The following is a 922,746-nucleotide window of genomic DNA, read 5'->3' on the forward strand; positions in this document are numbered from 1 at the left end:
TGCAACACTTAGTCCCGGTCTTCGGGTTCCTCAGGATTTCAGCAAGCCTGTACCCTATACGGTGACGGCAGAAGACGGCACACAGGCAGTCTACACGGTAATTGTACAAAAACAATCTGCGAATCCGCAGCTCAGCAATTCAAATTTCAATGACTGGTATACGCCTAGCGGGAAAAATTATAAACAGCCTGGCTTGGATGCCAATACAGAATGGGCTACAGGAAATGATGGGGTGGTCAGTCTTTCTACTGCCAATACGACTCCGATTGAAATTGCTTCAGGGGATCTTGCGGCTCAAATGATCACTAAAGATCTGGGTATTTTAGCACAGCTAACTGGTCAGCGGATGGGTGCCGGAACCTTGTTTACCGGTACATTTAAGTTAGACCTCAGCAATCCTTTAAATTCTGCGAAATTTGGAATCGCTTACACTTCAAGACCGAAGAGTTTTTCAGTAAGTTATAAATATCTGCCCGGTACGCCATATAGGAACGGTGCCGGACAGACTTTGAATAAAGTAGACAGCTGTGATATTTACCTGTTACTGGAAAACAGAAACGGGCAAGTGGTAAAAAGATCGGCTACCGCCTGGTTCAGGTCTGCAGAAACAGTAAATGAGCTGACTAAAATTACAGTTCCATTGGTTTACGGCACATTACCTGCGGGTAGCCCAAGCTATCAGCTTCCTCCAAGCGGCTTATTTGCTACTGAAAGCGAGGCAATCACCCACATCAGTATTGTATTCTCTTCCAGTGCTTCCGGTGCAAAATATGAAGGTGGATTGAATAGTACGCTTATTGTCAACGATCTGGTATTGAATTATTAAAAGATAACGCTACCAACCAATTCCATAGTCTTCGCCATGATTGCTGGATCCTCCCCATAGGCTACCATGTTTCCAGTCGAAGTAAATGGCGTTAATCGGGCCACTCGTCCTATCACTGAAACTCAAGATATAACCCATCTTTTGAAGTGCTTCGCGCGTGGCTGAAGGCGTATTGCTGTTTAGTAAAATCTGTCCCGGCTTAGGCATCCTATCCTCCGTTTTTGTTCCTCCCAAAGATAGCCAGAGCTGATTCGTATTGATATTTGCCGCTTCGGAAGCCTGTTGAACGTTCATTCCAAACTCAGTTACATTTAAGAAAAACTGCAACAGGTTCTGATCCTGAGTATCTCCGCCTTGTACGGCAGAAGCTAAAAATGGTTTCCCATCTTTTAGCGCCAAAGAAGGTGATAAAGTAACCCTTGGTCTTTTTCCGGGAGCGACCACATTAAAAGGATTTAAGGTGCTGTCCAATACAAAGCTTTGCATCCGCTGACTCATCCCAATCCCTGTTTCCCCTGCAATACAGGCAGGAAGCCATCCGCCACTTGGCGTAACCGACACTACCCAACCTTCTTTATCTGCGGATTCTATAGAGGTAGTCCCTAGCAGCAGTCTTTCCTGATACAGCTCATCTGAAGAAGTGTTGAGTTTTCCAAGATCATGTTTTGGTGCGAAATTCCGACTGGTGGTATCCAGTTCATATCCTCTTTTTTGCAGGAGGTTGAGGTAAGGATTGGTTTTTCCTTCAAATGGATAGGGATTTCCTGGTCCAATGTTCGGGTTATTTTTATCATATTGAATGAGTTTTGCACGTTCTTTTGCATACTCCTTACTGAGTAAGCCTTTGATAGGACCTTGTGGTTTTGTAGCAGGATCTCCGTAATAGAAATCACGGTCGGCAAAGGAAAGATTCATGGCCTGATATAGGGTATGGATATATTTCGGACTATTGAAGCCCATCCCTTTCAGGTCAAAGTTCTCCAGAATATTCAAAGCCTGTAGCATCACAGGTCCTTGTGTCCACTGTTGCAATTTGTAGACCTCAATCCCTTTATAGTTGACTTGTAGTGGTTCTTCTGCCAGCGGTTTCCATTTGGCCAGATCTTCCATGGTAATCAGTCCACCTTGCTCCTGCGCGCCACGTACAAATTCCTTTGCAATGTCTCCCTTATAAAAACGATCATATGCTGCCATTAAGGCTTCTTTCCTGCTTTTCCCTTGTTTGAGTGCCTTAGTTTCCGCTTCTACCATTTTCGTTAGAGTGGCAAGAAGGTCTTTTTGTACAAAGATCTCCCCTGCTTCTGGCGCTTCTCTTTTTTCACCTGGATGAGTCAGAAAGACCTTTTTACTATATGGCCATCCCTTGATGAGCGCTTTCCCTCTTTCAATGCTATTTGCTGCCTGAGCTTCGATCGGATAACCAGCAGCCATTTCCATAGCTGGTGCCAGTACTTCTTTAAGGCTCAGCTTACCGAAATTGACCAGCATATAAATCAAACCTCCTGGTGTTCCGGGCGTAGTTGCTGCCAAAGCCCCATATTCCGGAGGGAAGTTATAGCCCTTGCTTTTGAAAAAATCTACTGTTGCTCCTGTTGGCGCCACACCCATCGCATTAATGGCGATGACTTTTTTCGTCTTTGGATTATAGATTAAGGCTTGTGTTTCCCCACCCCAACTGAGCGTATCCCACATGGTACAGGTAGCAGCCAACATCGCGCAAGCGGCATCAACAGCATTCCCTCCTTTTTGAAAGGTCATCGCACCAGCAGTAGCGGCCAAAGGTTTTCCTGTAATCGCCATCCAGTTCCGTCCGTACAATACCGGTTTTTGGGTTTGTTGGGCAGCCAATGGCAAGATCGAGGTAGCAGAAAGACAAAGGACAGAAAATAAGTGTTTCATAGAAATGGGATCAAGTTTTAAAATTACTTATTTTAGAAAGCTACTCAAAGGACAATATAAATGTAGCTGTCACAATCTAGCTACCGGATTTCATAAACTGTGCGTTTTCGATCATTTATGTTCATTATTGAACGGAAAACAAAGTTACTGCTTGCTGAAAGCGCTGTGATCAGGGCTTTCAGCGGGGCGATTAAAACTGGCATACTGTTGGTGAACAGCAGTACAAATCATTATTATGTTTAAACTGAACTTCAAAATTGCATTCAGAAATCTGTGGAAGAATAAAGGATATACCTTGATCAATATCATGGGGCTTGCTATTGGCATGACCAGCTGTATCCTCATCTTTATTTTCATTAGGTATCAATTGAGTTTTGATGAAGGTTATAAAAATGAGCATCGCATTTACCGATTTGTAACGACCTGGAACTATACCAGCTTCGATGATTATTCGCAAGGTGTACCCAGACCACTTCCTGCGGCAGCAAGAAATGAGTTTGCAGGGATTGAAAAGGTGGCCACAATTTCCAGCAGCGGCGGAGTCATACATGTCAAAGATGATCAGGGCAAAGAGAAACTAAAAATATTAGCAAGCGTCTTTTATGCGGAACCTGAATTCTTTGAAATCTTTGACCTTCATTTGAACACGGGGTCCCCACAAACTGCATTATCGGCCCCAAATACAGTGGTGCTTTCAGAAAATACGGCTATAAAATTCTTTGGAAGCCCGGAAAAGGCATTGGGTAAAAGCATTCAATATGGGACAAAAACCTTACTCAAAGTAACAGGAGTATTCAAGGATCTTCCGGAGAATAGCAGTTTTCCTTTGAAAATTGTGATCAGTAATACCACTGATCCGGGTAGAAATCAAAACATATGGGATTCTGTCAGTTCACAAACAGAATGTTACGTTTTGCTAAAAGAAGGCGTATCCATTACCGATATGGATCAGCCCCTGGCGGCGTTCAATAAAAAGCACTATGCACATAGCAACATTTCCGGCAATCAAAAGAACGCTTTCCAGGGATTAAGGGAGCTTCATTTTAATGTTGAGCGCTATGGGATTTTCGGGGAAAGTTCCATCAGCAGAAAGGAACTCTATGGGCTTGCGATTATTGGGTTATTTCTGATGGTCACCGCTTGTATCAATTTTATCAATCTGGCCACTGCCCAGGCCATTAACCGATCAAAAGAAGTAGGCGTAAGAAAAGTGATGGGCAGTAAACGGGGACAGTTAATCCTGCAGTTTTTAACGGAAACATTTACCATTACGCTCCTTGCCTTATTGATTGCGGGTGTGTTGACAGAAATTGCCCTGCCTACACTAGAGCATTTATTTAAGGCTAAAATGTCCTTGAGTTTATTTCAAGAACCTATCATTTTCTTGTTTCTTGGCGGACTGGTGTTGTTGGTGAGCTTCCTTGCCGGCTTTTACCCCGCACTGATCATGTCAGGATTTAGTCCTGCATTGGCCATAAAGAATAAGGTGAGCATAAACTCTGGAAGCTTAAACCTGCGAAAAGTATTGGTGGTATTGCAGTTTTCTATTACCATCATTCTCATTATTGCCACTTTGATGATCTTAAGGCAGATGAAGTATGTAACTGAAAAACCATTAGGCTTCGACAAACAAGCAGTAACGATGGTAGTTGTCCCTACCGATAGCTTAAGTCGGCTAAAACAACATAACTTTAAAGAAAGAGTCCTTCAGATTCCAGGCATTCAAATGATTAGTTTTTGTCAGAAAGCACCATTATCAGGTGACATGTGGACTACGAACTTCTCTTTTAATGGTGCAGAGAATAAAGATTTTGAAATCAGACTAGCCAATACAGATCCCGGCTATTTTGAACTTTTCAAACTAGCCCTTGTTGCAGGAAAAACATATTCAAAACCTGATTTCGCAACAGGCTACGTGGTGAATGAAACCTTTTTAAAGAAAACAAACATTTTAAATCCGGAAGAGGCACTGGGTAAGATAATAGATCAGAATGGTGTAAAAGCACCGATTATTGGGGTGCTTAAGGATTATAATGATCAATCTTTGAAAACCAGCATCTCTCCGGTCGCCTATTTTGCAGATCCTAATGCCTATTACCAGGCTGCCATTAAAATTGACCCGAAACAGGTCGTACCTGCGATGGAAAAAATAAACGCTTTATGGAATGAGACTTTTCCCAATCATGTTTTCCAGTCTAAATTTGTTGATGAAGATGTGAACCGATATTATGAAAGCGAGCGCATTACCGGGATCCTGTTCCGTGTTTTCGCCGGGGTCATCATTTTCATCTCTTTTATCGGTTTGTTTGGCTTGGTTTCATTTGTCGCTTCGCAAAGAACCAGAGAAGTGGCGATTAGAAAAGTATTGGGTGCTTCTAATTACGAATTGATCAGGATGTTAAACAGTTCTTTTCTAATGATGGTCTTCCTTGCCAACCTGATTGCCTGGCCTCTAGCCTATTTATTTGTCTCGAAATGGCTTTCAGGCTTTGCTTACCGAACAGAGATCAGCATATGGCCTTTTGTACTGGCGATGGTCGTTTCTATGACCCTTACCTTTATTACAGTCACCATTAGGTCCTATAAGGCCGCAAAAGCCAATACCATTGATGCGCTTAAGTATGAATAGCTGCCAATTCCTTTGCTTTTCTTTCTTTCGCTTTTCTTAGGAAACGCAATAGCAATATACCAATCAGGATGGTGATGAAACCTTGTATCATGACCGTATCCGGGGTACCGATCAATTGAGATAAATAGCCCACCAATAATCCGCCCAAGGGTTGCATTCCAAAGAAGGCCATGGCATAGAAACTAATGACCCTTCCACGCATGGCCGGATCTACTGTGGTCTGGATAAGTGTATTGCTGATGGTAATCTGCGACATCATCCCGAAACCGGAGATCGTGGCAAAAACCAGGGCGACAGGATAATAAGTGGTGTGTGAGAATAACACCAGTCCTACGCCAAAGATCAGGGTACTGATGGCCAGGATTTTTCTTAGATTTCTACCTGGTTTTAAGGACGCAAGGAAAATCGCTCCGCAGAAAGCCCCCAATCCGATGACACTATCGATTACCCCGAAAGTGGATGCTGTACCTTTAAATATATCTTTTGCATAAACGGGAATCAGTGTACTAAATGGCAGGACAAGCAAGCTGATCAATGCCAGCATGATCAGTACAAAAGAAATGGAAGGTGTTCTTTTGATATACTGGAAGCCCTCTTTTAGTTCTCCAAATATATTCTTGGTACGGGGAACTACTTTGAATTTTGGCAAGCGCATCATCAACAATGAGCCAATCACCGCAATAAAGCTAAAGGCATTCAGACCAAAACAGATGTCTTCTCCAAATTTTTCCAATGCTAAGCCGGCAATCCCTGGCCCAATTAATCTGGAAAGGTTCACCATAGAGGAATTCAAGGCAAGGGCATTGGGTAAATCATTTTTGTCCTCTACCATTTCATAGACCAATGATTGTCTGGCGGGGACATCAAAAGCATTGATTAAGCCTAATAATGCGCTTAAAGCAATGATTTCCCAGACAGAATAATCTTTAAAGAAGATCAGTAAAGTGAGGAGGATCGCCTGGATCATGGAGGCCACCTGCGTTAAAAGCAGTAATTTGTATCGATTGTATCTGTCGGCAGCCACGCCACCAATAAAAGAAAAGACAAAAGAGGGAAACAGACTGGCAAATAACGTTAGCCCCAGCATAAAATTAGAATGGGTTTTCTCATAAATCACCCAACTCACTGCCGTCTTTTGCATCCAGGTTCCGATTAGAGAAACAGACTGTCCTGTAAAATACAATCTATAATTACGGTTTTTAAATGCATTAAAGGTGCTAATATTCATAATTCGGTGGAGAAGGCGGATCAGAGGATTTCTAATCAACACATAAAAAAAACAGGACAGAAATTGAGCCAAAAAAAAGCAACCCTTTTGTTAATGACAAAAGGGTTGCTGCTTTTCTGTATTATGAATCAAATGAGAACTGATCTCTATTTTATTTTTCAATCTCAATAGGCTCGTTATCCAATCCAATCACTTTATAAGTGATTTTGTTACCATCTATCAATTTCTCATAATAAACACCATCTGGACTTACATAATAAGTATCTCCTTTGATCAGTATCTCTCTGGAATCTTCAGGCAGCTGATCTACGATATCGCCAATCTGAGCTACGGGATTCACATAGACTGTTTTTCCATCGGTATTCAAAACACCATCTTTACCTGCAACAACGTATACTTGCTTTCCTTCGGCATTCTGAGTGCTGGAGTAATAAACACCTTTACTTTCGTAATAGGTTTGTCCATTAATCACCACCTCTTTTGAATCTGTAGGAAGCGTAGGAACCTCTGCACCTACCGGTGGTACTACTACTTTATATTCTTTATCGTATTGTTTGTAGAACAATCCGTCAGAGAAATAAAAACGGTCAGAACCATAATAGAATGGATAATATCCAAAAGGCAGCACATTGAAACTTAAACCAATAAAAGGCCTGTAATAGTTATAATAACCATAATGAGGTCTGTAGTATGGTCTGTAATGCGGTCTATACCCAGGTCTGTAATCTGGTCTATAGTTAGGCCTGTAATTAGGTCTGTAGCTGTTACCAGGACGATAATTGCTGCCAGGTCTGCTTGGCCTGTAATCTGGCCTATAGCTATTACTAGGCCTGTTTCCTACCGATGGTCTATTACTTCCTGATGGTCTGTTTCCAACTGAAGGCCTATCACCACCCGGAGGTCTGTTACTTCCTGAAGGTCTGTCTATACTTGGCGGCCTGCTTCCTGTTGAAGGAGTACCTATAGATGGTCTGTTACTTCCTCCTGACGAAGGTCTATTTATAGAAGGTCTGCTACCACCTGTTGAAGGCCTGCTTACAGATGGTCTGGCTCCACCGCCTCCACCACCCGATGGCCTCTCGCCTCTTTGGGCAAGAACATCAGTTGTAGTGATTCCGCTTGTTAATAAAACGGCACCTGCAACGACGAACGATTTAAACCATGAACTTTTCATATCTTTTCAATTTTTCACTGTTTGACCGAATAAATGCAAAAAGGATTATTCCGTAGCCAAAGATATTAAAAAGCTGACCTACAGATGATAAAAATCCATTATTATTAGTACCTTTTAGCTATGCCGATCCTATGGAAATATTTTAAAGTACAAAAGTGGTGGGTGCTATTAGCGCTTCTTCTTGCCGCTATTGCACAGCTACTCAGTCTTACTGACCCGATAATTTTTGGAAAGATCATCGATGAATACGCCAGTAATCCGGGCAACAAAAGTCAGGATGAATTGGTTAATGGGGTATTGTACTGGCTGGGTATTGCGATCGCGATTGCCATTGCGGCGAGAGTTGCCAAAGCATTCCAGGAATATTACACCCGATTGGCTGTCCAGCAGTTTGGCATGCAAATTTTCAATGACGGTATCCGGCAAACCTTACGCCTCTCCTTTCAGGAATTCGAGGAAAGTCATAGTGGCGAAACCTTATCTATCCTACAGAAAGTAAAGACTGATACGGAACGTTTTGTTAATGCTTTCATCAACATTCTCTTTTCTTCCATTGTGGGTATGGGCTTTCTCATTTGGTATTCCATTACCAAAAACTGGATGCTGGTACCGGTATTTGTGGTTGGTATTTTGGTCTTAGGTTCCTTAACCGGACTATTGAGTAAGAAAATTAAAATGGTACAGCGTTCTATCAATAGAGAAACCAATAAAATGGCGGGAGTAATTACGGAGTCGCTCAGAAATATCGAATTGGTAAAAAGTCTGGGGCTTACCTTTCCAGAGATCCGCCGTTTAAAACTACAGACTCAAAAGATTTACGATCTGGAGATGACGAAGACCAAAAGGGTTCGGACGCTTTCTTTTCTCCAGGGAACCACACTCAATGTCCTCAAACAATCCATTCTATTCATTTTGCTCTGGCTGATCTTCCGCAATAAGTTGAGTACGGGTGAACTGATCACCATGCAATTCATCTCCACCTCTATCTTTGGTCCTTTACAGGACCTTGGAAACATCATCCTCAGCTATCGGGAAGTGGAAGCTTCGGTTCATAGTTTTGATCAATTGATGCATAAACCAGTAGAACGCAAGCCGGATTCCCCGAGACAAACGGGTCCTTTGCAAAACCTTTCTTTTGATCAGGTGGTTTTTCGTCATAAAACAGCACAAAGCAATGCCATTGACGGGATATCTTTTCATGTCAACACCGGAGAAACGATTGCCTTTGTTGGTCCATCCGGCTCTGGGAAATCGACACTGGTAAAGCTTCTGGTGGGTTTATACCGGCCGGTTTCCGGCTCCATTTTGTTCAACAATATTCCCTCCGGAGAGATCCGTTACAATGAACTCAGGCGACAAATTGGTTTTGTAACACAGGATACGCAGCTTTTTGCAGGCACCATCAAAGAGAATCTTTTGTTTGTCAAAGGAGATGCTACGGATGAAGAATTGCTATTGGCATTAGATAAAGCTTCTTGCACAAACCTTTTGGCGAAATCTGAAAAAGGAATGGATACTTTATTGGGAGAAGGCGGATTGAAGCTCTCTGGAGGTGAAAAACAAAGAATCTCCATTGCCAGGGCATTACTGAGGAATCCGAGACTACTCATATTCGACGAGGCAACTTCCGCCCTGGATTCTTTAACGGAGGAAGAGATCACCTCCACCATTCGCGATCTTTCGATGAGCAGAGAGCGGATTACAGTAGTGATTGCCCACCGATTGTCGACCATTATGCATGCCGATGTGATCTATGTTTTAGAGAAAGGAAAGCTTTCTGAAGCCGGTTCACATGCCGAACTGCTGGAGCAGAAAGGATTATATTATGCCATGTGGAGACAACAAGTTGGCGAAAGAAAGTGATATTTTTATATTTTTGTCCATGATACACGCCAATTTACTGCTGATCCTCGCCTTGTTTTTTGCAATGGCACTCCTTTATTTATTGAGTCAACGCTGGAAAATTTCCTATCCTATATTTCTTGTAATCGGTGGACTAGGCATCAGTTTTATCCCAGGTGTACCCGCCATCAGCATCAATCCTGACATTGTATTTCTGATCTTTTTACCACCATTGTTATTTGAAGCCGCCTGGTATACCTCCTGGAACGAGTTCTGGAAATGGAAAAGGTCTATATTATTGTTAGGTTTTGGATTGGTACTGATCACTTCTGTAGCCATCGCTTACTTTTCAGTAAGTATCATTCCAGGCTTTACATTGGCTTTGGGCTTTTTATTAGGAGGCATCATTTCTCCTCCGGATGCGGTAGCAGCTACTTCTGTATTAAAGGGAGTAGATATGCCAAAAAGAGGCTTAACGATGCTGGAAGGCGAAAGTTTAGTCAATGATGCTGCCTCACTAACGGTTTTCAGGTTTGCATTGGCTTCTATCCTGACTGGTCAATTTGTTTTCCAAAAAGCAGCTACAGACTTTTTAGTATTGGCAGTGATGGGCGTATTTGTTGGTCTGGCGATTGCACATATCCTGTATCTTGTACTGAGGTATTGGGCAAAATCATCGAGTATCACTACTCCAATTACCTTAATCGCACCTTATCTGATGTATATTGTAGCGGAGGAATTCCACTGGTCGGGCGTTTTGGCTGTAGTTAGTGGTGGTTTATTTCTCTCTTTTCGCTCCAACGATTTCCTAAATTACCATACCAGAATTCAAACGAAGGAAGTATGGGCAACGGTAGGTTTTCTTTTGAACGGTTTTGTTTTCATCCTGATCGGATTGGAATTGCCGGTGATTGTTGCCGCTTTAGATGGATATTCTATAAAAGAAGCCATCCATTATGGATTAATCATTAGTGCAATTGTGATCATTGCCAGGATCATTTTGGTATATGTGGTGACCTTCCTACCTAGATTCCTGAGTCCGAAAATTCGTAAATCAGAGAAAAGTCCGGGCTTAAAACTGCCATTCATCATTGGATGGGCAGGTATGCGTGGGGTTGTTTCCCTGGCTTCTGCTTTGGCCATCCCATTAACCTTAGATAATGGTGAGGCCTTTCCTCACCGAAACCTGATCCTGTTTATTACTTTCATCGTGATTTTAGTGACGCTGGTATTCCAGGGTCTTACCCTGCCTATTTTCTTAAGGTTACTGAAAGTTGAAGAAATTGACGATCACCTTCCATTTGATCAGCAAAAAGAAGCCATCAGGCTACAACTGGCTAAAGAATCTGTGACCTTCCTGAACAATAAATACAATCAGGAAATGAAAGATTTTGAAACGATTGCCAGGATAAAAGAGCAATTGGAACGCAGCATCCAGGCGACAGAACAAACCTTAAGCGAGCAAAAGGAACAAGTCGCTTCGGTAAGAAAATTATACGGTAAGATTATGTTGGATTTAATTACCATGAGAAGAATTGAGCTGAACAAATTGCGCGCAACAAAGCAATATGATGATGAGGTGATCCGTGATCTGGAAAGTAGTCTGGATTTGGAAGAAGCACGTTTATACAAGCAATAATAATTAAACCTGTTGCTATCCATATTTCTATTCCTGAGTAACAAATGGCTTACTGCAGTCCTCTATTGGGGGACGATTCCAGTCCTATTGTGGAAATAAGGATATAATAAATCTGTCCAGCGGACCGTTATTGTGATGATGAATTGAAATTCGGGCTTGATTTGAAAATAAATAGACCTAAATACAGGTCTATTTATGGATAGGAAACATCTTTTCCTGCCAATTGTTTAAAAAAAAGAAAGATTTTAAAAGGGCTAAATTCTGATTTGACAATCAATGATTTATAATCAATAATGTGCTTTAAACATAGATTTAACCGCAACATTTTAGTTACTTTCTATTCAATTTCGTCGAATAAATTAAGAGTTTGGCATCATTTTTACAGGATACCAAGTGTAAACAATATTCAAAATTATGAAAAAGATACTTTCAGTAGCGGCATTAGCGATTTTATTATCTGCATGTTCAAATAATGCCAAAGAGGCGGCGATGATTAAACAACAAGCGATTGTTGCTGTAAAAGATAGTCTGAGATTGGATAGTTTCAAAAGAGCAGACGCTCTTGAAAAAGAGAGAATAGCGCAAGTAAAAGACGAAGAGATTAGAACTGCAAGAATCAGAGAAGAAAAAAGAACACTTCTTTTAGCTGAGCGTAATGAAGCTGCAGAAAGAAGATCAAATTCTTCTTCTTCAAACACCGTAGCTACTCCGGCTAAGAAAAAAGGATGGAGCCAAGCTGCTAAAGGTACAGCAATTGGTGCTGGTGCCGGTGCGATCGGTGGTATCCTGGTAGACAAAAACAATGCTAGAGGTGCAATTATCGGTGGTGTTGTTGGTGCAGGAACAGGATATGTGATTGGTAGGGCTCAGGATAGAAAATCAGGTAGAGTACAGCCTAAAAACTAGTATTTACAATTATACAGGTGATCAATATTAGGGATCTGAAAAGATTTGTAAAATATCATCTGATTATTTAAAAAAGGAAGGGCGCTGTAAAGTTCCCTTCCTTTTTCGGTTAAAAAAAACTTGTGGAGCCTTCCAACACCATTTTGGCTAAAGTAGATTCCCCTGGAGCCCTTTCCATCAATAAGGCACTTTCGCTATGTTGCAAAACCTTAACCGCGCCATTACCTGCCCAATGTACCATCAGCTTAGAGCCTCGGCGTTCTTCTTCGGCCATAGGAATTTTAAGCATCGCAGGAATATCTTGATAAAGTACCGCTTGCAAAACACTGGAATCTGTTGCAAAAGCAACACCATCAGTCATTTGTTGGCACTCCTTAAGTTGCATTTTTGCGAATGCTATCTCCTTATTCATTATTTAGCCAGTGATTTGATGACTGCCATTACATCTTCTTCTCCAAGACCTTCTTGTTGTGCTTTTTGAAAGCTATTGAATAAAGGATCAATTAATGGTGCCTGTAAGCCCGCTTCTTTAGCCAGTCGGAGGTCTTTAACCAGGTGTTTCAATGCAAAAGCAGCAGGATATTCTTCGTTTAGAATCGATGGCGTTTTCAGTTTTGTGATGCCATTACCACAGGCACCTTCATTAATGATGGTTAGCATATCCGTTTTACTAACCCCGTTCTGCTCTGCAAAAAGCACTGTTTCTGCAAGGCCTTGCAGGTTTAAGCCCAAAAGGTAATTGATCGCCAGCTTAGCAGAACTTCCTACACCAGCCCCACCAACATGGATGGACAACTTACCTAAAGCTTCAAAAGCAGGTTTTGCTTTCTCGTAAGCGGTAGCCGATCCTCCAACGAGAATAATTAAAGTTCCATCTTGTGCAGGTTTAACACTTCCGGATACTGGTGCTTCCAGAAAATCAACACCACTCTTTTGACAAGCTTCGGATAGATACCTTGAAGTGTCTGGTGAAACGGTACTCATATCAATGATCATTTTACCTTCAGTTGCCTGAGACAATAGTCCTTGCTCGCCTTCAAAAACCGCTTTCACAGCTTGATCATCTGCTAACATAGTAAATACGATATCGCAGGTTTCTAATAATTCCTGCGGATTTTCAGCACTTGTAGCGCCATTGGCGATCAGTTCTTCTTCTTTTTGCTTTGTACGGTTAAAAACTACCACTTCAAAACCTGCCTTTAGTAAATTCTTTACCATCGGCGTTCCCATATTTCCAAGACCTATCCAGCCTAATTTTAATCTACTCATATTCTTTTCCTATTATTCAATGGCCTAAATTAAGCAATTCATCTAGCCTGACAATACGGGCTTATTAAAACAAAAAAGAGCGTCTTCATAAAAGACACTCTTTTTTTACTCCATAAATAGAGACAATTTCTAATGATTATTTCTGATGATAGTCAAAGTTTACCATCCATTGAATGCCAAATTGATCTGTCAGCATTCCAAAGTAAGCGCCCCAGAATGCTTTTTCTAATGGCATCACTATATTCGCCCCTGGCGAAAGCGCAGCAAAAAGACGGTCTGCCTCTTCTTCGCTGTCTGCACTGATACAAATAGAGAAATTATCACCAATATTGAGTTTCTGGCCCATAGCGGGAAGTGCATCAGTCCCCATTAACACATTCCCATTCCCTATCGGAAGGGCAATATGCATGATCTTTTCTTTGTCTTCCGCAGACATATTGTCTCCATGAGGCGAGTCTTTAAAGCGCTGTACCATCGCAAACTCGCCGCCAAATACAGATTTATAAAAATTGAATGCTTCTTCGGTATTTCCAAGGAAGTTTAAATAAGGATTAATAGTTGCCATGGTTGCGTTTTAAGGTTTGTGGTTCTGTTTTGCAGTATCTAAATATATTCAGTTAATTCTACAATTCAAATCTAAGTGTTTTACCAGTCAGCAATACTGGTTGCATCAGACAATAAAAGGGGGGATTTGCGACAAAACAACTAGCCCCCTATTTATCTGTTCAATGTAATATCCTGAGAAATTTCAGTAATAATTATTGCATTCATCTTAAAGTTGTATTTTTGATGCAACTTTAATAAATCACTATGCTTAGTACAACAGAAATCGGCTTAATCAAGGCCACAGTCCCAATTTTAAGAGAACACGGTCTATTGTTAACGCAACATTTTTATAAGAGAATGTTCCAACACAACCCAGAATTAAGGAATACCTTCAATATGGGAAATCAACAAAACGGAACACAACAAACTGCATTGGCGCTTGCCGTTCTTGCTTATGCGGAGAACATTGAAAATCCAGGTGTACTCCTACCGGTACTTCAACGAATTGGTGATAAACATACCAGTTTACAAATCACCGCAGAACAATATGATATTGTAGGCAATCATTTGCTGGCTTCAATTGGAGAAGTGCTTGGCGATGCAGCCACAGCAGATTTAATTACGGCATGGGCCAAAGCTTATGCACAGCTAGCCGACTTAATGATCAATCTTGAAAAGTCTATATATTTACGAAAGGCAGCGGCTCCAGGTGCCTGGACAGGCTGGAGAAAATTCATTATTGATAAAAAAGTACAGGAATCTGATGAAATCACTTCTTTTTACCTACGCCCGGAAGATGGGCTTGATGTTTCAGAACACCAACCTGGCCAATATTTAAGCATCAAGGTATTTATAACTGCTTTAGGAATTTATCAGCCTCGTCAATATAGCATCTCTTCTGCACCGAATTCTGCGTATTACCGCATTTCAGTAAAAAGAGAACCAGGAAATGAGGAAAAAGAAAGTGGAACAGTATCTAACTTCCTACATGATCAGCTGGCTGAAGGCGCGATCATCGAAGCAACGACTCCGGCAGGAGATTTTGTTTTAAATATGACTCAAACCACGCCTTTAGTGCTTTTAAGTGGTGGTGTTGGTCAAACGCCATTCGTTTCAATTCTTGATTTTATGACTCAATCCCTTGGTCAGCAACGTCAGGTGAAATGGGCTCATGCTTGTCGCTCGGAAAGTGTTCATGCCTTCCGTGAGCAAATCAATGCCTGGCAGGCAGAACACGATTGGTTTGAACATATCGTCTTCTATGAAAATATGGAAACACCATCAAAAGAAAACCAATTGTCAAAAGATACTCGCTCAGGGCGCATGGATGTTGCTGAAATCAGCGAAATGCTCCTGATACCAGAAGCAGAATACTATCTTTGTGGCCCCAAACCCTTTATTGAAAAAGCAATAAACGACCTGTCTGCTTTAGGCATTGATCGTAAAAAGTTATTCTTTGAGGAATTTGGCCCACAAACGATTCAAATGAATTAATACGAGATGAAACTGAACCAATTTACCGATTATGGATTGAGAATCCTGATGTATATGAGTTGCAAGCCAGCCCAGCTGCCGGCAACGACCATTACTGAGCTGGCCGACCGGTTCGGGATCTCCAGAAATCACCTCGTTAAAGTGGTTCAGTTTCTTTCTAATCAAAACGTTATAGATGCCCAAAGAGGCAGAGGTGGCGGTTTACGTCTGTTTGATGCTCCGGAAACCTATCGGATTGGCAAACTGGTTCGCCTCTTAGAACAAGATGAAGAGCTGATCAATTGTGAAAATCCGATGTGTATCCTTGCTGGAAACTGCGGATTAAAAGGGATACTGAATGGGGCGCAAAATGCCTTATATGAATACCTGGATCACTATACGCTGGATGACATCAGTAAACCTTCTGTCAGCCAGACACTGCAAACCTTATTCAATTATCCCCCAGATCAAAAGATGGAATCAGGACTAACCTAATTTCCATTCAGGACGTTCATAGTGACAAGTATATCCATAAGGAACCTTTTGCAGATAATCCTGATGATCTAATTCTGCAATCCAGAAATCAGTTTCAGGAACAATTTCCGTTACAAATTTACCAGGCCATTTACCGGAAGCTTCCAATTCCGCGATTAAAGTTTTGGCAGTCTCTTCCTGTGCTTCGTCTGTAAAAAAGATGGCCGAACGGTAAGAAGTACCGATATCGTTTCCTTGTCTGTTTTTGGTTGTAGGATCATGAATCTGAAAGAAATACTCCAAAAGACCGCGATACGTTAATATTGAAGGGTCAAAGACGATTTCAATACCTTCCGCATGTGTACCATGGTTTCTATAGGTTGCATTGGGAACATCGCCGCCTGTATATCCTACTACTGTTGAGATCACCCCCGGTTGATGACGGAATAGTTCTTCTACTCCCCAAAAACAACCGCCTGCTAAAATGGCTTTTTCAGTATTCATATGATTTTCTTTTTATGGGATAAAGGTATCAAATTATTGCTGACCTGATCAAGAATGCAAGCTTTTCATTGTTTACCTACTATCATTTTTGAACGATTAGTTGTTAAGATAATTCTTTCTAAATACATTTATGAACTTACTACCCATTAAGACCTATGCTTAACATCTATACCGCGACCTCAAATGATTTCCCGGTGATCCAAAAGATCGCCAATAAAACATGGCCTGCAACATTTGGCGCCATCTTATCCCCTCAACAAATCAGCTATATGCTGGAAATGATGTACAGCACTGCTGCTTTAACGGAGCAGGTAGCTAAAAAAGGTCATCATTTTTTGTTGGTAAAAGATGAAACAATGGACTTAGGATATGCTTCTTATGAGCTGAATTACAAAGGACTATCAAAAACAAAAATCCATAAAATCTATTTACTTCCTGAAGCTCAAGGTAAAGGTGTAGGAAAATTACTGATGAAAACCATCTCAGAAATTGCCAAAGACAACAACAATACCACCTTATCATTGAATGTAAACCGTGACAATTCTGCCTTTCAATTTTATAAAAACCTAGGTTTTGAACAGGTTGGCGAAGAGAACATCGACATTGGCGACGGTTTCTTAATGGAAGATTATATCATGGAAAAACATTTAGCATAACCCCTATACCTGTTGGAATATTTCAAAAAACTCCTTGAGTTATTAAAAATTGAACGCGAAGAAGACCTACGGTCTTACCTAAAATTAACAGAATCATCTTCTGTAACTACCCGTAGAGCAAATGGATTATCCTGGTACCCAATAGCCATCAGAGGTTCAGAAATGAGCCGAGGTGATTATTTAACTGTAGAGATCGAACGCACTACACACCAGGAACTTGCACACCAGCTTCGTTTTGGTGCTTCGGCAGTATTGTTCTCTAATCATGACCCTAAAGATCGTTTAGAAGGCACAATCACCCATCAAAGTGGCAACCGATTAAAGATTACTTTAAAGACAGATGAGCTACCTGACTGGACCCGTGACGGCAAATTAGGTATCGATGTGTTGTTCGATAACAACAGTTATGATGAAATGCAGAACGCGCTAAAACAAGCGGCAGCGGCATTGGAAAAATCAGAAGAGAACCGATTGATTAAAATCTTAACCGGTCAGGCAAGCCCTACTTTTTCTAATCAAACACCTCATTATACCATTCCTAAGTTAAACCCTGTACAGCAACAAGCGGTAGACAAGATCCTTGCTGCTCAGGAATTGGCCATTGTTCATGGTCCTCCGGGAACCGGCAAAACTACCACCCTGGTGCAGGCAATTAAAGCTTTGATTAAGCAGGATCACCAACAAATCCTTGTGGTAGCGCCTAGTAACACTGCTGTAGACTTGCTGACGGAAAAGCTGGATGAGGAAGGCTTGAACGTATTGCGCGTGGGAAATCCGGCCAGGGTATCAGAAAGATTATTGTCTTTAACCCTCGATGGGAAGCTGGCGGAACACGACAGCATGAAACAAATCCGAGCATTAAAGAAACAGGCCAATGAGTATAAAAACATGGCCCATAAGTATAAACGGAATTTCGGACGTGCGGAAAAAGAACAGCGTAAAGCGCTCTTTGATGAAGCCTATAAAATCATGAAAGAGGTGGGAAATACGGAGCAATATATGATTGACGATTTGCTCAGTAAAGCTCAGGTGGTGACCGCTACATTGGTTGGTGCCAATCATTACACCATTCGCGGACTAAAATTCCACACCGTAGTGATTGATGAAGCCGGACAGGCCTTAGAACCTGCCTGCTGGATTCCAATCCTTAAAGCACAAAAAGTGATCTTTGCCGGTGACCATTGTCAGCTTTCTCCAACCATTAAATCTAATGAGGCAGCGAAAAGTGGCCTCAGCACTACCCTATTAGAGAAAAACACCGCTTTACACCCTGAAGCAGTGACGCTTTTACAAGAGCAATACCGCATGAATGAAGCCATCATGACTTACTCTTCAAAGGTATTTTATGAGGATAAATTGAAAGCTCATGATTCTGTGGCACAACATGTCTTGTTTTCGGAAGAAGCACCATTGGCCTTCGTTGATACCGCAGGCTGTGGCTTTGAAGAGAAATCTGAGGGAACCAGTACTACTAACCCGGAAGAAGCGGCATTCCTATTCAAACACCTGACTCAGCTCGTTACAAGGCTTGAAAATCATTATACCCTAGAGGATTTCCCAACGATTGCCGTGATTTCGCCTTATAAGCAACAGATCTTGTTGATGAAGGAATTGATGTTAAGTTCTCCAGAACTCCTGGTTTATGCCGATAAAATCGCTGTAAATACCATTGATAGTTTTCAGGGACAAGAGCGAGATTTGGTGTATATCAGCATGACCAGAAGCAATAATGAAGGCAGTATCGGTTTCCTTTCGGACATCCGAAGGATGAATGTGGCCATGACCAGAGCCAGGAAAAAGCTGGTGGTGATTGGCGACAGTGCAACCCTATCCCGCCTTCCATTTTACTCAGATTTCATCAGCTATGCTGAAGAAGTTAACGCTTACCAAAGTGCATGGGAGTTTGCAGATCTTTAATCTGCAAACTTCTTCATTGTACCATTTTCGCGCAGACGGCCATACCAGGAAAATGCCTCTTCTAAAAGATGTGGTGTTTGTCCACCGCGAACACAAGCTCTTTCATGATAATCCAGCAGCTCGGCTTTATAATCCGGATGCACACAGTTTTCTATCACTACTTTAGCGCGTTGTCTGGGTGCCAAACCTCTTAAATCCGCCAATCCCTGCTCTGTAACAATGACATCCACGTCATGCTCCGTATGGTCAACATGGGAAACCATCGGAACAATCCGTGAAATGGTATTAGATTTTGCAGCAGATTGCGTCACAAAAATGCTCAGATAAGCGTTACGGGCGAAATCGCCAGAGCCGCCAATTCCGTTCATCATATTCGTTCCGGCCACATGTGTAGAGTTCACATTACCATAGATATCGCATTCCAAAGCCGTGTTGATCGCAATGATTCCGAGGCGACGAATCACCTCTCCTGCATTGCTGATCTCTTGTGGACGCAGGACGATCTTGTCCTTATATTGCTCGAAATTATTGAATATCTTTTGATAGTATTCTTCTGAAACCGTAATTGATGATCCGGAGGCAAAAGTCATTTTCCCCGAGTCCAGCAAATCAAAAGTACTGTCTTGCAAGACTTCTGAATACATGGTCAGGTTTTCAAAGTCACCGTCCATAAATCCATGAAGTACCGCATTGGCTACCTTACCAATACCTGCTTGCAATGGAAGTAAAGATTTAGTCAGATTTCCCTTTTCCACTTCTGCTGAAAAGAAGTTCACCAGGTGTTTTGCGATTGCTGTAGTCGACTCATCCGGTGCTGCAATTTCTGCCGGACTATCGGTTTTATTGGTGATCACCACTCCAATAATTTTTTTAGGATCAATGTAAATGGAAGCTCGACCTATGCGATCTGCTACCGCTACTATCGGGATCTCAGAACGGTTGGGATAATCTCCTGCAGAAAAGATATCATGAAGACCGCAAACAGAAAAAGGAACGGCAGTATTGACTTCAATAATTACCTGATCTGCCAATGCAGCAAAAGAAGCGGAATTACCTACAGATGTGGTAGGTATGATACTTCCATCGGCTTCAATCCGCATGGCTTCCAACACAGCAATATCTATTTTAGGGAAGTGATTTGATTTTAAAAGTGTGACCGTTTCGCCCAAATGCTGATCTATAAACAAGACCTCACCTTTATTGATTGCCTTTCGTAAAACGGGATCTACCTGGAAAGGCAGGCGTAAAGAAAGCGCATCCGCTTCGGCTAAAGTACCATCGGTACCATGCCCCAGAGAAGCACCCGTCATCAGTGTGATTTTAAGTGGCTCTGTCTTTGCGCGTTCTGCAACTGCAGCTAATACGGCTTTACTGTCGCCGGCCTTGGTGAATCCACTGGAAGCCACCACCATCTTATCTTTAAAGAGCTGTGCGGCCTGTTCTGAGGTCATTATTCTGGAAATTAATTCCTCCCTCAGTATTCTATCTGCGTGCATACATTTGGTTTAAAACACAAATCTATCCGCATTAATCAGCCAAAAGGTATCCTTTCCGGCCAATTACATATCTTATTATGCCAGCATAGTATCTAAACCTAAAATCCCTTTCATTTTCACATATTCCGATGGCCTCAGTCCTAATGTCTTATAGAAAGTGGTGCTGAAAGTAGGGATACTATTGTAACCAACCATTGAGGCCACCTCTTTCACCGACATTTTATCCTCCAATAACAGCTGTACCGCGAGCATCATTCTTTGGATGGTGAGGTACTGAATAAACGACATCCCTACATCGCTCTGAAAAATTCGGGAAAGGCTTCTTTCACTTAAGCCAAATTGTGTAGCTAAAGCAGGGAAAACAAGCGCTTCCGATAAGTTATCGCCCATATATTTGATTACCGAAGCAAGACGTTTATCCTTTGCATATGGAAGTGACAATGGCAATTTATAAAGGCTCACCTCTGGCAAAATTGCTTTTAAGGCCAATGCAAAGCGATAAGAACTCAGCTCGCTTTGGTCGATATCCCCACTCCAACGGTTGCTGAAAATGATCATTTGAAGTAGTAAATCATTGACCGGGTAAATTCCTTTCTGCGTATAAAAAGGGTTTTCATTGCTTTCTACCGGAAAATAAAGGTTCCTCATGGTCACATCTGCAGAACTTGGATGGATGCTATGCACTACGCCAGGTGGAATCCACATATAATGTCTGGCAGGCAGGAAATACGTCTTTTGTTCCGTACTGACATGAACAACCCCTCCTTCTGTATATAGAAATTGGCCTTTAAGGTGCTGATGAGCGGAAATATCCTGCTCCCCCATCAAATCATGCATACAGTAAATGGTATTCGGGTCCTTATCAACCTCTGTTAGATAGTAATCTTTATGAATTATAGCCATGGCGGAAATGAATAAACATTTGACGTACAAAGATAATCAAGCCAACTTGAATCATTGCAACTTTGTAATGAAAATTCTACACAATGAAAAAGCTCCCCCTTATTGCAAGGGAATCATTAAGTGCCTTGAGAAATCAACAGAGAAGCATTCTCGGCACGCTACTATTAACCGGGACGATGATGATCCCTGTTAAAGCACAACAGCAACAAGTTTTAACGCTACCGCTAGCATTACAATTGGCCGCAGAACACAACAAAACGGTTTACAAATCAAGGCTACAACATAAAATTGCTGAAGTGGAAACAAGAGAAAAAGAAGAAATGAGATTGCCAGATGTCGATTTTCATGCTGCTTACGCCAGAATCACTGACCTTACGGAATACAAACACGGCTTGTCGGATAAAATGGTGACGGCTACGATCCCGGAACAGGCAGATCTGACTTCCTCGGTGAGCTTGCCCATTTACAAAGGCGGACAAATTAAATACAGCATAAGAAAGGCCAGGCAAGAACAAGAAATCAGTGCCTTAAGGGTACAGAAGACGGTAAAGGACATACAAATTGAGGTGGTCGCCAATTTTCTGGGTGTATTCAAATTAATGGAATTCCAGAAGCTGATTTTGGAGAACATTAAAGAAGAAGAAGATCGTTTGAAAGAAGTCCGCGCCTTTAAAGCAAACGGAACAGTAACAGGCAATGAGGTGTTAAGGGCAGAATTGCAACTTTCGGATATGCAACTGCGCTTATTATCCAACAAAAGAAACATCGCCATTGGTCTGCACGACTTGCAAACCTTGTTGGAATTACCTGAAGAAAAAGTCTTGACATTGGATACTAATCTACTAATAAACAACACATTAAAATTACTACCCTATCCCGAGTATCTGCAGTCTGGATTTCAAAAAGAAGAAATGGGAATCGCTAAACAACAGGAAGCGATCCGGTTGACAGCGCATCGCCTTGCGAAAAGTAATTACTCCCCAACACTCTCTTTATTTGGCGCCTACGGTTATAATTATCCAAATTACATGTTCTTTCCACCCAGAAACAACGGCTATACCTTAGGCAAAATCGGCATAGAAGCCAATTTCAGTTTGTCGAATCTGTACAAGAATAGAAGTAAAATGAAACTGGCAGATCAAAGAATTGAGGAGGAAAAGACAAATACCGAGATTCTGAAAAATGAGATCAGTGATGAAGTATTTAAGCAATACACGAGGTATCAGGAAATCATGGATCAGTTGCCGGTTACGGAGAAAGCAAAAAGACAAGCTACGGAGAACTACAGGATCATCAAACTCAAATACCTGAATCAGCTGGCTCTGGTAACCGATATGCTGGATGCCGACAATGCCTTACTTCAGGCCAAATACAACGTCGTATCTACAAGGATCGACGCTTTAATGAAACACTACGAATTGCGTTACGCAGCAGGTCAATTATAAATCAGCATTATACCTTTACATGAAAACAACTAAAGCGCCTGCAGCCCATGGCCCATTCCATACACTATTTACCATTATTGCCAGCTTAATTGCCGCTGGGGGCCTGATGATGGGTATCTGGTTTTTCATCTTTTATAACAACAATGAAGAAACCAATGATGCGCAGATTGATCAATATGTAACCCCTGTAGTGACGCGCATTACCGGTTACGTAGAGGAAGTAAAGTACGTAGAAAACCAGTTTGTACGCAAAGGTGATACCTTAATCGTCATCGATAACAGAGAATATCAATCGCATTTGGACATGGCTTTGTCAGAGATTGAAAACGCAAAAGAAAGCGTTGGTGTATTACAAAGAAATGTAGCGACCACAAGAAGTAATACTGCGGTACAGCAATCTCAGCTGGATGCAGCAAGATCCCAGGTTTGGAAAGCGGAAGAAGAGTATAAGCGTTATGTTGCCCTTTTGAAAGAAGATGCGGCCACGAAACAGCAAGTAGAGACGATGAAGTCGAATTACGACTCTGCCAAAGCGCATTATGAAGAGATTATGCATGCTTTAAAATCTACCGCGCTCAGTACTTCGGAAGCTTCTTCCAGAGTGCCTGTCGCTAAAACAGTGATTGGCGGAAAGAAAGCAGCAGTAGATAACGCGGCACTATACCTCTCCTATACGATTTTAACCGCACCTTATGATGGCTGGGTGGGTAAGAAAACCATTCAACCTGGACAACTAGTCAAAGAAGGTCAAACCTTGGTTTCTGTGGTGAGTCAGGAGAAATGGATTACCGCAAACTATAAAGAAACACAGGTGGGACAGATTGTTATCGGTCAGTCGGTTACTTTTAAAGCGGATGCCAGTGGCGATCAGGTTTTCAATGGGGTTGTTGAATCATTCTCTCCAGCCAGTGGAGCCAGATTTTCTATGCTACCCCCAGACAATGCCACCGGGAATTTTGTTAAAATTGAACAGCGTATCCCAGTGCGAATTAAACTGACAGATGCTGCCAAAGAAACTGAATTTCTACGCGCAGGGATGAATGTTGTTGTGGTTGCTAACCACCAGAAATAACGATGGCTACACAAACTGTATTTAAGCCCTGGATGCCTGATTGGGCTATAAAAGCGGTGCTGATCTTTTGTATGCTACACTCCATGGTATTATTGGGATTGTACACTTCTAACATGACCTATTCTGCAAGTTTTCTGGATGTAGAAGTTGAGGATTTACAATATGCGATGAGCATTACTTATGGCACTTTCCTGGCTACAATCTTGATTGAAAGCCGCATTTTTAAGTTTTTCCCGACCAGGAATTACTTCATGGCCATCTATTTCCTGGCAGCGCTTACTTTTATCATTTCGGCTTATACCCACGATTATGTGCTGTTTATCATTTTAAGAATGGCTGAAGGGGTTTTAATGGCCTTACCCTGGATTCCGTTAAGGCTTTTGCTGCTGACTAGGTTTAAGTCTAAAAACGCCATTATTGTGGTCTTTTCCCTGACTTATGGCACATTGTTGATCGCCTCTCCTTTTATCATGAACATTGTGGTTTGGCTTCTGGAAAATTACGACTGGAAATATATGGCTTATGGCTCTGCATTTTTCCAATTTCTGTGTGTGGCATTGGTACTGATCACTTTTAATGGACATCGTTTTCAAAAGAAAACACCATTATATCAGGTAGATTGGGCCAGTTTTGTATTGGTGCATACGGCAATTCTTTGTGGCGCTTTTGTTTTGGTCTATGGCGAGAAGAAATATTGGTTCCAATCCTCCGCCATTGTTCTGGCTACAGCAGTTACCGCTATCAGTTCTGGTTTATTCCTGGTCAGGCAGATGTTAGTGAAACGCCCTTGCTTCGACTTAAAGGTGTTCAGGTATGCTAATTTACGCACAGGTTTAGTTTTATTTGTTCTCTTTTATATTTCCAGAGCGAGCTTGAACATTTGTCACAGTACGATGAGTAAGGTTTGGAACTGGGAGCCGGTAAGGGTAGCGAATATCCAATACTTAAATGCATTGGGTGATCTTATTGGTATTTTTATCGGAGCGATTCTACTCTCCCGTGCAGTGGCAACCAGGTATATTTTTATTCTCGGGTTTAGTCTGATGGCAGTTTATCATTTATGGTTTACTTTCCTTTTTGTTCCGGATGTGGCTTTGCAAGATATCATCTTCCCTTATATCCTTCAGGGTGTCGCTGTGGGCATTTTATTCGTTCCTCTAGTCCTATTTACGGTTTCTTCTGTTCCGGCTCCCCTCGCTCCCTTTTCCGGCACTGTAGGCGTTACCGGAAGATTCTGGGGAAGCACCATTGGCTTCTGTCTGATGCAAAATGCAACTGTATTCCTGGAACAAAAACATTATAGCAAGTTCAGGGAAACGATTATTCCAGAACGTCCGGAGATTCAGGAACAACTGAGCAGGTATATTCAGAAGTTTCAAGGTAAAGGTTTTAGTTTTGATGAGTCAAGTACTTTGGCCATGCAACAACTAACCGGAAACCTTAGGAAGCAAGGGATTTTATTATCCAATATGGAGATTTTTACTGCAATCGGCTTTGGATTGGTTGTTTTAGTCGTGCTACTGGTGTTCAATCGCCACCTTAAACAGAGTTTCGACATCTTCAAAAACAGGATTTGGGGTAGTTAAATGTGATTTATTTGGGAATTTAATAGCCATTCCATTTGAATAGAGCTCTATTTCTAAGTTTTGATCTTAGGATTTGAAAAATAATATTAAAGTAGCCAGCAGGCTAAAAAGCACAGAAATAATTGATTATTAAACCAATACAAACAATTAAATTTAAGGATGCAGAAATAGGTTAAAAATTAACAGAAGTTTTTTTCAAATAAATTAGCAACTTAATATTATTTTTCTACCTTTGCAATCCCGAAACAAGGGGACATAATTGATTCCGTAGCTCAGCTGGTAGAGCATTACACTTTTAATGTAGTGGTCCTGGGTTCGAATCCCAGCGGGATCACAGAAAAGGCTTTTAATCGCATGATTAAAGGCCTTTTTCTTTTAATGGGGATACCAAAACTCCCATCAAAACGTTCGATTAGAAGACAAGCATTTTATTTATACACCTGTATTACTTAACTGTGGGTACATATATTTCAGCTTTGAAATATACCGGTGAAAGTGGTTTGATTTTAGAAATCTATGAAAGAATTTTATTGTTGTTAAAACCATCAGTCGGTTTTGTTGTTTAATTGGTATAAATATTTTAACTAAGAGACTATGACTATTCAACTGAACACAGACAAAAACTTAACAATACACCAGGAATACGAAGGAAAAATTAAAAATGAAATCAATGCAGGCCTGGGGATATTCGATGATTTAATCACCCGCCTGGAGGTACATTTATCAGATGAAAATGGAAGTAAAGAAGGCTTAGATGATAAACGTTGCTTATTGGAGGCAAGAATTTCAGGTAGAGAACCTATTGCTGTTTCCAGCTTAGGAAACACTTATGATTTAGCTCTTCATGGCGCCATTAGCAAGTTAAAAAGCAAACTGGAAACAATAGCTGGCAAACTTAAAACACATTAGAAGTGTAAATTGAACTATATCAACATCACTTCTTCCTTGTTGGAGGCCCTTTAACCTCCAACAAGAAAGAAGTCACTAAAGGATTTTAATCATAGGGGCCAGTCCTTCCCTACTCTTCGTTTTCTTGCCGGCATGTAAACCTGCAATAGCTTCCTTTTTGAAGCACTCAAAATCAAAATCTTCTTGTATTGCTTTAATACTCCTTAATAATAATAATATTAATGGTTATACATTAATTGTGACCATTTTAATCCGTCTATGAAATATTGGGGAATCCCCCATAAACTTAAAATCTTCCTATCGACAGCGAAATCCTAAGCATTTTTTGCTGTTTTGCAGTTTGCATAAAAAAAAACAAGTATTTAAGCGAAAGTGTATCGAGTTTTTTACTTAAAAAAATTGATGAAAAATATAAATATTATTGTAAAATGGCATTAAAATTGACACAGTCAGGGCACACACAAATTTAAACCAAATGAAAAAAACAATTTTAATCATGGCAGTTTTTGCTATGCTTGCCTCCTGCAAGAAAGAATCTGAAGAAAGCCCAAGTCCTGAGCAGAAAGAGCAACTATCCCCAGATATTGAGCTGGCAGTTAAGGGGGCAACCCAAGAAAGCCCGCCTTTATATGAACCGTCCCAAATCTATAATTTTCTAGGATTTGGATATGATGTAACTGATAAGTTCAACGATGAAGGCTCTATAAGGGCAAGTGTAATCGACATCCCAACTTATGCTGCTAGTGGAAATGATAGAATTAACTTCATTAGAGGTACAGAAGGTTCATGGACAACCATTCAGGCTGAAAACGCAGTAGATCTATCAAAGAAATTTTCCAATTCATATGCAGAAACTAAAGGTTTGAACGTTTTTGGCAACACCATAGAGAATATGTTCGCTGGAACAGTTGCCACTGATAAAAAGTATGTTTACGGATACTATTCCAATTACTTCATATGGAAAAGATACACGTTTTATTATGACGAAGAAGTAAATAACTTTCTAACAGAAAGTTTTAAGAGCGATATTACTTTATTAAACGCTCAAGAATTAGTTCATAAATATGGAACGCATGTGCTGACTGGAATAAAATTAGGTTCAAAATTTGATGTCGTTTATCAGGCGGAGGCTCCTGAAAAAAACAGGTCATTGATCGTTATGGAGGGATTAAGGTATTCGCTAAAACGAACATTTGGATTGATGAGTGGCTATTTAGATGAGGTAAACTTACCGAACTTAAATGCAAATTCCTCAGCCAAGATCTACTATAGCGCTATTGGCGGTGATATTAGCAAATTGAAAACGGAAACCATAAACAATAGGGTCATATTGAATCTTAATAATTGGGTTTCTTCTACTTCAGAGGACAAAGCACGATTTATTGGGGTTCATAGGGATCGTTTAATTCCTCTTGACAGCTTCATTAACGATAGTGCAAAAAAAATGGAGGTAAAATCTTATCTCGAACAATATTTTGCCAATAAAGCGGTTAAGTTGACTAATTAATTTTAATTATAAATTTAAGTCCATGTTTAAAAGCTGATTTTTCTACCAAGTTCGAATCTCAGTGGCAGCACGAAAGCCTCAACGCAAATTGAGGCTTTCGTCATTAATTGATAGCGCTTTCTTAATTTTCTATTATTACAAGAATAACAAAGTCCCTCAAAATATTTCTCTCTGTCACATTCAAGGCAAGGTATCGGTGTGTTTTTTCCCATTTTCTCTATGGTGTATTTTTTGATCATAAAAAACCCTTTTAATCGCATGAAAAAAAGGGCTTTTGATTTTTGGGCTTTACAGTAATAAAGCTTTGATTAAAGATTATTAGATTCCTTTGGAGCATTAGGCTCGGAACCGATACTATCTCTGGTATTCTTCTGAACGGCAATAGAAGCAAAGATGGTCAAAATGAATGCCATCGCATAGAACCCTTTTTCACTTAAAGCAAGGGTAGCGTTCCATAAGCCCACAGTTAGGAGCACCAGTGAAAGAACAGTACAGAACCAAGCTATTCCATAATAGATATTGGTTACAGGAATTCCTTCTAAGCGATCACGCACACATTTTTGTACCGAGATTGCGGCGAATACACCGAAAATAAGAATTGTAAAATAGTATCCTTTTTCGTTCAATTGCATCGTTGCATTGAATAGACCTATGTTGTAAGCAGCAAATCCTGCCATTAGAGCTACCCAGGAAGCTCCGATAAATGCACTTGATGGTTTTTGATTCATTAATTTTTAAGATAGATAGTGTTGATAAGATTCAGTTAATTACAACAATTATAATTAAATATTATTAATAACTGATAAGATTCAATAAACCTTCTGGATAATTGAATCTTATCAGTTATTATATTCTGTGAATTTATTTCAAAACCGTAGCATTAATCTCATTCAACAGCGTTTGTCTCATTTTTGAGTTTCTTTGGTCTAAAAGTATTACAATCCCCCAGTTTTTTGCTCTGTTATAACATATAATCGACGATTGTCCCATAGAATCTCCTGATTTCATATAAAGTGTATTTTTATCATCAGTTACCGTGTTCAGCCCTAATCCCATTGTTCTTTTTCCGTCTTCATAAAAGGTTTTCTCTGTCATCATAGCAGCTTTACCGATCGCATTTTCATTGTTTAAGACTGCTTTCAGGTAGCTGACCATATCAGATGCAGAAGATTTTATTAATCCTGCAGAGGCTGTAATATTCCATTTGAAGAATTCCTGAATACCACCTTCAGGATTGTGAGCTACTGTTCTGTTTTTTACATTAAAATCTTTAGTGAGTGTATTTTTGAGTTGTAAAGGCCTTATCATTTTCTCTCTAATGATTTTATCGTAGCTCTTTCCGTACACTGTCTCTAATATCTGTCCGAGTAAAGTATAGCCGATCGTAGAATAGCGGTATTTACCATAATCTGTTAGTTCAGTACAGTTATTGATGATGGTAGTCAATGTTTTTTCAGTTACACTATTTACCGGCTGTTGCGGATCTAATTCTATTAACTTCGCAAAATCTATATCAGGCAATCCAGATTGATGAGATGCCAGGTCTGAAATTTTTATTTTGTTTTTGAGGTTTTTATGTAAGACGTATGCTTTAGGAAGGAAGTTGTCTATATAATCATCAATTTTTATTTTATGCTCAAGAACAGCCTGTGCAATTAGATTTGAAGTTAAAATTTTGGTAATAGATGCGATTTCGAATACAGAGTTTTTATTAATTTCAACTTGACTTTCAGCATTCAATTTACCATAAGCGGTATAGTACTCCTCGTTATTTTTGATAAAACCAACGCTAATACCTACGGCAGGATTTTTCTGATAACTATCCTTTATTATGGAATCAATCTTTTTGGTGATGTCTTGTCCAAAAGCAAGGTTACTTACTAATAATAGTGCTGCTAAAAATTTTACTGAAGTTTTCATTGTATCGTTTTTATGTTAAAAATTATTTCGATACAAACATGAGGAAGAAACCATAGCTATGCGACCGACTAAACGTAGTCGAACTCATTTGTTTCAAAAAATAGGTGCGAGTAATTAAGCGCAGTAGTACGAGTAATTACAATCGATTAAACTACAGTAACTTACGATAAGCAGTAGGCGTCTGACCAGTGTGTTTTTTAAAGGCCGTATTAAAGGAAGATTTTGAATTAAATCCTACTTCGTATAGAATTTCCAAGACAGTTACCTTACTTTTCGTCACATCTTTTAAAATATCCATGGCACATGTTATGCGATAGGTATTCACAAAATCATAAAAATGCTGGTCCAACTTATGATTTATCAAAACAGATAAATCTCGGACAGGGATTTTAATCTCCCTCGATACATCTTGAATTGTCAAGGAAGGATTAAGGAATGGCTTGTCCTCCTCCATATACTTCTTTAATTTCGATAGCTCTTCCTTGTACTCCTTTTCATTAACAGCTAATGGCCCAGTATTTTTGTCCTCGGAAATAATGTTCTTTACCAGTTTTAATTTCGAATCAATGTTTCTAAATAGACTCGGATTGTTTAATGCTTTGTACAAATACCAAAAAATGATGATCAGTTCAAATATGAAAAGTCCAGCTTTTAGCCATTCAGATATATAAGGGTAATCAGTAAACTTAAAAATGTTTTTTAATAGCGCTATAAAATAAAACGCTGATAATGCCGAGGTAAACTGAAATAACCAATGAAGTGATTCAATATTTGCTCCTGCATAATTTTCCAGGTATATCTTTTTTGCCCTTCTTAGTATCATAAAAGCGGCAATGATATATACTACAATCTGAATATGTATCAAAATATGGTTGAACTGTATTTCCAGCCTGGTACTGCTTTTTTCAAGAAAGCTAATTTTGGATGCCAGGTCGACTGTATAAAACCGAGGTATTAAAATCAGGTTTGCGATTAAAAAAGGAACACCATGAATTAAATGCTTTGGTTTTAGTTTAAAATCAGCATAGCAAACAGATAAAACATATAAATAGAAAGTCGGAAGCTGTAGGAAAAATATTGAGCTTATAAAAATTCTTGCATTCAAACCTGGTTCAAACAAATTGTCAAGATTTCCGCCAATATCTATTGCAGTTAATATTAGAAAAAAAGCAAAAAGACGGTTACTTAACTTATGTTGTGTTTTGACGGTAAGCAAAAACAATGATAGAAATAATGAAATAAGCATTGTTATTTCAGCAATAGTAACTAGTAAATTAGTCTTGTCCATTAAATGATTGTCAATTTTATAAACCTGTTTTTACGGGGGTATTGAGCTTAGACTCCACAATATCCAATACCACATTGTCTTTAATCATGTACAAATAAAGCCTGTACTGCTCTGGATTTTCTGGAATGATCAGCTTAACACTTTCTCCTGCTCCAATATCTTCAATTGAAATTGGTTTATTAAATCTGTCAACTTTAGCCAGTTTCCATTCAAAAGAAACGTTTGATGCTAAATTCGTAGCAATGACCCATTTACTCTGCGCTTTAATAATTGCATGATAAGTCAGCTGCTGTCCAGGGAAAGTTCCTAATGCTGGTTTCAAGATATTAACAGCTGGTTTCTGTGCCGGTAACGGCCCTTTATTCCATACATGAAAAAGCTGACTAAATGCAAGCTTCTTTCTTCCCTTGGTATCTTTTATTCCATTGAACGTTACCCGATCTGTTTTCTGCTCGTCTTGCCAATTTGCGATAAATGCGCCCACCTTATGGTTATTAATTGCACTATAAGATGGAAAACCTATCTCACTATAAAAATATGGCACCTTCAAATTCTCTATGAAGGCCAGATCTGTTAGCTTAGAACCTAGTACAAGACCGTAGCAATCAATTTCAGGAATCAGCTTTCTATATCTTTCAATTGTTGAATTCATATTTTCTGAAACTTCAATGTCTACTGTTACTGGCCTTTTAGGATCTACCTTTTTAATACTGACAATCAATGATTTCAGCCAAAACAGGTAAGCATCTTGCTGGTACATTAATTCTGGTTTATAATAATAGAGATCCATTTTCTGGAATACTGCATTTCCAATATTCCAGGATTTGATACTTTCTTCATCTTTCATTTCAGTCACTGAAGCAAGAATCCTATCAGCCAATAAATCCCTGCTCTTAGTGTCTGACACAAAATCAAGTTCATCCGAAATCCAATAGCCATAATGGATATTTATTCCTGTTTTCTTAGCCAATCGAAGGATATTATCATCATATATATCTGGCCCATACCGCTTGATGGTGTTGATTCCAATATGTTTCATCTCCTCAAAATCAACCACCATATCCCTCATTGTAACTGTTTGATAGTTCTTTTTCCAATCCTGTCCACGGTTATAGTTTACGCCTTTTATAGACGCAAATAGATTCAGGTTCTTTATTACTGAGGGATTAGCGACCTCCTTACTGATGCTACTCGTTAACAATAGAGGTGTTTTAGTAATCACAGTGTGATCAGAGGTCTTATCATTTTCTTTCAATAGCTTGCTCATTTGCTCAGCTTGCTGGATCCTCCAATCCAATATCCCCTCGGCATTCCCTTGGGGTACATTTTTGTCGAAGCCGGAATCAAAGAATAGAAAACCTTTAATTTCCGGGAACTTGCGTCTTGATTGGAAAGCAGCCTGGAACCATTCTTCCTGTCGACCAGCAGAAACCAATGAACCCATTTCGGCAAGCATTACCGGTAATCCTGAACGAAAAATTGGCTGCTGGTGGAAATACCGATATAAATCCTCCATAGACTGCCAGGAAGGGGAATTTGGCTGACCATAATTTAGATTCGTTACCCCTATCCAATCTACATACTGCATCCCAGGAAAATACGCCTCAACCGTTTCTGGCTTCCATGGGTTCCAAACCCAAATCACATTGTAAACCTCATTTTTTGAAAAATACTGGTATACATACTTCCAGGCGGCTCTATATTCCTCTGGGGTATTGTTTCCAGCTGGAGACCAGGGATAGAATGGATTGTCCATTTCATGGGCAAAACGGATATAAACTGGTCTTTTTAGTGCTTTAACCTGATTTGAGAATTTTTTAAGATAAGCATCGTAAATGCCCTTCGTTACCTTACTAAAAACCTTTAAGTCTTTTTTATCATTTCCATTGATGTCATTTTTAGCGAATAAATTCTGCCATGGTTCCCAGGTTACCATAGGAATAGAACCGTTATTGTAAATGGAGTCCATGGTTTGCGCCGGCAGATAACATTGTGCCTGATCTCCCCATGGGATATAAATGGACACCAGGTCAAAATGAGTATTAAATGCACGTTGAACCTGATCCACCTTTTTTAAGGAAGAGATGCCATCAGCGTTACCAGGAGCAAATATTCCGGTTAAAAAATAATTCACTTTATGATTTAAAACCGGCAAGTAATCCTTGTTTTTAGCATCAGATATCGCGAAGTAAAACACGGAGAAACAAAGAAAAACAGTGATCATCAAGGCAGTACTTCTCACTCCTGCATAAATTCGCCTTCTCAAGAGCCAGAATTTAATTTTTAACTGCTTAACCTTGGTCATCACCGTATCCACATTAGCATGCCCGGCTGAATACGATCTGAATTGTTGTTCTCTGCTGGCGACAATGTTAAAACACATGATCAAACTATTCAAACCTGCAAAAGCAGCCATAATAATATTGTATGGGTTCCAATCATAATACAATCCATAAACAATTGCTACCAGAGAAAGGGCGAGTATGATCAGGTTTGGAATATTTAGGGGCCAATTATTCGCTTCATTGCCATCTTTTGGAGTCGGCACATAAGGCACCTTTTTTCCAATTATGGTGTACACCAAACCTAAAATATAAATCCACCAGGTGCCAATAATCAGTAGTCCGCCAACCACATGGAAACCCCGCTCCTCATCTTCCATTACCCATAATTGCACAAAATGGCGGATCAGGAGGGTCATGGTGATTAAAGGCAATACGGTAAATCCAAAAGCAGTAATGCTCATCCGGATCGGACTCAAATCTGAAAACAGGGAAATGATAGGGATCAGGAAATTGATTAAATAAATCAATCCAGAGCAATAATGCAAAGGAATCACTGCATAATGCAATTTCTGTTGCCAGGTAAAGCCCTTGAAAAGCTTCGGGTAAGCAGTTATGAGTAAATCAAAAACTCCCCTTGACCACTTGAGTTGTTGCTTATAATAAGCGGATAAAGTTGAAGGTACCAGACCTCTTGCTAAAACCTGTGGCACATACACGGATTTCCAACCTTTGGAATGAAGCTGCATGGCAGTGTGCATATCTTCTGCCAGACCTGCGGCATGACCGCCAATGGATTCCAGGGCCTTCCGTCTGAACGTACAATTGGCTCCTATGGCTAACACAGTTCCATATTTGTTCATCGTCATCATCATCGGTCCATAAAACTGATAAGTCTGCTGCGCGGCACCTTTAGCAATCAGATTTTCATCGTTATTACTGTATGCCTGTACAACCTGGACGAAGCCAATCTCTGGATTATTGAAATGTGGAACGATAGGATCCAGAAAATTCGGGAAAGGAACATGGTCAGGATCTAAAACCACACACAACTCCCCTGTCGAGTAATTCAAAGCATTATTGATATTCCCCGCTTTAGCATTAATTTTCTTTGTCCGCGTAACATGATGAACTCCTAATTCTTCACAGAAACGCTTTAGATAAGGATCGTTAGCCTCATCGCATAAATAAGTTTCATGGGGATAACTAATGGCTTTAATCGCAATCAGCGTTTCTTCGATCATTTGATAAGGTTCTCCGGCACAAAATGTAGTGAAGATATCAACGGTATAAACCTTAGTAGATTCCGGCGTCTTGGGAATCGTAATGCAAAAATAATGAATCCATTCATGAATCGTTTTAAGACTCATAAATACAAAGGTACTGAGCAACATCCAATACAATGGAGGATAGCCGATAATATCGGGGTTCAGCATGTTATTCAGAAAATAGCCAATGCTAATTAATCCGATGGTAATCATCAGTCTGAGCGTAAACCGCTCTTTCTTTGTTGGAGGTGATGGAGCTTGAATTACTTTCATTTATCCGTTACAACATAAAAAGGTATATTACTGGTAGAGAAGTTACCATTATCATCATAAACTGTGGCAAAGATCCGATAGGGCCCCTCTGTAATAGGCGCTACAAAATTGTTTTCCAAAAATTGAGCTGTCTTAATTTGTTTCAGTAATGGCTGAAGCTTTTTATCACTATGAAGGTTGTTTTTTTTATACCAGTCTTCCGGGTATAACTCCCATTTTACCAACTTTATTTTATCCTTATTTAATAGGAATACCTCGGCAGAAAAATGCTGTCCAGCAGATAAAAGAATGTTATCTTTTGCTTCCTGATCATTTAAAAGCATATTTTTTATCTGAGGAAAAGTATAGTCCAGATGTTTACCAGTCCAGATGTACTTCATCGCATCAACCGCTTGAGATTTCCCATTTTGCTCATCGAAAATACTGAACCAGGTCTGGGTTCCTTCCTGCTTATTGCCCCAGAAAAAAACAAAGGAACCTAAAAACCCAGGATTTTCTGTAGGCATAGATTTTTTATAACGCTCCTGATAAAGTTCCGCTTTCTGATTACTGGCTTGTTCAAGATAAGCAGCCCAGGCGGTTTGTGCTGTCCCTTCCCATGGGCCATCAATACCCCATTCTGTCACCATAAATGGTCCATCCCAAAACCAGGAGAAGCTTTTAAGTTCATCTCTTAGGTAGGTTATTCTTCCAAAAGTATTAAATGATATCAGGTCAATATCACAGCGCACACTAAGGTTGAAAATGTATTTTTTATTGAAATTCAGAACCGTAGTGGTAATGGGGTGATCAGGATCATCCTCATGAATCATCTCCGTAAGGTCATTAAAAGCTTTATAAAAGCTATTATAGCTGGGTTTAAAAGGAAAATCAAGTTCATTACCCAGGCACCACATCAGCAATGAAGGGTGCTGCTTGTACTTATTTACCACGGCCTTAAAGGCCTGATGCTGAAGCGCTACTTTAGCGGGATCATTATAGAAGGATTTATAATCACTATTAAAAATTGGTAATCCAACAACTACGCTCAGCTGGTTAGCCTTTGCACTATCTAAAATGACAGCCAATCGGGTTGTGTCCCAAACTCTGATGGTATTCCCTCCCATTTCCTTTAGTGTTTTGAAATGAGAAAGCCCAGCTGCCCCTTTTATATGATATGGCTTTCCATCCTTATACAATTGATAATGCCCTTCGATCTTTTTGACTTGCACTTTCCTGGAGCCGGGATCTTTTGGAGCAGTACAGCCAATAAAAAATAGAGCGATCAATAAGTAAAGAAAATTAGGCTTAATAAGCGGATACAGTTTATCCAATATTGACATCTTTATAATTCATTCTTGAGTGAAGATAAACAAATATGAGCAGTAAATCCGCTATCGGAAAGAATGAACAAATGCTCATTCTACCCAGGATTAATCATCAGTAAACGCTTCAGATCAAAAGTTACTGTTAGCCAAATAAATAAGTCAAACCGACAGAAGAAAAAAAAATCTGAGTTTAGATATGGTCAGTTCATCAATTCCTCAAAAAACAGTTGTAGAATGACCATTTGCATAAAGAAAGCCTCAAAGAAATTCGTGTATTACGAAACAGCTATTTAGGAAGTTCTGGACGCTTTGAATTTGCAGATCTCCTGCGATACTCAAACAGTTCCTTGAAAGTTAAAAGTGCTAAAATAATGAGGATTTTAAACCATTCTATATGAAGGACAAAGCGAGTTATACATACCCATGAAACACTGAACAATAAAAACCAGAGTAATTTCTGCTGGTTAAAGCTTAGCGAATTGATGAATTTTTTTAGCGGTTCAAACATTGCTAAATGTAATCACTAATATTATCTTTAACCGTCTTCTACCTAAAAAATTGCGGTATCGCTACAAGCTTTCTCTGTAATTGGAATAATGGGCTTAATATTATAAATTTGCCGCCTAAATAAACAAAGGCTCAAAAGGCCTAGAATACTTTAAACAATTACGACACACATCAATGGAAGATAACGATTTTGTATCCATCTGGCTGGAAGAAAACGGAAACCCCGCAATAGAAGAATTAACAAAGCTGAACCAGGAACTTGCCAGTAAAACCGCAAAAATATTAGCTGATAAAGGCCTTACAGAAAAGGACCTGGCTGTTTCTCTGGACATCAATCCAGACGAAATCAGAAGGTGGTTGATAGGTCTGCATGCTTTCAGTATAAAGAGCCTAAAAGAAATCTCCGGGACAATAACCGACTATTCTGCAAAGCCAGAACTAGTCTAGTATCTCAATCATGATCAGCGTCTTGTCAGTTCTGCTGCTGCATTAAAAACCGGCAAAGCTGGAAGCGCTGACCCTGATCTCCTATCCTGCCCCTATTTTATTTCTTTACCTGTTTTATCTATTTTGTACTCTCTGCCAGCCAATTTAACGGTAACCACTCCATCAGTCAGATAAGATACATCATCATATTTCACAGGAATAACCTCCTTGCCTTTTTTATTAATAAGCCCCCATTTATCATTAATTTCCACTCTTGAATGTCCATCCATAAATTGGGAAGCATTGTCATATTTAAATGACGTTATTTCCTTCCCTGATTTATCTACGAACCCATATTTATCCCCTATTCTCACCACAGCAATGTCATCGTGAAAACTGATGATATTGTCGTATTTGATAGGGAGAATCTCTTTACCTTTTTTATCTATGCTCCCCCACTTCCCATTTAATTCAACGGAAGCAATACCATCCTTAAAACCAATTACGCCATCATAAATTGGGGGAACCGCTTCATTTCCTTTTTTGTCAATAAATCCCCATTTTTTATTGTATTTAACCCCATAAAATCCGTCTCCACTATAGCCAACACCGTCATACTTAAATAAGGTAATTCGATTATCATCTTCATCAACGAATCCAATTTTACCATTTTTATCTTTTCTAGGCTCTAAGTATTGCGCATATATTGAAATAGTCAGGAGACTAAAAATCAACGTTACGGTTAACTTTTTCATAATAAGTTTGATTATAAGAGGTTTATAAAAATTAATTTTTCCAAGCAATTTTAATCCATTTGCTTAACCAAAATTAAGGGGAGAATTTTTTCGGCACAATACTCCTTTAGTAGTATTTTTTCATTTTGAAACAAACAACGCAGACGACATCTATACCAAACTATAAGGAAAAGCACCATAAAGAAAAGACCACAATAAGCTAATAGAGAAAAATCAAAAGAAATAAAGAAATTATTGCAAACATTAAAAACAAAACATACATTGAAAATGTTAATACATGAATTCTATACCATCAAAGAAAAATGCCGATGATGTATCAGCAAATGCGAATTTCATAATCAACATGACATTAAGCGCTCTCAAAATCCGCGTAGTAGCATGTTTTTCAGAAGAACAAATCAAGTAACATATAAATCTGAATTAACTAAAAATCCCTATTACAATGGAAAATCAACATTCCCACCATCACACCTGCACGCATTGTGCCTGTAGCAATCCGATCTTGAAAATCCTGAAGGAAGATATCTTTCGCCAGGAGAATTTCAATGCGCTCCCTACAACAAAGAAAGAAGCCCATGGACAACCGCTCAATTTGATGGTCAGCGGCGGAACTATACGGCCGATGATCAATGGATCTGTAGCAACAGTACCTGCCATAGGCATGGCAAATGGACAGGTCGTTATTACCGGCACCGAAGATGTCGTAAAAACCTTCATGGACAACAACTATCCAGGTTATACAGGCAGAATCCTTGATCCCGGACAAACCTTACTCCCTGGCCTTATTGAACCACACGTCCATATTGTCCCTACCGCCTTATTGATGGGCTGGATGGATCTCAGTCCTTTTACAGCGCAGGTTTTAAATCCAAAATATAGTATTGATTCTGTAACCGAGATTGTTCAGAACAAAAAAGTAATAAAAGGAAACTGGCTTTTAGGCTACGGATTAGATCCCGCATTAATGCCTTTTGCAAGTAAAAGTGAATTGGTAACCATAAACTTAGAGGTATTAAATAAAATTTCAGCTCTAGTTCCTTTAATGGTTCTAAGTGCATCTATGCATACCCTATACCTGAATACTCCTGCATTAACACTAGTCTACAATAAAAACAAAGCCAAATTAAATGAACTAGGTTATGGTAGCCTGGAAGATTATCTGTCAAAAACAGATGGCCAGCTACAGGAAGAGGCCGGCATGGGGCCCGCCTTAAACACACTTCCAAAGGTTCAGATTTATGCCATGGTATTGGAATCCTTTCAACATTTCGAACAGCTCTTCAAGGAAGCCAATCAAAGGGGAGTAACTTTCCTATATGATGCCGGGATGAGTAAAAATCTTAAACTTTTACTAGATGCTTATCTACTGCTCCATCCAAGGGTAGTCCGCATTGGCGCAGCCCAAATGTGCGGTTCTACGCAAGAAGCACTTGATTTAACTACATATACTGCTCCAGAAGTGTACAAAGACATCTACTATGGGAATATAAAAGTAGTTTCCGATGGCTCAAACCAGGGATTAACAGGATATCAATCAGAACCTTACTTATGCAATCCTGTTGACAATGTTGGAATCTTTAATTTTCAAGACCCTCCTATACCCCCTCGTCAGGAAATACCGGGACCACCTCAGGTATATCAAGATTTGCTACATACAATTATTGCTACAAAAGGCTGGCCCTTAATGGTTCATGCCAATGGAAATCTGGCTGTTCAGTTTGCTATTGAAGTCTTCCAATCCTTACCAAAGGATAAGGTAATAGGAAAGCGACACAGAATTGAACACTGCTCCTTAACTACTGATGATCAACTGAATACCATGAAAGACCTGGAGATTTCCCCAAGCTTCTTAATTGGTCATGTGGGTTATTGGGGACATGCTTTCCAGCAAGTAATCTTCGGAAAAGAAAAGACTGACCTGCTTGACCGTTGTAATTCTGCCCTTAAACAGGGGATGAGAATAACCTTGCATAGCGATAATCAGGTGAGTCCTTTGGGGCCATTAAGAATGATGGAGCAATCTATTACCAGGAAGATGGAAGCCGATCGTCCGGAGCATAAAGTATTGAATGCTGATGAACGCATTACAGCAGAACAAGCACTAGTCGCAGCCACCTATGACGCAGCATGGCAATGCTACGCAGATAAATGGGTTGGTTCATTGGAAACAGGCAAATTTGCGGACTTTGTGATTCTGGATCAGGATCCAATTACGCTAAAAGATCCCTATATGAAAATGAGAAATATAAATGTATTGGAGACCTGGGTTGATGGACATAAAGTCTACTCTTAGTTTCAATTCAAAAGATGAGTCCGGTATATTATCGGGCTCATCCCCTTTAAGATCCGAATACCTGGACTCCATCTCACAACAATTGAACAGTTGCACAGCCCTGTATATTAAAATTTAATTACAGCGTTTGAATTACCAGAAGAATATTTTAACTTGGTACAACTTAAACAGAAATCTGTAATAAATTAACCTACTCTCAACTCAATCATGCAAGTCAACGCCTCTCAAGCTCATTATTTTGTTTTATTTGTAGCACCTCATCCAGGCCTCCTATTGGCTTGACCTTTTCCGCAGCTTTTCTTGAATTAATGCAGTTTCATAGGTAGCGCTATCAGTTTGATAGAGATCAGGATACGGGTATATCTAAAAACAATCTAAACCAAAATATAATGACAGAACAATTAAACAAATTCGGAATGGGCGCAAGGTTCATTTCGCCCGCTGAGGTCGCAGAAATAGACCTCGGACCATTAAGACCATTAATAGGCGAATGGGAAACCGTAGTATTAGCTCCCGGTACTCAAAACCCTAATAGCCCAACACCTAGCGGCTGGAATGTGATGTCCGTTCCTTCAAAAAGCGGTTTTGAATTCGAAGTAATTCCCTATAAAGAAAACCTCAAATTCTCTGCCGTGGCTGTCGAAGCAGGTAACCGGGGCCTTGTAGTTAATGGGGAACCTGTTGACCAAATGATTACAGGATTGTTCTATGAACAACAGATCATCAGTGTTTGCGAAACCGAAGCCTGTATCTCACGTGGTTTTGGAAATGGCAACGTGATCCATGCGGAGACCGGATTATTTCTCTATATCAAAAATGAAAACGGAGGCTTTGACATTGCAAGGCTAGGAACCGTTCCCCATGGCAATGCACTATTAGCTTTGGGTATTGGAAGCGAAAGCACTGATCGGGGAACCAATTTCTTTCCTGAAATTAGTTCCGTTTCGGTTAAAGTCGAAGGCCAATTGCCCCTTGGTTATAATGATGTTATTTTGAACTATAATGTTTTCGAAAATTTCAGCGCAGTTAACCCTAATATTGCACTGAAAGATGCACTGGAAGAAATTGTAGGGTCAGGTACAGTCGACAAGATGACCACAATCAATATGTCGACCGACCAGCCTAATTCAACCGGTGGCATCCTCAATATCCCATTCTTACAATCCAACGTTTCAGCCAGCACCATGGACGCTATTTTCTGGTATGAGCAGATTTCTGGTGGAACTGAGACTGAACTATTACAATACTCACAAACGGTTAACCTGGTATTTCCTGTCCCTCACATTGATGGACCGATTATATGGCCACATATCAGCGTCAGTACGATGAAAAGAATGTCTACATTACTACAACAAAAATCTGAGGGAGCAACATTCAATTCAGCTGATACTTCATCAAGTAACACCCCTGGAGTACCTCAACTATAATAGTTTATAGCTGCTGATACATTAGATCCATAAAAGATCTCAAGGCAATAAGAGCGAGTTCATCTGATGATGACTCGCTCTTATCTTTTCAGGCTTTCGATGATTCAGTCTGGGGTTTTACCTGAAAGAAAATGAAATTTTAAATACCTTCGCCCTTCGGGCGATATTTAAATTCCCATAAAGAATGCAGGCTAAAAGAACAAAGGAAGTCATCTATACACATGCGGATTTATCTTCGGACACCAGTACCGTAATGATCACAGACATCGAAGGACTAGCCATTGAGATCAATGTTGATCCCCCTACCCATGAGCTGATTCAGGATCATTTTCGTTCCGACTTTCTAGGGGTATTCCTCTTAATTGAAGGAGAAATGATGGTAGAAGTAAACTTCATCAAATATCGACTCCAGGTAAATAGTCTGGCGCTTACCTCCCCTAACTCCTTAAAAAGAATTATCCACTCGAATTCTGATGCCAAAATTACTGGTATGTCTTTTACAACTGGCTTCTTAAACTGGCTCGGTGTTTCCGCCAATGTATTTGAACTCCTCGAGTACTTCACCACTAAATTTAGTGCCGAATGGAAGCTCAGTAATGAAGATGCAGCCTTGTTTTTAGAGCTGATTGCTCAACTACAAGAAAAAGTCGGTAATGATAGGGAGCGGACTTTCAGAAAAGAACTATTGTACCATACCTTCTACATTTTCCTCTATGAGATGTCTGAACTTGGCAAGAAATACGCGAATCAGGTCAATCAGATCCTATCGAGAAAAGAAAACCTGATGATGAACTTTGTCATACTGGTACAGGAGCAGTTCAGGACAGAAAGAAAAGTATTGAATTATGCCAACCAACTCCATGTGACTGCCAAATACCTAACTGAAACCATAAAAGAAATTTCCGGATCTACGGCCGGCGACTTTATCGACCATATTGTTTTACTGGAAGCCAAATCATTACTCCTCAATCCAAAACTAAGTATTGCAGAAATTGCACTCCAAATCAACTTCAGTGACCAATCCTTTTTCGGCAAATTCTTTAAACGATTAACAGGTCAATCACCAAAGGCATACCGAAATTCGGCAGAAGCCTTAAACGGATAACCGACTTTTAGACCAATTTTGCCGAATTGGCGACCTTTTCCAGCCGACTTTTCTGATCCAACTTTGTATAACAATTATAGATCAGAAATATGAAGTTTATTTTCAAGCCCTTTTATCTCGTTGCATTTACGCCAATGCTATTGGTTAGTTGCCAAAATCAGGAAACGCAAAAAGCAGCACCGGCACCTGTTAAAGTAACCATTCTCGAGGTAAGTAGCTCAGATAGTCCAGTGGAACTGAGTTATTCAGGAACCATAGAAGCCGAAAACACCGCCCAGATCGGTTTTGCAGTTCCCGGAACCATCAACCATGTGGCCGTTCAAGAAGGACAGTTTGTGAAAAAAGGACAATTATTAGCCAGTATTGATGCTACAGAATACAGCAATGCACTGGCCATCGCCAATGCGGGACTGCAGCAAGCTGAAGATCTATACAACAGATTGACTGAGCTTTACAAAAAAGGCAGTCTCCCTGCAAAAGACTACATAGACATCCAGACAAAAGTAGCACAGGCAAAAGCCAGTAAACGCATCAGTGCAAAACACATAGCTGATAGTAAACTGTACGCCCCAATCTCTGGGATTATCAGTGCAAAACTGGTGGAAATGGGCAGTACTGCAGCTCCCGGAGTTCCGGCTTTTACCATCGTTAAAACTGATTTCGTCTATGCAAAAATTGCAGTACCTGAAACCGAAGTAGGAAATATGAAAATGGGTAAAACTGCGAAAGTATTCGTCCCTACCCTAAATGAAACTATCAATGGGCAAATTAGTATCATTAATCCACAGGCAGAAGCCAGTACCAGAGCCTATGCTGTAAAAGTTAAACTCAATAACAACTCACAACAACTCTTGCCAGGTATGATTGCAAATGTGCAGATTGCACAGCAAAAAGGCCTCCAAAAAAGCATCAGCGTTCCAGCAAGCGCTATCGTTAGAGATGCAGATGGGCTTACCTATGTATTCCTTAGCAATCCACAACAAAAGGCCATTCGTAAACGCATCAGCCCTGGAAACATTACAGGTAATGATGCCATCATCATCAAAGAAGGACTGGTAGATGGCGATAAAGTGGTCATCGCCGGACAAACCCGGTTAAAAGACGGTTCATCACTAAGTTTCTAATCATTTCCTGGCCCAGCAAAAGAATAACATCATGAAAAAAAGAAAGATAAATTTCATCGAGGCAGCGATGAAGAACAAGCAAGTTACGTTCCTTACCCTGGGTTTGCTCCTACTCATCGGGTTAAACGCCTTGTTAAATATGCCACGATCGGAGAATCCTAAGATAGATATGCCAGTGGCCATGGTCTATGCTTTTTACCCTGGTGCAGATGAACTGCAAATGGAAAAGCAGGTCACCAAAAAGATCGAGCAGTATCTTTTTTCTTTCGAGGAAATTGATAAAAAGAAAACAACTTCTCAAACCAGAGATGGACAGGTTTTTATCACCGTGCAGATGCATACCAAGGTAAAAGACCGTAAGAAGTTCTGGAACACCTTACAGCACGGATTAAATGCCAACATGAGACAAGTACTACCCCAGGGCGTAATTGGACCCGTGGTGAACAGCAATTTTGGTGATGTGACTGCCCAAATCATTACCGTATCTTCTGATCAGCGCAGTTATGCAGAAATTGAAAACTACCTGGATCAAATCGAAGACGGTCTAAAAGTCATCCCCGAGATCTCGAAAATCAATCGTTCCGGCGCACAACGTCAGCAAATCTATGTAACCGTAGATGACAAAAAAATGCAGCAATATGGTTTTGATGTCTCCAGAATCATTCAAACACTACAAGCACAAAATGTAACTGCTTACTCAGGAGAAATGACCCCTGCCGAGCAAACCATTCCTGTTTTCACCAATAGTCAGTATAAAACCGAAGCAGACATTGCAAACCAGATCATCCATACCAATCCAAAAGGCGATGTGCTAAGGTTGAAAGATGTAGCCAGTATCAACCGCCGCTATGAAGAACCCAGTTCTTTTATCCGTTACGGTACAGGAAAAACAATGATTCTTTCTATTGAAATGCAACCGGGGAATAACATTGTTCATTTCGGGGAAAAAGTTCAGGAACGCCTAAAAACCATTCAACAAACCTTCCCTACTGACATCAAGATCAATACCCTCGTGAACCAGCCACAAGTAGTAGACGAAAGTATCGTCCATTTCATGAAGGAATTTGGACTTTCCATCCTGGCCGTAATTATAGTCGTTATGATCCTACTTCCCTTTCGTGTGGCAGCAGTAGCCTCTATCGCAGCACCAATATCGATTCTAGTCACTTTTGGTATCATTAACCTCATCGGCATAGAATTACATCAGGTGACACTTGCCGCTTTAATCATCGTACTGGGTATGGTGGTAGATAACGCCATAGTAGTGGTCGATAATTACATTGAAAAAATAGATGAAGGGATTACGCCATGGACAGCCGCCTGGCAGGCCGCCAAACAATTGTCAATTCCTATATTTACCGCCACATTGGCCATTATTTTTGCCTTTGCCCCATTGGCTTTTTTTCTTAGTGGTATTTCCGGTGATTTTATTGCTGCATTACCGGTAACCGTTGCTGTAGCACTGATTGTGTCTATGCTCGTTGCCCTATTGGTAACTCCATATACCTGCTATGTATTCATCAAAAAAGGACTAAAACACAAAATCAGTGACCGCCCACTTAAAAAAAGCTTCCTGGACCATTTACAAACCTCATTCAACAAAGGAATAGAATGGGCATTCAGGTGGCCGAAAACAACCCTTACTGCTGCCATTGTGGCTGTTGCATTTGCGATTTTATTGGGCGGACAAGTGAGTCAGGAGTTCTTTCCACTAAGCGAGAGCAAGCAGTTTAACGCTGAAATCTGGATGCCTAACGGAACTTCCCTGGCGGAGACGGAAAAAGTAGTCAAACGCGTAGAAGAAGAACTTAAGAAGGATGAACGTGTGGTGACCATAGCCAGTTTTATCGGCACCAGTTCCCCAAGATTTAACATCACTTATGCCCCGGAACCACCACGCCGCAACTATGCACAAGTATTCATTACCACCGAAAGTGCAGCAGCGACCAATGAGCTGGTCAAGAAATACCTGCCCATCATGGAAAACTTTATCCCAGACGGAAAAGTACGTCTGCGCCAGCTCAGTATGCAGGAAGGATCCCCTATCGGAATCAGAATTATCGGCGAAGACATCGCGGATCAGAAACGCGTAGCAGAACAGGTAAAAACCGTTCTGGAACAAACAAATGGCACCAACTGGGTACGTTCGGATTATGAAGACGATTACTTCGGTGTCAGCCTTAAAATCAAGGAAGATATCGCCTTGCGTAATGGCGTACCGAACCAGGCCATCACCCAGACATTGGGTGCCGGATTAAAGGGCTTCGCCGTATCTCAGATCTGGGAAGGTGACAAACCGGTGGATATATTCCTGCGCCTGGATGCAGCAAACAGAGCCAATCTAAATGATCTGGGGAACCTCCACATCAGCAATATTTATGGGGCTAAAATCCCGCTTAAGGAAGTAGCAGAATTAACTCCATCCTGGCATACCGGTGTAATCGCACATAGGAATGGTTTGAGAATGCTCACCGTTTTATCAGAAGCACAAATGGGGATCCGCGCCTCTGATATTTTGAAAACTGCGAAGCCACTCATTGAAAAAATCCAATTGCCCGAAGGGATTAGAATTGAATATGGTGGTGATGAAGAATCTTCGCAGGAAAATGCACCAGGCATGGCAACCGCCTTAGGTACCAGTCTGGTATTAATCGCCATGACTTTACTGTTCCAATTCAAGTCCTTTAAAAAGACGCTGATCATTCTGGCAACTTTCCCTCTGAGTTTACTTGGTGCGATGATGGGATTAATTCTTACTGGAAACCCAATGGGATTTACGGCATTCATGGGCATCATCAGTTTGATCGGTATCGTGGTGCGTAACGGAATTATCCTGGTAGACTATGCCGATGAACTCGTAAACGATCATGGCTATACCGTACAGGCCGCAGCCCTGGCAACGGCAAAAAGAAGGATGCGCCCTATATTTTTAACCTCTGCAGCCGCAGCAGTTGGCGTAGTACCTATGATTATTGGAAAATCTCCATTATGGGCTCCATTGGGTAGCGTACTGGCTTCCGGCCTAATCGTTTCCATGATTCTTACCCTATTCGTGATCCCGGTATTGTACTACATTTTCGTGAAAGCCGAAGCTCCGGAACAGCAGGTTCCAGATTCCGATGTAGAAATACAGTACAAACCGGAACACCATTAATTCTCCAGATTTTGAAATAGCAAAAGAACAATTATGTCTTTCCTAAAAATAAAACACACTGAACAACAGTCAGAAAACCAGCATTCATTTAAAGTAAAGCCACAGTTACTTTTAGGGATGGTATTTTTGCTGGTCTTGCTTGCCTTTGCACAGCTGGCTACTGCCCAGTCTCCCCAACGTTCATTAGAAGATTTCATCAGAATCGCAATTGAGCAGAATAAAAAAATGAAGATAGCACAGACCGATATTGAGGCCGCAGCCGCTGCAAATGAAGCAGCAAAGCGAAATGGATTACCTGCACTGGATGCCTCCTTGATGGGTGTTCATGTGGGTAAACCTTTAAATGCGCTGATGCCCGCTATTTCAGGCTCTGCCAGCCTGAACATTACCCAGCCCATCTACACCGGGGGTAAAATAAAACTGGCTAAAAATGCCAGCGCCAAGATGGTAGATTTATACCTCAGTAAAAAGGAGATCACAGAAGCTGAGCTAGTTTACGGCGTAACTACAGCATACTTGCAAGTGGTGATGGTCAAGGAAAAGATTGTCCTCGCCCATAAATACAAAGAAATGTTGCAAAGCCTGCAAAAAGACCTGAAAAACGCTTATACTGCCGGACTTACCTATAAAAACGACTTGTTACGGGTAGAAGTTAGCCTCAATGAGGCCGCATTGAACCTGATGAAGGCGAATGATGGACTCATCATGGCAAAACTTAACCTCGCGCAGTTAGTTGGGCAACCAAATGACACCTCATTTGATGTGGCTACGATCATAGTACCAAAATTACTTCAGCTCCCTGAAGCGACTTTTCATGATACGAGCAATGGCAATAACAGAGCGGAGATCCTAACCCTCCAAAAAGCCATAGAATTAGAGAAAATCCAGGAGAAATTTATCCAAAGCGAGTTAAAACCTACAATTGGCCTGGCTGCGACTGGTCTTGGTGCTGCCGGGAAAAAGATCAACTTTAGTAATGGCAAAGACCATATGACCACCTATTATGGCATACTGAGTATTGCTATCCCTATTTTTGACTGGGGAAAGAATGCTAAGAAAGTAAAAGAACAACAGTTCAAAATTCAGGGTAGAGAATTGGAATTGGAGGAAAGTAAGGAGCAAATTAACCTGCAGATCCAGGCTGCCTTCCTACAACTCAACCAATCGGCCAGTAAAATCCAGCTTTCCGACCTTTCAATCAAACAGGCAGACGAGAACCTAAGGTTAGCAAATGATCGTTACAAAGCCGGGACGATTGTTGGGAAAGAAGTGCTGGAGGCTCAACTGATCTGGCAACAGGCCTATACGAATACCATTGATGCTAAAGTGGAATACAAAATCAATGAAGCTTATTACAAAAGGGCTGCGGGGATCCGTGAATTTTAATCAAAACTTCCGTTCATAATTAAAACACAAAATCCCCATCAAATTTTGATGGGGATTTAAATGAATCATATATATATATTAGGTTTATCAATCCTTAAATCGGGTATGATTTAATAGCTCAATGTTTATATAAGCTAATTAAAAAACCCATGAGGATAAAGGGCTTGTTTAAATTTAATCACTGCCTCTTCCATCATTTTCCGACTAAATCCCGTGAAGCCTATAATCAACGCTGAAGGATGTTTAAAAGAGATAGACAATTCATCTACTGCATAAATATAAATGCCATTTGCCCTAGCCTTATGGGCAACAGTAATGGCATCCTGACCGTTTAGCAACCAGGCTACTAGGTGCATTCCGGCATCGGCAGTAGTTACACGCAGGTAATCCCCAAGCTCCGATCGTAACAAAGCCACCAGTTCTTCCTGAGCTTTACGGTAAATCAACCTCATTCTGCGAAGGTGCCTGGTATAATGTCCTTCAAGGATAAATGAAGTTAAAATGGCCTGGTCAATTACCGGACTTTGTCGGTCTATTACCGCTTTGGCAACCGTAAATTGCTGCGCAATGGCTGCTGATGGCAAAACCATATAGCCAATCCGCAATGCCGGAAATAGGGTCTTATTAAAGGTTCCCACATAAATGACCTTTCCAAAAGTATCCAATCCTTTCAAGGCAGGAATTGGCCGGTTTGCATAGCGAAACTCACTTTCATAATCATCTTCTATCACCCACATATCCTGTTGTGCAGCCCATTTCAGGAGCTTTATTCTGTTCATGAGTGGCATCGTTTCTCCCAGTGGATACTGATGTGATGGCGTTACATAAGCCAGTCGGGCAGCAGGGAAATGTTCCATGGCATAGTCCAGATCCATTCCGGAATCAGTAATTGGAACCGGACAAATTTTAGCGCCAAAGCGGGCAAAGGCTGATTTTGCCCTTAGAAAACCTGGGTCTTCCATCCAACATTGCTCATCTTTTTTCAATAGCAGTTCCGCAATAAGGTGCATCGCCTGACTGGAGCCATTAACCAGCACAATCTGATCGGCAGTACAGCTTATCGAACGGTTCATCCGCAGATAATCGGTTAGCGCCTCCCTTAAGGGAAGATAACCCTGCGCAGAATCGTAACCCAAATGAAGTTGACGAATGTTCCGATAAACCGTAGCCGCAATTTTTGCCCAGATCTGGAATGGAAAATCTGCCAGCGCAGGTATGGAAGGCTGAAAAGGCAGCATGGCCTCTTGCCCGATATAGTTGGCCACAAATTGCGCATGCAAGGGAAGATCCGCCATTTCCGAAGCCATCAAATTCTTTTCCCCTGTAGCTACCGCTTTCTTTATTTTCCTGATCCCAGTCTTCAGTTCGTTGATTTGTTCGCAAACATAAGTACCATTACCTGTCTTACCTGTTAAAAAGCCCTCCAATGTCAACTGCTCAAAAGCCAATAACACGCAATTTCTGGAAACGCTGAATTCTGCAGCCAGACTTCTGGTAGAAGGCATACGGTCGCCATGTTTAAGCATCCCATCAAATACCCCTTGTTTCATCGCCTCATACAGCTGTATATAGAGTGGCATTTTAAGTGTCCGATCCAGATTGATGAAAGTCAACAGAATCTCAGGTGATATCTTACTCATAAATTGGCTCTATTAAATACTTATATAATGGCTCTTTTAAAAGAACCAATGTAGGCTTAGTTTTGCAAATATCAAATCTGTTTTACGATCATGCTCAAGCCGAATCCTCATCCCTTACTCATCACACTCACCTTAGGTATTTTAACTGCAATAGGTTCTATTTCTATTGACATGTATTTGCCTGCTTTCAGTGTGATGTCTGCCCATTTCAACGTACCCATGGTCAGGATTGAGAGTACCGTTACCTTATTCCTTTTCGGAATGGCGCTTGGTCAGTTGTTTATAGGCCCACTTTCTGATGTCTGGGGAAGGAAAATGCCTTTAAAAATTGGATTAATGATTTACATTATCTGCAGCATTTGCTTAATGTTAACTGACTCCTTTACCTGGTTATTGGCCTTGCGGTTTATCCAGGGATTGGCGGGAAGTGCTTGTCAGGTGATATCCAGAGCATTGGTCAACGATTTGTACAAAGGCAAAAATGCAGCACATGTTTTCACCTTATTGCAGATATTGATGGGCGTTTCCCCTATTCTTGCACCCATGATCGGCGGAATGCTTTCAGAAGAATCTACCTGGAGGTTTTTATTTCTAATCATGGCATTGATTTCAGGCATAGGTTTACTGGGCTGCTTAACTGTGCTACCAGATGGCAAAGCTGCAACGGAAAGTAAAACATTAAATTTCCAAGGCATCCGGGAGGGCTATAGCCTATGTATTAAACATCCGTCATTTGTCAACTATGCATTAGTCAGGGGGATCAGCAATAGTGCGGCTTTTGCCATGATTACCGGCTCTCCATTTGTATTCACCGAAATCTATTCCATCACAAAGCAGCAATTTGGTTTTATCTTCTCCATTCTGGCGGTCGGTATCATCTCTGCCGGACTGATCAATTCTAGGTTATTGAAGTATTTTGAAGTCACAGTGATCACTAAATATGCATTGATTTTTCAATTGATCACAGGAGCTGGAATGATCTTAGTCATTTACCTTCATGGGCCTTTCTCCATCCTGCTCTTAATCACGTTTTTATTTCTCGCTATGCTAGGTCTGATTTTACCCAATACCACAGCTTTATATCTGGCTTCACTACCTTCCGTTACCGGATCGGCTTCCGCATTGATTGGTTCCCTGAGTTATTTATCGGCTTTCCTGATCACTACTTTGTTAAGCATACTCCATAACAACACCGCCTACCCTATGATTTTGGTCATGTGGAGCTGTACCATACTTGCATTAGGCTGTTTGCTCTATCGGAAAGACAGTATTTCTAAATGAATATAAGCGCTTTTATTTTAACCAATTTCCAATAAATCCAGGTCATGTAATTGGATTGCCATCGCTTTGGCCTGCTCAAAAGGCATATGTTTAGTCCATAAATAGATCAGCTCTCCTACGGTTTCGGCTTCATTACTTTCCTTAAGCAAGGAAGGGACTGCAATATTGTCAATATAGGCAACTTCTCTACTTAGCGATGGATGCTGAACTGCCTCTCTTATCTGTAGCCTATCATCTTCCACGCAAACTGCCCTCGTATAACTGATTTGAGGCGAAAGACGGACCTCTTTATACCATACCTGATCAATGTTTGCTCCAAATGCTAATTTAGTGGGTAAATCACGAACCTCATTGCCTGGCTTCGCCATTAAGTTCGAGGCCAGTTTATGATAAAAAGCGGTGTCATTTTGCGGAAGACTAATGTTCATTTGAGACCTTTCCTTCCAAAAGCCAAAACCCTTTCCCGGCCAGGCCGTACTATAATAATTGCTGGTCCAGTTCAGATGAAGAGACAAAGATTCTACCAGCTTATCCTCATAATAAGATTGTGCCATTTGTGCATCACCAGATTTAAGAATGGTGTTCAGCGCAATCACCGTTTGTAAAGAAAAACGCATTGCTTTTTCCATACCCGTGGAGGATAATGGATCAAGTGTAAATGCTGCTTCTCCGATTCGGATATAATTGTTCTCCCAGGGTTGTTGATGGCTATAGCTTGAAACCGAACAGCTTTGAATCCCTTCGTTTCCCAGGTCATTCAGTCCCCCTTTAAACAAGATGGAGGAAGAGATTTTCTCTCTAAAAACTTGCCCCAAATCCCTTTTCCTCAGCCCCTCAGGTGATAAAAAGACCATCATCCTAAATTTCTGATCAGGACCCGGTAAAGGAGAACCCCATAACCAGCCAGATTCCTGAGCCTCTACAAGGGTACATTCTGGCATTGCAGACCTGTTGGTATGCGCATAAAGGGCAACCATTGGGGCTGCTGTAATGATCTTGTCCATCGTTCTTAGGCCGCTGCGTCCTCTGGCATCCAGGATGAAAACACCTTTCAATGTGCTTTTACCCAGTTCCTGCCGGATAACTACTTCCCAATGCGAAGCTAATTTAACACAGCTTTCCAGTTTCGCTGGCTGAAACAATTCCAATCCTCTGGAAACCGCAAGGCTGATCAAATCTTCATCCAGTTTCCCTCTATTTACCATGATCCCCCCGCTCTTCTGCAAAGTATGGACCTCTCCTTCTTTTTCCCAGATCACCTTTGCCGACAATCCTTCGATATACCCATGACGGTTTAAGAGCTGCTCTGCTCCGAGGTAATTGAAAATATTGCGAACACCCACAGAAAGGGATTCCCCGATCTGTGGGCGTGGAAATGCCTGCTGTTCTATTAAAGCAACCCGGTGCCCCAGAGCCAATAACCTAAGCGCAGCGCATGCCCCAGCAGGGCCTCCGCCAATAATTACAACATCAAACATTTCCGGTTTCTCCATGATAAAACAAGTTTTAGTGAAACCAGCCTGGTGCCATCCTGGACATCCGCTCATGTGCCTGAATCGTATAATGGAGCCACCCCCTAATGTAATCACAGGCATTACGGCCTTTATCTAACACTTCATGGTGGCAGCCCCCTCCACAAAGGTATCGTGCCCAACACTGGTTACAAGGCGATTGTTGGTGTACATGTCTGGATTCAAGCCAGGCGTTTTGCAAGTCGGGATCTACCCCATTTACGAGGTCGCCCATCCGCCCGTTTGGCTCATTTACAAACCTGTGGCAAGCGGCAAGCTCACCATCAGCCGATACCCCCATATATCCTGCTCCTGCACCACAAGGATAAGGACGATGTGTCCCCTTTTCAATTTCCTTCAGTGCATTGATCATGTTCAGATAAGGATATCTTTTGCCCTCCAAAACCTGCTGTTCAAAATGAAGTCCACAGGCAATCATTGCGCCCAACATCTGCTCCAGATCCTTTTCATCCATCTCCCCTGTGCCGCTACTCGATTTTAGCAGTGGCGAAAAACCGACACTATGAAAGCCCATTTCAATAAAGCTATCCAGGATTTCCAGCAGGTTCAGATTCGCCGGTGTCACGGTTACTCTAGCTGAAACCTGCATTTTCTGTTGGATACGCAGCAAAGGGGCGATGTTTTCCATGATGCGATCATAGGTGCCAAGGCCGTTTTTCAATGGCCTTTGTCGGTCGTGTTCCTCTTTTAAACCATCCAGACTGATGGTCACAGAGAATGCGTATTGTTCAAAAAACAACGCATCCTCCGGAATCAGTAACGTGCCATTGGTAGTAATGGAAAAACCCACTGTTATATTTTTCTCTGCCGCTTTTTCAAAGGCATACTCCGTTGCTGCCCGGATCGCTTTCCGGTTCAGCAGTGGTTCTCCACCTAGAAAGGTCAGCTGGACTTTCCCATTTTCCGGGCAATCCTTTAACAGCAAATCAATAGAACGTGTAGCAGTTTCCAGCGTCATGCTTTTCATAGCAGCACCAAATCCTCCCTGATCCGCATAACAATAGGAACAGCCCATGTTACACTTTTGAGCGATGGCCAGAGAAAGCGCATATACACCAGGACTTTTCAGGGGTTCATCATTTATTTTCAAAGAAGCATCCAGGCCTAGGTCCATCAATTTTTGCCGGAGTCCGGCTTCGTCTTTTGAATCTAAAAGCAGCCTTAAATCCGCCTCCGTTTCCGAAGATATCCGATACAACATCGTTCCATTGCTCACTAATAACTGGGTCTCAGCTGCAGTCTGAACCAAATGAATCTGCGGTGATACAGGTTTGGCAGCGACCGCAATCTTTTGTGCCAGGGTATTTGCAATATTTACTATCGCGACTCGCGTATTTGTACTCATAAGAAAAGATGCTAAGATTGATTTTGATCTGATTCATTCGTCTCCGTAGCATCGTTACCCTTGATAATGAAGCTTAATTCTCCCTCCCAATTTTTAAACAGATCATCATAACTCAATAAACGTGAATCTGTTCTGTTGTCGGGAATATAGTCTCCAGTTCGTTTTTTAGCCATCCAGTTATCACCAGCACTCAATCCTTTCTCATCCGGCACCACGTTTACAAAATCCGGTCTGCTTGCTGCCCAATAATAACAGGCGCATTCGCGGTAATCATTTTGCCATGGCGCACATAGTCCCTGGGTCATTTCTCCTGGTTTTATAATCTCATCGGAGAACACACTCGTATCTGCTTCAAAAAAGTGATTCACACGTAACGTTTCTTTACGGTAACATTTTTCGTTGTTAAGGTCTTTCAGATTAACCACAACTTCGGTTTCTGAGGGCTCCATTGTAAAATGACAAACCACTTCTTTCCCTTGCTGCTGCAATACTTCGGCCATTGAGTTTGACCATTCCATAAAGGATACGCCATTCGGGTTTGTTGCCGTAATCAATGGCACACTATCCCCTGCAGGAAATACTGGTCCGGAAGTAGAAACCATAGTCGGTTTACCTGCTATGGCCAGTAAACGACAACCGATCAGGTGCTTAAACTGCTCATCAGCCTCAATTACATAATTGTTATTCTCAATGAGTACGATTCCATCCAAAGCACGACGCCAAAGGTTCCTAAAGTCAAATTCCAGTCCAGGGAAACAATTGGAAATCGCGGCCCTTGGTAAAATAGGAAAAGGATTCCCCTCACCCAGGTAATGGAGTTGGGCAGTCAGGTTCGATGCACTAATGGTTTTATTTTCAGTTGAAGGTACTGGTGTTTCCGTTTGCTGGTCCTTAAACATGGCACTTGCCGCTGCTTTAATCACCATATTGATCTGACGATGGGTCAAGGTCAGCGACCTGCCATCCGCGCCACGCATCAAGGCTGGCATTTTACGCAAGGCTTCACTGGAAAGGTCTCCAATTTCGTTGGGACGACGCAAGGCATCGGCAAACCAGGCCGCTGCACCGGTACTCATGCCACCGAAAACCCTTTCATGTAAGGCTCTTAATGCCAGGTTATCAACGATGGATGTCGCCATAATTGGTTCATACAAGCGGCCAAAGTCGTTGGTGTTTTGCCTCACCATGGTACTAGCCGCGTTCTGTATCCCCTCATAGGAATTCCCGTTCATCACACTGGTATTCATCAACCTAATGGTCTCCAATGCCCTTCTTACGATTTCTTCGGCTTCCTCAATGGCTACTTCTCCTTCCACTTCCGGCCCTAACAGGATCTGCTCCAACTCATCAGACACCACCCTTACCGGAAGTGTATCTGGTGCAAATGCCGGTGGTCCGGCGCTGATATGCGCTCTTGCCCTAAGTGTTTTTTCAGTCGTTTTCAAATGGACAGACACAAAGCCATCACATTCATCATCCAGGTAACCCCAGCTTACCCGGTCATCACCGTCATTATAACCCGCAAATATCTGGGCAGGGTTGGTATATTTAGGATGCGGCTTCCCACTTTCTACATAACCTTTCCAACCTTTTGTCTCATCATAGATCACCAGATCTTCAGAAGTAATGATTGGATCAGGTCGGTTTAATTTCGTCGGACTTTCATTACGGACCAGGCTGGAACCATAAACTTTCCCTACTCCCGGGGTAAAACGAAACCTGATGCCAGGAAAATCAGCTGAAGGTGCAATGAATTGCACGCTACCTAAAGGCAATGTTTTTCCAGGCAGGAAATTCTTGGATTCCCCGGATAAGGCTCTGGACTCATGGCTATTGATTCCGAATACCCTGGCATGAATCTCATCGTCCTTTTTGCCGGTTCTCCTGAATATTTTAATATTGCCAACCTCCACATCCCAACTAATGTCAGTTAATTTTAATCCGGCATCGGCCAGCATTTTTTCTGTTAAAGGCTGCAATTGATCTTTGTGTTCGTCAGTAATGGCAAATACTTCGAGAAATGGAGCTACAGGATGAATTTTACCTTCTTTAGAATCTATAGAACTGATATCTTTAAAACGTATATTTTTAGGCAAGGTTGAACTCAGTTTTCCTGAAACCGGGTCTACGGAGAAAGTAGGCTTGGGTATGATGCTTCTGAAGTCAAGCGGCTTTTGCTCAGATAGACTGAGGTCGTATGCTGATAAAGGAATTGCGGCAGAGCCTAAGCGACCAATAGCAATTGGTGGGAGAATGCGAAGCGCTAAGATTTTCATATGAATTAGGTTTAGATGATTAATGATTGGTAGAAATGAGTTCTTTAATGATGGCTGATAATCCCTGATCAGCTTCCCTTAATACGTACAGGTATTTAAGGTTTGTTGGGGACACATAAGGAACGAGGCTTTCGATCACAATTTCACTGGCCTCAATCAAATCCTGATGCTCACGCCATCGGTTGGCTTCCCCCATTGGCAAATCAAGCGTATAAGGCATACTGAATGGTGGCCCAGCCATTTTATCATCTGTTCCCGGTGGATTTAATGGTGTTTGAACCAACACATTAGAAATACTCCTCAGGTTGTACATTTCTCCAAATGTGGCGTTGATGATGGTGGCCCTTGGAGAAACAGCACCGCTATTATTAAAACCATTGTCCAGCAGAAAACTATGTGCCAGATAATTTAAAAGCATCCGGTAACGGATATTGAAAAGATGTGCCCAGGCTCTTGCTTCAGGATTGGTAATTGCATCCCTCTGGTAATCTGTGCCAACGTTAATGGAAGCCTGTAAGCTATCATCTGAATTTCTCTCTGCTACAAAAGGATTGGTCGCCACGTTTCTGGAAGCTTGCCATGCAATTTTCTGCTCCAACTCCAGCTCACGCATCTCTTTGTAAACCAACAAAAAGCGTTCAAAGTGAGAGGGTTTATCATTGTTTTCTTCGATATCGGGTGCTTCCCCCTGCTCTGCAATTTCTTCCAGAGCAGCATATGCATCGTCTCTACAAGTTAAAGGCGCAACCAGCACATCCGGACTTCCTTTCGGACCAGAACTGGCACTGCCTCTTTGTCCACCGGTATAACCACGTCCCCATTCGTCAAACTTTGCCTGAAAGGGATAGGTATTTGCCTGAAAAAGATCGTCAGGGATCTGTTCCGTATCTTTTATCAGTTTTAAAATCACTTGAAATAAGGCGCCAACACGATGCGGATCTATCGTTTCTTTATATACTTTTTCTTTGATTTCTTTCGCAATCGGATCATCGCTGTTGATCCATTCTTCAGGAGATTCTGCATACACATATTTGGCTAAGGAATCCAGTGTAAGGCGTTCCAGCTTAAATGGGAATGGGTAAAATGGCGTATCCCATGGGTAATCCATTCTGCCAAAACTCAGTGGTGCGCCAATCAACTTCAGAACATTCTGAACGGAAATAAAGTGTCCCATTTCTTCTTTGGCGATCCCCAGAATGATATCCTGCCAGCCTTTCACTTTTTGCTGGTACTGCTCCGGTATCTGGGCACCACCAATACTGTATCCTGCATAAAGGTATTGTAGCATCAACCCATGTTCAATTTCCGAATTGATATACAACAAAAAGGACAGGTAATCTTTGGCATTGAACTCATATGGTATTTCAACAGGCTTTTCCAGGGTGGCCTGGAAACTTTTGAGCCCCTTGGCCATCAACACGGTCTTTTCTTTGTTGCTTTCGGCTACTTCAAAAACGGGTTTTAGAAATCTTTCAAAATTGATTTGCATGGTAAAGTTTTTAGAGGTTAATATTTATGATTTTTTTAAGGATAATTCGAAGGAATAAGCCACAGTTGATGCGCTTAGAAAAAGAAAACGATTTCTTGGATACCGGAAGTTGATTGGAGATCCTTTAGGAGGACCAGCTGATACCGCATTACAATAAATGCAGTTGTAGAGAGAGAAGCGTGTGGTAACATGAGCGTTTTCTTTAGATTTTATAGGGATTGGCAAATAATAATCTTAATGAAAATGGCAAAAGCTCTTTTTAAACGTATCTGCAAATTATTAGAGAGCAATAACCTAAGCAAGCGTCTTCATGAAATCTAGCACTCAAATCCTGAGCTTGAATGATATACGCTCAGCCGGAAAATGAGAAATAGATACCCATCAAATATGGAAAAATCTGATGGTTACCTAAAGTTAGATTTCAAAAGTTAAACCTGCAAGTATTTACAATTTATTCTTAACAATTTTCAAAAGCCAAAAAGTCGCCATAAAGAATTATTTTTTGTGTTTAAAAGCTGCTGACATACTGTTGTCAGTAGCCGGTTTTAAGTTTGTCCTATAAACCTTTAAACAAAGAAAATCATGAATACAGCAACAGCACAATTGATCAACGCAACAGACTTATTGAAACACTGGCAAGGCCACCGTGCCTTAACCAGAAGAGTGATAGAAGCTTTTCCTGAAAAAGAACTTTTTGAATACTCAGTTAGTGGCATGCGCAGTTTTTCTGGAATGGTGATGGAATTACTGGGTATAGGCGCTCCAGGGATAAAAGAAATTGCGACCGGTAATATAGGAACGCTAAATGAGCATTTTGAAGGGATCAATAAAAAGGAACAATTACTTCAACTATGGGATGAGTCCACAGAAACCATCAATACTTATTGGGCACAAATTCCTGAAGAAAAGTTTGCTGAAGAAATCACTGTTTTTGGCCTGTACAAAGGAACAACCTGGTCTTCTATCTTCTATTTTATAGACAATGAAATCCACCATCGCGCACAAGCTTATGTATACCTGCGTAGCCTGGGCATTACCCCTCCTTTCTTTTGGGATAGAGCTTAGTTTAGGTAATGTGATTGATAAAGCAGGTTTGTTTTGGTCTTCAAATGGCCTGGCAAACCTGTTTTTTGTTATACTGTTTCTTGAATTCCTAGGTTAGCTACCACTTTCATGGCAATTTGATATACCTTTTCTTTCATGGCTTCCGGCTCCAGGATCTCTGCATAGTCGCCAAACATCAGGTACCAACGGGGGAAACCGTCTTCATTACCTGTGGTCATAAAGGTCATCTCCACCTGAGCACCTCTATTTTCCTGTTTAACAAAGCCATAATATTTCCTACTGCTTTGCATGTACCTCGCGATTTTCTTATCTACCAGAATCCGGACCCGCATTTTTGGCTCCTCTATGGTTTCTTTTTTTCTCAATTCTTCCAGGGAAGCATGTGCAGTTAGAAAAGGTTGATCACTGCGTTTGATCTTTGCAATGCGATCCGTACGAAACTGTCGGTAATCCTGCCGTAAAAGACAATACCCTAAAACGTACCAAAAGTTGTGTTCATGAAAAAGACCTACAGGCTCAATGGTTCGTTGGCCAGGTTCATCGGCTTCAAATGCCTGATACCACAATACCACCTGTTGCTGTGAGGCAATACTGTCCATGATGATCTCCAAAGCATCGGGGACATCGTTATTGAAAAGCTGCTGTCCCGGGCGGACTAGAATTTGTGATTCCAAAGTGCTAATCCATTCTTTATCCCGATTACGAAGTACGGATTTTACTTTGAACATGGCCGAACAAAAATGGGCTCCCAGTGTTTTATCCGTCATTTGCTGCATCAGTTTTTCTGCAGCCACAAAACTACCTGCCTCCTCCCGGGTAAACATCACCGGTGGCAAACGATATCCCTCCATAATTGAATATCCCGCGCCTGTCTCCGACAAGATCGGTACACCAGAACTCTCCAGACTACGGATGTCGCGGTAAATGGTGCGAAGGCTCACTTGAAAACGATCAGCCAGTTCCTGTGCTTTTACAATCCTACTGGATTGTAGCTGGATAAGGATGGCTACGATCCTATCGAAACGTTTTGGATTTTCATCGATCATATTCTCATCATAGATTGACAACTAAGGTAGGAATTCTCGTAAAATAAAAACATCGTTAAATATTAACACCATAAATATCTGGCAAAGCGACAATTGACTAAGATTTTAGTAGGGCAATTAAAACATTTGACTTATTTTAGTATAAAGAAAATAAGTCACCTATGAAATATATAACGTTCCTACTCTCTATTTTCACATTTTCAAATTTCATTTATGCTCAACAAAAACACCCATATGAGATCATTGGAAATGTAAAAAACATCCCATCTGGTAAAGTTTATATGGTGACCATGAAAAGGACTGCCTCAAACGACTTAAATTGGCCTATTATCGATTCGGCTAAGGTCCTTGATGGGAATTTCAGACTTCATAAGGATACTATCCTATTAGAACCATCCTGGGCAACCCATATTTATTACATTGATCCTGCTACGAAAAAACAGGTAACACTACTGTTTCAAAATAAATATCATCATGCTCCAAGTAATAATTTATTATTAGAAAACACGAAGATGAACATTGAAGGTGATGTGAAGGATCCCAAAGGATTGTTGCTAACTGGCGCTACAGAAACTGAGATTAGTGACCGTTATGGTTTACTTAGCCCAGGCACCCATAAAATCGAAGAGAAGATTGCTGCATTAAAAAAATCCGGGAATCAAGCAGAGCTTACCAAAGCCGTAAAGCTTAAGAATGACACTGTCATCACATTTAAGAAAACCATACTAATGCTGGCCAATCAATATCCTTCCAGCTGGATGATGATGACTAATGTCTATCAAAATACGGAACATTTTACACCAACAGAGCTGGCTGAGATTACACAAGTTTTCACAAAAGAAGTCCTACAAACCCCAAAAGGCCAAAAACTACTGAAGTTTGCGCAATCCAGCAAGGACTTAGTTAAGGGCGCTCGTTTTCCTGCATTTTCTTATAAAGATGCCAATCAAAAGCGTATTTCTTTGAATGATGTAAAAGGAAAAAATGGAACAATTGTAGTTTTCTGGGCAAGTTGGTGTGGCCCATGTCGGGAGGAGATCCCTGAATTAAAAACACTTTATGCTGAATATAAAAGCAAGGGAATAAATCTTGTGAGTATTTCTATTGACCATAATATCAAAGCCTGGAAAAAGGCCTTAAGTATAGAAAAGATGCCATGGCCAAATCTCTCAAACCTTCCCGGCGATAAAGAAGAGATCATTCGAAAATACAACACAACGGCAATTCCGGCCATATTTTTATTAGATGCAGCAGGTTTAATCGTAATGCCTAATGATTATCGCATGGTTGAACTAAGAGCGCATCTGGAAAAGACATTATCAAAGTAGTCCGTTTCGTACGCCAATTTAAACTGAAATTGGCGTACGAAACGAAGAATCATTTTTAATCCTGCACTACGTTTTGTTTAGCAGTCGTATTAAACGCTGGCGCTAACTCCTGCTCCAAACCTTGACGTTGAAGTTCCAGAAACTCATTTTTTGTAATGGTTGCCGTCTTATGGTCACCGGTATGGCTCCATCCTGGCGGCATAAAAATGTACAGGAATTTGTTTTTCAGGCCTGGTGCCGCATATACATCTTTTAGCAGACAAGCGAATTCGCCAAAATAGCTATCCAGAAAGCTATTGGGTTTCATCTCTCTGGTAATGCCGTATTCAATAGGTAAATTGTCTACTGCGGGCTGATAAGTACCAAAAACACGATCCCATATATTCAATAGGTTACAAAAGTTAGTGTCCATATATAATGGATTCTTGGCATGATGTACCCTGTGGTGCATTGGTGTCAGGATATATTTAGACAAAAACCCGAATTTACCTTCTTTCATCAAGTGTTCCCCGATATGGATAAAACCACCATAGAACCCATCAATAAACATGATCACAAACAGCATCGGTGGATTCACCCCTAGTAAGATACATACGGTGGTTCTAATCACATCAGCATATGGGCCTTCCAGAAAAAAGTGGGCATAGGATACAGAAAGATTCATTGCTTGTGGAGCATGATGCGTAGAATGCAGACACCAGAACAACCGAACCTTATGTCCGAGGTAATGGTAAATGAAATGCGCAAACTCCCATACGATGTACCCATAAATAAACCAGTACCAGGTAAAAGAGGTTTTAAAGATCGCATATGGCTCAAAAAGGCCGATACAAAATACAATGGCCGCGATGGAGATGTACCGCCCGATAAAAGCGTTTAGCACATAGGAGAAAAAGGAGACCTTATAGTCGATGGCGTTGAACTTTCTCATCACCAATGCCACCAATACCTCTATGACTAAAACAATGGGAAATAGTGGCCCAAGAATCGAGGTAAAACCATCATAGGTTAAAAAAGTGCTGTAATCACCGGAATTAATGATTTTAATGAAGTTTCCAACCCCAAAGAAACCAATCATCCAGTCGTAAATTGCTTGAAAAAAATCTATCATAATGTGTGTGTTTTACTGAGCTACCCCCCAATGTTACTGCACTTTGACTACAACAGTTCCGGCGCATAAATAACTTTGTACACACATATATACTAATGTTTTTTCAAATACCAATCATCACAAGGAAAAATTCTTAAATATTACCTAATAATCCTCTTTATTATTCCCTACAAAGCTGGTATTTGATATAAGTCTATTGAAGCAGTCTAACCTTAAAAGCGAATCAAGATTAGACTACTTCAAAAACTACTTTTTCAAGGCCTTAATTGCAGCTGCTAACTCTGTATCAATCCCCTTTCTCGTATCCGCAACGGTTGGCGCCACCAATTGATCTGGCTGAACTCCTTTGCCAACAAAATCTTCTCCATTGGCCAACATATCCCTTTTAGTGCAAAAACGTGCATTTCCATTTCCTGGCATGCTAATCGTAAGCGGTTGTCCGGAACTCCCGCCCGTTGCCTTTCCAATGATCAGTCCCCGGTTTAAAGATTTGAATGCCGCTGCAAAGTCCTCCGCTGCCGAATAACTCCTGGCTCCAGTCAATACGATCACAGGTTTAGTGTATAAGTTTTTTCCATTAGGTTTTAAAGAACTTCTACCGCTAAAAACCGCTTGATGAGCTTCCCATGCTCTATAACTCGGCCTATAGTATCTGGTGTACCAGGAATGAATCGCTGCAGGCTTATCCACCAAATAACCAAGAATCTCCCAGCCTACGGAAGAGTCGCCACCTCCATTGGCTCTAACATCAAAGATAATGGCATCAGCTTTAGAAATTTCCGGATAGTTGATCGCAAAAGCTTTTGCAGCGGAGTCAGTTCCAAAACTATTCAAAGACACCAGAGCGATATTGCCCTTTAGTAATTTATACTCAAAAGGAGGCGTACTCATCGTCTTTGGCCGATCCATCGGCTTTACCCGTAAAACAATATGGTTGCTGGTCTTACCCTTTTCATCACGCAATTGCAGGGCTATTGGCTCATTTACAGATCCAGCAAGTAAAGCATAATCATAGGCACGGATTTCGATATCCTGAGGGGTTGAGGCACTTTCATATGGGGTCACATATTTTGCAGCATACTCCTTAACAGGCAAGCCATTCACCATCACCACCTCCTGCCCTACTTTAATCCCTTTCTTTTCCAGATCAGCATCAAAAACACCCAATATCAACACCTTATCCTCCACTAATCTGGTACGGATTAAGGGTTTTCCATAGAAGTCATTCACTAATTCTTTCGGCACCATTACATTCGTATGTCCATCCTTTAGATGGGCACAAAACTCCATCATCAGCTTATAGTACTCGGCAGTAGACTTACTCTGCTTGACCTTTGGCAGGTAAGCATAATAAAGTGCATCAAAATCCAATTCAGGAATTAAATCAAAGTTGACGAAATTGTATTTAGCTTCCGACCAAAACTTAGACAGTCCAGCTATCTTTTCATCCTCCGAGATGTTCTGCTGATAAGGCGTTTTCAATGCTTTACTCTCCCAAAAATTGGCATCATTAACAAAAGAAGCATTTTTCTTCGCTCCATTCTGTGCAACTACCTTAATCAGCTCCTTCCAGCGTGGATCCCCATGTAAGGAACTAAAATCAGTATCCTTTTCTATACCTTTCAGATTCGAAAACTTATCGTCGTAAACCGCTTTTTTAAGATAGGCAAAGGCTAAATTAGGATCAGCTGCCAGCGCAAAATAACAGGCAGTATTGTAGTTGGAAATCTCAGCTTGTCCAGTTTCAATTTTGTTACGCAATGCCCGGGCCACAGCGGAATCTTTTCCTGATTCCTGAGCATAAGCCGCAGTAAAACTGGAAGCAAGAACTAAAAGTGGAAAAGAAATTTGTTTATAATTCATAGCTAGTTTGGTTTGTAAAGACTGTTGGTTTAATTATAGGATGATTTTTCATGAAATCATTTTTTTCTTTCCTAAAAATAACTAAATTAAGTTTAGAAAAAATAGACCAGATTATATTTAGTCATTCCATTCCAAATTAACGCCCTGTATGAAAAGAAAAACTCTCCTGATAATACTGACCGCAGTATTACTTCTCCACGTTAAATCCGACACAAAGGCTCAGTCCAAAAATGAGTTTATACTCAAAGGAGTGATTGATACCGTTCCTCATGCTACCTACTTCCTGAATTATCGTAATAATGGTACCACAATTAACGACACCATCAGCTTAGATGGAGATCGTAAATTTGAATATCGCGGTAAAATTACGGAACCAACTGAATTTAAGATGGAAATTAAAAATACGATTAGTCCCCAGTTGATTGGTAACAGCAGCATTTATAGCTTTTGGATAGAACCCGGAAAAACAATGTTCCTTGAAGGGAAAACCGGATGGCAGGTGATGGGGACAAAAGGGATTGTCGCCAACCCTAAGAAATTCCTGCTTCAAAATTCCAACATGGAAATCTCTGAAAGGGACTATATTAATAATTATAAAAACGCAATTGGCAGATGGGAGAAAAATGCAGGTACATCAGCAAATGGGACCATCCGTGCTAAAATCATAGATAGCTTAAAGCAGGCATTTATCAGGAGCAATCCAGATAATTATTACTCCTTATATCTGATTAGTTTGAATTTGTCACAAGAGAAACCGGATTATGCCGCCGCCGAGGAATTAATGAATAAACTCTCTCAAGCCATCAAAAACACTTATTTGGGGAAAGCAAGCGCGAAGCGGATCTTCGTCACCCAAACTGCAGTCATCGGAGGAATAATGCCTGATTTTGAACAAGCAGATATTCATTCTAAACCTGTAAAACTATCCAGCTTCAAGGGTAAATATGTATTCATAGATTTATGGGCAAGCTGGTGCGGTCCTTGCAGAGAAGAAAATCCATATTTAATAGCCGCTTATAAGAAATTTGCAACAAAAGGTTTTGAGATTCTGGGTGTATCGATGGACAGATCCAAAGCAGAGTGGCTGAAAGCCATCCAAGAGGATCAATTACACTGGACCAATGTTTCTGATCTGGAAGGCATGAATAATGCATTCGCGAAAAGCCTGTCTATCCGTGGAATTCCAGATAATTTCCTACTGGATCCGAACGGTGTAATCATTGCAAGAGGCTTAAGAGGTACTCAGCTTATGGAAAAATTGAATACGATATTTAAAGATTAAATCATGACCTCATCCTAAAATTAGAAAAACTCATAAGACCATGGGTATTTGACCGGGATCATTTTGACTGATCTATATAGATTGAGCAAAGTCATGCTGACCATAAATACATAGATGATCGCCATTAACGGAAAGCCTATCGGAAAGTACCAAACCATCACGGCAATGGCAGGGAATAGCAACATACTCATACTGAGTTGGAAATTCAAGACTTGTTTTCCCTGCTTCTCATATTCCTGATGCTGGTTCCTTAATGCCAACCACAACAAAAAAGGAAGTATGATATTTAAAATTGGAAGTGCCAAACCGATTAAGGCGGCCAAATGAAACAATGGGGCAATCGAAGGTATATTCCCTTTCGCTTCATCCATTAACAACTCTGGATCAATTTCCAGGCAGCCCGCCAGTACTTTCAAGGTTTCAAGTTGCGGAACCACGGTTCCTTTCTCTATGCGTTGAATGGTACGGGTACTCAGACCCGATAGTTCTGCAAGTTTTTCCTGAGTCAATCCTTTTTTCCGACGATAAACAGCAAGCTTCGAGGGGCGCATAGTTTTTTTATACTAAAATCGGAAAAAATACCGACAATAATCAAAAAAGCCTGCCTTTAGATTTAAGCTGTATATACAGAGAAAATTTAAAAGCAGGCTATAAATACTATGAAAATACTTATTTCTCCATCAGCTCTACTTGAATAGCCTTCTTGTGTGTGAGTTCGTTACAGGCTTGTACAAATCCAATAACGTCTTCAATTAAATTGGCACATCTAAAACGGAATTCCTGATTAGGAAGCTCTTCAAGATCATACTTTAAGATCAACTCCTCTAAACCAACTCTACCATTAGCCCAATGTAACACCCAGGAATGGTTCGCCTGTGATAAGGAAAGTCCATTCTTTAGCCGTAATCTGGCGTAGTCGGAATGCTGGGCGTAGGAATCCCCATATTTAATCACTTTATTAACTTCGGGTAAATCCCGCAAAACAAGCACAAAAGGATTACAATGATAACCTGTAAGCCCACTAACATCAAAAAGCTCTACTGGAGGCACTTCCCAATCCTTTTTTTCCTGCCAGGTATTGATGGTATAGAGTGCTTTAGTCAGCATTTTTGGATATTCCAGCAAATACCAGTTTAACCTGCTCTGATCCATTTCCAAATGGGCATTTTTCCAGGTATTTGTTACAAAATCAGCTATCGAAACTGATCTGTCCCGTTGCAGCATCAGCTCAAAAAGCTGAACCAATATTGGTTTAATCTCTCCATCCGGTGAAGCCATTACACGGTGCCATTTTCCCTTGCCACCCCATAACATCATATCTCCAATATTTGTATTATGTGCGATCACGGCACCCTTATAGCCTAATGTAATGAATAAGCGAATGATTTCTGTATGATCCTCCAAATCCAGAATTGCCAGAAAATCCTCCACAATCAAATACAATTCATCTGCCTCGTAGCGATCCAGCTCCAGGTTAAAAAGCAAACCACGGAATACATGATTATCTTCCAATTTCTGAATTAGCGGTTTCATTCTGGAATCAATTGCAAAACATGCTACTTTTCTAAGCTCGTACTGAATACCTTTCTTATCAGCTACTGCTGAGTCAGTTAAAGCCCCATATACATCCGATGCGTTAAATACCGCATTGAATACCCCTAGAATATCATAAAAGTTTTCCAACCTGACATCAGTAGTCAGGTTATACGTTTTGCGTGTCTTTTGATTAATGCTATTGATGTAATTTCGACAAATGCGCAGGTAATCCCTCATATTCCGGGACACTTCAGTCTGGCCAGTATTGTTGACATAAATCAGCCAGGCGAAAAACAACAATTTGTCCGAAGCATCAATATTTTCCTTCTTTAATACCTCTGCAATCACATTCGACTTTCCTCTATGTCTTAGACGGTCTTCTTGAATTTGTTCTGAATAGATTTGTCCGAAGTAACCATCATAGCTCCGTAAATCTAAAGAACATATATGCTTCAAGGCATCTACTAAAAACTGAATATTATCCCGATCATTATACACCTTAAGTAACGTCTCTTCGTTCTTAAAAACAAACTGCTCTCCTTTTGAATTGTCTTTATAGAACAACATTTCGGTGACAGACTCTATCAATCTCCAAAGATAATCGCCTGCAGCCTTACTTCTTTCCTCGGTTTTCCCAATATGATTCCCGAACTGCCATACCTTATCCAACCAACCCTTATCAATGCACTGTGCAAATTCCTCATGAAGTCCCAGATCTACTGAATAAATCTTCCCTTCAAGAAGCGCTTTCAAATTCTCAAAATCTGTGAGCCCTTTTCCCCGCGCATTCATTTTAATGTAGAGGCTATCTCCTAAACCATTATCCGCAATATTCATCAGATAAAAGGCCAATGGGCGTTTTTCATGCAGTGTATTCGTATTGATGTCATTAAAAATAACACCAATCTCATCCAACATTACCATAACCGACTGAATGGTAGGGTCGTTTAACCAGGCAATATGAAACCAACTCTGATCTTTGATCAGCTTCGTCAATTCATATGACGCTCCCCCCTTTTTAGCCACTTCTTCATAAAGCTTTTGAACGTTTTCCTTTAGGCTAAGTTTTTCAAAAAACTCGCGTGAGGAAACTCTGGATTTATAAGAGAGTTTATTAAAGACCCCCAGTTGATCCAAAAGCGCGTTATCCTTGAAGTAAATAAACCAGTGAATCAGATAAAGTGTGGTTAGACGTTGTTGTCCATCAAGGGGAAGAAACCGACCGGCAGAACAATAGCCATATACAAAATCCAACTCCAAAGGCTCGGCTATTACATCGCCATTTTGAAAGGCCAATAAATGAGCATGGATATCACGCAGAAATTTTTTACGAATTTGCCTGGGCTTTATCTCCTCTCGTCCTTGGGCATAATCACGTTGAATCATCGGAATCTCGACGCCTAAAGGTATTTTTTCTTCAAATATATCTACCGCGTTGGTCAATAAATCCCAAAGGGTATAAGTTTTGCTTATTGCCATGTGTACTAGTTTTTGATAAATGGGTTGATCAGTTCTACAATTCTACTTAGATAAGTCTGGCGATCCTTAATAGTCCAATAAATCAGATGGTCTGGATAATTGCTATAGTACTTAAGAAATACATTTTTGGTTGCCTGAGGGATAAACGTCCCCTCCCTTTCTTTACTTAGGATACGTTCCCGCTTCACAGCAAAGGCACGATTCCCCAAAGAAGAATTACTCTTTCCATCAAGCAAAGCCATATTGCTGATATGATCTTTATCCGTAAATCGCTTATAATCTTCATTACTCAAATCTCCCTGTTGATCCGGCTTTGATAAAAACTTAATGATTTTCTCACTTAACTGTTCAAATTGACTACTCAGATCCGAACCATTGTCCTTACTTTTCGCTAGAGCATCAAATCCCGCGATCCTAAGTATTAAGTCTTTAGTATCATCATCTTCTTTTAATTTCTCCAGTACAGATTTATGGTCATTCATCCATTCCACATAGTCCTTCTGTTTAATATCCACTGAATTTTGCGCATGAATGTGTTCCAAACTCCAATGATTGTCCTTAAGTTTTAGCAATTCAAATGGGAAACGAAGTGATTTATCCTGGCTTTGATCCGCAATCATAGCGTTAAACAATACCATCACTTTAGTAACTGCTTGTGGCTCTTGGTAAGAAAGCTTCTTTATATCAATATTTCCCAATGTCTTTTTGATCTGACGATTAAGCATTTCAATGAATTCACTCTTAGTGGATGTTCTGGAAAGCCTGTAGATGGTCAAAATATCAACACCTGCCCAAATTAAGTAACCAATGCGGTGGTAGTGTTCTGTTTTTTTATGCCATTCTTTCAGGGTCATAAAACAGCTCTTCAACTCCTCCCAGTCCTTCTGCAGCAACATTCCATTGACATTTCCTTGAGCTTTAGCCTGCTCAAAGCGCTTGTAAAAAAATCTAAAAACGTCATTCTCCCCCTCTAATTTGGCTTCATGATCCCGGGCCACCAATTCAAAGATGAAATCAATTCTTGTAGATGCTTCATTTGCGCCTTTATTGATAAAATTCCAGAATGCCTCATCCTGAAAGGCATACTCCATCTGTGTCCAGTCCGAAGCCAGCTCAATCTGCCTGGACTCTCTGTCTTTCGGATATTGAATACTTTCTTTATCAGTAGATACGTTGAGGTTATCGCTGCTCAGAAATAAGGCTTTGATCAGCTCTGCACTGGTCAAAGGTATTTTTCCAACATTGAGTCTGGTGAAGATCTTCACCGAGTCTTTATGGTCATCATACTCCTTTTTCGGCAATTCATACCAGATCACCTCTAGTAACTCTGCCAATGCAATGGTGAATTTATTGGTCAAATGTGCTCCTCCAAGATGCTTTGAAATCACCCATTTATCAATTTCATCATAAGCAGTACTAATATGTGCAAAATCCGGGTTATCGTAGTTGTAGTTCTTTTCTTTCAATTGAGTAAAGAAATCAAGGCAGTTTTCCCGTGTTTCATACTCTAGTTTGAATAAGCTGGCCGCATCTGGCATCAGATTCAAGAACAACAGATAAATAGTGGTCAATCGTTGCTGTCCATCGATCACTTCGAATCTTTTGTCCTTTTCCAGGGTTTTCAGGACTACAGGTTGAAGACAGTATTCCTTTTTCCCAGCAAGCATCGCTTCCTCGATGTCATCCAGAAGCTCCTGAACCTGCTGTTTATCCCATCGATAACCACGCTGATAGGATGGAATGAAAAATGTATAATCCGGCTGAAGGAATTTTTCGACCTTCTTCAGGATGAAGTTATTAGTTTCGCTCATAGTTTATTGGTTTAATTGATTCCATTAATCTAAAATTCGCAGGCACGAATTTCCCTACATGAAATGGAGCTAATGGGCCAGAAAATTTCATTTTTGCTGAATGTAAAACAATATTGTTTCATTATTTAAGAAATCAAATATTTTAATTGCTCTAATCTACTTACAGTAAAGATTTCTTTCTTACGGTTTTCCGTAAAGTATTCAGCCCTTAGAAGAAAATTCGCCTGGTTTGGTCGTTTTTCTGATTGAATTGGATATTTCTAACGAAAAAAGGTGGTAAGAAAGGAATAGCAAAAGCTAAATACCCCATCTTACCACCTTCTTGTATTAGCTTGCTGATAAAAACTGGCCGTGAATATATACCAGGACGACAATTCGCCGGCATCATCCAGCCCGCAAAGCGCTAATCCATTATCGCCTATTCCATAAAAATTGTTCAGAATGTTGTCAATTATCTTTTGAGATTTCTCTGGTTTCCTATAAAGATTATTCTTGTTATGACTTTTCCTTCAAAACAATCCGATCTACCTCTTTATAAGCAAAGCCCTTTTCAATCGCTTTCTTTAATCCTAACTGCATCACCACCTCTACATTCGTCCCAACTCTGGCATAACCGAACAACCTTGCCCCTTCCCTAATCAATTCTGATTCAGGAAGGCTGATTTGGTTTCTTAAAATGTCCTGAATTCCGTTGGCAACTTCAATAACTGGAAGATCTTCCGCATCGCGCTTCTGAAGGTCAGTACCAGCAGTTCTATAGGCAGTATAACCTTCCGGATGGTGTTCCTTTTTCCAAAAAACTTCTTTCAATAAATCTGATGAAGAAACCAATTCTAGTTCATCAAATAGTGTCTGAAGATGATGGGTCAATCTCGTAGTCATTCTGCCGATTCCCCATGAACTTGTGACCCGTTTCCCAAGCAAATTCTTGCTAATAGGAGATTCGACTTCAAGTACTGTTAAAATCTGTGCCTTGATTTTTTCTCTATTCCCGTCTGATAAGAATTCATCGGGAGCATTACCGTTTACCTTCAGCTCAGCAACCTGATAAACAGTAGCAACGGAAGAGCTCTGAATTGGCCTAGCCATCACCCGATCAGTATCCGCCGACTGCAGGGTATCCTCAAAAACACTTGTAATAGACTCCTTTATTATTGAACTGGTCTGTACAGGCTCGACGGCCTTGTTTTTCCTTTTCTCATGAGCCAGTCTAATCGCCTCCAATATCCCATTGATAACCTTTTCTGGCTTCTCCCACCATTCGGCCGACCAAATCTTATGGATATTCCAACCCAAAGAAGCTAAAACCTCCACCTGAATAATTTCTCTATCCTTAGAAGTATTTGCTTGATGATAATTCCTACCATCAGTTAAGATGGCCAAAATATATTCTTCTGGATGATCTGGGTCCACCACTGCAAGGTCGATCTTATATTCAGAGCATCCAACCTCGGCATGCACTGTAAAACCATGTTTAGCAATTTCAGCGGCAATTACACCTTCAAAAGAAAATGCTTGTTCATGACTTACCCTACTTCTGATTGGTAAGGCTATCTTACCCTTTTCGGCATAAGCAAGGAAGGCCTTTAAACCCGCAACACCTTCAGAAGAAGTACGGTTAAGATCTATCCGATCCGAAGTAAGCGTCGAAAACACTTTCATTTCATATCTGGCTCTTGATACCGCCACATTAAGTCGGCGCCAGCCACCTTCTCTATTGATCGGGCCAAAATTCAAGCTCACATTATTGTTTTCATCCGGACCATAGCCAACGGAAAAGAGAATCACATCACGCTCATCCCCCTGAACATTCTCCAGGTTCTTGATAAAAATCGGCTCCTCACATTCCAGTGCAATCCTTTCCAAATCAGGTCTGAGTCTGTAAACATCTGTTAAAAGATCTTCAATCAATGATTGCTGAACAGAGCTGAAAGTGACAATTCCAATGCTTTTAGAACTCAATTGATCATCAGAAAGCCTTGCAATCACCTCATCTACAATCGCCTTGGCTTCGGCAGCATTCTGTCTGCTTTTCCCTTTGTCATAGAAGCCCTTTATTGGCACAAACTGTACCTTACTGATGATATCATCCGTAGATGGGAAAGTGAGTAGCTTATTCTCATAATATTTTGCATTACTAAAAGCAATCAGACTTTCATGCTTACTGCGGTAATGCCATAATAAATGCTGTGATGGCATTGACAATGCCAAACAATCATCTAAAATGCTTTCCAGGTCTTCTTTTTCGATATTATCTTCATCTACATTGTTGGTAGAAAAGAAATTTGTTGGCGGCATCTGTTTCGGATCACCTACCACAATTACATTCGTTGCACGCGCAATTGCGCCCACCGCCTCACAAGTTGGCATCTGAGAAGCTTCATCAAAAATCACCAGATCAAACTTCACGCTATCCGCATCAAAATATTGAGCTACCGAAATCGGGCTCATCAACATACATGGGCTAATTCTAGGCAGTAAGTTCGGAATAGAGTCAAAGATTTTCCGAATTGATTGCGCCCTTCCATTGTTACGAATTGCACGCTGTAACAAGCCAATCTCAGAACTCTGTACTGCTTCTTGTGTAAAGGAAGGGATCTTGGCTGCTAGTCTGGCGTAAAGCTCTTTCCTTGTCAACTCCTCAAAATCCTTACTCAACAATCGGAAGCGTTTGATCTTTTCTTCAAATAGTCCCCCGTTAAATGTAGCCAAAGCAGGATTTTGCTCAATGATATACTCAGCTGCAGATTTGTAAAACCCGTTATAAAATTGGGTACTCAAATCGCTGGTTGGAATCGATCCATTTTCATAAGGAGCGATCAAGGCTTGCAAACCTTCAACAATGGCTTGTTGGCGTACCAGACACCAACTGTACCAATCCTTCAAATCATCAATATTCTCTAACCAGCTATTTGCTTTTAGCGTGATGTATTTATTCCATACAGGAACTGATTCTTTGAGCATTACCAGATCCACCCCTAGTCTCTCTTTAACTAAATCTTCCGTACTTCTAAGTTGTCTTAATTGAAGCACATAGTCGTTTAACACCTTTTTATGAATCGAGAAAAACACCTGACTACCTTCAGTAAGCGCATTGGCCAACTGATCCCGCCAAAGCTTAAGATCTGCTGAACCTGTCAGCTGAGCAGCTAGTCTATTCGCCTGGATTAGCCCTTTAGAAATCTCCTCCAAACGGCTCCAGTCTGGATTACCATTCCGCCATAGTGGCCCTAAAAGTTTTTCCAGATAAGTAGCAGCATCGATAACTGCCTGCTCCTGCTGGTATTCATTCACTTTGATGAATAAGTTCGGCACTTCTGCCTTATCTAACTTGCCGGTTAGCGAATTTACTTTCAAAAGCTTCAGCATTTTGTTTTGCGCTAGCCACTTTGGTAAAAACCATTTCTCTGCAGCAATATTCCAATCTATCAATAGTCTGGAAGCTGGAATAGTCAGTATATCTTTAGAAAAATCACGCAGCAGTTCTGCGCTCACATGATCTCTTTTCAGGCCATGTTCAATTAAACCCAGCACCTGAGCCCATGTTTGCTCAAAGGCATCTGCTTCTAAAAGCGAAGCTGGAAAATCAGGAAGCTCCAAAAGAATATTTATAAGACCTGCAAATACCTCTTCCTGCGCCGCCGTCTTTACCTGAGGAAAAAGCATTAGTACATGAGCAGCATTATCTTTTTTAACAGACAGTATTTTAATCTCTTCCAGGTAATAACTCAATAAATCCTTAAGCTCTTGTTTCATTCCAGGAGAGTAAGACAAAATTTCAATCAGCTCCAGCGCATGACCTTTCGGATGTCTAATCAGATGACCTACGCCCTGAATTTCTTCTACCAGATCTTTCCATTTACTTAAACGTTGCGGCGTAATCCCTTCAATATCCGCTGTAGAGAAGAACACCCGCTGCTCCTTCTTCTCCAATTGAGAATAGGCGCTGAAAAGTTCATATAAAGAGAAACCAAAAGAATATTTTCTATGCAGAGATTCTACGTAAACATTGATTTCATTACGTAATTCAAAGAGGCGATCAGCTTCCATGGCAAAATTCTCCGGAGCATTTGTCCGAACAATCTCAGTTGCTGATTTTAACTGTTCAATTACAGCCGTTTTCTTGGATTTATTGGAATGTAATTCCAAACAGAAAGCCCCTATTCCGATCGCTTCCAATCGCTTTTCCACCACTTCCAAAGCCGCTTTTTTAGCAGCCACAAACAGCACTTTTTTACCAGCATAAAGCGCATTTGCAATAATATTGGTAATTGTCTGAGACTTACCTGTCCCAGGAGGGCCATGTAACACAAAACTTTTACCTTGTGCGGAAGATATAATCGCCTGAAGTTGGGAAGAATCCGTACTGATCGGAAGCGCCACCGTAGCTGGATGTAATAAGCCATCTGAGATTTCTGCGAGTGTCGCATTCTCTTCAGGTTGCCATTCCAGTTTACCGGAAACCAAACTTGCTACTACTTTATTTCGACAAAGCTGATCTGCATTATTGTGAATATCATTCCAAAGGATAAACTTGCTGAAAGAAAAAGTTCCCAGCAAGGCCTGCTCCTCAACATCCCATCTCGATTTGGACATAATCGCTTGTCGGATAACATTGAAAATAGCCTTTACATCTACTCCATTCTCATCTTTGGGCAAAGTCTCCAATCCACCGATAGTGATCCCAAAATCCTGTCTGATCATCTCCAACAACGTGATATTTACAATAGTTTCTTCCTCTCTGCTTCGGATCACATATCCTTTCTGTGCAGATTTCCTGATGATCTCTACAGGTAGCAAAAGCAACGGTGCATATCTTGCCCTTTCACTCGCATCGGTCTCATACCATTTCAACATTCCAAGTCCAATAAACAGGGTATTGGCGCCATTTTCCTCCATAGCAGTTCTGGACGAGCGATATAAATGGGTCATGCTTGCACCAAGATCCAAATCGGACAGGTAAGTTCTTAGTCGTTTGTGAGAAAGCTCATGCCCTACAAGATCTGCTATAGGGTCTGAATGATGTATCGATTGATAAACACCTGAATCCCTCACAGAATTGTTCCAGTCGGTAGGTTTCCCCAGAATCTGAAATTCTTCTCCGTTAGCCAGGGCATCCTCTAATTTTCCAGTATCTATGGTAATAAACTGAATGACACTCTTAGTCATCCTCACATTTAACAAGCTATTGCGCAAGGTGAGATCCAATAACTTCCGCTCCCACATCCGCTGTTTAGAAACATCAATCCGATCTACAGCCACCAATTTCTGTCCAATAGCTACTGCTTCCGGACTAAGGTTAACGCGTTCTTTTGGAGCATCTTCTTCAATTATCCAACCGGATGAAGTTGCAATTCGTAAAGGCAAAGGCCTTACACCACCAAACCTGGCACGTTTTACATCTATAAAGAAAAGAAATTCGTCTGTATTTAACATCTTTTGATCTGCTGAAGCTACCGCCTGATCGAAAGAGGTAGCAGCACCTGCGTTCATACAAGTTGCCTCCAGCAATGCAATTTCAGTAATCCCCGCTACCGTTCTTTTGGTCAGCAAGGAAGGGTCATCATTTACTGCATCGGCAAAAGATTCATCAATCAGCCAACCACCGGTAAAAGCATGCCCTTTAATCACCACGATGAAGGGATGGATTCCAACAGATTCCAGACAAGCCGCATAAAGCAGACTTAAATCCAGGCAATTGGCCAGTTTATTTGAAAATATAGTGTCTAATAATCTTACTCGTTGTCCATGCTGTTCAAAACTTGCCGGCACCGCGCAGTACACAATTTGGAGCTCAGAAATGGCCTCATAAATCGCTGCCATCTGGTTTCTAACGCGGTTCGGATTTTTACTCTGGTATTCATCAAAGGAAGGGCTACCTGTCCATTGTTCCAACAATTGAGCCGCACGTCTAATGATTTTAGGGATATCCGGATGATTGGGCATAATGAAAGCCGCCAACATTTCGGGCAACATTCCTGCGCCAGGCCATTGATCAAAGGCCAAAAGTTCTATAGGATAAGATGCTTCAAACACCTTATTTTCCTTATCATAGAGTCTAAGGATCAACTTCCCAGTCATCTTTTCTGTCAGATCAGCCAGAAACTTTGGGGAAATATCAAGTTGTCTGGAGTTGATTTGAAAAACCTCCCCGGCTTCCAGTCTGCCTATTTGTTCAGACCACAGGCTCGCAAATTCCGGCTCAGCGCTGATCTCTACTTTTAGATCTTCCCAGGGCTGATCAGAAGTATTGCTAATTGTCAGTTCCCTGATACTCGTCACGTGATTCTGCTGCAACGCAAAATTTATTGAGGGAGTGTATAAAAAATCTACAGTTTTAATTAAAGCGGGAACATCCATATCGTCATCAAAAAATAAAATCACAAGTTATGAAAAAAACCACTGGTTTATATAATCAGCGGTTTAGCCTTCAGAGATTGGATAGTAAAAGATATCATACGAACGCATGATTAATATGGATAGTATCTCTTTTAACGCTTGATAGAACGGTATCTATTCTTATTTTGCCTTTTGCAATAACGCTGCTTTGCTTCTATTTTTCAACAATTCAAAAAGCCCCAACCATAATGGAAATGAAAAAATAACCAGCCATATCATTGTATTTCTTGGCAAAATATCATATTTATAATTAGCATAAAAGCAGGTACAAGCATATAAAACACAGAGCAGGGAACTGATCATGCTTACTTGTTCTTCTGAAAATCTATTGATATGATCATTAATATTGTCCCTTAAATCACTTCTATAATTACCATTCTTGCTGGGCAGAAAAGCCATTAGCAGCAGAAAATTCCGCATAATATACATCGATGAAACCCCTAAAAGAAAATACTGTATGCCAATCAAAAGATTGTCTGAGATGTATTTTGAACTTTCCAGGTCACCATTTTTAAAAACCTGGTAACCATTATCTATGGAGATACTAAAGATAACTACCGTACTCCAGATACTTAACCATAACCTCTTGACTCTGGTCAGTTCTAAATCCGTTAAAGCCAGAATCAATGAGAAGGCGCAAAAACCAACAGAAATAAGGATTAGCGCATAAGAAAATAGGTTTTCATGACTAAAAACATTCAGATCAAAGAGCCAGTATAAAAATGAAATGGACAAGAGTAGCGTTATTCCTTCGGTTAATTTTGCCGTTACTTTATCTTTATTAAAAAATACAGAGAAGAATAAAAAGATTCCTAGGAAAGAATAGGGCCACATCTCTATATGATTATCAAGGTTATAATTCAACTCTCCTCTATACGGGTAAAATGAAATAAAACTCAAACAGTAAACGCCAATAAATTTATAAACCACATTTTTCCATTTATCGGTGATCCTAAAACTTTCAAATAACAAGCCGGCAAAAAGGGCAACCAGACTTAAAGAAAAGAGTTTTCTTTCGCTAAGCGAACTTATATAGGCAATATAAAAAGTTAATACTACAGCTATAATGCCCAGGAAGACAAAAACACCTTTTAAATTAATTCCTGCTGTTCGGTTCTTATTTGTATTTTCTCTTGACATCTCTTGATCTATTTTTCCTGTAAATTATATCGTAAGTTGATTCTAAACCCAATTAAATCGAGATCAAAACATTTGACAATAGCTTCTTTTCAACTACTTCTGATAGTCCATTTTCGTTTCAATTCTGTGTACTGCCCCTATATGAATAAAGGAATTATGTGGAGAGATTAGAGCGTATAATGTAGTTATCGAACCAAATATATAAGTAAAAAACCGCTTTTTAGAGGCACAAAACGTAATCCCATATTAATCAATTGTTTAAAAAAACAAACGAACAATTAACTTATTGCAAAAAAAGCTAGATCAATTTTGAGGTAATTGGTGGATGCGGAATTTCCAACAAAACACTACAATTAAACATAGGTAAATCAATTTTATTTTATAAACAACAAAAACACAAATAATTACACATACTTTTAAAATATCATACTCAATTTATCAACTATGAATCGAATATTAATGCTCTTAACCATCATTATGACTTTTAATGTTTCCAAAGGGCAAAGCACACTTCAGCCTGTATTCGAGTTTACGAATACAGGAATTTACAACATCAAAAGGATTCAGTTAAATGACAGCTCCACCCTTGTAGATCTTCACATCACATTCATGCCCGGATGGTGGACCGAATTTGGTAGGGATATTTTCCTGGAAGATGCCAGTACCGGACAAAAATACATGGTTAAAGGCATTAAAGGAGCAGATTTCGGTAAGAAACTAACCACACCTAAATCAGGAGACACTTTGATTACTTTACAGTTTCCTCCTTTAAACAAACACCTAAAAAAGCTTAACTACGGCGAGGGGGATAAACGCCTGATTTTTGGATTATCAACTTCAGCGAGTACAACTTCCAAAGAAAGCTCCGCTATTCCAAAGACCGTTCAAAATTGGCTAGACAATCAGATCAAGCTATCAAAGGTTAAAATCCCTAAGAAGGATTACAATAATGAATTCTTCACAAAAGGTCCAATAAAAATTGTAGGCTATATCAAAGATTATGATAGTCGCGCGAACTTATCTAGTGGTATCATTTATCATGAGAATTTTTTAACCAGGGAAAACTACCCTACCACCATAAAGATTCATGAAGACGGACGCTTCGAAGCAGAAATTTCAGCAATTCATCCTATTTATTCAATTTTAACGATCAACAAACAGAATATCCTTTTTTATGCAGAGCCAGGAAATACTGTAGGAATCATTCTGGATTGGAGAGATTATCTCATAATGGATCGATATCGTGACCATAGCAAGTCATTTCAATATACCCAATACTTAGGGACTAATCATGAAATCAATAAGCAACTAGCTAGTTTTAAAATCAACGGTCCCGACTACGATTCGCTAGAGAAATTACAGAAAACACTTAGCCCAAAACAATTCAAAGAAACCCAGTTAATCAAGTGGTTTGCTGAACGAGAAAGAGCGGACAAACTTTTTTCCTCCCAAAATCTATTGCCTAAAACGCAAACCATCCTTAAAAATAAGATTGATCTATTGTTTGCCAGCTATTTGTTCGATTATGATGACCGTGAATCCTATGCGAAACAAGATACCAGTAATTCTGTATTAAAAATCCCAATAACTAATGATTATTACAGCTTTATCCAGTACATCAACCTCAACAATCATTCTTTATTAATCAATAAAGAATTCTCCACATTCATCAATCGCTTTGAATATTCGCCATTAATCCCCCGGTCTAAAAATGACGGAAGGGATTATTACGCTATGCTGGATTCATTTAGTTATGTGAATTTCAAAACTAAGGAAATTCCATTAATGGTAAATATTGTTAAACTTCGCTCTTTAAATTCCAAAATAGGAAACGCTGAAAATACTACTGAGGCAGGTGGCTTCCTCCAATCCGCGAAGAAAAACATGAAACCCATTTTTTTAAGAGATGAAGCAGATAAATTATTCAAACTAAATGAAAGCCATAAGAATGGTTATGAACTCCCCAATACGGCCAGTGCAAAAGTTTTCAAAAAAATAATTGACAAGCATAAAGGAAAAATATTGATCATAGATTTTTGGGCACAATGGTGTGGTCCCTGCAGAGAGGGAATTGAACATAGCTTGGCAATCAGAAAAAAACATACGGACAATTCAGTTTTTGATTTTGTCTTTATAACGGATGTAAGCGGAACTCCAGATACAGCATTCTTTAACGAATACAATAAGAAAAACTTAATGAGAAATTCTTACCGGATTACTGAGAATGAATACTTAGCGCTGAGAACATTGTTTAAATTTAATGGAATACCACGGTATGTTTTGATTGATGAAAACGGTAGAATCCGGAATGACAATTTCAACAACTACAATTTCAGTTATGAAATGGTTAAACACTTCCCTAACAAGTTTACTCATAGCTTTTTCCAGTAAAAAAATAACCATACTAATTATTTCTTATGGCCTTTAAGAAAAGGTAATATGGAAAAGGTAAATATACCTGCTGAGATTATATTATCTTGCATACGTTTTTATTTACCCTGGTGAATTCCTAGAAAAATTCACCTTAACTAAGCGCTGTATAAGATGTCCAAAAAATGGGATTACACAAGTTCTGCACGAAAATTCACAGCTAAGTTCCCAGTCCTGAGTTATCTGGGAATACAAATCAACTTCTGGATTATTGCTAATGTTTTTCTGTGTGTACTCATGCACTTACAATCACTATCATTCAGCGAAACATATCAAGTTAATCCACCCGGCGAATTTGGCAGAACCTTAGGATTGGCGGTATTCTTTGGATTCCTCTATGGTGTTATCCTTGGCTTAACCGACCAGTATCTGGATAAGAATCTTCAGGAAAAACAGTCCATGGGCAGGATAATACTAATCAAATCCATCATCTCCCTCGCATTAATTGTGTTGCTGCTCGTTTCGATCAGGTATGCTTTCTTTAATTTATTAGTAACCACTACAATGCCCAATTTGAGTGTAAATGATAAATCATGGAGCTACATTTTTTATATTATGGTGATCTTCTATTTGATGATGACACTCATCATTAGCTTTATCAACCAGGTGAACAGAAAATATGGACCAGGTGTATTGGTACCCATGTTGCTTGGCAAGTATAAAAGCCCAAAAGAAGAGGAACGGATTTTCATGTTCATGGACTTGAAATCCTCCACCGCTATCGCAGAAAAGCTGGGGCATATCAAATATAGTTCTTTTATCAGGGATAGTTTCTTAGATATCAACAAGATTCTCTTTTCCTTTAATGCAGATGTTTACCAATATGTAGGGGATGAAATTGTGGTTACCTGGAGGATAGCTGATGGCCTGAGAAACCTGTCCTGTATTCGATTCTTCTTTGGCTGTGAAAAGAAATTTCAAGACAACGCCAACTATTACCTCTCTAACTATGGGGTTCTACCTCATTTCAAAGCAGGCCTACACATGGGGAAAGTTACGGCTGTAGAGATTGGCGATATCAAAAGAGATATCGCTTATCATGGCGACACTTTGAATACCGCGGCAAGAATTCAAAGCGTTTGTAATGACTACCATAAAAAATTCCTTATTTCAGAATATGCACTGAACTCTTTAGACCTACATCATCAACTTAAAACGGAAGCTATAGGCATGATTTTGCTAAGAGGTAAATCAGTAAAAGTGGGAATTCTTAGTGTAGAAGGAATTGAATCTGATGCGTTCAACAAAATCAGTTAATTTGACAAGTCATCGTTTTTGATTCCGCGTTTATTCTTCTTGATCTCCTCCTTCAACTTACCAAATCGGTAGTTTAGACTAATGGTAAATCGCCTATGATACAGCTGATAATTGTTCTCCTGTAGGAAATTCGGGCCTTTAGTTTCCTCACGAACTAGTCGAAATTTTGTAAAAGGATTACTTATCACCCCTGAAAGAGCTAATTTATTTTGAATTAGATCCCTGTTCACACTAAACGTAGATGCCGTAAACCCATTTGTTTTCCCCAAGGGCAACATTATCCCCCCTGCTTTTAGTGTCATATCTGCATTTACACGCCATCCCTTTTCAAAACGATATCCTGTGGAAACATACACATAAGCTTCAAAACTTGAGTTCTTAACTTCAACCTTATCTACCATCCCATAAAAGGCAACATACCTGAAATCACTGTTAAAAATAGCATTCCAACGGTCGCTGATAGGATAACTCAGATAGATGTTCGTTTTCAACACACTCCCTTTTCCATAATTCTCATAACGGGTAAAAGTGACATTGGTAGCAGGATTATAAGAGGAAAAGGCATTTATGACACTATTAAAATAAAGGTAGCCCAAATTTATACTGATGATACCCTTAGTAGATTTCAAATAGTTGATTTGAAAAGCATTTGAAGTGATCGGTTTCAGATCAGGATTTCCACTCGCTTCAAAGTTCGGATTGGAACGATCTACAAAAGGGTTTAGCTGTGCAATTGCTGGACGCTGGATCCTTTTAGAAAAGGTAATACTCACACTGCTGCGGTCTTTAAATCGTCTATTGGCAACAATTGCTGGCACCACATTCAAATATTTCTGTTGTATATCTGCAGTTCCCCCTGTATAATCTCCATTAATAAGTGTTTCTTCCGCTCTTAGTCCTGCTTTGAATTGCCAATCCGCTGTCTGGTAGGAATAACTGTTATAGGCTGCAAGCACATCCTGACTATTATTGAAGATATTAGACCGCAGTTCATCCACCTCATATTCTGCATTAAGCGGATTTAAATTTCTGTATTGAAAATCACTCTTATTTGTTCTGAAAATCCCTTTTAAGCCTACTTCCATCATTACCTTTCCAAGCGGTTGTACATAATCTGCCTGTAGCGTATGCTCATCCATGCTGGCTAAATTCGACTGCCGATAATCCGGCTGATCGTAGTTGAGCAGATCAAAGAGGCGGATCCGGTTAAACAATGAATTCGTATTTTTCATGTAACGGTAGGAAATCGTCAAAAGTTGATCCTTATTCGCTTTAAAACCCAATTGATAATTAATTGCAGCATCCAAACCATCTCCTTTACTTCCTTTATCATTAGAAAGACGATATTGCTGGACATTTGCTCCTGTCAATACTGAATACTGCGTAGCCAAGCCACTGGTATTGGTCTTACTCCAATTGAGCTGTACAGAAAGGAGGTTTAGCGAATCCAGTTCATAACTGGTTTCCAGACCGGCGTAACTTGTATGGCTATTGGTAAGATCCGTATTTTGTTGTTCTAGCAAGGTTGGACTACTTCCAGAAGTAGTCCTGATCGTTTCAGCATTGGTTTCCGGAACATTATTCCTACTGATCCCTGCAAAAGTCGACAAGCCAAATTTCCCTTCCTTAAAGGTAAAACCAACACCAGTTCCTGGCCCACCTACAGGTCCCTTTTCGGTGACATTAATCGTTCCGTGATAACCATTCGCTATTTCCTTATTGGTAATGATATTGATGATTCCAGCAAGTCCTTCCGCATCATATTTAGAGGGTGGCGTGGTGATCACCTCAATACTTTTGATCGTAGAAGCTGGTATGCTCCGCAACACATCTTTAGGATTTCTTTCTATCATAGCTGATGGCTTTCCGTTAATGAAAATACGGTATCCCGAACTGCCTTTCAGCAAGACATTCTCCTGACCATCCACTGAAAGGTAGGGTACTTTTCGCATCATGTCCAGCAGACTGCTAAACTTACTTTGCGGATCACTTTCCAGGTTATAAATGATACGATCTGCTTCCTGACTGATCAATGGCCTGCTGCTGATAATACTGACATTATTTAACTGTCTGGCAGAGGCTTGAAGAACAGCATCTGGCAACTGCATCACTGCCACATCCATTACCGTGACTTTTTGCGTTAAACTATCCGTTTCAATAGAAGAAATTTTGAGCAGATAATCCCCTTTTTCATAAACGATTAGACTGAACCTCCCATCCATATCAGCCAAGGCGGTAGAAATGATCTTTTGATCGCTTGGTTTAATGATCCGAAGCGTAGCGAATGCCACAGGCTTAAGGTCTTGTCCCATCACCCTACCCTTTATGGTATGTGTGCTTTGCATTTGACGCTTTTCTAACAAAATATTATTATCCATCTGGCGAAAAGAAAAATCAGTATTTTTCAACAATTCCGTCAATGTTTTTTCTATCGTTCTTGTACGCTGCACTAAATTCAAACCGATGATACTCTTAACATCAGCTTTCCGATAATAAAACCGAAAAGTGCTTTGCGCCTCTATCTTTTTTATACCTGATAATAAACTCTCATCTTCGAGCTTTAAGGTTACTTTAACATTATCCATCCCCTGTCCGCTTACCGACACAGACATCAGCATTTGAAAAGTGAAGAACAATAATAAAGATATGATGAAACTTATACGCATCAGCCAGATGATAAATTGTTTGTTTAATATTGTTGCTTTGTTAATATTTATTCGCAATTATTTTGTTAAGGACAACCTCGACCGTCAATAATGATGCTCCCATCAGCTTTGGTTTGCCATGTTGCGTTATTAAAGGCACAAATCACCTTTAAGACCTTTTCCAGTTGGTCTCCATCTAAAGCAGCACCAGTAAATCTGCAATTTTTCAATTGATCATTGCTAAAGGTAATTCTGACTTTATAACGCTGTTGAAGTTGTGTTACAGCCTCTGCAAAGGTGATGTCATCAAATAACAAATCAGTATCCTGCCAGGCAATGACTGCTTTTGCATCCACCATTTTTTCAGTAGCACTTCTGTCTGATAAATTGACGCTCAACTGCTGATTCCGGCTAAGTACACTTAAAAGCTTACCCCCATCCTCTACCTTCACCTTACCCCGGGTTACCGTCACCTCAAGTGTCTGGTTGTTTTCCTTGATATTAAAAGCAGTCCCAAGTACTGTGGTCAGTACCTTGCCAGTATGGATCAAAAAAGGTTTATTTTCATCATGATGAACATCAAAATAAGCTTCACCACTAAGATATACCGATCTTTCTTTGCCATTAAAATTTTTGGAATACCTAAGTTCTGAGCCTTCATTTAACCAAACCTGAGTACCGTCTGGTAAGGTAATTTGTTTCTTTTGATGGGTCTTAGTTGCTATTGTACTGTGTTCTGAGGACAAAATTCCATGTTGTAATTGCGGCCAGTTAAGGTAAACACTCAAGGAAATTAACATTATGGCTGCTGCACCTGCTATTTTATACCATAAGTAATTCTGGGCCTTCATCTTTATCGGTTCATTCGTATGAATGGAATTCTGAATACTGACAAACACATTGGTAAGCCATTGATCTTTACTTAAAGGGTCCAAGCTTCCCCATTCAGAATCTATGTTATTTTGCGCTTCCAGCCATTGTTCAACAAAGTGGTTTTCTGCGACAGAAGTTTCTTTTTTCAGGTAACGATCCAATAAATCTTCAATATGAGCTTTGTTCATTTTAACGGAATTTGACAATAGCCGTTTGAACCCTCCTTTGGTACTATAAGAAAATGAAATATATTTTCAGGAACCTTGTATGCGGATTACTGGCACCAAATGAACAATGCATAAACAGACAGATAAGTTAGCGATTGACGTAAATGTTTAAGCGCAAATGTCAACTGGTTCTTAACGGTTTGCTCTGAAAGCTGCAACCTGGCTGCGATTTCGGAAATAGTCAGATTTTCTTCCCTACTTAAATGATAAATTTCTCTTACCCGCGGAGAGAGCTTTTGCAGCGCATATTCCACGCTTTGTTTGATCTCTTTTACAGCGATTTGCTTTTCCACTTCTGATTCCTGGCTAACCTTTAAGCTCATGACCATTCCCGCATAATCTTCGCGGGTGATATTCTTCCTGATCTTGTCAACAATGCGATACCGGATTAATGTAAATAGATAGCCTTCCAGGTTTCGATCTATGTTCAGGCTTTGTCTTTCTTCCCATAATTTCACAAAAACATCATGAATGACATCCCGAGAGTCTTCCAAACTGTAGAGTTTGGAACTGGCAAATCCGGTTAGTTTTTCTGCATAACGCCGATAAATTTCTGTAAAAGCAGCCTGATCATCTTCTTTGAGAAGATTTACCAATTGGAGGTCGCTTAGAGATGGATATAGGATCATTTCTTTTTAGAGTAGAAGCTAAGGCCTAAGTTACAAGATGTTTTTCGTTAAAATCAAGCCCCTCCAGCATTGGTCCCACCAATGTGAGTCAGAAACCTTTTGATCTGCCTTCTAGATGCTTTCTATATGACGCTTATTTCTATTAAACTCTTCTTCATCACCTATTAATGGTTGATTGATCCTTAATAGGTCTAAATGACCTTTTAAGCACTATTTAGGGATGACCAGACTATGGATTTAATATCTAGATATTTTGAGCTCATATCGAACTCATCTATAGCGAATGTCGAAGCAATTAACTACCTTACCATTCACAACACACTGCTTACCAATTAATAACAACACTATGGGAAGTTTACAAAACGGATTATTTGGTGGATTTAATGGCCGGGTAGGCAATCTAGTAGGCTATATACTGAACGGCAAAAACGTGATCAGAACGATCGGACACTCTGGGAAGCCCCTTAGCCCTGCCCGAAAGATCAATTGCGATCGCATGAAGATTGTGAACGATTTTTTACACCCAGTTACCCCTTTCATCAAACTGGGTTTTAAGCTCAAAGTACTTGGAACAGACCGAAACTACTATAATGAAGCAGTTTCTTACAATAAAAAACACGCGATAACCGGCGTGTATCCTAATGCTGAAATGGATTATTCCAAAGCCATGCTGAGCATGGGGACGCTGTTAAAAGCTGAAAACCCGCAAATCCAGCTCATAGGGACAGCAATTGAATTTACCTGGGACGTTCCAGATGACCTTCCATGGGAAAACAGAAAAGATCGGGCCATGTTGCAAATTTGTTTCCCGGGTAATACTCAACAAACCCATTGCCTCAGTGCATCCCACAGAGAAGATGGGAAACATACCCTCCAAATTGACCCAAGCCTTGTCAATGCAAGAATAGAAGCCTATATTTCCTTCATCAAGGCAGATGGTTCAGCGATATCAGACAGTGTACATGCGGGAAGTATTGCTAAAAAGGAGAAGGTAGCTGAACCTGAAATAGAAAAACAGGATTTAATCGAAAAAGAAACGACCAGCGCTCATAAAACGCTAAAAGCGCTGAAAAAACCAGCGGTAAATATTCAATTAACCCTTGCCACAAATACCAGAATTGCTGCGCAACATTCTCATTTTTTATGGCAGAATTCCTCCAATCTTAAGCTGAATTACACCCTATTTCCAACCTAGATTTGATCATATTTTCATTATCTTCATAAAATATGAAAAGATCATTATTCTTCATGGGATTGGTAATTGTAAACCTGAATTGCTTTGCTCAAAAACAAATAAACATAGAATTAAAGCAAAAACTGGATACCATTTTACGAACGGACCAAGGCATCAGAGAATTTGTCAGTTCAACAACAACAGTGGGAAGAAAAGATACACTAGCAAAATTCTTAAACTATCCAAGGCAATTACTAGATACGAATGCCTGGGTGGTGATGCGGACTATTGACTCCCTTAACCTTATAAAGGTAGAAGAGATCATTTCAAAATACGGCTATCCGGGGAAAACCCTGGTGGGAGAACCTGCAAATATGACCGTCTTTTTTGTCGTGCAGCACTCTGGTAAAATCCCGGTGTACTACCCTATTATCGCTCAGGCAGCTAAGGATAAGGAACTACCATTTAGGTATGCCGGTATGATGCTAGATAGAAAGCTTGCCGATGAAAAGAAAGAACAGGTTTATGGCACACAAGTCTATAGGAGTAGCATAAAGAATCCAAAAACTGGTAAAAAAGAGCTTTTCGCCTATGTTGTACCCATAAAGGATCCAAAAAACGTAAATACCAGACGTAAAGAAGCTGGTTTTGACTCCACTGTTGAAGAGAATGCATTGAGGTTAGGTGTAGTCTATAAAGCATACACACTAAAAGAAATAGAGGAAATTCTTAATAGATAAACTGAAATTATGATTTCTATTTTTCGGAACTACACCCTTTGAAATTCCAAAAATCAAGACGAAACAGACAGGTATGGAGCTTATCACAAATTGTGATAAGCTAGCTTCAGTAGGCAATAGCCCCACATTTCTCTGTTTATTTTGGTCTATCTAGTCTATATTTCATTACCAGTCCACAAAAACACCCTTCAACAACTGGCTTCTTATTCCATTTTGCTGATTCAGAGGTATTGAACAGCTCCTTAACGTAGCTTTCTTAGCGTTAAATTCAATTAAGCATCAATGAAATTTTGAAGAATGGAGCTTATCACAAATTGTGATAAGCTAGCCTGAGAGGGCAAAAAACCGCCTTTTCAAACCTTATTTAATAAGAATTAATCAAAAAAACAGAACAATTCCGTAAACAAAAGCTATGAATTTATTATGGTTAATAATGGCCGCAATTCGAGTGGATCTTTGGCCTGGCTTTCTTTTGAATAGTTTTAAAACACTAAAGATTCCAGAAAACTTCCTAAAAAAAGAAAAAGGAGCTTATCACAAATTGTGATAAGCTAGTCTCAGAGGGCAAAAAAGCAGTATTTTATTGATTTTAAACACCAATAATGGTGTTGATAGTCTTTAATCAGCTCAATTTCTAAAATAGAAACGGCATCCGAATGAAACAAAAAAAGAAATATTAATCATAAAAAGTCACATTTAATTAAATTAATTTGATACTTTTTTTATTTATTAAATAAATACTTTATATATTGACAGAACTAAAATCATACCATGAGCAAATCAATAAACAACATTCTTGTTCCTGATCAGACTGTTCTGGAAAAAATATACCATATCAGGAATCAAAAGGTGATGCTAGACAGCGATCTGGCAATTCTTTACCAGGTGGAAACACGTGTACTCAAACAGTCTGTCAAGCGTAACATTGATCGATTCCCTGAAGATTTTATGTTCCAATTAACAAAACAGGAATGGCAAGAACTCATAACCATCTGTGATAACCTATCTGATAAGGCCAAATTTAGCCCTTCCATGCCTTTTGCATTTACGGAGCAAGGCGTGGCTATGCTCTCCAGCGTACTTAATAGTGAAAGAGCAATTCATGTTAATATTGCGATTATCCGAATTTTTGCAAAATTAAGACTGATGATTTCCGATAACACGCAAATGCGGCTCGAGATACAAAAAATCAAGAATACATTAAATACACAAGATAAAAATATGAAAACTATATTTCATTGTCTGGATCAATTACTGGAAGAACAAGAACAACCTCAGCCGGAAAGGCAACAGATAGGATTTAATCTCCCCTAAAATCCCATGCAACAATGTTCCACTGTTCTATTCCGTCATGATAGGTCCCTATTACCTGGAAGCCCATTTTTTGATGCGCCTTCAATGACCTTAAATTGCGCAGGGAAATTTCAGTAACACAAGCTTCATAGTCAGTTGGCACCTGATTTTTTGTTTCACGATATAATCTGCTTAATAAACCATGGCCTCTAAAGTCTTTATCCACACATACCTGCCCTCCTACCAGGTACCGAACATTTTTCAATGGTTTATTGTTGAAAGTACAGGTTTCAAAAGCTGTAAACATAGGCGAGATGGAAGGCAATACTTCTTTCATCGTAGCGGTCATGGCTAAATTATAGCCAACTACTCTACCATGATGCATGGCCACGATTTGTGGTAATTCTATCGCCATGGTTTGCAAAATTTCTATGGTATGCTCCGCAAATACAAATCCTTGCTTTTCCTGATCTTCCTTACTGATCAAAGTGTATAAATTTTGGCGTTGAAGTTCCAGGATCTGTTCAAAATCCTGGGCTGTTGAAGCAATCTTAAATGTAAATTCCATAATTATTAAATAGGTATTCAAATTTATTAGCTTTGAGAATACCAGAACAGATACAGTTTTAACAACATGAAGCATAACAGTTAATAGAAATCAGGGCTTAAATGGAAAAAAGTACATTTTTATATGAGAAAATTGCGGAGGATTTAAGGAGTCAAATTTTAAACGGCCTGCTTTTAGCCAATGAAAAATTGCCTTCAATCAGAAATATATGCAGCAAGTATAAAGTCAGTATGAGTACTGCCTTGAAAGCCTATTATGATTTGGAAAGTGAAGGTTTGATTCATACTAAACCTCAGTCAGGTTATTATGTAAACCCAATCAGAAAATTACCGGCACTGCCGAATGTGAGCGTTCCATCAATCGATATGGGAAATGAAGATCCATCTATTTTGGTGAGTAAAGTATACAACGAAGTCAATTCGAATCATGTGATGCTTTCTTTGGGGGTGCCTGCAAAAGATTTTCTCCCCCTTCATAAGTTAAATAAAATAGTATGCAGCAAGGTTTGGCAATTGGATGATCATGGTTCTGGTTATGAAAACCTAACAGGGAGCGCCAATCTACGTCGGCAAATAGCGAGAATGTCTTATGATTGGGGAGGTCAGCTTACAGAAGATCAGATCTTACCTACCTCAGGCTGTACGGCTGCGATGGCCCATTGTTTAATGGCTTTAACAGAAAAAGGGGATACAATAGCCCTGGAAAGCCCGGTCTATTTTGGTGTGCTACAATTGGCCAGATCATTGGGATTAAATATCCTCGAGTTACCCACCCATCCTCAAACAGGAATAGAATTGGAGGCTTTGAAAAAGTCCTTACTGAAAAACAAGGTAAAATTATGCCTGTTAATCAGCAATTTCAGCAATCCCATGGGAGGCACCATGCCTCTTGAACATAAAAAAGAAGTGGTTCGTTTAATGGAACATTACCACATTCCTTTGATAGAAAATGACATGTATGGTGATTTGTATTTTGGCAATAGCAGACCTGTCAACTGCAAAGCTTTTGATGAAAGTGGTTTAGTATTGCTATGTAGTTCGGTATCTAAAACGCTGGCACCGGGTTATCGCGTGGGTTGGCTCAGTCCGGGGAAGTTTGCAGATAAGATCAACCGGGTCAAGTTTGCTCATGCGATCTCCTCAACATCCCTTACACAGGAGGCTGTTGCCACCTTTTTAGAAAAGGGACGTTATGAAAACCATTTAAAGACCTTAAGAAAAACCTTGCAGCATAATAGTCTTCGCTATATGGAGGCTATCGACCAATATTTTCCGGATCACGTTAAGGTGAGCAGACCTGAAGGTGGTTTTATGCTTTGGATTGAGCTTGCAAAAAATGTAAACACCGCAGATTTATACGATAAGGCGATAAAACTTAAAGTAAGTATTGCACCTGGACGGATGTTTACATTTCAAAATCAGTTTAACAATTGCATGAGGTTAAGCTATGGATTACCATGGAATGAAAGTACGCATCAAGCGATAAAGACCATAGGCGCCTTATTATAAATCTTATTCTATTTTAGCGCTTCTAAGTCTTAATGAGTTTAAAATCACTGAAACAGAACTGAAACTCATGGCTAATGCGGCAATCATCGGAGAAAGTAAGATTCCAAATGTGGGATACAAAAGACCTGCTGCCACCGGAATCCCTAATACATTATATCCCAACGCAAAAAATAGGTTTCCTTTGATATTCCCCATTACTTTATGGCTCAGTAATCGCGCTTTTGCAATCCCATTCAGATCACCTTTTACCAGAGTAATTGCGGCACTTTCAATGGCCACATCTGTTCCGGTACCCATGGCAATGCCAATATCTGCTTGTGACAATGCCGGAGCATCATTAATCCCATCACCAGCCATCGCCACCATTTTACCCGCAGCTTGTAGTTTCTTTATTTCATTCAATTTATCTTCCGGAAGCATTTGAGCTTTGAAACCATCAAGATTTAAGCTTTCACTTACCGCCTTTGCAGTATCATAATTATCACCAGTAAACATGATGACTTGCAAGCCCTCTTTCTGAAGCTTAGAAATCGCCCCTGCACTGGATGCTTTAATTTTATCAGAGATGACTACATATCCAACCGCAAGCTTACCGACAGACAAATAGGAAACCGTTTTCCCCAGTTTTTGTGCAGCTTTCACTTGCTCGGCCAGTTCAGGCTTAATTTCTGCTTTTACATGCTCCATTAATTTTTGATTGCCCAGAGCCAGTTCTTCTTCCGCGAGTTTACCAATCACTCCTTTACCCGTTACCGCTTCAAAATCCGAAATTGGTTGTTTGTGTACATTTTTTTCTTCTCCGTAACGTAGTGTGGCTTGTGCTAAGGGATGCTCACTGCTACTGTTCAGGGCCACTATTCGTTCCAGTATTGCAGTTTCAGTAAAAGCAGGATCTACACTTACTACTGCTTCAACAGAAGGTTTTCCTTCCGTTACTGTCCCCGTTTTGTCGATGATCACCACCTCAATTTTATTCATTTTCTCGAGAGATTCTGCGTTCTTAATGAGGATGCCAGACTGGGCACCTTTTCCTACACCCACCATCACCGACATAGGCGTAGCCAGGCCAAGCGCACATGGACAGGCGATAATAAGTACAGCAATCGCATTGACAAAGGCATATACGTAGGATGGTTCAGGGCCATATATTGCCCATACTACAAATGTTGCAATGGCAATTAAAACCACTACAGGCACGAAATATCCTGAGATCTTATCTGCCATTTTTTGAATAGGTGCTTTAGAACGACTGGCAGAATTCACCATTTCAATGATCTGTGCCAATAGCGTTTCTGAACCCACCTTTTCAGCAATCATCACAAAGGTTTTATTGCCATTGATCGTACCAGAGCTTACTTTATCACCTGGTTTCTTCTCAACAGGTACAGGCTCGCCGGTAATCATGGATTCGTCAATGGTAACTTCCCCAGTTTTTATACTACCATCTACGGGTATCTTCTCCCCTGGCTTTACCCTAAGTAAATCTCCTTTTTGGATGTCATCTATGGAAACAGTCAGCTCTTTCTCTCCATCAATCTTTGTGGCCGTATTGGGTGCTAATTTCAGGAGTTCTTTGATGGCACTATTGGTTTTTCCATGTGCTCGGGCTTCTAATAATTGGCCGAGTAGCACTAGTGTTAGAATCACTGTTGCCGCTTCAAAGTATACGTAAACTGTTCCGTGATGCGTTTTGAACTGATCAGGAAAGAGATCTGGAAATAGCATCGCAATTATACTAAAGCCCCAGGCTACCCCTGCTCCGATACCAATCAATGTAAACATATTCAGATTCCAGGTAATGATAGACCTCCATGCACGCTCAAAGAACATCCAGGTTGCATAAAACACCACTGGTAAAGAAAAAGCAAACTGAACCCAATTCCAATATTTCAGGTCCATCAATTTGAACAAAGGATTGTTCGGGACCATTTCGGTCATGGCAATGATAAAGATTGGAATCGTGAAAACTGCAGCGATTTTAAACTTACGCAACAGGTCTTCATAAGTATGATCTTCTGCTTCATCATCGATTCCTATTGGTACAAGATCCATCCCACAGATTGGACAGGCACCTGGCTTATCCTTGATGATTTCCGGGTGCATCGGACAGCTGAATTGCGTTGTTTTTTTTAGGACAGGTTGTTTTAAAAGATCCATCCCACATACCGGACAGTTCCCCGGTTGGTCATAGGTTTTATCTCCTTCGCAATGCATCGGACAATAATAGACTCCTCCTTTTTCATGATGATGCTGAACCATTGATTCCTCATGAGCATGAGCATGTTGTTGCGGTTTATGCTGCGCTCCATTGTGTTCCTCATGCACTTTCATTGCGATTGTATAATTTCCCACAGCCGACAATATTTCCTGCATTTTTTCAGTCGAGAGGTGTTTATCCATCGTAATCACAGCTTCAGCAGGGTCTAAAGTGACTGTCGCAGAAATCCCATCGATTCCATTTAGGGCATTTTCCACTTTTGTACGACAACCCTGACAGGTCATTCCGGTTATTCTGTAAGTATGTTTCATCATATTGCTCGGGATTATATCCTTTCAATCTTATGGCCAAATCAACCCAACTGAAAGTATTCATATCAGTAACATCAAGAATTCCTTTATAGTTTAAGGATAAACAAACCTAGGGGAAAGCTGCCTATTAAATTTATATAATTCGGGGCTTTTTTTACATATAACTAGCATTATCCTGATTAACACCAAAGCCTCAGCTGTTGACTGAGGCTTTGGTGTTAAGAAAAACATAGCTTATCGATTACTGTGGGAATATCATATCAGTGATCTGATATCCGGCTTTTTTAACTTCCTTTTTAAGTTTTCCGGTTTTATCATAGATGTAAAGGTTGCTGAATGGTTCGCCTCCAGAAAATATCTCTGGACTATCAGCAATGTAAAGCTCCCCATTTTTAGGATTAACTTTCCAGCAGGTCGCAAATATGATCCCTGCATCCGCATGGTTTACAAATTCTTCGGCTTTTTTGGTCATGGTATTGAATCTGCAAATCACGCCTCTAGAAGTTTCCTGCCAATATAAATATTCATCTTTTCCACCTGAGGTGAGTACTCCATTGGCTGGTACTTTAAAATTTACCGCCAACTCCACAGAGTCGATTCCTTTGTTGCTTTTATCCAGCTTCACAAATTTAGCCTTATTGGTCGCACTGCCTTGAACGCCTAACCAATAGCTATTGTCTGAAGCTTTAACTACTCCTGATACATTTTCTTTATAGGTATTTAAGACAACCACTTTACCGGCTTCTATTTTGATCAGCTGTTTTCCTGCTCCGGTCACAATTGCCTGATTAACGGTATTGATCGGAATCAGTGTTACCTCTTTACTCCCTTCCAGGATTGTTGAACTGATGGTTTTATTTGTTAAATCTACTGGATAGAGGCCGGATTTCCTGCGGTTGGTCACATTTACATAACCGGTTTTCCCATCTGTAGTTGCAAAATAAGTGACGTTACTGGCGCCGGACTGATTGACTACATAGTTTAACTTCAGTGTTTGTGCATCAACCACGGTCAGGAAATTTGGTCCGGTCGAAGAGCTGATGTAATATTGGTTATTAAACTGATAAAGGTTATTTGCTTCCGGTGATAATGATGCTCCAGGGTTAACTCTTGAAAAGATGTTCATTTGGATGGTTCCATCCTCATCCATGTGGGATAAGCCAGCGTTACCTAGTCCGGTTTCATCGGTGTAACTCAACAATAAAACACCATCTCCATAGGGTCCGAGTACCCTCAGTCGGTAATTCAAGGAGGTTTTACCTTTACTGTTTTCTACATTAAACTCGATGTTATAAAGTCCGGGTTCTGTTTTTTTAAAGGTGTACGTTGCGGTATTCGCTACTTCCTTTCCATTTTCCAACCATTGAAATCGATTGGTTTCCCCGCTGATCTTTGGGGCCAAGGTTAGCTCCTTATCTATCTTCAGGGTAATCAGACTGTCGCTGGCAGTCTGGTAGCTTAATTTGGCGATTTCTGTTTGGTCTTTTTTGCAGGATACGGCAAGTATTCCTAAGCAAAACATGGCTACTATAGTTTGTTTTATTTTCATCTTCTGCAGTTTAAACCACAGCAAACGGAATTATTAAAAATGGTTATACACGAAAGGTATCCTCATTCTAGCTTCAATCCCCGAAAGCTATGAATCATAAATGCTAAAGGCAGGTCTTCTGACTTACTCCCCTAAGTACGGTCTTCCCATTTATTTTTAAACAGTGACCTTTTGAATGTACCTCGGTTAAGGAGCTTACAGCTGCGGGACAGTTCTGGATTTACACCAGATTCCCTTTTAATTCCGGGTGTGAGTCCGGAAACCAAAAGCGCCGCAAAGATATAAATCTATGTGAATATCCAGTGACTTGGTTATCATATTGACTAAAACAACCCTGAAACCTACCTAAAAGCATGTGCATATACTCACTATTTTTAATTAAGATAAAAATTTAACTATCTTTGACAAAAGATTAACATATGAATATCGCTCCAATCCTCTTTTTTTTAATTACTATCAGTTATTTGATCTATGGTATTGTTAAAACTATTAAAAACAAAAACCTTAGCCTCTTACATAAGATAGCTTGGATCGCGGTTATCATATACCTCCCAGTAATTGGAGCATCAGCCTATTTAAGAACAACATTTATCCCCAGACCTTAAATTGTCGGATATCATTAAAAGATATCGAGTAAGTTATTGGTTAATGTTACCAGAAGCCAGGAGTTAGTCACCGATCTGCTGGATAAGATTAAAGATGGACTAAGTAAGTATGATGATTAATAGCAATTTAAACAAGCTACTTCCAGTATTTAGCTTCTAAAACTTTAGAGAAGGCAATTGCCTGATCAGAGAAAACAGGTGGATGCTGTTTGTCTTTTTTTGCAGCCTTGTTATAGAGTGTAATAAAGCAAAATGGATTCTGCACATTTTCGATCAATTCTTTACGGTAGCCATTACGTACAATAATATCAGCCATATAATAACCTGGATTGTGACCGCTACTATAATTAAACAAGTTGCGGTAGTCTTTTACGGTTTTAAATTTCAGTCCTTTTGACTCCGCTAATGTTTGCATAGAGGAATCTAATTGCATCACAATACTATCTGGTTTATTGAGTAATAAATCGTCAAAATGAAATTCATAAACAATATCCTTCGACTTATCAAATGAGTACTTTTTATCGATCATATCTGCACTTCCTTCATTTAACACCACCTGCAAAGCATATATAATTCCTTCTTCAGATGGGCTTGTGGCAACAATACTCCTAGGTTTACGCAATACGTGGTGAAGTTCATGAGCACCTAAGATTCCATTCTTCAATTTATCCTGATTGTAAACATTCCATAGGGTAAATACAATCGTTCCACGATGAACCAAGGCATCATTATCAATACCAATAATGAATATTTTTGTATCCGGACTTTTCTGATGTAAACGCTTCGGCAGCCACTGCCAACAGTATAAATACATATTGTCCAGATAAGTTGGTTCTTGTAATTTGGCAGCATAGGCTTTCAATTCCTTTTCATGGATTTTGTATTGGTTGATCTTATAGGCGAGCCAGTTGTTCAACTTATCATCCATCATCTTTTGTACACGAGCCTCATTTTTAGGATTATACACCATTTGTAAGGTCTTGCGGTAATTGTCCAGAAATACCTCAGAAAAACCCTGATTATCTATATACAACCGGTTTCCCTCCAATTCCAGGAAGCTTTTCCATGCTGCTCTGGATAAGGTATCCCCTTGCTTCAATCTGTCTGTAATTTTCCAGAAAGCGTTTAAGGAACTAAGGTCGACTTGCTGTGCTACAGCTGGCTTTTCTAAACAGAAAAACAACAGGAAAATTAGGGAGATGGTCTTTAGCGTATAATTCATATGCTTATAGACCGTTGGAGATCAGTTTTATTACAGTTCATCTCCAGCTTATTTATAACAGAAAGCGCCCAAATCATGATGACCTGGGCGCTTATCCATTATTTGATCTTAAAAACGGTTTATTTATTTCGAAACCGCTCCTTTATTTGCATAAATCTTATTGATTTCTTCATCAGAAAGGATTTTATTGAACACTTTCAAATCGTCGACAGCACCAATATATCCATTTTTCGAACTCCCAAGAGTCTGTAGTGGGAACACCAATGTTTCTACTTTTAACATATTCGCTTTAGTATCCGGGAATAAGATCTCCTTGCCCATCATCTTTTCCTGAAGTTTTCCATTGATGTACAATGAAGTTCCTTTATGATTTCCTGTGATCACTACCTGTGTCCACTCGTTGATTGGCAACTTGTAATTAAACTCATAATCCATTCCTTCTCTGGAGAAGCCTAGCTTTTGAGATTTTGTAGAAGATTTAACGACGCCATTTTCTGAGCTAAATAAGATCTTTTCTCCTACAGATTTAGGATCTGGTTTTAGCCAAACAGCAATCGTATATCCATAGCCAATCTCTTTAAGTGGAAGCTGAACAAAGCTATTTTCCGCAGATAGTACTAAGGAATTTCCAGTTTGTCCTTTGGCAAAACCAACATTGTGTTTAACTGCGGCAGCTCTTTTATAGCTGGATTGATCTTTGATATTTGAGCTATCAAAAGTATAGTTCATCACCAATGAATCCTTGCCCAGCACATAACCAGCTACATTTACACCTGGACCTTCTTTAACATCCTTTCCTTTAACCAGGAAATCTTTAAAAGGAATACTGTCTGTTGCTGCCCACATCTTTTGAGACAACACCTGTAAAGCAGGGAACACACGGTCGTGAACATCCTTCTCAGTGATCCCGTTTCCACCCGGCGACTTATCATTCCACACGGCAAACATCCCTCCTATAATTGAAGGATCTCCGGCCTGGAAAGTCACATTACCAATGTTTTTCGGCTCCCATTTCCTATAAATATTCTTTAAATTCAGGTAGTCATAGTAATAACCTGCTGCTGGAACGATATACAACCAACCATCAGGAGTACTAATTTGATTGTACCCTAATCTTTTCATTTCTTTTGGCTCGCCATAGCCATTATACCAGGAGTTCATGGTTACTCCTTTAGACACCACAGGCGTTGTACCTTTTGCATGGGTTAAAGCACCCCAAACACGGGCTTCTTTACCAAATCCCTGTACATATTTGATAAAGTAATCTGTGAAATACCTGAATTTCTCAGCTTCTGCTTTCGAGTATTCGTCAGTACCAATGTGGACTACCTTACCTTTAAACACCGGGTTTGGCCCTCCCAGGTATTCTTTGAAGATATTACTTACAATCTCATAGGTTTTTGGGTGATAAAGATCCAGGTGATCAGGACCATATTTCTTACTGCCGATTTCCGGAAGAATTCTGGTGATCGCTAATGAGTGTGCAGGCACATCAATTTCCGGAATAATATCTACGCCATAAATAGCCGCCATATCCTGCAACTCCATAAACTCTTTCTTCGTATAATGACCGTCTTTAGCCGTCAGCGTAGGGTAAGTGGTACTTTCTAAACGGAAAGCAGCAGGCACATCATCCCAGTTATTCTTGAAATAGATAGGAAAACCATTGTCATTTAAATGGATATGAAATTCAGACATTTTATAGTAGGACATCATTTTCACATATTCTCTCAGGAAATCTATGGTAAAGAATTTTCTACCAACGTCCAGTACCAATCCTCTTACGGCGTACTTTGGATAATCGCGACTTTCTCCTTTTACGATGCTGTGATTTATAGGATCCTGTTCCAGCAATTGCAACAGTGTTCTTGTTCCCCAGATCGCTCCTTTCTTGTGTAAGGCCTTAATTTGAAGGTAATCTCCGATAATCAATTCGTATCCTTCTTCTGCCAATCCTTTATCTGCAGATTTCAGTGAAAGCAAGATATCACCCGCTACAGGTTTCCCTGAACTGCTGATTTCTAAAGAAATATTCATGGCCTTAAGATCCTTTTGCAATAAATTGGCGATCCCTTGTAAAGCAGCATCTTTCTCTGCCAGCACAATCCTGCTTTTCTTTTTCAATTGAAAATTACCAGTTGCACCATGCCACTCTCTTAAAGCAGGAATCACAAATGGTTTAGCGTTTACAGACTTACTCTGGTCATTAAATTGCCCTGGTACTTGTATTTTAAGCGTCTGCATGTCCATCATCAGCTTGTCACTTTCACGTTGTAGCTGATAAAACAAAGAAACTTCTACATTTTGCAGGGGACTAAAGACCTTGCCATCCGCATTGATTACAGTTAATCTATCAGTACCTTTTAAAAGGGCAGAAAAGCCTTTTGGCACTTTCAGACCAGGAATAGCAGGATCTCCGTTTTTTAACAGACCAGAAAAGGCGACTTGTTTTCCAATTTCTCCAAACAGCAGACTATCGCTCTGTTGGGCAAATACCTGTCCCCCGCATAAAAGGGCGCAGGAAACGATTGCGTATAATTTTTTCATATTCTTATTTTAGGTGTTCATTGATTGGCGTTTTTACACTCCGCTACAGCACTCGTACTTTAATTAGTTTAACACTTCTTAATGGTTCAGTACCCGATTGCTTACGCAATGCTAATGAAATTTCGGGCAGGAGAAAAGTAAATGACCCTGCTCAAATCACACAAACGTTTGCGCAAATTCAAAATACTATCATTTCTGAATTCGTCGGAAGACATCGCTGCAAGAAATGTCGCATTTACCCCCTAAATATGTCATATCATCACAGCTAACACTTTTTACGAGAAAGATATATTTGTATTAGCCTATGGTCTTAACTCAATTTTTGAAATACCTGCCTGACCCGCCATTGTTGGGAATTGATGCGTATTCTATCGAAAAGAAGGAATGGCTGATGCTGATCGTGTTTATAATCTGGGTCCTCAGTTATACTTACTTATTGATGAGCCTCCGTTTCCGGATCAGGCATTTCAGGAAAAAGATTAGCATAGCCATATTATTGATCAGCTCTCTTGGATTAATAATTGCTAGCATTTTGAATATCGATCCAATGTCTCCTCCTAAAATCAACAGCAGACAAATCAACCACAAATTATTAAAACCAACACCCTATGAAAGACACAGCAGATGCCCTTAAGCCTAAAACCATAACCGAGTACATTTCCAATTTCCCGGAAGAGGTACAGGTCATTTTGGAAGAACTAAGGGCTAGTATTAAGAAGGCTGCTCCGGAAGCTGAAGAGACCATTAATTATGCCATTCCAACATTTACCCTTAACGGCAACCTGGTTCATTTTGCGGCCTACAAAAACCATATTGGCTTTTACCCTGCCCCTTCCGGCATTGAGGCTTTTCAAAAGGAGTTATCGGGTTATGAGATGGCAAAAGGATCAGTCAGATTTCCAATAGACCAGCCAATCCCCCTGGCCCTGATCAACAAGATTGTGGCTTTTAGAAGAAAGGAAAATTTGGAGAAAAAGAAACGGAAATAGCAAAATGCTAAATGGAATTTCTGTTTTTATAGACCCGATTGGTCAATCTATATTGTTCGGGCGACATGCCCATTAGCTTTTTAAATAGTCGGGAGAAATAATATGGATCATCATAGCCAAGGTTCGAAGAGATCTCTTTAATTTTAAGACTAGAGCCATAGAGCATGGTGCAAGATTTTTGCACTTTCATCTGGATGAAATAGTCCATTGGAGAAGAACCTGTCGAATGCCTGAATAAACTAGAAAAATGAGAGGCAGACAATTGGTAGCGTCCGGCGAAATCCTCCACAATAAATCGTTCTTCCAGGTGTCCTTTCATAAAGACGATGGTTTCCCTGATCATATCTTTTTCCTCAGTTCCCGCAGCTTGTTGTGATGGATAAAGAAAGGTAGATAGAAAATGATAAAGGCACATATTTGCGTTATTCAGGTTATCCCTGCTATAGCCCATTTCAAGTGCATTGTACATTTCCTTCCATATTTGCAGCCCTTTTTCGTTGTAAGGAATGTCTTTCGGGCCATCATTTATAGAAATATTGAGTGTAGCATTGAAAGCATCCATATTGGCCCCGGAATAATGAACCCAGAATATCGTCCATGGTAACGCTTCATCTGCTCCATATTTCATGGCTTTTGTGGTGGCAGGAATCTGGAAAAACTGACCGGGTTCTACCTCATAACGTTTATCTTCGACCTCATACCAGCCTTTCCCCTGGAGACAATAAATCAGGATATTATCTTCACAACCTTTCCTACGTTCTCTAAAATGGTGAGAGGCCTTAGGGAAGTAACCGATATGCGTAATAAAAATCTGGCTTAACACATTTGAGGTTCCAACATTCTTGTAAATCATGCCTGGTAAGCTGATTAGTTTCTGCCCTTCAAATCCATCTCTTACCTTTATTTTTTTCATATCAGTAGCTTTGTTGAAACCTCTTTTCATTTTGAATCCGGGAAATTAAGTAATCCTATTAAATAATAACAGCCTATTCCATTGTTTTCAACGAAATAGGCTGCTATAGATGTCAATAAAAAAATGAAACGTTAGGAATGATTAAAAACTGGCATTCAGTTTTTGCCCTTTATTCAGGTTCAGTTCGTAAACATCACCGGTTTTGGTGATCCCTTTAACATTCCATTTCGGTGTTCTTCCACCAAAATTATCTTTAATGCGGAGCTTTCCAGATTTAGCTGCGGTAATGCTGAAACTTAGCGTCTGTTGATTTTTCCTTAGTGCAGATACGATAAACCCACCTTCAGCCCTTAGATTCGTAAAAGAAGCATCGGCCCATTTTTTAGGCATTGCTGGGAAAATACGGATCAGGCCAGTGTTTAAGGCGCCAGGCTGGGCACTCCAGCTTTGCATCAACATTTCATGGACTGCCTGTGAAGCCAGGAAATTTCCTTCTAAAGTAAATGGTCTATAAGTGAAGCCGGAGTAACCGCTTTTAGTCTGATCTCCGTTTACATGAAAACCATTACGTAATATGAAAGCCTTTACAAAAATATCCAGGTTTTTAACGGCCCCTTCTCCATCTCCTACTCTTGCTTTTAAGCAGCTCATCCAGGAGAAAGTATAGCCTACCCAGCTACGCGTACCTAATTTATCCCAATTGTTTAAACTGGCTTCAATCATTTGATCATCGGCTTTGCCGGATTCTTTGTTGATCAGGTTAAAGGGATAGATCCCGATGATGTTGGATAAGTGTCGGTGACTGCTCGTTAAATCATACTTCGCATCCAGCATCAGTGTTCCGTCTGCTTTGGTATGGAAGTCGCCAAGAGCCAATGCCGCATCTGCCCATTTCTTTGCCTCTGCAGTTTTACCCATTTCCGTTGCCATTTCATTTAAAGATAGAAACAGCATTTTCAGGCTCATCAAATCGTAATTACTATTTGGTTCCAACCAGGCTTTAGGACTATTATCGAAAATCTCAGGAGAAGAAGAAAGCGGCAATTTCAATAGGCCTTTGCTGTCCTTTTTCAATAGGCCTAACATACATTCTCCAACTTCCGAACTCCATGGATATGCTTTTTCTTTTAGGAAAGTATCATCGGCGGTATATAACCAATGTAAATAGAAAAGATGTGCGCTCCAGGCACTCATAGATGGCGACATACTATATTGGCCCCATCCGCCTAAAGGTTGTCCGGAGTAAGACATCACACCCGGGCAAGCCAGTCCAGGGGTACCATAAAAGTCCCTGGCAAAATCTCTAAAGAAATCACGACGTTCCCAAAGGAAATTCAGGTAGGAAGCCCCTTCATCATATCTGCCGGATTGCTGATACGCCATATAGGTCATCTGCGTATTCAAATCGTTGTGGTAATCACCTTTCCAAGGAGGTAAGGCACCATTATCTGCAGTCCAAACCCCTTGCAATGGCATAGGTGGCGCATTTAAGCGGGATGCTGCACCATAAAAATATTGCACCAGGTTGTATTGTTTCTGCACCGCTGTATCAGGGATACTCACACTTGATTTCTCCCAGAATTGCTTCCACCATTTTACATGGGGTGTAAGCATAGCCTGATAGCCTTTATTTAATGCTGCAGCACATCTTTGACGCGCCAAAGCCAACGGATCTTTTCCATCTACAGTAGAGGTAATCGTTAGGGCAATCAGTGTTTCTTTACCATTCTTTCTGGTATCGATATACACGCAATATTTAAGTCCATCGGCGGCTTCCTGAATGTACCATTCGGCAGTTGCCGACTTTCCTTTGATCGCATCAGGATAACCGAGTTTATTTACAGATCCTCCACTACTTGGTCCGGCATCTCCTTTGGTGTTTTTACGATATACATCCATCGGACTCATCAATTGTACCGCTTCCGCTGTTACTCCTTTGATAGAGAGCAATGCAACCGGATCATGGGCACTATAGAAAGTCTTCATCGTTGCTCCTGAGTTAAACCTGCTGATCCCTTCGGCAGTAGCTTCCAGCAATTCAAATTCCTTAACCTGCTCTCCTTCCGGGAATTTAAGCTCAATCCTACCTCCTGGCAGTTTAGTTGGGCTTACACCATTATAGGCCTCATCCCACCATGTGTTAACAGTATTAAACTCCTTTTTAGCAATCATATCTGCTCCCTTTTGGTAGGTGTATTTTTTCCACCATTCCTTTTCGCCATGGGTACGCTCATCCCATAAATCTCCTCTATCTAAAGACAGTCTGATGGTGTTTTTTTCTCCCCATAACAAACCGCCCATTAAGCCATTCCCTAAGGGCAATGCTTCATCCCAGGTACTAACAGGTGCTTTAAGCAACAAATTATAAGCTGGTTCGGGGAGTTTAGGTTGCTGAGCGCTGGCGGTTAAGCCTACGCAGATATTCAGGATAAGAAAACTGGTTTTAAAAAGTTTAGTTGTACACATGGTGGTTTGATCTCCGGTTCTAGGTTGGTTTTTGTGGCTAGCAATTGTGGTTAAGGGCCAAAGCTAGGCGCATCCAGCTAATCCATAAATAGATTAAGTTACTATTTTAATGGATTATCCTATGGATGATACCTTGAAATTAGGGTAATCTGTATATTCGTGTTATGAGTTTCATTGCACAGTTTCCCGTACTAGCGAATTGCAGTTACCTGAACACCGCCAGTTCAGGCATATTATCGACCTCCATTGTAGAATGGAGAAAATCACATGACGAAGATTTTATCCAGCGAGGCAGTAACTTCCGTTTACAACAGCGTGAATTTTTGCAGGATGTAAGGGAACATGTGGCCAGATTTTTCCATAGCAAGGTAGAAAACACCTTTCTTGTACAGAATTTATCCATTGCTTTTAACACCTTTCTTGATGGATTATCGCCTGATCATAAATTCTTATTGGTGGCCAGTGATTATCCTTCGATCAATTATCCGGTAGAGAGCAGAGGATTTAATTGCGACTATGCCCTGGCCGATGAGAACTTTGAACAGAACATACTCGCAAAAATTGAAAGCTTTAAGCCATCAGTATTGGCCCTTAGTTTGGTTCAATATGCCAGTGGGATCAAGATAGATCTTAATTTTCTCAAAAGATTAAAGGAAAACTATCCCGATCTGCTGATCGTTGGCGATGGCACTCAATTTTGTGGAACAACCGCTTTCAATTTTGAAGAATCAGGCTTAGATGTTCTCATGAGTAGCGGCTATAAATGGATGCTTTCTGGCTATGGCAATGGCTTTGCGCTCCTGAAAGATCAAGTTAGCCAACACTTGTACCAGGATCGGATCAATTGTCCACTACCTACAGAACCTTTCTTAAAGGATCGCTCTTTGTTATCGCTTTGTTTTGAACCCGGACATCTGGATACCTTAAACTTTGGCACCTTAAAGCAGTCCATTTTATTGATTGAATCCCTGGGTACTGATTTTATTGCCAACAGATTGGCTTCTATTGGAGAAATGGCAAAAAAAGCATTAACCGCACGTGGCCTACTTTCCAATGCTGTTGCAGCAAGGGATCAGCATTCCACAATTTTCAATATTCCTACAAATACCGAACTCAACCAACGATTACAGGAAGCCAACATCATCGTTTCTCCCCGTGGAGATGGTTTGAGGCTCTCCTTCTATTTTTACAATACGGTCGAAGATTTAGAAAAGCTATTGCGAATTCTTGATCAGAAATAATAGCATTTGTACTATCCTACCCGTAATTGGGTGGTTTTCTATTCATAAAAATGCCCCCAAATCGTGTCTGACTTTTTGGGGGCATTTCATATTTTACTGAAGGAATCCTGCTCTTTTGCGAAAAGCACTGTGTTTTATGGCTAGAAACAGCCTTCGTAAACCTAAGGTTTTAAGTATTTAAAGACCAACATTCCGATTCCAACTGCAGCCCATATCAGTCCCCAATATTGCAAACGCAGAAAATAAAGATCATGGATGCTTTTCTTGTTTAACCAGATCCCTAGAAAAAACGTAATAGGTGCTGCGGCTAAAACGCTATAAATGAATATTTCATAGCTGGCATTCCCTTTTACTCCGAAAAAATAAATTCCAGTCAGAATCGTGATCGTTGGAATCAACAGGGCAAGAAAGCCCCATCCTCTATATATTAACATTTGAATAAATTAAATGAGTATTATTTGTTTCTTGGGTCGTAAGCATTGATTTTAGCCAATAATTCTGCGGCATTGCAATCAATGTGGGAAGCCGTTAGGTAAACCATAAAATGTCCGTTTTCATCTGTACTGTCGCTCACTGCCATTTTAGATAATTTCTTACTGATCACTGCTTTGTAATGGTCTACATTGCTCAGGTGAAGGGTAACCAGCACATCCGCTCCCATTTCAGAAAGGCTCAGTTCCTGAATATCTTTCCAACTGATTAGTCCGGCGGCTTTACTTACTGGTGTAACTCTCGAAACAATCCCATCTGGTTGAAGTGCAATCATCGGCGATTTATCCTTCGCAGCGATTAAGGATTTAATTAAGCAGAAGGTCAGTACTAAAACACCAATCCCCGATATTACTGCTGCTTTAGGAAGGTAGGCATCTGCAATGATTCCAGTACTATATAAAAGGATACCTAGTAACATCACAATCAGACCTACATATATAAGTACCAGTTGATTCGATTTTTTTTGATTTCTATAAAATTCCATATTAAGTTTTAGTTAACCTGCCCCGTTTTTATAAAGCAGCAGATTGTGGGTTTGCATTGATTATAGGTTGATAATTTTTGACCATTCTTTCAAAAACTAAGCCATTGTACCCAATTATGCAGTTTTTAGAGGTATCCTTCTGGAAGTCTGAAACATTTATTTTAAGCTGATTTTGCTATGGCTATAAATTTGCCTTAAATTTTAGTCAGGGAGATCTTCTGCTCTTCATTTCATAAATCATCAAATAATTAACTAATTGATCAGTTTTATGACACTTCTGCTATAAGTCATCGTATTTCAGAAAGTAAAATAAAATTCAATTAAAAACTCTTATTGAATAGCCATATGTTTTAATTACATACAACTGAATACCAGCAAACTAAACAAAACTCCCAGCCAAATAACATAAACCAATAAAGGCCCGAAATTAGCATCAGACGCAAAGAATTACCCTTTAAAAACACAACAGGACTTATAAGAACAAATCTTAATAAAAAATAGCGTTCAAAAAAAACGTTCTAATAAGGGTCAAATCAATAATTTTAATTAATATTACAGAGTTAGAAGTCTAGCGAAAGATTTCAATTAATATTTTATAACTTTAATCTTAATGCCATTCTAATTTTAAAAGAAAATATGAGATTAGGCTCCTATCCGGGGATTGAAAAAGTAAGCTTCATTCATCTACAGCACCTGTTTGATGAAGAAAACCAAACGAACTTTAGTGTCATCGTATCATTGGCAGAAATGCTATGCGAAGTACCAATTGCTTTTGTTGGCATTGAAGCTGAAAACGGCACTTTGATAAAAACCAGTAGCGCAATTTCTGAGCATCAGAATTCCTGGACGCTACCCTTCCATTCCAGCCTGCCTATAGTTGTTCCAGATATCAAATTAGACCCGCGTTTTAGCAATCATCCATTGCTGGAATCAGGTATCTGTTTTTATGCGAGTGTACCCATTCTCAACCCTATTCATAATACTCCTGTAGCATATATATGTGTTATGGATAAAATGCCGCGTGAGTTGAATAGTAAACAGCTCAATGGGCTGGAACTTTTAGCGCAGCAGGCTTTTGATATCATTAGGATTAATCTGGAGAACATCGACCTAAAAAAACTGGCTGATGATACGGTTACTCCTTCTCAGGAAATCGACACTATTTTTCACAATGCTATTGATGCAGTGATTGTGCTGGATGATATCGGCATCATTTCTCAATGGAATCCTAAGGCTGAAAGCATCTTTGGATGGCAAAAAAAGGAAGTTATTGGACAACATTTCCATGAAATAGCTTTTCCTGCTGCTTACCATGAACAGTATCTGCAACTTCTGGAAAACCTCAATTATGACGCTCCGGAGAACCACCCTAATACCACTGTAGAGATTTCTGCCTTAAAAAAGGACCATAGTACTTTTGATATTGCCTTGAGTATTTCTTCTGCAACCATACAGGGAAAACATTTTTACATCTGTTTTGTAAGTGACATCACCAATAGGAATCAGATTTCTCAGGAGCTGGTTAAACAGCAAAAGTTTTATGAAAACATATTAAATAAACTGCCTACAGACATTGCTGTTTTTGATGCCAACCATAAATACCTGTTTGTAAATCCCGGTGCGATCAGTGTTAAAGAATACCGGGACTTTATCGTTGGTAAAGACGATTACCAGTATGCAGCTTTCCGAAACAGAGACACTACTACTGCTGATTTAAGAAGAGAACAGTTTCTACAGGTAAAGGAAAGTCGCAAGGAGATCCGTTGGGAAGACAGCTTGAAGGATCCTGAAGGCAATAACATCACCCATTTACGTAGGATGTATCCCGTTCATGATGAAAACGGCGACCTTTCTATGGTAATCGGTTTCGGGATAGACATTACAGACCGTAAAGTAATGGAAGAAAAGCAGGCGGCCCTGGTACAGCAATTGTCATCACAAAACACGCAGCTAATCGATTTTTGTAACATTGTATCTCATAACCTTAGGGCACCATTGGTGAACATGTCTATGTTGGTAGAATTTATTGAAGACACGAATAACCCTGAGGAACAGAAAACCCTTATTTCTAAATTAAAACCAGTAATTGAGAATCTCCACACCACGTTTAATGAACTGGTAGAATCCATACAGATTAAACAAGACCTGGAGATCAAATCGGAAGACATCCTCTTAACAGACTGCATTCGCAGGACTTTTGAAGGATTACAGTCGGAGATTAATAAATCCGAAGCCATTATAGAAACTGATTTCGAAGATGCGCCATCGGTTTATTTTCCAGCGAAGTACTTATATAGCATTTTTCATAACCTATTTAGTAATTGTCTGAAATACCAAAGTCCAAAAAGAAAGCTTGTTATCCAGCTCCAGAGTAAGAAAACAGATGGGAAAGTGTTGTTATCATTTACTGATAACGGGCTTGGCATAGATATGGATAAACATAAAGACAACTGTTTTAAGATTGGAAAGGTATTTCACCATCACCCGAATTCGAAAGGTTTTGGACTATATATGACAAAGACCCAGGTAGAAGCCATGAAAGGTAAAATATGGGTAGAAAGTAAAATTGATGTTGGCTCTACCTTTTTTATTGAATTTATAAATCAGAAAGCATGAATTCGTTAAAAAAAATAGCACTCATAGATGACGATAGCACCTTTGTTTTTCTCACAAAAAGAATGATTAAGGCGGCTAATATCAGCACTCACATTGATGAGTTTAATGATGGACTGCAAGCCCTCAACTTCCTTAAAGCCAACCAAAACAATTCAGAGATCCTGCCTGATGTCATATTTCTGGATCTGAGTATGCCGATCATGGATGGTTGGGAATTTTTGGAAGAGTACACCGTTGTGGAGCCAAGAATACGGAAGACCATCATTTTATACATCGTTTCTTCTTCAATTTCTCCTCATGATATTGAAAGGTCCAGAAACTTCAGTGTAGTATCTGATTTTATCATTAAGCCATTGAATAAGGAACGATTTATCCAGATTATGGGAGATCTGTCTTAACTCCTACTATGGCCATCATCACCCCTAAGCGACCAACTTAATCACTATAAAAAAACATGTTCTCCTCTTCATCAGTCAACCTTGACGTATTAAAAAAAAGGGCTTACAATTTAAGGTGGGCAACCGTTCCGAACGGTGTCATTCCCTTAACCGCAGCCGATCCGGATTTTCCATGTGCCCCGGAAATTTCCGAAGCAATTATTAAATTTACGAAAGACAGGTACCTTTGCTATGGTCCGCCGGAAGGCTTGCCACAGTTCAAAGAAAGCATGGCCGAATTCTTTCAGGAAAAACGAAATATCCCTGCAGACCCTTCGCTTCTTTTCCCGGTAGACAGTGCTGCTTTTGGCATTTGGCTAACCTGTAAAACCTTTCTAAGGGCACAGGATGAAGCCTTGATTTTTGATCCTGTAGATTTCCTTTTCCGCTACTCTATAGAAGCTGTAGGTGCTACTGCAGTTCCTTTTTCTATTCCTCCGGGCGATGTGCCAGTAGATTTTGAAGGACTGGAAAAGCTGATCAACAAGAACACCAAAATGATCTGCATCTGTAATCCTTTAAATCCAACAGGAAAAGTTTTTACCAAAGCAGAATTACTACGTTTTGGAGAGATTGCCTGCAAACATGACCTGATCATTTTATCGGATGAGATCTGGAGTGACATTATCTATGCGCCCCATGTTTTCACCAGTATTGCATCACTGAATGAAGAAATCCGTGACAGGACCATTACGATTACCGGATTCAGCAAATCCTACGGCCTGGCAGGCTTAAGGATCGGTACGGTGATGGCCTCCAATCCGGAACACTATAGCCAGTTATTTGAAGCTTCCTTACATAGTTCTACGATCAATGGCGCCAATGTATTGTCGCAGATTGCAGCAACAGCAGCCCTAACAGAATCTGCTTATTACCTGGATGCTTTCAAAACCCACCTGCATCAAATGCGGGAATTAATTGTAAAAGAACTAAACACAGTAGATGGTTTTCAATGCATTGCACCGGAAGGATGCTATGTTGCCTTTGTGAACATCACTGGAACACATAAAACCAGCATGGAAGTTCGCGATTTACTCTTCAATGAGGCCAAAGTTGCGGTAGTTCCTGGTTTAAAACAATGGTTTGGCGAAGGTGCAGAAGGTTATATCCGTTTGAGCTTCGCTACTTCAGAAGAAATACTCACAGATGCGCTCTCTCGTATCAAGCACACCATAAAATCCCTATGAAAGTTGTCATAATTGGAGGAGGCATCGCCGGACTCACCCTTGGTATATTTTTGCGAAAACAAAATATAGAAACCATAATTAACGAAAGGCTGGTAAATGTGCCGGAAAGAGGTCATGCCTTTTTAATGCACAGTGATGGGCTTACTAAATTAAAAGAACTGAGTCCGGACGACCATACAGTTGTACCTGGAAAAATGGTTCATGACTTTATTCTAAAAAGACCTTCCGGGAAAGAAATCAAGCATTTACACCTGGATTCCTGGAAGTGCATCAAGCGTGGCGATCTGATCCAATTCTTAAAGCGCTCCTTTCCGACAGAACTAGTGAAAGAAGGCCGTGAGTTCTCCCATTTTATATATGAGAATGACAAAGCTGTAGCTGCTGCCTTTACGAATGGAGAGCTGGAATACGGTGATATTTTTGTTGGCGCAGATGGTGGAAATTCAAAAGTAAGACAACAGATCATGGGCGAAGTCACCTTTACTCCGGTCGTTGTAAAAGAAGTTGTAGGGGTTTCTTACAATGAAAAGCTGGCGAAAACGCATGGCGAGAACTTCAACAAATTTCAGGACAACACCAAAGGATTGGCTTTTGGGATGATTCCTACGGATAAGAATGAGTTTGTCTGGTTTGTACAATACGATTCCCGTTTAAATGATGTTAAAACCCAAAGTCCTGAGGGGATTAAGGAATTTTGTACTGAACTGCTAAAGGATTTCCCTGTAGAAGTTCAGGAACTATTGTCTACCAACGACTTTAACAGCAGTTACATCTGGAACACCCGGGATTTCGATCTACTACCCTCTTTTCACCATCAAAATGTAGTCTTGATTGGCGATGCAGCACACCTTTCCCTTCCATTTACCAGTGCCGGTACCACCAATGCAATTGTAGATGCAAGAACACTTGTTGATGAGCTGATCAGCAATGAAAACCATGAAATTGCTTTTGAAAAGTACTATGCGACCAGAGCGCCACAGATAGAAAAACACATTCAGTTGGGCAGGGATTTGAAGCACATTTTCCTAAACCCTACAGATCAGAATGATGATGATATTCCGGTACCATTGATCGCCAACAAAGAAGAACATGATGAAGTAAATGCAAACATGCAAATTGAAGTGCTGTACTTTACCGACCCAATCTGTTCTACCTGCTGGACCATACAGCCATTACTTAGGAAACTTAAACTGGAATACGGCAGTTACCTGAACATTAAATACTGTATGGGTGGAATGCTTCCTTCCTGGGGAGAATACCCTAAGGGCAAAGTAAACAACCCAACAGAAGTGGCAAAACACTGGGATGAAGTTTGCGCCATCCACGAGATGCCTATCGATGGTGATCTATGGATTGAGGATCCTATGAATTCCTCTTACCCACCTTCCATCGCGTTTAAAGCAGCACAGATGCAGGACAATGACCTTGCTCCCCTTTTCTTAAGGCGCATCAATGAGATGGTTTTTGTAGAAAAGAAAAACATCATCAAATGGGAATTCCTGGAAAAAGCAGCTTTAGAAGTAGGGCTGGATTCTGCCAGACTATTGAGGGACTTTGAGGGCCGTGCAAAAGAGCTGTTTAAAGAAGACCTGAACACCGGCAAAACCCATGGTGTAACCAGTTTTCCTACGCTGATCTTTTCTGATGCGACCAATGAACATGTAACCGTTAAAGGGCACCAAACTTATGATCACTTTGTGGACATCATTTTGACGCGCCTACCACATGCTAAGAAGACAGATATAGATACTGACCCGAAAAACCTGTTCAGCCATTTCCCAACAATGGCGGATAAGGAGTTTGCCTATTTGAGCAACATTTCCATGGAGGCCGCAGCCGTTAAATTGGAAGAGCTTTTTGATCAGGGTTTCCTGAAAAAGATGGAAAGCAAAAATGGTATCCTTTGGAAAAGCAATTACGTAGAATTGGTTTAAACACCTATTCAAGGCTATCATTCTATAAATATTCAACGGCTCTCTTTATAAGAGGGCCGTTTTTTTTTGGAAAGTCCGGTAATTTGGGCATCTTAGGTTATGAAAAAATTAGCGCTACTCAGTCTATTTCTCAACGCCTCATTCATAGCAACCGCCTTTTCGCAATCAGCATTGCCATCCAGCAAACACCTAGTTTCCGGTAAGGTGACCGATGAAAACCATAGTCCATTGGCAATGGTAGTGGTGAGTTTGAAACAAGACGCTAAGGTGATCGCTAATACCATCACCAATCCTGAAGGACATTATCAGTTTAAAAACGTGTTAAAAGGAAATTATCAGTTCCAATTTAAGTACCTAGCCTATAGAGACACGGCTTTGTTGGCCATCATCAATAAAGACACACTTGTAAATATTCAATACCAGGGTTCGCAGACTTTAAATGAAGTAAGGGTAACTGCTAAAAAGCCCATCTTCCAGCGACAAATAGATCGCCTGCGTTTTAATGTAGGAGAAACAGACCTGGTTTTTGGAAATAACATCTGGGATGTACTTGAAAAGACACCATTGGTAAACGTTTCCGGAGATGCTGCCATACAAATCAGCGGAACTACTGGTGCTGTCGTTTACCTCAACAATAAAAGGAAAATCCTCACTGGCACTGCACTAAAAAACTACCTGAGCAGTATCCCATCTGAGAACCTGGAGGCAATTGAAGTGATGACTACCCCTTCCAGTAAGTACGATGCGGAAGGCGGTGCCGGCATCATCAACATCATCACTAAAAAGAACAAAGAAGAAGGTTTTATAGGAAATGCTGGATTAAGTGCCCGACAAACCGCAGTAAATTCTCAGGCAGGAAGCCTTTATGGAAACAATCGCTCAGGCAAATGGAATGTTTTCTCTAATTTATACATGAGCAACAGAAGTAGGAAGCCGGAGTTTAAGAAAGACATTTATTATCCTGCAGGCACTGGGGATAATTTGCTGCAGCGAAGTATACACTCCTTTAATGACTACCAGATTTTATCGCCTGGTGGCAGTTTAGGAATCGACCATCAAATCAATAGCAACCATGTAGTTGGGCTACTATTTGACTATTCCGGAATGACACAAAAAGAAAGCAGGGATGCCCAAAGTCGCGATCTTTACCAAACACGGGATTCCCTTGCCGCAACGAAGAATCGAGATGATTTAAGCTCCAACACCTATGCACTGAACCTCAATTACCAGGGTAAACTAGATGGAAAAGGTAAAACCTTGAGTATTGACCTGGATGCACTGGAATACAATTCGAAAAACAAATCTATCAGTAAAACAGAGGCGCTGAATCCAGGCAGTCAACAAGCCCTATATATAAAAGACTGGTTTAGAAGTTCTGCTCCACAAAAAATCAGCAATCAATCCCTTAAAGCTGATTTTGAATGGCCAGTACATAAGGACTTGTCTATCGATTTCGGACTAAAAACGATGCTTTCCAAAATCAGCAACCACCTGCTTTTCGAAAATCGGCTTGGGGATGATCAATGGATAAAGGACCTGAACAGGAGCAACTTTTTCCAGTACGATGAATATATCAACTCCGTTTATGGCATTTTAAACGCTCGTATCAACCCAAAATGGTCTTATCAGCTTGGTTTACGTGTAGAAAACACGATTGCCAAAGGTTGGCTGGAAGGCAACAAAGTAGTCAATAGAAACTACAGCAATGTATTCCCAACGGCATTCCTGAAATACAGCAACAGCAAGGAGAAATCCTATGTGTTAGCGCTTTCCAGCAGGATAAATAGACCTGGTTTTTGGGATGTAAATCCATTCCGTACCTATACCACCGACCAGACTTATTTTGAGGGAAACCCATTTTTGATGCCTTCTAAGTATTATAGAGAAGAATTGAGCCATACGCTGATCAGTAAATCGGGTACATTTACCTTCCAATTGGCTGCGAGCCAGTCGCTGGACGAGATTTATGCCCTACCCAGCAATCCAGTCGGAAATGTAATTGCCAATAAGAAAGTCAATTATGGCAACAAATACAGCTTCTCAAATGCCATCACTTATTTCCAGCAAATTATGCCATGGTGGAGGTTGTCCGGTACCGCATTAACCGGTTATGTCCTTTCAAAAGGGCTTTATGCAGATCAGATCCTGATCGATAATAAAACCTTCCTGCTGAGTCTTTCTACCAATCAAACCTTTAACATTTCAAAGAAAAGCGGGCTTTCCTGCACGGTAATCGCCAATAACACCTTCCCTGTTACCATTGTAAACACGGAAATTGGAAACAGGCTGGAAACGGAATTGCGGTTAAGGAAGTCTATTGGTGCATGGAACGTTACCTTATCTGGTCAGGACTTCTTTAAGAGTAATAAAGATCGGTACAAAGTACTGGTAAACGAACTGAGGATCGTAGATGAAAACTATTACGACACGCAGAGCGTTGCACTTTCGCTCAGCTTTAACTTTGGCAAAATGACCGTGAAGGACAAGAGAGATAGAGATGCGGGATCTGAAGAAGTAAAAAGAAGAATATAAATTCGAATACTTATACTAGTCTGACAGAGGTTTAGGAACTGCTGGGCAACACAAATCTGGCCATCAAAAACCATCAACACGTACTTGAACTCAACCTACATAACCCCAATGCTAATCAGTACTTAAGAAAACTAAAAGAATAAATTATTCTGTAAAAACATAAAGAATGAAGCCCCCATTTTCGCGCAATTGTGCTTGGATGGGGTTTATCATAAAAGTGTAAAGACAATTTTCTCTAAAGAATCAGGGTATGGAAAATTCTATATTTGACCCCGTATGTTTATCAAGTTGTTTCATTTTTTATCGTTGTTCGCCTACCTGAACATTATTGCTTATGAAGCGGGAGACGCTTCTATAAAGCAGTATTCGTTTGCTGGCGACTCTTTACTTGAAATTGTACTCGACGACCTATTGGACATTCCAATGCACAACTACGAAGATGGCATTGAGATTCCAAATGAAAACTACCGCCTTTTCCAGACGGGGATTTACATCCTACCGGCTATGCTGATTCTCTTTTCCTTCTTTATCTTTAAACAGATCGGGAAAGTAATCACGACCATCCACCCCTTCTACAAAACGAAAAGCACTTGCTTGCCAAGTTATTACACCCACTTATTTAGGTTAAAGCCATTCTAGGCAACCCATTCTTTTAGTATTTCCATTATTGAATACCATGTAATTGAGGTAGCTGTCCCGAATATTATCCGGGCTATGCACTCTTTTTGTCTGATTTCATAGGATTAAAAATACTAATGGCCCAAGCTGGCCAATGCTTTTGAGCGCTTAAACCGCTCGAAAAGCTCCTTTCCACGCATTTTTCTTTTTAAACATCCATATCTGGGAACGCATTGACGCGTCCCTAAAAATCATTATGACCATGAAAGTTAAGTATTTAGCTTATTTCCCAATTTTAGCTGCCGTTACCATCGCCGGCTGTACCTCACAAAGCAAAGAGCCTAGTGTTACAGACCAGGCCAAAACCGTGCCTATCGCTACTGTCAGCGTATTAGACACCCTAATTTTCAAAGAATACATTGCCGATATCCAGGCGGTAAAAAACGTAGAAGTAAGGTCCAGATTATCCGGATTCCTGGAGAAAATCTATGTAGAAGAAGGTTCGGCGGTTAAAGCCGGACAAGTTCTCTTCAAGATCAATGACGAAGAATACAAAGCAGATCTGAGTAAGGCCGAAGCCGTATTGAACAATGCCATTGCAGATGCGAAAACTGTAGATTTAGAGCAGGAAAGAACAAAGGTATTGGTGCAAAGCAATATCGTTTCCAAAACAGAACTTGATCTGGGAGCAGCTAAACTGAAAGCTGCAGAATCACGCGTAGCGGAAGCCAGATCCGTGTTGCGTTATGCAAAATCAAGATTATCTCATACCCTGATCAAATCGCCTTTTACAGGACGCATTGATAGAATGCCTTTAAAAGCGGGTAGCTTATTGGAAGAAGGCTCCCTCCTAACCACGGTTTCCGATTTAAGCGCAGTCAACGTTTACTTCTCGATCACCGAAAAAGAATACCTGAACATTGCCAGCGACTCTGCCTATTCGAAAAACAACTTCAAAAAACGCGTTAAACTCACACTAGCCAACGGTGTAGTATATCCTTTTGAAGGTACTGCCCGATTTGCGGAAAGTGAATTCGCAAGTCAGACTGGCTCACTATCTCTAAAAGCCCTATTCCCTAATGCAGAAGGACTCTTAAAACATGGCGCATCCGGTAAAATCAGCGTTCCAGTAGAAACAGGAGAAATTCTAGCAGTTCACCAAAAGTCTGTATTCGAGATTCAGGACAGGACTTATGTATACGTGTTAAACGAAAACAACACCATCAAGATGACGCCATTTGAAGCCGGACAACGTATTGGACACTACTACATGGTGAACTCTGGTCTGAAGAAATCAGATAAGATCGTTTTTGAAGGCACCCAAAGTCTGCGCGACGGCCTGACGGTTAAACCTATGGACATCAAAGCTAACCCTATCGCCAAAAACTAAATCCTGCGCATAAATCATAAATTATTATGTTTGAACAATTCATAAAACGACCGGTATTATCACTGGTTATTTCCTTATTTATCACCCTCCTGGGGCTACTGGCGCTATTTACCTTGCCGGTTACCCAATTCCCGGACATCGTTCCGCCTTCGGTAGTGGTGACCGCCAATTATACCGGTGCAAATGCCGAGGTAAGTACCAATGCAGTGGCCATTCCTTTGGAAAGAGCCATTAACGGTGTTGCCGGAATGACTTACATGAGTTCCGTATCTACCAATAACGGGACGACTCTGATTCAGGTTTTCTTTAAAGTGGGTACTGACCCTGATATTGCCGCTGTAAACGTGCAGAACAGGGTTACTACCGTACTCGACGAATTGCCTGAAGAGGTAATCAAGGCCGGAGTAACGACCGAGAAAGAGGTGAATAGTATGTTGATGTATCTGAACATCTACAGTGATGATAAAACTGCAGATGAGCGCTTTATCTACAACTTCACTGACATCAATATCTTAAAAGAATTGAAACGTATTGAAGGAGTCGGCTTTGCCCAAATCATGGGCTTAAGAGATTATGCAATGCGTGTTTGGCTAAAACCAGACCGACTGGCCGCTTACAACATCTCTTCTGATGATGTAATTGCAGCTTTAAGAAAGCAAAATGTGGAAGCTGCACCCGGACAAACGGGGATTGGTTCTGATAAATCGATCAACATGCAGCAATATGTTTTGCGGTATCCTGGGAAGTTCTCAGAATCTGAGGAATATAAAAACATTCCGATCAGGGCAAATGCAGATGGTTCTATCATCCGGATTAAAGACATCGCAGATGTTGAGTTTGGTTCACTAGACTATGAGATGGTTTCTAAGACGGATGGCAGGCCCTCTGCATCTATCATGCTAAAACAGCTGCCTGGCTCAAATGCTCAGGAAGTAATTAAAAATGTAAAGGAGCGTATGGCTGCTTTACAGGAGAACGCTTTCCCTCCGGGTATGAAATACACCATGGGTTACGACGTATCCAGATTCCTTGATGCCTCAATATCAAGTGTATTAATCACCTTACTTGAAGCATTTATTCTGGTATTTATTGTGGTATTTATCTTCTTACAGGACTTCAGATCTACCTTAATTCCGGCGCTAGCGGTTCCAGTTTGTTTAATTGGCGCCTTGTTTTTCATGCAGATGCTGGGCTTCTCCATCAACTTATTGACACTCTTTGCCCTCGTGCTCGCCATAGGTATTGTGGTCGATAACGCGATTGTGGTAGTCGAGGCCGTCTATTCAAAAATGGAAGAAGAACACCTGCAACCCATGGAAGCTACCATCGCTGCGATGAAAGAAGTAGGTAAACCGGTTGTGGCGATTACCCTGGTAATGTCGGCCGTGTTTATTCCCGTAGCCTTCCTTTCTGGTCCGGTGGGTATTTTCTACCGTCAGTTCTCTTTAACACTCGCATCGGCGATTATCATTTCCGGTATCAATGCATTAACGTTAACACCAGCATTGTGTGCGATTATTTTACGCTCTCCACATGATAAACCGGTATCTAAAGGCTGGATGGCCAGATTCTTTGCTGGATTTAACAGAGCTTACAATAGAATGGCTGGCGGTTACAAAGGCTTACTAACCAGAATCGCTGGAAGAAGAATCTTAACTTTCGGACTGTTGATCGCTTTCTTTGTGACTACCTGGGGCATGAGCAGCATTTTACCTTCCGGATTTATCCCGACAGAAGATCAGGGCATGATTTACGTCAATGTGACCACTCCTCCCGGAGCAACGGTAGACAGAACGGAAACTGTACTGAATGAAATTGATGCCATCAGCAGAAAAATGAAAGCAGTAGAAACGGTATCTACCCTTGCCGGATATAGTCTGGTGAACGAAGTTTCCGGTGCCTCTTATGGAATGGGAATGATCAACCTTGTGGCCTGGAAAGACCGTGAGGAGTCTGTTACAGACATGATTGAAAACCTTAAAAAGGCCACCTCACACATTATGGATGCGGATATTGAATTCTTCCCTCCGCCTACCGTTCCTGGTTTTGGTAACTCCTCGGGCTTTGAATTGCGCCTTTTAGATAAAACAGGTGCCGACGATCTAAACCGAACTGCTGAAGTGATGAAGAAGTTCATTGAAGACTTGAAAGCGACCCCAGAAATCGGGAATGTATTTACCACTTTCGATGTGAGTTTCCCGCAATACCTGATCAAGGTGGATCATGATCTGGCAGCAAAAAAAGGAATCAGCGTAGAAAATGCAATGAATACCCTGCAAACTTTAATGGGAAGTTATTATGCTACCAACTTCATCCGTTACGGACAAATGTATAAGGTAATGGTGCAAGCCGGTCCTAATTACCGTGAAAAACCTGAGGATGTATTGAACCTATTCATCAAGAATGAGCAGGGAGAAATGATGCCTTTCTCTACGTTTATCACTATGGAGCGCGTTTATGGCCCTGAGCAGATTACCCGTTACAATATGTTCTCTTCGGCCATGCTCAATGGAGATGCCACTGCAGGCTTTAGTAGCGGACAAGCAATTGATGCCGTAGAAGCGGTAGCTAAAAAGCTTCCTGCCGGGTATGAGATCGAATGGTCAGGGATGACACGTGAGCAGATCCTTTCCGGAAATCAGGCGCTATACATCTTTGCCTTGTGTTTATTGTTTGTTTACCTGATTCTTGCCGCACAATATGAAAGTTTCCTACTGCCATTGCCAGTATTACTTTCTTTACCTGCAGGTATTTTTGGAGCCTTCCTGTTCTTATGGATGTTTGGACTGGAAAATAACATTTATGCACAGGTGGCATTGGTAATGCTGATCGGCTTACTCGGAAAGAATGCCATTCTTATCGTCGAGTATGCCATTATTAAACAAGAACAAGGTATGAGTTTCTTAGATGCTGCAATTGAGGGCTCTGTTGCCCGTTTGCGTCCTATTTTGATGACCTCTTTTGCTTTTGCAGCAGGATTGGTTCCTTTAATGATTGCTACCGGTGCAGGTGCCTTAGGAAACCGTTCTATCGGTACCGCGGCTGTAGGCGGGATGATCATCGGTACGGTAGTCGGTGTAATCGTGATTCCTGGTCTATATGTACTCTTCTCCTCTTTGATGAAGAAGAAAGTAACTGCCAGCGCTAAGGTCGTTGTGGCGATTGCCTCAGTGATGTTGATCAGCAGTTGCTCGATGAAGAAAGATGTGCCTACTTACGAGCATCGTACATTACCTGAAAACTTCCAGAAAAGCACTGATACAAACACTGTAGCCAATACCACCTGGAAAGAATTCTTTAAAGATGAGGAGCTGATTTCATTAATTGAAAGGGCATTGGCCAACAACCCGGATATGAAGCAAACCCTGCACCATATCGAGATAGCAAAAGCAAACTTAAGAATGCGCAAAGGTGCATCTTTACCTAACATAGATCTTGCAATTGAAGGTGGATTAAGGAGATACGGATTTCACACTGCAGATGGAATCGGAAATTACGACACCAATTTCTCTCCGAATCTGAAACCGGGTGAACAGGTTCCAAATCCCCTTCCCGACTATTTTGTAGGGATTAGAACTTCCTGGGAATTGGATTTATGGGGCAAGTTGAAAAACAAAAAGCAAGCAGCCTTGAATAAATTCCTGGCTTCTTACGAAGGACAAAAACTGGTACAGACTGAACTGATCAGCAATGTATCCGCTGCCTATTTCGAATTGCTTACCCTGGATGAAGAGCTAAAGATTTTAAGCAGAAACATCCAGCTACAACAGAACGGATTGAAGCTGATTCAGGTGCAAAAAGAAGCAGGTGTAGCTACAGAATTAGGCGTTCAGCAGTTCAAAGCAGTGCTTGCCAATTCCAAAGCTAAAGAGCAGGAAGTATTGCAACAGCTGAGTTTAATGCAAAACCACCTGAACTTCCTAACCGGAACATTTGAATCTGATATTAAACTAAAAACCAATGGATTAGAAGAATCTATATCCAACAGTTCTTTAGCATCAGGCACACCATTGCAAATGATTGCTTTGAGACCAGACATCAGACAAGCCGGTCTGGAATTGATCGCTTCGCAGAAGGAAACGAAGGCTGCAAGTGCCGCGTTCTTACCTTCTATTGTATTGGCTCCACACATCGGGTTGCAATCCTTTGACCTCGGTAAATTGTTCCAACCGCAAACGGCATTGGCTTATGGATTGATGGGAGGCTTAACTGCTCCTATCTTCAACCAGCACCGAATACGCGCAGAATACGAGAGTTATAAAGCAACTTACGGAATAGCATTCCAGAACTATGAGAAGATCGTTCTAAAGGCTTATAATGAAGTTCAGGATGCGGTAAAATCTCAGACTTTCATCAAAGCTAAAAGGGAATTCATCTCCGAAGAGGTGAAAGCGCTGAATGCTTCTGTTAAAGCAGCTAATGCGTTGTTTCTAGCTGGAAGGGTGACTTACCTGGATATCATTACCACACAAAGAAATGTTTTAGATGCCGAGCTTAATGAAGTTCAGGCGAAGAAACAACAGGTGCTGAACCAGATTTCTATTTACAAAGCCTTAGGTGGCGGTTGGAAATAAAACGAACAAAGCCCTGATTGTAAAAGATCAGGGCTTGTTTATTTTCTCATTGCTTCACGCAACTCCTTTTCCTTATCGCCATTCCAATAGCCACAATCCAATTGTAAAAAGACAGAAGTATAAGGTATGACTTCATTGGTCTTAATAACCAGCACTTTAAAAAGCTTAGACTCCGTATCCAGTTTCTTGAAAACCTCATCGTGCAATAAGCTTTCTACTTTTTGAGTACCTAAAACCTCTTTGGCTCCGGAAATAAAGTTCTTTACTCCTTTCGCCTGGTTTTCTGTGATAAAGTTCAATTCCTGATCCTGATAAACGATGGGTTTCACATGGGCAGAGGCATTCACTTGGGTCAATACCTCTTTTAACACGGGCAACAAATCTTCATTCGCATAGATATACTCCATTCCTAGCGAATTCTGTTCCGGAAAAGCCTGATCAACAATGAGGATCCAGTTCCGATGCCCCAGCATAGGAAGCTTAGTCTGAACTTGCTTTTTCCAGTCGGGCTTTGTAGCTATCGCCACATCATTGGCACTGCTCAGAGGCGCCTCACAACCAGAAAAGCTTAAAGAAAGGGCTAAAACTAACAGACCAATCAACTTTTTTAAAGTATTCATAGAATTTCTCATGTTCATGCGATTTAGGAAAAGGTGACATTTAAGCTTTCATTCATTTTCAGATTGATGCTCTTGTCGCTGCTAATGCTTAGGTCTGATCCATTTTGCTTGAATTGCACCGGAATCTTTTGACTACCCAACATCACGGAAACCGAATTCAGCTTACCTGAACCTATTTTACTGAAAACCAGTTCTGATAAAGCCAACTCTCCATACTTCAGATTGATAGTATGTAGTTGTTTTGTTCCTGTTTTCTTTTGAGTATAGCTTCCCCAGCCTTTAGCTGATGTAAATGGCGTTTTAAAATTCGCTGCATTCCATGCCGGTGAGAATTTCATGTATCCCTTAGGACCATGATACTCAAAGCCACTGGCATTAATGAAAGTACCATAACTGGCCATTGCGCGGGCATAATGGTCACTACATTCGATCTCATTGAAAGGGTTTCGCTTTGAGGCATGATACCTGTCGTGGATAGAACGGGTAAGGATCAAACTCTCTTCTACCATTCCTTCTCCCATCAAATGTGCTGCTACCTGATGCTCAAAACCGCTCATACATTCATGGAAATAACCCAGTTGCCAACCCACATTTTCGCCAAATGGTTTAGGCTCATTGTAAGGATTGGTATTCATCACCATCCCGCCTTCACCTGCAAGGGCATATGGCCTACCTCCAATATGGGTTTTAATGTATGGGCCAACATCAGTAGCAAAATTATATTTCCAAAGGGCTTTTAATGCGGCAACCGCTTTATCTTTACTCAATACCCTAGGTAAACCCACCTGGAATGCCCAGCTCTGCCCATATACCTGATCAATATGACAAGTATTGTAAGAACCCAGATTTTTACGTCCTGCTATTTTATCCGGTCGGTGGATAAAGTATTCGCCATTAAACAATTCCTTTTCCATGTTTTTGCGTCCATTGGCGACATAAGTTTCACAGGTTTTTGCAAATGCCGTATCGCCCATTTCTTCGGCCATGGCCTGCCCTGCTCTTGCTCCGGCAATGCATAGTCCTACAATCCAGGCGATTTCTCCTTCCCAGACTGCATCCAATGTGTTTTCCATTGGCGTATCCGTCATGCCATCACCATTCTTGTCCTGATCCAACATAAACTGAGTGGCCTTTTTAATCCCAGACCAGTTTGTTTTCAGGAAAGTATCATCGGCAGACATCTGATGCTCCCTGTAAAACCTCAATACTGTCCCCGCCTGACCGTCAATTGCGGGTCTGCTTTCATTTTCAGCACGGAATATAATCGCGCCGGTATCTTCCTTAAAACCAATACCCAAATCTACACGCTGTCTTAAATCCCGCTCCAATTCCGGGAAGATCCTCGCTACAGATTGTGCGTATTGCCAAACATGCGTACAAGTTCCTGCACAAGCGCCAACCCCTTCCCAGCCCCAGAATCTGCCATCCGCAAAGCGATAAGTGTTCGCTGTTGCCAGGGTGTCGATATTAATAAATGTCCGCTCAAGGAACCAATAAGGCAAAGTGGAGTCGTTCCAGGTATCCTTCCACAATTCTGTGGTTTTGGTTAGTTTATCAAAATTATCCTGTAAGTAAACGCTTACTGCAGCCGCATCCTTAAATCTGGTTGCGTAATGAAATCCCTGCTGTGCATTCTTTACAATCTTTTTCAGGTTCAGGTTTGCGTTATTAAAATGCCAGCTGACAGAATAATTTGCCTTCATTGATTTCCCAGGGCCTAGCGATGACGTGATTCCGAGTCCCCCTACTAGTTTTTCCGGAGCATCTACCACTGCCGAACTACTGCCAGCCGCGTTGAAATGTTTATCAACAACCGGCCAGGGACTAATTGCCGGATCAGCCTTCCCTTTAGACTGATGTAATGTAAAGCACATCGTACCGCCATCTTGTGCATTTTTCAAATCCTCATTATTGGATTCAAATGAAGAAAAGATTCTGCTAGAATTCCCTGTACTGCTGACTACATTCTTCCTCTTTCCGGTTTTAGCTTTCCCAGTCAGCTTGTTAGCTCCGTTTTCCATCCAGCCCAATACAGAAACCTCTGCAGCAACAGCGCCTGGATTCTTTATTTCCAGCCTTAAAACAGTGGCCGGCAATGCCGAATTGAGTGCATCCAGCGGGATAAATGGCGAGTACACTTTTAGCTGTACTTCAACCGGAAAATCTTTACTGATGTATTGTATCGTTGCCATCGGATAAGCAGGTTTAAAAATCACCTCATCCCAATGTTCTTCACTTAGTTCTTTAATAAAAGTCTTGCCCTTAACCACTGCCTTTACCGCAAAACCCTGCTCCAAAACCCTTTTATTATTGGCAATAGCGGGCTCCACATAGGCAGCACCATCTCTCACCCTAATTTTTCTAGATTCTGTACCATCGTTCCAGTTCACCGTTTTGGGATCTATCCCTTCCTGAGCACCTTCAAATGTTTCATTGTAAATCTGCCAAAGCCATAGTCGGCCGTCTCCAGCCACATACACCGTTCCGGCATGCAGGCCACCAACTGGCATCCCAATAAATTTAAGCTCATTTTTACTTTTATAATAAGCAGTTTCCTTGCCTCGATCGTAAAGGGAACTTACCCATTGGGGATCTAAGTTCTTATCGACAGGGATATTATGAGCTGGATAATCCAATGCAAAAACACTCTTGCCCCACACGGGAAACTGGATGGCAACAAGACTCCCTGTTAGCAGTCCTGCGTTCTTTATAAAATCTCTTCTGTTTGAAATCATCTTCAAAATTCTTTGGTTAATATCAAGCTGTAATTTGAGGCAACAAATCCCTGGTTGCAAAGCTTATTGCAATTGGAATACGGTTTCTGCGGAGTTATCCTGAGGTCAATTATTTAATTGCACTTATTAAATATATAGACTTAAGGAGACAGAAAAAGGCAAATGCCAAATACGCTTAATATTATGACGGAATTGTAAAATGTCTGAGGATACTTCCTGATTTACATCCAATAAGAGGCTAGAAACACCACACTTAGGTAAGTCCAGAATAAGGAAAATACGACATGAATCACTGTTTCAAATGCTTTGCCTTTCCATAGTTGCGGAGAATATCCAAAAAACTGGATGAACAATCGAATCAACCAAAAGATACCGATGCCAAAGGCGACTTTCTTGCCAAAACTATTAGAAACCAACTCATTTGAGGACGTAAGACACAACAAGCCGATTAGAAACACCACCAATGCAATGAAAAAAGTATGAATATACATGATTTGACGATTTGCCAAACTTAGCGTACTCAATTCTTCTGTCCAGTTAAAGTACTTTGGAAAAATCAAGTGTACAAAGGACAAAGCAATTAAAAGTATCCCAATAATTTTATAATGTATCTCCATTCTTTTCTAATATAAATGTTGAAATAAAGGGTGTTAGTTTCAACTCCTGTTGAATCAGCAGCTTTGCCTCATCGAAGGTTTTAAACCAGGTTGCTTTCGAATGAAAATGAAAGAAACCGATGTTATAAGCCAGGAAGTTTGGTAGATCTCTCAAATGTTCGACGATAAAGATCTGTCCATTACTGCTCAGCACTCGATTCAATTCTTTAAAAAAAACAATCCTTTCCTTTTCCTCTCTGATCTCATGTGCCGACAGGATTAAGAAGATTTTATCAATACTATGGTCTTCCAGCTCTATTTTTTTGGTGCTTACCTGCTGCGTTCCTGGAAAAGCAGGATATGCCTTTCTCGCTCTTTTAATCGAAACCTCCGTATGTTTTAGTGGATCGTAAAAGTCAAGGACAAGGATTTCTCCTTTTGGAAACTTCCTACCGAGGATCGCAGTGGTTTCATCAAAACCAGCATTTATAGTTACAATACGGTCCTCAGTTGAGCTGGGATTTAACCAGTTAAACGAGTATAAACCCGATAAATCATATACATACCAGGATACAGAAAGCGAAATGACAATAATTGCAAGCATGCCAAAAGCAGCAATATAAAGAAGTCCTTGAAAAGCAGGCTGGATAAGCGCCAGCAGCATTAACAGGAAAATCAAGCCCATAGAAAGCAAGTAAAAATGCCAGTTGAAGCGGATAATATTCCAAATTCCCTGAAAGGGTTTCCTTACTTGCTCCATTGTTCTATTTTACCTTTTTTCCAGTAATAAGGGATATTCTTAATGATAAAAGCATTGGCCAGTACGCTTTCTTTCAGGTTTAAGGATTGAATAAAGGAAACATTGCATTCCAACACCTTGATCGGTTGTGGTGTCCAATTTTCCCGCACACCTTCGATCACCAACACCTCTTTCTTCTCTTCATTATAGGTGAAAGTGAAAGGCAATGGACCGGCAAACCTTCTGGCTGCTTTCCAATCCACAAATGGAGAATGTTCTGGTAAAGCAAGCTCCCCTTCCTGTTCTTCCAATTTGATCTTGAAATCTGATTTCATGGATTTAATTTCCGTGTAAGCAGCTGTTTTCTGAATAGAAATATCTGTTGTGGTATAGTTGTAATGGGTAAATAGATTCCCCATCATTTCCATCTTTACTTTATCTGTTTCCGACTTCAGGATATACAAACCTCTTAGTCTTTTTCCTGCGGCATTGGTGTATCTTACAAACAAACGATAGCCAATTAAAAAGAAATCATTACCAAGAAAAGCAGGGAACCCTTTTGGTCTCAATCCAGTTGTCTGCACCATTGCAACAGCTAAAAAAGCCCATTTATCATCCAGCGTATCTAATTCCAGGCAGTCGGGAAGGAATGCCTCAAGCTCCTCTTTAGGTACTGCAAAAGTCAATACGATAGAACTTTCAAAGAAAGCCTGAACAGCGAAAGGGTGATTTTTAAGAAGGGAGAACATGCTAGGCCTTAAGAGGATTTACTTTTTAAATTAAATTCCTTAAAGTAAATCAAAAGAATAAACAAAAACGCATATAATGAATTAAATCTGCCCCAGAACAACAGATCAGGCACCAATATAAACTCCATAATGTTCATGGTTGCGATGATGGCGATTTGCAGGATTGCATTTAAACGCGATTTATATCCGGATAAAATCCAAAGCGCCATTGCGATTTCGGAAAGTCCTATGGAAATTGTTAATGGCTTTGAATACGTGTTTCCAAGAATTCTGCCTACAATTTCTTCATGCCTTGGCACAAAGTTCAGCACTTTACAGAATAGGCCATTGATAAGCCATACCGCGGCAATGAAATAGGTAATTAATTTGTCCAGCATTTTCCCAAGGAGCTTAATTCTCCAGAAAGGTATAACAAAAAACCTTTGTCTTAAAAAACAAAGGTTAATTCGCAAAGCATATAAATTGGTAGCTAATCTTGTTAAAATTCAACTTTAATCGCATCAGACGACCTGATCAGTCCTAGGAATTCCAATGGCTCGTGTAACTGGTGACTAAAGAGAACCCCTTTCTTTTGATCTGTTTCCAGCTGTTGATCCTTATTCAGCATCGCTTCAATATGCAATACGGTGCTAAAAGCAGTCAGGTGTGCCTGTCCTAAGGTATCCTGCACAGCGATTTTCCGTACTGCTGTCCCATTGTCTACGATTACATCAAAAAGTGTCTGATCTCCTTTTCCATTGGCACTAAAAATCAATCTCCTCATGGATAAAGAAAGAACATCAAACAACTTTACACTTTGAAAGGCGCCCAATAACCAGGTGATGAACTTAGAGTTATAGGTCATTTTCACTTTTACACTGGGCAGGCCCTCCCCTTTATGGAGGATAAACAGATCTGGGGTATCGAAATTATACGCCTGTCTTTTTCCTATGCCAAATGAATAATCGTGCTTTTCTGAATTCAGGAAATGCTTAAGCCATACCAGTTTATTTTCCAGGTAGCCTTTAAAAGGTGTAGCTACGTGTTCTGCCATGAAATGCGCGGAGCTTACTCCCGCCAGGTCATTTACAGAATAGTAAACGAATAAACCTACGCTCCTGATCTTTTCTTTTTGAGGCTCTGCGAGGAAGACCAGGCTACTAACCAGTCCACCCATCCATCCCGAACTGAATACAATCTGGCTGTTGATGGTTTTGTTTTCGGCAAATAACAATGCCTTTTCAAGGTCTGGAGTTGGCTTGGTGATGTCGATATAATCCAATCCATTATCTATACAATACTTTAAAATATGGTTTGACTTATCGTTGGCACACAATACCACCAAAGCAATGTGTTTGGCTGCAATTGCACTAAAGGTCTCGGGTTGCTCTACGTCGATCTGAATGGCATTGGGCATAGCCGAACTCAGATTACGACTCCCTACGAAGATCTCCAGACCTGGATTTCTTCCCTTTAACAGTTCAACGATCTTATTGCCTACCAGTCCTTTTCCGCCTACTACGAGGATATTATTTTTCAATCTCTGCATCTTAAATGATAAATTTAGATTGCAAAGTTGTTTCAAAAGACCAGGTTTACAGCGGACAAATGTCCATAAAAACAATCTCGCGCATAAAAAAAGCTGCAAATGAAAATGCCTGGAAAAGCACCTTTATTTGCAGCCTCTGATGGAATTGCTTTGCTGAGCAAATCAGCACATCATATTTTTGTTAGTCCCACTTTACATTCAAATCATGCTTTTGCGCATAAGCTTTACCTTTATCGAGCAATAAAGAAAACTTCTCTTCAAAAGCAGGAACATATTTCTTTTCTACGTCCTGAATGATTTGTTGTTTTTGTTCCTCAGAACCTTTGGCATCACAAAGTTTTGCGTAGGCCATATATTCGTTTTTATAAACCGGGATTATATATTCATATATACTTAAAGAAAGGTCTTTGATTTCTTTAGTATCATCGTTCTCCGGCAGATCTTTGACATCTTTCAATACCTTTTCCAGTATCAGTACTTTATTATTCACAAAAGTAACCGCCTCATCCCCTTTTTTCTTGGTCTCAGGTCTATCGGCAAATTCTTTTGTGGTCAGCTGGATATATTTCGCCAATCTATCAGTTCCAAAATCGGTAATGTTATTTGTATTTAACACGGCAACACCAAAAAACTTATCTGGCGAAGTATTCAAGTTACAGGAAAAGAAAACAGTGGCAGCTGCGATAACAGCTAGTTTAGGAATGGATTTAAGAGAGAAATTATTCATTAAATTTATTTCATTGTTAGATTAGATATCAATATTGCAAATACCAGGCCATTATACCTAAAAAACCTCCATTAAAACCTATCCAGCTCATTATCTGATTATTTAATAACAACATCAAATCCTATCAGGTGATACCATTCTGAAATTCTAGCCATCGGATACACCTATCTTTAACTGATTTGACAACATTATCTGTAATTTTGGCGTTAGCAATAAAAAAACAAAATGAAGAAAAACATCTACCTCTCCTGCCTTCTACTGCTTTCCCTTTCCTTCCATAGCATGGCCCAGTCTCAGAAAAATAAGTTAAGAGATCAGATCCAACAAGTTCTTGCGCATAAAAAAGCGGATGTAGGCGTTTCTATCTATAGTATAGAAAGTAAAGAAGCCATTAGTGTGAATGGCGACAAGCACTATCCGATGCAAAGTGTTTTCAAGTTCCACATTGCCATGGCCGTTTTAAATCAGGTAGATAAAGGTAAATTCAGCCTTTCGCAGAAAATTCATATTAAGAAAAGCGATTTATTACCCAATACCTGGAGTCCTATCCGCGATGCGCATCCTAATGGAGAAGTAGAGCTGGCACTTTCAGAAATCATCAAATATACTGTTGCACTAAGTGATAATAACGGCTGCGACATCCTAATGAGACTACTTGGTGGCCCAAAACCTATCAATGATTACATCCATAGTTTGGGGGTAAAAGACGTTTCCATTAAAGCGAATGAGGAAGAAATGCATAAAGAATGGAATGTGCAGTTTTCTAACTGGAGTACACCAAAAGCCATCACGGATCTTTTAGTAAAGTTTTACACTAAAAACGTATTGTCAAAAGACAGTTTCAATTTCTTATGGAACACCATGGTAGAAACTACTACAGGCGTAAATAGAATCAAAGGACAATTGCCAAAAGGAACCATTGTTGGACATAAAACAGGGACTTCCGACACGAATAAAGCGGGTGTTACTGCTGCGATAAATGATGCAGGAATTGTTCGTTTGCCTAATGGTAAGCATTATGCGATTGCCGTATTTGTTTGTGATACCAAGGAAAATGAAGCTACAAACGACAAGATCATTTCGGATATCTCCAAACTGGCCTGGGACTATTTCAGTCAGAAAGGAAAATAACAATACACTGCAAAAAAATAGGGTTAAACGAACAGTTTGAATGTTTGTTTAACCCTATTTCATTTCAAATGAAATGCTTTTAACTGATAAAGCGACGCGTTGGCTTAAATGCCTTCATCAACAACACCAATAAAGCACTTATTCCGAAGGTAAAGCAGGCAATACCCAGAATTTTAACCAGCACAGGTAGTGGCGAAGCAATGGCTTCAATCACATCATAACCAACCTCTACAAACACAAAGTGACAAAGGTAAATTCCAAACGTTAAGGAAGCCAGTTTCGACAATGCCGGAGTAGAAGCGATATTCATTTTCTGAACGATCACAAACACAGGGAAGGTCATCATAAACACATTGATGCCAGCAAAATACCATACAATTTCCAGGTTGGCATAATTACCAGGGAAGTGTTTTTGAGTCTCAATAAAGCCAAAGGAAGTCACCAGATAGCCTACCAGGAACATAGGGATAGTGATGCTCAGCATTTTATTCCAAGTCCAATCCAATGGGTATTTCACTAAATAATAAGCCATCACCAAATAACCGGTAAATCCGGAAATGTAGTAGAAAGTACCATAGTCATTCCAATCACAGACGCCAAAAAGGCCCATATTACCATAGTTTCCTTTATAACCCAAAACCGGGGCTAACATTTTGATGTAAGGCAATACCAATGCAATTCCCCATACACATAGAAAAATCTCGATATCCTTTTTTGTCGCCTGCTTTAACCAGCCACTAAACACCGGCATGATCAGGTAAAGTCCAACCAGCATATACATATACCATAATGGAATGGTTGCAAAGCTGAAATTGAAGATAAACAGGTATAAATTACCAAGCGTAGCATCATAAGTATGATTGGCCAGGTTTAATGCCGGGTTTTGAGTACCAGGATTGATATAATTCAGATAAACGAAGAATAATATCGGTAAGGCGAGCGACCAGAAAACCAGTGGAATCAAGATCCTGACAATTCTTTTCTTATAAAAATCAGCCATACTCATATTGATGGGCAGCAATAAAACACCCGACATCATTACAAATAAGGGAACGCAAGAGCGAACAAAGCTTCCGGTAAACACCCCGGTAAGAAAGGCTCCTTTATTAGCTTCGAATTGTGCCACAAAAGGATCACAACTGTGTGACATGACCACTAAAAAACAAGCAATAATGCGCAATAGATTCACCCATCCCATCTCACCCTGCACTTTTTTTTCCATATGATTTATTTATTAAATTTCTAAAAATAGGTCCATCACAAAAAAGACGCTATTTCCCCTTTACGAAATCGTATAAAATGGTAAATGTGGTGTCGGCTCGTTTGAATGTTACCGCAAAGTAGGAAAAAGATCTGCAAGAATGAACAATAACGAAATTATTTAACCAAATAATTCAAGAAAGGATGAATAGCGTACCTTTAGCAAGAATTAAGAACGTATTGAATACAAAACGTATGGATTTCAAGCCTTATTTGCAAGAGATTGGATTCAAAGATGGGAGTATTCCTTCCTTTGATCATTATCCATTTAACATTCCCGCAATAAAAAACATGCCTGTAATTAAATTCCATGCAGATGTTACTTTTATCGTAGGGGAAAATGGTTCAGGGAAATCTACGTTTATTGAATCTTTGGCGCAATACCTTGGCATCTCCAGAGCAGGCGGCTCCAGACATAGTTATATAGAAGAACGCGACGACGCTTCCCTTTCCTCACATTTCAGAAGTTCAAAAAGCTATCGTAAACCCAGCGATTACTTTTTCCTAAGAGCAGAAAGCCTCTATAACTTTGCAACCTACCTGGATGAAATCGGAGAAACCGCTAAAAATTACGGCATTGATTCCCTGCATGAATGTTCACATGGAGAATCTTTTTTGGCGGTCATGGCCAATCGCTTGGGAGGAAATGGCTTGTATCTCTTTGATGAGCCTGAGGCAGCACTTTCACCAACCCGGCAATTGACGGCTTTGAGTCTTATTGACAACCTGGTGAAGAAGAATTCCCAATTTATTATCGCTACCCACTCTCCAATCCTATTGGCCTACCCAAATGCTAAAATCTATCAGTTTGATGAAAATGGAATAAGAGCCGTTAAATATGAAGATACAGACCCTTATATCATTACAAAATCCTTCCTAAACAACCACGAATCAATGATCCACAACCTATTGAAAAGCGAAGAAGGATAGCATTAGGATCTCCAACAGATTCGTTTACAGCATTTAACAGCCAGCTAAATAACGCTGAGATTTCTTTATTAGAAAAATAACTTACTATATTTGATATATGAATCCACAAATAAAAAACAACCTTGATATGCTAAAGGAAGTGGCAAGCAAAGGGACACTTCCTTTAGCAAAATCTCGTAAATTCAAGGCTAAATCAACTACTATAAAGAATGATGGATTGCTTAATCTACTGAGAAACAAAAAAGAGGCAAGAGTATTCATGGAACGATTAAACGCAATTATAAATAACAGCAGAAAAAGCTGATTACTTTACACTAGAATTTAAAAAAATGGCGGCGCAACCAATAAAAAGCAAGCGCTGTTAAAACAAATAACGCAAGGATATACTTCCAGGAAGGACTATTCTGGATCAACTTTTCCCTTTTTTGTGTGTTTAATCTTTCTGTGGCCTTCTCTTCTACCGATCGCAGTTCTTTAGTAAGGGTTTTACCCTCCAGCTTTAAGGCTCCACTAATCAACTTATCCTGTTTTCCGCTTATTAAAACCTTAGTTGCTTCACCGGAAAAGCCAGACTCATTATCAAAAGAAAAACTACCCTTTGGCCAGATCTCGACCGCATAACTATGACCAGAAGAATCCCGGAATTGCGCCATCAGGCGCTTTCCTTCAACACTTTCTTTTGTCGCATCCAGTTTTAAGGTAGTTTTCTTATTGGTTACAATCTGCTCCTCCGCAAAAGCCTTTTTTGTATTCCTGACTAAACTACAGCCTGTCAAGAGAAAGACTATAAGGAACAACACACAGCTCCTCATAACAATTGCCTTTTCTCCGTAATCCAATCTGAAATCTGATGGATGGATTTCAGGTGCCGGCGCTTTCGGTATACTCCATCTCCTTCCCTGCTCCCCTTCAAATTGGTATTCCCTTCAATCGCAACAATCCAGCTACCTCTTGCTTTTTCGATCATCCCTACATGCGCAATCCGTTTTTTATCCGGGAAATAAATTCCGATCAAATTACCGGGCAACATGGCTTTGGTCAATTTGGATTTAGGAAACAAATCAGGCGACCATCCTGATTTGGGTTTAGTACGCCCCATTTTATGAAACAACCAGCTGATAAAAGCAGCGCACCAGGGTTCGCCTTTTTTCAAACCTACAACTGCCAGGAACAATTCTACCTGCTGTCCATCGTTCTTCCCGGTACGCTCCCTTACACCTAATTGCTTTCTGGCTTCCTCACAAAGCTTCATTCGAAACTCTGCCTGCGAACGACCAGAGCTATTTTCATTTAACACAGGGCGAAAAGCGTAGCCAGGGAAGCTAATATAAGTAAGGCAAACGAAGCCCATAATAAACAAATTTGTTGCCATATTGATAAGGTATAAAACTGTGAAACCATAATAGGTAAAGAAGGAAGACCCTGTAAAAGCCAAAAGCGTTGTAGCATCCACCAGCACAATCCAGAGAGCAGCATAAAGCAAATCAGACTCAGCAAAACCAATAACCAAATGCTCTGATCTATACTTCCTGCAGTATCATCTACAAGACGAATCATTGAGGGAGCAAATATCCAGAGTAAGATTAGGCTGAATAAAACCAACAGCGGCTGTGTCCATTTTAAAGGCTCCTTTAACAACACAGGATGCCCAACCAATTCCTTAGAATCGGTGATTTTTGATATTTTCATTTTCATGACCGTAAAATTTTAAGGATTTAGATTAGAAACCCGGCAGGTCTTTCTTCAGTCTGCCGGGTACTATAAATTAGGCGAGGATAGTCAACTCACCCAGGTAATCAGTATCAGATACCCTGGTCTTATCAGCACTGGCAAAAAACAACCAGCAATGCATTTTCTCCCCAATAAACGAATAAGGAATATATACATCTATCGAAAGCGCAGAGCGAAGAACACCTTCGGCCACTGGAATACTCTTATTTTGTGCCGGACTATATAACACGGCATATAATAGATCTGTTCCAAATGTCGAAGTTGAGTTTGGCTCTAATTCCCAGCTTAACTTAACGGTTTGTTCAATTGCAGCCAAAGCCTTTGGTTTATGCGTTCTTCCCATCCTTTTTTCCAAACTAAGTTTTACCTCAGGATAAGTTAGTTCGTAATCAGGTGCGATACCCGTTACCACATTCTTTATATGGTATTTCATTGCCCGATTCATGGTAGTCGGCCCGGTATCACGATAACCGTACCCAATCCTAATCATATCCAGGAGTGGTCTTAAAAACTCTCCAGTAAAACTAAAGACTCCTTGTACCTGTGCTTGTTTCGCACTTGAAGGTTTACCGGACTTGCGTCCTAAATTTCTGACCACATTCTGGCCTCTATGTCTTGCAGCGACAACACTTCCTACTTTTCCTGAAAATGTTCCAAAAACTCCAGCATGATATAATCCCATGATGTTAAAATTTAAAGTTAAAAAATCTGTTAATTCATTTGTTCAGCTTACCGGTAATTTCGAACTCGTTGAACGAATGTATAGACAGATTTCATAACTATCTAATTTTCAGAAGCGTACTTCCGGAGACTTCCGAACACTTCCGCAATCTTCCGAATAAATTCCTTAAACCTTATGATTTTGAGCCTTCCTTCAACAGCCTTTCTACATCCTTTTGGTTAAAGTAAACGGTACTGCCAATCACGGTATAGGGAATCCTTCCCTGCACTCTCCATGTATAAATTGTTCTTGCCGTTTTCTTAAAAATACCCATCAGGTCTTCTGTTAATAGCCACTTGTCGGGAGGCTCAGGCTGTGGCAGTGTTATTCTTTCTATTTCTTCTGCGATTGATTTTGGTGCCAGATTGATCTCTTTTATCGCTTCCAAAAGCATCGCAGCATTTTTTGCTTGCTCAAATTTAATTTCTTCCAAACTTTCATTAATCTGCCTATACTCCATGTTGATAAGGATTATAGGTGTAACTGGTGACTAAGATTAGCATTGGGAACTGAATAAGCGCTACCTGACCGCCGGGAGCTTCCTGGTTTTTAAAGACGTACATGTTTAATTAATTTAAGGTTAGAATTGCGTGATTTTTCTACAGCTTCAAAAAGGCATGAAATCAAACACCAGGAGCATAGCGCGTTAAACAGGGAACAATCAAAGAGTAATACAAGGCATCAGAAGACAAAGGGAATTAATTTAAAGTATCAGATACAAAAAGACATCATACACAGTAAATTAATTCTCCCCCAGGCAAACAAAAACTAATCACGATTAATAATTGAATTATATTTTGCAATAATTTTAAATGAATATAAAAAACTCATTTTTAATATCCAAATTATTCAGTAATATATTTAATAATAATTTTCCTAATCATAAATTTTAAAATCATTACAGGAATTTATAGCTAGATTGTTTATCAGAAACACCTAGCTAATACCAGAGCTTTTGAAGGGTTAAATAAATGTAAAAGGGCCTCAAAAGCTCCATATCTCCATAAAACCAGTATTACAATTACCGGAACAATTCAAAAAATTAATCCTATCGACAGGCTTACCTCGATAAATTGATTTCAATTTATCATCACAATGTCATGTGTAGATTTATTATTAACTATAAATTACCATTTAGTTGGTATTGTATTTCTGTATATGTAAATTTGAATTACCAAAAATTAAACAATTGCTTTTAGCGAATAGTTCAGTAATTATTGAAGCATTCGCACTTTGAGTCTCGGCACAGAAACCTAAGAATTTTCAAGGCCACGAGGAATAAGTGTTTTTGCCCACGTCATAGGCGTGAGCCTGCTTTTCCGGGTGTCGGCATCTTAGGGCCTCTGTGACGGAAAGTAGGTTTCACGCCTTTATTTAGTGTAACCATTTTCATGACTCATTTAAATGTTAAACAATTTAAAATGAGAACTAATATGAAAATTGAAATCACCCCACCTAAGGAATTTGACAACTACAGGTTCCTTTCCACAGAAGCATTAAGGCTTGCCTTAGCTGCTTTAAGACGCAAACATGTCATCATTAATTACAACCAGATCATTCACCCGGTAGAAATGCCGATTGATGACAGAGCGGACGCTTACGTCCTATCCAAACCAACCTTTCCTTCAGAATTCAACAACGTACCTGTGTTTCCTAAAAACCAGCACACCCGCGCTCTGGTAACGCCTGGACAAACATTCGCATATTAAACAAATCAATCATATCAATTAATCTAAATCATCATGAAACAAACCCTAAAACAATTGGACTTCCAACCAAACAACCTTACGCAAGAAGAAATGTTGAACCCAGAAATTGTACTGGCTAATTTCTTCGACAACTTCCCTATCCATGAATGCAGAAGTAAAACCTGGGAACTTTACAAAGGATGGACTTCCTATGCAGTAGAAAATGCAGATGCAACGCAAGCCGTAGATATGCTATTATTTTACGATCAGCTAATTGAATTTATGAACGCTTCATTCGTATACATTGCACAAGAGAAAATTGAAGAAAACTTGCCAAACTAGTCCAGTAAAAGAAGGTGGTTTTTACAAGACTAGCTCATTTTGAAGCAGCCTTTTAGAAACCACCTTCATCATTGATAACATTTGTTATATGACCCCACAAATAAAAAACAACCTTGATACGCTCAAGGAACTGGCAACTAAAGGAACACTCCTTAAAGCAGAGACTCGCAAATTCAAGTCTAAATCCACTACTTTAAAGAATGATGGATTACTTAATCTACTGAGAAACAAAAAAGAAGCAACCGTATTTATGACACGATTAAACACACTCATTAAAAACAGCTGAAACAACAACCTCTAACCTAGCGGACTGTAAAACTAACCAGGATATACATTTTTGTATATATACAAAAATGTATATGTATTTACCACTGACTAACTTAAACGCTAAATGAAGAACAAAATAGCACTAATTGGGTTATTAATTGCATACGAATTTGTAGAATATCTCCTTACTTCTTCTGCCTTTGGATCAATAATGTATCAAAGTACAATCTCCCATTCCCTAAATGATCCGCCAAAGTATATTCGTAATTATAGCTGGCTGCACTATTGCGAACCACCCTTCCTACCGGGCTTTGTAAGTATTTCAATATCCCATCCTCATACTGAATACCACGAATATATTCATTTGAAATTACATCCGAACTCACCAAATATACAGGCCTCAGGAGACGTTGGTATCTGCGGTCTTATCTTCTAAGGATCAGGTGCCTCAGTTTGCGAATAAGCACCATTGGTAAAGCAAACTAAAAGAACAATTGATAAGATCAATTTGACCTTTTTCATTAAATAATTCATTAAGGGGAACATTAATTTTTCAAGCATTAAATTTAAAAAAAGGAAAACCTACATAGTTGTCAGGGACTGCTAATTCGAGTCGCTCTATAGTTATAGAATCAAACATTTCAAATCATTTAAGATTTTTACACTTATTAGCTTCGTACCACTTTACCCAAATGACTTTATCTGCCTCGAATGCCACAATACTGGGATAACCTATTTCATAATTTAATATTTCATCCATTGATACCTTTACATATTTTGAAATAAATGTTAGTGATTTTAAGAACACTTTATTGTTAACCGTTCGCAGTAGGCCATTTTTACGTTCGAGAGTATGTCTTTCCACAATAGATATATTATAGAAAAAATTCCTTTTAAACGCCCGGCTTTCATTGCAGTTAGCAGATGAGCTATTGGCCAAAATGCACGAAGTAAAAAAAAGACAGACAAATAACAACTTTAGATTTATTTTCATGGAATTATGGTTTTAGTTACGCTATTCCCCCTGAACTTGTAGGGGTGACGGTTTGGGTGGTTTTTACACCAGTTTTATCTGTAAAAACATCTGTTTTATCATTTCGACTGTTTCCATTGACACTGTTTTCTGCTTTAACAGCTTTAGCATGACCGTTTAAAAATTCTGGAGGCAGGACAGTAGGACCTACAGTTTTAGACCACTCTCCAGGATTAAGTCCAGCCTTTGCTTTTTCCAATTGCTCCGTTGTTTCATGTATTAAAGCCCCTGCACTAGAGGCAGCACCTACTCCAGCTTTATCAAATTCTATAACATCTGAAATATCAAGCTTATTTGTTAAAAAATTGCCAACAATGGTTTTCGCATCATTTTGAACTACTTCCTGCCTAACTACTGAACTACTATTAACGGCATCACTATACAGATCATAAAATGCCTTTTGTTCAGTAGTTAATTTCGTCAAGTCTCCTCCACCGGTCATGGCAACAATCGATATCTTGTTATCATATCCTTTACCATCCGTTTTTATAACAGTAGATTTAATTTCAAACTGTCCGCCAAGAGCTTTGTTTACTTCTTTCGCATAATCAACTTTTGCAATTTCATTAGCATATTTTAGATGAATGTCGTTTGGAACCATCCCATCGGGATCCGCAAACCTTACAGGATTATTGAAGGAATAGCTATATGGAGAATACCTCCTCATCAGTTCTGCAGCAGGATCCACCGCGTTCCATCTTCCAATCACAGGATCATAAAACCTTGCCCCGTAATCGTACATCTTTTCTTCTTCCTGCTTCTCCTTCCCATTGTACTGGTACTTGTTTTCATCTCCGAACAAACCTTTTTGAATAGCCAGTCCAAATGGATAATAATCCATCTCTTGTACTTTTCGAGCAGTATCTGAATTAATATCAAAGTACAATCTCCCATTTCCTAAATGGTCAGCCAAAGTATATTCGTAATTATAACTGCCTGCACTATTACGAACCACCCTTCCTGCCGGAGTCTGCAGGTATTTCAATACCCCATTCTCATATTGAATACCACTAATATATTCATTTGAAAGCACAGCAGCAACCGATTGACTCAGTTTCTGCCCTGCAGCATCATAGCGATACTGAATCAGCTTCCCTCCGGCAGTCAGACTGGACGGCAGATTCAGGTAATTATAAGTAACTGGGCAGTTGGACCTGAAACCGGTTCATTATATTTTAAATGCTGACTAAACAAAGGAGAAATCTGGCTTTTTAACCAGCCCCTGGAGTTGTAAGCATAACTAATTTTTTGCCTGAAAACCGGCACTTCCAATTGGGTACTGTGCAACTCCTTACTAGTTATCATAAGAGATGCTAAAACAAGCAAAGCCTATCATTTTTAACGAACAGAGCCCGGTCATCAGGCTCTGCTACGAAGTCATTCTTAGATTCTTCAACAAAAAAAGGCTACTATTACCTGGAAATTCCGTTAATTCAGACCTTATAATTCCGTGCCACTTTACCCTACTATGTTGGTGCAGAATTAAAGGATAATCGAAATTTTATATCTCTAGCTACATTAGAAATTTACAAATTTTTAATGTCAATAATAACGACCCAATTATTTAATAATATATCCAATATTTATTATAAGAAAGGAAGCCTTCAATGGTTGAAAATCTAAGCAAAATCCCAATAAGCAATAGCGATAGTGGCGAAAGAAATCCGATTAAAGTATTAAATGTCATAAAATTAATTTGCAAGTGATTGAACAACAAACACTAACCCGCCAATAATACTAATAATTGACCATATCCAAAATTGGATATATTGCGGTAATAATTGACCTTTCCAGTTTGTTTCCTCAGAAGCTGCCTTTCGCTTTCTAACGTCATAATACATCAGCAAACCAACTACCAAAAAAGTCACCCCTAAAAGAAAAAGTTTATAATTCATATTTTTTTGCCCTAATTTTTTATTTTATCTACACCTTTATCTGTTTCGGTTTTAACACCAGATTGAACAATATTTTTCACCTCTTTTGCCACAAGCTTTGTTACAGCAGAAGCACCGGGTAGTGCTTTATCTATGGCCATTGAACCCAGCTTATCTAAATGGAGTTTCTACCTTTAAATAGACATACCCCCTTATAGTCATCCGTTATGCTATCTAAAAACAGTTCTGAAGGTATATTTTCTATTGGTTCCCATTTACTTAAATTATCACTTTTCATATCTCCATTTTATTATGCTACCATCAGGGTTTGTAATATGTATTGTTGGGTCGTCCCTAAGGGGTACTACTTCCATTTCTAACATTGATTTTTCGACCACCTGCTATACACCCATTCTACCTTTTTTCTATAAAACTTATTCTTTTTCTAATTTTTATTTTTATCGGTTCTGATTCAGCTTCTAAATCCTCCACTGTTTTTTCATAATTAACGTTGTGTTTATAGATTTCCTTTCCATTGTACTGGTACTTGTTCTCATCCCCGAACAAACCTTTTTGAATAGCCAGCCCAAATGGATAATCAGGGTTTCCATTCTGTTTTGGTATTTGACACCACTTCAATATTTATTTTTTGAATAATTTTTCTAATAATTGTTTTATAATAAAAACAATAACAAAAACAACAGTTATTAGTCCCAAATAAATCGCTAAAAAAAGACGTTGAGCATTATTCAAAAATAGATATGCAACCGTAATCAATGCTAAATAAACAATACATGTGACTAGATTAATTAAAGAATATTCTTTTGTTTTTAAAATATAAAACAATTTAACTGTTAATACCATAGGTAATAACAAGGCTATTAATATTGCGATAAACTGTATAGTACCATTATACTTTTCCATTGAATTTTTATTTTATCACTGCGTTGATTTATTATCAAATTTCGATACGATAGTTATCCCTTTTGATGCAACAGCCGAACCAGCAGCAGCAGCCAATAAAATTTTATTCCTATTCACGTTCGTAATATTACCAGCAACCTGAGCTACGTATTCATTTCCTATACCGATAGCGGCCCCAATAACAAAATTCCAAATTTTTCCATCCGGATCAATTCTCGAAATAGGATTATTGGCAACATAACCATATAGAGAATCTGTTTCTTGATCCTCTTCGTCAGCGCTTGGATCTAACGTAGTAGATCTTCCAATCACCGGATCATAGAACCTAGCCCCATAATCGTACATCTTCTCTTCTTCCTGCTTCTCCTTTCCATTGTACTGATACTTGTTTTCGTCCCCGAACAAACCTTTCTGAATGGCCAGGCCAAATGGGTATTAATCCATTTCCTGTATTTTCCGCGCAGTATCGGAGTTGATATCAGATTACAATCTCCCATTCCCTAAATGGTCGGCTAAAGTGTATTCGTAATTATAACTAGTTGAACTGTTACGAACCACTCTTCCTTCAGGGCTTTGCAAGTATTTCAATATGCCATTCTCATATTGAATACCACGAATATATTCATTCGAAAGCACAGCAGCAACCGATTTACTCAATTTCTGTCCAGCAACGTCATACCGATACTGAATCAATTTCCCTCCGGCAGTCAGACTGGATGGCAGATTTAGGTAATTATAAGTAATCTCTGAAATGTCGTTGCCATAACATATGCTTCCTACCAGTACATTGATCCGGCTTACTGTAGGAAGCCCTTTAATCATCTGGATATAGCTAGCCGACAGATTATAGGGACTCAGGGAGGTAATCCAGGCACCGCATAATCACCATAGTACTAAACCGTTAATGTATCAACGATATCACTTTGAGGACCATCCCCGAACCAATTGTTATAAACAGTTGCAGAGAAAGTTTTAGAGATAAAAAAAACCGCTGCGTATGCCGTAGCGGTGGTCAAAATATTTTGCTGTTACTCTTCTATATGACTTCGATTTATTGCCTTGATTTGACTTATTCAGATGTTGTCAAATCAATAACAAAACCAATTAGTAATTCAATAATAAAAATTATTTTAAAAAAATAAAATAGAAGATACAAAATATGAAAGTCAGTATGTAACTCCATACTAAAGGCAACTACAATACTTAAAAAGATTATAGGAGAAGACTTTAATAAATTCAGGAACTTTATAGTTTTTAAAGAGCTTAATTTCAAAACATTAAATTTATCTTCCTTAAGAATTAAATGTAATAACGAAATAACAACCACTATAAACAGGCTCAAAAATAGAATTGGATAGTTATGATTGAATAATCCAAAATACGTCATTACCACTACTACTACTAACAAAACAATTGAGATTATATTTTTTATCATCATTTTACTTTTATTCTTTTAGACATTTTTTCGGGATCGCTAGATACATTTACAACACCATAACCAAGCATATTCAAACCTAATGCTTCAAGCCCTGGAGGACTACGGTGCTGTTCAAAAGGAAATGTCTCCTTTAATGCGGTTGATCATTTACAAAAAAATCCACACAGGCCCTTTTGTGATGCACTCTTTGTACCAAAACAACACCTAATTTTGGCCCTGAGTATTCTCATTATCTTTCAATTGATCTTTAGGTGATCCTTTCGAAGTAAGATTAGTTATATCATTAGAGGAAAAAATTCGAAATATCAAAGACGAACAACCTATTGATCTTCTAATCTTTTCTGATATAAATATCCCAAGACCGCTACCTACAAGCAAACACAAGCCCAACAGTATTGCTCCTAATTGACCATTATAATTCTTATAAAGAACATACCCAAAGATCCCAAAAATCGCACTTATGGCAACAAAAATATTTAACCATGCAACTATTTCCAGAAAAGTTCTAAAAAATTTTATCATATATTGAATTCTTAGTTTTTCTTTATGTCTCTTTTATAATATCTCATAGCGCTATCATTTTCGTTTTTCTCTTTTTTTAGGTTCCCTATTCTTCGTTTTGCATCCTCTATTATAAGAAATCTTGCTATAATCTTCCCCTAACTAGCTACGTTCAAAACTAAAAAATTCCAGTTCAAATTGCTATTGTTATCTTGCTGTAATGTAGGAAAATCATAACTTATCACTCAAAATTACTGAACTAATTCCTATAGCCGTATTAGTTAAAACAGTTAGCATAAACTATTTTACCCTGGAAATTTCATGAAAATGAAGTTTTGTAAAACACCGTTAGCAATTTAATATTCATTATGTGTCAAATACTCCTTTTAATAAAAGTCCTAACCCTGCCAATCCAATTAGGCCCGAAGCTATAAACTCACCAAGAACCCCTTCTTTAGGAAATAAAACGATATCGCTTCCATCCAGATAACGCATTTCTACCTCTTGTCCAACAGCATATTCCTCACAAAATGCCCCGGAGACCTGCTTAGGAAAAATTTTATCTTGAAACTTTAATTTAACCATCCATTTAATTTTTGTCCCTAGACATAAAGCAGGCTTATCTATAATTTCCATTTTCACGATTTTTCCCTTTTTTAGTACTTCAAGACTATTAAATTCCGCTTTAATAAAAAATACGGATCCAATCATTAAGATCATACCAATTAACAAACTCGTTATTTTCATTTATTTTAATTTATTTTACACAAGTCATTACGATAGAAACTATCATTATTTTTCTCAACATTGTTACCATTCGCACCGGCATCTGAGATCTTTTGAATAGTATTCCCAACAAGACCTCCAGCAGTATTATTAACACCTTGTTTTACGGCTAAATTAAAAGAAGCACTTTTTACTGCTTGAGCCCTACCTGAACTCGATGGATCCCTAGCACCTAAAAGCAGCCAAACCAGTTCTTCCAGTTGCATAGTTTCCGGCGACCTGAAATGCAGAATCTACTGCAGCCCCAACGATTGCCCCTCCTATTTGTCCCCAAATCCTTCCATCTTCATCAATCCGTGAAATTGGATTATTAGCCACGTAACCATATGGAGAATCTCTTTCTTGATCCTCTTCGTCAGCGCTTGGATCTAGCGTAGTAAACCTTCCTATCACTGGATCATAGAACCTGGCGCCATAATCATACTGCTAAGTTAAAAGGGTTTAATTACGTATACTGTATCTACCTGATTTTTAACTTCATTCAACTGAATTGAGAACCTTCGAATTAAAGATGCTTTCAATATACCTTGCACTTTTTTTATACTTCGGTATTTTTCCAATGAATCAACATTAAAAATGTAAAAATACGCTATTTCACTTGCAGGTAAATTTTTCAAATTGCCATAAGGTAACCATATGCTGCTTACTTCCCCACTATTAACATGAGTTTGATCTAGATAGTCTATAAAAACTAAACTATCTGTAAGATTTGGGATAAGTAATTTTGCAACAAGAATCGATGAAGTAGTATTATTGTTAATAACAACTACTTCACTCTTTCTATCCATTACATTAGACTATTTATCATTATAGTCAACAGATTCATTCATACTAGGATTGGATTTTAGATACCTGACCAGAATCGTATCGCCAATTTTAAATTTCGATTCCATTGAATTGCCCTCATATACTTTATCCTTAATTTTAAATGAATATGAATAAGAGAATTCACCAGAGCTAGGACTATTTACAAAAAAATTCTTCTCATCTATTATAACTGCTTTTACCTGCGGGGATTTTTCTGTAAGTAATATACCTTTAGCTATAACAATAGCTACTTTACATACAAAAAATCCAAGGAATGCAAAAAAAACTCCCCATCTAATATAATCTATCGCCTGTTTCATATTCCTTAATCTAACTTAGTTTTAATATCCTCTCTTTTTTCACTTGTAACAGCTTTCTGTACTCCTGTTGCTACACAATCATCTTAATATAGATTGTGATATCCTTCTCCTTCTTACCCTTAGAGATGAGACTTTCTACAAATTTGTTAGTAAAATCTTTCAGTTCCGTGTTAGTGATAAGGACTAAAGGCACTTTATCTTTCTTTGGAAGAAGATTACAACTGAAACAAAGAAGCCCAATAAAAAATATCCAAATTCTCATCAAAAGGTTGATATAATCAGGTTCAAGAGACTGTCGTATATTCAGTAAATGTATTGTTTAATTTAAGGCTATCTCTTATTTCAGCCGATTGGTCACTGCTGACCTTGCGCTGGCAACTTGTAATAGTTAAAGCAACGCAATAGTAGAGGATGAGATTGACCAAAAGGGTTCTTTTCATTTTTTAGAGCTTTAGATTACATCCAAAGACAAAAAGCGCAATAAATAAAAGACTGTTTCGCATTAAAATACTTTTTTTTATTATACTTGTTTTTATAGGATATTTCATATTCTAATTTGTTCCTATTCTAAACCCCATCTTGCAGAGTCACCATTTTTCATGGAGCACCGTAAAATGGCATGGAAACAGGTAGCAATGCCCGTTCTATAACCTAGAGAAGACCAAGCTATTAAAGGCTTATTTTTGTTTATCAATTATAAGTTGGACCGAGCCCTCTTCTAATGAATTATACTCATCAAAATGCATATGATGACCCACTGGAACAGTATCCTGTGCCAATACCAACATATGCTTTGCTAAAGATATTAATCCCGCTTTGTTGGCAGAAATTATGATCACTCCATCATTAATTTCAGCCTTAATTTCAAAGCCGCTTTCCCATTCATACTTTAGCCCTTGATCCGAATATTCCGGTATTGTTAGTTTTATTTCCATCATTATTATTTAATAAATATACGACACCGGTTTACACATCTAGAATCACCAGGAACCGTCGTAAACTTTTTCAAGGTTGCAGAATCAGCTATCCAAACATCGAGTTCAAAAATGATAAAGTCTTTTTTTATCCAACCATTTAAAACCTTCCTCATCTATTGATGAAACTATTTGTTGGAGATCCGTGATGTTTAATATCCTCAAACCCATTTGCACCTCTGAAGATCTTTTCTGTTGTTCCAATCATACACATACATGAATCTATTAAATCCTCATCTATAATATCTTTGATCACCTTATTTATTGACATAAGTGTAAGGTCTCCAACAATAATCATATCTTCCGCCCAAAAATACTGAGCACTTCCCATTTCAAGTAGTTTTTTAACATTTGAAATAGTGAACAATGTTGCTGAATAAACGAGATTAGAAGGTAGAACTATCTTAACATCTATATTATCATCAAATACATCTACTTCTTCATACATAGACATAAAAACTATTTTGTATTCCGTTTTAATAATTTTTAAATCAGCCATCAATCTCTAACCATTTGTATTACATAAACAAAGCTAATCCCATAGCTTAAATATTTCCACCAATCCATTTATTAGCTTTTTATTATAAAAATAGCCATTTTCATTATGAAAGAAGCCATTGTAGTGGCATTTCACGCTATAATACCGTAAAAAGCTGCAACATCGAGCCACACTTTGGCCAATTGTTTATCTTTTATTATGCCACTACCATAATAATAAAGCCTACCAACCTCATAAATAGACTGTTTATAGCCTGATAGAGCTGACTTCATATAGTTATAAAACGCTTCTTTTAAATCAGCATTCTCCTTAAGAGCCATCTTCAAAGCTAATTTATATAATTTATCTCCCTTCATTATTATAATATCTGATGAACATTCCCATATAACGATTCTGATTGAGGTCAAGATTACACATTAACAGAACAACTTTATGTTTCAACTTCGCTCTATAAACTCCTTAAACAGATTCATCAATACCGGAAGTTTATTAGCATCACCAAATCCAGTGAACAACTCTCCATCTGAATGTATCTCATACCAATCATCATCATTAACTGACACTTTCATAGATACCTTCCTCCCTTCATAAATTGTATCCAACAAGTCTACTTTAAATGACCATCCTGGATTATCCAGTGTATCTATTTTAATACCATAAGTATGTTCCCAATTGCCATCGCAATTCGATTTATACCAGTTAGCAAGCCATTCAGTAATTCCCATTAATTTTAAAATTATTATTTTGGTATTTCATCTTCCTCTGGCTGGTTTTACCTCTTTACCTTCCTGTTGTATAAAGACTCATATATTCTATATCGTAGCATCAAGTTTTCTTTGGGAAGTCAAGGCTCCTTTAAATTCTACCTTTCTCTTTCATAAATAGATAAGTATAAAAACAACTTAGGATTAATGTAATGAAATTCGTACCTATCATTATGCCATTAGCAGGTGCCCATGTAAATACCAATTCAAAATGATAACCAATAAAAAAGGCTCCATAGTCAAACTTCCAAGTACTGGTGTTAAGGTGAACAAATCCGACCCATTCAAGTCCCTGTGTATATTTACAACTAAATACGCTTGAAAAAAAAGAAAAAGACTGAATTAGACATAATATTAGATTTATGAGGATACTTCTATTTTTTATTTGACCCTTTTGTTTTAAAATATCGAAATTAGTAACTAAAGTCAATAGTACGATACCTAGTGAAACTATTAATGTAATCGCTCCAGTTAGATCAGTAAACACGTTATTATAAAGTGAATTCAATAGGATAAATAAGGTCCAGAACGCTGTAACAAAAAAATAAAAAGAACTAAAAAGCACAATTATTTTAACAATTTTTAATCTCATCTTTTGTAATTTCATTAATAAAATTTAAGGTACCATTAACCAAATAATCTTGATCTCCATTAAACTGCCACCTACCGGCAAAGATGATCCCAGTATCGCAGCATTTAGGACCTCAGAACTGGAATTTTTTAGTTTTAAACGTAGCTAGTTAGGCGAAGATTACACCCAGACCAACCAATATAATGCTCATCTCGCTCTTTAATACTCCAATTAGCAGCGATAATTGGAATACCCAACTCTTTTCTTTTCGCATTAAAGGAGAACCCATACTTATTTTGACATCGTTCAATAATGAATGAATCAACACTAAGACCTATAGAAGCCAAAAAACCGGTCAACATGACCCCTGCAGCTATATTTGATGCTAATTTACACATACCTTTTTTTTAAGAAAATAATGAAAATAAACTAGCTTACATTAAAATGCTTTCTACAATTTTCGCCAAGTATAAATAAAAAAACACTGTAACTTCAATTATTGTTCTCTTATTTATCTTCTTTTAACAGCTAAGCATATCCGACACCATAACGAATGGATAAAAGTCCGCTTTCATAGGTCTTACTTTCAAGTAGTTTGAGCTTAGTCCTGTGCTCTTGTTCAGCAAACAGTAGCTTACCAGCGCCAAGTAATATCGGGTGTACTGACAACCACAATTCATCCACTAGTCCCTCCTTCATCAAGGAATGAAAAAGCGTAGCGCCACCAAATAACCAGATATCCTTTCCCGGTTGATTTTTTATCTTTCGTACTTCAACAATACTATCTCCCGATATCAAAACAGCACCTTCTTTAACGGAAGTCAGCGTTTTCGAAAATACGTATTCTGGCAACACAGGCATCCCTGGGATGGTCTCCCCATTCTGGCCTTCAGTCTGCTGTTGCATCATTTCATAACTCTTGCGGCCAATAAAAATCGCGTCAATCTGCTTAAAAAAGCTATTTAATCCATAGTCCTGATCTGTAAAGCACCAGTCATACTCCCCATTAGGTCCTTCAATATAACCATCCAATGTGATGGCCAATCCCAATATTAGTTTTCTCATCCTGTTAAAATTTATACCGCAAATATGCCTAGCTCAATTTTCTCTGAATTGTACAAAACGGACATTAGTATAAAATATACCTGTCTTTCAGGACCTGACCCGGCGTGTAACCCGTATAATCCTTGTAATCACGGATAAAATGAGCCTGGTCATAATACCCACTTTTGTAGGCAAGCTCAGTAAGAGAAAACATAGGATAGCTTTTCAAATGATTAAGAGAAAGTATAAACTTCGAAACACGTAGGTATTCTTTAGGCGACAAGCCTACATACTCCTGAAACTTTCTTGAAAGATGGCGCTGGCTGAGTCCGGTATCAGAGACCAGCCTTCCCACAGGAATCAATCCCCCCGATAATTGAACCTGCCTTAGACAATGTGCAATATGCAAATCATCTTTACTATTGGCCAGCTCCTTAAACAAATACTTTTGTGCCAGATTAACGCGGACTTCATTACTACTAGATCCTGCCATTTCTTCTTCCAGGTCCGCAACCGCAGCGCCCCAAATATCAGTCAGAGAAAGAGTGGTATCTGATAAAGTATGCAATGGGATTTTCACAAACTTATACGCCATGCCAGGATAGAAACAAATTGCAACAACCCCATTCCCTTTCCGCATCTGAACATCCTTAGGACGGCTCATCCTGGAAATAACAATACTGCCTTTATGTAGTTCATTACTAATGATTGCTACAGGTGTACTTGTATAATTTAAAAACAGTTCTACACAAGCATCTGGCAACACGCGAATATAACTGGTGTCAGTATCAGCGTCACACTCCATGGTGCAAATCTGTTTTACATAAGACTGCAAAGCAGGGATGATATCATATGATTGAATACGCATACCTCGCAAAGATAAATAATTACCAAATGGCAAAACCCATTCAACATCTACTGAATTCCAAAAACTTAAGTCATCAATATTATAGTGAATTTCATTAAGATTACAAGTTAATCCAAAACCAAGTGCCTACATAATCGTATCCTTCAATACATGAAATTTGTCATTCAATTTATAATCCAAAAGAACCAATCTATTATTTATACGCTTCCCACTTTTGATATCATTTACAGTAAGTATATATTGACCCATTTTATCTCCGTTCACCATCTTCAAATGGTTTATACTACCATTATTATTGTAATCAACGATGTTATGTATATTGCCAAAACGACTTGAGAACTGATAATAATTTGTAGCTCTTCCTAATTTATCTAATTCCAGAACGGTAAAGAAAGAGAGCTGTACCCCTGAACCCGATGCTGACTGCCCCTTACCAATAAGGCATAAATATCGTTTATTGCTCAAGCTTAGTCTGTAGACCACTAAAGAAAGGGGATCCATTTTTGCATCAAGCGTAAAGAATTGGTTATTAATTCTGAAATTGTCTTTTCTGATACCTGGGTACGCTGTATGAACAAGGGAGTACTGTCTTTCTTTTCCAATAAACTTCGCAATATAACCAGCCCCGCCTTCATTATTTTCTGGATAGATGAACTCCCCTTCTATTTTCTGATGGCTAATATTGCGGCCTTTAGCCAATTTGAGATAAATCGAATCTATGCTTATTCCTTTTTCTTGAATAAAACCACTTGTACCAAACACCTCATAATCCCCATGAAAACCAGGCTTTAACATCCTTTCCCTTTCCTTCATATCAATGAGTAATACTGAAAGATAGTCCAGTTTATCCTGGCTATTTAAAGTAGATTCATTCATTTTGAAAAAGCCCAATACAGCTCGAAATGTACTTTCTATAGAGATTTCCTTTATGATCTGAACACCATCACCTTTAGTATAAACAAAATGATAAGTAATAGCCGGTATTTTGTTTAGTCGAAAACGATAAACTCCTTCAACAAATTGATATTGGCTAGTTTTATCTTTACCTAAAACATGGTTGATCATTATTCCTGAGCTATCTTTTGATGTTATCCAAAGGAATTCAGCTAGCTTATGACGTACACTATCGCTCACCTTTACTTGCTGAAATGGGTTTTGGTCAATGCGAGCAGCCTTCTTTTTTATTTGAGACTTTGCACTCATGACAAAAACACTAACTACGGCCACTAATAGATATATTGTTTTCATTACTATGATAAATCTGTGCTTAATTGCCGCATAAAGGAAATACAATTTTATAAAAAGATTTTTTATCGTTCTGTATAGGGTAAGCAAAATAACTGTAAGAATTGTTCTTCAAATGATAAAAATTAGCATTAATTAGACCCAAAATAAAAGATATAGAGTTTCCTTCTAATTCATAGACCTCAATCCCCGGTACTAGTAAAGATGTTTTTTTAAAATCACATCTTCCGTAATTTTTGTAGGAATATTTTCCAAATTCATTTAGAGGTAAATACCTATATAAATCGTCCCCTAAAAGGAATACATCTGGACGAGTAAAGAATCCAATCTTATTATTATATTGATTTAATATCGCTTTAGAAACTATAAACTGTCCTCCAAATTTTGGGGAGTGAATTCGAACTGGATCAATTATCTTTATAGTATCCACTATATAAAAATTGCTGTAATTAGATTCACCTTTATAATTCCTATCCCAACTATTTCTTGAACAAGAACACAAGATCAATAAAGCTACAAGGTAATTAAATTTATTTTTCATATCTATTTCATTTCACCGTTGATCATTTGTTGAATACTGTATTTTCTCCACCTCCTTTAATTTGAAACCAATACCTCTTTTTTTTCATCTTATAAGTTATAATTTCAACAATTGTTCCTGTTACTATAGCAGAACACATACCCACTAATAATAGGTGCTGAACCTGAATTTTGCAACAACTATTAACCAAAAAGATTACGCGTCGATTTTATTTAAATACAGTAAAGCCTCTTCTTTAGCATAAATACTTTTCATGCCCTTATCCTGATTGGATAAGTAATTTGATAAAAAGTCCTTCGCCTTAGCATCTTCACAAATTATATAATAAGCTTTACCAATTAAGAAATTCGCGTCATTTTTAAGAGATTGCATCCATTTAATATCAGGGTCCATAAAGCCTTGATTGGTTAGGTCATCTGACATATTTTGTATGCGTTTTAGTAATTCTATAGCTTTATTCTCTTTTTTAAGCATAATTAATACTCCGGCATAATCCCACAATACTAATGGAGATTCAGGGTTTAATTTATAGGCTTTTTTTGCATAAAAAAGTGCCTTTTCATAATCCCTCAGCTCGTAATAACATGAGCTTAACCGAGAGTAAATCCAAAAATCATCACCATCTTCTTTTAAAAGAATGTCATTCAATAATTGAATGGCCTCTTTATACTTTCCATTATGATATTCTATATAAAATTTAGTAAGCAATTCCTTAATAGTTTCTTTCTCCATTTTTATACATTTCTCAAAAAACACCAGCAATTGAAACAGTATCACTGGATATTACACGCTTAATATTCATTCTGAATAGATTAAAGAAATCAACCCGTATCAGAGAATTTTTTGTGACCTTAAATATTAAAATAATTCTTCTTGATCATCCTCATTGAGCTTATTGATATCAATTAACTTTAGTGCTTTAAATAGCTCATTTTCCATACCTTAACCCAGATTTCGCTTTTTCTAAATTAGAAACTACCTAATATCCACCTGTATGTTATCGGCCTTAAGTAGGCTATCTGCCGTCCTTTCAGAAACTTTACTAACCTGACTATCAATTTGATATGTATAAATCATAGTAGCTCCTTTACTTTCTTGTGGATAAAAATACTCCATCTCTAGCCATCTTTTGTTGCCATTTTGTTTGGAAAGATTAAACACATCTAATTCATGTTTAATACTACATCTGGAAAGAACAACTGCCTTTCTCTTATGACCAATGCGTGTTTCATCCCCAGACCAACCAATATAATGCTCATCTCGCTCTTTAATACTCCAATTAGCAGCGATAATTGGAATACCCAACTCTTTTCTTTTCGCATTATAGGATAACCCATACTTATTTTGACATCGCTCAATAATAAACGAATCAACAGTAAAACCTATATAAGCCAATAAGCCAGTCAATATGACCGCTGCATATATATATGAAGCTAATTTACTCATAATTATTTTTTAAGAAACATAATGGAAACAAACTAGCTTACATTAAAATGCTTTCTACAATTTTCGCCAAGTATAAATAAAAAATTACTGTAACTTCAATTATTGTTCTCTTATTTGTCTTATTTTAACAGCTAAGCATATTCGACACCATAACGAATGGATAAAAGTCCGCTTTCATAGGTCTTACTTTCAAGTAGTTTGAGCTTAGTCCTGTGCTCTTGTTCAGCAAACAGTAGCTTACCAGCGCCAAGTAATATCGGGTGTACAGACAACCATAATTCATCCACTAGTCCCTCCTTCATCAAGGAGTGAAAAAGTGAAGCACCACCAAATAACCAGATATCCATTCCCGCTTGATTTTTTAACTTTCGTGCTTCAGCAATACTATCTCCAGATATCAAAACAGCACCTTCTTTAACGGAAGTCAGCGTTTTCGAAAATACGTATTCTGGCAACACAGGCATCCCTGGGATGGTCTCCCCATTCTGGCCTTCAGTCTGCTGTTGCATCATTTCATAACTCTTACGGCCAATGAAGATCGCATCAATCTGCTTAAAAAAGCTATCTAATCCATAATCCTGATCTGTAAAGCACCAGTCATACTCCCCATTAGGTCCTTCAATATAACCATCCAATGTGATGGCCAATCCCAATATTAGTTTTCTCATCCTGTTAAAATTTATACCGCAAATATGCCTAGCTCAATTTTCTCTGAATTGTACAAAACGGACATTAGTATAAAATATACCTGTCTTTCAGGACCTGACCCGGCGTGTAACCCGTATAATCCTTGTAATCACGGATAAAATGAGCCTGGTCATAATACCCACTTTTGTAGGCAAGCTCAGTAAGAGAAAACATAGGATAGCTTTTCAAATGATTAAGAGAAAGTATAAACTTCGAAACACGTAGGTATTCTTTAGGCGACAAGCCTACATACTCCTGAAACTTTCTTGAAAGATGACGCTGGCTGAGTCCGGTATCAGAGACCAGCCTTCCCACAGGAATCAATCCCCCCGATAATTGAACCTGCCTTAGACAATGTGCAATATGCAAATCATCTTTACTATTGGCCAGCTCCTTAAACAAATACTTTTGTACCAGATTAACGCGGACTTCATTACTACTAGATCCTGCCATTTCTTCTTCCAGGTCTGCAACCGCAGCGCCCCAAATATCAGTCAGAGAAAGAGTGGTATCTGATAAAGTATGCAATGGGATTTTCACAAACTTATACGCCATGCCAGGATAGAAACAAATTGCAACAACCCCATTCCCTTTCCGCATCTGAACATCCTTAGGACGGCTCATCCTGGAAATAACAATACTGCCTTTATGCAGTTCATTACTAATTATTGCTACAGGTGTACTTGTATAATTTAAAAACAGTTCTACACAAGCATCTGGCAACACGCGAATATAGCTGTTGTCAGTATCAGCGTCACACTCCATGGTGCAAATCTGTTTTACATAAGACTGCAAAGCAGGGATGATATCATATGATTGAATACGCATACCTCCCAAAGATAAATAATATTATTTCCAGGTTAATTCATCATCCTCGTCATCATCATCGAATTCTTCTTCCCCAAATTCCTCATCATTACCTGAATTTCTCCCGGTATCTTCGTCATCTTCAGAAAAATCATCGTCCTCATCTTCATCATCTTCCGGTATACGCCCTTTGTTAGGGTCAATAATATTGTTTTCATCGATTAGCTCTTGTTCCCAATTCTGATCGTTTAGATTTTTAGTTTTCATGGTCGTGGTTGTTTAATGGATTAACATAACGAGAAGCAAAAAAGACGTATCAACCAGATAACATTCAGACAAACAGTTTGTTTCCTCTAAATTCCAATTTTACAATCTAATAGTTTTAGGAATATAAAGCACCGCAAAAACAGAATTTAAACTCAAACTCTCATCACCTGTTAATACAGTTCTTATCCCGCCCTAATCTCTTTCTTTTTTCTTTGTAATAAATAAAACCAAGAGAACATAACAGAATGAATTACAGGGGAACTACGATTTTGGCGGTTGTTTTAAGCATTTCAATTTCAGCGAATGCACAAGTAAAGCAACCAGACACAGCAAAAAACTTAAGATTAGAGGAAGTATCCATCTTTTCAAAATATTTTAAAAGATACAAGTCTTCTCAATTGTCTGAGATGTTGCGATTACCAACACCACTGCTCAACGTACCTCAGAACATTCAGATTCTAAGTTCAGAGATCCTGAGAGATCAGGCCGTTTACAACCTTAATGAGAGCGTAACCAGAAATGTGAGTGGAACATTACGTGAAGAGCTACATAATGGAATATCACCAGATATCTATTCCCGTGGAGGATACATCAGTGCCCAGCGCAACGGTGTAGACATGCGCCCATTAGGTAAAGGACCCCTTGCCGACGATATCTCTATCATTGAAACTGTAGAATTTTTAAAAGGCCCTAGTAATTTCATGCATGCCATGAGCGACCCATCAGGTTCCTATAATATCGTGACCAAGAAACCATCCGGACAAACCAGAAGAACGGCAGACATCCTATTGGGTAGTTTTAATATGCTTCGTGCTGCAATTGATCTGGATGGGCAGCTCGATAAAAGTAACAAACTTCAGTATCGCCTCAATGTGATGGGCATGGGATCAAAGGGCTTTCTAAAGCACGATCGCAACAGTAAAATCCTCCTTGCCCCTTCCCTAAAGTACAAATTCAACGAAAACACCTCTTTAACAGCAGAGTATATTTATCAGCACCTCAATTACCTGATGCTGAGTGAGGCACAAAGCTCTCCATATGGCTACGGCACGCTTCCGAGGGATTTCACAATGACAGATCCCAGCATCAGACCATTCATCGGAAAAGACCATAACGCATTCCTGACCTTCCAGAACAAATTCAATAAAAACTGGCAAATGACGGCCAAAGTATCCTATGTAAATAGTGCCTATGACGGATCCTTATTCTGGGTGTATGGCGCAAACCCTACAGATAAAGATATATTAGATCGAAACCTTGTTTACGATTCCAACAAATACACTGTTTTTTCTACTCAGGCCTATATCAATGGTGCCTTCAAAACAGGAAATATAAAACACCAGTTTATCGCAGGAATTGACATGAACAGGAAATCATCCAGAAGCTGGGATACCTGGGCAACTGCAACAACGATCTATCCATTAAGCATCACCAATCCGGTATATTCCGAAACGATTTTAAACAATGGCATTGGCGGTAACTTTGACTCGGAGAACAATATATCTGCTGATATCAATAAAATCCATAGAAGGCTTAATTACACTTCTATATATGCGATGGATGAAATCGCCTTACTAGACGAAAAACTAAGGATTTCGCTAGGTCTACGCTTAACGGCATCTGATGGTAAAACCAATGATTATGGTCAGCAGAGTGCCTCCAAAGATTGGGCATTAACACCTCGTCTGGGCATCAATTACGCGCTCAATAACAGCTCCGCAGTGTATTTTCTATATGATCAGACCTTCCTGCCACAAACCGGTATATCTGTGGATGGAAAAACACTTAAGCCGCTAGAAGGAACCAGCTATGAAGTTGGACTAAAGAAAGACTGGGCTAATGGCAGCTGGAATACCACTTTATCGCTGTACAACATCTACCGCAATAGATTGATCACCCCAGATCCAACCTCAAACTTATTGTATCAAACCGGAGAAAGCCAGTCGAAAGGCATCGAGTTTGACCTGAAAGGCCGAATCGCAAAAGGAACAAATGTAATATTCAATTATGCCTATACAGATTCGAAGATCACCAAAGATGATTTACACCCTGCAAATGTCGGTATGGCCACCCCTAATCGAGTTAAACACATCCAAAACACCTGGATAAATTACTTATTACCATTAGAAAAACTAGAAGGATTTACGGTATCACTGGGCTACCAGCTATTAATTGGAAGAACTGAACGTATGACCACCACTACTCCCGACCATCTGAAAGACATTTTCAGACTGGACAGTGGCATCGGCTGGAGCAATGAAAAGTACAACATCAATTTTCTGGTAAACAATGTCCTGAATTCAAAAATTTACTCTACGGCCTGGAGAAACAACACTGGCGACATGTACTATTGGGTACAACAAGCACCCATTAATGCCAGACTCTCTTTCCGTATTAATCTTTAATTACAAAAATCATGAACAAAATAATAGCAATCTTATTTATCAGCGCAACTACACTCCTCTTCTCTTGTACAAATGGCAGCAAAGAGACCAGTCAGGAAAAGAAAGCGATATCGGTGATGGATGCCTTGGGCAACAGTATCGAACTAGACAAACCTGTAGAAAGAATTGTAGTCTTATACGAACCTGCAATGGATGCACTTTATATGCTCAATGCAGAAGATAGAATCGTAGGGATCTTTAACGATGTATACAACAGTCAGGAATTGTTTCCTTTTTACTCCAAATTAGACGACAGGATACAGCAAAAGAAACTGGCGGTTCCCGGAAGTAACGGTGATGGCAACATAGAGAGCATTATGATGCTGAATCCTGACCTGGTGATCCTACAATCCGCACAGGCAGAACTTGCACAAGCTTTACGAGCGGTTGGGGTAAAAGTATATACCACCAAAGTGGAACAATATCAGGAAGTATTTCAAACCATGCATGATCTGGCAGCATTAACCGGAACGCAGGAAAGAGCAAAAGACTTAGTTGCTTATGTAAAAGCGGAATATGCCACAATGAAAAGCAAAGCTGATACCATCCAGGTTAAGAAAAAAGCTTATTTCTCCTGGGCTTATGGCCGCATATTTGCCACCGCAGGTAGGAACAGCATGATGAACTTTTGTCTGGAAGCAGCTGGGGTAGAAAATGTCTGCACTTTTGCTGTTGACCAACCCAACATCAGTCCTGAAACTTTAGTAAGTTGGAATCCGGATATGATCATCATGTGGAATGATAGTCCGAATGAATTCTACAAGAGAAAAGAATTAAGAGGCATATCCGCCATAGAAAACAAGGAAATCTATAACTTATTGCCGATGTTCTTTTACAACCCACATACCTTAAAAGCACTCAGCACTGCAGTTAGCATCCATAATTGGGCTTACCCAAATAAGGAGGTAAATGTTAACCAGAAAGTTGAAGAGGTGATCTTAAAATTGTACGGAGAAAAAGGCAAAGCACTAATGGAATTAATCTAATCCATTTAAATTAGAAAACGAACTATGAATAATAGTTCGTTTTCTTAATAATTGCCGGAACTCCAGCAGTCATTACATGATGTGGGGTGTTATGAGTAACCACTGCTCCTGCTGCTATCGTTACGTAACTACCAATTACCACCCCAGGCAAGACTACCGCTCCAGATCCTATATGGGTATAACTTCCTATTTTACATTTCCCCAATACAATCGCGCCTGGTGATATTTCAACAAAGCGCCCAATTACCACATCATGGTTGATCAGGCAATTGTAGTAGATCATGGTTCCCATTCCTATTTCAACACTATTGGATATTTTTACCCCCGACAAAATATTGCAGCCATCGCCTATACTCACTTCGTAATGACCAATGTCTGTCCGCGGACTGATGGTAGAATGAATTTCGCCTCCTATAGCTACGAACCTATGGTACATTTTACTCCTCAAACCAGGATTACCAATACCAATAGAAAACCGGTTGTCTACATTTGAAAAGTACAACGCAGCCTCTTCCATGGTCCTTATGATGGGAAATTTCCCGAATAACTCCTCTTCATCTGTGTTTATATCGTCATAAAAGACAAGGTCATCCAGCTCATTATTCTGTCGTAGAATTTCTAAGATATCCTTAGCAAATCCTTTAGCTCCTATTATTAACATAATTGATATTTAAAAACAACATTAAAAAATAGAGCGCTAACATTTCAGCATTTCAATCGCCTCTCGCAATGAAGCGTTTAAAAAGCAAAAACTTGGAAGGTTAATAGGGATGTGTACTGATTACACTATAAACAATCAACAGTTGGATTGGTTCGGAAGAATAAACAAAAGATAAAAATGGATTGTAGGAACAGCTGGAGGCCTTTACCTTCAAAAAAGTCTATTAACTGCTAGCTCAATAAGGAAATCCAGAAACATTTTAAGGCTGTCAATTGTTTGTTTTACTATCTAAGTACGCCCCAGACTGTTTATTTAAATCCTAAACAAAATGAAAACGATTAAAATGGTTTCAATGTCCCTGTTCTTAGGTTTATTATTAATGTTCAGTGCAAAAGTGCGCGCACAGGACCCAGTAAAAGTAGCGCCAAATATTTATAAGAGAGTTGTCCTTGAAAATGACAAGGTACGGGTGATGGAGGTCGAAATAGCTCCCAATGATACTGTCCCATGGCATAGTCACCCAGACCATTTCATCTATGCTTTAACAGATGGAAAACTGGAAATTACCGCTAAAGGAGCAGCACCTGCTGTTTCTGAAGTTAAAGCCGGAGACGCGATGTTTATAGAAGCCACAACACATATGGCTAGAAACATCGGAGGTACCACCGTTAAACTGCTGGTTACAGAACTCAAAAACAGCAAGAAAATGATGCCTCATAAGGCTAAAAAAACTATGTAAAGCCTAAAAGAAAGTCTTATTCAATTAAGGCTAAGACTTTCTTTCCCCGCATTATCTTGTATTATTCCTTTTTAAAAAATCATCTGGTTAGCCCAATATTATTCTGTTTTCTATTCTTAAAATGTAGCCGGTCTCGTCTAGAAATTTCTCCATTCTGACCAAGTAACTCTCCTTGGATTTTGGATGTTCATTATTCGCAGCATATGCTTTTTTACTCGAGAACTCTTGTGATAGCGCTGTAGTTTCAAAATGAGCAATCGTTGCCTTCAGCTGTTTCTCCGCATCAATAATCCATTTGGAACCAAACTGTCCCCTTTCCTTCAATTCTACAAATATTACAGTATCATTGAAGGTTAGCATACCATCGCAGCGTTTTGAGAGATGACCATCAGGACGAGTTGGAACGTCAATACAATGATCCACGGCGGTAAATAAAACATCGTAATTATACTCATTCACGACAACGGCAATCCAACTCCCACCATTACGCTCATCAATAAAAGCAGGGGTATGACTTGGTGCAGGCACATCGCGCAGTCCAAAAAGCTTATGATTTGAGGAAGTCTGACATTTAAGTACTGAAAAATCTAGACTCATATCCCCTGTTGGATTTCTAATAAACGGGCGTAAAGCTCATTACTTTCTCCCATCTCTTCATTCAATCTATTTTCATCAGACGGGAGTCCTTTATAAGTATCTAATTTACTGATCGTTCCATTCTTTTCATCTAATTGATAGACAATTAAATCATTAGCATTAATTGTGGACTTGACTGGAACAATCTCATTTAACTTTTCAATTCCGTTCTCAGTCAGCTTACCTTTTAAGGTCCCAGCCTTTACAGCTAAAGTAAGATAATTGATGATGTAAAGGCTATGTGTGGTAATTATCAACTGATTATTAATATCGATATTATTAAAGCCCAGTAAGCTATTCAATATATGTTGTTGAGATGAAGGGTATAAATTCTGTTCTGGTTCTTCTACGATATTTATAAAAGACGAGTAACTAAATTTTGATGACAAATATTCCAAAGAAGCCTGTCTAACCTCTTCAGATAAATTTGCATTGGAAAGGATCAACTCAATTTCATTTTTTATCCGATTTTCTTCCTCAATACTCAGCTCACGAACTGAATGATTCGTTTTACTCTTAAGCGTCTCCGCCAAATATTTACTTACAATATAAAGGGGCACCAGAGACTGAAACCCGCTCGAAGCATTAGACAATCTAATCTTATAATCATCCCCAACAATTGAAGAAAGTTGATTTAGCTTTTGATACTCAAATTTCACATTATTTATTGGCAAATCAAGTGGACTACGAAGGTCTTCTACTGCTTTAATGAATTCATCAGAAAAAGTATAAAGTGTATTTGCTAAACCTTTAAGATTCTTAACATTACGAACTGCACTAATGAAATTCCTTTCAGCAGGCACATACATAATTTTTGGAAATGAGTATCCGTTTTTCTCATTCTTACTAATTGCTACGTCTCCATTCCTGTAATAAATATGAAACGCCTTCCCAATGTATTCAATTAATGTTTCTGGTTTAAAATAATCACCAATATTCTGGAAAGAGCAATGATATAAAAACTGTCCTTTTTTCAGAATATCCTTTTCTCTGATATCTCCCCTAACCAATGCCTTTTCAATCCAACTTAAAGTAGAATATAGTTTAGCGACAGTACTTTTACCTGAGCCTTGGTTCCCGATAAATACAGTTACCTTATTTATATCAAACCATCCTTCATCTTCTTGATAACCGTCTCGTATAGGACCAAAATTTCTGATTTTAAGTTTGCTCATTTGTATAATTACTTTTTCTTTCAAATTTACTAAAAAATATGCCATTATGGTCTTTCTCAATTCCTATTGTCAGCTGGTTGACTATGGGAAAGATCAGTATCATAATTATAATACCAAACCATTAATTAGGTTATTTTAATAATAGACTATAACCTGGTAACTTTGTATCATTAATTCAAAAGCGATTAGAATTCATTAACGTATTAATGATATGATCGCTATAAAAAACATCAAAATGAAATACAAAGAATCAGGGGCAAGAGTAAGAAAGACTATAAGTTTCTTAGCGATAACCGGGTTGACGGGATTACTACTGTCAAGCGGGGATCCATTATATGCCCAAAGCCAAAATAAAGACTGGTATCCCTCTGCTTACGGTGCAAATGACGAGATTGGTGCAGCAAATCTATTAACGCCTGAAACGGTGCTGCAAGCGGTTAAACTGGTAAAAAAGGGTAAAACTTATCCATTAGCAGTACCTATTGATAAACACCTGCCTGCCTTTCGTCACCGTACTTTCAACCTGTACAACATTCAGCCTGGAGAACAAGCTGGAAAAACCATGGGACCAAATAAGTTCAGTTTCAACGACGAACTGGTTAACGGATGGACTGGAGTAGGTACTCAACTTAATGGCATCGGACATATTGGCATCGACAATGTTTATTATAATGGCAATAAGGCTGCCGACTTTGTAACTGTCGAAGGTGTGACAAGATTGGGCATTGAAAAGGTACCTCCTATTGTAAGTCGTGGTCTGGTACTAGATATGACCGCACATTATGGAAAAGCGATTGTTCCTGGTGGCACTGAGTTTAGCGTTGCTGATATTCAGGCAGTACTTAAAAAACAGCGTATAACAATACGTAAAGGCGATGTGGTGCTGTTTAACACTGGATGGCTGGAACTTATCGGAAAAGACAATAAGCAATTCCTTGAAACAGAACCGGGTATTGGCATGGCAGCAGCACAATGGCTGGCCAATCAGGGAATCGTTGCCTTTGGTGGCGACACCTGGGCGTCTGAGGTATACCCAAATCCGAAAAGTGACGAGGAGTTTCCTATCAATCAGTATATGCTGGCTAAACGCGGAATATATAACCTGGAACTGATAGACAGTAGGGCTTTGGTGCAAGACAAGGTTTGGGAGTTTCTGTTTGTATTAGGACAACCGCTTTATAAGGGTTCAACACAGGTCAACATCAATCCTGTGGCTATAAATTAGTTAAATATCTGATAGCCATATATTGATATTACTTTAGGATATCAATTAATAAAAGAGCTTCTTTGTGATACTTTTAAATTTCCAAGAAGCTCTTTTATCAAAGATGGCAATATCAATCTATTTTATTAGCGGTTTAGGTGCTGACAGACGAGCTTTCAGAAAACTTGTTTTTCCTGAAAGCTTCAATATTGTTCATTTAGATTGGATCAGTCCGGAAAACAATGAATCTTTAAAAAGTTATGCCTCCAGACTGGCTTCACATATTGATTCCTCTAGCCCTTTTTACCTTGTAGGACTGTCATTTGGAGGAATGCTGGCTACTGAAATAGCTAAGCAACTAAATCCGATACACACGTTTTTAATTTCGAGTACCCCAACCTTTAAAGAACTACCCTGGTATTACAGAATGGCTGGGAATCTTAGTTTACAAAAATTATTACCAACCGGGTTATTGAAAACAAATAACAATTTGGGCTTGAGATTTTTAGGAGCTAAATCTGATGAAGAGCGTAAGCTATTAAGACAACTTGTGCTTGATAGTGACCCCTATTTTATAAAATGGGCGCTAACCTGTATTCTTACCTGGAGAAATACAGAACGGCCTTTAAATATGACACATATTCACGGAACTACAGATAATATATTACCCATTCGGTTTACTGTAAGACCTGACCATATCGTTAAAGGAGGCGGTCATTTTATGGTTTATGGGAACGCTAAAGAAATAATGGAGATTATTAATTTCCAAATAACCAATTAGAACCTAGATCCGTAATGATATCAAATTCGCATATCAAAAGTTAGTCAACTTTTATACTATCTAGAGTGATCCAACCGAACCTATATTTGAACTTCAATTTCTTGTCCATATATACCAATGTATCTAATTGTATACTTTCATACATGCCCGTATCTTCTGGGAATGTTGATTTTTCAATATGAAAATATATTTTTGCGCGCGGTAAGAGGTAAACTTGACGATTAATTCCAGCTTTCAATATAAGCTTTTGACTCTTTTCTAAATATAATCGATCCTTGATTATACTGTTCGCCGTACTAAACTTTATTCCATTTTCGTAGTCATTGGAGTCTAAATTTTTAAGATTCAAATTAACATTCTTTTTAGAAAATGGTAAAAAAACAGCATAAACCACAGATCCGGTCTCAGGTTTTTCGTAATATAGTAAACCATCGACTTCATTAAAAGTACTAGATGTTACCCCAGTTTTATTGGTGCAAGAATCTAAAAGAACCAGAAGTCCCAACAAAATAAAAAAAACTCTCATAAGCATAATATTCGTAAAATCTTAGCCAAATACTAAAAAAAAGAATGGCAGTCCCCAATAAAAGCATCTCTATTTCATCATAACTCATTACATATATTTTTTAGCCTCATTATTATACTCCTCACCTATCAAGCCAATTCCCATTAACGCCTTCTTCTTTCCTTATGGCTGAAATATTCCATTTTGTGACTAGGCTAATCTGATAGTCTGTAAATATAGAATGCTTTTGGATGGTTAGAGCCCCAGATCATCATATAGTTATTTCAAATCTTATTGGTATTTGCACCTCTGTATTAACTCGTTTACCATTTAACTTCCCTGGTAACCATCTCGGCATTTTCTTTAACACCCGCATTGCCTCAAGATCACAAAAAGTACATAAAGTCCTTTTTACCCTGCTATTCATTATACGCCCCTTCTTTGTAATGACTACTGATACGATTACATTTCCGCTATTGCCATACTCATTTGGCCATTTGAGTTTCTTTTGAATAAAAGCTTTCATTGCTGAATTACCTCCAGGAAAGGACGGCTTTAAATCTACCTCAGTTTCAGTATATATGCGTTCTTCATCAATATTTTGATTGCCAGCCCAGGAAATACCCTGGATAAAGAAAACTAATATCAGGCATAAAAAAAAGCGTTTCATCTTATTTAAAAATTCAATTTATAATACATCCTTAACAACTTATCTCCCCTACATAACTCGTTTCCGAAACCAACTTCCCGTTCTCAGAGGCAAAAAACATCCAGCAATGTACCACATCCCCTTCAAAAGAAGCCGGAACAAACAGATCAGCCTGCAAGGCTTCCCTTTTTACCATACCACAAGACACTACTGCAGCGGCTTTTGAGGGATTATAAAGTAAAATATAAGCCAAATCCTGCGGACTGGTATATCTATTTGCCCATTCGTCCATTACCCAGCTCAGCTGAACCTCCTGCTCGGCTGCTAAAACAACTTTAGGCCGCATCACCCTATCCATTTTAGACCAGGTACTCAGTTGTATCTGCGCAATATCCAATTTGTAATCTGGATGATCCCCCTTCACTGCATGAGCGAAAAGATATTTAAAAGCGATATTTTCAGCATTTACTTTGCCGGAAACATTCTTATGGCCTATAACCAGCAATTCTAAAACCTGATGCACAAACATCATGACGAAAGCAAATTTGTCCCGATGTTGCAACTGTCCAACACCCGGTTCCTTTGTGCTTTTACGGGGTAAATTCCTCACTACATTTACACCCTTCCATTTAGTTGCAACAACGTATCCTATTTTCCCACTGAAAGGCCCAAAGGCTCCTGCTTGATATGTTCCCATGATTGTTCTTTTGTTTACCAGATCAGCTGCCCGGTATAAATACTATTTGATATCCTTTTTCTGTCGTTTGATATAAAAGCAAGATAAGTTTCAGCTACCAATTCATTATTTTCATAGCGTATAGGAAGTAAATCTGTTCCATTGATTCTATTTGCGCCTGCGGTGCAGTAAAATGCTTTTTTCAAGGCTGGAAAATAGGCTAGCATCATCACCTGATCAGACCAATGTGCGCCATCGGGTGTAGTATCAGCGTTCCAGTTGTACCTCAATCCTTTCTCCTCCACTACCACCTCAAAATCATTCACCAATGGCAATTGCCCTTCTGAAAGTCGAAAATTCTCAAAATCGATTTGAATATCCGGATAGGTTCCCTTTACGCCGAATCCCCAATTGTAACCAAATGCCAAAGCATAGGCCCTTTTCTTTGCCTTCTTCGCATTGAGTTCGAAACCCACACTGGTAAATTCGCTTACTTGTTTTAGGAAATCGTTGACCAGGGCTGTCCGCTGTCTTACACTTAACTGCTTCAGAGTTGGTGGATTTGTATTTACTCCGATGGCCCGGGTCACCAACACACCGTTTAAAGGATAAGTTACCATTCCCCCTACCTTTCCAGTAAGGAAACCATTTCTATTAACCGCCATAATACCTGTGTTTTAAATTCTATAAAAAACTACGATTCAGCAATAAAAATTAGTCCTTAAGTATCAGGATTGAAAGAAAACGAGAGCGGCTGTAGCAAAACTAAATTCTTACGACAAAAAATCAATTCATTAAATATATAAACATTCTAAGAATATTTCGCTGAATGATTAGATATTTTTCAAAAGAATTAGCAAGGGTATACTAAGGGTATAACAGGGGGTTGGGATGTTGTTGCGATGTAGTTGCTATGTAGTTGGTATATTCAGGAACATACCAACCTCATCCCAACAACATCCCAATAGTATGGCAACAACATCCCAAGGCCTTACTATTCCTTTACTAAAGGATCGTTATAACCTGGTTAAATGAGGGGAAATCCTTGAGCAGCAAAAAACCTTGAAGCTTTTATGCGGGCTGGTAAGTGTTTTTTATGATCTTTCTCCCTTTTTTACGGGATTTACGCTGTTTGCCCCACCAGATGTAAAAACCGGTAATTGGCAAGGAAGCGCAGATCAGGCTGACGATGAAAAAGAGTATTTTAGTGGGTAAATCGCCAATGGCCCCTACATGAACACCATAGTTTACCCTGCGGATCAATGCGGCAAAGTTTTCATCCAGCAGCTTTTTATTAGAGGCTGGCAATACCTCCAAAGTATGTTGATCCAGATAAACATCGCGCCAGGTTCCACTAAACATGTCCGTGCAAACATAAATCGCTTCAGAAGCTTTTTCAGGAAAGCTCACAATGATATCTTTTGGGTTATGCTCTGCGAGTTGATTTATGCCCTTATGCCAGGCTTTATCTACCTGGACAAGCATTTTAGTCTGGGGCATAGACAAAGTGTCTGAAATCGCCTCTATTCTAGGCTGATCGATTCCTCCGGACATCCAGAACACTCCCTTATTGAACCATTGGAAGCTCATCATCAAACCCGTGAATGCCAGTAGCAGGGCAATGATGATGGAATAAAAGCCCAATACATTGTGCAAATCATAGTTAATGCGTTTAAACCTGGCCTTCCATTTGATTTTAAAAGCCTGATCACGACTTTTCTTATTCCATCTTTTTGGCCACCATAAAATGAGACCACTAATCAGCAAAAAGAAAAATATGAAGGTTCCCCATCCAACGATTTGTTCTCCGATTTCCTTGGGCAACCAGAGGTAAAAATGACCTTCTTCTACGATATGAAAGAAGTCTTCATGGTCTACCATGGCTACAACTTTAGCCGTATAAGGATCTACATAAACTGTAGAGTCCGAATTAACAGTAACATGAACCGTATGGTTTTCGCCATGATACCAAACTGAATGTACTTCTTTGTGAGGAAGTGATCTAAGTACAGCTTCCTGAATTTTAGATGGAGGTAATAACGCTTTTCCATTTGACTCCGCATGGAACCATGGTGAGGAAATACTTCTGATTTCCTGTTCAAAAACAAGGATGCAACCGGTGATGCCCAGGATCACCACCACGATTCCGGAAGCGATTCCGAACCAGAGGTGAACCCAGGCATTTATTTTCTTAAAAGTCATTTAGTAGGAATAGGATCTTCAATTATTTCAATTTCTCTATGCGCAGGATATAGTCGATACCGCCTACAAACTCCACACCTTTTGTCAATAGATCTGCGTTAGGGTCATACTGCCAGATATAATCTCTGTCGGCAGCATTTACCGCGATAAAAGCTTTTCCATCTTCTACGATCACTGCATTCACCATACGCTCTCCTTTATCTGCAGGAAGCTCCAGTTTCTTGATCATCGCGCCAGATTTTACATCAATCAACCTGTAATAATGATCCGCGTCTATAGATTCACCATCTATTCTAGAACGAACAATTGCTTTTCCGTTGCCGATATACCACATGGCTGGTGCTTTTTCATTATTCGCCGATGCGGAAAAATTAAAGAAATAAGCCGGATCAATCTCCGTACTTCCGCTTTTGATTCGGAACATCACAGATGGAGATTTGTAATCGTAACCAGACACGGGGTCACTAATGAAATACAAATCATTGTTTTCATCCACAAAAGAAGATGGTGCATATACATTGGAACTACCCAGACCAGTTGTGCGGCTCTCTTCCAGACTTTTTTCAACTGCCATCGTATGGTAGTCAATTACAGCCACATAAGATTTAGGGTAAACCGGCATATTTGGGAACTGTGACCAGTCTGAAGAGCCAAATCCATATCCTAAAAACAATTTACTGTCTCTATATTGCGCAAATCCGAAGCTATACTGCTGAAATCCATTAGGAATCGCATTGAGGTTAAGTTTCCCGCTTTTATAGGTCATGTTATCCACTTTAAGCACCGTATAACGGGCTTCTCCCTTGCCTTCTCCAAAAATAACCAGGGTATTGTTGTCGGCCCAGGCATAAGAACTCCAGTTCAGGTAAGCGAAAGGAATCTCTTTGTCGATGATCAGCGTTCCATTCTCCACATGGTATTTACCCAAACGTCCGCTGGCAGAATTCAAATGATAATAGAAACCATCTCTTTGGATCACATCCTGGGCATACACCTTACCGGTCATCTCTGCTCCATTGCCCTTCAGACTAATTGTACCACTGGTTAAGGAAGGAATACTTGAAATGTAATAAGCGATATTTGGCCAGCTACCAACGCATAGAATCGCGGAGTATTTAGTGCCTGCTTCGACATTTCCTACGTTTCTTTTTTCACATCCGCTGATGCCGATCAGGAGCATTACGAACATTAATAACTGGGCGGGGTATTTAAATAATGTATTCATATATATGATGGTAATATTTTGATTATCTATTAATTACTGAATGAAGTATCTGAATTTCACTGAGAATGATCTTCCCGGTTTTTGCAGTTTAAAATTGTCATATGCCAGGTGATCCGTTAGGTTTCTGCACTCTGCAGAGATGTTGTATTTTCCTTTTTGCAGGGAGTAACTTAGGGAGGCATTATGGATAAATTGTGTTGGGATATCGGATTTTCCATTCGGATTTCCTTTGCTTTCCCAGGTCAGGTAGAACCAGTTTACATATTGAGTGAACCAGTTGAACTGTAATCTGGTGTCCTTTCCTAACAGGTTGTCCTGTCCGATGGTAAAGTCTGCATTCCCAAATAACCAGGGTTGATTAGGCATTTTATCCCCATTGGTTCCTTCAATATAGTAGGATTCCGTCTGACCGGTCTTTGTGGTATTTATCGCATTTTGATAAGTCATATTGACACTGAATGACAACAAATCAGCATAACTGTATCTGGCTTCTGATTCAAATCCTGTGATACGTACACTACTTTGGTTTTCATTTTTCAACAATTTGGAACGAACATCAGGTACAGGGAAAATAAAATCCTTTGCATTGCGATAAAACCCTGAGGCTTCGAAGAAGAAAGCACTTTTGTTAATCTGGAAGCCGTAATAGGCACCAAGATTTATATTGTGACTACTTTCTGGCTTTAAGTCGGGGTTTCCCTGAAGGTTTAAGCCATCACCAAACATCTCTTCGGCTTCCTGCAATCTGTAGCTATGCTCATAAGAAGCTTTAACCCCGATTCCTTCCGTGATTTTATACCTGGAAGCCAGACCATAACCGAAGTTAGAGAAAGTGGTATCCTGCATGGTGTAACGATTGTTGATGTATTTGGCCCTTTCCAGTCCGAGGTGGTAATACTTACCAAAAAAGGTATTGGATAATCTATTGTCGAGCAGATTTTGTTGGTAAGCAAAACCAATGATTTGCTTGTTAATAGTTCCCGGCAGACTGTCTTTCCCGACTAACAACTGGTTAAAGTTCTCATTTTTCAAATGATCAAGTGTGTAGTTCAAGTTTAACGAATGCTGAGGGTTGATCACATAACTCAGGTTAGCCATCGCATAGGTACGTGGTCTGATAATCTTGTTAATGGTTTTGATGCTACTACCCATTTCCGTTTGGCCTTTTTCCTGGTAGCTACCATCCCAATTGTAACTGCGGAAAGTGGTATCTACAGTTCTGTAGCTATCTTGCGAACGTGCTGCAAATGCGCTTAGGTTTAAGCCTTCTGTGAAGAGGTTGTTCTTTTTATAGCGTATGGTGGCACTTTTGGCGTAATTGCTACGTCTTACCTGACCATAAACCGTATTTTGATCGAAGCCGGTTTGTAAGTCCTGGCGACCTTCATTATAGCCTCCACCAATGAAAAGTACATCTGCCCAGCTTTTATTGGTTACACCCGCTTCTACCTGTCCGAGGACAGAAAGATAGTTATCATGAAAACGTCTTGCATCTCCTTTGATGTATTCTGCGCCATTCCCATCAGAAATAAAGTTCCCCTCTCTTACACCACCCACTACTAGATCCACGTCTTTCATTTTGTAATTGTTTTCCGAAGAATTGAAAAATCCGCTTCCTTTAATGATCAATCCAGTTTCAGGATGAACATACTGTCCGGTTAATGATGATCTGTTGGTTTGAAAAGAACCGTAGCTATGGCTCAAATCCAGATAATTGCTTGCTTTCTGGTTGGTAATCACATTGACTGCACCACCCATTGCATCAGCACCAAGTTGTACCGGCACTACACCTTTGTAAACCTCCAGTCGCTCAGCCATGTTGACTGGGATATTGTTTAAAGACATCGTGCTTCCCATCACATCCATCGGGATCCCATCCACAAAAAACTTGACTTGTTTTCCGGATAAGCCGTTGATAGAGAATTTGAAATCGGAACCTAATCCGCCTTGCTCGCGAATCCTTACGCCGGTACTTCTGTTCAGGATCTGGTTCAGATCCGCAGTTGTATTGGCAAATTTCTTCGTTTCAATGGCGTTTACGGCAAAGCCCGACTCTTTTACCTGCTGGGTTTTCGTTTTTCCGTTGATGTTGACATTGTGTAATTGCTGCTGGTCCTTTTTTAAGGAGAAGTTAAGGCTAAGTTGCTGATTGGCTTTTAGCAGGACTTGTTTCGAGTCTTTTTCGTAACCAAGAAAGGAAATGCTGATGGTGTAGGTGCCTGCTGCGAGATTTTTCAGTTCATAATGTCCCTGACCATCTGAAACAACGCCTTGCTTTGTCCCTTTCAGGAAGATCGAGGCTCCTGTAATCAGTTCGTTGCCGTCTTTTACATATCCTGAGATACTCGATGTGTTTTGTGAATAAGCACTAATTGAAAATGTGCTGAAGAGAATGAGTAGTAGAATTTTTCCGTGGGTCATTATTTTAATATTGTGCATTTATACCTGTTAGTAGCATAAGCACAATATTCCCGAAGCTGAGATTGAAAAAAAGATAAAGAATTATCTCAGCTGATCAATTCTAAGGATGAAATCTGTATTTCCGCCAAGCTCAGCACCTTTGGTCAGGGTTCCGGATTTAAGGTCATACTTCCAGATAAAATTACCTTCTAATGAGGAATTTACAGAGAGGTATACGATGTGATCCTTTAACAATACACATTCCCTTCTTGTTCCTTTATCCAGAGGAACTGCGAGTTTCTCCAGCACTTTATTATTTTTCAGATCTACGATATAAAATTCAAAATGAGGGGTACTGTAATGATCACCAAGACCTTTGAACAAGTCTTTTCGCTCTGCCCTTACCATCGCTCTATCTCCTCCCAGCGACCACATTCCGTAGGCATGGTTTCCGATTGCGGAAGACAAATTGAAAAAGTAATGAGGGTCTGCGATGCTGGTATTTTTCCGGATGCTCATTATCGCTGTTGGGAGTTCCGGACGGTTGCCTAAAGCTATTCCAGGGCAAGCCATAAAATAGAAATCGCCCTTCGCATCTTTAAAAGCGGAAGATTGAACCGTATTTACACCTCCTGGATAAGTAGAACGTGTGTCTTTGCTAGTTTTTACCGCCTTCATTTCCGGGTAATTCAGCTCAGTTATATAGGTAGTATCACTGGTGGTATAGTCTGAAACGCCCATTTGCTGATGGTAGGTATAACCGACCAATAGCTTTGCCGCTTGTCGCGATACAAAACCTACCGACGTATTATCGAACCTTCCGGCAGGTACTGGAATTTCCATATTGCCTTCATTGATGGGCTTCATCGTAGCCACATCAAGGAGAAAGTATTTCACCTGCTTAAAATCCGGGCGAGCTAATCCGGTGAGCAATAGCGTATCTCCTCCCAGCCATTGGTAGTTTTCAATTGAAAACTTTGCTAAAGGTATCGACTGAATTTCCTGCAATTGATTTTCCTTAACCGCGTATTTGACCAAGGCTGCCTTTTTCCTGTTGAGATGGTAATAAAAGCCCTTTCTAACGATCACACTGCGGTCCATTTCTTTGGTATTCAATGGTACACCATCGCGCTCAGGCAATAACAAGCCTGAATCCAGCTGATTGGTTTCTATCAGGTATTCCTTTCCGTCTTTCCCTAAAATGTAAATGCTGTACTTGTTGAGTTCTCCATTTTTAGGGCTTAAAGCACTTTCTGTGCATCCCATCAGGCCGGAGAACAGTATCAATAGAAAAAAGAGAAGGCGTTTAGATATTGAATTCATTGATAATTTGCTTTTGAAGTATCGGAGGAAGATCCATCAGGTTCTTTTCGCTAACGATGATCTTATCCTTTCCTTCTTTGCCTTTGAGTATGATATAAGTTTGATCTTTTTTGAAAGTGATCTTCTCAGGACTACCTTCAAAGCTAAGGGTTACATCTTTTTTAGGGGAAATGAGTATGCTTCCTGCAAGATTAACCACCCCAGTGAGGTTGTCTATTTTAGCAGAAGTACTCCTACCTACAGAAAGGGCATAATCGTCTACCTCGAGGTGATGAACATTTATAGTAGAGGTATTGTTGACCGATACCAAGGCCTCATTTCTTTGCTGGTTATTTCTTTGGAGTTGTACCACACCTAATCCGGCCAATCCGATCACCAGGCTAGCCGCAACTGCGCCCATCCAAAAGTTTGGGCTTGATTTACCTGCTGCAGGTAAGGCCATTTGCTTTTCAGGAGTAGCAAGAGAAGACATTACAATAGGGTTTTCTTTTGGAAGGATCTCCTCAATTCCAGCCCAGATGTCTGCTTTATGTGCGGCTTTAGATTCGCCCAATGGCAATTGCAATCCCTCATCCGTATGACTGGAAAATAGCCATGCCTCCACCGCATCACGTTCTTCTGTGTTGCATTCATTTCTATGGTACTTTTCGATGAGGTCTTTGCTGATGTTCATTTCGGTTTTTAAAGCCTGCTTTACTCGGGTTACAAACTTATATAAAATATAAGTAGCATAATAACGCGTTTTCCGTAATGGTAAAGTTATTTTTATTCAGAATAATTGGAGAGGCTGAGTCTGAGCGCTGCTAAACTTTTGGTAATGTGGTATTCTACGGCTCTTTCAGTGATGAATAAGGCAACCGCAATTTCTTTGTTACTCATCCCCTGTTCCCGGCTCATCCGGTATACCTTTTTACACTGACAAGGAAGCGTATCTACTAACAGATTGACACTTTCTTTGAGGTTATTGTAGTTTACATGTTCTTCTGTACAATTTGAGGAATGGCTACAGCCCTGGTATTTAATGCCGATGTGTTTCTCGCGACTAACTTTGTTCCTGATGTATTCGAATGTTTTGAACTTTGCCGCGCGGATCAGGTAATTGCTTACATTTTCCAGTTCCAGCTCAGCCCTTCGCTCCCAAAGTGATTTAAAGATGTCCTGAACCATTTCTTTTGCCGGCTCCATATCCCTGATATTGTTGTAACAGACCGCGTAAACCTTGTCCCAATACATATTGTATATGGTTTCAAAAGTTTGTCTATTGATACGGGTTGGCGTATCGTTTACTGGTATGTTGGTGTTTGCTGGCAAAATTAGATTTAAGTGCTTGCCGCAAATATATACTATTTAGACTAATTATAAACAAAATATTTTATTCTGCTAGGATTGGCTATTGTTTTTAAGGTTTTGGGCTTTATCCTTGCGATTTACAACGTTTAGCTCTAGGAAACTGCGCTAAAAATAAAGCGGCCAATCCTGTTTCCTGGATCGGCCGCTGCGATATGATTGAATTTAACTATTTCTATCTAGTTGTAATAGCTGCTATTTAGATTTGCATTTGCTTTTTCTGCAGCTTCAATTGGACGGTAGTCGGAAAGGATAATCGGCGCGCCTTTCTTTACACATACATTGTGTTCGAAATGAACTGCCGGTAAACCGTCTTCCGTGGAGATTGTCCAGCCATCTTCTTCAGTAAAGATATGGCGGCTACCCAAAGTAATCATAGGCTCAATTGCCAACACCATGTTTTCAGTTAGTTTCTTACCACTTCCTTTTCTACCGTAATTTGGAATCTGAGGATCTTCATGCATCTCTTTACCTACACCATGACCAACCATTTCACGAACTACGCCGTAACCATGTTGTCCATTGGTATATTGCTCAATTGCATAACCAATATCGCCGGTACGGTTGCCCACTACTGCTTGCTCTATTCCAACGTAAAGTGATTCTTTGGTGATTCGAACCAGGTCCAATACTTTCTGATCCACCTCTCCCATGATAAAGGTATAGGCGTGATCGCCATGAAAACCATTCTTTGCAACTACAGTATCAATTGAAACTACATCGCCTTCTTTGATGATATATTCACTTGGAAATCCATGAACAACCTGCTCATTTATTGAAATACACAGGGTATATGGAAAACCATGGTAACCTTTACAAGATGGAATCGCTCCATTGTCCCTGATAAATTGCTCTGCCATTACATCAAGTGATAACGTGGTGATCCCTGGTTTAAGAATCTTTGCCACTTCTGTAATTGTAGCACTTACTAATAAACAACTTTCGCGTTGAATCTCAACTTCCTCATCCGTCTTATACATACTCATTTTTAATATTTAACACTGAACAACCCTATGGCTGATTCAGAAGATTTGTTTTTTTGTTTAGAATTACAAAGATATGGGAAGTATGAGATTTCTATGTAATTATTATACATATCCGTGTAATTTCAGGAAAAATGAGATAAAGCGCTTATCATCAAATGATTTGGTATAAAAGCGGGTTTTAAGGCTCTAAACAATGATTTCCCGGGAAATTAGAAAACCTTGACTCAATGAAAAATAATTGGAAAATTATTTAACTAGTCTACAGCACATTACCAGTAAAATCAATGTTTTTGATAGCGATAAGGCCGTTTTTACATTATTATTTCTATCTTTGCAATACCAAACAACGAAATAATAATTGATTCCGTAGCTCAGCTGGTAGAGCATTACACTTTTAATGTAGTGGTCCTGGGTTCGAATCCCAGCGGGATCACAAAAAGGCCTTTAATCGTATGATTAAAGGCCTTTTCCATTTTAAGGAGCACCAAAAATTGCAGCTATTCTCGTATAAAATTGAGCTATTCGGTGAGTCATTTGGAAAATCCACCCAATTCACCGAATAGCCCATATTCAACTACTGAGCAGGTAATTACAAACTGAACATCTTGTAATCATTACTTTCCTAAGCCCAAAAACACTCCGGTTGAATTGAAACGTAACTCGATATTGTTTAACAATTCCACATCAAATCCGTATGGTTTTTTGTCAATGCTTTCAATAGCGGAAGTTGCGTAATTCACTTTAACATAATCTACGATAGTTGGAAGGATAAATCCCGTTTGAATAGCTTGGTTGTTACCGTCCACTTCTGTCCATTTTCCCCATTGGTCAAAATCAACGCTCATTCCTCCAACAAAATTAACTTCGTAATATTCGTCTGTACTTTTAGTGTCTTTTTCTATTCTTAGTATTTCATTTCCAGAAAAATAAGTATCAATAAATATTCTGGATTCTGAAGGCAACTCGCTTTTTTGAATTATACTTTCTGAATGCTTGTCTTCTTTTGAACAAGATATTGTGGTAACAGCCATCGCAACTACTGTTGCTGCAAAAATTAATTTTTTCATATTTTCTTTAACATATTATTTAGTCTTCTTCCTGTTTCTTGTCTGAATTTCCCTTTTTCAACCTGGAAGATTTGTGCATAGGGAAATTTTCCATTAATGATACACTACTCCGAATAAACAAAAAACTATAGTTCTGGTTTTGTTTTTGCTCTATTTTTTTCGATCACTGTATTTTAATCTCAACAAAGCTCTTAAAATCTGTACGTTTTCCTTCCTTACTGATGGCAATAGGATAAAAGTAAGTCCCACCATTGCCATTCAGCTTTAGTGATGTTGATGACAAAAACTGAAGATGTATAATGCCAGACCTGTCTGTTAAATATACTATTGAAGAGTATCTCAGTAAAAAAGATTTGGAAATGGTCTGGGTGATGAAAGCTATCTCAAAGTATTTTTAAAAATCTGTCCATTTTTCATAATTAACAAAAAGTTTTTCTCTGGATTAGTGATTAAGGATAGATTTTTTAGTGGATTGCCATCAACCAATAATAGGTCGGCATAGGCATGTTCTTCTATTACGCCAATTTTCCCCGGGTATGGGCTTCGAAGTCCGGAAAGTTGTAACAACTCACCGTTATCCTGTGTAATCATTTTTAGAATTTCTGCATTGCTAAACCATTTTTGAAGTCGAAGGATATAACTGTTTTGATCCTTGTTAAGTTCTGGTTCAAAAAGAAAATCTGTTCCCCAGGCCAATTTTACGCCTAGTTTTTTAGCTAATGGCCAAACTTTGTCTTGTCCATCTAATACAGGTTTACGTTTTTCTTTGCGTTGCTCATCCATATTATCATTATTGTCCATTAAGTTTTGAAGGCTTAACCAAACATTTTTCCTGGCAAGTAATTTTAGAGTTTCCTCGTCAAGCATTTGACCATGTTCTATAGACTTTACACCTGCTTCAACGGCACGTTGTACTGCTCTTGGTGTGTAGGCATGCACCATTACATAAGTTCCCCAGTCTTCCGCTGCTTCTACCGCGGCTTTCATTTCGTCTAATGTATATTGAGTAACATCAATCGGATCATAGGCTGAAGAAGTTCCTCCACCCGCCATTAGCTTAATCTGACTAGCTCCGAAGCGCAAATTTTCTCTAACAGCGGTAAGTACATCGTCCCGGCCATCGGCAATAAAGGTGGCTCCCATTTGTTCTGCACGGGAAGGCTTCCCGAAGAACCGGCGTGAACGTTCGTCTGGTGTTCTAAAATCGCCATGTCCTGCTGTTTGACTAATGGTTGCTCCGGAAGGCCAAATTCTTGGACCCACAACTTTACCTTTATCGATGGCCGATTTCAATGGAAAGATTGGACCTCCGGCATCACGGACGCTTGTAAATCCCCTCATCAGCATTTGTTGCGAAGATGCGCCAACACTATTTATTAAAACCTCTTCGGTCATATCTGGTGACATCATTTGAGCCTTAGTTAGCGCACCAAATACCATATGTACATGAGCATCAATAAAACCAGGTATTAAGGTTTTACCATTGCCATTAATTTTCACTACATCTATGTCCTTCACTACTATAGGAGATGAACTTATCTTTTGAATGATTTGACCGGAAACTAAGACATTCATCGGTTCAGTAAGTGACTCTGTTTTAAGGTCTAACAGTCTGACATTTTCAATAAGGGTTTGTTTTGTCTGTGCAATAGTTATGGATGTGCTGATGAAAAAAAGCACTGCAATAGATTTGAGTTTCATAAATTACAGGATTAGGTCATATCGAAAGATACTACAAAAAAAGAATACATCTGCCTAAGCAGTAAAATATACAGAGTCGTTTTCCCTTGTTAAACACAAGCCAAAACCATCCTTATAGATGTTTTCTGTGAGCTGTTTTTAGGGAAGATTACATTTTGTGTTCGAGTATGGTGAGGTCTTAACGTAAAATTTTTCTATAGCTACTTTTCTTAGTAATCTGTATCTTTATCATCTACAATTAGATGAATGGAGACTCAAGAAGGCGCTACTGTTTTAAAAGAAAACACTGATGTCTGGATATTAAAATACTGTCCTCTACTTGATAAAGTACCTGTTTATTTATTATGGTACACAGATACTGATAAGGAAAGTACAGATAAATTATTCACATTCACAACAGGTCAGATATTTGCCACTCATTCCTTAAATGATTTGAAAAATATTATTGTTCAAAATTATGCTTTGATTAATGAGTTTGAGAACCTTAATATTTGGCTAAATGATTTCGACAATCAAGTTTCCAGTGAGGTTACAATTTATGATATTAATAAAATTTATAGTGCTGTTAAAGTTCAAAACTTTGAGATTGAAATTCTTGAAGGATTAACGAATTTCATTAATTTGTTTGGAGACTATGTTCATCAGAATGATAACAACGAACATTTAAAACCGTTAGCAGATAACAAGTACATAAGAAAAGCTTGGGATTACTATTATGATTCAGTTTTTTGGCCAAGATTTAATGATAAACATCGATTTGAAGCTTGGGAAAGGCCTCCTTTTAAAATCAATGTTGTGAAACTGACACAGGGACTTGAAGAATTAATAAGATGCTTTGAGGGTAAAATTACCATTATAAATTAATCTATACACCGAGGCGTTGACCTATTTAGCCATTTCGGCATATTGCAATCGAAATTTATATCTTTGACTTGGATATCAAATTGTAATTATCTTCAAAATCAGTCTTATTAAAACCAATGGACAACATATTTGATACAAACCACTTATATCCTGAGTATGAGTCAACATTAAAACAACACTTTGGCGACTATTTTGACAGTGTATTCATTGCTTTTTCTCCTTTCTTTCAGCTGAACAACAATGAGCAAGGAGAGCTTGAAGTCAGCCCTACAAGAATCATAAGCCTTACAGAACTTCAGGAGAAGAATGACACTTTCAAAAATTTAGAACCTTTTGATGGGCGGGTGATTTATACTCAAAATCCTAATTATCCAACTAATGAGGAGATAATTAAGGATGGGGTAATCGTACCCTGGCAATATATATTAGAACATGGGGGCTTTAGCGAGTTATCTGAGATTAACCTTGCATTAAGAACATCAATTGGCGCTCTAAGAAAGGATTTAAAAAAAGAAGATCTTAACAAGATACTTGACGACTTCAGTAATAAAAATTGCATTTTTCTTCCCACTGAAGGACGTATTGAAATTTTAAGTTTAATTAAGATCTATAATTGCTTAACTGCGCTAGGAAAATTAGAGCTTGTCGTGACTGATGAATTTTTTGAGGACAGAAAAACACTGAATATATCTGAGTTTACCTTTTCAGAATTTGTATTGCAGGTAAGAGGATATGTGTACTTCTTCCCTATTGATCGGTCATTACTTTTTACCATAGAGTGGGATAGTTTCTTCTTTTTAATTTGTGGAGATCACGAATTACTCCATTATATTATACCTGAATTTGAGTTTGAAGGCTTTTATTGTAATAACGACACCATGCATAATTGGGATTTTTAAAGACCCATAATGTTGAATTAGATTTTTAACACTTCATAGAATAGGTAACCCTTCCAAAAAAACGGCCAGTGTAAAAGACAAAATTCATAGCCTTTACCATTCAGCATATTTGAAACGACCATTTTCATAAGAAAAAGATAATACAACGAGGTAAGCAAGCAAAAAATACCAAAGGATCATTACAATAGCAGCACTATTTTTGCCAATTTTAGAAGTTAACCAGTTATACATAAGTTAATTTTTTAGGAAGAATAATATTTTATACGTTTCTAAAGCCTCTGTCAGCGTATCCTCTTTTATAATGACAAAGCTTAGCATTACAAAATTGAGTGTGATAAAAATGCCAAGTCCTTTTTGGAAAATTGGAAATTCACTTAATTTCTGTTGCATCAGGCTCCCATCATATCGGTACCAAATATTAATTGCTACTGCATGTATACCCCCCCACAGCACATAGCGAATAGAAATTTCATGCCAAATCCCCAAAACCAGCATAGAAAGGATTATGGCTATCCTAGCATTACGAGTAATACTCAAAAATGGGTAGAAAACATAATCTCTGCACCATTCTGATAATGAAATATGCCATCTTTTCCAAAAATCGGAGATATTTTCGGCCAAAAAAGGATACCTGAAATTCTCAATAATATTAAAACCGAACAACAAGGACAAGCCAATAGCGATATCTGAATATCCAGCAAATTGGAAATAAGCATTTGCAGCAAATTTGAACATTTGTAGGTAAGTACTAAGCCATGTATAACTTTCGGTAATGCTAAGCGCAAAATTATTTAGCTTTGTACTCATCAGGAAATTCCCAATAAAACATACTTTTACCAGTCCATATAGAATTCTTTCTAATCCACTGGAAAATAAAGAACTATCCCATCTTCTTCTTTGTAAATCTTTCATAAAGGGCTGAAAACGATTTATTGGTCCCACAAAAATAGTAGGCAAGAAAAACAGATAGCTCAAATAATCAATAAATGTATGCCTGGGAAGCTTTCCCTTGTAGGCTTCAACAGCATAGTGTATTTGGCGAAAGGAATAATAAGACAGTCCTAAAGGCAAAATGCGATTTTCTGAAAAATTGAAATATATGCCATATTTTAGTTTAAAAAACAAAAATATAGCTGCCATCAAAATCACTATTGATAATACAGACCAGGTAGAGGCTGAAAAATGCTTTAATATATAATAACTGAAAGTTGTTGTGACGGATAGTAAGATTAGGGAGATTGGAGAAACAAAGCCTAAAAAGACAGCCGTAGCTAGTGCAATAGACAATAACTGCCATTTTTCCGGCAAGCGCCAGGCTAAAATAAGAAGAGGAATGCTTATTGAAATAATTGTGAGTACCAATTCCATTAAAGAACTTTTTCTTGTTTAATTTTTTCCAGAAGCCATTCCGTATAAATGTGTCTTCCGCTTTTATTTAGGTGGCCTCCATCGATAAAATGTCTATAATACATGGGCTGTCCTGTGTATTTCCAATATTCAATACCAAACTGCTGCTGGTACATGTCTAAAACCTGTTGAAGTTGCCCCATAAAAGGAGTATTAAAAAATTTCTCCTCAACTTTCACAGGCTTTGGTAAATCTACTATTACTGTTTTTATCCCTGCACGCTGAAGCTTTTTTAAATCATTAAAAGCAAATTTAATATCATTATGTTTTTTTACTGATCTATTAATTGGCTTATAATTAGTAGTGTCCATTTTTATATCCTCTCTATCTGGCACACATTGCTGGCCATTCCGGGGAACATTTTTGTTAGCGTCAGGATTCTGGCGGAGATAATTAATTGCCATCTTATTATACAATGACGTAATAATAAGGCTTTGATTTAAACCTGTTAAATTCGGATCAACTATATCAAAATTAACAGCTACAAGTTCAGTTTGAAAGCAAATTAAGTCAGGACGGATTTCTATTAGTTTGTCCAACAATTTATCATTTTCAATCATTCTAAAATAAGGGTCACCGCTCCCCCAAACTTTGGTTAAATGTACTAAAGGGGCTTTTTGAGAGCTGATAGCAGAATTCATTTCCTCTCGGCATTCGACTCCACATCCGACAAGAGAGGAGCCTATAATAACAACCTTTATCGATTTTTCATCGGATGATTTTAAATCCTTTAATGCGCTTTCCATTGTTTTATCATCACTATAGCTAACCTTTTTAATTTTTGGTTTCACATAGCAATAGACTATAATTTGAAAAGCGAAAAAAGCAAAGAAAAAGTAAAACCATACTTTTAGTGGTGGTCCGTTTGTCTTCATCGAAACGTTACTGCTCTAATTAACACCTAGTTTATTCATCAAAATTCTCCTGGCACCAACAAGGCTGTTCATGGTTAGCATCTCTGGTGTTGAAAAGGAAACATCAAAACGTTTTTCCAAAGAAGTGATAAAAACCAGATGCCCCATTGAATCCCAGCCTTCCAAAGTATGTGAATTATCTAAACTGGATATATCCTCAATACTTGCACCAAAGGCCTCTGAAGCCACTTCTTTGATGATCATTTCATAAGTATCACTATCTACAGAAGAAGCATTTGAGCTTTGTTTTAGGATTAATTCGCGGATTTCATTAATCTGTACCTTTCCAGAAAGTCCCTTAGGCAAGTCGCTAAATAAATAAAACTCTTTTGGTATTTGATTCTGCTCTAAGAGAGGACGCAGGAAATGAATAAGATTTAGCTTTTCTAATGTTTGATTCGGCCTGACAACATAGGCACAAACTAATTTTTCACCAAAGGTCTCCTCAGCTATACCGAGGCATACACTTTCCAGAATAGTCGGATGCGTATTTACCATTTCAGTGATTTGTTCCGGATAAATATTTATGCCTCCTGAATTAATCGTGTTTTTACTTCTACCTGTAATGTGATAAAAACCATCATCATCTCTGAAAGCAAGATCACCGGTATTCAACCAATTATTTTTCAGCACTTTTTCTGTTGCTTCAAGATCCTGGAAATATCCAAAAAACAGATGTTCACCTTTCAAATATAACTCCCCGGTTTCATTAACACCAGCATCAGTTCCATCCGTTTTTATAATTTTTGCTTCACAATCTACCGGAATACCTTCTGTTCCTATTTTCCGAGTTTGCGCATTAAGTCCACAAAACAAAGACCCTGCAACAGTTTCTGTTAACCCATAAACATTTAGCAATTTGGTCTGAAATTTTTCCTCAAAATCCAGCCAAAGCTTACTTTCCAATTTAGAAGCACATGATATGATAAATTTAAAATCAGCCGTTTGAAAACTATCCTCAAAGCCCTCGGAAAACTTATCCATAAAGGATAGAATTGTTGGTACAGCTATAAAATGAGTAATTCTATACTTATAAATAGCATGGAAAAGTTCGTCAATTTTGGACAATTCAAAACTAAAAGGACGCAGCCAGGTAGATTGGTTGTAAATTGCCAGCAGAGGGCCTTGAATGCAACCATCAGCATGATAAAGCATTAATATATTTAACAACCGTACATTTTCATCTAAGCCATAAACATTTGTCAATGTATTTAGATGCGCAAAAACATTGCGTTGTGTAATGATTACACCTTTAGGTTTAGACGTTGTTCCCGAGGTAAATAGAATATAGGCAAAATCTTCCGCCTCTATTTTTTTCAAGGGAAGGACACTTGTGCTCAGCTGCTCAAGAATGGCAGGAAAGTCGGTAGCCTCGATCGCCGTAGCTGCTTTTTTATTTCCTAATAATTTTTTGAAAAGAAAGCCTTTCTTTTGCTCCTTTTTCTTAATCTTTAATTGGAAAATGGCTAAGCTTTCATTTATATCTCTTTCTAAAAACAGTCCTTCATCCATGACTAGCCCTTGAGGTGCTGCTTTTTTAATAATTGCGATCGCTCGTTTTGCCGGAACATCAGGGTCAAGGAAAACTGTAACTATTCCATAGCGGAGAAACGCCAGAAAAAAGAGTGAGGTATGATACTCATCCTTAGTAGAAAGAACAATACGATCGCCTTTTTGCAATCCTTTTTGCTCAAAAAAAGTAAAGAGTTTCCTGATATCTTCTACTAATTCCCGATAGGTAATCTTTCTTCCATTGATTTCAGCGAACAACCGTTTAGAAGTCGCATCATTTGAAAGTACTTCAAAGAGATCGTTAATATTATTGTAATTCATTGATGAGTTGATTTTTTAATAATTTACCATTATCCGAATAAGGAAGTTTTGGTAAAAAATGTATTTGATGAGGAAGCTTTTGTGCTCCCAGTTTTTCAAGTATCAGGCTTCGGATTTGCTGCTTCAATAGCGATGGGCTTAAAACAAGCGCATCATTAAGAACAATAAATGCGGCTGTTTTTTCAATATCTTCCTGCATGTAAGCACATATTGCGACATCTGAAACCAGTCCTGTTGCTGTTATAAATTGTTGTATTTCCGTTAAATAGATGATTTCTTCTGAGGATGTTTTTACGATATCCTGTTTTCTGCCTATAAGTTGAACCTTCTTGTTTATGGTGTATCTGGCTAGGTCCTGCGTATAAAACCAATGATCTTTAATCGCTTTAGAGGTCAGCTCAGGTTGCTTGAAATACCCTTCCATCAAGTTCTCACTAAAAATTCTTAATTCACCCACTTCACCCGGAGGGACTACCCTTCCATCCTCATCAACTATCTGCGCAATACAATCTACTGATTTTCCAATAGTTATTCCCTCAACTACTTGATCAAAAGAGCTTTCCGAAATACAAATACCAGTTGTTTCCGTTAGTCCATAATAATTTAATATTGGCAAATTATAGGCAGCCTTAAAATCTGCCCTTAGCGTGTCCGTTAAATTATTTCCCGTACACATCAGGGTTTTAACACTCCCCAACTGCCCTTCAATTTTCCCTGCATGCTTTACTAATTGTCGCAATAATGAGGGATTACTTCCCATCACAGAAGCCTGGCTTTCATTAATTTCTTCTGCAATACTAAATAAATTACCAATTGCGTTTTGCCTGGGAATAACAACACTCGCACCAACATGAAGTGCTGCAACAGCAGCATTCCGCAAACCACTCATCGTATCCAGGCCACCCATGGCGAAAAACCGGTCTTCCTCCCTCCAATTAAAAGTGTCTGCAATTGACTGGCCGCTTCTATGCAAATTACCGTGTGATAACTGCACACCTTTAGGAACTCCGGTTGAACCTGACGTAAATAGGATCACAGCTTCATCATCATCATTAACCGTTACCTCCGTAATATCATCTAAAGCTATATTTACATCTCCTAACCAGTCTGAAAAATAGAGACCATTTGAACTTTGCTCCTCTTCATCAAAAATGATAATAGGAATACTATCGGTTAATGTTGTATTTTCATCATAGCATAATTGATGAGTAAAAAACAGCTTAGCCTGACTGAGTTGTAAAATATAAGAAACAGCCTCTTTAACTAAGTGGGTTCCTATAGGTACAACCACAAGTCCAGTTTGCATACATGCCCAATATAACAGAATAGCCTCCGTATTTATATTGCTGCATATCAAAACCTTATCTCCTTTTTTCAAACCACTGTTAAAAAGAGCAGTTACTATATTTTTTATGATTTCATCACAGTCCTCATAAGTAAATTCACTTTGATCCTGCAAAGAAATCAACGCTATTCTTTTACTGAAATTTTCAACAGAATGTCGCCACAGTGCTTTTAAGTTTTGCTTTGATTTCGGTGTTATATATTCCTGAGACATGAGGTAATATTGCAATCGAATACCATCATATGAAATTGGTAAGACTTGTAATAATCCCAGCTTTTCTAGTACTTCTAATTCGATAACCAGATCGCTTTGCTTCAGCCCAAGTTTGGTGCAGACTTCATCTACAGTGTACCCTAATTTAGCTAAATAGATTACCTTTACAACTAGGTCAGATAATCGGTAATTATCCAGGTTTCTGATGCGTTCTATATAAATTGGATGCCTTTCCAGTAAATGACCAACCGAACCACCCAAATGAGTATGATCCACATAGACAATTTGTTGATTCAGGTCAATATTCAACAATAAATTCACTAAAATCCTCGCCTCCCCAATAGACTGCATATCCTTCATAGAAAAGGAAGTTAAAGGTTCATCTGCCCATGATTTAGGTAGTATGGCCAATAATGCATTATAATCAATCGTATGAGGGGTAGATATTACTGGAATGTTTGAAGAATTAAGCATATCATTTTCAATAAACAGCTGTGGCTCTGAAAAAACATATCCTTTCCAATCTGTCACTTGAGACAAACAGTTAAAAACGCTTTCATAGTCTTTACCATGTATTTGCTTGCATCCCCTATCAAAATAAGGCTCAGGCTCCGAATTTGTCAAATGTACATGAGGGAAAATAATGGCGCCATCATCTTTAACCACCCGGGTAAGCTCTTCTAATAATAAAGATTGATTGAACCGATGAAAAGTGTCAATACCAACCGAAAAAGCAACACTTTTGTCCTTAAGCGGCAAAGGCTCATTTAAATCGCAGAATAAGATATTTACATTTTTAGATTCTTTCATCCAAAAATGAAAACCTTTATAGCCCAGTACATCTTTATTTCCCTCCCAGGTGGTGACGATAAGCTGGGAGGGAAATAACCCAGCCAAAAGACTTGTCAACCAGCCAGTTCTGTCCCATAAATTTAAAATAACATCATCTTTCTTTACTTGTTGCTGCAGCTTTTTTAAGAAAGGATAAAGCGCTTTGGTTGCTTCATTGAATGGATGAAAACATGCATAAATATCATATACCGGACGACGTCTTTTTTGTTGTAAAAATAGTTCATACTGGTTTTCAGTTTCAAGCATTGTGCTTATCTTTTTGCTTCTTTCTTCTAACTCTTCAGGCAAGAAGATATCAGGCTCATTATAAAAAGAAAGATTCCCCAATTGAGGTACAAATCGAATCCTATTTTCTTTCAGACAGGAATTAGCTTCATTGATCATTACTTCTTTATAGATTAGTATAAAAAAATCTATAAATACTGCAAAATTTGCATTCGTTTTTCATAGAAATTCAAAGTTAAAAAAATTAACCGCCTATTGTAACTTTCTAGATAAAAGTCATGCCCCTGAGTAATAAAACAATCCTTTCTTAATAACAATCCTATCAGGGTTATGTAGTATCGAATATATCTTGGATCCATTAATATCTTTGTTGATCAAGTGTTCAATTATCATGTTCTAATACAACTAATTTAGCTTTAGCTCAACTAAGACGGCCGTTACTTTATAAAGCCAGGGGCATAAAAACTACTGAGGCCACAAACAATAGTGCATTAAAAAGCCGGCTATTTTATAAAATAGCCGGCTCTTAGCCAGTTCTTTATATGATTAGTTGCTTATTTTCCTCTTTCTATGTCTTTAGTAACCTCAGGAATGAAAACCAAATAGTCGTAACCTTTTATAATTCTTTCCAGCTTTACATCCGCTACCTTAAGCTTGTTTTTAGAGATTGCTTGTTTCAAGGGTCTTAAATCATAGGCATACCAATTGTCATCATTTACAACGGTTAAGAAAGATTTATATTGATCTAAATCAGCCAAGGTTTTACCTTGTTGCTTTCCGATGAGCATAATGTGTAATGACTTCCGGTAATTTGCCTCTTCAATATTGGAAACCAGGTTGCCAATATCGAATACTTCCATTAAACTCTCTCCTTTAGGCATGTGATTCGCACCAAATTTGAAAAGATTCTTCTTGTCTTTCCATTCAGGAAGTTTATCAAAAACAAGGTGTTTCATGTATTGCACTCTTAAACGATGAATTCGACTTACATATAGTTCTTTGCTTAATTTTAGTGCTTCAAGCTGCTCTTTCTCTTTGGCTGATAAATTCAAAGCGCTCAATGCGTTCATTTTTGCCAGACAATCGTCAGAGAACAAATAGAATGTGGTGTTGTCCTTTGTGTCAAAAGCAGCAGAATTAGCGATCATTTGCTTATAAATTTCTTTTGCTTTAGCATTTTTGGATTGTTTACTCAATTCCGAAAGTAGTAACCGGTCTGAAAATATATTAATTTGATCAGCTCCATATAGTTTGATATTCTGCTGAACTATATTTTTGAATAAATCAAACTCAGATTCACCTTGTAAAAAAGATAAGGCTGAACCTGATTAATTACGAAATTTGTCTAGTTCTGCTGGAGATAAGGAATTAATTTTTGCTGATATGGTGTTGATTGTATATTGATCAATTTCCAGAATATAGTTGTCGAACTTAATATTTTTGATAACCGCGTTTGTGAAGTAAGGGACTTCATTGGTAAAATGTTGCTCGCCCAATAAAACAGAATTGCTTTTGCTCATTTCATCCTGTAAGGTTGTCCAGCCTTTACCTTCGAAAGCGTTGTTATTGTTTTTTTTAAAGGTGGAGTAGTTTTTTTGAATTAAACTATCCATTAATGTGGATTGTGCGTAACTGAAATTGGCAATAAACAGGGTTAGAATTAGTAGTTTGGTTTTCTTCATTTCTTTTTGCTAGAAAGATATAATTTATTAATCATTATTGTCTGGTAAAACTTAAAATCAAAACCTATCTAGCAATCAGGAAGGTTGAAATCTATGAAATGAGGGAGATCATGGGTTAGTACTCACTAAATTTAGCTTCTTTATGTAGTGCTGAAGGGGATAACAGGAATAACTTAATAAAAATACTTTTAATTACATGATCTAACTCTCTCCTATTCACTGTATTGGGATCTCGTCGTGATTTAATGTAATTATAGGATACCATATTATCTGTTAATTCTCCAACAGTTTTAATATCAATCTCTTTCCCCATCTTATGAGCAATTCTTAATCCGAGAAGTGAAAAAGCGATTCCAGATACAGCAATTGTCCCATCAAAAAAGAAAGCCAGAAGAGACAAAAAAAATACAAGTATTAGTACACAAGTCAACCAGACAGGTGGAGATAATAGAAATAGCTGCATGTCAAGTATATCTTCTAACATTTTCACTTTCCTAATTCTATTTTTACGCGGTATGATGTTCTCAATAAGGGTTTCAGGACTTAAATCTAATTTGCTTAGATTGAAAGTATGAGATAATGCTTGATTAAGTTTATAATAAGCTTGTTGACTTGTGCAGTCATCATGGTCTTCAAGTTTAATTTTCTCCTGGATAAGGTTACACAAATCTTGAAAGATTTTAACATTTGCAAGTTCGTCTCCCTGAAACGAAATCTGAAATGATTCTTGAATCGTAATTATAGCATCGGATATATCTTGTAATTCCACATGCTCAAGCAAATCCTCTGATTCAATGTTTGTCTCTACTAGATTAGTATCCATTAATATCTTTGTTTATCAAGTGTTCAATTATCATGATCTAATACAACAAATTTAGCTTTAGCTGAACTAAAACGGCCCTTACTGCTATTTTATAAAATAACCGACTCCTAACCAACTCTTTATATGATTAGTTGACTTATTTCCCTCGTTCAGTAAATCGAGTAACCTCAGGAATGAAAACCAAATAGTCGTAACCCTTTATAATTCTTTCCAGCTCCAAATCCGCTACCTTAAGCTTGTTTTTAGAGATTGCTTGTTTCAAGGGTCTTAAATCATAGGCATACCAATTGTCATCATTTACGACGGTTAAGAAAGATTTATATTGATCTAAATCAGCCAATGTTTCACCTTGTTGCTTTCCGATGAGCATAATGTGCAATGACTTCCGGTAATTTGCCTCTTCAATATTGGAAACCAGGTTACCAACATCGAATACTTCCATTAAACTCTCTCCTTTAGGCATATGATTAGCACCAAATTTGAAAAGATTCTTCTTGTCTTTCCATTCAGGGAGTTTTTCAAAAACCAGGTGTTTCATGAACTGAACTCTTAAAGGATGAATTCGATTTAAATATAGTTCCTTGCTTAATTTTAGTGCTTCAAGCTGCTCTTTCTCGTTGGCTGATAAATTCAGAGCGCTCAATGCGTTCATTTTTGCCTGAAAATCGTTAGAGAACATATAGAATGTGGTGTTGTTTTTTGTGTCATAAGCCGCGGAATTAGCGATCATCTGCTTATAAATTTCTTTTGCTTTAGCATTTTTGGATTGTTTACTCAATTCCGAAAGCAGTAACCGATCTGAAAATATACTAATTTGCTCAGCTCCAAATAGTTTTATATTCTGCTGAACTATGTTTTTGAATAAATCAAACTCAGATTCACCTCGTAAAAAAGAGAAAGCTGAACTTGATTCATTACGGAATTTGTCCAGTTCAGCTGGAGATAAAGATTTAATTTTGGTTGATATTGTGTTGGTTGTATATGGATCTATTTCCAGAATATAATTGTCGAACTTAATATTATTGATAACCGCGTTGGTGAAGTAAGGGACTTCATTGCTGAAATGTACCTCGCCCAATAAAACAGAATTGCTTTTGCTCATTTCACCCTGTAAGGTTGTCCAGCCTTTACCTTCGAAAGACTTGTTATTGTTTTTTTTAAAGGTGGAGTAGTTTTTTTGAATTAAACTATCCATTAATGTGGTTTGTGCGTAACTGAAATTGGCAATAAATATGGTAAGAATTATGAGTTTGGTCTTCTTCATTTCTTTTTTCTAGAAAGATATAATTAATTAATCATTATTGTCTGACAAAACTTAAAATCAACCTGTAAAAATAAAAACATATCTAACAATCAGATGTTAGTATACTCCTATTAAAATAGGTGGACAATTCCACAAATAATATCCCCATGGGTACAAGTCATGATATTAGATTATATTACAATTGAGTTACAGGTAAAATAACTGGAAAGACTGCAAATATTTAATATAGAAATCAATGTGGAATGCATGATTACATTATAACTCAAGTAAGAAAAAGTATAAAAAACTAATCCCAATGAGAAGAATAATTTTAACAGCTTTCTTTCTAAGCTTATTGAACGCTTTTAGTTATGGGCAGCAAACAGAAGAATTAACTAAAGGAGGGCTGCAGAAGACAGCGATAGGGTTTTTAACCTGGTATAAAGAGAGAAAAAATCATCTTATGACTTCTCCCCTTGTAGTTGGATTTAATCAGGATTCGATAAAAAAGGATAGCATAGTTAGAATAGATATGCCAGCGATTGAAGAGTATCTTTCAAACTTAAAAAGTTCGAATTATGTATCGGATGTATTCATAGATAATTTGAAAAGGACCTATATAAGTGTTTCCGACACGTTGATTAAATATCCATTAGTTGATTATTTTGGTCCTATACCTGGCCTGGAATCTGATTTAATTTTTGGTTTTGAACCCGAAGCAATTTTAGACCATATTAAGGCGGGGCGTTTTACTAAGATTTATACCATTTATAATAAAGCACTAGTTAAGTTCGATATTTCAGAACTCAATCAGTACATCTTTATAATGACGAAAGTAAACAACAAATGGTTGATTGATTATTTTGGCGTAGATCTAACCAACCTGGAAGTTATGAGCCATAACGATGGAATGCAAAAACCGAGAATTCATCGGCACAAAGAAAGTTACTAAAACAAATTAGTTTTAGTAATGCCATATCAGAAGTAAATGTTCCCTGGTCATTTAATTGATGTTGAGGCGGCATTGAAAAAGGAAAATTAAAGTAATAGGTTCCCTACTTATTTGCTTATTTGCAGTTACAAATATTGCATCTACAAATATGGCGGCTACGAACAATGAATTAGAGAACTGTTTTAAGGATATTATTAAGAAATACAATCCGGATCCTGCTATTTCGACAAAACTGTGGAACGAAATTATTAGCAATTATCTTGGCAAAAATAGGCACTACCATACCATGGAACATCTGCAAAATTTTTACACCCAGCTAAAAAAATGCAAAAACCTTACTACAGATAATGAGCTGTTAATTGTAGCCATGGTTTATCACGATGTGATTTACAATTCAATAGACCATAAGGACGAGGAAAGAAGCGCTGATTTGGCCGTAGAAAGATTAAAGAGCATTGGTTATCCTGAAGCAAAGATTGCCAAGTGTAAAACTTTAATCTTGGCGACTAAAGCACATGCCTTGAGCTCGGATGCGGATACCAATTATTTTAACGATGCAGATATGACCATCCTTGGCTTAGACAAGGATACCTATGAAGCTTATGTTAAGAATGTAAGATTGGAATATGGGAACACGCCACAATTTGACCAGGGAAGAAAGCAGGTTCTTCTGTACTTTTTAGGTATGGACCGCATTTTCAAAACAGATTTCTTTCATAAGATCTACGAACAACCTGCAAGGGTTAACATTGCAGCAGAAATCAGCTCTTTACCATAAAAAAAAACATATTTTGTATTTAAATTAAAAAAACTACATTTGAAACAACTTAACAACTCAAGTACTTTTCAATGATTAGTGAAAATTTAAATTCAGCTTTGGCTATTATAAAAACTCAAGCCATTCTTTCAAAAAAATTTGATAAACTGAATATCCATGGTCTGGGCATGAGTGATTTCATTATACTTTATCTTTTGAAAAATAGCCCCAACAAACAATGTCGAAGAATCGATTTGGCAGTTAAAATGGGTATTACTGCATCTGGAATTACTAGATTACTTGCTCCGATGGAGAAAATAGGTTTGGTCGATCGCCAATCCAATACCAGGGATGCACGAGTAAGCTATGCTGTATTGACGAATGCTGGTGAACGGATTTATGAAGAGGCTAAAATAACTGCCGAAGAAGTTGCCGAAGAAATTTTTTCATCATTGAAAAAGAAAAATCACAGCATACTGATGGAGGTTTTAAATGAGCTGATTGCAAAGTTTAATTAAAATAATACAATGGATAAACAGGTAAAAAAGAAATACAGAGAAGAATTTGAAAACTTGTTGAAAAGAAACACAGAACATTATTAAATTCATTAAAAATGCCAATTGCCAAGCTAAATAAAATTAACCTCTTCTATGATATTATGGGGACTGAAAATTCTGAAACAGTAGTATTGATTTCAGGATTAGGAAGTCAAATGACGAGTTGGAGCAGTTCATTTTGTCAAGAGTTGGTAGATAAAGGGTTTAGGGTTATTCGTTTTGACAATAGAGATTCAGGTTTATCTACTTTTATAGCATCTGGTTCAAATAGTGTGGAAGAACTAATCGGTCTACTGCAACAGGGAAAATATCCAAAAAATTCCTATAAATTGGTGGATATGGCCAATGATGCTATTTCCCTATTGGATGAATTGAAAATCGAAAAAGTACATGTATTGGGTCGTTCTTTAGGTGGTGTGGTTGCTCAAATCATCGCATCAGATTTTCCAGAGCGCATAAAGAGCTTAACCATTATTATGTCAACTTCTTTAAATCCAACTTTACCCCAGACGAAAGCCGAAGTAATGGAGTTAATGCTTCGTCCAATGCCCTGTTTTAGAGAGAAATTGAATTTATATCTAGATCATAAACTGGAATTTGTCAAGGCCATAGCGGGAAGTCGTTTTCCAATTAAGCTGGAGGAAGAAAAGGAAAACATTTTAAAAGACCTGGAAAGGGCGCCATTAGCCAATATTTTAGGCCAAATTTGCGCAATGACATTAACACCCTACGATTTAAATCGATTACAAAAAATCAAAACACCTACGTTAGTCGTTCATGGATCAGAAGACTCCATATTTCCCTTGGCCTGTGGCAAAGACATCGCCAATTCAATCTCGAATGCATGTTTTATGGAAATCGAAGGAATGGGACATTCCCTACCTAATGAATTGAATACTATGGTGATTGATGCTTTCATGAAGAATAATGTAACTCATTGCCCCCCTTCTATCTGAAAAAAAGCACTCGGGTAAAAGACAAATAACATGAACATAACAGATGACAATAACATAGAATACACCATTCAATTTAAACAATATAAAGAGCAGCTTTATATTGTTATAGGCTATCAAATGACGGCATGCTTGCAAAACCTTGCATTAGTTTAGATTTTTTATCCAAAAAATCCAGCAAATCTATAATCATATCCTCCCTTTCATCATCCCTATGATTATTCAGAAAAAGAGATAATTCTCTGCTATAACTAGTTCTACAAAAAATAGAAGAAAAGCAGAACAATCAAAAGATTCACAACAAAGCACCAGATATCCCCTATGATTTTTGGATAAAGGATTTTTTATTCAGGTATTCCTCCGCATCAGGAACAAAGGATTGTGAATTCGAGAATTTTTTGTTTTCATTGGTTTATTTTTTCCTAATAAGACATGCAAATTAAGAATTAATTATAGTAAAATATCTTTATTGTGTGTTGTTTATTGGTAACATACAAACCAGGCTCAGGCTTATCCCCCATTCATAAAATAAAACTTTCTAACCTTGCAAATCATTTTTTTTATTAAATTAGATATAACTTAATGCTACTCAAATGATTATGAATAAAGACGCTCAATCAAAAAATGTGACTTTAAAGTTCACAATCCAACTCATTTAAACTGTACAGGCATAAGGTTCGGTGTCAATTCACATCAAATTAAAGAGATGACTTAACAATAAACGCAATCAACAATGCAAAACCCAAAAGATTTAACCGGTGACTGGCTTTACAGGAGCTTTGTCAGCAATTCAAACCCCGATGATGACCCGAAATTATTTGGGCAGGGTATCCTTAACATTCAGCCATCTGATTTCGGCCATATCCTTGCTGTTTTCGATTTTGGAGCAGGAATGCAACTGAACGTAAAAGGTACAATACACTTTGGAGAGCCTTTTCACCTCAGATTCCAGGGCAAAGGACTGGAAGGAACCTCTACTGCCGACTGGGTATATGATTACAACGGATACCTGGTGCCCGACTGGATGGAAGGCCTAAACCAAATGCCATCTATAGTAGGAAGTGTTATCCGTACGGAGCCGCATGGCCAGGCAAAAGCCGGCGTTGTAGCATCATTTATTATGCTGAAAATGAACTAAAACAATTCAACATGAAATTTATTCTTAAAATAAACGGGTCAGAGTCTGAAAACGCGGCTTATATCGGTTGGACTCCAGTTAAATGTACATTAACCATTGACGGCTATACTGGAGATTCTCCAATGCCCGTGACCATCACTCCAGAACACAGAAATAAAACTGGTAGGATTGATTTATATCTAAATAATTCTGCTAATGAAACACCTATTCAAAAAATCGAACACGATTTTAAAACTAAGAATGAACTAATATTCTATGTCGCTGGCAAATTTGAACATTCTAGTGTACTGGAAAAAGATGTTTTCATTTCTGTGAAATCCGATAACACAGATCTCAAACTGGAGAAAGATATCATGGTTCAGGTCCGAAAGAATGCGAATAAACTTACTGATGATGAAATCAACTTGTTTTTGGAAGCTTTTGTAAGGCTGAATACTGAAAAGACAAAAAAGGAATATCTTGGGAATTACAGCAGAACACCAAGTAAGCTGCTTCATGAGATAGTGCTGATGCATACCTACGATGCCGTCAATGAAATTCATCAGCGGACTTCTTTTCATCCCTGGCATAGAATCTTTAACATGCACTTGGAAAGAGAACTACAGGCAATATTTCCACAGGTGACCATTCCTTATTGGAAATTTGATAAAAAAGCAGAACGGGTATTTACTTCAAAGTTTATAGGAGAAACAGAAAAGTATGACCCAGAAGCACCCCAGGAAATGCAGCCCAAATTTGACAAGATGAACCCATTAGTAAACTATGTTGAAAACACTGTTTGGGGAACTTTAAATAGAGCTTATCAAGATAGAAATCCTGCCAATCAAGATACTTTCGGGCGAGTTAATGGCAAAAGAGACGTATTGACTGAAAAGGAAATTGTTAATGAAGGACCTGATAATTTTGAAGGTTGGTCAGAGCATGAAGAACGTAAATCACACAATTCAGCACATAACGTATTTGCAGGAGATGTTGCCGATGTTGGAAAAGATCCAATTGATCCGTTATTTTTTATGATGCATAGTAACGTTGACCGACTATGGGCAAAATGGCAACACATGTACAATCGTTTTGATGGTCATCAAATGGAGACCTATCCACATCCGGATAAATATGAGGGTAAAAGAGGAGAAGAATGGATTGAAGAATGGAAACAAAATGCAACCCAGGAAGAATTAGACTTTTTCGATGAAAATGGTTTTTACATGCAAACCAACAAGGATATTGGAAATTTTTTGGAAGATACGCTTTGGCCATGGGATTTGGATACCGATGACAGTAGACCTATGAGAAAATACAAACCAGGCGTGGACCCTGAATTTGGAGAAGGGAATATGCCTGAGATTGAAATTGAATTCCCCAAATCGCCTACATCTAATTATCCAAATGGCCCAATAACTGTTAAAAGTACAATTGACTTTCAAGGTCGGCTCAACAATAATACTCCACTGGGTTTTGATTATGATGACATTCCATATTTTGATCAGGATAGAAAACCTTCAACTGAATTTGCAATGGATAATCTAAAAGATGGCGACCTATTACCAAAGGACAATGAAAAGCAATTATGGACATTATCACAATTGAAAAATAATGAAAGTGATTTGAGCGAACGATTAAAAGCAATTGGATCAATTGATGAAACAAGTGAAGTTTTTCTGGACACGATACTTGACATAATAGCTGACTCGGATGCGCCAGTAGATTTAAGAGTTGATCTTATAAATAGAATGGTGGCTGCCAAAAGGGAAAACATATTCTATCCTTCCAGGAAACCTCGTTTTTTTAATATTTTAAGAGGATTAATTGACAACCAAAATAAGAAGCTAAGATTTCAGGCCATCGGTATTTTAACAGCGAACCAAGATTCCGTTGTTCAGAAATTTTTAATCGATGAAATCAATAAAACGGAGAGTGATTTAATTTCAAAATCTGATGCTATTTTCTTTTTAAGGCAAAATCCAAAACCTCAGCATGCAAGCTTGTTCCTTGAGTTGTACAATCAAAGCAAAGACCCAGAGGTAAAAAGGGCTGCCATCGCAGGGCTTGGAAATGATCCAGAGTCGAAGCAACTCCTTATAAAAATTGTGTTAGATGGGGAAGAAGATTTTAAAATAAGAGAAGCTGCTGCTTTATCGCTTCAGCACCTGGATCATGAAAAAATGAATGACCTGGCTGCCGAAATTCTTCTTAAACCTAAAAAGGGTAATGGCATTAAACTATTTAAAAGTGTTAGTCCTACCACGGACGAAGTCGATTTTAAAGCAGGGTTATTAAACATGTTGACATTTACTGGAGATATAAATAGCCTTAAGCAGAACGAGGGCCTAAAGAATTCATTGAATGAATTAGTAGCCACCAAAACCAGTAATAAGGCAAAGTTCCTCAGTTCTGTTGAGTCTGTTAGCGCTGTTCCTTTGGCAGGGCCAACTATCATAGAACAAATGGCGGCTAAACTGTTAAAAAGGCTGGAAGGAAACCACAATGAGTAATGTGCAGTTAACCAGTGACAGTTCCGAAGAAGAAATAGCCAAGGTAATTGACAACATTCGCAGTGGCGGGCTGTCTAGAAACCTCTTGGTTGAACTTCTGTCTGAGCGACATCCTGTGTACAATAGACGACCGGCTTATGAGGCAAATCTCATAAAAGGATATGCACTCGCTTCGTTTGCAGAAGTGGGAATGCCAGATTCAGCCATCAACTTTATTTTGGACGAGTTACAAAACGGCAGAGATGCCTATATAGTAGCCGCTGCCGCAAGGGGCCTTCGGGGTTGCAAAAGGCCCAAGGCTGAATATGTGAATTTTTTAATTCAGGCCCTGCAGAACCTACGCTACAACGACGACAGTCTAGATCTTACAGAGTTTAGGCCTACCTGGCCATTACGCCATCCATCCAGCGGTAAGCTCGAAATTTTCCGTACGTTGAAATGGCTTAAAGGATATGCAAGAGCTGCCTTACCGGAGCTAAAGAGTTTCCTAAAGAATACCATTGATTTTACGCCCGAAATGCGGCAAGAAATTCAATTAACAATCCAGGCTATTGAGGAGGATGAACGGGAGCTGGACTTAAGCTGCTGCGATGTGCAGGGAAAAGTCGACACCCGGACCAAATGGTGGCGTAAAGGCAGGCGTAGCATTAACTCTATTGGTCAGCTGGAAGTCGAAAATGAACTGGGTACAACAATGGCACTGGCGGATGTAATCGGCCAAAAGCCCACAGTCGTAGCATTCTTCTATACCCGCTGTATGAACCCCAATAAATGCACGCTCACCATAAATAAAATGGGATGGCTGCAAAAGGAACTGGTAAAAATGGGCCTGGAAGATGTGGTACGCCTCATTGCCTTCACTTACGATCCCAATTACGACAGCCCTGCTAAAATGCGTGCTTTTGCTGAAAACAGGGGTATAACATTTGGCCCTAATGCGCATGTATTAAGGACACGTCCTGAAGATTTTGCCAGTCTTTCTGATTTCTTCAGCCTGGGTGTAAACCATGTATCATCGACGGTAAATCAACACAGACTTGAATTGTATATTCTGGATCAGGACGGGCGTATCAAAACTACCTATACACGACTGCAATGGGAAGTTGACAAAGTAATTTGTGATCTTAATGAAATCATCAGTAAATCATCAAAGGGCAGATGGCCACTAAAAATCGCTAATACTTTTCAGCAGGTAGTTTTCCCTGTGCTGGTGGCTTTTTTTCCAAAATGTCCCTTTTGCTGGGCTGCATATCTCAGCGCCTTGGGCGTTTCAGGTTTCCAGACTATTCCATATAGCCCATGGATAGCGCCGCTGATAGTGCTGATTATGATTTTTAACCTAGCAATACTTTATAGGAATTCAAAAATCAGGAATGGATTGATACCCTTCTGGATAAGCCTTGCAGGTGTCATATTGGTAAGCTCAGGATATTTATTTACAATAAAAGCCATCGCCATTCCGGGCATTATATTGATTTTTACTGGGGCAATATTAAATAGCCTTTCATCTAAGCACTGGTCGAAAGTTTGTTTTCTGGCCACATCAATCTCTCATAAACTGACAGGCGCAATACTATTCAATAAAATAGAAATGAAAAAGTAAAATTAAATGAATGAATCGGATAAAAAAATACCATAAGAAAACCTCCATGGGAAACAGCATAAACAGGGAGTAAAGACTGCTTTCCCAAAAAAGGTTTAAAAATTTTTAATTAAACAGACATAACAAATGTTTCTGCGTCAATGGTAAATGACCTTGATTTATACTCATTGGCTACATTTGTCAGCAGGTTATCAACAAAGTAATAATCGATCTGTATGCTTTTCTTATTAATTGTAGCGATGAAATAGCCATGGCTTTTAATATCTCCATAGACTAAATGAGGGTTAATCTCCTTGTTATGCAGCATATTTTCAAATGCAATGATTTCCGATTCAGAACGTCTGTCAGCATTCTTGGAAGTGATAGAAGGTGTGAGCAGTTCCCATGCCAGCGGCCGCTGCTGATGGCTTTTGGTATACTCCATAAACTTCTCCTCTTTATGTACCGCCAACACAAAAGACTCATGATGATCACCCGTAAGAAAAATGGTATTGCCTACTTTTTCCCTTTCCAGCATGTCCAATATTTTGGTTCTTTCATAGGGATAACCTAACCACCAATCGTTATATTTTGGCAACTTGAAACCTTTAGCGACTGCATAACCCGAAAACATGACCTGGTTTCCGATCAATTTCCAGGTTGCCTTGCTATTTTTCAACTCATTAGCCAACCAGCCGTATTGACTCTCTCCAATGATGCTCCGCTCTCCCCCATTAAAACCAGGCTGGGTGTTTTCCATTTGTTGCGTACGGTCGCTGCTTCTTTCATCCATCAGATAAAGGGAGATGTCATCGCCAATTTCAAATTTCCGGCGAACTTCAGTGGCATTTTTTGCTCTGATTGGCATCCACTCCAGATAGGCTTGTATGGCTGCTTTTTTCCTTAGTTCCCAACTTCCCTCGTTTGACTGATGATTTTTGGCGCCATTTTGATAGGCATCATTTGCCAATTCATGGTCATCCCAAATCAGATAAAAAGGTTTTTTAGCATGTAAATGCTGCAGATCCGCGTCTGTCCTGTAACAGGCATACCTGGTTCTGTAATCCTGTAGCGTGAAGACTTCATTTCTTGGCTCATTGATTCGGCCAGATGCCGGGTTTCCATATTCGCCAGCGGCATATTCATAAATATAATCCCCTAGATGGAGTACCAAATCTACTTCAGGTTTTTGAGCTAGAAAGCGGAATGAATTAAAATACCCATCCTCCCAGTTGTTACAGCTAACTACGGCCATTCTAAAATCTGCACCATTCAATGCCGCTGGCAAAGTTTTCGTCTCTCCGACCGCAGAAATGGCAGCTTGATATAAGAACCGATAATAGTATTTACATCCTGCTTTTAACCCTTTTACATCCACTTTTGCGGTATAATCGGTATGCGCTGAGATTTCAACCCTACCCTTTTTCAGGATGTTTAAAAACCGGGGATCCTCAGACAGTTCCCAACGCAAGGTAGTGCCAGGATAATTTCCAGCGCTTACCCTTGTCCAAATTATTACCCGATCCTGCAAGGGATCGCCTGAGGCAACCCCATGCAGAAAATAATTCGCTCTAAACTCAACATGCGCTGCCATCAGCCTTGACATAGGAACAAGCAGGGCTGCTGATAACACGAATTTTCTTCTGGATATTTTCATTTGTAATGGTTAAAACTGGTATTCAAATATGTCTTTATAAGCATTGTATACCGGATGATCTGTGGTGTATTCTTTTACCACAAGTGTCGTATTTGCCTTTGAGGCATTTTCATCTAATTTAAGGTTCGTAGAACCTGTCAGCGTATAATAAGTACTGATTCCGCTAAAAGCAAAAGTTAGGTTTTTTGCATGCGTTGGCTTGATATACCTCATGATACCTATGTTATTAAATACTTCCAATGGCCTTACAGATTGATAAGAATTTTCCTTTGCCAGCATTCTAAAATGCTTTAGACCAGTAACTGGCGAAAGGTATATCTGTGCTAATTCATTATAGAACCGCTTACCATAATTGTCCATTTTGAGGTGGTACATGTTTACCTTCAAATAACGATCCCCTGGTACGGAGGCCATCTGTGAAACATATTTCGCTACCGGATTAAATGAAGTATCCCAGGCATCGCCCTGAACAGCGGAGCTATCAGGTTGACCAGCCACATAATTACCTGCGGGAGAAACTGGAATAGGCGTAAAATAACTGCTGAAATGCAGGTCATCATAATTTAAGGAATTGGTGCTGTGCATCGCCCTTACAGCGCTATGAAAATCTGCCTGATTTGTATTATTGGCATAGATCAGGTCGAAATATTTGTTGAATGAAGTCATGAGTTCTGCATGTCCATTTATCAGCATCCCAGACTGTACCCAATCCTTAGCTGTCGGAATCCCATTGGTTCCATGATCATCCACATTCCCAGTTGTACCGAACACAGTGTTTAATACATCGCCGCTATCTCCGGTATAATGGCTTACCGTCATGTATTTTGCATGCATCTGCTGATAAGCTTCAGTACCCCAGCTTACTTTCCGCATCCTCAGGTAGTCCTTTACCTTTTTTGTTGGGTCGGTTGTACAAGGATCTTCCATGTAACCATTGATGTAATTATACACGCTTTCAGAAACATCAAACTGATAAACGAAATCTACCTGAACCTGGTTCAAAGCAGCCTTTACGATAGAATAAATCAATTTTTCGGAGCTTTCAGCACCATGGTCATTACCTTTAACAAAGCCATATGAGGCATCTGCCGGATTAAAACCTACGTAAGAATTAAAGCCAATTTTATACATCGCAAACTTGACCTTTACATCAGTCTCCGGATGTGCATTTTTATAGGAAATGGCCCGGTTTAACAAGTCCCCATATTTAAAGATGGGACTGTTTTTCGTGTCTCCCACATTGCGGGAATAAGCCTTGACCCTAACCGATCGACCATCGTAATCGAAAGTACTTTCAGTGGATATAGCAGCAAGCTGAGCGCCTGAGGACAGTGCAGAAAGGTATTGACTTGCCTTGATTGTTAAATTGGCAGCCTCTTTTTCTTGAGTAGGCGACTGGTTTTTAGTCAACTCAGTATGATCCTTACAGCCAACTGCAAAAGCAATGGCCACAACTGCAGTGTAGATAAAAAGTCTTTTCATAAAATTTAATTTATAGTGCTATATTTTTGTTAGAAAGTCCAGTTTACCCCCACACGCCCCCTTGCAGAATAATATTCCACCTGTTCCGGTCTGCTTTTTACACCATGATAATAGCGAAGTGCTGCATTGGTCAGGTTATTTGCATCGAGGAACAAAGTGATGTTCTTTGGGAAATTATAAGAGGTATTAAGGTCAAGGTGGAAATCTTTATCCTGGTAACGGTCTGCAGCACTATTGTCGCGCACTTCTACGAGAAAAGCCTGACGGTAATTGGCGGCAATACGCAAAGAAAAACGATCCTTTTCATAAAACAGGGCTGCATTGATGATGTTCGGCGACTGGTTTAACAAACCAATCTTTTCATCCGGACGGTCACTAATCGTAGTTTCAGATTTGGTATAGGTATAGTTCAAATTAATACCCAATCCACTCAGTATGCCTGGAAGGAAAGTGAATTTCTGGTTATAACCAAGCTCAATTCCATACAGTTTAGCATTATCAGAGTTTAAAGGCTGTGATACCTTGTAGCTTGCAGTGGTACCATCTACCGTCTGACTCTGGTTAAAAGATTGGGTGTACACTGCATCTTTGATTTGCTTATAGAACAAACCTCCGGTTAAATAACTCGTATTGCTTAAATAGTAACTGCCAATCAAGTCATAGTTCCAGGAGAAAGTTGGACGTAAATTCGGGTTCCCGAGGGTCACCGTTAGCGTATTTGGATTTACCCTTGTCGTTGGACTGATTTCATTAAAAGAAGGTCTTGCAAAAGTACGGGTAACTGCTGCACGTAGATCCGTCTTATCATTTGGCTTATAGATAAAATGTAACATCGGAAGAACAGCAGGCACGCTTTTACTACCCGACACAGGGCTTACCTTTTTGGTAATGTCATTATAAATATAACTGTTAGACACATCTGAAGTATGCTCAAAGCGCATTCCTCCAACGATTTTCCAATTTGCGTTCAGGTCCCATTCGCCCATGGCATATCCTGCACTTACTTTTTCCGTTGCATCATAATTACCTGTAGCATAAGAGGAATTAGTTGCGTCGTTTAAGGTATAAGTTAAGTTTGCTCCAACAGATGAAATGCTGTAAGGATTGATAAAAGATTGTGCAGTAGGATAATCAAATTTCAGGTTATCATAAGTATTATTCAGCTCAGGAAACCAGTTCTTTGCAGGAAAGGCCTCTTTTTCCCATAATCCCAGGTATGCTTTTGGAGCAGTGCTTTTATAGACCCATGTGGCATAACGATAATCATAGGTACTGGTTTTATGTCTGAATTTCCCTCCAAATTTCAAGAGCAGGTTGTTTAATAGCTGATACTTAAAATCTACGGCAGCCACCTTATCATTTTCAGTCACATTACGGATAGAGGTCACAAATCTATCCAGGTAATAATTGTCGGCACTGTAAGGTGTAGCGGCCGAGAAATGTGTTTGTACATTGTTAGGATCATCACCTTCATAACCTGCAGGCCCATCCCCTTTCAGGAACTTATAATCTTTTCCATCTACATTTACCATATTATCATATTTCAGCGTCTGCACCCAGTTGCCATAATAATAGCCGCGTAAATCCTTTGTAGCAGAAGAAGGCCCTTTATAACCCGCCCATGATTTATACCAGGCAGCACGTGCATTCATGCTCAACTTTGTACCTAGAGCCGACTCGATGCCTGCTTCCCCGCCATAATTCTTAAAATAGTAGTCTACCACATTCCATCTTAATACCGCATTGTTTGTTGCGCGATCAAAATAGTGCATGGTTTTTCTGTTTCGCTCATTGTCCAGCAGTTCTGTATAATACCCTCTGGCATATACTTTAGTACCAGGTGCAAGGCGATAATCTACTGCACCATTCAAACCTTTATTGGTTCTGGTTCCCTGATAATTTCTCACATCAAGGCTGTTCACATTGTGAAGCAAATTCCCATAGCCTACCTCATAATCATCGGTACCATAGGTACGCTGATTGATCGTCCCCAGCACCAGAAATCCGAATTTATCGTTTAGCAAACGGTCTCCATACAACAGACTTCCGTTATAACCGAGTTTGTCCTTTGGCCTTTCAGCATAAGGCAAAGCACCCATGATGCGAAATGTTCTTTTCTCTGGAGAAGTTCGTGGAATGAAGTTAATTGTACCACCGATTGCATCTCCTTCATATTCCGGAGTGATTGCTTTGATGACCTGTATGTATTGAATAAACTCCGATGGCAATAAATCCATTGGAACGGTGCGGTTACCCAACAGATCGCCTGATGTTTTTGCTGCAGGCATACGATCTCCGTTAATGGTGGTAGAACTCCATTGAGATGGTGTACCCCTTACAGTTACATAACGTCCTTCTCCCTGATCCCGGTCTATACTCACACCAGGGATCCGCTGTACAGCCTCTGCAGCATTGATGTCTGGAAGTTTACCAACTGCATCCGCACTGGCAACATCCATAATGGCGCTAGAATTTCTTCGCATGGCGATGGCTTTACGTTCTCCGGAACTGTACATTCCCTGAATTTCTACCTGCTGTAAATCTCCATTTGGGCTAAGATTTATACTGTTTAAATTAATCGTCTTACCATTGATCATGTTAATCAAAGTATCCACTTTGCGGTAACCTACCATTGAAATGGAGATTTTATGTGGTCCTTCGGGCAATGACATGGAAAATGTTCCGTCGAGCCCTGATAGTTTCTGTATTTTTAGCTCAGCAACGCTGATGGTAGCGAAGGCAATCGGATTGCTGCCCTCAACAATAGTCCCCCTCAATGTACCCTGAGCATAAGAAATGCTTAAACACAGGAAAAACATAGCAATTGTTAGATAATAGTGTCTCATAGTCCTTAGTGATTAGAAAGAAATTGATTTTTGATCTGATCATTAAAGAACTTGCCCATTGCTGGCAGTAGAAAGCCCAAGCCTTGTTGGTTTTGTTTAGCGTAGAAGTTGTCCATACGTTTGAGTTTATGATTAAACATTGTTTAGCAAAACTAAACTTTGTTTACAACCAGAAAACTACCTCCGTATTAAGTTTATATTAAATTAAGCCCATGAGGAGCTCATCTATCCCATCAGTTGTCGATATGTACCATGCTGCCTTAATTGTTGGAATATTGAGTATCTTGAATATAAGATTTCATGAAATAACCATTTCCTAACATCAAATCATAATCTATGATAAAGAAATTAACTCTTGTAGTTCTTACCGCATTTATCTCCGTATGTGCCTTGGCTCAAAAGGACAATAAAGTGACCATTGGAACAATTGATAGCATCCAATCAAAAATTCTGAATGAGCAAAGAAAAATCTGGATACATGTGCCAAGTAGTTGGAACGCTAATTCTAAACAGCGATACCCTGTATTGTATTTATTGGATGGTGATGCCCATTTTAATTCAGTAGTAGGTGTGCTTCAGTACCTGAGTCAGGTAAACGGCAATACCATTTGCCCTGAAATGATTGTGGTTGGTATTCCAAACACCGACAGAATAAGAGACCTGACACCAACAAACGTAAAACCTCTCCCACCCTTTACCGACAGTCTCGTTTTAAAATCATCAGGTGGTGGCGAACGTTTTGTTGCCTTTCTGGAAAAGGAGTTGATGCCACGTATTGATTCCTTATACCCAACGCAACCTTACAAAATATTAACAGGACATTCATTAGGAGGCTTAACAGTAATGAACGTTGCACTAAACCATACAAAATTGTTCAACTCCTATATTAGTATAGACCCAAGCATGTGGTGGGATGAAATGAATTTGTTAAATAAAACGAAGAAAGCGCTAAAAGAAAAGAATTTTTCAGGTACTTCTTTGTATTTAGGGATTGCAAATACTTTGAGAGAGGGTATGGATATTACTAAAGTTCAAAGCGACACCACTAAAGGTACCAGGCATATCCGTTCAATCCTTAGTTTGGATCAAAATATTAAAGCGCAAAAACTAAACGGGTTAAGGTATGAAAGTAAATATTATAGCAATGATGACCACGGGTCGGTACCCTTAATCACAGAGTATGATGCGCTTCGTTTCATTTTTAGCAAGTATCGTTTTAAACTTTCCCCTAAAGACCTTACAAATCCCACGGTAGACATCGTAAATAAATTCGAAAAACATTATCAGGAAGTTTCAAAACTCTTGGGTTATAAGATTTCCCCGCCTGAAATTATGGTAAACGGCATTGGCTATAACCTTTTGCAGCAAAAACAATATGCCAAAGCTGGAGGACTATTTAAAATAAATGTTGACAATTATCCTGAAAGTGATAATGTCTATGATTCTTATGGCGACTATTTCCTGGCAATTGGCGATAAATCAAAAGCGATTGAATATTTCAAAAAGTGTTTGTCCATCAAAGAGAACCCAGAGTCCCGGAAAAAATTAGATGCGCTATTGTCAGGGGAATAAAAAGAAGAAGTCTAAATTATACCAATCACGGATAATCATATCATTTTTTTCCAATGGGTATTTTTAGAATAATTTTTTATCGGAAAATTTGAAATCCTGTATTTTCGGTAAAGGTCTGAATAAAACTGTTTTTTTTCTTTTATTTAATATTTTTTTTGATCCTAATAGGTCATCAGTTTCGGTCCTGAGCCCCGAAACTAAGTTAGTTTTAGTTACTGTAAATATTGTATTTTCTGTAATAGCCCCATCAGTTGCATTGGTAGTTAGCTTTTCTACATGAATTAATTCAAAATTACCATTGCGATATTTAAAATCGTAGGTAATATTTCCTCTTTCAATTTCACTCCACATAGATAAAATCCCATTTTCAATAAAAAAACTTGGAATTTGGTATCCGTTAGGTTCCCCTTTTTTTTCAACAGGATATTGCGGTTCAATTATTTTAGTCGTAGATACAGCTAAGGTTAATTTTTTTCCCTTTGGTTGAGATAGGAAAATTTGTAATCTAAATGGCCTTGTGTCATCTGTGGTATCCATTTTTACCGTTATTCTGTCCGGCTTACCATCATTATTTAAGTCGCCCTCCTCTTCTCTTACCTGATAATTATAATTGCCTTTATTTTTAATGTTCTGAGCATATAAATTCATTTGGACTGAAATCAAAATGAATGCAAGGGATAGATAAATGTTTTTCATAATTTTATTTGAATTCTTGTAAACTTCAGAGATTTATTATTTAAAGCTGTTGCAAGGCTTGTTTTACCCTGTCCTTGTTGGGCTTAGAAATCGGTATTTTCTCTCCGGACATTAAGAGTAAAACACCACCGTCTTCTTTTAACCAGCTTTTTACATATTTTGGATTTACCAGATGACTTTGGTGAGTTCTTAAAAACCCATTGGGGCGCAGTAAATCTGCATATTCTTTAAGAGATTTAGAAACCAGTATTCTTTCCTCAGTAGATAGGAAGAAATGGGTATAGGTATTGTCTGCTTCGCAGCGTATAATCTCAGACAAGGTAACATACCTTATTTCGCTTTGCATCTGTAGGGCAATTTTACTAACGTTCGTTTCTGGTTTTTTTAGTTGTTGAAGTAAAAAATCGAGCTGCGAAGTTTGTAGTTGTTTTGCCAATTTATCTTCGGCTTTATTTACCGCATTCACCAATTCTTCAATATCAATGGGCTTTAAAAGATAATCTAAGGCGGCAAATTTCACAGCTTGTATCCCGTATTGGTCGTAAGCGGTAACAAAGATAACTTCGAAATTACGCGTTGGAAGCTGTCTTAGCACATCAAAACCTGTTTGCTGGCCCATTTGAATATCCAGAAACACTAAATCGGGTAAATATTTTTCAATCGCATCAACCGCATCACTTACATTTTGCGCTGTTGCGATTATATTTACCTGCGGACAGTGCTTTTCAAGCAATGTCCGCAGGTTTTCTAAGTTGGAAATTTCGTCATCTATTAAAACGGCTCTCATCATATTATAGCCAATCGGTTAATGTTAAGCGTATTTTAGTACCCATAGTAGTCGATTGTATAGCCAAGGTAAAGCGATTTTCTTTATAAACACTATTTAATAGTGCGATCCTGCTGTTGCTTAATTGCAGCCCCAAACCAGTACTCTTTTTTGTGGTATCAAATCCATTTCCATTATCAGTAACCGTTAACACCAAATCATTCACTTGCTTAGTTAATGTGATGGTAATTTTTCCATCGGAAGCTTTCTGCGATATCCCGTGCTTCACCGCATTTTCTACAAAAGGTTGTAGCAGCATACTTGGGATTTCTATGTTATCAAGATCTAAGTTTTCGGTGTAGGTAATTTCGTACTTAAAGCCGAACCGCAACTGTTCCATTTGTAGGTAATCGTCTAGTAAAGCTTTTTCTTGTGATAAACTAATCAGTTCTTTATCATCAAGTACGTTACGGGTTAACCGGGCAAATTTAGTAAGGTATTTGTTGGCATTGTCTATTTCATTTTTGTTCATTAAATTTTGAATCCCAGAGAGTGCATTGAACAGAAAATGAGGGTTTAATTGGGAACGAATAGAGTTAAGTTGAAGCTTTGCAATATTCTTTTGCTGCTCCTCTTCTTTCAGCTTCTTTTTGTTTCTTTTTTTAATGAAATAAAGGATCACAAGAAAAGCTAATCCAATAGAAAATGCGACGATAAGCGTATATATTAGAAGTTCTTTTCTGGTATAGTTCTCTTCATCCAACGTAATAGAAAGCGTATGTCTGGTAATATATTTTTCTATATCTTTTGGGGAGATATCACAATCCATGCATCCAGTCCATTTAATTGAAGGCTGAATAATAATTTCATAAGTCCCGGATTTTTTGAAAACACTCTTATCGATCTTTACATAAGGTAAAAACTCATGATCTTCAATTAAGCCGCCATATTCCCAGACTGTTGATTCGAAAACTATTTTATTGGTTTGCTTCTCTTTTATGGAAATGTAGTAGAGATAATCAATATCTGATTTGTCTTTTACAATGGTTAGCTCCTCATCTTTTTTAGTGAAAGTAAGATTTGTTCTTTCTTTTGGATCGGTGATCCAAAAGTAATCAACCCCATTGTCAGTTTTGAAGCGCTTTGAAAACCCTTTGATTTTTGCTCTTGGAATTGGCTTTCCATAATAAACAGCTTTCTCAATATCAAGCGGTTTTTCGATGCTATAAACTAATGTTGTAATCGTTTTACCTTTAATTGGAAAAGTGCCAAGTGTTGTAGAGCGGAATACTTCTTCGTCCCCCCTGTTGACATCCTTCAGTTGCGCGATGTTGATCGGCTTATTTACCACTATTGGTTCATTATCCGCTAGAACTGTGTACCGATAATCCTCTATATTTATGTTCTTTCTAAAATTAATTTGGATACTTACATTGTTGACTTCAGGTAAATAACTAAATGATGTACGGGGCTGATTGGGGAACATGTTTGCATAAAAGACGTTTTTGGCTGAACTATCTACAAACATGAGGAGTTTTCCTCCTGCCGGGTAGCTGCGAGAAAAATTGATGCCTTTTTGCGCATTTACTGTAGATAGCGCAATAATGAAACTGAGCAATGTGAAGATTATCTTTTTCATGTGATTAAGTTTAATTTTTATCAAACTTGCCGCAATATTAACGAAACTAAAACCATAAAACAGGAAAAGCAGCGTTTCAAATAGTAGATGTGGTGATTTCTGAAGTATCTGAATATTGTCAAAAGAGATGAATAGGAAAAGCCTCACAGAATGTGAGGCCTTTTAATAAAGTTCGTTCCTTATTTCAATAAGGATGTTTTCTAGTTTTTGATGATCAAGGGTTTCGGGAAGTGTAGTCTGTTCATAGGCTACATCAATTTTTTGTATCAGCGCTTCAGCCTGTGCGAGCAAGGCAGTATATTCAAATTTCCCTGATCGGATAGCTAATAAATCTTCCCGGTTTGGTCGGTTTACACGTAATTCTCCGGTTTTAAAAAGCTCTTCGGTAACCTGAAGGAGCCTGATCGTATGCATCATGTTTTTCGCATCATAATCCTTGCCATGCTGTTTGTTGTCCATGTACCGATCTTCATTTCGCTTATCAACCCAATCCCAATATTCCCTAAATTCTTTGCAGTACATCGAATAGCTTTCTGCATTGAAAGATAGATAACCCATTTCCTGCTCTTCTTTTGGCACTGATGACAGCGAGACCTCATTTGCGGTTTCGTTTACTGCTATCCCTTTATAATTAAATTTACCTTCAGCATCATAAAATAGGGCAAATAACCCTTTTACATGGGGAATATTAACCAGGCCGCATCGCTCCTGACTATAGTTCCTTTGCGCTAACCATGACTTTAAACTTACCGAAGTATAGCCCTCCAACATATAACAGAAATCCAAAACAGCAGCTCTTTTTTGAGGCATAGGATTTACGATTTTCTTTTTTAAGCCTTTTGCTTTCCTTACTTGTGTTATGGCATAGCCACTGAAGGTCTCTTTACAGCTCTTTGACAGGAACATCTTTATGTTTAGCCTTTCCATTAAGGGGTGCTTGTACAATATGCAGTCTGCCGGACTAGCTAGCATTTCAAGGATATTAGGATTGCTCTTGATCAACAGGTCTACAAACCTGCCTAGCTCATAATACACCTCATCATTGCTTTCATTACTGACTTGAGGAATATAGTTGAGTCCATAATATTCTGAGCGGGGCAAATAAAATACACCTTTTAAATCGGTATCTGATTTTAAAGTAGCAAGGCCATAGGCACGACTTCCACTGATACACTCAAAAAGCAGTAATCCTCTATCTTTTATTTCTTTAATTGTCATAAGCTTTGATCATTTTTAAAAAGAATGCATCCAGGAGACTGAAATCAAATTTCGTTTTCTCTATTTCTTTAACTGCTTGACTACAAAATTCAAATTCTCTCTCTATCCAGTTTTTCAGGTCCTTGTCGATTTCTACCGGCAAAGCTTCAACTGCAGTTCTCTTAAATATAACCAGACCCTGAACCATCTCTTGCAAGTTTTGCGGCATTAATTCCGCCAATGGCGCTATAGTCATTGCTGCGATCCTATTTTTCTCCAGACACCATTTTGCCGAAAGCAATGGACGAAGGACGTAAAATAGTTTTTTTATGCTGATCTCGTTGTTGTCATTCATTGTGCTCATTGCAGTTTTTCCAATGCCAAGGTAATGATGAGTATTTTTTCTCTGAGAAAAGAAATACTGGCATAATGCCCATAGTTCAGATCTAAAACCTGCGACCTCCCGATATACAATTGGAGATTGTAGCCATTCAAAAGGCGTGGTGTTTGATTTTCCCATCAATTGCAAGACCTTTTTCAGGTCCCAGCCATAGATGTCAAGCTCATCATTTATTGGAAATCCCAGGTGATCTTGTGTTTCTGCGACTGATAAATAGAAGTCTGCTGGCCTTATATAGATAAACCGCACATCGAAATCACTATCTGGAGATGGGAATTGCCAACCTCTGCTTCCAGATTCACAGGCATAAAGTATCCTGAGTTGATGTTTTTCTTCTATTTCCTGCAGTTGATTAAGTATCCTTGTTTTCATTATCGTTCTTTTAAAGGTAAGGCTCTGGCCCTACCTATTTTACAAATATTTGTTTCAACTGATCAACGATTTGCCCACTTCCGGACAAGCTGATGGTGTTGATCTTTTCGGCGATCTTTTCTACATATTCCATTTCTTTCAATTTGTAGAGCATCGCATTATCCTCCATTAATTTTGCCGTGTTTAACAAACTTCTGGTGGAGGCTGTTTCCTCTCTACGTGTGATTAAATTGGCTTGTGCCCTTTTTTCGGCAATTAAAACCTGGTTCATGATTTCCTTGATATCCCCTGGTAACACAATGTCTTTTACCCCGCAGTCTACCAATTTCACTCCTAACCCTTCAGTCTTGCCGGCACAAATGCTCAATATGCTTTCAGAGATCTTGTGTTTATTCTCCATGAGTTCATCAAAAGTCATTTTCCCAACGGTTTCCCTTAAACCCAATTGAATAATGACGTACAATTGCTTATCAAACTCTTTATTTTCCAATAAGGCTTTCATCAGATCAATAACCTTGTATTGCGCGCTGAAATTGATGCGTAATTGTGCTTTATCTTTAGTCAATATCTCCTGTCCGATGATTTCCATATTCAATTGACGCATATCAGTCTTTAGAACCTGAATTACAGTTCTGTTCTTCCAGAATATGTAATTACCTGGTTCCATTACTTTTTCAAAATTGCCATCAACCATAAGCAATCCTTTTTCATAATTTTCTACTTTGAAAACTCTTATGTAAGCCGACAACTGTGGCTTTTCTATCGTGTTTTTATCGATATCCGCTGCAATTTCATAGTTATCCAGATTGGCGGTAACGAATGAATAGTTGTTTAAGCCTTTCCAGAAGGCATATTTTCCTGCAGTCAATACCTGTTTGAAATTCTTATTTTGATAAACCAATACCAATTCATGATCTGCCACTTCTATGGTAGTTACCAATTCTTCAAAATCTTTGTTCAATAACAAAACATCTAGTTCTGTGTTGGCAATAAATGTCTTTGCCATATCGTAAGTGATTACTGATTCAGCAAAACCCAACCAGTGGTTTCCTGCAGTCAATACACGTTTGAATTCATTTTTTTTGTAAACCAACCCTACAGAGTTGGTATTGATCAATACTCTTTTCATATTTTTATTATTAGTTGGTTGCTATATTTAATTCCTGACTCAAGGAAGGAGTGCTATCTGCTTTATTGAGCGACCCCTTCCTGTATCATTTTTATTCTTTTTTTTTGTAAAAACACCTTCAAAAGACATTCGCCTGTTTCATACGGAGGCAAATTATACTCAGTTTCCTTTTAAAGCATTTATCCTGTTCTTTAGAGATCTCGTTGAACGCCTTAAACGTATTTTGAACGTTTTGATCTTTTAAGAACCGATAGCTGCAGCAAAATCTACCTTTCTACATTGTACCTGCAAAGCATAAATCAAACTGCTTTATGGGTATGGAGCGTCATTTCCATAAAACGGAATGTCTTTTCCCGGTGCTTTTTGGAATGGAACATTTGAAAAGTGTTCCTACTTTCTGAGGACCTAAATCCGATGCATTACCATTTTGCTACTCCATACTCTGGAGGCAGGATTCGAACCTGCAATTGTTTTGTTACTCTACCCCTGAGTTATCCTGTTTGATGAGGAGCAGGATTCGAACCTGCGACACACAAATTAGACAATCCATCATTTGAAACATCAGAATATTAACGCTAACAGCGCAATACTATGGAGCCCTTAGAGACTCGCAACTGTGGATGTTTATCCTTTCGATTGCCATTCCCTTTCGGGAATATCTTAATGTACTTTCGTACGTTATATTTTTTCAAAGAACCTGTCGTATTGTTGACATTACAAAGATGCGACAGGTGCTACGCAGCAGAATTGCGTAATAAAAAATATATTTCAATTTTTCCATATATCACTGTAATTCACATTAGTAAATTTACGTGACGCCCATGTGTAGTGTTTCTCCGATTCAATTACGCAACTCTATTGCGTAGTCGATTTCATTTCCTATCTTTATCTGACATCTATTTTGATTTTTTAACCCCTTAAATATCTTATGTCAGTAAATAAACTTGCATTGATTCGATATAAAACCATTGATGAGTGCCTGAAAAACAGGTTTAGAAAATGGACACTGGATGATATCATCGAGAAAGTAGCTTCCAGACTATACGAATATGAAGGCATTACATCGGGTGTAAGCAAACGTACTATTCAAGCCGACATTCAATTGATGCGTAGTGATAAGTTGGGATACAATGCGCCAATTGTGGTTTCTGACAGGAAATTCTATAGTTATAGCGATTTGGCCTACAGCATTACCAAGGTTCCGATCAATCCCGGTGATGTGGAGAAGATGAAAGAAATTGTTGGTGTGCTGAAGCAGTTCAATGGTTTTAATTATTTTGATGAGATGAGCGATATGATTGCCAAACTGGAAAACAACCTTTATAAATCCACCAATCCCAGTAAAAATTACATTCAATTTGAGAGTAATAAACAATTGCGGGGCTTGGAATTTATCAACCCACTTTATCAGGCTATTCTTCAGAAAAAATCATTGCTGATTGGTTACCGGTCTTTTAAAGCATTGCAAGCCAGTCAGGCTATTTATTTCCCTTATCTTCTAAAAGAATACAGGAATAGATGGTTTGTTATTGTCAAGGCCAGAAAGGGGACGCAATTGCTAACGCTCGCTCTTGATCGGATCATCGAATTTCAGGAGCTTCCAAACGAACCCTATGTTGAATATAAAGGTGTAGATTTTGACCGTTATTTTGATGACCTTCTTGGAGTAACCAAATCTGAAAAGGATCGGCCACATAAAGTCATCTTAAAAATAAATAAACAAAATGCGCCCTACATATTAACCAAGCCATTGCATCATAGTCAGCAAGTATTGAAAGAAGAAGCTGATGGCCTGATCTTTAGAATTGATGTGGTATTAAACTTTGAGCTGGAAAGGGAAATCCTTGGTTTTGGCGAATGTATGAAAGTATTGGCCCCTCGAAACCTGGCTTCCAGAATTCAAAAAAGACTGATTCAATCTGCCGGCCAATACGAAACAGATGGATCCGAACAATGATATCGCGCTAAACATTCTATCCCTATTTTTGTTAAATGGTAACCTTATCAGTTAGTTTATGAAGTCTTTAATCGCGCTCCTTTTCTGTATGATCATCCTCAATAATGCCTCAGCACAACATCAAACCAAAGATCCTCGGTATAAAAAATATGCAGGTCGTTATGGGAATAATTCAGGTCTCTGCCTTTTCGAGGATGGAACCTTCCTAATGTACGGTTATGCCACTGGTGTGTTTGGCAGTTATCATTTTGAAAAAGATTACCTGCTTTTCTTTCCGGATAAGCAAGAGTTATTCGAAGTCTTTGCCCATCAAAATCCAACGTTAAAGGACAGCACAAGGATAAACTTCATTGGCTTTGAAAGAAACAATAAGACCTTCGCACAGTTTGATCAGGATAGCATACGACAGGTATTTAATGATGATGCCAATTGTTTTGATGCACCTTTTGTTTACCAGAAAGCTGGTCGATTTAAAGACCTCATCTTATCCAATTTACCAGAAGAATCTTCAAGACCAGATGTGGAGCACAAAAGCTCCTGGCATTATCGCAATGAATCTGGTTACAATGATTTTATTTTAATCCATAATGCGCCCAAACGCGAATATGAAAACTTTTCCGCCAGGCTCAGTCCTGGTACCACCGCTGAGGTAATCAAACTTTCCAATTACGGAGGAGATAAAGGTTATCATAAACAGAGTTCTGAGGAGAAGAAACAATGGCAGGAGCTCCTGGAATGGAAAAACCAATATGACCAATCAAAAGGGGTAAATAAAAACTCCGTTTATGCCAATAAACATTACCACACCTATCCAGAATTAGATGCTGCTAAGTATCGTTATGATTCGAAATCCAATCAATACAAGGATGCCTCCGATCTGGATAATGATGCTTATTACAAGCAAAATCAATATAATGACCCCAGATACCTACGTAAATATATAAAACTTCAACCCGCAGCTAAAGACAAATTCATCAATAGTAATGTAGCTAAGAAAACCATTTTCTTTACCGTATGCGGTGAAGGTGCAGAGCATTCCTATCATTACAAAGGCTTTGAAAAACGCCTGGAAGAGGATACAAAAACGCTCCAGATCATTGAACCGATTGAGATTAAACCCTCGAATGAATAATAAATTTTTAGCTCCGTATACAAAACAATTTATGCATACGGAGCTGATTCCATTATCTGTATCCGCCGTTTAATAAATTACCGAAGAATATGGCATTTAAAAACAGGCGCCCCGTACCTAGCCAGTAGCCCCTATAAGTAGGATCATCGGCAAAGAGGATTACTTCTCCGCTACCAATCCCAGTGGCAATAATTGCCGCGGAACCCGCTACTTTTGCAATATTGGCTTTAGAAGAATACCCATTAATAAAAGGCTTTGCCGCGTATTCCGCTACTGTTGCGTATTTGTTCTCACTTGGCAGCAATAAAGTAGGACCGTTTTTATTGATAAACAACTTGCGCGAAGTGACTCCAAATGCAATCGGGTGACTAATATCAAGGTCGGCCAGAAAAATTGCCCCATTGATCCTTTTTGAACCCTCTACATCTTCCTGTCTGGCATAGTCCAGTCTTTCTTTAACTGTCTTAACCGGCCTGGCTGGCAGCTCTGCTCCTTTGGGATTGTCTTTTTTAATCGCTTCCTCTGTTTTTGATACCGCCACTGCAGGGGCTGATAAAGCATCTCCCCTTCTAGAGAAGTTATCGGTTTCCGAAAGTTTTTCCTTTACAATCCCCTGGTTTACTGCCCATGCCGTTGCCGTCTGAAAGGTGATTAGCGTCCCGCCATCAGACACCCAGTTTTTAATCTTGTCGACGGTAGCCTTGTCCCATTCGCTATAGTTCCCAGCAGGTAATACCAACACATTATATCGGTTCAATGATGCCCTGGCAAAACTTTGCAGATCCAGCTTGGTTACCGGCAGATTCAGTTGCTGGTTCAACAGAAACCACACCTGCCCCGCTTCCGAGGAGGTCACTCCCTGACCAAAAGCCAGTGCCACCTCAGGCTTGCGTAGCGACTTGATATTACTGCTGCCCAAATCTATTCCTTCGGTACTAAAGCCGGTAGAAACGGAGTTGATATCTATATTAGCAGAATGCGCCACCGTTTTCAACACCGCATATAATGAATCTGGAGAAAGATTCTGCCCGACTACAGGAATAACGAGAGAACCAGGGAGGTAGGATTTTTTCTGGGAACCAACAGTTGTTGAGAAGGACTTAAATGACGTTTTAACCAACACGTTTTTCAATTGCAGCTGATAAAGTGCCTTCGTAAAGTTATAATCTCCTGAATTGATCAGGTAAGCATAAGAAGAACGTTCGCCATTTAACCTGCCTGTTTCGGCAACTACGTTTTTCACTGCTGCAGCTTTTGAAAAAGCAGCATTTAGTTTTGCATATTTCAGCCCATATGCCTGAATAATGCTCCATCCAGTATTGTCATAAAAGATACTATCCTTTAGTGCATTCTCCTCAAAGATGGAGTGAACAATTAAGAAGTTCGGCTGGGCAGATGGAACAATATAGCTTTTTCCTTTATCAAAGGTTTTACCATCTTGTGTGATCTTCTCGCCAAGTTCATACACCTCCACATGATGCTGCAACAATAGTCCGAGGAATTTCTGCGTCAGGTTGACATCGTTGTTATCCCCAAATACAAATGCTTTGGCAGGATTCTTTTGCCCCTGCTCCAGTGCATATTTGAAAAAATCTTTCTGCACTTTAAAAAGACCAGATTTCTCCGCCACAGCACCCTTAATCGTAGAGAAACTCGTGGCCAGATGGTTTCGAATCGTGAAGGCAAAGCTGAGCGGTCCGTTAGCTGATTCCTGCAATATCCCTCTTGAACTCGCCTGCTCAAAAGTTGCGGCCACCGAACCAAAAAACTTCGGATAGGTTGAGCCATAAATCGGCGACAGGTTATCATAATTTTCTTTGGTAAAATAAAGCGAACCAATGTCGTCCAAAGCTTTTGCATGGTATTTCGCCAGGGTTACCTGGAAATTATACAAGAACTGCGGGATGATCGGACTCTCATGGCTTTTCGGTGAAGGCTCAAAATAATACGTTGCATTGGTTCCCTGCTCATGAAAATCTATCTGCACATTTGGATACCATTTATGGAAGAATGCAAGGCGGTTGCGACTTTCTATCTGTACGAGATTGAGCCAGTCGCGGTTCAGATCGGTAAAATAATGGTTGCTTCTGCCATTTGGCCATGCTTCCTGGTGTGCTTTGTCTAGCGGATCGCCTACCGCTGGAAAAGAATGGTAGGAATTATGCCAGTTCGCTGCCCGGTCTCTGCCATCCGGATTGAGGGCAGGATCAATAAACACCACAGATTCTGTCAGCCATTTCTGGGTCTCCGCATCATTGCTTGCTGCCAGATAGTAAGCCGTAAGCAGACTAGTTTCTGTACTGGAGGTCTCATTGCCATGTACCCCGTATCCCAGATGGATAATCACCGGCGCAGTATTGCCCAGCACAGGTTTCGAAGGATCTACCTGAGCCAGGTGTTCTTGTCTGATCTGCTCTAATTTCGCATAGTTAGCCGGCGCAGTGATGGTCACGATCACCTGCTCACGTTGTTCGTAGGTTTTACCGATACTTTCTACATGTACACGGTCTGATACCTTTTCCAACCGACGTAAATAGGCCAGCACCTGGTCATAGCGTGTGTAATAAGTACCGATGGGATATCCTAAAAACTGTTCAGGTGTAGGAATCCTGGCATCCAACGCGGTAGCGGTTGGAAAGAAGTAATTGTTCTGCGCCAATAAGGGCTGAATACTGATCAAACTGAGTATGGTCAGTACTTTTATGGTAGTTAAAAAAAGTTTCATGTCTTTATGTTATGGATTAATAGCCTGGGTTCTGTACCACATCCGGATCCGACTGTATATCCGAATAAGGGATTGGGAACAACCAGAAATTCTTGTTGGTAATGCCTAATACGGTTCCTGCACGCTCCGTTCTGACCAGGTCAAACCAACGGTGTGCCTCAAAAGCAAACTCTATCCCATTCTCGTCTTCAATCGCCTTTATCAGCTCTGCCTGCGTAACTGCTGTGCTTGCTGGTACCTCAGCCCTTGCCCTTACGGCATTCAGATCTTCCGCAGCATCAGTTAGCTTGTTCAGCTGTGCCCTTGCCTCGGCACGGATCAGGTAAAGCTCTGCAATGCGGATCAAGTACGATGGATCCGTGCTAAGCCCAACGGTATTATAGAGGACACCATAAACGGTAGCTCCGGTTCCGGCAATCAGTGTTTTTCTCGTACCACCGATGTCAGGATTGTTCAATTTGGCAATCAGCGCATCAGAAGGTTTTAGGGTGAACTGTCCACCAGAGGAACTTGGATACCAAAGGTTCCAATAAGAATTCCTGTCATTTGACGAATAGGCAAGTTCCAAAACAGACTCAGCAGTTTGAAAAGGCGCAGTGAAAAAGGATTTATAGGGTTTCACCAGGGTATATTTCGAGTTGTTGATCACCTGTGTAGCATAAGTTTCTGCGTCTGCCCACTGTTTTCTATACAGGTGCAATCTAGCGCGTAATGCCCTTGCTGCGCTTTTCTGAGCGCGATTCCTGACTGTGGCATCCTCAGGTAACAGTTGTTCTGCCTGTATCAGATCTGCCAGGACTTGATCATAAGTTTGGTCTAGTGTACTGCGTTTGATACCTTTCAATACACTGAGGTCGGTGGTTGGTTTGAGCTGAAGTTGTACTCCTCCCCATCCTCTGCCCAAATCAAAGTAAGACAATGCGCGAATAAAATGGGCTTCTCCTAAGATTTTGTTTTTCTCGGCAAGGCTCAGCAAAGGATCATTAACCAATGGCACGTATGCGATGACACTGTTGGCAGAGTTGATCGTTCTGTAGAGATTCTGATAGGCTGAAACCGTGATGACATTGTCGGTAGGTATGGCATTCTGGTCCAGCTGCAGGTATTCGCTCAGTGTTCCGTTAAAGATAACGTTGTCTGCAGTAATTGTTCCGAGTGTTGGGTAAGAAGACGAATAGTAGTTCTGGACCCTATCGTAAGCACCAATAATTGCCGCTCTGGCGGTACTTGCATCTGTGATTGCACTTGAAGTGGGCAAGGCATAGTCCGGCACTTCCTGCAGGTATTTTTTGCAGGAAATGGAGAGCAGCACAATAGTTAAAAGCAAGGCGTTTCTAAGATATGATGTGTTCATTTTTTTCTGTTTAAAGGTCATTAAAAGGTTACGTTAGCGCCAATCTGAATGGTCCTTGGCTGAGGCACCGTTGCCCAGTCGTAGCCCACGGTATTTTGGTTATTGGACTGTGAGCTGACTTCCGGATCAAGACCTCCGTATTTCGTGAAGGTGAGCAGGTTGGTTCCCTGTATATAAACCCGCAGTTTACTGATGCCAACTCTGGTCAATACATCTTTAGGGAGGGTATAGCCTAAGGTTACAGTTTTCAGTCTGATGAAAGATCCATCTTCCAGGTAACGGGAAGAAAGGCTGGCTACATTTCCGCCATAATTGTTTGCTGCGCCACCGTTTACGGTAGGGTTTCCGCTATAGGTAGTTAGTCGGGGAATATCTGTAATGTCACCTGGTTTCTGCCACCTGTCTAGCTGGCGCGGCAGGAAACCAATATTTGCCTGGGTTCCGCCATGCACCATAAAGAAATCATTCATGTTCATGATCTTATTTCCCTGCTGGAAGTAAAAGAAAAAACTGAAATCGAATCCTTTATAGCTGAGGTTATTCGTTAATCCACCGGTGTACTTTGGCAAGGCATTACCCACAATCTGACGATCTGCGGAGGTAATCTGTCCATCGTTGTTCAGGTCTTGATAAACGGCATTTCCTGTTTGCGGATCTACATACAGCTGTTTATACAATTGGAAAGAGTTAACGGCATAACCTTGTCGTAGGATGGAAATATTTCTTCCTGAAGCGCCCAGACTGATATCCGAAGCTAATTTCTCAATCTTGTTGTTGTTAAAAGAGATGTTGAAGTTTGTGGTCCATTGGAAAGCATCGGTCTGGATATTAGTGGAGTTAATTCCTAGTTCAAATCCTTTGTTCCTTACGGCACCATAATTCTGCAAATAGGAAGCGAATCCTGAGCGGTAAGGTACAGGAACGTTCAACAGTAGGTCGTAGGTATATTTATTGTAATAGTCGGCCACAATTTCCAGGCGTCTTTTCAGGATGGTAAACTCGGTCCCGATGTTAAACTGTCTGGTGGTTTCCCAGGTCAGGTCCGGGTTGATCAACTGAGTAGGCGCAATACCTGGCTGTTCCAGATAACTGGATCCTGATGACCAAAGGCCCTGTGCTGCATAAGCCCCTATCCCGTTCTGGTTCCCTGAAAGACCTAAACTAGCCCTCAGTTTCAACTCATCAAATATGTTGAGCTTTTTGATGAAATCTTCCTGACTTAGTCGCCATGCAACCCCTCCGGAAGGGAAATAACCCCACCTTTTATTCGTTCCGAATTTTGAGGATCCATCTGCGCGGATGCTACCATCAATGGTATATTTCCCATCATAGGTATAACTGGCCTTGCTAAAGAAAGAAAGCAGCTTGGTTTCTGCGCTGGATGCCGAACCGGAGCGTGTTGCAGCTACTGATATAGATCTGAGGCTGTTTGCTGCGAAGCCTGATCCTGAGGCAGAGGTGGACTGGTTTAATACCGTATTTATGGTGTTTCCGATCAGCGCATTGATGTTGTGTTTCTTACCCTCTCCCAGGTTTCTGACAAAGCTCAATACCTGCTCATTGGTTAGCACCAGTGTTTTGTTCTCAGAAGATGAGGCTGAGCCATTGCTGGCGATCCCTGCACTGATGAGTGTATTGGAATAACTATTATCATATTCACTGGTATTGTCAATGCTCCAGCTACTGCGCAGTTTTAGTCCGGGAAGGAAAACATACTCTCCAAATATATTACCGATTGTTCTCCATCCGGCAGCCTTACTGTCGAGGTTGTTGATCAAGGCCAGGTGGTTGTCAAAACTTCCATATCTTGCGTAGGTACCATCAGCGTTATAAATTGGCAGATAAGATCTTGGAAACAATGCGGAATTGATCACTCCTGTTGGATTGTTATCACTGCCGCTCAGCTTTCTGTCTGAACGAGTTAAATTGATACTCGTACCAATTTTCAGTTTATCCGTCAGGTAATTATCGTAATTAAACCTGCCGGAGTAACGCGTATAATCTGAAGGCTTCACAATAGATTCCTGATTCAGGTATCCTAGTCCAATGTAATAAGTACTCTTATCGGTTCCTCCTAGTGTGGAGAGTTCGTAACTGGAAGTTCTGGCGGTACGGAACAGAGCACTGATTCTGTCATATGTAGGCAAACTTAAAGGATCAGGGAAAGGTAATACTACTGTTGAAGGGTTCAGACCATTATCAATGGCGGTATTGGCCCTTGATTCGTTGGTCAGCAATGCGACCTCCGGTCCTGAGGCTACTTTAAATTTATCTACAGCAGTAGACCAGCCCTGGAAAGTGTTCAGACTGATGGCTGCTTTTGTATTTCGTTTTCCCCGCTTGGTGGTTACGATGATGACTCCGTTTGCTCCGAGAGATCCATAAATCGCAGTTGCATTTGCATCTTTCAAAATCTGGATATCCTCGATATCTGAAGGGTTCAAATCAGCCATAGGGTTTGAAGCGGCTTGGTTTCCCAGTCCTGCATTAATAGGGTCATTGTTGTTTACAAATACACCATCGATGATATACAAGGGATCTACTGAGGCGTTGATGGAGTTGTTTCCACGTACGCGGAAAGTGATCCCTCCTCCAGGTACGCCTGAGTTTGTGGTGACCTGTACGCCGGTCGTTTTCCCTTGTAGCAACTGGTTAAAACCGCCTGAGGGCTGGTTCTGTACTACTGAACCGCTTACGCTGCTAATCGCTCCGGCAATGTACTTTCTCTCCTGGGTACTATAACCGGTAACGACTACATCGTTTAGTTGGTTCAGGGTTTCCTGCAGTTTAATCGTGACGGGGCTGCCGTTAACAGTCACTGTTTTTTGGTCGTATCCAATAAAGCTAACCACTAGTGTATAGGGGAAACTTTGGCCGGTCACGAAGCTAAATTTACCATCGGAATCTGTGGATACGATATGTGTGGTTCCTTTGATTTTAACGACTGCGCCTGGCAAAGGCTGATTGGTGGACAGATCGAGTACGATCCCATTTAGATGAGATTTAATGGTCGGGTTTACCTGTTGTGCGCTGGCCATGGCAGTCCAGAAAACGCACAGAAACAGGTAATAGCCCTTTCTGTAAAGATTTTTCATTGTTGTTGTTTAGGAAATTTTAGACAAAGCATTTCCATCCGCCCCTATTTGGCAGTCAAGAAATGGTGAATTAATTATTGGATTTAAATCCGGGAGGGATTTTGGGAGGTGTTAACAGCCGATGCTATTACAGAAAAGACAACAACATGTCGGAGGAAGCGATGCGCCGTAAAGGTGTCTGAAATGATCAGAATAAATGTCTGTTTTTTTTGCAAAGACGCTCAATCGTAAAAGGTGTTTCATGCTGGTATCTTATAAAGTCTACTAATTTAATAGGATAAACCTAAAGTAATATTTTTGCTTCTCCAAATAAACTACTAAATTACTAGACTTTATTTTAAAATAGCTTCAGATTTGGGCCCTAGCCTATCCTTGCTCCTGAGATTTAGCCATCAAAGCAGGGAGATTCACCACGAATGAAAATAATAGCAAAAAGCAAATGGAAGCGGCTAGTACAAGGTAGGTTGCTGCCTGCTGTACTCCCTCTTGTGCCAAGGTATTTTTTCTGATGACGGCATTCATATTCAACTCTTCAATAATTCTTATCTGCAACCGTGCCTTGTTCAATGCGTCCTGTTTAGCTGTAATATTTGTGCTGGAGTCTATTATAGTTTTGTAGGCTTGTGAAAGTGCTGATACAGCCTCTCTTTCTCCTTTTTCAGTAATGTTGTTGCTTTCTTTCTTCAATTCAAGACTAAATTGATCGGCCGATACCTTTGAAAGTGGCAATGCATTTTCATCAAGCACCTTTCTCATCTTACCCAGATAGCTCAAACTTTCATAATTATCCTTTAAAATGTTTTTTGAACTTGAGGCTATCTTATTCATGTAGTAAAGAGATATTCCTCCGAAAGAGAGAACTACTGCGAATAACACTCCAAATGCAAGACGCAATTTTGTTTTTATTTTCATGTCATTATCAATTAAATTGATCTATCTCAAAGATATTACCCACAAAAACCATGCTGCATACTCAAGACTTAAAGCACTGAATCATAAATAGTTTTCCATACGGATTTGACATTGTTTTCTGCAAAAAATTACAAATTCCAATAAAAAGTTTTTTTTGTATAAAAAGAAAAACACATTTAAATTCACATAAACCACCAGCAAATGAGATTTCGGTGATATCGGTGTACCGTCAGGTATTATTTATATCATGAGAAAAAAATGATGCTAAGCGAGCTATATACTATTGGCTTGCTAAGTATCTCCAGTAGATTTGGTAATGTCCAGAAATAGATAGAAATTACATCAAGGATTCTACATTAGAAGATCCATTTTTAACTTTAAAACACATTAGACATGAAGAAAGTGACAGGTCTTGGCGGCGTATTTTTCAAATGCGATAATCCGCAAAGTATGAACGAATGGTATGCCAAAAACCTTGGACTGCCGACCAGTGAATACGGAGCAACGTTTGAGTGGAGACAGGCCGATAACCCAACGAAAAAAGGATCCACAGCATGGTGTACCTTTCCAAAGGACACCCAATATTTCAATCCTTCGGCTAAGCCATTTATGATCAATTACCGGGTGGAAAACATTGTTGCGCTGGTAGATGAGTTAAGAAAAGAAAACGTAACTATTGTGGACGAGATCGTAGCTTATGAATATGGAAAATTCGTCCATATACTGGACCCGGAGGGCAACATCATTGAACTATGGGAACCCATGGATAATTTGGATGAGGACAATCAGGCAGTGTAAATAAAATAAAGCATGTTTTCAAAATATGGCCCATAAAGCAATAGCGTTATGGGCCTTATTTATTTAATGCTATTATGGCATCGTTCTGGAAATAGTTGTTCGGATTTTTGGCATCGGGTCTCATAATAATTTTCATAAAGCGATTATAATTTATGATCTAATATTTATATTTAAATCATGGACTTAATCAACGCCTCTTCTCCAGAATTCTTAGCACAATTTGATCAATTATTCAAAAGATTCGATTATCATGAATATTCTGAAGAAAGCATGTCAAAACCGGAATGGAAAAACTTAGTTAAGGCCGGAGTATTATTGCCCATTATTCCTAAAAAACATGGAGGAAGGGAAAACAATGAAGAAATATATTTATTATTAGAAAAGGCAGCCTATTATAATCTAGGTCTCGCTATGTACCTCAATACTGCGATCCTGCTTTTCACAAGAAGTATTATTGGCCATGGGACTGAAAAGTTAAAAGAAGAGGTTATCGCCGACTTATTAACTCATGGTTCTTGTGGTGGATTTGCGGTGATAGAGCCCGAAACAGGTACAGGTATTAGTTTGATTCAGACCTATTTTGAAGAAGTAACTGCTGGATACAAAATAACTGGAAAAAAGCATTGGCAATGTTTCAGTGAAAGTGCAGACTGGTGGCTCATCGTAGCAAAGGATAAGCGAATGGGTTCGGCGGGTGATAAATTTGATCTATTTGTCCATAAAAGCGCATCAGGAGGGTTTAAAACACAGCAACGCTATGCTACTGTTGGCCTCAAATTGATTGATTTTGGTTTGAATGAAATAGAGGTCACAGTGCCTGAATATGCCAGACTTCAAATGAATAGCGCTACCGTTTCCGATCTACTGAATTTAGTGATCAGTGGTGCCTGGGGACAATGGGCTTCTTTAAGCGCTGGTTTCCTAAAAAGAATACAGGAAGAGTCCCTAAGTTTTACCGCTCAAAGGCGCACAGCCACAGGTACGCTCAAAGATCTTGGCTATGTCAAATACCGACTTGGAATGATTGCTTCTGCTCATCATATTTGTCGCGCGATTTTCAACTACCTTATGCAGCACATCAATCTGGGAGATACAGGAACTAATGATATGTTTGTGGTACAATCGGCTAAGCTGTTGGCGGCCGACTATATGTTTGACGCCGCCGTTCATTACCAGGCATTATGTGGCGGAGATGGCTATAGATATCAACCAGAAGGTAATATCTCTGCCTATGCCATGCAAGATGCCAGAGCCTTTGCAATTCTTGGGGTAGCCAATGATATTTTGTATGAACTATTGGCAAAGGACTTTTTGAATCAACAAGTATCACAAAAGGAAAAGTCTTTTTATACAATGATCCAAGGTTTTGGACATACTTCCAAGGCTTCCGTTTATCTGGAAAGCAACCGTCATTTATTGGAGAAGATTCCCATCAACAATACTGAATTGGTATTTGCAGGAAAAATACTGGCAAGACTATTTGGCATTACTGCAATTGAACACAGTGCTGCAACCTTATCAGCAGCAGAAAGATCCGCTGCTATTGCGTTCTCTTTATCAGAAATAACAAATATCCTGACCGCATTGTCCTTTGCAGCTGACATTGCTATCGAGTAGCCATCAGGCTTAATGAAGTGGTATAAAATTCATACTATCACGAATTTCTTCTTTTATAAGATGGGTCAGGAATTCATGATCATCTTCAATAAAACGATGTCCACCAGGGCGTGAGATGAGTTTAAAATCTGCAAGGGTATGTCTCTCCCATTCTTTCATTTGAGACTGTTGAACCCGCTCATCTTCGGCTCCGTGAATGGCAATAATTGGAATATTAAAGGGCTCTTCGCTAATAAATTCATAATTATAAAGCAGCATAAGATCCGCACGTAAAAAATCCATAAACAGCTCCCGAACATTTATGTCATTTATCGTGTTTAAATGAGGATACAATTGCCCCAACTCTTCATTCAACAGGTTGTTATAATCAACTTCTTTATTCTCATAAAGCCCAGGCTCAGGCACGGATGAGAAAATCAGTTTTTTAGGGTAGGCCATTTTCCTTCGTCCTAATTCTCTGGTAATTTCATAGGCCAATATCCCACCCATGCTATGCCCTAAAAATAAACAGGGCCTATCCAGTAATTGGATGATGAATGGCATGACATCAAGGATTAGCTTTTTAAAACTCCCCTGACTTGCGTTTTCAATTTTACGAATATGCTCCGGCATCTCTAATAACACCAGCTCTACAGAAGGCTGGTCCAGTGTTTTTTCCCATCCCTGGAACAGCATAGAACTTCCTCCTGCATCATGAAAACAAAATACACGGAAATGAGCCTTTGGATTAGGCTTAGGAATTACGAACCAATTATTAAAATGATCTTTTAACTCCAACAGCTCTTCATTAGCCCCGCTGTGCTCCATTACCAATAGATTTCTCACATGGCCTGCATACTCCTGAATACTTGGATGAGACCAAAACAAGCCTACAGGAAGTTTGATTTCCAGCTGTTTTTCTAACAAATTCCGCAGCTGAACCGCCATCAAGGAGTCTACTCCCATCTCTTTAAAAATCATTGTTTTTTTAATCGCGCTGATTGAGGCTTTAATCACATGTGATACTTTGAGGATGATCATCTGTTCCAATGCTTGTTGGCGATCATAATCTGTTGTCAACAGCAGATATTCGTCCAGAAATGAAAGGGGAATTTCTCTCATATGATGAAGATTCAAAGAGTTCACTTTGCTTTTAGCAGTACCTTTTAATCCTATTATATTGAGTATACAGTTATGCTCCAGATCAAGAACCCTGAGGTCTACATTAAAGCTCCAGACGTCATCATGATTTTGCTGATGCTCTAAAGCATGAAGATAAACGCTGAATTCCCCGCGAGAATCTACAACCTGATGAAGCTTGAATTGTTCAATTGAAATCAGCTTTAATTCCAATCCTGGATTAAGTCCCAGGGCATTCATCAAGGTATTGCAAAGCGGTTCCAGGAGAAGCTGGTCCATTAAGGCCGGGGCAATGATATATTTACAATACTGCAAATAGGCATCAGGGTTTCCCTTTACCAAAAAGGAGGTATATGGTCCTTTCAATTCGTCGATTTCAGGGCTTTCCTGAGCAAAAGATAGAAGGCCATGGGCAAGTTGAATCCAGCCCTGATCTTCCTTTTTAAAGAGGTAAGCTTCTGCTTTATCAGCTCCGTTCCTCTGTAACTTTATCTGAACATTGAAAAAATCACCTTCAGACATCCTAAGTTGATTCGTAAAATTCAACTGTGTTATCGCTACATAAGCCGGGCCTAAGATCTCTGCGCTAGCTTCCAATATCATTTCTATATAGCAGGAAACTGGAAGGATTATACTACATTGAATCAGTTGATCCTGTAAATAAGAGAATTTATCCATATCCAAAACTGAATTCCAGTAATGGACATGATCCTGATCTGCGAGTTGTATTTTAGCACCTAATAAAGGGAATTTTTTATGCGCTATCGGCCCATTTTGAAGTTGTGCTGATAAGTCCTCAATTTCATAAGATTCGCGTTGAAATGGATATCCAGGAAGTTCAATCTCCGGGGATCCTACATTTCCATAAAAACACTTCCAGTTTATCGGATATCCATTGGCATACAGAATTCCTAAATTTTTAACGATGACTGCTAATTCAGGTTGATCCCTTTGAAGTGTCCCTACAGTAATCACTTCTTTACCCTGATGTTCAGCACATTCCTTTACAGCATTCTGCAATATTGGATGGGGATTAATCTCGATAAAGATGGTATAATCCTCATTCATTAACTGTTCAACTGTAGCTGCAAACTGAACCGGTTTTCTAAGGTTATCCACCCAATAATCAGCCCCGAGGTTAGCCCCTGTCATCACTTTATTGTACACTGTTGACATAAAAGGGATTTGAGTAGATTCTGGTCTTATCTCCGCTAAGCTACGGTATAAAGGTGCTTTTAAGCTATCCATTTGGGGGCTATGTGAAGCTACATCTACTCTAATCCTACGACAAAATACACCCAACTTATCCAGTTCTTTAATTACTTCATCTATTGCTACCTGATCGCCTGCTAAAACTGTAGACTTATAGCTATTTATAACGGCAATGCTAAGTGCTGGATATCTCAATGTAATTTGATAGGCTTCCTTAGAATTCAACTCTGTAAGTAGCATTCCGCAGTCCTGACCACTTAGTGTTTTCATCAGCTGACTACGTCCGCAGATGATTTTTGCCACATCTTCCAGATTTAAAGCGCCGGCAATATAGGCCGCAGCTACCTCCCCCATACTATGACCAATTACCATTTGCGGTTGTATCCCCCATGACATCATCAATTTGGCCAATGCAATTTGTATGGCACAAATAACTGGCTGAATAACATCAATCTCCTGGATACGGCTATCCTGAGCTGTCGACATGATCTCCTCTACCAAAGACCAAGCACTAAATGGGAAGAATGCGGTATCACAGGCATTTATTGCATTTTTAAATACCGACTCTTGTTCATAGAGGTCTTTTCCCATTCCTAACCATTGTCCGCCTTGACCAGGAAATATAAAAGCCACTTTAGGATTGGTCTTTAAAGTACTGTATGGAAGGGATTCATCTGCATCCGCAATGAGCTGATGAAGACCGATAAGCAATTGTTCAGCACTATTACCAGATATCAGGGTACGATAATTGAAATCGGGTTTCCGAAGGGCCGTAGCGATACATAAGTCTTTAAAGTATCCGTCCTTTCCATTTGAAATCTCTTTAGCGTAAGCAGCAGCATAATCTTTAAGTCCTTGTGCTGATTTAGCGGAAAGTGGCAAGCCATACAATTCCCTAATTTCCAAAGTCGCAGCGATTATCTCTTGTTTTGGCTTAACATATTCTTCCAATACAACGTGGGCATTGGTTCCTCCCCAGCCAAAAGAGTTCAGCCCTGCTTTAAAAGTTTCCTTGTCTTTTACCGGCCATGGTAAGCAAGCCGTTTGAACTTCAATATTAAGGTCATCAAATCGGATGTCTTTATTGGGATGATTAAAATTCAGACTTGCGGGCAGCATTTTATGCTTCATTGCCAACACTACTTTAAGCAATCCGGCAATACCTGCAGCCGCCTCTGTATGTCCGATGTTAGTTTTTACCGATCCGATACGAAGTTTAGCTCCCTTTCTACCTTCGCCAAAAAACGCGCCTATCGCATTTGCTTCATTAGGATCCCCCTTTCTGGTTCCAGTGCCATGTGCTTCAACGTAATGTACATCAGCGGGATTTATCCCTGCAGCGCGATATGCCATTTCGAAAAGTGACTTCTGCCCTGCTATACTGGTTGCCGGAAGTGTATCGTTATATCCGTTATTATTTACTGCTGAACCTCGTATTAGGGCATGTATGTGATTTCCATCGCGTTCAGCATCAGCTAGTTTTTTCAATAATAACACACAGCCACCTTCTCCTCTTACAAAACCATCTGCTGCTTCATCAAAACTGCTACATTGTCCTTTTGACGAAAGTCCGCCAAAACGACTGAGGTCAATATATCTATCCGGATCCAGAATATGGTTTACTCCTCCAACCATTGCCATAGTCGATTCATTGTTTAACAGACTCTGACAAGCCATATGCAAAGCAACTAAGGAAGCTGAACATCCAGTATCAATGACCATACTCGGACCAGTAAAGCCTAAGGTAAATGACACTCGATTGGCCACGATATTAGCCGCCATCCCCAACGCAGAATGCAAAGTAACTTTCGCATTTTTTGATTTTCTATAGTGTTCAAAATCCGTCCATATATTCCCTATAAACACACCGGTATCGCTGCCTTTTACATTTGTGAAGGATAGGTTTGTATTTTCAATAGCTTCCCAGGCAAGTTCAAGGATTAACTTCTGAGATGGGTTCATTTCCCGCGCTTCTGCTGGCGATATATTGAAGAATAATGGGTCGAAATCATGAATCTTTGTTAAAAGAGAAGCATGCTGTTGGTTGGTTTTCCGTTCTTCCTTAGGGTCTGAATCGTAATATTTATCAATATCCCAACGGTCGTCAGGTATTCTGGTAATGGTGTGTTCTCCATTTTTAAGAAGTTCCCAAAATTCCTGGAGATTATTTGACTTGGGAAATCTGCAGGACATCCCTATAATCGCAATTGATTCTTGTTTTGAGGCAGCGTTAAGAAGGTTCATCATTAGTTTTCAATATAGCTATATAGTGATTTACCAATTTTGATAATTACTATACGATTTCATATTAAGGTTCTACATGTTTTATAATTGGTGATTAGGCTTAATCTAGCATGACCCATTCAGATCATGCTAGAATCGATCAATTCACACGGCTTTCGCTGTAGTTGAATTAAATCCTCCTTAAACCACAACACCTTAATAATAACAATGTTTTCAATCCTATTAAAAACAATTACTATTTATAAATTTAAAAACTAATTTTGAGTATTCCGTTTGTTTATTTCTTTTTTCTCTATCTAAATCTGTTTATTTTACCAGCTCTGGGTTGTAAAGTTTCCGGTGAATCTCATTTAGTTTCTCTACCGGTATTTTCATCACTTTCCTATCGTAGCTGATAAAACCATTCACTTCTCCCTCTACATCGGTAGTTTGGGTATATACTGCTGCGGATAATCCCAACTTGATCAAGTCCACTAATCTATCAGGAAACTTTTTGTAACGATTAAACAGGTCGTCGGCATTTTTAAAATTCTGATAACCCCAATTATTTTTAGTTTGCCAGGTATGCCCTTCTATGGGTAGTCCCAAACCACCGAACTCACCCAATACCAATATTTGTTGTTTACCAAAGAGATCAGGGCGAGGCATTGCCGGATCTGGATAATTATGGAGGTCAACCATATGCCCAGTAGTATAGAAATTGCCACCACTCGCGCTATTCACCAATCTGGTAGGATCTTTTTTCATAGTCCATTCTGTGACTTCTACTGTTTTAAATTGCCCCCAGGCCTCATTAAATGGCGTCCATACTACAATGGATGGATAATTATATAAAGCATCCATAATGGCATTCCATTCTTTGTGATAATAGGCTTCAGACTCAGGTGTACGCGCTTTATCAGTTCCCTTATCAATTACTCCTGGCCGACTTTCCCAACCATTACCAAGATCGCCGCTAGGCATATCCTGCCAGATCAACATGCCATTTCTATCGCAATAATTGTAGTAACGCGCTGGCTCCACTTTAATGTGTTTTCGGATCATATTAAAGCCCATCTTTTTAAGCTCATCAATATCATAAATCATTGCTGCTTCTGTTGGCGCAGTGTATAAGCCATCTGGCCACCAACCTTGATCCAGCGGCCCATATTGAAATACAAACTTGTGATTCAACATCATCCGTTGAATGCCATTTGCATCAGGAGCCATTCCTATTTTACGCATAGCGAAATAACTCTGTATCTGATCAACCGCTTTATTTTTACGCATTAAAGTAATGTTCAAATCATAGAGAAATGGCTGAGTTGTAGACCATAGTTTCATGTTTTTTAAAGCAATCACAGCTGATTTGTCTGCAGCTAGCGCTTGTTGCGCAACAATAGTCTTACCATCCAACACTTCAATCTTAAGCTGGTCGCCTGCTTGTATATTTTCCACATTCGCAGTTATAGTTATCGTCTGCGCATCAATATCCGGGCTATGCTTTGTCGACGCAATATAGGATGCAGCAACAGCCTCAACCCAAACGGTTTGCCATATCCCGGTTACCGGGCTATACCAGATTCCCTCCGGGCTTTTCACTTGTTTACCTCTGGGCTGTGGTCCTTCATCAGTAGGATCCCAAACCCGTACCATGATTTCCTGGTTAACACCAGGTTTCAGCGCATCGGTAATGTTAAAAGTAAAGGGATCAAAACCTCCTTCATGACTACCCACACTTTTTCCGTTTACAAAAACTTCTGTCTGCCAGTCTACCGCCCCAAAATGCAGGAGGATTTGTTTTCCCTTCATCGATTTTGGCAGAGTCATGCTCTTTTTATACCACAAAAAACTGTCCTTGCCTACTGTTTTTCCAACTCCGGAAAGCGCAGATTCGACTGCAAAAGGCACCAGGATTTTCCCGTCATATTTTGTCGGCTGGCCTTTTGTCTTATCTGTAATCGCATAATTCCATAGCCCATTTAAATTTATCCAATTGTCATTTCTTATCAATTGAGGTCTAGGGTATTCTGGAAGGGGCGCTTTCGGATCTACCTTTTCCGCCCAGGGCGATACAATTCTGTCTTTAATCAGTTTCCAGTCCGATTGCTGTGCATCAACAGCCGTATAACTAAAAGCAGAAATAAGTGCTGTAAATAGAAGTCTCTTCATTTTTCGAGTTTGTTTTTGGAAATTTGGTTTAGGTACTTAATCTAATGTAAATTAAGGGCTTTCGAACGCCGATCATTCAGCAATAACTATCAATAATTCAACAAAAAGTATCATAATTATCAAAGTAAAACAATTAAGTTTGTGACTCAGTTTATAGCAAAAAAACGAAACTAATCGGAGAAGAATGAGCAATCCTGTAGTCTATTTTGAAATCCCGGTGACGGATGTTGACAGAGCCATAAAATTCTATAATTCAGTGTTTGGTTTTGAATTCGAGAATGATGTGGTACACGATAACGAAATGGCATTCTTCCCTTTACAAGACAATGATTCTGGGATCTCCGGAGCATTGGCGAAAGGTGAAATTTACCAGCCTACAAAAGATGGCGTTTTATTATATTTTGGGACAGAGAACATTCAGCAAACCATAGCATTGGCTGTTCAAAATGGTGCGAATATTTTATTCCCCATTACTTCTAATGGGGAATGGGGTTTTGTAGCTGAATTTGAAGATTCTGAAGGAAATAGAATTGCATTAAGGCAATCCCTAAAATAAAGGAGCTTTCATTTTCAGGAATCAGTTCTTATTAGATCATCACCACTGTACGCATCCCTTTTTTCTCTGGGCTTTGCCAAACTGTCTCGATGTCGGCAAGTTCTATAATTTCCAGGGGCATCACAATTTTACCTGCGGCCGCCCATTCATAAATTTGGGGTAGTTCTACTGAAAAATATTCCTTTATCTCCTTATAGGAAATACTTCCAATTCCTGAACCAAGAAGTTCTATTTTTCGGCTGCGTAAAAGAGCAGATGGAAGATTTATGTTGGTCCCCGCCATATCTCCTACTGTAACATATTTAACCTGACTACCAGTAAGCTCATTCAGCACCTTAAGGATCAATTCTGCAGGCCGTCCCCATAAATAGTCTATCACCAATGCTGGCTGATGCGACCGTAGTACGGTGAAAAGTTCTTCGATCAAAGCTGTCTCATCCTGCCCTGTGTCAATTAAAATATCTGCTCCAAGCAGAGAAAGATCAGAAAGTCCGGAAGCTTTCCGGCCTAATGCAATCACACATTGGGCCCCACGGTTTTTAGCCATCTGAATCGCGATTCTTCCCGTAGCACCCGTAGCACCATTGATCATTACCGTATCTCCTTTTTTGAAGCCAGCGCGGTAAAGCATCGCAGCATCTGAACCGATCAGGGCATTTGGGAGCGCCGCTGCCAAAGCAATGGATAAGTTCTGAGGAACTGGGATCCAATTATTCTCAGCGCACAGTACCTTTTCTGCCATCGTTCCAGTAATACCTAAAATATAAGCGTGGCTGCCGTCCTCTAAACGAGCTATCCCATCCAGGCCAACTATGACAGGTAAAACCGGATATTTGGTATAGTGATTACCCGCTGCTTTTAACTTATCAATCTGTTTTATAGAGGATGCTACCATTTGCACTACCTGCTCCCCTATTTTTGGGATAGGCGCTATGGCATCAGTGTATTTAGGACTTTCTCCGTAATTATATAAAATTGCTGCTTTCATGTTTTAAGATTTTAAACAAAAGTAAAGGCAGCTAAACAGGGATAAAATAACAATTGTTAAGAAAACAGTTATTTACGGGTTCTAATCCGACTAAGGGATACGGGGGTAATTCCGAGGTAAGATGCAATAAACTGTTGCGGGATGCGCTGGAGAATTTCTGGATGTTTTTGCAGCAGATTCAAATAACGCTGATGAGGTTTTGTCCTCAGATAACCTAATAAATGCTTGGAATAATAGTAAAATCGTTCCAAAAGCATCTCGTCAAACCAGGACTTAAAAGCTTGATCTGTATTTTTAAGGGATAAAAATTCTTGTTTAGACATCACCAGCAAAGTACAAGCCTCGATAGTTTCGAGGGTATAATCGCTGGCCTCATCTTTAAGCAGGCTTTCCAGACTGGCAATGGCAGCACCTTCAAAAAAGAACTGCGTAGTGATATCCATTCCATTGTTATTTACCCACATACGAAGGCAGCCCTTCTTCAGAAAATAAATATATCGGGCTTTACTTCCCTCCTTTAGAATTATCGTTTTGGCAGGATAGTTAACTTCCTTCAGATTATAAGAAGTAATAAATTCAAGAATACTCATCATTCTAATGGTTAATGCTGAGGAAATATTTTACTTGCCATTTTTGAGTTTCCATGGCTTGCTTATTCGTCGCCTTGTCCCAAGGTGGATAAACTCTAATTCCTCGTTTCCCTCCTTTTCCGTTTTTGCTGATAATTCCTTTAGCTTCCAATACTGATTTCGGAAAAACAAACTGTCCGGACTGTTTCTCAGTACCCGAGGTAATGATTAAAAAATCAAGGTCGTCAGAACAATCATAAGGCGCAGTTATTCCCTCTTTGTTTCTTTTCCAAATCGCTACGAACTGTCCGGTTTTTTTAGGGGTAATTTTAGAAATCCGATGTTGAATCCTCTTTCCATTAAGTTCAAAGAAACCTGCACCATAATCTTTACTTTCAGCAATTAGTTTTGAATGATTACGGTCAAATCCACATTTACCATAAAGCAGTTCCTTCGCAATTTCCGGGTCTTCATGAAATTCGTTTAGTATTGCCCAATTGTGATTATTGATCATATTTTATTATTGATTTTAAAAGGGAATTCATACTAATTCCAGCTAGTAATTTTCACCATATGCTATGATTTCAGTCTCTAAAAGTAAGAGTTGGTTTTTCCCGTTTTTTAGGGTGGCAGTTGCCTTTTTTGTTTTGTGGTTGATATTGAATTCTATTTCAGCACTGCTGTTCTTTTGGCGGTTAAAAAACTCATCAAACTTTTTAAAGGTTTTCTCTTCATCAAATTCAAAATCTGCTGCGCATCTATTGTCTTTTTCATCGTACCATTTAATGTATACATCTTCTGGAACACCACGTTTTTCCATGTTATTCTTTAGCAGACTTTCATCAAAAAACACAAAACGTTCCGCATTATAAAAGCTAAAATCAGCATCATGAACCTTTATTTCCGGGGAAACCACAAATGTAGGTCGCCAGTTATAAGTTGTTCGAAGTTTGTCCCAATATCCGTAAGGAATAGGCTTGTTTTTTGTAAGTCGCTGTATTTTTAATGGTATCACAGAGGAATCAGTCAACACCTTGTTTCTCCATTCCGGATTAAAAACATCATCATAACCTACACGTTCATTCTTAGAATCAGGTTTAGCTATACTTACTTTTTCGGCTTGATAACGTCCAATTTCTACTTGACGACGCCCAGTACTGCCCGCCCAAACCACCACTACTCCACCTGGTGCAAAACCCATAATGACCCCTTCGTACTTTTCCTCAAAATTCCGACTAGCTCTCTTTTCCATATAAGGCTTACTAAAAAGTATCCGCAGCTTTTCTTGATCAATAGGAGTATTTAACCGATAAAAAGTATCTTCAGCAAAAGAATACCAGGTAATATCCAAACCGCTGGGCATTACGGACTTTTGCTTCCCGGTTTCCCCTCCATCCTGGCCCCAATTCGCATCGTAATTAACCGTATTACCCTCGCTAAAAGTAAAATCATACTGCTCTCCTTTTGGAAATGAGAAAAGCCCTTTGTACAATTGAACAGGATATGCAGCAGGATTACTCATGGCGCCATGCCATTCATAGATTCCTTCTTTAAGGTTATAGGCAATGTCTTCTGCCGCTTGTTTTGCTTTTTTAGTATCCCGCCCAATCGTAGCACTACTTTCTATCACAGGCAGCAATATAATATAGCCGATAAGAACCGGCACTAATCTTTTGTATGATGTAATGGCCCATGCAATGATAATACTGCTAAAAACCGTCAGAAAAATACTCAAGATTAAGAACAGGGGAAGCATTTCAACTATAACATTACCTAAATCGGCATACAACCGATGTTCATATTCATCGCCGATTGTACCTACAAAGAGTATGACCGGAAAGAACAGTAGGAATGCAAGGTAAAACACAAAACCATAGGCAAGCTCAAAGAATATATTGGGTTCATTGAGAAAGTTTAGCTTTCTACGAATGGTATTAAAATGGAAATAGAGTAGCGCAATTAAAATCACATATGGTGAACAACAGAATGCTCCATATGCCAGGTTTAAATCTGCATTTTGTGTGCATAGCATACCGATTAAGCCAAATATGGCCACTAGAATAGCGGAGAGGATAGATTTGAAAGTCATTACAGCTGTATTTATTGATGATTACTGAAATGCTTCAGGCAGTATTTTTTCGATAATGACCTGTTGCAGTTTTTCTGGTTCACTATTGAATACCGTATGTCCTGATTTTTCAAACCAAAACAGGGCTTTCTTTGGTGCCTTTAAAAACTTGTAATAATCTGCTACAATGTAATGAGATTCCTGTTTATCTCCGTTTCCTTCGATAAAATAAACAGGGCAGTTTAATACTGGTAGGGATTTAAATAGATTATTTCTTACCGATTGCTTCCACATTGGAAACCAAACTCCCAGCCATTCCTGATATTTAGTCTTAAAACCGGGCTCTTTAGCAAAATCAACACCATTATGGATAAATAGCCATTTTTGAGAATAGAATAAATCCTCCTCTTTCTCAAATGGCAACTTCACCAATGCCAATTCTTTGATCGCAGTATCATTATTGGTTGCTCTTGCCCATTTGTTTAACAATTCCATCGTTAAACGCTCACTTTTTCTCTGGTCTACAATTCCGCTGATTGGAATATAGGCATAAAGTAATTCCGGATGTTTATCCGCAATATTAAACCCTAACATGGATCCAAAAGAATGTGATACTAAGAACAGTTTTTTGCGGTTAAACTTTTGCAGCAGGTATTGTATTAATTCCTCAGTATCACGCTGAAATAAACCCAGTGATAGTTCTTCAGGAGAATGATTCAATTTCAAGGTCTCGCCGGTTTCCCTTTGGTCCCATTGCACCACCACAAAATGTTGTTTAAGTTGAGCTGTAAATGTATCCGCCACAGGAATCAATGAACTTCCTGGCCCGCCATGAAGAAATAACAACAAAGGCTTTGTCTGATCTGCTCCCTGAACCTTAATAAATTGCTTAATCCCACCAATCTTTAGTACTTCCGTGGTGTCTATCTTAGCCGGATTTTCTTTTTGAAGAGGCCTGGCTTTTACTATTGCAATTGAAGAAATAAATATAAAAATCGTTATTAATTTTCTCATGTTTAATCAGTTATAGCTAAGCTTCCTATTCTAATGAAACTTTAAGAGTGATAGCCTGCGATAATGTAACGATTTTTTATTTGAAAGAAATCATAGTTTCTATTCTATTACTGCCGGTAAAATATATTCCTCCATCATCCGATCTACCTGGGGATGTGCATAAGCTGTCCCAAAGGCAGTAGCAGTAATTACTATAACCAAAGGCTGGTCTTTAAAAACGAAGATCTTATTTCCACCATTACCAGTGCAATAAAATGTTTCATATTCTTTTCCTTGAACCTTATACTTTTTATTCCAGAATAAATAACCATAATACTCGTCTGATCTACCTGTGACCGGGGTTTGCTTTGTAAATGTTTTGTCTATCCATTCCTTAGATAGCACTTGCTGTCCTTCCCAAAGCCCATTATTTTTATACAATTGTCCGTATTTAGCAAAATCAACTGCATTCATGCGAATCCCTCCAGCAGTACTTACCACTTTTTGAGGCGTATATTGCCACTCGTAACGACTGATATGTAAAGGCTTGAAAAGCTTTTTCTCTGCATAGTTTTCAAAACTTATTGGCACCAATTTATCCAGTATACTGCCAAGTAACATAGAACCAGCTGTAAAATAATGCCATTGTCCTTTATATTTCATCGTATCTACGGGTAGATCCAATGTAAATTTCACCCAGTTGGGTGTTGGATACATATTTTCCTCATTACCTGGCGAATCTTCATCACTATCATTTCCATCAAAATCAGATGTCATAGTAAGCAATTCTTTGAGCGTAGTATTTGCTTTTCTGTTGGAATAATGATCATAAGCTTTAAGGTCATAAAACTCAGTCAAGGTCTGGTTTTCAGATTTGAGGAATCCATCATTTATGGCAATCCCGGTTATTGTTGATGCAAAGGATTTACCAACCGAACGAACATCATGAAGGCTATCGCGGTTGGCGGTATTAAAATACTCTTCAATCAGCAGTTTTCCATCCTTAATCACGACTATACTTGTGATGTGCTTGAATACCCCAGCTTCCACATTCCCTTTTAACGCTTTAATCTTATTCTTATCAAAAGATGCATTTGATACCGGAAAGCCATCGTAAGGTTTTACAGCCATTAATTCTATTTTACTTAAATCCACTTTCGGCTTCCGATTGACAGATAATTTAAGTGTGCCGGCAGCGATCACCTTACCTACAATTAGGGTATTCGATTGAAGATAAGGTCGGAGTTCAATTTTGAGAGCATGATTACCTTCAGTTAAAGCTTGATCTCCCCCATTAAACATAAATCGGTTCCAGGCAGACTGGCTCCAATATGCTCCCTCATGCTGGTTATCGATCAAGGGCTTAGACCAAACAGTTAAAGTATGCTGCTCATTAGCCCGGGGTGCGCCAGGCATTAAATTTGTCTGATAAACCAGCTTTTCATCTATATAAAAGGAAAATTGATAATTGCCCGCCTTAATCAAAGTGTTGGTATCTAATTCCGGTGCAAGCTGATGTAAGTAACTTGTCATCGTATTCCCTAAAAACACGGTAATGAACAGGTTACTTTTATTGGTCAGCTGGTACTGATCCAGAAATTGAGACTGGTCCAGTGTAGCAATCGGGTTAGGTTTATCCGCCGTAAAAGCTATTCTTCCAATATTCGCTTTAATGATCGGATTACTGATCATTGGATCGGTTTTAACCTTTGCTTGCTGTGCGATTGCGCTGCAATAAAATAGCATCATTGCGCATACTGTTAAAAATACTGGTCGTACTAAATAGGTATTTATCATCTTTTCTTTCAAAAATAGGGATTGGTCAAAACCAAAAATAGAATAGAATTAACATCTGCATATTACACCAAAAGCTTCCTATAGGCCATTGGAGTAATGTGATGTAAAGCTTTAAAGGAGCGTATAAAATGGCTTTGATCAGCGAAACCGCAATCTAAGGCAATATCAGTTAGGGAAAAGTTCTCCCTGGCCATCATAGAAAGAGATTGCTGAACTCTAATTGTCCGAATATACTTTCCGATGCCACAGCCAAAATACCTGGGGAAATCCCTGGAAAGATGCACCGGATGAAGATCAAGCTGCCTGGACAAATCCTGGAGCGACCAATCATGTGATAGGCTATCATGCAGCAGATCCCTAACCTTTGGTACCCATAATGGGACTTTCCCGGATAGGCGATGCTCGTTTTTGTTGGCCATAGTAAACAATTCAATCAGCAATGTGTCTATCGCTAAAGCTCCTTCATCCTGTTTACTCTCTTTGAATACATTATACATCAAAGCCTTTAATTGCGGATTGTATAGATGAATGCTTCCTTGTAAATTGCCGATATCCAGCTCAAAATCAAGAAACCATTCTGGCTTTAATTCCACATGAAATCCACGGGTGAAGCCCTTAGGTTTGAAATTATAATGGGGTTCCTGCCAATGGTGAAAAAGTAAAGTTCCTGCAGTACAATGGTAAGTTTCTTTTTTATTCCCTTCCAATACTCTTCCATCTAGTAAAAAAGTAAAATAAGCATTCTCATGATAGTGCCAGTCTACATTTGTTTGCGTGTATTCAGTATCTGTCAGGGTAAGACTGCCCAAAGTCCTGGTTTCATTTGTATTCCCATAAAATTGACCGGTCCGAAGGATTTCCATTGCTTAAATGTATCCAAAATAATCTAATAATAAGCCCTTTAACTACCTGCTAAGATTTAACAATATCGCAAGATTGAGACAGATCAGCTAAAACTTGATTCAAAAACGAGGCCTTATTAAGGCTCAATCGCATAATTTTACTTTAGGGATCACCAGTCCGGATAACCAGTATTAATCCTACAAACCAACTATACACACAAAAATGAATACAGCTAAAAAATTAACTTTCCTAGGCTTGCTGACTGGCTTTTTCGCAATCAGCCAAACTCAGGCACAAGACCGTAAGGCTCCGTCCTATCCGCTCATCACGCACAATCCTAATTTTAGTATCTGGTCTAGTAGCGACCAGCTCAATACATCCACCACTACACATTGGACAGGTGCAGATCAATCCCTTTTGGGCTTAATCAATGTAGACGGCAACATCTACCGTTTTCTGGGCAAGGAAGAAGCCAATTACAGAACGGTACTTGGTGCTTCCGACGAAAAGCCATTCACTGTAAAATACACAGAATCGGCTCCTGAAGGTGATTGGATGGCAGCTGATTATAACGCCAATAACTGGAAATCGGGTTCCGCTCCTATTGGAGACGATGCCAAACAAGTAAAGACCCTATGGAAATCTAATGACATCTGGCTAAGAAGGGGTTTCAATATTGACAAGCCAGCCAGCATAAATGAGCTGTTGTTAAAGATGAACCATGATGACAACATTGAGGTGTACTTAAATGGAAAAAAGGTCTATTCCAAATTAGGCTGGACCAGTACGTTCCAGTATTTTCCTCTAGAAAAAACTGACCTGAAGGCCGGTCAGAATGTAATTGCGATCCATTTGGCCAATTCGGCCGGTGGCCGATACCTGGACTTTGGCTTAGCAGACAAGCTGAAGGACAATGCCGCTAAAATCCAACTTGCCAAACAGAAAAATGTAGAGGTAACTGCTACACAAACTGTCTATGATTTTAGCTGTGGTAATGTAGATCTTAAACTGACCTTTACTTCTCCCCTGCTAATGAATGATTTGGGCTTATTGGCTCGCCCGGTTTCTTACATCACCTACCAGTTGAAAGCCAACGACAAGAAGAACCATGCCGTAAAAGTTTTATTAAGCGCTTCATCTAACATTGCAGTCTACCAACCTTCCCAGCAAGTAGTGGCGAAAAAATATGCTACAGATAAATTGTCGATCTTAAAAGTGGGTACTGTAGAGCAACCCGTGTTACAAAAAGGGGCCGATGATATGCGCATCGATTGGGGATATTTCTACCTTGCTGCCCCCAAATCCAGTAAAGCGGTACAGTTTATCAGCCACAGCAATACTGTAGCCGATGATTTCAGAAATGGATCATGGAACTCAACTGCCTCCACTGGAAAATCCCTTGCTTTAAATACTGTTATCCCTTTTGGAAACGTTGGCCAGACACCTGTGGAACGCTTTGTTGAACTAGGCTACGATGAGGTTTATGCCATCCAATATTTCAAAAGAAACCTTAGGCCCTGGTGGAATACTTCCGATAAAGAAACAATGGTAGGTCAGCTGACTGATGCAGCGAATCAATACAAGGAGGTAATGCAAAAATGTAACGCTTTTGACGAAGCTGTCTATGCGGATGCATTAAAGGCCGGCGGCAAAGAATATGCACATATGTGCCTGCTTGGATACCGTCAGAGTGTTGCCGCACATACCTTGGTGAAAAGTCCAGAAAATGAACTCTTATGGTTATCAAAAGAAAACAATAGTGGTGGTTTTATCAATACAGTAGATGTAACTTATCCTTCTTCTCCTCTTTACCTTATTTACAATCCCGTTTTATTGCAAGGAATGCTAAACGGTATTTTTTATTTCAGCGAAAGTGGTAAATACCCACATCCTTGGGCAGCGCACGACCTGGGTACTTATCCATTAGCGAATGGCCAGACTTATGGAGAGCCAATGCCTGTAGAAGAATCAGGTAATATGATCATCCTTACCGCAGCAATTGCTAAAGTGCAAGGAAATGCAAACTATGCGAAAAAACATTGGAAAACACTGACGATTTGGGCAGACTATCTGGCTAAAGAAGGATTGGATCCTAAGACACAACTGTGTACGGATGATTTTGCAGGCCACCTGGCAAGAAATGCCAACTTATCGGTGAAGGCAATTGTAGGAATTGCTTCTTACGCTCAAATGGCAGAAACACTGGGATACACGGAAACTGCCAGAAAATATAGGGCAATAGCAGACAGTATGGTTCCTAAATGGTTGGAAATGGCTGATGCTGGCGACCATTATGCACTTACTTTTGATGACAAAAACACCTGGAGCCAGAAGTACAACCTGGTTTGGGATAAAGTATTGGATTTAAATTTATTTCCACAAAAGGTTTATGATACAGAGATCAAGTACTACTTGAAAAGACAAAACAAATACGGCTTGCCACTGGATAGCAGAAAGGCTTATACTAAAAATGACTGGATATTGTGGACGGCAACTTTTGCAACTTCACAACAGGATTTTGAAGCCTTTGTAAAACCAGTTTACAGGCATGCTATCGAAACCGAATCCCGCGTTCCATTGAATGATTTCTATGATTCCAATACTGGTATCCGCGATAATTTCAAAGCGAGAAGCGTGGTCGGTGGATTTTACATGAAACTTTTAGCTGATCAATTGAAGGGAAAATAAGCTAGTTTTAATTCAAAAAAAGAGAGAACATTTAATAGATGTCCTCTCTTTTTTGTATAAAAGCATATGGGTCGCAAATGCCCCCTAATAAAGTCCTAATCACACTGTATCCTTTGTAGAATTCTGAATAACTTTGAGTAATCAAAACTAATTAACTCATAAAATCAACGCATATGTCATTCCAAGCGTATCTAAAAACAATCAAAGAGAAAACTGGTAAGAATCCGGCAGACTTTAGAGCAATAGCAGAAGAGAAACAGTTCATTCAAAATGGCGAATTAACCGTAAAAGCAGGGGAAATTACTTCATGGCTCAAAAACGATTTTGACCTTGGTCATGGACATGGCATGGCTATTTATGCCCTATTAAAAGGCATAAAAAATGAAAACAGTATATAAGGAATTAGGAATTGGTCTTGCCGAGGACTCCAGCCGCCTGCAATGTTTTCCTTAACTTTGCAGCCTCCTTTTGGGAAAGCACTTTTGGAGTAAATTTAATTGGAACCAAGGGCAAATCATTTTTATCTGTTGCAGTTGAATTGATGGCTTCTGCCACTTCCATTCCTTCTACAATTTCGCCGAATATGGTATAATCCCAATCCAGACGAGGGATTCCTCCAATGGTTTTATAAGTCGCTCTTTGCCCCGAAGAAAACTTTTTACCTTTTTGCAGCTCTAATGCGTCCAGTTGGTCATCCGTTTGCTTTTTACCTTCTACCAGATAAATCTGACTGAGGTAGGAACTATGTTCGGGATTGTCATTTCTTCCAGCCCCTAATGCGCCCTTTTTATGAAAAAGCGTAGGCACAATCTCCGCAGGAATACGTGCTAAAGGTTTTTCAGGACTTAGCTTTTCTCTGTCAAGAATGGTTTCATCTAATTCTCCCCCCTGACTAACAAAACCTTTAATCACCCGGTTAAAGGCGGCATCATTGTATATACCGTTCTTTATACTTTTCAAAAATGCATCCCTGTGTTTGGGTGTTTCATCATAAAGCATCAAGGTGATATTTCCTTTATTGGTTACCAAACGGACAAATCGGGATTGTGCGAAACAAATAACCGTAAGAAGAGATAATGCTAAAGTGCTAAAAAGAAATTTCATGTGTTATATTTTTGGAAGGCTGTAACCATTGTGATATGGAGCCATCAGGTATTCAGTGTTAATTTTTGGATTGGTAAATTGTTTTTTCTGAGCATCCCAGGTTAATTTCTCGCCACTTTTATAAGCGATATTACCCATTTGCGCAATGCTTGCTACATGGGCACCCGCCTGTATAGAACAGTTCAGTTCTTCTTTTTTCCTAGACCTTACAGTCGCAAAGAAGTTGAGCATATGGTTATTGAGGCCATTATCTGAGGCTTTCACTAAAGGTTTACTCACTTTATTTCCACTTTGTCTTTCTTCAATCACCTCCCAGCCTCCTCTATTCAAAATAAGTGTGCCATTATTACCGATATAAGCAATCCCATGATCCCGGTTATAGGAACCATTATCAATGCCCATTGCCGAATCCCATACCAGGTTAAATTTATCAAACTCATAAAGTGTGGTCAGGGTATCCGGTGTTTCTTCATATAAATCCGGATAGGCGAAGCGACCACCTAAAGCGGAAATACTTTTTGGAATCGGAGATCCCATGCCCAGTAAACCATAATCCAGGAGATGTACTCCCCAGTCCGTCATCAGTCCACCTGCATAATCCCAGAACCAACGGAAGTTAAAATGGTATCTGCTGGAATTAAACTCCCGTTTTTTTGCAGGGCCTAGCCATAAATTATAATCTACTCCTGCCGGAACCGGAGAATTTGGAACAACAGGCCCTGGCTTCATCCAACCCTGATAGCACCAGACTTTAACCGTTCTGATGTTGCCAAGCTGTCCACTTTGTACAAAATCTACCGCATCTTTGAAATGCTGCTGACTCCTTTGCCACTGCCCTGCCTGGACTACCTTATTGTATTTTTGTTGTGCATTTACCATGGTACGACATTCCAAAATCGAATTTCCTACCGGCTTTTCTACGTAAACATCTTTGCCTGCTTCACAGGCATGAATCATCATTAAGGCATGCCAATGGTCAGGTGTTCCAATAATAACAGCATCAATGTCTTTATTATCCAGCAGGGAACGATAATCCTTATAGGCTTTCACTTTAGAGGCATCTATATTTAAGGCCTTCAACTCTCCCATTCGTTTATCCAATACATTTTGATCGGAATCGCATAAAGCCACCAGGTTTACTCCAGGAACATTTAATGCTGCCCTCAAATCCGACCAGCCCATTCCATTTATGCCAATTACTCCGATATTAATCTGGTCGTTGGCACCAATAGTCCGCTCATATAAAGCATAAGCAGGATTGTCGAGTGCAGAAAGCAATACAGTACTACCTATTGCGCCGGCACTATTACGGATAAAGTTTCTTCGGTTGAGCATCATTTATTTCTTTAAAGGTTCCTTTGGGAGGTAAAATACTTAAAATCCTTCATCCGACCAAACCATAGTTTAATTACGTTTAAAAGCCTATTGAGAAAAAAAGATAGTATTCTTATTAATATTGATAGTATTACTATTACATTTGCAACAAACATAATCAAAATGGATCAGCTACTCGCAAACATCAAAATCCAGGTCAACGACAAGATCTATGTAAAAGATCCTGAAACCACCACTTTAGGAAGAAAGATCATCAAGCACAGTTTAATCATGATGGATGAAATTGGTTTTGATAACTTTACTTTTAAAAAACTTGGTGAGTTAATCGGTTCAAATGAAAGTTCCATTTACCGTTATTTTGAGAACAAACATAAACTACTGGTTTACCTATCCTCCTGGTATTGGAGCTGGATTGAATACAAAATGGTATTTGCCACAGCCAATATTGTTGCTCCATTAGATCAGTTGATCAAAGCACTTGAACTCGTTACGGAAAAAATTGAGGACGACTTGAATACCCCTTACATCAATGAAGCCTTATTGAACAAAATCATCATTGCCGAATTCACGAAAACTTTTCTCACAAAAGAAGTAGATGAAGAAAACAAAGAGGGCTTCTTTTTGATTTACAAAAGAGTGATCAATAGAATGGTGGAAATGGTGATACAGATTGATCCGGAATACCCTTACCCTAAAAGTTTAATTTCCAGTATTGTGGAGGGTGCATTACATCAGCACTTCCTAAAAGATCATTTCAAAACCATTACAGACTGCAATGAAAGTACCAGTCCTACCAACTATTACACCCACCTTATTCAACGCGTTTTAAGTCCTAAAATATGAGTCCAGCCAAAAGATTCTTCAGTTTATTAAAACTTGACAAAAAAGATGTTTACCAGATATTTTTCTACGCCATTATTGCCGGGCTGATCAGTCTATCTCTTCCTCTAGGGATACAGGCGATTGTGAATTTCTTACAAAGTGGCAGAGTCAGCGTTTCCTGGATCATTCTAGTAATCGGGGTAGTTACTGGTGTTGCTTTCGTAGGTATTTTATCGCTCATGCAATTGAGAATTACGGAGAACCTGCAACAAAAGATCTTTGTAAGGTCCTCCTTTGAATTTGCTTACCGACTACCGAAAATCAAATTCGACGAGTTGTACCAGGATCTCTATCCTCCTGAAATTGCCAATCGTTTTTTTGATACTTTAACCATTCAAAAAGGAGTATCGAAGTTGCTGCTGGATTACTCTTCCGCATTGCTTCAAATTGGCTTTGGGATCATCCTGCTGTCTTTGTACCACCCTTCTTTTATCCTTTTTGGAATATTGCTGGTTGCCTTACTCTATCTGATCTTTAAATTCTCATATACCACTGGAATTGAGACCAGTCTAAGTGAATCAAAATATAAGTACCGGGCTGCAGAATGGTTACAGGAGATCGCACGTAACAAATATAGTTTCAGGAAATCACTGAACTTCGATTATGCCCTTCAAAAAAACAACAGCTTAACCAGTAATTACCTGGATTACCGAGAGAAGCACTTTAACATCATCAAGCGTCAATATGCGCAACTCATTATCTTTAAAGTGATCATTACTGCCGGTCTGCTCCTGATTGGTGGTTATCTCGTATTGAGTCAACAGATGAACATAGGGCAATTCGTGGCCTCGGAGATTATCATTCTTTTAGTCATTAATTCGGTAGAGAAAATTGTACTTGGCCTGGAAACTTTCTATGATGTATTAACCGCAGTAGAAAAGATTGGAAAAGTAACCGATATGGAGACGGAAGAAGTGCCGGAAACTGAACGTACACAGCTCTATGACCGCATCACACTGGAAGCTGACCAGCTATCTTTACGCTTTCCGAATGCTCAGAAAGACATGCTAAGAGACATCTCTTTGAAAATCGAACAAGGCGAAAAAATCATTCTTAACGGTGGCAATGGTGCTGGAAAAACTACCTTAATCAGAATCCTTTCCGGGATCTTGAAACCCACCAGTGGCACCCTGTTTATCAATGATAACACCTTCGGGAAAATTGATACCAACCAGTATCTCGCACAGATTGGCACCATCATTCATGGAGAAAGTCCATTTGAAGGGACTATTCTGGAAAACATTACCTTCAATGATCCTGCTGTTACTGCCCAGGACATCCGATGGGCATTAGATGCCGTGCAATTAAGCAGCTATATCAAAACCCTTCCTCAAGGTCTGGATACTAAAATATTTCCGGAAGGCAGACAATTATCCTCTTCCAATGCCCAGAAAATACTCCTGGCCAGAAGCATCATCCGTAAACCGGCGATACTGTTATATGAGGATCCAACAGACCGACTAGATCCCGACACTGCCGATGCGATTATCGATTTCATCTGCTCAGAAAAACAAGAATGGACAGTGATCGTATCTTCGACTAATCCCACCTGGAAATTGAAATCCAGCCGATCTATTGTCATGGAAAACGGAAAAATTATCAGCGACCTAAAAAAATAAAGACATGCTCCATCTATCTGACCAAAATCATACGCAACAGCATATATTAGATCGCTATAGCGCAGTAAAAAATTTAAGAAACCGACCTCATTATAAAATATTGAACAGGGTGATTTTAGCCCTCTGCATCACTGGTATCATCGTGCTGTTTTTACCATGGACACAAAACATATCCGGTTCCGGGGCCGTAACAGCCTTAAAGCCAAACCAACGTCCGCAAACCATAAACACCGTGATTGCCGGTAAAATTGAGAAATGGTACGTGCAAGAAGGAGATTATGTAAAAAAAGGAGATACGATCATTTTCCTTTCAGAAGTAAAGGAGGAGTATTTCGATCCGAACCTATTACAAAACACCAAGAACCAGGTAGATGCTAAAAAAATGGCGCTTGAATCCTATGCCGGAAAAGTAAATGCCTTAAGCACTCAAATTAAAGCGCTTGAAGGAGAGAAAAATTTAAAACACCAACAGGCAAAAAATAAAATCAAACAGTCTCTTTTGAAAATTAAAAGCGATAGTATGGATTATGAGGCTGTCAAAACGCAACTTAAAATTGCCAGTACCCAGGCTGAACGCTCCATACAACTGCAAAAAGAAGGACTAAAGCCCTTAACGGATGTTGAAGAAAAGAGGTTAAAACTACAGGATGCCCAGGCAAAAGTACTGACTCAGGAGAATAAACTATTGACTTCCAGAAATGAATTCATCAATGCAAAACTCGAAGTAGATCGCTTGTCGGCTGAGTATGCAGAGAAAATCTCTAAAGCCAGCGGCGACAAATACACCACGATGAGCAGTCAGTTTGATGCCACAGCACAGCTAAGTAAACTGGAGAATCAATATGCCAATTACAGCATCCGTAATGGCATGTATTACATCAAAGCTCCACAAGACGGCTATGTAAACCGTGCCTTGCAATCGGGAATAGGTGAAACTGTAAAAGAAGGCATCCCTATCGTTAGCATCATGCCTGCAATTTACGAACTGGCAGTAGAGACTTATGTAAGCCCTATTGACCTGACGCTGTTAAAAAAGGGTGAAAAGATCCGCGTATGGTTTGATGGCTGGCCAACAATTGTATTCTCAGGCTGGCCGGATATGTCATATGGAACTTTTGGGGGAAGAATCGTAGCTATCGAAAATTTCATCAGCCCAAATGGCAAATACAGAGTACTCATCGCCCCGGATACAGAAGAAGATCCATGGCCAAAACAATTGAGTATGGGCTCCGGTGCAGAAACCATTGCGCTTCTGGAGACGGTTCCGATATGGTTTGAAATCTGGCGAACCCTTAATGGCTTCCCTCCTAATTATTATCAATCAGAAAAACCTGCTACTTCTAAAAAATAAAGGCATGAAAATCAAATTATTTGTCTTCCTCTTGCTCCTTACCTGCCGTATACCAGCTATTGCACAACTAGCTAAGCCAGAAGTACTCAGCTTTAATGAATTTCTAGGCTATGTAAAGAAATATCATCCCGCAGTTCGTCAGGCAGATTTACTACTCAGCAAAGCCGAGACTGCGCTCATGATGGCTCGTGGTGGTTTTGACCCGAAATTAGAAGTAGATTTCAACAATAAGCAGTTTAAAGGAACCGAGTATTACGCTTTGTTTAACAGTAGTTTTAAACTCCCTACCTGGTATGGAATAGAAGTTAAAGCCGGTTTTGACAACAATGAGGGCACCTACCTGAATCCACAAAACAAGACACCGGATCATGGGTTGACTTCATTGGGGATTACAGTTCCTTTGGCACAAGGTTTACTGATTAATCAACGGATGGCAGATCTCCGCATTGCGAAAATTCAGCTCCAGTTGAGTAAATCTGAGCGCCAGTTGCAGGCCGTAAATGTACTTTACAGTGCTTCCATTGCCTATGTCAACTGGAAAAGAGCAAATGATGAGGCAAAGCTTTACGAGGAATATATGACTTTCGCAGAAAAACGCGCAGAGGCGATAAATAAGCTCATCAAAGCCGGAGATAAGGCCGCTGTAGATAGTATAGAAGCCAGAATTGTCATTAAAAACAGACAGCTAAATGTCGCTGAGGCCAAATTAAAATTAGCAAAATCTAAACTGGAACTCTCCAATTATCTCTGGATCGAAAATATCCCCATGGAACTAAGAGAAACTATTATTCCCGAAGATGACCTGGAAGAGGTGATTAAATTAGCCCTAAATTTTGAGGGAGCCCTACAAGAAAACACGGATTTAGCTCATCATCCTAAGCTAATGGCAATGCAACAAAAAATAGAAATCTTGAGTATAGAGCAGAAATTAAAACGCAATATGCTGTTGCCAAAACTAGATGTGGGCTATCACTATTTATCAGAACCCTCCTATTTTAACGATTTCCAACTCGGCAATTATAAATTTGAACTAAAGTTTAGCGTTCCACTGTTCCTTAGAAAGGAAAGAGGGGCTTTAAAACTGGCTAAACTGAAGATTTCTGATGGTCAGCTGGACCTGAGCCTGGAGCGCTTACAATTGAAGAATAAAATAACGGCCCAGCAAACTGAGATCAAATCCATACAGCAACAAATTGACATCACCGCATCTCTGGTTAGCGATTATGACAAGATGTTGCTAGCCGAAGAAAGATTGTTCTTAATGGGAGAAAGCTCGGTATTTCTGCTAAACTCCAGAGAAAACAGCTTAGTTAGCACCAAACTGTCCAGGATCTCTCTTGAAAACAGATTCCTGATTTCCAATGTAGACCTCTTCAAAATAAAAGCCAATATGGAATAAAGGATTAATAGATCATCCTGATCACCATATTGCTGCTTTGCTCTTGTTTAAATTTCGTATCCTCAAACTTTGGCGCCGCTAATTTGGGGGCGAAATTTCTGGAAAAAGCATAGCCTTCCTTTGGAATACCTAAGAAATTGGTATTACATTTCCCATCGCTATTTTCATCGTGGTAAAGCGCTACTGCATATTCTCCTTGAGGTAAATCATTAAAGGTAAAAGTCTCTGTAGCTGATTTTACCGCTCTAGTCATGGTTTTATATTCCTTTCCTTTTTTAATGAAAGAAGCTTTGCTATTGTATAAGCTGACTTGGATGTTACCTTCTAAATGATTGATATTGGTGACCGTTATTTTTAACGGTCCCTTCTGCGCATAACTGAATTGCAGGGTAAAGACTAATAATATGATTAAGATGCTTTTCATAACGATTGATTAAATTTTATAGGTTATAGTTCATTGAAAAACCTTGCGGCCATTTTCTTATCTTTCTTCAGCAAGGCATGAAGAGGTTCTGATTTCTTCAATAAATGGCTCTTAATAGAGCCCCTAAACACCGAAGCCAGTGTTCTTTTTACCGGCGAGACCGAAGCTTTTAGCTTTTCAAAATAATGTGCTAACGTATCCCTTCTGAAATGCAGCAAATCCTGAAGCTCATCTCCATCTGCATAATATCCACAATGGAAATTTTTCTCCGCAAAGGCTTGTGTCGGGAAATCCATTTTCCCTAAGCCAAAAGCCTTAAATGATTGAGATAGAAAATCTTCATAGCTGGTACGGCACAATGCGCCACCTCCAAGATTAAAAGTCTTTCCCGCTAATACTTCCCGCCTTTCTATTGCATTCACGAATGCTCTGGCGGTATCCTCAGGCGTTAAAATTTCCATAGAAGTAGCCAAAGGCATATGGAACATGATACCAGAAGGTTTGTGGTTGCTTAATCCCATAATTGCTGCCAGACGGAAAATACAAAAGTCTAGTCCACTACTACGAATCAGTTCCTCAGACTCAATCTTGGTTACCGCATAATGATCTTCCGGACTCGGAGCCAATGCATCAGTAGTATTGATCCAGGGGGTATTTAATCGATCTCCATATACTGAAATCGAAGAGCTATACAGGAAAAACACCTGAGGCGAGTGTTTCTTTAAGCCGAGAATCAGGTTTTTAGTGCCATTCACATTTACGGCATAAGCCAGGTCCTTATTTTCATCTGCTAAAGGCGGTATGATAGCTGCCAAATGAATCACAAAATCCTTTTCCTTACCTATCTCCTCTACTTCGTTTGGATTGGTAATATCTCCATAAACTACCTTCAGCTGCTTTTCAAAAGGAGACAATAGTTTAATCGAGTTTTTTGTCTTTTGATCAAAGACCGTAATCTCATATTTATCAGCTTGTAAAGCCAGCTGTTTCAAAACTTCAAAACCCACAGTTCCTGAAGCTCCTGTCAATAAAATTCTCTTTTTCAATCTCATATCCGCTAATTAATTTTGTAGACAAGAATTTAGTTATGATTCTTACTCATTTATTAATAAGCATTTATTATTCCAAAAAATATAATGAGGGATTTAAACTTGAAGTAAAACAACTCCAGCAAAGGCAGAGCAAACTCAGCATCAAGTAGATAAAAAAGCAACAAAGCAAAACCTATCAGTAATGAAGCAATCCAAAAATTAAACTGATGCCAATAATATACAGGACATTTACCTTGTATTTTTTCATCAGCAGGAAAGTGATCAACACCCAACCCAAAGCAGCAACATCCAGATTTCCGAATCCAATTCCCCCAGGGAAAACAACATCTTTCCCAAGGAATAAAGTCAGGTTAAGAATAACCCCTACCACCGCAGCGGTAACAAAGCCCAAAACATTGGTAATTGCAGTATTTCCATGCGCTTTTTCTATGATTGGACCACCAACAAATATGAACAAAAATGAAGGTAAAAAAGTATGAAAAGTAGTGATAAGCAAGCCCAAAATCGCCATAGGAATTGAAGTATCAAAATGATTGTATGCCGCTATAAATCCCACAAAAGCAACTACAATAATTAATGGCCCCGGGGTTGTTTCTGCCAATGCAAAACCATCTATCATTTGCATTTTACTTAGCCAATTGAGTTTGGTAACGGTATACTGTGCAACATAAGGTAACACTGTATATGACCCTCCAATGGTAAGAAAGGCCGTTTTAGAGAAAAAGAAGGTCAGCTCCCTCCAAAAAGCAAAGTCACTGGTAAAGTAATATAATGCTACTGTTGGCATTGCCCATAACAACATAAAAATCAAGATTTGAAGCCATAAATCTTTCTTATGACTGTTTGCGCCGACCGCTACAGAATCCCTATTAAAATAATATTCCTTTTCCTGAACTGGGACAAGCTTCTTCTTGCTTTCCTGATGAATTAAAGAAGGCCATAGGTAATTGAATATTAAACCGAATCCTATCGTTCCAAGAATGATAAACACCATAGAAATATTAAAAAAGAAGATGCAGGAAAAGGCAAGTACAGCGAGTAAAATATGGTACGGTGTATGGAGTGCTTTCTTTCCGATTCCTAAAAGCGCCACTATAATGATCGCAATCACAGCAGGTTTGAAGCCATTAAACATGGCAAACATCCAGGGTTGATTGCCAAAGTAAACATAACACACACTTAATATCAACAGAATAAACATGGAGGGCAATACAAACAACATTCCTGCTGCTAAGCCCCCCTTTTTACCATGCAGCTGCCAACCCATATAGATGGCTAACTGTTGTGCTTCCGGCCCCGGCAATAACATACAAAGGTTTAAAGCATGAAAGAAGCGACTGTCACTGACCCATTTCTTTTGATCTACTAAGTACGAGTGCATAATATTAATGTGCCCCACAGTACCACCGAAGCTGATCCATCCCAATTTAAACCAAAATTTTAATGCGTCCTTGAATAAGGGTTTTTCTATCATTTCTACTTTTTTCTTTCCATAGCAATAGCCTTTCTCCTATCGGAAATTTAAACCAATTGCCATAATTGTACTGGTTAAAAGAATCAAACTGAAACGCTGTTGTCCGGAATAAGCCTTAGTTTTAATTCATTATTTTCTTGTTTCTGGCCTGAAATTAGGCAAAAACAATGGGTTAATAAAAGTATTCTTAAGCTATTTTTCAAGGTTGTTTTAAGGCTAGAATCAGGCTCACGATGCCACTAAAAAGACATCACCTACCCCGAGTGTTACTGCAACCAACGCAAGACCTAGATCTCCTTAAAACAAGCCGTCGCCTTTGGAATTTAAGAGAGGTATGGACAGCAACTGCTGATCAATAATCCAACAAAAATGTTCATCCTCTTAATTTAGCGTTCTACCACACTTTCAAAATTGATACTATAAAAAAATGCCCCCATAAAGCGTCTAACTTTTTGGGGGCATTAAATTTATTATAGCTCTGAGACTTTACTCCTTTGCCATCTTGTTAAGGAAAGGACAACCTGCCATGGCTTTCTCTTCATCTTCTATAGCTACAGGGGTTGAAACTGGTCTTCTACGATGCTGATCTTGTACCAAGGGGAATACCGAGGTGAAGAAATTAGACCAACCACCAGTCCTCACCCTTAACAAGTTGTATTGTTCAGGAGAGTCCACCGCTTTCTCAAACGTATCCGGATTAGCCACAGTAATTGTTAGAATATTAGAAGATTCGCCTTGCGCAAATTGCTGCATTACGCGGACAATCATATCCGCTGGAAAATCCTCATCAATATTGAAATCAGTTGGCGCACCATCAGTCATCATTTCTGCTCCTTTACCTTTAAATCCTGCAAGCGACTTTTCAAAACCAGCATGCTGGGCTTCAATTGGTAAATCTGCAGGACTTGGCATCGCACTTAAATCACCGGCAACAGTTGTTCCTAGTCTGCGGCCATCAGCACTGGCTCCATTCCAGGCTCCCATCTCCACATGGTTTTCGAAAGTACCTACACCCGGTTGGATTTGAAGTCCGAATGGATAATCTTCGGAACCATACATTTGGGCCATATTTTTCAAACGCTCCAACATTTGTGGTAAAGGATCTGTGAAAGTTTTAACGGAAATTCCGGCAACACCTTCTACTATCGCATTTCCAAAAGCATCAATATCTTTATGCCCCCTACCATAACGTGGCAATGAAAGCGCGATATCTCTCAGGCGTTTAAAGCGATCTGAGCGACCGGCAATCCTTGATTCACCAGCAAGATTACTGATAAAAGGTTCTGTCATTTTATAACCCCAATCGCAACATAAACATTCCAATAACTCCGGTAATGTGGTGACTGCATTTTTATCATCAAAAACCATCGTCTTAATGGCATACAATGAATTGATAGTCGAACTTAAGGCAATATAACAAGGTCCATAAATACTATATTTTGTACCACCGCTATAAAAATCCTGTCCTTTTGCCAAACAATCGTCCATCAGTACATTTAATATTGGTGAAGGGCAGAATCTTGTATTAGCGCCATAACCCATCAGCTGTCCATTAAATGCTTTACGATTCAACAACTCAAAATGTTGAAAATAAATATCCAGCAGTTCTTTAAATGTTTTAATCTGATCCGCAGGTTTAGAATTTAGAGAAACTGTTTGGCCAAACAGGTAGGATTGTCCGGCCGAAGAATAGGTTCTACCTTGATTTAATGCACATTCTAAAGGTTGCAAAGTAGAGAAGCCACCTAAAGAAAACCAGTTTTCACCAGGAAATTGCGGCTCATAACAACCATCACAAGCATAGTTTTGTGCAGATTCCATCGTCACCGCAGGATTCCAGTTCTTAGTCTCCTTGCTCAGATTACCACCTACCCCATCACCACTTTGGTAAAGGCCTTCGATGATTTTCTCATCATTCAATAGAATTGGATGCGCTCCACCAGCCAATATTGCATGAGCTGCAGCATCCAGTAATTCCTGAGGAATATCTTTCCTGGTACGCAGAGAAAGACAAGGCGCATTTAAAGGCAACCTTCCTGAGGCATGAATAAACAACATGGTAAGCTTATTATATGCAGGTTTTGTATCCTTAAAATCAATAGTTCCATCTGCAATAGTCCCCCCAACAGTAATCTGCTGAATCCATTGTCCTAAGGATGCACCTTGTGGATAAGGACCAGAACTACCACCCATTGCCAGGTTTCCAAATGGCTGATGATCCTCCATAAAGATGCGGTTCTGCTGTACTTTTTCATCTAGTTTAATGTAAAAAGCATCAATAATTTCCTGTGCTTCTTCCAGAGAAATGTGGTCATTTTCAAAGAAAGGCAACAACAGCTGGTCCATCCTTCCGATAGCTGTAGGTTCTCCGTTTAAATGTAAACAACTGTGCAGGGTAAAAATAAATTGTACGGCCTCCACAAAAGAACCAGGCTTTTCTTCTGCCAGCTTATCCATACGTTTGGAAATATCTTCCAGATTTGCCTTTTCCCATGCTTGGCCTGGAGTCATCTTTGCAGCGATTTCTCTGGCAAGACTTGCATAATTCCGGAAGTATTCAGAAATACCTTGCAGTGCCAGATAAGCAGAATGGTACAGCTCCTTTTTCTCAGGTGCTGCTCCTTTTTCATATGCCAGGACCTCCGCTTTCATTAGCCCTAAACCTTTGTGCAATGCTTTTTCGTAATGCGGAATCACGTGTCCTACACCAGATGCTTCAGAAAGATTGTTCAAAAATCCATCCATACGCTCCGTTTCCGACAGGTACTTCATCACATAACGTCCTTCTCCCAAAGATAAGTTTGGCATAGCACCCACAATAATCTCCTCTGGGGAGATCCTAAAAGTATCAGAGCCATAGATCGTTTCGCCATCATCCTGACGGAAGGAAGAATATGGGATCAAAGTACCGTCTTTCAGTCTTATTTTACGACCTCTAAACCCATAAGACGGATCACTGAATAAGTGTAAACTCAACCTGATCGCCCAACCTTTTCTGATCATGATCGATTCTTTCATGATATCGGCAGGCTTATCTGCCCCCTGATATTTACCGATATAATAAGAAAGGTCTTCTTTAATTTCTTCCTGTTTACGGTTGAAATACCAATTGTCCTGCCATAGGGAAAAGATATTTTCCAATAGACTCAGGATTCTGTTTGATGGTACTTTAAAGAATTTATTTTTACGGTCAATCCCGGTAGACATGGTGAAAAGATAGTTCTGATGACTATAATACATCAGGCCGTTTTTAGAAGCATCCTGATAATGACGATCTAACCTTCTCCAATCCACTCCTGGAAACTTCAACCAGTTTCCTATGTCTACCTGACTAAAATCATTGGCATAATCTTCCATCAATTGCAATTTCAAATCTTCTACACTTGGAATGTAAAATAAGCCTCCCAAATCTGATTTCAAATGATTGAATAATCGATCATTCATAAAACCTTTGTCGGCACCGATTTGATTGCTCATGATGTTTTCAAGGATACCGGCCTCTTTAGAGAATCCGGCAAAATAAATCCCTTCTTCGTCAGAAACAGTAACAGATTTAGGCGCTCTAAATCCATTTTTTGATTGTTTAGCCCTTCCAAAAGGCAAACCCAACCTTAATACAGGTGTGGTATTTCCATTTTCATCCTGTAACCTGGCCGATTTAATGTGACCTCCGGAATCCCGATCTGGAATAATGGTATCATCTGTTTTACGCCCAATCAGGTCTTCGATCTGATCTTCAGTTAACATATTAATTTGGTTCCAGTTGATTACAAAACGTTGCGCCAACACAAATGAACCACCAAAATGTGCCATATCTTCTCCACCAATCAGGGTATGTTTAGCAATCGTGATGGGGTCTGAAGGATTATTTAAGTTCTCAGAAAAACGGCAACCCAGGACCTTTCCCTTATGTCCGTCTTTTTCATTTGATTTAGAAGCAGCTGGTTGGGCAAAAGAACGACTGGTATCCTCTTTCAATGCGCTTTCTATTAGCTCCAGCACCAGTTCACAAGGCCTTTCAAAATCACTTTTTATGTGAAACCAAATGTCACCATGTGCATTGTTAAATACCCCTTTAGAGGCATCGAATACTTTAGAGGTAAAAGGATCTTTTTCTTCCGGAAAGTTCAGTTGCATTCCTTTTGGAAGTGAGGTACCGTCTTTTGCACAAATGTCTGCCCAGTTTTTGAAGGAAACCCCCAATACAACGGTGGTGTTCTTACCTGCCAGTGCATCATTGTTGGTAATCTCGTCTCGGAGCGTTGCCATTAAAACTGCAAGTTGTTTTTTGTCGACTGTTTTTTTCAACCAGAAGGTGGCGAAAATGGCGTAAGGAGATGGGTAAACCAATCCACGCTGACAATGTTTCCAGACTTCATCTAGTCTTTCGTCAAAGCTTAATGCATTCATAATTGAGAGTTTTAGGGATGATAAATTATGATCCAACCAGCAATAGGTTGTTTCATAATTTAAAATAATTAAAATTTTCCCTACAATACACACAAAATGAGATTTTTTGCCAAAAAACAGGTAGTTCTACCTATCCTTATTCCATTTTTAGAGCGGGCAATTTCTTTTTTTCTTCCGGGAGCTGTTTTAGTTTTTTATAAGTCCTGGCCTTATTTTATGAAATTCATTTTTTTTGTGAGCCTCAGTCGTTATCCAAAAGACTATTTTACTTAAAGTTATCAAAAGCCTCAATTACAGCTCTTTTTTTTAACCTAATTTAACATTTCAATATCGAAACCAGTCTGGCGCTTTTATACTTTTAAAACCTATCTTGATTTTAAAAACAAGGAATTATATAATCTTCTACAAAACTGGTATATTCGTGGCAATTATGGGTTACGCAAAAGAAAGAGGAAAGCTGGAGAAGCTATCAGGAAAAATTGTTGGTCTGGATATTTATAATGAGAAAAACTTCGCTATTCTCGTTGACAGCCATGAAAACTACTCGCATACAATCAGAATTCTAAAAAACAAAGAACCTGAATTGTTTATGGAGTTATATACTAATGAACTACAGGAAATAAAAATCGCTAGAAAAGCAGTTAAGGAAAGTGAAACAGATGAAGCTCGTCAGGCCAACTTCATTTTATATAGAGATACTATTGTGCGTGTAATGGCTAAAACCATTGAGATCACAAACCAGACCAATTAATTGGTCTAAAATAACAAATAAGCCTCAGAGAAATCTGGGGCTTATTTGTTTTAATGAATTATAGCTATTCAATTTCCTTATTGGTAGCCGGTATTCTGACCAAACTCTCCTTTATTACTTACCGCATCGATTTGCGTTCTTGGAATTGGCTTCACAAGATTAAAGTCTTTAATATTGGCTGCATTGGGGTTATACGCTTTTACACGTTCCAATAGTTTGCCGGTTCTTTTCAGGTCAAACCACCGGATTTGTTCCCCTGCAAATTCCCTTGCACGTTCATCCAAAACAAAATCCAATGTCATCTGTGCTGCAGAAACCTGCATTGCAGCCACCTTGCCTGTTTTTGCGGCTCTGGTTCGAAGTACGTTAATATATTTAGCAGCGTCATCCGGATTTTGTAATTGCAAGGATGCCTCTGCAGCAATCAGGTACAACTCTGCAAAGCGGATCACAAAAACATCTCTGGCACTTTGCGCCTCATTGATACTGCTTCTGGTAGGGTCATCAAATTTACTCAAGGTCACATAGTGAAGCTGATCTTTTACAGTCCCATCCGCATTATAAACAGCATTTCGGTCAAATATTTTATACAATTTACCTGCTGGAGCAAAGACTTTCTTTGTCGCAAAAACAGCGGTATCTCCTACTTTCATTCCAGCTGGCCTGGTGGTTCCATTGGCATACCAAACCGTTTTAAATGAACCATCATAACGGGCATCATCGTCACCATATAAATCCAATAAAAAACGGGTAGGCATATAACGGTCGAAAGGTCTTCCATTGATAATATCACGTAGCATTCCGGGTTGATCATCATACTTCATGGCAAACAACATATGACTGCTATTACTCCCCCTACTATGTCCTAAAGGATTTAGAATAGGATCAACAAGGTCATTTAAGGAAAGGTTTGTAGAATAGTTTACCGCATAAATTACTTCTTTATTTTTCAGGTTTTGCATTTTCCATAAATCAGCATAAGCAGGTAACAAAGAGAAACCATAGCCACCATCAATCACACTTAAAGCCATGTCCTTCGCTTCTTTATATTTCTTTTGTGTCAGGTACATACGTGCTAAAAACGCCTGTGCCGCAGGTTTTGTAGCTCTGCCATAATCCTTAGTGGTTGCAGGTAAATTGCTGACGGCAAATAATAAATCATCAATAATCTGTTTATTAAAGACCTCCACAGGCGTTTTATTGGCGGTAGTAATCACCCCTTTTGTTTCCTCAAGAGTAAAATGCACCCCACCCCAGGACTCTGCAATATGCCAGTAATAAAAAGCACGTAGAAATTTAAGCTCGGCTTCTCTGATCGCTTTTGTAGCTGGATCAAGGCCAGCACCAGCAATCTTGTTGACCCCTGCATTACATAGGTTTATTGCAGTATATAGCTGTTGCCACTCAGTAGTAACTGCCGTATTTGTTCCCTGCAGATTGATGTACTGCGTTAAATCAGTGGTCACATCACCCGCTCCACTCATCCAGATGTCGGTCCCCATTTCTGCCATTGCATAACCTTCCTCTTTTCCGTACCACCAACGTTGGTAAGAATAAGCCGCATTCACTAGGGTTTCAAAACCAGCTGGTGTAGTGTATACACTTTCCGCAGTAATTCCGGAAAGATTCTTTTCTTCTAACATCTTTTTACAGGAAGACAAAGCCGCCAATCCACTAAAAAGTAGGAGTGTTTTAATTATATGATTTTTCATGATCTATCTTATTTATTGATGATAATTCCGTTTAAAAGCTAGCATTCAGACCGAAGGTATAGAGCTTAGTCATAGGCGCTCCTTCTGAGCCACCCCTCTCCGGATCATACTCGTTTAATAGCTTTGATTTGGTATAGGTCAATGGATTTCTTGCGGTGAAATACAACCTGAGACTTTTCACAAAACTTCTTTCTAAAGTAGTTTTAGGGATGGTATAGCCGAGGGTAATGTTCCTGATTCTTAAGAAAGAACCATCTTCATAGCCCAAACTTGTAGAATACAAAGTGGAAGCAAGAGAAGTATTTTTATTTGGCCTAGGGTAAGCGTTGGTTGCATTCTCAGGAGTCCAGTAATCGATAATGCTGGAACTGTTATTTACCCCTTGAGGATCATAACGACGTAGGAAATCTGCATACAACATTTGTCCCATTCTTGCATATATATACACATTTAAATCCCATGCTTTATAAGTGAAAGTGTTTTCTAATCCACCACTCCAGTTTGGACGGTTGCTTCCTAAGATTTTACGGTCATTGCTGGTGTCAATTTTACCATCCCCGTTCAGGTCTCTCACCTTAATATCTCCAGGTTTTTGTCCGTACTTTGTAGCCTCTGCAGCTTCTTCTGTTTGCCATATCCCAATCTTTTCATAATCATAAAACGACTGTATAGGAGAGCCGACAAACCAATTGTTCAGCACATCTGCCTGGGCGCCACCAGCCAATTCAATAATGCGTTCTTTGTTTCTGCTAAAACTCAGCGCAGTAGTCCATTGAAAATTCTCATTGATGATGTTTTTAGAGGCAATGTAGATTTCTAATCCTCTGTTGCCAGTTTTGGCCACATTCTGGATCACACTACTCAATCCTGTAGAGGTTGGCAGACTTCTATTCAGGAGTAAATCGTAAGTTTTAGAATCATAATAATCGACGGTGGCAGAGATCCTGTTTTTCAAGAAGGAGATCTCTAATCCAAAATCGCTGGTCTTGGTCTTTTCCCAGCTCAATTGCGTATTCCCTGTTCTTGGCGAATAAGTATAAGCTGGTGCCGCAGCATCATCATAAGCAAAGGCTATTTTCGACAAGCTGCTTTCCGTAGAATAAGGATTGATGTTGTCACTTCCTGCAATACCATAACTGTATTTTAATTTCAGGTCGCTGATCACTTCATTGTCTTTCAGAAACTTTTCGTCGCTTATTCTCCAGGCAACTGCTCCAGAAGGGAAGAATGCCCATTTGTTTCCCGCTGCCAGCTTCGAAGAACCATCTGTACGTCCAGTCAGAGTGAGCAGGTATTTTCCTTTATAAGCGTAATTTAATCGCCCTGCGAAGGAAACCAGGTTATTCATAGTATAAGCAGTGGTAACTGCCTGATTAATCGTATTGCCCAAGCCATAGAACAACTGAGATTTGAGCAATTGATTCTCACCAGAGGCGTTCACATTATCCCCTCTGTTGAACAGTAAACTATTGATCCCAGTCAAAGTAAAAGCATGTTCTTTAATCTCCTTGTTATAAGTCACAAAGTTTTCAATATTGATCAAATGTCCATTAGAAGCAGCATAGGTTGCCTTAGGATTGGAACCATTACGATCCAGGGAATATCGGTCTGCATAAGTACCCAAGCGATCCGTATTTAAATTTGCGCCCAGATTGGAACGAAAAACAAGACCTTCCATTGGTTTCAACTCCATATATGCAGATAAAATCGTACGGTTGATCACCGACTCGCTAGTGTAAATATCAGGTTGTTCATCCGCCAATGGATTTACAAATGTTCCAAAAAGCGGGTAGAACATAAAGTTTCCAGCCTCATCATAAATGGTTCCAAGCGGAGCTACTTTATTTGCTTGATTTAAGGGATCTCTACGATTTTCCTGTTCATAATGCGTGAATTGCGCCTGTAAACCTGTAGTAAACATTTTCCCAATAGATTGGTCTACATTTAGACGGGCAGAATAACGATCAGACTTGTCCTTTTTCAACACCCCTTTTTCATTCATGTAATCTAAAGAGAAGTACACCTTAGTCTTTTCTGTACCTGCCCTTACCCCGATTTGATGGTCTTGCTGATGGCCATCATGAAACAAGAGATTCTGGTAATCCAAAAACTGATTGTTCTGGATGGCATTAAATTCTGCAGTACTAAAAATAGAAGCGTCATCTGCCGGACTTTTCCAGCTGCCTGTATTGCGATTGGCTTCTCTTTTCAAGTTAATATACCCCGCTGCATCCATTACGGAAGGGTATCTTGACACTTTTGAAATCCCATAATAAGAGTTCAAAGAAATGGTTGCTTCTCCGGTAATTCCCTTTTTAGTGGTGATCAGGATGACCCCGTTTGCTCCCCTTGAGCCATAAATCGCTGTAGAAGAAGCATCCTTCAGAATCTCCATAGAAGCAATATCATTGGGATTTAAATCCTGAATACTCGAATATTGAACCCCATCTACAATGATCAGGGGCCCATTTCCAGCGGTAATAGAGCGCGTACCACGGATGTTGATATTAACCCCGGAAGAGGCAGAACCACTACTTCTGGTAATGTCTACGCCAGGAACTTTCCCCTGAATAGACTCCAATGGATTGGCAGAGGGCACTTTAGCAATCTCATCTCCTTTTATGGAAACTACAGAACCGGTCAGATCACGCTTTTTCACTGTACCGTAGCCCACAACCACGACCTCATTCAAGTCATTTTGTTCAGGCGTTAATTTAATATTTAAGTTGACCTGTGTACCTACGCTGACTTCCTGCTTTTCAAAACCCACATAGTTTAGCACGAGTATAGGATTACTTGTATTTGCAGGAATGCTTAAGCTAAATTTTCCGTTGGCATCGGTACTTGTACCACGGGTACTTCCTTTGACCATGACGCTTACGCCGATCAATGTTTCCCCAGTTTTGGCATCAGACACCTGGCCCGATATTTTACGGTCCTGGGCGTATAGCGCAGTGCATAAAAGACACAGCATGGCCAGTGTTAAATAGAATTTGCTCATTATATTTGGTTAGGTTAATTTCTTTTGCCTTTAAACAAGTCTACAAAGAATCAAACACCAAAAATTAAAATGAGGCAAAAAAAACTGTGCAATCGTTCCCGAACCACATGAAACATAAGCCATTAACCTCCAAGGTCTACTAACAGTAAGTAAACACAGTAGAGCGAAGTTCTTTTAAACAAAAAAAGCCATCTATATAGATGGCCCCTTTTGCTTATGCAAAATTATACTACTTCGATTTCTCTTTTAAAAGATTCAATTCTTTTGTCAAAAGATCAATCTGCGCCTGTTGTTCTTTGATGGCAGCTACCAATACCGGGATCAGACTTTCGGTCTGAACTTCATTGTATTTCACCACTTTTGAATCATTCTTACCGGCATTATATTGCTTAGATACTTCTGATACCATTTCCGGAAATTCAGGAAGTACATTACTCACCAGAAAGCCGTATTGTGCCCCTGATGGAAGTGCCAGATAATTGAACTTTTTAGTATCATACTGAAAGGTAACCGGCTCCAGATTCTTTAACTGTTGTGTAGAGTTAGAGATTTTGTCGATGTTAACTTTCAATTCTTTTTCATTGATTTTTTGTGCATTTGCAGTGACTGCAGTAACTGTGAAAACTAGCGCACAAACAGCGGTTTTCACTAACATTTGGTGTTTCATGATATTAAATTTTGGTAAAACAAAATTGTAAATCTTCCATTCATACGCCTTCCATTTTATGATTTAGCATTCGCCATTACCCTATTCTTCCGACCAATTCCTGGATCTTTCTACAGCTTTTTTCCAGTAGTGAAGGTAGTTTTTAGCCTTGTCTTTTTCCATTAATGGCTCAAATTTCTTTTCAATGTTCCATTGTTTTTTAATCTCCTCTACACTATCCCAATAGCCAACCGCAAGTCCGGCAAGATAAGCCGCACCTAATGCTGTGGTTTCTAAAATCTTAGGCCTCACCACATCGCTACCAAAAATATCTGCCTGAAACTGCATTAATGCATTGTTTTCTACTGCTCCTCCATCTACTCTTAATTCTGTAGATTTCTTTCCGGCATCGGATTCCATACTTTTCAAAAGATCATTCACCTGGAAAGCAATTCCTTCTAATGCGGCTCTGGCAATGTGTGCTGAAGTTGTTCCTCTGGTGATACCGAATATGGCACCACGAGCATATTGATCCCAATAAGGGGCACCTAAGCCCGTAAGCGCTGGCACAAAATAAACACCACCATTGTCTTCTACCGAAGCAGACAAGGTTTCACTTTCGGCGGAAGTTTTAATAATCCCCAGGCCATCACGCAACCATTGAATCGCTGCTCCACCTACAAACACACTACCCTCTAAAGCATAGGTGACTTTGTTATTGATTTTCCAGCCTACAGTAGTTAGCAAGTTGTTTTTAGAAAACACAGGCTTATCACCAGTATTCATCAGCATAAAACAACCCGTGCCATAAGTATTCTTAGTCATCCCCTCGTCTACGCACATCTGACCAAAAAGGGCAGCCTGCTGATCTCCTGCAATCCCTGCAATAGGAATTTTAGAAGCGAAAAGTGTAGTCACTGTATTTCCGTATACTTCAGAACTTTGCCTTACTTCTGGCAACATGCTTTCCGGAATAGTCAATAGTTCCAACAATTCCTTATCCCATTCCATCGTATTGATGTTAAACATCAATGTTCTGCTGGCATTGGAAACATCGGTAATGTGCATGGCGCCACGGGTAAACTTCCATACCAACCAGCTATCTACTGTTCCAAAACAAAGCTCACCACGTTCTGCTCTTTCTCTTACTCCTTTTACATTGTCTAGAATCCATTTCACTTTAGTTCCAGAGAAATAAGCATCAATCACTAAGCCTGTTTTTTCTTTTATTTTGTCTTTCCAGCCTTGTTCTTTAAGCTCATCACAATATTTGGCGGTACGTCTGTCCTGCCAAACAATGGCATGATATACCGGAATTCCTGTCTCTCTGTCCCATACAATCGTAGTTTCCCTTTGATTGGTGATTCCGATTGCGGCGATATTCAATCCGTTTAAATCAGATTTAGCAATTACTTCTGCCGCAACAGAAGACTGCGAATACCAGATTTCATTAGCATCATGTTCTACCCAGCCTGGTTGCGGAAAGAATTGTTCAAATGGTTTCTGCGCTACGGCAACGATCTCTCCATCATGGTTGAAGATAATGGCACGGGAGCTGGTTGTTCCCTGATCGAGGGCTAGAATGAATTTTTGGTCTGGCTCCATTTTATATGATTGATTAGAATTAAAAATAGTTTAATTATTTTGAGCAGTAATTTAAAATATAGTATAAGTTTTTGCAAGAGTTTTGAACTCTTCCACTTCTTTTTCTACCCACGCCTGATCGCGGTTTAGCTCTTCTGCGATAATTCTTGCCACTTCCGGTGCAGCTTCAATTGCAGCTTTTACATCCAGGAATAGCAATCTAAAACGACGCCCTACCACATCTTCTACCCTACGGGCATATTCATTTCTCACCGCCCATACCACCATTGCTTTCGTATATGGATATGCTGGGACCAGTCTTTCCTGAAGAGGTGGATTTTCCTGAATCAGTTTTTGAATACCGGCAAGATCAGTTCCATAGAAATGAAGCGGATCTGCTTTATCAGGCGAAGCCACATAACCATGGATGTGAAGTTGCTCCGTTTTACATGGTTTTGCTGGCAGATACCCTTTCTCAATTGCTTTATCGACAGTATCCTGAGCCATCCTTCTAAAGGTCGTCCATTTACCACCAGTAATCGTAATCATTGCTGAATCTGAAACGATGATCTTATGACTTCTGGAAATCTCTTTAGTTTTTGATCCCTCCTGTTTTGGAGCTGCCAATGGGCGTAAGCCCGCAAAAACAGCCAATACATCTGCACGGGTTGGTTTCTTTCTAAAGTATTTTGCTGCAGTAGAAAGTATGAATTCGATTTCCTGATCCAATGCCTGAGGCTCTAGTTCCGGATGATCTCTTAAAGTATCAGTAGTTCCTACGATCAGCTTATCATGCCATGGTACGGCAAACAACACCCTTCCATCGTCAGTTTCAGGAATCATTAAAGCATTATCCCCTTCCATAAATGAACGATCCAGGGTAATGTGTACCCCCTGACTTGGGCGTACCATATGCGGTGCTTCAGGCCTATCCATTTGCAAAATGTTATCTACATATACACCGGTAGCATTAATAACCACCTTTCCTAAAACGTCATAGGTTTTACCGGTTTCGGTATCTTTCACTTTTACACCGTTTACTTTCTTGTTGCTATCTTTCAGTAAACCTTCTACTTTCATGTAGTTCAAGACCGTAGCGCCATTCTCAATGGCCGTCTGGGCAATATTCAATGCCAGACGAGTATCATCAAACTGTCCATCATGGTACACCACACCACCTTTTAATCCTTCTCTTTTGATGGATGGCAATGCAGCTATTGTTTTTTCTTTATTGATATATTTTGAAGCACCAAGGCTTAACTTTCCAGCTAAAAGATCATAGAATTTCAATCCTATGGTATATTTCACATTGTCAAACCAGGAATAGTTTGGAATCACAAATGTTTCGTTTTTTGTCAAGTGAGGTGCATTTTTCAATAACAATCCTCTTTCATGACAAGCTTCACGCACCAGACCAAGATCACCTTGTGCCATATAACGGACACCGCCATGCACCAACTTGGTAGCCTTACTTGATGTTCCTTTGGCAAAATCTGCCTGTTCCACCAATAAGGTTTTATAACCTCGTGTAGCTGTGTCCATTGCAATACCCAAACCTGTAGCTCCCCCGCCAATGATGACTACGTCCCATTTTTCGCCGGTTTCTAAATTTTGTATCAATTTAAGTCTGTTCATAGTAGAAGCTTTTAACAAAATGAAACTTTCAATTAGTTTCGTTTTCTTTCACAAATTTGTCTTTTTATAGTTTCATTTCCAAATTATTGCATTGTTATTTTACACAGGATTTGTTTATTTGAACAAAATGCATAAAAAATTACCTGGGCTTTACATTATAATTTAAGCTCGGCGGGGACAAATTCAATATTGGTTAAGAGGATAATGAAGAAGAGTGGCAATTTGTTTGGTGTAGATGGCTTTTTATGGAAAATTATTTTCTAAGGCTTGCTTTTTATGCCATCCATTCTTTATAAAGGCGCAATGAAAGGTCAGCCCTCCTATTTACAGAAACAATTAGTCTTTTATTGTAAAAATATTTCAACTGTATTCCAGCGTGTTACGAAATTTCTTTAATTATTGTTTACTTTTTTTAGGACGGAGTATGGTTTTTAACAAAATTTTTCTACTTTTGCACTCTCGAAACAAGGGAACATAATTGATTCCGTAGCTCAGCTGGTAGAGCATTACACTTTTAATGTAGTGGTCCTGGGTTCGAATCCCAGCGGGATCACCAAAAATAGTAACAAAACACACAAAAGCCTGCAAGTCAAATGATTGCAGGCTTTTGTTTTTTTACCTAAAACCTAAAATATTCTAAAAATCACATATAAAATTGAGTGATTAGGTGAGTAATTTAAAGGTTTATAGGACTCACCAAATAAGATTTATAGATAATTTGCAATCCCAAAAAGTTCAAAAGATACTTTTTAGCTATTTATTTAAAATATTAAGTATCCAATTTAAACAGTCCATTGGTTCAACTATAGACCATGAATGAGGGTGTCTAGTTCCATCTAGTCGATATCCTTTCCCAATGGCCGATATAAATTCTGCTTCTTTATTTCCATTCAGATTTAAAAAATTAATCATTGCTGATAGATTTGCAGCATTCATATCATAATAATCACGGTTTCTTTCTTTAAGCGCCCATAAAACGTCAGGATCACAATACAGCCTTACAGGCAGATGCTTTAAATACTTTGCATTGCCTCCGTCTTTCTGTGATCTCGAATACATCGAACATTGAATATATCTTTCAGGATGTTGATCGGGTGCCCCTCCGTAAGTCTTATTGTACTCTTCAACAATCCATTTTGCTTCTCTTAGCCCGTTCATCTTACCTTGACTTAAGCCAACTTTATCACCATTCATCGTAATATCTCGTTTCGATGTGTTATAAAGGTCTGCTAAATCAACAGGCGGATCAACGCCAAAAACTGCTACAGGAACTATTGAAGTTTTGTTACCATTATCTTTTGACATTTCTGTATATCTTAAAGCAAGCATCCCACCCCCTGAGAACCCACCAATGACGAATTTATTCTTTGGAATAAGATATTGTTCAGCAACCTGATTAAAAGTAGCATTAAGAAAATCAAGGGCTAACTGATCATAATCTAATCCTCTGTCATTATTAATTGATAATACTATTGTTAAAACACCCTTTTCCGAAGCATACTGTATTAACTTTTTGTTACAGCTAATTACACTTTCTGCATTTTCACCAGAAGACGGAAGCAAAACCAAAGCACCTTTTACATTCACGGTTGGTACAATAGTATAGTAAAAAAGCGATTTGGAATTTCCGTCATTTACATAGATATCCGTGCTGTCTAAAAATGTAGTAGTATGCTTTTTAAGTAGTTTTAAAACTGCATCATCGACATTTAAAAACTCGTCATCAATATAATTCCCTTCTAATTTAAGCCCCGTTGCAAAAGTTCTACTCCCTCCGCCTTGTAGTACGCCTTCAATAAAATTTCCTTCTATTTCTCCATTACCTAAATAAGTATATACGCCTTTGCCATGTGGTTTCCCTTTTAGCATTATTCCTGTATAGCGTGCAGATTCTTTACTCTTTTTATACCAGATTAGGGTTCCTGAGCCGTTCGCAAAGTTACCTTTACAAGTGCCTTCCCACTTAACACTGTCTTGCAATGAATAATTTTCATCCCATACCTTACATCCTGTTTTTAAGTCTTTAATATAAGCTCCGGTTGCTTTTTGTCCAAATGTAATCAAGGAATTTAAGCAGATTATTAGTATGATTATGCATTTCATAGGAATTTAAAATGGATTTGAGTATGTGTTAGCAGCACAAATGTAATATTTTCCAGGAGCAAAATGATTATATTGTAGTTTAGCCCTAATAAGATTTGTTAATCCATTTTAATGAAAGAGAGATTATGAAAAACGCTGTTCTCATAGGTGGATTAAGTGGTGTTGGGAAAGGAATTGCCAAGGTTCTAACGGAATCAGTAAGCCTCCTAATTCCGTCGTCAGTAGAAGGAAGTCTTGCTGAAAATTCAGCACAAATGCTTCGAGATAATTTTCAGGAAGATATATTAGTTTCTTTTACTGCCCCGTCCTAAAACAGGTTGACATCAAACTCAACTTATTATGAAAAATGAGGAAAAGAATACCCTAAAGTATTATGGGATCCAAGGACGGAGTACCGTTTTGAAATGGTTAAGAAAACTTGGCAACTTAGATTGGAGTTTACCAAAACAGTACCCGATGGATAACCACCGAGAGTCCAGTCCAGAGCAACGTATCAAGGCCTTAGAAAAAGCACTGAAAGATGAGCAGAATCATAACCTGATCTATAAAACAAGCATCCTACCAAATACACTTCTGAACTATTGATTACTGAATTTTTCATAATGTATTTTTATATACAATACCATTTTTCATAATAACCAGGAAGTTTTTCTCTGGATCTTCAATCAGTTTGATATTTTGGATTGGGTTACCATCAACGATCAACAAATCAGCGTAGGCACCTTCAGCAATTACACCTAAAGCGTGTGGATATGGATTTCTTGGCCCGCTTATCGCCAATAATTCTGCATTGGCTGATGTAGCCATCTTTAAAACCTCATAGGGTGTATACCAGCGTGTTAACTTAGCAAGTTGCGCGCCCTGTCTTGTGGCCAGTTTTGCATCAAATAGGCAGTCAGTACCTTTCTATAATATTTTAAAGTCTATTTTTGGGACATTTGACCCTATTAGAAGAGATTATATTGCCGAACTTAGTACTAGATATCGGATGATATTTAACGTTTGATAAATTTTGAATTAAGACTCACAGGTACACAATGCTAACCAAACATCAAAAGGATCGTTGAGCGCAATCAAAATCTTCATTCACATTTTATGGAGGAATCTCAATAGCATGAAAGATTTGATCTAACATCTATATGGTTCTTAAAATATCAGATACTAAAAGTTTTGCAAAACAACTTAGTAAAGGGGGAGATCGAAAACCTTAAACAGAGTAGATAAACGGAGTTCGCTGAAAATCCGATCAAGAGTAGGCATAAAGTTTTTATTGCTTTTTGATTTATAAAAGCATTGTAATTATGCCTTGGTATAAATATAACTATCCTGGAGATAGAACCTTAGCTTCGAGCTATAGCTTAGAAACTGGAACCCCGGAATGTACAGATGGAACATTCTTATGTGCGATTAATGTGAATTCTAATCCTGGAATGCCAGCAGAACCTGATATGGATACCCCAGGTTTGCAAAATGCAATTAATAGCGCTCTAAGTTCAGGCCAGGAAACAGGCATCGTCAAATTAAGAACGACTGCTTCTTAAAAACATGAGGGTATCTGAAAAGATACCCTCTTTTTTTGTACAGCAAACTTGAATTTCTTTCCCTTTTCAAGGAATTTATGGAAAAACAAGTATGAGGGTGTCCAAAAAGACACCCTCATACTTGTTTTAATCATCTTTCAATATAAACACATCTAAATTTCGTGTAGTTTCCTTTAAATCTAAATCATATGCTTGTAACGCTTTTCGTAAGGCATATATGTCTGTCCAGGAACTTATATTTAGATCAATGTCTATGTTTCCCTTATAATTGGTTTCATTAAAAACCGGAGGATTTCCATGATAATTATTCAGCCAAAGGACTAGATTCCCAATAGCAGAATTCCTAATTTTTTTTATAGATTCATCAAGCCTAAATTCAAACTCATTACCGGTAGCAACTGACTTAAGTTTGTCGAGGCTAGATGTTCTTACAAGTGCTAAGCATTTAATTTGACGCTTTTCCCATCTTCCGTACAGACCGAACCTTCGATCTAAGTCATCAATCATTTTCTTACTAATTTCCTTTGCAGTGAGGCCTGTATCAGAGGTAACAAATTCATAAGAAATCTCATTCATTCGTTTCCAATTTTCACGGTAGTCTTTTGACTTATCGTATATATATCTTGAACGATCTTTAACTTCTAATATAAGTTGGGTCGGTGTGAAAATATTAGTTCCTGAAGGAGGGATTGGAATTACTGCCGTAGTTTTTACATCTTCCCACAATCTCTTATATGCCGCCAGAATAGAATGATTAATCAGATAATATCTTTTAGTTCCTCGAATAGTATCAATAACACTTCCGCTTTTAGTATAAGCACCTTCCTGATACCCTAGAATTCCCGAGTATTGAAGTATACGTTTTTCATTTTTAAAATTAACATCACTAACATTGAATAAGGGCTTATCATAATGGAATACCAAAAAGTCATCTTTTACCGGCCAGTTAATATGTTGTCCATCCAAAACCTTTTGAATATTATGGGCATCAACGTATTCAGGTGCGGTTATAGCAATTACCCTTCCTTTATAAATCCACACTTCGTGAGATATTACACGATGTTTAAACCATTTTGAAAGTACTTTATCTTCTACAACGGAAGTTATATTTAGACCGCTTACCTTTTTGTTCTTTTTAAGAAAATTGGCCGTAATCTGTTCATCTTCATAGGTAACAGGTAATATCTTAATTTTGTGTCCAAAAACTTTTTGTAATGAATCAAGTTCGGGTAAAGCAGAGACACAGCTTGTACAGTTTGTAGCCCAAAAATCAATAATTAATAATCTATCTTTGAAATCAGAAATTTTAGCACTTTTAATGTTATCATTTATGATTTTTGCAATTTGAATATTAGGAACTGAATCTCCAACCCTTAGGTTCTTAAAAAGAACATTATTTTTAATTTTATGCGATTTCTTAGCTTCCGGCTGATTTCTATTTTGACCATTTACAACTGAGATCGGTAACAGAAAGAGTAGAATACTATATATAATTTTCATAAGATTATGCTGCTTTAAATGATTAAATTCTATATGAAATTAAATACTAGTTACGGGGATTCTGTTGGACTTTCGTTAAAGTCATCACATCTTGTGGGATTAATAACACATATCGAAGATCATTGGCGGGTAAAGTAGCTATTGTTGCTCCATTACCATTTTGTTTTCTAACTAAATCTATTTTAAACCGGTTATCCCTATTTAACCGGCGAAGATCTGTCCATCTCAAACAGCGGTAAAGAAGTTCTTTCCTTCTTTCTGTTAATATTATTTTTAACGCATCCTCTGCATTTGAAGCAGTGATGTCTACATAAGGATTTGACGGCACTGTAGCATTAGGATTCCAACGCATTTTAAGGAGGGCATTTAAATCAGCAAGGGCGCTTTCCTTATTTCCTGCACGTGCATAGCATTCAGCTCGTATTAAATACGTCTCATCTGTAGCCAGACCGCAAAATAAAATGGAAGTAGCCAGGCCATTATAATTTCCTTTAAAACCAAAACCACCTCCCTGTGCAACTGTATTAGTCCTAAAAAAAACGGTTTTTCTTAGATCGTTTACTAAGTAGGAATCATACAGTATCTGGTCAATCTTAGCATTATTGATATGAAGGAGATCACTAAAAATAGTTACTGCGTGAAAAATAACCTCTGGATTAAATCTAGCTATAGGAACAGTTGCTCTCGCATCAAGACTATTATAATCCATTAGGACATTATATAACTTTAAACTTTCATCAGCCATTTTGCCAGCATTTATATAATCCTCCATTGAAAGGTAAACTCTTGCAAGCAAGGCATAAGCAGCCACTTTGTTTGGGCGAGTTTGGATTGAACTATTGACTGGTAACAATGGTATGGCTTCATTTAAATCCTGTACTATTTTGTCGTAAGTTTCTTTAACGGTACTTCTTTCTGATTCCACCTCAAGTGCTGTAGTAGTCCTGAATGGAATTCCCATATCCTGACCAGCAGTTGCTATATTATAGGGTTTGGCATATAATTGGGCTATACTATACGCTGTAAAAGCTCTGAAGAACAAAGCTGATCCTCGAAGCGTATTATTAAGCGTAACATCTGATGAGTTGATTTTTTGCAAATTTTCCAATACGAGATTAGAATAATACATCGCCTTGTAGGGTGCAGCCCATTGAAGACTAGCAGACAAATGTTGGGCACCAGCTGCCCAAACGTAAAAATCCCGGTCTTCCTGATTGGCTAAAGCTGTCCAGGTTGCATCTAGTAAATAATAATTATCACATGAAGCTTCATTATCATTGGGATAGCTAGCGTTCATCGTATTGAAATCATCTAATAATGCCTGGCAGTCAGCAAGAGTACTTACCTGAGCCTGTTTACTATTTGGAGATTTATCAAGAAATTTTTCGCATGAAGAAAGTCCCAATATAATTATAAAAAAAAGAATATTAATATATGATCTCATATCCAAAATATTAAAAGTTAGCATTAAAACCGATGGCCATTGTTAGCGGACTCCTATATCCTGTAGCAATATCAGGGTCAATTCCTTTATTGTTCGCCCTCCATAGAATACCAACATTGCTTATATTACTGTATAGTCTGATATTCTGTAATCCTTTGATTTTCTTAATAGTATAATCCACAGTGATGTCCTGTAAGCGTATATGGTCCCCTTTTTCTACCATAACTGCCGAAGTGTTATAAAAAAGATCTCTGCCACTCACTACTGGATAAACCATAGAAGGGACATTGGTATTAATTTCATCCCCTGGCTGTTTCCATCGCCTAGAAAATTCTTCGGTACCAGCTCCAGCAACAAATAGATTACTATAATTTAATCCATTATTTCTAAGAAAGTAATAATCGAACTTATAAAGTATATTTGCAGAAATAGTGACTTTCTTATAAGTAAAAGAGTTCCGAAGGCTGCCAAAATAGATAGGAACAGCAGACCCGAAATACTGAAATTGCTCTGCGGGTAATTGATTCAGTAAGTTATAATTTTTACTTACTTCTCCATTTAGATAACCCTGAGGATCACCAGTATCATGATTTAAACCGGCCCATCTATTTGCTACAACAGCATACGCATCTTTGCCCTCAATCGGATTTATCCTGCCTGCAGCATTAATAAGAGTGCGTGGTACTTCTGTTTTATACAGATACTTGGTAACTATATTTCTATTGTAGCTAAACACAGAAGTTGTAAGCCATTGAAATTCGGCATTCCGGATATTAACAGAATTTACGGTCAAGTCAATTCCCTTACCATGTATATTGGCCGTGTTAAAAGTCTGAAATGTTGAGCCTTTTGTAGGGTCAATGGGAGCATTTGCTATAACGTCACTGGAACGCTTATCATAATATTCAATACTACCTGAAATGCGATTACTTTTAAATGCATAATCAAAGCCAAAATTAAGCATCCTTACTTTTTCCCATCTCAGATCAGGATTCGCTAATCCAGATATAGTAGCATAAGGTAGGTTGGTGGTGCTAAGTGGATTTTGATAGGTTATAACAGGAAAGGCAAATACGCTGTTATTTACATTACCACTATATCCATAAGTTGTACGGAATTTTAAATAAGGTAAAATATCAAGTTTATAAAAGCGCTCATTTGAGATATTCCAGGCTACGCCGGCTGACCATAACGGTGCCCCCCGTTTGTTGGTAACGTTACCTAATACATTTGCTGCGTCTTTTCTGGCACTAGCAGATAAAGTATATAAATTATTGTAGGTATATGCTGCATTGGCAAACATTGAAGTAAAGCGACTAGCCGTTTTATCTATAGATGCAGAGTATGGAATTGCCCTATTTCCACCATAATAGTAAGGTTTATTATTGTTTACAACGTCAAGAATTGAAAATATACCAGAATCCTCTTTATATCCGTAGTACCAATCAGCACGTTGTAAATTATCAATTCTTCTCGCTTCTGCGCCGGCAATGGCATTAAAATTATGTTTGTTGCTCCAATTCTTATTTACATTTATTTGCCCTCTTACAGTTTGGGCGCTTGAACTAATAATTGTTGGCCTATAAATTGCACCTAGCGGAATAGAACGTATAAAGGTTCCTGGGGCTGTGTATAGGTTTATCAGATCTCTTGTATAAAAGGAATTCTGACGATTTAAAGTATTGTTTTCAGAATTTGTATTCACATATTGATATTTCAAATCCAGAGAAAACACCTTACTAAAGGTGTAAGTACTGCCCAGATTAAAGATTACATCTCTTACTTTTATTTTGTTTTCCGTTTGGTCCAGCTCTTCAAGTGGCTTATATCTCCAGTCCAATAACTTGGGATTTGTGCTTAAATTATCCAAATAACTGGTGCGGTAGTTTTTACCGATGGCCAATGCATTCCCCTGATCATCTGCCATTCGCGCATAAGGATATACGTTAGCTAAAAATCCAGTTCCATAATTTTCAAAACCACCTTGCCTTGAAGAATTTAAAGTGTATAATAACCCAGTTTGAATCTCCATATTTTTCACAGGTTTCAATCTAACGTCGGATCTCAGCGTTAACCGATCAGCATCTGAACGCACAAGGTTATTAAGATTTTTATCATACCCCGCTGAAAGCATATAGTTAACCTCCTTGCCACCTCCGTTAATATTTAAGGAGTATTGCTGATTCACCCCTTTGCGATAAATGTATCTATTGTAATCATTGCGGATATCAAATTTACGCAACTCATTGATCTGGTTATCGATCTGTTGTCTTCCTGCCAGGTCATTTGCCGGAAGGCTACTTTGTTTTGCGAGCAGCTCGACAACAGGTGTAAAAAACAATGGGTAAGGATTTGTTACACCGAGGTTAAATGTATAATAGCCTTTCTCAAACAGAAACTTCTCTACATCAATAAAATCCGAACTCCCGATTTTACCCAAATAAAATAAATCGGGTCTTTCCACAACGGAAACATTACTGTTTATGGAAACTTGTAATGGCTTATCATATACACCCTTCTTAGTGGTCATTACAATTACGCCGTTTCCTGCACGTGCGCCCCATATTGAAGCGGCAGCAGCGTCTTTCAAAATAGTAACATCCTCTATATCATTCGGATTGATGTTATTCGGATCCCCCTCGTAAGGTACATTATCAAGAATAAGTAGAGGTTTTACGACAGATAATGAACTGATACCTCGAATTGAGGCACCATCCAACAGGCTAAATCCACGTGGGGTTACAGCTGATCTCGTATTAAAATAAAGACCAGCAACGGTTCCATTTAACCTTGAAAATATATCAGTACTTGTCGTTCTGTTAAATAATCCATTAGAGATTTTTTCAAAAGATCCTGTGGCTCTTTCCTTGGGAAGGGTTTGGTAACCTGTACTCACTACATTTACAAGCTGAAGTTGAGATACATCAACTTCTAAAGAGATTTCAAGTAGACCCGATCCATCTTGTGGAATTTTGACCTCCTTTGTTATATAACCAATAAAAGAAATTATTAACACTGCATTTCGGTCTGGTACAGATATGGAAAATCTTCCTACCCTATTCGCAGTAGTCATTACGTTCGATTCCTTTATTTTTATCGTGGCACCTGGAAGTATCTCTCCCTTTTCATCACGAATTATACCACTAATTATTTGTTGCGCCAACGCATCTCTACTGCCATCAATTATAGATGTGCTTATTTTCGTTAGAAAAATGCTGTTTTTTACAATTTGATAAGTTAAGGGTAGATTTTCAAGACTTGCTTTCAGCGCTTCTTCAATTGTTGCCTGGCTGATTTCAACTGAGATATTAATTTTTGGAATATCGTCTCGATTATAAAAGAAGACGTAGCCGGATTGTTGTTTTATTAATCTCAGAACCTTCTCAATATTCGTATTTTTTTCTCGAAGAGTTATTTTTTGTCCATAACCAGCGGCACTGGCCTGCATGAGCATAATAAACAATATAATTGTAGTTAACTTCATGACACGTAGAAGTTTTAAAGGCAGCCAATTTTTAGTTGTACTCGCCCAGTATAAAGTATTAAAATTCATACATTTGATAAGTTTGGGTTAATCGATTGATATCATAAAGTGTTTCAAACCCAGTTTAACCTGGGTTTTGGGTTAACTCAGAGCCTCTGACGTGGAGGTATCTCACCACCTTCACGTCTTATTTTCTTGTCACCCATGTTCTGATGTTATTGGAGTATTGTTTTTCTCATATTACATTTTTAAAGGTTCATGGTTAGGTTAATTGTTATGATTGCATTATTTATCATCAGTGACCACAATACGTCGACCTACTATTTTGAAATTTAAGCCCGTGAATCTAAGGCCATCTAAGGCTTCCGAGAGATTAAGATTCCGGTAGATTTCTCCTGTGAAATTAAATGGCTTGACTTTTCCCTGGTATACAATATCTATATCATACCATCTGGCAAAATTTCTCAGTACCGTTTTGACATCTGCATTCTCAAATTGAAATAAACCATTCTTCCAGGCTAGAACCTGCTCAGTATCCCCATTAATTATCTTTAAGTTTTCGCCATCAAATACCGCTTGTTCATTAGGTTTGATAATTAAAGAGGTCTTTCTTTTACCCTTCTTATCCAGCAATGAAATACTGACAGATCCTTCTAGCAAAGTTGTTTTGGCTAATTGTTCGTCCCTATAACTATTTATATTAAAATGAGTTCCCAATACCATGATTTCCTGCTGATCGGTATTTACAATAAAAGGATGTTTTTTATCCTTAGCTACTTCAAAGTAGGCCTCACCGCTCAACAATTCCACTTTTCGATTAACTGCCCCGGCAAATGATGAAGGGAATCTGAGGGTTGATGCAGCGTTAAGCCATACTTTAGTTCCATCTGGCAAACGCACATGATAGGTTCCGCCCCTTGGAGTTTCTATTGTATTGTAAACGTTTACTGGATTTTTTTCATTAGGAAGGCTAGAAACCGTATAGATCAGTTGCCCCTCAGCAGTTTTTGAAATTTTTACACCTGATTGCTCAGCAAGCTCACCATTTTTGGCATCAGTTAAAGTTATCCGTTTGCCATCAGACAAGGTGAGGAAAGCTTTATTACCACCAGGGGCAATATCATTTTGTGTGGTAATTTCAGTAGATATCCCTTGGTTATTTTGATAGAAATAAAATGCGATGCCGACGCAAATAACAATAGAGGCTGCAATGGTAAAAGGTTGCCAAATTCTTTTAAATCCATTACGTTTTGGTTGAGTATGAAATACAATGTTTGAAAATATCCGCTGATCAACTATTTTTTCCTCATCTTCCGAAATCGATGGCCAGATAATGTCTCTATTATTCTCCCTATCATACCAATCAGACAGTTCCTGCTGTTCCTCAGCTGTTGCTGTTTGATGTATATAATGCTCGATTAACTTATTGAAATGTTCATTATCCATATCCAAGACCGGGGGCTTTTACAATGATATACCCGGATATCTTGATTTACCCTTAGTCCAGTATGGAAATTATTTTCGAAGTAATTCAGAAAGTAAGATAATTAGCGTTCCAGATTGGCTAAGGTGATCTTTAATCGTTTTTAAAGCTTTGGTAAGATGGGCTTCTACTGTTTTTTCCGCTATGTTCATCTCTTTTGCGATCTCCGGGATATTGAGTCCCTGCCCTCGGCTAAATTGAAATACCATTCTACATTTTTCTGGTAATCTACTCACAATTCCATTAATCTGTTCCTGAAGAAAGGCAGCAGCAATTTGATCTTCTATATCATAACTATCCTGATAGGGCATGCTGTTAATCATATTCGCTATCCGCTTATTTTTGCGATAATAATCGTTAAACACCCTAAATTTTGTAGCTGTCGCTAAATACCGTTCGATTATATAATTGTCAATTTCATTCCTTTTGTTCCATAAACCAATAAATACTTCCTGCACAATCTCTTCTGCGTCGGATTTGTCTTTAGTATGGTTATAAGAAATTGCAAGCAGCCGCTTCCAAAACCGTTTATAAATTTCGGTATAGGCATTGTGATCACTATCCTTAATCAGGATGGTCAACTCAGCATTAGAAAGTTTATTGTACAATCTCATCTACGATTTTTTACCATATCAATCTGAGGCGCAATCAAATGTTTCAATAGAGATGTAATAATAATACAATGTTAAAAATATATTTCGTAAATGTTAGCATTCAGGGGCATTTAAAGTCAGATAAACTTCCTTTTAAAAATAAATCACTTATTTTAGAAAACAGCATTGGTAGCTAAACCGTATAAATAAGAATATGCAGCATTTCCTTTTTTACATTGTCTTGTAGTGGTAAACATTATGATTATTATGAAAAATACCAATTTAAAGAAGTTATTATTTCTTTTCCTGTTTTCACTAAGCACTTCCCTGGCTTTCGGACAGAATAAAACCGACATATTACCACTGTCATCATTTTTCCCAAAGCAGGTAAAAGTATTATTCGTTGGATCCTTTCATTTTCACTATCCGGGATTAGATGCCCATGTCATTGCCGATAGCAACAAAGTTGATGTGGTTTCCGAATCCAGAAAAAAAGAGGTTACCGAACTCGTCAACTATATCAAGAGATTCAAACCCACAAAAATCGCCATTGAGGCTTTTCCGAAATGGAAGTCGACAGAGAAATTAAGGGCTTACAAAAAGGGTGCATACAGAATGGAACGTGATGAAAGATATCAGCTCGGTCTGCGGATTGCAGATGAACTCAAATTAGATACGATCTATGCAATTGACGATAATCCATTGGTATTAGACCCAGGAAAGTTAGACCCGGTCTACGTTAAAAACCTATTCAAAGATTACGACTATAAAAGCGACGACCCTTATAGTAAGGTATACAAAAAATGGTACGACTACGGCGACAAATTGCGTTTAAGACTAAATTTGCTTGATTATTTTAAACATACCAATTCGAGAACTTACCACCAGGCTGGGCACGGAGCCTATCTAATAGGAGATTTCAAGTTAGACCATAAAAGAGGTGCCGATGCGCTTACAATGAACTGGTACAGTAGAAATTTGCGGATATTCAGAAACCTCCAAGAAATAACCGAAAGTCCTAAAGATAGGATTTTGGTCATATTTGGAAATGGACATGGTTCCATTCTCAGGCAACTACTGGAAAGCTCAGCAGAATATGAATGGGTCGAGTTTGACAAACTAAAATAACAAAGGGCACTTACAATTACTTTATATAGCTTTTATTTATGCTGATCAAATAACCATTTAGGCACTGCTTCGCTCAGTAGCAAGGGAATGGTTATATTGTCATGGTTCAGTTCTGAATAACTGGTAAAAGTGATTTTTTTACTACCCTCAAGATTTCCATAAAGCACTTTGCTTCCACTATAGGGGTTCTCCGTATCTTTTTCCCCGTGAATAAGCCAGATGTTTTTGTTTTTTAAGGCCTTTAAATTTGAGAAATCTGGAACTGCGGCAATCGAAACCAGACCTGCAAACCGTTTTGGTGCGATACTCAACATATTCTGCGCTGTTGATGCTCCCATCGAATAGCCAACCAGGTAAGTTCTTCCGATATCTATGCTGCTGTATTCTTTCTGCAGGTTCTTTACCAGATCCAATAGCGTATAAACTTCTTCTGATGGTTTAGACACCAGTACGCCATTTTCATTTTCTACATAATTTGAAGACCGTTCGCTGAACTGCGGGACCAGAACAAAACAATTATATCTTTCATAAATCTCCTCTCTGATCCAAATTCGTGACAAGGGTTCCAATTGCTTTTCATTATCTTTTCCAATTCGTGTAGAATTATGCAGAGTGATGACCAATGGATATTTTTCATTGCTGTTATAGTCCTTTGGTAGTAAAAGGCGATAAGGTAATTCTTTATTGTTCTGCTTATAAATCAGCTTTTGAAACCTGTCTGTGGAAAGATTATTCAAGACTGCCCGTGTTTGAACAAATGTTAAACTATCAACTTTAGTGTGATTAAGGTTTTGAGTTTGGGCAGATGAGGAGTTTGCGGCAAAAAAACATAATATAAATAGGATAGGTCTGAATTTATTCTGCATGATGATTTTGTAAGCGCCTTTGTTGGCTTATTTCGTTTATTAAAACATGGTTATAACACTGCAAAATAGCTTTAAATTGTCTATTAACCGAATAGAAAAATCATTAGATTATTGGATGCAGAAACATTTTGCCATCCACAGTAATCCAACTGAAATAATTGTATGGCCACTCCTTTGTTTTATTATTAACCATTTTAGACAGTTTCTGGTCGTCTATTAGTTCGATATAGACTTTACCGCTGGGATAATGGCATTGGTATAGCTGCTCATTTGTTGTAAAGGCTATAGTTTGCTGATCAGGCGACAATGCAGCAAATTCCCCACGGATCCTGTCTTTTCCTGGTCGGGTTATTTCATAAGCTTTACCGGTTCTCTGGTTAAAAACATAATCATTATCTACCATTAACAAATCAGGCCCAATCTTCAGCATATCACGGTGTTCCCATTCCCTATCGCCCTCAATAACTGTAGGTCTGTCTATACTATAGACCTTTAAACCCGATTTTTGAGCGGTGAATAAATAAAATCTATTCCCTATATTATATGGACCGGATATGCGCGCAATAAAACTAGTTTTGGCTGGATTAATATAGGTCAGGTCGTCAAAGTTGTATTGTGAACGCTCCCGAGAAGGGTATGCTGATAATTCGGTATCGCTGACTGAGGCCACCTGAGGATCTATCCTGATCACCGTACTATCGTAAAGCACTTCATTCCACTCCGGGAATTGCTTGGATCCGAATATCCCCCCTACCCATTTTTGTTCCCTGCTTTTTAGATGTCGCTCTGAAAATATAGGCTTTTTACCATTTGGCACCTCATTTAAATTAACTTTTACATCAAAAAGTGCAGCTTGATATACTTTTTCATGCCTACAGGATGAAAATATAATCAAGGATAAACAAAGTATAAGCCTATTTTGAAAATGGATATTGGTCATAATTTTATTGTTTCATCCGCGTAACTCATTCTTTTTAATAGTCGTAAATGAGAAGCTATCCCAGCCCAATAGCTCGTCTGATTCGGTTTTATGTTGTGTTGTAATAAAATGCGGTACAGTATTTTGTTAAGTTTTGGGTAATGAATATGATGGTAGTGCGGGAATAAATGATGGGCAATATGGTTATTAAAACCACCAAGTATGAAATTCGCGGTCTCACTGAATGGATGCATATCATTTGAACTTTTAATTTGGTTCATCAGCCAGGATGTATTTATAAAACCATTGCTGTCTGTTGTAGGATATTCTGTCTGCTCAACATGGTGAGTCATAAAGAAAGTGAATAGCAAAAACAATGATTGTGAGAAATGCATAGCCAAAAAACCAGTCAGCACAATATACCAGGGCTGCATGGAGAATAGCAGAGGCAATAGCAGTATAAAAGTCAAGTAAACCGCTTTTTGAGTCCAGAATGAAAGATGAAATTTAAGGTTCTTTTTCTCTGTGTATTCGTCATTTGAAAACAGAATTACAAAGTCCTTAATAAAGACCCAAAATAGAGAATAGCTGGTATAGGCAAATGGTGCGTAGATATGCTGGTAGCGATGAAACCAAAAATGTTCACTGTTTGGGATTACACGAATAAGCTTTGAGATTTTCAAATCAGAATCGTAATCTTCGACATTTGGGGCGTAATGATGTGAGTGTATGTGTCTTTGTTTCCAAGCCTCTGCATGTGCACCAACAATGGTGTAAATGAAAATAAAGCAGAGATTGTTTAATTTTTTGCTTTTAAATACCGTGTTATGGGAAAAGTCATGAGAAAAATTAAAAGCAAAAAGCAAGGAGATAAAACCATACAAAACGAAGCATAAAACAAAAGCGATTGGACGGTCTGTTGTAAATAATGCGGAGTAGCAAACAGCGGTAAATGTAAAATAGAAGATAAACTTGGCCCATATTTTCAGCCTAAAGTTGAGCTTATTCACAATGAGTTGCTCCTCTACTTGCCTGTAAATGGTTTTTAGCAATTCGCTGTCCTGGGCAATATGAATGTGCTTATCTCTCAAACGGAATAGGTTTAAATTGTTGATGCCGCCCCATTCCTTTTAAGAATCTGAAATGTGAGGCCAGAGATTTTCTGTAAGGCATTTCCATATAGATCAAGCCATGTTTTTGAGAAAGCTCTTTAAACATGGGAAGGATTTCTAAATAATGAACATGGCAAATGTTTGGCAATAAATGATGTAAAGCGTGGGCATTGAAACCGCCCAAAGTCCAATTGAAAAATGTGCTATCCGCATTATAGTCGACAGAGGTAGACATTTGCAGTTTTGGCCAACTCATATTCAGTTTATTGTTTGTATCCGGAACAGGATGCGCTACATAGTCGGATAAATGTGAAACACCCAAAACGCCAACAAATATTAGCGAAATAAGAAAGTGATTAATTAGAAATGCCAATAAAACTGTCGTCCAATCAAAAGGCAAAAGGTAGATCGGAAGAATAATCATATAGCCTATGTAAAGAAATTTGTAGACAACGAGTTTTATCACTTCATTTCTCGGAATTTCTATTTTGATGGTTCGACTCGAGTAATTGATCAGCATCAGCGTTTCCCGCAGGAAAAACCAATTTATGGAATATAGTAAATAAAGAAATGGAGCGTATATAAATTGATACTTATGAAACCATTTTAGAGGTTGGTTTTCAGTCATTCGGAAAAGTGGATTGTTCAAAACATCAATGTCGCTACCCTCCACATTCGTGTACAAATGATGTGATTCGTTGTGATTCTTCCCCCAAACATAAGCGTTGTTTCCCTGCAGATTAAAACTCAGAGAGAATAATAGTTTGTTCCAAAATTTACTTTTCACTGCAACTCCGTGTGCCGCATCGTGCGAGATATTGAAGGCGGTCAGCAAAACGAAAAGTCCCGTCAGCAAATAAAATGAGTAAAAGCCAATCGTTGTTGTACTTGTAATCATCAGTACATAAAACAAAATGTCAAGGCTGAAATAGAGTATGATTTTAAAAATCATGCGTTTATTGCCCGACTTATGAATCCCTTTCTCCGAAAAATGCTGGTCGATCCGCTCATTTAATTCTTTGTAGAATTCAGAACCTTCATCCTTTGTAAATTTCAATTTATTCATTTTGTCAATGTTTAATGGTATAACTTCAATCTTGATAAAATGGCATCTACAGAAAAAATCGTGATCAGGACCTAATGGAATTACTTTTTAAATAATTTACTGCAATCAATTGCTTTCCTGTTACAATTATCAATAACTTGTATGATAATTACAATCAAACAACCTTTAAATATTTAAATTTATGAAAAAAACTGTAATTCTATGTACTGCTCTATTTTTTCTAATTGGTTCATTAAGCGTTAGTGCAAATAATGATCCTAACTTAAAACGAGAAACAACATTATTAAAGAAGAACAAGTCATTTGTTAAAATAAGCGGTCCAGCTTCTGTCAGCCTAACTGGCGGTCCATACACCTACGAAGCAAGCGATGTTCCTACTTCTGCAACAAACCTCAGATGGGTAGTCATGGGAAACCCAAGATTGGAATTCCCCGCTTCAGATCCTGAAAACGGCAAGACTGCGATTACGCTTAATGGATCTGATTTTGGTGCAACCGGTCAACAATTCGTCTACCTGATTGGAGAAATCGATTCTAACCCTGGTATCATTATCAGCGCCAGTGTTTATGTAACAAACTAAAATTCAACAGGATTATTTAATAAAGGAACGCATACGAACCTTCTTGGGAGAAGGATAATGGCAAGTGGTCATTATCCCTCTCCTATTTTAATGGTCAAGCTGATTTTAAGCCCCTGGAAATTTAGCTAAACTTTTATTACACTGAAACGTTTCTTTAATACCTGATGGATTTCCCTCAGATGTAAAGAAATAGCTCATGTGTTTTTCTGCTACAGTGAGTTTTACGGCAGGTGCTGGTCTGGCATTGGTAGGCAGTATCGCCTTGATGAAGGCTAAAACTACCTCGCAATATGTACTGGCTGGTATTCCGATCCTTTTTGCACTACAACAGCTTACAGAAGGACTGTTATGGCTGGCACTTTCCCATGCCGCCTATGCCCGCTGGGCCGACCTGGCAATGTACCTGTTTCTGGCATTTGCACAGACCGTCTGGCCCATACTGGTCCCCTTATCTATGTTGTTGTTTGAGAAAGATCCCCTTCGGAAGAAGATATTGTTTGCGCTATTAGGTACAGGCATACTGGCAGCCCTATACCTGGGCTATTCGCTATTGAATTTTAATGCCACAGCTAGAATAGAAGAACACCACATCAAATATTCGCTGCAATTCCCTTTCCAGAGTAGATTGCTCAGAGGTATCCCCTATATGCTGGCAACGGCAATTTCACCATTTGTTTCCAGCCACAAGCTACTCAGACTGTTGGGCTGGGTTCTTGTGATTTCTTATGTGCTCACAGCAATCATTTATACAAATTATCTCACTTCTGTATGGTGCTTCTTCGGGTCGATATTAAGCATGCTGATCCTTTTCATTATCATAAAACTAAACTCCCAGCAGGCTTTCAGAACTACAGCTCATTAGTGTCCCTGGAAATCATAAACCCCAAATATCCTGACCTCCCAGGTGGAAAAAACATTGAAAAATGCTGTAACAATTAAGCCCTTTTGAGACTAAGTTAATATTTGATAGATTGCGTAATAAAACTATATTTATCAAAAAAAAATCACAAGTCATCATACAATGGGATTATTTAGCACATTATTAGACGAATTTATAGATGTTATTGAGTGGGTCGACCATAGTCAGGATACACTAGTTTGGAAATTTCCGCGTAATAACAACGCGATAAAAATGGGAGCCAAACTTACAGTGCGCGAATCGCAGGTGGCCATTTTTATGAACGAAGGTCGGATAGCTGATGTATTCACACCAGGAATGTACGAGCTAAGCACGCAGAATATCCCGATCCTGACTACCCTGATGAGTTGGAAGTATGGCTTCAACAGTCCTTTTAAAGCTGATGTTTATTTTGTCAGCACGCGTCTTTTTTTTAATCAGAAATGGGGCACTAAAAACCCGGTGATGGTACGAGACGCAGAATTCGGCCCTGTCCGCCTCCGTGCTTTTGGTACATTCAGCTTTAAAGTACAGGATGCCAAAGTATTGCTAAATGAAATCTCTGCAACCAATCCTGATTTTAGTATAGAAGACATTAATGAGCAACTGCGCGATACGGTAGTCACCCGTACGATGGATGCAATAGCCGAATCCAAAATACCGATACTTGATCTTGCTGCCAATTACAATGAAATGGGCATCCTGATTACCAAAACCATACAACCCGATTTTACCGAACTCGGACTTAACCTCACAAAAATACTTGTTGAAAATGTATCCCTACCTCCGGAAGTGGAAGAAGCACTCGACAAACGCAGTCAAATGGGTATTATCGGAAACCTGGGTGCTTATGCTCAGTTTCAGGCCGCAAATGCGATAGAAAAGTCTGCAGAAAATACCATTGGAGGAAACCTTGGTGCTGCAGGCATGGGACTTGGAGTCGGTGCAGCTATGATGGGTCAGGTAGGCAATATCTTTCAGCAAAATCAGTTTGAGCCCAATCCAAAAGCCGCAGATACACCCCCAGCACTAAATGCGGTCGAATATCATTTTGCAAAGGATGGAAAGCCTGATGGTCCTCACAGCCTTGGTTCAATTAAAACCTTGATCGCCTCTAATGTGATCAATAAAGAAACCCAGGTTTGGAAAAAAGGAATGGCGACCTGGGCTCCGGCAGCATCGCTGACAGAGTTGTTTGACCATGAACCACCACCACTAGCTTAATTTCATGAACAACACGATACAACCCAGCATCCTAAATCCTTCTCTAAAATGTAATGGCTGTGGGGCATTGCTATATTTTATACCCGGAAGCGGGAATCTCAAATGTGATCATTGCGGAGTCAGCAATCCTATCGCAACTGATCAAACGAGCACCATCATCAAATCTTTTGATTATGAACTTTTTATAAGCAAAACCAATCAACACAAAACAACGGACGACCAGAAAGTAGTCAAATGCAGTAGTTGTGGCTCAGAAACTGTACTCAGCTCGTTTACCACATCAGATAAATGCTCTTTTTGCACGGCTCCATTGGTATTGAGCCCGGAAAACGGACAACAATATGTGCCTCCACATTATATTTTACCTTTCGAAATTAATAAGGAACTAGCTATTCATAACTTTCAAAACTGGCTCAATAAGCTTTGGTGGACACCAAGTGATTTGATCAAACAAGTTAAGGACAGCACTTCATCGCTTCAGGGAGTTTACCTACCCTACTGGACTTTTGACACGAACACGAGTAGTGCATTTAATGGGAGTCGCGGCGACTATTATTACACCACAGAAAACTATACGGTTACGGAAAATGGCAAAACGGAAAACAGGACAAGACAAGTGCAGCATACCCGATGGACAACCGTAACAGGCCAGGTCAGTAACATCTTTCATGACCTGATTGTACCAGCCAGTAAGTCGCTTCCCCCTAAAACATTAGAAGACCTGGCACCCTGGAATTTTAAATTGCTGGTTAAGTTCGACGAACGCTATATGAGTGGTTTCCGTTCTGAAACCTACCAGATTGATCCTCAACAGGCCTTTGTATTCGCCTCCGAACAAACCAAGGAAAGAATCAGAGCTACCATCGAATCAAAGATTGGCGGAGACGAGCAGCGGATTAGCGGATTCTATACCGATTTCAACAAAAGGGCCATAAAATATATCATGCTTCCGGTATGGGTCAGTGCTTATGCCTACGATAAGAAAATCTATCAGTTTACGGTTAATGCCAGTACCGGCGAAGTAATTGGAGAGCGCCCTTTAAGCTGGACCAAGATTATTCTTTTTGTATTCATGATATTAATCTTAATTACAATCGTAGTTTCATTTATGGGTTAGCCAGACTAGCTTCTCAAATATATGAATTCCATAAACACTAAAAATACATGTTTATGGAATTCATTTACCCTTAACCAGATCCTTATAAATCGCAATACGGTGTGTACGTAGCTTATAAGGTATCTTTTCTTTACTGTTGCTCTTCTGGAAAGCAATCGCATGAGATTCTTTTATCGGCATATGACAGTCGACACAGTTCTTAGCCAGGATTGCTTTGTCTTTCAGTTTCAATGTCTCATGTTTTGGATCCTGATGACAACTGATGCATTTAGCGGAATAAATTGCCAGGCTAGGCTTATTATTATCATGCACATCGTGACAGGTAACACATTCTGCCTTACCAATTTTATAACATACACTAGCCTCAAGCAGCTGCTTTTGCTTACCGTGGATATCCGGGTCTTCTCCCCTATAGGCACTATATTCGGGCAGTGTTTTTAGGGTATCCCCAGGCTTAAAATTAAACGTAGAACTCAACGCTTTGATACCGGTTCCTGAATGACATACCCCACATACATCTACCCTTTGTGTTAAGGCCAGCTTCTTATAACTCGCCATAAAATTAGCCGTTTTCACCTTTGGATTTTCCTGATGAAAGTTTACATGTTCGGCCGCAGGACCATGACAACGCTCACAATCTATACCGGCAATAAGGGAGTTTTTGACATATTCTTCCTGGACCGAAAAATCAGCACTCTGCACCGGCTTTTTCTCAGCGAAAGAGCCATGGCACTCTAAGCAACGCATATCGATTGCCCTGCCAAAATAAATCTGTTCTTCAGGAAAACCAGGACTGTTTACCCATTGCTTCTCTTTCGTCAGGTAGTTCAACGGCATTTGCATCAGTTGATTGCCATACCAAAATGCGAAGGTATAGGCCCTGTTTCCCGCACCAAAAACCAGGTCTGTATGCTCAGTTTTTTTATCAACCCCATTGATCAGCGCAGATTGATACAAGCCATCAGCACGGTTTTTCACCAGCATTTTTGTATGCTCATTAAAAACAAACTCCCCATCAGGTATCCCCAGACTGTCCGCAGAGTTAGGTTTACTGAGTATTTTTGATGCGTTAAAATGGGAATTGTGGAGCGCAGATGCGGAAAGGTCTTTATGACAGCTTACACAGCTCGCACTCCCTGCATAGGCTGGCCCACGGCTGTCCTTACTTTTACTTTCTACCTGTGTACATTGCACAGCCGCAAACACAAAAATCGCCAGAATACAAAAAATCAGGAAGAAACGTCTCCGGCCCATACATTAGCTTGGTTAGAATATCAGCAATTGTTAACTAAAATAATAAAAAATTTCAATCAACAAACAAAAAATACAAAAAGCTATATTATTAGCACTGAACTTTTTTCAATCCCGCAAACAACAAAGCCTTGTGATTCGTACATTAGCTTTACACATTCTCAAAACTCAAGCAATGAGCAACTATTCATTAACTGCAGTCATCTCCATCCCTCAGGAAGCAGGGTATTTCTTTCCCAATAGGCACTTCGAACGCATCTCAGGCAAAATACTTTATACCTTGATGATTGATAAGCTGGAAGCAATCCCAGAAATCGGTAAGATCATTATCAACACCGATTCCGACAGAATTAAAAGCGATTATTCCCGATCGGAAAAAGTAAAAGTAATTAACGTCTACCAGGCAGAACCTCAGGAGATCGAATTGGAATTGACCTCAGACAGGGCGACTGCCGCAATATTAGCACACACAGAAGGCGAGCATTTCCTGCAACTCGGCCCGATTTTCCCCTTTCTAAAACAAGAAACTATCGAGGGTGTAATCGAAAGCTATGACAAGTATGTGGTTAACCCAGAAGACAGGCGCCATGACTCGATATTTACCATTAAAACCCTTAACCGCAGGCATTATGACAGCGACAAGGATATCATACGTGAGGATCGCCCAAACACCTTTATAGAGGACGGCATATTGCATGTATTTAACCGCAGCACATTCCTCGCTGGAGGTAATCGCAAAGTGGGTAAAACTCCTTTTGCCTGGGGTGTTGATGAGATCGAAAATCTGGCAATCGATTCGGAGGAGAATTACAAGGTCGCCGTTCTTATTGATGAGAATCGCCGTCGCTTTCCCCGGGTCTTCAACAGGTAAATTATTAGATTTCCTCCATCAGCATCCGCTATCTACCCTTCCCTTTCTTGCAAAAATTAAAGCCCTGAAATCATTAGATCAACAGGGCTTTAAATAAATAAATTAAAACAGCAGCTTCCAAAGAGGCTTTCTTGTAAAAAGACGCCTATTTTCCTGCAGGTATTCATCCATGATACGTGGTCTCCTTAATATTAAGTTTGTAATCGTATCCTGCTCCGGCTCAGGAATGCTAATGGCCAAATCATCAAGCTCAACAAGATGTGTAGCTAACCATTTTGGCAATTTCGCTTTGTTGATCAATTGACTATACAGTTCTTCAGGGCTGATGTCTACATACTCAATTTCGCGACCTGTTACACGAGATAACTTCGCTGCCATTTCAACATTACTAATGGCCTGAGGTCCGGCTAAAACAACCGACCGCTCTTTTAATTCAGCATGAGCTAATAAACAATTCACTGCTACCGTCGCTACATCCCGACAATCAATATAATTCCTCTGAGCATTCCCTAAAGCCCCATAAATCTTACCGAAATAACGGATGGTAAATGTATTTCGTTCCCAGTTTTGCATAAAGGAATGAGGCCTCAAGCAACAATACTCAGCTATATTTTGGGAAAGGTAGTCGTCAATTTTACCATGCCATTGACTCACCTCCACCTTTGCTGGCAACTGAACTATCGGAGAAGATAATTTGACGATTCGCTTTATACCGCTTTGTTTGGCAGCATCAATAATATTGATTTCATGCTCAACCTGTTCTGGAGAGGTTGCAGTTAAAAGGAACAATGCATCTCCTCCGAAACAAGCTTTTTTAAGTTCCTCTACTGAATTTAAGTCCGCACTTAAATAGGTGATATTCGACTGCCCTTTACGGATCTCTACTGGATACGGACGCCCAGGGTTTCTAAGCACCCCTCTTGCCAGACAATCAGCAGTACTTAATTGGAGCATTACCTCGGTACCAACAGCACCAGTGCATCCAAAAACAACTATAGTTGGTTTATTCTTACTCATTTTTATGATTTTTTTAATGCTTGACGGATGGTCAATATTGCCGCACCCAGAAAGGCAGAAAATGTGATATTAAAGCGTTCTGATTGAAGGTTGAATATTGTGCTGCACAACATCCCCAGGCTCATCATTAACATGACGATGAAGACAGACCTGAACAACTTGTTTTGAACTAAAATCTGCCTGGAGTCGAATTGCCAGAGCAAAATAAAACTAAACACTGTCGACAATAAGGAAGACAAACCTATACTCGTATAACTCGCCGACATGAGCTCATTTTTTTGAAGAATAAACCCGGATGCAAATGACATTAAGGCTGGAAATACATAAGCTGGCACAGCTGCAACAATCAAAGAACGCAGGTTAAACGTTAAAGGGAAATAATTTGTATTTTTCATAAGAATTGATCTATTTTCTCCTGCCCAAACGATAAGTCAGCGCTGCTTTTCCATAAGCCATATTCGAAATAGAGAAATCATTCACCGTTTTTTGGTTCCCATCAAACAATTCATACCGATTCAACAATCCCATTCCAGCCTGTGCCTGAAGCCAGATGCCACCTATCAAGCGTTGATGTACCTGTAGACCTCCATGAATGCTGGAAAACTGAGCATAATCAACCTCTTTACCATTATAACCCTTATAATTTTTCAGATTAAAACGCGTCCAGTCTATGGAACCAGCCAATCCAACCTGTGTATTTGGGCTCACATTATAGAGTACATTCAACCTCGGCCAATAAAACTGGGCTAACCATTTGTTATTGGTACTTCGATAATCAATTGAAATCCCCGGGGTAATCAAAGTCTCTCCGAAAGAATACAGCGCATGAACCCCAAATCCAATCTCAAGATTCGATTCCGCACCGAATTTTCTAGATACGCCGAGTATTCCGTCCAGAATCAGATCATCAAAGGAAGCTGACTTTTTAAAGTCCGCAGCAAGCGTTGGCATCGCTATTCCCAAAATACCCCATTTACTCGAAATTGGATGACGGATAATAATTACTGATTTTATTTCATGAATTCTCTCAATTCGGTTTGGATCTTCTATGCTGTTGTTGTCATAATTGAAATCCATCAAACGATAGTTCAGATTACTAAAAACGCTCGTCTTACCAATTTTAAAAGGAGGAATAGGTAGCCAAGCATCATAAGTGTTCAGTTGAAACTTATTACCTGAGAGCCCACTTTCTGAAGGAAGGTCTTTAAAGCTAGCTTTATCATGAACAGTAGCGGCAACACCACCTACATCCTGAATAATCTGACTGTAACTTTTACTTGAATAAAGGAGAGCTAAAATGGTGATACAAACACATGACCATTTGGTCAGCACCCTGTACATACCATACCCTTTGATTTGGAGATTTCTCCTGATACCGGAATTTCTAACAGTAATTAACGTTTTCATTTTTCTTTGGATTTAATAATACAAAGGTGGACTGAAAACAAGAATTGCTTTAAAACTAAACCAACCTTTACTCGGACAAATCCTGCATAAAGGCAATTCGGTATTCCGAGGGAGTTACTCCTGTTATCTTCTTAAACAGGCGTCCAAAATAACTGGGATCCCCATAATTGAGTTCAAAGGCTATTTCTGAGATGCTCTTGGTCATATCCTGTAAAAGCAACTGACTTTGCAGGATGCTCACTTTATTGATCCATTCCTTTGGACTCTCTCCTATAGTCTCCTTGATACATCGATGGAGATAGTTTTCAGAAACAGCCAGCGCTGAGGCATAAAATGCGATCGACTGATGTTGTAGATAGTTTTTGTAAACCAGTTCCTTAAAGCTGAATGTAATTTCGGCACTACGGCTTATACTTTTACTCAGTTCTGTACTTGAGCTAAAGATTTTCTGTAATCCTGCCTGCAAAAGCGAATAACAGATTCCAAGGTTTGGATTTGGGTAATAAATCTCCGTATTCAAGAGTTCAAATAAAGAAGCCAGCCATGCACTACTCTCCCCCGGCAAATGAATAACAGTATTAGCAGAAAAGAGCTTAATGAGTTCCTGTTTTGATAAGAGTTGATTCAGCGTCTGATCTTCGAACAAAATGATATACCCAGCTGCATCCGGACTCACCTCTTTTAATGAGGTTACAGTCCCTTGCCTGACGAATAAGATTTCATGCTCTTTTATTGAAACTAAATTTGCATCTACCTGCTGTTTTGCGCTCCCCTTGGTGATATGAACGATGAAATTGTATTCCGGCCTATGCAAAGGCGTGGGTACTTTAATAAAGCTAGATGTTTTTGCGATATCATGGATCTGAACAGCCGTCTTCAAAACTGCAAAATCAGTTGACATCTCTGACATAAACTGTCCCCTGAAATCTGTTGGAGTTATTCTCTTTATTTTAGTCACAGTCTGAAATTAACAGCACAAATAATAGGCACCTGGATTTATCATCATTTGCTTCCGAAGATAGTACTCTATTTCTATAAAATAGCACTTGCAGCCCCAAATCCATCCTCAACGACTACCGAAAACGAACATTCCCAATTCTAGATACTTCAAAATTTGTTTATTTTAGCTAAATTGATGCTAGAAAAACATGCTCAAACATTGTGTTCACTCTTCCTAAGGATCAAAACATGGCCAAACACCTTATCATTTACCTCCTTTTGGTTTTTCCACTCCTTAGTGTTTCGCAGACAAAAGAAACGCTACAGGCCTACCTGGAGAAGACTTTGAGCTACCAAACCCTGACATACAAGTCATCAGGAAAAGATGTGAGAATAACTATTTTCAAGGTTGAGTTTCAGGATTGTACTTTAAATTATAACATTAAAAAAAAGACTGGTAATTCAATAGAGCAATATACAGTTAGAGTATTCTTACCTCGTGTCTCTAAAATTAATATGGCTAAAACCAAACATGGATATGATGTGTTAACTTTTAGTACCAATGGAAAAAGTATTATAAAAGAAACTCCTGATGGAGACCTGATTCATCAAAAAACAGAAACCATACCATTAACAAAACCTAATACAAAAGCATTAGAATATTTGGAAAAGCTTCGTATTAACTGTCAAAACAAATTTAACGCTAAAGCGAACCTACCTTAAAATATCCAATAGGAATGGCAGCCATATGCTGTTTTCCCAATGTTAAACCTTAAATACCCTAAATAATCGTTGTAATTTTTCTAACTAGAAATCAACAGATTAACACCTAAACCCACATTAAATCGAAATAAATCACACATTGATGCATAAAATCTACATTATTTTTCTACTTTTGCACTCCCGAAACAAGGGAACATAATTGATTCCGTAGCTCAGCTGGTAGAGCATTACACTTTTAATGTAGTGGTCCTGGGTTCGAATCCCAGCGGGATCACCAGAAATAGTAACAAAACGTCTAAAAGCCTGCAAATCAATTGATTGCAGGCTTTTAGTTTTTATCCAAAACTACAGTTTATTCAATAAATCACATATAAAAAGTGAGTGATTCGGTGAGTAAATTGAAGTTCCCCCGACTCACCGAATAAACGCGTAACTTTCTGACATACAGAAAGTTCATTCATTAAACGACTTGACGTCCATTAACTGCAAGGCTACATTTGTTTAACCTTAAATCAGTTGATTATGAAAACGAATTTCAGTATGCTCTTCTACATGAAAAAGCAAAAAAACTATGCTTCCGGTGATTCCCCTATCTATTTAAGGATTACCGTGAATGGAAATCGTGTGGAAATCACTACAGGACAAGAATGCAAACCGGAAAACTGGAATCCCAAAACCGGACGATTAACCGGAACTAAAGAAGATACAAAAAGGTTTAATGCCTATCTGGACAACTTACAGGCAATGGTTTATCGGGCACACAAAGATCTGGCTCAAGCTGACTTACCTATTACAGCAGAAAGTATCAGAAACAAATTTCAGGGCAAAGACACCGCAACACATACCCTTTTAGAGGCTGTGAAGAATCACAACAAAAAAATGAAAGCTTTGGTAGGTAAACAATATACGATTGGAACTCTAAAAAGATTTGAGATACTAGAACGCCACCTTCAAGCCTTTATGCTCGAAAAACACAAGGTATCTGATGTAGAGATCAAAGAAATAAACCATGCGTTTATCAGCGACTTTGAATTTTATCTTAGAACAGAAAACAGCTGCGCGAATAATACAGCTATACGATATCTTAAAAACTTCGGCAAGATCATCCGCATTTGTCTAAATCTGAAATGGATCGATAATGACCCGATGTTTGGGTATAAACTTAAATCTAAGCCTGTAGAACGGCCTTTTCTATCTGAGGAGGAAATCCAACGCATTGCCCAAAAACAATTTAGTACCGCAAGGCTTTTACAAGTCAGGGATGTGTTTCTCTTTTGCTGTTTTACAGGGCTTGCATACGCTGACGTACAAAAACTAAAGCTATCCAACATCACTAAAGGAGTTGATGGAAACCACTGGATCTTTACCAACAGAAAGAAAACCAATATCCGTGCGGCTATTCCATTGCTACCTTCTGCAATGACGATTTTAGACCGATACGCTGAGAATGAATATTGTGTTGTTAAAGACAGAGCGATGCCAGTGGCGAGCAACCAAAAGATGAATGAGTATTTAAAGGAGATTGCTACCCTATGTGAAATTGATAAACCACTCAGTTCGCATATTGCCCGCCATACCTTTGCAACTACGGTTACACTCTTAAATGGCGTTCCCATTGAAAGTGTATCAAAAATGCTGGGACATACCAATATCAGAACAACCCAGATTTACGCAAAAGTACTGGATATTAAAGTGGGTGCAGATATGGCCTTATTAAGAGATAAATACCAATAATATGTATAAAGAATAACAATTGAGGCCAAAAACACGGTGTGTTTTTGGCCTTTCTATAAATCTAAATGAATGTCGGTTAATTATTACCCGAATTGCGATTCTACCAGAGCTTCTTCTTATTTGCTTCGATGTAAAGACGGTTATATTTTCTATTCACTTGACGATAAGCTTTCTTATAATCTTGTTCATCCCAAATAGCACCAAGACAATTCACCTCCTTGTCAATAAGGATTATATTGCAATCTTTACTCAAAGCCGTTATGACTCTACTTTCAGGGCCAAGTCCAATACTTGAAAATTTAAGTGTATCACCAACGCTAGCTTCAATATGATAATCACCATTTATGTCGGTATAAAGCCTTAAATTCTTTAGTTTACTTTCAACACGGGCTGCTACTACCGGCTTAAGTTCCGAATCTAACACCCTTCCCTTGATGGTTATTTGTCCAGAACAAATTGAACAGATTAGAGAGAATATAAAAAACGAAAATATATAACGGACAGCCATTACACATCCAACACCTGAAAAAAACTGTTTCAGATTCATATCAACTAACAATTGACAATTAGAATTATCTATAAATTTTTAACCGACGATAATAAATCACCTGGTTCAACCCCTAAAAAAACAGCAACATCAAACAATTTCTTAATCGAAGGTTGTGCGGAGTTAGTACACCAGCTCGAAACGGTTTCAGGGGCAATTTTCAAAGCATCAGCCAAATCTTTATTTGTCTTCTGTTTTTCAGCCAGTACAGCCTTAATGCGGTTATAAGTTATTTTACTCATATCATGTGATGTAAAACAAATATAATATTCAGAAATTAATCATATTTATCATTATAGTAATGTATTTCGTCAATAGATTAATGTTATTTATTATTTTATTTGTGTTTTACATTATTATTTCTGACATTAGAGAAAAGTTGTTATAAATTAAATATTATACTTTTGTAATTCTAGTCATGAACAATTAGGATTGCATACGAGCCTCGCAGCTAAATCTGGTAAATTTAATCTCAGCGAGCGTAAGTGTAGCATCCACCACCCTATATATAAATAGGGCTGGTGCTCGCTTATGTATATTGCTGAGATCCATTCCGAAAGGTTTGGGGGTTTACCAGAACCTAGCTGCAATAGAGTAAGTGAGTTACCAGCCCTGTTTTGTTTTCCGGCATCCCACTTATTTGAGGCTTATTTAATGAGAAATTAAATAAGATCATATATGGAAATGCAACACTTATTGCCTCAGGGCATCGACTTTTTCCACCTTCCGCTGGAAAAGGGGACTGTAATACTCAGTCAGGAAACTTTAGACAAGCATTCTGCAATCAGGAGAACCAAAAGGCCATTCCTGAACATCAAACAAAGAAAGCTTTCCTTTCATCAGGAGATCCTGACTATCGGGATTACCCTTGGTGAGGAAAAGGAAGAAATGGTGTATTTACTGGTTAAACCTACTGAACTACTGGTTGGTTGCAGTGTGGACACCAGCGAAAACTACCTCAGTCGTTATGCTTATTACGTCTTACAGGATTTAATGAACCATAGCGGTGAATGTGATTTTAAGGAATTTTACTGGCCGGATTTCTTCCATCCCCGAACTGGTAAAAGCAAATACCTTAACATCATCAACGACAGATGGGGAATGAACGTTAGTTTAAAAGAGCAATATTCTTATTTCTATAAACCGGAGTCCATACTTTACTATCCGTTTAAAGAGGCTATATGCCCCAACCGCTTAAAGCGATTCCCCAATACTCAAAGCAACATTTCTGCCAGCAATGGCATCATCGGGTATTGTTTCGCTCATACCACTTTTGCTCCCTACCGCCCTAACCACTACCCATTTTCGATTCCTTACCTTGGGAAACTTGGCAAAAATAAAGAGGTCATAAAAAGCTATGCTTATTTCATTACCGATGCCGAGGCTTCGGCAGAACCACACTACAGCCCTGTCCAAACCCAGCTCCATCCACTACTGGTAAAGATGAAAACGCTTGCTGAGATACAAAACACGCAATTCAGCCATAGTAAGGCAGAAAAGCAGGAAATCCGTAATCACAATATGGAAAGAAGAGATCAGCTGTTCTATTTGTGGCAAGAGGCATATCCTATGCTGGAATCACAATCCTACACCCATTATTTCATGACCTATGGCATGAAAAATCTGGCGCCAAAACCATTTAAGAAGTACTTAATCCCCTGCGTGTTTGCCAGAGAAATCCCTGAAATTTACTTTAAATGGCTGGATAAAGGCGATTATTATGAATTAAAAATGTGTTTCCGCATTGGGAATGCCACCTTAGTGCCGGAGGCAGAAAACCCTGTCTTTTTCCTGCGTAGCGCAAAAGAGCCAATGAAATTTTACCTGTTGGGTACTCTGGCAGATTACCAGCTCAGTGCTTTTTTTGAGACGCGTCATTTCAGCATTTGCGTACTTAAAACACATTACACACCCCAGTTTCAGGGCTTCATCAGCCAGCTGAAAAGTTTGTATGAATTTAAAAAGTGACTACCAAAGAACTGTCCAATTAAAACCCATAAAAACAATCACCATGCAAGAAATCCTAAAACAGCTGGATTACCAGCCTGCACGTTTGTCCGATGATGAGCTGCAAAATCCTGAAAACTTAATCACCGAGTTCTTTGACAATACCCCTATTCATGAGTGCAGGGATCTGGTCTGGGAACTATTCAAAGGATGGACTTACCATACCGCAGAATACGACAGCAATCAGACCACCAATATGCTATTGTTTTACACCCAACTGATTGGTTTCTTAAATGCCTCTTTTGTACACATAGAAAAAGAACGTCTTGAAAGTACCAATTAAATCGAAGTGTAGATCATTTTTAGCATTTGACCTGTTAAAAATGATCTTTTCAGTTATTAATCCATATAAAAATCAAAGATTATGAATAAGCCCATCACCAAATACAGAATCAATGAGTATTTACACGCGTTAAACATCATACAATACCGTAAAGCCATGCTACTACTTCCAGAATTGCTGGGGATTTCCATGAACACCTTTCACAATTACCGGAGGATCCTGCTGGAGGACAGCAAGGATATTCCATACGAAAAGGTGGTACTTATGGAACAGCTCTTTGAATTTGAGCAGGGTACACTGGCCTACCAGAATCCAACTTCTGAAAGTTTGAAAGCATTGCACCTTGGTCAGTAGGCTACTTACCTGTTTTCTGCCTACTGTCTTTTCCGTAAATCCCCCGCAAAACTGTGCAAAGGCCAGAGCGGGCAAGGTGTTTTGCAGGCCACCCTCTATCGCGGGGAAACACACCTGCAAAACACCTTTATATTTATCAACCTCTTAAACGGGGTTTAAGAATTACGGATACAAAGCACTTACCTACTTTGCCCCATACCTTGCCCTTTACTTTTACTCCTTCTTTTCCTTCGTAGCATTCCATCGTCTACAGGATCTGCTTGGTTTGGCACATACACATCTGACATTAGTAAACTGAGCAGTCCTGCACCCGCCTTTGTACCTGCTACCAGCATATCCCCGAAAGTCTGAAATAGTCCACCTGCAACGTCCTTACTTAAATCTGAAATCACCCTACCTGTTTCAGCCCCCTGCGGAGGCAGATCTCCTAGAGTCTGCATTTGCACCTTTTGGATAGCAGTTCCGTTTTTCATGGTATTGGCATAGTAGCGGTAGTTTTCAAGCTTACCAAACCACAATAAATCTTTGTGGCTGTCAATCCCAGCTCTCTTAAAGTTTCTGGCATATTCATCCATCACTTTAGCACCAAACGCTTTCAGTTTGATCTTTGCACCCTGCCCGCCATATCTGGCAAGCAGGTGCGCCAATTCCTTCTGGCTAGGATTGATGTTGATTAAGAAAAACTTGCTTTCATCACGGCAAAGTTTCGCAATATTCCGGTCTATCTTCATTCTGACTTCCTGCCTCCCGATTTCCTGACCTCCACCATTAAACCAGTTTTCCTGTACTAAAGCCACTCCTTTTTCAGGTTGCAGGTGGTTTTCCTTTTCCAGATAGTTGACCAACGCCCCGCTACTTCCTTTGTTATCCCCTGATTCTGATGCAGTGATATTGATATACATAGGCTATATGTTTTTAAGTGACTCCCGTGCCAGACCTTGCAATTCTTCTTTTTTAGCGGATGAATCCGTCCAGCCTAATGATTCCCGACTACTGATGTATCTTTCCAGTATTTTACTGAACTTCGTTTTTAATACCGCCTTCTCGTCCAGGTTCGTCTGCGTTTTTACAATTGCTTTTTCAAGTAACATCATACCAGCTATAATTCTTCTGGTCTGTGATTCATCGCTTACTGCGTATTGGCTCAGGCCTTCTAAATACTTGCTGTGTGCATTGGAGAGGCCAAGCAACTTACCCGAATTTGAAAAAGTAGGTAAAAGGAAATCGCTTTCCTGCTTGCGGACAAAGGAAATAATACGACTATTCCCATTCGATAGCTCCTTTTTAAGCACCTCATCGCTGAGGTCTTTAGGGTCTTTCTTACTTTTATAAAAATAGTCCACCATCTGCTCAAAAAACAGCTTTTTGGTGCGCCCGAATTTCAAACTAAGGGTTTCCAGCTTTACGTCTACGGCTATGGGATAGCGGATAGATCTTATATTGATATCCTCCATAAGCTTAATCCTTGTCATTTATTTCAATCATCAGCCTGATTTGTGTTCCATTTACAGGATGCCAGGAAGGTTTATATTCGATATAGCCATAATCCGTCAGATCCTTGATATTCTTATGGTAGGTGGCAATTGACCTGATACGCGAGAAACGCATTAACTTCGGCCGGCTCACCTGAAAGGCTGATTCGGGATGTTCGCCATTACTGAAATAGAATAAAGCCATACACAAGCTAATATGGCTTGCAAACAAACGCTCATCCGAAGCAATGCGTTCAAAGTATTTACTTAATGCGTGTTTATGTATATTCAGATAGTCCATGTTATAGTTTTCCATATTTTAGCCCTCCAATATTTTTACGATTGCAGATTTATCATAGTACATACTGCCTCCGATTTTACGGAAAGGAAGCGTCCCGCTGATCCGTAGATTCTGTAAAGTGCCACCTGATATTTTAAGCATCTTCCTGACTTCTGCACTTCTCAACCACTCCTTGTTGCTCTGACCTTCTTTGTTCCCAGCCAGAAGGTCTTTGATATCCTGCATAAAATCAGTTTTAAACTGTTGCAGATCTTCCATTGTAATGATGTCCATTTTCATAATGCTTCTCCTGTTCCTGAATATTTCCTACTGAATCTGTTTGTTTTTCATCTGGTATACTGCCGAGTATACCATTATAGTACCCTACAGGGTCTTAACCTACCCAAAGTATACCCGGAGTATACTTTAGACCCCTCTAGCGATAGCTTAGGGACTAGAAAGTAGGGCTCTGCCCAACTTCCGCTTGCTCCAATTTTTTTTAATAAAATTGGACTTTTGCATTTCGCCGTAATCTTCTTATTGCCATAATTATGTGCTTTGGAGTTATATTTTACCTGAGCAATTACCAAGTATTATTTTTGCGTTTATCTCTAGTAGTGATAAATTTATATTACCAAAGGCTAACCTGGGCATTCGGTTAATTGCTATAGCCATAGTTCTTAATAGGCTGTATATCCCGATATACGCTTATATAGCTATACGTTTAGCCAGTTATACAGCCTACTAGCTATATAGATATATGGTTAGTAGACTATGTAGCTAATCAGCCTATTGCGGTGGCGGGTTTTCTTCTGTTAACTTATGTTTGATGGAGCTTTGAATTTCCTCTATGATTTTCCTTCTCCCAGATTTTATCCAAGTCGATAACTCATCCCTGGAGAAGTAAAGCCTTTTGCCTTGCTTGTTTACAGGTATTTCCCTTCGGCTTACTTTGGTGTATAGCGTCGGTACAGAAAGGTTAAGAAATTCAGATGCTTGTCCGATCGTCAGTAAGTCGGAATAAGACGAATGTCGCTCCTGTTGAGTATTTAGCAGGAGTTCTTTAATACTATCCACTTTGTCGTGGAGCGTAGTAATAGCCAGTGGTAGTTGCTCAAATGTGTACTTCATAACAGTATATTTTGTTTTTATACTGCAATGGTACTGGCTTACTTTGTAGGGTTACAACAGGTTAAACGGCATCCTTACTGTTACCCTACTAATACTTACTGTTTTTTTTGTTTCGGACGGTCGGGATAATTGAAGGAACTTTTTCTTTCATTCTAATCTCTAATATTGGCGATTTACAAACCTTAGTATCCGAAGAAATGATAGCGCTTAACCAACCTTCTGTATATTCTTTTATGTTCTCTCCTGTAGCATACACAAAGTATTTGCTAATCCATTTTTCGAGATCAGATTTCAAACACCCGACAATTAGGTTAGCTTCATAAAGCCGTTTAAAAGCGTCTGCCAGCTGATTTCCATTCCCTTTAAAGGTCAGTTGATTTTCAGGTGCTGTATTGGTATTGATTAATGCGGAAAGCTGTACATGATGCTCTTTTGAAAAATAGTTTTCCATCAGTTTCAGTAAATCACCTGTAAACTGCACATTGAATTTTGGCAAGCCTGCTTCTGCATTATAAGGTATTTTAACTGGCAAATCAAAACGACTATTTTTATCCGCTCCAGATTGCTCCAAATTTACTTTCCATTCCTCGAAAGTTTCACGAGGATACAAGATTTCCTCTACCTCATTAATCAGCTCAGTTAAATACTGCTCTCTGATCTTGACTGAATCGCTCAGACTCTCCACAAACTCGTCCCCAATAAAAAGATCACTGTAATCTGGTTGCAGATTTTTCACGATAAACAAAGAATAGAGTTGAATAGAAAATATATAATTCCTGGGATACTCTGTATTAAATTCATTGTACTGTGAATGGAAGTTCATCCAAAACAGCTTAAAACGCTCCTTTAACTTTTTGAGTTGCACCTGTTCCCTTTTTATTCTGATGTCATCTAGTGATAGCAGGTCAATCAGCGCCATATCTTTTAATACCCTGATTTCACTCCGATAACTAAATGAATTGTAAAAATGCGTTTCATGAGCAAGGCTATAAGCAGGTTTCTTTTCGTCTTCTTTAATCGATTTTGTAATTCCCCTTTTATGATAATATGTAGTTCAAACGTCTGTAACTTGATTAAAAATAGGGTTAGGTTCTGCATATTCTCCTCATATTTGGGTTCTTAGCTAAAATAACCAATTTATTAGATATTTAATTTTAAACACATAATAAAGAATTAATGTTATGACCAACTTAAACCATTTTTAGAAACCCACTTAAAAATCAAGTTCTAATTTATATTTCAGCAGAATTCGTTCTTCGAATTTTAAGGAAAATTGGCTACACATTACGAATTATTACACGACAAAAAACACCTAGAAAACTAATAAAAAGAAGACATACTTTTTTACCCCTCTGGTTTTATCAAAGTTGCACATTTGATTTTCCAAATTAAGTTAGCTTTTAGTACCATTTAACTGTGAACTAAGTAAAACGGAAGTCTTTTGAAATTAAACAGTGTCTTAATTTTGAAGTAACTACTTATATGTTGTAGTTCATTCTGACATTATGTTATATTTGATAAAAGACTTAACGCTCATGCTAACCAAACTATTGCAATTCTTCAGGCTAAATTACAGCCAACCGTTTCTATTTTACTGGACATCGAACCGTACATCTTAGTGGTTAAATATTTTACATGAATTACCGATAATGAAAGATAGTTTAAAAAAGCTTATTGAAAATACCATACTGTTCGAGTATAAACTGCCACATATAGGTTTCAACATTGATAGAACTTGCGTGACACATATTGATCTGGGTGATGACTGCTACAAGGTCGCAGACACTGAAAGCCTAAACAGAATCATTTACGAAAGTATTCTCTATTATTCTTACGACGATTTTCAGCTAACTGGTGGTGATCACCAGAAAATGTTTATCAAAGCATTTAATTCCAAATTTAAATATAATCATTCCGCCTCCGATCTTGCAAAACGAAAGCTAGGTGTATATGGGGAAGCTCTATTGTATGCCATACTTAAATGCCTATATAGCAATGATATACTAGTATCCCGTGGCTATTTTTATGATCTTCAAAAAAAAACTGAAGTAACTGGATACGATTGTTTTCATTTGATCCAAAAGGACGATGAAATTGAACTTTGGTTTGGTGAAACCAAATTTTACGAGGATTGCAAAGCAGCAATAGACAGCGTTTTCAAGAATATTGAGAAGGCGATTTCTGATGATTACTTAGTAAACACCAATTTCACCACAATTCTCCAAGGGAAAGGAAATATTGCAGACAGGGACTCCAAACTATATAAAATCTTGGATAAATGGGAAAAATGCATCATCGATTCTTTACAAGAAGAGTTTAATGAAAACGGAATCAAGCTAGTATACCCTGTACTGATAACATTCAACCTGTTACATGATAATTATGATGATACAATTAAGACGGCAATAAAGCATATCAATGATAATTATAGTCACCTGAAATTTGATAACATCACTATTGACTATTCAATATTTTTCATTTTGATTCCGGTCGACAACGTTAAATCCACTAAAGAAACCATAATAAAATGGATAGACAACAAAGAACCCTTGACGTTGTAAATGCCTTAAACTCCTACAACAACGGAGATATAGCTAACTACGTACTCTTAAATAAAGTTTGTAACTATTTTGATTTTATAAAAGATGAAGATCTAGACGAAGCAGACAAACGTTTTCTAATATACCTATCAAACAAAGCTGGAGTTCCTCACTACTATGACATTCTTCACAAGTTTAATAAAAATAACAACCTAGCAATTGAAGATGAATACATTGGGATAAACACAATCTCCGCTCTATTATATGAATGCACTCTTTTTACAGATGACACATCAAAGCTGCATCAATATCAAATGGATATCCTTAAGCTTTTCGACCTTAGGAAACAAAACAGGTATTTTCTTTCTGCATCTACCTCTTTCGGAAAAACCCATCTAGTCTACGAAGTAATAAAAAAAATGGGTTACAAGAATATTGCTTTGATCTTTCCCAGTATTGCACTGCTCACTGAAAATTTGTCAAAAATCAAGGAAGGGAGAATTACATTCCCATTGGATTATAAAATTCATACGCTGAGTGATATTGATAATGTGTATGGTGAGAACAATATCTTTATTTTCACACCAGAACGGTTCTTATCATTCCTTGATAAAACCGTGACGTCTGTTCATTTAGATTTTATATTTGTTGATGAAGTTTACAAAATCGACAACGGATATATTATCGATGATGAAGTAAAAGAAAACGAAAGAGACCTTGCATACCGAATGGCTATATTTTATGGACTAGGGAAATTTCCAAATGTTGATTTGTTATTTGCAGGCCCGTATATAGAAATATTTAATAAAGATAATCCAAATTACAATCCTTCATTCGATCTTTTTCTAAATGATTTTAAAATTTCCAAGTTATTACGGAACGAATATGACATTGTCCAGGTCACTAAAAATGAGGTAGAAAAAACCAAGGGTAAAATAAACATTGATGAAATAGAATTTGACTTTACTAAAAAGAATACCAAGCGATTAAAAATTCAGGAAATTTTAGATCGATTAATAGCTCAGGATGAAAATGCAATAGTTTATTGTAATACACAATCGAATGCAGAAAAAGTAGCACTGCAATATGAAACAGCAAAGATAGATACCTCACTATTTAACAACTTTCTTGATCATCTTAAGATGAAGTATGACAATTCTTGGGTCGTAATTGAATCCTTGGAAAAAGGAATAGCGGTTCATCACGGTGTCGTTCCAAAATACATCCAGAAAGAAATTGTAAATTTATTTAACTCGGTAGGCTCCCCAATAAATGTATTAGTTTCTACTACAACAATCACTGAAGGAGTCAATACGACTGCCAAAAATATGGTTGTTTACAAAAGCGAAAAAGGAGCCGGTAAAAATGGTAAACCTTTGCTAACTTTTGATGCAAAAAATATTGCTGGTAGAGCAGGGAGATTCATGGAGCATTATAAGGGACGGGTTATTTCATTGGATAAAGCATTCATAGATAAAATCGATGAGATAGGTAATCAAATTGAACATAAAAACTATCAATCTTCTGCTGACAGAAAAGAGATTGACGATGACATGACTCCTTCAGAATTTTTAGATGATAGAAGTAAAACCAGAATTGAGGAAATAAAACTCCTACAGCTTGAGCGGGACATCCCTGATTATATTATATCTCAGTTCAAGGTGATTAGTAAACGAGATAAGATATCAATGTATGACGACATCAATCAGTTATCTCAACAATCACAAGCGCTCATAAAAAAACTGATAAATGATTTAAATGCTAATCAAAAGAACATATTTCTCAATAAGTTGGGCTTTCAAGTTATCTTGGATTGCATTATTAAATATATTGAAAATGAACATCTAAGATTTCTGATCTCTAGAACATATATAGCCAACGACGGTATTGAAGCCTCAATTCTATATGCTTCTTTAACCAGCTATATATACAACGGATTTACCGGTGTATATGATTATAATTACGCTTATGAGGAAAAACTGATTTTGAAATCTTTGCCCCAGCTTCGGGCTTTGAATGCAGAAGAAAAAAGAAAGGCAGTTAATAATGCCATGAGGAAATCTTCCTCTTTAATTTACAATACTTACAAATATCAATTGGTGAAATACCTAGGATTATTCAATTTGATGTACAAATTTTGGGATTCGAAACAAAAAGGCTTGAATTTCGAAGAGGTTTCAGGTATTGACAAATTGTTAATAAAGCTTGAATATAATGCCTTTTCTGATGAAGCGCGTGTTGCAAGCGACTACGGCGTACCTCAAAAAATAATTGACTATTATGATTCAACTAATTCAAATGACAAAAAAGCAGTTTTAGATACTTTTGATAAGTATGAAAAAGAGATTTACCAAAAAGTTAAAAAAATAATTGAAGAATAGCATTGAATCAATATGAAAGATTTCAAACCGTTGCCACAGGGCGTTCAATTCGCTTTTAATAGCCTTGCAAGGCCAGATACTATTGAAATACAGGTAGATCTCCATGTGTTTTTAGGAGATGAGGATAATCAATAATGTGAACCTGTGCTTTACAGGGTTGTAGTATCATTCAACTATAATGAAGATACAACACTACACACTTTTAAATCTTTAGAGCTTTTTGATTGTCATGACATCGAACCCTATGACCATAAAGTTCTAAGTGAATTGCTTCACACAAGATTAAGTGATATACTTGAATTCTGTTCACTGAATACCAATGCCCCTTTTAAAACCCAATTAGAAGCATTTCTAAGCGAATATGGAGATTCCAATGCACGATTTTTTTTATGACAATGTTGATATTTTTACATCTTGTCCTGAAATAGCTTACTACAATACAGTCAAACTTTCTCCCATAATCACCTTTATAGACAGTAATACATATTTTATTAATTTAAACATAACCACCTTTTTAAATTATGGTGATTATGTTACTACCAAATTATGATTAAAGGTAGATTTTCAATTAAAACAATCCTTAACTTACTCTTTCGTAAGGATATACATTTTTAAAACTCCGATGAATGTAAGAACCCACCGAACTTGCAGTTAGTAGATTTTGAAATTCAAATTCCGGCACTCCTTTATAAACATAAATAGATTGATTTAGAAATTTCACAAATACATTCTGATTTTCATTATCATACCCCACACTTTCAACATTTGAGGAGCTTACATTTAACATTTCTGGTATATTCATATTTTATAATTTTGGTTTCTCCACGATTTAACTAACTTTTTATACTCTTCATCTTTATTAGAAATCTCCTTAGTCCAAAGATCTGAAGCCTTAGGGTCAGAACCCTTGACATTTTGATTTGCCTTATAGAACTTTACTCTGGATGGAATTTTAACAGCCTCCCCTGAAATTAAAGCCTCGCCAGTCCTCAAACTAGGCAAAAGATCAATCATGGTTTGTAACTCATCTTGTATAGCAGACCTAATATGCGAACGATCTTTAGAATTATTCATTCTTAAAGCTATTAAAGTTCCACATTGACTTAAAACAGTTTCATCAATTTCTGAGGGGCGCTGAGTGGCCAAAAGCAATCCGACTCCGTATTTCCTCCCTTCCTTTGCAATTGTCTGTACAGTTCTTGACGAAATGGAGTCTTCACCTGCTTTTAAATAATTATGGGCTTCTTCCAAAACTATAAGTAGAGGCTGTTGTTTGCCACCAACCTTTGTGTTTATACCCCAAAAAAGCCCATCATATATAATTTTTAAAAGAGTTCCTGATATAGAAGACATAATTTCACTTGGAACACCAGAAAGATCTAAAATTGTTATTGGCTTATCACCTCCCAACCAAAGTTGAAACAGGTGATCTAAATCTTGCTCAATTTTACCTTCAGTATCTGGCGTTAAATCCCCAGGATAAAATAAAAAACTATAGCTAGCATTACCTAACTTATTTCTCATGCTATCTAAAAATGACAGTATTCCTTTAGCCCTCATGTTAACAAAAGGTGCTGCATTCCCAATTCCAGCTGGCGGATATATATTTGACTTTAGTGTTTCTACATCACCTACTTCAATTTTGGCAGTTGGTGTGTTTCTATCACTTTGCAAGGTTAACCTTTCAAAATCATCTAATTCATACCAAAGTCTTTTAATACTAAATGGTATTGGGGAATCGGCGGTTATAGATTCTATAGGAACTTCAATCTTGTTTTTTTCAACACTTTGCACCTTCGCATCAACAACCTTTTCTCGTATGTACTCTCTGTTTTGATCAGATAGGTTACCTGAAAATATTTTAATTAATTCATTAAAAGGTAAGGCCCAAAATGGAATAACAAGCTTATTTTCAGCCTCACTACTTATTTCTATTAATGAAGAAAAGTCGGATAAACTCTCGTTGTACTCCCCATGGGGATCAATTACAACAATCCTTGAGCTTTTAAATTTTCTTTTAGCAATCGCTTGCAATAGTATTGAAACAGCATTTGACTTTCCGCTTCCTGTAGAACCGACTATAGCAGTATGTCTAGAAATCATCTTATCTAGATCTATTTTAGCATCTAAACTTTCTGAAACACTTATATTCCCTATTGTAATAGAATTATAGTCATCATAGCCTCCGTAAAGAATATTTAAATCTTTAATTGTAACTAAATGCACTTTATCTCCTGTGCTTGGGAATTGAATTACCCCTCTTTCAAATTTATTTCCTATTTGCTCACCGACTAATACTATATTTATCCAACGTGTATTTTGAATTTTCTCATAGTCAAACAAATAGACTTCTTTTAAATTGTCTGGTATTGCAGACGAGCCAATTTGGGTGACAATTCCATAAAGTGTAGCATAACCCAAAGGAACTTTAACAAAAGAGCTAATTTGACCTATCCTATATACAATTCCGTCAATTATCGGCATGTTAGATTTTATATTATCGAAAAGCCTTACTGATATTGTGTTTCCGCTAATACTATCAATTTCACCTATTTCAGTAATTTTATTTTTTGCCATTTTTTGAAAGTATTAGAATATCATCTTCACATAACATTAACTGTAAGAAATTAACCAGATTGCCGAAATCAGATAATTTAAAGTCCCCTAATCCACTCCATAGTTCATCCCCTTGTGATTCTTTATTAATCTCTTCTGTACCGAAAACTGGAGCATCTTCATCAAAAAATTGATTAACATTAATTGTGTCATCAATGCTTGGTTCTGTTTTCAATTTCCATGTACCATATTTACAACCTATAATAGCATCATTAGTAGCATAAACTGAAATTTTTGAATTACTTAATCCAATTTTACTGATAATAGATTCATTAGTTATTTTTTCATATCTATCGAAATACAAAGCAATAACATGAGAAGTTGTGTTGGTCTTTAATGCAGAAATAATTCTTGAATTAATATGCTCATCTCCCCAAGAATAGCCACAAGTAATTAATACAGAGTCGTCTTGTTTTATGAAATTTGACAATCTGTCTAACAAACTTTCATAAGGTTGTTTTTTAGAGTCTTTATATTTTAAGGTTGATGGATATATTAGGAAATCATCCTCATTTGGTATACTCCTCAATATTTTTTGATTTTCTTGATCAAATTTCCAACCAAGAGATCCATGAATTTTCCATAATTTAGTTTGGTTAGGAAGAAAACTTAAATCTTCAACAGTGTGTGGATTAAAAAATGGTCTAAAACTTCCACAAAAACCATCATAGTAACTGACATCGTGATGTTCCAAGCCTAATTCAAACAAAAAATCGTAGTTTGTTGTAAAAATTTCGACAGGATGTTTCCTATCAGCTTGATCTATCCATCTTGCAAAATCAGACTGTACACTTTGATCTATTATTTCTCTTGAAACCGTTATATCGTTTGCCTTATGAACACTAACCTTCTTGTAAACAGCCTTTTTAATTGTTTGAATTAAGATACATAGTTCTTCCTTGTTCAATCCATTTAAAATATTCCTATTAATAAATGAATACTTTAATTCTAGATTAGACAGTATCGTTTCAACATTAAAATGACCATCAAGCTCTTCTTTTAGCTGAGTGAATAAAACTCCATATTTCGCGTCAATTTCAGATACCTCTTGTACAATCTCGGTGGTCATTTTACCAATGGCAGGAACGATCAAAGATCTTTCATTTTTTTTTGCTAGAGAGCTACCGGCTCCGAATAGAAATCCAATTCTCTTTTTATCTGAGATAAGTATCTGTTGTACTCCTCTTATGTACTCAGATGGATCAAAGTATTTCGTACTACTCATTATATTTAAATAACATTAATTTAAAACCTAAATAATATAAATTCATTGGCATAAGTTACCAATAAAAACAACTTTATTGTAAAGAATAAAAAATTCTTAAAACAACACACTGTTCTATTCCCATCAAGTCCATAAATAAGATTAAGCATCCTTTTCAGATAAGAACCTATGTAATTCGGCAAATACTTTTTTTTAAACCCAACTCACGTAGAGAATGATACTACAAATTATCTTTTAACCATTTGGACGCATTATCACTAAATCCTGTCCAAGCACCCTCTCCACTTAATTTAACTACTAATAATTCATCGTTATCATCAATGTGGGACATTAAGTTATCACGGATAGCACTTGCTGTACTATCTGATTTTATAACCCAAGTAGAATCAAGATTATGCCACCATGTTGGAGATAATAATTTTATCGCATCAATTAGATCAGCATAATCCTGTCCTTTTTTATTTAAATCATAACCAATTAAGTACGTTTTCATAAAATTACTATTTTAGTGTATTTTTTTTACAAACCAGCTCATTTTCTTTAGTCAAAGAGCGACTTTGTTTGTTTTAAAAATTAATAAAACTAAAGTAAGAACAACAACCAAACTATTTATACGGGAAACCGTATTTCGCTATTGATATGGAAATTGATCGCTTGAAAAATTTAAGGGATGACCTTTCGAAGATATTGGTTTACCGAATTTGATATTTATGAGATCTGATAAATTCATCAATGCTATCAAACATATAATTGCAAATTTTCCGTCACTTGAACTAAATTGACCATCCTATAAAAGGAGTGTTGAAGAAATATTTACAAAAACCTGTTAATCATTGCAATAGAGCAACTCTTGACTACACATTGTACGATAGCATTAAATATTCTTCGCCAAATACTGATTAATAATTGTTTTCACAATGAATAAAGTTTAGTATATTTATTTGTAACAATTGCAGTTAAAACGTATAAAAAAAGTGGTGAGTGATTCGGTGAGTCGAATTTAAAAACCATACTAGATACTATTTAAACGTTGATTTTGGAACTAGGTTCCGATGCCAGCGGGATCACAAGATTCAAAATCAAAACGTACAAGAGGCTGTTAATCGCATGATTAACGGCCTCTTTGCTTTTACGAGGGGTACTGCAATCTTCCCCTAACTAGCTTCGTTTGGAGTTGCTACATTTGAGTGGATGTTAACATACTTCAATCATATTGATTTAATTATTTACATTTAATATTCGAGTTACCATTCTTTTTTCTGCGTCAAAGTTCCATTGTACCTGCCACGCTCTACCGTCCATTTGGTCAAACAAGATGAAGTTATATGTGTTTGTTGTTGGATAAAGAAAAAACCTACCATTCTTCTCTTCATCTTTAGTTACCCGTGAAATATCAGATAGTGTAGTCTCAAATTGATTGTCTTTTAGGCTCCATTGGACTTGCCACATTTGTCCATTTCTCGTATTTAATTTGATAAAATTAAACATATTATTTGTAGCAAAGAGCCGATAGACAACAGTGCTATCCATAGAAATATTTTGAATAGGAGGTTGGGATGTGCTTTGAGCAAAAGTTAACATTGTCGTTAATGCAAAAATCGATGTCAAAAAAAATGTTCTCATACAATCGTTGTTATTAGTGTTGGTTTTAGGAGTAGTGTCGGTTTATGCTGACACATAACTACCAAATGTACGTAAGTATCTTAATTTTTGTAATTATAGAATACTGTATATGAATTATATCAAATAATTTTTTGAGTTTTGTTGGGATGCGTTTTCTGGGTACACTTTTAGATAGAGTATACCTGTAATCTTCCCGAATTTCGAACCGGTCTGCTGACGAGAATTCAAATTTCAGTGCGTGATACGGACTACCAAAACTTGCAGCAATTCCCCTAAGCATTGGACCGCATAAAAATCGAAAATTATAGTACATTTGATGATAGACTTATATAGTCTATCATCATTTTATGCCCCCTACCTTTCTAATATATCTAGCATTCCTAATATACCTTGTACTATTGGGGCTTTCACTAATAATTTTTGCTCCTATGCTTTTTAGTTCTAAAAAACATATTGCAAAAAAAGCTCTTGCAACAGTTTTAATCTCATTCCCTTGTTTAATTATAGCATTGATATTTTTTGGTTTAATCTTTCTAATACCTGGAATTATATTTTTAAGGTTATTTCAAACTGACCGTATTTTGAGTACACCAATAAGTATCTTATTGATTATAGGCCTATTGATATTTTTAATTTTGGTTGCTACTTCTGCTTTGTACTTATGGTATTTTACCAGTAAAATTATTCATAGAAAGATAGACGGCAAGCCGCTTCAAGAGTTTGTAAATAATGATAAGGTATTTAATTTCATTCGGTTATTTTTAATCAAATACAAAGTTATTACCAATTGAATTATTCTAAAACAGAGTGATTAGGAGAGTCAATAAGAATTTGAACTACTCAGCGAATTTAAACCTTCTACAGCTCTGAAAGTCTTTTTACTTCTTCCAAGCCCTCAGTAAAGCCCTTGTTCATGATCTCTTCCCATTCTTCTACTACTTGCACAGAAGCTGTAAGTTTAGTCATCCCCTCTTCTTCAGAAAGATGGTATTCTTCAAGGGAACCTGCCCAGCTTTTCACTTTTTCACTAGTGGTATCTTCTTTGCCATCAGTTATTTCTCCAAGATGCTCAAATACGATGTCATAAGGTTCATTTTTACTCTTAATGGTGCTAATCATACCATTGCCATTTCGATCAACAAAAAGCGTTCTGCCTCCCACCTTCCAATCACTCTGTACGGTCGAGCCGCTACCTGGACTGAAAGCGTTTGTCCATTGGGAATAACTAGTTTCATTCCAAAGCGTGTCCCAAACTTTTTGAACCGGTGCTTTGATATCTTTTGTGAACTGTAATGTTTTCATAGAAATATTTCTTAAGGTTTTCGACCTGTCTAATAAACTAAAATAATAAGACAACAACACTAATAATGAGCTATTTAAACAATCTAAACAGCATCATAGTTTTATAAAAATACTTTTAGATGAAACTTTATTGGCAAGAGGCGTATTATAGATAAATTGGTAGGACTTAAATGTCAAATGTTATGAAATTCGAACAATCAACCAAGGTTATTTATTTGACGGAAGAAGGTGACCAGGTGTTCACCTTTATCAAAGATGTCAATGAGAAAGAAGGCTTGTATATTCTTGATTATGAAGATGTAGAAACTCCTGAAAACAAGCTAAAATTAAACACCCATTCGAATTTTAGTGTTCCACATGCCATAAGTAAAGATCACATCAAAGCGTATCACTATGACCAGTTGATTCATCTTATAGTAGCATTTCTTAAAGACCATCATGCTGAAGAGTACCTTAAAATTTATCGTGATATGGATACCATTTATTTTGAAACCGTATTTCATAAGCCTAAAACACTTGAAGAAAAAGAACTTTTTCAGGAAGTGGTTGATAAATTTAATAGAACCATAGGCCAGGTTAACACTGCGATTAAAAGTCGTTTTAACCAGAAGATTGACGTCATTTTGAAATTCCCTTACAATACCCATCACTTGCATTCCATTCGGGTATAGTAAAGCTCGTTGAATTATCAATTCTATATTGCGCCATCCCGTTTTTCAATATCATGAACTGTTCGGTTATACTTGTCATATATCATCTCAAAAGGCTCATAATTACTTGCAGGCTTCCACTGCTCTACTGTAGTTTGCCTGTTTCCTGCTGTAAAGGTTTTCGAGTCCATTAAAGTCCCTTTCCTGCTGTCTTTAAATTCAAAACCAATATCTGATCGTAAATACTTTTCTACCAGATCAGGAAGCGCTTTAAAATTCACAGCATCACTTTTTATTCTTATTTTATTGTTCTTTTGCTTGTAGGGGAACAACCTATTTAGCCACCATGGATTTTCATTTTGAGTACATACCGGTAACTCATTGACAAAAATGATATACTCAGCATAATCCTCATCCCTGGAATCCGAATAAATAATGGTATCAATGCTATTCCATTTGATAAAACAAGAGCAGTCAAATAGAGTCCTTTTATAATCAATTCCATCTGGGCTGAAAACCAACTGGTTGCTATTCGGGGCTATAGCTGTGCCAGGGCTGAAACCAAATATCAACCCATATGTCAATAGCGCTGGGATGATGATGAAAGCTCCAATAACGATCCAGCCATAAAATGGAATAACTTCAACTTTTTGGACTGCGAAATAAAGCAACACACATCCTATTAAGAAGAAAATGACCAGCGGAATAGTAAAGATTAAAACAGGATTTTTTTCTATTATTCTCTTCATAAAATTTCAATGGACGGTATTACTCAGCAATTGTTTTTTGTTTCTGTATCAACCTGTTTGATGAGGTCAGGTAAACGAAACTTCCCAAACATATTTTCTATTAATAATGATGCTTCCGGCAGCTCAATTCCTATTGCAGATACATATAATGCTTTTTTGCTCTCGCCTCTAAATATTTCCTCTACATACTGCTCATTATTGTGAAATTTCGATTTGGCAGCACCAATTAGTGGTATTTTTTCAGCTAAACGCTCATATAAATATGCCCCTAAGCCTTTTTTTTCATCGTTATCTAAATAAATAAAGCCGTCGATGATGATGAGTTCTATTTCATCTAGATTGACATCAGAGAGGTAATTTAAAATACACGGCAGCTCTCTTTTGTAAAATTCTCCGGGTACATAATCCGCTACATTTTCAACGATTTTTGATGACAGCCTTATCAAAGAATCATCAAACCAATTTTCAAAAAAACCTCCAACTACCTTCGCTTGATTACCTTGATATCCTACATCTATAATTAATTTCATTGACTTTATTTAAAATTCCTGTTAAAGTTACGTTGATTAAAGTGGATATTTTTAATCGATACAATTTATCTTTTGGTTCACTTTATTAGATAATTATAAATATTTTAAAAGCATGCCCTTGACCAGGCGCAACCCCTAAGCTTAAAAATACTCCTTTTGGTGTATTTTTAGAACACCCGCTTTCATCTAACTTTATGAACGGAAAACAACAAATTTCCCTTAGTTATTTATCTTAACCTCATACACCTACATTATGAAAACGAAAGCATTGATATTCCTATTGGTTGCATGCTCATTCAACCTATTTGCGCAAAACAGATCAATGATCATAAAAGAAATAAATGATCAGCTTCAAAAGGTAAAAAACGTTCGCTTAAAGACTGGTGAAAGCAATCCTTCTCATCTCAGTCATACCTACATGAATTTTTCGGAACACGCCACTAAAAAAGGATGGGTTTCATTTACCAGCACCACCTCATGGGGAAGCGGTTATGCAGACCTTACCATGACCTATTCCTTTGATCCGAAAAAGATTGAAAAAGTAAGCTTGAACGATGAAGTAGATAAGGAACGAGGCAACAAAGCATTTTTGTTTGCACTCACCATGGACGGTAATAACGTAGAAACCACTAAGGTACAGAATGGCAATACCAGTAGAGACAGATCAAATATGGTGATCATCTACATCATGATGAAAGGCCAGGATGGTTATGAAATCTATGAAGATTTGGAAGATTTGTTTTGGGCACTTTCGGAAGACGCGTAGTGATTTCATTGCGCCCTATAACAACCAGCTTAAATTTTCAAGCTAATGCTATATTATTTTGCTCTTGATAGTCGATAAAGTCCTTATAAAATGTTTTTCTCGCACAATAAACGGCCCAATGTCCAGCAATATTCTCCCATTCCATTAGCCTTGTTCTCCATGTTTCTTTGTACTCTGATTTAGCCAAATAATCTTTAAAATCTGCTAATACAAGATTGAAATCAGCCGGTTCCGTAAGTACCATCCAAGGCAACTCATGGACAAGGTATTCTATATCCTGTGCTTGCCGTTTCAAAAGTAAGCTTAGCGTATCCTGGTTAGGGTCTATAGCAAACGATTTTTCAAGAAAATGGAGCGTTGAAAAATATCCCTCAACATTTATTTGCCTCAGAAAATTTTCTGTTGTGACCTTGTCTGAATAAAAAAACTGCTCCAATTGCCCTATCCATTTTATGTGCATTGGGCTATCTTCTAAATATTGTTCTACAAGAATTGGCAAAACAATTTCTTTAAAAATGGGATGTTGTATCCTGTCAATATCATTTGAGACTTTTACCCCATTATTGGGAAGTATGCCGTCTATATCCAATGCTTTTTTACATAAATCATTAGCAAAATCTTCGATATGCCCTTTGTCTTTTTCTTTTAGCAAGGCAATGAAATTCAATAACATTTTGGTTGCCGTTTTTTTGTCTCCAGCAAGCCTTGTCTTATTGTATTGGTCCCATAAGTCCATCATCATACTAAATATTGGGTATCGCTGGCTTTATTGCAGGCAATACTCTAATATACGCAACTCAATAGGATCCAGAAAACAACATCAGCAAGTATTTAAAGACCGTCCTAATTAGATCCATCGGTACTAACCAATTTCAAAACATTTATGATAAAAATCGAAACTGATTTCATTTATTTCCCCCTATTTTTATCGTTTCAAAAGATCAATCATCTTCTCATTAAAAAATCAAATGAAACAAAAATCAGTCTACCTACCAAAGTATATGGCCATTGCCGTATTATTTTTGGCAACTGCCTGCAGTAAAGTTGTAAATCGCCCGGACAGTCAAAACCTCAATGTTCCAAAAACAGCGGTCGTACCAGCAAGCACATTGAACAATGGTGATACCATTTTAAACGTAACCTACGAAAATGGAGCGCTCCTGTCTGGCATTACAGGCCTGACAGCCACCCATGCCACAGCAGCCGATGCAGCTTATCTGATTAACCCTGCAAACAATGGTAGCAACTATGCCATTGCCCATAAAATTGTCTATGGCGATTCGACATATTTGTCCGACGGCAGCATTAGAAGCGAGAGCGATGCTATTGCGGTACCCAATGCAAAGTTTTTCCCTGGAGATGAACGCCGGTACGAATTTAGCGTACTGCTAAAAGACTGGACACCATGGACTGCCGGTCCTACCTACGAAACAAACATTTTTCAATTAAAAGTATCTGGCAATTCTTCCACCGGTTCAGGTGTTCCACTCCAATTCCGCACGGCTAGAAATGCCATGCGATTAAGGTATGAGGCCTCCTCTTCTATAAAAGACATTATCACTGATTTGAGACCATATGTCAACAAATGGATTGATTTTCGGGTAGATGTTTTATGGGCTGATGGCCCTAGCGGCTATATGAGAACTTACATGAAACTGCCAGGACAAAGTAATTACGTATTGGTAGATGAAAAAACAAACTACCGTACTTTCGCCGGAAATGTAAGCATCGGAAACATCGGATATATTAAATGGGGTGTTTATGGAACCCAGGAAAGCCTTACCCGCATTGCCTATCACGATAACATTAGGATCATCAAGCTTCCATTACAATAAATTACCACCCATAAAAGCATAGCCAGGAAGACCATTGGCTATGCTTTAACCGGAGATTGGGTTACCATCACTCATCCATATCTACATCACTATCCGATTCACTACCAATTGATTCAGCGTCTGAAAGCGCCTCATCATCCATCAGCATCCCGAACTGTCTAAACCGACCAGCTTGTAATTTTGCTTCATAAGGCTTCATCCTCGTCTTATCAAACGTTCGTAAACCTTTTGGTAATTTTGCACCTTTCTTTAAATTCCTGGCCTTTTCTAAATCGTCAACAGCAGCTCCTCTATTCTCCCCTTTCGTTGCCATTTCAGTGTCTGTTGCAAAACCCTCAGCCCATTTGTAGGTCTGTAGCGCTTGCAATTCTATTAATTGTTCCGCTGCTTTATCGTCACCCTTCTTCGCCTTTTCATAGAGCATGCTATACCTTCTCAAATATTCTATCTTCTTCTTTCTAAGCGCTGGGGTCATAGCTTGAGCCCCTTTCTGCGCAAATCCACGTCTTAATATCGCATTGTTTATTCTTGGTCTTAAGATGATTTTTGTGCCAACCAGGCTACTCAGTTTTCTTTTATGTTGTGCAGCTACATCTACCACCACACTAGTAGTCACATGCGCCAGCCTATGCGGCCCTTGCCTATTTTTCCCGGAACTATTAAATTTACCATAGGTAGTCAAAGACCGGGTGTGTTTAAATACACGTTTAGGATCCCGGCTGTTCTCCAGAAAAGCGTTCCGTCCTTTGACCATTTGCAGCGTATGATGACCAATATTCACCATCTCCTGTCGCCTTCTCTGTGCCTGCACTGCAGGTCGGTTGTCTACAAATTGAAATGTCGATTTATCGCGGCGCTGCCCCTGAAGGGAAGTACTTGCAGCCGATAAGCCTTTATTCAGCTCCTCTTTGTCAGCGTGTCTATTCATATTTTATATAACTTTCTTTTGCCATCATCTTGAACTGATCAAGGTTCGGTTCTCCTTTTTAAATTCCCTTTTTATCCCTGTCAGCAGCTCTTCCTGAAGAACTACAGTATCATTTCTACGGACAACCGCTAAAGCGCAAAACCGCAAAACATTGATAATAGCACCACCAGCCAAGGGATATTCTTCAGCAACGGCATGTAAGTTTATCTTGTCATCCAAACTACAAATACCCGAGAAAGCTTTCTGCCAAAGCGCATAGCGCTCCTCTGCAGATGGCATCGTAAAATGAATGATCGATTGAAACCTTCTTGCAAAAGCTTCATCCATATTCGCCTTCAGATTAGTCGCCAGAATCACCACACCAGGAAAATCTTCAATCCTTTGCAATAGGTAAGCCGTTTGCTGGTTAGCATGCCTGTCATTCGCAGAATCTGCTGTGCTTCGCTTTCCAAATAAAGCATCTGCTTCATCGAAAAACAAGATCCAGTTTTTATCCCTGGCTACATCAAAAATCCGGGACAGGTTCTTTTCCGTTTCCCCAATATATTTGGAGACAATCAGAGAGAGGTCTATTTTATAAACCTTACGTCCAGTTGTTTTACCTATCAATGTTGCCGTTAAGGTTTTACCAGTACCGGGTGGCCCATAAAACAAAGCCCGGTACCCTGGCTTAAGTTGCTTATTTAAACCCCAGTCTTCCATGAGGATATGTCCATGTTCCAGCCAGGAGGTGATTTCGTTCAGCTGCGCTAATACCAAACGATCCAGTACGATATCCTCCCATTCCATTGCAGTATGAATCTGCTGCGCAGGAAAAGAAGCAGTATTCTCCTCCATATGCCTTTCGCCACTTAGGAAGTAATCAAACCAGCCCCGATTTAAACTCAACTGCCCACTAAGCCTGGGTAAATTTGGTTCTGTTTCCCCAAGATTAAGTACCTCTTCCTTGATCAGGATATGTTGATTTCCCAACAAATCCATCACCTGATAGCGCAGTTCCGGACGATTGATCGTCATCAAAAAACAAAGGGTCTGACCGGTAGGTAAAAAGCCATTGTGGTCTTTAGCAACCAGCCCACCAAACTCAGTAAAACTACGGTCCTGCGATTGGTTTTTGGTAAAAAAGAGGTCCAGTACCTCCGGACAAAGATGAGGCGCCATACTCAGCGCAATCGCCAGCCTCGAATACACATCCAAATTCCATTTCCTCACCGTATCCGCATATGGACAATCCACCAATGACAGATCCGGCAAAGGAATAGCAGTCCATTCCTTTTCATTCCCTTCCTGTAAAAAATAACTAGCCATACATTGGTCAATCACCGCTGATAACCAGTCCATCTCTTGCCTCAATACCGATAGTGCTATATTATTCTCCATCTGCTGAAAATAGTTTTTCTACATCGTCCAGACTCGCATCCGCCCATTTAAAATAAAGCAATGCCGTGTTCGGGTTGAGCTCATTTGGTGGAAGCAGATCCATGGTATTCAGCTCCGAAATAGCGCCCATATCTGCCCGATAATGCTGATCGTAATGAAAATCATAAGCATAGAATCTCCTCGCCCATTCATTATGCTCCCGCCATTCCAACATCAGATCACTGACTAAATTTTCTAACTTTTCTTCCCTCATCACCAATTTCTTCGCTTTGAAAAAAGAAGATTTTCTCAGTTCCTCCCTTTGATAAAATTCAATATCTCTGGACTGTATCGTTCTTGAGGACTGCTCACCAAACAAGTCCACCAATCCAAAATTCTCTGCATCTGTAGCAATTTCCAGCTCAGCCTGACTTGCCCCGGCAATAGCCAATGTCCAATCTGCGGCAGTTGCCGTTTCAGTAACTACATAAACTTCCCTGAACGAATAAAAAGTTTGCGTCAGCCTGATGATCAGCGCCTGCTGTATATCATTCCAATTCAGAATCCTGACCGATTCCGGCCCGCTGGCCTTGAAGATAAAACTCCCCCTTTCAGCAAAGGCCAGGATCTGCTTGCTAAATTCAAATTCTCCTGCAATAGGCCCACGACCGCTTCCACGACCAGAATAAGGCTTACTTAGCCCATCACTAAAGTTCCATCCTGCCGGGTTTAGTTGATGGTGATAGCCGATTTCAACGTCATGAGCTTCAATCACCTGTTTCCTAAAAATATTCCCAAGAACAATCACCTGCCCATTCCTGATCTGGAAAAAGTCTCCCGGATAAACAGTCTGCCCAAGCGGCGCCACAGGGATAAAACCATTTGTCCGCCTGTAGAAGTTCAGGTAAAAATTCCTATACACATTTTCCATATGCAAAAATTAAGAGCTTAAATCCACCGTTCCCATACCATAGAAACGGTGGACACTAATTTATTCAATTAAGAAGCTAAAGCTGCCGCATTGGCTGCCGCTAAACCAGATTGCAACGATTTAAGTTTCACCTGTGCGGTATTGAGCTGTGCCTTAGCTGCACCCAATTGTTTGCTAGTCCTGAAATTGGCTGCTTCTACTAAAGTGTAGTTTACACTTGCATCCTTATAGGCCTGATAAAAAATACTTTGTAATGAGTTTTGATTACCTTCCTGAAAGGATCCTGTAAGCAGTTTAGTTAAGGCGATGGATTGCGTATACTCCAATCCTAGTGCCGTTTCAGCCTCCATCTCTGTAGCTTGTGCCAGGAAGGAGCTTTGTAGCGCGATTAGCGTTACCGCTACTGCATTGTTCGCATCTGTGCCAGCCGTGCTAATCATGCTCACCAGCTCATCAGAAATCAGCGGATTCATCGCTTTTTTCCTCAGCACCAAAGTCGCCAGTTTATTGATGACATCTGCAGAATAAATCAATTTACTCATCACCGAATTGACATTTACGGTTAAAGTTTTCGTCGTCAAATTTGCCTTAGACATTTCATTAAAGGCGATATCAGAATTCCTTTGAAGGTCTGCAGCACTTAGTACCAGCTGATCAACCAGCATTTTATTCGTATAAGCCTGAGTTTTATTATTAGTAGCAGTAGCGAAAAAGCCCTGGAGCTCAGTAGACTTTGTGGTTAATGAATTCACAATAGATTGGTATTGCGCCACCTTTTCCTGTGCATTTGTTACCTGGATCGTTAAAGCATCCAGTTCATTTTTTTTGAATTCAGTAATACCATGTCGCTTATAGCGCTCCGGGATAATTGATGTATTTCTCATGGTTTGAGGGGATTTCATAATGTAAATTTTTGAATAATGAAAGTTTAAACTGGAAAGTAATCGGTATCTGCCATCACTGATAAGACATTCACAAAAGCAGCTTCATTTTCCGCTGCTGCCCTGGAATAAGAAAGAACTACCGGTAAGTATTTTTCGTTATCATTTAACCGGTTGCCGAAATTATCAGTCGTGTCTGGTCCAAAAAAGGCAATCCATTGCGTCGGATCAGTATCTTTCCCTCCAGGAACCTTCTTTGCCACAGTATAGCTATCTGCATAGACCTGCTCGGCGATCGCCACATTAAACAGGAAGCCTGGTTTGGCAGAGGCTACCGTTGGTAACAACTCCGTGTTTTCAGTTTCTTTTTCTTTTAAGAATTTCAGCAGGTTAATCTTGCTATCCTGATCTTTCTTCAATCCTTTTAATTGGGACTGCTTAGCCTTTTGCTCTGCTTTTAAAGCGTCAATCCTGGCTGTAGTTTCCTCGCTAAGCGCTCCAGAACCTGCTAGATTATCCAGTTCCTTAGCCAGCGCATCAAATTCTTTATTCAACAATTCCAACTTCAGGTCTTCGGTATAAATCTCCTCCTCCAACCTGGTAATCTCAGGGTCAAACTGAGCTTCAGCAATTTCCATTCTTGCAATTTCATTCTGGATTAAAAAGTCAAGTGACTCAACAGTCAGCAATTTATCAGAAACATCCAGACTAAAAGGCAACAACATACACCGGTATTCCAACGCTATATCTGAATTTTCTTTGCTTTCAAACTTCATTACATAGTTGTAATTAATCAGCGTATCTCCATCCGTAGCCTCAACACTGTTATTTAGCTGGTCGGCTCTAAACTGTTCTTCCAGCTTGCTTTCATCACCTGTCAAATCGCCTTTAACGTAAGGCTTCACCGTTATCGCCTGACCTGGAATAGACTCCAACCTGGTCGCTAAAGTAAATGGCTGAGATGGCGCAGATAAATAATCGTCGTAACTACCGGTCTTTCTTTTATAATCATCGCTAAAAACGGCCAGGATAAAAACCACATAGCTTTTCCCTAATTCAATAGGATCATTGTCCGAATCTACCGAGACTACAACTTCCTTACTGTCTGCAAGGCTGCTGTATACATTCACCACCTGTCTGATATGGTGTTTATCTGTAGGCGCTAAACCAATCACCTCTCCACCTTTCGTTAACAATAAGTTCTCTGCATTAGAGATAGAGAAGGTTTGCTTTTTCCGATCTTTAACCACGATGATCGAATACTGCGCTACCGGGAACATCGGACTATGATGTGGTTTCTCTATTGGAAATGGGTTCTTAATGGTATTAAAATCAACCGTAAATTCAAGTGCATCATTTTTGGAGGTGCTCACTTTCAAATCAAGATTCAATTCCCTATTGGTCATAGCATACGCTGAGGTAGTCGCATGACAAGCAATACTGACCATTTCCAGTGCGCCTTCATCCAATTTTTCCGTAGACCTGACTGTAGAAACTGCAGCATTGTCTGTCACAATAGCTTGCGAGGCTGCATCAAAATCAGCAGTGCTGATCTTCAACACCGAACTCATCAATGAGCTGGTCGTTTTAGCCATATCAAGTACGGTTGAACTGGAAACCTCCGCAGTAAACATCGACGCTTCCATCGCCTTTTGTGAAGCCAGTTCCGCATCGTAGGCGGTTTCATTCATTAACTCTGCGGCATCACGTGCCAGCAAATAAATATCGCTGTCAAAATCTGCAGCATTCACAATGCTATAAATGCTACTCATATCACTCGCCAAACGAACAATAGCATTCGCAGAAATCTGAACATTAGCTGCACAAACTGCGACGTTTGTGGTCGACTGCTTAACATATTGGTTAGTCTGCGTAGCACAATTGAGTAAGTTGATGGTCGCATTGCTGTCTTTTACCGCCTCAGTCTGTGTAATCGACTTAAATCTAAAGGTGTCTTTTGCCGCAGCCAGGTTCTGCTCTGCCGTGATGACTGCACCTTCTGAATGATAGAGCGTAAACATCGCTGCATTTACCTGCGACTCCAGGCTTTGTTCCTCAGTATCCAGGCTCTGTAAAGAGCTTACGATAGCGGAATGTAGGTTTTCATTGTAAGAGTTCATAATTTAGGTCTTAGTTCATTAAATTGATTTATACTGATTTCTTCTTTTTCATTCTAATAAGGCCAGATCACATGAAGCGGTTTATCCATCCAGGGATACTTGATCACGGAAAATGAAAATGGCGATTTCTGAATCAACAGGTCATATGCCCGTTTCTCCACGGTCAGCTCCCAATGCTCTTCTTTCTCCATAAGCAGGCCATCCCTAACCAGCCAGTTTCCTCTAAATCCATTAACCGAACTATTTCCAATGGATGGCCAATGGCTTAAAGCTGCCATAATTAGTCCTTCTATTAACTCTTGATGAGCTTTAGAAATATCGATGCTTTCCGGTACCGGTTGTGAGATGGCTACACCGCAGAGTAGCTTATTGAGTGGCAAGAAGGATTCCTCCGTATTACTTTGCCCGGTCACCACATATTGTAGATAATGTACTGCGGCCAATTGGCTTTCGGTATTACAAAAACTCCTGTCCTGAACCAGCTCCAGACGTGTTAAAAGCATAGAGATGTAACTATTGAGCAATACCAATCCTGCATTTCTAACAGGTATAGGCTCATTTATAAGGTCATTTTTCCCAATAACAGGCCCTACTTTTGGAAGTGTTTTTTTTGATCCGGAACTTTGATCAGCTGGAGCAGCTGAACGATCCTGAGCCTGGAGGGATTCGAAGGCCAGTTGTAACACAGGAGGCATCATCGTTTTTTGAACATTCATACCACTAAGAAAGTCCGTTTTAGATACCCCTCTTTTACTACATACTTCCCATATCATTTCATTCCAAATATTTTCCGCAGCAATCAGTTTCCAATTACCCGAAGTCCAGGCCCTGATCACTTTTTTAAACAACAGCAACTGCATTTCCCCAGAAGATAGCTTGGGTAATGAAACCAAACCCAATACCTGATAGAAATGCCCTAAAACCGACAACATGGGTTGAGGAGCTTGATGCTGACTGCCGATCATTTTCAATAGTTCTTCAAAGCTGAGCTGCTGATAAAGCCAAAGCAATTGAGGCTCAGTAATCAGCTCCTTTTTTACAAAATCAAGAAACTGCTCAGGTTGAAGCAGCAGCTCAGCCAACCATTCTTTTGTTTCCTGTACTTCCTTTGTCACCGTTTTTTCCTGGTTTGTCCTCCAGTTAATACCAGTACCAAGGTTGGTAACTGTATGTTTTTTGCCTGTAATTGCCTCCGGAAGGAGCAATTCAAGACTTTGTTGATAAGGTGTCGTTTTTAGTGCTTCCATAAAGGCTTTTGGTTGGAACATGAAGTAATTTTCTAATATATTTTTCAAGGTTTCAAATCGCTTTCGATCCTTGCCACCTCCTTTTACCTGCAAATGAAACAGCTCCATCAACTGATGCAGGTGTTTTTTAAACTGCAGACCAGGCATCCTCGAAATCTCCATCCTAAACACACTAACCAGCGTACGGTAAAGTGTGGTATGCCGCAATGTTTTTAAAGAGCTGGGGATTTCTGCAACCAATAACTGGTCTAATAAAACCATAGTAGAGCGCTGTTTCTTTTGAGCCAAAACAGCAACCAGCGCATGAAGAAAGGCAGTCTCATTAAAAGATTCGTTTTTATGCGCCAGCAGAAACATTAAGCCTGTATACCAAAGCTCGTTACGCTCCGAAGCCTGCTTAACGGAGCCCAGTAAACGGTTCAAAAAGAGAATACTCTCTGTTAAAATAACGGACCTGCTATCGTTAAGGGAAGTAAACACCATTTTGAGGCAATGGTCCGACAAATCGTTGATCAGCGGCAACCAAAATTCAGCACGGTTTTCAAATGCTACAAGCAGGCTCCTGAAACGTACCTGATCCTGATTCGAAAGCACAGTGACCAGGTCATTAAACCGCGCCACATTTCCGGCATTCCTTCTGAGGTTTTGATTCAGGAATAACGCTTCCAATGTCAACCAATGATCTTCCACTTTTTCCGCCGGACTGGTTTTCTTTTTTTTGTAAGCCCTATTTTCTTTAGAAAGGAGTTGCAGGGTAATGATAAAATCGGGCTGCAGACTCAAACTGCTGCTGAGTTTTGCAACAGAAAGTTCAATGAGCTCAAACAGCTGATCGTATTTCATATTGTAATGAGCAGCCATTTGAATAATACTGCTTTTCATAAACTGGATCCTGTTAAATACAGTTCCACGTTCTGTTAACAGGTAGTTCAATACCCAAAACCATACGTTTTTTTTAAAATCAGTAGTACTGCTGGCCTGTACCACCCTTTCCTTTTGCTGGATTCTAGTCAGCTCATTTGAAAACAGAATGATCTGCCCAGCCACATTGGGTTCAATGGCAGTGATAATCCTGATCATATTCGGCTCGCTGAACTGCCAGGCCATGCGCCGTCTTACCTCCAGGGCATTTAACCCGGATTCCTTTAACATAGCCAGCAGCTCTTCCTGGTTATTCTGCAATTGTACAGTCAGGATCTGATTCACAGAACCATCATTGGCCTGATAATTCCAGGGCAATAAGCCATGAAATAAGAAATACCTGATCAGCTGCACATGGGATCTTTTTTCATCCAGAATCTCTATATCGCTACCATATTGATGTGAGTAGAGCATCAGGGAAATGAGCTTTTCGTTCAATTGCTGACGGATTCTAATGGCCAGTTCCGTTTCCAGATGATCAAAGTCTATTGTCCCCAGATCCAATTCTAAAGTCTGGATCCTCCAGGTTTGTTCCGCTGGACAAAATTTATCAAAAACAGCGCTCAGCTCCTGTTGCATCTGGAAGCCAGTCCAATCGCTTAGCCGCTCTTGAAGTGCCACACCCTGGGCCTTACTATCAAATAAAGTATCCCACCTTAACCTGGAAATGAGATGGTGACTATTTTGAGGCATAACTTTCTTGATGAATTTGATGAATAACTCGAAGAAGATCAGCAGCATTAGGCAAGGTGTTTTCCCTAACTCCACTGCGCTTGGAATGGATCAGGCTGTTGTGCCATTCCGCATAAGCAATGATCAGTATTTCCAACATAGCAGGGTTCAAAAAATAGCAGCAATAAGAAACCTGTACCGCCATTGTCTCCTCCATAAACAAGGCTAGTCTTTCCATAAATGCCTCCGTTTGCAGTTGCGGAATAAATGCTGGAAAAATCAGCATCACTTGTGCAATACCCGATGGAATTTCATGCTCAGGCAATAACAGCCCCGTTTCAATGATCAGCAGACCTCTACGCTCCATGATCATCCACATCGCTAACTTTAAATCTCTGGCCCTGCTTAGTTCTTCAAAATAGTTTGCAATAAAATCACGGTATAAGGTTTTCAATCCAAAAAGCAGGCTCAGCTTCAACTCCAAAGCACAGTAATTGACAAAGTCTTCTGCCCTCAGTTCCTCCATCCGATCCACTTTCTCTGAATTAAATATAAAATCACGAGTATTGCTGCCCATAATCTGGCGCTCAAAGTCATGCGGAACATGACTAAAATAGTCGGCTATTTTTTTTGCATCGACATAGTTGTAGGCCTTTGGTCTGAAATAAGACAACAAGCCTAAATTCTGCAGATAAAGACTTTTAAAAATCAGCTGATCCTTTATGCTTTCTCCAACATAATAGGAACCCTGAAGAATGGTATTGATCAATAGCGGTGATTCCCCATGGCGTGCCAGCAAATGATCCAACATGTCATTTCTCCTGATCAGGTTGCTCTGATCCTCGACCATGATGTCCATTAATCCCTTTATATAGGCATTATATGGATCCTGTTTATAGGCCATCCAACTCTGGTATTCCTGTTCTTTTTCGCTTTCAGCACTGCTGCTGAAATTGTAAATATCATTGTCTTTGAGTAAAGGTCTGATGTGTGGAACTGAATATAGCGACTGATAAAAATAGGTAGCTGTAAATGCAAGATAGGGAACCGGATATTCGGATGGTGTTTGTTCCAGCCGACTGATATCATCATAAAAAAGCGCCTGGTCGGAAGGTGTTCCTGTAATGGCGTTTTTAAAAGAAAACAAGGTCCCCAGATTCGCCAACTGCGCAAATTGATTCGCCAGAACCTGATCAAATAAGGTCAAATAGCCCTTCAGCTGCCTCGATTGTGCGATTTGAAAATCGGTAGCGCAATCTACCCTCGTGTCTTCTCCTACAGCAAAGATCTCCGGGAAGGTATTTTGAATAGAATAATAGGAATTGATATCCCTGAATTTCCCTTTCGGCAGACTTGTACGGACATTTGCTGCTGCTCCAAAGATCAGTCCTGGGTCCATAGTCTTTTGTCGGCTGACAGAAAGCGAGCGTAAATGACTCGCTGTGTTCAGCTTTTTCTCTTTGCAATAAATGTCCAGGCCAGCCCCTAATGAGGCTAGCCAATCGATCCGCAGCAATTGAGTACTGCTCGTTTGAATCTCTTGTAACAAGGGATGTTGATCAAACAATAAATTGCGTACTTCAATTACCCCAGGAACGCTCAGGATCAGTTGTTGCAATCTGATCAGTTGCAACTGGTCTTTCTTTTCCCCTAATGCGGCAGTAGGAATCCAGCCATGCTGTAATAATGGCCCATTAAAAATCTCATCTGCTGGCATGCCCTCAAGCGTCAGCGTATCATAACCCAAAGGCTCAACCATTGGAAATATAGCCTGTTGAACCTGCTGTTGCAATGCGATCAATATCCTGTTGAGCTGTGTTTCATCATTGATTTCTATTCTACCTGCAATAGTATACAAATCATCCTCCAGACAAAGCGGGAGCATAAAGCGCTCTCCCAGATTCCTCCATTTGTTCAGGTAAACATAGGCAGCCTTGCAAAGCAATAGCCGCTCTTCTGCAGTCAGCGAAGGATAAGGCTGTAGATAAACCTGATAGGTACCGTTTCCACTACCAAGCGGACATGCCAGGGCAAGAATCACTGCATTAGCTACCCCAGACAAGCCATCAATAAGACATTTCCGATAATCATCTATGGTGACAGGTGTAGTCGTTAAGATTTCTTCCGGTAAATAGAACTGATCTTTCAGTATTAAATCTCCTTTTGGCCCCGTCAAAATATCGGCGACAGGAAAATCAGTACAATAACCGAGTTCTGTCAGCGCATAACAAACCTGCTCCAGAATCGTTACCCCCGGATCAACGTTATTCAGATTGCTCCATTCCTGTCCGCTATGCATCTGGATATAAGCAAGTCCCATCTCCTTCAATGCCCGGTAATCCTGGTTGACTGGCAAGGGATGATCAATAATCACATGATTTATACTCATATCGCAGCAGGATTAAGGCTGATCTGATGGATCATATTAGAAATAAACAAGGCTGATTTTATCAAGGGCTTAACTACAGATATAGCTTCCAGGTTTTCCGGAATTTCAGTACAATCCGAACGGTAGATCCAGCTTTTAAAACACAGCCTTTCTACCGCCTCCACTCCTTCTATCGTTTTGATAAAAGCAGCGACTTGCACATCGCTAATGTCCTGATAGATGGCAACCTGTAGCCCAGGATCTTTAATCCATGGAGAGAGATAAATATTCAATGCCTGCATCAGCCGCTGCTGAACAGCGGAAAATTCATAACCTGGCAGAATCCTGATGGTCGCATAAACAACTACTTTCTGAAATTCAGGATTCATTACCCGAAGCAATGAAAAAGCGGAAGTTCTTTTTTGTAAATACAACTTCATTTGTGCTTCCTCATCAACACTAACCATTGGAATAAAGGCATGTGCTACCGTCCAGTGATCTACAGTCTTTACGACATATACATTGGTCGTCTTTTGAAGCGGATCGACAATGACTACCGCATCAAAAACGACCTCAAATCCCTGTTTAATCAACACCACATAATCTGTTGCACTGACCGCACGGTCCTTTGTTTTCAAGCGCTGACTAACCCTCCTGTTCATCGTCCTCACATCTTCTGCTGCCCTTTTTCCAAAAGAAGGAAAAGGTTGTAGAATGCTGCTGATTTTCGAAAAAGGCATTTTTGTCCGGGTAATTGTCCCCGCAGGAATATTGGGCTGAGCAGCCAGATCAGGATCGGTAGTAGTACGTTGTACGCTGATCCCGTTGGTACTTAATAAAACCGTGGCGGCCACATGGGAAATGTCGTTGGCAACAATGGCGATCCAATAGCAGCCTTTAGGCATCAACGAACTTTCTAAACTGATGTCTGCAGGAATGTTTAAACTGACAATACCTGATGAGCTCAGGTTATTCGTGCCATCAGACAATACAACCAGCGCTGCCCAACCTTCAGTTCCTAAATAATAGTACTCCACCTGAGGCAGTTTAACATCTCCGCTGACATAGGTTCTGGCCAGCTCAAAATAAATATTAAAGCTGGTCGCAGGGATCAAATTATCTATGGCCAAATATAAAAAGCCATCATAATTAAAGGAGGCATACAAAGGGATACCTGATGCATCACTGATTGTACTTCCAGAATCGCCAATGGTATCCTTTTGTACAGGAAGCTCATTCAAATTATCATAGACCAAATAATTTGTAAAAGGGGTATATAAAAACGCCTGTACAGGGTACGAGTCGATGGTAGCCACAAGCCCTGATTCCGCGTTAAACACATACTGAACTGAAGCGACATAGCTTGCAGTAAAGCTTTTTAATTTCGGCGTGAAAGGCAATTGTGCCTGCTCAAAAAAGGGCTGGTCTTCATTATTGTAGAGGATCTGCGAATTACATAAAGTAACTGCCGATACCACATTGGGATAAATTGTAGTTCCAAAACCATAGTCAGGCCCAGTCAGCTCCATCTTTAGGAAGCCCCCGGTACTGGTCTCCGTAAATTTCATGGACTGGTTTTGCAAGGAAGGATCGCATGCACTAAGCGGAATGGCAGTGGAGCTATAAGGACTCAGGCTACTCAGTCCATCGCCATCCGGACTAAAAAGCAAATTTGAATCAAATACAACTGGCTCCCAGTTCTTTTCATCCAACACCTGAAAGTCGACCACAAAACAAGTATTATTATAAGGTTCATCCACTGTTTCTGTCGCCGGCAGCTCTGTATTCTTTTTACTAAAAATATTCTTCAACCAACAGGAATCCGGTGTTTTTGTAACGGTAAGCCCTTTGTTCAGGTATAAATTATAAGCCTGGTAATAGATGGAGAAATCTGGGGGCTGTGGCAGCGTAGCCCAACTCAACTCGATATTTAAAGATTCCACAGGTTTACTAAAGATCTCATTACTGCCCAGAATGAAATTACTCCCTTTCTCAGGCGTTGGCCCGAATGGTGGATAGCTTACTTTACTGCTCAATGCACCGTAATCATTATACAATTGAAAGGTTTCCATATCGGTAACATCGACCTCAATTTTCATGGCCTGTAATACCGGAACGGCCACCTTTGCCTCAGTAACCTGATTAAAAACCAGTTTAAACATCGGCCAGGAACTGTCAATACCATCCGGATGCTCCAGAAACCGTTCAATTGCCGGATCTGTACTTTTTAACGCAATCGTGATGTTGATACTAAGCGGATCCGTTGTATTTTCAAATGTAAGCGCAGCAGTTACCTCCAACCAATCAGTTGTTGTACTCAGGTAACACTGTGCGCCCTGTAACATGTTCAAATCTACGCTGCCGGTATAATTCAGGAAGATTTTAATATTCCTGGTTCCCTCTCTCAGTAACAGCATTGGCGAAGCAAATGCAATACCTAGTGCCTGTTGAGCGGCAGGATCAGGTTCATGGCTACCCAAGGTATTCCAACTCAACACCTTCCCTTCTTCATCTTTTTGTAGCACACCAGGATTACTGATGCTTAACAATTGAAGAATGGAAAGCTCATTTGAGGCCGGAACTCTCGACAAAGTATAGGCCATAGGGATGGCTGCCGGATTCAGTACCACCTCTTCAGTACTTTCAAATAGAATAGGATGCCGTTCTGAATCTAGTCCAGCATCAAAAAGCGTAGCCAGAGGCAAACTAACAAACGCATCTTTGGCGGTCAAAGTAGCCACCAAATAAGCGCGATCTGCTACTGCCTTACGTTCTGTCTGCATTAAAACATCCCTGTAATAAAAACGAAGATGATGGTCTGCAATCCCATTTAACTGAGCTTGCTGAACCTTTAGCAGATGAATAAAGCTGCGCAATAAAGTGGTATCAGGAAAGCTGCTTTTCAACTTAAGCAACCTGCTGTACTCTATTTTGGCCTGTGTAATAATTACTTTTAAAAAATTAAACAATGCCTCAGCCACATGGCTTAATGCCTTAAAAATATCATTAATGGTATTGTCTTTAAGAGCGCTTAAACCCAGGAGTTCCCAATAGTGACCGTTATATGCGCCTTCCCTCCAGATCCTTGCCTCGTAACCGGAGAATTTTTCAAGCAAAACAGGGTCAACAGGAGCCAGACCAACGATCAGCCCAGACCTGAACAGCTCCTGCCGCAAAGAAAAGATGGCTTGTAGCTCATTGCCAAAAGTAGTCCGGATTTGCGTCGCTACATAGGTTTTAAGTGGGTAGTTGACTTTCGAATTCGCCATATAATGGTACCACTGTTTGATCTTAAGAAAGCTGTTGATCAGCTGATCAAAAAGTTGGTTAAAAGAGTGTGCCAAATCCTCATTGCCCCTACCTAGTCCTAAAAGCTGTTCCAGTTTATGGCAGGTATTCAAATACAGTGCATACATTTTTGCATAGTTGGCTCCGGAAATCGCCGCCATCAAAAAAACAGGATCCTTTAATAAAAAGGGCTCCCAGGTACCATTCAGCGAATTATCCTGGTCGTAGAAATTAATCAACGTGGCAAACTCCGTCAAAAACCGAAGCCAGTCTTCCTCCGTTCTCCCATCAATCAGCGCAGGGCCTGGTGTGAGCGATTCATAAACGGAATTTAATAGCCTATGCTGATTGACGAACTTCATATGCTCAAATTAAATTAGTTCCCTCATTGATATAAAAAGGGAAAACATAGTTGTGCCTGGTATTGGTTAGGTTGTAGAAATAACTCAGTAAGATTTCTACAACCCCACCTCTTACATCTCTAAACTGTACATCTACAGCTGTTACGGTAATTCGGGGTTCATTATACATCAAGGCATAAGTCACCGCTTCGGCGATCTCCCCCTTTAAGGTTTCATCCATTTTTTTGAAAAGAAACTGCTGTAAGCCTCCTCCAAAACCTCCCTCCATACAGCGTTCTCCATTCCTGGTCTGCAGAATAATATCGATCGATTCATTGATATTTTCTTCGTAAGCACTGAGGTTCAATTGATGGTTTCCGACAGAAAAGGTGACCGGAAAGGCCCATCCTGATCCAAGAAAATGATGATCTGCTTTACTTATTTCTTTTTCCATATTTCTTTTGATGATTAACCACCTATCTGGACATTTAATGCGCCAACCATAATGACCCCTCCATGGGCAGTTGAATCCCCCATTCTTGCTGCCGGCATTCCGCCAATCAGCACCGTTGCAGAGCCCTTTACAATACTATCCGGAGGGCCTACACACATGAGCATGTCACCTACTGTTGCGGCAGGAAGACCGACAATTAATACGGTCGGTTGGCCAGGCCCTATAACTGGTCCTCCAACATGTGGTATAGGCACTGGCCCTGGATTTACCATAGGGCAAACATGAAAATCAGTTAATCTTGCTGCTGGAGGCATATCGCTGTTCTTTTAAATTAGTTAATCATAATCATTGCACTTTTCAGGCTCAGCTCCATCCCGCTCTTAATCTGAACAGTCATCGATCCCTCCGCAGAAAATTGACTTTCCGCTTCCTGTTTAATATTGATTCCAGTCAGCGCCACATCTCCGGCAGAAGCCTGAATCACTACGCCTTGTGTACCACTAAGCGTAATTTTCTGATCTGCATGGATATTGATATTCTGGGGACTCTTCATGCTAATCCCCGAAGAAGACATTTCAATACTGTTCGAATGCTCGTCTTTAATCGTAATTTTTTTATCCTTATCACTAAAGATCATGGTGTTTTTATCTGGCGTTGCGATGGTCAGCACCTTGTTCTCATCATCAAATTCAATACTGAGCTTTGACCTGGAGACAATCGCTTTGATCGAATTTTTTTCATTCGGGCTCAGCCCTTGATCAGGTTGTATCTTTGTATTGCTGTACATACTGCCCAGGATGACTGGACTGCGTGGGTCTTCATTTAAAAACCCGAGTACCACTTCATCCCCCACCTCCGGCAGGAAAAATGCACCTGCACCACTGGTAGAATAAAAATTGGCAAGTCTTGCCCAAATCCCCTCACCAGCCTGGTCAAACATGGGTACATCCACCAAAATTCTGAACTGCGAATCCGGATCACCATACATCTTTTTAACCGTTCCATTGAATAAACCGCGTACCCCGGGCAACATCCCTGAAGCAGGAGGAGCCATCAGATCAGGTTCTTCAATGAACCAAATTGGCGAAAGCCCTACAGACACCTCAGTAATCCAGTTTCCATCAGACAAGTCCTGACTCACACCAGAAATCAGGTAATTGCCATTAAACCGGCCTCCCAATCCACTAAGGGTAATATATTTACCAGGATCAACCAAATTATTGCCCTGGAATTTAGCTTCTCCCTGTATCTTTGCATATTCAGTTTTGAGCATTTGTGCCTTTGCCCAATTGGAAAGCTCATCTGTTTCAACAGGCGCTGTGGTCTGTAAATCGTATTCCTTCAAACCGACCACCTCCGACAATGTCTTCGAAGAAATATTTCCCGGACCGGCATAATCATTTGGAGCTGTAGCACTCGCTACCGCCTGGTTTTTATAATCCCAGGAGCTGGCTTTCACACTTTCCAATTGAGTTACCGCATTCATATCGGCCCTAAACTCCATCAGTCCGCTGCCATATCCTATGCTCATTACCGGATCAGCATTCGCCCCAGGCTCGAACACAGCAACCTTCCCGTTGAGGGTAGTCACAATCAGTCCGTTCATTTCTGAAAGCGAAAGGATAAAATCCCAATCGGTGACATAAAACTGCACTTGTTCCGGCCATACCGTAGTGGTCCCCGTTACTTCTGAAGACAATCCGCTATAACTATTGATGATGGAAGTGATGACATCACTATCCTTTTTTTGCGCAAAAGTCAGACTCTTTCTTCCCACAATCATTTTAATCGCCTCATCCCTGCACTCTACTTCTAAAGCAGAGCCGATAATATTGTCGATGTGAATGGATTGTCTGGTAATGATCCCTTTAAAAATCACCGTTTCGTCCGAATCATAACCTGCTTCAATACTGATCAGGTTACCCGGCACAAAAATATCCGAAGAACTGGCCTCAAATGTGCCTGTATTCGGCTCCCCATCCAGGATTATGATCTTTGCCGAGGAGATGCGGTTTACTCTTTTCTCTATATGAACAGAAAGTATACTTACTTCATCGGGAACGGTATTCCCGTCTACTTTTATGGTATAAGTGGCCAGACCGCCACTAGGGATATTTGTGGATGATGATGCCATTATGCTGTGGGGATAATAGGTGGAAAAATCAGTTTCTCCACCCCTTTCAGGTTCCTGAACTTATTGAGGTCATTGTAACGTGCAACCTGGATATAATATGCTTCGTTATTCCAGACCTTCTCGCACAATTCCGGTAGACTAACCCCTTCTACTACTGTCACGAGGTGACTGATATCCGGGGATTCATCCTGGTCCTGTATATTTACGGTTTGAGGAGCAATATACTGCCCGAATCCCAGCGAGATCTTTGCCCTTAAAGGACTTCCATCGGGCCTGAACAAAGTATAGGAGATGTCAAAAGAAGTCAGCACACCATTAAAAACCAAATCCTTACCCCATTGCACCTTTACAAAATTAGGCCGATGGATGGTTCCGTTATAGGTGAAGATGATGTTCTCTAAAGTGCTGATTTCTGTGGCCATATTGATCCGCTTAGGATCTACAATTCCGGTACAATCAATCACGATATCAAAGTTCAACTTATCACTTGGCGTACTTTTATAACGCTGTGAAGGAGAACTGGAATCCGGTGCCTGTTGCTGGTTGTAGTCGATGCTCCGCTGCCATTTAATCGACTCTGGATTGAGCATCATCAGGTACGGAGCTCCGGGAAAACGTTTGGTAAACTGTTCATTTGTATAACCGGTAATCTTCATTGGTTCCAGGCTGCCCATATCTTCCTATTTATCGTTTATAACTCGTTTTTTTAGTCCGTTCGGCAATAAATCTTTTGCATTCTTCCATTACCTGTTTCTTCAGTTGCTGGAGTTCTTCTTCTTTAATTCCAGATCCATAATTCCGGTCGCCAACGGATATTTCCGTTTTGATAATGAGTTCTCTGATTTCAACAGCCATAAGGATTAGTCATATAAATTAGAAATATTAGTACTTTCTGAGATCTCGAAATAAGTATAAGCCAACTCCATAGACTCAATGACGATGGTGTTCTCCTGTGATTTTAAATCCGATACCGAATATTTGATGGGATAAGCCTTATGAAAAGTCCACATCACCAAAACATCACCACTGGCATCCAAAAGACTCACCGAAATATCATTCGTCTGAATGGCCGGCCCAAGTCCACCATCCATACAGGTGATACACCAATCCACAAGTGCGGAGCCTCCTGGCACCAGCGCTCTTTTGAGTACCAGATTCTGACTGGTGGAGGTGTTGGGGAGCTTGTATTTAAACCGGTTCTCCCCACCACATACCACTTCTTCAATACCCAATTCTTTAGAAATTCCAGATACCTCCTGAAAGGCGGCATCCTCCCCTTTTAAAGACAGCATAAAATAAAATCCTAGTGGATAATTATTACTGGCCATTCGTAATGGTTAATTGTTCATGCGCAATTTCGAGGGTGTCAATGGCGACCTCATTTCCTTCAGATTTCAAATCAGTACTGCTGATTTTTGTAGGCCAGGCATTGTCCAATTGCCATTGCATGGTGACATTACCACTTTCATCCAGCAATTTGATTAGTACCGTTCTTCTTTTGATCAGGTTCATTTTAATCTCTGCATGCCAGTCCCAAAAGACATTGTCGTTCACGAAAATGCCTCGTTTCATGGTCACATTACCATATTTCACCAAGCCTGGCATTTTCTCCGGAGAGAAAAGCGGACTATTGCTTTTACGGTATTCAATCACCTGATTTTCGACATCCATTCCAGATACTTCCTGAAATCCTACGCCTTTTAATTCTGTTCCAAGGTCCACTTCAAATCGAAATTTGGGCATGGGCCATGTTGCGCCTTGTGCGCTTCCATCATCTGCCATAATATTGTGTTTTAAAAATTATAATGAATAAATCTGTTAACTTGAAACTGGCATTTCCTGTTGGAAAGTAAGCACGATAAACTCCGCCGGACGAACCACTGCAACTTTTACGGTAACATTCATAAAGCCATTCAGGATATCATCAGAGGTCATGGTTGTCCCCAAACCACATTGTACAGAAAAGGCGTCTGCAGCAGAAGCACCCTGAAGCCCTCCTTCTTTCCATATGGTATTCAGAAAACTGCTGATCATTGCCTTCACTGCTTCCCAGGTGTTCTTTACATTGGGTTGAAAAACATAAGACTGTGCCGCTAGTTTACAAGATTGCTCAAGCATAATCATCGTTCTCCTCACCGAAATATACCTCCAGTCCTGGCTGTTACCATCCAATGTTCTTGCGCCCCATACCAGGATACCAATGCCATTAAAAAACCGGATCGCATTAATAGATTTACCAGAAACAGGATCTACGTTGAGGTTTCCCTGCTGACTTTCGGATAAATTGATCGGTAAGGACACCGCGCCAACAATAGAAGTGTTCGCAGGAGCCTGCCATACGCCTTCCTGATTGTCAACGGTGGTCATCACACCCGCCATACCAGCACTTGCCGGAAGAATATTGGCTTCTGCCAACACATTTTTCAGGATACTTGCATAAACGGCACTCGCATTGATCAATGAATTATTGTATTGTGTGACCGTTAAAGGCACACCTCCCGGAGGATTTTCAATATTATGGAGGATGGTAGCCGCTGTTGGATTCGGATTAGAAGGTGGATTAAGCAATGGATCTAAAAAGTCTACGTCACCACCAAAAAGATTGGTATAATTGATATCCGTACTTTCCATAATTGTGGTTCCTATAAAAGGATAATAAGCCGTTCCATAATCCAGTCCCTGCTGACCAGTAGATTCCCTGAAAGCATCAATGTCATCAGAATAAGTTAAAGGATTCGGATTCCGGCCACCAATCAGATCAAACACACAGATCGCCGTTTGCATAGTCTGACTTTGCAACAACATGGTGGTCATCAATGTCGAATTCTCCGCAGGAGAAAGTAAGGTCGCTTCCGGGCAGATGTACATGGTAGGTTCCTGTTCATTCAACAACAAGGCAAGACCATCTGTCAGCTGTTTCAACACCACATTGGGATTAATGATCTGCTCTCCAACGCCCATTGCCTGCGCAGATGCCGGCCCATAGGTCCCTACCGAAACAATGTAAGCCTCTCCTCCTCCATTTTGATAAAACAGTTCAATACTGTTGTACATGTAATATATGGTATTGGGATCCGGCAAAATGGAATAGTAAGCACCATTGATGATCATGTAACTGTTGTCCGCAGGCTTGGCTTTCTGCTGCACCAGGTAATATTCCGGGCTGTATTGAATGGCCGGACTCGCTGGTGGCGCAGGATTTGGATAACAATAAATTGACTGGAATTCGGCAAAAGAAGTGATTCTATGTGCCACATTCGTATACGATTTCCCATTGTATTCCGCCTGGGGAGTATACCCTATAAATGCCGGAACAGCGGTAGCTACAGAGACTACGCTATTGGGAAAGGCATTTTGTTCGTTGATGTAAACACCGGGTGACTTAATGTTTGATTCAATCATGACTTATTTTTTAGCTTTTATTGGTTTATAAATAAACATACATTGGTGAAGAAAGGTGTTCGTTCGTTTTATCCATTACCTGTCCTATCCATTCAGGGATCGGTGTTGGAAGCCCTTTGATAATGATCTGTGGCGCTAAGGCCGTACCATCGGCAGAAAGCGGAAGGTTCATTAAATCAAATCTATATAGAGCGGCCTCGCTTAATGGAATGAAATTATTTCCTGAGGAGAATAACAATGCGGCCTCTCCGGCAGCAGTCTGTACCTGCTCAGGCCCATCAAAATCAATGTTTTGTTTTCCTGAAATACTCAGTCCATCGAAGGAAACTGAACTTCTGTTGATCACAAAATATTGCCATTGCGTAGCCCTTGCCTGATATTTTATCTCAAAATTGGCAAATCCAGTTTGCTCGCTGAACTTCAATATATCGGCAAAACGAAGCGTTACTTTCCCCATGCACAATGTCCCTGCATTTCCAGACAATTCCTGATTCAGATTTACCTGTTGATCGTGTACCGTGCTATTGTTACTGTCGTATAAGAGCTGACCAACCCAGTTGGGCGGTAGTTCAGTAAAAAAGTTAAAGTCAGGGTTATTGCTTCTAATCTGAAAACAAAAAGAATCCTGTCCCGTAGCGTTTTCTATATAGCTCAACAGCGCTTCTGTGGATTGCCCCCCCTTCACATAGAAGCCAATCCCATTAATCTGCTTTCTGATGAGGAAACGAAATCTTTTCATCAGCTGCTCGGTTGCAGGTTCCGCATTAAACTCCAAACAGCGACAAATGTCCTTTTGGAAATAAGAGTGGAACACGTCCAACTGAAAGAGGCGCTGATACTTTTCTATCATTGTGTGACCTGATTATCCATTGTTGAAATGGCGCCGACATATCCTTCAGACTCAAAGCCCTGAATGGTTAATAGCCTCATTTTGTAAATCACAGATGGCTGATATTTAGCCCCCATTGCCGACCAAAGATTATTCATCTGCTGGTAACTGAGTTTTTCAATATCAAAGTCTAATTTCTCAAGTCCCGCTGGGAAAGAGGAGGAAGAATTCGGGGATAAGGAGTTGTTGAGCTGGAAAAAGAGGATCACTGCATTCAGGAATTTCAGCGTTTCACTGTAATCATCGAAATTAGCACTGAGCAAAATATCCAGATTGAACCTTTCCGCAGGGTTGACATTCACAAAACTCCCATTGCTTAGCGCATGGTTTCTAATATGGTAAGCTTTAGTTGTCTCCTTTTCTATATTAATAAGGGAAATGATCACTTTATTCTGGTTGGCCATTGGGACCTGTCCACTACTGTCGATCAGCTTGTTCATGATCACTTTAGTTTCATCCAAAGCAAAGCGATTTCTTAGAAACTGATCCAGTGTATCACTCGTAAATTGCAATGCCTTGTTTATCATATCTAAAACTTTTGCCTGAATATTTCAGCTCAGTTGAGGCGTTAATCTCCCTTTCGAGCATTATTCTAAAATTAGGCAGAAGCATTTTAAAAGAAGCAGTTGCAACATATACTATTCATGTACATCAAGCATGGACTGGAAGCAATGGCGTAGACAAATCGTAGACTTATACCAGCGCTAATTTATGCTGATCTACCGTTCTAAGATAAGTGAGAAGATCCTGCTCCCTACTCAAAGACATTTTCTTTTTAAGCCTATACTTATGTGTTCTCACACTTTCCTGGTTAATTCCCAATAGGTTTCTGATGTCGTCATTGCTCATGTTCATTTTAAGGTAACAGCAATACTTAAGGTCTGTGGAAGTTAATGAAGGATAATTACTGGTCAGTTGTAGTAAAAAGCCCGGATTGATCTGTTCAAAATATAGTTTAAAATCATCCCAGAGCTTATGATCATTTGCTGATATTTTAATGGAGTTGACAATAGATATGAGTTCTGTCCTTGTCCGGTCATCTACATTCGGATAAAGCTCTCCGATTCGTTCTTTTACTTTTAATAATACCTCGACCTTCTGATCTAGTTCCATCACATACCTGCTCAAATTTCTGGTATCGTCTGTCCCCGCAGCGGCGATGGCAGCATCTGCCAATCCCATCACTTTCTGTGGAGCTGGCTGTTCTTTGCTCATCAGCAAAATTGAACTTACTCTTGAACTGAGGTATGAGGCCTGATGAAGGTTTTCCAACTGGCAGGTAAAGACGCTGTTGTTTTGATGCCAGGCCAGGCGTTCATTTTCAAATCTATTGCTAAGACATAAGATCGGAATTAGCGGAAGTACCGTTAAAGGTCTTAACTCATCGAGTACATGTTGATTATTACGAAAACACAGAATGATCAGATCCGGTTCCAGAGATTGGAGTATCCCCTTTAAGCCAGTAGCCATGGTCGCTGAAATGATATGATAAGAAAAGGCTGCTGTTTCCTTCAATTTATCCAGCAACACCAAAAAACTTTTGGCATCATCATATGCTACAACTATCACCTTCTGTGTTAACATGTATGTATAAATTAGGTATCGATTATGATTAAAAGCGGCAGTTATTAAGCATTAAAACTTTAATTCTTTCCACCTTCATAATTTCAATCTCTAAGAGCTAAAGAGCTAATTCAACTACATTACAACTATTGGTTATAATCAAATATCTATAAAGAAACAGTAGAGGAAGTGCGTATTATTACCTATATTTTTAAACAGGTATTTCTACCTGACCTATCATGATTGCCATTAATTTTAAGGCATAAGTATCCATGCCGGCAGGTTTCTTCATTTTCTACTGCCAGGTCAATCTTTAAAAAAGATCGAATTTTAAATAGATTAATTGTTCAATTCTGCTTAGCTAAGCAGATGAAAAATACCTTTAGCCTTTAATTTCAATACGATTCAATAATGGCGATCCCGCCTGGAAAGCATTGATATTATCAAAAGTTACTTTGGCAATTTCAGTCATCGCTTCTTGAGTCAGAAATCCCTGATGCCCTGTGATCAATACATTTGGAAAAGAAATCAGTTGACTAAGTTGTTCATCCTGTATGATCAGTTCGGAACAATCATGAAAAAAGAAGTCAGATTCCTGTTCATATACATCCAGTCCCAATGAGCCGATAACACCCGATTTTAAAGCGGCAATAACCGCCTTGGTATCAATTAATCCACCCCTGCTGGTATTGATGAGCATCGCACCAGGTTTGATCACTTTAAGGCAATGTTCGTTGATCAAATATTGTGTATCGACGGTAAGCGGACAATGTAATGAAATGACATCAGCATCTTTCAGCGTGTCGTCAAGAGATCCATATTCCACCCCTAATTCCTTCATTTCCACAGATGGGAAAGGATCATGAGCTTTAATATGGCAACCAAAACCCTTCAATATCCTACAAAAGGCTTGTCCAATATTACCAGTACCAATCACGGCTACCTTTCGCTGATACAGATTTATCCCCATTAACTTTTCCAAAGAAAAATTACCTTCTCTAACGCGGTTATATGCTTTATGTGTTTTACGATTGAGGGTTAAAATCAAAGCCATGGCATGCTCAGCAACAGCCTCTGGAGAATAGGCCGGAACACGTAAAACCGGAATCTGTAATTGTGTTGCATATTGGACATCAACATTGTTAAATCCAGCACAACGCAGCACCACTAACTTAAGTCCGGATTGCTGTAATTTATCCAGCACCTGTTTGTTCAGGATATCATTAACGAATATGCAAATCGCCTCACATCCAGCAGCTAAAACCGCAGAATCTTCGGAAAGGGAAACTTTAAAAAAAATGATTTGATGGCCGGTATTGTGCTGGCTTAAAAAATCTTCATCGTATTGGCTAGTGCTAAAAACTGCAATTTTCATAAATCTGAATTGGTTATAATGATCTCAAGGCATTTTTAATGCCATGTTGGATAAGATAGCCAATATTTCAAGATTTCGGAACATTGATCCTTACCTGAAAGATTTAACACGCACATTGAATTCTCTCACCAGATGAGCCAGCTTTAGTTCCTTCCGTTGCATAACCATCAAACTTCCACCATTCTATTCCGCCAATCAGTTCTTTGACCTTAAACCCAAGTTTTGACATATTTAAAGCCCCTTTTGTAGAGGCATTACATCCGATTCCGTCGCAGTAAGTGACATATACAAAAGCTTTATCCAGGTGTTTTGTACTTTCCTCGGTCATTTCACGATGAGGAATATTGATTGCGGTAGGGATATGTTCAGCTTCAAAGCCAAAAGCTTTCCTGGCATCCAGAGCAATCACGCTTTCCCCATTATTTAAGGCATCAAATAAATCTGAAGGATCCATTTCGTAGGCCAATTTATTTTCATAAAACTTAATCTGTTCATCCATATTTAGATTATTTAATCAGGTTGATACTCAATTGCTCTGTCCCACTATTCTTTCCCTGAGCGCTTCTATTCCTTTATAAACTTCGAATTCTTCCAGGCCTCAAGAAGTAACTCAGTTTTTTTCTTATCAATACCTATTATGCTAACAGTAAATTCCTTTTTATCAAAAAGTCGATTAAACATGATAAAATCCATAACCATGTTGTTTGGAAAATTAATCACCATCTTAAACTTATTGAATTTTAAACCATCAATTGTTTGCTCTGAACTTAAAGAATCTAATTTAGCACCTGGCATTTGATTTTTAAAAGTATCGAATAAGATTTGATTTATCTTTTTACATGATTCCAGATAATCTCCGTCCTTTGAAACATCGTAAGGCTGCCAGTTAGACTCAAAATAGTTGAATTTATCTGCTCTAAAGGCAAATATGACTTTGGTTTTATTTTCCACTTCTCCACCATAAGTCTTTTCAATTGCCTCTTTACCTTTATTTTGCATTTTGGCCCATTCTACCGCATTAACATTTTCAAAGCCCTCCGGAATTGTAATTTTCCAATTGAACTCCTTATTGAAGATTTCTTTTTTAGGCGCTATCTGTCCATTACAACTCTGGCTGATTAATGCCGAGCATATTAGTATATAATTGATTATTCTCATGCTTTTCTTTTAAAAGGAAAGTATTATTTCTTAATGCAACAAAAAGCCATAAAACTAGTTAAAATATCAAAATATTCTGGCATAAATCCCTATTTCCTTGCTAAAAAGCAAGGTTATCAACCTATTTCTCTTCGAAATTTAGGAGGGTTTACCTGGCAGATGTTTCAGTTTCTCTTTTAACGCATGATATTCTGTGGACAGCTGCCTGAAAGACTTCGATTGGAGAATCCCAGAATCATAGCTATTTCTTTTTTTCTCATAATCTGCGGCAACCTGATCAAAACGGGCTTTAACTGCCTTGTACTTCTCTTTTTCGAACTTTTCGCCATCAGTTTCTGCTTGCCCATTCAGGTTTCCCACATAAAAACTATCAGATATTAGTTTTTCATTAGCAGACTTGAAGCAAACATAAACTTCCATTTGCTCATCTATCATCCTTTCTTCGTGAATCGGGATAAAACAGCTGCCATCACTCCTTCTGGCTGCATTCAAAAAAGTACTTGCCCTTGTACTTGTTGGATGACGAACGGCCAGCATCAGGATGTCATCATTATCGCCATTTCGAAGCACATTGGTATCCCAGCTCAAATTTATACCATCTTCCCCTTTACTTACCTTCATATCAGCCGCCATTTCCAGGCTTCCGTAGCTAAGGACTACTTTGCTATAATCAACTTTAATATTTGGGTATTCGCCGGTTAAAGCCTGTTTTTTATTATAAGAGGTCGCAAGATTATATGCATTTCTGACGGTTCCTTCTGCTTCCAGCTTAAAACTAACATTGATAAAGTCTGCCAATGCAGTCACCAAATCCATCGTTACTGACATCCCCTGGCGGTTAGCCAATTGTTTTAAACTAGGCTTTCCAGCTCTGCCAATAAGTCGGCATACCGGTTGTCCATTTAACATATAAAAAACTACATTACCTATTTTCCCCGAAGGGTGCCCATAAGGTCCTATGGTACATTTTGCCATAACTGAGAGGTTAATTCGTCTGAATTGACTTATACCAAGATACTATTAAACAAGTACATAGTCAATATCTTATTTATATCTTATCTGTATTTTATGGTAACAATTTAGTTGATTTACAGACGGTTACCACAATGTTGATAAGGCAATTTAACGAAGAAGGGCCCTAGCAACCTACTGCCAGAATACTATTAAAATACACATAATAATAGTGGACATAGGGCAAGTATCAGGACGCTAAAGGAATTAGGTCTGAATCAAAAAGCCCTGTTATTCATCAACAATGAACAACAGGGCTTCTAAAACACAAAAAAACAAAAGGTTTTAATAGGCTTCTGATTTACAGAAAACAAAGCATTGGCTTCATAATTAGTTAAGCATTCAAACCACCATCAATTGTAAGCGCAGCTCCGGTAATAAACTTTCCTTCTTCGCTGGCTAGAAATGCAACCAGGCCGGCAATATCATCGCCAGTTCCGTAATCGGCCAGTGCCATCCTCCCTCTCAGAAAATCAGCCAAATCTGTATCTGAAGGATTCATATCAGTATTGATCGGTCCAGGTTGTACCAGATTCACCGTAATCCCTTTAGCCCCCAGATCTCTGGCCAATCCCCGGGTAAAACCTGTCAAAGCCGATTTACTCATGGTGTATAAAGTGGTTTGAGGACTCAGCGCATTTTCCGCCATATTACTGCCTATGGTAATGATCCTTCCATTTCTGGGCATATGAGCTGCTACTGCAAGAGCAGCTACAAATACCGCACGAACATTTACTCCCATAATTTCATCGTAATCTTCCAGCGTATGCGATTCAAATTCTTTACCGATATAAATCCCCGCATTATTGACCAGGATATCAATAGGGCCAAGTTGCTCTATGGTTTTCTGTATCGCAGCAGTTAAGGCTTTCGGATCAATACTGTCTGCCTCAACAGCTTCGGCATAACCTCCATTTGCATTAATTTCTGTAGCTACAGCTTCCGCTTTTTCCCTGGATTTAGAATAGGTTAAAATAACTTTTGCGCCTTCTGCGGCAAGTCTTCTGCTAATTGCTGCACCCATTCCACGGCCACCGCCAGTGATAAATACGATCTTGTTTTCAAAACGTTTCATAATTTTTCTGATTAATTTCTATTCAAAAGTACCTGCTAATCCCTATTTTTGAGGGTAAACACTAAATTGTCAGGTACTAACAAAAAGGTAAGAAATGAGAAAGGAATCCTCTACGAACGCTATTAATGAAAAACAGATCAACGACAGTTGCGGTATGGCCTACTCTTTATCCATATTGGGAGGCCGATGGAAGCCTGCAATACTTTGCAGACTCATGCACCAAACGATGCGTTACAGTGATTTGAAAAATGGAATAGAGCAAATTTCTGAAAGGATGTTGGTTTCTCAATTGCGCGAGCTGGAAGCAGATCAGGTAGTGAAGCGAACCGTATATCCTGTGGTTCCTCCAAGGGTCGAATATGAACTAACCGAGCTTGGGCTAAGTATGAAGCCGATGCTAAAGGCAATGTCGGACTGGGGCAATATGCACCGCAGCAAAGTGAATCCGGATGCCGATGCGGTGGTCTGCGAATTGTAAGGAGATCATTCTTTGCAATTATTTTACTGGTATTAGAAAAATCGTTATAGATTTGTAGGTAACACCAATCTATTAATTTCTATAACGCTTTATGAAAAACACCTTTCCCTTCCGAAAAACCTCAGGTTCAATATTAGTATTGTTTGCGATTTTTCTTTTCAGTTCCTGCAAGAAAAATAACCCTGCGAATTTAGAGGTAATTCCTACAGCGCCTGCTACTTATTCACTTTTAAGAATTGACTATTACCTGGAACCGGGGGATAAGGTATACACAACAACCCATAAGTTAAAATCTTACGAACTAAGAAACACTTTAAACATCCAGACTCAACACAGCTATTTCGAAGATTTTCAGGAGCTAAATAGAAAATCTCTTTTTAGTTTAAAGGATGTTAATGGAGATTTAGCTAAAGTAATGGGTTTATCCAAGCTTACACTTGAAACCCCCACAATAGTAAATATTAGCACTCTTTATACCATTTATACCCAGAATGAAGGATGGACAATGAGTACAAATCTTCAGGAAAAACCTTTTAATTACCTAGAACCTAAAAATCAGGTGCTGAGAGTTCCAGCAAAATCCTCCATCACGGTTGATCGTTCCATTCAGGAGTATTCGGCCATCGTTACTTTTAGAGCCACTATTAAAAATGATAAAACAGGTGAAACACATGCGGTTAAAGGCAAATGGAATGGTACATTGAGCTTTTCAAATTACGACGTTACTTTGAGTCAGAAATCATTAAAATAGAAACATAAATAACTTTACTAATTGACATTCTAACCTCGCTCTAATCTTCTACTTATCCCTTTCACATCAAATCATTATATAATTGTAATATGAAAAAATCATATAACAGTTTCTTATAATGATGCGTCGTATCCTTACCAACTTTGTCATATATGGCTTGCCAATTCCAGTCCTGCTCCTTTCATTAATGATTGGGTCTTCAGACCATATTGGCTTTAGCGCTTTTTGGGATTGGATCAGGAGCCTGGTAGACAGCAACCATTCCAGTCCGATGGTGGTTGAAAACGTGATTTACAACATCCGTTTACCAAGGGCATTGATGACTTTCCTTGTCGGAGCCGCATTGGCTACCGCAGGTGGCGTATTACAAGCCATTTTCAGAAATCCATTGGTAGACCCATATATTCTGGGGATCTCTTCAGGAGCAGCATTTGGTGCTTCCCTAGCCATCCTCATCCCAATGCTTTCGATTCATTTATCCGCATTTGCCTTCGGGGCGGCAGCTGTTTCCCTGACTTATATATTTGGCTATACCAAAAACTCCTCATCCATCACGATTATCCTGGCGGGGATGATTGTATCGGGTTTATTTACCGCCAGTCTTGCCCTGGTGCAATACTTAAGCGATCCTTTTAAACTCCAGGCCATCATACAATGGACCATGGGAAGTTTACACCTGAGTTCCTGGCATAAGGTGCAGCAAAGTGTCCTGCCGATCTCTGCAGGACTGCTGGGCTTATACTTAATCCGATGGAAACTCAACCTCTTATCCCTTGGAGACGATGAAGCGAAAGCTGTTGGCGTAAACCCGATGTACATTAAAATTATTGCGGTGATATTGGCAACGGTGGTGACGGCAGTTGCGGTGGCGAGTGCAGGAATCATCAGTTTATACGGACTTTTTGTACCCCATATTACGCGCATGCTGGTAGGTGCCAGCAATACGAAAACCACACCGGCAAACATCTTTTTCGGTGGTACCTTCCTGTTGATCATCGACAACTTTTGTAGAACCATATTCCCTTATGAAATTCCGATTGGAATCTTTACCATGATCATCGGTGCGCCCTTTTTTATATTCCTGATTAAGAAACGAAAAATCAACTGGTCATGATGAATACCCCAGCAATAAACATACAAGGGATATCTTATTCCGTACCAGGACGCCTGATATTGGATCAGGTTTCCCTTAGCCTTCCAGCCAACCAATTTAGCGTCATTCTGGGTAGAAACGGATGTGGAAAATCGACTTTATTCAACCTGATTACAGGTAAATATCCCTACTCTTCCGGCGCCATACAGCTCTTAGGAGAAGAGCGTGGGACGATCACGCAAAAGCATTTGGCTAAAACCATTGGCTTTCTGCCACAGTTTCACCAGAGTATCTTTCCATTTTCAGTGTACGATGTCGTGCTTACCGGAAGAGCTGCTTTTTACAGGTTTGGCCCTTCAGCTGAAGACCATAAAATCGTAAAGCAAACGCTGCAGAACATGGGGATCTATCACCTAAAAGACAAAGCTTATACCGATCTGTCCGGAGGCGAACGTCAGTTGGTACTGATTAGCCGTGTGATGGCACAGGGACCGGAAATCCTGGTTCTTGATGAGCCTACCAATCATTTAGACCTTCATTTCCAAGCACTGGTATTGGAAAAACTACAAGCTTATTCCCGCAGCGGCCATACGGTAGTCTGCATCATGCATGATCCGAATATGGCCAATATCTATGCAGATCATATCTATTTCATCAAAGATCAGAAGGCTTACGACAGCAAAGTATTGAAAGCAGCAGACCTTTCCTCCAATATCTATGAGGCACTTTATGATACGCCATTAATGCAGGTTCAGGTGAAAGATAAAACGATCATCATCCCACAATTTTAAGATGACCTGGCATTAAACCAGGGTTTTACTTAATCGCAAGCAAACCAAACAAATCAAACCACCATAACCAACATTCAGTTAATTGACATGTATTTTTGAGAATACAATGATTTATTGAAATAAAATAGCAATCTTTGAAGCAATATATTTTTTTCTTATGATCACAGTCGAAGATATATATTAACGACAACGCTCAACTCATGAAAAAATATTCCCTTCCAGTACCCTTCTTAATTAGCGCTAATTCTTAAAATTTCATACATGTTCAAAAATCCATTCTCATATAAAGGCCGGATTCGCAGAAGCGAATTTGGAATTACCTTTATCATCTTTTTTATTATTGATACTATCATTAAATCATTTACCCAGGACGGCAGTTTAGAATTACAATTTTTAGGTTTTATAGCGCTCCTACCTTTTGTATGGTTTGCATGCATTCAGGGAGCGAAAAGATGCCATGATTTAGAAAAAAGTGGATGGTGGCAAATCATTCCCTTTTACTTTTTATGGATGCTTTTTAAAGACGGCAGACCCGGTGCAAATGAATACGGAGAAAATCCTAAAGGATTGAACTATGATTTTGACGCTTTTAATCCACAACCTGCATCAAATGAGGGAAATGATGGGTTTAAAAACCCTCAATAAACTGATAAATACACATAAAAAAAGGCAAATTCATCATTTGCCTTTTTTTTTACCCTATTGCTGGTCTTATTTCTTCGTTTTAATGTTTTGCTCATAGATATTGCCATAGCAGTTAATGATCTGCGATGGGTCTAGTCTATAATTGGCCAGCGTTACCGCCCCACCATACTTTTGTTGTAAAGCAGGAAACAACCTACCGTCATAAGCAATGGCAATCTTATGGTCATCGATCATATAAATCGGCAAATGCCTGTTTCCTACATCAAAGCAAAACAGGCCTACTACCTCCATATTGCTGGATTGCAGCACCATACAAGTACAAGGTTTGATGAAAATCCGGATCACACAATTTGCGTCCTGATAAATCACTAAACCCTGCTTAAGCACAGCTGATGAAGGTTTATCCAGATGAATCTTCCTGCCTGCCAGACTCTCTCTTTTGATAATGGTACGATTTACTTCATACCATTCCAATACCAGACTATCTTCTTCCTGATTATTAAAAGGCTGTACGACAGGCAATTTGTCTATCCGGATGACTTCATTATTTTGCATTCTTTGCTTTTTTTGCTTCAACTTTGGCTTTCAACCAGTTACACCACTCCTCCATACCTGTATCATGCAGACTGCTGATCGAGATTACATCCAGATTAGGATTTACTTCTCTTGCATCTTTAGTTGCAGCTTCTACCGAGAAAGGAACGTAAGGCAATAAATCTGCTTTAGACACCAACATTAACTCAGAGGTTAAGAACATACGAGGGTATTTTTTCGGTTTATCATCACCTTCCGTAGAAGCCAATACCGTTACTCTGTAGTCTTCTCCAAGGTCGAAAGCTGCCGGACAAACCAGGTTACCTACGTTTTCAATGAACAACAGGTCACAATCTGTCAGGTCGATATGGTCTAAAGCCTGCAAGATCATTTGTGCTTCAATATGGCACATACCACCTGTTACAATTTGTAAGGCATTGATCCCTACTTCACGCATACGGATAGCATCTCTCTCTGTTTCAGGATCTCCTACCAGTACTGCTATTTTAAGGTCTTTTCCTAAACGTTTACCAGTTTCCTGCATCAAAGTTGTCTTTCCAGAACCTGGAGAAGAACAGATATTGATCACACAGATTCCAGGAATTTTATCGCGAACCGCTTTAGCTACATAGTCGTTAGCTTTCAACAAATTCAGGGTTGTATTGTCACATTGTACCGACCCTACCGGCATTTGATTACTTTTCGGTGTTGCTGTCATGTTTATATTGTTATTTTAATCTTTAAAAATTACTTGACTGATACGAAGTTCTTCTCCTTGCACAATCTGGTCGGAAGACTGCCCGCATACGCATACAAATTTGTGAAAGCGCACCTCAAACTGGGAGGTACATTGCTTACAGTAAGCGATAATCGGCAACAATTCAATCTCCAGTTCCGTTTCCCTGAACCTCGTTTCTTCTAATACAAATGCCTCGAAGGCATTCTGAATCAGAATAGGCTGTACATTACATAATAACCCCGCCTCAATGGTTATTTTGGCAATATTTTCATACGTTTCCGGATATGCTTGCTCCAACGTTTTAAAAATGTCCTTTACTATTGCTATTTCGTGCATAATAATTGATGATTAGGTAAGCTCGGCTACAGGTGTCTGATGTTCGATATAATCTGTACACATACTCGCCACCGTTTTCAGGAAATTATAAAGCAGGTCGCCATTGTTCCCCAGGGCACGTACAAGGACCATATCATTGGCACACATGGTGAAACCAAAAGTGATGTCTTCATATTCCCCCCTAAAGATTTCATCCATTTCCTTCTTAAATGCTGCGGCAAAATCAGAAGCGATAATCAAGGTCGCCTGATGTGTATAGCCTTCATGAAACAGCATCTTATCGATGGGTTGCTCCTTAGGTTTCAGCACCTGATTGTCTATGTAAACGATTTTACCTTCTTTATAGATTTTGGTGGTACTGTGTAGCTTTTCAAATTGAAAAATCTCTTCACGATGTACCCTACCCGCACAAATGATATCTCCCCAAAGCAAAGTCGCCCCCTTTTCCATTCGCACCTCATTCATGGTATTGAATATGGAGTCCTTGAAAGGCGTAATCGGGTATGGGATATATTGAAAAAGCGCATCTTCTCCCACATCAACCTTCGTTTGCTGTGAAGCACCGGTTTTCATTGGGTGCAGCTTATTATAGGATTGAGAGTACAGATGAAGATTGGCCTTTGCTCCTACCTGAATATCAATTGTCAAATGATCCTCGTCCATAATCCCCGGAGAAGAACTCATAATGATCAACTCCAAATGCTGATTTTCACGCTGAGAACCATAAGGCACTATTTTGTATGGCATATTGTAAAAGCTGTCTTTCATGACACTCTTTTCCTCTTCTACACATACGCTAATCTTTATTGCACTATCCATGATGTTTCTTTTTTATCCTTCTAATAAGGCATATTTTTTAATCCAGTCCTGCACCTCATCTAAACCCTGAAGGGTCATCATATTGGTCAGGATAAAAGGACGGTCTCCGCGCATGCGTTTTGCATCGCTTTGCATGATCGAAAGATCTGCACCTACATAAGGCGCAAGGTCAATTTTGTTGATCAACAGCAAGTCTGATCTGGTAATCCCAGGACCGCCTTTTCTTGGTATTTTTTCCCCTTCAGCTACATCAATCACGAAGATGGTCACATCGGCCAAATCCGGACTGAAGGTAGCCGTTAGGTTATCCCCGCCACTCTCTACAAAAATCAACTCCACATCGGGAAATTTCTCTGCCAGCTCCTCTACAGCTTCAATATTCATGGAACAATCTTCCCGAATAGCTGTATGCGGACAACCGCCAGTTTCTACACCAGCGATACGTTCTGCTGGTAATGAAGAATTTTTTTGAAGGAATTCAGCATCCTCACGTGTATAAATATCATTGGTCACCACACAAATACTGTATGAATCACACATTGTTCTGGTCAGTCTTTCGATTAATGCCGTCTTTCCTGATCCTACGGGTCCTGCGACCCCAATCTTTACATATTTTCTCTTTGCCATTTCTTATGAAATATAAATCCGTGTATATAATTTTTCATGCTGCATACATCTGATATCCTGAGCGATACAGCAGCTTCCCAACATCTCTTCAGCCATTTCCTCTTGTTTTTCCACCAGTTGATCAATCAAACCATGAAGGTTATAGAGGATCTTTTGAGCATCCATCTGACTGATTGGAACCAGTTTCGCACAATTGGTCACGATTCCGTTGAGTGTATTGTAATAAAAAGCATGTAATGCATCCTTCATCGGGATTTTTGAGGCATGCGCATACATGGCAAAAGCCATCGCGTAATGTCCGTGTACCTCCCCTTGTTTGATCGCCTGAAGGTATTTTGTACAACGCGGTACAGGTTTAAGATTCTCTGTCACCTTTAAAAAGCGGATGCCCAGTTTCTTACTGGCATCTCTAATCTCAAAAGGCGCCTTATAGGCTGTGATCAGTTCATCGAGTTCCTGGACTTTCGCCTTGGTCGCATTGCTTTCGCACATCTTCCAGGCCAGCATAAAAAATGCGGCATCATTGTAATAGAAGTTGTGTTGCAGCATCGTCTCCGCATATACTTTTACGGCTTTGCTATCCTTCACAATCCCCTTGCTCACATATGTTTCCAATCCATAGGACTGGGTAAAACTGCCTATAGGAAATGCAGAATCATTAATCTGTAATAGTGTCAGTAATGCATTCATCTTACTTGCTTGCTAATGAAATGACCTGTCCTGAATTACTCCATTTATGGATCATCAGGGTAGAGGTTCTTTCAATGATTCGAGTCTCTTTTCGCGGTTCGAACCCACCCCTTTTTAAGAACCGATAAAGGGGGGATTCAAATGCGATAATGACTTCTTTGTCTTTATTAATAAAGACCGGGATATGTTTATTTCCAATTTCAAAACATACGATGGCCATATCTCTCAAAGTGGCCGGCGTAAACACGATACAGGCACTTGGGATGATCTGCACCACAATGATATCCTTACCCTCATGGTAAATGATATCACCATGATACAGCTGCTCCTGTTCCAGATTACGGATCGCGATTTCGCGTCCGGTATCTGTTAGCATGCGCAGGATTCTCTTTGTGGTATCGTACCACTCCAATTGTAGAATATCAATTTTACAATTGGAGTAACGCTTCGCGTCGTCATATAGATTAGCAATAACCCGATCTACTTTTATCATACTAGAAAAGGAAATAACGTTGTGCCATAGGAAGTACTGCCAAAGGCTCGCAGGTAGCAATTACGCCATCTACACGTACATCATAAGTTTCCGGATCTACTGAAATGTTTGGCATGGCATCATTGTGAACCATGTCTTTTTTCATCACCGTTCTACATCCTTTTACCGGTAAGCTGGTACGTGCCAATCCGTATTTCGCGATGCTTCCATTCTCTAATGAGATTTTAGAAACAAAGTTGAAACAGATACTAGACAATGCTTTACCGTGGTTACCGAACATCATTCTATATACAATAGGCTGAGGTGTTGGAATCGAAGCATTCGCATCTCCCATTTTAGCACCAAGGATCATTCCTCCTTTGATCACCAATTCTGGTTTCACACCAAACATCTCTGCTTTCCATAAGATCAAATCGGCAATTTTACCTGGCTCAATAGATCCTACGTAGCTGTCAATTCCGTGTGCTTTAGCAGGGTTGATGGTATATTTAGAGATGTAACGTTTCACCCTGAAGTTATCATTACCTTTTCCTTCGTCTTCTTTTAGAGGACCTCTTTGGATTCTCATTTTATGAGCAGTCTGGAAAGTACGGGAAATCACTTCACCTACTCTACCCATCGCCTGACTATCAGAACTCATGATACTGAACACACCCATATCCTGAAGAATATCTTCTGCAGCGATCGTTTGTGGACGGATTCTTGAATCTGCGAAAGCCACATCTTCTTTTACGTTTTTGTCTAAGTGATGGCATACCATCAACATATCCAAATGCTCTTCTGCCGTGTTCACGGTGTAAGGTTTAGTTGGATTTGTAGATGCAGGCAGGATATTAGGATACATTGCGATCTTCATAATATCCGGAGCGTGACCACCACCAGCACCTTCCGTGTGGAAAGTATGGATTACACGACCATCAATTGCACGAACTGTATCTTCCAGGAAGCCAGCCTCATTAAGTGTATCTGAGTGAATCGCTACTTGAACATCATATTTATCTGCAACCCTTAGTGCCATATCGATCGTCACAGGATTAGCTCCCCAATCTTCGTGGATCTTAACACCAAGAGCCCCAGCTTCTACCATTTCTTCAATAGGTGCCATTGTTGACACGTTTCCTTTACCGAATAAACCTACGTTGATTGGCAAAGTATCAAATGCCTGAAGCATTTTCTCGATGTACCATTTACCAGAGGTTACCGTAGTTGCGTGTGTACCATCTGCTGGTCCTGTACCACCACCGATGAAAGTGGTTACCCCACTGTAAAGTGCGGTTTCGATTTGCGTCGGACTGATAAAGTGAATGTGGGTATCAATACCACCGGCAGTAAGGATCATCCCTACACCACTGTGTACTTCAGTAGCAGCACCGATCACCATGCCTGGCGTTACGCCGTCCTGAACATCAGGGTTACCAGCTTTACCTACGCCAACAATCTTACCATCTTTAATCCCAACATCACCTTTCACAATACCCCAATGGTCGATTACCATTACGTTAGTGATACAGAAATCCAATACGCCTTCGTTTTCTAATGCACGTGCCGACTGGCCCATACCATCACGAATGGTTTTACCACCACCGAATTTGTTCTCTTCTCCGTATACCGCGAAATCTTTCTCAATCTCAATGAATAACTCCGTATCCGCTAAACGCACTTTATCACCCGTTGTAGGGCCAAAAAGCGCTACATATTTTGCTCTTGGAATGTAAAGGTCGCCATCTATATATTTAACGGATCCTGCCTCAAGGCCAAGTTTGTCTAATCCTAAAGATCTTAAACCAACTACGCTACCCATGGCAGTCATCCCAACTACCTTAATCCATTCTCTTCTATTCCATTCTGCCATAATATTCTATCTTAATTTTACGGTTTTATACTTTTCTGCATTCATTTTTTCGATCGCTGCTGCTTTCACTTTTTCATCTGTGTACTTACCACTGGTTAAGCCATTGAATCCGTGAATCTCTTTGTTGCCACCAATCTCTACAAGAATGATGTCCTTGCTTTCTCCTGGTTCAAAACGGATTGCTGTGCTTGCCGGAATGTTTAATCTCTTTCCAAAAGCGGCTTCTCTGTCGAACTGCAAATGACGATTCACTTCAAAAAAATGATAATGAGAACCTACCTGTATCGGTCTATCTCCTGTATTGGTAACAGACAAATGAGAGGTTTCATAACCTACATTGGCCTGGATGTCTTCTTTTCTAATAATGTATTCTCCTGGTATCATTTTTTATGATTTTAAAGATTAGCGAATAGGGTTGTGAATGGTCACTAGTTTGGTTCCATCCGGGAAGGTTACTTCAATCTGCACATCGTGGATCATTTCAGGAACGCCTTCCATCACCTGTTTTCTACTCAGCAACTTGGTTCCGTAATCCATTAATGCGGCTACCGTTCTTCCATCTCTTGCTTTCTCCATGATTTCAGCGCTGATATAAGCGATGCATTCTGGATAGTTCAGCTTCACGCCTCTTTTGAGACGTTTGCTCGCAAGCTCACCTGCAAGATGCAGCATCAATTTCTCGGTTTCTCTGGGTGTTAAACGCATAACATTTTATTGTATTAAATTTATTATCTGTAGAATTTTATTGTTTTTCTTTAAATCGCTGTCAGGTTAAAAAAGGTACCCAGGATAAAGCGATTGTTCTTTTGTGTTGGGATATTCATCCCGTTTTTATAACTGATCTTATTGTCGATATATCCGCCAAAAAGTTTCCAGTCTTTATTTGCAATTGGCTTGTATTCTAAAGCGGCAAATCCAGTCCAGTTTTTTCTGAAATCCTGACCTAGGGTTTTGTCTTTACGGGCACTTGCGGTTTCATAAGCACCTTTTAAAGCGATTCCCCATTTCTCATTTAATTGCTGATCCAATCTCAATACCGCAGTTTTATACACCACATCTCTGCGCATGGTTCTATCTAAACCTGCATTTCCGTAAAAGGAATGAATAGCGCTGGAAGCCAACATGGTATGATCTACACCATAATCAGAATATTGAAGATCTAAATACACTTTTGTGTTTTTTGACTTGTACATATTGGCAAGGGAAATGGCATGGTTATCTGCATCCGCTACCAGCTGCGAATAGTTATACGACCATTTGGTATGGAATGATTTCAAGAAATTTCCTTCCCAGGTTAAATAAGCTCCCATCGGACGGTTGGATTGTTTGAAATCCCCTGCGCCATAACCAGCAGTTTTAATCAGCTGATCGAAGGTCTCTGTAGAAGTATTATAGACTTGTAATTGGAAATTATGGTTGGGGTTTACTTTGTAGGAAAAGGTGGCACCTACCACGAAAAGGTTCAGGATACGATCTACATAATCGGTAAAAGCATATTCATAAACAGGATTGTTGACAAACTCGTAGCTACCTACTGCAGCCGCTTGTTTACCTAAAATTACTTCCCATTCTTTTTGTTTACCGAATCGGTAATTGACCTGAGCATAATCAAGGGCTCTGGAACCATTATCTTGCGTAGTAGTACCGAAGCTTTTGTTTAATCGGAAACGAACTTTGTAGGATAGATCCGGGTTGATATGACCACTCAACAACAGCCTGGTTTCATCTAAACGAAAGCTGGCATTTAAGTCTCTGTCGGCATTTTGTCCGATGTTGAATGAGGTACGCCCCAGTACATTGAGATTGAAGATCGAAGGAACTTCTTTTTTTACACTATCAACTGGCGTTTGTGCCGAGGCTATTGCCGGACACACTGCACATAAAACTACTCCTATACTGGTTCTGATTTTCATATCTCTAAACTTATTGATACAAGTATAGGATACAGACCTAATAACGCGTTAAACCGAAGATTAACGTGTTATTAGGAAGAAATAAGAGCGAGATTAGAAATCGGCTATAGGACAGGTTATAGTCACGATTGTGCCTTTTCCCTCTGTAGAATCGATAGTCAGGGTAGCGTCATGAAGTTCGAAGATGTTTTTGGCAAGTACCAGACCCAGTCCATTTCCGTAGATATTGCCCACATTTGATGCTCTGAAAAAAGATTCAAAAATGTGTGGTTTATCTCGGTCTGGAATTCCAATTCCCTGATCCATGACACGGATCACGATTTTAGAATGGTCTACTTCAATACTTACTTTCACTTCCTTCTCATTACCGTACTTACAGGCATTGGAAATGATATTGGAAAGTCCGATAAAAAACAGATCCTCGTTTACGTAAACGCTCAACAGGTTGCTGTCCTCCGGAATATTGGAGAAATCCAGGAAGATGCGGTGATTGTCGTTCAGGTATCCCTCCGACTCTTTCACTTTATACAGCAATTCGTCAATCCTGACATGGCTCATGTTCTGCACTTTGCCATCATAGCCCGTTCTGGAGAGCAAGAGCAGGTTACTAACGATCAGGTTCATCCGATCCACTTCTCTGGACACCATCTCCAATGAGTAGTGTGCAGGGTGTTTAGCATCGACGCTATTCAATGCCAGCTCTGCTTCACCACTGATGATCGTCATCGGTGTTCTTAAGGAATGGGAAGCATTGCTGATAAAGCTGCGCTGAGATTTTACGGCAATTTCCAAACGGCTCAACATGTCGTTGATGTTGGAAATCAGCACTTCAATCTCGTCCTTTTCTTTTGTTTTCTTTGTCGGCAGCCTCATGTTCAGGTTACTGATATTGATCTGACCGATGCGTTTATTAATAGATGCAATTGGATTCAACAGCTTTTCCGCAAAGTAAAAGGAGATCAACACAATTAAAAACAGGAAGATCACGACACCGGATATCAGCGCGCGATTCAGATCTGCATGTTCTGCTTCTCCGAATTCATCTACTGCCGCAGAAACGACCACCAGGTTCTTATCATGGTCTTTGTCTTCAAAGAAGAGCGCCACATAAGCGGTATCATTGATCATGAGTTCGGCCTTTCCATTTTCAATGGCTTCTTCGAAAAAGAAATTGCCCATTGGCAACAGTGGCTCATAACGAGGTTGTTTCTTATTTTTCTCTACCCTCACCAGGTAATTCCTGCCAAAAGAGAACTGATTGATGAACTGATTGCTCAATTCATAATATCCTTTGTCTTTATAACTTTTAGAGTTAAAGACATGGGTACCTAACATTCTGGCATTTTCTTCTAAGCGGATGTAGAATTTACTTTCCAGCGTCTTTGCCGTAAAATAAGATACATAAACTGCAAATGACAACAGGATTAAACTCCCTATTGCCGAAGAAAGCAGGATGATTTTGGTTCTAATTTTCATAATTATCCTGCACTCTTAATACGTATCCCATACCAATTACGGTATGAATTAACTTAGGACTAAAGTTCTTATCTATTTTTTTACGGAGGTAATTCAGGTATACATCCACCACATTGGTACTCAGGTTGAAGTCCATGCCCCATACCTCTTCCAGGATGTCTACACGAGTGATGATCCGGTTCATATTTTGCATCAGATACTCCAGTAACCTGTATTCTGTTGCGGTTAGCACGATCACTTTCCCCGCACGGGTAACGGTTTTACTGTCTTTATCCAGCACAAGATCGGCGATAGATAAAATGTTTGCCGGAGTGGCGCGTACAGTTCCGGATTTGCGTGATTTACGATATACCCTAGCCTTTAATTCGTCAATTTTAAAGGGTTTGGTCATGTATTCATCCGCATCCTGGTTAAAAGCAGCTACGATATCTTCGGTTTGATTTAAGGCAGAAAGGATAATAATAGGAACGTCAGGATCTGTTAATCGGATGTTTCGGCAAACTTCCAGACCGTCCATACCAGGCAGCATGACATCCAGAATAATCAGGTCGAACTGATGCATTCCGGCCATTTTCAAGCCTGTAAGGCCATCCATAGCTACACTGATGTCCATTTCATTATTATCGTCCATCAATCCTCTTTTTATCAAAGAGACTACTGCTATTTCATCTTCTATTAAAAGTACCTTCATCTTATTCTCCTTATCTTACTATTATGAAACCTGAATATTACAAAAATAGCGAAAAATGGTGGTTTGAGATTTAGGTCGGAAAAAAAAGGACATTCAGTACATAAGAAAAAAGGAAATTTAGTGATTAAAATCATCCCCATCAATATTCATTAGAAAGCTCAGCAAAATACTTCGTTTTGCCGGAGGCAAAATTGGCTCCCTCCTGCTCCCATCAAAAGCATATCGATATCCATAGGTATTCTTTAAGCCTAATACATTATTGATGTTCAGGTTAAAAGCGGAGAAGCGCTTCATCCATAGTGGGAGGTAATTGATCCCAAGACTTAAGTTATGGTTGTAATGGGTTCTATCTGCCATAAAAACAGGGTTTAAAGGATTAAAATAACTTCTGCCACTGCTAAAGGTATACGTTCCTGAGAATTGCCAATGTACATTGGCTGTACTGCGCATGGCCACCAGATTGAAGGTATGTTTAGGTGCAAAAGATGGTCTGGCCGCGTTTTGAAAATCAATGTAATCCCTTTTAGTATCGAGGTAAGAATAAGAGACATAATATTCCATCAGATGCACACTTTGTTGGTCTTTCCAGAAAACATCAAAACCTTTGGCATAACCCTTTCCACGGTTATTGAAATTTTCAATTTGTAATGGTGGCCCATAAGCCTGGAACCCGGAAAACACAGGTGTTTTAATTTTTACCAGCTGTTGATAGTCTTTGAAATATGCGGAGAGTTTCAGGATGCTGAAAGGTAGTTTCATCTCATATTCCAGTGCATATTGAATGGACTTTTCGTAATCCAGCGTTGAAGTTTGTGCGAGGAAACTATCGTCGGGTTTTTGATAGTAATGCCCATAAGATGCTACTATTTTATGTATTGGATCTGCCTGGAAATATAGGGCTGTCCGTGGTGCCAGATTTATTTTATCAAGATAAGAGGAAGACTCCAGCCTAAGGCCAGTTTTTAAGTTGAGCTGATCGGTAAAATAGAGTTCAGATTCTGCAAAACCCGCTGCCAGCACATCACTGTATTTCCTGGACATTCCTGCATACCCTTCTGCCATTGTATTTTCAAATAATTCAGCGCCAAACAGGACTTGAGAGCTTCCTCTGAACCTTTTGCTCAGCGACATTTTCTGATGCCATACTTCATCATCCTGGTAATAAGCAGCTGCATTTACCTTTCCCGACTCCTGTGTTTTGTTATAGGCCAGCCCCGCAAACAGTTTCCAGTTGGCTATTAAAACCTCCTGATAGTTGGCATTCACATAGCTGTTTTTATTCCTGTTGTAGAGCAGGTCTTTGATTTCGTAATTTGGATTATTGATCTTAAATGAAAGTTGGGTATCACTGTAATCCGTAAAAAATTTAAACATCCCTGTTTCAGAGGTTTTATATTTATAGTGCAGCGAGAGTTGTTGCTGTTCCGGATCCTTTTCCCATTGGGTATTTTGAGGTACGATTTTATGATAAGGAGAAAAGTTGTAATAATTTCCACCGATCATTAAAGAACTGTTTTTAAAGCGATGGGTATGTGCAGCTCCTAAACCAAGATCAATAAGGGAAAATTCTGTGGAGGATTTTTGGGCAACACCCCTGGTATCCATGGTCAGGACGGAGGACAAGGCTTGCCCGTTCAAGGCACTATAACCATTGGTGCTAAAGGCCGTTTTGTCGAACAAAAAGGCGGAAAATCTACTCCTATTCGCAAGATCAGGCAGGCGACTACCAAAAGCATTTTTCACCAGCATGCCATCAAACAATACGGTGGTTTCTGCAGCTGTACCCCCACGTACAAAAAAACCGGTTTCATTTCCTGTCGGGGCAGCACCCGGATAGGTTTGCAATGCCGCAGTGACATCTGCAGCGGCACCTGCAGTGAGCACCATTGCAATTGGACTCAGGGTATAATTCCTGTTTATTTCGGTCAGATTTCTAGTGTTCAAAATCTGAATTCCTTCTAAATCATGGTGATTCTCCAGCAGTCTGAAACTGACCTGGATATGATCTCCTTTGATCAGCACTTTTAAGCTGTCGCTGAGGTAACCTATTGCAGAAGCCTGCAGCAAATAACTGCCGAAAACATTGACTTTAAAACGAAATTCACCGCGTTCATCAGTAGCAATGCCCAGGCCCAGGCTTTTCAGTTTTACACTCACCCCTGGCATAGGTAAACCATTGATATCCTGAACTTTTCCAGACAACACAGTTTGTGCAGTACTAAAAAAAACAGACAACATAAATCCTGCAATCAGGCCTAATTTCTTGATCAGCATCTTAAAAAAAATAGAAATGTATGGAAAAACAGCCTCCAGGGTATCATGATACCAGGAGGCTGTGGGTAGAGAATTAGAGAACGTAAGAATTAACCTTTCGCATTTATAGCTTTAGAGATTCTGCTCTCCAGGTCCATAAGGTGGGATTTATTAAGACCTTCAGTAGTTTTAGGAATGGCTTGTTTAATGTTTTGCTGAAGTCGTTTAAGCTCCAGCTTAACAATAGAATAAACATCGGTTTCATTAGCTCCGCCAACCTTTGAAATCATGATCTCCAGCAAGGAACCGACATAACTTTTCTGTAAATTTCTACGGTAGCTGTCCATTTTTACTGATGGTGATTTTAGCTCTTTCCAAATGCTGTTGTGCACTCCATTAATGTGTTCTGTTACCGTGTAGGTTCCTTTTCCAAAACGGACATTACTGGCAAGAATCTGATGTAAAACACTCGCATCCAACAAGGTATTCAGGGTTTTAACCTGCATGTCCTCCACAAAATTTGCGCCTGTTGGATTTAGTTTTGGATCAAATGTAGGATCCATATCACTATCCTGAATATTTGCATTTAATATCCATTTTGGAGTCGTAAACAACTCTCTATCGAAAAACTGGATGGCTTCTATCTGTAGTTTTCTCGGGGTAGCTGTATAAACCGGTAATTGCTCATCTTCAGTCCTAAAGGTTCTATAAATCCCGCCAACATTACTCAATACATGGTTCAGATATCTGTAATATTGATCTATTAAAGCAATATGCGTTCTACCAGTATTACCATACAATCCCCCTTTTTCGTAAGTCCATGTTTTTAGATTAGGCAGGATACGTTTCAGGTTTTTGATGCCATAAGTACTTGCTTTCATGGAATTATCGCCAAGGTCTTCAGTCTGAACGCGTGGATCCCCACGTTTGGTTTCTCCATCTCCAAACCATAATCTTGGGTTTTTCCCTACACGATCCACAATCCATTGCTTTACAATTTTCTCATCTTCTTCGGCTGTTGCTGCGTGACTGCTTTTGTAGCCCCACTCGATCGCCCACTGGTCATAATCCCCAATTTTTGGAAACAAATATTTTTGAGGGATGTGATCTTCAGGTTGAGCTACATAATTAAAACGTGCATAATCCATGATACTCGCGGTATGACCGTTCTTTTTCAGGTAACTAATGCTTCTTAAACTATCTACTGGCGTTTTACTGCTGGAGCCAAAATTATGGCGTAGACCCAAAGTATGTCCTACCTCATGACTGGATACAAAACGAATCAATTGGCCCATCAGTTTATCGTCAAACTTACCCTTTCTGGCTTCAGGGTCATTTGCTCCGGCCTGAACAAGATACCATCTGTTTAAGAGGTCCATTACGTTATGGTACCAACCAATACTGGTTTGGATGATCTCACCACTTCTTGGATCAGCGATATGCGGACCATAAGCATTGGCTACTTCAGATGGGAAATAATTGATCATAGAATACCTGGCATCCTCTATATGCATGGTCGTATCATTTTCCGGCCATGCTTTTCCAATGATGGCATTTTTAAAACCTGCTTTTTCAAAAGCGACCTGCCAGTCAGAAATACCGTCTATCAGGGGTTGCACCCACTGTTTTGGAGTAGCCGGATCAATATAAATAACGATTGGTTTTTTAGGTTCTACCAATTCACCCTTTTTCCATTTTTCTATATCCGCATCTTTAGGTTCCAATCTCCATCTGGAGATGAATGTTTTAGTTTCTGCGCGGTGCTGGGCATCATTAAAGGTGTTATAGTCATAGCCAAAATAACCAACTCTTTTATCAAAAAACCTTCTTTGCATCGGTGTCTCCGGTAATAAAACGAATGAAGTATTGGTTTCGAAACTTACCGGTGGGGTTGCAGTGTTGAAAAGTGTTGGCTTGGCAGTCACCGTCTTACTAATGGCGATTTCTACATTTATGGGATAGACACGTATCGATTCCACTGTGGGATTCTTCATGACAGATGTCGTCAGACTTTTATCTAAGCTCACACTTGGATCAATGCTATTGATAAAGTTGGCATCCAATAAGAATTTCGAAACATCAATGATACAGCTGCTCGAATCTTTAGCATAGGCAACGATTGGAAAAGAAGCCACCAATGGGTTTAAATTTGACCTTAAAACTGCTTTATTGATCGCACTATTCGGATCTCCCTCATTCAATAAGAGACTATAGCGTATCCGCAGGGAGGAATCCGCTCCTTTTTCAAATCTGATGGTCTTTTCATCCAATTGCTCCCCTGCATACATCCCATATCCACCTGGTGCTTTCGAAAGGCGATTGATCACCATGATGTCTCTTTTCAAAAGACTGTCGGAAATTTCGAAATAAGTCGTGTCTTTATAACGGTGAACGGCAAACAATCCCTTTTGACTTTTAAAGTTCTTGTTAATGATGGATTCGTAAGGTTTTATTTTTTTGTTCGGATTGATTTTAGGTTTCACATCCGCCTTTTTAGTCGTATCTGCAACCGCGGACTTTTTAGAACGTTTGCTCTTTTTATCCTGTGCAAGCCCCATTAGAGAACTGCCTGCAAAAATTCCAAGCAATAGATATTTACTGTATTTATTAAGTTTCATTTTAAAAAATTGGTTAGTCATTTGAAAATTGATGTGTTGCTTTTACTGCGTTAATTCCCGGTAAATTGGCCATAAGCTGTTCAAAGGCTTTTACTCTGATGGCTGATTTCGCATCCCAGAGCAATACTACAGGAATGGAGAAGGTGTTCTCGTTTTGAAGCTCATAATCTACTCTTTTACCTTGCTGCTGACGGTCGCTGCGAAGGTCAAGCATGACTCCTTTATTTGCCATTTTTGACCACTGAGACAGATAAATAGTAGCGAAAGGTCTGAACATATTGATCAATGCAAATGCTGAGGCATCTGCTTCCGCATCTGCCAGGGGAATACACAAATACTGACTGCTGTTGCTGTTAGTCCCCATGTTCACAATATCAGTTTCAAAAGTCATCCCACAGGAGGTATAGGATTTTCGGGAAATAAATTCGCCTTCCTGATGGAATCCTGAACCGCTGAAACGAGGCATTTTCTTTCGTTCAACAGGCGCCTCTGCTCCTTCACAGGCGGAAAGCAGGGAAATGCTCAATGCGATCAGGGCATAGCCCTTCCAGCCCTTGTTTAATAAATAAGGTTTCATTGTTTTATATGTTAGTTAATTTTGTTTAGTAACCTGTGTTTTGCTTTAGATTAGCATTTGCCAGAATTTCTTTGGAATGGATGGGAAATAGCAGACGGCTGGCAGTAAGACCTTGCTTTTCCGGTATGGCAGACAATACAGAGACCGCTCTTCCAGTTCTTTTCAGATCAAAGAAACGGTGCCCCCATTCCGCAAACAGCTCTATCCTACGCTCCTGAGCCACTGCGGTCAACAGGCTTTGCTGGTCGGTAGCCGTTATTTTCCCAAGTCCGGCCCGATTTCGTATCAGGTCAAGGTCTGCTGCTGCCAGGTCATTTTTATTTTGCATGGTTCTGGCTTCTGCTCTGATCAGGTATAATTCTGCTAATCTCAACAATACGTAATTGGTCCTTTCGATATCATTACGTGGATATTTGTTTGCATAATAAGTCCGTTTTCCGAAAAATGGTTCAACATTTGGGCTTCCATTATAATCCAGCCAGACTTTGCCTCTTTGATCTCCGGTTTCAAAAGCGTTGACCAACTCATCGCGAACTGGAAATTTAGGGAGCAGAAAGTCTAAAAATTCTAAATAATTACCTGGATCCAGGAAAATTTCCTGATCCGATGGCGACAATGCCGATAAAGGAACAAAAGGCGACAGACTGGCCGTTTCCATGCTTATTCCAATATTAGAACTTGGATGTATTGTAAATTGTAAAATGGTCTCTCTGCTAGCAGGATCAAATGTCTTCTGAACTGTTTCGAGCTGAAAAGCGGTATTTGAGATCAGATCAGTTGCATAAGTTTCTGCATTTCCCCAATCCTTAACGTACAGATAAGCCCTGGCCAGCAGTGCTTGTGCTGCCGCTTTATTGACCTTGGTTTTAGTGCTGATCACTGCTGCATCAGGATCAGAAAAAAGCGCTACACATTCTCTTAAATCTTTAATGATCTGGGCATATACCTCTGATTGAGTTGCTCTTGGTAATCTCATGGTGACCATATAGTTACTACTTAGCGCCAAAGGAACATCCCCAAAGAAATTGCTGAGGTAGAAATAGCAGTAAGCTCTGAAAAATTTTGCCGAAGCTTTCAATTCAATACGCTTCCTTTTGGTCAGGTTTGGCGATGATGAGGCTGCTTCCCCATCCAAAATTGCATTGGCCGTATAAATGGTTTTATAATTCGCCAACCATAGCACACCATAAGACATCGAATTGTCAACCAGCATCTTATTACTGCTGAATTCCTGATCTTCAGGAAAAGATACACTATTGGCTACCTTGAATTCATCGGAGGCCAGTCCGCCATAAATGGTAGCCCCCCCATTTGTAGACAATAGATTCTGGTCCCCAGAAATCATTTGACTATACAAACCGGCCAGCGTTTGATCGGCCTGATCGTCGGAAGAGAAAATTTTAGTACTGGTTACCGTATCAATAGGTTCATCTATTTCTACTAATTTTTTACACCCTGTAAGCAACAAAGCAATACTAAACACTGCACAGGTCAAATAGTTATAATTCAATTTCATAATTATTTAGCGTTATCTTTAAAAAGAACAGTTTAAGCCCATTGTGATGGTTCTGGTTAATGGCATTCCACCAAATTGCTGGACTTCAGGATCCATACCTCTATATTTTGTAAGGACAAAAATGTTATCACCAGTAATATTCAAAGCAAAGCTATTGAGACCAAAGGCCCTCAGCTTCTCGACTGGCAATCGATAAGAGAATTGAATACTTTTTAACCGGATAAAGGAAGCATCTACATACATGGCATCGGAGGTGGAATAAAACCCATTGGTCTGTTTGTTGATGCTACTAAACTTACTGTAAATGGCCTGATCCCCTGGTTTACGCCAGGTATTTTCATATTGATAGACACTCATGTTTTTATTGTCATATGGAGAAATCAATTCCCTCCCGGTCTGCCTGGCATAACTAAAGAATCCTGATAAGGAGAAGTTTTTATAACTGAAAGTATGCCCCATACCTCCGCTAAAATCCGGACTGGTATTGATCGCCACATAACGGTCATCACCTGCTGTTCCGGTAGGCACATTGTACACTTCCTGTACCTTACCATCGCCATTAATATCCGCGAAAGTATATTCTCCGGTTTGAGGATCTACACCTGTACTGTGAAATACATAGGTATTGTTCAGTGATTGTCCGATTTTATAGTATGCATAATATGGTGATTCTTCAAATTTCGGGTAGCCAACCAGTTTGTTTACATTTTTTCCAATATTAAAATTACCATTCCAGGAGAAGTTTTTAGTGCTGATAATTGATGCATTTAATGTGAATTCCAGTCCTTTGTTCAGGACTTCTGCCGGTGAGTTTAATACTACGGTATTGAAACCTGTATAACCCGCTATTGGGAAAGACAGCAATTGATTGTTACAATATTCCCGGTACAAGGCCAGCTCTGCATTGATTTTATCTTTGAAAAAGGATACTGCCATTGCCAGCTCAGACTTTATATTCTTCTGCCAATGGAAATCATCATTTGGTTGTATCTGGGGAACCACAGGATTAACCCCTTCATAAGGCCACATTTTTACTCCATCTGCTTGTCCTCCCCATTGAGTTAAATACTGATAGTCTCCAATCGGGTCACTTCCCAGAACACCATAGCTTCCTCTGAACTTAACCAGACTGATGAATTTAGGAAGGCTTTTTTTCAGCCATTCCTCTTCCGAAGCAATCCATGCCAGGCCAACAGAACCAAAATTCCCGAAACGATTGGCTGGTCCAAAACGGCTGCTTCCATCACGTCTCGCATTTAAATTCAGAATATATTTATTCTCAAAATTATAGTTTAACCTTGCAAATACACCAAGATATTTATGGTACAGGACTTTCTCTGAATTTACAAAACTGGTAGCCGCGTTTATACTTTTGAGTTGCTCATCAGAAGCAAAACCTCTTGCTAGTAAACTGTTCGTTGTTGTAGAGGTATGCTGAAGGGTTGCACCAATTAAGGCATTTACCTTTCCTTTCCCTAAAAATGTATTGTATTCGGCCTGAGGTTCAATAATCAGGTTTTTAGCCGTCGTATTAGAGTTGGAAATATAGGACTGTGATGAAGGATTTGATGCCAGATTAATAGTGGCAAGAGGCGTTATATGGCGTTGTTCTGAAATGTTGGAACTATATCCCATCAATACATTTAATGACAAATCCTTAAACAGGATATAACCCATATTCAAACTGGAAGCCAAAGAATTGAACGTTCCTTTATTGTCACGTTCCAGCATAGCAAATTCCGACATATCCGTTTGCCAGTCGTTAAAATTCAAGGTTCCCTTTTCATTATAAACATCAGGCCCATTAGGAGGTAATAAAGAAACAAAACCTATGCTTCTCGTATTGCTTTCAGAACTACCATAAGACCCGGAGAAATCAATACTAAAACGTTGATCAGGACTTTTGTGTAAAATGGATGAGGATACACTTAGCTTTTGATTTATTCCACTGATGACTGCAATATCTTTGACCCGGTTAATTCCAGTGGATATCCTGAAATTTGTATTGACATCACCACCGCTGATTGAAGCCTGAACATCAGTCCATGTTCCTGGATTTCCATAAATGTAATCCTGCCAATCTGTGTATTTCGTTTGATCATATTTAAGTAATTCCGGTGCATTGGTAGGGGTAGGTATCACATTATCATTTGCAAAAGACTCACGCCTCATATCCAGGTACTGTGCAGTATTTAAAGTTTCCCACCTTTTGATGGTACGTTTGATCCCCTGATTTCCATTTATACTCAGTTTTGTTTTTCCAGCTGCTCCTTTTTTTGTCGTGATTAAAATAACGCCGTTTCCACCACGACTTCCATAAATGGCAGTTGCATCCGCATCTTTTAAAATTTCAATAGATTCGATATCCGCGGGATTGATGTTATACAAGGGGTTAATGCCACTGGATGCAGACAAGTTACCCTGGTCCATTCCGGGAGAAACATAGCTTTGGTTGTTCGCTCCGGAATTCGTAAACCGGTTGCCCAAAACCATTAAAGGAACACCATCTATAATGTATAAAGGAGCAGAACTGAAATTAGAATTAATGGAACTTCTGCCTCGGATTTCTACTTTAGCCACACTCCTTTCATTGCCATCAGACCTCCTGATCTCCAGTCCTGGGACCGCTCCCTGAAGTGCGATTAAAGGATCTGAAACCAGCTGCTTGCTGATATCTGCTGCAGTGACTCTCACAATATTCCCTGTAGTCAGGCGCTGCGTCGTTTTTCCATAGGCCTGCACTACAATCGCATCTAAGGCATTGGTCGTTTCTTCCAGTTTAATGAGGAATTCCTTTTCTTTTCCTACTGCAATATTCAGACTTACATATCCGATATAACTGAAAACCAAAGTATCAGTTGGCAACACATCTTTAATGGTAAAAATACCATAAGCATTTGTGTACACTGCTTTTTTCGTTCTCTTCACCATGACGGTAGCCCCGGCCAGGACTTCATTGTTTTTATTCGCCCAGACCGTACCTCTAATCACATCGGTATTGAACTCATGATTGATGAGCTCAATCAGCTCTTTCACATAGGACTTTTCCTTGATTAGAATCGTGTTTTCTTCTATCTGGTAAGTAAAACCGGTGCCTGTTAAGCACTGTTTTAAGGCATCCGCAACAGTACCGTTTTTCACATTGAGCATCACACCCGTCGGTTTCTTAATGACATTCGAGTCATATAATACATCGTAGCCGCTTTGCTGGCGAATTAATTTTAAAGCTTTTTCTAAGCTGATATTGGTTTGGTTGATATTGATTTTTTGTGCGAAACTACTGGCACTCACCTGTAGCATGGCCGTAAAAACAATAATAAAAATGAGTTGAATACGCATAATGATCTTTCGCCTTAAGGCTGGACTGAGTTGGTTAGGCTTCAGGTCCGGGCATATACTCAACTTCTGCACGCAAGATTTTATCCTGCATGAGAAATTACTACTAAATTTCATACATTTGAAAGGTTGGGTTATTGGTTTAGTTGTTTGTTCGCATAAATAAGTATTCAAGGATAATCCAATACCTTTCAGGAGTGTTAGCGCACTCCTGAATTCTTAAGATCATTCTTGATGAATAGTAGAGTTATTTCATCACTGTGACCCTCCTTCCCTCGATTTTAATTTGTATGCCTGCTATCGGTTCAATAATTTTGATGACTGCTGAGATATTTTTAGAACGGGATACCCATCCACCAAGCTTAATGGTCTTCGGATCAACATCCTGAAAAACCACATCTACATCATACCAGCGTTCCACTTTTTTCATCACACTGGCCAGGTCCTCATCTTTGAAGATAAAATCTCCGTTTTTCCAGGCCATCACCGTTTCTGTATCGGCTTCCTCCATTTTCAGCTCTGCTCTTTTTTGGTTGAGTACAGACTGCTGCCCGGGTTTCAGGATCAGTGCCTTTGATTTACTGCTGGTCTTCACCATCCCTTGCAACAAGGTAGTCACCTGTGTTTCTTCATCCGGATAAGCATTGATATTGAAATGAGTACCCAGTACTTCTACGACCTGATTTTGGGTATGAACCAAAAAAGGTTGATTTGCACGATGTGCGACTTCAAAATAAGCCTCTCCGCTTAGCGTTACTTCTCGCTTCTTATCTTTAAATGCGCCGGAGTATTTTAAGGAGGAAGCTGCATTTAGCCATACTGCGGTTCCATCAGGAAGCTGTACCTGATACTGACCCCCTCTTGGGGTTTCAATGGTATTGATCAAACTTGCATTTCGGCCCTGCTGATCATTTATCTTATAAATCAACTGACCATCTTTCGTTTTGGTAATCTGTATGCCTGCCTCTAAAGTCTGACTTCCATTCTTTAGTGTGTCCAACAAGATCACCTGACCATTACTCAATACCAAACGCGCTTTGTGAGTACCGGGGCCAATTAAACTTGCGGCCAGTTCCTGACCTTTTTTATAACTATAGGTCTGGTAAGCGTAAAAAGAGATTCCCATGCAAAGGACAATAGAAGCCGCAATGGAAAGCCTGGTCCATAATTTTTTAGCACCAGCTATTTTCATCTGTTTAGCCGGGGTTTTAACATTCAGCACTGTGTGTAAGATCCGGTCTTCCTGAATTGAGGAGAAAGGACTTTGAACGGGTTTGAAATTTTTATAATGCCAGTCTATCTGTTCCTGTAACTTTTGATCGAATCCACCTGAATGGATCAAATTCATCAGTTCTTCGACTTCAGCAGCACTGGCTTTTTTATGATAATATTGCTCAAATAAATAGGGAAATCTTTCTTCTTGCATAATTTTAAAAGAATTTGGCCAACAATGTATCAGCCTCATTTCTACTAAAGAGTTAAAATTTTAAAAAAAGGGGTAATGGAATTAAAATATTTTTTTTAGTGTAGGATTACAGCGGTAGTGAGTACCAGAATGATACTCAAATCGACGCGTCCATTCAGGTCTTTCCGAATAAACTGAACTGCAAGCTGGATGTGTTTTTTGACAGTTTCTGGAGATAGCTGCAATGCTTTCGCAATTTCATCGTGTTTTAAGCGATCATAACGGCTCATTTTATAGACTTTTTGCTGTTGTTCGGGTAATTTATCTACGGCCAGTTCCAGCAATTTGCGATAATCATCAATTGGATTCTCAGATTCCTCCAATTCAAGATCATGTAAAATCTCCTTTTCAAAAGCGGCATGGGAAACGCTTTTAGCGGCTATTTTCTTTAGGACTAAAAAGGTCTCATTTCTACATAGAATATACAAGTAACCACTAAAATTCGTGATTTCTGTTAAAGTTTCGCGCCTTAGCCAGATTTTAACAAAAGAATCCTGGATAATTTCCTCTGTTTGGTCCAGGGAGGCGGTTAATTTAAATACAAATTCAGCTAGTGGCTTGGAATACCAATGAAATAATTCAGCAAAAGCGCGTTCGTCACCTTCCGCTACCTTTGCAAGGATGTATTTTTCATTTTCCAGTGGTGTGACTGCCATTATTTTCGCCCCTATCTTGTAATCAGGAACCAATAATATAAATAATTTGACAAAATACTCCTTATTTAGTAGCGTTTACTGAAAATTAACTCAACAAAGCCCTTTATTTTATTCAGATGTTATTGATTTAACTATTTTGGCAGCATTTTCATTTCCTGGGTTAAGCTTTAAAGCTTTTTCATAGTTCTCTTTTGCCAGTTTTTTATCTCCATTTGCAAGATAGGCTTCCCCAAGACTGTCATAAGCATTCCCACTTTCCGGATATAGCAAGGTATTTATTCGGAAGATTGCGATGGCTTTATCTAATTTCCTGGTATTTAAGAAATTGTATCCCTGACCATTGATAAAAGATTCGCTGATCAGGTAATGCTCTGGTGCTTCCGCTTTTACTTTTTTAAATGAAGCCAGTGCATCCTCAAATTGCCCATCACTGATCAACTCATAAGCGGTCTTTTCATTGCTGGTCAATTTTGGGTTTTCAAAACGAACGGTATCATTCAAAAGTAGATTCACCAGATAGGTTTTGTGGTCTGCAGGATTCTGGAGAAACTTGAACTGCTGCTCCCATCCGCTTCTCACATAAGTATCTGCGCCAACTTTAAAGAACTCAACTGGTTCTTCCATATTGTTTTGATGAAACAACCTCCCCTTTTCTTCATAGATTTTGGTCAGGCCATATTTATCAGTCTGGTAACGGCCTAATATCTTGTCGCGGTCTGCTGCAGTCAAGGTTAATTTTTTATAGACCGGATAATCTTGATCCGGCCAGTTGAAGACAGTAGCTACCGCACGATACACTTCGTTAATCAGCAAGGGTTGATTCCCATTCGTCATCACCACTAGCCCATCTCCATCTCTGGTATTCCCGATCATAAAGCTCGAAAAGCCTTCATTCCAGCCACCATGGTTAAAATACTGCGTCTGGTTTCTTTTTTCCAGGAAAATCCCCAGCCCTTCAAAAGGTTGGATAAATGGACTAACCATTTGCTGTGCCATAGCCTGGGAAAGTACTTTGTTGCTTGTTCCTTTTAAAGTAGACTGCAGGTCGATTACAAATTTCGCAAGGTCTGTTGCATTGGCCCAAAGTCCGGCTGGCGCCATTTCAGGATAAGTATGTCTTTTCCCTGGAACTTCGGATCCATTAGGCAAATAACCTGTTGCTGCCAGTTTCAATTGCCCTTCAGACAAAGGTTGATCATAAGTACTATTATTCATCCCAAGTGGAGCAAGCACCAGGTCTTTCATCAGCTGAGGATAAGGCTTTCCTTCCAGATCTATCAGCATTTGCTGCATGATGCAATAACCACCTCCGGAATAACGAAGCGTCCCACCTGGAGTCTTATCCACCCTGATTTCCGGAGAGTTCGCTGGTTTTTCTCCATTGAGGACCTGAACAAGTGTGGGCACCGACTGACCAGCAGCATAGCCTATAAAACCACCAACGGTTAATCCACCGCTATGGCTCAATAAGTGTTTTATATTTACTTTTTGAGTACTGGTAAACTGATTGTCCGGAAGCTTCCAGGATTTAAGGTATTGGTTTACATCCGCATCCGCATTGATTTTACCCAATTCTACTTCCTTTAAGGCAGCATAGGCACTAACCGGCTTGCTAATAGAAGCCGCCTGGAAAAGCGTTTGGTTGGTGACCGGTAATTTGCTGGTTTTATCAATGATCCCATAACTCTTAACATAGGCAATCTTCGAATTTTTAATCACCGCAATCGTTAAACCTGGAACACCATAATGTTTCATTCTGGATTCAATTGTCCATACAGAATCTCCCTCGAAACGAAGTACGGGGATTAATCCTGACTCCACTTTTTTAATCAATGTTATCGTATTGCTGTCCGACTGTGCGAACAGCGTCTGAGTACTTAAGGAAGCAACCAGAAACAAAGGGAGTAAAAGTGAAGATTTCATAATGTTCTTTTTCTAAGAGACACCAAACAGTATCAAATAGTTACAAGTATTGATCAATTTATAATCAATCGCCGACTAGGAACGTCAATAGTCAGTTGCTCACCAAGCCAATTCATGCTCATTATACCATCATATTTATCTACCATCACGAACCTTAAAACCTTTTTCAGCCATAACATCAGTAAATTCTTTCCATTCATCTCCTCCAAGTGTAGCGCAGGGGAAGACCCAATACTGAAATGATTTGCTTACGACCCTTAAACAAGAGGTCCGTAACTCAATGCGTTCAACTGTAAGCTGCCGGACATCAGATAACCGATAAGATTTCATCATAAAGGGTAGAAAATAATTTCTCATGACCAGGTAATCATCGGAAATCTTGATGTAGAAACAAGATAGTGCACATACCAACATGTATGCACCAGCGGCAACGCTCACAAAAATCGACATGTTTCTATTTATGGGTGCGAGAATAACAAACACCAATATAAAAAAAAGAGCAGTCCACATCTGGTAGCATCTGAAAGATAACAGCGGTGTTCCTTTAAAACTCATAAAGGACTTCGCTACGATATCGATATTCCTAACAATATCTTCTTTCAACACAATAGCCGAACTTTTCTTCTTAAAATAATGCTCAATGTATTGTAGAATAATATGCCCATTACTGTAATAGTCAAAGCATATCTGGACTGTTCTTTTGTCTTTCAATACCACCTCAGTATAATAAAAACTAAAAGGAATCATAGTAATGCCCGTAGATTTGACATAATATTTTACACGCTGCACATCTGCCCAGGCGAAGGTCTCCGTCTTGAATAGTGATTTAATCAATACTCCGTCGCCACTAATCTTTATACGCTTAAATTGTAGGATATATGCATAAACAAGAAAGATTGCTCCAGAAAACATAAGACATCCAAAGATGGATGCAACAATCTTTGAGACTACTGCTTTTGGAACAGCCGTGAACAACAGGAAATAACCGAATCCTAAGCATACGATCAGCTCTATCGTCACTAAAAACAAGATTTTCCAAAATTTAAATTCAGATTCAAGATTCATATATTGAGGTTAATTTTAAGCGGGGGCTGAAGATATAAAATTTACTTTCAAAACCTCAATTAAATCCGTTAACCAAAATAGGCGAGAAAAACTTAATTCATGGCTTTCTTTTTATTTAAACACCTCTGCACAATGAGATCTCCTATAATGAATAAATAAAAAACACTTACATTGTCTTTTTGGGGGCCATTAGCCCCTAAGCTGATCTATTTTGCCTTGAAACAGCTTCCTTTCGGCAGCTGTTTTGGCTAATACTATTGCCCTTTCAAAATTTGCGATGGCTTTGTTTTTATCTATATCCTTATACAACTCTGCGAGCAAAATAAAATAGAAATGATTGCTCTCCAGTTTTAGCTTTTCTGCTTCTACCAGGGCTACTGCTGCCCCATTCGCTTTATATAACGCAAAGGTGCGGTTCAATGCAGCAGCACTAGAGTAATTCAGGATTAGCAGCTGGTTGTAAAGCTGCAAAATCTCTTCCCATTTTTCTGGACTATCTTCCTTGATGCAATGGCAATAGGCGATTTTAGCTTCCAGGTGATAAGTACTCAATTCCTCTCCCGCAGCAGAAAGCTTCAAAAAATGAACGCCTGTTCTGAGCAATTCCTGATCCCAAAGGGATTCATCCTGTGCTTCATATAGGATCATTTCCCCCTCATTATCTTGACGGGCGCTAAAGCGTGAGGAATGAAAACACATCAATGCAATCAGGGCATTTGTTTTAGGAAGGTTGGTCTTTTCGTACTCGGTCAGCATCAATCCCAAACGCAAGGCTTCTATACAGAGTTCCTTTTGCAGGATTTGGTTCTGGGTTTTCGAATAGTATCCTTCACTAAAAAGCAGGTAAATGATATGCAACACATTGTCCAGCCGCTTTACAATTTCCTTTTCCCCGGGCAATGCCAGTTCGGTTTTTTCTGTGCGCAGCTTTTCCTTTGCCCTAAACAGTCTTTTGTTGATGGTTTCTTTATTCGTGAGGAAGGCCTCTGCAATTTCATCAATCCCAAAGCCACAAAGAATCCTCAATGCCAATCCTATTTGCGCTTCACTGGCAATTGCAGGCGTACAAATTGCAAAAATCATCTGCAGCTGACTGTCCTTAATGTTTTCTTTTGAAAAACTAAATTCCTCAGGACTCCCCTGCAACTCTTCCTTATGCTGAAGTTCCGGTACCACCTTATCTTCAAAAATCTTGTTTCTTCTGAAGTACGAAAGGGTCTTTTGCTTCGCTACGGTGTACAGCCATGCAGCTGGATTTGCAGGGATGCCTTTTGTCTTCCAGCTTTCTGTTGCCAGAAGAAAGGTTTCACTCACGATATCTTCAGCGATCTCCATATGCTGCAAACCAAAGCGCTTACTGATGACCGCAACCATCTTAGAAAATTCCTGCTGAAATAAATGCTTTAATGACTCATGTTCCATATTGGTCTTATTTCTACACTGCCATCAGCATCAAGTGCCGGACAACCATGGGCCATTGTGGTCGCTTCTTCCAGATTATCTGCGCTTACGACAATAAAACCACCCAATCTTTCTCTGATCTCAACAAATGGACCATCGGTTACCAGTCCACCTGGTTTAAGCACTTTACCTGCGGCTTCCAAACGGGCACCATGGTTTTTTAATCTCCCTTGAGCGGCAATACCACCGATCCAGTCATTCCATTTCTTGTTTACTGCCTCTATTTCATCTGCTGATGTATTGCCCTGATCGTAACTGGCCTGGCGAAATACGAATACGAAGTCTTTCATCTTATTTAATTTTATAATATCTGAATATAGGAATTTGGCTTAGCTGATCGATAATTATTTTACCTGCACTTTATGCTGTCCAACGGTATAACTTCCAGCTTTGGTACGGAAAGCAATATTGATGCGGTTGTAACTGTTAATTGTAGTGATGGCTAGGGTCAGGTCGATCAACTCCTCTTCAGAAAACTGCGCTCTTGCATTTTCATAAACTCCATCGGCTACATTGCCATCTCTGATCTCCGTCACCGCCTCTGCCCAGGCAATTGCTGCACGTTCTCTTTCCGTAAAAAACGGAGCTTCCCTCCAAGCATCCAATAGAAACAGTCGTTGTGCCGTTTCTCCTATAGCCAATAGGTCTTTTGAATGCATATCCAGACAATAGGCACAACCATTGACTTGTGATACGCGGAAATAAATGAGGTGTAAAAGCTCCTGTTCAATTGAAGATTTGCTAAGGTAAGCACCAATTCCATACATGGCTTTCATTGCATTCTGGCCTTTTTCAAAGGCATTGATTCTCTGTTCCATTTTATTATTGTTTTATATTTTTTGATTTATACCACAATAATGCATGAGCTTATAGAAATTGGACAGTTGCCATTAAATATTTTTAAAATAAACTTATTTCATTTGGAAAGGCTTTCATGGTTTTTGTATGTATTTGATGCTTATATTTATTGCAGCACCTATTATCGGTGTACTGCTTGCGGAGAAAAAAGAAAGCAAGGGGGATTGTATCGGACATGATCAATGGAGACAAAGCATAAGATGGAATCAGAAGAGCATTACACTAACAGGAGCGGCTGGCTTAGAGCTGCAGTTTTAGGTGCCAATGATGGCATCCTTTCGACCACAAGTCTGGCTATAGGCATTGCAGCAGCAAGTACCACCCGTGAGCCCATTGTTTTGGCTGCAGTAGCTGGTCTGGTTGCAGGAGCATTATCCATGGCTGCCGGAGAATATGTATCCGTGAGCTCCCAATCAGATATTGAGGTTGCTGACCTAAGCAGAGAAAAAATAGAATTAGCAGAAAGCCCTGAACTAGAGTTACAGGAATTGTCAAAAATCTATCAACAAAGAGGTCTTGATGAAAATTTGGCCATGCAAGTAGCCGTCCAGCTTACTGCCCATGATGCCCTGGCTGCACATGCAAAAGACGAACTGGGTATTAATGAAATCACCCAGGCAAAACCAATGCAGGCTGCATTCGCCTCCGCAGCCTCCTTCATCATTGGGGGCCTTCTTCCTCTACTCGTTTCCATATTTGCGCCAATAAAACTAATGGTCATTTACCAGTATGGCTTTTCCATCATATTTTTAGCATTATCAGCAATGCTTGCCGCAAAGGCGGGTGGCTCCAATAGAGGGAAAGCTGTCTTAAGGATTTGTTTTTGGGGAACAGCTGCAATGCTAATGACTGCTTTAGTCGGTTATTTATTTGGGGTAAAAACAATGTAGCTTACCAAATAATAAACGATCTTTCAGCTAAGAAATGAAAGTTGATTATTTGTAGTTGGAGCGGGCGATGAGCTTTTCGATATCCTTGACCCGAATCTTTCTACCTTCGGTTTCAATGATTTCTTCTGTTTTAAACTCCTTTAACAATCGAATTACATTTTCCTTTGCGATACCTGCAATATTAGCCAGATCAGTCCTGGAAATATTAATGATTATTTCTTTGCCTTCCTCCGTCTCAATTTTAAACTTTTCACGCATTACGATCAGTGCAATTGCCAGTCGCTCGACTGCACTACGTTGCGCAAAGACAGAAATATTATTCGCAAGAACTGAGTATTCATGACTCAAAGATTTCAACAATCGATTTGCAAATATCGGAGAGGTATTTAAAACCGATAAAAAGTCCTCCTTAGGGATAAAACTGATCCTACTATCTTCCATTGCAGCAGCAAAGTCCGGATACCGTTCTTCGGATAAAACAGCATGATAACCAATCAACTCCCCTTTATTGGCAACATAAATAATCTGTTCTTTTCCGCTAGGATCAACCTTATATTTTTTAACCTTCCCCTGATGAATAAAAAATATTCCATAGGGTACTACGCCCTCTCTAAATATAATTTCTCCTTTTTGATACCTCTGTTCTCCCTGCCGACCGATCAAAAAACTATACTCTTCTGCTGAGAGGATAGACACAATAGATTGAGTTGTAAAACTCCATTTATCAATCGGAAAAATTCCTGATAAGCTCATCCCGCAAAGATACAACATAATGAACCTGATATATACCTATCATTTGTTTCTATACATATTTCTAAGATTTCCATCTAATGCAGCTAAAAACTCCTCCGTGTTTAGGTAATCTTTTCCGTGTTCTACTCTATTCCCATGAATACAGACTGCCAGATCCTTGGTCATCTTACCCGATTTAACGGTCTCCACACAAACCTCTTCCAGCATAGCACAAAACTGTATCAGTTCCTGATTGTCATCCAGCTTGCCTCGAAACGCTAATCCCCTGGTCCAGGCAAAAATAGAGGCAATAGGATTTGTTGATGTTGCTTTCCCTAATTGATGTTCCCGGTAATGCCGGGTAACGGTACCATGTGCTGCTTCAGCTTCCATCGTTTTTCCATCTGGAGTAATCAGAACGGAGGTCATCAGTCCTAATGAACCAAAGCCCTGGGCTACCGTATCAGACTGCACATCACCATCATAATTTTTACAGGCCCATACGAAATTACCATTCCATTTTAAAGCAGAAGCAACCATATCATCAATCAGACGATGTTCATAGGTAATACCCGCCGCCGCAAACATATCCTGAAATTCATTTTCATAAATTTCTTGAAAAATATCCTTAAACCTGCCATCGTATTTTTTCAGTATTGTATTCTTTGTAGACAGGTAAAGTGGCCATTGTTTTGTCAGGGACTGATTAAAACAAGCCCTTGCAAAGCCATAAATACTTTCATCGGTATTGTACATGGCCATTGCAATTCCATCCCCCTGATAATTGTATACCTCATGCGACTCTTCCTCACTTCCATCATCAGGTTTAAATGTAATGGTCAGTTTTCCGCTGCCTTTGGTTAAAAAATCGGTAGCACGGTACTGGTCTCCAAATGCATGGCGTCCAATACAGATCGGGTTAGTCCAGTTTGCAACTAGTCTAGGGATGTTGTCGATAACAATAGGTTCGCGGAATACGGTTCCATCAAGAATATTCCTAATTGTTCCATTAGGCGATTTCCACATCTTTTTAAGCTTAAACTCTTTGACACGATCCTCATCTGGCGTGATGGTGGCGCATTTGATCCCTACGCCATACCTCTTAATTGCCTCAGCTGCATGAATGGTTACCTGGTCTGATGTTGTATTACGGTGTTCAATACTGAGGTCAAAATACCTAATGTCCAATTCCAGATAAGGCAGAATCAGTTTTTCCTTAATAAATCTCCAGATGACACGTGTCATTTCATCCCCATCAAGCTCAACGATAGGATTTACAATCCTAATTTTTTTAGTTTTCATATAATTTATCATTTATATATTGTGAAGTCCTATTTCGGGAACACAACATAATTATGCAGATACACAAGCGCATATCTATAGCAACTAAACTGGGTACTGCTTAAAAGTAATGGAGATAAATCCTGGATTTTCCTTTCCAATTCATTCAGGTATTCAATAATAGGATGACTTTTATTTGCAAGCTGATCTACAGCATCAGTAATAATCGTCTCCACTTGTGGGTAATTTTGCGCTTCAGCAAGTTGTTTTAAAACTGAGGAAGCATAATTTTCTAAAGTCATTTTGGTATTGTTTTTATGATACAATTTTATTTTTTAATCCACATTCTCAAAGATTTATGGAGATCTTGTTCCACCAGCTCATATCCTAAAGGAATATGAATTAACGTACTAGTTCAAAGGCAGCAAACTGTAATCAAGGGGGTTTTATAGGAGGATGATCAATCCAAGAAAAATTCCAATTATCATGATTAAGTACATTAAAATCTCTGTACTTGCGAAACTTTTATACTTCAGCCAAAATGATTCTTCATTTGAAGGCATTTCCTTTTCAGTCATAATCCTGTAATTAAACTGGAGTCTAATGATTTCCATGATGCAAAATTAGCCTTATCAAGTACTTATTTTACAGAAAGATATCAGTGGTTACACTGATAAAAATCATCTTTTTATTGGCGCTAAGTGCCCCTTCATCGCATTTGCGGTATTTTGGTAGTATCGTTTTGCCTTTATTCTAAAAATATCATAGAGTAATGCATAAATCAAAATGCCAATTGGTGCAAAAAAAGACTTAAACCCGAAATGATGAAAAAGATATGCCCCAGCAACTGCACCTGTCATAAAAAAGAATATAATGACCAATCGAAGCTTTATTTTAGCGATAAGGGCTGGATGATCATGTTTACTTTTATTAAACAACTGTGCTAATTCTATACCCAGATCAGTAAATGTTCCAGTCAGGTGCGTAGTTCTTACCACTGAACCAGAAATCATAGATACCAAAGAATTCTGTAAGCCCATTGCAAAAAGCAGACTACCGGCAAAGATCTCTTTAGCAACTAAAGTTCCATCATATCGATGACCATATAACGCAGAAAAAAGAAGGATAATAATTTCAATAAAAATAGCAATGAAATAAGAAAAACGTTGGTTATGCCCGGTCAATGAGAGAATTAAGCTTGAAACAAAAGCACCAGCTAAAAAAAGAAACATCCATAAAGCAACAACCTGAGCAGTATGCCAATCTGCAAGGGCAATTTTTTCGGCCAATAAAGCGGCATGGCCGGTAACATTGGTAGTCAATACTGCAAATCCCAGAAAGCCCTCTGCGTTTACGAATCCTGCAGTTAGTCCAAGTAAAGTTGCTAATTTAAGGTTATGTTGAGGTGTACGCTTTGCCCCCAGGTGTCTTAACATGGCTGTTATTTATTGCATTTTCAATGACAGCTTTTGCTCCCATTACACGAACAGAAAAAATCTTATTGGCTAACTACATGAAAAATGGGAACTGTCTAGTTCAGCCAATGTAGGGATAATCAAGTCATTTCATGCAACTATAAAAAAGAAGGCCATGAAAATGATCCTGTTATCGTATAAACTGATAAGTATCACCTGCCTCCATGATTTCTTACTGTAAAACACTTTGATCTAGCCAATAGATTTGCATTTGATTTCCACACAAAACTGAAGTAATGAATTTATTAGAAAAGAACTTATTAAAACCCGGCCCATTAGGAGAACACGCACATTACGCACATGGATATTTCGCCTACCCAAAACTGGAAGGTGAGTTAGGGAATCAAATGTTTTTTAACGGCAAACAGAAACTAGTTTGGAGTCTGAATAATTACCTGGGTCTGGCAAATTGTACTGAGGTAAGGAAAGCAGATGAAGAAGGTGCAAAACAATATGGACTTGCTTATCCTATGGGTGCAAGAATGATGACTGGTAATACCATACTTCATGAAATGCTGGAAGAAAAACTTTCCTCTTTTGTAAAAAAAGAGGATACATTTTTGCTTAACTACGGCTATCAGGGTATGCTATCCATCATTGATAGTCTACTTGACCGTCACGATGTTGTGGTGTATGATTCGGAATCACATGCTTGCATCATAGATGGTTTAAGGTTGCATATTGGCAAACGCTTTGTTTACAAGCACAATGACATTCAAGATTTTGAAAAACAACTCATTAGAGCTAAAAAACTAACCAATCAGAACAATGGTGGAGTACTGGTCATTACCGAAGGTGTCTTTGGTATGCGTGGAGATACCGGGAAATTAAAAGAAATCAGCGCCTTTAAAAAACAGTATGATTTTACATTCCTGGTTGATGATGCTCACGGTATTGGGGTAATGGGTGCAACTGGTGCCGGGACTGGTGAAGCTCAGGGTGTTCAAGACGAGATTGACCTGTACTTTGCCACTTTTGCTAAATCTTTTGCTGCCATTGGCGCTTTTGTTTCTGGAAAAAAAGAGATTATCCAGTATTTAAAATACAACATGCGCTCTCAGATTTATGCAAAAGCACTACCGATGCCATTGGTATATGGTCTACATCAGCGACTTAGTCTGATTAAGGAAAAACCAGAACTTAGAGCTCAATTGTGGGAGATCACCCAACAACTACAAAATGGGCTTAAAGAAGCAGGACTGGAAATCGGCAATACGCAATCTCCTGTAACACCCGTTTACTTAGCTGGCTCAATTGACCAGGCAACGGCATTGGTAAGGGATCTCAGAGAAACTCATGATATATTTTGTTCATTAGTTGTGTATCCGGTAGTTCCAAAAGGAATGATCATTTTAAGGTTAATACCAACAGCTAATCATACCAAAGAAGAGGTTGACCGGACTGTGGAAGTATTTAAGCAAATTAAACTCAATCTAACTGCTGGAAAATACGACCATCAACTACAACTGTCTTAATCAGTTACTCGTTTAAATAAAAAAGATCCTTTATGATAACCAGGGAAAAACGCTCATTAACGTATTTAGGCATTAATGGAGATAGATCCGTCTATTGGAACACTCCTACATTTGATTTGGTGATCAACTCGATTCGTGATCATCAATGTGAACTCACATCAACAGGTGCTTTAGCCTGCAATACAGGTAAGTTTACCGGACGATCACCGAAAGACAAATATATCGTAGCAGAGGAGCTGACTGAAAACAACATCTGGTGGGGAGAAGTTAACCATAAGCTTTCTGAGCAATCCTATGAACGTCTTTATAAGAAAGTGACGCTTTATTTATCAAACCGGGATGTCTATATAAGGGATGTATTTGCATGTGCAGCTAAAGACTATAGACTTAAAATAAGGCTGGTAACAGAATACGCCTGGCAAAGCCTTTTTGCTTACCATCTTTTCTTAAGACCAAATATTTATGAATTATCAGAATTCAGCGAGGATTGGGTCATATTATCTGCGCCTGGTTTTATGGCAGACCCAAAAGAGGATGACATCCATTCTGAAAATTTCACCGTGATCAATTTCAAGAAAAAAGTCATTCTAATTGGTGGAACAGCCTATACTGGAGAGATCAAAAAAGCAGTATTTACAGTTTTAAACTACATTTTACCACAGGAAAGAAATGTATTGCCCATGCATTGTAGTGCAAACATTGGTGAACGGGGGGATACCGCTATTTTCTTTGGACTATCCGGGACAGGAAAAACAACACTTTCGGCAGACCCGGACAGGAAGTTAATTGGCGATGATGAGCATGGATGGGATGCCAATTCCGTTTTTAATCTAGAAGGTGGTTGTTATGCAAAGTGTGTCGATTTAAGTCCGGAAAAAGAACCACAAATCTTTAATGCCATTAAGTTTGGTACTTTATTAGAGAACGTTTGCTTTTATCCAAACCAACAGGTCGTAAACTATGCGGACACCTCTATCACCGAAAATACAAGAGCAGCCTACCCTATTGATTCCATAGCGCATATCGTTGAGCCCTCTGTCGGAAAACCACCTGAAAATATATTTCTTCTGACCGAAGATGCTTTTGGTGTCTTACCCCCAATTTCAAAGTTAAATGTGCGACAGGCCATGTATCATTTCATTTCTGGATATACTTCAAAAGTTGCGGGGACGGAAATTGGAATAAAGGAACCTCAAATTACTTTTTCCGCATGTTTCGGAAAACCTTTTTTACCACTACACCCGCTAAGATATGCTTCAATGTTAGGTGAAAAGCTGAAAAGCTCAAACATTAAAGTATGGCTAATTAATACTGGCTGGACCGGTGGCAGTTATGGAATCGGGGAACGTATTAAGCTGGAATATACCCGGGCCATGGTTACAGCTGTCTTAAATGGACAGTTAGAGCATGTCGAATTTAAAAAACATAATCTATTTGAGCTAGAAATCCCTTTGAGCTGTCCTGGAGTTCCTACAAATCTGTTAAGCCCGGAAAATACCTGGGCTGATAAAAATGAATATGAAATCGCTGCTAAAATCTTAGCTGATAAATTCGCCAAAAACTTTAAAAAATACAAAGAACAATAAGCACAACTAACAACAAAGACCCTATGGAATACCCAAACAATTTGTTTTACACTAAAGACCATGAATGGATTAGTTTTGATGACCAATATGCTTTAATTGGCATTACCGATTTTGCTCAAAATGAACTTGGTGACATTGTTTATGTAGATATACCCACTTTAAATTCGACCGTTCACAAAGAGGACATTTTTGGCACTGTTGAAGCGGTTAAAACAGTATCAGATTTATTTATGCCTGTTACCGGAAAAGTTGTTGCTGTAAACCCGGATGTTGAAAAGAAACCAGAATTAGTAAATCTAGACCCATATAGCACCTGGTTGATTAAGGTTTTCGTAAGTACAGCCATAGAAAAGGAATCCTTGTTAACAGCTGAAGCCTATAAAAGTCTAATTGGAGCAAATACCGCATTAAATGCACACTGATTCTCTTAATGTAGTGTATTTTGATAAAGACACCAGCTTCGATTATTTATATCCCAGGCGCATCCAAAACCTATCAGAAATGCATTGGACTCCACTGGAAATTGCTAAAAAATCCAGTGAATATCTATCCGGACCAAACTCAAAAGTCCTGGATATTGGAAGTGGCGTCGGGAAGTTCTGCCTCGTGGCAGGTTTCTTTGAACCTGAAACTTTGTTTTATGGAGTTGAGCAACGTAATGATTTATTTAATTTAGCCCAATCGGTAAAAAACACGCTGGTACTACCGAATGTAAAATTCATCCACAATAATATAACAGCGCTGGATTTTGACTTATTTGATTCTTTTTATTTTTTCAATTCCTTTTATGAAAACATCAAGCCAGATCTGGGTATTGATACAAGAATTGAAGCAAATGCCGAATTGTATAGCTACTATACAAACTATGTTTATCAGCAGTTAGATCAAAGACCATCCGGCACCCGGTTAGTTACCTACCATGGCTCCATAAAACAGATACCCCCCAGTTATAAGTTGATTGACAATACTCACCATTACGCACTAAAGATGTGGATGAGAGAATAGAATGATTTAATCTAACAATTGTGCCAGCCATATAGTTGCATAACCACATTCGGGATTGTCTTCATGATAAGCCAGTACCTGAAAATGATACTTTTCAAGTAAAGCCATATATGTAGTTTTATCAAGGGAAGCATGAAATAGATTTTCACCACCGTTCATACCCCAGGCCTCTCCCTTTACTTTTCCTGAGGTAAACAATAAAATGCCATTGGGGTTCAAATGATCTTTAAAAATGCGGAACATTCCAGGTTGATCTTCGATAGGCAGGTGGAAAAAGCTATTCCATGATATAATCGCATCAAATTTTCTATCCATGGAGAGTTGGCGCATATCCGACTGGATATATTCAGCCTGAGGTAGATTCTTCTTTGCAATATCCAACATTCGAGAACTCCCCTCTACTCCAGTTGTGGTCATTCCTCGTTCTAAGAGATAAGACATCATCGGCATTCCGGTTCCACAACCCAAATCCAGAATGCTACCTGTTGGTCCAATTCTATCCATCAATTGATCCAAATAAGGTTTTTCTATTAACCCTTGATCACGGTTTTCAGAAAACCAGTCTGCAATGATATTATAGGTTTCAATAACCTCAGGCTTTTTCTCTTTCATTAGCAAGTGTAAAAAGCAAAATTGGAAAAAATATCAGATAATAGAACATATCATTGGTCCGGTGTGTTTTATTTTAATCTTTAAAAATTATCTGAATAAAATGAAAAAGCTAGTTTTGATGCTAATGCTTAGCTCAATTTGTCTATCTGGATATAGTAAACCGCAGCCAAACAATCCATTGCGCAGCAATGATTTATCAGACACATCGGTGATTTTTAATGCGGCACCTACTAAAGTTGAAGTAGAAAAAATATTAGGTCAGGCTGCGAGTTTGACAGATCAAAAGAAAGAAATCAAGGATAACTTTATAAAGAGGAGCTTAACTTATACTTGTTTGGAAAATGAGCTGGAAACAAATCGCCCTATAAATTTACATTACATCTTGACAAAATACACTGATTCTACCTTAGCAAGAAATGCTTATGATGATATTTTGAAAAGTAATCATAACATGCCAGGCCAAACATCCCTATCAGGAATTGGCAATCAGGCATGGTATCATAGTGATAACGAAAATTTCAGCGTAATCATAGTGAGGAAAGGTGACAAGTTGTTGCTGATGAAAATCAATAAGATGACCAGGAAATTCTCAAAGGAAGAACTTAAAAAGGTTACTAAGCGGATTACTTCATACTTATAACGTCCTAAAAGCTAGTATTAAATACGCAACCAAGATAAAATTCAAACAGTGATGAACAATTAAAATATATTACTAACTTTGTACTACAAAGTACTTTTAAAATATAAAGTCATGGCAATTATAAAGTATGAATCTTCAAGTCCGGTTTTCAGTCCGGCATTAAAAAAACGCATGATCATTGGCGCAGGAATTGGCCTACTTATCGTTGGATTTTTTGTGATCGGCGCAGGACGGGGAAACCCAAGTTGGGGCAGCTTTTGGCAAATTAAGCCGCTGTTGGTCACACCCTTTGGAGGAGCAATGGTTGGACTATGTTATGATATCACAGAGCGTCTCCGAAGACTGGAGGGCTGGTTAGGTAAGCTTTTCCTGGTATTAAGTATTCTTGGTGCCCTGATTGGGTTCTGGATGTCACTTATCCTTGGATTGGCAGGAACTATGTGGAATTAATGTGCAATTAAGGCCGTATCCTTACCGCTTGTTTCCATCCTCAGGACAGTTGTATCAGAAGGAGCGGCCTTCATATTCGTAGTATCTATAATGGTAGTATCAGCCATTATTGAGTCCATTACTTTTTTTTCCTGGCGACCTGAACCACAGCCTGCAAATATCAAGGCTGAAAGTGGGATCAACAGTTGAATATTCAGTTTCATAAATTTCAAGACTAATGATACATTAAGATTCACCTGTTGTTTTTTTGATTTCTCCTCCTATGCTTTGCACTATTTCCTGTTCAAGGAGTATATCTGCATGTCCTGAAGTTTCCTCATATTCATAAATCGTAGCGGCATCCAAATCATTTGCAGAAATGGCCTCCCAACTTCCCCCCTGCCCAATAAAGATCTCCCCTACAAGAGCACCATGATAAACAATCTTAAAAATACCAGCTTCCTGGGGGTGGATGTTTAAGTCCAATTGTTCGTTACCGTTTTTGATGACTATGTTAAAGGGATCCATAATATTTTCTACAATTAGATATTCTCACCGTTTATACGTTTAAAGCGTTCTTCAAGAGCAGAACGCCAATCTTGAATCGCCCCCTCAAGGGTATCTCCAGTTCCGAAGACACCAGTTTCGCGATCCGGTCCCGATAAGCAACAAAAAGTTGTTCCATCCAAATATACTGTAGGTCTTAACTTTTGTACTGCCTGATCGTACCTGCTATAATCAATTTCGATTTTAGTATTGGGGTCTATTGAATTAGTTTCCATATACTTATTATAAAAATTTGTTATAAATATCAGCTTCGATGAAAATACTCGAATCTGATCTACAATTCATATTTTAAGAGATGATATGGTTCAAAGAATAAAACCCATCGACTGCCCAAAAAGTTTTATTGTGGAATGATCGTTATGAGATTTTTGTTGAAGAGGTGATATAGGAATAATTTTTAGGTATACTTCTCAAGTTCAATGTGGTTTGCCTTAGCATAAATAGCCATCTGATGCTTAAACGACTCTTGATCTTCAAGAACGTCCAGACAAATTTTTAAGGGTATTGTAGCATTTTTTGAATTTAAAAATAAATAAGTCCCTACATAAGAATTGGAATGTAAGTACCGTATTTCATAACTCTGCAACCTACCCCAGCCATAGCAGTAATCTTTATGTTTAATTGTATTAGAACTGAGTTCTATTACCACTGTCTTTCTAAACGTCTTCCAAACAAAATAAGCAGAAATGATGAAACCCGTTAAAAAGGAAAACCAGGCTATGATAGGGGTTTTCTTCATAAAACTAAGATAAAACCCAGCTGCAATGAGAAGAAGTAAAATAGCTGCGTAGGCATTTGTTTTCCTACATTCTATAAATTGTAATGTAGGTAACTCCGTTGTACTAATCATAAAATTTACCCTAATTATTTCTCAGCCGTTTTTTCCAAAACTAAATCTATTAAAGATGAAGATATCCTAAAGTCTGTAGACTGAATCTTATCAAGATATCCGTAATAATGATATTATATTCCCGAGATCCTATCAAGTTCATCATTTAAATCGCTAGGGGAATAATTGATAAAGGATACATCATAATCGCTAAGTAATTCTGCAAAGGTTCGCTTGCTTAACCTAGCCATATCAGCAGCCTGCCCTAGGGAAAGCTTCCCGGACTCATATAATTTAGCTGCTATAAATCTTATAGTATCATTTTGATACTCCCCTAAGCTATCAGGAACTTCTAAGGTTATAGTTGTCATAGGTCAAATTTACTATTAAAATGTACTTATGTAAAGATAACCATTTCTATAAATATATCCTACCATCCCAAAGGCAACCGGGATCAGAAAAAATCTGAATCCCGGTTGATTATGGTTATAATAATTTATTGTATCGCATTTAATTCGCACATCCCTGAATAAGTTCCCAGGGTACTTTTGGTAATATTAAACTTAAAATAACGTGCGGTAACAGGAATAATGAATTTCACTGTTTTAACATCCGGTAATGTTGCCGAAGAACTTGCGAGTGTTGCAGGTCCGACATACTGCCCTTCAGCTTTCCAGGTGGTACCATCGGTACTCGACAATACATCCATCTCTATAAAATCAGACGTTCTATACTCATAGTTTGGAATAATACTAAAGCCTTTAACAGCTGAAGAATTCCCCATATCCAGCACTACCCAAGCCGGCAATATGCCATTAGAGCGCCATGATGTTGAGTTACTTCCATCAACCAAACGAGCTACGGCCTTAGTGGTAAAATTAGCGCTCGAAGTTAATGCCCATCCTGTACGGATTGCTGTTGTTCCTGTTAAGCCCGAATTAGCTGGATTAACGTTGGTGATTTTCCCAGTAAGCAATACCATGATCACTTTTGCTGCCTGATCTGTAAAAGCAATATTTCCCTGTTTTATAGTCAATGGAAGCAAATACTTTTTAAGCGGATCCAGTTGCTGTCCGTCTTTAATGGCAACAGATAAATTTGCCGTACTCTGACCCGGAGCAAAAGTGACGTTGCCAGCTGCTGAAATAGTATAATTTGCGGCAGGCAATAAGATATGCTCTGTTTTGTTCGCCGTATTATAGGCAGCTACCATTGCGGCATCACCAGGAACTACCTCTACCGCAGTAGAAACACCTGCTGCCGGACTAAGTCCAACCTGGAACACGCCATCTGCTGGCGGTAAATAAACACCTCCTACTCCAGTGGTCGCATAGCTCATATTTAAGAGATTTGTTTGCGAGTTAGGGATCTTTAAAGCAACAGCAAAACCTGTTGGCCTAACTTTAACATACATTGCAGTTGTGCCTGGTTTAACACCACCATCATTACTTTCTATCGTTTTCAAAACAATCGGCAATAAATAATCGTTCGCATCAATGCTAAGCAAGCCCGGTTTCAGAACAGTCAAGATCAGCTCTTTCTCCTCAGGGCCCAATTTACCCGACGGTATGGTAATAGATTCCTTTGATAGGTTAACCGCACCTTCAGGCAAAACCCTGTAACTGGTATTATTAACTCTATTATATTCATCCACAATGGCCTTATCGCCAAACTTCAAATTTACGGTCACATCGGCGGGACTGGTTCTGGAAAGCTTTACCGGATTAGCGATCGTAACCTTTGCTGGCGTCTCCCCTCGGTTTACCGTTCCATCGGCAAATAACTCGAAACTGAGCACAGGCAGACTTACATCGGTTTGAAATTCATTATCTGCAAGGTATGCCTGCAAATACTTGGTATTTGGCATGTCCTCTTTACTGCAGGAAGCAATTAATGTCAGCAGCGACATAAAGAAAATGCCACAGCTTAATATTTTATAGAATGGTTTTATTTTCATAATAATTTGATTGGGTACATAGCCAATTATAATTTCGTCATCTATATCTGGATTACCAGTCCTGTTGATAAGGTCCTTCGGTTTCCACTACATCCTCATTATACAAGGCTTTACCTACCCGCTGCATCCATGAGGGAACGGTAAATGCGGAAAGATCATAGAATACCATTACCCCATAACCTTCAGTAATTGTCCTTTTAGCTAATGTCTCGGCTGTAGTTACACTGGTAGGTTGTTGTTGAGGTACAGTACCTAAAATCCAGGTCGCAGCAGGGCCTAATTTCTTTTTATCTGTTATTCCCGGAATATTCGGCGCACCATAACTTCCATAGTAGGCCTGCCATGCGTAGTCCAGATAATCACCTGGTACAATCCCATTTACCACCTTAGGTATCGTCCCGATATTATACAGTGATACAATCTTATCCGGCATCAGTTCTTTACAACGCTTAATCAGCAAAGTATAAGAAGAGTTATTTGCCACTGGCATGGTAATCCCATCATAAGGCTGGAATTCATCATCGAAATTAATTCCATCCAGGCCATATCTAACCACAATTTCCTTAATCTGAAGACTAATCTGCTCTATTTCCTGCGTATTAAAGTTTTGCATCGCTCCCAGGAAACTCACCAATACCTTTATCCCTTTGCGTTGCAGAGGGCGTATGTATTTCTCGGGATTGTTTAACTGTCCGTAGGCACTTCCTAAGGTAACAACAGGCTTTTTGTTGATCCAGTAAATATTTGGAGCGAACAATAATACCGCATCAAAAAATGGCTTTCCACTTGTACTCAAGGTGTATCTACCGGCATTTAGGATATTATTGCTGGCAGCCTCTACATACACTACGCTTTTAATGCCATTCGGCTTATCCGCGCTTGGGAAGGCTTGGTCCGATACAGACACCAATAGATAAGTAGTCTTAAAGCTATCATGTACAGGCAGATTAGCCTCTGAAATAGCAGCTAATCCAACAGGTAGTAAATAGGTTTGTCCAAGTACTAATGAAGCTAGATTTGTAATTTTAATACTTACCCGGTTTGATTCTGTAGCCCCTTTAGGGATGCTTACCGTTGTATTCTCCGCAAAAGCATAGGCATTCTCCGGCAATAACTGGTAAGCGGTATTATGGCCCGCATTGTAGGCGGCCAACATACCTGCATTCACCTGCAGCTTAGCCGTTACATCCACAGCCAGCGTCTTGGTAATTTTGAAACTAAAGTCCAGCGCATCTCTGTCGATGGTAGTACCACTGCTCTTTTTGACTACGTTAAGCGGAACAACACTTTGGGTATTCACACTGTTGATCAGAAAACCAGCGGTAGTAATATTGGCGAAGTCCTCAAATTGATCCGGAGCAGTAGCCTTGTTCTTTGTGCAGGAACTGATCATCAGGATCTGACCGCAGATGATTGCCAAAGCAAGCATGCGGTAAAGACCATTTATAATTTTATTTTTCATATCCCTTTATTCTATTATTAATAAATTGATTACTTAACGATTGATTGTACCCATACGATAGGGCTGGTAGAGGTAGCATTATAACCATGTCCGGTTTTATCAATCGCCACATTACCGGTATTGTCATCGAGCGACCAATAAGCCAGCAAGCCTGTTGTTTCAGGACTCACATAGTCTTTATTTGCGATCAGCTCTTGTTGAGTTCTGGCGATACTCCATACCCTGGCCTCACACATCATCCCGTCAATATATCGCTGATTGTCATACGAAAAGCCCAGGTAAAAATTATTAGTGACATTCACCGTTCCGCTTGCCGGACCACTTTTAGCCAGTTTACCATCCAAATAAACACTAACGGTTTGTCCATTATATACCGCAGCTACATGATGCCATTGATTTGCAGACAATTCGCCACCGCTACCTGTGTTAAGATTTGGAGAACCAGGCATCACCATTTGCATCTGGTTGCCAGGAATACCAGCATCACCAATACGTAGCAATACAGAACCTTCAATACCCATCACCGTACTGATTAAACGATCGAATTTATTGCCATAAACCATGGCCTCAAACGTAAAGTTGCTTAAAATTGGTGCTCCGGTAAAGTTGACCTTAAATGCATTGTTGGTACTCGTAGCTACGATTCTGGCACCTCCAGAATTATCGCCAATCAGATAAAATGCGGTTTTAGAGGAGTTAACGATCGGCAGTCCGGAAGTATTGGTTATAGTAACCGGCAGCAAATAAAGCTTACCTCTTGGAAAAGGGTCTGTTATATTAAAATTAACAGCAACCGTTCCTCCGGAAACACTGTTTGCAGGAATCGTAACATTGCTTTTAGGAATGGCATAATATTTTTCCGGCAAGAACTCATAATTGGTCCCATTTACCTCATTATACTGTACCACTAAGCCATTGTCTACACCAACAGCAACCTCCACATTATGGTTTTCAGCTTTGACCAGTCTTGGTGTCAAGGCCAGCGAGTTTTGTACGGTAGCACCCGCTCTAACAGAAAAGTTAATTGGCCTGTATGCCAGCGATTCGTTGATATACACTGCATTTTCAGGCTCGCCAACTCCATCTTTTATTTTATTACAGCCCAAAATCAGCAATAATACCAGCTGACTGAACAGGAATAGTTTTATATTTTTCATATCCTTTATTTTAATGAAATTGTCTTTTATTTAACTGCCGGATTTATCATTTGAATTGCTTCCCTGGCATACTTATAGGGCGGGTTGTTATTGTAATCCTGCTCTACATAGTATATGCCCAGTCCGCCTTTACGTCCTCCGGTAACATTCCATCTGGCCAGGGCCGTAGCAGTTCCTATGAAGGTACCGCCCCCATTAGGAAAAGGATCTCCACCCAACTTCCATCGGTCGCCCTGAAAAGAGGCGGTAAGCATCATTTTAGAAGAACTAAAGCCATTTATACTACTGTATAAATCCAGAAGTCCATCATATACATAGTAAGATGCACCGGCGACATTTAAAGAGTTGACCACAAAAAAGTCAATTTTACCCGCTGCTTCTGGAGTCAGGAATAGGGCATCTGTACCTTTAGACTGCAAGAGCAATTTCTTAGCATTCGCTGAAGCCGCCAATCTGGTAATTATAGCCGATACACGGCTGATATCAGACAATACCTCTGAACAATTAAAACAGTAAAGGTCCTCGTACAACAAATAAATTCCATCGTATTTGTTTTGCTGATATACATTCAATACAGAGTCTGTATAGGTGTTTATGGTGGTGTTCACCAAATCTCCGGCTGGCGAAACAGGCAGACGTTTTTTGAGGTCATCGTTCATTTTTTTGAAGTCAAGCATCATTAACATTTTTGTGCCTTTTGTAGCTCTTGTCGAAGTCATATCGGCAAGTTGAGCTGGCGTCAATGCTCCTGTCTGGTTAATTGCACAGATCATATCCAGACTATCGGGAAGGTTATAAAGAAAGGTGTTCTGCTTCCCATTGTCCAGGTTCCAGTTTTTCGCGTCAAAAAAACCGATCACCTGTGGGTGAGCACTTTGTTTATATGACCTCAGACTTTCTAAATACTTTTTATAGTTTGGCCCCAGGCTGTTACTGTCCGCGTCTAATCGCTGCACGACCAGCTGCTCAGCATCAGTCCATTTAGCGCAACCCGTTAACAGGATGGCGAGAAAGGACAAGCAAGAGATGAATACAAATATCTTTTTCATAAAATTATGTTTAAACTATCTAATCTTTTAAGGCTTTTTATCCCACCATACCTTCGATGCGCCATTATCAGGCATTCCCAAAAGGCTTTGTACAGCAATCGCTACATTGGCTCCGTTTAGCGAATATTCTGCTAATGGATACACCATTCTTTTTACACCGCTTGCCGAGTTTACAATACCACCACTCCTATTCAGCATAATCGGAATAAGTTTAGGATAGCCTGTACGTCTTTGTTCCGCCCATGCTTCAGGTCCGTTAGGGAACATCGCGATCCACTTTTGTGTAATGATCCTTTCTAGATTTCTTTCAAATACATCTGCAGCATTCCATTTGATCGTGATCGTAGTTGGCGCAGTAGCATTCCGGGCAGCATTCAGCGGGTCTACATAAGCTGTAGGTGTGCTGATGGCATTGCTGGAATAAGTTGTATTGCTTACCCCGTTCTCCTGGAAAGATTTCTGGATCCCTTCGTTATAAAACTGTTCCGCAGAACCACCCATTGCCCAATTTCTCAATGCGCCTTCAGCTCTTAAAAAGCTAACTTCTGATGCCATTAACCAATACAGAGGGGTTTCTGACAATACATTTGGTGAAGAATACTGCACATATTCCGGAGCAGTTATAGAAATTCCTGTTCTCACACCATAATAGCCAGGTACACCGCCGATAGTTACCTGCTCTGCAAATGCTGGTAAGCGGGGATCATTATATCCTTTCAGGTAGGCCATAATAGAAGCGCCAATCCTGTCATCAGCATAGTTATTTGAAAGGGTTCTGATCGGATTCATAAAGGTTTGTCCTGCACCGGATCTCATTTTGGCTGCATCATCGACATTTAAAATGAGTCCTATTGGATTGGAAACGGCTTGTTCTGCATATTTTTGGGCAGTTGCTGCATCAGCATAGGCCAGGCGCATGGCCAAACGCAAGGTTAGAGAATTGGCAAACTGTATCCATTTTCTCACATTTCCTTCATAAACCACATCATATTGAGGAATAAGTGGATCACCACCAATAAATGGCGTCAATACTTTAACCGCCTCCGTTAACTCTGATAAAAAAGAATTGTAGATCTCCTGTTGCGAGTCGTAAGGAACGGTAAAGGACCCTGAACCCACTTTTTTGTAAGGCATAGGCCCAAACATATCTGTAGATTGATGGTATCCGGCAATCTTCATAATCTGCGCGATCGCATACAATTGCGGTGCAGTAGTTTCTGTGTTTTGCTTAATCGCTAACCATGGATTAAAAATATCAGCAGTACGCCTGATATAGGTTCCATTTACCCAGCCATCGTTAAAAAAGTAAGTGGTCAGGTTACTACCTCCATCAAACTTTTCACTTCTACCAGCAGTATAACCTGCCCAGTTATTGGTACTCAGGTCTACCGCAATCTGGTAGTTATTTACCGGACCGGTATCTTCAGAAGGCGTACCAATGGGTATAACTGCCTTTGCCAGTTGCGGAAAAAACACACCAACTTTAAGGTTATTGTATTCGAGCATTTTATCAGTAGGCTGATATGGATTGGTATTTACCTCTTCAAAATACTTTTTACATGATGATAGTAGTAGCGACAAGGCTACTGTTGCCACTGAGGCAACCAAATATCTTTTTATATACATCACAATTTCTTTTATAATTGAACTTTAACACCAAATCCCAAACTTCTAAGACTCGGCATCATAAAATAATCAACCCCCTGTCCAAAGGTTCCGGTAGAACCCGTCAGCTGAGGATCAAATGGAGCTTTATTATAGATCATCCAGAGGTTATTTCCGGTTAATGATAAGCTTAGTCCCATTTTATCTCTAAATATTTTTCTAGGAAATGAGTAGCTTAAGGAAACTTCCTGCAGACGTACGTTAGTTGCACTATAAGTATTATAGGCTTCTAATTTTGCTACCGTCCGGTAATAGTTTTCAATGTCAGGATACAGTCCACCATTAATTGGAATTCCGCCTCTATCTCTATCTACTGCAGATCGTTGAGATACACCATATTGATCCAGCAGACCTTGAGTCTGAGACAATACAATTCCCCCTACCCTGGCAAAAAACATAAAGCCTAGATTGAAGTTCTTATGTGAAAAACCATGTCTCCAGCCCAGTGTATAATCCGGATTTACAGATCCTAATTTCACATAGTCTCCGTTAACCTGTGAAAAATTACCATCCGGGTCAATAAAGATTTTACCATTCTGGTCTGTTTTCAAAAACGAACGGGTGTAAATGTCACCTACTTGTCCACCTTCACGTATTAAGGTACCATCAACAAGTAACTCCGTCAGATTAAACATTGATCCGTCAACAGGATTAGGATAATTTCTGACCATCTCCACTACCTTGTTGCGGTTTAAAGTAAAAACAAGCCCGGTATTATACCCAATCTCTCTGTATTTGGTGTTGAAGCTTAAGCTGGCCTCTATTCCTTTATTGCCTATATTTCCTGCCTGTGCATAGAAACCCGAGTACCCCGTTCCTCCTGGCAAGGTTCCCAAAAACAACTGATCGTAGGTATTCGATTTATATAAAGTGACATCTAAAGCAACTTTATTGTCGAGGAATTTCACATTAGCACCCAGTTCAAAAGTTTTGGTTCTTTGTGCTTTAAAATCAGGAAAAGGATAGATAGAAATAGGTGTTACCGCACCATTATTGGTAGGATAAGTAACCGTTCCAGGAGTGATCCCCAAAGCATCCAATGGCAAACCAACCGATGAGTAATTTGCTCTTACTTTCAGGTAGCTCACAATGGTTTTAGGAATGCTGAACATCTCAGAAATCACTGCAGAAAGTCCTAATGAAGGATAAAAAAACGATTCTTCAGTTGAATTCACTTGTCTTGAAGACCAGTCTTTCCTTCCTGTAGCGGATAAGTAAAGGTAACCTTTGTAGCCTAGCTCTGCACTTGCAAAGGCCCCCAATGTTGCCTTATTATCAAAAGGAGTGACAAGGGTGCTAAAAGTATTAATATTCCTGATCGAGAAAAGATTAGGCACTGTTTCCAGGTGTCCGCTTAAGCCATCAGTGGTTGTTTTGTCTCTTACATAGGAACTTCCAAGATTCAGATTCACACTGAAGTCATTGAAGGTTCTGTTGAAGGTTCCGATCACATCCACATAACTTTGCAACACTTTTTGACTTGCCCAGGAGTAGTATCCATTTGGCTTTGAAAAATTCGCTGCCGTTGAAGCATAATATTTACGCGTAACATCTCCATCGGTATTGTCAATCCTGCCTCTTGCAGTTACACTAATCCCCTGGTCGATGTTGTAAGTCGTGTTTCCAGAGATCATATACCTGTTACGGGCATTCTGAAACAGCATCCTGTTCGTAATCCAGGAAGGGTTCTGCATTTGTAAACCCTGATCGCCGTAAGGCCAATACTGTGTAAAATAATTATTGGACACATTATACCTTTCATAGTATTTAATGACATCAAAACCATCGTTTCTTGGAAACAGATATAAGGGAACCAATGGATTGAAATATTGCCCCTGCGAAGCCATATTCTGATCCGTCTGTTTTACATAGGATGCAGAAAAATCCGTAGTGATCTTGTCGTCCAAGAAAGTTGCTGAATTTCTGAAAGTAAAATTATAACGGTTGTACTTATTGTTAGGAATGATCCCTTTACCGTTTGTACTTGAAAACGAGATGAAACTCTGCTGTTTTTCACTACCAATAGAAGTATTCAGGGAATTGATCTGCTGAACACCAGTATTGAAAAAATCCTTGGCATCATAAGTACTAGGCTCCACCAGCTTATTGCCCCAGCTTTCATATTCGCCTACTCTGTTACCATAAGTATTCTGGAATTCTGGTAAAACAAATGGCGACAATGCCGTCGTACTGTTCGAGTAGTTTAGTTTAAAACCATCTTTACTACCTTTTCTGGTGGTAATCAGAATCGCACCATTTGCTGCGGCATTACCATATAAGGCTGCGCCGGCAGGTCCGGTGAGTACACTGATGGATTCAAAATCATCGGGGTTAAAGTCTGCAATACTTTCTGTACCTGAAATATCACCGAAAGCACCTACAGAAGCTCCTCCCGCAGATTTGTTAAACAAGGGAACACCATCCACAACATATAATACGTTATTACTGGCATACTGACTAATGGATTTTACGCCACGCATCACCACTCTGGTAGAACCACCCACACCAGAAGCACTTGCATTGATGTTCACACCCGCTATTTTACCATTTAGACTATTCGTAAAGTTTGCGCTTTGTACTGTGGTGAGGTCATCTCTTTTTAAAGTTTGAACTTCATAGTTCAAGGCTTTCACCTGCCTTTTAATACCTAGGGCAGTCACCACCACCTCATTCAGTCTGCCAGAATCTTCCTGCATGGAGATGTTGATACTTTTGCGTCCATCAACCGGCTCTTCAATCGATTTAAAACCGATATAAGAAAATACCAGCACACTTTTCGCATCGGCCTCAATCCTATAATTACCATTAGGATCTGTAATGGCTACTTTTCCGGAAGTTTTCACCTTTACCGTCACACCAGGAATAGCTACCCCATTTTCATCGGTAACTTTTCCTTTGATCTCTATTTGCTCAGCTGCAGGGATCATGGATGTCAGCTCATTCTTTTTCCTTATAATAATGGTTTTGTTTTTAATCACAAAGCTCAGCTCCAGGCCTTCCAGCACTTCATTCATAGCCTGTGTCAATTCAGCATCTTTCATGCTCACGCTCACCAGTCTTCCTTTTTTTAATAAAGCCTGGTTCCAGATTACATTGTAACCTGTTTGCAGTCGTATTTTTTTAAAGATCTGTTCTAGTGTTGCGTCTTTCTCCTGGAGGTTAACTTTCTGTGCGCTTGCAGCAAAGGTCAACTGCATAAAAGCGGTGATCAATAAAACAAGGGTTAGTTTCATAATCCGCATAAATTTTGGTACATAGCTCTTCAGCCGATGTACGGAATGTTCGTAAATGTTCATACATTTGGTTAGGGTTAAAACGAAGTCCTGTAATTTTTCAAGGATCGTAGGACAATCGTTCATTGTTTTAATAGACAATACTCTGCTTTACCGGGGTCTGATACGCAATATCCTGATCCCGGTTTCTTCTTTTCTTCTTACAGGTTGGTTAGCTCATTTTGGTTTGGTTTAGGTGATAGTTTGGTTTGGTTAATTCAATACTTATTTGGTTCGGGGGCTTACCACTACCTTTTTCCCTTCAATTTTAAAGTCTACTTCTCCGGCCAGTTCCAGGACATCCAGTACTTCCTTGATATTTGTAAATTTCGACACACTTCCTCCGATCACTACACCGGAAAAATCACCTTTATAGGCGACATCTACATCGTACCACCTGGAAACATCCTTCATCACCTGAAGCAGCGGTACATTGTTAAATATAAATTGTCCGTTTTTCCAGGCTACGGCCTGCTCTGTGTCTACATTTTTTAGCGTAAGCGATGTTGCACTTAAACTGGCCTGCTGTCCGGGAATTAGTCTTGCACTTTGCGGGTTTACTAAGCGGGAAACGCGTACAGCCCCTTCCAGCAAGGTGGTTTTTGTATAATCGTCATCAGGATAGGCATTCACATTAAAATGTGTACCGAGTACTTCGATTTCCTGACCCCTACTCGCTACAACAAAGGGCATTCTTATCCCTTGCTCCTTTAATTTTGAAACCTCAAAATAGGCTTCACCAGTCAGCTCAACTTTTCGTTGTTGTTGACCAGCGAAGGTAATCGGGAATTTCAACTTGCTTTCAGCGTTAAGCCATACCTTTGAACCATCTGGAAGATTGATCTGATATTGTCCACCTCTAGGAGTTTCAATGGTATTGTATTCAGTGCCAGAACTGGCAGATTTTTGATCAGCAATTGTATATATCAATTGTCCGTTTTTCGTTTTGGTAATGGTAATTCCTGCCTGGCTAGCCAATTGTCCATTCGCGACCTCATTCAATGAAATCCTTGAACCATCAGAAAGCGTCAGAAAAGCCTTATTGCTACCTGGCTTAATATCCTCGGCTATCATTTGCTGAGTTGATTTTAACTGACCTGGATCTGCCTTAAAAAAATACAATGCTACTCCTAAAACCATCAGCACAGCGGCAGCGGCAGAAATGCGTGGCCACAACGAAACCTTAGCAGGTTTTAAGCGTTCGGGTTTAAAACCATGCCCAACCAGATTCTCTTCTAGCGAGCCCCATAACAAATTCAGGTTCTCCTCTAACTGTTCCGGTTCGAATGATGAAGATTTTTCCTCTGCATATTTAATGTACCATGCATTTAGAAAACTACGTTCTTCTTCATTCAGGGTTCCATTTTTATATTTTTCGATCAGTATGGAGATATCTTTTTCCATCATATAGTCCTAGGTTATAATGTTAAGACACTTGACCAATCAGAAAGAGGTAGACGGAATTGAAATTTATTTTTAGCCCAGATTGAGCAATATCAGGACGATAGAGATGAGCTTAATTTTTAAGCGCAGAATTTTCAGCGCATATCCAATTTGCTTTTTAACAGTCTCTTCCGAAATGTTCATCTTTTGTGCAATATCCCGGTTGGACAACTCTTCTTTCCTGCTCAAGACAAAGGCTTCCCGCATACGGGCAGGCAAGGCCTGGATTTCGGATTCTATCAGTTGACTCAGTTCTTTTTCCTGAATCAGCAAATCAGTAATCTCCGTACCCATATTATAAACGCCCAGCATCAGCTGCATGTGTTTTTCAACATGCTTACGGTGCAGCAACAAATTCAGAATTTTATGTTTAACAGAACTGTACAGATAAGATTTTAAGGAAGTGGTGACCTGGAGTTCCTGTTTTTTGACCCAAAGTGTTGTAAATATCTCCTGTACCACATCTCTTGCCTGCTCATCCTCATTCAGCATTCGGCGGGCATGCAAAAACAGCACAGTTTTGTAGCGCGTATAAATCTCCGTAAAGGCACGTTCATCGCCTTCTGCAAGACATTTAATTAAATCCTTGTCAGTTAAAAATGTATAGCCAGTTTGGTTCTTCAAAATTTGGTTAGGTAAAGGCCCCGGAAAGCTATACATTTTTTTTGAAAAGTCCCCAATCCAAATTGCCCTTCAGTTAAGCGACTATCCCCTTGAGTTATGGTATTCCATTGCATAAACCAATGGCATTTTACCTTCCATATTTCTGATTTGAAAACCTTCCTCTGTTTTAACCATATTCTTGAAACACTCATATGGAGAATGGTCGAACTCTTTGAGTTGCATTAATTGTAAATCTGCATCCAATAAGGCTGAGATAATATCTGAAAAACTATGGTTCCACCAATATGACTTTTTATTGATTGCAATGCTGCTGTCCGTATAGGTATTTTCATCTAGTTCTTCGATCGCTCCTTGATTGAAATAAGAATAGCTGATTTTCTCAAAGTTATCATCAAACATCCAAATGACCGGATGAAAATCAACGAGAATAAAACGGCCTTTTGGGGCTAATCGCTCAGCTATTAATGCGCCCCATTTGCTTAATTCCGGAAGCCATCCGCAAATGCCATAAGATGCAAAAACGATATCGAATTTTTCTTCAATGTATTGATCCATCTCCAGGACATTACAACAAACAAAATTAACGGATGTTCCCATCTTGTCAGCGATAGCCCTTGCCTGTGCTATACTTTCCTCAGAAAAATCGAGCGCAGTAACTTCTGCTCCCATTTTGGCTAAAGAAATTGAGTCCTGACCAAAATGGCATTGCAAGTGTAATATCTTTTTTCCTTTAAGCTCTCCCAATAAATCCAATTCAAATTTATTGAGGCTATTTCGCCCTTTTACAAAAGCTGGCATATCGTAAAAGTCGGATGTAATATGTGCCTCAGTCCTCTTGTCCCACAAAACCTTATTGGTATAAAAGTATTCTTTATAATTTTCCATGTTGTTATATTTTGAAAGCGCAGCTATTAAATATAGCAGCAAAAATGATCCACATAATTTATCATTATTTTTTCAGAAAAAGGACAGATCATAAAAAAGGACCTGTTAAGGTCCTATTGGTTAAAAGAGGCGATCAATTCGCATTTTTCTTCAGCCATTCCAGTCTACGCTGGTCAGGCAATTGTTTTACGCTAAAACCTTCGAATTTAGCATCGAAACCCTTGCCATCCGGACTAGCAGCCATGAAACCCACCATTACGGGTATGTTGTCTTGCAGGTAAGCATTGCGCATCATGGTATAGCTTTTATCATCAAAAGAATAGAATATTTCTACGGCATCCAGTCTCCTAACCGCTTTAATCCATACAAATTCAGGAACTTTATCCAATGTAGTTACACTCCAATCGCTGGTTTTATGGGTTACTACCGTACTTAGGTTGTACTTTCCGTCTACAAACTCAATCCCAGCTTTGATATAATTCTCATGATCGATACGCAGCATTAGGCCCACCTGATCGAAACGCGCCTTATAATTTCCGGTGATTTTCACCTTCGCTTCAAATTCTCCTCCATAAGTACTGTAATAAAATGGGGCATCATCAACAGTAAAACCGTAATGTGAGATCCTCCAATAATCACTTTGTGGAGTGACCGACATTGTTAAAGCTTTGTTCTTGATTTCCCAGTTTTGTGGCTCATTAAACCATTGCATCTTATCCAGACTTTGTGCAAATCCGGTTTGTGAGATCGCGAATCCAATGAGGCATAAAATAATTTTCTTCATTTCTTGTTTTTAGTTAATAACCATACGTTACATTTACCTCACAAATGTAAAACACCACAACTAGCGCTCCAATACTGATAAATAACCATAATCAAATGAATATTCTCCATACCCTAAATGAAACACTATTGAGACAATCCTTTGGAGAGGAAAGCGATAAACCGAATGACATTTCTCATTATCAGTATATGGCTTATATGTATTCCAGAATAGAAAATTCTATCGCGGTATTGAGTGATATGGAAGCCAATAAAAGTTACATCTATAATGGAAGAGTGGCTGCCACATTAGGTTTTGAGGAAACAGAAAACTCAAAAGAAATCAACTCCATTTGGGAAGAAGATATTTTCAATAAAATTCATCCGGATGACCTGATGGAGAAGCATTTGTTGGAGCTTCATTTTTTCAGTATGATAAAGAGCCTACCGATCGAGGAAAGGTCCGATTACCAGGTGAAAAGCAAAATCCGGATGCGCAACAAGGATGGGATATACCTGCTTGTGGAACACCGTATGTTTTATGTATGCACGGCGGCAAATGGCAGTTTATGGTTGGCACTATGTCTTTATAACCTCTCTTATGATGAGCCTGCTGAAGATAAATACACTGGTATCATTATCAACTCGGCAACAGGCGCGATTCTTAAGCCAGATCAGGAGTCCTGCAATAACCTAATAACTGCCCGTGAAAAGGAAGTGTTGCAACTGATTCGCAAAGGTAAGATGAGTAAAGAAGTTGCAGATTTATTAGCGATCAGTATCAATACGGTAAACCGTCACCGTCAAAATATATTAGAGAAACTGAGAGTCAGCAACTCCCATGAAGCTTGTCGGATTGCAGAAAGAATGAACTTGATTTGACCATAGCCCCCAGCATATTCCTTATCTTTGCGTAATCATGAAAAATGAGATTACGTTAAATCCTAAAAAAAATAGTTTCCTGTTCTTTCTTTACTTAGTAGGTCTTAGTATTATAGGTTTTCTGGCCACAGACATGTATCTACCTGCATTCGACAAGATGCGCGTAGATTTAGGCAGTTCCAAAAGCAGTATCAGTGCAACATTGACTTTGTTCTTAGCCGGATACGGGATCGCACAACTATTATGGGGACCAATCTCCGATAAGTTCGGCAAACCGAAAACGGTCCTGATGGGATTGAGCATCTTTACCATCGCCTCCTTAGGCATATACTTTACCTACAGCGTCCAGCTCCTATTGGTACTTAGATTGGTACAAGCGATCGGTGTTTGCGCTGCTGCAGTTAGCTGGCAGGCCCTGGTCATTGAAAGATATCCAAAAGAACAAACCAACAAAATATTCGCTTCTATTATGCCTCTGGTGGCATTATCCCCTGCATTAGCCCCATTAATGGGTGCTTTTTTACTGAATTATTTTGGCTGGAGGTCTATCTTTATTGCATTGGCACTCATCGCCTTACTGCTTATCCTATATACCTTAACCATAAAAGAAGAAAAACCAGCCGCTGATCATACCGATAAAGCTGAGGATTCGAACGTAGATAAATCTTACCTATCCCTCTTAAAATCAAAGCCATTCCTTGGAAATGTACTCATCTATGCCATGTGTTCGGCCGCATTTTTTGCCTGGCTTACCGGTTCTCCTTTCTTCTTAAAGGAGCTTGGCTATAATGAAAGCCAGATTGGCCTCAGTTTTTTCCCTCAAACTATTGCATTTTTAATCGGTGGTTATGGTTATAGAGCCATCACAGGAAGAATTGAAGGCAAAAAACTACTGCCTTATTTACTGGTACTGTATTCGGTAAGTATGGTGTCCCTTTATTTAATTACCATCAGCATGACCCCTACTTTGACCATATTGCTGATTCCATTTTGTTTAATGGCTTTAGCGAATGGTGCCTGTTACCCTATCGTGGTGTCGGAAGCCTTAAAATCAGCTTCGCATAATGTGGGCAAAGCCGCTGCAATGCAAAATACGATTCAATTGGGCATCTGTTTTATTGCCAGTGGATTGGTTTCCTTGTTTTCAAAAGATGCCCTACTCAGTACCACTATTGTGATGGGTTTCACCATTCCTTTTGTGTACATCGGCCATAAACTCAGTTTAAAATAAGCGTAGCTTATTTATGAGAATGTGGTCTATTACCATTAATACTGTTTATTTACGGTGATAATGATAATCAATAACAGAACCAGCTGCCTGCAGCTGGTTGTTCCTGACTCTGGTTTTTTGTCCGGCAGGAATTGCCAGCAGAATTGTGGATTGTAAGGCGGGAATGCTAAACTGTACTGAATCACTCACATTTCTGGCGATAAATTTCTGAGTCAGCAGGTTATAAATATCTACTTTCTCCGATGGCTTAAAGCTAAGTGTTTTGTCTATTGGATAGGGATTGTAAAACAACCAGGAAGGAAAACTTTTAGCGGCATAAAAATCCGTGGCATTCAGGTCCAGCTGTAAAATCCCTTCTACCTCAGTTTCCTGTACAATGCTTCCGAATATACCGACATGGCCACTTCCATAAACACTGAACTGGGAGACTTCCGGATTTTTACCCGGCACCCATTTAGGTCCATCACCTTGCGCCACAGGTGCTTTTAGACTAAGATACCGATCTTCAAATGTAGAGGCTTTAGCCAGTCCTTCATAGGCAATTACCCCTTTTGTAACCTCCGCCAGTTCAGGCAAAGTCTGATGCTCTACTGGCATGTATTGCGGATAAAAAAACCGGGAAGCATTCACCGCATTCAACATCCATTTCCCGATGGCCGTAGCATATTCAGGTTGGTACTTGACTAAGGGCACTAGTGGCCAGGCCGCATCAAAAGTGTTCATTAAAAAGCTATAACCACCATGATCTACCGTACTCCCAACAGTTCCTGAAATGTCTATCCCATTCCAGTTTCCTGCGAGAAATCCCCAACCTTCCCTACATATTGCTGTACCTGAAAAGGTCCAGCCCAGCATTTTTGAAACATCGAAATTCGTCCCCTCTTCTGCATTCATTCGCGCGGCTAAATAAGCGCCAAATGGCATGAGTAATTCATAAGTGGGGTTGATTTTTTCCTGGTCTAGCGCCTTCATCGCAGTAATTGCACCCTTCAAATAACGTGGATCTCCGAATTTTTTATAGGCTGCATACAACACATAAGCATGACCCGCAGCAGCATCGGGCTGAAGACAAATGGTGTTGGTTTTTGGCTGCATTGCTCCATAGTCAAAATAGGAATAATGGTAATTGCCATTCAATATAGAATCGGCTTTAAAGAACTTTTCAGCTATTTTCTTGGCAATGAGGTCGAAATCAGCTGTTGCCGGATACTTTTCATAAATGGCATAAAAGAGAACATTGGGATACACATCATACCACCAATCACGTCCATATCCGCCTCCCAATAAAGCCACTTCCGGAGCAGTATTGTTCATCATGATGTCCCAGCCGGTGTCGCTGTTGAAGTAGTTTTTCAGCATGGCAACATAGTTTAATCCCTCTTGATTGCTTTTATCAATCCCCACTAATGAAGCCCCTAAAACTGCACCCATATTGGCCAATGCCTCATGAAACATCCCTTTATTATGGGCTGGCCCCTGCCTGACATCCCCTATGGCGGTATACATACCCATCACTGGTTGGTCGAAATTTTTACGGGTACTGTCCATCCATACCAACGGCCAATATTGACCTGTTGCCTTAAAATCATAAACGACACTATCGAAACGCAGCGCCATTTGTCGCCAGTCAATGATCTTTAAAGGTTGAGGAAGATTGGCCATCTCCTCGACACGCGCAATCGGAACTTGTTTAACCTGCGCCTTAGCGCTGATGAAGATAAAATGACTACTAATGAGCAGGAAAAGGAAGCCTGACTTTAAAATGGATTTCATAAGCGCGTTTCTTTAAAGAATTGATACTCATTCCTTTCAGAAGATACGGAAATTCAACACCTTAAACGAATAGGACTCAAAAACAAATAAACCAAACTGTTGTTTAACAGCAGTAATCCTTATCATCCTTAAAAAAACGCTATATGAAAACAGGCCTTATGAAAACAAGCTATACCTTCGGGCTTTCCTTAATTACACTGGCTTTATTCAGTTGTAACGCTCAAAAAACGGACAACAGCAGTCAAAAACAAGATTCGACAATGGCGACTTCTTCGGATACCACGCGTAAGGCTCCGATAGTTGGCGGAGATCAGGACGAACATGGATGCAAAGCATCTGCTGGTTACACCTGGTCAGTCTTAAGAAAAGAATGTATTCGTCCATTTGAATTGGAGAACAAAATGATAGACCTTAGAAATAAGAATTTTCCCGCCACCTTCTTATTCTCTTCAGACCATAAACAAGTGGAGATTTTCGCCCTTGATTTTAAAAAGACCATCATTCTTAGCACAGAGGGCACAGATACCTACGCTTCAGCTGATAAAAAATATACGATGGCAAAAGATGCTCAGAAACACTGGATCGTAACCAAAACTGAAGATGGAAAAACAACCACCATCCTACAACAAGAGTAAATCTCATAAGGTTATATTTCAAAACCTTAATTACCTTAGCAATTAACTTCATGAAAAACAATTCCAAAAGCTTCCTGAAATTCGCAACCTGTTGCTGTTTTATGGTTATGACATTAAATACCTATGCGCAAAAGCCAAAAAACGATAAGATTATAGGCTACCGTATGTCAAGGATAACCGGAAAGATGGAATTTTTCAATAGTAATAAAGAAATTGTTGCGGCATACCCGTTTTCAAACATCACACTCGACGAGCATGAGGTGGGCTTTCTAGCCGTAGGAACCTCCACTAAAAGAGGCTTAATGAGCGACAGAGGCGTGATGGTAGTAGATACTATTTACGATTTCCTGGCGGTAGTAGATAAGGAACTTGCCCTGGTTTTTCAAGGAGAAAAATCAGGACTGATAGATTTCAAAGGCAACATTGTAGTTCCTATAATTTATGACAATATCGATCATTTTAAAGCGAATGGCCGGTTTACTGTCGAAAAAGATGGTAAAAGAGGCATTGTCAATAGAAAAGGTGAATTTATTGAACCGCTTATTCCTGTGCATAAGTAATACTACTTACTGCCAGGCAAAGTAAGAGAGAAAGTGGAAAACATTTTCCCTATGCTGTTGTTGTTTTTGTAGCTAAATCAGGTCCCAAAGCCTGGAAATAGCACCTAACACAACCTATACATATGCTTATTAACGAACTTTTTGACCTTAAAGGAAAAGTAGCCATCGTAACCGGTGGCGGAAATGGAATTGGAAAGGCTTGCTGTGAAACGCTTGCAGCAGCCGGTGCAGCCATTGCTATCGGCGATTTAAAACTTCAGGATGCCGAATCGGTGGCTGCAGAGATCATTAGTAAAGGTGGTAAAGCCATCGCAGTGGAATGTAATGTCCTGAATGATGAAGACCTGGTGAATCTGGTGGAAAGAACCGAAAAGGAATTAGGCGGCGTACACATCCTGGTTAACAATGCCGGCGGCGGTGGTGGTGGTCGCGAAAACCCCTTTAACATTACAGTGGACGACTTTGCCCGGGTTTTTAAACTGAACGTATTCAGTGCATGGAGGTTATCACAATTATGTGTACCCTTAATGAAAAAAGACGGTTATGGCAGCATCATTAACATTACATCAATGAGTAGCGTCAATAAAAGTCCGAATATGAGTGCTTATGCCTCCTCTAAAGCGGCATTGAATCACATGAGCAGCAACCTCGCCATGGATTTCGGACCGGAAGTACGCATAAATGCTGTTGGACCCGGAGCCACTAAAACTGCAGCCTTAGCTTCGGTACTTACTCCGGAAATAGAAGAGAAAATGTTGTCACATACCCCCATCAAAAGATTAGGAAAGCCATCAGACATCTCAGGAGCGGTATTGTATTTCGCTGCACCGGTATCAGAATGGGTAAGCGGACAAGTTCTGTTTGTGAACGGAGGCGGTGTTCAGACCCTTGATTAATAACCCTGTAGCAGGCCTTTACTAAATAAAAAAAGGGATCATTTATACCTTATAATAGGCTATAAATGATCCCTGCTCTTTTCCTGACCCAGCAAGAATAAACGCGGTTATTATTGGTTTAATACCTTTTCCAGTACTTTATCCAGCTTCGCTTTATCTTTTGAGTAACGCTCTAAATTAAACAGCTTTACTTCTTTAAATTCGATCGGGTGACTTTCGCTCTGCAGCGAGATATAGCCTCCGGTTAATGCTTTGCCATTTTCTTTGATCTTAGGATCGTAGTTAGACACATTGCCACCGCCAATTGTAGGTTTAGAATATTCCAATACGACTTCTTTGTTGATGATGTGTTTAACCACAGAATCTCCTAAAACCAGGAATTCGGCCGTTACCCATTGATCACCGGCATAAGTTTTCGATTTAGAATCTAAACAATGAGGGGTAAATAGCTTTCCATCATAGATTACCTGCGTACCAGGTGTACATAGGTTACTGGTTGGACGTACATGCTCGCCATCACCACCTAAGATTTGCGCCTCTATAGAAATCGGGAAATCCTGGTTCTTTAACATCGTTTCTGGTGCCTGGCAATGCAGCATCGCGCCGCTATTTCTTGTCGCCCAGCCCTCTCCGCCTTTGGCCTGATCACCAACAAAACGGTAAGTCACTTTTAATAGATAGTAAGAAAATGGTTTCTTGTAAAAGATATGACCATACTGCTGGTCAAAATTTTCATAACCATCATAATTTACTTTGATCAAGCCCCCTTCTACACGAAAGGTGTTGGCATAGTTGTCATTATAGTCATGCTTGGCGATCTTAATGTTCCAGTCCTTCAGGTCTTTTCCGTTAAAAAGATCAATCCAGCCCTTTTGGGCAGCAGCCTGGTTTACAAACACAAAGGTTAGCGCGGTAAATAAGAATAAGTTGATTTTTAGTTTCATGGTGTTAGCAATGATTCGTTTTTAAAACAATGGTTCGTTTTAAAAATAGGGATTTAAATCAGATCAGGCAATAAATATCCTGCTTATGCGCTAAAGAATTAACCTTTATTAAAACCGGCAAAGGAATTAACATCTGGAAATAACCCGCTAAATCAAGCTAAAAAACGCCTGTACAAGCTGTAAACCAAAGGATTGCCCTGAAAATATTTAAGCTATTTTAAAACATTATGACCATGAAAACAGTTATACGAAAAAAACCAATTAGAACCTTATATAAAAATGGAAATCATGAACGATCAACTCTCTGCACATGCCACAGTAAGCCGCCATTTTTCAGTATCTGCTGAAGATGTTTTTGATGCCTGGTTAAACACTTCCATGATCGGAAGGTTTATGTTTGGTCCAGAGGTTAGGGATGAAAAGATAGTTAGTCTTCAAGCAGACCCTAAAGTAGGAGGCTCCTTTTCATTTATAGTGCTTAGGAATGAGGAAGAAATCGATCATGTTGGTGAATATCTGGAAATCAGCAGGCCATTACGCCTCTCCTTTTCCTGGGCAGTACGTCAGGATTCCGCAGAGCATTCAGAAATAGTGATCGACATTATACCATCGCCTACAGGAGCAGAGCTGACACTCACACAGAAAATGCCAGCCAATTGGGAACATTTCATTAAAAGCGCTGAAGGTTCCTGGACTAAGATGTTAGATGAATTAGATAAAATCCTTTAATTCTTCTCTCCTCTTAATCCCATAAAGTTGCAAAAGGTTTAGGCTCATAAATCGGGTAATCTTCAGCAGTTGGGTATTCAAGAAATATAGACATAAGATAAATTATTTAAATGAAATTAATATTTTCGAGTGTTAACTTCGATTTTTTTGGAAGAATATCCACGGATTTCCAAAATGTCATCTATAATTGAAGAACCAATAACAGAAAGAATAGTTTTAAAAAAAGGTCAAAAACCCGTCTTTAACCCTCAAAAAGCAGGAAAAGAAACATTATTAAATATTTTATTAAAAAAAACTTAGAATTGTTTTAAACAATCCTTATTTTACACTTGTTATTGTTTTTCGTTGAGCAACTACTTTGGGAGCGATAACAACTTATTTTTAATAAACTAAATAAAATACAATGCCAGAAGGAACAGTAAAATTTTTTAATGAGTCAAAAGGATTTGGCTTTATCGTACCAGAAAACGGAGATGCAGAGATCTTTGTACATGTAACAGGATTAGCAGGCCCAGTTAGGGAGAACGACAAAGTTACCTATGAAGTTGAAAACGGCAAAAAAGGCCTAAATGCAACAAATGTTAAAGCCATCTAATTTATAGATGATTAACTAAAGCATCTCCAAAAGAGATGCTTTTTTTTTGCCCAATCCAGTACTAATTAATTGAAATGAAATCAATGATTAGGGAAGGAATTACTTAGAGTTGCGTGTTGCAGTTTGTATTTTTAACACCCAGGCATACTTACCAGGAAGCGTTGCCGGTAGTTTTACCAGTATCCCTCCCTCTTGCTTTGTCCAGCTTAATGGCTCTTTTACACCAATCATATAGATCTTAGATCCGGCTTTAGGCTGAAGGGAACTCAACTTCAGTTCATTGTTGTTTTGCTGATTAAAAATGGCATAGGTTGTTTTGCCATCCATACTTTGTGTAAAGCGGATATGATCCCCCTCTTTATAGTTTGCAAGGCTGTTTGTAGCATAAATTGCTTGCTTATTCAGCTTCAACCATTCGCCCATTTCTGCCAGCCGTGCTACACTTGCTGCAGGAATTTCACCTTCTGCTGTTGGACCAACATTTAACAGGTAATTCCCTCCTTTTGCCGCTACATCTACCAGGTTATTGATCAGTGTTTCAGCCGATTTCCAGTTCTGGTCGTTCTTTACAAAGCCCCAGTTGTTGTTAATGGTCATACAGCTCTCCCAGTAGTCCTGAGAATTGGTTTTTAAGATCTCCTGTTCCGGTGTCCCGAAATCACCCGCAGCATTTTCATACTTATTCATGCCTTCCATTCCCCCACGGGCCTTACTGATCCGGTTATTGATCACCAAAGATGGCTTTAGACTGCGTAAATAATTGTAAAGGTCTCTCCCCTGGTCTTCCGTCCATTCAGAGATCCACTCTCCATCGAACCATAGGATGGCAGGGTCATATTTTTTAATCAATTCTGCCAGTTGAGGTTTTAAATACTCCTCTCTATATTTCGCAAAATCAGGCTTTTCAGCAGGTTTTTGTTTCGGGTTTGCATTGGGATGATGCCAATCCATGATCGAATGGTACAAGCCAAACTTAATACCTGCTGCTTTACAGGCATCTGATAGCTCCTTAAGAATGTCCCTCTTAAAAGGGCTGGCATCCATGATGTCATAATTGGTCACTTTACTGTCCCACATGCTGAAACCATCATGGTGCTTTGAAGTGAATACGATGTATTTCGCTCCTGCATCTTTGGCGATACTCACCCATTTTTTCGCATCAAACTTCTCTGGATTGAATTGTGGGGCATATTTTTCATATTCTGAGGTTGGAATTTTATGGGTTTCCATAATCCATTCAGCACCGCCATCCTTTCCATTGTAGGTCCCAGCAGGAATCGCATATAAGCCCCAATGAATGAACATCCCGAAAGTATCGTCATGCCACCATTGCATCCGCTCGGTTTTAGCAGATTTAGGTTCTTCTAAATAGTTCTTTTGTGCAAAAGCCGGACAGGACAATAACAATCCGGCAATCAGCAGATAGCTCTTTTTCATACTTGTGTGATTTGGTTAACACAAAGAAAGGAATAAAGGCGGTTCACAATTATGCGATAATGCCAAATCATTAAATGATTTCAGCTTTCTGTTACACAAGCAATTAAGATCTTTAAATGAAATTCCAGTAGCTGAAACCAGCAGTCAATTCTGAATATGCATTCAGGACCTTTTCTGTCTCCTCAAGGTCGATAAAACCACCAAAAGGGCAATAATCCGGATGATAGAACTTCAATTAGCATTTATTTTCGTTTGTGATCATAGGTATTTCAAACAGCGGTCATCTTTGCTTTCAGACCGCTGGCTGATAAATATAAGCTGTACAATTCAGCAATAAAAGTAAAAATAGCTGCTAATCGTACTTTAATCCCGGGTATCCCAACAGTCTTCTCCATAAAGCAAGTTGTCCAATGATACTCGCTTCGCGATAAATCGTGAAGGTAATCATCTCGTAATAAGTCATTTTCATGAATCCCATATCGATTTCACTGTCTAACTTTTCGTCATCAATGGCGATCAATGCTTTTCTTGCAATTGGACTGACCCGCTCCCAGTCTTTCAAATATTCTTCTTTTGTAGGGTATTTTGCGCCTTCCAGAATCCCTTTATGGTCAGAAAAAAGGTCATGGCCGGTCTGCTGCAATCCAGGATTCGTCTCCTTAATCATCCAAAAACGTTGGCCCACCAAAGAACCCGCCAACCAGGCCATATGATTCGCCTGCGTATTTAAACGGTTGTACATGTTTTCCTCCGAAATTCCATCTAATGCTTTCGCAAGAAAGTTGGTCTGCATATCAAACAAGGCCAATAATCCCTGCATTCTGCTACTCACAGTGGCACTTTCCATAGTTTATAATTTTAAGGTTTAACTCTTTTTATGATTTACTCTTAAAGTTAAGCAGAACCTTTCAAATACAAAGGGGAGTAAAACGTCAATATTAAGGGGTAATTGCGCCAAAGTCAGAAACTTATTCGCAAAAAAAATGTTATGAATTCATAAAACCAGGTGGAATGCTTAAAAAATACCCCTCGAATTCTAAATTCGTCCTCAATAAACCAGTCTTCTACACCTCGATTATCCTGATTGTGTGTAGTTTGGTATTGTGTCTGCTCTTTCAAAAATCACTAGATACCTGGTTTAACAACACAAAACTGCTCATCACTGCAAATTTAGGCTGGTTCCTGATCCTGACGGTGAATTTTATCCTTGGTTTCTGCTTATATCTGGCCTTCGGGAAGTTCGGCAGAATCCGTCTTGGCGGAGAAGATGCCGAGCCGGAGTTCAGCAATATATCCTGGTTTGCGATGCTATTCAGTGCGGGAATGGGGATAGGTATTATGTTTTTCAGCATTGCTGAACCGGTTTCCCATTTTGCCCAACCTCCACGTCCGGCGGGCTCTGCTCCGGAACTGGCCATACAGGCCATGGAATTTACCGCTTTACACTGGGGATTGCATGCCTGGGCGATTTATGCGGTAGTTGGATTGGCACTCGCCTTCTTCTCTTTCAATAAAAAACTCCCGCTCACTTTCCGTTCGCTTTTTTATCCCTTTTTAGGGGAACGCATCCATGGTTGGTGGGGGCATTCCATCGACATTCTTTCCGTAATTGCCACGCTATTTGGCCTTTCCACTTCTTTGGGCTTAGGTGTACAACAAATGAATGCAGGTTTAAACTTCCTGTTTGGCTGGGAAATGTCGACCACACTGCAATCCTTTATCATCATCATTGTAACCTCTATAGCTACCATTTCCGTCGTTTCTGGTTTAGATAAAGGCGTTAAGCTCCTGAGTCAGGGAAATATGATCATGGCTTTTGCATTGATGCTACTCGTGTTCGCCTTCGGCCCCTCCATCTCCCTGTTAAAAAGTTTCATTCAGAATACCGGATCTTACCTGGCAGATTTCATAGAAATCAGCACCTGGAACGACAGTTACCGGCAATCAGGCTGGCAGAACTCCTGGACCGTATTTTACTGGGCCTGGTGGATTGCATGGTCCCCTTTTGTGGGCAGCTTTATCGCAAGAATCTCCAAAGGAAGAACCGTCAAAGAGTTTATCCTTGGGGTCTTGATTGTGCCCGCCGCAATCACCTTGTTATGGATGACAGTCTTCGGCGGCACTGCATTGCATTTCATTCTGGAAGGAGACCTGAGCCTGGTCAGTGCTGTAAATTCTGACATTGCTACGGCTTTATTTGTGTTCCTTCAAAAACTCCCTTTTGCCTCGATCTTATCCGGATTAGCGGTGATGCTGGTCGCCTTTTTCTTTATCACTTCTTCTGATTCAGGCTCTTTGGTGATCGACAACATTACTTCAGGTAATGCGCCCTATACCCCAGCATTACAGCGTGTTTTCTGGGCATTCCTACAAGCAATCGTAGCGATTGTACTACTTTGGGGCGGCGGACTGGAAGCCTTACAAACAGCCGTCATTATTGCCGGCCTCCCCTTTGCAGTCATCATCTTACTCATGTGCTATAGTCTGAAAAAAGGGCTCCAGGAAGAGTTGAACAAGAACAAAAAGAAGTTGCGCTCTAAACAGGAAAAGAGCTATAGAGACACCATTTCAGACCTGATGTCTGAACAAAAGTAATTACCCAAAGCAGCAAATAACGATATGGCATTAACCCCTAAAATAAATGTAATTGCAGGTCTTGATCTTTCTGAAATGGACCATTCTCTGATTCAGTACCTGAAGCTATTGGCAACGCTATTACCCTTAAACAAGGTTGTTTTTTTTCATAACATAAAGCAATCTGAGCTTCCTGAGGCCTTTAAAAATCCAGAGCAGCTAACCACCATCGCCAATACCATTAAAAAGAAGCTGGGGGCCACGATTCCGGGCCTACTGGGCGATCAGCTCGCTTATGAGATAGAGGTCAGTTTCGAAGATTTCACAGAACTGGCTTTCAGTAAAACTGCGAAAAGAAAAGAGAGCAACCTTGCTGTATTGGGCAATAAGCAAAATCTGGAAGGTAACGGCGGACTGGCTCATAAGCTGATTCGTATGCTTCCTTTTGAGACAATGCTTGTGCCTGAAACCTATAATCCGGAACCGAAAAAGATCATTGAAGCCATCGATTTTTCAAAATACACCGCTAAAGTGATGCAATGGGGCAGCTATATTAAGAAACATAGTCGGCTGCCAGAACTCTCTTTTCAGCCCATCAACATCTCTAAACTCTCCTGGAAGTTCTTTCCTGGCCTCTCCAATGCAGAGATCAGAAAGAATACTCAGGAAGACCTCAAAATAAAATCAGAAAAGTGGGCCAGACTATATCCCAATGCGAGTCCTTTAAAAGTAATTCCCGCAGAAGATAAAAACATCGCTTCCGCCTTGATGTACCATGTAAAGCAGGAAAAAGCAGATTTGTTGATCATGGGCGTTCAGGGTGTAACCTCTGTCACCACCCTTTTTATGGGCAGTGTAGCCAATGAGGTGCTTTATCTGGAAAGCAATGCCTGTCTGTTATTTGTAAAGCACAACATTGAATAATGCCTGCATTTGATATATAAAACGTGTCCAGTTGATCTGGGCACCCTATTTTGATTTATATCTTCGATTCATATTCCGGCTTCTCAGCCCCATTATACATGTTATGAAGCGGCAAAATGAGGGGATCGTTGTCTGCAATCCCATTTTTGCTGAGGATAGGCATCAGCACTTCTCCAAATTCCTTAAAATGATCTGCAGATTCCCAAACATCCACTACCAACCAACTGCTGGCTGTAGGCGCTGCCGCATGATGTAGCAGCCCTTTAGGATGGGAATGACCTGCTGCGATCAAGTCTCTCCAAATCTGGTCGTATTGTTCGCCTGACATCCCAGGCATATCGAAATAAACCATTATCTTTTCCATAATATGAAAGGTTTAAAAGGGTATAACAACTCGCGAAAGGAGAAGTTTTAAAGCGCTCCAAGCAAGAGCAATTCATTAATTTCTCTGGCCAGATTTCTATCTTTTTCCGTGACTACATCACCGGCATCATGCGTACTCAACCAGATCTCTACCTTGTTCCATTCGTTGGTCCAGCGGGGGTGATGGTTGTTCTTCTCCGCCAGAAATGCCACCCGAACCATAAAGGCAAATGCTTCCTGAAAATCTTTAAATATTAAAACTTTGTAGAGTTTCTTATCGATCTCTTCCCATTCTTTCTGAACTACATTTTCCATTGCTATACCTGTTGCAGCGCTACTGTATTGTAACTGCTTCTTTAGAAACATCTGAAATTCAATAACTGTTTCATGAAGCCGCAAATTTGATTTTCTTTTAAAGAAACTAACATTTAAAATCAGATAGTTACAAAAGATTATCGGAATAAAAACTTTAGATTAATAGGAGCGAACTTCGGACACCATTATCGGTGATCAGGCGCATCAAAAACCATCTTTTCAAGGGCTGATCTATACATGGAACCAACAGGAATTGGCTTCCCTTCTATCCATACATTTCGCTTGTCCAGCTTTCCAATTCTCGGACAGGAAACCAGGAAAGAACGGTGCACCCGAATAAAGTCGAGCGGGGATAATAAGGCCTCCGCCTCTCCCATTGTCAGGCGCGACCGGAGTACTCCGGCACTTAAAACAAACTGCACATAATTGCCAATACTTTCCGCGTACAGTAAATCTGAGCGTTCGATCTTAATCAGTTCGTATCCGCTCTTAATGAAAATTGAAGTCCCGGCTTTTTCTCCTGGAACCACAGACACTCCTCCCCGACTTTGATGACGGAGCTGCTGGTATTCGAAAGCTTTATTGCAGCCTTTCAGGAACCGCGGAAAAGAGAATGGTTTCAAAAGATAATCTATCGCATCCAGCTCGAAGCTTTGTACTGCATGCTCCGAATAGGCCGTTGTAAAGATCACCATTGGCGGGTTTGGGAGTGATTTCAGGAAGTCGATCCCCGACAAGCCCGGCATCTTAATGTCCAGAAAAATCAGGTCTACCTGCTCCTGTTGAAGGTAGGCCAGCGCTTCCTTAGTCCGCGTAAAACATCCGGAGAGCTGGATACATGGAACTTCCGAAGCCAGATTTTTGATCACCTCCAGAGCGATCGGCTCATCATCGATTGCAATGGCTTTTAAAAATGACGGATTGCTCATGATACTTTTAGGGTTAATTCTGCTATAAATTCATTTTCAAGCACGGTTGTACTCAATTGATGTCTTCCTTCATAAAACAGCATTAGACGCTCTCTTACGTTATTCAATCCTATTCCCGGCGACTTTCTTTCCGGATCCTGGTAAAGTGTCTTAGGCAGGCTATTTCGCACTTTAAAATGAATGTGATCCGCCGAACAGGATAAGTCAATGATGATCCATGATTTTTCATCCGGATCTATCCCATGTTTAAAAGCATTCTCTACAAAAGGAATCAAGAGCATCGGCACAATCAAATGATCGCAAGCTGTTACCTCCAGGTTTGTTTCCAGCAGCACCTGGTCTGAAGGCAGGATTCTGAGCTTTTGCAGGGCGATATAGTTTTGCAGGTAGGCAAGGATAAAGTCATGCTGATTGTCTTAACACCTAAGGCCAGTAAAAAACTTACCGCCAGAAATTGAGAGAGGTACGAAAACTTAAAATATGGGATAAAACTCCATAAAAAAAGCCGAATAGATCCTTGATGAACAAGTAGCTATTCGGCTTATCTAAACCTATAGTCCGGCTTAGGTATTTTATTTTACACGATTCCTTGTGCAATCATAGCATCTGCAACCTTCACAAATCCTGCGATGTTTGCTCCTTTTCCATAATTGATATATCCGTCGGCTTCTTCGCCATACTTCATACAGGTTTTATGGATCTGTGAAATGATCACTTTCAATTTACCGTCAATTTCTTCACGGTCCCAGGAGTAACGCTGAGAGTTCTGAGACATTTCCAGGCCGGAAACTGCTACCCCGCCTGCATTTGCCGCTTTACCGGGTGCATATAAAATCTTTGCACGTTCAAAAACATGGATGGCTTTAGGCGTAGTTGGCATATTAGCGCCTTCTGCCACACAGATACAACCATTGCTAACCAGCAATTCTGCATCACTTTCGTCCAGCTCATTCTGAGTCGCATTAGGGAAAGCAATGTCGCATTTAATGCCCCATGGCTTCTCATTCGGGAAAAACTGACAACCATACTCGTCTGCATATTCCTTAATTCTTCCTCTGCGGACATTTTTCAGTTCCATAATGAATTTCAGCTTTTCCGCATCAATTCCTGCAGGGTCATAAACAAAACCTTCAGAATCTGACACTGTTAGCACCTTCGCCCCTACCTGAATACATTTTTCTACGGTAAACTGCGCTACATTTCCAGAACCTGAAACCACTACATTCTTCCCTTTTAAGGAATCATTTTTCACTTTCAGCATTTCTTCTACGAAATAAACCACGCCATATCCTGTAGCTTCCTGGCGGATTAAACTTCCACCCCACTCAAAGCCTTTACCAGTTAATACTCCGGTAAATTCACCTTTAATGCGTTTATATTGACCAAATAAATAGCCGATTTCTCTGGCACCTACACCAATATCTCCGGCAGGCACATCAATATCAGCACCTACATGGCGGTACAATTCGGTCATGAAGCTCTGGCAAAACTTCATTACTTCTGCGTCAGACTTCCCTTTAGGGTCGAAATCTGCACCACCTTTACCACCACCCATTGGGAGGCCGGTTAAGCTATTTTTAAATACCTGTTCGAAAGCAAGAAACTTCAGTACGCTTAGTGTTACCGAAGGATGGAAACGCAAACCACCTTTATAAGGGCCGATTGCACTGTTCATCTGAACTCTGAAACCGCGGTTCACTTCCACTTCTCCTTTGTCATTTAACCAGGGTACTCTAAAGATAATCACACGCTCAGGTTCAACAATGCGTTCCAAAACCTTGTTCACTTTGTATTTCAGGTTCTCTTCAGTAAAAGGGATAATGGATTCTGCAACTTCGTATACGGCTTGTAAAAATTCTGGTTCATGAGTATTTCTGGACGAAACTTTACTCATGAATTCATTGATGGTTTGGCTCATTTGTGTGTGTTAGGTTAAAAATTGGCAAAAAAAAAGGTCTTTACATCTAAAATGCAAACCCTTGGTCTTGGAGTTAATTCAGAATTCTCTGGAAAAGCGTGGTAGTTGAATTATCAGGCTATGAAATCTGCTGTAATTTACTTCATTTGGCTCCGAAAACAAAAATAACCTTATTTTCGAAAAATAAAACTAATTAATCAAATTAAAGCAAAGCTTTTTCAGCTAAAGCTCAAAATTACCTGGTATTTCTACCAGAGAGACAAGAAAGCAATCAATTTTTCTTTTCATATATCATCTCTAAACATCATTAATGGCAAATGAGTACGGTTAGCCAGGCTATTCGTTACGCTCTGATGGAAGAAACCTTCAAGAAAACCATACACTTTTGGAATAGTAATCAATAATTGTGCTCCTTTCTTATCGGCAAAGTCTATAATTGCAGCGGTCACATTATCGTCGGGTATATAGTGGTATTCTGCCTGCTGCTCATCCCATAACTCATGAAGTAGTCTCAACTGTTTCAATTCGTCTGGCTCAAAATCTCCATTCCTGCGGTCTACATTTAAGATCAATAACTTTGCCTGCAGGGCATTAACAAAGGTTTTAATCGCATGAACCGGGGTTAGATCGTACACTTCTTTTAAGTCACAGGCAAAAACTACCCTTTCTATTTTTTGGAATACCGCTTCAGGAGGTACTACCAACAGCGGGGCGAGACAGCTTTTTGCCAAATCCAGGGTGTTACTGCCCACAATTAAGCGTTCCAACTTACTTTTTCCTCTCATTCCAACTACCACCAAACCGGTACGCAATTGCTGAACGAGTATATTTACTGCGGGTACCAGGGTCCGGTCGTCATTTCTGACTTCTATTTTAGTCTCCGGTAATACCTGCTCCACCAATCTTTCCTTTATTGCTGTAATTTTCTCCAGACTTCCCGCTTCAGATTCTGTAAATCCAGGACCTACGGGGGCAAAACCAGTAGTAGAGGGCATTAAAATAGACTCATAAGAATGATAAAGCACGAGCTTAGTACTTTTTAACTGTCTGCTCAACAAAGCAGCATAAGTGGCCGCATTATCCGCAGCCTCTGAAAAATCGGTCAAGACCAAAATATGCTTTGCCGCGTAAAATTTGTACAGTTGCTCTTCTATTGCCGCTTCCAGGGCTTCAAAATCTGCATCAGAAAGTTTTCTTTGTCCCCGCTCTACCAATTTCCAAATGCCGTTCACAGAACGGTCCAGCACAATGGGATCGGGTTCATTCGTCACCATTTCAACTTTAAATCTTCGGGAATGATGGGCCGTGGTTACAATTCCACCTAACTCCAAACTCCCGGCTTTAAATTTCACAAAAAATGTTTCCATGTCGTTTTCTCCTTTCTATACTCAAGTCTCATCTCCTTTATTAGGTAAAGTCCCAAATAAGGTATCCCAAAGCATCGAACTGACACCAAATGCTTTATCAGGATGCTTATAATGATGAAGATGATGATTTCGCCATAATACTTTCATATATTTTGGTGGCCGAAACGCATGTATCGCATAATGAATTGAAACATAAATGAGGTACCCTGAAATAAAACCGGAGAAAAATAAAAGTGCATAACCTGCCGAGCCGAAGAGCAATAAGGAAAGTCCATAAAACAAAAGTAACACCAGCAAGGCCATCAAGACGCTAGGTACAGGAGGCATAAAGAGCCTGTTCTTATCCCTTGGATATTCATGGTGATTTTCATGAAAGATATAAACCAGACGCTTTCCGATCTTAGTTGTCGCTTCAAAATGAAATAGAAAACGATGGACAAGGTATTCAAAAAATGTCCAGGTAAACATTCCGACAAAAAATATGGAGAGTACCTGAGCTAAAGAATAATGATATTCGAACCAGACATCATACAGTAAAAAGACGATCAAGGGAATATAGATGCCATAAATCACCCAGGGACGGGTCTTACTCAGCATTTCCAGGTAATCATTTTTAAAAATCCTGGCTTGTCCTTTGTTATTAATATTTACCTCCTTCATCACCCTCTCCTTTCGTTAAAGCAATCACAATCAGAGCATTAATACAAAAAAGCTATAAAAATAAAATGGCTACCTGTAAAACAAGCAGCCATTCCTATTGGTTTTAAAATTCGACTATTTCTTTTGACTGATTGCATTCGCCAGATCCATCGCTTTTTGCATGTCTGGAATCCCATAACCGAAAGGAATTACGGGCTGATTCGCTCTATCAGCAGATTTACGAATCACCTCTCTCAGCTCTGCTACGCTCAGTTTCGGGTAAGCCTGCCACAAACAAGCCACTAAACCACACATAATCGGACTCGCATAAGAAGTCCCGCTTCTGATCTCTACCCCAAAAGGGCCAATCACCTGGGCATTCATACCTACTGCCATTACATCTGGTTTCATACGACCGTCTATGGTGATCCCGAACGAACTAGCGCTGTAAAGATTTCGTTTTGGATCTACCCCACCCAAAGTAAGCACATTGGGAGAATCGCCTGGTGTACCTATCCATTTCGATTCATTTCCAGCAGAAACCACTATAAAGATTCCCTTTTCCGCTGCAAAATTAGCCGCACGACTTGCAATAGCGGTTTTACCATCCATATCTTTCATCGTGTATCTCGCCGATTCCAGGTAATACAGGTCAGTATAACCCAGAGAGGTATTCACCACATCCACTCCTACACTATCGGCAAATTCAATGGCCGTTGCATAATAATCCTCCTCAACCGGATACTCATTGGCTGTATCCTCTGAGCGTAGCAGCCAATAACTGGCCTCAGGAGCGGTCCCAACATATTTTCCCGGCTGATTAACCGCCATGGTAGAAGTCACCCAAATTCCATGATTATCTACCGAATAAGGATCATCATTCTCGTAGACAAAAGATTTAGCACCTTTAATGTTCACATTTTTAAACATAGGGTACTTGTTCGCATTATAAAAACCTGCATCAATTACCGCAATATCAATCCCTGCACCTTTAAAACCTTTGTTGTGTAAAGCTTGTCCATTATTGGTCTGGATATTATCAAATGCTGAACCGTAGTCTATCGGGGTATTCAATGGAGGGTTCAGGTTCAACTGTGGCTGATCCACATATTTCCCCGCAGTTTTGTCTTTCGCTCTGCCCGCCCATACCAACGCCACTTCCTTGACAAATGGCAAAGTTTTGTACTTATCGATCATAAACTGGTCTCCAGTATGTACGGTCACCGTATTTAGCCATTTGCTCTTTGCAACAATCACTCCTCCTACCTCTTTTATCTTTTTCAGGTAATCAGTCGAAATCGGCAAATCACTTTCATCAATCGGGATGTTTCTTTTCCTACGTCTTTCAATTGCTTTTGCAGATAGGAATCTTTCCGGCTGTTGCACTGAAAATTCGGAACTTCCTTTGTCTGTTAGCACCAGACGATATTTATATTCATTTTTATCTGTCACCGTTACCTTGCATTTTGCAGATCCTTTTCCGCTGCGCAATGTGGCAACAATCTCTGTTACCCCGGCACCTTCAGGTGTTGCCACGCCAAACTCATCCACCACCGCTATTCTAGGATCATTTGAAGTCCAGATTACTTCTGTCGACTCTCCTGGAGCCAAATTGTTAACCTTCACTTTTAGTTGAATGTAAACACCGTTGAGTTCTTTTTGGAGGGTAATTTCCAGGGGTTCCATTACGATCTTGTCGAGTGGTTTTTCTGGAATGACTACAGGTACATCAGATTTCTTACAACCCGTAAAAAGCAAAGAAATAAAGAAAACAGCTATAAATAATGAGGAAAAATATCGTTTCATGACGGCGTTTATATGAGCTACGAAAATAGTCGCATTTTAATTTAAATTCAAGCGCTTCTCGTAACAATAGAATCGCAGTCCGGGCCTGAAAGCCAGATCGATCTCTCCTGCAAATGCATATCCCAATTTAGGGAATAAACGCTGAGTAGCTTCGTTCTCCGAATTGGTATCAACCCTCAACACCGGAATTTGGCGTTCTATCGCTACTTTTTCTGCCTGTTGCATCAATGCCAGAGCAATTCCTTTGCCTTGATGATCCGGACTTACGGCCAAACGATGTGTTACAATCGCGGTTTCATTAAGGTCCCAGCCCACTTGTGCATATTCCTCATCCTGATCGGTAGTAATCGCGGCAATCCCGACTACTGCCCCTTCAATATCCGCCAACCAAAGCTGCTGAAGGTCGATGTCCTTTTCGAAAACTTCCGGGTTCGGGTAAGTATCGTCCCATTGCCAGTTCCCGGCAGCATTCATTAAAGGCACTACTGCTTTTACCAGCGCCATTACTGCTGGAACATCATTCAAAACTGCTTGTCTAATTACCATAGCTGGTAAAATTACTAAAAAACCTTATTCGATAATTTTCGTTAGCACCCCAAATCTTGGCGGTTTCTTTCCAACTACATGCTTTTCTTTCACCATCATCCCTTTTTTATCATACCAGACATCGTCATAAACTGTCGGATCACCATTCAACTGTCTACTTCTCAGCACATGATAGCGCCCACTCTTCCCCATCACCTGTATCCGCTCTTTGCCAAGATAAACGTAAGACACTTGCACATGGTCTATCTTTTTAGTCATAAAGTTTCTTCTAATGCCGCCAACCACTACTTCTTCCCCTTTTTTGGGTTGATACTTCCAAAACCATAATAATGTAGAATTCCTTAGCGCAGTACCATTCATAAAAACAGTAGTGTCTTTTCCCATAAAACTCAGCCTGATGCGATCCGGAAAGACCTTCATAAAATCTTTAGCATTCTCCGTCACAATCGGCATTCCGACTTCATCATAAAAGGAACTGGAAAGTAAGTGATCGGGATTTTTGGCATCATAATCCAACATATAAAATTTACCGGAATCGGTTGTCAGCCTCGAAACCACTCTATTCCATAGTGTGATATCCGGTGTATCTTCAAAATAATACTTCATCACATAGCGAGAGGCCTTATGCTTATTCAGCTGCGCTGCAAGCGGTTTAGATTGTGCAAGGGCTATTGCATTATAGCTAAAAACCAATAAAAGGGCTAGGATACATTTCATAATTGAGCGTTATCATTTGTCTCAGTAGACACCTGTTTTTTGAAAAAGTTGCAAAACAGCAGATTTAGGGAAATCTATCATGGCCTGGAATGATGAAGCCATGACAATCCTCCCTCCAATAAGCCAATAGTATTTCTTAATTTTGAAAATCACCATTTTAAAACCTTCGAATGAAAGTATATCAGCATATCAAACGCAGCTCCTTCCTTACGATTCTTATTGGATTTTTACTATTCAGCACATCGGCAATTGCACAAAGCAATAGCAAAACAATTCCTGCTGTAGAATTCCAAAATCAGTTGAAAACGAATAGCAAGGCGGTGATTCTTGACGTAAGAACTCCGGAAGAGTTCAATACTGGTCACCTGGAGCAGGCAAAAAATTTGAATATTTATGATCAATCTTTCAAAGCGCAAATTTCGGAGCTGGACAAAACGCAACCTATATATGTGTATTGTAAAGGTGGCGGAAGAAGTGCAAATGCTGTAAAGCAAATGCAGGAGCTTGGTTTTACTAAGATTTATGAGCTAAAAGGAGGTATTATGGCATGGGAACAGAATGGTTTACCTTTAAATAACATAGAAAAACCAAAAACTGACCTCTTTACCAGTACTGATTTTGATAAAATGCTGAAAGCAAATAAAAACGTATTGGTGGATTTCTATGCAGAATGGTGCCTGCCATGTAAACAAATGGAACCGATCTTATCGAAGTTAAAGAGTCAATTTCAGGGCAAAGTGGCCATCGAAAGGGTAAATGTTGATGAAGCAAAATCTTTAAGTAAATCCATTAAAATCGAAGGACTTCCTGTAGTGGCTATTTATCGTAATGGCATTGAAATAAAACGTGTTACAGGATTTCAATCTGAACAGGATCTATTAAAATTACTTCAAGAGTTGAAATAACCCCAATCCCTGGAATTAAAACCCCAGCCATTCCAAAAAGGAGTTTTTTAAGCCGAAGGCAAAAAAAACAGTCTCAAGAAGAAACATTACTTATGTTTTAGTGTTACCAATTTAATATCCCTGTAAGTAGTCGGGGATAGTTAACAAGATGGTAATCTAAACATATGAGTATAACTTCTGGACTTAAAACAGCGCTTTTCTTCCTTTTATTAAGTGTAACTATTCCAATTTATGCGCAGGATGTTGCGCCACGTTATGAAAGGGATAGCCTGGCCAGTACGATTGAAGAATACCCAGTGGCAAAGAAACGATTTGGACGGGCAGCGGCATCCCTGGTGCTTGCAGAGCTAATTCCCTGGTCTTTCAGTAAATTCATCACCAAAAGAGACTTTTCAAATGTTACTTTAAATAGTATCAAATATAACCTGAAACCCAAAAACTGGGAATGGGACAATGATGCTTTCCCCACCAATCAGATTGACCACCCTTACCATGGAAGTGTGTTTTTCAATTCCTTCCGTTCCAATGGATTTACCTTTTGGGAATCCGCTCCGGCAGCATTAGTAGGAAGTTATCTATGGGAAACAGCAGGTGAAAATCAGGCATTTTCCAAAAATGACATCGTGAACACCACTTTCGGCGGAATTACCATAGGCGAAACGGTACATCGTTTAACCAGAAAAATACTCCAAACGAAGAGAAGAGGATTCAGAAGATACGTCAATGAAACCATTGGCATGGTCATCAATCCTACCAATGGATTCCGGAGAATTACGGATGGAGAATGGGGAAAAGTACCCGGCAGATATGAGAAGTTAGACTCTACCCTCCTTCTCCTTGAGGCGGAAGCGGGGATCAGAAAGGTTAACATGAAAGATGATCAGGCAAATTTTGGTGTTTACGGTAGATTAAAGCTTTTATACGGGAACCCATTTGAAAATTACAAAACCCCATTTGGCAGTTTCATGATGAATGTAGAAGTTGGGCAGGATGACAGTTCCTTTGTGAATTCTGTAAATATTGTAGCTCCTGTAAATGGTTGGCTTTTGAGTGCCAATAGCAGGAACAGACACCTGATGACTATCAATTCAAATTATGATTACATGAACAATCAGAATTTCTCTTATGGCGGACAAAGCATTTACATCAACCTCTTCTCAGAATTCGGACTCAATACACAAGCCAGGATCAAAACTTCCATCGGCATGGGACCGATATTAATTGGTGCATATAGGGAGCGGGAAATTTTCAATAGCAGGTCTTATGACTTTGGTGGTGGTGCTGGTTTAACCGCCAATGCAGAACTGAATCTGGCTGATAAGTTTATGTTTGAACTCCATTACAACACCCGCTTACTGGGTACCTGGAATGGCAATACTTCCAGCTATTTTTCGCAAAGCATTGCCACGGAGCTGGAATACGTATTGAGCAAAGAAATCTCTTTTTCTACTGCCCCCGGTATATTCCTTATCCAGGAAAATTATAAGGATGGTGTAGATATAAGCCGGAGTATTCCGAGTTTAAAGGTTGGCTTTAAATATCGGATTGCCTACAATTAAGCTTATTGATTCCTGTTGAATAGATTATTGGTCAAACAATTTGGCTTTCAAATCCGGATAACGGGTTCTTCCGATAGGAATCACCTCCCCATTTTTCAAGATCAGGTCGTACTTGCTTCCGGAATTGACCATGATCTTTTCACATTGATCAATTGCTACGATATAGGATTTATGCACTCTTTCAAAGGATTCAGGAAGTAAAAGTTCCAGTTTTTCTAATGATTTATCGTGCAACTCCGACTTCCCGTTACTCAAATGAAGTTCTGAATAAATACCAGCACCTTTAATGTACAGCAGGTCTTTTGTTTCAATCATGGAAATCGCGCCTGCTTTTTTCACTGCAAGAAAACGGGTTCCCTTGCCTTTGCTTTGTTCAGGAGTCGAAATCCGCTGAAATGCTTGGGCCAATCTGTTTTCATCAAATGGTTTTGCTACAAAATCAAGCACTCCATATTCAAATGCGGTGATCGCTTTTTCTGTATAGGCAGAAATCACAATCGTATGAAAAGACCTGGATACGACAGATGCCAGCACTTCAAATCCGTCTTCACCATTCAGATTGAGGTCTAGCAGCAAAACATCAACCTCATTTGCTGCTAAAAAAGACAAGCCATCAGCAATGGAGTCGCAATGATCCAGCTGCTTTAGTTTTTGTCCAAAAAAGCTACGTGTCATCCGTTCAATCCTGGCGGCGATTCTCGTTTCATCTTCTATAATCAGTATTCTCATTCCTTTTCGTATATGGTTATTGTAGTCTGCCATCCTTGTTCTGTTGCTTCAGAGCTAAAGCTCCAGCGATCCCCATAGCTCTCTGTTAATCGGGCTTTAATGTATTTAAAACCTGTTCCCCCTTGTTTTCTGCCCCTTTGTTCCCGGTTTTCGGCGATGGTCAATAAAGTATATTGTTTAAATTTCTCTTGTCGGATAAAGTTTAGTTGAAAGCGCACACTCCCATCCGGTAATGGTTTACTATGACTGATCCCATTTTCAAGAATCGTATGCAGGATGGCGGCTGGAATCTTTTCTTTAGGATCAATTCCTGAGTCCGACCATTGATATTGGACTTCTTTGCGGAATTGCATCACTTTCATGTGGACTTTACAGAGTTCGATTTCCTTTTCAATAGGGATCAAAGTTTCATCTGCCATCTCATTCAACAAATCAAATTCCGTAGAGAGTGCCTGGATAAACACCACACCTTGTTGTGGCGACTCTTCAATCCAATCGATTAGGGAAGTGAGCGTGTTTTTAATGAAATGCGGCTGGATATTCTTCTTAAGCAGCTCCGTTTTTAGTCTGGCAGAAAGCAATAAGGCGGAATTGTATTCATTTTCGGCATCTCTGGTCCTGATGGTGTGCAGGTAAAGCATGCATAGAATGATGATACTGAAACTCACAAACAAGCTAAAATCAGAATAGGAAAAATGGTCGATCAAAGCCGAGACCAGTAATCCGGCCATCACAATACCTGCGCCTTTTTCTTTTTGAAGAATGGCATTCCCCACCACCAGGAAAGCACCAATCCACATCACGCAAATGAAATACCAGGCGGTAAGGTCATAACTCCCGTAATGGTAACCGTAAATACTTAGGAGCGCCACCAGCAATATACCCAGCAATAACCAGGTACTTTTGAAATGAAATTGAATACTAAAATACAAGGGAATAAGCAGGGCAATTACAAAAGTGAGGAAACCGATGATCTGGAGTCGCAGGTAAAATTGGGTATAAGGAATGGTGATGTAGAATTTAATGTATTCTGCGAGCAGCAGGATAAAAAAAATAAAGCAGGTGATACAAAATATGAGGATTGCATAATCCTTTTTCCTGCTATTGACGAAAACAAAGAAATAGTACAGCGCAGCGATTAAAAATACCCCCGCGATCATACCCATAAAAGAGGCTAAAATGAGTGGAGCTTTAATCAATTGATCGTAAACACCGATTGTGATAAAGACCTCGCGAAGATCATGACTCAAATAAGCCTGGGATGCTCTTATTGCGACTAAATGATTTCCCTTTTTGGCCAGCGAATCAGGAATCATAAAATACGTATCTGCTGTGCCTGGAACTTCTTCCTGACCTGACTGTTTAACCAGGCCGTTCTGACCGATCCGCCGTCCATCCCAATATACTTCAAAAGCACCAAAAGCATGAATTTTTAAGCCGAGGTGCCCCTCCTTGCCTACTCCCTTTAGTAGCTCCAGCTTTACGCGGGTCCAATAGACCCGGTCCTGGATATCTACCCGTTCTTTTGTCCAATTCTGATCCTCATAGGCTAAAGATGCCCATTGAAGGTGATCGCCAGATTGGTAAACCGGATCGGCGATCTCCGCATATGGCATCACATTACAGGAAGAAAAAGAGACTAAAAGGAATACAAATAATAAAAAGCGGTTCATAGGGTAAAGTTAGGCGGAAAATCAAGGAGAAAAATGCAGTTCAAAAGGATATAGAGCAGTTGACACGTTTTAATCCTATATAAATAATTCCGCTTCTTAATCTTGTGGTATAAATCAAAACCACCATGAAACTACTGATATTTTTCCTTTTATCACTAAGTTGTTTTTTAGCAGCAACAGCACAGCAAACTGACATTAAAAAAGTTGACACCTTGAAAGAAGTATCCATTACAGTGGATAAACCCGGAATTAGTCTGAAGTTAGACAAGAAAATATTTGTAGTTGGCAAAGACCTTCTATCTCAAAATGGCTCTGCCAATGAATTACTTAACAACCTCCCTTCAGTAGCCGTTAGTCCGAATGGTGTGGTTAGTTTAAGAGGAAATAGTAGTGTACTGATCCTAATCAATGGCCGCAAAACAGGCTTAACCCAGAGTAATGCACTCGATCAGATTCCTGCCAGTCAGATTGACCGTGTAGAAGTCATTAGTAACCCATCTGCGCGTTATGATGCTGCCGGTGCCGCCGGAATCATCAATATCATCCTAAAGAAAAACAATAAAGCTGGTTTTACTGGTCAGGTAAAAGTCCAGGGCGGTCTTCCTAATGACAGCAGGGTAAATCCGAGTCTGAACTACAAATCAGATAAGATCAATTTGTTCTCCACTTTTGGTCTACGCAACACGGATTATGATGGACTGTACCGTTCGGAGCAATCGATTTTCCGTCAGGATCAACCCACATCTGTTTACCGACAGTTAAAAAAAGAAGACCGTCATGACGATGGGAAGCTCCTATACCTTGGAGCTGATTATTTCCTGAATGAAAGCAATACCATCACTGCTGCATTCTTAAAAAATGCGACAAAAGACCACGATAAAACCGCTTTAAACTATGAATACCGCAATCAAAATGCAGACAGCGCCTTAACCAGACATGGAGAATCCAGAGAAAAAAGGTCTTACAACCAACTGGAATTCAACTATACCCGCAGTTTTTCAGCGCCAAGAAAGAAGTTCAGTATAGACCTACAATACGATTTCTGGAACAGTGAGAAAGATTGGAATCTGAATACCAAAAGAACTTTACCTCAGGAGGAAGTCCTGCCAGGAATTAGAACAAGAGCTTCAGGAGCGAGTAAGGATTTTCTTTTACAGACAGATTTCGTACAGCCTGTAGATTCGAATTCCGTATTTGAATTTGGCTTGAAGTTAGAAAACAGACGTGTAAGCAGTGATTATCTCGCTGAAAAACAGGAAGGAAATGACTGGACAGTGCTAGACCAAATCAACAACAGCTTAACTTACAAAGAGCTGATTGGGAGTGGCTATGCGCAATTCAACAGCAAATGGCATCAGTTTTCTTACCTTCTGGGTTTACGTGCAGAAGGGACTAAAGTCCGCATTGAGGATGATGCCCATAGCTTTCATCACCAAAAGGATTACCTCCGTTTATTCCCAACAGTTCATCTCGGTTACCAGTTTAAAGCGGGTACAACGTTGCAGTTGAGCTATAGCAAACGGATCAACAGGCCTTCGCTTTTCCTATTGTATCCATTTAATGAGATTACCGATTTCAACGCACAATACACGGGGAATCCAAACTTAAACCCTTCTTATGCCAATGTTTTTGAGCTGGGCTTTTTACAGCGCTGGCAAGATATCAGCTTCAATCCATCTGTATATTACCAATCCATTGCAGATCCAATTCAAGACTATACTTATTTAAGAGCAGGAAACACCTTCATCACCAGCCCTATTAACATTGATCAGGAAATCCGTAAAGGTTTAGAAATCTCCATCCAGTATCAACCTGTAAAGGTCTTGCAGCTCAGTGCAGAAATGAATGTTTACGCCTTTAAGCAGCGTGGATTTTATCAGGAGCAGGATTATGATTTTTCCGGAACCATAGCTACCAGTCGACTGAGTGTAGGTTTGAAACTCCCAATGCGTTTTGCTTTTCAGGGTCGCTACAATTTTAGCAGTGCAGAAAAAAATGCACAGAGCAGAACGGCAGCAGTTCAGGGCTTAGACCTTGCAATCAGTAAAAACCTGTTTAAGCAACATGCCAGTATCGTGATTGATGGAACCAATATTTTAAATTCCCGTAAATTTAAGACGAATACCACTGGCAGTAATTACCAGCTTCATCAGGTAAACATTCCGAATGCTGCGCGTTACCGCATCAGTTTCGTTTATAAATTCAACAATAAGGAAGGCCAGACGGTACGTCAGGCAAAAACCGGAAACCGGAGTTAGTCTATTTTAACACTTTACCGTTTTCTTCTTTTTCCCAATTGCCCCTTTGTCTTTTATTTTCAAAATATAATCAGTGGCATTTGGGACTTTACAAGAAGTACCGTTCATATCAACGGTAATGATGCCGATCTCTTTAGCAGCCTCAATTGCAGCAGCAGTTAAGGCTGCTACATAGGCGCCTACCGAAATGATAAAACCATTCATTTGATATCGAACCCGGTTGGTCGCTAGGGGTATCTCCCGAACCACCCGTTCTAACAATGCTTTCAGCTTGGGAATATCCAGTTCATCATCTGGCTTCAAGGCAACCAGATTACTCAGCGTTGCCCAACCAGCAGCGACGATGTGTTCTTCTTTATCATCGATCCATTCTAAGGCCAATTCCCATCCGAAACGACTCCCTGCAGTAACCCATGGCACTGTATATTCTCCAATATTAGACGAAATGGCTTGCGTTACCCAAAGCTGCAGCTCTTCTTTTGTCATCTTCTTATCGTCGGCAATTAAACCGGCGAGATACATCGCATCTGCATTTCCAGTCGCATAAAGGTCTTTTGCGAGCTGGTAATCCATTTTAATCTTTTTCTGGATCGGTTTCATATCCCCAACTCTTACGCCGAAAAAAGGTTCCCTTACGCCATGTTTCAATAAAATGTTTTTGATCTGCTCGGAGCCTTTGGCTTTCAACTCCTCCATGATTTCTTGTACAGTCATACGGCTATCTTTTTAGGTCGTTCCTTAATTCGCATCTTCCTTATTCGAATTTAAGATAAAATCTGGTGAAAGCTTACTACAACAATAGAATGGTTATATTAGCCTTGCGCTAAAACTCATGATCATGCTTGAATATCTACCAGTCTACCTGCCTATTTTTTTTAGCTTAACTACGATCTTAATGCTAATCTTGTTTCATTGGACAATAAGTGGTTCTTCTGCTTCAATTCAGGGTAAAGCGGGCCTTATCACCACTCTACTATCCTTATGGTTGGTTTTACAAGCCAGTTTAGCCATAAATGAGCTATATAGTGCTGACACAAACAGTATACCACCAAAGATTATGTTGCTGGGCATCCTGCCGATGTTGCTGGTTATCCTTTCCTTATTTATTAGTCGCAAAGGCAGAATTTTCATCGATAGTCTTCCCTTAGAAAGAATTACTCATTTAAACATCATCCGTATTCCTGTAGAAATTGTGCTTTACCTGTTATTTTTAAATAAGGTCGTTCCTGAAATGATGACGTTTGAAGGTAGAAATTTTGATATTCTAGCTGGTATTACCGCGCCATTAATAGCGATTTACGGTATAAAGAAAGGGATTTTAGGTTCCAGAATCATTCTTACATGGAATTTCATTTGTCTGGCGCTGCTGATTAACATTATCATTATTGCTTTGTTCTCGTCCATTACACCTTTTCAGAAGTTCGCATTTGAGCAACCCAATATTGCATTACCAAATTTTCCTTTTGTATGGCTTCCAACTTTTATTGTACCTATTGTATTGTTTGGCCATCTGGTTTCCATCAGGCAATTGCTCATAAAAATCCGTTCTTGAATCAGTTAAGAAAAATACGGATACTATGATTCTTTGACCGCGAGTGATAAAATATGAACTGCTTCTTCCAATTCCTGGGTACTCAGATTTCCGAAGCCCAATCTCATGGCAGTAAAATTATCCGTCTGATACAACAATTCCTGAGGCAGGTGCAGGTTCCTTTTCAGGCAGTTTTTACTGATCCTCATCAGGTTGAGCTGGGGGTTCCATTTTGTCCATACGGATAATCCGCCGGGTGGCGAAGCAAAGCTCAGCTCTTCTCCAAGCTCATTTTGCAGGAGTTCCGTAAAAACATCCCTCCTTTCCTGATAAATTTTCACTGCCTTTTTAAGGTGCCGCTGAATTTCCTTTTCCTCCAGCAGTTCCGCCAATGCCTGTTCCATCAACATATCACCCTGGCGGTCTACCAGTCTGCGGAATTTCGCCATTTCCCGAATCAGGTTTTCAGGAGCGATCAAATAACCGGATCTAAATCCTGGTGCCAGCGATTTACAGAAAGATCCTATATATACTACCATCCCATTCGTATCTGCACTGGCAAGGGGCAATACTGAATTTCCATTATAGTGAAAATCGTAGTCGTAGTCGTCTTCCAGGATGATGAAGCCATGTAATTGCGCCAACTGCAACAATTCTACCCTTCTTTCGGCACTGAGGGTAACCGTAGTTGGGTAATGGTGATGTGGCGTCAAATATAGCATCCTTATTTTCTTCGTTTTACAAAGTTCTCTTATGGCTTCCACAGATATTCCATCTGCATCTACCGGTACAGAAATTATTTTGCCTCCGGATTGCTGGAAACACATATTGGCTAGGTAATAACTCAAATCACCCACAATAACCAGATCTCCAGGCTCGATCAACATACTGGAAGCCATGTAAATACTCATATGAATCCCTCTGGTGGTCAGGATATTGTTTTTATTGATGTGTAAACCTCTGGTATTGTTGAGGTATTGCGCCAAAGTTTCCCGGAAGTATTCGTTCCCCTCGACATGTGAATAGCCAAAATGCTTGTAATTGGTTTTACTTTTTAGAATTCCACCATACACTTTAGACAACCGTTCCAGAGGCAGGAGCCTGATATCGGGTAGGCCATCATTAAACTCCAATCCGACAGGAGCTGTTACGGTTAGCACATCCAACAGGATACTTTGCTTAAATCGGTAGCCGGTTTCCGCTGGATAACTAGTCAGAAACTTTTCATCGTAAGGTTGCAGTGCCGTATTTTCCTGCGGACCCTTGCTACTGACGAAAGTGCCCTTATTTGGCTTGATTTCCGTCCATCCTTGTGCATCCAGCTCATCATAAGCCGCAATTATCGTTTTTCTATGGACATCCAGGTCTTTTGCCAGGCTTCTGGTGCCAGGCAACTGAACTCCCGGTAAAAGTACCGCCCTTTGTATCGCATTGATCATTTGATGGGCGATCTGAAGGTATACCGGACGATCTAATAAACGATCGATACGGATGATGCTTTGAAATGGAATTTGAACCGGACTACTCATAAACTTAAAACTGGTACCTATTAACTGTCCGGCAAGGTAATACTTTTGACACAAACAAATGAAATCAATGGAATTAGAAGAATTGCTGCAACAGATAGTGAACGATGATGAAGTGCATGCCCGTTTCCTCAACACCCTCTCTTTACAGGAAAATATCGGGGCTAGAAAGATCTCTGCGAACGAACAGCCGGAAACATCGACCTATATGGTCTTAAAACATGCGGCTGAAGAACACCGTCATGCCTTCTATCTGAAAAAACAAATTACCCGTTTAAATGCATCTGCTTGTCCGACGTATGAACCGGACTACCTATTGGCACCATACAGTAGTAAATACTACTTAAACAAACTGGATCTACTGACCAGTCGCTATTTAAAAGACACTTTACAACTGCATGGATCAGCATTGAAATTTGCTGCATACCTACTGGTGACTTATGCAATTGAAGTGCGGGCGGATGAGATTTACCCGATTTATCAGGACGTTTTAAGTAAAAACAATAGTAAAGTAAGCGTAAGATCCATCATTTTAGAAGAACAGGGTCATTTAGAAGAAATGATTGTTCAATTGAAAACCTTCTCTCCTTCCTGGGAAGAACATGCGAAAGAAATCATTGCTATAGAAAGCAGATTATACCACAACTGGATTGCTGATCTCTCGAAGAACATACCCGCTTAATCCCTTATCCATATCGACAACCAACGAAAAATATATCAAATGAGTACTAATAGCATACGTAACGACTGGTCTATCCAGGAAATAGAAAACATTTACCACCAGCCTTTATTGGAACTTGTGTATCAGGCGGCCACGGTACACCGGGAATGGCATAAAGCCAGTGAAGTTCAGGTTTGCACCTTACTTTCTGTAAAAACTGGCGGATGTCCGGAAGATTGCTCTTACTGCGGTCAGGCGGCACGTTACCATACCGGTATCACAGTAAAAGCATTGATGGACAAAGATGATGTGGTTGCCATCGCACAAAGAGCTAAAGATGCAGGTTCTTCCCGTTTCTGTATGGCTGCAGCATGGCGCGAGGTGCGCGACAACCGTGATTTCGACAAAATTATTGAAATGGTAAAAGGTGTGAATGAAATCGGTCTGGAGGTTTGCTGTACCTTAGGAATGATCAATGAAGCGCAAGCTGAAAGGTTGCAGGAGGCTGGATTGTACGCTTACAACCACAACCTGGATACTTCAAAAGAATACTATCAGGAAATCATCAATACCAGGACGTATGATGATCGTTTATCAACGTTGAACAATGTTCGCAAAGCAGGGATTTCAGTATGTTCAGGTGGGATTATTGGTCTTGGGGAAACTCATGAGGATAGAATCCATATGCTCCATACTTTATCAAATTTAGTGCAGCATCCAGAATCAGTGCCTGTGAATGCCTTAGCAAGGGTAAAAGGAACACCTTTAGCAGATTTACCAAAAGTAGATACCTGGGAAATGGTGAGAATGATTGCTACTGCAAGAATCCTGATGCCAAAAGCAATGGTGAGGTTGAGCGCAGGAAGAGCAGAGATGACTACTGAAGAGCAAAGCTGGTGCTTCATGGCAGGTGCAAATTCAATTTTCACGAGTGAAAGTGAAGAAATGCTGGTGACACCGAATCCAAAATTAGACGACGACCGTAAGATGTTTGAATTGCTAGGCTTAAAACCAATGCAGAAAGACAGGGTAGCTTCGGCTACTGTCAAAGCATAGCCCTTAGGGGGGTTAAATGTCAGGATTATTGACATTAAAGGAGATGAAGTTTTGCCCTTCTCTCCTTTTTTTATACCCTATGGTATGGAATATTCCCATAAATTTCCTTTTATCTACTGATCAAGAGGGCGGACTGTCTTTTTGCTTTGAAAACCGACTTAATAGACTGATTTTTTGGTTTATTTTTTTGTTATGCGGTGTTTTAAATACTTGTTTCTTAAGGGATCTTTTATCCTGATCAGTTTTAGTGGTCTTATTGCTGGATGTAGTCGGTTTTTCTTGTGGTTCTTCAGAAGAGTTTTCCGATTCCATTGATTTTAAGTTCAAAGATCCTGCATGTACACTGTCTGAAATTTCTGTTGCATCCTCATTGACGAAAGAAATATAGGCCTCCATGCGACTTCCTGCAAGGCTTGGGTCTATTGCGACCACCTCCCGCCCTTCATGTCTTCTAGATCCACTCATTACCGCAGTAGAGACTTTTGCATCAGGAAAATGGATGAGTAACATGGCACGATCGTTTCTATGCTCCCAGAGTAGGTCTGCAGGAACTTCCCATTTGAATTCTATACCATCTGCATGTTTAGAAATCTCGGTTTTACCTGCATTTAATAGGCTTCCCATGCTCAATAGGGCTTTTGAATAGTCGATCGAGATGTTTGGATATGTTCCTTGTACAGCGTGTTTTTTATTGTAGGATACTGCTGCATTGTAAAAATTCTGATCTGTTCCGGCAGTGATTAATTTAAATCCTGTACGGATAAAGTTTAAATGAGCTCTTAAGAATTCATTTACTACCGTCATTTTCTCACAATTGGCTTTTCTTGCCGGAGTTAAGGCCTTTCCGCTATGTCCGATTGTTCGGACAATTACCTTTCCGTTTAAAACATAACCGACCAGGTTGCCCACCCGACCAGTAAATCCTCCAAATAATCCATTATTTAAACTACCCATAAGCACGTTTTTAATTGATTTACAACAGTTTGCAGTTGTAAGATACGATTCCCTTTTAATATAAGCTCAAGTTGAGGTTAAATTAAATTAATAGTATTTAGGGCATCAAATAGTCCTTGAATGGTCATTTAGACCAATGAATGACCTATCAACCACCTATTTGATACTTATTAAAGTCTTAGTAAATTAAAGAGCAATACGACCTGATATACTATGCAGTCCGAAGGGAACGTCTCTCCTCTTATTCTTTAAATTAGAGATGTTTTATTGATGCTACTTGAATTGTGGCTCTTTTCTAGCAGAATGGAATAATTTATTCAATTTTTTATCGTCAAACAAATTACTGATGATCAAATAGATAGTACAAAAATAAGGTATTAAAACGTAGATAAAGGCGGTTTATTATGATAATTTTATTCTTAATTAATTGTTTTTTAATATTTTTTTCTATCTTTGCAATCCCGAAACAAGGGAACATAATTGATTCCGTAGCTCAGCTGGTAGAGCATTACACTTTTAATGTAGTGGTCCTGGGTTCGAATCCCAGCGGGATCACGAAAGCCTCAGAGAAATCTGAGGCTTTTTGTGTTAAAAATATTTCTTCATTTTCCAACATCCCATAACGACCATATGGGTCACATCAGCATGCTTGATATTATAAGACATATCCTCTAATTGAAAATAGCATCCACTCAGTAGTCAATTCAGGAAATATGGAAAAATTAAAATTTCCCCTCCAGTTCCTCATCAAATAATTCATAAAACAAGTTCTGCAATTTATGAACATGCTGTAGGGGTTTAAAATCACCTGTATCGTCATTTGCCGGCACCTGTTTATAACATTCGAAATACTCATCCTCTTCAATATGATATAAGAAAAAATTGTAATCTGGATGTTGATAATAACCATCTCCATTGTCATTAAACCCGAACTCGGTCACCAGCCATTCTTTTGTTATGGGAATGGGCTTAAGAACATCAGCCGGCTGAGAAAAAGGTATAATATCCGTAAACGGGTAATTCAACATTGTTATTTTTGATGTATCTATTCTAAGGACTTCAGCAAATACATTATCAACGGCAATCACATAGTTACCCAATCTTAATTCGTTTCTTTTCATTCCTTAATCGTTGATTCCAGTCATTTTGGATAAAACCTAAATTTTGCAGACAATCCCACAATGTGGAAACTGCTGGTCGGCTCTTTGGATTATAGCCTCTGCTGTAACCATACCAAAGAACGGTAATCTAGTAGAAATCTGTCATAAATTAGCGAAACATCATTAAGATTATAAATAGACTGAATCCTCCATAGATTACATACTTACTCATATTTAACAAAAAAATAGCCTCATTTACCTGCTTTAAAACTGAAACATCATTTGTCAATAATCGGAGTTCCTTAAGTTCTTTTACATTAATCCGACCACTCCAATGGCGAGGTACTTCAATTATCTTAGTTAAATCTTTTATAATAGCATGGGTTCTAAGTAAAGAATAACCATAAAGAATGAAAATAATAACTGTTATTAGCGTGTAAACATTCATATCCATCTTGTTTTTTTCTTTTTATCCTTATCGCCTTCTTTTTTCTTTCGACGGTGTCTCTTTCTTAGTTGGTTCCGACTTTGGCAAAATGTCCTTCAACGAATTTACATATGCTTTGATTTGTTGACTAGTAACCACATAACTTTAGCTGTCGTTGTCATTGCTCCTGAAAACTATTGTCTTCATATTTCTCTGCTAAGGTGAATAAAATTCGTACTATTTTAATCGTTTCAACGAAGAAGTTTTATTGTTATTAAAACCATCAGCTGTATTTGTTGTTTACCTGGTATAAACATTACAACTAACAGACTATGACTATACGCAAGGAATGTCGTTAGTTTCCATATCCTCTCCCCACCTCGGTGAATTCTTTTTTCTGAAAACACCAATAAAAAACAATCAGAAACTGGTTTGGTTCCAAAAAACAACTAATACTCAATTTCATCATACTTATCTATCCTCCTGCAATTCAATAAACGCTCATAAAGTGCGTCCTTTTGTGCATGAAGTTTTTTAAGTTCGTCTACTGTTTCAATTAGTTTATCTAATGGATTGAAAGTACACTGTTGTAACCCGCTATAGTTGCTTGATGAACCTTCATAATTATTCTGAATATTATAAATAGCAGTTTCCTCATCAAAATTCCTGATCGCTGCTTCCGGCACATTTAATATTCCAGCAATTTTCTCCAAAAGACCTTCATCAATCTTTTCCCTTGATTCCAGGACTGAAATCTTTTTCTGGCTCCATTCCTCGCCCAAAGAAGCGGCAAGCCCCTCCTGTTTAATCCCCATCATTTCACGGAATCGCTTAATATTTCTGCCTTCATGGGCTTTATTTGACCGATCAGTTCTACTACTCATATAATCTATATAAATCAAAAAATTAATTCTTCAGTTGTGTATTAAAAATAAATCAGCCAATAGGTTTTATCCACACCAACGAATACCCGGGCTCTTAAGGAACAATACCAGGATATTTTTTTATTAAAAAGAGGTGTATTTAATTCAGCTGCTGGAAATGGTGCTGCTGCAAGCTTTTGAAAGCCGGCCAGGTGGTGTAAATGAGTTACTAAACGAATATAACTATAATGATTGATTTCCCCTGACTATATCAGCATCTAAAAAATGCGTCAAAGCGTCTAAAAAATGAGCTTAAAGATTAATATAGACATGTTGGGTTTTGGTTCTTTGGCTTGAACTAATTAAAGCCTAACATGAAACTACAACCAACAATTAACAATCCGCATTACCAAATTGCCTCCTTTTTCTACTGTGATGAAAACAACATGGAGTCTTTCCGTTTTGGAATGATTGACCTGGTAAAAACAGCCTGTTCCGATCGATACTACGGCAACCAGAAAAACCATCATCACAACCATCAACAGTTTCTCAAGCTATTAGAGCTGGCTCATGTGCTACAGGATAGTCAGGAAGATTTTAAACTAAGAATTAATCACCCGCTTTACAGATTTTGTGACCGCCCTTTTTCCGCTTTAAATTTCCCCACACTATCAGATATAGAGGTAAATAATATTCGTTTGTTTTTTGAAGAGTTCTTCAACTATAGGGATTTGGAAGCCTGGAGAGGGATTTTAGATGCGCTTTTGAACTGTAGCCACGGGAAAACCAGCTTAGATAAAAGCTATAATTCAAAATTACATGAATCAGTACTGATCAGTGAATATATAGCTAAGATGATAGAGGCCATGCGTTTGATCTGTGAAACAAAATCACTGCCTTATATACTATTACATCATGCCGGGGATTTCAAGACTGAGGAAGAAGAAAAAAAGAGCCTTTCGGCAGTAATTAACTTCATAGCAGATGTGATTGAGCCGGAAATGATCTATTGCCTAAACCACCAAACCGACAACGATGGCAGAGACCATGCCGATCTGATACTGGTTATCCCTGAAGAATACCCGCAAAAATTCGAGGAAATTAAAAGGGTGATTAATTTTGTCTTTTTAAAGCACCTTCATTTAAGCTGCACCTTATTTAAAAGTACATTTTTCCATAAAATGGTGACTGAGGGCCATATCTATTTCAGCATGGCCTGTAATACCGAAAGCCTGGTTTATCACGATACCAGTAAGCCCCTCCCAAAATTAAGAACGGACAGAAGACAAGAAAAAATAAAAAAAACCAATCATGATTTTTATGCCGGATTTACAAAAGCCAGAACTTTTTATACTGCTGCTGAGGCTTACCGGAATAACAACGTGATATTATCGGCCTTCATGCTGCACCAGGCAGCAGAGTTATGCATAAATGCTTTAATCAAGTCACTAACCACCCAGGATAAGTCGACGCATAGCATAGGAATACTGCTCCGGTTCAGCCTGCGCCTCAGCCCTAAATTAGCACTTCAAATGAACAATGGCAGTGCCGAAGATGAACGCCTGCTAACAGTATTTGAAGGTGCTTACCTGGGTTACAGGTATTCCGAAAAATACAACATCGATACTCAAGACTTAAATATTCTTTTTGAAAAGGTTAAAACTATGCATGACACAGCCGAAGAAACCTTTCTGAACTGGATGGACAGATACGAACGCTTACTAAATACTGCCAAAAATGAGCAATAAGGACACACAAGATACTCCATTAAGGAAAGCCTCTACTCCTTATAAACTAAAATTGAATAAGGATACAAAACTGCCTGATCCTGCCGATTTGTTTGCAGTAGAGGAATCAATAATTGAAAACAATTCATATTTCAACTATAAAACTATAAACTTTAAAGGCCGGACAGTTACCATACGTTCAGGTTGGCCTGAGCACTATGACCAGGAAATTAACATGATCAAAGACTATCTTCTGGTATCCTGCAATTGCGGCAGCGAAGTAATCCGGCTTTGCCCCCACGTAACCAGACTATTTACCCGCATGATAGAGAGAAAGGATCACGAATTCTTCGAGTACTTTAAAAAACACCCTTTTTCAGATCCAATTTTCTTTGATAAGTACCTAACGCTGAAACCTCACTATGAACATGATGTTAAGGCTGTTCCTAAGCCAGAGTATGGCCACATTTACAACTTTGAGGATGACATAAATGCGGAAATTTTTGCATCATATCATTCATTTTGCCTCTCTCCAACAAAAATTGAAGAAGAAGAATCAACCATAGTTGCCTATGCCATAGCAGCGCATTATGATTTTTCAGTTCCTTTTCTAATTCCTTGCAGGGCAATAATAAATACCGAAAAAAAAGATGTAAAATCCTTTGGTAACTTTTATGATCCTGCATTAGCACCGGAACGACTAAATTCAGCAGAGAAACTACTGCATTCCCATAGTGTTGATTTCAGTCGGCTCCTAAATTTCGAAAAAGCACATAAGCAAAGCAGGTATGTCAGCAATGAAGAAAAAACAGAGATGCAGCAGATTGCTTTCAATGAATGGAAAAGGATAATTCCTACGCTAAAGGGCCAAAAACATCTTTTTTACCATCGTTTTCACCAAAAGCTGCCTTTTAAGGGAAATCTTGCAAAAAACACCATGAGACCGATATCTTTAGCAAATGATCTGGTTTCATTTAGTTTTAAGCTATCCGAACATGAGGGGCATTACCAACTACGCTATAATGCCTGTGTAAACGGGCAAGATGCTGAAGTCGATGAGGTATTACCTCCAAAAGAGCCATTTTTCTTTTCCCTGAAACATGCCCCGGGGATATTTTACCAGTTCTTTAGCCTGGAAGAAGGGAAGGCAATAGGCGAATTGGTTAAGGCAGGGGGAATCTTTACCATCCTTCAGAAGGACTTTAAAAACTTTAACAAAGACATTTTATCAAAACTTGCACTTAATTATCCAATAACTTTCCAACTGGCAAAAGAAACAGAGTCAATGATATTAATCCCTAAATCAACTCAAATCAGGGTTGAAGATAAAGGTGAGTATGTTGCCTTTATGCCTACCATTGTTTATAGTGAAGGTTTTGAGGTAGCGGTTCAATCCGGTGGTACTGAAATGCTCCAATTTAAAAATGGCTTAGTTCAGGTGCTGCAGCGAGACAAGGCAAATGAAATGGCGTTTAAAACATTTTTCATGGCAATGCACCCTGCATTTAAAAAGCAGGATGCATTACCGTACTTTTACCTGTCAAAAGACACCATTAGAAATGAATTCTGGTTTCCCAAAACAATCCATTACCTCAATGACCCGAATGTTAGTTTTACAGGCATGGAAAGTCTTACTGGTATTGATTTCCAAATCGAATTGCCTGACATATCTGTAAACTTAAAGGAAGAAAAAGGCTGGTTTGACGTTGAGGTTTCGGTAACTTTTGGCAAGATCAAGCTTAGCCCTGAAGAAATCCAGAAAGCCCTTAAAAGTCGTACCACTACCTTGTATCTGCCCAATGGAAAAATGGCGCATTTACCCGATTCCTTTTTTAATCAGTTGACTTCGGTTTTCCGAAGTGGTACACTGACCAGAAAAGGTGTAAAACTTGCCGGACAACACTACACGCTAATTGATCAGTTATACAATAAAACGGAAAGACCTAATCTGGCAAATATGGTAGCTGAAAGGGAAAAGCTGTTCAGTGAGCAGGAAAAAATACCATTGGTACCAGTTCCTGACAACGTGAATGCCGTCCTGCGGCCATACCAGTTAATGGGCTATAGCTGGATGTGTCACCTGCATTCCTTAAAATGGGGAGGCCTGTTGGCCGACGATATGGGGCTGGGGAAAACTTTACAGGTACTTACCCTGCTCCAACACCTCAAAAACAACGGCTTATCATCAGCCCCACATCTGCTAATAGTTCCCACGTCCTTACTTTATAACTGGCAGGATGAAGCCGATAAATTCTGTCCTGAATTAAATGTGCTGATTTTTCATGGAGCGGATCGTGAGAAGAAGGTATCTGAATTAATGAAATATGATCTTATTATTACGTCCTATGGCACTGCTGCTGTTGATGTAAAGTTTTTATGCAGCATCAAATATCATTGCCTGATCCTGGACGAAGCACAAGCCATTAAAAACCCCTTCTCACAAAAGTTTAAAATGGTGACGCTCTTTGAGGCGCAGAACAGACTTGCGCTTACCGGAACTCCTGTAGAAAATAGCGCTTCCGATCTCTATGCACTGATGAATTTTGTAAACCCCGGTTTTTTTGGAAGCATGAAAATGTTTAAGGACAATCTTTCGCCAAAGGGCGATGACCAGGATGTCGGGCGGACGGAAACTTTACTAAAAATGACGAAGCCTTTTATTTTAAGACGTACCAAAAAACAGGTAGTCACTGATCTGCCGCCTAAAACGGAAATGACCCTATGGTGCGAAATGGAGCCCGCCCAGCGAAAAATTTATGATCAGTACCGGAAACGGTTTAAAGCTTATCTGACTGATAAGATTGACGCCATCGGACTGGAAAATTCTAAGCTATATGTGTTGGATGGGTTAATGAAACTCAGGCAGATTTGCAATTCACCAGTGTTAATGAAAGATGCCCCTGCCTTTGAGGAGACTTCCTGTAAAATCGCGGAACTGATGGAACACATCATGGAGAAAACTACGGGCCACAAGCTATTGGTGTTTTCTAATTTCACCGGAATGTTGACCCTGATCAGAACAGAGTTGGAAAAGCAAGGCATACCTTATGCCTATCTGGATGGTAAAACCAAGTTGGATAAGAGAAAAGCAGCTGCAACCACTTTTCAGGAAGATGAGGCTTGCAGGGTATTTCTGATCAGTTTAAAAGCCGGCGGAACAGGGCTTAACTTAACTGCTGCTGATTATGTATACCTGGTAGACCCCTGGTGGAATCCTGCAGTAGAAAATCAGGCTATCGACCGCTGTTACCGGATTGGACAGGATAAACATGTGATGGCTTACCGGATGATCTGTAAGGGCACCCTGGAAGAAAAAATCTTAGCTATACAGGATAAAAAAAGAAAACTCGCAGGTGAATTGATCCCAACGGATGCAGGAATATTGAAGTCTTTTGGGAAAGATGATTTGTTGAAATTATTTGGATAGATAATGACCGGGTATGTAAAACAAACTGTGTCAAGGCGGTGATTCATTAGAGTTGCTGCCTTGTTCATTTTAATTCAAATCGAGTATCAACCAATCAAGAATGGCTGTTTCTTCAATTGTTCATTGTAGTCTGTTTGTTTAAGAAAAGGCCAAACAGCAAAGTTTCCAAGCTCTTGAAATTCTTTATACGCTTCTGACCTTATAATCTTCCCCTAACTAGCTATGTTCAAAACTAAAAAATTCCATAACCCGCTTCCAAAGCAGGAAAGAATCCCAATACAGTGGTTTCTCTATTCATCTCTTAAGTATTTGGATACTCAAATTTTGGACTTTTGAAACCACTGATTTCCTATATGGGAAAAATAGTTATGCTATCATCATTATATCAATGAATTCCTTACAGGGATCATCAATTAAATAAAGAACTGATGGATGAGCCAACAATTAAATAATTACCTGAAATTTTTCCAAACGAAACCTTGCTGTTCTTCTCCTAATCTTCAGAATTGGATTTTTTGTTACTTCAGTTTCGAACAGGCTGCTTCCTTTAATATTGTTCAGTATCATTAGGAAAATCTACAGACTTTACATCTTTGATATAGCTTTTTGCAGCATTGCCCACTACATCATACATATCTGCATATTGCCTAAGAAAACGAGGTTTAAAACCCTTATTCAGACCAAGCATATCATGTACAACTAAAACCTGGCCATCACAGTATTTACCTGCACCTATACCAATTGTTGGAATATGGAGATTTTCGGAAACTTGTTTACCGAGTAATGCAGGGATCTTTTCCAGTAACAAAGCAAAGCATCCAGCCTGTTGTAGAATCTCTGCATCGGTGATCAATTTTTTAGCCTCTACCTCATCTTTTGCACGAAGTGCATAAGTCCCGTATTTATTAATGGACTGCGGCATTAATCCCAAATGACCCATGACAGGGATTCCGGCACTTAGAATTAGTTTTACTGAATCCAGAATTTCTGCTCCCCCCTCTAGTTTGACACCGTGTGCGCCACTTTCTTTCATGATTCGGATAGCGGAATTAAGTGCCAGCTTTGGATTGCCCTGGTAACTGCCAAAAGGAAGATCAACCAATACAAGTGCCCGTTTCACAGCCCTTACTACACTCTGTGCATGGTAAATCATATGTTCCAATGTGATGGGTAATGTCGTTTCATAACCTGCCATTACATTGGCAGCTGAATCACCAACTAGTATGATGTCCAGACCTGCATGGTCTAAAACCGTAGCCATTGAATAATCATAAGCAGTTAGCATGGCGATCTTTTCGCCACCTGCTTTCATGGCCTGTAGGGTATGTGTTGTGATTTTCTTAATTTCTTTATGTTGTGACATTATCTTTTTCGTTATTCTTGATGAATTGTTTGATTCTGTAGGCATGGAGCATAACAGCAATACTACCGCCAAATATTATGGGCATGGCATTTAGGAAAATGCCATATAAAATATACAATGAATTAGCGACCAATGAACAAATTCGTAAATACAGTATATTTTTCATTGCCATTGAAACGATGTTTAATAAAATGGCGATATAGCCAAGCGCATTAATCATGAATTTATAGTTATCATGGTTGCAGTCATTTTAGCTATTAATCTTTCTTCTGCTTCATCATAAACTTCACCTTCGCAAATTACCAGTGTTTTACCAGACTTCAGTACTTTGCCAATTGCTATAAGTTTCGACGTGTCTGCTGGTCTTAAAAAGTTTACCTTAAACTCTACGGTTAATACCTCTGCCTTCTCGGGCATCATGCTGAGGGCCGCATAACCACATGCACTATCGAGAATACTGGTAGCTACACCAGCATGAAAATATCCATGCTGTTGGGTAAGTGTATCTGAAAATGAGCAGGCAATTTTTACCATGCCTCTTTCAATGGAGACAAGTTCTGCACCTAAGGTTTGCATTAGATTTTGTTTACCGAAACTCTGCTTAATTCTGTCTTCCATAGTAGATTAAATTATATTAACCAATTTCACCCTTTACACATTAAGATTGATTTTCATTGTTTAAGACCAGCTCCATTTGAATATTACAACGAGTATAAGGCGTAAAACGCCCAACCACTTTTTTGAATCCAAGTTTATGGTAAAGATTAATTGCAGGTTTCAGCAAAGTATTGCTTTCAAGGTATATTTTCGATGCGCCTAGTTCATTAGCAGCATTAAGCACTGCCCGTCCAAGCAACCAACCTATACTTTTACCTTGTACATCAGGAGATACAGCCATTTTCGCCATTTCATATTGGTAATCCGGATCATCCATCTTTATCAATGCACATACACCCACCGGTTTAGCATTATAGAGTGCTACAAAAATCTTCCCTCCTTTATCCAAAATATATGATTTTGGATTATCTAATGCCTTATTGTCCGCCTCTTCTATTTCAAAATAATTGGAAATCCATTGCTCGTTGAGTGCTTTAAAAGCTTCCTGATATTGATCCTGGAATTCAACGATCTGCACATCTTTACTTTCTCTCCTTTTGCGTTCCTCTTGCACTCTCTTGAATAAAGACTTTTGATCCAGTAGATATTCCCATTCGGCCAGAGCTTCCCAGAGGTTGTGTCGGGCTTCAGCAATGATAGTCTCAATTGCAGCATCAACATCTCCACACTGCTGATTAAGGCGTTCAGCTATTGATTTTCCCATTTTTGAAAGAATAACCACATTTTTTCTCTTGTCTACAGTTTTCTGGTTTTCCTTCAATAATCCTTTTGCAATCATTTCTTTTACAATCTTACTCACCGAGGGCTGAGAATGTCCAATTTCAATTGCAATCTCTGTGATCGTTTTTTCCTTGCCTTCTGCCAAAACAAAAAACACAGGAAACCATTTCGGGATAAAATTGATTTGATACAATTCATAAATTTTGGCAGAATCGTCGGTAATTCTTGCAGTAAATAAACGCAAACGACTACCCAATGCCATCTTTCCTGTTTTCTCAAAAAGCTCCATAGTATAATTAATTACATAACTAGTTATGCAAACTTAAGAATAGTAATTATATTTACAAAACTTTTTTGATGGATAACTTAGGAGAATAGGGCTATATAATGACGTTGGATTGCAAATCATGTAGATTTACTGATCTATTTTCATAGTGATTTTTTAGGATAAAAAAAATTTAACTACGGAAAACAGCTTAAAAAATGAGAAGACAACAAGTGAAATTAAACCTCAAAAATCTGAAGAAATCCAAGAAGAAAAGGATTTTTGCAAATTTTAGTTTGCTAAAATTTGGTTAACTATCCTAAAAATATCATTAATATTGAACCTCCAAATTAGACCTACCTTTTACAACAAGACCAATGAATCAGCTGCCAACGCTTAGTGATGAACAACTTCTACTTTGCTTCCAATCTGGGGATAAACATGCCTATGAGTTGATTTATGAGCGTTATTGGGCGATTCTTTTCCGTCATGCTCAAAAAATACTACAGGATGAGGAAGAGGCAAAGGATGTAGTTCAGGAGGTGTTTACCATATTTTGGATAAAAGCTGAATCCCTCCTGCCGACCCAGCCCATCGCCGCTTTTTTATACACCGCTACGCGGAATAAAGTGCTGGATCACTTAAAGCATTGCAAGGTAAAAACAAAATATTTAGTTGCATTAAGGCTTATGATGGAACAGCAAAGCCCCCCAGCTGATGAGCACATTATTGAAAAAGAACTTGCCAGGCAAATAGAACAAGAAATTGAGTTTCTTAGCCCGCGGATGAAAGAAATATTCAAACTTAGCAGGGAACAACACAAAAGCTATAAAGAAATATCCAAGCAACTTGAAATTTCAGATAAGACTGTCAAAAAACAAATCAGCAATGCCCTTCATCTGTTAAAAGGTAAATTTCAGCTATTTTTTAGCCTGTTTTAATTTATTTTCATTTCCACTACTACCTTCGGCTAAACAAATCGTTACCTCTATAAATCCCGAATAATAGAGCATGATGACAAACAATAACCCTACACCAGAGGAATTATACGAAAGCTATCTTCAGGGAACCTGTAATGCTGAAGAAAAAAAACTAGTAGAAGACTGGTACAATAAAATTTCTGCAAGTGCCGAACGGGAAGAGATACCTGAAGCTGACTATGACAAAATGCGAGCTAAGATTTGGTCAGAACTGCATGCATCAACCCAATTCAACGCGAAAGGACCTGGTGCCAGGCAACTTTTCCAACCTTGGAAACTTACAGCTGCTGCCTCTATACTGATTTGTGTAGGATTGGCATATCATCACTTTTCTTCCGAGGAGGTAAATACAATCCAGGTGTCATCAAACACTCCAATTTCTCCCGGAGGAAATAAAGCTTACCTGACCCTATCAAACGGAGAGCGAATCCTTTTAAATAATGAGGCCTCCAACAATATCAGCAATCAGAATGGGGTTCGAATCAGCAAAACCACAGATGGACAATTAATTTACACCATAACCAATACAGAACCAGTGAACACCAGGTCAATTGCTGCCTTCAATAAAATTGAAACTCCTAAAGGCGGACAATATCAGGTGCAATTACCTGATGGAACAAAGGTATGGCTTAATTCATCTTCCTCACTTCGATATCCAGCAAGTTTTACTGCCCTTAAAGAACGGAGGGTCGAATTAACGGGCGAAGCTTATTTTGAAGTTAAGCATATTAAGAACCTACCATTTAAAGTTACAACAGGTGATCATGAGGTAAAAGTATTAGGAACACATTTTAATGTGATGGCCTATCCAGAAGAACAAGCGATCTCTACCACATTGCTACAAGGTTCTATAAACGTTAGTAAAGGCAGCAACTCCAGAAAGATTAAACCTGGTGAGGAATCTATTGTTAAGAAAAAAACCAATAGTATAATTATTGAAAACGCGGACCTTGACAAGGTAATGGCATGGAAAAATGGTCGTTTTGAATTTGAAGATTCTGAGCTGCCTGAAATCATGCGTCAGCTGTCCCGTTGGTATGATGTAACCATCGATTATCGTTTAACCACCAATCCGGGGAAATTTGGCGGAGGTATCAGTAAGGACCAAACGCTGGATGAAGTACTGAAACTCATAGAAGGAAATGGCATATGCCATTTTAAAATCGAAGGTAGAAAAATCATTGTTCTGCCATAAGCAGCTCTCTATAATAGTCCAATTATTCACCTAACCCAATTTAATGATTAAAAGTAATTCAGAAAACTAAACAAATTACCCCGATAGGAATAAAGTCAGGAATGCTACTAACATTCCTGACAGAGTTCTGGCCTTAGCCAAAACCAGGTTAGGCAAAAAATTAATCTATCGACAGACCATTATCACCTAAACTTAAACAAATGTATGTATTTATACTTTAACCTATCCGAGAAACGAAAAGCTCTCGTCAACCTTTCTATTTTCAAAAATTTTAAAAGCTGGGTATCTACCAGCTTCTGCATATTACTATTCTTTACCACATCTACTGTAAATGCACAGCAAAGAACTGCAAGTATTACGGTAAAGGATGCCAGCTTTAACAAAGTTCTGAAAGACATCATCAGACAGACCGGTGCTTCAGTGATTTACAATGAAAAAATCCTGACCAACACACTTCCTGTCACTGTGAGCTTTAAAGACTTGCCTATTGAGAAAGCCCTCAAAGAGTTATTGAAAGGACAACCTTTAGAATATGGGGTGGAGAAAGGAAATATTTACATCCGAAAAAAGCCTTTAAAACCACTAACTTCATCTGATAATGCATGGATAACTGTTACGGGTAAAACGACCAATGAAGATGGAATGCCTCTTCCGGGTGTAAACATTAGAATCCAGGATACTGAAAACTCGACCATTTCCGATGCTTTCGGCAACTTTTCCTTAAAATTCGTATCGCCAAAATCAACGCTTATCGCTTCGTTTATTGGTTTCAAAACTCTGGAGTTACCTGTAGAGGCGGAACAATTCATGAACCTTGTTATGGCCCCTTACAGCGAAAAACTGGATGATGTTCAGATCACTGCAAATACCGGTTATCAAAGCCTGAGTAAAGAAAGGGCCACAGGATCTTTTGAGGTAGTGAATAAAAAAGAACTTGATCTAAGAGTTGGACCAGACATTATGAGCAGATTGGAGGGAATTACCTCTATTCAATTTGACAAAAGTGGAGGCATCAATCGCCCGAAAATGACCATCCGGGGATTAAGTTCCATCAATGGTATACAAGATCCATTAATCGTGGTCGATAATTTCCCTTATGAAGGAGACATAAAAAACCTAAATCCAAATGATGTAGAAAGTGTAACGATCCTGAAAGATGCTGCTGCAGCTTCTATCTGGGGTTCCAGAGCAGCCAATGGCGTTGTGGTCATCACTACTCGCAAGGGGCAATATAACAGACCAGCTCAGATCAATTTCAGCAGTACAGTAACCCTTCAGGAAAAACCGGACCTCTTTGCCGTTAAAAACATGAGCTCCGGTGAATTCATCGACCTTCAGCAGCAGCTGTTTAAAAACGGCTTTTACACTGCCAGGGAAAACAGCAAGACCAACAGGGATCCATTGCCGCCTGTTATAGAAATTCTGATTCTTCAAAGAGACAAAAAGATCAGCGCGGCAGAAGCCAATGCCAAGATTGATGCTTTACGTGGGCATGATATTCGGGATGACTATAACAGGTTGGTCTATAAAACGGGTGTGAATCAGCAGTACTCCCTTAGCGTTTCTGGCGGAAGCAAAGATATCACCTATCTTTTCTCTGGTGGTTATGATAAAAATAAGGATGTATTGAGCAGTGCATACGACCGGATCACTTTCCGCTCCTCTAATACTTATCGCCCGATAAAAGGGTTGGAAATCTCAACAGATGTTAGTTACGGAAGTACCAATACTAAAAATGGAAGAAATGGTTTTTCCAGTTCCAGCACGGAATTTATGTATCAATCTCTTGCAGATGCAGATGGTAACGCAATGCCCTTCGACAGATACAGGGGGCCTTATATCGATACTGCTGGCGGAGGAAAACTACTGGATTGGAAATACTATCCCCTGGAAAATTACAAGTCTGTTAAAATAACCAGTAAGACCAATACTTTTGTGGGAGGGTTAGGATTAAATTATAGGTTCAATCCTAATTTTAGTGCAGATGTAAAATACCAGTATCAGGATCAAAAGCAAGATGCAGCTACCTATAATGACGTCAATAGTTTCTTTACACGGAACATGATCAATAAATATACCCAAATTGATCCGGTAACTGGAGTAGTAAAACGCATTGTCCCTTTAGGCGGAATCCGGGACTTTCGCGATAACAGCATTATTACCAACAACCTGAGAGGCCAGGTTAACTACAACCAATTATTCTCCACCAAGCATGAATTGACAGCAATTGCGGGAGCAGAAGTCCGTCAGATCAAAACAAGTGGAATTGCAAATAGGATTTATGGTTATGATGAAAGTACCGGGGCTTCTGCCTTGATGGATCTGGTAAATGACTATCCTGATTTTATCAGTGGTTTTACCAATGTGATCCCTGGAAGTAGCAATACCACAGGTTTAACTGGAAGATATGTTTCTGTCTATGCAAATGCAGCCTACACCTACGATCACCGTTATACGGTTTCAGGAAGTGTCCGACGTGACGCATCTAACCTATTTGGTGTAGAAACCAGAAGTAAATGGAGTCCATTATGGTCTGTAGGTGCGAGTTGGAACATTGATCAGGAATCGTTTTATAAAGACCGGAATCTTCCCTATTTAAAAATGAGGATGACTTACGGTTATAGCGGAACCATTGACCCAAGTCAATCTGCAGTAACCACCATCTCCTACGATACTTACCTGCAGCGTTATTCGGGACTAACCAGTGCAGGAATCTATAATTATGGCAATCCTACCCTCAGATGGGAAAAAGTAGGTATGTTTAATCTTGGTCTTGATTTTGGCTTACAAAACAACCGCTTTAGTGGATCTGTAGAGTATTATCATAAAAATGCAAAGGACCTTTTAGGACCTACCCCTGTTGACCCACTTATGGGTTATTCCGGTTATATTACTTCCAATGTGGCTAATATGAAGGGCAAAGGAGTAGATATTCAATTGAATGCAACTGTCATCAATTCCCCATTCAAATGGCGGCCATCTTTAATCATGAGCTTTAATACGACTGAGGTTACTGAGTATTATAACATGAACATGAATGGTTTAATCGCAGATAGAGGTGGTTTATTTGCCATAGTAGGAAAACCGGTGTATGCAGTTTATAGTCAGCGTTGGGCTGGTCTTGATGCTAAAGGAAATCCACAAGGATACCTGAACGGAGAGAAATCCATTGCTTACAATACGATGAACGAAAATGTAAAGGTAGATGAGTTGGTTTATAATGGTTCTGCAACCCCAACAATGTTCGGATCCTTTAATCATAATTTATCTTACAAGAACATTAATCTATCTTTTTCCATCTCTTATAAATTCAATTATTACTTCAGGAAAGATGCCATGAATTATGCCTCGATATTTTCCGGATCTGCCCCTACAGCTGAATACAATAAAAGGTGGCAAAACCCTGGAGATGAGCTAATCACCGATATCCCATCTATGGTATATCCAAATAGCAGCGCTAGGTCTTTCTTTTATCAGGATGCGGAAATTAATGTACTCAAGGCTGATCATATCCGTCTGCAATACATTAACCTATCTTATTCCCTACGCAGGGAAGATTACAAGCGCCTCCCGGTTAAAAGCCTGGATATTTTCAGCAACATTTCCAATCTGGGAATTTTATGGAGAGCAAATAAGCAGCATATCGATCCTGACTTTGGGAACCGGTCTATGCCTGCGGCAAAAACTGTCTCTTTTGGATTAAGGGCAAATTACTAAGGAAGGATTTAAATTTAAGATTAGAAGCATCATGAAAAGCTCAAAAAATATATTAATGATCTTGCCATTGGCACTTATTTGTTGCCTAACGATTAGCGGATGCAAGAAGTTTTTGGATGAGAAACCAGACATAAAACTCGCTGTTCCTGAAACTCTTCGGGATTTACAGGCACTGTTAGACAATAGTGGAAAAATGAATACATCTGGTTCTAATGGGCGCAGCACGGATTTACCAGAAGCGAGTAGCGACAATTATCAGATTGATGATGAATCCTATGAAAGCCTCGAACAAGGTACTCGAAATGTCTACATCTGGGGACCAGAAGTGATGGGGATTTATGACTCTGAAATAGAGGGCTGTTGGGGTGGTCATTATTCTGTTATCACTCCATGCAATACTGTATTAAAAAGTATTGAAGACATTAAACGAACGCCGGCAAATGCCGCCGCATACGATAATGTAAGAGGAAGCGCTTTATTTTTTCGTTCTAACGCCTTCTTATGGCTGGTTACTGGCTGGTCAAAAACGTTTAATGAAAGTACTGCCGATCAGGATCCCGGTATCCCGTTGAGGAAAGATGACACTTATAATGAAAAAGTGAGTAGAGGAACGCTGCGTCAGACTTATGACCAGATCATAAATGACTTGAATGAAGCATTGCCGCTATTACCTGAAAAGCCGGTACACTCCTATAGACCTTCCAAAGCTGCTGTTCATGCCCTACTTGCCAGAACCTATCTTGCCATGCGCAAATATGAATTGGCGGCAACAGAAGCAAAAGCCTGCATCCAGGTATTCGGGAGCAGTAAATTACTTAATTACAACTCTTTAGATGTTACAAGTGATGAACCAATCGCTAGATTTAATCCAGAAGTGATTTTTTCAATGGAGTCCTTCACCACTACCTACACAGATGAAACTGCTACGGTTAAGGCCGAACTTTATACCAGTTATGCTGACAATGACTTGCGCAAAACCGTGTTCTATTATGAAAACGAAGATTTTGGGGGTTATTCTTTTAAAGGTCATTATGCAGGGTACAGACTATTTACAGGTCTGGCTTTAGATGAAGTTTACCTGATTGCAGCCGAATCTATGGTCAGAACCAATAAGGTTGGAGAAGGAATGGACCTGCTCAATGAGTTACTTGCAAAAAGATGGGTTACGGGAAGCTTTACGCCATTGCAAAGTTCAGATCCTGCTGCTGCCCTACTTTTGGTTTTAAAAGAACGAAGGAAAGAATTAGTGATGCGTAACCTGCGATGGATGGACCTTAAAAGGTTAAATATGGAACCTGAACATCAGGTTCAAATCAGTAGAACGATCAAAGGAAAAATTGAGAAACTGGAGCCTGGAGACCCTAGATATAGCTTCCCAATCCCGCTTCGATCGATTCAAATGTCTGGCTTAACACAAAATCCAAGATAAACACCTAATCCAAAAAATATGAGATTTTTATTACTGGCATTATTGATGCCCCTGCAAATCTATGCGCAAAATTCCCCTGGCTATGTCATCAAGGGGAGTACAAATACTCCATCAAAAAAGGCTTGGATCTATATGAGCCGATCTACAGAAAGGTCAGAAAAAACAGATAGTGCAGCTTTTAAAGATGGTCGATTTGAATTTAAGGGAAGTGTAACTGAACCTACAGCCGTTAAAATTTACTTTGACCGTAAATCTCCAAAAGCAGTATTTGTCATTGACAATAGCAAGATGATATTTAAAGCGGCTGATTCATTAAACAATTTTTCTGTTACTGGTTCCCCGGCAGCAATGGCAGCCATTGAGTTTCAAAAAATGATTGCGCCGGCAGAAAAGACATATGATGGCTATCTAAGAGATTTTTGGGCGACTCATATGAACAAAGCAGATAATGATGCTGAAAAAATAGCGAGTAAAGACCGAATTGACCGTGCTTATGACCATATCAATGATTTACATTTATCTTACCTTAAAGCAAATCCAAAAAGTCCGATTGGTATAATTCTATTGAATAAATATGTTTCCAGAAAAGGAAATATGGATGGATTATCCCCAATATTCATTGCTTTCAGCAGTGATCTAAAAAATTCGGCATCTGGTAAAGCATTTGAGGCAAGACTTCAAACCGCATTAACCCTTAGCATTGGAAAACCTGCATTAGATTTCAATGTAAAAAGCTCAGAAGGAAAAGATGTAAAATTATCAGATTTCAAGGGTAAATATGTCTTTCTTGATTTTTGGGCAAGCTGGTGTGGGCCCTGTAGATCGGAAATGCCACATGTGAGGAATGCCTATAATAAATATAAAAACAATGGATTTGAGGTGATGGCAGTTTCCCTGGACAAGGAAAATAAGCGGACAGAGTGGTTAAAAGCTATTGAAGAAGATAAAACGGGTGCTTTCTCACAAACCATTGATCCTACCGGAGACATTGCCAAGCTGTATGACATCCGCAGCATTCCTCAAAATTACCTGATTAGTCCGGAGGGAAAAATCATAGCCAAAGACCTTCGAGGAAAAGACCTGGAAACCTTCCTACACAAACAATTTAATCCTTAAAAAAACAGCCATGAAAAAATTACTAATCGCAGCATTACTGCCAATTTCGGCCTATGCACAAACCAATACGTATAATATTGAGGGAAAAAGCCCAGGTAAAAATAACAATAAATGGGTCTATTTGAGTAAGCCACAAAAAACTGATCCTGATAGCGTAAGGATCAAAAATGGCCGTTTCAACTTTAAGGGAAGTATTGCAGAACCTATGCAGGTGAAAGTTTATATCAAAGATCCGGAAGCTAAGTTTAAAAATAACCCAGGATACCGTGGTATCAGTTTTTTCCTGGAGAATAATGCAATCGAGCTAAAAATAGCCGATTCCATTCAGTATAGCCTGGTAAAAGGATCTGTTGCAGAAGATCAATATAACAACTTCAAAAAAGCAACAAAATCCAAATCTGACGAATATATGGTGTATTTAGAAAAGTTCTGGGATATGGGTTCATTAGATAAGCTGGACACAGTGAGAATCAACTATGAAGATCGTAAAGACTTGGTAAAGCAGCAGTATTACCAAAAATATATAGACTATGTGATCGCGAATCCAAGCTCTCCAATCTGTATGCGCCTGCTAAAAGAGTATCAGGAATTCAATCATGATGCGGTACTGATGAAAACGGCATTCGACGTACTTCCAGGCAGCACTAAAGCATGGCCATCCGCAAAAGCTTTTTCAAAGAAACTAGAGATGGCCCTGAACCTCTCCCCTGGCCAAATGGCGAAGGATTTTAAAGTAAAAGATAAGGATGGAAAATGGGTGAATTTCTCCGAGATCCCTGATTTTAAAGGAAAGTATGTGCTGATTGATTTCTGGGCAAGCTGGTGTGGTCCTTGCAGATCTGAAATGCCAAATGTTTTGGATGCCTATAAAAAGTATAAAGATGTAGGCTTGGTAGTTATGGCTGTGTCTGTAGATGAAACTAAAGATAAGGATAAATGGATCGCAGCAATAAAAGCAGACGGCACCCAAGACCTTTATCAGGCATTCGATGAAGAACGAATCGCTGCAGATCTTTACGATATTCAGAGTATACCTCAAAATTACCTGATCGATCCATCTGGAAAAATAATAGCTAAAAATATTAAAGGAATTCATTTAAGTAGAAAAATGAGGGAGTTATTTCCTGCTATATAGTTGCGCTAACCTAATTAGATCTGTAAACAATAAATTAAAGAGTATTCAATTAAAATTTTAAAATATATGTGTGGTATTGTTTGTTCCTTTTTGCCAGTTGAGAACCAGTCTATAATACGAACAAAAGTCCTGGAGATGGCAAGACGTCTTCGTCACCGAGGACCGGATAGTTCTGGAATATACGGTTCATTTAGTGCTCACCTGGCACATGAGCGTCTAGGGATAACCGATTTTGAAACTGGAAGTCAACCATTATACAGCGCTGATAAATCAGTGATACTGATAGTAAATGGTGAAATTTACAATTATGAGCAGCTGAGGAAGGAAGTTGGAGATTACCCCTATCAAAGTAAATCAGATTCGGAGATTTTAATTGCACTTTACCTTAAATACGGGATTGATTTTTTGGATAAATTAAACGGAATGTATGCCTTCGCTATTTATGATTCGCGAAACGATTCATTTTTCATAGCCCGGGATCATCTGGGTATTATTCCCTTATATCATGGTTACGATAGTAAAGGGCAATATTTCCTTGCCTCTGAATTAAAATCCTTAGAAGGATTTTGCGACTTAATCAATCAGTTCCCTCCCGGTCACTATATACATAGTCTACAAGGTATGGATCCTATTCAGTATTATAAACCTGGTTGGGAGAATTTCGAATCGGTTGAAGAAAAGGGTACCACTGATATTAATTTAATTCGTCAATCGTTGGAAAAAGCAGTTCGCCAGCAAATGGTGCTGGATGTTCCATTTGCAGTATTGTTATCCGGTGGTTTAGATTCATCCATCATAGCAAGTATTGCCAAGCAAGAAATAAATGAGAGAAACTTGTTGACAAAAAAGCAATCTCAGCTGCATTCCTATGCAATAGGATTAGCCGGAGCACCTGATCTATTGGCAGCAAGAAAGGTTGCTGATTATATCGGTACTACTCACCATGAAGTTCAATTTACATTGGAGGAAGGAATTGATGCTATTCGAGATGTAATCTATTACTTAGAGACATACGATGTCACCACAGTACGAGCTTCTACTCCGATGTATTTACTGGCAAGGGTAATGAAGTCGATGGGGATCAAAGCAGTGCTTTCCGGGGAAGGATCAGATGAATTATTTGGAGGATATCTTTATTTTCATAAAGCTCCTTCAGCCAGGGCTTTTCACGAAGAGACTGTTCGTAAATTGAAAAAGCTACATCTTTATGATTGTCTTCGCGCCAACAAATCACTCGCTGCCTGGGGTATAGAAGGACGGGTTCCATTTTTAGACATTGACTTTGTCAACACAGCTATGTCTATCAATCCTGAGCTCAAGTTGATTGATAAAGATCATATGGAGAAATGGATCCTGAGGAAAGCTTTCGAAGGCAGTTTGCCTGATGAAATATTATGGCGACAAAAAGAGCAATTTTCTGATGGCGTGGGCTACTCATGGATTAGCACTTTAAAACAATACACCGAACAGGAAATTAATGACCATAGCTCTAAAAATGCTGCAACTCGGTTCCCTATTCATACCCCACTTAGTAAAGAAGAATTCTTTTATAGAAGAATATTTGAAGAGTTATTTCCATCTGGTGCGGCTGTTGCCACAGTACCCTCAGTTAAATCAATAGCCTGTAGCACACCGGAGGCTTTAGCTTGGGATATTGCTTTTCAGACCATGAATGATCCATCAGGACGTGCAATACTTCAAGTACACAATGAGGCATTCAAATAAAAAAACCAGGAAAACTTAGTTTCTAAGATTACGCCTAGACTCTGTCGAGCCCGCAACTAAAATGCGGGCTCTTTTTTGTATTTCCAGAATTAACACTAAATCCGATTCCGAGCGCTCTTTTTCACATTCATAAGTAATAATACCTTGTTCATTTAGTAAACCCTCTTTCATGTTTTTCGGAAATGGAGGAGAAGCTAGAGCTATTTTCATGATATAAAGATAATTCAAATATTTAGTGAAAATAAATCCATCCCTCATACAGCTACCAAAGCTTAGTTCGGGATTCCTGAATCGAATGGTTCTCTCTATCCTATTTACCTTCAGCGCATCTGCACAAACCCTCAACATACCAAAGCTAGGTAGCTACCTGGGCATTTACAGCAACAAACAAATACCGCTCAAAATAACCATTAGCAAAAATGATACAACGCTAATAGCCCAGGCAACTGGGCAGGTTGCCATTCCGCTGGAAGCTCGTGCCAAAGATCAGTTCTTATATTATAAAGCTGGCATTGAGCTTCATACAAATCAATCCCCTGAGAAATTTGAGGAAATGGCAAATAGATTGATGCTGGAAACTTCCAAAGCTATGGAAGCAACTGCTTTTACAAAGTTGTACTTAAAATGATTGCTAGTATTCATGATGACCATACAAGTGTGAAGGCGTTTAATCATTTGGGCGAGATTATTGCTAAACAAAAATGGGTACCCTTTCAGATTTACGTTACAAATGAGCGCATTTTCATAGTAAATACCCTGAGTAACCTGCAAATTCTGGAAGGCTCTGAAATTATGGCAAAGACGGTCATTTAAGCAATGAAATTTTATCTGAAACTTTGAAACATTTTTCTTCCGACGGCATCAGCGAATCTAGTACACTACATAAATTAGGAAACGAGGAGCTATTCCTGATTATCAGGTATCGAACTCTCTCCAAGACATTCTAGAAAACAGGGATGCGGTAATAGAATTTGTATTCAAAAATCTAATACAAATAAAAGCTAAATAGAACGACAAAACATTGAAATAACCTCATACAAACAATCAGAAAAGGGGATCTAAATATAGAACTCGGATCTTGGAGCGCTATTTTTTCTATTAGACCAGATGGTGTAACTCAATTCAAATTTAGCCTCGCCATTGGCATAATGACCTACTATTATCCAGCCTTGAAATGCATAGAATTGCGCCGCACGTGTATTTGGGTCTGTCCCTAAAACTACCTTCTCTTTAGTTTGCTGAAAGTACCAATCAATCATAAGTCGATGCAATTCTTTTCCAATTCCTTTTTCCGCAAACTTTGGGTCTACAAATAGCGCCCATACACTGTTTTCCAATAAATCTACGATGGAGAACCCTACAACCTGTCCCTCAACTTCACAAACCCAGCCCCTTCCTTTCTCAGAAATGTAATGCGCTACATCTTTATCAGGAACAAGATCTGGATTGCTCAGTGTATTCTCTTTCACCAGGTGTCGTACTACCTGCATCTGTTTAATATCCGAAAGTTCTGCTACTCTAAAAATCATAATTAAAAACATATAAACTCTTGAAACAAAATGGACTGAATCATATTTTAGATGAAATTGTTTAAATATCATCCTGATCTTCTAACTCAAGAGATAGGGTCGTTAAATCTTGCTTTATCATTTTAACATAAGATTCAATCTGATCGTACATTTTAGCACGATTATAGAGATCATCAGTACCATAAACACCTTTATCCTGAAAGTACTGCAATGTAAACTTATTCATCTCTTCTGTATTATCAACCGCCACTTGATTAAACCCTTTCCAGCTTTCTATAATTTTTTCTCTTAATGAAAGTTCATTTGGTTTAGCTGGATTTTTATAAGTAATGAAATACCATACTGAAGCTGGGAAAATAGAAGAATCTTGCCCATACCATATATCTTTTAAAACGTTACGCGGGTGCTGCAGTTCTGTTACCTTACTATTCTTTAAAATAAGAATCCCCAAAATAGCTTCGGCTATACCCGTACCTATGCCAACATAATCCCCACTATGGCCGGCCTTATCGCTCGATGACAAGAGGCCTGCAGCTACACCACCGATTGCACCTATTCCAATAGCTGCTACGGTTAGACGGGTTTCCCGTTGCTTTTCCTTCGCCTTTAAAAAATCTGCCACCTGCGTAATTCGTTCCTCCTCGCAATCGAGTTCAGAAGCAAAGGAAGAAATTTCCAATGAAGCGAGATTAATCTGCTCGGAAAGCTTCATAGTGGTTTCTATTCTCCTCAACCGGTTTTCTGTAACAGGTGATCGTTTAAAATCTTCCTTAGCCTTTACAAGCCGTTGCAATAGGTCCAAAAAACCAAAAGCATTGGCAACATTCAAACTTGAAAAGCCAAAATGATTTACAAGTGCTGTATCAATACTTAGCTCGTTAATAGGACGGGGCTTAATTGCCCTGGCATTAAATGGCCTCTGCTGGTGACAACTAATCAACCCAGCATACTCACTTACTTGCACTTTTTTACCTAATGAACAAGAACTACAGAGAAATGCCACAACAGCAATCAACGCAAGCGGGTTTCTAACAGAATTTATCATTTCTGGATATTTATCGTCACGAATAAAGATAAGATTTTCAATCCTATATCCATTCTCGCTAGCCCCAATTCAATCGGTTTTTAAGGATGGTTGTTCGTTTAGAAAAAACATCAAAAATTTAGAGGGATGCCTTCTATTGGTTTATTTGCGATATCTTTCTTTCAATAAGTGCATCATATATAAATTGATCTCCCATTGATTGGCGACTGGCATCTTAGTAAAGGGTAAATGAACCATATATGGCGCAGGACCAAATTCAGTAGTAATGGTTATTTTATCTATTTTTTTATCTTGATAATCTTTGATAATTTCATCCCACCAGTTCAGGTGAGCTTGCAGTTCTGTTTTAAATTCAGGTAAGCCTGGGTCAATTACCTGCGCACTTTGCGAGTGCCCTACTCTTGAATGAATATGTCCAACTTGTTTACAAGCTACAGCAAGTGTTTCCTGTTGATCTTCAAGTAAACTTTCAGCTACGTTGCACCAATGGGAGAAATCTGCGGTTATACGTAAATCTGGTAACTCTTTTAGAAACTGATGCGCTATATGGGAGGCGAATAAAGCTTTCCCCCGATGTGTTTCGTGACAAATAGGAATGCCGGTTTCCTGAGCAATAGCGTCTGCGATAGCAAATAACGCTAGGTTCTCCTCAAAACTAAAATAATCCTTTCCAGTTTGAGCATTGATTTTCATCGGATTAAATGATGACAGCAGGTATAAATGCTTTATATAATTGGCTTTATGTGCTTCAAAATCCTTTTCGAACGATTGGTAGTATTGGCCAATCAAAAGCAAATTGTTTTTTTCCAATGCATTGGTCATGCTACTTTGTTCATTTGGATCTTCTGGAACAGGTGTCTCCACACCATCGTATCCTGCGAATTTTACTTTTTGACAAAAATCATCCCAGTTAGTATTTTCAGAACCCCAGCGAGGATAATAGAATTGTATTTTCATATTTAAAATTGTAGTTCTAACTATACTGTGCTGCCGGATCAAATAGCATTGGGAAAAACTGCCCCTCCATTTGATCACCTTCAGGAACTGCAGGTACACCATTCAGCAATACTTTATTTGAGGCAGATTGTGTCCCATCAGCAAACACATTTAATACGAATGCCCGTCTGGAATGATTAGATTTATTTTCATTGGATCCATGTAATAATAAAGGATGATGAAATGTGCCATACCCTTTCTTCATTTCAATGGAGACAGGAACAAATTCTTCTTTTTGCTTTTCAGTCAGGTAATCTACAATACCGTTCATATCACCCGCCAGTTCAGGTTTTTTAAGCAAGCCCCATTTGTGACTTTTAGGAACATATAGTAAACAGCCATTTTCAGTCGTCGTGTCATCTAATCCAACCCAGCAGGTTAAATGCTGCATTGGGACGGTCCTTGTCCAATAAGAATAATCCTGATGCCAGGCAACCACTCCCCCATGCTTTGCCGGTTTACAAAATAGTTGGTCATGCCAGAACCTAATCCCTTTATTCCCTAACAACTGACTTGCAGCCATAAGAAAGGCAGGGTTCCAAAGCGTATCATGAAAGCCTTTTGTAATACGCCAGGCCCCCAATGCATGAAATAAAATAGTTTCCGGATTTGAAGATTCATTGGAATGGAACTCATGAAAGAGGTGATTTCCAGGATGATTCGCATTGGTGATTTCATGTAAATCATTTCTTAGCACCTCAATCTGCTCCTCCTCTAAAAGCTTAATGTTACTTAAATACCCATGCTCATTAAAAAACTGAATCTGCTCATCGGTCAACCGGTATTCCTCCCATTGGGCTTTGCTCGCCGGTTTTTTAAATGTATCAGTGATCTGATGATGAAATTCTGAAAAATCTTCCATGTTTGGTTCGTTGATTGATCACACAAAGTAATTGAATAAAAAGATGCTCGGATTAGCTTATTTTGACTTAATAATCACTTATCTTGTGCTTAAACCAAGCCATTAAGTCAGAATGAGCAAAGAATAAGATACTTCCCATGAAACCAGTTTTTGAATCTATTTTACCTCTACCATCAAGTTCCTTAAAAGCTTTCTACCAGGAAAAAGACGAATTTGATGCGCCCTGGCACTTTCATCCACAGTTTGAATTGACCTTCATCCTAAAAAGTTCCGGTTTGCGCTATGTGGGGAATAGTATTGAGAATTTTGAGGACAATGACCTGATTCTATTGGGGCCAAACCTACCCCATTGCTGGAAAAACGTAGGTCCACAAATCAATAAAGCCCAAGCCATAGTGATTCAATGGGACATTGATCTATTGGGAAAAGACTGGTTGAGACAACCCGAATTTACCCACATCAAAAGGATGTTGGACCTTTCTGAGAAAGGAATCCGATTTGATAAACTCTTTGCCGGTGAAATTAAAGACGTCTTCATCAGGATGCTTAAAATGGAATCCTTTGAAAAGTTAATGTGTTTTTTAAATCTCCTTAACCTACTGGCCGAGCAGGTTCAATTTCAAACCCTTTGTGATCACAATTTCTCGATAATGACCGCTTCACAGCAAAGTGACCGAATCAATTCTGTTTATCAATATGTGAGACAACATTATGGAACTAAAATAAGATTGGAGGACATAGCAGGGCATCTACATATGACGGAAGAGAACTTCTCAAGGTTTTTCAGCAAAGTAATGAAAAAAACATTTTTCATCTTTTTAAACGAATTCAGGTTAAATATGGCCTGCAAACAACTCATAGAAACAGATTTGCAAGTTAAACAGATTAGTTACGCTTGTGGTTATGAAACACTACCCTTCTTTTTCCGGCAATTTAAGCGATTTAAACAAATATCACCTTTACAATTCCGATTAAAATATCATAAAATAGAAGGTGATTTCGAAGACTTAGCAACTTTTAGGGTCATTACTTCTTCCGCTGGCTGTTTATGAATACTAAATATTATACAATATAATCAGCAAGCCGATTTGAATACTACAAAAATAACAATGCTTGTCGCAAGTAAAAGGTAAACCATTCCAATATAGAATTTTTTATCCTTCCTAAAAACAACTTGCAAAATATTCAGTAAAAAAATGGCAATAAATAACAATGAGGCAAGTATAAATCCATATGCTTGCCCATTTATACAGTCATAGCCCTCTTTACGAATTTCCGACCAAATTCGTAAAGAGTAAAACATTGAAATAACCTCATACCAACAAGCAATTAGGAAAAGGTAGCTAAATATAGAGATCGGATGTTGCAGCGTAATTTGCCAAAGGTTGTTCAATAATTTTCTCATTTCGATATTAATACCAAAACTGCTTATTAGTAACCCACATACAGAGATAATAATGGCATTAACCAGAAGACAAAAACCAGATTAATTTGCCCTGCTATTTTCTGCCTGCCCTGTTGCCTTATTTTTGTAAGTGCTATTTTTCAGTTTACCGAAACTATAAGTGGCCATCAGGCGGAAATAGTTGTTGTTAAATGACCTGTCGTAAAATATATCGGTTTGTCCAACGCTATAATCTCCGGAGTTATTTGTTTTATTAAAGATATCGTTTGCCAATAGCTTCAACTTCAGTGCATCTTTAAAAAACTCCTTATCAATCCCTATAGTCACTGAAGACCTGCTTCGGTTTTGATATAATCCTGATGAGTGATCTCCAAGATACCAAGCCAGCAACTGTACCTTAAACAGATTTTTCACCTTAAATGTATTGCTAGAATATAAGTACCATCGTGGCCTTGTTGGCAGAGATACAAAGGAAAACTGATCATCTATCATTTTGGTATAACTCAGGTTTAGGGTATTTATGGCCGTCCATAATCCGATACCAGTCGAGACAGAAAGTGCAGCGAAATAAGCATGACTTTTTTCCAGATTAAGCCCTTTTAAGACATAACTATTTGGTGTACTTCCCCTCAAAGCAGCGGCACTAAGTGGGTCATTCACGTAATTATAACCGACCCTCAGGTCAATTTTCCGATAATATGCGCCCAATTCGAAAGAATGGACTTTCTCCGGAATAAGGTTGGGATTTCCCTCTATAGTAGTAAAAGGATCCTGATAAATCACAAATGGATTTAAAGCCTGATACCTCGGTCGGGTGATTCTGGATACGTAGGAAGCACTCAATTTAAGCCGTTCAGAAATCACCCTGCTGAGCATTAGGTTTGGAAAAAGATTAAAATAGCTATCGTGGATCACCTGCCCTCCAGCCACACTCGTATTTAACGTGTAATTAGTCCATTCTCCCCTAAGGCCTAATCCGAAGTTAATCTTGCCCATAATCAGGCCGCTATAATTGAGATAGGCAGCTGGTATTTTCTCTCTATATTCAAAATCACTGGATAATTTATCATCGGGTCGAAAATCTCCCCCATTATCCGCAATCTGGAAACCGGTACCGGAATTGGTATTCACATAGCTGAATTTAAATCCTAGCTCCAGTTTTTCTGTGGCATTGAACACTTTGGTATAATCTGCCTGTGTACTGGAAATCATGATCTTATGTTGAACATCATTTTTTAAGGTCCTGAAGGCATCTGTTGCATCGATCAAGCTTTGCTCATCAATGAGATCATTGATATCTGCATGGAAATCTGAATACTGACTTCCGACAAAAAACACCGAGCCCAGTGTATCTATAGACTGGTTATAATTAAAAGTAAAAGAGTGATTTAGCCGGTGTTCATTTTTCTTGATTTCGCTGGTATAAAAGCGCGTTCCCTCATTGGTCGTAATGTTGTTCTTACTGTCCTGGCTTCCCCCCTGTTTTTCTAAATTCCCGCTATAGCTCAGGGACAGGCTCTTGTCTTTATTGATACTATATTGAGCACCGAGCCCATAATTGGAGAGGTTACGGAGTTTGCGGTTCCAGTTGGTGGTTAACTCAGATCGCAAATAATCTGCTTCCGAAAGCCGGGTTCTGGTGGTATACAGCCGCTCTCTATCCTTTCCTTGAAACAGGCCGTAATTACCTACTACAGAAAGCTTTTCTTTATTGTAATTGAAGTCAAACATGGTATTGGTGTTAATCCCTGCAAATTCAGATGCTGTAACCTGCTGACTCGCGGAGGCGAGCAGCCCTTCTCCTGTATTAGTTTTGGTAATGATATTAATGACTGCTTTTCCTTCTGCATCATATTTTGAAGAGGGATTGGAAATGATCTCAATCTTCTCTATTTGTGAAGTGGGTATAGAAGACATCCGTTCGGCAGTGATGAGTCTGCCATTAAGGTAAATTGTAGCTTCGCCTTTACCTGCCACAGAAATCTGCCCGTCGTTGATGATGACATTTGGAGCCCTGCTGAGGATTTCAATTAAGGAACTGCTATTCGCAAGTATGGTATTTGCCACCTTCACCTCAAGGTTACCATTGGCCAAATGTCGCGTTAATGGTAGCTGAGCACTGACTCCGACTTCATTTAACTGAACGTTAAGTTGTTTAATCACAATAGTTCCTAAATCAATAGCTACTGTTCCGTTATACTTTACCTGGATCAGCGTATCTGCAAAAAGCAAGGAGGTTAATTTCAAGGTCACTTCTTTCTGGTTGATATCTGACAACTCAAAGCTGCCGTTCAGGAAGCTAATACCCTTTTTAAAAGTAGGATCTGCAACGGTGTAAAGCTGTGCATTCCCCATGAGGGGCTCATGATTTGAATCAGTTACCCTGGCAGAGATGCTACGGATATTTTGGGCTTTTACTTTTAGGGACTGGAAGAATAAAGTCGAGACACTGAGAAATGTGATCAGCAGGATTTTCATTTGCGAATTGGATTTGGTTTTTCTTTTTCACAAAAATCAATAGTAAATCACTGCAGCAGGTGCCGGAAACAGGAATCAGGAGTACGGATTTATAAGATAACACGAAGAAACTGGCTTAAAAACATGCAATTATTTTTGCAAGGTCTGCTGCTGATAACTCAAGGGCGTAGTCCCCTTCAGTTTTTTAAACGCAGCGAAGAAAGTAGATTTTGAGTTAAAACCCACCTCATAACCTATGGATTCCAAGGTAAGCCGGTGATCTGTTGAGATGATCCTACATGCTTCGTTGATCCTGAATTCATTGACAAAGGTGGTAAAGTTCTTCCCCAGATTATCATTCAAAAACTGCGACAATTGATGGCTACTTACATTTATCCCTTTCGATAAGTCACTTAATTTTAAGTCGGGATTTTTGTAAATCGACTGTTCTGCCATGACTCTTTCCAGCTTCCCTAGCAAAATTCCGACTTCTTCTTCATTCACTTTTTTACCCAGGTATTTATTTGGGCTGAGTAGAAACAGATCATCGGTTTTCTTTCTATATAAAAGCACAGAAATAATCAGGTATAAGATCAGGGAAAAACCAATTGCACCACTGATATAGGGCATAAATGGTGCCCGGATTAAGCTTAGAAAAAAGGTAATAAAAATCACTACATTCCCTAAAAAGATCATCAGCAGCCAAGTTTCAGCAGGAGTCAATTGCTGCCCTTTGCTGAACATTTTTTTCAGTACTCCTTTGATCACAAAGGTCGACATCACGATATAAATAAACCATTGCAAATAAATGATCTTGCTAAAGTATTTGTTCCAGAGCCATGAATAATTTTCATAAGGATAGCATATACCTGTCACAAGCACCAGCAGAAATAAGGAAGCCAGCATCCATTTCCAGGATTCAGGAATTATCTCCAATCCCTTAACCGCGGACTTCAGAAAACAATAAAGGAAAGGACCTATAAAAAAGCAGGCGGAAAGACCGATCTGCAGGTAAATCTTCGGTAGACTACCATCAAAATATACAAAAACAGATTTACCAATCCGCACGCTCAGGACAAACAATAGCGCGCCCAGGAAATAACTGCTCAGGTACTTTTTTCGGGTGAAAAAAGAAAAGTACAAGCTTAGAATAAGCCCATTAAAAGCTCCGAGAGCACTAAAAAAAAATAACAGTTCCTTACCGACGTTCATAAATGGGATATAGGTGGTGGTGCTTCAAATGTACCTTTTTATGCAGCTAAAATCCCTTTCATTGCATTAATTTTTTCAACTTCAGACTGCCGAAAACGGTGACAGTTGGATTGGTGCAAACTCCTTTTGATCTTACCACAATAATTTTCCCACGACCAACAATACTGCTTCCCAGTACTATGGGTAAGTCCTTATTATTTTCATCTTTCAGTGCCACACCATCAACAAAGAGTGTAAAGGTTACATTCTCGCATCCTAAGTTCATATTCACATCCTTAAAGCCAAATTCCACTACAAAATCCTGCTCAGTTTTTAAGGACATCAGCAGTACGTCGTTTGTTTGGCTAACATCCGATGACCAAATCATCTTTTCGCTCAGAATCTCGGGTTCCTGTATCACCTTCCAGGTTCCAGAGTAGGATTTCCCCGGTTTTGTTTGCCTGATTGTAATGTCCTTACCTTCTACAATTACCCAGCTTTTGGCATAGAATGGCGCAGCGAGTGGAATTCCATCTACTAGTATCTGATAAATCATTTGCTCCTCTTTAGGTGCTGAAGAGGCCAATAGATACTTTCTTATTTCGTTGTTGCGATAACCAATAACGGTGTAGTTTGATGGATTGTTGGTTTTCCACCTACCAGTATATAAAGGCTCATTCTCTTGCGAGAAACTGGGGCTAGCTACAGATAGCAAGACTAAAAAAAACAGGAGTTTCATCATTTGTTTTCAGATTTTATTACTGGGATTTTCAGATCTCTGATAAAATAAAATGCAAATTCAGCAGTTTCATGGTAGATAGTAGCGGTGCGGGCATTGCTATCAATAGTGGCAACAATAACGGTTTCTGGTTCAGCCCGAGTCATGATCAGCGTAGCATCCTTCCAGTCCTGATTTACTTTAGCCTCAAACTGCAGACCGTAGTTATTTTCAAATTTCTTTATCTTTTTTATCTCTACAATCTGATCGATAAACCATAGATTACCAGAACGTTTAGACTCATTAATATTAATAATGGCCTGCGAACTGCCCGAACCTGTATGTAAGGTAATATCGAGTTGCTTGATGTCGTTTATTGATTCTTCCATTCGTTCGTTATTTAATATATTTATAGTAATAAAAATATAAAAACTAACCCAATAATTATCATAGGAAAGAATTTAGTGTACATCAAGATGGAAGTACCTGATGAAACGCATTTATCCCATCGTGCCGAGTACAATGAAACCAAAAAGGGATTCCCTAAGGCTCCATCCCCTAAGGGCCCATTTTCATCTCATAAGGCAGTTGCATCTCCATCCGCCCGAGCTAAATTTCTACAATGGGTAAACGAGGCTAAAACAAGAACAATGGATATCCTGCATGCGATAGCTATATTTAACGAGTCTTTAGAATCAGAGGTCAATAAAGAAGTAAGAATTGAACTCATAAACAAGCTCTCGGAATCCCTCCAATACTTTAAGCGTACGCTTGCAACAAAGTTAAATTACGAAGGCCTAACTTATAACAAGGATACAAACATTGACAAGGATGTTCAAAGCATTCGCGGATTGTTAGGAGTGGCAAACGATGAACTGATCCATTTCAAGGCACTTCTTGCTCATCCTGACAGCGAACAACGCCTATTGGAATATGAAGCTCATAAATAAAATCTATTTTTTGATCACTTGATGAGCGAATTAAGTGTCTTAGAACGTTTGGCAATACGCTCAGAAAAATCAGTACCTAGCGGTGTAGTTGACTGGGAAGGTGAAAATGTGATGAACTCAAAAGCCGATGATGCAGGAGGCCTGCCAACTGAACCTCTTTCAAAGGCTGAGCTGATCTCCGATAAATGGGGTCGCAGAGGTGGTGCTGGGCATATGTTGGTTCAGACGCAAGTACATTAAACGATTTTACCCAGCATCGCTTAACGATTGGCTGCTTTATTTAACGATTCCTCGTTAAAACAAAAACGTTACTTAATTATTTATCATTCATAATATAATTCAGATATAATAATTGTACTTTTATTATAATCAGGATAGTAATACCCAAATAAATTTCCTGTTTAAATCAACCTACAATAAAAACAAAGGGCTATGTTTTACATCTTTCAAAAACTTAGCGCCAAAAACTAGTTATGAAAAAAATACACACTGCTTATCCCATAACCACATCGATTTTTTTGATCTTCCTATTTAGTATGGTCTCTTGTAAGAAAGATAAAACGAAGATTCAGGAGCCAGAGCTACCCCCTATCGCCAGGCAAATTTCTATTACGACCTTAAAGGCTTTAAGTACAGAACAACCTGTAAAAATTAAAGAAGAGGGCGTAATTAGAGGCGTTGTGATCTCGGATGCCAGCTCAAAAAACATTGTTAACAACAAAACTTTGTTTCTACAGGAAGGCAGCGGGAAGAGTGGGATCATGCTAAAGTTGCAGGCGGAGCATAAATTTGCCCTAAATGACAGTCTGGAAATCAAAATTCTTGGGCAGACGGTAGCCACCTTGAATGGAACGGTAGTCTTGCAGGATTTAGCTAATGATCTAGTAAAAAAACTGGGTACCGGGAAAATTATTCCTCGTGAAACCAGTGTTAGAGAACTCGAAGCAAATAAGAAAGATTGGGAAGGTAGCTTAATACGTATCGCAGCCGGCAATCTTATTTCTGATAATGGGAAATATTCGGGCAATACGAAAATCTCTGATGGAAAGGCAAGCCTTACCTCGTATATCATCGAAGAGGCCGTATTTAATGGTCAGGAGCTGCCTCAGGATATCAGAAGTATTGTGGGCATTGTACATTTAAATGGAAAAGAACTTCAACTAGCACCCCGAAATACCCTGGATATTCTTCCATTAAAATATATTAAGGATGAATTTACAACCTGGAAAAACACAAGCTGGACTGCTAATTTAGCAATGGAGCAATACGCATTGCATACTGAATTTGCGAACTGGTATGGAGATACGAAGGACGGAACGATCAAACAGTTGGTCAATCCAGCAGATGCCGTTTTCACGAAATCGGGAAAGATTTATCCTTATTTACCGAAAGATTCCCTTGCCTCCAGGCTACAGCTATACTCTACTAATACTTTGAGTTTGAAAGGTCTTAAAGTTTTAAAAATCACATTTGCGGCGAGTAAAAGTACTGGTGACATTCGCTTCCTAGAGCAGAGTGTCGGTAATCAGGAAATTGCGATCAATGTGTTACCATTTAATACCGGAACCGATGAAGTGAATATCGGAATAGAAATACCAATAGAATCTACAGGGGAACTAATTCCAGGGAAACTGGTTACACCAAAAGGATTTGATGACCATTATCGAGTTGTATTATTAACCCCTCCTATCAAAGAAACTGGTAAATTTTATACGGCGACCTTTATTCTCCCTTCCAACATGGAAGATCTAAAAGCAATGGGTATTACCTCAATAACGAGACAGAAGTGGTTGGATAATCCTGCGATAAGAATCATCAATCTTTCTTCAAGAAAAACAGCAGGAATCAGCACTAGAAGTCGAGACCGCTATATCCCAATATTAATTGACAAAGTGGAAATGGGCTTTTAATTAAGCTATTTTTACATTTGGACAGCGGTACAATTGTCCGCTGCCCAAATGTGATAAAAATTAAACCGCTCAAAGATTACTTTGAAGCAGGGTTCAAATCTGTAAATTCTGCAGCACGGTCTCTGCTTGTTTTCTTTAGAGAAAAAGCATCAAACAGCTCCCCAGAGGTTTTGTAAGCCTCAAACTTTAAGTTCTGACCATCTACATGAATCGTTTGAAAAAGTTGTGTGTTTTCCAAAGAGACATTCATCCATTTTGCTCCATCCACTTTATACATTTTAGGACCGGCAACAGAAACCAGGTATACTGGTCCGCTGGCCTCTCTGCCCGACAATCCTCTTGGGAGATTTTGTCCGCGGCTATAAGTATGGTCATGACCTTGCAGAACCAGGTCAATATGATACTGATCAAATAATGGTTTAAAACGCTCCCTGAACTCCTTATTATCTCTGCTTTTGGCAGTAGAAAAGATAGGATGGTGAAAGGTAATTACCGTCCATAATTGTTTATTTTCTTTTAACACCTTTTCCAGCCATTCATATTGGATTTTAGCAGATGCTTCATCCAGAATAATCATCTGAGAATCTAAAGAGATGATGCGAACATTCTGATAGTCGACATAATACACGGATTCTTCCAGGCCTTTAGGGCCATTACCCGGTAAGGTGTATTGTACCCCCCAATGCGGATCCAGAACCAGTTTTCTGTTATTATCCCTCACATATTCGTGGTTCCCTGGCGAAGGTAGACTAGGAATCATGCCATTGATGAATCCAGCACCATAATGCCACTCTCCCCATTCCTGATCGTTGTTTGAACGGTTAATCAAATCACCGGTATGAATGATGAATCTCGCGTCCGGCTGATGGGCAAATGCCCTACGGATCACGCGTGACCATTTGGAACGGATGTCATTCTGGGCATCTCCCAGATAAATAAAAGAAAAGGGTTTATTGGTATTGGAGGCTGTGGTAAATTGAAACCATTCGCTCCAATGCTCGCCCGCTCCTACCCGGTAAGCGTATACTGTTCCTGGTTTCAGGTTGGTAAACATAACTTGATGATATTTTGCGGTGGCATAGTTATTTCCCCCAGACAAAACACGGGATCCAGCATCATAAGTAACAATTGACTCTTCCATAGCTGGGCTGGAATCTTCCGCCTTAATTTGTGCTTTAGCAGCAGTAATCGTAGTATCTGTACGCCAGGTCACCGTCTGACTTACTTCAGGATTTCCGGTCCAGGTTAAAATCACACGATCCGGAAAGAGTTTCGGATTAAAATCCTGAGCATTTGTTTTGCTAAGGCCAGCTGTCACCAGCATGGCCAAGAGCGAAATTGATCTTTTAAAGTTATTCATATTGAGTTTGAGCTTTTTTAAATTATTTCAGAGACCACATTAGGGTGCTTTCTTTGTCGGCCCCAAAGGCGGACACTGCTTTTTGATAATTCAGTTTATTTTTAGCGCTTTCAGAATCTGGAAAAACATAACGTTTCGGTATTCCACGACCCGCAGCAAGTGGCCCTGTTACGAAAGCAGGATAGCCGGTACGGCGCTGATCAAACCAACCTTCGGCCCCTTTGAACAGCATGGCCATCCATTTCTGGGTAATCAGTTGCTCTTGCGAACCATCATATTTGACGATAGATTGGTCGTAATAACTTGTTGGCGCAGTTAGTGAATAACTGCTCATCGACTCCTTAATCGCTTTATAATACATCGATTCTGCAGTTTCACCAGGTACAGTTAATCTGCCTTTTTGTATGGCTTCGGCCAAAATAAAGCACAGTTCGGTATAGGTTACCAGACTGGCTTTCAACAAAGGGTTTGATGTACCACCATTCTTTCTAAAAAAACTGGAGGAGAAAAGAGATACATGCTCCTCCCCACCATTGTATGCAGAGGGCGCATCAATAGCATTGGGTACACCAACATACCTATTGGGATCTACTGTAGAACCTACAGTACTTTTAACAGGTTCTACCCAAACTGCCAATCTTGGATCGTTTCTTTGAATAAGCCGATCTACTAGCTCCTTACTCACCTTTGTTTTCTGGTAATCAAAATCAATCATCGCTAAAGGTCCTCCAGGCCAGCTGTAGGCCGCCAGGTTTCCCAGGTAAGGGATTTCAGCATTATCAGCACTGCTTTCAAAAATTGGAAAGGCGCTTTTATCATTGATGATTTCCTGCATTTCGGCAAAAGCAGGCGTATAATTTTTGGAGATGCGCAACAACATCCTTAAGCGCAAAGTGTTGGCAAACTTGCGCCATTGCAAAGCCTTTCCTTTGAACATTACATCAGCTTTGGCATTAATATCCGGTACTGCACTTTTTAGCAGGTCATTCGCTTCACGTAGTTCTCTTAACAAGTCCGGGTAGATCACCTGTTGCTGGTCGTACTCCGGATAAATTACATTGCTCTCTTTAGATTTTAGCGCCTGTGAGTAAGGAACATCGCCATATAAATCCGTTAAATAACCGAAGTTAAAAGCCTTTATAATTTTACCGATCGCAACATATTGATTTTCGGAACGCTTTTGTGCAGTTTCCATGAAAGTTTTGTTGACAGACAGTCGGGCATAAATATCATCCCAGTCCACAGGTCCCCAATCAAACAGGTCGTAACCGGTATTGCGAACCAGGGTCAGGTAACGTGCTGCAGATGCCGGTCTTCTGCCCACTGCATTTTCCTGATAGGCATAAGCAGTAGACAAAATCACTTCCGACATCAGGAACTCTGTGTTGGTGGTTTCCGGAGAATTTGGATTGGTATTGATTTCCTCGAAATCTTTAGTGCAGGCAGCCAATAGGGTCGCGAACAGCACCAGAATGGTTTTATATTTGAATTTCATTTCTGATCGTCATTAAAAGTTACAACTTAATTTAAAGCCAAAAGAGCGGGTTCCCGGTAGCGTCCAGTGTCCAACGCCCAGTTTAAAGCCTTCCGTAACACTCATTGTGCTTTCCGGATCGTAGCCTAATCCATTGGCCGTCCAGGTATATAGATTTCTTCCGATCAGGGAAAGCGAAAGGTTGCTGATTGGGAGTTTGCGTATTAACTTTTGATCAAACACATAGGTCAGGGAAGCTTCCCTTAGTTTCAGGTAAGATGCCGAATAGGTTAAGCGTTCATAATATTTATTGTAGGTGTTATTGTAGAAATCAGAAGCCGCAATGATGACCTTATTTTCAGTAAATGAACCGTCAGCACTGGCGATATATCCAGGAATAATCATTCCGTCATTTCTACTTCGGCCTTGTGAATCTACCCATGGCAAACCACCCGTTTCCGCATCTCTACCCACAAGCGTATTGTCTGTTAAACCTGCATTGATCAAACTTTTGACCACATAAGAGTAGAAATTACCACCTTTACGCCAATCCAGAAGCACATTAAGCGTAAAGCGCTTATAGCTGAACGTGTTGTTAAAGCCAACTGTAAAATCAGGATTATAATTACCAACTTTAAGGTATTCAGCATTGTTGCGGATGTAATGTCCGGTTTTGTCTAATAAAGCAGCGCCTGCGTTTGGCCCGCTTGGCACCTTGGTATAACTTGGGGTATAGAAATCTCCGATTTTTGTCCCCTCTTTAATGAGGTAACGGATATTATCTCCATCGGCACTGCCCATAGAATATTCAGGTAAGCCTTCCATTAGGGAAATCACTTTGTTTTCATTCTTCGTAAAGTTCACATTCATTTCCCATTTGAAGGCTGCCTTAACCGGAACGGCAAAGAAGCCAATCTCCCATCCGCTATTCTGAATGTTTCCGGCATTGATGAGTCGGTTTGAAGCACCAGAAGCAATGGTTGTAGGGATATTGATGATCTGGTTTCTTTTGTTGGTTTTATACCAGGTGACATCCAATCCTAAACGGCTGTCGAGGAAGCGTAAATCAGCACCAAACTCATAAGAAGTAGCAATTTCTGGTTTTAGGAAGTTGTTTTTTAGGTTGAACTCAATAGTTGCTCTTTTCACATCTCCCCAATCCTGGTTAAAAGGAACGGTATTTAATAATTGGTAAGGATCAGTATCAGATCCAACCTGTGCCCAGTTGGCCCTGATTTTAGCAAAGGATAACACCTCAGATTTGATTTTAAACACATCAGTAAGGACTGTACTTAGGGAAACTGATGGATAGAAATAAGAATTATTTGCTGAAGGCAGCGTACTGGACCAATCATTTCTTCCGGTCACATCCAGAAACACCATATCCTTATAGGAAGCGTGTCCCATACCGTAAAGGCTATTGATCCGCTTTCGGGAGTTGTATTGCGAGTTGGTGATAGTTCCCGCCTGCGCATTGTTAATGTTATAAATTCCCGGAATACTTAAACTCTCGGTACGTTGAGCAGTACTTCTGGAAGTTTGGTTCATCTGGTTACCTCCTACTGATAAGCTAAAAGACCAGTCTTGATTTAAAGTCTTCTTGTAGCTCAATAGAAAATCTGTATTCTGCTCTTTGAAGAAACTGTTGTCTACCCCATAACCTCCAAATTTGAAACGCTTGGAACTAAAAGGACGTTTGGTTTCATGTTGTTCATTGTACATATCGAGACCAGTACGCGCCATAAAACTTAGGTCATCAGTCAGGTCAATTACAGCCTGTAAATTCCCTGTGATGCGATTTCTATCGTAACCATTGGTATGTTCGTATGCTACAAAAAATGGGTTATCCGAATCATCCGGTGAGAACTGCTCCAGGTTTTTGCGTCCTGGTTTCCAATAACTCCTCAAATCGTTAATGTTCATATTAGGAGGCATCGAATAAAGCATTTGGGTTACGCTCTCCCTGTAGGCTGATGGACGGTTATCGCTTTTATTATTTACATAGCCCAGGTTGGTACTGATTTTCACTTTAGGGTGTAGTATATAAGTTGCGGCCAGGTTTAAAGTATTTCTACTCAAATCTGTGTTAGGTACAATGCCTTTGTTCTCCAGATTGGTATAGGAAAGTCTGTAGTTTCCCGCATCATTCTTACCTGTTATGGCAATGTTATTGGTGTAAGTAGAACCTGTTTCGTAAAAATCTTTGGCATTGTTCGGGTGTGATACCCAATCTGTAGGGACTGGTTTTCCATTGGCATCAAGCGGACTATTCCACTGCAGGTGCTTGGTACCGATATTTAATCTGGGGCCCCAGGCGGAAGTGGTAGAAACTGCCTGGTCATCCGTATATTCTCCGGCACCGAAGGTAGTTTGAAAATGAGGGAACATCCATGCCTTATCGAACTGGGCAGTAGAGTTGAAACTTACCCCTAAACCTTTTTTACTTGTTGCGCCACTTTTTGTGGTAATAAGAATCACCCCACTTCCTGCTCTGCTGCCATATAAAGCAGCAGCACTGGCACCTTTCAGAACCGTAATAGTTTCAATATCATCTGGACTGATATCCGCAATCGGGCTCCCATAATCCACTGAAGAACGCCCTACCTCCGATGTTGCACGTAGTGAATGGGCCACAGGAACACCATCTACCACAAAAAGAGGTTGGTTATCGGTTGCAATAGAAGATTGACCACGAATCGTGATAAAGGCAGAGGAACCAGGATCTGAACCTGCACTGACTACATTTACCCCAGCCACTTTTCCGGCCAATGCATTGATCACGTTAACTTCCGGAGCTGTACTTACATCGGTCCCTTTCACTGTTGCAATGGAATATCCCAATGCCTTTTCAGAACGCTTAATACCTAATGCGGTAACCACTACTTCTGAGAGTGCCCTTTGATCTGGAACCATATTGACATTAATTACCGAAGCCGCATTTATAGCCATCTCCTTAGTCTGATAGCCCATCATTCTAAAGATAAGTACAGCTGAGGCATCCTTTACATTTAGACTATACTCTCCATTAAAATTGGTAACAGCGGTATTGTCTAGCCCTTTTTCAATAATGTTGACGCCAGGTATAGGCAGGCCTTTTTCGTCGGTTACCCGACCTTTAACGCGGATTGCTTTTTTAATAATGACCTGGTTATGCTGAACCTGATAAGTCAGTTGCATTGGGGTCAATATGCGGTTAAGTAAACTGCTGACTAGCTCGTTGTCTGCCTTTAGGGTTTCTACGTAACGGTTTAGTACCGCATCTTTATTGGTGTAAACAAAAGATAAGCTGGTTTGCTTTTCGATGTTTTTAAGTAATTCGGTTAAGGTACCGTGTTTAAAGCTGAAGCTGATCCGACTGTTTAGGTCCTGCGCTTTTACAGGCGAAGCCTGTCCGGCGAAGAGCATTACAGAAAGAAAAATAGAGACCAGGCTAAAAAAACGCATTACTTTAAAAATTAATTGATTAGTCACAGCGGACTTTTTCATAACTTTGAGTGTTTTAATCATTGATGGGTTAAAATAAAATTGAAATTCTTAGCCGTAAGCATGCTGCAACATGCTTCGGCTATTTTTTTGTATACTGTCTAATTACATTTACCTCCTTTTATATAAATTGTCTGTTTGTTAATGCTGTAATGGATGGCTAAGGTCATTTGAATGGTTTGTAACACTTCATTGATATTGACATTACCAAACTTGGCGGTGAGCTTACAATCTTTGAATGATCTATCTGTGATCACTTTCAGTGCATAGCGGCGTTCTATTGCTTCAAATACCTCTTCCATTGGTGTTTGATCAAATGTCATTTCCCCTTCCCTCCAGGCAATCGCTGTGCGGGCATCTTCCAAGTTTTCGCGATATAGCTGCCCTGATTTTAAATCATATCCTGCTTTTTGATTCGGGATTAGATGAATTGCTTTCGACTGCGTTCCTGCAGAATCCCTGGATACCGCGACCTTACCGGTCAGCACAGTAACTTCAGGACTGGATTTGCCCCATGCTCGAATGTTGAAGCTAGTTCCCAATACCCGGGTCTGAATGTTTGAACTGTGTACAATGAAAGGATGGTTTGGATCACGTTTGACCTGAAAGAAGGCTTCTCCCTGTAGTTTAACCGTTCTATATGATGCCTGTTTGATGTTACTGGGGAAGCTGATAGTACTTCCCGCATTTAGCCAGATCTCGGTACTGTCGGGCAGAATAATATTGCGGATCTTTCCTGGCTCTGCCGTTTTTGTGATCCATATGGTTTGAGGAAGGGAGGAAGTCTTTTCTCTGTTATTATTAAACAGAATAAAGATGGCCATAGTAGCCAACACAGCAGCAGCTGCTCCTGCCCAAATTCTAAATGTCTTTTTCTTTTGAGGTCTTTCGTTTTGAAGCGAGCTTTGAAGCGTTGCAAAACCAGGTTTCCAACTTTCCGTTTGCGGCATTACCGCTGTATTTTCCCAAAGCCATATGGCCTGATTGAGTTCCTGCTGGTGTAGCGGATCTTTGCGCAGCCAGTCCTGTAAACGCTCCTCTAAACTTGCCAGCTCCTCCACTTTCCCCTGCTCCTTGGCAGCTAAATAATCGAGTACTAATTTCCAGATCTCTTCTTCCATTGTTATGCTTTTTATAACTAGAAGACAAGATCGAGGTTGCGATTACGGGCCGAAAAACGTTAAGGTTCTATTAAGAAATAGTTAAGTGCGATTTATCTGAATTCCGCCTTATTTTTCAAGACCTTTTCCTGCAAAAACTGAAAACCTTTAACCAGGTGATCTTCTACTGTCCGAACAGAAATATCCAATAGGGCTGCAATTTCCTTATAACTGAAACCTTCAATTCTATACATGTAAAAAATCAGACGCCTGCGTTCAGGCATCTGATCAATCAAATCGTAGAGCATCCGTGTTCTATCTTTATTTACATAAGTTTGATAAGGATCTGCTTTAGCATCTATGATTTCCTGGACTTCCTCTTCCTCGATCAGCTGGTAGTTTAATCTGGAAGTTTTATGATAATTATTGGCACCGTTTTTTACTGCCCGGAACAAGTAAGCTTTTTCGTTGACGATCAAGATCTTGTTTTTCCATATGGCGATAAACACATCATTTAAGATGAGTTGTGCTTCTTCAGTATCTTTGACCAGATAGATGGCGTACTTCTTAAGCGTAGGAAACATACGGCGGTAAAGGTCCTCGAATGCTTTCCCCATCGATTCATTTACATGATCCCCATTAAATCCGACAGTATTGTTTTCGCCCATAAAATATGAAGCGAAATTAGATTAAGCAAATGACGGGGGTATTAACAAAATGTTAAATGAAACAGGCAGAAGGGCTACTTAATCGAGAACCTGCGATATTGTCCAGGTTTTATCGTTGTTAAGCGTGACATTCAGTGAAAAAACACCTTGCGGAAACTCAATCATCAGCGGATCAAACATTTCAGAATTTTTCATAACCTCGCCTTGCTCAATGTCACCGAACGTTACCATATATTTACTTGGAAGAGAAAAACTAATAGACTCTTTAGGTGGAATTTGACTAGCGTACATACATGAGCCAGACATACCAATCCCAACACTGACTTCGTTAAAAACAATAGCCTCATCGGCTTCGACCGTCAAATAATTATTAAAATCAGAGGCAGTTTGATTAATAAATTTGTAGCTCCCTCCTTGCTTGGTCAGTGTAACCTTATTATTTTCCTTCGTTCCGGTAACTAAAGCTTCTCCGGCATTAAAGGTGATACCTGGCTTTAATTTGCCAGTTTTAGCCCAAAAAAAGTAAACAGCTGATTCCCATGAGATAGGTATCATTGTATATGGGTTGGCAGAACGTACAAGCCATGCCAGCGACATGTCCCCCGTACCTCTATTAAATATACAAAAGCCCCCCGCTGAATCGGAGTGGTTGAAAAAATTGAGAGTGTAAGTATAATACATAATTTATAGTTGATTATTGAGATTGTTTTTTTTTACGCTAACAAGCTTATTATCATAAATATAAAAAAAATAGTTTTATACGGAGCAACTTATATTTTTCTATGGAAGTTTCTTAAATCAGAATATTTACCTTGGCTTTCTGAACTATCGTAGTAGTTCACGAAGCTAATCAATTACTGAAAAACATTCTACACAAAAAATGACAACAAAGTTAACGAGTAATGACGACTGGCTTCGATTATTAGCGCTTGCTGAGGCTGGTGATCAAATGGCTCAATATGATGTCGCCTGCCATTTTGATTCTGGCCTAGTCTTAATGGATCATCGAATTGTTGAAGAAGATCAATCAATGGCTTTTAAATGGTATTATAAAGCTTATGAAAACGGCAATATTGAAGCGATTACCCGAATTGCCGATTTTTTAACTGAAGGGATTCATTGTAAACAGAATATAGAATTAGGAATCGAGCTTTATCAAAAAGGAATTGCTAATGGTTCTGGCATCGCCGCAAATAATTTAGCTACAGTTTATAGGGATTTGCATGATTATAAAAAAGCATTTGAACTTTATAAAATCTCCCAAGATCTTGATAATTCAAATTCATTGTCTTTAGCGCTTTGCTATTATTTTGGTCTTGGAACAGAAAAAAATGTAGCACTATCATTTGAGCTATTCAATAACATTTCTAAAGACCTAGCTCCAGCTGGAAATTACCAGTATGATATCGATGAGGCAAACTATTTCTTAGGCAGAATCTATTTAGATGGAGAAATAGTTGAAAGATCTATTATTAAGGCACGCTTTTTTTTAATGCTCGCGAATGCGGACAATGACCACCGTTCAGCACAAGAGCTTTTACTAATTATTGGAAAAAACGACTAAATTAGGCCAGAAATTAAAATCTGGTTAACAACCTAACTACGAAATGCCAACAATATATCTTAGCACCTTCATTCGCGCAACGCCTGGCGTTACATTTGATCTTTCCAGAAGTATTGATTTACATCAGCTTTCTACAAAACAAACTCAGGAAACTGCAATAGCCGGAAGGATGTCCGGATTAATAGAACTGGGAGAATCTGTTACATGGAGAGCAAAGCATTTTGGATTCTTTCAGGAATTAACCTCTAAAATTACTGCTTTTGAAAAGCCAGGTTCATTTACAGATGAGATGGTCTCTGGTGCATTCAAATCATTTAAGCACATCCATAAGTTCGAATCAATAGATAATGGAACCAATATGATTGATATTTTTTCCTATGTATCCCCATTTGGAATTTTAGGGAAAATTGCAGACTATTTTTTTCTAAAGAAGTATATGGAAAAACTTTTAATGAACCGCAATTTAATCATCAAACAGCACGCTGAAAATCCAGCTGCGATTCATTAAAAGACTTACATTTATTTATCCTATACCATTCTGCTCATTTCAAACTGCGCTGTTTTCTCCTGAAGCCCCAATCCTTTTAAGAAACCCAATGTGGAAACTGCCGTATGGTCTACGTTATAGACATAGACTTCTTGTTGTCCAACAAGCTCATTGATACAAGAAAACAACAGAGTACCAATCCCCTGCCCCCGGTGATCTGCAGCAACTGCAAATTGACTTACTTTTCTTGATGTTGGATTAAATATTACATAACCTACCAACACCTCATTTATATAAGCTCCTATAATACGGCAGTCTTTTTTGCAATTTTCCAATGACTGGATCGTATTTTGCCAGGAAGGAAGCACATCCCAAAAAGCTGTAAATTCAGTCCAGTTAAAACTATCCAATTCTTTCAATGAAGCTGCCGAATTGTTCTTTTTGACCTGAACTTTTCCACTATAACAATCCAGCTTTCTATCCACAGTATATCCCATTTTCTCATAAGCCTTTATTGCCGAATGGTTTCCTGTGATCACTTCCAGTACCATTTTCTTCAATTCAAGTTTTTTCAGCTCAGGCAGCAAATGGTCATACATTTCTCGCACTAAACCTCTCCCACGGTAGTCTGGAATTACTCCGGTCGCCGCATTGTACACCATCGGCCCTTGATCAGTATCCCGTAATCCATGGAGCATGACACCTACCATTGTATCTCCCTCAAAAACTCCTCTTGATAAATTCAGTTTAACATCCTCTACTGCAATTTTAGATTTCAATTTCTCTAAATTCAATTGCATCGGTACGATATAATCTGAAAATGATAAATTGATCACTTCCAGCAACTTTTCAAGCTCAATATTTTCTAAATTTCTTACTTCCATATTCATTAAGCATCTTCCATATAACAACCATTTCTTCCATCCATCAATCAACACTTTCTGCGATGATGGTTGAATTAAGCGAATATGCTAAAATAGAAACTAACCACAAAGTACAACTAAACCAATTTTTTATTGGTTTTATACCTTGGCGAAAATGCTTCCCATGATGAAATCACCCCATTGCGGATTTTTCAGTAAATTATCGTTTTAATTCGTATTTTTATTAGCAGAGAATAATCGATTTAAGAGTTTGCAAGCTCTTAAAGTTGCAGAACATTTGGCTATAAAAACAACATTAAACAATGAATAGATACGCTGACAAGACAACGAAAACTAAGAACCAAGGTGTTGCCAATAGTTTACCAAGACTGCAAGTTGCTGATGATTCCACTTTTCAACTTGTCAACAATAGAATAGAAGCTGTTTCACAACAAAAGTTGCAAGAAGCTATTACCAATAACACACGTAAGCTGCAATTGAAAACCTATTCGGAAATGCCGGATAACTTTAGCTCAGAAACTGCTCAGCTAAATAAAAACTTAGAGGGGGGAAAAAAAAATAACACCGGACTTCCAGACAATTTAAAATCAGGTCTAGAAAACCTTTCTGGTTACAATATGGATGATGTAAAAGTTCATCGAAACTCTGATAAACCAGCTCAATTGCAAGCACATGCTTATGCACAAGGAACTGATATTCATCTAGGACCTGGAAAAGAAAAACATTTGGCCCATGAAGCCTGGCATGTAGTACAGCAAAAACAAGGAAGGGTAAAACCTACTTTACAGATGAAAGGCAAAATAAATATTAATGATGATACAGGCTTGGAAAAGGAAGCTGATGTGATGGCAATTAAAGTATTTCAATTTGTAGACAACCGTCCAAAATCTATTTTACAAAAAAAACAAATTAGTGGGCAGTTAAAAAACTTAAAAACAAATCAAATCATACAACGAAATAATTTTTCAGATACCCTTCCTATAGAGGATGACAATTTATCACCAACGGAAGGTCTAAATCTTAAAGGTATCCCCGCAAATATGAAACGTATAGTGATGGTAAGCGGAGAATCAGGTAATCGTTATGTGACTGCTAGAGGCAATAAGGGAGCATCTGTAGACCGTCTAACACCTGAAGCTAATCATTTACAAGAGTTAAGAGCTGCTAGGTTAGAAGTACCAAAAGTGTATAAAAAAAACACTACTCCTCCTGAAAATATTAGCGGTGTAATAAGTGAAGATGTAGAGGAGCCATTTATAATTATGGAATTTATTCCTGGGAAATTCGTCGATGTTTGGAAAGCACCAGGCTCACTGAATTCAGCAATAGCGGTTTATTTTAAGCAAGTGCAGGCCGATGAAAAATCAGCAAGAGCTGACAAAGTAAAAGAGGGAATACAAAGCATATTAAGTTTTCTAAAAACACACCTGGTTGTGGACTTACAATTAATCATTGAATCAGATACAGGCCGCGTGGTTATCATTGATCCTGCAGCGATTTATCCAACTTCGAACGCTGAAAAAATGGTTGAGCATGGAAGTTCTTATAGGTCAACAATAAATGACCTGGAGAAAGCAATAATAAAATTAGATGCAATAATTACACCTCCTGCTTTGGCTGAAAGACCGCCAATGACTAAAGAGACGCTTGAAGAACTTTTCGAGGAGGTTGATCTGGATAATGATCTCTTTAAAGAACGAATAAGAAGTAGAGTACAAGAGACCGATCCAACTGCGGGCGAAGAGGATGTAGAGTTAGAGGTGAGCAGGCTTATTGAATTATCCGGATGTATTTAAAAAAGCCAATAGAGAACTAAAACATTTTGTGCTGCGGCATGTTAACATTAAAGATTAATTAGCGCAAATTACCCGTATAAGAACCTCTAACCCAAACGGGTAGAGCAATGTACATTTTGTTCTAAAAGATTTCATCATGTTAGTCCATAGCACATCATCTTTTAATTATCTGACGCACCTAAAAGATGCTGGAGAGATGGGGAATTTAATTTATTCCACCGATTGGTCAAACTCGAGTTTAGGGAGTCCAGCTAACTGGCCCCAAAATTTACTAACCGCACTGGACATTATTTTAAGGTCAAAATTCCCGATGTTTCTATGGTGGGGCCCTGAGTTCATTCAATTTTACAATGATGCTTATAAACCAACCCTGGAAAAGTTAAACAAGCATCCGAATGCATTAGGAGCCAAAGCTAAAGATTGTTGGCTGGAGATCTGGCCGATCATAGCGCCTCGCATCAAAACGTTTATGGCTGGGGATAGCATGATGTGGAAGGAAGATCAATTGATCCCAAAACAACACAATGGACAACCAGACAATAGCCATTGGGTTTTTAATTGTATTCAACTCTACAGCGTCGAAGGGACAGTTGGCGGGCTATTAGTTACCTTTTATGAATCTAATGGTCAAATAAAATCTGAGCATCAGATTTACGATACTTTAAGACAACTTGCAGAACGCGAGGCCAGATTTCGATTGCTACTCGCTGATGCACCAGTGGCTATTGCGGTCTTTAGAGGACGAGAGCTGATCATCGAAACGGCAAATGAGAAAATGCTTGAAGTTTGGGGTAAACATGCTACAATTATAGGTAAGCCACTTAAGTTAGCCATACCTGAGTTAGAAGCTCAAGGTTTCCTTGAGATCATGGATGAGGTGTACACCAGTGGTACTCCTTATTATGGAAACGAAGTGAAATTTTTCCTGAAACAAAATAAAAAAACAGAAGAGGTCTATTCAAACTTTGTTTACCAGCCCTTGAAAGACACAAATGGTAATACTAACAGAATAATGTTGGTAGCCAATCTAATTACAGAACAGGTAAAGGCAAGGATACGGGCAGAAAAAAGTGAGAAGCGATTTCGGGCCTTAATCAATGCGCTTCCTCAAATGGCAATGACTAATACCAACAATGGAAAAATGACTTATTTTAACCAGCGTTGGTTTGATTATACAGGCCTCTGTGCCAGTAAAGCATACGGTATGAAATGGCTCAAAGTGATTCATCCAGATGATATACATGAAACGCTTCGCAAATACAACTTGATCAGATCAGGTCATGAAGGAGGAGAATTTGAAAACAGATACCGCAGTGCTGAAGGGACTTACCGTTGGCATTTAAACCGAATGCAACCTATTCTGGAAGATGGAATGGTGGGTCTTTGGATTATAACGGCAACCGATATTGAGGAACTAAAACAGCTTCAGCAACAGAAGGAAGATTTTGTGAGCATTGCTGGTCATGAATTAAAAACACCAATTACCAGTTTGTCTGCTTTTATGCAACTCATTGGCCGACTTCAGGAGGAGCCACAAACAGATTTCTTACCGGTACTACTTGAAAAGGCTTCTAAAAGCCTGGATAAAATCACCATTCTGGTCGATGATCTGCTAAATTCAAGCAAGTTAAATCAAGGAGAGCTTTATATAAAAAAAACATGGTTCAGCATCTCTGAATTGATAGCCGATTGCTGCAATCACATCAAAATTGAAGGCACCTATAAAATTAAAACTACAGGAGACCTGAGTTTGAGAGTATATGCAGATGCTGACAGAATCGATCAGGTGATCATAAACTTTGTAAATAATGCCCGCAACTATGCCCCAGAATCTAAAGAGATCATTGTTGATATCCAAAAAGTAGGTAACAAAGCAAAGGTTTCTGTTATAGACAAAGGCCCGGGAATACAAAAAGATCATTTACCCCATTTGTTTAACCGTTATTACAGAGGCGATAAAAGTCGGAGCCAGTATTCGGGATTAGGCCTTGGTTTATACATATCGGCAGAAATCATTAAAAAACATGGTGGTGAAATTGGAGCCGACAGCACTCTTGGAGATGGTAGTGTTTTTTGGTTTACGCTTCCATTAAATGGTGATGAAGCGAATTGAAATTTCCAAATCTTTTCTCCAGTTGGTTTTTTGCAAAAAAGTAAATAAACCATTTATCAGCTAGATTGTTAATTTCCTAAGTTATATATTTTATTAGGTCGAGTGGCTGAGTGGTTAGGCAGGGATCAGCAAAGTCTCATACGCGGTTCGAATCCGACCTCGATCTCCTTTATCGTAATCTTAGGCTGTGAAAGCTTAATGAAGCTGTAGGTAAGACATCTATTAGCATCACAAAAGCCTCAATTTGTATTGAGGCTTTTGTTTTATTGCCTAAAAAATAGCATACTACATTTCTTCAAAAGAACGGGTACGATTTTTCAAGGCGCTGATCGTTATAAAAATGAATACTATAGCTGCTACAATGTAACTGGTATATACGATTGATTGAGTACCATGATTACTATTATTTGAGACAGAAATTGCCAGGATTGCCCAAACACCTACCACTCCATACTCCCTCAAATTTCGCATCCTGATCATCATAATATTGATCAAACCTGCTATCACAAGCATAACAATAGTCCAGGTAAGCTCTGAAATTCCCCAGCCATCCCATTTAATTTTGGTTAAATAAGCGGCTATATTGGCAATCAAAGCAACAGAAATCCATCCAAAATACAGTGCGAAAGGCCAGAAAATAAAAAGGTAACTCTTCAATGGATGCGCATCCAGCTCCATGCGCGTATTGCTGATAATCTTAGCCAGGGAAATAAGGATCACTGTCATAAGGAGAACCGATAAACCTATATAATCATATAACCAGGCCATTACCCAGAGTGAATTTGCCGCGCAGGAAAGCACAAACCACCAACCAATTTTCTCTAAGATTGGATCCTCCTCTTTCTTATTCAAGAGATGACGTCCCGAATAAATTACAAAACCCAGTAACCCTATGTAAATCAGTCCCCAAATTGAAAAGGCATAACCTGCGGGGGTAAAATAGTTGAAATATTTATCGGATATGGTCTTCATCGTATTCCCATTCAACAATCCAGAATTAGATAAATAGTTGACCGCAATTGTGACCATTAAAGCAATGCCATTGGCCATAGTAAGTGTTTTTTTCATGTTGTTTATATTTCATAAGGAGGCTATGGTAGCTACAACAAACCAACTGTCATTTTTGCCTTTATTTAATAAAATGACATGTATATCTCCAGGTTTGTTATTAAGCCCCTCCGAAGTTTACCTTGGTGATATTAGTGCAAATAAACACTTATTAAATCAATAATCACTAAAATAATAAATTTAATAGTACAATATAATACTATATTATTGTAGTTTTGTGATTCGCTTATTTTAATAACTATGTATTACGATTTAATAACGGAGGTAGTGGGTCTAATTGAAACCTATGAAAAGGACTCAGAGCAGCAGAATCCGAATATACAATCCTTTAGTCAATGGCTGAATCAACATTTAAAAAAAACAGCAAGCCCTGTACTTGTAGAACCGGACTGGCTAGGGAAATCAAAAGGACGCTCTGCTGATAGTGTAATTAACACTTCATTGGTGCATTTGTCGAGGTATGCAAAATTGCAGGCAAAAGTTGCTATTGCAAACACTGCATTTTCTACGCCTGATGATTTTATCTATTTAATCAGCCTGGTCGCATTTGGGAGCATGACTAAAACCGCTTTGATCAAGTTAAACGTTCATGAAAAATCAGCAGGAATTCAGATTATAAATCGACTCATCAATACTGAATTGGTCACGCAAACTACTATTGACAGTGACAAAAGGAACAGAATGATTCACATTACTTCGAAAGGAACACAGCTTTTAAATGATAGTATGCAAAACATCCGAGCAGCAACAAAGAACGTTACAGAGCCATTGACACATGAAGAAAAAATGCAATTGATCAGGTTACTGACAAAGCTCGAGGACTTTCATGAGTTAAAGGCAAGAGGATAAAACCACTCTACTAAACTTAGCATTTTCAGAATTAACCTAATCAAAAACGAAAAGCCAGCATGTCAATTAAAACTAAAAAAATGCAAGAGAAAGTAGCTGTAATAGGCTCCGGTTTTGCTGGGATCAGTTCCGCAGCCTACCTTTCAAAGCAAGGTTACCAGGTAGATGTGTATGAAAAAAATTCAGATATCGGTGGAAGGGCGCGCCAGCTTATAACCGATAACGGCTACCTCTTTGACATGGGTCCAAGTTGGTATTGGATGCCTGAAGTATTTGAAAATTTTTTCAATGATTTTGGCTATAAAGCAGCCGATTTTTATGAGCTGGAACAACTTGACCCGGGATTCAGTGTTGTTTTCGGCTGCAATGATGTATTAGATATTCCAGCAAATTTTGAAGAATTATGTCAGTTATTCGAATCTATTGAAGCGGGAAGCGCGGAGAAATTAAAGTCCTTTTTAACTGAAGCAGCCTATAAATACGAAATTGGCATGGGCAAATTGGTCTATAAGCCCGGGCTTTCATTATTGGAATTTGCCGATGTAGACCTGATTAAAGGGCTCTTTAAATTACAGGTATTTACTTCTTTCAGTGAACACGTTAAAAAACATTTCAAAGACCATAGGCTTGTTGCATTGATGGAATTCCCGGTTCTGTTTCTTGGAGCTATGCCCGAAGAAACCCCGGCATTATACAGCCTGATGAATTATGCAGGCTTGAAATTAGGCACCTGGTATCCAAAAGGGGGCTTTGGAAAAGTGATTCAAGCCATGAAAACTATTGCCGAAAAACAAGGCGTGAAATTTCACACCAATGCCGCTGTCACTGGCCTGGATGTACAAGAAAATCAAATTATAAAATTAACTTCTGTAAAAGGAACCCAGAATTACGATGGGGTGATTGCTGCTGCAGACTACCATCATGTAGAAGAAAAACTGCTAAAGCCCGGACAAAGGAATTATTCAGCGCAATATTGGGACAACAGGGTTCTTGCTCCCTCCTGTCTTATCTTTTATTTAGGTATAAACACTAAAGTTGCTCGTTTAAACCACCATACCCTATTCTTTGATGAAGATTTAAAACAGCATTCACAGGAGATTTACAAACAGGTGAAATGGCCTACAAAACCATTGTTTTATGTCTGTTGTCCAAGTATTACTGATCCATCAGTAGCCCCTGAAGGACATGAGAATCTGTTTGTTTTAATGCCCCTTGCAACAGATGTAAAAGATCCTGAATCCATCCGGGAGCAATATTTCGATTTAATTATGGACCGTCTGGAAGAATTTACGGGTACTCCAATTCGTCAACACCTGGACTATAAGAAGAGCTATTGTGTGAGCGACTTCGTTGCTGATTACAATTCTTATAAAGGAAATGCCTATGGATTAGCTAATACCTTAATGCAAACCGCAAACCTTAAACCATCATTAAAAAACAAAAAGATTGACAATCTTTTTTATGCTGGCCAGCTTACTGTTCCAGGACCAGGAGTTCCTCCTTCAATTATTTCAGGAAACCTTGCAGCTCAACAACTGATAAAGCATTTAAATAAATAGCCATGAAAGAGATATTTGATCAGCTGTCGGCAGCATGTAGTGAAATGATTACCAAGCGTTATAGTACCAGTTTTTCATTAGGCATTTATTTTTTAGATGAAAAGCTTCGTCAACCTATCTATTCCATATACGGCTTTGTAAGGCTGGCCGACGAAATTGTAGACAGCTTCCATGATTATGACAAAGCTGTTTTACTTTCTAAATTTAAAAGAGATTGTTTTGAAGCCATTGAAGATGGAATTAGCCTAAATCCGGTACTCAACTCCTTTCAGCAGGTGGTTAATAAATACCATATAGATCGGGAACTTATAGAATTGTTTCTTTACAGCATGGAAATGGATTTGAAGCAGGAGCTTTATACACCTGAAAAATACGACCAGTACATTCTCGGCTCGGCACAGGTTGTGGGATTAATGTGCTTACAGGTTTTTACTGAGGGGGACAAATTACAATACGAAAAACTAAAGAATTCGGCGATGATGCTGGGTTCTGCATTTCAAAAAGTAAATTTCCTCAGAGATGTTAATGCAGATTATTACACTTTAAGCCGTAGCTATTTCCCAAATGTTGATCTATCTTCGTTTTCTAACACTGAGAAAAAATTGATCGAAGAAGAAATAGAAGCAGAATTCAAACTGGCCCTAATTGGAATCCGGCAATTGCCAGCATCTTCCAGGAATGGAGTTCACCTGGCTTATGTATATTACAAACAATTGTTTCATAAAATCAAATCTAGTACCGCTGAGAAAGTGATGACCCAAAGGATTCGGATTTCCAATGCCCATAAATTTGGGTTGATGTTCGATTCTATCATCCGCTATAAAACAAATATGATATGAAAATAGCCAGTTTTGTTATAATGTTGCTCTTTGCAACTAAAATCTATGCAACTGAGCCAGAAATAGAGAAAGTGAAAAGTCTGTTTCAGGCTTCCGCGAAGAGTAAAGATGCGGCAGACCAGCTTTTGAAATTACTATCCCGCGTAAATGAGTCCTCTGCCCCTCTTTTGATCAGTTATAAAGGGGCTGCAGAAATGATGCAGGCTAAGTATGCATTTAATCCCATAAATAAGGTAAAGAGATTTAACAATGGAAAACGATTGATAGAGGATGCTGTAAAAAAAGCACCTGAGCATATGGAAATAAGGTTTTTAAGGTTTGCTGTTCAAACCAACCTCCCTGCATTTCTAAACTATAACGACGCAATACAAAAGGATAAAAAATACTTATTGAGTAATTTAAAAACCACAAAGGATAAAACACTGAAGCAAAACATAGTGAAATATTTATCTACTTCTAAGTATTGTAGTGCTGAAGAAAAGAAAGGATTGGAGTTATAATGATAGGTCTTTATTTATTAATTACTGTGGGGACTTTTATCTTCATGGAGGGTGTTGCCTGGTTCACGCATAAGTTTGTAATGCATGGATTACTCTGGGTTTTGCATAAAGACCATCACCAGAAAAAGCCTCATTTCTTTGAAAAGAATGATGCCTTTTTTCTAATATTCGCTACCCCCAGCATTATTTTGTTTTTCTTTGGTGCAAAAGAGGGATTCAACTGGATGTTTTACATGGGATTGGGTATTTTACTTTATGGAATTGCGTATTTCATGATCCATGATGTGATCATTCACCAACGCTTCAAATGGTTTTCAAGGAGCAATAACAGGTATATAAAAACAATCAAAAGGGCACATAAAATGCACCATAAGCATCTTGACAGACATGATGGCGAATCCTTTGGCATGTTATTCGCCGCTCGAAAATACTGGCAGCAATCTCAAAAGAACAAACATGAAGCACTTTGATTATATCATTGCCGGAGGCGGGTGTTCTGGCCGAAGTCTGGCGGTACGGATGTTACCTTACCTCGAGGCAACAAATAAACGCGTATTGTTGGTAGACCGTGCGCAGAAAAAAGAGAACGACAAAACCTGGTGCTTCTGGGAAAAGGAGTCGGATATTTTTGAACCTACTGTATTCCGGAGATGGAATCACTTATCATTTTCCAGCAGCTCCGTAGATAAGGAGCTTGACATTCAACCTTACCAATACAAAATGATTCGTTCAGGGGATTTTTATGCTTACACAGACCAAATACTGGCGCATCATCCTCAGGTCAGCTGCATCCAGGCTGAAGTAGAAAAGATATATACGGAAAAAGATCAGGCTTATGTGGTTATTGATGGGGAACTCTTCAGCAGTGATTATACTTTCAGTAGCATCCCTAAAATCCAGGAGAAAAGGCCCGACCGCTATCATTATTTGTTACAGCATTTTGAAGGTTGGGTGATAGAGACTGAAGACCATACATTTGACCCGGATTGTGCCACATTAATGGACTTTCATACTCCCCAGCAAGCAGGCAGCTCATTTGTATACGTATTGCCTTTGAGCGCTAATCGCGCATTAGTTGAATACACCGTATTCTCCGAGCAGGAATTAACAAAGGAAGCTTATACAACTGCTCTAAAGCTGTATATCCGCGAGCAATTACATTGCGAACATTATTCCATTATAGCGCAGGAACATGGACTGATTCCAATGTCTGATCATCCCATCAAAGCACAACAAGGTCGTGTGATTTATTTGGGCACAGCAGGGGGCTTTACCAAAGGCTCCACAGGTTATACTTTCCGTTTTATACAGAAACACACCGCTTCTATTGTTGAGCAATTGCTACAATACGGCGATCCACAGGTTCGGCCACTTTCAGCAGCAAGATTTAGCTTATATGATGCGACACTTTTAAACTTACTCATCAGTGGACGTATTTCTGGTGAGGAGATCTTCTCCAGGATGTTCCAAAAAAACAGCGCCACGCAAATCTTAAAATTCTTAGACAATGAGACCTCCATTTTCGAAGAAATACAGATTTTTCTCAGTTTGCAAAAACAGGAATTTGCAATAGCTTTAGTCAACCGTACGCTAAAACTGATCAGGAGTAATTAATATTATGATTTGACCGAAAGCGTCCTTTATCTTTTAGTCCAAATCACCGAATTCTAAATACAACTGTTTGTACTTTCTAAAAAACAGCGGCTGATCTGTTGCTAAAATCCTTGCATCCGACTTCATCCATGAAAAAGGTTTACGGTTTTCTTTTTCTTCCATAACGATCAGTTGATAAGGTTCATTTTGAGGAATCGCTTTACCATCTAATTGAACCGCCAATACTTCATTAAAATCAGGCTTTTTACTTATCAAATGACTTAAAAACTGCTCTTTTTTATTTCCGAACAAAATGTACTGGAGGTTTTCAGGTCGCTGTTGATTTTTATCAAACTGCTTGTAATAAATCACCTTTTTGATTTTGAAGGTTACGGTGTCTATAAACTTTGTCCCTCCCCTTTCAAAATGTCCTCTGTATACATTGGCTTTAAACACTTTGGTGTGGTTAACCATTTCTGGCAAAACAAAGGTTTCAGGCTCAATGGTATAAACCAATTCAGCTGGATATGCTGCACGATCCTTACGATATTTCTTTACAGCTTCTTTTGAAAACTCCAGCTCCAGAATGACCTGATAATCATGAGGCGTACGAAACATAGGAAGGTGTTCCGCATAGATAGTCTCCGTTCCCATCAATAACATTCCGTGGGTATTGGGCTTGTCAGGGTAATGACTGTGCTGACTATAAGCAGTTTTAAAGCTAATGAGCAATAGAAAAATATAAATACCTCTGTAATTCATTGTATTTTAAAATATAGCGGACAAAACTAATTTAAAGCAAGGAATAGAATATGACCGAAATGTCATATTCTATTTTCTCCTTTGCTGGGTATGATCAGTGTTTTGAATGTGATTTATTTTCCAAAAATCTCCTTTAATTTCCTTTCTATTGGGCCATTAGGTTCGAATCCAACTTCTTTTAGAATTATCCTACCTTCTGGATCTATTAAAAATGAGGTTGGGTAAGCGGTTACTGTAAATTCTGATGCAATGTTACCTGAATCCCAGACCTGAGGCCATGGATTTTTAATCTGCTCCAATATCTTAAGCCAGGGATCTATGGTTGCATCCGCAGAAATACCCAGGATTTCGAACTGAGGTCCGCGGTATTTCTCGTAGAGCCCCCGCATATAGGGAAAGGATTTTTTACAGGGACCACACCAACTCGCCCAGAAATCAACCCATACATACTTCCCTTTGAACTGTGCAAAATCAACGGCTTTCCCCTCAGGGTCATTCAGCACGAAACTTTTGACCGGCTTTCCAATCCCAGTTTGTCTCATGCCCCTGATAAAAGCCGCCACACTCAGTCCCTCATTTGTTTGCTGAAGTACGGGCGACAAATCCACAAAACTCTTTTCCAGCTGACCCAGCGTCATCGCCGATTTTCCAGTAGTACTCAGCACATAAGCGCTTACAAATTCGTTAGCATTCTTTGCAACAAAATCATCACACCATTGCGCTACCCAGGCTTTTCGTGCAGAGTCTCTTATTCCAGGACCTTTCGACTTAGAAAGGGCATATAACTCCTCTCTTTTGGTAAAAAAATCAGCATACAGCACTGAAGTTTTATTTCCCTTTAGTTTAGAGGAATAAAAACCCTGCTCTATATTAAAATCCATTTTAATTGTCCCAGGTTGATCAATTAGCAATGGAAATGGGCGATAGGATTTTCTAGTTTTACGCTCATATTGAGTATAAAAAAACCAGGTAGTCCTATCTTGGTAAGGCAGTGTAATTTTAAACTGCCCCCTAACTATCTCTACAGAATCCAGTTTAACCTGCTTACTATAATAGTAGATCCGTGGATACAACTTCGTATCTCCTTTTACATGACCGATGATGGTGATATTTTTCTCCATCGGGATTTGTGCTGTGGTGGCTGTACTCATCAACCAGAAAAGTACTGACCAGCATACATTGATGCCATTAAAAAACTTTACCATACCCTATTGTCTAAAGGAACACCCCATTGTGGGTTATATTGAATCACTGAATTTGGTATTGGAAAAATAAAATCTTTAGAATCTATCATCCCCTGATATAGTTGCCCATCAAACTGATGGCTAATTTTCATTTTATTCCATGGTTTACCTACATCGAGGCTAAACCTTTTCAAGTCCATAAATCGTTTAAGACCAAGAATAGCAAGTTCCCTTCTTCTTTCATCGAGTACGGCGGTGATCACCTCATCCTGGCTACCCATCACTAAATTAGGTGTACCTGGTTTGTATCGGTACTTGCGGAGCGTATTCACATCAGCTATGGCTTCAGCCAAGCGGTTGGTACGCGCATAAGCCTCTGCCCTCATCAGCAACAGCTCAGGATAGGTAAAACCAACAGTCATGATGGTCTTGCCATTCTGTGTAGCGGTGGCATTTGATGCACTGCGGAAATTTTGTACCCGCTGCCCATCATCATAAGTTGTACCATTAAAGGTGGTCTTATAGCCAGCGGTGGATAGGTAAAACCATTTGTACCGCAAATCATTGTTCTTGTCGTGCAAGGCAATCAACTCGTCGGAAGGGTAACTCGGTGTGCCGTTAACACTGCCCGCACCAAAATCAGGAGTTCTATAATACAACATTTCTCTGCTATTTACTGCTCTAATCAGCCCATCAGGGGAATTCAGCAAGCTACCTACCGGATTAGCAGGTGTAGCCAATGATAGGCTATTGTAATCATAAATCACAGCATCCACTCCTTTTGCTGAAGCTGCAGTCCAGGCCAGGTTTGCATAATAGGCCACGCTATCGTACTTCTGGGTAAAGAGGTGGTAATAAGCCATCAAGGTTTGAGCAACCACCTTATTTGGACGTGAGGGCCAGTTTACATGATCCGGTATATTCGGGATTGCCGTACGGATATCCTTTCCTACTTTGGCAAACATTTCTTCCTGTGTACTCAGCTCTTCCATAGGTGCATTGATATCCGATTGCGTGCGATAAGGGATTACCTTTTCATTGTTGTTTCCACCAGGTTTGTATACAGGGCCAAAAACCATCGCCGCATTAAAATACCACCATGCCCTGTTCACCAAAGCCTGAGCAATAACAGCTTTACCATTCGCTTCTTCCACCGAGGATTTTGATTTCAGACTTTCTATTCCATCAATTACATTGTTAAAATAGAATACATTGCGATAACCATAGCTCCAAAACAGATCGGTGCTGGAATTCTTTTTATAGGGTTGCCTGAAAGTGTAGGCATAAAAACGTTCCAGATTCGGGTGGTTGTTTCCTACATATAGAACCTTTCCTAAGCCATCAGACAATTGCAGGTCGTCGGTAAGAAAACCTATGGAAGATCCCAGGTTATTATCAATAAAGTTCCATCGCGCTATGGTTTCGTTGTCCAATAAAGCGTCGAACTCTCCCACAGTAGCTGGGATAATTTTGCCCACCGGCTTTACATCCAAATATTTTTTACAGGATGATACTGCCAGCAAGCAGATCATCACGATCGGATATATGATATATGTTTTCATCTTTTCTCTTTAAATTAAAACTTGATAGATATGCCTGCATAGAATTCCGGCCTCAATGGAAGGGAGGTAAATCCCTGTTCTGTAAAAGCATTTCGTCCCAATGTCTGATTCATCTCCGAGGTCTCCGGATCACGTTTATCACTGTTTGCGGTAACCAGTAGCAGGTTTCTTCCCTGCAGGTATAATTTGATAGCCGACATTCCCAGACGGCTGACCGCTTTCTTATTGAGGTCGTAACTTAAGGTCAGGTCTCTTAATTTCATGTAATTTGCCGACTCCACCAGCACATCTGCAAATGGGAAATAAGCCATATCACCACTAAGTCCTTGAGTAAGCTTTGGGTAAATGGTCGTTAATTCGTCACCGGGAACTCTCCACCGTTCTGCCACATATCTGTTCTGATAATTAGATCCTCCAAATGCATCTCTTCTCAATACATTGCCAAATTTAGCGATCAGCATAAATGAAAGATCGAAAGCATGATAACGGAAGGAGTTTGTAATTGCGGTTACATATTTCGGACGTAAGGTTCCCGAAAAAACAAGGTCATCGATCTTTGTATTGCTCCCTAATACCACATTCCCATCTTTAGTAAAGTAGGTACCATTTCCATTCGCATTTAAACCTGCAAAGCGATAACTAAACTGCGCATCAATAGGATATCCTTCTTTGTAAACACTGCCGGAAGCAGCCAATTGTACCGGTCCGGTAAAATTGAAATTATATTCAAGCACCTTATTGACATTAAAACTCAATGTGGCACTGGTGGTCCAGCTAAAAGATTCATTTCTGATCACATCTGCCTCCACAAGAAGCTCAAGCCCGGTATTTTTTAACTTGCCGATATTGCGGGTTAATCCTGTGATTAAGCTGACGCCAAGCGTTGGATCATAAGTTTCTGGGGCCAATAAATCCGTACTCATTCGTCTGTAATAATCAGCCGTAATTCTCAGCCTCCTGAACAGGCCAATATCCAATCCCAAATTGACTGTACTTGTTTTTTCCCACCTAAGGGTAGAATTTGGTGGGGTAACAATGGAAGCACTATTTGCTCCCGTAGATTGAGAATACACACCGGGGCTGGTCACCAGAAAAGGACCTTGTCTGAGGGAAATATTTCCATTAATCCCATAGGTAGATCTTACATTTAACTTATCCAGCCAGCTGATTTTCATGAATTTCTCTTGTCCGAGTTTATACACTCCTCCCACTGACCAGATTGGTTTATACCTGAACTTAGGATCTGTTCCGAAGAAGTTCGCCAGGTCCATTCGGATACTGCCACTCAACACAAAACGGTTATCAAATTCGTATGAGCTATTGGCATACACTGAAACAAATCGATTGTCTCTCAAAGCCATATTCCCTATGGTCATCACTGGCTCTGTGGGTCGTGAACCAGTAGCTCCACCAAGCATATCCGTGGTATATACCCCGGAAATATAATCATCGTAATTAAATTGGGCGAAGGTTCCAGCCAGTGGATTATAGCCCAGTCTTGTAGGAAAAGCATTGTTATTAAAAACATCCCTATTGATTTCCCCACCAAGTATAGCGCTCAGCTGATGTTTGGTGCCAATTTGACGATCTAAATTCAACTGAGCCCTGATGGTATAAGCCTCGTTGGTATTCCTGCTTTCATTGAGATAGTCGCCGTTTGGAATATAGAATTTGGAAGGATTGGTTTTAGAGCGACTATCGTCAAACCATTGTCTCAGCCTAAAGGCTTCACTATTGTACAAAGTGCTGGCCGTGTTGTAACCTAATGTCCATGACCCACCAAGATCTGCGCTTAATCCATCTATAAGTTTCAGGTTTACATTGCCCCCCAACCTTACCTGCAGGCTTTTTTGTCGAACTGACTCCAGGTCTAGGTCTTCAATTGGATTGAAATTCAGCGGTTTTAATCCATCTATGGCCTGGTAAGCGCTGATCTTTTTTGGATTCACCTGGAAAATGTCCTGGGGCAATCCGGTGGCTGGATCTACGATTAAATCATATGGTCTGGTATTCGCGGCAGTTGCCAGCGGTGGAGTAAAATTGACAAAGTCGCTTAAAGTACGACCAGGTCTGCTGGAAGTTACATAATTGGCATTGGTCAATAATTTAACGGACAAGCGGTTCGAGAGCTTCCAATCGTTTTTCATATCGAAAATCAGCCTGTTGTCCTTCCCATTCTTGATATTAGATCGGCTGTCTATATATTTAAGCGCTGCATTTGACTGGCTTTTTTCGTTTCCTCCGGTAAAAGAAAGGTTATGCTGTTGCATAAAATTATGCTGCAACACATGATCCTGAACCTGTTGCAGGCCATCATTCTTTTTGAGCAATTCAATTTCTGCATTAGCTGATGCTGCCGTCATTAGTCCCAGGTCTCTGGCCACCAGGATATATTGAACTCTGGTCAGCGCAGCATTGTTGTTATACGCATTCAATGCCGTGTTTGGATTCAAGGCATATACATCAACTTCGGCATCCACATAATCCTCCGTACGAGAACGGTTTAAATACTTCAGATCGGGTTTTAATGTAATCCCGGTAGAGCCCCTGTAGTCGATCGCCAGTTTCCCTCCTTTTGCGGATTTAGTGGTGATCACAATGACTCCATTCGAAGAACGCGCGCCATAAATCGATGCGGCAACGGCATCTTTTAACACGGTAACGGATTCTATATTGTCGATATTTAAAGATTCCAGGCCCGTAGGTACTTGTACGCCATCCGGACTGAGGCTGGTTCCGGTAAGTGGGAATCCGTCCACAATGATTAATGGCGTTCTTTCTCCTTGAAAGGTTGACACCCCTCTGATTTCAACATTTCCTTCTTTGGTAACGACCATTCCCGGCACCTGACCTTCCAGAGCGGCCTTAAGATCCGGTCGCAATTTATTCTCCAATTTGGCCGCCGTAACAGTGGAGAATGCCCCGGTTGCACGTTCTACAGGAATATTCTGATAACCAGTGGAAATCACGGTCACCTCATTTAATTTTGAGGGATCACTCTGCATCACTATTGCCTTAGCTGGACTTACTGATGCAGCTTCAATTTCTTTTGATTTATAGCCAATAAAACTGATGACAAGAATCGCCTGATCTGCCAGATCTTTCAAGAGAAACTCGCCGGAATTATTCGTTTGAGTATAGTTTTTGGAACCTTTAACCAGCACGGTTGCCCCTGGCAAAGGTTTGCCATTTTCATCCAGAACTTTACCATGTATGTCTATATTTGAAGGCCGACCGATCAGATTTTCCTTCAGATCAGCTTCTTTCTTACTGACAACAACAGATTTAGCCTCTATCACATATACTAAGGGCTGGCCTTCAAAGATTTGTTTTAAGGCATCTTTTAATGGTACATTTTTAATGTTCAGGCTTACTTTTTTTGCTGTGTTTAGGGTTGAGCTACTAAACATGAAATCATAACCACTTTGCGCACTGATCTTTTCAAAGACCGTAAATAATGGTGTATTTTTCTCAGACAGCGTAATGCGTTGCGCAAAAGAGCTTGCACTTACCTGCAAAATGGCGGCGATCAGCATGAGGGTGGTTAGTCTCATAATCCTTGCTAATTTTATAGAAATGCGCAGGCGCACCCTAATTTTCCTGGTGTAAAATTGATACATTTGTTTAGTTTGGTTTTTCGTTGTGCTTAACATTTTCCAGATGAGCAGGCACAGCGTGGTTGATGATATGATTTATTATATTAATCGTTCCAGACTACGAGTCATCCCGATTGCATTCGGGGTGACTTTTTTATTTGGAAGGATCTTTTTTTTTGGCCATTATCGCATAACAGAGACTCTCCTTTCTTCGATTTTAAAGTGAACACCTTTTGTTTTTTCCAGAATCAACAGCAGTTGACTGAGGTTTTTCGTTCGGGAAACTTTTCCTGTAAATCGTTCTTCGACGGGTTTGCCCTGGTAGCTAATATCTACGTTATACCAGCGGGAAATTTGCTGCATCACCTCTTCAATACTTTCATCATTAAAGCGGAAAAAACCATTCTTCCAGGCAACGGCTGTTGCAATATCTCCAGGAACTACCTGGATGACTTCATTTTTCAAAATGGCCTGTTGACCTGGAACTAAAACTCTTCCACCGGATTTACCTGTCCTTAGGCGAATAGATCCTTCGAGCAAGGTGGTTTTTGCCGCATCTCCATCAGCATAATTGCTGATATTGAAATGGGTACCTAAAACTTCAACCTGCTGTTGAGCTGTTTCCACAACAAAAGGACGGGTTTTATCTTTGGAAATTTCAAAGTATGCTTCCCCTTTAAGTTTTACTCTGCGTAGCCCTTTCTCGTTTAAACCCGCTACATAAGTCAGACTGCTCGCTGAATTAAGCCAGACTTTACTTTTATCCGGTAAAGTCAACATATAGGTTTCTCCCTTTGCCGTACTCAAAGTATTGATCATCTCAGATTCGACATTGCGCTTCTTCAACTCATAAATCAGTTCTCCTTCAGCAGTCTTGGTTACATTGATTCCATCTTCTTTAGCAATGATGCCGTTAATTGCATCAGACAACTTAATCTGTTTACCGTTGGCAAGTGTTAGAGTCGCTCCCTGCTTGCCGGGTAAAATATCATCCTTATACGCATTGCGTTCAATGGGATTTTTTCTGGTATCTTTTAGGTAAAAGATCAGTGTTGCACTTAGGGCGATGATAATTGTAGCAGCTACGGATATAGAGCGCCATAATCTACGAGGTGTAGGAATGAAGACCTCATCATTGCCATAAATAGACTCCAATAAGCGTTGTTGTTCTTCGGCATCAAGCTCAATGCCTTGGCTTTGCTGGTCAAAAGCCTGACCAATTAATTTCTTGATTTCAGCATCAAAAAAAGGATCATTCACATAACCCCATAATTCTTCCTGCTCCAACTCTGTGATGACATCATCAAGATAACGTTTCAATAATTCTTGTAGCCGTAGATTTTCCATACGCTTGATATTATTCTGGGGCTAAATAGCTTAACCTTTAGATAACATTGACCCACAACAGGATAAAGCGGGGGTATTGAAAAAGAAATAAATACGCAAACCACTGATTTACATATATATAAAATCATCAAACTAATTTTAATTGAGAGGGATTAGCTATTTAAACAAGCTCAAAAGGAAAACAGTATAACCAATGGCATGCCTTTTAAAATGAGCCCTGATTTTTTTAAGCGCATCTTTCATATAAGCATGAACAGTTTGGGGAGAAATATTCATTTTCAACGCTGCTTCTTCATATTTCATCCCCTGTTGATGGCAAAGCAAATAGACCATCTTTTGTTGAGGTGACAAGGTTTCAATTGCCTGATTCAAAACACTTTCAGCCTCCCGGTAATTTAGCTCATCTACTGTAGAATCGCAGACTTCAACTATGTTAAGTTTAAGGATTTCATTTGATTTAGCTTCCTGAGATAGTTGGCGCAATCTATTGAAACAATGATTCCGCACCACCGTGTTTAAATACGCGCCAAAGGTTTCCAGTGTTTGTAACTTATCTCTACTTAACCATATTTTCAGAAAAACGTCCTGAACCACCTCTTTTGCCATATCCTCCGAACGGGTGATTTTCTTACTGAAGGCCAGGACGTACTTGTGGTAATTTTTAAACAGGATCTCAAAAGCCCGTTTGTCCCCCCTCGCTATTTCAGCCAATAGTTCCTTTTCATTATCAAGAGGCCTAACAAACATGATCGTTTCTATACTATAAATTTACAGCTTTTTGGGGGCAATAATACATAAATTCCTGAATACAGCAACACAAAATCAACGTCAAGATATTTTATTGCCCTCTAAGTCAGTGCATCGTGAAAAATAATGCCTAAAGTATGTCTTTCTCCCTGATGAACCTCACTTACTCCGTGTTTCATATTTACGCGATAATAACCTTTGCTTCCTTTAACTGGCCTAAAATTGGTTGTAAAAATTAGCATATCGCCTTTCTTCGGCTTTAATACGATGGCTTTTGATTGCGCTCTAGGGATTTGTTCGGTTAATACGAATTCGCCCCCTGTAAAGTCCTCCTCTGGCTCGTTTAGAAATAGAACAATTTGAATGGGGAAATAGACTTCACCATATAAATCCTGGTGTAAGGTATTGTATCCGCCTCTGCCATATTTCAAAATCAATACGGTGGCTTTGGTTTGATTATTCTCCTGGCATTGCTTCAAAAGCTGTTGATGGGTATCTGGAAAAACAGTTGGAATATTCAGCACTTTCATCCAGAGGTTCGCAACCACTGCAAGTTTTGGATATACGAGTTCTCTTATGCTTTGAATGAGCTTAGGCAATGGATAATTGAAATACTTGTATTCGCCCAAACCAAAACGATAGCGTTCCATGACCACGGTTTTTCTGTAGGTATTTGGATCATTATAAGCATTGATCTGTTCCAAGCACTCTTCTGCCGACAAGAATTTCGGGATGATGGCAAAGCCTTTTTCATGTATTGCTTCCGCTGTGTTTTCCCAATTTATTGATGCTATTTTTTCTTCCATTATGTTGTATAATTTCTTTTTAACTCCTATGCAAAAATCAAATAAGTTGAGTTACGATAAAACCCGAAACTTGCTAAATAAGCTAGAAACACAATGACTGTATCCAGCTGTAAATGAATTGATTTACAACAAAAAAATAGCAGGTCTAAATTTCCCGAACAGAAAATGAGGTGGCTGAGCTTACTTATAGATTTAAGGTGTATTTAAAACAATTGCCAAGCAAGGTTGTTCAAGAAAACAGATAAAACCCCCGATCCTTATCAATCATAAGCCTATTGTGAAGCCGATGCATGAAACTACTAAACCCAGAAATAAACCGATCATTACAAAACTATTACTGATTTTTGGCCTTGCGATTTTATTGTGCGCCGAAGGATACTTTGGCTACCAGTTGCAGCAACTTTCGGAGCAGCAGGAGCAGATCAAGGAGGATTACTCCAACATCAATAACATTAGCTCAGGCTTGTTCTCTGTAGAGCAATGGCGCGACAAGGTATCCGCTATTGTAAGTCACCAGATCCGTGATTTCACACTCAGTCCAAAGCAAAAAAAAGAACTTCAAAAGGAAGTTGAGGTAGTGATCATCGCATTAATTGACAAGGCAGAAGCGCTGATCAACAAGCCCAAAAAAACCATCGACGGAAAGATTAAGAAATTTATAGTTAAGACTTTTGTAAATACGGATAACTTCAGGGAAAAGGCCCCTTCTTTCGCAAAGGAAATCATTGCCAAAGTTTATAATCCCAGCAATAAAAAACAGCTGAGTAAAGTGGTGATGTCTAAGTTTGATGCACTGGAGCGTGCGGAATATCTGGATAGTGCAGTTGCAGCCACAAAGGCCGCAAATGAAAAAGTCTTTAAAAAATATGGTGCCTCTTCCAATGAAGAATTAAACGAAAAACTGATCTCCTCTTTGTCGCGCATCAGGACTGAAACTTACAATTATTCCTTTGCCATGTTGGGTTGTATCGTGATTGTGCTATCGTTATGGTGGATATTGAGAAAGCGGGTTGATCTGCATGCCCCACTTTTCATCATGTCATTAATGTTTGCATTCATGCTGCTGTTTATAGGCTTAACGGCCTCTATGATAGAAGTGGATGCACGCATCAAATCTGTGGACTTTGTACTGCTTGGCGAACATGTGATTTTTGAAAACCAGGTTCTATTCTTTCAGAGTAAGAGTATTCTGGACGTGGTCAAAGTATTGATCGCGCAGCCGGCTGTAGATGCCATATTGGTAGGTGTTTTGATCTTAATTTTCAGCATACTCTTCCCCGTTATGAAGCTTAGTGCTACTGGCATACACCTTTTGAGCAAGAAGAAAATCGCCAGGAATAAGATCATCAGGTATTTTGCCTTTCAATCGGGCAAATGGAGTATGGCAGATGTGATCGTTATCGCGATATTGATGGTGTACATCGGTTTAAACGGATTATTAGACAGTCAGCTAAAGAGTTTGAATATAAAAAGTGATGACTTAAATGTAATCACTACTAACAATACTGCCTTGCAGCCTGGATTTATCATATTTATCAGCTTTGTACTCTATGGTCTTATTTTGTCGACCATACTAAAATTTATTTCCCCACATGAAAGCCACTAGAAAAACAGTCCTACCCAATATCCTGCTCCTTGCTGGCCTGAGTCTGCTGCTTTGCGGAGAGGCCTGGTTTGGTTATCGTGTATCTACCCTCTCCAGTCAGCAGCAGGAGATAAAAACAGATTATAGTGTGGTGAACAACATTACCTTCGGTATATTATCTGTAGACCAATGGCGGGAAAAAATGGTCGCTGTGGTAGATGGAAAGGTCAAGGAATTTGACATGACGGCGGGCCAGAAAAAAGAGCTTCAGAAAAAGGTAGAAAAACAGTTAAACCAACTTGTAGACAAGGCGGTAGCTGATGTCAATAAACCGCAAAAAAGCATAGGTGGAAAGCTCAAAAAACTGGCTTTCAATGCAGTGGTTGACCCTGAAGAGATAAAGGCAGAAGTCCCTACTTTTGCTGCGACCATTGTAACCAGAATCAATAAACCCGCAAGTAAGAAAAGGCTCAAAAGCATCATCAATAGTAAAGTAGATCAATTGGAAAATGAAACTTTCGACAATACCGAGCCAGCCAGCGCTAGGGTAACCAGGCATGTCTATAAAAAATACAAGGTCTCCAATACCAAAGATTTTGAAAAAAAGATCAATCTACAACTGACTCACATTGAGACACTGATGTATAATTACACTTATGCAATGATTGGTTGTGTGTTATTAGCCCTCGGTCTTTGGTTGCTGCTTAAAAAGCAAGTACGACTACATACTACGCTTTATATCCTTTCCCTTTTGTTTGCCTTTGTACTGTTATTGGTCGGTGTTACGGCTACAATCATAGAAGTTGATGCACGCATCGAGTCGCTGAATTTTACGCTGCTTAGTGAGAAGTTAGCTTTTACCAATCAAGTCTTGTTTTTTCAAAGTAAGAGTATAACCGGTATAATTTCGTCCTTAGTTGATCAGCCAAAACCTGATGCAGTACTGGTTGGCATACTCATTTTACTCTTCGTTATCATTCTGCCTGTGCTTCGAATGATGGGTAAAGGCATTCTGATCTGGGGCAGGGAAAAATACGCCGAAAATAAACTGGTTAGATTTTTAGCTTTAGATTTAGGAAAATGGGATATGGCTGATGTGATGGTTGTCGGTATTGCGATGACTTATATCGGCTTAAACGGGATCTTGCAAAGTCAGCTCTCTAGTTTGAATATACAGGAGGAACTGCTCTCTACCGTCACCAAAAACAATACTTCCTTGCAGCCAGGCTATTATATATTTGTTGCCTATGTGGTATATGTATCGATATTATCCCTGATTCTAAAGCGACTAAAGCCTATAGAAAAATAAAGAAGCTTAGCAAGCTTCTATCTTTGGGACACCTCCTCTATGTAGAATAATTCTAAATAAATTTTGTTTGTAACAGAATAGATGCAATATTTGCCGTCAATTAGAATTAATCTAAATAAACATATGAATATACTTCGACTCCTAAATTTAATAACGCTCTTCACGTTATCCTCCATTATAGCGCATGCCCAGCAAGGCAATAGCATAAAAGGTAAAGTATTGACGGCCGACGGCCAAGCCGCAGCCTATGTTAGCGTAGGCTTGAAAGGCAAAGGCATTGCAGTTACTACAGACGACAAAGGAGAATATAGCTTTGTAAAAATAAAAGATGGCCAATACATCATTCGCGTTTCTGCCATAGGTTTAAAAACTGCCGAGAAAGCAGTAACAGTCTCGGGCAATCAGACCTTAAATGTAAATTTCAGTTTATCAGAAAGTGCGGATCAATTAAAAGAGGTGGTCGTTTCTGGCAATAAAAAGAAATACAAAGTTGACGCCCCTTCTTCCTCATTAAGATTAAATGAGCCATTATTAGAGGTACCACAGAACATTCAAATCATTACTTCTGCAACACTTGCCGACCAGCAAATTACCAGCATGAGTGATGGCGTGATCAGAAATGTAAGTGGGGTAACCAGATTAGAACACTGGGGTGATTTGTATACCCGTGTAAATACTCGTGGTGCAAGGGCCGCAGCTTTTAGAAATGGGATCAATTTAACCTCAGATTGGGGCCCACTTACTGAAGACATGAGTTTTGTAGACCATATTGAATTTGTGAAAGGTCCATCTGGCTTTATGATGTCTAACGGTGAACCAAGCGGTATTTACAATGTAGTTACTAAAAAGCCTACTGGAAAAGATTTCAATGGTGAAGCCTCTTTTACCTTAGGTAGCTATGATATGTACCGAAGTACTTTAGATCTGGATGGCAAATTGAACAAATCTGGGAAGCTATCCTACAGGTTAAACTTAATGGGACAAAGTAAAAATTCTCACCGCGCTAATGAGTATAACGATCGTTACAGCATTGCTCCTGTAATTAGTTATCAGGTTGATGATAAAACCCTGATCACTGCAGAGTACAACTATCAGCATGTTAAATTATCTGATCTTGGTTCAGCTTATGTGTTTGCTCCGGATGGCTTTGCAACACTGCCTAGAAACTTTAGCATGTCGGAACCTGGTTTAGAACCTAGTATTGCAAAAGAACACAGTTTATTTTTAAACATGCAGCACAATTTTAATGCGAACTGGAAGCTGACTACACAATTGGCTTATGTAGATTTCAATCAGAAATCAAGTGATATATGGCCTGCATCAGTAGCGACCAATGGCGATATCATTCGTGATCTTTACCTATTTGATGCGGCATTGAAATACAAATTCGGACAGGTATTCTTAAATGGTCATGCTACAACCGGAAGCATCACTCACCGTATTTTGGCTGGTTTGGATGTGGGCGACAAGGAGCGTTATTATGACTTCGGCCAATCTGCTCCGCTTGACAATGCCGCTAAACCGTTTAACATTTACAATCCAGTATATGGCGCCCCTGCAAATGGAATTCCTCAGTTTGACCGCAGCAAAAGTTTATACCAAAGAGGTGCAAACAGCCGCGTTAATCAGTCTTATACTGGCTTATATGTACAGGATGAGCTTCGTTTCCTGGAAAACAAAATCCGCTTAACACTTGCCGGAAGATACACCTTCGTTAAACAATCTGAATATGGAGTAGCTACGGAGGATAAAAAATTCACTCCCCGAATCGGTTTAAGCGTATCTGTTGATGAGCAAACCTCTGTTTATGGATTATATGACCAGACTTTCATTCCACAAACGGGTTCTATTAAAAGTGGCGCGCAACCTAAACCAATTACCGGAAGCAACATCGAATTCGGAATCAAAAAAGATTGGTTTGATGGCCGCTGGAACACCACTATTGCAGCGTACCGCATCCTTAAAAACAATGAATTATCTCCAGATCCAACCAGTACTCCTGCTGCTCCATACTCTTTACAATTAGGACAAAGCACTACAAAAGGTATTGAGTTCGACTTACGTGGAGAAATCCTGCCGGGATTAAATCTGATCGCCAATTATGCCCTTACAGATTCGAGAGTAAGTAAAGCAACTGAAGTTTATGGAGTGGTTATTCCTGTTGGAACTAAAATAACAGGTTATGCTAAACACAATGCCAATGCATGGTTGAGCTATAAAATTCAACAAGGAGAATTAAAAGGCGCCGGAATATCTGGTGGTTTCAGCTACCTGGCTGATCGCAGTTCATGGTCATGGGGAGGTTCTGGAACTCAGGAAATGCCTAGCTATTTTAAACTAGATGGTGGTGTTTTTTGGGAAAAGGAAAAAATCCGCTTAACGGCAAATGTCTTTAACATCTTAGACAAGTACCTATATAGTGGCGCTTCTTATGGCAATTATTATTACTGGCAAACTGAAGCACCAAGAAATTTTAGACTAAGCATTGCTTACAAATTTTAATACCATCAATGTTGAGTAACAAAAAAAACAAGTTCAAATATTGGACAGGACAGTTACATTTATGGCTCGGATTAATTTCCGGGCTATTTGTGTGTTTTTTAGGAATTACCGGATGTATACTGGCCTTTGAACGCGAAATTGAAAATATTACACAGCCCTATCGCTTCGCAAAAGTAGAACAGCGTGCTAAGATCGCTCCCTCTTTACTTAAGAAAATTGCAGATAAAGCCTTGCCAGGAAAACATGCCCATAGTGTGGGCTACCAGGAAGGGAAAGCCTCTCAGGTAGTTTATTTTGCAGAAAACCCATCTTATTATTGGATCGTGTTTTTGAACCCTTATACCGGCGAAGTCCTGAAGGTTAAAAACATGGATGATGACTTTTTCAGGATTGTGATCATGGGGCATTATTACCTTTGGCTTCCTCCTGATATCGGTCAGCCAATCCTTGCTTCAGCTACCCTAATGTTCTTGTTTTTACTGATTTCAGGATTGGTATTGTGGTGGCCAAAAAACAAAGCTGCCAGCAAAAAGAGATTTAGTATCAAATGGAATGCAAAATGGAAGCGGGTAAATTATGACCTGCATAATGTACTTGGTTTTTACATGACCTGGGTTCTTATTTTTATTGCCGTAACCGGCCTGGTTATGGGCTTTCAATGGTTTGCAAAATCAGTTTATTGGATTTCCTCTGGAGGAGAACCGATGAAACAGTTTGTGGAAAGCTACTCGGACACGACGCGGGTAAATACAGCTATAGGCAAGACACCTGCTGTGGACATCTTGTGGGCTAAAACTTTAAATGGTTTACCTGGCTACACTGGAGGTATCGAAGTACATGTGCCGGAAAATGCAAAGTCGGCCATAGAAGTAGCCATCAATCCAGATACGGACACCTTTTGGAAGGCCGATTATCTTTATTACGATCAACATTCTTTACAAGAAATGGAAGTCACGCATAGTTATGGAAAGCTGAAAAATGCAAGTGTTGCAGATAAGATTACCCGGATGAACTACGACATCCATATTGGTGCTATTGCAGGCTTACCAGGTAAGATTATCGCCTTTCTGGCGAGTTTAATTGCTGCAAGTTTACCCATCACAGGTTTTATGATCTGGTATGGACGTAAAAAGAAAAAAGCAGCTTAATAAAAGTATTGGTATTTCTAAGAAATAATGCCGCAGGGAGTACCTGCGGAATTATTTTGATGGCTCCCTATAAATAATGATGCCTATTATTCATTTTTGATCTTCATCCCACCAAAAGCAGCGAAACAAGAATTCTTATGAAGGATTTCAATATGCTTAAACCCTACTTTGGCCAACAGATCAAGTTGATAATTTAAGGATCGTGGGCTATCCTCGTAAGCGATGTAATCAAACACTTTTTGTGCATATTCCTGGCCTCCCAATGTTTCCAGGTATTGGCGGTATTTATCCTGAAAAAGCTGGTTAACCTGTTCTGAATCGTGCGTAATTAAATCAGAGATCCAAATACTGCCCCCTGGTTTAAGGGCGCGATAAATTTTAGTAAAAACAAGCTCCCAATCAGCATCAGTACGTAAATGATGGAATGTTGCAGCGGCCAGCACAATATCAAAATGATGCTCAGGTAAATCAAGATTGCGCATATCGTCTTGTATCAATGTTACCTTACCATTTGTTGCTACAGAAACCCTTTCGTTCGCTTTTTCCAACATTGGCAAACTCAAATCGTTTAGGGTACAATTCAGGTTAGGAATTTTGCTTAACATTTTCAATGTATAATTACCGGCACCACAACCGATATCCAGTAATTCTTTAGCATCCGGACTCAAGTATTTTGCAGCTGATGTACACAATTCCATTGTTAAAGGGGCATCAATCGTTGTTTGTTGTCCGGATTCAAGATTTGAAAAACGTGCCACGTCCAGATCAAATCTAGCTCTGATCTCTTCATTGTTTGCCTTTTCTGAATATTCTGTTTTCATATGTTATTTTTTTATTTGTCAAAACTAAATGCTTTCATCATATTTGAAAAATACCAATTTTATCAACCTACGATACTCAGTAGGTATCATCAATATGGAACTCAGACATCTTTTATACTTTAAAACAGTTGCAGAAGAGCTGCATTTTACGAAAGCTGCCAACAGACTTTTCATTTCTCAGCCCCCATTGAGTCGCCAGATTAAGGAACTTGAAGAAGAGCTGGCCGTCCAATTGTTTAAACGTAACAACAAGCAGGTAAGCCTAACGGAAGCCGGAGCATACTTCAAAAAAGAAGTGGACGAAATATTCGCGAAGCTGGAAGAAAGTAAAAGTATCGCTCGCCAAATTCATTTGAGTGTGAGTGGCGAATTAAAGATAGGTTATATCAGCTCGGTTTATCAATCTTATCTGGCAGAAATCTTAAAGGCAATGCGCAAAGAATTTCCTTACATAAAAACCGGCTTATTTGAAATGCCAACTGTGAGCCAGATCGAAGCATTAGAACAAGGAAAATTAGATGTAGGTATTTTAAGAGCACCTGTTCTTTCTGAAAAACTCCAGATTAAAACGCTATTTTTTGATCCATTTGTAGTGGTTATTCCTCATTCCACACAAAAGTTCAGAACGAATAAGGAGCTGGCTGAGTTTTTAAAAAAGAGCCCATTTATATTCTTCAATAAGGAGTTTGCACCACATTACAATCAGAAACTAATGGAGATCTGCAAGCGCATGCAATTTACACCTGACATTACACATGAGGCTAACAATGTACATTCCATATTACAATTAGTAGAGGCCGGTTTGGGTGTATCTATACTTCCTTTATCACTAAAAAAGCAATATGATTATTTAAAACTTTGCTTTATTGAACTCCAGGATATACCTGTAAGCACGGAGGTTGTTATGGCCTATAAAGCCAACCATAGGAATCCTGCATTGAAATGGTTTATTGAAAATTACAGTAATACCAATGAATAAAAAACACCTATTTCTGATCTTTTTCCTGATATTTTTCAAAAGCACTCTTTGTTACCTTTTCTCCAAACAGGTAATAGCTTTCAAAAAGAATGCTCTCATCAGGTTTGTACATACGTGAAACGCCATGCCTTTTCCCTTTTTCATAGCTAGAGTCCATCTTCTTCTTACCCATCATAAATGATGTCGATAAACCCTCCTGTAAATCGTCTTTGTAATTGTTTTCTGTTATAATTTGGCCATTATTATAAACCCGGAAAACACCATTTCGCAGGTCATTTTGATAGTTCCCCTCAGTGCTGAGTTGATCGCCAGAATAGGTCAAAGACAAACCATCTTTTTTACCCGCCTTGTATTCTGATTTATTAATGATTTTTCCATCTTTATACATTGCGCTGCTGCCATGCTGCTTTCCGTCTTTATATTCCTGACTTAACCAGACCTGATCATTGGTATCGTAATTCTCTTTTAAACCGTTACGCACACCATTTTTATAATGCAGTTTAGACTCTATTCTTCCACCTTGCGTGTACCAGAAAGCTTCCCCGGTAATCAGTCCTTTTTTAACCGTATATAAAGCGAAACCACCTTCATCAAAAGGGATTTTATACTCCCCCTGCAATAGCTTATCATTTAAAGAGAGGATCATTTCAGTACTATCCTTATTGTAGGTTTTCTTCAGGTGTTGCCATTTGATCTCTTCGGGCAATTGCGCAAAAAGATTTATACTTAGTCCAAGAAAGAGAAAGGTAAAGCTGAGTTTTATACTAAAGTTTTTCATGTTTTTCACTTGCGTATGGTCCATAAGGAACATTAGATTATTTCCTGAAGGTATGGATTTCAAGAATAATGATGATAGTAAATTATGTATTTTTAAGCTTTTGCGAAAACAAGAAGAAAATGGGCATTCAGGTTTTAAACCACAACGGGGAAATTAAGCGCAACATATTGGCTGAAATCTTTTGGTTTTCTTCCCAGCGCCTCTTCTACCCCATTTGTTATAGATTCATTACGTCCATCCAGCACTTCCTTGAACAAATAAGAGATTAAAGCAATCGCCTCTTCGGGAACCTGATATTCCCTCATTTGTGATACATATTCGCTTAGTGGAATATCCAGGTATTCGATGTCACGATGACTAGCCTGAGCAATTTCATGAATTGCCTCCTTGAAACTCAACAGGCGCGGACCGGTAACTTCATATACCTTATTATCGTGTTGCTTATCGATAAGCGAAGCAACCACTACATCAGCAATATCATCCGCATCAATAAATGGCTCTTTTACCTCCCCAGCAGGCAGCGCAACATATCCGGCTAAGATGGGCTCCATTAAGAAACTTTCAGAAAAATTCTGATTAAACCAGCTTGCCCTAACGATTGTCCAGTTCAAACCGCTTTCCATTACAATTTTTTCGCAGCGCTGTGCTTCAGGTTCCCCACGGCCAGACAGCAACACTAGTTTTTGAATACCTGCTTTTTTCGCCATGTTTACGAAGAGGTCAATACATTCTTCTGCGCCTTTAACTGCCAGGTCTGGTTGAAAAGTGATATAAACACTTGTTACACCTTTCAACACAGGCGCCCAGGTGTTTTTATCTTCCCAATCAAATCTCGGCTCAGTAGAACGAGAAACTTTTCTAACCACGATGTTTAAGGCCTCCAATTTCTTTGCTACCCTAGACCCTGTTTTACCATTGGCACCCAAGACCAATATTGTTTTTGAATTATTTTCCATTGTTTTATTTTTATCCAAAGCTATTGCCATGGAAAACCAAAAAATAGAACAAAACCGACAAAATTCAGGGTCTCAGCTCAGCAAGGTTCTCTGCCAATTCGGTCGAACGCTTCTGATATTGATAAGGTGATAAACCTGTAAATTCCTTAAAAGAGCGAATAAAATGCGATTGATCTGCATAATTATTTTCATAAGCCAGATCGGACAGCTTATCGAATTGATGATGATTGAGCTGTTTTAATGAGGATTGAAACCGGCATATTCTGGAAAACAACTTCGGCGTAATCCCTACGTACTGCTTAAATTTCCTCTCGAAATTTCTTTCAGTAAGGTAGAGTTCTTCCTGTAAGACTTTCAGAGAGGTACCGCCACTCGAATGCATGATCTTATCCATAGCAAACTGCATTTCGGCCTCCTTCCCAGATGGCCTGGCCTTAATTTTAGTCAACATAAACTGACTTAAAACTTCTATTTTCTGTATCGCAGAACTAACATCATGAAGTCTTTCCGACAAAAGACTTTGGTTTAGCTCAACAAGTTCATCGAGTTCAAGACAGGAATCTGTTAAAGGATGTGCATTTAATCCAAATAATGAATTTAGGGCATTTGGCTGAAGACATACCCCCAGCATATCGAAATTACCATTTAACAGGATCTCTGAAGGCTGTGTGGATTGTCCAAACAAAAATAAAGAGGGCAATACCTTTTGATCACGAACAAGCTTCCCTTTGCTATTTTCCTGAAATATAATCCCCGGGCAACCATCAGCAATAGTCCTTAGGGTCTTTTGATCCTGCTGAACTCCCTGCTTTGTTTCCAAGGTATAAAAATACCTGACAAAGGGTTTAAGTATTTCGGAAGGTAAGAAAGTCTGAAAGTTCATAGGTCATGGATATAACTATCTAAATTTAATGATTTTATACCATCTTAAATAGCCGGAAATAAAATTGTAACAATCAATCTGTTCAACATTCTAACCAGCGCTGATTCGAAATCAATTGGCAGCTAATTATGAAAAAACTTTTACTGATCTTAACCTTTTTTAGTCTTTCAATTTCTATTTTACCCGCACAAGAATTGAGAGATAAAGTTGCATCAGGAACTCATAAATCTATTGAGTTGGAAACTGACCAGCTCTTTAATAAGCTTGTTAAAATCAGAAGAGACTTTCATGAAAATCCTGAGTTAGCAGGTCATGAAAAACATAGTCAAAAAGTGATCAAAGAATATCTGCTTAACTTAGGTCTTGAAGTTCAAACCAACATTTATGGTTATGGTGTAGTAGGGATTTTAAAAGGATCCCGGAAGGGAAAAATAATAGCATGGAGATCTGATATGGATGCCCTACCAACTGATGCGCCAGATGAGCTACCTTTCAAGTCCAAAAACAAAGGCGTTCGACATGGTTGCGGTCATGATATACATATGGCCATTGGACTGGGAATAGCAGAGGTTCTGGCAAAAAACAAGAAATCCCTAAAAGGAACGGTTTATTTTATATTTCAACCGGAAGAAGAAACCTTTGTTGGGGCAAAGAGTATGATTAACAATGGTTTGTTTTCCCGAATAACACCCGATGAGATTTATGGATTACATGTTACCGCATTACCGGTTGGGCAAATTATGGTCAAGCCAAATGAAATGTTTGCCTACCAAAAGAGGATTAAAATTCAACTAAACAACGAGGTATCGAAGGAAGACGCAACAGTATTATCGAAAAAGATCTACAGCACTTTATCTCGTGCAAAAGCCAATAGTAAGCCCTGGGAAATACAAAATATTGCTGACCCCAATATCGGATTACTGAACCCCAACACCATTTTCAGCGATTACCTGATCATAGATGAGCATTTCAGAACCTATTCTAAAAATGACAACCTATTTCTGGAAGCAAATTTATATGAGACAAATTCCTCTAATCTGCAGCACATCATTCCTAAAGTAAAACAGATAATAGAAGATAGTGGTTATAAAGAACAACTACTTTCCCTCTCATTTATACAAGAAAACCCAACGATTATCAATGACGAGAAATTAACGGGATTTGCAGTAAAAGCGCTTGAAAATATTTATGGAAAAGAGGTAGTCACCACTAATTACGGTCAATTTCCCTTTTTTAATGATGACTTTGCCTATTTCCAACAGAAAATCCCTGGTGTTTACTTCTTCCTTGGAGGCTCTAACTTTAAAAAAGGAATGGTTGCGATGAATCACACACCAAATTTTCAAGTTGATGAAGAGAGCATTAGAACTGGTGTCAAATATTTTTCCTCCTTAATTGTAGAACGGCTGAATAAAAACTAACCGCAATAGCAAATTAGCCCCATTAATTGGCTTTCGTTTTGAAATCAACCAGATATGGTTTTAAGGGAAATCCTTTTAGATTTCTGAATCCTTTATCCACAAGAATCTGATATTGACGATTAGGCTCGAGTTCTATCTGGAAGCTCAGTGATTTACCATCTGCTGAGAAACCCATGAACTTTTTCAAAGGAAGTACGTTTTCTTTTCCTAATGGCCCCAGCTCAAAATTTCTATGGCCTTTATCCATTGGTTCAGAAAAGTTAATGGTAATTTCGGAAATAGCCGAGTTAACGTCCTTAGTGCCTGAAGGCTGAACGGAGACTACAAAGGGTCTCTTGGCTTCATATTCTTTCTTTATCCTTGCAACTGGTTTTTCAAAATAACCAGATTGTGTGACATATTTGGCGAGATCATTTTCATTGTTATAATCTAGCTCAATCATATCCTTGATCGCCTGTTTTTTATTTTTTGATTTATTGTAAAAGCCCTCGGCGATGGCATAGCCCACGTAATAACCAAGATCCCTGATTCCGAATTCATTTTTATCACTACTGTACAACCAATATCCATTCGATTCATTAAACATTTCTTCAGAAAACACCTGTTTTATTCGCTCATGATTCATCTTCCCATAATTTAGCGCAGCTAAGGTTGAGGCAGTTCCAGTGGCTTTCTCTGCCAGCAGTTCCGCAATTCCTTCTAAAACACATTGTCCAAGCAGGCTATTGGCGATAGTGGTTTTTTGTTGCGTATGGACATATTCATGCACATTGGTAAAGACAAGGGTTTGGATCGGACTTGTTTTGAAGAAAGCATGTAAGCCCGGTAAGCTTTCCGCAAATTCCTGCGTGTTTGTCTGATCATCGACCATAGAAATCTCTGAACCGATCAACACGAGGCTATCCATGGTTGTCCCACCGGACCTGAAGGCTCCAACTGTAAAGTAAATTTTTGCAGGACGTAAATCAGGATATAATGCCCTTAATCTCTCAATGTTTTCTGCAATTTTAGCGGAGAAATCTTTCGCCCTAAACATATTTTTGCGAATCGACTTCCAGAATATTGGGTATTTATGAATTGCTTCGATATATGATTTATTGGTATACCTTCTTGCTTTCATCATCGCTATTTGCCCAGGGCTGGCCTTAGCAATAAAGTCGCGATCTAAATATTCATACTGTTGCGTGCTATCTTTGCTGCTTACTATTTTATCATAGGCCGTCCAGAAATGATCAACGTCTGTAGTTATAAAATTCATGGAGCTATTCTGCGCAAAAACAGCGCTGCAGAATAAAAGGCAAATGATGGTCAGGTTCACTTTCATCACCACAAGATACAATAAATAAGAAAATGTTGCATCCGGATTAGGCTTAGTCATGTGTGGTTGGTTTTCTTCCTACAAACCTAATTACGGCTCCTTGTCCGATGTGGTATTTACCTTCTTCTAAAACCACCACACGCTCCTCTAACACCAATGGTTCATAATCTTTGAAATCAGCCTGGATCTCTGCTATAGAAAACAACATATCGATCTCTTTTGGTCCGCCAACCTTAGGATCAATAGTACTGAAATTCAGGTGTTGTTTACTGAAAGCCTCCATGATAATAATGCCCCCAGGTTTAAGGTATTTCTGTAGTTTCTTATGGAGAATTGATTTGAGCCCGGCAGAAAAATGCGCGTAAATCAAGGCAATGGCATCAAAGGATTCCGGTTCAAAATCCAGGTCTTCCAGATTCCCTACAATATACTCGATGGAGACGTTTTTTTCTTTTGCGAGTTCCAACGCTTTTAACTTTCCTTCTACGCTTAGATCGAAGGCCGTCACCTGCCAGTTTAATTCTGCAGCGTACACTCCATTGCGGCCTTCGCCATCTGCAGGCATCAATATGGCCCCTGGTTTAAACTGTTGAAGCCAGTCTTTGAAAAACAAATTCGGTGCTTTTCCATAGGCAAATTCAGGGTCTTTGTAGCGTTCATCCCAACGCTCTTTATAGGCTGGGTTCATGGATTCATTCATAATTTCTATACTTAAAATTGTTCAAAAATCAGTTTATTAGTCGCTGTTGCGCCGGCTATTGCCCCCATGGCAACTGCATTTGCGACGGAGCGTAAACGTGTGGTATTGTCTCCACAGGCAAAAACACCTGCCATCGAACTTTGTTGAAATTGATCGACAATGAGGAAGCCATCCTCGTTCAGTTCACATCCTAAAGTCTCCGGAATACGGCAATGTTGCTCAAATGGATTTCTCGAATAGATCGCCTTTAGCACTGAACTCCCTTGATCTTTAAAAATCAGACTTTGTATATATCCTTCCTCGTGTTCCAATCTTTCAATTTCATTTTCGACGACCTTGATGTTGTGCTTATTCAATTGATCAGTTTGTTCGTTTGTTAATTTGGAAATACCATTGGTAAAGAGGGTTAAATCTCTGGTCCAGTTTGAAATTAGTTTGGCTAGTTCAAAACCTGAAGCACCATTACCGAGGATCCCGGTTTTCTGATTGCGGACCTCATAGCCATGACAATACGGACAATGAATGGCTGAAATTCCCCAGCATGCTGCAAATCCTTCTATGTCTGGTAAGACATCTCTAATTCCTGTTGCAAAAATTAATTTGCTGGCATTGAATATCTCTCCGGAAGCGACCTTAATTTCAAAGCCGTTTTCGGTCTTTAAACCTTCGGTAGCTAGACCCCTAAAAAACGTTACCGATTCATATTTTTCTACCTGCGCTCTTCCAATACCTGCGATTTCTTTTGGTGTTTTTCCATCCTGGGTAAGGAAGTTATGGGAAAAAGGTGTTTGCTCATTACATGGTTTTTCATTGTCGATGATCAATACTCTTTTTAATGCCCGACCTCCAGCCATGGCTGCTGAAAGTCCTGAATAGCTGCCTCCTATAATGATAATATCGAATTGATGGTTGTCCTTCATGTTTGATTATTTACTAATACAAACTTCCTATTTATAGGAAAGTAAGGGATAGGACAAAATTTGAAATGTATAGGACGAATATTGAATTTATTCTGTTAAATCACTATTTAAAATCTTTTCTAAATGCTTCCGGTGAGTAGCCGGTATGTTTTTTGAAAAATCTGACAAAATAGGAAACATCCTCATAACCCAGATGCCAGGCGATTTGGTTGATTTGATTAGAAGTCACTAAAAGGTATCTTTTCGCTTCCAATAACAGATAATCGGTAATGACTTCTGAACAGGTTTTATTCAAGGTTGCTTTAGTAATCGCGTTTAACTGATAAGCAGTAAGGTTTAGCTGTTTTGTATAATAGGAAACCTGCTTGTGCTGAGCCGCTGAAAGTCTGATTAATTCCTGAAAGGCTTCCAGTCGGTTCTGCAGGTAATCTTTACTGCTTTCTGCGGGACCTATAGACTGCCTGCTTTGTCTTAATAGTGCTATAAAAAAGATCGCTAAATATGACTGGATGACTTCCTTATAATTTCCCTGCTGTTCCGTATTTTCCTTATACATATTATTCAGGATCTGGAACAGCTCCTTCATCTTCTCTACATCGAAAGCATAAAAATTCTGATGGCTTACTTTCCTCAACATCTGATTGGCAACGCTATCAATAGGCGCATAAAAATCAGGACTAAACTTCATCAAATACCCGGTACTCTCGCTGATGATCCTTAGCTCATGTACCTGATCCGGGCGCATAAAAAATACGCAGTAATCCTGGATGGGATAGGTTGCAAAGTCAATCTGATGCTCTCCTATGCCTTTCTCCAATACCAGGATGTAATAGAAACTATGGCGGTGAAGTTCCTGTACCATATCCTTTCCCGACAAATAACGATGGATATCCACCAGGTCAAAGCTAGCTGAAAAAGCAGGTTCTTTGAGTGTATCGTTAAGATGTCTTAAAGGGATAGTTTTCATAGTTACAATTGAAGAGCAGTCGTTTTTATTACGCTTCCAAAATGGCAAAACTAATTAGTAATTCCTAATTGACAATGCAATTTTGTAACATTTGACATTCCCCCTATAAGACACCTAAAACTCCTATTTAACGCTTATAAACCAGCCCTAACTTCTTGATAATTTCAAGCGCATGACTGAGCTTATCTTCAGATACCGTTAAACAAGCGAAGGTCTGGTATTCATCGAAATGTGTACCAATTGCTATAAGTTTCATATCATAGCCATTTAAATGATGATTAAAGTACTGTAAGATGGCTTCTTCCCAATTATCTTCATTGCTTAACGCTTCTATTTCTTTTTGGTTGGGATAAGGCAACTTAACCTTCAATTGTTCGAGAAGGGCTAAATCATTCAGCTCCATCACACCAACTTCTGACCATTCTTTCCATTCGAAAGAAACTGATCTATTGACCTCGTTTAATGCGAAATCCAGGTGTTCCCATATCTGTTCTACCTGAGGCGCTATTTCTTGTGGAAGTTTTTTGGACAATAATACCGCCTCCGTGTCTGTGAAAATAGTCGAATATAATGCTGTCAATTCTGAACGGATATTTAGCTGATGTAAATTAGCGGCTGTAATTAAATCCTGCTCCATTCTATTCCACAATTCTTCCAGTTCTTCCAAATCATCCTCATCTAACTCGTCTGCGATAACTTCTGCATCTTCATGTAATTCATAGTCGTCCAGTTTAGTCTTTTTTATGCAGAGTACCTCTCCCTCGAAATAAGTTTCATAAGAGGTCTCATCCACGTAGTTAGTATTGAATATAATACGATCGGGGAAAATATCATGTATCAGGTCTTCTTCTTTATCAAAATGAGTTGCTCCTTGTTCACTTCCATATTTTGAGGTGATTAGTAAGAAGTTGGATAAGTTAATTGGGTTCATATTTTATGTTTAATTTATGTAGGTGTTTTTGCATTTTGCTGAATAGAATTATGCCCTGTTTCTATTTCAATTTCTTTAGTTGTCACTGCATATTGGGAGGGCTGAATTTCTGAGCCATATGCCACTGCATAAGCCTTTGTAAATTCAGCACCTATATACAGAATGATGGAGGAATAGTAAGTCCACAATAGCAGGATCACCAAGGATCCCGCGGCGCCATAGGTACTACCTACATCGCTTTGTCCGATATAAATGGAAATGCCAAATTTGCCCAGCATAAACAGAACAGCGGTCACTACGGAGCCGAATAATACATCCCGCCACTTAATCCGGGCATCGGGAAGCACTTTAAAAATCACGGCAAAGATGAGCGAGATAACGGCCAGCGTCAATACCTGATTGAGCACATAAAATACGACTACCGAAACTTCAGAGAATCTGGCTTGAAGGCGGGCATTAAACCCATCCAATATCGCTGTAATGGCTAATGATACCAGTAAGATAAAACCCAGGCTGATGATGACCGAAAAAGAAAGAAACCTATTTTGCAGCATTTTTAACCAGCCACGTTTGGGTTTTGCTTTCAGTCCCCAGATGCTGTTGATAGAGTCCTGAATGTCGGCAAAAACCGTGGTGGCACCTACTAACAAGGTGATAATTCCTATGGTGAATGCAACAGTTCCTTTCCCGCCAATCGCTGCTTTGGCAACAATTTCCTGAAGTTGCAATGCCGTTTCTTTACCCATGAAGCCCGCCAGTTGTGCATATATTTTACCCTGAGCAGCCTCTTGCCCCAGGAATATACCACAAAGAGAGATGACTACAACTAGAAGTGGAGCCATAGAAAAAACAGTATAATAAGCCAACGAGCCACTCAATTTGGTCACCTTATGGTCGTTGAATCCTGTAAAGGTTGCTTTTAATATATTCCATACTCCTTTAAATTTTTCTCGTTCTGTTTCCATTATTTTATAACTACGCCCATTATTATTTAATAGATAAAATAACACATTCAATTCCTGTACCAATTCACAACAATTTCAATAATAATAATTAATTTATTTTTATTTAAAACCACTTTGGTTGCTGAGTGTTCTAGGAGTTCTACAAAAACTACTATGAATGTATCTATTTAAAAATGCTTAAACATATGATCCATAATCCGCAAACCACCATTCATGCAGCCCGAGTTGGAAACATCGAAGTATTACAAGAATTAATCCGCCTTAAAGCAGACCTCAATGCCAGTGATGAGAAAGGGTATACTCCCCTAATTATTGCCTGCTACAACCATCAATATCCAGCTGCAAAATTACTCATTGAACATGGCGCAAAAGTCAATTTGCAGGATCATGGCGGCAATACTGCCCTAATGGGAGCAGCCTTTAAAGGCTACCTTGGCATTGTAGCACTATTGATCAGCAATGGCGCAGATCTCGACCTCCAGCATGGAAATGGTGGTACCGCATTAATGTTTGCCGCTATGTTTGGGAGAAATGAGGTATTGAGCTTATTACTCCAAAATGGGGCAAATAAAGAAATTCTGGATTCCCGTGGTTTATCTGTCATGGACTTAGCCGCTCAGCAGGGTAATGAGGCTGCAATCAAGCTCCTGAAAACATCGTATAGGTAAATCTTACCTACACAAGAAATGCCCGGTAAATCAATACCGGGCATTTTGAATATTATGCAGGGACCTTTCTTGGTTTCTCCCGCTCCCAAAAACGGTGTTGGGCAATAGCCTTTATAAACTGTTTAGCTAATCTTGCAGGATCGGCTTCCATCACGATCCCTTCATTAAGTATCGTCTCATCTGAGGCGTCTTTTGGCAGTTTTCCTGAAAGATAGGTAGCCGCGATAAATTTAGTGGCTTGCTGATCTACCGCAATTGCTTTACAGTGTTTAAAAGCTTCATTCACAAAGTGGATCGCATTTGCTTCTCCTTTTAGTACTTCGGCAGTACCTCCAACTACATAAACGGCATCATAAAGCACTGAGGCGGCGGTTAAAAAGCTTTGGTCGACCGGAAAACCAGTGCCATCTGAGGCTTTAACTTCCCCTAGTTTTGCTGCAATTATTTCGACTACGGCCCCCTCGGCAAGCAGTGCTTTCTTAACCGTATCTAAAGAATCAGCCTCTAGTCCATCTGCCGCAAGGAAAGCTATTTTCCTTGTTTTAATGGTATTTTTAACGGTATTGGACATACTCAATGCCGGAGATTCCTTTAAAGTACTTTTCAGCACTATTGGCTCAAAATCAGCTTGCTTAGCATCTGCCGGAATACTGTGGTTAATCGGTTGCTGAGGGCCTTTTGGTGATGGAAGTCCAAGTGCCAGAGCAACCTCTTCAGCTAGTTTTTTATCAATCATCGTTAATATACCCAGCATCCTCTCCCGGATTGCTACTGTTTTCAGCTTTCCGAGTTCAAAACTGAAGGCATCTTTAATGTGATTTTTTTCTGGTTCAGATTGACTATTAAAAAACAGCGTAGCCTGACTAAAGTGATCAAAAAAGCTATTGCTTCTAGCCCTGACTTTTTTGGCATCGATACGCTCCTGATAGGAAGTAAAACCACCATCCCTTGCTTTGGCCTGTTGAGGGTCGTTATTGCCTAAGGAATTGGGTCCATAACTTGTTTTCCCTTTATTGATGGTTTGGCGCATGAAACCATCGCGCTGGTTGTTATGCACAGGCACTACTGGCCTGTTAATAGGAATTTCATGGAAATTCGGTCCTCCCAGTCTGATCAACTGGGTATCTGTATAGGAGAACAACCTGCCTTGTAGTAGCGGATCATTACTGAAATCTATTCCTGGAACAATATGACCAACATGAAAGGCAACCTGCTCAGTTTCCGCAAAGAAGTTATCAGGATTACGATTTAAGGTCATTTTTCCAATGCGTTGCACAGGAACCAGTTCTTCAGGAATAAGTTTTGTGGGATCAAGGAGGTCAAATTCAAATTTAAATTCATCTGCTTCGGGGATGAGCTGTACCCCCAGCTCCCATTCCGGGAAAGCGCCACTTTCAATAGCCTCCCATAAATCTCTCCGGTGAAAATCGGGATCTTTTCCTGAGATCTTTTGTGCTTCGTCCCATGCCACAGAATGCACACCTAGCAAAGGCTTCCAATGAAACTTAACAAAACAGCCTTCCCCTTTTTCATTGATCAATCTAAAGGTATGTACGCCAAAGCCTTCCATCATCCTTAAACTCCTTGGGATTGCGCGGTCGCTCATTGCCCACATTATCATATGTGCTGATTCTGGCATGAGTGAAATAAAATCCCAGAAAGTATCATGTGCAGAAGCTGCCTGAGGCATTTCATGGTCCGGTTCTGGTTTTACTGCATGGATCAGATCGGGAAATTTCATGGCATCCTGAATAAAGAAAACCGGCATATTATTCCCTACCAAATCAAAATTACCTTGTTGAGTATAGAATTTAACTGCAAATCCCCTCACGTCCCTGGCCAAGTCAGTTGAGCCTTTGGAACCGGCAACAGTGGAAAAACGCACAAAAACAGGCGTCTCTACACTGGTATCATTTAAAAAATGGGCCTTTGTAAAAGTCGATAGTGAATTATACAATTTAAATACACCATGTGCCCCGGAACCACGTGCATGAACGATTCGCTCAGGAATACGCTCATGATCAAAATGGGTGATTTTCTCCCTTAAGATAAAATCCTCTAATAAGGTCGCAGCACGTTCGCCTGCTTTCAGCGAATTCTGGTCATCATTAATCCTGACTCCATGATCAGTGGTCATGAACTCCCCAGAAGCATCAGCAATATGGGAATGCAAATTTTTAGTCTTTTCGTTGTCGGGTTGATTCCCCGATTTTTCTTGAGATTTGTGCTTTGCCATAAGTTTATAGAATGAAGATGTGTTGTTGAATCCCCATAGAACTAACGGTATTAAAAATTGTTTCAATTAGAGGTTAAAAAAGAAGTATAAATACCCCTTTTGAAATACGGGTATTATTACGCTAAAAAGCGCTTTATTAATGTATTAGATTTAGCCTGTCAAAAAGAAATCATACCTCAAAAAGACAAAGGCGGCAACCCAAAAGCCTGAATAGAGTAGGTAAAATCAACAACAATCAACATCATGGCAAATCCATTAACGCTCTTTGTACCGATAAAACAAGACTTCATCTCACAAGCAGCAGCTCAGCTTGCTTACAATAATTTTGTAAGTAGCGTACAGGCAGGGCTTGACGAGTCCGGCATCGTACATTATGCCCGTGTAGCACTGATCCCAAATGCTTCTGGCGAGGGTACTTATGCGATCTTATTAATTACCACCTTCGATGGACCAATGAACCCTTATCTGGCATTTTTCTGGAAGAACCCTTCCACTCAGGCTGCCTTTTCAGGAATCGCAAAAATTGCATTAAATCCACCATCTCCACCGGTTACTGACCTTACTGGATTTGAGAATTTCATTAACGAAAACAACCTGAATGTATCTGCTTCACCAGGTGTAAACAGCGACCTTTACCAGGCATATCCGCAAACGGTTAGAGAAATCGTTAAATAATTCAGAATCAGCCCTATCGCCAAATACTTCCTAAAATAAGCCGAGCATGTCAACTATAAGTCAACCTGGTTCACCGGATCTATCCAATATCCAGGGTATGGTGATTCGTGGATTCACGCATCCCTACTCCTGCCATATGATTTTTAAATTCCCGGATAAGCCCGGTGCTAAAAATTTCATTAAAGCAATCAATCCTTATGTTCAATCTGGCGAAAGCTGGGGAGAACACAAACCTGAGATGATGATCAATATTGGGTTTACCTTTACTGGAATATCAATTGCGAGTGATCTTAAAAAGGAAGATTTAGGGCATTTTCCAATCGCCTTTAAACAGGGGCCCGCCAGTCCCGGCTCCCAACAATCGTTGAATGATTATGGGACAAGCCTTTCCAGCAACTGGGTTTTCGGTTCAAAAAAGACACAGGTAGATACTATAGTTCATTGCTATGCACTCAATGATGTAGGACTGAACACGCTCGTAACAATGATAAAAAAGGCGGCAGACGACAATGGGCTGGTAGAAAATTTCCCTATCGGGAATGGCTCAAAAAGACTGGAAGAATACGTTACTGATCCGGCACACAGTATTCATTTCGGATATTTGGATGGTATAGATCAACCGGATTTAGACACGAGTATCCCCATTAAAGACACGAGTAGTCTTGGCAACTTTTTGATTGGTTATGCTCCAAATTCTGATCCTGGTCCTTCTGGAAATACAGCTGCAGGATCCTTTGCTAAAGATGGCTGTTATAACGCTTTCAGAATGTTAGCTCAGGATGAAAAAGTCTTTGATGATTTTTTAAATGACAATGCTCAGTCCATTTCAGTTCAATTAAAAAAAGATCCAGCTTATGCGAAGGAATGGTTGGCGGCAAAACTAAACGGCCGCTGGCGAAATGGCTCCCCATTGGAGCTATCCCCTGAGGCACCAGACCCGAATACCAGCCATGCTACTGATTTTGACTACAGCACTGATCAAGAGGGACTAAAATGTCCTTTTGCGGCCCACAACAGGGTATCAAATCCAAGAAGTGATCAATTGGTAGATAAGGGAAGCATACCCAGACTCCTCAGACGAGGAATGGCCTATGGCGCTCCACCGATTTTGAACAATTATGATGGAGAACGTGGATTAATTGGCTTGTTTTTATGCGGTTCCCTGACCAGTCAGTTTGAACTGATCTATTCCTGGATTAGTACCACAAATTTCAGCGTTTTAACTCCTCCGGATCAATTACAGGCACAAGATGCATTAATCGCAAACAGAGCTATCCCCTATGCCAATACGTCTTTTACCATTCCCATACCAGAGGGCAAAGTAGTGATAAATAAGCTCCCCCAATTTGTTATGACTAAAGGGACTTCTTATTGTTTATTACCTAGTTTGAGTACCTTAAAAGAAATGGCAGGATAAATAAACCTAATATCATTCAGAGAATATTTTCGCTTATGAAACTCCCTCTGGTGCAACGGCTGCGCAACTGAGCTACCTTGTACATAGATTGGAAGAGATGGTAATTCAGTTAGTCCGTTACGTAAAACCATGGAATTTTCAATTTTCCCTGATAAAGATAAATGTTAACCTTCTCATTGTTATTCAAACGATTAAACATTGTATGGGATACACTAACCTCCTCCTTTTCTTTTCTTGGGCCCCAGGGGCTCAATTCCAGATGATAACTTTTGGACTTTGACCCACTAATACTTCTACCTAGTATTGTAGCATGGTATTGAATTGGAGTAGACTGATCAAATTCACAATTCAACAAAACAATTGTACCGAAACCATAACCAAAACTGATCATCGCCATGATAAACATTCCAAACAATTGTTCCGGTTTACGTGATTTAAATTCCACTATGCTGATTGCCATCAGTGCAAAAAAGCACAGCGAAACAAGTGCAGCTGGTATCCATATCCCCTTAAAATCCAAAATATCATAAGCCAGTATTGACCTTAAAAGAATTGCAATCATCACAGCTAAGAGCCCCCATATAATGGAGGGATTTGGACTGTTCTTTTTCTCTTCCAGCGTAATTAAGCCTTTGTACCTCTTTAATATCAGGACAAACACAACTGGTGCAATCATTCCAAAGGCAACAGGAATCTGAATATTCCACTTAAAAAAAAGCATCGCAGCACCAATGAGCACACCTAGTACATTCAAAATTTTAGCTACCTTCCTCGCTTGATTCAGCTTTCGAATCCGCTCCTCCTTTGTCGTTCCATAATTGTCATCAGCCAGTAAACGACGATGTTTTATCTTTTTTTTCAGTCGAGAGAAGACTTCCATATGAATAAAGGGTCAAGAGTTATTTTGCGCAAACATACTAAATAATGACTTAGGTCAAAATCAATCTTTGATTAAATCAAAAACACAAAAAGAGCAATCATTTTCCAAGCACCAATTAAAACTTCCAATAAAGATAATTAATACTTACATTTCATAAAATTACAACTACGCTCAAATATCTTTCAATGAATCTTCGCTCCTTTTTATTGGCCTTGCTATTGGCATTCGCTCTAACCACTACTGGTGCTTATGCCCAGTCCTTAACTAAAGACTCCTGGACCACTCTTGAAACAGCGATCGCTACAAAGAAAAACCTGGTGGAAACACTAAACAAAGTCAACCAGGAGAAATCCGCAGCAAGATTAAAGGGGAACGACATCGCATTTGCCAGGTATTCATACTACGGTATGCAGATCAAAGATTTAAAAACGGAGGACAGCCTTTTCTTCAAAAACAGTGCATTTATAGACAGCACATTGCTAGCCCCTGGTTCTTCAAAACTTTTAAAAACAATGATGCATTTGCTGCAAGCCAAAAGGATTCAAGAATTCAGGAGGAAGGGTATACGTTTCAAGCCAGGCAGCAATGAAACAAAAAGCCAAAAATACAATTATGCGGGAATGATTCCTCAGCAAACAGATAGTGTTATAAAGTATCATTTCAAAACGGCCTTAGCCTTAGCGCTGAGCCAAAACACGGGAGCAATTTCAGAAGAATTGCGTTGGCTATCTTCCAGTGCAAATCAACTGATATTTCCACCTGATCTGGCGGACCTGATCATTTCTGAAAACATTGTTTATGAAGTTTCAAACAACAAACTTTCAGTTATTTATATCGATGAACAACAAGCCAGTCGATTAATTCTGGCGAATCCAACGGAACTCCTTCAGGAAATCCGAAAAATAACCGGGACGAAATCAGCAGACTCCGCACTATTCAGTTGTTATCTGAATTGGATGGAGCGGTATAAAGCTGATTCAGAGAAATCCCTATATATACAGTCACTTTTTAAATACCTCTTATATGTACAATATCCCCTTGATGAAAATGTAGCAAAAGCCTGGAAAAGCTATCTACATGAAAATCTGTCTTCTAAACACAAGTTATTGGATGCAACTGCAGCGTACCAGCTATTCTTAATTCACTTTATAGAGGGGAGTAAGTATGGATTTAAATTTGAAGATAAATACAAAGGACAACTTGGACTCGCAGTAAAGATATACGAACAAAACAAACAAACTTTAGATCAATTTCCGGTCTATAAAACCCATTTGGAACAATTACTTAAAAAGATTAAAGCCAAAGAATTCAGGTTTCGTTTGGAAAACAGACAAATTCCCGGACAGCCAATCCTGATTACAGGGAAATATAGAAATGCCCGTGTTTTACATTACAGAATAGTTAAAATCGGAGTTGAAGAGCAGTTCTCCAAGCTCAAATCAGATAGAATAATTGCTTTCTTAAAGAAAGCTTCTTTTAGGGATTCCAGCTTTACCCTACCCAACTTACCAGATGATTATGACAAGCATGCTGCTTATCTAAAAATAGATGCGCTCCCGGTAGGCGCTTATGCGATCTTATTTTCTATAAATGAGCCAGTGGCTATTAATGATACAGCAGCCATAGAAGAGTTGAGATTCCTGGTTACAAACCTTGCAGCGGTAAACATAGACGACCGTTTTATGGTGCTGGACAGAAAGACCGGGCAACCAGTCTCCGGGGTAAAAGTTAAGTCAAGCTACCAGGTTGAAAACAACAATCACAAAATAACTATTGCAAAAACTCCTATTTCCTATTTTCAATCTGATGCAAAAGGATGTGTCATCATTGGAGGGAAAAGGGTCAATCAATTCCTATTGACTTCGGGAAAAGATAGTCTGGATCATCAATATAGTTCTCCGACTCAGGCATTGTCAAAAAAACGCCCCCATAATGATGATGACCTTGATGAATTCTATAGCGAAAAGAGCCGCTTACATATCTATACCGACAGAAGTATCTACAGACCCGGACAGCGGGTATTTTACAAAGCCATTCTCTTGACCAAAAACCTCGTTACCGGGGAAACTGAAGTATTCAATCAGGAGAACAGTCCTTATTTAAGAAAGTGGTTGAAAGAGAATAATCCAAAGCTCAGCTTAAGAGATCCAAATTATAAGACTATAGATACCATTAAGTTTGAACCTGATGCTTATGGCAGTTTTTCAGGTTCATTCCTGATCGCTAAAAACGTATTGCCAGGAAATTGGGAAATTACAACTAATGATTTAGAGACTCAGGATGCAAATTTCAAGGTTGAAGAGTATAAACGTCCAAGTCTTGAAATGACCATGGAAAAACCGAAAGAAACACCAATGCCAGGTGAAGCTTTCGAACTAAAGTTAAAGGTAAAATCCCTCAGCGGAGCAGATTTAAAAAATGTAAAGATTGCGTATCGGCTGGAAAGAAACTTCAGAGTAGCGACGGTTTACAATAATGAGAAAAAAGAAATTCTAGACACCATTGGCTATACCGATGAAAAAGGAGAATTGCTGATTCAGGTAAAAGCCGAACCTGTTACCTTGAAAACGACAGACAAAGAACTGCTGTGCAACTACCAGCTTGAGGCTACTGCCACTGAGTCTACAGGGGAAAGCACGGCACTAAATGACCAGTATAGCATTTCATCCTGGCCAGTTAAAGTTAATGTTCCGCTAGCGAGTCACTATGATCGTAAAGACCTGCCTACCCTCAGTATCAATGCCAAATCAGAAATCGCCCGTTATAAGCCAGATCGTGTTACGCTTAGTCTTTACCAACTGGAAGAAGTACCCGACACCTTAAACAATAAGACCGTTGATCAATGGCTGTACAGAAAAGAGGAACTAAAAAAATGGTTCCCTAACCTGGAACAAGATATGGCCACCAAGCAAAATAAGCGATTGGTCTTTAGCAAGGAAGTGACTATGGATGAGGCAGGAAAATTCGAACTCAACAAAGAGTTGCTACCTGTTGCTGCCTATGAATTACTGAGTACTACTAAAAAATCAGGACAACTGACCGGGCAGTCCAGCGTAAATTTTAAGGTGTTTGACAGTCAGGAGAGAACTGCTCCTGCTGACTTTAGTTACCTACCTATAAATAGCGTTAGTCAAGGAGAAAAAATTACTTATTATAGCGCATTGCCAGACCGCGCCTATGTTACTTATAGCTTAAGTTATTATATAAAGACCGCTAAGGGATTGGCCAGAAAAATCACTTACAATCATTCAAACCAAGACAAGGGACTGGAAATCTACTCCTTAAACATCCCTAAGGATGCCATACAAAGCTTGCTCCTCAGCAAAGTGTATGTGTTGAATAACCAACTGTACACCACCCAGGAAAGCTTCTATTTAAAGACTGATGACGTCGCAGCGCCTGAAATAATTATTGAGAAGTACAGAAAGATATTAGCTCCAGGTGCTAAGGAAACATTTAGCGTTTCAATTAAAACGACTAAGGAAAATATCGCTGCACAACTCATGACGGTGATGTATGATGCTTCATTAGACAAACTTGAACCGCATTACTGGAATAAACCTAATAAAGACTACCCTGACCTATCTTTATACAATATTTGGACTTACACGCTGAAGGATATTCTGAACAGTAGTCCTGAGCGCTACTGGCCGCTGAATAATGATTTCATTAATGATCAGAGCGAGTATGGGAATTCAATAATGTACCAATTGCAAGGTCGTGTTCCTGGTTTGAGCATCCCGGTGGGCAATGGTGCAAATAATACACTTCAGGAAGTTGTAGTGATGCGTGGTTACTCCAGCACATCCTCTATAAAAATTCGGGGAAAAAGTAGTCTGTCGGCTGCCAATCAAGCAATGGTTATTGTAGATGGTATTCCTTACACCGGATCATTGGACGATTTAAAAACCACTTCTGAATCAGAATTCCTGGTATTAAAAGGCGCCGAGGCGGTCGCAATTTATGGTTCTTCCGCAGCCAATGGGGTACTCATCATCAACACAAAAGGAAAAATTATATTGCCAAATGCACCTGCAGAGCCAAAAGCCATCGTTCGTAAGGACTTTAACGAAACTGCGTTCTTCTATCCAAATGTATATGCCGATAAAGATGGCCTGTATACCTTTAGTTTTACCATGCCACAAACTGCAACTGCATGGAACTGGAAAATGCTGGCACATACTCAGAAAGGCTTATTTGCCTATGCAGAACGTAAACTACACACCCAGCTTAACCTCATGGTTCAACCCAATATGCCAAGGCTGCTGTATCAAGGTGATGAATTGTTTTTAAAAAGCAGGATCAGCAATTTAGACAGCATAGCAATGGATGTGAAGTTCAGTTGCAGGATTGAGGATGCCATAACCGGTGAAGACCTAACTGAAAAACTGTTAAACAAACAAGCGCTTAAAATGGTTAAACTCGCCGCCAAACAAACAGGCAGCGATGGTTTCTTTTTTAAAGTACCTGAAAATCAGCTGAACCCTTTAAAAATTATAACCAGGGTTATCTGTGGCGGATTGGCAGATGCAGAAGAACATACCCTTCCCATCATATCCCGGAAAACATTTGTCCGCCAGCAATTCCCTGTTCGTTTTTCTACAAAAGACAGCTTATTAAAAGCGCCACAGTTACCTGCAGATGCTGAAATATATGGAATGAGTATGTACATTGATCCTAAGCCACAAGCTGCAATTCTCTATGCTCTACCCTATCTGGCAAATTACGCTTATGACTGCGCTGAGCAAACGTTCAACAAGTTATTTGCAGTTTTAACCGCTGAAAAACTGATGAAAACTACGCCAGCGATCAAGGAGGCCTTTGATATGGCAAGTAAAAAAATAGTCCCAGATACCAGTACATCTGTGCTGCCTGATGAGCTAAGCGAGGCTGCTACCCCTTGGTTAAACCTGGCCAACAGAACGGCTAAACAACAAAAACAATTGTATCAAATCTTAGACCCTAGCGCCAATAAAAAGGTGATAGCGGCTCATTTAGAGAAGCTGTACAAAATGCAAAATGGAGATGGCGGATTACCATGGTTTGAAGGCGGCCAAACTAACAATTGGATTTCCAATTACCTGATCCGAGGATTTGGCCAGCTCCAGCAAGCGGGCTGGAAAGCTCCGAATCAAGGGCAACATGAGCAATTTATAAAGAAGTTGATCACCTATTCAGACCTCTATTTCTCGAACAATAAAGCAGATGCCTCACTCTACTATGCCTATGCCAGATCCTTCTGGAAAACTACCGACCCAATAGCAGCTCCTGTGTTGAAACAAATCAAAGAGACGCTGGTACAGGAACACAAAACGATAGATAGAAACACCTTATATACACAGGCATTGTGGATCACAGTAGCTTCAAAATATACTTTCCCAGATGAGGCGATCAGTTCTGGAATTGAATCACAAAGAAAACAGATTCTTCAGCTAGCTATCCAGGATGACCAACATGGATTGCGTTGGAAAGAGATTTCAAACAACGAGGATTTAAACCATTCCAAAGAAGAAACCATCGCCATGCTTCATCAGGCATTTGCTCAAAACAAATCAGTAAACAATGGTCTTATTAAATGGATACTTGGTAGCAGGCAGGGCAACAACTGGACAAGTACTGTTGGAACCGCAGCAGCCATTGAAATGATTGAAGCCTCAGCGGAATTGGCTACCAGTTACCAGCCAGATTCAGTGTCTGCAAAGGTTGCAGGTCAGCAAATCAAAGTGTCCAACAACCTGTTAACCGGAACACCTACACAGTTCGTTCCGCTTTCAAAACCTTTAACCATCACCGCCCATGCAAATCCTGGTGCTACTGCTGGATTTACCTGGTACTATTTCAGTACTTCAGCGAATGTAGACAGCCTGAATACCAAGGTTAAACTGAGCAAAAAGCTTTCCGTTTTTGACCCTAAGAAATCGGCCTGGGTAGCACTTAACCCTGCTATCGGTGTAAAAATAGGCGATAAAGTTAAGGTTATACTTAGGGTTGAAACTGCCCAACCGCTACGCTTTCTGCAAATCGACGATAAGCGTGCTGCAGGTTTTGAACCCATTGAACATAGCAGTGGCCAAAGGTATCTGGATGGCATCCGTTATTATCAGGCCATCAGGGATACCGGACAGCAATTATTCATTGATTTCCTACCTTCCGGGAGATCGGAATTCAGCTATGAAGTAACTGTGAGTCAGGAAGGGAATTTCAGGAATGGACCTGCAGTATTGCAGTGTTTATATCAGCCTGGAATCACTGCTTATAGCAATTCTATAATGATCCTTTCCAAAAGCGATCAATAAAGCGATTTTATTGATGACGCTATCTTTTCTACCATACAAAAGACCGCCTTTTTAGGGGCGGTCTTTTCAAGAAAAGGAATCAGCCAAACCTCTTCTCCTTCTTTTAAAGCAGTTACTAATTCAGCACCGGACAGTAAATCACAGCTCATCATCTATATTAAGGCAAAACCGAAGCTAATAAAAAAAAGAGGGAACTCCGATTCTTTCTATAAAACATACGGATACATGAAGAAGCAGCATCAATTACTATTGAAATTTTCTTTTATTTTTAATTCAAGAAGCTTAACTTAGAGTACGTTATCACGATCATTTATGAATAATTTTGACTGGACATCATTTACTAAAACCATCGCTATTAAGGCCCCATTAGCAGAGATTTATAATGCCTGGACCCAGGCAGAAGAATTGGAAAAGTGGTTTCTCAAACAAGTTGTCTTTAGAGACGATGAGGATACCCTGATTGCCCGAGAGCAAAATATCAATGCGGGTACTGCCTATACCTGGGTATGGCATTTGTATGATGATGTAATGCCTGGTCAGATTAAACAGGCAAATGGCAAAGACTTTTTACAGTTTAGCTTTGAAGGAGCATGCCTGGTTGATGTGAATTTAAAAGCGCAATCCGGATACACGATCGTAGAACTCAGACAGCATAACATTCCTACGGACGAGCAGTCCAAACAGTTCATCAGACTGGGTTGTGCATCGGGATGGGCTTTTTATCTGCTAAACCTGAAATCCGTTTATGAAGGTGGGCTTGACCTTAGAAATAAAGATGAGCAGCTGAAACCAATGATCAACAATTAGCATTCAAGTGACAGATTTCCTTCTTTCCTAGGATCCTCGTTATAAATATTGTTCTTAATCAAGAAAAAATTTGCGCGTTTTAGTAAAAAATAGTAATTTGTTATAGACAAAAGCTATATTTACGCCGTATTTTCTTGCCTGTTATGACGCTCTCCAACTTCATTGCCAGCATTTCTTGCGCTTTTACCTCTTTTTTTTTCGCTCAGCGAAGATTAGGTGTAAGCCCCTATACTACTATTTCAGCTATTGGCTTCAGCTCTGCTGCCATTCGCTATACCTTCCTATGGAAGTTCAAAACATTACTCAAATTTAAATTAATCACACTTATCAAACTCTCATGAAAAAAGCAACGTTTTCACTATTCGTTCTATTCTTATTTGTACTAAATGGTTTCGCACAGAACGCCCCTCAAAAGGTAAACTACCAGGCGGTCATCAGGACTACAACCGGACAACCCCTACCAAATCAGATTGTCGGACTCCGGTTTACCATACAAAACGGACCTGTCGGCGCTCCTTTATACCAGGAACAACAGACTCCTCAAACCAACGAATTTGGATTGATCAATTTACAAATAGGAACAGGAGCAAATCCAAGCAGTAGTTTTTCTAATATAGACTGGGCTGGCGGCAATAAATACCTAAAAGTAGAAATAGATATTACCGGAGGTAGCAGCTACACCTTATTAGGAACGACGGAACTGGCTAGTGTTCCTTATGCTTTAAACGCTGCTACTGCAACGACGAGCAAAGACAACCAGTGGGTAGCAAATGGCAACGATATTATCTATAAAACTGCTGCTGGAAGTGTTGGTATTGGACTTACTACAGGAACTGTGCCGGCAACTACAGCAGTATTGGATATCGCATCCAGCAGCAAAGGAATATTGATTCCAAGATTAACTTCGGCCACAAATATTGTTAACCCGGCTGATGGATTACTAGTATATCAAACGGCTGGCACTAAAGGTTTCTATTTTTCAAAAGCTGGAACCTGGAAAAAAGTGGCTGATGCAGATGATGTAGCTGCCGGTGGCGGTGGTGGTACCGCTAAAGGTGCTATTATACCATTTTCTTCTGGATCTCCTGTATCGATGACTTCCGTTTTAGGAGGCTTACCTGGAACAATGGCAGCAATTGGTTTTGGGAACAATGGTACCGTTTCCGCTTTGGGTGGGACTATTGACCTTAGCGGAGGGCCTAGCGTCGTTGCTAATTTTGCATTTTCTTCGCCTAGATCTGGTACATTAACCAGCATTAGCGCTTATTTCAGTAATACAATGGCATTATCTTTACTTGGTACAGCACTAACTGTCCAGGCACAACTGTACTCCAGTACTACACCTAATAATTCTTTCAGCGTTGTACCTGGAGCTGTAGTTACTTTATCGGCCCTTACTGGAATTCTTTCTGTAGGTAATTCCGTTTCTGGCTCGACAACCGGCTTAGGCATCCCGGTAACTGCCAACACACGTTATTTATTGGTATTTTCTACTTCGGCAACAGGTTTAACCCTGATCAACAGTGTTGCTGGATACGTTAGTGCAGGAATCAACATTGAATAAAATTAAGCCAACCCTAGAACAAACAACATGAGATACCTTAAAACAATTATATTGTTATGGGTTGCCATTTTGGCTTGCTTAAATGCAAATGCACAATCTGCAAATCCCGCTGTTATCAGCACCGCCGGTACGACCCTATCGATACCCGGTGGGTACAAATATACCTTTACTGTTGGGGAAGTCGCCATTCAAACTATTGGAAGCAACCCTACGCTTACACAAGGCTTTAACCAAAGCTTACTGTCTTTTGCAATAACGAATGTAAGCGCCACAAATCAGGATGCAGCTTATAAAGCCGGAGCTGTACTGGAGATTACCCTTAGCTTTAATCAGCAAGTATACGTAACCGGTAAGCCTGAACTCGCACTAAATAGTGCTGGAAAGGCGATATATGCTTCGGGATCAGGAAGCAACACCCTCATTTTCAGCTATACCGTAGCAGATGGGGAAAATGCTCCAGATCTTGATTATACCTCGATTAACGCATTAACACTACCTGCATCGAGTACCATTAAAAATTCTATGAACGCTATTGCGCCATTAACGCTACCTACACCTGGCAGCGCTGGTTCTCTGGGCACAAATAAAAACCTGATAATTGATGGCATAGCACCGAACCCTCCTGCAGCACTTGCACTGGATCCGGCGAGCGATAGTGGCAGTTCGAATTCAGACGGATTCACTAACCTGAACACACCTGTGATTACCGGTACTGCAGAAGATGGATCAACGGTTACGCTATATGATACCGATGAAGTAACGATTATTGGAACCGGGATAGCTACCGGAGGAGTCTGGTCGATCAGAACGAGTATACTCAGCGACGATACGCATTCCATTACTGCAAGAGCAAGAGACCTTGCCGAAAATGTGAGTGCACTTTCCAATTCTATCATAGTTACTGTCAACACTGCTCGTCCTACAGTTTCAATTACTAGTAGTGTCCCTGGTTTAAAAGCAGCTGAAACTGCAACAATTACATTTGCTTTCTCTGAGGATCCAGGCAACTCGTTTACCTGGGATGGCAGTGTTGGGGATATTGTGGTTACCGGTGGTACTTTGAGCGCTATTTCAGGTACAGGTTTAATACATAGCGCTACCTTCACACCTACAACCGGAGTCAATAGCGGAACCGCAAGTATTACCATTCCTGCAGGCAGTTTCAATGATATTTATGGTAACGCTGGTACTGCGGGTACTAAACCGGCTCTGACCTTTGACACCTCAGTTCCTGAGGCGCCTACCTCAATTAAACTTGCGGCAGCCAGCGACAGTGGTCCTTCCAATACAGACCGTATCACAAATCTGACCAGCCTTTTATTTAACGGCGCTGCAGAAGTAAACTCAACAGTTACGCTTTATGGTGGTACAGATGGAACAACGGTAATTGGGACTGGTCCTGCTATTGAAGGCATCTGGCAGATTACCTCAAATACTTTAAGCCCTGGCGTACATATCGTCAGTGCAAAAACAACAGATGTTGCGGGAAATATCAGCGTTGCTTCTGAAAGCATTTCAGTTACCATTATCACTGCAGCACCAACGATCAATAGTATTGCGCGGGTGGATGCGAATCCTAGCAATGCAACAGGGGTAAGTTTTAAAGTTACTTTCTCTAAAAAGGTATACAACCTGAATTCCAGTAATTTTAGCTTAGTGCAATCTGGTACCGCCACAGGAATTAAAGGTTCTATCTCTACGACAGACAACATGGTATACTTTGTTGGCCTGAGCAGTGTTACCGGAGATGGTCAGATAGGCTTGAATTTTCTTGCTACAGGAGCCGTGGATATTGCAGGAAACGCTGTTACTACAGATTTCACAGGGGAGAAATATACATTTGACCATACCAGCCCTACTTTATCAGCAGTAAGGATCGTATCCAACAACATTAACCCCTTCAACGGTCTCATGAATCAGGTTATAGCTAAAGTGGGCAACACCGCTACTCTGAGCTTTACCTCCAATGAGACCATTGCAACGCCAACAGTCAGCATTGCAGGTCATACTATTATTCCAACTGCGAATCTCAATAACTGGTCTGCTACCTATACTTTCAGTGCTACGGATACAGAAGGTTTAGTCCCTTTTCAGATCAGCTTCAAGGATGCAAGTGGAAATCCAGGCCTGTCTGTTAGCAGCGGTTCAGGAACTGTGACCTTCGACAAAACTGTTCCTGCAGCTCCATCAGGAATCTTACTGACCGCCGGCAACCAACAGATTAAGGTAAACTACACAGCCAATACAGAAACAGATGTGGCTTATTACCAACTTTACACTGGAACAGATCCAGCGCAAATGAGCCTAATTGCTATGCTCGAGGGTCATTTGAGCTATATGCAAACCGGATTAGTTAATGGCAAGACCTATTATTACCAAATGACAGCAATCGATAAGGCTGGTAATATTAGCGCATTAAGTGATATCGTTTCTGCAATTCCTACTCAGAACCAAAGCATCACCTTTAATGGCATTGACCAAAAAATATATGGTGATCTTCCTTTCAGTCTTGGAAGTTTAAATTCTTCGGCAAATCTACCCGTAACTTATACGGCTGATGATCCTGCTATTGTTTCCATTTCCGGTAACTCTGCAACCATATTAAAAGCTGGAACCACGATTATCAGAGCCAGTCAGCCAGGAAACGCGGCCTTCAATCCAGCGCCTATTGTTCAACAAACACTTAGTGTTAATCCAAAGATGCTAACCATTACCGCTACCAATCGGAGCAAAACATATGGTGATGCCTCTGTATTCAACGGAACAGAATTTACAGCTCCAGGATTGATTACTGGAGATGCAATTACCAGTGTAACATTGAACAGTAGCGGTGCAGCGGCAACTGCGAATGTTGCCGGTTCAGCTTATAACATCCTGCCATCAGCGGCTTTAGGAAGCGGACTCAGCAATTACAATCTGGTATATGCCAATGGAAAATTAACAATAAACAAAAAGGACCTGATCATCACTGCTGATCCTCAGGTAAAATACTTTGGCGCTGTTATCCCAACAATGACGGTTAGTTATAATGGTTTCGTTAACGGAGAAAGCAAATCAGTATTGAGCAGCCTACCCACCACCAGTACCAGCGCAAATGAGGCGAGTCCGGTTGGTGAATACGACATCATTGCAAGTGCTGCAACTGCCGACAATTATAGCTTTACTTATCGGACAGGAACCTTAACCATTAAACCTGATATGCCGACAAGCCTCAGTCTGGCCAATGTGACCTTGTATGAGAATCAGGCAGCTGGTGCAAATGCCGGCACACTAAGCAGTACTTCCGAGAACCCTAATGCAACCTTTACTTATGCATTGGTAAATGGTGCAGGAGCTACCGACAACAATCTTTTTAGCATCAACGGCAATAAGTTGTTTAGCGCTACAGCACTCGATTTTGAAAGCAAATCAGTTTATAAAATCAGGGTTAGAACCAGCACACAAAACAACAATTCGCTGGAGAAAGAGCTGACCATCAACTTAACGGATGTCAATGAAGCACCTACCCTTTCTGCAATAGCTGATCAAATTCTTTGCGTTACCTCGGCTACTCAAAGGCTCAATCTAGCAGGGATCAGTGCCGGACCAGAAAGCGGTCAGCGTACTACATTAAGTGTGAGTAACAACAACCCAGCGCTATTTGATAATTTAAGTATCAGTGGTAGCGGTGCTACAGCAACCTTAAGCTATACCTTAAAAAATGCTGCATTTGGATTGAGTACTGTTACCGTAAAAGTGCAAGATGATGGTGGTACAGACAATGGTGGCATCGATACCTATACCCTTTCCTTTTTAGTCCGTGTGAATGGTTTGCCTACACTGGCAATCAGAAGCGACAATGGAAATCAGGTGAGTAAAGGAGCCACAGTAACACTAACCGCTAGTGGTGGGACGAACTATGTATGGGCTAACAGCCAGGGTGTGCTTAGCGACTTAAACGTTGCCTCAATTAAGGTAAGACCTTCTCAAACCACTACTTACACGGTAACTTCAACCAATGTAAGCGGATGTAGCGTTTCACAAACCTTTACCCTAAGTGTGCTGAATGATCTGGCGCTAATCAAAGCCACCAATATCTTATCTCCTAACGGTGATGGTTACAATGACAAATGGGTAATCGACAATATTGATTTCTATCCGAACAATGAAGTCAAAGTTTTTGATAAAGGAGGAAGAATTCTATTCCAGAAGAAAAGCTATGACAACAGCTGGGATGCCATGATCAATGGTAGTCCTTTGGAAGAAGGAACCTATTATTACATCATAGACTTTGGAACGAATACTCCTAAGTTCAGAGGATTCATTACTGTGATCAGAGAAAATTAATATTCACGAAGCCTGCATTGCTTTTAACAGCTATGCAGGCTTCATTACCATTACGAAGCGTTATGAAAATCATACATAAAATAGGCTTAGCAGTTATTTTTCTGGCAGCAGGAAGCTCAGCTAAAGCACAATTAAACCCCTTGTCGTCCCAGTATTACATCAACCAATATGTAATTAATCCAGCTTTTGCAGGATATTCTGGTGGCCTAAAAATAAATGGTGCCTATCGTAAATTGTGGGACAATGTTCCTGGCGCACCTTTGACTCAAAATCTAACGGTGGATTATGGCTTTGGCAAGGTCGGAATTGGCTTATCGGTTAACAATGAAAGCGCTGGTCTGCAAAGACAAACCCGGGTATTGGGTAGTTATGCTTATCATTTGAAATTAAATGACAATTCTGATCAGTTACACTTTGGAGTCTCTATGGGTTTCATGTCCCAGCGACTGGAGAATTCAGACATTTATGGGAATCCAAATGATCCTGGTGTTGGTCAATACAACGACCGTAAGACTTATCTGGATGGTGATTTCGGGGTAGCCTATACCTCTAACAAGCTATCCTTACAGGTTGCCCTTCCGAACCTGAAAAGCTTACTCAAAAAGGAAACCGTTAAAATGGCGGATGTGGCTACATTTTATACAGCAGCGAGTTACAAGATTCAAATCTCTGAAGGTCCTGAAGGAATTGATGCTGAGCCGAAGGTGGCTTATCGCGGGGTGAAAGGATTTGACAATATCTGGGATGCAGGTGTACAGCTGGGATTGGCCAATCAGCAGGTATTTGCGATGGCCATGTACCACAGTTCCGAAAATGCGTCTTTTGGACTGGGGATGGATTTTAAAAAGAAATACCTGATCAGCGGATCGTATAGCACCCAAACTTCTGCCCTTAGCGGTTATACCAATGGGAGTTTTGAACTGAACCTCAGGCTAAGCCTCGGGAAGTAGAAACCATTTATTTCTATAAAAAGAAAGGGCCGTATCTGCTGGATACGGCCCTTTCTTTTTACCAACCTGGATTTTGTTTCATATCCGGGTTTAAACTGATCTGACTGATCGGAATCGGTGTCAGGTAATCTCTTGACACCTTAAACTGATATCCAGCAGACATGGCTGGAATGTTCTTAAACAACTCCACATAACCATTGACATCCACCGGATAACTGGCAAGATTGGCTGCTGGTACTAATCCATTCCACTGACTAAGGATTGCACCTTTAGGTTTCCAGCCGACAAACAATTCATCGGCAGCAGCCCAGCGGTACACATCATCTCTGCGGTATCCTTCACAGGCGGTCTCTATTCTTCTTTCTCTACGAATTTCATTGATAATCGGGCTCAGGGTTGGGAACTCCCATTTAGGATCATTCATAATGCCTCCTACGTTTAGATTAGGCATTCCAACACGGCTTCTTAACTTGTTCACAGATAAATCGGCATCTGCCTGATTAAAAGTTCCCAACTCCGCTTTAGCTTCCGCATAAATCAACAATGCTTCTGCAAATCTGAAAATGATATAACCCGTAGTTCCTCTGTCCTGTTGTTGGTTATAATCGGGATTATGTCCTTTATAAACCTGGTAACCGGTAGCTGGCTTCTGCTCATTTGCAGCCGTGAAGGTTGGCAATTCAAAAATCGCAGGAGCAACTCCATTTGGTCTGTTATTGGTCACGATGTGATTTCCATCATTTACATACAGCGTTTGTTGCATCCTTGGATCTCTGTTTTTAACCACATTTACCAGATTGGCATCTCCCTGATACAATGGATTACCGGAAATTGGGTTTCCATCTGTACATAAGTAATAATCAATCAGGTTTTTGGTGATTCCCCTACCTGCACCAGAATTGGTGTAACGATGCCAGTAATGACCTCCATTAGCATTCAGATCGAACTGTCGCCAAAGCATAATTTCAGGATTTCCGTTGTAATTAGTCTGATTGAAAAGCTTCCAATAACCATCTGTTCCTGGGGTAGCTGCCAATCCATTTCCATCAGGATTATTGATCAGCTCGGTACTCACCAGCTCTGCTTTTTTCAGAAATTTAGTCCCATCAGAACCCGCTACTCCGAAAGGAGTATTGGCATGGTATTTCTCCCATGTTCCCTCAAAAAGTGCAATTCTGGCTTGTAGCAATTGTGCAATCTGTTTATTTACTCTGGAAGCCTGGGCCTTAGTTTTAGAAGGCAAATAGCTAACAGCCTTATCCAGGTCGTTCATGATAGAATCTACAATGACTGCTCTGGATAAACGCTGCCCTTTCAATTGATCCAGGACCGGATTCTTTGGAGTATTGATCCATTGCAGATCGCCAAATTGCTTTAGTTTAGTAAAGTAAAACCAGGCTCGGAAGAACAAGGCTTCACCAACATAGCTCTTTTTATTGTCCCAGGACGCATTTACTTTATCGTAATTCACCATAAAATAATTGATGTTCCTCAGCATCCCCCAATCGGCAACTGCCCAACCCCCACCAACACCAGGTACGATCCTTGTTCCATTTAGCGTGGCATCCACTCCCATGGTAATCATGTTATCACTACCCTGATCAGCATCTAAGCCGTAAGGCCCTGTCGAACCGAAAGAACTAATGGTAGAGGGAAAAGCGGTATAAAAATTATTGACATAGAGTTGAAGGTCGCTGGTAGTTTTCCAGAATTCTGCTTCACTAATGCTTGTTTTAGGGGTTTCATTCAAAAAGTCTTTCTTACAGGCTGCCAAAGACATCAGGCCCATAAGCATCAACAGATATAGTTTATTATTGCGCATAATCGTATGTTTTATCATTACAGGTAGGATTAAAATGTCAGACTCAAACCAGCCGAATAACTTCTTTGAAGTGGATATACTTTCCCTTCATTCAAAGTAAGTTCCGGATCGAGTGCCTTAGTGAATTTGGTAAATGTAGCCAGGTTTTCTATGCTGATATAAAACCTCAGCTTGCTGATTTTAAAGCGATCTAACAATTCCTTCTTCAAGGTATAGCCTAACTGAACGTTCTTAATTCTCATGTAAGCAGCATTTTGAAGGTACTTGCTTTGCACCTGTGTATTTTTATTATTCTGGCTGCTCATGTAGGCTTTAGGATAAAATCCATTCGGATTTTCTGCTGACCATCGGTCCAGATGGGTGGTAAACAGAGAACTTTGCCATTCGTCACCTACCACACCCCAGAAGTAATTTCCTCCGATTGCGGCATCACGTTTGCCAACACCCTGAATAAAAATCATGGCATCAAAGCCCTTCCAGTTTGCATCGGCTGTTAAACCATAGCTGTAGCGTGGCGTACTATTTCCAATCACTTTACGATCACCAGGGTTATTCAATGTAGTAGTTCCTGGATCAATCTGACCATCACCATTCAGGTCCACATAACGAATGTCGCCAGGTGTCCATAAATTACCATCAATTTTAGCTTGTGAAGGCGCTGAGGCAACCTCTTCTGCTGTTTTGAAAAAACCAGCGGTCTGGTATCCCCAGATCTCTCCCATTTGCTGTCCCTGGTACCAGGTTCCTAGATCTCCTGTAGGATTAGGATAACGAACAACTTTAGCTTTATAATCGCTCAACACCCCTTTCAGGCCATATTTTACGTTACCAATCTGATCTCTCCAACCCAATGTTAATTCCCAGCCTTTGGTTTCGATGGCAGAATTGTTAATTCTTGGTGGATTGGTTCCTAAAATAGCCGGTAATGCTGCCGCAGGTCCCATTACATCATTTGCTTTACGGATATACCAGTCGAATGAAGCATTTAATTTGTTGCCAAACATGGCCACATCAGTTCCAAGGTTATAGGTAGCAGTACTCACCCAGGTCAGTGTATTGTCGACCAATAAAGGTGCGCCAACTGCTGCTTGTCTGGCACCTCCAAAAAGCCAGGAAGTATTGTTCGGTGTTGCAGTTCCTAATGCCGGATAGAATGGATAGTAATCATCTTCTAAAAACATTTGATCTCCCAATTGTCCGTAAGAGGCACGGAATTTCAGCCCATCCACATATTTCTTCAGGGGATTAAAGAAAGCTTCTTTATCGACATTCCATCCTACAGAAATTCCAGGATAAGCTTTCCATCGTACATCTGATAAAAAGCGGGAAGTTCCATCATAACGGGCGCTTACTTCCAGGAGGTATTTTTCTTTGTAATTGTAGTTGAATCTTCCAAAAGCTCCTTCTGAACCCAATCTTCTCACCCTATCCCCGATAGAAGGAGTAGTTCCATAAGAGGTCGATAGCGAAGGGATGTTATCTGAATACAGGTTGTTGTTGCTGGCTTCATAAGCCTGAAAACCGTTGAAATCATTCACATATCCTCCCAACACACTGAAAAAATGATCGTTGAGTTGTTTCTCATACTGAGAAAAAACATTTACCACGCGGTGTTCAATTCTTTCGTTATAACGGCCAAAAGCATTTGGCGTTGTTCCTCCCATGGCCAATTGTGAGCCATCAGGTAAATAAGAGTATAAGGTTTTCAGATGAGTATTCCTGTCAAAATAGGTGGCATCAAAAGTATAGTTTGCCGTTGCCGTCCATCCTTTAGCCAGTTTCAGGTTCAGCTCACCGGTTAACAAGCCTTTATCTTTAGTACTCATTTCCCTTCCTCCTTCTTTTTGCAACAGGACATTACTCTCCGCAGAAATTCGTCCGTCAGGATTGTACAATTGTACGGTAGGAAATTTACGGGCAATCTGGTGCATATAAGCCCTTTCGCCACCACCAGTTTGTCCGGCATAGGAGTTCGGCGTATCGAACAACTCTCTGGAGAAACTACCTCTAAAGCTGAAGGTTAACCATTTGGTTACATCTGTAGTTAAGTTGGCTCTCAGGTTATAGCGTTTGTATTTATCGTTTCCATAATTATACATCCCACTCCTGTCGTTAAATCCTGCACCTATAAAATAGCTGGAAGATTCGGAACCACCGTTCACATTCAGGTTGTGCTGCTGACTGTAAGAACGGTCCTTATAATAGATTTTAAACCAGTCGTTGTTGCCGTTCGCTGCATTCCATGACAAATAACTATTTTTTTTCGGATCCGGATCTACAATGGTTTCTGTAGTCAGTATGCCCGCCTGGTAATCTTTGATGCGCTGGATGGTAGCAGCATCATACATTGGCGTACGTCCGGCATTAACAAAAGCAGTATTATAAACATTTGCAAAATCCAGAGAGTTTGCCATGGTTGGCAAATTGAAGATTTTGTTCATCGAAATGTTGTTGTTATAGGTGATGCTCGGTGCTTTTCCTCTGGTTCCTTGTTTTGTTTTAATCAGGATCACTCCAAAAGGCGCACTGGATCCATAGATAGCTGCTGATGCGGCATCTTTCAATACAGAAATGGTTTCTATATCATCAGGATTCAGCGTACTGATATCACCACCCTGAATACCATCGATCACGATCAACGGGGAGGATGTAGTTCCAAGACCAGTATAACCACGAATGTTGACTTTCTGTGTGGCATTTGGAGATCCACCTACATCACCGATATTGATGTTCAGGTTGGCCACCTGTCCTTGTAAAGCCTGAGTTACCCTGGTAACCGGACGATCTTCCAGGTCTTTTCCTGAAACCTGTGCAACGGCACCCGTCAGGCGTGTTCTCTTTTGACTACCATAGGCCACCACCACTACATCTTCCAGTTCATTTGGTTTGGCCATTAGTTTAATCACCATAGGCTGGGCAGAGGCTTTCATTTCCTGAGAAATATAACCGATAAAGGAAACTTCCAGCGTCGAATTTTCTGCTACATCCGCCAGGATAAATGCACCGTTTCCATCGGTTACTGCTCCTTTATTTGCTCCTTTTATTTTTACTGAAGCACCAGGCAATGGGCCACCGTTCTCATCCAATACCTTTCCCCTTACTTCGATGAAACGGAGGATCTGGTCTAGCTTTTGAGAAATGACCGATTCCTTTCCTTTGATCACTACGATCTTATCTTCAATCACGTAGGCTAAAGGCAGGTCTTTCAGACAAACATCCAGTACCGTTTCTAAAGAGGCGTTCTTGAAATTTGCATCTACGGTATTGGTGTTCTTTACTTTTTTTGCCGACCAGATTATGCTGTATCCTGTTTGTTTATTGATTTCATTGAACACTTGTTTAAGTGTAGCATTTTTTCTGGAGTAGGTCACCTTTTGCGCAAAACCCGTTGCACTTACTTGTAAGGCTGTTGCGAATAAAACGAAAAGGATTAACTTTATACTCACCAGAAACTTAAAGGCGCAGCCGAAAGGCACACCAAGACTTTTAGTGTAATTTTTATACATTTGGTTGTTCTTTATCATCTGATTGCCACAGCTTTCGAAGGTTTCGGGCAATCGGAGAAGGATTTAAGAAAGTTTTGAATAAATTGTTTTCTTGATCGCAGAACATGGAGTCAGGGGCGTTTTAACGCTCCTGATTTTTATGATCCTGAAATCTGACAGCTGTAGGGATTTAAGGGTCTTTTTCTATTCTTTTCATACTTGGTTTAGTTTGGTTTTATATTTAGTTAATGCGATTTGATGCTTATTTTTTATGCTTTATAATGACCTTTTGATCTTCCAGTTTAAAGCTCATTGAGGTACTGAGTTCCAGCATCCGGAGTACTTTAGAAATCTTTTCTGACCTGCTAACGATCCCTCCAAACTCCAGTTCCTTAAGCTCAGCGTCTTTAAATTCTACTTCTACATCGTACCATCTGGACACTTTTTTCATGATGCTTTCCAAAGATTCTTCATCGAACCTGAAAAACCCCATTTTCCAGGCCATTACATTTTCAATATCTGCAGGAAGGATCTTCATGTTCCCAGCGTTTAGAACAGATTGCTGATCAGGTTTCAGTAGGGTTCCATTTACACTCACACTGCCCTCTAATAAGGTGGTGAATATATTTTGTTCGTCCGGGTAACTATTGATGTTAAAATGGGTTCCAAACACCCGGACTTCCTGTTCCGCTGAGCGTACTATAAATGCTTTTTTAGGATCTTTAGCCACTTCAAAATAGGCTTCACCAGTCAGTTCTACGCGGCGTTCCCGACTGGTTGCGAAATTCGTCGGAAAGCGGAGCGAAGTTGCGGCATTTAGCCAGACCTTCGTTCCGTCAGGTAAGTTCACTTGATATTGACCTGCCCTGGGGGTGCTGATGGTGTTATATTCCAGTTTATTTCCGGAGGAAGGCAACACAGTATAAATTAACTCGGCATTTTTCCCTTTAGTGATTTTAACGCCGGCCTGCTCTATTAGTTTTCCTGCTTTTTGATCTGTTAGTGAAAGTTTTGTTCCATCTGCAAGCGTCAGAAAAGCTTTATTGCTACCAGGTAAAATGTCTTCATGTGCGAAATTGGTTGCGGGGCTTTGTTGCGTACTGTAGAACCATAGTCCTGCAGAAAGACTGACCAATAACATTGCAGCTATCGCGATACGGTAACGAGTTAAAAAAGACGGTTGTTTTTGTTGCTGAATGTGTTGCTGGATGTGGTTGAACATCCTGCTTTTATGCTGCTCCTCATTGGCCGCAAACGATTCGGGAATTTCCAGTTCAAGCTCCTGATCCCTATTGTACCAATCGGCAAATTCAATAGCTTCTGTTGCTGTAATTGTTTTATCCAGCCACTTTGCAGCTAGTTCCTGATACCGTTTGTTTTCTCTAGAGTCGTCCATTTATGATAGGGCTATATCTAGAGGTCTCCTGTAAAACACAAATCCCTTAGTCTGCTGAAAAATATATTTATAACAAGGTTATCATAAATTGATTTAGCCCTGCACGCAAAGTTTTCATCGCTTTTCCTAAATGAGCTTCAACCGTTTTTTCAGATATTCCCAGGCCTTCCGCAATTTTCTTCTGGGATAGCCCTTGCTCCTTACTCATTCGGTAAACCAGTCTGCATTTTTCTGGTAAGCCCGCAACAAGCTTCTCCAGACATCCTTTGAGTTCTAAAAAGTCAAGCCATTCCTGAGTAGAATCATCGGCAATTCCTTTCATTCCTAAACTATCGGTATATTTTTGTTGATGATATTGTTTATCCAGCGCTTTAATCACTCTATATTTTACAGAAACAGAGAGGTAGGCAGATAAACTGGAAGTAATTTTTAAAGTTGCTCTCCTATTCCAGAGGGAAACGAAAATATGCTGCACAATCTCTTCGGCCTCTTCGAGCTCCTTGATTTTATGCGCGGCAACCAGGAAGAGTTTTTTCCAGTACCGGTTATAGATCTCTGTAAAGGCGGCATGGTCCCCATTCTCCAGTAAGCCAGTCAATTCCAGATCGGTAAAACTATGATACCTATTCATGATACTCCCCATTCTTAAATTCTAAAGCATCCCCGCCCCTAGCACAGGTCTGTATTAAATGTGTTCCCTCACAATTGTAACAAAATAATCAGGTAAAAAGAATGGAGTCTCAGCAAAAAAAGTTGCGCATACGTTTGCAATGCCCATATCAAACGTATGCGTAATTTTTCCTACTAAGGGTTAACCTATAATTTCTTCCTGTTTTTTCTTAGCTAAACTTTTGAATACCAAATCATAGGAATCATCGATCAACTCCTGCAATTGCCGCATCGTTAAACGTCCATCCATGTACACCGTATTCCAGTGCTTTTTATTCATATGATAACCTGGTATGATCTCTTCATATTGTTCCCGCCATTCTATGGCACGTTCCGGATCACATTTGGCATTAAAGCGATTACCTGTAATCAGGCTACAGAGTAAAAAAACCTTCTCTCCTACTTTAAAGACCAGCGTATCCTCACCAAAAGGAAAACCTTCTGTGGATCCCGGCTTCTGTAAGCAGTAATCACGCAATTCTTCTATATTCATATTAATTCCAAATGTAAATAATAAGCAGGTGCTTACAAAAGGAAATTATTGCTTTACACTGCTTGGTACCACGCCAAATTTTCGTTTAAAAGCGGCAGAAAAATGCTGTGGGTTCTTATATCCAATCGCATCAGAAACCTCATTGATTTTCATTCCTTGTTGTTGAAGCATTTTCATGGCTTCAGCCATTTTCAGGTCATTCCAAAAGCCGAATACTGTGGTTCCAAAGAGTTCCTTAAATCCCTTTTTCAGGGTAAACTCATTTGTCCCTACCTTATGTGATAGGTCGATCAGGGAACAAGTATGCGTTAAATTGGTCAGGATAAACTCCCTGACTGCATAAATCTTTTCTATATCTGATTTCTTAAGACTGGCCGACAATGCATCTTTTTCGCTCAACTGTTCCAATTGCAGCAATAACAATTCGATTACTTTAGCTTCTAAAAACATCTTTTTAAAGGCTCCTTTACGGTCACAATGAATCATTTCCTTGATAATTTGATGCATCTGTAGGTTGATCAGGTTATGATCTGGTCGCAGTAAACTGGAATAACCTTTGTCCATTGCTTTTTTAAATTGTCTGAAAAGCTGAGAATCTTCAGGTAGGTATTTCTTGAAAAAAGATGGGGATAAGTTGACTTCAAACACTTTAAGCTCCTTATCCGACCATTCCATTTTTCCATCCATCCCATTTACATAAATGATGTTATGTTGCTGTGCTTCGAAGCTGATCTCCCCATTTAGGTCTTTTGATCGCGCAGCACTCCTTCCACTTAAGGTGAAATGCATTTCCACCGTTTCAAAATCACTCTTATAATGAATCAATGTCTTGTTTGCTAAAGCAATATCTCCGTAGCCAATGTGTACGCCTTCAAAATAAGTTTCTTTATAAAAACCCTTCCCCAGTGCATTGTCCAGCTCGAAACAATGCTCCTCCATTCCGACTGCTTTCACATCATAAGCCTCAGGATAAGTTCTTTTTAAGATCAATTCGGGAAGGTCGGTTGAGTACAGGCTGAGGGTCATAAGTTCTATTTTGATTTAATTATTCCTTTCAACGGCTTTTTTAATCCATTACACGTAGGTTCAGGATCCGATGAAAGCTATACCTTCGCAAATGTAAGTATTATTTAGAATGAATCTACACAAGTAAATGTAGCTTCATTCCAAATCAGAAAATTAAAGTAATTTTAAGATGAGTCAGGAAGAATTAAAAACCATACAAGCCGAGCTAACAGTTTCCCGTAAAGAATACCTTAGCCCTCATTACATCAGGGTGTACCTAACCGGGGAGGGAATAAAGCGGTTTAACAATACAACAATTGGCGTAAACAACAAGATCATGATTCCGCCTTCGGGCATAAACAAAATCTATTTTCCTGAACTTGATGCCGAGAAAATGGAATGGATCCAACCCGATGAAGCCGTCAGGCCTGCAATTCGGACTTATACTCATCGTGGTATAAACCTGGATCAGCAGGAAATATGGATTGATTTTGTCGCACATGGAGATGAGGGACCAGCATCTGCCTGGGCAATACATGCAAAACCAGGCGACCCATTAGGAGTATTGATGCGTGATGGGAAATCCGAACTTTATCCCGCTGCAGACCATTATCTCCTCGTTGGTGATGCCACCGCCATACCCGTACTAGGGGCAATATTGGAGGATCTTCCGGCCAGCGCAAAAGGAGTTTGTATCATCGAGGTTCATGATCAAAGCGATGAGCAAGTGCTGCAAACCAGAGCCGATATTCGCTTTATCTGGTTACACCATTCGGAACTCAGCTTGTCTAACAATTTAATAAACACGGTAAAGCAGCAATTGCTTCCTGAAAATTCGAGATTCGCTTATGTAGCCGCAGAATTTTCTTCCGTAAAGGCCATACGAGCCTACCTTAGAAAAGAGCAAAACTGGAAACAAAACGAGCTGTATGCTTATTCCTACTGGAAATCCGGCACTGCAGAAGATAAATCAAGTAAGGAAAGGCATCAGGAAAAAGACTCCATCGCCGATCCCCGATAAGCAAAAAACAATCCTATGTTTTAATTGAACAGCAGAGTGCTTACCTTTAAACACCATGAAGAAACCCAGTTTTAAAAGCTATATCCCTTACTTAGCACTCTGCCTTTTCGCATTTCTGCCACAAAAAATTATGGCACAAACCTTTAAATATCCCGGTATATTTACGTTTTGGGACTCTCCAGGCACAGCGCATACTGGAATCTTAAAGAAAAAAGGCTTTTCGGAGGTCTACGGTGGACCTAAGAAACAAGGTGGTTCTCTTTATTTATACCATAACAAAAATGCGCAGGAATACCTGTTCATCCATTATACCGATTCGGGAAACACCAGCAGCATCACTTATTATCTGCCTACAAAGCTGAAGTATTTAAACCTACAGGTGGATCAGAAAACGCTCAATGCTGGCGAATCAATTAGGCCTCATGGAAGGACGAGCTATAACGACGGCAAGAAATATTATCAAATAAGTTTTATGCGCTCAAACCATTAATATCTGTCGACAAAACTTCGCTCATATAGTCCAGAAAGGGACGCATATTTTTAAAGGTCTGCCCTGCCTCTTTTAGAAAATCTACGCTTAAAACCTCTTCATCTGAAAAGCGACGAAGCAGCAAATACTGCTTATAACGCAACAGCTCAATCGCCTCATCATTCGCATCGAAGCCTTTAGGCGTGGTTTTTAATTGCTCTCCTTTTAAACTTTCAAATGTAGCAACGAAGGAATTACTATTTAAGATCTTTCTCAGTGGTGTGGCATCAAAAGAAATATCTTCTCTGATCAGCTTCAGGTCGCCGGCATTTGGACCCCAGAAGCCTCCCCCAATGAAGCTATTACCTGGTTCAATATGGAAATAATAGCCACCTCTACGGTTTTTACCAGCCCGCTTAAAGCTACCACTCCAATGCGTTTTATAAGGGGTTTTGTCTTTAGAGAAGCGGGTATCTCTATAGATTCGATAAATGCTTTTGGCTCCTGAAGGGTTTTCAATGACATCATGCGTATTCATGTCCTGCAATAAACCCTCTGCAAAAGCAGTTACCAGATCCTGTTCCTTTAGGAATTCCTCCTTATTGGCATTGAACCAATCCCGGTCGTTATGCTGTTTTAGCTTGTTTAAAAAAGTAAAGTTGGATGGGAATATTTGCGCTGGTTTTGTAGTTGACTGTGCCATATAAGTTCAAATATACGAGCTGTTAAAAATTAATCTTCATCTGGATGTAAAAACCTGCCAGTCTATGTCATGGGCTATTGATAAACTTTAACCCAATCTACAATCATTTGAACTGGCAATTGATCTGTGTTTACTTTTCCAACCCAGCTCCCTCCTAACTGCTGATCAATCATCACGTAAAAGGGCTGATCATATGGCCACTGACTAGGGTCGACACCAGCAACCCTTGGGTACCGAAAAGTCTCTAGCCCATTCAAGGTAAACACCAATCTATCCGGATACCATTCCAAGCCGAAAGTATTGTATTTACTGATGTCAATTTTTGCGGTACCGCCATGTGGAGGATTCTCTTTTTGTTTCAAATTGAGGGTATAATGAGAATGTGTGGTCTGATATATGATCGAATCCCTGTTCAGGTGTTCCATGATATCGATTTCTCCGTTATTAGGATACTTACCGTATTTATTCTTCTCTGCCAACATCCACATGGCCGGCCATGCACCCTGCGCACATTCCAGCTTTGCATGGATTTCAATTTTTCCGTACTGATAAGCGAATTTTCCTTTGGTATACAACCCTCCCGTTAGAAATGGTCTTGCATCTGCTAAGGTATCCGGATTTTTAATTCCTTTCAGGTAGAGTTTCCCATCCTTCTGTGCATAACAGGCCGGATCGCTGCTCATGTGTTTATTCCAATCTGCTCCCCCTTTCGGAATTTTGGTCCATTTAAGCGTATCAATCACTGTTCCATTAAAATCATCTTTCCAGATCATTTTCCAGTTCGGCTTTCCCGTTTTCGCTTTTTGTAAATAGATATACTGCTCTGTTTTCTGATAAGGCAATACACTGCAAGAAGCACATAACACAGCCGCACAGCAGATCATTAGTAAGTATTTATTCATAATTAATCGTTATTTTCTCTTTTGACATCAATCATCCCTGTCCTGATTACCCCTTTGCAAAGTCCTGAATACACACCATTGCTAATGGATAAGATCAGTAAATTAGAGTAGCCCAATAATATCAAATTTAAAAACAATTAAAACCATGAGTAATCACAATTTTACCACTACCATACTGGTAGAGCAGACACCTGCTGAGGCATTCGAAGCCATCACTAATGTTCGTGGATGGTGGTCACAAGAAATTGAAGGAGGTACAGAAAGATTAAATGATGAGTTTACTTATCATTATCAGGACATTCATCGTTGTAAAATGAAGTTGATTGAAGTTGTTCCGGAGGAACGGGTTGTCTGGAAAGTCCTTGAAAACTATTTTAATTTCACGGAAGATGCTAAGGAATGGACTGGTAATAAAATCTCTTTTGAAATTTCCATTAAGGACAATCAAACGGAGATTAAGTTTACACATTGGGGATTGGCACCAAGTTATGAATGTTACCAGATCTGTTTCGAATCCTGGACTCATTATATCCAGGATAGCTTATACAGCCTGATCACTACTGGCAAAGGGCAACCTAACTTAAAAGAAAATAAATGAACGCATACTGGCCAGAGACAACAACAAATCCACTTTTCCACACAAAACACTAATAAAGAAGCTATTACTCCTCTTGAGTCATACAATCATCAATAATTGTTTAAATTAAACTAAATATAATAATTGTTATATTGTATAAAACAACTTAAACCATAAATCAAAAAGTCATGAGGAAAATTTTAGTATTATTAAGCATTATTCTTTGCAGTTTCTCTTCTAACTCAAAGCCATTTATTCCAACAGAAGTAGTTAAACCTGCTAATGTTGTCGTTTTAAAATACCAGGATATGGCAGCGGGTAGCGCGAAAATAACCCGTCTAAAAATCAAAAACAGTGCAGGTGTAGTGGTGTATGACTTCAACGAAGCTGCGCTAATTGCAGGACAAGAGATCGCAGCTGGAAACTATATTTTTGAAATTACCACTCAGGGAGGGCCAGCATATACCTGGGGTGGTTGGGGAAGTGTCGAAATGAGATTTTCAAGCCCAATAGGTGGTGGTGCCATCATTGACAATAATGGTTCAACTGTTTACACTACTGCTGAAATCCAAACCACCTCTGCTTTACTAGAACTATTTATCTATACAGAATACGCATAAGACCATTAAATCGTCGAACAACGTATAGTGCTTAATCATCCTTTGTGAATAGCTAAGGCTGATTAAGCGCTTTCTGAAATAATGTTGATCAATACGCCAGTCAGAATTAAAGCAATTCCAACTACTAAACCCAGGCTTAGGTTTTCATTAAACAATACCACGCTTGTAGCAACGGCAACCACAGGTTCCAATGCACCCAGAATTGAAGTCGGCATAGATCCAATACTTTTAATTGCATAGATCAGGGCAGTCATAGAAAGCACGGTAGTTACAAAAGCAAAGGCCGCAAAATCAAAGAAAATCTCCAGGCTAGGCAAGACCAATGACTCTTTCATTAGCAAGGTTTTTACGAGATAAAAAACGGAAGAAAACACCAGGGAATAAAAGGTGATTTTAAAGCCCGAAGCGGCGATCTTTGCTTTATTGACTACCACCATATACAAGGCATAACATGTTGCACTGCCAAGTGTAATCAAGAGTCCTGGCAAATTGATATCAAGAACCCCATTTTTAGCACTTAAAGCAATAATACCTGCAATAGTGACGACCAATGAAAGTACGGTGAGGGCTGTAATTTTCTCTTTGAAGAAAAACGTCATGATGAGGGCCACAATAACCGGATAGACGAAGAGTATTGTTGAAGCAATTCCCGGCGACAAATAATCATATCCAAGAAAAAGAAACTCTGCAGAAAGTGCATAGAAAAGTCCCAGTAAGGCCAGAATCATAAATTCCGAGCGCTTTACTTTAAGGCTTTCCTTCTTATAGATCAGGTAAGCAAGAATAAATAAGGAGGCTATAAAGAACCGGTAAAACAAAGTAGTATCCAGTGAAAAGTGACTCGCTTTTACGGGTAATATGAATAAGGGAATTAATCCGTAAGAAATTGCAGAAATGGCGGCCAGGGCATACCCTTTAATCTTCATGTTTTTTATTGCTTTATATGCTGTTATACAGCCAATTCTCGAGGAATTCAGAGAAAATCGCTGCAAATATAGAGATATTCCAGGAAAGAAAATACGATTCCTTGGTAATCGGATTTAGCGCTTTGAATACTGCTTAGGTTTCAGGCCATGATGCTTTTCAAATAGGCGAGAAAAATGACTGAGGTTGGTAAAACCAAGCTGATAGCCGACCTCTGCTACCGACTGCCCTTTTTCCGACAATAACCTGGCTGCAGCTTTCATCCTAAGGCTCTGGTAATAATTGTAAATACTCGTTCCAAAGATCTGTACGAACAACTTTTTCATTTTACTCTCACTCATACCATTGGCTTCCGCCAGATCAGGTAGTTTTGGTGGAACACTTAAATCCTTCATCAAACCATCACGAATCCCATAGATCAGCTTCACATCGGCTTCATTAATTGGATAGGTTGGTGTTGTTCCTCTTTTCAGCAATTCCGCAAAAAACAAATAAACCAACTCTTCTGCTTTTACCCTGAAATAGAAATCCGATAAACTTTGCGCCACTTTAGCATTTAACACCGCTAGAACTACCTCTTGCATTTCCCGGGATATAAATGTCTCGTACAAAAAGGCCTGTTGGCTTGAAAAGATAGTCTGCAAAAGATCATCGTCATCCTTAGGTTTAAGCAATGATTTTAGGAATTCAACATGAATCGCGATGATCAGCGTGTTTACCCTGGCATGCCTCGGAAAGAAATCCTCATAATTAATTCCAGCAGAAGTCATCTGAACCGAAGGCAAATAATGAGAACTACCCGGATCAGTCTTCAACTCCCCTTCCGTATAAAAATTATGGAAAGCCAGGACGATGGTATTTTCTCCAGCCTCCATTGCAGTACGCGAGATCACCAGGTCTTCGTAAAGCTCATACCTGCGGATCATCATTTTTAACTGGGGATGAAGGTCCAGCCCCCTAAAATAACCCTTTCCCAGATGTGCTGGAAAATGCACATAGCCTTCTTCAACCCTGGCCCCTATTGCTTCCGCAAATGCAGCTAAAAATCCTATCCCTTGTTTTCCGTCGAACTTGAAGACCATAAATACCTTTTAGGACTATTTTTATGTCAAAAGTAGCTATTTTACCCATTAATACTTCGATAATTTTGTATGGATTTAAAATACAAACAATGAATAACAACCTAATCAAAGATAAAAAGATAGCCATTATAGGAGGCGGACCTGGCGGATTAACACTTGCCAGACTGCTACAATTACAAGGCGCAACTGTAAAAGTTTACGAGCGCGACCTCGATCAGAACCAACGCCAGCAAGGTGCCACACTAGATTTACATGAAGAATCTGGATTAAAGGCCTTAACCGCTGCAGGCTTGATCGAAGCATTCAAGAAGTATTACCGCCCCGGTGCAGATCGGTTAAAGCTCATGGATGAACAAGCCAATATCGTATTCAGCGACCATGATGAAAAGCAGGAAGCTGAGTTTGGGCATCCCCATTTCAGGCCAGAAATAGACCGCGGACCATTAAGAGATTTATTGACAAATTCCTTAGCAGAAAGTACTGTAGAATGGGACAGCCAATTCGTATCCATGGAACAACAGAACCAGCAATGGTTGCTCCATTTCAAAAATGGTAAAACCGCTACTGCCGATTTGGTGATTGCAGCTGATGGCGCCAATTCAAAAGTAAGACCTTATATCACTGCAATAAAACCTGTTTATTCTGGACTAAGCCTGGTAGAAGGCAATATATACCATGCTGATCAGAACGCGCCACAGTTAAATCTTCTGGTACAGGCTGGAAAGATATTCGCCCTTGGTAAAGAGAAATCTATTATTCTAAGTGCCAAAGGCGATGGCTCCCTTTCCTTTTACGCAGGATTAAAAACATCAGAAAACTGGATCGAAGAAAGCGGGATTGACTTCAGCAATAAGAACAGTGTATTGAACTGGTTTAAAGAATGCTTTGGCGACTGGAATCCAAGCTGGCAGGAACTTTTTGCCAGCGATGAAATGTACCTGGTACCGAGAGTCATGCATCATTTCCCCTTAGACCAAAGTTGGATAGCACAGTCAAATGTAACCATGATTGGTGATGCTGCTCACCTCATGCCTCCATATGCCGGTGAAGGCGTAAATATGGCCATACTGGATGCACTGGAATTGTCGGAATACCTGATGGATCCCAGATTTAAAACGCTACAGGAAGCCATCGCTGCTTTTGAGCAACAGATGTGTAAACGTTCTGCGGAGGTTACTGCTTTTACGCTGGAACAAACCAAGGCTTTACATGCTGAAAATGCATTGCCTTATTTAGTCGAATTAATCGGCCATTAGAGACAAACTATTCTTTCCACAATAAAAAAGCTGGTATCAAAAGCTTTCATTTGAAAAATTTGATACCAGCTTCCGCATGCTAAAAATCAGCTGTTATAGGAAAAGCTTACCATCCAGGATTCTGAACTAGTTTCTTGCTTACCGTCATCTGACTCAAAGGAATTGGGTACAAATACATAGAACGTGAAAACAACCTTGGAGCGCGGTCATAATCATTGCGCTGATAAAAACTCAGGTCATCCGCTTTGCCATCCATGTTCATCCCATGAAAAACACCTCCCTGGCGACCTTCCGGTTTATCGGCAATCATCCACCTACGCACATCGAAATACCGTTGTCCTTCTGTAAATAATTCCACCTGACGCTCTTGTCTGATTGCTTTTGCCTGTGCTGCATACTGGCCAACCACACCAGTTTTAGTGCCACTGCTCTGCATAGCCAGGTATCCTGGAATACCGGCTCTTGTCCTCACCTTATCCAGGTAAGTGATGATTTCAGGATTTCCCGGATCTACCTCATTCAATGCTTCCGCATACAGTAAATAAAAATCCGCCAGACGGAATATAATCGATGGTCTGAATACCGATCTGATCCCTGCTCCAACCGTTGGGTGAATTGTTCTGTTACTGCGTTTATAACACAAATATCCTGTGCTTGGAAATCCGCCGGTACGGTTGTCATTATTTGCAATCCCACCGTAACCCGGTAAAGGATTAGTAGAAGAAGGGACATCTCTCGCAAACAATACTTTTGTGGCTTTTGAAGTCGCAGCAGTAGTCCCTTGTAAAGCCGCATTGGAAACTACATCGTGCCAGCTTTTCCCCTGATAGGTAACTGAAGCATAGAAACGAGGCTCCCTGTTGGCGTACATATTGGAAATATTTGCATCCGTCATGATTACGGTATTTCCACTTTTTACAAATCGGGTAGCTGGATTTTGGACATTAGAAAACCCGGTCTCCGTATATTGAGAACCTGCATCACGGATATCCAATCCATCTTTGGTAAAGAAAGCATCCACCATTTCCTGAGTGACCCCAAGATTGGCTCCCATACTCCCTCCTGCGGTAACGGTAATATCTCTTGGCGTTTGATTGGCTTCTACCGCAGCAAAACTCTGAATAGAATTGGCCCAGATAATTTCCTTGTTATACCGCTGAAACAGCTCATAAATATTTAGGTGCGGATTGTTTGCAGTGGCACTATAATACAGCTCAAAATTACCCGCATTGGAGAAGTCAATAAAATCTTTAACTGCATCCTTCGCCTTTACCCATTTATTCTGGTCTTTTGCAGGAAACAATTTCTTTCCATCGCTATTTGTCAATGACAAAGCCTCCGAATAGCCTCCATTGTATAATGGTGAGGCTGCATACATCCAAAGTTTCGCACGGACTGCCAGGGCAACACCCTTAGTTGGGATGGCTAGTTTATTCTCATCAAAACCACTGGCAAAAGCATTCGAGAACCTGTTTTCTGATAAATCCTCTTTGGCTTTTAATAAATCCGCATCTATTGCCGCCACCACTTCATCTACAGAATTCCTGAAATAATCTACGTTTGGATCTGTAGGATCGGCTTCTGTAGTCATGATTGGAATCGGCCCATACTGTTCAAACAACAGGTAATGTGAATAGGCTCTGAAAAAATAAGCCTCTGCTTTCAATTGCCTTAATTCTACTTCATCAATAAAATCAGGATCGCCTTGCGCACCAATTACCCTTCCTGAATCAATATAAATAGTAGCCTGACGGATCACTTTATACAAAGTTTGCCAGCGGTGGAAGGTATTACCAGGCGCAGTGTTAGCGGTATAGCCCTGTGTAACGATATTCCTGAGTACGCCATTTGCATTGTTTTTAAGCTCATCGCTCATCGCCGCCCATGGATTTCCCAATCCGTTGGCATTGGAGCTTGCGGCAGAATAGTCCGAATAATCTGGCATCGCCTTATAAATGTAACGCTGAAACCTTCTGGACTGACCAGGATTGGTAAAGATAAATCCCTTACTATCCGACTCAGAGAAGTCATCGCTAACATCCAGGTATTTTTTGCAGGAACTGAAAGTAAGTAGGGTTAATATCTCTACGAACAATATTAGATAAGTATATTTTCTCATGACTTTTTAAAACTTTAATTCTACTCCGAAATTTATTGTGCGCTGAATAGGATATCTCAATCCCGAGGAAGCATTTCCTTGTTCAGGGTCATAAAACTTAACATCATCCCAAAGAATGCCTAAATTTTGTCCGAGTGCATACACCCTTAAACCCTGAATACCCAATTTCTCCAATTGCTTCTTATTGAAAGCATAACCAAACTCCATATTCTTGAACCTCAAAAAGCTACCACTTCTCAGGAACCAGGTGCTTCTGCGGTTGTCGTTTAAATTGGTATTGTTCAATTGTAAACGTGGCAGCATTGCCGAAGGATTAGGATTTTCTACCGACCAACGGTCTGTTGAGAAACTCTTTGCCGAGGTGGTCATCGGATCGACTCCTATAAAAGGCATCGTTAAAGAAGGCTCTAAATACACACTGGTATTTCCCACACCCTGAAAAAAGGCACTCGCATAAAAACCTTTATAATTGAAGTTGACACCAAATCCGTAAATGATCTCAGGATTTCCTGTTTTCGCATTCGGAGGAGTTTTAGTCCAGTCATTGTCGTCAACTACCCCATCATTATTTAAATCTACATACTTGATATTTCCAGGATAAACCGGACCGAATTTCGGCAATGGCAGACCTGATTTTAGCACATATGATTTCGCTCCGTTCACAGGATTACTGGTGATATCAAAATCATTGTCGGTATACAAACGTTCTGCTACCCATGCATCCACCTGACCGATACTCGTTCCTGTTGAATTCTGATAGGCATTGACCCTTGGAATTTCATCCATTTCAATGATTTTATTGTGCGCATAAGTAAAAGTTCCTCTTACACTTACACCCAGTTCTCCGAACTTTCTGTTGGCATTGATGCTGGCATCAATCCCTTTATTCGTTACTACCCCGAAATTCTGAAAAGGATTATTCATGAAACCAGCCACCTGATTTACGGTATTTCTTTGTAAAAGGATATCGTGTCTTCTGTTGTTAAAATAATCTATGGTGAAATCAAGTGCCCCATGGAATGCAAGCAAGTCAATTCCTATGTTTCTTTTCTCTTCAATCTCCCAGCTGATGTTTGGGTTAAAAGCTTTATTCTCATAAATCATACTCCCTGTGTTGTTTGTTCCTCCACCGGAAGTCATCCCGAGATTCGTGTTTTCCGAAGACCAGGTCAGAGATTCTTTATAAGGGAACCTGACATCAGAAATCCGGTCATTTCCTGCACGCCCTATCGATAGCCTTAACTTTAAGCGCTCTACACCTATTGCGGTAAACATACTTTTCAATCCTTTTTCATTGGAGATGGTATAACCTAATCCCAGTGCTGGAAAGAATCCAAATCTGTTTCCTGCGGCAAAGTTTTCACTTCCAGTGAAACCGAAACTGGCATCAAAAAAGTATTTGTCTTTATAGCCATAGCTACCGCGTCCAACAATACCTTGTTTTTTAAATAAGTAAGGATCGTTTTGGATCTGACTTTCCTTTTGCATGTATAACAATAAGCCTGATACGGAATGATCTTCAGAAAAAGAACGGTTATAATTCAATGAGGTCTCCAGGTAAATCCGTTTATTTCCTTCTGCAAAACCTCCTCCTGAAGCTTCCGTTGCGGTATTTAAACCGTTTACAATTTTTCTGAATTCCAAATCGCCATTCTCATTCCTTCCTGTAGCCAGATACTGACTTGGGGTACGTGTTCTATTTACTTTAGAAAGAAAATCAGCATCAAAACTCACACTTCCTTTTACCATTAAACCAGGTAAAAACGGCAGTTTTTGCTCTAGTCCCACATTCGTTTGTAAAGCCACGCGGTATTCTTTTGCGTAGCCAGAAAAATTCAATTGATTGTAAGGATTTTCATATCCAGCTGCAGCACTATATCTGGATGGATAGTTATTAGAGTAGATCATCGGGATCAGATGAGGGGCACTGCGCATCATATTGGAAAATATGGTTGCTGTCCCTGTCCCCGGATAATTTGTAGTCAGGTACTGACCGCTCATGTCTACACGTAAAAGCGTGTTTTTGGTAATATCCAGATCAACATTAGACCTTAGGTTATAACGATCCAAACCGATATTGGTATTGTATTTTGGCTTCTTCGCGAACTCATTGGCATCTACAGGATTAGATTTAAACAACCCTTCTTCCGTATAATAAGAAGTAGCCACAAAAAAACGCAGTTTATCACCGCCACCACGGAAATTCAGGGCATAGCGCTGACTCATCGCATCTTTTTTCAGCAGATCCATCCAATTCGTACTCGGGTATAAATCCCGATCCTCGCCACTCGCATATTTAGCGATTTCAGCTTCTGTTTTATATGGGATAAAAGAAGTCATATTCGGGTTGCCCTCTGTATTCCATTTCGCTTCATTATAAAGGCGAAGAAAATCTGCAGAGCCCAAAAAATCGATAGTTCTTGTCGGCTGATTCACATTATAATCTGCTCTGAAATCGATCGAGGTTTTCTGGTTTTTCCCTCTTTTAGAAGTAACCAGGATCACCCCATTTGCACCCTCAGCACCATAAATCGCGGTAGCGGATGCATCTTTCAAAATGGTAAAAGTTTCTACCTCTTCCGGACTGATGTCTGAGATTTTTCTAGGTACTCCATCTACCAGCACTAATGCTCCTGTTCCTCCTGCAAAAGAACTGATTCCGCGAATCCAGATTTCAGCATTGTCATATCCAGGCTCTCCACTTCGTTGAACGGCGAACAAACCGGCAACCTGTCCGGCTAAGCCATTCTGTAAACTTCTGCCCGGCAGTTGTAGTTGTTCCCCCTTGATCGTAGAGATCGAACTTACCAATTGTGAACTTTTTTGCTTGCCGTACCCGACTACCAATACCTCATCGAGACTTCCCTGAGTAGGTTCCAGGACCACATTGAGGTCCATTCTATTGCGCACTGCAATCAATTGTTTCTTATAACCGATATAAGAAAACTCCAGCGTATCTGTTGGCTCTACTTCAATGCTGTATTTACCCTGGTTATTGGTGCTTGTTTTACGTATACCATGTGATACTACCACGTTTACGCCAGGAATTGGGTTTGACAATTCATCCCGCACTTCCCCGGATATTTTATAGGAAAATGCAGCTTTCATTTTGCCGGTTGCTGCTGTTTTCTCCTGAACAACAATCGTTTCTGTATCAATTGAATATTCAAAAGGTTGATTTTGAAAACAAATCCTCAAGGCTTCGCTAAGGGAGACTTTATCAACAGAGATGTTTACCGGAGCGGCTTTGGCGAGTGTATTGGAAACGACAACAAGGTCATAGCCGCTCTGTTTGCGGAGGGCTTTCAATACATTTTCTAAAGAGGAATTACGGAGGTTAAGCGTAATATTTTTCTGGGCATATCCTGCCGCACTGACTTGTAAGATGGCTGTGGTGACCAATAAGATAATCAGTTTCATAGTGCGTATTATCCTAGTTACGACACTGGAATTCCAGGACGAACTTATATTACAAAAATTCATACATTTGGTTAGTTGGTTTAATGAAACAGGGGCTTTGCTCCTATTTCCGGTTTAGTTGATTGCTTAAAAGATTCGATGGAAACCATAACCCAGCTATTTCAGCCGAAAGCGTTCCCGCGCTTTCGGTTCTTTGACAGAGTCAGGTGTATGCGTAGATTTATGGCATAACAGTGACCCTCCTTCCTTCGACCTTAAATTTGACTTTTCGGCTCAGCTGAATTACCCGTAGGACTTCTGAAAGCTTCTTTTTACGGGAAACTGAACCTAATAATTTGATATTGCTGAAATCGCCTTTATAAATCACTTCGATATCGTACCACCTTGCGATTTTTCGCATCACCGCTTCCACGGATTCATTCTCAAATGTGAAATTTCCATTCTGCCAGGATACCGCACTTTCTACATCTACTGTTGCTACAGTAAACTGTGCTTCATTTATGGCCGACTGCTCTCCAGGAACAAGGTATTTCGCAGATTTATCTGCCTTCATCACCTTGATGCTTCCTTCTAATAAGGTGGTTAAAGTATAATCTTCATCGGCATAAGCGTTGATATTAAAATGGGTTCCTAAAACGGCAACCTCCTGTAAAGGGGTAGTCACTTTAAAAGGCTGGTTTTTATTTTTGGCGACTTCAAAATAGGCCTCTCCTTTTAAACTGACGCAACGTTCCTTTTTAGCATAAAAAGAAGTTGGAAAAGTAATAGAGGAGGCTGTGTTTAAAGTCACCATCGTTCCATCGGGAAGGGCCACCTGATATTGCCCACCTACCGGAGTCTCAATGGTATTGGTTAAATCGCTAATGGCCTCAGCAGTGTTTTTGATGGCATATACCAATTGACCATCCGCTGTTTTTGTGATCGTAATGCCTGATTGTTTTGCAACATTCCCATTTTTTGCATCTGTTAAGGAAATTCGCTCACCATTGGCAAGGATTAAAAAGGCTTTATTTCCACCAGGAGGAATGTCCTGGAATGCAATGCTTGCTATTTCTGTAGACTTAGCCTGCTGATTTACATACAAACCTATCCCAACTCCTATAACCAGTACTGCCGCAGCAGCGATTGATGGCCACAATTTAATTTTCTTAGGACTTGTTTCTTTCTCAATGGCCGCCCACATCCGCGCTTCTATCTGATCCAGATCATGAAGGCTTAAACCCACTTCCTTTTCCAGATCCAACTGATGAAACCAATTCTGAAGTTGAATACGCTCTTCTTCAGTACACTGGTTCGCACGATATTTTTCTAATAGCTCTTTAGCCCTCATAAGGTAATGGTCAAAATCTTAGGAGCACTGCAAAAAAATCATTGTTAAATGATGATGTCTGCTGCGTCTTCATAACCATTAACAGGTAAGTCCTGACCTCAAGGTACAGCCTAGAAAAAAAAATGTAAAAAAACACAAGCCCCCAGTTTGCCGCGTAATATTTTCAGCGCTCTTTTGATCTGTGTAGCTACAGTATGCTCTGAGATATTCAATTCTAAAGAGATCTCTTTATAGGATAAATGGCCTTTTCTGCTCAGTTCAAAAATCTCACGCATCTTTGCAGGAAGTCTGTCTATTTCTTCTGCAATCAATGCAGCGATCTGACGCTCACGGATCAGACTATCGGCACTTTCATAATTGTGCCCTAAAAATTCATCTAAAGAATCGAGGTATTTTGTTTCAATCTCCCGATGTGCAAAAATATTTAATGCCCGGTTGCGAACCGCACGATACAAGTAACCAGCAATAGAGACTTCTGGGCTTAAGGTTTGACGTTTATTCCAGAAGGAAATGAACACTTCCTGAACCACATCCTCCGCTTCCTCCTGATTGTTTAATTTCCGGTAAGCATAAAGAAACAGCAAGCGATGATACTTCTGGTATATAAGCACATATGCCTTCTTACTCCCCTCAGAGATTTGCTGCAATAGTTCCTGATCGCTATCGATTATATTGTATGACATAATGATTATATAAAGCGAATATATATAATAATCAAGCAGATCACAATTCTTAGTTAAAGCAGTAAAAAACTTAATAAAACAGTCCTAATCATTGGAATTTAGCTTAAAGAAATAAAACAACTTCCTTTACCAGGCTTCTTAAATACAGGAATAGAATGCAATAAAATAAGAATAGCTGTTAAAAAAGCAATTTATTGTATAACATATTAAATTCATTCCGAATAAACCATTCCCAAAAGGCGAGCAAATATTTTTTTTCAGAAGACATATTGAGGAGTGGTCAAAAAAAATCAATTTCCTTCAAAGGTCCCTTTCAGGAAAATAAAATTAAACGTCAAGTAATTTCAGCGTAAGACACGGAGTAATACAATGGCTATATAGCGGCTATTTAGTAAGGGTATAACAGGGGGTTGGGATGTTGTTGCGATGTAGTTGCTATGTAGTTGGTATATTCAGGAATATACCAACCATATCCCAACAACATCGCAATAGTATGGCAACTACATACCAACCCCTTACTATTCCCTTACTATACCCTTGCTAATTCCTTCTTATTTCCGGCCATAATTTGGCAAAAAGATGAAGTGCTCTTCTATTTCAGGAATAGACTAATCAAATTCTAGATGTTAATGAGAAAATATTTAGTATTTTAAACAGAAACCATGCTATACCTGGCAGTTAACAACCATTAACCTTAAAAAATAAGCTATGAAATTAGGTGCTTGCTCAATCAGTCTGAATGTGAAAGACATTAAAGTCTCCAAACAGTTTTATGAAAATCTTGGGTTCAGTGTTTTTGCTGGCCACCTGGATCAGAATTACCTCATTATGAAAAATGGGAATGCTTTGATTGGCTTGTTTCAGGGAATGTTCCAAAAGAACATGATCACTTTTAATCCCGGCTGGGATGAAAACGCGAATTTACTGGATTCGTTTGATGACATCAGAGTGATTCAACAACATTTGAAAAGCGCAGGACTTAAACTGGAAACTGAAGCTGATGAGAACACCTCTGGACCTGCGAGTCTGATTGTGATTGATCCGGATGGGAATCCTATTCTTTTCGACCAGCATGTTTAGATAAAAGGATACGGGTTACAGAACACAGCGTCCTGCAACCTGTATGCACTTTATTAAATAGAAGAATTTGAGACATATGCCTTCCAGAGTTCATCTAATGATTTACCGGTCAGCTTTTTCCAACTTTGATCGGTATAGGTATGACTGGTCAGTTGGATGCTCAATGTTTTCGCCAGTTCTTTCCCAGATGACTTTTCCAGCCATACCAAGAAGCTGGCCACATCTCCATAACCATTTTCATATTTCTGGTTGGGATTGGCTTTAGGTAAAAACCAGTTTGCAGCGGGATTATCTACCCCGAATTTATTTCTTGCAAAATCTGCTATCCCTTCTGTTAACCAACCCGGTCCTACACTATTTCCATAATCCTGCACCACGTGCATGGCTTCATGAGTCACCACATCAAGATCTTTAGGATGAGCTTTCAGGTAGCGGGAACTAAAAACGATCTTGTTAGCTGCTGCCGCAGCTACACCTTGATAAGCGGTATCGATCACAAAAGTGACTGATTTGGCTGCTTTCGGATTATATTCTTTGGTTAGTTTAGGGTAGACCTCAAAGAAAGTCCTAATCAGTTTTTCCTTATGATTAGGATCAAATGTAGCGTCTTGATTAATGATTGTTAGCTCATACCCATTTCCTGACCACACTTCCGGTATTCTACCATCCAACTTAAGGAATTTAGCGAGCTGAGCATTGCTGCTATTCCATAATCCTAATACCATGATCAGGCTTAAAAAACTATATTTTTTCATCTGTTATTTTCCTGTTTTTGTTTCTAAATCTGTGATTGCTGTCCATAGTACACCTGCTTCACCTCTAAAACTAGCAGAACCCTGGGGCTGATTATCTGGGGTATACCATTCATAAAAACCTTTGTTTTTAACTACACGGTCCAACATCGGTTTCATCGCTTCGCAAGCCTCTTCGATCAGGTTGTAACGAATCAACTGACTGACCATTCTTCCTCCAAACCAAGTCCAATCCCCACCGTTTTGATAAGAATATGGTCCCATTCCTGCGTTTTTGAAAAATCCTTTAGGGTATACCGGATAAATGGTTAATCCAATTGTAGCTGCATTGGCCTTTTTCACGTTCTCCTGCATCCTTTTGTAAGCATGACGAACTTCTTCCTTGCTCAGCAAACCTGCTTCAATAGCGACAGCCGTTCCTCCATGGTAATAAATCTCCGATTCATTGAAAGATGCTGGAAATGGAGAACCTTCCAGGTAGATGTGTGGAATAAACTTTTGTTGTTTCTTATCCCAAAGGTGCTTTCTGGTATTGGTAAAGAGGCTGTTTTGGATGCCTTTCCAATATTTCTTTTGAGCAGGTAATAATTCAGCAATGCTCAAAAAATCGTTAATGGCGATGATAAACATGGCATTGTCGTAGATGTCAATGGTTCTATGGGAATTAGAATCTAAGACTACTCCCCAGCTATGTTCTGGCTGCACATCTCCCCAGTCTACCGTAGTCGCTCCCCATATCAATCCATATTTTTTCACAAAGCGATCTTTTAACAGGAATTCCATGGCACGTTCCAAATGTTTTTGCACGGTCTGACCGGCAATTTTCTCTCCGAGGATAGAGCGGTCTCCGGTTCCTCTTACATATTTCGCTACTGCCTGTACCAAAGAAGTTTCCTGATCCGTTTCTACCGTATTCTTATGCCCCGCATAGTTTGGAGCCAGCTTAGAGTGGTAAAAATTATAGGGAACGCCTCCTGGTTTGATGGGAATATATCCATCCAGAATCGCCCCATCCGGCTGCTGAAAGTCGAAGAAAGTCAACAGGTGTTTCTTGATTAGTGCTTTATCATTGACTTCACAAGCAACGGAAACAAAGGTGTTTAAATCTCTGATCCACACTTCACCATAGCCATCACCTGCGGTAAACCCTTTTTTTACCAATTTCTCGGCCATGCTTTTTACCGAATCTGCCAATGGGCTGATCGCCTGAACTTCCTTTGCTGCATTGCCCTTTAATGCCACTTGCGCATTGGTGCCGCTGCATAAAGCAACAACACCGAGACAACTTAATACGACTGTTTTTATTTTCATGTGTGTGATTTGTTTCTATTTATCTACTGTTTGTCCAAAGGTTAACTTCTGCCATCGTCATAAAACTTCCATTCCCCCAATTTTCCAATAATTTAAGTCTGAGGTACCTGACTTTAGGTGTTTCCGCCGGGAAAACAAATTCCTCCCCTGCTTTTGCATAAGCAATATCTACTGCGCTATTCTGACCTTTTGGTAGTCCGGAAGGCTTCAGTGATTCACAACTCATTAGCCTGGTCCAGCTCTCCCAGCTACCATCTGGGTTCGGGTTGTTACTTCCCCATATTTCAAACTTCCGCACACTTTCTCCGGTGTATAATCTATCATTGGCCTGCCAGATTTTAAAACGGGTTAAATTCGTGGAAAGCCCGGTATCGAAAGTAAACCATACCGGCTTCCCATTCGTAGTGGCAAAGCCTGGTGGATCGTATTTCTCATCCCATAAATAAGGCATCAACCAGGAATGAGCCGTTCGGGCATCCGTAGGCAATATCAATTCTTTAAATAACGTCTTATCTAATTTTCGTTCAAAGAAAGGAACGGTTAAATTAGCATAATCCCGGGAAAAAGTATCAATTGCATTAGGCTCAGGTTTAAATAATGACCTATATTTTAATACGCTGCCTTCTTTTGCATCTGTTAATTCTGTTTTCAATTGTTTTGGCGGGACAATAACTGTTTTAGGCAGGCCATCTGCTGAAGTGTATTTAAGTTCAATTCCAATTTCATCAATATTGCCCGTTGCCCAGTTCAGCTCCAGCTTTGACCCATCTAAAGAAAAGCCGATTTCTTTTAGTCGTCGGTTGACTAATGAATTAAAATAACTTTCTCCATAAACAGTTCCGGAAGCATTCACTACTACAGAAGTGTTATGCGCTTTATCGTAGGTAAATACATGGAAATTGTAATTCCCTTCTTTCAAACCAGGAATGACCATATGAACGGTATCTTTTCCTTGAGTACGTGTTACCGGCAACTCTAAAGAGTCTCTGCGTTCGTTCCAGTAAGCCCTGACTTTAGTGACCAGTGGGTCACTACCTAGCACCAGCGACAATTGAATGCGCTGATTACCGGGACGCATGATTACGGAATCTACCCGACCAGCATAAGAAAGCTCACCACCTTCCATGAATTTCTTATAGGCATCCTCTTTCCTACAGGCCATCAGACTGATACAGCCAATAAGGGTAGAAAAAAGAGCCATATTATATTTTCGTTTCATCATCTTTTGATTATGTTAAATATCTCCTATCTAGTATCTCCCCAGGCGGTCAGTTCATTGAAATTCACGAAAGTACCGTCCGTCCAGTTTCTCAATGTTTTAAACCTGATGTACCTTACTTTTGGCGCATCAGCAGGAATTGGGATAGATTCTCCGGCAATAGCAGCATCTTTATCAGCCTGCGACAATTGTCCGACAGGCAAGCCTGAAGGTTTCTCCTGTTTATGAGTGCTAAGCAGCACCCAACCGTCATAACTCCCATCTGCTGGCGGATTATTAGAGCCCCAGATTTCCACATCTCTGGGATTGTGAAGGTTAAAATAAACACTCTGCCTCATGTAATAAGTTAGGCGGCTCAATCTGGCGGTTACCCCTAGATCAAAAGAAAACCATTGAGGCATTTTAGCAGCATCTCCGGAATGATAAAATCTACCATCTCCCACATCTCCATCAAATAGAGCCACCAGATTTCCACCATAACCAAGTACGGCATCTGTTGGCAATACCAATGGTCTCATTTTGGTTCGATCCAATCTGGCTTCATAATATGGCGTTACCTGGACATACAAAGTGTCTGATAAATTCCCCCACCTATCTCTCACAAAAATTCCGAACCTGGTATCTTCTGCTTTCAGCTCTCTGGTGGGAAAAATCCCTTTCTTGATATTCGTATAAAAGGTGTTAATCGGCACGAAATTTCCCAGTGCATCATTTGATAGCACAACAATGGCCAGATTGTCGGCTTTATCATTTTCAAATTCGACATTAATCCCTCCAAAGTCGGGCCTTACTTTAAGTCCATTACGTACCAGGTTCATGGCTGGCTCTAATGGGTTTGCGATCACCTTAACTGCTGCAGAACTGTTTTCACTCTTGTCTACCGCATACAGCTCAATTTCGTAAGGATTTGTATCTCCAAATCCCAATACGGTTAGGTTGCGGTTATACTTACTCACTTTTGTTTCTCTTACTTCTCCTTTTCTGCTGCGATACACCGCCTTGATGTATAATAAATCCTGGTCAGAAGGCACGGTATAGCTGATTTCTGCTGCCCCATTCAAATTAATAATGGATACATTGCTGACTAGCCCAGGAGCGCTACCATCCTTAATAATCGGCTCCTGTACATCCTGTTTGCAGGAGCTGATGAAGAACAGCAGTCCGCAGGTCGCAATTCTATATAATATTCGTTTCATTATCTTTTCATTAAATTGATAAAATCCATTTCCTGTTCCCTCTTAAAATTACCAGCCTGTATTTTGAACCAGGTTTGGATTGATCTGAAGGTTATATTCATTGATCGGCCATAAATAATCGCGGGGTGCATTGAAAGTCTGACTGAATAACAAGACCCTGGTATTGTATTCTTCCGCAGTTTCCTGCGTGATGTTCCAGCCATAAATTGGTGCATTCATCTTTTTAGCGGCTGTTTTCCAGCGTCGCAGATCCCAAAAGCGACTGGCTTCGAAGGCCAGTTCAATACCGCGTTCCTGATGGATAATATCTCTTAAACCAGCAACAGTGGTATATTTTCCGGGGTTATTAGAATAGGTAGTCCAGGATTCCTCTACAGATTTCAGTCCTGCTCTTTCCCGGATTTGGTTGAGATAAGGTAAAGCCTCCCCTGAACTACCGCTTTCATTTAAAGCTTCAGCATACAAGAGATACAGGTCTGCCAGACGCATCGTTGGCCATGGATAAGATTCTACATTTACTTCGGTACTGGTAGCCACCAGGTTCCAGTTGACCAGTTTTTTGGTGAAATACCCGGTAACAGAGTACATCCTGGTTTGTTTTTTACCAGTGTATTCTCCGGCTTTACTTTGAATTTCATACTCTCCACTTTGCATATACCATTTGGAACCATCAAAAGCCATATCCGCATAAAAACGAGGCTCACGATTAAAATGAAGACCAACGGTTTGATAGCCTTCCTGCAACATTGGTTCTGCAGCTGTACTGGTACGCAATTCGTATCGGTTCTCATAATCCCAGGTCTGGTCTTCTTCAATTGGTACGCCGTTTTTGGTATAAAAAAGCTCTGCCATTTTCAAGGTTGGTGCCAGTTTACCCTTCAGTTCCCGGTTTACATTATTCGGGTCAAACTGCGGAGTAGCGAATAACTGTATCCAATAACTAGGGTTACCTAAACCTACATAGCCCCAGATCAGCTCGTTGTTCCATTTTTCACAAATAGCATTACGGATGCTCATTTCCGTTTTCAAAGCCTCATTCACTTCTCCCGCAGCAGGAACAAATCGATAAAGTTTAATGCTGGCTAAATTTGCCGCATCCAATGCGTTTTTGCAGGCTTCCTTTGCTCTTAGCCATTTTTTAGCATCATAGCTGGCATTAAAAAGCGATCTACCATCCTTATTTTTGAGGTTATTATAATCTGTATTTCCATTGAAAAGCGGACTGGCGGCAGTCACCAATACCCTTGCTTTAATTGCCAATGCGGCTACTTTTGTAATTCTCCCCAGCTCTGTAGAACGACTGTCTATCTTATTGGGTAAACCTACATTTATCTCTCCGGCTGTTGCCTCATCTATCAGATTTGAGATATAATTTACCACAGAATCGACAGGCTGACGATGAATTTTTACTTGTTCAGGAGTTGCGGTAATGGGCAGATTCTGATCCACAATAGGAATTGGGCCATACATCCTAAAAAGATACCAGTGGAAATATGCTTTTAGAAACTTCACTTCTGCAATCCAACGTTCCTTTACATAGGGTTCGAGGTCTATTGCTTTATCAATGTTTTCTAAAAAGATATTGCAGTTTCTGATCCCCTGCCACATCGACCGGCCATCATAACCATCCCAATAGTTCATTTTTGAAACTGACTTATTTTGCAGTCCCCGGGCAATTTCATAAGAGTCCAATGCAAAATAGTCCAATGTCATTGGCCAGTAGGTCCAGAATTCATCCCCGGCATTAAAACCAGGATTCATATCTGGATTCCCTTCCTGAGGTAGAAATGAGTAACAGGTGAATAAGAATTTCTCTGCTTCGACGCGATTTGCAAAGGCATGGTCAATGGTTGCTACATTGTCTGGAATCACATCCAGATAGCTTTTTTTACAGGCAGAGAAAATTGCCATAAAGCAGAGTACACTGGCAATTCCAATATATTTAGTTAAAAGATTAAATTTCATTTTGCTGAGGATTAAAACTGTACGTTGACACCAATGTTGAATACTTTCTGTAACGGATAACCTAAGCCATTTCCTCCCTGCTCCGGATCCCAAAGTTTAAAGCCGCTGAGCAGAAAAAGATTGCTTCCGTTGGCATAAAGCCTTAAGCCACCTAAATGAAGTCTTTTTAAGGCTGTTGCCCTCAGGTTGTAACCGATCTCCACAGTTTTAAGCCTAAGAAAAGCACCGTTACGCATCCACCAGTTTGAAGGCTGACTATTATTCACATTTTCTGTAGAACTGAGTCTTGGCCAGAAAGCATATAAATTATTGTTATCCTCAGACCAGTGATCTTCGGCAATCACGTTTAATAAACCGTTCTGTCTTGCACCACTTGTTGCGAATGAGGAGAAACCGTTAATGACAAATGGACTGATGGTTCTTGGGTCGATAAATAAGGAGGACCTTGCTGATCCCTGAAAGAAGGCACTGATGTCGAAGTTTTTATAACCTGCTGAAAGACCAAAACCATAAATTACTTCCGGAGTTACTGGATTGCCCATTCCATTCACCATATCGAGATTGGTAATTTCTCCATCTCCGTTTAAATCACGGTACTTGATATCTCCACCTCTTACTTCTCCGAAGTTCTGTTTTGGAGAGTTTGCCACATCCGTATCGTCAACAAATAGTCGTTCGGCAATAAAACCATAACTTTGTCCCAATGAATGGCCAACCCGCGATAAATAAGCCATATTAGCCGGGTATTCTGGTTCTTCATTAACCAGCAACTTACTGGTGGCATAGGTAAATGTACCTCTTGCCTGCAGCCAGGCATCACCGAAGGTTTTGTTATAATCCATCGAAACATCTATTCCTTTACCTTCTGCTACGCCCACATTGGAATTAATTGGAGCTGTTAAACCCATGGTAGAGGGGATAAAAACCCTTTGCATTAAAATATTACTGCGGTGTTGTTTGTACACATCAATAATGAAATTCATATTGCTGAATAAGCTCAGGTCCATCCCAATATTGGTAGTTTTCGCTTTCTCCCAGGTGATGGATTCATTGGAATATCTGGACACGGTAACTCCCGGTCTGGAATAAGCATAATCTTCACCGAAAACAGCGCCACGGTTGGTAGCATTCAGGTTCACATTAGATAAATAAAAGAACCTGTCGGTTGAGGCTCCGATCTGGTCATTACCCACCAATCCATAGGTTGCTCTAAATTTAAGCTTGGATATTGTGCCCAGAATAGGTTTAAAAAACGCTTCATTGCTCACATTCCAACCGAAACCTACAGAAGGAAAGAAGCCAAAACGTTCATTTTTAGCAAATCGCTCTGAACCGTTATAACCAAAATTGGTTTCAAAAAGGTATCGATTATCATAGGCATAGGTGAACCTTCCTGAAAGCCCCTGATTTCTAAAGGGAAGTGAAGCTTGAAGATTACCGGCATTGCCATCCAGATAATTTCTCATGATCGTCACCAATAAGCCACTCATATTATGTTTTTCTCCAAATGTTCGGTTATAGTTAACTGCAGCTTCAGCATAACTGGTGGTATTTAATTGCTTTGCACCTTCTCTATAATTCAAGTATTCTGTCGCTGTTTTTTCATTTAACAGCGATAAAGTATAGCCTTTGGAATTTGTATTCGTTGGATTGGCTTCGTAGAAAAAAGGATTGTACTGACGCTGTAAACTGAAATAGGAATACCGTTGTGTATAGGCCATCATTCTTGCAGAAAGCCCTTCTGTTAACATTTTAAGGTCTTGCTTCAGTTCCAGCTGAACATTTAAGGTTGAAGAGCTGTATTGCTGGTAACCCGACACCATCGAAGCATAAGGGTTGTTATAAAAGCTATCCGGACCGCCGAGCGTGGCATTTCCGAAAAGCGGATGTTTTACAGCTGGAAGATCCGATGCAGGAAAGCTGGCAGGGAACAATACCGGATTAGCGGTAATGACACTGTTAAATATGGCGCCGCCACCACCTACCGGACCGCTATAATCATCAAAACTACCGGAAGTTCTAACAATACCATCGGTGGTTGGGGTAAGCTTCACATTTACATTAGACCTGACCTCATAGCTTTTCAGTTTAATGTTGTTATTGAAAGTGTTCTTGGAATCTGCTTTTAACACCCCATTGTCCTGGTTATAAGTTCCTGAAATATAATACTGGGCTGCTTTTCCACCGCCATTCATGTTCATATTGAAGCGCTGGTTCATCGTATAATCTTTGATCATCAACCCGATCCAGTCGTTATTTGGATAGAGATAAGGATTGTCTCCTGCAATGGTGCGATCTATCTTTGTCTGCGAATAAGGAAGAATACCCAGAGGATCTCTGGTCAGCACAGCCTCATTTGCCAGTTTCATATAAGTGATATTATCTGCCAGTTTGAAATTCTGCGTATTGGAAGAGATCGAGTTTTCCAGTCGGAAGTTAAACCTGGTCTTTCCATCTACACCGGATTTAGTGGTCACCAATACCACGCCATTCGCCCCTCTTGCACCGTAAAGCGAAGAGGCTGCCGCATCTTTTAACACAGAAAATCCGGCCACGTCATCAGGTTGCAACCTGGCTAAAGCATTAACAGTAGATTCCATCCCATCAATCAGGATCAGTGGATTTACCTTTCCTGATCCGAAACTGGTAATGCCACGAATGAAAAACTGTGCGTTATCCGCTCCAGGCTCTCCACTTCGCTGAAAGGCAACCACGCCGGATAGTTTTCCAGCAAGCATGGTGGTTAAATTACTGGTAGGTCCTTTGATTTCCTTTGGATTGATGGTGGTGATGGAACTGACCATACTTTCTTTTTTCTGCTGGCCAAAGGCCACGACCACCACTTCGTTTAAAGCATTGTCATCTTCCTTTAAAGTGACATTGATGAGCTTCCTCCCGTTGATGGTCACTTCTTCTTTTTTAAAGCCAACATACAAGAAAGTCAGGATCCCCTTCCCTTCCGGCACATTGATTTTGTACTCCCCATCAACATTAGTTACGCCACCGAGGCTACTGTTTTTCAATTTAACACTTACACCGGGTAATGGGCCTCCTTTTTCATCTGTTACTTTACCGGAAATCGGAACCGAAGATTGAGCCATGAGCTGGCTCGTCGAAATCATGAGTAAAAAAAGGTAGCCGAGGTACTTTACTTTGAGATAAGTAAAACTTCTTCGATACATAATAATAGGTTTGCTAATTGGTTAGATTAATTTGGTTATGTGTATACAACATGACCCTTACCATCATATTGTATGTACATAGTTACATAATAATTTTCCATCGACAAACTTTATTTTGCAGTGATTCGAAAAAAAATAGCAAAAAGCTCCATTTTCAGTACTTAAACAAAGATTACTTTTTAACAAAGAACAAATCAATATGTATGTACATTCTTTTCAAGCAGTCATTTTAATCCTGCTAAATCGATATGGATAAGATTTTTTAATTGGGCTGTACTCATGAAATAATCTTTTCTGTAGCTGTTGGCTATTGCTGTAGCGATCTATTTTTAAGGAATTAAATCAACGATAACTTAAGCTTGGAAAAATGGAAAATAAAATGAAAAAGATTGGCCTTGTAGGCGGGATTAGCTGGACTTCTACAGTGGATTATTACCGTTACCTGAATGAAGGCATCAATGAAAGGCTTGGTGGCTTGAACTTTGCCGAATGCCTGATCAGTTCTGTGAATTTCGACAACTTTCAAAGGTTCAATGCGGCATACGATTGGGAGGCTACCTACCATTTACTGTATACTGCAGCGGAAGACTTAAAAAAGGGCGGTGCAGCGGCGATTGTACTCTGCGCAAACACTGCCCATATTGTCGCTGATCGCATCGCTGAATCCATTCAATTGCCCCTGATCGACATCACTACTGCTGTAGCGGAGACCATTCATCAGGCAGGCTTGAAAAAGCTGGGCTTAATTGGGACTACCTATACGATGGAGCTTGGCTTTTATAAAGATAAGTTGAAGGCAAATGGCATTGAAGTGATGATTCCAGAAAGTCAGGAACGTAGAGATTACATAGAAGATACGCTCAGAGATGAATTGGGAAGGGGTACTTTAAATCCAGATACTAAAAAACAATACCTGGCCATTATTCAGGATTTGATTGATCAGGGTGCTGAAGGAATTATACTAGGCTGTACAGAAATCCCCTTACTGATCAAAGCTGAAGACCTGTCTGTACCCGTCTTTGATACCACTAAAATCCATGCCCGGGCAGCGGTGAATTTTGCCCTTAGCCTGTAACATATAAGGCAAAAAGCCAGTTTGCCATCTAAAATAATTATCTTCGCGCCTTTGACTCGATTATAAGAACATTTTAAATATAAGGAACATGAAACTGGAAGAACAATTACTGAGTAGAAGCGAAAACAAATGTGAACTATGCCAATCAGAAGCGACGCTTAGCGTATATGAAGTACCTCCTCAAACCGCAAATACTGCAGATAACTGTATCCTGATTTGTGATAAATGTTTAGCTCAGATTGAGAAAAAAGAAGAATTGGACAGCAAGCACTGGCAGTGTTTAAGCGGCAGCATGTGGTCTGAGGTTCCTGGTGTGCAGGTAGTTTCATGGCGGATGCTGAACCGTCTGAGCAATGAAAGCTGGGCAATGGACAATCTGGACATGATGTACCTGGATGAAGATCGTTTGGCATGGGCTAAAGCTGCTGATCTTGACAATGATTCGGCTGTTGAACTTCATAAAGATTGCAATGGCGCAGTACTTCAGGCAGGAGATGCTATCGTATTGACCAAATCTTTAGATGTAAAAGGATCTACTTTAAACGCTAAAATGGGAACGGTAGTAAAAAACATCCGTCTGGTAGAAAATAATACCGATCAGATTGAAGGAAAAATCGAGGGACAAGTAATTGTCATCCTTACAAAATACACTAGAAAACAAGGTGCTTAGCCTTTTTTCAATCCTAAAAAGCGCGCTACAATTCATTTTGTAGCGCGCTTTTTTCTTGGATAATAGTATGTCTATCCCCTATTCCCAAATTCAGGAGGGAGTAATTAGTCGATCTGTAATATGGTTTTGGCCAGATTGATCATCCGCTCTGTACCGGTATATTTCCCATGCTCATCGGATAACTTCACTACTTCCGTCCATTCCCCATCTTTAGGCTGTGCTTCCGTCATTTTGATCACAATATTCATTGGATCCGGACCAGCATCATTGGTTAAATTGGTTCCTATTCCAAATGACATCCCTATTTTTCCCTGGCAATGTGCTGCGATTCGTTCTACTTTATCATAGTTTAACCCATCTGAAAAGATAATGGTCTTGGATTTAGGATCGATTCCCATTTTCAGGTAATGGTTGATCACCTTATCTGCAAACAATAATGGATCTCCACTGTCATGTCTGACACCATCAAATAGCTTGGAGAACATTTTATCAAACTGACTGAAAAACACCTCTGTGGTATAAGTATCTGAAAGGGCAATTCCTAAATCACCACGATATACGTTCACCCAATGTTCCAGCCCCATGGCATTGGCCATTTTAAATCCATATTTGGCGGCATGAAACATAAACCATTCATGGGCATGCGTTCCAATTGGTTTAGTTTGATGCATCATGGCCATATGCACATTACTGGTGCCAATAAATGAGCCGGCACCATATTCATTTAAAGCTTGCAAAACGGATCGGTGAACCTGATAAGAATACCTTCTTCTGGTCCCAAACTCGGCTACGGTTACCCCTAGCGCTTTATATTTTTCTATCTTTTGTGCCGTCAGCTGCATCACTTCATCATTGCTGATTCTATGGGAACCATTCAATACATAATACAACTCGCAAATCAGCGACATTAAGGGAACTTCCCATAGAATGGTTCGATACCATAAACCTTCCACGCGTACTTCCAGCTGCTCTCCCACTTGCTCGATATGTACTTCCTCCGGCTGATAACGATAGCCTTCCAGGAAATCCAGGTACACAGGATCAAGATATGGACAGGTCACCTGCAGGAAGTGTTTCTCCTCTTTCGTCAGTTTGAGTAAAGCCATCTGATCTACCGCAACTCTTAATGCTTTCGCAAATCCTTCAGGAAAAGAATGTTTTCCACGATTGATAAACTTATACCTGGCTTTTGCTGCCGGAAACAAGCGGATCACCCCTTGCTGCATCGTGATCTTATAAAAATCATTATCAAGAATAGAGGTAAGTGCAGTTGTGGGTTGTATTTGCATCATAGTTGTCGACGATTTTTTCCAAAAATACCATGTTCCATCCAATTCTCCCCCATAAAAGCTTTATAAATACAGTATAGGGCTATGGAAACCATCCTGAAAATGTAAATACATTCAAACAGAACAATAGATAAATTATGTAATTTTGAGTAGAAAAACCAACAAACTATAATTTAAACCTAAACCTAACAACAATGAAAATTCTTAAGATTATCCTTGGCGGAATTGTAGGCCTGATTGCTCTGGCTTTAATCGTTGCGTTATTTGTTAAAAAAGAATACGCAGTAGAACGGGAAATCGTCATTAACAAACCAAAACAGGAGGTTTTCGATTTCATTAAACTGATAAAAAACCAGGATCTGTACAGTGTTTGGAACAGAAGATACCCGAATAAGACAACGGATTACAAGGGCACAGATGGAACAGTTGGCTTCGTATATGCCTGGAATGACAAAGAGAGTGTTGGTGAGCAGGAGATTACTAAAATTACAGATGGAGAACGCATAGACATGGCCCTTCGCTTTAAAGTACCATTTGAAGCTAATGATAAAGCTTACATGACTACTGAAGCCTTAGCTGATGGAAAAACAAAGGTAAAATGGGGCTTTAACGGCGCCATGAAATACCCTATGAATTTAATGTTGCTATTTTTTAACATGGAAGATATGTTGGGCAAAGACCTGGAAAAAGGACTGGCTGATTTGAAGGTCGTTCTTGAAAAATAAATCAGCGTTTTACCGGATGAAATTATCGAAGCGGATGGCTGAATGGCCATCCGCTTTTTTGCTTAATTGATGATACTTTTTAAATGTTTGTAATTGGATTTTACAGTATCCATTACTTCATCTAATTTCCCACCTAACATGAGTTTAGTCATGGTTAAGGCCATTCCTTTCATCATTTTAAACTCGATTTTGGGTGGCATGGCCAGGGCATTTGGATCGGTCATCACATTGATCAATACCGGGCCATCATACTCAAATGCAGCTTTCATTCCAGATTCCAATAACTCCGGATCATCAATCGTCATTCCTTTGATGCCCATTGCGCTAGCAACCATTGCAAAATCAGGATTTACCATATCCGTTTCTGAATCTGGAAGCCCTGCGACTTCCATTTCCAATTTTACCATCCCCAGAGAGCGGTTATTGAATACGAAGAGTTTAATTGGGAGGTTGTATTGCTTTATGGTGGCTAAATCACCCAGTAACATAGAAAGTCCGCCGTCACCACACATGGCAATCACTTGTCTATCCGGACTGGATAAGGCTGCTCCAATCGCATGAGGCATCGCATTGGCCATTGAGCCATGGTTAAAAGAGCCTAACATACTCCGTTTTCCCGTCGCATCAATATATCTGGAACCCCAAACACAGCACATTCCGGTATCTACTGTAAAAATAGCATCCGCTGTAGCGAGTTTATTAATTTCAAAAGCCACAGCTTCCGGATGGATGGCATCCTTTTCGCCTTTATCTTCTACATAGGTATTCAAATGTTCTTTTACTTTTTCATATAGTTTCAATTGTGCCTCCAGAAAGCTATCGTCTTCGTTCGTATCGAGTAGTGGGATTAAAGCTTTTAAGCTGGTTTTGATATCCCCATGGAGTCCCATTTCCAGCTTTGCCCTCCTACCCAGTCTCTCTGGCTTACTGTCTATTTGCACCAGTATTTTATCCTGTGGAATAAAGGGAACGTATGGAAAATCTGTACCCAATAGAATCACCAGGTCACTTTCATGCATGCTATGGTAGGCAGACGGTAGTCCCAGCAAACCGGTCATTCCTACTTCATAAGGGTTGTCGTATTGAATCCCCATTTTCCCGCGGAAAGAATAACCCACCGGCGCTTTCAGGATTTCTGCCAGTTTAACCACTTCATCGTGTGCCTCTGCGGCACCAATCCCGCAGAATATCGCGATCTTTTTATGTTGATTGATCAAATGAGAAAGTGCTAACAACTCTTCCTCTGCCGGGCATATCGTTGCTTTAGAAAAATAGGTTTTATTTGCAGACATGTTTTCTACAGCGTCCATGCTGCTTACATCGCCTGGTAAGCCGAGGATGGCTACTCCTTTATGGTGGAAGGCGTGTTGCAAGGCTGCCTGCGTCATTCTTGGCAGCTGAGCCGCTGTGGTTGCGATTTGATTGTAATGGCTACAATCGTCAAAAAGTTTGGTGGTATTGGTTTCCTGAAAATAACCTGAACCGAATTCAGAAGTGGGACAAGTGGAGGCAATCGCCAATACTGCGGCACCTGCACGGTGCGCATCGTAAAGCCCGTTGATCAAATGAACATGACCTGGGCCACTGCTACCTGCACAACAAGCAAGGCCATGCAATTCCGCTTCTGCAGCGGCAGCATAAGCACCTGCTTCTTCATGCCTCACATGGATCCATTTGATCTGATCGTTGCGTCTTACCGCATCATTTAACTCGTTTAAACTGTCACCGGTTACCGCATATATGCGTTTAATACCTGCTTCAACCAGCATATCTACCAATTGCTCTGCTACTTTTTTAGACATAGTATGATTTTTTAAGGACCATAACATCGCAGATCAATAGGAAATGGATGTTATCAATGGATAACACCAGGTTTTGTTGATAGTTTTAGCCAGATGGGATTTTAGCCCATCAGTTCTTTCATCAATTGATCAAAAGCGGTCTTCAATTCAGCGAGTTCTGTTTCCAGTTTAACCACACGGTTTTCCAGATCGGATGACGGTTTCTGAGCCGATTCTTCAAAGGTATCCTCTGCATTTAAATCTGGTATTCCAGCAAGCAGATGCGCGTAACGCATTTCCTTTTGCCCGGCTTTTCTTGGCAATTGAAGTACATAAGGAGGTGTTGCATCCGTAAGGCGTTCCAATACGGATTGTACTTCTTCCAAAGATTCAAATTCGTAAAGTCTGCCGGAATTGGTGTTTAGCTCACCTGGAGTTTGAGGGCCTCTAAGCATTAATAAACAAAGAATTGCAACCTCTTGCGGGGTAACCGGGAACACAATTGCGAAATTATGCTTGTATTTTATACTGCGACTAGATCCTCCGGTGGCCGTCGATATCAGTCCCTTTCTTTTGAGCGTATCCAGGGCCAGCACCACTGTTTGCTCATCATACTGAACTACAGGTTTACGGGAGGTTTTCTGATTACAGGCAGCCGTGAGGCTGTTGATGGTCATTGGGTAATATTCAGGGGTGGTTTTAGATTTCTCCATTAAAACGCCTAGCACACGAAGTTCCTCAGCGTTTAATTCGGGCAAAGTTTGTATAGATTCCATGCCCTAAGTTAAAAAATAAGGTGGAATGCCGTTTCTCTTTTAATCTCTTTTAACACAAAACTACTGCTCAAAGTAGAAATATTAGAAAGGGAGGATAAATGCGTCACTACAAAGGTGTGGTAGTCGTCTACATCATCCACTACAATCTTTAGCAGATAGTCTTGTCCGCCGGCAATACAGAGTACTTCCAACACTTCCTTAAACTGTACAACCGATTCTTCAAAGTTCTTTAAAGTGGCTATCGATTGCTCTTTTAAAGTAACGGTACACAATACCAATAGGTGTTTCCCCAGTTTTTCTCTATTCACCAAAGCCACATATTTTTCTATATATCCTTCCGCTTTCAGTCGTTTTATCCGCTCATGAGTTGGTGATACACTTAAACCAATCTCAGAGGCAATATCTTTTGTACTTAAAGAAGCGTCCTTTTGCAGGATATTCAATATCCTGGTATCTAGCTTATCTAATTTCTCCATCATCACATTTTGCTGAAATGGGATCCAGCAAGGCACAAATATGGTGGTTTTTACTGCAAGAGCTTAACAATACAGCATTTTTTATTGATTATCAGATAATCAAAGGAAATTATATGGCACTTATCTAATTTTGAAGGATTAAATACCAAATATTAATAAAACCCAATGAAGACTCCTTTAAATCCCACAGATAACGAACGTTTAAATTCTTATATGAAACTCGCTGAAGAGCGCGCCAAGTACTTCATCGGTTATCCTATTGCACAAGATTTTGATTATTCAGAACTATATCCACTTTTAAAACTGCCATTAAACAATGTGGGTGATCCATGGGTGGAATCTACCTACGACCTCAACTCCCGTTCTCTGGAACTGGAAGTATTGGAATTCTTTGCAGAACTGTTCAATGCACCTTTGAATAACTGGTGGGGTTATGTAACCAATGGTGGTTCTGAAGGTAATTTATATGGTCTATATGTGGCCAGAGAACTCTACCCAAATGGGATTGTTTATTACTCTGAAGCCACTCACTATAGTGTTCAAAAGAACATTCAGCTGCTTAACTTACGCAGCATCGTAATCAGAACCCAGAAGAACGGGGAAATGGATTATGAGGATCTGAATTCAATGGTGCAGATGCACAGAGATCAACCTGTGATTATCCTGGCCAATATTGGCACCACGATGATGGAAGCAAAAGATGATTTGCAACAGATTCAGCAGATCCTGCGCAGGCAAGCCATTAAAAATCATTACATCCACTGTGATGCTGCTTTAGCGGGAACCTACAGTGCTTTATTAGATTTGAAACCAGGTTTTGATTTTAACCATGGTACAGATAGTATGGCCATCAGTGGACATAAATTTATCGGCTCCCCTATCCCTTGCGGACTCGTATTGGTAAAAAAGAATTATAAGGACAGGATTGGAAAAGCAATTCCATATATCGGTACGGTAGATACGACGATTACTGGTAGCAGGAACGGACACAGCCCTATTTTTATCTGGTATGCACTTAAAAAGATGGGCAAAGAGGGATTGAAACAACGTGCATTGACTTGTCTGGAAACAGCTGCATATGCTGTGCAGAGTTTAAATGACATCGGTGTACCTGCCTGGACCAACCCTTCCGCATTAACGGTGGTTTTTCCTGCGCCTTCTATCGCATTGAGACAAAAATGGCAGATTGCTACCGAGGACGGCAATAGTCACATCATCTGTATGCCAGGAGTTACCTATGCACAGATTGACAATTTCGTACAGGATTTAAAAGCGGAGCTTGAATTAAGCGCAGCAATAACTGTATAAATTTTTAAGGGGCGGTCTTGAATATTTATTGGAGACCGCTTCTTTTTTCTGATTTTAGGAGGCTAGGATCTGGTCAATCTTTTGCAGTTCTTCTGCACTAAAGCTAAGGTTGTTCAGGCATTTTAATGAATCTGAGAGCTGCTCAGGTTTACTGGCACCTACCAATACGGAAGTAATGCGGTCATCTCTTAGAATCCAGGATAAAGCCATTTGGGCAAGTTTTTGTCCACGGCCTGCTGCCAATACATTCAATTCATTCAGCTGTCTGACTCTATCCGGAGTTAACTGCTCTTGTTGTAATGCACCATGCGACTTTGCTGCGCGTGAATCTTCAGGGATTCCCTTCAAATACTTATCCGTTAGCATGCCCTGAGCAAGTGGTGAAAAAGGAATACATCCTACCCCTTCATTTCCTAATAAATCCAACAAACCACCTTCAATCCAGCGCTCATACATTGAATATTTAGGCTGATGAATCAGACAAGGCGTACCCAGTCGTTCCAGAATTTTCATTGCTGCTGCAGCTTCTGTTGCCGGATAATTAGAAATACCCACATAAAGTGCTTTCCCTTGTCGTACGATCAGGTCTAATGCCCCCATCGTTTCCTCCAATGGAGTTTCCGGATCCGGACGATGATGGTAAAAGATATCTACATACTCCAGTCCCATTCTTCTCAGACTCTGGTCTAAGCTGGATACCAGGTATTTTTTTGAGCCCCAATCTCCATAGGGACCATCCCACATGGTATAGCCTGCTTTAGAAGAAATGATCAACTCATCTCTGTATCCTTCAAAATCTCTTTTCAATAAGCGACCGAAGTTCTCTTCTGCAGATCCGGGAGGCGGACCGTAATTATTGGCCAGGTCAAAATGAGTGATGCCATTATCAAAGGCCAGTTTTAAGATGTTACTACAATTCTCCAGTTGATCTACATGCCCGAAATTGTGCCACAAACCCAGGGAAATCGCAGGAAGCTTCAATCCACTGTTTCCGCATCTGCGGTATTGCATTTGAGTATATCTGTTAGGGGCGGCAGTATAAGGCATGTTTGGGGAATTTAGGAACAGTAGCCTTTTTTCAAAGGCTACTGTTTTCGAATAAATCGATATTATTTATCGCTGTTTTTTTTCTCTGTTACTTCAGTACGGATTTCCTGAGCAAGAACTTTTAAATCCTGCATAGCTTTACGTACTCTTGTTCCTGCAGCACTGTTTCCTGCACTATAAAACTTCTCAGCGTCAGCTTCAATAGAAGCTAATAATTCTTTAACTTTTGAAAATTTTTCCATGTTTTAAATATTTAATTGTTGGCCAAATATATATTATTTTGGAAATAAACGTACATAACTTCCATTCTATTGCGTTTTTTCTGCTAAATCAGCCTTTATTTATGCTTATTGGCCCTCATTTCAGTCATTTTAGCCTATCCTGATGCCCCGCTAAGGCGTCAAAAAGCGGGTTGTCCCGGCCAAATTTCGAGGAGCTTAGGCCTTGTTGCTGCATTACAGCCGCTCTATAACCGGGGGCATTCCAGGCTTTTCTAATCGTATACTTGCTAAAAGCCCTGGAACAATAACAGCAATGTCAATTAATACCTGGAATACCAATTTAAATCTCCTTTTACTTTGATTTGATAAAAAACCTACCGAGATTAGCAATTAATGAAACAGAGAACAGGTAGATATCAGGCAACACTACTGACTTATAATAAGAGTCAGCTGCAAGTCTATGCCTTGTTCAAAAGGTTTTTCAGGGAGAATTATCCCTTCGGCTTTACTTACCAAATTACCAGTAAAGACTTTATTAATTAAGCCCCGAATCATTTCATTCTACTCTTCGGTTCAGGGGCATTTTTCTTCTGATGAATTTCGTTATTTTAAAATTTAAGAAATAGCAGTATATTTTTTATTTTCTTTTTTTGCACTAAATACCTACTTTACGTAACGTGTGAAACCGTAATTTTTCAGTTGTGCCTCCCTGTATCCTTAAAAGACATTAATCATTCAATCCTCACATTAAGACATTTAAAACATGGAAACAAAAACATTGTCACTTTCAAAAAGCGATTTAAAATTATTAAAAGATCACCTGGACAAATCCAACATGAGTCCATACAATAAAGAAAAACTAAGAAAAGAAATTAAAGAAGCCACTATATATGCAGATCAGGACCTTCCTGGGGACGTAGTATGTCTTAAATCTGAAGCCAGAATCGCCAATACAAAAACCGGTAAAGAGTTCACATTTAAGATTGTGATGCCTGAAGAAGCCAATATTAAAGTACAAAAGGTATCCGTTTTTGCGCCAATCAGCATTGCTTTATTTGGTTATAGAACTGGCGACATTATCAATTGGGAAATGCCTGATGGCATTCAGGAGTTTAAAATCCTGGAAGTTCAAAAGATGAACTAGGCTCCAATAACAGATTTAAGACCGCATCCTAAGCTTACTCAAAAGGTAATTCATTCGGGAGGCGGTTTTTTTATAGAAAAAATTCCAGGTATGCTGGAAAAAATTCCGTATATTCGAATTGAGCAATACCAACTAATTATGGCAACTACACCAAAACCTTATAAAGATAAATCAACAGTATCGATGGTAGCTGAAGCCGAGTTAATCGCCCCTTACCAACCGCTATACCATGATTCCATCAGCCTGCTGATGAATTCTAAATCAGGCTTGTCGGCTAAAGCAGCCCTTGATTTTTTAAGTCTTTCCGGCTTCAGTAGAGACGAATTCCAGGATACTTTTAAAACTAACGTTAAAACCATCCAGAACTATGCTTCAAATTCTTCTAAGCTGGATGCTGCTTTAAGTGAGAAGCTCTTAAAATCTTTCTCTCTTTTTGAAAAAGGAATTGAAATCTTTGGCTCCGCAAAAGCCTTTCACCAATGGCTCAATACTCCGGCTTATGGCCTTGGCAATCAAATTCCTTTTGATTTAATGGATACCTTCACCGGGATCACTTTAATTGAAGAAGAACTCATTAGAATCGCTTACGGAGATCTGGCTTAAATATGCAGGTATTCCGAATTTCTTTAACTAAGTACGCTACTGCTTTAGTGGCTTCAGGCAGGGCTGCAAGATGGAATCCTAACGACAGCTCCGTTATTTATACTGCGGGATCACGTTCCCTTGCTTGTCTGGAAAATGTAGTCCATAGGAACCAGTTTGGGCTCAACAACTCCTTCCAGGTCATGACCATCGAAATTCCCGACGACCTGGGTATTGCCAGCATTTCTCTGAAAACACTCCCCGAAGATTGGGTTACTTTTGAGCAAATGTACCTCACACAGGAACTGGGAGAAAACTGGATCAGCAAAAATAAAACTGCCGTATTGAAAGTCCCCTCTTCCATTATCCCTGCAGAATCAAATTACCTCATCAACCCCAATCACCCGGATTTTAAATACATTAAACTGTTGAAATGCGAGCCCTTTGTTTTCGACAAGAGGATTAAAATGTAATCACCTTACCTCCCAGCCATTTTTATCATCCGTTGTGAAAGGTCTTTTCCCAGGTAACGATCAATGATCCCATGCACCAGATATAGGAAGGGCGTCATTATAATGGCGACCACAAATTTATAGGTATAGTTTACCAATCCAATTGCAGCAACCATTTGCCAGCTCCAATGGTATTGTGGATTCAGATAAAAGGCAATGAAGATCACCACAAAACTGTCTATGAACTGAGAAATCAGCGTGGATCCTGTAGCACGCAGCCATAAAGCACGTTCTCCGGTAACTTTCTTAATCTTATGAAAGATAAACACATCGGCAATCTGCCCAACCAAAAAGGCGATGACAGAACCAACGATGATCCACATCCCTTGTCCAAATATACCGGAAAATGCCACATTCATGTTTAGTGGCTGGCCATCGATCGTTTGGTTTACCCAGAAATCTGAAGGAGATAATTTCATCGCTGCGCCCACTACCACAAAGGCATAAGAAATTAAGATTGCAGCCAACACCGATAGAAAACGGACCTGCTTTACCCCAAAATACTCATTGATGATGTCTGTCATGATAAAAATCAGCGGCCAGGTCAGTACCCCCGCCGACATATTATAGGAAAGGTTCGGAACTCCAAGTAGGTTGATATCAAATGGCTTGATACCCAATGTACCCTCCACCGTAAATATTTTTACGCCTATAAATTCTGAAAGGATGGCGTTGGCCACGAAAAAGGACCCTAGAATGAGCAATAATCTGCTTTCTTTTGTTTTAAAAGTCATACCAAGATGAAATTATTAAATTAATCTGATATAAGAGGATAAATATTATTTCTATTTTCGCTGTTACATGATAGCTACACAATCCAAACTACCTGGTACAGGAACGAATATCTTTTCGGTCATGTCCAAATTAGCAGAAGAACATCAGGCCATTAATTTATCTCAGGGATTTCCTGATTTTGAATGTGATCCGAAACTCATCGAATATGTAGCTGATGCCATGCGACAGGGCTTCAATCAGTATGCCCCTATGACAGGTTTACCTGCATTGAGAGAATTGATTGCGGAAAAGATGCAGACGCTTTATGGAGCAAATTACCACCCGGAAACAGAAATCAACATCACTGCCGGAGGTACTCAAGCGATATTTACTGCTTTGAGTGCATATATCCATCCTGGCGATGAGGTCATCATTTTTGAACCTGCTTACGATGCTTATGCTCCTACGATAAAAATGTTGGGCGGCCTGGTGAAACCTTATGAACTGGCCCCTCCTAATTATGAAATCGACTGGGAAATGGTCAAAAAGCTGTTCTCTGCGAACACCAAGATGATCATCTTAAACAGCCCACAGAATCCAACAGGCTGTGTTTTGTCGGAAAAGGACATCAAAGCACTCATCAAATTGACAAAAAACACCGACATCATGATTTTAAGTGATGAGGTCTATGAACATATTATTTACGATGGGCAGCAACACCATAGTGTGGCTTTATACCCGGAACTCCGTGAAAGGAGCTTTATTGTGGCTTCCTTTGGAAAATTACTACATACCACGGGTTGGAAATTAGGCTATTGTCTGGCACCTGAGCAATTGATGAAAGAATTCAGAAAGATTCATCAGTTTAATGTTTTCAGTGTGAATACGCCAATGCAGGTTGGCATTGCGAGGTACTTAAAAGACCCACAGTCTTATCTTGGTCTATCCAGTTTCTTCCAGCAGAAGCGCGATTTGTTTCGCAACCTACTTGCAGAAACTAAGTTTAAATTATTACCTTGCAATGGTTCTTATTTTCAATGTGTTAGTTATCAACACCTCAGCGATGAAAAAGATGTTGCCATGGCCGAAAGGTTAGTCAAAGAATATGGAGTTGCCTCCATCCCGGTTTCAGCCTTCTACATTAGGAATACGGACCACCATGTTTTAAGATTTTGTTTTGCTAAAAAGCAAGAAACATTGGAAAAAGCCGTTGAAAGACTAGTTAAATTATAATTTACATCCCTTTTAAATTACAATAATGGAAAGTCCAGATTACCTAAGTATTAAAAACCTGAAAATCACAATTTTCCAGGCCTATTTATTTTGGGAGAATATTGACAAAAACCTACAAAATTTATCCTTAAGATTGTCATCAGGTGTTAAAGAAAAAACAGACCTGATTGTGCTTCCTGAGATGTTCAATACTGGTTTTAGCATGAATGCTCCAGCACTTGCTGAAGAGATGAATGGTAAAACAATGCAATGGATGAAAGACATTGCGCAAAAATATGACTGTGTAGTAACGGGTAGTTTGATCATCAAAGAAGATGGTCATTATTACAACCGGTTGATCTGGATGCTTCCTGATGGTGGCTACAGTCATTACGACAAAAGGCATTTATTTGGCTTGGGGGATGAGGATAAAAACTATACGCCAGGCACGGATAAAGTAATTGTAGAATTAAAAGGTTGGAAAATCCGCCTTGCCATCTGCTACGACCTACGTTTCCCGGTATGGTTGCGCAATCAGAATGAAGAATATGATATTCTTTTATTGATCGCCAGCTGGCCAGATAAGCGCGCCATTCATTGGAATGCCTTGATTCCTGCCCGTGCTATTGAAAATCAAAGCTATGTGATTGCCGCCAATCGTGTGGGACATGATGGCAAAGAGGTATACCATAGCGGACATTCTCAATGTATTGATCCAATGGGTAAAACTATTTATTATAAACCTGAAGACGAAGATCTTTATACGTTCAGCATCGGCTATGAAGAACTGGCAAAAACCCGCAGGGCTTTCCCGTTCTTAAAAGACGCTGATCAATTTCAAATTATTTAATTTCTCTTTAAAAAAACCTCCTAAACCAACAATGTTTAACCGTAGAAAATTCATCAAAGCATCCGCGCTTTCTGCCTCCTTATTGGCTATTGATAGAAACAGCGCTGCTGCCATGATCCCAAGCCTGTCTAATGAACCTGTAAAACCAATCGTCATCTCTACCTGGGATTTCGGTATTGCTGCCAATCAAGCAGCCTGGAAGGTTTTGTCTGCCGGAGGAAGGGCATTAGATGCGGTAGAACAAGGCGTGCATGTACCTGAAGCTGATCCGAAAAATCAAAGTGTAGGTTATGGTGGACTGCCGGATAGAGATGGTCATGTGACCCTGGATGCCTGTATCATGGACGATTTAGGCAATTGCGGTGCTGTTGCTGGTTTAGAACACATTATGCATCCCATTTCTGTAGCCAGAATGGTGATGGAAAAAACCCCTCATGTGATGCTTGTGGGCGACGGTGCCCTTCAGTTCGCTTTAGAAAATGGTTTCAAAAAAGTAAACCTGCTGACGAAAGAAAGCGAGAAAGCATGGAAAGAATGGCTGAAAACCGCAAAATATGCGCCGGTCATGAACATTGAGAACAAACTTTACGACAAAGCTGCTCCTACCCGATTGCCAGGAAATCAATATAATCACGATACCATTGGTATGCTTGCTTTAGATGCCAAAGGAAATATTTCAGGTGCTTGTACCACCAGTGGTATGGCTTATAAATTACATGGCCGTGTGGGTGATAGCCCAATCATCGGTGCAGGTTTATTTGTAGACAATGAGGTTGGCGGTGCCACTTCTACGGGTGTTGGCGAGGAAGTGATCCGTAATGTAGGTAGCTTTTTAGTAGTAGAACTGATGAGACAGGGATACCCACCGGAGGAGGCCTGTAAAGAGGCCGTAATGAGAATCATCAAGAAGAAACCAGAGATTGCAAAAGGCATTCAGGTAGGTTTCCTTGCCTTGAATAAAAAGGGAGAATATGGTGCTTATGCGATTCAGAAAGGATTCAGCTATGCAGTATGTACCCAAAGTAAAAATGATTTATTAATCCCTGGAAAAAGCTATTACTAATCCGCAAAATACTAGATAATGATTCAAATGGAAGTATGCGCCAACTCCCTTTCTTCTGCTTTGGCAGCACAGGAAGGTGGCGCAGTAAGGGTGGAATTTTGCGACAATTTACCAGAGGGAGGTACCACTCCCAGCTATGCACAGCTGAAGCTGGCAAAAGAATTACTTCAGATCTTAGTGTATCCGATTATCCGCCCCAGAGGTGGAGATTTTTTATATTCCGATCTGGAATTCCGCATAATGAAGGAAGATATTAAAGTCTGCAAGGCCCTAAATTGCGATGGCGTAGTGATTGGGATACTCCTTGCAGATGGCAGCATCGATAAAGCACGTTGTGCGGAACTGATTGAGCTGGCAAGGCCAATGAAAATCACTTTCCACCGGGCTTTCGACATGTGTAATGACCTGGAAAAAGGTTTAGAAGACCTGATCGCACTGGGCTGTGAAAGGGTGCTGACTTCTGGTGCTGCAGCTTCTGCTTTGGCAGGTGCCGAGCAAATCAAAGCCTTGATCAAACAAGCGGCAGGAAGGATTAGTATCATGCCTGGCGCAGGTATTAAAACAGAAAATATTGCAGAAATCATCCGGATCACCGGAGCAACAGAATTCCATGCATCCGCTAAAAGCGCTGTAAAAAGCAACATGAAATTTAGAAATCCAGGCTTAAGTATGGGGACCAGCGAAGATGAATTTAGCTATGACCTGACCGATGCCAATACGGTTAAAAATCTGATCCAACTGGCCAACGCTTAGTACTGCTAATGTCAGCACAACATACTATGATTAATTTCCGATAAATTAATCGACTCAAAATCCTATATTTGCGCCACTGATGAAGCACATACGTAATTTCTGCATAATTGCACATATTGATCACGGGAAAAGCACACTTGCTGACCGTCTGTTAGAATACACTGGAACCATTACCCAACGTGAAGCTCAGGCTCAACTGCTGGATAATATGGATTTAGAACGTGAACGTGGTATCACGATAAAAAGCCACGCCATTCAGATGAATTATAAGGTTGGTGATATTGAATACAATTTCAACCTGATTGATACGCCTGGACACGTAGATTTTTCTTATGAAGTTTCTCGTTCCATCGCAGCATGTGAAGGTGCTTTACTTATTGTTGATGCATCACAGGGAATTCAAGCACAAACCATCTCAAACTTATACCTTGCTTTAGAGCATGATCTCCATATTATTCCGATTTTGAATAAAATGGATCTTCCAGGGGCAATGCCTGAGGAAGTAAGTGATCAGATTATTGATTTAATCGGCTGTAAGCGTGAAGATATCATTCCTGCTTCGGGTAAAACCGGTTTGGGTATTCCTGATATCATTCAAGCCATTGTAGACCGTGTTCCGGCGCCAGTTGGTGAGCCAGATGCACCTCTTCAGGCATTGATTTTTGACTCTGTATTTAATCCTTTCAGAGGGATTATTGCTTACTATAAAGTAGTGAATGGTCAAATTAAAAAAGGTGATAAAGTTAAATTTATCAATACAGGCAAACAATATTTAGCAGACGAAGTTGGTATCCTGAAACTGGATATGTCGCCTCGTAGCGTCGTTAAAACCGGTGATGTGGGTTATATCATCTCTGGAATTAAGGAAGCACGTGAAGTAAAAGTTGGTGATACCATTACTACTGTTGACCGTCCATCCTTAGAATCTATACAAGGTTTCGAAGAGGTTAAACCAATGGTTTTCGCTGGTATTTACCCGGTTGATACTGATGAGTTTGAGGAATTGCGTGAAGCGATGCACAAACTACAACTGAATGATGCATCTATCGTTTTCGAACCGGAAAGCTCTGCAGCATTAGGTTTCGGTTTCCGTTGCGGATTCCTTGGAATGTTGCACATGGAGATTATCCAGGAGCGTTTAGAGCGTGAATTCAACATGACGGTGATCACTACCGTACCAAACGTATCTTACATTGCAAGAACCACAAAGGGTGATGAAATTATTGTAAATAACCCTTCAGATTTACCAGATCCAAGTAAGTTGGATGCGGTTGAAGAACCTTATATTAAAGCAAACATCATTACTAAAGCTGATTTCGTTGGTCCGGTAATGTCACTTTGTATTCAGAAAAGAGGAATTATTGTAAACCAATCTTACCTGACTTCAGACCGTGTAGAGCTTGTTTTTGAGATGCCTATGGGAGAGATCGTTTTCGACTTCTATGACAAGTTAAAAACAATATCTAAAGGTTATGCTTCATTTGACTATCATCAGATAGGTTACCGTAAATCGGACCTGGTTAGATTAGATATGTTATTGAATGAAGAACCTGTTGATGCTTTATCTTCCTTAATTCACCGTAGCAATGCTTATGATTTTGGAAAAAAAATCTGTGAAAAACTGAGGGAATTAATTCCACGTCAGCAATTTGAGATTAAAATCCAGGCTTCTATTGGTGCGAAAGTTATTGCCAGAGAAACGCTAAGTGCCTTGCGTAAAGATGTTACCGCTAAATGTTATGGTGGTGATATTTCACGTAAACGTAAGTTACTTGAAAAACAAAAGGCAGGAAAGAAACGTATGCGTCAGGTGGGTAATGTGGAGATTCCACAATCTGCTTTCATGGCCGTACTTAAATTAGATTAATAAACAACATCATAAGAATTACATGCAGTTACTTGACGGAAAATTCGCATCAGAAAAAATAAAACAGGAAATCGCAGCTGAAGCTGCCTCGTTTTTAGCAGAGAGTGGCCGAAAACCACACTTAGTTGCAATATTGGTGGGTAATGATGGTGGTAGTGAAACCTATGTTGCCAGCAAAATGAAAAACTGTGAAAAGGTAGGTTTTCAATCTTCCCTGATCAGATATGACAACTCGGTAACTGAAGCAGAATTGCTACAAAAGATTGAGGAAATCAATCAGGATGCTGGAGTAGACGGACTAATTGTTCAATTGCCCCTTCCTAAACACATCGATCCTGAAAAAGTAACTGAAACGATTGATTACCGTAAAGATGTAGACGGATTTCATCCGGTAAACCTGGGACGTATGATGAGGAACCTTCCTTGTTTTATCCCTGCTACTCCATATGGCATCATGCTGATGCTTCAGGCTTATGAGATTGACACTACAGGAAAACATTGTGTGGTGGTAGGCAGAAGTAATATCGTTGGTAGTCCTATGAGTATCCTGATGGCCCGCAATGCCAATCCAGGAAACTGTACGGTAACTTTAACACACAGTAGAACGGCAAACTTAAAAGAGCTGGCTTTACAGGCTGATATTATCGTTGCAGCAATTGGTAAAAAGAACTTTGTAACTGCAGATATGGTGAAGCCAGGTGCGATCATCATTGACGTAGGTATCAATAGAGAAACTTCTACAGAAACGAAATCAGGATATAAACTATATGGTGATGTAGATTTTGAAAACGTAGCCCCTAAAGCTTCATGGATCACTCCGGTTCCCGGAGGTGTAGGTCTGATGACGATTGTAGGCTTGTTAAAAAACACATTAGCCTCTGCAAAGAAAGAAATCTATTCTTAATAAGCAGATTCCTTAAATATTAAAAAAGCTCTTTAGTTCCTTAACTAAAGAGCTTTTTTATCCAGCTTTCTTTTAAGCCGACATAGATCCCATCGGATCTTGTTTCTACAGGATAGGTATCAATATAATCTCCTTGTCCTTCTGCCCCTCTTCCCGTTTGCAGGTTGTATTCCCATCGGTGTATCGGACAAATCAAATAGCCATTTTTACAAGTTCCACCACTCAGGATTCCTCCGGCATGCGGACAGCTATTCTGAACTACAAAAACCCGGTCTTGATGCCTGACCAGACATAACTTCTTCCCATTTACCTTGATCTGTTCTACAAAGTCCTGCTCAGGAAAGTTGCCGTCCAATTTATACCACTTTAGCATAGGTCATATTTAGATAAATGATTAAAAATGAACCTTCTTTTTTCACAGATTGGTCATATAAATCGGCTCAATATACATATAATCCAATTTCCCGTGAATATTTTATTTACCTTTGCCGAATAATATATGGCACACAATATACCAGCAGACGGCACATTACTTCCATTAATGGAAGAGTTTTACACCATACAGGGCGAAGGATTTAACACAGGAAAGGCGGCTTATTTTATCCGTTTAGGAGGCTGCGATGTAGGTTGCCACTGGTGTGATGTTAAAGAAAGCTGGGATGCAGAATTACATCCTTTAACTTCAGCTGATGATATTGTGGCCAAAGCAGATACCTTTCCGGGTAAAGCGGTAGTGATCACCGGTGGTGAGCCATTAATCTATAATCTGGACTATTTAACTCAAAAGTTAAAGGAAAAGAATATCCTTACCTTTATTGAAACTTCCGGAGCTTACCCCCTTTCAGGCACATGGGACTGGATTTGTCTTTCTCCAAAGAAATTCAAAGCCCCTCGTCCGGACATTACTCCATTTGCTAATGAACTGAAAGTCATTGTGTTTAACAAGAGTGATTTTGAATGGGCAGAGCAATATGCGGCTACCGTTTCTGACACCTGTAAATTATATTTACAACCGGAATGGTCTAAGTCAAAAGAGATTACTCCTTTGATTATTGATTATGTGATGGCAAATCCTAAATGGGAAATTTCTTTACAAACGCATAAATATTTAAATATCCCTTAATAGCGAAGACAGATTTTTCGCTATATTTAATTGTACATCATTAACAATAGCGTTTTGAAAAAAATATCTGTTGCGCTTTTTCTGTATTTCCTAATGGTTGTTGGGGCAATGGCCCAGACTTCTACGGTCAAGAAAGCGATGGCCAGCTTTGATAAAGCACAGGTCTATTTAAATGACAACCAATATCATGATGCTATTGGGGCTTTAAAAGAGGCAGTACAGGCTGATCCAGGCTTTCAAAATGCCATCTTACAGCTTGCTGAACTCAACAGGAGAATCAAATCCTATGAGGAGGCCAAAACCTATTATCGCAAAGCCATAGCGCTAAACCCGAACGCAGAGCCTCGCCTATATTATGGCCTTGGAGAATGTGAGTTGTATAGCGGCGACTATCCCAATGCCTTAACACACCTCAGCTTATTTATCAGCAAATATGCTGGCAATGATCCGGCTTTCCTTGCCAGGGCAAAAAAATACAAGGCCGATGCGGAGTTTGCTATCGAAGCCATAAAAACACCACAGAAATACGATCCTATTAACCTGGGTCCTACCATCAATACCACTTACCGAGATTATTTCCCAGCCATTACTGCCGATAATGAGACCTTGATTTTTAGTCGAAATATAGATGGAAATGAAGATTTCTTTATTTCTAAGAAGGCCAATAATGAGTGGAACACCGCAGCTCCATTGAGCAACAAAATCAACACTTCCCAATTTAATGAAGGGGCGCAATCCATCTCTCCTGATGGCTTGTACCTATTTTTCACAGGTTGTAACCGACCAGGTGGTCTGGGGCGTTGCGACATCTACGTGAGTCACAAAGAAGGAAATAACTGGGGCGAGCCCTTTAACCTCGGGGCACCTATTAACACAGCCTATTGGGAATCTCAGCCATCAATTAGTCCCGATGGCAATACGCTTTACTTTGTCAGCAACCGACCTGGTGGAATTGGCGGATATGACATCTGGAAATCGAAGCTCAACGAAGCAGGAGAATGGTCTGCTCCTGTTAATCTTGGCCCAGAAATAAATACCCCCTACGATGAAAATACTCCTTTCCTACATTCAGATGGGAAAACGCTATACTTTTCTTCCGATGGATGGCCTGGAATGGGCAATAAAGATATTTTCATCAGTCGCATGCAAGACAATGGACATTGGAGTCTACCAATAAATATGGGCTATCCCATCAATACCTTTAATGAAGAAACCGGCATGATTGTTAGCCCTAATGGCAGTACAGCTTTCTTCTCTTCCAATCTAAAGGATGGTTACGGAGATATGGATATTTATCAGTTTCAGTTGCCTGTAGACAAGCAGCCGATGCCCATCACTTACGTAAAAGGTGTGGTTCGTGATAAAGAAAGTCGTAAATTTCTGGATGCCAAAGTACAGGTGGTCAATCTACTGACCAAGCAAACAGCTTACAATGATTATACGGATAAAGAAAACGGGGAATTCCTTGCAGTGATGCCTATAGGGGCAAATTATGCTTTCAATGCCAGTGCAGATGGTTACTTGTTTTATTCGGAAAACTACGAGCTGGGTGTAGGCAGCAGAACACAGCCTATTCTGCTGGAGATTAACCTGGAGCGCTTAAAAGTAGGCAATAACATGGTCTTAAAGAACATCTTTTTTGACACCAATGAATATCGCCTGCTACCGGCATCAGTGACCGAGCTGGGCACCTTAATTGAATTGTTAAAACAGAACCTACAGGTAGCAATAGAAATCCAGGGACACACGGATAACGTAGGAAATGATATTCAGAATGAAAAGCTGTCGCTGAACCGCGCTAAAGCGGTATATGATGAATTGATTGCCCAGAAAATAGATCCTTCCAGATTGACGTTTAAAGGGTACGGAGAAACTAAACCTATTGCTGGCAATGATACCGAAGAAAAGCGGAAACAGAACAGGAGAACATCTTTCCTCATCACCAGGATCTAGCCTCCTTAAGAGGAAAGCGGTCTATAAATAAGAAAAGCGGTTAAATAACCGCTTTTCTTAATCTAACTAGTTTTACCATTAAATCTTCCAGTAAATCCAGGTGTAACATATTTGCGCCATCTGATTTTGCATTGGCAGGATCAGGGTGTGTTTCAATGAACAAACCATCAGCACCCACAGCAATTGCTGCTTTAGCAATGGTTTCAATCAGTTCTGGTTTACCACCGGTTACGCCAGAGCTTTGATTAGGTTGTTGTAGAGAGTGCGTACAATCCATTACTACCGGTACTCCGAAACTTCTCATTTCTGGTATCCCACGGTAGTCAACAATCAGGTCCTGATAACCGAAGGTATTGCCACGATCCGTTAGGATTACTCTGTTATTACCAGATTCTACAATTTTTTCTACTGCGAATTTCATTGAACCTGCAGATAAAAACTGACCTTTCTTAACGTTCACCACTTTACCTGTTTTCGCAGCAGCGATCAATAGATCTGTCTGGCGACAAAGGAAAGCAGGGATTTGCAATACATCCACATATGCAGCGGCCATAGCAGCTTCTGCACTCTCATGGATATCAGTTACCGTAGGCACGTTAAAAGTCTTGCCTATCTTTTCTAAAATCTTTAAGGCTTTCTCATCTCCGATTCCAGTAAAAGAACCTCCTTTAGAGCGGTTGGCTTTACGGTAGGAACCTTTAAAAATAAAAGGAATCTCCAGTTTATCAGTAATAGTGATGATCTTCTCTGCGATGCGCATTGCGATCTCCTCTCCTTCTATGGCACATGGTCCTGCCATTAAGAAGAAATTACCTGATTCCTGGTGTTTTAAATTATCTAGTGGAAAATTGATCATTTTTGTGTTTGTAATAATTACCTAATTCAGCCTATTAATTACCTAGTTCGGACATGAACTTGATGCGCATCAATTGGATCTCTTCGCGGGAATAATCTGCCTCTCCTAATTCTTTCAGTGCTTCATCAATTGAGTCATTTTCCGCAGACTGGAAGTAATCGAATACTTCATCCTGACGGTCTTCATCAATCAATTCATCTACAAAATAATTCAGGTTTAGCTTTGTTCCAGAGTTTACAATTGCTTCAATCTCCTTTAGGATATCAAAGTAAGTGATGCCTTTAGATTTAGCGATATCTTCCAAACTGATTTGTCTGTCTACATTTTGGATGATAGATACTTTCAGCTGCGATTTATTGGCCTGAGTTTTAATGATCAGATCTATCGGGCGTTCAATATCATTGTCCTCCACATATTTTTTAATCAGTTCAATGAATGGTGAACCAAACTTCATTGCCTTACCATTTCCTACTCCTGAGATCTGTTTCAGCTCATCCATTGCAATTGGATAATGCGTACACATTTCTTCCAGTGAAGGATCCTGGAATACAACGAATGGTGGTACATTCTTTTGCTTGGCGATTTTCTTTCTCAGGTCTTTCAGCAGTTGTAGCAACTGGGTATCTAAAGTTCCTGATCCATGTTTCACATCATCTTCATCATCATCTGCAGCACTTTCTATCGGCTCGTTGAGTACAAATTTAAGGCTATATGGATTTTCAATAAAGTCTCTACCATTATTGGTTAGCCTTAAAAGGCCGTAGTTATCAATATCTTTGGAAAGGAAGTTATTTAATACCGACTGGCGGATTAAGGACTTCCAGTAGTTTTCTCCTTCTACCATTCCCAGTCCGAATTCAGGAATCTTACCATGCTCGTAAGCGATGGTTTGAGCTGTTTCCGATCCGGTAAAGATGTTCAGGATATGTGCATCGTCGAATTTCTCGCCAATACGTTGAATCAATTTCAGTAAAACCAATAGGTTATCTTCTGCTTCAAAAAGTTTCTTAGGCTTTTTACAGTTGTCGCACATACAGTTACAGCCTGTTTCATTGAAGTTTTCACCAAAATAATGTAGGATCTGTTTTCTGCGGCATACGCCTGATTCGGCATAGTCGATTACTTCTTTCAGAATTTGTGTACCAATTTCACGTTCAGACACCGGCTTATCCTTCATGAATTTCGCCAGCTTATCTACGTCTTTCTGTGCATAAAAAGCAATACATACACCTTCACCGCCATCTCTTCCGGCTCTACCAGTTTCCTGATAATAACCTTCCATACTCTTAGGAATATCATGGTGGATTACGAAGCGTACATCAGGTTTGTCGATCCCCATCCCAAAAGCGATGGTTGCTACAATTACCTCTACATCTTCCATCAGGAACTTATCCTGTGTGTCTGCACGTACTTTAGGCTCCAGACCGGCATGGTAAGGCAAAGCCTTGATGCCATTCAGGTTTAGCGCTTCCGCCACCTCTTCCACCTTTTTACGGCTTAGACAGTAAATGATTCCTGATTTTCCGGTATTGTACTTGATGTACCTGATCATTTCCTTGATGACATCTCTTTTCGGGCGGATCTCATAAAATAAGTTCGGCCTGTTAAATGATGATTTAAACAAGGTAGCATCAGACATCTGCAAGTTCTTAATGATATCCTGCTGTACTTTCGGGGTGGCCGTAGCCGTTAGCGCGATAATTGGAATATCCTCACCCAGTCCGCAGATTACCTGTCTGATTTTTCGGTATTCAGGACGGAAATCGTGTCCCCATTCCGAAATACAGTGGGCTTCATCTACTGCTACAAAGGAAATCTTGATTAACTTTAAGAATTCGATGTTATCTGGCTTCGAAAGCGATTCCGGAGCAACATATAACAATTTGGTTTGTCCGCTCAGCAGATCACTTTTTACCTGGGTAATTTCCGCTTTATTTAAAGAAGAGTTTAAAAAGTGTGCGATGCTGTCACTTCCACCAAAGGCCCTCAACTGATCCACCTGATTTTTCATCAGGGCAATCAGGGGCGATATAACAATTGCAGTACCCTCGCTCATAAGCGCAGGTAACTGATAACATATGGACTTCCCTCCACCTGTAGGCATAATCACAAACGTATTCTTTCCTTCGAGAACATTGGTGATGATAGACTCCTGGTCACCTTTAAAATTATCAAAACCAAAAAAGGTTTGCAAGTTATCAAACAACGACTTTTTCACATCCATTACGCGTATAAAATATTCAGTGCTATATTTACTTCAAAATAACATAATTTTGCACTAATTCAAAGCATCAATATACTAATTAATTCTGTTTGAAAAGTAAAAAAGCTATTATCGAGGACGCAGTCAACACGTTACAACTGGAAGCACAATCCATTTTGGGGCTAATTGACCATATAAATGATGATTTTTGCCTGATTATCGACCATATTCTGCAATGTAACGGACGTGTTATCGTTACTGGAATTGGCAAAAGCGCCATTATTGCACAAAAAATAGTGGCAACTTTCAATTCTACCGGCACTCCATCCAGTTTCATGCATGCTGCAGATGCGGTGCATGGAGACCTTGGAATGATCCAAAAAGACGACATTGTAATCTGTATTTCCAAAAGCGGGAATACGCCCGAAATCAAAGTCCTTGCTCCTTTGCTAAAGCAATCGGGCAACCTGATGATTGGGATGGTTGGACAACTCAATTCCGACCTTGCAGCGCAGGCAGATCTGATCCTGAATACTACGGTAGCAAAAGAAGCCTGCCCCCATAACCTTGCGCCGACTACCAGCACTACTGCCCAATTGGCGATGGGTGATGCCCTGGCGATTTGTCTGCTGAATGCAAGAAATTTCAATGAAGAAGATTTCGGAAGATATCATCCTGGAGGCGCATTGGGAAAACGACTTTATTTAAAATCCGGAGATATTGCTGTTAAGAACCAGAAACCCAGCATTCCAGCAAGTGCATCTGTAAAGGATGTCATTATTGAAATTAGTCAAAACCGTTTAGGCGCAGTGGTTGTTATTGAGGCGGATACGATTTTAGGGATTATTACTGACGGAGATATCAGGAGAATGTTAGAAAAACACACTAATTTAGCCGACATTAAAGCAAGCGATCTAATGAATCCTTATCCTAAGACTATTGAAAAAGATCTTTTAGCCATCAATGCACTGGAAATGATTAAGGAGAATAACATCACTCAATTATTGGTGACAGATGGCGGAGCTTACTTTGGGATGATCCATTTACATGACCTTCTACAGGAAGGCATAATTTAATACTTTCGATTTAGCATGAATAAAAATAATTACGCATTAATAATGGCCGGTGGCGTTGGCAGTAGATTTTGGCCAGTGAGCAGAACAGAATTTCCAAAGCAGTTTATCGACTTCTTTGGTATTGGCAAAACCTTAATTCAAAGCACTTACGAGCGTTTTCTAAAAGTCTGTCCACCAGAAAACATTTTTGTGGTCACCAATGAGATCTATAAGGATATTGTTAAAGAGCAACTTCCTGATCTCGACATTAATCAAATACTTGCTGAACCGATCATGAGAAATACAGCTCCTTGCGTTTCTTACGGCTCCATGAAAATCCTTAACCTGAATCCTAATGCAACGATTGTTGTAGCGCCTTCAGACCATACCATTACCAATCAAGATGCTTTTATCGCTGCAATTGAGCAATCTTTAAAAGCTGCATCAGAAAACGACTGCCTGATTACTTTAGGTATCAAACCAAGCAGACCTGATACAGGATATGGCTATATTCAGTATGTAGAAAATACCCTTGCTACTGATGACCAGATCCACAAGGTGAAAATCTTCACAGAAAAGCCTAACCTGGACCTGGCAAAATCATTTATTCAGAGTGGTGATTTCTTATGGAATGCAGGGATTTTCATTTGGTCCGCCAAATCCATTACTAAAGCCTTCGCTAAGCACCTTCCGGATATGCATGACATCTTCCTTCAGGGCAATCCGGTATACAACACCGAAAGAGAAGCAAACTTCATTAGCGACGCTTATCAGCAATGTACCAATATCTCTATTGATTTTGGAATTATGGAGAAAGCCGACAATGTATACGTGCTTCCTGCAGATTTTGGATGGTCAGACCTGGGCACCTGGGCTTCGATCTATGAAATTGCAGCGCATGATTACGTAGGTAATGCAGTGATTCCTGCAGAAAAAGTAATGATGTTTGATTCTTCGAACTGTATGGTGAACGTACCAAAGGACAAACTTGTGATTCTACAGGGCCTTCATGACTATATCGTTGTGGAGTCTAACAATACCCTGATGATCTGCCCAAGAACAGAAGAGCAAAACATTAAACAGATTGTTGCTGATGTAAAATCAAAATTCGGCACAAAGTATATATAGCCAATATTTTACCCATTTATAAGATACATCCGGATTTTAGCCTGAGCTAGAATCCGGATGTATTGTTTTTAATATTTTTTCCTGCCCCAAATTTCTCATTACAATGACTAAGTACTTATACGGAATTGACTTTGGAACTACCAATTCTGCCCTATCCATTTATGACGATGAAAAAAAAGAAATCATCGCCACCATTACTGTTCCATCCATTCTTTACTTTAAAGATGAGGCCACTGAAACAGACAGCATCACCCATTATGTTGGGGAGGAAGCGATAAACGCTTATATCAACGACGGCATGAAGGGTCGTTTCATGAAATCTGTTAAAAGAGTATTGCCAAGAACCAGTTTCATTGAGACCCGTGTATTCACTAAAAAATACAATGCTTCGGATCTGGTGACCCTGATTTTAAAAGACCTGAAGCTTAAAGCGGATAAAATCATTGGTTATGATTGCCAGAAAGCGGTTATTGGCCGTCCGGTTTTCTTTGATGATGAAAGTACTTCAAAAGATGCATTGGCTCAAAAACGCTTAAACAAGGCGGCAGAAAACGCAGGTTTTACTGACATTCGTTTTCAGTTTGAACCTATTGGGGCGGCTTTTGCTTACGAGCAAAGCATCACCAAAAAGGAAAGAGTATTGGTAGCCGATCTTGGAGGGGGTACCACAGATTTCACTTACCTGGAATTAGACCCGGCAAAAGTAGGAAGTAAAGATCGTAAGAATGATATTTTAGCTACTGGTGGTATTTACATTGGTGGGGATAGTTTTGATTCCTCTTTCATGTGGGATCAGGGGACGCCTCATTTTGGTAAAGACACGCTATACGAAGCCTCTCCAGGTAAGATGCTGACCGTTCCAAATTCCTATTTCAGCAATATCTGTTCCTGGGAGCAAATGAACTTCTTTAATGGCATCAAGGTGAGGAATGACATCCAAACCTATTACCATTATTCGAAACAGGATTCGAAATTCAAAAACCTGATTACCCTAACTGATCACAATCTGGGTTATTCTGTATTTCAATCCATTGAAAAAACAAAAGTAGCCTTATCCAAAAATGAGGATGCGCCATTTGTTTACAGCAATATGGAGATAGAAATTGATCAGCATGTAACATTGGATCAATACAACAAGATTATCCAGAGAGATTTAAGAAAGATCAGTATGTATCTGGATGAGTTTCTAGCGAAGAATAAGATCAATCCAGCGGAAATTGACAGTTTATTCCTTACAGGTGGAACCTCTATGGTTTCCGCAGTAAAAGATTTGTTTAACAGCAGATTTCCTGAAGTACCGGTAAACTCGGGTGACAACTTCATCAGTGTAGCCAAAGGACTGGCTTATAGCGGATACTTATTTGAGGAAGCTTAAAAAAAATGGGAGCCTGTGTTAAACACCGGCTCCCATCCTATTAAAATATCGTAATTAACTATAATGACTGACGTTGTCTGATGGCTTCGTAAAGAATTACACCTGCCGATACCGAAACATTCAATGAGCTGATCTCTCCAATCATTGGGATTTTAGCCAGGTGATTCGCCATTCTCATGATCTCATTTGAAATTCCTTCATCCTCTGCGCCCATTACGATTGCTGTAGGAGCCGTATAATCCGGTGCATAAATTAAATCATTTGTTTTCTCTGTACAAGCTACAATCTGTAATCCACAGTCTTGTAAATACAAGGCTACTTTATGAAGATTCGGGTGTCTGCACACTGGAATACTGAATAATGCACCTGCAGAAGTCTTAATCGCATCCGCATTGATCTGAGCTGAGTTTTTCGTCGGTACGATGATCGCATGCGCACCAGCACAAGCTGCTGTTCTGGCAATTGCCCCCATGTTACGCACATCGGTGATGCCATCCAGGATCAATACCAATGGCACTTCACCTTTCTCATAAACTGCAGGAATAATGTCTTCAATTTTCTGGAAAGAAATGGCAGAGATTACTGCAATCACGCCCTGGTGATTTTTAAGTGTCATTCTGTTCAGTTTTTCTACCGGAACATTATGAACTGGTGCATCTACATCTTTCAAAAATCCTTTCAGCTCCACGATCAAATCGCCGCCTAATCCACGTTGAATATAAATACTTTCAATATCTTTACCAGCTTTAATAGCCTCTATTACAGCTCGTATGCCAAATACGAATTCATTATTTTCTTTAGCTCTCGCAGGTCTCCTCGAATGTTCCATCTTTCTTAAAATTGAAGCGCAAAAATAGCTGAAATAATGCGATTAATGGAAACCAATTTTACGACTGTACTAAGCCACTCTTTTCCACATAGTTAGGTTGATAAAAACTATCCTTCCTGAAATCTACAACTGCAAATCCAGTATTTACGCTTTTTAAATGTTCATAAAAGAATTAAGCAAAGGCCCTAATTTTTCCATATTTTTGTAGCCATGAGTAACGACAACGGAAATCAGGGAACAGACAAAGCGAACTTCACTGCCAGGAAGACCAGATTAAACAATTCCATGAACACCATGGGAAAAATACCTCCACAGGCATTAGACCTTGAAGAGGCTGTTTTAGGTGCTTTAATGTTAGAAAAGGATGCGCTATCTACGGTAATTGACATTTTAAAACCAGAAGTATTCTATGCTGAAGCGCATAAGAAAATCTTCGAGGCCATTGCCTTATTATTCCAAAAATCAAAACCTGTTGATATTTTAACCGTTACCGCAGAGCTTAGAAACCTGGGTTTACTGGAAATGGTAGGCGGTGCTTATTATATTACCAATTTAACCAACAGGGTTGCCTCTGCTGCGAACATTGAATACCACTCGAGGATTATTTCTCAAAAATACATTCAAAGAGAACTGATCAGAATCTCTTCTGAAATCATCCAGAATGCTTATGAAGATACTACAGATATCTTCGACTTATTGGATCATGCAGAGAAAAACCTGTTTGACATTGCACAAAACAACTTGCGTAGAGATACGCAGAAAATGGATGAGATTGTAAAACAATCCTTAGCCACTTTAGAAGCTCTTCGTGGAAAAAGCGATGGTTTAACGGGGGTCCCTTCCGGCTTTACCGACCTTGACCGCATTACGGGTGGATGGCAGCCTTCAGATTTAGTCATCATTGCGGCACGTCCGGCGATGGGAAAAACCGCTTTCGTACTGACTTGTGCGAGAAATGCAGCAGTAGATTTCAAACGCCCGGTAGTTGTGTTCTCGCTGGAGATGTCCTCGGTTCAGTTAGTGAATCGTTTGATTTCCGGAGAAACTGAAATCGAGCAGGAAAAAATCAGAAAAGGAAACCTTGCAGAATGGGAATGGCAACAGCTCCATAGCAAAATTGGTACTTTAACAGAAGCGCCGTTATTAATTGACGATACCCCTGCCCTAAACATCTTTGAGTTCAGAGCAAAATGTAGAAGGTTAAAATCACAATATGATTTACAACTAATCATCATCGATTACTTGCAGCTGATGCATGGTAAAGGTGAAGGCGGTGGTGGAAACAGGGAGCAGGAGATCGGTAGTATCTCGAGGGCTCTGAAATCAGTAGCCAAAGAATTAAACGTTCCGGTACTGGCACTTTCTCAGTTGAGTCGTGCGGTAGAGAGTAGACCTGGACAAAATGGTAAACGCCCGATGCTATCCGATTTGAGGGAATCTGGTTCCATTGAGCAGGATGCGGATATGGTACTCTTCCTATACAGACCGGAATATTACGGAATTACAGAAGATGAGCAAGGCCGTTCACAAGCAGGTATTGGAGAGGTAATTATCGCGAAACACCGTAACGGTGAAACCGGTATCGTTCCATTACGCTTTATCGGTAAATACGTTAAGTTTACGGATCTGGAGGATAACTTTGCAGCACCTACCTCCTTCTCTATGGATACAAGTGCAGGTATGGCTCCTTCGCAGGACTTTGATCGTCCGGCAGGAAACGTCATCATCAAACCATCCAGAATGGACGATATGCATGACGATGACGCTCCTTTTTAAACGATAAGATTTATAAGAAATAGCCTAATAAAATGCCCGCCAATACGATTATTGGTGGGCTTATTTTTGTAAAGTTCAGCACCAGAAAAGTGCAAACCATTACCCCTATTGACATCAGGTTTAAGCCAATCGGCTGTACCAACAGCATAAAAGCGGCGATGATAAAGCCTACACTTACTGCATTGATACCTACCATAGAATATTTAATGCGGGAAATCTTCTTCAGGTCTTCCCAAAAAGGCACGATAAACAGGACCAAAATCAAGCCTGGCAAATTTATCCCCATCACCGCGACAAAACCACCAAGTATCTGACCGGTTAATCCGTAGCCAAAAGTCTTCATGCTCATTGCCCCTACATAACTTGTAAAAGAAAACGTAGGACCCGGTAAAGCTTGCTGTAGTGCAAATCCGGAAAGGAAATTCGTTCCGTTCAGGTAATGCTTCATTTCGACGAACTCTGTAAACATCAGGGGCACCAAAACTTGTCCGCCGCCAAAAATGAGAATCCCATTCCGATAAAAATTCTCGAACAACCTGATTGGTAAACTAAAAAGAGAGGTACGGTTGATAATGGCCCCCAGGGAGGCTAAAATCAGTAATACCCCGATAAAGTAAATTAACTTTCTGGGATTGATGTTAGAAAACAGCCGCACCCTAAGTTCACTTTCCTCTTTCGGGGTCCCAATGGCTGAAGAAATCATTCCGCCGATTAGAATGGCTATAGGAAATACATAGGCATTCCTCAGCACCATTGTCCCCACCACCGCAGCAATGGCCAGAAAAATAGTCAACTGCGACACCAACACTCTTTTCGCTAAATTATAAGCGCCAAAAGCAACAATCCCCAGAGCGATGGGCTGAATGTATACCAGAATTTCACTGAACTTTTGCTGCTGGTCCCATTTCGCGAAGCTAATCGCCGCGAAAGTCATCAGTGCTGCAGAAGGAATGATCCAGATAAAAAAGGCAATCAATGCCAGTTTTAGTCCACCTACTTTATACCCAATTCCTACCAGGGTTTGAGTAGAAGCCGGACCAGGCAGTACTTGCGAAAGGGCATGGAGTTCCAACAATTCCTCTTCCGTAATGTACCTGACATCTTTAACAAAATATTTAAGCAATAATGCAAGATGCGCCTGTGCCCCACCAAAAGCGGTAAAGGTAAAAAGAAACACATCTCTGATAAACAACAGTTGTCTTTTGTTCACCATCCCCATGGCTAATCGTCTTCGTAATCCAGGCCTGCAGCAGAATTATAAGCGCCTTGCAACTCAGAAAATGCATGCATATCTCTTTTGTTTCTGGCGACCAACATTCCTTTTTGATAAATCTCTAAAGCGGTATCTTTTTGTCCGACTTTCTCATAAAGCTTACCAAGATGGTAATAAGTACCTACATAATCGGGATGGTCTGTGGTCAATTTCAAGTAATATTCAAATGCCTTTTCCTGGTCATTTGAATTGTTGTATTCTGTGGCTAAAGCGTACAGAACGAATGGATCATGAGGATCATTGGATAAAAACTCCAATAACTTTGCTAATCGGGTACTTTGCATTTTAAATCCCTGCTTTTTTAATTAGATTTGCAAAAAGACAATTTTATGAAAATATTAGTTTGTATCAGTAATGTGCCCGACACAACGACAAAAATAACTTTTACTAACGATAATACACAATTCAATACATCAGGCGTACAATTTATTGTAAATCCGTATGATGAAATTGCCTTATCTAAAGCAATTGAGTTGTGTGAGGGTGGTAAAGGAACCGTTACCGTAATCAATGTTGGAGAAAGTACTACAGACCCAACCATAAGAAAAGCACTTGCCATCGGAGCAGATGATGCTGTCAGAATCAACGCTGAACCTAGAGACGCTTACTTCACTGCCTATCAGATTGCGGAGTATGCAAAAACCACAGACTTCGACATGATCCTTTGCGGCCGTGAATCTATTGACTACAATGGATCTCAGGTAGCAGCAATGGTGGGTGAATTTTTAGATATCCCATCGATCTCTATCATCAAGAAATTGGATTATGATGGAACAACTGCAACTATAGAACGTGAAATTGAAGGCGGAAAAGAAGTAGTTTCTGTGACTGGCAAGTTTATTGCGAGTTGTGCAGAAGGTACGGCAGTTCCAACTATCCCAAATATGAGAGGCATTATGTCTGCAAGATCTAAACCGCTACAAGTAATTGAAGCTAAAGAAGTCGCGCAAATCAGCAAAGTCACTAAGTTTGAGACGCCTGCCCCACGTGGTGCCGTGAAACTGATTCCTGCAGAATCTGCAGCACAGTTGATCGAGCTTTTACATACAGAAGCTAAAGTGATCTAATCCGTTCTATTCTCATTTTTAAAATTATTTAATAAAGATCTTATGTCAGTTTTAGTATATGTAGAACAAGTCGATGGTAAGTTTAAGAAATCTGTTTTTGAAGCAGTAGCTTATGCTAAAGCCATTGCAGATACACAAGGAAGTAATTTAACCGCGATATCTATTGGTAATGTTGGAGAAGACACATTGAAAGAGCTGGGTAAATACGGCGCTTCAAAGGTGTTAAATGTTGCCAACGACCAATTAAAAAACTTCGTAAACCAGGCTTATGCTTCGGTAATTGCTGAGGCAGCAAAAAAAGAAAACGCTGATGTGGTGGTATTGTCTAACTCTTTCTCTGGAAAAGGTTTGGCACCACGTATTGCGGTAAAATTAGGCGCAGGATTGGTTGATGGTGCAGTAGAATTGCCTAAACTGGATGGCGGAACGTTTTCTGTAAAGAAAAACGCCTTCTCAGGAAAAGCATTTGCAGTAACAGAATTAACTTCAGCAGTAAAAGTGATCGCTTTAAATCCAAATGCGTTTGGGGTAAAAGAATCTCCTGTTGAGGCTACAATTGAAACTTTCGCTCCGGAAGTGAAAGCTACAGACTTAGCTGCAATTGTTAAAGAAATCGTGAGAGCGACTGATAAAGTATCTTTACCGGATGCAGAATTGGTAGTTTCCGCAGGGCGAGGCCTTAAAGGCCCTGAGAACTGGGGAATGATCGAAGAGCTTGCCGGACTACTTGGAGCGGCTACAGCCTGCTCTAAACCAGTTTCAGATGCAGACTGGAGACCACATTCAGAACACGTTGGACAAACTGGTATTGCCATCAGTCCGAATCTATACATCGCCATTGGTATTTCTGGAGCGATCCAGCATTTAGCAGGCGTAAGTTCTTCAAAAGTAATCGTAGTGATCAACAAAGATCCTGAAGCTCCTTTCTTTAAAGTTGCGGATTACGGTATCGTAGGTGATGCCTTTGAAGTTGTTCCTCAATTAATAGAAGCATTAAAAGCACATAAAGGCTAAATAAATATCCGGCTGAGGCCTTGCTTCAGCCAGATATTACTTAAGATGAAAAAAGTAAAACTCGAAATTATCGGTTTGTCTTACAGCCAAACCCAATCAGGTGCTTATGCACTGGTTCTTGGCGAAGTAAATGGCAGAAGACGTTTACCGATTATCATCGGTGCGTTTGAGGCACAAGCTATTGCCATAGAAATTGAGAAGATGGTCCCAAGCAGACCGCTTACTCACGACCTGTTCAAAACTTTTGCACAGACTTATCATGTACAAATTACAGAGGTATTGATTTACAACTTGGTAGAGGGTGTATTCTTTGCTAAACTTATTTGTACGGATGGTGAAACCATCCAGGAAATTGATGCCCGAACATCTGATGCCATTGCATTAGCCGTTCGTTTCAATGCCACCATTTACACTTACGAATTTATCCTTTCTTCGGCTGGGATTGTCATTGAGGGCAATGACTTCCTTTTCTTAGAAAACATGGATAACATTTCAAAAGAACAGAGTTCTGAAGACATGAGTACTTCCATCCCAGGCTCGAATTATAAATCACTCAGCACAGAAGAATTAAATCAAAAACTTCAGGAGGCAATTGCCGAAGAAGCCTATGAAAAAGCTGCCAGGATTCGTGATGAATTAAACAGAAGAAATTCCGCATAACCCCCTATCGCTTATTATTTTAAATATCTTATCTCAATTTAGAATTTCTTATCAAAATAATTCTATCTTGAAGTATTAATTCAAAAAAACAACTAAATTATTATTATGAATGTTAAGTTACGCTTAACTCTGATGAATTTTTTGCAATTCTTTATCTGGGGTTCATGGCTTATTACTATTGGCGTGTATTGGTTCCAGAATAAAGGATGGTCAGGTGCAGAATTCGGAGTGATCTTCTCTACGATGGGAATTTCTTCTATTTTCATGCCTGCACTTGCCGGAATTATCTCAGACCGTTTTGTCAATGCGGAAAAACTATACGGAACTTTGCACATTCTTGGTGCTTGTGTCCTTTTTTGCCTGCCAATGGTCACTAACCCAGGTACATTTTTCTGGGTAATCCTCCTCAACATGATTTTTTATATGCCAACGCTATCCTTATCAATTACCGTTGCATATTCTGCTTTAAAGAATGCCAAACAGGATGTGGTAAAAGACTACCCTCCGATCAGAATCTGGGGAACAATTGGTTTTATTGCGGCTTTATGGGTAGTGAGTTTAACCGGAAATGAAGCTTCTTCCAACCAGTTTTACATCGCATCAGGTGTTTCCTTAGCTTTAGGTATCTATGCCTTTACGCTACCAAAATGTCCTCCATTGTCCAATAAGATAGAAAGCAAGTCTTTCATAGATGCCTTAGGATTAAGGGCCTTCACTCTGTTTAAGCAAAAGAAATTTGCAGTATTCTTCTTATTCTCTATGTTTTTAGGTGCAGCATTACAGCTGACCAATGCTTATGGAGATACTTATTTACATGATTTCAAGGAAATTCCTGAATTCAAAGACCTGCTTGCTGTGAAATATCCGGCAATCATCATGTCGATTTCACAGATCTCTGAAACCTTATTTATTTTAGCCATTCCTTTCTTCTTAAGAAAATTCGGTATTAAATACGTGATGTTGTTCAGTATGCTGGCCTGGGTATTGAGATTTGGTCTATTTGCCTTTGGTGATCCTGCTGGCGGATTATGGATGATCATTATGTCTTGTATCGTTTACGGTATGGCATTTGATTTCTTTAACATCTCTGGTTCATTATTCGTGGAGACACAGATTGATGAGAAAATCAGGGGAAGTGCCCAAGGTTTATTCATGATGATGGTGAACGGTTTTGGTGCATTATTTGGAAGTTTTACCAGTGGACTGATCATTGAACACTTCTTTACCGGAGCTAATCAAAGTAAAGACTGGCATGGCATCTGGTTAACTTTTGCTGCCTACACGTTGGTATTGGCCATCACCTTCCCTTTTATCTTCAAATACAAGCACAATAAAGCGGAAGTGAATGCGATTAATGCAATGAACCATTAAAAAAAACAACCGAACCAAACCAACCAACAACCTACTACTAAACTATGTCTGGCAAATACCGTAAAGAAAAGGACTGCTTAAACTGCGGTCATGAAGTAGAAGCTCATTTTTGCTCTTACTGCGGACAAGAAAACATCGTCGTTAAAGAAGATGCACTACATATGGTAGTGCACGCCGTATCCGATTATTTCCATTTCGAGTCCAAGTTCTTTGGCACCATCAAACCTTTATTATTTCAACCCGGCGTATTGACACAAAAATACGTAGAGGGGAAAAGGGCTTCCTATTTACACCCCATTAAACTGTATATCTTTATCAGCATTGTTTTCTTTCTGGTCGCCCTTGGTGGTAGGGAAGAACCCGATTTAGAAATTAAAAAGGATACGCCTGCGCTAAAAAAAGACACGACCACAAAGCAGGTCGACCCAGCTAAAATAAAAGGAGAATCGATTGATTTTTATGGGCCAAACATTGTTGAGACCATTAAAAAAAATAAAGACCGTGCTAAAAAACGCGCTAAAAAAGCTAACAAAGGTGATCATGTTTCTGCACTCGGTGAGGTACTGGACAGTACGATCGAGGCTTATGAGAAAAGACAACTCGATTTACCATCCGGGAAACGTGATAACTTTTTCATGGCTGCACTTCAGAAAAAGAACATCAAGTTAAATCAAACCAATGAGTCAGTAGAAAAGTTTGAGGACGGTCTCTTGCACAATGTTCCGAAAATGATGTTTCTTTTACTTCCTCTTTTTGCGCTGATCCTTAAACTTGTTTATTTTACTAAAAAGAAATACTATTTTGAGCATTTGATTTACTCTTTCCATGTTCATTCGGCCATATTTCTGATTGTCCTGATTAGTACCATGGTCACCTGGCTTGTGGGTTATGTTTATGACATCAGTGAGCTCACGTTTGTTCTGAGCTTCTTTTGGATTACCTGGTACATCTATAAGTCTCTACGGACTTTCTATGGCAATAGCAGCTGGATGACGATATTAAAATACTTCCTGTTGATCGTTTGTTATACTATTGCAATGACAATCACCTTGATCTTAGGAATTGGAATATCAGCCTTTATGATTTAGAAAGATAAGCTCATAAAAAAACCGCTTCGTCCATAAGACGAAGCGGTTTTTTTATGAGCTTAAAAGCGAATTAGCGTTGCTCTAAAGGAACGAATTCTCTATTGGTATGACCAACATACACCTGACGTGGGCGACCGATTGGTTCTTTGTTCTCATGCATTTCTTTCCATTGTGCAATCCATCCTGGTAAACGACCTAAAGCAAACAATACGGTAAACATATCAGTAGGGAAACCTAGGGCTCTGTAGATGATTCCAGAATAGAAATCTACGTTTGGATAAAGCTTTCGCTCTACAAAGTAAGGATCGCTCAATGCTGCTTCTTCCAGTTTCTTAGCAATCTCCAATACTGGATCATTGATACCTAATTTTTCTAAAATATCATCACAAGCTTTCTTAATGATTTTCGCTCTTGGGTCAAAGTTTTTGTAAACTCTGTGTCCGAAGCCCATCATACGGAAAGGATCGTTTTTGTCTTTCGCTTTGTTGATCCATTTTTCAGTATCACCACCATCTTCTTTAATGCGTTCCAGCATTTCGATTACTGCCTGGTTTGCACCACCATGAAGTGGACCCCATAAAGCAGCGATTCCTGCAGAAACTGAAGCATAAAGGTTACAGTCTGATGAACCTACCATTCTCACTGTTGAAGCAGAGCAGTTTTGCTCATGATCAGCATGTAAGATCAATAAAGTATTCATTGCATTTACAACTACCGGATCAATATCAATTTCTTCTGTACGCTGACCGAAGATCATGTTTAAGAAATTGCTAACGTAGTCGTATTTATTTTTTGGATAGATCAGTGGATGACCTAAAGATTTTTTATAAATGAAGGATACAATCGTTGGGAACTTAGCCAGTAATTTAATCATGGTCAGATCCATGGTTTCCGGCGAAGAGTTAGCATTTAGAGATTCCGGGTAGAATGTAGACAATGAACACACCAATGAAGCCAGTTGCGCCATCGGGTGAGATTTAGAAGGATAACCATCTAAAAACTTCTTCATGTCCTCATGGATCAGCGTATGACGGCTAATCGAAACCTGAAAATCAGTTAATTGCTCAGTTGTAGGTAAGTCGCCATATATAAGCAGGTATGCTACTTCTAGAAAGGTAGATTTTTCCGCCAGTTCTTCAATTGAATAACCACGGTATTTTAAAATCCCTTTTTCTCCGTCTAAAAAGGTAATTGCACTTTTGGTGGATCCGGTGTTTTTGTAACCAAAGTCTAAGGTAATGTGACCGGTTAAATCTCTAAGTTTCGAAATATCTATAGACTTCTCCCCTTCGGTACCGGTAATAACGGGAAATTCATAGACTTTTCCGTCAATCTTAATTTCTGCAATATCTGACATATATATATCTTAAATTTATAATAAACAAAATTAGCTAATCGAAATTGATTAGCATTTGATCAGCGCTAACAAAGCTGTTAAATAATTATTAAATGTGAGTCAAGGGCAAGTAAGAATCTGCGAAATTACTTCGCTGATTTGATTTCTTCAGCTACTCTTCCGCACTCCATCATTTCATCTCCGTAATAAGGGTTCTGAATTTTCTTTTCCGAAGATAACCAGTCGCCACCATCCCCGTTATTCGCCATTGGGCAATGTTGCACGTAGATTGTTCCTGCGGATAGATCTGCATGTTTAAACAAAGCAATCAGGTCATTACTTAAGGCAGTAAAGTCTTTTCTTTGTGCAGCGATATCTTTTGCTGTAGCGATTTTATCAGCGATAAGAGTAGTGCTTTCGCAACCTTTCTGGCTGGCCAGGTTTACTTTCAATGCTGCTGCTGCTTTTTGAGCTTCTTCAAATTTAGTATTTACCAAAGCATCTTTTAAAGAGATATAGCCATTATAGATCGCCTCAACATTGGCATCTTTCAATTTCACGCCTGCCGGTGTTGCGGCATCAGCTACCGTAGCAGACGTAGAATCGGTAGCACTTAAGGCTATCTTTTGGTTCGTGTTGCTGGTACAAGATGTAGCGACCATAATTGCTGCTACAGCGAAGTATCTTTTCATATAAGTTTTTTTGTTTTTATGAATAACAGATCTATGATATTCTGTTTTTTGGTTAAATTACAGTTTTAATTTTAAATAAATAAAAAAGCCCCTGAAAAAAACAGGGGCTTAGTGTAATTAAGTCTTTTTCAGACCTATAATTTAAAGCCATATGCAATGCGTAAAGCAACTTGGCCAGTATTTAAACCGCTCTTTGGCAAGCCTTCATATTTTACCCCCAGATCCAGTCCGCTGCTCCAGGCATAACCAATTGCAGGAGAATAAAGAAATGAAGTCCCGGAGTTTTTAGTCACCCCAAAGGCCGCACCTACTTCTCCCATTCCATACAAACCTGATCCGCTTGGGTCAAAAAACACTTTGACACCGGCTTTCAATGGAATATATCCATAATCAGGAACGTCAAATCCATTCTTGTTTTCGCCAATAAAATGTGTGTATCCTGTGGTAATAGGAACGGAAACTTGTTTTGAAACATCAAACTGCATTCTCGCATCAGCACCTATAGCGAAGCTATAGCCATCTGTAGTAGGAACACCTAGATTAACACCTACACCAAGTTTCTGCGCATTTACATTCGTACTAAATAATAAAGCCACAACAGCTGCTGTCGAGGCTATAAAGGTGGTAGATTTTTTCATTTTGTAATTTCGTTGATATGCCAGGACATTTACAAAATGTATGCCATAGGAAAGAATTTATCTTTTAAAAAGACAAATCCTGCTGATAAGCTGTCATAATTTTACCATATAAATCGGCTTCATCCTGAGTGGCATCAAACCAATGAATTTTCAATCCGTCTTTCTCCATTTTCCTAAAAAAAGTCATCTGACGCTTCGAGAACTGACATATTGCTGTTCCAAGACGTAATTTAAGGGTTTCATAATCCAGTTTGCCCTCCAGGTAAGCAATGATAAATTTATACTCTAATCCATAAAAAATTAAAATCTCCCGGTCCACTCCCATTTCCAACAGCATTTTTACCTCATCTATCATCCCTTCTTTAAATCTGACCTCCATTCTGTTCAGGATTTTCTCCCTGCGCAAAGTAACTTCAGTTTGCAGTCCGACAATAAACGGCGTGATTAATGGTCTTTTCACAGGAGAAAAGTCATGGTGTTGCAGGTATTCGGCGATCTCCAATACGCGAATCAGTCTTTTATGAGAAGAAAGGTCTGCATGAGCAACGATACCCTTCGGGTAATCCAGCAGCATTCGCCTCAGTTCTTCAATGTCTTTTGATAACAACTTTTCTCTTAAACTTTCATTTATCGGAATAGCCGTGTATTCCTGCTCCTGCAGGATGCTATGGATGTACATTCCAGTACCACCACATAGAATTGGCAATACCCTTTTAGCAGTCAGCGATTCAAAAATCCTGTAAAAATCTTCTTTAAACTCGTTTACATTGTATTTCTCCCCTGCATCTTTAATATTAATGAGGTGATAAGGAATATTTTTTCCATTGATATGGTACTCTTGAAGGTCCTTTCCGGTTCCAATGTCCATATTTCTAAAAACCTGTCTGCTATCAGCACTAATAATTTCCGCAGAAAGTGCTTCTGCAAGCTTTACTGCAAGTTTAGTTTTTCCGGAAGCTGTAGGTCCGAGTACGACCAGTAGTGGGTGATGCTCCATTTACAAGTATAAGATGTATTTTAAATTTCCCGTATTGAATACCGGAATATATTGATGTTCCAATAATAGTTGTCGCTTTGCGCTTTCCTCCAGTGGCTTTAATAAATCTGGCAAGGTTCCAGGCAGGCGAAGCAGTGTTCTCCGACTGTAGTCCTTTAAATTCAGCCACAAAACCAAAGCTTCTGTCGTATTGACCAGTTCAAAACCAGAAGAAGCATAGGCATTACCCAGCGACCAGTCCCGATCGGCATAACTCATCAGGTCATTTGGCTGAACCAGGTTAATGAAATGTTTGAGCAATTTGCTAAAACCACCAGTCACCGTAAAACCAATCTGGCTTGCAAAGCGCACCAGTTCATAAGAACGATAATCGGGAGCAATACTTTTCATCGGCCTTGGAGCACTAAATAGTGCAACTGCAACGATTTCTTCTCCAATTACCAATGCGAATTTATATTTTGTTTTTGCTGAGCCCTGTAAATGATGGTTCAGGAGGAACTCATCTGCCTGTACCTGATTGATGGGAACGATTTTGCCTTTACGGCCATGGAGTGTTTTATTGAGCCCCAGTATGGAAGCAATTCTGCCCAATACCTGATCTCTTCGGCTCCGCCAAACATCTTCCCATAAATGAACCAGATAGCAATTTTGTTCCTGATAAGTAGTTTGCAATGTAATAAAGTCCTCAGGACTGCCTGCATCGGTTAAAGAAACCAAATGTATGGCCAGCTGCTGTTTATCCAGAAAGACCAAACCCTGCGCTTCTTCTAAGGTAAATGCGATACCTTTATCCGCTAATGCGCTTATAAAATCTAATTGCCAAACCGGTCTTAATCTACCCAACCCTTTTCTTTATATAATTTGAATCCTTCTGCCAGGGCGCTTTCTATCATCGATACCAGCTCCACATCCAGTTTCTTGAAATGAAAACAAGACTTCCCTTTTAAATGCTTCAATAGTTTCGGACCAAAAGTAGTCTTCATTTCCGGTTCTAAGTATACTGGCATAAAATAAAAGCCAACATCCGCTTTTTTAATCACGACACTGGCAAAAAACCACCCTAATCTTTTTTTACCATCCACTACCACCTCTTTCTCGCTCCACAACTCATAAGCCGTTTCACTATTCACCCGGTTGTTGAATCCCAAAGCTTCATAAGTTTGCATCGTGGCTCTAATCGTTTGAAAAATTTCTACAAAGTCAGTTTTCATGAGTATAGGTTTTATGTTGAGTACAGATACTAGTACCATAACATGATTTCATCGGATATTGTTTAGTAGAAACTAATCCAGATACCATCTTTTCAGAGGGTAATTCTGATCCAATACTATGGCCTCTCCTAACATTGGCGTTGTAATTTTCAAGTTCATTTCTTCTGCCTTTTTCACTGCCCTGATGACCGGTTCATTCCAATCGTGCAGGGCCAATGTAAATTTCCCCCAGTGTACCGGCAGCAGGACTTTCGCTTTTAAATCAATTGCCGCCTGAACTGTTTGCTCTGGAAACATATGAATCAAGGGCCAATAAGGATTGTACTGTCCACATTCCAGGATGGCCAGGTCAAAGGGACCGTATTTCTCGCCGTCTTTTTTAAAATGAGTATCATATCCTGAATCACCACCCAGGTAAAGCTTATGATTTGGCGTTTGCAGGATAAAAGCAGACCATAAAGATTGGTTTCTTTTGAACAATCTTCCTGTAAAATGTCTGGCAGATCTGGCTAAAAATTTCAGTCCATTTACTTCCACTGCTTCTCCCCAGGCCAGTTCCGTAATTCTACCTGCAGAAATCCCCCAACGTTCCAAATGGGCACCTGCACCTAAAGAAGTTACAAAATGCTTCGTTTTATCTTTTAACCGGAGAATCGTTTGGTGGTCCATATGGTCATAATGATCATGAGTAATCAAAACCACATCTAAAGCAGGAAAATCTTCCGGCTTTACAAAATCTGTTCCTTCATAGTTTTTATTACCCAGAAAAGAGAATGGAGAAGTACGGGCAGAAAACACCGGATCTACCAGGATGTTCAATCCATCTACCTGCAAAAGGTAGGAAGAATGACCAAACCAGGTCAGTTTAACTCCCTCGATATTGGAGAAATCAGGCTTTACATGTGGGAGTGCCTTTTTAGGACTGGAATTTTCATTTCCTTTGATCATTGCAACCAGCATATCCACATAACTCACATCATCTGGTTTCATGGTGGTCGGTGATAAATTTTCCAGGGCCCCATCCTTATAATTTGGTAAAGCTTTGATTCTGTTGAGGCGTGCGCCTTCCGACAAACTACCAAATACTGGTAAGCCCGTCACCCAAAAGGCAAATCCACCGATCAGAATGACCAATACTAAAAACACATACATAAACTTCTTCATTTAAATCGCCTTCTTCTATTTAGTTTCCGGAGCAGGCACTGCTGCTGGAGGTGTTGGTGGGGCTAATTTAGCTGCAAGTCCATTTCCTGCCAACAACATCTCATTGGTAATCTCTTTGGTATATTCGGTAATCTCTGCTTTGAAATCAGCTACAGAGGCTCCGGAACGAATTTCCTCCAAACGCTTCTCCCATTGTCCGGTCAATTCTGCCTGTGCAATTTTCTGGTCTTTCACCACATCATATACGGCAAGTCCTTTTGGTGTTGGCACTAGATTTCTCTTTTCACGGATGATATATTCTCTATTGATCAGGGTCTCGATAATTGCCGCTCTGGTAGCCGGAGTACCCAAACCACTATCCTTCATCGCATAACGCAACTCTTCATCTTCAATATCCTTACCTGATGTTTCTAATGCTTTCAAAAGAGAAGCCTCATTGTACATCGGTTTTGGCTTGGTTTGTTTTTCCATGAAGGCTTTGTTCACCACAGGCAACAACTCTCCTGTCTTCACTTTAGGCAAGGCAGGATTTTCCTCATCTTTCTTTTCTTCATCAGACTCATTAAATACTGATCTCCATCCTGCAGAACGAATCACGGTACCATTGGCGATAAATACAGATCCGGATTCTACGGTTATTTTGGTGATTTCCTTCACACATTCCTGATGAAATGCTTCCAGCATACGCCCAACTACCATGTCGTAAATGGCTTGTTTATCACCCGTCAGCTGGTAAGGAGATTCTCCTGTAGGCAGAATGGCATGGTGATCCGTTACTTTTTTTGCATTTACACTACGTTTGTTCAACTTGGCAGTACTCAGAAATTCGGCTTGTTTGCCAAAATCCTTATGGTCTTTCAGCTTTTCAATCAACGCAGGAACACCGGCAAATACGTCATCACCGATAAACCTACTCCCTGTACGGGGATAAGTGATCAATTTACTCTCATACAAACCCTGTAACAAACTTAAAGTCTGGTCAGCAGTAAATCCCTTCTTTTTATTTCCTTCTTGCTGTAAGCTACTTAAATCGTGTAATAGCGGAGGTGGCTCTTTTCTTGGTTTCGCCTCTACACTTAAAATCTTTCCACCATTCGGGAAGCCGGAAGCTACATCTTCGATTTTATCAAACAGTTCCTGTGCTTCTTCTTTCTTGCTAAAGTTAGCGATAGACATGGCCCTAAACAGCTGTCCGTCTTTATCCAACTGGATTGCCAGCTGGTAATAGGTTTGTGGTACGAAGTTCTTGATTTCCAGATAACGGGAGCAAATCATCGCCAATGTAGGGGTCTGCACCCTTCCCAACGACAATACAGAGCGGTTTCCTGCGGAAATGCTCAAAGCTTGTGTCGCGTTCATACCTACCAGCCAATCCGACTCCGACCTGCAATGTGCAGAATTGAATAGCGTATCGTAATCCGTACCAGGTTTCAGGTTTCTAAATCCTTCTTTGATGGCTTCATCAGTTTGGGAAGAAATCCAGAGTCTTTTAAAAGGTTTTTTACATTTCAGGAAATAGTAGATATAGCGGAAAATCAGTTCCCCTTCCCGCCCGGCATCCGTTGCTACGATGATCTCTGTAGCCTCATCGAATAGCATCTTAATGGTATCCAATTGCTTACGAACCCCAGGATCTTCCACCAAACCGTCTTTGGTTTTGATTTTACGAATCGCCAGTTTGAACTTTTTGGGTAACATCGGCAGGTGTTGCCTTCTCCATCCTATAAAACCATACTCCTGCGGTGGCGCCAATTGAAGTAAATGACCAAAGGCCCAGGTAAAAGAATACCCTTTTCCTTCAATATACCCATCTTTTTTTGTCGTAGCACCGAAGACTTTAGCTAACTCACGCCCTACGGAGGGTTTTTCTGCAATTACAATCTTCATAATTATTCAAAAATATCTAAACCAATTTTAAAAGTATGACAATGTGCTTCCACAATGTCCCGGATGTTTGGGGAATATCCCCCACCCATGCTCACCTGTACGGGCAGGTTGTTGTCTTTGCAAAATTGCAAAACGGCTTTGTCGCGGGCCTTACAACCCTCTTTTGATAAAGCCAGTTTACCCAGCTTATCGCTTTCCAGTACATCCACCCCAGATAAGTAAAATACAAAATCAGGTTGATGTTTCAATAATTCCGGAAGTGCAGCTTCCAGCTCTCTTAAAAACTGATCATCCTTTAATCCATCTTCCAAGGGGATATCGAGGTTTGAAACCTCCTTTCTAAAGGGAAAATTCTTTTCTCCATGCATAGAAAAAGTGAATACCCGATCTTCTCCTTCAAAAATCTCTGCAGTACCATTTCCCTGATGCACATCCAAATCTATGATTAAGATGCGTTGCGACAAGCCTTTATTCAATAAGTAATTTGCGGCAATCGCCTGATCATTCAACAGGCAAAATCCTTCGCCCCAATTACTGCCGGCATGGTGTGTACCACCAGCTACATTAAATGCAATTCCATTCTTCTGCGCGAAAACAGCGCCATCTATAGTCCCCTGAGCAATCCTTAGTTCCCTTTCCAGCAATTGTGCCGATAAAGGGAAACCTATTCGTCGCTGTTCCCTTGGCGGCAAAGTCAGATCGCGAAGTTGCGCCCAATATGCAGGATCATGCGACAGCAATACAGATGCTTCAGATGCCTCCTCAGGCTCGAATAGATTTGCCTTTGTAATTGCCCCTTCATGGAGCAACTGTTCAGGAATCAGCTCATATTTTAACATCGGAAAGCGATGCCCTTCAGGTAAAGGATGGGCGAACAAAGGATGCCAGGCAATTTTAACCATTTAGTTTAAAATCTCCCCCACATGCTTTTCTATGTTGTTGCAAATATCTTCCACTGGAAGGTCATTTGCATCCTCTCCAAAGGGATCTTCAATCTCTTCCGCAATTAGCTCTAAACCTGCCAGAACATAGAGGATAAAGGGCACAATCGGCACCACATAATAGCCCAGGCTGAACACCCATCCAATGGGTAAGGTAAGCACATAAACGAAGATAAATTTCTTTATGAAAGCACTGTATGAATATGGAATTGGCGTTCTTCTAATTCGCTCACAACCACCACAGATATCCATAAACCTCTCAACATCTGCATTAAGTATAATTAGTTGCTCCTGACTGATCTTTCCGGCAGCTTGCAAATCGTATACACGGGTAGAAATACTGGCTGCAATTTGTATTGGAATATGCTTACCTCCATCTACTTCGATCAGTAAACTATTCTTCCCGAAATACTGCTTTTCGCGAAGGTGTTCCTTCAGGGCAAAAGCAAATTTAGGAATGGCATATTCAAAGAATTCCTCATCTTCTTTGCTTAATCTTAAAGACTTGATTTTGATCGCAAAATTGCGACTTACATTGGTCAGGCCGCCTAATAACCTGCGACCTTCCCACCACCTGTCGTAGGAGGTGTTGGTCCTAAACACCAATAGCATAGAAATGACAAAGCCCAGCAAACTGTGCATCATGCCGATATTTTTCACGTATTGCGTTTCTGAAAGCTTCAGATAATTCAGTTCTAAAAATGCGATTCCTGCAGAAAATATAGCTACACTGACCATTAAGGCCCATAGCTTTCTAAATACATCTGCCTGATCTACATGAAATATAAAAGTTACCCAATCTTTAGGGTTATAATTGATCATAAGAGTATCTCCTTGCTAATTTTGAGCATTAGCTCTCCTGTTTTAAAAACGTCTTCAAAGGAATTGTATAAAGGCACCGGGCTGAGACGAATCACATTCGGTTCCCGCCAGTCGCCAAGCACGTTATGTGCTACCAATTGCTGGAATATCTCTTTCCCTTTGTCTTTAGCAATGATGGAAACCTGGGCGCCACGGTCTGCAGCTTCATCCGGAGTAATTACCTTAAACTGCGTATATTCTAATTCTATATTCACCTGATTAACAACAAATATAAGGTATGCAGTCAAAGTTTCACTTTTAGCTCTTAAGGCCTCCATAAAACCTGCTTTCTGAAATATTTTCAGAGAAGCATGGTATAAAGCCATAGGCATTACCTGGGTACAGCTTACCTGCCATCCATCAGCTCCGGCCTCCGGCACAAAGCCTTTCTCCATTTTAAAACGTTGTTCTTCCTGATAGCCCCACCAACCTGCGAAACGATTCATCCCCTTATCGCCAAAGTGTTTCTCGTGAACAAAAATACCACTGATCCCACCTGGACCTGAGTTCTGGTATTTATAAGAACACCAGCAGGCAAAATCAACCTTCCAGTCGTGCAATTTCAAAGGCACATTCCCAGCAGCATGCGCCAGATCAAATCCAACCTTGGCACCAACTGCATGTCCTGCTTTAGTGATCGCTTCCATATCGAACCATTGCCCGGTAAAGTAGTTGACACCGCCAAACAACACTAATGCAATTTCTGCACCTGCTTCCGCAATTTGCGCTACAATATCTTCGGTTCTCAGGGTATATTCCCCCGCTCTTGGACTGACTTCAATGATTGCTTCTGCGGGATCATAACCATGAAAACGAACCTGACTTTCTATCGCATACTGATCAGAAGGAAAGGCGCCGGCCTCCATGATGATTTTGAAGCTACCAAGCTGAGGTTTATAAAAACTCACCATCAAAAGGTGAAGATTTACCGTCAGGGTATTCATTGGGCAGACCTCTAAAGGACTGGCACCAACGATAGGTGCCATCAGGGATTTCAGTTCTTTATGGTAGAACATCCATGGGCTTTCCCCTTCAAACCAACCTTCTACGGCAAGGTTTTCCCAGTTGGCCATTTGTTGTTCTAAAACCTCACGTGCAGCTTTAGGTTGCAAACCTAAAGAATTGCCACACAAATATATAAATGGCTCACCATTTTGTTTAGGGAACAAGAAATCATTCCTAAGACCGGCAAGCGGATCTGCATGATCCAACTCTTTTGCAAACGCTAAACTGTAGTCAAAATTCATTGTTTCAAATATCAATAAAAAAGGCAAATAAATACACTTACCTGCCTTTTTGTTATCCACAACCTATCCCCAATCCGCCAAATCAGCTCCTGGGTTTACTTACATAACTATTGCCTTTCAGGTAATACCGCCATGGCAATAAAGCATGATCCTCTGCATAATCAACACCGATCCTGTGACTTGCCACCACCGTTCCTGGAAGCCATCCTTCAGGCGCATCCTCTATCCAGATCTCCGAACCACTGAGGTCTAAGCCATTCAAGCGGCGGTCTATCCCCATTGCTTTTGCCAATGCCCCAGGACCAGCGGTAAGGTTTGGCTTTAACGCTGGCATCCCTCTTCTTTCCAACATCGCATCTATGCCGATAATTGGCTCCAATCCACGGATCAGCACCGCATGAGGCGTCCCCTTGGCAGCAGTCACCACATTAAACAAGTGATGAATTCCATAACAGAGGTACACATAAGACAAACCTCCAGACTCATACATCACCTTTGTACGGTCAGTAAACCGACCTCCATAAGCATGAGAAGCCTTATCCTCAATCCCTTTATAAGCCTCTGTCTCCACAATCATCCCCGCAGTAAGTGCTCCATCTACAAGCGTAAACAGCTGTTTGCCCAATAGCGCTATCGCCAGGGCATTCACATCCTCCTGTTGGTAAAATGAGAAAGGCAGCTTAGCCATGCAGCAAATCAATTATTTCTTTTAAATACTTCGCGTCAACTTCATCAAAATGAGCAAGATACTCAGAATCAACATCCAAAACACCTATCACCTCATCTCCATTAAACAGCGGCAAAACGATTTCTGAGCGTGAAGCCGTTGCACAGGCAATATGTCCTGGAAAAGCATCTACATCGGGCACAATTAAGGTTTCTTCTTGCAGCCAGGAAGCACCACAAACCCCTTTTCCTTTATGAATCCTGGTGCAAGCTACCGGCCCCTGGAAGGGACCTAACACCAACTGATCTTCCTTTACCAGGTAAAAACCTACCCAAAACCAGTTGAACTGCTCTTTTAATGCTGCTGCAATATTCGCTAAATTAGCGATCTGATCGGTCTCTCCGCTGATCAATGCCTCAATCTGAGGGATCAATGATTGGTACTGTGCCGCTTTACTTGTATCCGTTACAATCTTTAAATCTTCTGCCATATCCGGTTTTCTTTGATAACCAAAGATACAAAAGCCCAATCCTTTTGTTTGCCATCCAGAGGTAAAAGCAATAAAATTCAATTGCGAAATTTTATCTAAGTTTGTGGTTTTATAATCACATACACCAAAGAAATGAATAAGAAAATCTTATTAATCACTTCCCTGCTCGCTTTTGGCGCAGTCTTCTCCAGCTATAAGTTCTGGGATGAAGGGATGTTTCCTTTAAGCGAGATTCACAAACTTGACCTAAAGAAAGCAGGCTTAAAGATAGATCAAAATGAAATTTACAACCCCAATGGCACCAGTCTTGTAGACGCATTAGTGAACGTAGGCGGATGTACCGGATCCTTTGTTTCAGGCGAAGGGCTGATCATCACGAACCACCACTGTGCCTTCAGTGCAGTACAACTGGCCAGCACACCAGAACACGATTACCTGACCAATGGATTTGTCGCCAAATCACATGAAGAAGAAATTGAGGCAAAAGGATTAACCTGTCGTATTACTGACAGTTATGAAGATGTTTCTGATAAAGTTCTTGGTGCAGTTGCACAAATAGAAGACCCTGCTTCAAGACTACAAATCATCAACAATACGATGAAGAATATCGCTTTAGAAGCAGAGAAAAAAGACCCAAGCATCAAAGCTGAAGTGTCGGAAATGTTTATCGGAAAGACCTATGTATTGTTCCGCTACAAGACCATTCAGGACGTGAGATTGGTATACGTACCAAACCGTCAGATTGGTGAGTTTGGTGGAGAAACGGACAACTGGGTATGGCCACGCCACACCGGAGATTTCTCTTTCATGCGCGCCTATGTAGCTAAAGATGGTTCTCCTGCGAAGTATTCAAAAGACAATGTTCCTTACAGCCCTAAAAAGTTCCTTAAAGTAAACCCTAAAGGCACCAATGAGGAAGATTTTGTGTTCATTCTAGGCTATCCTGGAAAAACCTTCCGTCACCGTCCAGCTGAATTTATACAATACCAACAACAGTTTTTACTGCCTTACACTTCTGAATTGTATGATTTCCAAAACAGCACGATGGAGAATGCAGGCAAGAAAAACAAAACTACAGAGATAAAACTGGCTACCAGAATCAAGAGAAATGCCAATGTATTGAAAAACTACAGAGGTAAACTTCAAGGATTAAAAGGTATTGACCTGATTGCTCAAAAGAAACAGGAAGACGCTGCATTGGCAGAATTCATCAACAACAATGTAGATGTAAAGGCAAAATACGGCAGTTTAATGGCTGATATTGACAACCTATACAAATTGATCAATGGAGATGCACAGCGCGACCTATGGTTCTCTCAAATCTACAATTCAACCAGCTTATTAGGGGTATCAAGAAACATCAATACCTTCAAAACAGCACTTGATGCACAGCCTGCAGCTCAAAAGCAAGCTTTCTTCGATCAAAACATCGACAGACTAAAGCAAAGCCTGAGTGCTAATTACGAGGCATACGATCTGGATGTCGACAAAAAGATCTTCAAAAGAATGCTTACGGATGCCGCAGCCTTCAATCCAATGCAAAAAGTAACGGCAGTGAATAAAATCACTAGCAAAGGCACAAACAGCAACTCGGTAATTGACCAGTTTATAGACAACAGCATCGGTCTGAGCAAACTCAAAGATGAATCTTATGTCATGAATACCTTATTAAAATCCCCTAAATCCATTGCAGATTACAATGATGGCTTATTGTTGTTCGAAAAGGACATCGCCAAACAAATCATTGAAATCAAACCAGAAAAAGACCGCAGAGAAGGGCTTTTAAACAAGTTAATGGGAGATTATGTGAATGTAAAAGAGAAATTTATGAAGAAGGACTTCATTCCTGATGCCAATAGCACGTTACGACTAACTTACGGCTATGTAAGGGGATATTGGGCGGCAGATGCTTCTTACATGAGACCATACACTACCGTTAAAGGCATCTTAGAAAAAGGAACTACAGGAAACCCTGATTTCGGCTACCCTGCTCAAATCAAATCATTATGGGATGCTAAAGACTTCGGTCCATACGCTAAAAAAGACCTTAATGATGTTCCAGTAGCCTTCCTCTATAATATGGACACCACAGGAGGGAACTCAGGATCCCCAATTATGAACGCCTATGGCGAACTGATTGGCGTTAACTTTGACCGCGCTTATGGTGCAACGATCAATGACTACGCCTGGAACGAAAGCTATAGCAGATCAATTGGTGTTGACATTCGCTACGTACTATGGGTAGCTTCAAAAATCGACAAAGCCGATTACCTGATCAAGGAAATGGGCGTTAAACTTTAATTCTAATTTACACCAACAGGGCCGTCTTCAACCATTTTTAAGACGGCCCTTTTTAATGAATATCCTATGAGAGTAATCGCAGAACTACCGCACCCGGAATGCAAAATCACCTTGTTCAACATGAACCAGAAATACATCATCAAATTCGAACAGGGCGGCCTTGAACAGAGCTATAAATTATCCGAACTTGACCTTACTGGAGGTGGAGCTAATGAGATTTTCCAGATCCTTGATGAGGCATTTATCGCAACAGTTGTGGCCAGATTCAAAGAGATGAGAACGGATTTCTCAGCCGCTTACCAGCGTCAGCAATATTAGTACACAAAAACACATCTAACTTACTGTAAAACAGCAAGATTAATAACGATACAGAATTTAATTCTGTGAAATTAGCAAAAAATAAGACTCAAAATTCAACTAATATTCAGTAACACATTAACAATACTAAATTAATTGCACTGAAAAACAATAAGTTAAGATACCACACAAAACTTTATATGGGTAGGTTAATTAGCCAAATATTAGGGAGGTTTTGAGTTTTAAGCTGAGAAAACAGCTGGCAGATGAGCTGATACTAAGATACGTTTCTATCCTCATAAAAACCAGTCTCCCCTCCTATTTTATAAACCAGCACAGGCTGAAAAATCAAGCTCAAATCCATTTTATAAATCCGCCAGTTAATCCGTACTTTTGCTGGTATGAAAGCGAACTTACTTTTAATAGCGGCGACTCTTATCCTGGCATTTTCAGCATGCAATAAAGTTTCGGAAGAGATCAAGCGTGATGTCATTATCAGACCAGATTCCATTAGTTTTTCCATCCCTCCTATGACAGTAAATGGAGACTCTATTGTGATAGACAATCTACCTACAACAGTTAACATTGCAGACAGCATACAGAGGCTTGGCGGAGAAAGTTTCAGTGTGAACGACATTACCGATGCTAGGCTTTCCAACTTCAGCATAGATCAGGTACTCAGCAAAAATGACACGATCAACAGAAGAACTAATCTTAGTAGCATCAGTTATATCAAAGCAAATCTCAACAATGGTACAAAAAGAGATAGCCTGGCTAAAGTCATCAACAACTCTTCTCAGGATGCTTTCACGACTAAGCTTGTCCTAAGTAATGCAATTGATAATGCGCTATTAAAAACCTATCTGAGCAATGGCGCTTTAAGATATACCCTAATCATTAAGCCTAGAAAATCAACTATAGATACCATCAAGGCAAAAATCGCGGCGAGCTACACCTTAACTTTACGAAAATAATAGTCCCTCATAGCCCTCCAGGAATCGGAGTATTCCCGATCTAACCACTGGTTAATATTGTTCCTGAATAAATCAAAGACAAAAAAAAATAGGTTGGTCCAAATTAATGGCACAACCTATTTTTCCAGGGATTGAAAATCCCGATTATTATCTTTTGCTTATACCTTTCTTGGAGGCAGTTCGAAAGCAACAGCATCATGCTCAAAATGACCACGGTGTGCGCCATCACAGAAAGGCTTGTTAGCAGACAATCCACAACGACAGATCGACAAAGTCGTTCTACCTTGCAATCCGTACTCATTTCCTTGCATATCTACGATTTCAAAGTCTCCTTCGATCTTCACAGATCCATTGTTATTTATGGTTAATTTCGTTTTTGACATCTTCTTATATTTTTGACAAAAATAGAAATTGAAAGTCCAACCGAGGCGACAGATTGCAATTTAGATTCATTCACATTAAGGGCATAAAAAGCGTTTAAACACCAACTTTCTTCAATAACCACCATTTAACAGCGTGCAGAATTGATTATGAACTTAAAATTGTTTATATTTGCATGAAACGGGATATCATTACAACTATTCTCTTACTACTTACCCACTAATCAATCTTATGATTAGGTTTCAATTTCTCCAGGTTGCTGATCCGTTGCCTCCCGAGAATTAAATTACATTCTAGCCATTATTGATTCATAAAGGAATCGAATAATTAGGCACAACAGAATAGGTAAAACCAGAGGAGAAGGTTATTTTTTAACTAATACATTGAATTTATGGCTAAATCTCAGGCTACCTTCATGAAGAAGCAACTAGAAAAAAACAGGCAGAAGAAAAAAGAAGATAAAGAACATCGCAAGCAAGAGCGTCAACAAAATTCTTCTGGTGGTGATCTGGAAAGCATGATGGCTTATGTGAATGAATTCGGGGAGATAGTATCTACTCCACCGGAAAAGGCCCCAGAAAGAGGACCAGACAAGAAATAATAACATAAGAGAGCTGCTATAAAGCGGCTTTTTTTGTACACTATTGGGTACACAATACCACAATAACAGGCATTAACCCACTGCAATACCCCCTTCCCGTTTCCTGAACGGGATTTTTTTTCTTTTTTCTGCAGGCAACAATTCCCAGCTCCTTCCCTTCTTTTTTTTTCAAAAAACCACAATTACCCAGGCAGACACCCATCTAGTTAGCCCCTCAATTCCACCCATTTATCTTCGATAAAGGTTCCCAAATTGCATTTATTTACGTAGAAATAAACCGGCTATTTTACTATTTTTGATTATGACAAACTGCTTGATTTCCATTGATCATTATCATTTCAAAAAAATAAGCCTGTTTTTTGCTCCATATCTAAACATAATAAGAGATTAAACCTCAATCGCTATGAATAACCTCTCCCATTTTTCGGATAGAAATACGATGCTGGATTTATTTACAGAACAAGTCAGAATAGCAGCCTATCAAACTGCTGTAGTATTTGAAGAGCATGCCCTTAGCTACCAGGAATTAGATCGCATTACAAACCAGCTTGCCCATTATTTAATCAGTAAGGGAATACAAAAAGAGACATTGGTACCTATTTGCATGAATGATCCTAAAAATATGCTGATCAGCATTTTGGGTATTCTAAAATCCGGGGCTGCTTACGTTCCCGTAGATGCAGATTTTCCGGTAGCACGCATGAAATATATGGTTCAGGACAGTGGTGCTTCCCTGGTCATCACCGATTTACAATCTTTACCTTTCCTATCTGCAGCTGCAGGATTACAAATTGTTCTGGCGGATCAGGACTGGAGCATCCTGGAAGGATTACCAGATACTGCTCCAAACCTTTCGGTTTCAGCGGATCAGCTGGCCTATGTCATTTACACTTCCGGCTCTACTGGTTTACCTAAAGGCGTCATGATTGAACACCATTCCTTAACAGATTATATTCTTGGTCTGGCTGCTCATTTACCATTATCTGCCTGTAAAAACTATGCGGTGGGTGCAAGCATGGCTACCGACCTAGGAAACACCGTTATCTTTAGTTCATTGGCGCTTGGTGGCACCTTACACTTATTTAGCAAGGAAAACTTTAATACTGCGGAATATATCCACCCATATTTCAGGGATCATGCGATAGACTGCCTGAAAATAGTTCCCTCTCATTGGAAATCGCTAGCACTGGACGGCCTGGATTTAATGCCTCAGCAACTATTGATATTTGGCGGCGAGGCACTGAGTGCCAGTATGGTCAAAGAGATTAACCGTCCACCTTCAAATACCTGTAAAATTGTTAACCACTACGGTCCAACTGAGACCACGATTGGAAAACTCCTGCATTTGGTCAATAAAAACACCGTTTACGACCATACCATCCCTATTGGCAAGCCCTTTACCGATGCAAAAGTATACATCCTGAATTCAGAGTTTCAGGAAAGCGCAATCAACGAAGCCGGAGAAATCTATATTGGCGGAACTGGTTTAGCGCGAGGCTATTTAAACCGCCCAGACCTTACTTCGGAGCGCTTTGTTAAAGATTTCTTTAGTGATGCCCCGGAAGCGCGTTTATACCTGACCGGTGATCTTGGTAAAAAAAGAGAAGATGGAGAGATCGAATACCTGGGTAGAATTGATGACCAGGTGAAAATCCGCGGCTATAGAATCGAGCTGGGAGAGATTGAGAGCATCCTTCAAACTGCACCAGGCATTAAGCAGGGGGTAATTTTAGTCCGGGAAAATCAGCTTGGAGACAAAAGGCTGGTCGCCTATGTGGTGATTCAGGAAAACTATGATAAGAAAACCCTGATCAGTTATTTAGAAAGCAAATTACCCCTTTATATGGTGCCACAGCTGATTGTACAGCTAGAGGCCCTACCATTTAGTCCGAATGGAAAAGTGGATAAAAAAGCTTTACCAGATCCGGATGCGGCAACTCTTCTGACCAACAGTTATGAAGCACCTAATTACGAAACAGAAAACAACCTATCTGCCATCTGGAAAGAGGTCCTTGGGGTCAGCAGAGTGGGTATTGAAGATAACTTTTTTGAGCTGGGCGGAAATTCCTTACTCGCTCAAAAATCTATAGCCTTATTAAAAACCCGCCATGGCCTGCATTTGCTGGTCACTAAAATCTATCAATTCCCAAGAGTTAAAGAGCTTGCTGCTTTTCTGGATGGTAAGGAAGCAGTTAAAACCTTTAAAACTAAGCTCAGAACGCAAAATGAGGGCTCGGAAGTTGCGATCATTGGTATGAGTGGTCGTTTTCCGGGTGCAGATTCAGTAAAGGAATTATGGGAATTATTGAAGGCAGGAAAAGAAAGCACGACCTTCTTTAGGGAAGAAGAGCTGGACCCAAGTGTTCCGGCAGCAATCAGGAACCATCCAGATTATGTGAAAGCAAGGGGCATTATAGAAGAAGTAAAGGGTTTTGATGCTGCTTTCTTTGGCATCACGCCAAAACTGGCAGAGCTGATGGATCCGCAACAGCGCATCTTTTTAGAGATTGCCTGGCAGGTACTGGAAAAAACAGGCTATGCTGCCGGGAATAACGAAGGCCCGACCGGCATTTTTGCCGGCGTCCGCGTCAATACCTATTATGCGAATAATGTATTACCAAATCCGGATCTGATCGAAAATGTCGGCAAATTCCAGGTCATAACAGTTAATGATAAAGACTATGTAGCCACCAGAACCGCTTATACACTCAATTTAAATGGTCCGGCGGTAAATGTTCAATCCGCTTGTTCTACTTCGCTTTTGGCCATCGCACAGGCCGTACAGAGCATTAGAAGTGGACAATGTGAGATGGCGCTTGCGGGTGGAGCCACTATAAATGCCCCTGTAAATGTTGGTCACCTCTATGAAGAAGGTGCAATGCTGAGCAATGATGGCCATTGCAGGCCATTTGATGCTGCTGCAGAAGGCACGGTGTTTAGTGACGGTGCCGGAGTCGTTTTATTGAAAAATAAAGCTGCAGCCTTAAGAGATGGCGACGAGATTTATGCGGTCATCAAAGGGATAGGCATCAGCAATGATGGTGCTGGAAAAGGCAGTTTCACCGCACCAAGTGCAGAAGGTCAGGCCGCAGCAATTCGAATGGCGATTGATGATGCGGGAGTCGATCCTGCCCAGATCAGCTATATAGAAACCCATGGCACTGCTACACCTTTAGGTGATCCCATAGAAATTGAAGGATTAAACCTCGCCTTTGGACAGCAGGAGAAGAATCAATATTGTGCCATAGGATCAGTAAAAAGCAATTTCGGACACCTCACCTGTGCTGCAGGGGTGACCGGGCTGATCAAAGCCAGTCTGGCAATGCACCATCAGCAGATTCCAGCAAATATCAATTATGAAAAACCAAACCCAAATATTGACTTTGAAAACAGTCCTTTTATCGTAAACACACAATTAAAAGACTGGAAGGGTGATCATCGTCTGGCGGGAGTCAGTTCCTTTGGCGTTGGAGGTACAAATGTCCACATTATTCTGGAATCCTACTCAAATCCGGCTTTAACTGAATTTCAGTCTACTAAACCGGTGGAGGCATCCCGTCCTTTACAACTGATCAGCTGGTCGGCTAAAAACGAACAAAGTTTAAATCAATATGGCGAAAAACTTGCGGCCTTTCTCGAAGACGAAACAGCTGTAGGGATTCCTGATCTCGCGTACACTTTAAACCAATTCAGACAAACTTTTCCTTTCCGGAGGTTTGTATTGGCATCAGATCTCGCATCACTTAAAACTGAATTACAAAAAGGGAGCAATTTACCGCCTGCGCAAACGAAGAAAAACCCTGGAATCATTAGGGAAACAGTATTTACTTTCCCCGGACAAGGCGCACAATTTCCGGGTATGGGAAAAGCATTGTACGAACATGAGCCCGTGTTTCGCAAGGCGATGGACGAATGTAATACCTTATTACTCCCTCACTTACAGGAAAGCCTATTAGAGGTGATTTATCCTCAAGAAATCAATGAAGCAGCGGAGGAGCGCTTAAAAAACACGAGATATAGTCAACCGGCTTTATTCATGATGGGTTATTCCTTGGCTAAACTCTGGATGAGCTGGGGAATCCATCCTTCTGCTTTCATCGGTCATAGCATTGGAGAATTCGTAGCTGCACATTTTGCAGGGATCCTTGGTTTACAAGACGCTTTAAATATCATTGCTACACGCGGAAAACTGATGAGCGAACTTCCGGGAGGAAGTATGCTTTCTGTTCGTGAAAAAGCAGAAGTATTAAAGGCTATGCTTCCGGAAAATGTGGCTATTGCAGCCATCAACTCTCCTGATCTTTGTGTGCTGGCAGGAACTTATGAAGCTATCGCTTCATTTAGTGATCTATTAAATGAAAAAGAAATCGCCAACAGGCTTTTACATACCAGTCATGCTTTCCATTCTTATATGATGGATCCTGTACTGGAGCCTTTCACAAAGGAACTGTTAAAACTTAAATTTAATGCTCCTTCCCTGCCGATTTACTCTACTGTTAAAGGAAGAAAAATAACAGATGAGGAGGCTATAGATCCAGCATACTGGGCAAATCACCTCCGTTCTACGGTACGGTTTGATGAAGCTGCAGCGCTGTTACTCTCCGAAAACCATGGCAAAGCATTTATTGAAATGGGGCCTGGTAATGCCACGGCTACGTTTTTACGTCAGCAGCCAGAAGGAAAAAACAACCTGATCCTGAGTTCCCTGGAAATGCCGAAAGACAATGAAACTGCTTACCATAGCATTTTGAGAGCTTATGGAGCTTTATGGTCAAATGGATATCCAGTCAAATGGGCCACCTTTTACAAAAATGAAAAACGCGTTAAGTTGACCAACCTGCCTACTTACGCCTTTAACAAAACAAAATATTGGGTTGAGCCACCTGTTTCAACGGCCCTTTTTGCAGCTCCTGTTTATATGGAAGCGCCAGTAATTTCAACCACTCTACAACAACCAACACCAGTAATGAGAAAGCAATCCCTAATCAGTCAGATCAAAGACATTCTGGAAAACACTTCAGGAATAGATATGCAGGATGCTACTGCAGAAATCAGCTTTATAGAAATGGGCCTGGATTCCCTGTTGTTAACGCAGATCGCTATTGCCCTAAAGAAAAGTTTCAATGTACCGATTACCTTTCGCCAGTTAAATGAAGAGTTTAATAATCTAAAATCGCTGGCAAATTATCTGGATCAGCAACTTCCTGCAGAAGTAGCAGCTCCTGTAGCTTCCAACTCAGCTCCAGCTCATTCAGCAGCTATATCGACCCCAACTGCTGTGAATGGCAATTACCATCCTGGTCTGGGATACCCTGCGCAGCATACCGGTGCAGCAATTGAACTGATCAGTCAGCAAATACAACTTTTAGCCCAACAGGTTGCTTTATTGCAAGGGGGACAACCGATACCGGTACAAACAGTTCAAGTACAGGTAACTCCTCCGCCGCCGCCACTGGAGGCGAGCCATTCTTCTCGAAATGCGGAGGTGTTATCAAATGGAAAAACACCTGACCTAACACCGGAAGAACTGCTGGAAATTAAAAAACCTTTTGGCGCCAGTCCCAAAATAGAAAAGCAATCTGCGGCATTAAACCCGGCACAACAACAATATCTGGACGATTTGACCGCCAGATATACAGATAAAACAAAGTCCAGCAAGACTTATACTCAGGAGAACAGAGCACATATGGCCGATCCAAGGGTAGTTTCCGGATTTAAACCGGCCACAAAAGAACTGGTTTACTCCATTGTGATCAATAAATCCAAGGGCAGTAAGTTCTGGGATCTGGACGGAAATGAGTACATCGATGCCTTAAACGGATTTGGCTCAAATATGTTGGGTTATCAACCTGATGTCATCAAAAACGCCTTATTGGAGCAAATTGAAAAGGGTTATGAAATCGGTCCGCAGCATGAGCTTGCCGGAGAAGTGAGTAAACTGATCTGTGAGTTCACTGATTTCGACCGTTCTGCATTGTGTAATACAGGTTCTGAAGCCGTTTTAGGTGCTATGCGAATTGCCCGTACGGTAACCGGCCGCTCCTTAATTGTGGCCTTTACCGGCTCTTACCATGGAATTGTTGATGAAGTGATTGTGAGGGGCAGCAAGAAATTGAAGTCCTTCCCAGCGGCGCCGGGGATTATGCCAGAAGCCGTACAAAATATGTTGATTCTGGATTATGGGACAGAAGAATCCCTTAGGATCATCAAAGAACGTGCGCATGAACTTGCTGCAGTATTGGTAGAACCTGTTCAGAGCCGCAGACCGGAGTTCCAGCCAATTGCATTTTTGAAAGAATTAAGAGCAGTTACGGAACAGTCGGGAACAGCATTGATTTTTGATGAGGTGATTTCGGGTTTCCGTTTCCACCCTCGAGGCACACAAGGTCTCTTCGATATTAAAGCCGATTTAGGTACTTATGGGAAAGTTGCCGGTGCAGGAATTTCTATTGGGATTATTGCCGGAAAAAGGAAGTTTATGGATGCGCTGGATGGTGGTTTCTGGCAATATGGTGATGATTCTGTTCCGGAAATCGGGGTCACCTATTTTGCAGGGACTTTTGTGCGTCATCCTTTGGCGCTTGCTACTGCCAAGGCTTCTTTAACCTATATGAAGGAACAGGGGCCGGGCTTACAATCGGACTTAAATGAAAAAACAAAATACATTGCGGATACCTTGAACCAGATCATCAAAAAACTGGAAGTACCGATGGTTATTGCCCAGTTTGGTTCTTTATGGCGCGTTAAGTTTTTACACGATTATGCCTATACGGAGTTGTTCTTTACCTTAATGAGGTTAAAAGGCATCCATATTTTGGAAGGTTTCTCTTGCTTCCTCACCACGGCACATAGCCAGGACGACATAGACAAGATCATTAACACCTTTGAGCACTGTTTAACAGAGTTAAAGGCTGTCGATTTCATCCCTGTTTATCATCATCCAGTGGAGGAAGAGAAAATCTCCCTAAAAAAGGATATATTTAATAGTCCGCCGATACCAAATGCCAGATTGGGGAAAGATAAAGATGGTAATCCAGCCTGGTTTATTGAAGATGAAAAAGATCCAGGAAAATACCTTCAGGTAAATTAAACAAGAAACTTAATGTCTCCACATACTTTTACACCCGTTGATTTTAACCCCTTTGAAGAAACAAAGGTAATTTCGAAAATCGTATACATGAATGAGCCACAGAAAGAAATCTGGTTATCATGTATGATTGGAGAAGTTGCGGCAAATCTCGCTTACAACGAGTCTGTTTCTTTAGACCTTAAGGGTGAATTTCATTTGGATCATTTCAAAGCTGCATTACAAGAGGTTGTCTTTAGACATGATGCCTTACGTGCTACTGTGAGTCCAAACGGGGAAACGCTGATTGTCTATAAATCATTGGATATTCCGCTTGCTGTTCATGATATTTCGGAGGAAACTGATCAAAAAGAAAAGTTAAAGGCCTTTATTCATCAGGAAATGCAAAAGGCTTTTGATTTACAGGAAGGTCCTTTATTGCGGTTATTTCTACATAAACTTAGTGACACCCATTATTTCTTTACCATTGTTAAGCACCACGTCATCAGTGATGGTTGGTCTACCGGAGTATTTCTGGAAGACCTGAGCAAAATCTATAATGCCAAAGTTGAGGGGAATTCATTGAGCTTAACGCCTGCGCCTCAGATCAGCGATTTTGCGACAGAGATGATGGCTTTTGAGCAAAGTCCGGAATACCGGGAAACACTCAATTACTGGTTGGAGATGTACCGGGATGGTGTACCAGTTCTCGAACTTCCTACAGATTTTCCAAGACCGGCACTTAGAACTTATAAAGCCGCGAGGTTTGACCTGCATCTTTCTACGGAAATGGTGAGCCAGTTGAAAAAAACCGGCGCATCTTCAGGGGCAAGTCTGGTCAATACTTTGCTAAGCGCATTTGAAATATTTCTATACCTGCAAACCCATCAACAGGAACTGGTAGTCGGACTGCCTGCTGCCGGACAAGCTGCAACAGAGAAATTCGGACTGGTTGGCCATTGCGTAAACCTACTCCCTTTAAAAACAAGAATTGAACCTGAACTATCATTCAGTGAATACTTGCAGCAACGAAAAAAAGCTTTCTTTGATGCTTATGATCATCAAAAATTCACATTTGGACAATTGGTCAAAGCATTAAATCTGAAAAGAGACCCTGCCAGGATTCCCCTTGTTCCCGTTGTTTTCAATATTGATATGGGAATGGACAATTCTGTATCATTTGATCGGTTGAATTATGAGTTGATTTCCAATCCAAGGGCCTACGAGACTTTTGAATTATTTCTGAATGCCACCAACTCTAAACACGGACTAACTTTAGAATGGACTTACAATACCCAGCTTTTTAGCCATGCTGGTCTGGAGAAAATGGCCCGGGACTTTGAACAGCTTTTGAAAAACCTGATTGCAGGTCCTTCGAAAACTATACAAACACACAGTCAGGCGAATTCGGAAGCATGGCTGAATCAATTGAAACAATGGAATCAAACTGAAGTTGAATTTGATAAAAATGCTCTTTTATTGCAGTTGATTGAAAAGAGGGCTTTACAGTTTCCCGATGAGCCAGCGGTCAGTTTTAAAAAAGAACAGCTGAACTATCTGGAACTTCTGGAACGTGTACATCAATTTGCCGCTTACCTATTGGATCAAGGAATCAAAACCGGCGATATTGTTGCGCTGGCAACCGACCGCTCTATAGAAATGGTAATCAGCCTATTGGGGATTCTTAAAGCTGGTGGGGTATACCTCCCCTTAGATCCGGATTTTCCGCATGACCGTATTGTATATATGCTGGAAGATTCCCATGCGAAAGTGTTATTGGTTTCCCATGCACATCAAGGCAAGTACCAGAGTAAAGCTGTTGAATTAGTTATAGAAGAGATTTGGCCCAAACTGGAGCATTGTCCGACTAACATCCCTTTGATTCCTCTTTCTGGTAGTAATTTAGCATACATATTATATACCTCCGGATCAACAGGAAAGCCTAAAGGCGTAAAGATCACACATGGCAATCTGTTGAACTTCCTGCTGAGTATGCAAGCTGCACCGGGAATTGATCCTTCCGATCGTTTATTAGCCATTACGACCATTTCATTTGATATCGCCGGATTAGAGTTGTACCTACCGCTTCTAAGCGGAGCAGAACTGGTTTTATGTGATACAGAAAGTGCCAGAGACGGACGTTTATTATTAGACCTAATTCAGGAAAAAGACATCACGATCATGCAGGCCACACCTTCTACCTGGAGAATGATGATAGAATCTGGTTGGACCAGTGCTATCCCACTAAAGGTATTATGTGGTGGAGAAGGACTTCCTAAAGATCTTGCTACTGCACTTTTATTGCGTTGCTCTTCTTTATGGAATATGTACGGTCCTACGGAAACCACAATTTGGTCGACTATAAAAGAGATTAAAAAAGAAGATGAACTGATCACGATTGGCAGGCCGATTTTCAATACCAGTATTTATTTGGTTAATGAGAATGGACAATTGGTGCCTCCAGGAAATATCGGAGAAATTTTAATTGGTGGCGAAGGCTTAGCCCAAGGCTACCTCAATCAGCCGGAACTAACCAGAGAGAAATTCATTAAAGATCCCTTCAGTGGAAAAGCAGACAGCAGGCTCTACAAAACCGGAGATCTGGGAAAATTTACTGAAGATGGCGAAATCATTTGCCTGGGAAGATCTGACCAACAGGTGAAAATCCGTGGTCATCGGATCGAACTTGGCGAGATTGAAAACGCGATCACGGAACTGGAAGCCGTAAAACAAGCAGTGGTATTGGCCAGAGCAGATCAATTGGGCGAGCAACGACTTGTTGCTTATGTAATCCCGGAAACGCTGGCGACTAAAAATGAGACGCCATCCTGGAAAGACAGATGGGACACGATTTATGATATGGCAGCACAGTCCGCTGCAGGAAAAGCGGAGTCTGATCAAAAGATTGATGGGATTTTACTGGAGCAATGGAAAAATAGCGAGAGCCTGGTAGAACAGGCCGCGGAATGGCTGGAGGTATCTGCAACAAGGATTAAGGCATTACAGGCAACAGATATTTTAGAAATAGGTAGTGGTGGTGGTCAGCTGATGTTTGAACTCGCCCCTTTTAGCAAGTCCTATATCGCTACTGATTACGCAGAAACAGCGATTCAAAAACTACAACAACGATTAGATGCCCATCCTGAAAAATGGCCCCATGTAAAAACAATGGCCAATGCGGCTGATGATTTCAGCGGCATTAATGGTTCATCTTTCGATTTGATTCTGATCCATAGTGTGGCTCAATATTTCCCGGATACTGCTTACTTTCTTAAAGTGATCAGTTCTGCGGTACAACGTTTAAAAAAAGGCGGTTGCTTATTTATTGGTGACATGCAGGGCAAAAATAGCCTCGCCATGTACCATGCCATGGATTACCTTCCCAATGCAAAAGACAGTAGCACGCTCCCTGATTTTCAGGAAGTGGTGAGCAACCGGGTAAGAATCGAAGATGAGTTTGTTGCTGATCCCTCATTTTTCTACTTGTTGCCGAAGTTAATGCCGGAAATTTCTGGTGTAGAACTACAATTGAGAAGAGGCTCTTCAATAAATGAAACTACTAAATATCATTATGATGTATGGATCTATGTAAATTCTAAGCACAAAACCATCCAGCCGTACTTAAGTCTGGATTGGGATCAGCTCAACAGTATGGCAGCAGTTGAGGCAGTATTAGCCGAAGAAAAAGCAGATTGTATCGCCATCACTGGCGTATTCAATGCCAGAACGGCTAAAGATTATACCTTATTAGAATGGATGAAATCGGCGGCCTCTACTGCGCTGGTTGGCGACATCAAAGAACAGTTAAACCAGCTGGAAGCAGGCATTTACCCAGATGAATTTTGGGAATTAGGTCCTCAACTGGGTTATAAAACCCATATCCGTTGGAGTACTGACGGTACAGATGGCAAGTATGATGTGATCTTCATTAAAGAGGGATTGGAGCTAATCATTCCTGCAGGCCCGGATATAGATTTCGAAAATGCCAATCCATTAGATTTTGCGAAAACACCAATTTCGACAAATGAACTGTTTCTCTCTAAAAAAACAATAGCGGAATGGAAGGAAGTCCTGGCCCGCCATCTTCCGGAGTATATGGTTCCAACTGATTTTATCGCGCTAAAGGCTTTCCCACTCACACCTAACCATAAAATAGATAAGAAAGCGCTCCCTAAACCGCAGCCAAAATCGGAAAACCAATGGCAATCGAGGGAGTTGCCGCAAAATAAAAATGAGCAACTGATCTTTGACATCTGGTCGGCGGTACTGGGTTTGGAGTATATGGATACCACTGCCGACTTTTTTGAACTAGGCGGGCACTCCCTGCTGGCTGTAAAAGTGATGGCCGCCATTGAGAAAGAAACGGGAAAAAGGTTACCACTCGCTACGCTTTTTGAAAATGCAAATATTCAAAAGCTGGCCAGAAAACTCAGTCCAGCAGAGCAGGAAACACAATGGCAGGCGCTGGTACCGATTAAAACAACAGGTTCAAAGCATCCACTGTTTATGGTTCATGGTGGCGGATTAAATGTATTGGTATTTCAATCCATAAGTAAATATCTGGATGAAGAACAGCCGCTTTATGGCCTGCAAGCTTTAGGCTTAAACCAGGAAACTGAGCTTTTTGATAATATTGAAGATATTGCAGCAGTTTATGTTTCCGAAATTTTAAAAGTCCATTCGGAAGGTCCTTATTATTTATCGGGTTATTCACTGGGTGGTTTCATTGTTTATGAGATGGCTAAACAGCTGACAAGCATGGGTAAGGAAGTTAAGTTTTTAGGCATTCTGGATACTTATGCTGGAGATGTAGGCAGTTCCGTTACTAAATCAGCGAAACTACTGAACAAGATTAAGCGGCAATTCCACAAAATCCCTTTCTTCATTAATTCCTTTTTCCATCGTCCCGGAGAAACCTTACGTTATCAATGGCTAATGATCAAGCGTCGGATGGGCGGCTCGACCCTACCTATGGGGGAAGATTACACCTTGCATTTCAGTCCTTATGAAAAAGAGATTTATAGAAATTACGATCTGGCACACAACCATTATAGCATGGTTCCACAAGAGGTGAAAATCAGTTTGTTTACCGTGAAGAAAAGGTTGTATTTCCTGGATGACAACCGTAATCTTGGCTGGGCAAAATATGCAGGCAAAGGCATAGTGCATCATCATGTTCCCGGCGACCATGAGACCTTCCTTTATCCACCAAATAATGAAGAATTTGCAAGAATTTTACAGGCTGCTTTAAACAATATCTAATGGAAACAAGCACAGATACCTTGCTGAATGGCCCTATCCACTGGCAGACTTACGATGGACAAGTGCTTTCTATTAACGATTTTGTCCATGTTTTTAAGATCAAAGCGAGCGATTACTTTAAAAAGATAGTTCCGGAAGATATTCTTTCTACTGAAGAATTGGCTAAGGCAGTCCGATTTCTGCACCAACAGAGCAGGGAAAACTATACTGTAAGAAAATACTTCCTGAGAAAACTCCTCGCTCATTTTAGGGATATCCCTGCTGCTGAACTGGTGTTTCATTTGAAAGACAATAAGAAGCCTGCAATTGATGGCTTATGTTTTAATGTCAGCCATTCTAAGGATTTGATTACGATCGCTTTCAGCGCCAGAAATATCGGTGTTGACATTGAATACATAGATCCTTACTTTCAATACAAGGAGGTGATGGACCTTTGTTTTTCTGAACAAGAGAAAGTAATGGTAGAAAATGCTGCCCTTCCTATCCTAACATTTTACTTATTATGGACCAGAAAAGAAGCCATCGTAAAAGCAACTGGAGAAGGGATTGTTGAGCAACTTCAGGATGTACCAACAAACACTGCTACCGTTTTAAGAGCAGGTTTAAACTACCATATCAATAGCTATTTTGCAACGGAAACCTATTTACTGACTACGGCAGTTCCTGTAGACAGTAAGAAGATTAAATTCTGGGATTTATCTACTACCGGCCTATCTTTCCTATAGAAGGATTACTTCCTTTTCGATTTTTCCCAGGCGGCACTCTGATTCTTTTTATAATACCTGATGATCCCTGCGATGACCGCATAATTCATCACACAGAAATAATAAGGAATGAATAGCGCTTTAATCCTGATGTTTCTATTTTCAAAATAGAGTCCTATTAAACTCAATAGGTAAAAAAATATCTGCAAGCCAAACAGCGCCTGATAAAATACAGCGCCGGTTTGGAAGGCAATGATACCATTTAAGATAAAGGCTAGGATCAATAAAAATGGGGTAATCGTCCACCTCAACACCCGGTGACTCATGTATTGAAAAGTAAAGATGGGGTTATGAAAAGGATTTGCAGATTTTTTCAGCCTTAAAATCGATTGGATTCCTCCAGCTGCAATTCTTATTTTTCGTTTCAGTTCTTCTTTTACATCTGCAGAAGCCGTTTCCATTGCATAGGCATTGGGTTCGTAAGCAATGATGTAGCCATTTTCTGCAATGCGCATGGCGATCATATGATCGTCAATAATGGTATCAGATTCTACTGGCTGATACAATGCGGTACGGATACTGAATAGCTCCCCTGCTGCACCTACTCCTGAATACAAAGCGTAGTCCCATTTTTTCAAAAGAGACTCATACTTCCAGTAAAAACCTTCCCCGGCAGAGCTGGCATCAGCAGTTTCCGGAACAAGTATTCTTTTTTCACCAGCAACAGCCCCTACTTTGGGATTTTGGTAATGTTTAACCAGCTCGAGGATGGCGTCTGCATTTAAAAAGGTGTTGGCATCGGTAAACACCGTAATTTCTCCTTTGATAAATGGAATTGCTCTTTTGATTGCCGCCATTTTCCCCTCCCTGGCATCGATATGAAGCAAGGTAATTTCCGGGTATTTACGAACCTGATCTGGAGTGCTATCCGAAGAACCATCAGTAGTGAAGATAAACTGTATTTTGTCTTTAGGATAGTTCAGCGCCAGGGTATTCCTGATTTTCTCTTCTATCAATTCTGCTTCATTGTAAGCGGCTACAAGCAAACTTACAGTAGGTAGTTCTTGTCCTTTTTGGAAAGAAAAGGGCTTTATGAATAAGCTTTTTAGCTTTAACAACAGGTAAAGGACGAAGCCATACCCTACAAATGTATATATGATCAGAAAAATGCTGATCCAGAAAAGTATGATCATCAATATTATATTTTAAAGCCTAAATTATTACTGGTTCTGGAATGGCAAAAATTCCACAATACACCTTTAAACACCCATTTCACTAAATCTGTTCTTCCTTTTTTAAGATAGGTAAATATTTGTTTCGGACAGGCAATGCCGATATAAAAACAGGAAAAGAGCAGGGTATTGAGCAAGCTGGTATTTCTGCGAATGAAAAGCATCCGGTTCCTGGTCATGAAATAAGTTTTGATCATGCTTTCTTTGCCCACACTCATCGACTCTTTATGGTAGATTTTTGTTTGGCCTGTAAACCAGATTTTCTTGCCCGCACGTTTGAATTGCTCACACCAGTCTAACTCTTCATAATATAAGAAATAATTTTCAGCCATCAGCCCCACAGTATTTAAATCTGCCCTTCTACACATCATAGCTGCGCCATGACAAAAGGCAGTTTCTCTACTGTCCTGATCATATTGACCGCGGTTGTGATCCATATTACCGATACCCTTATTCCTCGCACTGAGGTAATTCATCTCCGTAAATCCCGCATACTGGATAACATCCGGTTGGTCATAATAGAGAATGAGTGGAGAAATTATTCCAATTTCCTGATTTTGATCCATCGTTTCGGTCAACACCGTAATCAGGTTTGGGCTGATCTCCGTATCGTTGTTTAATAACAGCAAAAAGTCGCCTGTAGCGATGTTAATGCCAATATTATTCCCTCCAGCAAAGCCCAGGTTTTGTTCGGAACGAAGGTATTTCAGACCGGGATAGGCCGCCATAAATTCAGCTTCATGGTTTTCTCTACTCCCATTATCTACTAAAATTAATTCAATAGGAATCCCTATGGTATTATTCTTGACTGATTGTAAGAATGCTAACGTTACCTCTGGTTGATTAAAATTAACGGAAATTATGGAAGTCAGTTTCATCTGCCGTAAAAGTAGGATTTTGATTGATCATTTTTTAGCGATTTAAATTGTAAAAGAAGTATAATTGTAGAAGATTTAATTTCATTAAATAAATACGGCTCCGGCTCATGATCAATAGATATGTCCTCACTAAATAAGATATCCAGGGTATTAAAATATGTGGGTATACTCATGAGTACCTCTCTTACGCAATGTAATAGACCCGTGGCTGCCGGCCGACAAATAGACAGCACTTCTATGGTTACGCCGATTGTGGCTCCGGTAGTCAGCTTAGGAGACACTTCCCGATACGTCAGCATTGATATTGAGCTTAAAAAAGCGAAGAACCCTGATTTTCAGTTTACAGACCTGGCCTTTAATAAGAGTAAAGGTTTCATGCTGATGAAAGATGATGGGCTGGCCTCAGATTATACGATTGTTTACAAAGTCTTGTCTGGCGGTGTGGTAAATGGGAAACGTTATCCAGGATTTACCTATACCGATGGTGCCGGTAAAAACATTGGCTACAAATATTCTTTTGCCATCAATCCTAATGAAGAACACAGCACCTCCAATAATGTAACGTCCTGGCCACAGATCATCGAGATCGTGTCTAAAGGACATTCTATAATGAACCATACCTTATATCATGGGGGTACGGATAAACTAAAGGCATTAAAAGATGCCGAGAAAAACCTTTGGCGTCATACGCATTACCGAATGACGGAGATTGCCATTCCATCAAATGACGAGGGTTTTGTGGAAACCGGGCTTCAGCTGGGTTATCATTTGATTTCTTCCGAATTCGGAGAGCCGACCCCAGATGGGAACAACAGTCCGGGGAATGAGAATATGAGTTGGGGAAGTGTGATCCCAATGAAAACTCAGAACTTCAAAAAAGTATTGATTTCCAGGACCAATTTAGGAGACCAATGGAATCCATCAGAGCTTAAAAATGCAAAAAGCTATGTTGATTATGTATTTAGTCACCCGGAAAAGTCAAAAAAACTAATCGGGGCAGCCTTTAGTCATGGTCCATTTGGAGATAAAAAAGAAGGTGCCGAAATCTTCTATGAGTTCATCAATTACATCAAGAACCACCCGGCAAACCGTGATAGCGTTTGGATGACTTCTTCCAAAGAATTAATGGATTATGTGAAGACAAAAGCCAAGGTAAAAATCGTTAAAGAGCGCTACGACCGGGCTACAGGAAAATACCATATTGTTTTAGATATGAATACTGTTGATCCGAACGTCATTTACAGGAACATGAGTTTGGTAGTGAATGGTGGGGAAATCTCCAACGTAAAAGCTACTGGAACCAATGACGTCACTTTTAATCCTAAAACGGGATTGGTCAATATTTATAAAACAGATCGGTCTAGAGTTCGCGATCCATTTAAGGATAAGTTACCCCCACAAATTTCAAAAATCAGTTATAAAGGAAATGTGATTACCATCGTTTATGATTTACCAGTCAAACAAAGCATGGTACAAGGGTATGAGATTCCCGGAAATAAAGTATTAGGATTAAAGGGTTCAGGAAAAGTATGGCAATTGTTCCTTCAAAATCCGGTAACGGAGAAACAAACCTTCTTTTATCGCATGCAACGTGGAGATGCCAGTCAGGCAGATGACCCTTCATCCAGGGTTTGCACCTATGCAGGATCGACTCTTTTAAAAGGGAACTGATCTATCTGATAAAAATCAGAAAATAAACAGCCCTGTAATATTTTAGGCACAATCTGAGCGGCGCTTGGATTTCTAACATATTGGCACTATATTTTCATAGTTAAATATTTACTTTAACATGCGTATTGCTCATTTGATATTAACATATACCAATCCAAAGCAGACTGAAAGAATGATCAGAATGATGTATCATGAGAATTTCGACTTTTACATTCATGTAGACAAGAAATTCGACATCAATCCACATCTCTTTCTGGAAGCACTTCCCAATGTATACTTCATCAATAATCGGGTGGATGTAAAATGGGCTGGCTTTAGTACGGTCATCGCAACTTTCGAATGTATCAAAGAAATCGTAGGAACAGGTATCCCCTATCAATTTATTAATTTTTTAAGCGGACAGGATTACCCCTTAAAAACACCGACAAGGATCTATAATTTCTTTCAGGAAAACGTAGGTAAAGAGTTTTTAAGCTACCGCGATTTCAAAAACGACTGGAAAGAAGGACTAATCCGTATGGAAAACTACTTCCTTTCAAGTTATAGTTTTCCGGGAAAACACAGGCTGGAAACATTAATTAATAAAATCATGCCCAACCGGAAACTACCTTATCATTTACATCCTTATGGAAAATCGATGTTCTGGATGCTAAGTCCGGAAGTGGCCATGTATGTAGTCAATAAAGTAGAAAATGATAAGAAGCTGAGGCAGTTCTTCTCTTTCAGCTGGGCGAGTGATGAGTTTGTATTTCAAACCATGATCCTCAATTCCAGGTATAAAGATAAAGTAGTAAACAATAACTACAGATACATCGACTGGAGTGCCGGAGGAGCGAATCCCAAAGTATTAAATGAATCAGACTTTGAAAAATTACAAGAGACCGAAATGTTGTTTGCAAGGAAGTTTGATATGGTCAATAGCCCTGAAATCCTGGATTTGATCGATCAACAAATTCTAAAAAACGACGCTGTACACAACCTATAAATCAACCTATAACCACTCATGCATTACCTTGTTAAAGAGTTTGTACCCCCTCTTGCCCTTAGTTTAAGGTGGTACAGTTTTAAATACGGCTGGAAAGGCGACTACCCTGATTATCAATCTGCTAAAGCCAAGTGTCAGGGTTATGATGAAGCGGACATTCTAAATAAAATCAAAGAGAGTACCTTAAAGGTTATCAATAAGGAGATTCCTTACGAGCGTGATGGCATCGCCTATGATAAGCCGCAGATGAACTTCCCTTTGCTGAGTACTTTGCTGTATGTGGCTTCAAAAAACGACAATGAGCTTACCCTGATTGACTTTGGCGGTTCCCTTGGCACCACTTATTATCAAAACTATCCTTATTTATCGCATCTAAAGAAGTTAAAGTGGTGTATTATAGAGCAACCGGAATTTGTAGAAGCTGGCAAAGCCGGCTTTGAAAATGAACATGTTACCTTCTATAGCTCAATTGCAGCCTGTCTGGCAGAAAACGAGGTGGATCTATTCCTCATTTGTAATGTGCTGCAATACCTGGAAAAGCCTTATGAGTTATTGGAAGAACTGAAAAACTCATACATTCCTCATGTATTGCTTGATTATGTTGGCTATAACGATCAACCAGCAGATAGAATCACAATACAGTACGTACCACCAGTATTTTATGGGATTGAAGCTTCCTACCCCTGCTATTTCCTGGACCGAAACCGGGTAGAACAATCGATGAAAACTGCTTATGAAAAGAAATATGATTTCATTTCTGCGCCAGAAAAGTACTATCTTCAACTAAAACCCTTCCGATATGAAGGTTCCTTTTGGGAAATCTAAAAACAACACCCTACCTACCTGCTAGTTACAAATAAAATGATCGAATCATTCTCTAATAAAATCAATAAATTAAGAACCAATCTTAATCTGTTACGGATTTTAAAACTGATTTGGACCGCTTCAAAAACCTGGACTACCATTTCCCTGGTATTCATCATCGTAGAAAGTGCGCTATTCTTTTCTTCCTTGTATATGTTGAAGTTGCTGATTGATACCATTTCAAAACATGGGATCCACAACCTTCAAAATGAATCAGAAGTGATCAAATACCTGATTCTTGCGGCATTATCTGCGGTTTTCTACACGGCAACTAAAGCCATTTCTGGTTATATCACCGAGAAACAATCCGGAGAAGTTGCGGAATATATTGACAGTAAAATTCATGAAAGTGCCATCGGACTTGACCTCTCTTTTTATGAAAGTCCGGAGTATTTTGACATCCTGAAAAGAGCAAGAGATATGGGAACTGACCGCCCAAATCTGATTGTGTTTACCATTGTAGATATTGCCAGAAACAGCATCAGCTTAATTGTAATCGGATCCATGTTAGTTTCTATCGATTGGCGCCTGTTTCCTATTCTGGCAATATTTGTCATTCCTACTTTATGGGTAAGAATCAAATTCGCAGATAGTCAAAATGCACTGAGAATAGCACAAACTGCATTAGAAAGAAAATCTGGTTATATGAGTACCTTGCTCACCACCGATGTTCATGCCAAGGAAATCAGGAGTTTCGGACTGGGACAGCATCTTCGTAAGCTCTATTCCAGTATCCGTTTAGATCTGCTTTCCGGGAAACTTGCCATCAGTAAACACCGGACCTATAAGGAACTCCTCACTTCTACCGTTGCTGCAATCGGTTTTTTTTCCTGTATTGCCTACATTGCAATTGGGAGCATTCATGGAACCACTAGTGTTGGTGACATCACTTTATTTCTGGTCGCCTTCCCTCAGTCCTTTAATGTGCTGCAAGGATTATCTACCAGCATCTCTACACTTTATCAAAACAACATTTTCGTAAAGAGCATATTTGAGCTATTTGATTTGAAAAGCAGCTTACCAGAGCCTGAACATCCGCTACCCATTCCCAATGATCCCAATATCGATCTGGAGTTAAAAAATCTGAGTTTTAGCTACCCACATTCCAGGAAAACTACCTTATCCGATATCAACATTAAACTTCCTTCGGGGAAAATAATTGCCGTAGTGGGGATGAATGGGGCAGGAAAATCAACACTAATAAAATTACTTTGTCGTCTTTATGATCCGAGTTCCGGACAAATTACTTTAAATGGAACAGACATCAGGCAATTTAAAACTGAGGATTACCGAAAGCAGATCTGTGCAGTATTTCAGGATTTCGGAAAATACAATGTGACAGTTGCAGATAACATCAGGTTTGGTGACATCAATGGAGATCGTTCTCATCATGAAATCGTTGAGGCTGCAAAAAACTCCGGTGCTGATTTGTTTATTGATAAATTCCCTGATGGTTATAAAACTGTGATGGGTCGGATTTTCGAAGATGGTCATGAAGTAAGCATTGGCCAATGGCAAAAACTTGCCATCGCCAGATCATTTTATAGCAACTCCCGGTTTATCATTCTAGATGAGGCCACCAGTGCACTAGATGCCAAGGCAGAGAAAATATTGTTCGACTCTTTCCGGGAAAGAATCGGTAACCGATCAGCCCTGATCATTAGTCACAGGCAATCCGCAGTGAAGCATGCAGACTATATTTATATGCTTTCCAATGGCCAGATAGTGGAATCGGGTACCCATGAGGAGCTAGTTTCAAAAGCTGGAGCTTATTTTAAATTGTTTAATAAAAACGAGTCAAACCACAGCGCATGAAAAAAATAGCAATTGTAAGTTGTGTGGAAGACTGGGGCGGCAGCGAAGAACTCTGGGCCAGAAGTATTCCCTATCTTCAACAAGATGGCTACAAAATTGTGCTGTTAAAATCCAGGATCAATAAATCACATCCCGAATTCCTTGCTCTGGCAAAGATTGGTGTAGATCTAATTGAGATGGATCCCCCGGGCTCTTTTTTTAAAAAGTACATTAAGAAAGCCATTCGGTTTTCCAATAAAATAGCCACAGAATTAAAGCTTAGAAATGCGCAGCCACAAGAACTCAGAACGTTCAAAAAGGCGATCCTAAAGGAAGCGCCTTCCCTGGTCATCATTGCACAGGGAATTAACTTTGACGGACTTAAACTGGCCAATGAATGTTTAAGCTTAGGTATTCCGTATGTGATTATCTCTCAGAAAGCCGTCGATTTTTATTGGCCTTCGCCAAACGACAGAGCAATGATGTTAAAAGTATTGCAACAGGCAAAACGTTGTTTCTTCGTTTCGCAGCATAACCTGAGGCTCACGGAAGAGCAATTTGGAAAAAGGCTGTCCAATGCAAGGGTCGTTTTCAACCCGGTAAAATTATCAGGAACGCCGCTACCCTACCCGGAATCAACAGCACCATACAAGTTAGCTTGTGTAGGTCGATTATTTGTATTGGATAAGGGTCAGGATATCCTGCTGAGGATTTTAGCCCAAAAAGAATGGAGAGCCAGATCTGTTCAGGTTTCATTTGTAGGCAAAGGGCCTGATGAAGCCGGACTAAAAGAAATGGCAGCCTTACTGGAGCTGGATAATGTCAACTTCCTGGGGCAGCTGGAAGACATCGGGCAGATCTGGCAAGACCACCATGCACTGGTACTTCCTTCCCGAAGCGAAGGCTTACCGCTTTCTATGGTAGAAGCCATGTCTGTTGGCAGAGTCGTAATCGTTAGCAATGCTGGCGGAAACGCAGAACTTCTGGAAGAAGGCCATACAGGTTTCATCGGAGAAGCCAACGAGCACTCTTTTGCGGAGGCAATGGAACGCGCCTGGCAACTAAGGGATCAATGGGAACTTATTGGAAAAAACGCATCGAAATATGTTAACGTTCATGTTCCGGCAAATCCTGAGCAAGATTTTGCAGAGTTAATTCATGAAGTTTTAAGCACATAAGTTATGCAAGAACTCCAAATATTAACCGAAAAAGCCATTCTAAGGGGAATTGATTTCCTGGAAGACCATCAATTTCCAAATGGAGAATTTTGCTGTTATATCGGTGATGAAGAGGAAATGAAAATGTGTATTACCCAAAGTAATATTTTCCCGACTTCTCTTATTGCCTATTCTCTATTGCAGTTAAGGCAACTCCCGATAGTCCATGAAATTTTGGAAAAGGCAGCGGCCTTCCTACAGTACCAGACGATGAGGGGCGGCGTATGGAATAATTTTACCATTTTAAACCCATTGTTTCCTATTTGTCCTCCAGATGTTGACAATACGGTCTGTGCATCCTATGTGTTGCGCGCTTTAAACAAAAGCTATCCTCCAAATGAAGAACTCATTCTGGCCAACCGCAGCAAATCCGGCTTATTATATACCTGGTATACTTTCCGTCCTATTTTTGTTCCTATAAAAGATTTCTGGATGTTAACGCTCCGGGCATTAAAACACCCGATAGCCAGCTTATTATTCTGGAAAAAAACAGAAGCATCGCGCTATGACATCGACGGAGTAGTGAATGCGAATGTGCTTTTTCATTTGGGTTATAAGGAAGAGACGGCTGTTATTGTCCCTTACCTACTAAACATCATTGCGACAGAAAAGGAAGGAGATTGCGACTTATGGTACCGCAATCCATTTACTGTTTATTACTTCTTTTCCAGAACTTATCGTGCTGGAATAAAAGAAATGGAGCCCGCAAGATCAACGATTAATGATCGGGTTTTAAAATCTGCCAATGAGGATGGCTCTTTTGGAACCGGGGTTCTGGACACTGCTTTGGGGATTATTGTACTGCTCAATGGAGGTTTTAATGCTCCTGAAATAGGCCGGGCAGTGGATTTTTTAATCAGCAAACAGAAGAAATCCGGTGGATGGCCACGATGGGCAGTATATTATGGTGGTCCAAAAAAGCGTCTATGCTATGGTTCTGAAGAATTGACCACTGGTTTTTGCTTAGAAGCCCTGGCTTTATACTCCAACAGTAATCAAAAGAAAAATGAGCATATTTAACGTCATCAGGTCACAGGAATGGTGGAGTTACAAACTACCTCCTCTACTCGCTATCGGCTATGCGACTGCGCTAATGTCTGAAGTACCACTTTACCAGGTCGCCTTTCAGCTTCTTTTTTTACTGAGCGCATTAATTGTAGGGGCAATCTATGTCAGTGTGATCAACGACATCACGGACCTGGAAGAAGACCTGGCCAGTGGGAAGTCGAACAGAATAGAGAAAGTACCTCCCAAATTGAGGTGGCTCATCCCTGTTGCCTGCTTATTGCTGGGTCTGATGTTTGGGTACCTGCTCTATCCTGATTTACTTTCCTGTGTACTCTATTTGCTTTCCTGGATTGTTTTCAGTCTCTATTCTATAAAACCCATCCGATTAAAAAACAGAGGATTCTGGGGCGTATTGGCCGATGCAACGGGCTCTCATCTTTTCACAAGTCTGCTGATGGTAGCCAGCATCAGTTATGTGACCCATCAGGAAATCAACCTGGTTTGGTTTATAGCAGTAGCAGGCTGGTCACTTTGTTATGGACTTCGCGGAATTTTATGGCATCAGTTTTCAGACCGGGAAAACGACCTTAAGGTAAATCTGAACACCTATGCCAGCCATATTCTTCCTGCTGATTTCAAAAAATATGCGATCCTGATTATGACTTTGGAGTGTAGCTGCCTGTTATTGATGTTATATGAACTACAATCTGCCTATGCCCTGATCTTTCTGGTTTTGTATTTTACATTGGTCTTGGGGAGGTATCTCCTATACCATACCCAACTGATCCTCATTCTTTTCAACAAAGAAAAGCCTTTTCAAATTCTAATGGCTGATTATTATCAGGTGTTCTTCCCGATGGCACTTTTGCTGGCAGCTGTCCAGCTGAATCCAAAGAATCTGATCATTCTCCTGATTCATGCGCTCTTGTTTACGGAAGGCTTAAAAAGGGCTTTTATCGATTATATCAAGTTTTTCAGGTTCCTTCTCTTCAAAAAACATCGAAATTGATCAGGAAATGGATCTTATCTTATAATTCTGGAACAACTAAATTACCAATTACCTTGTCTATCAGCTCCTATATTTCTATATTAGTGGACTAGAAAAGGAATGCTGTTTAATTGCTTCTCCCTTTATAAACAACTGATTAATGAATTCCCAGCCGCTTGTTACCATAATTATTCCGACATTTAATAGAGCATCAAAACTTCCCGATGCAATAGAAAGCGCAATTCAACAAACTTATAAAAACACTCAGATTATTGTTGTTGATGATGGTTCTGCCGATGGAACTTCAGAGCTGATCAAAAACTACCCTCAGGTAGCTTATTATTACCAGAAAAATGCTGGACAGGCTTCTGCAAGAAACAAAGGTTTAAGTTATGCTAAGGGGGAAATTATTGCCTCTCTGGATTCGGATGATATGTGGCAAGAAGATTTTCTGGAAAAATGCGTCCATAAACTGGAATCAGAGCACCTGGACTTTGTATTTGCCAACTGGTCTCAGGATGCAAAAGTAGGCTCGAGCTGGGACTTTTTAATAAACGATCCCTTCCTTAGTCCCTACTATGGCAAACAAAAGGGCAACTGGATCAATTTAGAAGAGAACGAAGTTCGATCACTTTACATCCAGTCCTGCCCTTCTCCTTCTTCTTCCATGGTGATTCGTAAATCCTCGATTGTATCGGGCTGGGATGAAAAAATGAACATTGGAGACGATTGGTCCATGTATCTGGAGATGATTCTTTCCAAACCTTGTCGCGCGGCTTTTACCCTTGAACAGTTATGGAGAAAAAGAGTGGATGAAATCAATGTCTATGACGGCAGAAAATGGAGTGAAGTATTAGAGTTCCTTCACATTGCAGATTTAAAGAGGAATATGGAGAAACTCAGTGACCTGCTGAGACCGGAAGAACTGAAAGTATTAGAAGAGCGGTATATGTCTAGTCTTGTAGAGCTTTCTAAACACCATTTACTTCGGGAGTTTAAAGTTAAGGACTCCTTAAGACTATTGGGCACTTCATTTGCAATAAACATACCTTTTACACTTAAAACCATCCCTAATATCTTGTTTCTGGGCTTGAACCGAAAATTAGGCCTGGTAAAGAAGAAAGTAAAGATTTAATATTGTTTTGCAGGAGTCCTGTCTATTCAGGACTCCTGCAAAACAGGCAGTATTTTATAGTGCTTCAACAAAGACCGGAGTCTCGGTTATAGTCAATTTTAGTATTCCTCCTTTTGTCGGGATATCTTTAGGTGTCATGGTGTCTGCCCCAGGTTTTAACTGGTGGACTCTAGCCATCTTTGCTTTCCCTAAATCCAGTTCGTAGGTTTCTTTTCTATCCTTTTCATCTGGCACCACTAAAACATACATTGTTTTTTGATTGTATTTATATACGTCTACAAATGGGTCGCTATTAATTGTTTTTTCATACACATAATCCCCCATCAGGTTACCGGTTTGTAAAAGATAATCGGCAGCAGGCCTACGTCTATCCGCATGTAATAGTCCTGAAGTTCCAAAAGGACTTTCCGTATCGTCGGTTCCCGGAGGCAGGATATCATAAGCCAGGTAAAAGAACACCCGGTTTAGGCCATGTCTGGCATACATCAATGAGGTTCTCAGAATCCAGTCTGCCTGAGTAAGCAATACTGATTTTGAGCCGATAGGAATGGCACGTTGAATACTCTTGCTGTTTAAGTCATAGCCAGTTTCTGTAGTCCATACTTCTATATTACTACCCAGACTACGCGCATAATTGACAAAAGTATCTGCAATGTCGGGCATATTACCCAGCTCTGGTGCGATCCCTCTTTTAGTAGAGTGAAACTTCGCAAACCAGCCAGTATTATCATTGGAATAAAGGTGGTAATTGATCACATCAAAACATAAATCGACGGTTCCATCAGGTTTATATCCTCTATTCTCTTTACACCATTCCACAATTTCTTTGATATAGTTGATATCCGGTCTCGCCAATCCTCCAATCACTACTTTTATATTTGGGTCGGCAGTTTTAGCGCCCACATATTTACCCATTTTACCTTTGTTACCATCATAAAATGCGGAAAGGTTGGCGGCATATTCTCTGCCTGTTTGCTGAGCGATTTCGCCTTTCCACCATTTATCAGGTTCATTGTTACATTCTACATAAGTCACCAGATCCAGACCTACTTTTACCTTATTCACTACATCACCATGCCATCTGGGTTTCTTATTCAGCACGATTGCATTGGTATCAATGTTTTTATTAGAACCATAACGGGCTACAAACTGATAGATCGCTTTGGCCTGTGCTTCATAAGAAGCTGGTTTTTCGCGGTCAGCACCATATTTTACGGCCACTACATCAACTTCACGTTGATGCGTTGGATAGCTTTTATACAACCAGTCGGGAACATTTTTCAAGCAGGCCAGCATCACAAGACCTTCTTGTTTTGCTCTGGCATATACCGCATCATAATTCCAACCACCCCTGGTAGTAGGATTAAAGGAATAGATCCCAGGGCTATCTTCCAACTTTTCCCAATCCATATAATGTCTTACTGAAGAGAAAGATTTCATCAGCTCCATTTTAGGCTCATAAATTTTACTTCCATCATTAGGGTTATTTGGGTCCTGCAGGAAATCCCACTCGAAGGCATTAATACCTAGCATATCTTTCATTTTCACCTTTTTACCGGTATCAATTGGAACATCGGGATGATCACTGCGGCATTCTGTTAAAAAGAAGCCAAGGAAGAGGACTAGGACTAAGCGGAGAGACTGAGCTTTTTTCATCGTTAATTTTTTGGTATTGAGTGTCATTATTTAGCTATCCAGCATAAAAGCATAGCAGGGTATTTGTTTATTTACACCTGGGATTTTACAGCAATAAATTGATCCAGCTGATCCAAAATTTTAACGTTCACCTGATTGTCAAACTTTCTGGCGTAAAATTTATCGGATGCTTTAATCAAATCAAAATCATTATCTGTTAAAATTCTAGGATTAGGCCTACCACTTTCCCAGGATATAAACCGTAAATTATTATTAATCACATCGGACTTAAATGGCGAATTCATGATAATGGTAGCAATTATGAATTCGTCCGAGCCCCATGTGTATTGCATAAATCGTTCCAGTCTTGGATTCTTTTTCATAAAGTCAACGATGTACGCTGCACATTCCGGAGTAATGGTCCACCAGGAAGAGTCACTACTTCCGTAAAGTGGAATGGATAATGGAAAAGATCTTTTTGGGAGGTACTTATTAAAGATGCTCTGAACGAAGTACTTTCCCTTAAATTTAAGATCCGTAAAATGGTAAAGTTCCGCTCTTGATGCTGCTTCTTTCCACCAAATTGCATTAGGATCCTGATCATAAGAGATAAAGCATTTTCCAGGATGTTCTTGATAAAACTTATAAAGCCTATCTATTGGCTTGATCGGATAATCCTGACCACTCATGAGGTTGATAAAATCGTAGGATGTTTTCTGACTTAAAATTTCCGAGAGGGAGCTAATAATTGCCTTTACAAAAGAGAAGCCTCCCCAGTTGCACAATACTCGATTCTGGATAAAGCTTACCCTTTCAAGCTGTGCTAAATGCTCGAATTCTTTGATATCGATTTTAAGATCCAAATGAATGTAAAAATGAAAATTAGGGTGATCCATAGCCTTAATCATCCGCTCTACCTGTCCTGAATTTTTATATGCCATTATTAAATGGGCAATCTTCATTTTTTTCTAATTAAATAAACAGAATACTACTACTATTATGAATTGACCACCTCTTCTTATAACCTACAAAATGACGACATCATCAGCTGTTGGGGCACAATTATTAAAATCATTTTGTGAGTACCAATATAACTATTGTTCCTTACTCAGCAAAGTTTGTGCTTAAAAAATCTGTTAATTCAGAAATTACGCAATTCTTTTACAATGATTGTTTTGAAATCCTGATCCCTGTTAAGAAAATAGCAGTGAATGAATAAAAAAAGTCAGTCTGGACGAGTTCATTGCAATTGTATTTTAGCGGATTTCAGCTGCTATTGCTTTCTTATTTCTGCAATAAGGAGAGGTAACCATTTCATAACTAGGTTTTGAGGGCTATCCTAAGATCGCAAAGTCATAGAAAAGTCATAATTAAATTTACCAGGGTATTCCACATTTGTTAAAAATGTGGGAAAAACATTCCCCACATTGAGGAAAAACGCTTTTTAGGAATTCAAAGGGAAATGCTACATAACCAGCCTATGTTCAGCATTACCATTGTTGATTGAAAAATCCTTACAATTGCAGAAATATTAGGGGAACGATTACATTAACTTCAAGAAATTTATGATCATAAAATACAAAATGCCATTTCTTTTATTTGGGCTATTCGTCCTGATGGCATGTAAAAAAGGAGATACCACTCCTCCTCCAGAAATTGAAGTTCTTCCCCCAACTACAGCACCAATTCCACCAGCTCCAACAGCACCACCAAGCGATGTTCCTGCCGATGCAACCGTCATCGAACTGGGTCGCGGCGAAGGTGAAGAGTTAACTATTGATGGTTCAACGCTTAAAGTAAGCTCAAATGCTTTCATTAAAATAAAAGGTGGCAGATATAGCTCTATTCTCATTAGAAATATCTCCGCTCCTGCCAACAAACCTTTCTTCATTAAAAATGATGGAATTGTGAAAATCACGAACATCATGCACACCAGCAATATTAGCAATGTGGTGATCTCAGGAGATAATGTAGCAGATCAGAAATACGGATTCCAATTTGAAAATATTAGCTTCAGAGCCATCAGTATGGATGGTAGGATGAACGGCATCACTATCAGAAACATGAGCTTCAAAAACGTAAGAGATTATGTAATTGCAGGCGAAAAAAACAATGGCGACAGCTTCCCTTACACAGGAACTGCTGAATCAAGGACCGAAAATTTCAGGATCATTAACTGTCTGTTCGAAAATGCCGGCGGAATTTCATTCGGAGGTAATCTGAACAGCGATACAGGAGAAGATTCAGGCTTGTTCAAAAACGTAGAAATTGCTTATAATACTTTTCAAAACACTCCGGATGCAGGTACATTGTGTTCTTTTACAAATGTTCAGGATTACGACATCCACCACAATGTAGTGAACAATGTAAATGCCAACAACAACAACCACAATGGTATTTTCTTTATGCAGGGTAATGGTAAGTTTCATGAGAACAAACTCACCAATTATCAGGGTAACTCCATTAGAATGTGGCTTTATTCGAGAGGAAGCAGTCCTGCAACCAACGAAATCTATAACAATATATGCTACAATACCAGAAAGTATGGTGCATTTGAATTACAAGGATTCGGCAGAAACATATATCCGGGTAAGTCTACTTATGCCAATGCAAAAGTATACAACAACACCGTAGGAAAAATGAATACTTCCAGAGACTTTGAAGGTCAGATCCTGGACTTGTACAACACTTTTGGCAGCCTAGAATATTACAACAACCTTGGTTTTGATTTAAATAGCAAAAGAGAGATCGGTAATATGATCAATAACATGAGTGATACTAAGATCACCAAGGACACTAACAATAAATACGTTGCAACACAAGCGGAGGCCGTTATTGACATCAATACCTTCCAATCAAAATATAGTGGCATCGGCGCAGCAGCCATGTAATACAGGAATTTAGAGCATTTAAAAAGGGCAGCTTTCTTATCGAAGGCTGCCCTTTTTATTTAGATTTTCATAAAGGCTTTTTTGATCTTATTGATCACCTTCCGAATGTATCGCTGATTCCCGCTAATGGGTTTAAAATCCTTAAATGGTGTCATTGATAAATACCTGTAAAACTCATCCTTATACACCTCTTTCGAGTTATAAGAAGTAAAGATAGGTTTGATATCCAGGAAATGCACGAGGTAAGGATTCTCATTTTCTTTAAAAGCGAACCAGTTCCATTTTGGATCCAATTGCAACCATTTGTTTGCCAACACTACATTCAGTCCATACTGATCAGCCAATTGCACGTATTCTTTATGGGTACTCAACGCAGTAATCACCTGGTTAGATAAATCTTCTGCTCTCCATTTTTTAGGATCGATCACCAGTACACCTGAATTGAAATATTTAGTATCTGCGGTCAGGCCTAACTCTTTGTAGTTCTTAATACCACCCCATTCACAATCTACAGTTTTACCTACATCCTGCGCAGCAGCAACCGTATATTCGCCAAGGTCGATGTTCCATAACTTAGAAATATCATCCTGTACAATCGTATCCACATCCAGATAAATCAAACGATCTACCTCCGGGTCTACCACATATGGAGAAAACACGCGCATATAAACCGTTAATGGAAATGCTGAATTGTCTACAGGGATCACAATATTTGATGGTACAATCTCCTTGCTTTTAAACCATTTCAATGTGATCATTTTCGGATCAGCAATCGCGCTTAATTTCTCTTTCACTTTTGGAGAAATCCCGTCATCGATAATATGAAAATCGATATGTTCCTCTGTTTTATGGTTAACCTCAATAGATTTTAACAAGGCAGCGATCAGTATAGCATAGTGGTTATCACTTGCTACTACTATGGAAATGTTATTGTTTTTTTTCATATTCAAAATAAGAAAGGGTGCTTAATGATTTGCAGTCTTGTCTCTGCTGAAAAGTGTAAAATATATCTGTTTTATAAATAAAATAACCTCTTTGTATCCCACCACATAAATCTCCCAAAAGTTAAACTTATAATATTTATTGAGTGGGTAATAAGCGATAATAATGGCGATGATCACTGGAAGTACGTCTGCAACCGCGACAGCATAAACGGATTTAAACAGATAAATTCCGACTAAATCTCCGGTAAAGTTTACGGCCAGCATAATCAGCAACTTATAGAAATTGATCTTGGGAAGGTGAATCACATCCAGGGTCAGCGAGAAGAAACGATCTGCAGGAAATAGAATGGCCATAGTCATAAATATACGGAATAAATTAGGTGCTTCCGTATCCATATACTTCGCTCCACCAATCAGGCCAATGATCGGCTCTGCAAAAATAATAGACACACCTGCGATCCCAATAATGCAGACAGACAGCATTCCTACCATTTTTTTCATGACATACATCATCTCTTCTTTCTGGCCCTTGTTGTAATAAGCAGAAAGGCTAGGCATTCCGGAAGCCGCAAAACTCAATAAAGGGATCTCTATAATTTGCATTAGCCTTCCTCCTAAACTATAAATCGCTAATGCGGATGGACCGAGGAAAAAGTTGATAAAAAAGGTATCGGTAACTTTAAATAAATTGGCACTTAAACCTGAGCCTACGCTATATTTTCCGAAATGAAAAATCTCCAGGAAACCAGATTTAGTGACTTTACTAATCGCTCCTATTCGGGTCCAGCCCAAAAGCAGGACACTGATACTGGCAATCAGATTAGAACCGATAAAGGTGAGTACAATCGCGGTTAAAGTCGCCTTTTGAAGAAATATCAATACAATCACTGTCCCCATAAAAAGCACCTGATTGATCATTCTGAGCCAAAGTAAGCGATCAAAACGTTTATCCCCCTGAACCACCAGATTTGCCATAAATAAAGGCAATGTAGCCAAGGAGATCAAGGAGAAATATTTCAGGAATAAAGTCATTCCTTCATTAGTAATATATGCGGACAAAAAGAAGGTAATGATATTGATCAGCACACAGCATCCGGTAATAATTAAGGCCAGGCACCAGGTAGAGCCAACCACTTCATCAGCACGTTCCTTGGCAGTTCCTGAGTAAAATTTAATAAATGCATTGGTTAAAAATCCGGAACGAACCGTATCTACCAGACCCCAGACCGTCATGAAGAAAACATATACCCCGATTTCGTTAAAAGGCAAGGCACGGTATAAAATTGCAATCGTCACCACTCCAAAGATGGCCATTACACCATTTCCCAGTAAAGATTGAAAATGTATATTTTTAAAGGATGAAAGTATCGTTTTTATAAAGGACATATAATATTAGTATGGCGCAGCGATCTAAAACCTTAAATCATCCCATTCATTTCAAAGCTCTGAATAGGCAACTTTTAGGCCAGTTTTCTAAAATCAGTAATCTAATACCAAAATCCCGATTCGCTTAATTTCCAGACCAAGTTAATTCATATTTTAGAATATTCGCAGCTTTATCTGCCCTTTAATGTGATTAAGGAGATTTTTACATCGAAAGAATTAAAAACCGCTTCCTGCTTCCCTTGCGCAGATATATGTGCCAATAACTTTAAGATCGGATCTGCTCCTTTTTCATAATACCAGGCAGGCTGACCTATCGGATCGCCAATGTCTGTACGGTAATAATCATTATAGAGAAACCACACCCGTTTTTTTCCTTTAATACCCTCAAAATCTGACTTAAGACGGTTTAAATAACTATTAACATCTGTTGAAACAAAGCGGTAATCTTTACCTTCTATCGCCTTAAACGAACTAGGATGGATTCTTTGATACACTTTATAACCTGGAAGGTCATTCCAATAAACGTAGACCACATCCCCTGCCTGGAATTTCTCCTCCAGTACTGCAAGGGCCTCCCTTTGAAATGACCGTTTATGACCAATGAGCTCTTCCGGATGCTTTACATATTCCATAGAATTCAGTAACAAACCGGAACCCAGCAATAGCGCAAAAACCACATTAAACAACTGATTATGAAAGCGTGATACACACCAGAGATAGCCATTCCCGATAAACAAAATGAGTATTGGGCTGATAAATACCCAAAACCGCTCTGTAAGTGGGTACAGCTTCAATCCTGAGGCAAGAAACAGGAATAAAAAGGGAAAACACAAAACCAAAAAATCCTGCAGTCGTTTATAGAAAAGGGCAAGGCCTAAAAACAACATACTGAGTGGCAGCAGCACCAGCCATTTTACAGTCCAAAGAAATCCTAATGGATAATCAAACAAGCGATATAGATTAAGGGCATACCATTCTAAATCTTCTATACTCTTTGGAGGCATCGGCATAAAATTTTTATAAAAATCAAACCAGTCCACAATCCATCTGGACTCTGCATGCCTATGGGTAAAATAGAGGTAATTAATACCAAAACTGAGGAACCAAATCAGGAATGGAATACACTGCCTGAAAAACATCGGCCAATCCTTTTTTATTATTCTATAAAAACTGAGACCAGTGGCTATCCCCGCAAGCACAAAAATAGCTGCATAAGAAAACCACAACACCAAGGCACCAATGAGTCCCCAGACTAACAAATCAGGGTAAGTACTTTTCTGTTGATACTTAATATAGCTATATAGAATTAGTAACGTGGTGAACATTTCAGTCTGGTATTGTTTTACCTCTACCGCATGAAAAACCAGTGGACTGGCAAAGGCTAAAATCCCTAAACACACTACAGCCCCCTTTTCATTTGTAAAATACCGACAAATGGGAATAAACAGGAACAGGGATAGGATTCCACAAATCAAGGAAAATAGCCGCAATGCCTGTTCAGTCGGCCCAAAAATTTCTACAAAAAAGCGGACAGTCCACAGAAAACCGATGGGGGCCTTTTGTTGATAATCTAAAGGCTGCATCGCCAAATCCAGGTAATCCATCCGGAGTAAACTACTGGAAAGATAAACTTCATCCATCCATAAAGCGCGGTTATAGAAAAAATGGTACAACCTTAGCAATATCCCTGAAATCAGAAATAATAACAACCAAACTTTATAATTAGACAACAGGGTTCGCTTCATTTTAAGAACCATCGGTGAACATTAGTATATAAATAATAGAAATATGTTTAAATTTATAAAAAATAATCTACTATAGGTGAACAAGTTAGACTGGATAAATTTAAAAGCAATCATACTGGATGTAGATGGAACCCTGTATCATCAGTCGAAATTAAGAAAGAAAATGCTGTTTCAGCTATTGGGCTACTATTTATTCCATCCTTTGGAAATCAGGGATCTTTTCATTTTATATCATTTTCGTAAAACACGAGAAAAAATGGCTGGGCAGCAATATGAAAACCTGGAAGAAATGCAGTATCAGCAAACTGCGGATAAGTTAAACCTTTCGGTGCCTCGTATAAATAAAGTGATTACAAAATGGATACTTCAGGAACCGAACAAATATCTATCGGAATACACCTATCCTGACCTGATCCCATTCCTGGAATTGATGAGAAAAGAAAAAATTAAAATCGTGGTTTATTCGGATTACCCAGCGGCAGAAAAGCTATGTGCCATGAACCTGCAGGCAGATCTTATTGTCGCAGCTACAGACCCGGAAGTAAGCGCCTTAAAACCAAACCCTAAAGGATTGAATTTCATTCTAAACACCTTACATTACCCCGCCAATCAATGTGTTTTTATTGGCGATCGTGAAGAACTCGATGGACAATCAGCAATGGTGCTGGGAATGCCATTTCTTTTGATCAGCAAAGATAGAAATGAAGCAAACCTTTTATATACTCAATTGATTGCAAGCTATAACAAATACAAACTCATAGAAACAACGGATTAAAGATGAAAAAAGCGGCCGTTCTCAAAGACTATATCGCCATTGCCCGCCCAGACAACTGGGTAAAAAACATATTTATGATCCCAGGGATGCTGTTTGCCCTCTCTGTATTTAAAACGCCCCTTGACGGTAATTTACTTTTCAAAATCATTGCAGGAATCATCAGTACCTGCCTGATTGCTTCGGCAAACTATGTGATCAATGAATATTTAGATGCGGAATTTGACAAGTTCCACCCTTTGAAAAAGAAAAGATCTTTGGTAGTCAGCGAAGTAAACCCTAAGTTGGTTTACCTGGAGTACAGCATTTTAGCAATACTAGGCCTCTTTATCGCTTTTCTCGTTTCCTGGAAATTCCTGATTACCTCCGCATTTCTACTCTTTATGGGCATCATTTATAACGTCCGCCCTTTTAGAAGTAAGGAACGGGTGTTCCTGGATGTCCTATCGGAATCTATTAATAATCCCATCCGCTTTGCATTGGGCTGGTTTATCTTTTCACCTTCATTGGGCATCCCGGATACAAAATGGGATCTGAACTGGATCAACACCTTCCCTCCTGCCAGTATCATTATCGCCTATTGGATGGGTGGTGCATTTTTAATGGCCACGAAGCGATTTGCAGAGTATCGCCTAATTGGCGACCCTGAACTCGCCGGGCAATACCGCAGATCATTTAAATACTATTCGGAGAACAGCCTGTTGGTCTCTATGTTTTTTTACGCCATTACCTGTGCCTTTTTTATGGGAATATTCCTTATTAAAGACCGCATTGAACTATTGGTCAGTTTTCCTTTCTTTGCATTGCTATTTTCCTGGTACCTCAGAATTGGTCTTTTAAATGATTCGCCAGTACAGGGTACTGAAAAATTGCATACCAGAAAGTGGTTTATGCTGTACCTTTTCCTGTTTACCTCTTTATTATGTATCCTGATGTTTGTTGAAATTCCATGGCTACATTGGTTCCTTCAAAATGCCAACAATTACTAAAGCCATTTTATAGATGAAATACGATTATTATGATTTAATTGTGGTAGGTACCGGCTTTGCCTCCACCTTCTTTTTAAAGAAATACCTGGAGAAAAACAAAGGACCTAAAAGAATTCTGGTATTAGATCGGGGTCAGCTTTTCCCTCATGCGGAGCGATTAAAGATCAAAAAAGGAGAGCCTTCTGATTTCGGTCATATGGAAGAACCATGGGAGGATGCGATTATCAATGAAAACAAAGCAAAAAGATGGCCTTTTACCTTAGGATTTGGGGGCTGTTCCAATTGCTGGTGGGGTTGTACACCAAGGTTTATGCCTTCCGACTTCAAAATGAACAGCTTATTCGGCATAGAAAAAGACTGGCCATTGAACTACGATGACCTGGATCCTTATTATTATGAAGCGGAAGAACTGATGTCTATATCGGGACCGGAGGACACTCCATTTCCAAGAAAGGGGAAATACCCCCTTCCTCCGCATACCTTTACGGCAGTCGACAAGATCCTGAACAAAACCTATGGCAATAAATACATAAGTCAGCCTACTGCAAGAGCCAGCAGGCCAACTAAAGGCAGGAATGCCTGTTTTGCCAGTTCTACTTGCGACATCTGTCCGGTTAATGCTAAATTCACTGTTGAAAACAGTGAAATAGGCGTTTATGAAAATGAGCAGATTGAGCTTATTTTTGGTGCCCAGGTTTATAGCCTGCTGAGCGCCGGAAATCAAATCAAAAAAGTCCTGTACGAAAAAGATGGAAAAGATTTTGAGATTGCTGGAGAAGTGATTGTGCTGGGTGCGAACCCAATTTTCAACTCCAATATCCTGCTCAATGCAGGTGATAGCAATGTGTTTACCGGAAAAGGTTTTGGAGAACAACTGGGAATGCAGGTACTCATTTACTTGGACAATATGAAAAATACCGGAGGAAGTACCTGGGTAAATGCGAACGGTTATATGCTATACGATGGAGCGCATCGGAAAGACCATGCAGCCTGCCTGATTGAGACCAATAATGCACCCTATTATATTAGACTGGAGCGAGGAAAATGGTTAAATATGGCTTCTTTCCGAATGCTTTTTGAAGATTTACCATTGGAAGAAAATTTCATTAAACCCTCTGCCAATAAATTAATTCCAAGGGTTAGTTTTACAAAGCGTTCTGATTATACCATGAGAGGTATTGAAAATATGAAAAAGACACTTCCGGGTATCTTATCTTGTTTGCCGGTAGAAAAATTAAAATACCTGGAACCATTTCCTAATGAAGGCCACATTATTGGTGGAACAAGAATGGGGCAAACTGAGGCAGATAGTGTGGTCGATAAACATATGCTACACCACCAATATAGAAATTTGTTTGTGCTGGGCGCCGGTTCATTTACAACCTTTAGTGCTTCCAATCCTACCCTGACCCTCGCAGCACTCTCTTTATATTCCGCAGACCATTCATTCTAAGCTCATGAAAAGAAGAACATTTTTTATCCTTGCAGGCATTTCTACAGGCTTATTGATCCTTCCACCAGCACTATATATTTCTGCACCCCCACTAAGGAAATTCGTGGTACAGATGATTCAAAAGGAACTCCATTACTTAAAACTGGAACCTAATGGCCTGGAAAAATATGTGGATGATTTTTTCAATAGCTCAATCAATGATATGCTGGTCAACTTAAGGTGGAAAACCTTTTATTATTTGAGAATTGGTCCGAATCAATCTGCACAAGTATACGATCTGATTAAATACTATTTATTGTCGACAGATTTCTTCATTTACAAAACCGACGAAAGCAGAACCATCAATTACCTGGGGCTATACAACCCCTATAAAAGTCCGATTCCCAACCCTTATTCCTTCCAGATTTATCCACCGGAAAGCCAGTCAGAATAAATAAGTATTTACAGTTTTCCATTTTTTAACGCATTGGCCGCATATTCGCAAGCCCTTGCAGTAAGCGCCATGTAGGTCAAGGAAGGATTCTGACAAGCAGAAGAAGCCATACAACTTCCATCAGTCACAAATACGTTTTTAACCGCATGAATCTGATTGTAACCATTTAACACAGAGGTCTTCGGATCTCTTCCCATCCTTGCTGTTCCCATTTCATGAACAGTTGCGCCACCCGGTCTGTGGTAATTAAAAATCTGAATGTCCCTGAAACCCGCATCGTTCAACATTTCTCCGGAACTGTACTTGATATCATCCATCATCCGGTCTTCATTCTCCTTAAACTCGAAATCGATCCTCATTTGTGGAAGTCCCCATTTATCTACCTGATGACTATCCAGGCTAACTTTATTCTCATGATAAGGCAAACATTCTCCCCACCCGGCCATCCAGATAGACCATGGCCCAGGACTGGTCAGTCTACTTTTAAACTCTACACCAAAGCCATCTTCTCCGGAACGGTCATTCCATTCCGCACGCTCACCATGACCTTGAATATTGTATCCTCGAACAAAATCCAGATCATTTTCATTTTTAAGGTTCCGATACCTCGGGATCAGAAAACCACTTGGCCTCCTGCCTTTATAATAAGTTTCTTTATAGCCGTCGTAAACGCCATAAGCACCCGAAGAAGAGTGATGGTCCATCAGGTTGTGCCCCAATTCCCCACTATCATTGCCCATCCCATCGGGAAATCTCTTCGACTTAGAATTCAATAAAATCCCTGCAGTTGCAATCGTAGAGGCGTTTAAAAATATAATTTTCGCGTAATAGTTGAAGCTTTCTTTAGTCAGACTGTCTATTACCCTAACTCCTATCGCCTTTTGAAGACGATCATCGTATAAGATCTCTGCAACAATTGAATGAGCGCGTAAAGTTAAGTTTCCAGTGGCAAAAGCGGCAGGAATCGTAGAGCTATTGCTACTGAAATAACCTCCAAAAGGACATCCTCTAGAACACAAGTTTCGATTTTGACAAGGCCCTCTATGGTCCCATCCCTTTGTTAAATTGGCCACTCTCGCGATCGTCAGCAATCTATTCTGGTCATTACGACGAAGCGCATCTCCCAGATGACTTTCTATACAATTCAATTCCATTGCGGGTAAAAATTCCCCATCAGGTAGATGTGAAAGTCCCTCAGGTTTGCCGCTTACGCCTATAAATTTCTCGACATATCCATACCATGGAGCGATATCATGGTAACGTATCGGCCAGTCTACCCCATGTCCATCTTTTAAGTTTGCCTCAAAATCAAGGTCACTCCAACGGTAACACTGTCGTCCCCAAGTGAGTGAACGCCCACCTACCTGATACCCTCTTACCCAATCAAATGGCTTATCCTGAAGGTAAGGATGTTCCGTATCATTCACATAAAAATGTGCATTTCCAGGATCAGAATTTCTGGATTGAACCGGACTTTCTTTAGCTTCCAGTAGCGTATGATTCATCCCGTGTTTAAAATCCCATGGATTCAACATAGCGGTAGGGTAATCTTTGATATGTTGTACTTCTCTACCTCTTTCCAGCAGCAAAGTTTTCATTCCTTTTTTACACAATTCCATTGCTGCCCAACCGCCACTAATTCCTGAGCCAATCACTATGGCGTCGTAAGTAGTACCAGCATCTTTTGACCTATACATATAAAACTATTTTGTTGCCCAGGATCTCTGGTTTTTGGTGAGCGGAATACATGCCTGGAAATTATGGGGAATATAATCGTATTCTAATCCCTTAGTTGCCCCAATTTTTGAAATGCAATATCCCTCAATGGTGAGTTCTTTCAGCTTAACAAAAAAAGGCTGACCTAAAAATTTACGATCAATCTTATTTAAAATATGATAATGATAGGTAGATTTTTTCTCAAAATGCTTTAGGATTGCAATTTTATCATTGATGGAACAATCGGAAAAGCTGGTGTTGTAATTACTTAAAGTATAATCTTTCAGGTCATTTAACCCATAAATAAAATTATTCTGGGTTTTAATATCCGTACATGACTCGATCATATCTACAATAAAAACCTCTACCATGGCATCTTTTGCACCTGGTGTATCTGTTCTGGGGATGATGACCTCAGCTAATTCTGCAATTAAGCCCTGCATATCATGCAGCGTACGATGATCTGGTTTTGCACTTAAGCTAAACCATTTGTATAAAGAAAAAGACGAGATCCCCAATGATGAAAAGACAGCGATACCTTTAATTAGCGTCCTTCTGTTCATTTTAATTTAAATAACCTAAGCATTTCATCGTAAATATATAGATATATTATCAAATTAAGAAAGGAAAATCTACTCCAAAAAATAAGTTTAAACCATTATAAGGCACACTTATTGAGTATTATGGGGTAATTTATTATATTTATTGAAATTTACCGCTAGAATCATTTTAATGAGACCCTTATCTATTCCAAACAATATATCTAAGTTTAACAAAGGACGGGCCGAACTAGAAAAAGAGATCCCAGGTATTGCCGCAAATTTCAAGAGATTACATGCCGAAGATCCACTGATTTCCATCATTATACCTGCATATAATGAGGAAGAGAATATTTTGAAAACCCTGTATTCTCTTTCTTTAACTTCTTCTATGCACCGCATTGAGGTAATTGTGGTGAACAACAATTCCAAAGATGCAACCGAAGCACTCGCCACAGCATGTGGGGTGACTTGCATTACAGAAACCAAACAAGGAATTACCAATGCAAGAAATGGCGGATTGGCCATTGCAAAAGGAACATACATCATCAATGCTGATGCAGATACCATTTATCCTGCGCCATGGATAGACGACATGGTTTCTCCACTGATTAATGATTCCTCAGTATGCCTGACCTACGGTAAATTCTCTTTTATTCCGATTGCAGCAACCCCTAGACTGGTGTATTTCTTTTATGAATATGTATCAGATCTGAACCGCAAAATCTGTCAGCTCTTTAAAGAAGAAGCGCTCAATGTTTATGGATTTAACTCTTCCTGCCGAAGGTTAGAATGTCTTTCCGTAGATGGATTTAATCATCCTGCCGGAACAAATGAAGATGGTTGGCTGGCAATTAAACTCCGGGATAAAGGTTATGGAAAATTCCATTGGGTAACTACCAACAGAAGTATTGTATGGACTACCGATAGAAGGATTCAAATTGATGGCGGAATCTATAAAGCAACTTATGACCGACTGGTGAAAAACCTAAGTTTTACCCATCTACGTAAGAGGAACTAACCTTTTATATTCTTCTTCTACGCTCCTGGTCATCCTGTCGACATTGAATTTTTCGCGAACAGTAGCTCCAGCCTGCTGCCCGAGTCTGTTCCGCAATTCTGTGTTTTCAATCAATAAGGTGATGGTCTCTGCAATTTTATCCGGACTGGCAATAGGGATCAGCAGTCCATTTTCATTAGGATTGATCAGGTCGTTAATCCCATCAATTTCTGTTGCAACAATTGCTTTTTTCATGGCCATAGCCTCTAATAGTGCAATGGGCAAGCCTTCCCAAAGTGAAGGCAAACAAAATATATCTACCGCATGGAGTACATCAGGGATGTCAGTTCTGAAATCCTGAAAAACCACACGGTCATTCAGGTTTAGAGCAGTTGCCAGCTCCAGCATTTCGACTTTTAAGTCTCCATCACCAACGATCAAAAATTTCGCATTCAAATGCGTGGGAACCTTCGCAATTCCGCGTATAAAATTAAGCGGTTCCTTTTGTGCAGTAATTCTGGCAATATATCCGATCAGGACAGCTTCTGGAGCAATATTCAATTCCCCTTTTATGTCCTTAAATGACAGATCAGGATTAAATTTCTGCTGATTGATCCCGTTAAGAATTACAGTAGCATCCTGCATTGGGAATTTCGACTGCCCTTCCTTCAGGTTACTTTGAGAAACACAGATCGTTCTATTTGCCATTTTCACTAAAAACCTTTCACTTAGGGTACGAATCATCTTTACGGTGGAAGATTGATCCGGATGAAATGACCAGCCATGAACAGTATAGATCAATGGGATGCCGAGAGATTTCGCAGTAGAAAAAGTATTGGAATTTGCACGCGTCCCATGTGCATGAATCAGGTCTATTTTTTCCTGCTCCACAATTTTCCTTACCGCTTTCCAGACCTTATAATTGAATGGTTTTTCAGTAGGAACCACATAGACTTTAAATCCATCAGCACGCAATTTTTCCACCATAGGTCCTTCAGTGAAGGATAGAATTACAGATTCAAATTCCGCCTTATTCAACTCATTAACCAAATCTAACACATGAGTTTCTCCTCCACCCACTTTACCTTGTCTGATGGCCTGAAGGATCTTTATTTTTCTTAACATATGCTTAAATAAAATGGGCTGTGGTTAGACTTCATCAATTTTGTGTTCATGGTAATGTACCGTTGCTGTAGAAATTTTATTCGCACGTTTTGCTCTGAATAAAGATAAGATCTGTAAAAAGATGAACATAGGAATTTTGCGCAGTGCATGATACACCACTTTAGGTGCTTTAAAATAATTCAGGGCAATGAAGAAAATCAGGAAAAAACTCAATATGGCAAAGCCCCAAAAAACCAACATGCCCGGCATCAGGAATAAATCGGCTAAAATGCTGAGCCCTGTTAAGCCAACAATGATAAACAAAGGAGGTCTGGAGAAAACCAGCCCACATAAAAACTGATTCCAGTTGAATTTTACCAGACCAATTCCCAGCAATTTAACACCTCTTCCGGCATATTTAAACCAAGTATTGATCCAACGTGCCCGCTGGTTCACCAACTGATCGGGTTTAGAGGTTTTCTCATCATATACAATCGCCTTTTCAGCAAAAGCGATGCGTTCTGCACGGTCTAAAATTGCCATTTGCAGGACTTTATCAAAACCGGCACCTTCGATATTTAAAGACTCCAGGCATTCCCTGTAAAATGCAGTGGTAAAAGCCATTCCAGAACCTGCAAGTGAGGCGGAAGAACCCACATCAAATAACAATTTCCGGTCAATAAAACGATAATACATATCACCAGCCTCATCCAGGCAAGCATAATCTGTATTCAGGTTTTTTGCTTTACGGACACCCTGAACGGCTATAAATCCTCTTGCAAAAAAGGCATTTAGTTCATTCAGATACTCCGGTTCCACCAGATTATCACTGTCGATAATGGTCAGGAATTCATGATCTCTTTTAAAATGCTTTACCGCATAAAAATGTGATTTAGTATTGCTGGCTAAAGTTTCTTCAGGGCGCAGCAGTATCACTTTATCACTATTAAAATCCAGGCCTGTGATGTCACAATTGTCTGCAACTACATAAACCAGGTAATTTTTATAATTCAATTTCAGAATAGAATCTACTACTGAAGGCAGCAAATTGGTCTGCTGATAGGCCGTTACAATGATGGCATAATCGTAGGATTTATTTTCAATAGTCGCAGCCGGTAAATCCTTTTTCTTATTAAAATGAAGTAAATACAATATCAGAGGCAAGATCAAATGAACCCCAACCAACACTTGCAATACCACAAAAATAAAGTATAAAACCTCCATATTAAAACCCGTTATCACCAGCCTTAGGCCATTTATTTTAGAACAATTAGCTTGTAGATCGCTCCTTCTGAACCAATCCTATTGCATTATATATTTCTGCCACACTATTTTCCCAGGTATGCTCCAAGGCAAAACCTCTCCTTGAAGTGTGCAGTTCCTGACTATCATTTTCCAATGCGAGCGCTACCATACTTACATAGTCCTCTTTAGATTCCGCAAGATAAACGAAATCGCTAAAAGTTTCCATCGCTTTTGTAGCGGTAGCAACTACGGGTTTCCCCATTGCCAGATATTCATCAATTTTTCTTGGATAATTACCAATGGTTACCTCATTTACCAACTGCGGATTGATACATACATCAAAAGCATTGATATAATCCGGTAAATCGGCAATTGGTTTAATCCCTGTAAAAAGCACATTTGGAATACCATGAAGCACACTGTTTTTAAAAACCTCGTCTTCAGGGCCTACCAACACAATATTCCATTCCGGTCTGGACAATGCCAGATGCGAAATAATTTCAATATCCAGGCGAATGCTTTGCAAGGCACCTACATAACCAATTACTGGTCCCTTCAGTGCTGCAATATCTGCAGGAGCCTGCTTTTCCGGATCCTCCACAAAGATATCCAGGTCGCAACCCTGTCCAACGTAATAGGAATGAGGATTAAACTGTTTACAATAGTCTGCCAAAAAAGTAGAATTGGCCACACATAGGTCATTGCTGGCAATAAGTTTCGGCTCCAACTCCTCACCGTGTTTTTTCCAATAATCCACTGCCACCATATAATCTCTGGAGTAGTAAATACTCAGATCCGGCTTTAAGAGCTTATTAAGGTAGAAGCCTTTAAACATTTCATTATCGTTGAAAAGGATGATATCTTGAAAATTCAACCTTTTCAAAGCCTTTTCAATTGATCCGGCAAGCTTTTTATTGTTTCTTAAGTTCAGGAAAGAAAACACCTTGGTACTACCGATCCAGTTAATGGATTCTACCATTTTATCCGGGTAAAAATTCCATAGGTTATCCTGAATGGGAATCAGGTTTTCTGCTTTCCCTTGAATCACCTCCAATCGTTTCCTGATCTTGGCATCTTGTTTATTTCTGTACAGGGTAATCCTATCTAATGGAGAATTGATATAAAGCACACGGTTATGTTTGCTAAATTCCAATGCAATATTTTTACAGTTGCTGCCAATCTCCGTATCCCATGGCTGTTGTCCAATGACTACAATATCCCTGTTTTTGATCATTTCACCCATCTATCCTTAAATTTTCCGTAGATATAATGCCGAATAACAGTTGAGGTAACGATAAACAGTTCTCAGATTTCTGATGAAAAAGTTGTCACTATTTCTCCATTTATCCCTGGTCATTGTACTCGGTTCCGATTCAGAATTCAGCTGTTCTAAAGCCGATTTATGTTGTTCATAGAAAAAAGCCTTGCCTTTATTCCTTAAGAAAGACATCATCATTGAGAATTCCGTTTTATCCCCGGAAACTCCTTCCTTATAACGTCCGAACTTTTGAAAGAAGGTGCTTCTTCTCAAATGAGGATGGTCACTGTAATAAGCAAATTTATCTAATCCGGGATACCACCATTTAAACAGCATTTCTGAGAATCCATCGCGACAAGTTTTCAGGTAAGGATATTTAGAATAGGCATAAAAACGCACCATATCAAAATCAGCATTTTCTTTCAATAAAGAAAGGCCGTTTTTAAGCTTTTCAGCGAAGCCTTCCAATGGGATGAAATCTTCCTGAATATAGAGCGTATAAGGTGTTTTAACTGCATCCTGACCTTTATTCAGGTTATTACCCAAGCCTTTGTTTACCGGACCTGTAAGCAGCTCAAAATCATAAGTATTTTGTAAAGAGCGAATGTAGGCTACATGCTCAGCAGAACTGCTGTCATCCGCTACCACAATCGAGTTAAAAGAACAATTCGCTTTTTTTATTTCCGACAGCAGTCGTTCCAAAGACCTGCTACGGTTATAATGGGTAATCATTAACGAGACGTCATCAAAGCGCTCAACTGTTGCTATCATAATTATAAATTAAATGCTGGAAGGATTGACCCGCTCCCAGATGCCCGATTCCGGATTATATTGTTTAATTACCCTTGCCGGGTTACCTACTGCCACGCTAAATGGAGGAATGTCTTTTGTCACCACACTTCCTGCACCAATGATACAATGTTTACCTAAGGTTACACCAGCAGTTATCACTGTATTCGAACCTACCCATACATCATCATTAATAATAATCTGTTTACAGGTTTCTTTTTGTCTCCTTGGCGAGATCGTCGGATCTTCATAACCATGGTTCAAAGCAGAAATCACAATATTTTGAGCAAGCATCACCTCATTACCAATAGTTACAGGCCCAATCACCACATTCCCAAGCCCAATAATCGTTTGATCCCCAATAATCACATCCCCAACCCCATTGTTAATGGTTGCAAAATCTTCAATAACAGATTTAGTCCCCAGTTTAAATTGATTGTAGGGAAATACATCCATTCTTGTTCTACTCCTGATGATAGATGACTTTCCTCTTTTATGGATAAATGGATTCACAAACCATCGTACCCATAGTCTCGGACGATGTTCATTCGAAGGGATCATCAGTTTCAAGGCCAGCTGTTTCAGGGCAGGATTAGATTTTATCTTTTCAACTATAGACATCAATGCTAAAATTTAGTTTTCATTTTTCTTTTTCCCTTTGAAAAACCCAATCAAAAAGCAAATCAAAGCCGGAATAGCGAATATCTCGTATGGCATTATAGTAGTTTTTGTGTTAAACTATTTTTTTGTTGATTCCTTAATTCTTCTTCAATTTTCGGGCTGATAAATACCAATACCCAGGAAATGTAGACCACAAAAGAGGAAGGTGCTGTATTGATTACCTCATTGGCATAGCTACAGAATAAAATACCTGCATAGCCTGAAGTCAAGGCCATTGTTTTTATTCTCAACACCTTGTCCTCCGTTTTCCAAACAATGCCACAACATTTCCCCAGAATATACATCATGATACAGAACCAGAGTATAAAACCTACAATTCCATACATTGCCCACACCTTTACCCAATAACTATCTGGTTGCACCGTGGAAAGGAATTTATCTTTATTATAGACCTCACCCCATACTCCGATCACGCCCAGACCACCACCAAAAGGTCTGCTGGCCAGGTAAGTTCTTAGAATTTTCTGATTTTCCAGACGCACATTCAGCGAAGCCTCCTTTGGATCCAATGCTGATCTCAACCTTAGAATCTGGTAATTTCCATCACCAATACTGGTATATTTCAGGAAGCCGATGAAAGCAAGCGCCACCATTCCGCCAACAATCATCACCTTAAACTTCTTACTCAACACCAATGCCAGCATCAATCCAATAATTAAAGCGAACAATGCTCCACGGGTACCTGAAATAAGCATTCCGTAAATCATGATCATTGATGCAATTAACAACAAGCCCCTTTTCCACCATTTAAAGGGACCTAGCGCCAGGATCAATGCGATCAAAGCAATATGGGCCTGTGAAGCACCAAACTGACCGGCATCACTATAAAAAGAAAAGACCCTTAACTTTCCCCAAATCAGGTGAGTATTAGCACCTCCCTCGTCTAAGAAACGTTGTTCTCCAGGAGAAAGACCGATGTACTGTTGTTTAAGTCCATTGAAAGAAGCGAGTAAGGAAAGTCCAATGATCAGGTAAAGAAAGGTATTTAAATCCTGGTTTTTCTTCAATAAAAGAAAGGCCAATGGCACTACTAAGAAAGGATATAGGGCTGCTGCTCTGATCTCTTGCAACCAGCCCTGTGGACTGGCGCCGGCTGGGTTTCCCAGTTGCAGGATACTCACAATCAGCCAAACGGTCAATAGCCAGACAAAATCATTGTTCAGGTTCTTCCATTCATACCTGTCAGCAGTAAAGATGACGGTGAGCCAACCCAACAATAAGATCCCCTCTTGCAAGGTTCCATAAGGGAATCCACCTACCTCCCTACCTAAGATACCAAAGGTAAAGACATAGAATACGAGCATCCATATGGCCATAGTAGGCTCCTTAATGAAAGAAATCTGCATGGCGATGAGGCAGGAAATCGCAATAACTAAAACTGGTGCGATTACCCCAACATTCACCACAAATACGGAAGTACAGAGACAAATGAATATTACAAGAGAGATCACTGTAATATTCAATTTATTGCGCTGCTTGGATCCGGGTGTACTGTGCATTTAAAATCTGTTAAAAAATCTAATCATTAAAGGTAGGAACCTAAAATTAAGATTTAGTTTTTACTGTTCGTCCGAATTTTATTCAGAACCCATCCCAATAATCCTGGTTGTTCTTTTAGATATTCAAGAGCGTCCCTGTCTGTATCAGAAATCACACCGCCTACTTCAAAAACAATCAAACTCTTTTCTGTGAACATCATCCACTCCTTAGCAATATTAAGGTCTCTCATGCTATTGATGTCAATAATAATCAGGTCAAACTCTTCTCTTAAAATTTCGAAACCTGCTTTCAGGTTCTTATTGCTTTGCAATTCTAAAAGAGAAGTATTGTCGTTGTTTTTGTTCAGTACCGTGATCAGGTCCTCAGTACGAATTTCTTTCTTCACCAAAAAGGTCTCAAAATTCTCCCTTGTCACCAGTTCTTTGGTATTACTGGATTCCGGCGTATGCGTTTCCCCACCAATCAGCAGAATTTTCTTGCCAGTCATGGCAAAAGCCTGCGCTAAACTGGAAGCAAGGAAAGATTTTCCTTCTCCTTCACCAAGACTGGTAATGCCGAGGATTTTACTATCATCCGCCTCCATATGGTTTGAAATCTCTAACCTAATGGACCTCAACAAATTCTTATAGGCGATATAATCAGGATTATTGGCATCATTCCAAATGCTTTTAATTGATTTCCCCTGTACATCTACTAAAGTCAGGTTTCCAATAACTGGTAGGCTAGAAGCTTGTTCCAATTGCTTAGGCGTATAAATGCTATTGTCAAGAAAGAATAGTCCAACAACTGCCATAAAGCATAAAGAGAAACTTCCAATTCCGGAAAGCGCCAAATAAATCAGTGCCTTTGAAGGTTCTGGTGTACCGATTAATCCATATTGTGCGATGTTTAACTTTAATCCGATATTCTGTTCCGTTCTGGTTTGATTGTAACGATTTAAAGCTTCCATATAATCCTTAGTCGCCAGATCTGCATCTCTTTCATAATTCTGAATTCCTGCATCAAAAGGCACCATTTTATTATACTTACCTCTCAACATTGCCAATTCTCTGTCAATAGAGGCGATACTGCTTTTCGCCTGATCAGTTGCAATTTGCAAGGCAGCTCTTTGTTGAATCAGGTTTTGCTTTGAAGCTGTAGGATCCGTGATGTTACTGTCGGAGTTACGGGCAGTCATCGTATTCAGAATATTGGTCAGGGAATCGATCTTACGTTTATCAGATTGCTTAAACCCACCATCAATATAACGGTCGTTCGCCGTTTTAAGTTGGTTTTTAAGGTTTACAATATCTCTATTTTCCGACACTACATTTCCACCAACATAAGGGTCAATCCCTCTCAGTTTAGCTTCAATTGCAGCGATAGCCCCCTGATTAGACTGAATCGATCGGATGGCCTGTGCTTTAAGTTCTTCATTCTGTGAAATCTGACTGTACACAATTTCACTTTGTTTATCCAGGTTCAAGACTCCATTAGCCATCTTGAAATTCCTCAATGCCTCATTTTTCTGATTCATTACCTCTTCTTTCTTGCGCAGCAAGGAATCCAGCAATACAATCGAGTTGTTCTGATTGAAATTTACATCCAGGGTATAGTTCGAAATGAACTCTTTAGCCAGCGTATTCACCACATAAGCAGAAAGCTCTGGATTTTCAGAAGTAAATTTCACTGTAATAAAGTCACTCCCATCCCCATGATAGATGTTCAGTTTCTTGTTAAGCGCCTGATCATCATAGCCCATAGAAGCTACAATATCATACAAGGGATATTTATCTTTGTTATCCGAAATAGTCAACACAGTTTTTTTCTCCATCTTACTTTTCAGTAAGTCAATCACCTCCTTTTTTTGAGGCGCGGTTAAAGAGTCAACTTTTTGGCTATACTTTTTAAATGCGGACTGAGGATTTTCCAGGTCATGAAGGGTCAGAGTATAAGAAAGAATACTCATGATTTTCTTCATTTTCATCTTTTCCATAATATTGGAAAACTGCTGACTGGTCTGGAAATAATCCCTTCCTTGTCCACCTTCAGTATATACCTGCTTCGACTGATCCACTAATCCTGTAGAAATCTGGGCTTCGGAGCTATATTCTTTGGGCATATTTTTCACCATGAAGTACGTTATTGCTACTGCAACAATCGGCACTAAAATGATCAGCCACTTGTATCGGTTTAAATGTTTAAAAAAAGCCTTAAAATCCATTGAACTAAAATAATGATATATTTTTTTTATTTAACGTCTGATAATTTCATACCAATGATCTCTTCTAAAGCATCTTTTGCAGTTAAAAGGCTCACTTCGGATTGAATTTTAGAAGTCAGCGCAGAAGACAAATTAATTCTGGATTGGTTATAAGTATCTAATGAGATTTCACCTTTCTCAAATTTATATTTCAAGTTATCAGCCACGTTTTTGTTGTCCTGCACGCTTTGTGTGTTGATTTTCAACTGAGTGATTTGTTGAATATAAGCATAATATCTTTTCTTTACTTCCACAACAAGGGTATTGCCATACTCTTCGGCTTCCAATTTCGCAATTTTATATTCTGCTTTAGCACGTTTACCCAGGTATGGTTTAGCTAAAAATGAACCTAGATTTAAGTTAATACCTAATTGTACACCATTCACCGAGTAAGGATTGGCATTTGGAACACCTGGAGCGGTAATTACCGGATTATTATCTGGTCTGTAAAAGTAAGAAGCACTAAAAATGTCAAGATACGACAAAGTATTGATTGGAATGGCGGTATGCGCACCCTCTACCCTAGTGTCTAAAAGTTGCTTTCTAGGGAAATTTTGACGGGCTAAAGTAATATATTTCTCCAGATCTTTATAGTTTACCTCGCCGATAATAGATTCCTGAGCAAAGGTATCAAGGCTAAAGAACATTAGTAAAGCCAACGTGAGTTTAAAGAAAGTTTTCATATTCTGATTCGTTAATAAGATTGTTAATTTTTAATTGAGGTTTTTAGGTTATACTTCTTCCTTTTGAATTAAAGCAGGAATCGTTTTTAATATAATTTTAAGGTCGAGCAAGATCGAGTAGTTGTCAGCATAATAGTTATCCAGTTCTTTACGTTCCGTTTCAGACATATCTTTCTTACCTCTTTTGCTGATTTGCCATAAACCGGTTAAACCTGCAGGTCCCAAAAATCTGGTAGACCATTCATTGGTGGTCAATTGCTCTGCTTCATACAAAGGCAATGGACGGTTACCTACCAGCGACATATCTCCAATGAAAACATTGATCAGCTGTGGCAGCTCATCAATACTTGTTTTCCTCAAAAAGGCTCCTAATTTGGTAATTCTTGGATCGTCTTTAAATTTCACAAAAGCGGCTTTGCCGTTCTTTTTATCAGACTCATTGGCATATTGGTTCAGATTGGCGATTGAGTCCAGCATTTTATCTGCATCACTTCGCATGGATCGGAATTTATAAAAGTCGAAAATGCGATAACCAGCACCTACGCGTTTACTTTTGTAAATTACCGGGCCTTTAGATTCCAGTCGGATCAGTATCGCGACTACAATAAATAATGGAAATAAGAACAACAGGGCCATCCCTGATGCAATCACATCAAACGCGCGTTTAGCGAATGGTGTTTGGTATTCTACCTCTACCTGTTGGGCGAGCTCCATTAATTTAGGTTTGATTAACTTAAATTTAACTAAAAAATTCAGTCTTTCACAAAAATCTTCTAAAGGAAATGGATAGGTATAATAATCATTTACCTTCAGGTCTAATGCTTGTTTTCTCCAGTTTTTATCTTCTTTAATTCCGAGTAAAACGATAATCAAACCATGAAGCAATGGGTTTTTCTTAATTTCCCGGATTTGATCAAAGCAATTTTTATTGTCATCTACTTCGATTAAGATAATATCCGGTAATGTTAATAAGGATTGCTGATCCAGGTATCTTTTGAAATCTTCCGGATCATCCATTTGCTCTACATTGGCATCAAACTCCTCAGAAATCACACTTTTAAGGAGTTTCCCAAAATGCACAATTTTAGCATTTATTTGAGGACGATTAATTGTAGACGTGTTCATTATGCGATAAGTTGAGCAATTTGAGTTTTTAAGGTTGCCGGATTAAATGGTTTTTCCAGATAACTGTCTATTTTAAACGGCATATTTTTTACTTTTTCAGCAAGATCCTCAGCACCTGACAACAGGATTACCGGAGTATTTCTATAAAAGCCGCTGATTTTAAGATTTCTAATTAAAGAACTTCCATCAAAATAAGGCATCATTAAATCAGAGATAATCAAATCCGGGTCATTACCTTCTTCTAACCAGGCAATAGCCTCTATCCCACTCTTTTTGATGATTAAATCGTAATCTGCAGCTAAAATAAAACTCAACAACTTAAGAATACTTAGTTCGTCATCTACAATTAATATACTTTTTTTGTGACCGTTTTTACCTTCCATGTATTCTTTAGTATGCGTCTTACCTGCACTCCACAACAAAAATTTATCCAAATATGGATAATGATCCGTTTCTGGGGCACTGGTTGTACTATTGTTGTTACTGATTTTATCTGTAAACATAATGCTTTTTCTAGTTAAACCTTTAATTAAACTTCCTTTGATTAAAAAAAAGCAGGAATCACCACATTCAGTATTTCGGTTCAGCTCAATTATTTAATATTGATCACAAACGTCTGCTTACGACTCTCACCCTCAGTCCACTTATTCAATTCATTAGAGACTATCCTTCCAAAGGAGTCCATAACCAAAACCCTAATCTTTTGATCTTCTTTAGATACCACTTCTGTTTTCAGATCTACATCACCAGAATAGTAAAACGCCATGTCATTACTACCCTTGTCAATCCCCACACTATATTCTTTATTGTTGATCTGATAATTCACTTCACATTTATTGCATTCTACCCTCAAAAGGCCTTCACGCTTTAAAATTACCTGAGAAAGACTATCCAAAGAATTATCCTTCTTACAGCTACTTAGTGCCACAACAATAAATAATAATAAAGGATATATTGCTTTCATTTTCCTGTAGTTTTCTAAGCTATTAAAGGAAAAAACCAAGCCAAGCCTTTATTTTGAGGAAATGAAGCTAAAAATAAAGCAATAAACTAAGATGCAAGCCAATTGAGCGCCATTTTCGATATTGAAAATATTATTGATGATTTCATAAACTTCTAATAAAGGTGGTTTATTTTCCCAATAAACGCCCCATTGTGGGCATTTTTCTACAATAGTTAAAGCGGCATTATGAGGCTTACACAAGTATCCTATTTGTCCATTAAAGCATCTGGTTCAGCAGGACTATTTGCCCGCCCCAGGTCATTCTCCCCATCTGGATTCCCAGTAACCCGCTCATGGTCACTATTCAAATAACTGTTAAATGAAAAATCCTCAGAAGAGCCATCAGCATCCAAGCCAAGGTTATTTCTTTCTTCATAAATTCTGCTTTTACGTCGATATTTCTTATCCTCCATAACGATATTTTTTAATTGTTCTTTTTCTTTTTCCAGGTTAGCCCATTCCTTAGCGCTCTTTTCAATGTCTTAGCTCTGTATTCTTACATTTCCTCTTCATTTAATTTTCCATCAAAAATTCCGCTTCCCACTGCAACTTCAGTCAGGGGATTTAAGCACGATAAAGGTTGCCCATCATCGGGAAAGGAAATCAAATTGAGCAGCCCCTTCTTCGGGCAATGACACCAAGCGATGAACAAGTCCCTCTAATATAGGTTTTAACAAAATAAAATTTCTTGAATTTAAAATATCCTCCACCCTTATTTTAAGATTTTGATATTAATGTTCAATTCATTATTTTCACATCGAAATATATATATAATAATATGCGTACAACAGGAAAAGTTAAATGGTTTAATTCTGCAAAAGGATTTGGATTTATAACTCCAGAAGATGGAGGAAAAGATATTTTCGTACATTTTTCTGCGATTGCAGGAGATTCATTCAGAGAATTGAATGAAGGAGACAACGTAGAATTCGAATTGAATGAAGGAAAAAAAGGTCCTGAGGCTTCAAACGTAACCGTTCTTTAGTCTTAACATTCATTTTACAAAGGGGGTATGCTCAGGCATTACCCCTTTTTTTATTTACAAAACATCCTTCCGATGGAAAGCAACTCAATAGTTCAAAAGAAACAAACCATTAGTATACTTGGTTGTGGCTGGTACGGATTAGCAATGGCTAAACGACTGGTCGCCGAAGGTTATACCGTAAAAGGATCCAGCACCAGTCCTGATAAACTGGAACTTCTCTCCTCTTTATCAATCCTGCCATTTCTACTGAACTTTCAGGAGCATAGCGTAGAAAGTGATCCCGACTTTTTCCATACCGATATTTTATTGATTGCCATCCCCCCCAAAAGAAGTAGTTCAGAACAGTCTTCTTTCCCGGGGAAGATCAAAAAAATTGCGGCTCTGGCCTCATCACAAAAAATACCTCAAGTCATTTTTATCAGTTCTACTGCGGTGTATGCTGATGCTAATGCTGAAATCACAGAATCTACACCGGCCCAGCCTGATACCGAATCAGGAAAAGCAATACTGGAGACAGAACAATTATTAGCATCAAACCCTTCATTTTCCACTACCATCCTTCGTTTCGCCGGACTCATAGGCCCTGGAAGAAATCCAGGAAGGTTCTTTGCCGGAAAGCAGGACATTCCTAATGGACAAGCCCCGGTTAACCTCCTACACCAGGAAGATTGTGTTGAATTCACCCTGACTCTGATCCAGCAGGCTGCATTTGGACGAATTTACAATGTCTGCAGCCCGGATCACCCCAGCAAACAAGAGTTCTACGTTAAAGCCGCGCAACAATCTGGTCTTCCCCTACCTAGCTTCCAGGATGAGCTATTAAAATGGAAAATTATTTCCAGTACAGCCAATTCTACCCTAAATTACCAATACCGGATCGCTGATTTTTCTAAATGGATGGATACTGATCACTTATAAATTGATATATTGCTGCATTAAAGGAACACCGGAACTATGAAATTGACCATTTGGGGAGCAGCGAGACAGGTAACAGGGAGTATGCATCTGCTGGAATTAGAGAATTACAAAATACTCGTAGACTGTGGTCTGGACTATGAGAAAGACACCTATCAGGAAGAGAATCAGTATTTTCCTTTTGATCCTTCGAGCATAGATGTCGTAATTCTTACCCATGCACATATTGACCATTCCGGAAATCTACCTACTTTAATCAGGATGGGTTTTGAAGGTCAAATATTATGTACCCCGCCTACCGCAGACCTCAGCGAATTGCTTTTACTCGATTCTGTTAATATTTTTTTAAACAAACAAAGCACAAGAACTAAAGGCCGCAGAAAAAGAGGTCCAGGTCCACAGCCACTTTATCTACATAAGCATGTCATGGATACGGTAGATCGTTTTGTGACGGTTGGTTTTCATAAGGCCTTCCGCCTTAATCCGGAGGTATCTTTGGAATTCATTCCTGTTGGACACCTACTCGGTGCCGCAGCGGTAGTTTTGACCTTGCAAGATCAGGGCATTACTAAGAAGATTGCTTTTACAGGTGATATTGGCCGCAGCAATTACCCTGTGTTGGGGGATCCTGAAAGGATTCCTGAGGTCGATTATCTCGTTTCTGAATCCACTTATGGCGGCAGGCTACACAGCACAGAAATGAGTCTGGAGCAAAAGCTGATCAACACCATTCAGGAATCCTGCATCAAATCTCCTGGCCGACTGATCATTCCGGCCTTTAGTATTGGCAGAACTCAGGCCTTGGTATTTGCCTTAAATCAAATCTTTAGTAAGGGCTTACTTCCTTATGTGAAAATATTTGTAGATAGCCCCTTAGCAGAATCTGCCACCAATATTTACCGCAAGCACCATAACCTATTAAACCAGGAAGCTCAGGAATTTTATAAACGCGAAGGTGATCAGTTTGAATTTGAAGGCCTCTCTTATGTGCATGACAAACGAGAGAGTATTTCCATTTCGAACTACCATGAGCCATGTATCATCATTTCTTCTGCCGGTATGTTGGAAGGAGGAAGAATACAGGATCACCTTTATTATAATATACAAAACTATTATTGCACTATATTATTCATTGGATATTGCTCAAAAGGAACCTTAGGCCACCGCTTACTTCGTGGTGATTCTATCGTCAGGCTCCGAAACCGGGACTTGATGGTCTATGCAAGCATTCAAAAAACAGATCTTTTAAGCGGTCACGGGGATCATCAAGACTTGTTGAATACTGTAAAACAACAGGATTCCTCGAAATTAAAACAGGTCTTTTTAGTGCATGGCGAAGATAAAAGCATAGAAAGTCTGGCGCAAGCGCTTCGGGAAATCGACTATAAAGTCAGTATTCCGGAACTCGGGGAAGTCTTCGATTTATAGTTATTGTACTAAATATTATACACAAAATCCAAGTCTTGCTCCCATAACATAGAAAATTCTATTTTTTCTAAAAAGGTAATAACTGACTCATTATTAAGGAATTCATAATTAATCTAGCACTAAAATGTGTTTGGCAGGATTATTTCAAGGGGGATTGTAGTTCATCAATTGACGAACACAAATATCTAATTGAAAAAGAATATGAAATCCAAAATTACAAAAGCCGCAATGGTAGTGACCCTATTGGGTGCTTCATCGCAATTATTCGCACAAGATACTAACCCAGACGCAACAGGACGTTTTGGAAAAAAAGAATTCCGCACCTGGTCAATTGGCGCCCATGCTGGCGTACTTAGCTCAAACACTATTTTTAACGGGGCCCAACGTGATTTTAATACTGCTAAAGAGACATTAGGATATGGTGGTTACATCAAAAAACAAATCCTTCCAGCTTTAGGACTTCAGGCTGATTTCCTTGCAGGAAAAGTAAAAGGCTCGAGAGCTTTAAACCAACTTGGTACTCCAGCATACCTGGACAACACTGGTTTTGATACCCGTGTAGAATGGTCTGCAGCTTTAACAGCAGTATACAATTTGGCTAACATCAGCATCAATAATGAGAATGCGATGTTGATCCCTTACGTTAAAGGTGGTGTGGGTTACATGTCATCAGGTGGTGATACTTATAACGGTGCCATTACTTCAAGAAATCCATACAAGGAAAAATATTTCATCCCTGTAGGTGCAGGTTTCAAATTAGGTGTAGCTAAAGGCATTAACTTAGACTTTGGATATGATGTAAACTTTGTAAAATCGTCTACATTTGATGGTTACAACACTGGTAGATTTGATAAATTCTCTTATGGTCATGCAGGTTTAGAATTTGCATTGGGAAGCAAATCAAAACCACAATTACAAAACTACAGCTCATTGGCTAACTTGCGTAACGAAAGTGCAGAAGAAAGTGCAGCTTTAAGAAATGCATTGTCTACGGCAGAGCAAAAAATCGAGAGAGATAGAGAAATCTATGCTAAAGAAATGGGTGATGATGATAAAGATGGCGTAGCGAACAAATTTGACAAATGCCCAGGCACACCTGCAGGAGTAGTTGTTGATGGTTCAGGATGTCCATTAGTAGCTCCAGCAACCATTATCAGAGAAAAAGTAATCATTACTGAAGCTGACCGTAAGGTTGTTGCTGAGGCGATTAAAAACTTAGAATTTGATTTAGGAAAAGCAACCATCCGTGCTAAATCTTATCCTACTTTAGACCGTGTTGCGGCCCTGTTGGTAGAGAAAAACTTTAGCTTGAAATTAGCTGGTTATACTGACAACACTGGTTCTTTAGCGTTAAACAAACGTTTATCGAAAGACAGAGCAGAAGCAGTAAAAGCTTATTTAGTAGCTCAAGGTGCTAATGCTGATCGTATTGAAGCAGTAGGTTACGGACCAGATCGTCCAATTGCAAGTAATAAAACTGCAGCTGGTCGTCAGGCAAACCGTAGAGTTGAATTTAATTTATTCTAGTTTAATCAATTCATAAGAATGAAGACCGGCAAGCGATTGCCGGTTTTTTTATGCCTAAAAAGTATCAGGCTCACGTTCTGGCAATGCTATTCCTGCCACTTTCATCATCCCTGTGGCTTCAGAAATACTGAATGTCAATTTCATACGCTCCATATCCGTACGATCGATCGCAGCACAAACATTAAACTCTTCGATTTGATAGCTGACGGTTATAGTCCCCTTCCCTGTTCCATCCAACTCCAGGCTGTCTGCTTCCAGGTTAACCTGACGTACCTTCTCTCTGGAATGATAGCCTTGCAACAGCAGCTCCAAAGGCTCCAGATGACTATTTAACACCTCCAACACCGCAGTTTTCGGATTAGCGTTATAGGTTGAATGGAATACTTCCGGTAGGTTAATATTTAGCGTATGTTGCATAATTCTTGATTTAGGACTAAAATAGCGTTTAATCCTTATACAAGAAAAGGCCTGAGTTATTAACCCAGGCCTTTTCTAATTCAGCAGTATTTTATTATGCTGTTTTTTCTTTCGGCACAAACATAATGGAAGCAATCACCGACAGGATCAGAACCCCACCTACAATCGATAATGAAAGTGGTGAAGAGATGTGATAGAACGGTGCAATCACCATTTTAACCCCAATAAAGGCTAGAATGATTGCTAAACCATATTTTAACAAGCTGAACATATGAATGAAGTTCGCCAATAGGAAATACAAGGCTCTTAAACCTAAAATTGCAAAAATATTGGAAGTGTATAAGATCAGTGGATCATCAGGAGCAATCGCAAAAATCGCTGGAATAGAATCTACTGCGAAAAGTAAATCTGTAAACTCAATTACTGCAACTACTACCAATAATGGAGTGGCCATTTTTACTCCGTTTTCAACGGTAAAAAATTTAGCACCATCAAATTCCTTGCTTACTTTAAAGAACTTGTAAATCAAACGCGCACCTGCACTCTTGCTAAAGTCTTTTTCTTCATCATCGTCGTCATCTGCAACCCATGATTTGATACCCGCATAAACCAAGAACAGACCGAATATCAACAACACCACATTGATACGCAATACATGTCCAAACAGCGTCATTTCAGGCAAATAGGTTAGATTAATCAGTCCTACACCTGCAAAAATGAAGATCGCACGGAATACCAAGGCTCCAATAATACCCCAGAACAGCACTTTATGGTGTAATTCTTTTGGTACTTTAAAGAATCCAAATACCAGGATAAAAACGAAGAGGTTATCTACTGACAGGGCCTTTTCGATCCAATATGCCGATTGAAATTGCGTAAACTTTTCAAATCCGGAAGTCACGTAAATCACGCCACTAAATGCCATAGATAAAGTAATCCATACTATGGACCATATTGCAGCTTCTTTACTGGTTACGGCGTGTACTTTTTTATTAAAAACGCCCAAATCCAGTAGTAACATCACCAGAACCAGCACTCCAAACCCGATGATTACACCGGGATGATTGATTAAATTATTATCCATGTTTCAATTATTGTTTTTTTTACTTTGATAAAAATGCTAAAAAAGATCGGTTTTAAGCATTGCTTTTAAAATATTAGCCTGTACATCAAAATTATTCATATGTTCCAGGAAATCTATATCTGAAATCTTCAGGTAATTCTCTTCCAGAAGGTCGATAATTTCTTTTGGGATATAGGTTTTAAGGGCCGCTGCACTACTTTCCAGCTTATCGTTTTTATAAGAAAGCTCCTGAACCATCTTTTCCTTTTCAGATAGACTGTTGGTCCAGTCGATCCCCTTAAGCTGCTCCAGCTCACAAAACAGGAAGAGGTTCCTGTTGGGGAAAAAGAGGAAATACCGGTCGACTTCTACAAACTTATAAACCTCAATGATCATTTGCCCCGACTTCAATCCACAGTAGAACTCCGTTTTGAAATCATACTTACAAAGGCTGCCCATTAATTTCTTTTCGATAGTTGCGTGTATATTCAAATACACCTCTTTCGGATCGTACTGAATCAGTTCAGACAACTGATCGGGGCTAATGTTATAATAAAAATCTTTAGCATATCTGGAACTAAATGAATTGATGTTTTTTGAAAAAGGAAAATCCGTGCTTAGGTCCGACAGCACTTCAAACAACTTTCTTAAAGACAAATTGATCTTTAAGGCTTGTTTCTGCTTGTCCAGATTAAAGTTCCGATCTGTAAAGACCGAATTACTCATTCGCTCTATCAGCTCCTTATTCAGCTCTATTTCATCATAGATCAGGCTAACATTCTTCTCATTATTTTTCTTAATCTTTCTGAGCAGTTCGATAACACTGGCAGTAAACTGCACATGAAAAAGTTCCAGTTTATCAATATCCAATTCTTCGTTCTGCTCAAATAGCTGATGAATCACCTGGCTACGCAGGTATATTTTATAAACCGCTTCCTCTTCAAAAAACACAGAGAGCAGCTGTAAACGGCTGATCTCTGTGCGGGATTCCTTTAAAATATAATTACGGCGGTCATCCATTGATTTTTTTAATTAACGCGCGTCACGTTTTTCTTCAATTCAGTTTCAAGAGTTTTCAATTCTCCATCCAACACTCTTCTGCTCTTCTCTCCTTCTTCATGAATTTTCTTCACCTCATTCAAGGTTTCGATCAACGATTGCGTAGTCATTTTCAGGGTATCAAGGGATACCACTGTTTTTTCATTTTCTTTGGCCACATCAATACTATTCTGTTTCAGCATTTCTGCATTCTTCTGTAGAATGGTATTGGTGGTATCAGAGATCTTTTTCTGCATTTCTACATTGGCTTTTTGCCTTTGTAGTGCTACAGCAATGGTCAGCTGATTTTTCCATACCGGAATCGTAGTAGAAACAATAGACTGCGCTTTTTCAGCGATAGAAGTATTGTTATTTTGCACGACTCTGATTTGTGCCAGGGATTGCAACATAATAAAGCGAACAATTTTCATGTCTGCTAAACGTCTGTCCAGTCTGGTCACGAAATCCCTTAAATCTGCGATCTCATAATCCTGGAAATCTGCAGGTCTACCTTCCATTTCAGCAAGTTTCAGTTTCAGCTCCTCATACTTCAGTTGTCCCGAAATAATCAGCTCTTCCATCTGGTGGATATAGCTCACATTGTTATCAAACATCGTTTGCAATGAGCTATTGTCCTTGATAGAATTTAAACGACCTGCTTTAATTTTATTCGTGATTTTGTCAATGTTATTGACCACCACATCATATTTTTGAAAGAGTTTCTTTACATCAACAACCAGATTCTTCAGGAAAGGGATTTTCGAAATAAAAGATTTAAAACCACTCTGCTCCAACTCGGTAACATCAATATAATTCAGCTCAGTCAGTAATTCATTAATCAATCCGCCTACGTCGCCGCTGTTATAGGTTCTTACAGATGATAAAAAATCATTACTGTATTTCTCCATAGAGTTCTGCGCTTCTACCCCATAATTCAGGATAGAATTCACGTCAGAAGGCTCTAATGATTTATTAATCTCAGTATATTTTTTGACCTCTTCCGGGCTGATTGTTGTCAAATCAACATTTCCATCCTTATCCAGTTTTACAGGAACCGGACTAAGGCTTTGGGTATTATTCTGGTTTATTTCCATAATTCAATAAAATGTTCCTTTACCTTTAGAGTCTACAGATAGCTTTGTGTTACTGTATTCACAGTTTCTTCTAATTTCTTGTCTTTGGTAGGCTCTCCGATTGCATTGAATTTCCATTCTCCGTTTTTCTTGTAGAAGACACCCAATACCATAGATACATGACCAGCAAAACCTGCGCCATTTGCAATATCATAAGTTGCAAATACTTCTCTTACTTGTTTTGGAGTTCCTTCGTAAATACGAATAGATGCGAAAGGAAGCGTTGCAAAATCCTGACCTCTAAAGCTATTCAATACGAATGCCACGTAATCAACAGTCGGGTTAAGCTGGGTAAAATCTAAGGTAATCACCTCATTATCTAAACCATCATCACCACCCATATCGCCGGTTAAATCATCACCGCTATGTTTTACTGCACCATCTTTAGATTTCAAACTACCGAAATAGATCACATCTACCAGTTGTTTTTTCTCATTATACAAGGCACAACTTGCATCCAAATCTACTGCTTCTTTTGTTTTACCAAAGCCAAACATGCCTTTTTTCTCAATGGCACCCCAGTTAATTCCTACACAAATGTTTTGAAGCTTGCTTCCGTTACTCTTTTCAAGACTGATACGCTGTCCTTTTTGAAGATTGATTGCCATAATTTCTTATTGATATTTATTTAAATAATCTTGTAAACCACCTTTCATTCCCATTCCTACGGCTTCGAATTTCCATTTTCCTTCACGTTTGTAAATTCTACCGAATTCTACTGCAGTTTCAATTGAAAAATCTTCTTCAAGTTCGTATTTTAAGATCACCTCATTGGTAACCGTATCAAAAATACGCACAAAAGAATTTCTAACCTGACCGAAATTCTGTTTTCTGCCTTCTGCATCATGGATGGTTACGACTACACAGATCTCATTCACTTTAGGATCTATTTTGGTCAGGTCGATTTTAATTTGCTCATCATCACCAGACCCATCACCCGTTAAGTTGTCACCTGTATGTTCTACTGCACCATCAGGAGAAACCAGGTTATTGTAAAATACCAGGTTTTGATCCGATACTAACTTCTTTTGATCATCCAATATAAAAATGGAAGCATCTAAATCAAATGCGGTACCCGTAGTAGAACTATTGGTATCCCATCCAAGACCGATCGTAAATTTAGGGGCATCGATGTTCTCCCTTTGTCCTTTTTGCAAGTTAATTGCCATATTTTATGTGTTTTTAAATTATAATCAACTGTAAATAATACCGGTTCCAGCGGGTCTTTTGTCTAGCAAAAATCTAGGATTACAAATTCCAGCCACCAAAATCAACCACTATAATCAGTACCTGCAAAATATCAATTTTTAAGGGAAAAAACTAGCTTTTTAATGTAAAAATCATGTTTTTTATCGCCTAACGTCATCCTATTTGAAGATTTGATGACAATTATTCTCTGCAAGGTATTTGCCATCCTGAATTCCTGGTAAATAGCCCCCCTTCTGTACTGTACAGTAAGCTTTATGGAAGACCTGTATTTTGTAAAGTGTATAAAATGGGCTCAAACTGACTGCTGTATGAGCACCTGAACCCTCTTTATTTACTAGGCCTTTCAACCCTGATTGAAAGGCTATTTAAGCCTATAAAGAGCTATCAAACCCCTAGCAAAGTCTTATTAAAAGTCAAGCGGATTTGGACTCCACCAGCAAACAATCTCAATTCATTCTACAAACAACACTAACTTAATAGCTAATGTATCAACCCTATACACAACCGACACTAAAATACTTTTGAAAGTGAGGAGAAAAAATGAGCTAACAAAAAGCTCCTGCATAAAAATGCAGGAGCTTTTTCCTTCAAACAAATAGGAGCCTTAGCTCAGTTTGTAGTCCTGCTGCTGCAGATAGCTTTTCAAATGATTGAGATTCTCCTCATAAGAAGGAATCGTATGGTAACTATTTCCCAATGATAAATCATATAAACTGTTCATAAATTCAGGAGTTTGTCGGTCTATGAAAATAGAAAAACTTTCAAAATCACAGTTCAGGATATACTTTACAATTCTTGTGTTCACTGCAAAGTTTCCACTTTTAATGATTTCATCCAGGTCAAAAATAGATTTCACCAAATGATAGTTCAGGTGATTTTCCACATTCGGATGGATGTCTTTATTGACCAATTCGGCGAAATAAAGCATATGAATGTCGTTTTTCAGACCATATTCTTTGACCATTTTCAGAATCATCCGCTCATGGCTTCCCGTAATCTTGATATCATCAAGAAATAGTAAAGTTTTACCTTCCAGGAAATCCTTATCGATATGAAAAGAATCGTTACCAATTAATCTCATGCGTTCTTCTGCACTTAATCCACCATAATCTTCCTTATAGGTAATGGTTCTATGTACTTTTGCTTCTTGTATCACCAATCCTCCATGAGCAACCAACCAACGGTTCAACTGTGAGACAAAAGCATTTTTCATCGCAAATGTTGCAGTTGGAATGAAACAATAAGGGCTGGAAATGACTACGATTTGCTCGGTAATGAGATTCTCCTGTAAGTAATATTTAATAAAACCATCGGCTAGATCTTTTCCGAATGACTTAGATACCAGATCATCACCGAATTTAAAGCGACTGTAATCATCGGCTGAAAACCCGAAATTAACGGTATCATTTATTTTATGCAGGGAATAGGTATATGGAATCATGAGAGTAAGTGTGAAATTAATAAATCATTTGAATTGATGAGCAGCGTATTGATCCCCATAGCTTTGCCTCCCTTAACATCTGCAACTGGGTTATCACCAATGTGAATGATCTCTTGCAATCTGATTTCGGGATGCTTCTCCTGGTCAATTGTATCTAGCATCAGCTTAAAAAATTCGGGATTAGGTTTAGATAAACGTACTTCATCCGAATATAACTGAAAATCCAGCAAGTCGGTCAGCTTCAAATTTTCCAATACTTTTCTCAGGGTTACACCTTTGATAAAGCCGGTATTACTTAAAATATTTGTAGTACTCCGATCTGAAGATTTCAGCTCGCTTAATACACTCAATGATTCTGAATTGTATAGCAAGGGCATGTTATTCAACAACAGGATTTCCATTTCCAGATACAATGCTGCTGTATCCAGTCCTTGAAACTCCGTTGAATAATCATTCATGATGCTGATTACCATCAGGTACATTTCATCAGCATCGATATTCTTACCCGTCTTTTCGTTGATGGCATTGACCATTAGATCCACCTGCCTAAAAATCAGCGCAACCTCATCGACACTTTTCTTTTTGGAATTGTAATGGGCATGAAAATATTTTGTCCTTTCTGTTTTGAAAGCAGGATTAGACTTGATCAATGTCAACCAAAGATCAAATGAATAGTGTTTATAAAAAGGCATCTGTGTGTTTAAATTTCCAGTTTAGAATTGAATAAGCGCCGTAATGTTACAAATTTCGTAAGACTTATTTGATTTTATCCAGAGGTTTTCTCTTATTTAAACTGGAGTTTTTATATTTACTTGGACTCAAACCAGTAATCGATTTGAATTGTGCAGAAAGGTGCGCGCTGCTACTATAACCCATTTTATAGGCTATTTCGTTCAGGTTCAGCTCTCCGTATTCCAGTAGTTCTTTTACCTTTTCGATTTTCTGTTGAATGATATATTTTTCAATGGTGATGCCCTCTACGTCAGAAAACAATCTACTCAGGTAAGCATAATCTTTATCCAGGCGGTCTGCAATAATGGTGATGAGACTTTGATTGATTTCATTCAGGTTGGAATAATGAACCAGCTCAATGACTTTGTTTTTCACCTGCTCCACCAGTTGATCTTTCTCCTTATCCATCAGTTCGAACCCCAGCATCTGCAGTGTAGCAGATATGTCCTGTAATTGATTTTCGTTAGGATCAGGAACCACTTCAACCTTACCCAAGCTGATGTCATTTACTTCGAAATGAAGTTGCTCCAGTTGCTGACGAACAATCATCACACAACGGTCACACACCATATTTTTTACATATAACACCATAATTCTATCTCCCGGGAGGTTTAAATCTAATTGCAAAAATAATGTATTTGCGCAACTAGCACTTACAAAATCCTGCTTAAAACTTACATAATTAAAACGAAAAGCATCCGATTATGTTTGGATAAAACATCAAGTTCGCGCAAATGCTAAAAGTACAAAACCTATATTTGCAAAATCTAATGACAAAACAAAAATACTTCCTCCTTATTGTATTATTAGGCTCCCTAACTGCCTTAGGACCTTTTTCAATCGACATGTACCTTCCTGGATTTCCGGCCATTGCAAAAGACCTGAACACAACCGTACTCAAAGTATCCTTATCACTTTCCAGTTACTTTATTGGAATCTCTGCCGGACAGCTCCTTTATGGGCCACTATTAGACCGTTTTGGACGGAAAAAACCATTATATATCGGCCTTCTTGTTTATATCATTGCCTCTGCATGTTGTGTATTTGCAACCAGTCTGGATGCCTTGATCATTTTACGTTTTATGCAGGCGATAGGAAGCTGTGCCGCAGCAGTTGCTTCAATTGCTATGGTGAGAGACCTTTTTCCTGTAAAAGAAAATGCCAAGGTTTTCGCTTTGCTAATGCTTGTGGTAGGCGTTTCTCCAATGATCGCTCCTACCCTGGGTGGTTATGTAACCGTTGCCTGGGGATGGCATTCTGTATTTATCATTTTGATGGGCTTAGGAATCCTGAACCTAATTGCCAGCTGGCTTTGGCTACCAGACGGTTATAAACCGGATACCAGTCTTTCGTTGAAACCACTTCCTATTCTCAAAAACTTTCTTTCTGTGGTCAAAGATCCACAGTTTTACACCTATGCCTTTACAGGTGCATTGGCTTTTTCAGGACTCTTTGCTTACATCTCCGGTTCACCGCTCGTTTTCATAGATATCTTTCAGGTATCTGAAGAAGCTTATGGCTGGATCTTCGCGTTATTAGCAACCGGCTTAATTGGCTCCAGCCAGATCAATACGCTCTTATTGAGGAGATATAAAAGTGAGCAGGTAATTTTTGCCGCTTTAAGCACCCAGGTTCTGATCGTTTTATTCTTCTTAATTGGTAGTATCAATAACTGGTTCGGCCTAACGGAAACGGTAGTCCTGCTATTCTTATTCCTCTCTTGCCTGGGTTTAACCAATCCAAATACCTCTGCCCTATCCCTTGCACCATTTAGCAAAAATGCGGGTACTGCATCTGCACTAATGGGTGCAGTTCAAATGGGGCTGGGCGCTTTGGCTTCTTTTGGCGTAAGTATGTTTGAACTAAAATCTGCAGTTCCTATGGTAGCCATTATGACTGGAACCACGGTTCTGGCTTTAATGCTTTTAGTGATTGGAAGAAGGAATATTAAGGTTCAAATCGAAGAAAGTAAAGACACCTCTGCTTTTATTCACTAATTTTCAAAAGGTCGTAGGGGTAAACCCTCATTGCGTTGTCTCATTTCAAAATCAGACAAAAATGAGGACTACAAACGAGAACAAAACATTAAAATCATTTAAACCAACTTATCAGGCGATCGCAATTGCGGGCCTATTACTCTCCGGACTAAATGGATTTGCACAGCAAGATGCGAAGGCCAATACTGGAGAGGGAACCGAAAAAGGAATCGGAAAAATCCATATCGGCCTGGTTTACCCATTGAGTAGCAATGGAACACACGCTCCTTTGGATACCAACAACTTTTCCCTTCATTTACTTGCAGGAGTATCTTCTGTTGAAAAGGGGTTTAGTTTCGCAGGATTTTCAAATATTATCCGGAATGAAGCTACAGGAACTCAAATTGGGCTATTCTCAAATCATATTGGCAAAAAAGCAAACGGCTTTCAAATTGCTGGTTTTCTAAATACTTATGGATCGGCTGAAGGAGCTTCCTTTGCAGGATTTGCGAACATTTCCAAAGGGAATGTTAAAGGGGCACAATTTGCAGGCTTCAGCAATATTGCCAAAGATGTACATGGCGCCCAGCTTGCAGGTTTCATGAATACAGCAAATGCCGTAAAAGGATCACAGTTGGCTGGTTTTATCAATTTAGCCCGGAAAAATGTATCCGCATCACAATTGGCAGGTTTTATCAACAAAGCTGAAGATGTGAAGGGCTCACAATTTGCAGGATTCATCAACATTGCTAAAAAGGTAAAAGGCATTCAGGCCGCAGGGTTTATCAATATTGCCGACAACAGTGATTACCCGATCGGGATCATTAACCTGGTCAAAAGAGGGGAAAAAAGCATCAGTTTGACCACAGATGAAACGCAGACATCCATCTTGTCTTTCCGCTCTGGAGGAAAAGTGACCTATGGTATCTTAGGGATCGGTTACAACCTAAAAAACAAAAAAGAAGTCTATGCAATGGAAGCTGGTATTGGTGCCCATTGGTTTCAAAGCTCATTTTTCAGACTTCACACCGAATTAACTGCAACCGTACTGGAAAGTTTCAAAACCGGGGAATATTTTAAGTCCTCCTTCCGCGTTTTACCTGCTTTAAGGATAGGAAATCACCTGGAATTGTTTGGAGGACCATCGATTAATTTCCTAAGCACCAATACCACCGAAGGCAAAAACCTCCACAAGAAATTCATCCGCACCTGGGGAGATCCCGCAGGCAGCTTCCAAGCCTTATACCTGGGCTATTCCGGAGGAATTCAATTCATTTTCTAATTCATTCTTTAATCCAACACCTATGGCAACCCTAACTACCCAATGGCTGGACTTTCTACCACTGTTTGGAGCGACAAAAATCGACTTTGCAGACAGTTATCTGATGCAAAAAGAAGCTCCAAATCTTATCGCTTATGCCCTGCCCGCTGTATTTATTCTCGCGCTATTAGAATTCCTGATGTCTCATTTTGGGACACATAAAACTTATGAAAAAGAAGAAACGCTAGGTTCTATATTGGTAGGATTAGGAAATCTGGCAGTCAACCTGCTGATGAAAGTGGTGTTAGTTTATGGTGCAATCTGGATTTACAACCTGTTGCCATGGCGTATGGAATTGAATTGGTGGACCTTAATCCCCTGCTTTATTATATACGATTGCTGTAGTTACTGGTCGCATAGGATCTCCCATTTCAACCGTTTCTTTTGGGCAACCCATGTGGTACACCATTCTGCAGAACACTATAACCTGACAGTTGCTTTCCGCCAAAGCTGGGTACAGCACTTCAAAACAGTGTTCTTTATTCCGGTTGCCTTAATGGGTTTTCATCCGGTAGTCTTTCTGGTGGCAAGTCAGCTGAGTACCCTCTATCAATTCTGGGTGCATACCGAAGCCATCGGAAAGATACACCCATTTTTTGAAAAGTATTTTGGGACACCTTCCAATCACCGCGTACACCATGGAAGTCAGGAGAAATACCTCGATAAGAATTTTGGGGCTACTTTTATGATCTGGGACCATTGGTTTGGTACTTTTCAATATGAAGAAGAGCAACCAATCTATGGATTAACAACTCCTATTGAAAACAAAACCAATCCTTTTGCATTGAACTTCCATGAATACCGGGATATGCTAAAAGATGTAAAAGGAAGTGATGGTGTGAGAGAGTGCTTGTTTTTCATTTTCGCCAGTCCGGGGAAAATTTACCGACATAAACTGAACAAAGATCAAAGACCGCAACCAGCCGAAGAGATCCGCAGTAAAACAACTGCTATTGTATTAATGATTATGTTGTTATTGACACAGGTGGTCGATGCTCAACCCTTAAAAAACAATGAGCCTCTTCCCGTTCCAAATGGGAAAAACCTCTTATTTTTCCTTCAAAGAACGCCCGACGCGAATACAGTGGTTTATGAGCTTAATTATAAAGCAGACGGACTATTAGACCCGAAAGCACCTGTTAAAGGCTCCTGGGTCAGATATGAGGAACAAGGACGCTTAAAACCCCTCAGCAACATAGAAGAAAAATTCGCTTATGGTTTAAAATCAAAAGCATTGGGTAATGAAACGTATGAAATCCGACTGGCAGCTTATCAAAAAATGCCGATGTATCTGATTAAATCAGAAACAGACCAAAAATACCATATCTATATCAAGGATGAGGGACGCAACCATTTATTGAAACGGGTATTTGTAAAAGTTAATGGAGGTTCATTCTGGTTTCCAAAAGTCGTTTACATTGATCTGATTACAACAAACTCTGAAACTGGTATAGAAATGCTAAAGAGAATTGACATTTAAAGCAACGGACGCTTAATTATGGTTGAGATAACGGAATAAATTGAAAGTATTCCATCACATCAGCCAAAGAAAAAATATATTTGACAAGAACTAAACGTGTGAAGCTAATAGATCCCCAATCCCCAAATCAGGAACCATTCAATGATGTTGAGTTTGAGCTATTGTTCAAAACACATTACAAAGCACTGCATGCTTATGCTTTTGTGATGCTGAAGGAGCATGAGCTAGCGGAAGAGATGGTTCAAGGGATGTTTATGAAATTCTGGGAGAAGCGCGAATTGCTGAATATACAGTCATCGCTGAAAGCTTACCTCTATAAGAGTATTTATCATGACTGTTTGAATTACCTCAAGCACGAAAAGATAAAATTCAAACATCAAGAGTATACACAGCACAGCGCTCCCCCCTCATCCGAATCTGCTTCTGCACGATTGGAAATGAGCGAATTAGAAAAAAACCTTAGCCGGGCTATGAATGATTTACCTGAGCAATGCAGAACCATTTTTCAAATGAGCAGATTTGAAGAACTCAAATACAGGGAAATTGCCGATCAGTTAGGCCTGTCCATTAAAACGGTTGAAAACCAAATGGGCAAAGCACTTAGGGTATTGCGATTAAAGCTATCCGATTTCCTGGTTCTGATCCTATTAGGAATCCTATACTATAAAGATTTTTTTAATTAACACCATGGCAATGACTGATGAATTATTGATAAAGTTTCTATTGAAAGAAACCAGTGAGGAAGAAACCACTGCTATTGAAAAATGGCTGGCAGCCGATCCTGCGAATATCTCGGAATTTCTGGAATTAGAGAAAATTTGGGAACGCAGTCAATTACTCGCGCCAAAAAGCCCCGTAGATGAAACCAAGGCCTGGCTTAACTTCAAAGAGAAACTGAGTAAAAAAGAAAAACCTTTGATCCAGGCAATCGAGAACACAATGCCTATCAAAGGAGTAATTCCTATGAAAAGAAAGTACACCTGGATAAATATAGCTGCTGTTTTTGTACTGATGATTGGTGCCCTGATTTTTTACGAGGTATTGACAACAGAAAAGTATATGGAGCTGGCCGCAAACCAGGAGGTCATTGTTCAAAAACTTCCGGACGGCTCAGAACTCACCATGAACAAGAAATCGGCGCTCAGCTATGCGTCGGAATTTAAAAAAGACCGCAGCATACGCCTGGATTCTGGTGAAGTGTTTTTTAATGTGGCTCCGGATAAAAGCCATCCTTTCATCATCGAGGTTGATGAGGTATCCGTTAAAGTGGTAGGAACATCCTTTAATGTAAAACACATGAACCAGCAAACAGAGGTCATCGTAGAAAGTGGCATTGTGAAAGTGAGTTTAAAAGGAGAAACCATTAACCTAGTTGCAGGAGAACGGGTACTCATCAAACCAAGCTCTACACAACTCCTTAAAGAACAAAATCAGGATCAGCTCTACAACTATTACCGAACCAAGGTATTTGCACTTAAAAATACGGAGTTATGGAAGCTGGCCAACGTTCTTAATGAAGCTTATGATGCTAATATCAAGGTAGATCCTGCCATTAGAAACCTGAGCTTAACCACAACTTTGAAGCAGAATGCAACCTTAGATTACAACCTGGAGATCATTTGTCAGAGTTTAAATTTAACCTATAGCAGTAATGGAAAAGAAATACTGCTCTCTAACAAGAAATAATGAAGACCAAACTTAGCCTGCTTTTCCTTTTCTTTTTTCATATTGCCGCAGCCCAGCAGCCGCCCGGAATAGCGGGCAACCTGCAACGAAACCTTTCCCGACGCCTGAGTTTTACGGCAAAGCAAGAGCCGATTAGTCTGGTGCTGGATAAAATGAGCAAAGCCGGAGATTTTTATTTCGCCTATAATGGTGCGCTGTTTAACCAGGACAGCCTGGTGAACCTAAACATTAAAAATGTACCGGTGAGGACGGTTTTGGACCAGATGTTTCAAGGCAAAGTGGATTATAAAGAAAATGAAAATTACATCATTTTACGTTATGCCGTTAACCACCTGACCATTGAGCCAGAAAACATCACTACCGCCGACAATCTATATTTGATTAGCGGTTATGTGATCGACACTGAAACCGGCCGCAAGGTAAAACAGGCTAGTGTATATGAAAAACGGCTATTACAATCCACGTTGACCGACAACGATGGCTATTTCAAATTGCGTTTCAAAGGAGAACATAAAGAGGTAATCCTAACTGCCAGTAAAGAAACTTATAGAGATACTGCACTGGTTTTCCTCTCAGACATTACCATTAAACCGGAATCTTATGATGATCCGGACAAAGAAAAAGGGGCTAAGTTTTCAAATGCGATTGAGGAATTAGGCATTGGCCGGTTTTTCATCTCTTCAAAGCAAAAAATCCAGAACATGAATATCCCTAACTTCTTTGCGAATACCCCTTTCCAGACCTCCCTTACCCCAGGTTTAAGTTCTCATGGAATGATGAGTTCCAAGGTAGTCAATAAAGTTTCATTAAATATTATTGGTGGTTATACTGCCGGGGTAGACGGCTTTGAGATGGCCGGAGTTTTTAACCTCAACAAAGGAGAAGTAAAAGCACTTCAGGTAGCCGGGGCCTTTAATGTGGTTGGTGGTTCAGTACAGGGAATCCAAATTGCCGGTTTGCATAATGATGTGCGGGCAAATGTGAAAGGGCTACAGGCTGCAGGTGCCTTAAATGTGGTAAAAGGCAATATAGAGGCTTTTCAAATAGCAGGAATTGCCAATCTGGTGAAAGGTGATATGAAAGGCTTCCAGGCTGCGGGTGCCCTGAATGTAAACAGCGGAGAGAAAAACGGGTTCCAGGTTGCCGGTTTAATCAATATCAATTCGCGAAATTCAAGAGGTATAGAGATTGCAGGTTTAGGTAATATCAGCTCCAGAACAGCGTCAGGTCTTCAAATTGGAGGCTTGTTCAATATCGCAAAGAAAAATACAGGTTTTCAATTGGCCCTCTTAAATTTTTCAGACTCTTCTACTGGGACCAGTTTAGGGTTGATCAATATTGTAGGTGACGGTTACCATAAAATTAGTGTCTCTACCAACGAATTAGTGCAAACTAATATCGCTTTAAAAACCGGGAATGCGAACCTTTACAACATCCTCTTTGTAGGAAAAAGTTATTCCGACACAGCAAAAATCGCGACGTTTGGCCTTGGTTTCGGACATGATATCATTTTCAGCAAACGCCTGTCTGCTGCCCCTGAACTTAGCTTCCAATACCTGTATCTGGGCAATTGGAAATATTCCAATGTCTTAACCAAATTGCAGCTCAATTTACAGGTACAGTTGTTTAAAGGCTTTACGGTATTTGCTGGACCATCCTACTCCTACTATAACAGCGATGCGCCTAGTGGGGCGAGTGCTAAAAACTACAAGCAACAGATTGTCCCAGACAAACACCATAATTTTAGTGGAAATAATAAAGGTTGGTATGGCTGGAATGCCGGCATCACGCTTTTCTAAAGAGATCAGGTTAACAATTCCAGCAGATCCTTCATTCCGGCAACTGCAGATTTTTCAATTCTAATCGCCTGATGGCTATTTTTAACCTTTGGAATCACCGGATCTATGATGTACATCGGGCTATGTGCGGGAACAAAATCAACTAAACCCGCAGCAGGATACACTGCCAATGAGCTGCCCACAAGTACAAATACTTCTGCTGATGCACAAATTCTCGCCGCTTCTTCAATCATCGGAACATCTTCTCCAAACCACACTACGTGTGCCCGAAGTTGTGTCCCCAATTCACAAAGTTCCCCCATTTTAAGCTCCCAACCTTCGATTGGATAGGTTAACTGAGGGTCGCTATCGGATTGAGAACGGGTAATCACGCCATGCAAATGGCTTACCTGAGTAGAACCTGCCCTTTCATGCAAATCATCGACGTTTTGAGTAATGATATGAACATCATAGTCGGCCTCCAATGCGACCAATGCGCTATGCGCTTCGTTAGGCTGTGCCGATAGCACCTGTTTCCTTCGCTGGTTATAAAAGTCCTGAACCAGTTCTGGGTTTTTACGCCAGGCTTCAGGTGTAGCCACATCATAAATATTAAAACCTTCCCATAGCCCATCCGTATCCCGGAAAGTTTTCAATCCGCTTTCGGCACTGATGCCAGCTCCGGTCAATACCACTAGTTTCTTTTTCATAGGGATCAATTGATTAAAACAACTCCATTTTGATAAATGAGCTGATTACCTGACAAAGTACCGTATTTTCAGGAAACAAAAAAATCCCGGGTGGTTGAGGAGTCTGCTCCGCAACAATCCCGGGATTGCTTATTCATGTGCTTAATTAAAAGCGTTTTTTTATGCTGCTTTTGCCAGGCTTAGCGCTGGGTATTTAGCTTTTAACAGCTCAAATGCGCCGAACATCACTGCTCCGTAGGCGATTGTGCCGTAAAGGAAATTCAATTCAAAAGGAATTGCATTGATTAAACATTGTCCGTAACCAGCTAATGTTGCTGGGTAAATGCTTGGTGCATACATTGGACCAATATCACTCAAGATCCAGTGAAGGAAAACGCCGATAAAAGTAGAGGCCATAAAAGTACCTACATTTATTTTTTTCATCATCAGTTTACCAACGCCTACCATTGCAATAATTGCAATATATGTCCAGTACCAGCCTGCATAGAAAAAGCCGTATCCTGACATTTTTGCAATAAAAATATCGCTCAGAACCAATACCAACATTGGGAAAGCAAATGCTTTAACGTTGTTATTGAAATATGCGCCGCCAAATAAGGCAATTGCTCCTACAGCTGAAAAATTAGCGATCTCTTTAAAGTCGCCAGACAATGGGGCTGCAATACGGATAATGCTTACAAAAATGATAATCATTAACAGGATTATCGAACGCGGGTTGAATTTAGATTCAGACATATTCATTTATATATTATAATAACAAAGTTATATTTTTTCCACGGCATAAAAAAGCCTATGGTATCAACGTTTAATGGAAGGCAAACATTGAAGGGAAATAATAACCACTGAAAGGAACAGTTTTACTCAATGTTCCAGTTTTCGCATCATAGATATTCAAGAAATTAACTGCTGAATTTGCTCCAAAACCAGGCAACATCGTTGTCGTTACAATCTGATCTCCTTGTGCATAATAGCCCAGGTTCTTTTTATAGAAAACTTGTTTATCAGTAGCGGTAATAAAAGGTTTGTCTAAGGATGTTTTATCACCGGAAACATATTTGTAAATATCCTGACCACCACCCCAAGAATTAGGCATTTTGATCATAAACACTGAATTTTCCTTAGTAGAAGCGATAATTGGCGAAGAAAACCAGGCACCAAAAGTACCAAAAGTAGAAAACGGCAGTTCTATGGCCTCAGTTTCCAAAGTTGCAGGATCAGATTTATACAGGTTTTTACCAATGGTGTACCATACTTTTCCATCCGGTGTTCTGGCAAAACCCATAGTTACACCAGCGATTTTCTTTTGAACTGAAAGGTCAGAAACATTGTAAATCACTGCACCTTCTGATTGAGAAAGTGTGTAGATGTACTTGTCTGTTTTCAACATATCACCAATCTGTCCTTTAGTTCCTATTAATTTAAAAGTTGGCTTTAGCGTTTTAAGATTCACCAGATAAATTCCATCGCTACTGCTTAAAAGGCCATTATTTTCGTCGATACCGACAAATGCACGCCAATCATATTCTGATGAGGCAGGGATTCTACCGACTTCTTTCATCGTTTTCGCATCGGTTACCACTACCGGACCTTTTGCCTTACTGATGATATATAAGTTTTTATTGAACACTGTACCGTATTGTACGGTAGAACTTGTTGGTTCAAAACCTTTTCCATCGTTCTCTTTTTGAAATACACTGTCTTTTAATGTTCCATTAGCGGCGTCATAAAATGACACTGATCCTGTTCCATGGCCAAACCATCCTTCATTGATGATAAAAAAACCATTTTGATATTTCCCGGGAGTTTCGATCGGGTCTATGATTACAACTTGTTCTGTGTCTTTCTTACATGAGAATAGCGCAGCGGATAAAAGAGCTGCTAGTGCTAATCCTTTAAAATTGGTGATCTTCATTTAATTGTTTGAATGGATATTTTTTGGTTGAATTGAATAATATTATTTAGTGCTGGCTACTTTAATCAAACTGATGTCTTCTACACCGGAAACCTCTGTGGATAGTTCTCCTAACAATCCCATGTTTCCCATGACACCGGTTTGAATTTTAATAAAGTTGATTCCTTTTAAAGCCACTTTATTTCCTGCCTGATCTACCGCATTTGCGATGTCGATTTTATCACCATCCATTAGGTTGTCTGCATATCCCCAGTCAAATGCTTTGCTGGTAACCATGCTTGGGATAGTCGTATCGATATTTGAAGCTGATAATTTAGAGCCCTTAATGGTGTACTCGGTAATGGTTTTTCCATCTTTATCTTTCATTACAGGGAAATAGGCCTGATCATGAAACTGAGGATGCGTTTGTATCACACCTGTTTTGCCATCGCTATCTTTCCATGGTACAGGATCAGTAGCTGCTGCCGGCTTGGTATAGGTTACTGAATAATTGCGTTGGTATCCTGTTTTGTTGAATTCACTCCCCGCCACTTCATACCAGATATCATCTGCCAGTCCATTTCCATTGGTATCCTGCATTACCCAAACGATGCCAGGTTCTGCAAAAGTAGGCAAGGGATTTCCATAGATAATGATGTCATCTTTATCCGCTTGGTTGATCACAGTATGGTCAAACCCCAGGACGATAGATCCGCCCCATGCACCCAGACTAACTAATCCTGTTTTTTTACCAATTACGGTATTTGCAGCACTAACAGTACCTAAGTCGGTATTGATAAACTGACCTGGAGCCGGTTGATAGTCGATTAATTTAGAAACAAAACTACTAGCCACAATCGGCGTTGGTTCTGGTTCAGGAGTTGGATCTGAGTCTTTTGAGCAGGAAGCCAGGGTGGCAATGCCCATAAAAGCCAGATAATACTTAGTTTTCATTATATGATGATTTTAGATATGATTATAGGGAAAGTTGCTGATTAGTAACCGTACTTGAATACTGCTGTTTTAGGCACAATTCCAGTTGCAAAAGAGAATTTCAGTTTACCTTCTTTGCTATAGCAGAAGAATTCGCCATTAGCAGTATAACTCTTCGCATCTGCTACATAAAAACTCTGATCCAATGGATTTAAGGTTACACCATAAGCAGAAGCAATTTTGCTACCAGTACCATCCGTGATCAGGTCATTTCCTAAGGTCGCTGTGCTGGTATTGAATGCTTTCAGATATGGTCCTGGATAACCAATAGCGAAGCCAGTTGATCCCTTGATATTCAAAAATGAAAGGCCTAAATCAGATCCTGCACCCAGGCTAAGATCTGTAGTACTACTCAATCTGTTGATCGTTCCTGGAACCGTTGCAAAATCACCAGAAGTCTGTACTAACAAATCACCATTAGTCGTTGCAAAAATCACTCTTGGATTAAGGCCAACGGGAATCTCTTTCAGCTTGGTAAAGGTAGCCAGATCAATTACAGATACGGTAGCATTAATCGGAGATGGCAAATATGGGTGTACAGAATTGGTCACATAAATTTTGTTGTTTGCGATGGCCAATTGCTCTAAAACACCGCCTGCCGCTACTCTACTATCAATAGTCATACTAGCAGTATCCAATTTGGTAATCTTGCCATCATATCCTGAGACATAAGCTTTGTTCTTATCGAACACAATAAATCTTGGCATAAAACCGCCATTTTCATCTGAAAAAGGAATGCGTTTCAAGGATTTTCCAGTGGCAGTGCTGATCACTTCAACATAAGAATCTTTAGCCGCGAAATTTGATCCGGTGATCACACAATACATTTTACTACCGTACTGTTGTAAATCATTGGCAGCAGTACCTAGCGCAATGCCATTTTGTTTCTTGAAATAATCGTTCTCCACTGCTCCGCTTCCCACATTATAATAGCTGATGCTACTTGCATTCATAGCACCGTAAGCACCTTCGTTTAAAACGTATACGCCAGTTGTAGTCAGCGTTAAAGGCTCAATCGTTGGTAATTTATCTTTTTTACAAGCGCTGAGCGACAATAGGCCTGCTGTAGCAAGCAAAAGGAATGATCTTCCGGTTTTGGTCATTGAGGTATTCATGTGATTAGTTTTGTAATTTAATATTGTTGTTGATTTTAATTATTTATGCTGCCTAATCTGAGTCTTAAGCATTATTTTGTTGTTGTGTTTTATTTATATACCATTGCAAAATGAGCAGGAATATCTCCGGTAACTACCTTCCATTTCAGTTTTCCTGATGGATCAAAGCAATATAGGACACCGGGCGAAAAATAATTCTTTGCATCCGTTACAAAGACCTCTTTGCTGTATTTATCGACTGTAATGCCATAAGGAACCGTAATATTTGCCTCTGTACCATCATTGATGAATTTTTTATTCAGGATTTTTTCGTCCTTAACATCAATCATTCCATAGCTGAGGGTAAATCTTCCGGTACTATTGCTCCACTCTGAACCGTAGAAATAGGCGATATCCTCATCAATAACCAGATTACTGGCACCAATATCAAACCGCGTTTTTACTAGATCAGTTTTAGTATCGATGACAAATATTTTAGAGTGGATATTCAGGTAATTTCCTCTTGAGGTGACATAAATATCCCCGTATTTATCTGCTTTTACGCGGTGTAAATTGATGGCTACTTCAATGTTTTTAACCAGGCTAAATGAATTCAAATCAATCACAGAAACCCTGGTATCATAATCCTTAGGGCTATATCCCCCGGAATTGGCCACGTACAATTTTTGTCCTACTATAGCCATTTCTTCCGGCTGACGGCCTACTTCTATCCTTCTCTCTTCCTTTAGGGAGTTGGTATCAATCTGGATCACCACACCATTCGGTGCATCTGGCACGCCCACTTGCCCCAGGTAAGCGCTCACATAAGCTTTTCCATCCTTGAAGGTAATGTAGCGTGGGTTGGTGACATTGATCTGCTGAATCCGTTTACCGGATTTTGCATCCATTACTTCCACTTTGTTGGAAATGTTAACCACCACATACAGCTTCGAACCATAAATTCCAACATCATTTGCTACATCCCCTAAACCATTAATCTGAGCAGGGTTTGTTTGATTATAAATGTTCCTTCTGTACACACCTGTGGAAAAATCCATATAGTCTAAAGAAGCTTTGTTCATGTTCATATTGCCTTCATTTACCAGATAGAATCCCTTTAACTGGCGTGAAGGATCGGCTGGTATCACACCTACCTGCTCTTCCGGGATCACTTGCAAATCCTTGCGACAAGCGCTGAGCGCTGTACTTAGGAAGATCAGGATGAAGAAAGAGTATTGTTTAATGGCTTTCATTGTTTTTAATAGTTTAATGATCATTTATGCAGTGTTCGAATCGCATTTTAATAATCATAGGTTAAACTGAATCGATAAGAACGACCTGGCATCGGATAATTTGTAATGACTGCATAAGCTTGATTGAATAGGTTGTTCAACTCTGCTGTTAGCCTTAATTTTCTTTTCTGTATTTGCGCATTGTAGTGTACAGCCAGGTCATGGGTATAAAAAGGTTGTACATAATTTTTAGGAATATTGGCGGTTTGGTCGTAACGTTGGCCGGTATAGAGATAGCTATAATTCATAGCAAATTTCTTATAGGAAGCACCTGCCAGGAAAGTACCATTATGTAAAGGAATGTAAGGGATCTGATTTTTATAGGTGGTAGATTTTGGATCTGCATCAATGGCCTGTTGATAGGTATAGCTGAGCCCCAGATTCAACTGAATATCCTGCGGCAGTTCCCAGCTGGATTGAATGTTGACATCAAGTCCTTTAATCTCTACTTTTCCTAAATTTCTCATGCTCCACATGGCCTGTGAGTTTCCCGGAACTGCCACAATCTTATCTTTTACCTGATTAAAGTAAGCATCTGCCTGAACAGAGAACTGTGTCAATGCGCGGTTTTCATAGCCTTTGATATAAGTAAAACCGAGGTCATATTGTTTGGTGTATTCCGGTTTGAGTACGGTAAACTGGTAAAAAGTATAATAGAGGTCATTAAAAGTTGGCATCCGGAAAATGCTTTTGTAGAAAGACCGGATTCTGAATTCCTTTAGGTCGAAAGGCTGCCAGGATACCATTACTGTTGGTGTTAGTTCGTTTTTATTCCCTGCTGCCGGCCCAGACTTTACCTTATCATGTACCAGTGTACTCAATACATTGGCCTGTATATCGAACCTGTCGAAATGAAGCTGAGTGGCCAACACATTTAATAATGTATTTCTGGTCGGGTAGGCAAAATAATCCAGATTGGCATTCATATCGTTGAGCTGATAATCGGCAGACCATACCAGATCCCAGTATTTATTAATTTTCAATTTATTCGCTAAAGAAAAGTAAAATTCCTGCTGGTGATAAGTGTTGTTCAAAAATCCTGTAGTGGTTACAATATCAGGGTTCAGGAAGCGCAGATAATCATTTGAATATTTGACAGAGGCCACCATACTGTATTTCCCAATGTTTTTTTCATAGGCAGATTGTGCGAAGAAATTACGATTCCACATCCGCTGAGAGAAGCGAAAAACGTTGGCTACGATTGCTCCCGGTAAGCCTTGATTGTCTCTATAACCATATAGTTTTACGCTCCATTTACTGCTATCAGCCAATACGCCATTTAAGCCCAGTTCCAGGCGCATGGCATCAACATCTCCATCCTGACGAACGGCTGTGGTATCATACACTCCATTTGTGATGCGGAATTTATAACGGCCATTTGCTTGTCGCAGTTCTGCACTTACGGTACTATAGGTACGTTCGCCCAGCTTACTTTGCCATAATATAGAGGGATTGATCAGGCCGAAGGAGCCAGTTCTGAATGCTGCTTTAATGCGGTTAGTCCTACCCTCTTCAAAGCTCGGTTGTCTGGCTTTCAGGTATAAAGAACTTGCGGAAGCAAATCCTTTGGCGGACTGAAGGATGCTGCTTTTCTGTCCGTTGTACAGTTCAATTTCTTCAATGTTATCCAGCGAGAACTTACCCAGATCAACCTGACCATTTTGTGCGTTTCCCAATTGTACGCCATCATAAAACACTGCAGTATGGTTACTACCCATACTCCGCACATTGATGGTTTTTAATCCTCCGATCCCACCGTAATCTTTTAACTGGACACCAGAGAAATAGCGGACTGCATCTGCAACAGAAAGGCTGTTCAGCTTTTCAAGCTCTGCACCAGAAAGAATTTGTAAGGGAGTTGAAGAAGTTTGTCTTCTGCTGAGTTTTATAGTTTTGATCTGCACCTCTTTTAGTGCATTGACTTTTTCCAGCGAATCCTGTTTTACAGGTTTAACAGGATGAGTTTGGGCCTGCAAATTTAAAGGCACAGCTCCTCCTAAGCCTATTAAGGCTAGCAAAGTAAAAAAACAAGCGTTGATGCCTTGATGGGCAAAATTGTTTCTTCTCATTTTTGTTGTGAGTTATTTACCCACAGCAAACAGTTAGATCATGGAAATGAAATACAGTAAATAAGCACTCACTCCAAGCTTCAATCCCCGAAAGCTATGAAATATTCTACTTATGGCAGGTCTTCTGACTTACTCCCGGTGATCCTGCCTTCCCAATCTGTTAAAAAAGTGGCCTTGATTTGAATACCGTTATAGAGCTTACAGCTGCGGGACAGTTCCGGATTCACACCGTATTCCCTTTTAATCCCGATAAACTTACCGGGAACCAAAAGCGTGGCAAATGTACTTAATAATCCTACTAAGAACAAACTTTAGCCATTGATATAAAATCCAGGGCCATTATTTAGCCTGGAAAGCAGGGAATCCGGGAGTAACAAATTTTAGCCCCCGAGTAATAGACTTCTTTGTATTTCTTCGAGTTTGGCTGATTCCTCCTCCCCCAACACTGGGAACTTAAGATCCATTCCTTGTAAGTGATGCTCCAGAACCTGGCTGATCAATAACCTGGCATACCACTTTTTATCTGCCGGAATGATATACCATGGCGCTTGCTCTGTAGTCGTTTCATTAATTGCATCCTCGTAAGCATTCATATAATCATTCCATTTTTCCCGTTCTGTAATGTCGGAAGAAGAGAACTTCCAGTTTTTAACAGGGTTATCAATCCGTTCTAAAAACCGTTCCTTTTGCTCCTCTTTAGAGACATAAAGGAAAAATTTGATCACCACAGTTCCATTATCAGAAATGTGTTTTTCAAAATTCCGGATGCTTTCATATCTGCGTTTCCAAAACTTATCATCGATATTCTTTACAGCAGTATATCCTGGGATTTTTTCTTTAAGCACATATTCCGGATGAACCTTACAAACAAGTACATTCTCGTAATGCGATCTGTTGTGAATACCTATCCGGCCTCTTTCAGGTAACGCTTTATAGTGTCGCCATAAAAAATCATGGTCATATTCTTCTGAGGTGGGTGTTTTAAAACTATACACCTGACAACCTTGCGGGTTTAATCCAGACATCACATGAGCAATAGCACTATCTTTTCCGGCGGCATCCATCGCCTGAAATATAATAAGAACGGAGTGTGAATCTGCAGCATACAGAGTTTCCTGCAATTTGCTCAGCTCTTCTTTGGTCAGGTCCAGTTCAGCTTTTCCAGCTTCCTTTTCCATATCACCTTTATAAATGGTATCGTAATCCTTTAGGGAGAATTTCTTCCCGGGAACAGCCCGGGCCTGATCGATTTCTTTTTTCATCCGCTTTTTAATGGTCCGTAGGGAGTTTAGAAGAAAACACTATTTAGAGCTGAATGTTTAGATTTCCTTTAAAGATTGTAATCAACTGTCATCTTTTAGCCTCATCTGTGTAAACCTGTTTTTCAACTTTCTCACTTTCGTAAACAAAATCTGTGAACGTTTACAATCTAAATTACAAGTTGAACAACTTCAGTTCTTATGGTTTATTATTTATCTAACTTTATTCTAAGAATCCCTGGAATATCAATTAGTTAAATCATCTAACCTAGATCAAAATGAAAAATTTAACCTTTGCATTATTCGCTTCGCTGATTATACTTGGCTGTGCGCCACAAAGAAATTTAGTGTATTTCAGCAACCTATCTAACGTTTCTCAAGATCAAATCAGAAATGCACCAGAGCTAAAACTTCAAAAGAACGACCAGTTAAATATCTCACTGACGAGCTTAAACACGGAATACAATGTACTCTTTGCCAGTGCAAATAGTAACAACAACAAACCCGCAATAAATAGCAAGGGTGGATTTAGGATCAACAATGAAGGAAACATTGCCTTACCACTTATTGGGGAAGTAAAAGTTGAAGGATTAAGTCTGGAAGAGGCACAAGCTTTGATTACACAAGTTCTCAGAAAACAAATTAAGGACCCTTATGTAGACCTGCAACTTGTTAACTTTAAGATTACCGTTATAGGGGAAGTAAATCAACCTGCCTCATTGAATGTTCCGGGAGAACAAATTAATTTGTTAGAAGCCTTAGGTATGGCTGGCGACATGACTGTTTATGGTAAAAGAGAAAATGTGCTGGTCATCAGGGAAGAAAACGGCGTCCGCAACATGACCCGCTTAAATCTTAATGATAAGAACATTTACGACTCTCCATATTTTCATTTGAAACAAAATGATATTGTCTATGTAGAGCCTGACAAATCAAAAGAAAAGGAATCAAGTTCCAACAACCGGGCATTACCGATCATCACTGCATGTATTTCAGCTGTGGCTGTATTAATCACTGCAGTGATCAAATAACCTTGCCATTTTAATAAAAACAGGAAATCAACGGTTTATCAAAAATCGCCTCTACGATGGAAAATTTAAGAGAACAACTTCAGAAATACTCCAAATACTGGTATATTTTTATGCTGGCTTTTGTACTCAGCATTGGATGCGCGTTTGTTTATCTGCAAACACTCAGCCCTAAATACAAGATAAGCAGCACTTTATTGGTTCAGGATGATAGAAAGGGACAGGGGGAAATTAAAGAGAGTGCATTTAGCGATTTAAATATGTTCCGCAGCGATCGGAAAGCAGACAATGAAATGGAAGTTCTGCGTTCCAGAGACCTGATTCATAAAACGCTGAAAGCGCTTTCTTTAGAAACTGCATATTTCTTAAAAGGCCGTTTAAAAGATGAAGAGCTATACGGTAAAAATTTACCTATAAAGGTGACTTTGATTGGCGTAAATACAAGTGGCTACCTTAAAAAGCCAGAAGTTAGCCCTTATGATGATCAACAATATACTTTAAAAGACGGAAAACAGCAATGGATATTGCCATACGACAGTGTGGTGCAGAAACCTGGTTATAAAATGATCGTTAGCAAGGGGCCTGCATTTCAAGACTATACCCAAACGGTAAAGCTAAAGTTCAGGAATTTGAACCGCATGGCCGAATCCTATAGTCTATCAGGCTTAGTTGTGCAGCCGATAGTAAAAGAAGCGAATACGATTGTCATCAGTCTTAATGACAACGTCCCTCAAAGGGGAATGGACATCCTCAATGTACTCATCAAAACTTACAATCAGGAGGATGTGATCCGGAAAAACCTGATTGCCGTAAATACCATCAATTTTATTGATAAAAGATTGAAATCTCTAAGTCAGGATTTATCCGGTGTGGAGCATGATGTGGAGAATTACAAACAAGACAACATGGTGACTGATATGGGTACGGATGCGCAGATGAATGTGACTAAATCCGGGGAATACAGTCAGCTGTTATCTTCTACAAATACCCAGCTCAGTATCCTTGGTTCCCTTGAAAAATACCTTCAAAATAACAATTTAAATGTAGTTCCTAGCGCCTTAAACATTAACAATGCGACTTTAAATGATTTAACGGCCAAGTACAATGCCACACAACAGGAAAGGGCAAAAATGCTGAGAAGCTCAGAAGAAAGTAACCCATTGGTACAAAACCTGACCGCTCAATTGGTTAGTTTAAAAGCGAATATTCAGGAGAACCTGCAGAACATAAAAAGAGGCTTGCAAATCGAAAGAAATAGTCAGCAGGCCATGAATTCCAGGTTTAACTCTAAGGTACGTGCAGTACCAGCTGTGGAACGTGGTTTATTAGAAAGAAGCAGAGAGCAAAGTGTAAAATCAGGATTATACCGATATCTCTTACAAAAAAGAGAAGAAACCACACTTTCTCTATCGGCTACTATTCCTACCTCTCAGATCATCGATAGGCCCGCTTACAATAGTGTGCCAGTAAGTCCGAAGAAAGAGCTCGTGTACCTTTGTGCCGGCTTTATAGGCTTCCTGGTTCCCGGAGCGGTCATTTATGGCAGGTCGATGTTGAACAATAAAGTGACAGATGTAAAAGACATAGAACTGTTAACTGGGGTTCCTGTTTTAGGGGTATTAAATCACATCAACAAGAATGAAGCAGCCATTATAGATCATAATAGCAGGTCTACCATCACGGAATTGTTCCGGTATATCCGAAGTAACCTGCATTTCATGAACCATGGCGTTCCTGATCAGGTGATGCTCGTGACTTCCTGTATGAAATCGGAAGGAAAAACCTTTTTCTCTATTAACCTGGGGCTGACTTTAGCTTCGGTAAATAAAAAGGTAGTGTTATTGGAATTCGACATGAGGGAACCTCAGTTACTCCAAAAGCTACACCTGGATTCAAAAATTGGCATCACCGATTACCTGTTAAATCCAGAGGTGACCATTGATGAACTCCTGATGAATTCAAGAAAATACCATGATTTAATTGTGGTGGATTGCGGGCCGATCACCACCAATCCGGCGGAGTTGATGATGCATCCAAAAATTGGAAAGCTCATAGAGGAATTGAAAAGCAGATTTGATTATGTGATCATTGATACAGCTCCTGTAGGACAGGTTGCCGATGCCTTCAGCCTATCTGCTTATACCGATTTGAGCATTTACCTGATACGTTATAATTACACGGATAAATTACAACTAAACATATTAAAAGATATTTTGTATTATAAAAAACTGACTAACCCTATGGTCGTGTTTAATGATGCAAAAGTTGAGAATAGCAATACCTATGGATATGGCGGGTTTGGATACGGATATGGTTTTGAAGTCTCAAAAAACTAGTCAAAAATCAGCCCTGATTTAAGCATTTCATTGTACTCATCATGTAAGTGATGTAGCGAAGCTTTGTGCTTTTTTTGGAGCAGTCACTATTGTCTTGCAACCTAAAACTTCTCAATATGGAAAATCAATTTGGTTCCAGATGTACTTTTAACAGACGCTGGCTTGTCATTTACACCCGTCCGAGATGGGAAAAAAAAGTAGACAAATTGTTGAAAATACAGGATATTAAATCCTACTGCCCCCTACGTATTGTGACCAATCAATGGGCGGATCGAAAAAAAGTAGTTGAGTTACCGCTCTTTAGCGGCTATGTTTTTGTCTGGGTTAATGAATGCGAAGAGTATAAAGTCCGACAAACCTTAGGGGTACTGAATTTCATTTATTACATGGGAAAACCCGCGATCATCAGAGATCATATCATTGAAAAGATGGAAGACCTGATACAAAAAAACATACAATGTGAGGTGATTAGCGACCAGGAACTGAATTCTGGCGACCGCATCCGGATTAAACACGGTATTTTTTACGATCAGGAAGGAACTGTGATCAAAGTACGTGGGAAGCATGTTCTTCTGGTATTTGATCATTTAAACTGCGCAGTAGTGAGTAGTGTTCCAATTGCTGATGTGATGTTGAATACCGCAATATAATTCCGACTCTGCCGCTCCCTAAGCCGGAGCATCAATAGCAATACATCCCTTTTCCTTAGAAATAAGAAAGCTGACCAATAATGTTCCTCATTAATGGCCATGCTTCAGGCAATACCATTTCATCATTAAAACTTAAAAAGATGATTCCTGTAACTAAACCATTTCTTCCAAAGGAAGATGAATTCAAAGAATATATTGACAGCATTTGGGAACGTCAATGGCTGACCAATAACGGTCCTTTGCTCAATGACCTTGAGTTAAAACTTAAGCATTATCTGAATGTAGATCATATGCTGTTCGTTTGTAATGGAACCTTCGCATTACAACTGGCCATTAAAGCTTTAGGGCTCCAGGGTGAGATTATTACCACGCCCTTTTCTTATGTAGCTACCACCAGTAGTATTGTCTGGGAAGGCTGCAAACCCGTTTATGTGGATATCGATCCTGAAACCTTTAACATTGATCCAACTAAAATTGAGGCGGCCATCACTCCTCAAACTTCCGCTATTCTGGCCACACATGTTTATGGAAATCCCTGCGACATTGATGCGATCCAGGCTATAGCCGACAAATACGGTCTAAAGGTGATCTATGATGCTGCACATTGTTTCGGTACTCAGTACAAAAACAAATCTGTATTCGATTATGGAGACATCACTGCGACCAGCTTTCATGCCACCAAATTATTCCATACCATAGAAGGAGGAGCTGTTTTCACCAGGGATCCTGATCTTTTAAAGAAAATGCAGCACATCCGTAATTTCGGGCACAGCGGTCCGGAGAGCTTCGCCGGACTAGGCATAAACGGTAAAAACTGCGAGTTTCATGCCGCTATGGGTTTATGTAATTTGAAATATGTAGATGAGATTTTGAAAAAGAGAAAATCACTCTCTTTCCATTATTACCAGCGCTTAGGACAGATTAAAGGCCGTTTCCCTAAGTTAAATAAAGACAATGATTACAACTACGCCTACTTCCCTGTATTATTTGAAACTGAACAACTGAGAGAGCGTTGTACAGAAAAACTGGAAATGGCGAAAATATACTGCAGAAGGTATTTTTCTCCTTCCTTATCTACCCTACCCTATGTAGATCAGGTAGCTATGCCGGTTTGCGATGACATTACCAAAAGGATTGTTTGTTTACCATTATACCATACTTTAACCTTCCCCGATTTGGATATGATTTGCCGTATCATTTTAAGAACCCAGAATTATGAAGATGCTCCTGCTAAAGACAATTTCGGCATACTCATCGCAGATAAGATTGAAACCGAAATCAACGACCTGAACTCCATGAAATAATTTTATATCCACCAAATCCATGACAAACTTTACTATTAAACCCACCGATCTATTTGAATAATATTCTTGGTTTTTCTTGCTCGTTATAAAAAAGGAGGTCTGTAAACAGACCTCCTTTTTTATTGTCAAAAAAAAAGGTGTCCAATTTTTTTGGGCACCTCTATCATCTTTTAGATGAACTGATTCTTTTACAGAAAGGGTTTTTGTTATTCTTCAGACATCATTTCTTTATCCAGATAAGTATTAGGATATCTCTGACTCAACAGCTCGTTATATTTTTCAAGGAGTTGGATGTACTTATTCATCCAGTAATTTACAGCGCCAGAATAATTTGGCGTCGAATTATCTTCAGTATCCATTAATGCGTTTTTCTTCGCCCTGGCTTCATCCCGTAAACGTGCAAAGTCATCTGGAAATTCCTCAGAAAAATCATGATTCATGACATTTCCAATTTTACAAATAATATCAAAATTCAAGGATTCCTGATCAAACCAGTTATAAATGGTTCTTCTGCTCACATGAAGCTTCCTGGAAAGCTCGGTGATTCCCATATGATCCTTTCTTACAACATGCTCAATTACCTGACCTACATTTAAATTCATAGTGATAAGTGTTTTTAATGAAACCAGAATTAAAGGGATGAGATCTATATTAAAAATAACAAAAATCTGACAATAAAACAAGAGAAAAGTAATTAAAAAATTATCTGGTCATTATCCAACAATATAATGATCCATATCCTCAAATTTTGAGTTTTTACTTTTGAAATCAGGGATAATTTCCTTCATTTTTTTCACCATTGCATAGTCATTGTTCAAATTATTAAGCAATAGCAATTCTTCTATTACATTTTGTATGTAAAACACGCTATGATTGATGATTTTAGATATCTTAATTTTAGGGTGATAGGTAGAAATGGTTTGTTCTTCTACCAGCAAAAGTTCTTCATATAGTTTCTCTCCAGGTCGAAGTCCCGTAAAGATGATCTTTACATCTTTGTCTGGCACCAATCCAGCTAATTTGATCATATTAATGGCCAGGTCCAGTATTTTAACTGGTTCGCCCATGTCAAAGAGATAGATTTCCCCACCGTTCCCCATCGCTGCAGCTTCAAGAACCAATTGTACTGATTCGGGAATGGTCATAAAATACCTGGTGATCTCTGGATGGGTCACTGCAACTGGCCCACCGCGTTCGATCTGTGCTTTAAATCTTGGGATAACTGAGCCATTAGAACCCAACACATTACCAAACCTTGTGGTAATAAATCTGGTAGTACCTGACAGGCTTAAATTACGATTAAGCGATTGAATGTACATTTCGGCAAGTCGTTTGGAGGCACCCATGATATTGGTAGGCCGCACCGCTTTATCAGTGGAGATCATGACAAATTTTTCCACTCCATATACTAGTGACAAATCCGCTATATTTTTTGTCCCCAGTACATTTGTTAAAATCGCTTCTGAAGGATTGTTTTCCATCATCGGTACGTGTTTATAAGCCGCAGCATGGAAAACTATTTGGGGTTGATATTCTTCAAATATCGCTTTCATTCTGGCTCTGTTTTGAATATTAGCCATCACGATATGAGTTTTTGCACCTTGAAAGTCGTCGTCTATTTCTAATTGCAGATCGTGCAGCGGCGTTTCAGCCTGATCGCACAACACCACATACTCCGGGTTGAAGCCAATAATCTGACGTACAATTTCGGATCCTATAGAGCCTGCAGCTCCGGTAATGAGAATACGTTTCCCCTCCATTTCCCGTAAGATGTTATTCTTGGTTAATACAATTGGCTCTCTATGTAATAAATCCTCAATTTTCAAGTCCTTGATTTGATTTGGAGTTAGCTTACCATATAACCATTTATCAGATTGAGGTACCGTTACTACTTTTATACCCAATTCTATGCATTTATCAATGGTTACTTTCTTCCCATTTACATTCAGATCATCCCCTACAAACAATACCTTTTGAATGTTAAACTTGCGCTGCAACGTTTCAATGGACCTAGAATGATATACATTTTTCTGTTCGATATGCTTGTTGATTTTATCTTCATTGTCATCTACAAAGGCAAACACATTCAGGTCATTCGCCTTTCCAGCATCAAGCGCCTTTTTAACAAGAATGGAATCACTACCGGAACCATAAATTAAAATGTTCTCTTTCTGATCACAAGGCTCCATTGTTTTGATATAGGCAAACAGACTTTTCACCGCTACTCTTAAAATGATCAACAATGAGGAGGATACAAAGAAATTCATAATCATGATCTCCGGAAACCATTTTGATGAAATCTGAAAACGAGGGATCAAAAACACCTTACTTAAGATGGTAAAAATAAAGCTGGTCAACAATACCGCCATAAATATCCGTACAATATCCTGCGTATTGGAATACCTTATAATTCCGGTATGGATGCGCATACCTATAAACACGCTCACAGCAATCAAGCTATACACACTGGCATAAACAAGGAAATTAGAATAAAAAAGCTGTGTATAATCAAACTTATTGATGAGCATGAAAGACATAAAAAGCGTGAAGGAAACAATGACCTGATCGATCATTAGTATCAACCAACGTGAATACGTTTTATCGCGAAACAAGAGGTTTTTCATGGCATTAGAATTTAAACTATTAAATGAAAACAACCGTAGGTCATAAAATTTAACACTGCCCGGTATAGCGGGAAGAAATCAATATTGATGTGCTTACTCAATCCTGTTTTATCAACCAGGGCCTTATATGCACTAGGATTGACGATAAATCTAAAACTTTTATAATCTAAGAAAAGGTCAGAGAAGGATGATTTCCATTGAAATAAAGAATCCTTTTTAAAGCCTAATCCACCGCCCAGATTCATGTATTTCATCCCTTCATTGCGGCCAATCACGGAAATTCCATCTACCAGGAATTTAGCTGGGGACTCTCTTAGATAGGCATTTTTTGTAGCAATTAAATGCCCCTGAATGATACCATGCGTTAAAATAATCAAGGTGCCACACATCACTTCATTTTCTGCACAAACCAATAACAATCTGCAATCAAATTCCTCAGAGTTGATCAAACCCAGAAAATACTGCCGATCAAACAGATAGTATTCTGTGGAGTGAATACGTTGCATATTTTCTTTATATATCTCAATAAAGATATCAACGTCTTCGATCTCCTTAGTTTCTTTAATCCAAAAGCCTTTTTTCCAACTTTTTTTAATAGACCTGAAGGTATCCGATTTATATTTTTTACGCTGTACTTCAATGGGTAGGCTCAGGTCTATTGCTACAGTTTGGCCATTGTTATGGATCCCATCAAAATCACTGATCAGCCGATCCTGAGAAAAGAATGGATGAAGTCTCGAAAAGACAGAAACGATTTTCTCTTCTCTAAGGTAATTCAAAAATGAATTCTTAAAGTTTTGTATGAGTTCCTCCTTAATGTATTGAATTTCTACATTGGCAATGGGGCCTGGATAACCATACACAGAACATAGGTCAAAGAATGGCGAGTCAGGAATCTCCCTTTTAAGCAAGGGAAATGCGATATAAGCATTGTCCTCTTCATAAACCAATAGTAGCGCTACCCCGCTTTTATCGAGCGTATGGTATTGCCATGTATGGTAGAAATCATGGATAAATGAATTTTGGACATAGAAATCCCAATCTTCTTTTTGAGATAGTGTGACGGTTTTAATCATGATGATGTTAATTTAGATGGTGAGGTGTAAAACGTCCCTGTTTAATGGTCTAAGAACGACTTCTGCTTTACTGGCACTTCTCAATTTATAGGTTTGACGATATAACCATAATGAGCTAAACAATATCAGGTAGTTATCAAAATAATTATGGGTGGTTAACATAAATAGCACCAGGGAAAAAGACAACAAAAAGATGGAAGGATTCTGCTTAAAGAATTGTACTCCCTTTACTATTAAATAGCCATAAACCCATAGAAAATAGAGCAGGGCAAAAATTCCGGCTTCTCCCAAAACCATTAAAAAGGTATTGTGAACACCTAATTTAACCACAAAACGATCGTCTTCTGCTCCGGCACTTTGCCCACTAAAGCTATGGTATCCATTTCCCCAGAGGGGTTGGTCTAAAATTTTATCATAATAAAGTGCCCAGGTTTCTGTTCTGGATCCTTCTTTTAAATCACTGTCGATTTTACCATCCAGGATCTCTGAGAAAGCGTTCAGCCTTTTAAGATTGAGGTCTAGCTTATTCCCAAATGAAAGAAATATGGTAAACAAAGCCAGGCAAGCCAGCATTCTGTAGACGTTCTTATAACTAATCAATAGCGAAAAAAGATTGATTAGTATCCATATGATTAAGAATGTTCTGGAAAAAGTAACGAGTCCGGAGAAGGAGAACAACAACTGTCCTACGAATCTCAATTTCTTCTGTTCAATGGTTAAACCAATGGCATACCCCAATACACAGGCACAACCCGCCAAATTGGGGTTTAAATAAAATCCACTATATCGGCCTCCAATACCTGTCACCAAAGCAGCTTCATAGAGTATACTTAAACTCCCGATCAATAGAACACAGTAGATATCAACGTTTTTAACATCCTTGATCACCGTTGGTACCATGATGATAAAAATGAAATACTTGAAAAAAGTAATGGGAAAGCCATCTGAGAACTGAGTGCTGACCATTAAAGAGATCATAGAAAATAAAATTCCAAACACCATAAATGGCAATGATGGTTTTTCCTTTTCGCCCAGAAAAAAGTAGGCGATGATCAAAAGAAAGATACTATAACTTAGCATAGAGCCTATCCCTGCATTTACATGAATCAAGGTGTAACTAGGAAGATTACAGAAGATCAATAGTAAAACAGCAAACTTCAATAGTTTCATAACTGTTGTGATTAAATGAGCAAAAGCATTGATCAAGACAGAAATTTCTGGCTTTAGTGTTCGGCGAAAAACTCCGTTTTTCTTAACCTCATCTTTAAAAATCCGGTTCCATTGTTGTTTCCAACAGTCTGAAAACCCATTTTTTTGTACACTGTTCTAGCTGCAATATTATCTGGGTGTACTTCCAGGAGGATCATTTTCAAATCCAATTCAGAGAAGGCATAAGCTAACAGCTGTTGTGTTGCTTTTTGAGAGATCCCCTGCCCCCAAAATATCTTTTCCCCAATAAACAAGTGATACCAGGCCTTTTCATGATCTATCTCGAGCAATTGTATATTGCCGATATATTGATCATTCCCAGCCAGACAAATGGCAAATCGTTTTTCATCGGTACGAAAGAGTTTGGTTTTCAACCATTCCTCTTCCATTTGTGGAGAGATGTAGCGATCGGGTTTAAACTCTGTAAAAGTCCAAATCTCGGGATCGTTTCTCCAGTTATAGGATACTTTTGCATCCTCTAATACCAATGGTCTTATATATACCGAATACAATGATGGTTTCATAATAGTTTTTTCAAGATGCCTAACATCTCCTCTATGTCTGTTAAACTGTAGCGATGGTCAATAGGCAAGTAAATTACCTCTTTTGCTAGTTTGTATTCCAGCGTATCTACTGTGGTCCACCTAAAAACATTAGGCCAAAAGGTGGGAACGAAAATTTTCTCTTCAATTAGTTTTTCTTTTACGCCAGTTTTTGACACCAACAAAGGGTACATCATGGCCGCAGCTTGTTCCGGAAAATCAAAATCCAATTCGTTAACAGCTGATAGCTTTTCATGTAAGAAACTGAAGTTCTCCATTCTTCTGGTTTTACAGTATTCATAATCAATACCGTCCAGAATCGCATGTGTTAACAAGGACATGGTTCTGATTTCATTGTCTGCCAATCCCTTTTCATTCTCAACGAAGTCCGCATAACCACGTTCTATACCATAGTCAATACTCTTAATCAAATGTGAAAACCGATAAGTAGAAGTATCCATATCAATGTTCAGACGACCCTCGGTATTGAGTTGTAGATAGGCGCCATCCGGAACACCAAAAAACTTACGGCAGGAATATATGGTATCTACTCCCGGCAGTGGTGCTGAAAAAAAGGCCTGCGCATTATCAATTACTACGTTCTTTAGGCTTTCGGTTAAGGTTTTAACGGCCTTTTCTTTTAAACCTAAATAGTTATTATACAATAAGCATTCTCCTTCAGCTACTTCAAAATCCAATATCGGTTCCAGCTGTTCATTGATGTGATAAAACTGATATGGAATCCCCATTTTCAGCATAGGTTCAAGCATCACCTCACAAGTAAAATACGGCAGATAAACCTTACTGTATTTTTTTATTTCCAGCAGGTATTCCAATGCGTTTCTTGAAGTATTTAATTTGATCAGATCCGGATAATATTCTTTGCCTTTTGAGAGTTGCAACTGAAAATATCCACCCATTGTTTTAATTTCTGAGTTTTTCATGAGTATATCTGCTATGATTAGCGATGTTTTATCCTTGTCCAGGCTGGTACATTCTTAAATGAACAGGCTGATAGAACTCTTGTAAGTTGGCTGGAACACGGGACTTATAACCTACAACCTGCCTTAAATGGTCATTCAAAGATTCACCGAATTCATAGCCCAAAAATCTGGGAAAGTCTAACTGGGGTTTAAAGAAAGGCTTGGTAAAACTCAAGGTAATTACCCTTCTCGGATCTTCCGTATAGTTCTTTCCCGCAGCATGCCATAGATTGGAATCAAATAAAATGATACTGCCTTTTTTGGCGATTGCCCGGTCGGCATGCTTGTAGAAATAAGCATCATCCGGCTTTACATCTTCTTTATGTGATCCGGAAAGTAGATAAGTGGCACCGTTATCGACTTTAAAATCATCCAGTAATACAATCATTTGAATCATCAGCTTTAGATTCCCCGTAAAACTTCTTAGATCACGATGTACATTTTGAACATAAGGCCGGTCGTTTTTCATATTTATTACGCCACTCATCCCATTTAAGATGTAGTTTCCACCTAAGAACACTCTCATTTCCTGGTCACAGAACATTTGTTCCAAAAAACGCAAGCCGAAATTGTCACGTTCCAGAACATGATGGAGCGTTCCTTCCATATTGGTATCAATGCCATTTTCTATTTGAATCTGACGCCTGATATGATAGGCATCTTTGAGATCACCTGTAATTTCATTGATCAACTCTTCAGTCAGGGCATTTTCATAAATTACCCAACCAAACTGACTGATAGCATACTCAAAATCAGAAATTGTGGCATCTGCGTAGTTAAACTTGTTTTTCATTTGTGTATGATTTAGGTTGTTCGACAGCATTTTGAACATTTCTATATAATGGAAAATAATCTTTACTCTGTCCGGTCTTTTTCTCCTCTACGAGTTTATTATACGCAGATTCATCAGCTATAAAACACCAGATATTATCATCCAACAACAGATCAGAAAATAAAGATTTGAATTTAAAAAGGGTATCTTGCTTCCCTCCAACTCCTCCTCCGAGGTGGAAAAACTTCATTCCCAGCTCTCTTCCAATCAAACTGATTTCATCCACAATTAGCTTGCTTGGAGAAAAGTGGATATGTGATTCGCTGGTAGCGGATAAATGATTCCTGATCACATCATCCGACCAGATCACGGTAGCACCACAAATCATCTCCTCCCCGTCATAGATCAGGATCAGCTTGCAATTAAATTCAGAGTTTTCAAGTAATGCGCTAAAATATTCTTCTGTGAAAAAATAACTTTTATCCGCCTCCAACCTTTCCATATTCTTATTGTACATGATGGTAAACAAGCGGATTTCTTCCTGAGTATCGGCTTCTTTCACCACATACCCTTTTTTCCTGAGTTGCCTGATTTGTCGGCCAAGTCTTTTATCGTATTTAGACCTTTGCTCCTCTATCGGTTGCATCAAATCAATATATATGGTTTTTCCATTGCTCCTTAAACCACCCATCTTTTCCAGGAGAAACTGTTGGTTGATGAATGGATTTAATCTGGAGAAAACGCTGACAGCCTGATTCTTCTGCATGAAGTTGACAAATGAGTACTTAAAGTTAGCGATTAAACTATTGGTCAGTGACTCAAATTTTTTATTGGAAATCGGGCCGGCATAGCCATAACTAGAGGTAAAGTCGCAATAATTCGCATTTTCAATTGTCCTCTTTAAAAGCGGTAACGCAATGAAGGTCTCCCCCTCTTCATAAACAAAAAGAATGGGTTCACCTCTTTTATCTAAGGTGTGGTAATGGAGCGTATGATAAATATCATAATCAACTGATTTTTTCACATAACTAAACCATTTTTCTGCATCCTGATCGGTTACGATATGATACATAGGGACTGGTAGGTCATTTTCGAAATAAGACATTGTCGTTTGTTTTAGTTCAATTCCATAATTTTTAACATTTCGGCATTCACGAGATTTACATCAAATTTTTGCTTTGCAAAATTTCTTCCATTCAGTCCGTAAATCAGGATATCCTGAATATTATTGATGTAATGCTCCATTTTTGAAACCAGTGCATCGATGTTCTTGATGGGAATTAGGAAGCCGTTTGGTTTGATCTCTGAAGGGTCAACGGTCTCTCTACAGCCCACAGAATCGCAGGTAATTAAAGCTCTCCCCATTGCCATTCCCTCTAGCATACACCTTGGCACTCCTTCTCCATAATAGGAGGGCAAAACCAAAATAGAGGCTTGTTTAATGTACGGGCGAACATCAGTGACCTCACCAAGGTATTCAATCACCTGTTCTGACTTTATATCGGCATATAACTCTTTGTTTATAGAATCGATATTATCATCGTAAGCACCAATGAGCTTAAACCTAATATTGGTATACCGTTGACGAACCAGTTTTGCGGCTTCATAGAACTCTCTGATGCCTTTGGCATTAATCAGCCTGGAAATCATTAGAAAATTGATATTCACTGTATCGGGAATAGAATAATCATAATGGTCCAAATCGACGCCTGAGCCATTCACTACAAATGCCTTGTGCCTTTTGCCGATGATTCCGGTTTCTACCAGTTTATGGTAATCGTCTATATTTTGAAAGATAATTCTAAGGTGAGGATTGCTCAACAAACTCCATTTGAGCAGGTTTCTGGTGATGGTACTGACCAGACTTTTTTTATTGCCATGGCTGGTAAAGTTATACCCTAAACCAGTCAGCATTGGGGTAATGCAATTGACTTTACAGAATTTGGCAATAACGGTTCCGTATATTACCGGTTTAAAGGTGTAAGGAAAAAAGACATCCGGCTTTATGCTTCTGATAAGCTGATAGAGTTTCGAAATATACCGGAGGTCAGAGAGTATGGAAACATTACTTCCATTTAAATGATTCTCATGAACCACTACATTCAACGCCTTTAATTTATCGCAGACCTCTTGCTGGGTGATCTTTGGTGTAAAAACATGGACTTCATTGTTTTTGACAAGCTCTTCGATCAATTTACCCCTAAAACCCATTAAGGTACGCGAAGAATCACAGGCGATTAACACCCTTTTTCTGTAGTTGTACATTTCGATAAATTTAAGAACAAGTAAAAACTACAAAGCCACCTGCTTCAGGTGGCTATAGTAGTTAATTGAATGTGTTTTGACGGTTAGGTCTTTTTGTGTTTACTTATAGGGTAGCTCCTGCTCCGGCTGCTACAACTGATGGTACATTAGCTGCTGCAATCACAGAAGATTTATAAGTATAAGTAGGCTCCCAGCTTGATGCCGAAGAGGTAATTCTATTGGCACCGCTACCTTCGAAGATGTTCGTGCTTAATCCACTGATCACACCTGGAATAGAGCTTAGATCTGTTCTAATTGGCAGATTTGAACTTTTCCAGTAGTTGTTTTCCAGACGGATAGTTGCACCCATAAATGCACCTACGTATGCCGCTTGGTTAAAGTAGTTGTTAAACATGTGAACGCTTCCGAATTTTGCATCAGGTGTACGCTCTGAGATATTGTTGAAATAGTTATTATATAAGGTTACTCTAAGTTTTCCTTTATCATCAGTATTTGTATATCCTGCACCAATCAACATTGCGATATTGGAATCATGTAATTTATTCCATGATACAGTTACATAATCTGATTTATTAGTAATATCTAACAATCCATCATAATAATCCCAACCATGGTCTTTGTCTGAGGACAAATCACAATGGTCTACCCAAATGTGATGAGATGATTCTTTAATAGTGATACAATCTCCACCTACTACCTTCTCAATCGTCATGTTTTGGATGATGATGTTGTTTACAGTATATAATAGTAAACCAACACCACTCAATTTAGATCCCTTTAAGCCGATAATTGATTTATTTGAAGATACATTGATCATCCCTGTACCAGTAATTGTTCCAGACACCTGGATAATCATTGGTGATGAAGAGGATGCTGCACTTTTTAATGCTGCCAATGTAGATACCGTAACAGTTTGACCACCTTGACCTCCTGTAGTGCTACCACTTTCAGCTGCATAACCTAATAAACCTTTTGCTACTACACCTGTTGTTGGTGGTGTAACGGGGGTTGTTGGATCAGGAGCTCCAGTAGATGGTGTTCCACCTGTAGTAAAGGTATATTTTCTACCATTTTTACGTGGGTCACTATTATCTGAGGTAGAGAATATTAAACTATTTCCCCAATGACTGAATTTCCCTTTACCTGTAGTACGGATACTTGCATGTGAAGAATGGGCTGCTCCCAGTTCTTTACCATCTTCAAAAACTCTAAGGGTTGAAATCGACGGCTGCGTATTTGAGTCGCCGGTGATCCCAAAGTTTCTTGAAATTTTATAGGCAAAGCCTTCATCTAAAGCTGCATTTGACAAATCTAAGGATACAGGAGTTGTATTCGAAACAATCGCCTGAGAATCAGTAATCTGTGAACCATTCACACTTGAGAAATCATCTGGCCTTGGCCTTTCTTTCTTACACTGACTGAACGTTAATACTGCTGACAATAATAAACCTAACACACACACTCTTTCTAATTTCTTTTTCAATCTTTCCATTAAAACTCTCTTTTTTTTAAATTACCCCTTTTAAACGGGGAGGTTTTAAAAAAATTGTATCTCAAAAGTTACAAAGCAAAATGGAAACAAACAGAGCTGAATCTCAAAAAATTCGCTCTACGCACTTCAATTAAAGATTATAGGACTGTAAATCAGCTGTAAAGCGATTACACACTTATTGCACACTTTTCATTGTTGACATTCCCATGACAAACAAAATCGCAATTGCCATTAAATCTTAGTCCCATAAACCATGTTTTGACTGGAAGTACTAATTCTTGGACGTTTCTTAAATGATTTTTCGACACCATAAAACATCTTGTACCAGTCTATAAATTGATGCACCCCTTCTTTTACTGAAGTTTTAGGTTTATAGTTTAATTCTGTTGCCAAAGCGGAGACATCTGCCCAGGTATCAGCAACATCCCCCGCTTGCATAGGTAGGAATGCTTTTTCAGCGCTGAGGCCAATATTATCTTCTATCTCTTTCACAAATTCCAGAAGTGTAACAGGCGCACCTCTACCAATGTTAAATACCCGATATGGTGCTTTAGAACTCGCAGGATCCGGGCAATTGGCATCCCAATCCGGATTGCTTTCTGCTGGTTTATCAATCAAACACAGAATTCCCTCTACTATATCATCAATATAAGTGAAATCCCTACTCATGTTTCCATTGTTAAAGATTTCAATTGGCTTACCTTCTAATATTGCTTTAGTGAATAGAAACAAAGCCATATCAGGTCTACCCCAAGGACCGTAAACCGTAAAAAAGCGCAAACCCGTATTTGGCATATTAAAAAGGTGGCTATAGGCATGTGCCATTAATTCATTACATTTTTTTGATGCGGCATACAAAGAAACCGGATGGTTTACACTATTCTCTACAGAAAAGGGCATATTCTTGTTTAGTCCATAAACACTGGAAGAGCTGGCGTATAGCAAGTGTTTAATTTTTGCAAACCTGCAACATTCCAGTACATTCAAAAAACCACTAATATTCGATTCTATATAGGCCTCAGGATTGGTTAAACTATAACGAACACCTGCCTGTGCGGCTAAATTACATACGGCATCAAAATAATGGTTGCTAAAAAGTTCCATCATTCCATCTTTGTCGTTTAAGTCCAGCTTAATGAACGTGTAATTGTCGTATTTTTTGCTCACTATTGGTTTATCGTACACGATATTCTCCCAACTAATGCCACTCTCTGCTAAACGGGCATGTTTTAGGTTTACATCATAATAATCATTAATGATATCTACGCCAACCACCTCATCTCCTCTTTCCAATAAACGTTTTGCTAAATGAAAGCCAATAAATCCGGCTGTACCAGTTACTAAAATTTTCATAATGTTTATGTTAAGTGTTTATTTATAAGCATATTAATTTGCAGATAGAATATCTACTTACTGTAGCATCCTTTAAACCAGACTTCCAGCCCAAACACACAAAAAAGGATTTTGGCTCTCCTTTCATCAGAGATTTGAATTTTAAATTCAAGTAGGTCTTCTATAAAGCGCTTTTTAATAATATTGGCATATAATGGATTTGGGGCAAGTAGATAATCGCTAATGATGTTTTTCAATTCTCCATTAACCCAGGTTTTCAATGGAATCTCAAATCCTCTTTTGGGCTGGTTGATGAGTTCAGTTGGTAAATATTTCAAAGAGAGGTCGCGTAATATAGATTTGGTAGTGATTTTATTGATTCTGCAACGATCGGGTAAACCTGGTGCAAACTCCAGAATCTCTTTTGACAAAAATGGACTTCTTCCTTCCAGAGAATGGGCCATGGTGGCGATATCCATTTTAGGAAGCAGTCTACTGAACAACATGGATTGAAAATCTGTCAGGATGATTTTTTTTAAGGGAGATATTGGCAATTGATTAATGAGCAGAAGATCATTAGAGATTTCCTTCATTAGGGGCTTTTGCAGAAACTGATCTTCAAAACCAACCAACAAATCACAGGATGCAGAGTTGTAAACCTTTAGAAGATCGGTGTAGCTAGCCATTTTTAACAATCGGTACAAATAATTGTAATTGCTTTGTTTTTCATTTGCAATCGGCAAAACCCGGGCAAGCATCCTTGCAGCGGTAGTACTTACCTTACCGGAATTAAAGAAATCAAAGTGCTTAAAAGGAACATAACGTCGGTACCCTGCAAACAATTCATCTGCACCATCCCCATTTAAAACTACGGTAATGTGTTTTTTTGCTTCTTTTGCAACGTAGTAACTGGGAATGGCAGAATTATCACAATTGGGTTCTCCATGGTTGATCAATATCTTTTCAATGTCTTTTTGCAAATCTGTAAAGGAGATGTCTACTACCGTATGGTTTGTAGCATACTTCATCGCTACTTTTTCAGCCAATGCAGATTCATCATAACTCCCTTCTACCCGAACAGTAAAGGTTTTTAAACGATGCGTATGTGCGGCAGCAATTGCCGTAACCAATCCGCTGTCTATTCCCCCGCTTAAAAATGAACCTACATCCAGATCTGAACTATCAATCCTCCTTTTCACAGCCAGCTGCAGATTCAGATCCAGTTGTTCAATCGTTTCCTGATTACTCAGTTGATGCTCATTTTGATAAAAGGAAGAGATATCAAACCACGTTACCTTTTTAGATACATTAGTCCGGGTATCGATCTCCAGGTAAGTACCATTCTCCAACTCGGAGACCCGATGATAAGGGGTAGACTGTCTATAATGATAACCCAGATAGAGATAATCTGCAATTGAAGCGTAGTCAATTTCCGGACGAACTACTTTAAACAGTACATTCAATTCAGAGGAAAACACACATTGTATTTCATTCTTATATATGAATAGTGGTTTCTTTCCTGCACGATCTCTGGCCAGGAAGAGTTTTTTATTGTTCGAATCATATAAGGCAAATGCAAACATTCCATCAAACTCGGTTAACATCTGCATCCCAATGCGTTCATACAACATCAAAATAGTCTTGGTATCTGAATTTGAAGGATCAACTAAACCATACTTTACCCTAATCTCCTGATGATTGTAGATTTCTCCGTTAAATACAATGCTAAGTCCATTGTGGCGCATCGGCTGCTGTCCCAACTCAGTTAGCTCTTGAATGGCAAGTCTGGTATGGTATAATTGTAAATTATCCTGTTGAATATGATGTTGTTCATCAGGTCCACGATGAAACAGTTCGCGAAATATCTCGTCATCATGCTGACTGGAATTAAAATTTAGTGTCCCAAATATTCCGCACATTTTTCCTGAGTTTTATAAGTGAATTGATTGATGTCTTCCGCCTCACGAAGGTTAGCGCGGCAATAATTCTGGTAAAGGGCTGACCTTACCTTTGGAGAACTGATTAACTAAAGACAACCAGTCTTGCATTACCTTTTCTTCTGAAAAATTCTGCTCAATGTGTTTGCGTCCATTTTGACCTAAAGCATTACGCTCCTCTACAGACATTTTCATGATGCGCATCATTTTTTCAGCGAGTGCAGCTTCATCGCCCTGCTTAAATAAAAATCCACAATGGATGCTTTCAAGTAATTCCTGAATTCCATCAACAGAAGAAGCGATGATCGGTTTTTCATAGGCCATGGCCTCTAACACCGCATTCGGCATCCCCTCTAAAAAGGAAGAAAGTACAAATCCATCTGCCGCTGACAGAAAAGGAGCAGTTTCGGTTTTTAAACCCAGGATGCGCACATGATGCGCAATCCCCAATGCTTCAACGACCTCCAAAGGCCATTTCTGGTCAAATAAATTACCCAAAACATCTATTCTAAAGGGATAATTCTTTAATAAAGCTATTGCTTTAAATAAAGTCATATAATCCTTTTCAGGTACAAAATGAGCCATGGTAATCCAAACAAAGGGTTTGTTACCTATAATTTTAGCAGGCCGAATCTGGCTACTTGCTGGAATAGATATGGCATTATTTACCACCAGACCTTGTTTTTTGACCAGCTTTTTCTGTTCGAAATTTGATCTTGATTTATATGAGTTGTAGACCACAATATCATCCCAACCAGCAGTCAGTTTAAATGGTAGATACCATTTATTGGAAATCACCGGAGTACGTATCGAGGAAATCAGGCTAAAGCCAAAGCACATTTTAAGAAAGCGGGCAAAAATAATCGCGATAAACATAAAAGCAATCACTATATCCGGATTAAACATTCTCAGCTCTTTAAAGAGCCTTGAAATATTTGAAAAGGGATGTTGCATCCAGTTTTTTAAAAAAATCACTTCTAGCCCCTCTTCTTTGAAATCGATGTTAAAGTCATTGATTGGTTTCAATGATATGATCTTGACCTCATAGGATTCAGACCTTAGAAATCTGGCGATCTTCAGCATTTGCGTCTCTGCCCCCCCTTTACGCAAACCAGAAACCATAAATAAGACTTTGGTGTTCATAGAATTTTTGAGCTAGAATTACTGAATTATGCGATTAAAGTGCCTCAAGATTAGACAATACCGGTTTTTTACGCTGTTTATTCAGCCATTGAGAAAGCACTAATAATTTCCATATTTCCGGATACCGGTTCCATTTACCACTCATATGCTCATCGATGATCACCAATGTTCGGTTCACATCAATGCCTGGGATATTTTCTAATGCTTTTTTCGATAGTTTATCCAAAACGTATTCCTTCAGTTCTGTACGAAACCAATTTTTAAAGGGCATGGTAAAGCCTGATTTTGGTCGATCAAAATAGGTTGCAGGTAGATGTTCAAAAAGCAAATCCTTTAAAATACGTTTCTGATTATTCACCTGATATTTGAAATGAGTTGGAAGAGTTCTTGAAAACTCAATAACCCTATAGTCCATTAACGGTGAACGTGATTCTAAAGAAAAGGCCATAGATGCCCGATCCACTTTAGTATTAATATCACCATTCAAATAAGTCTTAATGTCGAAATCGGAAATACGCTCTAACATGGGCTTGGAAGCATGGATTAGCTGCTGCATGTGGGGACTTTCGAAGGCTAAACTTCGATTTAAAATCCAGGAATCTTCCATGCTTCCGAGTAATTTTACATATAGGCTTTCTATTTCTGGCATAGAAATGCCCATAGCGATCAGTTTATAACGGTAATTAGAGGAATGATTTAACAATGCGGCGATATTTCTCCGCATTGGAGATGGCAATTTGAATATCCACTGCACTTTATCAATCCACCTATACCGGTGATAACCGAGAAAGGCCTCATCACCAGCATCACCACTTAAGGCAACTGTGACGTGCTTTCTGGTATATTTACTAAGTAACATCGAGGGAATTGCGCTAGAATCCGCGAATGGTTCATCATAATATTTTGATACATTCTCAATCAAATTGATCCCCTCTTCATAATTACATGGTATGGTATGATGTTCCGTACCCAGATGCCTGGCGACCTTCTCCGCATACACGCTTTCATCAAAACCTACCTCATTAAATTTTATAGAAAAGGTCTTTAAATTACTGACCTGTTTTGAGGCTATGGCTGAAACCAGGGAAGAATCTATGCCTCCGGATAAAAAAACGCCCAATGGTACATCGGCAAACATTCTGATCCTTACTGCATCATCCAATAGCGCTGATAATTCATCTTTAGCATCCTGATAACTACCTATAAATTTATTATTCCAGTTGTAATCTAAATCCCAATATTTATAGAGCTGAAGATCGCCCTGCTGTAAATCATATTTAAAATAATGACCAGCGGAAAGTTTTTTAACTTCCATATAGATGGAACTGGGCTCCGGAATGTAATTCCAGACTAAATAAGAAGCTATAGCAGTCTCATCAATAGTCAAATCATTCTCTATGTCGATTTGTGATGGCTGACTTGCAAATTCAAAAGACTTACCCGAGTGCCTGTAATAAAATGGCTTCTTTCCTAAACGATCTCTCGCACCAAACAATTCATTCTTTAAAGTATCATAAATTACAAAGGCAAACATGCCATTGAAATGTTGGAGACACTCCACACCATATTCCAAATAAGCCGCACAAATTACTTCAGTATCTGAACTGGTTTGAAATTGATATTTCCGGACTTCCAGTTCCTTTTTTATACTTTGATAATTGTAAATCTCTCCATTAAAGACAATGTGAAGATGGAGATAGGAAAACGGCTGATTAGAACGCGCATCCAGATCAATAATTGCTAATCTATTATGTGCAAACAGCACACTTTCATACCTTTTTATTCCGGTATAATCTGGTCCCCGGAAACTAATCCTTTCCATCTTTTCCCGAATGACGTCATCGGAGTAAGACAAAGTTGTACCGTATATTCCACACATAATGTTAGGCTTTAATTATTATTGGATTAATTGCTCATATTTGGCACTGATTAGCCCTAAGGCATATTTCTGATAAACGTTTTGCTTAATTTCCAGTGCATTCCAGGTATTTACTTCACAAGCAGAAATTACGCTATCCTTAAATCCCTGAAAATCATCCTGCTCCACAACATAACCATTGAATCCATTGACAATCAGACCTGGTATTCCACTCACTTTAAAAGTGACTACCGGAAGTCCAACATTAAGTGCTTCCAATACTACATTTGGAAATCCTTCAGTATAAGAGCTAAGTACCATCAGATCATGATGTAACATCACTTCCTGGATATTGCTGATTTGCCCTAAAAACTCAACCCTTGAGGTTAATCCCAATTCTTTTACTTTCTGAATGATTTCGTCTTTTAGAGCACCAATCCCTACCAGACTCAAATGATAGTTTTCAGGTAAGCTTGCTAAAATACCGATCAACCTATCCAATCCTTTTTCTAAAGCGAAACGTGCAACCACCAATAGTTTATAAACTTTGCTCCGTTTTCTCAGTGCTTTTACTTTTGGTGTTTGAAGCACTGGATTTCCAATTACGGTGATCTGATCAGGATTAACGCCATAGGTATTGACTAGACTTTGTTTCATTTCCTCCGATTGGCAGACAATATATTTATAACCCTTATAGCTGATTCCAGCGAAATGCTCATAAAAACGATATTTAAAACCTTCATACAAGCGTTGTTCATGAGGAATATTTGATGCCCGAGCCACCAATACCGGAATCTTTAAAAACCGACCGACAAGGGACACTAAAATATTGATATGGTCTGTAGTAGAAAAAACGGCATAAGGCTGTTCTCTTTTCAAAACCGAATAAAGAGAGAAAAATGATCTGGAGGCCTTTTTTGTCTTAAGATCGATAAATTTGACCTCATCCAGGTCCATTGAAAAGCAATTGACACTGGCATCCAATATCACAATTGTGACCTCATATTTATGCTTATCAAATCCCTGGGCAAGGTTCCAAAACACACGTTCTGAACCTCCAGATGCCAGTGAACTTAACACAAAAAACACTTTCCTTTTTGATATAGGCGCTAGACGAACAGCTTCCTTTTCTGCAACAATCATAACTAGTTGAGCATAATCTTGTTAATCGTTAACCATATTACTTTAAAGTCACCAGCCAGGTTATTGTCGTTGATGTATCTCATATTTTGATGAATTCTTGTTGGTATGATTTTCTCTATGTAATAAGTCTCTGGATCTGCTCCTTTGTCCAATAGCTCATGCTCATTGGAAAATTCCAGGGAAGCCCAGTCTATAATACCTGGTTTAACTGACAAAATCTTCAATTGTTCATCATTATACAGGTTTACATATTTCCTAAGCTCAGGTCGAGGACCTACCAAACTCATATTCCCCCTTAAAACATTCAATAACTGAGGCAATTGATCCAATTTGTATCTGATTAAAACCGCCCCAAGCTTAGTTACCCTAGAATCAGGATTCTCTGATGTTGGTATATTTTGATCTATAAGCTGAACAGACATGGTTCGAAATTTATAAAGGTTAAAATCCAACATATTTTTCCCAACCCGAATTTGACGATAAAATACCCCGCCTTTAGAATCCATATGAATTAGTACACTAATTCCGAGGAGAACTGGAGACAGCAGGATTACTCCAATGGTAGCAAACACCAGATCGAAAGCACGTTTAGAATTCATAATTGATGATTTAATTAGGGAATTATTAAATAGCTTATTTGGTAGCAACACCTATTATAATATACCTCCATTTTTGAGGAATCATCCAGTCAAAATATTTATCCAGCTTTCCTAATAGAATCCGCTGGCGTTCATTTCTACCTAAGCAACCGAAAAAACCAACTGTGGTATAACGTACATGACTAAAAGAGGAGAAAACAAAATCCAGATCGTCTAATTTTAAATAATTCCAATCTTTTGTACCAAACCAGCACCTTAAGATTTTATGAAAAATCGAGGCAGATAAGTTTTCAGCAAACAACAATTTCCCGCCGGGCTTAAGAGAGTTATGGATCTGATTAATAGTCTTAATTTTGACCTCCCTGCCATCTCCTGGAATCCCTCCAAGAATAGACTTAAATGTGATAAAATCAAAATGATCATCATATGGAATATTCGTTGCATCTATTGCTTCATAGGCGATGTAGGGCTGACAATTATATTTATGATGGATTTTTTTTGTCTTTTCATCTGGTAGTTTCAAATTAGAACAAACCACTCGATTTTTATTTAAAGCCAACCATAAGGAGATCCCTCCACCATATGCTCCCAATTCCAGGCATTTATAATCACGCTGCTTAAAATGCCCAGATTCTTCCCAAAAAGGGATCGCTCTTGACCAATTTTCAGTGTCCCATCCTATAACATCACGTCTTAGACATTTCTCCATAATAAATTTATTTGGCAAGCACTCCTGAATAGATTCGGATCAATAAGTGCTAGATTGGGTTAAAAATTAAACTGCCCCAGTTGGCTGAAATATTTTTTACTGAGTTCGTTTTCTTAATCAATTGCGCTTTACAAGAGATTTTTTTTCGAAGACCAGGATCTGTCATTAATTTATTGATAGCTCCTGTGAGTTCCTGTTGATTGAAGTTTTCAACCAAAATACCGTTTACTTCGTGTTCTATAATTTCTGCCGGACCAAATTCACAATCAACAGCGATACAGGCACATCCGAAACTCATCGCTTCTATTAAAGCATTTGGGTAACCTTCATTTCTTGATGACAATACAAACAACTCAGCCTGGTGGTAATAATCCTGCAAGTTATCCTTAGCCCCCAATAATTTAACGCGGCCTACTAGATTTAACTTTTCAATCTGCAATTGCAATTTTTCGTATTCGCTTCCATCACCAACAATAATCAGATCAAGATGATCGGCATCTACCTTGCTAAAGGCATCTATTAATAAATCAAAACCTTTAATATGATTGAGTCTGCCTACGCCAAGAATAAAAGCCCTGTCGTTTACTTGCTGATCAGATGGTTTGGGAAATATGTGTATTGGGTTTCTAATAATCTTAAAATTGTTCAGCGCTTTATAGGATTCATTTCTTTTGATACAATCCGCGATACCAGTCGCCGGAACCACAATTGCCTTAGAATTTCGGTAGATCAAGAATGATAGCTTTCTAAAAAAATAGTTAAAGGAATTGATGGTGCGATCTGGCATGGTACGCTCAGACACTACAAAAGGTACACTGGTTAAACTACAGGCCAAGCCTGTCCACAGATTTGCTGCTGTCATAAAAGAAACCACACAATCCGGTTTTTCTTTAAGAAGCAAGACGATTAACCTGAAATATATTAATCCTGCATACCTGATCCTATTCCAAATATGCTCAGTAGCTCTCTCTTTCAAAAGGTTAATCTGCGTAATTTTTGCTGAAATTTTAAATGCAGGCTCAGCTTCATTGAGACAAACCATAAATACATTAAAACCTTGCTTACTGAACTCATTGGCCAAAATAGAAATGACTCTTTCTGCCCCACCCCCTTGAAGGTTATTGATCACAAAAAATAACTTTTTTTCCATTTTTTCTAAGCGTATGAATTCTAAAAGATGGTTTTTATAGTACTAAATGCCTCCTGAAAACTGCGTTCCTTCACTTCAAACAAAAAGTACTTTTTTAAATAAAGGCCAAATAACCTGAGTTTTTGATTCCAGGAATAGTTAAAAATGTTTATGATCAGATACAGATCTTTCAACTCCTTTTGCCTAACATCCCTGGGTTTTAATGAACTCCAGATCCCACCAGCATGTAGGCGGTAACAGCTCATCGTTTCTGGCAGTATATAAATACCTTTGCCAGATACAAACGTGGTATAAAGCTTAATGAATTTATCCGGAGCATTGCATTTTAAAAACCAGTCGGCAGTATACATTTTCTTGATCTCTGCCGAATTCCTGAATACTATAGTCAAAGTGGAGATCTCTGTATTATTCTCGGTCATGACATCATCAAAAGAATAAACGAGTGGCTTCGGGTTAAAATTCAAATAGTGAATTTCATTATTTTCAGAGATCCGTTTGGAATAATGTCCGCACATCACAAATGCTTCATTTTCTTCTAAAAAATCCACCTGTTTTTGCAATTTCAAGGGATCTGTCCAGTAATCATCTCCGTCACATATGGCTATATATTTCCCTCTAACTGCTTTAAAAACGCGGACAGCATTGTTATTTGCCCCCACATTGGTTGGAGAAGTAATTATTCTGATCTTATCGGGGTATCTGGAAACATAATCATTCAGGATTTCTCTGGTATGATCGGTAGAGCAATCCTCTCCGATAATAATCTCTACCGAGAAATTTGTTTTCTGCATCACAAACCCTTCAACTGCCTGCTTAATATATTTCTCATGATTATAGGTTAAGCAACAAATACTAACCATAATCTGCTGATCGGTTGTTTCCATATTTCATAATTAAATCCAGCTTCTTAAAGCTTTATGTTGGAGATGTGGTAGAGAGTCTTTTCTGAATTAATTGTTTAAAATCAACGATTGCAGATAGTTTAAAGAGAAAGCATACTGCGAAATAACAGATGAAATAGCTAAGTCCTAAAAGCAGAATCCTAAATAAATCGTCAAAACCAATGCTCACTAGGAATTGATCCAGAAAAAAAACAGCGAGCCCTATAAAACCTGAGATCAATAAGGTGGGTAAAATATCCTCTACTTGTTTTAGGAATGGATAATTGATAAACCTGGCACTATATATAGAATTGATGTAAAAAGCGAAAAAACTAAAAAATAACTGAAAATAAAGAAGCCCATATATACCGAAGGGAAACACACAAACAATCCCTATCACACACAATACTTTTTTAATAATTTCGAGTTTTAAAAATAAATTGGTCTGCCCTTTTACCTTCAATATATTCAAGTTATACGCATGTATTGGATACATTACCCCTGCAATGCATAGAATTTGAAAGTAAGGAACCGCCGGCAACCATTTTTCTGTTAATACCAATCTGAACAAAGGCTCGGCGATCACCGCCAAGGCCACCAAAGTTGGGGCCATCCAGAAAAGTACTTGAAGCATTATTTTCTTATAAACATTTAAAAGCTGTTCCGCATCATCAGCAATTTTAACGAACATTGGAAATGTGACCTTATTAATGGCTGATGAAATGATCCCAATTGGAAGCTGGCTAATTGAATCTGCTCTGGAATAAAATCCCAGTTGAGCAGGAGCATAAAACCTACCGATAAGGATTGCATAAATATTTTGGTATAACTTATCTATCAAGCCGGATAAGGTGAGCTTATAACCGTAATTAAAATGAGATTTAAAGCTTGTTTTATCAAATAAAAGGATAGGTCGCCAGCTGGAACAATACCAATGTAGGACTGTAGAAATCAACGAATTAAACAAGCTCATCCATACCAGACTCCAAACGCCATAACCTAGTTTTGCTAAAACAACACCTAAAATTCCACCACCTAAAACAGATGGAATCTGAATCATGGTCATTGTTTTGAATTTCATCTCCTTCACCAACAGCGTTTGCTGAATCCCAAAAAATGCATTGATGATTAAAGCCAGCCCATAAACCCGGACCACATTGCTAAGTATCGGTTGATGATAAAAGGAGGCAATCAAAGGAGCTGTTAAGTATAAAAGCAGATAAACTGCAACACTCCCCATTAGATTAAAATAAAATACAGTGGAACAATCCTTCTGACTCACCTCCGGAGTTCGAATCAAGGAAGAGGTCAGCCCACTATCTAACAGAGAATTACCAACAGCAATAAAAACATAGAGCATGGCTATTAAACCAAATTCTGCCGGTGATAGGATTCTGGCTAATAAAATCGTGATAAAAAAGCTGATAAACTTGGAGCTTAATTCCTGGCCTATTGACCAAAGTACCCCATAAATTGTTTTTCCTTCTAGATCCATTGCCTTTTATAATCGGAAATCGACTGATTCATTCGGAAGTAATGATTTAATATCATACACTACCGTGTTTTTTTTGCACAAACTTGGAAGATCAATGCTTTTAAATTCCTGATGAGCCACTGCCAATAATATCCCGTCGTACTTTCTGGTTTTAGACTCCCCATTCTCACAGATAATTCCGTATTCATGCTCGGCATGAGCAACATTAGCCCAAGGGTCATGAACGGTCACATCTACACTGTATTCTTTTAAGCGGTTGATGATATCGATGACTTTAGTATTCCTCACATCAGGACAATTCTCTTTGAAAGTGAACCCCAACACCAATACCTTAGCATTTATAATATGTGTGTTTTTCTGAATCATTTGTTTGATCAGTTGGTCTGCTACATAAGCGCCCATACCGTCATTTACCCTTCGTCCGGCTAAAATAATCTCTGGATGATAGCCAGCCTCTTGTGCTTTCTGAGCCAGGTAATAAGGATCTACTCCAATACAATGCCCACCAACCAATCCAGGTCTGAAGTTTAAAAAATTCCACTTGGTACTTGCGGCGTCTAAAACCTCATTGGTATTAATACCCAAACGATTGAAAATCATCGCCAACTCATTTACAAAAGCAATATTGATATCCCGTTGCGCGTTTTCAATAATTTTAGCAGCCTCTGCAACTTTGATACAGGATGCCTTATGAGTACCTGCCACAATAATAGATTTATACAACTCATCTACCAATTCTGCCACATGAGGCGTAGAACCTGAGGTAATTTTTAAAATGGTTGCTACGGTATGGCTTTTATCCCCTGGATTAATCCTTTCCGGAGAATATCCGGCAAAAAAATCCACATTAAATTCAAGACCTGAGGTTTTAGCTAAAACGGGTACACATTCATCCTCTGTAACACCAGGGTAAACGGTAGATTCGTAAATTACAATATCCCCAGGTTTAAGTACCCCGCCTACCGTGATGCTCGCATTAATTAATGGCATTAAGTTAGGTCTGTTATTCTTATCTACCGGGGTAGGTACGGTAACGATAAAAACGGTACAGCTTTTTATTTTATCAGTATCATCAGTACAATACAAGCCCTTTGCCGAAGTACAATCTCTGGTCAATACCTGATTTAACAACTCAGATTCAATTTCAAGTGTATGATCAATTCCTGAATTCAATTCAGAAATACGCGTTACATTTATATCATACCCTATAACCTTATATTTCTTTGCAAATTCTACAGCCAATGGCAGCCCGACATACCCAAGGCCTATAATTCCAATTTTAGTGCTAGAGTCTAACATATTAAAGGTTTGATTAGTGAATCACAAAAATGATTTTGGAAATTGCTTACATTAAAAAAGAATATTGCCGAGCAGCTTAGAAGATGAAGCTCATGCGCTATTACATTTCAAAATTTTAGCTTAAGTAGAAAGATAAACTGATTTGAATGGGACATTTTACAGCTTCGCTACATCAGTTACAGGAGCTGATTTTGAGCTAAATTTTCCGAGAAACATCCCCCCCACCTCCACGCTTATTAAATTGTTCAGCTAATTGTTCAGTCGATTTTAATTGCAACTAGCCTTTTTTGAAAAAACACCTTTTTAATGGGCGATTTCATAGAATAAAGCTAGGTAATAAATTTCAAGAAAATATTGAAGAGCTGTGAGTTGTAATATTATTGTATAACTTACACAGTACACTTTACAAAACTGTAAAAATTAAACCTCAATAGTACACGGGAAATTCCCCATACTTACACAGTCACCACAATTACTAATTTATGGAGAGGCTCTACATAAAAATATAAGAAAGTACTGAACACTTCATTTATAGTCAAAATTGAGGAATTAAGTAATTATCACAGAGGTTAATAACTTAAATCAGCATGTAAACACAAAATTTGTTTAATTGGTATCATTTTTTCATAGTATAAGTAAGATCAGCACATCCCTCTGATCAGGTATATTTTCAAAATAGTATTACTTACTTCTAAACTATTAGCAAACTATGACACCTAATAAAGGAGATGTGATCGAACGTATAGTACGTAAAAAGATCGGAATTAGCGAACTTTCCAGAAGGCTGCATGTGAGCAGAACAGCCATTTACAATTGGTTTGAGTATGGCCAGATCAATCTGGAAACCATTTGTAAAATTGGACAAGCAATAGATTATGATTTCACCAATGAATTCCCAGAGGAATTTGCAAATGCTGAAAACTTAAAAAGCAATCCCCTCATTGCTAACAAAGGGCGACAAAACGAAGAGGACCATAGTGCAATAGATTATTGGATGAACAAATACATCACTCTTTTGGAAAAGTATAACGATTTATTGATCGACCTTAACTATCCGAATTCTAAAGCAAATTTAAACCACCAAAATCAAGAGGTCACGGACTATCTTAATGCTGGGTAAAGCGCTGATCAAAATACTGACAATTTGTGCCCAATAATGTTTAACGCCCAGTATTCGGAAATGGTATCCCATTATTCCAGGCAATATTTTGCCACTTTTACAAGCTCCTTTACAACCCGGATACACCAGAAACGCTTTTAAACAACAAATAAGAACATTCGCAATTTTTTTACGTTAATTTGCGTTAGCAATTTTAACATTATTTAACACGAACTGTTTTACGTTTTTTTTGATCTTTACCCACATGTTTAAAGAAATTCGCAATAAGTATATTCGCTATATTAGCATATTCCTATATTGCATCATTATATTCTTTTGTGCTTTACAGCTCAACTTTTTATGGCTATTCGGCTACTCCCCATCTTATAAAGACATCAAAGCACCCACACAAAGTGTAGGCTCGGAACTGTATACAGCTGATGGAAAACTGATTGGCCGTTATTATAAAGAAAACCGGACTCCAGTAAGCTTTAAAGAGATTTCACCTAGTGTAGTGAATGCTTTAATCGCGACAGAAGACGTTCGTTTTTATAGCCATATGGGAATAGATTTCCGCTCTCTTCTATCCAGCGGGATTTCTACAGCTACCGGCGACAAACGTGGCGCAAGTACCATCACACAACAACTTGCAAAAAACCTTTACCGAACCCGATACAACAAATCACAAGGGGTCATTAAACATATCCCGGTTGTCCGTACCATTGTATCCAAATTAAAAGAATGGATGACCGCAGTAAAGCTGGAAGCCAATTATTCTAAAAATGACATCATCACGATGTACCTCAATACCGTTTCTTTTGGAAACAATGCCTTCGGTATAAAAACCGCTTCAAGAGTCTATTTTGATAAAGGTGCGAATGAACTTCAAGTACCAGAATCTGCACTGTTGGTTGGAATGCTGAAAGGGACTTCGATTTACAACCCGGTAAGAAATCCTGAAAAAGCCCTGGAACGCAGAAATGTGGTACTGGCTCAGATGAATAAATACAATTACATTACTAAAGAGGAATTAAACGCCTACAAAAACACGCCTATCAAACTGAAAGAAGGCAGTATCGATGATGGAAGTGATGGTGACTCCTATCTACGTGCAGCAGTAGACAAGTACCTTGAAAAATGGGCAGATGACAATAACTACGACTTATATGAGGATGGTTTAAAGATCTACACCACTATTGATTCCAAACTGCAGAAATATGCAGAAGAGGCGGTTGCAGATCAAATGAAAATCATTCAGAAAAGATTCTACAGTGTTTGGGGTAATGAAGATCCATGGCAGGATTCAGAAAAGAAAAAAGTAGACTATCCGGATCGAGCCATGCGCAAATTGCCCATCTATGCCTTACTGGAGAAAAAATACAGCAATACCCCAGATTCTATAAAAGCCTATTTCGACAAAAAGAAAAAGATGAAAATCTTCACCTGGAAAGGCGATCGTGACACCCTATTCTCTACCATGGACTCTATCCGTTATTACGGAAAAATCATGAATGCAGGAATGATGACCATGGATCCTTTCAGTGGAAAAATTAAAGTTTGGGTAGGTGGTATTGACCATAAGTTTTTCAAATACGACCACGTTAACCAAAGTAAAAGACAAGCAGGTTCAACCTTTAAGCCTTTTGCCTACCTGGCTGCGCTAGAAGCAGGAATGAGTCCTTGTGATAAATTTACAGATAAGCCTGTAAAAATCGCCTATCAGGAAAAAGGGAAAACCGAATACTGGGAACCAAAAAATGCAGACTGGAATTATAGTTACAGAGAAATGTCCCTACGATGGGCAATGGGTAAATCTGTAAATACTATTACGGCACAGGTTACTGAAGCTGTGGGTGCAGACAATGTAGTGAAATGGGCAAAAGAATGTGGCATTGAAAGTCCATTACAAGCGGTACCATCCGTTAGCCTTGGTCCAAATGATGTGTCCGTTTATGAAATGGTAAGGGCTTATAGCACTTTCCTAAATGAAGGCGTAAGAACAGATCCAATTTTAGTGGAGAAAATTACCGATCAAGACGACAATCTAATTGAAGACTTTAAGGCGAAAACAAAAAGAGTGCTTTCTGAAGAGATTGCATGGTTGATGTTATATATGCTTCGTGGAGGTATGGAAGAACCGGGTGGAACTTCTCAGGCGCTTTGGGAATGGGATCTTTGGAAAAAAGGAAACCAGATTGGTGGAAAAACAGGAACTTCTTCTGACTATGTGGATGCCTGGTACATGGGCGTAACTAAAGATCTGGTAACTGGTGTTTGGGTAGGTTGCGATGAACGTACTGCTCACTTTAACAACGGAGCAACCGGAGAAGGTTCAAGAACCGCATTGCCTATCTTTGCCAAATTCATGGAAAAAGTATACCATGACCCTAGTACAGGCTATACCTACGGTCCTTTCCCGAAAGCAAAAGTAAAAATCACCAGAGAGATTAACTGCCCAAGTCCAAGGATAAGAGTAGATACAACTGCGACCGATAGTCTTGCTGTAGATTCTACCAGTATGGAAGTACCAATAGCGGAAGACCAACAACCGATAGTAAAGGAAGAGGACATCATCAAAACTGAGGATAAAAAAATCCCTGAACCAGTAAAACAACCCGCTGCTGAAGCTCCATTAACCAGAAAAGAAAAAAGAGAGCAGAGAAAGAAAGAACGTGAAGAAGAAAAAGAGAAAGAACGCATCAAAAAAGAACAGGAAAAAGCTAAACCGGCTAAGTAAAAGGAACTAAACTCCCTTTTATCGGTACCATCTTTAAGAATAGCGGATTTCGCTTTTAAAAAATGTCTTATAAAATAAGCGGAATTACCGGCCTATTTTATAAGACATTTTTGTATAAATTTAACCAGAACAAAAACGTAATCAGCATATGAATCTAAACACTACCCTTTTTAGACGATTGTTTCCCCTTTTGATTATTCTTATGATATCCGCAACTACTGTCCAGGCCCAGGTTTTCGGACAAAATATTGTACGTTATAAAAACGAAAAATTCAAAGTATTGCAAACTCCACATTTTGAGATTTATTACTACCTCAAAAATGAAAAGATGGTAAAGAAATTCGCTGAAGATGCAGAAACCTGGTATAAAATGCATCAGGAAATATTCAAAGACACCTTCATAAAAAGAAACCCTATCATTCTTTACAATAACCACCCGGACTTCCAAACCACCACTGCATTGAGCGGAGGAATTGGAATTGGAACTGGCGGGGTAACCGAAGCATTTAAGAATCGGGTGATCATGCCGGTTATGGAACTAAATAACCAAACCCGTCATGTATTGGGACATGAACTGGTACATGCCTTTCAATACCGCCTATTATTAGAAAAGGATTCGATAGGTCTTGAAAACATCAGCAATACCCCATTGTGGATGGTAGAGGGAATGGCTGAATACTTATCTATTGGAAAAACAGATGCCTTCACTTCCATGTGGATGAGAGATGCCATGCTCAACAGGGATATCCCTTCCCTAAAAGACCTGACTAATTCCAACAAGTACTTTCCTTACCGTTATGGCCAGGCTTTCTGGACTTTCGTTGGCTCTGTTTATGGAGATACAACCATTGTTCCCTTATTTAAAGCTACCGCGAAATATGGCTATGAAAATGGTTTAAAATATACTTTTGGATATGATGACCGTACGCTTTCTGGCCTATGGAAAAATGCAATCGAAGCGCATTACCGTCCGATGCTAAAGCCAGACAGTTCTCAGATCAAGATTACAGGTACAAAAATCGTAGACAACAAAAATGCGGGCAATATGAATGTGGCTCCAGCCATTAGTCCAAATGGACAATACCTTGCCTTTTTATCAGAAAAAGACCTGTTTGGAATTGACCTCTTTCTCGCTGATGCAAAAACAGGGAAAATCATTAGAAAATTGAGTAGCCAGGTTTCTAATTCTCATATCGACGACTTTAACTTTTTAGAATCCGCAGGCACCTGGTCCCCAGACAGTAAACAGTTTGCCTTTAGTATTTTTAGTAAGGGAAGAAATCAATTGATGATCATTGATGTGGCTTCCGGAAAAGTCATCCTCCACGAACCTATGGGAGCTGTTGCTCAATTTGGAAATCTTTCCTGGGCAGCCAATGGCGATGATATCGCGTTCTCAGGCATGGTGGAAGGTCAAAGTGATATATTCTCCTATAACCTGAAAACAAAACAGGTAAGCCAAATCACCAATGATAGCTATTCCGATTATGCACCAAACTATGCAACTGACGGGAAAAAGATTGTTTTCTCTTCGGATAGAGTATCCATGGCAGAAAAAAGCAACAATGCGGTACATCCACTCAACCTTACGGTATATGATATAGATAGCAAAACACTTTCTAACATCCCCGTGTTTCCAGGAGCTAATAATTTAAATGCCCAATTTTCCGGAGACAGCAAAAAAATCTACTTCCTTTCGAATAGAGACGGTTTCAGAAATATGTATGAATACACAATTGCAGATCAAAAACTGCAACAGCTGACCGATTATTTTACGGGTATCAGTGGAATCACAGAGTTCTCTCCTGCCATGAGTGTTTCCAAAAATGATGACATTGTATATAGCTATTATCGTTCACAGCGCTATACCCTATACCACTCTCCCCGTCAAAATTTCAGAGCAAAACCTGTCGATGCAAATGCAGTAAACTTTGACGCAGCAGTACTTCCTCCGGTAGAAAGTACTGGCGTAGACATCGTGAACAGCAACCTTGCGAACTTCGAGCGTTTTGAAAAAACCATTACTGATTCCATGAAACTAGTGCCCTATAAACCTAAATTTAAATTGGATTACCTGGCCAATAGTGGTGGCGTAGGCGTCTCTACCAGTAGATTTGGAACGGGAGTACAAGGAGGTATCTCTGGCAGATTTAGTGATATTCTTGGCAAAAACCAAATCATCGCCAACCTTTCCATCAATGGTGATGTTAAAGATTTCGGAGGCTTAGTAGGCTATATCAATCAGGCCAGTAGAATTAACTGGGGAGCAGCAATCTCCCACGTTCCTTATGTAACTGGATATAGAGATATTGTTCCGGAACAGATTGATGGACAGGATGGAAAACTGGATGTCATTAATGACAGAACCAATATCATTCGTACTTTTGAAGAACAAGTGCAATTATTTAGTGCTTATCCTTTCAATAAAGTTCATCGCTTTGAATTAGGCGGAAGTTTATCACGCTATAGCTACCGTGTAGATCGCTTCAACAATTACTATGAAAATATCAATGGATATCCAGGAGGCTATATTGGTTCCGACAGAACAAAAGCAAATACAGCTCAAGCAGCACAGGAATTAGGCTTCTCTTTGAACTCCTTCACCATCATGCAAGTCAATGCTTCAATTGTGGGAGATAACTCTGTGATGGGACTTGCTGCCCCGCTTGATGGCTTTAGATATCGCCTTGGTGTGGAACAGTATTTTGGAGATTATGAGTTTTATGCAGTAGCAGTAGACATCAGAAAATACTTACGCCTTAAACCTTTCACACTTGCTGCAAGAACGTTCAACTATTTCAGAGTAGGAAAAGAAGGAGAAAGATTGTATCCTTTATATGCAGGTTACCCCTACCTCATCAGGGGATATGAAGCAAATTCCTTCTATAAAAGCCGCAATTCCAGCAATGGTGATTTTGACATCAACCAACTTTCAGGAAGTAAAATGGCCGTCTTTAATTTCGAGATTCGCCTACCTTTTACCGGACCTAAGAAATTAGCACAAATCCCTTCGACACTATTATTTTCCGATCTGAACTTATTCTTTGATGCCGGATTAGCCTGGAATCAAGGTAATAAAGTAGTCTTCAAAAGTCAACCCAGCTACCAGATTGAACCTGCTAAAGATGGCCAGGGCAATCCCATTGTAGATCAAGATGGCAATCCGATTCTTACCCAGGTAACTAATGAACGTGTACCCGCACTGAGTGTTGGAATTTCCCTCAGGGTCAATGTATTTGGTTACTTTGTGTTAGAACCATACTACGCCTTCCCACTGCAACGAAAAGATGCCAAATCCGGTGTATTTGGACTAACATTCGCTCCCGGCTGGTAAGGCCCCATGAAAAAGGAACACCTTAACCAAAACCACAAGGTGTTCCTTTTTTAACTATAGCAAGCTACAATCTTAAGACAAAGTCTGAAAAGGCAATGCCACCTGATTAACCAGCGGCTTACTGCTAAGAATGTGTTCAAAATCCAATCCAATGGTTAAATCAACCCAATTTGGATTACAAGACCTCACCATCCGTTCTTTTTGCATCCTTGTAAAACGACTGATGACTTTAAACCTTCCCAATGCCTGGGCCTCAGTCTTGAACTCTTCGAAATATACTAACCTCGTGAGTTGTTGCCCACAATCAAAAAACAGATTCGGCATCTGTTTATAAAAAGCAAGTGTTTTAATCAAATCAGAACTCATTCCAACATGTAAACTCTTGCGGTTTCTATCGGTTACGATATATACAAATTTCTTCATGACTGTAGGTTTTAATGATACAAACTAATTTAGTTAGTATAGCTATTTGGTATTCAAATAAATATTACTAACTTTATTGGTACAATAATACTAACTAATTTAGTAAAAACAAATAAATACTAAACTTTTATTTTATGTCAAACATCTCCCCTAATCTAAAATACCTAAGAAAGAAAAAAGGCCTCACACAGCAACAATTCGCTGATGCTATGGGAATTAAGAGATCACTCGTTGGTGCTTATGAAGAAGACCGGGCAGAACCAAAATACGATTTACTAAAAAAAATAGCAGAATACTACGAACTCACTATAGACGAATTTATTAACGAAAACATCAATGATAACTGGAAACCGAAGCTAAAAAGTCAGGGATCTAATCTAAGGATACTCAGTATCTCGGTAGATAAAGACGATAAAGAGAATATAGAAATGGTTCCGGTAAAGGCAAGTGCAGGTTACCTGAATGGATTTGCTGATCCCGAATACATCAAAGATCTACCAAAGTTTCAGTTACCACTACCCTTCTTAAAACAAGGCACATTCAGAGCTTTTGAAATCTTAGGAGATTCCATGCTGCCTATCCAATCCGGCAGTATCATCCTTGCCGAATATCTGGACAACTGGAATGATGTTAAAGTGGGAGAAACCTATATTGTCATCAGTAAAAATGAAGGCGTGGTTTACAAAAGAGCAGGCAATAAATTTAAAGAGAACAAAGAATTAAAGCTAATATCAGACAATAAACTTTACGAGCCTTACACCATTCCTTCAGATGAGATCCTGGAAATATGGAAGGCCAAAGCCTTTATTTCCTCTACACTTCCCGACCCTACACCAGAAAATAGCATTGAAACCCTGAGCAGCATGATGGCACAAATGCAGAAATCAATATCTCAGCTCAATAAAAACTAAAATACTGCTCAAAAAGCATTAAAAAAACTAAAACATTGGCATAAATTAAAAATAAAGAAAGCAGGTTCATCCTGCTTTCTTTATTTTTGGGCAATGAATAAGACCTGGCAGTTTATACTACACAAGTTACAGGATAGAAAAGAAAAAGGATCATTAAGAAAATTATCCAGTATACCTTATCCTATCGACTTTTGCTCTAATGACTATCTGGGATTCTCCAGATCAGTCCTACTGCAACAAAACATAGCAGATACCCTCAGCCAGATTCCACATTCTCCTATTGGTTCCGGTGGTTCCAGACTACTCAGTGGTAACCATTCCTATACAGAAGAAACCGAAGCTTTTATTGCTGATTTTCATCAAGCAGAAAGCGGATTGATCTTTAACTCCGGTTACGATGCAAACGTTGGACTGATTTCTAGTTTAGCGCAGCGTGGAGATACCATCATATCCGATGAACTCATACACGCCAGTCTGATTGATGGCGCACGCCTTAGTCACGCCAACCGATATACCTTTAAGCATAATAATATCGAAGCCCTCGAAGCCAAACTCAAATTGGCTACCGGCAATATTTATGTACTCGTAGAAAGCGTGTATTCTATGGATGGGGATCTTGCGCCGCTCCTGGAAATTAATGCCTGCTGCAAGAAATATGATGCCAATCTAATCGTAGATGAAGCACATGCCCTGGGCGTTTTCGGTCTTTACGGAAATGGAAGAGTACAGGAACTTGGCCTGGAAAAAGAAGTATTTGCGAGAGTGGTCACTTTTGGAAAAGCACTCGGTTGTCATGGTGCAATTGTTTTAGGAAATGCCCCCTTAAGAGAATACCTACTCAATTATGCCCGATCCTTTATTTATACTACTGCTGCGCCGCTCCATAGCATCGTAAGCATAAACTGCGCCTATCAATTGCTTGCTTCAGCAGACCATACCCCATGGCTTCAGCAAACAATCATGCAGTATAGCAACGCGCTGAAATCAGCAGGCTACAGAGGACTTACCAGTACAAGTACCATTCAAACCATCCGGTACCAAAGCAATACAGCCGCAAAAAATGCTGCAGAAAGCTTACAACAAAAAGGATTTGATATACGTGCAATTGTTAGTCCGACAGTTCCCATAGGAACAGAGAGATTAAGAATCTGCTTACACATCTATAATACAGAAGAAGAAATTAACGCCCTGATTCAATCGTTGGTCTTATTAAAATAACATGAATAACAGATATTTCATTACTGGAATTGGCACAGGCATCGGAAAAACGATTGTCAGTGCTATTCTTACTCAAAAACTCCAGGCAGATTACTGGAAACCAATTCAATCAGGAGATTTAGACCAGAGCGATAGCTTATCGATCCAAAACCTGATCAGCAATACAAAAACAATCATCCATCCAGAGCAATACAAGCTAAGCAGGCCTTTATCGCCGCATTTATCGGCCAGATTGGATGGAATAGAAATTAATGCTCAGGCATTAGTCCTACCCAAAACAGATAACCACCTGGTGATTGAAGGTGCAGGAGGACTGATGGTTCCAATTAATGAAAAGGAATTGATCATGGACATGATCCCCGTATTAAATGCCAAAGTGATTGTAGTTTCACAGAATTACCTAGGTAGCATTAACCATACTTTACTAACGCTGGAGGTATTGAAATCAAAAGGAATCCAAGTGGAGGGAATTATTTTCAATGGGGAGGAGAATCAAGAATCCGAAAGCTATATCGCAAACTACAGCGGTATCCCTTTACTTGGGAAAATACCGAAACTAACCTATTTAGATTCAAAATCTATTGCCGAAGCTGGTCAATTTATTCAGCTTTAAAAAATACAACTCAATAAAAAAGGGAGCTTTTGGCTCCCTTTTTCTATTTAAAATGATCGTTAGATCTATTTTACTGCATCAATAACTGCTTTAAAAGCTGCTGGATGGTTCATTGCTAAATCAGCTAAAACTTTACGGTTTAAACCGATGTTTGCAGTCGCTAATTTACCGATCAATTGAGAGTAAGAAATACCATGTTGACGAGCTCCAGCGTTGATACGTTGAATCCATAATCCACGGAATTCTCTTTTCTTAACTTTACGGTCACGGTATGCATATTGCAAACCTTTTTCTACCGTGTTTTTAGCGATTGTGAAAACCTTACTTCTTGATCCCCAATAGCCTTTGGCCATATTAAGGACTTTTTTCCTTCTTCTTCTCGAAGCTACTGCGTTTACCGAACGTGGCATAGTGTGTTGTTTTTTGATAAACGGTGTTGCGTATTACAGCAAACTTACTACCGGGTACCTGGTTAAAAATTTAATTATTTACCGATAGCAAGCATACGCTTAACGTTGCCCATATCAGCTGCGGACACCATTGAAGTGTGACCCAAATTACGCTTACGTTTAGTCGACATCTTAGTTAAGATGTGGCTTTTGTAGGCATTCTTCCTTGCAATTTTACCTGTTCCAGTAAGCTTAAAACGCTTTTTAGCACTGGAATTGGTTTTCATTTTTGGCATAACCTGTGTTTATTAATATGTAATTTATTTATTTCTTAGCAACTTTTGGAGCTAGCGTTAAAAACATACGCTTACCCTCTAACTTAGGCAATAACTCAACTTTACCGATATCTTCAAGCGCTTGTGCAAACTTAAGCAAAAGAATCTCTCCCTGCTCTTTGTAAACAATTGCTCTACCTTTAAAGTGTACGTAAGCCCTAACCTTTTCCCCATTTTCAAGGAAACTAACCGCGTGCTTCAACTTAAATTGAAAATCGTGATCATTCGTGTTAGGACCAAAACGGATCTCCTTAATGACAGTCTGTTTTGCGTTTGCTTTAATCTCCTTCTGCTTTTTCTTTTGCTCGTAAACAAACTTACTGTAATCAATGATCCGACATACCGGAGGCACTGCATTTGGAGAAATCTCAACTAGATCCAATTCCAATTCGTCGGCAAGGGCTAAAGCTTTTGCCAAAGGATAGATCCCCGGTTCAACATTATCTCCAGCTAATCTAACCTCCTGAGCCCTGATAAACTGATTAATATTATGTTCTGCTTCTTTTTTCTTAAAAGGAGGACGTGGTCCCCTGTTAAATCCTGGTCTGCCTAATGCCAAATTTATATACTATTTAAATTGTTATTTCTTTAATTAATAATTCACTAAACTCTTGCTGAGTCATTTCGCCTAAATCTCCTTCTCCGTGCTTCCTTACTGATACCTTTCCTTCCGCCATTTCCTTCTCTCCGATGATCAACATATAAGGGATTTTCTTAACCTCAGCGTCCCTGATTTTCCTTCCAATCTTCTCATCCCGGAAGTCAATCAAACCGCGAATATCGGAATTATTTAGCTCATCTGAAACTTTTTTTGCATATTCTTCATACTTTTCTGAGATCGGAAGAATAATAAATTGCTCAGGAGAAAGCCACAATGGGAAATTACCCGCGCAATGCTCAATCAATACCGCGATAAAACGCTCTAGAGAACCAAATGGGGCCCTGTGGATCATTACAGGACGGTGCTTCATATTGTCGCTACCAGTGTATTCCAATTCAAAACGCTCAGGTAAGTTATAATCCACCTGGATCGTTCCCAACTGCCATTTTCTACCCAGTGCATCTTTCACCATAAAGTCTAACTTCGGACCATAGAATGCAGCCTCACCGTATTCTACTACAGTAGGTAATTCTTTTTCCGCAGCAGCCTCAATGATCGCAGCTTCAGCTAAAGCCCAGTTCTCATCAGTACCGATGTACTTAGTCTTGTTCTCAGGATCTCTCAAAGAAATCTGCGCAGTATAGTCGTTAAATCCAAGAGATTTAAATACATATAATACCAGGTCAATTACTTTCTTGAACTCTTCTTTTACCTGATCCGGGCGACAAAACAAATGCGCATCATCCTGAGTAAAGCCACGAACTCTCGTTAAGCCATGAAGCTCTCCACTTTGTTCGTAACGATATACGGTTCCAAACTCTGCAAAACGCAAAGGAAGGTCTTTATAAGAACGAGGTTTTACTTTATAAATCTCACAATGGTGAGGGCAGTTCATCGGTTTAAGGAAAAACTCCTCCCCTTCTTGTGGGGTTTTAATTGGTTGAAAAGCATCTTTACCATACTTCTCGTAGTGACCAGAAGTAATGTATAAATTTTTATGGCCAATATGAGGAGTTACTACTTGCTCATATCCTGATTTTGCCTGTGCTTTTGTCAAAAACTGAACCAAACGCTCACGCAAAGCAGCACCTTTAGGCAACCACAATGGCAAGCCCATACCTACTTTCTCAGAGAAAGCAAATAATTCCAGCTCTTTACCCAACTTACGGTGATCTCTTTTCTTCGCCTCTTCAATCATATGAAGATATTCAGTCAGCTCACTTGCCTTAGGAAAAGTTACACCGTAAATACGGGTCAGTTGTTTTTTAGTTTCATCACCGCGCCAGTAAGCACCAGCAACATTCATCAATTTTACCGCTTTTACAAAACCGGTATTTGGAATGTGTGGCCCACGACAAAGGTCAGTAAACTCACCCTGGTTATAGAATGTGATCTTTCCATCTTCCAGTCCTTCTAACAGGTCTAGCTTGTACTCATCACCTTTTTCTGTAAAATACTTGATCGCATCAGCTTTAGAAACGCTCTCCCTTACAAAAACTTGTTTTTGCTTGGCCAGCTCAATCATTTTGGCTTCAATTGTTTTAAAGTCGTCCGAAGAAAACTCCCTGTCGCCGAAATCTACATCATAGTAGAATCCAGTTTCAATTGCAGGACCAATACCGAATTTTGTACCCGGATATAATGCCTCCAATGCCTCAGCCATAATGTGCGCAGAAGAATGCCAAAAAGTAGCTTTACCCGCAGCATCATTCCAGGTCAACAACTTTACAGTCGAATCACTTTCAATTGCTCTGGATGAATCCCAAATTTCTCCGTTTACTTCCGCAGCTAATACGTTGCGTGCTAATCCCTCTGAAATAGAGAGTGCGATTTGATGGGCTGTTACCCCCTTTTCATACTGACGGCTGGAGCCATCAGGCAGTGTAATGTTAATCATCTACAACTATGATTTAAGTTAATTAATTGATTTTAAATAATTTATACAATTCTTATTCTACGTGTAATAAAACATTATATAAATAATGGCCGTATTCATGACTGCCACTGCTACAAATATAACAAATCATTCAGAAACCCGGTTCTTCCAAGGAGATTCATTTCTTGAAAATGAAAAAACCTTAACAATAAAGCAGGCTGAATTAATATTCTAACCAGCCATTTGCCAAAACATCTGCTAAATGCATCGTTTTTAAAGGAATGTTATTTTTATCGATGTAGCCCTGCAAATGCATCAGACAGGATAAATCGGTAGATATCACATATTCTGCACCCTGTTCCAGTGCATTATTTACCTTTTGCTCGGCCATTGCCGAAGAAATCGCATCAAACTTTACTGAAAATGTACCGCCAAAACCGCAGCACATATCCGTATCTTTCATCTCCACCATTTCCAGTCCATGTACTTTAGACAATAACTGACGAGGCTCTTCCTTAATCTTACACTCTCTCAATCCACTGCAAGAATCATGGTACACGGCTTTTCCATCAAGCTCTGCACCGAAATAATCTCTCTTTAATACATTCACCAGAAAATCAGAAAGCTCATAAACATGCTGTTGAATATTACGGCATTTATTATGGAGATTGGTATTCGTAAACAGATCGCTATAGCCATTTTTAACCATCCCTACGCAGGATGCAGATGGCGCTACGATGTAATCCGTACCTGAAAAATCACTTAAAAACTTCGTTCCTGTTGCTTTAGCCTGTTCCCAATATCCGGCATTATAAGCCGGCTGACCACAACAGGTTTGCGCAGAATTATAAAACACCTCACAACCCGCTTTCTCCAGTAGCTTTATCGTATTAAATGCGGTCTCAGGATATAACTGATCAACAAAGCAAGGAACAAACAATTCTATCTTCATGTGTATCTAATTCTTATTAAAATCTATCATGGTTAACCTTTAACCAATTTTGGTTCTGCCTTTTTTAACAGCAGCAAAAATATCAAACCTATCACAAAAAAAGAGGCCAATGCAAGTACCGAGTTCCGGATACTACCTGTTTGTTCCTCAATATAAGCAAAACTAAAAAGACCAATCACTACCGCCAATTTTTCTGTCACATCATAAAAGCTAAAAAAGGAAGCCGTATCTGGTGTGTTTTCAGGTAAAAACTTAGAGTAGGTAGACCTTGACAATGACTGTATACCTCCCATAATCAAGCCAACTACTGCAGCTAAACCATAAAATTCATACTCGTTGGTGATAAAATATGCGGATAAACAGGCACCTACCCATATGATCACGACATAAATCAACACATTAACATTTCCAATTCTACTGGCCAGTTTCGACATCAATATCGCACCCCAAATGGCTACCAACTGCATAATCAAAATCACAGCAATAAGTTTAGAAGTACCTAAGTGTAAGGTTTTCTCTCCAAAACCCGCCGCCGCCAACATCACTGTTTGCACGCCCATGGAGTAAAACAAAAAAGCAACCAGGTAACGTTTTAAAAACTTCATTTGTTTTAACTGTTTCCAAACCTTACTCAGTTCCTCAAATCCACTATGTACTAAATTCTTATTGATCGCCGTATAATTAGGGCTACCAGCAGGCAATTTACGGAAAGGAATTTGCGCAAAAGCGATCCACCAGATTCCAACCAGCAGGAAGGATAACCTGGCAGGTAAAGAGGCATCAGTAATGCCAAAAAGTTTCGGTTTTAATACAAATGCAAAACATATAATCTGTAAAATAACACTCCCTACATAACCGTAAGCAAAACCTTTGGCGCTTACCCGATCTTGTTGGTCTTTAGTCGCAATTTCCGGTAGATAAGAGTTGTTAAACAATACCCCACCGATATAACCCATAGCTGCGATGGCAAAAAGTATAATGCCCAATTCCAGGCTTTCCAGTTTAAAGAAAAACAAACCCATACAAGCAAAACCGCCTATATAGGTGAAGATTTTCATAAAAATTTTCTTATTTCCACGGAAATCCGCAGTAGCGGAAAGCAGTGGCATCAGTATCACCATCACTAAATATGCAGCCGAAAGTGCATAGTTCGACAAGGCCGTATTCGTAAAAGTATGTCCGAAAAACTTAACCTGATCACCATGCTCAGTGGTAGTGGTAATAATCGTATAATAAGCAGGGAAAATTGTAGAGGTAATAACTAAATTATAAGCAGAATTTGCCCAATCGAAAAAAGCCCATGACCGGATGACTTTCTTGTCGTTTTTTTGTTCCATGTATCAAATAAGGCCGCTAAAATAGCTAAAAAACAACAATCTGGCTAATTAACTTTCTCCAGTTTTGCCGCTCCCGATTTTTTCTCGCTTACATTTTTAGGATTCCCTTTATAATAGATCTCACTTGCTCCGGAAGTCTTTACTTTTAAGTCGTTCAGTACATTGATATTGGCTTTTCCGGTGCCATCAATATTGATGTCGTAAACACCAGCAACAAAACTAAAAGCATCCAATTTGGCATTGCCACTTGTTTTTAACACATGAGTTCCGGTTTGACCGGTCAAGGTTAGTTTTCCAATACCATCAATTTTTGAGGTCAGCTTTCTCGCATTTAAGTCAAGGTTTACATCAGAGCTTCCTTTTAAATCAAGGTTAAGGTCTTCGACATACATAGGTCCATCTCCGATTACACGCACCATACCATCGGTTTCCAACTCTTTCAGCTCAGCAATGCCGGCATAAATCACGACAGAATCCGTACCGCAATATTTTCCGTTTTCCAGTTTAAGTTCCAGTTCTCCTCCACTCACCCTTGCTCTGATCAATGGCACCACATTAGAATCCGCCTGAATCTTCACATTAAAAGTGCTATCCTGAGTCAGGATTAGCTTAATCGTACCGCTCACATTAATTTTATCGTAGCTTTTCAGCTCCACTACTTTAGTCACCTGAATTCCAGAATCTTCGATACACTTAGAGGTACATCCTGCTAAAAGTACAGGGATTGCTAAGGCGATAAGTTGTAATTTCTTCATAGGGAGTGTTTTTATTGCAATTTAATTTTTTAAACTAAGGTATCAACCTCATTTTATAGATAATAGTTTTTGCCATCAGTCTTAATTTTTCCGGCATCCATCAATTCTCGAATTCTAGCCAGTCGTTCATTTTCATTCCCGGTTTTAATACCCCTCACCAAATCGTCAATAGACTGCGACTTCGTTTGGAGTAAAGTAACCAACTCAAAATCGATCCGATCAAAACGGACATCCTGGTCATCAGCTCTTTTTTCCGCCAGACAAACATCGCAAACGCCACATTTATCTGCGTCTGGCTCATCAAAATACCTTAACAATTGTATATTCCTACACTCCTCTTTCTCCGTATAAGCAAGAACTGCTTTGATCTGATCCAATTGAATCTTCTTTCTCAGCTGCATATATTTCACATCGATATCCATATGTACAAAATCTACCCGTGGACGAATATATTGAAGTTGAGGTTGATCAGATTGAGGCAGATAAGACAGCAAACCCTGTTCTTCCAGGTTACTGATCATTTTTCTTGCAGTACTAAAAGACAATCCTACCTTTTTAGCCAGTTCATTTTCTTCAATCTTCACATACTGATCAAATGCTCCACCATACGACCTTAAGATTGCTTTAATCAAAGGATCGTATCCTGCATTCTCAATTTGAAAACGGTAAACATCTTCATGAGAAGCGGTAAACAGCACCCTGGATGGTAAAAAAATGTTTTCTGAAAGCGTCAGGTAACCATCATGCTCTAAGAACTTAAGGGCTGCCATCGTCTTAATCACGCCAACATTAAAGCGCTTACAAAAATCAGCAAGATCAAAGTTAAAAGTCAATCCTTCTCCTGCTCCGAAAGCAAGTTGGAAATAATTCCCAAGGTAATGGTATACTTTTTTAACATCCTCTACGCTTGGAAAATGATCTGCATATTTAGCTTTTAACGCCGCCCGATCTGATTTATTCGCAAGGAGTACCGCATATGCTTTTTGTTCATCCCGCCCGGCCCGCCCAGCTTCCTGATAATAGGCTTCCAAACTTTCAGGCAAATCCAGGTGTACCACAAAACGAACATCAGGTTTATCGATCCCCATCCCAAAAGCATTGGTGGCAACCATCACCCTGATTTTATTCTTTTTCCAATCGTCCTGTTTACGGAAACGATCTATCTTCTCAATTCCTGCATGGTAAAAATCCGCGGCTACCTGATTTCTTGCTAAAAAAGAAGCAACTTCCACTGTTTCCCGCCTGTTGCGCACGTATACCAAACCGCTACCCTTCACGTTTTTTACAACATCAAGTAGTTTTCTATACTTATCTTCTTTATCCATGACTACATAGCTCAGATTTTTACGCTCAAAGCTCTGCACAAAGACTTTCCCATCCTTAAACTTCAATTTATCGACAATATCGCCCCTCACAAATTGAGTTGCCGTTGCCGTTAAAGCCAGAATCGGCACTTTAGGATGGATCTCCCGGATCTCTGCAATCTGTTGATATGGCGGCCGGAAATCGTAGCCCCATTGAGAAATACAATGTGCTTCATCTACCGCAATCAGGTTTACATTCATGTAAGAAATCCTGATCCGCACAATTTCTGATAATAATCTTTCCGGAGAGAGATATAAGAACTTAATCTTCCCATAAATACAGTTGTCGAGCAGGATATCGATTTCTCTTTTCCCCATTCCTGCATAAATAGCAACGGCTTCAATTCCTTTGGATTTCAGGTTTTCCACCTGATCTTTCATCAGAGCAATCAGTGGAGAAATGACAATACAGATCCCCTCCTTTGCCAATGCAGGTATCTGAAAGCAAAGGGACTTACCTCCTCCGGTGGGCAGCAATGCCAAAGTATCATGACCATTTAAAACGGAACTGATAATGTCTGACTGTAGTGGTCTGAAAGAATCAAATCCCCAGTATTTTTTTAGTATCTCGGCTTCGCTCATAAAAAGGTTACTCATCAAAACTATAAAAATGAACTGATATTATTAAATTGCAGGCTTATTTACACCAACCTGCACAATGAAAAAAACCTTACTACCATTGGCTTTGGTATTCGTTTTTCAGTCCGCCTTTTCCCAGGAAAAGAAATGGGACATAGAAAAATACCAGGGCCCAACAAAAACCTTCAATATTGAGACCGATGAAGGAACCTGGATGAACCTGGATGTTAGTGCCGATGGTAAAGATATCGTTTTTGACCTTTTGGGAGATATTTACAGTATGCCAATTACGGGTGGTACAGCTACACTTCTAAGTGGCGGTATACCCTGGGATATCCAACCCCGCTTCAGTCCGAATGGAAAATTCATTTCCTATACCAGTGATAAAAACGGTGCCGATAACATCTGGATCATGAACCGCGATGGTTCTGGAAAGCGACAAGTTACCAAAGAAACCTTCCGACTACTTAATAATGCAACATGGACACCGAACAGCGAATATTTGGTGGCTCGTAAACATTTTACCGGATCCCGCTCCCTAGGTGCCGGAGAAATGTGGATGTATAGCATTTATGGTGGTGAAGGTGTACAACTCACCAAAAGAAAAAATGACCAGCAGGATGCCGGCGAACCGAACATCAGTCCTAATGGCAGATACCTGTACTTTAGTGAAGACATGGCTCCCGGGCCTAACTTTGAATATAGTAAAGATCCAAACGGAATGATCTATGCCATCCGTCAGTTGGATATGGTGACTGGAAAATTCAGCAATCTTGTTGCTCAACAAGGTGGTGCTGCCCGACCACAGATTTCTCCTGATGGAAAAATGATGGCTTATGTAAAACGTGTCCGCTTAAAGTCCGTATTATACGTACAAAACCTACGCACAGCCGAAGAATGGCCGGTTTATGAAGACCTTTCTCATGACCAACAGGAAACCTGGGCTATATTTGGTGTTTATCCAAACTTCGCCTGGACTCCGGATAATAAAAATATTGTCTTTTATTCTAAAGGAAAAATCAAAAGGATCGAGCTGGCAACTTTAATCAGCAACGACATTCCCTTCCAGGTAACCAGCAAGCAAACCGTACAGGATGCCCTGCATTTCCCTCATCCCGTTTACAGCAATGAATTTGATGTAAAGATGATCAGACAATTAACCACCTCTGCTGATGGAAAAATGGTCGTTTTCAATGCCGCAGGCTTTTTATACAAAAAAGACCTACCAGATGGAACACCAGAACGCGTAACCAATGGGATTGATTTTGAGTTTGAACCTAAAATCAGTGCCGATGGTAAATACGTTGTATATACCACATGGAATGATGAACTGAAAGGTGCAATTAAAAGAACAGATCTAAAATCAGGAAAAACGATCACCCTGACGGATGAAAAAGGATTCTATTACTCCCCATCTTTCTCTAATAAAGGTGATAAAATCATTTTCAGAAAAGGAATTGGAAATGATGTATTGGGATATGCTTATGGCAGAGGAACAGGAATTTTCATCATGTCGGCGAATGGCGGACCAAAAACCTTGATTTCCGACAACGGCATCAAACCACAATTCAACACAGATGATAGCCGTATCTATTTCCAGGGATATGAAGCTGGCAAAAAAGCTTTTAAAAGTATCGATCTGAATGGTGCAAATGAAAGAACCCATTACACCTCAACTTACGTCAACCAATTTACACCTAGTCCAGATGGCAAATGGATGGCCTTCACCGAGCTATTCAATGTCTACATTACCCCAATGATCACTGTTGGATCAGCATTGGAACTTTCTGCTAGCAATAAAGCGATTCCCCTGACCAAAATCACAAAAGATGGCGGAACCTATATCCATTGGAGCAATGATAGTCAAAAGTTATTCTGGACACTCGGCGATCAATACTTTAGTAAAGAAATTAAATCAGCATTCAGCTTCAACGATGCTGGTGTACAGATTACCCAAAAACCGGATACCATAGGTCTTCCTATCGGATTAAAACTGAAAAGCGATCGTCCTAACGGCTTGCTTGCTTTAACAGGTGCCAGAATCATTACAATGAAAGGCGATGAAGTGATTGAAGAAGGAACGATTCTGGTAGAAAACAATAAAATTATTTCTATAGGGAAATCGGCAGAAATGACCATTCCAGCGGATGCCAAAGTAATTGATGTAACTGGCAAAACCATCATGCCTGGGATAGTTGACGTTCATGCCCACCTAAGAACAAGCCCCGATGGTATTTCGCCTCAACAGGACTGGTCATATATGGCTAATCTTGCTTTTGGTGTCACCTCAGCGCATGATCCTTCCAGCAATACAGAAATGGTATTTAGCCAGGCAGAAATGTTGAAAGCAGGCAGAATGGTAGGCCCTCGTTTATATTCTACTGGCTCTATCCTTTATGGTGCTGATGGCGATTTCAAAGTAGTTATTAATAGCCTTGACGATGCCTTATCTCACTTAAAAAGGTTAAAAGCAGTAGGTGCATTTTCAGTAAAATCCTACAATCAGCCAAGAAGAGATCAGCGTCAGCAGATCCTGGAAGCGGCAAGACAGTTGAAGATGGAAGTGGTTCCTGAAGGTGGATCTACCTTTTTCACAAACATGAACATGGTTGCAGATGGACATACCGGAATTGAACACAGTATTCCTGTTGCACCTGTTTATAAGGATGTAACTTCTTTCTGGGGCAATACTAAGGTTGGCTACACACCTACCCTGATCGTTAGTTATGGCAGTCAGTGGGGCGAAAACTACTGGTATGACAGAACCAATGTCTGGGAAAATGAGCGTCTAATGGCTTTTACCCCACGCGCGATTATTGATGCACGTGCCAGAAGAAGAACCACTTCAGAATACGGTGATTACGGTCATATTGAAGTGGCCAAAGCCACCAAACAAATCGCTGATGCGGGTACTAAAGTAAACCTGGGTGCGCATGGGCAGATCCAGGGCCTTGGTGCGCATTGGGAACTATGGATGCTCGTACAAGGTGGAATGTCACCAATACAAGCCATTCGTAGCGGTACTTTAAATGGTGCAGCTTACCTTGGTATGGAGAAAGAAATCGGCTCCCTGGAACCAGGAAAACTAGCCGATTTAGTGATCATGGATGCCAACCCATTGAACGATATTAGAAACTCTGAGAAAATTAAATACGTGATGATAAACGGTCGTATTTTCGATAGTCTTTCTATGAATGAAATCGGTACCAGAGAAAAACTTCGTGGTAAATTCTGGTTTGAAACTGGTAAAGGTATGATCTATAGCTTCCCTACAGGAGTTGCGGAAACCTATACTTTTACCATTCCGAACTGTGATTAATACTGATTGAGCTGTGATAAACACCGGTTTATAATTGAGGTTAACCGGTGATGAATAAATACAAAACATAAGCTAACCCATAAAAAAAGCTGCCTGATCACAAACCAGGCAGCTTTTTTTATACTATTAAACCAATAACTATTGTCCTGAAAAAGGATTCTGATCAGTAGGTTTAAGTGCTTCATTATTGGTCATTTCCAATTGTGGGATCTGAGAAATAAAACGGTAATCATTAGACAGCAATGTGCCTTGAGGATTGGCCGAAGAAGCCACATAACCGTTCAATTGGTTCACGCCCCAGGTATAATGTCCTTCTTTATAGGTTGCAGTTTCCTGGTAACGGATCAATGGTTTTTGCAGACGTAAAAGGTCGTAGAAACCAGTTACCCCTTCACAAAGCAATTCCTTACGTCTTTCTACATAAATAGCTTCCAGTAAAGTTGGACCGGCAGCTGCAGTAGTCAGCGCAGTAACTCCCCTGGCCACTTGCAAACGGTTCAGATAGGTCAAACCGTTACCCCCAGAATTGGCCGCAGCTTCTGCCATGATCAATAACATTTCCGAACCTCTCATCAGCGAAACTTCCGGACGGGTATTTCCCTGTACCGCACCATTCGCATCACCATAATGTTTGTACTTGTTATACGCCCATTTTGTTGACCATTCCTGAGAAGCATTTTTGGTACGCTTCCAGAATTGGTACCTGTCCTCTGTCTTTTCAAACAACTGCTCATACTTTCCATCCGCAAAGAAACTCAGAAAGGCATATATAGGGCCATCTGTAAACCCTTCGCCATAGCTTTCATCCTGGTTGTACCAGAAGTTAAACTGGGTACTTCCTCCTATATTGTCTGTATCGGTATATTTCATGGCCCACATGATCTCCGGATAACCGTTGGTGATCACTTTATCAAAACCACTTCTATATTGATCACGGGTCATCAATTGGCTATAAGCATTGTAAGCAGTAGTCGCTTCGGCAAGCGCATTTGGCCAATCGTTCATCACCAGGTATACTCTGGCCAATTGTCCGGAGATTACATTTTTATCAATCGTCCATTTGTTCGGACGCTCATAGTTGGCCAGTAGCCCTTTTGCCTCTTTAAGATCGGTTAAAATCTGCTGATAGCAGGCTTCCACAGAAGAACGCGGCATATTTTCCGGATCAGTAGAAGATAACCTTAGGATCACTCCTGGTTTATTTTTAGCCAGCATATAAGTTTGCTGATAGTTTTGGATCAGGTGGAAGTAACAGATGCCGCGGATGGCTTTTGCCTGTCCCATAATCTGCTGCTTCAATTCCGGACCGCCATCTGCAGTTGGCAACGCAGTGATAATCGCATTTACCTCATTGATGGTTTTGTACATCATTGACCAGATCGCATCCGAATTTCCGGTAATCTGCGTCCTGGTAGGCTCATAAGTATAAGAAACCACCTGATTACCACCCATATTGGTGTGACTCAGGATATCAGCGCCACCCAGATCTACATACATCTGTAAGCCTGCCAAGCCTGAATAAGCCCTATCTGCACCATTATTGTTAAAATACAGCTTTTTGTAGGCCGAGGTCAGCACCATATTTAACTGGGTCACATTTTTAAGCACTTCCCCATCAGAAGTAGCGGTTGATGATTTTGTCTCCAGGAATTTTTTACAGCCGGCGAAGCTTGTCATTAAAACGGGTACTGCCAGCAATAAGACTATTTTATATATTGTTTTCATCGTTGTCGTATCTATTTGTTATTAAAATGAAACCTGGATACCGCCCATATAGATTCTTCTGGAACCCTGAACACCATTATCCGTATCCGCATTACCGTTGTAATTATTCCCCAATACTCCTGTTTCAGGATCTGAATAACGGTTTTTGGCCGATCCGAAAGTCAGCAGATTATTTCCAGTCAGGTAAATACGGGCAGAAGTCATCCCCAGTTTTTTGCTGAGTTCTTTAGGCAAAGTAAAGCCTAGCGTTAAGTTTCTAAGACGTAAATAGCTATTGTTAAATACATAAAAATCTGAAGCTCTGCGGGTATCCGCATAATTGTCGTTAGACCATTTTGGGAACATCGCCTGATCGCCAGGATTTTTCCACCTGTCAGCTACCAGGTCAGGAATCACACCAACTCCACCACGCAATGCGGTACGTTCTATATAACCATAATCAAACATCTTACCACCCAGAGAGTAGTAGAACATGATAGACAGGTCAAATCCAGCATAGTCAAAGCTATTGGTAAATGATCCATAAGCTTTAGGCAATGCCGATCCGCCATATTGATAATCAGCTGTGGTTACTTCAGCATAGTTCTCGGTAGTTTTCCAACCTCCAGCACCATCCTTAACCAGGTAACGCATATTCCCATTATCAGGATTCACACCTGCATTTTTCACCATAAAGAAATCGTAAACAGAATGTCCTTCTTCCAGTTTATAAGTTGCGGCACGGTTGGCGAAAGTAAATGCACCACCAGGAAGGTAGGTCACTTCATTTTTCAGGGTAGAGATATTGGCATCAATTCTCCAGCCGAAATCTTTGCTGCGGATCAACTCAGCACCCAGACTTACCTCAAAACCACTATTGCGGATATTACCTAGATTGGTGTTTTTTCCGACGATAGAACCTACTTGTGCAGACAGTGGCAATGGTTTTTGATATAGCAATCCAGATGAATTACGGGTATAATATTCTACTGAACCGGTAATCGTTTTAAAGATATTGAAATCAAGAGCTACATTCAGCAGCTTGTTGCTCTCCCACCTCAGCTCTGGAGTAGCCATCGCGGAAGGACGTAATCCAGCGTTTCCGTACATCGGATCATCCTCATACACGCCTTGGTAAGCATATAGTAAACCTCCACCCGGACTGCCATCGCCATTTCTGGTGGTCAATTTATCATTTCCATTGGTACCATAACTGGCGCGAAGCGATAAATTATTGATCCATTCCGTGTCCTTGATAAAGTTTTCATTAGACATTCTCCATGAAGCACCTACCGAGTAGAAATAACCCCAGCGGTTGTCAGGATGAAAACGGGATGAACCGTCACTTCTAATAGAGGACGACAGGTAATATTTGTCCTGGAAATTGTAATCTACCTTACCAAGGAATGAGAATAACCCATAACGATCTCTACTGGAACCATTGGTCCAGCCTTTAGTCGTAGAAGTCAGCTCATATTGACCAATTTGCATGATGCCTTCTCCATAAGCAGTGTTATACAAATAATTGTAATTGTACAATTCCTGTCCAGCCAAAGCGCTGAAATTATGGTCGCCCATCTTTTTATTCCAGGTCAATATATTGTTCCAGGTTAAGGAAGTGTTGTCCGCATTGCTTCTGGTTGCATTACCACCAGAGGTTAATACGGAAAGCCCGTAAGGAGCCACCTGTCCGGAGCCATGAACAGCCGAACCATATAAAAAATACTTGGTACTGCTATTGTCAATCCCTAAACTGGATTTAAAATTCAGATCAAAAGGAAGTTTAACATTTGCAAAAAAGCGGGTAGAAACCAGGCTAGCCTGATTGTTATTGAAATCTTCATCATTTGGATTGTCCCAGTAATCACCGCCATTGTTCATTGGATGAATACCAAAGAAGTTATTGACATAAGATCCGTAATCAAACATTCTTTTACCGGTTTTCTCAGAATATACCCAATCGGTATTGTCAATATTCCTCAACCATGGCGAAGACATCGTAGTCGTAAAAATCTGCGCACGCATCGAACCCGAAGTATTTTGTTTTGAACCGCTATAAGCGATACTTCCACCCAACTGTAACCAGTCTGTAGCCTGTGTAGTCACATTTGTTCTAAATGTGTAGCGTTTGAAATACTGGTTACTCGCATAACCTTTATCATCAAGGTACGAGCCTGAAATCAGGTAATTTGTCTTCCCATTGCTACTCGCTCCACTCACATCAAGACCATAATCCTGACGCAGTTTACGAGAATATACCGCTCCGTTCACATCATAATCTGATGGATCCCATACCATCTGCAGATTAGGATTCAGGTAAGGATTTCCATTGCCATCATGCAGCACATAATTTTCATTGATGTGTTTAAAAGGAGATACATAGCTCGATTGACCCGCAGAATTGGTCACTGCTTTTAAGATTTTACCCAACACATTGTTAGATGCCCAGTTTCCGGCATCAGCTTTTGTCATTCCGTATTTGTAAAACTGATCGTTGTACATTCCTTCCCAGGTATACAGCAATTGCTGCGCTGGATCGGCCTTCACCGGATTTCCAATCGCATTGTCTGAGGTTCCCCAGGCAGAGCGGAAATTAATTTTAGGAATGTCTGATTTCCCTTTCTTTGTGGTGATCATCACTACCCCATCAGAGGCACGTGAACCGTAAAGTGAAGAAGCCGCTGCATCTTTTAATACAGAGATCGACTCGATATCACTTGGTGAAATGGAATTCAATTCTCCGTCGTAAGGCATGCCGTCCAGTACATATAATGGTTTGGATGCCCCGCTCATAGAGCTGATTCCGCGGATCTGAATACGGGTATTCCCTCCAGGATTACCTTCGTTATTGACTACATTTACACCGCTTCCCATTCCCTGCAAAGATTCCGTAAAACTAGAACCTGGAACCTTTGACAATTTCTCGCCACTAATTACGGCAACAGAGCCTGTGAAAGTTGATTTTTTTGCAGTACCGTAAGCCACTACGATCACGTCATCAAGACCTTGTTCCATACTGGCCAATTTCACATTCAGTTGTGCTTCGCCATTCCAAACTATCTCTTGAGAAACGAAGCCCACATAGCTGATCACAATAATGTCGCCCTTTTGTGCCCCATCAATGACAAATTTACCAACAGCATCAGTGATGACATGTTTCGTAGTCCCTTTGATGGCAATAGATGCGCCTGGCAAAGGATTTCCTTCAGTATCCTTTACTACACCACTTAATCTGGCTATGATCAATTGATCCATCCCAAGAAGTGAAATTGGCTTCCTTCCTATAGTCACCATTTTTTGTTCAATAGTAAAAGTGATAGGCTGGTTTTTAAAACATTCCTCTAATGCAGCCTCAAGGCTTACATTTTTTACATTGATACTTACCGGCTTAGATAGGGCAATGATTTTGTCGCTAAATACAAAGTCAACACCGCTTTGTTTTCTAATGTCATTCAATACCGTAGCTAACTTCACCCTTTCGTGTTTTAGCGTTACACTTTGACCATAAGTACTCGCACTTACCTGTAGGATAGCAGTAGTTAACAATATGACCATCAATTTAATTCGCATGATCCATTTATTTTTATTCACCTCACTAAGCCTGCTAAAAACAGGGTTCATCAGCAGTGAAATTTTGGCAATAGCAGTCCCTGGCCTACATAGGCTTTTGGTGTAAAATATCATATATTTACATCGTGTTTAATCAGTTTGTTGCCTGTACCTCAAAAGTTTCAGGGCAACCTACATCAGTTCATTAATAATTGTTGTGAATTACCCGGTTTTCCGGGGCGTAGATAAGCTAAAACACCGGCCGGAAGTGGTGGTACACTTTCGGCCATCCTTTAACTTATTTCTTCAGGGCTTAAGGATCTTTTTTGGATAGTTTCTTCATTTGGTTGGTTGGTTAAGTTTATGTTGATTGATTTTTTACAATAATCTTATTGCCAATGACTTCAAACTTTAGTCCGGCAGACTGTAATGCTTTCAGCAATACAGATATATTTTTACTTCTGGATACCTTTCCAGTAAATGTTCCTTCTTTATCTACTCCGTTGGCATAAACTACCTGTACATTATACCACCTGGAAACACGACGCATCAAGGATGTTAAAGGTTCCGATTGGAATATAAAATCTCCGTTTTTCCAATCCACCGCCTGTTCCACATCTACTGTCGACACCTGAAGTTCTGTTCCAACTGAAACGGCCTGTTCACCAGGTTTCAATACACGAGCTGTTACTCCCTCTTCCAGGCTTAATTTTATACTTCCTTCTAGTAAGGTTGTCTTTTGCTCCGGCTCATCTCTGTAGGCGTTTACATTAAACTCCGTACCTAAAACACGGATCCGCTGATGATTGGTACTCACAAGGAAAGGACGTTTTTTATCTTTAACAACTTCAAAATAAGCCTCTCCTGTTAGCTCAACTTCACGCAAGTCCGAATGAGAAAAAGATACAGGATAAGTAATGGAAGAAGCGGCGTTCAGCCAAACCATAGTTCCATCGGGTAAACGCAACTGATAGGATTGGCCATTCGCTGTAGAAAGCTGATTTACAGCTTTCGGATCTCCGTTTTCCTGACCTTTTATTTCATAAATCAATTGTCCATCAGCAGTTTTCGTGATGGTTACACCAGATTCCGTTGCCAATTCCCCTTTGACATCATTTGTGAGTATAATTTTTTTGCCATTCGCCAATGTAAGTGTTGCCGTATTTTTCCCTGGAGCAATGTCAGCAAAAAGGTGTTGACTTGTTGCCACCTTCGATTTACTGCCGTACCAAAAATAACCCGCAGCCATAACCATAATTACTGCCGCAGCTGCAGAAATTCTTTTGAATACATGCAGTTTATAATTTTTTCTGTTGAAAGGCAGCCTGTTCCAGATCTCTTCTCTTACCTCTTGATCGCTTGGGGAAGCCGGGAGCTCTTCCGCTGAGACTAATGCCAGATTAAACAAGTAATGAACGGCAGCTACCTCATCGGGACTACAATTGCCTTCCTGGTATTTTTTAAGCAGTTCTTCTTGTTTCTTGTCTAATTTGTCCATCATACAACAGCTTTCTGAGGTTGTTCATGTGTATAACAACTCAGCATGGCTCAGGATGTAGATAGAAATTAAAAAAATGTAAAAAAGATATGAAGCTTATTCTTCAGTATAGTCAATGCATTACTAACCTGCCGTTTAACCGTCAAAGAAGAAATATTAAGCTCCTCGGAAATTTCCTGGTGCGTTTTAAATTCTTTCCTACTCAGCTCAAATATCCTTCGCATTTTTGGTGGCAGACTTTGAATACCTGCTTCGATCAACCGCTCAAAATCGCGTTCAATCACCTGTTGATCTGGTAAGGTCATTCCTGGATTTTCCAGAACAGCTTTACGCTCTTCTGCATACTTCTCTTCAATTTTCAGATGCTTCAATAGGTTAAGGATCCTGTTCCTACTGGCGGTATACAAAAAAGCGGCAACAGGTGGATTTATTTCATCTTTCTTCATCCAAAGCGTGGTAAATACTTCCTGTACCACATCCTTTGCTTCCTCATTATTTCTCAACATATTACAGGAATGACGGTACAATAACTGCCAATAACGGTCATATATTTGCCTATAAGCCTGCTGATCTCCTGACTTAAATGCTTCCAGAAGTTCGTCATCACTCATAACTAATAACTGACTCATAAATCCCCTACCTTTTTATGTAACAATAATAATATAAATTCCGCATAAGTAAGTAGAAACCATAAGTTTTTCAGTTGTAAAAATAAGGTCAGGTTAAACTTACAGCCCATTTTTCCAGGGAGGAAGAGCGTAACAGAAATGAGAAGGATTACCGGCACCTATGATTGGGAATACTCTGAATGCCTGGAACGTTTTTTAGGGTTCATGACAGCCTGCTTCAGCAATTTCTTTGTCTGAAACCTGTTATCTACAGGCTAAATTAAAACACAAAAAAACAGAAAGAACAAAACTAATCCTTTATTTTAGGTGCAGAGATCATAAATAAAGGATTTAATAAAATAATGGCAGAATCAAACCAGTTACTTTTTTTTTTTAGTGCCTTAGGAGCTTTTAATGGTTTCTTACTTTCAGTGTACTTCGCTATACATGCTAAAAAGAAAATTTTTACAAACTATTTTTTATCCTTACTACTACTCGCCTTAAGCATCCGAATCATTAAATCAGTGTTTTTCTATTTCAATCCGCACTTATCCAATATTTTTATTCAGATTGGGCTTTCTGCATGCCTACTGATTGGTCCATTTCTTTTTTTATACCTTAAAACATACTCAGAAGATAGAAAACCTATTTGGGCCAAACATATACTCCCTTATTTGGCAGTAATCACCATGATAGGGTTTTTCTATCCCTATGTCGACCATCCTACCGTTTGGAGCAGGTGGATCGTAAAAGCTATCTATGCCCAATGGTTCGTTTACATTGTTCTGTCTATAAAATACATCCGTCCGGTTATTCAAAAATTTAAAGACAAAGAAAGTTTGCTCAGAATAGATATATGGATCTTAAACATCTATATGGGCGTTACCTTGATATGGTTGGCGTATACGACCTCAGCTTACACCTCTTATATAGCTGGAGCTCTATCATTTACATTTATCCTGTACATAATTGTCTTGCTTCTGATTTTTAGAAACAGTAAGGAGACCGCTTTTTTTCAAGAAAAAGAGAAATATAAGAACAAAGAAATCGAACCAAACACATTGGATCTCATTGGTCAAAAGCTATCTATCATTCTTGAAAAAGAACTATTTATTAATCCAAATTTCACGCTTGAAGAGGCCGCAAAAGAACTGAAAGTAACCAAGCATCTGCTATCTCAATATGTAAATGAAATACTAGGTAAATCTTTCTCCAATCTTATTAAAGAATATAGAGTTGAAAAAGCAAAAAAACTATTAGAAACCGAAAAGAACTACACCATAGAAAGTGTAGGTTATGATAGTGGTTTTAATTCAAAATCAACCTTCTTTACTGCATTTAAAAAAACAACTGGCTTAACTCCCGCTGAATATCAAAAAACTCACTCAAAATGAGTTCGAATCTATAATATCATACTCCCATTTTACAAACGAAAACCTTAGAGGCATAAGTGTCCCTATACATTTACACAAAAAAACTTATGTATAGATCGACATCCAAATTGTATCAGGTGATTATGATTGGTATTTTATTCAGCTCATTACTTGCACCTGCTTATGCGCAAAAAAAAATCTTGTTTGTAACCTCCAACCAGGAGTTTTACGGCACAAGTAAAATTACTGCCGCGAACCACTTTGAGGAGATTGTTATTCCTTATCATCTATTTGCAAAAGCAGGGTATACCGTTGACTTCATCAGTCCAAAGGGTGGCCCAATTCCAATTGGTTATATCAATTCATCGGATAGTATTCAGAAAAAATATCTCTACGATGCATTTTTCATGGACAAATTGGAGCATACTTCAAAGCCATTAGATATCAATACAGACGATTATAGTGCGATTCTCTATACTGGTGGCGGAGCAGCCATGTTTGGTGTAGCAGAAGATCAAACTATTCAAAAACTTACCAGGAAAATTTATAATAAGAACGGAGTCGTTGCCGCAATTTGTCATGGTACGGCAGGATTAGCCTACCTAAGAGATGATGCCGGAAAATCGCTGTACAAGGACAAAAAAATAACCGGGTTTCCAAACAAGTTTGAAAACAAGGAAGCAGCATACTACAAAACATTTCCTTTTGTAATTGACCAGGCCATAAAAAGCAATGGTGGCCATTTTGTGTATTCTGATAATGGTTGGGACGGTTTCACTATTGTTGATGGCAGATTTGTAACCGGACAAGACCCTAGTTCTGCATCAAAAATGACTCATGAAATTATAGCACTTATTGAAGCTAATACACCTCACATACCCAAAGGAACAACTAAGAACTTAGATCAAGTATTTTCGGAATGGGACAATGCCCAACATAAACCGGGTGTGGCGGCAGGGCTATTAAAGAATGGTGAGATTGTCTACTTAAAAGGATTTGGAACTGCGGATGTAAATCATCAATCGCCTATCACCGTAGATACCAAATTTCAAATAGGTACGATGTCAAAACAATTTACAGCCTTTGCCATTTTAATGCTTGAAGAACAAGGAAAACTGTCTCTATCTGATGATGTTCATAAATATATCCCACAATTACCTGATTATGGATATCCAATAACCATTAACCATTTATTAAGCCAATCAAGTGGATTATCTGACTTTTTAGCACTAAAAGAAATTGCAGGATGGAGAAGCAAAGATGTTTTTACGCAGCAAGATGCGTTGGACCTAATCTTTCAGCAGAAGAAACTGGATTATATACCGGGTACAAGATTTTCCCAGACTGCATCGGGACTTATCCTACTGACTGAAGTGATAAAACAACTAACCGGACAAACCTTGGCAGCCTTTTCTCAGCAACATATTTTTCAACCCTTAGGTATGACCAATACCTTGTTTTATGACGACAACCAACTGATCATAACTAATGTGGCTGCCTCCTATCAAGTTGAAAAAAATGGGTTAAAGAATAATCCTATCAACTATTCCATTACAGGAACCACTAACCTTTACACTTCGGCTGCAGATCTAAGTCGTTGGTATATCAATTTTAAGAACCCCAAAATAGGCAGTAAAAAATTAATTGAAAAACTGAATCTGCCTGTTACTTTAAATGATGGCAGTACAACTTATAACCCTACTGCAGGAAAATTGCTATACGGACAACAATATCAGCATGCAGAACGAGGTGTTCCAAAACTTTGGACTTATGGTTTAGAGGGTGGTTATGCCAGTAATATTTTCATATTTCCAAATCAAAATGTCACTTCATTCGTTCTTGGCAACAACAATAGATACAATGGTAGGCTTGCCATGAATATGGCTATTGAACTGCTTGGGGATGTATTCCCTTTACCCGCAAATATTGACTTTGATCAGCTTAAAACCATAAAATTAACACCCCAACAATTAGATACCTACAGTGGTCATTATTTGGACAATGAAAATGCGACAGCTCGTAAACTTTATGTAAAAAATGATACCTTACGGTACCAAACTTTAGACGGTAATGACGAGAGCCTACTAGTACCAGTATCGGAAAATACTTTTCAAATGGTGGTAGATGGCGATGATGTGATCATAGTGAAATTTCGCAAAGAAGATGGCATTATGAAAATGGCTTACACTTCTGCTGAAAGCGATGAGTATACATACGAAGCATACGACCCCGTAAAATACGCTGTTACTACTTTGACTGAGTTTACAGGCAACTTCCATAACAATGCATTAAATACAACATATACATTGTCTCAAAATGAAAAAGGTTTATTTACAAGCAATAAAAATCAACCCCTAATTATTCTCAGTCCTACACAAAAGGACATGTTCTTAAGTAGTGCCAGGAATTTGGGTGGTATTCGGTTTGCTCGCGACAAACAAAAACACATTACAGGGTTTTATATAAATTCTGATAGGATTAAAAATCTCTTTTTTGAAAAAATAAAACATTGATTGCTCCTGTCTATCTGGCGCCTGTAACGTAGAGACTGTTATTTATATAAAAAAGGGTTGCTTTTTTAAGAGCAACCCTTTCATTCTTCGGACATCAGTCCGGTATGTACCGTTACTCCGGATTACTTTAAACATTTAGATCGTTTTTTAAGTTTAATGCGCAGATTCACTAAATAACAACCTTAACCGGACTACCTTTGAACCAAAAAATTGGAAGTAAAGCAATTTATAGTTTTGGTTTTAGCGACTAAAAATTATCGTATTCGAACTATTTCAACAGCGACTTAATCATTCCTATTGGTTTAAATGATGACCTGATATAGTCTCAAGCTGACAATCCAATTTTGAATTCAATAAAGTTCGTAGATTAGCCTCATACATAAACCAAAATGATAATAGTTGTATTGACATTAACGTTTCTAGCAATAGGCTTTATTTTTCTTGCATACTGGATTCCAAAGAAAATGGGCTATTCAAAGGTTGGAAAATATATTTCGATCATTTTGACACTATTGATCGTTATCCTGACTACCCTATCAATGTTCGAAGACCAGCTGTTTTCAAAAACTGACGCAGAGAAACTATTGACGGAACAGGGCATTCAACTACACGATAGCTTTAAAATTGAGGAAAATAAATCGATGTCTGCGATTGGTGACTATTACCACACGTTTACTTTGACGATCACAGCTAGGGATAAAAAAAGAATTATAAATGAAATAAAAAACTCCTTAAATTTTAATAATGAAAAACAAGTTGAAAGCTATTTAGACAATAGAACCGACTATTATACCGGTCCAAAAAGAATAAAAAATTATGAAACAGAAGAGGAGTATGTTAGAGAACTTTTCGAACCGCAGGGAGAAGGATATGCACCGACTTGGAGAAAAATAAAAATTGAAAAGAAAAACAATAAATTAACGTTCGAAGATATTGATGAATGAGAAGCCGCGTCACCTTCTTCAAGCCCTAAATTGTTATAAACAGCCTTTACAGACAACAATGCCGACAATAGAAATAGTTTCAATTAACTCAACAGCACTTCGGCTAAACCAAAAAAGCTTTAGCATTGCAATCATTGAAGAAAATAAGCTTAAAAGTCATCGGGGACTTTTTTATGACTTACTTCAACAGCAAAACGGAATAATTGTTCATATCGGCAATCCTGAGTTTAAATACGACAAGAGTGGTGGATTTTTCGCTGGTGAATTAATTGATTGGGGTGTTGATTATCCAGGTGAACTTATTACTATACCAGTCAACAAGATCGGTAATCCAATTTTCAATAATGAAGCAAATCAGCAATTCAGATTTAAATTTTTAGATCAATACAAACCTGATATTGATAAGCTATTAAAGATAGCACTTGACAAATCGCCAATTAAGAAAGTCTGCTTTCTCACAGATTATCAATTTGGACCTGAAAAAGAAACCATCGAAATTATTTATACCATTAACGACTTTTGGCAACAACATGATAATAATGGGCTGAACTTAAATACACTATATGAAATGTATGGACGATAAAAATGCTGTATTTACAACAAACTTTATGCAACGGAATAGTATTAATATTAAGAACTAAAAAAGCGGAAATAAGGTAATTTATAGTTTTGATTTAAGCAACGAGACTGTAAACTGAAATGTCAACTCTTAATAACAAAGACTGAGAATAAGTAATTTAGTATCAACTTATAGGTGAACTTACATCAGGATTTCGAACCACTCCCAATCTGATTTACGTGGAATAGGGTTAAAATTCCATGAATTTTATACTTTAGTCAATATTCTTATTACCCTTGTTTTACTTATGGATTTTAAATCTAAATTTCACTTTTGGAAAGTCTATGTTATGATGGCCTTCGGTAGCTTATTTTTCTTCGGAATGGGGTATCTGTTCATGTTTGTTTTTCAGCCAAAACCAGGAGGTTCAAGAACCTGGGGGATTCTTTTCGGAATCGCTTGTATAGCCTACGGAATTTATCTGCTTTATATCTATGTCAAACAATTGCCAGTTATCCGAATAAACTATAACGGAGTTACCCTTCATTCGCCTTTAGTGAGACAGCAGTTCGACTGGTCTGAGATAGAAAGCGTAAAATACACTGGCAAGGATTCCTTCCAGTTTGCTTTAGGCTTTCAAATGGAAACAATGGTTGTTCACTTAAAAGACAAACACCCAATTAAGATCTTTTATGAACATTACGCTAATGGATATTTGATACAACAGCATGTAAAAAGCTATTACGAACATCGACATCCGCCAGTTTTTATAAATGAAAAAAGCGTCATGTCACATGAACTGACCGGTGAATTATTTACTACATATAAAGGCACACCCTTATTGTCTTTCAGGGGAATAAGTTTATGGGGATTCATTCTATTTATACTTGTACTTACCATGAAAGATGGGGTAACCAGTAAGGCAATTCTGCCGGTAAGTATGGTGTGCCTGTTCTGGTACGCCATCAACTCTTACTTTTGCTTTTACATCGAGGTGTCAGATAATTATCTGGTCATCAAAAACTATTTCGTCCCGTTTGCTGGAAAAAAATATCGACTTTCTGACATCCAGGAAATGGCGGTAGAAACTTATCCGAAATGGCCTAACTGCTTAAGAGTAATTACTAACTCATTTCAATATAAAGTATTCCCATGTGGATTGGTTCGTGATAAAGAATGGAAATCGTTCATGGGGATGATCCGAAAGAAAGGAATTAACATGAGAAATGAAGCTATATAACCATCCATCATACCAATATGATCCCACTCCTTTCATCCACTCAGCACAAAAAACAGACCAGACTACTTAGTTAATACTCTTATTTACAACCCCTAAAACAGGTACTTTACAGTAAATTTAGATTTTTTTAATTCAATGAGCGGGATCAGAATTGCTGGAAAGCAAAAAAGCCTTTAGATATTATCTAAAGGCTCCAATAATATATTTTTAAATAATCTTTCCCATATGGGAAAGATTTCTGTACCGTATCCCCGGATTACTTTGAACATTTAGATCGTTTTTTAAGGCTTGTTGATCCTATAATTGAGGATTTAAAAAGAAAGCATTTTATAAAATGAACCTGCACTGGACTAATTTTGAACCAAAAAATTGGTTATTAATACAATTATGGTTTTGGCTTGAAAAGCAGACTCGTGCGCATGAAGATTGAGCTAACTTTAAGAATCTAGCCGCAAAATTATTTTTAACCTTAAACCTGTGTTTTAATGGCCCATTATACATAGGTTCGTATATAAAGCTAAACACAGCAAAATAGCAGACAATTTAAAATTGAATAATAAAACAGTCATTAAATGCATAAAGGAGAAATACTAATGTATCAAACACCAGACGGAAATACCCAACTGGATGTTAAATTAGATGATGAAAATGTTTGGATTAACCGTCAACAGATGGCTGAATTATTTGATCGTGATGTGAAAACGATAGGCAAGCATATCAATAATGCTCTAAAAGAAGAATTGAACGGACTTTCAACTGTCGCAAATTTTGCGACAGTTCAAACTGAAGGGAATAGGAAAATCGAAAGAAATATTGATTATTACAATCTAGATATGATTATTTCTGTAGGATATAGAGTGAAATCAAATAGAGGGATTCAATTCCGCATCTGGGCAAATCAAATTCTAAAAAAATATCTGGTAAAAGGTTATTCTTTAAATGAATCACGATTACAAGAACAAAATGACCAATTAACCTCTTTAAAGAATACAGTAAATCTTTTAAGTAATGTACTTGAAAATAAGTCATTAAATACAGACGAAGCTACCGGGCTACTAAGAGTAGTAACCGATTATGCATACGCACTTGATATCCTTGACAAATATGATCATCAGCTATTAACAATTGAAGGAACAACTGCCCAAGAATTATTTGCTATAAATTATGACGAAGCGAAACAAGCCATTCATGATCTCAAAGAGAAATTCGGTGGGAGTTCGTTATTTGGAAACGAAAAAGATCAATCTTTCAAAAGTTCCATTGCTACAATATATCAAACATTTGATGGTATTGATTTATATCCGAGCGTAGAGGAAAAAGCTGCTAGTCTTTTATACTTTGTGGTAAAAAACCATTCCTTTTCTGATGGCAATAAACGGATTGCTGCTTACCTATTTGTTTGGTTTCTCGACAAGAATAACATTCTTTATAAACCAGATGGATCGAAACGTATTGCAGACAATGCATTGGTTGCGCTAACGCTAATGATAGCTGAAAGCAAATCGGATGAGAAAGAGATGATGGTGAAGGTAATTGTCAATCTTATAAATATCAAAAACTAAAAAAGCCTTTAGATATCATCTAAAGGCTCCAATAAATATATTTTTTAATAATCTTTCCCATATGGGAAAGATTTCTGTACCCGGAGCCGGAGTCGAACCGGCACGGTTTCCCACAGGTGTTTGAGACCAGCGCGTCTACCAATTCCGCCATCCGGGCATTTTCATCCTTTAACGGGCCGCAAATATAGAAATTTGTTTCAAAAAGCCACCCTACCTGTATTTTTATTTTTCAGCAATTTAACTCAGAAAAATACTTAACTTCATATAGGGATTAAAACTATTGTTCTATTACCTTTTAAACCTGGCATTTAGAACAAACGTTCACAATAGCTTATCATAGAGAAAGCATGACAACAATTGATAAAAGAAAAGACCTCTCTTATAAGGAATTCATAGAGAAATATCAAAATCCGGGTATTCCGGTCATCCTTGAAAATGCAACCAAGGCCTGGAAATCCAACCTAATCTTTACACCTGACTTTTTCCGGGAAAATTTTGGAGAAAGAACCACATGGTTCTCCAACAAGCAATATACGGTGTCAGAATTATTAGATCTAACTGCCAACAGTACAAAAGAAAATCCTGCCCCTTACCCAGTAAAATTCAACATTCTGACTCAGCTACCGGAAATTCTGGAATACATGGATCCTATGGATATGAATATGGTAAAGCCAAATTGGCTAAACCACAGCATCCTGAAAAACAAATTGGGAAACGGAATGGACCTACATATTGGCGGTGCAGGTAATTGCTATTCGGTACATAAAGACGCTTATGATGTTCATGCCTGGTTGATCCAGCTTTATGGTGAAAAAGATGTCATCATTTTCCCAAGAGATCAGGAAGAATTAATGTATCCTGGAAAGGGTGGATTGTTGGAATCCAGATCTCCGATAGATATTTCTAACCCGGATTACGAAAAGTACCCAAGGTTCAGAGAGGCTACACCTACCACAATTACTTTAAAAGCTGGAGAAGTACTTTATATCCCTAGTGGGATCTGGCACACCACCCAAGCCCATGGTCAAAACATCTCTACCATCATCGATCAGGTGAACAGCTCCAATTATAGAGCCTGGAGAAGGGATGTTTACGTTTATAAGAAATACCACAATAAATACCGCGCGATATTAGATTACGGCGCAGCAACGGCCATCGGCAACGTATTTAAGTTAAGAGAACTGATGGGAATGAAATTTTAAAACAAAAAGCTGCCCATCATCATTCTGATATACAACTTTTTATCAATATATTAGTATTCTAAATCGCCTAAAATGGAAGTTATTCTGGAATTACTATTTGTATTATTTACGACCAATTGGTCAAAAGCCAGGCGCCTATTCAGGAAAGCTTAAATATTCTGTGCAATCACATAACCATTAGCCCAGGCCCATTGGAAATTATATCCACCAAGCCAGCCGGTTACATCTACACATTCCCCTCCAAAATACAATCCTGGAATGCTTTTACATTCCAATGTTTTCGACGACAACTCATTAGTATCAATACCGCCCCTCATCACCTCCGCCTTATCATACCCCTTATCTCCGGCAGGTTTCACCTTAAAAAAATGAATCGTCTGCTGAATCGTTTCCAATTCCGTTTTAGTCAGGGCTGCAACTTGCTTTTCTAAAGGAAGGAACTTCCCTAGCGCATCTGTAAATTTCTTCGGATAATAGCGATTGAGCAAGGTAGAAAGCAGCAATTTCCCATTATTTCGGCGTTCTTCTTCTATCAGATCTACAACCGATTGTCTAGGCAACAAATCAATATTGATCGACTCCCCTCTTCGCCAATACGAAGAAATCTGTAAAATTGCAGGACCACTTAATCCCCAATGCGTAAACAAAATGTTCTCCTCAAAAGAGATCTTATCATTACTCACTTCGCAGAATACTGAATTCCCCGACAAAGCCGCATACCAGTCTTCATCTTTTCCGGTGATCGTAAGTGGCACCAATGCAGGAGCAGTTTCTATAATATTCAAACCATGTTTTCTGGCAAAACGCAGTGCAAAATCTGTAGCGCCCATTTTTGGAATCGGCAGACCACCAGTTGCAATCACCAATTTCGGCGCCTTCAAAGTTTTCGATTTATTGCCCTTATCAAAGCTTACCGAAAAACCATCGGGCATTTGTTCAATATCGGTAACCTGCGCATCACAAATAATCTGCTGACCAAAATCATTACAGATCTCCGTAAAAACTCCCACAATATCCTTCGCATTCTTACCATCAGGAAATAGCTGCCCCAAAGTTTTTTCTTTTCCAGTGATGCCGTAAGTTTCAAAAAAGCTGATCGTATCTTCCACTGTCCACTGCGTAAAAGCAGATTTCAGGAAGTGTTTGTTGTTAGAAATAAATTGTTCATCACTGGCAAACAGATTGGTATAGTTGCACCTACCTCCTCCAGAGATCAAAATCTTAGCACCTGGTTTATCGCTTTTCTCCAACAATATTACTCGTTTCCCTAAATAGCCCGCTTGCACTGCACACATTAAACCGCATGCACCAGCACCAATAATTATAGCATCTGCCTCCATCAATCCGTTTATATTGTTATTTTTGTGCAAAATAAGCATAACTTTTTCATATCGATATGGCAAAACAAATAAGTGATTTAAAATTAGGCATATTAGGTGGCGGTCAATTGGGCAGGATGTTGATACAGGAAGCCATCAATTATAATTTAACCACTTTAATTTTAGATCCGGATACAGACGCTCCATGTAAACACCTAGCAAACTACTTTGAATGTGGTTCTATCACAGACTTCGACACCGTTTATAACTTCGGCAAGAAAGCAGACATCATTACTATTGAAATAGAAAAGGTAAATATTGAAGCACTGGAACAACTGGAAAAAGAAGGAAAACTAGTATACCCACAATCGCGGGTGATCCGACTAATTCAGGACAAAGGTGTTCAAAAACAATTCTTTAAAGAAAACAATATCCCTACTGCGCCTTTCCAATTGGTGAATACCAAGGAAGATATGCGAAATAGTCATATTCCATTTCCTTACATCCTTAAACAACGTAAAGATGGTTATGATGGTAAAGGGGTAATGAAAATAAACAGCATTGCAGACATTGATAATGCATTCGATGCGCCTTGTTTAATCGAAGAACTCGTTGATTTCGAGAAAGAAATTGCAGTCATCGTTTCTAGAAATCCCAACGGCGATATGAAGACCTTCCCAATGGTGGAAATGGAATTCAATGCAGAAGCAAACCTGGTAGAATTCTTGATCTCTCCTTCTACATACCCTCAATCTATTCAGGAAAGAGCAGAAGTCATTGCAAAAAACATTGCAACCTCTTTAAACATCACTGGTTTATTGGCGGTAGAAATGTTCATTACCCGATCAGGAGAAATTCTGGTTAATGAATTGGCACCACGCCCACACAACAGCGGACACCAAACTATTGAAGGAAACTACGTATCTCAGTTCAACCAACATTTACGTGCGATTTTCAATCTTCCTCTGGGAGATACCCGCGCTACAAACAATGCGGTAATGATCAACCTTTTGGGAGAGAAAAACCACAATGGCGTAGCCAAATATAAAGGATTAGAAAAAGTAATGGCCATTGAAGGCGTTTACGTACACCTTTACGGTAAAAAATACACCAAGCCTTTCCGCAAAATGGGACACATTACTATTGTAGATCAAAACCGCGAGAAAGCAATTGAAAAAGCCAATTACATCAAAGAAACATTAAAAGTTATTTCCTAATGAGCATACAAGTAGGTATTATTATGGGCAGCAAGTCTGACCTTCATATCATGAAAGACGCAGCCGATATCATGAAAGAATTCGGTATCCAATTTGAAATGACCGTAGTGTCAGCTCACCGTACCCCAGAAAAAATGTACGAATACGCTAAAGGCGCGGCATCAAGAGGATTAAAAGTAATCATCGCTGGTGCAGGTGGTGCAGCACATTTACCTGGAATGGTGGCTTCAATCACTACCCTACCTGTAATCGGCGTACCAGTAAAATCATCTAACTCTATTGACGGATGGGATTCAATCCTATCTATCCTACAAATGCCAAATGGCATCCCTGTAGCAACAGTAGCTTTAAATGCAGCAAAGAACGCCGGTTTATTAGCCGTACAAATCTTAGCGACTGCAAATGCAGACCTATCTGCCAAAATGCAACAGTACAAAGATGATTTAAAGAAAAAGATTGAAGAAAGCGCAATCGATCTTGAAAATTACTAATTGAAAATCATAGGATCGGATCTGACACATCCGATCTCAATTAATTAAGATTAGGATTCTGAGGGAAATTACTCACATGGGCATATTTTGGTCCAAGGTTAATGATCACTTCCTTCCATAATTCCTCCTCATTGTGAGAGAATACCAGGTCAGCGTCAAACTTATCGGAGACAATCCAGGTATTCTCTTTCATTTCTTCCTCCAACTGTTCTCCCGTCCAGCCAGAGTATCCAATAAAAAACTTAATATCCTCTGGTTTAATATGCCCGTTATTCACTAGAATCTTCAACGTTTCGAAATTACCACCCCAATAAATCCCTTTGGCAATCTCTTCACCATCCGTTAGTAAACTCGAACAACGGTGAATAAAATGAATCGTATCTACAGCTACTGGTCCTCCCAGAAATACCGGAAAATCCCCACCTGTAAAATCGGGCACCAAATCACTCAATAACAACGAGCTTTTATGGTTTAAAATAAACCCAACTGTCCCCTCCTCCTGATGTTCCGTTAGGAAAACTACAGAACGTTTAAAATTAGGATCCATTAAAAATGGTTCTGAAATTAATAATTTACCTGCTGATGGCGCTAATCGACTTAACATTTCGGAAATTTAACGATTATATTAAATAAACTAAAACCTATTTTTGTGCATGGAGCTGAATAAACAAAATCTACAAGACCTAAGACAGGAATATCGCTCAGCAGAACTGGCCGAAACTGATGTGGAAAGCAATCCCATCCTGCAATTCAGAAAGTGGTTTACCGAAGCGGTAGACGCAAAATTATTTGAACCAAATGTAATGACATTGGCTACAGCCAGTGCCAGTGGAAAACCCTCAGCACGCATCCTCCTGTTAAAAGGCTTCGATGAAGATGGATTTGTATTCTTTACCAATTACAATAGTGATAAAGGAAAAGACCTGGCAGAAAACCCACAGGCATCTCTGGTATTCTTCTGGCCGGAACTCGAAAGACAAGTACGCATAGACGGCAACGTGAGCAAAATCGCTCCTGAAGATTCTACAGCTTATTTTCATTCCCGCCCTATAGGTAGCCAAATAGGTGCAACAGCTTCTCCCCAAAGTAGTGTGATCCCAAATAGAGAAGTGCTGGAAGAAAAAGTAAAGCAACTAACGGAAGAATACAAAGGTCAGGAAATCCCCCGCCCAATTCATTGGGGTGGATATTTACTAAGTCCAACGCATATTGAGTTCTGGCAAGGCCGCCCTAGTCGCCTGCACGACCGTTTAAACTACCACTTAGTGGAAGGTTCCTGGATTATCAATAGATTAGCGCCATAACTTATTACCTTAAAGAAACATAAATGAAGAACATCGCAGTGATTGGCTCAGGAACAATGGGCAATGGAATCGCGCATACTTTTGCGCAATTTGGTTATCAGGTAAACTTAATTGATGTAAACACAGAGGCTTTGGATCGCGCCATCGCAACTATTGCCAAGAACCTGGACCGTCAGGTAACGAAAGGCACCATTACGGAAGCAGACAAAGCAAGCACACTTAAAAACATCAGCAATTTCACTGATATGAAGGCTGGCGTAGCCGATGCCGACTTAATCGTAGAAGCTGCTACAGAAAATCTGGACTTAAAACTCAAAATCTTTAAAGACCTGGATAGTTTTGCAAAACCAGCAGCTATCCTTGCCAGCAATACCTCTTCTATTTCTATCACCAAAATAGCTTCAGTAACCAGCCGTGGCGATAAAGTAATCGGAATGCACTTCATGAACCCTGTTCCGGTGATGAAACTGGTAGAAGTGATCAGAGGATATGCAACCAGCAATGAAACCACTACGATCGTGATGGAGCTTTCTACAAAGCTGGCTAAAACTCCGGTAGAAGTAAACGATTACCCTGGATTTGTAGCAAACCGTATTTTGATGCCGATGATCAATGAAGCGATCTACACCCTTTACGAAAGCGTGGCCGGTGTAGCAGAAATTGATACCGTAATGAAACTGGGAATGGCACATCCTATGGGCCCACTTCAGCTGGCCGATTTTATTGGCCTTGATGTTTGTCTGGCGATATTAAACGTCCTTCATGACGGTTTTGGAAATCCAAAGTATGCACCATGTCCGCTACTGGTTAATATGGTAACTGCCGGAAACAAAGGAGTTAAATCCGGAGAAGGCTTTTACAACTATGCAAACGGCATAAAAGACGCAGTCGTAGCTAATAAGTTTAGCAAATAATATCAATTTCAAGCCTTTTATACTAACTTTACGCCATGAATGAGAATCTGGACCCGAACGCTGAAAGCTTAACCCCTATTGAACGCGATATTGAAAAAGTATTGCGTCCACAGGCATTTGAAGACTTTACAGGTCAGGAAAAGATCATGGAGAACTTAAAGATATTTGTAGAGGCTGCAAAGTTACGCGGAGAACCTTTAGACCATGTATTATTACATGGTCCTCCGGGACTTGGCAAAACCACCCTCTCCTATATCATTGCCAATGAAATGGGCGTAGGGATTAAAGTTACCTCAGGTCCGGTATTGGACAAGCCCGGCGACCTTGCCGGTTTGTTAACTGGCCTGGACGAAGGAGACATCCTGTTCATTGACGAAATCCACCGCTTAAGCCCATTGGTAGAAGAATACCTCTACTCTGCTATGGAGGATTTTAAGATCGATATCATGTTGGAAAGTGGCCCAAATGCACGCTCTGTGCAAATCAGCCTCAATCCATTCACTTTAGTTGGTGCAACTACCCGTTCAGGCTTACTAACGGCACCATTAAGGGCAAGGTTCGGGATCAATTCCCGCCTGGCTTATTACGATGCCAAACTACTAACCACCATCGTACTACGCTCCTCAGACATCCTAAAAACACCGATCACCGAAGAAGGTGCTTATGAGATCGCACGCCGCAGCAGGGGAACACCTCGTATTGCCAATGCCTTACTCAGACGTACACGAGATTTTGCGCAAATCAAAGGCAATGGCCAGATTGACACCGCCATTTCCAGATATGCGTTAAAAGCTTTAAACGTAGATGAACACGGACTGGACGAAATGGACAATAGAATCCTGGTCACCATCATAGATAAATTTAAAGGCGGCCCGGTAGGATTGAAAACTATTGCTACTGCAGTAGGTGAAGATGAAGGCACAATCGAAGAAGTTTATGAACCCTTCTTAATTCAGGAAGGCTTCCTGATGCGTACTTCCCGTGGACGAGAGGTAACAGAAGCAGCCTATAAACACCTGAAAAAGAACTTCCCGGGGCATACAGGCCAACTATTTTAGCCATTTACCTGCTTTAGGCATCATTTCTGTGTTATTCACCTAAACTTAGGTATATGAACATAGAATTAAGAAAACTCACTTTAGCAGATTATAATGATTTAAAGGAATCCATGAGCCAGGCCTACGATACATTAGGCGGACAAATATGGAGCAAGGCCAGCATCGAAAGATTGCTAAAACTATTCCCTGAAGGTCAGCTGTGTATTTCTGTTGATGGTAAAGTAGTGGCTTGTTCCTTATCCATCATTGTTGATTACGACGAATATGGTGATAAACATACTTACAAAAACATCACAGGAGATTACTCTTTCTCCACACATGATAGAGAAGGTGATGTACTCTATGGCATAGAAATATTTGTACACCCTGAATACCGTGGACTAAGATTAGGACGCAGATTATATGAAGCCAGAAAAGAACTTTGCGAAACTTTAAACCTGAAAAGTATTGTGGCCGGTGGGAGAATCCCAAATTACCACCAATATGCAGATACCCTTACTCCCAGACAATATATCGACAAGGTAAAGGCGAAAGAGATTTTCGACCCTACGCTTACCTTCCAGCTGTCTAACGATTTTCACGTTAGAAAAGTATTGAAAAACTACCTTCCTGGAGATCATGAATCTAAAGATTATGCAACACTTTTGGAATGGAATAACATCTACTACAGAGGCGTAGATGCTTCTGCTCGTTCAGCAAAAACAATTAGAATCGGATTAGTGCAGTGGCAAATGCGTCTGTTCCCGGATATTGAAGGGTTTTATGAACAGGTAAAGTTCTTTGTAGATGCAGTGAGCGGATACCAGTCGGACTTTATCATGTTTCCAGAATTCTTCAACACCCCATTATTACAACCCTACAACGACCTTCCAGAAATGGAAGCCATGCGTAAACTGGCAGAATTCACAGAAGAAATCGTAGCCAGAATACAAGAATATGCTGTATCCTATAACGTAAACATTGTATCAGGAAGCATGCCGGTAGTGGACGATAATAAGCTATACAACGTCACCTACCTTTGTCACCGTAGTGGTAAAACGGATGAATTTAGAAAGATCCACATTACCCCTAACGAGCAGAAATATTATGGTATGGTGGGCGGAGATAAGATCCAGGTCTTTGACACCGACTGCGGTAAAGTAGGAATTCTGATCTGTTATGATGTGGAATTCCCTGAACTGAGTAGAATTTATGCTGATCAGGGGATGCAAATCCTGTTTGTCCCTTTCCTTACTGACACTCAGAATGGCTATACGAGAGTAAGACGATGCGCGCAAGCCAGAGCGATAGAAAACGAATGTTATGTGGCAATTGCAGGTTGTGTAGGTAATTTACCTAAAGTAAACAACATGGATATCCAGTTTGCCCAATCCGCAGTCTTCACTCCTTCAGATTTCGCTTTCCCAACCAATGCGGTAAAAGCAGAAACCACACCTAATACAGAAATGATGCTGGTGGTAGATGTAGACCTTCACCTCTTAGATGAAATCCATCACTTTGGGACCGTAAGAATCCTGAAAGACCGTCGTAAAGATCTTTATGAAGTTCGTTTATTAAAATAAACCCCAATACATAGCACCATTAGCCTTCAAAGCTTTGGTGCTATTTGAAAAATAACCAATAAATCAGCAGAGCGATGATCAATATTGGAATGATCCATTTCAATGCAACCGCTGCTCCATTTTTGTCATATTCATCTACAGCCTGTCGCGACGGACCAGGATCATCCTGATGCTTTGCGTAATTCGTCTCTATTGGTTTATGGGGTTTTAGTGGCTCTTGTCCCCCTTGTTCCTTATTAGTTTCCATGATTTCCTAATTTGGTGTACTTTAATAACACTACATCTTTTAAAAGGTTTTCTTGCTAAATCTTATCTTTGTACCAGATGTTGAATAATCCGGCAAGATATAGTGCGTTAATTAAGGCAGAGGCCCTCCGATTGGGCTTCATGCAATGTGGGATTGCCAAAGCTACTTTCCTGGAAGAAGAAGCGCCCCGACTAGAGCAATGGCTGGAAAACCAACACCATGGAGAAATGAATTATATGGAAAATCATTTCGACAAAAGGCTGGACCCAAGGCTACTTGTAGATGACGCTAAATCTGTGATCTCCCTTACCTTAAACTACTACCCGGAAACGCAACAGCAGGACCCGGAGGCACCAAAAATATCAAAGTATGCCTATGGTATGGATTACCATTTGGTAATCAAAGACAAGCTTTTTCAATTGCTTAACTTTATCTCCGAGCAAATCGGTGAAGTATCAGGCCGTGCCTTCGTAGATTCTGCTCCCGTTTTAGATCGGGCATGGGCAAAACGTGCTGGTATTGGATGGATCGGAAAAAACAGTAACCTGATCAATAAAAAAAGTGGCTCTTTCTTTTTCCTGGCGGAGCTGATTGTAGACCTGGAACTGGAATACGACCAGCCTTTTCAAACCGACCATTGTGGTACCTGTACCAAATGCATCGATGCCTGCCCTACTGATGCCATCCTATCCCCTTTCATCATTGATGCAAAAAAATGTATTTCCTACCTGACCATAGAACTCAGAGAAGAAATCCCGAAATCATTTAATGATAAAATGGAAAACTGGATGTTTGGTTGCGACATTTGTCAGGATGTATGTCCCTGGAACAGATTTTCCGTTCCAAATACAGAACCACAATTCCAACCCAATCAGAATCTTTTGAGCATGAAAAAGGAAGATTGGATGGACATTACAGAAGATGTATTCAAAACCATCTTTAAAAACTCAGCAGTAAAACGCACTAAATTTAAAGGGCTAACCAGAAATATTGACTTTATAAAAAAGACCTGATCAAAATACGAATGGCTTTTAAAATATAAGCCTACAAAAAAGCACCATTTTTAATGGTGCTTTTTTGTAGGCAATTCTGATAAAATTGAGCGCTATTAAAGGCGCAACATATTGTCAGATTTATCTTTATCTGGTACATGAGTACTTCCTAATTCTACTTTTACAAGCTTCTTATCTGTATTCAGTTTAACAGTTACCTGTGTGTCTCCTTTTTCCCAGATGCCAATGCTATGGTGAATATTTTCTGTAGAACCGTCAGCAAAGGTACATTTCAAATCTACTGGCAAAGGTTTATTACTTTTATTCCTGACATTAATCTCATAGCCATTTGCTACTTTATTAGCGCCAACAATAGTCATATCTGTCACCCCTTCTTCAAAGAACCAACGCTTCCAGAACCAATCCAGATTTTTCTCGGAACCTTCATTCATACTATTGAAGAAATCATAAGGTGTAGGATGTTTACCATTCCACAATTTAATATAATGGTGTAATGCTTTCAAAAACAACTCATCTCCCAAATAATCTTTCACAAATAAATACCCTAATCCTGGTTTCGGATAAGAATTGGTGAAAGTTCCTGAACCTTTAAGCTCAGTACTTAACGTTACAATTGGGCTGTCATCCTTTGTACCCGAAGAGGATGCTGTTGGTGCAACTCCATACTCATCCACCATAGTCGTATCGATCATTGGAGCAATCAGCCATTCGCCAATTGTTGCCCAACCTTCGTCCATCCAGGCATACTTAGTTTCGTTGATACCCATGTAAAAAGGGAACATCGTATGAAAAATTTCATGAATCGTTAATGTGATCGCATCCTCTCTTTTTTCGACCGGATTGTCGTTCACCATCATTGGATATTCCATTTGGTCCAAGCCATCAAAAATCGTTTCATGTGCATATGGGAAAGGCCATTTTGGAAAAGTATAGCTCATCGCATGTACCGTCTGACGGGCAAAATCTATCACCTCATAATAATCCTTATGAATTGGATTAAAAGCAGCGTCTACACGAGTTCTTCTTCCAGTTTTAGGATCTACCACCAGGCTGGTCGACTTCCACAGGTAATGGTCACTCAGTGCAAAAACAAAATCCGTTACATTTTTCGCATCAAACTTCCAGGTATTAAAAGCCTGATCTGCAGTAACAGCTTTGTTCGCCAAATCCTGATCATTGATCACATCAATCACTTCATCTACCTGCTCTGCCTTCGCTAAGCGTGCAGCAATGTCTTTACGAAGTACTTGCTTCGCGTTCATTAAATCTCCTGTAGCCCATACTACAAAATTCTTTGGAACGGTAATTTCTCCTTTGAAATTGCAGAAGTCATTGTAAAACTCTACATCACCCTTATAAGGGAATTTATTCCAACCGTCAATATCATCATAAACCGCAATACGAGGGAAGAAATAAGCGACAAAATGAGAACCTTCATCTACTTGTCCGGTACGCATATGAGAACCTTTATTCAGGTCGTATTGGTAGTCGATTTTTAATTTGATCTGTTTTCCAGGAGCTAAGGGGGCAATCGTAGCCTGCATATTCGTACCTTCAATGTTGATGGCAGTCTTAGCAATCTCGCGGCCATCAGCCACTATAGCAGCGATGTCTACGCCTTCATTCAAGTCGCGGTCATTGAATTTAGTATTGCGTTCCACGCCTTTTTTATACAGGTTTGGGTACAATTTAAACCATATTTTCTTCAGTGTATCCGGGCTATTGTTATAATAAACCACTTCCACTACCCCTTTCAACGCTCTGGTTTGCGGGTTAAAGTTCACCTTCAAATCATAATTGGCCGTATTCTGCCAGTATTTTGGCCCTGGTTTCCCAGATACCTCTCTCGTGCCCTTAGCATAAGCCGCCTGTACTTCCGGAGCAACCGGTAAAATCTGTTGAGCAAATCCCACACTGGATAACCCAATAGAAAAGATAAAAACTGAGATTCTTTTAATCAGCATATAAATGTTGTTTTTAACAAAAAAGAGGTTGCCTAAAGTTCTTTTAACTTCCGGGCAGCCTCTTTTTCTTATTATTGATTTTCTTTATTTACCGAATTTCATTTTCAGTTGTTCCAACATATCATTGGTCACATCAACGGCCGGTTTTGTTTTTTTCTCTTGAGGAGCTGCAGGCTTCACCACATTGCTTGTAGCAGCATTTGCAACTGGCTTAGGCTTATTGGCAACAGTTTGCTGTTGTTTTTCCTGTTTCAACTGATCCTTCTTTTTATTCCATCTTGACCAGATTTCTTCCAGTTTTTTCTTGGTATATAAAGGGAAATCTCCTTGTCTCATCCAGGCATAATAGCTAGGCTCAGTATCAAAAACCTGTTCTACAGTTTTGCCTTTATGCTTACCAAAATTAAAGGTTTCTTGTCCTTGCTCATTGAATACCATTCTACCAGCAAAATCTACTGGCTTGTTCATATTAGTGAATGTATGCAAAGCATCTACATCATTCTTTACCGGCTTAGAGATATTACCTTGTTTATCTTCAAACTCAGTATCCTTGTAACGCTCAATCTGAGCAAGTAACACATGGTAAGTAGCGGTAATATCAGCTTCAGCTGAATGCGCATTAACAATATCTTTATCGCAATAAAACTTATATGCAGCACGTAATGTGCGTTGTTCCATTTGGTGAAAAACATTCTGAACGTCAACAAATTTCCTGTCAGACATATCAAAATCTACTCCTGCTCTTAAAAACTCCTCCAGCAATACCGGAATGTCAAATCTGTTGGAATTGTAACCTGCAAGGTCAGCATCTCCAATAAACTCAGCCAGTTCAGCGGCAACCTCTTTAAAGGTAGGTTCATTGGCAATATCTTTATCATAAATCCCATGAATCAGGGAAGAAGCTAAAGGAATCGGCATCTCTGGGTTAATGCGCATCGTTTTGATTTGCTCCGTACCATCGGGCATCGCTTTTAAAATGGCAATTTCAACAATGCGATCTGCACCTACATTAACACCTGTAGTTTCCAGATCAAAAAAAGCAAGAGGGCGGTTTAAATTTAATTTCATTCGTATATGTTGCTATTTTTAAAGGTTTGAATCTTAAAGGATCCATTCTTAACGCTTTGGTAGCTCTTCAAAAGTCGTAAAAATCATTCATTAAACCTGAACTTATTTAGTAATGCACTAAATACCATCACGATGAATTCCATACCAACAAATATTCTATTGACCTACACTATAATTAACGCGAAAAATTCTTTTTTCTCTTAAAGAAACTTAACTTCGCGTTTCAATTCACTTGCTCTTATGAAATACGTTTTACTCTTCGCAGTCCTCCTATTGATAAACCTTTCAGTTCAGGCCCAGGACTTCCAATTTGCGGCAGTTAGTCTGGAAGATATTGACCTTAAAAATACGGTGATAGACTCCAATGCAAATGCAATTGTATTAAAAGAGTTTGGAACCGCCAGAATGCAACTCGATGAAAGTGATGGTCGCATGTTCATCGCCTATAGCTACCATGTTCGCATCAAAATATTCAATAAAAACGGCTATAATCACGGTAACATTACCATCCCACAACGGATTTATACTGAGGGTGGTAAAGAAGATTACATTACCGAAATTAAAGCCGTAACCATCAATTATACTGGGAAAAGGTTCCAGGAAAGCGCCCTTGATCCGAAGAAAATATTCAAAGAGAAAAACAGTAAATATACCTCGCAAACAAAATTTACGTTACCCAATCTACAGGATGGCAGCATTATAGAATACAGTTATCAGATCAATATCCCATATATCTTTAACTTTAAATCCTGGAACTTTCAATCAGACATCCCCAAACTCCACAGTGAATTTGTTGCCTTTATTCCTGCCTTGTACAATTACAATGTAGTATTAAAAGGCCCACTAAAACTCAGTGATACAAAGGCCGAGATTAGTAGAGAATGTATGCGATTGAGTGGTACCCCCATTGATTGCTCGAAAATGAGCTATATCATGAAAAACATTCCGGCATTTATAGAAGAAGATTACATGACCGCTCCGGTTAATTTTATATCCGCTGTATCTTTTGAATTGTCTGATTATACTTTAATGTCTGGTGTAAAATTCAATGTCACTAAGAGCTGGAAGAATATAGACAATGAGCTGACTTCCGATCGTTCCTTTGGTTCTCAAATGAAAAAGAAAGATGCCTTTAAAGAATTGATGCCGGAGATATTAAAAAACACAACAGACTCGCTTTCAAAAGCTAAAGCAATCTATCAGTACATCTCGAAAAACATTAAATCGAACGGATACATCGGTATATACAGCGAAACTGCCGTTAAAAAAGCATTGGAAAGTCATTCAGGTAACACCGGAGATATTAATCTGGCCTTAATCTCGGCATTGACTGCGGCTGGTCTTGATGCCGAAGCCTTGATTCTGTCTACCCGAAACAATGGAGAACTGAACCGTTTATTTCCAGTGATCAGCAATTTCAACTATGTAGTGGTAAAGCTAAATCTGGGCGAAACCAGTTACTTATTAGATGCCTCTGTTCCACTCCTACCTTTTGGAATGCTTCCCTTACACTGCATCAATGGACAAGGAAGAGTCATTAACTTAAAAAAGCCATCCTACTGGTATGATGTAAGCTCTGGTCAAAAAGATTATACCCGCTACAACTTCAACGCAACGTTGATGAAAGACGGAAAGATAAAAGGAGAACTAACCACCTATTCTTCCGGTTACGAGGCATTAAAGAAAAGAAAGGCCATAGAAGAAGCCGGCTCCATCTCAGATTATGTAGAAAAACTGGACGAGAGAATGCCAAAAATCAGCATTGGCCAACATGAAATTCAAAACCTCGACAGTCTGGAACTTCCACTGGTAGAGAAATACGAAATCACTATAAATTCTTATGATGGCGATAACATGTCGAAAATTTTCTTCAGCCCATTCTTCATTGACCATATTAGCAAGAATCCATTTAACCTGAATGAAAGAACCTACCCGGTAGATTTAGGCAGCAAGTCAGAACGCCGAATTAGCATTCTACTGAATATTCCAGAAGGCTATGTGATAACAGATCAACCGAAAAACATGAGCATTGGTTTGGCCGATAACGGAGGCAGATACCTTACCAGTACTGCACTTTCAGAGAATGTATTGACCTTTACACAGTTGCTGCAATTTAACAAACCCATTTATGACTCCTCAGAATATCTCTCTTTAAAAGAATTTTATAGTCAGGTTATTCAAAATCAAAAAACAGACATTATCCTTAAAAATACAAAATAAAATGAAGACGCTCTTTCTGCTCCTATTGTCATTAGGGATCAATACCATCTGTTACGCTCAACCAAACTATGCCGTTGACAAAATACCAGCCAGTTTGAAAATCAATGCGAATTCTGTAATCCGTGATGAGGAAACTACCGTAGAAATGCGCGATATAGACCAGGTACTAGTCAGTGTAAAAAAAGTAATCACAGTATGGAATAAAAACGGAGATCCCAGAGCAGAATTGGCCCTACATTACGATAAAAGCACCGTCATTCAACGGATAAAGGGACAGGTTCTTGACGCCTTTGGCAACCCGATCTATAAATTCTCACAAAGTGATTTCAATGATGAGAGCGCAGTCAGTAATGGCAGTCTGTATATCGATTACCGCGTCAAATATTATAGTCCCCTGGTAAGAACTTATCCTTATACCGTAGTCTATGAATATGAGTTGAAAAATAAACAAAACCTCATCCTTCCGGATTGGTATGCCAATCCCTACCCTGATCAGTCTATAGAAAAAAGCAAATATAATTTTATCACCAAACCCGGGGATGAAATTCGAATTAAGGAAAACAATTATCCCGGCAAAGCCGAAATAATTACTGCAGAAAAGACAAAAAGCTATACCTGGCAAATGAGCAATACGCCGGCAATGAAAAAAGAACCTTTCGCCCCTAACCCAGACGATTACAAAACATCAATAAAGGTTGCAGCCAAACAGTTCAGTTATTACGGACATAAAGGCCAATATGAAAATTGGGCCGATTTAGGAAAATGGGTCTATGAGGAGCTGATTAAAAACAGACAACAGCTGCCGGAATCCGCGATTCAAGAGATAAAAGAATTGGTTGCGGGGATAGATGGTGACCAGGAAAAAGCAAAAAAAGTATACGAATACGTACAGAAAAAGACCAGATATATCAGTGTGCAAATAGGTATTGGAGGCTTCCAGCCTATGCCTGCCGCCGAAGTTCAGCAAATGGCCTATGGAGATTGCAAAGCATTAGTCAATTATACCCAAACACTCTTAAAAGCAGTAGGCATTCCATCCCTGTATTGTGTGGTCAATGCCGGTAATGTTAAAAAAGACATCGATCCGGATTTTGCAGGCATGGAACAAGGCAACCATATCATTTTGGCTGTTCCCCTAAAAACAGATACCATTTGGCTGGAATGTACAAGTTCAGATAGCCCTTTTGGCTACCTCGGTGATTTCACAGACGACAGGACAGTCTTTGCCTGTACCCCAGAGGGAGGTCAGATACTCCGAACTCCGAAGTTAACCACCACAATGAACCAGTTAATCAGAAATGTATCACTTAATATTGATACTGTAGGGAATATAACTGGCCAGCTAAAAACAGTGTACAGCGGCTCGCAATACGACAACTACAATCAGCTCCTCGGACTGCCTATTACCGAACAGCTGAAAGCTCTAAAAAGCAACTATGATATCGACAACATCAATTTCAGTGATTTCAAGATGAGTCAGGATAAAAGTTTAACACCAAATACAACGGCATCATTTAAATTCGACATCCAAAAGTATGCCGCAAGAAACCAGAGCCTTTTTTACCTGGAACTCAACCTTTTTAATAAAACCAGGATTGTACCGGAAGTAAAAAACAGGACCTTAAACGTTTACCTGAACAGGGGGTATACAGATGAAGATGTATTGATCTATCAACTTCCGGAAGGCTTTAAACTGGAGTCACTGCCCAATAATAAACAAATCAACAGTGCATTTGGCAGTTATAGCGCCACGATAAAACTGGAAGGGAAAAACTTGATTTACACCCGAAAAATGACCTTAAAAGATGGCAACTACCCCGCAACACAATATCAGGAGTTCAGCACATTTATGAATGACATCAATGCTGCCGACCAGAGTAGAGTGGTTTATAAGCTATAATTAACTGAGGATTATCAACCCTAAACCAATACCTATAATCATAATCAGGTACATCAGGATTTCAGTAGTTGCAAATTTCTTGTATTTTTTCCAGAAGGAATCTTCTTGTTTTGGTATAGACATAATGGCTTCGCTGGATTAGCAATACAAATATAAGTTGTTCCTACTAATTCTGGTCATGATTGTGGTATTATCGAAAATTTAGTCCTCCTCAAGGCCCTTAAAAACAGCTGACAAACAGCCTGCTTTTTAGGGCTAAAAACCTTGTTTAAATACTCAATAGTTAAAAAAAACAAAACAAAGCGTAATACTATTCGTTATTATTTAATATAATGATAAGAGAAAGTAAAACCATCATCATCTCCAACCGCTTACCGGTAAAAATAACAGAAGAAAACGGCGTCTATAAATTAAGTCCAAGTGAGGGCGGCCTGGCTACGGGTCTCGGCTCCATCTATAAAGAAGGGAACAACATCTGGATTGGCTGGCCGGGCATAGAAATACCCAAAGAACGGCAGGAAGAAGTGACTAAAAAACTGGCAGAACTAAACCTCATTCCAGTATTCCTTAGCCCCGAAGAAATTAACGGATATTACGAAGGATTCTCCAATGAAATTTTATGGCCGGTATTTCATTACCTGGTCACCTATGCCAATTTTGAACGCTCCTACTGGGAGGCTTACCAGACCGTAAATGAAAAATTTAAGCAAGCAGTCACACAGCACCTTTCCAGTGGCGATAAAATCTGGGTACACGATTATCAACTGTTGCTATTGCCCAATTTAATCCGGGAAGAGCAACCATCAGTAACCATTGGCTTCTTCCAACACATCCCATTTCCCTCCTTTGAGATCTTCAGACTCATCCCCTGGAGAGAAGAAATTATCGCAGGAATGCTTGGCGCAGACCTTTTGGGCTTCCATACCTTCGATGATGCCAGACACTTTATAAGTGCAGCGTCACGCTTGTCGGCAAGCAATCCTTCAGACAATATCCTCAATCACAAAGACAGGCAAGTTGTAGTCGAAGCATTCCCAATGGGGATAGACAATGAAAAATTTGACCGCCTCACCAGAGATCCGAAGGTGGCGAAATTCACCGTTTCCCTAAAAAACAACCTGAAAAATGTCAAGACCATTCTCAGCATAGACCGCCTGGATTATAGCAAAGGGATTTTACAAAGGCTACAGGCTTTAGAGCTTTTGCTGCAAAGCCATCCGGAATATATAGGAAAACTAGCCTTATATATGATTGTGGTACCATCGAGAGATACCGTTCCGAAATATAAAGAGCTAAAAGATCAAATAGACCAGCTCGTGGGTAATATCAATGCAAAATTCAGAACCATTAGCTGGGTTCCCGTACATTATTTCTACCGCTCATTTTCCGTAGAATTCCTCTCCGCAATTTACAGTGCGGCAGACATCTGCCTCGTTACGCCAATGCGAGACGGAATGAATCTGGTGAGTAAAGAATATGTAGCTTCCCGACTAAATGAAGATGGGGTTTTAATATTAAGTGAAATGGCAGGCGCATCAAAAGAACTCAATGATGCCCTGATTGTAAACCCGAATAACATCGGTGATCTGGTACAAGCTATGGTCCAGGGCATTAATATGCCCGCCGAAGAACAACAAAGCAGAATGAAAAGTATGCGGGCAATGGTTAGCAAATTTAACATCCACCACTGGGTCAAAAACTTTATGGATAAATTAAAAGAAGTCAAAACCATGCAAGAATCATTGCATACCAAACACGCGGTAGCGGCTATTAAAAATCAAATCACTATTGATTATAAAAATGCAAAAGACAGGTATATTTTCCTCGATTACGACGGAACATTGGTTGGCTTTAATGCAGATATCAACCAGGCTTCACCTGATGAGGAACTCTATCAAATATTAAAGGAACTCATCAAAGATCCGGCAAATCAGCTCATCATCATCAGTGGCCGGAATTATCAAACCCTGGAACAATGGTTTGGGCACCTGGACATAGACATGATCGCAGAGCATGGCGCATGGCAGAAATACAAACATACCGATTGGAAGCCCTTGCCCCTGCTCACCGACAAATGGAAACAGGAAATAAAACTCGTTTTAGATACCTATACCGACCGCACACCAGGCTCGTTTGTGGAAGAGAAAAGTTATTCCCTGGTTTGGCATTACCGAAAAGTAGAAGAAGGCTTAGGAGCCCTCAGAGCAAACGAAATCATCAATCACCTCCGTATGGTCATTGCCGACAAAGGATTGCAGATGATGCCAGGAAATAAGGTCATAGAGTTTAAAAACATTGAAGTTAACAAAGGAAAAGCAGCACAAAACTGGCTTTACGGACAAAATCCTGATTTTATCCTTGCGCTTGGAGACGACCATACCGATGAAGACATTTTTAAAGCTTTAGAACCGGAAGCTTATACGATCAAAGTGGGTAGCAATATTTCCGCAGCGCGATACTATCTGAAAGATTTTAGAGAGGTAAGGACCTTACTAAAAGAACTGGTTCAATAAAAACAGAAGGGGTCCATTTAAAGACCCCTTCTATTGATAAAATTATAAGAATGATGGCCTGTCCAGCTTCACCGCAATCCGGTGTGCGGCATTCATCAAACCAACATGACTATAGGCCTGGGGAAAATTCCCCCACTGGCCGCCGTCAACTTCATCTACATCCTCACTAAACAGCAACAAATGGTTGGAATATTTAATGATAGATTCGAATTCTCTGATCGCATCATCCAGCCTTCCTACACAAGCCAAGGCTTCCACATACCAGAAAGCACAGATAAGGAAAGTCGTTTTCGGCTTCCCGAAATCGTCCGTATGCACATACCTGTAAAACAAACCGTTTTCAGCTTTAAGCTCTGCTTCCAGAGCGATCAAATGATCTTTTGCCCTTTGGGAATTAGGATCGAGGTAATTCATTAAAATCAGCTGTAGCGTACTGGAATCCAGATAAGGACTCCCCACAGCATGCGTATAAACTTTACGAATCGGATCATAACAATCCTCAATATGCTGCGCGGCCTTATCAATTAAAACCTGAGCGCGTTCCTGAAAACCGACATTATCTATGGTTTTCGCCATTTTCAAAGCTGCATTTGCTCCTGCCCATTGAAACAAATTGGTGTAACAATGTGTGTTCGGAAGATTTCTGAACTCCCATATTCCGGCATCCTTTTCATCAATGGTATGTTCAATCTTTTGCAGCAAAGAATCCAGCCACATTTCAGAATCCTTCCTTTCGGAATAGATAAAGCGGCGGTCTGTATACAAGGGCAACATGGAAATCAACACCTGTCCATAGATGTCATTTTGAATATGCTCATAAGCCTGATTTCCAATTCTGATAGGCGTATTGCCTAAATAACCTTTTAAATCCGGAACGATATGTTCTGTCAGGATCCTTTCTCCGGCAATACCGAATAAAGGCTGGTAACGTTCATCATCTCGAAAAGAAAGATCAGTAATGTAATTAAAATAACGTTCCATCTCTTCAAAATGCCCGATATGATTTAAAGAAGTGATCACATAGTACGTATCCCGCATCCAGCAATAGCGGTAATCCCAGTTCCTTCCGCTACCGGGAGATTCCGGCAAACTGGTGGTACTTGCTGCGATAATTGCGCCGGTATCTTCGTACTGGTGGATTTTTAAAGTGAGTGCTGAACGGATAATATAAGACTGATAAAAACCGACAATCGTAGAATGTTTGATCCAGGTACGCCAATATTTTTTCGTCTCTAATAAAAAGCGCTCTGCAGTGCTAATGATGGCTGCATCCAATTCATTCCCATAGGTCAAAATCAGGTATTTTGTCTCATTTAAAGCGAAATACTTCTCATCCTCAATATAACTCAAAGAGATATTGGTACTCAGCTGCATGTCTTCCGTATCCCCGGTAAATTTCAAATGGTTACTACCCCTGCTTGCTTTTTGTTTTTTACCCCCATATTCACATACAGGCTTACAGGTTACCTTTATCCGCGGATTTCCGGTAATCGGTTCTATTTTCCTGATGAGCATCAGCGGCTTAAAATAGCGCTCAAACTGCTGGAAACGCGGTGCGAAATCCGTGACACGGTAACAGCCTTCAGAATTGCTGATTTCCGTGCAAATGATATTGGTATTTTCCAGATAATACTGTTTTGATAAATACTCAGCAGCCGGGAGTATCGAAAATTCACCCCCTTTTTCCTCATCCAATAAAGCCCCAAAAACAAAGCTGCTGTCAAATCTTGGCCAGCATAGCCAGTCGATATTGGTGTTCTTATTTACATGAGCTAGGAAAGCGCAATTTCCAATGATTCCGGTTTGATAAGTGTGTCTCTCTGTCATATATTATTACAATTGATGTAATAGAACAACAGGAGTTTGCTGCTTTTGTTCCTGCTTATTACTAAAGCAGCACATCATCAGCACCTTACAAACCGAAAAAACTTAATTTCAAATGAGGAGGCATCCTAGTTTCTGATGGAACCTGCTTTAACCATTGCCCTTTGGTAGGCTGGTAAACTTAAATCATCCACCACCACCCCACGGGTAGTAGAAGCATGAACAAAGAAGTTATCATTCAGGTATACCCCTACATGATCAACCGATCTGCCACCAAAAGAAAAGAAGATCAGATCTCCTTCTTTGAGTTGCCCCACACTTTTGGTACGGATCACACTGGCCTGGTCGCTGGAACGTCTTGGAAGTTCATTGCCATAGATGTTTTTTTGTAGCAAAAAAGCGAAGCCAGAGCAATCGATGCCTCGTTTATCCATACCTCCTAAACGGTACCTCACTCCCGTCCAGTCATTGATAAAACGGTGCAAAGGTTTACTTTTCAAATGAGACATCACCACCGCTGCCCTGGAGGCAGTAGTATTGACATTGGTATTCTTTCTTGTTCTACAGGCAGAAAACACGAGTAAAACCATTAACAAGAGCAACAACTTAAATCTGGGAGCGGTCTGATTAATGGTCATATTCTTTATTGTTTAATGATGCGTTGTATCTCATCCAGTTTCAGCAAGGCTTCTACCGGTGTCAAAACATTTACATCCAGGTTATTTAAAGTATCTCTTATTTTAACCAAAACCGGGTCATCAATGGCAAACATATGCAACTGATAGGCCTGATTCTGTACTTTCTTAATGCTATCTTTAATGCTCTGACCTTCGGTACGGTCGATCTCCAGTTTTTTCAGGATCTCATTGGCCCTGTTGATCAGCTTAGGAGGCATTCCAGCCATCTTCGCCACATGGATACCGAAACTATGCTCACTACCACCAGGCACCAACTTGCGTAGGAAAATCACTTTATTACCCACTTCCTTAATGGAAACGTTAAAGTTCTTGATCCTGCTCATGGTATTCGCCAGTTCATTCAACTCATGATAATGCGTCGCGAATAATGTTTTAGGCTTGGCCGTTGGATGAGTATGCAGGAATTCTGCGATAGCCCAGGCAATGGAAATACCGTCATAAGTACTCGTCCCTCTACCAATTTCGTCCAATAAGATCAGGCTGTTTTCCGAAATATTATTTAGGATACTTGCTGTCTCATTCATTTCAACCATGAACGTACTTTCTCCGGAAGAAAGGTTGTCTGAAGCACCAACTCTGGTAAATATCTTATCTACCAGGCCAATCGTTGCCGCTTTAGCAGGAACAAAACAACCCATTTGTGCCATCAGTACAATCAAACCGGTTTGCCTTAATATGGCCGACTTACCAGACATATTGGGTCCCGTAATGATGATGATCTGCTGCGTCACATTATCCAGAAACACATCATTGGTAATGTACTCTTCGCCTACAGGCAACCTCTTTTCAATCACTGGATGTCTGCCACCCTTAATATCCAGTCCTTTACCCTTATTCATTGCCGGTTTCACATAGTGATTTTTAACCGCCAATTGTGCAAAGCAAAGCAATACATCCAGTTGTGCAATGCAGAAAGCATTCAGCTGGATTTGTTTGATATAAGCACTAACAAGGAACATCAACTCTCCATAAAGGCGGATTTCGATCTGCATGATCTTCTCCTCCGCACCCAGGATCTGCTCCTCATATTCTTTCAACTCTGGTGTAATATAGCGCTCAGCACTTACCAGGGTCTGTTTCCTGATCCATTCGGTAGGAACCTTATCTTTATGTGTATGCGTAACCTCCAGATAATAACCAAATACGTTATTAAAGGCCACTTTAAGAGAAGGAATGCCGGTAATGGCTGCTTCTCTTTTTTGAATTTCTATTAAATAATCTTTTCCACCAAAGGAGATCTTACGCAATCGGTCTAACTCTTCATCCACCCCATCGGCAATCACATTTCCCTTGATCAGTAAAGCCGGAGGATCCTGTTGTAATTCCTTTTCCAGTTTTTCACGGATGGATAAACAAGGATCCAACTGCGCTGCTAAAGCCATTAAAAATGGGTTATCAGAAGCGTTTGCGATGTCCTTAACCGACTCAATATGGTACAATGCTTTTTTCAGCTGACACAATTCTCTAGGGCCAACTTTTAGTAAGCCTACCTTAGAAATCAGGCGTTCCAGATCACCAATCTGTTTGATATGGTCTAGAAATTTCTCTACCAGCTCCGCATCTTTCACCAGATAATCCACCATCCCAAGGCGTTCCTGAATTGGTTTCAGCTCCTTAAGCGGCATAATGATCCATCGGTGCAGCAAACGCGCGCCCATAGGCGTAGAAGTATGGTCTAAAATCTGAAAAAGCGTTACCGCATTCTCATTATTAGAACTCACCAATTCCAGGTTTCGAATCGTGAAACGATCCAGCCACATGAATTTATCTTCCTCTAAACGCGCAATAGAACTCACATGCTTTAGGTTCTTATGCTCTGTTTCATTCAGATAATGAAGGATTACCCCTGCCGCAATGATCCCATTAGGCAATTTATCTACGCCAAATCCCTTTAAGGAATTGACTTCAAAATGCTTGTTTAAGATCTCATTCGCATAATCAGCAGTAAATGCCCAGTCGTCTAAACTGAAGGTATAGAACTTATCCCCGAAAAGCTCCAGAAATTCCTTCCTTTTACTCTTTTGAAAAATAACTTCTGTGGGTTTAAAGCCTTGTAAAAGCTTGTCGATATATTCTTCATTGCCCTGAGCCACATAAAACTCTCCGGTAGAAATGTCCAGAAAAGACACCCCTAATCCTGTTTTATCGAAATAAACAGCAGCAAGGTAGTTGTTAGACTTCTGACTCAGGATATTATCACTATAAGCAACGCCGGGAGTAATCAATTCTGTTACCCCGCGTTTTACAATGGTTTTGGTCATTTTTGGATCTTCCAGCTGATCGCAAATCGCGACCCTTTGTCCGGCCCTAACCAATTTCGACAAGTAATTGTCTAAAGAATGATGTGGAAATCCTGCCAGTTCAATATGACCACCCGGCCCATTGCCCCTTCTTGTCAATACAATCCCCAGAATCTGGGAGGTCTTTACGGCATCTTCACCAAATGTTTCATAGAAGTCGCCTACTCTGAACAATAATAATGCACCGGGGTACTTTGCTTTAATAGCATTGTACTGCTGCATTAAAGGTGTCTCTTTAGTCTTGTCTTTAGCCAAAATGTATCTTATTTACAAAACCGTAAAGATAGCACCTGAATGGTTAACCTCTAAGCTTTGTTGAAAACTATAAATGTTATAATTGTTCTATGTAGGATAAGAACAAGTTCAATGCTTCGCGTTTTTTATCGCTCAAGTCAAAATCCAACTTATGACACAGATAATCTTCCATGTCAAAATCAGCAATTTCCGGTAGCTCCTTCAATAAATCTTTACGATGAGAAAGACCAAGAGCCAATGCCTGATTAAATTCAGCAATAAAGGCTTCAGGAATTGTTTTATTGGCTACCCATGCAGCATACACAAAAGGTAAACCAGTAAATTTCATCCATTCCTCTCCCATATCATAGGCATAAGCATAGTTGGATTTTTTACCGAAGGTACGGTCGCCAATTAAGACCATTGCATCCGTTTGGGCATCCAGATCAGTTGTAAAATTAACCTCCTGCTTCCAATGGAATTTCAACAGCACCTTAGCAAGGTTATTGGAAGTGCGGGAATGGCTATCCAGTTTTACAGTTTTAATCTCGGAAAAAGGGACATTGCTAAACACAAACACGGAATTTACTGCCCCAACAGAGCCGATACAATAGTCGGCAATGATATTTGCATTAGGTACCTGAGGAATCGCAGCCACAGGAATCAGACCAATATCCACCTGATTATTAATCAATTTGGCAGCACAGTCTGTAGGAATATCTAAACTTAAATCTATTTTATTAATCAGCCCTGAATGCTCAATACCGTACATAAAAGGCTTGGTATTGGTATAGGAAACTGCAGAAATTTTAATCTTACTCAATTGGAAATGTTTTTAAATGATCCGTATTATTGAACTCCATGATCTTAAACTGACCATCGTTCAGGTCGACTTTGTAGAGCGTCGTATTCTGATGCGGAAATTCTGTCATCTCGTTTAAAGGCTTGCCCGTTAACAGACAAAGGAGTAACCTCATCGCCCGGCCATGCATACACACCAACACCTTTTTCTCGTTTGGCGCATTAACAATTGTATTTAAAGCCTCCTGAAGACGGATTTTCACCTGATTTGGGCTTTCACCACCTTCAAAATGACTGTCATAATCTCCGGATTGCCACTTTTCCATCATGCCTTTAAAAGCAGCGATAGCGTGTTCATCATTGGCTTTTCCTTCCCAAACACCCCAGGCCAGCTCGTCCAGACCCGACAATTGTTCCCATGGCAGTCCGGCATCAATAAACCCTTTAACGGTTTGATGCGTACGTTTTAAAGTAGAAGTATAAATCTTATCGAATGGAATGTCTTTATACAACGCATAAAATGACGCTGCCTGTGCCCTTCCAGTATCATTTAGATCACTGTTGATCCCTCTTCCCTGAACAATTCCCTGTTTGTTTAAATCTGTCTCACCATGTCTGATGATGTATAGTTCTTTCTCCATTAATTGATGACCGGCAATTTATAGTACTGTGGTTTCACTTCACCTTCAAATACGAAATCCGTATAATCGGTCACCACATTATATAGCGTATCTCTTTCTATTGGTTTACGGTTCACCTGTTTAATCAGGTTCACCAATTCTTCCGTATTCATTGCTGGATGTTGCTCTTCAGCTCCTGCCATCGAATAGATTTTGGTGGTATCATCTAAAGTACCATCGATATCATCTACTCCAAAATTCAGAGAAAGCTGTGCTGTCTGGCGACTAATCATCGCCCAATAAGCTTTGATATGGTCAAAGTTATCCAGATAAATTCTGGCAATGGCATAATTCCTTAAGTCTTCAATCACAGAAACCTCTGGCACATGGTCCATCTGGTTGTTTTGATTTCTGAATTTCAATGGAATGAAGGCTTGGAAACCTCCTGATATATCTTGTTGCTGACGTAAGCGCTCCATATGGTCAACGCGATGCCAAAATTTTTCTATATGTCCGTAAAGCATGGTTGCATTGGTTTTCATGCCCAGCTTATGCGCTTGCTCATGAATGTCTAACCATTGTTCTGCATTACATTTATCATGTGCAATCTTTTCCCTTACTTCCGGGTGAAAAATCTCTGCACCACCACCTGGCATAGAATCCAGACCAGCTTCCTGCAAATATTTCATCCCTTCAAAATGCGTTAACTTCGCCTTTTTGAAGATATAATAATATTCTACCGGAGTCAATGCTTTAATATGTAGCTCAGGACGATGTGCCTTTGCCTTTCTAAAGAAATCACTGTAGAACTCCAGATTTTGCTTTGGAACCACACCACCTGTGATGTGAACCTCCGTTACCGGCTCATTATCATATTTTTTAAGCACATCCATCATTCCGTCTACGCTCATCTCCCATCCTTCTTCACGTTGTTTAATCAAACGCGAATAAGAACAAAATTTGCAGTCGTACACACAAACATTGGTCGGTTCGATATGAAAATTGCGGTTAAAATAGGTTTTATCACCGTGTTTTTGCTCCCTGATGTAGTTCGCCAAAACACCTAAATAGCCTAGTTCGGCATGTTCATAAAGATATACGCCTTCATCGAAGGTGATTCTTTCCTGGTTCTGAACTTTGTTTGCTATCGCTTTAAGTTCGGCAGACAAATCACTGTCGTTCAGCACTAAAGCCAGCTTTGAATTAGCATCCATGTATAATGAGATAATGGTACAAATGTAAAAAGACAAGCGCATATAAAAAATGGCTTGCTCCGAAGCAAAAGTAGTATAAAATCACCATATACACGTTTTTTAAACAGGTTTTAGCTGTCAGCATTTTGTAAAAGAGAAGCAATAGTAAAAAAAACACCAAAGGTTTTCCCTAATTTATTTTTTATTATTTTAGATCAACCATTATAAGAAATGAGCCATGGAAAAATACGACCCTAGAGTTGACGCCTATATTGATCATGCCGAAGAATTTGCAAAGCCGATCTTAACCTATATTAGGGCAGTGGTACACGAAGCTTGTCCGGAGATTATAGAAACCATGAAATGGAGCTTCCCGCATTTCGATTATAAAGGAACCGTGTGTAGCATGGCCTCCTTCAAAAGCCATTGTACTTTTGGCTTTTGGAAAAGCAGCCTCCTTCCCGACCCACATCACCTGCTTTCTACTGATAAGGAACAAGCCATGGGACAATTCGGAAGAATCAGCAGTATCGCCGACCTGCCCGATAAAAACATCTTCATGACCTATATCCAAAACGCGGTCATCCTCAACAAAGAAGGTATTAAAGTCGACAAGAAACCGGCAGCCCCAAAAACCGAACTCATCATCCCCGACTACCTTTCCAAAAGCTTAGCCGCCAATCCCAGCGCAAGCCAACATTTCCAGGCTTTCAGTTATTCACAGAAAAAAGAATATCTGGAATGGATTACGGAAGCAAAAAGTGAGGAAACCAGAAATAAACGATTAACTACTGCATTGGAATGGATTGCAGAAGGAAAAACGAGAAACTGGAAGTACAAGTAACAAAGATAAATCCCCTTTGGATTACAGTTCTTCTACCCTGCTATTTACCAGGCATTAGCCTATGCCCATAATTCGTATTAAAAACAGTCAAAATTCTGATAGATACAGAAATAAAATTGTTTTATCGCTACATTAGCCTCGGGATATATGGGGGTTTATCATAATTTTTCTGATCAGGAACTGCTGGAAGAGCTACGTCTTGGCAATCGCCTTGCGTTTACTGAACTCTTCAATCGTTATTGGAAGAAACTGCTTGCGGTTTCCTATAATTATACGAAAGACCATTCTGCGGCTGAAGAAATCGTGCAGGAAGTATTTATCGGCCTATGGAACAGAAGGGCTATCCTCGAAATCAAAATCCTTGAAAATTACCTGGCTACTGCAGTCAAATTCTCCATCTTCAAAAGTATTCATCAGGAAAAAAGAAGAGCCGAACTCGCCATTCTTAATTATCAAACCGAACTGGTTGCCTTGGACGAAGAAAAGATTCAGGCTAAATTCTTACAGGAATACATCGACGGCATTGTAGAGCAATTGCCGGAAAAATGCAAACTGGTGTTTAAATATAGTCGCCATGAAGGCTTAAGCATTCCCGAAATCTCAAAAGAAATGGGCATTGCCGAAAAAACAGTGGAAGCCCACCTCACTAAAGCCTTAAAAACAATCCGAAAAGACCTCAATAACTCAGGAATACTCCTGATTGCCTGCTCTATTTTCCTAAAATAACAAGAAAAAACAGGCTTCCAGCGCCTAAAACACGCTAATAGAAAAAAAATCGCTTTTTTCTTAGATCCCACTAAGGGTAAGTACCCGGTTCAGCGTACTACCTTATAATTAGCAGGAAAAATAGACAGATGTTGTCAACCCGCTAAAAAACTAATGTACCCTAATGAGAAAAGAAGATACCGCTATATTAATTGAGAAATACATCGATGGTACATGTACTATAGAAGAGCGGGAGCAATTGCTAAATTGGTACCGTTCGCAGCAAAAAGAGATTGTGGAATGGCCTGCAACAGTAGGCATGGACGAAAACTCCGTATACCAGCGCATATTTTCTAAAGTAGAACAGGGAATTGAGCTTGAGATTCCGAGACTTGAGGAAACCATACCTTCCGGCAAAATAGCCTCAAGAACCAGCATTTTCAGCTGGCAGAAAGTGGCGGCCGCAGCAGCAGTAGTCTTAACCAGTAGCATCGGAATTTATTTCTATCAGCAGCATACAAAAACTCCTCAGCCAATACAACTCGTGTTTAAAAACGAAGTAAAACCAGGCGGAGATAAAGCCATATTAAAGCTTGCTGATGGCAGCGAACTGGAGTTAGATGAAGCTGGCAATGACCTTTTGGCACAACGTAAAGACATCGATTTTAGTCATACTAAAGGCGGACAACTGGTTTACAACAAACAATCCGGCAGCAGTTCCGACGATGCCAATACTTTAAAATACAATACTGTATCTACGCCTAAAGGTGGACAATACCGAATTATCCTTCCTGATGGCACCAAGGTATGGCTCAATGCAGCCTCCTCCATTCGTTTCCCAACAGTTTTCCAACCTGGGGAAAGAAAAGTAAACATCAGTGGAGAGGTCTATTTTGAAGTCGCCAAGAACAAACACCAACCTTTCCGCGTGATTTCAGATGCTCAGATTTTGGAAGTACTGGGTACAAAATTCAACATCAACGCTTATACGGATCAAGCTCAGATCAGTACCACACTGGCTGAAGGAAGTGTAAAACTAGGTCGCATACAAACAAACGATTACCAGATTCTAAAACCAGGACAGCAAGCTCAAATGAGTAATAAAGATCTAAGTCCGCCGAAAATCAGTACGGTAGATTTAGAAGAAGCACTGGCCTGGAAAAACGAAGCTTTCGTCTTTAACAACACGCCAACCACCGAAGTAATGAAACAAATGGAGCGTTGGTACAATGTAGAAGTCCAATATAAAGGCGCAGTACCGAACCTTTATTTCACGGGTGTTATTCCCAGAGATAGCAATCTATCAACTTTCCTAAGGGTATTGGAAGGAACTGGAGGCGTCAAATTCGGTATTGAACAAAACAAAGTGATCATTCAAAAAACAAAATAAATCAACAAACCACCACCACAACCCCATCTTATGAAACCCGCCACATAACCAACACTGGCGAGTCTGAAAATAACCAACCCGGTTCGCGGCCTGGAAGGTCAATGCTTAGGCTTAGCCAAAAGAAATCCCGGTTTTCACCGGATCCGTACTGCCTTCAACTTAAACCTAAACATTTCAAATTTATGAAAGAACGACTACATTCTAAAGTCATTTCCCCTTATGGCCTAAAAACCTTAAGAAAAGTATTCATTATCATGAAACTATCATTGATTCTCCTGATTACCCTGGGTATACAGGTAAGTACCGCTTCCTTTGCGCAGCGCGTTACAATTTCCAAGCAAAATACCAGCTTGAAGTCCGTTTTGCAAGACTTGAGAAAGCAAACCGGTTATTACTTCATCTACAATAATGAAGTAATACAACAATCAAAACCATTGAGCCTTGACTTGAAAAATGCGGCTTTTAGCACGGCATTAACCGAGATTTTCAAGAATCAGCCACTGAACTATACCATTGAAAAAAACATCATTGTACTGAGCCTAAAAGAAACCAAGAAAACGGAATCACTTGCCCCGGCAAAAATCATCAGCATACAAGGTAAAGTAACCGATGATAAAGGCATCCCATTGCCTGGTGTCACCATTTTAGTAAAAGAAGGAACAGCAGTGGCGATTACCAATACCGAAGGATTATACAAAATCCAGGCGGAGGAAAACCAAACCTTAATCTTCTCTTACCTGGGTTTCAAAAGAGAAGAAGTAGCCATTCAAAAGAGAACGCAGATCAATGTATCCATGACCATGAGTGTTGGAGAACTGAATGAAGCGGTAGTAATTGGATATGGTACCCAACAAAAGAAACTATTAACAGGTGCCATTGGGGTAATCAAAGGAGAAGAACTGGTACAATCACCTGCCGTTAACGTATCCAATACTTTAATGGGTAGAGTAACCGGATTGGTGTCTTATATGAGTGCCTCAGGAACACCAGACCGCGACCGCTCTTCCATCAAAATCCGTGGCATGGGTGAAGCCCTGATCGTGATTGATGGAGTAGCCAGAGAAGGCATGGGTATTGTAGGAATGGAAATGGACAAATTAGATCCCAATTCCATTGAAAGTATCAGTGTACTAAAAGATGCTTCTGCCGCCGTTTACGGTGCCAGAGGTGCCAATGGTGTGGTACTTATCACTACCAAACGCGGAAAATCCAACAAAGTATCCATGAATTACAATGGTAATTTTGGTATTCAGCAAGCCACCAGACTACCTAAGTTCCTGGATTCTTACAACTATGCGCTGTTGAACAATGAGATGTACGACAACGACAAGGCAGAAAAAGGTAGCTCTACGAAAACGAAATACACCGACGAAGAGATTCAGAAATTCAAAGACGGCTCAGATCCTGACCGCTACCCAAATACCGACTGGTATAAAATTGTATTGAAAGATTTTGCGGCTTTACAAAAACACAACCTAAGTTTAAACGGTGGTGGCAACAATTCCAGGTACTTTATCAGTGGTACTTACACCAATCAGGAAGGCCTGATCAGTACTTCAGGAATGAAAAGATATGGTATTGTCAGTAATTTTGACCTCGATGTTACGCCAAGCACCAGCTTATCTGTTGGCCTGAACTACATCACCGAAAACGCAAAAAATCCTGCTGTATATGCGGAGAGCATTTTCAGCAGAATGTCTGTATTGGGTTCCGTATCCCCAGCCCGTTTTTCTAATGGCAAGTATGCTTTCTCTGGATTTTCCGGCAACCCTTTAGCCGATGCATTGGACGATGCAGGTTACAATAAGGTGGGTAGAAACATCTTTACCAGCTCCCTGAGAATAACACAACAAATCCCTTTTGTCAAAGGACTTTCTGCAAATGGTATAGTTACGGTCGATAAGAACAACTCTTTAACCAAACAATTTACAGTTCCTTATCCGGTATATTCATTAGATCCTTTAAAAGACGAATACACCCAACAAAACGCCACAGAAAGAGCTTCATTGAGCGAGACTGTATCCCTGAATGAGAATGTCAACCTACAGTTTTCCCTGAACTACAAAAGACTGTTTGGCAAACACTCGATTACCGCACTTGCCTTATATGAGCAGAACGAATTCAAAGGAGAAAACGTGATTGCCGAAAGAAGCAATTACCCGGTTGCCAGCGTTGACCAGTTGTTTCTTGGAGATGTGACCACACAAAAAAGTGCAGGTAGCTCACAAGAAAGTGCCCGTCAAAGTGCAGTAGCCCGTTTTATCTACAATTACAACAGTAGATATATCCTGGAAAGTAATTTCAGATATGATGGTTCTCCATACTATCCAAAAGGAAAAAGAAGGGCCTTATTCCCTTCCCTGTCGGCAGCCTGGATTATATCAGAAGAAGATTTCATTAAAGATCGCTATCCCTTCATTAACGAGTTGAAACTCCGTACCTCTTATGGTAAACTGGGTAATGATGGTGGATCTTTATACACTTATTTTTACAACTACAGTCTGTTCCCTGCAGGTTATGTATTCGGTACTGGCAATGGCATTTCACCGATGACCAAAATCACCAATACTGCAGTTCCGAACACCAATATTACCTGGGAAAAAGTGAAAGCTTTCGACATCGGTTTAGATGCCTTATTATGGGGAGGAAAACTGGGTCTGGAAGCCGATTACTACAGCAAATCTAAATATGACATCCTGCGTTCCAGAGGTTATGATGTGCCTTCAACTTTCGGTTTGAGTCCGGCATTAGAAAACTTTGGAAAAGAATATTATTACGGTTATGAGTTTGCCGTATCTCACCAAAGCAACATTGGGCAAGTCAACTTCTCTGCCCGCTTAAACATGACTTTCACCAAAAGCAGGGTGATTGATTATGGCGAAAATGAGAGTGTTTTACCTGGATTACGCCAGGAAGGTCGTCCGGTGGGTGCCTCCAGAATTTTAAAAGCAGACGGAATTTTCAGAGATCAGCAGGATGTAGACAGCTGGCCAAAATACCTGACCAGTCCAGGAGGAACACCAGTAAGTGGTAAACCCGGCGACATCAAATACGTGGATTTAAACGGAGATGGTGTAGTAGAATTGTTTAGTGGCAGTGCCGATCGTGATGTGGAAACCAAATACATTGTTCCTCCAACAGTATATGGCTTATCACTGGCCTTCAAATGGAGAAACTTTACTGCGGATGCCTTATTCCAGGCTTCTACAGGGGTATTCATCAATTACGCGCCGGCAGCAGATTTGACTAACTTTTATGAAGCACACCTGGACAGATGGACACCTGAGCATACCAATGCGAGTTACCCAAGGTTATTGTCTAACTACGAAGCCAACAGGTATCCTTCTACTTTTTACGTGAAAAACGGAAATTATATTAAGCTAAGAACCGCACAATTATCCTACTCCATTCCGAAAGAAGTGTTGAAGCAGATCGGTGTATCTTCCTTATCAATTACCGCACAGGGACAAAACCTTTTCACCATCAGCAACAACAGGAGGTTTGACCCTGAGTCTACCGGCACATTTGCCAACTCATACCCTCCACAAAGGATTTTCTCTTTTGGTCTTCGTTTAGGCCTTTAATTTATTCATCGAAAAGATCAGCAATTATGAACCTTAAATATACCACCACTATCCTTATGGCAGGCCTGCTTAGCTTCAGCGCTTGCAAGAAAGACTTCCTGGATAGAAAACCTTTAAACCTGATTTCGGAAGCCACCTTATGGGGAGATCCGGAACTGATCAAACTATCCGTAAATGAGTTTTACAACTTCCTGAACAGTGGATACACCACCACATACCTACCTGCCGCCATTACAGACGACATACAGGTGATCGGTTCTGAAGAAAGTAAGATTTCAGGCTACCTGACCGGTGATTTCAATGCCACTACCTTTCCACAAAAAAACCTATGGAAAGACAGCTATGCACAAATCAGAAAGATCAATTACTTCCTGGAAAAAGCAGAAACTGCCCCGGTATTGAGCGTAGCGCAAAGAAAAGAAATGCTAGGACAAGCGCGCTTTTTCAGAGCCTTCGTTTACTTCCAGTTGTTCAGCAGTTTTAAGGATGTTCCTTTATTACTAAAAGCACAACCGATTGAAGAATCACAAGACAAGCCTTTTAAACTGAGCCACCAGGAAGGAATGGCCTTTATCGTTAAAGAACTTGCACAGGCTGTTGAAGAATTACCTGCATCATGGCCAAACACAGAGTACGGCCGCATTACCAGTGCTGCTGCACAAGCCTTCCAAAGTCGCGTGTTGCTATGGGCAGCCAGTTCCTTAACCAATCCAGCCAATAGTTTAGAGAAATGGCAGGCAGCTGCGGAATCCGCAAAAAAGGTGATGAACACAACTTACTACAGCTTACAAGCGGATTACAATGATCCTTTCCTAAAAAAGAATGTGTTACTGAAACCAGAGGTGATCCTGGAATACCGTTACAATGGCTTAAAAGGAGAAAAACAACATAGTTTCGATAAGAACAATAGTCCTTCGGGATACGGAGGAAAAGGCACCAATGCCCCTACTCAGGAGATTGTGGATGAGTATGAAATGAAAAACGGAAAGATGATCGGCGAAAGCGGATCTGGTTACCTGGCCTCCGACCCATATGCAGGTCGCGATCCACGCTTCGAAAAATCAGTATTATACAACAATGCCACCTTTAAAGGTAGAGCGGTAGAAACCTTTACCAAAGGTAAAGACATGCCAACCTCAAACCCGACACCTACAGGTTTCTACATCAGGAAGTTTATTGCCGAAGATTTCGACTATAACAAAGATCCGAATGTAACGAGTAGCACCAACTGGGTGATCATGCGCTACGCAGAAGTGCTATTAAACTATGCAGAAGCACAGAATGAAGCGATCGGACCAGATGTAACCGTTTATCAGGCCATCAATGACATCCGCAAAAGAGCCAAAATGCCGGAGCTTCCTGCAGGTTTAACTCAGCCGGAAATGCGCGCTAAAATCCGCCATGAGCGTAGAATTGAGCTGGCTTTTGAAGACCAGACCAGATACAACGACTTACGTCGCTGGAAGGAAGCAGGCAACACCCTGAATAAATCTGTAAATGGAGTAACCATTACCAAAGCCACTAATGGAACCATCACCTATGCTCCTAAAAAATCAGGCAGCAGGGTATTTACCGATAAAAACTACTGGCAACCGATTCCACTAACGGAAATCGCAACTAACCCGAACCTGAAACCTCAGAATGAAGGCTGGTAAGCCAATTTATTACGCACACAAATTACTTTATATACAATTTAACCTGTTCATGAACTTCGAATCTACCTTAAAACAGAAGAATAGCGCCCTGACAAAGGGCGCTGTCTTCATCTTACTTTCTGCATTAATCGGCGGAAATGCATTTGCACAGCAAACAAAATGGCCAGGCAGTATGGCCGGAAAAGCCGTACAGGATACTACCGCTAAAAACTCCGCTGCAAAAAAAAGCAGCATCAAAAAGTTCTCAGAAATTATCCCTGCCGGCACTAAAGCCGACCAAGGGCTATTCAACGTGTATAAAGTGGACCAGAAATACTTCTTCGAAATCCCAGACTCATTACTAGGCAGAGACCTCCTTGTAGTGACCAGATTTACACAAACACCGGTTGCATTGAGAGAATCAAGATCTCAATATGGTGGGGAAATGATCAACAACCAGGTATGGAACTGGGAAAAACGCGATAAGCAAATCTTCATTAGAGTGCCTAACTTTAAGTACGTGGCCGATAAATCCTCTGATTTACACCAGGCACTGGAAAACTCAAATGCCCTACCTATTCTTGCGGCTTTTGACATCAAAGCATTCAGCGCAAATGGAAAAGGTGTGGTTATCGACGTTACCGATTTTTACAATGGAGATATCCCTGGAATGTCATTACCGGAAGGCCTGAAAAAGACCTATAAAATTGCTGGTATAGACAACACCCGCTCTTTCATTGATACCGCAAAAAGTTTTCCTACCAACATAGAAGTGAAAACGGTAAAAACTTATAGAACGCCAGAATTGCCAACAGATAAAACCGTTGGTGCCATGACTTTTGGTTTAAATACCTCTATGGTGTTGTTGCCTAAAGAGCCGATGAAAGTGCGTATGGAAAACAAAAGAGTGGGTTACTTTACCGAAAGACAATTGGATTTTGGTCTTAGCGACAAACACGTTACTCCTACTGCATACATCCAAAGATGGAGGTTAGAGCCTAAAGATGAAGCCGCTTATAACCGTGGCGAGCTGGTAGAGCCGAAAAAACAAATCGTGTATTACATCGACCCTGCCACACCAAAAAAATGGGTTCCATTCTTAATTCAAGGGGTGAACGACTGGAATACTGCTTTTGAAGCCGCAGGTTTTAAAAATGCGATTGTCGCAAAAGAAGCACCAACACCAGAACAAGATCCGGAATTTAGTACGGAAGATGCACGCTATTCTGTGATCCGTTACTTCGCCTCTTCTACAGAAAATGCTTACGGACCAAGGATCGCCGATCCAAGATCCGGAGAGATTATAGAAAGTCATATTGGCTGGTACCATAACGTGATGTCATTATTGAGAAGCTGGTTCTTTGTACAAACAGCAGCCATTAATCCGGCAGCAAGAGGCTCAGAAATCAGCGACGCACAAATGGGTCAACTGGTTCGCTTTGTGTCTTCTCATGAAGTTGGACATACAATTGGTTTATTGCACAACTTTGGTTCAAGTGCTGCTTTCCCGGTAGATTCCCTACGTTCAAAAACCTTTACTGCTAAATATGGCACCGCACCTTCTATCATGGATTATGCGCGTTTCAACTATATCGCACAACCTGGCGATGGCATCACAGAGATCTATCCTAAAATTGGCGCTTACGACCAATACGCGATTAAATTTGGTTACACTTATTTCCCTGCAGCGCAATCTGTAAAAGAGGAGAAAAAGACACTGGATGCGATGGTATTGAAAAAATCAAAAGATCCTTTGTACTTCTATGGAAAACAAGGTTCTATTGACCCACGCGCACAAAGTGAGGATCTGGGCGACAATGCCATGAAAGCAAGTACTTATGGAATTGAAAACCTAAAGAGAATCCTTCCTAACCTGGAAAAATGGACTTATGAGCCAGGTAAAGAACTGGAAGACCTGAGCGATTTATACTATGAAGTAATCCGTCAGTACAGACGTTATGTAAACCATGTGGTAGCTAATGTAAGCGGCCTACAGGAAGACCTGAAAACGGTTGATGAGCCGGGTGCAGTATTCAGCTATACGCCAAAAGCAAAGCAACAACAAGCCATTGCTTTCTTAAACAAACAGGTTTTCACAACCCCTAACTGGTTATTGAATACTTCAATTTTAGCAAGAGTAGATTATGGGGTAGTTAACCACAGAATTACAGAAATGCAAAATCAGGTCCTGACTTCCCTATTGGAAACTTACGGCTTTGCCAGAATGATTGACGATGAGCAAAAGAACGGAGCGAATGCGTATACCGTAAACAACCTGCTAACAGATTTACGTACTTCAATTTTCAATTCAGAAACACCAGATGTTTTCAAAAGATCATTACAAAGATCTTACACAGATCGTTTAGGTGTACTGCTAAAACTGGATAAACCAGTGGTAGAATCGGGTTATGCGATTATGGGCATCACCCCTTACAACCCAAATATTTCTGACATGAGACTAATTGTGCGCTCAGAATTGAAAAAACTACAGAGCAATGTGAAAACATTACAATTGACGGCAACCAATCCTTTGATCAAAAGTCATTACGAGGACCTGGCAGACCGCATCAATAAATTATTAAACCCTAAGGTTTAATCCAAAGCAACTCCTATCCTGGTGACGCTATAAAAAAAAGGCCATTCCTGTTGATTCGGGAATGGCCTTCTTGTTGAGTTACTTTTAGCACTATAAGCTTATTGAAGCGTCATTTTATAGATAAAGTCCTTATCGGTTAATGTTTTCAAAAAGGCAACGACCTTTTTCTGCTCCTGATCCGTTAATGGGATTCCTGCTTTTCCATTGGTCTGCATCATAGGATCTAAATCTTTCTCCTGATGTACACCACTTGCATAATGTACCATCACTTCCTCCAGCGTATTGAAACGGCCATCATGAAAATAAGGGGCCGTAACCTCAATATTTCTTAAAGAAGGAACCTTAAACTTTTTCACCGGATCATTGGCAGTAGAAGTTCCTATATTCCTGGAAGACTCATCGGTAAACAAATCTCCAGCATGACAACTTGCACACTTTTCTTTGAATATTTTCAAGCCTTCCAATTCTGCTGGCGTAAAAGTATTTTCCTGTTTCACCACCAATTTATCATAACGTGAATTTGCAGACACCAACGATAACAAGTACTGCTCTATCACCCCGGTCATATCGCTTTCCTTGATCGTATCTACACCTAAAACCGATTTAAAATAATGTTTATAGATCGGCGAAGCATTCAGTTTTTTCACCACATTCTCCATCGTCTCTCCCATTTCTGCCGGACTGGTTAAAGCATTAATTGCTGTATTGCGCAAATGCGATTCTCTTCCATCCCTAAAAAAGGAAGTCTTCCATTGCAGGTTCATTAAAGCAGGCGTATTCTTTGTCCCATGGATGTTTTCATTTACTCCAGGATTGATTTTTATCCCTTTACTCGCATAACCATCCGTTTGATTGTGACAGGAAGCACAAGCCACTTTCCCATTCTTGGAAAGTAAGGCATCATCAAACAACTTTTGTCCGAGGGTAACCCCTTCTACTGTTAAGGCAGGTCCTTGTTGCACTATTGCCGGAAAATTAACCGGCCTTCTTACCGCAACATCAGTCTTAATGGTCGACAAGCCAAAGGCGAAAACAGCCATCACCAATGCAAAAATCAAAATCGCAAATACAAATATTTTATTCTTCTTCATTAAATATCAATTGGGCCTGAAAAGGAAATCCTCTCCAACACCATAAAACAACAATTAGCCCTTGATAAAAATATCATAGGCAAACCTCAGGATCGTCCCGAAAACCACTATTAAAAAAAAGATGCGTATAAATTTATTCCCTTTTAGCAGGGCGAGTTTAGTACCTAGAAATGAACCCCCAACATTACAAAAAGCCATAGGTATGGCAAACTCATAAAGGATATGCCCCGTACTTCCGAAATAACAGATGGCGGCGATATTGGTGGCCATATTGATCAGCTTTGCACTCGCACTCCCATGTAGAAAATCATAACCCATTAAAGCAATAAAAGCCAGGATAAAAAAGGTACCCGTTCCAGGGCCAATTAAGCCATCATAAAAGCCGATGGTAAACCCAAATAACAAACCGATCAGCACTTGTTGCAATACCGTATGCTCCTTTTCCTGATGAACACCAAATTTCTTATTGAAATACGTATACACCGCCACCACAATTAGAATGGCGAAAACGATGGGTTTAATAATGCTATTATCGATGAGCGTAATGCTGTGCGCACCCAGCACAGCCCCAATAAATGCTGCTATTGCAATATAAATCAGCAATGGCCAGTTCAACTTTACATTTTGGGAGTATTTCCATGCCGCGAAAGCAGTTCCGGAAAGAGAAGGGATTTTTGTGGTCCCAAAAAGGGTAGCCACCGAATATTGAGGTAACACAATCATAATTGCAGGCGTTTGCAATAACCCACCACCACCAACAATCGCATCTATAAAACCGGCAAAAAAAGAGACTATACAAAGTATAATCAGGTCTGACATCATAGTATTCCCTTAATGCCGCAAAATTAGGCTTTTTTAAGCACAAAAAAGGGACCCAACCACGAGTCCCTTCAACCTAAACCAAATTTAACCAAAAATTTACTTTGCTGCTTTCGTGAAATTTAACACGATGTATGCAGTTGAATTACCATATTCCACTGGTGATTTGATCACCAATGTTTCTTTTGAAGAAGTAGAAAGTACCAAACGGTAACCTTCAGTTATGTTTTTCGCTTTATCACCTTCATAGATTTTCTTAAACTGGAAAGTCTGATCTGGTACACTTGCCGACCAATAAATAGATTGTGTTCTTGCCGCGCAATTGCCACCACCTGGCAAGCTGTAACTACCGTTACCACTATTGGTTAATCTCCAGGTACCACCAACAAAGCAATTTGGAGCTGCTTCGCCAAATAATGATTTTACAGAAGCTTCAGGAATGCCTTCATAAGTGATATCATTCAATACCCATGTACCAGTTACATCACCTCTTTTAACCACTTCGGTACCTGATCCACCTTTTGGAGAGCAACTTTGCAATACCATTAATGAACTACATAAAATGGCCGCGATTAGGAATATTCTTTTCATATCAATCTATTTTTTTATTTGTTTAATTTTTCGTGTTGTTGTTGACCCTGCTGACAAAAATGTACTTTTTACCATAGAAAGTCACAATGCTGTTTCAATTACATAAATCTTGCCAAAACTTCAACAGAATAATTTTTACCTTTAGCTTTGTGGGGTTCAGATCCCTGATTAACTATTTATCCTCCTGAAAATGAAACCAGAAACTTTAGCTATACATTCCGGAAATTTGTACGAATCCGCCACTGGTGATGTGACACCGCCTATTAATTTGTCCACAACCTTTTTTAGAGATGAAGATGGTGGCTATTCTGGCGGACATATGTACAGCCGTGTCAGCAACCCAAACCGCTCTTCATTAGAGAAAGTATTGACCGATCTTGAAAATGGTGTAGATGCCTGCGCATTTTCTTCTGGGAACACCGCAGGGATGTCCCTTTTTCAGGCCTTAGCACCCGGCAGCCACATCATCGCTCCTGATGATATGTACTGGGGCTTTAAAAAACAATTGCAATCCATCTTCGCAGATACCTTAACGATAGACTTTATCGACCTGACGGATCTTTCTCAGATTCCAGCTTATATAAAAGAAAACACGGTGATGATCTGGGTGGAAACACCTTCTAATCCCTTATTGAAAATCACTGACCTTGCGGCAATCTCAGCGATTGCAAAAAAACATAACCTTTTACTGGCCTGCGACAGCACCTTTGCTTCTCCATGCCTGCAAAAGCCAATTGAACTTGGTGCAGATATCGTGATGCATTCTTCTACCAAATATATCGGTGGACATAGCGATGTACTCGGTGGTGCTTTAATCACCGCTAAAATGACCCCTTTCTGGGATAAAATTAGGAATATCCAACAGATTGGTGGTGCAGTACCTTCCCCATTCGATTGCTTTTTACTACTAAGAAGTATCAAAACCCTGCCTTACCGAATGCGTGGCCATTGCGAAAATGGAATGGCATTGGCAAAATACCTGGAAAAACACCCTAAAGTGGAAGCCGTATTTTACCCAGGACTACCTGCCCACCCCCAACATGAAATTGCCAAACAACAAATGAGCGGCTTCGGTGGAATGTTGTCGATTTTAGTGAATGGTGGTGCCCAGGAAGCAAGAAGGGTAGTCAATACAGTAAGGTTATTCGCACAGGCAACCAGTCTGGGTGGCGTAGAAAGCCTAATTGAACACCGCGCCTCTGTAGAAGGCCCGGATACCAAGACCCCACAGAATTTAATTCGGATCTCTGTAGGACTGGAACACATAGATGATTTAATCGAAGATTTTAAGCAGGCATTGGGTTAAAAATCCAATAACATCAAAGATAGTAGCCGTTATAACTTCATTTTATAACACTGAAATTCAATTATTTACAAAATAATCAGAATTATATTTTGGTTATTTTGTGAATATCCTTACATTTGAATTATTCTTAGCGAAAGCTATTCAAGTCAACACCCCTTCAACTGGGTTTTGATTTATAAAGAAGTGGCGAGAGACAGGCTCTTTGACCCACTGGCAACCCTCCCAAAATGGAGAAGGTGCCAATTCCTGACCGGTTCGCATGGTGCGTTCTGGAGAGATAAATTAAGACAATGAAAACAGTTAAAATGACATCCGATTTTTTCAATTATTGTAGTAAGCAGCGTACAATTTGTATGTGCTGTTGCATGCGATAAATTCAAAAATCTTCCTTTTGCATTCTTGATCCATCCGGAAGGCCTCTATTGAGGTACGCTATACCCCTATATCCAATCCTAATTTCTAATCAGGAGCTGGAAAACCTAAGACTTTCCTTTTCAACCATTTAAAACAAGCCGCATGTCAACCAACCATAAATTCGAAACCCTTCAAATACACGCAGGTCAGGAAATTGATCCTACAACAGGCTCAAGAGCTGTACCTTTATACCAGACTACTTCTTATGGATTCAAGAATTCTGAACATGGTGCCAACCTATTCGCTTTAAAAGAATTCGGTAACATTTACACTCGAATCATGAACCCTACTACAGACGTTTTCGAAAAACGCGTAGCAGCTTTAGAAGGTGGTGTGGCAGCAGTAGCTGTGGGCTCAGGAATGGCGGCTCAATTCATCGCTTTAAACAATATCCTGGAGGCCGGAGATAACTTCGTTTCTTCTTCACATTTATATGGTGGTTCTTACAACCAATTCAAAGTAGCTTTCAAACGCCTAGGTATTGAAGTGAAATTCGCCAATGGCGATGATGCCTCAGACTTCGAAGCGAAAATCGATGCAAATACCAAAGCAATCTATCTGGAAAGTATTGGTAACCCATCATTCAGCATCGCTGACTTTGAAAAGATATCCGCTATTGCCAACAAACATGGTCTTCCTTTAATCGTAGACAATACATTTGGTGCAGCAGGATACTTATTCCGCCCACTGGAACATGGTGCCCATGTAGTAGTTCAATCGGCTACAAAATGGATCGGCGGACATGGTACCAGCATTGGTGGTGTGATCGTTGACGGTGGAAATTACAACTGGGGTAACGGTAAATTCAAACAATTTACAGAGCCTTCTGAAGGATACAATGGATTGGTGTTTAACGATGTTTTTGGTATCGGCGGCCCATTTGGTAACATTCAATTTGCCATCCGTGCCAGAGTAGAAGGCCTTAGAGATTTCGGTCCTGCCATCTCTCCTTTCAACTCCTTCCTATTGATCCAGGGATTAGAAACACTATCACTTCGTGTACAACGTCATGTAGACAATGCTTTAGCATTAGCAACATGGTTAGAAAACCACGAAGCCGTTAAAAAGGTGAACTACCCCGGTTTGGAAAGCAGCCCTTACCATGCCAATGCGAAGAAATACCTGCAAAATGGTTTCGGTGCTGTACTTTCTTTTGAACTTCATGGAGAAAAAACTCAGGCCACAACATTGGTTGATTCCCTGAAATTGGTGAGCCATGTAGCCAATGTAGGTGATGCGAAAACGTTGATCATTCAGCCTGCTGCAACTACACACCAACAATTAAGCGAAGCAGAACAAATCAGCGCGGGTGTTACACCAAACCTGTTGCGCGTTTCTGTAGGCATCGAGCATATTGACGATATCAAAGCGGATTTTGAACAGGCATTTGCCATCATCTCCAGTAAATAATCACCTTACTACCAAAGCATCACAATGAGTACTACCTCCACATATACCCACACAAAAGTTTTCAAACTTGAAAGCGGCAAGAAATTGCGCAAAGTCGAGCTTGCCTACCAGACGTATGGAAAATTAAACGCCAAAAAAGACAATGTGATCTGGGCTTGTCACGCGTTGACAGCCAATGCAGACGTATTGGATTGGTGGAAAGGTCTGTTTGGAAACAATGACCTGTTTAATCCTGAAGAACATTTCATCATTTGCGCCAATGTGTTAAGCTCCCATTACGGCAGCACCAGCCCATTAAGCGTAAACCCAACCACAGGACTGCCTTATTACCTAGCTTTCCCGGAAGTCACCATCCGTGATATGGTAGCTGCACACCGTTTACTGGCAGCACATTTGGGTATTGAAGAGATCAAAGTACTTATTGGCGGTTCATTAGGTGGCCAACAAGCCGTAGAATGGGCAATCGAAGATAGCTCAGCCATACAAAACCTGATCCTGGTAGCTACCAACGCCGTACATTCCCCATGGGGAATCGCTTTCAATGAAAGTCAGCGTTTAGCCATCAGCTCCGACAGGTCTTTCTACGCCAACAAACCTGATGGCGGATCAAAAGGATTAAAAACAGCACGTAGCATCGCCTTACTCTCTTACCGCAGTTACGATGCTTATACCGCTACTCAATTGGAGAGCGTAAATGAAAAAACAGGCAGCTTCCGCGCTTCCTCTTACCAAAACTACCAGGGCGAAAAGCTCTGCAAGCGCTTCAATGCCTATAGTTACTGGTACCTGAGCAAAGCGATGGACAGCCACAATGTTGGTAGAAACAGAGGCAGCATCACCGATGCATTGGCCTCTATTAAAGCCAATACCCTGGTGATCGGGATAGAAAACGATGTGTTATTCCCGATTTCTGAACAACAGTTCCTGAGCAAACACATTCCTGACGCAGAATTTTTTAGTGTAAACTCTGCCTATGGTCATGATGGATTCCTGATTGAAACGGATGTCCTGACCAATGTGATCGGGAACTTCCTTAAAGAAAGCACAAACAAGAAAATAATTAAATTACATAAAACAGCATAGTACTTAGATAGATGAGCAAGAAACTTAAAATTGGTTTATTTGGATTTGGAGTGGTAGGACAGGGATTACATGACATCATTCGTGGTCAGGACCTAAACCTGGAGATCATTAAAATCGCCATCAAAAATCCAGAAAAGAAACGCAGTTTAGACGCGCACCTTTTCACTACCGATCACGACGAAATCCTGAATAACGAAGAAATCAATACCATTGTAGAATTGATCGATGATGCTGATGCAGCGTATTCAATCACAAAACGCGCATTAATCAGCGGTAAAAATGTGGTTTCTGCCAATAAAAAAATGATTGCCAATCACCTTGCTGAACTGGTAGCCCTACAGGAAAAACATGGCGTATCTTTATTGTATGAAGGTGCAGTATGTGGAAGTATTCCAATCATCAGAAACCTGGAAGAATACTATAACAATGAATTGCTACATGGCATCAGCGGAATCTTTAATGGTTCATCAAACTATATTCTTTCTAAGATTTTCAATGAAAACATGGAATATGGTGTAGCGCTGAAACAAGCACAAGACCTTGGTTTCGCAGAAACTGATCCGATTATGGATGTGGGTGGTTATGATCCAAAGTTCAAACTGGCGATTGCTACAGCGCATGCTTATGGCTTGTTTATCGACCCTACTGACATTCTGAATGTGGGCATTCAAAACCTGAATGACGACGATATCAGATATGCAAAAGAGAAGAACTTTAAGATTAAACTGGTTCCTACAGCACGTAAAATCAGCACAAAACAAGTGGTAACTTATGTATTGCCAAAGTTTGTAAAATCCGACGACTTCCTTTTCAACGTAGAAAATGAATACAATGGCGTAACTGTTCAGGCAGCTTTCGCAGACAAGCAGTTCTTTTTCGGTAAAGGCGCTGGTGGTCACCCAACAGGTGCTGCCGTACTTTCCGACATCGCTGCCTTAAGATATGATTACCGTTACGAGTATAAAAAGTACCATCAGCAAAATGGTTTGATCCATACCGACAACGTAAACATCGAAGTATACCTTCGTTATTCAAATGAAGATACCCTTGCTCAATTGCAGGTAGAGAATATTGTAGAACGCTTTTCGCGTCAGGACTACAAATATGTAATCGGAAGCATCAGCTTGAAAACACTATTGGAAAACCGCAGTTTACTAGAGCAAAAAGAGATCTTTATTGCCCATACCGGAAGGTATACTTACACGGAACAACAGGTGCAGACTGTAACTGAAGAAGAAGTGTTTTTTAACTAGTAGTTTTTTTGTTTTGATCGTAAAAAGGCCCCGAGTTTCTCGGGGCCTTTTTCGTTTAAGCAGCTTTTCTAAAATAAATCAACGCTTACCTTAGAATGGATAGCTCTTATATTTAAATTTCTCTGTTGACATCCCAGTTTTCCAGGTAATCAGCCACACGGCGCACAAATGATCCACCTAGAGAACCATCTACTACCCTATGATCGTAAGACAGGGAAAGGAACATCATGTGACGGATCGCAATCACATCACCATATTCAGTTTCCAATACTGCTGGTTTCTTTTTAATCGCACCTACCGCTAAAATAGCTACCTGAGGTTGGTTGATAATTGGTGTTCCCATTACGTTTCCAAAAGAACCAACGTTTGTCAGGGTGAAAGTTCCACCTTGTGTTTCATCTGGTTTCAATTTAGAGTTACGCGCACGTACCGCCAGGTCATTTACAGATTTTGTTAAACCCAATAGGTTCATCTGGTCTGCATTTTTGATCACCGGTACAATCAGGTTACCACTTGGCAATGCTGCCGCCATACCAATATTAATATCTCTTTTCTTGATGATCTGTGTACCATTCACGGAAACATTGATCATCGGGAAATCTTTGATGGCTTTAGTTACCGCTTCAATAAAGATCGGTGTGAAAGTGATCTTTTCATTTTCACGTTTCTCAAAGTTACGTTTCACCTTTTCACGCCACATCACCATATTGGTCACATCAGCTTCCACGAAAGAAGTAACGTGTGGGGCATTCTGTACGCTCATCACCATGTGATCAGCAATCAGCCTGCGCATCCTGTCCATCTCAATGATTTCATCGCCGCCACTCACGCTAACTGCAGGCGTTGCCTTTGCAGCTGGAGCTATCGGTTTAGTAGGACTTGCAGGCGTAGGCGCCGCTGCCGGTGCTGCTGCCGAAGCAGGTTTCGCTGTACCAGCTCCTTTTTGTTGTATATAATTTAAAAGATCGTCTTTTGTCAATCGGCCTTCTGCTCCTGTTCCTATGATGCCATCCAGCTCCTTCAGTTCAATATTTTCCTGAGCGGCGATGTTCTTCACCAATGGAGAATAAAAACGATCTGAGCCTGCTGCAACCACTTCCTCAGCGTTCTCATTTGACAACAACTGTTCTGTACCTGGAATTTGTGCTAAAACAGCTTCTGCATGTTCCTCAGGAACCGCCGTTTCTATAGCCTTTTCCGTTACTGGTGTTGCTGCTGCATTGGCATCTGTTTCGATAATTGCAATAACTGCACCTACCTGAACTACTTCATCTTCATTAAATAACTGCTTAATTAACTTACCGGCGATTGGTGATGGAACTTCAGAATCCACCTTATCTGTAGCTATTTCTAAAATCGTATCATCCAATTCTATCATATCTCCTGGTTGTTTAAGCCATTTGATAATGGTTGCTTCCGCAACGCTCTCCCCCATTTTAGGTAACAATAATTCGTATTGAGCCATTTTTTATTTTCTAATTGGTATCCGCAACAAAAGTAAAGTATTTCGGACACTTAATCCTCATGTTGCCTGAGTTCATTCAAAATCATTGATAGTGCGGCGGCAGCAGAGCGCTCAATATTCTGTGTTCTTTTGTTGCCAAAGCTGAAAACTTTAGACACCACACCTTTGGCATGAGCTACTGCAATCCAGACAGTTCCAACAGGTTTATCTGGCATGCCACCATCCGGACCAGCGATGCCACTTACAGCTACTGCATAGTCTGTTTTAAAATTTTCAATTGCCCCTACAGCCATCTCTTTCACCGTTTCTTCACTCACGGCACCATATTTAGCCAAAGTCTCGGCTTTAACACCCAAAAGGGACATTTTCAGGTCGTAGGAATAGGTTACTGCCCCACCTTCATACACCGAAGAGCATCCGGGATGCTGGGTAATCAAATGCGCAATAAATCCACCGGTACAGCTTTCTGCAGTGGAAAGCGTCAGTTTTCTTTCCTCCATAAAGTTCAGAATGACCTTTTCCAGAGGAATATCTTCTTCCGCAACTACATGTTTCTTTATTCTGGTGATGATCTGCTGCGCATGGAAATCCACGGCGGTTTTCAATGCCGCTTCTTCTTCACCAGTCGAACTTAAGCGCAAACGCACCTGTCCGAGTTTAGGAAGGTAAGCCAGCTTAATGGCATCTGGTAAGCTATTTTCCAGGTCTTCAATTTCTATGGCAAGAAAAGACTCACCAATATTGGAAGTAAGAATAGTTTTATGATAAATAACCGGCAGTTTAAATGCCGCTTTAATCCTTGGAATGATTTCATCATCCATCAGGTACATCATTTCAAAAGGAACGCCCGGCATCGAAACAAAGATCTTTCCATGCTCCTCAAACCACATACATGGCGCGGTACCATTTTTATTCTTGATAACAGTACAACCATCAGGAACATCTGCCTGCTTCCTGTTCAGCTCGATCATTGGCCGGTTTACACGGTCAAAAATCTCGGTCACATGGTTTAGGGTTTCTTCATCTCTGCGGAAACCCATATTGAAATATTTAGCAAGGGTCACTTTGGTAATGTCGTCCTTTGTCGGGCCTAAGCCACCAGTCATTAAGATCACATCAGCCCTGCTTTCTGCAAGCCTCAATGCCTCCATAATGTGTTCAGCATCATCGGAAACAGAAGTGATCTGTTTCACTTTCATGCCAATCTGGTTCAACTGTTTGGCCATCCAGGCGGAATTTGTATCCACAATCTGACCGATAAGAATTTCATCGCCTATGGTAATAATTTCTGCCAGCATATGAGGGGTATTAATATCTCGTGTAGTAGTTCTTTCTTTTGCTCAGTTTCAGATCCTGTAATACCGAAGCTTTTACCTTAATATCTACGGAATACATTTGTTGAGTTCCGAAAGGAATCCAACTGAAACTCATGTCCCAGCAATGCATGTCGCGATAGATTCCAAATCTGGTAATTGAAAAATTATTGGTATCAAAGTTCCATCCTGAATCAAAAGTCACTTTCCATTTTGGAGTGATATTGGCATCCCCATTAAAAGACAAGTTATTGGTCAGTCGGGTGTTTCTACCATTAGGATCGGTAGCATAATTAAAGCTATATCTAAAAGCAAAGTTCCATGGAATATTAAAGTCGACAAAAGCATTTGGATCTCTGCTCACCAAAGCCAGCGCTTCCGCTTGTTCTGGTGTCATTCCTTTTTGCAGGGCCTCATCCTTACGGTCCTGTTCAGTATTATTTTTTCGCTTTAAGGCTTCCGGATTCAGACTATAATCAAAAGACAGGTTGAAATTGGTCATACGAGGCAGTTGACCTCTTTTCCAGGTATATTCATTAACCACTTGTTTTGTGGTGATCTTGGTTACAGGATCAGTTACTTCCCTAGCCTGATATGGATTCAAAGTTGCACCATAATTGACCTGAAACTTCTCGGAAAAAGGGGTACTTCCTGAAATGCTGATATTGGCCAATTTAAACTGCTTTGCCAGAAAGTTATAAGAAGATCCAATGGATAAGTTGTTGATGATGGGCACTTTCTTCTCTCCTTTTCCAGTGGTATCATTAGGAACCGCCACCTTTGCTTCCACATTATTCTGGATAGAGAAATTTAGGTTAGCTGCTCTTCCGTTAGTAGGCGCGCCATATAACAAGCCTTCCTGTTTAGGGTAATATAATTGTTCTTTCTTACCATCAATCACAGTATATACAGGATCCCCATTCTCATAATTCGCAGGTAAATAGTTTCCGAATTTAGGATCCGCAAAATTAGGCGTATATCCAAAACCAATCTGAGGCGTCATCACATGTCTGATCGCTTTCAACTTACCTAAATTCTTAAATTGTGCAAGAGAATATATTTTAGTAGACACACCACCACCTACAGTATAGGTGCCATAACGGTTGAAACCAGGAATAGTATCTATTCTCACCAAATCAGGTCCACCACCAGTGGCTTTCATGAACTCTTTTCTGATAGATTGAAAATGCCAACGTTCTACATAATTAACACTCGTATTGAAGTTAAAATTCAATAAACTAAAATTCATCGCAATTGGAATATTATGCTGGAATCCATTTCTGAATTTATTCAAAGTTTGTCTTTTTAACAACAGGCTGTCTGCTGCGGATACAGAGTTGGAACTTTGCATCGTATAACCTACAGAAATCTTTTCATACCACCTTGGCTCACCAACTGTATTCCTGGAAGCAAAAGGATAAATATTTCGGGTCATCCCAAGGTTCATATCAGGCAATTGCAAGTTCGTTACCCCTTTAGAAATATCCTGATCCACCCTTGCCGCAAGAGAAAGGTTAAATAAACCACCTGCAAGCATTTTGGTATAGGCAATGGAAGAGTTCATGTTATTAGCAGACAACTGCGTTGGATCATAATACCCTCCAACAGCCGTATTCTTATTAAAGCCCCTACTTGCAAGATTTACACTGGCAGAAAAAGTACTTCCCGGATTTGCATTGGCATTCTGACTATGCGACCAGCGGATGTTATAATCTTTTACCGGTTTATAGCCCGGTGTTCCTTCGATCCCATAACGGTTACTTCCATATGTTAAAGCGATATTACCATTGTACTTATACCTTTTCGTATAATTTGAAGTCATATCCAGTTGGTAAGAACCACGGGTATAAATTGTTCCTAAAATCTTCGCGTCCCAATAATCATTCAAGCCGATATAATAACCACCCTCTCTAAGGAAAAATCCACGGGTATAATCCTCTCCCGGAGTTGGCAATATAAATCCGGACGACTTTTTATTAGGCTTTGGAAAAAAGGCGAAAGGTAAGCCCAATGGCAAAGGAATATCTTCTATTTCCAAATAGACTGGTCCGGTAATGATTTGCTTATCGGTTACAATCCCTTTGGTAATGTGAATTCCGAAATGGGGATGTGGTAAATTACAGGTACTATAAAGTTGACCCTTACTGTGAATCTCATCATCAGGTTGTTTTTTAGCGATACCTCCGGAGAAGAATCCACCCTCCTGCTCCGTAAACACACCGTAAATTTTTCCTGCATGGGTGTCCATATTGTAGCGTAGGGAGTCGGCAATGGAATTCCCTTGTCCCGGCATCTTAAAGATGGGCCTGCCTACATATTTACCTTTTGAGTTTTTTACCCCACTGGCAAACATGGTTCTGGTTTTTTCATTAAAGGTGATGTAATCGGCATCAAGTTCCAGGCCCTGATAAACCACCCTTGCTCTTCCGTACAGGTAAACTGTTCCGTTTTGCTTATTCACTTTTATAGAGTCTTTGGCCGAATACTCGAGTTTTTCGCTGACCGTATCCTGTGGCGCAGTTTTTATTCCGGGGCTTTTTGCCCCAGGGGTATTAGCCGGGGCCGTGGTTACGGGAGGACTACCAGTCGTAGCACCTTGATTTCCCTGCTTTGGGCGGGTTTGCTGTGGACTGGAAAAAACAGAAAATACAAATCCCAGAATACCAACAAATGTCAATAAAACAAGGCGTTTAAAAAAAATGATGTCGCTTAAAAGTTTCAAATTCGTGTGTGAATGTTATTTTTGCATTAATGTTTAATCCAAAACGTTCAAAATTAATGAAAAATATGCCATTGCTTAGACCAAATGCAATTTTGATCGTATTTATTTCTTTGATACTAGCTACAACCACTAGTTATCAAGGTTTTACGCAAGAATATAAAATAAAAACCATCGTATTAGACGCTGGTCACGGGGGAAAAGATGGCTCTACAAGAGGGGCTTATTCGACTGAAAAAGACGTTGCCTTAAAGACAGCTTTACGCCTTGGTGCTGCTATTGAAGCCAATATGAAAGATGTAAAAGTGATTTACACGCGTTCAACTGACGTTTTTGTACCACTTTATGAGCGAATTTCCATTGCCAATAATGCCAAAGCAGATCTTTTTATCTCTATTCACTGTAATGATATGCCCATGATCCGCTCCAGCGTGGTAACCGGCTACCGTAAAGGTAAAAATGGCAAGAAAATCCCAATTACAGAATCGACTTATAGAAAAAGTACTTCTACCCGTGGAGTGGAAACCTTCGTTTCCGGAATGGGCAGAATCAATGAACAGGATGAGGTGATCAAAAGAGAAAATGCAGCCATTTTCCTGGAGGAAAACTATAAAGAAAACTATGAGGGTTTTGACCCTAACAATGCAGAGAATTATATTATCCTATCTTTGATGAAGAACACCTTCCGTACCCAAAGCCTGAAACTGGCGAAACTGGTACAGGATGAATATGTAAATGTGGGCAGGGTAAACCGTGGCGTTCAGGAGAAAAGTCTGGCCGTTTTAGCAAGAGCAGGAATGCCCGCCATATTAACAGAAATAGGATTTATCAGCAACCCGGACGAAGAGGATTATATGAACTCTGAAGCCGGACAAATAGAAATTACCAATTGCCTTTTAAAGGCAATTGTGAGCTATCAACATAAGATAGAAGGATAATTAGATTACAAATAAAATTAAGAGTTAAGCCCGATGAGATTGAAAAGAAATGTATTCTTATTTGCCGTTTTATTATTTATAAGTTCAGAGTTTGCTTTTTCCCAAGGATACAAAGTTAAAACGATAGTCATTGATGCCGGTCATGGTGGTGGTAAACCAGGTGCCGCCGGATCTTATTCCGTAGAAAAAAATGTTGCCCTTCAAGTCGCCCTTAAACTGGGTAAGAAATTTGAAGAAGACCTTCCGGAAATCAAAGTTTTATATACCCGAAAAACAGATGTTGATGTCGACTTTTACAAAAGAGCCGAAATTGCAAATGATGCAAAAGCAGATATCTTCATTTCTATTCACTGTAACTCCATGCCAGACCGCCGGGTAGTTGCCGGTTATACAAAAGCCAGAAACGGGAAGAAAGTCCCTAGATATGCCTATGTAAAAAACACAGGAACAAGTGGAACTGAAACCTTCGTTGCCGGAACACATCGCCTTAACGAACAGGATGTTGCCATCAGAGAAAATGCCGATATTAAGCTTGAAAAGAACTACAAGCAAAATTATGATGGATACGATCCCAATGATCCTGAAACATTTATTATACTATCTTTGTTTAAAAATACATTTAGGGATAAGAGCCTAAAACTAGCCCGGTTAATCCAGGACAACTATACAAACGAAAATAAGAGAGTCAACAGGGGTGTAAAAGAGCAGGGAATTTTAATCCTACAAAGGGTTGGAATGCCAGCAGTACTTACCGAGATCGGATTCATTTCCAATCCCGCAGAGGAGAATTATATGAACTCCGCAAGCGGGCAGGCGGAAATTGTAAATGCGATTTTTGATGCCGTAAAGAAGTATAAAAAACAAACAGAAGTAAACTAAGTAAATACACATACGTGAAAATAGCAAACGAAACCAAAGTAGGCATATTAGCAGCCTTTTCAATAGCCTTATTAATCATTGGCTACAACTTTTTAAAAGGCAACGCCATCTTTTCCAGCGAAACCGTATTGTATGCCAGATACTCTCACGTAGATGGTTTGGGTGTTTCTAAACCCGTATTAATTAATGGTTATCAGATTGGCCGTGTAGACGCACTTACCCTTCAACCTGATGGAACTATTATCGCTACTTTAAAAATCAAAGGAAAATACGAAATTCCAAATAATAGTATTGCCCGTCTGGAAAGCATCGACCTTTTAGGTGGAAAAGCAATTGTAATGGCTTTAGGAACTGGTAATGTGTTCGCTAAAGACGGAGATACCTTAAATGCAAATGTGGCCAAAGGTCTTTTGGAAACTGTACAACCGGTACAAAAGAAAGCGGAAATGATCATCGCTAAAATGGACTCGATCCTAACCAGTGTGAATTCAATTCTTAACCCTAACTTCCAGAAAAACGTTGACAAAAGCTTTAACAGCATTGCAGCTACTTTAGCGTCATTAGAAGCTACTTCTAAAAAGGTTGACCATTTGGTAGGTTCTGAAGGTTCAAGAATTTCTTCGATCCTTGCCAATGTAGAAGCAATTACAAACAACCTTAAGAATAACAACGAAAAAATCAATGGCATCCTGAACAACATCAGCACTGTAACAGATCAGGTAGCTGCTGCAAACTTCAAACAAACCATTGATAACGCTAATAAATCTATGGCTGATCTACAAAGTATTGTATCAAAAATCAATGAAGGAAAAGGTACTTTAGGATTACTGATCAACGATACAAAAATGTATGATAACTTAAACAGCGCTTCCAGCAATTTAGATAAGCTGATCATCGACTTAAAAGAAAATCCAAAACGTTATGTACACTTCTCGATTTTCGGAGGTGGTGCTAAAAAAGATAAATAACCGATAAGCTGTTGTTATAACAAACTCAGCTGCTTATTACCAAAAAAGCCTTTCAGTACATACTGAAAGGCTTTTTTTATGATACAAATCCAGGTCATTTGATGACCAATCCATGAGGCAATTAATGAATCAGTTCCTGTTCTATTTCTTCGAGCGACTGCCCCTTTGTTTCCCTTAGATTTCTCTTCACATAGAAAAACGTAAACAGACAAAAGAAAGCGAAAATAAAGAAGGTGCCCGGAATTCCTAAACCATCCCTCATCACTGGAAACAGGAGGTTGACAAACCAATCTGCAATCCACATCGTCATGATACAAATTGATAATGCGCGGCCACGAACTGCCGTTGGAAACAACTCTGTAGCCACCACAAATTTTAGTGGCCCTAAAGAGAAAGCAAAAGCAAACAGGAAGGCAATGATACAGGAAACCAATGCCAGTCCTTTAATCCCCAGCATAAAGCAGATCCCTGTAAGCGCCAATGCAATTGCAGCGATCAAAGATCCCGTTAGATACAATGGCCTGCGCCCCCAACTATCCACTTTCCAAATGGCAATAAAAGTAAACAACACATTGGCCGTTCCCAGAATCATCTGATACAAAAGCGCGTCGTTGGTTACAAATCCCGCAGACTTCAATATCGTTGGCCCATAAAAAATCACGCCGTTAATCCCGCTAAATTGTGCCATTGCAGTCAGCACCATCACGAGGATCAATACTTTCTTTACCGGCCCGCTAAACAAGGCGGTAATCGATCCTGCTACCTGCGACTTAGCCATATTCATTCCGGCCAATTCAACTGCCCCTTCCTGTGCCCCATGAATTCGGAAAAGGATGGTTTTTGCCTGCTCGGCTTTGCCATTTTGCAATAACCAACGCGGGCTTTCCGGTACAAAAAAGATCAGGATACAGAACAACACCGCAGGAATAACCCCTACCAAAAACATTCCTCTCCATACTTCTGATACGAATAACCAATCCATAACAGAAGGGTTATTGATCAAACCTGATGATGTGGCATGGCCTTGCAGGAAATAATTACTGACATAAGCCATCAATATCCCAATCGTGAGCGCCAGCTGATAATAAGTAACCAGACTTCCTCTGTTTTTTGCCGGAGACATTTCAGATATATATAGCGGAGAGATATTAGATGCCACACCTACCCCTACTCCTGCAAGGATTCTAAAAAAGATCAACAGGGCATAATCCGTACTGATCGCAAAACCTATCGCAGAGATGAAGAACAAAAATGCCGCTATAAAAAGTACAATTTTACGCCCGATTTTATCACTCAGGTAGCCAGAAAAGGCCACCCCCACAATACAGCCCAGCAATGCGCTGGAAACAAACCAGCCTTCCTGGGCAGAGGATAAGTTATATTGTAATTTTAAAGGTTCAATAATGCCACTCACCACCGCCATATCAAAGCCAAAGAGAAATCCTCCAAGGGCAGCGATCATAGTAATGAGTAAAAGAAAGGTTTTGTGGTTCGTCATACAGTTTATATTTGGTTTGGTTTGGTTTGGTTTGGTTGATCTTTATTTGGTATTTGCTTATAACTTATCGTCTTTTACGAATGCCTTCAGTACCTTCCCTCTTCCGCTTCCCAAATAGGTCATCGTATATGTTTTTGCTGCTGCCGGCACAACAATTGTTTCCGCATAATTGTAAATGGTACTTTCTCCATGAGCCATGATTTCCAGCTGACTGCCTTCCACCAACATCAAAATATGGCAATGCCCCTTGGTTTCCAACTGTAGTGTTCCCTCCCATTCGTATCGTTCTACATCGTAAAAATGTTCGGGGTGTGTAGGCAAATGCCAATGCTCGGTTGTTGGACTTTGTTGCAGCAATACCGGCTTAGAAATCAGTTCCTCTTGCACTTTATCTCCTTTTCTGGAGAAGTCAATATTCTTCATCCCATGGTCGATATTGATCGGTCTTGGCAGTCCATTTAAATCTTTACGTACCCAATCGTACAGCTTGAAGGTAAAAATATAAGGTGTACTGCTGATTTCCAAAACCAGGTTATTAATCCCTGCACTATGCACTGTACGATTAGGAATCAGGAAGAAATCATGTTTTTTGGAAGGGATAAGTTGTACATGTTCCTCAACATCCAGGGCAGTTCCATTTTCATAACTACTTCTCAAATCCTGTTCAAATGATACCGGATCACTGCTTTCCGTAAAGCCGAGGTAAACGCCCGAATCTCCTTTCTGATCCAGGATATAATAGGTTTCATCCTGAGTGATTTGTTCTCCAAAATTTTCCTGGGCATATTTTAAAGAAGGATGGCACTGAATAGAAAGATGGTCTCCGTCAAAAGTATCGAGAAAGTCGAACCGTATCGGGAAATATGCGCCAAATTTCTCTGCAGCTTTTCCCAGTACTGCTGAGGATGCTGCAAACATCAGCCAATCAAAAGAAAACTCCAATAGCTTTCCCTGATCTTCGATCAGAATACCATTTTCAGGACTGATCAATTCAAATGACCAGGCATAATTAGGAACTGTTTTAGGTAAATCAGGTATGTGTTCCATCATCCAGCTACCGCCCCATATTCCAGGTTCAAACCATGGTCTGGCACGAAATGGATGTCTGCCTAATTCGGCTAATGTAGCCCTGAATATCGCAGCACTCGTCCAGGGGTAAACCTTTCCATGTTGTCCATCTATTAAATAATCTATCTGAGGGAGGAGCGTTGCTTTGTGACGGTTCAATACCGGCCAATCTACAAAATAAAACCGTTTATATTGTATTTTTGGAGCTGCTGTTGCTCTGGCGCCCAGGTTATAAACCCGGCCAGCTCTGGAGCGAAACTGCAACTCATTCTTAGGCAGGTCCAGATAAAGCAATGTCCCTTCCCAACCTGCTAAGGCTGCTCCACTTCCGTAAATTATATTTAATCCCTTCCCAGGAATTAATTCTTGTAATTTCTGAGCATCAAAGAAATCCGCTAAGGTGCCATTAAAAGCCTTTCCAAAGATCGAGCTTTCCCCATCGCTATGAAGGTATGGCGCAATCATGGCCTCAATTGCTGATGCCGGCTTTAAAGCTTCGGCAACATTCAAGAAATTCAGCGGAACCGAGCGCTCGTTTAACAATGCTTTACTATCTGCTACAAAGCCATCCCAATCAATCCCCAGATCGCCATCAACGATCAGGTTTCCTGCTGCCGGAAGCTGGGCAAACAATTCTTCCAAACGCTGACTAATACTGCCCTGACTAATTTTCCTACTCGGATAAATATCATATGGTTTCCTGTGATCCCAGGGCTTATTTAAAGGTAAAAGCTCCTGCTGGGTATTTCTCTCTTCTTTGGTCAGATTTTCTGTAATAGCTATATCCATAATATTTGATGAAGCACAAATATATTACATATGTTCATATGTACATACATAGTTAACTATTATATTTAAAATACTCAGTAATTCACTGAAAAACAAGGCATTAAAATACCACTCGGATACCAGGTATCCGAAAAAATAGCATAAATCAGTAAATTTTAAATGGAGAAGGTGCTGCCTTCCGTAGCGAGTTGCGTGTTTTCAAAAACCTCAACAGCCTCTTCCAATAAAGGCAATAAAGTCTTATATCTGGACGAAAAGTGCCCGATCAACAACTTGGCAGCTCCGGTTTTAATCGCAGTTTCTGCAGCTTGTAAGGCAGTAGTATGGTGGGTTTGATTCGCCCTTTCTATTAACTCATGTAAGAAAGTAGCTTCATGATACAGCGTATCACAGTCTTTTATTTCTTCGAAATAACTTCCATCACAAAGCGTATCAGAACAATACGCATATTTTCTTGGGCGGTCTGAGTCCACGGTATAATCGCGGTTTAGCAAGACCCTGCCATCTGGTAAGGTTAAGTCTACCCCTCTTTTCAACAAAGGGTAATATTCCAATGGTACATTTTCTGCTTCCAGCTTTTCGATCACCACTTTACGCAGTCTTTTCTTTTCGGTAAAGCTGAAGCCTGTACAAGGAATTCTATGGTTCATAATGATCGTAGATACGATGACATCTGAATTTTCTAAAATAGTAGTTGGAGTATCTGCAGTGATGGCTGTAAACTCGATAGGATATCGGATTACGGTTTCAGAATGTTTAAACTGGAGTTCCAGGATTTCCATTAAGGCTGGAGGCCCATAGATACGGATCGGTTTAATCCTTCCATTGAGGTGCATGGTAGACAGTAGGCCGATCAATCCGAAATAATGATCTCCATGTAAATGGCTGATAAATACCACATCGATCTTGCTGGCTTTGAAGCCAAATCGGATCAATTGCTGCTGGGTTCCTTCCCCGCAATCGATCAGGTAAAACTTCTCATTACAGTTTAAAAGCTGCGCACTCGGATTTCTATTGTATACAGGGGTAGCAGAGCTACTCCCCAAAATGGTAACCTCAAATTTCATTAACCCTTATCTACACTCCCCAATAATTCCTTCTCAATCTCTTCCATAAAGATCAGATCCGTTGCCTCGTCTAATTTTGACACAATCACCAGGGACTGGTCCAGGTTAGACATTTCTAATATTTTAGCCAGCACTGGATTGATACCTGTAATGATAAATAATCCATTCGCTTTTTTACATAGTCTATCTCCCACTAAGAGACTGCTTAGATCCTGAGAATCATTACATTCTTTCACTGCGGATAAATCCAGTACAATGTTGTGGTATCCCTCTGCGTTCAATAAAATGAACTCAGACTTTAACTTAGGGGTATTGTCGTTGGTAAACTTAGACTCTCTAAGCTTAAGAACTACATACTTTTCATGCTTGTCAACTGAAAATTTCATGATATTGATTTGTTTATTTGTTATTGCTAAAGTAATTAATTTTATCTGGTATTAGCAGCAATCGGGCTAATAAATTCATCCACAAATTACGGATTGGCAGATTTTGGCTAAAAAATGACAGCCGCCTGCTCCCGGATATGGGGAACAGGCGGCTGTTTTATTCTTGTAAAACCTCAGGATTAGTTTCCTAATAATTGGTTTAGAGATTTAGTCACATTTGCTTCAATACGTTGAATTACATTAGCCGCTTCGTTTTTCACGAAGGTATCACCTGTAATCTGCTCATAAAGCTCGATGTAACGCTCAGAAATAGAGTTCACAATTTCTGGAGTCATTACCGGAACCTCTTGTCCGTCTTTACCCTGGAAACCATTCTCGATTAACCATTTGCGCACAAATTCTTTCGACAATTGTTTTTGAGGCTCGTTTGCATCCTGACGTGCTGCATAACCTTCCGCATAGAAATAACGGGAAGAATCCGGTGTATGGATTTCATCGATCAAAAAGATCTCATCGCCAACTTTACCAAATTCATACTTCGTATCTACCAGGATCAGGCCACGTTCTGCTGCCATTTCAGTACCACGGGCATAAAGCGCCAGGGTATAAGCTTCCAATTGCGTATAATCTTCCACAGAAACAATCCCTTTAGCCAGGATATCTTCTCTTGAAATGTCTTCATCATGACCTACAGCAGCCTTTGTAGTTGGCGTAATGATTGGCTGTGGTAATTTATCATTTTCTTTCAATCCTTCTGGCAAAGCCACACCGCAAACACTGCGTCTACCGGCGCTATACTCTCTCCAGGCATGACCTGCAAGGTATCCACGCACTACCATTTCTACTTTGAAAGGTTCGCAAATACGGCCAATGGTGACCATTTCATCCGGTACCTCGATTACCCAGTTTTGTACGATATCTTTGGTCGCATTTAAAAATTTAGCGCCAATCTGATTGAGTACCTGTCCTTTAAAAGGCACTGCTTCGGGTAATACCACATCGAATGCAGATATTCTATCGGTCACCACCATCGCCATAAACTGGTTGTCGATAGTGTATACGTCGCGCACTTTTCCCTTGTAAAAATTGCTTTGCTTTGGAAAGCTGAAATTGGTTTCTTTAATTGCTGTCATGGTATTTGCCAAAGAGCTGTTGTGTTATTTGTTCTTAATTATTGGATATCGCCGTAGGCTTGTAAAATTCTTTTTACCAGTTTGTGTCGCACTACATCTTCCCCCGTCAGGTAAACAATTTCAATACCAGGAATATCGTCTAAGATACGCAGGGCGTTAAACAGGCCAGACATTGTCTTTTTCGGCAAGTCGATCTGAGTCACATCCCCTGTCACTATAAACTTAGCAGAAGGGCCCATCCGGGTGAGGAACATCTTCAACTGAAGGTCAGTTGAGTTCTGGGCCTCATCCAGAATCACAAAACAGTTATCGAGTGTTCTTCCACGCATAAATGCCAAAGGGGCAATTTCTATGGTTCTATTCTCAATATATTGCTTTAATTTTTCCGCTGGAATCATATCATCCAGGGCATCATATAATGGTCTAAGGTAAGGATCTACTTTTTCCTTGAGATCACCGGGCAGGAAGCCCAGGCTCTCCCCTGCTTCTACGGCAGGTCTGGTCAGGATGATCCTTTTAATTTCTTTATTTTTCAATGCCCGCACAGCCAATGCTACTGCGGTATAGGTTTTTCCGGTTCCCGCTGGGCCGATGGCAAATAAAACATCGTTTTTCGCGATGCTGTCGACCATGCGTCGTTGGTTCGCAGTTCTGGCTTTCACCATTAAACCATTTGTTCCAAATACGATGACCTCTCCACCACCGCCTCCAGTGCTTGCCGGCTTCTCCGCTCCATTTTCAGAAACGGTCCGTTTTCCACTGGAATTCAGGATGGATTCCACATCATTTACGTTCAAACCAAGGTGTTTTTCCAGCTGAGTCAACAAAAGAATATACTTTTGCTCAAAAACTTTAAGTTCTTTTTCATCGCCAAACACTTTCAGTTCAATCCCTCTTGCCACAACTTTAAGCTTAGGAAAAGCGTTCTTAATCAGCTCGTAATGCTCATTATTTGCTCCCCAAAACTGTACCGGATCTACCGATTCTAATGTTAAAATAAGTTCGTTCAAAATATTGTTTTTTAGTAAGAGGTGTATATTTTGATATAAAAATTGAATATTTGTACGCGATTTGCCGCTTACGCAAGATTAAGAATAAATATTCAATTTTTAATGGCCATAATTACATTAACAACAGATTTAGGTTCAAAAGATTTTTATCAGGCTGCCCTCAAAGGTAGTATCCTGAGCATCTTGCCTACAGCCAACATTGTTGATGTAACGCATGAAGTTCCTTCCTTCAATATTTCTTATGCGGCATTCGTTTTAAAAAATGTCTATCCTTATTTCCCTAAAGGCACGGTTCATTTAATCGGAATCGATTCTGTGTTTAGTGAAAACACCCGATATATTGCGTTAAAATACAGGGATCACTATTTTGTGGGGGCCGACAATGGTATTTTTTCTTTATTGTTTGAGGAGCTACCGGAAGAGATTGTGGAATTGAATATCATGCAAGACCTGAAATATCTGCATTTCCCATTGGTAGATATCTTTGTAAAAGCAGCCATTCACCTGGCTAAAGGAGGCAAGTTAAAAGACATCGGAATGCCTACAGATAGTGTAGAAGAACGCATGTTATTAAACCCTGTGATTGAGCGTGATATCATTCGTGGAAGTGTTATTTATATCGACACCTTCTCCAACGTCATCACCAATATTACCAAGGAGTTGTTTACCAAAATCCAACGCAACCGCGACTTTACTTTATACTTCAGAAAAAGTGAGACCATTACCCAACTCAGCTGGCATTACAATGAGGTTCCAGAAGGCGAAAAACTATGTCTTTTTGGCATTAGTAACCACCTGGAAATCGCGATTAATAAAGGAAAAGCGAGTGGTTTATTGGGCTTACACCTCAATGATATCATCAGAGTCGAATTTCATCCTTAACCTTTAACCTATGCTGATCCGTCTGGTAAAAATGCAATTCAATGCTGATTATGTAATGGAGTTTCAGGAGACCTTTAAGGCGGTACAAGCTCAAATCGCTGCATTTAAGGGCTGTAGCAGTGTTCAGTTGCTCCAAGACCAGCAAGAACAAAACATATTCTTTACGATCAGTCATTGGCAGGATGAAGCCCATCTGGAAGATTACAGAGGCTCTAACCTCTTCAGGGAGACCTGGGCAAAGGTAAAGCCTAATTTTGCTGCTAAAGCTGAGGCATGGAGTTTGCTTGCACCATAGCAAGAAACACATACACACATATGATTAAAAACTTCTTATTGTTGCTTTTCCTTGGGTTTTTCAGCCTAAACGCAGCAGCCATTCGAGTAGATACGAGCGCTTACCAATTGCAGCGATTGAAAATCAATGCCTTACTGGCAGAACGAAGCACTAGATTCGGACAATATGACCAAAGTCTGGATGCCCGGACAGGAATATTTGGTTTTCAAACCAAAAGAGACATTAAAAATTCTAATGAGATCCTCCGACAAATTGTCTTAAATGACAACAACATTTTTAAGGAGCTTAAAGTACTGATGGATTATAAAGACCAGGAGGTGAAAAATGTAATCATCAACTCCAATACCACCAATGGTAGAATCCAGAATTACATGCTGTCTATCAAGAAATTACAAGACCACAATCAAGCCTTAAAAAAGGAAATGGCGATCATAGAAAAAGGGAAAACCTCTTACTATTATATCATTTCCTTTCTAGGTTTACTGATTGCCGGAATGGTTTGGTTCGGTTATAAAAAAGGCCTATTTAATGAGTTCGGAAAAAGCAAGAATAAAAGCAACTCAATTAAAGTAATTCGTTAGTAATCCGACTAAAAACTTCGGTTCTACCCATGTTGATTTCGGTGGCATGACGCCATCAGCTTCTGCCACTGCAATCACCTGGTCTACGGAAGTAGGAAATAGCGTAAAGGCGATAACAAACAAGCCATTGTCTACTTTCTCCTGCAATACCTCCCCGCTAGTCCGTCCACCTTCAAAGGTAATCCTTGCGTCCGTTCTCGGGTCTTTAATGCCCAGGATCGGTTCTAAAATAAAGTGCTGCAAAATGCTCACGTCCAACACCCCTACCGGATCATTTTCATCATAGATAGTTGGCTTAGGCTGGAGGGTATACCATTGTCCGCTGAAATACATTCCAATTTCATGTAAATGCTTTGGCTTAACGGCTTCCTGCACTGGAATCACTTCAAAACTTAGTTTTAAAGCCTCCATAAACTGTACTTCCGTTAGGGTACCCAAATCTCTAACCAACCTATTAAATTCCAGAACCTTTACCTCTTCTGTATTCATGTAGACCGTAGTGAAATAATTATAGAGTTCTGATCCCTTGTGCTTTCCGGCGTTTAAAGCTTGTTTCTGCAAGCCCATTTTAGCCATAGATGCTGCACGATGGTGACCATCGGCAATGTACACCACTGGAATTGCGGCAAAAGCAGCCACCATTTCCTGCAAATCCTGTGGATCGGCAATTGCCCAAACCCGATGTTCCGTTTTATCAGCAAAGACAAAATCAAGCGCTGGCTCTGAGGCTATATATTTTTTGATCAATCTATCGATGGTCTCATCAGGATGGTAAGTGATCAAGACCGGATTAGCATCCAGGCCAGTTTGTTGGAGGTAATCTGCCAACAGCTTTTCTCTTCTTTCTACCGTAGATTCGTGCTTTTTGATGCGTCCTTCCAGGTAATCATTGATGTGCGTAAGCGTCCATATTCCAGTCTGGCATAAGCCATCGTGCAATACCTGATACACATAAATTACGGGTACGGCTTCTTTTTCCAGATAATGGTGGTCCAGAAAACCTTCAAAGTTCTCGGCAATTTTCTTGAAAATCAGTTCTTGTCGGGTTCCTCTGAGGTAAGGATTGTCCAGTTCGGGATTGATCAGGTGCAGAAAGCTGCAACTGTTCTCGGAAGCGATCAATCGTGCTTCCCCGGAGCCATAGTGTTCCAATGGACGGGTAACCACCTTTGATTGCAGGTGTGTTGCAGGTTTTAATCCGCAGAAAGGCTTTATATTTGGCATAGGAGGAGGAGGAAATGAGGTGCCCAATACTTAGGGCACCTCATTAAAAGCTATTGATACTATTTATTAAAATGCTCAATAATCAGGTTGGCTAATTCCACACCGATACGTTCTTGTGCTTCATTAGTAGCCGCACCAATATGTGGCGTTAAAGAAATCTTAGCATGTTGAAGAATAGCTGCTGCAGGCGTCGGTTCATTATCGAACACGTCTAAGCCTGCGAAAGCAAGTTTACCACTGTCTAAAGCAGCGATTAAAGCCGCCTCATCGATGGTACCACCTCTTGAGCAGTTCACTACACCAACACCTGGTTTCATTTGCTCAAACTCCGCAGCACCTAAGATAGGTTTGTCTGCAAAAGGAGTATGTAAACTGATGAAATCGCTGTTGCTGATCACTTCTTCTAAGGATACTGTTTTCACTGGAATATCAACTTTTATACCACCTTGAAGGTTCAATGTTAAGTTTCCTTCGAAAGGGAAAAGGTCATAAGCCAGTACATTCATACCCAGGCCTAAAGCTACTGTAGCAGTTTCTCTTCCGATTCTACCGAATCCAATGATACCGATTGTTTTACCTCTCAATTCTACCCCTTTAGCGTATGCTTTTTTAAGTGCATTGAATTTAGTATCCCCTTCTACCGGCATTTTTCTGTTGGAATCCTGTAGGAAACGAACACCTGTAAACAAGTGTGCGAATACCAATTCTGCAACCGACAAAGAAGATGCTGCTGGCGTATTGATTACCGCAAGACCTTTACTTCTGGCGTAATCAACATCAATATTATCCATACCTACACCACCTCTACCGATCAGTTTCAGGTTAGGGCATTGGTCTATCAGTTCCTGACGAACTTTTGTGGCACTACGTACCGTGATTGCATCGTAATTTTGTAAAGCCTCAGCAAGTTTATCCTGAGCTACAGTTTCTGTATCTACTACAAAACCTGCTTGTTCCAATAAGGCTTTACCGATAGGATCGATCCCATCGTTGGCAAGTATCTTGATCATCAATTTTATATTTTATTGGTGTTTCTCTGCAAAAATCTGCATTAATTCAATTAAAGTATGTACGCTGGTAATTGGCAAGGCATTGTACATAGAGGCTCTGAAACCACCTACGCTTCTATGACCTTTGATACCTTCAATACCATTTTCTTCTGCGAATTTCAGGAATGGTTTTTCCAGTTCTGGATTTTCCATTACGAAACATACGTTCATTCTTGAACGATCTTCTACAGCACAAGTACCTTTAAACAACGGGTTTCTATCGATCTCCGCGTATAAAGCTCTTGCTTTTGCAATGTTTTCTTTTTCAATCTCAGCAACACCACCTTTAGATTTCAACCAACGAAGGTTTAACATCGCTACGTAGATAGAAAATACCGGAGGGGTATTATACATAGAACCACCTTCGATATGCACTTTATAGTCTAACATAGAAGGAATCTTTCTACCTGATTTACCTAAGATCTCGTCTTTCACGATCACTACAGTTAAACCGGCAGGGCCGATGTTTTTCTGGGCACCAGCATAGATCAGGTCGTATTGAGCAACGTCGATCACTCTGCTCATGATATCAGATGACATGTCGCATACTACAGGAACACTAGTTTCCGGCAGGTCGAACATTTCCGTACCATAAATGGTGTTGTTGGAGGTACAATGAAAATAAGCACTATCTTCAGGGATGCTATATCCTTTAGGAACGAAGGTATAGTTTGATGATTTTGATGAAGCTACAATGTTTGCAGTTCCAAAATTAACGACCTCTTTGATCGCCTTGTTTGCCCATACTCCTGTCTCCAGGTAACTGGCTGTTTGGCCTTCAGGCAATAAGTTCATAGGAACCATTGCAAATTGCAAACTCGCACCACCTTGTAAAAAGAGAACGGAATAACCGGCAGGAACATTTAACAATTCTTTAACCAACTTCCCGGCCTCTTCCACTACACCTTCAAATTCAGGTGTGCGGTGTGAGATCTCCAGAATAGACAAGCCGTCTTTAAAATCAAGTACTGCTTGTGATGCTTGCTTGAAAACTTCCTGTGGTAGGATACAGGGTCCAGCGCCGAAATTATGTCTCATTTTTATGTTTATTTTTATTGGTTGTAAATGTAATATTTTATATGATTTAATGATTCTAATTTTTGAACTTAATGCAGATTTAGCGCTTAATCGAGCTGCCAGTTAAACAATTAGCTTAAAAATCATGATTACAAAAAATGCCAGGGATTTCCTGTTGCGCTGTGTAGAAAACAGCGGTTAATTGCAGGGGGAAGGGTCTTTAAACCCAAAGGGAGTAGAGAAAGAATAGATGCTGTTTTGGCTTAATTCCGGAATCAGAAAAAAGAAAAACAGCAAGGTTCAGAAGCTGAATTAAGAAGGATTTATTTTAAACTATAAAGCTCCCTGTATTCAGATTTTTCATTTCAGCAATCATAGCTGTTGGATCCGGCGCTCCGAATATGGCATTTCCGGCTACAAATGCCGCAGCACCTGCATCGATTAAAGCTTCCAGGTTGTGAATCCCTACCCCACCATCTACTTCGATGATCAGTTCCGGGTTCAGTAAGGCAGCCATCGCTTTTAGTTCTCTTAGTTTGTTCAGGGTATTGGGGATAAATTTTTGTCCGCCGAAACCAGGATTTACCGACATCACCAATACCAGGTCCAAATCTGCAAGGATATCTTTTAACAAAGCCACAGGCGTATGCGGGTTAATGGCTACGCCAGCTTTACATCCTGCTGCATGAATCGCTTGTACAGTTCTGTGAAGGTGTACACAGGCTTCGTAATGAACCGTGATCACTGCAGCACCAGCTTCAGCAAAACGTTCGATATACTGATCCGGGTTAACGATCATCAAATGAACATCCAATGGTTTTGTCGCATATTTTTTAATGGCTTCCATCACTGGGAATCCGAAAGAGATATTCGGTACAAAAACTCCATCCATCACATCTACATGAAACCAATCTGCTGCGCTGGAATTGATCATTTCAATATCACGTTGAAGGTTTGCAAAATCAGCAGAGAGTACAGAGGGTGCGATGAGGTGTTTCATAGAGTTATCGTTTAATCGTGTAGGTAAATATAATGAAATAAGCAGTTTTAAACCAAAAAACCCCGCAAATTGCGGGGTTTTGAGTATTGTTTGTAAAATTATGCAGGAGTGTTTTCTGCAGTTCCTTCTGGTTTCGCTGGACGAGGCAATAAAGCTTTTCTAGAAAGTTTCATTTTTCCTTGTTTGTCAATATCCAAAAGTTTCACTTGAATTCTATCACCTTCTTTGAACACACCGTCCATCGTTTCTAAACGAGTCCAGTCGATCTCAGAGATGTGTAATAATCCGTCTTTTCCTGGCATGATTTCTACGAATGCACCAAATGGCATGATAGATTTCACTTTACCATCATAAGTAGCACCTATGTCTGGTTTAGCAGCAATCGCGTTGATACGAGTAACCGCAGCATCAATAGCTGCTTTATTATCAGCAAAGATTTCAACGATACCTTTGTTACCTACTTCTTCGATAGAGATAGATGCGCCGGTTTCACGTTGCATTTCCTGGATAATTTTACCGCCTGGGCCGATTACAGCACCAATAAATTCTTTATCAATTGTTAGAGAAACGATACGTGGCGCGTGATCTTTGTAGTCTTCACGTGGTGCAGAAATCGTTTTCTTCATTTCGTTTAGGATGTGTAAACGAGCTTCTTTAGCTTGGTTAAGGGCGTTAGTTAAAACTTCCCATTTCAAACCATTGATTTTTAAGTCCATCTGACAAGCAACGATACCTTTTTCAGTACCAGTTACTTTAAAGTCCATATCACCTAAATGATCTTCATCACCTAAAATATCCGAAAGGATCGCATATTTACCAGTTTTCTCATCAGTGATTAATCCCATAGCGATACCAGATACTGGCGCTTTGATTTTAATACCTGCATCCATTAATGCTAATGTACCAGCACAAACAGTTGCCATAGATGAAGAACCATTAGATTCTAAGATATCAGAAACGATACGAATAGTGTATGGGTTTTCTTCTAATCCTGGTAATACTTTTTTCAATGAACGCATAGCCAAGTTACCATGACCAATTTCACGACGACCAGCACCTCTATTCGGGCGAACCTCGCCAGTAGAGAATCCAGGGAAGTTATAGTGTAGTAAGAATTTGTTGTAACCGTTGATGAATGCACCATCAATCATTTGCTCGTCATCTTTAGAACCTAAAGTAACAGTGGTTAATGCTTGAGTTTCACCACGAGTGAAAACTGCAGAACCGTGAGCAGAAGGAAGGTAACTTACTTCAGACCAGATAGGACGTACAGTACGCACATCACGACCGTCTAAACGAATTCCTTCGTCTAATACCAAGTTACGGATGGCATCATATTGTACATCATGAAAATATTTTTTAGCTAAGAATGAAGTTACATCATCGATGTCTTCACCTAAAGTAAGTACAAATTCAGCAAGGATAGCAGAGAAAGCGTCAGTACGCTCACCTTTACTAGTATTGCTTTTTGCGATTGCATATACTTTATCATAAGTAGCAGCAAATACTGCTTCTCTTAACTCAGGATTGCTGTTTTCATGAGAGTAAGTACGTTTAACCGTTTTACCTACTAATTCAGCTAATTCTTTTTGAGCTTGAACCTGTACGATGATTGCTTTGTGAGCGAACTCAATAGCTTCAACCATATCCGCTTCAGAAATCTCATCAGCTTCACCTTCTACCATTACGATGTCTCTTTCAGTACCGGCAACCAGGAATTCCATTGTTGCGCGTTCTAAATCACTTACATAAGGGTTGATTACGAAGTTACCGTCAATTTTAGCAACACGTACTTCAGAGATTGGCCCGTTGAAAGGGATATCTGAAACCGCGATAGCAGCCGAAGCAGCTAATCCAGCTAAACAGTCTGGCATAATATTTTTGTCAGAAGAGATCAAAGTGATCATCACCTGAGTATCAGAGTGGTAATCTTCAGGGAACATCGGACGTAAAGCACGGTCAACCAAACGAGAAATTAAAACTTCATAGTCTGATAATCTTGCTTCACGACGTAAGAAACCTCCAGGAATACGGCCAGCGGCAGCATATTTCTCTTGATAATCTACTGATAATGGTAAGAAATCTACACCTGCTTTAGCGCCTACTGAAGATACTACAGTAGCCAATAGCATGGTGTCTCCCATTTTAACAACTACAGAACCATCAGCTTGTTTCGCTAATTTTCCTGTTTCAATTTCGACAATTCGTCCGTCGCCCAGGTCGAACGATTTTTTTATTACATTCATTTAAAGAGTGTTGTGGTGTGTTTTCCTCTTTCTACACACCTGATTTATATATGTTAATTTTATTATTCAAAGTAAAAAAGCCATCCCTAAGAATGGCTTTTCCTGATATTATAACGCTTATTTGCTGTCTCTAGTTGAACCTAAAGGTTTGATAATGTCCCTTAAGCCTAAAGCTTTGATAACAGCACGGTAACGATTGATATCTTTTTTAAATAGATATGCCAAAATACCACGGCGTTTACCTACTAATTTTTGTAGAGATAACTGAGTAGAGAAATCTTTACGATTTTTCTTTAAGTGTTCAGTTAAATGTGCAATACGGTAAGTAAACAATGCTACTTGACCTTCAGCAGAACCAGTGTTAGTTTCTACTTCGCCGTGAGTTTTGAAGATTTCGGCTTTCTTTTCTTTACTTAAATACATTTCTTGAATGATACTAAAGTGTGTATGGATTAATTAATTGTGTGCAAAGATAGTTTAAGTTTTAATGAATCGCAAAAAAAACAATTGTCATACGGGTTCAATTTACGCCTTCAGACCAATATATATCAAAATCTAAACCTTATTTTTGGCGCAGAACGAAGAAAACATGGAAAAGAACGAATACAGCATATTTCAAACTGAATTAAAAGTACGCCCAGATGATATTGATATGTTCCAGCATGTGCACAATAGTAAGTATTTCGACTATGTGCTTTCTGCACGCTACGATCAAATGGAGGAGTTTTACAACATGTCTATGGAATCTTTCCTGGAAAGTGGCTATGGCTGGGTAGTTCGCACTGCTCATGTAGACTTTAAGCGCCCATTGATTTTGGGTGATGTGATCTTAATCCGTACTGGAATTCTAACTATTAATGAAAAAGGTTGCAGGGTACAGTTCGAAATGGAAAATAAACGTACCGGAAAAATCGCTTCTGATGGTTGGTTTGATTATGTGATGATCGATACAAAAACCGGAAAAGGTTGCAGGGTAAATGACGAAATGATTAAGGCTTATAGTATATAAACAAAAGGCTAAGGCCAATAAAAAAAAGCCTTCAGCCGATTTATTGGCTGAAGGCTGGATTGAATAAGCCAGATGAGCTACTAATTATTGGATAATCTTCTCTTAAAAAACACACAATTATTTAATTTCAATCTGACGTACTGCATTTTTGGCTTCTTCCTTTTTAGCTACTTCAATCACCAATACGCCATCTTTATAAGTCGCATCAATGCTGCCATGATCTACTGAATCAGGCAAGGTGAAGGAACGTAAGAAAGAAGTATAACTGAACTCCTGTTTCTTATATTGTTTATCTTCTTTTTTCTCTTCTTTTTTAACTTCGGCAGAGATCGTTAATAAATCCCCTTCCAGATTTACTTTGAAATCTTCTTTTTTCAATCCTGGAACTGCCATTTCAATATGATACTGATCATTAGTTTCGCTGATATTTACAGCAGGCATTTTAGTGATCAGCGGATTTGGTAATAAAGCATCGGCAAATATAGATCCGAAAACATCGTTGAATTCGTTCATTAATCCAGTGTTTTTTGCTCCATTATTAAATTTTACTAGTGACATATATAATCCTCCTTTTATTTTTAGTTTTTAAGCTATCAATTAAAAAAAATCAAATACACCAGGGTTATTTCAAGTCCTGTGCCAATCGAGAAAAACCGGGTTTTCGGATGTTTTAAAGGGGTGTTTTCTGAAAATTTTTCAGTTCACAAGGGAAAAATTGACAGATTTTAAGAAAAAAAGTCAGTGGAACTTGTCTTACAATCCAAGGCTTTTGTATCGAGTATCCATAATTAAAAGATATCCTTCCTTAGCCTCCTCTGGCAAAAATGATTTAAAAATCCATTCTTCAGCTTTTTGCCGGTTCTTCTTTAATCGAGCATAAGCGCGATCCCTTTGTACAATGGTTAATTCCAACTTCTCTGCAAGCATATCAAAGTGTGAACGATTTAATTTCCGTTTTTTACCTTCCAGGGTAAGTGCAAATTCTTCTTTGTCATCTGGATTGACAAGAGTTACATTTAAGAGATCATATGCGGGAGAGAGCTCCCAGCCTTGTGCTGACAGTATCATAGAAAAATTTTTCAGATGCATATCATTATTTCCACTAACAAAGCAGAAAAGTGCGAGTTCGAAATAATTTAATTTATCAAGCTGAGTATTCACAGAAAACTCGCCAATCGCCTTACCAACTCTTTCCATTGACCCTCTATACTTATCAAAAGCTTCCAGGATCTGAAACATATCCAGCATATGGATTTTTTCAGCATCCGTTGTTCTGTCAATTCTCTTTGTAATATACCCCAATTCACCAGAAGCCAGTTTAATTAAAGAAGACTTTACAACTCGAATCCCAAATGCTTCTGCTATTCTCATTGTTACGTGCTCATTTTCTGGCATAAATGGATAATGATCTGAAGGTGGTTTGAAGATATAATTGCCCCCTAAAGCACCAACTACCGTAAGTCGTGAGGCATTCCCATTATTCAAAACTTGTTTAACAAGCGTAAGTGATAATTTAGGCTGAACTCCGGGAACTGCTATGCTACGCTCCACAACTTCTTTAGCGAGTCGATTCATATCCTTCAGAGAATAGTCCATAACTGCTGGCTTTTTAAGCTCAAAAAAATCAAGACTGCATCGTTCATGGAATCCAAGCTCTTTAGCATTTAATTCCTGATAGCAATACAAACATTTATGCATCTTCTTCTTCATTTATTGATTCAACACTGACAGCTCCTATGCAATTGGCACAACACGCTAAGACCAAGCCCATTCGGTCATTAGGATTTAATTTCCAGTTCTTTGTTGCAATATCAAGCAACCATCCTTCAGGAATCAAGCCTTCAAAAAAAGGAAACAATCTATTAGATAAATATTTTTCTCTACGTACAGGCATAGAGAAGGTAATAAACTGATCTGGATAGTCCTGAATATAATCGACTGCATATTCAAAAACATATTCACCATCATCGTTTTCTATAAGTTCTCCGGCGAATCTATTGTTGTATAATACCTTTCCTTTTCTCATCATGGTATAAATTAACTTACAATTTCCTTACTGCTAACAGGTGCTAAGGTATGCCCAAACATTAACAATACCTGATTTACGCTGGATAGATTAAGGTTCTCCTTTCCTTGTTCTATTTTTCGTATTACCGTCAGTGCTACACCAGCCTTATCTGCAAACTCTTCCTGAGTTAAGCCAGCCAGTTTTCTTTTCTCCTTTACAAAGGTTGCCAGATTTTTCATTATATGCATTTACATCTATTATTCAATAATACATTTTTTTATATGTAAATAGATATAATAAATTAAATAAACCTACTATTATATGCATTTGGATATAAAAAAAGCACCATCACCTTTCTACATCAAAGACAATGGCCATAAATCCCTTTCAGTACTTATAAGAATGAACAAAATACAAGTGTCTTTAATTAACAATTTCCTTAGTTGGCTTGGGCTCCCCAATCAGATGAGTTTGAACTGAGAATAATAATACTTGATCTTTACTTCATCTTTCATAGGTGGTTGATAGGTCTTCAATAGGTTAAATTGACTTATTAAGGCTTTATTGAAAACCTATATACCATTAATTATATTGGTCATCAATACTAACTTATCTTGAAAGGATTTCGTATCTTACCCTTACAAACCGCTGTAAATGAACTAAAACCACAAACTATGGGACGCTTAAACAATGGATTATTTGGAGGATTTCAAGGCCGGGTGGGTAACCTGGTCGGTTATATGTTAAACGGAAAGCCAATTATCAGGTTGATCGGACATAGTACCAAGCCCCTAAGCCCTGCTAGAAAAGCCAACTGTCAGAAAATGACGGTCATAAACGACTTCCTAAGACCACACTTAAACTTTATCCGCACTGGATTTAGGTTAATCACTGCTGGAACGGATAGAAACTTCTACAATGAAGCAGTTTCCTATAATAAAAAACACGCTGTACAGGGCGTATTTCCAAACATCACAATGGACTATACAAAAGCCCTTGTCAGCATGGGAAACCTCTTACCAGCAGCTAAAACAGAGATTTCTAAACATAAAGACGGGATAGAATTCAAATGGGAAGTTCCTGCGGACCTACTCTGGGAACATAGAAACGATCGTGCCATGCTACTCATCCATTTTCCTGATGCAAAAGTCTCTACTGCGGTAATGAGTGGCTCCCGAAGACATGAAGGCCGAGAGGTAGTCGCAATTGACCCCAGCCTTGCTGAAAGCCGAATAGAGGCCTATATTTCCTTTATCAATGAAGATGCAACGGAGATTTCAGACAGTGTGCATGCAGGTTCTTTAAATCATTTCGAAACAAATTCTAAGGAAACAAAAAGCCAGGAAACACCAAGTCCTCAACAACCAACAACACCTGTACATCAACAGAAATCATCAAATAAAACACCACAAAGGTCCAGGCAACAAAACAAATCCTTTCACCGGATCTCCAGTCGGTTCAATTCTTCCAATACTACTCACAATTACACCTATACTCCTCCTCCATCCTGACCATAATATTAGGTTATGATTCAGATTTCAGCTTAAAAAAACAAGGCTTGTCCGTTTTAATTGTTAAAAACAATGAAACACGAAACAAGCCCTGGTATTCTATTGAAATGATTATTTCACTTCAGTTGTATCTTGTGCTAAAGTAGGTAAACTATAGTTTCCAAAATCCAGTTTCACCTTCTTAAAGATACTTTTCAGTTTCGCCTGATCTTTCTGCTCCACTCCTGTCTGATACAGGTAAAGGTGTTGCAATTCTTTAAGCGCTTTAAGCTGGTTAATTACACCAGTAGCTGTTACCTTAGTGCCTACCAGATTAATAACCTGTAATTTTGAAAGGTCTTTAAGCAGGCCCAAACCTTTATCGGTAATCGCCGTATGGCTCAAGTTAATCTTCCTCAGGTTTTGCAGTTTCGCAACATTTGCCATACTTTGATCTGTGATCGAAGAATTTGCGAGGTTCAACCAGATCAATTGTTTTTTCAAAGGTTCCAATAATTTCAGCACTTCCGGATCAGCCTTAGCTGTTACAAAACTTGCAGACAAATAATTGCTATTACTCAAGACTGGAATCAGGACTACTCCTGCTTTCTTTAATTTTTCAATTGCAGCTACATCAGCTTTCTCTACTTCTTCCTCAGGAATATCTGATGATACCGATTTCTTAAGGACTGAAGCTCCAACCTGGAAGCTCAACAACACTGGCTTTATCTCTGCCGATTGTTTTAAATCCGACACTTTCTTATCCGCTTTAGCTCCTTCATTGATCCACCATTGCAACATTGCAATCTCTTCAGCGCTGAGTTGCGGTTTTTCTTTTGGTGGCATATGGTCATCATTAGAAATCGGCAATAGCATTCTTTTGATCAACTCACTTTCATTTGCCCTACCGGGGATCAGACTCGTTCCTTCTTCCCCACCTTTCAGCATAAAGCTGATGTTGTCCATCCTCAGTTTCCCTTTTTGTTTTTCGGCCCCATGACAACTATAACAACGGTTTTGTAACAGCGGCTGAACCAAATGCGTATAGGCGATTGCTTTCTGTACATCTGGTACTGGTGGAATAGCCACTTTACTACTCTCTCCTTTCAGTGCGGCAGTCATATAATCAGAGCCATGGGTAAGTGAACCACCATAATGACCAGTAAGGGTAATCAAGACGATTAAAGTCGCCGAGGTCAGGTTAAGAAAGATCTCTTTCACCTCCTTCAAGTACATAAAATAGAGCATCATGGCCAGAACAGACACAGTGATACCCATCCAGAAATGGAGGTCTACCAGGTCACCATCATAATCCCCACTTTCCGATAAGAGGTAGCCACTAGCCGAAGAAAAAATCGCAGCTAAAGCGCCAAATAAACAGATCAGAGGAATGGCAGGTTTTAAGAAAACAAACTTCGCATTGATGCTGAGCAGCTGAAATAAACAGCCCAGCAATAGAATACCTATCGGAAGATGTACTAGTATCGGATGAAAACGGCCAATAAATTCGGGTATAGTTAAAAGGATCATCTTCTTATTGATAGCGTTTGCGTAATAAATTCATCATAAACACATTGATCTCCCATTGGTCGGCAACAGGCTGTCTGGTATAAGGTAATGTAGGCATATAATCTGCCGGACCAAATTCCGTAAGGATCGTCATTCGTTCTCCTTTTCTTTTCTTTCTCTCAATCACCTGATCCCACCAAGCGAGGTGCGCATTTAGTGCATCCGCCCATTCCGGCGCTCTCGGATCGCTCACCTGTGGTCCTTCCGGATGACCTACCCTGGAATGGATATGACCTACCCTGTCCAGTGCCATCCCAATTGTTTCCTTTTGATTGCCCAGCAAACTTTCATGAACCACACACCAATGAGAGATGTCTAAAGTGATTTGCAGTTCCGGGTTCTTTTCTATGAAGTTTCTGCTAATTGTGGCGGTGTATAACATCCTTCCCCGATGCGTTTCATGATAAATCGGAACACCGCTAGACTTTGCTTTCTTTACGGTATAGTCTATAATTTTTTTGTTCTGCTCATAAGTAAAGTAGTCTTTACCGGAGTGACAATTGACAAAAAGAGGCTTCTGGAAAGTATTGTCGATTGCCGCATCTACATTTTTCATGAATGAGCTGAGGTGTTGGTTGGGATCATGTTCGCCAGCTCCGCAGAGAAAGCCAACCTTTAGATTGTATTTTTTCAAAGCATCAAACAGCTCTTTTTGCGCCTTCAGGTCGCTACCCGGCCACCATGCTTCTACTCCTTCATAACCGTCCCTTTTGGCCGCAGCACAGAAATCTTCTGTTGAGCCATTGAAGCCCCATGAGGTGGCCAAAAACAGCAATTCATAACCTGCTGTCGCTTTTACATAAGGAAGTTCGGCTGCTTTAACTCCAGCATAAGGGGCTAGTATTCCCCCTGCGGCAGCTGTTACCGTAGTTTTCAAAAAATGTCTTCTATTTTGGTGCATTTCGTTTGTCGTATTCGTTTTTAATTGTGGTGGTATTCAATAAATTTAGGCAACAATGTCCCTGATCACTTTTCCGGCAACATCTGTTAGTCGGAACGGCCTTCCCTGGAAAGGGAAAGTAAACTGCTCATGATCGAAACCCAGCTGGTTTAAAATAGTGGCCTGGATATCGAAAGGATCAACCTTCCCGCTAAGCGCACTATAGCCAATTTCATCGGTTTCCCCATGCGTATACCCTTTTTTGATGCCTCCACCTGCCATCCACATTGTGAAAGCTTCGGTATGGTGGTCTCTTCCGTTATACGGATTTTGTATGCCGTTTCTGTTTTCCATCATTGGCGTTCTACCAAATTCGCCTCCCCAAACTACCAGTGTATCTTCCAGCATGCCTCTTTGTTTAAGGTCAAGTAAAAGAGCGGTAATTGGTTTATCGGTACTGCGACATTTGTTTTTCAGGCCGATATTCAGCGAATTGGCTGGTCCATCACCATGGGCATCCCAACCCCAATCAAACAATTGTACAAAGCGAACACCTTTCTCTACCAGTTTACGTGCCAGCAGTACATTGTTTGCAAAACAAGCTTTACCGGGTTGTGTACCATACATATCATGAATATATTGCGGCTCATTGTTGATGTTCATCACTTCCGGAGCGGAGATCTGCATTCGGTAAGCCATCTCATATTGCGCTACGCGCGATTGGATTTCCGGGTCATTATAGGTGGCATAGTCTTCTAAATTTGAAGCATTAATTGCATCAATTGAGGCCTTCCTTAAATCCCTGCTCATGCCATGTGGGTCTTTAATGAACAATACCGGATCACCTTCGCTCCTACATTGCACGCCTTGATACACCGAAGGTAGGAAACCGCTTCCCCAGATACTTTTACCGGCATCAGGAAAACTTCCACCACTGGTTAGCACCACAAAGCCAGGCAGGTTTTGATTCTCTGTTCCCAATCCGTAGGTTGCCCAACTGCCTATGCTTGGTCTGCCTAAACGGGCACTTCCAGTATGCATTAGCAATTGTGCCGGGGCATGATTAAACTGATCTGTGGTTACTGCTTTTAAGAAACTCACCTCATCCGTCATAGTTGAGAAATGAGGCATATTATCACTCACCCAGGCTCTACTTTGTCCATGTTGTGCGAAATTCGCCTGTGGTCCCAGCATCTTAGGCACACCAGTAATAAAGGCAAACTTTTTCCCTGCCAATAATGACGGCGGACAATCCTGTCCATCCATTTTCATCAATTCCGGTTTAAAATCAAACAGTTCCAATTGTGAGGGAGCCCCTGCCATATGCAGGTAAATCACACTTTTTGCTTTTCCTAAAAAGGGAGGTGATTTTGGCAATAAAGGATGTGCCGCATCATATAAAACCGGGTTATTACTTTTAGTTCCAAAATTACAGCCTCCAAATAAGGCAGCCATTGCCAGGCCACCTAATCCCATCGCACTTTCCTTTAAAAAATGCCGACGTGTATATGCCGCTGCCTGGATTTCATTCGCTTCTTTTACCAGACGGTAGGCGTTTAGTTCATCTCTAGTCATGTCTTTTAGTTTTTTGTAACGACTTCGTCAAGGTTCAACATTGCATTTGCTACGATGACCAGTGCAGCGGTCTCCGGGGTTTTATTTTCAGCTGTACCCAACAGCTCATTCATTTTTGCAGGATTTACTTTATAATCTGCTAAAGCCTTACGGTATAGATTATCAAAGATTTTCAGTTTTTGTGCAGGGATAGGTTTATACAGCATTTGCTGATATCCGGCAGCAATTTGTTTGAGGATTTCCTTGCCACCTTCCTTCTGCATTCTAGTTGCGAAATGCTTGGCCAGATCGATGTACACACCATCATTGAGCGTTACTAATGCCTGCAATGGGGTATTTGTCCTGATTCTTCTTGGCGCACAGGCAACACGCATTGCCCCATCAAAAGCAATCATTGAAGGATATGGAGAGGTTCTTTTCCAATAGGTATAAATGGCTCTTCTGTATTGATCTTCTCCGGTTGCATTGTTCCATCTATCTCCGTTATATGGAGAACTCCAGATGCCTTCAGGTTGCCATGGGGTTACACCTACGCCATACATTTTATTACTTAGCATTCCGCTGATGGCAAGATGCTGATCGCGCAATTGCTCTGCCGACAAGCGCATTCTTGGTCCGCGTGCATAAAATTTATTGAATTGGTCTTTTTCTTTGATCTGATCAGTCAATCGGGAATCCTGTCTATAAGTAGCGCTCATCACCATTTCTTTGATCATCTTTTTCACACTCCATTTATAGTCGTGCATCAGTTCCCATGATAAATGATCCAGCAATTCTTTATGCGTAGGATTCATGCCCTGAGTACCCATATCTTCTAGTGTTTCCACGATACCGGTTCCAAACAATTGTTCCCAAAGGCGGTTAGCCATCGTTCTGGAAAGCAATGGATTTTTAACATCCGTTAACCACATGGCCAATCCCATTCTGTTTTTTGGCGCATTTGCAGGCATTGCATACTCGAGTGTTTTTGGTACACCCGGTTGTACTTCTTTACCTAGAGAAGTCCATGCACCACGCTCGAACATATTTGTTTTACGCATCCTGTTTGCTGGATTTTCTACCATTACCGGGATCGTCCTCACATTGGCATTCAGCAATGCCCAGAAGGTCTGTTTGTTTTCCGCATAATTTGGTTTGCCTTTTCCAGGGAATTGCTGACCGAAATGAAACCAATCGAATGTAACCACGATTTCGTCTTTGTTGGTAGCACCAGGGTTATAATAGCTCAGGTATACATCATGCACGCCTTTTTGCGCTTTAAAGTCTACAGGAAGGTTTTGAGCGCCTTTAGTTGCCGGAACATTCCATTCTGCAAATACCGGCCCATTGTGATGGTCTAAACGCATCTGCATTTTACCTCCGGTTTTCCCCGAGTTGTATCTGTAGATCAATTGATCTACCTGATCCAGGTCTACTTTCTCAATCCTTGCCACGCCGTTGTTTCTAAAGAAAAGCGCAATGTTATTGTTTCCAATTACTGCATTTACCAATTTATCAGTAGTGGTAGAGTTGATACTCGGCTGCCCGGTTTTTAAGAACTTATGAATCTCTTTTGATTTGGCTTCTGAAGCATTGTGCTTCAACCAGCTGGTTAATGATGTTAATTTGTTATTCAATGAATCATTGTATTGTCTCAATAGAGGATATTCTGAAGCTAGATCTTCATCTCTTGAATTGTTAAAGTAGGCCATAAACTTATAGTATTCATCATCCTTAAAGGGGTCGTAAGGGTGACTATGACATTGTACACAAGCAAAAGTGGTACTAAGCAATCCTTCCCATGTTGTATTTACACGATCCATTACTGCTGACACCCTGAACTCTTCATTATTTGTCCCACCTTCATCATTAGTCATCGTGTTTCTGTTGAAAGCCGTAGCGATATACTGGTCGTCGGTAGGATTTACAAAGAAGTCACCGGCAATTTGTTCCGTGATAAATTCATTATAAGGTTTATCCTTATTGAAGGCGCGGATTACCCAATCGCGGTATTGCCAGATGTTTCTATTGCCATCAGATTCGTATCCTTTTGTATCTGCATAGCGGGCAACATCTAACCACATCGAAGCCCATTTCTCTCCGAAACGAGGAGATGCCAGTAGGGAATCCACTAATAACTCATAGCCTTTATCGGCATCCTTAGCGTTAAGGTATTTCTTGATCAATGACTCTGAAGGCACTGTTCCTATTAAATCCAGACTAACTCTCCTCAATAAAGTTGGCTTATCGGCTTCTGCGGAAGGCTTTAGTTTCTCCTCCTCTAATTTTGCCAGGATAAATTTATCAATATTGTTTCTTCCCCAGTCTTGATCAACATCAGGGATTTCGACTTCTTTAACTGGCAGATAAGCCCAATGGTCGCCCCATTTGGCACCTTGTTTTACCCATCTGGTAAAGATGTCGATCTCTTCTTCACTGAGTGCAGTGTGTTTATAAGGCATCCTTAATTCCGGATCTTTGCTGACCAATCGTTTGATCATTTCACTATCCTCAGGATTTCCAGGAATGATGGCCGGTTTGCCGCTTTTAGTTACGGCCAAAGCTTCTTTTTCGAATAAGAAACTAAATCCACCTTGTTTTTTAACACCCCCGTGGCAGGAAATACATTTCTTATTGATGATCGGCTTCACCTCCGTATTGAAATCAACCGTTTTCTCATAGGGCATAAATAGCACCGCTGACAGGACCAGCACAACGAGTATGCAAAGTACCCATAGCTTCTTATTACTTAAGAACTTCATGGCTTTATTGTTTTGGTTTGGTTTATTTGTGTAAAATAAAATTACCGCCTATTCCCAACCTTAACAATACTTCAATTGTCCGATGCTGACACTATATTGTCATTAATATGACATATTGAAATAATTTTTGCAAATTCACCATATGCAACCTCTTTTAATGGAAACAAATACCGTACATCGACATACGATATTTGTTAAGGAAATCAACGTCAAAAACCTGAGTAATCCGGTACATTTTCATAATGAATATGAGATGGTTTTAATCACTCAAAGCAAGGGAAGAAGGATTGTTGGCGATAGTATGGAAAGTTTTGAAGAAGGCGATCTGGTTTTGATCGGGCCTAACCTGCCGCATGTGATGTACAACGACAAATCGTATTACGAGGCGGATAACGAACAAGCGGTAAAGGCTATTGTCACTTATTTCAGGATGGATTGGCTGACGGAAGAGTTCCTGAGTTCGAAAGAAATCCCGCAACTCCATGAATTGCTGGAAGATATAAACCGGGGAATTCGGGTGTATGGTGATACACAAAAGCAAGTCGTTCAATTGTTAGATCAGCTTCTGCTTAGTGCTGGATTAGGGCGAATCATCCATTTGTTGAGCATATTAAACCTGATTTCAACTACCAAAGAGTATAAATGCCTTTCAAGTATCGGATATTCCAATCCTCATAATCAGAAAGATGTGCAGCGGATTAGTAAGATCTACAATTATATTATGGCAAATTTTACAGAAGAGCTATCCCTGGAAACTGCGGCAAAGCTTGCCAACATGACCAGCTCAGCCTTTTGCAAGTATTTTAAAGCGCGTACTCAAAAGACCTTTACTCATTTTGTGAATGAGGTTAGGATTGGCCATGCCTGCAAACTGTTGTTCGATGACCAACTGAGCATGACCGAAATTTGCTTTCAATCCGGATTTAACAACCTGACAAACTTTAACCGAAACTTTAAGCTATACACAAAAATTAGCCCCTCAGAATTTAAAAGGAATCTAAAGATTTAATAGGCCTTGATCATCAATTGTCTTGCATTAACGCACTTCTTCCCCCATCTATCAAATAAGTAGTTCCAGAAGCAAAGGCAGCATAATCACTGGCCAAAAAAACACACCAGCCTCCGATTTCTTCCGGACTTCCTAAACGCTTTACCGGATGCAAATCAATGGTTCGTTGCTTTTCCTCTTCAGGATTCTCGAATGAATCGAACCAGTCCTGATTGCCAGGGGTATCAATAAATCCGGGCGCAATACCGAGGGTCCGTATTTTTGGTCCCCATTCGATGGCAAGGCTCCTCACTAAACCTGTCAAAGCTGTTTTAGCAACATTGTAAGGAAAACAACCCGGGATGGTTGCCGAGGCATGGTTGGAAGTCATGATCAGGATCAATCCATTATTTAATTCCAGGTAAGGTTTGCAAAGTTTTGACAAGCGCCAATGCGAACTGAGGTTTAAGTCCATATTCTGTTGCCAACTACTTTCCTCACAATCCAAGGCTCCTTCAAAGCAATTCTTTCCGGCATTCGATACGAGGATATCTATTCTTCTATTAAAGTGTTCCAGTGCGCCATTTACGAAAGCTTCCATTTCTACCGGTTTACTGAGGTCTGCAGAATGGTACCATACCTGTGCGCCTTCTGTTTCCATAGCATCTACAAACCGTTTTGCTGCTGCAGTATCCTTTCCTTCCAAGGCGCATCCTGCAATTGCACAACCCGCTTTTGCCAACATTTTTGCGATGCCAAAGCCAATGCCTGAGCTGACACCTGTGATCAGGGCTACTTTCCCTTGAAGATTGATTTCAAACATATCGTTTGTTTAAGAATAATGATTTATACGTAAAACCCTGGTCTTGGCAGTACAATTCCGGGATGTTTTTCCATTTCTTCTTCTACCAGATCTACGCCCAGGCCCGGGCGATCGGATAAATGTAAATGACCATCCTTTATCATCTCCTGAATTGGGTGTGTGATCACGGTATCTCTCCATGGTACATCATTAAACATGAACTCCTGTCGGAAGAAATTAGGTACCGAAGCACAAACATGTGCAGAAGCGAGTGTAGACAATGGCCCATTGGGGTTGTGTGGCGCCAATAAAACATTGTAAGCCTCCATCATGGTTGCCATTCGTTTCATTTCTGAAGGACCTCCACAACGGGTAATATCTGGCATGATAAAGTCGCACACGTTCTTTTCCAGGAGTGGTCTAATCCCATGACGGGTATAATGACGTTCTCCTACACAGATGGATACATTAGAAGGAATCCGGTCCCGCATCGCTTTTAAGGTATCTGCGCTTTCCGGACCTGCAGGCTCCTCATACCAGGTAATGTCCAGCTCGGATAAACGCTGTGCCATTTTTACTGCTACCCTATAATTGAGCATCGCATGGGTTTCAATCATAATGTCAAAATCAGGCCCTACTGCTTCCCTAACCGCCTTGCTCAATTCAAAAGCCAGGTCTTGTTGTTTTGTGGTTAATTGAAGATTACTGGAAAGATCTTCACCATATAAATAATTGGTATGTGCGAAAGGGTCGAATTTTAAACCTGTAAAACCTGCCTCTTTCACTTTTAAGGCTTGAGCCACGTAATCTGCTACATTATGTCCGCCTCCGGTAAACCAGTAATTTGCGTACAATTGAATATCCTTGCGGAAGGCACCACCTAACAACTCATAACAGGGTGTTTTCAATACTTTTCCTTTTAGGTCGAGCAAGGCCATATCGATACCAGAAATGGCACACATGCTTGCGCCAAAAGGGCCCATCCAGTTGAGGTCTCTATAAAGCTTTGTCCAGATAAAATCAGTCCGCATTGGATCCAGACCGATGATACGCTCTCCCACATGTTTTGCGGCATTGTAAACAATCGGACTACCGGGCCAGTTGGTTGCTTCCCCTACTCCGGTATGCCCGGTATCAGTATATATTTTTAAAAGTGTCCAGTTGTATTTCACTCCTTCTACCAGCCAAACTTTTACCTCAGTAATCTTCATTTTTATAACGCTTTAGATTGATTCACGATAATGGCCGTAAGATTAATGAAAATTTCTGAAAGCCGACTCGATTGGGCATTAATTTAAAATAGCTGAGCTTTTTTAAGGATTTGATTCTAAAAAAACTATATTTGAGTCTATAAAACCGAAATACTATGATAGTTATTCGCGTCCGTTTTAGGTTCTAAAAGAAGGACTCCTTTCCTTAACCCTACAAGAGTATCAGTATTTTCAATGCTGATAACGGTTTATTTCTTATTTTTTTTCTTTTTATATGTCAGCACAACAAGCAGCTTCAGAGGGCAAGCTATCTAGAATCATATCACTTTTAAAACAAGCCTTAAAAGGCGAAGACCTTGACTTTACACAAGGCAGCATCCGCAAAGGGGTGTTATTATTGGCCATTCCGATGATGCTGGAAATGGCGATGGAGTCTGTATTTGCCTTGGTGGATTTATATTTTGTTGGCCACCTTCCGAATAGTAGTCATGCGATACAAACGGTGGGCTTAACAGAGTCCGTTCTGACGGTTATTTATTCATTAGCGATAGGAATGAGTATGGCCGCTACGGCAGTCGTTGCGAGAAGAATTGGGGAGAAAAACCCGGAGGCCGCTGCAAGAGCAGGTGTTCAGGCTATTCTTATCGCTGTTGCGTTTAACCTGATCATTAGCATTCTGGGCGTGATCTATGCAAAAGAGATTCTATTGTTGATGGGCGCTTCTGCAGAAACTGCTGCACAGGGAACACCTTTTACCCAGATTATGATGGGAGGAAGTGTGATTATTGTCCTTCTTTTCCTAATCAATGGAATTTTCAGAGGTGCAGGAAATGCAGCCATTGCGATGAAGAGTCTATGGATCGCAAATATTGCCAATATCATTTTATGTCCGATTCTGATCAATGGATTGGGTCCTATTCCTGCTTTCGGCTTAACCGGAGCTGCCATTGCGACCACCATCGGCAGAAGTACGGGTGTGGCATATCAGATCTGGCATCTACTAAGTGGCAAAGGTCTTTTGAAAGTCCGCCTGGCTTATTTAAAACCTCATTTTGAGCAGATGAAGGCCCTTTTAAAGATTGCTACTCCTGGTATTTTTCAATTCATTATCGCTTCCTGTAGCTGGATTTTCCTGGCACAACTGGTGGCCACTACCGGTGGAGATCATGGTTCAGCGGGTTACCAGACTGCCTTAAGGCTGATGATGTTCTTTATGCTTCCTGCCTGGGGAATGAGCAATGCGGCGGCGACTTTAGTTGGTCAAAATCTGGGTGCAAAACATTTGCAACGTGCAGTAGATTCGGTGATGAAGACGGCAAAATACATTGTGATCTATATGGTATTGGTGATGACTTTTACCTTTATTGGCGGTTATTATTTTATTTCCTTTTTCACCAATGATCGATTGGTGCAGGAGGTAGCGCTTCATGCGCTCCAGATCATGAGTCTGGGCTATATCTTTTATGGGATTGGAATGGTGTTGGTGAGTACGTTTAACGGTGCTGGAGACACCTGGACCCCTACCTGGGTAAATTTATTTGGCTTCTGGTTGTTTCAGATTCCTCTGGCTTATTTGCTGGCGAAACACTTTGAAATGGGGCCTACAGGGGTATTCATTGCCATTCCTGTGGCGGAGATTGGCATCGCCATTGCGGGATATATCCTATTTAAAAAGGGAAGATGGAAAACAATTAAGGTTTAGTACTTCAAAATACATAATTTAGCCCACTCAAAACAAATTGTATTTATATGAAAAAAACCTTTACTAAAACAATGTTAATGTGCGGTGTGATGGCACTTAGCTTTTCAGCTACCAATAGCTTTGCTCAAGAAGTAAAAGCAAGTCAGGAAGATGAAAGTGGCGATGCTAAAAACCTGGTTAAATGGAATGTAGCTGCTTTGGCTTTAAAAACATATTCCTTCCAGTATGAACGCGCAGTTGGCAAGAAAATATCGGTATCCTTAGGATTCAGAATGATGCCAAAATCTAGTGTTCCATTCAGTTCGACTTTCAAAAGTCTGATTGATGACGATCAAACCTGGGAAAGCATTAAAGATTTTAAAACCGGCAACTTTGCGATTACTCCTGAATTCAGGTATTATGTAGGCCAGAGTGTGTTCCGTGGTTTTTATGTGGCACCATTTGTAAGGTATGCAAGGTATACTGTTGATGTTCCTTATAATTATGAGGCGACTATTAACGGGACTACTATGAAGGATAAGATTGAAATGGATGGTAATATCAGCACCTTGACCACTGGTTTGCTTTTGGGTGCCCAATGGAAACTGAGCAAAGCAATTTACCTGGACTGGTGGATTTTAGGCCCGAACTACGGTACTGCATCTGGTAACATTTCAGGAAAGAAAAATCTGAGCAATGAGGAACAAAATGCTTTAAGAGATGCTTTGACTGACCTGGAAGATCTTCCATTGGTAAAAGTTAAATCTGAGGTAGATGGTAATGGTGCTAAAATTGATTTCAGCGGCCCATGGGCTGGAATGAGATCAGGATTAAGTATCGGATATCGTTTCTAAGCTATTTGCTAAGCGCTGTTTTCAAAACCAGTGTTTATAAATAAAAAAGGGTTCTGTTGAATACAACAGAACCCTTTTTTATTTAGCTAACTTTTCTTTTCAGCTATATTATGTTTTAACCGATGGTTTCTTTAACCAGTTTGGTATAAAAGTCATTTAATTTCATGCCTGCTGCTGCTACCTGCTGAGGAATAAAGCTTGTTGCAGTCTGACCAGGGATGGTATTCACCTCAATGAAGTAAAAATCGCCTTCATCTTCCGTCAGGATAAAATCTATGCGGACTACCCCACTGCAGTTTAATTTCGCATATACATCTTTAGCGATCTGCTCTACTCTGGCTTTCGTTTCCGGTCTGATTGGTGCCGGAGTGGTTTCTGTAGCTACGCCAGGTGTATATTTCGCTTCGAAATCAAAGAATTCTTTTGCGGTTTCCACTTCTGTTGCCGGCAATACCACTACTTTACCATCCAATTTCACTACTCCTACTGTAAATTCTCTTCCGGAGATGAATTCTTCAATCAGTAATTGATCATCTTCTTTAAAAGCCTTTTCCAATGCTTTTTCCAAATCAGCAGCATGTGTTACCTTGCTCATTCCAATACTACTACCGCCGTTATTAGGCTTAACGAAGTAAGGAATTTTAAGGTCTCTTTTGATCTGTTCCAGGCTATATGCTACATTTTTAAAGATCTGCGCAGATTTGGCTACGTGTAGATTTTCTATATCCTGCACAATAGCTTTGGTATATCCTTTATTCATCGTAATGGCAGAAGTTAGCGCATTACAAGTGGTATAAGGAAGGTTTAGCATATCGAAATAGCCTTGCAATTTACCATCTTCGCCCGGAGAGCCGTGAATGGCAATAAAAACGCCATCGAAAGTGACTTTTCTACCTTTAATATTCAGGGAGAAATCATTCCTGTCTACTTCAATTTTGACAGAGTCTGCCGGTTCATAAAACCAACCTTGTTGGGTTAGCATTATTTTATAAACATCAAACTTGTCGGTATCCAGATTTTGGGCGATAGTGGCTGCACTTTTAACCGAGATGACCCACTCACCTGTGGTTCCACCGGTTAGTAATGCTAATGTTTTCTTCATTTTATAAGCGTGTTAAAACCTATTCAAAGTAATAAGTCAATTGTAAGCACAAATATAAATTAGTTGACCCAGATGTCATTTTAATTCCAATAAAATATTTTTTTAGCCTAAATTTGGGCGATATACCTTAATGAGTAGAAAATTCCTATGAGTAAATTTATAGCTTACCTAAAGACTAAATCCTTTAGAACCAACATCATTGCCGCGATAATCACGGTAGTGGTCATCATCCTGGCGGCTTTCTTTAGTTTAAGATATTACACCAAACACGGTCAGGGCTTAAATGTTCCGGCAGTAAAAGGCCTTGCTTTCACACAGGCGGTAAGCAAATTAGAGGCTTTGGGACTTCGTTATGAAGTAGACTCTGTGTTCGTGATGGATTCGCCTCCGGGCATTGTGATTGATCAGGATCCTGAGGCCAATACCTTTGTAAAAGACAACCGTACCATCTATTTAACCGTAAATGTGGCGATGGCTCCAAACGTTAAATTTCCAGATATAGAGTTCAAACCATTTAGACAAGCGCAGGCTTTAATTGAGAGCTTCGGCCTAAAATTAGGAGATACTACTTATAGATCCGATCAGGCCAGAGATGTGGTATTAGAGGCTTTATTTGGCGGACAACCAATCAAAGCTGGCGAATCTATGCCTAAAGGATCCAGAATTGACCTGGTTTTAGGTGATGGAAAAGGAAATGAAGAAGTGGATATTCCGGATTTAGTAGGTTTAACTATTGATGAAGCGAGGTTTGCCTTGAAAAACGGTGCGATGCTGACTCTTGGAAATGTGTTCTATGAAGGCGAAATTACAGATACTGCAAATGCGGTGATTATCAGACAGGATCCATTCTTGACGGATTCCGTATCGAAAGTTAAAATCGGCACTCCAGTAAACGTTACCTTGTCCAATAAAAAATAATTATTACCATCATTATATGTCAAACGAAAACGAAAAAAGCTTTAAGAAGAGTACTAAAGTAATATTGGCCGCATTGCTGGTCGTATTGGTTGTTGGTGGTTATTTCGGCTTAAAATTCTACAAAGTGTTCTTTGCCCCTAACATCACTGGCACTGAAAAATACGTGTATGTAAGAACCGGAAGTCATTTAGACGACTTGTTTGAGGAAATCCGCAAGAAAGATATCCTAACGGATATTGGATCGTTTAGTCAGGCGGCAGCGAAAATGGACCTTGCTCAGAACTTGAAACCAGGTAGGTACAAAGTGAGTAAAGGCATGAACAACAGAACGCTGATCAATATGCTGAAAGCGGGCAATCAGGATCCTGTTAAATTGAAATTCCAGAACATCAGAAAGAAAGAAGATTTCGCCGGATACCTTGCCAAAAACCTGGAAGCGGACTCTTTAGCATTCATCACGGTACTGGATTCTACTGCTTTAATTGAGAAGTACGGCTTCAATAAAGACAACATTTATACGATGTTTATTCCTAACACTTACGAGGTGTACTGGAACATCGCTCCTATGGAGTTTTTTGAGAAAATGCGAAAAGAATATGATAAGTTCTGGAATGATGAGCGCAAGCGTAAAGCTGCTGCTTTAAATTTAAGTCCGATTCAGGTTTCAATTTTGGCCTCTATTGTTGATTCAGAAGCATTATACGACAAAGAGATGCCGATCATTGCAGGATTGTACTTAAACAGATTGAAAAAAGGCATTTTATTGCAGGCAGATCCAACGGTAATCTTCGCGAATGATGATTTCACGGTAAAAAGGGTGACGAATAAGTTATTGCAGGTACCTTCAAGATACAATACTTACAAATATGCAGGTTTGCCTCCAGGGCCAATCATGATGCCAAGTATCAATGCAATTGATGCCGTTTTGAATAAGGACGATAACAATTACATCTATATGTGTGCGAAAGAAGACTTCTCTGGTTTCCATAATTTTGCCGTTACGGTTCAGGAACATGAGATCAATGCGAAAAAATATAGAGAGGCTTTGAATAAACGCAACATTTTCAAATAGGATGTTTACACATAGCACTAAAATTAGGGTACGATACGGGGAGACGGATCAGATGGGCTACGTATATTACGGCAATTACGCGGAATATTACGAGGTAGCAAGGGTAGAAATGTTGAGGAGCCTGGGCATGGATTACGCAAGCATGGAAAGCAGCGGCGTAATGATGCCTGTTTTAGAGCTGAACTGTAAGTACATCAAGCCTGCATTGTACGACCAGGAGATTACCATAAAAACGACCATTCATGAGCTTCCGGGCGTTCGTATCTATTTTGTATATGAACTGTTCAATGAAGCTGGGGAATTGATCAATATTGGCAAAACGACCCTGGTGTTTGTCGACATGGCAAAAAACAGACCTTGTTCCCCTCCTGAAAATTTCATGGAGAAAATGAAGGTATTTTTTAATTAAATTTGATAGATGGAGTGGGTTCATAGGCAACTACTAAAAATCAGGATTTATGCTTTGTTTATCGATTGGACCAAAGTATGCATACTTCCTGGTTTCAGTCCGCTGCCACTCTATACTGTTGCCACATTTTTCTTTACAGAGATTGGGAAGGATTCTTTAGTCAATAAGGCTTCTTCCCTGGCTTATAACTTTATGCTGGCTTTATTTCCAGCCATCATCTTTTTATTTACCCTCATTCCCTTTATTCCAAAGCGTATCGGCTTCCAGAAGCAATTGATGGAGCTGATTGTGCTCATACTCCCAGCTGACGCCTACAAAGCCTTTGAAGCGACCTTAAATGAGATTGTGAACAAGCAGAACGGGGGATTACTATCTTTTGGTTTCTTTTTATCACTGTTCTTCGCCACAAATGGGGTACACAGCCTGATGATGGCCTTCAATAAGTCTTCCTTAATCATCGAAGACCGGAGTTGGTTAAAGCAACGGCTGATTGCCGTGTTGTTGACGATTACGATTGCTTTATCTGTGATCATTTGCATCGTTGCCATGACTATCGGAGTGATCATACTTAATAAACTCAACATCAAAGGCAGTTTTATTGTCTACCTGATTCAATTGACCAGATGGGCGCTGCTAGGAATTCTTTACTTTGTGACGATTTCCATTCTCTACAAATACGGTCCCTCCCATGTTAAGAAATGGAAGTTTCTTAGTCCGGGTTCTTGTCTGGCCACCATACTTGCTTTCCTGACGATTTGGGGATTTTCCTTTTACATAGATAATTTTAGCTCTTACAATAAAATCTATGGTTCTATTAGCACTTTAATCGTGCTGATGATCTGGCTTTATTTAAATTCTCTGATTCTTTTGGTCGGTTTTGAGCTAAATGCGAGTGTAGACTTATCGAAAAGGAGTGTCAAAATCCTGCGTCCTAACTACAATTTGTTCAAAAAACAGGGTCCTAGACCTGATCAGGTGGATAGATAGAAAATTATTCTCTCTCATTTTTAAGGGCTTACCGGGTTTTCGTTAAATTATGTATTTCTTAATTTGCAGAATCAATCGGAGTTTGTACTTTTGTGACGGAGAGTTGGCAGAGTGGTCGATTGCGGCAGTCTTGAAAACTGTTGACTTGTCAAAGGGTCCGCGGGTTCGAATCCCCCACTCTCCGCTAAGGTATCAAAACCTACTAAAATCCTGCAAATCGAAAGGTTAGCAGGATTTTTTTGTTTAGCCCAAAGCTATTTTGAGTTCCCACTCATTACCTGCGATAAAATTTTAATCTAGTTTTTACTGAACATAGGTGGTACAGAGTGGATGAATACGTTCGTATATTTATTTCAGTATCTATACCTCAATGATGACGTAATAGCTTAGCCGTCCTTGTTAAATTATCTTCGAGTAATTTTTCAATGTTTTCGAATTTGCAATACAAGCTCGTCTATCGAGCAGCATAACAATAACATCAAATCTCAATATTTGGAATAATCATTCCATATTCACTATCTTTACTGCATTATCAAAATACAACACATGAATAAAAAGGAACAGATCTTAATGGCTACGCTCCAGTTAATCGTTCAAAAAGGTATTGAGTCCACACCAATGTCAGAAATTGCAAAAGTAGCTAATACTGGTATGGGCGCCATTTACAATCACTTTCCCAATAAAGAAGCCTTGGTCAATGAACTATATTTCCATTTAAAGGCCAAAGAATCCAGAATTATGATTGAAGGCTATGATCCTACACGCTCTGTGAGACAAAGATTCGTTTACCTCTGGAAAAAAATGGTAGAGTATTTCATAGCGGAGCCCATGGATTTCCAGTTTCTTGAACAATTCTACTATTCTCCGGCAATTGATCCTAAAGCTAAACATAAGGGAAGTTTATATGTGAAAGAGCTAGATGAACTTTATTTAGATGGACAGGCGCAACAATTCATTAAGAATGGCGAAGTGAGAGAATGGATTGGCTTTACAAGTGGTTCATTGGTCTCCCTGGTGAAATTACATCACAGCAAATACATCGAACTCAAGGAAGAGACCATCGATATATATATTCAGGCAGCCTGGGATGCCATAAAAAGCTAAAGAATTTAAAACGGAACATTCATTCCATATTAACCTTATCAAAATGATAGGACGGCCATCCTATTGAATCATCTTATGAAAAACAAAATCGCTTATATCGGATGCCTGAGCTTGATCGGCATGATCACAACAGAGTTTGGAGTTATTGGAATTCTACCGCAACTGGCAAAACATTATGGAATCACTATTGATAAAGCAGGACTGCTATTAAGTGCTTATGCATTGGTGGTTGCCATAGCTGGACCATTCATGACCATGTTTGCATCAGGATTTAACCGCAAAACGCTAATGGCTGTAACTATGGGCATCTTTCTAATCACCGGTATTGTTTCCTCCCTGGCACCTCCATTTTGGTTACTTATGACCATTAGGGTCTTGCCTGCCTTTCTGCATCCTGTACTTGTTTCTACCGCAGTTGCAGCGGCAACAGATACAGCAGATAAACAAAACGCGCATAAAATGATGGCTATTGTAATTGGTGGGATCGGCATTGCAACAATCACCACTATTCCCATCGCTACTTACTTAGCAGGTTTGTTTAACAACTGGCAATTCTCATTTATGGTGCAAGCTGCGATCAGTTTTATTGTACTTGTGACGATCATCACCCTACTCCCTTCTATGCCTGTCGCTGAAAAGAAATCCTATCGTACACAGCTCGGAATTTTGAAAAAGCCCGTCTTTATTGCCAGTGCTTTGTTTTCATTCTTAATGATTGGATCCATCTTTACTACTTACAGTTATTTCGCGGATTATTTAAGTAAGGTTAACCGTATGGATGAAGAGACCATCAGCTTAATGTTGTTATTATTCGGAGTTACAGGTGTCCTTGGAAATTATGTAGCTGGGAAACTACTGAGCAAGCAAGTGACCCGAACCACTGCCATTTTTCTGATTGCCTTGATTCTGATTACCCTGCCGCTTTATTTTTCGGGTCCAATGTCTGTTTCAACATTCTTCTTGATCGCAATATGGGGGTTTCTTCAAACTCCATGTTTCCTGACCGCTCAGGCTTATATGATTGAAACTGCCCCGGAAGCCCCGGAATTTGCAAATAGCATTTCCATTTCTTTCGGCAATCTGGGGATTTCTGTTGGAACCGCCGTATCTGGCCTTTTCATAGCCAGTTATGGAATTCAAAGTACACCATTGGTGATGTTTTGTTTCGCCGGAGCTGCATTACTGATGATGCTGGTCAAAAAGAAATTAGAAACCTCAGAGGTCAAAAGCTAAAGGGATTAATTCGCAATCGAGGAAGATAAGATTATAATGCTTTACGTACACACCAGGTGGTCATACTTCTTAAGCTCTGTACGTTAGTGGTTTTGATGGGCTCATGAAGCTTTCCGCCAAGATTTTTGGTGAACCTAAGTAACATTTCCTGATTGACAAGAAAGCGTTCTGATCCGTCTGGAAGTATATATCGGCCATTTCCGACGAATTGGACCAATGATTCGATGCCTATATCTGATGCTAGTCGGCAGAAAAAATAACCTCCTGGCTTTAACACGCCCCACATGGAATCCAGCATTGCTTTAAAGTGTTCTAGGTTTTCAGCGAAATGAAGTACAGCGCTACTAATAACCAGATCGAAGCACTCAGGTTCAAAGGGTAGCTTTTCTACAGCTGATACTTTGAAGTTTTCTTCTGGATTGATATGGGGAAATTGACCGGCAAGGTTTCTTAGCTGTGAGATAGCTCCCGGGTTTTGATCTACACCGAAAACCTCTGCGCCACTTTTTAAAAAGTAAAGCAAGTTTCTCCCTGTTCCGCAACCAGCATCTAAAATGGCATTGCACTCGTCATAAGTACCTTTAGCCAATTGGTCGAATAAATAAATATCAATGTTTCCGAAGGTTTTCTGGATATACTCGTTTTTCATCTCTGAAACAAAGATATATACAAGGAATTAAGGATGAGAATAAAGTGTGAGTTTGATACATGATTAATATGAAATTTTTTCCCCTTGCCAACCAGTTCTGCGCAAAAATTCTTCCCAATTAAGGTTACTTTGGTTTGTTTGGCGGCTCCATAGCAGATCACGATCCTTGCTGAAGTAACCATATTCAACTGCATATTCTGCCATGCCCAAAATCTCAGCCACTAAAAGCTCGTTTGAGCCAAATTCCGGAAAATGACGAAGCATATTTTCCCGTGTGAATGCTGAGCTATACACCGCTTTCTTACCCGTGACCCGAACAAAAGTGTCTACCATTTCCTGGGCTGAAATAATATCACCAATCACTGGTAAGGACTTACCCGCATATTGACCTGGATTCGAAAAAATTTCCAAAACAGCCGGCCCTGTGGCAGTAAGGGGATCAACAAATGGTACAGAAAAATCCTTTGGTAAATAAATTGGAAATACAAGGGTATCGCCCTCCAACTGAGGTGTGTAAAATTCCATAAGGTTAGTGTAAAAAAAAGCCATGTAGATAAACGAGCTCATGATCGGAAGTGTACGAATATATTCTTCAATCTTCGCTTTATCCGTAAAATGTGGCGCAAACTTTTTTCCCTCTGTAATTTTATCTACATTTTCCAAACTGCTAAAAATAATGTGCTGAACCCCCGCTTCAACCGCAGCGTCTGCTAACTCTTTACCCAAGTCCATCTCATGAGTTTGCGGAGGGGCAATACTTGGCGTCATCATGAAAAGACCGTCCGAACCCCGGAACGCCTCAACAAAATCCTTTTTATATCCCAGACTAAGTGGTAAACTGACAAGTTCAACTCCTTGTTCGGCCAGCCTAAGCGCCTCTGCTGAATCAACGCGCCGAGTAATTCCACGTACACGATAGCGTCCGCTCTGTAATAACGTATGCGCAGCACTACGTCCCTGCTTGCCTAAAATTCCAACTATAGTGATGAGCGGTCTATCTTCTTGTTTCATCGCCTTATTTGCTTTTAAATTCGATATCATGCTTTATTATTTACTAAAATTTTAAACTATAAAAACTATAGTTGCAAATGTATTTTTAGTAGAATACATTTGCAATAACTATCCAAATGGATAGGTTAAAAAAAAATGCAGGATGAAAACAGAATGTATTGGTGATTACGTAAAACTAAAAGGGAAAGCTTATCCCTGCACGATAAGTCTTGCTATGGATTTGATAGGTGGTAAATGGAAAGCGGTAATTCTGTACCATTTAAAGGATGCTGAAAAACGTTATAACGAGCTTCGGAAAGAAGTACCAAATATTACCGAAATGACTTTGAGTTTACAGTTGAAACAATTAGAAAAAGACGGCTTAGTATTGAGGAAGGTATATGGCAAAAAACCTCCTATTAAAGTCATTTACAGTCTAACGGATTTTGGAAAAACATTTATACCAGTCTTAAAAACAATTACTGACTGGGGAAATCAGATCGTTTCAGAACAGGGCGAATTTGTCAACAACTCTTTTTAAAAAAAAGGTACCATTGATAGACGAATGGTACCTTTTTCTATTACTGATATTACACTGGTAATTACTTTGGCTGATTGAACATATAACGCGCTATTTTCCAAACCCCATTATCTTTTTTCATCAAGAAAAACTCTCTGTTTAACTCCTCTGTTTTTTGACTGTTAGCCTGAATTAGTTGTGTTCCGCTTGATTGGGTGCGAACAAATGCTACGTTATCATCTAATGACACAATTTCCTCAACATTAAAGGTTACATTAAGCTGAATTGCCTTAAATACATTCTCATAAGCTGTTGTAAGTTCCGACGTTCCACTGGCTGTAGGGAAACCCGTAGGCATAAAAACACCATCTTCGGTATATTGACCAACGGCCTGTTGCACATTCGATTTATTGAGTGCATCAAAATAGATGCTTAGTGATTTCTCTATTGCTGTTTGTGTGATTTGACTTTCCATTGCTGTAGTTTTTTTTGAATTAGAAATATTTAAATTATCTTCTTGATTTTTGGGTCCGTTTTGACATGCAGCTAAGGACAATAACAGCACTCCCGATACAATAACCATTCTCATAATGCTAGTTAGTTTAATACGTTTTTTGCTTCTTCAAGCGTTACAGTCTTACCCAATGCCCCAAACTCATGTAGATCACCAAATACTTCAATGCGGATAGACTGATTGATCCCACCTATATGAAAAGGCTTAAAGCCGCTATCGGTGATCAATTCCTCTATTTGTTTATTACTGTTCGTACTATCCGACGCGTAGAAAAGCACCTTTCTTTCAGGCTCCGCAAATGCTTCTCCCGACAAAGAACCCGCACCTAATGTTCCGAATGCCTTAACAAGGCTTGCATCTTTTGGTATCAATGATAAGAGGCTTTCACCGGCAGAGACATCTTTATCAATAATCTTTTTGAAACCTCCATTACCATCTGCTGCAATAGGATTGGACACATCCACAATTATTTTGCCCTTCAGCTCGCTGGCATATTGTCCTAAAAATTCCTTGATTTTATCAAAATAGATGGCTGGAATAATGATGTCCGCATCCTGGATAGCCTGACCTATTTCTTCGGCCGTAGCAAGAGTGCCTATCTCATCGGAAAGGCCTTTTGCTTTTTCAATTTCTCTGGAGGAAAGAATAACCGGATGGTTACCTTTTACAAGATTGGCAACAATGGCTTTACCGATGTTTCCCAAGCCGATAACGGCTACTTTAGTTTTTTTATTTGTTGTGTTCATCGCCTTATATTAAAAGTTTGTATGTCGATATTGACAATACAAAGTTGCAATGAACAAACGTTCTGAGCTTATAAGGTAGGATAAGAAATACCCTTAATATAGATTAAGGGTTAAGCTATTTTTTAAATCGCTCATTCTTTATTTTACTTAGAAATTCGGGGGTAACACCTAAATAGGAGGCGATCTGAGTACTGGGTAACCTATTGACTAATTGGGGATATTGGTTAATAAAACTTTCATACCTGTTCAGTGCGGTGGCACTAACCGTTTGCAATAACCGGTCTTGCAGCTCGATATATTTGTCTTCAATAATTACACGGAAGTTTCTGTCAAACTTAGGATAATTGCTATACAAATACCACAAGTCTCCTTTAGACAGTTGTAATACTACAGATGGTTCAATGGCTTCTATGAACAGTTTGGAAGGTTGTTCCTTATGCAGACTTCCAATATCCGAAATCCAGTCGTCTTCAACAGCAAAGGCAAGATTGTGCTCCACGCCTTTATCATCTACACCATACATTTTGAAACAGCCACTTTGTACATAGGTAAAGGACTTACATACATCTCCCTCCTGTAAAAGAAACTGTCTTCGTTTGATCTTCCTTTCCGTCAGACGACTTGTCAAAGCCAGTTTTTCCTCTTCTTCCAGAGGGAGATATCTATTGAAATGGTTGATTATGTTTTCCAAAATGATAGTCGCTTTATGAGCTATAATCATCAAATATACAAAATGAGAACAGCATGATAGTTGTTTTTCAGGTACTGGCTTTGAATACTTATAAAACACATCAAATGCCGAATTTTCTTATTTCCCTTCCATTTTACCAGCGACAAGCTTTATTTTTTAAGATAGTACCTAGGTTTTTAACTGAAATATTTAAGTCCAATTATGTTCAAAGAGTCGTCCATTAGTTTTTTTGTCAGTAAATACAAAACTGCAATAATAACAACCCGGATTATTAACTGGTATTTCTTCAAATCAAAGACAGAAAAGTATTGATAATAGAAAATTATCACATAAAAAAAGGTCAGTGCAATCGCAAAATAGTTTAATGAAACAAGGTAGTCTTTGTTATCACTAAAATTCGTAAAGATTGTTGCTATAAGACTGATTGTTAATGTGCCACATAACAAATACAAATTGAGGACGAGGTTTTCTGCATAATTTTGTTTGCTCTTTTTAAAAAACAAATAACTCGCAATAGAAACAATTGGTATACTCAGAAAGACTGTAATTTTTGAATAGTCTTTTAGTACTTTCAAAAGGCCTTTTATGGTTTCCTTATCATCATACAAAACAGAAGCATCAAATTTTGTCCATTTTTTTATAAAATAACCTATTGTTAGCAAAAGAATTATGGTTGCAAAAGAATTAAAGTGCTTTACTCTTTTTCCTTGTACATATTCTCTAATACTGTGTCCGGGTCTGGTAAATAGTTCTTTTATTGTGTAAAAAAAGCCTTTGTCGAAGTGAAATATTCCGTGAATAAAATCGTGTTGAAAAACGTGTTTTAACGAGATTCTGTGCGTAGATGTCGCCTGGCTACAATTACTGCAAAATTTCTCTAAAATTACTTCGTTACAATTTAAACAGGTATTGGTCATTAGTCAGTTAAAATATATGGTCAATTGATATTCTTTTTTGTCGTCATCTGCGGTCGGTTGGTATTACAGCTAACGCTCAAATATATGCAATAGCATCTTTTCTAGCGAATAACAATGATATAGAAAATGGGCTAAATAATGGTTTTTCCTTCATAACGATACACTCCATCAAAAGTACCAAACCAGATATTTCCTTTGTCATCTTCTAAAATCCCAAAGATCATTGGTTTATTTGTTATTTCAGTTACAGTTGGTTTTTTATTAGACAAGGACTTTTCATCATAACGGGAAAGTGCCCAAGCTGCAGTTTTAGCGCGATTATCAGGAAGCACCTTACTTAGGTCATTAGACCTTTCTGAACTAGTCCATATATTGCCCTTTTTGTCTTCGTAGATATAACCAACAAACTTCTGAGTAAAATTGGTAAATGTACTGCCGTCATAGCGCCAAAGACCATCACGTCCCCCCAGCCAAATATTGCCTTTTTTATCTTTGATGATTGAACGAACATTCTCGAAAGGCTTGCCGTCTTTGTTGGTTATAGTGGTAAATTTCTTTCCATCATAAACGCAGGCATAACCCCTGGTACCAAACCAAAGTTTCCCTGTTTTGTCTTCAATGATAGCATTAACATCATTATGCATCCAATGATCTTCTGGTAGTGGATGTTGGTAAGCCGAAATATGGATAGAATCAGACTGAGTAACCCTGGCTCCTGCTTTCATTTTAAAATTTTGAAAGGATTTCCCATTGTAACGGCTTGCTCCTCCTTCAGTGCCAAACCAAATATTACCGGTTTTATCTTCATAGATATGAGTAACCCGATCATTAGCAAGCCCATCCTTGGTGGTAAAATTTCGAAAGGATTTCCCATTGTAATAATAAACACCTGAGCCAACAGAAGCGAACCAAAAGTTTCCTTTTCTATCTTCTAAAACAGAAAAAAAGCGGGCCGAACTCAGTTTACTTGTAATATTGGTAAAAGATTTTCCATCATATTTAAAAACACCCTCCCATGAAGCTATCCAAATATTGCCCTTTCGATCTTGCTTGATGGTACGAACGATACTTTTGGGTCCATAAGAAGTAATTACTCCTTTGCTTTCAACGACACCTTGAGCGCCATTTTTTTGCTGAGCCTGTACAGGAAAATAAATTACTCCTGCCAGTATGATCAGCAGTCTGTAAAAAACGTTTCTTTTATTTTTCATATCCTATTAAAATTGATTCAGCGAAATTACTTTGATATCTTTCCCTCAAAAGAGTCAGGATTGTAAATAAAAATGTAAACTTTGTAAATAAAAACCTGACACTATGCATTTTAGCCGAAATCTCATCTCCGGGAAACGCAAACACCTGTTCGGATCGATAATACTCTTGTTTATCTCTGTAATCTGCCTGGCATTCAGCATAGAGGATAGTGACGATTTTGATAATTCCAGAAGAGAAGTTTTGCTCCGTAGAGTTGGACATGAACTGCTCTTACAGTCTGGCGACAGTAAATCAAGGGTGCTGCCCGTAGAGAAGATCAGCGAAAATGAATACCAGATCAGGTTTGAGAATGATTTTTCTTTTCAACCGGATTCCCTGGTGAATACTACCAGACGTTTGTTGGCAAAAGACCCGCTAGCAGCTAATTATGTTGTTAATGTTCTGAGCTGCGACAAGAACCGTGTAGTCTATGGATTCGCTATATCCCAAAATAAAAAAGATGATATTGTGGCATGTATAGGAAGAGCGCAGCCCATAGCATGTTACAGGATTAACATTATATTCAAACCGACAGGTATAAATGCAACAACCAAAGGTTATATTCTAGCTGGCCTCCCTTTTTTAGCATTCGTTGGTTTTATATTTTTTAGATCGGTTAAGCCGCGAAGAGCCTTAGCTCAGGGGCAGCATACTGATATGTTAACTTTAGCCACTGTATCGTTCGACGTAAAGAATCGTAAGCTCATCATAAATGGAAAAACCATAGACTTGACCGGAACTGAAACCCGCGTACTACACATTTTCGCTTTATCTCCTAACGAGACTATTGAGAGAAGCAGATTGCAAAAAGAGATCTGGGAGGATGAAGGCGTTATTGTAGGGCGTAGTCTGGATATGTTCATATCAAAACTTAGAAAAAAACTGGAACTTGATCCGAATATCAACATTCTTGTTATACGCGGCAAAGGCTATAAACTTGAGATTAGCGCTTAAGAAGAACCATACCGCTCCGTATCGGATCCAACTGGGTGCTTATCGAACCATTCCCTAACTGATTTATGTTTAATCGCTGATTTGAGAAAATTTACTTTGTATGATCATTCAACTATTTAAGATACTTGAACACTCCGTTTTCTTTCAATAACACATAGTTACTCCAGAACTGTTCATCATCCAAAGTATCATATGAGTAATCCCATTTCGTAATTGTTGCAAGATTCTTCATTATTCCATTTTCAATACTTCTCTTTTTCATTTTAAATGCAGGGAAGTAGTTCCATTCATGTACTTCTCCAGAACTCCGAAGGAAGACAAAATACCGAAGACTAATCTGGCCTTTACCATCGGTAATTTCTATAGGGTTAATGATCATACTTTTATCCGTATTATAAATAAACAAATTATCTTTCAAGACAGGATTATAGCCAGAAATCTGGTATTGCCCTGACTTAATCGCTGCATCGTAAAATGGCTTAAAAACATGAATGGCAATACTATCCATAAGAACACGTTCCGCTAGTTTCTTTTCTTCTTTCATCTGATCGGCGACAATTTTGTACATACCAATGTAATCTCGATCTTCCCGCTCGTTAGACTCCCACATCTCCTGATATTTTTCCCAATTAGGATCCTTGCGTTTATCCTCTATTTTCTCAAAAAGCTTTCCCTCCCAAAAGCCAGGATCAACAACAATAAGCTTCTTTTTAAAATAGTCCCATTTTTGAAGATTATTAAGGTATTCTAACTTACCTTCGTCTTCATTTTCTGCCTCAAAATACGTCACCTTATCTTTTTGATAATACCATTTCCCATTACTTGAAAGCCCTTTAACAATATAAGCACAGCTCTGTGGAACATCCAGCACATTTTTATCGTTCAGTGATGCCCCCGATAGGATCTGAACATTATGATCGTTTTTGCTTTCTGAAAGGTCTTTCAGCTGTTGTTTATCTACGTTCCGAAAGAAAAATCCAATAAATTTACTTTTATCATCACTATAAAAACCTTGGTACAGATCATTAAGGTTGATCGACTTATCCGACTGACTAATAACAGATTTAATGAATGACAAGTCGTTATTCTTAAGGAAGATTTCAGTTTTAATCAAATCAAATCTTTTTTTGGCTAGTACCCCTTCAGCTTGCAGCGTTTTATTATTTAATGCAATTTGGCGAATAACATCAGTCAAAGCATCAGACAAAGCATTGTTAATTGTACATTGGATAGAACCATCGCATGCAAATTCAAAACCCTGATTGGTCTGATCACCATTATATGCTTGGTCCAGGATTAAAGAATTACTTTCCGCTTCATATAACTGAACTTTAAGCTGAAGTACAAACCCTCCCCTTTCTTTTGAAATATGTGCTGATGGGAAATTCAATACATAGGGCATATTTTCCTCTCTTGCAATCTTTGCCAAGTCAGTTAAGCCATTTTCTGCAATTTTATCTTTTAAAAGTATGAGCGTATTTGGAAATCGCTCTATAAACCGATAGCTAAGGTAATTCTGGGAAAGCATAGAAATTTGGTTAAAAAAATTAACGTTTTCAGCATAAGTAACGGCACTTTGCATCATCAACCGGTTGTTTTCTTGTTCAACATTTGACAGGTCCATTTGCTCGCCCTTACTGAACTCTTGTTTTAACTGCTTATTTTTTTCTTCGATGGACTTCCTTGCAGAAGGATCAAAACTAACCTTCCCCACTGAAAGAATCAGCAACTCAGGTTCAAATTTACTTTGCTGAACTACTTGTTCTACCGCTTCAGCTTTAACCTTTGTTTTTTCAACCTTAGCTTTTTCAACCTTGGTTTTAATGAGCAGCCCATACTGCTTACCTGTAACCTTATAGGCTTTGAGATCTTCAGCACTAATAACAGTAATACTTATAAACGTACTATCGTCAATACTTGCGAGATCTCCCTCATAATTTTTGTTTAAGACCTTTTCATTTAAAATGTACTGAATATTCTGATCATCAGAATTATCTCCAAGTAAGCTCTTGTACTTAGCCGATTTTGTTGATAGGTACTGTTGAAAACGTTTCCTGGCGTAAACTTTGGTTTCAATTAAGACGACTCCATTTTTACCCTTTTCGCCATATTCTTTAAAAGTATGTTCCTTTAGTACAGTCACCATTGCGATATCATCAGGATTAATATTCGCCATCTCGGATTTTAGCAGTTCTTTTCCATCAATGAAAAACAGAGGATCTGCAGTAATCTTTTTTGCTGGCTGCTGAGCAAAAAGATTAACAGAATAAAGTAGAAAAAAGAAAATAATAAAAGTGAATGATCGTATTGAATTTTGAAACAGGAGCATGTTTGAAGGCTTAATTTATGGTCAGATAATTCAGGCGAATTATTTTGGTCAATGATAAGGAAAAAATTCAGCTATTGGACAGGCAGCAGAAATATCATTTTTAAAGCTATGATTATAAATCACACGCAAAAAAATAAAGAATTAAATTAATAAGGCAGCCTGCGAAATCAATGAAAACATTAAGTTTGTTTTATCAAAAAAACAATCCTCACTTTGCTAAGGATATACCACCACCAAGAGAAAACGGACAACTTACAACCAATGAACAATCAAAAATTATTTGAAATTGACATTTTAAGGGGAATTGCTGCTTTAGCAGTAATCACAATTCATGTCACCGCCTATTTTACAACTATTCCAGTTTTTAGCGGCGTACAAATATCGATGGCATACCTGGATAATTTAGCAGGATTTGCCGTTCCAACCTTTATTTTTATTAGTGGTATAGTTCTTTATAAAAACTACCAGTCGCTTAACGGCGAAATACTAAAATTCTATAGAAAAAGATTTGCAAAAATACTCCCAATTTATCTCTTGTTCTCTTTTGGATATTTTGGCGTAAACATACTTTTCAATAAACTAAGCGGAAAAGAAGTACACATTGATGTATTTGAGTTGATCTATAAATTGGTAACAGGAGGTGCATTTTACCATTTATGGTATTTCGGTATCTTATTCCAGTTTTATCTTTTATATCCCCTGCTACTGAAGTTATACAAAAAGTATAAATTAAATTTTCTACTCTGCACCTTTTTAATTCAGTTCTTATGGAATAATTTTGGAGACAATGTTATAAATGATACCGGTAAAGCATTAGGTTATGATAATTTCTCATTCCCATTTGCATTGAGCTATATTTTCTGGCTCGTGTTAGGGTTTTACTTCTTAGAAAATAAGGACAGAATATTAAGCATGGTCAATATTAAAATCGGATTGTTTTTAATATTGATCTTAAATGTGGTAAAAATAATGCCGCTCTATTATGGATTGCAGCTATTTAAATACGAATCTATTCCTGCTGAATATTTTAATGTATCTAAGGCCGTAGACCCATTTTTCTTCTTAATTGAGATTCTTGTAGTGTATAAAATATCGCTGCTGATCTCAAATCAGAAGACTCAAATCATGACTATATTTAAATCCATCGGTGGTTATTCCCTGGAAATATATCTGATACATGCACTAATCATCAGGATACTGTTCGAAGTCCTGGCTAGGGTAAATATAACTCCAGAAGGTTTATCCTATTATCCAATAATGTGGGTATTAACCATTGCTTTGAGTTATGTTTTTGCTGTAATCTATAGAATTATTGATAACCGATTCAAGAAACCTGTACCAAAAAAAAATAATTAAACAGAAGAGGCTCAAAACATTTGAGCCTCTTCTGTTTGAAAAAATATATTTCTATTTCAGGGATTGAAATTCAGTTAGCGATCAGGCTTATCAGAGGGCAAGCGAGGAGCAAAATCGAATAGTCGTTTTTGATTACAAATGCCTGGCCTGATACTTCCTCGTCATCAAACCAGCTATGGCTAAGGCCACATTTATCCCCAATACTATGAGCATAAACAGGGTTTTATTCTGATGAGGTAGGCTGCCCAGATAATCCGTTATCGGTACTTTGTTCATTACGGAATAGGTAAGCAAAAAGAAAAACACCTCAAAAAGCTTTTTACCACCTGTTATTATCCCTAAGGTTACCGCTAACAAAACAATCAGCATTGCGCCATTGATGATATTTAGAATGGCATAGCTATCAGCTGCTATAGCACAGCGAATGATCACAGGCAATGAGAGCCCGATTGCCAAAGTTAGTCCTGCTAAAACCTGTGCAGGGAGCATACGCTGCAATGGTTTATAAGAGGCATAGGCAAAATAATGAACGCGGTTGGTTTTCTCTTTGGTGGTCAGCTCCGACCAGCGGGTGACTTGCAAAAACAGTAATATGGGCAATAGATAGCTATAGGCCACATGCAATGGTACAAAACACATGGCCAGCCATAAACCACCATTCAATAACCACAGCCATTTATTACCTTGTCTGATCAGCAATAAGAACTCTGTCTTCACAAAAGGATAAATCCCATAATTAAAATTGAGGGCTGGCATGGCTGCCCTATTTATGCCAATAATAGGCTTGGCTATAGATTTCGCTTCTACTCCGTTTCCTGCAGCATTTTTCTTCTTTTTAGTGCTTAGCGCCTGCTTAAAATCAAAGCGATGAAAAAACAGTGAGGATACATAAACCAGGCCTAAACCAAGGCCCATCCACAGTACACGACTCACAATAAACATGGCCGACCAATTCAGACCTTCCCAGGCAAAGAGTTTATAGGTTCTCTGTCCATTAAAAAGAAAGCCAAAGGATACGCTTTTGATATTTTCATTGAAATGAGTATTGATGTAATGGGCAATACTCTTGGTGATCAGGCTAAGTCCGAATGGGTCAAAAACGCCAACACTTTCGGGTCCAGTTCTGCTATTGATGATCGACATACAGATACCGCATAATGCAAAATAGGCGATAAATTGCAGGATACTGCGCTTACCTAAAAACACCTCACCTACTACTGCAAGAGCAGCCACGACAAACAATGCCGGCACCGCAAAAAACAGGTAGGGCAATACAAAATTGCTGAGTATAAAAGGATAACCGGTTCCACGGATAAAAAATACGACGATGCTGACGCAAAAAGTAATGCCAGCGATGGTCAGTAATACCAGGTAATTACTCAGCTGTTTACTCAACAAATATTTAAAGTTACTGATGGGTGTGGTGGCGATGATGAGGCCTACTTCGGTCTCAATGTCCTTTTTGATGCCACTGTTTATCAACAGAAAACCAAAATAAGACAACATAATGGTCGTCATAATTCCAGAGACATAGCCTACCCAGGCCGAATTATAAACCCCTTTATAGCCTGAAGCACTTAAGGTAGTATAGCCGGCATTATGGGCAGGAATAAATGAATAAGCCATAAATACGGTAACCGCCAGTACAATCAGAAAGGAATAGCTTCGGGTACGTTGCAGGTAATCGGCCTTGAGGATCGGGTAAATATATTGCATACGCTTAGTTACTATTATGGGTTAAAAACAAGTAAGCGTCTTCTAAAGTAGCAGTCACCTGGATCGATGATGGAGCTACAGCTTCTGCAGTACTGATATAGCGCAGCTTTATTTTATCTGCCTGTCGTGCAGTATCGATTACTTTATAACGGGTTTTAAAGGCGTTCAGCTCCGTATTATCTACCAGTACTTCAAAGATGCGGCCCTCCGCCTGCTTGATAATTTCGTGTTGTGGGGCATGTGTGATTAGTTTACCTTCTTGCATAATGGCTACTTCATCAGCAATGGTCTCAATATCGGATACAATATGTGAGGAAAGGATGATGATACTATCCTGTGCCAGATCGGAGATCAACTCACGGAAACGCATTCTTTCTTCAGGATCAAGGCCTACAGTAGGTTCATCAAAAATCAATACCTTGGGATCATTCAGTAAGGCCTGCGCGATGCCAATACGTTGTTTCATCCCTCCGGAGTACGTACCAATTGGTCTTTTGGCATCGGCGGTAAGGTTAACACCTTCTAAAAGCAAATCAATTCGCTGTCTAAGCCCATTACCCCCGACTCCTTTCATCGCGGCTATATATTCCAAAAACTCATAAGCATTAAGATTGGGGTAAACACCAAAATCCTGCGGCAGGTAGCCAAGCACTTTACGGATAGCATTGGGGTTTTGCACAATGTCTATCCCATCTAAAAGAAGGTTTCCGCCAGAAGGTTTACTAATGGTGGCAATAATCTTCATTAGGGTAGATTTGCCTGCACCATTTGGACCCAACAAGCCTAATACTCCCTTGTTAATGTTCAGTGAAAAATTGGAAACTGCGATCTTTTGTGCGTTGTATTGTTTGCTGAGGTTGGTTATCGTAAGCGCCATGTATAATTTGTATAGTGGTTTGACATGACATTGGTAGCTTAGGTTACAGAAAGTACAATAAATACTTCTGATACTTCTCTAATTCTAGCGCAACAAATCATTAGCTTTGGTTACCTATGTTTAACACGATGATCATCACCTTAAAAAATTACAGCCGATATCTCTTATTAGTTATCGCACTGCTGTCCTCCAATTCTATTTTTGCACAGGGAAATGACCCGGAATGGAAAGAAGCCAGTCCTGCCAGTCAGGCTTATCATGCCAATCGTTTAAAAAGTACTACGCCTCCATACGGACTGACTAAAGTAAAAGCAATGATTGCCAATATTAAAGCAACTGGTGGAGACAGCGACATTTACTTTAATGTGTTGAGTCCAAAAAACTACCAGAGTCTTTCACTTAGGGAGAAGTTCACTTATCACATGATTCACCCAGAAGTATCCAGTCAGAATTGCGATATCCCTACTCCAATTTTAGAAGAAGATCAGAAGATTTTCGGCAATTTACCTGATGCTTTTGATGAGGCAAACTGGAGTGAAAGACAGCTCAATTTCCTGATCAGCAATAGAGACTCAGTGATCTCTATCATCTCAGAATCAGTCAACAGAAGTAAGAGAGTAGGATTGAATTATAAAATCGCGATTGAACACATCAATGGTTGGGAGGCCATTCCTTTACTGATCAAGACTTATAAAATTGACAAAAAAGACCATGACATCCTTACTGTGCTGATACAGCTGATGAAGAAAAATGATTACCAGCCTTTCATGACTTCTACTTCTTATTCTAAGCTGTATGGTGGCAATAGTTCGTTTTGGAGTTTTATTAACCTTAACCAGGCCAATGAAGACCTGATCATCAGCAGAGCAGAGGCTTTCTATAATGGTCGTAAAAAATAAATTTATAAGGTTACTCCTGCTTTGCGGAGCATGTTCATTCAGCCAGCAAGCTGTAGCACAATCAGACACCAGTTTTGTCCATATCCCAAAAGGGGAATATTGGTTAGGCGGTCGCGAACATCAGCTTAACAGGTTGAGGAAAGTTAGCACGCCTGGTTTTGACCTGGCTGTCACAGAGCTGAGCAACCGTTTATTTGAGCAATTTGTTTTGGCTACAAATTATAAAACCGATGCAGAACGGTTCAAAAACGCGATGGTATTTGAAGTCGGCCTTGCAGAATTCCGCTGGATGAGTGATAGTACAGCTTACTGGAGGTTCCCAAATGGAATCAGCAGAGGTGGGATTGAAGATAAAATGAATCATCCGGTAACCAGCATCAGTTATGCGGATGCCGAAGCCTATTGCAAATGGGCGAAAGTCAGATTGCCAACACTTGATGAATGGGAAATTGCCTCTCGTTCAGCTGCAAAAACCACTTATTTTTGGGGAGAGGAAATGGAGAAAATCGGGCAATATGCCAACATCTGGCATGGCCGCGATCATCTAAGTCCCGACTTAACTGATGGGTACCTATATACTGCCCCAGTGGCCCAATTTAAACCCAATGGTTTTGGTTTGTACGATATGTATGGGAATGTATTTGAGTTTTGTGAAGGGACTTTAAAAACAGATCCCAAAAACCGGAAGGTTGTACATGCCAGAGGTGGCTCCTGGTGGTGTAGCAGTTATGCCTGCGGATTTTTTAACTCCCTAGATATTGGCAGAGTCAACCCTCATGCTTCTTTTAGCAACCAGGGATTCAGGGTATCGAAAATTTAAAAGCCCTCCATTTCTGAAGGGCTTTTGTACTAATTTCATTTTATTAATCTTCTTTTACTGGCTGCTCATCTTTCTGAACAGTTACTTCGACTTTAGTTGCTCCAGCTCTTGCAGCAGAAACCGCTTTTCCAATATCAGTCAATCCTTTTGATTCGTAAATCTTCATTGCAGTTACTACATCAATTGCCTGTCTGGTTTGTTCTTCCGGAATTGGCACGAATGATAAGAAGTTTAGTGTAACACCTTTCGTTTTTAAAAGATCATTTACATTTTTAAGGAGTTCGGCTTCAAACTCATTCTGATTGAAATCAACGATATCCTCGTTTAAAAGTAGATCTCTGGCCACTTCTTTGATCCTTTTATCGATCACAGAATTCTCTGCTGTTTCATAGGCTTTTGAGCTGTTCACTTCGCTGTCACTGTCGCTATTCATTTTCCCAAGGTACTTTGCTTCACCGATATATAGTTTGGCATCAGTAATTGAATAATCATAGGTGACTTCAATTTTTGCCATTACACGGTTTTTGAATGCGCTTTTAAAAACACTTTCTCCCTGCATTGGATAGTCTGGCACTGTAATTTTATAAGAACACATACCTACTCCTTTAGGAACCGTCTCTCCTGCTTTAATCAGCTCCCAGCTCACGCCGCAGTTGCTGGTATAAAGTGTTTGTACATTCGATTGGGCACGATCACAGGAAGATAAGGAGACCGCTAAAAGGCCAATACAGGCAGTAGTAATAATGTTTTTCATGGTGTGGTTATTTTTTTATTTGTTTGATGAGTAGAAAAGAAATGTAGATCACTGCAATTGGAATTAGCGCGCCTATGATGGTGAAGAATAAGCCGGCGCTCGCGTAATACCTGCCGGCAACATAAACCTGATACCAATAGCTGATCAGGCTGACCGCAGCAATAGCGATCAAGATGTAGAGAGTTATTTTCATAAAGCTAAATTATAGCTTTTGTTTGATTGCTGATTATTTTTGTTCTTATAAAATTATCATTAACGCTGAATTAAAATAAATAAGTTACAAACTTATCCCTTAGATTAAACAATAATAGATCTTTTTTGAGTTTAAACTACTAACCTAGCATTTCGTGATATTTCTGCGCCTAACTTGCTTTTTCAAAATATATGCGCTTACTTTGTATCGACAATTTTCGATATACAGATATGATAGAGTTATTTAAAATATTATCTAATGATCACCGCATCCAGATTCTTTCCTGGTTAAAGAATCCTCATGAACATTTTGCGCTTGAAGATATTGAGCCTGAAGTAAAAGACTATGGTGTTTGTATGAGTGTGATTCAAAAGAAAGCCGGGCTTTCACAATCGACAACCTCTTCCTATCTAACCTCTATGGTAAATTGTGGCCTGCTAAAATCAGTAAGAGAAGGACAATGGACTTACTATAAGCGTAATGAAGAAAAAATCCAGGATCTGGCAAATTTCATAAAAGTTACGTTGTAACTTTTTTTTAAGCATAGGATATCGAGAATTCTAAATATTTAATAATACTACTTTTAACTCAGCACTTCAGTCTCCTTTAAGAGGCGACATATCATTAATAAAAGGATCTTACTCAGAAAAACCGGCAATTACTCCTAAGAATAAAGGCCGATCTGGGAATCGCTGGTTTAGAACCAGCTTTTTTTTAGGAACACACATCTAGAATTACCGATATATCGAATTAAAATTAAAACAAGAATGAATCAAATCATCAGTACAAAGCACAAGGCTTTCAATCGCGTATTTGCCCCGAAAAAACTAAGTCTGGGTTTATTTCTCCCTCTGGATATATATTCTGGAGACATTGGAATATTTAATAACCATACGGAACACATCAAACAGATCGATAAACATCACTTTGCCGCGGTCTGGGTTCGGGATATCCCTTTATTCGACCCTAACTTTGGTGATGCTGGTCAGGTTTATGATGCCTTTACCTATCTTTCCTATTTAGCCGGACAAACCTATAATGTTGCCCTTGGAACCGGAAGTATTATCTTGCCTTTCTGGCATCCTATTGCATTGGCAAAAACTGCAGCCTCAATAGACCAGTTGTCGGGCAACAGGCTATTACTAGGTGTTGGCTCCGGAGATCGATTGGCTGAATTTCCTGCATTCGGAGTAGATTTTGAAAACAGAGCTGAGAAATTCAGACAGGTTTTGGATGAATTTCATACCTTAACCAGTACTACCTACCCACAAATAGCTTCAAGTCTTACGCAGATTCAGGGACTTGACCTCCTTCCTAAACCAGCTCAAGGCCGTATTCCAACATTGATTACAGGCTCAAGTCAGCAGTCCCTATCCTGGATTGCAACACATGGCGATGGATGGATCACCTATCCGGGAGCTACCACATCAAAACTACAAACTCAGGCTTTAGGAGCAAAAATAAATGCCTGGCGAAACCTTATTCCAAACGGAGAATTTAAACCTCATATGACCAATGAATGGATTGAATTGACTGAAGATCCTAATTTCCCAAGAACACCATTACATGGTGGCTTTGTACTAAAAACAGGAAGGTTTGGCCTAATCGATTTATTAAATGAATGGCAAGAAGCCGGAGTAAATCATGCTGCTATAGGCATACAACATAGCAACCGTCCCATAAAGGAGATAATTGATGAACTGGCTACTGAAGTATTGCCACATTTCACTTCACATACAGCTTAAAAAGAATCGGCAATGACATACCAACTTGTGGATAAACTGCACAAGTTGGTATAGAAAACCCTATCCCTTTAATTAAACCTGTCGCATTCGACCCTTTAAATTGTCCCATTTACCCCGCAAATATTATCCTATTGTTACCGAGATTTACATAGTAACGTGATTGAATTTATAGTAGCTTTTAAACAGGAATCTTAAAGGAGGGAGTATCAACATGAGAAAAATAACTGTTTTATCATTTATTACACTGGATGGAGTTATGCAAGCTCCTGGTGGACCTGGGGAAGATCCCTCAGGGGATTTCAAGTACGGTGGTTGGACAGCACCTTTTGATGATGAAGCTGCTGGCAAGGTGATGCAAAAGCAAATGGAACCTGCTGATTTACTTCTTGGCAGAAAAACCTATGAGATTTTTGCTTCGTACTGGCCTGAGCATGCGAACCAATGGCCGGGGGTCAATGAAGTCAACAAATACGTTTTGTCAAATACCATGAAAGCCTCTGATTGGGAAAACACAACCTTCCTTACCGACCTGGCAGCTATTAAAAAACTCAAAAAATCAGCTGGTGCTGACTTAAAAATTTGGGGAAGTGCCATGCTCGTTCAGCTATTACTGAAACATGATTTAGTGGACGAGCTCTGGCTTAATATTCATCCCTTACTGCTTGGTAAAGGAAAAAAACTGTTTGACGATGAGGCCTTTCCCGCCACATTTAAATTGATAGAGAGTTTTGTCATGCCAAGTGGCGTGATTATGGCCAATTACAAGCGTGCAGGAGCAGTCAGGACAGGTACAGTTGGTGCTTAAGGATGTCCATTGTTTGTCGATTTCATAACTATACCAATACTTCGTCAATCATGCCAAAGGTTTTGGCTTCTTCAGCTGTCATCCAGAAATCCCGGGCGGCAATTTCATTGATTTTATCAAAACGCTGACCGCTATGCAGGGCTATAATATGGTACAATTCATCTTGAACTTTAAGTACTTCCTTTATACTGATGTCCATATCCATGGCAGTACCTTGTGCGCCACCACTGGCCTGATGAATCATTACTCTGGAGTGTTTTAGTGCGGAGCGTTTACCAGAAGCACCGGCGCAAAGCAATACGGAACCCATGGATAATGCAACGCCAGTACATATGGTTGCCACATCCGGCGAGATCAATTGCATGGTATCATAAATCCCAAGGCCGGCATAGACAGCCCCTCCAGGAGAGTTCACATACAACTGAATATCTTTCTGTGCATCGACAGACTGTAAAAAGAGTAATTGTGCTTGTATCACATTGGCATTCCTATCGTCAACAGGTTCCCCCAGAAAGATAATGCGGTCCATCATCAATCTGGAAAACACATCCATCTGTGCCACATTTAATTGTCGCTCTTCAGTGATGTAAGGCGTCATTGCCTTCGGCCCTACACTGGAAGCTATTCTATTGATATAACCATCAACGTATAAACTATTGATGCGGTGGTGTTTTAGGGCATAATTGCGAAATTCGTTCTTGTTCATGTTCTTCTGTTTTTAAATTATTGGACATAGGTTGTCCTGCCCTCTTATAGAGAGATCTGGTTATTTTTCAAAAATTACGTTGTATGGTTATTTACCGAAAAGCTGCATGATCTTTTTTCGGAAAGAATAGTGTTCCGGAGCTGTAAACAACTTTTCATGCACTTGTTCTATTTCTTTTCTCAGCTGCTGTCTTCCGTATTCCTCAATCAGGCTATAGGTTTTTTCTTGCCAAAAAAGGCTTTCTCTTAAACCTGGTTTCAATACCATATGGGCTTCAAGTAGAATTTTATCTGTTCCTTTTCTATCTGACAAAAGATAATCTTCAATCAGAAGCAGTTCATTCCATGATGTCTTCATAATTCAATGATTTTTCTTTTACTGTTTCTTTAATTTTCTCCAGGCATTTAAATTTCTGAACAGTTGCTGATCTGGGACTAGAAAACCCAAACCGCTCTGCAAGGCTTTCCATATTCAACCGCTCATAATAAAAGGCACTGAGTAGCTGCATACATTTCTGACCTGCTGTTTCTAGTAAATGGATCAATCTGGAGGAAGATATCTCTTCATAAACGGAGTCTGCAGGTTCGGGATCATGATGCAAGTCAAAAGGGAATTCTTTACTGGTTACTTTATACCGTTTATTCCAAAGGTATTTTGCGATGCCGAACAGGTATGTTTTTTCAGTGTACCGCAGCGTTATTTGGCTATGCTTAACTTTTTCATAGTAAATAATGAGGGCGTCCTGAAAAATGTCTTTAGCTTCATCGAAGGAGCCTCCCATTTTCTGTACATAGGCTGCCACAAGAGGAAAAGCATCCTGATAGAGTGATATCAGTACCGCTTCAGAATCTATTGCTGTTTCTTCTTTATCAGACTTTGGAACCATAATACTATGTTTTAATAGTATGTGTATATATCAGACCAAATATCACCTAAATTTTGTAAATATTTTTTATGTCCTAATGAAAATTCATCTCCGGAAATGAATCAGATTTATATTAACTGGCATAAAATTGGCTGTAAACCGGACTCTGTTTGCAAACCTTTTAATTTACGCTAAATTGTCACACCGCGCCTATTTATACAACCTCGATACGCCCTCAGTTGCAGAAAGTTCCGATACCATGATGATGGAATGGGGATATGAAATGCCATTAATGCTTCAGCCCTTACTCATTGAAGGCGGCTTTATTTCTGGTAATAATTACAACAATCATGTTGAATTTAATGATGCTGGTTTATTTTACAATGCCAAACCCGGCATTGAAAACCTGAAACGTTTTTATAATTTCCTGGAGTCCCAACCTGAGCTCATTAAAAATGTAGCGCAATTTAAAGAGGCCCGCGACAAATTATTCAGTTACCTGGATCGACTTGATGGCGAATATTTCCATCTCGATATGTGGGATGTGTTAAATATGGACGATGCCCCTCATGAAGAACAAGCAGCAGATTGGCTGGCCACTATCGCCCATAACAATCAGGTCATAACGATGGCTATGGATTCCGGAGATGCGAGTTTACTGAGCTATAAGGAACTAAAAGATGTTAGTCCTGCTTTTAACTCCTTCTCAGACCTGCTAAATTATGAAGACTACGCTTATGGCTGGACTTGTATCTATCAGGACTATGAAGAAGAAGAGCCATTTGAGATCTTCGAGGAGAACCAACTCTGGGGCCTAAAAGACAAAGATGGCCAGGTAATACTTAGTCCGGAGTACGATGAGTTTTACAAATTTGGTCCACAGGAGCTGGCAGTAGTCTCAAAAGGCGGCAAATTTGGATACCTGGATACTACTGGAAAAGTTGCCATTCCTTTAACCTGGGATGACGCCTTTGACTTCGAATATTCTGGATTTGCTGTGGTGGTATTGGAAGGAAAAACAGGATTAATCAATGTAGCAGGTAAGCTGGTCACTGAGCTTATTTACGATGACCTGAAAGTGCTTGATGATGGCAATTATTACAATGCAAAAATAGGCGAATATTGGGGTATCATCAATCCCTCAGGAGAAATCCTCGTTGAATTTAAACATAAAAATGAAGCCCAGGCGGCTTATGGTTTTTACCATATTGAAGTATCCGGGCAAAAAAATCAAAAGATCTTTAATGAGTTTTTTAAATACCTGGGCGAATTCCCCATCCAGGCAATAGAAAACCTGGAAAATGGATTGCTCTTAATTAAAGCCCATAAGGGAGTAAGTTTCAATTCCATCTACAAAAAGGATGGAAGCTTACTGGATAGTGGGTTTGAGAAAATAAGTCGCCAAACCTATTTCCCGGATCTGTTGGTGATCAGAAAAGATAAAAAACATGGTGCCATCAGCAGGAAAACTGAATCCTATATCCTTCCTTGTCAGTTCGATGCAATTCTGGATGTCGGAATTAGCTTATTTGGAGAAAGAAGTGATATGGCTTTGGTCCATCAGGGAGATCAAAAAGGAATTTTCGACGGAGATCCAGAACAATTATCCTGGCTCATTCCAATGGATCATTACCAGCAGATCATGTGGCTTGAAGGACCCCTTTTTGCCTTGCAGAAAAACAAGAAATGGGGCATTGCAAATCCGATCTCCAATGACTTTAGCGAATTTGAATTTGATCTGGTGGTCCGCAAACCTATAGAAGATGGCTGTGCCTATGCTTTCAAAGAAGATCAGGTATTTACTGTTACAGAACACAGCATTGAACCTACAGATAAAGCCATAGCACTGGAACATGCCAGCGAAGATTATGCCTACTATTTTGAGTTTGAAAGCAGGAAAAAACTTTTATGCTATGGGAAAGGGCAAAAAATGGACGACCAGCAGGCCAGTGCTGAGCTGAGCAACATAGACACCTTATTTGAACAAGGCGAACAGGCTTATTCCGATGAAGATTATGGTAAAGCCATTTATTATTATACCGTCGCGGCAGAAAAAGGCCATAATCCTTCCATAAATAACCTTGCACACATTTATTATAGCATTGATGGCTTTAAAAATGAGGACAAGGCTTTCATTTGGTTTAACAAAGGCGCTGTAAAGGGAAATGAAAATTCTATGAATGGACTGGGCATGTGTTATAAATATGGCGTTGGATGTGAGGCAGACCTGGAGAAGTCATTGTACTGGCTGAAAAAAGCGGCTGAAGCGCAACTGGCACTGGCCAATAACAATCTCGCTGATATTTATTCTGATGAGGAGTTGCCAACCTATGATCTTGAAAAAGCCTTTGCACACTATCTGACAGCCGAAACCTTAGCTGAGCCCAAATACAACTGGTTAGGTTATTTGTATGACCTAAAGGCCGAATATGAAAAAGCCCTGGAGTATTACCGCTTAGCCGCTGAGGAAGGAAATGAGGTTTCCGCTTATAACTTCGGCATTTTAATTTCTAAAGGATTAGGGGCAGCAAAAGACAATGAAATGGCCATCAAATACTTTACACTTTCCATAACGCTAGGCTATCCTACAGCGCATATCGAGTTGGCTAAAATTTATAGAAATGAAAAAGGATTCCAGGACGAAAAGAAGGCAGAGGAACATATTAATGCAGCGAAAGCCGCAGGATTAGAGATTCCAGATGAACTTCTTGGGGGAAACAAAGGCTGGTTTGGCTTTTAAGCTATTGAAACGCATGGTTATTTATACACTGAAATACCTAGCTTTACCGTTATATAAAAATTCAAAGATCATTAAACGTTTATAAATGGAAGACAAACCTTCTTTTTGGCAGCGAATAGGTATACAAGATTGGTTTTTAAGCAACAATAACAACACCGATCCCATAGCTAAAGCACAGCCACTTACGCCCGATACCGTTTATACCTATATCATAGAGAAATTCAAAGAATCTATCGGAGAACTCTCCTTTGCGGAACGCGTTGTTTTCTACCATGAGTATATCATTTGCTTAAACACGGATGATTACCGTGCATTTATGGACAACCGGAATGGTCTTTTTGGCTTAATTGCGCAAGAATCGGTAAAGAAGTTTTATGAAATATTGAATGATTATGCCGCTACAGGAAAAAGAGTGGAACCCTCCAGTAATAAATGGGTATTCCGCTTTGTTTCTCATCCGGATTACAAACCTGGAGACAAAGGCTTTATTGGTAAATTAATGCCTGATGGCGGTCAGAAACAAGAAAACCTAAGGGTTACTTTTATCCCACGACAAACGGGTTTGGCTCAGACATTCGACATCAGCAACGACATATTAAAGGATTTCATATTCTATAGCGAAGGCTATTATGAAATTCCATACCTGGCCAATTTAAAATTTGTGGCCAAGCAAGATGAGATGCCGGAGGAAAATGTGCTGTTGGCAAGATTTGAGACTACCCTACCAGATAAGGCCTACTCCGGACAAAAGCTAGAATATCTGATGAAGTCTAAGGACATCATAGTTTCAGGAAATGAGGAAAGCAGGGAAGATGCAAATGTCTTCAAGATTCCTTCTGAATGGGTAAACTCCCCACATTTACAAATCAGATATCATAAAACAGAAGATAAATTTTTCCTTTCCTCATTTGGAGAGAAAACCATACTGAATGAAAATCTGGTAGAAAGAAGTAATCCGGATGATCCGAAATGGGTAGAACTTCCTATGAATTCCAGAATCATCCTGAACGGAATCATTGGCATGAACGTATTTAAAGCATAATTATGTCGCAGCTCCTATCATTAGCGTTATTGCTGATCTGTTTAATCTTACTCATCGCACATTTTGTGTCCATTAAAAAATCGACCAGCAAGAATGATGGATAGCAACTATTTTGGAATAACCGATACGGGAAGAGTGCGTAGCAATAACGAGGATACCTTTATTGCGGAAAAAATTGCAGGAACAGCATTGGTGCTGGCCTGTGTAATAGATGGCGTTGGCGGTTATGCCGGTGGTGAAGTTGCTGCTGCCATTGCCAGAGCAACGCTATTAAAACGGATAGATAAACCGGCTGCTGATTTTCTACAGTTGATGCGAAATGCAATCATTGAAGCAAATGATCAGATCCTGAAGGCCAAACAGGAGGAGAAAGCCCATGAAGACATGGCTTGTGTGCTTAGCATCGCGGTAGCAGATCTGGAAAACAACCAATTCTATTATGCGCATGTAGGCGATACCCGATTGTACCTGTTGCGAGACAATTCCTTAATAAAAATTTCTAAAGACCAGTCTTTTGTTGGTTTCCTGGAGGATTCAGGACGCTTAACCGAAGAACAGGCCATGCAGCATCCAAAACGCAACGAGATCAACAAAGCATTAGGTTTTCCAGGAAGTATAACCGGGCATGAAGATGACATTGAAACAGGCCAATCCCCTTTCCTACCCGGCGATCTGATCCTGCTTTGCAGTGATGGTTTGTCGGACATGGTCAATAGAGAAAACATTACCAATATATTATTACAAGCGCTTACACTGGAGCAAAAAGGTAGCGCCTTAGTGGATATGGCCAATGCCAATGGCGGTCGCGATAACATCACGGTAGTACTGGTTAAAAATGATAAAGCCACATTTGTCCATGAAGCTTTAAAACCAAAATCACAACCTAAGAAAAATAAGACGGTAGCCCCTGTTTCAGAGGCAACCGCCCCTATTATAGAAAATGTAGTTTCCGAACCTAGCGTAGCCTTAACGAAAGCATCCTCAAAAAAACAAGGCAAGAGATTAAACCCAATACTAGTTTTCATGCTCTTTATTGTAATTGCTGCCATTGCTTATTTTTTCTGGACGCAATCTGATACAGACATCAAATCGAATCCAGTTCCGGACTCTACAGCTGTACAAACTACTCAGGCGTTTAAACTACAAGACACACTAGATAAGCTGAAAGGGAATATCCTGATACTGGATACTACTATTTTTAAATCCCCGATCCTGATTACGGAGCCCATCAGGATTAACAGAGATAGTTTATACCTGAAGGCTGAGCGTAACCTCGTTATCAAAAGTGACACGGGGTATAAAGGACAGGCATTTCTGATCTCGCCTGGCAATAAAAGCACCTTATTAGAGAATTTCACTTTTGAGAATTTCAATGATGTCAGCGCCTTACAGAAAAAAGGAGTGTTGCTAAAAAATGTTCAGTTCATCAGAACGGACATTCCAGCAGTAAACAAGAAATAACAAAACATTAACCAGGAACAAACCAGCTAATTAAATCACCATATGGGCAAACAAACAGCAACAAACCAACACAGAAAGGTTGAGCGTATATTTTTACTACTCAGCACTCTGGTATTGGCTGCTTTATTTGTCACGCTTTATTTTACTCAGCAAAAAACATTTACCGATGTACATCCGCGGTTAGCTGAGGGTACAATGGTAAATTTAAACGATGCTGAACCTGGTAAACGGATAAAAAAACTCCTGACTAAAGGTTATTATTTTGAAGACAAGAAGGACATCAATCTGATTGAGGAAGTGGTTAGTAATCAGTTTTTGCTCCATAAAGAGGCCATCGATAATATCGGTGAACTGAATAAACGCAGATTCTTTGTTCCTGCTGATGTCGCTTTTTCAGATGGTGGGAAGAATTTTAAAGAACGTGTTCTTGCTTCCCGCTTATTGTTGGGCTTTACCGGTACTGATTCTTTAAAATACAGTCAGGAGCAAAAACGCCCACAGTCTCTGCCTTCCACAAAAGATTTTGCGAAAGGCAGTTATGGACTAAGTGGAAAGATCACAGACACTGCAGGTAAAGCCGTTGCAGGTGTTTTAGTACGCTTACAAATGATCCTGCCTCAGGACACTGCTTATACCGAAGAAGAGGTGGTCAATGATTTCATTGCCTATTTAAGAACGGATGCAAATGGGGAATATCATTTCCAACATTTACCGGACAACAGGGCTTATGGCGTGCTCCCTTTAAAACCTGGCGCTCAGTTTGGAAAGTCGCAGGGCTTACAGGAACTCGATAAGGAGGTCAGGCTTAATTTCAAACAATCTCCACATAGCATCAGACTTTTCTCTACTCGGGATTTCAAAATCCTCAAAAAGGAAAAATCACTGATTGTACGTAGCCCTGAAAATTACAACCAATGGTATTGGATTATTGTCGCTTGTTTTTTTAGCGGCTTCTTCCTGCTTCATTTCCTTTTACACGCTAAGTATCCACAGGCAGATCAATTGATACTACCCATTATCATGCTGATGACGGGATTATCTTTCCTTACCCTATTAAGTTTGCAGGATCCGCTGCGCGATCGCTTCCTGGCAAGGGACAGCCTTATTTTTTATGGGCTCGGGATTCTGAGTATCGGGATTATGCTTTCGATAAACCTGCGCAAGTTCAATGTCGACTCTCGTTTGTACCGTATGTTCCTGGTCAAAAATGCGTTCAGTAAGGCTAAAGGCTGGCAATGGGCGATTATGGCCTTATGCTTACTGGCCTTTACCATCGTTTTTGGTACCGGCCCGGAAGGGAGTGGCGTAAAGGTGAACTTATTTGGGGTACAACCCAGTGAAATAGTAAAATATGCCATCATCCTGTTTCTTGCCGGATTTTTTGCTTCCAATGAGCGATTCATTACAGAATACAGCAGCTGGAAAAAGCGTTGGTTCTTCTTTTCTTTTGCTTTAATTGCCATTCTTGTGGCCATATTAATGTATTTGTTGCTGGGTGATTTAGGTCCGGCAATGGTGGTCTGTTTCACCTTTATTATTCTCTTCTCTTTTTCGCGGGGCGATTTTATGATGATGCTAACTGCCATCATGATTTATGTTTTTAGTGCCTGGTTATTGAATGTCTGGATTGCGACCTTAGTTACTGTTGCATTGGTTTCGCTGATTATGGTGGTCAATAAGAAAACGAGTGAATCTGCCATTATGATTGTAGTGGTGATGGCTGCCTTCTTATTGATCGATCAGGTTCCTTACCTGGATCAACTCATTCCGGGTCCGGTAAACAGGTTGAGCGAACGTAAATCGATCTGGCAGGACCCATGGAACAATGAGGTATATGGTGGTGATCAGGTAGCGAATGGCATCTGGGCAATTTCCAGTGGTGGTCTTAGCGGTCAGGGGGTTGGGCAAGGTTTTGCAAAGACCATTCCTGAAGCGCATACCGATATGATCTTACCTGCCATTGGCGAAGAGTTTGGCCTGGCGGGGATTATAGGGCTGTTTATTTTATTCCTGGTGTTTTTACACCGGGCCATTCTAATTGGGCGCCAAACGGGTATGCCCTTCCTCTTCTATTTATCTGCCGGTGTCGGCATCAGCTTATTCGTACAATTTTTACTGATTGCGGGTGGCTCTACTGGCGCCTTACCTCTATCAGGGGTAGCACTCCCATTCATCAGTTATGGAGGTTCTTCATTGGTGGCCAATATGCTGGCAGCAGGATTTCTACTTTCGGTTTCCCTGGTAAAAGGTACAAATGTACAAATGACCTATATCACCAAACAACAGGATAAAAACCTGGTTCCGGCCTTACTTGCTGCGAGTGTAGCTATTGTATCCCTTACAGTTACTGTATCCAGTTATATCATTCACAATAAAAAATGGGTAGTTCAACCTGCACTAGTCGCCGATAAAAGTGGTAGCCGTATGTTTAGCTACAATCCCCGGATTGCTATATTAATGAACAAATTGTCGGCAGGAGAATTGTACGACAGGAATGGTCGGATTCTGGCTACAGGGAATCCTGAACTCATCAAAAAACAACAACAGGAACTCAGTAATGCAGGGATCTCCTATAACCTGGATTCCGCAGAACATAAGCGTGTGGACCGATACTATCCTTTTGAGGAACAGTTATTTTTCTGGGTTGGCGATAACAACACCAATGTATTTAATGGGAGTACCAATGGTTATTTTGCTGAATATGAACATGCTGCAGAACTGAGAGGTTTTAAAACCCCTACTGTTTCCTTTAATACCCATGCACACAAATACCGTGAAAACAGGTTCCTTCCGATAGGTGTAAAAGAGATGACGGTGAGCAAAAGAGATTATGCTGCATTGGCTCCTTTGTTGTTATCAGGCATCAACAGCGAGGAAGTGGAAGCTTTTAAAAAGCGCAACAGGAATGTAAAGCTGACCATAGATGCAGCATTACAAACGACTATTCAGCATACCATGGCTCAGGATACTGCCATCAGAAACAGTCGCGTTTCAGTGGTGATCATGGAAGATGCTACTGGCGATGTATTGACCTCGGCAGTTTATCCCCTACCACCTGTTAAAAATTGGGACCTGCTGAATATGAGTACCACGGAGCAGAATAAATTAGCGGGTTGGTATACGACTTCAGATTTAGGCTTTACTACTGCTACACCACCGGGATCGACTGCCAAAGTCCTCACTGCAATGGCTGCATTTAACAAACTGGGGCCTGATGCTGCTAAAAAAACATATACTGTTTCTACTGCAGAAAGAATTAGAACCAAGGGCATTGAGCCTGATGAAACGGGTCGTATTGACATGGAAAAAGCAGTTGTAAAATCTAACAATGTTTACTTCATTAAAATTGCCAACGAGGAACATCTACAGGATGAAATGGCCAGTTTGTATTTAAAAACCGGTATGTTTTTACATGGTGTTGGCGGTTACTACTACGGTAGGGACACTGCTAATGTAAAACAAGAAAGCAAATGGAGAAACTTTTGGGAGAAAACAGAATTTAATACCAAACCTAAGTATGATCCTGCAAGGATTCGTCGGACCAGAGCAAAAGGGATTTCAGGAATGGCATGGGGACAAGGTGAACTCATCGCTACGCCTGCAGCTGTTGCCCGATTGGTTTCGGGGGTAGCCAATAATGGCAAGCTGGTAGCCAACCGCTATGTATTGAAAATAAGTGACTCGGCGACTTCAGTTAACCCTGCTATTAAGATTGCTAACAAATCTGAATATGCAAATACCATAGGTAGTTATATGCTCAAGCAAAGTGCCAATAAAACCAGTTTACTGGGTTTAAAGGTAGCCGGTAAAACGGGTACTCCGGAGCGGATCTGGAAGGATGGAAAGATTAATGATGGCTGGTATACTTTTTATGCGCCTAAAGCAAATGGAAAAGGACATATTGTAGTGTGTATCAGAATTGAATCAACCCGTGGTTCCAGTAGAGCTGTGAGACTGGCGGGTCAGCATGTGGTACCTGCCCTTTTAAAACTAGGATACCTAAGTAAAGAAGAGAATAAACCTTAAAAGAGATTGTATGTTTAATCTATTTAATAAGCGAGAACCTGAGCCATTGCAAGATGTAAAAGCCATCAGAGAGGCACTACTGACTGCGATCAAGCAGGAACTTCAAAAGCTGGAAGGCGGTGAAGGTAAACACATTAAAGGGCTGGCAGTACTCCTGGCCTGTTTACCTGCAGAAAGGTTTATGTACGAATCCGCTGTTTTTGCGGAAGATGAACTGCGATTTAAAAATGAAATCCAACGCATAGTTGATGATTTTGCGATAGATTTACCTGCAGACTGGACTTTGCAGATTAATTTCGTAGAAGAATTACCAGCAGATGCTATAAAGCTTTCCAACATCAATGCAGCGCTTTACATCAGAACACCGGAACATGTGGTGGTTACAAAATCCAGTACCGCCTATATCCGTACCTTAAATGGAGCATCGGAGAAAATGCAATATAAGATTACGGCTACGGATGGGAAGATCAATATTGGTAGAGCCGCTAAAGTTCAGGTGAGTGATGGATTTTTCAGAATTAATCACATTGCCTTTCTTGATGACAGCAATAATGAGGCGAATAAATTTATCAGCAGACAGCATGCCCATATAGAGTGGGACAATAATACTGGATCTTTTCTGTTATTTGCGGATGAAGGTGGTATCCCGCCCCGCAATAAGGTAAGAATGAGGTCGGTTGCCGACCATACACCAGTAAAACTTAATGTAGCCGAGATTGGTCATACTTTACAGGAAGGCGATCAGATCATTTTAGGTGAGCTTGCCGTTTTGGAATTTAGTTATAATGATTCAGGAATTATTAATATTGTATAATGAGTAAAGTTTTTACGATAACAGAAGGATTAGAAAATCTGGGTGCGCTAAGTACAGGTGGCCAGGGTTCTGTATATAAGGGTAAACGTGTGGGAACGATCATCACGGCAGTGAAGATTATGCCTACGCCCATACATACAGAAAGTGAGGATGACAAGAACTTCATCAGGTTTAAAAACGAGGTGGAAAAGCTCAAAAAGGTAAATGAGGTACCTAATCCTAATGTGGTAAAAATATTAGGATCCGGGCTCACTGAAAGTGGTTCCTTCCCTTTTATCGAAATGGAATATATTGAAGGTCCGGACCTCGAGAAGCTGTTAATGCCGCCTCATCCGCCGATATTTACTATTCAGGAAGTCATTAAACTGGCCGAACAACTGGCCAATGCATTGGCACATTGCCACCGGGTAGGGATCAAACATGGCGACGTAAAAAGCAACAATGTAAAATTCAATACGGAGACCGGTAATTATGTATTACTGGATTTTGGCTTGGCGATTATGTCTGACGAGCAACGTCGTACCAGTCTGCGCCATGCCGGTGCGGTAGAGTTTATGGCACCGGAACAGCATGATGGAGAAATGTTTTTTCAGACGGATATCTACAGTTATGGCATTATCCTTTATGAATTGCTGGCAGGAACGGTACCTTTCCCATTGATCAATAAAAACGAAAGTTCCCGCAACCAGGTCATGATTTCTCATATGGAAGCAGAGGTACCGGATCCGGTGACTTTACGTATGAACCGATTGCCGGAAAGCTGGGATGCGGAAAAACGCAAAAAGGAATCTAATGTTCCACACTGGCTATTACAGGTCATTAAAAAATGTTTAGAAAAGCGTCCTGATCAACGATATGCCAATGGTGCTGATTTACAAGAAGCCATTACGCATAGAGGTGCTGATGCCATAGTACCGGTTCCTACTGTACCTGCCAAGCCTGCTCCTACTCCAGCTCCCCTATATCAGCAAGAAGTAGCTCCAGTAAGTCTGGCTACAGACGAGGTGAGGTTGTCGAAACCTGTATTTGCCATCATGATCTTATCCATACTTGCGCTTGGTATGCTTTCGGTATATGGTCTTTTCATGAAGAATGATGATCGTTCTCTGCATCAAGTGGGCGTTGACTCTTCACAGGTAGCTAAAGTTGACACCAGCAGTACTGACACCAGTTATGAGCCTGATACGACTGCACAAGTTCAGCCAGTGGCGATTGACACGGCTGCTCAGCAGGTTGAAATTGATAGTCTGAAGAAAGAGTATGAAGCACAAATGGCTGCTGCAGCAAAACGTGCGGAGGCTGAAGCTAAGGCAAAAGACAATGCTACTGTAATTGTTAGCGAGGGTAAGAAATACCAGTTGCCTAAAGGTACCATCTATTTTTATGAAGCTGCGGATAGCAACTCACAAAAAAATGGTGTACTCGGTTTATGGACCAATGCTAAGTTTAATGTGATCGAAGAAGATAAAGGCTTTATTTATGTCACGCATACGAGCAAAGACGGTCAGGTAACCAAAGGCTGGTTAAACAAAAACGACCTTAAAGAGCTGAAAGACTGACCTTAACATCAATACATTATGAAGAGAAAACTGTTATTTTCTCTTCATAATTACAATTCTACAAAGCGGAAAACACCGCTAAAACACTGGTTCATACCGAAGTTAGCCTGCTTAATGTATTTTAATTAGCCAAGTTATTTTTTTGCTATTTCTTTGACTCAATCTAAATCAAACAATTATGAAAAATCTAACTACTCCGAAACTTAACTTACAAAAAGTATTGATCGCAAAACTGACTAATGATCAAAATGTCAATGCTGCTAATTTCAAAAACGAGAAAGCAATTAATGTATTAGGAAATCCGCATACAAATGCCCCTGACGAACATGTTGGAAAAAACAGGACTTCATTGAATGAAAGTTATTTCTGTATGCATTAGAAAATTAAGATAATTTATTATCTTAAGCCCTAATGTCGAAAAAAGAACCTGTTTTATTTCTAAAAACTAGACTACATTACACCTTTTGGATTGTATTTTTCATATACAATTACATCTCCAATGCGGTTTTGGACCCTAGATTTAATTTTTCCTTTGGGGCTGTGATCAGTTATCTGTTGTTTTTTCTTACGGTACTGGTTTACAATTTTTATGCAACGGTTTATTACCTTGATCTGATCAAGTATAAAAAACCCTCTATTTTCAAAAGCATTTCACTGCTGATCGTATTGTTGGTCAGCAGTATTGGATTGGCTTTATTAAACAGGGGATTTATTCAACCCTTACTTATTCACAATGACAATCCAATTAATTACTATAAATACATTACGTTTTGGTTATTTCAATTCATCTACTATTTCTCTTTAGGTGCGGCGTACTTTTTTGTCAGTGAACTCATGAAAGAAAAGATTAATTCCTCCAACCTGGAAAAAGAAAAGATTGAAGTAGAGGCAAATCTACTTCGATCTCAGATTAATCCGCACTTTCTATTCAATACACTGAATATGTTGTATGCTAAATCCATCGTGTATTCGGAAGATTTAGCGGATAAAATCCAAAAGCTATCTGAGATTATGCGTTATGCCTATTTACCAAAATGGCTGGAAAACGGTTCTCATGCGCCTGCATCTGAAGAGATTAAACACATTTTAAATGTCATCTCTATCCATGAGTTTAGGCTGAGCAATGAGAATATCTTTCATTTTAACACAAAAGGAGATATGGATCAGGTGTTTTTACCTCCTTTGGTGCTGGTAACCCTGGCGGAGAACATTCTAAAACACGGACATCTTTCTTCTGATAGTCCGGCAACCATCGACATCAGCTATGAAGATGGCATATTCAGTTTCTTAGGTAAGAACAAAATTAAAACTGCAAAGAACCACGATGAGAAGTCAGGTATTGGCATTGCCAATATCAGTTCCCGTCTGAATAAATATTATAAAGATAGCTATGAGTTTCACTACAGTCAGGCCAACGGCTATTTTTATACAAACCTTACTATTCACCTAAAAAAACAAATATGATCAATTGTGTTATCCTGGATGATGAGCTTCCATCGGTGGAGCTTCTTACCCACTTCTGTATGAAATCAGGAGTTATAAAGATTTTATTGGCTACAACAGACGCAATTGAAGCCCATAATTTCATAAAGAACAATACCATTCATCTCTTATTCTGCGACATTCAGATGCCTGAGATCTCTGGGATTGACTTTGTAAAAAACCTGATCAATAAGCATCAGCTACAGGTGGTATTTACTACTGCTTTCAGCGAGTATGCGATCCAGGGATTTGATTTGGAGGCCACTGATTATTTACTGAAACCCTTTACTTTTGCCAGATTTCTCGCTGCACTTCAAAAAGTAGAGAATAAATTGACTAGCGCTGAGGGTACTGATATTGATGAAATGTCTGATTTTCTCTTTATCAAAGGGGGAGTAAAAGGGAAGTATGATAAGGTCAACATGGATGATATTGAGTATGTGGAGAGTGATGGGAATTATGTGAGCTTATACCATAACGGGAAGATGTCTCTTTCTAACCAGAGCTTAAAAGACCTGGAGAAAATCTTACCAAAAAGCAAGTTTATGAGGGTTCATAAATCTTTTATCATTTCAAAAAAACGAATTGCTAAAGTGCAGGGCTATACCCTCAGACTGTTTAATCACGATAAGGACATCAGTATTGGAGATTCTTACAGAGAAGGGTTTTTCAATTTCATCAAGAATAAGACGATTTAAATTTATGGGGCAAAGCAAGGCAATTGTTGAGCAATTACAACAGATCAATCAGATTCTTATAGATACTCCCGCCAAAAACGATGGTTTTTTGGGTGGAGGGCTGGGAACCATTTATTATTTTTTCTATTACAGCATGGTGCTTGAGGATGATAAAATCCAGGAGAAAGCGCAGGAAATGCTGGCAGCCTACATTGAGAAGCTCAATAATGATGAGCTAAATATCCATCCTTTTTCCTATTGTAATGGTCTTGCCGGCTTTGCTTATGCCATGTCGCACCTCCATAAAATTGGTGCAGTGAACATTGATATTGAAGAAGAATTTGAGGGCCTTGATGAGCAGTTGTTTCATTCTGCCACTGAGCTTTTAAAAAACCACTGCACGGATTTCCTACATGGTGCATTTGGAATTATACATTACTTTTCGAGTAGAGATCGCTCTGATCGCATTCAGAATTACCTGGATGAGCTGATAAAAATCATCCACCATCAGCTACTGGACTACCCCGATTTCGCTTGTATTGCCAACCTGTCTTTACCTTCAAACCAGGTAAAAGAGCAGATCAATATGAGCTTAGCACATGGACTCAGCGGCTTCCTGATTGTCTTGCTCAACAGCACTGAGAACTCAGCCAGTAAATCGCTGATTCTGGACACCATCACCAGATGTAGTGCGATGATTGAGCAAAGTTATCAAAAGAGAACTGAAGATCCTGAGAGCTTTTCAGGTTTCCCTTCCGTTGTCAACTTTAATGAAGGCAGCAGAAAATATAACAACAGATTGGCCTGGTGTTATGGAGACCTTGGGCAGGTACTCTTGTTTACCCGGATGAATAAAACCAAGGAACTGCCGAATGTCAACACCTTTTCTTTAGAGGCACTATCCAATACTACTGTAAAGAGAAAAAGCTATAAAAGCACGCTGGTTAAAGATTCTTATTTCTGTCATGGTGCTGCCGGTGTTGCACATTTTTACCAGTCGCTCCATAAAGAATCTGGAAATCCAATCTTTGCTACTGCACATCAATACTGGATCAAAAAAACGGTTAAATTACTTGCGGAAGATTTAAACAATAAAACCTTTGCCGGGGAGGAACACAGTATCCTTGATGGCCTTTCTGGGGTTGGACTTACCTTACTTTCCTCCATCTCCAAAAAACAACTTTCCTGGGGTGACGCTGTTCTTTTACCATAAAAAGGGCAATAATCTCGGGTACAATTCAGAATTTACGCTCCAAAGATTTAGTATTCAAGACCTGCTTCATTCTTATTTTAAAAATAAGAAGGGAGCGGGTTAAAATCATTTACCATGAACAGAAAACTCGCGATCATTTATGTGTCTTTCCTTGGGGGATTGATGCTTCCTAAATACAGCTTCAGTCAGGGCAACAGCAATTATTCTATCTATAAGATGGAACGCAAGATTGGGACAGAAGCAGTGGTCAGTAGTCCGGCTAATGGTCAGATCTCTGATCAAATCACGATCATTACCAATGATCGTGGAGCAGATATGGCTTTAAATTGTCAGTTTACAAGTAACAGCGAGAAAACCAGCTATCGCTCTATAGGGCATACTTCCAGATTTAAAAAAGAAAACGCAGACACGACCTTCAGCACAGGGCTTAACTTCCCGATCAGTGAAAACGGTTCTATTCGGATGAAGGAGCAGCTCCTCTCCTTCTGGATGAAAAATGGTCGGCCAGAATCCATTAGGTCTGCCTGGGATGGTAAAGCTACCCACATCAGGGAAATTGCTGAACAAATTGATCCTTTAACACAGGGAAAATTAAGGGTGATAGAACTCAAAAACCAGCAAAATGAAATCCTCTGGATCGATGCGGATGGGCATGCGGTTTATCTGGGCACTTGTGATACTGAAGCTGATAAAAGAGAAATTATAGACAACAAATACCTTTCTTTTTTTAATGATTTCAACCTTAAATCGAATAAATATCTGATTGAGACTTATATCAAAGCAAATAAAGGTGTCGGCTTGTCTTATGAAAACATTGTGTTGACCGGAGGAAATATTGTTGACCTCGCTGATGGCGGGAAAATATTATACGACAGGATGCTCCAGATTAAAAATGGAAAGATTGAATACATTGGAAAAACCGATCAGAAGCTCATTCCTGAGGGGGCACATGTGATTGACGTGGGTAATAAATTCCTGATTCCTGGGTTATGGAATATGCATGTTCATCTATTTCACCCGGATTACTTGAAAAAAGAACTCCTGACTGGAGTAACTACGATGAGGGATATGGGAAATGAATTCGACTTTGTTTCACTTATAAAGAAATCCGAAGCTGAGCCTTCTTTTTTGGCACCAAGGTTAATAAGAGCTGGCATCATAGATGGTAAGTCTGACTTTAGTCTGGGCATTGTTACTGCATCGGATGTTAAAACAGCTAAAGAACAGGTAAAAAGATATCATGATGCGGGATTTGAGCAGATTAAAGTATATTCTTATGTAAAGAAAAATGTCTTATCTGCTATTGTAGCGGAAGCAAATCTTTACCATATGGACGTAGTTGGTCATCTTCCTGTGGGATATTTGGTGGGTACTCTCGTTGATAATGGCATCAAAAGCATCAGTCACATTCATTATTTCATGAATAGTCTTAAATGGGGAAAAGGTGATTTCATCAGCGCTAACAAGGTTTTACTGGATCAGATTAAAGAGAAAAATATATACCTGGATCCTACCCTAAATGTATATGCCTTAACCGGGGATCCGAAAATCAAGCATTATAAATTGATTTTGAAACAAATGCATGATTATGGAATTCCTGTTGTTGCTGGTACAGACAATGAGGGAAGCCTGATTCAGGAGCTGGAAAATTACGTTTCTCTTGGATTCAGTCCGCTGGAAGCCCTTCAATCGGCTACTATAATACCTGCAAAAATGATGAATATGACTGCTCAGAGTGGTAGCCTTAATCAGGGGAAAAATTCAGATGTACTGGTATTGGATGCCAATCCATTGGAAGATTTCAGTACGCTTCAACGATTGAATATCATTATTAAAGGGCAATCTATTATTTTGAAAGGAAAGGAGAAATGATCTCCTTTTCTTTAATTTTTACGGCCAGCGCCCAGGATTTCAGCCATCATACTTATTTTGCCAAACTCCATATTAAAATCAGTCGTTTTTCCAGAGGGAATCAAATGAAACTGTTTTCTGTTAGCAAGCTGACTAATATTCAGCTGTAGTATGGCAGAATCCTTGTATTTGGTGATTTTGGCAATGCTTACATCATACTTTTCCCTGGTTTTGTTCTGTTTAACCATATGAATGATCTGTCCGCCTTCAATAGACTTTAGCAGATAAATGGGGACTACTACTTTCCCCACCAGGACATCTTCTGAAATTGCAGTTCCTGGCTGTTGCTCAAACCGGACAGCACTATTGAATCGTTGTGGGATATTTATTGCATTTAGCAGGAAATAAACCACAGCAATAAATGCCAGAATTAGGAAGCCTCCGTTTCGGATAATCCAGCCCGGAGGGACTTCGAGTATGTCTTTAACCTGATGGCTTAAATGCTCCTCTTTCAATGTTTTTCTATTCATGATCTTTTTAACTAGCGATTTCTAATTGATTCTTTACTAAATTATAATAGTAGTTCCTTGCAGTAACCAGTTCATTGTGGCAACCTTGTTCAATTACCTGACCTTGCTCCAGTACAATGATTTTGTCGGCGTTTCTTACTGTACTCAGTCTGTGTGCAATAATGATGACCGTTTTCCCTTTAAAAAACCGGTTTAAGTTCTCAACAATGATCTTCTCATTGGTGGCATCCAGGGCACTGGTGGCCTCATCAAAGATGATGAAGTCCGGATCTTTGTATACTGCCCTTGCAATTAAAATACGTTGCTTCTGACCGGTACTTAGTCCGACACCCGTTTGTCCTATTTTTGTATTCATGCCCAGAGGGAGGTCGTTCACGAATTGCCCCATATTGGCAATGGTGACTGCATTCTCCAGTTTATCCATATCGACCTCATCATCTCCAACTGCGATGTTCCTTGCGATGGTATCATTAAAGATATAGCCCTCCTGCATCACCACTCCGCATTTATTCCGCCAGTTATGGTGCGAAATGTCATAGATACTTTGATCGGCAATACTGATGTCACCTCGTTCAATCTTATAAAACCTGAGCAGTACTTTTAAAAGCGTTGTTTTTCCGCTACCACTGGAGCCTACAATGGCTGTGATTTTGTTTTCCGGAATACTCAGGTTAATGTCTTTCAGCGTATAGCTGCCATTGGGCACTTCCGGGTATTTAAAATAAAGGTTACTGATCTCGATGCTACCGCTGCGGTTTTCTGCTATAGGGGCTTCGATCTCTTCATCTTCCCGATTATGGATTTCGTTGATCCTTGCCATGCTAAGACGGGCATTCTGGAACAACTGTATAAATTCTACCAGCTGGGTAATTGGTGAATTTAGCTGTCCCGTGATGTAAGAAATGGAAAGCATCATACCAATAGTTACATTGCCATCAATCACCAGCTTGGCTGCCAGAAAGGTGATCAGGATATTCTTCAACTCATTGATCAGCGAAGCTCCACCTGTCTGCGCTTGCTTGAGGGATAGATTTTTGAGGTTAAGCTTAAACAATTTTGCCTGTAACTCCTCCCATTGCCAGCGTTTCTTAGTTTCAGCATTGTGAAGTTTAATCTCCTGCATGCCATAAATCAATTCCAGATTTTTCTCATGATTGATGGAAAGCTGGTCGAATCTTTTATAATCCAGCTCTGCATTCTTTTTCATAAAGAGGAAGATCCAGATGAAGTAAATCACACTTCCAATTAAAAACACGGTGAATATAGCCGGACTGTAGAAGCACAATATCGCACTGAATATAACCAGGTTAATGGTAGAGAAAAGGATATTGATTGTTCCTGAGGTCAGGAAGGATTCTATTCTGGAATGGTCCTGAATCCTTTGCATGATATCCCCCACCATTTTGGTATCAAAAAAGCTGAGAGGTAGTTTCATCAGCTTAATGAAGAAATCAGACAGGAGATTAATGTTTACCCTGCTGCTCAGGTGTACCAGGATATAACTTCTCAAAATCTCCACACTCATTCTTCCTGCAAAGAGCAGCAGCTGTGAAAGCAGCATGAGGTATATAAAGTTGATGTCTTTGTTTTTTATCCCATAATCCACCATATATTGGGTAATAAAGGGGACGAGTAACTGGAGTAAACTCCCTACAAATAAGCCAATCAGCAATTGTATCAGCAGCTTTTTATACCTGAAAAGGTATTTATAAATGATCCCAAAATCAGTACGAACGCCCTTGCCACCAGTACTCTTGAGCTTAAAAAACTCTTCACCTGGCAATAGACAGAGTATAATCCCTGATCCCTGATCATCTGCCCAGCCTTTTAGGAACTCTTCTTTTGAATATTTCAATAAGCCATGGGCAGGATCTGAAACATAGACCATATCCTTTTTAACTTTGTAAACGACTACAAAATGTTTCTGATTCCAGTAGGCCACCACAGGCAGACTACTGCTTTCCAAAAGATCTTCATAGGGCATTTTCTGTCCACAACTGATGAATCCTACTTTTTCGGCGGCTTCACTAAGTCCCAGTAGGCTACTGCCTTGTCTGGTGGTACGTGATAATTCACGAATATGGTCCAGAGAAAGATCTTTCTTATAATACTTACTGATAATTTTGATGCAGGTAGGACCACAGTCCATCTCATCATATTGTCTATAGTGAGGGAATTTTTTGAACATCTTGATTTGAGTTAGAGATTTTCTTCCTGGCGATTTTTGATTTGTATAGTCTGCTGATGAAATCGTAGATGATCATTTCATGCAACCTTGGTTGTGAGGTAATGACCCTGTTAACGATCATGTGAATCAGGCTACTCAGCAAGTTTTCCAAACTTACTTCCGCATTTTCCATGCTACTGATCTGGCTAAGGTTATGGGCCACTGGTCTCATGACAATGGTTCTTTCAAAAAGGATTCTGATGGCTTGCAACTCGTTAAGGTCTACAGCTAAAAGGCCTTCATTTTCTAACCATTTGTCCATCTGATCCCGATGTTGTCTGTATTTGGTATCTAGTTGGGATTTCAGCAGTTTATTTGCATTAAACTCTTGTGCAAAGGAAGCCCTAAGGGAGTCGATGATTTCGAATTTATGATCTAATGAAACGTTGAATGCCTTAAACAACTCATCTATTGATTTTATTGCCCACATCCATCGGAAGTTCTCATTTTCTGTCTGCTGCATTTGGCTGATCATTTTTAAGACGGCAGCACTATCCTGAGAAAATATGGTTTCTACCTGTTCCATCGTCTGACTACCATAGCGTTCAATTTCTCTGTCGTAGGTATCATTTTGCATTTTCCAGATGAGTCCATTTTCAATGAAAGGATCCGAGAACTTGTTAAAAATCTGGATCACCTGGCCCAACTGCGACAGATCCTTCAGTTGAAAGCGTACACGTAAATGAAAATCCGGATCATTATACCTGATAAAGAACCACTTCTCTATCATACCCGCATCTTCCAATTCTTCACAAATAGGCTGGATCACCTCTGATAATATTTTATCTGCAGACCTTACTCCGCAATACATTTTGAAATACAGCCATTCTGAACCCAGGGAGAATCTTCTTTTGATACTGGCATCGTTATTTTCTTTAATCGTCAATCTTTCATAAGAAGGTTTAGTACTTTGTAGCAGGGCAATAACCTGGTTACTGAATTTCTCCTGGCTTCCTTCTTCAGCTACTCCATGTGTAGAAGGAATAAATTCTTTTAGTACGGTACCATTTCTTTTTTTGACGTATTCAATCCATACATTAACCAGTTTCTCAGATTCAAAATCGATGAACAGTTCATTATCTCCTTCTGCAAGCACCATATATCTTGGCAGCTCCCATTTTTCTTTGAAAGCCTGAACATGCTCAGCTCTACTTGCCTGATCAGCATTGATAATTTGTAGGACGTCTGATTGTCTGATGTTCCATTGTGCCAGCGAGAGTATGGTACTTTTATAAGTTACTCTTGGAAACTTCTGGTGGATTTTACCTAGTCCTCCCCAGTGGAAGAACAGGCCACCGCGTTTTCCTTGATTCTGTAAATCACAAAGGAATTGATATACTGGCAAGGCATTATGGCTGTAATTGTGAGCGTTACTTAAACGGGGAATTATGATTTTATTGAGTTTTTTAGAGCGTAAAACGATCTTATTGTTTTTTATGGAAACATATAAATCGCTAACATCTATGGTATGTACGTCATTGCCTGTCGCATTTGACAAATAAGGGATTTCATATTTACGGAAAGCTGGGTGTAATAAGATATTACTTACCCTGCTTTCTGGTAAGTGTACCACTTCAGCAAAGAGGATATTGTCATTGATTTCCTGCTCTTTATCTGCAATTTCCTGAGAAATCTGATTAATCTCAGCATCACCATGTGCAAATCTGCCCAATAGATTGACCGCGCTTGAGCCACCGCAGCTTTCAATGAACAGTTCATCTTCAGAAAGAATCCTGAACATCATTGGAAAAGAAGGAGGCAGGTTGGTCCAGTTTCCTTCAAAATCTTTCAGGTCTTCATCAAAGATTTCGATCTTATTACCGGTACAGCCAATTGTTTTTTTGTGTAATAACTGCTCCAGTTGATTCCAGTTAATGGAAGCATTTGGCTGAGGTTTCTGTGGTAAAGCAATGTCATCAATTAAAGGAGTAATGTCTTTATTGCTATGGCTATTGAGGTATCCGATGCCACTTTCTGTATCCAAAACTTTCAACAATGGCATTTCTGCAGCTTCGTATCTATTATAGAAGTTTTCTTTAAAGTTCTTAAGGTTTGGATTTTCAACGTATGGTGTGATTTTATTCATTAATTCAGCAGCCTCCGTTAGTTTTTGCTTGATTTTTTCTGACACTCCCCCAGCCAGTTCTTTTTTATAAATGTCTGTATGAAAAAGTTTAGACTCATCAAATGGGAATCCAATGCGTTCCACCAGGCTGGTGATATATTTATAACCTTCTACGGTTTGGTATTCGTTGTTGTCAATTTTTCTTAGGGTATCTCTGATGTCATTTAAAATGATGACTAGCGCTGTTAATTCATCATCAACGCTCTTGATGTTCTGTAATACGCTAATGATTTTATCCAGAAAATCTTCCGCTGTTGTACAAGGCTCCAGTTCACTGATTAGAATCTGGGAATGAACCAATTCCATCAAAAAGCCAAGCACATCATTTGGAGCAACTTCAGGATCTGTACTGCAGATTAACTGAACCAGTTCATCTAGTTGCTTTCCTGTTTTAGCTTCTTTAAGGATGATATCCAGGTATTCATTTCCTTGAACTGCACAGATTTGATAACTTCTGCTTTCTTTTTGATAAGTATATTCTACATATCTTAGTTCATTTCCAGTAACGTAGACACTGTTATTGGAAAAGAATTTAATATTTTCAATGACACCTTCTTTCAGCGACAATTTTTGCGACAGGGCACACAAGTAATGCATGTCGATTCTGGTATGTCTTTTAATGTCTTTTTTGCTGATGGTGATGCCATTTTCTTCATTTGTCCAGCGGGTTACATGGCAACCAGAAAACAAACCAAAGGGGGTCGACCGGGTAGCCATTCTGTAGTGGTATTTCATTAGAGAATTTTCCACTTTTTCCTGTTCTTTTTTACTTAGTACATCTCCCTGCTTTAATTTCAGACATTCATTGTACAGGTTTGGTGAAGCGATGTAAACAGATTCTAAGAAACTATCGTCCTGAAGCAATTGTGTAAGACTGATTTCTGTGTCCTTTTGACTAAGTCTAGGTGTACGTACGATTAGTTTGTCGTTAAATGCGAAGTTTGTGTTCATACTAAGTGATTTAATTATTTATACTAAAGTACCCTGGATCATCACCTTAAGGAAAGAAATTACATTAACCCAAATTTTAAAGGTGTGAACCTGCATATTTGAATTAATGCCGGTGTTATGATAATAGAAAAGCGGCGTCCCAGCTCGATTTTTGCCCGTAAACATAGTCGCTCAATACAAGTGCTGCCCCTGTTGCTCCATCCAGTAATCCCATCTCTGGTGTGAAGTGATCGCCCTCAAATTTCTTATATCCGCCAATACCGTCCGTATACTGGCATAGTTCTACAGTTTTTAGGATCCAGTCGGTATAAGCTTCATCAAAACTGTTGTCATTCGTTTCCCATCTCCAGCGGTTATAAACGTGTGCAATACTGGAGCTGCCATGACAGAATGAGGCATCAAGAATCATAGCATGGGCATTGGTTTTTCGTTCCATTGTCCTTACTGCCACCTCATGACCAAGATTTCTAATTCTGGTATTACCAAGCGCTTGTCCAGCTTTAGCTAGTCCGATGGAAACCACGGTATCCCCATAACACCATCCTAATGGAACTCTGTACTGATTGTCAGGATTAATATTTCCAAGTTCAATAATTGCTGGAAAGTCCGCGTTGATAGCACCGGTAGTCCGACTTCTGGTGAGCAGCACCAGGTCAACAATTTCCTGAAGTAAATAATAGTATTGGTGGTCATTGAATCTTTCCGAATACTTGGCCAGGATCATCATATTGGAAATTAAACCATGAGCCATTCCGCAATTGACGATCTTTTTATCATTCTCCGGATCTTTTAGTCCATCGAGATAAGTTTTCAGCTCTTTAACATATTTTGGCATCAGGAGCTGGGTGTCTTTTTTAAATATTTTAGTTTTCTTATTTAACCAGTAGGCTAAGATCCCTGCATTTCCATGCATAAAATCCATATTATAATTCTCAGCATGTTGATAAAAATGAATCATTAGGCGGTCCAGGATCCTGTTGAGTTCCTTAACCATTGACTGTTTATATTTCATTTCTGTCTGGAGGTAATTCAGCATAAAAGCAACTCCTGTAATGCCTTCACAAAAACTGACCGATGCTGAGGTATTTTCTATGATGTCAATCAGTTTATCGATGACTACATCCAATTTTTTCAGGTAAGACCTGGATTTTGTATGCTTATAAAGCTCTGCATATAGAATGGGAAGTCCCGCTAATCCCTGCATCAATGACATAGAATGATTCCCACTTACGGCTTCAGAAATACCTTCTTCCAGGCTGAACAGTTTTTCTTTGACTTCTTTTTTATAGTTCATGACTTTCATTTTAAAAAGAAGGCTGTTCTTTTTGTAAAAAAACAGCCTTCTGAGGATTTAAACACATTTTTTTATAGGATAATTGTTACGGCACAAGGAACAGTGTTTGCACACCAGGTGCAGGTAAAATCATGTTTTGTGCTACCTTTTTCTTTTGATTCTGCCTCAACTCCTGCGTAAATGCTTTCCATTTGTTTTGCTGAAAGGTTAGCGATTTTGTCTTTCCTAAGAGATAATTTAGCTGCAGTTTTTTTGTCTTGATTTTCCATTTTTATATTTTTTAAATTGTTTGATTAATGAGTTTAATTTGAATGCTTTTACGAGTTAATTTTCTACTCCAACACATTTACCGGCGTCAGACTGATTACTGGTGTGTGTACAAGCAGTACAAGTGAAGTTGTGAACCGTGCTTTTAGTTTCGCCACCGATCGTACCATAGGCTTTGTTTCCACCTAGTACATTGTTCATTTCGTTGTCAGACAGGTTCGCAATTTTCTTTTTGAATAGCGTTAATTTATCCTGAGCATTTTGATCTTTTTTCATGTTTTGTTGTTTTTAAGATTCGTTAATTATTAAAGTCCGATTTCTATTACTGGGCAGCCGGCGTCGGTCTGGTTACTCGTATGTGTACAGGCCGTACAGGTAAAGTGGTTTACCGTACTTTTAGTTGCACCACCGATTGTTCCATAAACTTGGTTCCCGCCTAATACATTGTTCATTTCGTTTTCAGACAGGTTGGCAATTTTCTTTTTGAATAGCGTTAATTTGTCCTGGGTATTTTGATCTTTTTTCATGTTTTGTTTTTTTTAAGGTTGATTATTTTTAAGGTTGGTTATTTTTTAGTTAGCTATTTCAGCACATTTACCGGCATCAGACTGATTACTGGTGTGTGTACAAGCAGTACAAGTGAAGTTGTGAACCGTGCTTTTAGTTTCGCCACCGATCGTTCCATAGGCTTGGTTTCCACCTAGTACATTGTTCATTTCGTTTTCAGACAGGTTGGCAATTTTCTTTTTGAATAGCGTTAATTTGTCTTGAGCATTTAGGTCTTTTTTCATGTTTTGTTTTTTTTAAGGTTCGTTTTTTTTTTGATAGTTGTTTAGTTCTCTACTGCTGGACAACCGGCATCAGTCTGGTTACTGGTGTGTGTACATGCAGTACAGGTAAATTGGTTTACCGTGCTTTTGGTTGCACCACCAATTGTTCCATAGGCTTCTCTACCTCCTAGTACATTGTTCATTTCGTTTTCAGACAGGTTCGCAATTTTCTTTTTGAATAGCGCTAATTTGTCCTGAGCATTTAGGTCTTTTTTCATGTTTTGTTTTTTTTAAGGTTCGTTAATTTTTTGATAGTTGTTTAGTTCTCTACTGCTGGACAACCGGCATCAGTCTGGTTACTGGTGTGTGTACAGGCAGTACATGTAAATTGGTTTACCGTGCTTTTGGTTGCACCACCAATTGTTCCATAGGCTTCTCTACCTCCTAGTACATTGTTCATTTCGTTTTCAGACAGGTTCGCAATTTTCTTTTTGAATAGCGTTAATTTGTCTTGAGCATTTAGGTCTTTTTTCATGTTTTGTTGTTTTTAAGATTCGTTATGTTTTTTAGTTTTCTATTGCTTCAGATTTACCTGATTAATTCATTCTATTTCTGATTTCATCAGAATTGATGTTTCTGGTTTTGCTTCTTTTAACATTGCTATTCCCAAACTTGTAGGATAAGGAAAGATTGAAAAATCTTGACTCGTCTTTCTGACGGTAATAGGCATTTACACCTTGATAATTCACATTATATCTTGTTGAGAAAGTATTGAAGATATCGCTGACCGAGCACCTGATATTTGCTTTATTGTCGAATAGTGATTTACTAAGCCCCAGATCCATTTGAAACAAATTCTTCGTTTCATAAATCCCCTGAGAAAATGGAGATAGGTACATCACTGTGAGTTCTGAACTAAAGCCTTTCCCCATGTTAAAGCTATTTGACAGATTCCCCTGGTAAATCCAATTGCTGTTATTCAGTAGATTTGCACCATCAACGTATTGATTAAACTGGATGAAACCGACCATATTTGAAAGGGATATGTCCCAGAATTCCTTCGGCGATGTGTAAACGCTGTTAGAGAAATAGAAGGTCTTGCTGTTGCTTAGGTTATCCTGGGAAGAGATCAGGATATTGTTATTCCCTTTAAAGTATACAGGAGCCAGTGCATCATCTGCTTTGATATAATTAAGGTTAAAGGACATGAATCTATTGTAAGTATAAGACAGGCTTAGGCTGTGGCTGATCTCGGGTTTAATATTTGGGTTTCCCTGGTAATATTCGTATGGGTTTTTATAGAAAATGAAGGGGTTGACTACATCCAGACCAAATCGTTGAATACTTTTCCGATAGCTAATTCCAAAAACATGCTTTGCACTTGCGTTGTATCCCAGGCTGATGCTTGGAAACAAATTAGAATAGTTACGTTTATTGGTGATGCCTTGTGTAGCTAGATTACCTTCTGTATGTGTCAGTTCATACCTTAAACCAGCCGTTAGATTGATTTTCTTGAAGGTTGCCATATAATTGGCATATACCGCGTTTATAAATTCTTTGTAGATGAAGTGGTTACTTCTGGATGGATCATAATTCCAGGAGTTGTTGTTTATCGTTTCCCAAACCGTATTGTTGTCTGTTTTTGTGATGTATGATTTTATACCGGCCTCAAAACTTCCATTCTTTAATGGGTTGGAAAAATCCAATGCGGCTGCATACACATTATTGATTGTAGGTGAATTGTCCCTGAATTTAGTTTGATTGTAGGCTATGCCCTGGGTATCGTAAAAGTCGGTGATGTATTCATTTCCAGAGGACTTATCGTACTTAAAATAATCGAAGTTAAAGGTCAGCGTCCGGTTTGCAGTGTCCAGGACAGATTTATAATAGACATTTACAGAAGGAACTACATAGCTATTATTTCCATTTGTGTTGACTAATGAGGTAGAATCTGAGCTTGCTCCAGCATATTTTAACCTGGTGGCACTGTTCCAGCTTTTATTGAGATCTGTGAAATTGGTTTTCAATAACACACCCACAGTATTGTTTTTATTAATGTCCCAGTCGAGCCCTGCTTTTAGCATATGACCTTCACTGGTCAGTTTTCTTTTCTCATCATTGATAATATTTAATGCTGGCCCTAGTACCCTATCTGAGTAGTTATCAGCATATTTCTTGCTGTGGAGATGATTGTAACTTCCGTAAACATTGACTGCTTTATTTCGGTAATTCAGTGCCAGTCCCTGGTTATTCTGAAAATATCTCCCTTGTCCGCCTCCGATTAGAATTGTTCCATTGGTACCGTAGTTCTTATTGACCATTGATTTTATGTTGACTACACTTCCTCCCTGAGCATCGTACTTAGCAGATGGATGGGGCAATACTTCTATGAGGTCAACGCTGCTGGCTGGCTGACTTTGCAGGTACAATTTGAGTTCAGCTCCGCTCAGGTAATTTTGTCTGCCATCGATATAAATCGAGATTTTGTTGCCCTGAAAACTAAGTGAGCCATTTTGCTCAAATACACCGGGAATTTGTTTGATGGCATCATAAAGAGTTTTACCTGTTGCCACCGGACTTTTAGACACATTAAAAATCACTTTATCCCCTCTTAGCTCTATGACTTTAACTTTGCTTTTGATGTTTACTTCTGCCATTTGCTGCGCTTGTTCCTCCAGGTACATTGACTTTAGCATCAGCACTTTTGAAGTGTCCGCAATAGGTGTAGTAATGATTGTATCTATAGCTATATACCCGACATGTGATATTCTTAAAGCGTAAACAGTTTCCTTATCAAGGTTTACAAATTCAAAATCACCTTGAGTTTTTGAAACGATGGACCGTTGTTTGCCGGATGTTCCTTTCAGCGTAATGCTTACTGAAGGTAGCGGCTGTTTATTTTTAGCATATACTTTTCCTTTAATAGTTATAGACTGAGCATTTACGGATAAAGCGGAAAGAAAAAACAGACTGGATATTAGATTTATTTTTCTCATATGGTTAAGTATTATGATACAAATGTATATCAGCCCTCCGCTCAGAGGGAATTAATTACATTAACCAAACTATGTAGAGGATGAACCCCTTTTTTAAGACCATAACCATTTGAAGGTATGGTCTGCTACTATTTAAAAAATCAGAGAAAGGCTCGTAGAATTCAAGCACATAAATTCTATTCCAACATCAAATTAGATACCAACCACTTGTCTGGAAAA

At 39.7% G+C, this 922,746-nt stretch carries 780 protein-coding genes, 8 tRNA genes, 3 pseudogenes and 3 riboswitches (1 of these 794 only partly in view); of the genes and pseudogenes, 302 read left to right on the plus strand and 489 right to left on the minus strand.

Annotated elements, in window-relative coordinates; translation table 11 throughout:
• Positions 1–826, plus strand: the 3' portion of a protein-coding gene (locus R2S10_RS03385) for a PCMD domain-containing protein (protein ID WP_316839032.1). Its footprint begins 236 nt before the window's first position; only the last 826 of its 1,062 coding nucleotides appear in the window; its start codon lies off the left edge, out of view; it ends in the stop codon at positions 824–826.
• 9 nt (positions 827–835) lie between these two features.
• Here the strand turns inward: R2S10_RS03385 and R2S10_RS03390 are convergent, their stop codons facing one another.
• The gene (locus R2S10_RS03390) at positions 836–2,725 is read right to left on the minus strand and encodes a gamma-glutamyltransferase family protein (RefSeq protein WP_316839033.1); all 1,890 of its coding nucleotides are present in this window, start codon (positions 2,723–2,725) and stop codon (positions 836–838) included.
• A 235-nt stretch (positions 2,726–2,960) separates the two neighbouring features.
• Between R2S10_RS03390 and R2S10_RS03395 the strand changes: the two genes are divergently transcribed.
• Positions 2,961–5,354: an ABC transporter permease gene (locus R2S10_RS03395; protein ID WP_316839034.1), complete on the plus strand. Its 2,394-nt coding sequence runs from the start codon at positions 2,961–2,963 to the stop codon at positions 5,352–5,354.
• On the opposite strand, the gene R2S10_RS03400 is transcribed toward R2S10_RS03395, so the two are convergent.
• On the minus strand, positions 5,341–6,582 hold the full coding sequence (locus tag R2S10_RS03400) for an MFS transporter (protein WP_316839035.1): 1,242 nt from the start codon (positions 6,580–6,582) through the stop codon (positions 5,341–5,343). The genes R2S10_RS03395 and R2S10_RS03400 overlap by 14 nt on opposite strands.
• A gap of 151 nt (positions 6,583–6,733) precedes the next feature.
• The gene (locus tag R2S10_RS03405; protein WP_316839036.1) at positions 6,734–7,756 is read right to left on the minus strand and encodes a DUF6515 family protein; all 1,023 of its coding nucleotides are present in this window, start codon (positions 7,754–7,756) and stop codon (positions 6,734–6,736) included.
• Positions 7,757–7,876: 120 nt separating this feature from the next.
• On the opposite strand from R2S10_RS03405, the gene R2S10_RS03410 reads away from it, so the two are divergent.
• From R2S10_RS03410 to R2S10_RS03420, 3 genes are all read left to right on the plus strand, one after another.
• Positions 7,877–9,619 (plus strand): ABC transporter ATP-binding protein, encoded by a 1,743-nt coding sequence (locus tag R2S10_RS03410; RefSeq protein ID WP_316839037.1) that lies wholly within the window; start codon positions 7,877–7,879, stop codon positions 9,617–9,619.
• A 19-nt stretch (positions 9,620–9,638) separates the two neighbouring features.
• Positions 9,639–11,237 carry a Na+/H+ antiporter gene (locus R2S10_RS03415; RefSeq protein ID WP_316839038.1) on the plus strand — a complete coding sequence of 533 codons (1,599 nt, stop codon included), beginning with the start codon at positions 9,639–9,641 and terminating at the stop codon, positions 11,235–11,237.
• 414 nt (positions 11,238–11,651) lie between these two features.
• Positions 11,652–12,143: a YMGG-like glycine zipper-containing protein gene (locus tag R2S10_RS03420; protein WP_316839039.1), complete on the plus strand. Its 492-nt coding sequence runs from the start codon at positions 11,652–11,654 to the stop codon at positions 12,141–12,143.
• Positions 12,144–12,252: 109 nt separating this feature from the next.
• Here the strand turns inward: R2S10_RS03420 and R2S10_RS03425 are convergent, their stop codons facing one another.
• The 3 genes from R2S10_RS03425 to R2S10_RS03435 form a co-directional block, all read right to left on the minus strand.
• Positions 12,253–12,555 carry an aminoglycoside phosphotransferase family protein gene (locus tag R2S10_RS03425; RefSeq protein ID WP_316839040.1) on the minus strand — a complete coding sequence of 101 codons (303 nt, stop codon included), beginning with the start codon at positions 12,553–12,555 and terminating at the stop codon, positions 12,253–12,255.
• On the minus strand, positions 12,555–13,412 hold the full coding sequence (locus R2S10_RS03430) for an NAD(P)-dependent oxidoreductase (RefSeq protein WP_316839041.1): 858 nt from the start codon (positions 13,410–13,412) through the stop codon (positions 12,555–12,557). The genes R2S10_RS03425 and R2S10_RS03430 overlap by 1 nt, the downstream gene beginning before the upstream one ends.
• A 136-nt stretch (positions 13,413–13,548) precedes the next feature.
• The gene (locus tag R2S10_RS03435) at positions 13,549–13,977 is read right to left on the minus strand and encodes a VOC family protein (protein ID WP_316839042.1); all 429 of its coding nucleotides are present in this window, start codon (positions 13,975–13,977) and stop codon (positions 13,549–13,551) included.
• Positions 13,978–14,222: 245 nt separating this feature from the next.
• Here R2S10_RS03435 and hmpA point away from each other — a divergent pair, with 245 nt between their 5' ends.
• Together hmpA and R2S10_RS03445 are read left to right on the plus strand one after the other, a co-directional pair.
• Positions 14,223–15,452 carry an NO-inducible flavohemoprotein gene (gene hmpA, locus R2S10_RS03440; RefSeq protein WP_316839043.1) on the plus strand — a complete coding sequence of 410 codons (1,230 nt, stop codon included), beginning with the start codon at positions 14,223–14,225 and terminating at the stop codon, positions 15,450–15,452.
• Between the two features lie 6 nt (positions 15,453–15,458).
• Positions 15,459–15,926: an Rrf2 family transcriptional regulator gene (locus tag R2S10_RS03445; RefSeq protein ID WP_316839044.1), complete on the plus strand. Its 468-nt coding sequence runs from the start codon at positions 15,459–15,461 to the stop codon at positions 15,924–15,926.
• On the opposite strand, the gene msrA is transcribed toward R2S10_RS03445, so the two are convergent.
• The gene (gene msrA / locus R2S10_RS03450; protein WP_316839045.1) at positions 15,918–16,409 is read right to left on the minus strand and encodes a peptide-methionine (S)-S-oxide reductase MsrA; all 492 of its coding nucleotides are present in this window, start codon (positions 16,407–16,409) and stop codon (positions 15,918–15,920) included. The two genes, R2S10_RS03445 and msrA, sit on opposite strands and share 9 nt — an antisense overlap.
• Before the next feature lie 155 nt (positions 16,410–16,564).
• On the opposite strand from msrA, the gene R2S10_RS03455 reads away from it, so the two are divergent.
• On the plus strand, positions 16,565–17,065 hold the full coding sequence (locus R2S10_RS03455; RefSeq protein WP_316839046.1) for a GNAT family N-acetyltransferase: 501 nt from the start codon (positions 16,565–16,567) through the stop codon (positions 17,063–17,065).
• Positions 17,066–17,077: 12 nt separating this feature from the next.
• Positions 17,078–18,982 (plus strand): AAA domain-containing protein, encoded by a 1,905-nt coding sequence (locus R2S10_RS03460; protein WP_316839047.1) that lies wholly within the window; start codon positions 17,078–17,080, stop codon positions 18,980–18,982.
• On the opposite strand, the gene R2S10_RS03465 is transcribed toward R2S10_RS03460, so the two are convergent.
• Together R2S10_RS03465 and R2S10_RS03470 are read right to left on the minus strand one after the other, a co-directional pair.
• Positions 18,979–20,478, minus strand: a complete 1,500-nt coding sequence (locus R2S10_RS03465; RefSeq protein ID WP_316839048.1) for an acetyl-CoA hydrolase/transferase family protein — start codon at positions 20,476–20,478, stop codon at positions 18,979–18,981. The genes R2S10_RS03460 and R2S10_RS03465 overlap by 4 nt on opposite strands.
• A gap of 75 nt (positions 20,479–20,553) precedes the next feature.
• Positions 20,554–21,381, minus strand: a complete 828-nt coding sequence (locus R2S10_RS03470; protein ID WP_316839049.1) for a helix-turn-helix transcriptional regulator — start codon at positions 21,379–21,381, stop codon at positions 20,554–20,556.
• An 83-nt stretch (positions 21,382–21,464) separates the two neighbouring features.
• Between R2S10_RS03470 and R2S10_RS03475 the strand changes: the two genes are divergently transcribed.
• The 6 genes from R2S10_RS03475 (at position 21,465) to R2S10_RS03500 (ending at position 27,900) form a co-directional block, all read left to right on the plus strand.
• Complete coding sequence (locus R2S10_RS03475) at positions 21,465–22,826, plus strand: TolC family protein (protein ID WP_316839050.1); 1,362 nt, start codon at positions 21,465–21,467, stop codon at positions 22,824–22,826.
• A 19-nt stretch (positions 22,827–22,845) separates the two neighbouring features.
• Complete coding sequence (locus tag R2S10_RS03480; RefSeq protein WP_316839051.1) at positions 22,846–23,898, plus strand: HlyD family secretion protein; 1,053 nt, start codon at positions 22,846–22,848, stop codon at positions 23,896–23,898.
• 2 nt (positions 23,899–23,900) lie between these two features.
• Positions 23,901–25,484, plus strand: a complete 1,584-nt coding sequence (locus R2S10_RS03485) for an MFS transporter (RefSeq protein WP_316839052.1) — start codon at positions 23,901–23,903, stop codon at positions 25,482–25,484.
• Positions 25,485–25,745: 261 nt separating this feature from the next.
• A tRNA-Lys gene (locus tag R2S10_RS03490) sits at positions 25,746–25,818 on the plus strand.
• A gap of 260 nt (positions 25,819–26,078) precedes the next feature.
• A complete protein-coding gene (locus R2S10_RS03495; RefSeq protein ID WP_316839053.1) occupies positions 26,079–26,393 on the plus strand; it encodes an HPF/RaiA family ribosome-associated protein in 315 nt (104 codons plus the stop codon).
• A 475-nt stretch (positions 26,394–26,868) separates the two neighbouring features.
• Complete coding sequence (locus R2S10_RS03500) at positions 26,869–27,900, plus strand: MAC/perforin domain-containing protein (protein ID WP_316839054.1); 1,032 nt, start codon at positions 26,869–26,871, stop codon at positions 27,898–27,900.
• 308 nt (positions 27,901–28,208) lie between these two features.
• Here the strand turns inward: R2S10_RS03500 and yiaA are convergent, their stop codons facing one another.
• The 5 genes from yiaA to R2S10_RS03525 form a co-directional block, all read right to left on the minus strand.
• Positions 28,209–28,628, minus strand: a complete 420-nt coding sequence (gene yiaA, locus R2S10_RS03505; protein ID WP_316839055.1) for an inner membrane protein YiaA — start codon at positions 28,626–28,628, stop codon at positions 28,209–28,211.
• A gap of 133 nt (positions 28,629–28,761) precedes the next feature.
• Positions 28,762–29,820 carry a serine hydrolase domain-containing protein gene (locus R2S10_RS03510; RefSeq protein ID WP_316839056.1) on the minus strand — a complete coding sequence of 353 codons (1,059 nt, stop codon included), beginning with the start codon at positions 29,818–29,820 and terminating at the stop codon, positions 28,762–28,764.
• A gap of 151 nt (positions 29,821–29,971) precedes the next feature.
• Complete coding sequence (locus R2S10_RS03515; protein WP_316839057.1) at positions 29,972–31,108, minus strand: AraC family transcriptional regulator; 1,137 nt, start codon at positions 31,106–31,108, stop codon at positions 29,972–29,974.
• A 16-nt stretch (positions 31,109–31,124) separates the two neighbouring features.
• Positions 31,125–34,931, minus strand: a complete 3,807-nt coding sequence (locus tag R2S10_RS03520) for a glycosyltransferase (protein WP_316839058.1) — start codon at positions 34,929–34,931, stop codon at positions 31,125–31,127.
• On the minus strand, positions 34,928–36,199 hold the full coding sequence (locus R2S10_RS03525) for a glycoside hydrolase family 2 TIM barrel-domain containing protein (RefSeq protein ID WP_316839059.1): 1,272 nt from the start codon (positions 36,197–36,199) through the stop codon (positions 34,928–34,930). The genes R2S10_RS03520 and R2S10_RS03525 overlap by 4 nt, the downstream gene beginning before the upstream one ends.
• Before the next feature lie 720 nt (positions 36,200–36,919).
• Here R2S10_RS03525 and R2S10_RS03530 point away from each other — a divergent pair.
• A complete protein-coding gene (locus R2S10_RS03530; RefSeq protein ID WP_316839060.1) occupies positions 36,920–37,192 on the plus strand; it encodes a hypothetical protein in 273 nt (90 codons plus the stop codon).
• Between the two features lie 92 nt (positions 37,193–37,284).
• On the opposite strand, the gene R2S10_RS03535 is transcribed toward R2S10_RS03530, so the two are convergent.
• Entirely contained in the window at positions 37,285–37,926 is a 642-nt protein-coding gene (locus tag R2S10_RS03535) for a WG repeat-containing protein (protein ID WP_316839061.1), read from the minus strand.
• A gap of 442 nt (positions 37,927–38,368) precedes the next feature.
• Between R2S10_RS03535 and R2S10_RS03540 the strand changes: the two genes are divergently transcribed.
• From R2S10_RS03540 to R2S10_RS03565, 6 genes are all read left to right on the plus strand, one after another.
• Complete coding sequence (locus R2S10_RS03540; RefSeq protein WP_316839062.1) at positions 38,369–40,219, plus strand: amidohydrolase; 1,851 nt, start codon at positions 38,369–38,371, stop codon at positions 40,217–40,219.
• 389 nt (positions 40,220–40,608) lie between these two features.
• The gene (locus tag R2S10_RS03545) at positions 40,609–41,646 is read left to right on the plus strand and encodes a heme-binding protein (protein ID WP_316839063.1); all 1,038 of its coding nucleotides are present in this window, start codon (positions 40,609–40,611) and stop codon (positions 41,644–41,646) included.
• Between the two features lie 184 nt (positions 41,647–41,830).
• The gene (locus R2S10_RS03550; protein ID WP_316839064.1) at positions 41,831–42,751 is read left to right on the plus strand and encodes a helix-turn-helix domain-containing protein; all 921 of its coding nucleotides are present in this window, start codon (positions 41,831–41,833) and stop codon (positions 42,749–42,751) included.
• Between the two features lie 89 nt (positions 42,752–42,840).
• Positions 42,841–43,875, plus strand: a complete 1,035-nt coding sequence (locus R2S10_RS03555; protein WP_316839065.1) for an efflux RND transporter periplasmic adaptor subunit — start codon at positions 42,841–42,843, stop codon at positions 43,873–43,875.
• A 31-nt stretch (positions 43,876–43,906) separates the two neighbouring features.
• Positions 43,907–47,029 (plus strand): efflux RND transporter permease subunit, encoded by a 3,123-nt coding sequence (locus tag R2S10_RS03560; RefSeq protein ID WP_316839066.1) that lies wholly within the window; start codon positions 43,907–43,909, stop codon positions 47,027–47,029.
• A gap of 33 nt (positions 47,030–47,062) precedes the next feature.
• Entirely contained in the window at positions 47,063–48,415 is a 1,353-nt protein-coding gene (locus tag R2S10_RS03565; protein ID WP_316839067.1) for a TolC family protein, read from the plus strand.
• 134 nt (positions 48,416–48,549) lie between these two features.
• On the opposite strand, the gene R2S10_RS03570 is transcribed toward R2S10_RS03565, so the two are convergent.
• The gene (locus tag R2S10_RS03570) at positions 48,550–50,055 is read right to left on the minus strand and encodes a PLP-dependent aminotransferase family protein (RefSeq protein ID WP_316839068.1); all 1,506 of its coding nucleotides are present in this window, start codon (positions 50,053–50,055) and stop codon (positions 48,550–48,552) included.
• Positions 50,056–50,145: 90 nt separating this feature from the next.
• Between R2S10_RS03570 and R2S10_RS03575 the strand changes: the two genes are divergently transcribed.
• Positions 50,146–51,336, plus strand: coding sequence for a multidrug effflux MFS transporter (locus R2S10_RS03575; protein WP_316839069.1), 1,191 nt, complete (start codon positions 50,146–50,148; stop codon positions 51,334–51,336).
• 17 nt (positions 51,337–51,353) lie between these two features.
• On the opposite strand, the gene R2S10_RS03580 is transcribed toward R2S10_RS03575, so the two are convergent.
• The 4 genes from R2S10_RS03580 to R2S10_RS03595 are packed head-to-tail and all read right to left on the minus strand — an operon-like array spanning position 51,354 to position 57,978.
• On the minus strand, positions 51,354–52,829 hold the full coding sequence (locus R2S10_RS03580; protein WP_316839070.1) for an NAD(P)/FAD-dependent oxidoreductase: 1,476 nt from the start codon (positions 52,827–52,829) through the stop codon (positions 51,354–51,356).
• 13 nt (positions 52,830–52,842) lie between these two features.
• Positions 52,843–54,213 (minus strand): radical SAM/SPASM domain-containing protein, encoded by a 1,371-nt coding sequence (locus R2S10_RS03585; RefSeq protein ID WP_316839071.1) that lies wholly within the window; start codon positions 54,211–54,213, stop codon positions 52,843–52,845.
• 11 nt (positions 54,214–54,224) lie between these two features.
• Positions 54,225–56,489, minus strand: a complete 2,265-nt coding sequence (locus R2S10_RS03590) for a hypothetical protein (RefSeq protein ID WP_316839072.1) — start codon at positions 56,487–56,489, stop codon at positions 54,225–54,227.
• 19 nt (positions 56,490–56,508) lie between these two features.
• Positions 56,509–57,978, minus strand: coding sequence for a ferritin-like protein (locus tag R2S10_RS03595; protein WP_316839073.1), 1,470 nt, complete (start codon positions 57,976–57,978; stop codon positions 56,509–56,511).
• Between the two features lie 582 nt (positions 57,979–58,560).
• On the opposite strand from R2S10_RS03595, the gene R2S10_RS03600 reads away from it, so the two are divergent.
• On the plus strand, positions 58,561–59,043 hold the full coding sequence (locus R2S10_RS03600) for a DinB family protein (RefSeq protein ID WP_316839074.1): 483 nt from the start codon (positions 58,561–58,563) through the stop codon (positions 59,041–59,043).
• 68 nt (positions 59,044–59,111) lie between these two features.
• Here R2S10_RS03600 and R2S10_RS03605 read toward each other — a convergent pair whose 3' ends face one another.
• Positions 59,112–60,089: a YafY family protein gene (locus R2S10_RS03605; protein WP_316839075.1), complete on the minus strand. Its 978-nt coding sequence runs from the start codon at positions 60,087–60,089 to the stop codon at positions 59,112–59,114.
• Between the two features lie 161 nt (positions 60,090–60,250).
• Between R2S10_RS03605 and R2S10_RS03610 the strand changes: the two genes are divergently transcribed.
• Positions 60,251–61,417 (plus strand): TlpA disulfide reductase family protein, encoded by a 1,167-nt coding sequence (locus R2S10_RS03610; RefSeq protein ID WP_316839076.1) that lies wholly within the window; start codon positions 60,251–60,253, stop codon positions 61,415–61,417.
• A 55-nt stretch (positions 61,418–61,472) separates the two neighbouring features.
• On the opposite strand, the gene R2S10_RS03615 is transcribed toward R2S10_RS03610, so the two are convergent.
• Complete coding sequence (locus tag R2S10_RS03615; RefSeq protein ID WP_316839077.1) at positions 61,473–62,528, minus strand: sterol desaturase family protein; 1,056 nt, start codon at positions 62,526–62,528, stop codon at positions 61,473–61,475.
• 246 nt (positions 62,529–62,774) lie between these two features.
• Positions 62,775–64,391: a S41 family peptidase gene (locus R2S10_RS03620; RefSeq protein ID WP_316839078.1), complete on the minus strand. Its 1,617-nt coding sequence runs from the start codon at positions 64,389–64,391 to the stop codon at positions 62,775–62,777.
• Between the two features lie 148 nt (positions 64,392–64,539).
• Here R2S10_RS03620 and R2S10_RS03625 point away from each other — a divergent pair, with 148 nt between their 5' ends.
• Positions 64,540–65,673 carry a TlpA disulfide reductase family protein gene (locus R2S10_RS03625; protein WP_316839079.1) on the plus strand — a complete coding sequence of 378 codons (1,134 nt, stop codon included), beginning with the start codon at positions 64,540–64,542 and terminating at the stop codon, positions 65,671–65,673.
• Positions 65,674–65,693: 20 nt separating this feature from the next.
• Here R2S10_RS03625 and R2S10_RS03630 read toward each other — a convergent pair whose 3' ends face one another.
• From R2S10_RS03630 to R2S10_RS03655, 6 genes and pseudogenes are all read right to left on the minus strand, one after another.
• Positions 65,694–66,224, minus strand: a complete 531-nt coding sequence (locus R2S10_RS03630) for a helix-turn-helix domain-containing protein (RefSeq protein WP_316839080.1) — start codon at positions 66,222–66,224, stop codon at positions 65,694–65,696.
• Between the two features lie 118 nt (positions 66,225–66,342).
• A complete protein-coding gene (locus R2S10_RS03635; RefSeq protein WP_316839081.1) occupies positions 66,343–68,688 on the minus strand; it encodes a DUF262 domain-containing protein in 2,346 nt (781 codons plus the stop codon).
• A 5-nt stretch (positions 68,689–68,693) separates the two neighbouring features.
• The gene (locus R2S10_RS03640; protein WP_316839082.1) at positions 68,694–70,499 is read right to left on the minus strand and encodes a DUF262 domain-containing protein; all 1,806 of its coding nucleotides are present in this window, start codon (positions 70,497–70,499) and stop codon (positions 68,694–68,696) included.
• A gap of 311 nt (positions 70,500–70,810) precedes the next feature.
• A pseudogene (locus R2S10_RS03645) lies at positions 70,811–70,972 on the minus strand (glycoside hydrolase domain-containing protein); the annotation flags it as partial.
• Between the two features lie 22 nt (positions 70,973–70,994).
• Positions 70,995–76,796, minus strand: coding sequence for a DUF3320 domain-containing protein (locus tag R2S10_RS03650; RefSeq protein WP_316839083.1), 5,802 nt, complete (start codon positions 76,794–76,796; stop codon positions 70,995–70,997).
• Positions 76,797–77,018: 222 nt separating this feature from the next.
• A complete protein-coding gene (locus R2S10_RS03655) occupies positions 77,019–78,038 on the minus strand; it encodes a hypothetical protein (protein ID WP_316839084.1) in 1,020 nt (339 codons plus the stop codon).
• Between the two features lie 444 nt (positions 78,039–78,482).
• On the opposite strand from R2S10_RS03655, the gene R2S10_RS03660 reads away from it, so the two are divergent.
• Entirely contained in the window at positions 78,483–80,429 is a 1,947-nt protein-coding gene (locus R2S10_RS03660; protein WP_316839085.1) for a TlpA disulfide reductase family protein, read from the plus strand.
• 153 nt (positions 80,430–80,582) lie between these two features.
• Positions 80,583–81,725 (plus strand): adenylate/guanylate cyclase domain-containing protein, encoded by a 1,143-nt coding sequence (locus R2S10_RS03665; protein ID WP_316839086.1) that lies wholly within the window; start codon positions 80,583–80,585, stop codon positions 81,723–81,725.
• Here R2S10_RS03665 and R2S10_RS03670 read toward each other — a convergent pair.
• The 3 genes from R2S10_RS03670 to R2S10_RS03680 form a co-directional block, all read right to left on the minus strand.
• Positions 81,722–84,391, minus strand: a complete 2,670-nt coding sequence (locus tag R2S10_RS03670) for an outer membrane beta-barrel protein (RefSeq protein WP_316839087.1) — start codon at positions 84,389–84,391, stop codon at positions 81,722–81,724. The two genes, R2S10_RS03665 and R2S10_RS03670, sit on opposite strands and share 4 nt — an antisense overlap.
• A 65-nt stretch (positions 84,392–84,456) precedes the next feature.
• Positions 84,457–85,431, minus strand: a complete 975-nt coding sequence (locus R2S10_RS03675) for a FecR family protein (protein ID WP_316839088.1) — start codon at positions 85,429–85,431, stop codon at positions 84,457–84,459.
• A gap of 86 nt (positions 85,432–85,517) precedes the next feature.
• A complete protein-coding gene (locus R2S10_RS03680; protein WP_316839089.1) occupies positions 85,518–86,099 on the minus strand; it encodes an RNA polymerase sigma-70 factor in 582 nt (193 codons plus the stop codon).
• 346 nt (positions 86,100–86,445) lie between these two features.
• On the opposite strand from R2S10_RS03680, the gene R2S10_RS03685 reads away from it, so the two are divergent.
• From R2S10_RS03685 to R2S10_RS03695, 3 genes are all read left to right on the plus strand, one after another.
• Complete coding sequence (locus R2S10_RS03685) at positions 86,446–87,294, plus strand: DUF6266 family protein (protein ID WP_316839090.1); 849 nt, start codon at positions 86,446–86,448, stop codon at positions 87,292–87,294.
• Between the two features lie 32 nt (positions 87,295–87,326).
• Positions 87,327–88,013 (plus strand): DUF6624 domain-containing protein, encoded by a 687-nt coding sequence (locus R2S10_RS03690; RefSeq protein ID WP_316839091.1) that lies wholly within the window; start codon positions 87,327–87,329, stop codon positions 88,011–88,013.
• 771 nt (positions 88,014–88,784) lie between these two features.
• On the plus strand, positions 88,785–89,327 hold the full coding sequence (locus tag R2S10_RS03695) for an ORF6N domain-containing protein (RefSeq protein WP_316839092.1): 543 nt from the start codon (positions 88,785–88,787) through the stop codon (positions 89,325–89,327).
• On the opposite strand, the gene R2S10_RS03700 is transcribed toward R2S10_RS03695, so the two are convergent.
• Positions 89,314–89,874: a GNAT family N-acetyltransferase gene (locus R2S10_RS03700; protein ID WP_316839093.1), complete on the minus strand. Its 561-nt coding sequence runs from the start codon at positions 89,872–89,874 to the stop codon at positions 89,314–89,316. The genes R2S10_RS03695 and R2S10_RS03700 overlap by 14 nt on opposite strands.
• 101 nt (positions 89,875–89,975) lie before the next feature.
• On the opposite strand from R2S10_RS03700, the gene R2S10_RS03705 reads away from it, so the two are divergent.
• Complete coding sequence (locus R2S10_RS03705) at positions 89,976–91,382, plus strand: PLP-dependent aminotransferase family protein (protein ID WP_316839094.1); 1,407 nt, start codon at positions 89,976–89,978, stop codon at positions 91,380–91,382.
• 3 nt (positions 91,383–91,385) lie between these two features.
• Here R2S10_RS03705 and R2S10_RS03710 read toward each other — a convergent pair whose 3' ends face one another.
• The 4 genes from R2S10_RS03710 to R2S10_RS03725 form a co-directional block, all read right to left on the minus strand.
• Positions 91,386–93,911 carry a heavy metal translocating P-type ATPase gene (locus R2S10_RS03710; protein WP_410478950.1) on the minus strand — a complete coding sequence of 842 codons (2,526 nt, stop codon included), beginning with the start codon at positions 93,909–93,911 and terminating at the stop codon, positions 91,386–91,388.
• Positions 93,912–94,152: 241 nt separating this feature from the next.
• Positions 94,153–95,460 (minus strand): DUF5074 domain-containing protein, encoded by a 1,308-nt coding sequence (locus R2S10_RS03715; protein WP_316839096.1) that lies wholly within the window; start codon positions 95,458–95,460, stop codon positions 94,153–94,155.
• Between the two features lie 90 nt (positions 95,461–95,550).
• Positions 95,551–95,742, minus strand: a riboswitch (cobalamin riboswitch).
• A 459-nt stretch (positions 95,743–96,201) separates the two neighbouring features.
• Positions 96,202–97,287: a DUF5700 domain-containing putative Zn-dependent protease gene (locus tag R2S10_RS03720; RefSeq protein ID WP_316839097.1), complete on the minus strand. Its 1,086-nt coding sequence runs from the start codon at positions 97,285–97,287 to the stop codon at positions 96,202–96,204.
• A 123-nt stretch (positions 97,288–97,410) separates the two neighbouring features.
• Entirely contained in the window at positions 97,411–99,834 is a 2,424-nt protein-coding gene (locus R2S10_RS03725; RefSeq protein ID WP_316839098.1) for a family 20 glycosylhydrolase, read from the minus strand.
• 608 nt (positions 99,835–100,442) lie between these two features.
• Between R2S10_RS03725 and R2S10_RS03730 the strand changes: the two genes are divergently transcribed.
• Positions 100,443–100,823, plus strand: a complete 381-nt coding sequence (locus R2S10_RS03730; protein WP_316839099.1) for an iron chaperone — start codon at positions 100,443–100,445, stop codon at positions 100,821–100,823.
• Positions 100,824–100,830: 7 nt separating this feature from the next.
• Here R2S10_RS03730 and R2S10_RS03735 read toward each other — a convergent pair whose 3' ends face one another.
• Both R2S10_RS03735 and R2S10_RS03740 read right to left on the minus strand, forming a co-directional pair.
• Entirely contained in the window at positions 100,831–101,736 is a 906-nt protein-coding gene (locus R2S10_RS03735) for an AraC family transcriptional regulator (RefSeq protein ID WP_316839100.1), read from the minus strand.
• 141 nt (positions 101,737–101,877) lie between these two features.
• Positions 101,878–104,202, minus strand: coding sequence for a glycosyl hydrolase family 95 catalytic domain-containing protein (locus R2S10_RS03740; protein ID WP_316839101.1), 2,325 nt, complete (start codon positions 104,200–104,202; stop codon positions 101,878–101,880).
• Between the two features lie 164 nt (positions 104,203–104,366).
• Here R2S10_RS03740 and R2S10_RS03745 point away from each other — a divergent pair, with 164 nt between their 5' ends.
• A complete protein-coding gene (locus tag R2S10_RS03745) occupies positions 104,367–105,443 on the plus strand; it encodes an aminotransferase class V-fold PLP-dependent enzyme (protein ID WP_316839102.1) in 1,077 nt (358 codons plus the stop codon).
• Between the two features lie 161 nt (positions 105,444–105,604).
• Here the strand turns inward: R2S10_RS03745 and R2S10_RS03750 are convergent, their stop codons facing one another.
• Both R2S10_RS03750 and R2S10_RS03755 read right to left on the minus strand, forming a co-directional pair.
• Positions 105,605–105,877 (minus strand): hypothetical protein, encoded by a 273-nt coding sequence (locus tag R2S10_RS03750; protein WP_316839103.1) that lies wholly within the window; start codon positions 105,875–105,877, stop codon positions 105,605–105,607.
• A 20-nt stretch (positions 105,878–105,897) separates the two neighbouring features.
• On the minus strand, positions 105,898–106,419 hold the full coding sequence (locus R2S10_RS03755) for an STM3941 family protein (protein ID WP_316839104.1): 522 nt from the start codon (positions 106,417–106,419) through the stop codon (positions 105,898–105,900).
• 636 nt (positions 106,420–107,055) lie between these two features.
• Between R2S10_RS03755 and R2S10_RS03760 the strand changes: the two genes are divergently transcribed.
• The 8 genes from R2S10_RS03760 to R2S10_RS03795 all read left to right on the plus strand — a co-directional run bounded on the left by R2S10_RS03760 (position 107,056) and on the right by R2S10_RS03795 (position 121,707).
• On the plus strand, positions 107,056–109,035 hold the full coding sequence (locus R2S10_RS03760) for a PAS domain S-box protein (protein ID WP_316839105.1): 1,980 nt from the start codon (positions 107,056–107,058) through the stop codon (positions 109,033–109,035).
• Complete coding sequence (locus R2S10_RS03765; RefSeq protein WP_316839106.1) at positions 109,032–109,433, plus strand: response regulator; 402 nt, start codon at positions 109,032–109,034, stop codon at positions 109,431–109,433. Before R2S10_RS03760 ends, R2S10_RS03765 begins: the two co-directional genes overlap by 4 nt.
• A gap of 56 nt (positions 109,434–109,489) precedes the next feature.
• Positions 109,490–110,659: a pyridoxal phosphate-dependent aminotransferase gene (locus R2S10_RS03770; protein WP_316839107.1), complete on the plus strand. Its 1,170-nt coding sequence runs from the start codon at positions 109,490–109,492 to the stop codon at positions 110,657–110,659.
• On the plus strand, positions 110,656–112,593 hold the full coding sequence (locus tag R2S10_RS03775; protein ID WP_316839108.1) for a DsbA family protein: 1,938 nt from the start codon (positions 110,656–110,658) through the stop codon (positions 112,591–112,593). The genes R2S10_RS03770 and R2S10_RS03775 overlap by 4 nt, the downstream gene beginning before the upstream one ends.
• 99 nt (positions 112,594–112,692) lie before the next feature.
• Entirely contained in the window at positions 112,693–115,125 is a 2,433-nt protein-coding gene (locus R2S10_RS03780; RefSeq protein ID WP_316839109.1) for a TonB-dependent receptor, read from the plus strand.
• Positions 115,126–115,401: 276 nt separating this feature from the next.
• Entirely contained in the window at positions 115,402–115,764 is a 363-nt protein-coding gene (locus tag R2S10_RS03785; protein WP_316839110.1) for a hypothetical protein, read from the plus strand.
• Between the two features lie 241 nt (positions 115,765–116,005).
• Entirely contained in the window at positions 116,006–117,133 is a 1,128-nt protein-coding gene (locus tag R2S10_RS03790) for an efflux RND transporter periplasmic adaptor subunit (protein ID WP_316839111.1), read from the plus strand.
• 26 nt (positions 117,134–117,159) lie between these two features.
• Positions 117,160–121,707 (plus strand): efflux RND transporter permease subunit, encoded by a 4,548-nt coding sequence (locus R2S10_RS03795; RefSeq protein WP_316839112.1) that lies wholly within the window; start codon positions 117,160–117,162, stop codon positions 121,705–121,707.
• A 38-nt stretch (positions 121,708–121,745) separates the two neighbouring features.
• Here the strand turns inward: R2S10_RS03795 and R2S10_RS03800 are convergent, their stop codons facing one another.
• The 8 genes from R2S10_RS03800 to R2S10_RS03835 form a co-directional block, all read right to left on the minus strand.
• Positions 121,746–122,339, minus strand: coding sequence for an RbsD/FucU domain-containing protein (locus tag R2S10_RS03800; RefSeq protein ID WP_316839113.1), 594 nt, complete (start codon positions 122,337–122,339; stop codon positions 121,746–121,748).
• Positions 122,340–122,350: 11 nt separating this feature from the next.
• Positions 122,351–125,062 carry a GH116 family glycosyl hydrolase gene (locus R2S10_RS03805; RefSeq protein WP_316839872.1) on the minus strand — a complete coding sequence of 904 codons (2,712 nt, stop codon included), beginning with the start codon at positions 125,060–125,062 and terminating at the stop codon, positions 122,351–122,353.
• Positions 125,063–125,283: 221 nt separating this feature from the next.
• Entirely contained in the window at positions 125,284–125,679 is a 396-nt protein-coding gene (locus R2S10_RS03810) for a hypothetical protein (RefSeq protein ID WP_316839114.1), read from the minus strand.
• Positions 125,663–126,418: a methyltransferase domain-containing protein gene (locus R2S10_RS03815; RefSeq protein WP_316839115.1), complete on the minus strand. Its 756-nt coding sequence runs from the start codon at positions 126,416–126,418 to the stop codon at positions 125,663–125,665. Before R2S10_RS03815 ends, R2S10_RS03810 begins: the two co-directional genes overlap by 17 nt.
• Positions 126,406–127,146, minus strand: a complete 741-nt coding sequence (locus R2S10_RS03820; RefSeq protein WP_316839116.1) for a DUF2071 domain-containing protein — start codon at positions 127,144–127,146, stop codon at positions 126,406–126,408. Before R2S10_RS03820 ends, R2S10_RS03815 begins: the two co-directional genes overlap by 13 nt.
• A gap of 8 nt (positions 127,147–127,154) precedes the next feature.
• The gene (locus tag R2S10_RS03825) at positions 127,155–127,523 is read right to left on the minus strand and encodes a DoxX-like family protein (protein WP_316839117.1); all 369 of its coding nucleotides are present in this window, start codon (positions 127,521–127,523) and stop codon (positions 127,155–127,157) included.
• 101 nt (positions 127,524–127,624) lie between these two features.
• On the minus strand, positions 127,625–128,674 hold the full coding sequence (locus R2S10_RS03830; protein ID WP_316839118.1) for a saccharopine dehydrogenase NADP-binding domain-containing protein: 1,050 nt from the start codon (positions 128,672–128,674) through the stop codon (positions 127,625–127,627).
• Positions 128,675–128,855: 181 nt separating this feature from the next.
• Positions 128,856–129,401, minus strand: coding sequence for a hypothetical protein (locus tag R2S10_RS03835; RefSeq protein WP_316839119.1), 546 nt, complete (start codon positions 129,399–129,401; stop codon positions 128,856–128,858).
• Positions 129,402–129,626: 225 nt separating this feature from the next.
• On the opposite strand from R2S10_RS03835, the gene bla reads away from it, so the two are divergent.
• Positions 129,627–130,532: a class A beta-lactamase, subclass A2 gene (gene bla / locus R2S10_RS03840; RefSeq protein ID WP_316839120.1), complete on the plus strand. Its 906-nt coding sequence runs from the start codon at positions 129,627–129,629 to the stop codon at positions 130,530–130,532.
• A gap of 79 nt (positions 130,533–130,611) precedes the next feature.
• On the opposite strand, the gene R2S10_RS03845 is transcribed toward bla, so the two are convergent.
• Positions 130,612–131,754 (minus strand): acyltransferase, encoded by a 1,143-nt coding sequence (locus R2S10_RS03845; RefSeq protein WP_316839121.1) that lies wholly within the window; start codon positions 131,752–131,754, stop codon positions 130,612–130,614.
• Positions 131,755–131,936: 182 nt separating this feature from the next.
• Here R2S10_RS03845 and R2S10_RS03850 point away from each other — a divergent pair, with 182 nt between their 5' ends.
• Both R2S10_RS03850 and R2S10_RS03855 read left to right on the plus strand, forming a co-directional pair.
• Positions 131,937–132,722, plus strand: a complete 786-nt coding sequence (locus R2S10_RS03850) for an AAA family ATPase (RefSeq protein WP_316839122.1) — start codon at positions 131,937–131,939, stop codon at positions 132,720–132,722.
• 97 nt (positions 132,723–132,819) lie between these two features.
• Entirely contained in the window at positions 132,820–133,026 is a 207-nt protein-coding gene (locus R2S10_RS03855; protein ID WP_316839123.1) for a hypothetical protein, read from the plus strand.
• 10 nt (positions 133,027–133,036) lie between these two features.
• Here R2S10_RS03855 and R2S10_RS03860 read toward each other — a convergent pair whose 3' ends face one another.
• The 5 genes from R2S10_RS03860 to R2S10_RS03880 all read right to left on the minus strand — a co-directional run bounded on the left by R2S10_RS03860 (position 133,037) and on the right by R2S10_RS03880 (position 135,634).
• Entirely contained in the window at positions 133,037–133,498 is a 462-nt protein-coding gene (locus R2S10_RS03860; RefSeq protein WP_316839124.1) for a hypothetical protein, read from the minus strand.
• A 32-nt stretch (positions 133,499–133,530) separates the two neighbouring features.
• Entirely contained in the window at positions 133,531–134,094 is a 564-nt protein-coding gene (locus R2S10_RS03865) for a peptidoglycan-binding protein (RefSeq protein ID WP_316839125.1), read from the minus strand.
• A complete protein-coding gene (locus tag R2S10_RS03870) occupies positions 134,013–134,417 on the minus strand; it encodes a hypothetical protein (protein ID WP_316839126.1) in 405 nt (134 codons plus the stop codon). The genes R2S10_RS03865 and R2S10_RS03870 overlap by 82 nt, the downstream gene beginning before the upstream one ends.
• Before the next feature lie 70 nt (positions 134,418–134,487).
• Positions 134,488–135,135, minus strand: a complete 648-nt coding sequence (locus R2S10_RS03875) for a DUF6266 family protein (protein ID WP_316839127.1) — start codon at positions 135,133–135,135, stop codon at positions 134,488–134,490.
• A 172-nt stretch (positions 135,136–135,307) separates the two neighbouring features.
• A complete protein-coding gene (locus tag R2S10_RS03880) occupies positions 135,308–135,634 on the minus strand; it encodes a helix-turn-helix domain-containing protein (RefSeq protein ID WP_316839128.1) in 327 nt (108 codons plus the stop codon).
• Between the two features lie 961 nt (positions 135,635–136,595).
• On the opposite strand from R2S10_RS03880, the gene R2S10_RS03885 reads away from it, so the two are divergent.
• The 3 genes from R2S10_RS03885 (at position 136,596) to R2S10_RS03895 (ending at position 137,490) form a co-directional block, all read left to right on the plus strand.
• A complete protein-coding gene (locus R2S10_RS03885; protein WP_316839129.1) occupies positions 136,596–136,883 on the plus strand; it encodes a hypothetical protein in 288 nt (95 codons plus the stop codon).
• Positions 136,884–136,916: 33 nt separating this feature from the next.
• Complete coding sequence (locus R2S10_RS03890; protein ID WP_316839130.1) at positions 136,917–137,204, plus strand: hypothetical protein; 288 nt, start codon at positions 136,917–136,919, stop codon at positions 137,202–137,204.
• An 88-nt stretch (positions 137,205–137,292) separates the two neighbouring features.
• On the plus strand, positions 137,293–137,490 hold the full coding sequence (locus tag R2S10_RS03895; protein WP_316839131.1) for a hypothetical protein: 198 nt from the start codon (positions 137,293–137,295) through the stop codon (positions 137,488–137,490).
• Between the two features lie 166 nt (positions 137,491–137,656).
• Here the strand turns inward: R2S10_RS03895 and R2S10_RS03900 are convergent, their stop codons facing one another.
• The 28 genes and pseudogenes from R2S10_RS03900 to R2S10_RS04035 form a co-directional block, all read right to left on the minus strand.
• Positions 137,657–137,857, minus strand: a complete 201-nt coding sequence (locus tag R2S10_RS03900) for a hypothetical protein (protein ID WP_316839132.1) — start codon at positions 137,855–137,857, stop codon at positions 137,657–137,659.
• A gap of 624 nt (positions 137,858–138,481) precedes the next feature.
• Complete coding sequence (locus R2S10_RS03905) at positions 138,482–139,537, minus strand: RHS repeat-associated core domain-containing protein (RefSeq protein ID WP_316839133.1); 1,056 nt, start codon at positions 139,535–139,537, stop codon at positions 138,482–138,484.
• A gap of 658 nt (positions 139,538–140,195) precedes the next feature.
• Positions 140,196–140,399: a hypothetical protein gene (locus tag R2S10_RS03910; RefSeq protein WP_316839134.1), complete on the minus strand. Its 204-nt coding sequence runs from the start codon at positions 140,397–140,399 to the stop codon at positions 140,196–140,198.
• Between the two features lie 11 nt (positions 140,400–140,410).
• Complete coding sequence (locus R2S10_RS03915) at positions 140,411–140,539, minus strand: hypothetical protein (protein WP_316839135.1); 129 nt, start codon at positions 140,537–140,539, stop codon at positions 140,411–140,413.
• A 253-nt stretch (positions 140,540–140,792) separates the two neighbouring features.
• The gene (locus R2S10_RS03920) at positions 140,793–141,017 is read right to left on the minus strand and encodes a hypothetical protein (RefSeq protein ID WP_316839136.1); all 225 of its coding nucleotides are present in this window, start codon (positions 141,015–141,017) and stop codon (positions 140,793–140,795) included.
• Between the two features lie 3 nt (positions 141,018–141,020).
• Positions 141,021–141,302, minus strand: a complete 282-nt coding sequence (locus R2S10_RS03925; protein ID WP_316839137.1) for a hypothetical protein — start codon at positions 141,300–141,302, stop codon at positions 141,021–141,023.
• 15 nt (positions 141,303–141,317) lie between these two features.
• Positions 141,318–141,725 (minus strand): RHS repeat-associated core domain-containing protein, encoded by a 408-nt coding sequence (locus R2S10_RS03930; RefSeq protein ID WP_316839873.1) that lies wholly within the window; start codon positions 141,723–141,725, stop codon positions 141,318–141,320.
• A 60-nt stretch (positions 141,726–141,785) separates the two neighbouring features.
• Complete coding sequence (locus R2S10_RS03935) at positions 141,786–142,124, minus strand: hypothetical protein (protein ID WP_316839138.1); 339 nt, start codon at positions 142,122–142,124, stop codon at positions 141,786–141,788.
• An 820-nt stretch (positions 142,125–142,944) separates the two neighbouring features.
• Positions 142,945–143,262 carry a hypothetical protein gene (locus R2S10_RS03940; RefSeq protein ID WP_316839139.1) on the minus strand — a complete coding sequence of 106 codons (318 nt, stop codon included), beginning with the start codon at positions 143,260–143,262 and terminating at the stop codon, positions 142,945–142,947.
• Positions 143,263–143,607: 345 nt separating this feature from the next.
• Positions 143,608–143,988, minus strand: a complete 381-nt coding sequence (locus R2S10_RS03945) for a hypothetical protein (protein WP_316839140.1) — start codon at positions 143,986–143,988, stop codon at positions 143,608–143,610.
• A gap of 5 nt (positions 143,989–143,993) precedes the next feature.
• Positions 143,994–144,233, minus strand: coding sequence for a hypothetical protein (locus R2S10_RS03950; protein WP_316839141.1), 240 nt, complete (start codon positions 144,231–144,233; stop codon positions 143,994–143,996).
• Positions 144,193–144,438: pseudogene (locus R2S10_RS03955) on the minus strand (RHS repeat-associated core domain-containing protein); the annotation flags it as partial. The gene R2S10_RS03950 and the pseudogene R2S10_RS03955, both read right to left, overlap by 41 nt.
• 20 nt (positions 144,439–144,458) lie before the next feature.
• A complete protein-coding gene (locus R2S10_RS03960; RefSeq protein ID WP_316839142.1) occupies positions 144,459–144,815 on the minus strand; it encodes a hypothetical protein in 357 nt (118 codons plus the stop codon).
• A gap of 9 nt (positions 144,816–144,824) precedes the next feature.
• A complete protein-coding gene (locus R2S10_RS03965; RefSeq protein ID WP_316839143.1) occupies positions 144,825–145,154 on the minus strand; it encodes a hypothetical protein in 330 nt (109 codons plus the stop codon).
• A 677-nt stretch (positions 145,155–145,831) separates the two neighbouring features.
• The gene (locus R2S10_RS03970) at positions 145,832–146,092 is read right to left on the minus strand and encodes a hypothetical protein (RefSeq protein WP_316839144.1); all 261 of its coding nucleotides are present in this window, start codon (positions 146,090–146,092) and stop codon (positions 145,832–145,834) included.
• A 148-nt stretch (positions 146,093–146,240) separates the two neighbouring features.
• On the minus strand, positions 146,241–146,627 hold the full coding sequence (locus tag R2S10_RS03975; protein WP_316839145.1) for a hypothetical protein: 387 nt from the start codon (positions 146,625–146,627) through the stop codon (positions 146,241–146,243).
• Between the two features lie 131 nt (positions 146,628–146,758).
• A complete protein-coding gene (locus R2S10_RS03980) occupies positions 146,759–146,983 on the minus strand; it encodes a hypothetical protein (protein ID WP_316839146.1) in 225 nt (74 codons plus the stop codon).
• Between the two features lie 81 nt (positions 146,984–147,064).
• Positions 147,065–147,352: an immunity 53 family protein gene (locus R2S10_RS03985; RefSeq protein WP_316839147.1), complete on the minus strand. Its 288-nt coding sequence runs from the start codon at positions 147,350–147,352 to the stop codon at positions 147,065–147,067.
• Positions 147,353–148,117: 765 nt separating this feature from the next.
• A complete protein-coding gene (locus R2S10_RS03990) occupies positions 148,118–148,360 on the minus strand; it encodes a hypothetical protein (protein ID WP_316839148.1) in 243 nt (80 codons plus the stop codon).
• 130 nt (positions 148,361–148,490) lie between these two features.
• On the minus strand, positions 148,491–149,027 hold the full coding sequence (locus tag R2S10_RS03995; protein ID WP_316839149.1) for a dihydrofolate reductase family protein: 537 nt from the start codon (positions 149,025–149,027) through the stop codon (positions 148,491–148,493).
• A 64-nt stretch (positions 149,028–149,091) separates the two neighbouring features.
• The gene (locus R2S10_RS04000; protein ID WP_316839150.1) at positions 149,092–149,874 is read right to left on the minus strand and encodes a helix-turn-helix domain-containing protein; all 783 of its coding nucleotides are present in this window, start codon (positions 149,872–149,874) and stop codon (positions 149,092–149,094) included.
• Positions 149,875–150,000: 126 nt separating this feature from the next.
• Positions 150,001–151,122, minus strand: a complete 1,122-nt coding sequence (locus R2S10_RS04005; protein ID WP_316839151.1) for a hypothetical protein — start codon at positions 151,120–151,122, stop codon at positions 150,001–150,003.
• A gap of 19 nt (positions 151,123–151,141) precedes the next feature.
• A complete protein-coding gene (locus R2S10_RS04010) occupies positions 151,142–151,660 on the minus strand; it encodes a hypothetical protein (RefSeq protein ID WP_316839152.1) in 519 nt (172 codons plus the stop codon).
• Positions 151,661–151,855: 195 nt separating this feature from the next.
• Positions 151,856–152,392 (minus strand): tetratricopeptide repeat protein, encoded by a 537-nt coding sequence (locus R2S10_RS04015; protein ID WP_316839153.1) that lies wholly within the window; start codon positions 152,390–152,392, stop codon positions 151,856–151,858.
• Between the two features lie 243 nt (positions 152,393–152,635).
• Positions 152,636–153,106, minus strand: a complete 471-nt coding sequence (locus R2S10_RS04020; protein ID WP_316839154.1) for a hypothetical protein — start codon at positions 153,104–153,106, stop codon at positions 152,636–152,638.
• 131 nt (positions 153,107–153,237) lie between these two features.
• Complete coding sequence (locus tag R2S10_RS04025; protein WP_316839155.1) at positions 153,238–153,774, minus strand: dihydrofolate reductase family protein; 537 nt, start codon at positions 153,772–153,774, stop codon at positions 153,238–153,240.
• A 64-nt stretch (positions 153,775–153,838) separates the two neighbouring features.
• Complete coding sequence (locus R2S10_RS04030; protein ID WP_316839156.1) at positions 153,839–154,621, minus strand: helix-turn-helix domain-containing protein; 783 nt, start codon at positions 154,619–154,621, stop codon at positions 153,839–153,841.
• Between the two features lie 21 nt (positions 154,622–154,642).
• Positions 154,643–154,867 (minus strand): hypothetical protein, encoded by a 225-nt coding sequence (locus R2S10_RS04035; RefSeq protein ID WP_316839157.1) that lies wholly within the window; start codon positions 154,865–154,867, stop codon positions 154,643–154,645.
• Positions 154,868–155,112: 245 nt separating this feature from the next.
• Between R2S10_RS04035 and R2S10_RS04040 the strand changes: the two genes are divergently transcribed.
• Positions 155,113–157,272 (plus strand): TonB-dependent siderophore receptor, encoded by a 2,160-nt coding sequence (locus R2S10_RS04040; RefSeq protein ID WP_316839158.1) that lies wholly within the window; start codon positions 155,113–155,115, stop codon positions 157,270–157,272.
• An 11-nt stretch (positions 157,273–157,283) separates the two neighbouring features.
• Positions 157,284–158,297 carry an ABC transporter substrate-binding protein gene (locus tag R2S10_RS04045; RefSeq protein ID WP_316839159.1) on the plus strand — a complete coding sequence of 338 codons (1,014 nt, stop codon included), beginning with the start codon at positions 157,284–157,286 and terminating at the stop codon, positions 158,295–158,297.
• Between the two features lie 22 nt (positions 158,298–158,319).
• Here the strand turns inward: R2S10_RS04045 and R2S10_RS04050 are convergent, their stop codons facing one another.
• Positions 158,320–158,958, minus strand: a complete 639-nt coding sequence (locus R2S10_RS04050; RefSeq protein ID WP_316839160.1) for an acetyltransferase — start codon at positions 158,956–158,958, stop codon at positions 158,320–158,322.
• 328 nt (positions 158,959–159,286) lie between these two features.
• Between R2S10_RS04050 and R2S10_RS04055 the strand changes: the two genes are divergently transcribed.
• Positions 159,287–159,697 carry a cupin domain-containing protein gene (locus tag R2S10_RS04055; RefSeq protein ID WP_316839161.1) on the plus strand — a complete coding sequence of 137 codons (411 nt, stop codon included), beginning with the start codon at positions 159,287–159,289 and terminating at the stop codon, positions 159,695–159,697.
• Positions 159,698–159,784: 87 nt separating this feature from the next.
• Here the strand turns inward: R2S10_RS04055 and R2S10_RS04060 are convergent, their stop codons facing one another.
• Entirely contained in the window at positions 159,785–160,225 is a 441-nt protein-coding gene (locus R2S10_RS04060; RefSeq protein ID WP_316839162.1) for a hypothetical protein, read from the minus strand.
• A 65-nt stretch (positions 160,226–160,290) separates the two neighbouring features.
• Positions 160,291–161,553, minus strand: coding sequence for an AAA family ATPase (locus tag R2S10_RS04065; protein ID WP_316839163.1), 1,263 nt, complete (start codon positions 161,551–161,553; stop codon positions 160,291–160,293).
• Positions 161,554–161,743: 190 nt separating this feature from the next.
• On the opposite strand from R2S10_RS04065, the gene R2S10_RS04070 reads away from it, so the two are divergent.
• Both R2S10_RS04070 and R2S10_RS04075 read left to right on the plus strand, forming a co-directional pair.
• The gene (locus R2S10_RS04070) at positions 161,744–162,733 is read left to right on the plus strand and encodes a cyclase family protein (protein WP_316839164.1); all 990 of its coding nucleotides are present in this window, start codon (positions 161,744–161,746) and stop codon (positions 162,731–162,733) included.
• A gap of 64 nt (positions 162,734–162,797) precedes the next feature.
• Positions 162,798–163,493: an alpha/beta hydrolase gene (locus R2S10_RS04075; protein WP_316839165.1), complete on the plus strand. Its 696-nt coding sequence runs from the start codon at positions 162,798–162,800 to the stop codon at positions 163,491–163,493.
• Between the two features lie 40 nt (positions 163,494–163,533).
• Here the strand turns inward: R2S10_RS04075 and R2S10_RS04080 are convergent, their stop codons facing one another.
• The 11 genes from R2S10_RS04080 to map all read right to left on the minus strand — a co-directional run bounded on the left by R2S10_RS04080 (position 163,534) and on the right by map (position 174,806).
• The gene (locus R2S10_RS04080) at positions 163,534–164,025 is read right to left on the minus strand and encodes a hypothetical protein (RefSeq protein WP_316839166.1); all 492 of its coding nucleotides are present in this window, start codon (positions 164,023–164,025) and stop codon (positions 163,534–163,536) included.
• 244 nt (positions 164,026–164,269) lie between these two features.
• The gene (locus tag R2S10_RS04085; protein ID WP_316839167.1) at positions 164,270–164,668 is read right to left on the minus strand and encodes an energy transducer TonB; all 399 of its coding nucleotides are present in this window, start codon (positions 164,666–164,668) and stop codon (positions 164,270–164,272) included.
• A gap of 31 nt (positions 164,669–164,699) precedes the next feature.
• Positions 164,700–165,344 carry a DUF6266 family protein gene (locus R2S10_RS04090; protein ID WP_316839168.1) on the minus strand — a complete coding sequence of 215 codons (645 nt, stop codon included), beginning with the start codon at positions 165,342–165,344 and terminating at the stop codon, positions 164,700–164,702.
• A 14-nt stretch (positions 165,345–165,358) separates the two neighbouring features.
• Positions 165,359–165,988: a DUF6266 family protein gene (locus tag R2S10_RS04095; protein ID WP_316839169.1), complete on the minus strand. Its 630-nt coding sequence runs from the start codon at positions 165,986–165,988 to the stop codon at positions 165,359–165,361.
• Between the two features lie 406 nt (positions 165,989–166,394).
• Positions 166,395–167,525 (minus strand): PepSY-associated TM helix domain-containing protein, encoded by a 1,131-nt coding sequence (locus R2S10_RS04100; RefSeq protein WP_316839170.1) that lies wholly within the window; start codon positions 167,523–167,525, stop codon positions 166,395–166,397.
• Between the two features lie 22 nt (positions 167,526–167,547).
• Positions 167,548–168,750, minus strand: coding sequence for a DUF4374 domain-containing protein (locus tag R2S10_RS04105; RefSeq protein WP_316839171.1), 1,203 nt, complete (start codon positions 168,748–168,750; stop codon positions 167,548–167,550).
• Positions 168,751–168,783: 33 nt separating this feature from the next.
• Positions 168,784–171,171, minus strand: coding sequence for a TonB-dependent receptor (locus tag R2S10_RS04110; protein WP_316839172.1), 2,388 nt, complete (start codon positions 171,169–171,171; stop codon positions 168,784–168,786).
• Positions 171,172–171,252: 81 nt separating this feature from the next.
• Entirely contained in the window at positions 171,253–172,473 is a 1,221-nt protein-coding gene (locus tag R2S10_RS04115) for a hypothetical protein (RefSeq protein ID WP_316839173.1), read from the minus strand.
• The gene (locus R2S10_RS04120; protein ID WP_316839174.1) at positions 172,457–173,146 is read right to left on the minus strand and encodes a hypothetical protein; all 690 of its coding nucleotides are present in this window, start codon (positions 173,144–173,146) and stop codon (positions 172,457–172,459) included. The genes R2S10_RS04115 and R2S10_RS04120 overlap by 17 nt, the downstream gene beginning before the upstream one ends.
• Before the next feature lie 92 nt (positions 173,147–173,238).
• The gene (locus R2S10_RS04125; protein WP_316839175.1) at positions 173,239–173,784 is read right to left on the minus strand and encodes an RNA polymerase sigma-70 factor; all 546 of its coding nucleotides are present in this window, start codon (positions 173,782–173,784) and stop codon (positions 173,239–173,241) included.
• 215 nt (positions 173,785–173,999) lie between these two features.
• The gene (gene map / locus R2S10_RS04130; RefSeq protein WP_316839176.1) at positions 174,000–174,806 is read right to left on the minus strand and encodes a type I methionyl aminopeptidase; all 807 of its coding nucleotides are present in this window, start codon (positions 174,804–174,806) and stop codon (positions 174,000–174,002) included.
• Between the two features lie 360 nt (positions 174,807–175,166).
• Here map and R2S10_RS04135 point away from each other — a divergent pair.
• Positions 175,167–175,239, plus strand: a tRNA-Lys gene (locus tag R2S10_RS04135).
• A 181-nt stretch (positions 175,240–175,420) separates the two neighbouring features.
• Here R2S10_RS04135 and R2S10_RS04140 read toward each other — a convergent pair.
• Both R2S10_RS04140 and R2S10_RS04145 read right to left on the minus strand, forming a co-directional pair.
• Positions 175,421–175,873, minus strand: coding sequence for a PepSY-like domain-containing protein (locus R2S10_RS04140; RefSeq protein WP_316839177.1), 453 nt, complete (start codon positions 175,871–175,873; stop codon positions 175,421–175,423).
• A 378-nt stretch (positions 175,874–176,251) separates the two neighbouring features.
• Positions 176,252–177,574 (minus strand): amidohydrolase family protein, encoded by a 1,323-nt coding sequence (locus tag R2S10_RS04145; protein ID WP_316839178.1) that lies wholly within the window; start codon positions 177,572–177,574, stop codon positions 176,252–176,254.
• A 246-nt stretch (positions 177,575–177,820) separates the two neighbouring features.
• Here R2S10_RS04145 and R2S10_RS04150 point away from each other — a divergent pair, with 246 nt between their 5' ends.
• Both R2S10_RS04150 and R2S10_RS04155 read left to right on the plus strand, forming a co-directional pair.
• Positions 177,821–178,438: a hypothetical protein gene (locus R2S10_RS04150; RefSeq protein WP_316839179.1), complete on the plus strand. Its 618-nt coding sequence runs from the start codon at positions 177,821–177,823 to the stop codon at positions 178,436–178,438.
• A 116-nt stretch (positions 178,439–178,554) separates the two neighbouring features.
• Complete coding sequence (locus R2S10_RS04155; protein WP_316839180.1) at positions 178,555–179,337, plus strand: DUF2711 family protein; 783 nt, start codon at positions 178,555–178,557, stop codon at positions 179,335–179,337.
• Positions 179,338–179,430: 93 nt separating this feature from the next.
• On the opposite strand, the gene R2S10_RS04160 is transcribed toward R2S10_RS04155, so the two are convergent.
• The 9 genes from R2S10_RS04160 to R2S10_RS04200 form a co-directional block, all read right to left on the minus strand.
• Positions 179,431–179,568 carry a hypothetical protein gene (locus R2S10_RS04160; protein ID WP_316839181.1) on the minus strand — a complete coding sequence of 46 codons (138 nt, stop codon included), beginning with the start codon at positions 179,566–179,568 and terminating at the stop codon, positions 179,431–179,433.
• A 3-nt stretch (positions 179,569–179,571) separates the two neighbouring features.
• Positions 179,572–180,705: an MBOAT family O-acyltransferase gene (locus R2S10_RS04165; RefSeq protein WP_316839182.1), complete on the minus strand. Its 1,134-nt coding sequence runs from the start codon at positions 180,703–180,705 to the stop codon at positions 179,572–179,574.
• The gene (locus R2S10_RS04170) at positions 180,705–181,619 is read right to left on the minus strand and encodes a hypothetical protein (RefSeq protein WP_316839183.1); all 915 of its coding nucleotides are present in this window, start codon (positions 181,617–181,619) and stop codon (positions 180,705–180,707) included. Before R2S10_RS04170 ends, R2S10_RS04165 begins: the two co-directional genes overlap by 1 nt.
• A gap of 15 nt (positions 181,620–181,634) precedes the next feature.
• Complete coding sequence (locus R2S10_RS04175) at positions 181,635–183,491, minus strand: AMP-binding protein (RefSeq protein WP_316839184.1); 1,857 nt, start codon at positions 183,489–183,491, stop codon at positions 181,635–181,637.
• Entirely contained in the window at positions 183,478–186,285 is a 2,808-nt protein-coding gene (locus R2S10_RS04180) for a class I adenylate-forming enzyme family protein (protein ID WP_316839185.1), read from the minus strand. The genes R2S10_RS04175 and R2S10_RS04180 overlap by 14 nt, the downstream gene beginning before the upstream one ends.
• 395 nt (positions 186,286–186,680) lie before the next feature.
• Positions 186,681–187,322 (minus strand): hypothetical protein, encoded by a 642-nt coding sequence (locus R2S10_RS04185; RefSeq protein WP_316839186.1) that lies wholly within the window; start codon positions 187,320–187,322, stop codon positions 186,681–186,683.
• A gap of 132 nt (positions 187,323–187,454) precedes the next feature.
• Positions 187,455–187,808, minus strand: coding sequence for a hypothetical protein (locus R2S10_RS04190; protein WP_316839187.1), 354 nt, complete (start codon positions 187,806–187,808; stop codon positions 187,455–187,457).
• A 115-nt stretch (positions 187,809–187,923) separates the two neighbouring features.
• A complete protein-coding gene (locus R2S10_RS04195; RefSeq protein ID WP_316839188.1) occupies positions 187,924–188,631 on the minus strand; it encodes a hypothetical protein in 708 nt (235 codons plus the stop codon).
• Between the two features lie 136 nt (positions 188,632–188,767).
• The gene (locus tag R2S10_RS04200) at positions 188,768–189,895 is read right to left on the minus strand and encodes a hypothetical protein (protein WP_316839189.1); all 1,128 of its coding nucleotides are present in this window, start codon (positions 189,893–189,895) and stop codon (positions 188,768–188,770) included.
• A gap of 295 nt (positions 189,896–190,190) precedes the next feature.
• Here R2S10_RS04200 and R2S10_RS04205 point away from each other — a divergent pair, with 295 nt between their 5' ends.
• The 7 genes from R2S10_RS04205 to R2S10_RS04235 all read left to right on the plus strand — a co-directional run bounded on the left by R2S10_RS04205 (position 190,191) and on the right by R2S10_RS04235 (position 198,326).
• On the plus strand, positions 190,191–190,826 hold the full coding sequence (locus tag R2S10_RS04205) for a hypothetical protein (RefSeq protein WP_316839190.1): 636 nt from the start codon (positions 190,191–190,193) through the stop codon (positions 190,824–190,826).
• Between the two features lie 148 nt (positions 190,827–190,974).
• Entirely contained in the window at positions 190,975–191,604 is a 630-nt protein-coding gene (locus tag R2S10_RS04210) for a hypothetical protein (protein ID WP_316839191.1), read from the plus strand.
• 71 nt (positions 191,605–191,675) lie between these two features.
• On the plus strand, positions 191,676–192,101 hold the full coding sequence (locus tag R2S10_RS04215) for a MarR family winged helix-turn-helix transcriptional regulator (RefSeq protein WP_316839192.1): 426 nt from the start codon (positions 191,676–191,678) through the stop codon (positions 192,099–192,101).
• A 95-nt stretch (positions 192,102–192,196) separates the two neighbouring features.
• Positions 192,197–193,096, plus strand: a complete 900-nt coding sequence (locus tag R2S10_RS04220; protein WP_316839193.1) for an alpha/beta hydrolase — start codon at positions 192,197–192,199, stop codon at positions 193,094–193,096.
• A 730-nt stretch (positions 193,097–193,826) separates the two neighbouring features.
• Positions 193,827–194,231, plus strand: coding sequence for a hypothetical protein (locus tag R2S10_RS04225; protein ID WP_316839194.1), 405 nt, complete (start codon positions 193,827–193,829; stop codon positions 194,229–194,231).
• Between the two features lie 11 nt (positions 194,232–194,242).
• Positions 194,243–196,723: a tyrosinase family protein gene (locus R2S10_RS04230; protein ID WP_316839195.1), complete on the plus strand. Its 2,481-nt coding sequence runs from the start codon at positions 194,243–194,245 to the stop codon at positions 196,721–196,723.
• Complete coding sequence (locus tag R2S10_RS04235; protein WP_316839196.1) at positions 196,716–198,326, plus strand: SCO family protein; 1,611 nt, start codon at positions 196,716–196,718, stop codon at positions 198,324–198,326. Before R2S10_RS04230 ends, R2S10_RS04235 begins: the two co-directional genes overlap by 8 nt.
• Positions 198,327–198,435: 109 nt before the next feature.
• On the opposite strand, the gene R2S10_RS04240 is transcribed toward R2S10_RS04235, so the two are convergent.
• Genes R2S10_RS04240 through R2S10_RS04250 form a run of 3 tightly spaced genes read right to left on the minus strand, consistent with a single transcriptional unit; the run spans position 198,436 to position 204,290 of the window.
• Positions 198,436–199,962, minus strand: a complete 1,527-nt coding sequence (locus R2S10_RS04240) for an alkaline phosphatase D family protein (RefSeq protein ID WP_316839197.1) — start codon at positions 199,960–199,962, stop codon at positions 198,436–198,438.
• 9 nt (positions 199,963–199,971) lie between these two features.
• On the minus strand, positions 199,972–201,444 hold the full coding sequence (locus tag R2S10_RS04245) for a hypothetical protein (protein ID WP_316839198.1): 1,473 nt from the start codon (positions 201,442–201,444) through the stop codon (positions 199,972–199,974).
• 29 nt (positions 201,445–201,473) lie between these two features.
• Entirely contained in the window at positions 201,474–204,290 is a 2,817-nt protein-coding gene (locus R2S10_RS04250; protein WP_316839199.1) for a TonB-dependent receptor, read from the minus strand.
• A 336-nt stretch (positions 204,291–204,626) separates the two neighbouring features.
• Here R2S10_RS04250 and R2S10_RS04255 point away from each other — a divergent pair, with 336 nt between their 5' ends.
• On the plus strand, positions 204,627–205,862 hold the full coding sequence (locus R2S10_RS04255; RefSeq protein WP_316839200.1) for an alpha/beta hydrolase-fold protein: 1,236 nt from the start codon (positions 204,627–204,629) through the stop codon (positions 205,860–205,862).
• Between the two features lie 63 nt (positions 205,863–205,925).
• On the opposite strand, the gene R2S10_RS04260 is transcribed toward R2S10_RS04255, so the two are convergent.
• The 6 genes from R2S10_RS04260 to R2S10_RS04285 form a co-directional block, all read right to left on the minus strand.
• Positions 205,926–206,558, minus strand: coding sequence for a hypothetical protein (locus R2S10_RS04260; protein WP_316839201.1), 633 nt, complete (start codon positions 206,556–206,558; stop codon positions 205,926–205,928).
• Between the two features lie 40 nt (positions 206,559–206,598).
• Positions 206,599–207,348 carry a LytTR family DNA-binding domain-containing protein gene (locus R2S10_RS04265; RefSeq protein ID WP_316839202.1) on the minus strand — a complete coding sequence of 250 codons (750 nt, stop codon included), beginning with the start codon at positions 207,346–207,348 and terminating at the stop codon, positions 206,599–206,601.
• 1 nt (position 207,349) lies between these two features.
• Positions 207,350–208,963: a sensor histidine kinase gene (locus R2S10_RS04270; RefSeq protein WP_316839203.1), complete on the minus strand. Its 1,614-nt coding sequence runs from the start codon at positions 208,961–208,963 to the stop codon at positions 207,350–207,352.
• 162 nt (positions 208,964–209,125) lie between these two features.
• Positions 209,126–210,181 carry a DNA polymerase beta superfamily protein gene (locus R2S10_RS04275; protein WP_316839204.1) on the minus strand — a complete coding sequence of 352 codons (1,056 nt, stop codon included), beginning with the start codon at positions 210,179–210,181 and terminating at the stop codon, positions 209,126–209,128.
• Complete coding sequence (locus tag R2S10_RS04280; RefSeq protein WP_316839205.1) at positions 210,171–210,932, minus strand: nucleotidyltransferase domain-containing protein; 762 nt, start codon at positions 210,930–210,932, stop codon at positions 210,171–210,173. Before R2S10_RS04280 ends, R2S10_RS04275 begins: the two co-directional genes overlap by 11 nt.
• Positions 210,933–210,966: 34 nt before the next feature.
• Positions 210,967–212,061: a slipin family protein gene (locus R2S10_RS04285; RefSeq protein WP_316839206.1), complete on the minus strand. Its 1,095-nt coding sequence runs from the start codon at positions 212,059–212,061 to the stop codon at positions 210,967–210,969.
• 928 nt (positions 212,062–212,989) lie between these two features.
• Here R2S10_RS04285 and R2S10_RS04290 point away from each other — a divergent pair.
• Both R2S10_RS04290 and R2S10_RS04295 read left to right on the plus strand, forming a co-directional pair.
• A complete protein-coding gene (locus R2S10_RS04290; protein ID WP_316839207.1) occupies positions 212,990–214,018 on the plus strand; it encodes a WYL domain-containing protein in 1,029 nt (342 codons plus the stop codon).
• Positions 214,019–214,076: 58 nt separating this feature from the next.
• On the plus strand, positions 214,077–215,150 hold the full coding sequence (locus tag R2S10_RS04295; RefSeq protein WP_316839208.1) for a preprotein translocase subunit SecD: 1,074 nt from the start codon (positions 214,077–214,079) through the stop codon (positions 215,148–215,150).
• A gap of 52 nt (positions 215,151–215,202) precedes the next feature.
• Here R2S10_RS04295 and R2S10_RS04300 read toward each other — a convergent pair whose 3' ends face one another.
• The 4 genes from R2S10_RS04300 to R2S10_RS04315 all read right to left on the minus strand — a co-directional run bounded on the left by R2S10_RS04300 (position 215,203) and on the right by R2S10_RS04315 (position 223,236).
• Entirely contained in the window at positions 215,203–217,875 is a 2,673-nt protein-coding gene (locus tag R2S10_RS04300; protein ID WP_316839209.1) for a M14 family zinc carboxypeptidase, read from the minus strand.
• A gap of 16 nt (positions 217,876–217,891) precedes the next feature.
• Positions 217,892–219,229: a RagB/SusD family nutrient uptake outer membrane protein gene (locus R2S10_RS04305; protein WP_316839210.1), complete on the minus strand. Its 1,338-nt coding sequence runs from the start codon at positions 219,227–219,229 to the stop codon at positions 217,892–217,894.
• A 20-nt stretch (positions 219,230–219,249) separates the two neighbouring features.
• Entirely contained in the window at positions 219,250–222,324 is a 3,075-nt protein-coding gene (locus tag R2S10_RS04310) for a TonB-dependent receptor (RefSeq protein ID WP_316839211.1), read from the minus strand.
• Positions 222,325–222,690: 366 nt separating this feature from the next.
• Positions 222,691–223,236 (minus strand): MCP four helix bundle domain-containing protein, encoded by a 546-nt coding sequence (locus R2S10_RS04315; RefSeq protein WP_316839212.1) that lies wholly within the window; start codon positions 223,234–223,236, stop codon positions 222,691–222,693.
• A gap of 393 nt (positions 223,237–223,629) precedes the next feature.
• Here R2S10_RS04315 and R2S10_RS04320 point away from each other — a divergent pair, with 393 nt between their 5' ends.
• Complete coding sequence (locus R2S10_RS04320; protein ID WP_316839213.1) at positions 223,630–224,034, plus strand: VOC family protein; 405 nt, start codon at positions 223,630–223,632, stop codon at positions 224,032–224,034.
• A gap of 177 nt (positions 224,035–224,211) precedes the next feature.
• The gene (locus R2S10_RS04325; RefSeq protein WP_316839214.1) at positions 224,212–225,651 is read left to right on the plus strand and encodes an acyl-CoA dehydrogenase family protein; all 1,440 of its coding nucleotides are present in this window, start codon (positions 224,212–224,214) and stop codon (positions 225,649–225,651) included.
• Between the two features lie 9 nt (positions 225,652–225,660).
• Here R2S10_RS04325 and R2S10_RS04330 read toward each other — a convergent pair whose 3' ends face one another.
• Both R2S10_RS04330 and R2S10_RS04335 read right to left on the minus strand, forming a co-directional pair.
• On the minus strand, positions 225,661–230,229 hold the full coding sequence (locus tag R2S10_RS04330; RefSeq protein ID WP_316839215.1) for a polyketide synthase: 4,569 nt from the start codon (positions 230,227–230,229) through the stop codon (positions 225,661–225,663).
• A 303-nt stretch (positions 230,230–230,532) separates the two neighbouring features.
• On the minus strand, positions 230,533–232,377 hold the full coding sequence (locus R2S10_RS04335) for a glycoside hydrolase family 2 protein (RefSeq protein WP_316839216.1): 1,845 nt from the start codon (positions 232,375–232,377) through the stop codon (positions 230,533–230,535).
• A gap of 184 nt (positions 232,378–232,561) precedes the next feature.
• Here R2S10_RS04335 and R2S10_RS04340 point away from each other — a divergent pair, with 184 nt between their 5' ends.
• Entirely contained in the window at positions 232,562–232,933 is a 372-nt protein-coding gene (locus R2S10_RS04340; protein ID WP_316839217.1) for a VOC family protein, read from the plus strand.
• A gap of 31 nt (positions 232,934–232,964) precedes the next feature.
• Here the strand turns inward: R2S10_RS04340 and R2S10_RS04345 are convergent, their stop codons facing one another.
• From R2S10_RS04345 to R2S10_RS04375, 7 genes are all read right to left on the minus strand, one after another.
• A complete protein-coding gene (locus R2S10_RS04345) occupies positions 232,965–233,921 on the minus strand; it encodes a zinc-binding alcohol dehydrogenase family protein (RefSeq protein WP_316839218.1) in 957 nt (318 codons plus the stop codon).
• 68 nt (positions 233,922–233,989) lie between these two features.
• Entirely contained in the window at positions 233,990–234,514 is a 525-nt protein-coding gene (locus R2S10_RS04350; RefSeq protein ID WP_316839219.1) for a Crp/Fnr family transcriptional regulator, read from the minus strand.
• A gap of 1 nt (position 234,515) precedes the next feature.
• Positions 234,516–235,004, minus strand: coding sequence for a MepB family protein (locus tag R2S10_RS04355; protein ID WP_316839220.1), 489 nt, complete (start codon positions 235,002–235,004; stop codon positions 234,516–234,518).
• Positions 235,005–235,046: 42 nt separating this feature from the next.
• Positions 235,047–236,579, minus strand: coding sequence for a DUF2931 family protein (locus R2S10_RS04360; RefSeq protein ID WP_316839221.1), 1,533 nt, complete (start codon positions 236,577–236,579; stop codon positions 235,047–235,049).
• Positions 236,580–236,600: 21 nt separating this feature from the next.
• The gene (locus R2S10_RS04365) at positions 236,601–237,572 is read right to left on the minus strand and encodes an alpha/beta hydrolase (RefSeq protein WP_316839222.1); all 972 of its coding nucleotides are present in this window, start codon (positions 237,570–237,572) and stop codon (positions 236,601–236,603) included.
• 99 nt (positions 237,573–237,671) lie between these two features.
• Positions 237,672–239,300, minus strand: a complete 1,629-nt coding sequence (locus R2S10_RS04370) for a serine hydrolase (protein ID WP_316839223.1) — start codon at positions 239,298–239,300, stop codon at positions 237,672–237,674.
• Positions 239,301–239,410: 110 nt separating this feature from the next.
• Positions 239,411–240,211: an AraC family transcriptional regulator gene (locus R2S10_RS04375; protein WP_316839224.1), complete on the minus strand. Its 801-nt coding sequence runs from the start codon at positions 240,209–240,211 to the stop codon at positions 239,411–239,413.
• A 202-nt stretch (positions 240,212–240,413) separates the two neighbouring features.
• Here R2S10_RS04375 and R2S10_RS04380 point away from each other — a divergent pair, with 202 nt between their 5' ends.
• Together R2S10_RS04380 and R2S10_RS04385 are read left to right on the plus strand one after the other, a co-directional pair.
• On the plus strand, positions 240,414–242,879 hold the full coding sequence (locus R2S10_RS04380; protein ID WP_316839225.1) for a glutaminase family protein: 2,466 nt from the start codon (positions 240,414–240,416) through the stop codon (positions 242,877–242,879).
• A gap of 173 nt (positions 242,880–243,052) precedes the next feature.
• On the plus strand, positions 243,053–243,277 hold the full coding sequence (locus R2S10_RS04385) for a DUF4287 domain-containing protein (protein ID WP_316839226.1): 225 nt from the start codon (positions 243,053–243,055) through the stop codon (positions 243,275–243,277).
• A 4-nt stretch (positions 243,278–243,281) separates the two neighbouring features.
• Here the strand turns inward: R2S10_RS04385 and R2S10_RS04390 are convergent, their stop codons facing one another.
• Positions 243,282–243,983 carry a peptidylprolyl isomerase gene (locus R2S10_RS04390; protein ID WP_316839227.1) on the minus strand — a complete coding sequence of 234 codons (702 nt, stop codon included), beginning with the start codon at positions 243,981–243,983 and terminating at the stop codon, positions 243,282–243,284.
• Positions 243,984–243,986: 3 nt separating this feature from the next.
• Entirely contained in the window at positions 243,987–245,321 is a 1,335-nt protein-coding gene (locus R2S10_RS04395; RefSeq protein WP_316839228.1) for a Gfo/Idh/MocA family oxidoreductase, read from the minus strand.
• A 159-nt stretch (positions 245,322–245,480) separates the two neighbouring features.
• On the opposite strand from R2S10_RS04395, the gene R2S10_RS04400 reads away from it, so the two are divergent.
• The 4 genes from R2S10_RS04400 to R2S10_RS04415 are packed head-to-tail and all read left to right on the plus strand — an operon-like array spanning position 245,481 to position 250,569.
• Positions 245,481–246,161 (plus strand): TetR/AcrR family transcriptional regulator, encoded by a 681-nt coding sequence (locus R2S10_RS04400; RefSeq protein ID WP_316839229.1) that lies wholly within the window; start codon positions 245,481–245,483, stop codon positions 246,159–246,161.
• Positions 246,158–247,819: a peptidase domain-containing ABC transporter gene (locus R2S10_RS04405; protein ID WP_316839230.1), complete on the plus strand. Its 1,662-nt coding sequence runs from the start codon at positions 246,158–246,160 to the stop codon at positions 247,817–247,819. Before R2S10_RS04400 ends, R2S10_RS04405 begins: the two co-directional genes overlap by 4 nt.
• A 4-nt stretch (positions 247,820–247,823) precedes the next feature.
• Positions 247,824–249,170: an HlyD family secretion protein gene (locus R2S10_RS04410; protein ID WP_316839231.1), complete on the plus strand. Its 1,347-nt coding sequence runs from the start codon at positions 247,824–247,826 to the stop codon at positions 249,168–249,170.
• 4 nt (positions 249,171–249,174) lie between these two features.
• A complete protein-coding gene (locus R2S10_RS04415) occupies positions 249,175–250,569 on the plus strand; it encodes a TolC family protein (RefSeq protein WP_316839232.1) in 1,395 nt (464 codons plus the stop codon).
• Positions 250,570–250,573: 4 nt separating this feature from the next.
• Here R2S10_RS04415 and R2S10_RS04420 read toward each other — a convergent pair whose 3' ends face one another.
• From R2S10_RS04420 to R2S10_RS04435, 4 genes are all read right to left on the minus strand, one after another.
• Complete coding sequence (locus R2S10_RS04420; RefSeq protein ID WP_316839233.1) at positions 250,574–250,993, minus strand: DUF2141 domain-containing protein; 420 nt, start codon at positions 250,991–250,993, stop codon at positions 250,574–250,576.
• A gap of 23 nt (positions 250,994–251,016) precedes the next feature.
• Positions 251,017–252,045, minus strand: coding sequence for an NAD(P)-dependent oxidoreductase (locus R2S10_RS04425; RefSeq protein ID WP_316839234.1), 1,029 nt, complete (start codon positions 252,043–252,045; stop codon positions 251,017–251,019).
• 175 nt (positions 252,046–252,220) lie between these two features.
• On the minus strand, positions 252,221–253,519 hold the full coding sequence (gene chrA / locus R2S10_RS04430; protein ID WP_316839235.1) for a chromate efflux transporter: 1,299 nt from the start codon (positions 253,517–253,519) through the stop codon (positions 252,221–252,223).
• A gap of 486 nt (positions 253,520–254,005) precedes the next feature.
• Positions 254,006–257,929 (minus strand): Dyp-type peroxidase, encoded by a 3,924-nt coding sequence (locus R2S10_RS04435; RefSeq protein WP_316839236.1) that lies wholly within the window; start codon positions 257,927–257,929, stop codon positions 254,006–254,008.
• 430 nt (positions 257,930–258,359) lie between these two features.
• Here R2S10_RS04435 and R2S10_RS04440 point away from each other — a divergent pair, with 430 nt between their 5' ends.
• Complete coding sequence (locus R2S10_RS04440) at positions 258,360–258,680, plus strand: hypothetical protein (protein WP_316839237.1); 321 nt, start codon at positions 258,360–258,362, stop codon at positions 258,678–258,680.
• A 77-nt stretch (positions 258,681–258,757) separates the two neighbouring features.
• Here R2S10_RS04440 and R2S10_RS04445 read toward each other — a convergent pair whose 3' ends face one another.
• The 5 genes from R2S10_RS04445 to R2S10_RS04465 form a co-directional block, all read right to left on the minus strand.
• A complete protein-coding gene (locus tag R2S10_RS04445) occupies positions 258,758–260,392 on the minus strand; it encodes a RagB/SusD family nutrient uptake outer membrane protein (protein ID WP_316839238.1) in 1,635 nt (544 codons plus the stop codon).
• 31 nt (positions 260,393–260,423) lie between these two features.
• Positions 260,424–263,393, minus strand: coding sequence for a TonB-dependent receptor (locus R2S10_RS04450; RefSeq protein ID WP_316839239.1), 2,970 nt, complete (start codon positions 263,391–263,393; stop codon positions 260,424–260,426).
• A 229-nt stretch (positions 263,394–263,622) separates the two neighbouring features.
• Entirely contained in the window at positions 263,623–264,060 is a 438-nt protein-coding gene (locus R2S10_RS04455) for a tail fiber domain-containing protein (RefSeq protein ID WP_316839240.1), read from the minus strand.
• An 81-nt stretch (positions 264,061–264,141) separates the two neighbouring features.
• Positions 264,142–265,644: a glycerol kinase GlpK gene (gene glpK, locus R2S10_RS04460; RefSeq protein WP_316839241.1), complete on the minus strand. Its 1,503-nt coding sequence runs from the start codon at positions 265,642–265,644 to the stop codon at positions 264,142–264,144.
• 51 nt (positions 265,645–265,695) lie between these two features.
• Positions 265,696–267,258 carry a glycerol-3-phosphate dehydrogenase/oxidase gene (locus R2S10_RS04465; protein WP_316839242.1) on the minus strand — a complete coding sequence of 521 codons (1,563 nt, stop codon included), beginning with the start codon at positions 267,256–267,258 and terminating at the stop codon, positions 265,696–265,698.
• A 480-nt stretch (positions 267,259–267,738) separates the two neighbouring features.
• Here R2S10_RS04465 and R2S10_RS04470 point away from each other — a divergent pair.
• Positions 267,739–267,814: transfer RNA gene (locus R2S10_RS04470), tRNA-Lys, on the plus strand.
• A 197-nt stretch (positions 267,815–268,011) separates the two neighbouring features.
• On the opposite strand, the gene R2S10_RS04475 is transcribed toward R2S10_RS04470, so the two are convergent.
• Positions 268,012–269,322: a hypothetical protein gene (locus R2S10_RS04475; protein WP_316839243.1), complete on the minus strand. Its 1,311-nt coding sequence runs from the start codon at positions 269,320–269,322 to the stop codon at positions 268,012–268,014.
• A gap of 378 nt (positions 269,323–269,700) precedes the next feature.
• Between R2S10_RS04475 and R2S10_RS04480 the strand changes: the two genes are divergently transcribed.
• On the plus strand, positions 269,701–269,946 hold the full coding sequence (locus R2S10_RS04480) for a hypothetical protein (RefSeq protein WP_316839244.1): 246 nt from the start codon (positions 269,701–269,703) through the stop codon (positions 269,944–269,946).
• 12 nt (positions 269,947–269,958) lie between these two features.
• On the opposite strand, the gene R2S10_RS04485 is transcribed toward R2S10_RS04480, so the two are convergent.
• The gene (locus R2S10_RS04485; protein WP_410478951.1) at positions 269,959–270,237 is read right to left on the minus strand and encodes an amidohydrolase family protein; all 279 of its coding nucleotides are present in this window, start codon (positions 270,235–270,237) and stop codon (positions 269,959–269,961) included.
• Between the two features lie 425 nt (positions 270,238–270,662).
• Here R2S10_RS04485 and R2S10_RS04490 point away from each other — a divergent pair, with 425 nt between their 5' ends.
• Positions 270,663–270,902, plus strand: a complete 240-nt coding sequence (locus R2S10_RS04490; RefSeq protein WP_316839246.1) for a hypothetical protein — start codon at positions 270,663–270,665, stop codon at positions 270,900–270,902.
• Between the two features lie 126 nt (positions 270,903–271,028).
• Here R2S10_RS04490 and R2S10_RS04495 read toward each other — a convergent pair whose 3' ends face one another.
• The 5 genes from R2S10_RS04495 to R2S10_RS04515 form a co-directional block, all read right to left on the minus strand.
• Entirely contained in the window at positions 271,029–272,402 is a 1,374-nt protein-coding gene (locus R2S10_RS04495) for a TlpA family protein disulfide reductase (RefSeq protein ID WP_316839247.1), read from the minus strand.
• A gap of 46 nt (positions 272,403–272,448) precedes the next feature.
• Positions 272,449–273,846 (minus strand): RagB/SusD family nutrient uptake outer membrane protein, encoded by a 1,398-nt coding sequence (locus R2S10_RS04500; RefSeq protein ID WP_316839248.1) that lies wholly within the window; start codon positions 273,844–273,846, stop codon positions 272,449–272,451.
• A 10-nt stretch (positions 273,847–273,856) separates the two neighbouring features.
• On the minus strand, positions 273,857–277,399 hold the full coding sequence (locus R2S10_RS04505; protein WP_316839249.1) for a SusC/RagA family TonB-linked outer membrane protein: 3,543 nt from the start codon (positions 277,397–277,399) through the stop codon (positions 273,857–273,859).
• Between the two features lie 216 nt (positions 277,400–277,615).
• Positions 277,616–278,776 (minus strand): FecR family protein, encoded by a 1,161-nt coding sequence (locus tag R2S10_RS04510; protein WP_316839874.1) that lies wholly within the window; start codon positions 278,774–278,776, stop codon positions 277,616–277,618.
• A gap of 69 nt (positions 278,777–278,845) precedes the next feature.
• A complete protein-coding gene (locus tag R2S10_RS04515; RefSeq protein ID WP_316839250.1) occupies positions 278,846–279,427 on the minus strand; it encodes an RNA polymerase sigma-70 factor in 582 nt (193 codons plus the stop codon).
• A gap of 246 nt (positions 279,428–279,673) precedes the next feature.
• Between R2S10_RS04515 and R2S10_RS04520 the strand changes: the two genes are divergently transcribed.
• Positions 279,674–280,534 (plus strand): DUF5694 domain-containing protein, encoded by an 861-nt coding sequence (locus tag R2S10_RS04520; RefSeq protein ID WP_316839251.1) that lies wholly within the window; start codon positions 279,674–279,676, stop codon positions 280,532–280,534.
• 32 nt (positions 280,535–280,566) lie between these two features.
• Here R2S10_RS04520 and R2S10_RS04525 read toward each other — a convergent pair whose 3' ends face one another.
• The 4 genes from R2S10_RS04525 to R2S10_RS04540 all read right to left on the minus strand — a co-directional run bounded on the left by R2S10_RS04525 (position 280,567) and on the right by R2S10_RS04540 (position 284,497).
• Positions 280,567–281,271: an alpha/beta fold hydrolase gene (locus R2S10_RS04525; RefSeq protein WP_316839252.1), complete on the minus strand. Its 705-nt coding sequence runs from the start codon at positions 281,269–281,271 to the stop codon at positions 280,567–280,569.
• A gap of 232 nt (positions 281,272–281,503) precedes the next feature.
• Positions 281,504–282,295, minus strand: coding sequence for a hypothetical protein (locus R2S10_RS04530; RefSeq protein WP_316839253.1), 792 nt, complete (start codon positions 282,293–282,295; stop codon positions 281,504–281,506).
• Between the two features lie 41 nt (positions 282,296–282,336).
• Positions 282,337–283,329: a fatty acid desaturase family protein gene (locus tag R2S10_RS04535; RefSeq protein WP_316839254.1), complete on the minus strand. Its 993-nt coding sequence runs from the start codon at positions 283,327–283,329 to the stop codon at positions 282,337–282,339.
• 70 nt (positions 283,330–283,399) lie between these two features.
• Entirely contained in the window at positions 283,400–284,497 is a 1,098-nt protein-coding gene (locus tag R2S10_RS04540; protein WP_316839255.1) for an acyl-CoA desaturase, read from the minus strand.
• Between the two features lie 181 nt (positions 284,498–284,678).
• Here R2S10_RS04540 and R2S10_RS04545 point away from each other — a divergent pair, with 181 nt between their 5' ends.
• From R2S10_RS04545 to R2S10_RS04560, 4 genes are all read left to right on the plus strand, one after another.
• Positions 284,679–285,077: a hypothetical protein gene (locus R2S10_RS04545; RefSeq protein ID WP_316839256.1), complete on the plus strand. Its 399-nt coding sequence runs from the start codon at positions 284,679–284,681 to the stop codon at positions 285,075–285,077.
• 196 nt (positions 285,078–285,273) lie between these two features.
• Entirely contained in the window at positions 285,274–285,939 is a 666-nt protein-coding gene (locus tag R2S10_RS04550; RefSeq protein WP_316839257.1) for a DUF6629 family protein, read from the plus strand.
• Positions 285,940–286,098: 159 nt separating this feature from the next.
• A complete protein-coding gene (locus R2S10_RS04555; protein WP_316839258.1) occupies positions 286,099–287,199 on the plus strand; it encodes an SPFH domain-containing protein in 1,101 nt (366 codons plus the stop codon).
• A 4-nt stretch (positions 287,200–287,203) separates the two neighbouring features.
• Positions 287,204–288,316 carry a hypothetical protein gene (locus tag R2S10_RS04560; RefSeq protein ID WP_316839259.1) on the plus strand — a complete coding sequence of 371 codons (1,113 nt, stop codon included), beginning with the start codon at positions 287,204–287,206 and terminating at the stop codon, positions 288,314–288,316.
• Between the two features lie 60 nt (positions 288,317–288,376).
• On the opposite strand, the gene R2S10_RS04565 is transcribed toward R2S10_RS04560, so the two are convergent.
• On the minus strand, positions 288,377–289,570 hold the full coding sequence (locus tag R2S10_RS04565; RefSeq protein ID WP_316839260.1) for a hypothetical protein: 1,194 nt from the start codon (positions 289,568–289,570) through the stop codon (positions 288,377–288,379).
• A 172-nt stretch (positions 289,571–289,742) separates the two neighbouring features.
• Here R2S10_RS04565 and R2S10_RS04570 point away from each other — a divergent pair, with 172 nt between their 5' ends.
• A complete protein-coding gene (locus R2S10_RS04570) occupies positions 289,743–290,438 on the plus strand; it encodes a hypothetical protein (protein WP_316839261.1) in 696 nt (231 codons plus the stop codon).
• 102 nt (positions 290,439–290,540) lie between these two features.
• Here R2S10_RS04570 and R2S10_RS04575 read toward each other — a convergent pair whose 3' ends face one another.
• The 4 genes from R2S10_RS04575 to R2S10_RS04590 all read right to left on the minus strand — a co-directional run bounded on the left by R2S10_RS04575 (position 290,541) and on the right by R2S10_RS04590 (position 293,820).
• Complete coding sequence (locus tag R2S10_RS04575) at positions 290,541–291,455, minus strand: NAD(P)H-binding protein (RefSeq protein ID WP_316839262.1); 915 nt, start codon at positions 291,453–291,455, stop codon at positions 290,541–290,543.
• Positions 291,456–291,457: 2 nt separating this feature from the next.
• Positions 291,458–291,850, minus strand: coding sequence for a hypothetical protein (locus R2S10_RS04580; RefSeq protein WP_316839263.1), 393 nt, complete (start codon positions 291,848–291,850; stop codon positions 291,458–291,460).
• Positions 291,851–291,860: 10 nt separating this feature from the next.
• Complete coding sequence (locus tag R2S10_RS04585; RefSeq protein ID WP_316839264.1) at positions 291,861–292,862, minus strand: DUF6268 family outer membrane beta-barrel protein; 1,002 nt, start codon at positions 292,860–292,862, stop codon at positions 291,861–291,863.
• A 67-nt stretch (positions 292,863–292,929) separates the two neighbouring features.
• A complete protein-coding gene (locus R2S10_RS04590; RefSeq protein ID WP_316839265.1) occupies positions 292,930–293,820 on the minus strand; it encodes a helix-turn-helix transcriptional regulator in 891 nt (296 codons plus the stop codon).
• Between the two features lie 230 nt (positions 293,821–294,050).
• Between R2S10_RS04590 and R2S10_RS04595 the strand changes: the two genes are divergently transcribed.
• The 3 genes from R2S10_RS04595 (at position 294,051) to R2S10_RS04605 (ending at position 296,258) form a co-directional block, all read left to right on the plus strand.
• Positions 294,051–294,524 (plus strand): hypothetical protein, encoded by a 474-nt coding sequence (locus R2S10_RS04595; protein WP_316839266.1) that lies wholly within the window; start codon positions 294,051–294,053, stop codon positions 294,522–294,524.
• 201 nt (positions 294,525–294,725) lie between these two features.
• Positions 294,726–294,801 (plus strand) — tRNA-Lys (locus R2S10_RS04600).
• A gap of 245 nt (positions 294,802–295,046) precedes the next feature.
• Positions 295,047–296,258 carry a site-specific integrase gene (locus tag R2S10_RS04605; RefSeq protein WP_316839267.1) on the plus strand — a complete coding sequence of 404 codons (1,212 nt, stop codon included), beginning with the start codon at positions 295,047–295,049 and terminating at the stop codon, positions 296,256–296,258.
• 100 nt (positions 296,259–296,358) lie between these two features.
• Here the strand turns inward: R2S10_RS04605 and R2S10_RS04610 are convergent, their stop codons facing one another.
• Positions 296,359–296,805 (minus strand): hypothetical protein, encoded by a 447-nt coding sequence (locus R2S10_RS04610; protein WP_316839268.1) that lies wholly within the window; start codon positions 296,803–296,805, stop codon positions 296,359–296,361.
• 29 nt (positions 296,806–296,834) lie between these two features.
• On the minus strand, positions 296,835–297,047 hold the full coding sequence (locus tag R2S10_RS04615) for a helix-turn-helix transcriptional regulator (protein WP_316839269.1): 213 nt from the start codon (positions 297,045–297,047) through the stop codon (positions 296,835–296,837).
• 436 nt (positions 297,048–297,483) lie between these two features.
• On the opposite strand from R2S10_RS04615, the gene R2S10_RS04620 reads away from it, so the two are divergent.
• The 3 genes from R2S10_RS04620 (at position 297,484) to R2S10_RS04630 (ending at position 299,449) form a co-directional block, all read left to right on the plus strand.
• Entirely contained in the window at positions 297,484–298,773 is a 1,290-nt protein-coding gene (locus R2S10_RS04620; RefSeq protein WP_316839270.1) for a hypothetical protein, read from the plus strand.
• Positions 298,774–298,816: 43 nt separating this feature from the next.
• Entirely contained in the window at positions 298,817–299,095 is a 279-nt protein-coding gene (locus R2S10_RS04625) for a hypothetical protein (RefSeq protein WP_222539242.1), read from the plus strand.
• 81 nt (positions 299,096–299,176) lie between these two features.
• Complete coding sequence (locus tag R2S10_RS04630; RefSeq protein ID WP_316839271.1) at positions 299,177–299,449, plus strand: hypothetical protein; 273 nt, start codon at positions 299,177–299,179, stop codon at positions 299,447–299,449.
• Between the two features lie 179 nt (positions 299,450–299,628).
• On the opposite strand, the gene R2S10_RS04635 is transcribed toward R2S10_RS04630, so the two are convergent.
• The 6 genes from R2S10_RS04635 to R2S10_RS04660 form a co-directional block, all read right to left on the minus strand.
• On the minus strand, positions 299,629–300,351 hold the full coding sequence (locus tag R2S10_RS04635) for a DUF5712 family protein (protein WP_316839272.1): 723 nt from the start codon (positions 300,349–300,351) through the stop codon (positions 299,629–299,631).
• A gap of 3 nt (positions 300,352–300,354) precedes the next feature.
• Complete coding sequence (locus R2S10_RS04640; RefSeq protein ID WP_316839273.1) at positions 300,355–300,903, minus strand: BfmA/BtgA family mobilization protein; 549 nt, start codon at positions 300,901–300,903, stop codon at positions 300,355–300,357.
• Between the two features lie 4 nt (positions 300,904–300,907).
• Positions 300,908–301,237, minus strand: a complete 330-nt coding sequence (locus R2S10_RS04645; RefSeq protein ID WP_316839274.1) for a hypothetical protein — start codon at positions 301,235–301,237, stop codon at positions 300,908–300,910.
• 3 nt (positions 301,238–301,240) lie between these two features.
• On the minus strand, positions 301,241–301,495 hold the full coding sequence (locus R2S10_RS04650; RefSeq protein WP_316839275.1) for a helix-turn-helix domain-containing protein: 255 nt from the start codon (positions 301,493–301,495) through the stop codon (positions 301,241–301,243).
• A gap of 495 nt (positions 301,496–301,990) precedes the next feature.
• Positions 301,991–302,332, minus strand: a complete 342-nt coding sequence (locus tag R2S10_RS04655) for a helix-turn-helix domain-containing protein (protein ID WP_316839276.1) — start codon at positions 302,330–302,332, stop codon at positions 301,991–301,993.
• A gap of 88 nt (positions 302,333–302,420) precedes the next feature.
• Complete coding sequence (locus tag R2S10_RS04660) at positions 302,421–303,251, minus strand: hypothetical protein (RefSeq protein ID WP_316839277.1); 831 nt, start codon at positions 303,249–303,251, stop codon at positions 302,421–302,423.
• Positions 303,252–303,981: 730 nt separating this feature from the next.
• Here R2S10_RS04660 and R2S10_RS04665 point away from each other — a divergent pair.
• Both R2S10_RS04665 and R2S10_RS04670 read left to right on the plus strand, forming a co-directional pair.
• Positions 303,982–304,893, plus strand: coding sequence for a Hachiman antiphage defense system protein HamA (locus R2S10_RS04665; protein ID WP_316839278.1), 912 nt, complete (start codon positions 303,982–303,984; stop codon positions 304,891–304,893).
• Positions 304,860–307,253, plus strand: a complete 2,394-nt coding sequence (locus tag R2S10_RS04670) for a helicase-related protein (RefSeq protein WP_316839279.1) — start codon at positions 304,860–304,862, stop codon at positions 307,251–307,253. The genes R2S10_RS04665 and R2S10_RS04670 overlap by 34 nt, the downstream gene beginning before the upstream one ends.
• A 580-nt stretch (positions 307,254–307,833) precedes the next feature.
• On the opposite strand, the gene R2S10_RS04675 is transcribed toward R2S10_RS04670, so the two are convergent.
• From R2S10_RS04675 to R2S10_RS04700, 6 genes are all read right to left on the minus strand, one after another.
• On the minus strand, positions 307,834–308,055 hold the full coding sequence (locus R2S10_RS04675) for a KTSC domain-containing protein (protein WP_316839280.1): 222 nt from the start codon (positions 308,053–308,055) through the stop codon (positions 307,834–307,836).
• Positions 308,052–309,830 carry an ATP-binding protein gene (locus R2S10_RS04680; RefSeq protein WP_316839281.1) on the minus strand — a complete coding sequence of 593 codons (1,779 nt, stop codon included), beginning with the start codon at positions 309,828–309,830 and terminating at the stop codon, positions 308,052–308,054. The genes R2S10_RS04675 and R2S10_RS04680 overlap by 4 nt, the downstream gene beginning before the upstream one ends.
• Positions 309,817–311,094 (minus strand): SIR2 family protein, encoded by a 1,278-nt coding sequence (locus R2S10_RS04685; RefSeq protein WP_316839282.1) that lies wholly within the window; start codon positions 311,092–311,094, stop codon positions 309,817–309,819. The genes R2S10_RS04680 and R2S10_RS04685 overlap by 14 nt, the downstream gene beginning before the upstream one ends.
• Positions 311,095–311,314: 220 nt before the next feature.
• Complete coding sequence (locus R2S10_RS04690) at positions 311,315–311,587, minus strand: SinR family protein (RefSeq protein ID WP_316839283.1); 273 nt, start codon at positions 311,585–311,587, stop codon at positions 311,315–311,317.
• Between the two features lie 725 nt (positions 311,588–312,312).
• Entirely contained in the window at positions 312,313–312,717 is a 405-nt protein-coding gene (locus tag R2S10_RS04695) for a hypothetical protein (RefSeq protein ID WP_316839284.1), read from the minus strand.
• Positions 312,718–313,575: 858 nt separating this feature from the next.
• Positions 313,576–314,019: an SRPBCC domain-containing protein gene (locus R2S10_RS04700; protein WP_316839286.1), complete on the minus strand. Its 444-nt coding sequence runs from the start codon at positions 314,017–314,019 to the stop codon at positions 313,576–313,578.
• Between the two features lie 182 nt (positions 314,020–314,201).
• Between R2S10_RS04700 and R2S10_RS04705 the strand changes: the two genes are divergently transcribed.
• Positions 314,202–314,690 carry a hypothetical protein gene (locus R2S10_RS04705; RefSeq protein WP_316839287.1) on the plus strand — a complete coding sequence of 163 codons (489 nt, stop codon included), beginning with the start codon at positions 314,202–314,204 and terminating at the stop codon, positions 314,688–314,690.
• A gap of 23 nt (positions 314,691–314,713) precedes the next feature.
• Here the strand turns inward: R2S10_RS04705 and R2S10_RS04710 are convergent, their stop codons facing one another.
• On the minus strand, positions 314,714–315,418 hold the full coding sequence (locus R2S10_RS04710; protein ID WP_316839288.1) for a hypothetical protein: 705 nt from the start codon (positions 315,416–315,418) through the stop codon (positions 314,714–314,716).
• 23 nt (positions 315,419–315,441) lie between these two features.
• The gene (locus R2S10_RS04715) at positions 315,442–315,948 is read right to left on the minus strand and encodes an endonuclease V (RefSeq protein ID WP_316839289.1); all 507 of its coding nucleotides are present in this window, start codon (positions 315,946–315,948) and stop codon (positions 315,442–315,444) included.
• Between the two features lie 322 nt (positions 315,949–316,270).
• Between R2S10_RS04715 and R2S10_RS04720 the strand changes: the two genes are divergently transcribed.
• Entirely contained in the window at positions 316,271–316,714 is a 444-nt protein-coding gene (locus tag R2S10_RS04720; protein ID WP_316839290.1) for a hypothetical protein, read from the plus strand.
• 37 nt (positions 316,715–316,751) lie between these two features.
• Here R2S10_RS04720 and R2S10_RS04725 read toward each other — a convergent pair whose 3' ends face one another.
• Positions 316,752–317,456, minus strand: a complete 705-nt coding sequence (locus R2S10_RS04725) for a hypothetical protein (protein WP_316839291.1) — start codon at positions 317,454–317,456, stop codon at positions 316,752–316,754.
• A 226-nt stretch (positions 317,457–317,682) separates the two neighbouring features.
• Here R2S10_RS04725 and R2S10_RS04730 point away from each other — a divergent pair, with 226 nt between their 5' ends.
• Positions 317,683–318,549, plus strand: a complete 867-nt coding sequence (locus R2S10_RS04730) for a heparin lyase I family protein (RefSeq protein WP_316839292.1) — start codon at positions 317,683–317,685, stop codon at positions 318,547–318,549.
• A gap of 67 nt (positions 318,550–318,616) precedes the next feature.
• On the opposite strand, the gene R2S10_RS04735 is transcribed toward R2S10_RS04730, so the two are convergent.
• From R2S10_RS04735 to R2S10_RS04850, 24 genes are all read right to left on the minus strand, one after another.
• Positions 318,617–319,477 carry a hypothetical protein gene (locus R2S10_RS04735; protein ID WP_316839293.1) on the minus strand — a complete coding sequence of 287 codons (861 nt, stop codon included), beginning with the start codon at positions 319,475–319,477 and terminating at the stop codon, positions 318,617–318,619.
• A 24-nt stretch (positions 319,478–319,501) separates the two neighbouring features.
• A complete protein-coding gene (locus R2S10_RS04740; RefSeq protein ID WP_316839294.1) occupies positions 319,502–320,857 on the minus strand; it encodes an ATP-binding protein in 1,356 nt (451 codons plus the stop codon).
• Positions 320,847–321,767: a hypothetical protein gene (locus tag R2S10_RS04745; protein WP_316839295.1), complete on the minus strand. Its 921-nt coding sequence runs from the start codon at positions 321,765–321,767 to the stop codon at positions 320,847–320,849. The genes R2S10_RS04740 and R2S10_RS04745 overlap by 11 nt, the downstream gene beginning before the upstream one ends.
• 68 nt (positions 321,768–321,835) lie before the next feature.
• Positions 321,836–322,669 (minus strand): hypothetical protein, encoded by an 834-nt coding sequence (locus tag R2S10_RS04750; RefSeq protein WP_316839296.1) that lies wholly within the window; start codon positions 322,667–322,669, stop codon positions 321,836–321,838.
• A gap of 26 nt (positions 322,670–322,695) precedes the next feature.
• Positions 322,696–324,768 (minus strand): hypothetical protein, encoded by a 2,073-nt coding sequence (locus R2S10_RS04755; RefSeq protein WP_316839297.1) that lies wholly within the window; start codon positions 324,766–324,768, stop codon positions 322,696–322,698.
• Between the two features lie 53 nt (positions 324,769–324,821).
• Positions 324,822–327,677 carry a contractile injection system tape measure protein gene (locus R2S10_RS04760; RefSeq protein ID WP_316839298.1) on the minus strand — a complete coding sequence of 952 codons (2,856 nt, stop codon included), beginning with the start codon at positions 327,675–327,677 and terminating at the stop codon, positions 324,822–324,824.
• The gene (locus R2S10_RS04765; protein ID WP_316839299.1) at positions 327,616–329,997 is read right to left on the minus strand and encodes a hypothetical protein; all 2,382 of its coding nucleotides are present in this window, start codon (positions 329,995–329,997) and stop codon (positions 327,616–327,618) included. Before R2S10_RS04765 ends, R2S10_RS04760 begins: the two co-directional genes overlap by 62 nt.
• The gene (locus R2S10_RS04770) at positions 329,994–333,626 is read right to left on the minus strand and encodes a hypothetical protein (RefSeq protein WP_316839300.1); all 3,633 of its coding nucleotides are present in this window, start codon (positions 333,624–333,626) and stop codon (positions 329,994–329,996) included. The genes R2S10_RS04765 and R2S10_RS04770 overlap by 4 nt, the downstream gene beginning before the upstream one ends.
• Before the next feature lie 4 nt (positions 333,627–333,630).
• Positions 333,631–334,059 carry a GPW/gp25 family protein gene (locus tag R2S10_RS04775; RefSeq protein ID WP_316839301.1) on the minus strand — a complete coding sequence of 143 codons (429 nt, stop codon included), beginning with the start codon at positions 334,057–334,059 and terminating at the stop codon, positions 333,631–333,633.
• 14 nt (positions 334,060–334,073) lie between these two features.
• On the minus strand, positions 334,074–334,373 hold the full coding sequence (locus R2S10_RS04780) for a PAAR domain-containing protein (RefSeq protein ID WP_316839302.1): 300 nt from the start codon (positions 334,371–334,373) through the stop codon (positions 334,074–334,076).
• A gap of 17 nt (positions 334,374–334,390) precedes the next feature.
• Positions 334,391–336,193 (minus strand): type VI secretion system tip protein VgrG, encoded by a 1,803-nt coding sequence (gene vgrG, locus R2S10_RS04785; RefSeq protein ID WP_316839303.1) that lies wholly within the window; start codon positions 336,191–336,193, stop codon positions 334,391–334,393.
• On the minus strand, positions 336,193–336,867 hold the full coding sequence (locus R2S10_RS04790; RefSeq protein ID WP_316839304.1) for a hypothetical protein: 675 nt from the start codon (positions 336,865–336,867) through the stop codon (positions 336,193–336,195). Before R2S10_RS04790 ends, vgrG begins: the two co-directional genes overlap by 1 nt.
• A 10-nt stretch (positions 336,868–336,877) precedes the next feature.
• A complete protein-coding gene (locus R2S10_RS04795; RefSeq protein WP_316839305.1) occupies positions 336,878–337,048 on the minus strand; it encodes a DUF5908 family protein in 171 nt (56 codons plus the stop codon).
• Between the two features lie 5 nt (positions 337,049–337,053).
• Positions 337,054–337,521 carry a phage tail protein gene (locus tag R2S10_RS04800; RefSeq protein ID WP_316839306.1) on the minus strand — a complete coding sequence of 156 codons (468 nt, stop codon included), beginning with the start codon at positions 337,519–337,521 and terminating at the stop codon, positions 337,054–337,056.
• Complete coding sequence (locus R2S10_RS04805) at positions 337,511–337,975, minus strand: phage tail protein (RefSeq protein WP_316821910.1); 465 nt, start codon at positions 337,973–337,975, stop codon at positions 337,511–337,513. Before R2S10_RS04805 ends, R2S10_RS04800 begins: the two co-directional genes overlap by 11 nt.
• Positions 337,976–338,011: 36 nt before the next feature.
• The gene (locus R2S10_RS04810) at positions 338,012–339,595 is read right to left on the minus strand and encodes a phage tail sheath family protein (RefSeq protein WP_316839307.1); all 1,584 of its coding nucleotides are present in this window, start codon (positions 339,593–339,595) and stop codon (positions 338,012–338,014) included.
• A 25-nt stretch (positions 339,596–339,620) separates the two neighbouring features.
• Positions 339,621–340,445: a hypothetical protein gene (locus R2S10_RS04815; protein ID WP_316839308.1), complete on the minus strand. Its 825-nt coding sequence runs from the start codon at positions 340,443–340,445 to the stop codon at positions 339,621–339,623.
• A complete protein-coding gene (locus R2S10_RS04820; RefSeq protein ID WP_316839309.1) occupies positions 340,442–341,011 on the minus strand; it encodes a DUF4255 domain-containing protein in 570 nt (189 codons plus the stop codon). The genes R2S10_RS04815 and R2S10_RS04820 overlap by 4 nt, the downstream gene beginning before the upstream one ends.
• Positions 341,012–341,177: 166 nt before the next feature.
• Entirely contained in the window at positions 341,178–342,068 is an 891-nt protein-coding gene (locus R2S10_RS04825; protein ID WP_316839310.1) for a hypothetical protein, read from the minus strand.
• 361 nt (positions 342,069–342,429) lie between these two features.
• Positions 342,430–343,422: a 2-hydroxyacid dehydrogenase gene (locus tag R2S10_RS04830; protein WP_316839311.1), complete on the minus strand. Its 993-nt coding sequence runs from the start codon at positions 343,420–343,422 to the stop codon at positions 342,430–342,432.
• A gap of 103 nt (positions 343,423–343,525) precedes the next feature.
• Positions 343,526–343,921 (minus strand): rhodanese-like domain-containing protein, encoded by a 396-nt coding sequence (locus tag R2S10_RS04835; protein WP_316839312.1) that lies wholly within the window; start codon positions 343,919–343,921, stop codon positions 343,526–343,528.
• 65 nt (positions 343,922–343,986) lie between these two features.
• A complete protein-coding gene (locus tag R2S10_RS04840; RefSeq protein WP_316839313.1) occupies positions 343,987–344,580 on the minus strand; it encodes a hypothetical protein in 594 nt (197 codons plus the stop codon).
• A 138-nt stretch (positions 344,581–344,718) separates the two neighbouring features.
• The gene (locus tag R2S10_RS04845) at positions 344,719–345,555 is read right to left on the minus strand and encodes a DUF6266 family protein (RefSeq protein WP_316839314.1); all 837 of its coding nucleotides are present in this window, start codon (positions 345,553–345,555) and stop codon (positions 344,719–344,721) included.
• Positions 345,556–345,925: 370 nt separating this feature from the next.
• The gene (locus R2S10_RS04850; protein WP_316839315.1) at positions 345,926–346,666 is read right to left on the minus strand and encodes an SDR family NAD(P)-dependent oxidoreductase; all 741 of its coding nucleotides are present in this window, start codon (positions 346,664–346,666) and stop codon (positions 345,926–345,928) included.
• A 94-nt stretch (positions 346,667–346,760) separates the two neighbouring features.
• Between R2S10_RS04850 and R2S10_RS04855 the strand changes: the two genes are divergently transcribed.
• The 5 genes from R2S10_RS04855 to R2S10_RS04875 all read left to right on the plus strand — a co-directional run bounded on the left by R2S10_RS04855 (position 346,761) and on the right by R2S10_RS04875 (position 350,424).
• Complete coding sequence (locus tag R2S10_RS04855) at positions 346,761–347,144, plus strand: helix-turn-helix domain-containing protein (RefSeq protein ID WP_316839316.1); 384 nt, start codon at positions 346,761–346,763, stop codon at positions 347,142–347,144.
• 91 nt (positions 347,145–347,235) lie between these two features.
• Positions 347,236–347,895, plus strand: a complete 660-nt coding sequence (locus tag R2S10_RS04860) for a hypothetical protein (RefSeq protein ID WP_316839317.1) — start codon at positions 347,236–347,238, stop codon at positions 347,893–347,895.
• Between the two features lie 118 nt (positions 347,896–348,013).
• The gene (locus R2S10_RS04865; RefSeq protein ID WP_316839318.1) at positions 348,014–349,009 is read left to right on the plus strand and encodes an iron ABC transporter permease; all 996 of its coding nucleotides are present in this window, start codon (positions 348,014–348,016) and stop codon (positions 349,007–349,009) included.
• On the plus strand, positions 349,006–349,779 hold the full coding sequence (locus R2S10_RS04870; RefSeq protein WP_316839319.1) for an ABC transporter ATP-binding protein: 774 nt from the start codon (positions 349,006–349,008) through the stop codon (positions 349,777–349,779). Before R2S10_RS04865 ends, R2S10_RS04870 begins: the two co-directional genes overlap by 4 nt.
• A gap of 261 nt (positions 349,780–350,040) precedes the next feature.
• The gene (locus tag R2S10_RS04875; protein WP_316839320.1) at positions 350,041–350,424 is read left to right on the plus strand and encodes a DUF805 domain-containing protein; all 384 of its coding nucleotides are present in this window, start codon (positions 350,041–350,043) and stop codon (positions 350,422–350,424) included.
• Between the two features lie 66 nt (positions 350,425–350,490).
• Here R2S10_RS04875 and R2S10_RS04880 read toward each other — a convergent pair whose 3' ends face one another.
• The 25 genes and pseudogenes from R2S10_RS04880 to R2S10_RS05000 form a co-directional block, all read right to left on the minus strand.
• Entirely contained in the window at positions 350,491–350,979 is a 489-nt protein-coding gene (locus R2S10_RS04880) for an urease accessory protein UreE (RefSeq protein WP_316839321.1), read from the minus strand.
• Positions 350,969–351,676: a hydrogenase nickel incorporation protein HypB gene (hypB, locus tag R2S10_RS04885; RefSeq protein ID WP_316839322.1), complete on the minus strand. Its 708-nt coding sequence runs from the start codon at positions 351,674–351,676 to the stop codon at positions 350,969–350,971. The genes R2S10_RS04880 and hypB overlap by 11 nt, the downstream gene beginning before the upstream one ends.
• 15 nt (positions 351,677–351,691) lie before the next feature.
• The gene (locus R2S10_RS04890; protein ID WP_316839323.1) at positions 351,692–352,033 is read right to left on the minus strand and encodes a hydrogenase maturation nickel metallochaperone HypA; all 342 of its coding nucleotides are present in this window, start codon (positions 352,031–352,033) and stop codon (positions 351,692–351,694) included.
• Positions 352,034–352,045: 12 nt separating this feature from the next.
• On the minus strand, positions 352,046–352,852 hold the full coding sequence (locus R2S10_RS04895) for an urease accessory protein UreD (RefSeq protein WP_316839324.1): 807 nt from the start codon (positions 352,850–352,852) through the stop codon (positions 352,046–352,048).
• A 12-nt stretch (positions 352,853–352,864) separates the two neighbouring features.
• A complete protein-coding gene (ureG, locus tag R2S10_RS04900; RefSeq protein ID WP_316839325.1) occupies positions 352,865–353,479 on the minus strand; it encodes an urease accessory protein UreG in 615 nt (204 codons plus the stop codon).
• Between the two features lie 3 nt (positions 353,480–353,482).
• Positions 353,483–354,169 carry an urease accessory protein UreF gene (locus R2S10_RS04905; protein ID WP_316839326.1) on the minus strand — a complete coding sequence of 229 codons (687 nt, stop codon included), beginning with the start codon at positions 354,167–354,169 and terminating at the stop codon, positions 353,483–353,485.
• A 1-nt stretch (position 354,170) separates the two neighbouring features.
• Positions 354,171–354,662, minus strand: a complete 492-nt coding sequence (locus R2S10_RS04910; RefSeq protein ID WP_316839327.1) for an urease accessory protein UreE — start codon at positions 354,660–354,662, stop codon at positions 354,171–354,173.
• Between the two features lies 1 nt (position 354,663).
• Positions 354,664–356,514 carry an urease subunit alpha gene (gene ureC / locus R2S10_RS04915; RefSeq protein WP_316839328.1) on the minus strand — a complete coding sequence of 617 codons (1,851 nt, stop codon included), beginning with the start codon at positions 356,512–356,514 and terminating at the stop codon, positions 354,664–354,666.
• 87 nt (positions 356,515–356,601) lie between these two features.
• Positions 356,602–356,898 (minus strand): annotated as a pseudogene (ureB, locus tag R2S10_RS04920) (urease subunit beta); the annotation flags it as partial.
• 18 nt (positions 356,899–356,916) lie between these two features.
• Positions 356,917–357,219: an urease subunit gamma gene (gene ureA, locus R2S10_RS04925; RefSeq protein ID WP_182953713.1), complete on the minus strand. Its 303-nt coding sequence runs from the start codon at positions 357,217–357,219 to the stop codon at positions 356,917–356,919.
• Positions 357,220–357,269: 50 nt separating this feature from the next.
• The gene (locus R2S10_RS04930) at positions 357,270–358,427 is read right to left on the minus strand and encodes a porin (protein ID WP_316839330.1); all 1,158 of its coding nucleotides are present in this window, start codon (positions 358,425–358,427) and stop codon (positions 357,270–357,272) included.
• Positions 358,428–358,520: 93 nt separating this feature from the next.
• Entirely contained in the window at positions 358,521–359,903 is a 1,383-nt protein-coding gene (locus tag R2S10_RS04935; RefSeq protein WP_316839331.1) for a HAMP domain-containing sensor histidine kinase, read from the minus strand.
• Complete coding sequence (locus R2S10_RS04940) at positions 359,893–360,594, minus strand: response regulator transcription factor (protein ID WP_316839332.1); 702 nt, start codon at positions 360,592–360,594, stop codon at positions 359,893–359,895. Before R2S10_RS04940 ends, R2S10_RS04935 begins: the two co-directional genes overlap by 11 nt.
• 117 nt (positions 360,595–360,711) lie before the next feature.
• Positions 360,712–362,868 carry a TonB-dependent receptor gene (locus R2S10_RS04945; protein ID WP_316839333.1) on the minus strand — a complete coding sequence of 719 codons (2,157 nt, stop codon included), beginning with the start codon at positions 362,866–362,868 and terminating at the stop codon, positions 360,712–360,714.
• A gap of 89 nt (positions 362,869–362,957) precedes the next feature.
• Positions 362,958–365,465, minus strand: a complete 2,508-nt coding sequence (locus R2S10_RS04950; protein WP_316839334.1) for a zinc-dependent metalloprotease — start codon at positions 365,463–365,465, stop codon at positions 362,958–362,960.
• A gap of 13 nt (positions 365,466–365,478) precedes the next feature.
• A complete protein-coding gene (locus R2S10_RS04955) occupies positions 365,479–366,042 on the minus strand; it encodes a hypothetical protein (protein ID WP_316839335.1) in 564 nt (187 codons plus the stop codon).
• 25 nt (positions 366,043–366,067) lie between these two features.
• Positions 366,068–367,558: a RagB/SusD family nutrient uptake outer membrane protein gene (locus R2S10_RS04960; protein WP_316839336.1), complete on the minus strand. Its 1,491-nt coding sequence runs from the start codon at positions 367,556–367,558 to the stop codon at positions 366,068–366,070.
• A gap of 18 nt (positions 367,559–367,576) precedes the next feature.
• Entirely contained in the window at positions 367,577–371,011 is a 3,435-nt protein-coding gene (locus R2S10_RS04965) for a SusC/RagA family TonB-linked outer membrane protein (RefSeq protein ID WP_316839337.1), read from the minus strand.
• 130 nt (positions 371,012–371,141) lie between these two features.
• Positions 371,142–372,320, minus strand: a complete 1,179-nt coding sequence (locus R2S10_RS04970; protein WP_316839338.1) for a FecR family protein — start codon at positions 372,318–372,320, stop codon at positions 371,142–371,144.
• A 95-nt stretch (positions 372,321–372,415) separates the two neighbouring features.
• A complete protein-coding gene (locus R2S10_RS04975; protein WP_316839339.1) occupies positions 372,416–373,015 on the minus strand; it encodes a sigma-70 family RNA polymerase sigma factor in 600 nt (199 codons plus the stop codon).
• A 108-nt stretch (positions 373,016–373,123) separates the two neighbouring features.
• Positions 373,124–374,938 carry a serine hydrolase gene (locus R2S10_RS04980; protein WP_316839340.1) on the minus strand — a complete coding sequence of 605 codons (1,815 nt, stop codon included), beginning with the start codon at positions 374,936–374,938 and terminating at the stop codon, positions 373,124–373,126.
• A 135-nt stretch (positions 374,939–375,073) separates the two neighbouring features.
• Positions 375,074–376,003 carry a hypothetical protein gene (locus R2S10_RS04985; RefSeq protein WP_316839341.1) on the minus strand — a complete coding sequence of 310 codons (930 nt, stop codon included), beginning with the start codon at positions 376,001–376,003 and terminating at the stop codon, positions 375,074–375,076.
• Positions 376,004–376,192: 189 nt separating this feature from the next.
• On the minus strand, positions 376,193–377,425 hold the full coding sequence (locus R2S10_RS04990; RefSeq protein WP_316839342.1) for an RNA polymerase sigma factor: 1,233 nt from the start codon (positions 377,423–377,425) through the stop codon (positions 376,193–376,195).
• Positions 377,407–377,754 carry a YciI family protein gene (locus R2S10_RS04995; protein WP_316839343.1) on the minus strand — a complete coding sequence of 116 codons (348 nt, stop codon included), beginning with the start codon at positions 377,752–377,754 and terminating at the stop codon, positions 377,407–377,409. Before R2S10_RS04995 ends, R2S10_RS04990 begins: the two co-directional genes overlap by 19 nt.
• 54 nt (positions 377,755–377,808) lie before the next feature.
• Entirely contained in the window at positions 377,809–378,282 is a 474-nt protein-coding gene (locus R2S10_RS05000) for a carboxymuconolactone decarboxylase family protein (protein ID WP_316839344.1), read from the minus strand.
• Between the two features lie 240 nt (positions 378,283–378,522).
• Here R2S10_RS05000 and R2S10_RS05005 point away from each other — a divergent pair, with 240 nt between their 5' ends.
• Positions 378,523–379,212, plus strand: coding sequence for a VIT family protein (locus tag R2S10_RS05005; RefSeq protein ID WP_316839345.1), 690 nt, complete (start codon positions 378,523–378,525; stop codon positions 379,210–379,212).
• A 45-nt stretch (positions 379,213–379,257) separates the two neighbouring features.
• On the opposite strand, the gene R2S10_RS05010 is transcribed toward R2S10_RS05005, so the two are convergent.
• From R2S10_RS05010 to R2S10_RS05025, 4 genes are all read right to left on the minus strand, one after another.
• Positions 379,258–379,983, minus strand: a complete 726-nt coding sequence (locus tag R2S10_RS05010) for a Crp/Fnr family transcriptional regulator (RefSeq protein ID WP_316839346.1) — start codon at positions 379,981–379,983, stop codon at positions 379,258–379,260.
• Between the two features lie 21 nt (positions 379,984–380,004).
• Positions 380,005–381,246: an NADP-dependent isocitrate dehydrogenase gene (locus R2S10_RS05015; protein ID WP_316839347.1), complete on the minus strand. Its 1,242-nt coding sequence runs from the start codon at positions 381,244–381,246 to the stop codon at positions 380,005–380,007.
• Between the two features lie 29 nt (positions 381,247–381,275).
• The gene (locus R2S10_RS05020; protein WP_316839348.1) at positions 381,276–381,527 is read right to left on the minus strand and encodes a hypothetical protein; all 252 of its coding nucleotides are present in this window, start codon (positions 381,525–381,527) and stop codon (positions 381,276–381,278) included.
• A gap of 378 nt (positions 381,528–381,905) precedes the next feature.
• Positions 381,906–382,661: a YoaK family protein gene (locus R2S10_RS05025; RefSeq protein WP_316839349.1), complete on the minus strand. Its 756-nt coding sequence runs from the start codon at positions 382,659–382,661 to the stop codon at positions 381,906–381,908.
• A gap of 275 nt (positions 382,662–382,936) precedes the next feature.
• Here R2S10_RS05025 and R2S10_RS05030 point away from each other — a divergent pair, with 275 nt between their 5' ends.
• Genes R2S10_RS05030 through R2S10_RS05045 form a run of 4 tightly spaced genes read left to right on the plus strand, consistent with a single transcriptional unit; the run spans position 382,937 to position 386,766 of the window.
• Entirely contained in the window at positions 382,937–384,175 is a 1,239-nt protein-coding gene (locus R2S10_RS05030; RefSeq protein ID WP_316839350.1) for an aminotransferase class I/II-fold pyridoxal phosphate-dependent enzyme, read from the plus strand.
• Positions 384,176–384,207: 32 nt separating this feature from the next.
• Entirely contained in the window at positions 384,208–385,761 is a 1,554-nt protein-coding gene (pckA, locus tag R2S10_RS05035; RefSeq protein WP_316839351.1) for a phosphoenolpyruvate carboxykinase (ATP), read from the plus strand.
• Between the two features lie 23 nt (positions 385,762–385,784).
• Positions 385,785–386,183 (plus strand): glycine cleavage system protein GcvH, encoded by a 399-nt coding sequence (gene gcvH / locus R2S10_RS05040; protein ID WP_316839352.1) that lies wholly within the window; start codon positions 385,785–385,787, stop codon positions 386,181–386,183.
• A complete protein-coding gene (locus R2S10_RS05045; protein ID WP_316839353.1) occupies positions 386,173–386,766 on the plus strand; it encodes a class I SAM-dependent methyltransferase in 594 nt (197 codons plus the stop codon). The genes gcvH and R2S10_RS05045 overlap by 11 nt, the downstream gene beginning before the upstream one ends.
• 6 nt (positions 386,767–386,772) lie before the next feature.
• On the opposite strand, the gene R2S10_RS05050 is transcribed toward R2S10_RS05045, so the two are convergent.
• A complete protein-coding gene (locus tag R2S10_RS05050; RefSeq protein ID WP_316839354.1) occupies positions 386,773–387,378 on the minus strand; it encodes a class I SAM-dependent methyltransferase in 606 nt (201 codons plus the stop codon).
• 100 nt (positions 387,379–387,478) lie between these two features.
• Here R2S10_RS05050 and R2S10_RS05055 point away from each other — a divergent pair, with 100 nt between their 5' ends.
• Together R2S10_RS05055 and R2S10_RS05060 are read left to right on the plus strand one after the other, a co-directional pair.
• Positions 387,479–388,018 (plus strand): hypothetical protein, encoded by a 540-nt coding sequence (locus tag R2S10_RS05055; RefSeq protein ID WP_316839355.1) that lies wholly within the window; start codon positions 387,479–387,481, stop codon positions 388,016–388,018.
• Between the two features lie 111 nt (positions 388,019–388,129).
• A complete protein-coding gene (locus tag R2S10_RS05060) occupies positions 388,130–388,468 on the plus strand; it encodes a hypothetical protein (RefSeq protein WP_316839356.1) in 339 nt (112 codons plus the stop codon).
• Here the strand turns inward: R2S10_RS05060 and R2S10_RS05065 are convergent.
• The 15 genes from R2S10_RS05065 to R2S10_RS05135 all read right to left on the minus strand — a co-directional run bounded on the left by R2S10_RS05065 (position 388,465) and on the right by R2S10_RS05135 (position 404,141).
• Positions 388,465–388,671 (minus strand): hypothetical protein, encoded by a 207-nt coding sequence (locus R2S10_RS05065; protein ID WP_316839357.1) that lies wholly within the window; start codon positions 388,669–388,671, stop codon positions 388,465–388,467. The two genes, R2S10_RS05060 and R2S10_RS05065, sit on opposite strands and share 4 nt — an antisense overlap.
• A 22-nt stretch (positions 388,672–388,693) precedes the next feature.
• Complete coding sequence (locus R2S10_RS05070) at positions 388,694–388,975, minus strand: hypothetical protein (RefSeq protein ID WP_316839358.1); 282 nt, start codon at positions 388,973–388,975, stop codon at positions 388,694–388,696.
• A gap of 14 nt (positions 388,976–388,989) precedes the next feature.
• On the minus strand, positions 388,990–389,229 hold the full coding sequence (locus R2S10_RS05075) for a hypothetical protein (RefSeq protein ID WP_316839359.1): 240 nt from the start codon (positions 389,227–389,229) through the stop codon (positions 388,990–388,992).
• A 182-nt stretch (positions 389,230–389,411) separates the two neighbouring features.
• Entirely contained in the window at positions 389,412–389,753 is a 342-nt protein-coding gene (locus R2S10_RS05080) for a hypothetical protein (RefSeq protein WP_316839360.1), read from the minus strand.
• Between the two features lie 224 nt (positions 389,754–389,977).
• Positions 389,978–390,214 (minus strand): UPF0175 family protein, encoded by a 237-nt coding sequence (locus tag R2S10_RS05085; RefSeq protein ID WP_316839361.1) that lies wholly within the window; start codon positions 390,212–390,214, stop codon positions 389,978–389,980.
• 125 nt (positions 390,215–390,339) lie between these two features.
• Entirely contained in the window at positions 390,340–391,800 is a 1,461-nt protein-coding gene (locus R2S10_RS05090; protein WP_316839362.1) for a BT_3987 domain-containing protein, read from the minus strand.
• A 52-nt stretch (positions 391,801–391,852) separates the two neighbouring features.
• Positions 391,853–393,262, minus strand: coding sequence for a BT_3987 domain-containing protein (locus R2S10_RS05095; RefSeq protein WP_316839363.1), 1,410 nt, complete (start codon positions 393,260–393,262; stop codon positions 391,853–391,855).
• Between the two features lie 29 nt (positions 393,263–393,291).
• Entirely contained in the window at positions 393,292–394,419 is a 1,128-nt protein-coding gene (locus tag R2S10_RS05100) for a DUF1735 and LamG domain-containing protein (RefSeq protein ID WP_316839364.1), read from the minus strand.
• A 26-nt stretch (positions 394,420–394,445) separates the two neighbouring features.
• Positions 394,446–395,468: a glycoside hydrolase family 18 gene (locus tag R2S10_RS05105; RefSeq protein ID WP_316839365.1), complete on the minus strand. Its 1,023-nt coding sequence runs from the start codon at positions 395,466–395,468 to the stop codon at positions 394,446–394,448.
• Positions 395,469–395,495: 27 nt separating this feature from the next.
• Positions 395,496–397,094, minus strand: coding sequence for a RagB/SusD family nutrient uptake outer membrane protein (locus R2S10_RS05110; RefSeq protein ID WP_316839366.1), 1,599 nt, complete (start codon positions 397,092–397,094; stop codon positions 395,496–395,498).
• An 11-nt stretch (positions 397,095–397,105) separates the two neighbouring features.
• Positions 397,106–400,429, minus strand: coding sequence for a SusC/RagA family TonB-linked outer membrane protein (locus R2S10_RS05115; protein ID WP_316839367.1), 3,324 nt, complete (start codon positions 400,427–400,429; stop codon positions 397,106–397,108).
• A gap of 201 nt (positions 400,430–400,630) precedes the next feature.
• Entirely contained in the window at positions 400,631–401,812 is a 1,182-nt protein-coding gene (locus R2S10_RS05120) for a FecR family protein (protein ID WP_316839368.1), read from the minus strand.
• A gap of 69 nt (positions 401,813–401,881) precedes the next feature.
• Positions 401,882–402,472 carry an RNA polymerase sigma-70 factor gene (locus R2S10_RS05125; protein WP_316839369.1) on the minus strand — a complete coding sequence of 197 codons (591 nt, stop codon included), beginning with the start codon at positions 402,470–402,472 and terminating at the stop codon, positions 401,882–401,884.
• 81 nt (positions 402,473–402,553) lie between these two features.
• Positions 402,554–403,357: a class I SAM-dependent methyltransferase gene (locus tag R2S10_RS05130; protein ID WP_316839370.1), complete on the minus strand. Its 804-nt coding sequence runs from the start codon at positions 403,355–403,357 to the stop codon at positions 402,554–402,556.
• Between the two features lie 133 nt (positions 403,358–403,490).
• Positions 403,491–404,141 (minus strand): DUF1349 domain-containing protein, encoded by a 651-nt coding sequence (locus R2S10_RS05135; protein WP_316839371.1) that lies wholly within the window; start codon positions 404,139–404,141, stop codon positions 403,491–403,493.
• 95 nt (positions 404,142–404,236) lie between these two features.
• Between R2S10_RS05135 and R2S10_RS05140 the strand changes: the two genes are divergently transcribed.
• On the plus strand, positions 404,237–405,001 hold the full coding sequence (locus R2S10_RS05140; protein WP_316839372.1) for a response regulator transcription factor: 765 nt from the start codon (positions 404,237–404,239) through the stop codon (positions 404,999–405,001).
• 37 nt (positions 405,002–405,038) lie between these two features.
• On the plus strand, positions 405,039–406,232 hold the full coding sequence (punC, locus tag R2S10_RS05145) for a purine nucleoside transporter PunC (RefSeq protein ID WP_316839373.1): 1,194 nt from the start codon (positions 405,039–405,041) through the stop codon (positions 406,230–406,232).
• Positions 406,233–406,277: 45 nt separating this feature from the next.
• On the opposite strand, the gene R2S10_RS05150 is transcribed toward punC, so the two are convergent.
• A complete protein-coding gene (locus R2S10_RS05150) occupies positions 406,278–408,005 on the minus strand; it encodes a hypothetical protein (RefSeq protein WP_316839374.1) in 1,728 nt (575 codons plus the stop codon).
• A 143-nt stretch (positions 408,006–408,148) separates the two neighbouring features.
• On the opposite strand from R2S10_RS05150, the gene R2S10_RS05155 reads away from it, so the two are divergent.
• The 3 genes from R2S10_RS05155 (at position 408,149) to R2S10_RS05165 (ending at position 410,096) form a co-directional block, all read left to right on the plus strand.
• Positions 408,149–408,640, plus strand: a complete 492-nt coding sequence (locus R2S10_RS05155; RefSeq protein WP_316839376.1) for a hypothetical protein — start codon at positions 408,149–408,151, stop codon at positions 408,638–408,640.
• Positions 408,641–408,690: 50 nt separating this feature from the next.
• A complete protein-coding gene (locus R2S10_RS05160; protein WP_316839377.1) occupies positions 408,691–409,200 on the plus strand; it encodes a WG repeat-containing protein in 510 nt (169 codons plus the stop codon).
• Positions 409,201–409,322: 122 nt separating this feature from the next.
• A complete protein-coding gene (locus R2S10_RS05165; RefSeq protein ID WP_316839378.1) occupies positions 409,323–410,096 on the plus strand; it encodes a glucose 1-dehydrogenase in 774 nt (257 codons plus the stop codon).
• 110 nt (positions 410,097–410,206) lie between these two features.
• Here the strand turns inward: R2S10_RS05165 and R2S10_RS05170 are convergent, their stop codons facing one another.
• Complete coding sequence (locus R2S10_RS05170) at positions 410,207–411,040, minus strand: DUF1080 domain-containing protein (protein ID WP_316839379.1); 834 nt, start codon at positions 411,038–411,040, stop codon at positions 410,207–410,209.
• A 288-nt stretch (positions 411,041–411,328) separates the two neighbouring features.
• Here R2S10_RS05170 and R2S10_RS05175 point away from each other — a divergent pair, with 288 nt between their 5' ends.
• The 3 genes from R2S10_RS05175 to R2S10_RS05185 all read left to right on the plus strand — a co-directional run bounded on the left by R2S10_RS05175 (position 411,329) and on the right by R2S10_RS05185 (position 412,364).
• The gene (locus R2S10_RS05175; RefSeq protein WP_316839380.1) at positions 411,329–411,769 is read left to right on the plus strand and encodes an SRPBCC family protein; all 441 of its coding nucleotides are present in this window, start codon (positions 411,329–411,331) and stop codon (positions 411,767–411,769) included.
• A gap of 147 nt (positions 411,770–411,916) precedes the next feature.
• Positions 411,917–412,069: a hypothetical protein gene (locus R2S10_RS05180; protein WP_316839381.1), complete on the plus strand. Its 153-nt coding sequence runs from the start codon at positions 411,917–411,919 to the stop codon at positions 412,067–412,069.
• A 103-nt stretch (positions 412,070–412,172) separates the two neighbouring features.
• Entirely contained in the window at positions 412,173–412,364 is a 192-nt protein-coding gene (locus tag R2S10_RS05185; RefSeq protein WP_062548246.1) for a cold-shock protein, read from the plus strand.
• A gap of 99 nt (positions 412,365–412,463) precedes the next feature.
• Here R2S10_RS05185 and R2S10_RS05190 read toward each other — a convergent pair whose 3' ends face one another.
• The 3 genes from R2S10_RS05190 to R2S10_RS05200 form a co-directional block, all read right to left on the minus strand.
• Positions 412,464–413,801, minus strand: a complete 1,338-nt coding sequence (locus tag R2S10_RS05190; protein WP_316839382.1) for an alpha-L-fucosidase — start codon at positions 413,799–413,801, stop codon at positions 412,464–412,466.
• A 112-nt stretch (positions 413,802–413,913) separates the two neighbouring features.
• Complete coding sequence (locus tag R2S10_RS05195) at positions 413,914–414,036, minus strand: hypothetical protein (protein ID WP_316839383.1); 123 nt, start codon at positions 414,034–414,036, stop codon at positions 413,914–413,916.
• Positions 414,037–414,153: 117 nt separating this feature from the next.
• Positions 414,154–414,648 carry a DinB family protein gene (locus tag R2S10_RS05200; protein ID WP_316839384.1) on the minus strand — a complete coding sequence of 165 codons (495 nt, stop codon included), beginning with the start codon at positions 414,646–414,648 and terminating at the stop codon, positions 414,154–414,156.
• Between the two features lie 164 nt (positions 414,649–414,812).
• Between R2S10_RS05200 and R2S10_RS05205 the strand changes: the two genes are divergently transcribed.
• Positions 414,813–416,396: a BCCT family transporter gene (locus tag R2S10_RS05205; protein WP_316839385.1), complete on the plus strand. Its 1,584-nt coding sequence runs from the start codon at positions 414,813–414,815 to the stop codon at positions 416,394–416,396.
• Positions 416,397–416,420: 24 nt separating this feature from the next.
• Entirely contained in the window at positions 416,421–417,299 is an 879-nt protein-coding gene (locus R2S10_RS05210) for a universal stress protein (RefSeq protein ID WP_316839386.1), read from the plus strand.
• A 55-nt stretch (positions 417,300–417,354) separates the two neighbouring features.
• On the opposite strand, the gene R2S10_RS05215 is transcribed toward R2S10_RS05210, so the two are convergent.
• The 10 genes from R2S10_RS05215 to R2S10_RS05260 all read right to left on the minus strand — a co-directional run bounded on the left by R2S10_RS05215 (position 417,355) and on the right by R2S10_RS05260 (position 425,899).
• Positions 417,355–417,663, minus strand: a complete 309-nt coding sequence (locus tag R2S10_RS05215; protein WP_316839387.1) for a hypothetical protein — start codon at positions 417,661–417,663, stop codon at positions 417,355–417,357.
• Between the two features lie 47 nt (positions 417,664–417,710).
• Entirely contained in the window at positions 417,711–418,028 is a 318-nt protein-coding gene (locus R2S10_RS05220; RefSeq protein ID WP_316839388.1) for a 4a-hydroxytetrahydrobiopterin dehydratase, read from the minus strand.
• 134 nt (positions 418,029–418,162) lie between these two features.
• Positions 418,163–418,906, minus strand: a complete 744-nt coding sequence (locus R2S10_RS05225; RefSeq protein ID WP_316839389.1) for a response regulator transcription factor — start codon at positions 418,904–418,906, stop codon at positions 418,163–418,165.
• Complete coding sequence (locus R2S10_RS05230; RefSeq protein WP_316839390.1) at positions 418,903–419,241, minus strand: hypothetical protein; 339 nt, start codon at positions 419,239–419,241, stop codon at positions 418,903–418,905. The genes R2S10_RS05225 and R2S10_RS05230 overlap by 4 nt, the downstream gene beginning before the upstream one ends.
• 242 nt (positions 419,242–419,483) lie before the next feature.
• A complete protein-coding gene (gdhA, locus tag R2S10_RS05235) occupies positions 419,484–420,824 on the minus strand; it encodes an NADP-specific glutamate dehydrogenase (protein WP_316839391.1) in 1,341 nt (446 codons plus the stop codon).
• 284 nt (positions 420,825–421,108) lie between these two features.
• Entirely contained in the window at positions 421,109–422,191 is a 1,083-nt protein-coding gene (locus R2S10_RS05240) for a universal stress protein (RefSeq protein ID WP_316839392.1), read from the minus strand.
• Positions 422,192–422,212: 21 nt separating this feature from the next.
• Positions 422,213–422,851, minus strand: coding sequence for a sterol desaturase family protein (locus tag R2S10_RS05245; RefSeq protein ID WP_316839393.1), 639 nt, complete (start codon positions 422,849–422,851; stop codon positions 422,213–422,215).
• Positions 422,852–422,965: 114 nt separating this feature from the next.
• Positions 422,966–424,636 (minus strand): S8 family serine peptidase, encoded by a 1,671-nt coding sequence (locus tag R2S10_RS05250; protein ID WP_316839394.1) that lies wholly within the window; start codon positions 424,634–424,636, stop codon positions 422,966–422,968.
• Positions 424,637–424,672: 36 nt separating this feature from the next.
• On the minus strand, positions 424,673–425,182 hold the full coding sequence (locus R2S10_RS05255; protein WP_316839395.1) for a GNAT family N-acetyltransferase: 510 nt from the start codon (positions 425,180–425,182) through the stop codon (positions 424,673–424,675).
• A 24-nt stretch (positions 425,183–425,206) separates the two neighbouring features.
• Positions 425,207–425,899: a hypothetical protein gene (locus R2S10_RS05260; protein WP_316839396.1), complete on the minus strand. Its 693-nt coding sequence runs from the start codon at positions 425,897–425,899 to the stop codon at positions 425,207–425,209.
• A 170-nt stretch (positions 425,900–426,069) separates the two neighbouring features.
• Between R2S10_RS05260 and R2S10_RS05265 the strand changes: the two genes are divergently transcribed.
• Together R2S10_RS05265 and R2S10_RS05270 are read left to right on the plus strand one after the other, a co-directional pair.
• The gene (locus R2S10_RS05265) at positions 426,070–426,804 is read left to right on the plus strand and encodes a thioredoxin domain-containing protein (protein WP_316839397.1); all 735 of its coding nucleotides are present in this window, start codon (positions 426,070–426,072) and stop codon (positions 426,802–426,804) included.
• Positions 426,805–426,968: 164 nt separating this feature from the next.
• Complete coding sequence (locus R2S10_RS05270) at positions 426,969–428,363, plus strand: DUF3943 domain-containing protein (protein ID WP_316839398.1); 1,395 nt, start codon at positions 426,969–426,971, stop codon at positions 428,361–428,363.
• Positions 428,364–428,387: 24 nt separating this feature from the next.
• Here R2S10_RS05270 and R2S10_RS05275 read toward each other — a convergent pair whose 3' ends face one another.
• Both R2S10_RS05275 and R2S10_RS05280 read right to left on the minus strand, forming a co-directional pair.
• Entirely contained in the window at positions 428,388–429,092 is a 705-nt protein-coding gene (locus tag R2S10_RS05275; protein WP_316839399.1) for a LytTR family DNA-binding domain-containing protein, read from the minus strand.
• Positions 429,089–430,765, minus strand: a complete 1,677-nt coding sequence (locus tag R2S10_RS05280; protein WP_316839400.1) for a histidine kinase — start codon at positions 430,763–430,765, stop codon at positions 429,089–429,091. The genes R2S10_RS05275 and R2S10_RS05280 overlap by 4 nt, the downstream gene beginning before the upstream one ends.
• A gap of 125 nt (positions 430,766–430,890) precedes the next feature.
• Between R2S10_RS05280 and R2S10_RS05285 the strand changes: the two genes are divergently transcribed.
• Positions 430,891–433,023, plus strand: a complete 2,133-nt coding sequence (locus R2S10_RS05285) for a TonB-dependent receptor domain-containing protein (protein WP_316839401.1) — start codon at positions 430,891–430,893, stop codon at positions 433,021–433,023.
• A 6-nt stretch (positions 433,024–433,029) separates the two neighbouring features.
• On the opposite strand, the gene R2S10_RS05290 is transcribed toward R2S10_RS05285, so the two are convergent.
• Positions 433,030–433,737 (minus strand): DNA alkylation repair protein, encoded by a 708-nt coding sequence (locus R2S10_RS05290; protein ID WP_316839402.1) that lies wholly within the window; start codon positions 433,735–433,737, stop codon positions 433,030–433,032.
• 124 nt (positions 433,738–433,861) lie between these two features.
• Here R2S10_RS05290 and R2S10_RS05295 point away from each other — a divergent pair, with 124 nt between their 5' ends.
• The gene (locus R2S10_RS05295) at positions 433,862–434,575 is read left to right on the plus strand and encodes a hypothetical protein (protein ID WP_316839403.1); all 714 of its coding nucleotides are present in this window, start codon (positions 433,862–433,864) and stop codon (positions 434,573–434,575) included.
• Between the two features lie 23 nt (positions 434,576–434,598).
• Here R2S10_RS05295 and R2S10_RS05300 read toward each other — a convergent pair whose 3' ends face one another.
• A complete protein-coding gene (locus tag R2S10_RS05300; protein WP_316839404.1) occupies positions 434,599–436,083 on the minus strand; it encodes a PLP-dependent aminotransferase family protein in 1,485 nt (494 codons plus the stop codon).
• A 67-nt stretch (positions 436,084–436,150) separates the two neighbouring features.
• Here R2S10_RS05300 and R2S10_RS05305 point away from each other — a divergent pair, with 67 nt between their 5' ends.
• Both R2S10_RS05305 and bioB read left to right on the plus strand, forming a co-directional pair.
• Positions 436,151–436,762: a hypothetical protein gene (locus R2S10_RS05305; RefSeq protein ID WP_316839405.1), complete on the plus strand. Its 612-nt coding sequence runs from the start codon at positions 436,151–436,153 to the stop codon at positions 436,760–436,762.
• Between the two features lie 39 nt (positions 436,763–436,801).
• On the plus strand, positions 436,802–437,797 hold the full coding sequence (gene bioB / locus R2S10_RS05310) for a biotin synthase BioB (protein WP_316839406.1): 996 nt from the start codon (positions 436,802–436,804) through the stop codon (positions 437,795–437,797).
• A 120-nt stretch (positions 437,798–437,917) separates the two neighbouring features.
• On the opposite strand, the gene R2S10_RS05315 is transcribed toward bioB, so the two are convergent.
• Positions 437,918–438,751 carry a DUF6266 family protein gene (locus R2S10_RS05315; RefSeq protein ID WP_316839407.1) on the minus strand — a complete coding sequence of 278 codons (834 nt, stop codon included), beginning with the start codon at positions 438,749–438,751 and terminating at the stop codon, positions 437,918–437,920.
• 482 nt (positions 438,752–439,233) lie between these two features.
• Here R2S10_RS05315 and R2S10_RS05320 point away from each other — a divergent pair.
• Positions 439,234–439,306 (plus strand) — tRNA-Lys (locus tag R2S10_RS05320).
• Positions 439,307–439,473: 167 nt separating this feature from the next.
• Here the strand turns inward: R2S10_RS05320 and R2S10_RS05325 are convergent.
• Positions 439,474–439,872, minus strand: coding sequence for a hypothetical protein (locus R2S10_RS05325; protein WP_316839408.1), 399 nt, complete (start codon positions 439,870–439,872; stop codon positions 439,474–439,476).
• A gap of 855 nt (positions 439,873–440,727) precedes the next feature.
• A complete protein-coding gene (locus tag R2S10_RS05330; RefSeq protein WP_316839409.1) occupies positions 440,728–441,162 on the minus strand; it encodes a helix-turn-helix transcriptional regulator in 435 nt (144 codons plus the stop codon).
• 353 nt (positions 441,163–441,515) lie between these two features.
• Between R2S10_RS05330 and R2S10_RS05335 the strand changes: the two genes are divergently transcribed.
• A complete protein-coding gene (locus tag R2S10_RS05335) occupies positions 441,516–442,889 on the plus strand; it encodes a HEPN domain-containing protein (RefSeq protein WP_316839410.1) in 1,374 nt (457 codons plus the stop codon).
• Positions 442,879–446,295, plus strand: a complete 3,417-nt coding sequence (locus R2S10_RS05340; RefSeq protein ID WP_316839411.1) for a DEAD/DEAH box helicase — start codon at positions 442,879–442,881, stop codon at positions 446,293–446,295. The genes R2S10_RS05335 and R2S10_RS05340 overlap by 11 nt, the downstream gene beginning before the upstream one ends.
• A gap of 547 nt (positions 446,296–446,842) precedes the next feature.
• Here R2S10_RS05340 and panB read toward each other — a convergent pair.
• The 3 genes from panB to R2S10_RS05355 form a co-directional block, all read right to left on the minus strand.
• On the minus strand, positions 446,843–447,658 hold the full coding sequence (gene panB / locus R2S10_RS05345) for a 3-methyl-2-oxobutanoate hydroxymethyltransferase (RefSeq protein ID WP_316839412.1): 816 nt from the start codon (positions 447,656–447,658) through the stop codon (positions 446,843–446,845).
• A gap of 216 nt (positions 447,659–447,874) precedes the next feature.
• Positions 447,875–448,276, minus strand: a complete 402-nt coding sequence (locus R2S10_RS05350; protein ID WP_182952612.1) for a PaaI family thioesterase — start codon at positions 448,274–448,276, stop codon at positions 447,875–447,877.
• A gap of 40 nt (positions 448,277–448,316) precedes the next feature.
• Positions 448,317–449,285 carry a GNAT family N-acetyltransferase gene (locus R2S10_RS05355; RefSeq protein WP_316839413.1) on the minus strand — a complete coding sequence of 323 codons (969 nt, stop codon included), beginning with the start codon at positions 449,283–449,285 and terminating at the stop codon, positions 448,317–448,319.
• Between the two features lie 353 nt (positions 449,286–449,638).
• On the opposite strand from R2S10_RS05355, the gene R2S10_RS05360 reads away from it, so the two are divergent.
• The 9 genes from R2S10_RS05360 to R2S10_RS05400 all read left to right on the plus strand — a co-directional run bounded on the left by R2S10_RS05360 (position 449,639) and on the right by R2S10_RS05400 (position 461,371).
• Complete coding sequence (locus tag R2S10_RS05360) at positions 449,639–450,202, plus strand: RNA polymerase sigma factor (protein WP_182952610.1); 564 nt, start codon at positions 449,639–449,641, stop codon at positions 450,200–450,202.
• Between the two features lie 70 nt (positions 450,203–450,272).
• Positions 450,273–451,436, plus strand: coding sequence for a FecR family protein (locus tag R2S10_RS05365; protein WP_316839414.1), 1,164 nt, complete (start codon positions 450,273–450,275; stop codon positions 451,434–451,436).
• A 204-nt stretch (positions 451,437–451,640) separates the two neighbouring features.
• Entirely contained in the window at positions 451,641–455,153 is a 3,513-nt protein-coding gene (locus R2S10_RS05370) for a SusC/RagA family TonB-linked outer membrane protein (RefSeq protein WP_316839415.1), read from the plus strand.
• Positions 455,154–455,184: 31 nt separating this feature from the next.
• Positions 455,185–456,582: a RagB/SusD family nutrient uptake outer membrane protein gene (locus R2S10_RS05375; protein ID WP_316839416.1), complete on the plus strand. Its 1,398-nt coding sequence runs from the start codon at positions 455,185–455,187 to the stop codon at positions 456,580–456,582.
• A gap of 18 nt (positions 456,583–456,600) precedes the next feature.
• Positions 456,601–457,698 (plus strand): TlpA disulfide reductase family protein, encoded by a 1,098-nt coding sequence (locus tag R2S10_RS05380; RefSeq protein ID WP_316839417.1) that lies wholly within the window; start codon positions 456,601–456,603, stop codon positions 457,696–457,698.
• Positions 457,699–457,708: 10 nt separating this feature from the next.
• Positions 457,709–458,833, plus strand: a complete 1,125-nt coding sequence (locus tag R2S10_RS05385) for a TlpA disulfide reductase family protein (RefSeq protein WP_316839418.1) — start codon at positions 457,709–457,711, stop codon at positions 458,831–458,833.
• A 66-nt stretch (positions 458,834–458,899) separates the two neighbouring features.
• A complete protein-coding gene (asnB, locus tag R2S10_RS05390) occupies positions 458,900–460,558 on the plus strand; it encodes an asparagine synthase B (RefSeq protein ID WP_316839419.1) in 1,659 nt (552 codons plus the stop codon).
• A 235-nt stretch (positions 460,559–460,793) separates the two neighbouring features.
• Positions 460,794–461,186: a hypothetical protein gene (locus tag R2S10_RS05395; RefSeq protein WP_316839420.1), complete on the plus strand. Its 393-nt coding sequence runs from the start codon at positions 460,794–460,796 to the stop codon at positions 461,184–461,186.
• On the plus strand, positions 461,183–461,371 hold the full coding sequence (locus tag R2S10_RS05400; protein WP_316839421.1) for a hypothetical protein: 189 nt from the start codon (positions 461,183–461,185) through the stop codon (positions 461,369–461,371). Before R2S10_RS05395 ends, R2S10_RS05400 begins: the two co-directional genes overlap by 4 nt.
• Positions 461,372–461,616: 245 nt before the next feature.
• On the opposite strand, the gene R2S10_RS05405 is transcribed toward R2S10_RS05400, so the two are convergent.
• The 4 genes from R2S10_RS05405 to R2S10_RS05420 form a co-directional block, all read right to left on the minus strand.
• Positions 461,617–462,087, minus strand: coding sequence for a GNAT family N-acetyltransferase (locus tag R2S10_RS05405; RefSeq protein WP_316839422.1), 471 nt, complete (start codon positions 462,085–462,087; stop codon positions 461,617–461,619).
• A 61-nt stretch (positions 462,088–462,148) separates the two neighbouring features.
• A complete protein-coding gene (locus R2S10_RS05410; protein WP_316839424.1) occupies positions 462,149–463,132 on the minus strand; it encodes a hypothetical protein in 984 nt (327 codons plus the stop codon).
• 141 nt (positions 463,133–463,273) lie between these two features.
• Positions 463,274–464,089, minus strand: a complete 816-nt coding sequence (locus R2S10_RS05415; RefSeq protein ID WP_316839425.1) for a sugar phosphate isomerase/epimerase — start codon at positions 464,087–464,089, stop codon at positions 463,274–463,276.
• A 16-nt stretch (positions 464,090–464,105) separates the two neighbouring features.
• Complete coding sequence (locus tag R2S10_RS05420; RefSeq protein ID WP_316839426.1) at positions 464,106–464,990, minus strand: phytanoyl-CoA dioxygenase family protein; 885 nt, start codon at positions 464,988–464,990, stop codon at positions 464,106–464,108.
• A gap of 137 nt (positions 464,991–465,127) precedes the next feature.
• Here R2S10_RS05420 and R2S10_RS05425 point away from each other — a divergent pair, with 137 nt between their 5' ends.
• Positions 465,128–466,042 carry an AraC family transcriptional regulator gene (locus R2S10_RS05425; RefSeq protein ID WP_316839427.1) on the plus strand — a complete coding sequence of 305 codons (915 nt, stop codon included), beginning with the start codon at positions 465,128–465,130 and terminating at the stop codon, positions 466,040–466,042.
• A 434-nt stretch (positions 466,043–466,476) separates the two neighbouring features.
• Here the strand turns inward: R2S10_RS05425 and R2S10_RS05430 are convergent, their stop codons facing one another.
• The 4 genes from R2S10_RS05430 to R2S10_RS05445 all read right to left on the minus strand — a co-directional run bounded on the left by R2S10_RS05430 (position 466,477) and on the right by R2S10_RS05445 (position 471,150).
• A complete protein-coding gene (locus R2S10_RS05430; RefSeq protein WP_316839428.1) occupies positions 466,477–468,873 on the minus strand; it encodes an outer membrane beta-barrel family protein in 2,397 nt (798 codons plus the stop codon).
• A gap of 129 nt (positions 468,874–469,002) precedes the next feature.
• A complete protein-coding gene (locus R2S10_RS05435) occupies positions 469,003–469,995 on the minus strand; it encodes a helix-turn-helix domain-containing protein (RefSeq protein WP_316839429.1) in 993 nt (330 codons plus the stop codon).
• Between the two features lie 127 nt (positions 469,996–470,122).
• Entirely contained in the window at positions 470,123–470,785 is a 663-nt protein-coding gene (locus tag R2S10_RS05440; protein WP_316839430.1) for a hypothetical protein, read from the minus strand.
• A complete protein-coding gene (locus R2S10_RS05445) occupies positions 470,782–471,150 on the minus strand; it encodes a hypothetical protein (RefSeq protein ID WP_316839431.1) in 369 nt (122 codons plus the stop codon). Before R2S10_RS05445 ends, R2S10_RS05440 begins: the two co-directional genes overlap by 4 nt.
• An 87-nt stretch (positions 471,151–471,237) precedes the next feature.
• Here R2S10_RS05445 and R2S10_RS05450 point away from each other — a divergent pair, with 87 nt between their 5' ends.
• The 3 genes from R2S10_RS05450 (at position 471,238) to R2S10_RS05460 (ending at position 473,621) form a co-directional block, all read left to right on the plus strand.
• A complete protein-coding gene (locus tag R2S10_RS05450) occupies positions 471,238–471,711 on the plus strand; it encodes a hypothetical protein (protein ID WP_316839432.1) in 474 nt (157 codons plus the stop codon).
• A gap of 21 nt (positions 471,712–471,732) precedes the next feature.
• Positions 471,733–471,951: a hypothetical protein gene (locus R2S10_RS05455; RefSeq protein WP_316839433.1), complete on the plus strand. Its 219-nt coding sequence runs from the start codon at positions 471,733–471,735 to the stop codon at positions 471,949–471,951.
• A 233-nt stretch (positions 471,952–472,184) separates the two neighbouring features.
• A complete protein-coding gene (locus R2S10_RS05460; RefSeq protein WP_316839434.1) occupies positions 472,185–473,621 on the plus strand; it encodes a DUF5689 domain-containing protein in 1,437 nt (478 codons plus the stop codon).
• A 76-nt stretch (positions 473,622–473,697) separates the two neighbouring features.
• On the opposite strand, the gene R2S10_RS05465 is transcribed toward R2S10_RS05460, so the two are convergent.
• The 6 genes from R2S10_RS05465 to R2S10_RS05490 all read right to left on the minus strand — a co-directional run bounded on the left by R2S10_RS05465 (position 473,698) and on the right by R2S10_RS05490 (position 482,261).
• Entirely contained in the window at positions 473,698–474,981 is a 1,284-nt protein-coding gene (locus R2S10_RS05465; protein WP_316839435.1) for a metallophosphoesterase family protein, read from the minus strand.
• Positions 474,982–475,003: 22 nt separating this feature from the next.
• Positions 475,004–476,476, minus strand: a complete 1,473-nt coding sequence (locus tag R2S10_RS05470) for a SusD/RagB family nutrient-binding outer membrane lipoprotein (protein WP_316839436.1) — start codon at positions 476,474–476,476, stop codon at positions 475,004–475,006.
• A 12-nt stretch (positions 476,477–476,488) separates the two neighbouring features.
• Entirely contained in the window at positions 476,489–479,941 is a 3,453-nt protein-coding gene (locus R2S10_RS05475; RefSeq protein WP_316839437.1) for a SusC/RagA family TonB-linked outer membrane protein, read from the minus strand.
• 98 nt (positions 479,942–480,039) lie between these two features.
• Positions 480,040–481,059 carry a FecR family protein gene (locus R2S10_RS05480; protein WP_316839438.1) on the minus strand — a complete coding sequence of 340 codons (1,020 nt, stop codon included), beginning with the start codon at positions 481,057–481,059 and terminating at the stop codon, positions 480,040–480,042.
• 92 nt (positions 481,060–481,151) lie between these two features.
• Positions 481,152–481,706 carry an RNA polymerase sigma-70 factor gene (locus R2S10_RS05485; RefSeq protein ID WP_316839439.1) on the minus strand — a complete coding sequence of 185 codons (555 nt, stop codon included), beginning with the start codon at positions 481,704–481,706 and terminating at the stop codon, positions 481,152–481,154.
• Positions 481,707–481,784: 78 nt separating this feature from the next.
• Positions 481,785–482,261 (minus strand): hypothetical protein, encoded by a 477-nt coding sequence (locus R2S10_RS05490; RefSeq protein WP_316839440.1) that lies wholly within the window; start codon positions 482,259–482,261, stop codon positions 481,785–481,787.
• Between the two features lie 325 nt (positions 482,262–482,586).
• Here R2S10_RS05490 and R2S10_RS05495 point away from each other — a divergent pair, with 325 nt between their 5' ends.
• Together R2S10_RS05495 and R2S10_RS05500 are read left to right on the plus strand one after the other, a co-directional pair.
• On the plus strand, positions 482,587–483,270 hold the full coding sequence (locus tag R2S10_RS05495; RefSeq protein ID WP_316839441.1) for a tetratricopeptide repeat protein: 684 nt from the start codon (positions 482,587–482,589) through the stop codon (positions 483,268–483,270).
• A 43-nt stretch (positions 483,271–483,313) separates the two neighbouring features.
• Positions 483,314–483,778: an SRPBCC family protein gene (locus tag R2S10_RS05500; protein WP_316839442.1), complete on the plus strand. Its 465-nt coding sequence runs from the start codon at positions 483,314–483,316 to the stop codon at positions 483,776–483,778.
• Between the two features lie 20 nt (positions 483,779–483,798).
• Here the strand turns inward: R2S10_RS05500 and R2S10_RS05505 are convergent, their stop codons facing one another.
• Positions 483,799–484,641, minus strand: a complete 843-nt coding sequence (locus R2S10_RS05505; protein ID WP_316839443.1) for a GNAT family N-acetyltransferase — start codon at positions 484,639–484,641, stop codon at positions 483,799–483,801.
• A gap of 302 nt (positions 484,642–484,943) precedes the next feature.
• On the opposite strand from R2S10_RS05505, the gene R2S10_RS05510 reads away from it, so the two are divergent.
• The 3 genes from R2S10_RS05510 (at position 484,944) to R2S10_RS05520 (ending at position 488,716) form a co-directional block, all read left to right on the plus strand.
• Positions 484,944–486,437 (plus strand): DUF4157 domain-containing protein, encoded by a 1,494-nt coding sequence (locus tag R2S10_RS05510; protein WP_316839444.1) that lies wholly within the window; start codon positions 484,944–484,946, stop codon positions 486,435–486,437.
• Positions 486,438–486,573: 136 nt separating this feature from the next.
• A complete protein-coding gene (locus tag R2S10_RS05515) occupies positions 486,574–488,550 on the plus strand; it encodes a PAS domain-containing sensor histidine kinase (RefSeq protein WP_316839445.1) in 1,977 nt (658 codons plus the stop codon).
• Positions 488,551–488,646: 96 nt separating this feature from the next.
• A tRNA-Cys gene (locus R2S10_RS05520) sits at positions 488,647–488,716 on the plus strand.
• 119 nt (positions 488,717–488,835) lie between these two features.
• On the opposite strand, the gene R2S10_RS05525 is transcribed toward R2S10_RS05520, so the two are convergent.
• Positions 488,836–489,618, minus strand: coding sequence for a hypothetical protein (locus tag R2S10_RS05525; protein ID WP_316839446.1), 783 nt, complete (start codon positions 489,616–489,618; stop codon positions 488,836–488,838).
• Positions 489,619–489,858: 240 nt separating this feature from the next.
• On the opposite strand from R2S10_RS05525, the gene R2S10_RS05530 reads away from it, so the two are divergent.
• The 6 genes from R2S10_RS05530 (at position 489,859) to R2S10_RS05555 (ending at position 494,979) form a co-directional block, all read left to right on the plus strand.
• Entirely contained in the window at positions 489,859–490,467 is a 609-nt protein-coding gene (locus R2S10_RS05530; RefSeq protein WP_316839447.1) for a MarR family winged helix-turn-helix transcriptional regulator, read from the plus strand.
• A gap of 80 nt (positions 490,468–490,547) precedes the next feature.
• Entirely contained in the window at positions 490,548–492,026 is a 1,479-nt protein-coding gene (locus R2S10_RS05535) for a phytoene desaturase family protein (protein WP_316839448.1), read from the plus strand.
• 2 nt (positions 492,027–492,028) lie between these two features.
• Positions 492,029–492,865, plus strand: a complete 837-nt coding sequence (locus R2S10_RS05540) for a phytoene/squalene synthase family protein (protein WP_316839449.1) — start codon at positions 492,029–492,031, stop codon at positions 492,863–492,865.
• Positions 492,862–493,365, plus strand: a complete 504-nt coding sequence (locus R2S10_RS05545) for a hypothetical protein (RefSeq protein ID WP_316839450.1) — start codon at positions 492,862–492,864, stop codon at positions 493,363–493,365. Before R2S10_RS05540 ends, R2S10_RS05545 begins: the two co-directional genes overlap by 4 nt.
• On the plus strand, positions 493,365–493,835 hold the full coding sequence (locus R2S10_RS05550) for a sterol desaturase family protein (protein WP_316839451.1): 471 nt from the start codon (positions 493,365–493,367) through the stop codon (positions 493,833–493,835). Before R2S10_RS05545 ends, R2S10_RS05550 begins: the two co-directional genes overlap by 1 nt.
• Positions 493,822–494,979 (plus strand): lycopene cyclase family protein, encoded by a 1,158-nt coding sequence (locus R2S10_RS05555; RefSeq protein ID WP_316839452.1) that lies wholly within the window; start codon positions 493,822–493,824, stop codon positions 494,977–494,979. The genes R2S10_RS05550 and R2S10_RS05555 overlap by 14 nt, the downstream gene beginning before the upstream one ends.
• Positions 494,980–495,012: 33 nt before the next feature.
• On the opposite strand, the gene R2S10_RS05560 is transcribed toward R2S10_RS05555, so the two are convergent.
• From R2S10_RS05560 to R2S10_RS05590, 7 genes are all read right to left on the minus strand, one after another.
• A complete protein-coding gene (locus tag R2S10_RS05560) occupies positions 495,013–495,720 on the minus strand; it encodes a hypothetical protein (RefSeq protein WP_316839453.1) in 708 nt (235 codons plus the stop codon).
• Between the two features lie 113 nt (positions 495,721–495,833).
• A complete protein-coding gene (locus tag R2S10_RS05565) occupies positions 495,834–496,925 on the minus strand; it encodes a TlpA disulfide reductase family protein (protein WP_316839454.1) in 1,092 nt (363 codons plus the stop codon).
• Positions 496,919–498,466, minus strand: a complete 1,548-nt coding sequence (locus R2S10_RS05570) for a RagB/SusD family nutrient uptake outer membrane protein (RefSeq protein WP_316839455.1) — start codon at positions 498,464–498,466, stop codon at positions 496,919–496,921. The genes R2S10_RS05565 and R2S10_RS05570 overlap by 7 nt, the downstream gene beginning before the upstream one ends.
• 14 nt (positions 498,467–498,480) lie before the next feature.
• A complete protein-coding gene (locus tag R2S10_RS05575; RefSeq protein ID WP_316839456.1) occupies positions 498,481–502,020 on the minus strand; it encodes a SusC/RagA family TonB-linked outer membrane protein in 3,540 nt (1,179 codons plus the stop codon).
• A gap of 225 nt (positions 502,021–502,245) precedes the next feature.
• Positions 502,246–503,409, minus strand: coding sequence for a FecR family protein (locus R2S10_RS05580; protein WP_316839457.1), 1,164 nt, complete (start codon positions 503,407–503,409; stop codon positions 502,246–502,248).
• A 156-nt stretch (positions 503,410–503,565) separates the two neighbouring features.
• The gene (locus R2S10_RS05585) at positions 503,566–504,156 is read right to left on the minus strand and encodes an RNA polymerase sigma-70 factor (protein ID WP_316839458.1); all 591 of its coding nucleotides are present in this window, start codon (positions 504,154–504,156) and stop codon (positions 503,566–503,568) included.
• A 101-nt stretch (positions 504,157–504,257) separates the two neighbouring features.
• Positions 504,258–504,962: a 2OG-Fe(II) oxygenase gene (locus tag R2S10_RS05590; RefSeq protein ID WP_316839459.1), complete on the minus strand. Its 705-nt coding sequence runs from the start codon at positions 504,960–504,962 to the stop codon at positions 504,258–504,260.
• Positions 504,963–505,248: 286 nt separating this feature from the next.
• On the opposite strand from R2S10_RS05590, the gene R2S10_RS05595 reads away from it, so the two are divergent.
• The 4 genes from R2S10_RS05595 (at position 505,249) to R2S10_RS05610 (ending at position 511,506) form a co-directional block, all read left to right on the plus strand.
• Entirely contained in the window at positions 505,249–506,568 is a 1,320-nt protein-coding gene (locus R2S10_RS05595; protein ID WP_316839875.1) for a paraquat-inducible protein A, read from the plus strand.
• On the plus strand, positions 506,555–507,856 hold the full coding sequence (locus R2S10_RS05600; RefSeq protein ID WP_316839460.1) for a paraquat-inducible protein A: 1,302 nt from the start codon (positions 506,555–506,557) through the stop codon (positions 507,854–507,856). Before R2S10_RS05595 ends, R2S10_RS05600 begins: the two co-directional genes overlap by 14 nt.
• Before the next feature lie 123 nt (positions 507,857–507,979).
• Positions 507,980–510,358, plus strand: coding sequence for a TonB-dependent siderophore receptor (locus R2S10_RS05605; RefSeq protein ID WP_316839461.1), 2,379 nt, complete (start codon positions 507,980–507,982; stop codon positions 510,356–510,358).
• Between the two features lie 8 nt (positions 510,359–510,366).
• A complete protein-coding gene (locus R2S10_RS05610) occupies positions 510,367–511,506 on the plus strand; it encodes a PepSY-associated TM helix domain-containing protein (protein ID WP_316839462.1) in 1,140 nt (379 codons plus the stop codon).
• An 86-nt stretch (positions 511,507–511,592) separates the two neighbouring features.
• On the opposite strand, the gene R2S10_RS05615 is transcribed toward R2S10_RS05610, so the two are convergent.
• The gene (locus tag R2S10_RS05615; protein ID WP_316839463.1) at positions 511,593–512,327 is read right to left on the minus strand and encodes a class I SAM-dependent methyltransferase; all 735 of its coding nucleotides are present in this window, start codon (positions 512,325–512,327) and stop codon (positions 511,593–511,595) included.
• A 28-nt stretch (positions 512,328–512,355) separates the two neighbouring features.
• Between R2S10_RS05615 and R2S10_RS05620 the strand changes: the two genes are divergently transcribed.
• Positions 512,356–513,306, plus strand: a complete 951-nt coding sequence (locus R2S10_RS05620) for a LysR family transcriptional regulator (protein WP_316839464.1) — start codon at positions 512,356–512,358, stop codon at positions 513,304–513,306.
• 7 nt (positions 513,307–513,313) lie between these two features.
• On the opposite strand, the gene R2S10_RS05625 is transcribed toward R2S10_RS05620, so the two are convergent.
• The 3 genes from R2S10_RS05625 to R2S10_RS05635 form a co-directional block, all read right to left on the minus strand.
• On the minus strand, positions 513,314–514,108 hold the full coding sequence (locus R2S10_RS05625) for a toxin-antitoxin system YwqK family antitoxin (RefSeq protein ID WP_316839465.1): 795 nt from the start codon (positions 514,106–514,108) through the stop codon (positions 513,314–513,316).
• A 110-nt stretch (positions 514,109–514,218) separates the two neighbouring features.
• Positions 514,219–515,040 (minus strand): NAD(P)H-binding protein, encoded by an 822-nt coding sequence (locus R2S10_RS05630; RefSeq protein ID WP_316839466.1) that lies wholly within the window; start codon positions 515,038–515,040, stop codon positions 514,219–514,221.
• Between the two features lie 64 nt (positions 515,041–515,104).
• On the minus strand, positions 515,105–515,923 hold the full coding sequence (locus tag R2S10_RS05635) for a helix-turn-helix domain-containing protein (protein ID WP_316839467.1): 819 nt from the start codon (positions 515,921–515,923) through the stop codon (positions 515,105–515,107).
• 128 nt (positions 515,924–516,051) lie between these two features.
• On the opposite strand from R2S10_RS05635, the gene R2S10_RS05640 reads away from it, so the two are divergent.
• The gene (locus tag R2S10_RS05640) at positions 516,052–517,344 is read left to right on the plus strand and encodes an amidohydrolase (protein ID WP_316839468.1); all 1,293 of its coding nucleotides are present in this window, start codon (positions 516,052–516,054) and stop codon (positions 517,342–517,344) included.
• Positions 517,345–517,366: 22 nt separating this feature from the next.
• On the opposite strand, the gene R2S10_RS05645 is transcribed toward R2S10_RS05640, so the two are convergent.
• The 6 genes from R2S10_RS05645 to R2S10_RS05670 form a co-directional block, all read right to left on the minus strand.
• Entirely contained in the window at positions 517,367–518,722 is a 1,356-nt protein-coding gene (locus R2S10_RS05645; RefSeq protein WP_316839469.1) for an Ig-like domain-containing protein, read from the minus strand.
• On the minus strand, positions 518,715–519,362 hold the full coding sequence (locus tag R2S10_RS05650) for a class I SAM-dependent methyltransferase (RefSeq protein ID WP_316839470.1): 648 nt from the start codon (positions 519,360–519,362) through the stop codon (positions 518,715–518,717). Before R2S10_RS05650 ends, R2S10_RS05645 begins: the two co-directional genes overlap by 8 nt.
• A gap of 11 nt (positions 519,363–519,373) precedes the next feature.
• A complete protein-coding gene (locus R2S10_RS05655; RefSeq protein ID WP_316839471.1) occupies positions 519,374–520,282 on the minus strand; it encodes an NAD(P)/FAD-dependent oxidoreductase in 909 nt (302 codons plus the stop codon).
• Positions 520,283–520,385: 103 nt separating this feature from the next.
• On the minus strand, positions 520,386–521,249 hold the full coding sequence (locus R2S10_RS05660; protein WP_316839472.1) for a helix-turn-helix transcriptional regulator: 864 nt from the start codon (positions 521,247–521,249) through the stop codon (positions 520,386–520,388).
• Between the two features lie 127 nt (positions 521,250–521,376).
• Entirely contained in the window at positions 521,377–522,180 is an 804-nt protein-coding gene (locus R2S10_RS05665; RefSeq protein ID WP_316839473.1) for a hypothetical protein, read from the minus strand.
• 14 nt (positions 522,181–522,194) lie between these two features.
• Positions 522,195–523,145 (minus strand): YihY/virulence factor BrkB family protein, encoded by a 951-nt coding sequence (locus tag R2S10_RS05670; protein WP_316839474.1) that lies wholly within the window; start codon positions 523,143–523,145, stop codon positions 522,195–522,197.
• 185 nt (positions 523,146–523,330) lie between these two features.
• Here R2S10_RS05670 and R2S10_RS05675 point away from each other — a divergent pair, with 185 nt between their 5' ends.
• Entirely contained in the window at positions 523,331–523,813 is a 483-nt protein-coding gene (locus R2S10_RS05675) for an ankyrin repeat domain-containing protein (protein WP_316839475.1), read from the plus strand.
• 52 nt (positions 523,814–523,865) lie between these two features.
• Here the strand turns inward: R2S10_RS05675 and R2S10_RS05680 are convergent, their stop codons facing one another.
• Positions 523,866–526,049, minus strand: a complete 2,184-nt coding sequence (locus R2S10_RS05680; RefSeq protein WP_316839476.1) for a catalase — start codon at positions 526,047–526,049, stop codon at positions 523,866–523,868.
• A 243-nt stretch (positions 526,050–526,292) separates the two neighbouring features.
• Between R2S10_RS05680 and R2S10_RS05685 the strand changes: the two genes are divergently transcribed.
• Both R2S10_RS05685 and R2S10_RS05690 read left to right on the plus strand, forming a co-directional pair.
• Entirely contained in the window at positions 526,293–526,724 is a 432-nt protein-coding gene (locus R2S10_RS05685) for a hypothetical protein (protein ID WP_316839477.1), read from the plus strand.
• 46 nt (positions 526,725–526,770) lie between these two features.
• Entirely contained in the window at positions 526,771–528,141 is a 1,371-nt protein-coding gene (locus R2S10_RS05690) for a hypothetical protein (RefSeq protein WP_316839478.1), read from the plus strand.
• Between the two features lie 109 nt (positions 528,142–528,250).
• Here R2S10_RS05690 and R2S10_RS05695 read toward each other — a convergent pair whose 3' ends face one another.
• Positions 528,251–529,021: a hypothetical protein gene (locus tag R2S10_RS05695; protein WP_316839479.1), complete on the minus strand. Its 771-nt coding sequence runs from the start codon at positions 529,019–529,021 to the stop codon at positions 528,251–528,253.
• Between the two features lie 185 nt (positions 529,022–529,206).
• Here R2S10_RS05695 and R2S10_RS05700 point away from each other — a divergent pair, with 185 nt between their 5' ends.
• The 5 genes from R2S10_RS05700 (at position 529,207) to R2S10_RS05720 (ending at position 542,964) form a co-directional block, all read left to right on the plus strand.
• Complete coding sequence (locus tag R2S10_RS05700; protein ID WP_316839480.1) at positions 529,207–535,317, plus strand: MG2 domain-containing protein; 6,111 nt, start codon at positions 529,207–529,209, stop codon at positions 535,315–535,317.
• Positions 535,318–535,629: 312 nt separating this feature from the next.
• Positions 535,630–536,124, plus strand: coding sequence for an SRPBCC domain-containing protein (locus R2S10_RS05705; protein ID WP_316839481.1), 495 nt, complete (start codon positions 535,630–535,632; stop codon positions 536,122–536,124).
• A 337-nt stretch (positions 536,125–536,461) separates the two neighbouring features.
• Complete coding sequence (locus R2S10_RS05710; RefSeq protein ID WP_316839482.1) at positions 536,462–537,688, plus strand: exosporium glycoprotein BclB-related protein; 1,227 nt, start codon at positions 536,462–536,464, stop codon at positions 537,686–537,688.
• Between the two features lie 27 nt (positions 537,689–537,715).
• A complete protein-coding gene (locus tag R2S10_RS05715; protein ID WP_316839483.1) occupies positions 537,716–542,014 on the plus strand; it encodes an Ig-like domain-containing protein in 4,299 nt (1,432 codons plus the stop codon).
• 62 nt (positions 542,015–542,076) lie between these two features.
• Complete coding sequence (locus tag R2S10_RS05720; RefSeq protein ID WP_316839484.1) at positions 542,077–542,964, plus strand: PorP/SprF family type IX secretion system membrane protein; 888 nt, start codon at positions 542,077–542,079, stop codon at positions 542,962–542,964.
• A gap of 58 nt (positions 542,965–543,022) precedes the next feature.
• On the opposite strand, the gene R2S10_RS05725 is transcribed toward R2S10_RS05720, so the two are convergent.
• The 6 genes from R2S10_RS05725 to R2S10_RS05750 all read right to left on the minus strand — a co-directional run bounded on the left by R2S10_RS05725 (position 543,023) and on the right by R2S10_RS05750 (position 551,855).
• Complete coding sequence (locus tag R2S10_RS05725) at positions 543,023–544,786, minus strand: RagB/SusD family nutrient uptake outer membrane protein (RefSeq protein WP_316839485.1); 1,764 nt, start codon at positions 544,784–544,786, stop codon at positions 543,023–543,025.
• A gap of 29 nt (positions 544,787–544,815) precedes the next feature.
• Positions 544,816–548,292: a TonB-dependent receptor gene (locus tag R2S10_RS05730; RefSeq protein ID WP_316839486.1), complete on the minus strand. Its 3,477-nt coding sequence runs from the start codon at positions 548,290–548,292 to the stop codon at positions 544,816–544,818.
• 241 nt (positions 548,293–548,533) lie between these two features.
• A complete protein-coding gene (locus R2S10_RS05735; RefSeq protein WP_316839487.1) occupies positions 548,534–549,667 on the minus strand; it encodes a FecR family protein in 1,134 nt (377 codons plus the stop codon).
• Between the two features lie 67 nt (positions 549,668–549,734).
• Positions 549,735–550,298, minus strand: a complete 564-nt coding sequence (locus tag R2S10_RS05740; RefSeq protein ID WP_316839488.1) for an RNA polymerase sigma-70 factor — start codon at positions 550,296–550,298, stop codon at positions 549,735–549,737.
• Positions 550,299–550,478: 180 nt separating this feature from the next.
• Positions 550,479–550,829 (minus strand): MmcQ/YjbR family DNA-binding protein, encoded by a 351-nt coding sequence (locus R2S10_RS05745; RefSeq protein WP_316839489.1) that lies wholly within the window; start codon positions 550,827–550,829, stop codon positions 550,479–550,481.
• 45 nt (positions 550,830–550,874) lie between these two features.
• The gene (locus R2S10_RS05750; protein ID WP_316839490.1) at positions 550,875–551,855 is read right to left on the minus strand and encodes an AraC family transcriptional regulator; all 981 of its coding nucleotides are present in this window, start codon (positions 551,853–551,855) and stop codon (positions 550,875–550,877) included.
• 169 nt (positions 551,856–552,024) lie between these two features.
• Here R2S10_RS05750 and R2S10_RS05755 point away from each other — a divergent pair, with 169 nt between their 5' ends.
• On the plus strand, positions 552,025–552,855 hold the full coding sequence (locus R2S10_RS05755; protein WP_316839491.1) for a siderophore-interacting protein: 831 nt from the start codon (positions 552,025–552,027) through the stop codon (positions 552,853–552,855).
• 55 nt (positions 552,856–552,910) lie between these two features.
• Complete coding sequence (locus R2S10_RS05760) at positions 552,911–553,345, plus strand: hypothetical protein (RefSeq protein ID WP_316839492.1); 435 nt, start codon at positions 552,911–552,913, stop codon at positions 553,343–553,345.
• Here R2S10_RS05760 and R2S10_RS05765 read toward each other — a convergent pair.
• Both R2S10_RS05765 and R2S10_RS05770 read right to left on the minus strand, forming a co-directional pair.
• Positions 553,326–554,027, minus strand: coding sequence for a DUF2461 domain-containing protein (locus R2S10_RS05765; protein WP_316839493.1), 702 nt, complete (start codon positions 554,025–554,027; stop codon positions 553,326–553,328). The two genes, R2S10_RS05760 and R2S10_RS05765, sit on opposite strands and share 20 nt — an antisense overlap.
• A 74-nt stretch (positions 554,028–554,101) precedes the next feature.
• Positions 554,102–554,929, minus strand: coding sequence for a glycoside hydrolase family 16 protein (locus tag R2S10_RS05770; RefSeq protein WP_316839494.1), 828 nt, complete (start codon positions 554,927–554,929; stop codon positions 554,102–554,104).
• 145 nt (positions 554,930–555,074) lie between these two features.
• On the opposite strand from R2S10_RS05770, the gene R2S10_RS05775 reads away from it, so the two are divergent.
• Entirely contained in the window at positions 555,075–555,527 is a 453-nt protein-coding gene (locus tag R2S10_RS05775; protein WP_316839495.1) for an SRPBCC domain-containing protein, read from the plus strand.
• A 167-nt stretch (positions 555,528–555,694) separates the two neighbouring features.
• Positions 555,695–556,126 (plus strand): hypothetical protein, encoded by a 432-nt coding sequence (locus tag R2S10_RS05780; protein ID WP_316839496.1) that lies wholly within the window; start codon positions 555,695–555,697, stop codon positions 556,124–556,126.
• Positions 556,127–556,188: 62 nt separating this feature from the next.
• Here R2S10_RS05780 and R2S10_RS05785 read toward each other — a convergent pair whose 3' ends face one another.
• Together R2S10_RS05785 and R2S10_RS05790 are read right to left on the minus strand one after the other, a co-directional pair.
• Positions 556,189–557,052: a DMT family transporter gene (locus R2S10_RS05785; protein ID WP_316839497.1), complete on the minus strand. Its 864-nt coding sequence runs from the start codon at positions 557,050–557,052 to the stop codon at positions 556,189–556,191.
• A 114-nt stretch (positions 557,053–557,166) separates the two neighbouring features.
• Positions 557,167–558,132: an AraC family transcriptional regulator gene (locus tag R2S10_RS05790; protein WP_316839498.1), complete on the minus strand. Its 966-nt coding sequence runs from the start codon at positions 558,130–558,132 to the stop codon at positions 557,167–557,169.
• An 89-nt stretch (positions 558,133–558,221) separates the two neighbouring features.
• On the opposite strand from R2S10_RS05790, the gene R2S10_RS05795 reads away from it, so the two are divergent.
• Entirely contained in the window at positions 558,222–559,388 is a 1,167-nt protein-coding gene (locus tag R2S10_RS05795; RefSeq protein ID WP_316839499.1) for an NAD(P)/FAD-dependent oxidoreductase, read from the plus strand.
• 106 nt (positions 559,389–559,494) lie between these two features.
• On the opposite strand, the gene R2S10_RS05800 is transcribed toward R2S10_RS05795, so the two are convergent.
• From R2S10_RS05800 to R2S10_RS05815, 4 genes are all read right to left on the minus strand, one after another.
• On the minus strand, positions 559,495–561,507 hold the full coding sequence (locus R2S10_RS05800; protein ID WP_316839500.1) for a RagB/SusD family nutrient uptake outer membrane protein: 2,013 nt from the start codon (positions 561,505–561,507) through the stop codon (positions 559,495–559,497).
• Between the two features lie 6 nt (positions 561,508–561,513).
• Positions 561,514–564,927: a TonB-dependent receptor gene (locus R2S10_RS05805; RefSeq protein WP_316839501.1), complete on the minus strand. Its 3,414-nt coding sequence runs from the start codon at positions 564,925–564,927 to the stop codon at positions 561,514–561,516.
• A gap of 220 nt (positions 564,928–565,147) precedes the next feature.
• A complete protein-coding gene (locus R2S10_RS05810; RefSeq protein WP_316839502.1) occupies positions 565,148–566,257 on the minus strand; it encodes a FecR family protein in 1,110 nt (369 codons plus the stop codon).
• Between the two features lie 110 nt (positions 566,258–566,367).
• The gene (locus R2S10_RS05815; protein ID WP_316839503.1) at positions 566,368–566,940 is read right to left on the minus strand and encodes an RNA polymerase sigma-70 factor; all 573 of its coding nucleotides are present in this window, start codon (positions 566,938–566,940) and stop codon (positions 566,368–566,370) included.
• A 708-nt stretch (positions 566,941–567,648) separates the two neighbouring features.
• Between R2S10_RS05815 and R2S10_RS05820 the strand changes: the two genes are divergently transcribed.
• Positions 567,649–568,020 carry a VOC family protein gene (locus R2S10_RS05820; RefSeq protein WP_316839504.1) on the plus strand — a complete coding sequence of 124 codons (372 nt, stop codon included), beginning with the start codon at positions 567,649–567,651 and terminating at the stop codon, positions 568,018–568,020.
• A 53-nt stretch (positions 568,021–568,073) separates the two neighbouring features.
• On the opposite strand, the gene R2S10_RS05825 is transcribed toward R2S10_RS05820, so the two are convergent.
• The 6 genes from R2S10_RS05825 to R2S10_RS05850 are packed head-to-tail and all read right to left on the minus strand — an operon-like array spanning position 568,074 to position 577,645.
• Positions 568,074–568,775, minus strand: a complete 702-nt coding sequence (locus R2S10_RS05825; RefSeq protein WP_316839505.1) for a basic secretory protein-like protein — start codon at positions 568,773–568,775, stop codon at positions 568,074–568,076.
• A 3-nt stretch (positions 568,776–568,778) separates the two neighbouring features.
• The gene (locus R2S10_RS05830) at positions 568,779–570,083 is read right to left on the minus strand and encodes a GH36-type glycosyl hydrolase domain-containing protein (RefSeq protein WP_316839506.1); all 1,305 of its coding nucleotides are present in this window, start codon (positions 570,081–570,083) and stop codon (positions 568,779–568,781) included.
• Between the two features lie 19 nt (positions 570,084–570,102).
• Positions 570,103–571,305: a DUF4998 domain-containing protein gene (locus R2S10_RS05835; RefSeq protein WP_316839507.1), complete on the minus strand. Its 1,203-nt coding sequence runs from the start codon at positions 571,303–571,305 to the stop codon at positions 570,103–570,105.
• Between the two features lie 23 nt (positions 571,306–571,328).
• Entirely contained in the window at positions 571,329–572,498 is a 1,170-nt protein-coding gene (locus tag R2S10_RS05840) for a DUF5000 domain-containing lipoprotein (RefSeq protein ID WP_316839508.1), read from the minus strand.
• A 48-nt stretch (positions 572,499–572,546) separates the two neighbouring features.
• Entirely contained in the window at positions 572,547–574,463 is a 1,917-nt protein-coding gene (locus R2S10_RS05845; protein ID WP_316839509.1) for a RagB/SusD family nutrient uptake outer membrane protein, read from the minus strand.
• Positions 574,464–574,474: 11 nt separating this feature from the next.
• Positions 574,475–577,645, minus strand: a complete 3,171-nt coding sequence (locus R2S10_RS05850; protein WP_316839510.1) for a TonB-dependent receptor — start codon at positions 577,643–577,645, stop codon at positions 574,475–574,477.
• Between the two features lie 367 nt (positions 577,646–578,012).
• Here R2S10_RS05850 and R2S10_RS05855 point away from each other — a divergent pair, with 367 nt between their 5' ends.
• Together R2S10_RS05855 and R2S10_RS05860 are read left to right on the plus strand one after the other, a co-directional pair.
• Positions 578,013–578,720 carry an aspartate/glutamate racemase family protein gene (locus R2S10_RS05855; protein ID WP_316839511.1) on the plus strand — a complete coding sequence of 236 codons (708 nt, stop codon included), beginning with the start codon at positions 578,013–578,015 and terminating at the stop codon, positions 578,718–578,720.
• Between the two features lie 88 nt (positions 578,721–578,808).
• Positions 578,809–579,390: a PhnA domain-containing protein gene (locus R2S10_RS05860; protein ID WP_316839512.1), complete on the plus strand. Its 582-nt coding sequence runs from the start codon at positions 578,809–578,811 to the stop codon at positions 579,388–579,390.
• Between the two features lie 104 nt (positions 579,391–579,494).
• Here R2S10_RS05860 and pncB read toward each other — a convergent pair whose 3' ends face one another.
• Positions 579,495–580,679 (minus strand): nicotinate phosphoribosyltransferase, encoded by a 1,185-nt coding sequence (pncB, locus tag R2S10_RS05865; RefSeq protein WP_410478952.1) that lies wholly within the window; start codon positions 580,677–580,679, stop codon positions 579,495–579,497.
• Between the two features lie 194 nt (positions 580,680–580,873).
• Between pncB and R2S10_RS05870 the strand changes: the two genes are divergently transcribed.
• The gene (locus R2S10_RS05870) at positions 580,874–581,404 is read left to right on the plus strand and encodes an SRPBCC family protein (protein ID WP_316839514.1); all 531 of its coding nucleotides are present in this window, start codon (positions 580,874–580,876) and stop codon (positions 581,402–581,404) included.
• A 62-nt stretch (positions 581,405–581,466) separates the two neighbouring features.
• Here R2S10_RS05870 and R2S10_RS05875 read toward each other — a convergent pair whose 3' ends face one another.
• The 3 genes from R2S10_RS05875 to R2S10_RS05885 form a co-directional block, all read right to left on the minus strand.
• The gene (locus R2S10_RS05875; protein ID WP_316839515.1) at positions 581,467–583,206 is read right to left on the minus strand and encodes a thiamine pyrophosphate-dependent enzyme; all 1,740 of its coding nucleotides are present in this window, start codon (positions 583,204–583,206) and stop codon (positions 581,467–581,469) included.
• Between the two features lie 101 nt (positions 583,207–583,307).
• Positions 583,308–583,961 carry a YceH family protein gene (locus tag R2S10_RS05880; protein ID WP_316839516.1) on the minus strand — a complete coding sequence of 218 codons (654 nt, stop codon included), beginning with the start codon at positions 583,959–583,961 and terminating at the stop codon, positions 583,308–583,310.
• Positions 583,962–583,969: 8 nt separating this feature from the next.
• Positions 583,970–584,440 carry an Lrp/AsnC family transcriptional regulator gene (locus tag R2S10_RS05885; protein WP_316839517.1) on the minus strand — a complete coding sequence of 157 codons (471 nt, stop codon included), beginning with the start codon at positions 584,438–584,440 and terminating at the stop codon, positions 583,970–583,972.
• Positions 584,441–584,602: 162 nt separating this feature from the next.
• On the opposite strand from R2S10_RS05885, the gene R2S10_RS05890 reads away from it, so the two are divergent.
• Positions 584,603–585,745 carry a histidine decarboxylase gene (locus R2S10_RS05890; RefSeq protein WP_316839518.1) on the plus strand — a complete coding sequence of 381 codons (1,143 nt, stop codon included), beginning with the start codon at positions 584,603–584,605 and terminating at the stop codon, positions 585,743–585,745.
• 54 nt (positions 585,746–585,799) lie between these two features.
• Here the strand turns inward: R2S10_RS05890 and mgrA are convergent, their stop codons facing one another.
• Together mgrA and R2S10_RS05900 are read right to left on the minus strand one after the other, a co-directional pair.
• On the minus strand, positions 585,800–586,792 hold the full coding sequence (mgrA, locus tag R2S10_RS05895) for an L-glyceraldehyde 3-phosphate reductase (protein ID WP_316839519.1): 993 nt from the start codon (positions 586,790–586,792) through the stop codon (positions 585,800–585,802).
• Positions 586,793–586,854: 62 nt separating this feature from the next.
• The gene (locus tag R2S10_RS05900) at positions 586,855–587,034 is read right to left on the minus strand and encodes a histone H1 (RefSeq protein WP_182954181.1); all 180 of its coding nucleotides are present in this window, start codon (positions 587,032–587,034) and stop codon (positions 586,855–586,857) included.
• Positions 587,035–587,406: 372 nt separating this feature from the next.
• On the opposite strand from R2S10_RS05900, the gene R2S10_RS05905 reads away from it, so the two are divergent.
• The 4 genes from R2S10_RS05905 (at position 587,407) to R2S10_RS05920 (ending at position 589,212) form a co-directional block, all read left to right on the plus strand.
• Positions 587,407–587,556, plus strand: coding sequence for a hypothetical protein (locus tag R2S10_RS05905; protein WP_316839520.1), 150 nt, complete (start codon positions 587,407–587,409; stop codon positions 587,554–587,556).
• A 220-nt stretch (positions 587,557–587,776) separates the two neighbouring features.
• Positions 587,777–588,157, plus strand: coding sequence for a GreA/GreB family elongation factor (locus R2S10_RS05910; protein ID WP_316839521.1), 381 nt, complete (start codon positions 587,777–587,779; stop codon positions 588,155–588,157).
• A gap of 138 nt (positions 588,158–588,295) precedes the next feature.
• Positions 588,296–588,760, plus strand: coding sequence for an antitoxin Xre/MbcA/ParS toxin-binding domain-containing protein (locus R2S10_RS05915; protein WP_316839522.1), 465 nt, complete (start codon positions 588,296–588,298; stop codon positions 588,758–588,760).
• Between the two features lie 2 nt (positions 588,761–588,762).
• The gene (locus tag R2S10_RS05920) at positions 588,763–589,212 is read left to right on the plus strand and encodes an RES family NAD+ phosphorylase (RefSeq protein WP_316839523.1); all 450 of its coding nucleotides are present in this window, start codon (positions 588,763–588,765) and stop codon (positions 589,210–589,212) included.
• 5 nt (positions 589,213–589,217) lie between these two features.
• Here the strand turns inward: R2S10_RS05920 and R2S10_RS05925 are convergent, their stop codons facing one another.
• Entirely contained in the window at positions 589,218–589,985 is a 768-nt protein-coding gene (locus R2S10_RS05925; RefSeq protein WP_316839524.1) for a queuosine precursor transporter, read from the minus strand.
• A gap of 67 nt (positions 589,986–590,052) precedes the next feature.
• Between R2S10_RS05925 and R2S10_RS05930 the strand changes: the two genes are divergently transcribed.
• The 6 genes from R2S10_RS05930 to R2S10_RS05955 all read left to right on the plus strand — a co-directional run bounded on the left by R2S10_RS05930 (position 590,053) and on the right by R2S10_RS05955 (position 596,614).
• The gene (locus R2S10_RS05930; RefSeq protein ID WP_316839525.1) at positions 590,053–591,198 is read left to right on the plus strand and encodes a methionine aminotransferase; all 1,146 of its coding nucleotides are present in this window, start codon (positions 590,053–590,055) and stop codon (positions 591,196–591,198) included.
• Positions 591,199–591,223: 25 nt separating this feature from the next.
• Positions 591,224–592,027, plus strand: coding sequence for a nitrilase family protein (locus tag R2S10_RS05935; protein WP_316839526.1), 804 nt, complete (start codon positions 591,224–591,226; stop codon positions 592,025–592,027).
• A gap of 31 nt (positions 592,028–592,058) precedes the next feature.
• Positions 592,059–593,090, plus strand: a complete 1,032-nt coding sequence (locus R2S10_RS05940) for a N(4)-(beta-N-acetylglucosaminyl)-L-asparaginase (protein ID WP_316839527.1) — start codon at positions 592,059–592,061, stop codon at positions 593,088–593,090.
• An 18-nt stretch (positions 593,091–593,108) separates the two neighbouring features.
• Positions 593,109–593,843 (plus strand): copper homeostasis protein CutC, encoded by a 735-nt coding sequence (locus R2S10_RS05945; protein WP_316839528.1) that lies wholly within the window; start codon positions 593,109–593,111, stop codon positions 593,841–593,843.
• 79 nt (positions 593,844–593,922) lie between these two features.
• Complete coding sequence (lepA, locus tag R2S10_RS05950; RefSeq protein ID WP_316839529.1) at positions 593,923–595,710, plus strand: translation elongation factor 4; 1,788 nt, start codon at positions 593,923–593,925, stop codon at positions 595,708–595,710.
• A gap of 22 nt (positions 595,711–595,732) precedes the next feature.
• Complete coding sequence (locus R2S10_RS05955; protein WP_316839530.1) at positions 595,733–596,614, plus strand: bifunctional 5,10-methylenetetrahydrofolate dehydrogenase/5,10-methenyltetrahydrofolate cyclohydrolase; 882 nt, start codon at positions 595,733–595,735, stop codon at positions 596,612–596,614.
• 40 nt (positions 596,615–596,654) lie between these two features.
• Here the strand turns inward: R2S10_RS05955 and R2S10_RS05960 are convergent, their stop codons facing one another.
• Positions 596,655–596,987: a Rieske (2Fe-2S) protein gene (locus R2S10_RS05960; protein ID WP_316839531.1), complete on the minus strand. Its 333-nt coding sequence runs from the start codon at positions 596,985–596,987 to the stop codon at positions 596,655–596,657.
• A 126-nt stretch (positions 596,988–597,113) separates the two neighbouring features.
• Between R2S10_RS05960 and R2S10_RS05965 the strand changes: the two genes are divergently transcribed.
• Together R2S10_RS05965 and R2S10_RS05970 are read left to right on the plus strand one after the other, a co-directional pair.
• Positions 597,114–597,737 carry a 7-carboxy-7-deazaguanine synthase QueE gene (locus R2S10_RS05965; protein ID WP_062548135.1) on the plus strand — a complete coding sequence of 208 codons (624 nt, stop codon included), beginning with the start codon at positions 597,114–597,116 and terminating at the stop codon, positions 597,735–597,737.
• A gap of 54 nt (positions 597,738–597,791) precedes the next feature.
• Entirely contained in the window at positions 597,792–599,690 is a 1,899-nt protein-coding gene (locus R2S10_RS05970) for an OmpA family protein (RefSeq protein ID WP_316839532.1), read from the plus strand.
• A 40-nt stretch (positions 599,691–599,730) separates the two neighbouring features.
• Here the strand turns inward: R2S10_RS05970 and kdsA are convergent, their stop codons facing one another.
• Together kdsA and recQ are read right to left on the minus strand one after the other, a co-directional pair.
• The gene (kdsA, locus tag R2S10_RS05975; protein WP_316839533.1) at positions 599,731–600,546 is read right to left on the minus strand and encodes a 3-deoxy-8-phosphooctulonate synthase; all 816 of its coding nucleotides are present in this window, start codon (positions 600,544–600,546) and stop codon (positions 599,731–599,733) included.
• A 34-nt stretch (positions 600,547–600,580) separates the two neighbouring features.
• On the minus strand, positions 600,581–602,770 hold the full coding sequence (gene recQ, locus R2S10_RS05980) for a DNA helicase RecQ (protein ID WP_316839534.1): 2,190 nt from the start codon (positions 602,768–602,770) through the stop codon (positions 600,581–600,583).
• Between the two features lie 89 nt (positions 602,771–602,859).
• Here recQ and R2S10_RS05985 point away from each other — a divergent pair, with 89 nt between their 5' ends.
• The 3 genes from R2S10_RS05985 (at position 602,860) to R2S10_RS05995 (ending at position 606,307) form a co-directional block, all read left to right on the plus strand.
• Positions 602,860–603,825: a KpsF/GutQ family sugar-phosphate isomerase gene (locus tag R2S10_RS05985; protein ID WP_316839535.1), complete on the plus strand. Its 966-nt coding sequence runs from the start codon at positions 602,860–602,862 to the stop codon at positions 603,823–603,825.
• A 15-nt stretch (positions 603,826–603,840) separates the two neighbouring features.
• Positions 603,841–604,932, plus strand: a complete 1,092-nt coding sequence (locus R2S10_RS05990) for a mannose-1-phosphate guanylyltransferase (RefSeq protein WP_316839536.1) — start codon at positions 603,841–603,843, stop codon at positions 604,930–604,932.
• A gap of 103 nt (positions 604,933–605,035) precedes the next feature.
• Entirely contained in the window at positions 605,036–606,307 is a 1,272-nt protein-coding gene (locus R2S10_RS05995; RefSeq protein ID WP_316839537.1) for an Hsp70 family protein, read from the plus strand.
• Positions 606,308–606,365: 58 nt separating this feature from the next.
• Here R2S10_RS05995 and rlmB read toward each other — a convergent pair whose 3' ends face one another.
• Positions 606,366–607,136 (minus strand): 23S rRNA (guanosine(2251)-2'-O)-methyltransferase RlmB, encoded by a 771-nt coding sequence (gene rlmB / locus R2S10_RS06000; RefSeq protein WP_316839538.1) that lies wholly within the window; start codon positions 607,134–607,136, stop codon positions 606,366–606,368.
• Positions 607,137–607,346: 210 nt separating this feature from the next.
• Here rlmB and dnaB point away from each other — a divergent pair, with 210 nt between their 5' ends.
• Positions 607,347–608,912 (plus strand): replicative DNA helicase, encoded by a 1,566-nt coding sequence (gene dnaB / locus R2S10_RS06005; RefSeq protein ID WP_316839539.1) that lies wholly within the window; start codon positions 607,347–607,349, stop codon positions 608,910–608,912.
• A gap of 10 nt (positions 608,913–608,922) precedes the next feature.
• On the opposite strand, the gene chrA (R2S10_RS06010) is transcribed toward dnaB, so the two are convergent.
• Positions 608,923–610,125, minus strand: a complete 1,203-nt coding sequence (gene chrA, locus R2S10_RS06010) for a chromate efflux transporter (protein ID WP_316839540.1) — start codon at positions 610,123–610,125, stop codon at positions 608,923–608,925.
• 8 nt (positions 610,126–610,133) lie between these two features.
• The gene (locus tag R2S10_RS06015) at positions 610,134–610,469 is read right to left on the minus strand and encodes a tetratricopeptide repeat protein (RefSeq protein ID WP_316839541.1); all 336 of its coding nucleotides are present in this window, start codon (positions 610,467–610,469) and stop codon (positions 610,134–610,136) included.
• A 45-nt stretch (positions 610,470–610,514) separates the two neighbouring features.
• Between R2S10_RS06015 and R2S10_RS06020 the strand changes: the two genes are divergently transcribed.
• The 5 genes from R2S10_RS06020 to R2S10_RS06040 all read left to right on the plus strand — a co-directional run bounded on the left by R2S10_RS06020 (position 610,515) and on the right by R2S10_RS06040 (position 615,385).
• Positions 610,515–611,252 carry an electron transfer flavoprotein subunit beta/FixA family protein gene (locus tag R2S10_RS06020; RefSeq protein ID WP_316839542.1) on the plus strand — a complete coding sequence of 246 codons (738 nt, stop codon included), beginning with the start codon at positions 610,515–610,517 and terminating at the stop codon, positions 611,250–611,252.
• A 42-nt stretch (positions 611,253–611,294) separates the two neighbouring features.
• Positions 611,295–612,266, plus strand: coding sequence for an electron transfer flavoprotein subunit alpha/FixB family protein (locus R2S10_RS06025; RefSeq protein WP_316839543.1), 972 nt, complete (start codon positions 611,295–611,297; stop codon positions 612,264–612,266).
• Between the two features lie 45 nt (positions 612,267–612,311).
• Positions 612,312–612,926, plus strand: a complete 615-nt coding sequence (locus tag R2S10_RS06030) for a bifunctional nuclease family protein (RefSeq protein ID WP_316839544.1) — start codon at positions 612,312–612,314, stop codon at positions 612,924–612,926.
• A 105-nt stretch (positions 612,927–613,031) separates the two neighbouring features.
• Positions 613,032–614,297 carry a nucleoside permease gene (locus R2S10_RS06035; RefSeq protein ID WP_316839545.1) on the plus strand — a complete coding sequence of 422 codons (1,266 nt, stop codon included), beginning with the start codon at positions 613,032–613,034 and terminating at the stop codon, positions 614,295–614,297.
• 44 nt (positions 614,298–614,341) lie between these two features.
• Entirely contained in the window at positions 614,342–615,385 is a 1,044-nt protein-coding gene (locus tag R2S10_RS06040; protein WP_316839546.1) for a DUF3667 domain-containing protein, read from the plus strand.
• A gap of 70 nt (positions 615,386–615,455) precedes the next feature.
• Here R2S10_RS06040 and R2S10_RS06045 read toward each other — a convergent pair whose 3' ends face one another.
• The 13 genes from R2S10_RS06045 to R2S10_RS06105 all read right to left on the minus strand — a co-directional run bounded on the left by R2S10_RS06045 (position 615,456) and on the right by R2S10_RS06105 (position 627,516).
• Complete coding sequence (locus tag R2S10_RS06045; RefSeq protein WP_316839547.1) at positions 615,456–616,742, minus strand: citrate synthase; 1,287 nt, start codon at positions 616,740–616,742, stop codon at positions 615,456–615,458.
• 125 nt (positions 616,743–616,867) lie between these two features.
• On the minus strand, positions 616,868–617,413 hold the full coding sequence (locus R2S10_RS06050; protein WP_316839548.1) for a DUF3347 domain-containing protein: 546 nt from the start codon (positions 617,411–617,413) through the stop codon (positions 616,868–616,870).
• Positions 617,414–617,547: 134 nt separating this feature from the next.
• The gene (locus R2S10_RS06055) at positions 617,548–618,051 is read right to left on the minus strand and encodes a hypothetical protein (protein WP_316839549.1); all 504 of its coding nucleotides are present in this window, start codon (positions 618,049–618,051) and stop codon (positions 617,548–617,550) included.
• 64 nt (positions 618,052–618,115) lie between these two features.
• Entirely contained in the window at positions 618,116–619,048 is a 933-nt protein-coding gene (gene miaA / locus R2S10_RS06060) for a tRNA (adenosine(37)-N6)-dimethylallyltransferase MiaA (RefSeq protein ID WP_316839550.1), read from the minus strand.
• On the minus strand, positions 619,049–619,891 hold the full coding sequence (locus R2S10_RS06065) for a hypothetical protein (RefSeq protein WP_316839551.1): 843 nt from the start codon (positions 619,889–619,891) through the stop codon (positions 619,049–619,051).
• On the minus strand, positions 619,879–620,259 hold the full coding sequence (locus R2S10_RS06070; protein ID WP_316839552.1) for a hypothetical protein: 381 nt from the start codon (positions 620,257–620,259) through the stop codon (positions 619,879–619,881). The genes R2S10_RS06065 and R2S10_RS06070 overlap by 13 nt, the downstream gene beginning before the upstream one ends.
• A gap of 72 nt (positions 620,260–620,331) precedes the next feature.
• The gene (locus tag R2S10_RS06075; RefSeq protein WP_316839553.1) at positions 620,332–621,423 is read right to left on the minus strand and encodes an MBL fold metallo-hydrolase; all 1,092 of its coding nucleotides are present in this window, start codon (positions 621,421–621,423) and stop codon (positions 620,332–620,334) included.
• Positions 621,424–621,438: 15 nt separating this feature from the next.
• A complete protein-coding gene (gene topB / locus R2S10_RS06080) occupies positions 621,439–623,310 on the minus strand; it encodes a DNA topoisomerase III (protein ID WP_316839554.1) in 1,872 nt (623 codons plus the stop codon).
• A 2-nt stretch (positions 623,311–623,312) separates the two neighbouring features.
• Positions 623,313–624,212, minus strand: coding sequence for a histone deacetylase (locus R2S10_RS06085; protein ID WP_316839555.1), 900 nt, complete (start codon positions 624,210–624,212; stop codon positions 623,313–623,315).
• A complete protein-coding gene (locus R2S10_RS06090) occupies positions 624,213–625,073 on the minus strand; it encodes a bestrophin family protein (protein ID WP_316839556.1) in 861 nt (286 codons plus the stop codon).
• On the minus strand, positions 625,070–626,359 hold the full coding sequence (kynU, locus tag R2S10_RS06095) for a kynureninase (RefSeq protein WP_316839557.1): 1,290 nt from the start codon (positions 626,357–626,359) through the stop codon (positions 625,070–625,072). The genes R2S10_RS06090 and kynU overlap by 4 nt, the downstream gene beginning before the upstream one ends.
• Before the next feature lie 82 nt (positions 626,360–626,441).
• Positions 626,442–627,047 carry a DNA-3-methyladenine glycosylase gene (locus R2S10_RS06100; protein WP_316839558.1) on the minus strand — a complete coding sequence of 202 codons (606 nt, stop codon included), beginning with the start codon at positions 627,045–627,047 and terminating at the stop codon, positions 626,442–626,444.
• The gene (locus R2S10_RS06105; protein ID WP_316839559.1) at positions 627,040–627,516 is read right to left on the minus strand and encodes a GAF domain-containing protein; all 477 of its coding nucleotides are present in this window, start codon (positions 627,514–627,516) and stop codon (positions 627,040–627,042) included. Before R2S10_RS06105 ends, R2S10_RS06100 begins: the two co-directional genes overlap by 8 nt.
• A gap of 132 nt (positions 627,517–627,648) precedes the next feature.
• Here R2S10_RS06105 and R2S10_RS06110 point away from each other — a divergent pair, with 132 nt between their 5' ends.
• The 3 genes from R2S10_RS06110 (at position 627,649) to R2S10_RS06120 (ending at position 631,088) form a co-directional block, all read left to right on the plus strand.
• On the plus strand, positions 627,649–629,817 hold the full coding sequence (locus R2S10_RS06110; RefSeq protein ID WP_316839560.1) for a S46 family peptidase: 2,169 nt from the start codon (positions 627,649–627,651) through the stop codon (positions 629,815–629,817).
• 66 nt (positions 629,818–629,883) lie between these two features.
• Positions 629,884–630,135 carry a hypothetical protein gene (locus tag R2S10_RS06115; RefSeq protein WP_062548106.1) on the plus strand — a complete coding sequence of 84 codons (252 nt, stop codon included), beginning with the start codon at positions 629,884–629,886 and terminating at the stop codon, positions 630,133–630,135.
• A 380-nt stretch (positions 630,136–630,515) separates the two neighbouring features.
• Positions 630,516–631,088: a hypothetical protein gene (locus tag R2S10_RS06120; RefSeq protein ID WP_316839561.1), complete on the plus strand. Its 573-nt coding sequence runs from the start codon at positions 630,516–630,518 to the stop codon at positions 631,086–631,088.
• A 158-nt stretch (positions 631,089–631,246) separates the two neighbouring features.
• Here R2S10_RS06120 and R2S10_RS06125 read toward each other — a convergent pair whose 3' ends face one another.
• Positions 631,247–631,471 carry a CDGSH iron-sulfur domain-containing protein gene (locus tag R2S10_RS06125; protein WP_316749147.1) on the minus strand — a complete coding sequence of 75 codons (225 nt, stop codon included), beginning with the start codon at positions 631,469–631,471 and terminating at the stop codon, positions 631,247–631,249.
• Between the two features lie 413 nt (positions 631,472–631,884).
• On the opposite strand from R2S10_RS06125, the gene R2S10_RS06130 reads away from it, so the two are divergent.
• From R2S10_RS06130 to R2S10_RS06145, 4 genes are all read left to right on the plus strand, one after another.
• Positions 631,885–632,070, plus strand: a complete 186-nt coding sequence (locus R2S10_RS06130; RefSeq protein ID WP_316839562.1) for a hypothetical protein — start codon at positions 631,885–631,887, stop codon at positions 632,068–632,070.
• A 403-nt stretch (positions 632,071–632,473) separates the two neighbouring features.
• Positions 632,474–639,160, plus strand: a complete 6,687-nt coding sequence (locus tag R2S10_RS06135) for a polyketide synthase (RefSeq protein ID WP_316839563.1) — start codon at positions 632,474–632,476, stop codon at positions 639,158–639,160.
• A 12-nt stretch (positions 639,161–639,172) separates the two neighbouring features.
• A complete protein-coding gene (locus tag R2S10_RS06140) occupies positions 639,173–644,398 on the plus strand; it encodes a non-ribosomal peptide synthetase (protein WP_316839564.1) in 5,226 nt (1,741 codons plus the stop codon).
• The gene (locus R2S10_RS06145) at positions 644,398–645,123 is read left to right on the plus strand and encodes a 4'-phosphopantetheinyl transferase family protein (RefSeq protein WP_316839565.1); all 726 of its coding nucleotides are present in this window, start codon (positions 644,398–644,400) and stop codon (positions 645,121–645,123) included. Before R2S10_RS06140 ends, R2S10_RS06145 begins: the two co-directional genes overlap by 1 nt.
• Positions 645,124–645,128: 5 nt before the next feature.
• Here R2S10_RS06145 and R2S10_RS06150 read toward each other — a convergent pair whose 3' ends face one another.
• Positions 645,129–646,295, minus strand: coding sequence for a glycosyltransferase family 2 protein (locus R2S10_RS06150; protein WP_316839566.1), 1,167 nt, complete (start codon positions 646,293–646,295; stop codon positions 645,129–645,131).
• Positions 646,296–646,300: 5 nt separating this feature from the next.
• Entirely contained in the window at positions 646,301–647,212 is a 912-nt protein-coding gene (locus tag R2S10_RS06155; protein ID WP_316839567.1) for a glycosyltransferase family 2 protein, read from the minus strand.
• A gap of 171 nt (positions 647,213–647,383) precedes the next feature.
• Between R2S10_RS06155 and R2S10_RS06160 the strand changes: the two genes are divergently transcribed.
• The 8 genes from R2S10_RS06160 (at position 647,384) to R2S10_RS06195 (ending at position 656,874) form a co-directional block, all read left to right on the plus strand.
• Positions 647,384–648,883: a hypothetical protein gene (locus tag R2S10_RS06160; protein ID WP_316839568.1), complete on the plus strand. Its 1,500-nt coding sequence runs from the start codon at positions 647,384–647,386 to the stop codon at positions 648,881–648,883.
• A 118-nt stretch (positions 648,884–649,001) separates the two neighbouring features.
• Positions 649,002–649,868, plus strand: a complete 867-nt coding sequence (locus R2S10_RS06165) for a beta-1,6-N-acetylglucosaminyltransferase (protein WP_316839569.1) — start codon at positions 649,002–649,004, stop codon at positions 649,866–649,868.
• Positions 649,869–649,886: 18 nt separating this feature from the next.
• On the plus strand, positions 649,887–650,693 hold the full coding sequence (locus R2S10_RS06170) for a methyltransferase, TIGR04325 family (RefSeq protein WP_316839570.1): 807 nt from the start codon (positions 649,887–649,889) through the stop codon (positions 650,691–650,693).
• A 36-nt stretch (positions 650,694–650,729) separates the two neighbouring features.
• Positions 650,730–652,547, plus strand: a complete 1,818-nt coding sequence (locus R2S10_RS06175) for an ABC transporter ATP-binding protein (protein ID WP_316839571.1) — start codon at positions 650,730–650,732, stop codon at positions 652,545–652,547.
• Complete coding sequence (locus R2S10_RS06180; protein ID WP_316839572.1) at positions 652,544–653,704, plus strand: glycosyltransferase family 4 protein; 1,161 nt, start codon at positions 652,544–652,546, stop codon at positions 653,702–653,704. The genes R2S10_RS06175 and R2S10_RS06180 overlap by 4 nt, the downstream gene beginning before the upstream one ends.
• A gap of 3 nt (positions 653,705–653,707) precedes the next feature.
• A complete protein-coding gene (locus tag R2S10_RS06185; protein WP_316839573.1) occupies positions 653,708–654,763 on the plus strand; it encodes a hypothetical protein in 1,056 nt (351 codons plus the stop codon).
• A complete protein-coding gene (locus R2S10_RS06190) occupies positions 654,750–655,760 on the plus strand; it encodes a UbiA family prenyltransferase (RefSeq protein WP_316839574.1) in 1,011 nt (336 codons plus the stop codon). Before R2S10_RS06185 ends, R2S10_RS06190 begins: the two co-directional genes overlap by 14 nt.
• A gap of 139 nt (positions 655,761–655,899) precedes the next feature.
• The gene (locus R2S10_RS06195) at positions 655,900–656,874 is read left to right on the plus strand and encodes a glycosyltransferase family 2 protein (protein ID WP_316839575.1); all 975 of its coding nucleotides are present in this window, start codon (positions 655,900–655,902) and stop codon (positions 656,872–656,874) included.
• 54 nt (positions 656,875–656,928) lie between these two features.
• On the opposite strand, the gene R2S10_RS06200 is transcribed toward R2S10_RS06195, so the two are convergent.
• Both R2S10_RS06200 and R2S10_RS06205 read right to left on the minus strand, forming a co-directional pair.
• Positions 656,929–658,530 carry a hypothetical protein gene (locus R2S10_RS06200; RefSeq protein WP_316839576.1) on the minus strand — a complete coding sequence of 534 codons (1,602 nt, stop codon included), beginning with the start codon at positions 658,528–658,530 and terminating at the stop codon, positions 656,929–656,931.
• Between the two features lie 71 nt (positions 658,531–658,601).
• Positions 658,602–659,471, minus strand: a complete 870-nt coding sequence (locus R2S10_RS06205) for a beta-1,6-N-acetylglucosaminyltransferase (RefSeq protein ID WP_316839577.1) — start codon at positions 659,469–659,471, stop codon at positions 658,602–658,604.
• Between the two features lie 603 nt (positions 659,472–660,074).
• On the opposite strand from R2S10_RS06205, the gene R2S10_RS06210 reads away from it, so the two are divergent.
• On the plus strand, positions 660,075–661,400 hold the full coding sequence (locus R2S10_RS06210) for a hypothetical protein (protein ID WP_316839578.1): 1,326 nt from the start codon (positions 660,075–660,077) through the stop codon (positions 661,398–661,400).
• A 59-nt stretch (positions 661,401–661,459) separates the two neighbouring features.
• Here R2S10_RS06210 and R2S10_RS06215 read toward each other — a convergent pair whose 3' ends face one another.
• The 3 genes from R2S10_RS06215 to R2S10_RS06225 all read right to left on the minus strand — a co-directional run bounded on the left by R2S10_RS06215 (position 661,460) and on the right by R2S10_RS06225 (position 665,475).
• Complete coding sequence (locus R2S10_RS06215) at positions 661,460–662,344, minus strand: glycosyltransferase family 8 protein (RefSeq protein WP_316839579.1); 885 nt, start codon at positions 662,342–662,344, stop codon at positions 661,460–661,462.
• Between the two features lie 21 nt (positions 662,345–662,365).
• Positions 662,366–663,730: a lipopolysaccharide biosynthesis protein gene (locus tag R2S10_RS06220; RefSeq protein WP_316839580.1), complete on the minus strand. Its 1,365-nt coding sequence runs from the start codon at positions 663,728–663,730 to the stop codon at positions 662,366–662,368.
• A gap of 170 nt (positions 663,731–663,900) precedes the next feature.
• A complete protein-coding gene (locus R2S10_RS06225) occupies positions 663,901–665,475 on the minus strand; it encodes an ArnT family glycosyltransferase (RefSeq protein WP_316839581.1) in 1,575 nt (524 codons plus the stop codon).
• Between the two features lie 76 nt (positions 665,476–665,551).
• Here R2S10_RS06225 and R2S10_RS06230 point away from each other — a divergent pair, with 76 nt between their 5' ends.
• The 4 genes from R2S10_RS06230 to R2S10_RS06245 are packed head-to-tail and all read left to right on the plus strand — an operon-like array spanning position 665,552 to position 669,122.
• Positions 665,552–666,250 (plus strand): HAD family hydrolase, encoded by a 699-nt coding sequence (locus R2S10_RS06230; RefSeq protein ID WP_316839582.1) that lies wholly within the window; start codon positions 665,552–665,554, stop codon positions 666,248–666,250.
• A gap of 2 nt (positions 666,251–666,252) precedes the next feature.
• Positions 666,253–667,236 (plus strand): UbiA prenyltransferase family protein, encoded by a 984-nt coding sequence (locus R2S10_RS06235; protein WP_316839583.1) that lies wholly within the window; start codon positions 666,253–666,255, stop codon positions 667,234–667,236.
• Between the two features lie 13 nt (positions 667,237–667,249).
• Positions 667,250–668,689: a GMC oxidoreductase gene (locus R2S10_RS06240; RefSeq protein ID WP_316839584.1), complete on the plus strand. Its 1,440-nt coding sequence runs from the start codon at positions 667,250–667,252 to the stop codon at positions 668,687–668,689.
• Positions 668,690–668,693: 4 nt separating this feature from the next.
• Complete coding sequence (locus R2S10_RS06245) at positions 668,694–669,122, plus strand: hypothetical protein (protein ID WP_316839585.1); 429 nt, start codon at positions 668,694–668,696, stop codon at positions 669,120–669,122.
• A gap of 8 nt (positions 669,123–669,130) precedes the next feature.
• On the opposite strand, the gene R2S10_RS06250 is transcribed toward R2S10_RS06245, so the two are convergent.
• Positions 669,131–670,819: a GMC family oxidoreductase gene (locus R2S10_RS06250; protein ID WP_316839586.1), complete on the minus strand. Its 1,689-nt coding sequence runs from the start codon at positions 670,817–670,819 to the stop codon at positions 669,131–669,133.
• Between the two features lie 6 nt (positions 670,820–670,825).
• Positions 670,826–671,401, minus strand: a complete 576-nt coding sequence (locus R2S10_RS06255) for a gluconate 2-dehydrogenase subunit 3 family protein (protein WP_316839587.1) — start codon at positions 671,399–671,401, stop codon at positions 670,826–670,828.
• Positions 671,402–671,570: 169 nt separating this feature from the next.
• On the opposite strand from R2S10_RS06255, the gene R2S10_RS06260 reads away from it, so the two are divergent.
• Positions 671,571–672,398, plus strand: coding sequence for a glycosyltransferase family A protein (locus tag R2S10_RS06260; RefSeq protein ID WP_316839588.1), 828 nt, complete (start codon positions 671,571–671,573; stop codon positions 672,396–672,398).
• On the opposite strand, the gene R2S10_RS06265 is transcribed toward R2S10_RS06260, so the two are convergent.
• From R2S10_RS06265 to R2S10_RS06320, 12 genes are all read right to left on the minus strand, one after another.
• The gene (locus tag R2S10_RS06265) at positions 672,381–673,502 is read right to left on the minus strand and encodes a glycosyltransferase family 4 protein (protein ID WP_316839589.1); all 1,122 of its coding nucleotides are present in this window, start codon (positions 673,500–673,502) and stop codon (positions 672,381–672,383) included. The two genes, R2S10_RS06260 and R2S10_RS06265, sit on opposite strands and share 18 nt — an antisense overlap.
• Positions 673,503–673,526: 24 nt before the next feature.
• The gene (locus R2S10_RS06270) at positions 673,527–674,705 is read right to left on the minus strand and encodes a glycosyltransferase (RefSeq protein WP_316839590.1); all 1,179 of its coding nucleotides are present in this window, start codon (positions 674,703–674,705) and stop codon (positions 673,527–673,529) included.
• A 46-nt stretch (positions 674,706–674,751) separates the two neighbouring features.
• Complete coding sequence (locus tag R2S10_RS06275; protein ID WP_316839591.1) at positions 674,752–675,969, minus strand: glycosyltransferase; 1,218 nt, start codon at positions 675,967–675,969, stop codon at positions 674,752–674,754.
• Between the two features lie 6 nt (positions 675,970–675,975).
• Positions 675,976–676,755, minus strand: coding sequence for a glycosyltransferase family 2 protein (locus R2S10_RS06280; protein ID WP_316839592.1), 780 nt, complete (start codon positions 676,753–676,755; stop codon positions 675,976–675,978).
• Positions 676,756–676,764: 9 nt separating this feature from the next.
• Positions 676,765–677,394: an acyltransferase gene (locus R2S10_RS06285; protein ID WP_316839593.1), complete on the minus strand. Its 630-nt coding sequence runs from the start codon at positions 677,392–677,394 to the stop codon at positions 676,765–676,767.
• Between the two features lie 95 nt (positions 677,395–677,489).
• Complete coding sequence (locus R2S10_RS06290) at positions 677,490–678,953, minus strand: O-antigen ligase family protein (protein ID WP_316839594.1); 1,464 nt, start codon at positions 678,951–678,953, stop codon at positions 677,490–677,492.
• Positions 678,954–679,006: 53 nt separating this feature from the next.
• Positions 679,007–681,157 carry an exopolysaccharide transport family protein gene (locus tag R2S10_RS06295; protein WP_316839595.1) on the minus strand — a complete coding sequence of 717 codons (2,151 nt, stop codon included), beginning with the start codon at positions 681,155–681,157 and terminating at the stop codon, positions 679,007–679,009.
• Positions 681,158–681,183: 26 nt separating this feature from the next.
• A complete protein-coding gene (locus tag R2S10_RS06300) occupies positions 681,184–681,879 on the minus strand; it encodes a TolC family protein (RefSeq protein WP_316839596.1) in 696 nt (231 codons plus the stop codon).
• A gap of 48 nt (positions 681,880–681,927) precedes the next feature.
• Positions 681,928–683,004: a sugar transferase gene (locus R2S10_RS06305; RefSeq protein ID WP_316839597.1), complete on the minus strand. Its 1,077-nt coding sequence runs from the start codon at positions 683,002–683,004 to the stop codon at positions 681,928–681,930.
• A complete protein-coding gene (locus R2S10_RS06310; protein ID WP_316839598.1) occupies positions 683,004–683,507 on the minus strand; it encodes a response regulator in 504 nt (167 codons plus the stop codon). Before R2S10_RS06310 ends, R2S10_RS06305 begins: the two co-directional genes overlap by 1 nt.
• Before the next feature lie 89 nt (positions 683,508–683,596).
• Positions 683,597–683,932 carry a hypothetical protein gene (locus R2S10_RS06315; protein ID WP_316839599.1) on the minus strand — a complete coding sequence of 112 codons (336 nt, stop codon included), beginning with the start codon at positions 683,930–683,932 and terminating at the stop codon, positions 683,597–683,599.
• Between the two features lie 281 nt (positions 683,933–684,213).
• Positions 684,214–684,420, minus strand: coding sequence for a hypothetical protein (locus R2S10_RS06320; protein ID WP_316839600.1), 207 nt, complete (start codon positions 684,418–684,420; stop codon positions 684,214–684,216).
• A 365-nt stretch (positions 684,421–684,785) separates the two neighbouring features.
• On the opposite strand from R2S10_RS06320, the gene R2S10_RS06325 reads away from it, so the two are divergent.
• The 4 genes from R2S10_RS06325 (at position 684,786) to R2S10_RS06340 (ending at position 688,862) form a co-directional block, all read left to right on the plus strand.
• A complete protein-coding gene (locus R2S10_RS06325) occupies positions 684,786–684,992 on the plus strand; it encodes a cold-shock protein (protein ID WP_316839601.1) in 207 nt (68 codons plus the stop codon).
• A 72-nt stretch (positions 684,993–685,064) separates the two neighbouring features.
• Positions 685,065–685,910, plus strand: coding sequence for an SDR family oxidoreductase (locus R2S10_RS06330; protein ID WP_316839602.1), 846 nt, complete (start codon positions 685,065–685,067; stop codon positions 685,908–685,910).
• Between the two features lie 36 nt (positions 685,911–685,946).
• Positions 685,947–687,335 (plus strand): MBL fold metallo-hydrolase, encoded by a 1,389-nt coding sequence (locus R2S10_RS06335; protein WP_316839603.1) that lies wholly within the window; start codon positions 685,947–685,949, stop codon positions 687,333–687,335.
• Positions 687,336–687,536: 201 nt separating this feature from the next.
• Positions 687,537–688,862: an OmpA family protein gene (locus R2S10_RS06340; protein WP_316839604.1), complete on the plus strand. Its 1,326-nt coding sequence runs from the start codon at positions 687,537–687,539 to the stop codon at positions 688,860–688,862.
• Between the two features lie 54 nt (positions 688,863–688,916).
• On the opposite strand, the gene R2S10_RS06345 is transcribed toward R2S10_RS06340, so the two are convergent.
• The 9 genes from R2S10_RS06345 to R2S10_RS06385 all read right to left on the minus strand — a co-directional run bounded on the left by R2S10_RS06345 (position 688,917) and on the right by R2S10_RS06385 (position 696,522).
• Positions 688,917–689,279: a hypothetical protein gene (locus tag R2S10_RS06345; protein WP_316839605.1), complete on the minus strand. Its 363-nt coding sequence runs from the start codon at positions 689,277–689,279 to the stop codon at positions 688,917–688,919.
• 94 nt (positions 689,280–689,373) lie between these two features.
• Positions 689,374–690,363, minus strand: coding sequence for a TerC/Alx family metal homeostasis membrane protein (locus R2S10_RS06350; RefSeq protein ID WP_316839606.1), 990 nt, complete (start codon positions 690,361–690,363; stop codon positions 689,374–689,376).
• Between the two features lie 36 nt (positions 690,364–690,399).
• Positions 690,400–691,362, minus strand: coding sequence for a hypothetical protein (locus tag R2S10_RS06355; protein ID WP_316839607.1), 963 nt, complete (start codon positions 691,360–691,362; stop codon positions 690,400–690,402).
• An 8-nt stretch (positions 691,363–691,370) separates the two neighbouring features.
• Complete coding sequence (locus R2S10_RS06360) at positions 691,371–692,474, minus strand: toxic anion resistance protein (protein WP_316839608.1); 1,104 nt, start codon at positions 692,472–692,474, stop codon at positions 691,371–691,373.
• 32 nt (positions 692,475–692,506) lie between these two features.
• Entirely contained in the window at positions 692,507–693,121 is a 615-nt protein-coding gene (locus R2S10_RS06365; protein WP_316839609.1) for a TerD family protein, read from the minus strand.
• 6 nt (positions 693,122–693,127) lie between these two features.
• Complete coding sequence (locus tag R2S10_RS06370) at positions 693,128–693,682, minus strand: TerD family protein (protein WP_316839610.1); 555 nt, start codon at positions 693,680–693,682, stop codon at positions 693,128–693,130.
• A gap of 644 nt (positions 693,683–694,326) precedes the next feature.
• Entirely contained in the window at positions 694,327–695,163 is an 837-nt protein-coding gene (locus R2S10_RS06375; RefSeq protein WP_316839611.1) for a phosphoribosyltransferase family protein, read from the minus strand.
• Positions 695,160–695,855: an HAD family hydrolase gene (locus tag R2S10_RS06380; RefSeq protein ID WP_316839612.1), complete on the minus strand. Its 696-nt coding sequence runs from the start codon at positions 695,853–695,855 to the stop codon at positions 695,160–695,162. Before R2S10_RS06380 ends, R2S10_RS06375 begins: the two co-directional genes overlap by 4 nt.
• Before the next feature lie 64 nt (positions 695,856–695,919).
• Entirely contained in the window at positions 695,920–696,522 is a 603-nt protein-coding gene (locus R2S10_RS06385) for an AraC family transcriptional regulator (RefSeq protein ID WP_316839613.1), read from the minus strand.
• A 143-nt stretch (positions 696,523–696,665) separates the two neighbouring features.
• On the opposite strand from R2S10_RS06385, the gene R2S10_RS06390 reads away from it, so the two are divergent.
• The 6 genes from R2S10_RS06390 (at position 696,666) to R2S10_RS06415 (ending at position 704,157) form a co-directional block, all read left to right on the plus strand.
• Complete coding sequence (locus R2S10_RS06390) at positions 696,666–697,892, plus strand: multidrug effflux MFS transporter (protein ID WP_316839614.1); 1,227 nt, start codon at positions 696,666–696,668, stop codon at positions 697,890–697,892.
• Positions 697,893–697,953: 61 nt separating this feature from the next.
• Entirely contained in the window at positions 697,954–699,153 is a 1,200-nt protein-coding gene (locus R2S10_RS06395) for a hypothetical protein (RefSeq protein ID WP_316839615.1), read from the plus strand.
• A gap of 22 nt (positions 699,154–699,175) precedes the next feature.
• Positions 699,176–700,672, plus strand: coding sequence for a DUF4833 domain-containing protein (locus R2S10_RS06400; RefSeq protein ID WP_316839616.1), 1,497 nt, complete (start codon positions 699,176–699,178; stop codon positions 700,670–700,672).
• Between the two features lie 80 nt (positions 700,673–700,752).
• The gene (locus R2S10_RS06405) at positions 700,753–701,355 is read left to right on the plus strand and encodes an RNA polymerase sigma-70 factor (RefSeq protein WP_316839617.1); all 603 of its coding nucleotides are present in this window, start codon (positions 700,753–700,755) and stop codon (positions 701,353–701,355) included.
• A gap of 10 nt (positions 701,356–701,365) precedes the next feature.
• A complete protein-coding gene (locus R2S10_RS06410; RefSeq protein ID WP_316839618.1) occupies positions 701,366–702,358 on the plus strand; it encodes a FecR domain-containing protein in 993 nt (330 codons plus the stop codon).
• Positions 702,358–704,157 (plus strand): STN and carboxypeptidase regulatory-like domain-containing protein, encoded by a 1,800-nt coding sequence (locus R2S10_RS06415; RefSeq protein WP_316839619.1) that lies wholly within the window; start codon positions 702,358–702,360, stop codon positions 704,155–704,157. Before R2S10_RS06410 ends, R2S10_RS06415 begins: the two co-directional genes overlap by 1 nt.
• A 5-nt stretch (positions 704,158–704,162) precedes the next feature.
• On the opposite strand, the gene R2S10_RS06420 is transcribed toward R2S10_RS06415, so the two are convergent.
• The 8 genes from R2S10_RS06420 to R2S10_RS06455 all read right to left on the minus strand — a co-directional run bounded on the left by R2S10_RS06420 (position 704,163) and on the right by R2S10_RS06455 (position 713,447).
• A complete protein-coding gene (locus R2S10_RS06420) occupies positions 704,163–704,846 on the minus strand; it encodes a Sir2 family NAD-dependent protein deacetylase (RefSeq protein WP_316839620.1) in 684 nt (227 codons plus the stop codon).
• A 159-nt stretch (positions 704,847–705,005) separates the two neighbouring features.
• Positions 705,006–705,587 (minus strand): DUF6580 family putative transport protein, encoded by a 582-nt coding sequence (locus R2S10_RS06425; protein WP_316839621.1) that lies wholly within the window; start codon positions 705,585–705,587, stop codon positions 705,006–705,008.
• Positions 705,588–705,651: 64 nt separating this feature from the next.
• A complete protein-coding gene (locus R2S10_RS06430; RefSeq protein WP_316839622.1) occupies positions 705,652–706,758 on the minus strand; it encodes a DUF5074 domain-containing protein in 1,107 nt (368 codons plus the stop codon).
• A gap of 42 nt (positions 706,759–706,800) precedes the next feature.
• A complete protein-coding gene (locus R2S10_RS06435) occupies positions 706,801–707,691 on the minus strand; it encodes a cell surface protein (protein ID WP_316839623.1) in 891 nt (296 codons plus the stop codon).
• A 41-nt stretch (positions 707,692–707,732) separates the two neighbouring features.
• Entirely contained in the window at positions 707,733–708,845 is a 1,113-nt protein-coding gene (locus tag R2S10_RS06440; RefSeq protein WP_316839624.1) for a YncE family protein, read from the minus strand.
• 89 nt (positions 708,846–708,934) lie between these two features.
• Positions 708,935–710,101 carry a YncE family protein gene (locus R2S10_RS06445; protein ID WP_316839625.1) on the minus strand — a complete coding sequence of 389 codons (1,167 nt, stop codon included), beginning with the start codon at positions 710,099–710,101 and terminating at the stop codon, positions 708,935–708,937.
• A gap of 23 nt (positions 710,102–710,124) precedes the next feature.
• Positions 710,125–712,185: a TonB-dependent receptor plug domain-containing protein gene (locus R2S10_RS06450; protein WP_316839626.1), complete on the minus strand. Its 2,061-nt coding sequence runs from the start codon at positions 712,183–712,185 to the stop codon at positions 710,125–710,127.
• A 96-nt stretch (positions 712,186–712,281) separates the two neighbouring features.
• Positions 712,282–712,470: riboswitch (cobalamin riboswitch) on the minus strand.
• A gap of 95 nt (positions 712,471–712,565) precedes the next feature.
• A complete protein-coding gene (locus R2S10_RS06455; protein WP_316839627.1) occupies positions 712,566–713,447 on the minus strand; it encodes a polyphosphate kinase 2 family protein in 882 nt (293 codons plus the stop codon).
• Between the two features lie 275 nt (positions 713,448–713,722).
• Between R2S10_RS06455 and R2S10_RS06460 the strand changes: the two genes are divergently transcribed.
• From R2S10_RS06460 to R2S10_RS06475, 4 genes are all read left to right on the plus strand, one after another.
• Positions 713,723–714,475, plus strand: a complete 753-nt coding sequence (locus tag R2S10_RS06460; protein ID WP_316839628.1) for a polysaccharide biosynthesis/export family protein — start codon at positions 713,723–713,725, stop codon at positions 714,473–714,475.
• A gap of 56 nt (positions 714,476–714,531) precedes the next feature.
• Positions 714,532–716,808: a polysaccharide biosynthesis tyrosine autokinase gene (locus tag R2S10_RS06465; RefSeq protein ID WP_316839629.1), complete on the plus strand. Its 2,277-nt coding sequence runs from the start codon at positions 714,532–714,534 to the stop codon at positions 716,806–716,808.
• Positions 716,809–716,924: 116 nt separating this feature from the next.
• The gene (locus R2S10_RS06470) at positions 716,925–717,458 is read left to right on the plus strand and encodes a UpxY family transcription antiterminator (protein ID WP_316839630.1); all 534 of its coding nucleotides are present in this window, start codon (positions 716,925–716,927) and stop codon (positions 717,456–717,458) included.
• A gap of 80 nt (positions 717,459–717,538) precedes the next feature.
• The gene (locus tag R2S10_RS06475) at positions 717,539–718,762 is read left to right on the plus strand and encodes a DegT/DnrJ/EryC1/StrS family aminotransferase (protein ID WP_316839631.1); all 1,224 of its coding nucleotides are present in this window, start codon (positions 717,539–717,541) and stop codon (positions 718,760–718,762) included.
• A 206-nt stretch (positions 718,763–718,968) separates the two neighbouring features.
• Here the strand turns inward: R2S10_RS06475 and R2S10_RS06480 are convergent, their stop codons facing one another.
• From R2S10_RS06480 to R2S10_RS06580, 21 genes are all read right to left on the minus strand, one after another.
• Positions 718,969–719,364: a helix-turn-helix domain-containing protein gene (locus R2S10_RS06480; protein ID WP_316839632.1), complete on the minus strand. Its 396-nt coding sequence runs from the start codon at positions 719,362–719,364 to the stop codon at positions 718,969–718,971.
• A 111-nt stretch (positions 719,365–719,475) separates the two neighbouring features.
• Positions 719,476–721,386 (minus strand): nucleoside-diphosphate sugar epimerase/dehydratase, encoded by a 1,911-nt coding sequence (locus R2S10_RS06485; protein WP_316839633.1) that lies wholly within the window; start codon positions 721,384–721,386, stop codon positions 719,476–719,478.
• A gap of 11 nt (positions 721,387–721,397) precedes the next feature.
• On the minus strand, positions 721,398–722,462 hold the full coding sequence (locus R2S10_RS06490) for a GNAT family N-acetyltransferase (protein ID WP_316839634.1): 1,065 nt from the start codon (positions 722,460–722,462) through the stop codon (positions 721,398–721,400).
• A 12-nt stretch (positions 722,463–722,474) separates the two neighbouring features.
• Positions 722,475–723,632, minus strand: a complete 1,158-nt coding sequence (locus tag R2S10_RS06495) for an O-antigen ligase family protein (protein ID WP_316839635.1) — start codon at positions 723,630–723,632, stop codon at positions 722,475–722,477.
• 53 nt (positions 723,633–723,685) lie between these two features.
• The gene (locus tag R2S10_RS06500; protein WP_316839636.1) at positions 723,686–724,195 is read right to left on the minus strand and encodes a GNAT family N-acetyltransferase; all 510 of its coding nucleotides are present in this window, start codon (positions 724,193–724,195) and stop codon (positions 723,686–723,688) included.
• The gene (locus R2S10_RS06505) at positions 724,192–725,157 is read right to left on the minus strand and encodes a hypothetical protein (protein ID WP_316839637.1); all 966 of its coding nucleotides are present in this window, start codon (positions 725,155–725,157) and stop codon (positions 724,192–724,194) included. Before R2S10_RS06505 ends, R2S10_RS06500 begins: the two co-directional genes overlap by 4 nt.
• Positions 725,158–725,185: 28 nt before the next feature.
• On the minus strand, positions 725,186–725,989 hold the full coding sequence (locus R2S10_RS06510; RefSeq protein WP_316839638.1) for a phytanoyl-CoA dioxygenase family protein: 804 nt from the start codon (positions 725,987–725,989) through the stop codon (positions 725,186–725,188).
• Positions 725,973–727,073 (minus strand): GNAT family N-acetyltransferase, encoded by a 1,101-nt coding sequence (locus R2S10_RS06515; protein WP_316839639.1) that lies wholly within the window; start codon positions 727,071–727,073, stop codon positions 725,973–725,975. The genes R2S10_RS06510 and R2S10_RS06515 overlap by 17 nt, the downstream gene beginning before the upstream one ends.
• Positions 727,074–727,084: 11 nt before the next feature.
• On the minus strand, positions 727,085–728,233 hold the full coding sequence (locus R2S10_RS06520; RefSeq protein ID WP_316839640.1) for a glycosyltransferase family 4 protein: 1,149 nt from the start codon (positions 728,231–728,233) through the stop codon (positions 727,085–727,087).
• 103 nt (positions 728,234–728,336) lie between these two features.
• Positions 728,337–729,725, minus strand: a complete 1,389-nt coding sequence (locus R2S10_RS06525; protein WP_316839641.1) for a pectate lyase — start codon at positions 729,723–729,725, stop codon at positions 728,337–728,339.
• Positions 729,726–729,956: 231 nt separating this feature from the next.
• Positions 729,957–731,078 (minus strand): NAD-dependent epimerase, encoded by a 1,122-nt coding sequence (locus tag R2S10_RS06530; RefSeq protein ID WP_316839642.1) that lies wholly within the window; start codon positions 731,076–731,078, stop codon positions 729,957–729,959.
• Positions 731,079–731,131: 53 nt separating this feature from the next.
• Positions 731,132–732,976: an asparagine synthase (glutamine-hydrolyzing) gene (gene asnB / locus R2S10_RS06535; RefSeq protein WP_316839643.1), complete on the minus strand. Its 1,845-nt coding sequence runs from the start codon at positions 732,974–732,976 to the stop codon at positions 731,132–731,134.
• Positions 732,977–733,027: 51 nt separating this feature from the next.
• Positions 733,028–734,137: a glycosyltransferase gene (locus tag R2S10_RS06540; protein WP_316839644.1), complete on the minus strand. Its 1,110-nt coding sequence runs from the start codon at positions 734,135–734,137 to the stop codon at positions 733,028–733,030.
• 34 nt (positions 734,138–734,171) lie between these two features.
• Positions 734,172–736,016, minus strand: a complete 1,845-nt coding sequence (asnB, locus tag R2S10_RS06545) for an asparagine synthase (glutamine-hydrolyzing) (RefSeq protein WP_316839645.1) — start codon at positions 736,014–736,016, stop codon at positions 734,172–734,174.
• 18 nt (positions 736,017–736,034) lie between these two features.
• A complete protein-coding gene (locus tag R2S10_RS06550) occupies positions 736,035–737,138 on the minus strand; it encodes a glycosyltransferase (protein WP_316839646.1) in 1,104 nt (367 codons plus the stop codon).
• Positions 737,139–737,140: 2 nt separating this feature from the next.
• Positions 737,141–737,737, minus strand: a complete 597-nt coding sequence (locus R2S10_RS06555; protein ID WP_316839647.1) for a sugar transferase — start codon at positions 737,735–737,737, stop codon at positions 737,141–737,143.
• A 34-nt stretch (positions 737,738–737,771) separates the two neighbouring features.
• Positions 737,772–738,446: a methyltransferase domain-containing protein gene (locus tag R2S10_RS06560; protein ID WP_316839648.1), complete on the minus strand. Its 675-nt coding sequence runs from the start codon at positions 738,444–738,446 to the stop codon at positions 737,772–737,774.
• A gap of 49 nt (positions 738,447–738,495) precedes the next feature.
• The gene (locus R2S10_RS06565; protein ID WP_316839649.1) at positions 738,496–739,596 is read right to left on the minus strand and encodes a glycosyltransferase; all 1,101 of its coding nucleotides are present in this window, start codon (positions 739,594–739,596) and stop codon (positions 738,496–738,498) included.
• A gap of 20 nt (positions 739,597–739,616) precedes the next feature.
• On the minus strand, positions 739,617–740,480 hold the full coding sequence (locus tag R2S10_RS06570) for a glycosyltransferase family 2 protein (RefSeq protein ID WP_316839650.1): 864 nt from the start codon (positions 740,478–740,480) through the stop codon (positions 739,617–739,619).
• Positions 740,481–740,511: 31 nt separating this feature from the next.
• Positions 740,512–741,972, minus strand: a complete 1,461-nt coding sequence (locus tag R2S10_RS06575) for a lipopolysaccharide biosynthesis protein (RefSeq protein ID WP_316839651.1) — start codon at positions 741,970–741,972, stop codon at positions 740,512–740,514.
• A gap of 6 nt (positions 741,973–741,978) precedes the next feature.
• The gene (locus R2S10_RS06580; protein ID WP_316839652.1) at positions 741,979–743,271 is read right to left on the minus strand and encodes a nucleotide sugar dehydrogenase; all 1,293 of its coding nucleotides are present in this window, start codon (positions 743,269–743,271) and stop codon (positions 741,979–741,981) included.
• 709 nt (positions 743,272–743,980) lie between these two features.
• On the opposite strand from R2S10_RS06580, the gene R2S10_RS06585 reads away from it, so the two are divergent.
• From R2S10_RS06585 to R2S10_RS06595, 3 genes are all read left to right on the plus strand, one after another.
• Positions 743,981–744,391, plus strand: a complete 411-nt coding sequence (locus tag R2S10_RS06585; protein WP_316839653.1) for a helix-turn-helix transcriptional regulator — start codon at positions 743,981–743,983, stop codon at positions 744,389–744,391.
• Positions 744,392–744,635: 244 nt separating this feature from the next.
• Entirely contained in the window at positions 744,636–747,107 is a 2,472-nt protein-coding gene (locus tag R2S10_RS06590; protein WP_316839654.1) for a transglycosylase domain-containing protein, read from the plus strand.
• A 202-nt stretch (positions 747,108–747,309) separates the two neighbouring features.
• Positions 747,310–750,441, plus strand: a complete 3,132-nt coding sequence (locus tag R2S10_RS06595; protein WP_316839655.1) for a basic secretory protein-like protein — start codon at positions 747,310–747,312, stop codon at positions 750,439–750,441.
• Positions 750,442–750,513: 72 nt separating this feature from the next.
• On the opposite strand, the gene R2S10_RS06600 is transcribed toward R2S10_RS06595, so the two are convergent.
• Positions 750,514–750,864 carry a GIY-YIG nuclease family protein gene (locus tag R2S10_RS06600; RefSeq protein ID WP_316839656.1) on the minus strand — a complete coding sequence of 117 codons (351 nt, stop codon included), beginning with the start codon at positions 750,862–750,864 and terminating at the stop codon, positions 750,514–750,516.
• A 134-nt stretch (positions 750,865–750,998) separates the two neighbouring features.
• On the opposite strand from R2S10_RS06600, the gene R2S10_RS06605 reads away from it, so the two are divergent.
• From R2S10_RS06605 to bioD, 3 genes are all read left to right on the plus strand, one after another.
• Positions 750,999–751,775, plus strand: coding sequence for an XRE family transcriptional regulator (locus tag R2S10_RS06605; protein WP_316839657.1), 777 nt, complete (start codon positions 750,999–751,001; stop codon positions 751,773–751,775).
• A gap of 93 nt (positions 751,776–751,868) precedes the next feature.
• Positions 751,869–752,993: an 8-amino-7-oxononanoate synthase gene (locus tag R2S10_RS06610; protein ID WP_316839658.1), complete on the plus strand. Its 1,125-nt coding sequence runs from the start codon at positions 751,869–751,871 to the stop codon at positions 752,991–752,993.
• A gap of 1 nt (position 752,994) precedes the next feature.
• The gene (gene bioD, locus R2S10_RS06615; protein ID WP_316839659.1) at positions 752,995–753,606 is read left to right on the plus strand and encodes a dethiobiotin synthase; all 612 of its coding nucleotides are present in this window, start codon (positions 752,995–752,997) and stop codon (positions 753,604–753,606) included.
• A 65-nt stretch (positions 753,607–753,671) separates the two neighbouring features.
• Here bioD and rplT read toward each other — a convergent pair whose 3' ends face one another.
• The 8 genes from rplT to R2S10_RS06655 form a co-directional block, all read right to left on the minus strand.
• Positions 753,672–754,016: a 50S ribosomal protein L20 gene (rplT, locus tag R2S10_RS06620; RefSeq protein ID WP_062547999.1), complete on the minus strand. Its 345-nt coding sequence runs from the start codon at positions 754,014–754,016 to the stop codon at positions 753,672–753,674.
• Positions 754,017–754,090: 74 nt separating this feature from the next.
• A complete protein-coding gene (gene rpmI / locus R2S10_RS06625; RefSeq protein ID WP_062547998.1) occupies positions 754,091–754,291 on the minus strand; it encodes a 50S ribosomal protein L35 in 201 nt (66 codons plus the stop codon).
• Positions 754,292–754,319: 28 nt separating this feature from the next.
• A complete protein-coding gene (gene infC, locus R2S10_RS06630) occupies positions 754,320–754,889 on the minus strand; it encodes a translation initiation factor IF-3 (RefSeq protein WP_008238148.1) in 570 nt (189 codons plus the stop codon).
• Positions 754,890–754,902: 13 nt separating this feature from the next.
• Complete coding sequence (thrS, locus tag R2S10_RS06635; protein ID WP_316839660.1) at positions 754,903–756,828, minus strand: threonine--tRNA ligase; 1,926 nt, start codon at positions 756,826–756,828, stop codon at positions 754,903–754,905.
• A 202-nt stretch (positions 756,829–757,030) separates the two neighbouring features.
• Complete coding sequence (locus R2S10_RS06640; RefSeq protein WP_316839661.1) at positions 757,031–757,759, minus strand: (Fe-S)-binding protein; 729 nt, start codon at positions 757,757–757,759, stop codon at positions 757,031–757,033.
• Between the two features lie 32 nt (positions 757,760–757,791).
• Entirely contained in the window at positions 757,792–759,096 is a 1,305-nt protein-coding gene (locus R2S10_RS06645) for an MFS transporter (RefSeq protein ID WP_316839662.1), read from the minus strand.
• A 44-nt stretch (positions 759,097–759,140) separates the two neighbouring features.
• The gene (locus R2S10_RS06650; RefSeq protein WP_316839663.1) at positions 759,141–759,851 is read right to left on the minus strand and encodes a head GIN domain-containing protein; all 711 of its coding nucleotides are present in this window, start codon (positions 759,849–759,851) and stop codon (positions 759,141–759,143) included.
• 53 nt (positions 759,852–759,904) lie between these two features.
• Positions 759,905–761,797 carry an ATP-dependent DNA helicase RecQ gene (locus tag R2S10_RS06655; RefSeq protein ID WP_410478953.1) on the minus strand — a complete coding sequence of 631 codons (1,893 nt, stop codon included), beginning with the start codon at positions 761,795–761,797 and terminating at the stop codon, positions 759,905–759,907.
• Between the two features lie 76 nt (positions 761,798–761,873).
• Between R2S10_RS06655 and R2S10_RS06660 the strand changes: the two genes are divergently transcribed.
• On the plus strand, positions 761,874–765,113 hold the full coding sequence (locus tag R2S10_RS06660) for an amidohydrolase family protein (protein WP_316839665.1): 3,240 nt from the start codon (positions 761,874–761,876) through the stop codon (positions 765,111–765,113).
• A 138-nt stretch (positions 765,114–765,251) separates the two neighbouring features.
• Here the strand turns inward: R2S10_RS06660 and R2S10_RS06665 are convergent, their stop codons facing one another.
• The 4 genes from R2S10_RS06665 to R2S10_RS06680 all read right to left on the minus strand — a co-directional run bounded on the left by R2S10_RS06665 (position 765,252) and on the right by R2S10_RS06680 (position 772,493).
• Positions 765,252–766,838, minus strand: coding sequence for a RagB/SusD family nutrient uptake outer membrane protein (locus tag R2S10_RS06665; RefSeq protein WP_316839666.1), 1,587 nt, complete (start codon positions 766,836–766,838; stop codon positions 765,252–765,254).
• Between the two features lie 21 nt (positions 766,839–766,859).
• Entirely contained in the window at positions 766,860–770,438 is a 3,579-nt protein-coding gene (locus R2S10_RS06670; RefSeq protein WP_316839667.1) for a SusC/RagA family TonB-linked outer membrane protein, read from the minus strand.
• A 289-nt stretch (positions 770,439–770,727) separates the two neighbouring features.
• Complete coding sequence (locus R2S10_RS06675) at positions 770,728–771,867, minus strand: FecR family protein (RefSeq protein ID WP_316839668.1); 1,140 nt, start codon at positions 771,865–771,867, stop codon at positions 770,728–770,730.
• A 65-nt stretch (positions 771,868–771,932) separates the two neighbouring features.
• Complete coding sequence (locus tag R2S10_RS06680; RefSeq protein WP_316839669.1) at positions 771,933–772,493, minus strand: RNA polymerase sigma-70 factor; 561 nt, start codon at positions 772,491–772,493, stop codon at positions 771,933–771,935.
• A 341-nt stretch (positions 772,494–772,834) separates the two neighbouring features.
• Here R2S10_RS06680 and R2S10_RS06685 point away from each other — a divergent pair, with 341 nt between their 5' ends.
• From R2S10_RS06685 to rhuM, 6 genes are all read left to right on the plus strand, one after another.
• On the plus strand, positions 772,835–773,866 hold the full coding sequence (locus R2S10_RS06685) for a helix-turn-helix domain-containing protein (RefSeq protein WP_316839670.1): 1,032 nt from the start codon (positions 772,835–772,837) through the stop codon (positions 773,864–773,866).
• An 86-nt stretch (positions 773,867–773,952) separates the two neighbouring features.
• A complete protein-coding gene (locus R2S10_RS06690; protein ID WP_316839671.1) occupies positions 773,953–776,358 on the plus strand; it encodes a serine hydrolase in 2,406 nt (801 codons plus the stop codon).
• Between the two features lie 389 nt (positions 776,359–776,747).
• The gene (locus R2S10_RS06695) at positions 776,748–777,302 is read left to right on the plus strand and encodes a hypothetical protein (RefSeq protein WP_316839672.1); all 555 of its coding nucleotides are present in this window, start codon (positions 776,748–776,750) and stop codon (positions 777,300–777,302) included.
• The gene (locus R2S10_RS06700; RefSeq protein ID WP_316839673.1) at positions 777,295–777,885 is read left to right on the plus strand and encodes a hypothetical protein; all 591 of its coding nucleotides are present in this window, start codon (positions 777,295–777,297) and stop codon (positions 777,883–777,885) included. Before R2S10_RS06695 ends, R2S10_RS06700 begins: the two co-directional genes overlap by 8 nt.
• Positions 777,886–778,243: 358 nt before the next feature.
• A complete protein-coding gene (locus R2S10_RS06705) occupies positions 778,244–779,101 on the plus strand; it encodes a hypothetical protein (RefSeq protein WP_316839674.1) in 858 nt (285 codons plus the stop codon).
• 572 nt (positions 779,102–779,673) lie between these two features.
• Positions 779,674–780,663, plus strand: a complete 990-nt coding sequence (gene rhuM, locus R2S10_RS06710; RefSeq protein ID WP_316839675.1) for a RhuM family protein — start codon at positions 779,674–779,676, stop codon at positions 780,661–780,663.
• 77 nt (positions 780,664–780,740) lie between these two features.
• Here rhuM and R2S10_RS06715 read toward each other — a convergent pair.
• Positions 780,741–780,820: transfer RNA gene (locus R2S10_RS06715), tRNA-Leu, on the minus strand.
• A gap of 190 nt (positions 780,821–781,010) precedes the next feature.
• On the opposite strand from R2S10_RS06715, the gene R2S10_RS06720 reads away from it, so the two are divergent.
• Complete coding sequence (locus R2S10_RS06720; RefSeq protein WP_316839676.1) at positions 781,011–781,865, plus strand: cupin-like domain-containing protein; 855 nt, start codon at positions 781,011–781,013, stop codon at positions 781,863–781,865.
• 149 nt (positions 781,866–782,014) lie between these two features.
• Here R2S10_RS06720 and R2S10_RS06725 read toward each other — a convergent pair whose 3' ends face one another.
• Positions 782,015–783,244: an NAD(P)/FAD-dependent oxidoreductase gene (locus tag R2S10_RS06725; RefSeq protein WP_316839677.1), complete on the minus strand. Its 1,230-nt coding sequence runs from the start codon at positions 783,242–783,244 to the stop codon at positions 782,015–782,017.
• A 17-nt stretch (positions 783,245–783,261) separates the two neighbouring features.
• Here R2S10_RS06725 and R2S10_RS06730 point away from each other — a divergent pair, with 17 nt between their 5' ends.
• Entirely contained in the window at positions 783,262–784,401 is a 1,140-nt protein-coding gene (locus tag R2S10_RS06730) for a 5-(carboxyamino)imidazole ribonucleotide synthase (protein WP_316839678.1), read from the plus strand.
• Positions 784,401–784,892: a 5-(carboxyamino)imidazole ribonucleotide mutase gene (gene purE, locus R2S10_RS06735; RefSeq protein WP_316839679.1), complete on the plus strand. Its 492-nt coding sequence runs from the start codon at positions 784,401–784,403 to the stop codon at positions 784,890–784,892. The genes R2S10_RS06730 and purE overlap by 1 nt, the downstream gene beginning before the upstream one ends.
• A 40-nt stretch (positions 784,893–784,932) precedes the next feature.
• On the opposite strand, the gene R2S10_RS06740 is transcribed toward purE, so the two are convergent.
• The gene (locus R2S10_RS06740) at positions 784,933–785,496 is read right to left on the minus strand and encodes a YqgE/AlgH family protein (protein WP_316839680.1); all 564 of its coding nucleotides are present in this window, start codon (positions 785,494–785,496) and stop codon (positions 784,933–784,935) included.
• Between the two features lie 49 nt (positions 785,497–785,545).
• Between R2S10_RS06740 and pdxH the strand changes: the two genes are divergently transcribed.
• Genes pdxH through R2S10_RS06760 form a run of 4 tightly spaced genes read left to right on the plus strand, consistent with a single transcriptional unit; the run spans position 785,546 to position 789,730 of the window.
• On the plus strand, positions 785,546–786,196 hold the full coding sequence (gene pdxH / locus R2S10_RS06745) for a pyridoxamine 5'-phosphate oxidase (RefSeq protein ID WP_316839681.1): 651 nt from the start codon (positions 785,546–785,548) through the stop codon (positions 786,194–786,196).
• 23 nt (positions 786,197–786,219) lie between these two features.
• A complete protein-coding gene (locus R2S10_RS06750) occupies positions 786,220–787,110 on the plus strand; it encodes a 3-hydroxybutyryl-CoA dehydrogenase (RefSeq protein ID WP_316839682.1) in 891 nt (296 codons plus the stop codon).
• A 35-nt stretch (positions 787,111–787,145) separates the two neighbouring features.
• Positions 787,146–788,168: a Holliday junction branch migration DNA helicase RuvB gene (gene ruvB / locus R2S10_RS06755; RefSeq protein ID WP_222537922.1), complete on the plus strand. Its 1,023-nt coding sequence runs from the start codon at positions 787,146–787,148 to the stop codon at positions 788,166–788,168.
• Between the two features lie 53 nt (positions 788,169–788,221).
• On the plus strand, positions 788,222–789,730 hold the full coding sequence (locus R2S10_RS06760; protein ID WP_316839683.1) for a bifunctional GNAT family N-acetyltransferase/carbon-nitrogen hydrolase family protein: 1,509 nt from the start codon (positions 788,222–788,224) through the stop codon (positions 789,728–789,730).
• 40 nt (positions 789,731–789,770) lie between these two features.
• On the opposite strand, the gene R2S10_RS06765 is transcribed toward R2S10_RS06760, so the two are convergent.
• Positions 789,771–789,977 (minus strand): hypothetical protein, encoded by a 207-nt coding sequence (locus R2S10_RS06765; protein ID WP_316839684.1) that lies wholly within the window; start codon positions 789,975–789,977, stop codon positions 789,771–789,773.
• Positions 789,978–790,054: 77 nt separating this feature from the next.
• Here R2S10_RS06765 and queG point away from each other — a divergent pair, with 77 nt between their 5' ends.
• A complete protein-coding gene (queG, locus tag R2S10_RS06770; RefSeq protein WP_316839685.1) occupies positions 790,055–790,990 on the plus strand; it encodes a tRNA epoxyqueuosine(34) reductase QueG in 936 nt (311 codons plus the stop codon).
• A 95-nt stretch (positions 790,991–791,085) separates the two neighbouring features.
• Here queG and R2S10_RS06775 read toward each other — a convergent pair whose 3' ends face one another.
• Positions 791,086–792,954, minus strand: coding sequence for a M1 family metallopeptidase (locus tag R2S10_RS06775; RefSeq protein WP_316839686.1), 1,869 nt, complete (start codon positions 792,952–792,954; stop codon positions 791,086–791,088).
• Positions 792,955–793,038: 84 nt separating this feature from the next.
• Entirely contained in the window at positions 793,039–794,022 is a 984-nt protein-coding gene (locus R2S10_RS06780) for an exonuclease domain-containing protein (RefSeq protein ID WP_316839687.1), read from the minus strand.
• Positions 794,023–794,262: 240 nt separating this feature from the next.
• Here R2S10_RS06780 and R2S10_RS06785 point away from each other — a divergent pair, with 240 nt between their 5' ends.
• The 3 genes from R2S10_RS06785 to R2S10_RS06795 all read left to right on the plus strand — a co-directional run bounded on the left by R2S10_RS06785 (position 794,263) and on the right by R2S10_RS06795 (position 800,655).
• Positions 794,263–796,242 carry a DUF3857 domain-containing protein gene (locus tag R2S10_RS06785; RefSeq protein WP_316839688.1) on the plus strand — a complete coding sequence of 660 codons (1,980 nt, stop codon included), beginning with the start codon at positions 794,263–794,265 and terminating at the stop codon, positions 796,240–796,242.
• A gap of 1 nt (position 796,243) precedes the next feature.
• Positions 796,244–798,142, plus strand: a complete 1,899-nt coding sequence (locus R2S10_RS06790) for a DUF3857 domain-containing protein (protein ID WP_316839689.1) — start codon at positions 796,244–796,246, stop codon at positions 798,140–798,142.
• A 332-nt stretch (positions 798,143–798,474) separates the two neighbouring features.
• On the plus strand, positions 798,475–800,655 hold the full coding sequence (locus tag R2S10_RS06795; RefSeq protein WP_316839690.1) for a bifunctional alpha,alpha-trehalose-phosphate synthase (UDP-forming)/trehalose-phosphatase: 2,181 nt from the start codon (positions 798,475–798,477) through the stop codon (positions 800,653–800,655).
• Between the two features lie 42 nt (positions 800,656–800,697).
• On the opposite strand, the gene R2S10_RS06800 is transcribed toward R2S10_RS06795, so the two are convergent.
• From R2S10_RS06800 to mqnE, 6 genes are all read right to left on the minus strand, one after another.
• A complete protein-coding gene (locus R2S10_RS06800) occupies positions 800,698–802,482 on the minus strand; it encodes a glycoside hydrolase family 15 protein (RefSeq protein WP_316839691.1) in 1,785 nt (594 codons plus the stop codon).
• 125 nt (positions 802,483–802,607) lie between these two features.
• Positions 802,608–803,117, minus strand: a complete 510-nt coding sequence (locus R2S10_RS06805) for a C40 family peptidase (protein WP_316839692.1) — start codon at positions 803,115–803,117, stop codon at positions 802,608–802,610.
• 5 nt (positions 803,118–803,122) lie between these two features.
• Positions 803,123–805,732 (minus strand): DNA mismatch repair protein MutS, encoded by a 2,610-nt coding sequence (mutS, locus tag R2S10_RS06810; protein ID WP_316839693.1) that lies wholly within the window; start codon positions 805,730–805,732, stop codon positions 803,123–803,125.
• Positions 805,733–805,808: 76 nt separating this feature from the next.
• On the minus strand, positions 805,809–806,534 hold the full coding sequence (locus R2S10_RS06815) for a menaquinone biosynthesis protein (protein WP_316839694.1): 726 nt from the start codon (positions 806,532–806,534) through the stop codon (positions 805,809–805,811).
• A complete protein-coding gene (locus R2S10_RS06820) occupies positions 806,527–807,153 on the minus strand; it encodes a histidine phosphatase family protein (RefSeq protein WP_316839695.1) in 627 nt (208 codons plus the stop codon). Before R2S10_RS06820 ends, R2S10_RS06815 begins: the two co-directional genes overlap by 8 nt.
• Positions 807,153–808,346, minus strand: a complete 1,194-nt coding sequence (gene mqnE, locus R2S10_RS06825; RefSeq protein WP_316839696.1) for an aminofutalosine synthase MqnE — start codon at positions 808,344–808,346, stop codon at positions 807,153–807,155. Before mqnE ends, R2S10_RS06820 begins: the two co-directional genes overlap by 1 nt.
• Before the next feature lie 217 nt (positions 808,347–808,563).
• Between mqnE and R2S10_RS06830 the strand changes: the two genes are divergently transcribed.
• The 6 genes from R2S10_RS06830 (at position 808,564) to R2S10_RS06855 (ending at position 819,078) form a co-directional block, all read left to right on the plus strand.
• Positions 808,564–809,169, plus strand: coding sequence for a YdeI/OmpD-associated family protein (locus R2S10_RS06830; protein WP_316839697.1), 606 nt, complete (start codon positions 808,564–808,566; stop codon positions 809,167–809,169).
• A gap of 147 nt (positions 809,170–809,316) precedes the next feature.
• Positions 809,317–809,895, plus strand: a complete 579-nt coding sequence (locus R2S10_RS06835) for an RNA polymerase sigma-70 factor (RefSeq protein ID WP_316839698.1) — start codon at positions 809,317–809,319, stop codon at positions 809,893–809,895.
• Between the two features lie 163 nt (positions 809,896–810,058).
• Positions 810,059–811,264, plus strand: coding sequence for a FecR family protein (locus R2S10_RS06840; protein WP_316839699.1), 1,206 nt, complete (start codon positions 810,059–810,061; stop codon positions 811,262–811,264).
• A gap of 182 nt (positions 811,265–811,446) precedes the next feature.
• Positions 811,447–814,848 carry a TonB-dependent receptor gene (locus R2S10_RS06845; protein WP_316839700.1) on the plus strand — a complete coding sequence of 1,134 codons (3,402 nt, stop codon included), beginning with the start codon at positions 811,447–811,449 and terminating at the stop codon, positions 814,846–814,848.
• A 26-nt stretch (positions 814,849–814,874) separates the two neighbouring features.
• On the plus strand, positions 814,875–816,503 hold the full coding sequence (locus R2S10_RS06850) for a RagB/SusD family nutrient uptake outer membrane protein (protein ID WP_316839701.1): 1,629 nt from the start codon (positions 814,875–814,877) through the stop codon (positions 816,501–816,503).
• Positions 816,504–816,552: 49 nt separating this feature from the next.
• On the plus strand, positions 816,553–819,078 hold the full coding sequence (locus tag R2S10_RS06855; protein WP_316839702.1) for a zinc-dependent metalloprotease: 2,526 nt from the start codon (positions 816,553–816,555) through the stop codon (positions 819,076–819,078).
• A 98-nt stretch (positions 819,079–819,176) separates the two neighbouring features.
• On the opposite strand, the gene R2S10_RS06860 is transcribed toward R2S10_RS06855, so the two are convergent.
• The 3 genes from R2S10_RS06860 to R2S10_RS06870 form a co-directional block, all read right to left on the minus strand.
• Complete coding sequence (locus R2S10_RS06860) at positions 819,177–820,169, minus strand: cytochrome-c peroxidase (RefSeq protein WP_316839703.1); 993 nt, start codon at positions 820,167–820,169, stop codon at positions 819,177–819,179.
• A 54-nt stretch (positions 820,170–820,223) separates the two neighbouring features.
• Entirely contained in the window at positions 820,224–820,991 is a 768-nt protein-coding gene (locus tag R2S10_RS06865) for a sulfite exporter TauE/SafE family protein (RefSeq protein ID WP_316839704.1), read from the minus strand.
• A 96-nt stretch (positions 820,992–821,087) separates the two neighbouring features.
• On the minus strand, positions 821,088–821,579 hold the full coding sequence (locus R2S10_RS06870) for a lipocalin family protein (protein WP_316839705.1): 492 nt from the start codon (positions 821,577–821,579) through the stop codon (positions 821,088–821,090).
• Positions 821,580–821,769: 190 nt separating this feature from the next.
• On the opposite strand from R2S10_RS06870, the gene R2S10_RS06875 reads away from it, so the two are divergent.
• The 4 genes from R2S10_RS06875 (at position 821,770) to R2S10_RS06890 (ending at position 827,045) form a co-directional block, all read left to right on the plus strand.
• Complete coding sequence (locus R2S10_RS06875) at positions 821,770–822,885, plus strand: trans-sulfuration enzyme family protein (protein WP_316839706.1); 1,116 nt, start codon at positions 821,770–821,772, stop codon at positions 822,883–822,885.
• 170 nt (positions 822,886–823,055) lie between these two features.
• Positions 823,056–823,169, plus strand: a riboswitch (SAM riboswitch).
• A 232-nt stretch (positions 823,170–823,401) separates the two neighbouring features.
• Positions 823,402–824,709, plus strand: coding sequence for an O-acetylhomoserine aminocarboxypropyltransferase/cysteine synthase (locus R2S10_RS06880; RefSeq protein WP_316839707.1), 1,308 nt, complete (start codon positions 823,402–823,404; stop codon positions 824,707–824,709).
• Positions 824,710–824,733: 24 nt separating this feature from the next.
• A complete protein-coding gene (gene metX / locus R2S10_RS06885; RefSeq protein ID WP_316839708.1) occupies positions 824,734–825,792 on the plus strand; it encodes an alpha/beta fold hydrolase in 1,059 nt (352 codons plus the stop codon).
• 11 nt (positions 825,793–825,803) lie between these two features.
• A complete protein-coding gene (locus R2S10_RS06890; protein ID WP_316839709.1) occupies positions 825,804–827,045 on the plus strand; it encodes a homoserine dehydrogenase in 1,242 nt (413 codons plus the stop codon).
• 112 nt (positions 827,046–827,157) lie between these two features.
• On the opposite strand, the gene R2S10_RS06895 is transcribed toward R2S10_RS06890, so the two are convergent.
• The 3 genes from R2S10_RS06895 to R2S10_RS06905 are packed head-to-tail and all read right to left on the minus strand — an operon-like array spanning position 827,158 to position 832,545.
• On the minus strand, positions 827,158–828,510 hold the full coding sequence (locus R2S10_RS06895) for a dihydrolipoamide acetyltransferase family protein (RefSeq protein ID WP_316839710.1): 1,353 nt from the start codon (positions 828,508–828,510) through the stop codon (positions 827,158–827,160).
• A gap of 50 nt (positions 828,511–828,560) precedes the next feature.
• Positions 828,561–829,808 (minus strand): competence/damage-inducible protein A, encoded by a 1,248-nt coding sequence (locus tag R2S10_RS06900; protein WP_316839711.1) that lies wholly within the window; start codon positions 829,806–829,808, stop codon positions 828,561–828,563.
• A 10-nt stretch (positions 829,809–829,818) separates the two neighbouring features.
• Positions 829,819–832,545 carry a putative LPS assembly protein LptD gene (locus tag R2S10_RS06905; RefSeq protein ID WP_316839712.1) on the minus strand — a complete coding sequence of 909 codons (2,727 nt, stop codon included), beginning with the start codon at positions 832,543–832,545 and terminating at the stop codon, positions 829,819–829,821.
• Positions 832,546–832,601: 56 nt separating this feature from the next.
• Here R2S10_RS06905 and R2S10_RS06910 point away from each other — a divergent pair, with 56 nt between their 5' ends.
• The 3 genes from R2S10_RS06910 to R2S10_RS06920 are packed head-to-tail and all read left to right on the plus strand — an operon-like array spanning position 832,602 to position 835,327.
• Positions 832,602–833,480: an N-acetylmuramoyl-L-alanine amidase family protein gene (locus R2S10_RS06910; RefSeq protein ID WP_410478948.1), complete on the plus strand. Its 879-nt coding sequence runs from the start codon at positions 832,602–832,604 to the stop codon at positions 833,478–833,480.
• 33 nt (positions 833,481–833,513) lie between these two features.
• Complete coding sequence (locus tag R2S10_RS06915; RefSeq protein ID WP_316839714.1) at positions 833,514–834,359, plus strand: N-acetylmuramoyl-L-alanine amidase; 846 nt, start codon at positions 833,514–833,516, stop codon at positions 834,357–834,359.
• A gap of 14 nt (positions 834,360–834,373) precedes the next feature.
• The gene (locus R2S10_RS06920; protein ID WP_316839715.1) at positions 834,374–835,327 is read left to right on the plus strand and encodes an MlaD family protein; all 954 of its coding nucleotides are present in this window, start codon (positions 834,374–834,376) and stop codon (positions 835,325–835,327) included.
• Between the two features lie 121 nt (positions 835,328–835,448).
• Here R2S10_RS06920 and R2S10_RS06925 read toward each other — a convergent pair whose 3' ends face one another.
• The 6 genes from R2S10_RS06925 to R2S10_RS06950 form a co-directional block, all read right to left on the minus strand.
• Positions 835,449–836,825, minus strand: coding sequence for a sugar porter family MFS transporter (locus tag R2S10_RS06925; RefSeq protein ID WP_316839716.1), 1,377 nt, complete (start codon positions 836,823–836,825; stop codon positions 835,449–835,451).
• 57 nt (positions 836,826–836,882) lie between these two features.
• Complete coding sequence (locus R2S10_RS06930) at positions 836,883–838,682, minus strand: class I mannose-6-phosphate isomerase (RefSeq protein ID WP_316839717.1); 1,800 nt, start codon at positions 838,680–838,682, stop codon at positions 836,883–836,885.
• A gap of 155 nt (positions 838,683–838,837) precedes the next feature.
• Complete coding sequence (locus R2S10_RS06935) at positions 838,838–839,749, minus strand: ribonuclease Z (protein WP_316839718.1); 912 nt, start codon at positions 839,747–839,749, stop codon at positions 838,838–838,840.
• The gene (locus R2S10_RS06940) at positions 839,749–840,135 is read right to left on the minus strand and encodes an STAS domain-containing protein (RefSeq protein ID WP_062547903.1); all 387 of its coding nucleotides are present in this window, start codon (positions 840,133–840,135) and stop codon (positions 839,749–839,751) included. The genes R2S10_RS06935 and R2S10_RS06940 overlap by 1 nt, the downstream gene beginning before the upstream one ends.
• Positions 840,136–840,314: 179 nt before the next feature.
• Positions 840,315–841,268, minus strand: coding sequence for a phosphoribosylaminoimidazolesuccinocarboxamide synthase (locus tag R2S10_RS06945; RefSeq protein WP_316839719.1), 954 nt, complete (start codon positions 841,266–841,268; stop codon positions 840,315–840,317).
• 38 nt (positions 841,269–841,306) lie between these two features.
• Complete coding sequence (locus R2S10_RS06950) at positions 841,307–842,278, minus strand: PhoH family protein (RefSeq protein ID WP_316839720.1); 972 nt, start codon at positions 842,276–842,278, stop codon at positions 841,307–841,309.
• Between the two features lie 102 nt (positions 842,279–842,380).
• On the opposite strand from R2S10_RS06950, the gene R2S10_RS06955 reads away from it, so the two are divergent.
• Genes R2S10_RS06955 through R2S10_RS06965 form a run of 3 tightly spaced genes read left to right on the plus strand, consistent with a single transcriptional unit; the run spans position 842,381 to position 844,036 of the window.
• Positions 842,381–843,160, plus strand: coding sequence for an SAM-dependent chlorinase/fluorinase (locus R2S10_RS06955; RefSeq protein ID WP_316839721.1), 780 nt, complete (start codon positions 842,381–842,383; stop codon positions 843,158–843,160).
• 10 nt (positions 843,161–843,170) lie between these two features.
• On the plus strand, positions 843,171–843,455 hold the full coding sequence (locus tag R2S10_RS06960; protein ID WP_316839722.1) for an antibiotic biosynthesis monooxygenase family protein: 285 nt from the start codon (positions 843,171–843,173) through the stop codon (positions 843,453–843,455).
• A gap of 20 nt (positions 843,456–843,475) precedes the next feature.
• A complete protein-coding gene (locus R2S10_RS06965; protein ID WP_316839723.1) occupies positions 843,476–844,036 on the plus strand; it encodes a hypothetical protein in 561 nt (186 codons plus the stop codon).
• Here R2S10_RS06965 and R2S10_RS06970 read toward each other — a convergent pair.
• From R2S10_RS06970 to rpsO, 6 genes are all read right to left on the minus strand, one after another.
• The gene (locus tag R2S10_RS06970) at positions 844,016–845,260 is read right to left on the minus strand and encodes a DUF1015 domain-containing protein (RefSeq protein ID WP_316839724.1); all 1,245 of its coding nucleotides are present in this window, start codon (positions 845,258–845,260) and stop codon (positions 844,016–844,018) included. The genes R2S10_RS06965 and R2S10_RS06970 overlap by 21 nt on opposite strands.
• 59 nt (positions 845,261–845,319) lie before the next feature.
• The gene (locus R2S10_RS06975) at positions 845,320–846,270 is read right to left on the minus strand and encodes a D-2-hydroxyacid dehydrogenase (RefSeq protein ID WP_316839725.1); all 951 of its coding nucleotides are present in this window, start codon (positions 846,268–846,270) and stop codon (positions 845,320–845,322) included.
• Between the two features lie 12 nt (positions 846,271–846,282).
• Positions 846,283–847,347 carry a 3-phosphoserine/phosphohydroxythreonine transaminase gene (gene serC / locus R2S10_RS06980; protein WP_316839726.1) on the minus strand — a complete coding sequence of 355 codons (1,065 nt, stop codon included), beginning with the start codon at positions 847,345–847,347 and terminating at the stop codon, positions 846,283–846,285.
• Between the two features lie 307 nt (positions 847,348–847,654).
• Positions 847,655–848,326, minus strand: coding sequence for a ribulose-phosphate 3-epimerase (gene rpe, locus R2S10_RS06985; RefSeq protein ID WP_316839727.1), 672 nt, complete (start codon positions 848,324–848,326; stop codon positions 847,655–847,657).
• 98 nt (positions 848,327–848,424) lie between these two features.
• Positions 848,425–850,572 carry a polyribonucleotide nucleotidyltransferase gene (gene pnp / locus R2S10_RS06990; protein ID WP_316839728.1) on the minus strand — a complete coding sequence of 716 codons (2,148 nt, stop codon included), beginning with the start codon at positions 850,570–850,572 and terminating at the stop codon, positions 848,425–848,427.
• 117 nt (positions 850,573–850,689) lie between these two features.
• Positions 850,690–850,995 carry a 30S ribosomal protein S15 gene (rpsO, locus tag R2S10_RS06995; RefSeq protein ID WP_062547894.1) on the minus strand — a complete coding sequence of 102 codons (306 nt, stop codon included), beginning with the start codon at positions 850,993–850,995 and terminating at the stop codon, positions 850,690–850,692.
• A gap of 166 nt (positions 850,996–851,161) precedes the next feature.
• Here rpsO and R2S10_RS07000 point away from each other — a divergent pair, with 166 nt between their 5' ends.
• Positions 851,162–851,581, plus strand: coding sequence for an acyl-CoA thioesterase (locus R2S10_RS07000; RefSeq protein ID WP_316839729.1), 420 nt, complete (start codon positions 851,162–851,164; stop codon positions 851,579–851,581).
• Positions 851,582–851,698: 117 nt separating this feature from the next.
• Here the strand turns inward: R2S10_RS07000 and R2S10_RS07005 are convergent, their stop codons facing one another.
• The 4 genes from R2S10_RS07005 to R2S10_RS07020 form a co-directional block, all read right to left on the minus strand.
• Positions 851,699–852,094, minus strand: a complete 396-nt coding sequence (locus tag R2S10_RS07005) for an Hsp20/alpha crystallin family protein (RefSeq protein ID WP_316839730.1) — start codon at positions 852,092–852,094, stop codon at positions 851,699–851,701.
• A 240-nt stretch (positions 852,095–852,334) separates the two neighbouring features.
• The gene (locus tag R2S10_RS07010; RefSeq protein ID WP_316839731.1) at positions 852,335–853,291 is read right to left on the minus strand and encodes a HipA domain-containing protein; all 957 of its coding nucleotides are present in this window, start codon (positions 853,289–853,291) and stop codon (positions 852,335–852,337) included.
• Positions 853,272–853,610, minus strand: a complete 339-nt coding sequence (locus R2S10_RS07015) for a HipA N-terminal domain-containing protein (RefSeq protein WP_316839732.1) — start codon at positions 853,608–853,610, stop codon at positions 853,272–853,274. Before R2S10_RS07015 ends, R2S10_RS07010 begins: the two co-directional genes overlap by 20 nt.
• A gap of 8 nt (positions 853,611–853,618) precedes the next feature.
• Complete coding sequence (locus R2S10_RS07020; RefSeq protein ID WP_316839733.1) at positions 853,619–853,828, minus strand: helix-turn-helix domain-containing protein; 210 nt, start codon at positions 853,826–853,828, stop codon at positions 853,619–853,621.
• Between the two features lie 435 nt (positions 853,829–854,263).
• Between R2S10_RS07020 and R2S10_RS07025 the strand changes: the two genes are divergently transcribed.
• Positions 854,264–855,100: a DUF6266 family protein gene (locus R2S10_RS07025; RefSeq protein WP_316839734.1), complete on the plus strand. Its 837-nt coding sequence runs from the start codon at positions 854,264–854,266 to the stop codon at positions 855,098–855,100.
• 111 nt (positions 855,101–855,211) lie between these two features.
• Here R2S10_RS07025 and R2S10_RS07030 read toward each other — a convergent pair whose 3' ends face one another.
• The 4 genes from R2S10_RS07030 to R2S10_RS07045 form a co-directional block, all read right to left on the minus strand.
• A complete protein-coding gene (locus tag R2S10_RS07030; RefSeq protein ID WP_316839735.1) occupies positions 855,212–856,609 on the minus strand; it encodes a c-type cytochrome domain-containing protein in 1,398 nt (465 codons plus the stop codon).
• A 4-nt stretch (positions 856,610–856,613) separates the two neighbouring features.
• Complete coding sequence (locus R2S10_RS07035) at positions 856,614–857,525, minus strand: sugar phosphate isomerase/epimerase family protein (protein ID WP_316839736.1); 912 nt, start codon at positions 857,523–857,525, stop codon at positions 856,614–856,616.
• Between the two features lie 69 nt (positions 857,526–857,594).
• A complete protein-coding gene (locus R2S10_RS07040) occupies positions 857,595–859,103 on the minus strand; it encodes a DUF1501 domain-containing protein (protein WP_316839737.1) in 1,509 nt (502 codons plus the stop codon).
• Positions 859,104–859,108: 5 nt separating this feature from the next.
• Positions 859,109–861,844, minus strand: coding sequence for a DUF1553 domain-containing protein (locus tag R2S10_RS07045; protein WP_316839738.1), 2,736 nt, complete (start codon positions 861,842–861,844; stop codon positions 859,109–859,111).
• 157 nt (positions 861,845–862,001) lie between these two features.
• On the opposite strand from R2S10_RS07045, the gene R2S10_RS07050 reads away from it, so the two are divergent.
• Positions 862,002–862,853 (plus strand): AraC family transcriptional regulator, encoded by an 852-nt coding sequence (locus R2S10_RS07050; protein ID WP_316839739.1) that lies wholly within the window; start codon positions 862,002–862,004, stop codon positions 862,851–862,853.
• Positions 862,854–862,866: 13 nt separating this feature from the next.
• On the opposite strand, the gene R2S10_RS07055 is transcribed toward R2S10_RS07050, so the two are convergent.
• Positions 862,867–863,655: an SDR family NAD(P)-dependent oxidoreductase gene (locus tag R2S10_RS07055; protein WP_316839740.1), complete on the minus strand. Its 789-nt coding sequence runs from the start codon at positions 863,653–863,655 to the stop codon at positions 862,867–862,869.
• A gap of 23 nt (positions 863,656–863,678) precedes the next feature.
• Complete coding sequence (locus tag R2S10_RS07060; protein WP_316839741.1) at positions 863,679–864,845, minus strand: mandelate racemase/muconate lactonizing enzyme family protein; 1,167 nt, start codon at positions 864,843–864,845, stop codon at positions 863,679–863,681.
• Positions 864,846–865,119: 274 nt separating this feature from the next.
• Between R2S10_RS07060 and R2S10_RS07065 the strand changes: the two genes are divergently transcribed.
• Positions 865,120–866,547, plus strand: coding sequence for an MATE family efflux transporter (locus R2S10_RS07065; RefSeq protein ID WP_316839742.1), 1,428 nt, complete (start codon positions 865,120–865,122; stop codon positions 866,545–866,547).
• Between the two features lie 47 nt (positions 866,548–866,594).
• On the plus strand, positions 866,595–867,380 hold the full coding sequence (locus R2S10_RS07070; protein WP_316839743.1) for a DUF3575 domain-containing protein: 786 nt from the start codon (positions 866,595–866,597) through the stop codon (positions 867,378–867,380).
• Positions 867,381–867,495: 115 nt separating this feature from the next.
• On the opposite strand, the gene R2S10_RS07075 is transcribed toward R2S10_RS07070, so the two are convergent.
• A complete protein-coding gene (locus tag R2S10_RS07075; RefSeq protein ID WP_316839744.1) occupies positions 867,496–868,482 on the minus strand; it encodes a D-alanine--D-alanine ligase in 987 nt (328 codons plus the stop codon).
• Positions 868,483–868,629: 147 nt separating this feature from the next.
• Between R2S10_RS07075 and R2S10_RS07080 the strand changes: the two genes are divergently transcribed.
• From R2S10_RS07080 to R2S10_RS07110, 7 genes are all read left to right on the plus strand, one after another.
• Positions 868,630–869,400: a PASTA domain-containing protein gene (locus R2S10_RS07080; RefSeq protein WP_316839745.1), complete on the plus strand. Its 771-nt coding sequence runs from the start codon at positions 868,630–868,632 to the stop codon at positions 869,398–869,400.
• 16 nt (positions 869,401–869,416) lie between these two features.
• On the plus strand, positions 869,417–870,472 hold the full coding sequence (gene mltG, locus R2S10_RS07085; RefSeq protein ID WP_316839746.1) for an endolytic transglycosylase MltG: 1,056 nt from the start codon (positions 869,417–869,419) through the stop codon (positions 870,470–870,472).
• A gap of 1 nt (position 870,473) precedes the next feature.
• Positions 870,474–870,881 carry a thioesterase family protein gene (locus R2S10_RS07090; protein ID WP_316839747.1) on the plus strand — a complete coding sequence of 136 codons (408 nt, stop codon included), beginning with the start codon at positions 870,474–870,476 and terminating at the stop codon, positions 870,879–870,881.
• Positions 870,882–870,890: 9 nt separating this feature from the next.
• Positions 870,891–871,868, plus strand: coding sequence for a YihY/virulence factor BrkB family protein (locus R2S10_RS07095; RefSeq protein ID WP_316839748.1), 978 nt, complete (start codon positions 870,891–870,893; stop codon positions 871,866–871,868).
• A 97-nt stretch (positions 871,869–871,965) separates the two neighbouring features.
• A tRNA-Ser gene (locus R2S10_RS07100) sits at positions 871,966–872,052 on the plus strand.
• Between the two features lie 362 nt (positions 872,053–872,414).
• Positions 872,415–872,972 (plus strand): TetR/AcrR family transcriptional regulator, encoded by a 558-nt coding sequence (locus R2S10_RS07105; RefSeq protein ID WP_316839749.1) that lies wholly within the window; start codon positions 872,415–872,417, stop codon positions 872,970–872,972.
• Positions 872,973–873,047: 75 nt separating this feature from the next.
• Positions 873,048–874,205 (plus strand): MFS transporter, encoded by a 1,158-nt coding sequence (locus R2S10_RS07110; protein ID WP_316839750.1) that lies wholly within the window; start codon positions 873,048–873,050, stop codon positions 874,203–874,205.
• Positions 874,206–874,236: 31 nt separating this feature from the next.
• Here the strand turns inward: R2S10_RS07110 and R2S10_RS07115 are convergent, their stop codons facing one another.
• Positions 874,237–874,854 (minus strand): class I SAM-dependent methyltransferase, encoded by a 618-nt coding sequence (locus R2S10_RS07115; protein ID WP_316839751.1) that lies wholly within the window; start codon positions 874,852–874,854, stop codon positions 874,237–874,239.
• 63 nt (positions 874,855–874,917) lie between these two features.
• On the minus strand, positions 874,918–875,895 hold the full coding sequence (locus tag R2S10_RS07120; protein WP_316839752.1) for an NmrA/HSCARG family protein: 978 nt from the start codon (positions 875,893–875,895) through the stop codon (positions 874,918–874,920).
• Positions 875,896–876,007: 112 nt separating this feature from the next.
• Between R2S10_RS07120 and R2S10_RS07125 the strand changes: the two genes are divergently transcribed.
• A complete protein-coding gene (locus R2S10_RS07125; protein ID WP_316839753.1) occupies positions 876,008–876,385 on the plus strand; it encodes a helix-turn-helix domain-containing protein in 378 nt (125 codons plus the stop codon).
• Between the two features lie 61 nt (positions 876,386–876,446).
• Here R2S10_RS07125 and R2S10_RS07130 read toward each other — a convergent pair whose 3' ends face one another.
• The 5 genes from R2S10_RS07130 to R2S10_RS07145 all read right to left on the minus strand — a co-directional run bounded on the left by R2S10_RS07130 (position 876,447) and on the right by R2S10_RS07145 (position 880,443).
• Entirely contained in the window at positions 876,447–876,953 is a 507-nt protein-coding gene (locus R2S10_RS07130) for a nuclear transport factor 2 family protein (protein ID WP_316839754.1), read from the minus strand.
• Positions 876,954–876,961: 8 nt separating this feature from the next.
• Positions 876,962–877,624 carry an NADPH-dependent F420 reductase gene (locus R2S10_RS07135; protein ID WP_316839755.1) on the minus strand — a complete coding sequence of 221 codons (663 nt, stop codon included), beginning with the start codon at positions 877,622–877,624 and terminating at the stop codon, positions 876,962–876,964.
• Positions 877,625–877,739: 115 nt separating this feature from the next.
• The gene (locus tag R2S10_RS07140; RefSeq protein WP_316839756.1) at positions 877,740–878,315 is read right to left on the minus strand and encodes a Crp/Fnr family transcriptional regulator; all 576 of its coding nucleotides are present in this window, start codon (positions 878,313–878,315) and stop codon (positions 877,740–877,742) included.
• A gap of 176 nt (positions 878,316–878,491) precedes the next feature.
• On the minus strand, positions 878,492–879,232 hold the full coding sequence (locus R2S10_RS24710) for a DUF3667 domain-containing protein (RefSeq protein WP_410478949.1): 741 nt from the start codon (positions 879,230–879,232) through the stop codon (positions 878,492–878,494).
• 131 nt (positions 879,233–879,363) lie between these two features.
• Positions 879,364–880,443 carry a two-component regulator propeller domain-containing protein gene (locus R2S10_RS07145; RefSeq protein WP_316839757.1) on the minus strand — a complete coding sequence of 360 codons (1,080 nt, stop codon included), beginning with the start codon at positions 880,441–880,443 and terminating at the stop codon, positions 879,364–879,366.
• Positions 880,444–880,546: 103 nt separating this feature from the next.
• Here R2S10_RS07145 and R2S10_RS07150 point away from each other — a divergent pair, with 103 nt between their 5' ends.
• On the plus strand, positions 880,547–881,437 hold the full coding sequence (locus R2S10_RS07150; RefSeq protein ID WP_316839758.1) for a winged helix-turn-helix domain-containing protein: 891 nt from the start codon (positions 880,547–880,549) through the stop codon (positions 881,435–881,437).
• A 112-nt stretch (positions 881,438–881,549) separates the two neighbouring features.
• Here the strand turns inward: R2S10_RS07150 and R2S10_RS07155 are convergent, their stop codons facing one another.
• Positions 881,550–883,766, minus strand: a complete 2,217-nt coding sequence (locus R2S10_RS07155) for a hypothetical protein (RefSeq protein ID WP_316839759.1) — start codon at positions 883,764–883,766, stop codon at positions 881,550–881,552.
• 261 nt (positions 883,767–884,027) lie between these two features.
• On the opposite strand from R2S10_RS07155, the gene R2S10_RS07160 reads away from it, so the two are divergent.
• The gene (locus R2S10_RS07160) at positions 884,028–885,122 is read left to right on the plus strand and encodes an acyltransferase (protein ID WP_316839760.1); all 1,095 of its coding nucleotides are present in this window, start codon (positions 884,028–884,030) and stop codon (positions 885,120–885,122) included.
• 132 nt (positions 885,123–885,254) lie between these two features.
• Here R2S10_RS07160 and R2S10_RS07165 read toward each other — a convergent pair whose 3' ends face one another.
• Together R2S10_RS07165 and R2S10_RS07170 are read right to left on the minus strand one after the other, a co-directional pair.
• Positions 885,255–886,838: a hypothetical protein gene (locus tag R2S10_RS07165; RefSeq protein WP_316839761.1), complete on the minus strand. Its 1,584-nt coding sequence runs from the start codon at positions 886,836–886,838 to the stop codon at positions 885,255–885,257.
• 4 nt (positions 886,839–886,842) lie between these two features.
• The gene (locus R2S10_RS07170; RefSeq protein WP_316839762.1) at positions 886,843–887,715 is read right to left on the minus strand and encodes an ABC transporter ATP-binding protein; all 873 of its coding nucleotides are present in this window, start codon (positions 887,713–887,715) and stop codon (positions 886,843–886,845) included.
• A gap of 128 nt (positions 887,716–887,843) precedes the next feature.
• Between R2S10_RS07170 and R2S10_RS07175 the strand changes: the two genes are divergently transcribed.
• Positions 887,844–888,614 (plus strand): hypothetical protein, encoded by a 771-nt coding sequence (locus R2S10_RS07175; RefSeq protein WP_316839763.1) that lies wholly within the window; start codon positions 887,844–887,846, stop codon positions 888,612–888,614.
• Positions 888,598–889,434 (plus strand): formylglycine-generating enzyme family protein, encoded by an 837-nt coding sequence (locus R2S10_RS07180; RefSeq protein ID WP_316839764.1) that lies wholly within the window; start codon positions 888,598–888,600, stop codon positions 889,432–889,434. Before R2S10_RS07175 ends, R2S10_RS07180 begins: the two co-directional genes overlap by 17 nt.
• Positions 889,435–889,477: 43 nt before the next feature.
• On the opposite strand, the gene R2S10_RS07185 is transcribed toward R2S10_RS07180, so the two are convergent.
• Positions 889,478–890,188: an SPFH domain-containing protein gene (locus tag R2S10_RS07185; protein WP_316839765.1), complete on the minus strand. Its 711-nt coding sequence runs from the start codon at positions 890,186–890,188 to the stop codon at positions 889,478–889,480.
• A 7-nt stretch (positions 890,189–890,195) separates the two neighbouring features.
• The gene (locus tag R2S10_RS07190; protein ID WP_316839766.1) at positions 890,196–890,381 is read right to left on the minus strand and encodes a hypothetical protein; all 186 of its coding nucleotides are present in this window, start codon (positions 890,379–890,381) and stop codon (positions 890,196–890,198) included.
• Between the two features lie 230 nt (positions 890,382–890,611).
• On the opposite strand from R2S10_RS07190, the gene R2S10_RS07195 reads away from it, so the two are divergent.
• The 3 genes from R2S10_RS07195 to R2S10_RS07205 all read left to right on the plus strand — a co-directional run bounded on the left by R2S10_RS07195 (position 890,612) and on the right by R2S10_RS07205 (position 892,931).
• Complete coding sequence (locus R2S10_RS07195; protein WP_316839767.1) at positions 890,612–890,911, plus strand: helix-turn-helix domain-containing protein; 300 nt, start codon at positions 890,612–890,614, stop codon at positions 890,909–890,911.
• A 237-nt stretch (positions 890,912–891,148) separates the two neighbouring features.
• Positions 891,149–892,126: an LLM class oxidoreductase gene (locus R2S10_RS07200; protein WP_316839768.1), complete on the plus strand. Its 978-nt coding sequence runs from the start codon at positions 891,149–891,151 to the stop codon at positions 892,124–892,126.
• Between the two features lie 211 nt (positions 892,127–892,337).
• Positions 892,338–892,931, plus strand: a complete 594-nt coding sequence (locus tag R2S10_RS07205) for a dihydrofolate reductase family protein (protein ID WP_316839769.1) — start codon at positions 892,338–892,340, stop codon at positions 892,929–892,931.
• Positions 892,932–892,959: 28 nt separating this feature from the next.
• Here the strand turns inward: R2S10_RS07205 and R2S10_RS07210 are convergent, their stop codons facing one another.
• The 3 genes from R2S10_RS07210 to R2S10_RS07220 all read right to left on the minus strand — a co-directional run bounded on the left by R2S10_RS07210 (position 892,960) and on the right by R2S10_RS07220 (position 894,523).
• A complete protein-coding gene (locus R2S10_RS07210; protein WP_316839770.1) occupies positions 892,960–893,637 on the minus strand; it encodes an ATP-dependent Clp protease proteolytic subunit in 678 nt (225 codons plus the stop codon).
• Positions 893,638–893,724: 87 nt separating this feature from the next.
• Entirely contained in the window at positions 893,725–893,994 is a 270-nt protein-coding gene (locus tag R2S10_RS07215; protein ID WP_316839771.1) for a hypothetical protein, read from the minus strand.
• Complete coding sequence (locus R2S10_RS07220; RefSeq protein WP_316839772.1) at positions 893,975–894,523, minus strand: sigma-70 family RNA polymerase sigma factor; 549 nt, start codon at positions 894,521–894,523, stop codon at positions 893,975–893,977. Before R2S10_RS07220 ends, R2S10_RS07215 begins: the two co-directional genes overlap by 20 nt.
• Positions 894,524–894,698: 175 nt before the next feature.
• Between R2S10_RS07220 and R2S10_RS07225 the strand changes: the two genes are divergently transcribed.
• From R2S10_RS07225 to R2S10_RS07275, 11 genes are all read left to right on the plus strand, one after another.
• On the plus strand, positions 894,699–897,242 hold the full coding sequence (locus R2S10_RS07225; protein ID WP_316839773.1) for an SEL1-like repeat protein: 2,544 nt from the start codon (positions 894,699–894,701) through the stop codon (positions 897,240–897,242).
• Positions 897,243–897,327: 85 nt separating this feature from the next.
• Positions 897,328–898,284, plus strand: coding sequence for a hypothetical protein (locus tag R2S10_RS07230; RefSeq protein WP_316839774.1), 957 nt, complete (start codon positions 897,328–897,330; stop codon positions 898,282–898,284).
• A 93-nt stretch (positions 898,285–898,377) separates the two neighbouring features.
• Entirely contained in the window at positions 898,378–899,745 is a 1,368-nt protein-coding gene (locus tag R2S10_RS07235) for a PP2C family protein-serine/threonine phosphatase (RefSeq protein ID WP_316839775.1), read from the plus strand.
• A gap of 42 nt (positions 899,746–899,787) precedes the next feature.
• The gene (locus R2S10_RS07240; RefSeq protein ID WP_316839776.1) at positions 899,788–903,771 is read left to right on the plus strand and encodes an FtsW/RodA/SpoVE family cell cycle protein; all 3,984 of its coding nucleotides are present in this window, start codon (positions 899,788–899,790) and stop codon (positions 903,769–903,771) included.
• Positions 903,772–903,781: 10 nt separating this feature from the next.
• Positions 903,782–904,585 (plus strand): FHA domain-containing protein, encoded by an 804-nt coding sequence (locus R2S10_RS07245; RefSeq protein WP_316839777.1) that lies wholly within the window; start codon positions 903,782–903,784, stop codon positions 904,583–904,585.
• Complete coding sequence (locus tag R2S10_RS07250) at positions 904,585–906,144, plus strand: serine/threonine-protein kinase (protein WP_316839778.1); 1,560 nt, start codon at positions 904,585–904,587, stop codon at positions 906,142–906,144. The genes R2S10_RS07245 and R2S10_RS07250 overlap by 1 nt, the downstream gene beginning before the upstream one ends.
• 178 nt (positions 906,145–906,322) lie before the next feature.
• The gene (locus R2S10_RS07255) at positions 906,323–906,523 is read left to right on the plus strand and encodes a hypothetical protein (protein ID WP_316839779.1); all 201 of its coding nucleotides are present in this window, start codon (positions 906,323–906,325) and stop codon (positions 906,521–906,523) included.
• 32 nt (positions 906,524–906,555) lie between these two features.
• A complete protein-coding gene (locus R2S10_RS07260; protein ID WP_316839780.1) occupies positions 906,556–907,608 on the plus strand; it encodes a sensor histidine kinase in 1,053 nt (350 codons plus the stop codon).
• Entirely contained in the window at positions 907,605–908,324 is a 720-nt protein-coding gene (locus R2S10_RS07265; protein WP_316839781.1) for a LytTR family DNA-binding domain-containing protein, read from the plus strand. Before R2S10_RS07260 ends, R2S10_RS07265 begins: the two co-directional genes overlap by 4 nt.
• 4 nt (positions 908,325–908,328) lie before the next feature.
• Positions 908,329–909,516, plus strand: coding sequence for a lanthionine synthetase LanC family protein (locus R2S10_RS07270; protein WP_316839782.1), 1,188 nt, complete (start codon positions 908,329–908,331; stop codon positions 909,514–909,516).
• Between the two features lie 114 nt (positions 909,517–909,630).
• On the plus strand, positions 909,631–911,388 hold the full coding sequence (locus R2S10_RS07275) for an amidohydrolase family protein (RefSeq protein ID WP_316839783.1): 1,758 nt from the start codon (positions 909,631–909,633) through the stop codon (positions 911,386–911,388).
• A gap of 11 nt (positions 911,389–911,399) precedes the next feature.
• On the opposite strand, the gene R2S10_RS07280 is transcribed toward R2S10_RS07275, so the two are convergent.
• The 11 genes from R2S10_RS07280 to R2S10_RS07330 all read right to left on the minus strand — a co-directional run bounded on the left by R2S10_RS07280 (position 911,400) and on the right by R2S10_RS07330 (position 922,527).
• Positions 911,400–911,897: a hypothetical protein gene (locus R2S10_RS07280; protein ID WP_316839784.1), complete on the minus strand. Its 498-nt coding sequence runs from the start codon at positions 911,895–911,897 to the stop codon at positions 911,400–911,402.
• Positions 911,898–911,904: 7 nt separating this feature from the next.
• Entirely contained in the window at positions 911,905–914,085 is a 2,181-nt protein-coding gene (locus R2S10_RS07285) for a peptidase domain-containing ABC transporter (RefSeq protein ID WP_316839785.1), read from the minus strand.
• On the minus strand, positions 914,060–917,200 hold the full coding sequence (locus R2S10_RS07290) for a lantibiotic dehydratase (RefSeq protein WP_316839786.1): 3,141 nt from the start codon (positions 917,198–917,200) through the stop codon (positions 914,060–914,062). The genes R2S10_RS07285 and R2S10_RS07290 overlap by 26 nt, the downstream gene beginning before the upstream one ends.
• Before the next feature lie 115 nt (positions 917,201–917,315).
• Positions 917,316–918,494 carry a lanthionine synthetase C family protein gene (locus tag R2S10_RS07295; protein ID WP_316839787.1) on the minus strand — a complete coding sequence of 393 codons (1,179 nt, stop codon included), beginning with the start codon at positions 918,492–918,494 and terminating at the stop codon, positions 917,316–917,318.
• A 71-nt stretch (positions 918,495–918,565) separates the two neighbouring features.
• On the minus strand, positions 918,566–918,763 hold the full coding sequence (locus R2S10_RS07300) for a class I lanthipeptide (RefSeq protein ID WP_316839788.1): 198 nt from the start codon (positions 918,761–918,763) through the stop codon (positions 918,566–918,568).
• A gap of 55 nt (positions 918,764–918,818) precedes the next feature.
• Positions 918,819–919,037, minus strand: a complete 219-nt coding sequence (locus R2S10_RS07305) for a class I lanthipeptide (protein WP_316839789.1) — start codon at positions 919,035–919,037, stop codon at positions 918,819–918,821.
• Positions 919,038–919,066: 29 nt separating this feature from the next.
• The gene (locus R2S10_RS07310) at positions 919,067–919,288 is read right to left on the minus strand and encodes a class I lanthipeptide (protein WP_316839790.1); all 222 of its coding nucleotides are present in this window, start codon (positions 919,286–919,288) and stop codon (positions 919,067–919,069) included.
• 45 nt (positions 919,289–919,333) lie between these two features.
• Positions 919,334–919,552 (minus strand): class I lanthipeptide, encoded by a 219-nt coding sequence (locus R2S10_RS07315; RefSeq protein WP_316839791.1) that lies wholly within the window; start codon positions 919,550–919,552, stop codon positions 919,334–919,336.
• Positions 919,553–919,593: 41 nt separating this feature from the next.
• A complete protein-coding gene (locus R2S10_RS07320) occupies positions 919,594–919,809 on the minus strand; it encodes a class I lanthipeptide (RefSeq protein WP_316839792.1) in 216 nt (71 codons plus the stop codon).
• 41 nt (positions 919,810–919,850) lie between these two features.
• A complete protein-coding gene (locus R2S10_RS07325; RefSeq protein WP_316839793.1) occupies positions 919,851–920,066 on the minus strand; it encodes a class I lanthipeptide in 216 nt (71 codons plus the stop codon).
• Positions 920,067–920,127: 61 nt separating this feature from the next.
• Positions 920,128–922,527, minus strand: coding sequence for an outer membrane beta-barrel family protein (locus tag R2S10_RS07330; RefSeq protein ID WP_316839794.1), 2,400 nt, complete (start codon positions 922,525–922,527; stop codon positions 920,128–920,130).
• Between the last annotated feature and the right edge of the window lie 219 nt (positions 922,528–922,746).

Source organism: Pedobacter gandavensis, from assembly GCF_032678745.1.
Taxonomy (GTDB): domain Bacteria; phylum Bacteroidota; class Bacteroidia; order Sphingobacteriales; family Sphingobacteriaceae; genus Pedobacter; species Pedobacter gandavensis_C.

Coding starts and splice junctions, on each gene's coding strand:
- R2S10_RS03390 (WP_316839033.1), bottom strand. CDS start 2,725: ATGAAACACTTATTTTCTGTCCTTTGTCTTTCTGCTACCTCGATCTTG.
- R2S10_RS03395 (WP_316839034.1), top strand. CDS start 2,961: ATGTTTAAACTGAACTTCAAAATTGCATTCAGAAATCTGTGGAAGAAT.
- R2S10_RS03400 (WP_316839035.1), bottom strand. CDS start 6,582: ATGAATATTAGCACCTTTAATGCATTTAAAAACCGTAATTATAGATTG.
- R2S10_RS03405 (WP_316839036.1), bottom strand. CDS start 7,756: ATGAAAAGTTCATGGTTTAAATCGTTCGTCGTTGCAGGTGCCGTTTTA.
- R2S10_RS03410 (WP_316839037.1), top strand. CDS start 7,877: ATGCCGATCCTATGGAAATATTTTAAAGTACAAAAGTGGTGGGTGCTA.
- R2S10_RS03415 (WP_316839038.1), top strand. CDS start 9,639: ATGATACACGCCAATTTACTGCTGATCCTCGCCTTGTTTTTTGCAATG.
- R2S10_RS03420 (WP_316839039.1), top strand. CDS start 11,652: ATGAAAAAGATACTTTCAGTAGCGGCATTAGCGATTTTATTATCTGCA.
- R2S10_RS03425 (WP_316839040.1), bottom strand. CDS start 12,555: ATGAATAAGGAGATAGCATTCGCAAAAATGCAACTTAAGGAGTGCCAA.
- R2S10_RS03430 (WP_316839041.1), bottom strand. CDS start 13,412: ATGAGTAGATTAAAATTAGGCTGGATAGGTCTTGGAAATATGGGAACG.
- R2S10_RS03435 (WP_316839042.1), bottom strand. CDS start 13,977: ATGGCAACTATTAATCCTTATTTAAACTTCCTTGGAAATACCGAAGAA.
- hmpA (WP_316839043.1), top strand. CDS start 14,223: ATGCTTAGTACAACAGAAATCGGCTTAATCAAGGCCACAGTCCCAATT.
- R2S10_RS03445 (WP_316839044.1), top strand. CDS start 15,459: ATGAAACTGAACCAATTTACCGATTATGGATTGAGAATCCTGATGTAT.
- msrA (WP_316839045.1), bottom strand. CDS start 16,409: ATGAATACTGAAAAAGCCATTTTAGCAGGCGGTTGTTTTTGGGGAGTA.
- R2S10_RS03455 (WP_316839046.1), top strand. CDS start 16,565: ATGCTTAACATCTATACCGCGACCTCAAATGATTTCCCGGTGATCCAA.
- R2S10_RS03465 (WP_316839048.1), bottom strand. CDS start 20,478: ATGCACGCAGATAGAATACTGAGGGAGGAATTAATTTCCAGAATAATG.
- R2S10_RS03470 (WP_316839049.1), bottom strand. CDS start 21,381: ATGGCTATAATTCATAAAGATTACTATCTAACAGAGGTTGATAAGGAC.
- R2S10_RS03475 (WP_316839050.1), top strand. CDS start 21,465: ATGAAAAAGCTCCCCCTTATTGCAAGGGAATCATTAAGTGCCTTGAGA.
- R2S10_RS03480 (WP_316839051.1), top strand. CDS start 22,846: ATGAAAACAACTAAAGCGCCTGCAGCCCATGGCCCATTCCATACACTA.
- R2S10_RS03485 (WP_316839052.1), top strand. CDS start 23,901: ATGGCTACACAAACTGTATTTAAGCCCTGGATGCCTGATTGGGCTATA.
- R2S10_RS03495 (WP_316839053.1), top strand. CDS start 26,079: ATGACTATTCAACTGAACACAGACAAAAACTTAACAATACACCAGGAA.
- R2S10_RS03500 (WP_316839054.1), top strand. CDS start 26,869: ATGAAAAAAACAATTTTAATCATGGCAGTTTTTGCTATGCTTGCCTCC.
- yiaA (WP_316839055.1), bottom strand. CDS start 28,628: ATGAATCAAAAACCATCAAGTGCATTTATCGGAGCTTCCTGGGTAGCT.
- R2S10_RS03510 (WP_316839056.1), bottom strand. CDS start 29,820: ATGAAAACTTCAGTAAAATTTTTAGCAGCACTATTATTAGTAAGTAAC.
- R2S10_RS03515 (WP_316839057.1), bottom strand. CDS start 31,108: ATGGACAAGACTAATTTACTAGTTACTATTGCTGAAATAACAATGCTT.
- R2S10_RS03520 (WP_316839058.1), bottom strand. CDS start 34,931: ATGAAAGTAATTCAAGCTCCATCACCTCCAACAAAGAAAGAGCGGTTT.
- R2S10_RS03530 (WP_316839060.1), top strand. CDS start 36,920: ATGGAAGATAACGATTTTGTATCCATCTGGCTGGAAGAAAACGGAAAC.
- R2S10_RS03535 (WP_316839061.1), bottom strand. CDS start 37,926: ATGAAAAAGTTAACCGTAACGTTGATTTTTAGTCTCCTGACTATTTCA.
- R2S10_RS03540 (WP_316839062.1), top strand. CDS start 38,369: ATGGAAAATCAACATTCCCACCATCACACCTGCACGCATTGTGCCTGT.
- R2S10_RS03545 (WP_316839063.1), top strand. CDS start 40,609: ATGACAGAACAATTAAACAAATTCGGAATGGGCGCAAGGTTCATTTCG.
- R2S10_RS03550 (WP_316839064.1), top strand. CDS start 41,831: ATGCAGGCTAAAAGAACAAAGGAAGTCATCTATACACATGCGGATTTA.
- R2S10_RS03555 (WP_316839065.1), top strand. CDS start 42,841: ATGAAGTTTATTTTCAAGCCCTTTTATCTCGTTGCATTTACGCCAATG.
- R2S10_RS03560 (WP_316839066.1), top strand. CDS start 43,907: ATGAAAAAAAGAAAGATAAATTTCATCGAGGCAGCGATGAAGAACAAG.
- R2S10_RS03565 (WP_316839067.1), top strand. CDS start 47,063: ATGTCTTTCCTAAAAATAAAACACACTGAACAACAGTCAGAAAACCAG.
- R2S10_RS03570 (WP_316839068.1), bottom strand. CDS start 50,055: ATGAGTAAGATATCACCTGAGATTCTGTTGACTTTCATCAATCTGGAT.
- R2S10_RS03575 (WP_316839069.1), top strand. CDS start 50,146: ATGCTCAAGCCGAATCCTCATCCCTTACTCATCACACTCACCTTAGGT.
- R2S10_RS03580 (WP_316839070.1), bottom strand. CDS start 52,829: ATGGAGAAACCGGAAATGTTTGATGTTGTAATTATTGGCGGAGGCCCT.
- R2S10_RS03585 (WP_316839071.1), bottom strand. CDS start 54,213: ATGAGTACAAATACGCGAGTCGCGATAGTAAATATTGCAAATACCCTG.
- R2S10_RS03590 (WP_316839072.1), bottom strand. CDS start 56,489: ATGAAAATCTTAGCGCTTCGCATTCTCCCACCAATTGCTATTGGTCGC.
- R2S10_RS03595 (WP_316839073.1), bottom strand. CDS start 57,978: ATGCAAATCAATTTTGAAAGATTTCTAAAACCCGTTTTTGAAGTAGCC.
- R2S10_RS03600 (WP_316839074.1), top strand. CDS start 58,561: ATGAATACAGCAACAGCACAATTGATCAACGCAACAGACTTATTGAAA.
- R2S10_RS03605 (WP_316839075.1), bottom strand. CDS start 60,089: ATGATCGATGAAAATCCAAAACGTTTCGATAGGATCGTAGCCATCCTT.
- R2S10_RS03610 (WP_316839076.1), top strand. CDS start 60,251: ATGAAATATATAACGTTCCTACTCTCTATTTTCACATTTTCAAATTTC.
- R2S10_RS03615 (WP_316839077.1), bottom strand. CDS start 62,528: ATGATAGATTTTTTTCAAGCAATTTACGACTGGATGATTGGTTTCTTT.
- R2S10_RS03620 (WP_316839078.1), bottom strand. CDS start 64,391: ATGAATTATAAACAAATTTCTTTTCCACTTTTAGTTCTTGCTTCCAGT.
- R2S10_RS03625 (WP_316839079.1), top strand. CDS start 64,540: ATGAAAAGAAAAACTCTCCTGATAATACTGACCGCAGTATTACTTCTC.
- R2S10_RS03630 (WP_316839080.1), bottom strand. CDS start 66,224: ATGCGCCCCTCGAAGCTTGCTGTTTATCGTCGGAAAAAAGGATTGACT.
- R2S10_RS03635 (WP_316839081.1), bottom strand. CDS start 68,688: ATGGCAATAAGCAAAACTTATACCCTTTGGGATTTATTGACCAACGCG.
- R2S10_RS03640 (WP_316839082.1), bottom strand. CDS start 70,499: ATGAGCGAAACTAATAACTTCATCCTGAAGAAGGTCGAAAAATTCCTT.
- R2S10_RS03655 (WP_316839084.1), bottom strand. CDS start 78,038: ATGTCAAGAGAAAATACAAATAAGAACCGAACAGCAGGAATTAATTTA.
- R2S10_RS03660 (WP_316839085.1), top strand. CDS start 78,483: ATGAATCGAATATTAATGCTCTTAACCATCATTATGACTTTTAATGTT.
- R2S10_RS03665 (WP_316839086.1), top strand. CDS start 80,583: ATGTCCAAAAAATGGGATTACACAAGTTCTGCACGAAAATTCACAGCT.
- R2S10_RS03670 (WP_316839087.1), bottom strand. CDS start 84,391: ATGCGTATAAGTTTCATCATATCTTTATTATTGTTCTTCACTTTTCAA.
- R2S10_RS03675 (WP_316839088.1), bottom strand. CDS start 85,431: ATGAACAAAGCTCATATTGAAGATTTATTGGATCGTTACCTGAAAAAA.
- R2S10_RS03680 (WP_316839089.1), bottom strand. CDS start 86,099: ATGATCCTATATCCATCTCTAAGCGACCTCCAATTGGTAAATCTTCTC.
- R2S10_RS03685 (WP_316839090.1), top strand. CDS start 86,446: ATGGGAAGTTTACAAAACGGATTATTTGGTGGATTTAATGGCCGGGTA.
- R2S10_RS03690 (WP_316839091.1), top strand. CDS start 87,327: ATGAAAAGATCATTATTCTTCATGGGATTGGTAATTGTAAACCTGAAT.
- R2S10_RS03695 (WP_316839092.1), top strand. CDS start 88,785: ATGAGCAAATCAATAAACAACATTCTTGTTCCTGATCAGACTGTTCTG.
- R2S10_RS03700 (WP_316839093.1), bottom strand. CDS start 89,874: ATGGAATTTACATTTAAGATTGCTTCAACAGCCCAGGATTTTGAACAG.
- R2S10_RS03705 (WP_316839094.1), top strand. CDS start 89,976: ATGGAAAAAAGTACATTTTTATATGAGAAAATTGCGGAGGATTTAAGG.
- R2S10_RS03710 (WP_410478950.1), bottom strand. CDS start 93,911: ATGAAACATACTTACAGAATAACCGGAATGACCTGTCAGGGTTGTCGT.
- R2S10_RS03715 (WP_316839096.1), bottom strand. CDS start 95,460: ATGAAAATAAAACAAACTATAGTAGCCATGTTTTGCTTAGGAATACTT.
- R2S10_RS03720 (WP_316839097.1), bottom strand. CDS start 97,287: ATGAATTATACGCTAAAGACCATCTCCCTAATTTTCCTGTTGTTTTTC.
- R2S10_RS03725 (WP_316839098.1), bottom strand. CDS start 99,834: ATGAAAAAATTATACGCAATCGTTTCCTGCGCCCTTTTATGCGGGGGA.
- R2S10_RS03730 (WP_316839099.1), top strand. CDS start 100,443: ATGAAAGACACAGCAGATGCCCTTAAGCCTAAAACCATAACCGAGTAC.
- R2S10_RS03735 (WP_316839100.1), bottom strand. CDS start 101,736: ATGAAAAAAATAAAGGTAAGAGATGGATTTGAAGGGCAGAAACTAATC.
- R2S10_RS03740 (WP_316839101.1), bottom strand. CDS start 104,202: ATGTGTACAACTAAACTTTTTAAAACCAGTTTTCTTATCCTGAATATC.
- R2S10_RS03745 (WP_316839102.1), top strand. CDS start 104,367: ATGAGTTTCATTGCACAGTTTCCCGTACTAGCGAATTGCAGTTACCTG.
- R2S10_RS03750 (WP_316839103.1), bottom strand. CDS start 105,877: ATGTTAATATATAGAGGATGGGGCTTTCTTGCCCTGTTGATTCCAACG.
- R2S10_RS03755 (WP_316839104.1), bottom strand. CDS start 106,419: ATGGAATTTTATAGAAATCAAAAAAAATCGAATCAACTGGTACTTATA.
- R2S10_RS03760 (WP_316839105.1), top strand. CDS start 107,056: ATGAGATTAGGCTCCTATCCGGGGATTGAAAAAGTAAGCTTCATTCAT.
- R2S10_RS03765 (WP_316839106.1), top strand. CDS start 109,032: ATGAATTCGTTAAAAAAAATAGCACTCATAGATGACGATAGCACCTTT.
- R2S10_RS03770 (WP_316839107.1), top strand. CDS start 109,490: ATGTTCTCCTCTTCATCAGTCAACCTTGACGTATTAAAAAAAAGGGCT.
- R2S10_RS03775 (WP_316839108.1), top strand. CDS start 110,656: ATGAAAGTTGTCATAATTGGAGGAGGCATCGCCGGACTCACCCTTGGT.
- R2S10_RS03780 (WP_316839109.1), top strand. CDS start 112,693: ATGAAAAAATTAGCGCTACTCAGTCTATTTCTCAACGCCTCATTCATA.
- R2S10_RS03785 (WP_316839110.1), top strand. CDS start 115,402: ATGTTTATCAAGTTGTTTCATTTTTTATCGTTGTTCGCCTACCTGAAC.
- R2S10_RS03790 (WP_316839111.1), top strand. CDS start 116,006: ATGAAAGTTAAGTATTTAGCTTATTTCCCAATTTTAGCTGCCGTTACC.
- R2S10_RS03795 (WP_316839112.1), top strand. CDS start 117,160: ATGTTTGAACAATTCATAAAACGACCGGTATTATCACTGGTTATTTCC.
- R2S10_RS03800 (WP_316839113.1), bottom strand. CDS start 122,339: ATGAGAAATTCTATGAATACTTTAAAAAAGTTGATTGGTCTGTTAGTT.
- R2S10_RS03805 (WP_316839872.1), bottom strand. CDS start 125,062: ATGATTTCAAACAGAAGAGATTTTATAAAGAACGCAGGACTGCTAACA.
- R2S10_RS03810 (WP_316839114.1), bottom strand. CDS start 125,679: ATGGAGATACATTATAAAATTATTGGGATACTTTTAATTGCTTTGTCC.
- R2S10_RS03815 (WP_316839115.1), bottom strand. CDS start 126,418: ATGGAGCAAGTAAGGAAACCCTTTCAGGGAATTTGGAATATTATCCGC.
- R2S10_RS03820 (WP_316839116.1), bottom strand. CDS start 127,146: ATGTTCTCCCTTCTTAAAAATCACCCTTTCGCTGTTCAGGCTTTCTTT.
- R2S10_RS03825 (WP_316839117.1), bottom strand. CDS start 127,523: ATGCTGGACAAATTAATTACCTATTTCATTGCCGCGGTATGGCTTATC.
- R2S10_RS03830 (WP_316839118.1), bottom strand. CDS start 128,674: ATGCAGAGATTGAAAAATAATATCCTCGTAGTAGGCGGAAAAGGACTG.
- R2S10_RS03835 (WP_316839119.1), bottom strand. CDS start 129,401: ATGAATAATTTCTCTCTTAAATCCATTCCTAAACTAGCTGTTATCGCA.
- bla (WP_316839120.1), top strand. CDS start 129,627: ATGAAGAAAAACATCTACCTCTCCTGCCTTCTACTGCTTTCCCTTTCC.
- R2S10_RS03845 (WP_316839121.1), bottom strand. CDS start 131,754: ATGGAAAAAAAAGTGCAGGGTGAGATGGGATGGGTGAATCTATTGCGC.
- R2S10_RS03850 (WP_316839122.1), top strand. CDS start 131,937: ATGAATAGCGTACCTTTAGCAAGAATTAAGAACGTATTGAATACAAAA.
- R2S10_RS03855 (WP_316839123.1), top strand. CDS start 132,820: ATGAATCCACAAATAAAAAACAACCTTGATATGCTAAAGGAAGTGGCA.
- R2S10_RS03865 (WP_316839125.1), bottom strand. CDS start 134,094: ATGGCAACAAATTTGTTTATTATGGGCTTCGTTTGCCTTACTTATATT.
- R2S10_RS03870 (WP_316839126.1), bottom strand. CDS start 134,417: ATGAAAATGAAAATATCAAAAATCACCGATTCTAAGGAATTGGTTGGG.
- R2S10_RS03875 (WP_316839127.1), bottom strand. CDS start 135,135: ATGGGATTATATCATGCTGGAGTTTTTGGAACATTTTCAGGAAAAGTA.
- R2S10_RS03880 (WP_316839128.1), bottom strand. CDS start 135,634: ATGGAGTATAGGCAGATTAATGAAAGTTTGGAAGAAATTAAATTTGAG.
- R2S10_RS03885 (WP_316839129.1), top strand. CDS start 136,596: ATGAGAACTAATATGAAAATTGAAATCACCCCACCTAAGGAATTTGAC.
- R2S10_RS03890 (WP_316839130.1), top strand. CDS start 136,917: ATGAAACAAACCCTAAAACAATTGGACTTCCAACCAAACAACCTTACG.
- R2S10_RS03895 (WP_316839131.1), top strand. CDS start 137,293: ATGACCCCACAAATAAAAAACAACCTTGATACGCTCAAGGAACTGGCA.
- R2S10_RS03910 (WP_316839134.1), bottom strand. CDS start 140,399: ATGAATTATAAACTTTTTCTTTTAGGGGTGACTTTTTTGGTAGTTGGT.
- R2S10_RS03915 (WP_316839135.1), bottom strand. CDS start 140,539: ATGGCCATAGATAAAGCACTACCCGGTGCTTCTGCTGTAACAAAGCTT.
- R2S10_RS03925 (WP_316839137.1), bottom strand. CDS start 141,302: ATGGAAAAGTATAATGGTACTATACAGTTTATCGCAATATTAATAGCC.
- R2S10_RS03935 (WP_316839138.1), bottom strand. CDS start 142,124: ATGATTAAAGGGCTTCCTACAGTAAGCCGGATCAATGTACTGGTAGGA.
- R2S10_RS03940 (WP_316839139.1), bottom strand. CDS start 143,262: ATGATAAAATTTTTTAGAACTTTTCTGGAAATAGTTGCATGGTTAAAT.
- R2S10_RS03945 (WP_316839140.1), bottom strand. CDS start 143,988: ATGAAAATAACGAGTTTGTTAATTGGTATGATCTTAATGATTGGATCC.
- R2S10_RS03950 (WP_316839141.1), bottom strand. CDS start 144,233: ATGCAACTGGAAGAACTGGTTTGGCTGCTTTTAGGTGCTAGGGATCCA.
- R2S10_RS03960 (WP_316839142.1), bottom strand. CDS start 144,815: ATGGATAGAAAGAGTGAAGTAGTTGTTATTAACAATAATACTACTTCA.
- R2S10_RS03965 (WP_316839143.1), bottom strand. CDS start 145,154: ATGAAACAGGCGATAGATTATATTAGATGGGGAGTTTTTTTTGCATTC.
- R2S10_RS03970 (WP_316839144.1), bottom strand. CDS start 146,092: ATGATGGAAATAAAACTAACAATACCGGAATATTCGGATCAAGGGCTA.
- R2S10_RS03975 (WP_316839145.1), bottom strand. CDS start 146,627: ATGGCTGATTTAAAAATTATTAAAACGGAATACAAAATAGTTTTTATG.
- R2S10_RS03980 (WP_316839146.1), bottom strand. CDS start 146,983: ATGAAGGGAGATAAATTATATAAATTAGCTTTGAAGATGGCTCTTAAG.
- R2S10_RS03985 (WP_316839147.1), bottom strand. CDS start 147,352: ATGGGAATTACTGAATGGCTTGCTAACTGGTATAAATCGAATTGCGAT.
- R2S10_RS03990 (WP_316839148.1), bottom strand. CDS start 148,360: ATGTGTAAATTAGCATCAAATATAGCTGCAGGGGTCATGTTGACCGGT.
- R2S10_RS03995 (WP_316839149.1), bottom strand. CDS start 149,027: ATGAGAAAACTAATATTGGGATTGGCCATCACATTGGATGGTTATATT.
- R2S10_RS04000 (WP_316839150.1), bottom strand. CDS start 149,874: ATGCGTATTCAATCATATGATATCATCCCTGCTTTGCAGTCTTATGTA.
- R2S10_RS04005 (WP_316839151.1), bottom strand. CDS start 151,122: ATGAAAACAATATATCTATTAGTGGCCGTAGTTAGTGTTTTTGTCATG.
- R2S10_RS04010 (WP_316839152.1), bottom strand. CDS start 151,660: ATGAAAAATAAATTTAATTACCTTGTAGCTTTATTGATCTTGTGTTCT.
- R2S10_RS04015 (WP_316839153.1), bottom strand. CDS start 152,392: ATGGAGAAAGAAACTATTAAGGAATTGCTTACTAAATTTTATATAGAA.
- R2S10_RS04020 (WP_316839154.1), bottom strand. CDS start 153,106: ATGAGTAAATTAGCTTCATATATATATGCAGCGGTCATATTGACTGGC.
- R2S10_RS04025 (WP_316839155.1), bottom strand. CDS start 153,774: ATGAGAAAACTAATATTGGGATTGGCCATCACATTGGATGGTTATATT.
- R2S10_RS04030 (WP_316839156.1), bottom strand. CDS start 154,621: ATGCGTATTCAATCATATGATATCATCCCTGCTTTGCAGTCTTATGTA.
- R2S10_RS04035 (WP_316839157.1), bottom strand. CDS start 154,867: ATGAAAACTAAAAATCTAAACGATCAGAATTGGGAACAAGAGCTAATC.
- R2S10_RS04040 (WP_316839158.1), top strand. CDS start 155,113: ATGAATTACAGGGGAACTACGATTTTGGCGGTTGTTTTAAGCATTTCA.
- R2S10_RS04045 (WP_316839159.1), top strand. CDS start 157,284: ATGAACAAAATAATAGCAATCTTATTTATCAGCGCAACTACACTCCTC.
- R2S10_RS04050 (WP_316839160.1), bottom strand. CDS start 158,958: ATGTTAATAATAGGAGCTAAAGGATTTGCTAAGGATATCTTAGAAATT.
- R2S10_RS04055 (WP_316839161.1), top strand. CDS start 159,287: ATGAAAACGATTAAAATGGTTTCAATGTCCCTGTTCTTAGGTTTATTA.
- R2S10_RS04065 (WP_316839163.1), bottom strand. CDS start 161,553: ATGGCATATTTTTTAGTAAATTTGAAAGAAAAAGTAATTATACAAATG.
- R2S10_RS04070 (WP_316839164.1), top strand. CDS start 161,744: ATGAAATACAAAGAATCAGGGGCAAGAGTAAGAAAGACTATAAGTTTC.
- R2S10_RS04080 (WP_316839166.1), bottom strand. CDS start 164,025: ATGCTTATGAGAGTTTTTTTTATTTTGTTGGGACTTCTGGTTCTTTTA.
- R2S10_RS04085 (WP_316839167.1), bottom strand. CDS start 164,668: ATGAAACGCTTTTTTTTATGCCTGATATTAGTTTTCTTTATCCAGGGT.
- R2S10_RS04090 (WP_316839168.1), bottom strand. CDS start 165,344: ATGGGAACATATCAAGCAGGAGCCTTTGGGCCTTTCAGTGGGAAAATA.
- R2S10_RS04095 (WP_316839169.1), bottom strand. CDS start 165,988: ATGGCGGTTAATAGAAATGGTTTCCTTACTGGAAAGGTAGGGGGAATG.
- R2S10_RS04100 (WP_316839170.1), bottom strand. CDS start 167,525: ATGACTTTTAAGAAAATAAATGCCTGGGTTCACCTCTGGTTCGGAATC.
- R2S10_RS04105 (WP_316839171.1), bottom strand. CDS start 168,750: ATGAATACATTATTTAAATACCCCGCCCAGTTATTAATGTTCGTAATG.
- R2S10_RS04110 (WP_316839172.1), bottom strand. CDS start 171,171: ATGACCCACGGAAAAATTCTACTACTCATTCTCTTCAGCACATTTTCA.
- R2S10_RS04115 (WP_316839173.1), bottom strand. CDS start 172,473: ATGAATTCAATATCTAAACGCCTTCTCTTTTTTCTATTGATACTGTTC.
- R2S10_RS04120 (WP_316839174.1), bottom strand. CDS start 173,146: ATGAACATCAGCAAAGACCTCATCGAAAAGTACCATAGAAATGAATGC.
- map (WP_316839176.1), bottom strand. CDS start 174,806: ATGAGTATGTATAAGACGGATGAGGAAGTTGAGATTCAACGCGAAAGT.
- R2S10_RS04140 (WP_316839177.1), bottom strand. CDS start 175,873: ATGAAAAAATTAATTTTTGCAGCAACAGTAGTTGCGATGGCTGTTACC.
- R2S10_RS04145 (WP_316839178.1), bottom strand. CDS start 177,574: ATGAAACTCAAATCTATTGCAGTGCTTTTTTTCATCAGCACATCCATA.
- R2S10_RS04150 (WP_316839179.1), top strand. CDS start 177,821: ATGGAGACTCAAGAAGGCGCTACTGTTTTAAAAGAAAACACTGATGTC.
- R2S10_RS04155 (WP_316839180.1), top strand. CDS start 178,555: ATGGACAACATATTTGATACAAACCACTTATATCCTGAGTATGAGTCA.
- R2S10_RS04160 (WP_316839181.1), bottom strand. CDS start 179,568: ATGTATAACTGGTTAACTTCTAAAATTGGCAAAAATAGTGCTGCTATT.
- R2S10_RS04165 (WP_316839182.1), bottom strand. CDS start 180,705: ATGGAATTGGTACTCACAATTATTTCAATAAGCATTCCTCTTCTTATT.
- R2S10_RS04170 (WP_316839183.1), bottom strand. CDS start 181,619: ATGAAGACAAACGGACCACCACTAAAAGTATGGTTTTACTTTTTCTTT.
- R2S10_RS04175 (WP_316839184.1), bottom strand. CDS start 183,491: ATGAATTACAATAATATTAACGATCTCTTTGAAGTACTTTCAAATGAT.
- R2S10_RS04180 (WP_316839185.1), bottom strand. CDS start 186,285: ATGATCAATGAAGCTAATTCCTGTCTGAAAGAAAATAGGATTCGATTT.
- R2S10_RS04190 (WP_316839187.1), bottom strand. CDS start 187,808: ATGAAGAAAACCAAACTACTAATTCTAACCCTGTTTATTGCCAATTTC.
- R2S10_RS04195 (WP_316839188.1), bottom strand. CDS start 188,631: ATGGATACTAATCTAGTAGAGACAAACATTGAATCAGAGGATTTGCTT.
- R2S10_RS04200 (WP_316839189.1), bottom strand. CDS start 189,895: ATGAAGAAGACCAAACTCATAATTCTTACCATATTTATTGCCAATTTC.
- R2S10_RS04205 (WP_316839190.1), top strand. CDS start 190,191: ATGAGAAGAATAATTTTAACAGCTTTCTTTCTAAGCTTATTGAACGCT.
- R2S10_RS04210 (WP_316839191.1), top strand. CDS start 190,975: ATGGCGGCTACGAACAATGAATTAGAGAACTGTTTTAAGGATATTATT.
- R2S10_RS04215 (WP_316839192.1), top strand. CDS start 191,676: ATGATTAGTGAAAATTTAAATTCAGCTTTGGCTATTATAAAAACTCAA.
- R2S10_RS04220 (WP_316839193.1), top strand. CDS start 192,197: ATGCCAATTGCCAAGCTAAATAAAATTAACCTCTTCTATGATATTATG.
- R2S10_RS04225 (WP_316839194.1), top strand. CDS start 193,827: ATGCAAAACCCAAAAGATTTAACCGGTGACTGGCTTTACAGGAGCTTT.
- R2S10_RS04230 (WP_316839195.1), top strand. CDS start 194,243: ATGAAATTTATTCTTAAAATAAACGGGTCAGAGTCTGAAAACGCGGCT.
- R2S10_RS04235 (WP_316839196.1), top strand. CDS start 196,716: ATGAGTAATGTGCAGTTAACCAGTGACAGTTCCGAAGAAGAAATAGCC.
- R2S10_RS04240 (WP_316839197.1), bottom strand. CDS start 199,962: ATGAAAATATCCAGAAGAAAATTCGTGTTATCAGCAGCCCTGCTTGTT.
- R2S10_RS04245 (WP_316839198.1), bottom strand. CDS start 201,444: ATGAAAAGACTTTTTATCTACACTGCAGTTGTGGCCATTGCTTTTGCA.
- R2S10_RS04250 (WP_316839199.1), bottom strand. CDS start 204,290: ATGAGACACTATTATCTAACAATTGCTATGTTTTTCCTGTGTTTAAGC.
- R2S10_RS04255 (WP_316839200.1), top strand. CDS start 204,627: ATGATAAAGAAATTAACTCTTGTAGTTCTTACCGCATTTATCTCCGTA.
- R2S10_RS04260 (WP_316839201.1), bottom strand. CDS start 206,558: ATGAAAAACATTTATCTATCCCTTGCATTCATTTTGATTTCAGTCCAA.
- R2S10_RS04265 (WP_316839202.1), bottom strand. CDS start 207,348: ATGATGAGAGCCGTTTTAATAGATGACGAAATTTCCAACTTAGAAAAC.
- R2S10_RS04270 (WP_316839203.1), bottom strand. CDS start 208,963: ATGAAAAAGATAATCTTCACATTGCTCAGTTTCATTATTGCGCTATCT.
- R2S10_RS04275 (WP_316839204.1), bottom strand. CDS start 210,181: ATGACAATTAAAGAAATAAAAGATAGAGGATTACTGCTTTTTGAGTGT.
- R2S10_RS04280 (WP_316839205.1), bottom strand. CDS start 210,932: ATGAAAACAAGGATACTTAATCAACTGCAGGAAATAGAAGAAAAACAT.
- R2S10_RS04285 (WP_316839206.1), bottom strand. CDS start 212,061: ATGAAAAGAGTATTGATCAATACCAACTCTGTAGGGTTGGTTTACAAA.
- R2S10_RS04290 (WP_316839207.1), top strand. CDS start 212,990: ATGTCAGTAAATAAACTTGCATTGATTCGATATAAAACCATTGATGAG.
- R2S10_RS04295 (WP_316839208.1), top strand. CDS start 214,077: ATGAAGTCTTTAATCGCGCTCCTTTTCTGTATGATCATCCTCAATAAT.
- R2S10_RS04300 (WP_316839209.1), bottom strand. CDS start 217,875: ATGAAACTTTTTTTAACTACCATAAAAGTACTGACCATACTCAGTTTG.
- R2S10_RS04305 (WP_316839210.1), bottom strand. CDS start 219,229: ATGAACACATCATATCTTAGAAACGCCTTGCTTTTAACTATTGTGCTG.
- R2S10_RS04310 (WP_316839211.1), bottom strand. CDS start 222,324: ATGAAAAATCTTTACAGAAAGGGCTATTACCTGTTTCTGTGCGTTTTC.
- R2S10_RS04315 (WP_316839212.1), bottom strand. CDS start 223,236: ATGAAAATAAAAACAAAATTGCGTCTTGCATTTGGAGTGTTATTCGCA.
- R2S10_RS04320 (WP_316839213.1), top strand. CDS start 223,630: ATGAAGAAAGTGACAGGTCTTGGCGGCGTATTTTTCAAATGCGATAAT.
- R2S10_RS04325 (WP_316839214.1), top strand. CDS start 224,212: ATGGACTTAATCAACGCCTCTTCTCCAGAATTCTTAGCACAATTTGAT.
- R2S10_RS04330 (WP_316839215.1), bottom strand. CDS start 230,229: ATGATGAACCTTCTTAACGCTGCCTCAAAACAAGAATCAATTGCGATT.
- R2S10_RS04335 (WP_316839216.1), bottom strand. CDS start 232,377: ATGAAGAGACTTCTATTTACAGCACTTATTTCTGCTTTTAGTTATACG.
- R2S10_RS04340 (WP_316839217.1), top strand. CDS start 232,562: ATGAGCAATCCTGTAGTCTATTTTGAAATCCCGGTGACGGATGTTGAC.
- R2S10_RS04345 (WP_316839218.1), bottom strand. CDS start 233,921: ATGAAAGCAGCAATTTTATATAATTACGGAGAAAGTCCTAAATACACT.
- R2S10_RS04350 (WP_316839219.1), bottom strand. CDS start 234,514: ATGATGAGTATTCTTGAATTTATTACTTCTTATAATCTGAAGGAAGTT.
- R2S10_RS04355 (WP_316839220.1), bottom strand. CDS start 235,004: ATGATCAATAATCACAATTGGGCAATACTAAACGAATTTCATGAAGAC.
- R2S10_RS04360 (WP_316839221.1), bottom strand. CDS start 236,579: ATGACTTTCAAATCTATCCTCTCCGCTATTCTAGTGGCCATATTTGGC.
- R2S10_RS04365 (WP_316839222.1), bottom strand. CDS start 237,572: ATGAGAAAATTAATAACGATTTTTATATTTATTTCTTCAATTGCAATA.
- R2S10_RS04370 (WP_316839223.1), bottom strand. CDS start 239,300: ATGATGCTATTTTATTGCAGCGCAATCGCACAGCAAGCAAAGGTTAAA.
- R2S10_RS04375 (WP_316839224.1), bottom strand. CDS start 240,211: ATGGAAATCCTTCGGACCGGTCAATTTTATGGGAATACAAATGAAACC.
- R2S10_RS04380 (WP_316839225.1), top strand. CDS start 240,414: ATGAATACAGCTAAAAAATTAACTTTCCTAGGCTTGCTGACTGGCTTT.
- R2S10_RS04385 (WP_316839226.1), top strand. CDS start 243,053: ATGTCATTCCAAGCGTATCTAAAAACAATCAAAGAGAAAACTGGTAAG.
- R2S10_RS04390 (WP_316839227.1), bottom strand. CDS start 243,983: ATGAAATTTCTTTTTAGCACTTTAGCATTATCTCTTCTTACGGTTATT.
- R2S10_RS04395 (WP_316839228.1), bottom strand. CDS start 245,321: ATGATGCTCAACCGAAGAAACTTTATCCGTAATAGTGCCGGCGCAATA.
- R2S10_RS04400 (WP_316839229.1), top strand. CDS start 245,481: ATGGATCAGCTACTCGCAAACATCAAAATCCAGGTCAACGACAAGATC.
- R2S10_RS04405 (WP_316839230.1), top strand. CDS start 246,158: ATGAGTCCAGCCAAAAGATTCTTCAGTTTATTAAAACTTGACAAAAAA.
- R2S10_RS04410 (WP_316839231.1), top strand. CDS start 247,824: ATGCTCCATCTATCTGACCAAAATCATACGCAACAGCATATATTAGAT.
- R2S10_RS04415 (WP_316839232.1), top strand. CDS start 249,175: ATGAAAATCAAATTATTTGTCTTCCTCTTGCTCCTTACCTGCCGTATA.
- R2S10_RS04420 (WP_316839233.1), bottom strand. CDS start 250,993: ATGAAAAGCATCTTAATCATATTATTAGTCTTTACCCTGCAATTCAGT.
- R2S10_RS04425 (WP_316839234.1), bottom strand. CDS start 252,045: ATGAGATTGAAAAAGAGAATTTTATTGACAGGAGCTTCAGGAACTGTG.
- chrA (WP_316839235.1), bottom strand. CDS start 253,519: ATGATAGAAAAACCCTTATTCAAGGACGCATTAAAATTTTGGTTTAAA.
- R2S10_RS04435 (WP_316839236.1), bottom strand. CDS start 257,929: ATGAATGCATTAAGCTTTGACGAAAGACTAGATGAAGTCTGGAAACAT.
- R2S10_RS04440 (WP_316839237.1), top strand. CDS start 258,360: ATGGGTTACGCAAAAGAAAGAGGAAAGCTGGAGAAGCTATCAGGAAAA.
- R2S10_RS04445 (WP_316839238.1), bottom strand. CDS start 260,392: ATGAAAAATCATATAATTAAAACACTCCTACTTTTTAGTGGATTGGCG.
- R2S10_RS04450 (WP_316839239.1), bottom strand. CDS start 263,393: ATGAGCAAATTCTATTTAACACTGGCCATGCTGTGTCTTTTATGCACT.
- R2S10_RS04455 (WP_316839240.1), bottom strand. CDS start 264,060: ATGAAACACCAAATGTTAGTGAAAACCGCTGTTTGTGCGCTAGTTTTC.
- glpK (WP_316839241.1), bottom strand. CDS start 265,644: ATGGAGCCAGACCAAAAATTCATTCTAGCCCTCGATCAGGGAACAACC.
- R2S10_RS04465 (WP_316839242.1), bottom strand. CDS start 267,258: ATGAACAGACTTAAATTGATACAAAATTTAGAAACCGGCGAAAAATGG.
- R2S10_RS04480 (WP_316839244.1), top strand. CDS start 269,701: ATGAAAAATGAGGAAAAGAATACCCTAAAGTATTATGGGATCCAAGGA.
- R2S10_RS04490 (WP_316839246.1), top strand. CDS start 270,663: ATGCCTTGGTATAAATATAACTATCCTGGAGATAGAACCTTAGCTTCG.
- R2S10_RS04495 (WP_316839247.1), bottom strand. CDS start 272,402: ATGAAAATTATATATAGTATTCTACTCTTTCTGTTACCGATCTCAGTT.
- R2S10_RS04500 (WP_316839248.1), bottom strand. CDS start 273,846: ATGAGATCATATATTAATATTCTTTTTTTTATAATTATATTGGGACTT.
- R2S10_RS04505 (WP_316839249.1), bottom strand. CDS start 277,399: ATGAATTTTAATACTTTATACTGGGCGAGTACAACTAAAAATTGGCTG.
- R2S10_RS04510 (WP_316839874.1), bottom strand. CDS start 278,776: ATGGATAATGAACATTTCAATAAGTTAATCGAGCATTATATACATCAA.
- R2S10_RS04515 (WP_316839250.1), bottom strand. CDS start 279,427: ATGAGATTGTACAATAAACTTTCTAATGCTGAGTTGACCATCCTGATT.
- R2S10_RS04520 (WP_316839251.1), top strand. CDS start 279,674: ATGAAAAATACCAATTTAAAGAAGTTATTATTTCTTTTCCTGTTTTCA.
- R2S10_RS04540 (WP_316839255.1), bottom strand. CDS start 284,497: ATGAATAAATTGAAATTTACAAAGGATGAAGGTTCTGAATTCTACAAA.
- R2S10_RS04545 (WP_316839256.1), top strand. CDS start 284,679: ATGAAAAAAACTGTAATTCTATGTACTGCTCTATTTTTTCTAATTGGT.
- R2S10_RS04550 (WP_316839257.1), top strand. CDS start 285,274: ATGTGTTTTTCTGCTACAGTGAGTTTTACGGCAGGTGCTGGTCTGGCA.
- R2S10_RS04555 (WP_316839258.1), top strand. CDS start 286,099: ATGGGATTATTTAGCACATTATTAGACGAATTTATAGATGTTATTGAG.
- R2S10_RS04560 (WP_316839259.1), top strand. CDS start 287,204: ATGAACAACACGATACAACCCAGCATCCTAAATCCTTCTCTAAAATGT.
- R2S10_RS04565 (WP_316839260.1), bottom strand. CDS start 289,570: ATGGGCCGGAGACGTTTCTTCCTGATTTTTTGTATTCTGGCGATTTTT.
- R2S10_RS04570 (WP_316839261.1), top strand. CDS start 289,743: ATGAGCAACTATTCATTAACTGCAGTCATCTCCATCCCTCAGGAAGCA.
- R2S10_RS04575 (WP_316839262.1), bottom strand. CDS start 291,455: ATGAGTAAGAATAAACCAACTATAGTTGTTTTTGGATGCACTGGTGCT.
- R2S10_RS04580 (WP_316839263.1), bottom strand. CDS start 291,850: ATGAAAAATACAAATTATTTCCCTTTAACGTTTAACCTGCGTTCTTTG.
- R2S10_RS04585 (WP_316839264.1), bottom strand. CDS start 292,862: ATGAAAACGTTAATTACTGTTAGAAATTCCGGTATCAGGAGAAATCTC.
- R2S10_RS04595 (WP_316839266.1), top strand. CDS start 294,051: ATGGCCAAACACCTTATCATTTACCTCCTTTTGGTTTTTCCACTCCTT.
- R2S10_RS04605 (WP_316839267.1), top strand. CDS start 295,047: ATGAAAACGAATTTCAGTATGCTCTTCTACATGAAAAAGCAAAAAAAC.
- R2S10_RS04610 (WP_316839268.1), bottom strand. CDS start 296,805: ATGAATCTGAAACAGTTTTTTTCAGGTGTTGGATGTGTAATGGCTGTC.
- R2S10_RS04615 (WP_316839269.1), bottom strand. CDS start 297,047: ATGAGTAAAATAACTTATAACCGCATTAAGGCTGTACTGGCTGAAAAA.
- R2S10_RS04620 (WP_316839270.1), top strand. CDS start 297,484: ATGGAAATGCAACACTTATTGCCTCAGGGCATCGACTTTTTCCACCTT.
- R2S10_RS04625 (WP_222539242.1), top strand. CDS start 298,817: ATGCAAGAAATCCTAAAACAGCTGGATTACCAGCCTGCACGTTTGTCC.
- R2S10_RS04630 (WP_316839271.1), top strand. CDS start 299,177: ATGAATAAGCCCATCACCAAATACAGAATCAATGAGTATTTACACGCG.
- R2S10_RS04635 (WP_316839272.1), bottom strand. CDS start 300,351: ATGTATATCAATATCACTGCATCAGAATCAGGGGATAACAAAGGAAGT.
- R2S10_RS04640 (WP_316839273.1), bottom strand. CDS start 300,903: ATGGAGGATATCAATATAAGATCTATCCGCTATCCCATAGCCGTAGAC.
- R2S10_RS04645 (WP_316839274.1), bottom strand. CDS start 301,237: ATGGAAAACTATAACATGGACTATCTGAATATACATAAACACGCATTA.
- R2S10_RS04650 (WP_316839275.1), bottom strand. CDS start 301,495: ATGGACATCATTACAATGGAAGATCTGCAACAGTTTAAAACTGATTTT.
- R2S10_RS04655 (WP_316839276.1), bottom strand. CDS start 302,332: ATGAAGTACACATTTGAGCAACTACCACTGGCTATTACTACGCTCCAC.
- R2S10_RS04660 (WP_316839277.1), bottom strand. CDS start 303,251: ATGGCGCTGATTGACCTGCTATCACTAGATGACATCAGAATAAAAAGG.
- R2S10_RS04665 (WP_316839278.1), top strand. CDS start 303,982: ATGAAAGATAGTTTAAAAAAGCTTATTGAAAATACCATACTGTTCGAG.
- R2S10_RS04670 (WP_316839279.1), top strand. CDS start 304,860: ATGGATAGACAACAAAGAACCCTTGACGTTGTAAATGCCTTAAACTCC.
- R2S10_RS04675 (WP_316839280.1), bottom strand. CDS start 308,055: ATGAATATACCAGAAATGTTAAATGTAAGCTCCTCAAATGTTGAAAGT.
- R2S10_RS04680 (WP_316839281.1), bottom strand. CDS start 309,830: ATGGCAAAAAATAAAATTACTGAAATAGGTGAAATTGATAGTATTAGC.
- R2S10_RS04685 (WP_316839282.1), bottom strand. CDS start 311,094: ATGAGTAGTACGAAATACTTTGATCCATCTGAGTACATAAGAGGAGTA.
- R2S10_RS04690 (WP_316839283.1), bottom strand. CDS start 311,587: ATGAAAACGTACTTAATTGGTTATGATTTAAATAAAAAAGGACAGGAT.
- R2S10_RS04695 (WP_316839284.1), bottom strand. CDS start 312,717: ATGAGAACATTTTTTTTGACATCGATTTTTGCATTAACGACAATGTTA.
- R2S10_RS04700 (WP_316839286.1), bottom strand. CDS start 314,019: ATGAAAACATTACAGTTCACAAAAGATATCAAAGCACCGGTTCAAAAA.
- R2S10_RS04705 (WP_316839287.1), top strand. CDS start 314,202: ATGAAATTCGAACAATCAACCAAGGTTATTTATTTGACGGAAGAAGGT.
- R2S10_RS04710 (WP_316839288.1), bottom strand. CDS start 315,418: ATGAAGAGAATAATAGAAAAAAATCCTGTTTTAATCTTTACTATTCCG.
- R2S10_RS04715 (WP_316839289.1), bottom strand. CDS start 315,948: ATGAAATTAATTATAGATGTAGGATATCAAGGTAATCAAGCGAAGGTA.
- R2S10_RS04720 (WP_316839290.1), top strand. CDS start 316,271: ATGATCATAAAAGAAATAAATGATCAGCTTCAAAAGGTAAAAAACGTT.
- R2S10_RS04725 (WP_316839291.1), bottom strand. CDS start 317,456: ATGATGATGGACTTATGGGACCAATACAATAAGACAAGGCTTGCTGGA.
- R2S10_RS04730 (WP_316839292.1), top strand. CDS start 317,683: ATGAAACAAAAATCAGTCTACCTACCAAAGTATATGGCCATTGCCGTA.
- R2S10_RS04735 (WP_316839293.1), bottom strand. CDS start 319,477: ATGAATAGACACGCTGACAAAGAGGAGCTGAATAAAGGCTTATCGGCT.
- R2S10_RS04740 (WP_316839294.1), bottom strand. CDS start 320,857: ATGGAGAATAATATAGCACTATCGGTATTGAGGCAAGAGATGGACTGG.
- R2S10_RS04745 (WP_316839295.1), bottom strand. CDS start 321,767: ATGGAAAATGTGTATAGGAATTTTTACCTGAACTTCTACAGGCGGACA.
- R2S10_RS04750 (WP_316839296.1), bottom strand. CDS start 322,669: ATGAAATCCCCTCAAACCATGAGAAATACATCAATTATCCCGGAGCGC.
- R2S10_RS04755 (WP_316839297.1), bottom strand. CDS start 324,768: ATGAACTCTTACAATGAAAACCTACATTCCGCTATCGTAAGCTCTTTA.
- R2S10_RS04760 (WP_316839298.1), bottom strand. CDS start 327,677: ATGCTGCTGATCTTCTTCGAGTTATTCATCAAATTCATCAAGAAAGTT.
- R2S10_RS04765 (WP_316839299.1), bottom strand. CDS start 329,997: ATGAGTATAAATCATGTGATTATTGATCATCCCTTGCCAGTCAACCAG.
- R2S10_RS04770 (WP_316839300.1), bottom strand. CDS start 333,626: ATGAAGTTCGTCAATCAGCATAGGCTATTAAATTCCGTTTATGAATCG.
- R2S10_RS04775 (WP_316839301.1), bottom strand. CDS start 334,059: ATGGAAAAAGAAATAAGTAAAGCAGATCATCATTTTCTTGGATCAGGA.
- R2S10_RS04780 (WP_316839302.1), bottom strand. CDS start 334,373: ATGCCTCCAGCAGCAAGATTAACTGATTTTCATGTTTGCCCTATGGTA.
- vgrG (WP_316839303.1), bottom strand. CDS start 336,193: ATGGCATCATCATCCACAAATATCCCTAGTGGCGGTCTGGCCACTTAT.
- R2S10_RS04790 (WP_316839304.1), bottom strand. CDS start 336,867: ATGGGCAGCCTGGAACCAATGAAGATTACCGGTTATACAAATGAACAG.
- R2S10_RS04795 (WP_316839305.1), bottom strand. CDS start 337,048: ATGGCTGTTGAAATCAGAGAACTCATTATCAAAACGGAAATATCCGTT.
- R2S10_RS04800 (WP_316839306.1), bottom strand. CDS start 337,521: ATGGCCAGTAATAATTATCCACTAGGATTTTATTTTATGCTGTCTTTA.
- R2S10_RS04805 (WP_316821910.1), bottom strand. CDS start 337,975: ATGGCAGATGATGGAAGCGCACAAGGCGCAACATGGCCCATGCCCAAA.
- R2S10_RS04810 (WP_316839307.1), bottom strand. CDS start 339,595: ATGATTGAATCAAACATTAAGTCACCCGGTGTTTACATCAACGAACAA.
- R2S10_RS04815 (WP_316839308.1), bottom strand. CDS start 340,445: ATGATAGAAAAGTATCAGCGCCTCTTTCAGTTGGACGTGTTCCACTCT.
- R2S10_RS04820 (WP_316839309.1), bottom strand. CDS start 341,011: ATGATAAACAAGGCATTGCAATTTACGAGTGATACACTGGATCAGTTT.
- R2S10_RS04825 (WP_316839310.1), bottom strand. CDS start 342,068: ATGTTAACACAGAAGGTGATAGTTGTAGCATATGATGATGCCAAAAGT.
- R2S10_RS04830 (WP_316839311.1), bottom strand. CDS start 343,422: ATGAAAATTGCAGTTTTTAGCACTAGCCAATACGATGAAGATTTTTTA.
- R2S10_RS04835 (WP_316839312.1), bottom strand. CDS start 343,921: ATGGATGAACAGATTAAGTTTTATGAAAATAAATTGGCCTACGAAATG.
- R2S10_RS04840 (WP_316839313.1), bottom strand. CDS start 344,580: ATGAGAATAATCAATTATATACTAATATGCTCGGCATTAATCAGCCAG.
- R2S10_RS04845 (WP_316839314.1), bottom strand. CDS start 345,555: ATGGCAAAATGTACCATAGGACCTTATGGGCACCCTTCGGGGAAAATA.
- R2S10_RS04850 (WP_316839315.1), bottom strand. CDS start 346,666: ATGAAACGTTTTGAAAACAAGATCGTATTTATCACTGGCGGTGGCCGT.
- R2S10_RS04855 (WP_316839316.1), top strand. CDS start 346,761: ATGAGAAAGGAATCCTCTACGAACGCTATTAATGAAAAACAGATCAAC.
- R2S10_RS04860 (WP_316839317.1), top strand. CDS start 347,236: ATGAAAAACACCTTTCCCTTCCGAAAAACCTCAGGTTCAATATTAGTA.
- R2S10_RS04865 (WP_316839318.1), top strand. CDS start 348,014: ATGATGCGTCGTATCCTTACCAACTTTGTCATATATGGCTTGCCAATT.
- R2S10_RS04870 (WP_316839319.1), top strand. CDS start 349,006: ATGATGAATACCCCAGCAATAAACATACAAGGGATATCTTATTCCGTA.
- R2S10_RS04875 (WP_316839320.1), top strand. CDS start 350,041: ATGTTCAAAAATCCATTCTCATATAAAGGCCGGATTCGCAGAAGCGAA.
- R2S10_RS04880 (WP_316839321.1), bottom strand. CDS start 350,979: ATGCAAAATAATGAAGTCATCCGGATAGACAAATTGCCTGTCGTACAG.
- hypB (WP_316839322.1), bottom strand. CDS start 351,676: ATGACAGCAACACCGAAAAGTAATCAAATGCCGGTAGGGTCGGTACAA.
- R2S10_RS04890 (WP_316839323.1), bottom strand. CDS start 352,033: ATGCACGAAATAGCAATAGTAAAGGACATTTTTAAAACGTTGGAGCAA.
- R2S10_RS04895 (WP_316839324.1), bottom strand. CDS start 352,852: ATGGATAGTGCAATAAAGATTAGCGTATGTGTAGAAGAGGAAAAGAGT.
- ureG (WP_316839325.1), bottom strand. CDS start 353,479: ATGGCAAAGAGAAAATATGTAAAGATTGGGGTCGCAGGACCCGTAGGA.
- R2S10_RS04905 (WP_316839326.1), bottom strand. CDS start 354,169: ATGAATGCATTACTGACACTATTACAGATTAATGATTCTGCATTTCCT.
- R2S10_RS04910 (WP_316839327.1), bottom strand. CDS start 354,662: ATGATAAAAGTAGATCGGGTTATTGCTAATCTATATGACGACGCGAAG.
- ureC (WP_316839328.1), bottom strand. CDS start 356,514: ATGGCAGAATGGAATAGAAGAGAATGGATTAAGGTAGTTGGGATGACT.
- ureA (WP_182953713.1), bottom strand. CDS start 357,219: ATGCGTTTAACACCCAGAGAAACCGAGAAATTGATGCTGCATCTTGCA.
- R2S10_RS04930 (WP_316839330.1), bottom strand. CDS start 358,427: ATGAAAATCAGAACCAGTATAGGAGTAGTTTTATGTGCAGTGTGTCCG.
- R2S10_RS04935 (WP_316839331.1), bottom strand. CDS start 359,903: ATGAAAATTAGAACCAAAATCATCCTGCTTTCTTCGGCAATAGGGAGT.
- R2S10_RS04940 (WP_316839332.1), bottom strand. CDS start 360,594: ATGAAGGTACTTTTAATAGAAGATGAAATAGCAGTAGTCTCTTTGATA.
- R2S10_RS04945 (WP_316839333.1), bottom strand. CDS start 362,868: ATGCTGATCAAGAAATTAGGCCTGATTGCAGGATTTATGTTGTCTGTT.
- R2S10_RS04950 (WP_316839334.1), bottom strand. CDS start 365,465: ATGAAACTTAATAAATACAGTAAATATCTATTGCTTGGAATTTTTGCA.
- R2S10_RS04955 (WP_316839335.1), bottom strand. CDS start 366,042: ATGAAACCTTATTTATTAAACAAGGGCTGGAAGGGCTATGCCCTGATC.
- R2S10_RS04960 (WP_316839336.1), bottom strand. CDS start 367,558: ATGAAATTGAATTATAACTATTTGACCTGTGCAGTGTTTAGTATTGCT.
- R2S10_RS04965 (WP_316839337.1), bottom strand. CDS start 371,011: ATGAAATTTAGTAGTAATTTCTCATGCAGGATAAAATCTTGCGTGCAG.
- R2S10_RS04970 (WP_316839338.1), bottom strand. CDS start 372,320: ATGCAAGAAGAAAGATTTCCCTATTTATTTGAGCAATATTATCATAAA.
- R2S10_RS04975 (WP_316839339.1), bottom strand. CDS start 373,015: ATGGCAGTCACACCACTGGAAAATGAAAAATACATCCTTGCAAAGGTA.
- R2S10_RS04980 (WP_316839340.1), bottom strand. CDS start 374,938: ATGAAATCTTCACTTTTACTCCCTTTGTTTCTGGTTGCTTCCTTAAGT.
- R2S10_RS04985 (WP_316839341.1), bottom strand. CDS start 376,003: ATGAATCTTGAATCTGAATTTAAATTTTGGAAAATCTTGTTTTTAGTG.
- R2S10_RS04990 (WP_316839342.1), bottom strand. CDS start 377,425: ATGGAACATGAGTCATTAAAGCATTTATTTCAGCAGGAATTTTCTAAG.
- R2S10_RS04995 (WP_316839343.1), bottom strand. CDS start 377,754: ATGAAAGACTTCGTATTCGTATTTCGCCAGGCCAGTTACGATCAGGGC.
- R2S10_RS05000 (WP_316839344.1), bottom strand. CDS start 378,282: ATGGAACAGAGAATCAATGCCTTTGAAAAAGGCCAGAATGCAATGAAA.
- R2S10_RS05005 (WP_316839345.1), top strand. CDS start 378,523: ATGGAATCAGAAGAGCATTACACTAACAGGAGCGGCTGGCTTAGAGCT.
- R2S10_RS05010 (WP_316839346.1), bottom strand. CDS start 379,983: ATGTTGTATCTTTGCGGGATGAGCTTATCAGGAATTTTTCCGATTGAT.
- R2S10_RS05015 (WP_316839347.1), bottom strand. CDS start 381,246: ATGAAAACTAAAAAAATTAGGATTGTAAATCCTATCGTTGAGCTTGAT.
- R2S10_RS05020 (WP_316839348.1), bottom strand. CDS start 381,527: ATGACTTTAGAAAATTATGCTTCCTCAGTTTTAAAACAACTTGCTGAA.
- R2S10_RS05025 (WP_316839349.1), bottom strand. CDS start 382,661: ATGTTAAGACACCTGGGGGCAAAGCGTACACCTCAACATAACCTTAAA.
- R2S10_RS05030 (WP_316839350.1), top strand. CDS start 382,937: ATGAATTTATTAGAAAAGAACTTATTAAAACCCGGCCCATTAGGAGAA.
- pckA (WP_316839351.1), top strand. CDS start 384,208: ATGATAACCAGGGAAAAACGCTCATTAACGTATTTAGGCATTAATGGA.
- gcvH (WP_316839352.1), top strand. CDS start 385,785: ATGGAATACCCAAACAATTTGTTTTACACTAAAGACCATGAATGGATT.
- R2S10_RS05045 (WP_316839353.1), top strand. CDS start 386,173: ATGCACACTGATTCTCTTAATGTAGTGTATTTTGATAAAGACACCAGC.
- R2S10_RS05050 (WP_316839354.1), bottom strand. CDS start 387,378: ATGAAAGAGAAAAAGCCTGAGGTTATTGAAACCTATAATATCATTGCA.
- R2S10_RS05055 (WP_316839355.1), top strand. CDS start 387,479: ATGAAAAAGCTAGTTTTGATGCTAATGCTTAGCTCAATTTGTCTATCT.
- R2S10_RS05060 (WP_316839356.1), top strand. CDS start 388,130: ATGGCAATTATAAAGTATGAATCTTCAAGTCCGGTTTTCAGTCCGGCA.
- R2S10_RS05065 (WP_316839357.1), bottom strand. CDS start 388,671: ATGAAACTGAATATTCAACTGTTGATCCCACTTTCAGCCTTGATATTT.
- R2S10_RS05070 (WP_316839358.1), bottom strand. CDS start 388,975: ATGGATCCCTTTAACATAGTCATCAAAAACGGTAACGAACAATTGGAC.
- R2S10_RS05075 (WP_316839359.1), bottom strand. CDS start 389,229: ATGGAAACTAATTCAATAGACCCCAATACTAAAATCGAAATTGATTAT.
- R2S10_RS05080 (WP_316839360.1), bottom strand. CDS start 389,753: ATGAAGAAAACCCCTATCATAGCCTGGTTTTCCTTTTTAACGGGTTTC.
- R2S10_RS05085 (WP_316839361.1), bottom strand. CDS start 390,214: ATGACAACTATAACCTTAGAAGTTCCTGATAGCTTAGGGGAGTATCAA.
- R2S10_RS05090 (WP_316839362.1), bottom strand. CDS start 391,800: ATGAAAATAAAACCATTCTATAAAATATTAAGCTGTGGCATTTTCTTT.
- R2S10_RS05095 (WP_316839363.1), bottom strand. CDS start 393,262: ATGAAAAATAAAATTATAAATGGTCTTTACCGCATGCTTGCTTTGGCA.
- R2S10_RS05100 (WP_316839364.1), bottom strand. CDS start 394,419: ATGAAAAATATAAAACTATTCCTGTTCAGTCAGCTGGTATTATTGCTG.
- R2S10_RS05105 (WP_316839365.1), bottom strand. CDS start 395,468: ATGAAAAAGATATTTGTATTCATCTCTTGCTTGTCCTTTCTCGCCATC.
- R2S10_RS05110 (WP_316839366.1), bottom strand. CDS start 397,094: ATGTATATAAAAAGATATTTGGTTGCCTCAGTGGCAACAGTAGCCTTG.
- R2S10_RS05115 (WP_316839367.1), bottom strand. CDS start 400,429: ATGAACATTTACGAACATTCCGTACATCGGCTGAAGAGCTATGTACCA.
- R2S10_RS05120 (WP_316839368.1), bottom strand. CDS start 401,812: ATGATGGAAAAAGATATCTCCATACTGATCGAAAAATATAAAAATGGA.
- R2S10_RS05130 (WP_316839370.1), bottom strand. CDS start 403,357: ATGGAAAATTATAAAGAATACTTTTATACCAATAAGGTTTTGTGGGAC.
- R2S10_RS05135 (WP_316839371.1), bottom strand. CDS start 404,141: ATGAAGAAAATTATTTTATGCCTCATTGGATTCGCGATCTCACAAACC.
- R2S10_RS05140 (WP_316839372.1), top strand. CDS start 404,237: ATGAATATTCTCCATACCCTAAATGAAACACTATTGAGACAATCCTTT.
- punC (WP_316839373.1), top strand. CDS start 405,039: ATGAAAAATGAGATTACGTTAAATCCTAAAAAAAATAGTTTCCTGTTC.
- R2S10_RS05150 (WP_316839374.1), bottom strand. CDS start 408,005: ATGAAATCCATTTTAAAGTCAGGCTTCCTTTTCCTGCTCATTAGTAGT.
- R2S10_RS05155 (WP_316839376.1), top strand. CDS start 408,149: ATGAAAACAGGCCTTATGAAAACAAGCTATACCTTCGGGCTTTCCTTA.
- R2S10_RS05160 (WP_316839377.1), top strand. CDS start 408,691: ATGAAAAACAATTCCAAAAGCTTCCTGAAATTCGCAACCTGTTGCTGT.
- R2S10_RS05165 (WP_316839378.1), top strand. CDS start 409,323: ATGCTTATTAACGAACTTTTTGACCTTAAAGGAAAAGTAGCCATCGTA.
- R2S10_RS05170 (WP_316839379.1), bottom strand. CDS start 411,040: ATGAAACTAAAAATCAACTTATTCTTATTTACCGCGCTAACCTTTGTG.
- R2S10_RS05175 (WP_316839380.1), top strand. CDS start 411,329: ATGAACGATCAACTCTCTGCACATGCCACAGTAAGCCGCCATTTTTCA.
- R2S10_RS05185 (WP_062548246.1), top strand. CDS start 412,173: ATGCCAGAAGGAACAGTAAAATTTTTTAATGAGTCAAAAGGATTTGGC.
- R2S10_RS05190 (WP_316839382.1), bottom strand. CDS start 413,801: ATGAAAAAGAGCTATCTGCTGATTGCCGGATTGTTATTGTCCTGTCCG.
- R2S10_RS05200 (WP_316839384.1), bottom strand. CDS start 414,648: ATGGAAAGTGCCACTGTGAGTAGCAGAATGCAGGGATTATTGGCCTTG.
- R2S10_RS05205 (WP_316839385.1), top strand. CDS start 414,813: ATGCTTAAAAAATACCCCTCGAATTCTAAATTCGTCCTCAATAAACCA.
- R2S10_RS05210 (WP_316839386.1), top strand. CDS start 416,421: ATGGCATTAACCCCTAAAATAAATGTAATTGCAGGTCTTGATCTTTCT.
- R2S10_RS05215 (WP_316839387.1), bottom strand. CDS start 417,663: ATGGAAAAGATAATGGTTTATTTCGATATGCCTGGGATGTCAGGCGAA.
- R2S10_RS05220 (WP_316839388.1), bottom strand. CDS start 418,028: ATGTTTCTAAAGAAGCAGTTACAATACAGTAGCGCTGCAACAGGTATA.
- R2S10_RS05225 (WP_316839389.1), bottom strand. CDS start 418,906: ATGAGCAATCCGTCATTTTTAAAAGCCATTGCAATCGATGATGAGCCG.
- gdhA (WP_316839391.1), bottom strand. CDS start 420,824: ATGAGCCAAACCATCAATGAATTCATGAGTAAAGTTTCGTCCAGAAAT.
- R2S10_RS05240 (WP_316839392.1), bottom strand. CDS start 422,191: ATGGAAACATTTTTTGTGAAATTTAAAGCCGGGAGTTTGGAGTTAGGT.
- R2S10_RS05245 (WP_316839393.1), bottom strand. CDS start 422,851: ATGAAGGAGGTAAATATTAATAACAAAGGACAAGCCAGGATTTTTAAA.
- R2S10_RS05250 (WP_316839394.1), bottom strand. CDS start 424,636: ATGAAACGATATTTTTCCTCATTATTTATAGCTGTTTTCTTTATTTCT.
- R2S10_RS05255 (WP_316839395.1), bottom strand. CDS start 425,182: ATGGTAATTAGACAAGCAGTTTTGAATGATGTTCCAGCAGTAATGGCG.
- R2S10_RS05260 (WP_316839396.1), bottom strand. CDS start 425,899: ATGAAATGTATCCTAGCCCTTTTATTGGTTTTTAGCTATAATGCAATA.
- R2S10_RS05265 (WP_316839397.1), top strand. CDS start 426,070: ATGAAAGTATATCAGCATATCAAACGCAGCTCCTTCCTTACGATTCTT.
- R2S10_RS05270 (WP_316839398.1), top strand. CDS start 426,969: ATGAGTATAACTTCTGGACTTAAAACAGCGCTTTTCTTCCTTTTATTA.
- R2S10_RS05275 (WP_316839399.1), bottom strand. CDS start 429,092: ATGAGAATACTGATTATAGAAGATGAAACGAGAATCGCCGCCAGGATT.
- R2S10_RS05280 (WP_316839400.1), bottom strand. CDS start 430,765: ATGAACCGCTTTTTATTATTTGTATTCCTTTTAGTCTCTTTTTCTTCC.
- R2S10_RS05285 (WP_316839401.1), top strand. CDS start 430,891: ATGAAACTACTGATATTTTTCCTTTTATCACTAAGTTGTTTTTTAGCA.
- R2S10_RS05290 (WP_316839402.1), bottom strand. CDS start 433,737: ATGACTGTACAAGAAATCATGGAGGAGTTGAAAGCCAAAGGCTCCGAG.
- R2S10_RS05295 (WP_316839403.1), top strand. CDS start 433,862: ATGCTTGAATATCTACCAGTCTACCTGCCTATTTTTTTTAGCTTAACT.
- R2S10_RS05300 (WP_316839404.1), bottom strand. CDS start 436,083: ATGAGTAGTCCGGTTCAAATTCCATTTCAAAGCATCATCCGTATCGAT.
- R2S10_RS05305 (WP_316839405.1), top strand. CDS start 436,151: ATGGAATTAGAAGAATTGCTGCAACAGATAGTGAACGATGATGAAGTG.
- bioB (WP_316839406.1), top strand. CDS start 436,802: ATGAGTACTAATAGCATACGTAACGACTGGTCTATCCAGGAAATAGAA.
- R2S10_RS05315 (WP_316839407.1), bottom strand. CDS start 438,751: ATGGGTAGTTTAAATAATGGATTATTTGGAGGATTTACTGGTCGGGTG.
- R2S10_RS05325 (WP_316839408.1), bottom strand. CDS start 439,872: ATGAAAAGAAACGAATTAAGATTGGGTAACTATGTGATTGCCGTTGAT.
- R2S10_RS05330 (WP_316839409.1), bottom strand. CDS start 441,162: ATGAGTAGTAGAACTGATCGGTCAAATAAAGCCCATGAAGGCAGAAAT.
- R2S10_RS05335 (WP_316839410.1), top strand. CDS start 441,516: ATGAAACTACAACCAACAATTAACAATCCGCATTACCAAATTGCCTCC.
- R2S10_RS05340 (WP_316839411.1), top strand. CDS start 442,879: ATGAGCAATAAGGACACACAAGATACTCCATTAAGGAAAGCCTCTACT.
- panB (WP_316839412.1), bottom strand. CDS start 447,658: ATGTCACAACATAAAGAAATTAAGAAAATCACAACACATACCCTACAG.
- R2S10_RS05350 (WP_182952612.1), bottom strand. CDS start 448,276: ATGGAAGACAGAATTAAGCAGAGTTTCGGTAAACAAAATCTAATGCAA.
- R2S10_RS05355 (WP_316839413.1), bottom strand. CDS start 449,285: ATGGAGCTTTTTGAGAAAACAGGAAAGATGGCATTGGGTAGTCGTTTG.
- R2S10_RS05360 (WP_182952610.1), top strand. CDS start 449,639: ATGAATCAGCTGCCAACGCTTAGTGATGAACAACTTCTACTTTGCTTC.
- R2S10_RS05365 (WP_316839414.1), top strand. CDS start 450,273: ATGATGACAAACAATAACCCTACACCAGAGGAATTATACGAAAGCTAT.
- R2S10_RS05370 (WP_316839415.1), top strand. CDS start 451,641: ATGTATTTATACTTTAACCTATCCGAGAAACGAAAAGCTCTCGTCAAC.
- R2S10_RS05375 (WP_316839416.1), top strand. CDS start 455,185: ATGAAAAGCTCAAAAAATATATTAATGATCTTGCCATTGGCACTTATT.
- R2S10_RS05380 (WP_316839417.1), top strand. CDS start 456,601: ATGAGATTTTTATTACTGGCATTATTGATGCCCCTGCAAATCTATGCG.
- R2S10_RS05385 (WP_316839418.1), top strand. CDS start 457,709: ATGAAAAAATTACTAATCGCAGCATTACTGCCAATTTCGGCCTATGCA.
- asnB (WP_316839419.1), top strand. CDS start 458,900: ATGTGTGGTATTGTTTGTTCCTTTTTGCCAGTTGAGAACCAGTCTATA.
- R2S10_RS05400 (WP_316839421.1), top strand. CDS start 461,183: ATGATTGCTAGTATTCATGATGACCATACAAGTGTGAAGGCGTTTAAT.
- R2S10_RS05405 (WP_316839422.1), bottom strand. CDS start 462,087: ATGATTTTTAGAGTAGCAGAACTTTCGGATATTAAACAGATGCAGGTA.
- R2S10_RS05410 (WP_316839424.1), bottom strand. CDS start 463,132: ATGATAAATTCTGTTAGAAACCCGCTTGCGTTGATTGCTGTTGTGGCA.
- R2S10_RS05415 (WP_316839425.1), bottom strand. CDS start 464,089: ATGAAAATACAATTCTATTATCCTCGCTGGGGTTCTGAAAATACTAAC.
- R2S10_RS05420 (WP_316839426.1), bottom strand. CDS start 464,990: ATGGAAGATTTTTCAGAATTTCATCATCAGATCACTGATACATTTAAA.
- R2S10_RS05425 (WP_316839427.1), top strand. CDS start 465,128: ATGAAACCAGTTTTTGAATCTATTTTACCTCTACCATCAAGTTCCTTA.
- R2S10_RS05430 (WP_316839428.1), bottom strand. CDS start 468,873: ATGAAAATCCTGCTGATCACATTTCTCAGTGTCTCGACTTTATTCTTC.
- R2S10_RS05440 (WP_316839430.1), bottom strand. CDS start 470,785: ATGATGAAACTCCTGTTTTTTTTAGTCTTGCTATCTGTAGCTAGCCCC.
- R2S10_RS05445 (WP_316839431.1), bottom strand. CDS start 471,150: ATGGAAGAATCAATAAACGACATCAAGCAACTCGATATTACCTTACAT.
- R2S10_RS05450 (WP_316839432.1), top strand. CDS start 471,238: ATGGAAGTACCTGATGAAACGCATTTATCCCATCGTGCCGAGTACAAT.
- R2S10_RS05455 (WP_316839433.1), top strand. CDS start 471,733: ATGAGCGAATTAAGTGTCTTAGAACGTTTGGCAATACGCTCAGAAAAA.
- R2S10_RS05460 (WP_316839434.1), top strand. CDS start 472,185: ATGAAAAAAATACACACTGCTTATCCCATAACCACATCGATTTTTTTG.
- R2S10_RS05465 (WP_316839435.1), bottom strand. CDS start 474,981: ATGAATAACTTTAAAAGATCAATTTCGCTCTTGGCCATGCTGGTGACA.
- R2S10_RS05470 (WP_316839436.1), bottom strand. CDS start 476,476: ATGAAATTCAAATATAAAACCATTCTGGTGCTGTTCGCGACCCTATTG.
- R2S10_RS05475 (WP_316839437.1), bottom strand. CDS start 479,941: ATGAAAAAGTCCGCTGTGACTAATCAATTAATTTTTAAAGTAATGCGT.
- R2S10_RS05480 (WP_316839438.1), bottom strand. CDS start 481,059: ATGGAAGAAGAGATCTGGAAATTAGTACTCGATTATTTAGCTGCCAAG.
- R2S10_RS05485 (WP_316839439.1), bottom strand. CDS start 481,706: ATGGGCGAAAACAATACTGTCGGATTTAATGGGGATCATGTAAATGAA.
- R2S10_RS05490 (WP_316839440.1), bottom strand. CDS start 482,261: ATGATACCTATCTCATGGGAATCAGCTGTTTACTTTTTTTGGGCTAAA.
- R2S10_RS05495 (WP_316839441.1), top strand. CDS start 482,587: ATGACAACAAAGTTAACGAGTAATGACGACTGGCTTCGATTATTAGCG.
- R2S10_RS05500 (WP_316839442.1), top strand. CDS start 483,314: ATGCCAACAATATATCTTAGCACCTTCATTCGCGCAACGCCTGGCGTT.
- R2S10_RS05505 (WP_316839443.1), bottom strand. CDS start 484,641: ATGGAAGTAAGAAATTTAGAAAATATTGAGCTTGAAAAGTTGCTGGAA.
- R2S10_RS05510 (WP_316839444.1), top strand. CDS start 484,944: ATGAATAGATACGCTGACAAGACAACGAAAACTAAGAACCAAGGTGTT.
- R2S10_RS05515 (WP_316839445.1), top strand. CDS start 486,574: ATGTTAGTCCATAGCACATCATCTTTTAATTATCTGACGCACCTAAAA.
- R2S10_RS05525 (WP_316839446.1), bottom strand. CDS start 489,618: ATGAAAAAAACACTTACTATGGCCAATGGCATTGCTTTAATGGTCACA.
- R2S10_RS05530 (WP_316839447.1), top strand. CDS start 489,859: ATGTATTACGATTTAATAACGGAGGTAGTGGGTCTAATTGAAACCTAT.
- R2S10_RS05535 (WP_316839448.1), top strand. CDS start 490,548: ATGCAAGAGAAAGTAGCTGTAATAGGCTCCGGTTTTGCTGGGATCAGT.
- R2S10_RS05540 (WP_316839449.1), top strand. CDS start 492,029: ATGAAAGAGATATTTGATCAGCTGTCGGCAGCATGTAGTGAAATGATT.
- R2S10_RS05545 (WP_316839450.1), top strand. CDS start 492,862: ATGAAAATAGCCAGTTTTGTTATAATGTTGCTCTTTGCAACTAAAATC.
- R2S10_RS05550 (WP_316839451.1), top strand. CDS start 493,365: ATGATAGGTCTTTATTTATTAATTACTGTGGGGACTTTTATCTTCATG.
- R2S10_RS05555 (WP_316839452.1), top strand. CDS start 493,822: ATGAAGCACTTTGATTATATCATTGCCGGAGGCGGGTGTTCTGGCCGA.
- R2S10_RS05560 (WP_316839453.1), bottom strand. CDS start 495,720: ATGAATTACAGAGGTATTTATATTTTTCTATTGCTCATTAGCTTTAAA.
- R2S10_RS05565 (WP_316839454.1), bottom strand. CDS start 496,925: ATGGTAAAGTTTTTTAATGGCATCAATGTATGCTGGTCAGTACTTTTC.
- R2S10_RS05570 (WP_316839455.1), bottom strand. CDS start 498,466: ATGAAAACATATATCATATATCCGATCGTGATGATCTGCTTGCTGGCA.
- R2S10_RS05575 (WP_316839456.1), bottom strand. CDS start 502,020: ATGAGACTAACCACCCTCATGCTGATCGCCGCCATTTTGCAGGTAAGT.
- R2S10_RS05580 (WP_316839457.1), bottom strand. CDS start 503,409: ATGGAAAATCTACGGCTACAAGAATTATTGAAACGTTATCTTGATGAT.
- R2S10_RS05585 (WP_316839458.1), bottom strand. CDS start 504,156: ATGTTTGTTAGGCCTCTTGATAATGAAAAGGAACTATTGGCTGAAATA.
- R2S10_RS05590 (WP_316839459.1), bottom strand. CDS start 504,962: ATGGAAGAAAAAATAGCATCAATAAATTGGGAAAACACAGCGGAAGCA.
- R2S10_RS05595 (WP_316839875.1), top strand. CDS start 505,249: ATGCATGAAACTACTAAACCCAGAAATAAACCGATCATTACAAAACTA.
- R2S10_RS05600 (WP_316839460.1), top strand. CDS start 506,555: ATGAAAGCCACTAGAAAAACAGTCCTACCCAATATCCTGCTCCTTGCT.
- R2S10_RS05605 (WP_316839461.1), top strand. CDS start 507,980: ATGAATATACTTCGACTCCTAAATTTAATAACGCTCTTCACGTTATCC.
- R2S10_RS05610 (WP_316839462.1), top strand. CDS start 510,367: ATGTTGAGTAACAAAAAAAACAAGTTCAAATATTGGACAGGACAGTTA.
- R2S10_RS05615 (WP_316839463.1), bottom strand. CDS start 512,327: ATGAAAACAGAATATTCAGAAAAGGCAAACAATGAAGAGATCAGAGCT.
- R2S10_RS05620 (WP_316839464.1), top strand. CDS start 512,356: ATGCTTTCATCATATTTGAAAAATACCAATTTTATCAACCTACGATAC.
- R2S10_RS05625 (WP_316839465.1), bottom strand. CDS start 514,108: ATGGACCATACGCAAGTGAAAAACATGAAAAACTTTAGTATAAAACTC.
- R2S10_RS05630 (WP_316839466.1), bottom strand. CDS start 515,040: ATGGAAAATAATTCAAAAACAATATTGGTCTTGGGTGCCAATGGTAAA.
- R2S10_RS05635 (WP_316839467.1), bottom strand. CDS start 515,923: ATGAACTTTCAGACTTTCTTACCTTCCGAAATACTTAAACCCTTTGTC.
- R2S10_RS05640 (WP_316839468.1), top strand. CDS start 516,052: ATGAAAAAACTTTTACTGATCTTAACCTTTTTTAGTCTTTCAATTTCT.
- R2S10_RS05645 (WP_316839469.1), bottom strand. CDS start 518,722: ATGACTAAGCCTAATCCGGATGCAACATTTTCTTATTTATTGTATCTT.
- R2S10_RS05650 (WP_316839470.1), bottom strand. CDS start 519,362: ATGAATGAATCCATGAACCCAGCCTATAAAGAGCGTTGGGATGAACGC.
- R2S10_RS05655 (WP_316839471.1), bottom strand. CDS start 520,282: ATGAAGGACAACCATCAATTCGATATTATCATTATAGGAGGCAGCTAT.
- R2S10_RS05660 (WP_316839472.1), bottom strand. CDS start 521,249: ATGAAAACTATCCCTTTAAGACATCTTAACGATACACTCAAAGAACCT.
- R2S10_RS05665 (WP_316839473.1), bottom strand. CDS start 522,180: ATGAACCCAATTAACTTATCCAACTTCTTACTAATCACCTCAAAATAT.
- R2S10_RS05670 (WP_316839474.1), bottom strand. CDS start 523,145: ATGGAAACAGAACGAGAAAAATTTAAAGGAGTATGGAATATATTAAAA.
- R2S10_RS05675 (WP_316839475.1), top strand. CDS start 523,331: ATGATCCATAATCCGCAAACCACCATTCATGCAGCCCGAGTTGGAAAC.
- R2S10_RS05680 (WP_316839476.1), bottom strand. CDS start 526,049: ATGGCAAAGCACAAATCTCAAGAAAAATCGGGGAATCAACCCGACAAC.
- R2S10_RS05685 (WP_316839477.1), top strand. CDS start 526,293: ATGGCAAATCCATTAACGCTCTTTGTACCGATAAAACAAGACTTCATC.
- R2S10_RS05690 (WP_316839478.1), top strand. CDS start 526,771: ATGTCAACTATAAGTCAACCTGGTTCACCGGATCTATCCAATATCCAG.
- R2S10_RS05695 (WP_316839479.1), bottom strand. CDS start 529,021: ATGGAAGTCTTCTCTCGACTGAAAAAAAAGATAAAACATCGTCGTTTA.
- R2S10_RS05700 (WP_316839480.1), top strand. CDS start 529,207: ATGAATCTTCGCTCCTTTTTATTGGCCTTGCTATTGGCATTCGCTCTA.
- R2S10_RS05705 (WP_316839481.1), top strand. CDS start 535,630: ATGAATAATTTTGACTGGACATCATTTACTAAAACCATCGCTATTAAG.
- R2S10_RS05710 (WP_316839482.1), top strand. CDS start 536,462: ATGAAAAAAGCAACGTTTTCACTATTCGTTCTATTCTTATTTGTACTA.
- R2S10_RS05715 (WP_316839483.1), top strand. CDS start 537,716: ATGAGATACCTTAAAACAATTATATTGTTATGGGTTGCCATTTTGGCT.
- R2S10_RS05720 (WP_316839484.1), top strand. CDS start 542,077: ATGAAAATCATACATAAAATAGGCTTAGCAGTTATTTTTCTGGCAGCA.
- R2S10_RS05725 (WP_316839485.1), bottom strand. CDS start 544,786: ATGCGCAATAATAAACTATATCTGTTGATGCTTATGGGCCTGATGTCT.
- R2S10_RS05730 (WP_316839486.1), bottom strand. CDS start 548,292: ATGTATAAAAATTACACTAAAAGTCTTGGTGTGCCTTTCGGCTGCGCC.
- R2S10_RS05735 (WP_316839487.1), bottom strand. CDS start 549,667: ATGGACGACTCTAGAGAAAACAAACGGTATCAGGAACTAGCTGCAAAG.
- R2S10_RS05740 (WP_316839488.1), bottom strand. CDS start 550,298: ATGAATAGGTATCATAGTTTTACCGATCTGGAATTGACTGGCTTACTG.
- R2S10_RS05745 (WP_316839489.1), bottom strand. CDS start 550,829: ATGAATATAGAAGAATTGCGTGATTACTGCTTACAGAAGCCGGGATCC.
- R2S10_RS05750 (WP_316839490.1), bottom strand. CDS start 551,855: ATGACCCTCAGCCTGTACTCAACCGACCTTCCCGAATTGATCTTAAAA.
- R2S10_RS05755 (WP_316839491.1), top strand. CDS start 552,025: ATGAGTCAGGAAGAATTAAAAACCATACAAGCCGAGCTAACAGTTTCC.
- R2S10_RS05760 (WP_316839492.1), top strand. CDS start 552,911: ATGAAGAAACCCAGTTTTAAAAGCTATATCCCTTACTTAGCACTCTGC.
- R2S10_RS05765 (WP_316839493.1), bottom strand. CDS start 554,027: ATGGCACAGTCAACTACAAAACCAGCGCAAATATTCCCATCCAACTTT.
- R2S10_RS05770 (WP_316839494.1), bottom strand. CDS start 554,929: ATGAATAAATACTTACTAATGATCTGCTGTGCGGCTGTGTTATGTGCT.
- R2S10_RS05775 (WP_316839495.1), top strand. CDS start 555,075: ATGAGTAATCACAATTTTACCACTACCATACTGGTAGAGCAGACACCT.
- R2S10_RS05780 (WP_316839496.1), top strand. CDS start 555,695: ATGAGGAAAATTTTAGTATTATTAAGCATTATTCTTTGCAGTTTCTCT.
- R2S10_RS05785 (WP_316839497.1), bottom strand. CDS start 557,052: ATGAAGATTAAAGGGTATGCCCTGGCCGCCATTTCTGCAATTTCTTAC.
- R2S10_RS05790 (WP_316839498.1), bottom strand. CDS start 558,132: ATGGTCTTCAAGTTCGACGGAAAACAAGGGATAGGATTTTTAGCTGCA.
- R2S10_RS05795 (WP_316839499.1), top strand. CDS start 558,222: ATGAATAACAACCTAATCAAAGATAAAAAGATAGCCATTATAGGAGGC.
- R2S10_RS05800 (WP_316839500.1), bottom strand. CDS start 561,507: ATGAGAAAATATACTTATCTAATATTGTTCGTAGAGATATTAACCCTA.
- R2S10_RS05805 (WP_316839501.1), bottom strand. CDS start 564,927: ATGAAACTGATTATCTTATTGGTCACCACAGCCATCTTACAAGTCAGT.
- R2S10_RS05810 (WP_316839502.1), bottom strand. CDS start 566,257: ATGAGGGCTAAAGAGCTATTAGAAAAATATCGTGCGAACCAGTGTACT.
- R2S10_RS05815 (WP_316839503.1), bottom strand. CDS start 566,940: ATGTCATACAATATAATCGATAGCGATCAGGAACTATTGCAGCAAATC.
- R2S10_RS05820 (WP_316839504.1), top strand. CDS start 567,649: ATGAAATTAGGTGCTTGCTCAATCAGTCTGAATGTGAAAGACATTAAA.
- R2S10_RS05825 (WP_316839505.1), bottom strand. CDS start 568,775: ATGAAAAAATATAGTTTTTTAAGCCTGATCATGGTATTAGGATTATGG.
- R2S10_RS05830 (WP_316839506.1), bottom strand. CDS start 570,083: ATGAAAATAAAAACAGTCGTATTAAGTTGTCTCGGTGTTGTTGCTTTA.
- R2S10_RS05835 (WP_316839507.1), bottom strand. CDS start 571,305: ATGATGAAACGAAAATATAATATGGCTCTTTTTTCTACCCTTATTGGC.
- R2S10_RS05840 (WP_316839508.1), bottom strand. CDS start 572,498: ATGAAACGAATATTATATAGAATTGCGACCTGCGGACTGCTGTTCTTC.
- R2S10_RS05845 (WP_316839509.1), bottom strand. CDS start 574,463: ATGAAATTTAATCTTTTAACTAAATATATTGGAATTGCCAGTGTACTC.
- R2S10_RS05850 (WP_316839510.1), bottom strand. CDS start 577,645: ATGTATCGAAGAAGTTTTACTTATCTCAAAGTAAAGTACCTCGGCTAC.
- R2S10_RS05855 (WP_316839511.1), top strand. CDS start 578,013: ATGGAAAATAAAATGAAAAAGATTGGCCTTGTAGGCGGGATTAGCTGG.
- R2S10_RS05860 (WP_316839512.1), top strand. CDS start 578,809: ATGAAACTGGAAGAACAATTACTGAGTAGAAGCGAAAACAAATGTGAA.
- pncB (WP_410478952.1), bottom strand. CDS start 580,679: ATGCAAATACAACCCACAACTGCACTTACCTCTATTCTTGATAATGAT.
- R2S10_RS05870 (WP_316839514.1), top strand. CDS start 580,874: ATGAAAATTCTTAAGATTATCCTTGGCGGAATTGTAGGCCTGATTGCT.
- R2S10_RS05875 (WP_316839515.1), bottom strand. CDS start 583,206: ATGTCTAAAAAAGTAGCAGAGCAATTGGTAGATATGCTGGTTGAAGCA.
- R2S10_RS05880 (WP_316839516.1), bottom strand. CDS start 583,961: ATGGAATCTATACAAACTTTGCCCGAATTAAACGCTGAGGAACTTCGT.
- R2S10_RS05885 (WP_316839517.1), bottom strand. CDS start 584,440: ATGATGGAGAAATTAGATAAGCTAGATACCAGGATATTGAATATCCTG.
- R2S10_RS05890 (WP_316839518.1), top strand. CDS start 584,603: ATGAAGACTCCTTTAAATCCCACAGATAACGAACGTTTAAATTCTTAT.
- mgrA (WP_316839519.1), bottom strand. CDS start 586,792: ATGCCTTATACTGCCGCCCCTAACAGATATACTCAAATGCAATACCGC.
- R2S10_RS05900 (WP_182954181.1), bottom strand. CDS start 587,034: ATGGAAAAATTTTCAAAAGTTAAAGAATTATTAGCTTCTATTGAAGCT.
- R2S10_RS05905 (WP_316839520.1), top strand. CDS start 587,407: ATGAAACAGAGAACAGGTAGATATCAGGCAACACTACTGACTTATAAT.
- R2S10_RS05910 (WP_316839521.1), top strand. CDS start 587,777: ATGGAAACAAAAACATTGTCACTTTCAAAAAGCGATTTAAAATTATTA.
- R2S10_RS05915 (WP_316839522.1), top strand. CDS start 588,296: ATGGCAACTACACCAAAACCTTATAAAGATAAATCAACAGTATCGATG.
- R2S10_RS05920 (WP_316839523.1), top strand. CDS start 588,763: ATGCAGGTATTCCGAATTTCTTTAACTAAGTACGCTACTGCTTTAGTG.
- R2S10_RS05925 (WP_316839524.1), bottom strand. CDS start 589,985: ATGACTTTTAAAACAAAAGAAAGCAGATTATTGCTCATTCTAGGGTCC.
- R2S10_RS05930 (WP_316839525.1), top strand. CDS start 590,053: ATGATAGCTACACAATCCAAACTACCTGGTACAGGAACGAATATCTTT.
- R2S10_RS05935 (WP_316839526.1), top strand. CDS start 591,224: ATGGAAAGTCCAGATTACCTAAGTATTAAAAACCTGAAAATCACAATT.
- R2S10_RS05940 (WP_316839527.1), top strand. CDS start 592,059: ATGTTTAACCGTAGAAAATTCATCAAAGCATCCGCGCTTTCTGCCTCC.
- R2S10_RS05945 (WP_316839528.1), top strand. CDS start 593,109: ATGATTCAAATGGAAGTATGCGCCAACTCCCTTTCTTCTGCTTTGGCA.
- lepA (WP_316839529.1), top strand. CDS start 593,923: ATGAAGCACATACGTAATTTCTGCATAATTGCACATATTGATCACGGG.
- R2S10_RS05955 (WP_316839530.1), top strand. CDS start 595,733: ATGCAGTTACTTGACGGAAAATTCGCATCAGAAAAAATAAAACAGGAA.
- R2S10_RS05960 (WP_316839531.1), bottom strand. CDS start 596,987: ATGCTAAAGTGGTATAAATTGGACGGCAACTTTCCTGAGCAGGACTTT.
- R2S10_RS05965 (WP_062548135.1), top strand. CDS start 597,114: ATGGCACACAATATACCAGCAGACGGCACATTACTTCCATTAATGGAA.
- kdsA (WP_316839533.1), bottom strand. CDS start 600,546: ATGATCAATTTTCCACTAGATAATTTAAAACACCAGGAATCAGGTAAT.
- recQ (WP_316839534.1), bottom strand. CDS start 602,770: ATGGATGTGAAAAAGTCGTTGTTTGATAACTTGCAAACCTTTTTTGGT.
- R2S10_RS05990 (WP_316839536.1), top strand. CDS start 603,841: ATGAATAAAAATAATTACGCATTAATAATGGCCGGTGGCGTTGGCAGT.
- R2S10_RS05995 (WP_316839537.1), top strand. CDS start 605,036: ATGACTAAGTACTTATACGGAATTGACTTTGGAACTACCAATTCTGCC.
- rlmB (WP_316839538.1), bottom strand. CDS start 607,136: ATGGAACATTCGAGGAGACCTGCGAGAGCTAAAGAAAATAATGAATTC.
- dnaB (WP_316839539.1), top strand. CDS start 607,347: ATGAGTAACGACAACGGAAATCAGGGAACAGACAAAGCGAACTTCACT.
- chrA (WP_316839540.1), bottom strand. CDS start 610,125: ATGGTGAACAAAAGACAACTGTTGTTTATCAGAGATGTGTTTCTTTTT.
- R2S10_RS06015 (WP_316839541.1), bottom strand. CDS start 610,469: ATGCAAAGTACCCGATTAGCAAAGTTATTGGAGTTTTTATCCAATGAT.
- R2S10_RS06020 (WP_316839542.1), top strand. CDS start 610,515: ATGAAAATATTAGTTTGTATCAGTAATGTGCCCGACACAACGACAAAA.
- R2S10_RS06025 (WP_316839543.1), top strand. CDS start 611,295: ATGTCAGTTTTAGTATATGTAGAACAAGTCGATGGTAAGTTTAAGAAA.
- R2S10_RS06030 (WP_316839544.1), top strand. CDS start 612,312: ATGAAAAAAGTAAAACTCGAAATTATCGGTTTGTCTTACAGCCAAACC.
- R2S10_RS06035 (WP_316839545.1), top strand. CDS start 613,032: ATGAATGTTAAGTTACGCTTAACTCTGATGAATTTTTTGCAATTCTTT.
- R2S10_RS06040 (WP_316839546.1), top strand. CDS start 614,342: ATGTCTGGCAAATACCGTAAAGAAAAGGACTGCTTAAACTGCGGTCAT.
- R2S10_RS06045 (WP_316839547.1), bottom strand. CDS start 616,742: ATGTCAGATATTGCAGAAATTAAGATTGACGGAAAAGTCTATGAATTT.
- R2S10_RS06050 (WP_316839548.1), bottom strand. CDS start 617,413: ATGAAAAGATACTTCGCTGTAGCAGCAATTATGGTCGCTACATCTTGT.
- R2S10_RS06055 (WP_316839549.1), bottom strand. CDS start 618,051: ATGAAAAAATCTACCACCTTTATAGCCTCGACAGCAGCTGTTGTGGCT.
- miaA (WP_316839550.1), bottom strand. CDS start 619,048: ATGGAGCATCACCCACTACTGGTCGTACTCGGACCTACAGCTTCCGGA.
- R2S10_RS06070 (WP_316839552.1), bottom strand. CDS start 620,259: ATGAAAACTGACTTTGTAGAAATTTTTCAAACGATTAGAGCCACGATG.
- R2S10_RS06075 (WP_316839553.1), bottom strand. CDS start 621,423: ATGAAGAAGTTTATGTATGTGTTTTTAGTATTGGTCATTCTGATCGGT.
- topB (WP_316839554.1), bottom strand. CDS start 623,310: ATGAAGATTGTAATTGCAGAAAAACCCTCCGTAGGGCGTGAGTTAGCT.
- R2S10_RS06085 (WP_316839555.1), bottom strand. CDS start 624,212: ATGGTTAAAATTGCCTGGCATCCTTTGTTCGCCCATCCTTTACCTGAA.
- R2S10_RS06090 (WP_316839556.1), bottom strand. CDS start 625,073: ATGATCAATTATAACCCTAAAGATTGGGTAACTTTTATATTTCATGTA.
- kynU (WP_316839557.1), bottom strand. CDS start 626,359: ATGAATTTTGACTACAGTTTAGCGTTTGCAAAAGAGTTGGATCATGCA.
- R2S10_RS06100 (WP_316839558.1), bottom strand. CDS start 627,047: ATGGCTAAGCTGCCTTTCTCATTTTACCAACAGGAGGATGTGAATGCC.
- R2S10_RS06105 (WP_316839559.1), bottom strand. CDS start 627,516: ATGGCAGAAGATTTAAAGATTGTAACGGATACAAGTAAAGCGGCACAG.
- R2S10_RS06110 (WP_316839560.1), top strand. CDS start 627,649: ATGAATAAGAAAATCTTATTAATCACTTCCCTGCTCGCTTTTGGCGCA.
- R2S10_RS06115 (WP_062548106.1), top strand. CDS start 629,884: ATGAGAGTAATCGCAGAACTACCGCACCCGGAATGCAAAATCACCTTG.
- R2S10_RS06120 (WP_316839561.1), top strand. CDS start 630,516: ATGAAAGCGAACTTACTTTTAATAGCGGCGACTCTTATCCTGGCATTT.
- R2S10_RS06125 (WP_316749147.1), bottom strand. CDS start 631,471: ATGTCAAAAACGAAATTAACCATAAATAACAATGGATCTGTGAAGATC.
- R2S10_RS06130 (WP_316839562.1), top strand. CDS start 631,885: ATGAAGAAGCAACTAGAAAAAAACAGGCAGAAGAAAAAAGAAGATAAA.
- R2S10_RS06135 (WP_316839563.1), top strand. CDS start 632,474: ATGAATAACCTCTCCCATTTTTCGGATAGAAATACGATGCTGGATTTA.
- R2S10_RS06140 (WP_316839564.1), top strand. CDS start 639,173: ATGTCTCCACATACTTTTACACCCGTTGATTTTAACCCCTTTGAAGAA.
- R2S10_RS06145 (WP_316839565.1), top strand. CDS start 644,398: ATGGAAACAAGCACAGATACCTTGCTGAATGGCCCTATCCACTGGCAG.
- R2S10_RS06150 (WP_316839566.1), bottom strand. CDS start 646,295: ATGATCATACTTTTCTGGATCAGCATTTTTCTGATCATATATACATTT.
- R2S10_RS06155 (WP_316839567.1), bottom strand. CDS start 647,212: ATGAAACTGACTTCCATAATTTCCGTTAATTTTAATCAACCAGAGGTA.
- R2S10_RS06160 (WP_316839568.1), top strand. CDS start 647,384: ATGAGTACCTCTCTTACGCAATGTAATAGACCCGTGGCTGCCGGCCGA.
- R2S10_RS06165 (WP_316839569.1), top strand. CDS start 649,002: ATGCGTATTGCTCATTTGATATTAACATATACCAATCCAAAGCAGACT.
- R2S10_RS06170 (WP_316839570.1), top strand. CDS start 649,887: ATGCATTACCTTGTTAAAGAGTTTGTACCCCCTCTTGCCCTTAGTTTA.
- R2S10_RS06175 (WP_316839571.1), top strand. CDS start 650,730: ATGATCGAATCATTCTCTAATAAAATCAATAAATTAAGAACCAATCTT.
- R2S10_RS06180 (WP_316839572.1), top strand. CDS start 652,544: ATGAAAAAAATAGCAATTGTAAGTTGTGTGGAAGACTGGGGCGGCAGC.
- R2S10_RS06185 (WP_316839573.1), top strand. CDS start 653,708: ATGCAAGAACTCCAAATATTAACCGAAAAAGCCATTCTAAGGGGAATT.
- R2S10_RS06190 (WP_316839574.1), top strand. CDS start 654,750: ATGAGCATATTTAACGTCATCAGGTCACAGGAATGGTGGAGTTACAAA.
- R2S10_RS06195 (WP_316839575.1), top strand. CDS start 655,900: ATGAATTCCCAGCCGCTTGTTACCATAATTATTCCGACATTTAATAGA.
- R2S10_RS06200 (WP_316839576.1), bottom strand. CDS start 658,530: ATGAAAAAAGCTCAGTCTCTCCGCTTAGTCCTAGTCCTCTTCCTTGGC.
- R2S10_RS06205 (WP_316839577.1), bottom strand. CDS start 659,471: ATGAAGATTGCCCATTTAATAATGGCATATAAAAATTCAGGACAGGTA.
- R2S10_RS06210 (WP_316839578.1), top strand. CDS start 660,075: ATGATCATAAAATACAAAATGCCATTTCTTTTATTTGGGCTATTCGTC.
- R2S10_RS06215 (WP_316839579.1), bottom strand. CDS start 662,344: ATGAAAAAAAACAATAACATTTCCATAGTAGTAGCAAGTGATAACCAC.
- R2S10_RS06220 (WP_316839580.1), bottom strand. CDS start 663,730: ATGTCCTTTATAAAAACGATACTTTCATCCTTTAAAAATATACATTTT.
- R2S10_RS06225 (WP_316839581.1), bottom strand. CDS start 665,475: ATGAAGCGAACCCTGTTGTCTAATTATAAAGTTTGGTTGTTATTATTT.
- R2S10_RS06235 (WP_316839583.1), top strand. CDS start 666,253: ATGAAAAAAGCGGCCGTTCTCAAAGACTATATCGCCATTGCCCGCCCA.
- R2S10_RS06240 (WP_316839584.1), top strand. CDS start 667,250: ATGAAATACGATTATTATGATTTAATTGTGGTAGGTACCGGCTTTGCC.
- R2S10_RS06245 (WP_316839585.1), top strand. CDS start 668,694: ATGAAAAGAAGAACATTTTTTATCCTTGCAGGCATTTCTACAGGCTTA.
- R2S10_RS06250 (WP_316839586.1), bottom strand. CDS start 670,819: ATGTATAGGTCAAAAGATGCTGGTACTACTTACGACGCCATAGTGATT.
- R2S10_RS06255 (WP_316839587.1), bottom strand. CDS start 671,401: ATGAACAGAAGGACGCTAATTAAAGGTATCGCTGTCTTTTCATCATTG.
- R2S10_RS06260 (WP_316839588.1), top strand. CDS start 671,571: ATGAGACCCTTATCTATTCCAAACAATATATCTAAGTTTAACAAAGGA.
- R2S10_RS06265 (WP_316839589.1), bottom strand. CDS start 673,502: ATGTTAAGAAAAATAAAGATCCTTCAGGCCATCAGACAAGGTAAAGTG.
- R2S10_RS06270 (WP_316839590.1), bottom strand. CDS start 674,705: ATGGAGGTTTTATACTTTATTTTTGTGGTATTGCAAGTGTTGGTTGGG.
- R2S10_RS06275 (WP_316839591.1), bottom strand. CDS start 675,969: ATGGGTGAAATGATCAAAAACAGGGATATTGTAGTCATTGGACAACAG.
- R2S10_RS06280 (WP_316839592.1), bottom strand. CDS start 676,755: ATGATAGCAACAGTTGAGCGCTTTGATGACGTCTCGTTAATGATTACC.
- R2S10_RS06285 (WP_316839593.1), bottom strand. CDS start 677,394: ATGTCTATAGTTGAAAAGATAAAATCTAATCCTGCCCTGAAACAGCTG.
- R2S10_RS06290 (WP_316839594.1), bottom strand. CDS start 678,953: ATGCACAGTACACCCGGATCCAAGCAGCGCAATAAATTGAATATTACA.
- R2S10_RS06295 (WP_316839595.1), bottom strand. CDS start 681,157: ATGGATTTTAAGGCTTTTTTTAAACATTTAAACCGATACAAGTGGCTG.
- R2S10_RS06300 (WP_316839596.1), bottom strand. CDS start 681,879: ATGAAAACTTTCTTTAAACTCACGTTGGCTTTACTAATGTTCTTTAGC.
- R2S10_RS06305 (WP_316839597.1), bottom strand. CDS start 683,004: ATGAACACGTCTACAATTAATCGTCCTCAAATAAATGCTAAAATTGTG.
- R2S10_RS06310 (WP_316839598.1), bottom strand. CDS start 683,507: ATGTTTACAGATAAAATCAGTAACAACAATAGTACAACCAGTGCCCCA.
- R2S10_RS06320 (WP_316839600.1), bottom strand. CDS start 684,420: ATGGAGGATAAGAAATATCGACGTAAAAGCAGAATTTATGAAGAAAGA.
- R2S10_RS06325 (WP_316839601.1), top strand. CDS start 684,786: ATGCGTACAACAGGAAAAGTTAAATGGTTTAATTCTGCAAAAGGATTT.
- R2S10_RS06330 (WP_316839602.1), top strand. CDS start 685,065: ATGGAAAGCAACTCAATAGTTCAAAAGAAACAAACCATTAGTATACTT.
- R2S10_RS06335 (WP_316839603.1), top strand. CDS start 685,947: ATGAAATTGACCATTTGGGGAGCAGCGAGACAGGTAACAGGGAGTATG.
- R2S10_RS06340 (WP_316839604.1), top strand. CDS start 687,537: ATGAAATCCAAAATTACAAAAGCCGCAATGGTAGTGACCCTATTGGGT.
- R2S10_RS06345 (WP_316839605.1), bottom strand. CDS start 689,279: ATGCAACATACGCTAAATATTAACCTACCGGAAGTATTCCATTCAACC.
- R2S10_RS06350 (WP_316839606.1), bottom strand. CDS start 690,363: ATGGATAATAATTTAATCAATCATCCCGGTGTAATCATCGGGTTTGGA.
- R2S10_RS06355 (WP_316839607.1), bottom strand. CDS start 691,362: ATGGATGACCGCCGTAATTATATTTTAAAGGAATCCCGCACAGAGATC.
- R2S10_RS06360 (WP_316839608.1), bottom strand. CDS start 692,474: ATGGAAATAAACCAGAATAATACCCAAAGCCTTAGTCCGGTTCCTGTA.
- R2S10_RS06365 (WP_316839609.1), bottom strand. CDS start 693,121: ATGGCAATCAATCTTCAAAAAGGACAGCGTATCAGTCTTGAAAAGAGT.
- R2S10_RS06370 (WP_316839610.1), bottom strand. CDS start 693,682: ATGGCAATTAACTTGCAAAAAGGACAAAGGGAGAACATCGATGCCCCT.
- R2S10_RS06375 (WP_316839611.1), bottom strand. CDS start 695,163: ATGATTCCATATACCTATTCCCTGCATAAAATAAATGATACCGTTAAT.
- R2S10_RS06380 (WP_316839612.1), bottom strand. CDS start 695,855: ATGCCTTTTTATAAACACTATTCATTTGATCTTTGGTTGACATTGATC.
- R2S10_RS06390 (WP_316839614.1), top strand. CDS start 696,666: ATGACAAAACAAAAATACTTCCTCCTTATTGTATTATTAGGCTCCCTA.
- R2S10_RS06395 (WP_316839615.1), top strand. CDS start 697,954: ATGAGGACTACAAACGAGAACAAAACATTAAAATCATTTAAACCAACT.
- R2S10_RS06400 (WP_316839616.1), top strand. CDS start 699,176: ATGGCAACCCTAACTACCCAATGGCTGGACTTTCTACCACTGTTTGGA.
- R2S10_RS06410 (WP_316839618.1), top strand. CDS start 701,366: ATGACTGATGAATTATTGATAAAGTTTCTATTGAAAGAAACCAGTGAG.
- R2S10_RS06415 (WP_316839619.1), top strand. CDS start 702,358: ATGAAGACCAAACTTAGCCTGCTTTTCCTTTTCTTTTTTCATATTGCC.
- R2S10_RS06420 (WP_316839620.1), bottom strand. CDS start 704,846: ATGAAAAAGAAACTAGTGGTATTGACCGGAGCTGGCATCAGTGCCGAA.
- R2S10_RS06425 (WP_316839621.1), bottom strand. CDS start 705,587: ATGAATATGTCTGAATCTAAATTCAACCCGCGTTCGATAATCCTGTTA.
- R2S10_RS06430 (WP_316839622.1), bottom strand. CDS start 706,758: ATGAAGATCACCAATTTTAAAGGATTAGCACTAGCAGCTCTTTTATCC.
- R2S10_RS06435 (WP_316839623.1), bottom strand. CDS start 707,691: ATGAAAACTAAGTATTATCTGGCTTTTATGGGCATTGCCACCCTGGCT.
- R2S10_RS06440 (WP_316839624.1), bottom strand. CDS start 708,845: ATGAATACCTCAATGACCAAAACCGGAAGATCATTCCTTTTGCTTGCT.
- R2S10_RS06445 (WP_316839625.1), bottom strand. CDS start 710,101: ATGATCATTAAACTATTAAAAACAATGAAAGCCATTAAACAATACTCT.
- R2S10_RS06450 (WP_316839626.1), bottom strand. CDS start 712,185: ATGAGAAGAAACAATTTTGCCCATCAAGGCATCAACGCTTGTTTTTTT.
- R2S10_RS06455 (WP_316839627.1), bottom strand. CDS start 713,447: ATGAAAAAAGAAATCGATCAGGCCCGGGCTGTTCCCGGGAAGAAATTC.
- R2S10_RS06460 (WP_316839628.1), top strand. CDS start 713,723: ATGAAAAATTTAACCTTTGCATTATTCGCTTCGCTGATTATACTTGGC.
- R2S10_RS06465 (WP_316839629.1), top strand. CDS start 714,532: ATGGAAAATTTAAGAGAACAACTTCAGAAATACTCCAAATACTGGTAT.
- R2S10_RS06470 (WP_316839630.1), top strand. CDS start 716,925: ATGGAAAATCAATTTGGTTCCAGATGTACTTTTAACAGACGCTGGCTT.
- R2S10_RS06475 (WP_316839631.1), top strand. CDS start 717,539: ATGTTCCTCATTAATGGCCATGCTTCAGGCAATACCATTTCATCATTA.
- R2S10_RS06480 (WP_316839632.1), bottom strand. CDS start 719,364: ATGAATTTAAATGTAGGTCAGGTAATTGAGCATGTTGTAAGAAAGGAT.
- R2S10_RS06485 (WP_316839633.1), bottom strand. CDS start 721,386: ATGAAAAACCTCTTGTTTCGCGATAAAACGTATTCACGTTGGTTGATA.
- R2S10_RS06490 (WP_316839634.1), bottom strand. CDS start 722,462: ATGATTAAAACCGTCACACTATCTCAAAAAGAAGATTGGGATTTCTAT.
- R2S10_RS06495 (WP_316839635.1), bottom strand. CDS start 723,632: ATGAAACTATTGAAGTTTGCTGTTTTACTATTGATCTTCTGTAATCTT.
- R2S10_RS06500 (WP_316839636.1), bottom strand. CDS start 724,195: ATGAAACCATCATTGTATTCGGTATATATAAGACCATTGGTATTAGAG.
- R2S10_RS06505 (WP_316839637.1), bottom strand. CDS start 725,157: ATGAAAAACTCAGAAATTAAAACAATGGGTGGATATTTTCAGTTGCAA.
- R2S10_RS06510 (WP_316839638.1), bottom strand. CDS start 725,989: ATGAAAAACAAGTTTAACTACGCAGATGCCACAATTTCTGATTTTGAG.
- R2S10_RS06515 (WP_316839639.1), bottom strand. CDS start 727,073: ATGTCTTATTTCGAAAATGACCTACCAGTCCCTATGTATCATATCGTA.
- R2S10_RS06520 (WP_316839640.1), bottom strand. CDS start 728,233: ATGTACAACTACAGAAAAAGGGTGTTAATCGCCTGTGATTCTTCGCGT.
- R2S10_RS06525 (WP_316839641.1), bottom strand. CDS start 729,725: ATGGAAAGATTGAAAAAGAAATTAGAAAGAGTGTGTGTGTTAGGTTTA.
- R2S10_RS06530 (WP_316839642.1), bottom strand. CDS start 731,078: ATGAAAATTTTAGTAACTGGTACAGCCGGATTTATTGGCTTTCATTTA.
- asnB (WP_316839643.1), bottom strand. CDS start 732,976: ATGTGCGGAATATTTGGGACACTAAATTTTAATTCCAGTCAGCATGAT.
- R2S10_RS06540 (WP_316839644.1), bottom strand. CDS start 734,137: ATGAACACCAAAGTCTTATTTATGGTTTCTGGTTTGCGTAAAGGGGGG.
- asnB (WP_316839645.1), bottom strand. CDS start 736,016: ATGTGTGGAATATACGGTACAACTTTGTCTTACTCCGATGACGTCATT.
- R2S10_RS06550 (WP_316839646.1), bottom strand. CDS start 737,138: ATGATTGTTGCAGAAAAGGAAGCTGTTCGTCTAGCGCCTATATCAAAA.
- R2S10_RS06555 (WP_316839647.1), bottom strand. CDS start 737,737: ATGAATTCTAAACGTGCTTTCGATCTGGTGTTTGCTACCATTGGAGTA.
- R2S10_RS06560 (WP_316839648.1), bottom strand. CDS start 738,446: ATGGAGAAATGTCTAAGACGTGATGTTATAGGATGGGACACTGAAAAT.
- R2S10_RS06565 (WP_316839649.1), bottom strand. CDS start 739,596: ATGGAAAAAAAGTTATTTTTTGTGATCAATAACCTTCAAGGGGGTGGG.
- R2S10_RS06570 (WP_316839650.1), bottom strand. CDS start 740,480: ATGGAAACAACCGATCAGCAGATTATGGTTAGTATTTGTTGCTTAACC.
- R2S10_RS06575 (WP_316839651.1), bottom strand. CDS start 741,972: ATGGATCTAGAAGGAAAAACAATTTATGGGGTACTTTGGTCAATAGGC.
- R2S10_RS06580 (WP_316839652.1), bottom strand. CDS start 743,271: ATGTTAGACTCTAGCACTAAAATTGGAATTATAGGCCTTGGGTATGTC.
- R2S10_RS06585 (WP_316839653.1), top strand. CDS start 743,981: ATGACACCTAATAAAGGAGATGTGATCGAACGTATAGTACGTAAAAAG.
- R2S10_RS06590 (WP_316839654.1), top strand. CDS start 744,636: ATGTTTAAAGAAATTCGCAATAAGTATATTCGCTATATTAGCATATTC.
- R2S10_RS06595 (WP_316839655.1), top strand. CDS start 747,310: ATGATATCCGCAACTACTGTCCAGGCCCAGGTTTTCGGACAAAATATT.
- R2S10_RS06600 (WP_316839656.1), bottom strand. CDS start 750,864: ATGAAGAAATTTGTATATATCGTAACCGATAGAAACCGCAAGAGTTTA.
- R2S10_RS06605 (WP_316839657.1), top strand. CDS start 750,999: ATGTCAAACATCTCCCCTAATCTAAAATACCTAAGAAAGAAAAAAGGC.
- R2S10_RS06610 (WP_316839658.1), top strand. CDS start 751,869: ATGAATAAGACCTGGCAGTTTATACTACACAAGTTACAGGATAGAAAA.
- bioD (WP_316839659.1), top strand. CDS start 752,995: ATGAATAACAGATATTTCATTACTGGAATTGGCACAGGCATCGGAAAA.
- rplT (WP_062547999.1), bottom strand. CDS start 754,016: ATGCCACGTTCGGTAAACGCAGTAGCTTCGAGAAGAAGAAGGAAAAAA.
- rpmI (WP_062547998.1), bottom strand. CDS start 754,291: ATGCCAAAAATGAAAACCAATTCCAGTGCTAAAAAGCGTTTTAAGCTT.
- thrS (WP_316839660.1), bottom strand. CDS start 756,828: ATGATTAACATTACACTGCCTGATGGCTCCAGCCGTCAGTATGAAAAG.
- R2S10_RS06640 (WP_316839661.1), bottom strand. CDS start 757,759: ATGAAGATAGAATTGTTTGTTCCTTGCTTTGTTGATCAGTTATATCCT.
- R2S10_RS06645 (WP_316839662.1), bottom strand. CDS start 759,096: ATGGAACAAAAAAACGACAAGAAAGTCATCCGGTCATGGGCTTTTTTC.
- R2S10_RS06650 (WP_316839663.1), bottom strand. CDS start 759,851: ATGAAGAAATTACAACTTATCGCCTTAGCAATCCCTGTACTTTTAGCA.
- R2S10_RS06655 (WP_410478953.1), bottom strand. CDS start 761,797: ATGAGCGAAGCCGAGATACTAAAAAAATACTGGGGATTTGATTCTTTC.
- R2S10_RS06660 (WP_316839665.1), top strand. CDS start 761,874: ATGAAAAAAACCTTACTACCATTGGCTTTGGTATTCGTTTTTCAGTCC.
- R2S10_RS06665 (WP_316839666.1), bottom strand. CDS start 766,838: ATGAAAACAATATATAAAATAGTCTTATTGCTGGCAGTACCCGTTTTA.
- R2S10_RS06670 (WP_316839667.1), bottom strand. CDS start 770,438: ATGAACCCTGTTTTTAGCAGGCTTAGTGAGGTGAATAAAAATAAATGG.
- R2S10_RS06675 (WP_316839668.1), bottom strand. CDS start 771,867: ATGATGGACAAATTAGACAAGAAACAAGAAGAACTGCTTAAAAAATAC.
- R2S10_RS06680 (WP_316839669.1), bottom strand. CDS start 772,493: ATGAGTCAGTTATTAGTTATGAGTGATGACGAACTTCTGGAAGCATTT.
- R2S10_RS06685 (WP_316839670.1), top strand. CDS start 772,835: ATGGCAGAATCAAACCAGTTACTTTTTTTTTTTAGTGCCTTAGGAGCT.
- R2S10_RS06690 (WP_316839671.1), top strand. CDS start 773,953: ATGTATAGATCGACATCCAAATTGTATCAGGTGATTATGATTGGTATT.
- R2S10_RS06695 (WP_316839672.1), top strand. CDS start 776,748: ATGATAATAGTTGTATTGACATTAACGTTTCTAGCAATAGGCTTTATT.
- R2S10_RS06700 (WP_316839673.1), top strand. CDS start 777,295: ATGAATGAGAAGCCGCGTCACCTTCTTCAAGCCCTAAATTGTTATAAA.
- R2S10_RS06705 (WP_316839674.1), top strand. CDS start 778,244: ATGGGGTATCTGTTCATGTTTGTTTTTCAGCCAAAACCAGGAGGTTCA.
- rhuM (WP_316839675.1), top strand. CDS start 779,674: ATGCATAAAGGAGAAATACTAATGTATCAAACACCAGACGGAAATACC.
- R2S10_RS06720 (WP_316839676.1), top strand. CDS start 781,011: ATGACAACAATTGATAAAAGAAAAGACCTCTCTTATAAGGAATTCATA.
- R2S10_RS06725 (WP_316839677.1), bottom strand. CDS start 783,244: ATGCTTATTTTGCACAAAAATAACAATATAAACGGATTGATGGAGGCA.
- R2S10_RS06730 (WP_316839678.1), top strand. CDS start 783,262: ATGGCAAAACAAATAAGTGATTTAAAATTAGGCATATTAGGTGGCGGT.
- purE (WP_316839679.1), top strand. CDS start 784,401: ATGAGCATACAAGTAGGTATTATTATGGGCAGCAAGTCTGACCTTCAT.
- R2S10_RS06740 (WP_316839680.1), bottom strand. CDS start 785,496: ATGTTAAGTCGATTAGCGCCATCAGCAGGTAAATTATTAATTTCAGAA.
- pdxH (WP_316839681.1), top strand. CDS start 785,546: ATGGAGCTGAATAAACAAAATCTACAAGACCTAAGACAGGAATATCGC.
- R2S10_RS06750 (WP_316839682.1), top strand. CDS start 786,220: ATGAAGAACATCGCAGTGATTGGCTCAGGAACAATGGGCAATGGAATC.
- ruvB (WP_222537922.1), top strand. CDS start 787,146: ATGAATGAGAATCTGGACCCGAACGCTGAAAGCTTAACCCCTATTGAA.
- R2S10_RS06760 (WP_316839683.1), top strand. CDS start 788,222: ATGAACATAGAATTAAGAAAACTCACTTTAGCAGATTATAATGATTTA.
- R2S10_RS06765 (WP_316839684.1), bottom strand. CDS start 789,977: ATGGAAACTAATAAGGAACAAGGGGGACAAGAGCCACTAAAACCCCAT.
- queG (WP_316839685.1), top strand. CDS start 790,055: ATGTTGAATAATCCGGCAAGATATAGTGCGTTAATTAAGGCAGAGGCC.
- R2S10_RS06775 (WP_316839686.1), bottom strand. CDS start 792,954: ATGCTGATTAAAAGAATCTCAGTTTTTATCTTTTCTATTGGGTTATCC.
- R2S10_RS06780 (WP_316839687.1), bottom strand. CDS start 794,022: ATGAAATTAAATTTAAACCGCCCTCTTGCTTTTTTTGATCTGGAAACT.
- R2S10_RS06785 (WP_316839688.1), top strand. CDS start 794,263: ATGAAATACGTTTTACTCTTCGCAGTCCTCCTATTGATAAACCTTTCA.
- R2S10_RS06790 (WP_316839689.1), top strand. CDS start 796,244: ATGAAGACGCTCTTTCTGCTCCTATTGTCATTAGGGATCAATACCATC.
- R2S10_RS06795 (WP_316839690.1), top strand. CDS start 798,475: ATGATAAGAGAAAGTAAAACCATCATCATCTCCAACCGCTTACCGGTA.
- R2S10_RS06800 (WP_316839691.1), bottom strand. CDS start 802,482: ATGACAGAGAGACACACTTATCAAACCGGAATCATTGGAAATTGCGCT.
- R2S10_RS06805 (WP_316839692.1), bottom strand. CDS start 803,117: ATGACCATTAATCAGACCGCTCCCAGATTTAAGTTGTTGCTCTTGTTA.
- R2S10_RS06820 (WP_316839695.1), bottom strand. CDS start 807,153: ATGGAGAAAGAACTATACATCATCAGACATGGTGAGACAGATTTAAAC.
- mqnE (WP_316839696.1), bottom strand. CDS start 808,346: ATGGATGCTAATTCAAAGCTGGCTTTAGTGCTGAACGACAGTGATTTG.
- R2S10_RS06830 (WP_316839697.1), top strand. CDS start 808,564: ATGGAAAAATACGACCCTAGAGTTGACGCCTATATTGATCATGCCGAA.
- R2S10_RS06835 (WP_316839698.1), top strand. CDS start 809,317: ATGGGGGTTTATCATAATTTTTCTGATCAGGAACTGCTGGAAGAGCTA.
- R2S10_RS06840 (WP_316839699.1), top strand. CDS start 810,059: ATGAGAAAAGAAGATACCGCTATATTAATTGAGAAATACATCGATGGT.
- R2S10_RS06845 (WP_316839700.1), top strand. CDS start 811,447: ATGAAAGAACGACTACATTCTAAAGTCATTTCCCCTTATGGCCTAAAA.
- R2S10_RS06850 (WP_316839701.1), top strand. CDS start 814,875: ATGAACCTTAAATATACCACCACTATCCTTATGGCAGGCCTGCTTAGC.
- R2S10_RS06855 (WP_316839702.1), top strand. CDS start 816,553: ATGAACTTCGAATCTACCTTAAAACAGAAGAATAGCGCCCTGACAAAG.
- R2S10_RS06860 (WP_316839703.1), bottom strand. CDS start 820,169: ATGAAGAAGAATAAAATATTTGTATTTGCGATTTTGATTTTTGCATTG.
- R2S10_RS06865 (WP_316839704.1), bottom strand. CDS start 820,991: ATGATGTCAGACCTGATTATACTTTGTATAGTCTCTTTTTTTGCCGGT.
- R2S10_RS06870 (WP_316839705.1), bottom strand. CDS start 821,579: ATGAAAAGAATATTCCTAATCGCGGCCATTTTATGTAGTTCATTAATG.
- R2S10_RS06875 (WP_316839706.1), top strand. CDS start 821,770: ATGAAACCAGAAACTTTAGCTATACATTCCGGAAATTTGTACGAATCC.
- R2S10_RS06880 (WP_316839707.1), top strand. CDS start 823,402: ATGTCAACCAACCATAAATTCGAAACCCTTCAAATACACGCAGGTCAG.
- metX (WP_316839708.1), top strand. CDS start 824,734: ATGAGTACTACCTCCACATATACCCACACAAAAGTTTTCAAACTTGAA.
- R2S10_RS06890 (WP_316839709.1), top strand. CDS start 825,804: ATGAGCAAGAAACTTAAAATTGGTTTATTTGGATTTGGAGTGGTAGGA.
- R2S10_RS06895 (WP_316839710.1), bottom strand. CDS start 828,510: ATGGCTCAATACGAATTATTGTTACCTAAAATGGGGGAGAGCGTTGCG.
- R2S10_RS06900 (WP_316839711.1), bottom strand. CDS start 829,808: ATGCTGGCAGAAATTATTACCATAGGCGATGAAATTCTTATCGGTCAG.
- R2S10_RS06910 (WP_410478948.1), top strand. CDS start 832,602: ATGAAAAATATGCCATTGCTTAGACCAAATGCAATTTTGATCGTATTT.
- R2S10_RS06915 (WP_316839714.1), top strand. CDS start 833,514: ATGAGATTGAAAAGAAATGTATTCTTATTTGCCGTTTTATTATTTATA.
- R2S10_RS06925 (WP_316839716.1), bottom strand. CDS start 836,825: ATGACGAACCACAAAACCTTTCTTTTACTCATTACTATGATCGCTGCC.
- R2S10_RS06930 (WP_316839717.1), bottom strand. CDS start 838,682: ATGGATATAGCTATTACAGAAAATCTGACCAAAGAAGAGAGAAATACC.
- R2S10_RS06935 (WP_316839718.1), bottom strand. CDS start 839,749: ATGAAATTTGAGGTTACCATTTTGGGGAGTAGCTCTGCTACCCCTGTA.
- R2S10_RS06940 (WP_062547903.1), bottom strand. CDS start 840,135: ATGAAATTTTCAGTTGACAAGCATGAAAAGTATGTAGTTCTTAAGCTT.
- R2S10_RS06945 (WP_316839719.1), bottom strand. CDS start 841,268: ATGACAGCAATTAAAGAAACCAATTTCAGCTTTCCAAAGCAAAGCAAT.
- R2S10_RS06955 (WP_316839721.1), top strand. CDS start 842,381: ATGGCCATAATTACATTAACAACAGATTTAGGTTCAAAAGATTTTTAT.
- R2S10_RS06960 (WP_316839722.1), top strand. CDS start 843,171: ATGCTGATCCGTCTGGTAAAAATGCAATTCAATGCTGATTATGTAATG.
- R2S10_RS06965 (WP_316839723.1), top strand. CDS start 843,476: ATGATTAAAAACTTCTTATTGTTGCTTTTCCTTGGGTTTTTCAGCCTA.
- R2S10_RS06970 (WP_316839724.1), bottom strand. CDS start 845,260: ATGCCAAATATAAAGCCTTTCTGCGGATTAAAACCTGCAACACACCTG.
- R2S10_RS06975 (WP_316839725.1), bottom strand. CDS start 846,270: ATGATCAAGATACTTGCCAACGATGGGATCGATCCTATCGGTAAAGCC.
- serC (WP_316839726.1), bottom strand. CDS start 847,347: ATGAGACATAATTTCGGCGCTGGACCCTGTATCCTACCACAGGAAGTT.
- rpe (WP_316839727.1), bottom strand. CDS start 848,326: ATGAAACACCTCATCGCACCCTCTGTACTCTCTGCTGATTTTGCAAAC.
- pnp (WP_316839728.1), bottom strand. CDS start 850,572: ATGAATGTAATAAAAAAATCGTTCGACCTGGGCGACGGACGAATTGTC.
- rpsO (WP_062547894.1), bottom strand. CDS start 850,995: ATGTATTTAAGTAAAGAAAAGAAAGCCGAAATCTTCAAAACTCACGGC.
- R2S10_RS07000 (WP_316839729.1), top strand. CDS start 851,162: ATGGAAAAGAACGAATACAGCATATTTCAAACTGAATTAAAAGTACGC.
- R2S10_RS07005 (WP_316839730.1), bottom strand. CDS start 852,094: ATGAACGAATTCAACGATGTTTTCGGATCTATATTTGCCGATGCTTTA.
- R2S10_RS07010 (WP_316839731.1), bottom strand. CDS start 853,291: ATGAAGAAGAAGATGCATAAATGTTTGTATTGCTATCAGGAATTAAAT.
- R2S10_RS07015 (WP_316839732.1), bottom strand. CDS start 853,610: ATGATGAGAAAAGGAAAGGTATTATACAACAATAGATTCGCCGGAGAA.
- R2S10_RS07020 (WP_316839733.1), bottom strand. CDS start 853,828: ATGAAAAATCTGGCAACCTTTGTAAAGGAGAAAAGAAAACTGGCTGGC.
- R2S10_RS07025 (WP_316839734.1), top strand. CDS start 854,264: ATGGGACGCTTAAACAATGGATTATTTGGAGGATTTCAAGGCCGGGTG.
- R2S10_RS07030 (WP_316839735.1), bottom strand. CDS start 856,609: ATGATCCTTTTAACTATACCCGAATTTATTGGCCGTTTTCATCCGATA.
- R2S10_RS07040 (WP_316839737.1), bottom strand. CDS start 859,103: ATGACTAGAGATGAACTAAACGCCTACCGTCTGGTAAAAGAAGCGAAT.
- R2S10_RS07045 (WP_316839738.1), bottom strand. CDS start 861,844: ATGAAGTTCTTAAGTAATAAGAAGCTATGGGTACTTTGCATACTCGTT.
- R2S10_RS07050 (WP_316839739.1), top strand. CDS start 862,002: ATGGAAACAAATACCGTACATCGACATACGATATTTGTTAAGGAAATC.
- R2S10_RS07055 (WP_316839740.1), bottom strand. CDS start 863,655: ATGTTTGAAATCAATCTTCAAGGGAAAGTAGCCCTGATCACAGGTGTC.
- R2S10_RS07060 (WP_316839741.1), bottom strand. CDS start 864,845: ATGAAGATTACTGAGGTAAAAGTTTGGCTGGTAGAAGGAGTGAAATAC.
- R2S10_RS07065 (WP_316839742.1), top strand. CDS start 865,120: ATGTCAGCACAACAAGCAGCTTCAGAGGGCAAGCTATCTAGAATCATA.
- R2S10_RS07070 (WP_316839743.1), top strand. CDS start 866,595: ATGAAAAAAACCTTTACTAAAACAATGTTAATGTGCGGTGTGATGGCA.
- R2S10_RS07075 (WP_316839744.1), bottom strand. CDS start 868,482: ATGAAGAAAACATTAGCATTACTAACCGGTGGAACCACAGGTGAGTGG.
- R2S10_RS07080 (WP_316839745.1), top strand. CDS start 868,630: ATGAGTAAATTTATAGCTTACCTAAAGACTAAATCCTTTAGAACCAAC.
- mltG (WP_316839746.1), top strand. CDS start 869,417: ATGTCAAACGAAAACGAAAAAAGCTTTAAGAAGAGTACTAAAGTAATA.
- R2S10_RS07090 (WP_316839747.1), top strand. CDS start 870,474: ATGTTTACACATAGCACTAAAATTAGGGTACGATACGGGGAGACGGAT.
- R2S10_RS07095 (WP_316839748.1), top strand. CDS start 870,891: ATGGAGTGGGTTCATAGGCAACTACTAAAAATCAGGATTTATGCTTTG.
- R2S10_RS07105 (WP_316839749.1), top strand. CDS start 872,415: ATGAATAAAAAGGAACAGATCTTAATGGCTACGCTCCAGTTAATCGTT.
- R2S10_RS07110 (WP_316839750.1), top strand. CDS start 873,048: ATGAAAAACAAAATCGCTTATATCGGATGCCTGAGCTTGATCGGCATG.
- R2S10_RS07115 (WP_316839751.1), bottom strand. CDS start 874,854: ATGAAAAACGAGTATATCCAGAAAACCTTCGGAAACATTGATATTTAT.
- R2S10_RS07120 (WP_316839752.1), bottom strand. CDS start 875,895: ATGATATCGAATTTAAAAGCAAATAAGGCGATGAAACAAGAAGATAGA.
- R2S10_RS07125 (WP_316839753.1), top strand. CDS start 876,008: ATGAAAACAGAATGTATTGGTGATTACGTAAAACTAAAAGGGAAAGCT.
- R2S10_RS07130 (WP_316839754.1), bottom strand. CDS start 876,953: ATGAGAATGGTTATTGTATCGGGAGTGCTGTTATTGTCCTTAGCTGCA.
- R2S10_RS07135 (WP_316839755.1), bottom strand. CDS start 877,624: ATGAACACAACAAATAAAAAAACTAAAGTAGCCGTTATCGGCTTGGGA.
- R2S10_RS24710 (WP_410478949.1), bottom strand. CDS start 879,232: ATGACCAATACCTGTTTAAATTGTAACGAAGTAATTTTAGAGAAATTT.
- R2S10_RS07145 (WP_316839757.1), bottom strand. CDS start 880,443: ATGAAAAATAAAAGAAACGTTTTTTACAGACTGCTGATCATACTGGCA.
- R2S10_RS07150 (WP_316839758.1), top strand. CDS start 880,547: ATGCATTTTAGCCGAAATCTCATCTCCGGGAAACGCAAACACCTGTTC.
- R2S10_RS07155 (WP_316839759.1), bottom strand. CDS start 883,766: ATGCTCCTGTTTCAAAATTCAATACGATCATTCACTTTTATTATTTTC.
- R2S10_RS07160 (WP_316839760.1), top strand. CDS start 884,028: ATGAACAATCAAAAATTATTTGAAATTGACATTTTAAGGGGAATTGCT.
- R2S10_RS07165 (WP_316839761.1), bottom strand. CDS start 886,838: ATGCAATATATTTACCCGATCCTCAAGGCCGATTACCTGCAACGTACC.
- R2S10_RS07170 (WP_316839762.1), bottom strand. CDS start 887,715: ATGGCGCTTACGATAACCAACCTCAGCAAACAATACAACGCACAAAAG.
- R2S10_RS07175 (WP_316839763.1), top strand. CDS start 887,844: ATGATCATCACCTTAAAAAATTACAGCCGATATCTCTTATTAGTTATC.
- R2S10_RS07180 (WP_316839764.1), top strand. CDS start 888,598: ATGGTCGTAAAAAATAAATTTATAAGGTTACTCCTGCTTTGCGGAGCA.
- R2S10_RS07185 (WP_316839765.1), bottom strand. CDS start 890,188: ATGAAAAACATTATTACTACTGCCTGTATTGGCCTTTTAGCGGTCTCC.
- R2S10_RS07190 (WP_316839766.1), bottom strand. CDS start 890,381: ATGAAAATAACTCTCTACATCTTGATCGCTATTGCTGCGGTCAGCCTG.
- R2S10_RS07195 (WP_316839767.1), top strand. CDS start 890,612: ATGATAGAGTTATTTAAAATATTATCTAATGATCACCGCATCCAGATT.
- R2S10_RS07200 (WP_316839768.1), top strand. CDS start 891,149: ATGAATCAAATCATCAGTACAAAGCACAAGGCTTTCAATCGCGTATTT.
- R2S10_RS07205 (WP_316839769.1), top strand. CDS start 892,338: ATGAGAAAAATAACTGTTTTATCATTTATTACACTGGATGGAGTTATG.
- R2S10_RS07210 (WP_316839770.1), bottom strand. CDS start 893,637: ATGAACAAGAACGAATTTCGCAATTATGCCCTAAAACACCACCGCATC.
- R2S10_RS07215 (WP_316839771.1), bottom strand. CDS start 893,994: ATGAAGACATCATGGAATGAACTGCTTCTGATTGAAGATTATCTTTTG.
- R2S10_RS07220 (WP_316839772.1), bottom strand. CDS start 894,523: ATGGTTCCAAAGTCTGATAAAGAAGAAACAGCAATAGATTCTGAAGCG.
- R2S10_RS07230 (WP_316839774.1), top strand. CDS start 897,328: ATGGAAGACAAACCTTCTTTTTGGCAGCGAATAGGTATACAAGATTGG.
- R2S10_RS07235 (WP_316839775.1), top strand. CDS start 898,378: ATGATGGATAGCAACTATTTTGGAATAACCGATACGGGAAGAGTGCGT.
- R2S10_RS07240 (WP_316839776.1), top strand. CDS start 899,788: ATGGGCAAACAAACAGCAACAAACCAACACAGAAAGGTTGAGCGTATA.
- R2S10_RS07245 (WP_316839777.1), top strand. CDS start 903,782: ATGTTTAATCTATTTAATAAGCGAGAACCTGAGCCATTGCAAGATGTA.
- R2S10_RS07250 (WP_316839778.1), top strand. CDS start 904,585: ATGAGTAAAGTTTTTACGATAACAGAAGGATTAGAAAATCTGGGTGCG.
- R2S10_RS07255 (WP_316839779.1), top strand. CDS start 906,323: ATGAAAAATCTAACTACTCCGAAACTTAACTTACAAAAAGTATTGATC.
- R2S10_RS07260 (WP_316839780.1), top strand. CDS start 906,556: ATGTCGAAAAAAGAACCTGTTTTATTTCTAAAAACTAGACTACATTAC.
- R2S10_RS07265 (WP_316839781.1), top strand. CDS start 907,605: ATGATCAATTGTGTTATCCTGGATGATGAGCTTCCATCGGTGGAGCTT.
- R2S10_RS07270 (WP_316839782.1), top strand. CDS start 908,329: ATGGGGCAAAGCAAGGCAATTGTTGAGCAATTACAACAGATCAATCAG.
- R2S10_RS07275 (WP_316839783.1), top strand. CDS start 909,631: ATGAACAGAAAACTCGCGATCATTTATGTGTCTTTCCTTGGGGGATTG.
- R2S10_RS07280 (WP_316839784.1), bottom strand. CDS start 911,897: ATGAATAGAAAAACATTGAAAGAGGAGCATTTAAGCCATCAGGTTAAA.
- R2S10_RS07285 (WP_316839785.1), bottom strand. CDS start 914,085: ATGTTCAAAAAATTCCCTCACTATAGACAATATGATGAGATGGACTGT.
- R2S10_RS07290 (WP_316839786.1), bottom strand. CDS start 917,200: ATGAACACAAACTTCGCATTTAACGACAAACTAATCGTACGTACACCT.
- R2S10_RS07295 (WP_316839787.1), bottom strand. CDS start 918,494: ATGAACTATAAAAAAGAAGTCAAAGAAAAACTGTTCAGCCTGGAAGAA.
- R2S10_RS07300 (WP_316839788.1), bottom strand. CDS start 918,763: ATGGAAAATCAAGACAAAAAAACTGCAGCTAAATTATCTCTTAGGAAA.
- R2S10_RS07305 (WP_316839789.1), bottom strand. CDS start 919,037: ATGAAAAAAGATCAAAATGCTCAGGATAAATTAACGCTATTCAAAAAG.
- R2S10_RS07310 (WP_316839790.1), bottom strand. CDS start 919,288: ATGAAAAAAGATCAAAATACCCAGGACAAATTAACGCTATTCAAAAAG.
- R2S10_RS07315 (WP_316839791.1), bottom strand. CDS start 919,552: ATGAAAAAAGACCTAAATGCTCAAGACAAATTAACGCTATTCAAAAAG.
- R2S10_RS07320 (WP_316839792.1), bottom strand. CDS start 919,809: ATGAAAAAAGACCTAAATGCTCAGGACAAATTAGCGCTATTCAAAAAG.
- R2S10_RS07325 (WP_316839793.1), bottom strand. CDS start 920,066: ATGAAAAAAGACCTAAATGCTCAAGACAAATTAACGCTATTCAAAAAG.
- R2S10_RS07330 (WP_316839794.1), bottom strand. CDS start 922,527: ATGAGAAAAATAAATCTAATATCCAGTCTGTTTTTTCTTTCCGCTTTA.